Source organism: Heyndrickxia sp. MSNUG, assembly GCF_049532715.1.
Classification (GTDB): Bacteria; Bacillota; Bacilli; order Bacillales; family Cytobacillaceae; genus Mesobacillus.
Map to the genome: position 1 here is coordinate 3,182,703 of NZ_CP150978.1, position 922,746 is coordinate 4,105,448.

Sequence of the window (922,746 nt, forward strand, 5' to 3'; positions counted from 1 at the left end):
TTCATGCATAAAGGAAGCTACAGCCCAATCAAGAAAACTTGGCAGCTTGCTCGGAAGCGAGCTTGCATCCGCAAACCGCCGTTTCTAAAATTGCAATCTATCCCTCCTTTTCTCTACAATGGAGAAAAACACGAGGGATGGATGGCAATGCTTTTGATTTTACTTACTCTGACACTCATCATCTGGATTGCAGCGACAATAGACGCGGCCATCGGTTTCAGCAAGCTAGACTCTTTGGAAAAAGCAAAGGAGATAGAAACTGGGCCGCTGTTAAGCGTCATCGTAGCAGCCCGGAATGAAGAGAAACATATTCAACTCAGCGTTCAAAGCCAGCTCGTGCAAACATATAAAAATGTGGAATGGATTCTGGTCAATGACCGTTCTGATGATACAACAGGCCGCACGATGGATGAACTCCAGAAAATAGATTCAAGAGTCAAGGTGATCCATCTTACCTCTTTGCCTGAGGGCTGGCTTGGTAAAAACCATGCCCTATATGAAGGATATCAGCAGGCATCTGGCAGCCGGATTTTATTTACGGATGCAGATGTCATGTACAGCCCGGAGGCTTTCGCAAAAGCTGTTGGCTATTTTGAAGAGCATGAGCTGGATCATATGACTGCCGCGCCAGATTTAAGTGCAAAACCGTTTTGGCTGAAAGCGTTTGTGGCTTTCTTTTTATTTGGATTTTCATATTATAAGAGACCTTGGCTCGCCAATAATCCGAGATCCAAAACAGGAATCGGGATTGGGGCGTTCAATATGGTCACAAGGGATGCATATGAAAAAATTGGGACACATGTACAAATCAAGATGCGGCCAGATGATGATTTGCAGCTCGGCAGGAAGGTAAAGGAAGCAGGGCTAAAACAGCGGATGGTGACGGCCCTGAAACTAATTGAGGTAGAATGGTACCCAAGCTTAAAAGAAGCCTTGGCAGGACTGGAGAAAAATACGTTTGCGGGACTGCATTATCGGATCAGTATGGTGCTATTTTCTATTTTTGGGGTCTTTGTTTCACAGGTCGTTCCGTTCTTTACGATTTTTTCTAATAACAAGGCCATTGCCATGCTGAGTGCCATCAATCTTATTTTCCTAGCAATTTTGTATACGATGGTCACGAAAAGAATGACCCGCTTTTCACCATTGTTGTTCTTTGCCCTTCCTTTTACGGCGCTGCTCTTTATTTTTTCAATCATAAGGGCAAGCTATTTAACCTTCAAAAGAGGCGGTATCATCTGGCGCGGAACAAAATATACGCTTAGTGAGCTGCGAAAAAAAAATGACCTGTGAGTACATTTTTTCCTTTCTGAAGAGAGCACTGTTATACTGAAAATATATTTTGCATTACGAAATAAAGGAGGCTTCTTGTTTGGAAACGAAATTATTTTCACCTTATGAAATGAAAGGGCTCACCCTTAAAAACCGAATTGTCATGGCTCCGATGTGCATGTACTCATGTGAAAAGGAAGATGGCATCGTTACTGATTGGCATGTCGCTCACTATACGAGCAGAGCCATTGGACAAGTCGGCTTAATCATTCTTGAAGCAACTGCTGTCACGCCACAAGGACGTATTTCCCATCAGGATTTAGGCATTTGGAGCGATGAACATGTTGCAGGGCTTACAAGATTGACTGAACAGATTAAGCAGAATGGTGCGGCAGCGGGCATACAGCTAGCTCACGCTGGCAGAAAAGCTGCGCTGCGTGATGAAATCATCGCTCCTTCTGCCCTGGCTTTCGACGAAAATTACAAAGAGCCAAAGGCAATGACAGTTGAAGAAATCAAAGAAACTGTCGAGGCCTTCAAGCTTGCTGCCGAAAGGGCAAAAAGTGCTGGCTTTGATGTGATTGAAATCCACGCTGCACATGGATATCTAATTAATCAATTCCTATCACCTCTTACTAATAAACGGGAAGACGAGTACGGAGGTTCTCCTGAGAACCGATTCCGCTTCCTGAGAGAAGTTCTTGAAGCGGTTAAAACGATATGGGACAAACCATTGTTTGTCAGGGTTTCAGCTTGTGATTACCATGATGAAGGGCTGACAGGCGAAGACTATGTAACAATTGGCTCATGGTTGAAAGATTTAGGCGTTCATTTAATCGACGTCAGTTCAGGAGCAGTTGTTCCCGCGAGAATTAACGTTTATCCAGGCTATCAGGTCAAATTAGCTGAAAAGATCAAGCATGGCGCGGACGTGGCAACTGGAGCCGTAGGCTTGATTACGACTGGAATCCAGGCAGAAGAAATTCTTCAGAACGACCGTGCCGATTTAATTTTCATTGCACGCGAACTGCTCCGTGATCCTTACTGGCCGCGCACAGCAGCAAAAGAACTTGGAACTAGCATCGAACCGCCTAAGCAATACAGCCGTGGCTGGTTATTTTAATACTCTTATAAAGCCGGCATTTAAAATGCCGGCTTTATTTATTCATCACGCAGGAAAAAAGTTGTGAGGAAAAATACAATGTTCGATGGGTAGAATGATGACTTCACAAGACTTAGAGACGAAAATTTTCTGCATAAGCAGGAATCTGTTTTTTTACACTTACCTTTTAAAAATTCAAAAAGCCCAGCTGCAACTCAATGCACGACTGGGCCATCCTCTTACGAAACTTTTTTCAGGGTAATCTTGCGGTACATGCCGCCAAACATGATGCCAACATCGGATAACAGCGCAAGCGCAGTTCTTTTGCGCTGATAAAAGGCTTCAAAGGAAACACCTATATCTGTTCCCAGCACCTTGATCACATGCCTTAATAATTTTTTTGAGCGTGATAAGCCTTTACCTGGTTCTGCGAACTTATCGAAAATTAAGATCGTACCATTTATACGGCACACTCTTGTCATTTCATCAAGGGCTCTGTTGCTGTCAGGGACGACCGACAGGATTAGGCTGCCAACTACATAATCAAAACTCTCGGATGGGAAATCTAACTGTTGTGCATCCATCTTCAAGAAATGAATGTCTGAATCCGCAAATTTCCGCCTTGCTTTCTGAAGCATGTCTTCTGAATAATCTATCGCTGTAACGCTGAGTTTTTTATCTGGCAGTCTATCAATATCAGCACCTGTCCCAACCCCGACAAAAAGAATCCTGTCTCCCGGCTGGAATTGTACATCAGTAAAAAGTTTTTCCCTTGCCCGTGAAAATGGGCCCGCATCGAAAATCCAATCATAGATTGGGGCCCATCCTTTATAAATGATCGCGTTCCATGAATTATTCATTGCATCCCTCTCCAGCTCCATTTTTTTATCTTTATAGTCACGGAGTATAAACATGGAAGATTGATTACCCTAACCACACGAACATGTTTTTTTTATTTTAAAGGCTACTTGATTACCTAAAGAACAGAATTTGGTAAAAGCGGCCGCCATAAAGCTTCTTGGTTACCTAAATCAATCGAATTCGGAAAAAATGGTCGCCTATATGGCCTCTTGGTTTATTTATCTTTCACCTTCAAAAGCCTTAGCCCGTTCAGTGTAACGATGAGCGTTGCTCCCATATCTGCAAAAATAGCAATCCATAAGGTGAGCCAGCCTGGAATGACGAGCAGCAATGCGAACAATTTAACGACAATTGCGAATGTGATGTTCTGTTTGATAATGCTCAGTGTTTGGCGGCTTAGTTTTATTGTAAACGGCAGTTTTTTCAAATCATCCGCCATTAATGCGATATCGGCAGTTTCTAGTGCTGTATCTGTTCCAGCCCCGCCCATTGCTATACCAATAGTCGCTGCGGCTAGTGCCGGCGCATCATTGATTCCATCGCCTACCATTGCCACTTTGTTGTGTTTTTTTTGCAATTCTTTGATGAATGACAGCTTATCTTCAGGGAGAAGCTCTGATTCTATTTCTGAAACTCCTGCTTCCCTGCCAATCGCTTTAGCGGTTCCGCTGTTGTCTCCAGTAAGCATGATCGTTTTTTCAATGCCCAGTTCGTGAAGGCGGGAAATGACTTCCCTGCTTGATTCTCTTACCTCATCCGCTACGGCTATTATGGCAAGCATTTCAGAAGCCGTCCCGACAGCCATGACTGTCTTCCCTTCATCCTGCAGCAGGGAAATTTCTGCGTTAAGATTTGATGGAATTCCAGTGCTTATGATTCCATCAAGATATTTAGGGCTGCCGATATAATATGTTACTCGATCTACTGTCCCTTTTATTCCTTTGCCAGTGACCGAAGTAAATTCCTCAATGACTGTATCCTTGAAAGTGATGTTGTCACTTTCTGCCTTGCGGACAATAGAAGCAGCTAGCGGGTGCTCTGATTTGTTCTCAAGTGCTGCAATTACTGATAATAATTCATTACAATCATATGAAGACAGCACTTTATAGTCCGTAACGGCTGGTATTCCTTTTGTTAATGTTCCAGTTTTATCAAAAGCAATGGCCTTAAGCATGCCCATTTCTTCCAGATAGACTCCACCTTTGATAAGCACGCCATTTTTCGCTGCATTGCCTATCGCGGTTACAATCGAAACTGGGGTTGAAATAACAAGTGCACATGGACAGCCGACAACTAGCACGGCCAGCCCCTGATAAATCCACTCGCTCCAATCAGTGCCAAATAACAGCGGAGGAAAAATGGCTACCAAAAACGCGACAAGGATAATGATCGGGGTATAGTACTTAGCGAAACGGTCGACAAATGCCTGTGAAGGTGCCTTTTCTGCCTGTGCTTCCTCCACAAGATGAATGATCTTTGCAATGGTGGTATCGTCGACCAATTTAGTGATTTTCACTTCAAGAAGGCCTTCTCCATTCAGTGTTCCTGCAAAAACCTCATCGCCAGGATTTTTCTCGGCAGGAACCGATTCTCCTGTAATTGCTGCCTGGTTGACGGCAGAGAAACCGGCGACTACGTCCCCATCCATAGCGATTTTCTCTCCTGGTTTTACGACCATGATGTCTCCAACAACAATCTCATTGACATTCACCAGGAATTCCCGCTCATTCCTTCGTACAAGTGCTTCTTTTGGAGCGATATCCATCAACGAGCGAATAGACGCTCTTGCTTTATCCATTGAATAGCGCTCAAGCACTTCGCTAATTGCAAAAAGGATGACAACAACTGCACCTTCGCTCCACTCCCCAATGATCGCGGCACCAATGATAGCAACCGTCATCAATGACCTCATATCAAAATCAAGCTTTAATAGATTTTTTATTCCGGTTTTAAAGAGTGAATAACCGCCTACAAGAATTGCTCCTAAAAATGAAATTATTGCAGGAAGGCTTTCCTCTCCTTCATTTATTTGAAAATAGTACCCCGCAATAATGAATAATAAGCTAATTAGAACAGTGAGGTTTTCTTGCAAGAATGGTTTCTTGTTTTCAGGTACAATTTCTGCTTCATCTGGATATAACCTTAAATTCTCAAACGCTCCTGCCTTTTCGAGTTCTTCAATGGAGGCATTGCCATAAACGGTTAATTTGGAGGCACCAAAATTTACTTTTGCATCAAAAACACCATCCAGGTGTTTTACGTTCTGTTCGAACTTTCCGGCACAGCTAGCTCAGGTGAAGCCCTGTACGCGGTAAATCGTTTTTTCTCCTTGTAGTTCTGCTGCTTCAACCACTGTTCTCCATCTCCTTTTGATGTTCAAACGCTATGTGGATTAATTGTTTAACATGATCATCGATCAATGAATAAAAAACCAGCTTTCCTTCTTTACGATATTTTGCGATGCCGAGATTTTTTAAAAGGCGTAAATGATGCGATGCCGTCGCTGTCGATGCATTTACAATCGAAGCTACATCGCAGACGCACAGTTCTTTTTCAACATATAGGGCGTATGCAATTTTCACCCTCGTCTCATCTGATAAAGCCTTAAAAATCCTAGCTGCTTCAAAAGTATTTTGTTCATTCACCTGCGCAGCCACGCGGTCGACTTTTTCCCGGTCGATGCAATTTACCTGGCAGACATCTTGTTCCTTCATTAGAACCCCTCTATTCATTCAAACGATCATTTGATTATAGGATATTCAAATAACCTTTTGATTGTCAACAAAAAAATGGAAACCAGGAATTTTTCCTGATTTCCATTTTCTTAAGATTAGATTATTTTCTCGCCCAAATGTTTAAATTAAACACAATTCTTAACAATTTTAACGGCCAATATTTTTATATTATATCCTGTCATCCCAAATCCTCTTTAATATCGTCTTTTCATCTGACACCACAAGTTCAAAAACATCTGGATTCGTCATTTCCATTAGGCAGTCATATCCGAAGCTTTCATTGAAATATCTCATAAGCAAGGTGGTCATATTGCCATGGCTGACCAGCAAAATATTTTCATCATTAGAACACAGGATGTCCTCTAGCAATGATTTTGCTCTTTCCATGCCTGCTGTATGTGATTCTCCACCTTCGAACACTAAATCGAAATCATCAAAACTTTGTTTTAGCTTATCGCGCCAATCTTCAAAGCTAACCGTACTCAAGACTCTTTCTCCCAGCCTGCTGTCTTCAATGATATTGATTTTCTTTGAATCAGAAAGTGGTTTAATCGTATCAATCGCCCTTTTGAACGGGCTCGAGAAAATGAGGTCTATCTCCTTTTGCTTAAAAAATTCAACCAGCGCTAGTGCCTGCTTTCTCCCCTGCTCTGTCAGAGGAGCATCTATCGGCTGGCCTTCCGCACTCGCATGCCTGACGAGATATACGGTTTTCATTATTCCACCCCTTTAATCAGGCAGTCTTAAGGAGATGCCGATTTCCATAAAATCCTCAGATATGACCGTATTTGAAAATGCCTTCCCTGCCTCCGCCTCAAGCTGCTTCCAGTCGTTGCGGTCATATCGTGAGCTGATGTGTGTGAGGCACAGCTTTTTTGCCCTGGCTTTGAGAGCAGTATCAGCGGCCTGCAGAGTTGTAGAATGAAAATATTCATGCGCAAGAGCTTCTTCGTTCGCTGAAAAAGTAGCTTCGTGTATCAGTAAATCTGCGTTTTCTGCGAGGAGAACAGCATTCTCGCAGACTCTCGTGTCACCCAAGATCGTCACAATCCTGCCTTTTTGGGGCGGTCCTACAAATTCTTCAGGTTGAATGACTCTTCCATCTTCCAAAATTACTTCTTCACCGTTCTTGATTCTTTTGTAGTCTGGACCTGGCTTGACTCCCGCGGCGGCAAGCCTTTCGGCGAGAAGGGTCCCAGGACGGTCCTTCTCCACAACTCTATACCCATATGAAGCAATTCCATGCTCAAGGAGCCTGGCTTCTACAGTGAATTGGTCGTCTTCAAATATAAGTCCTTCCTCAATCTCGATGATCTCGATTGGGTATTTCAAGTAGGATTTACTAATTTTCAGAGATAGTTCGATATATTCCTTAATTCCTGATGGACCATAAACTGTTACCAATGATTCTCCACCTTGGAATGAACGGCTTGAAAGTAATCCTGGGAGTCCGTAAATGTGGTCCCCATGCAAATGGGTGATAAAAATTTTTTCAATCCTGCGCGGTTTAATGCTAGTATGTAAAATTTGATGCTGTGTAGCTTCTCCACAGTCAAATAGCCAGACTGCTCCTCTTTCCTCGAGCAATTTTAACGCGATCGAAGTCACATTCCTCAGCTTAGCAGGAACGCCTGCCCCAGTCCCCAGAAAAAAAACATCCATTTTTAAAACCGCCTTTCATGCAAAAAGCCCGCTGGTACTTGGGCTGGTCATTTCTTTGTTCCTTCCAATATATCACAAGAGACCGTGGTTTGTTAAAGATACCATATAAGGCAAATCTGCAGATTTAACACAATGGGCATAGTTCCAGTCATTTGGAAGAAACTAATTACAGTTCAAACAGTTGCTAATTGTTCACGAAACCGATAAAATTTTATACTTGTAAAGTGTTTTTATACATATTGAGTAAATTCATATAAAGAGAGGTCCTATATTGTGACACACACTGATAAACCAACTGCTTTAATCATGATCTTCGGGGCTACTGGAGACCTTGCGAACCGTAAATTGTTCCCTTCCCTATACAATTTGTTTGAAAAAGGAAAATTGGACAAATTCGCAGTCATAGGTGTCGCCAGACGTTCACTATCAAATGAAGAATTCCAGCAGAAGGTTAAAGAATCTGTACAAGAAAATCATGAATCAGCAAAGAATATCGATGAATTTGCATCTAAATTCTATTATCACTCCCACGATGTTACTGATTCAAGCTCCTATGTAGCTCTTGGAAAGCTTGCTGAAGAAATGGACAGCCACTACGGACTTGATGGAAACAGAATCTTCTATCTTGCGATGGCGCCTGAGTTTTTTGGAACAATTGCAGAGCATTTAAAGAAGGACAAGCTTACAGATGTTTCAGGATTTAAACGTCTCGTAATTGAAAAACCATTTGGACATGACCTTGAGTCAGCAAAAGTTTTAAACAAACAAATCCGTACTGCATTCTCGGAAAATGAAATTTATCGTATTGACCATTATCTTGGTAAGGAAATGGTCCAGAACATCGAAGTCATCCGATTTGCCAATGCAATGTTTGAACCGCTTTGGAATAATCGCTACATTTCAAATATACAAGTTACTTCAAGCGAAACGCTTGGCGTTGAAGAACGCGGACGCTATTACGAAAAAAGCGGCGCGTTGAGGGACATGGTCCAGAATCATATGCTGCAAATGGTTTCATTGCTCGCAATGGAGCCCCCAATCAAACTAACAACAGATGAAATCCGGTCTGAGAAAGTTAGAGTGTTCCGTGCCCTTCGTCCAGTAAAAGGAGAAGAAGTAAATGAATACTTTGTTCGCGGTCAATATGATAAAGGCCAGATGAACGGCGGAGAAGTACCAGCTTATCGCAACGAGGAAATGGTCGATCCTGAATCAAACACGGAAACTTTTGTTGCCGGAAAATTAATGATTGATAATTTCCGCTGGGCTGGAGTGCCATTTTACATCCGTACAGGTAAAAGAATGACAGCTAAGTCTACAAAAATTGTGATTCAATTCAAAGATATTCCAATGGATCTATACTATCGTCCGGAAAAAACGGTTAATCCTAATCTTTTAGTGATTCACATCCAGCCAGAAGAAGGAATTACACTTCATCTGAACGCTAAAAAATCCGGTCAGGGAACAGATGCAACACCGGTAAAACTGAACTATGCAAATAAGGGCATTGACGGCCTTAATACTCCTGAAGCATACGAAAAGCTGTTATTCGATTCACTTCGCGGAGACGCTACTAACTTTACCCATTGGGATGAAGTCGCGCTTTCCTGGAGCTTTGTCGATAACATTTCAGATGTTTGGGAAAACACAAAAGAGCAAGCCTTCCCTAACTACTCATCTGGCACTATGGGTCCAGACGCAGCAGATCAGCTGCTTGAAAAAGATGGATTCTTCTGGTGGCCTGTTACTGAAATTGATGTTGAGAAGTGCTAATCAAACTATAATAAAATCCCGCCTGCCGAAGCTGCAAGCGGGATTTTCATATCTGCTCATCCTCCGAAAAATAAATCAAGAATATTGGACCCTGCAGATGCCTGTTTATTATAAAACTCTGAATAACCACACTTCCTGCAGTACACGACCACGAATTGATTATGTTGTATATCGAACATCTTGGACAATCCAGCACCGGTCATGGCAACTTCCTTTTCCCCTGCATCCCTGCTCCCGCATTTTACGCAGCCGCTTTCGATCATCTTTCACATCTCCCTTTTTACGATTTAAATTACATACGGTTATGGAAGTATTTGGTTTCGTTTTATTTAGTATTGACTTTAAATAAGCAAAATAGAACTGACAACATTAAAAAAAAGAGGCGACTAAAAGGTCGAATCTAATCGACCTTTTGAGTCAGCCTCTTTCCTTTATTATTCCATCCATTCTGTATGGAAGATTCCTTCTTTATCAATGCGCTGATACGTATGCGCTCCGAAGTAGTCTCGCTGCGCCTGAATCAGGTTAGCAGGCAGGGTTTCAGTTCTGTAGCTGTCAAAGTAAGACAGTGCTGCAGAGAAGCTAGGAACTGGAATACCGTTCAGCACTGCAGCAGAGATAATTTCACGGAGTGACTGCTGATAGCTTTGGGCAATTTCCTTGAAATACGGATCAAGCAGCAGGTTTTTCAAACCTGGATCGCGGTCATAAGCTTCCTTTATTTTTTGAAGGAATTGCGCTCTGATGATGCAGCCTCCGCGGAAAATCATGGCAATTTCACCATAGCTCAAATTCCAATTGTATTCTTCAGATGCTGCTCTCATTTGTGCAAAACCCTGGGCATATGAGCAAATCTTGCTTAAATACAATGCCTTGCGAATGGATTCAATGAAAGCTTCACGGTCGCCTTCAAAAGGTTTCGCTTCTGGTCCAGTCAGCACCTTGCTTGCTTCAACGCGCTCTTGTTTCATCGCTGATATAAAGCGGGCAAAAACAGATTCAGTGATGATTGGCAGAGGCACACCAAGATCAAGCGCACTCTGACTTGTCCATTTTCCAGTGCCCTTTTGACCGGCAGTATCCAAAATCATGTCAACTAAAGGTTTTCCTGTTTCTTCATCCTTTTTAGTAAATATGTCAGCAGTAATTTCGATTAGATAGCTATCCAACTCACCTTTATTCCAATCGGAAAATACTTGATGCAACTCTTCTGCACTGAGACCAAGAACATGCTTAAGCATAAAATACGATTCGGATATTAATTGCATATCTCCGTACTCGATGCCATTGTGGACCATTTTCACATAATGGCCTGCTCCATCCGGACCGATATACGTTGTACATGCTTCCCCATTGACTTTAGCAGAAATGTCCTGAAAAATAGGAGCAACTAAATCATAGGCTTCCTTCTGTCCTCCAGGCATGATGGACGGGCCATGCAGAGCACCTTCCTCGCCGCCGGATACGCCTGTTCCGATGAAGTGAAGTCCTAACTCACTCAATTCCTTGTTTCGACGCTGTGTATCGGCAAAAAATGTATTGCCTCCATCAATGATGATATCTCCTTTTTCAAGATATGGTTTCAACTGTTCGATTGTCGCATCTGTGGCTGCACCAGCTTTAACCATAAGCAAAATCTTGCGGGGCTTTTCAAGTGATTGGACAAATTCTTCAATCGTGTAGGTACCGACGAGATTTTTTCCTTTTGTTTCAGCCAGCATTTCATCCGTTTTCTCTCTAGAACGATTATAGACGGATACAGAATAGCCTCTGCTTTCAATATTCATCGCCAGATTCTTGCCCATGACTGCAAGACCTATAACTCCGATTTGCTGCTTTGACATTTTTCCAACTTCCCTTCTGTCTAAGACCAGGTTTTTAAATGCATACTCTATAATTTAGCAATGATAGATTTGGGTTGCAAACATTCAGACCTGTGCCCTTATTTATTTTGACTTAACAGCTTTCTGATAAACATTCTATTTATCTTTTCTCTCTTCATTGTCCTGCAACCTGCGGTCCTGCAGGAAATCTTTACTAAAGCTTGTATCTGTTCCTTTTGTTTCTTCAGGAAATTTATTTTTAATTTGTGAACCAGCACTCTCAATAATGCTTTTGCCATATTTCTCTCTCAACAGGCTCATAGTATTAATCAGCGGTTCTTTCCTTGCATCCTGCTCAAATGAGAAAAGATCCAGCTGTTTCACTGCTTGATCCGCTTCAAGAAGATCAGTACCAGTAATGCCCAACAGTCTTACCGGGTCCCCGTTCCAATGCTTAAGGAACAGTGTTTTGGCGGCAGCAGCAATTTCATCCTTTTTAGAAACAGGATTTTGGAGCTTCTGGCTCCGCGTAATGGTCTTCCTGTCCTTAAAACGAATCATGACACTTATATTCGTTGCCACCGCTTCCTTTCGCTTCATCCTGGCCGCTACTTGTTCAGAAAGCCTTTCAAGCACCTTCAAAAGCTCAACCTGGTTTGATACATCTCTCGGCAAGGTTGTGGAATTTCCAATACTTTTAAAATCATAGACTGAATCTGGATCGACTACCCGATTATCCTGGCCATTAGCTCTTTCCTTCAGCCTTATTCCGTTAATACCAAGCAGACCTTTCAGTTGAATGTCATTTGCCTCAGCCAAGCAGCCAATTGTGTTGATTCCGATATTTTTTAGTTTGTCCGCAGTTTTGCTTCCTACACCATGCATCTCTCCTGCCTCCAGCGGCCAGAGAATCCTCGGGATGTCACGTTTTCTTAATACCGTTATACCCATGGGTTTTTTCATATCGGAAGCAGTCTTAGCGAGAAATTTATTAGGAGCTATCCCAATACTGCATGGAAGATCTAACTGCTCTAGAATTCTTTTCTGAATGCTTTCTGCAATCTGCAGTGGAGAACCAAGCTCGGAACAGTCTGTGATATCCATATAGCCTTCATCAATCGAGACAGGCTCTACGAGCTCGGTGTATTGACGCAATAAATCAAACATGGCAGCAGAGGCTGATCTATAGCGTTCGAAATTCGGTTTTTTTATGATCAAGTCCGGGCATAGCTTCTTTGCCTCCCATAAGGGCATGGTTGTCCTGACGCCGAATTTTCTCGCCTCATAGCTGCAGGTTACAATAATCCCCCGGCGTTCCTCAGGATTCCCTGCTATTGCGAGCGGTTTCCCCTTTAAGTCTGCATCATATGCCATTTCAACCGAAGCATAGAAACTATTCATATCAACATGTAAAATAACCCTGCCTTGTTTCGGATACATCTCTTTCATGTCAGCCACTTCCCAAATATACGTTCCCTCTCATTTTATCAAAAAAGCCTGAGCAATACCTATAAGATGATCATGCAGCTGCCATTCCTAACTGGACAGATCATGAATTGATTCTTTTATAACCTTCCGCTCACTTTTATAAAATCGTTTGCTCATTGCAGCTTTTACAACGCTCTGCCAAAAGTTTTTTCAATAGAATTGCTCTTCCATAAAAGATGATACCGGATGTGAATTTTATGTGAAAAAAATTAAAAAATTAAAGAACTTAATGTAAATGCCGATATAAATACATACACAGGTAATATTTTTTAATGCCATTTATGCTAAAACGGAGGAATATTTATGCAGCATTGGTCTATCGGAAAGAAGTATGGAAGCGTTTTTATTTTTATTATGATGATTTTTCTAGGCAGCTTCGTCTATCTATCGACAGTGCTTAATAATCTGGCCGGAGCGATCGACCAGGCTGAAGATAAAAGCGATTATGCCATCATGATCAGCGATATGGGTTCCACTTTCCGGCAAAAGTATATTATCATTACAGATTACATAACTGAACCAAAACCAGAGCTGCTGGCAATCTATAAGAAGGAATCGGACAATTTCAATGAGTCTGCAGGAAAGTTGAAATCAAATGTTAAATCCGAGGAAGAAAAAGCTTTATATAATGCAATTATCAATACAGACAAACATATGGACAAAGTATGGGAAGAAGAAATATTGGCTACTGTAGAAGATTTCAAACAAAAAGGTGAACAGGTGGATATCTTCACTCAAATCAGCCTTGCCAATAAAGCTGAGACCATTCGGGATATGAATATCGATAAACTGAATTCCCTAAGAACTATCATTCTTGATGATCGAACAAAAATCATGAAGGAAACTCATTCATCGATCGCCTCCATGGTCCAGAATACATTTATCATTATGATCATAGCATTCGTCATCTCGTCGATTGCAATGTATTTTGTATCCCGAAACATCAGCAAGGGCTTAAAAGATGTGGTAGCTTATTGCAAGAAGCTTGCTGCCGGCGAATTGAATGTAAAGGTACTAGATACTAAAAGCAAGGATGAGGTTGGCCAGATTATTGCCGCTATGAACCAATTGTCCAGAAACCTAAAGGCATCAATCTCCAGCATCCTGTCATCTTCTGACCAGGTTAATGAAATGTCGAGAAATTTAAAGCTTAATGCAGAAGCAACGACTGAAGCGAATAACGAGATCACTTCTTCAATTATGCAAGTTGCATCGGCATCTGAGGAACAAGTAAAAATATCCGAACGTACAAATAATGCCGTCGAAAATGTTTCTTCACAGTTATTAGAGGTCACTGGATCGCTTAAAGAAACTCTTTATACGACATCTGTATCAAAGGAGAAAATTGAGCAGGGCAAACAGTATGCATTTAGCGTTACTGAACAGATGGATATGATTAATGAAAAAGTAAACGAATTATCGAATGTGATCCATTCACTGAAAAATAATTCTCAGGAAATCCATAGAATTATTGAGATTATTACTGATATCTCTAATCAGACAAACTTGCTTGCACTTAACGCTGCAATTGAAGCAGCACGGGCCGGTGAACATGGTAAGGGATTTGGCGTCGTAGCACAAGAAGTCCGCAAGCTCGCTGAACAATCAGCCGGAGCGGCTGAAAGCATCCGCAATATTCTTGAACAGACCGGGAAGGAAACTAATCAGGCCGTAAATGTCATGGATGAAAGCCAGGCGACCGTATTGAAAGGAAATGAACTTGTGGAAAAAGTGGCGATTACTTTTACTGAAATCGCAGAATCGATTGAAGAAGTAAGCATGAAAGGAAACCAAGTAAGCGAAGCAGTAGTAAACGCGAATGAAAAAATGGAGTTTATGGCTCAATCTGCAACTGAAGTGATCACTGCATCATCAAAGTCTGCACTATTCCTTGAACAGGTTGCTGCCACAACTGAAGAACAAAACGCAACAATGCAGGAGCTCTTGGAATCATCAGGTAAACTTTCCAGCATGGCAGAGGATTTGCGAAAATCGTTTTCAAGCTTCAAGTTATAGATAAATAAAAACAAGGCTGGTTCACATTGAACCAGCCTTGTTTTTATTCAATTAAAGTTAAAATCATTTTCTTAATTATGTAATTCATGCTTCTCTTTTTGCATATATTCCTTGATTTCCTTAATACCTTCAAGTGACTGTATCAGCGTTTCCGGATCTATGACCATGATCATACGTTTATCAAAATTAGCAATACCTGTAATGAATATTGTTTTTTGATAGGCAATCAGTCCTGGCTGCTTCAAATTTCCAGCTGGAATTTCCAGAATTTCCTTAGCATCCCTAACTAAAGTACCAATTGAAATATCAGCTGTCTGCAAAACAATCAGTCTAGTTTTTTCATCAGCTTGTATATCACGGCCATAAAGGACTTTTTCTAAGTCAATTACAGGAATCAAGTCGCCCCTAACCTTAGTAATCCCTGTGACATAATCGGGCATATGAGGAATCGCTGTCATTCCTTCAAGCTTCTCTATCGAAATGACATAGAGGATTGGGAAAGCATACTCTTCATTCCCTGCCTGAAAAACTACCGTCTTATTGGTTTCAGCCATGGAGTTCACATCCTTTGTAAAATTTCTGTCTATTACTCTATCAACAATATAACATTTTATTCCTGCAAGAGTAAGTAGCAATTGGAAATAACAAAAAAGGACTTCCATGTTGGAAGCCCTTTTAAGTCTTATTGTGCAGCCACTTCTTGAATTAAAGCAATGACCATTTCTCCAAGCTTTTCTAGCTCTTCGATCGGCATTCTTTCATTTGTTGTGTGAATTTCTTCGTAGCCTACAGCAAGGTTAACAGTCGGAATGCCGAAACCTGCAATTACGTTAGCATCACTGCCGCCGCCGCTGTGCAGCAACTCACAGCTTCTGCCGATTTTAGCTGCCGCTTTTCTTGCCAGTTCAACGACAAGATCTCCTTCGCCAAATTTAAATCCTGGATACATCACTTGAACATCGACATCCGCTTTGCCGCCCATTTCTTGTGCAGCAGATTCAAATGCTTCCTTCATTTTCTTTACCTGAGCTTCCATCTTTTCAGGAATCAACGAACGAGCTTCGGCAAGTATTTCAACATGGTCACAAACGATATTCGTTTGAGTTCCACCCTGGAAACGTCCAATATTCGCAGTAGTTTCCTCGTCGATACGACCTAATGGCATTCTTGCAACAGCCTTTGCAGCAATCGTAATGGCGGACACACCCTTTTCAGGAGCAACCCCTGCATGAGCAGTTTTTCCATGAATTACAGCGGCAACTTTTGCTTGAGTTGGGGCTGCAACAATAATATTGCCTACCTTGCCATCACTATCAAGCGCATAACCGTATTTTGCTTTTACCAAAGACGGATCAAGAGCTTTTGCTCCAACAAGTCCTGATTCTTCACCTACCGTAATGATGAACTGGATTGTTCCATGCTCGATTGATTGTTCCTTTAAAACCTTTATCGTTTCAAGCATGACTGCAAGGCCTGTCTTATCATCAGCTCCCAGAATCGTTGTTCCATCAGTGACTACATAACCGTCCTTAATGGAAGGCTTCACGCCTTTGGCAGGAATGACCGTATCCATATGCGAAGTAAAGTAGATTGTATCTACTCCCTCCTTTGTGCCATTCAATGTACAAATCAGGTTTCCTGCTCCATGTCCTGTCACTGCAGTCGTGTCATCCTCGATTACCTCAAGTCCTAAATCAGTGAATTTCTGCTTCAGGACGCGGGCGATTTCTGTTTCGTATTTCGTTTCAGAGTCAATTTGGACTAGCTCCAAGAACTCATTTAATAAACGTTCGTTATTTATCATCTAAGCCGACCTCCAATTATGTATATACTATTTGAGTATACCGTTAAATGAATTACAACAGCAAATACAAAATATTAGAGCGGGATATTTCCATGTTTCTTGCCCGGCCTGTCCTCTTTCTTAGTGCGCAGCATTTCAAGCGCCTGTATCAGCTTGATCCTTGTATCGCGTGGATCGATAACATCATCCACCATACCCTGGCTTGCAGCCACATAAGGATTAGCGAATTTTTCGCGGTACTCATCAATTTTCTGCTGCCTTGTCTGTTCAGGATTCTCACTATTTTGGATTTCCTTTGCAAAAATGATATTCGCCGCTCCTTGTGGGCCCATAACAGCTATTTCAGCATTTGGCCATGCAAAAACAAGATCAGCACCAATTGACTTACTATTAAGAGCCACATAAGCACCGCCATATGCTTTTCGTAAAATGACCGTAAGCTTAGGAACAGTTGCTTCTGAATACGCATAAAGGATTTTCGCACCATGGCGTATGATTCCTCCGTGCTCCTGCTTAATTCCAGGGAAGAATCCAGTAACATCTTCAAATGTGATAATTGGGATGTTAAATGAATCACAGAATCTGATAAATCTTGATGCCTTGTCGGATGAATCGATATCCAGTCCGCCTGCCATCACCTTTGGCTGGTTGCAAACAAGACCAACTACCTCACCCTTAATCCTTGCGAGACCAATGACAATGTTCTTCGCAAAATCCTTCTGTATTTCCAGGAAACTTTCGTTGTCAACCACCTGCTCAATAACCTTGCGGACATCATATGGTCTGACGGCATCAAAAGGGACAACATCGGTTAAATCTGGTCTATAATCATCCTTAGAATCTGCTACAAGCCGCGGCGGCTTTTCTTCATAACTTTGCGGCAAATAGCTTAACAGCAGTCTAACCTGCTTTAGTGTTTCTTCTTCCGATTGTCCATGGAAATGAGCATTCCCGCTGATTGTATTATGCACAATTGCTCCGCCTAAATCCTCAGCGGAAATCTTTTCCCCTGTCACAGTTTCAATAACCTTGGGACCTGTGATGAACATTTGGCTTGTTTTCTCGACCATGAACACAAAATCCGTGATTGCCGGAGAATATACCGCTCCGCCTGCGCATGGACCCATAATGACGGAAATTTGAGGAATGACTCCTGAATAGATAGAATTACGATAAAAAATCTGTCCATATCCATCAAGAGATACAACGCCTTCCTGAATTCTAGCACCACCTGAATCATTCAGGCCAACAAATGGCGCTCCGTTTTTAGCAGCCAAGTCCATTACATTCGCAATTTTTTTTGCATGCATTTCACCAAGTGCTCCACCAAATACAGTGAAGTCCTGAGAGAACAAATAAATTGGACGGCCGTTCACTTTCCCATATCCTGTTACAACACCATCCCCAGGGCCTTTTTGGTTCTCCAGTCCAAAATCAGTGCTGCGGTGCTGTATGAACGGATTCAATTCCACAAAGGTTTCAGGATCAACAAGCAGCTCAATCCTTTCACGTGCAGTCAGCTTGCCTTTTTCATGCTGCTTTTCAATCCGATCATCTCCGCCACCTAGCTCGATTTCCCTGCGGCGATCGTATAGTTCATTGATCTTTTCATATATATCAGGCATTTTTCTCCGCCTCCCTGTCTTTCTCACATAATTCATAAAGAATGCTTCCGGTTGATTTTGGGTGCATAAAAGCTACCAGTGCGCCTCCTGCTCCCTTTTTGGGAACATCCTGTATCATTCTGATGCCATTTTCTTTCATGTCCTTAATTCGTTCCTGAATGGATTCCACACCTAATGCAACATGATGGATGCCTTCTCCTCGTTTTTCAATGAATTTGGCAATCGCGCTTTCCTCTGAAATCGGTTCCAAAAGTTCCAGCTTGGTTTCCCCTGCTTTAAGAAAAGCTACTTTTACCTTTTCGCTGTCTACTTCCTCAATCCCAATCAATGGCAGCTTCAGCACATCTGTATAAAATGGGAGGGCATGCTCAAGAGATTTGACAGCAATTCCGATATGGTCGACCTTTTTAATCATGTGATATGCCTCCTATTACTATTCGAATATATTTAATCATTTTATTATTCGATATAAATGTCACAAATCCTTCTTATTTAAATATGGTTTTTAGATTGATTAGAGAATAAGGGATTGGCATAATATTAAGGATAGGTATAATAAATATTCTTTAACTATATTTTTCACACTATCATAAATAGCAGCATTGGTCGCAAATAGAATCTCATTTTGAAACATTTTCTCGAGTTCTGTCACTGAAACATGGAACATCCCCAAGTGACCTTTTCTGAAGTTAGTTCACCATATTGGTCAGAATTCACACCATATTGATCAGAATTCACTCTACTTGACCAAGAATTATATTACCGCTTTAGGCTCAATAGCTTGGATTAGAAAAAGAGTTGTTGATTTCCTCAATGGGATGTAAAATAAGAAGAGGACAAAAGCGATGGAAGGGGGAAATTTTCATGCGTAAGCCAAATACCAGGAAGGTAGTAGTCTATATCATGCTTTTAACTATGCTTGCTTCAACCCTTCTTATGGGCCTGTCAACATTCTTATAAATTTCTATTTTTAAACCATATAAAAAATTTAAGGACTGTCAGATGACAGTCCTTTTTTATTTGCTTATAGCTCCCTGCTCCTTACCAAGTTCCAGAAAACTTTTGGAGGAGGATGTAATGAGTATTTTTGTTCCTAAAGGAATGTATTCATATAATGATGCAACAGCTTCATTTTGGATACGTACGCATCCCTGGGATATTTTTTTTCCTATGCTTGAGGGGTCATTTGTTCCATGAATTCCATACGTTCTTCCGTCGGTATTCTCAGCATCAAAACCAATCCATCTGCTGCCTAGAGGGTTTTCCGGATTCCCCCCAGGGATATCCTTTTTGCGGTAATATGGGTTTTGCGCCTTGACTGTCACTGTAAAAAGTCCTTCTGGAGTTAAATCTTCGGTTTTTCCTGTCGCGGCTGAAACAATCGTCTGGACTCTATTCTCGTTAATTAGCGCTACTTCATTTGTCTGCTTATTCACGATCAAAAATGGATCTCCTGGCAAGGGATTTGGTCCTAGAGGCCAAATTGGCGAAAAGACAATGGCAGCTAGCAATATAGAAATAAAGCCTGGCATAATGTTCCCTCCGTTGTTTATTTCTGTTAGGTTGCCCCGGATGCTTCCTTTTCATGCCCATTGTGACTTGTTTTTAATCCCTTGAAGGACCTTTTCAATAAAAGGAACTGCTCCATCTCGTTGACAAAATGCAGCAGTGCTGCACGCGACTCAAATTCCTCTCTCGTTTTTGGAAGTTCCATATTCTCAAATTCAGCCTTCATTCTCATCAGTTTTTCAAGATGGAATAATACTGTATTGCCAGGATTGATTCCTTTTGAAAGAGTCTCAACAAACTCTGCTACCATGGTTCCTTGTTGAACTTGTCGTGGAATCGAAGTAATAGAGGGCAACACCCGTTCAATAATTTCGAATTGTTTTTCCCTGATTCTAAAATATTGATAATATAAATTTTCATCTCTTAAAAAATTATTTTCCACATCCAGAAGTGCAAGAGCCTTTGCCTTCTCAATCAATCTTGCTGTTTCGGTCAATTCTCTGCCATCCCAGCTGCTGTCATTATTCTTTATGTAGATGGCGATTTCGCTGAAAATCTTCTTGAAATGCCTTTCTATATCCCGCTGGTATTCTTCAAGTTTATTATCAACGCTGGGCATGTAAAAATTCATGATCAAGGCAACCCCGATGCCAATCGTGATAATCCCAAGTTCATTCAAAAGCAAAACGGAAGTTACATTTCCAGCCGAATAAATATGCATGATGATGACACTGCTGGATACGACACCTTCTTTGGCGCCAGCCACTACGACCGTCGGAATAAAAAAGAGCAATAGCAGCCCAATGACAAGTGGATGGTACATAATCCCTTCAAAGAAAATGGCTGAAAATATCATAGCGATGATACAGGCGAGGAACCGATGCCAAGATGCCTGAAGTGACCGTTTCTTAGTAACCTGGATGCAAAGGATCGTCAAAATCCCTGCAGATACAAAATTCCCGAATCCGAGATACTGGGCAATCATAATGGATGCTGCTGTGCCCAGCGCTGTTTTTAATGTGCGGTAGCCTATTCTAAATTTCACCTTTATTTCTCCTAATATAGAATGCTTAAGCGGCAATTACACTGGGCCTTATCCTGACCCAGACATAATAAAACAAAAAGATGACCATACCTTATAAGATATGGTCACCCTCTAGTTTAGCAGAAAGGCAAAGCATTACAAAAGCAACGCTTGCTTTCTAGAGCATTTTTTCAAGGAACACTTTTGCTCTCTCGCTTTTCGGACTGCCAAAAAATTCTGCAGGCGGAGCATCCTCAACCAGCACACCGCCATCAAGGAACAATACTCTGTCCGCAACTTCACGGGCAAATCCCATTTCATGTGTGACAATTGCCATTGTCATACCCGTATGAGCAAGGGACTTCATAACCTCAAGCACCTCTTTAACCATTTCCGGGTCAAGTGCAGAGGTTGGTTCATCAAAAAGCATTACTTCAGGGTTCATTGCCAGCGCGCGTGCAATCGCTACACGCTGCTTCTGGCCTCCTGAAAGTCTGTTTGGATATTCATTTGACTTTTCGGAGAGTCCGACCTTATCGAGGAGTGCTAGACCGTGCTTATCAGCCTCCACCTTTGACATGCCCTTCACTTTGATTGGTGCATATGTCACGTTCTGCAGCACCGTCATATGGGGGAACAAGTGAAAGTGCTGAAATACCATTCCAACATTTTCACGGACTTTCTTGATATTTGTTTTCTTGTCGGTAACATTCTCCGAGCCAATAAAAATTTGGCCGCTAGTTGGCTGTTCAAGCAAGTTCATGCAGCGAAGGAAGGTTGATTTCCCTGACCCTGAAGGTCCAATGATCGCAACTACTTCGCCGTTTTCAATATTAGTAGTTATGCCCTTCAAAACCTCCAGCTTGCCAAAAGATTTATGAAGATTTTGTACTTTAATCACTTTGTCTCATTCTCCTTTCAACTGCCTTGCCGATAAATGTCAAGGAGATGACCATTAGATAATAAATGAGGCCTGCAAAGATCAACGGCTCGAAAAATCTGTACTGCTCACCGCCGACAATATATGATCTGCGCATAATATCATCTACTGCGATGACCGTAACAATCGCAGATTCCTTTGTAAGGGTAATGAATTCATTCATCAATGCTGGCAGGATATTCTTCATTGCCTGAGGCAGGATGATATCCCACATCATTCGTTTGTTAGGAACGCCTAGTGCCATGGCTGCTTCCTTCTGGCCTTTATCTACAGCTAAAATTCCCGCACGGATAATTTCAGAAATATATGCTCCCGAGTTTAAAGAGAATGAAACGACAGCTGCTGTATAAGCGGCAATTTCGAAGCCGATTATTTGTGGTGCGCCATAATAAATGATCATCAGCTGCAGGATGAGCGGAGTACCACGAAAAATCGAAGTATAAAGATCAGCAAACCAATTCAAAGCCTTTGATGAACTGATTTTGAATATGGCAAGGATAATGCCAAATGCAAAACCAAGTAGGCCTGCAACCAATACAATTTTAAGAGTTACGCCGATTCCCTTTAATATATATGGCAATGAAGGGAGGATGGCGGTGAAATCCAGATTCATATTATTAACAACCCTCTCTATCTATTTCATGAAGGAGAAAGGCGTTCAGAAGACATAACCATTCTGAACGCCTGTTTTTTATTCTTACTTCTCTCCGCCAAACCATTTAACAACTAGCTTTTCCACTTCGCCATTTTCCATTTTTTCTTTAAGTACTTTATTAAATTCATCTGTCAGCTTGCTTCCCTTAGGGAATGCAATGGCAGAACCTGCATCTTCTTCGCTTTCTTCTTCAATAGTGAAACCTGAAAGATCCTTATCATTCTTGAAGTAGCCTTCTGCCACAGTATCTTCGATAATGGCTGCATCAATACGTCCTGCCTTGATTTCCTGAATCAATTCAGGGATTCTTGTACGCTTTTCCACTTTAATTTTTACTGTTTCGCCAATTTCTTCTGCCTTGCCTTCCTGGATAGAAGCTAACTGAACACCAACTGTCTTATCCTTCAGATCTTCAATTGACTTGATGTTGCTGTCCTTTGCTGAAACAATCATATGCTTAGCTGTATAATAAACATCTGTAAAATCTACGCTTTTTTTGCGCTCCTCAGTAGGCGTCATACCAGCCATAACAAAATCAACACGGTCTGCCTGAATTGCTCCAATTAGACCATTGAAATCCATATCTTTAACTTCAACCTTATAGCCAAGTTCCCCGGCGATCAGGTTTGCAAGGTCAATATCAAAACCAATGATCTCATCACTCTTAGCTGTTTCAACATATTCAAATGGAGGGTAATCTGCTGAAGTACCCATTGTTAACACTTTCTTTTCTTCACCGTTGCCACTTGCATTTTCTTCTTTTTCTTTTGATGATGTGCCGCAAGCAGCCAAAACACCCATAATTAAAATACTGATCATAAAAATAGATAATGCCTTTTTCACTTGTTTTCCTCCTATAACTTTTAGAAAATTTTATATTTTTAAAATCAATAAATATATTATTATCTGAAACCTTATAGCTTTTCAAGTAAGATCTATTGATAATAAATATTCAACATAATGCATTTTAACACATACTCATATTTATGCAATAATATTTTTAAATATAAAATTAAAAAACAAAAAAAGAATCCCAAATAGTATGGGATTCTCAAAATTAAATTATACTTCTTCACAATATTCTTCAAATGCATTCTGAAGTTTATTTACCACTGCCATAGGATCATGTCCCTCAATCTCATGGCGCTCGATCATGGTAATTAACTTTCCATCCTTCAGCAAGGCAAAAGATGGGGATGAAGGAGGATAACCTGTGAAATAGCTTCTTGCTTTTTCAGTTGCTTCTTTATCCTGTCCAGCAAAAACGGTTACTAGATGGTCAGGACGCTTATCGTAGTGGAGGGAATGCGCCGCAGCTGGGCGTGCAATGCCACCGGCACATCCGCACACGGAGTTGACCATCACAAGTGTTGTTCCCTCTTTTGCTAATGCCTGTTCTACATCTTCACCTGTCGTCAGTTCTGAATATCCTGCTGCCACTATTTCCTGGCGTGCTTGACGGACAACATCATTCATAAAAAAATTGAAATCCATGCTCATATAAATTATCTCTCCTCTGCTGGAATCTATCAAGTACATGGTTATATGATAACAATTAAATAAAAATTTTCAAAGTATGTTTAACTCTTCCGTATTCAGGGAAATGTATCAATACAGCTAGATCCATACCCCTAAACTCCCTAGATGAAGGACAACGGCATAATTACCGTTGTCCACTTTTTTTGAAAGTAATGAAAGAAACAGGCTGTCCGCCGCTGGGCAGCCTATTTTTTTGAATTGAAATAGGCATTGAACAACTCTTCAACAGCAGAGGCTACAGGCCTGCTCCCTGAAATGACTTCGTTTTCCACCTTAGGGAGCATGAGTTTTATCATTGGATGTTGAAAGAAATTCGCCTGCAATTGGTCAATAACCATATCGTTCAGCCACTCTTTTGCCTGGCTTCGTCGACGGTCAGAAAAGGCGCCGCTTTCTTTTGTACAGCTTTCAAAGTTTGAAATGGTATGCCAAACCTCCTCCATGCCTTTGTTATGCAAAGCGGAACAGGTCAAAGCGACTGTCTCCCAGCCTTTTGTGGCAGGCTGTAGAAAATGGAGGATACGGTTATATTCTTCTTTCGTCTTCCTCGCTATTTGTTCATTTGGACCATCTGCTTTATTAACAATAACAGCATCTGCCAGCTCCATTATTCCCTTCTTCATACCTTGAAGTTCATCGCCAGCACCGGTGAGAACGAGGAGCATGAAGAAATCGACCATATTCCTGACAATTACCTCGCTTTGGCCTACCCCTACAGTTTCGACTAGAATCACATCAAAGCCAGCAGCTTCACAAACAAGCATCGTTTCACGGGTTTTTCGATGGACCCCACCGAGCTTTCCTCCTGAAGGAGAAGGCCGGATGAATGCCAGGGGATTTCTTGCAAGATTTTCCATCCTTGTTTTGTCCCCCAGGATGCTCCCTCCGGTCAAACTTGAAGTTGGGTCGACAGCCAGGACTGCAACTTTGTGTCCTAGGCTGCATAAATAGGTTCCAAAGCTCTCAATAAAGGTACTTTTTCCAGCTCCCGGCACACCTGTGATCCCTATTCTTACCGCAGAACCTGTATCTGGCAGAAGCAGCTGCAGCAGATACTGCCCTGCATGAAAATCTTGCTCTGCATTGCTTTCAATCAAGGTGATTCCCTTTGCCAGTGCAGTTCTGCTTCCACTTTTAATTTCGTCGGCGAGCTTTGAGGGATCAAGCTTAGCGGCACTGCTTTTTTTTACGAACCGCCCTGTTTTTCCCGTGTTAACCTTGCTGGACACTCCTGTGTCAGTCACTCCTGGCTTCACTATACTCGAAAAGAAATCTGCCTTTTCCGGATCGAACCATTCAGGCTTTTTCTCGTCTGCCATTATTCGGACACTTCCTCGTAGCCCAGGCGATCATAGATTGTTCTCAAAACCTTCTGGGCCGCTGCTGGAATAACAGTGCCTGGTCCAAAAATCGCACTTGCGCCGTTTTCATACAGGAATTCATAATCCTGTGCCGGGATAACACCGCCGACTATGACGACAATATCTTCACGCCCCAGCTTCTTCAATTCCTTTACTAGCAGTGGAAGCAGCGTTTTATGTCCTGCTGCAAGGGAGCTGATTCCAATCGCATGGACGTCATTCTCGACAGCCTGGATTGCCGTTTCCTCAGGAGTTTGGAACAATGGACCGATGTCGACATCAAAACCCAGGTCTGCAAAAGCGGTTGAAATGACTTTAGCACCGCGGTCGTGACCATCCTGACCCATTTTAGCAATCATAATACGCGGTCTTCTTCCTTCATTTTCAAGGAATTCCTCTGTCATTTGCTGCACTTCGGCTATCTCTTCTTCATTAGTGAATGCAGAACTGTAAACGCCGCTGATTGACCGAATAATCGCTTTATGCCGGCCTGCTGCCTTTTCAATCGAATCGGAAATCTCTCCAAGAGAAGCACGCACCCTTGCTGCCTTGACTGCCAGTTCCAGGAGATTGCCCTCCCCTGTTTCGGCCGCATCTGTAAGTTCCTTCAACGCGATTTCAACTTTTTGATTATCACGATTTTCTTTTAAATTCTTAAGCCTTTCGATTTGTTTTGCCCGGACAGCAGTATTGTCAATATCCAGGATTTCAAGTGGATCTTCTTTATCAAGCTTATATTTATTGACCCCGATGATCGTTTCTTTTCCAGAATCGATTTGTGCCTGGCGCCGGGCTGCCGCTTCTTCAATCCTCATTTTTGGAAGGCCTGTTTCAATTGCTTTGGCCATGCCTCCAAGGTTTTCAATTTCTTCAATATGCTTCCATGCACGTTCGATCAGCGAGTCAGTCAGGCTCTCGACGTAGTAGCTGCCTGCCCAGGGATCGATCACTTTAGTAATGCCGGTTTCTTCCTGAAGAAACAGTTGTGTATTGCGAGCAATCCTTGCAGAAAAATCAGTTGGCAATGCAATTGCTTCATCCAGTGCATTCGTATGGAGCGATTGAGTATGGCCCATTGCAGCTGCATGCGCTTCAATCAAGGTGCGGATGACATTATTATAAGGATCCTGTTCTGTCAGGCTCCATCCGGATGTTTGCGAATGAGTTCTTAACGCCATAGATTTCTCATTTTCAGGATTGAAAGTTTTGATCATTTTTGCCCAGATGAAACGGGCTGCTCTCATCTTGGCTACTTCCATGAAATAATTCATGCCTATTGCCCAGAAAAATGACAACCTTGGTGCGAACGAGTCAATATCAATTCCTGCTTTCAGGCCTGTCCTCACATATTCTAAGCCATCAGCAAGGGTGTAAGCCAATTCGATATCAGCGGGTGCTCCTGCTTCCTGCATATGATAGCCTGAGATACTGATTGAATTGAATTTAGGCATGTACTTTGACGTATATTCAAAGATATCTGCAATAATTTTCATCGACATTTCTGGAGGATAAATATAAGTGTTCCTCACCATATATTCCTTGAGAATGTCATTTTGGATGGTTCCAGACAATTTATCCTGTGTTACTCCTTGTTCTTCCGCTGTAACAATAAAAAATGCCATGATCGGCAATACTGCCCCGTTCATTGTCATTGAAACAGACATTTGGTCCAAAGGGATCCCATCGAATAAAATTTTCATATCCAAAATTGAATCGATCGCTACTCCTGCCTTGCCGACATCTCCCTCAACACGAGGGTGGTCCGAATCATAGCCACGATGTGTAGCCAGGTCGAAAGCAACGGACAGCCCCTTTTGTCCCATTGCAAGATTCCGCCTGTAAAAAGCATTGCTTTCCTCGGCAGTCGAGAATCCAGCATATTGCCGGACAGTCCAGGGACGATTGACGTACATGGCTGGATACGGTCCTCTCGTATACGGAGGTAATCCAGGTTTGCCGTCAAGATGCTCTGCTGCGTTTGTATCTTTTTTTGTATAAACTGGCTTCACTTTAATTTGTTCATTTGTCTCGAATAACAAAGCATCTATCGTTTGGCTGATTTCACGATCAATTTGCTCTTTGTTTACTGGCTTTTCATTCCCAAACAATCTAACTTTTGCAAAATCAGGCTTTTGCATGTGAGCTCACCTCCATATCATGAAGCAATGAAGATAGAATCTGATACGCATCGCTTCTTAGATGAATAAAGTCTATAATCCCAGCTGCCTTCCAATCTGCTTCATTCCCATCAGGCAAACCTGCTAAATAAAGCTTTGCTTCTGGATGCTGTTTTTTTATCTCATCTACAAGTTCAGGCCCGAGTATTGCATAATCCGAACCATCTCCGCTAATGACATATTGTGAAATATTCTTAGAGTTAATAAAATCGATGGCAGCCGCAGAATCTTTAAGCTCACCGCTTCTAACAGAGTCTATCCCGCCGGCGGCAAGCAATCCTGTTATAAAATCTGCTCTTGCTTTATGTTTTTTCAGTTCCCCTAAACAGATTAAACCGATCGAAGGTTTCATACCAGTTACATTTGTGAGTTTTTCTGCCCTGAATCGCAATTTTTCATATGGTTCCGATAATCTTTTCGGTATTAAAGGGCTAAAATTTCTAGTTGTTTTCAATTGTACTATTCCACTAGATAAAGGTTTCCCAGCAGAGAACATTGCCATGAAATCAGCGAGCGTTTTATCGCTAAAGACTCTTTCAATCTCTGCATAAGCCTGTTCACTGAAATGTTCGGAGAGATTTGCATATACATTGGTTCCGATGATGCTTTTTTTGCGCTTAAAAATGTCTTTTTCGCGCTCTTTAGCAATTTGGTCGATCTGCTCCTGCAGCCAGCCAATTTTGAGGACTTCCATTATTCCACCCTTGCTGTCAATTTCGAGGAAAAACTCCCATGCCTTTTCTGCGAGCTGCCTGGTAAGAGATTCAATGTACCATGATCCACCTGCCGGATCAGCAACTTTTTCCAAATGCGCTTCGGACTTCAGGATTAGCTGAGTATTTCTGGCCACTCTCTCAGAAAACGTATCACCATGCCCTAAAGCTTCATCGAATGTTCCAGTTCGAAGGTACTGTACTCCGCCAAGAACAGCTGCAAAAGCTTCATTGCCAATTCGAAGCATATTTACGTATGGATCAAAAACGGTTTTCGTGAACAAAGATGTCTCTGCTGAAATTTCCATTTTACGTTCTTGTTCTCCTGCTCCAAATGCCTCAACTGTTTTATTCCATAAAAGACGGGCAGCCCTTAGCTTTGCTGTTTCCATAAAGAAATTGGAGCCGATCGCAAAATGGAAGATCATTTTTGATAACGCTTTCTCCAGCTTCCAGCCTCGATCCATTAATTTTTGCAGAAGATAAACACCAGTTGAAATGGCAATTGCAAGTTCCTGAACAGTATTTGCACCGCTATTATGATAGGGTGAAGTGTTCACTAAAACAGTTTTCAAGCCAGGCAAAAGTTTATTTGCTTCTTCTAGATTTCTTGACCACTCGCTAAAGAACTGTTCTTCTTCTATTGGCAGTGCTCCTGATAAACTCGCTTCTGCAACTGGATCAACAGCGACAAAACCTGTAATGTTCATATCCGTTTCAGCTTTATTTTTCGCTTGAATTAAAGCAGCAAGCAATGGCGCCTGAAGGTAACCGGCGTCAACGCTGAATGGATAATCACTTTTGAATTTCTCAAAAAAAGACACTAACTTTTTGCTATCTGCAAACAATACCGGTCTCACTTCAAACGAGACAGCTGTTTGCCCTTTTGCTAGAGCAGCTGATATTTTTTCTTCCAGTTCCTCCAGGTTTGTATAAGCTAAACGGTTTGCGATTTGCCATGGTCTCGACTGATAGCCTAGTGGATCATTCCCACGCCTGAAATCTCCCTTCCCTGGAATATCAGCAATCGGATCCTCGATGATATCTTCCAGTGTATAGAGCGGTTTGAGCATAAATTGTTCGTATGTATTTGTATAAAGAGTATCGATTGGTTTTCCTTTTAACGATGCTAACGCTTTTTCCCGCCAATCTTCCAATGAAGCATTATTAAATTTCGTAGCTTTCATGTTTTCAATGGTCATTATTCAACTGTCCACTTTATTAGACAGCCTGCCCCCCTTCATACATAAATTGCAATAAAATTCGCATTTTTCTTTCCCTCTTTATTTTAGTACACGATGGCTGTTCTAGCAACGAAGTGCAACTCAATATAAAAGCCGCTGCTAACCGAGCAGCGGCTTTTAATATTATTTATAGTGGGTCATACATATTCCCGCATAATATTGCAAGTGTAAAAAAGAGCTATTAATAAATTGACGTTGTCTCTTTAGAAGTATGCTCGAGAATTTCTTTTACTCTCTGAAGGAAACGGCCGCAAACAAGTCCATCAAGTACACGGTGATCAAGTGAGAGACATAAGTTCACCATATCTCTGACAGCAATCATGCCATTGTTCATTACAATCGGACGCTTAACGATGGATTCAACCTGCAGGATGGCAGCCTGCGGATAGTTGATGATTCCCATAGATTGGACTGAACCGAAAGAGCCAGTATTATTGACAGTAAATGTACCGCCCTGCATGTCGTCTGAGCGGAGTTTGCCAGTGCGTACTTTCTGGGCAACCTCAGTAATTTCACGAGCAATACCTTTGATTGTTTTTTCGTCTGCGTTTTTGATAACAGGCACAAATAATGCATCATCTGTAGCAACAGCAATAGAAATATTGATATCTTTTTTCTGGATGATCTTATCTCCAGCCCACATGGAATTAATCTGCGGATATTCCTTGAGCGCCTGAGCAACTGCTTTTACAAAGAAGGCAAAGAACGTTAAATTGAAACCTTCTTTTATCTTGAAATCATCCTTGATGTAATTTCTGTATTCAACCAAATTTGTGACATCCACTTCCACCATTGTCCAGGCATGCGGCGCTTCATGCTTGCTTCGAAGCATATTAGCCGCAATTGCTTTGCGGATTCCTGTAACCGGTATTTCGATGTCTCCTGCAGCTACAGGGACAGATGGGGCAGGTGCAGATTGAACTGCGGCTGGCTGCGCTTCGGTTGAAGGCTGTGAAGCAGCCGGTTGAACCGGTGCAGCTTCTGATTTTTCAGCTGGCTTGGCAGCAGATACCTGTGGAATATTGCCAGACTCAATGACTTTCTGCAAATCCTTACGGGTAATCCTGCCTCCTGCACCGCTGCCTTTAACCTGGGAGAGATCGATGTTATTTTCCTGTGAAAGCTTCAGCACTGCTGGAGAATATCTAGTTTTGCTTCCTTCATTCACAACATCAGGTGCTTGAGCTGCATCCCCAGCAGAAGACACTGCTTCTCCAGATGTTTCAGGAGCTTTATCAGTGCCTCCTCCTTCTATTTCGATCGTGCAGATGATTTCCCCTACTGCTAATGTATCTCCTTCACTTGCAATCAATTCCTTGATCGTTCCAGCAAATGAAGATGGTACTTCAGCATTGACCTTATCAGTCATCACTTCTGCAAGCGGATCATATTTATTCACTTTGTCCCCAACGGAAACAAGCCATTTGCTGATTGTTCCTTCCGTTACACTCTCGCCTAATTGGGGCATTTTGATTTGTTCGATAGCCAAGGTTGACCCTCCTTCTCCGACTCATTCAGTTTCAGATAGAATAATATTAGAATTCAGCAAGTTCTCTCATAGCCTTTTCGACCTTATCAGGATTAATCATGAAGTACTTTTCCATGGTTGGCGCATATGGCATTGCTGGAATATCAGGACCAGCCAGCCTTTTGATCGGCGCATCTAACTCGAACAAGCAATGTTCCGCAATAATAGCAGCAACCTCACCCATGATGCTTCCTTCTTTATTATCTTCAGTCACAAGAAGGACCTTCCCAGTTTTCGATGCAGCTTCAATGATCGCTTCCTTATCCAACGGATATACAGTGCGAAGATCTAAAATATGCGCTGAAATTCCATCCTTGGCAAGCCTTTCAGCAGCCTGAAGCGCAAAGTGGACTGCCAACCCATAAGTTATGACAGTAATATCTTCACCTTCACGCTTAACATCAGCTTTCCCGATTGGAAGAACATAATCATCTTCTGGAACCTCGCCTTTGATTAAGCGATAAGCACGCTTATGTTCAAAGAACAATACTGGATCTTCATCTCTGATTGCCGCTTTCAACAATCCTTTTACATCATACGGAGTTGAAGGCATAACAATTTTCAAGCCAGGCTGGTTTGCAAAAACTGCTTCCACAGACTGGGAATGATAAAGGGCACCATGGACTCCACCGCCATAAGGTGCACGGATAACCATCGGACAGCTCCAGTCATTGTTGGATCGGTAACGAATCCTGGCAGCTTCCGATATAATCTGGTTCACAGCTGGCATGATGAAGTCGGCGAACTGCATTTCAGCGATTGGGCGCATTCCGTACATAGCCGCACCAATCCCAACGCCTGCGATTGCCGATTCAGCCAATGGAGCATCAATGACACGATCTTCGCCGAACTGGTCGTATAGACCTTGAGTCGCTTTAAATACTCCACCTTTTTTACCTACATCTTCCCCGAGAACAAAAACTCTCGGATCTCTTTCCATTTCTTCCTTGATCGCTAATGTAACTGCATCTATATAAGAAATAACCGCCATTTTTGCTCCCCCTTACTCTTCAGCATATACGTATTTTAAAGCATGTTCTGGCTCTGCATATGGTGCGTTCTCAGCGTAATCCGTTGCTTCGTTCACCAATTTCATGATCTTGTCATTGATTTCTTTTTCTAATTCATCAGTCATGATGCCGTTTTCTTTAAGGTAAGCACCAAAGGTAATGATTGGGTCATTCGTTTTTGCCTTAGCAACTTCATCAGGAGCACGGTAGCTTCTGTCATCGTCATCTGATGAGTGAGGAGTCAGACGGTAAGAGACAGCCTCGACTAAAGTCGGTCCCTCTCCGCGGCGGCCGCGGTCTGCAGCATCTTTTACAACTTTGTAGACTTCAAGTGGATCATTTCCATCAACAGTAAATCCAGGCATACCATAACCGATGGCGCGGTCAGAAACCTTTTCAGCGGCAACCTGCTTCTCATATGGTACAGAAATCGCATATTTATTATTTTCAACCATGAAAATGACGGGAAGCTTGTGTACTCCCGCAAAGTTTGCTCCTTCATGGAAATCTCCCTGATTGGAAGAACCTTCTCCGAAAGTCACAAAGGTTACAAGATCTTTCTTTTCCATTTTACCGGCAAGGGCAATTCCTACCGCGTGAGGCACCTGTGTCGTAACAGGAGAAGAACCTGTAACAATTTTGTTTTTCTTTTGTCCGAAGTGACCTGGCATCTGACGTCCGCCAGAGTTAGGGTCTTCAGCTTTGGCAAAACCGGAAAGCATCAAATCTTTAGCCGTCATGCCAAAGGTTAAGACTACACCCATATCCCTGTAGTAAGGGAGAACATAATCCTTTTCGCGGTCAAGAGCAAAAGCAGCTCCTACCTGTGCAGCTTCCTGTCCCTGGCAGGAAATTACAAACGGAATTTTCCCTGCACGGTTCAACAGCCACATACGCTCATCCAGGCGTCGAGCCAATAGCATTGTTTCATACATTCCCAAAACTTTTTCATCGCTTAAGCCAAGTGCAGCGTGACGATTTTCTGCCATTATTATACCTCCCAAATGTTCGTATAAGGCTCTTTTCCTTTGAAAAGAGCACTGTGAAATTCAATATTTTCTAAGAAGGCTCTTTTCATAAGCTTAGCTGCTATCCAGCACAAAAAGACTAAACTAAAATACGAAGAATAACCCTCATTCCGAGTACAACCTTTATGAATGAATCGCTTTTCCATCAACCGCAAGGGCAGCTTCCCCGATTGCCTCCGATAATGTCGGGTGCGGATGGATTGTATGAGCAACTTCCCACGGTGTCGCATCAAGAACTTTTGCAAGGCCGGCTTCAGAGATCATATCTGTTACGTGCGGCCCAATCATATGGACGCCAAGAATGTCATTCGTTGCTTTGTCGGCAACAATCTTAACAAATCCGTCAGATTCTCCATAAACGAGGGCTTTGCCGATTGCTTTGAACGAAAATTTGCCTGTTTTGACTTCGAATCCTTTTTCCTTTGCTTCATCTTCAGTCAATCCGACGCTGGCAGCTTCCGGTGAGCTGTAAATGCATTTTGATACTAATGTATAGTCAATCGGATGTGTATCAACACCTGCAATATGTTCTACCGCAACAATGCCTTCATGTGAAGCAACGTGGGCAAGCTGTAATCCGCCAATCACATCGCCGATTGCATAAATATGTGATTCTTTTGTCTGGAAGTATTCATTCGTTTGGACAAACCCTTTTTCAAGCTGGATTTCTGTGTTTTCCAGACCGATACCTTCAACATTTGCCTGTCGGCCAACCGATACAAGTATCTTTTCTGCCTCGAAATCCTTTGATTCTCCTTTAAGTTCTGCACTAATTTTCACCCCGTTGCCTTTAGTAAGGGTCTCAGGCAGAACTTTTGCGCTCGTAACGATTTTTACGCCTTTTTTCTTCATCGCACGCTGCATTTCTCTCGATACTTCTTTATCTTCGGTAGGAACAATACGGTCAGCATACTCTATTACCGTTACCTCTGTTCCAAAATCAGCTAGCATCGATGCCCATTCAATCCCGATTACGCCGCCTCCGACAATGATGATGGATTTTGGCAGTTCCTCCATGACTAGCGCTTCATCCGATGTCATGACGTATTGACCATCTGCCTCCAATCCAGGAAGAGTACGTGGTCTAGAACCAGTCGCTACAATTACATTTTTCGGGATAAGCATTTCATTTTCTTCACCGTTATTCATTTCAACGGAAATCGTGCCAGGCATAGGAGAGAAAATGGAAGGACCAAGGATTCTTCCCAAACCTTCATAGACGTCGATTTTGCCCTGTTTCATAAGATGCTGAACACCTTTGTGAAGCTGTTCAACGATCTTTTCTTTTCTTTCCTGCACCTTAGCGAAATTGACACCCACCTCACCTGTTGTGACGCCGAACTCCTCACTCTTCTTTGCAGTTGCAAAAACCTCTGCACTTCTTAAAAGAGCCTTACTTGGGATACATCCTTTATGAAGGCAAGTTCCACCAAGCTTTCCCTTTTCAACGATGGCCGTTTTCAAACCTAGCTGTGAAGCCCTAATAGCTGCTACATACCCGCCTGTTCCGCCTCCGAGAATGACTAAATCATATTCTTGAGCCATATGTATTCCCTCCTCTGACTACAATATAATAAGAATAAAAAATACTAAGTCCACATAAATGTCCAGCTTGAGCGCTCAGCTTCCCGAGATTGCTTCGGTCTAGCACGGTGTGGCTGTTAGACGAGTTCCCCATTTCAAAGCGCTTCGCTTTTCGTTATCTCCCTGGATACTCTTTCACGTCTTCTTCCCCGCGAAGGATACGGAGCGCTCCTTCTGCAAGTGCCTGTAATTCATTTTCTCCTGGCTGGACGATCACATCTGCGATCCAATTGATCCGTTCTGAAATTTCATGGACAAATTCTTTTCCATAAGCGAGGCCCCCAGTCAGGACTATCGAATCTACTTTACCTGCAAGCACTGCGCTGGCTGACCCAATTTCCTTCGCTACCTGATAAGCCATTGCTTCATATACTTGCTTGGCTTTCGCATTGCCTTGCTTAATCATTTTTTCAACCTTTACTGCATCATTCGTCCCAAGATAGCCGACAAGTCCACCCTGACCTACCAGTTTCTTCATGATTTCCTCACGATAGTAGTCGCCGGAAAAGCATAGGTCAACGAGGTCACCAGCTGGAACTGTGCCCGCGCGTTCGGGGCTGAATGGACCATCCCCATGAAGACCATTATTCACATCAATAACTCTTCCTCTTTTATGGGCTCCAACAGTAATACCGCCGCCTAAGTGGGTGACGATCAAGTTAAGTTCTTCATATTTTTTTCCAAGCTCCTTCGCAACCCTGCGCGCAACAGCCTTTTGGTTCAAAGCATGGAAAATGCTTTTCCGTTCAATGAGTGAAAACCCTGAAATACGGGCAACTGGATCCAGTTCATCAACTACGACAGGATCGACAATGAAGGATGGGATATTCAGACCTGATGCAATTTCATAAGCAAGGATCCCGCCTAGATTTGATGCATGCTGTCCAGAAAAACCAGTGCGTAAATCTTCTAGCATTTTATTGTTCACTGCGTATGTTCCGCCTTCAATTGGCCTTAGCAGCCCGCCGCGCCCACAAACAGCACTCAATTTTGAAATGTTGATTCCTTCAGTATCAAGCGTTTCAAGTATCGTATTCTTCCTGAATTCGTATTGATCGATGATGGTTTCATAGGAGTTAATGACTGATGAATCATGACGGATTGTTTTCTCAAAAACGGAAAGCTCATTGTCAAAGACTCCAATTTTCGTTGATGTAGATCCTGGATTAATAACTAGAATCCGATATTCTGTTTGATGCACAATTAAACCTCCAATTTAGATAACCGACTTACATGGCAATCCGTAAAAACGTCAATTGCAATTATTTAGTAAATAACAGAGGCGCCGAATGAAGCATTCAGCGCACTCTACTTATGACTTTCAATTAACGGCGGCTTAAAATGTGGTGGCCATTCTGCAGGAATTGACTGCGAGAATTGCGCATTCTCTCGATACGCTCCTCTGCCATGCGGTCAGCCGCTTTATAAGTAGGAATTCCATCTCTTTTTGCAATTGTGATGACTTTTTCAATATTATTGTAAATAGTTTCTACCTTTTTCATTGCTCTTTCTGCGTTATAACCGTATAACTCATCCGCTACGTTGATTACTCCGCCTGCGTTGATGACATAGTCTGGTGCATAAACAATGCCCATTTCATGGATAATATCGCCATGTTTAGTGTCTTTAAGCTGGTTATTTGCAGCACCTGCAATGACCTTAGCTTTGATTTGCGGAATGGTATCATCATTGATGACAGCACCAAGTGCACATGGAGCGTAAATATCGCATTCAACACTGTAAATTTCGTCCGGATCCACCGCTCTTGCACCAAAATCCTCAACCGCTCTTTGGACTGCTTCCTTGTTGATATCTGTCACGATTAACTGCGCGCCTTCTTCATGCAGGTGTCGGCAAAGGTTATATGCCACGTTTCCTACACCCTGGACAGCAATGGTCTTTCCTTCAAGAGAATCAGTGCCGAATGCTTCTTTAGCAGCTGCCTTCATCCCTCTGTAAACGCCATATGCGGTTACCGGTGAAGGATTTCCCGAAGACCCGAATGCTGGTGAAATACCCGTAACAAAGTCTGTTTCCTCATGAATTAAATCCATATCCGCAACAGTTGTACCTACATCTTCTGCAGTGATATATCTTCCGTTTAAGCCCTGGATATAACGGCCAAATGCACGGAACATTTCTTCGTTTTTATCCTTGCGAGGATCACCGATGATTACTGTCTTTCCTCCACCAAGGTTAAGGCCTGCTGCAGCGTTTTTATATGTCATACCCTTAGCAAGACGCAGAGCATCCTCGATCGCAGCTTCTTCAGATGCGTAAGTCCACATGCGTGTTCCGCCAAGTGCTGGCCCAAGAGTTGTGTCATGGATTGCAATAATTGCCTTTAGGCCTGATTGTTTATCCTGGCAAAAAACTACCTGCTCATAATCATACTGTTCTAGATACTTAAAAATTTCCATTTCTAATTCCTCCCCGGTTTATGTAAATTATTTAGCTGCAGAGCATAGGGCCAGCGCAAGTGAAAAAAGCTTACTTTCAGCTGTATCCGCTCTTGATGTTAATACGATTGGGGCCTTCGCACCTGCAATGACCGCTCCAACCTTTGCATTCGCAAAATAAATCAATGATTTGTATAATACATTTCCAACTTCAATCGCTGGGACTAATAATATATCAGCCTTTCCGGCTACCTCACTTTGAATTCCCTTGTGTTCAGCAGCCAATTGTGAAACTGCATTATCCAGGGCCAGAGGTCCATCGATTTTACAGCCTGTAATCTGGCCGCGGTTATTCATCACCGTTAGTGCAGCTGCATCAAGTGTTGCCTGCATCGCTGGATTAACTACCTCTACTGCCGCTAAAGGAGCAACCTTCGGTAACTCAATCCCAATCGCATTGGCTATTTGAACAGCGTTCTTAACAATCTGTACCTTTTGGTCAAGATCAGGCGCAATATTCATTGCAGCATCTGTAACAATGGTGAACCTGTCATAGCCAGGGATTTCAAAAACGGCTACATGTGAGAGTACCGCCCCTGCCCTGAGCCCGTATTCCTTGTTAAGGACAGCCTTTAAAATTGAAGCTGTTGGCAGGTTACCTTTCATCAACACATCGGCTTCATTTGCTTTGACAGCCTTCACTGCCATTTCAGCAGCACTATTATTATTTGGTGCGGAAATGATTTCAATCCCAGTATGACCATTCAGTTCTGGGTGCTCGGATGATATCATCTTGTATATTTTTTCTTCATTGCCAAACAAAAGAAAGTCAGCAAGATTTATTCTGGCAGCCTCAGCGACCGCTTCTAAAACCTCGGAATCTTCCGCAGCAGCGACTGCGACAGTTTTCCTCTTGTTTTGGGATGCCTTAGTGATAAGTGAGTCTAATTTCATTCCTGGCTTCAACCCTTTCTTTCGATGCGCATCACCCGAGAAATTAAGATGCAAGAACTGTGCCAACTTTAAAATAGTGAAAACGCTTAACTTTTCCCGAAAAGTATCATGCAAGTTTTTTCATAGTATGAAATTTATTGCATGCCATCTATTTCAATACCGTGTTTTTCGAGTTTATAATACAAATTCCTAACAGATACTCCGAGTTTTTTTGCTGTAAGGGTTTTATTGCCATTAACAGCCTCCAAAGTGTCTCTGATGATTTTCGCTTCGAATTTTTCCATTTGCGAGGAAAGAGTTTCTGTAAGGATAAGAGAATCCGCATACTCTAATTTTCCTTTTGGTTGACCACTTTGCAACTCGGGGAGGTGCTGCACTTCAATTATTGTTTCATTATAGTTTAAGAAGATGATTGCCCTCCCCAGGACATTTTCCAGTTCTCTTACGTTTCCTGGCCAGTCATATTCCATGAGCTTTTTGACAGCCCCTACCGAAACACCTTCAACATTACGCCCATAATCCTGGTTAATTTTTCGGATTAATTTTTCACATAGCTCTGGGATGTCTTCCTTCCTTCTCCTTAGCGGAGGAATATGGATTGGCATCCTGTTAAGTCTATAATACAAATCCTCCCTGAAACTCCCATTTGCAATTGCTTTTTCAAGATTCATATTAGTCGCTGCTATCACCCGGACATTTATTGAAACCGGCTTCGAGCCGCCGACACGGACAATTTCTCGTTCCTGCAGAACCCTTAACAGCTTTGCCTGGGTATTGGCTGGCAATTCACCGATTTCATCCAGAAAAATACTTCCATTATTCGCCTCTTCGAAAAACCCTCGTTTCCCGCCTCTTTTGGCGCCAGAAAAAGCACCTTCTTCATATCCAAAAAGTTCACTTTCAAGCAAAGATTCTGATATCGCCGCACAGTTTACTCTGATGAACTTATTGAATTTACGGTCACTTGCGTTATGGATTGCATGGGCAAAGAGCTCTTTACCCGTTCCCGATTCACCTCGCAACAAGACAGTTGCAGGAGTTTTCGCACCCAGCTTGGCCTGCTCGATTGGAATCGTCATTTCTTCAGTTTGGCCAATTATATCCTCAAACGAATACTTCGCTTCTAAAGTCCTGATTATTTGCCTTGCCCTGCTTAGTTCACGGTTCAGATTTTGTATTTCAGACATGTCATGGATAACTCCAACACTGCCCTTCAATATACCATCAACAATAATTGGTGCTACGTTAACAACGACTTCTTTTTTATTGGGCCCTACTCGCATTGCTGTTCCTCTAACCGGCCTTCTCGTCTTGAGGACCTGCATATGCATACTTTCGCCTTCGGATATGTCCGCCGTCGCAGGCTGTCCGATTACTTGTTCTTCCTTTAGACCGGTAATTCGGGTATAAGCAGGGTTTATGAGGATTCCCCGGCCATCTTCATCCACCACTGATATGGCTTCATCACTGGAGTTAATGATTGCCTGAAGCATGGTCTGAATTTCTTTCAGGTTTGTTATTTCCTCTGCAAGGTTCACAACCTCAGTAATATCCTTAAATACTGAGAAAGCACCGATCAACTGATCATTTTCATCTAAAATAGGAATTCTGGTCGTAATGATTTTCGATCCATTCGCAAGGATTAATTCCTGATTCGTTTCAACCTTCCTTGTGTTCAGGACTCTAGGCAGCTTACTTGAAGGAATGACCTCAAAAATTTGCTTCCCTTCAGCATCCTCACTTAATGTGCCAATGATTTTTTCAGCACTCCGGTTAAATAATGTAATAATGCCCTCTGTATTGATGACAACCATGCCATCTCCGGTAGAGTTAAAAATCAGGTCATGTTCGTATGTAACTTTTCTAAGGGCTTTAATTAACCCTTCCTTTTCCTCGAGAAGGGAAGCGATGAGAAAAGCAACACTGCCCGGGATCAACACTGTGCTTTTCTCCCTAGCATCCCTCAAATCACGGAATACCTTCTCATCTCCTGTTACCTCGATAATGATGTCAAGGTCTTCAGATATATATTCCCGCCAGTCTGTACCTGTTTGGATTCCAGCTTTTTTGGCAGCGAGGATTCCGGGTGCTCCAGAATTGATATCTATGACAGCGGCAACTTCCGCTGTTTGTTTAAAGATATCAAGTATTGCAGTTCCACCCTTGCCTGCTCCAACAATCATTATTTTTTGCATAATATCCCCCATGAATCCGGAAAAAAATTTCATAGTTAGCAAACATAGTCTGCAAATTTCTTCATGATTATTGTAATTCTTTTTTATTGGATTGACAAATTTCTTAATTATTCAGACATGAAAAGGTAAATTTTTTGAAGTAGTTTAAAAATCTTCTCAGCTAAATACCCTATCTTCCTCCTATCATTCACTAAAATCCAATCGTTGCGGAAATTGACGCGGTTTATTATACTCAAAAAGAGAATACTTTTTATACGAAGGGATACCACCTATGACCAGGATCATTGCACTAATCATCATGTTGATACCGGGATTCATTGCAGCATTAGGAATAAAATTAATGCGTGATATGGTGTTTGGAATTTTACAGCCGCCCATTCCAAACTTATTTATCCAATTCATTCTAGGATTGCTTTTCTTTGCTGCGGGCCTAGGATTTATCGCCGGGTTTATCTTGCACCGCGACCGTAAAAAGAATAAAGTGCAGGCAATTTTCCGCATTCCAGATAGTAGTAAAAAGCAAAACAGGCCTTAATCAGGCCTGTTTTATTTTATTTTTGATTGTCTTTGCTTTTGCCGGGTCGTCAGTAATAACAGCACTGCAGTTTATTTTAAACAACCTTTCAAGCTCTAAATCTTTATTAACGGTATAGGGCCTAACCTCAATACCGCTCTCTAAGGCAGCTTTAACAATCTCATCTGGGGCAGCCCTCCAATGAGGATGGAAACCCTTGGCACGGATTGATTGGGCGTAAATCCATGGCATGTAGAGGCCTTCTGACAACAGAGGAGCAATTTCAATTTCCGGGGCAAGTCTGTAGCTATATACAATGCTATAATGATTGAAGGATGAAATGATGATTTTTTCCGATAAGTTAAAATCCCTGACCATTGAAATAACCTTTTCTTCCATGCCTTCGTATGGGATGATGCTGTTTTTCAATTCGATATTACAAACCAGGTCGGTTTCAGACAGCCATGCAAGCACTTCTTCAAGCAAAGGAATGGGTTCTTTCTTGACTATTGTCTTTTGATGGAAGCCAGCATCGAATTTACGTAAATCCTTGAGATTGTAATCCTTTACGAATCCAGTTCCATCAGTAGTCCTATCAATCTTTTCATCATGGATGACGACAAGTTCTCCATCCTTTGTCATTTGAACATCCAGTTCCAATCCATCGGCCCCTGCTTTCGCAGCTTCCATAAATGATTTCATCGTATTTTCTGGATAAGCGGCAGCAAAGCCGCGATGTGCTAAAATAAGAGTCATAAGCAATCCACCTTATTAAAATTTTGGAGGTAAACATGAAACCATTAAATATTTCTGCAGAAACAGCCATCAAGCTTTCAGAAAAGCTCGGCATGCCCATAGAACGCATTATGCATATGCCCCAGCATATCCTGCTGCAAAAGTTGGCAGAACTTGATCAGGATAAACAAAAAGAAGAGGAATGATTCGAAACGCCAGCTGGCGTTTTTTCTTTACATATAGTTCTTCCATGATAATACGCCGACCCGTAAAACAGCAACTTTTCAGAAATAAAAAACATCCTGCTTCATACCAAGAATCTGTACAAAAAAGGATGTTTTATATGGAATAAGTGCTAATTATGGCCTAACTCTTTCAAGAAGCTTTATGCTCCAGACGCAGCTTGTCAGCGACCATTGCGATGAACTCGGAATTGGTTGGTTTTGCTTTTGACATAGAAACAGTGTAACCAAACAATGAAGAAATGGAATCGATGTTCCCCCTGCTCCATGCCACCTCAATTGCATGACGGATGGCACGCTCAACACGGCTAGCTGTCGTATTGAATTTCTTCGCGATATCAGGATAGAGGACTTTAGTGATCGAGCCAAGAAGTTCAATATCGTTATAAACCATTGATATAGCTTCACGCAAGTACATATAGCCTTTAATATGGGCAGGTACGCCAATTTCGTGAATGATGCTTGTAATGCTTGCATCAAGATTCTTCGGCTTCTGTTCAGAAGTCGATCTGCCATAATTAATGGATGAAGGCTTTCTAGTCATCGTTTTTGCTTTGCCACTTACTTGACGGATATGCCCAGCGAGATGGTCCATATCAAATGGCTTCAAAATAAAATAGGAAGCACCAAGTTCAACAGCCTTTTTCGTTACATCTTCCTGGCCAAATGCTGTCAGCATAATGACATTCGGGATGATGCCTTTCTTCATTTCACGCAGCTTTTCGAGGACTGCAAGTCCATCAAGGTGCGGCATAATGATATCCAATAACATAACATCTGGATCTGTATCTTCAAGCATTTCCAAACATTCCTGACCATTATGTGCAACACCGATAATCTCCATATCATCCTGCGAAGAAATGTATTCTTCCAGAAGCCCCACTAATTCTCTGTTGTCGTCAACGACGCATACTTTAATTTTGTTCACTGCTTGGTTCCTCCTCAAATCCAATTATGATCACAAATTTCATATTCTCTAAATTCTATTCTAAATGACTAATTCGACAATGCAACAGAAATTCCTCTTATTTTTAATTTTTTCTTAAAAAAGTAATATTTTCTAATAAATGCTCCTTTTTCCTTTGTTTTTCGACTTATTTCGATAGTTGACAAAAAAACTCCCGTTATTTTGTCGAATAATCGTGTAAAATACGCTCTTTCCATGAAAAAAGGCGGCAATCGCCGCCAAGTTTCATTTCGTTAACTAGCCTGTTCTCTTGGTTTTTCATAAATGTCAATTCCAGCTTCATTCAACATCCATTCGATATGGACCCCATAACCACTGGTTGGATCATTTACAAAAACATGAGTGACAGCGCCTACAAGCTTATTATCCTGGATGATCGGACTTCCGCTCATTCCCTGTACAATTCCGCCAGTTTTTTCAAGTAACTCAGGATCCGTCACTTTAATGACCATTCCTTTAGTTGCCGGGAATTTTTGAGGGATAGTGCTGACAATTTCTATATCAAAAAGATTAACTTCATCGTTGTTTACGACCGTCAAAATTTTAGCGGGCCCTTCCTTTACCTGATGGGAGAGAGCTATTGGAAGTGGCTTATCAAAGATACCATTTTTAATATCCCTATTCAATTCGCCAAAAATACCGAAAGGACTGTTTCTCTGTATGTTTCCAATAATTTCATGATCTGATGAAAAGCGGGCTAATTTTTCACCTGGATTTCCTTTTCCACCTTTTTCAATTGAGGTGACTGTGGACCGGACGATTTGTCCATCTTCAACAACAATCGGCTTTTTTGTATCCATATCGGAAATAACATGGCCCAGTGCACCATATTTTTTGGACTGAGGATGATAAAATGTCATCGTGCCAATTCCTGCTGCCGAATCGCGAATGTACAAACCGAGCTTATAAGTGTTTTCGTTTACATCTTTTTTCGGTTGCAGATGAGTTGTGATTTTTTCATTTTCTCTTTTAAGCACTAAATCCAATGGTTTTCCATCTTCTCCTGCCTGCTTTACGAATGGACCAACATCCGACATCTTTTCAATTTGCTTGCCATTGATTTCTGTAATGATATCGCCTTTTTTAATTCCTGCCGTTTCACCTGGTGATACCCTGCCCTCTTCCGCCTGTACCTGATGATGTCCGACCACAAGGACACCAACCGTATTCAGCTTTACTCCTATGGATTGTCCGCCAGGTATCACTTTGAAATCCTTCAATACATTTACATCGACTTTTTTTACTGGGAAACCAGCCAGCTCAAGGACCATTTCATCTTTGCCATGTGCCTTCGCTTCTAATGATACGGTGTCACCTACCTGGTTCACATTGATGCTCGAATTTTCTATCGGAGCTGAAACTTGAACAGCATTTGCAGCAAAATCAAGTTTTTGCCCCTCAAACAAAGTTATATCTCCTGGAATAGATAAATATTCATGTACTGGTTTTGCAAAACCTAAAGCAATTAATGAAACAAGGAGAATTCCACCAATAAATTTTCTGAGAAAATCTTTTTTCAATCCATTCACTCTCCTCGCTTCTAGTCCACACACACATATTGAAAATGGCTACATCTTTAATTTTGCCTTGAGTTGGCGCATTTATAACCAGTATAAAAATAAAAAAGCTACCCTTTATGGATAGCTTTTCAAGTAGCAGTCTTCATATTTTGGGCAAGCTTCAATAATTCTTCCGCATGCTGCTTTGTTAAGTCTGTAATTTCCACGCCTGAAATCATCCTGCCAATTTCCTTGACCTTTTCTGAGACAGTAAGTGGTGTGACAGAAGTTTTTGTCCGGCCATTTTTAATGATCTTTGCAATGTAAAGATGTGTATCTGCCATCGCAGCCACTTGAGGCAAATGGGAAATACAAAGTACCTGAGAGCCTGTTGAAACGTTATAGATCTTTTCAGCAATGGATTGGGCAACGCGACCGCTTACACCAGTATCAACTTCATCAAAAATAATTGAAGTAACTCCCTGATGCCTCGAGAAGATACTCTTAAGCGCGAGCATAATACGGGACAGCTCTCCTCCTGAGGCAACTTTTGATAAAGCTTTTAATGGTTCACCAGGGTTTGTAGATATATAAAATTCAACCTTATCTGCACCATTCTTATGGAAAACCTCACCATTTGACTCAATTCTGAGTTCGAAAACAGCTTTTTCCATATAAAGCTCCTTAAGTTCCTTATGGATCAATTTTGTTAGTTTCTTGGCCCACCTTCTGCGGGTATCCGTTAGATTGACAGCTTCAATTCGCAGGTCTTTTTTCAGTGATGCCAGTTCTCTTTCCATCTGGACAATGTGCACTTCTTTATTTTGCAAGGTCTCGATTTCCTCTTCGATTTTGGAAGCATACTCGAGAATTTCCTCAATCGATTTCCCATATTTGCGTTTTAACTGGTTAATTTCATTTAACCTGTCTTCAATTTCGTTCAAACGCTGCGGGTCGTATTCTAGTGAATCCAGGTCATTTCTGATTGTTCTGGCAGCGTCTTCTAACAGGTAAAAACTATTTGCAACAGATTCTGCGACAGACTTATAAGCCGGATCCAAATCAGCAGCTGTTTGCAGGTTGTCCATTACGAGCGCGATCCAGTCCAATCCTTTTTGTTCACCCTGAAGTGCAGAATAACTTGTTTGGATACTATCGAAAATCCTTTCGAAATTGCCAAGCTTCTGCTTTTCCTCTAACATCTCTTCGTCTTCATTCATCCTTAAGTTTGCAGAGAGGATTTCATCATGCTGAAATTGAATCAAATCCAGCCTATGAGCCATTTGCTGTTCATTTTCACTAAGGCTTTTCAGTTTTTTCTGCATTTGTTCAAACGAACGAAAAACATGCTGATATTCATTTAAAGCGGGGAGAATTTCTTCAGCGCCAAATTGGTCAAGAAGATTTATGTGCCTTGTTTCGTCCATCAATTCCTGGTGCTCATGCTGACCGTGGATATCGATCAGTGAAGAGCCCACTTCTCTCAAAACAGCTATTGTTACAAGCTTTCCATTAATACGACAGACACTTTTTCCGCTTGCTGAAATATCCCTTCTTAATACGATCATGCCATCTTCAATCTCAATGCCAAATTCAGCAGCCTTTGAGTAGCATGGATGATGTTCCCCATCGATAAAGAACAAGCCTTCTATTTCTGCCTTATCTTCGCCATGGCGAACGAACTCAGCAGAACCCCTGCCACCAACCAACAGATGAATCGCATCAATAATGATCGATTTCCCTGCACCTGTTTCCCCAGTCAGTACTGTCAGGCCTTTATTAAAAGAAATTGATAAAGATTCTATAATTGCGAAGTTTCTGATCGATAATTCATTTAACAAGCAACCGTCACCTCATTTATAGCATATCAAGAAACCGATTTGTGACAAGCTCCGTATCTTCAGGAGTACGGCAAATAATCAGGATTGTGTCATCTCCACAAATCGTGCCAAGGATATCTTCCCAATCGAGATTATCGATCAATGCTCCGATAGCATTAGCGTTGCCTGGCAGTGTCTTCATGACTAGTAAATGTCCCGCCTGATCGATCCGTACAAAAGCATCCATCAGTGATCTTTTTAGCTTTTGCAAAGGATTGAAGCGCTGATCAGCTGGCAGGCTGTATTTGTATCTACCATCGATTAAAGGCACTTTCACGAGATGAAGTTCCTTAATATCACGGGATACCGTGGCTTGTGTTACATTGTAGCCGGCAGCTTTCAGCCGATCAACAAGCTCATCCTGAGTTTCAATATCTTTACTTGCGATTAACTCACGTATTTTTATGTGGCGCTGGCCTTTATTCATTCTTATCACCCCTGGATACATCCGAAACATTCTTTTATTATTTATACTCATATGTTAGCCGATTTCTGCAGATTGTACAATCATTCGTGGTTTTTCAGCAAAACCTTCTGTGAGAAATTGACAAAGAGATGAACTTTTAAGCTCTTCTGCAGGATCATTCAGAGATAAAAAACAAAAGAAGAACAGGCTAGTTGCCTATTCTTCTTCCCTAGTTTGTTTTGACTTCAATTCATTATGCGCCTCAGCTACAACTTCATCAGATGTTGAATTCAACCTCAGCTCACCCTTCTCTCCAAGCTTTCCGTTCCACTGAAGATGAAGGAGAAATTCAATGTTCCCATCCCCGCCAGTGATTGGTGAAAATGAAAGATCGAAGACGTCATACCCTTCACTTAATGCAAAGTCAACGATCCTCTCGATTACTTCTATATGGACCTTCCTGTCGCGGACAATCCCCTTTTTGCCGACTTGCTCTCGACCTGCTTCAAACTGTGGTTTAACTAAAGCGACGATATCGCTTCCTGGCACCAATAAGGTCTTCAAAACAGGGAGAATCAACCGTAATGAGATAAAAGATACATCAATGCTCGCAAAATTCGGGAGGCCCTTTATGAGGTCTTCAGGTTTCACGTAGCGGAAATTGGTCCGTTCCATCACTTCTACACGTTCGTCCTGGCGCAGCTTCCAGGCAAGCTGGTTATAACCAACATCCAGGGCATAGGACATTTCTGCTCCATTCTGGAGGGCGCAATCCGTAAATCCGCCAGTAGAGGCTCCGATATCAATCAGAGTCTTGCCTTTAACCTCCAGGTCAAAAACCTTCAATGCTTTCTCTAGCTTCAAGCCGCCTCTGCTTACATACGGAAGGACATTCCCCTTTACTGTTAGTGGAATATCACTATTTACCTTTTCTCCTGGCTTGTCCAGCCGGTTTTCATTGGTGTAGACAAGCCCTGCCATGATTGTCCGTTTCGCCTTTTCTCTTGTTTCGGCAAGACCACGCTCCACGAGCAGCACATCTAATCGTTCTTTTTTGATTTTCATTTGTTACGCCCTTTTTTGTTTTTGTCTTGCAAGCTTTTGAATCCGCAAGACAACATCATCTGTTGTCATTCCAATTTCCTTTAAAAGTTTATCAACACTGCCGTGTTCAATGAATTGATCCGGTATTCCCATTCGGTCAATTTCAGCTTTATGGTAGCCGAGTTCCTGGGCTGTTTCAAGAATGAAGCTTCCAAATCCGCCCTGAAGGACTGCCTCTTCAATTGTTAAAATCGGTAAATCTTCATTTAGGATGCCCGTAAGCATTTTTTCGTCCAGTGGTTTAATGAACCTTGAATTGATGACCCTGACTGAGATACCCTGCTTACCTAGAATATCAGCTGCTGCAAGTGCCATTGGAATCGTTGTTCCGAATGTCAGGATTGCTGCATCCTCACCCTCACGGATAACTTCCCATGTTCCGATTGGAATCTCCTTTAATTCATCGTCCATAGGAACTCCCAGTCCATTGCCCCGAGGATATCTCATTGCGATTGGACCATCATCATATTTCATAGCCGTATATACCAAATGTTGTCCTTCATTTTCATCCTTAGGCATCATCAATACCATATTAGGCAGATGTCTTAGGAACGCAATATCAAACACTCCCTGGTGTGTCTCTCCATCAGCTCCCACAAGGCCTGCGCGGTCAATCCCAATAAAGACATTCAGGTTCTGTCGGCAAATATCGTGGACGACCTGGTCATAGGCACGCTGCAGGAAAGTCGAATAAATAGCAAGGAAGGGTTTCATGTTTTGCGTCGCAAGCCCGGCAGCAAATGTTGTGGCATGCTGTTCTGCGATTCCAACATCAATCATCCTGTCAGGAAATTCGCTTGCGAAGCCCTCTAGTTTTGAACCCACCGGCATAGCAGGAGTGACAGCAACAACCCGGTCATCACTTCTTGCAATCTTCCTCACAGTCTCACTGACAAGCTTGCTCCATGCAGGCGGAGCATAATCCGGCTTCACAAAGTCACCAGTTTCCATTTTGTAAGGTCCTGTTCCGTGCCACGTGCCGATTTTATCGTTTTCAGCAGGGTTATAACCCTTCCCTTTTTTTGTGATCACGTGAAGCAATACCGGCCCATCCTGTTTTTTTGCATAAGCCAGGTTTTCAAATAAATCCTCATAATTATGGCCGTCTACCGGACCAAGGTAAGTAAATCCTAATTCTTCAAAAAAGATCCCTGATACAAATAAATACTTTAGGCTGTCCTTGATTCTCTCTGCAGTTGCCGCAAGCTGTCCGCCAATAGCCGGCACTTTTTTCAGAAGCAATTCAAGCTCATCTTTAACCCAATGATATTTCCCTGCAGTCCTCAAACGGCCAAGAACACTGTGCAATGCGCCTACATTGGGTGCAATCGACATTTCGTTATCATTCAAGATGACAATCAGTTTCTTTTTTTCATGGCCTATATGGTTTAGGGCTTCAAGAGCCATGCCTCCTGTTAGGGCACCATCTCCAATAATCGGTACGATGTGAGAATTCTCGCCTTTTAAATCTCTGGCAATCGCCATTCCCATTGCTGCAGAAAGGGATGTAGAACTATGGCCAGTTTCCCAAACATCATGCTCACTTTCAATCATCTTCGGGAAACCGCACAAGCCCTTGTATTGTCTTAGCGTATCGAATTGGCAAGCCCTTCCTGTCAAAATCTTGTGGACATATGACTGATGTCCGACATCCCAAAGAAATTTATCCTTAGGACTGTCAAAACACTTGTGGAGGGCAATTGTCAATTCAACTACACCAAGGTTTGGGCCAATGTGTCCGCCAGTAACCGATAGCTTTTCGATTAAAAACTGCCGAATCTCCCCGCTTAATTCTTCCAGTTCCTTATTAGATAGATTTTTTAAGAAGGAAGGGTCTTTTATTGATAAAAGATCCATTTCGGACCACTCTCTTTCATTTCTGACTTAATAATCCGGATATATGATTATCTGTTTTTCCAAAAAAGTTGTTAGTAATAACATATATTAAGTAAAGAACGGTTTTCAAGCTAAACCATTAAATATGTATAAAAAAGCTGTTAACACTATCGTGCTAACAGCCAATTATAGCACATGTTTCCAGCTTCCTCAACGGCAACGGCAGTCTAAGCTTAATAGTTGCGTAAGCCGATTAAATCAGCAATTTCTGCCAGTACCGCAACATTAAGTTTGGTCGCAGCCAATGCTTCTTTTGCGCTGTGCAAATGGTTTTCGAGTGCATCTTTTGCACCAGCAAGGCCAAGAAGCGCAGGATAAGTGCTCTTATGGTTTTCTGTATCGCTTCCAACTGGTTTACCAATTAATTCCTCACTGCCTTCAAGATCGAGTATGTCATCCCTGATTTGGAATGCCAGGCCAATGTGATAGGCAAACTTGGACAAGACAGCCTTTTGTTCAGCAGCAGCTCCTGCCATCTCTGCACCAGCAATGATGCTATATTCCAAAAGTCTGCCTGTCTTGTTGATATGGATATACTCTAATTGTCCAAGAGACAGTTCTTTGTCTTCACCTTCCATATCGGCAACTTGACCGCCTACCATTCCGATTGCGCCTGCTGCCTTAGACAACCCTTTAATCAATGACAATTTCACTTTATCAGAAACGTATTCATCAGGGATATCAGCGAGCATATTGAAGCTCAGTGTCAATAACGCATCACCCGCAAGAATGGCAGTTGCCTCACCAAAAACTTTATGGTTAGTCAGCTTTCCTCTTCTTAAATCATCATCGTCCATGCTTGGAAGATCATCATGGATAAGGGAGTATGTATGCACCATCTCTATCGCTGCAGCTGCGTCCACCCCCAGTTCAGGGTCTTTGCCAAATGCGTCAATCACTGCGAAAAGCAAAAGTGGGCGAATTCTCTTACCTCCAGCTTCAAGTGAATAAAGCATGGATTTTTTTAGGTTTTCTGGGGCTTCTAGTGTCCCTACAGCTTCCCTTAGGCGAGCTTCGACTAAAGCCTTATATTTATTTGTGAATGATTCCAGTGAAACAGGATGCAATGCTATTCCTCCTCATTTATGGAGAAACCTTCAGTCCGTCCATCTTCTGTAATGATCTCAGCAAGCTGTGATTCTACATTCTTTAGCTTATCATGGCAAAGCTTCGAGAGCTCCATTCCTTCTTTATAAAAAGAAATCGCTTCTTCGAGAGGAACATCTCCTTCTTCCAGCTTATCCACGATGCTTTCCAATTGTTCCATAGCCTGTTCAAAGGTTAATTTTTTATCTTCTGCCATCATTACCACTCTCCTCAATATCAGTTACGACACATTTAAAGCTGCCATCCGAAAGCTTTACATATATTTTCCGCTCCGGTTTAACCTGGGCGACTTTCTTAATTAGTTTTCCATCCTCAGTATAGGCAAGACTGTAGCCTCTATCCATGATTTTTAGCGGACTTAAAGCTTCAAGGGTTGAAATCACTCCATTGAATTCTTTTCTCTTTTCAGAAACGACTGCAGCCATCGCTCTGTTTAATGCCCTTGTTACCCGCTGATGTTTATCTGCCGAGATTTTCTTCAATTCCTCAGGGTGGCTGCGAGCCAGTCTTTTCCTAAATCCATTATGTGCTTCAAGTTTAAGTGAGTAGAGTTTTTTTGCTCCACGGGTTAGGGATTCAGTCAGCTTGTCCACTTGCTCAAGCTTTTGCTCATATAACTTCCTCGGATAGCGGAACGCATAAGAGCGAATCAGCCGCTGATAGCGCTCCTGCTGAAAGAAAACCTTTTCCCTCATCGCCCTGAGAAGCCTCGTTTCCCGGTTCATTACGCGTTCAAGCAACTCCTGGATATGGGGTACTGCCAGTTCTGCAGCCCCTGTAGGCGTTGGCGCTCTCATATCGGCCACGAAATCTGCTATCGTAAAATCAGTTTCATGGCCAACTGCAGATATAATCGGTATTTTTGAAGCAAAAATTGCACGGGCAACAGCCTCTTCATTGAAAGCCCATAATTCCTCAATTGATCCACCGCCACGGCCAATGATAAGGACATCGACATCATTTCTTTCATTGGCTTTTTGAATAGCCTTTACAATTGATGGCGCCCCCTGATCTCCTTGAACCAAGGCCGGATAGATCAGTACCTTTGTGATAGGGAATCTTCTTTTTATCGTGGTTAAAATATCTCTTATGGCAGCACCAGTTGGCGAAGTAACGATACCTACTGCTTTAGGATATTTTGGAATTGGCATCTTGTATTGCGGAGAAAAAAGCCCCTCTTGCTCAAGCCTCTTCTTTAACTGTTCATAGGCAACGAATAAATCGCCTACGCCATCGGTTTTCATTTCTTTTATGTATACCTGATATTGTCCGCTTCCTTCATAGACAGAGATTTCTCCACGAACCAATACCTTCATCCCATTTTCAGGCTTGAACTTCATGTTACGATTTGCACTGGAAAACATCACTGCCAGGATTCGCGCTTTTTCATCCTTGAGCGTAAAATACATATGCCCGCTCGAATGACGCTTAAAATTTGAAATTTCTCCTTTTATGAAAACATCCTGGAGATGCGGATCAGCATCAAATTTTCGTTTTATGTATTTGGTTAACGCGTTGACGGTGAGATAACGCTGATTATCCATAGAAAACTCCTTTAGCTAAACATATAATGCAACATGTTATACAACTGTTCATGTCTAATTGCGACAGTATGTCTATTACTGAAAAAACTAATAAAAAACTGCCCATACCTATTATAAATTTAGAATCTCGATTCGTCACTTAACAATAGCGAACTTTGAGCTTCCAACTATAACAGATATAGACAGTATCACACCTTAGATATTTGAATTTTGAAGGTTATTCAGGTGATTTTTTGCAGATTTTAATGTATTGTACATAAGCATTGTGATTGTCATTGGTCCTACGCCGCCCGGTACAGGTGTGATATATCCGGCTTTCTCCTTAACCTCTGCGTAGGCCACGTCCCCGCAAAGCTTCCCTTGCTCATCCCGGTTCATGCCGACGTCAATTACTACTGCTCCAGGCTTTATATGATCTGCAGTGATCAAACCTGCTTTTCCAACAGCTGAAACAACTATATCAGCTTTTTTGGTATGCACCGCAAGATCCTTCGTCTTCGAATGGCAGTATGTAACTGTCGCATTTTCTTTTAAAAATAATTGGCCTGCCGGCTTGCCTACAATATTGCTTCTGCCGACTATCACTACATGCTTCCCTTCAAGGTTAAGTCCTATTTCCTCCAGCATGACCATGACTCCGTATGGAGTACATGGCAAAAATGCGTCCTGCCCCGTCATCATCCTGCCAATGTTAAGGGGATGGAAGCCATCTACATCTTTTTCTGGAGAAATTGCTTCAATTAGATTTGTTTCATTGATATGGGCTGGAAGCGGCAGCTGGACTAAAATTCCATGAATCGCCTCATCATTGTTCAATTCATCGATTTTAGCCAATAATTCGTGCTCTGTTATCGAGGAAGGATACTCAATCAAAACATTGTGCATCCCTAATTCTTTTGCCGTTTTTTGCTTGCTGTTAACATATGTTCTTGAAGCCTGGTTATCACCAACCAGAATAACAGCCAGCCCAGGAGTGAAATCCTGTTTTTTCATTTCTGTTACCTGGTCAATGATTTCCATTTTTTTCTTTTTAGCGATTTCTTTTCCATCAATAATAATAGCAGTCATACTTTTTCTCCCCCTAATTGATCAGGGAGGGTCCAACCTGCCTCTATAATGGTATTAGGAAATGCTCTGCTTCACCTTAGACAGAACTCCATTTACAAATCGGCTTGATTGGTCATCCCCATATAATTTAGCAATTTCGATTGCTTCATCAAGAACGACATTTACTGGCACTTCATCATTGCAGTACTTCAATTCGTATACGGAAAGGCGCAACAGGTTACGATCAACAGCAGCAAGTCTGTCAATCGACCATTTTTCTAAATAAGCTTTGATTTCCTCATCAATTTCCTCTTGGTGCTGAAGAGTTCCGTATACAAGTTTATCGAGGTAATCATCTCCCGCTTCTTCTTCCAATACATGCTCGATTGCGTCCGATGCTTCTACCTTGCTTATATCAATCTGGAATAAGGCCTGTAGGGCCTTTTCTCTTGCTGTTCTTCTTTTCATTCTATTCTTAGCTCCTTTATGGCTTGTCTGATTCTAACAAAATAATAGCATAACATAACTCATTGCGCATGGTTTCCTATTATTTTTCACTTTTTAGAAAAAGTTAATCAAAACAATGGAAAAATCACCATAGCGAAGCTAAGAAATCCTTACTGGTTATACCTATACTCCTGTTATTTGCTCAAGTCATTTTAGTAATAACAACAATTTTTCAGGAAATAGCCTTAAATATCACTTGCCTATTTCATTACAAAAACAAAAAAACCAAAGGCACAGAAAATATGCCTTTGGTTCCGCTATTAAACTTCCTGTTCTACTTCTGGTTCTACTTTTTGGTTTTCGAATTGAATACCAACGACATGGATATTGACTTCAGTTGCGTCAAGCGCTGTCATGTTCAATAACGCCTGGCGGATGTTATCCTGGATTTTCTGAGCAACCACAGGAATGGACACACCAAATTTCATCACGCAATATACGTCGACCTTGATTCCCTCTTCAGCAAGTTCAACCTTTACACCTTTGCCGTGATTTTTCTTTCCAAGTCTTTCAACGACACCCGCAGCAAAACTGCCACGCATTTGCATTACGCCTTCTACTTCAGATGCAGCAATGCTTGCAATGACTTCAATTACTTCAGGTGCAATTTCTACTTTTCCTAAGCCGTTTTCATCATGACTCATTTCAAGTAAATGTTGCTGTTCACTCATGGCTAGACCTCCTATTATTCTTCTTTCATTAAATCGTGTGTTTCTAAGAATTTCGTATTGAATTGTCCTTCCACGAATTCCTCATGGTTCAGCAGCTTAAGATGGAATGGAATCGTCGTATGGATCCCTTCTACCACAAATTCGCTGAGGGCTCTCTTCATGCGGTCAATCGCTTCTTCACGGCTGCTTCCGTAAGTAATGACCTTCGCGATCATTGAATCATAGTAAGGCGGAATCGTATAGCCGGGATATGCCGCTGAATCTATTCTAACACCAAATCCGCCTGGAGGCAGGTACATTTTAATTTTGCCGGCAGAAGGCATGAAATTTTTCGCAGGATTCTCTGCATTAATTCGGCACTCAATTGCCCAGCCGTTAAATTGCACATCTTCCTGATTGAGGTTCAGCCTTTCTCCTGATGCAATTTTAATTTGTTCCTTGATTAAATCAACACCAGTAACCATTTCTGTTACAGGGTGTTCAACCTGGATGCGGGTATTCATTTCCATGAAATAAAATTTGCGATTGCGATAATCATAAATAAATTCTACCGTGCCAGCACCAGTATAATCAACAGCTTTAGCTGCTTTTACAGCTGCTTCACCCATTTCAGCCCTGATTTCACCATCCAGAGCAGGAGAAGGTGTTTCTTCAAGCAATTTTTGCAGGCGTCTTTGGATTGAACAATCGCGTTCACCAAGATGGATGGTATTCCCGTAGTTATCTGCCAGTACCTGGATTTCTACATGTCGGAAGTCTTCGATATACTTTTCGATATAGACTCCTGGATTTCCAAACGCAGTCATTGCTTCCTGCTGGGTAATATTGATTCCCTTTATCATTTCCTGTTCCGTTCTTGCCACACGGATGCCTTTTCCGCCTCCACCGGCAGTCGCTTTGATGATAACTGGATAACCAATATCATTAGCAAGGCTGACAGCATCGTCTGTACTTTCAATGATTCCCTGTGAACCCGGTACAATCGGTACATTCGCTTCCTTCATCGTTTCCCTTGCAACATCTTTCGTCCCCATTTTCTGTATTGCTTCTGGAGTTGGACCGACGAAAATGATATTGCATTCTCTGCAAAGTTCAGCAAAATCGGCGTTTTCAGCGAGGAAACCATATCCTGGATGGATGGCATCGCAACCTGTCAATTTTGCTACGCTAATAATATTCGTGAAATTTAAATAGCTGTCCTTTGAAGCTTTAGGACCAATGCAATATGCTTCATCAGCAAGCTGCACATGAAGTGATTCTCTGTCTGCTTCCGAAAAAACTGCAACTGATTCAACTCCAAGCTCCCGGCAGGCACGGATAACGCGCACTGCAATTTCTCCTCTGTTGGCTATCAATAATTTTTTTATCATTCTTATCGCTCCTTATTCGGGCTTGACCAAGAATAAAGGCTGGCCGTATTCAACAAGCTGCCCGTCTTTTGCAAGAACTTCAACAATTTCTCCGTTTACTTCGGCTTCAATTTCATTAAACAGCTTCATAGCCTCTACGATGCACACAATGGAATCCTTGCTGACCTTTGAACCTTCTTTTACATAAGCCTCTGCATCAGGAGAGGAAGATTGATAGAAAGTTCCAACCATCGGAGAAACAATTTTATGTAAGTTTGAAGTATCCTTTGCTTCTTCCTGCTTCACTTCCTGAACAGCTGCCGGTTCAACCTTAGGCTCTTGCTTAACTAGTTCTTGTACAGCTGCAACAGGCTGTGGTGCAGGGGTTGCAACAGTCTGCATAACCTGCTCAACCATATTTTTCTCTGCTCCACGCTTCTTCATTTTTATTTTTGACCCTTCATACTCGTATGAAAACTCGTCTATGCTCGATTGATCTACCAATTTAATTAACTCTCTGATTTCTTGAACTTTTAACATTTTGGGCACCCCTTGTCCATTTCATATTTAAGACTAGATACTAATACTATACGATAATACCATGTGCAAATTCAATATGTTACGATAATCTTCTCTCTTACTTGCCTTTCTCATTCATTTTAATATTTTCTGAAAAAAAAGTGAATTCATTCGACAGGAATCGCAATATTTTTAGCGAATATTACATTTAGCTTGATTTAAAGAGGAGAAGACACTTAATGAAAAATATTGAAGAAATTAAGATAGAGGATCTGGCAAGAAAGAATTCATTGATTGTTAAAGCCACTCTGGTTTCTGTCATACTGGCAGCTGCAGTTGATACTGCAATGAAGAAAGACCTTGCTGTGATTCTTTCTATCATAGCAGGCGGGGGTGCTGGAGTAGGGATAGTGGCAACCCTTCATTATCTCAAGAAGCTGACCACCTTCATCCCATATCTATCTATTGTTATCGTCTCTGGAGTATTATTCTTGATCATGGAGACGAGTGTTTCCCCTACTGCTTATATATTGCTGTATTTCATTCTTGCTACAGCAGCCATCTACATGGACCGGAAAATTCTTTTGCTGGGTTCAGGACTAGGATTTGCGATTATTACAATTTTCACCTATCTGCACCAACATGAATTGCCGCTTGAAACTAAGAATTATGTGACGATTTACCTGTTGTATATGTTGATTACCGTCATGCTGAGCTTCCAATTTTCCATTTCCAATAAGCTTGCTGAGACAATCGTTTCTGCTCAACAAGAGTCTGAAAGCTTATTATTGAAAGATTTAGAAACAAGAAAAATCATTGAGAATAATACAAAAAGCATATCAAACCTGATTGATGATGTAAAATTAATGAGCCGTGAAAACTACGAATCTTCGATTGAGATGACACATTCAGTTACGGAAATTTCAGCGGGAATCCATATTCAATCAGATTCAATCGTCGACATAACCCAGACTCTAGAAAGTACCAACCATGACATATCTAAGACATCTACACTTGTGGAAAAGCTCCATCAGGATGCAATGTCTGCTGAGAGGGTATCTGATAAGGGCGATGAATTAATGAGGAGGCTGATTAAAGAATTGACCTCTTCATACGAAAACATGAAATCCGTGAACCAACATATCATGTCGCTTTCTTCCCTGGTGAAAGAAACATCCAGTTTTGCATCCGATATACAAGGGATTGCAGCCCAGACAAATCTACTGGCTTTAAATGCTTCCATTGAGGCAGCCCGCGCAGGAGAAAGCGGCAAAGGATTTGCAGTAGTAGCGGATGAAGTAAGAAAGCTCGCAGACATCACAAGCTGCACTGCAACCCAGATAACGGACAATTTAAAGAGCGTCATGATTGATACATCAAGGACGAAGGAAGGCGTAAACTTCACTGCTGAAAAGCTCACTCAAAACCTTGAGCTCGCAGCAGAAACAATGGAAGCATTCGATACGATTCATCTCGTATTTAAAAATTTGAAAAGCGACATTTCGGAGCAGGATACATTCACGAGAAACATCCTTGAATCGTCCATTGCAATTGAAGGCACAATCGCGAGGTTCAGCTCAGTCATTCAGCAGGCCAGTGCCGCACTGGAGGAAATTTCATCAGCAGCACTTGTGCAAAGCAAGCATCATGAACAGCTATTTAAATCAGTAGAAGTCGCGCATGAATCATTAGATAATTTATTGAAATTACATCAAAATTAAAGGGAAAGCAGCCGCTTTCCCTTTTTTGTGTGTATCTTATTTAGATGGTTCAAATGAAACGGCTACAGGCTGTAAAGATCCAAGTTCTGTCCTTACCATCTGGATGATTTCATTTGCTGCAGAAGCAGAGTGATCTTTTGCTTTTACTGTAATCCTGACGTTTTCGCCATCTGCACGAACCAATGCATCTTCATATCCCATAGATTTAATTAATGTTTCGAGTACTCCTTCTTTTTGTGCAATTTCATCCAGCTGGTTCATCTTTTCAACCGCATCGCTGCGTTGTTCGGCAGGAAGGTCAGTTGAAGCGACGATTGTCTGAAGGTCTTCCTTCATTTTTGTCCGCTTTTCTTCAAGGTTTATACGCAAAGCTTCAAACTTTTCATCGCTGGCAATTCCTGAAATCACAGTTGATCCATCCTTCGATTCAGTTGCTGCAGTCTCTTTATTGTCTGCCTGTTTCTGTTCTACCCCAGCAAGGTCAGCACTCTTTTGCTGCTCAGGTGAAGTGATATAGTACACAGAAAGAACGACCACTAGGCTTAGCATTGTCAATAACCATACAGTTTGCTTTTTTAATAACATCTATTAATCCCCCTTAGATTTTTTTGGCATTACTGCCACGCGGTGATTTGGAACATCCAGTGCCCTTGTGACAGCCTCGATGATCCATTTTTTGATTTGTATATTTTCAGCTCCCTTTGCCACAACCAGGACACCTCTAATCTCTGGTTTCTTTGTCTCCAGGACAAGTGGAACCTCTTTTTCACCATTCCGTACCAACACAAGCTGCTCATCCTTTGAAGCATCCTCGACTTTTCGCTTACCGCCTTCACGGTCGGTTTCGTCCGTAGTCTGGGATTGGATGGTGGTGTTTTTTTCAAGTACTTTTTTCTCTGTTGCATCCACGTTGACAAACACTGTTACATCCCCTACGCCGTTTATTCCCTCCAGCATTTCTGTAAGCTGGGCTTCATAGGCTTCTTCATAATCGGAAATGACGTCATTTCCAGCACTTTTTTTCTGGCCGAATACTGCAGTATCTTCCTCAGGTCCAGCTTCCTTCGCTGCTGGGACAACTGCATCAGCAGGATTTTTATCACCGAGTATATTTCCCATTAGCATGATGGCGGTACCGAAGAGGACTACTATCATCAAATACTGATATTTGCCTGTTTTCTTACCAGGCGGCCCATCTTTGCTCCCCAATTGCTTTTTAAGCCAAGTCAAAGGACCTTTTTCATTGTCCATGTTCGTCACTCCCCCTTCTATCATGATTTGAATAGAGCTTTCAGGAACGTTCCATTTTTCTGACAGAAGAGAAGATATTTGATCTGTATTCTTAGAGGTTTGTTTTGATGGAAGGGGTGCGTCTGTATCAATTTCTACTTCTCTTACTACTGCCACAGTCTCTCCCTCATTTTCTGCTTTCTTAACATGTACGATGACATATTGCAGGTTTTCTGGGAAAGGCCGCTGATCCTGATCATTTACTTCAAGCTCGATATTAGCAATTTCCATTCCTTGCTGCTCCATCAACTCCTCCTCTGCGGCTGTTTTCAATTGGACAGCCATTGTTTCTAAAATATATGCATGCTGGGATGCTTGTATTTCTTTTTTCTGAAATTCTATTGAATTTTTTATATTTTCTTCTTCACCATGACTATTAAATTGGCTAATCGAAGCGATTGCTGTTTCAAAATCAGTTGTGAAGATCTTCATAATAGGTGAAAGGATAATCGCAATCAAAATCAGGCCAGTTACGATCTTCGTGTATTTCTGGAAGCTTGAATTCGGCAGCAGCATATCCAGGACAGTTGCCAGGAGGATAAAAATGATGATATTTGTAACCCACTCTTTTAAAAAGTCCATCCTTCTCCCCCTATCTCACCATCATCGTTAAATTTCCAGCTGCGATAATGACTGTAATCGTCAGGAAAAACATCAATGAGACAATTCCCAAGGCAGCAAATACGTATATGATGCTTTTACTGATGATATCCAGGCAAGTAATAACAGGGCCTCCGCCTAATGGCTGCAGAATTGCTGCTGCGAACTTATAGATGAAGGCAACCATCAAAATTTTGACGGCCGGAAATGCGGCAATGAGCAATAGAATTGCCACTCCTGCAAGGCCAACTGTATTCTTCAGCAGCATCGATGCACTGATGACAGTATCCGTTGCATCGGTGAAAACCCGACCAATCACAGGCACAAAATTCCCTGTTATAAATTTTGCCGTCTTTACGGTTACGCCGTCTGTCACAGCCGCAGATGCCCCTTGTACTGATATGACTCCAAGAAACACGGTCAACAATATTCCGAGCAGGCCGACACTCCAATTCCTCAGCATACTGGCAAGCTGCGTAACTTTGTAGTGCTCAGATAATATGCTGACAATGCTAAGAAGTGTCGACAGAAATAAAAGCGGCAGTACAACATACTGGATAAACATACCGCTCGTATTCATCATAAAAATGATAACCGGGTGGAAGAAAGCTGCCGATATCAATCCTCCAGAAGTCGCCATTAATGCAAGCAAGAGTGGTATTAAAGCAAGGATGAATTGAATCATAGTCCCAATTGCATCATTCGTGTAATCGACTACCACATGAAAGCTATTAAGGGCAATAATGATTAAGACCATGAACACGATCGAATAGGCGACCTTACTGATTGTGCTTTTTTCAAAGGAATTTTGCAAAGCCTGGAGAAACATACTGAAGACAGTAAGCAAAATCAATGAACCAAGAAGTTTTCCATTAACAATGAATTCATGAAAGGCAAAATTCACGATGCCTTTAAACCAGGCCTTCATCGAAAACTCTTTTTCTCCGCTTATAAAATCATATAAGCTGCCTTTCTGGCTTTCTGGCAAATAACCGTCATATTTATCGATGATATCCTCCCAAAACCCCTTAAGCTCATCGATATTTAGATTCTCAAGCTGGGATTTCGCAATTTGATCAGGATTTATCAATAGATTCGAGTCCTTTTCTTCTCCTGCAGCTTGTACAATCGGACTAAAAAAAAACAATTGGATAAGAATGATGCTTAGAATGAACTGCAGCCGCTGCTTCATATTTACACCTCTTCATACAAGACTCTAAAATCAGCCCGGGATTAAGCGAATAATTGTTTCGATCATTACTGTGAGAATTGGGATTGCCATAGCAAGAATCAGGATTTTTCCTCCTAGTTCAATCTTTGAAGCGATTGCCCCCTGGCCTGCGTCTTTCGTAATTTGGGCTGCAAATTCTGCAATATATGCTATCCCAATGATTTTCAGGATGGTTTCCACGTAGACAAGATTCACACGAGCATTTGCCGCCAGCTTTTGGATCATAAATATGATTTGGTAGATTTGATCAACAAGGAAAAGAAAGATTGCAGAGCCTGTAAAAACGATCAATAAAAATGCAAAGTTAGGCTTTTGCTCTTTCACAATCAGCGCTAGAAAGGTTGCAATGAGTGCTACACCAACTATTTGAAGGATTTCAATGGCAAAGCCCTCCCCTACCCTTGAAATAGGAATACAGATTTAATTTTTTGAAAGAGATCATCAACAATTGAAGCGACCATGAAAAGTATATAGATGAATCCGAACAATGTTACCCATTGTGCATATTCCTTTTTTCCTACCTGGTCGAGGATTGTGTGCAAAAAAGCAACGACGATGCCAACACCTGCGATTTTAAAGATAATATCCACTTCTAGACCCATCTTGTCCTCCTCCTAAACGCTACATCAATAAAATGATTAGTAATAAGCCAGATAGAAACCCGATGCTTTTCACCATTTTTTCGTATTTCATCTGTCTTTCGCAGGCATCTGTTTCTTCTCTTTCCAGATGTGAAATCGTAAGCAAAATTTGTTTTTGCTGAGAATGCCTGTCATGTCTTCCAAGTGTCTCGCCGAATTGTTTCATGATCTCAAATTCGCCCTGTTTGAAGGCGGTTAATTTCCAGACCTCGGATAAACTTTCTTCCCATGCAGACTTTACAGTCGTTTCGGATTCAGTTAATTTTTTTGAAAAGGCTTCAAAAAACCAGGACAAAGGTTTTGAAAGCTGTGCTGCAAGTTTCCTTGATGCTTCGTGCAGAGGAGTGTGCCCATACATGATTTCCGCTTCCAGTGACTGCAGTGCCGACTTCAATAGCCGCAGCTGCCGTGGTCGTTCACTTAAATGTCTGGATGCCTCAAAACCTGTCCATGTTGTGGCCAGAATAATCATCACAGCACCAATTATTTTCACCATTTATGTCACTCTCACTTTTTGCAGGATTTCTTTGCCATTAGAGTCTTTTATCGAAGTAATTGTACCTGGCCCGGAAACCCTATTAAGCTCAACAAATCGATCAAAAATCCCCATCTCCAGAATTGGTTTGAGGGTGGGACGCTTTTGAATATCCTGAAGGGAATCGCCGTGGGTTGTCATGATCAGCTTGATCCCTGCATTTACCGCCTCGAGAATCGCATCCCCATCTTCCTTACGGCCAATCTCATCCACAACCAGGACATCTGGGCTCATTGATCGGATCATCATCATCATTCCTTCGGCTTTAGGGCAAGAATCGAGAATATCTACCCTAGGCCCAAAGGTGAGCTGTGGAACTCCTTTTACACAACCGGCTATTTCCGACCTTTCATCGACAATGCCTGCTTTAAGCGGAGGCAGCTTCTTTTGCTGCACTCCACTGGAAATCAGCCTTGCGATATCTCTCAACAATGTTGTCTTTCCAGTCTGAGGCGGGCCTATGATCATCGTATGCTTCCAGCCATTTTGATATAAAAAGGGCAAGAGCGGTTCAGCTATCCCGATTTTTTCCCTGGCGATCCTAAAATTAAATGAAGAAATATCCCTGATGGCTTTTACAGAGCCATTTTCAAGTATCACCTTGCCCGCCAGCCCCACTCTATGGCCGCCTGCGATTGTGATATATCCCCGTTTCAGTTCTTCTTCCAATGTATACATTGAAAAATGTCCAAGCTTGTTCAAGAGCTGGACAGCATCCTCGGGGGGAATGATATACGGCAAGAATTGCGGTTTGCCTCTTACCGTTATTTCCAGCGGACGGTTGATCCTGATCCGCACTTCTTCCATCCCGTCTTTGTCATTAGGAGGCACTGTATCCAGCAATTCAGCAATCCGTTTCGGCAAAAAAGAGAAGATATCGTCCATAATTGATCCTCCTGACATACACTTAATTAATATGTATGCCTGCTTGGCCACTTTATGACCGCTAGATTAATGATTATTGCAGGAGTAATCAGAAAGCGATTAGTAAAAAATAACCCTCATGAAAGGAGTTGAAAACCATGAATGAGGATCATCAAAAATTCCAGAAGGTTCAAAGGGATGATCGTGCAACATACCTTGGAGGTACAAGAAGCCTGAAGGAATCCCCTATGACTGACCCGAAGTACAACAACAAAAACGATACGGATAAGGCACCTGGAGCCGGCGAGTAACAGGTATGCATTGTTAAACTTCGAGCATTCCTACTGTCCTCTTGTGATGGAAATAAAGAAACAATCATAAGAATAGGAGAAGAGGAAAAAGCTTGGAGGGATAAAAATGGCTCAAGGAATATATTCTGGATTCAGGGGAGCAGAGATTGGCAGAAGAATCACAGTAAACGGTGAAGGCTCAGTCATGGCAAGCCCAAATAAGGCAACTGCAACACTTGGAGTTCGAACAGAAAATCCAAATCTCCAAGAGGCACAGGCGGACAATGCTAAAATTGCTCAAGATATTGTTACAGCTCTTGTTAGTATAGGAATTCCAAAAGACGATATCAAAACCGCAGATTATAGAATTGATCCTATTTATACGTATGAAGACGGCAAACAGCTATTCCAGGGATACCGGGTTACACATCTATACACAATAACAATACGCAATCCTGAGCAAGTCGGTGTGGTAATCGACACGGCTGTTAAAAATGGTGCAAATGAGGTAATGAATATCCAATTTACTGTTGCTGACCCACAGGCATACTATAACCAGGCTCTATCCCTTGCCGTTATTGATTCTTATAAAAAGGCTCAAACCATTGCGAGAACGTTTGGCATCGCCACCCAGCCGCAAATTTTATCCATTACAGAAGAATCCCAAAAAGCAATACCCGGTCCTTACCTCGTTGCATCATTCGAAAAGAGCTCAGGCAGCGGAACACCAATTGAACCAGGAAAACTAGAGATTAAAGCTACCCTAAAAGCCACTTATACTATTGTTTAGCTTTTGATAAAGCCGGGCGCAACCTGGCTTTTTCTATTTTGCTTTGCTTAATCCAACTGGTGGTTTGCGTTCATGGCACTCCGCTTTCAATCATCTGCCCGGACAGACTAAAAAAAATCGCCGCTGACACAATTTGTTTGTACACTTCTAACTGCCTATGAGGTAAAATACCCTTATACGTATTATAAGGAGCGATATTCATGAAAAAGATCTTAGCAGCAATTACTTTTCTATTGTTAATTACAGGCTGTTCCTCTGGTACTTATAAAGATGTTACAGTTGATGAAGCGAAGGAAATGATCGACTCGGGCAAAGTGGAAGTCCTTGATGTCCGAACTCCAGAAGAGTTTGCCGCAGGCCATATTCCTGGGGCGAAACTAGTGCCTTTGCAGGTTCTTGAAGAAATGCTCTCAGAGCTTGATAAAGAACAAAAATATGTTGTTGCATGCCAGAGCGGAAACCGTTCTACAAAAGCAAGCGGAATACTGACTGAGAAGGGATTCAAGAATATATACAACATGAGCGGCGGAATGAATGAGTGGAAATATGATATTGAGCAATAACCTGGCAAGCATCTCGATTAATGAGGTGCTTTTTCTTATACCAAACAAAAAAACCTGCCAAAAGGCAGGTTTTAATATTAAGCACGTGATACGTAAGATGAATCAGTTGTGTTGATGATCAGTCTGTCACCCTGGTTGATGAAGAAAGGAACCTGAACAGAAAGACCAGTTTCCATTATTGCAGGCTTTGTTCCGCCGGAAGCAGTATCACCTTTAATTCCCGGTTCTGTTTCAGTTACTTCTAGCTCAACAGTGTTTGGAAGTTCTACCCCAAGAGTTTCGTGGCCGAATGTCATAATGTATACTTCCATGTTTTCCTTAAGGAATTTCAATTCATATTCGATAGAATTCCCTGGTAATTCAATCTGCTCATAAGATTCATTATCCATGAACACATGCTGGTCTCCGCTAGCATATAGATATTGCATTTTACGGTTTTCAATCTGCGCTTTTGCTACTTTTTCACCTGCGCGGAAAGTTTTTTCCTGGATTGCTCCAGTACGAAGGTTACGAAGCTTTGAGCGTACAAATGCTGCACCTTTTCCTGGCTTTACGTGTTGGAAATCAAGTACACGCCAAATACCATTATCCACTTCGATTGTTAAACCAGTACGAAAATCGTTAACTGAAATCATTGTTTGTCCTCCTAATGTCTCTTAAAGTATGATGAGTTCTTTTGTAGAATGTGTCAGGGACTCATTATGGTCTAATTTAATCACGGTATCGTCTTCAATTCGTACTCCGCCAAGGCCAGCGATATAGATTCCCGGCTCAACTGTCACAACCATGCCTGGTTCAAGTATTGTTTCAGATCTGTACGAAAGTCCAGGACCTTCATGTACTTCAAGACCGATGCCATGTCCAGTTGAATGTCCAAAGTATTCTCCATATCCTTTTTCTGTGATGAAATTCCTAGTCAGCGCGTCAGCTTCTTTGCCTAACATTCCAGGCTTGATCCCTGCCATGCCTCGAAGCTGTGCTTCAAGAACGATGTCATAGATTTCCTTCAGTTTGTCAGCTGGCTTGCCCACTGAAACTGTACGCGTAATATCAGAAACATAACCTTTATAATAAGCACCATAATCAAGGGTAACAAAGTCGCCCGCTTCAATCACCTTGTCACTTGCCACACCGTGTGGCAGGGCAGAACGGTAGCCTGATGCAACGATAATATCAAACGAAGAAGAAGTAGCTCCCTGCTTTCTCATGAAGAATTCTAGTTCATTCGATACCTCCAGCTCTGTTCTCCCTGGACGGATAAACTCAAGTATATGTGTAAATGCAGCATCTGCAATGGCTGCTGCTTCCTTTAATATCTTAATCTCTGAATCGGTCTTAATCAAGCGTAACTTTTCAATTTCTCCCGATACAGGGACAAGCTCAGCTTCAATTGCCTTTTCATAGGTTTTAAACGCTGAATATGTAACATGAGCTTCTTCAAATCCCAGCTTCTTAATACCTAGGTTTTTCGCCTGGGCCGCAACTTCATCCTGGATAAGTCCTTTATGAAGGACAACATCGTAGCCTTCGCATTGCTTAGCTGCTTGCTCTGTATAACGGAAATCAGTAATGAACAATGCTTTTTCATTAGTGATTAACACCATTCCAGCTGAACCAGTGAATCCAGTCATGTAACGGCGATTAAATTCGCTTGTTACCAGCATTCCATCTATACCGAGTGTTTCAAAGGTTGCGCGCAATTTTTGTATCTTTTCCATAACCTTATTCCTCCCCTTTTTCTTCCCTTTTAAATGCTTCTAGCGCCAATTCGTAGCCAATCAGGCCAAGACCAGCAATTTGTCCTTTTGAAACAGGAGCTATGACAGATTTATGCCTGAATGCTTCTCTTTCATAAACATTTGAAATATGTACTTCGATAACGGGACAATTTATTCCTGCTATCGCATCCCTGATGGCATAACTATAATGCGTAAATGCCCCGGGGTTGAAAATGATGCCATCAACACCCGTATCTTCGGCCTCATGAAGTTTGTCGATCAATTCTCCTTCATGATTGGATTGAAAACAAATAACTTCCAGCTGTGATTCTGCACCCAGCTCAATTATTCTGTTCTCCAAATCCTTCAGCGTCTTGCTGCCGTATATAGCCGGTTCCCTTTTTCCCAGACGGTTTAAATTGGGACCGTTAAGCAAAAGTATTTTTCTCATACACAGCTCCCGTAAAAAAAGAATGTTCATTAAGAACATTCTAACATAACTAAATTCGTGAAAACTACTTAGACATGCTTAAGAAGTAACCTCTTTATGTTTTTTCTCTCGGCTGCGGACTTCCTGTTCCTCATAGGAAATAGAATAGCCAACAAAGACACCAAAGAGGATATAAAAACATGCTGACGTAATTAAGGTGTTCTTTGACAGGTCCCAGAACGGCTTAATCCCAGGGAATATTGGATTCAAAACATAAAATACAAGCAAAAATAACACTAGTCCATAAGCGGCACCTGCCCATATGGATTTAATTTTTCTCATTGCTGCATAATAAACGAGTGCGGCACCGATTGAAAAAAGGCCGATTGCGATGATTGAGATCACTGTACCTAGCCACTGCTCTTTCCATTTCCCTAATGCCCATGGCTCGAGAATGACATTTGGACGAATCTCCGTAAAATTGAAAATATAGGCTAAGTATGCCAGGGCACTCCAGAATATACCGCCACATAATCCAGTGATAATCGTCATCGTGAGGAAAGACATAGGTTTTTCCCGCTGATTTTGTTCAAGGTTTTCATGATTTTCTGCCATTAGTTGCACCTCCGTTTATAGTATGTCCCGGAGCAGAAAATCAATTGCATGAACTGGATAAAAATGTTGCGATGAGCTCAGAAAGCATATAGTGGTTTAGGGTTTTTTTTAGTAAAATAAAGTTAAGGTATATAAAAATCCCTTTGCTGATTTTTTTAAGATATCGTCCTTAACTATAGTGATAAGCTTTTCTAGTCATTTATTTGCTTGAAACAAATTATAACTTTCAATCTCTCGTTTAAAGCGCTTCTAAAAAAGGAAAAAGAAGCAGGAGAATAGTATAAAACCGAAGAAATTGTATAAAGTAAGCGTTAGCTAGTTTAAAAGACTAAAAAAATGCTCATGATGCTTTTAGGGAGGTGGCTTACTTTGAATAATCGAACTTCTAAGTATTTGGTTACAGGACTCATTGTCCTTTCAATTATCGGAATAGTATCGAAATTGATAAGCGATCCTGTTGGTGTTATCAAAACCCTTGCTGTAGTCGCATTGGTCGGTGCAGTGATTTATTATCTAGTAAGACGTTTTTCTGGAACCAGCCCTGGAAAGCAGCAACAGCGAGCATTTTTAAAAGCAGCAAAGCGGTCCAAGAAACGGTTCCAGGCAAAAGAAACAAGTTCTTCAACTAAGCGCTCTAAAATTAGGTCACTGGCATCTGCACGGAACAAGAAAAAGGATGCATCTCATTTAACTGTCATTGACGGTAAAAAAAGCAAGAAAAAAAATCGGGCTTCGTTTTAGCCCGATTTTTTTAATAGCACCAGGATTTAAAAAATTTATCAGCGTTCATTTTACCTAGTTCGATCAGTTCTAATTTTTTTTCTTCAGTCAGCTGAAATTCGGTCGTCAATGATCCTTCAGTCGGTATGAAAATAATATTTTTTGCATGCTTACGCGAAATATATCTGGAATCATGCGCATCCTTCATCGTTTCAAACAAGGCATCGAACATTTGCAGGGCATTTTTGATTTTGTTTGTTGGCTGCTGCGTTATATGAGGGCTGAGCTTTACTCCGAGTACCGGCCGTACTTTTTTTACATTATCCTTATCAAAGAGCCACATCGGAAAATTGCTCAATACCCCACCATCCACAACGATATTCGTACTGATGCGGTCCCTTAGTTTCACCGGTTCAAAAAAGAATGGCAGACTGCAGCTCATTCTTATTGCCCTTGCTACAGGAAAAGTTCTTGGGTCGATACCGTACTTTGGAAGATCATCAGGAAGAATCAATAATCTCCCATTCGTTAAATCTGAAGCGATGATTCTAAGTGCATCCGGAGCCAAATCACCGAATGTCCGCAACCCTCTCGCGGCAAGTGTTTCTGCGATCCAACATTCCAGTTCATCTCCCTTGTATAAACCCATACGCCAATATACAAACAGCCATTTCGTCAGTGCTGAAGGGATAATTGTTTTTCTTGAGTCAAGAAATTTCCTCAGGTTCAGCTCACCAACAAGGCTTGCCATTTCTGTACTCGTATACCCGGCAGCAAGCAATCCCGCTACCAATGATCCAGCACTTGTTCCAGCTACCCGCTTAAATCTGAACCCTCGTTCCTCAACTGCTGCACAGGCACCGATCAACGCAAATCCTTTGATTCCTCCGCCGGAAAAAACGCCGTCTATATACATATGAGCCACTCCCGTCGATGTAATCCCATTGTTACATCTTTAAGCGCACATTTTGTAAAATAGTACGGCGTACAAGTTAAAAATTTTCATATTACGTGAAGTATTGGATCTCCGCTTCGGGGAAGAACGAATGAATATAACCGCGAATCGTGTTTTCAAGATCCTTTGCTTCATCTGTCTGATATACATATTTTCCGATTCCGTAGCGTCCCCATTTGTACTTTCGTTTTTCTTCATCCATTTCCAGCTTGGATTTTGGGTAACGTTTTTGAATCACATTTTTAGCTGGTTTTGTGAAACGGTGCTGAATCAGTTCAAAGCTCAAGCCTGATAGGTCGACACCTTCGAGTGAATGGCTAAGCCTTTCAAACAATTCATGGTATCCTTCTCTCCAACCTTCATGGATATAAATCGGCGCAACGATAAAGCCTAGCGGATAGCCGGCTCCGGCTACCTTCCTTGCTGCCTCAAGCCTTTCGTCAAAGGAAGATGTGCCTGGCTCAAAGTTCTTGATGACATAGCGTGCGTTTACACTAAAACGGAATCGCGTTTTACCATTATGCTTGGCATCCAGTAAATGATCGACATGATGGTATTTTGTGACGAATCGTAATTGACCGTATTCTGTTTGACCGATGAATTCAATTGTTTTCTTCAAGGCAAGAGTCAAATGGTCAATACCGACAATATCGGATGTACATGCCGCTTCAAACCGTGTTATTTCAGGCTTTCTTTCATCCATATATTTTTGCGCCTGTTCAAAAATTTCATTAAGATTGACATATGTACGAATGTACGGCTTACTTCCAAGTGTTGTCTGAAGGTAACAATAATGGCAATGCCCCATACAGCCAGTGGCAAGCGGTATCGCGTATTCCGCTGATGGTTTTGATGTATCGAATTTCAGCGTCCTGCGTACACCTACTACAAGAGTTGATTTCGCATTACGATACTGCTGTAATTCGTTATCACCTGGTATACCGCGGACCTGATTATGGGATGTAGTTTCCCTGATTTCGAGACCCATTTTCTCAAATTTCTCTTTCAGTTCCCTGCCTAGCGGATGTTCAAGTGCTTGTGGCTCGATATAAACCAATTGAGGTACAAAGGGTTTCATTTACATGCCTCATTTCATTCCATAATGTTTTACAGTTATTATGGGCAGAAATGCAAAAAGAGGATGGGAAAAATATTTCCATCCTCTTTAATATTCCCCGGCTAAAAAACAAATAGGACAATATAATAAAAAAACATGGTAGCAAGGCCAACCGGAACTCCAAACGCCGCCCATTCCTTGCTGGTGATATTCAGCTTACCTGCAGAGATGATATTAGGGATATTTCCTGGAATCAGCATTCCTCCGCTGATAATAAGTCCGAGTAAAACAGCTTGTATGGTTTCACTATCCATAGCAGGACTGATTTCAGCAGCGGCAAGCGTAGCATTATCCAATATCGCTGATATCATATTGATCCAGTACAACAGTGTTGGAGAAAGCCCGATAACATACTCATTAATAAAAGGTTCGAATCCATGCCCAAGAAATGTGAGCCCCATGACGAACAAGTAGATTTTTAATGAACGAATGATAATTTCATTGTATGATTCAGACTTAGTGACAGACTTCAGTCCATTTTTTGCTTCATGCGGATTTACAAGAATCATCGACATGATGCCGAAAATTATGATGGCAGGCAGCACTTCGGCACCAATTAATTGCAGCAAATAAAAGAAGTCCTCATTCAATTTACTTATGGTGATGGTGGCCAATGGCTCACCAATCGGGGTTAAGGCAGCTCCCAGCCCAATCGAAAAACAAGCCAAGACGGTAAAACGAATTTCCGATTTCCGGTCTAACGGGAGGACATTGACGATAATCACAAGAACGATCGCCGCGATTATAGCAGTAATAATGCTTGAAGCCAAACCAAGAATGACCACTGTTAACGCAAAAAAACTCGGGGAGTGAGTAACCTGCTTCCCCATAAAATCGATTTTTCCATAGGTTTTTGAAACCATTTGGTGAGTAAGCCTGCGACAAATACAGCAATTGTGATGATAATGGGGTCCACAAGTGCTTTTCCAACTAAATGCTGATTCAACTCCCCGCTAATGGCTGCCGCAGCAATACCCATAATAAATAAAAAAATCTCCAAATTATGTTCCACCATTTTAATTGTAAAAGGCAAAAACAATACCATAAGTAAAATTACAGCTAAACCAATCATTTTCCCCAGTCCTTTATCTATATAATCGTTTCTATTATAAAAGTATTCTTAAAATTTTGATAGTTTTACGTTTTATGTTCTTATATATAGGTATTTGGACCGGGGAAATATTTTTCAATCAGTAGGATTGAGTTATCAAAAAAGAGCATAAAAATACCACGGCACTGGGCCGTGGTACATTCTTGTTTTTTATAATCCGCACTTCAACTGTGCATTACAATTTGTACAAGTGTTGCAGCCGCCGATTTCTTTTACTTCGCCTTTGCGGCAGACTGGGCAAGTATTGCCGACTTCAGAACCGATCGTAACGTTGGTAGAACGCAGTTCATGGATTGTGTCGACTAATACAACATGCTGTTTTTGCTTTTCCTTTTTATCGATTTGCTCTTCCATAGTGTTCTCTTCCGCTTTTAGCGTCAGAACCTGGGAATCGCGTGAGCCATCAACATAAACAGTTCCGCCTTTTGCTCCGCCTTTATACAAGCGTTCGTATACCTTTTCGACCTGCTCAACACTGTAGCCTTTTGGAGCATTGACCGTTTTACTGATCGAGCTGTCGATCCAGCGCTGGATGACACATTGTACATCAGCGTGTGCCTCAGGAGCCAATTCCATAGCAGACACGAACCAGTTAGGCAGGTTCTCAGGATCAGCATCCGGATTGCGGTCAAGGTATTCCTGTACGATATCCGCCTTCACTTCAATGAACTTGCCAAGACGGCCGCTTCGGAAATACGAGAATGAGAAGTATGGTTCAAGTCCTGTAGATACGCCAACCATTGTTCCAGTTGATCCCGTTGGAGCAACAGTCAGCAAGTGAGAGTTACGAATTCCGTTTTCAAGAATAGAATTGCGAATATCCTCCGGCATCTTTTTCATGAAGCCAGTGTTTGAAAACGCAGTGCGAAGTCTATTTGTTTCTTCTGCAGTTCCGCCCTGCAGGAATGGGAAGCTTCCTTTTTCGTTTGCAAGTTCTACAGACGCACGGTATGCAGATGTAGCAATCGTTTCGAAAACTTCATCAACCAGTTTGTTTCCTTGTTCGGAGCCGTATTCAGTTTCACAGTAGATCAGGAGATCGTGAAGACCCATAACACCTAGTCCTACTCGACGTTCACCTAATGCCTGTCTCTTATTATCCTCAAGGAAGTATGGAGTCGCATCGATAACATTATCCTGCATGCGGACACCTACTTCTACTGTGCGTTTTAATTTTTCGAAGTTAACAGTCTTTGTATCCTTGTCTGCCATTTCTGCTAGGTTTACTGCAGCGAGGTTACAGACACTATTTGGTGCGAGAGGCTGTTCCAGTTGTTATCCTAAAGGCTTTTTATCCTCTAGTTCTAACGGTTGTTTTTTCCCGTTAGTTCAGCATATCTTTTCATTACATACCTTCTTCATAAACAAGAGAAGTTCTTTTCTTCCTTGATCTTTACCAAAAACAGCTTTAGAAATCACCCTTAAATCCTTAACCCCATATAATCTTTCAATTTCAGTCGTCATTTCATGAATGGTAGTACTAACCTTATTAAGTGGTGTACTAAGAACAATATCTGAATGAGTTATTGACCATTTAATGACAAACTGTTTGATTTCCTCATGGATAACTTTTCTATTATTAACATACTCTTTGGTAGCAAATCCAATAGCATTTTTACCTGCACATACTTTACCGCAAAACTTCTGATTAGAAGTAACCAACACCTCAAACTCAAAATTGCAAATTAAGCATTGTCGTCTTACTCTTGGCGTTTTAATTTTACCTTACTGAGTAAGACCTGATTTTCTGAGACCTTCTAACATTCTTCCTTTTACTTCGTTGTTAGTATTCCAAAGTCTCTTGGTATGCTCACCAATTTTTTTCTTTGCGATGGGTGTATGTTTAAGGTTGTAGTGCCCATTTAATTTACCTGAGAGTGATTTGTTTATAGTAGTATTTTCAGAATTTATCCATTGAGTTATAACTGAATTAAGTGAGAAAGGCATCACCTTATAAATCTTCAAAAGTTCTTCATAAGAAACTAATTCACACTTAATTCCAAATAGGGTATTAATCTTTTCTAAAGCTTGTCTGGCGTTTTTCTTTGCATCAATATTTCTTGATTTCATCTCAATAATTTCGAGCAAAGATCCACTTTCATCAAAGATAAAAAAATCCGGCTTATATGTTTTATATCCAATATCATAGGATTTAGTTTCATATTTCCAGCGAATCTTATGATAATCAAGATACAGGGCGTATGCATATTCATAGGAGCTCCTCAAGAAAAATCCTTTATAATAGCCAGCATAGCCTCTATTCATATAAACTCTCTCCAATTTACGATTCGAATTTCAAGTAATGTAATGTTGCGGCCTCGTGGATGGATTATATTCTGCGAAGCAGGTTCACCATCTATGCGTTGCCCCTGACCAGGCTTTTAACCCTGGCCTTCGGTTCGGATTCCCATCTCAGGGTTCCCGCTTTATTCCGCAATTTTTAACGTGAGGCAAACTAAGCTGCTCTACCACACGGGTTGGTCGCTACAACCTTTTGTCCGTAAGCCTGTGCATTCGTCATATCATTGGCATTGTCGATGAAGAAAATGCCTGGTTCTGCTGAGTATGTTGCACAGATATTAATTAAATTCCATAATTCTTTAGCTTTAATTTTTCTGTAGGTGCGTACCTTATAGCCTAGCTTTTCCCACTCGCGTACATCGCCTACTTTATGCCATTCTTCATTATAAATCTTCATTGTCTCAGGATCATAGCTTTCAACATCAGGGAAACGAAGTTCATATTCCGCATCGTTTTCAACTGCATCCATAAAATCTTTAGTCAACGTTACTGAGATATTCGCACCTGTCAGGAATTCGGAGTTATGAACTGTATAAGTTCCGCCTGTTTCAAGTTTTTCCTCAGCAGCTTTGACAATATCAGCGCTGAAGCCGCCATAACCAGGAATATTTTTATAATTTACTATTCCCTGATACATTGCTTCTTCTTGCAATGTAAGTGGAGTGAATTTCAATTTCTCTTTCGCTTGTTTTTTGATTGATTCATCCTGCGTGTTTTCAATCAGGAAGCGAAGGATTCTAGGATTTTGCATTTTTGATATGATGAATTCTACAATGTCAGGATGCCAATCACTAAGCATGATCATTTGTGCCAGTATGTTGCGTTGAATCGTTAATTCAACTCTCCAGGTCGCCCCAGAGTTCAGACCATATCTTACACTCATAATTGAGTGTCCTCGCACTTCGGAATCACTTGATTCCTACTCTACTCACTTCCGCTCACTAGCGTGTTTTCGATGGTCGTTGAACCTTCTCCATTTAAGGAGCTTGGCTGCTGATTGTCTTTATCCACTTGCTGTTTTCGAGCATTCACGCTTACCGTTTCCAGTTACGTTGTAGCCAGCAAGTCAAGTAGATGTTATTCCACATCATTAAAGATTTCCCAGCAATTCACGAGGTTTATTATAGACGAGGCACGTTATGCTGCTTTACCACGTCTTGACCCACCCTGCTCAACAAGATGTGTCAGCTTCGCAATATCATCCAGCCAGGAAACCGATCCGGATGATTTTCCATTAACACCCTTTGCAAGTGTATTTCGAGGTCTTAGCGTTGAACCGTTCGTTCCAACTCCGCCGCCGCGGCTCATGATTTCCATAACCTGTTTGCGATGTTCTGAGATACCTTCGCGTGAATCTTTTACAAAAGGCATTACGTAACAGTTGAAGTAGGTAACATCCGTATCTGCGCCTGCTCCGTATAGAACTCGCCCTGCTGGGATGAAGTTCATTGACACAAGCTCCTGATAGAACTTTTCGAACCATTCCTGACGCTTCTCTTCTGTTTTTTCAACAGCTGCAAGCCCTGTCGCATTACGCTTTGCGATTTGCTCGTAAAAGACTTCCAGCGGCTTTTCAATGACATCCAATGAACGTTTGATTACCCCTGTAGATACTTCTTCGGGATCATCCAGCACGCCCCGGAATTCTTCATCGACCAGTACCTTTGCAGTTTTGCTTTCCCAATCAATATCTAGTATGAATCCAAGTCCTCTGGCGGGGAATTTCGGATCCTCCTTGATGGTGAGGACAACGAAATCTCCGTTTGATAGAGTTATTTTTTCAGTATCTTTAAAAGTATAGCGGTCCAGCATGACAAGTCGGGATACGCCTTTGTGGGTTAATTTCATATCAGGTGTGATGGGATGAACCTGTTGGAATAAACCAATATCCTTGTTCAAACTCTCAACATTCAGGCTCATTTTTTGTCCAATGGTAACAGACATTTCTACAACTCCTTCTAAGGTTTTAAATCATATCTGTATTGTTTTACTAGAAGTATGTAATTCTAGTTGCTTTCTTGAATTACCCTTACGTTATCATATCGAAACCTCAAAAATCAATATATAGTGTATTTTAAATTTTCGACAATACTATATATGGTGTTTGGTTCAAAAGAAATTAATTTTGTCAAAAACGAAATCTATCAAGAAAGCGAGAGAAAAAGAGAGAAAGATAGATATCAACCATTAAATGATATAAAACAACAAATTTCGAGGGTTGCACTTTTGGAGCAGAAATCAATCCCTTGAAAATACTGGTTAAAATAAAAAAAGCGGATTTCCGCTTTTTTTTATCTTTTAAAATTCCACTCATCTGATTCATATTTATCTTTAGCGAGTTTGTTAACGTATTCTAATTCTGATTCACTCAATGTGTAAGGCTCCAAATGAATTCCAAGTCCATCTTCAAATCCTGCCTTGAACGCTTCCTTGGCCTCGTCGATGGAAATTGTCCGGCTGCTGATCTCGTTGATTGCCACCGCTTTCGTCTTGAAGGCCTTTTGCATTCTCTCTTTTACCCGGTCATTCGGATATTTAAATAGACTGAATAGCTTATCCTCATCAAGATCAAGCAAGATAGATCCATGTTGAAGGATAACCCCCTTCTGCCTAGTCTGAGCACTTCCTGCAACCTTACGTCCCTCGACAACAAGTTCATACCAGCTCGGTGCATCAAAGCAAACCGCTGAACGGGGGTTCTTTAAAGCATCCTTTTCAGCAGATGTCTTGGGCACGGCAAAATAAGCCTCCAATCCAAGCTTTTGAAAGCCTTGTAAAATGCCTTCAGAAATAACCCGATAGGCTTCAGTCACTGTCTTAGGCATTTCAGGGTGTTCTTCTGTAACGATTACACTGTATGTAAGTTCATGCTCATGCAGCACCCCCCTGCCGCCTGTAGGCCTGCGCACGAATCCAAGTCCGTGCTGCTTCACTGCTTCCATATCGATCTCTTTTTCGATGTTTTGAAAATAACCTACAGACAACGATGCTGGGTTCCATCCGTAAAAACGGATGACAGGAGGAATTTTTCCAGAACCATGCCAATCCAGCAGCGCCTCATCAAGAGCCATATTAAAAGACGGTGAATTGTCACCAGAATCAATAAATCTCCAAACTTCTTTTTCCATGCCATTACCCCATTTTCTAATATTTGCGGTTAAGATTTTTTAAGTCTATCAAATTAATTTTCAAATGCAAAGCAGCTTGTTTTTAAAATCCCTTTAAGAAAATTGCTAATTTCCTTTGCTCTCAGGTCGGATGGCTTATATAATTGTAAGTGGCTCAGCTAAGCTTGAAAGGAGAAATATGTTTTGGATACACTTATTTTTTTAATCGTCCTCACAGTTGCGGTAGTCCTTTACTCTGTTTTCATGTATTTTTACCAGAAGAAAATCGTGAAGACTTTGTCTGAGGAAGAATTCAAAAGCGGTTATCGCAAAGCTCAACTAATCGATGTCCGTGAACCAAATGAATTTTCTGGCGGACATATTCTTGGAGCAAGAAATATCCCTCTAACCCAAATGAGGACTCGCTTGAAAGAAATCAGGCCGGACAAGCCCGTATATCTTTATTGCCAGAGCGGATCCCGAAGCGGCCGTGCTGCACAGATGCTTTACAAAAAAGGCTACAAGGATCTGTATCATTTGGAAGGCGGCTTCAAAAAATGGGGCGGCAAAGTCAAAGCGTAATAAGCTATACACCCATAAAATCACCCCTCTGTTTTTTGGCAGAGGGGTTTAGCTTTTTTTCATTGAAGGGTCACTACTTTCCCTCTTTTCTCTTTTAATCTCCACTTTGGTTAAAGAATCCGATCGCTTCGATACATCTTCTCTAACGGCATCCACTTTAGCACTAAATAAGACTGCAACAGTATAAAAAAGCCCTGCCTTCCTCGGCAGGGCTTCAGTATCTTATGCTTTTTGATAACGTAAAATTGGCTTCCTTGCAGCCGTCGTTTCATCGAGGCGGCCTACAACTGTAGAGTAAGGTGCTTCCTGAACGATTTCTGGATTTTCCTCTGCTTCCTTGGCAATCTGGATCATCGCATCAATGAAGGCATCCAGAGTTTCTTTCGATTCTGTTTCTGTTGGCTCGATCATGATCGCCTCTTCCACATTTAATGGGAAGTAAATTGTTGGCGGATGGTAGCCGAAATCCAGCAGGCGTTTTGCGATATCAAGCGTGCGGACGCCAAGCTTTTTCTGGCGCTTTCCGCTAAGGACGAATTCATGCTTGCAGTGCCTGTTGAATGGAAGATCATAATACTCAGCAAGTCTTCTCATCATATAGTTTGCATTTAATACTGCATATTCTGTTACAGCCTTCAAGCCATCAGGACCCATTGTACGGATATATGTGTAGGCACGGACATTGATGCCAAAGTTGCCGTAGTATGGCTTGACCCTGCCGATTGACTGTGGACGGTCATAATCAAATTTATATTGTCCATCCTGCTTCGTGATGATTGGCTTTGGCAGGAATGGAATTAAGTCAGCCTTTACGCCGACAGGGCCAGATCCAGGTCCGCCGCCGCCATGAGGGCCAGTGAATGTCTTATGAAGATTCAAGTGAACCACGTCGAAGCCCATGTCGCCAGGACGTGCTTTTGACATTACAGCGTTCAGGTTCGCTCCATCATAATAAAGCTTTCCGCCAGCACTGTGGACAATCTCAGCCATTTCAAGGATATTTTCTTCAAAAAGGCCAAGCGTGTTTGGGTTCGTGAGCATTAATGCAGCCGTATCCTCACCGACAACCTTTCTTAGGTCCTCTAAATCAACTAAGCCATTTTCATCAGATTTTACAGTGATTGTCTCAAATCCTGCCACTGTTGCTGAAGCAGGATTCGTTCCGTGAGCAGAGTCGGGAACAATTACCTTAGTACGCTTGTCATCGCCATTTGCCTCATGATAAGCACGGATCATCATTAATCCTGTCCATTCGCCATGTGCACCAGCAGCCGGCTGAAGAGTTACTTCGTCCATTCCCGTGATCTCAATCAGATGCTCCTGAAGGTCATACATCAGCTCAAGAGCACCCTGGACTGAACTTTCATCCTGCAGTGGATGCAAGTGTGCAAATCCATTGAAACGAGCAACGTTTTCATTCATTTTTGGATTATATTTCATCGTGCAAGATCCCAATGGATAGAATCCGGAATCCACACCGTGATTACGCTTTGAAAGTGCTGTATAATGGCGCATGATATCAAGCTCTGATGCTTCCGGAAGTTCAGGCTCCTCTTCACGCAGGAATCCTTCTGGCAAAAGCTCTGATAAATCTGCTTCCGGAACATCCATTTCCGGCAGGCTGAAGCCGACACGGCCAGGTGTGCTTAATTCAAAAATGAGTGGCTGATCTTCCTTATGCATTGATATCCCCCATTTCTTTTACAAACGCATCTATTTCTTCTTTAGTTCTCAGTTCAGTGACTGCAACAAGCATATGCTGAGCTAATTCCGGATAATCCCGTCCCAGGTCATATCCGCCGATGATTCCTTTCGTCAGCAGCTGCTGGTTGATCTCCTTAACTGGCTTATTCAGCTTAACAACGAATTCATTGAAGGATGGGCCCTCAAATGCGATTTCAAAACCATTTTCTTTAAATGCTGTCTTCGCATAATGAGCCTTTTGAATATTAGATACTGCCATTTCACGAACGCCTTTTTTGCCAAGCGCAGTCATGGCAACTGACGCAGCAAGGGCATTCAATGCCTGGTTAGAGCAAATATTGGAAGTCGCCTTATCACGGCGGATATGCTGTTCTCTCGCCTGCAGTGTCAATACGAATCCGCGTCGTCCCTGGTCATCCTTCGTTTGGCCGACCAGTCTTCCTGGAACCTTTCTTACAAGCTTGCCAGTTACGGCAAAATATCCGCAGTGAGGGCCTCCGAATGCTGTTGGAATGCCGAACGGCTGAGCATCTCCCGCAACGATATCAGCACCAAATTTTCCAGGAGGCGTCAATGCACCCAGTGCCAGCGGATTGCTCGATACCACGAACAACGATTTATTATTGTGAGTAATTTCCTCAATATTCTTCATTGGTTCAATGCGTCCAAAGAAGTTCGGATACTGCACAATGACCGCCGCAGTATCTTCATTGGCCATATTACCTAAAGCATCAAGATCGGTCACGCCATCCTTGTAAGGAATTTCTTCGACGTCGATGTATTGCCCTTTTGCATAAGCCTTAACAACGTCCTTATATTCCGGATGGACGGCGCTAGAAATTAATATTTTCTTACGCTTCGTATGGCCCGCGCTAAGCATAGCCGCTTCTGCTAATGCCGTGCCGCCGTCGTACATGGACGAGTTGGCCACTTCCATGCCAGTCAATTCACAGATCATCGTCTGAAATTCAAAGATGGCCTGAAGCTCACCCTGAGAAATTTCTGGCTGATAAGGTGTGTAGGCAGTATAGAATTCCGAACGTGATAAAACATGATCGACGATTACAGGGATGTAATGGTCATATACACCTGCACCGATAAAAGAAGAATTCATTTTCAAATCAGCATTTTTGGCAGCCATTTGCGCCAATTCTTTCATCAAAGCTGTTTCAGGCTTGGCTGGTTTAATATTGTATTCCCCGGCAAAACGGACTTTTTCAGGAATATCGCTGAATAATTCATCAATTGATGAAATGCCAATGCTTTCTAACATTGCGTTTTTATCACTTTCAGTCAGCGGTAAATAGCGATGCTTCATATTTTCTTTCCCCTCTCCGGCTTTTTACTTTTTATCTCTTTTATAAAAAGGTGTCGCTGAAACAGCAGCTTTTATACGCTTGCCGCGTATTTCAACTTCCACTTCATTTCCTAACTCTGTTTCTTTGGTATCGATTAATGCAAGACCAATATTTTTCTTGAGGGTAGGAGATTGAGTACCGGTAGTAACCTCACCAATTTGGACATCACCTTTGTATACTGGATATCCGTGGCGAGGTATACCTCTGTCAATCATTTCAATTCCGACCAGCTTTCGCGGCAGGCCGTTTTCTTTCTGCTGCTTAAGCGCTTCTTTGCCGATGAAATTTTCTTCTTTATTCAATTTAACAGCAAAGCCGATTCCTGCTTCAAGCGGACTGATTTCATGCGTCAGCTCCTGACCATATAAAGCAAGATTAGCTTCAAAACGAAGTGTATCTCTAGCTCCCAATCCACAAGGGATTACGCCAGCACATTTTCCTGTTTCAAGAATATCCTTCCAGATGCTGATGACATCTTCAGCTTTACAGTAAATTTCGAAACCATCTTCACCTGTATATCCTGTTCTTGAAACAAGTGCTTTCTTGCCATTTAAATCTACTTCCTCGCTGAACTTGAAAAAGCCAATTTGGCTAAGATCATGTTCATTGGCAAGTTTTTGAAGAACATTTTCGGCTGCTGGTCCCTGAAGAGCCAGCTGTGCCATTCCTTCTGAAAGGTTATCAATCTCGACGTCAGCACCGAGATGGTCTTTAAGCCATTCGAAATCCTTTTCAATGTTCGATGCATTGACAACTAAAAGGTAATGGTCATCTTCCATCTTATAAACTAGCAAATCGTCGACAGTGCCGCCATTTTCATAGCACATTGCTGTATATTGAGCACCGCCATTTTTAAGTTTTGAAACATCATTTGTCATCATTTTTTGCAAATAGGCAAGGCTTCCGGGACCTTTCACTTCAATTTCACCCATATGGGAAACATCGAATAAGCCTGCTCTTGTCCTTACAGCTTCATGCTCTTCCTTAATGCTTGAAAACTGGACAGGTAGCTCCCAGCCTCCAAAGTCAATCGTCTTTCCGCCATATTCCTTGTACACATCAAAAAGCGGTGTTCTTTTTAATTCAGTCATTTATGTATCCCCCTTTGTCCTGTGCCTGACAATTCAGCAAACAGCCATGCAATACATGCCCCGCTGGAAAAATCCAGAGGCATACCAAAAAAGGACAGAGCACCCCCTCTGAATTCGAGTAGGTCCCTGTCCTTTCACCTGAAAGTTTACCTGTAAAGGCTTTCCCCTTTGGTGGCTTCCACATATAAAAGCGCTCTCCAGAGATGCGTCAAACAAGAGTTCTTTTGCCTGAGAGATTCACAAAGAATTGCTTGCTCCTTCGGCGCTACGGCAGTAGTCTCTCCCCTTGTCATCATCCGCATTTATATAATTTTCCAAAATGGGCATGCTAAACCATATTACACATAGCTGCAAACTGATTTTAAAACTATAAAGTGACAAATTTCAAAACATTCAAAAGCTAACTTCATCCTACCATTAGACAGCCGGGTTCGGCAATACATTTATATTTAAAAAGAGGTGCGAAAATGACCGTTCAAATTAACTTTGATTCCTCCTGGCAGGACGAAATGGTTGATCGAATCGAGAACGATGGTCCATGGGGAAACTGGGAGCTTTTTAAGCTTGCCATAGAAATAGAAAAACATACCATTATTCCAGAATTTGAGGGTTTGCAGGCCCCAGTTCATTTACCTGAATTGACCCCTTTGCCTCACCAGCTTGAGGTCGCCAGGCAGGTTGTCGAAAATATGAATGGCAAGGCGATTCTTGCGGATGAAGTAGGCCTGGGCAAAACCATTGAGGCTGGCCTTATTTTGAAAGAATATATGATTCGGGGTCTTGTTAAGAAAGTCTTGATCCTTGTTCCCGCCTCTCTCGTTTCACAATGGGCGATGGAACTGAACACTAAATTCCACATTCCTGCAATTGCTCAGCGAAAAAGTTATGTGTGGGAACAATGTGATGTTGTCGTTTCCTCCATCGATACAGCAAAGCGGGCACCTCACTGCGAAATCATTAATAATTTAAATTATGATCTCATCATCATAGATGAAGCTCATAAGTTAAAAAATAACAAAACAAAAAACTATGAATTTGTTCAAAACCTAAAGAAAAGATTTTGCCTGCTTTTGACAGCCACTCCAATCCAGAACAGGATTGAAGAAATCTTCAATCTCGTATCCTTGCTAAAGCCAGGTCATTTAGGAAGCGAAACTGCTTTTTTTGATAAATACAAGAAAGACTCCAGGTCTGTTAATGATGATGAGCACCTCAGGGAACTAGTAAATAAAGTCATGATTCGCAACCGTCGCGCCGATACAGGAATCGAGTGGACAAAGCGGCATGTAGAAACAATTGCGATTGAGTTTTCAAAGGAAGAACGAGATTTGTACGATTCTATTCTAGGTTTGCGAGACTCAGAAGGCGGACTCGCTTCCAGCCAGTTCTCATTGATGACATTGCAGCGGGAAGCGTGCAGCAGCAGGGAAGCTGTTTTTTATACTTTGAAAAATATGCTTCAAAGGCAGGAAAACCCATCAATCGCTTTCCAGGAAATTATTGCGGGACTTATCAAGAAAGTCGAAGCCGTAACGAAGAATTCAAAAGCTGCAAAAGCATTGGAATTGATCCAAAAAATAGATGACAAGGTTATCATATTTACCGAATACAGAGCGACACAGCTCTACCTTCAATGGTTTCTTAAGCAAAACGGCATCACTTCCGTTCCATTTCGCGGAGGTTTCAAAAGAGGTAAGAAAGATTGGATGAGAGAGCTATTCCAGAAAAATGTCCAGGTCTTAATAGCTACTGAAGCTGGAGGGGAAGGGATCAACCTGCAATTCTGCAGCCACATCATCAATTTTGACCTTCCATGGAATCCAATGAGACTGGAACAAAGGATAGGCAGAATCCATCGTCTTGGACAAGAGAAAGATGTGAGAATTTATAATTTCGCGACCAAAGATACTGTGGAAGAGCACGTCCTTAAGCTTTTATACGAAAAAATACATCTATTTGAAAAAGTGATCGGTGAGTTAGATGATATCCTGACAAAATTAGAATTTGGCAATATTGAAGATCATTTGGTTGATATTTTTGGCAGATCTTCCTCAGAAGGCGAGATGCGGATTAAGATGGAAAACCTTACGTCCATGATCCAGTTCGCTGAGGAAATGAAGGAGGGTAACCAGCGTGCAGCAACAGGAAATCCATAATTTTCTTGAGAGATACTTTACGGCCAATAATTGCGAAATACATGAAAACAATTCAGGCTATATGACAGTCCAGCTGACAATTGAGCTGGACAAGGAGTTAATGAACCGCCCTTTTTACTGGCATTATCTTGAGAAGACTGGCGGCGTCCCAAACCCAATGAAGCTGACCTTCATTACAAACAGGCAGCAAGCACCGGACAATGTAAAAGGCGAGGTGATCCACTTCGGATCTCCGCGTTTGCATCAAATTTTTGATTCAACAAAAAATCTCGCAGGATTTATCCGGCTATATGAAAGTAACAACTTAAATTTTGGAGTGCAAACACCGTTAATTCCGTGGATTGGTTTAAATATGAAAATATCCTACCAATGCGACAGGAAGCGGGATCTATTTCAATCAATTGGGCTTCAGCTAATCAATGGGAGGATGGTTGAGGATTTTCATGACAAGCTGTTAAGACTGCCGATGAAGTCGAAAATTCCGGATTATGCCTATACTTTGTCTCCGCTGATTAAGCCGAAAAGCGGCTTGAACCGTATCCAAACTTTCTTAAACGGGAGGATTGAGCAAGAAGATCATTCTTGGGCAGAGGAAGCCAGGACACGGTGGAAAAAAGATTTAGATTTATTGCATCACTTCTATGAAGATAGTGAAGAAATATCTGAAAGCTTTGAAACTGAAAAAATGGCGTTACAGGAGCAGTATGAACCCAAAATAAATATTTCGATTGTAAATGGCGGCTTGTTTTATTTGACTGAAAAAGCAATCTAACAGAATGCTCTAATTTGGACATTAAAGATAGAAAGAACAAAAAGCGCAAGCGCCTTGGTCAGCCCCGACAAGTGCTGTCCGACTAAAACCGCCACGTCCTGTGGCAACGTCGGCACTAGGACATCGTGTCCGTCGAAGGGCCGACCAGTGAAGTCGTTCTTTGACTTCACCTGAGCGAACCGAAATCGAAATGTATAGCCGACTGCCCAGAAACGCAGAAACTGGAGACTCCGACTAAGAAGCGTTTTTTGCTTCTGCCGGCGGAGTTGAAGTTTCGGAGTTTCTAGGAGGCGAAACTAGACAAGCGACTCGAGGGGCTAGGCGCTGGAGCTGGATTAAGCACATCCGGCTTGAGTTATCCACACCTGAAAAATTTTATAATTTCCTAATCAAAAACAAAACCCGGACTGGTCTTTCAGCCGGGTTTTACTGGGTTATCTTTTCTTCTTTATACTGGACATCAACAGAAAAGGCAGAATTCCAAACCACCTGTATAGAAAGGTTGCTTCTGCTTCTTTTTTTGCCTGTTTCATTTTTTTCTTTCTTCTTTTGGCTGATCGATGTACTTCACAAAAGTCTGGGTAATATATTTTACATAATCATTTGTTTTCATGTTTACACCTGCCTTCTTTCGATAACAAGTATAACCATCTCTATTCAATTCATACTAACAATAATTTCCTTTACAATTTCCGAAACGGACTTTGATGTCGTATCAATTTCGTAATGTGCTGTCTGGCGGTATAGTGGCAGCCTGCTGCTGTATAAAGATTGCGCTGCTTCTAGCTTATTTTCATGCAGCAAAGGTCTTGAGTGATCTCCTTCCAACCGTTGAAGTATTTCACCGATTTCCGCATATAAAAAGATAACGGTTCCGTTGCTTCTCATTTGACGTCTATTTTCTTCAGCTAATACTACGCCTCCACCGGTTGCTATCACTGCATCATATTGTGGCATCGTTTTTAATACAGCCGATTCAATTTCACGGAATTTAGCTTCACCGTCGCTAGCGAAAATATCATTAATTGATTTTCCAGCAGCTTCCACAATTTCAAGATCAGTGTCAAAGTGGGTAACGGTTAATGCTTCGGCAAGCTTCCTGGATACTGAAGTTTTGCCAGCACCCATGAAGCCAATTAAGTAAATAGCATTCATCTAAAAATCCCCTATCAATTTCTTTCTATCCATTTTACCATCCTCCCCAATTGCTTGTCATATCTGCCTGTTCCTATGGCTTTCTCTCCGCTCTTAAGCTTCAATGTAAATGTTATTTCTTCCATATTTTCCGAAAGCGATGTTTTATTAAATATCACTGTACCATTCTTAAAGTTAATTGTGCCTGTTGTCGGTAAACGATCTGCAATCATCATCGACTCTGCCTGCTTTATTGAACAAAGCATATAATACTCTTCCAGCCGAATCACTTTTGTTTCCTTGGAAAATCGCTTCTCTGCCACATACTGTTCCGTGACCGTCAGCAAAAATAAAGACAATAGTATGAGGAAAATCAATGTTAATGGGTATATGAAGCCTTTTTCATTTATGACGAAACCTCTCCTACTTTGATATAATTTTGAAACTTTGCAAAATGCTTAACTCCCTTAAGATCCGTAGCGGTCATCTCGAATCCCTCCTCTATCCTTTTAAACCGAAAACTAGAAAGGTTTTGCAATAAGATTTCATGACCTTGAAAATCTACTCTTCTCCGTATGCTAGTGCCATACTTTTCATAAAGAATTACCTTTCCATCAATTTTCATCATGATGTTCTCTGGGTTAACTGTCATTTCGTCAGCAGAGCGTATTTCCTTTTTAACCTGGCTGCTGAAGATTTCCCACTCCATCCTGCGTATCCCACTCTCAATCAGTCCATTATCCAGGATCACTCTCATGCCAACTGGAAATGCCGAAGCAATCATTAAAAAAGTGAGCAATGACAAGAGCATTTCAATGAAAGTGAAGCCCCTGTCATTCAACGAGGGCACATTTCTCATTCTCTTTTTGATTCTCACCAGCATAATGCACACATACCTCCCATGATGAACTGATATCCTCCTTGTAGACAGCTACACCGAATAATACTCCATCCCTTAAAACACTCCCCCTGCCCGATTCTGATCCGGTAATTTTTATATACATCAGCTCGTCAAATAACACATGAGCAGCCGCAGCATCCTCTCTTAGCTGCACAGTTTGGCTGATAACCATTAGAGCAAATGGGAGAATAACGGATGCAGCCATGACAAAGGCAGCCAGTGAAAGAATCATTTCCGCAAGAAAGTAACCATCACTCTTCTGTAACATAGAATCTGCCCTTTCCAATCAAAATCATCAGCTTGTACGTCCTGTTTCTTATTTTTATATAAAGTGAACCAAAACCATCGATATTCCCGTCTGGCATATATTGAAAATATAAACTCATCGACCCTTTCACTATCTTTATATCAGGCGAGTAATGCCTTTTTATCAAATATGCATCACCATATTCATTACTCCGAATATAGTAAAAATTATTTTCCGGCATAATATGGACGGCTATTTTCTCTTGATGGGAAATGGCATACTGCTGTGCATAAAGAAAGTCTGATTTCAATTGAGCAAAAAAGAGGTTCTTTTCAAGATTTGCATCTTGCGGAGTGAATATGAAGATTGTGGTTGAGCTGAGCATGAAAAGTGCTGACAGGACGACCAGCATTTCCACCAATGTAAAACCTTTTGAGTTATTCATATCCTATTGTTTTGTAACTGCACCATCTGACGAAATCTGAAGCAGAGATCCATCAGGGCATTTTCCTTCAGCACTTTTCAAATATCCGTCAGCTTTTAGCTCATCAAAGGTTGGGGTTTTATTATTATCGATTTTATAAGCCTGAACCTGAGCCTCTACTGTCTTCATATAGGCTTCGCAGCCCTTCGTATTAATATTGGAACTATGCTTTGAAATATTAGGTACTGTTATGATTAATAAAACAGATATCACCAACAATACAATCATCATTTCAATTAATGTAAATCCTTTTTGATTTTTCATTTGTTTAATACTCCTTTTAAAGATAATTTATATTCCTTGTAGCAACTGGAACATTGGAAGCAAAATCGCAAGGTACAATGATATAATCAGCAGTCCAATAAAGCTGTATAATACCGGCTGGATGATTTTCATTGTTTTTTCGGTCCTTTCTTCCAGCTGATTAAGACAATGCCTGCTGTAAAAATAAAGCTCTTGGTCCAACTTGCCGTTTTTTTGGCCATGGCGGACAATCCTTGCCAATTCGTCTTCAAAAAACGGGTATGCATCTAAGGCGGCATCCAAATCCTGCCCCCTGGAAAGCTTGTAAATAATCCCCTTTCCTATTTCCATTAAGAATGGTTCGTGCCGATTGTTCTCAAACACTTTCAACGCGTCCAAAACTGAAAGGCCCCCTGAAAATAAATAGCTCAATTGAACCGAAAAAAAATGGGTATAAAAAAGCTTCAAAAGCTTGCCTGCCAGAGGCACACTTGTAAGCTTTGCTTTTTGTTCAATAGGAGAGAGCTTTTTAAAAACCAATAAGTAATAACCTATGGTCAAAATGATTAATGCTAACACGGAGTACAGAATAAATGGAAATATGGAGGCGGTTGAATAAATAAACTGCATAAATAAATTAGGGGAGAGGTTCATGTCGGTAAAAAGCGAAGTGAATTTTGGGAGCAGGAGCCGGTCAACGAAGAAAAATAACACCCCAGTCAGCATCACAAGAAAAAGTGGATAGGAACCAATCTTTTTCAATCGCTGAAGGTCACTTTCCCTTTTAAGCACCATTTCGCTGCCTTCTTTTACAGCATGAGCCAGACCTCCATGCTGCTCTGCAAAATAAACATAGCTAACTAAATCCTTATTAAACTTAAGCTGTTCAAGTATCAAATACAGTGGATACCCTTCACGTAATTGACCAAGACTATTTTTTATGTCATTCTTTCTTTTCTTCTCAAGATAAAATGTTAATGACTCAATCGCTTCTGCTAATGGGTAGCCACGGGCCAATAATTCACCTGCCCTTTTCAGGAATCGGGCCTGTTCCTCAACTGGCCATTTATTATCCTTCATTGAGCACCCACCTTTGGTATTCTGATTCCTTGATATAACCGAGCGCAATTCCTTTTGTGATGGCGTCTTTTAATGTTTTGTAGTGGTAAGAATGTGGTTCTCCTCTTGCTTCTTTAAGTACAGCTATAAGATCCCTTCCTGTAAGAATCTCAAAAACATTCCCCCTTTTTCCGCTTCCAGAAGAATAACAAAATGGTGAACAACCATCATCACAGTATCTGCATGTCAGCTCGACAAGTCTTTGGGCCGTCACGGCAATGAGCGTCTGTTCAATCTCCTGCCAGTTGATGCCAAATTCGATCAGCCTGTAAATCGCTCCTTTAGCATCCCGGGTATGCATCGTGGTCAATACAAGATGGCCAGTGAGCGCGGCACGGACAGCAGTTTCAGCAGTCTCTTTATCCCTGATTTCTCCAACCATGATAATGTCCGGATCATGCCTCAATATCGCCTTCAAGCCTGCAGAGTAGGAAATGCCAGCCCGTTCGTTCACTTGGACCTGCAGCACCGTTTCACTCGGTTTTTCAATGGGATCCTCAAGTGCAATAACATTGCGGTTTACGATTTCCGATGTTTCAGACAGCATTGAATAAAGGGTCGTGGTTTTGCCGCTTCCGGTCGGACCAGTGAAAATAATAAGGCCATGCGCATGCTTTAATAATGAGATCAATTTTTTGGATGTTTCCGGGAACAAGGAAATTTGAAAGGAAGGGATTTGATTTTGCTGCGGGAGTAATCGTATTACCATACTTTCATTTTTGTAGGCTGGCAGGGTGGAAATCCTTAAACCTATTTTTGTGTCGAGATATTGATAGGTGTAAGCACCGCTCTGCGGCCGTCTTTTTTCACCAATATCCATGGATGCGGTGAATTTAAAGTGTGAAATGAGCCGGTCGCAATCCGCTTGTTCAAGCGTAAAACGGGGGAGGAGCTGGTTCCCAAGCCTGAATTTGATGAGTGTGTCTCTTTCACGGGGAATGATGTGGATATCAGAGGCTCCGCTTCTTAAAGCATCCTTTAATACATTTTCTGCAAGTTGTTCAATTGACTTTACAATAGGTATGCACCACCTTTTTCGTTATAGTAAAATATTTCGCTAAGTCCTTTTCTTCTCCTGCCGATAATTTTGTTTAAATGTGTATAAAAAATGACAAATCGAATTATACTACTATCGTACAACAGCAAGCATTGATTAATGGGCTATAGCCAAGCGGTAAGGCAACGGACTTTGACTCCGTCATGCGTTGGTTCGAATCCAGCTAGCCCAGTTAGAACGAACATTCCTGCTAAAAACGAATAACGGTACCACATAAAAATCGGAAGCGTTGCGCTTCCGATTTTTCATTTTATTTAGCTATCCCTTTCAAAGCGTCAGGGTTAAATCCCACGATCAGCTTTTTCCCGTCTGTCAATATTGGCCTCCTCAGAAGCTTTGGTTCATCGACCATCAGTTTCAGTACTTCAGATAAAGGCAGGTCTTCAAACTCTATTCCTAATTTTTTATAGGTTCCCCCTCTAGTTGCAAGCAGTTCATCGAGACCATCTGTAGTCAATGATAAAATTTGCAGCAATTCATTTTTCGTCGGAGTGTCTTTGAACAAATGACGTTCTTTAAATTTCACACTGTTTGACACAAGCCATTTTTTTGTTTTGCGGCAAGATGTACAGCTTGGATAGGAATAAAATATCAATTCTTTCATTCGTCATACCTCCTGGCTAATATTTTTATTGTTAATTACATTGTATAACTTTTGTATAACTTTTGTACACTTATTTGTCATCATTTCGCCATTTAGTTGTGAACATTTTCTAAACATATAGTTTAAACAGTGTAAACCTTATTTTCCCCTGTATTATAATAAAGGCAAAATAGTGGTCTGAGGTGAACTAAGATGGAACAAACATTAAAAATAACAAGCGTCTTGTCTGACCCAACTCGTTATTATATTTATCAATACATTACAAAGAGGCATAAAGATGTAACTGTTCAAGAAATAGCAGATAACTTTGATATTCATCCGAATGTGGCACGTCTCCATTTATCTAAGCTGGAAGATGTAAATATGCTTATTTCCGAAACGAAAAAGACTGGCAAAGGCGGACGGCCTAGCAGGCTTTACCGCCTCTCAGATGATGTGATCCAGCTGCACTTCCCATTCAGGGACTATCAGCTGCTATCAAAGATAGCCATGACAACGATGATGTCATTAGGGGAAGCTGGAAAAAATGCTCTATACTTGACTGGTAAACGCTTTGGGGCTGAATTGATGGATCAGGAAATTTCCCGACATCCGCAGATTCCTGAAGATATGAGCTTTGAGCATAAGCTTAATGCAATCAAGAATGCGGCGACGCTCGCGGGATTCTATCCTGAGTTCGAAGTGAATGACGAAAAAACAAAAATCTATTTCCAAATCTTCAACTGCCCTTTCAAAGAAGTTGCCATAGATCACAGTGAGACAGTCTGCAATATGCATTATGAGTTTTTGCGAGGAATGTTTGAATCTCTTTTTGGAGACATCGAGCTGATTGAAAAGGAAAATATGTTCACTGGCTGTGACTCATGTTCTTACCAGGCTGTTATTGCACAATAATCAATCCTTGTTTACTTTTCACTCCACTATACTTTATAATATGATAGTGATGGACTTGTAGGGTAAAGGAGGGATATCTTTGGATCGTATGTACAGAGTTTTAGGATTCTGGACGGGAATCTTTGCTGTGATGTTTTTCTTAGGTCACATGTATACGACGTCCTTGATTTTCTTTGGTCAAACTGGATTTTTCTTGCTTTTAAGCTATTTGAAACTGTCCGAGCGTATGTATATTTACGTATTCGGCGCATACTTAACTGTTTTCTTTGCAGGATTTACTTACTGGACAACATTTATGATGCCACTTGGCGGAGCGGGACACTAAACCTATTCCCCAATAAAAAAAGCGATGGATTCCCATCGCTTTTTTTATTTGCTGATTATTTTAACGGATTCCTCTCTCATCCCCTTGCCCTGGATGATCACATCAAATGATTGACTGATGCTGCCAGGCATGATGAGACTTCGTATAGCCCTATTCTTTTTGCTTGTTTCTGAAAAGGGGTTTGGATCATAGTGGTTTTCCAGCTCTTGCAGAATGCCAATCGACAGCAGGAATTCATCCTGTCTCTTTTTTTGCAGGAAGCTCAAGCCATACTTTTCACCCTGAGATATCAATGCATCGAAATGGACATGACTCGTTATATCCATTTCCCCAGGCATCTGCAGGACATCGTGATACATTTGATGCTGATAATATCCCCTGAGACTTCCCTTTTTTCGTGAAGGTTCCATCCATTGTTCTTTTGTATATCCATAATCGACAGTGATAATGATCCCTTTTGATAAGGTTTCTGCAATGGATTTTATGAATCCCTCCATTGCCAGAGGTATTTCAATCCGCTGACCTTCGATAAGTTCAATATTTTGTTCTTGTAAGAATGCAATTATCTCTTCATTTTCAACAGGAACGAATTTTTCAATCAACTGTTCATTTTCACACGTTATAAAGACTTCCTGGATGACATCTTGTCTTTTTTCAATTACATGAACAGGGAAGGCATCGAACAATTCATTTGAAAAAACAAGACCCTCATTCATTCCTGAATCAGCGTAGGTCGGAGCATGAACCACATGAACATTGTCCAGCCGGCCCAAAGCCTCCGATTGCAATTCCCTGTGATAAGGACTTTCCTCAACTATGTAATATGTAAGAGCAGCATCACTACATTCATTCCAGCCTGAAATGAATGCACGAGCAAAACGCCCATTTCCCGCACCAATTTCACAAATAAATGGCGGAAGGTCTAAACTCCCAATGTTCGTAGCAAACCATTTGCCTATTAATTTTCCGAAAATATCTGAAACATTGCTTGTAGTATAAAAGTCTCCGCCTTTGCCAATCTTTTGGCGATTTTTTATATAGTAGCCTTTTGAAGGATGGTAAAGCGCTAACTCCATATATTTAGCATAAGAGATCATTTTATGTGGGGATGAAGCAATAACCTTGCTGATTATTTCTTTCATAATATCTCCTCAGACACAGTTTTTCACTATTGACATAGTGTTTTCTTTATTATATTGTTTTAATTAGTAGCTTAACTATATCCCCTCCCATGATATGAATAGAACATCCCCCAGAAAAGCCCTTCTCTAAGAGAAGGGCTTTTCTAGTTTGAAAGTTAAAACCCGTTTAAAAATGGATTTGTGTCCATTTCATAGCCAATTGTTGTGGCTGGTCCATGTCCTGGCAAGACTTCTGTTTCTTCAGGCAATACTAAAAGCCTGTCATGGATACTTTTAATTAGCTGATTATGGTTTCCACCTGGCAAATCAGTCCTGCCGATACTTCCATTGAAAAGAGCATCACCAGCGAGAACAAAATTGTCATCAGGGAAATAGATAGAAATGCTGCCAGGTGAGTGCCCAGGTGTTTCATATACGGAAAAAGAAAAATTGCCTATGGACATTTCTCCTTCATCTGTAATCAAGTTTTCTGCCGGCCTTGCTGTGATCATTTCTTTCATCATAAAATGCCTCGATCCATTTAATGCAGGATCTGTAAGCCAATCCTTTTCCCTTACATGAACATATACCTTAATTGCGTATTTATCCCTGATACGGTCTACTGCGCCTATATGATCAAAATGGGCATGCGTTAGCAAGATAGCTTCAGGCTTTAGTTCATGCTGTTCAATTATTGTTGTCAGCTTTTTTGGATTATCCCCAGGATCAACGATTAAACAAGAATTATTTTCATCAATGATCAGGTAACAATTTGTCTGCAATTGCCCAAGTGGAATTTGTTTCCATTTCATATATAAATGCCTCCAGCTTCTATTGAAATTATCATTATACTTATTCTACACTATTGTTGTATAAGATTTAAGGATTTGCCAAAAGATCTGTAAGGAGCATAAACATTGGATAAAACAATAGGGATCGAAGCTAAACCATTTATCTCAGAACTGCCAGACTTTTTGCAGTTTCTTCATTCAGTTGCGCCTCCCCTTCTCGTTCAGGGTCATTTATTTATCTATCCGTCTGGAAACCTTGCCGATGAGGCAGCTGAGCTGCTGCATGATGCAGAGTTATTAGAAGAAATTCATCCTCTTATTAGAATAACTGAAGGCAAACCAGGAGCTGACTTTTTCGATTATGGATTTTATGCTGATGGTGCATCATTTATATATATTGATCAGTTAACAGCTTTCAAAATAAGTGGTTCAGACAATAAACAAATAGAGATGGCATTACTGCAAATAGATGAGCACTTAACTTTTAAAGCACCAGGAGAGATTTTTTTCATAGCGAAACACTATAAAGAGCTGATTATGGGTATAGTAAGGGCATATAAAGTTAAAGTTGAATTTTTAGACCTCGACAAATGATTTAAAAAAATATACAATAAAAAACGAGTGTATGCTTGTAATTACATAAACAGGCTGCCGCCTAAAACTTCAACAAAAAGGCTAAATGCCTGCCAAATATTTAATGAAGGGGGCTTTATCATGGGATTGGCGATTATTTTCGCTTTAGTTACGCTACTTGCCGGCTATGGAACATTTACGGCGCTTAAAAACAAAAACCTTCTTGGAATTGTATTCGCTGGAGGAACATTCTTAGTACTTGGCTGGTTCACAGTCATGACAGTCCTTAACCACGGATTCCCTGTTGCGCATCATTAATAGAAGGCATTAAAAAGACCACCGTTCAGGTGGTCTTTTTTTATATACAATAAAGATTATTTCAGAAGCTCGTTAACCCGATCTACTTTTTCATGCATCTTCCTCTTTACATCGCGCCGGTCATCAATCCGGATATTTGTCGCCACCCTTAATATCCCAGCGTTGAATGGTGCCTCATGGATTGCTTGAATAACCTCAAACAATACAGGCAGCTCACCCTCAATCAAAGTATTCATTGGAGTCAGCTGGAATTGGATTTTTCCTTCTTTTTCATACTCCTTGAGAATTTTTTGAATGTCTGCTACATAGGAACTTACACTAGGTGTCTGTGTACCAATCGGTATAACTGTCACATCTACTATAGCCATTTGTTTCTCTCCTATTGAATTATTTGACGAGCTCAATTATTTCCTTTGTTTCAATGTTTAATACCTTATCGAACTGAAATCCTGTAAGGCACATTTCGCCAGAAGGCGAGCAGGATATAGGCTCATTGGGCTGGCCTGAAAAAATAATCTCCTCTTTTTGTGTATCAAGGTTTAAACGGATTAGATCAAAGCCATCCTGATAAATATCTGCCTCTCCATTATGAAGGGCACGTAAATATAAGATTTCCTTCCCATCATTCATTAAATCATAAAAAGGAATTATCCAGCCAGAAAATGATGTTAGAACCGGTGCATTAAAGCTAGCTGCTGGTTCAAGTCCCGGTGCATAGATTGTGTAATGTGCAAGCTCAGAATCTTCATTTTCTTCGATCCTGACTGTGATCAGATTCTTTCCCATCGCATCAAACTGGTATAAATCCTCAAAAAGCTGCTCAGTTCTCAGATTATCAACTGATAATACCTTTAATGGTGCCTGCAATGCCATACTTTGTTCCTGCCACTCCTGAAAAACAAGTTCTTCGTCAGAAATCCAGCGAACAAATGGCTCTGGAAGATCAAGCTCCTTTAGCTGCTTCTTATTCAAGTCCAACAAAAAAGTACTAAAATCCCAATCTTCTGTAAAAGCAGAAACCGTAAGCAAATCCATATTAAATGGATTCCATTCAAAACTTAATTCATAAGAATCTATGTTTGCCGAAAAAATCTCTTTGCCTGAGAGATCGATGATCGTCAAAATTCCAGTATTTGTGGCAGCACCATGAATTAAAATTTTCTTTTTATCAGGACTTATCTCAGCCGCAATAATGGGATTTTCACTTTTAAAAAGCATATTCGCTTTTCCTGAGCCAAGATTATAGGAATACAGTGCAGAACTCTCGCCCTTATTTGCAATATATAGGATAGATAGATTCGTTAGCCAGCCTGCTGACTTGTAAAACTCTTCATCCTCTTCCTGAATTGGTATGATACTAGCTCCTAAAAAAGAAGTTCCAGGTGTTTCTTTTAGCCTGTCCAAGTCATGCTTAGCTCCGGCATGGATTGAACCCTCCATATTCTGGGAGCATCCGGAAAGACTTGTTGCAGAAGTGAACAGGATCATGAATAGCAATAACATAATAGGCTTTTTGTATGTATTCTCTCTGTCTCCTTTCACCACTACACCACCCTTACGATAAAAACATTGTATTTATTTGTACGTTAAATACTACCCAAATGTTTCATACAATTACGTTAAATCTTTATTTGAACCTCTTTTGGTAGACCATGCTGATATTTAAGCATAATAAGTTCCCTTTTACACTTACAGATTTACTTTCAACAATAACCTAGGGAACAAAGCATAATTCCGATACAGATAAGATACACTCATGTCCAGGAAAATACAATCGTTATGACAAATAAAAACCTGCGCCAAAGAGCACAGGTTTTTATTCGATCTTATTCTTCACTCTTAGGGAAAGAGCCTTTGCTGCCTGCAGACTTATCATAGAATCTCAACAGGTCCCCGTAAATGATTTTATCGGAGTATTCAAGTTCATTCTTTGCTTTTTCCATATAAGGTTCACAGCTGTTTTTGTCTGTAGGTTCACCAGTTGCTTTATCATAGCAGGTTTCACGTGTAAAAACACGATCCTTCGTGATAAAGCTGCCATCGCGAAGTACAGCAAAATCAAGGCGGTCCTTAGAGAACAGGTCTGAACCAAAATCAATGTCAGACTTTGTATCAATTCCAAGCAGGTGCAAGATTGTCGGCTTGATATCGATCTGGCCGCCAACAGTGGAAATGGTCTTTCCTTTTTGTCCCGGAATATGGACAATCAAAGGCACCTTCTGCAACTGAGTGCTTTCAAATGGCGTAATCTCTTTGCCAAGGTATTCACTCATAGCTTTATTATGATTTTCGGAAATCCCATAATGGTCTCCGTATAATATGATAATGGAATCTTCATAAAGACCCTCATCTTTTAATTTTTGTACAAAAAGCTTCAAAGCCTCATCCTGATAACGAACTGTTGGAAAATAATTATTTACTGTTTTATCATCGGAAGTATACGGCTGAATAAATCTGTCTTCCTCACTCAATTCAAATGGGAAGTGATTAGTCAATGTAATGAATTTTGAGTAGAACGGTTTTGGCATTTCCTTCAAATGCTGAACAGATTGTTGAAGGAAGTCAACATCCTTCATTCCCCATCCTACTGAATTCTCTTCAGTCACTTCGTAATCAGGCAGCGAATAAAAACGCTGATATCCTAATGATTGGTACATAATGTCCCGGTTCCAGAAACTCTTATTATTAGCGTGTAGAGAAGCTGTATAGTAACCGTTTTTGTTTAAAATTTCCGGAGTAGCCGTAAATTCATTCCCCGAGTGAGTAAAGAAAACTGCGCCTCGGCTCAAAGGATAAAGTGAATTTTCAACCAGGAACTCTGAGTCTGATGTTTTACCCTGGCCAGTTTGGTGATAGAAGTTATCAAAGTAATAACTGTCTTTAATGAAATCGTTTAGGAAAGGAGTTATTTCCTGTCCATTTACTTTTTGGTTAATCACAAAGTTCTGTGTTGATTCCATAGAGATAAGAATAACGTTCTTGCCTTTCGCTGCACCAAACATCTTATCATCAGGCGGCAAATAGTTTGCTCGAACATAATTGTCGATATCGGCTAATTCGCTGCCGTCAGCCATTGCTCGCTGTGCAGATGATTTAGACTGTAAGAACGCATCATAAAGATGGTAATTGTAAGTTCCGATATTTTTTACCAGCATTTCTCTGTCGAACGTTCTTGTTAACAGCTGTGGACGCTCTGTTTCAGCCATTCCAAGATTGAAAAAAGCGATCGCGATCGCGACGAGGAAGAATGCTCTGCGATCTACCTTGGAATATTCTCGGTATCCCATAAATTTCGGTTTAATTTTTAATAGGACGGCTAAAATGATAAAGTCAGCAAAATATAATAAATCACTGAAGTTGATCAATTCGGTGACACTGCTTCCCAAGTCGCTCATGTTGCTCGTCTGGAATAAGACTGGAATCGTCAGGAAGTCATTAAAAAAGCGGTAGAACACAACATTCGCGAACAATACTGCGGATATTATGAAACTTGTAATCAGCACGTAGCGCTTCTGGTTCTTCTCCTTCATGAACAAGCTGATTCCGAAGATGAACATCAGGAAGCTTAAAGGATTTATGAACAGGATAATTTCCTGTCTCCAGTTTTCAATTTTAATATCAAAGCTAGTTTTATAGGCAATATAAGTTTTCAGCCATAGCAGGATTGTTGCGATGGCAACAATGGATGCTTTTGACCATTTAGGTGTTTTCATTCATTCACTACCTCCCTGTTATTAAATAACAGACATGGGAATTTTTAGGATAAATAAACATCTGCTTCAAGAATCAAACATAATCTTAATACTTTTTTTACGAAAAAGCAAACCCAACTTAAAATGCAAAATGTATAATCCATCAATGTGATTTTCCACCATTATAGACGATTCAAACCTCAAAAAGTTTCACCGCTGTCCAAATTCCGAAAATTGGAACTTTTGGCACAAATGAAAACAGGGAGTTTTCTCATAGATGAGAAAACTCCCTGTCATAAGACTTAGGATTGATAAATTTTATTCTTAACCAGCCAAGCAGCGCCAATCACACCAGCATCATTTCCTAACGTTGCGATACTAATCTCAGTGGACTGAGCAACTCTTGGGAAAGAATTTCTTAAGAATTGTTCTTTTACCGGATTCAGGAGGACACCCCCTGCTTTAGATACTCCACCGCCAAGGACGATTTTTTCAGGATTAAGTGTATTGGCTATGTTTGCGAGAGCAATTCCCAGGTGCAATGCAACTATGTTGATTACCTTAAGGGCAATTGCATCGTTTCTTCTGGCAGAATCGAATACATCTTTTGCAGTTACAAGTCCTGTTTCTTTTAAAACGGCAACAAGCTCACCGCTCGATGGTTCTGCATCCATAACTTCTTTCGCAATCCTTACAATACCGGTTGCAGAAGCAATGGTTTCGAGGCAGCCCGTTTTACCGCAGTTGCATGGTGCCCCACCTTCAGCTAATGAAGTAATATGGCCGATTTCCCCTGCAGCACCGCTTATTCCATGGACAATATCCCCATTGGTGATGACGCCTCCGCCGACCCCCGTACCTAAAGTTACACAAACAAGATCCTTCGCTCCATTGCCAGCACCTTTCCACATTTCACCTAGTGCGGCACAATTAGCATCATTATCGATTACAGCCGGCAATGAAGTTTCTACTTCAAGTAAATCCTTTAACGGATATGGTTCTCTCCACCCAAGGTTTACCGCCTCAAAAATAACCCCTGAGGAAAGATCGACCGGACCAGGTGCTCCCATGCCAATCCCAATAACTTCACTTTTGGAATGACCTAATTCTCCCAGCTTTTGATCAATCGATTTTGCAATATGAAGGGTGATATTTTTCCCGTCGTTGGAAACATCGGTTGGTATTTCCCATTTATAAAGAATTTCCCCATATAAGTTTATAAACGCCAGTTTTGTCGTTGTACCACCTAAGTCCACACCTATTAGCCATTTTTCAGCCATCTTGCATCACCTTTTCTTATTTGCAGTTTTTTCTTTTTCCAGCTGTATCTCATGTCTTAACAGCAATATTGCAGTCTGATAAACATTTGTCTCGATCAGTTGGGAATTAAAAAGTTCCTTCAATTCTGACTCCATAAGCTCTAAATCAGAAACTCTGTCGCCAATGTAAATTATGGTCCCGAACTTTTTCAGGAATTGCTGGATTTCATAAATCGTTTTCAACGGATTCCCCTCAATGTTTGTGAATATAAGAGCATGTCTACAATACTTAAGTATAAAGGATATAAAGAGCCTCCTCAAGTGTGCTGGAGAAGATTTTATCATAATTTATATTTCTTTTATTAAACTGTTTCAAAGCAGATAATATCAGTTAACCTATCGGCTCGAATTACATGTTTATTTCATTTGCTAACCTTAATCCCCCAAAAAACTAAAAAGCAGCCGAGGCTGCTTTTCTTCGTTTCGCATTATTAACGATCCGGATCCTGCGGATGCAAAATTCGCGGACGCCGATTTTTCAATGGGATTGGTGAACGCAACAGGACGTCCCGGAAAGCCCTAAGGTTAAACGGTATGAACGGCCAGAGATACGGAACGCCAAATGACTTCATCCTTGCGAGCATGATGATGAACAGGACAATCCCAATCAAGAACCCGTATAGTTGGAACGCAGCTGTTAAAATCAGCAAAAATAATCGTACAAGCCTGTTGGCAAGGCTCATTTCGTAGCTTGGAGTCGCGAACGTGCCAATTGCTGCTATAGCAAGGTATAAGATGACTTCATTAGTCAGAAGGCCAACCTCTACCGCAACCTGGCCAATCATCAATGCAGCGACAAGTCCCAGTGCAGTGGCCAGTGAGGTTGGAGTATGTATTGCTGCCATCCTCAGGACATCTATGCCGATTTCGATCATGAAGAATTGTAAAAACAATGGGATCTGACCTGGATCATTTGGACCTATATAGGAAAGCTTATCCGGCAGCAGTCCAGGTTCTACTGCGAATAAATACCACAGCGGCAGCAAAAACAATGATGACCATACTGCCATGAATCTAACTAATCGCAAATATGCTCCAACTATTGGTTTATTTCGATATTCCTCGGCATGCTGCAAATGATGCCAGTAAGTTGTAGGCGTGATAAGCACGCTTGGCGATCCATCAACAATAATACAGACATGACCTTCATATAAGTGTGTTGCTGCCGTATCGGGCCTTTCTGTATACCTGACCGTCGGAAATGGATTCCAATGACGGCCAGCCATAAATTCTTCAATTGTCTTTTCTGCCATTGGAAGTCCGTCAGTATCAATTTTGCTGATGTCGTCTTTTACCTTTTTGACCATTTCGGGGTCAGCGATATCTTCAATATAGCAAACGACAATATCAGTCTTAGAACGCCTGCCAGCCTGCATGTATTCCATTCTTAAGGTGCGGTCACGGATTCTTCTCCTGGTAAGAGCGGTATTAAATACGAGTGTTTCGACAAAGCCATCTCTAGAACCCCTTACAACTCTCTCGGTATCAGGCTCCTCTGGTCCCCTGACAGGGTAGGTCCTGGCATCGATCAAAATCACTTCTGTGATTCCATCAATCGCCAAGGCTGTTGGACCTGCAAGCACCATATCTGCTACTTTATCTAAATCATCAGTTGTTTCAACTTCTACGTATGGTATATACGTTTTTACCATTTTTTTCAGAGTGTCTACTTCTAAGGTCCCTGGCTCCAGCTTGGCCAGCAATTGCATGATAAATAATAAGATATCATCCTTTACAAAACCATCAACCAGGAACAGCGCCATATCTCTGCCAGCATATTCTACATCAAGCTGAATGACATCAAAACTTTTGCCAATACCAAGTTCTTTTCTTAGGAATTCAATATTTTCTTTTAGGTTTTCTTGTACAAGATGCTTCTTTTTCTCTGTCATAGCTCAATTCAAACACCTTTCATCCCAGCAATAAACCATTATTTTCCTGACTATTTCTTCACCATCTTTGCCCAAGAATCAATAAAACATACTTAATGCATGTCTTAAGAACAAGGGTCATATAGTGTTTATACCGGACAAACTAATATGAACGTTGAGAGGGATATGCATGAGGAAACGTTTTTTATTTTTAGGAATAAGCGCAATGGCAATCGCAGCTTCTGCTATCGTGTTTCAGCTACAGCTGTTCAAGTCTATACAGGAAACGATCACCTTCTTCCCAATAGATGAATCTGTTCACTATCAAACTGCAAATACTACGTTAACTCTGTTAAAAGATAAAAAAAATAATCAGCATCAAGTTGATTGGAAAGTAAACTCTGCACTAGATCGGGAAGCTTATTTACGACAGGATTTAGGCTTATTATTTATCAATGGTCTTTTAAAGGGCAAGATGGCCAAATGGGAACAGGATACCTCTGATCTCTCACAGGGAGGTATCATTTCAACAGGAGAAAGCGGAAGATATGATGCCATCACCTTTCATTACTCAGAGCTGCATGGCAACAGCGATAGAATTTCAAGTTCGCAACGGATGTCTGAGGATAGACTTTACGTAATTGATTCACAATTCAGCCCACTCAGTTCCTTCAGGGTTCCTAATAGCAAGGAAGAGAGGGAATGGAAGCAAGTCCTTGATCGAAGTACGGAAAACAGGCTGAATAAAAGTCTACTGAAAGCTGCAAAAAATTATGGAGTTAACCTCTCAAACTACATTGCCATCCCTCTATATGAAATCCGTAAATATGAAGATCAGCCAATCATGGGGTATTCACAGAGAGAAACAGCTAATATACTCGGAAGGCTGTGGGAGGGATTATATAAAAATTACTACCTTGGCATAAAAAAAAGCGACGGTACTGTAGTCGACTCTCTAGACAGTACCATTCCGCTCATTTTAATTTCTAAGGATAAAAGTCATTTACTGGCAGTATTTCAAACAAAAGATGGTGAAAGCATTATTCTGAAGCAGCTGCTTTAAGTAAACCCTTGATTTGACTCAATGTTTTCTCGTAATCTTTCTGATCCGGTTTCAGTTCCACTGCCTTCTTGACATATTTTTCAGCCTCTTTGTAATTTTTTTCATCAATATATATAAGTGCCAAATTATAAAAAGCTTCGTGGAACTCAGGCTCCATTTCCACCACTTTCAGCAAATGGCCTTTTGCTTCCTCTAGGCGGTCTTGCTTAATCTCCGTATAGGAGAGCAGAAAATATGTCTCTGCAGAGGGATTTGTTTCTTTCGAATATGTGGACAGCAATTGATGTGCTTTACCATACTCACCAGCCTTAATGTGTTGCTGGGCAAGCACCAATACTGACCGTTCATCAACGATGTCAGCTTTTCCGCTGAAACCATATTGCAATGACAAAAAAATCAAAGCGCTTGCGGCAGCCAGGAACCCGAGTTGCAGCAATGGGCGCCTTTTCTTTGGCAGATGTAAAATGCCCGCAGCTGCAAAACCGCCAACCAGCCCGCCGATATGACCTGCATTATCTATTCCAGGAATCGTAAATCCAAATGCAAGATTGATTCCAAGCACAACAAGAATATTGAGCCCCAGTGTTCTCCAGAATAATCTCGGATTGCTGACGCCGAAATACAACAAGGCTCCAAAACAGCCAAATATTGCTCCACTAGCTCCAGCAGATAGATTGGGGCTTAATAAAAAACTAGCGAGCACACCTGTGAAGCCTGCAACTAGATAGATTATTAAAAATCGGAAATTCCCATAAAGCCGCTCCACCATTGTTCCTAAATAATACAAAGCCAGCGTATTCATCAACAAATGAAGAAGTCCTATATGAATGAAAATGGGTGTGAAAAAACGCCACCATTCACCTTCAAGAATAAGAGGATTGAATTTAGCTCCAAATTTAATCAATGTGGATGAATTTGTACTGCCCCCAGCGAATTCCATGACAAGAAACACGACAATTTGGATGGCAATAAAAAGATAAGTGAAGAATGGTTTGCCATAATTAAATACTGATTGTTCAGCCTTAGCTCTGTTCAATGCTGTTGATAGGGCTTTTTTCTTTATTGTTTCTATATCGTAATCTAAATAATCACCTGTATATACCAGCTCTGCATTTGTGCCAAAATGCTCCTCTATCCGATTTACCCCATCCGCTGCATTTGCCCGGTCTACTAATATAGATGTAACACTGACTTTTGGTTTGTCAGGAGATTGAAAAGGTTCCTTCAACCTGAACTCATAATCATCTACTGGTGGATAAGAACTGAAATAGAGATTCAATAGCTTTAAATCTCCTTTACCCAGCTTTCTGCGGATGCTTTCCCCATTGTCTGCTGTCATTTCGATATCTCTTTGGAGCCAATTGCTCCAATCAATATTATAATGAAGTAAGCGAATGACTTGAGCTTGCTTGTTTTCTGCTTTCTCCAGCCACAGCTCCTCCTGGCCCTTTGACAGCTGCAGAATGCGATACCCCTTTTGGTCTATCAAGAATTCTGCGGTCTTCCAAAACAAATATTCCTCCAAAAAAGCCAACTTCTCCCCTACTTTCTTGCCTAATGACGCGGCTATAAATTTATTATCAATATGTATATGCCTTATGTTAAATTATCACTAAAAATATTATAAACTAAATATTATTTCCTCACATATCAAGAGGCCTTTATACCACCTGCTAAACTCAGATGCACCTGGTCCGTTTATTCCAAATTAAGATGCAGACCTTTGAATAAAGCAGAAAAAGACCTCAAAGGGTCTTTTACTGAAAATCTGAAGGTCCTGAAAATACAGATTGAAGCATTTTGCTCCTTACACCAGGCAATCCCATGAATGAGCCAACTGCGACCCTTCGCAAAAACCTGTTTCCGAGCAATACATTCATAACCCTGTACCTATTTTCAAAAAGAAAATATCCGGCAAGACCAACCATAAAAATCGAAATCATTTTCCTGACCATTTAAATCCCTCCCCTTTTATTTTGGGAGAAAGATCGAGTTTTTATCCCGATGGACAAAAAAAATACCTTCCAATAGTTGTGTATATATATAATAGAAGAAAACGGTTTCATTTTTTCCACAGAGGCTAAGCATCAGGAATAAAAATCAACATCCTTGTTTAACAGAGTAAACAAATAAAGCTGCCAAGAACGGCAGCTTTCAAAACCTTAACCTTTTAACACAGGATCCATAACTTGTTTCAGTATATCTACAGAATGATCGAATTTCTTTTGCTCCTCGTCATTTAGTGATAACTCGACTATTTCCCGGATACCGCTACGGTTCACAATTGCAGGGACTCCTATATAAATATCATTGTGTCCATATTCACCGTTCAGCTGAGCGGAAACAGTCAGGATTGAGTTTTCATCATGTAGAATGGCTTTAGTTAAACGGACAAGTCCCATCGCAATCCCATAATAAGTTGCCCCTTTTCGCTGAATGATATGGTAAGCGGCGTCTCTTACATTCGTAAAAATCTCTTCCAGGTCATCGTGTTTATAACGTTCTTGATCCTTCATCATTTTTTCGATCGGTTTACCACCGATGTCAGCATGGCTCCAGACTGGTAATTCGGTATCACCGTGTTCTCCAATAATATAAGCATGAACGTTTCTTGTATCAACTTTGAAATAGTCTCCAAGCAAAAATCGGAATCTGGCTGTGTCTAAGATTGTCCCTGAACCAATGACACGTTCCTTTGGCAGGCCAGAAAATTTCCAAACAGCATATGTGAGAATATCAACAGGGTTTGTGGCGACAAGGAAAATCCCATCAAAGCCGCTTGCCATTATTTCATCGACAATGCTTTTAAATATCTTCGTATTTTTTTCAACAAGGTCCAGTCTTGTTTCACCCGGCTTCTGATTAGCTCCGGCACAAAGAACGACCAAGTCAGCATCCTTGCAATCTGAATATGAACCAAACCATATTTTCGTTTGTGAAGGTGCAAAAGCCATACCATGGTTTAAATCCATTGCATCCCCTTCAGATTTCTCCTTATTGAGATCTACAAGAACGAGCTCTTCTGCCACTCCTTGATTAATCATTGCAAATGCATAGCTTGACCCCACGAAGCCAGTACCTACCAGGACAACTCTATTAACACGATTTTTCATATCGGCATCCTCCTTAAATTCGGCTGCTTACTATTTCCATGTTTAATATAGTACATTAATTATGAATCCTTATGTATCACCGAAAACGTTATCATTATAAACATTTTGTTACAAAATAAGCCCTTAACTTTATTAAGATAAAACAATATATATAATCATTCCCATATTAGCTGCTGCAAAACCTGATAAAAAATTCACTGCATCATTGTTTACCCGTTCATGTCCTGTCAATTGAGCAGTTTTTTTTGAACAATGCATTGTTTTTTCCGTATGCAATCCACACTCTACACATTGATACCCTGCCTGCAAAAAAGCACCAAGTAAGGTATCCACGAAAGAGCCAGCTAATCCTAAAACAAAAATGGCCACTGTCCAATCGAGGTCAAGATTAAATAACAAATTAGCAGCAAAGGCGATCAACAAAGAGCCCGCAGCTGCTGCGAGTGTTCCAAAGCGTGAAATTGCACCAGACGTTCCCCTTGGAACCTTCTTAAATCCTCTGATTGATATCGGATCACTTTTGCTTAGAACACCTAATTCTGAAGCCCAAGTGTCAGAATTAGCACTGGCAAGAGAAATTGAAAATGCCAGCATCCAAACAGGATCTGGAAACAAAATATTCATTAGCCCAGCAATGGCAGCTGTTCCTCCATTAGCAGCAACCTGTGCCCAGTCTCTGGCCGATCCTTTTTCATGCACTTCACCAAGGTTTTCCTTTCGCTTTTGCTTATACTTAGACAGCAAACTGGATGTCACAAAAAAGATACCCAAAAGGATCAATCCCTTTATTCCAAACCCTGACCAGATGAATAAGCCGGTAACAAAAGCAGAGACTGTTCCAGATAAACTGAGGAACTTAAAATAAAAAGAAGCTGCGGCAACTGTGGCTATAAAAAATGGGATGATTAATTGCTCAGCCCCCAACTTTAATAACCTCAACATTACTGATAATTTTACTTACCGGAATATCATGAGATTCAATGGGGATCCCTGATACTATTTGACTTTCAAAGGCCAAAGAAAGACTGTTTCCCTGATAGTTTGCCAGAAAACGGTCATAGTATCCTCCCCCAAACCCGAGTCTGTAACCTGTTTTAGAAAAAGCCAGCCCTGGAACAATAACTAAATCAATCTCATCTGGTTTTACTGTTTTGGTCTCAGAAACAATTGGCTCAAAAAGTCCGTAATACACTGATTCAAGCTGGGAGAACTGGGTCAACTCACGAAAATCCAATGCTCTCGACTTTGGTTCACACTTAGGTACAACAATCCTTTTCCCTTGTTCCCATGCTTTCCTGATCATTTGCCAAGTATCCACTTCAGGAGTTTTAGAAATAGTAATAGCGATCGTTGAAGCCATTTTCCAATATTCATCCTGATAGAGCCGCTGGGCGATTCGGTAGGATAAATGCTCATATTGCGGTAAATTCAGTGCTGACAGCTCTTGTCTTATCATTTTACGAAGTTCTTTTTTTGCTTCCACTTTTTCTTCCTCCAATGGTCACAAAGATATGATCTTATGTATAAACTTTACCATTAATTACTTCATCTCGCTCGGAAAAAAAGCAAAGAAAAAAGCAGCTGGGAAAAATCCCGCTGCTTATTTTGTTTCACGGTGTGCAGTTGTACGTTTTTCTCTTGGGCAATATTTCTTTAGCTCAAGACGATCTGGGTTGTTTCGCTTATTTTTTTTAGAAATATAGTTGCGATCTCCGCACTCTGTGCAAGCTAATGTAATGTTTACACGCATGTAATTTCCCTCCAAACTAATTCAAGCTAGGTTCGTGCATACGACTTTTCTATAATATCACTTTTTGTCGGGAAATGCTAGTGTGTTTTTTAAAAGCATATGATTCAAATTAATTACTGTATTTTTCTCTGTTCCTTCTATTGACCAGCAGCTGCTTTTTTGAGTTTCCCTAGGGCCCATTTCCAAATCCAGTGAAAAAAGACTGGCCGCTGCACCCTTTGCCATAGGCTGATAACTAAGTACACCTGACTCACGGCAACTCCATAGGCGGTCGGTGCTTAAATTCCAAATCGGCTGAACCGTACATTGTTTCATTCTTCCCGTACTGTTCATTCCGTTTACCAGATAAATCCTTTTATCGGCAAAATGATAGATAACATCCTCGCTTGGGGAAACAAAACTGAATTGATCGTTCGCTGTTTCCGAGTACTGCTGCATCAAAATCAACTTTGCATCCTTGCTGTTTCTAGAATGGTTTGTAACAAAAATATCAAAAAACTCTACCTTTGAATGAATATTAGGCTGTCTGATTTTTATAGATATTTCTTCTTTCGGAAGCAATTTCTCCCTTGCATCATCAAGCCAATAAACCTTACCGTTAACCCATAAACCTGGTGAAAAAATCAAGGATTTCCTGCAAATGACCATTCCATCATCTTTTTCTGCATGAAGATAAGCATTTATATTCAATTTAAACCCTCCTTTTCGCAAGAATGCGTTATTAATAAATCTTGATACAGATCATCTGTCGCCTTTGCGTTTTTTGCCCAGCTGAACTTTTCTCTGACTGCGATTTTCCCATCTAGGGCTATTTTGTTTGCCAGCTGTTCATTTGCAAGGATAAACTTAATGGTATCAACCAAACTTTTGACATTTCCTGGTTCCATATAAAAGCCTGTTTTTAAATTTTCTGCCAAACCCTGCAGTCCACCGGTTTGGGCAATGATTGTCGGTTTACCTGCTGCCAGTCCTTCAGCGGCAGCAAGACCAAATGGTTCATATAAGCTGGCAAATACGGTCAAATCCGCTCTTTCTAAAAACCCTTTTCGGATTCCATCCTGAATAAAGCCAATAAAATAAACCGAGTCTTCTAATGATAAATCTTTAACCTTCTGCCGATAGGATTCTAGTAATGGACCATTCCCCGCAATCACAAAGCACAAATCCGGAATGGTTCCTTTCAGGATTGATGCGGCCTTTATCAATGTCTCGAAGCCTTTTTCCTTAACGATTCTTCCAATCGAAAAGATCACCTTTTTCCTATTAATAAAAGGATAGATTTTCTCGACATCTATTTCTTGAAGACTTACTTCCTCCATAATTGACCCATTTGGAATGACTGAAATATTGTTTTCTGGTTCTCCGAAGAGCTGCTTGACCTCGTCTGCCATATAGGCACTGCATACAATTACCTTTTCTGAAGCATGGACAAGCGCCTTCTCCTTATCAAAAACAAATTGCTGCAGCTCGGTGAATATCCCTTTATTCCGCCCATATTCCGTGCCATGGATTGTAGCGGCAAGTGGAACCCCTAAGGATCTACTTAGAAATTCCGCTGCAGGACCGGTCATCCAATCATGAGTATGGACCACATCCACAATGGTATCTCGTGCAATGGAAAGCCCTAGGTTGGCTGCTGCTAAATTCAGGCCGCCAATCCATGAAATGAAATGTGAGTCTTGGTCATTTAGGGGGACAACCCGGTGGATGTGCACACCATCCTTCTTTTCATAGCCGGGTGCACCATTTGCCATTGAAGAAATAACATGGATTTCATAATTTCTTTTCACAAGCTCGATGGAAAGAGCATGAACATGTCTCGCAAGACCGCCAACAATATGGGGTGGATACTCCCATGAGAGCATAAGAATAGATTTCTTTCGATTTGTTTCTTTCCTCTGGATCACTTCTTGGTGCTCCCTTCGATGTTCTCATAATACGTGTATGTACTTACCTTTTCAGTCCATTCAGGAGATGATGTTAAAGGATGCTTACAACGTTCAGGAGTTATCGATTTAACATTTAATATAATTGGATTTGATCTAAGCATAGGAAAAAAATCTTCCTCATTTCGCTTTATACCAAGTTCAACTTCATAATTCCGTTTTTCACTTATCCCTTTAAATAGCCAACTGGATACACTTTTCCGCAAAATCACTTCAAGTATGACTGTTGAATGCATAGTACCTTCCGAAGTGGTAATTTCATACAGCCGCAATGACTTTACAGTTTTTGTTTCTGGAAGATTGAAATAATCGGCCATGAGCTTGACCTTTTCATCCTGCAGCTTCCAAAAAACAAATAGCTGGTCAGACGAAAGGATTCGCGCAGAAAGATAGTCAGATTCCGAAATGGAAAAATTATTGTGCTTCGCCACGCTGCACCCCCAAATTAATAGTTTATTGCTTATATTGATCATATATTCTATAAATTTATGTTAGCATTTTAACTACCCTGCTACAATGAACGCAAATTGTCGTAATTTGCACCCTATTGCTTTATCAGCAGAAGAACGAGCAAATAATTTTCTATAGTCAATATGTATTACAAATATGGTCTTTAATCGACATGCTTTACAACGACTGGAAATCATATTATGACAAAACTATCATTTTTTTTCAGGAAAAAAATATAAATCGAAATTTCGATTTTGGAATGGTACACTAACTTTATGTGTTTTAATTACAGCTAGGGAGGAATTACAGATGGGCTATATAATTTTAAGCCTGATTGCCTTGGCCGCTATCCTTTTCATACTTTCTTTCTTTTTAAAAGATCCGTATAAGGAACTGCGCGAAGAAATTGATCAGCTGACAATCCAGCAGATTCAGGATCTCTACCAAATTAAAAAAAAGCTGAAAGTACTCGAAGAAGAATTGCTAGTCAATGATTCAATCCTGGATAAACGATCTTCTTTTAATACAGGAAAAAAGCAAATCCACGATATCATTAGAAATCAAGTATGGTCACTTGCCCAGCAGGGAATGGACCTTAATCAGATTGCAAAGCAGTCTTCACTTTCGACTCAGGAAGTACAGGAAATCATTAATGACTTTGTTGATAAAGGACAGATCGTATGAATAAACGGACAGCACAAGCATTCGCACTAGGGATTCTGTTTTCTGCCATTTTCCTTTGGGCAGGAAGCAGTGTGATAGCTGATAAAGGTACAGAGAATAAAGTAACTGTATCCAATGCAAAACAGCTTCTCGAAACTAAAGGTTACAAAGTAATGGACAACGATGAGGTTGCAAAACTCAACGAGAAAAGTGCAGCAGCAAAAACGGAAAAGACAAAAGCAGAAGCTCCTGCTGAAAAAGCTAAACCCGAAGAGGTAAAAGAAGAGAAAAAGTTCACTCTTGTTATTGCTGGCGGCATGACTCCTGGGGACGTAGCAGTTATGCTGAAGAGCCAGGGAATCATCGATGATGAAGATAAATTCGAACGATTCCTGATTGATAAAGGCTACCACATGAAGGTCCAAATTGGGCGGTATGAATTAACAGGCGGCATGGATTATGACCAGATTGCAAAGGTAATTACGAAAAATAGATAATATCCTATAAGATCTTCCTTTGAGAACCCATCCGACTGCAGACAAACTAGGTGAAAATCCAGTTTGTCTGCAGTCTTTCTTTATCTGTCGGTTAGATGGGTATGTTGATTTCTAGGCACTTAGCATTCCATTTACTGTTCATCCAAGTAATCAAGAAGGTGTATTGATGTCCTGTTTTTTCAGAGTTTTCTTTTCAGGGTAACAACAAGGCTTTGGGTGAGGTATTTTTTCAGTTTTTGTTCATTCATGGAACCAAGAGGCCGTATTGGAGATCTCTTTTTCCAGTCTTTAGTTCATTCATGGAACCAAGAGGCCGTATTGGCGTCCTCTTTTTCCAGTTTTTAGTTCATTTATGTAACCAATAGGCCTTATTGACCTCCTCTTTTTCCAGTTTTTAGTTCATTTATGTAACCAAGAGGCCTTATTGGCGTCCTCTTTTTCCAGTTTTTAGTTCATTCATGGAACCAAGAGGCCGTATTGGCGTCCTCTTTTTCCAGATTTTATTCATTTATGTAACCAATAGGCCTTATTGGCGTCCTCTTTTTCCAGTTTTTATTTTATTCATGTAACCAATAGGCCTTATTGGCGTCCTCTTTTTCCAGTTTTTGTTTTTCAAGGGAAACAAGAACCCTTATTGCTGGACCATATTAACGTGTCAGTATTCTGTGTGCTACATTCATGTGTGAAAAAGAAAGTAAAATAGCTTCAAAGTATAATTTTGACTATTTGCTAGAGCAAAGAGAGGAGACACGCGCAGTTAATCAAGTGGAATATTAATATTAAAAGACAAATGGGATTTCAAATGAGACCATTCCTCACCCCTTTTGTCTACAAAAAGAAAGGAACAGGGAATTCCCTGCTCCTTTCTTTTTATATTATTGGTTAAGGTCATACCTTTTGCCTTTAACAAGGTAGAAAACATTTTCTGCAATGTTTGTAACATGGTCCGCTGCTCTTTCAAGGTATCGGCTAATGAATGATAGCTGAGTTATTTGTGCCAAATGTTCAGGCTTACTTTGTGCAAGGGTCAGTAAATCCTTAATTGTCTGACCATAAAGCTCGTCAACCTGATCATCCATTTGAGCAACCTGTTTTGCCTTGCCTAAGTCCTCATCATGGTATGCTTCAAGTGATAATGTCAGCATTTGCAGTGATAACTGGTGCATTTGCTTGATATGTTCAATCGGTTTTACTAGCGGTTCATTTCCAATTCTTATTGTGGATTTTGCTATATTCACTGCAAAGTCTGCCATTCTTTCGATATCAGTCGCAATTTTGATGGCTACAATGAGCCTTCTTAAATCAACGGCTACTGGCTGCTGCTTTGCAATCAATAAAATTGCAAAATCATTGATTTCTTCTTCAAGAATATTCGCATCAGCGTCATCTTCAAGGATTTTTAAAGCTAATTCAATATCCTTATTCTCTAAAGCCTCTAGTGATTTAGTCAGTGCGTTTATTGCAAAATTCCCAAGCTCTAGTAATTTAGTATGCAATGTTTTAAGGTCTTCCTCGAACTTCCCTCTAACCACCATCTAATCCTCATCCTTCCAACTGAATTATATGAAAATCAACCGAAACGTCCAGTAATATAATCTTCCGTCCTCTTATCAGAAGGAGTGGAGAAGATTTTATCCGTATCCGCAAATTCAATAACTTCCCCATTCAAGAAGAAAGCAGTCTTGTCAGAAATACGCGCTGCCTGCTGCATATTATGAGTAACGATAATAATGCTGAAATCTTTTTTCAATTCCTGTACAAGCTCCTCCACCTTCAGTGTTGATATAGGATCAAGCGCTGAAGTAGGTTCGTCCATAAGGATTACATCTGGTTCGATAGCAAGGGCACGGGCAATACAGATACGCTGTTGCTGCCCGCCTGAAAGGCCATATGCATTCGAGTTTAATCGATCCTTGACTTCATCCCAGATCGCTGCACCTCTCAAGCTTTTTTCTACAATTTCGTCGAGTATTTTCTTATCACGAATTCCATGTATTTTTGGACCATAAGCGATATTTTCATAAATGGATTTTGGAAACGGATTTGGTTTTTGGAATACCATTCCCACGCTCGTTCTTAAATCTTCGACCTGAAAGGATTTATCAAGAATATTTCGTCCCCTGTATAAAATTTCACCAGAAATCTTTACTGTAGGAACCAATTCAACCATACGGTTCAACGTCTTAATATAAGTTGATTTACCGCAGCCAGACGGCCCGATAATTGCTGTAACTTCATTTTCATTGATCGCTAAATTAATATCTTTCAAAGCATGGCCTTCACCATACCAAAGGTTAAGGTCTTTTGTATCGTATACAACCTTTTTATTATCCATATTGCCCGCGTTCTGTTTGTCTGCTTTTAAATTTGCTGCTGTCTTATCTGAAACTACTGACATATGTTAACCCTCCCAGACTAATATCTTTTTTGAAATTTATTACGAATCAAAATGGCAATTGAGTTCATCACGAATAAAACTAACAGTAAAATAACGATTGTTGCTGCTGCAAGGTTTGCATATTCAGCGACAAGCGCCGAGTCAACTGTCCAATAGTAAATCTGTACAGGCAAAATCGTAAATTTATCAAAAATTGTGTCTGGAACAGGTATTAACAGTGCAGGTATTCCAATTACAACTAATGGTGCAGTCTCACCAATCGCACGGGATAATGCAAGAATGACACCAGTAAGAATACCTGGTATTGCAGCAGGCAGGACAACATTTTTAATGGTCTGCCATTTTGTTGCACCCATTCCATAGGAGGCTTCCCGTAAAAATTGCGGTACTGCTCGAATAGCTTCCTGGCTCGCCACCACAACTACTGGAAGTACCAGTAAAGCCATCGTTAAACCGCCCGCAAGTACTACAGAACCTAAACCAAGCGTCCTGGCGAAAACAGTTAAGCCGAGGATACCAAATACTACAGAGGGAACACCAGCAAGGTTCGAGATATTTGTTTTAATAAATGAAGAAATACGGCCTTTTGCTGCATACTCTTCTAAATAAATTGCTGTTCCAATACCTAGAATCATGGTTACTGGAGCTACAACCAGCATCAGCCAGAAGGTACCCATTATTGCTCCCCAAATACCGGCTCTCTCAGGGTCAGTGGATAGTCTATTTGTCAGGAAATCCATGTTGATCCATGGCAAGCCATCCGACAATACACGATAAATCAGGACAACCAGCACGACAAGGCCGAATAATGTTGCCATGAAGAAAAGTGCTTTTGCCAGGTTATTGGCTAATAAACGTGATCCCATCTTTTTATGAACTTGTTTTGCATCTACGTATTTCATTTTAATATTCCTCCCTGAACCTGCGAGAGATATATTGAGCGACTAGGTTCATGATCAGCGTGAAGACAAACAAGGTCATGGCTACGGCATAAAGGCTGTAATATAAAGTCGTTCCCGCGGCCGCTTCTCCTCCGGTTACTTCTACGATATAGGCAGTCATAGTCTGCATCGATTGTGTTACATCGAAGGTGAAGTTTTTCGAACTTCCGCTTGCAATCGCTACAATCATCGTTTCTCCTATCGCTCTCGAAATACCAAGCACAAAAGAAGCAATAATCCCCGATATCGCTGCAGGTATAACTACCTTCCAGGTTACTTCAAGCTTTGTTGCACCTAAAGCCAAAGCACCCTCTCTCATTGCGTTTGGCACAGAGCTCATTGCATCCTCTGATAAAGAAGCAACCATCGGGATGATCATAATACCCATTACAAGACCAGGGCTCAGAATGTTGGTAGGTTCAAGACCTGGAATAAACGACCTTAAAAGAGGTGTAACAAAAGTGAAAGCAAAAAAACCATAAACAATAGTAGGAATACCAGCTAAAATTTCAAGAATCGGTTTTAAAACTCTCCTTAATTTTTCAGAAGCATATTCACTCAGGAAAATAGCTGTCATAAGTCCCACCGGGATCGCGACGAGCATCGCAATCACAGTTGAAATAAGAGTTCCGGTCAGCAACGGCAAGACACCGAAGACAGCATGATCACCCAATGGTTTTAATTTCGTGCCTGTAAAGAAATCTATAAAAGGAACGTCTTTGAAAAAGGCGATTGTTTCCGTTAATAAAGTAAGTACAATTCCAATTGTCGTAAAAACAGAGATTGCTGCAATTCCAAATAAAATTTTAGGAATGAATTTTTCAGTGTAATTAGTGACACTTCGAGTCTTTTTCTTTTCTTGTATCATATCACGTACATTCAGTTTTTTACCGTTGTCGTGAACTACGCTCTTCGCCAAGTGTAAAACCCCTTTCATCCTTCTCATCCAAGGAAGAACTCTTTCCCTTATAGTACCCCAGGGAAACAAATATATTTTTTTAACACACGCAAGAAGATGAGAAGGTTAGACCTCTCATCCTCTTAGTAAAAAGGTTTAAGAATTTACTTCTTTAATCCATTTAAAGTATCAAGAGAAGCTTTGATATCCTCATCAGATAAAGGAGCAAAACCAGTTTCTGCAGCAACATCCTTTGCATGCTCCATTGTATAGATTGCATAATCAAGAACTTGTGGCTTATTCTTAGCCTGGTTCACGTTCAAGTATGTGAATACTGGACGAGTGAATGGTGCGTAATCGCCATCTTCTTTGATTGTATCTAATGAAGGCTCAACAGGACCCTTACCAAAGTCAACTTTAACAGCAGAAAGCTTGTCTTTATTGCTGTCATAGTATCCATAACCGAAGAAACCAATTGCATTTTTATCTTTTGAAACAAGATCCACTAAAGTTGAGTAATCTTGCTGTAGATTGATGTTTCCAGGAAGTTCTTGCTCTCCTAAAATGTTTTCAAACATGAATTCATATGTTCCGTGATTTTCGTTCGGGCCATACGTTTTGATTTCTTCATTTGGGAAATCGGCACGTACATCTGACCATTTTTTCTTTCCAGCGCTTGCAAGGAAGATATCTTTAACTTCTTGTTCTGTAAGTTCAGTAGCCCAGTCATTGTCTTTATTGATTACGATTGTAATACCATCAAGCGCAACCTTCATTTCTTGTACATCAATGCCAAGCTTTTCAGCTTCTGCTTTTTCTTCATCTTTAATTTGTCGGGATGCATCATTAAAGTCTGTACCGTCTTTAACAAGGAATTTCTTAAAGCCAGCTGAAGTTCCGGAGCGGCTTACTTCAACAGAGACATTTTCTTGTTCTCCCATATAATCTTCAGCCATCCGTGCCATGAAAGGATAAACAGTACCAGAACCATCAATAACAACACTGCCTTCAAGTTCTTCACCATTTTTACCTTCGTTATCTCCACCACCGCAAGCAGCAGCAAATACCATAAGAGCTGCAAGCATTGAAAACAGGCTCATTTTTTTAAGACTCTTCATTCCTTAATTCCCCCTACGAGATATGGTTGTTGTGTCCTACAGACTAAGAATAAAGCTTTTCTTTTAACGCTGTTTTAACTGAATGTAAAGGTTTTGTAAATTTAACTGATAAATGTGTGAACTTTTCTTAAAGCAGGTATAAATTCAGGCTTGCCCGCTTGCGGTTAGTATACCCAGCGCCTAAAAAAAAAACTGCCCCAAAAGGGACAGTTTCCGTTTTCTATTGTTCAATCTCCGCTTCAATTTCTTCCAGCAGTTCAGCGCCTTCTTCTTTCTTCTCTACTTCCTGGTTGGGCTGTTCAGGATTCATATTTCCTTCCATCCGCTTCTTTTTAAGCTCGAAGTACGTATCAAGTACCCTGCGCCCAATATCATTGTTCGCATGGTGTCCCTGGTTTCCTTCGTATGCCCATGGAACCATTACGGCCAAGGCAATTTCGGGATTCTCACTAGGTGCATATGCAACAAGGCTCAAGTTCATTACCTCAGGAGGAAGCTGGCCTTCAGGAAACTTCACTGGTCCATCATAGACAGCCTGTGCAGTACCGGTTTTACCTGCTGGCTTATATTCCGCATTATAGAAGGAACCGTATGCCGTTCCACCCTTTTCCTGCATAACTCTCCTGAAACCTTCCTGTACTCTGTCAAACCATTCTGGTTTTGCATCGACTTTATTAAGAATGACCGGTTCGATTTCTTCCAGCACAGGACCAACTTCATTATTTTTCATAACCGGTTCACGAATTTCTTTCACGATTCTCGGCTGCAGACGATTTCCGCCATTCGCGATCGTTGAAACATATTGTGCAAGCTGAATCGTTGTGTAGGTGTCATACTGGCCGATTGCAAAGTCAAGTAATAGACCTGGCCTGCGTTCCATTCCTTTAAAACCAATCATTTCATTTGGCAAGTCTATGCCAGTTCTCGCTCCAAGGCCAAATTGGCTGAAGTAATTCCTCATTGTATCGAAGGCTTCAGGTTCAAGATACAATGGCTGATCATATTGATAATTACCTTTACCAATATTGATTGCTGTCCTGAACATATAAACGTTGGAGGATACTTTCAATGCATTACGGTCATCAAGTGTACCCAATCCTGCTTTCCAGGATTTCTTTGGATTTGTTCCTTTAATTTTGATCGGTGTATCATAAAATGAAGTACCAGGCTGGATGGCCCCTGTCTTGAAGCCTGTCAGGATCGTTGCTCCTTTTACAGCTGAGCCTACGTTATAAGACGTGGTAAAATTACCGCTTGCAAAGTCCTGCATAATGGTTTTCCCCGTCTTCTCATCCTTTTCAAGTTGTTTTCCTGCAAGTGTGAGGATTTCTCCTGTATTCGGATCCATTAATACTACAAATGCCCTATCTAAAAGACGGGTTCTTGGCTCCTGTTTTGCTTTTAGTAATTCCTCTTCAACGATTTTCTCAACTGCTAACTGCAAGTCCATGTCTACTGTCAGAACAAGATCCTTGCCACGCTGACCATCGGTAATTACCTTTGTATCAAGTACATTTCCCGCTTTGTCAGTAATGTTTTTGACCTTTGCTTTTTGACCATGCAGTACATCTTCATATTGCTGTTCGATGTAACTAAGGCCAACCCGATCATTCCGGCTATAATCCCGTGAAAGATAATATTCAAGCTTTTCTTTAGGCAGCCCTTTCTCAGAATCACTTACTTTTCCAAGAATCGATTTCAGCGTTTTATCAAAAGTATATTCGCGCTCCCAATCTGTAGTTGTATCTACGCCAGGAAGCATTTCAAGGTTCTCACTTACAATTGCGAATTCTTCAGGAGTAACATCCTTTTTGACGATTTGCGGAGAAAGTGCATATCCACTGATTAGTTCACGGAAAATCGCAAGGATTTCTAAATCATCATCTGACAATTCTTTTAATTCCTTTTCTGTGATCCGGTCCAGCTGAAGATTGTAGATTGCCTTGTCATCCAGCTTTTTTTCATCATATAGATTCCATTCTTCTTCCTTTATTTTTTCCTTAGCTCTTTCTTCATTCCTTAAAATCCAATAATCTTTTTTGTCTCTTTCTCTTACCTTTTTCAAGTCTTCTTTTGTATCTTTTTTAATCAGCTTTGCCAGGCGCTCAGCTACCATGAGCATTTCCTTTGTATCCGTGCTCTGACTTTTTGTATAAGTAATGGCCTTGCTAGGTGTATTATCAACTATTGTTTTCATATTCCGGTCATACATCTTCCCTCTTGGAACCGGATTATTTACAGTAACATCTTCGGTACGTTCAATTTCTCTCTTAAAATCTTCCCCATATACAATTTGAACAATGCCCAGCCTTAAAATCAGCATTGAAAATAACATAAAAACGGCAAAAAACACCATATTCAGCCTGAATGGCACATGCGTCTTCTTCTTTTTCTTTTTATTCAAGCCTCTCCCACCTCTTCAGTCTGTATGTCCGTGCAATAGCACTAACCTATATTTTATCGAAAAAACTCGATTTTTACTATCATGAAACAACATAAGAAATTTTTCCCAAAACAAAAAACCGGGAAATCCCGGTTATGCTGGAGCTTTTATATGGATTTGCCTTATGAAAAAATAAATGAGGGTATGCCCGCTTCCAAGAATAACGAGCAGAACTGGGATGATTTTCTCCTCTTTGAATAAAGCAATAGCACCTAAAAATAACACGATTGAAAAGATACGGCCCATGTTCAAAAATAACTCTCTTACTACTATATATTCGATTCTCATTTCAGCAGCCTTCCACCCTCTTCCTATTACATCGTAGGTCATGGAGGAATAAGGCACCAGTAGCAACGGATAAGCAACTGCAATCAGAGCCGCATATAACAACAAGCTGAAATAGGTTGGATCAAAAACAATTAGGAATATCGCAAAAAAAAGCATAAGGCCTCCAATAAGAATGGCTCTTTTCCTAAATTCCTTTTTCAGCATCCTTGATACGAAGAAATAAGCCAGAAATGAGAAACCAGAATTTATAAGCCCATATGTACCGAGGGCAAGTTCACTATCAGTCGCAATGAAAACGAAAACCGAAACAATGAAGACAAATACTCCCTCCCTTAGTCCCTGGAAAAAATGTGCGTTTGTAATCATCCGCCAATTCTTATCATGTTTTCTCTCCGTAATGATCCGCTGAAACCAATACTTTCCATGGGCTGGCCTTCTTTTTAATGAAAAGCTCAATAAAACAGCTACAGCAAACAGTCCTAGAGAAAGACCGAATACGACTGTATATCCCGTGAATTTTTCAAGTCTGGAAATAATTAAACCAGCTGCAAACGGACCAATCATTCCTCCTACAGATCCAAGAATCCCTAGAAAGCCATTAAAGAAATCCCTTGTCTCTGGTTCTGTGATTTCAAATGTAAGCACGTTATAAGCAAGCCAATAAAAACCATAGCCAATACCCAGTAAAGCACCTAACAAAATCAAATAATCGGACGCTCTTGTTCCTACATACAGTACAGTAACGTAAAACAAAGCTAAGAATATCACTCCAATGCGGAGCACAATCACTCTGTCTACTTTTTTAGCCCATCTGCCTGCAAGGATGAAGGTCAATGGCTGCGCCACCACAACTGATAAATTGTATAATCCTAAATCGGCAAGCTCTCCAGATTGCTTCCATAAGTATATATTTACAAAGGTATTAGAAAGGGCAATGCTCAATGAGTACAATCCCCCAATAATCAATAGGAGCGTTAAATCCTTTGTAAGTTCAATATCTCCTAATAATTTTTTTACTTTGCTCATGATCTACTCCCCTTTTCTCTAGGGTAGTTTCTAACAAAGTAAACAGCGTTATGCAGTTTTTTGCCATTGTAATTAGGAGACATGTTCCGGGCAGACCGATAGTAAAACAAAAAAGGCTGCAAATGATTGCAGCCTTCCCTTTTAGGATAATATTACTTTGCAGCGTTGTATCGGTTGTTAACTTCTTCCCAGTTTACAACATTCCAGAAAGCACCGATGTATTCTGGTCTTCTGTTTTGGTAGTTCAGGTAGTATGCGTGCTCCCAAACATCAAGTCCAAGAATAGGAGTCTTTCCTTCCATTAAAGGAGAGTCCTGGTTTGGAGTACTAGTCACTTCTAGTTCTCCATTGTTAATTGCTAACCAAGCCCAGCCAGAACCGAAGCGAGTTGTAGCAGCTTTTGAAAATTCTTCTTTGAAGCCTTCGAAGCCGCCGAATTTTGAGTTGATTGCTTCAGCTAATTCTCCAGTAGGCTCGCCGCCACCATTAGGAGAAATTACTTGCCAGAATAAAGTGTGGTTAGCATGTCCGCCGCCGTTATTGCGTACAGCTGTGCGTGCAGCTTCAGGAACTGCATCAAGGTTTGAAATAACTTCTTCAACAGTTTTAGAAAGAAGCTCTTCATTGCCTTCTAATGCGTTATTAAGGTTTGTTACATAAGTATTGTGGTGCTTAGTGTGGTGAATATTCATTGTTTCTTTGTCGATGTGTGGCTCAAGTGCATCGTATGCATACGGTAATTGTGGTAATTCAAATGCCATTTTTAACATCCTCCTATGTATCGTGGTACACTTTACCGAACAAATCTATCTTATTATTCAGACATTAGAATTGTTCTAAAAGCGCTTCATCATTAGATTACCAGAGAACGGTAATCGATTCAAATAAAATGCTCTAAACCAACGGAATTAAAATCCCCGATTATTATATGTTTTATACTTAAATCTAACGGGATATTGAAAATAGGGACAAAATTCCCGAACGAGTAAATCAACATCATGGCACATATTTCCTCGGTTTGACATCACCTTTCTTTACAATAATTAAGTTTTCGAAAAATCGTCAAAAATACACAATTGGCTTTCTGTCAACGATTTAAGTCGCAGCAAGCTATCTTGACACCCATATTATCCCAATATCTCATTGACATCATATTATTAATTCTTTTAAATCAAAGGTGTAGAGGCATAGTAAGGAGACGATCGTGTTGGACAAAAACATTTCATTATATAGTTTAATTTTACAAAACTTCATTGATAAGGAAACGATCCAAAAAATTAAGCCCGACACAATACTATTTCAGGAAGAAGAAAGTGTGAACCATGTTTATGTCATCTTGAGCGGCAGTGTTTCAGTGGGTCGTGTACATGTGAAAGGCAAGGAATTCATCCTGAAGATTTTAAATGGTGAAGAAATGGTCATTGACTATGAGTTGTTTAAACATTCACCGCGTTATCATTTTTCTGCCAAGACACTTACTGAGTGTGAAATTCTCATGATTAAAAGAGAACAATTCGAAGAATTTATCATGAAGGATCAAACAGCAATGAATGCACTTGTCAATTGGCTTAGCACCCGCTATTTAAAAGCACAGATGAAATGCCAGGATTTAATTATGAATGGCAAAAAAGGCGGACTTTATTCGATTCTAATTCGTTTAAGCAATAGCTATGGGGTGATGACTGACGATGGAATCCTGATTGATTTGCCACTCACACACCAGGAGCTGGCCAATCTTAACTACGGAACCAGGGAGGTAGTACAAAGAATGCTGAAGGAATTACGTGAGAAAGACATCATTTCATATGACCAGCTCAAGTTTACTATAAAAAATCTTGCTTATTTGAAAAGAGAAGTTGATTGCCAGAATTGTTCATCCGAGATTTGCGGCCTCAATTAAAGAAGAAAAATCGTGCTGTGCAGGCACGATTTTTTTAATAATAAGGCTGTTTTAAACTTGTCTGATGATTTCCGCTCCAGACACTCGCTTTCCGCAGGGCGTCAGGTGCTAAAAATCAACGTTGTCCTTTAACACAGCCGATAATAAAAATTTTGCTCATTACCTCCCTGTTAGAGAACAAGGATAAAGAAGTAAATCAGCATGACAGCCTGAATGATTCCCTTAGTAACCACACTGCTAACAAATCCTATCACTGAACCAAAGCCAATTTTGACTGCATCGTTTAAATTTTTCTTATTTACTACAAGTTCTGCGAGTGCTGCGCCTAAAAAAGGACCAATGATAATTCCCAGGAATGGGATTACAAAAGGACCGACAAGCAATCCTATCGTGCTCCCCCAGATGCCTGCTTTGCGGCCGCCATATTTTTTCACACCAATTATATTTGCTATATAATCAGCGCCAAACAACAGAATGACAAACAATCCCTGTACAGTCCAGAATATCCAGTTAAACGGATCGAATGAAAAAAAGACTCCATACATTACAAAGCCACCCATTAATAAAAGGACACCCGGCAAAATTGGAAAAACCAATGCTGCAAAAGCACCTGCGAATAACAAACCGATGATTGTCCAATAAATATAATCCATCATTTGACCATTCCTTCTCAAGCAAATTAAACCCTGATTCGCATATTAAAATAAGCAAGGGCTTCCCCTTGCTTATTTTACCACTATTTCTGATCTCCCAAAACGTATTCAGCGATATTAACTGCATGATCTCCAATTCGCTCAAGATTGCTGATAATATCAACAAAGACGATTCCTGCCTGTCCAGTGCATTGTCCTTCATTCATTCGCAGGATATGCTGCTTTCTAAGTGTACGTTCCATACTGTCTATTTCATTTTCTTTTTTTATAACGTCTGTGGCGGCTTCAAGGTTTTTCTGATCCAATGTCTGCAATGCCTCTTCAACGGTCTTGACTGTAAGACTGAACATAATTTCAAGATCGTCCATTGCTGAATCAGTAATTTTCACTTTATTAGCCAGCTGATATTCAACCAGTTCAAGGATATTTTCAAAGTGGTCTCCGATTCTTTCAATATCGCGGACAGTGTCAATCAGCATACTGTGTTCTTCGGACTCATGCTCAGATAATGAGCTTGTTGCTAAATCTACTAGATAATCAGTTATCTTGCGATCTAAATTATTGATTGCTTCCTCAAGCTGAAATGCACTAGCGGAATGTTTTGTGTTTTTCGTCTTTAAGAATTGGTTCGTTTCTTCAAGACCTTTCAAAGCGAACTTACCCATGCGCAGCACTTCCTCCTTCGCCTGGCCAAGTGCGATTGAAGGAGACTGTTCAATAAACACTGGGTCGAGGTGCTGTGCTTTATAATCGATGATGGCATCTTCACCAGGAATAAGCTTCGTAACGACGATCGCCAAGCCAGTGACAAACGGAAGCTGGATAAGTGTATTGGTTGAATTGAAGATTCCGTGAGCGAACGCTATCGTCATTTCAGGATTTAATCCCAGGCTGTCCCTGATCATTTCAATGACATAGGTAAAGGGGCTCAGCAGGATCAAGAAGATCGTTGTTCCAATAAGGTTAAAGAGTACATGTGTTGCTGCAGCTCTTTTGGCAGCTACTGAGGTGCCAATCGCCGCAAGGATAGCCGTTATCGTTGTTCCAATATTATCTCCAAATAAAACTGGTAAAGCACCATCAAGATTGATTAAATTCTCAGCATGCAAACCTTGGAGTATCCCAATCGTTGCGCTTGAACTCTGGACAATAACAGTAAACAACGTTCCAATGAGAACTCCAAGTAGTGGATTTGAGCTAAGTTCAACGGTTAATTCGTGAAAAGATTCCAGAGAACGCAGAGGTTTCATCCCTCCGCTCATCAATTCCAAACCATAAAATAAAGCACCAAACCCAAAAACAATTTGGCCAACATTATGTATTTTTTTATTTTTAAAGAAGAATAAAAGAATTGATCCTAACGCAATAATTGGTAAAGCATACTCACCTACATCTATTCCAATGATGAACGCTGTGATCGTTGTACCAATGTTTGCTCCCATAATGACTCCAATTGCCTGGCGCAGCGTCATAAACCCCGCACTTACGAGTCCTACTGTGATAACAGTCGTAGCTGAACTGCTTTGCACCAATACCGTAACAATCAAACCTGCAAGTACACCCATTACCGGATTGGTGGTAAAACGATCCAGTACATCTCTTAAGCGCTCTCCTGCTGATTTTTGCAGACCATCACCCATGAATTTTATGCCATATAAGAAGATTCCAAGGCCGCCAAAGAATTCAAACAGCATTTCTTGTAAATTCAATTCCATTATTCCAACCCCTTGATCGATTTCGACAAACATCTACAAACTCACATCATTATGAAGTAATTATTAATTAATAGTAAATGGTTTATGAATCGAATTTACAATACCTTAACATTACAAGTCTATGTTACAAAATTGTTACAAACTTACGTTGGATTACTTGTACAACCCCAGGCGAAAACTATAAAATAGGAAGCGTGAATCTATTAAAGGACGTGGATCGATGAATATTTTTACTCAATTTGCAAAAAGCATATATTCACCAAAGGATATTGCGTTATTCCGCTTTCAAGGCATTGGAAAAACGATTTTATATGTATTTCTGCTAACCTTAATTTCAGTTATTCCAGCTTCTTACTACACCACACTGGCAATCAATGAAGCAGTCAATACCGCGAGAGAAACACTGGAAGCGAAATTGCCCTATTTTTCTATAGAAAAGGGAGTACTTAAATCAGAGATCAAGGAGCCTCTTACCATTGATAATGGAAGTTTTACAATCATTTTTGATTCTACTGGCGCAGTAGAACAAGAAGATATGGCAGGAATGGAATCTACCTTGGCGATGCTAAAGAACGAAGCTGTTTTAGCAGCAGGAGGGGAAACAAATTCATTTCGATACAGCTTGATTAATGATGGGACAATATCTAAACAGGATATTATCAGCATGCTCAGCAGTGCATCCTCCTCCCTTCCTATTTTTATTGGTTTAATCATTCTTGCCATCTATGTTTTTTCTAGCGGAATGAAGTTCATTGAAATTTCTATTCTCTCTGTATTCGGTCTATTATTAAAAAACCTTGCAGGGAAAAATCTTCAGTATAAACATTTGTGGAGAATGGCCGCTTATAGCATCACTCTTCCTACCTTATTTTTCACGATCATGTCATTGTTGAAAACAACAGTTCCTTACAGCTTCATGATTAACTGGTTTGTTGGATCCATGATGCTATTGCTGGCTATTAAGGAAGTTGCTACACCTAAAAAGAATTTGGATTAAAACGCCTCTTGGCGTTATTTTTGGATTTCTGTATCGAGAGTGGTTGTTAAAAGTCCTCTTATGACAACTCATTTGGATTTCGGTGTCGTGAATGGTCGTTATAAGCCTTCTCATGACCTTTCATCTGGATTTCAGTGTCGCGAGTGGTCGTTATAAGCCTTCTCATGACTATTCATTTGGATTTCGGTTTCGCGAGTGGTCGTTATAAGCCTTCTTATGAGAATTCATCGAGCTGGTTTCGTAAAATATTGCTAATAGAATAGAGGTTGACTTCCATTCTAGGTTACTCGCTTAATACTTGTAAGAATTAAGAAAAATCACAAGTATACAGCCAACCATTGTTTTAAAAAATCGACTTGTTAATGCTCTATGGTAAAGTTCATAGTTGATTTTTAAAATCTTCTATAAAAATAAGCAGAAAAAAATCTATTAAATATGTTCTCAACTCTATTTTTCCTGCATAAGTTTTGATATAGGCTCTTAAAGGGAGGAAAATCCTATGAAAAAACTTGCAGGATTCATGTTTCTAGTAGTGATCGTATATGCCATTTATAATGATTTAAGCGCAGGCACACTGCCTGCTGCAAATATGCAAAAGATAGAAACGGTTGATAAAGTAGTCAAAAAACAGAAAGAGGAGAAAGAAACGAAAAAAACAAATAGCATTCAATACTTTGAACATGAGGTAAAACCTGGAGATACCGTATTATCTGTACTGGACAGCAACTCAAAAAGCCAACTCGCAGTGCCGATATCAAAAGCTGTTGCGGATTTTAAATTACTGAATGACGGTACAGACCCTCAAAAAATCAAGTTTGGCAAGACATATAAATTTCCGGACTACAGCGAAAGAAATTAGCAAAGGCTAACAATTATAGTCTTTCCTTGTCAATATGAACAAAAGATTGATAAAATGAGGTTGTGCATCATTTGAAATTAAAAGATGAATTCCATTTTTTAAAGGAGCGAATCACCGTTGAGTGAAATTATACATCGAACCAAAACCCGCCCAATTAAGGTTGGGAATTTAACAATAGGCGGCAACAATGAAGTTGTCATCCAAAGTATGACAACAACAAAGACACATGACGTTGAAGCTACCGTAGCTGAAATCAAACGTCTCGAAGAAGCAGGCTGTCAAATCGTCCGCGTTGCTTGTCCAGATGAAAGAGCCGCGAATGCAATTCCTGAAATCAAGAAACGCATTAATATTCCGCTTGTGGTCGATATTCACTTCGATTACCGTTTAGCTTTAAAGGCAATTGAAGGCGGAGCAGACAAAATCAGGATCAACCCAGGTAATATTGGCAAACGAGAAAAGGTAGAAGCGGTCGTGCAGGCTGCGAAGGAACGCGGTATCCCTATCAGAATAGGTGTTAATGCAGGCTCCTTGGAAAGACGCATTCTAGAAAAGTATGGATACCCTACTGCAGATGGAATGGTCGAAAGTGCATTGCACCACATTAAAATTCTTGAGGATCTGGATTTCCATAATATCATCGTTTCTATGAAGGCATCTGATGTCAATTTAGCCATTGAAGCATATGAAAAGGCAGCTAAGGCGTTTGACTATCCGCTTCATCTAGGAATTACAGAATCAGGCACTTTGTTTGCGGGAACAGTAAAAAGTGCTGCTGGACTTGGAGCGATCCTAAGCAAGGGAATTGGAAACACTGTAAGGGTTAGCTTAAGTGCTGATCCTGTTGAAGAAGTAAAGGTCGCAAGGGAATTATTAAAGTCATTTGGCCTTGCAGCTAATGCTGCGACACTTATTTCATGTCCAACTTGCGGAAGAATTGAAATCGACTTAATCAGCATTGCCAACGAGGTAGAAGAATACATCTCAAAAATTAAAGCCCCTATCAAGGTAGCAGTCCTTGGCTGTGCTGTAAACGGCCCTGGTGAAGCACGTGAGGCAGATATCGGCATTGCGGGAGCAAGAGGGGAAGGGTTGTTATTCCGTAAGGGAGAAATAGTCCGTAAGGTTCCTGAAGCGACAATGGTAGAAGAATTGAAGAAGGAAATTGATAAAATTGCAGAAGAAAAGCTGCGTGAAGCGGCAGAAGCGGCCGCCACTGTCCAACAATAAGTAAAGGAAAGACCCGGGAAGAGAATTACCCGGGTCTTTTTATGGCATTTTTAATCCCGTTAAAAAAACGGCAGGATGAAGATGCCAATTAAAATCGAGATTACCCCTATTCCAATTGCCCAGCTTCCGATGGCGGAGCCTCTTCTGCGGGCCATGAAGCCAAGGATAATCCCAGCTGCTCCGAAAAGAACTGGTAAAATAAACAGCGACAAGATCGAAAGGGCAAGAGCTGAATAGGCAAGCCCTCTTCCTCCAGTTTCAGTTTCCTCATCTGATCCTCTTCTTATTAAAGGTGCAGGTGCAGCAATTTCAGCCGCTGTTTCTTCACGGTAATGTTCATCACGTGCAGGAGCGGCGATTTCTTCCGCGGTCTCTTCTTGATAAATTTCATCACGCGCATCTCTTACCGTTATAACATCCTGCTTAGGTTCAGTGATATATTCGGTACCTATCTGTTCTCGTTCTTGGTCTGCCACTTTAATCCCTCGCTTTCTTTAAGTGGAGCATTTATTATTGTTTGCTACATTGCCGTTTTTCCTCATGGCAATGTTTTACTGAATGAAAAGTATTTCTTTTGCGCCGTCTGTTCATTTGGTAAGATTAAGGAAAGATACTTTTTAAGGAGCAGCTGAATGAAAAGACGTTTCGGTATAGATATTGATGGTACAGTCACCTGTCCCACTACATTTGTTCCATATTTAAATGATGCATTTGGATTGAATATTACGCTAGATGACATTAAGCAATATGACTTTATGCCTCTGGTAACGGTCTCTGAAAAGGAATTTTATGACTGGTTCAAAAATATGGAGCCTGTCATTTATTCACAATCCCCTCTTGCAGCAGGAGCTAAAGAAATCTTGAAAAGATGGGAAAAAGAGCACGAGTTGTATTTCATTAGTGCAAGAGACAGCCACTTACTGGACATAACAAAGGAATGGTTTACCAATCAAGAGCTGATGTACAATGATATCCATTTAATTGGTTCACATGATAAAATCGAAGCTGCTAAGAAATATGATGTCGATATTTTTCTTGAGGATAAGCATGATAATGCGGTGAATCTCCATGAAGAATTAAACATCCCTGTATTGTTATTTAATACACCTTACAATCAAGAACCAATTCCTGATGGAGTCATTCGTGTAAACGACTGGAACGAAGCCCACGGCTGGGTGCAAAACTGGATAAAAAATAATTAAAAACGGCCTGTTTCCAGGCCGTTTCAGCTTGTCGACAAAGATATATGTCACAGATCAGTTATTGAAAACCTGTTGATTGGAGTGGAAGGCGCGCAGACTCCTGCGGGCTGAGCTGGACAGTGGACAGGTGAGACGCCGCAGGAGCGAAGCGACGAGGAGGCTCAGCGCCAGCCCCGCGGAAAGCGAAGCGCCTGGAATGGAAATCAACAGACCTGTTTTACTTTCCAACCAAGATAAAAAAACTGTAGACAAGCTCGCTTTTATCGAGTTAGTCTACAGTCTCAAAGGCCTGTTTCCAGGCCTTTTTTTTATAAAGCTGTTATTGAACACATTCAGGGCAACGCCCATAAATTTCAAATTTATGTCCCGATATATCATAGCCTTTAAAGCTAGCTTCAATATTTCGCATCGGGCAAGTTTCGATTTCCTTAGTTTTCCCACAGTCAAGGCAGATAAAATGATGATGATGCTCTTTGTGAGAGCAGGTGAACCGAAAATGCTTTTCACCAGAAAGCTCAGTCATTTCAAGAATTCCTAAATCTACAAATACACTTAAATTACGATAAATGGTATCGAAACTCAAACCAGGATAGTTCTCCTTCATTTGTTCCAATACATCACGTGCAGTTAAGTATTTATCATTATCAGAAAAGAGCTGGAGCATGTCCTCCCGTTTACCGGTATGCTTAAACCCTTGTTCCTTGAGAAGGTTCATTGCTTCTAGTACGTTCATGAAATCACCCCGTTACACTGATCTTGATGATGCACGTTTCTTAAGCCATATAGCCAAGACAAGAATAAGTACTGCGATCATCACGATTGTTCCACCTGGCGCTAAATCCAGGTAGTAGGATAGGAAAAGACCGCCTAATACAGAAATTTCGCCAAAAAGGATGGAGAAAAAGATGGTCTGCTTAAATCCTTTTGCGAACCGTATGCTGGCAGCAACAGGCAATGTCATCAGTGAGGAAACTAGCAGGATGCCGACAATCCTCATCGATGCAGCAATGACTAGTGCTACCATTACAATAAAAATAAAATGAAGCGTTTTTGCAGCGATTCCAGTCGCTCTCGCATATTCTTCATCAAAAGATAACAGGAATAATTCTTTATATAATAAAACAACAAGCAAAATGACAAGGATACTTATGATGGCAATTGTCCATAGGTCCATCCTGCTTACAGCACTGACACTGCCAAATAAATAGCTGAATAAATCGGTATTGAACCCGTCTGCAAGAGAAATGAAGATGACTCCTAACCCGATACCACCAGAAAGGATGATCGGAATCGCCAATTCCTGGTAATGTTTATAAACTGTTCTTAGTTTTTCAATAAATAATGAACCCGTCACCGAGAAAGCCATTCCCATATATAACGGATTAACTCCGCTGAATACCAAGAATTTCTTTTCAAGCAGTAGACTTGCCGCAATTCCAGCAAGTGTTACATGGCTAAGGGCATCTGCTATGAGCGAAAGTCTGCGGACGACAATAAAGACACCCAGCAAAGGAGCGATCACTCCTATAATCATTCCAGTTAAAAAGGCATTTTGCAAAAATTCGTATTGCATTAAACCGCTAATCATGAATGGGCCCCCTCGTGATGGTGGTGATCATGAGTCAAAACATGAACATCGTGCCCATAAATTTCTGACACCTCATTGTTTTTTAGCTGCTCAAATTCCTCAGTACTCCCGTGAAAATGCATATTTTTATTGAGGCATGCCACATTCGTTACTTTATCGGAAATCGTGCCAATATCGTGAGTAACCAGAAGCAATGTAATGCCATTCTGTTTATTTAACCTTTCTAGCATTTCGTAGAACGAATTCACATTTTCAGCGTCGACACCGACAGTTGGTTCATCAAGAATCAGCAATTCTGGATTGCTAACGAGAGCCCTCGCGATAAAGACTCTTTGCTGCTGTCCGCCGGAAAGCTCACCAATATTACGGTCCATGAATTTTTCCATCCCTACAGATTCAATTGCCTGCTTAATTTTATCATGGTGCTTTTTCTGTAAGAACTTAAAAAGACCAAGCTTCTTAGTCAATCCACTAGCCACTACCTCAAAAACAGTTGCCGGGAATCCGGTATTGAAGGAGTTAGCCTTTTGGGAAACAAAACCGATTTTATGGTGCTCCTTGAATTTTCCTATTTCCTGCCCAAATAAACGAATCGTACCTTTTTGCGGCTTAATCAGACCAAGCATCAATTTAAGCAAGGTCGATTTACCCGATCCGTTCGGGCCGACTATCGCCAAAAAACTACCCTTTTGGATAGACAGATTTATATTTTCAAGTACATTCTCTTTATCATATCGATAAGATAAATTTTGTACCTGGACGATATAATTGTTATTGCTCATTTCATCACCCACAAAATAAGAATCATTACGATTTACAAGTAGTAGTATATCTTTATCCGTTCAAATTGTAAACTATCTGATTTTTACTCCATTCACATTTCGAAGACATTCAAAATTAAAAGTAACAAAATTGCAGTCAAGATAAAAGGTTAGAACAGTGTATTATTTTTCTGGCAAAGAAAACTGTCACTTTTTCCATTCCGGGCTCATACCTTACTATGGAGGAGTGATGATCTTTGGCTATTTTTGAAAATATCATTAACCATAAAATAAGTAATATTACTGCTGATGAACTGCTGAAATATGCCTCACAATTTCAGATTTCAATCACAATGGCGCAGGCACAGAAAATTGCCGGATACTTACGAGGAAAAAAAGTCAACATTTTTGATGATTCAGAACGTAAAGCGTTGATCAAAGAGATTGCCCGTATCACAAGTCCAGAAACTGCCCGCGAAGTTAATAAGCTTTTCGTGAAATTTACGAAATGATGGAAATCACGCCCATAATACATCGAATTCAATCATAAAACAAAAAATTAAAAAGCTGTGGAGTTCTCCACAGCTTTTAACTTTGTTATTTGTTTTAGCCATTCATAATTATATCAAGCAGATTTTCTTCAAACTGCTTGCTTTTAAGCATGGCTATTTCATGCTTATATGGTGCTTTTTTGTTATTCTTATCCTCTCCAACAAAAGGAGTTTCAAGAATTTTCGGCACGCTGATAAGCTGTGGGTGATGAACAATGTAGCTCAACGCATCAAAGCCAATATGGCCGAACCCAATGTTCTCATGGCGGTCTTTTCTCATGCCTACAGCATTCTTGCTGTCATTGATGTGGAGCACTTTCAGCCTGTCCAGTCCAACGATTTTATCGAACTCATTCAGGACACCATCAAAGTCCTCAATGATAGGATATCCAGCATCATGCGTATGGCATGTATCAAAGCAAACTGAAAGCTTATCATTGTAAATGACGCCATCCATAATCATCGCGAGCTCTTCAAAGGATTTTCCGCACTCTGATCCTTTTCCGGCCATTGTTTCCAAAGCGATTTGGACATTCTCTTTACCTGTCAAAACCTCATTGATGCCCTCGACAATTTTTTGGATGCCTTTTTCTGTGCCTGCTCCGACATGGGCGCCCGGATGCAGAACGATTTGCCTGGCACCAAGAGCCTCTGTGCGCTCAATTTCGCTCCTTAGGAATCTTACACCCAGATCAAATGTATCCGGATTTTCGGAATTTCCAATATTGATGATATATGGTGCATGGACAATGATTTCATTGATGCCATGCTCTTCCATATGCCTGTGCCCTTCTTCAATATTAAGATCCTCAATTTTTTTCCTTCTCGTATTCTGAGGTGCTCCCGTATAGATCATAAAGGTATTTGCTCCATATGAGACGGCTTCTTCACTTGCTGCTAGCAGCATTTTCTTTCCGCTCATGGAAACATGTGAGCCAATTAACATTACTGATCTCTCCCTAAAACATTTACAGTTTGTTTATTTTTTCTTATTTAAGCGATTTTGACGTTTTTTAATTTTATCCATTTCCCACTGCATCTTTTTCTTATAGCCTGGCTTGACTTTTTTAGGTTTTGAAACAAGCGATTTGGCCACCGCTTCACCTGGTGTTTCTTTTTTCTTTCTATTTTGGCGTCTGTTCCGCTCTTCAATTTCGGTAAATTCGCCTTTCTTCATATCGATGTTTTTAAAGGCGATACACATTTTTTCGAGGCGTACTAATGCATCTTCATCAGACTGTTCATATACCGTCAAAGCGATTCCCGAGGCACCTGCACGTGCTGTACGCCCAACCCTGTGGATATAAAAATCAAGGTCTGTCGGCAATTCATAATTGATTACATGACTGATTCCCTGAATGTCGATTCCCCTTGCAGCAAGGTCAGTAGCAACAATATATTGAAATTCCAGGTCTTTAACCTGCTTCATGACTCTTTTACGCTCACGTGGACTTAAATCCCCATGAATTCGGCCAACCTTCATGCCTTTTGAGATTAATCCGTCCGCTATCTCGTCTGCTTTCTTTTTCGTATTGGCAAAAACAATCGCAAGGTACGGATTAAATGCCAAGAGCGCAGAATGGACGAGTCCAATTTTGTCCCTGTGTCGAGCTGGCAGCAGAAGATGTTCAATATTCTCAGCTGTTGCTTGCTTCGGATCTACTTGTACATATTTAGGGTTTTCCATGTACTTCTTCAAGAAAGGCTTAAGCTTTTCAGGTATGGTTGCAGAAAATACTAACATCTGAAGCTTTTCTGGCATCCGTGATGCAAATTGGTCAATATCTTCAATGAATCCCATATCAAGCATTAAATCCGCTTCATCCACGACCAGCATGTTAGCGGTGTGAACAAACAGTGCATTTTCCTTTACAAGGTCGTTAATCCTGCCTGGGGTGCCGATTACTATTTGCGGCTGTGTTTTCAGCTTCTCAATCGTTCTCTGCTTATCAGTGCCGCCAATATAGCAGCGTGCAGTAATTTTTTCTTCCTGAGGTGCATGTTCAGCTATCTTGAGAACTTCATGGTAAATTTGATTTGCAAGCTCCCTTGTAGGAGCTGTGATGATAGCTTGGACCTCATTGCGGGAGGCATCAAGCTTGTTCATGATTGGAAGAACGTACGCATGTGTCTTCCCTGTTCCAGTCTGTGACTGGCCAATAGCGCTATCACCTTTGATAATTGTCGGAATCAAGCGTTCCTGGATTTCAGTTGGCTCATAAAAACCAAGTTTGTTAACGGCATCTATAATGAATGGCTTAAATTCATATCGATCAAATTTCGTTTCAGTCATTGTTTAACTCCTTTTTACCCTTTTTCCCTATACTGCAGGGAATTCAGCCCGTTCCGTAGGCTGGTCTCTCAGGTTCATCCTGTAATTATAATAAAGATTGCAGAAAATCTCCAATCAGTACTATCTTAACCTTTCCTCATGAAAAAACAAACCTGTTTCGTGCCGAATACTAATTTATTAAACCAAATCTGAAGCGCTGCATACTCTAATAGGAGATGATTTATTTAGAAAGGAGGGGTCAGAATGCTACAAGGACCCCGTATGAACTCTCGCGGAATGCAGCCTCATCATTTCATGGGTCCAGGATATATGGGACCACCTTCCATGCCTCACCGCCAAATGTACCCAAACCAATTCGGCGGGATAAGGCCTGGAATGCAACAGGGGCAATTTGGACCAAGGATGGGCAGAAATCCGCAATCTAGACAGGGTGGCGGAGGTATACTTGCTAAACTTCTCGGAAAAGGCGGCAGAGGCCAGAGTAATGCTATGCCTGGATTTATGTCCCAAGGAACCGGAACAGCAAGAGCGGCGAGCTCTGGAGGTGGAATCCTGAAAACCCTGACAAATCCTTCAGCACTTAATGGATTCCTTAACAACACACAGCAGGTTTTAAAGACTGCGCAGCAATTTGGACCAATGATCCAGCAATATGGTCCTCTTGTCCGCAACATTCCCTCGATGTGGAAGCTGTACAAGGGACTGAAGGATATGCCTGATGCAGAAGAACAAAAGGAACAAGGAGACATCACAGTAAACAAAGATACAGCAAGTGTGGAGAAAACTGCAAAGTCAGCTCCAACACAACCAAAGAGTAAACCAGCAGGCAAGAAAAAGGCTGCTAGAAAGACTGGGCCCAAGGGTTCATCTTCCCCAAAATTATTCTTTTAGCAAGGTGTAATTAGTAAAGTCATTCCTTTACTGAAAGTCGCTTTTGTATTCTTTCTATAAGTTTTATATAATAAAAGAGAGAATTAGAGGTATTCGCAGGAGGATGACTCAATGAATGTAATTAAAATTTCACCTCGCGGCTATTGCTATGGTGTCGTCGACGCTATGGTCATTGCACGTAATGCTGCATTGGATAAAAGTTTGCCGCGGCCAATATATATACTTGGGATGATTGTTCACAACAAACATGTTACGGATGCATTTGAAGAAGAAGGCATCATCACATTGGACGGGAATAACCGTAAGGAAATACTTGAAAAAGTTGATGGCGGGACTGTTATTTTTACAGCCCACGGAATTTCCCCTGAAGTCCGGGAACTCGCTAAGAAAAAGGGACTCGTTTCAATTGATGCGACGTGTCCAGATGTAACCAATACCCACAACTTGATCCGTGCGAAGGAAAAAGAAGGCTTTGAAGTTATATATATCGGGAAAAAAGGCCACCCAGAGCCCGAAGGTGCAGTTGGAGTCGCACCTGGAATTGTCCACCTGGTAGAAACTCCATCAGATGTTGAGGCACTGCAATTGCAGGCAGAAAAATTGATTGTTACAAATCAAACAACTATGAGCCAATGGGATGTGTCCGAAATCATCCAGAGCGTGAAAGAAAAGTACCCTCATGCAGAGGTGCACAAAGAAATCTGCATGGCAACACAGGTGCGCCAGGAAGCTGTTGCTGAGCAAGCTGGCGAAGCGGATGTCCTCATCGTCGTCGGCGACCCAAAAAGCAATAACTCTAACCGCCTGGCTCAGGTTTCAGAAGAGATTGCCGGAACGAAAGCATATCGGATTGCAGATGTATCTGAATTGAACATCGAGTGGATCAAGGATGCCAACACCGTCGCTGTCACTTCTGGTGCATCTACTCCAACCCCTATCACAAAAGAGGTCATAACATTCCTTGAACAATTTGACCCGGCAAACGAAGCTACGTGGATGAAGGAGAAAAAAGTTCCTTTAAACAAGATTCTGCCGAAGGTAAAAAAAGCTGAAGCAAGCTTATAAATAACCAATAAAAAGCAGCCTGGATGTCAGGCTGCTTTTTTCTTATCGTATAGATGGCAGCTGATTTAAACGATCAAGAGGCCAATGGATTTTAATTTAAATAAATGTAAAAGGATCTGTCCCGATTTCTGATGGAATGAATTGCACCTCATAACCTTTCTCCCTGCAAAGCTTCTCCATAACAGATGCTACGCCTTTTTTCATTACCTTTTCCACGTTGTGTCCTGGATCGATCATGTTTAAACCGGACATCATGGCATCATGTGCTGTATGGTAATAAATATCTCCTGTTATATAAACATCTGCACCGCGGAACTTGGCCTGTGAGTAATACTTATTACCATCTCCGCCCAGGACAGCAACTTTTTTCACCTTGGAGTTTAGGTCGCCCACTACACGGACTGTATCTACTTCCAACACTTCTTTTACGCGCGCTGCAAATTCGCCAAGAGTGGTTGGTTCTACATGACCAATCCGTCCCAGACCTAGCGTCCTTTCTTTATTTTCAATGCGGTAAACATCGTATGCAACCTCTTCATAGGGATGTGCCTTGATCATAGCTTGGAGCACCTTTTTTTCGATGCTGAGAGGGAAGATAGTTTCAATCCTTACCTCGTTGACTGCTTCAAGCTTTCCCTTTACGCCTATATGGGGGTTTGTATATTCCCCTGGCAGGAAACGTCCCTCTCCGGCTACAGTAAAAGAACAATAGCTATAGTTGCCAATTGAACCAGCCCCAGCATTTCCAAGAGCCTCCCTAAGCTGTTCGGCATTCTCAGCAGGGACAAACACCACAAGCTTCTTCAGTGAATCTTCATACGTTGGAACTAACACTTCAGAATTTTGTAATCCCAGCGCTTCAGCCAGCAAATCGTTCACACCACCCACAGCAACATCGAGGTTTGTATGGGCGGCATATACAGCAATATCATGCTTGATAAGCTTTGCAATTATTCTTCCGGCTGGAGTATCCGTTGCAATTTTCTGCAGGGGCCTGAAAATTGGTGGATGATGAGCGATAATTAATTTAGCATTTTTTGCAATTGCTTCATCTACCACTTCCTCGTTCACATCAAGAGCTACCAGGACAGTTTGCACGGGCTGGTTCAGCGCTCCAATCTGAAGACCAATTTTATCTCCTTCCATCGCGAAAGCTTTTGGAGAGAATTGTTCAAAAAGCTGGATTACCTCATGTCCATTAACTTTTTTCACTTTAGTACCTCCTCTGCCATACTGATCTTTCTTTTTAATTCGATTCTCTTGCTCGCTGTTTCTTCATTTTGTACTGCATCATTAAGCTGGCTTAAGATCCGTTCCCAGTTTTTCTTTTCTTGGTTCCATTTTTCTTTGAATATCAGTGATTTCTCTCCCATTAAAAATGGGCCAAACAAAATCCCTTCTTCTAGATTCTTATGTTGATATGGCCTTAAAGGCTCTCCTCTTTCAGCAACTAAAATCTCATATATTTTTCCATCTTCTTTAAGGATTTCTTCTTTCATTAACACCCATCCATTATCGATCAGCCAGCTGCGGACTGAGAAACTCCCGACATTGGGCTGAAGAACAAGTCTATTCACTCCATCAAGCTTTGTTTTACCACGATCGAGAATATTTGAAATAAGCGTTCCTCCCATACCAGCAATGGTAATGCAGTCAACCTCCCCAGGTTGAATCACGTCAAGACCGTCACCCTTACGGACAGAAATCTCTTCTGCAAGATTTTCAGAGTGCACCTGCTCAAGCGCAGATTGATATGGTCCTTCTGCCACCTCGCCTGCAATGGCTACAGGTACAATTCCCTTTTTCACTACATTGCATGGCAAATAGGCATGGTCGGAACCAATATCAGCCAGCCTTGCACCTTGAGGAATATTATTTGCAACGGCTTCTAGCCGGTTAGATAGCTTTTCAGCATTCATTCAAGTCACCTTCTAAATCGTATTTTGCTTTTATTAGTATATGAAATGCTCCTGCCCCTTGTCCAATCATGCCTGGATTAAATTAAAAGGCCCTTTGCTTTTGCAAAGAGCCTTTCATGGTATTACTTCATTTTTGAAAGGAATTCAGCCATTTGTTCTTCTTTACCAGCTGCCATTCCTGGAGGCATGTTGCCCTTACCATTCGTAATGATGTCTTTGATTTCATCTTTAGAATATCTGCCGCCTACACCTTTTAACGAAGGACCAGCACCACCTTCATACTGTTGACCGTGGCATCCTGCGCAAGTTTGCTTGTAGAACTCCTCAGGATTCACTTCAGCAGTCTCCTCAGTCTTTCCGCCGCCTTCTTTTTCTTTCGCTAAGTCTTCGGAATCTCCAAGTCCTTTGAAAGAAAGCAGGAACATTAAGCCGATACCCATTACCATGATCAATACGAATGGAATGATTGGATTACGATTCATCATATACCCTCCCTTATGTATAACATCACTTTTAAATAATAATTTCAAGCAACTATTATTTTACTTGAAAAACGTTTACAGGAAAAGCAAAAAAGCAAACTTTGTCACACTTGTTCACAAATTAGACAAAAAACCCCATCAAATGATGAAGTTTTTGCGCAATCACTCATCTTTACTATTTCCAACCTAACAGCCAATTAACCTAGCGATGACCATTCTTTGTACCTCGGAAGTACCTTCGCCGATTTCAAGCAGCTTTGCATCTCTCATATAGCGCTCCACTTCATACTCTCTCATATATCCATAACCTCCATGGATCTGGACAGCCTGATCAGCTACTTCCATGGCGATTTCAGAAGCGTACAGCTTGCACATTGATGCTTCTTTGGAGAATGGGCGTCCTTGGTCCTTCAGCCATGCTGCCTTGTAAACCATATTACGGGCCAATTCAATTTTCATGGCCATATCAGCAAGTTTGAATTGAATTGCCTGGAATTTAGAAAGTGACTTTCCAAATTGTTTTCTTTCTTGAGAATATTGCAGCGCTTTTTCATAAGCAGCCTGGGCAACACCTACTGCCATGGCTCCAATTCCGATTCTTCCCCCATCAAGGGTAATCAGGAATTGCTTGAAGCCTTCCCCTTTTTTGCCTAGAAGGTTTTCAACCGGCACTCGAACGTTTTCCATTACTAGCTCGGTTGTATTTGATGCATTCAATCCCATTTTTTCATAGTTATCAATTACTGTAAAACCAGGAGCATTTGTTGGAACGATGATTGCACTGATTTCTTTCATTCCATTATTGTCCCCGGTGATTGCAGTCAATGCTAAATGTTTTGCATAGCTCGCGTTCGTAATAAAACATTTGCTTCCATTGATCACATACTCTCCATTTTCCACTTTGGCTGTCGTCTGTGTGCCTCCAGCATCAGATCCTGCATTGGGTTCTGTCAATCCAAATGCACCAAGAGATTCTCCTGTACAAATAGGCTCAAGATACTTTTGCTTTTGTTCCTCTGTTCCAAATAGGTTAATTGGAGCACCGCCAAGAGAAATATGTGCTGAGTAAGAAATCCCAGTAGAAGCACATCCCCTGCTCAACTCCTCTGTTACGATCGCGAAACTTACTGTATCGGCTCCTGCCCCGCCGTATTCTTCTGGAAATGGAAGCCCCAACATTCCAAGCTCACCAAGTTTTTTGAAGATTTCTGTCGGAAACTGTTTTGTTTTATCTCTTTCAATTGCTCCAGGAGCTACTTCTTCCTCAGAAAACTCTCTAATCGTCCTTTTAATCATTGCCTGTTCAGATGTTAAATCGAAATTCATTTCCATCCCCCTTAAGCTGTTGTATACGTTTACATTTTTTATTATAAAGGTGAACAGACAATATTCTCAAGATTTAAAAACTTTTAAACATTTAATAATTATATAAATATAGTAATAAACAGAATGATTATGCCAGCAATTCCGGAAATTTTAAATGAAATCATTTTCCATTTCACACCTGCAATGACCCATAATAAACAATTGGCGATGGTCACGAAATAAAGTATGTATGTATTGTCAGGAAAGGAAATTTCTGCAGCCTGAATTGTAATGATCAACAAAATCAGCGCGGTGGCAAGCAATGGGATTAATTTTAAATATGAATTGGAGATTAAGTAAATACCTGAAATTAGGGAACTTATTCCAAAAAGAATGATAATGGTCATTTGCAAAATGAGAGATAATTCAGTAAAATAAAATAACAATACTGAAAGCGATAACAATCCAAGTAAAAAAACAGTTAAGATTCTAGGCAGCTCAAACTGGATCTTTTTAGAAGCTGGTTCGGCTTCTGTTATGCCCTCAGTATATAGATTCAAAAGAAAATCACAATAGTGTTCTGGCAGCATTCTGTTTTGTTTCCAATAGTTAATTTCATTAACAATGATTTTCTTGCGCTGATCGTCCATCGATTGCACTTCCTGTCTTAATTAAATTGCCGTTTCAATGAGTTACTTATATAAAGATATGAGTAGCAAAATGAACCTTAAAAAAAGGAATAATTTACTTTTATTTTAAAAAGTAAATTATTCCTTGGCAATCCTATTCTAAAAAGTCTTTCAGACGTTTGCTTCGGCTTGGGTGCCTTAACTTGCGAAGTGCTTTGGCTTCAATTTGACGGATACGTTCGCGTGTAACCCCAAATACCTTGCCCACTTCCTCAAGTGTGCGGGTACGGCCATCATCCAGACCAAATCTTAGTCTTAAAACATTTTCTTCACGGTCTGTGAGCGTATCAAGGACATCTTCAAGCTGTTCCTTTAATAATTCATACGCAGCGTGTTCTGAAGGAGAGGTAGCATCCTGGTCTTCAATGAAATCCCCAAGGTGTGAATCGTCCTCTTCACCGATTGGTGTTTCAAGGGAAACAGGTTCCTGGGCAATCTTTAAAATTTCACGTACCTTTTCTGGCGTAAGATCCATATCTTCACCAATTTCTTCAGGAGTTGGTTCGCGGCCTAAATCCTGAAGAAGCTGTCTTTGAACACGAATCAATTTATTGATTGTTTCAACCATATGAACTGGAATTCTGATCGTACGTGCCTGGTCAGCGATAGCGCGTGTGATTGCCTGACGGATCCACCAAGTAGCATAAGTACTGAATTTGAAACCCTTACGGTAATCAAATTTTTCAACCGCCTTGATTAAACCCATATTTCCTTCCTGAATTAAATCAAGAAATAGCATTCCACGGCCGACATATCGCTTAGCTATACTTACTACAAGTCGAAGGTTTGCTTCAGCAAGACGCCTTTTAGCTTCTTCATCGCCTTCTTCGATTCGTTCTGCAAGATTGATTTCTTCTTCTGCAGACAAAAGATCCACACGCCCGATTTCTTTTAGGTACATCCTTACAGGATCATTGATTTTGACTCCTGGCGGGACACTAAGGTCATTTAAATCGAACTCTTCATCATCTTTGGAAAGCTGCTTTATATCTGGATCCTCTGATTCATCACTTTCTCCAACAAGTTCAATTCCCTGCTCTCCAAGGAACTCATAATATTCATCCATCTGGTCTGAATCAAGTTCAAAACTTGAGAGCCTTTCAGCAATATCATCATAAGCAAGGACACCTGTTTTTTTACCCAGTGCAGTTAACTGGTCTTTAACTTGTTCCACTGTCACTTCATTTTCTGTGACCTCTTTAGAACGGGCCGACTTTTCAGCCATTTGTCCCCCTCCTTCCAAAAATCAAAAACAATCAGCATCGGGATTTATAGAGTCTTGCGTAAACTAATAATTTCTGCAGCGATAGACGCTGCACGCAAGAAGTCACTTTGTCGTTCTGCCTGTTTTTGTTCTGCCAATTTTTCCTTTATTTTTAACATTTTTTGATAATTCAACACTTGCTTGATATAATCAGATAATTCCTGATCACTGATTTCCTCGTTAAGAGGCATCATCTCGATATCAGCAACGACCCTTTTTAGCTTATTATCCTGAAGGTAATTTAAGAACGCACTTGGATCTGGGTCATGTCCTTTTTCATAGTATGCAAATAAATAAGTAATAATAGCCTGATGTTCATCAATGTTCAGTGTGTTCCCTTGAAGCATATCCTGCACCTTATAAGCAATATCGGCACTTCTCATCATGTGAGAAATCAAACGCCTTTCAGCAGTATGGTATGCAGGTTTAAGCTCCGCTTTTCGGCTGAACGCCACTGGCTTGTTTTCCGGCTGGGCTTGCCCTTTAGGTGTTTGGGTCTTTTGGTTCCTTGCCTGCACCAGTTGGTTTTGCTGCTGGACAAGTGCTTCTAGTGAAAGCGAAAACTCATTGGCAACCTGCCTTAAATATAAATCTTTTTCAACGGCTTTATCTAATGCACTAATTTCTTTAAGTACTTCTTCGATATATTGAAGGCGATCTCCTTCATGCTGAAGGTTTTTCCCTCTTCGATAATATATTAATTTAAATGCCATCAAGGTAGCGCTCGAACCAATTATATCGTTTTTGAATTTTTCCTCGCCGTGGACCTTTATGAAATCGTCGGGGTCCATGCCATCTGGCATAAGTGCGACTTTTACCGTAAAACCTGCCTTGGACAGCATATTGGAAGCCCTATAGGCTGCTTCAATACCTGCTTTGTCCGAATCATAACAAATCGTAACGGCTTGAACATTTCTCTTCAACAATGAAATATGCTCTTCAGTGAGAGAAGTACCCATCGTTGCTACGCCATTTTCAACACCGGCCCGGTTAGCGGAAATGACATCGGCAAACCCTTCGAAAAGCACGGCTTGCTGCTGCTTCCGGATCGAAGGCCGCGCAAGATGAAAATTATACAAAACTTTGCTTTTGTTAAAAATTTGTGTTTCGGGACTATTTAAATACTTGGGTTCTTCGCCCCCTAGAGTTCTCCCGGAAAACGCAATTGTATTTCCTTGATGGTCCACAATTGGAAACATGATTCTGTCCCTGAACCTGTCAAAATATGTTCCATCTTTTTCTCTTTGTATGACTAATCCTGCTTTTTCAATTAACGCCAGTGAAAATCCACGTTTCTCAAGCAGCTTAGATACAAAATCCCAGGATGGAAGTGCATATCCAATCTGGAACCGTTCAATCGATTCCAGAGTGAAGCCCCTGTTAAGGAGGTATTCCAGAGCATCCTGACCTTCTTTTGTATTTACCAGCAAATGATGATAAAATTTACGCAATAGATCGTGAGCTTCAATCATCTGCTTAGAGCCTTCAGGCAATTGAGGCCCTTTATTAGTTAAGGGACCATCCAGCTGCAGTTCGATATTTGCTCGTTCTGCTAGTTTTAAGGCGGCCTCCTGGAAGGAAAGACCTTCCATCTCCATTAAAAATGAAAAAACATTGCCGCCAGCACCACAACCAAAGCAATGATAAATTTGCTTATCGGGTGAGACTGAAAACGAAGGGGAGTTTTCCCCATGAAATGGACAGAGCCCAAAATAGTTTCTGCCCTGTTTTTTTAACTGGACAAAATCACCAATGACATCGACTATTTCAACCGCCTGCCGGATTTCATTTACTTTTTCCTCGGCAATCCTCTCTGCCATATGCATGACCTCATTAGTTGTGATTCCTTGAACATATCTTAAAATTCGACAAAAGCATGCTCAATTCCTTTATAAATTTTTCTCTGTCTTTTTCGGTAAAAGGTTTCGGCCCTTTTCCGTAGAATCCGCGCCTTCTTGCCTTAGCGGAAAGATGCCTTAATTCAAGCGCAGTTTGTATACCTTTTTCTTCAAATAAGTTTCCCCTTGGAGAGATGGCATAAACCCCTTTCGCAAGAAGGGTAGAGGCAAGACCGATGTCCTGCGTCACTGCAAAATCACCTTTCTTTACGTGATTCATTAAATAAAGGTCTGCAGCCTCCTTATGTGAATCGACAAATACCCAGTTTAGCCCTTGGAGATCATTCTTCATATGGGCATATGAAGCCACAAAAATCACTTCGATTGAAAACTTCAAAGCAATTTCGACAATTTCTTTAATGACCGGGCATGAATCTGCATCAACAAAAAGAGTCTGATTGTTGATTTCACTAGTATTAATTCTACATCACTCCGGATTTTCCTTCTTAGGGACTATATTTTTTAAAAAGGGAATTTTGTCGAATTTTTTCATGGTCAATATCTTGACAACTGATAATAAATAGTTTATTCGTAATCTGTCAAGTCTAAACCTAAACAGATACATTTTTATCACAATTTTTTATTATAGTATAAGAAAGGGTATTTTGCCATTATTTTTTCTCGAAGTTTCAGGCTATTTACAAACTAATACCACTTAATGGAAGACATTATTTTAAAACACAGTTCAAATACATTCCAAAAGAAAAGCACATACGCGAATCTATATGTGCTAAGCGTCCATCTTTTTGTTCCGGACCATGTTCAGAATTACATTAGCTGTTTCTTCAACTGCCTTATTTGTGACATCAATGACAGGACAGCCAATTTTTTCAACCAGACCATCGAAAAATTCAATTTCTTCCTTAATCCGTTCAATATTGGCATAAATAGCTTTGTCATTAAGGCCAAGAGAAATCAACCGTTCTCTCCTGATCTGGTTAAGTTTATCTGGGGAAATTCTTAACCCAAAACATTTTTCCTTTGGAACAAGGAATAGCTCTTCTGGAGGGTCAACCTCGGGAACAATTGGAACGTTTGCCACTTTATATCTCTTATGAGCAAGATATTGGGATAAAGGTGTTTTCGAAGTCCTCGAAACACCAACCAGAACGATATCCGCCTTCAAGATTCCCCTTGGGTCACGACCGTCGTCATATTTTACGGCAAATTCAATAGCTTCAACCTTTTTGAAGTAATCTTCATCCAGTTTCCTGACCAATCCTGGTTCATATAACGGAGTTTCCCCGCTAAGGAGCTGTATTTGCTGCATCAAAGGGCCAATTAGGTCACATGCATTTACTCCTTCTTTCGCGGAGGACTCCATCAGATATTCACTTATTTCCGGCTTCACTAGAGTATAAGCAATCATGCCGCCGTCTTGCTTAGCGAGGGAGACAACTTCATCAATATGTTCTTTATCCTCAACATAAGGATATCTTTTTAAGGATATATCTGCATGTTCAAATTGGCTGATAGCAGCTTTTGTAACAAGCTCAGCTGTCTCGCCGACAGAGTCAGAAACCACATAAATTATTGGCATTTTTTTCATTTTTGTATCCAGCCCCTTCAATATTTGCTTCTTATTCCTCTGCCAAGGCAACAAAGGCCTTCGTAATGTTCGTCTTCGTCAATCTGCCGACAAGTTCAAATCCTTCATCGGTATCTTTAATGATTGGAAGTGCGTCAATCTGCTTTTCAATTAATTCCTTAGCTGCATCAATAAGCAGATCTTCCCTGCGGCAAACAGTGATGTTCGGCATCCTTGTCATAATGATATTAACTGGCAAGGTGGTCAGCTCTTGTTTGCCAATGCTCGCTCTCAATAAATCCTTACGAGAAAGAACCCCTACTAGCTTCGAAGCCTTATCCACTACAAACAATGTCCCAACATCCTCCAGAAACATTGTACAAATTGCATCATAGACCGAAACATTTTCAGGCACTACAATCGGGATTGACTGATATTCTTTCACAAGGATTTTCTTAAGGTTCTCAGAAAGCAGCTGAGTACCTGTTTTGCCAGTATAAAAATAGCCTACACGCGGCCTGGCGTCCAGATAGCCTGACATTGTCAGGATGGCAAGGTCCGGCCTTAATGTCGCCCTTGTCAGATTCAACCTGTCGGCAATATGTTCCCCTGTGATTGGCCCATTATCCTTGACGATCTGCAGGATCTGTTCCTGGCGCTTATTCAGTTCGATTGTCCTCACCACCTAACGGAAGTATTTGGCTGATTAGCCGCAATTTTATGTAATATTGATGTAATACGCTATTATGGCTTTTAAGAATTCAAATTCAAGTTGTACTAAAGGTAAACAAGACCATTAAGCCCACTTGCGTAATTCATTACTTTGATTTGAAATTGTAAGAGATACACCTTTTATAAAATCATTATATCCTACTCATTCCAAATAGAAAGTAAGTATTTTGTTATTATTTAGAATAGAGTCAAGAAGTGGCAGCTTTGTTATTTTCGAAGTGCCTTCCTTAAGCTGGAAGGCACTTCGATGATTACTTCACAATAATATCGTTGACTTTGGCAAGCTTCATGATGAGGACTGCCAATGCCGCCATCTGGTTCAATCGATTCTCCTTGATTTCCAAATTATCGGACATAACCATTGTATTATCAAAGTACTGATTGATTTCTGGTTTTAAAGAAACCAGCAGCTGATAATACACGGAAGCGTCTACACCATTTTCCGTCTTTCTGCCAAGCTCTAGATATTTATTATAAAGATTTTGTTCATGCTCATTCTCAAACAGCTCTGGGTTGATGTCACCGAGAACTTCTTTTTTGCTGGCGATATTAAGCACCCTGCTTAATGCCTCCATACTCTCCTTAAATCCTTCGTCCGAGCTTGCTGACTGCAATGCATCTGCTTTCTCAACTAATTCAGAAACGGTTCCGATTTCCCCGCCTAGTACCGCGTCGATGATATCATAACGGATTCCGCGTTCCTGCAGAAGGTGCTTTACGCGAAGTTTAAAGAACAGTATTAATTCATGGTAAACTTCTTCTTCAGACCGTTTTGCAATTCCTGATTCAGAAATCAAACTCAAGGATAGACCAACAAGGTTTTCAACTGAGATCGGCCATCGTTTTTCAATTAACGTTTGGACAATTCCTGTTGCCTGTCTTCTTAAAGCATATGGATCCTGGGAGCCGCTAGGGATAATACCAAGTGCAAAGAAAGAGATGATCGTATCCAGTTTATCAGCAATAGCCACTAGCGCTCCAGCAGGTGTACCTGGTACAGAATCTTCTGCATTCCTAGGCATATAGTGTTCATTGATCGCAGAAGCAACTTCAGGGCTTTCACCTTTTTGTAGAGCGTATTTCTCTCCCATAAACCCTTGCAGTTCTGGAAACTCATATACCATTTGTGATACTAGATCGAATTTACTGATTTGTGCAGCTCTATCAGCAGCCTTAATAACTTCAGGAGCAAGCTCCAGTCTGTCTGCAACTAAATTGACAAGCTTACGAACACGCTCAGATTTCTCAGCAATTGTACCGATTTCTTCATGGTATACAATCGTCTTAAGTTTATCCAAAGCAGTTTCAATTTGCAGTTTTTGATCTTCTTTATAGAAAAATGCAGCATCAGCCAATCTTGCTCTAAGAACCTTTTCATTACCACGTGCTACTTTTTCGATATGAAGGTGATCGCCATTCCTTACGGTTACAAAATGAGGAAGCAATTTTCCTTCCTCAGTTACCGGGAAATAACGCTGATGCTCCTTCATTGAAGTAATAAGTACTTCACTTGGGATTTCCAGGAACTCTTCCTCAAATCGGCCGTATAATGCAGTCGGATATTCAACCAGATTATTAACCTCTTCGAGCAAATCTTCATCAACAGGAATTGTCCAGCTGTTTTCTTCCTCGATTTTTTCAAGTTGTGAAAGGATGGCATCCTTTCGTTTTTGGGCATCAGCGACCACATACTGTCCTAGTAATGTTTCTTCATATTCTTCAGGGCTTGTTATCATTACTTCATCTTCTCCAAGGAATCGATGACCTCTCGTGACCTTCCCTGTATGAACTCCAGCAATTTCGAATGGAATTACATCGCTGCCGAACATCGCCACCAGCCATTTTATTGGCCGTACGTATCTCATATCTAAATCTGCCCAGCGCATATTCTTTGGAAATGACATGCTCGTGATGATCGGTTGTAATTCAACAAGCAAAGCGGAGGTTTCCTGACCTTTTATGAATTTGCTAACATGGGCATATTCAACACCATTGATTTCTTTGAAGAAAATATCTTCAACCGTCATTCCCTGCCCGCGTGTAAAGCCCATTGCCGCTTTTGACCACTCTCCTGTTTCAGAAAGAGCAATTTTCCTTGCAGGACCCTTCGCTTCCTCCACGCTGTCTTCCTGGCGCTCATCTACATTCATGACAACGACAGCGAGCCTGCGTGGTGTTGAATATAAGTTAATGCTCTCGAATCCAATATTGTTGTTTGTTAGCCAGTTCTCAACTTTGGAAGCAAGCTGGTTAATGGAATCAGTAATAAATCTTGCAGGCATTTCTTCTAATCCAATTTCTAGTAAAAGATTGCGCTTAGTCATTTTCAACCTGCTCCTTCCGTTTAATGATTGGGAAACCTAGTTTTTCTCTTTCGTCATAGAACGTCTTCGCTACTTTTTTGGCCAAGTTTCGGCAGCGAGCGATATAGCCCGTTCTTTCGGTTACTGAAATAGCACCGCGTGCATCAAGGAGATTAAAAACGTGCGAGCATTTCAGGACATAATCATACGCAGGATGCACAAGTCCAGCTTCCATTTGACGATGGGCTTCCTTTTCATAAATATTGAAAAGATTGAAAAGCATTTCTTGATCTGAAGTCTCAAAGGTATATTTCGAATGCTCATACTCAGGCTGACCGAAAATATCCCTTACGGTAAAACCATTTGTCCACTCTAAATCAAATACATTTTCTTTATCCTGGATGTATGAGGCAAGCCTCTCGATTCCGTATGTGATTTCAACTGAAACTGGTTTGCAATCTAATCCTCCTACTTGCTGGAAGTAAGTGAACTGGGTAATTTCCATACCATCAAGCCAGACTTCCCAGCCAAGGCCAGCACAGCCAAGGGAAGGGTTCTCCCAGTTATCCTCAACAAAACGAATATCATGTTCTAGCGGATTAATTCCTAATGCCTTCAATGATTCTAGATAGATTTCCTGGATGTTGTCAGGAGAAGGCTTCATAATTACCTGGAATTGGTGATGCTGATACAGCCTGTTTGGGTTTTCTCCATATCTGCCGTCAGCAGGCCGGCGGGATGGTTCAACATACGCCACGTTCCACGGTTCAGGTCCAATCGCTCTCAGGAATGTATAAGGGCTCATCGTTCCAGCACCCTTTTCGACATCATAGGCCTGCATAAGGATGCAGCCTTTTTCAGACCAGTGTTTTTGTAATGTAAGGATCATATTTTGAATATTCATCTGAACACCTCCGAATTATTATATAACTTTTATATTAATTACTTTGTTAGCTAGAATATTGATTTTCGCTCCAATCAACAGAGACCAAAAAAATCACAATAATCATTATCACAGCTTAAAATAAAAAACTCCCGCCCCCTATGCACATCATTCATGCATAGGGACGAGAGTTACCCGCGGTTCCACCCTATTTGCTGCCAAAAAGCAGCCTCTTTAAGAAAATGTCGCTCCAGAATGCCTTCCTTAATTTTCTGCAATCCGGCTCACACCAAACCCGGACTCGCTAATACAGAGCGATTAAGTACTCTTTTCCTTCTCAGCAACATATGTAATTTTAATTTGAATAATATCGAAAACATGTAATGATGTCAATAGTTATAGCCTGTCCCTAAATGAATCCATCTGGTCAAGGAATTTTCTCGTTTTTAAGTAAAGACCAGAATACTCATCATAATAAGCAGAAATGACCTTTTTGAGCTCTGCCTTTGTTTCAGGCTTGACTGAAATATTTCCGAGGCGGTTCAGGTCAAGCAGATAAAACAATCGGAGCAGCCTTACTGTACCAGTAGCTATTTTGAACCGGTAAGGATCTCGTTCAAAGCAGCGATGGCAAATCAAGCCGCCTTCCTTGATGGAAAAATGAAATTCACCTTCCGTACTGCCACAATTGGCACATCTGTCTAAAACAGGATACAATCCCTGGACATTCAGCATTTTCATTTCATAAATATTAGTAAGGATTTCAAGGTCATAACCTTCATTCATATAATTAAGCGTCTGGAGTAAAAGTTCAAATAAAAACGGGTTTGACTTTCGATCCTCCGTAACTTTATCAGTCAAATCTAAAATGTAGCTGGCATGTGCTGTCAGGAAGATGTCCTCACGAATCGCTCTCATAGATGAAATCATTTCACCCTGCTGCAGACCTCCAAGCCCAGTGCTTGCATGGAACAGATACTGACCATACGTAAAAAGCTGGGTGACGGCAGCAAGCCTGCTATTAGGCTTTTTTGCACCTCTTGCCATCACACCAACTTTCCCGAATTCTCTGGTATATAAAGTTACAATTTTGTTTGTTTCGCCATAATCTGTTGTTCTAATGACGATGCCTTCACATTTCTGCAGCATCAGCAGTCACCATCCATTACTACAGACAAACCTATGAGATTGGAAAATCAATTTGTGCTAGTTCTTCCTCCTGATAACCGGGTATTTCTTGATTGTCCTTCTCTAATTCCTTAAAGAGAAGATAAGTGTCAATGTTACCTGTTTGCGAAAAAACCTTCCAGGTAAAATCCAACATCGAAAACCCCACCTTTCAATTTTTCACTAGCATTTTTGTCCCAAATCCTTATGAATATCATAGCCTGTCAATCAGATTTTCATGTTACGAAAAAATTGTAAAACAATCTTGTGTATAAATTTCAATAATCTTTAATATGTTAATGATGGAGCATTTGCCCAACAAGCTTAATACTCATCTTCTCGGAAACCATAATCACGCAAGTGCGAAGCCTTATTTCTCCAATCCTTCTGTACCTTCACCCATAACTCAAGAAATACCTTTGACCCAAGCAGGTTCTCAATATCCAGACGCGCCCTTTTGCCAATTTCCTTCAGCATGCTTCCCTGCTTGCCAATAATGATTCCTTTTTGAGAATCTCGTTCAACAATGATCGTTGCCATGACATGGACCATATCCTTTTCTGCCTGTCTTTCCATCTTCTCAATGACTACAGCCGTTGAATGGGGAATTTCTTCTCTGGTCAAATGCAGTGCTTTTTCTCTAATTAATTCTGAAACAATGAACCGTTCAGGATGGTCCGTTACCTGGTCTGCAGGATAGAACTGTGGCCCTTCAGGCATTTTTTCTTTTATTTGCTCCAGCAGCTTTTCAATGTTGTTGCCTTCAAGAGCAGAAATAGGCACAATTTCAGCAAAGTTGAATTTCTCTTTATATGAATCGATTAGTTCAAAAAGTTTGTCTGGATGAATTAAGTCAATTTTATTAATGACCAGGAATACTGGAGTTTTAACATTTTGCAGTTTTTCAATGATAAATTCCTCTCCGCGCCCGTAACCCTCCTGGGCATTGACCATGAATAGTATAAGGTCGACTTCTTTTAAAGTATTTTGAGCCACCTTCATCATGAAATCTCCCAGACGATGCTTAGGCTTATGAATTCCTGGAGTATCAATGAAAATCAACTGTGAATCTTCTAGAGTAAGAACGCCCTGAACCTTGTTTCGTGTCGTTTGCGGCTTATCACTCATAATAGCGATTTTTTGGCCAATTACCCTATTAAGAAATGTTGATTTACCAACATTCGGCCTGCCAATGATTGAGATAAACCCAGATCTGTGTGATTGATTGTTTTGATTGCTAAAATTCATTTTGTAATTCCCTTCTCCACTTAATTTTACCCTATTTCAACTGAGATTTCATCGTTTGTAGCAAAATTGAAATATAAAATTTTAAATTTTCTAAAAACTAACTCGCAGTTTTTATAGACTGTTATGTCATTTTACTTAAGTTTTTGTTTGTTTTCAAATTCATTGAAACATTTGCTTACACAATATCATCAATCTAAAGAACAAAAAGCGCAAGCGCCTTGGTCAGCCCCGACAAGCGCTGGAGAGCCGACCAGTGAAGTCGTTCTTTGACTTCATTGGGCGGACCGAAATCGAAATGTATAGCCGACTGCCCAGAAACGCAGAAACTGGAGACTCCGACAAAGAAGCGTTTTTTGCTTCTGCCGGCGGAGTTGAAGTTTCGGAGTTTCTAGGAGGCGACACTGGACAAGCGACTCGAGGGGCTAGGCGCTGGAGCTGGATTAAGCAAATCCGCGTTGAGTAATCCACACCTGAAAAAATTTATAATTTCCTACTCAAAGAAAAAGTTGTCCTTTGCAGGACAACTATAAATGGACTATGGCTAAAATCCTGGGCAGAAAGATGATCATTCCAATGATCACACTTATGATTGCAAAGATCAGGACAGCTCCAGCAGAGATATCTTTTGCCTGCTTCGCAAGCGGGTGAAACTCATCAGTATACAAATCTACAGTCCGCTCAACAGCGGTATTCATCATCTCCAAAGCAATCATTCCTCCGATTGCGAGCAGTACTGCGATCCATTCTGATCTTGTAATAGAGAATGCGAATCCAGCTAATATGACGAGAACAGAAATGCATATATGAATCTGCATATTCCGTTCTCCGGAAGCTGCAGATGCAATTCCTTGAAACCCAAACCTGAACGAAGAAACCAAACGATTTTTCTTCCGTTTATTAGCGTGCAAGCCCGTAACCATCGAGAATTTCTTTTTGTCTGTCAAACATCCTTTTCTCGTCTTGCTCGTTCATATGATCATACCCTAACAAATGAAGGAATCCATGGACAGAGAGAAAACCGAGTTCCCTCATGAAGGAATGATTATATTCTTCTGCCTGCTCTCTTGCTCTAGGAACAGAAATAATGATATCCCCTAAAACCCGAGGTATGTCTGCACCTACAACCTCGATCTCCCCTTCTCCCATCTCCTCCAAAGCAAAGGAGATCACATCGGTCGGCTGATCTTTATCACGATATTCCCTGTTGATCTCCTGAATACGTTCATTCGAGACAAATGTTACAGAAAGCTCACTTCCTGCCTGAATATTCTCCTTATCAGCAGCAAAATTCAGCAATTTTTCAATTTCTTCTATCTCTTGCTGTGCCAATTCATTTAATTCATCTAAGAAATCAATTTCTAGTTTCATGCTTGCTTCACCTTCTGTTTATTCATTTCTGGATATTCGATCCTTGAATGGAAAATCCCCTTGAGTGTCTCACATAGTGTATCAGCAACTGTATCAAGCTCTTTAAGCGTTATGTCACATTCACCTAGCTGCCCATCCTGGAGCCTGTCAGCAATAATATTTCGCACAAGTGTCTCGATTTGCTCGTGGGTAGGATGCGCAAGCGACCGAACAGCCGCTTCTACACTGTCTGCAATTCCAATTACTGCTGACTCCTTTGTTTGCGGCTTTGGTCCTGGATATCGAAAATCCTCTTCCTTTACATCATGCCCGTTTTGTTTTGCTTTGTGGTAAAAAAATTTTAACAAAGTTGTTCCGTGATGCTGCTCAGCGATATCAATAATTTCTTTCGGCATCCGATGCTTGCGGAGCATTTCAGCTCCATCAGTCGCATGGGCAATGATAATGTTTTTGCTTGTTAACGCTGGAAGCTTATCATGCGGATTATCCATGTTTATTTGATTTTCAATAAAGAACTGAGGCCTTTTTGTTTTTCCAATATCATGGTAGTAGCATCCCACCCTTGCCAGAAGCCCGTTTGCCCCGATCGACTCACAAGCTGCTTCAGAAAGATTGGCAACCATGACGCTGTGGTGGTAAGTACCTGGAGCTTCCGTAAGGATTTTTCTCAAAAGCGGATGATTCGGATTGGAAAGCTCAATCATCCTCAAGGTAGACAGTATGCCAAATCCAGCTTCGAAAAATGGCAAAAGGCCAATTGTTAAAACAGCTGAGGTAATTCCAGATAGGAAGGCTGCTATTAAGTAAAAGCCATATTCCATTCCCGAGTATTGGCTGTTCCTAAGAAAAATGTTTGAAACGATGATGATTAAATTGATAACAGATACAAATAATCCTGCCTGGAGAATTTTCGAGCGCTGATTTTGTTTCTGCAAAAACAAAATAGCCGCCAGCCCGCTCGCAAGAATATAGATACCCACTGTTACATTCAATGTCCCGGTAATGCCCTCATTGAAAATAATTGTTCCTGAAATTGCCAAGACGACCGTTTGGAACAGTGCCAAGCGCTCATTGATTAATATTTTAATCAGCATGGCCCCCATCGCCGCCGGAAAAATGTAACCAACCTCTGAATATTCAAATTCCTCGAAAATGCTAACTAATTTCATCAAAAGTATAGAAGTGATGAAAATAATACTGAAAATTAAAAGGTACTTTTGTTTTTTATCAGCGTTTTCCATCTCATTAAAAATAAAATAAAACGCAAACAAAATGAGGGATACAATCATGGCCAGGCCGATAAATGGTTTGTATGAATTTTCACTTTCCAGCAGTCCCACAAGCTGAAGTTTCTTATAAATGTCCCTGCTGATTAACTGCCCTTCATCCACTAGGATTTGCCCCTCAAGTATCCGGACAGGTTCTACTCCATCCATAGCTTGCTGCCGCAATTCCTCAGTCGCATCGGAATCGTAAAACTCGTTCTGGACAACGGCATAACGACCCATCTCTATGACTGCATCCTTTAAATCGCTGTTTAAGCTTGTATATTTTAGTTCTTCTTCCAAACGTTTTTTTGCATTTTCAACTTGATCCGCTGGAATCCGAGAATCCATAACCTTATTGATCGCAGTAACAGTTAAATCTTTCGCTACTGCCAGCTCCTCATTCGCCGACTGAAGTAAAGTAATGAACACTTGGTCGGATAGACTCCTTGTTTCACTTTCTGTCAATTTAGTTTTCAACGCAGCAAGCTTTTCATTTGTGGTAGGTTCTTTAGCGGCGGTATCCTCTGCCTCATTATTGTCCAAAGCATCTTTTTTCTTTTGGTTTATTTTTTCCTCTGCCTCATCATTCACTTCATTAACAGAATCAAAAATAGAAGTAACCAGGTCAACCCGGTTTTGGGTATATTCCTTTTTGACTGAATATACATCTTTAACCTGCTCAACTGCTTCCCTGCGGCTTTTTTCTGTACTTTCTTTATCCTCGATTGTAATAGGCGACCTGATGGTCTGCTCTGCAACAGAGAACAGCTCCAGGTTTAGTTTCTCAGGCTTTACATTGCTGTACATGGCAGAATACATAACGATGCCAATAATCAAAAATAATAGAACACGGAAAATTTTTATATTCAACAAGTTCAGTATAGCAGTTAACTGGATCTGCAGCTTATCCATTTACAGCCCTCCTACTATGGCTTTTCAGAAGCCACCAGAGTTTACTGGGAAAAATAACTAACTTTCTGTTCCATCATATCAGGTTTTACATTAACTTTCATCTCCATTTGACAATAGGGGATGAAGTTGGTTCATACGCGATTGAATATGACTATTCATGACATATTTATGGCCATTTACATCCCTATGTATAACTAAAAGTCCGCCTTGTAAAGCAAGAGCGGACTGACAGTGGTTTATTCAAATTTTCCGTATGCTTCTATAATCCGTCCAACGAGTGGATGACGTACAACGTCTGCCTGTTCAAGATGCACAAAAGAAATTCCCGCAACATCCTTCAAAATATTCTCAGCGGCGACTAATCCAGACTTGGCTCCTTTAGGCAAATCGACTTGAGACGTATCACCCGTGATGACCATTTTCGAACCGAAACCAAGACGAGTCAAGAACATTTTCATTTGTGCCTGTGTTGTATTTTGGGCTTCATCCAGGATGACAAAAGCATCGTCAAGAGTCCGTCCACGCATGTAGGCAAGTGGTGCAATCTCGATTGTTCCACGTTCAATCAAGCGCAATGTATGTTCTGTTCCTAATATATCATGAAGCGCATCATATAATGGGCGAAGATATGGATCCACTTTTTCCTTCAAATCCCCAGGGAGAAATCCCAGGCTTTCGCCTGCTTCTACCGCTGGCCTTGTCAGGATAATTTTTGACACAGTCCCATTTTTGAGTGCATTCACAGCCATCACTACTGCCAGGTATGTTTTTCCAGTACCTGCAGGACCAATGCCAAAGACCAGGTCCCGACTTTTAATTGCATTGATATAATGCCGCTGGCCGAGGGTTTTTACCCTTATGGATTTTCCTTTAACGTTTTTGCTTATTTCTTCATCAAATAAATCCTTGAAATATTCAAGCGTTCCCTTTTCAGCCATCTGGATTGCATACACCGTTTCCCGCTGGCTAATGCTGATCCCTTTCCGTATGACGGCAAGAAGATTAACCAAAACGGCTTGTGCCTGCTGCACTTTATCCTCTGGCCCGGAGATTCCGAGTGTTTCCCCACGGGTGACGATCGAGACACCAAGCTCCTGTTCAATTAGCTTAAGATTCATATCCGCGTTGCCGAATAAGGAAATTGCTTCATTTGAATTCGCAAGTTGTATTTCCATTGTTTTTAAGTCTTCTGTCATTCTCAGTCTCCTTGGATAATTGGTTGTCCTACTGCTATATCTTCAATGATTGTAAAATGAGTTATTAGGTTTACTTTATCATTCTCGAATGATTGATGTAAAATTTTTTCCCCTTTTATAATAGCATTTTCAGGAAGGTGTTTTTTTATATCTTTTCTTGCTAATTCTTTTGCACTTTCGATCGCTTCTTGTTTAGTATAGATTCTCGTCACTTGTTCACGTTCTCTTAGTGTCTTTTTTTCAACAGTAAGCGGAAGGTTCCATTTAAAGAATTTCACTCTCTTCTCGTTCACTTCCGTTTCATATTCAGAGAACTCTGTCTTTCCAAACCCCCAGACCGGCAGAACTTTTCCAGCTATTTTTAGCGCATATTTACGCTTCTCATTACCGTTAAAAACCTGAAAGGTACTTTTAAGTGGCAATTCTACCTTTGTTGAATACCATGTCTCGCCAAGGATCTCTCCAGATGCTGCTACAGATTTTAAAGCGTCCTCTTTCCCATAAACCCCTGAGACCAACAGCTGTCCAGGTAATACATAATCATTCACCTTTACAACAGGTTCGCCTTTTTCTACAAAAATTTTTACAATTGCTGCTTTTCTTTTCGCTACCAAATGCCTTGGTCCGATAGCCTCCGCCTTCTTTGGCTCACTCTTTTCGACTACTTGAAAATGGTATGTTGTCCCCTTCAATTCCACACCAATCCAGGTAAGTGCTCCTATTTGATCTGTTAACACTCTCTGAATACTTTCTACATTATCTATCGAAAACTGCAGCTTGCCGACACTGATCCCCATCTTGTCCAATTCCTTACGAATCTGATGTTCTGTTGCAGGGCTTGCACCTTTTATTTCTATTCCCCAAACCATGTTGGAAAGAACCATGATTAACGCAAAAAACAAACAGGCACCAAGTAAAAAACCACTGTTTGTCCATAATCTTCTTAAAAAGAAAGGGCCCCCAGCCCTTTCTAAAAACCTGATTTTACATTGGCTGTCTCTTGCTGGAATCCTCAGTTTCTTGACATCCTGCAGGTTCACATAAAAGGTAACTGTTTCTGAGCCATGCTTTCTCACATTCCAAATGGAAACCTCATTACGTGTCAACTGGTTTAAAAATCTCTCAATGCCTTTTCCGGTCAGCTTGACCTTCACCGTGCCAGAAAAGATGTGAATCCATTGATTTTTCATTGGTCTCCCCCTCGTATCAGTCAGTTACATATTGCACCTGATCGATTTTTCCTTCTAATAATATTTCCTCGGGTAAAATGGTCCTGATGACAAAGGCTTTGCCCTTTACCAGCAGCTGTCCGTTTTTTATGAGCAGCCGGACTTCGCCATCGGAAAACGCAAGCAGACCCCGGTGATTTTCAATATATATATGGACTTGCCCAATCATCGTGATTCTAGGGAGATCCATCATGACATCTTGAGGAAGATCCATTTTCTGTGTCATCCATTTACGTACATACTGGCCCCATTTTTTTGCCATAAAAAAAAGAACCCCCTTTCATCTCATATGTATGAGAAAAAAGCAGGTTCTAGCACCATTTTTCACTTATAGAAGCATTCCTTTTTAACTGCTGTCGCTTGCGAACGTTAAGGAGCGGCAGCAACAGACGAACAATGGAAATTTTTCAGCGTTCATCTTATATAGCGCAGATAAAAGGTTTATAAGATCTCTGAACTTTTGTACGGCTGGGTCATGCCCTTAATACCTGTCTAATCTCTTCTTCCTGGGCTGTACGGCTTTTTAGCGCGCGGCTGGCCAAGCACTTCTGCCCATATTAAACCCTCTATCAGCCGGTCTTGATCAGGCCGGAAATCCAGTACAGGCTCTTCTTTATCGCCAGTATGACGCGGACTGACAGCAGCATCCTCAGTGGACAATCTGCCTCTGTCAGCAGTTCTTGGCTTACTCTCACTCATTTCAGCCTGCCGCTTTCTTTCCTGATATACTTTTTGAATGCTGCTTGCTTCCACAGCCTCTCCCGCAGTTTTATCCGGTTGAGGCTTGGCTGCTCGGCTCTGGACAGGACGAGGTTCACGGCGAGACTCACGTTGTGCTTTTACGGGACCATCCATACCCGCAGGCTTGCTGGCAGGTCGTACTGGCCGTGGTGGCTGGTTGTTGTGGCCTTTGCCTTTAGCTTTATTAAAAAGGCTCGACAGAATGCCGATCAGGACGAATATTACAAACGGGTTACCTATTAAATCAAACAATCTTTCCAGGAGGAGCCCCCCTTTCTTTTAACGGGTTCTCTCGTCAGTTGTTATTATTGTCATCTTTCTTTCCGCCAGAAAGCTTACCGATGGAGCCTCTCATATCCGTGTCAGCAGAAATGTTCTGGATGTTCATATAATCCATCACACCAATATTGCCTTCACGAAGCGCTTCCGCCATAGCCAGCGGTACAGTTGCTTCCGCTTCGACCACTTTTGCTCTCATTTCCTGAACGCGCGCTTTCATTTCCTGCTCTTGTGCCACCGCCATAGCACGGCGCTCTTCGGCTTTGGCCTGAGCAATTTTTTTGTCAGCCTCTGCCTGTTCTGTCTGAAGTTCTGCTCCAATATTTTTACCGATATCTACATCCGCAATATCAATGGATAAGATTTCAAATGCTGTTCCCGCATCCAATCCTTTTGAAAGAACCGTTTGCGAAATCATGTCTGGATTTTCCAGCACTTTTTTGTGGTTATCAGATGAACCAATCGTGGAGACGATCCCTTCACCAACACGCGCAACAATCGTCTCTTCTCCAGCACCCCCGACAAGCCTGTCAATGTTTGCTCTTACTGTAATTCTAGCTTTCGCTTTAACTTCAATCCCGTCCATGGCAACCCCGGCAATGAAAGGAGTTTCGATCACTTTCGGATTTACGCTCATCTGCACGGCCTCAAGGACATCACGCCCAGCAAGGTCGATTGCTGCTGCTCTTTCAAAAGATAATTCAATGTTAGCACGATGTGCCGCAATCAAGGCATTTACTACTCTGTCAACATTACCACCAGCAAGGTAATGGCTCTCCAGCTGGTTAGTCGTTACGTTCAGACCCGCTTTGTGTGCTTTGATCATCGGATTGATAACTCTGCTTGGAATTACCCTTCTAAGCCTCATCCCGATCAAGGTGAATATGCTGACTCTTACACCAGCAGCTAATGCGGATATCCAGAGCATCACTGGAACAAATGTCAGTAATACGCCGAGTAGAATTACCGCGAGTACGATTGCAATTAAAACAAATGCTGTTCCTGCTTCAATCATTTTTGTGCCTCCTCAATTTTTATTAGATGATGTCAACTAAACGTTCGCAAATAAATAACATTGTGCTTTATTGACTCCATCGAAAGCAGATTAAACTTTTTACCATGAAAAATGGGACACTGAATTGAAAGAGCCTTTATTCAGGATTTTTAACTTCTCTGACCACAATCCTTGATCCTTCTGTCTTTATAATCCTTACTCTTGTCCCCTTAGATATGAATGCGCCTTCACTTACAACATCAATGCGCTCATCGTCTACCAATATTGTTCCTGACGGCCTCAGCGGTGTCAAAGTGATCCCCTCAACCCCAATAAGCTCCAGCCTATTCTTATTCGAAACATATCCTTTTTCCGTGCTCGTTGAATCTGTCAGTATGATTCGCTTGAATAATTTCATCCTTTTTCCAAACACCCTTATCATTAGAATTGATAGAAGTATAGAGGCACTCAGGGCAATCAATATCGATATCCCCATATGGACCATATTATCTGAAGCGATAAAAAAGCTGGCAATTACGGCTACAAACCCGATTGCTCCTGCTATCCCACCAGGAATGAAAAACTCCAGCAGAATCAGCCCAATTCCCAATGCGAATAAAATCACTGTTTCAAAGCCAGCGAGACCGGCGACAAGATGACCATAAAAAAATAATAGCAACGATGTAAGCCCAGCTAAACCTGGCAAACCAAATCCCGGTGAGTAAAGCTCCAGAACAAGGCCCAGACTGCCGATGGTGAGCAAAATCGGGATGACAACCGGATGCGTCAGAAACCTTGCAAGCTTTTCAGCGAACGTTTCATTCACATTCCTGATTTCAGCATTGTCATAACCTAGCTTATCTAATAATTCATCCAGATTTTTTACAGTCCCTTCAGAATACCCAACCTCTCGCGCCTGTTCTGCAGTCAATGTGAGCAATTTCCCCTTGCCGGCACCTAACTCCGGCAGGTCGATACTTTCATCAGCCATAGCCTGAGCATAAATCGGATCGCGCCCGCTTTCGACCGCTGCACTCTTCATTGCAGCAAACCAATAGGATTCAGCCTTTTTACCTGCAGTATTCCCCTGCTGGTCGATTATGGCGGCAGATCCCATCGTTGAACCAGGAACCATATAGATTTCGTCAGTGTTTAGAGAAATGTAAGCTCCTGCTGATAAGGCTTGCTTGTTTACAAATGCAATTGTTTTCACTTCTGTGCCCGTTAGAAGCTTGCCAATGCCACCTGCAGCATCCACAGCTCCGCCGGGAGTATTCACATCAAAAATGATGGCATCTGCGTTTGCATCCTCTGCCTCATGCACCGCTCTTTCCAAAAAGGCAAGCAATCCTTTTTCGACCGTTTCTTCAATAGGTACGACGTAAACTACTTTCTCTTTCGCATCTGCGGTATACGGTTTGATCAGCCCGGCCAGTGACAAAATAACGATCAGGCTGGCAATCACTGATTTTATTTTCAATTTTGCACCCCCATTCACAAAAATAAGGCCATATTGGTATTACGTAACCGCATCCAGAAAGGTTTCATAATTTTATCAGTTTTAGTCAAGGTTGTTTTGTATGTTTTTATTGATTATGCTGGTTCTTTTCGTATACTTATTGCTTATCATTCAAAAAAACAATTTTTAGAAAACAGCCATTAAAAAAGTCCGCATCGACAAACTTATTCATATTTTATGCACTAAAATGGCACTATAATTACCTTTTATGAATAAGCATCAAATAGTCGTTACCTTAGACAAACATTTATATGTAATCCTAACCTTTTAGTGTATGCTAAAAAGGCCGTAAGAAAATCTTACGGCCTTCGAGCTTTTATGAAAGGTGTTGTTGTACAAGTTTATTAACGAGAGATCCGTCTGCTTTACCTTTTACTTTAGGCATAATGACAGCCATTACTCTACCCATATCGGCTTTTGATGCCGCACCTGTCTCTGCGATAGCGTCCTTGACGATTGCCGTCACTTCTTCTTCGCTAAGCTGCTGTGGCATGTAAACCTCGACATGCTTTAGTTCTGTTTGTATCTTTTCAACAAGGTCTTCACGACCCGCCTTTTCAAATTCCTGGAGGGAATCTTTGCGTTGTTTCACTTCACGAGAAAGTACAGTTAACTCTTCTTCTTCGGAAAGCTCCTGTTTGCCAAACTTAATTGCTTCGTTCTGCAAAGAGGCTTTGATCATCCGAATCGTAGTGAGTCTGTCCTTTTCTTTGTTCTTCATCGCTTGTTTCATATCATTATTTAAACGCTCGAGCAGACTCAATTTGATTCCACCCTCTCTTAGAACTTGCGTTTTCTAGCAGCTTCAGACTTTTTCTTACGCTTTACACTAGGTTTTTCGTAGAATTCGCGCTTTCTAGCTTCTTGGATAGTACCTGATTTAGATACAGTACGTTTGAAGCGTCGAAGAGCATCTTCAAGCGATTCGTTTTTACGAACGACAGTTTTAGACATTCTCTTTCCCTCCCTCCGAGCACAACACACTAACACCAAAACACATGGAAACCATGTACCTTGCAATTATAATATAACAGCGCCATGAGGTCAACTGTAATTAGCCCATGTTTTAAATAATATGCATATGTTGAATTTTATCCTTCAGGAAAATTTATATGCATGTCCAGCATCGCCCTTCATACATATTATTGAAAGGGTGAATGTGATGGTCTATCTATTATTTTTTCTTTTGTTCCTGGGTATTTTTCTAAGCGGAATGATGTTATTAAGAAAAGGGCTTTTTCAGCTTTCGGCAAGCAGGATGAAGAACTGGCTCTCAGTCATGACCGATACTCCTTTAAAGGGACTCATTGCCGGAACAGTTGTTACAGCTCTTTTGCACAGCAGTTCCGCAGTAATGGTAATCACCATTGGGCTGATCTCAGCTGGTTTGCTTAAATTTTCACAATCAATAGGAATCATTCTCGGTTCAAACATCGGGACAACATTTACACTAGAGCTAATAACTTTCAATATAGATGGATTCATTGTTCCATTAGCTATTATCGGTGCCGTGCTGCTTGTTACAAAAAATAGTACATGGAAAAATTTTGGCGCGATTTCCTTTGGGATTGCAGCAGTATTTGCTGCCATGCGTGGCTTCACGTTCCTGGCAGACCCAGTGACAAGTATCCCGATCGTGGAAAGTGCTCTCGGGAACCTAAACACTAGTCATGTGATCAGTATTCTAACCGGCACGATTGTCACTGGGCTGATTCAATCCAGCACCGCAATGACAGGTATCATCATGGGCTTCCTTACAGAAGGAACGCTAAATATGGATTCAGCCATCGCAGCCATGCTAGGCGCAAATATAGGAACATGCATTACCGCCTTGCTTGCTTCGATCGGAGCCGGCAGAGAAGCAAGGCTGACTGCCTATGCCCATGTCTGGCTGAATGTTGCAGGCGCAGCTGCCTTTTATCCGTTCATTGATCAGCTAGCTGGCCTTGTCCCCCTCACCGCCCAACGCGCTGAGGTCCAGCTTGCACATGTAAGTGTAATATATAATGTCATTGCTTCAATGCTGGTTCTTCCTTTCGCTGAAAAATTCGGCAGAATGGTCGAGTTTGTACATGGAAAACGGATTAATTAGTATTAAAAGCTTGTCAATTTGAAAAATAAATTTAAGCATTTCCTCGATAGCCTTCTTATATTAATCGAGGATAGCGGAAAGCACTAACAATTAATTGCTGTTTTTAGACAATAAAAAAAAGAGCTGGCATTTTCGCCAGCTCATTTTTATTAAACTGCAGCCTCTTCAACTACATTTTCATCCTCTAAAACACGGATAAATTGTCCTTCATTGAATGGATATCCTGCTTTTATTATCTTAACCTTCACAATTTTACCGACCATGTCTTCAGCAGCAGGGAAAACTACTTTGAGGTAGTTATCTGTATAGCCCACATATAAACCACTATCAGGGGCATCCTTGTAAATCTCTTCAGGAATTACTTCTAATACCTCATTCTCAAACTGAGAAGCATATTCCTTCGCCAGCTGGTCTGAAAGCTGGATTAATTGGTGTACACGTTCGTTTTTAACATCCTCATCCACCTGGTCTTCCATTCTCGCAGCAGGAGTTCCCGTACGTTTTGAATATGGGAAAACATGAAGTTCTGAAAACTGATGCTTCTTAATGAAATTATACGTTTCCATGAATTCTTCTTCTGTTTCTCCCGGGAAGCCGACGATGATATCAGAAGTTACTGCAAGCCCCGGCAATACTTCTTTTAAACGGTCGAGGCGCTCTCCGAAGAATTCCATCGTATATTTTCTGCGCATTCTCTTTAATACTGTATCAGAACCAGACTGAAGCGGGATATGCAGATGACGTACAACAATATTGGACTGGTCAATTACTTCAATTACTTCATCAGTAATCTGGCTGGCTTCAATTGAAGAAATACGAAGACGCTTTAAGCCGCTAACCTGTGCTTCTAAGTCTCTAAGAAGAGCTGCAAGGTTATAATCTTTCATATCTTCTCCATAGCCGCCTGTATGGATGCCTGTAAGGACGATTTCCTTATAGCCAGCATCTACTAACTGCTGAGCCTGGCGGATAACTTCCTGTGGATCACGTGATCTCATAAGGCCGCGTGCCCATGGGATAATACAGAAGGTACAGAAATTGTTGCAGCCTTCCTGAATCTTTAATGAAGCTCTTGTACGGTCCGTAAACGCTGGAACATCCAACTCTTCATATACGCGGTTCTTCATGATATTCCGGACAGCGTTAATTGGCTGTCGCTCCTGCTTGTACTGTTCAATATACTCCAGCATTTTTACACGGTCCTGTGTTCCGACAACGATATCAACTCCAGGAATCGCCATGATTTCTGCAGGAGATGTTTGTGCATAGCAGCCGGTTACACAAATAACACCATCAGGGTTTTTCCTCACAGCTCGACGAATGACCTGGCGGCTTTTCTTGTCTCCAGTATTTGTTACTGTACATGTATTAATAATATAAACATCAGAGATTGCTTCAAATTCTACTCTCTCATATCCTTGTTCTTTAAATAACTGCCAAATGGCTTCTGTTTCGTAATGATTAACCTTACAACCTAATGTATGAAACGCAACTGTAGGCATTATTTTCACCCCAATAATTCAAAATGATAAGAAACAGCAGAAAGTGCATATAATGGTGCTGTTTCTGTACGCAAGATGCGCGGTCCAAGACCACAGGATACAAAGCCGTTTGCAGCCAGATTGGAAACCTCCTGAGAGGTTAATCCGCCTTCCGGACCAAATACGATCAGGAGGCTCTCGCCTGCCTGCATTTTCTTTAGGGTTGAAGCAAGGGCTGATGTTTCTCCCTCCCTTGCTTCCTCCTCATAGGCAATAAGCTTATGCTTATACTTGCTGCTGGCATTAATAAGTTCTTTGACACTAAGCGGTTCTGTTACATTGGGAACTCTGCTGCGATGCGACTGTTCTGCAGCTTCCTTGGCAATCTTTTGCCACCGTTCAATCTTTTTGGCAGCTTTCTTGCCATCCCATTTGACAACCGAGCGGGATGCAGTGAAGGGGACAAATTCATAGGCACCAAGTTCTGTGCCCTTCTGGATTATCAATTCGAGCTTATCCCCTTTAGGCAGACCGCTCGCGATAACAACATTGACCGGCAGCTCGGAGGTCCCTTCTTCCCATTTTACAACGTTTGCCACAACCATTTCATCGGTAATTTCTGCAATAAGGCAAATCGCGCTTTTTCCCTCTGGCAAAACACAAATAATTAGATCCCCAGCCTTCATTCTCATGACACGTACAATGTGATGATAATCATCGCCACTAATAATGAATTGATCCTTGCTTCCCTGTCTATCAATAAAATAACGCTGCACCACAGCACCTGCTTTCCAATCGAAATGAAGCTGGATATCTTTTCCTAAAAAAAGACAGAAAAAAGGGGCATTACTTGTTCCCCTTTTCCCTAGATTATTTCTTTTTGCCTATGATTGCAACCCAGTCTTCCATTGCAATAATTTCTTCAATCTCAAAACCAGCGTTGATCATCGCATCCTTAACAACTTCTTTTTTCTGCTGAATGATTCCAGAGGTAATGAAATAACCGCCATTTTTCACAATTTTGCCGGCATCATCCGCAAACCTGAGGATCACTTCAGCGAGAATATTCGCGACAACTATGTCTGCACCATCTGCTACACCATCTAGAAGGTTGTTTTGGGACACTGTTGCAACTCCCTGAACTTTGTTTAGTTTAATGTTCAGTTTCGCCACCTGAACTGCTACATCATCAAGATCCATCGCTTCGACTTTTGAAGCACCAAGCTTTGCAGCCGCAATACTAAGGACTCCAGAACCAGTACCGACGTCTACAACCCGGTCATCTTGTTTAACGGTTCTTTCCAGTGCCTGGATGCACATAACTGTTGTCGGGTGTGTGCCTGTTCCGAAAGCCATTCCAGGATCAAGTTCAATGATCAGTTCATCTGTATTTACTGGAGTATAGTCCTCCCAGGTAGGAACAATCGTGAACTTTTCGGAAATTTTCACCGGATTGTAATATTTCTTCCAGGCAGTTGCCCATTCTTCCTCATTTACTTCACTGATTGAAACCTTGTTCATTCCGATATCGATATTGTAGATAATCAGGTTATTAATTGCTTCTTTGATTTCATCAACTGTTTCTCCAAGAAAACTATTCACAGGGAGATAAGCTTTGATGATGACACCTTCTTCAGGATAATCGTCTGGATTAAGTTGGTATATTTCGCCGAACTGGTCCTCTCTTTCCTTCACAAGCTCAAGTGGATCTTCAATCACTACACCACTTGCGCCTGCCTCGTGCAGAATATTTGAAATCGGCTCAACCGCTTCATTCGTTGTCAAAATGCTGATTTCAGACCATTTCATTTACACCAGCTCCATTCAATTAATCACCTTTAAAGGCTCTTTTTACTTTTGAGAAAAAGCTTTCTTCATGCTCCCCAATCGGCGATTGGCCGCTGACTTCCGCAAATTCCCTCAATAGCTGTTTTTGCTTCTCTGACAGCTTTGTAGGTGTAACAATACGGACAAGAACATGCTGGTCACCTGTACCATATCCACGGACATTTGGGACTCCCTTGCCTTTTAAGCGGAATTTAGTCCCAGTTTGAGTGCCTGAAGGGATTTTCAGTTTTACCTTGCCATGCAGTGTAGGCACCTCAACTTCGTCACCTAATGCTGCCTGGACAAATGTAATCGGCATTTCACAATAGATATCATCGCCGTCACGTTCAAAGAATTCATGGGATCTGATGTGGAAAACAATATAAAGATCACCAGAAGGTCCGCCGTTAATACCAGCTTCACCTTTTCCGGCAACTCTTAACTGCTGGCCATCATCGACACCTGCAGGAATTTTTACATGGATTTTGTTTCGTCTTGTCACTTTTCCTGTACCGGAACATGTTGCACATTTTTCCTTGATTTCTTTGCCGGTACCATTGCAATAATGGCAGACACGTCGATTGACGATACGACCGAACGGTGTGTTTTGTTCAACGTTCAGCTGGCCGCTTCCGTGGCAATGTTTACAAGTATCCACTTTTGTGCCCGGCTTTGCTCCTGACCCGTCACATGTATCACATGTTTCTTCTCGAGGGATTTCAATATCCGTTTCCTTGCCGAATACAGCCTCTTCAAACTTAAGCGTCATTGTATATTGAAGGTCAGCACCCTGCCTAGGCGCATTGGGATCACGACGTCTGCCGCCGCCTCCTCCTCCGCCAAAGAAAGAATTAAAGATATCTTCAAATCCTCCAAAGCCGCCCCCAAAGTCTCCCCCGCCAAAGCCCTGGTTAGGATCAACATGGCCAAACTGATCATATTGGGCACGCTTTTGGTCGTCGCTCAGCACTTCATATGCTTCTTTAACTTCTTTGAATTTTTCGTCTGCTCCCGGCTCTTTGTTGATGTCCGGATGGAATTGTTTAGAAAGCTTTCGATAAGCCTTCTTTAGTTCATCCTTAGTAGCCGATTTGCTGACACCAAGGACTTCATAGTAATCCCGTTTGCTCATGATTACCACTCCCGAATCTTTTCACATAAAGATAATTCTAACATTCCCGTATATTCAAGTGCAATATTTAAAAACATCTATTATGCGTTATTTTAGTAGTCATAGTTCTTTGTCGTCGCTATAAACAAAAAGCCAAAGCCAAGTATGACCTGACTTTGACTTTTTGTGTGTTAATTGATTATTTATCGTCATTTACTTCTTCAAATTCTGCATCAACGATGTTGTCGTCTTTAGGTCCGTCTTGTCCAGGTGCACCTTGTTGCGCCTGTGCTTGCTTAGCAGCTTCTTCATAAAGCTTCACGCTAAGGTTTTGGACGATTTCCTGCAATGCATCCTTCTTAGTGCGTATTTCTTCGATGTCGTTCTTCTCGATTGCTGCCTTCAGCTCATCTTTAGCATCGGTTGCACTCTTGACATCAGCATCGTCCACTTTTCCTTCAAGATCTTTTAAAGTCTTTTCAGCTGTGAATACTAGCTGGTCAGCCTCATTGCGAAGCTCAACTTCTTCTTTAAGCTTTTTGTCCGCTTCAGCATTTTCTTCAGCTTCTCTTACCATGCGATCGATTTCGTCGTCAGAAAGTCCAGTAGAAGACTTGATAGTGATTTGCTGTTCTTTGTTCGTACCAAGGTCCTTCGCGCGAACGTTAACGATTCCGTTTTTATCGATATCAAAAGTAACTTCAATCTGAGGAATTCCACGTGGAGCTGGCGGAATGTCAGTCAATTGGAAGCGGCCAAGAGTTTTATTGGCAGAAGCCATTGGACGCTCACCTTGAAGTACATGGATATCTACAGCAGTCTGGCTGTCTGCAGCTGTAGAGAACACCTGGGATTTAGATGTTGGAATTGTTGTGTTGCGGTCAATTAGCTTAGTGAATACGCCGCCCATTGTTTCGATTCCAAGTGAAAGCGGAGTAACATCCAGCAAGACTACATCCTTAACATCACCAGAGATTACACCGCCCTGAATTGCCGCACCCATTGCTACAACTTCATCAGGGTTAACGCCTTTGTGAGGCTCTTTTCCAGTTTCCTTTTTGATTGCTTCCTGAACAGCAGGAATACGAGTTGATCCGCCGACAAGGATTACTTTATCAAGTTCAGAAGGGTTCAATCCTGCATCTTTAAGCGCCTGGCGAGTTGGTCCCATTGTACGCTCTACCAATCCAGCAGAAAGCTCTTCAAATTTTGCACGAGTCATGTTCACTTCTAGGTGAAGCGGTCCTGCTTCTCCTGCTGTGATGAACGGAAGAGAAATCTGTGTAGAAGTTACACCAGATAGATCCTTCTTCGCTTTTTCAGCAGCATCCTTCAAGCGCTGAAGAGCCATTTTGTCTTTAGAAAGATCGATGCCATTTTCCTTCTTGAATTGCTCTACCAAATAGTCAATGATTACCTGGTCAAAGTCATCGCCGCCAAGACGATTGTCACCAGCAGTAGCTTTTACTTCAAACACACCATCGCCCAATTCAAGGATGGAAACGTCAAAAGTACCGCCGCCAAGGTCATAAACTAAGATTGTCTGATCTTCATCCATTTTGTCTAAACCATAGGCAAGTGCAGCTGCTGTTGGCTCGTTGATGATACGCTCAACTTCAAGACCAGCAATTCTTCCTGCATCCTTGGTTGCCTGACGTTCTGCATCATTGAAATATGCAGGTACTGTAATTACAGCTTTAGTTACAGGCTCACCAAGATAATCTTCAGCATAAGACTTCAAGTATTGAAGAATGACAGCTGATAATTCCTGAGGTGAGTATTCTTTCCCTTCAGCTTCAACTTTATGGTCTGTACCCATGTGACGCTTGATTGAAATAATTGTATTAGGATTTGTGATTGCCTGACGCTTAGCAACCTCACCTACCTGGCGCTCGCCATTTTTAAAAGCAATTACAGATGGTGTAGTTCTGTTTCCTTCTGGATTTGGAATAACCTTTGGCTCGCCGCCTTCAAGTACGGCCACACAAGAGTTAGTTGTTCCTAAGTCAATACCGATGATTTTACTCATATTTATTACCTCCTAGCTGAAATATGTAACCGCAATTATTGATTCACTTTTACCATTGCTGGACGAATTACGCGGTCCTTAAGCATATAGCCTTTTTGGAACTCTTCCACTACGATGTTAGAACCGTAATTTTCATCTTCAGCCTGCATTACGGCCTGGTGAAGATGTGGATCAAATTCTTTGCCAACAGCCTCGATTACTTCAACGCCCTCATTTTTAAGAGCATCCAGCAAGCTGCGGTAAACCATTTCGACTCCCTGCATAAGGGATTTTGCCTGTTCGTTATCTACTTCCATCTTCATTGCTCTATCAAAATTATCAATAGCTGGGAGCAGATCAGTGATTACGCTTTGTGCTCTATATTTAGCGCTCGCTTCAAGTTCAATCCTTGATCGGCGGCGGAAGTTATCAAAGTCAGCCTGCAGGCGCAGGTAACGGTTGTCAGCATCCTCAAGTTTCGCTTCCAATTCAGCAATTTTAACCTGAACTGGGTCTTGCTCCTGACCAGGAACCTCTTCAGTTTGTTCAGAAGCTTCATTTTCAGCAAAAACCTCTTCAACCGTCTCTTCTTCCAACTGGCTGTTCAACTCTTGCTCAGTGTTTCTTCCTTCTGTCACGTTAACTCACCTCCCTTAAAGATTGGCGGCTTAGCCGCTGATTTTTTCAGGCAATGCCCACAGTACATTATTTCAAAGAAAGTCCCAGAAGTACTCTGGGCTTCATCAGAAAACACATAACAATTCGGGATGGAACAGGCTGCTCCACCCTTAATCAATATTTCCATGCCTATTTATTTTGATACAGCTCCGTCAACACCTTTGATAGATCCGTGCTGATCAATTGGAGCAGGCTTATTACGCGTGAGTATTCCATCCTCGTTGGACCAAGCACAGCAATTGTACCTAGTTTTTCAGCCCCCATCGAATAGGTAGTTGTAATGAGGCTGCAATTTTCCATGGCGGAATTATCATTTTCAGTGCCGATCGTTATGTTGATTCCAGCAGGATTTTTCCTGATTAGCTGATATAGTCCATCCTCTTGCTCAATCATGTTCATAAGACTGCGGATTTTTTCTACATCATTGAATTCAGGCTGGCTCAGGATATTGGTCTTGCCTCCGAAAAACACCTTTTCGTGTGCAGGCATGTCCAAAGTATCGGTTATCGTATTCAGCAGCAAATCATAGCTGCTTATATGCTGACGCAGCAACACGGCAATTTCCTTATAAATCTTTGAGTTAAGATTTGTAAGGGGAACCCCTGCCAAGCGTTCATTTAGAATATTGACCATTTTCTCAACATCGGAAGGATCAACACTTGTTGGAAAATGGAACATCCTATTTTCCACATGTCCTGTATCGGTTACGATAATCGCGATTGCAGTATCCTTGTTCAACGGGACAATCTGGAGCTTTTTTAATTTATTGTCCTTTACAGCTGGTCCCAAGACAATCGAAGTATAATTGGTCATTTCAGAAAGGATTTTTGCTGATTTTTGAACAATCTTTTCAAGCTCGTAAATTCTTTCAGCAAAAATAGAATTAATCGCAGCCATATCTGAATGATTCAATTTTTGCGGCAGCAGAAGGTTATCAACATAATAACGATACCCTTTCTCCGAAGGAATTCGGCCTGAAGAAGTATGGGTTTTTTCAATGAAACCTAAATCCTCTAGATCTGCCATTTCATTTCGGATGGTAGCCGAACTGAAGGTTATTTCCTCTTTTTTCGACAAGCTCCTTGAACCTATCGGCTGAGCTGAACGAATAAAGTCATCAACAATCACCTGCAATATTAGCACCTGACGATCTGTTAACAACATCATCACCTCTGTTAGCACTCTATAAGAACGAGTGCTAATTCTAAAAATAATTTATCAATAAACGCTGAGGATGTCAATGATTTGATACCCCAATGAACGATTGAAAAACTTCGTTACCGAGCATCCGTCCCTGCCGAGTTAAGAAGATACGTTTATCATCCATTTTTAACAGTCCTTTTTCAGACCATTCATTGATTTGCTCAGCAAACAGTTGCATTGGATTTTCTTTGAATTTTTCCTGAAAATGTCGAATCGATACACCTTCTGTTTTCCTTAACCCCAGGAACATTTCCTCTTCTATCTTTTCCGCGCGAGTGACTTGGTGCGCATCCATGATTGGCAGTTCATCCTTCGAAAGCGGCTCCATATATTTTTTAAGCGGACCGTAGTTGGATTGCCTCATGCCATTTACATAGCTGTGTGCACCAGCGCCAAAGCCATAGTATTCTTCGTTATTCCAATATGTTAAATTATGCCTGCTTTCAAAACCAGGCACAGCAAAATTGCTGATCTCATATTGATGCAGACCATGAAGCTCCATCTGCTCCATCAGCGTTTCATACATTTCAGCTTCTGCATCTTCACCTGGAACAAGAAGCTTGCCCTTTTGCATCAGGTTATAAAAAACAGTTTTGGGCTCGATGATCAGGGAATAGCCTGAATAATGGACAAGTCCGAGACCTAGTGCTGTATGAATGGATTCTATGACGTCCTGCTTCGTCTGGCCTGGCAGGCTGTAAATAAGATCCACGCTGATGTTTTCAAATCCAACGGCTTTTGCATTGTCGATTGATTCAAAGACATCCTTTGCACGATGGCTCCTGCCAATTCTTTTAGGAGTTCATCGTTGAAGGTTTGTACCCCAAAGCTTAGTCGATTAACTCCAGCATCCTTCAAGATGGTCAGTTTTTCCTTTGATAGATCCCCAGGATTGGCTTCGAAGGTATATTCCGTATTTGTATCGATTCTAAGCTGATTTTGGATAGTCCCGACCAGTTTTTCGAGTTGCATCTCATTTAAGGCAGTCGGTGTCCCGCCACCTACAAACACCGTTTCAAGAACGCTTTGATCCCCTTTTACGGTAAGTTCCATTTCCTTTTCTAGCGATTGCAAATATTCATCAACAGGCTGCCCTTTCATAAATACCTTGTTAAAATCGCAATAATGGCAAATATGGTGGCAGAACGGGATATGAATGTATGCTGCTTTCATTTATCAATCACTTCCTAAGAGGCATTCGCCATGATTTCATGAATAACTATTGAAAAAAGAGGCTAGATACACTTGCATCCACAAGTACATCCAGCCTCCCTTGCTATTTTATTTCTTCGGAGTGGTATCGTCCATTTTCAGAACGGCCATGAAGGCTTCCTGAGGAACTTCAACAGAACCAACCTGCTTCATCCGTTTCTTACCTTCTTTTTGCTTATCAAGCAGCTTTCGTTTACGTGAGATATCCCCACCGTAACATTTAGCCAGTACGTTTTTGCGCATAGCTTTAATCGTTGAACGAGCCACGATTTTTTGACCGATTGCTGCCTGGATTGGAACCTCGAACTGCTGCCTGGGAATAAGATCCTTCAATTTTTCAACAATGATCTTCCCGCGTTCATATGCGAAATCATTATGAACGATGAAGCTCAAGGCATCTACTTTTTCAGCATTCAAAAGGATATCCATCTTAACAAGCTTAGATGGTTTATAGCCAATCAATTCATAGTCAAATGATGCATAGCCTTTCGTGCTTGATTTCAATTGGTCAAAGAAATCATAAACGATTTCGGATAACGGGATTTCATATACGATATTTACACGTGTTTCGTCCATGTATTGCATATCGATGAAAATGCCGCGTTTTTCCTGACAAAGCTCCATGATTGCACCGACATAATCATTAGGAGCCATCATTGTTGCTTTTACATAAGGCTCCTCAACGCGTGCAATCTTTTGAGGGTCCGGCATGTTTGATGGGTTATCCACCTTCACTTCAGAACCGTCCGTCATGATCACATCGTAAATTACACTTGGTGCCGTGGTGATAAGATCAATTTTAAATTCACGTTCGATCCGCTCCTGAATGATTTCCATATGAAGAAGTCCAAGGAATCCGCAACGGAAGCCAAATCCTAATGCCTGGGATGTTTCCGGCTCAAACTGCAGTGCTGAATCATTTAGTTCAAGTTTTTCAAGAGCTTCTCTTAAATCGTTGAATTTAGCACTATCAATTGGATACAAACCGCAATATACCATTGGATTCAAGCGGCGATAACCTGGAAGCGGTTCAGTTGCACCGTTCTTTGCATTGGTGATTGTATCACCGACACGCGTGTCGCCAACATTTTTAATAGCTGCTGTTAAAAATCCTACATCACCAACAGTCAATTCTGCTGAAGGAGTCGATTTTGGAGTAAACACTCCTACCTCTGTCACTTCAAATTCCTTGCCTGTCGCCATCATCTTGACTTTATCACCAACCTTGACCGTACCATCGACCACTCGAATATAAGCTACAACACCACGGTAAGCATCATATAGAGAGTCAAAAATCAAAGCTTTCAAAGGTGCATCGGGATCCCCTTCAGGAGCAGGAACCTTCTCAACGATTTGTTCAAGGATTTCTTCAATCCCAATTCCAGCTTTTGCAGACGCAAGAACAGCTTCAGAAGCATCCAAACCGATTACTTCTTCAATTTCATTTCGTACCCTCTCAGGATCTGCACTTGGTAAATCGATCTTATTGATAACCGGCACAATCTCCAGGTCATTATCGATGGCCAAGTATACGTTCGCCAATGTCTGAGCTTCGATTCCCTGTGCGGCGTCGACAACTAGTACAGCCCCTTCACATGCAGCCAGGCTTCGAGACACCTCATAAGTGAAGTCGACGTGCCCTGGAGTATCAATCAAATGGAAGGTGTAAACTTCTCCGTCTTTCGCCTTATATTTCAATTGCACTGAATTCAATTTAATTGTAATTCCGCGTTCACGCTCAAGCTCCATGGAATCTAAAAGCTGATCCTTCATCTCACGAGATGTCAACGCATTCGTTTTCTCTAGGATTCGGTCAGCCAATGTGGACTTACCATGGTCAATATGGGCGATAATCGAAAAATTTCGTATTTTACTTTGTCTTTTAAGTCTATCTTCTCTGTTCATTGCGTTTCACTCCTACTATACTCGCGCATGTACACTATTGTTGATTATATCAGCAGGAATATCAAGATTCAATGAAAAACGAAAAGTGCAGTCTTCATAAATATTGGATTAACCGAGATTTTTTAATCTTAGAAACAAGAAAATTGTATGGTTTACTTTCTAATATAAGGCAACGGGTTGTTTATGTACTAAAACGTTCACTGGATATTTATATACTTTTCAATAAAAATTGAAGTGAAAGGATGTGGATCATGTTTAAAAAGAATCGCTCAGAACCAGAAGATTAAGAGTCATGAAAGCATTGAATTATCGGATGGAATTGCCGGATAAGGACAAGCAATACTATTTAAATCTTCAAAAAGGATTCGAAGGTGAGGTTTTGTTTGATGAATATCTTCAAAGAATAGAAATTGAATCTTTTATTCTTAACGATTTACTATTTGAATTGAACCATTCACATTTTCAAATTGACTCACTGCTAATTTCACAGGACCACCTGCATCTATTCGAGGTGAAGAACTACGAAGGAGAGTTTTATTTTGAAGGTGAAAAATTCAAAAAGATTAACGGAGTCGAAATTAAAAATCCTATGCTTCAGTTAGATAGAAACGATTCTCTTTTCAGGCAACTAATGCATAGTTTCCATCTTAAAGTCCCCATTAGAGCGTACCTCATATTTATCAATCCTGAATTCACTTTATACCAGGCACCCCTCGACCGAAGAATCATACTGCCAACCAATCTAAACCGTCTAATCCAACAATTTGATACCCAGAAGTCGACTTTGAATAACCAACACGCCAGACTGTCTGAAAAATTACTATCAAACCATTTAACGAAATCCCCTTTCAGCAAAGTACCCGAGTACGATTATAACGAGCTGCGAAAAGGAGTGTTTTGCGAGTCATGCGGTACGGTTATGAAAGAATACCGTCCGGTAATAGTAACATGCCAAAAATGCGGAAAACATGAGAATACGAAAGACGCTCTATTACGAAGTATTGAGGAGTATAAGATCTTAAATCCAACTAAAAAGATATCTACGAATACAATCTATGAATGGTGCGGGGGTCTTTTTCCGAAGAAAATAATCAACCTCATATTGAAGGGAAATTTCATTGTATCAGGTTACGGACAATGGTCATATTATCAATAATTTATTTTTGTTTTCCCCAATGGTTGGCATTGGGGACTTTTTTTATTATCAAGGCTCACTTCAGGGCCATTGGCGAATTAATTTTCCGTAATTCAGGGCTTTTGGGGTGCAATAGAGTTAATTCGGGATCCTAATTTCCATTATCTTGCTTTTCCAGGCGCTAATAGGCTTCATTGGATATGCAAATTTCCATTATCTTGCTTTTCCAGGCGCCAATAGGCTTCATTGGATATCAAAATTTCCATTATCTTGCTTTTTCAGGCGCCAATAGGCTTCATTGGATATCAAATTTTCCATTATCTTGCTTTTTAAGGCGCCAATAGGCTTCATTGGATATCCGAATTTCCATTATCTTGCTTTTTCAGGCGCCAATAGGCTTCATTGGATATCCGAATTTCCATTATCTTGCTTTTTCAGGCGCCAATAGGCTTCATTGGATATCGAAATTTCCATAATATTGCTTTTTCGAGTGCCAATAGGGTTCATTGCATATCCATTTTTCCATAATATTGCTTTCCCAGGCGCCAACAGGCTTCATTGGAGACCTATTTGTCCATAATCTTTCTTTTCCAGGTGCCAATAGCCTATATTGGTGATTCGTTTTACCATAATCTTAATTTTCTAAGTGCCAACCGTCTTCATTGGTTATTTATTTTTCCATAATTTCACTTTCAAAGAAGCTAATCGGCTTTTTGGGTAACCTGTTTTGCTCCGCCACCGGTTTTTGAGGCGCCAATCTGTTTATTTGATAAACTATTGTACCCCCCTTGCTTTTCCATGTGCCACTCAGCTTCATTTTTCAGCTAATTTTTCTCCATCCCCATTTTTATCGATCCTACAAACCGAAACAGCGGGCTCTCACCCGCTGCTTCTACTTCCCTGTTATTAAATCTACTGATTTTTCAATTGCTATTGATATTCCTTCTGCGAGTTTTTTGCCTATTGATGAGAAGAAATTGAATGCTTTCATTTCCTCTAGTTTTTTTCTTTTTTGCTCGAGGTCATGGCTGGAAACGTCATTACCCAATATCGCGCTCTTAATTGAACCATCTTCTTCTTTAATGGTAAAAGCACTTTTGAATTCCGGATCATCATAACCCTTCATTTTATGGATTCCTTCATTTGCCTGCTGCATGCCGAACAAAACGGATAGGAACATTAAGGAAGCAAGCATGATGCTTTTCAGCATAAACATTTTCATCTCGATCACCTAGCCAACTATTTATTTCTTATCCGGCGGCTGCTGTGCAGGTGCCCCAACACTTTCTGCCTGCCAGTAAAATTCGCTGAAGACATCAGCCAGTGCATCTGCTGAACGGTTCAACTCTTCAAACGTATTATCTACCCCGCCAAATTCAATTAAAATTGCATTTCGCGATAAATCCTGGTTGAATTTACCATTTGTAGTTGCGCCCTTTTTCTCGACGACTCCCCTGCTAAGACCTTTGCCATATTTTTTATCCAGAAGATGGTGGAGCTCTTTCGCTAATGCAAGATTCTTTTCATGGTTTGCATTTTCCCCACCAATGACAAATGCAATTTTTGCATAGGATTTCCCATTAATTTGAATCGTCGTTTTCTCTTTACGGTACCCGTCCCGGTGGATATCGATAAAATATTGCAGATTCCGGTCGCCAGTCATTGCGGCTTCGACTACAGGCCGTGATTCCTGATAAGCTTTTCCAAATCCGAGGCCCTTCTTATTCAAATTGGCCATTACATCTGTTTTATCAACAGTGGTTCCGATTCCACGTTTCTCTAGTCCTGCTTTCAGCTGATCGCCCACTTTAGTGACATTCACTTTTGAATGATAGGCTTTATCCGGGTCTGTTACACCCTTTAAGTACGGGAGATATGATTCTCTTGTATGTGTAAAATAAATATATACTGCTTTCCGTCCTCCAGTAGTTAATAGGGGGGCACCTGTATCGTTCTGCGGGGCAGGTGGAAGCTCATCGGTATTTTGCAACGCAGCCTCCTTGTCCGCTTTCAATATTTCAACAGGAGGTGCAGATTCCATTGGCATATTCGTATAATTAGTACCCTCACCAGCCACAAGTATTTTCCCATCAAACAGTGAGAATCCTGGCAGTTCCCTTCCGAGCAAGCTCCTGGGGTCATCAAGATTAATATTGGTAGACAGTTTAAACATCACTGTCGACAGCTTTGGCGCTTCACTGTCTTTAGGCAGCGCTTTTAAGAATTGGTGGTTCTCCCACCCCATCAGCGAGAACAGCAGCTGGCCATTCAAATTCATAGCCGCTTCGTTAACTGAATCGGACGATATTCGATATTCAGGACGGAGTGAAGTCATGACTCCACTGATTGAAAAAATCCCAATGAGAAAGAATACAAATGCTAGGGCTGCTTTTACCAAATGAGTACCTTGAACTGCTACAATTATTCCAGATCGTTTACTAAGTCTCATTGTTCCACCTCTCTGCGCAAGTCTAGTAAATGTTATGACTTTGCTAGAGAAGATAGAACCAGTAATCTTATCTTAATCATTTTGAAATAATCGTTTAAAATTCCTCTTTGAAAATCAATTATTCCTAATTTGAATTCGCTGGTTTAACTGAAGTCTGGGTTTGATCTTTTTATAAAAAAAATGGTCCATTTAAATAATCAAAGTACAGGAAATAAATACCACCTAATGTGTATACATACCTGTATTTTCCTGATCAATGTTTGAGTGGAGGGCAGAATTAAGCCCGCCGGCTATTAGATTCGCCATATCCTCAATGAAAACATCAACCTCTTTCGGTGTGACCATCAAATTATGACCTAAAGGAGATAGTACTTCGTAAATCAGCTTGCGTTTTTCCTCGTCTTCGAGAGTGCCTATCATTCCTAGGAAAGTTTGACGGTGCTGAGTTTCTGGCAGATCCTCTTCGGTAAGCTTCTTTCTTTTTCCGAAACTCATTCCCGCTGGAACGAGTGACCTCGAAGGTTTATTTCCTTCCCTCAATTCCTTGCCAAAATGCTTAAGGATAAAATCTATCGTATCACTTGTGATTGATACTGCATCAACAACAGTTGGGACGCCGATGGCAATAACAGGGATTCCAAGAGTTTCCTTACTCAACTCTTTTCTTTTATTCCCCACGCCAGAACCTGGATGGATGCCAGTATCAGAAATTTGAATCGTCGCATTGACTCTTTCTATTGATCTTGAAGCTAGTGCATCAATCGCGATAACAAAATCAGGCTTTGTTTTTTCAACAACCCCAAATATTATGTCTGATGTCTCGATTCCGGTAAGGCCCATAACTCCCGGAGATAGCGCACTTACTGGGCGGTATCCTTCTTCTACATGTTCTGGCTGCAGTTCGAATAAGTGCCTTGTAACAAGCAGATTCTCGCATACAAGCGGACCAAGGGCATCAGGGGTTACATTCCAATTCCCCAAACCAACCACAAGGCATGATGCATCCTTTTTGATTCCTGCCTGCTTTAGGAACTGAGCAAATTCCGAAGCAAAAACCTTTTCTACCTTTCCTTGAAGCTCACTGTCCTGCTGGCGGATCCCGACAACCTCAATCGTTAAATATTGCCCCTGTTTTTTGCCAAGGTTTTTTTCACCCTCAGCTGTAACCTCTACTAGCGAAATTTTTATATCATTCTCTTCTTTTTCTTTAATGATCACGCCTTCAATGTGTGAAAGATTTTCCTGTGAATGGACTGTTGCTGCCTGGTCTGCGAGCACCATTTCCCTTGCCTCAACTGCCAGGTCAGTCCTGATTGAATACATGCTCAAGTCTACCGGTTCCTTCATTGTCGCATTCCTCCACATACAGTTTGGCTGTTGCCAGCATACTATTGCCTATCTTTTCCTTTTACATAAAAAAACATTCACGATACACTAGAGTTAAATTAAAGCAGAGTATTGCATTATTAACCCCTATTTGATAAAATATCATTTGTTCTTAATAAATAAGAAATGTACTGGAAATGTCGAGTTCCATAAAATCTCGATGCTTTTTTAGGAGGTGAACGGAATGCCAAACATTAAATCTGCAATCAAACGTGTAAAAACTAGTGAAGCGAGCAAAGCTCAAAACATTACTGTAAAATCTTCTATGCGTACAGCAGTTAAAAAAGCAGAAGCAGCAATCGTGAACAACGATACTTCAGCAAAAGTTTCTTTTGCTGAAGCAGCTAGCAAGCTTGACAAAGCAGCAGCTAAAGGTCTGATCCACAAAAACGCAGCTTCCCGCAAAAAAGCCCGTTTAATGAAAAAATTAAACGCTAATGGCTAATTTTAAATGCTAATAAAAAAACGACCTTTATGGTCGTTTTTTTATTTTGTATTATTATTTTCCAGTGAAATTTATTGGTAACAAGAAATTAAACACTATTTTCTTCCATTAATCTGAAACAGGATCATTTCGATCAGCATTTCTTTTCTCATTCCGCCTGTTTTCATTTGGTAATCCGCATCTGCCAGCAGTTTAATAATCCTCATCAATTCTTCATCCGAAAATGAACCTGCCTGTCCTGCAGCAAGTTTTACTCTGAATGGGTGAATTTTTAGTGTTCCCGCTATCTGTTGCTGGCCGTATCCTTTTCGTGATAATTCCTTTACTTGATAGATTAGCCTTATCTGACCAGTAATGACTGAAAGGATCTTAATCGGTTCTTCGTTTTGTTTTAATAAGTCATAATAAATCCTCAATGCACCTTCAACATTCCGATGGACAACCTTGTCTACCAGGGTGAAGATATTTTGCTCAAGCGAGCGAGCTGTTAGCCTGTCGACTATTTCTTTGTTGATAGAACGGCTTTCTCCTGCATATAGGGCCAGTTTATCTATTTCTGAAGTGAGCATGAACAGATTTGTTCCAGCTAACGACAATAACAGTTCAATCGCATCTTTTTCAATTTCAACACCACTAAAGGTTGCTCTTTCGTTTACCCATGTAACTAATTCTTGTTCGGTTAACTTCTTAGCTTCAATAACGGCAGCTTTTCTTTTTAACTCTTTGGTGATTTTCTTTCGTTCATCCAATTTTTCATATGGTGCTGAAAAAACGACAATTGAATATGGTGCAGGCTGTGAAAGATATTCCTCAAGCTTTCCAAGATTATGTTCCACCTTCCCTTTAGACTTTTCTGAAGTTAAAAAGATAGGGTTCTGAAGGATAACCAATCTCTTCTCTCCCATGAATGGGAAGGTTTCCGCATCTTCCAAGGCTGCTTCGATAGGCGTTTCTTCTAAATCATAGACGGATAAATTAAAATCCTTTTCTTCATCATCAAGTACATGTTCAATTAACAGCTGCTTGGTTTCATTAATTAGGAAAGCTTCTGTTCCATACAATAAGTAAACGGAATCGATCTGTTTTTTGCTTATTTTTTTCCAAATGTCCAATACCAATGTCTTTCGCTCCGATCGTACAGTTTTGCCATATACCTATCGTAAAGAAGCTTGGACATTTTGACAAGCATTCTAAGGGAATTGGCCGCGCCTTTCCGGACCAATTCCCCTATTTATATTGAACGCTGGAATATAAGGCCTAGGATACTTATATAACAGCGGTGCATCGAAGTTAAGATTATTTTAGCCCCAAGCGGGAAAAGTATTTGTGACAACTCTTGTCAAATTCGAAAAGCGAAGTGCTTTGGTAAGCCCCGAGAGGCATACAAGGATCTGCTTGGAGGCATTTCCCAGCTCTCACAGCGGGACGGCTTGCGAACGGGAGGCCAGGCGCTGGAGCTGGACAATTTTCAGGATGCATTTTACATCATTATTCAAAATATAGCTTGCAGAAGAATACTGGATTTTTCAAACCAAATCGCTTATACTATTAAGGAAATAGGGGGGTTTTGACTGTGAATCAATTTGAAGAGAATGTCCAAAGCAATCGCAATGACGCTGTTGACTCAGGTGTTGGATTCGGAGTTTCTTTTGGTTTCTTTGCAACAATGTTCATTATTGCGACAGTCGTGCAGTTAATCGGTAGTTAATCACGGCTACATAGGATAAAGTTGCGGAGACTGCATTTTATAATGCAGTCTCTTTACTTTTGCTAAAGCCTCGCTGTTCTTTGCTATATCCTATGGAACCTGGGTGAAAAATGTTCCTGAATCGCCCTTAAATCTGTATATTATTGCACCGGATAAATCGGTTCGAAATATACGGATTTCTTGTAAATTTAACCTATTCAAAATCTCTCCGCTAGGATGACCATATCTGTTCTTTGCCCCGACTGAAATTACAGCATATTCTGGTTTAATGCTTTCGATGAACTCCTTGGAGCTTGAATATTTGCTTCCATGGTGTCCTGCCTTCAAAACATCAATATCAAGGTCAGCAAAATTTTTTAATAAAACTTGTTCACCATCCTTACCAAGATCACCGGTAAAAAGCCACTTTTTCCCGCCAATATTGGCTAAGAGAACGATAGATCTTTCATTGCGGTCCCCAGAATTACCCGATGGATTAAGAATGTGGAAATTCCCTTCCCCTGAATTCCAGCCAGTTCCTGCACCCGCCGAATAAATAGCTGTTCCTTGCCCCAATGCTTTCTTGATGATGTCCAACTCGAGAGTTGATCTTTCTGTTTCCCGAGGCAAAAGCAGCTGCTTAATACGAAGTTCATTGAATAGAGCTGATGCACCTCCGATATGATCTGCATCACCATGAGTCAGAATTAACTTATCGATCTTGCCAATCCCTTCACTTTTTAGCAGCGGAAGGACAATGTTCCTTCCAGGATCATACACTTTCTTTCTTTTCTGCCAGTCTTGTTGTTCAAATGCCAAGACACCGCCTGTATCAATGAGATAATTCCCCTTGTTGAACGGCATCCTGATTAAAATGCTGTCCCCCTGCCCAACATCAATGAAGATGATTTTACCGTACGGATTTATATAAGGAATGATGATTTGTACCAGGAGCGGAAGGATTGGGAGTATGTAATGCCAGCGCTTTGGCTTTAACCTCTTCGATATTGTTTTTTCCAAAAGGGTGAAAAATATCGGAATCAAAATTATTTCCAAAACCAAGATGCTCGTTTCTGGCTTGCCTATGATGATGGAGGAACCAGGTATTTCAGCAAGTAAAGCTGATATCCGGTTTACCTGATGAATGAGTTTCTCGAGTAATGTTACGTATAAGGCTGGAAGGCTTTCAAATAAGGAATAAGTTATGTAGGTGACCAGCAGCAGCGGAAGAATAATGAAGGAAAATAGCGGTACGAATAGAAGGTTTGCAAGCACGGATATAAGCGATATTTCATAAAAGGAAGAAAGAATGATTGGCAAGCTCGCTAGTTGTGAGATAAAAGATGCGGCTGCAGTTTGGAGGGGAAAGGATTTAAATCCGGTAAGTATCTTTGGTGCTGAGATTATTAGGGAAAGGCTGACTAAAAAAGAAAGCTGGAATCCTATGTCATAAATAAGATAAGGCTCACTGAAGGCCATCATCATAAATGCCATTGAAATGGCATCAAGCGGAGTAAGCTGCCAGCGATGCCGCCTTGCACTAATCAATATCATTAGCATGGCTGCCGCTCTTAATACCGGCGGTGCCAAACCAGTTACTACTGAATAAAGCGGAAGGAAAATCAACAGCAATAATTCTGTTTTTTCCTTTGTAATACCGAGTCTGATACAAGTAAAATACAGCATTCCAGCGAGTAGTCCCACATGCAATCCAGATATAGCCAGCAAATGGACGACACCTATTTTCTGGTATGCCCTTTCCGTTTCAGGGTTAAAAAGATCTCTGACCCCAAACAATAGAGCAGCTGTAAGTGCTGCTGTTTCTTCTGGTAAATGCTCTTCCATCCTGGTTATTTCTTTCTGCCTGAACCTTTTTAAGGCATTCACCATTCCACTCGATGTATTGATGCAATGTTCTGCTGGCAATCCTTCTACATTGACAACCCAGTAGATTTGGTTTCGATTCAAATAGTTTCGATAATCGAAAGCGTTGGGATTTCGGGCTTCAGGGGGAATCTCGAGACTGCCAGAAGCCTGACAAGATGTTCCCGGCACCAACTGCTTTTTTATTTTCTGTTTCTCATCTTCCGTTTTGATCCTGTACCTGACAGCCACTTTTTCCTGACTGGGGTATAGTTTTGCATAGGCAAAAAGGAGATTGCCGTCGATTTTAATTTCATCTTCAAAGAAAATCAAAAAGTCTTTTTCATCACCTGATAAATAGGTAATCATGTTTCCTTTCTCCAAAGATCCTGCAGCGACGTAGATAGCAAAGCAAATCCCTAGCAGTATTAACATAGCTGCAGAAAACTTTTTATCCAATTCAGGAAGATGATCGCCAGCAAGAACAATCCTCCATATATGAAGTAATTTTCAAGCACGGTTAACAGACCTAATAATGAGAAGACTGCAAAGTAAAACAATTGCCCTTTAATATGGAATTTGCTGTCAGGCTTCATGACCATCTTATGTGACTCTTTTCTATAAGGAATAAGTATCAGCACTACATCATCATTGTTTTGATAAGTGAACAACTTCGACATCTCTGAGAAAAATTTCATTCCATTTATTTGGATAGGCGCTGCGGTAAACCACTCTGATTATGCCGGATTGTGCCAGGGTTTTGGCACATTTTTCACAAGGCTCATGAGTCACGAAGGCTGTTGCTCCTTGCAATAAGCCTCGATCAGCATGCAGGACCGCATTTTCTTCTGCATGGAGAGTCCTGATGCACCTTCCTTGCTCGTTAATCAAACAGCCTACATCTTCACAATGGTCATGTCCGTGAATCGACCCATTGTAACCAGTCGATACGATATGCTTATCTTTAACAATTACACAGCCAACATGCAGCCGAGGACAAGTTGAACGTGTCCCGACCTCCTCAGCAATATCCAAAAAATACTCATCCCAACTCTTTCTTCCCATGCTGTTTTCCCCCTTAAAATGGCTCTGTTCAATTAAAGTTTGAAAGCAACTTTGTTTATGAAATTTAATCCTGCAGTTATGACGTAATAAATTCTTATACTAATAATTCTAATGCTAATATTGGACGAGTTCAATTTGTATGCCGATTATTTTACAGAAATAAGCTCCTTCAGTTTCTCGAACGTCTTATCACCAATTCCGCTGATGTTCTTTAAATCTTCGATTGTTTTATATGGTCCATTCGTTTCGCGGTTTTCAATTATTGCTTCTGCTTTAGAAGGTCCGATTCCAGGCAATGTTTCTAGCTCACTCGCTGCAGCTGTATTGAGATTTACCTTCTGTTTATCTTGTGTTTGCTGGCCACTTTGTAATGGAACATTACCCTCTTTGCTTTCTCCCTTTCTAGGAACATAAATCACCATCTCATCACTCACATGCATGGCAAAGTTAATTGAGGCTGCTTCCGCGTCTTTCGTTAGTCCTCCTGCCAGTTCGATGAGATCGATCACTCTGTCATCGGCTTCAATCTCATATACTCCAGGCTTAATAACAGCCCCCTTAATATCAGCCATCATAACAAGTGGTTTTTGTTCTGGTACGGATGCTTCATTTTTCATTTCCTCGGTTAGTTCATTCTTGACGGTCAGTTCTTCATCTACTTCTGTAAGCTCCCCTTGGAAATCGATAGAAGAATAGATGAAAAATATTGCTGCTGCCATTCCTGCAACAATATATAATTTATGTTCCTTGATCCAATCCATATCGGAATCAACACCTTTCTAATGTCATATTCTAAAAATTAAAATCATATGGATATAGGAGAATAAATGCACGAAGGAGGGAAGGGTTATGAATATAGGGATAATAGGCACAGGGAATATGGGGAGAATTCTCGCCGAAGCTCTCATTGATGGGAATGCCGTTTCCCCTTCTTCAATGATGATTACAAATAGAACCTTATCCAAAGCATTAGAGATCCAAAAAATATACCCTGGCATAGCAGTGGGACAGAACGCTATTGAAGTAGCGCAAAATTCAGATGCCGTCTTTATTTGTGTTAAGCCGCATAATGTATGGGATGTGCTTCAGCAAATCAAACCTGAGCTGAATAAGGAAAAATGCCTTATCTCGATAACCAGTCCTATTAGCGTGGAACAACTCGAACGAGCTGCTGATTGCTCAGTCATGAGAATTATACCGAGTATTACCAATAGGGCACTTGCAGGCGTGGCGCTCTTCACTTATGGGGATCAGTGCGAAACTAAATGGAAAACGTATTTTCATACATTATTTGAAGAGATTGCAGTTCCCGTTGAGATCGAAGAGAAGATTACGAGGGTTGCGTCGGATATCGTCAGCTGCGGGCCAGCTTTTTTTAGCTTTCTTGTACAGCGTTTTATTACAGCTGCCGTGAAAGAAACTGAAATCGACCAAGCAACTGCCACAAAACTTGCCAGTGAAATGTTAGTTGGATTAGGTGAGCTGTTAAGTAAAAACCATTATACTTTGCCTACTTTACAGGAGAAGGTTTGCGTAAAAGGCGGAATCACTGGAGAAGGAATCAAGGTGTTAGAAAATGAAACTGGAGAAATGTTCGAGAAGTTATTCCAGGCAACACATAAGAAATTTGAGGAGGAATTGGAGAAGGTGCGGGAAAAATTCGGTAATGATTAATTTCTCCATCAGCTTTTGAAAATCCTGCTTGTTTTAAAAATTTTATTCTGTTCGATTACTGAACCAGTAAACAATAAGGCTCCCATTATTTAAAATGGGAGCCTTATTTTCAAGGTTTGATCATCGCAAAAAATATTCTCTCTGCTTCAGGCTTCGGAGCTTCTAATAAGTAGTCTCCCGTAACTTCAATTTTTCTGAAACCGGCCTGCTCCAAGAGTTCTACATAATAACCTTCCGGATATGTACGCTGAAAATGTACTTCATCAATTCTGTCATACTTACCTGATGGTTCATCATAAACAAAGAAAGTGAGTTCATGTTCAACACTATAGGCTGCTTCCCCAATATAGCTGTTCCATATATAGGTGATTTCCTCATCATCCCAAGTAAATGTTGCATCTGCAAATATATGATCCATTTTATAAACCGAATGGACATCGAACAAGAATAATCCGCCTTTCTTTAAAAGGCGGTAAACTCCATTAAAAGTTTGTTTCACTGCTTGTTCGTCTTGTAAATAATTCAGTGAATCACAAAAGATGCCGATAATATCATAATCACCTAAATCGTCAAGCTCGGTCATGTCCTGCTGAAAAAACTGGATTGGCAGGCCCAGCCCATCAGCCTTTGACCGTGCAACCGACAGCATATCTGATGATAAATCTGCCCCAGTGACCTCAAATCCTTCTCCGGCAAGTTTCACCGAGATTTCCCCGGTTCCGCAAGCAAGATCAAGCAGCTTCTTGCCTTTGATTGAATATTTCTTTGTGTACTCTTCGATCATCGTAACCCATTTATCATATGGGACATCCTGCATTAGCTGGTCATACAAATAAGCAAATCTTTCGTAAGACATTAATTGAGCTCACTCTGTACATTCTCGATTGGAGCATCTCCCCACAGGCGCTCGAGATTATAGTAGCTTCTTTCTTCCTTATGGAATACATGGACCACTACATCTCCAATGTCAATCAAAACCCATCTTGCTTCGTCGAACCCTTCCATCCTTTTTAGGTCATAACCTTTTTCCAAAGCCTTTTCCCTGACTTCACGGGCAATAGCTTGTACTTGCTTATCAGAATTTCCGTGGCAGATAATAAAATAATCCGCGATCAAGGAAATTCCTTTCATGTTTAATACCATAATATCTTCTGCTCTTTTATCATCAGCGGCTTTTACCGCAGTCATCAATAATTCGCGTTCGCTCATCTAATCAACCTCCTGAATTTTTTACAATGCTGTTATAAGCTTTAAATGTATCTGGAAAAACTGGCTGGTTCTTTTTCATTAAAAACTGAATTGTATTTTTCATGGATTGAATCAATGCCAGATTCAGGTCTTCAGCAGCCATTGATCTTACTTCTTCAACACCCGGAAAGTGACGGCCAGGCTCAATATAATCTGCCAGATAGATGATTTTATCGAGCAGTGTCATGCCAACTCGTCCTGATGTATGATAACGGATTGCATCCAGTACTTCGTCATCGGTAATTCCCGCTTCTTTTTCTACAAGGTAGGCCCCGACAGGAGCATGCCAGAGCTCACCATTGTATTCAAGCAACTCTTCTGGCATTTTTTGCTCAATAATGATTTGCCTCATTTCCTCTTTGGGCCTGAATTTGGCATAATCATGGAAAATTGCGGCCAGTTCTGCCTTTTGCACATCTCCACCGTACTGATCAGCGAGTTTGATTGCCGTTTCCATCACACCGATTGTATGCTCGTATCGATGCTCCGTAAGCTGCACTTTTACGATTTGAAGCGCTTGTTCACGTTCCATATAAATTATGCTCCTCTATATATGCCCTGACAGGTTCCGGAAGCAAGTAACGGATGCTCATCCCTGCCTTTACCCTTTTTCGGATCATGCTCGATGAAATGTCCATCTGCGGTGTTTCCACGTGAAGGATTTCATAATCAGATTGATCGGGATAAGATGGTCTGCTGACGCCAACAAACTTGACCATTTTAAGCAATTCTTCAATCTTATGCCATTTAGGCAAATATTCGACCATATCGCCGCCAATGATAAAGTAAAACTCATGTTCTTTATACATATCTTTTAATATTTTCATCGTTTCATACGTATAAGATGGACCGGTCCTCTCAAGTTCTGCGGTCTCAACCCTGAAATCAGGATTATCCATGATAGCAAGTTCCAGCATGGCAAGCCTGTCAGAATTACTGATAGGCTCAGTGACGCTTTTGTGAGGCGGTACCTGGTTAGGCATGAACCAAATTTTATCAAGTCCCTGTGCATGAAGTATTTCATTTGCAATCACTAAATGCCCAGTATGAGGCGGGTTGAATGTTCCGCCTAAAATGCCAATTCTCTTCAATCCGTCACCTCCCAGTTATTTTACCGTGGAAGAACCAATTGCTTGTTTTCGCGAGATTCTTTGTAAAGCACTATAGTATTTCCGATTACCTGAACTAAGTCAGCTTTTGCGCCGCGTGACAGCTGCTCAGCAACAGTGTCTCTGTCATCCTCACAATTCTGGAGGATACTAACCTTGATAAGTTCTCTTGCTTCTAGGACTTCATCAATTTGCTTAACCATATTTTCATTTACCCCGCCTTTGCCAACTTGAAAAATTGGATTAAGGTGATGGGCTTTCGATCTTAAAAAACGTTTTTGCTTGCCTGTTAACATGAAAATCCTCCTAAATGTCTTAAAACATTTGCTTTCATTCTTTGTGTATCAGGGAAAATGCCTGTCCATTTTTCGAAGGCGATTGCTCCCTGATACACAAACATATCGATTCCATTTTGGGTTGCTGCTTCGTTCAGTGCAGCATCCTTTAATATTTTTGTCTTAAGCGGGTTATAGATAATATCACTCACTAGTGCCTGTGATGAAAGGTTCCCGAGTGAGAGTGGGGAGATATCAACTTCTGGTACCATTCCTATTGAAGTGGTTTGGATGATAAGCTGATACTCTCCAAGCAGCCTTTCAGCGTTTGCTCGATCTAAAATGCGAGACTGGACCTGATACGGACACGTCGCAACTAATTCCTCAGCTTTTTCTAATGTCCGATTAAAAATATCAATCCTTTTAACCCCAGCTTTGGCCATAGAAAAATAAATGGCCCGCGCGGCACCACCTGCTCCTATAATCAAAGCTGATCTCTCTTTAAAATCAGCGGCGTGTCCTTCCAGTCCCTTTACAAAGCCAGGTCCATCCGTATTATAGCCCGTAAACAAGCCGTTTTCATTTTTTACTGTATTAACAGCTCCAATTGCTTCGGCCAATGGATCGATTTTATCAAGAAGCGGCATGATTTTAGTTTTATGCGGGATTGTTACATTGAAACCACTCGCTCCTAATGCCTTCAATCCTTTTACAGCATCCTCGAGATCATCCTTTAATACGCGGAACGGAAGATAACTGGCATCGATATCGTACAGCGCGAATAAATCATTGTGCATGGCAGGAGACATTGAATGGGCGATCGGATCGCCAATGACACCAAACATTTTTTTCATCTTTTTCTCCCGCCCTTTCCATCAACACTTTAATAGCCGGCACTTTTAGCTTAAATTAAAGACCTTCTTAATAAAACATGTACCCCTTTTGGAACATAAGCTGCGATTTTCGCACCTGCTTCATTCACTGTCACCCAGCCAAGACCGGAAAAAACAACATCAGTCTTAGGTTCTTTTATTGTAAACTCATGACGAACGAGCTCCGGGAACTCATCCATTTGTTCACGACGAGGCGGGGTCAGAAGTTCTCCCGCATGGTTCTTATATAGCTCATCAGCATTTTCGAGCTTTGTTCGATGAATGTTGATTTCATTTGGCAAATAGCAGGCAAAAGACCTTCTGCCGCCTGAAATGTAATCAAACCTGGCAAGGCCCCCGAAAAATAAAGTTTGGCTTTCATTTAACTGGTACACCTTAGGCTTGATTTCTTTTTTAGGAGTAATCAACTTCAGGTCTCGTTTATCTACATAGTGTGCCATTTGATGATGATTGATAATTCCCGGTGTGTCAACGATTGCTTTTCCATCAGCCAAAGGAATTTCAATCATATCCAGGGTGGTACCTGGAAAATGGGAAGTAGTAATGACATCGCCTTCCCCAGTTACTTCTTTTATGATTCGGTTTATAAAAGTAGATTTCCCTACATTTGTACAGCCAACAATGTATACATCCTTGCCATTTCGGTATTCATCGATGGCAGCTGCTGCCTCTTTAATATTCAATCCTTTAGATGCGCTGACAAGAAATACATCGATAGGATTGAGTCCGAGTTCTCTGGATTCTTTTTTCATCCAGTCAATCAGCTTTCTTTGTTTTACGGATTTTGGCACAAGATCTGCTTTATTTCCGATAAGCATTACTTGGTTACTTCCGGCAAAACGGTGGATCCCCGGCAGCCAGCTGCCATTAAAATCAAAGATATCAACAATCTTGACAATAAGAGCATCTCTTTTTCCAAGCTCATTCAAAATTTTCAAGAAATCATCATCAGTAAGGCTGACATCCTGAATCTCATTGTAATTCTTTAATCGGAAGCAACGCTGGCACACTACGATTTCTTTTTCCAATGATGAAGGCGGGGCATATCCCAGCTGCTCCGGATCTTCTGTCTGTATTCTCACACCACAGCCTGTGCAGGCAAATTGTTCACTCAATGCTTAGTCCTCCCAATTCAGCTTGCCTTGTTTCCTGAACCAATCTAAAATCCTTCTTTCCACTTTTCGGTTGAATTTCGTTACAAACCCATCGGTCTTTGCAACCGGAACAACAAGAATTGTATGAAAGCCGCTTCTATTGCCGCCAAGGACATCAGTCAGCAATTGGTCACCAATCACGACTGTTTCATCTTTCCGCAATCCCATTTGCTTTAGAGCTTTATTAAACGCACGGCCCATAGGCTTTCTAGCTTGAAAAATAAAAGGTATTTGAAGGGGATCGGAAAACGACTTAACCCTATTCTCGTTATTATTTGAAACGATCGTGACAAGTATTTCATTTTTCCTCATATTATCAAACCACTCGATCAGTTTAGGAGTCGCATTTGGGCGGTCCCATTCAACAAGTGTATTATCAAGATCAGTAATAATGCCCTTCACGCCTTTTTTCTTTAAGCTTTCCGGCGTTATATCAAATATACTTTTCACATGCTGGTCAGGCAAAAAATGCTTTAGCAATTTCATTACACCTCATTAATTTAGAACTATCACACCGTTAACATCATACCCAATTTTATCTTCGCTTTCAAAGCAAACATTTAAACGATTAAAAAATAATAGATATAACAGAGTAGGAGGTCGACAAAAAACAGGTAAAAACCATCCTTTTTCGATAAAAATCAAAATATTCTTTAAAAACCCAAAAAACTTTTCGACAAAATCCAACAATTTCCAATGTTGTGGATAACCTTATGCACAATATACACATTGATTCTATTACTTTTTTCCCATTTATAAACAAATTAATCACAGGTTATCCACTGATATATGTGGATAATTAGAACGGTTGTTCTCAAAGTTTCATTCTGATAGAGTAGTGATAGAACAAATTAGCTTACAACTTTATGCAATATACAACTGGTTTATTAGTATCCTTTTGGGGGTGAATGACTAGAATGCGTAAACTTTCGGACGAACTATTGATTGAGTCTTATTTTAAAGCAAGAGAATTAAACCTTAGCTATGAGTTTATTAGATTGATCGAAACGGAAATCCATCGGCGGTCATTATCTAACCGGATTAAAGTTTCATCTTAACAGCCCCAAAAGCGGGCTTTTTTTTTTGGATATTTTCTAAAAGAATTTTGTATTTGGTATAGTTTTCTTACAAATCGTTTTCTGAAGAGGAAGTCGCCAGACCCAGGCGCATCCTCTTCAGGCATGGTTCAAAAACCAGGAAAGGCACAGTGTGTATCTGTGCCATGGTTTGTCAGTCTTGTCCCTTTAAAGTTCCGATCTTTTCACCATATTTTATATGATATGGCGTCACGATGTTGGGAAGAAGGCTGAACGTATTTTTTTCAAAAAGTAAAACAACTGTTGAACCGAAAGTGAAATAGGCCATTTGTTCACCTTTATCGAGGTTTTCGCCATTATGGGTCGTTTCGATTGAATTAACAAACATGGCTCCTACCTTAACTAAGGCAGTCATGCCTGATTTATGCCTGATTTCTGTGATCTTTCGATAGTTTTTGGATAGCGGGAAATCTCCATACCTTAATCCTGTTTTGTTAACGGGATAGGATTTCACGCCTAGAGTCCATTGATCCGTCACTGTACCGGATAAGGGACTATGAATGCGATGATAGTGACTTGGACTAAGGTAAAAGACCATATAGGTCCCCTGTTCATACCTGGCCATCGACTCATCATTGCCCAGCATCTCTGAAATAGAATAAATCTTTCCTTTGACCTTAATTGTTCGGTCAGCCTCAATCTCTCCAATATCTTCGATTACAGCATCAACAGGGCTAACTACGGAGTCAGGACCCTCATCAATTTCCCTTGCTCCTTCCTTAAGATTTCTGATGAAGAAATCGTGAAGGCTTGGATACTCATGAATCGGTTTTTCCATTTCATCCTGGTTAATTTTATAAGTCTTTGCAAATGAAGATACAATCCGTTTGCTCCTTGGTGATTTTGCAAACCTCTGCAAAATATCCGAGGACCACTTTCCGTTTGTCAATTCGATGAGCAGGCGATAAATACTTTGAATCAATGATAATACCTCCGATATATTAAAAGTATCTTTACGAAAAAGCATAATCGGCTTAGAATTATATATTATTATATAATAACCCAAGGTGCTAGTTCTCTTTACCTGTGCCACTTTTCGTTAAGGCATTTTCGCAAGGATTGCTATTATTCGAAAACAAATGAACCCCTGTTTTTTTAAGATTTCGGGCAATCCTTTGAGAGATAACAATATTTAAACATGCCTTCCAGCCATTCAAGCAACAAGATAATCGAAAAGTCCTTAACTGTGCGGCTCTTCCACAAGTTTGATCGTAACTGATCTTTTCAGTTTCAGATCCTTGATAAGGGAGTCTGACATCCATGCAGGAAAAGAGTATGAACCTTTCCATAAATAAGATCCATGCCTGCAATGTTGGGAAAATAGTCTTCCTTAGAGGAGTGAAATGCATGTTTTTACAAGATGTATTGGACGTAACGGTCAAGAAATTAAAATCCCAGACTGCCAATGTCCTTACGCTGGCCAACCTTTCCTTAGGCGGTTTTGCGATCATAGTTGGCATCAATGGCAACTTGAATCTAAGTCTCTTGCTTATTTTCATTGCCGCGCTGGCAGACCGTTTTGACGGAATGGTTGCCAGAAAACTGAACATTGAATCCGAATTAGGGAAGCAATTGGATTCCATGAGTGATATTATATCATTTGGCGTAGCACCTGCACTATTAATATATCAAGGGATTTTATCTGACTATGGGGCACCAGGCTCCTTCTTTATCGTTTTTTACATTGGCTGTGGAGCATTCCGCCTTGCGAGGTTCAACATTTCTGAAAATAACGGTTATTTTACAGGACTGCCAATTACAGCTGCAGGCGTCCTTGCTACCTTAAGTTTTCTTGCCATCCCATATGTGCCTTCACAGACCTTCATATTTATCATGATGATACTCAGCTTTTTAATGGTCAGCCCTTTTAAGCTGAAAAAAGTATAAAAAACCCAGCCTCAGTAAAGGCTGGGTTTTTGCTTAAGGTTTTCTAGTCTTCCTATTTCAGCTCACTGCTTCTTTTCAGGCACGAAGATTATACGATTGCTTTTCGAAGACTATGAAGCAACAATATCCTTACTCAGTTAAAGCCAAAAATTCTTCCACATCCTCTACACACATGCGTACTGCCTTCTCCCAAAATTCCTTTTTCGTTAAATCAACTTTTAAATGTTTTTGCGCCAGTTCTTCCACACGCATTGAGGCAGAATCCTTCAGCAGGGCAATGTATTTCTCTTCATAGCCCTGCCCTTCTTCCTGGGCCATCGCATAAATGCCGAGTGAAAATAAATAACCGAATGTATATGGGAAGTTGTAGAATGGAACTCCGGTAATGTAGAAGTGGAGCTTGGAAGCCCAGAACAGCGGATGATATTCTTCAAGCGCTCCTCCATATGCTTCTGTTTGTGCATCCTTCATCAACTCATTAAGTCGTTCTGCATTTACTACTCCTTGCTTTCTTTCTTCATAAAATCTTGTTTCAAATAAGAACCTCGAATGGATATTCATTAGCAGTGCTACCGAACGCTGGATTTTATCCTCTAAAAGACTAATTTTCTCTTCTTTTGAGGTTGAGTTTTTAAGAGAAGCGTCCGACACGATCATCTCTGCAAATGTTGAGGCTGTTTCCGCTACATTCATTGCATAGTTGCGGTTCAATAAGTGAAGGTCCCTCATAGCGTACGTATGGAACCCATGACCTAGTTCATGTGCAAGAGTCGAAACATTCGATGGCGTACCAGAGTAAGTCATGAATATTCTGGATTGGCTGCTTTCAGGGAAGAAAGTATGGAATCCGCCCGGCGCTTTTCCAGGACGGTCCTCTGCTTCAATCCAATTGTTTTCAAAAGCCATTTTTGCGAAGTCAGCCATTTCTTTGCCAAACTGGGCAAAATTATCAACGATAAAGTCTGCCCCTTCCTGATAGGACATTTTCGATTCCGTGCTTCCAATCGGGGCATCAAGGTCAAACCAGCTTAACTTTTCAAGCCCCAGAAGCTTTGCTTTCCGATTAAGGAACTGTACAAATGGCTCTTTATGGTCAGAAATAACCTCCCACATTGCATCAAGTGTTTCTTTTTGCATCCTGTTAATATCAAGAGGTTCTTTTAACACATCATCCCAGCCCCGAAGCTTATACACATTCAATCTAAAGCCCGCCAGATGGTTCAAGGTTTTAGAATAAAAATCTTCCTTCTCCCCCCAGGCTTTTTCCCACTCTGTGAAAATTTCCTTCCTGACAGAACGGTCTGCATCGGATAGTTTATTGGCAGCCTGACCAACTGATAAGTCTCCATCTTTATATGTAATTTTTGTGTTGCTTACTAGCAAGTCGTACAACTGTCCCCATCCATGATAGCCATCTACACTTAGAGCATTAATAGCAGATTCTTCTTCTCCGGATAGTTTTTCGGCAGCGCGCTTACGACGTTCAGTCAATACAAAGTTTAATTCATTTAAAAGACCTGATTTTACAAGTTCTTCCCAAACCTCTGGTGAAAAGCTGGCAAGTTTTTGGTCAAAAGCAGTCAGTGCGTTCTGCAGTGATGCGCTTAGTTCAGTCACAGTTGCCCTTAATTGGTTCGCTTTTTTATCCTGAGTATTCTGTGCCTCTAAACAGCTGACGAATGCTCCCGCCTGCCTTACCATTCTGGCAGCTCCATCAAACAGCTCGACAAGGCTTGTCAGTCGCACGCTCCCATCTTGATGCTCACTTGGGTCCCACTTCTCCACTTCTTTCTTAAACCCAGCTATTTTTTCGGATGCAGCCGACATATGGGCTGCGAATTCAGCTGAATTGCTTCCTCCTTCGAAGAACACATCTAAATCCCAAACCTCTGAATATGTATTTGCCATCAAAATATCCCCCTTTATTTCTATTCTTTTATTATAATGTTATTTTTCTAAAATTTCTATTTTTTCACAAGTTAGTGGATCATTGTTCGCTTTTCACGCAACAAAATAAGGCTTAGCCTGAATTGGCATAAGCCTTGTTTGTTTATTATGAACAAAAATACCACCAGCCGCCGAATAAGAGGACAATAACAAACAGGATGATGAATAGGGCAAACCATGCGCCATTCCCACCGTAGAATCCAGGATAGCCTCCATAGGGCACTGGATAAGGGGCAGAACAACAGTATCCGTATGGCATACTTTCACACTCCTTTTCTGTTTCCTATTATCAGCATATGGAATGCTGTCCATTTTGGTTTGGGCACTGTCAATATTTCCTTTGGCAGTATTAAAGAGGTTCAATTTTACCTTTGCCAAAAAAATAAATGCATAATTTCTTCATACTTATCATGTAAAATTGACTCAAACACTTTTTAACAAGGAGTCATGTTAATGGAAACCATTCTTCTCGTTGATGACGAAACACGGATGCTTGACCTGCTATCGCTATACCTGACCCCTCTTGGATATAAGTGCGTCAAACAGACTTCTGCCCTGGATGCGATTAGTTATCTTGAAGAAAATCATGCTGATCTCATACTGCTTGATGTCATGATGCCAGAGATGGATGGCTGGGAAGCATGCACGGAAATCCGCAAACATTGGGATATTCCAGTTATCATGCTAACAGCAAGGAGCGAAAAGCCTGATATTGTAAAAGGGCTTAAAATCGGTGCGGATGATTATGTAACAAAGCCCTTTGATGAAGGGGAGCTGATTGCCAGGATTGAAGCTGTCCTTCGGAGGAATTCAGGGAAAAGTCCAAATCTCAGTTTCAAAGGTTTGAATCTGAATATGGATTCTTACGACCTTTTGTATAATGGGGCTTCCATCCCCTTGACTCCGAAAGAATTCTCCCTTCTTAATCTTTTTTTACTGAATCGGAATAAGGTGTTTACTAGAGAACATTTAATATCAAATATATGGGGTTATGGTGTTGCTACCGAAGACCGGACAATTGATTCACATGTACGAAATTTAAGGGATAAGCTGAGGAAAGCTGGATTTGGTGCCGATGATTATTTAATCACCGTATGGGGCGTAGGTTATAAATGGCTTGAAAAAGCAGATCGCTGATTAATAAAGGTTTCATTCATATTTTTCCGGATAAACAGACATAATAGTGACGTTAACATAGGCAGGAGGAATATGAATGGATAACTTATATGAAAAACTGGGTGGAAAGGAAGCAATCACGAAAGTGGTCGATGTTTTTTACGAAAAGGTTTTAGCTGATGAAACGGTTAACCATTTTTTTACGGAAACAGACATGGAAAAGCAGCGCCGGCACCAATCCCTGTTCATCAGCTGGGCTTTAGGCGGACCAAACCAGTATTCAGGAAAAAGCATGGAGCTTGCACATAAAGGAATGAACCTTAATGATGAACATTTTGGTGCGATTGCCAATCATCTGGCTGCAAGCCTGAGGGAGTTCAAGGTATCGGAACAGGATATTAATGAAGTATTAGATAAGCTGACTACGATGAAGGAGGATATCCTATATAAATAGTTTAATTTTATAGACATACAACGAAAAAGGAGAGGCCGTTCCTCTCCTTTTCTATTTGTAAATGATAGTGGACTTCCATCATGCGTTATTTGTTCAATTCTTTTGGCAGATTTTGAAGGAATGTAAGCATTAGAGTCAAGCCTTCTCTAGTATCTTTTTGTGTCACTGCCTTCATCATCTGCATGGAGGACATAGGTGCTTTACCTCTTGTGTCTTCTTGAGCATTATGGAATGCAGTAACCATACCTTCGACAAGGTCAATTGCGCCAAGCTGTACAAAGGTATCTGCAAGTTCGACGCCTTTGATCGCCTTTTCAACCATGTCTGTAACCATCGGTCCAGTCATGGCACCTTTTATCGCTGCAGCCATATCAGCAAGCTGTATCAATGACTTCAGCACTCCGGTTTCTTCCATGCGTTTTACTTCCATTAATGTACGCTCAAGGTTTTCTGCTACTTCAGGTAATGCTTTTAACAGAGAAAGAGTTTCTGGCTGAAGAAGATCATCAGCCATCTCAACCATCTTCACGCCAGTTTCAGCAATTGAGGAAACCATTTCACCAGTAACTGCGGTCATTGCTGCATCTGTAAAGCCCACGAGTTTATGTTGTGCATTCTTTTGTGCTTGAGGTGTTTCTGTAGCCATATTAATCACCCCTTCTATAAAATCCCTCTGGCATTTAGCCAGTATAGCTCGTTATAGACAGCCTTGAACCAGTGAAGCAAATCAGATGTTGCTGCTGGCTGGGGCGGGTTATTGTAATCAAAGGTAATCATGCTTGCATCCTCAAGGCTATTTTCAAGAAAACACGCCACCTTACCGTTGTATACAGCTGTCTCTGGACGTCCGCTAAGCCTGCTCAAAATGTTCGCAACAAGAGATTCAGATTGATAATGTGCTGTCGACCCCGCCTTGCTGATCGGAAGATTCGTTGCATCCCCAATGACATAAACATCATCCTGCCCTAGCATCTTCAAAGTTGTGCGGTTTGTTGGGATAAAACCGGATTCATCACCAATACCTGAATCGATTACCGCTTTTGCCCCAGTATGTGCGGGAATTGTGATAAGCATGTCATATTCGTGTTCTTCGCCATCCATCGTTATGGCAACTTTCCGCTTTGGATCCACTTCTTCAAGATTGAAGAATGTTTCGTATTTTATATCTCTCTTGTCAAATTCAGGCTGAGCCCATTCTGCTACTGGCACTAAAGAATGAATTCGGCCGATTGGGTAAGCATATTTAATCTCAATATCTTTGCGTCTGCCATTCTTTCGGTAATAATCATCGAGCATCAACGCAAGTTCAAGCGGCGCAGCTGGACATTTGTGAGGAACATCGATGGTGATGAGTATTTTTCCCTTTTCCATTGCTGCAAGGTCATCACGGAGACGTTCTGCTCCATCAAGTGTATAAAAATTGTGTGCCCCCTCCCTTAAGCCAGGAACACTGTCAAAATCAGGGTGTGAACCCGTAGCGATTACCAGATAATCATATTGATATTGTTTCTTACCTTTAACCATTTTCTTCTCTACATCGATATTTTCGATTTCATCATACACAAGGTTTACATGTCTATGCACCAATGATTTTTGTTTCCGGATGAAATGCTCGGATGGCTTTTCATTGAAAGCAATAAATAAATAACCTGGCTGGTAAATATGCTTTTCTGTATTTGAAATGAGGGTGACTTCCACTTTACTCTTCTTAATCTCTTCTCCAAGCTGGCGCGCAAGCCTGTTTGCAACCATTGTACCCGCGCTGCCTGCTCCTAGAACCACGATTCTCTTTGTCATTTCATTCACACCTTTTTAATGAAGTCGTTGATGCAGGCTGTTTTCATTTTCAGGCTATAAAAGAGCCCAATGATCAAAGCCTATCAGTAAAAATTATTTCGCTTTTCTTACTGCGATTCTAAATTCATCGCCTTCATTTTCTGAGTAAGCAATTTCGTGGCCCATCTTGTTAACCCACTCAGGAATATCCACTGCTGAACCTTTATCGGTAGAAATTACTTCAACTACATCTCCAACTTGCGCTTTCTTTATCCCCTTTACTAGTTCCATTAACGGTCCGGGGCAATATGCACCTCTTGCATCGATTGATTTAGTTACCAAAACATCACTCATGATTTATTCCTCCTGGATAGTTGAAATTTATGTTAAAATAAGAAAAGATTTTTTATTTTCGTATGAAGGGGAAAAGGTGGAAGGCCTGCACGCCATATCACTTTTTCCTGCTTCATCAGCTTACATCGTAATCACTGTAGCTCCCTGAGTCATTCCGAGGAATTTGGTTACCCCAATCACTCCATCAAACACATCGATCATGTCTTCCTCTTTCCAATCCATAATATCCATTGCAAGCGCACAGCCATAAATGTTGAGTTCTCCCATATCTTTGCCCTCCTGCAAAAGTGAATCGAACAATGGGATTTTCTTTGCAAGCATTTCCTTACCAATTGTACCTGTAATGAAATCAGTATTTTCAAAGCTGTCTTTTCGGAAAGATTTCAAAGCATTCATCGTGACAAAAACGTTCACAGTCATGCCTGACATTGATGCAACTGATCCTACAAGTGCTCCAGCGTGAAGCTTTTCAAGGTCTTCAGACAATAAAATAACCGCTAAAGATGGGGCTTGCTGTTCCATAATTTATTTCCTCCTAAGAGATCGTATATTTACCTTACACATTAATTATACCTATACCCCTATAGATATGTCTGTTTCTGTTATGTGAACGTTTTTCATCTAAAAAGTGACAAAACAAGCCCTAGACAGAGGTAACTATTGTATTACTCTAAAGTGTAATTGGTTTAAATTTCCAAAATAAATTATTTGGTCGGACAGACACAATCTTGCCAGTCTTCTCATAGGAATTTAGTATAGGCGAAAGCCTTAAAAAGCGGGGGTGGAAACATGTCTGGCATACTTACAGCGCTCGGCTATCTAGTTAAAGAAGTTATTCTTCTTGTTTCATATGTTAAAAACAATGCATTTCCTCAACCGTTATCTGCAAGTGAAGAGCGAAAGTATCTAAGGTTGATGGCAAATGGGGATCCGCACGCACGTAATATGCTGATCGAGCATAATCTCAGGCTAGTCGCCCACATTGTGAAAAAATTTGAAAATACCGGTGAAGATTCAGAGGATTTAATTTCAATAGGAACAATTGGACTGATCAAGGCAATAGAAAGTTATTCTGAAGGTAAGGGCACAAAACTGGCAACATATGCAGCGCGGTGTATCGAAAATGAGATATTAATGCATTTGCGCGCCTTAAAAAAGACTAAGAAGGATGTTTCCTTGCATGATCCAATCGGTCAAGACAAGGAAGGGAATGAAATTTCATTGATTGATGTCCTGAAGTCTGAATCTGAGGATGTAATTGACACCATTCAGTTGAATATGGAACTCGAAAAAGTAAAGGAATATATCGATGTCCTCGATGAGCGTGAAAAAGAGGTAATCGTTGGCAGATTCGGCCTTGATTTAAAAAAGGAAAAAACACAGCGGGAAATAGCCAAAGAATTAGGAATATCCAGAAGTTATGTATCCCGGATTGAAAAAAGAGCATTGATGAAAATGTTTCATGAATTTTATCGGGCTGAGAAAGAAAAGAAAAAGAATAAAGGGCAGTAGCAGCTTGACCGTAACATTGACTCCGACCTTTTCTCCCTTAGTACACTCCATTAAATAAATCCTTATTAAAAGAGCATCAGCCACACTGGCTGATGCTCCTTTTTTGCGCTTATTCCACAGTGACTTCTGCAGCTACGATCAAACCAACAGCGCCGCAAATAACCAATCCCATGACGATTAAGAACATGCTCCACACCCCTTTATGCCTCTCCCATGTTTACTCCAAATTTAACATATAAATACGGTGTATAAAGGGTCCGGATGTGAACATTTTGTTACTAATCATTCGATTTCTTTTTCCTAAAAATAAGCGTTAACAGCAATATATGCAATGACATACGATTTCCTCCCAACTTAGGTTGTTAGGTGGTATCTTTCTCCACCCATAGGCTAGCCAGTCTTCTTTGAATTACAAAAATCATTTTCTTTCCACCTTTCTTAGTTTATTATTTCAAATGAATTAAAATGGGCGGATCATTGCCTGACGGCTTCTGTTTTCTTCCATCATTTTTTCTACCATTTCGTTATGGCGAATTTCTTCTAAACTTATTTTGCGTTTGTTAATCGTAATCGTGAAAAATAAGATACTTAGGGTCATTTTAGTCACCTCCTTTAAAACGGGCGCATCATTGCCTGACGGCTTCTGTTTTCTTCCATCATTTTTTCTACCATTTCGTTATGGCGAATTTCTTCTAAACTTATCTTGCGTTTGTTAATCGTAATCGTGAAAAATAAAATACTTAGGGTCATTTTAGTCATCTCCTTTAAAACGGGCGCATCATTGCCTGACGGCTTCTGTTTTCTTCCATCATTTTTTCTATCATTTCATTATGGCGAATTTCTTCTAAACTTATCTTGCGTTTGTTAATCGTAATCGTGAAAAATAAAATACTTAGGGTCATTTTAGTCACCTCCTTTAAAACGGGCGCATCAATGCCTGACGGCTTCTGTTTTCTTCCATCATTTTTTCTACCATTTCGTTATGGCGAATTTCTTCTAAACTTATTTTGCGTTTGTTAATCGTAATCGTAAAAAATAAGATACTTAGGGTCATAATCTAGTCACCTCTTTCTAGTGTCAAGTTGCGGTGTCAAGCCACTTTGACTTCTAAGCGCACCACAAAAAGCCGCAAGGAAGTATCCCCTGCGGCATAAATAGGCATAGAAAAGCCGCAGGGCACAATTCTCCCTGCGGCATGGATGTATTAGTTGTTAAAACAGCTTAAACAATCCAGTCCGTTCCGGTCGAATGTGTAATACGATATGAAGTTTCTGAGTTATTCCAATATCCAATCATGATCATTTCACTCGACCTCCTTCAAGATTATTTTGCTCACATTGGTAAGTATATCCACTTCCTAATGATTTGTAAACATTTTTGTGGTCTTTTTTTCCAAAAAAGTATTCGTCAAATTGTGCAAAAAAAAAACGCCCAAAAAATGGACGTTTACTTTTTCATTAAAAATTCCTGGCCTTCTTCCGATTCAACCAACTGGCTCCTGCATTTTTTTGCGATTGTGAAGAATAAAATCGATCCAGCAAGAAATACCATGGAAGCTCCTATTGCTATATAAATATCTGTCATGACTTTTGTTTCTGACGGGATAATAGTACCTAAATAAAAAAACACGCCAACTGTCAATAGGACTGTAGCGAACTGTTTATAATCTACCATTTTTTCATAGATGTGCTTAGCGTTCAATTCAATCACCTACATAATTTGTCTTAACCACATCCCTACTTTAACATATTTAAACCTTAATTTATTATGTAAATATTGGGATTTGAAATATCCGGGGATATTACCGAAATGTTATCGCATATAAAAAGCCCCTTATTTTATAAGGGACTCAGACGGTAGACAAACCCAATTAAAGCGAGCTTGTCTTCAGTTTTTCATCTTGGGTGGGAAGTAAAACAGTTCTGTTGATTTCCGTTCCAGGCGCTTCGCTTTCCGCGGGGCTGGCGCTGAGCCTCCTCGTCGCTTCGCTCCTTTGGCGTCTCATCTGTCCAGCTGCGCCCGCAGGACATTGAATAGCTTCCTCGAATCTGCCCACGCACGATGGAAATGCGTTAGCATTTTCGGAGGAGTCTGCGCACTTTCCACTCCAATCAACAGGTTTTCAATATCTGTTCTTTGATCTGTATCTTTGTCGACAAGCTAAGCATCTTATTCTATAAGGGACTTTGACCTCAGTAATTTACAAATTCCAATTCCTAATCATTTCATTAACGATTTCAAAAGAATTCTTTGATGCTAGTTTTGTGAATTCAAGGAAGTTAACATCTGCAGATCCATCGGCCTGATCAGACATAGATCGGATGATGACAAATGGAATCTCATTCATGCTGCAAACCTGTCCAACAGCAGCACCTTCCATTTCTGTACAAAATCCTTGAAGCTCCTCATGAAGAATTTTGACTTTATTCCGGTCAGCGATGAACTGGTCTCCTGAGAGAATCCTACCGCTGACAATCTTTTTATCCTGTACAATCTCTTTACTTGCTGAAATCGCCAGGTCAACTAATTTAGGATCCGCTTTGAAGACGGAAACCTCAGTGTAAGGAATTTCACCAAGCTTGAAGCCTAATGCGGTTACATCCATATCATGCTGCAGGCAATCAGTTGAAATAACAATATCCCCGATTTTCAGCTCTGGATTCACTGCTCCTGCGACTCCTGTGAAAACGATATTGGAAGCTGCAAATTCATCAATTAAAATCTGTGTGCAAACACTGGCATTTACTTTCCCTACTCCTGATTTGCATAGTACAATGTCATAGCCATTAAAAGCTCCCACATAAAAAGTAATGCCTGCTTTTTTCTTTTCATCATAATTGCTCATGGCATCCAGGATGTGCTGGATTTCCTCATCCATAGCACCAATAATTCCGATTCTCATACTCTTTACCTCCAAGTTAAATTACATAGATTGTTCTTTATGGGATTTATTCAAAACTTATACTGTCAGCATTTTTGACATGCGGTTTGCTTCAAAAAGAATTTTTTCTTCATCGATGGTTAAGAATTGGCGATTCTCCATGAGTTGCTTCCCTTTGACATAGACATCCTTTACATCTCTGCCCGACCCTGAGTATACAAGATGGGATACAGGATTATGTCGCGGGTAATAGAAGCTCTGATTTGAATCGATTACAATCAAATCCGCATCCTTCCCCTTCTCAAGGGAGCCAATCTTATTTTCCTGCCAAACAGCGGAAGCTCCATTAATTGTCGCCATCCTCAATGCCTGGACAGCGTTGACTGCAGTAGCATCTTGTGCCATCCCTTTATGGATTGTTGCTACGGCTTTTATTTCTTCAAATAAATCAAGGTTGTTATTTGACGCGACACTGTCGGTTCCAAGGCTTACTGTGATTCCTTTTTCCATCATGTTGCTGACAGGAGAAATTCCGCTGCCAAGCTTCAGGTTACTGATAATATTGTGTGAGATTTTCACATCCTTGCTTGCAAGAATATCAAGATCTGCCTCATTAACATGCACAGCATGCGCAACTAAGGACTGTCGGTCAAAGAAACCAAGCTTGTTCAGGTGTGCAACAGGTGTTTCGCCAAATTCCTCAATATTTTTGTCTACCTCAAATTTTGTTTCAGACATATGTGTATGCAGCGGAACATTCAGCTCAACCGATTTTTCGATGATTTGGGAAATATACTCTGGTGAACATGTGTAAGGAGAATGGGGGGCCAGCATCGTTGTTATTCGGCCATCTGCACCATAATTCCAGTTCTTCGCAAACTGCGCAGCTTCATTTAGCTTGCTTTGGCGGAGCTCCTCTGAGCCAAAACCGATGACACCTCTGCACAATACACCTCGAATCCCAGCAGCTTCAACAGCTTTTGCAACTTCGTCCATATTGTCATACATATCAACGAAAGTAGTCGTCCCCGTACGAATCATCTCAAGAATAGACAAGTATGCTCCCCATTTTGCATGTTCAGGGGTATATTTAGCCTCAAGCGGCCAAATTTTCTCTTCTAGCCACGTTTGCAGGTGCAAATCATCAGCATATCCCCTGAGTAATGACATCGATGAATGGCCATGGGTATTTACCAATCCAGGCAGGACGTAGTTACCTTTAAGATCAATTTTTTTTCGTATGCCGAGAGATCCTCAGGCGATTTGCCGACATAAACAATTCTTTCATCCTCAAATCCGATTGCCCCAGATTCGATCACTTCGTTTTCCGCGTTACAAGTAATGATTGTGCCGTTATATAATAACGTTCTTGCCATATTAATCTCTCCTATGTAAAATCACTGTTTTTGCATGTGTTTGGTATTATGTACTAGAATTAGATCAAACCCTCGCAAATATGCCCATCATTTTAATTTATCAAAAAACGTTTTATTTTTATAGAGATTTTGCTATTTTTTATTTATAAGTATAAAAATCAACTTTGGTATGAGGAGATTTATTATGGAATTCCATTTCGACTTAATTGAAGATAAGGTAGAATTTTTTGAAGCAATTGACTTAAAAACGCTTGAAAAGAATATAAACAAGCAAATAGAAATCAATAAAGCCATTATGCTGACAGTACACAATGTTTCTCATCAAATGCACATCGACGATAAGGGGAGACTGTTCTATTCAGCGGTTGTCCATTTCAAGGCAAAAAAGTAAAGGGGCCCCTCTCTCAGGACCCCTTTATCCAGCCTAACGCTGTCGATTATCGTTTATCGTTTTGGATCAATTCTTCTACCTTTACCGGCTTCCAGCCCTGGCCATCAACCCATTCTATAGCTACCCTGTAGGTTTGATCGCTGCCTTTTGCAGAAACAGTGCCTAATGCTGTATTTGGTGCTCCATTATTCTGATTAAACCAAACCGTCATATTGTTTTTATCAATTCCGGTAGCATAAGAGTATGCCAAGATCATTTCTTGCCAATCTACCGAATTCTGGTCAAAGACGGGAGCATGTTCTCCAGACTGAGTGGTTCCGACTGGCTGCCAGCCCGGATTCTCGATTGTCTGTTTTACATTTGCATCACTTCCGCCTTCAGTCACCACAGGATCGCCTAGGTCTTCACTGTCTTCTGATTCTGCAGCACCTGAATCATCTGCAGTACCATCATCCGATTGCTCTTTCTTTTCTCCATTCTTATCTTCATCGGCTTTTTCACTGCCGTTGTTATCCTTGTTATCCTTGTTATCCTTTTTGCCTGAAGAGGCAGCGTCTTTTTCATGTTCTGAAGTAGCATTTTTGTTGTCCGCTGCTTCTTCATCATTACTGAAAAAAATGTTTACAGAAACAAAGACAATTAATAAAATAACGACAACAATCAAGGTATTTAAAATAAGGTTGGTTTTTCTTCGCTTTGCCCTTGTTCTTGAACGGGCTCCCTCATTCAGGTTGTCATAATCATTTTTCAAGGTCTTTCCCTCCCTTATAAGGTTGTCAACATTCTACCATGACTGAACACAAACTTGAAGGATTTTATCTTTATCTAATTAGTTACCAGCCAATCAGCCCTCAGGTCATGAGTCATTCCTGATTATAGTCATAGACGGCTTTTACTATATCAGCAAACAGTGGATTCACGCCACCTTCATCATCTGGCACTCCTAAATTAACTGCAACAAGTGCATATTTTGGATTTTGATATGGAAAATAACCTGCAAACCATTTGTTGTGAAGCTGCTTTTTCCCATCGTAAATTCCAGTCTCTGCGGTTCCGGATTTTCCAGCCACAGCATATGGCAAATCCTTGAACCACCTACCTGTTCCATGTTCATTTACAACTACTTCCCTCAAAAGCTTTTGGAGCTTCATTACTGTATATGGTGATATTCTATCTCCTTTAAGCTTTTCCTTTGGAAACTCGGTCATTTCCGCACCATTCTGGTACTGGATCGATAGAACGGACCTCACCATATCCTTTTCTCCTCCGCGCGCAATCGTCGCCATCATATTCGCAACGGCCAATGGAGATACCCTTACCTCATGCTGTCCAATTCCGGATAAGGCTGAAAAGTTACGGTCCTTTCGGGCATCCTCGGATACAAAAATTCTGCCTTCCTCTTCATCCTGCATTTGCTGAAAGTTTTCCAGGTGGAATATATCCCCTTTCCAGCCTACACCACCTTTAACTGAGAGCATTTCTGCATATCTTTCCAGAATGGTTGGATCTTTCTCCTGCAGCTCTCTGGCGATATCTCCGAATGTACGGTTGCAGCTTCTCGCAAAACTTTCAGTAAAATTGAGCATTCCATGATCGTATTTCAAATCAGGTTCTCCATTTAACTTTTTGCTGCAATCAAACTTCCGATTTGGATCATCAAGCCCGGAATCTATTGCTGCCGCCGCGACAACCGTCTTAAATACTGAACCAGGGATGTGCTGCTTAACCATCATATTCTCTATTCCCTCGTCGCTAAATGGCGCTTTCTTATTGATTTCCGGCCTAGATACCATTGATAGCACGCTATTGGTTTTGATATCGAGCAATACTACTCCGCCTTTTTTTATGTCATACTTGTCTACTGCTTCTTCGACAATCATTTGAAGATCCTTATCAATCGAGGTCTGCACGTTGATTGGATAAAACGGATTCGCCGGTTCAATATACTTAACATTAATTCCAAAAAGCGGTGCTCCTTCACCATCCACATGGTAGACAAGCTTCGATTTCCCTTCTGCTACGAGAAATTCATCAAAGCTTTTTTCAAGGCCTGAGAGGCCAATCAATGTCCTCGGAAGGAAATCCTTCTCCCCGTATCGTGATTTCAGCAGGCTCTCGTTTTCACCAATAATGCCAAGCAGCTGAGCCGCAGGGATTTTATCCAATGGATACTTACGCTCAACAGCAAACACACCGGGGATTTTCATTTCATTAATTGCATCCATCTGGCTTCTGGTGAGAATCACAGGATCCGGATCACCGTACGCAAAGGGCTCCTTTGATTTTTCTACCGCATTCTTAAGTGCATACTCCGATACACCTATTGTCTTAGCAACCTGATGTACCTGCCAGTCCATCTTTTTTAAGAAAGGGAAAAGAACAAGGACCGATGACGTTTCATAGGATAAGGGATTACCGGAACGATCAAGGAAATTTCCCCTGCCATTGTCAACCACCATTTCCTGTGATCTTTGCTTGACACTTGCCTCTATCAAATTAATTTCGTGCTTTGAAAATGATTCTGTATCAAGAAGCTGCAACTCTGCCAGCCTGAACAGAAGCAGGCCAATGCCGGCAATACAAATGCTGATCCAGACAATCATTCTTTTCCTGCGCATAAAAAACACCTCGTCAAAAGTTTTGACGAGGTTTCGAAGTTTCAAACTGTTAAATTAGAACAGCATGAATAAATTTATTATATTGCGTGAACGTGTATTTACTATTTACTGCATGCTTGTTTAAAAAGCCTACTTAATAGATGTGATACGGACGCTCATTTCACCGCCAGGAGTCTGAACGGAAACTTCATCTCCAACTTTTTTACCCATTAAGCTTTTCGCAATCGGAGAGTCATTTGAAATTTTCCCTTCAAATGGATCTGCTTCAGCACTACCTACGATGGTGTAGGATTCTTCATCACCATCAGGAAGCTCTACGAAAGTGACAGTACGGCCTAAGCTAACTGCATCTGTACTTAATTCGCCTTCCTCAATGATTTTTGCGTTGCGGATCATATTCTCCAGAGTTGTGATACGGCCCTCAACAAACGCTTGCTCTTCTTTTGCAGAATCGTACTCAGAGTTCTCTGAAAGATCACCAAAGCTGCGCGCAATTTTTATTCTTTCAACAACTTCTTTACGTTTAACCGTTTTCAACATTTCCAATTCTTGTTCCAGTTTTTCTTTCCCAGCTAATGTCATAGGAAAAACTTTCTCTGTAGCCAAAATCCTTCACTCCTTCTAGTCTTCACAATTCCCCAAAAAATAGATTGTGTAATATTATATTATGTAACCTGAAAAATATACAGGAGCGCGTCCTTTTTAAGGGCGCGCATTAAAAGAGAGTCCAAAAATGGACCATTAAATTAATCCGGACTAATAGAAGCACTGATTAAGTACTTCTAAGTCCAGCTTTATCTATGCTATTGTGTCACAAAAATGATTTTTGTTCAAGAATTGTTTGAATTTTTGTTACCATTAGGTCGATTGCGACATGATTATGGCCGCCCTCCGGAATGATAATATCTGCATAGCGTTTAGTAGGTTCAATGAACTGGTTGTGCATTGGCCTTACCACATTTACATATTGTTCAATGACTGAATCCATAGAACGGCCACGCTCTTTGATATCACGAAGCAGTCTGCGGATAATGCGCAAATCTGCATCTGTATCTACATAAAGCTTCATATCCATCAGGTCCCTTAATCGCTCATCTTCAAGAATCAGGATTCCTTCTAGAATGATGACATCCTTCGGTTCCACATCAATGATTTCACTTGACCTTGTGTGGATTGCATAATCATAGACAGGCTTCTCTATTGGTTCATAGCGAAGCAGTTTTTCGATATGCTCTATTAGAAGATCATTGTCAAATGCCAGCGGATGGTCGTAGTTAGTCTTTAAACGCTCTTCCATTGGCAAATGGCTTTGGTCTTTATAATAATAGTCTTGTTCTAACATCAGGATAGAATGGCCTTTAAAGCTATCAATGATCGCTTTCGTGACGCTGGTTTTCCCTGAGCCGGAGCCGCCGGCTACACCAATTACAACAGGCTTGCGGTTCATCTCTTACTTCTCCTTCCGCATCATGTTATTTGGGTAGACAGGCTTGTCCATCTTGAACTTAACGATTTGCAGAGGATGGCGGGCAACATCAAGTTCATTGCCGTCTTCATCCCAGATTTTTTCAACCACGTGGGTAAAGTTCTCGATTTCAGGTCCAAAGAATTCAACTTCATCGCCTGGCTTAAAGAAATTTCTTTGTTGAAGTGTCACCATTTGGTTTTCATTATCATAATCAAGCACAAGTCCAGCGAAGTCAAATGTAGTCTTCTTGCTATGGTTTCCAAACATTTGCTCTTTATACCCAGGAACTCCCTCGAAGAAAGCAGTTGCTGTCTCACGGTTCGCACATTTATCAAGTTCTTCAAGCCACTCCTGCTTAATGACAAAGTTCTCTGGATCCGCACAATAAGCATCAATCACTTTACGATATACACTTACAACAGTTGCAATGTAGTGAATAGATTTCATTCGGCCTTCAATTTTAAGGCTGTCAATGCCAATCTCGATCATGCGAGGGATTGATTCAATCAGCTTAAGATCTTTAGGGCTCATTGCAAATGGTGCATCGCCTTCACCGAACAACGGGTTTTCTTCATTACCTTCCTGTGTGTACAAATCGTAATCCCAACGGCATGACTGGCAGCAGCCGCCCCGGTTTGAATCGCGTGCAGTCATATGATTGCTTAAAGTACAGCGTCCAGAATAAGCAATACACATTGCACCGTGGATGAAGGTTTCGATTTCGATGTCAACTTTTTCCTTCATTTCCTTGATCTCATCTGCACTAGTTTCCCTTGCAAGAACAACGCGTTCCAGGCCTTCTTCCTTCCAGAATTGAACAGCCTTCCAGTTAGAAAGTGATTGCTGCGTGCTCAGATGAACCTCGATTTCAGGAGCAACCCTGCGGCATGTTTCAATGATTAATGGGTCAGCCACGATAATACCGTGAACTCCTGCTTCCTTTAATCCCATTAAATATTCTTCTAGTCCATCTATATTTTCATTATGGGCAAAAATATTAGTCGTAACATATATCTTCGCGCCGTATTTCTTAGCAAATTCGACGCCTTCTTTCATTTCCTCAAATGTAAAGTTATCTGCGTTTGAACGTAAACCATACTCCTGGCCGCCAATAAATACGGCATCTGCACCATAATGAACGGCAATCTTCAATTTTTCAAGATTTCCTGCTGGAGCAAGCAGTTCTGGTTTTTTCACAATCACACGTTTTCCGTCAACAATCTGTGAAATCTTGTCTGTCACTGCTGTCATGACGCTACCTCCTTATATTCTAACTTCTAGTAAACAGTCTCTTTAAAGAAGAATCCAGTATCAAGCGGGCGGTTTGGCGGCTGAATTTCTTCCGCTGCAGCCAGCAGCCCCTCTTTTTCATCTTCGTATTGGTCAGGTTCTTCTACAGCCAAATCAATCGCTTTGCGGTAAAGCTTCGTTACTTCCAAAATATATTCTGGACTCTTAAGAATTCCATCAATCTTAAAAGAATCGATCCCTGCTTCAACAAGCTCTGTCAGCTCATCGATAATACAGATATCATTTGGGCTCATGATATGAGTTCCATTTTCGTCTTCAAAAATAGGATATTTGTTTTCACGCTCTTTATCATGAAGGAACATATTTTGTTCCTTTTTTCGGTTTTCGACTTCCATCGCCTTGCCCTGATATTCGAAATAATGACCAAGAAGCGGGCGTTTGGATTGGAACATGTTCATCATTCCGTGAACCTGGACCTCAATCTCTACCTCTGCGTTTTCCTTCATTTCAACAATCGTATCCATATTAATTTCTCTGGCAAGTACGGCCCTTTTTGCACCTTTTCTACCCCAGTAATTGCATGTATACCAGTTTGTGCCTGTTGTTTCCGTACTCCAGTGCAGCTTCAAGTCCGGTGTGTGTTCTTTAGCAGCCATCAAGACCGCGGGGTCACCAAATATAACAGCATCCACATTGATTTCCTTTAAGAATGTCAGATACTCTCCCAGCAACTCAATCTTTTCATTATGGAAAAGTGCGTTCATCGCTACGTAGACTTCCTTGCCTTTGGAGTGTGCAAGTTCTACTGCTGTTTTTACATCGTCACGTGAAAATTCACCAGCAAGACGAAGTCCAAATTTTTGTTCTCCGACAACAAACGCATCCGCTCCAGCTTCAGCTAAAGGAATAATATCATTTACACTGACCGGTGTTACCAATAATTCAGGTTTCTTCATTCCGCTCACCTCTTCTTACTAACCGCTACACCATCGCCAATCGGAAGTATGATCGTATCATACTCTGGATGACTGGACAGCCAGCGGTTGAATTCATCTATTTTTTTCACAAGACTGCGAATCCTCTTGCTTTCAATCACCTGATCATCATAAACATGGCCCTTGAAAAGCACATTGTCAGTAATGATCACCCCTCCAGGCTTAAGTAACCTGGAATAAATTTCAAAAAATCTCCTGTACTGGCCCTTGGCCGCATCAATGAAAATGGCATCGAATGGAGCATATTCGCTGACTTCCTGTTCCAGCTCCAATGCATCTCCTTTTACTTGGACAATTTGTCCCCGCAACCCTGACCGTTTGATATAATCTACAGCCAAATTAAAACGTTCCTCATCCCGTTCGAGTGTCACGATTTTTGTTGCGGGAAGAGCAAATGCCATCCTGAGTGCTGAGTAGCCAATCGCTGTGCCTACTTCAAGAATCACATCAGGCTGCTGAAGCCGCAAGAGCTGAAGCATCGTTTCAATCCCTGCTGGCTCCATGATTGGGACTCCATTGGTTTCCGCGAACTCTTCCATTTCAGCAAGCAAGCCCTGTCTCGGCAGTATAAGAGAGTCTATATAATCCTGCAGCTTTTCATTTAGCAAGCTGCCCTCACCTCTATTCAATGGCTATAAAATTAGCCAGTGTGTAAATCTATATTGCCCCAGGAAAATAGACCTTGGAGCATGAAAAAAATAGCGTTCACAGGATAAGAGAGGCAAACTTCAGTTTGCCAGAAACCTAACAAACTGCTTCTTCAGCCAGGTTAGGCCATAACTCTTAATTCTGTAATGCACGCTATCATCTCGAGAAAAAAACACTTGAATTATTTTACCACAATAAGAAGGGAAATGCTAATCTTTCTGCATCTCCCTATAGGTATTACTATTTTTTGCTTGTGATATGTTCATTCTTTTTACGATTGTGCTCTTCCAAAGTCTTAGAGAAGAGAACCTCACCAGTAGATGTTGCAAGGAAATACAAATCGTCTGTGTCAGCAGGTGCCAGTGCCGCTTCAATTGACACTACACCTGGATTGGCTATTGGTCCAGGAGGTAATCCTGTGTATTTATAGGTATTGTAAGGGTCGTCGATTTCGAGATCCTCATACAGTACCCGGTCTTTATGTTCTCCATGGGAATAAAGGACAGTCGGGTCAGTTTGAAGCATCATTCCAGCTTCCATTCGATTGTAGAAGACGCTTGCGATTTTATCGCGATCAACCTTTTCAGTTGCTTCTTCTTCGATCAGCGATGCCATCGTCATCACCTGATGGGTCGACATTTCTTTCTCTTCCATCTGGCCTTTGAAATCACCCAGTACTACCTTAGTTTTACTGAGCATGACCGTCACGATTTCTTCGACCGTTGGCTTCTCCGAATAGAAAGGATATGTCGCCGGGAATAAATAGCCCTCTAGAGGATATTTGACCTTTTCATTCAAGATTTCCTCTGTCAGTACATCAGGATATTTCCCCATCATTTTCTTTACAAATTCTTTATCGTTCAGCTGTTTAAAGATTTGTTCCTGGTCCTGCTGTGTTTTTTCAGCAATGATTCCAGCAATTTGTGACAGTTGTTTGCCTTCTGGTATTGTGATTTTCATGACCACGTCCTGCATGACTTTCCCCGTTTTTAAACTTGAGATGATTTCAGGAATGGTCATGGAAGGATTCATTTTATAATCTCCCGCCATGAAACCGGACTCATTCTTAAACTTCACGTAATATTTAAAAATCCTGGCATCTTTAATGACACCTTTGTCCTCTAGTATTTTTCCAATCCCACTAGTGGACGAACCGATTGGAATCGTTACATTGATATTTTTCTTGCTGTTTTCATCAACGGGCTTTAATGCGGATTTTATATAGTAATAACCGCCTCCGCCCAAGGCACCAATCATTAGAATCGCCACGATGGCAGTGATGAAAACAATCCTGCGGACAACCCTTGCTTCTTTCTGCTGCTCGATTAATTTCTCAGCAATTACATTTTTTTTGTCATTATTAGAGTTATTTATATTTTTCTCGTCAGACATAAGCTCCCCCTCCAGTCACAGGGCTAATCACCTGGATACTCTCTATTTTCACATCTCGCACCATTATACTATATTTTATATTTTTATTTGCAAATAATTACGAAAAAATACCTCAAGCGACAAATTAACCTATCATCCGACAAGAAAATCATAAAGAAATGGCATTCGATTAGTTTGATGATTTTTTTAAAACTGCTTATTAACTTGAATCCTGCTTCAGGCGCTGGCTTATAGTGGGGATGACATTCACGAGTGAAATATCACCTAAGTTATTCTGGGAGCGTACCCATCACCATTCAGGAGAGAAATATTCCGTTGAGATGTTCTCGGCGGGATTCGCCTTTTGCGAGAAAAAATATAATTTTAATTATAAAACAATAGAAGCTGGTGTAATGCCTGCAGTAGTTTTGAGAGAATGCCATTTGTAAACGTATATAAAAAAAGACCAGGCCGCATTTAGCCTGGTCTCTAGCATGGTTTATTCTTCGTCTTGCTCAGCAAGGAACGTTTCAAGCATTTCTTCAATCATATCCCATTCTTCATCAGTTTCGATAGGCATCAATTCGCCATCCTGTTTATCTTCAGTTGGCATAAATGATGAAGCGTGGATTTCAATTTCCTCATCGTCGCTTTCATCTGCACCGATTGGATAATATAAAACATAAGACTTGCCGAACTCTTCAGAGTCAAATGTAAAAAGCACTTCACATAATTGTTCGTTACCGTTTTCATCTACTACTGTAATGTTGTTTTCTCCGTGATCCATTAAAGTCACCTCATTTAATTTTGGCTATTAAGATAGCCTTGTAGAATCATTACTGCCGCCATTTTATCAATGACTTTTTTACGTTTTTTTCGGCTTAAATCTGCCTCCAGCAAAACACGCTCTGCTGCTACTGTCGTTAAACGCTCGTCCCAAAGAATGACAGGAACCCCAAAACGTTCTTCCAATTCACGGGCAAAGAATTGGCTGGCTTCGCCTCTGGGTCCGATTGTGCCATTCATGTTTTTAGGCAATCCAACGACAACTTTGCTGACTTCGTACTCTTTTATTATTTTACCTAATTCATCGAAACCAAACACATTTTCTTCTTCGTTTATTTTCAATGTTTCAAGTCCCTGAGCAGTCCATCCAAATTCATCGCTCAGTGCAACGCCGACAGTTTTTGAGCCGACATCCAATCCCATCGTACGCATTTATTTCCCCTCTCGGTGGTTCCTTAAATAGGATTTAACCAATTCCTCGATAATTTCATCCCGTTCCAGCTTGCGGATGATATTGCGGGCATCCCGATGGCGGGGAATATAAGCCGGATCGCCAGAGAGCAGATAACCGACAATCTGGTTGATCGGGTTATATCCTTTTTCCTGCAATGCTTCATAGACCTGCAGCAGGACTTCATTCGCATCATGCTCAAAAGGCTCTTCGGGAAAATTAAATCTCATCGTTTTATCAAACGAGCTCATCGAATGCACCTCACTTCTAAAAATGGAAGGCAAAATCTTCTTAGATTACCTTCATTCTACACTACTTTCCCTTTATATCAAATTGATTTAACCCATTCTTCGGCAAATTGAATCGCATTGTCGAGTTTTGATGGGTCTTTCCCGCCAGCTTGAGCCATATCTGGACGGCCTCCGCCGCCTCCGCCGCAAATGGATGCTGCTTCCTTGATCAGTTTTCCTGCCTGGTAGCCCTTGAGTATCAAATCATCTGTTACAGCAGCAATCAAATTCACTTTGCTTCCATCTGTCGTTCCAAGAAGGATGACAGCTGAACCCAGTTTTTGCTTCAAATCATCAGCCATATTTCTCAGGCTGTTCATATCAGCAGCCTGAACACGAGCTGCAAGCAATTGAACACCATTCACTTCTTTTACTTTAGATGCAAGGCTTCCTGCTTCAATATTACCCAATTTTGCAGCAAGAGATTCATTTTCGCGCTGAAGCTGCTTCATTTCAATCAGCATTGTATCAATTCTGTTTGCTACTTCCTTAGGAGCGGTCTTTAATTTTACAGCTGCATCTTTCAGGATCGCAATCTGATCGTTCAGCACTCTGTAAGCTGCCTCGCCTGTCACAGCCTCAATCCTTCGTGTTCCCGCACCAATACCGCCTTCAGAAACAATCTTGAATAATCCGATAACAGATGTATTAGGAACATGGCAGCCGCCGCACAGCTCTAAGCTGTAATCTCCAACTTTGACAACGCGTACGATATCGCCATACTTTTCGCCAAACAGAGCCATAGCTCCCATTTCCTTAGCTTCAGCAATTGGTTTTAAGCTTATATCCACCTGGATGCTTCTCCAAATTTTCTCGTTCACGATTGCTTCTACCTTTTCTAGTTCTTCAGCTGTTACCTGGCCAAAGTGGGAGAAGTCAAAACGGAGTCTGTCAGGTTCAACAAGTGATCCAGCCTGGTTTACATGCGTTCCGAGAGTATCTTTTAATGCCTGATGAAGCAGGTGTGTTGCAGTGTGGTTTTTAATGATTTTCGCGCGGTTGTCCTCGTCAACTTTTGCTGATACTTCCAAACCGTTTGTGACTGTGCCTTCTTCAACCACTGCGTGATGCAGGTTCTGTCCATTAGGAGCTTTTTTGACATTTATTACAGATAATCTTACTCCATCAGCTATAATCGTACCTTTGTCAGCAATTTGTCCTCCGCTTTCTGCATAGAAAGGAGTGACATCCAGGATAAAGTGGATTTCTTCACCAGCAGCTGCCTCTTCTGCAAACTGTCCGTCTTTCACTAGTGCAACGATCTTGCTGTTTGATTCAAAAATATCGTATCCTACGAATTCGCTGCTAACTTTAATGTCGCCAAGAACTCCGCCCTGGACCTGCATGGATCCTACATCCTGTCGTGCAGCCCTTGCTCTTTCACGCTGAGACTCCATCTCGACCTCAAAGCCTTCATGGTCAACCTTCATGCCCTCATCTTCGGCATATTCCTCCGTAAGTTCAACCGGGAAGCCATAAGTATCATAAAGGCGGAAGACATCCTCGCCCTGGATCATGCCGCTGCCTTTTTCCTTTTCTTTCTTGATAAGATCAGAAAGAATTGCAAGACCTTCATAAAGTGTTTCATGGAAACGATCTTCTTCATTTTTAATGACCTTTTGGATAAAATCGGTTTTTTCTTTTACCTCTGGATAGAAATCATGCATGATTTCACCAACTACAGGTACTAATTCGAACATGAACGGACGGTTGATGTTCAATTTTTTTGCATATCGGACAGCGCGGCGCAGCAGTCTGCGGAGTACATATCCTCGGCCTTCGTTTGATGGAAGAGCACCGTCGCCGACTGCAAATGCTACCGTACGGATATGGTCAGCAATGACCTTGAATGCTTCATCCTTTTCCTTTGAAACGCCATATTTTTCACCGGAAATCTCTTCTGTACTATTGATGATCGGCATGAACAAATCAGTGTCAAAATTGGTTGGAACGTCCTGGACAACTGAAGCCATACGCTCTAAACCCATTCCTGTATCAATGTTTTTCTTCGGTAGCGGAGTGTATGTGCCATCCGGATTATGGTTGAATTCGGAGAATACAAGGTTCCATACTTCAAGGTAACGATCATTTTCGCCGCCAGGATATAATTCCGGATCTTCAGGGTCATTTCCGTATTCTGTTCCTCTGTCATAGAAGATTTCTGTATTCGGTCCGCTTGGTCCTTCGCCGATATCCCAGAAGTTTCCTTCAAGGCGGATAATACGTTCTTCAGGAACCCCGATTTTTTCTCTCCAGATGTTGAATGCTTCATCATCTTCTGGATGAATTGTTACTGACAGCTTTTCTGGATCAAACCCAATCCAATTTTTATCCGTAAGGAATTCCCAAGCGAATTCAATCGCTTCAACCTTAAAGTAATCACCAATTGAGAAGTTTCCAAGCATTTCGAAGAATGTATGGTGGCGTGCAGTTTTGCCGACATTCTCGATATCATTTGTACGGATTGATTTCTGTGCGTTTGTAATTCTTGGATTTTCAGGTACGACCCGGCCGTCAAAATACTTCTTCAAAGTCGCAACTCCGCTGTTAATCCATAGCAGAGATGGATCGTCGTGAGGGACGAGTGAAGCACTTGGTTCGATGGCATGGCCCTTTTCCTTAAAAAATTCAAGATACATTTTTCTGATTTCAGAACCTGTTAGTTTTTTCATATACACAACCTCCTAAATCGGTCAAAATTAAGCATTTCAGGGATTTTAGGCAACAAAAAAAGCCCTCATCCCTGGACAGGGACGAGAGCTTGCTCGCGGTACCACCCTGATTATGAACGCGGAAAACGTGCGCCCATCTCTCAATAACGCCTTAACGCGGCTGCTACGGCAGGTTTTTCCTGCACTCCGGAATAGCCTTCTGTTATCCTTCATCGGGAATTCTTCCAGCCCATGGAATTCCTCTCTTAACGATGGTCTATAACATACTCGTTCCTTCTACATTTTGCTAATTATTATTCTATAGCCGAATTATATATAGCAGTTTTCAGTTTGTCAAACGACTTCGTAAAATTTATGTCGGCCTTTCTTTTTTTCTTTCCAAAATAATATGGTCTTTCGCATGGATAAGGGCAGCTCTTAATACTACTAGAACCGGCACAGCAAGAATTAATCCTAGAATCCCGCCAATTTCTCCCCCAGCCAGCAGAGCAAACATGATCATGAGCGGGTGCATATGAAGACTTTTTCCAACAATTAAAGGAGATAGGATATTTCCTTCTAAGAATTGCAGAGAGAACACAATCGCTACGGAGATCAGCACCATTTTTACCGACATGGTTGCTGCGATAATAACTGCTGGTACAGCACCGATGATTGGCCCGAAATACGGGATTACATTCGTGATGCCGACAATCGCCCCCAGCAGAAGTGAATATTTTATGCCGGCGATCCAAAAAAGATCGTTGACAAGACCCCGATCACGAGGCATACAAGCAGCTGCCCGCGTATATAGCTTCCAAGCGACTTGTCAACATCATGAAGGAACTTTGTCCCCGACTGTCTCCACTGCCGCGGCGTGACATACCATGCCGCCTTTTTCATTGCATCGAAATCTTTCAGCATATAAAAGGCAATGAACGGAATGACTGCTATCGTAAGGATTGAATTGATGATATCCATCAGGAACGTCATTACGCCGGCAAGCACCCCATCCAGCCAGGTCTCCATCCGGTTGATGCCATCCTCGATCCTTTCATGGATGCCAGCGGGCCATGACGAAGTCTGGTCCATGATGTTATTGACCATACCTTTATACTGCTCCGCAAAATATGGTGCATTTTCAGCAAGATCCCTCAGCTGATGAATCAATGCCGGTATTCCTTTGTAAAAAGCGAAGCCCATCCCGCCAAAGAACAAAATATAAATGATCAGGATTGCAATTCCGCGATGGAGCCCGCGCTGATGGAGGCCTTCCACTATCGGGTGAAGCAGATATGTAATGAACGCCGCGACAGCAAATGGAACAAAAAGCGTAAAGAGCACTTCCAGGACAGGCACCCATAATGCCTGGAGCTTGACAAAGATATAGAGAACAATAAACAAAAGGAGAAGAAATCCAAGCCGGTAATACCATTTCATCTGGATATTCATCCGTTCCACCATCCTACCTGTTTATTCTTGGAAGAAAGAGGGGCGATTATACATTTTTAGCCCGAGTCCAGATCTTTATATAGCGATGTTATTGATTTTATAGCGAAAAACGCTTTTTTAAAGCGATAATTTAAAGAATATAGCTAAAAAAAATTTTTTATAGCGAAATTTTCTTTGTTATAGCGAATTGGAAATTTCGTCTTATTTTTTCCAACTTGAATACAAAAATCCCCTGCATAAAATACAGGGGATAGATTTTATTCTAAAATAAAGCTCTCGCCACTTTCTTAGACATCCTTTTCATTTTCCTTCCAGACATCATATTGTTGTTGGAAGCATAATTATAGGCTGCCATACCAGCGCCAAATGCAATAACGGAGGTTAACATTTTATTCATGTGTTTCACCTCTTCAATTTATTTTACATGCCATATTGACGTTGATCTTCATCAAACAAGTCGTCAAGGGAGCTTAATGTTCCATCCTCCTCGACCTGGTGGGTATGGATTAGACCTTTGGATAAAGACAGTTCAATAAAGCAATTCCAGCAATAGTATTGGTTTATTCCAATTTTGCCGATATCCTTGCTTCTGCAATTGGGACAACTTAACATACAGGGACACCTCATCTCGATTTGACAGTGACGATGATGGCATCCTTTCCGATTGCAGGCGGACCAATGGACTTGATCACACGCTTTCCATTCGTGATATCCGAAAAAAAGCCATCCGTTAATTCGTACCCTACAATCGTTCCCAATTCTTCCATGAAATATACGTCGTCTACTAACCCTAGCTGCTCTCCTTCCTCAGAAAGGAGCAGTTTCCCTGCAAGGCTCTGGTTGTGTACAAATGTATATTCAGGTTCTGTCTCCATAGGTTCCAATGCTGATAGGTCTTTTACCATGATCCCATCGCAGCCAAAGGAAGCAACATTGGCTACCTTGACTTGACACATTTTCTTAATGAACGCACCTTTTTTAACAAGTAAGCCTACTACGCTTCCATTGCTTGAAATGCTCACATCACAAACTTCGCCCAGTTTTTGCCCACTTGCCAATTCATACACAGGAAGACCCTTTAATCGTGAAAATGTCCGCAAAAGTGTGTCCCGCCTTTCCGAACATTTTTAGTTTCCGCTCTAATCCTGGAATTCATGAGGTGTAACGTTTTCCATCAGGCTTGAAGATTTTGTTCCTGAAGGGTTTTAGGGAACTGCGCCACTGGTGACAAATAGAGACATATCTCCCGAAAGGCTTGGATTTCTGCTCCTATGGCCTAAAAAGTCTTTTTAATAGTCTGCTCAATACTTCAACTGGTATTAAATTGATCCTAACTCGTATTATAATCGAGCCAACTCGTATTAAATCGATTCTAACTGGTATTATCAAAAAAACCCGCTATTTAATCAGCGGGTTTCAGATATTTTTCAGCTTCCACGTTCCTCCATGAAATCGTATGGAGTGACATTCTCCATGCCAATCATCGGGTCTGCGTTCTTAATTATTTCTAAGTAATTAATTCCCTCTTCATTTGCACTCTCTTTTGCCCCTAGATTTACTACCTTCCGATCAGAAGAATCAACAGAAAAAATCTCTTCCTTTGCTTTTTCTTCTCCACCAATCTCAGGAAGCATCTCAACGAGCTTTTCGACTAGTGTTGTATTCCGCTCTGTATCTTCTCCGCGTTCAATTCCCATTTTCAAGGCATCCTCTTCGCCTACCAGAATCAGGAATTGTTTGCTTCTAGTAATCGCAGTATAAATCAGGTTCCGGCGCAGCATTCGGTAGTAGCTTTTCACGACAGGAAGAACGACAATCGGAAATTCACTACCCTGGGATTTATGGACGGAACAGCAATACGCATGCGTAATTTGTGATAAGTCTGGCCTGTTATAGGTGACCTCAATGCCATCAAATGAGACAATTAGCTGGTCTTGTTTTTCGGTATTTTCCTTTGCGTAAAAAATAGCGACTACTTCTCCCATATCGCCATTGAACACATTTGCCTCAGGCTGATTCACAAGCTGCAAAACTTTATCGCCAATCCTGTATTTAATATCTCCAAAAGCCAGTTCTTTCCGCGAACCATCGGGATTAGGGTTAAACAACTCCTGCAAAAGCTCATTCAAACGGTCAATTCCCGCAGGTCCTCGGTACATCGGCGCAAGGACCTGGATATTCCGCGGTGAATACCCCTTCTTCTTTGCATTGGCAACGACCTTTTCGACTACCTGGGGAATCTGGTTCGTATTGCATTTGATAAAAGAGCGATCAGGCTTCTGTACGGAAATATCACCTGGAGATTTCCCTTTTTTAATTTGGTGCGCCAGTTCGATGATGGATGATCCTTCTGCCTGACGGTAAATATCCGTCAAACGAACCGTTGGAACCCTTCCGGAATCGAGTAAATCTTTGAGCACCTGACCAGGTCCTACAGAAGGAAGCTGGTCTTCATCGCCAACCACAATTACTTGAATATGGTCTGGCAGTGACTTGAATAATTGATGTGCAAGCCAGATATCAACCATTGAAGTTTCATCAATAATCAGAAGCTTGCCCTCCAGAGGCTGGTCCTCGTTATGTTCAAACCCTGATGCTCCATTCCAGCGAAGGAGCCGGTGGATCGTCACGGCAGGCAGCCCAGTTGATTCAGTCATTCGCTTTGCGGCGCGGCCTGTAGGGGCGGCAAGCAGGAATGGATAGGGTTCTTCTTTTTTATAATCCTTAGGATCCAGTGAACAGCCATGCAATTCGGCATACAATTCGACAATCCCTTTTATGACAGTGGTCTTCCCAGTTCCTGGTCCTCCTGTCAAAATCATCATCGGCGACATCAGTGCTGTCTGGATCGCTTCCTTTTGGCTTGGACCGTATTGGACCCCCAGTCGTTCTTCCAGATTACCAAGGGCAAGCAGGAATTCCGATTCAGGAAACTGGTTTTCATATTCTGTCTGTTCAAGGATTCTTTTAATATTTTTCACAAGCCCTCGTTCTGAATAATAAAGGGATGGCAGATAGATTTTCTGTTCCTCGGCAATCAGCTTGCCTTCTTCACCTAACTGAATCAATTCTTTGGAGATATCTGTGAACTCAATCTCGATATTTTGGTTGTCTTCTAAAAGCTTTTTCACATCGACCAGTAATGACTTCGCTTCCATAAAAACATGCCCGCCTTGTAAGCTCGAACTTTCAAGAGTATACAGGCAGGCAGCCTTTATACGGTCTGGATGATTGCCAGTCAACCCAAGCTGGCTCCCAAGCTCATCCGCTCTCCCAAAGCCGATTCCTTCAATGTCCTCGACGAGTTTATAGGGATTGTTCTGGATCACTTCGATTGCCTGCTCTTTATATACCTGGTAGATTTTCATCGAGAGCTGCGGACCAAAGCCATATTGATTAAGTGCCACCATTACCTGTTCAAGTCCCTGGTGCTCCATCAGTGTATCGTATAAGTCCTTAGCCTTTTCAGGTGCAAGCTTTGGAATCTGGTCAAGTACTGAAGGGTTCTCAATAATTCTTGTTATCGCCTTTTCTCCAAGTGTTTCCACGATTTTCTCGGCTGTTTTTTTACCTATTCCCTTAAAGAGTTCACTCGATAAATAGCTGACGATGCCCTGTTTTGATTGCGGTAAATCCTTTCGAAAATGAGTAGCCTGAAATTGTGTTCCGAATTTCGGATGCTCTTTCACTTCACCAAAAAATATGTAGGTTTCCTGCTCGTGGACACGGGGGAAATAACCAGTAATGACCGCTTCCTTATCCTCATACTGTTCATTCGTTTCCTCGACCCTGATCCTTAGTACTGTGTAAAGGTTTTGTTCGTTATGAAAAATAGTGACAAGGTGCTTTCCCTTCATGAACTTTCCTTGCTCTGAAAACAAATCAAGCGAGTCTTGCTTATCCAATGGATTTCCCCCTTTCTGCAGATTCATGTGTATTACTGGAGATTCTGCCCCTCAATCAGCTTTTTGCCATGTCCAGCCAGCAAGTGATCTGGCTGAACTTTTAAGGCGCGATTGAACATTTCCAGGGCTTTTTCGCCATCTTCCTTAAAACCATAAGCAACCCCTAAATTATAAAGAGCATCGGCATGCAGTGCGTCTAGCTGCACTGCCATCTCAAGGCTAGTAATCGCTTCGTCAATAAAACCTTCTCGAGCAAGGCATAATCCATACTGAAAATGCGCTTCCGCGTCATCTTCAAGGAGCTCTGTGCTTCTCTGTAAATAAGGAAGAGCAAGCCTGCTATTCCCCATCTGTGCAAGGCTCATTCCTAGCATGAAGTAATTGTCTCCTGTTTCGAGACCTTTTTTCATTGCCAGCTCAAACATGTTTTTGGCTTCTTCGAAATTTTGCGCATCATAATAAACGCCGCCTTTGCTGTAATAGGCAGTGGTGGCATCCTTATCAAGGGTGATTGCCTTATTGTAAAAGTTCAAAGCTCTATCGGTATCACCAACTGCAGTCAGTACGTTCCCGAAATTTATGTATGCTACAGGATCAGCTGGCTGGGCTTCAATGGCTTCCATGAATGCCTGAGCCGCTTCCTCCCATTTACCTTCCTTCATAAACTGGATTCCTGCCTGGTTTTTATCCATTTTTTCCACTCCAATCTCCATGCAAGTATATCATAAACCTTCGCCTTTTAAGTTACCCTATGTTCATGCAAGAATCCCCGGCGAAGCTAAGTCGCCGGGGATGAATTCAAGATTATTATCCGACATAAGTCAATTTGCTGCCATCCTTGAAAATCTCGTCAATCGTTCCGCCTCCAAGGCATTCTTCGCCGTTGTAAAATACGACTGCCTGTCCAGGAGTCACAGCCCGGATCGGTTCTTTAAATAACACTTTCGCTGTGCCATCCTCTTGCATTTCAACAGTCACTGCATTGTCTGGCTGGCGGTAACGGAACTTAGCTGTACATTCAAAGGCCTTTGGTTTTGGCTTGTCTGAAACAAAGCTGATATTGACCGCCGTGATGCTGTCAGAATAGAGCAGTTCATTATGGAAACCTTGCTCGACAAGCAGAACATTGCGTTCTAAATCCTTGCCAACGACAAACCAAGGTTCACCTGATCCGCCGATTCCAAGACCTTGGCGCTGTCCAATTGTGTAATACATCAGACCGTCATGTTTCCCTTTTACCTCACCGCTCATCGTCTCCATGTTTCCTGGCTGGGCTGGAAGGTAATTGCCGAGAAATTCTTTGAAATTTCTTTCGCCGATAAAGCAGATGCCTGTACTGTCTTTCTTTGTAGCAGTGGCAAGACCTGCTTCTACTGCCAATTCCCTGACCCGCTTTTTCTCCAGGTTCCCGATTGGGAAAAGGACTCTTTCCAACTGGCTTTGGTCGAGCTGGTTCAAGAAATAAGTCTGATCCTTATTCTCATCAAGGCCGCGGAGCATTTTCCGTTCACCATCGCGGTCTTCCACACGTGCATAATGGCCCGTTGCAAGATAATCTGCACCTAGATTAAGGGCATGCTCAAGAAATGCCTTGAATTTGATTTCCTTGTTGCACATAACATCAGGGTTTGGCGTCCTGCCCGCTCTATATTCATCGAGGAAATAAGTGAAAACCTTATCCCAATATTGTTTTTCAAAATTAACTGCATAATAAGGAATGCCAATTTGATTGCAGACACGGATTACATCCTCATAATCCTCTGTTGCCGTACAAACGCCGTTTTCATCCGTATCATCCCAGTTTTTCATAAAAATACCGATGACGTCATATCCCTGCTCCTTTAAAAGCAGCGCAGCTACTGAGGAGTCGACACCCCCAGACATCCCAACCACCACTCTAGTATTTTTTGGTGATTTTCCCATTATGCTTCACCTCTTTTCTTTCAAAACTATTTTCCCTGACTGTTACCTTTTTTTCGTCAGCCTCTGTACAATCTTAGCTGTTTCTTCTGCAGCTTTTTCAACCTGAGCTTTTGTATTATTTAAACCGAAACTGAAACGGATCGAATTGGTTAAACGGTCAGATTCCTTTCCGAACATCGCTACGAGCACATGAGAAGGGTCAATCGAACCAGCCGTACATGCGGAGCCGCTTGATGCAGCTATGCCAGCGAGATCAAGATTGACTAGCATCGCCTCGACATTCGTTCCCGGAAAGCTTAAGTTTAAAATATGCGGCAGTGAATTTTCAAGCAATCCGTTCTGATGGAAAGAGATTCCGCTCGTATGAAGTTTGTCAATGAACACATTCCTGAACTCATTATAATCAGTACGTTTACTTTCTAGTTCCTTTATAGATAGCTCAACAGCTTTACGGAAGCCAGCAATCGCAGCGACGTTCTCAGTCCCTGCCCGTCGTTTCCGCTCCTGTTCACCGCCAAACACCTGACGGGCCAGCTTAATTCCATCACGGATATATAGAAAACCTATTCCTTTTGGTCCATTGATTTTATGGGCCGAAACGGACATAAGGTCTACCTGCAAATCATCGACCCTCATTTTTTCAATTCCGTATGCCTGTACAGCATCCGTGTGGAAAGCGGCCTGGTGTCCCGAAAGCAGTTCACCGATTTCACGGATTGGCTGGATTGAGCCAACCTCGTTATTTCCATGCATGATCGTTACGAGGATGGTGTCTTCCCTTAAAGCCTTGGCGACTGTCTGCTCAGAAACACAGCCATTCTCATCGACAGGAAGATACGTAACCTCAAACCCACGCTTCTCCAGTTCTCCACAGCTGTGCAAAACAGCATGGTGCTCAATCTGGCTCGTAATGATATGTTTACCCTTTGTACGATTATTTTCCGCATAACCGATAATCGCCAAGTTATCTGCTTCCGTTCCACCGCTTGTGAAAATGATGTTATTTGCTTTCGTACCAATGCTGACTGCAAGTTCATGCCTAGTGTCATCCAGGATTTTGCGTGCTTCACGGCCAAAATGATGGATGCTTGATGGATTGCCAAAATCAGCTTCCATCACTTTTACCATCGCGGCTAAGACTTCAGGATGAATCGGTGTAGTTGCAGCATGGTCCAGATAAATTCTTTCCAAAATAATACCCTCTCTTCAGAAGATTTTCACTGTAAAAAACTAAATATAAAACATATAGGCGTCCGATTCGCCAAAGTTATCTGTATGGTTTGCAAGATCTTCGATTGTAGTATTATCAAGTACATCCTTCACCGCGTCCCTGATTCGCGTCCATAGCTCACGCTTCGCAGGTTCCTCGTCCTCGATTCCCTCTACAATGCTAATCGGGCCTTCCAACACACGGATAATGTCACCAGCCGAAATTTTTGAAGGCAAGTCTCCCAGAATGTAGCCGCCATATGCACCGCGAACACTTTTAACAAGACCTGCATTTCTTAGCGGAGCGACTAATTGTTCTAAGTAATGCTCTGATAAATCATTAGTATGCGCAATTGACTTTAGGGAAATAGGGCCTTCCCCATATTTCTTGGCAAGTTCAATCATAATCGTGAGTCCATACCGGCCTTTAGTAGAAATTTTCATAAAAGCACCTCTATTTCATTGTTTACAGATTATATATTTATGCCCCATGCGGCATTTATAATTAAATTTTAACAAAATCCTCAGTTAATAGGTAGGCTTTTGACATTATAGCACAAATTGCATGTACAATGCGCAAGTGTGCCGTTCGTGTTATTGTATAGATACGAATATATGTTTTATTGGAGCGATGGATATGAATCTTAAACCTCTCGCTTTCAGGATGCGCCCCCGGACGATTGAAGAAGTGATTGGCCAGTCGCACCTGGTAGCTGAAGGAAAAATTATAAATAGAATGGTCAAGGCAAGGCAGCTGTCTTCAATGATTTTATACGGACCGCCCGGCATAGGTAAAACTTCGATTGCTAGCGCAATTGCCGGCAGTACGAATTTCGCATTCAGAACACTTAATGCTGTAACGAATAATAAAAAGGATATGGAAATCGTTGCTGCAGAGGCAAAGATGTCAGGAAAGGTCATATTGCTGCTTGATGAAGTACATCGCCTTGATAAAGCGAAACAGGATTTCCTGCTTCCGTACCTTGAAAATGGAATGATCGTTTTGATTGGTGCTACAACAAGCAATCCATATCATGCTATCAATCCGGCGATTCGCAGCCGATGCCAGATTTTTGAGCTTAAACCACTCGAGCCAAATGATATAAAAGAAGCTTTAAAAAGAGCGATTTCAGATGAAGAAAGAGGTCTAGGAAACTTAAATATCTCGATATCAGAAGAAGCGCTTACCCATTTCGCAACAGCTTCTGGCGGTGATGTCCGAAGTTCTTTGAACGCCCTTGAGCTTGCAGTACTGTCTACTGAACCAGGTGAAAACGGAGTAATCATTATTAATGAAGGAACAGCCGAAGAGTGTATGCAGAAGAAAAGCCTCGCTCATGATAAAGATGGCGACGCCCATTATGATGTGCTTTCGGGTTTTCAGAAATCAATCCGAGGCAGTGACGTTAATGCCGCTCTTCACTATCTTGGAAGATTAATTGAAGCTGGCGACCTTGTGAGCATAAACAGGCGACTTTTGGTCATTGCCTATGAGGATGTTGGACTTGCCAGCCCCCAGGCTGGGCAAAGGACCCTGGCGGCAATCGAAGCTGCGGAAAGAGTAGGTTTCCCCGAGGCAAGGATCCCACTGGCAAATGCGGTTATAGAATTGTGCCTATCGCCAAAATCAAATTCTGCGATTGTCGCAATTGACACAGCAATGGCAGACATACGCTCAGGGATCAGCGGCGAAGTACCCGACCATTTACGCGATGCCCATTATAAGGGAGCAAAAGACCTGGGCAGAGGCGTCGACTATCTTTACCCGCATGATTACGAGGGAGGATGGGTTAAGCAGCAGTATCTGCCTGACAGAATTAAGAACAAGGTATATTACAAGCCAAAAAAGACAGGTAAATTCGAACAGGCATTGGCAATGATCTATGAAAAAATCACTGGTAAAAAATAAGCGGATGGGCTGTAATTGCCCATCCGCTTTACTACTCATAATTCATTCTTAATCATTCACTCGCTTAATCTCTACATCCTTTAAAATCTCTTTCACAACGTGGCTAGCCATGATCAGTCCTGCCACCGAAGGTACAAAAGCATTTGAAGATGGAGGCATCTTCGCTTTTCGTATTTCCGCATTGTCGTTACCTACCTCTTTTCGTACGTCCTCTCTGATCACAATTGGGCTTTCATCAGAAAAAACTACTGGTATTCCCTTTTTGATACCTTCTTTTCTCAGGCGTGTACGAATCACCTTTGCAAGAGGGTCAGTATGAGTCTTGAAAATATCCGCAATCATGAAACGGGTAGGATCCATCTTATTTGCAGCACCCATACTTGAAATCATTGGAATTCCCCGATTAAGACATTCCTTGATAAGGTGTATCTTATAAGAAATCGTATCGGAAGCGTCGACCACAAAATCAAGTCCGTAGCTGAAAAATTGTTCATACGTCTCTTCCGTATAGAACATCTTTAAGTCAATTACCTCACAGTCAGGATTGATATCCTTAATCCTGTCACGCATCACTTCAACCTTAGGCTTTCCAACAGTTGAAAGCAAGGCAATCAGCTGCCTGTTTACATTTGTTATATCAACATCGTCTTTGTCAACAAGCACGAGCCTTCCAACGCCTGACCTTGCTAGAGCTTCTGCGGCAAATGAACCAACCCCGCCGATTCCTAATACTGCCACAGTACTGTTTTTCATTATATCAAGGCCTTCTTTTCCAATGGCCAATTCATTTCGCGAAAATTGATGAAGCATTCAAACTCACTCCAAACATGTATTAATTGGTGTTAATAACTATACCCGCTTTTGAATATAACATACTCAACTTTAATTTCAAGTATTTTTATAGGAATTAAAGTATTTGTGTTCTTTCTGGGGATATGAAAAATAAAAAAACCATGCGGTTCGCATGGTTTTCACTTGAGTTATGTAGGAAGAGTCCCAATCGTGCCGTCGTTTTGGGTGCCTTCGTCTTGAACCCGCTCTCAGCAGGTGGGTGCCCTGTTCCGGATTTCTGTAAGTCCTCTAGCCAGAGGCATTTACGCGGCCCGAAAACGCGGACTCCCGAAGGAAAAATGTTAGGTCAAAACTTCAGGTTAGACAACGAACACATCAGGACTCTTCATCTGTTGTTAGTATAATAACACAGGCTAAAATGAAGTTCAAGGAATTGACCAATGGATATTATTGGTCTTTTTTTACATTTAACGCCAAATGAAGCTCGTCTAGCTGTGCACCGCTGACTTCTCCTGGAGCATCAGTCAGCAAGTCGCTTGCGCTAGCAGTTTTCGGGAACGCAATTGTGTCGCGAAGGTTCGTTCTGCCAGCAAGGAGCATGACCATTCTATCCAAGCCTAGAGCAATTCCGCCATGTGGTGGCGTTCCATATTCGAATGCTTCAAGCAGGAAGCCGAACTGTTCAACAGCCTGTTCCTTGGTGAAGCCAAGTACAGAGAACATTTTTTCCTGGATGTCACGTTCGAAAATCCTCAGTGAACCACCGCCTAATTCATAGCCATTCAATACTAGGTCATATGCCTGAGCTTTTACCTTAGCTGGATCGCTGTCGAGCAAAGGAAGGTCCTCACGCACTGGCATCGTGAATGGATGATGAGCTGCAAAATAACGATCTGCTTCTTCATCAAACTCCAAAAGCGGCCAGTCCGTAATCCAAAGGAAGTTGAACTTGCTTTGGTCAATTAGTTCAAGCTCTTTTCCAAGTTTTAAGCGCAATGCACCAAGTGAGTCTGCAACGACACTCTTCTTATCGGCAACGAACAGAAGGAGATCGCCTGCTTCGACATCGAGCTTTTCTTTAAGAGCCTGCTGGTCAGCATCAACAAAGAATTTAGAAATTGGCCCTTTAAGTCCATCCTCTTCAGCCTTAAGCCACGCAAGACCTTTCGCACCATAGACACTCACAAATTCAGTAAGTGCATCTATGTCCTTACGAGAGTAGTTTGCTGCTGCTCCTTTTACATTAATGGCCTTTACCTGGCCGCCGTTTTCGACTGCTGATGCGAACACCTTGAAGCCAGAATCTTTTACTGTCTCAGAAAGGTCGATCAATTCCATCCCGAAGCGTGTATCTGGCTTGTCAGAGCCAAATCGGTCCATCGCCTCATCAAAGCCCATGCGTGGGAATGGTGCAGGCAATTCAATGCCTTTAACATCCTTCATAACCTTTTGCATCATTTTTTCTGCCAGCGCAAGGATATCTTCTTGGCTCATAAAGCTGGTTTCAATATCCACCTGTGTAAATTCCGGCTGGCGGTCAGCACGCAAATCTTCGTCACGGAAGCAGCGGGCAATCTGATAATAACGCTCGAATCCCCCCACCATCATTAGCTGTTTGAATAGCTGTGGTGATTGCGGAAGAGCATAGAATTCACCAGGATGAACACGGCTTGGAACTAAATAGTCTCTAGCTCCCTCGGGAGTGCTCTTTGTTAAGATCGGTGTTTCAACATCCAGGAATTCTTCCCCATCAAGGAAATCACGGATTGCTTTCGTCACCTGATGCCTCATTTTAAAGGTTTCGAACATCACCGGGCGGCGAAGGTCCAAATAGCGGTACTTTAAACGGACATCCTCTGAAACATCCGTTTTGTCAGCAATGATAAATGGAGTTGTTTTCGCCTCATTGATGATCGTCAGCTCTTCTGCCTGGATCTCAATTTTACCTGTTTTAAGGTTTTCATTAATCGTTCCTTCGCCACGGGCAATGACAGTTCCTTTCACGTCGAGGACATATTCAGTACGGACTTTCTCTGCAAGGGCAAGAGCCTCTGGTGAAACATCCGGATTAAACACGATCTGGACAATACCCGTTCTGTCACGCAGGTCGATGAAAATAAGTCCGCCCAAATCGCGGCGCTTTTGTACCCAACCCTTTAATGTAACTTTTTCGCCAATTGCTTTTTCTGTTACTTCACCGCAAAAATATGTTCTCCCAAACATTTAAACTCCCCCTCTATTTGCAAATCTCCCGGAATTTGTCGATAAAACCTTCAAGCGGCAGTTCGATTTGTTCTCCATCTGCCATGGACTTTAGGTTTATTTTATTTTCTTTTAATTCATCTTCCCCCAAAACAGCAACATATTTGGCATTCAATCGATCGGCAGCCTTGAATTGAGCCTTGATTTTCCGATCGAGATAGTCCCGTTCTGCTGAGAATCCAGCGGCTCTCAATTTATGAAGCAGTCCCACAGTATAATCTTTCGCTGTATCTCCTAGGGAGACAAGATAACAATCGATCTCTTCTTTTACCGGTAGCTCTACACCTTCTGCATCAAGAGCGGCCAGCAGCCTTTCAATGCTTAAAGCAAAGCCGATACCCGGTGTTTCTGGCCCGCCAATTTCTTCGACCAGGCCATTATATCGTCCACCGCCGCAAAGCGTTGTGATGGCCCCGAATCCTTCTGCATTGCTCATGATTTCGAAAGCAGTGTGATTATAGTAATCCAGGCCGCGAACGAGATTTGCGTCCACTTCAAACTCAATTCCCAGATCAGTCAAGTATTTAGTGACCTTTGAGAAATATTGTGCTGAATCATCAGTTAAATAGTCGATGATCGATGGAGCCGATTTCATCAATTCGTGATCTCGGTCAGCTTTGCAATCCAGAATCCGCATCGGATTTTTTTCCAGACGGTTTTGGCAATCGTTGCAAAATTCTCCAATCCGCGGTTTAAAATGGTTTACCAGCGCCTCACGGTGTGCCTGCCGGCTTTGTTTGTCTCCGAGGCTGTTTATGACTAATTTAAGCTTCTTTAAACCAAGCTCCTGGTATATGGACATAGCCAGAGAAATTACTTCTGCATCAATGGCTGGATCCGCACTGCCCATGGCTTCGACGCCAAATTGGACAAATTGGCGGAAACGTCCAGCCTGTGGGCGTTCATACCTGAACATCGGTCCCATGTAATAAAGCTTTACAGGCTGATTTGCGTGTCCAAACATTTTGTTTTCTACAAATGAACGGACAGCTGCCGCCGTTCCTTCTGGACGAAGAGTCAGGCTCCTGTCTCCTCTGTCTGTAAAAGTGTACATTTCTTTTTGGACAATATCTGTTGTGTCCCCTACACTGCGTTTAAATAATTCTGTATGTTCAAAAATTGGTGTGCGGATTTCACGATACTGGTATCGTTCACATAGCTCTCTAGCTTTCGCTTCAATAAGCTGCCATTTTTCAGCCTGGCCTGGCAAAATGTCCTGTGTTCCACGCGGGATATTAATTTGATTCGACACAGTGCATCCTCCTTTTTAATTCACTCTAGTTATGTACGATTCATTTGGTAAACTGTTGACTCAATGCGAAACTATCCTATTTAAAGAAATACAAAAAAGCCCCCAATCCCTTGCTATAATAACAAGGGACGAGAGCTTTGATTCCCGTGGTGCCACCCTAATTGAAGGCGCCTGAACGCACTTCCTCTTTAACAGTTAACGCCTGAGTACGTCCTCTCCTACTAATGACTCAATTGCCATGGTTCAGAAAAGATCCTACGGAGTGTTCATTCACAAAGTCATCATGCAGAAATGCTTTCAGCCAGGGCATTCCCTCTCTGGGCATGTGTTTCTCAGCTACTGTGCTCCATCAACGGTATTATTTCGCTATGATATTTTATTTATATTATATTACGGAGTCCATTTTCGATTGTCAAGAACAAAAAGTGAAAGCGCCTTGTTCCGTCCCACTAGGCCAATAGCTGGAATTGGATGAAACAATTCACGAACGTTCAAGCTGTTTTTTTAATTTTCTTACGTCACGGAGTGAAAGCCCGAACTCAGATGCTAATTCCACAACATGAGAGCCTTGTTCCTTCTGGATAAAATCATGAAAATCGACGCCAAATAATTGATTTTCTCCGAAACTGGCCATTCCCTTCTCACTAAATCGCATGTAATCACCTTCCATTCTTTATTCCTAACTATTCTTCCCATCCTTTTAAAAATTTTTCATGAAATTTTATAAAGTTAATTTTTCTCTGTTAAATCCGATATAAGGAAAAAGACCTCGTGATTTTGCCGGTAAATTCCGGTAATATATTTTTAAAGATATATTATAGGGAGGGAGAGCATTGCCCAAAAATAAAATGGTTCCAGTCATCCTTTGCCTTTTGCTTATTTTCGGGAGCCTGCCAGCTTTAGAAATCGCAAAAGCGGATAATGGAAGACTGACAATTACTGCTACAAGCTTAAATGTCAGACAAGGTCCCGGCTTAAGCTACCCGGTTGCGGGCTCGGTTAAAAAGGGAGAAAAGTATTCAATCATTAAGCAAGAAGGTGATTGGATCCAGATCAATCTGGATGGCAACAAAAAGGGATGGGTTGCAGAATGGTTTACTGAAATGCAAGCCAATGTACAGCCTGCTGTTACGCAAATCCCAAGGAGCACGCCTGGAAGCGTAACCGCCAACGGGCTGAGAGTCAGAAAAGGTCCTGGGACCGAATTTCAAGTTATTGGGTCTTTGAATAGTGGACAAGCTGTAGAAATAGTGAATTCCAATAATAAATGGACCGAAGTGCGCACCTCAGCAATGCAGGGCTGGGTAGCAAAGGAATTTATCATCACGGTTCAAGATAGTAAAGAAACTGGTACTCCAGTAAACAATGGAAACTCAATAACCAAAAGCGTAGTTACTGCTGACTCTTTGAATGTACGTGAAAAGCCTTCTACTAACGCAAAAACAATAGGATCCTTAAAACGCGGAGCAGAGGTTTCCGTATTTTCTCAGTCTAACGGCTGGGCTGAAATTACATATTCAGGAAAAAAAGCGTGGGTAAGCGACCAATTTCTTAAGGTGAACAAAAACACACCGTCCGATAAAAAGCAGCCATATTCACCTGCAAGCCAATATTCAGGCACTGTAACAGCCTCACAGCTGTATGTAAGGAACCGCAATGCTCTTGACGGCAAAGTGATCGGTACTATCACCCAGGGACAAAGCTTTCAAATCATAGAGGAAGTGAATAACTGGGTAAAAATCGAATACAAGCCTGGCAAAACAGGATGGGCAGCTGGGTGGTTTTTCGAGAAGACGAAGAACGGACCAGTCATTAGCCCTAATCAGCCTGTGAAGAATAGCAGTGTTAATATCCTGCACGATGGCACCAACATCCGTAAAGGACCAAGCACTGGCAGTGCGGTGGTCTCCCGTGCAAATCAGGGAGATGCATTCGAGGTAATCAGCGTCAAGAATGATTGGTATGAAATTTCACTGCGCAATGGGACAACAGGCTTTGTGGCAGGCTGGATTGTTTCCATTCAGGGCAACTCAGGACAAATAGAAAAACCTGGCGCAGAGATGCATACAAAAAATAGGACAATCGTAATCGACCCAGGCCACGGGGGCAGGGATAATGGAACAACAGGTGTAAGAGGAACGCTGGAAAAATCGCTGACATTAAAAACAGCCCAGCTTGTATATGACAAGCTTAAAGCTTCAGGAACGAATGTAATCATGACCAGGAATAATGATTCTTACATATCACTCGGTTCCCGCGTCAGCACAGCACATTACCAGAATGCCGACGCATTTATCAGCCTCCATTTTGACAGCACAAATGACCGCAGTGTAAGAGGCATGACTACCTATTATTACAATTCAAACCAAAAGCCTTTAGGAGAGCAAATCCATTCATCGGTGATCAGCAAGACGATGCTTAAGGATCGCGGCACTCGCTTTGGCGATTACCATGTCCTCAGGGAGAACAGACAAAACGCTATCCTTGTGGAATTAGGGTATCTGAGCAATCCAGCAGAGGAAATGCTAGTTAGTACCTCTCAATACCAGCAAGCTGTTGCAAATGGTATCTTTGATGGACTGGCGCGCTATTTTAAGAATAACAATTAATCGTTTTACCGAAAAAGAAGGGGTCCCACACAATGATTGCGGGATCCCTTCTTTATTGTTCTTATTTACTGTCAATGATTAATGTTACTGGGCCATCATTAGTAAGCTGAACGTCCATCATCGCACCAAAAACACCAGTACCTACCTTGATTCCTTTTTCGTTAAGGAATCGATTGAAGGCTTCATAAATGGAAAGTGCATGTTCCGGTTTTGCTGCATCCATGAAGTTCGGACGACGGCCTTTACGGCAATCACCGTACAAAGTGAACTGTGAAACGGAAAGAATCTCCCCTCCTACATCAAGAAGTGAAAGATTCATTTTCCCGGCTTCATCTTCAAAGACTCTCAAATTTGCAACCTTTTCTGCAAGAAATGCTGCATCTTCTTCCTTGTCTTCATGCGTCACGCCGACAAGGACAACAAATCCTTTCGCAATGGAGCCCGTCACTTCACCCTCCACTGTTACTTTAGCTTCTTTGCTACGCTGTACTACTAAACGCATTTGTGACTCTCCTTAACTCATCATCCTTCTGACAGCATAAATGTCAGGGATTTGTTTAATCCGGTCTACAACCTTTTGTAAATGGTTAACATTATGGATTGCGATGGACATATTAATTGTCGCCACTTTATTTCTGTCAGATTTCCCGGAGACGGCCGAGATGTTCGTTTTTGTTTCATTAACAGCCTGGAGAACTTCGTTAAGAAGCCCTCTCCGGTCATATCCGCTGATTTCGATATCAACATTATATTCTTTCCGATCATTCAGAGCTGTTTCCCATTCCACTGGAATCAGTCTTGCCTGGGCATCGTCTGTATGGATATTTGTACAATCTGAACGGTGTACCGAAACCCCTCTGCCCTTCGTGATAAATCCTACTATCTCATCCCCAGGAACAGGATTGCAGCAACGAGATAGGCGTATGAGCAAGTTATCAATGCCAGAAACCCTGACACCTGACTCCCGCTTTTTGACAGGAGAAAAAGCCTTAAGTTCTGAAACAGCGTTCGCTATATCTTTTTCCTGCTCAAGATCACGCTTCTTGCGGAGCTTCTCTGTAAGCCTGTTTGCTACCTGCAATGCAGTGATTCCGTTGTAGCCGATAGACGCGAATAAATCTTCTTCATTCGTAAAATTAAATTTTTCCGCAACCTTTTTTAGGCTATCAGAAGTAAGAATCTCTTTGACATCAAAATCCATATTACGAATCTCTTTTTCCAATAGCTCCCGGCCTTTTTCAACATTCTCATCCTTTTGCTGCTTCTTGAAAAATTGGCGGATTTTATTCTTAGCCTGTGAAGTCTGGGCAAGCTTCAGCCAATCCTTGCTCGGACCATATGAATGTTTAGACGTCAAAATCTCAATGATATCGCCAGTTTTTAGCTCGTAATCAAGAGTGACCATCTTGCCATTGACCTTAGCACCGATTGTTTTATTCCCAATTTCCGAATGGATCCGGTATGCAAAGTCAATTGGCACAGATCCTGCAGGTAATTCGATTACATCACCCTTAGGAGTAAAAATAAATACCATATCAGAGAACAGGTCAATTTTAAGAGATTCCATGAATTCCTCTGCATTGGCAGTATCGTTCTGGAACTCAAGGATTTCCCTGAACCATGATAGCTTGGTCTCAAAGTTGGCGCCTTCTACCGGCTTCCCTTCTTTGTATGCCCAGTGTGCCGCCACCCCAAATTCAGCGATTCTGTGCATTTCATCTGTCCTGATTTGGACTTCAAGTGGGTCTCCCTTTGGTCCGATGACAGTTGTATGCAGCGACTGATACATATTTGGTTTTGGCATAGCGATATAATCTTTAAAACGGCCTGGCATTGGCTTCCAGCAGGTATGAATAATCCCCAGGATTGCATAACAGTCCTTGATACTGTTTACTACAATCCTCACAGCCAATAAGTCATAAATCTCATTGAACTGCTTGTTTTGCAGAACCATTTTTCGATAGATACTGTAAATATGCTTTGGTCTTCCCGAAATTTCAGCTTTAATTGAAACCTCATGAAGCCTTTCTTTTACCTCTACAATGACTTCATCCAAATATTGTTCACGTTCCGCACGCTTCTTCTTCATCAGATTGACAATCCGATAGTACTGTTGCGGATTTAAATAGCGCAATGCTGTATCTTCAAGTTCCCATTTGATTTTTGAAATACCCAGTCTGTGTGCCAGAGGTGCGAATATTTCAAGAGTCTCATTTGAGATCCTGCGCTGCTTTTCAAGCGGCAAATGCTTTAAAGTCCTCATATTATGAAGACGGTCTGCAAGTTTAATCAGGATGACCCGGATATCTTGTGCCATCGCAACGAACATCTTCCGGTGGTTTTCCGCCTGCTGTTCTTCATGCGACTTGTATTTAATTTTACCCAGCTTCGTAACGCCATCAACAAGCATCGCCACTTCATCATTGAACGCATGTCTTAAATCATCAAGGGTAACCTCTGTATCTTCAACGACATCGTGAAGAAAACCAGCCGCAACCGTTGCTGGATCCATTTCCAGGTCAGCAAGAATTCCCGCTACCTGGATTGGGTGGATGATATACGGTTCCCCGGATTTTCTGAATTGGTCATGATGAGCCTGTCTGGCAAACTCATATGCTTTCATTACCAATTTCACGTGTTCATCATTCAAATATGATTTAGTACAGTCAATGACTTGTTCTGCTGTCATTACCTGGTCATTCGCCATAGGATCACCTAATTTTTATTTCATTATATTAACCCGCATTTCTTCATACGGGATTTAGAGAAAAATCGACTTATATTTTAAAAAACCATTAATATAAATAATGATTCTTATAATGGATTGTTACTATTATCAAAGAAAAAATCAAAGATGTAAAGAGAAAGGAAGATATTTTACAGCAGAAATTAAAAAAATTGTCGAAAGTTATAATAATTTGATGATTATCATTCATTTTTAAGTTTTGGCTCTTTTAAATAAGACTGTTGATTTTCGTTCCAGGCGCTTCGCTTTCCGCGGGGCTGGCGCTGAGCCCGCAGGACATTGATTTGCTTCCTCGAACCTGCCCACGCACGATGGAAATGCGTTAGCATTTTCGGAGGAGTCTACGCGCCTTCCACTGCAATCAACAGGGCTTAAAAATCAACATTCAACTTTAACAGAGCCTAAGTTTTTGAACTTTAGTTTTTAACTTGACTGTGGATTTCTGCTTCAGGCATTCGCTTTACGCTAAAAAGAAATAGGAAAAAGTCCAAGTGCCAACTTTCACAAGGTAAAATTCATCCTTAAATAATGATGAAAAAACTCTACTTCCCGTTTCTCATGGACAAATTCTTCTCAGAGCGTCCCGCAAGCCCACTCGTGGCTTTGCTCCTGGGACTTGCATAATTTGGTATGTAAACCCGTTAAACATACACAAGAATAACAAAAGGGCACTTCGGAGTGAAGCGCCCATTCTCATTAATATTGCATCAAGGTTAAGATATCGTATCCATTCAATTTTTCACGTCCATCAAGGTAAGTCAACTCAATCAAGAACGCGATTCCTGCTACGACTCCGCCAAGTTCTTCTACTAGTTTAATCGTTGCATCAATTGTTCCGCCTGTTGCAAGCAAATCATCAGTAATCAGTACTCTTTGTCCTGGTTTGATTGCATCCCTGTGAATTGTCAATACATCACTGCCGTATTCTAGACCGTAATTAACCTTCACCGTTTCACGAGGAAGTTTGCCTTCCTTGCGCACTGGAGCAAAACCTACTCCAAGTGAATAAGCAACCGGGCATCCAATGATGAAACCGCGAGCTTCAGGTCCTACTACAAGATCAATTTGCCTTTCACGTGCATAAGCCACGATCTGGTCAGTTGCATATCTATATGCCTCGCCATTGTCCATTAAAGTTGTGATATCTTTAAATTTAATGCCTGGCTTTGGCCAATCGGGAACGATTGTGATGAATTGTTTCAAATCCATTGAATAATTGCCTCCTCATTTTTCACCGACTCCTGAATGAGCTGATCAAACCAACCCTTCAATTGCTCATATGATGAATAGAGCAACTCATTTTCAAGAGTAAATGCTTGCACCTTGTGCTGATATGTTGTGGATTCAGTTAAATCCCTTTTAGGGACATCTTTTTCAAGTGAAATAAACCCATTGTTTATTTTAACAAAATCTAGTTCAAAAAACACCTGTGACATGAATTCTATTGTTTCTTTTGTCCATCCGCGATGCTTTGCCAGCTCACCGCCATAACGTTTCAGGTCAAATGGGCTTTTCTTGGAAAGAAAAGCATAGAACCATTTGAAGTGTTCCCTTGTTGGCATCGTAGTGAAAAACTCGCTATTTTCTTTATAAAAGTGGACATAGATTCTGCCTGGATTTTTGCCCGACAATAATTTTACCAGAAGTTCTTTATATGGCGGAAGGTCCAGCAATACGACATTTGATAAATCGATCTCCAGATTTTCTGCTTCTTGCTCAGAAGAAATCAACAAAAGAGAATCTCCTAAAATAGCAGAAAATTTATCCTTCAACTCAGCATTAAAAAGAACCCATTTAACATTTTCACCTAAAATCATTTCAGGAAGTTTCTCAATTCTTTTAAGTCCTCTGAAATCGAATAGCTGCCATGACGTTACAGCAGCGTCCCTAAGAAAAAGCTGGGGTTTCTTGATATTATTCCACTCATTGATGGACAACTCTCCGATAACAGACATTTTCGAGCTTGGTGAGATGTGGTCATGAAGGTGTCCGAAGCCAAAACCGATGCTGTCGATCGTTTTCCCGGCATCCTCAAGAGAAAGCTTCAAATGTGACTGGTCCGATCCAATTTTCCTTAGTGTGGATATATTCGCTTCTTCAATAAGCACTTTCGGCTTTGGATTACTGACGCCATATGGTGAGAGCAGTCCAAGCTCGTTGATGGTGGCAATATTTATCTCATTGATGCCAATTTTAGCATCAATATGGGATACAGGAATGAGGTCTTCGTCTTTAAGCTGCTCCTTAGCCAGCCCATTAAGCCTCTCCCTCAGTTCATCCACATTATTAAGTTCCAATGTCATCCCGGCTGCCATAGGATGGCCTCCAAAATGCGGCAGGATGTCTCTGCAAGTAGATAGATTTTTAAACAGGTCAAACCCCGCTATGCTTCTAGCTGATCCTTTTGCCTGCCCTTTTTCTTTGTCAAAGCTCAGGACAATCGCAGGCCGGTAATATTTTTCTACCAGCTTTGATGCCACAATCCCGATAACACCCGCATTCCATCCCTCTTTACCGATAACAAGAACAGAATTATCCTTCACTGGATAATAGGTTTCCACTTCATTGATGGCTTCCTGGGCGATTTCGGCCACAAGGTTCTGCCGCTCTTTGTTTAAGGAATCAATTTCTTCAGCAAGCATCATAGCTTCTTCAGAATCTGATGTCATCATTAACTGTACCGCAGGATCTGCACTGCCTAACCGTCCAGCAGCATTCACCCTTGGTCCGATTAAAAAACCAATTGTCTCTTCATCTATTGCCGATTTCTCTGTTTTGGCAAGCTTTAGTAATGCATGCAAACCAGGTGTCTGGCTTGTTTTCATTTGCGCGATACCGCTTAAGGCAATGAGCCTGTTTTCACCGAGCAACGGGACAAGATCAGCAATTGTTCCAATCGCAGCAAATTCAAGCAAATGCTCAGGCAGCCTTCCCAGCAGTGCATGAGCGACCTTTAGCGCTACGCCTACACCAGCTAAGTCCTTGAATGGGTAGGCACTATCCTCAAGCTTTGGATGGATGATCGCAAAGGCATTCGGAAGTGCAGGCCCTGGTTCATGATGATCCGTTATGATGAGATCTATGCCAAGATCCTTTGCTACCTGGGCTTCATGTAGGGCGGAAATGCCCGTATCAACTGTTATGATCAGGCCTATCCCTTTTTCAGCCGCCATTTTAAAAGCCTTTTCGGTCGGGCCATAGCCTTCTGTGAAACGGTTTGGTATGTAGTAATCGGCATTAGCCCCCAATTCATTCAGGGCTTTCATCATCACCGTTGTACTGCTCACACCGTCTGCATCGTAATCACCGAATACTAAGATCGGCTCCTGTATTTCTATTGCTTTGTTTATACGTGCTACTGCCTTGTCCATATCTTTTAATAAAAATGGATCATGGAAATTGCTTTTTTGTCCAAATAAAAAATACCGGGCATCTTCCACGGTATCCAGTCCGCGATTGACAAGCAGAGAAGCAGTCAGATGGGTAATATTGAGTTCTTTTGCGAGTGACTCTGTTTTAGACTGGTCAGATTGCTTTACAATCCACCTTGATTTTGGCTTTAACATACGTTCACCTCTCAGCTTTTTTATTATACAAAAGCCTTGTCCTTGTTTCAATGACAATGAATGCTAAGAGTGTGGAACTATTTTTGATTAGGCTATGATAAATTAGCTGTTGGTTCCGCTTCAGGCACTCGCTTCCCGCTCCAATCACCAGGTGGTAGATATCAACATTGACTTTAATTACAGCAAAAAAAATGACAGCTGAAAAAGCTGCCATTTTGTCTTTCACTCAATGAATATCCTCAATGCCATGCAATGGTTCTTCCTGAGTTATATGATTTTCCTTAAGCTGATGTTCTAACGCCTGGTTTTGCTTCTTTAAGGTTTTGACCTCACGCTGTAGGACAAACATCCTGAAGAGTCCGACTGACCCTACAATGATGCCTCCCATTAGCACTGAGCCTAAAATAACCAGGATCAATGGCCATTTTGCTTCGCCAAATAAATAGTTAACTGTTACTGGTTCTACATTGATGACGGCAAATACGGCCACAATCAGTGCAAAGGCGATACCAAGCAGCAGTGTCCATTGAAATTTCATTCTCCTCAACCCCTTTTTTTCTATTGAATGTCAATGTTATCCTCGAAACTCCCATCCTCGCTAAAAGGATTTATATGGACGAAGACATTTTGGACATTCATGTTTTCCATAAGCTTCTTTTTGACACATTTACCTATTCTATGCCCTTGTTCAACTGTGATATGTGGATCCACGGATATTTTCAAATCGATGATCACATAATGTCCATGTTCCCTCGCATGTAACTCATCCAATTTTTTCACATCTGAAATAGATCGAACAATAGTTTTGAATTCTTCTGTATCTTCCTCATGCATTACATGATCAAGAGTGTTATGAATCGATTCCTTGCCAAGTGTCCAGGCCATTTTTATGATGAAGATGGCTACAAGCAATCCTGTTACTGGGTCAGCATATTCAAGCCACCCAATCCCCAGCTTCCCGCCAATGACCGCAGCGCTGATTCCAACCAGGGCAGCGAGCGATGAATATACATCAGACCGATGTTCATAGGCATTTACAATCAAAGCGTCACTATTCAATTGTTTACCTAGCCTGTATTTATACCTGAACATTCCCTCTTTTACGATGATTGAAACGATGACCGCAACAATTGCAATCGATTTTGGTGCCTCAATAGGCTTAAAAAAGGATTCAATTGCAGACCTGCCAATTTCCACACCTACCAGCAACAGCAGGACGGCAACAATAATAGCAGCGATCGATTCAGCCTTTCCATGTCCATATGGATGGTCCTCATCTGGCGGAGCTTTCGCTGCCTTTAGCCCAATGTAAACAGCAAGTGAGCCAGCAACATCCGAGGCAGAATGCACCGCATCGGCTACAAGCGCTGTACTGTTTGCGTAAACACCGATCACCCACTTTAAGACAGCTAATAAAATATTCCCAACTACACCAACCATGGCAGCAAATTCCGCTTTTTTAAATCGCACATCTTTTTCCAATGGTATATTACCTCCCAGCTCCACAATTCATATGTATACCGGCAAGAAACCGACGCAATTAGTCTTTCGGCATTCCTATTATTTTATCCTGAAAAATGGATGTTCTAACCAAAAAGAAAAATACCACGGTTTCCCGTGGTATTTTACAAATACATTCATTTATACTTGAGGCTCGTCTGAGTATACTTTCTTTTCTTTATAGGTATTGATTGTGCCCTTCTTCTTAAGCTCTTTATTTTTCCAAACGTACCAGAGCTGAGCTGCGATAAATATAGAAGAATAGGTACCCGCAATCAAACCGATAAGCAATGCGAATGAGAAATTCCAAATGGATTCGCTGCCGAAAATCAGTAAAGCAACTACAGTAATGACTACGGTTAAAACAGTGTTGACCGAACGTCCCAGCGTTTGGCGCAAACCTGTATTAACTACTTCTGCAATATCTTCAGGAGTCTTCAGGCGCTTCTTCTTCACCATATTCTCCCTCATCCTGTCAAAGGTAACAATCGTGTCATTAATGGAGTAGCCGACAATTGTCAGGATCGCCGCGATGAATGTCAGGTCTACTTCCAATCGTGTAATACTGAAAACAACAATGACTAAAAATGCATCATGAAGCAATGCTACAATTGCTGCAAGGGCCATGTACATCTCGAATCGTACCGTTACATAAATGATGATGCCGATTGAGGCAATAACCAGGGCAATCATCGCATTCTTTGCCAATTCTTTACCAATTGTAGGGGAAACTGTTCCGACATTCGGCTCAGCACCAAATTCATCTTTGATGTGCGATTTAAGGGTCGAAATTTCTTCCTTGCTTAACACACCTTTTAATCTTGCTACCCCTACTTCACCCTTATCGCCAGAGATGACGATATCATCTGTTTTGATATCTACCTTTGCAAGTTCCTCTTTTACCTGCTCAGCAGTGAGTTTGCTGTCTGATAGAATTTCAATTCTTGTACCGCTGGCAAAATCAATTGCAAGGTTAAGTCGGAATATCAATAATGCGATAAGTCCAAGACCTAGGATAATGCCTGTTGCCATGAAGAATTTGTTTCTATGTTTAACAAAATCAAAACGATCGAATTTTGTACGCAAATCCAATGAATCCAAGCCTTCGGAAATATCATGAATCTCTTCATTCTTAACTCCGAACCACCATGGCTTATTTTTGAATAAACCACTGTTAACCCACAGGCCAAGGAATAGGCGTGCGCCAAATACTGCTGTGATGAAGCTTGCGAGAATACTGATTATCAGCATCGTCGCGAAGCCTTTTACTGAGCTTGTACCATATGCAAACAATACGATTGCAGCAAGAATAGTCGTCAAGTTAGCATCAAGGATCGTTGACAATGACCCTTTGCTTCCTGCATCAAAGGCGGCCTTGATATTGCGGCCGATCTTTAATTCTTCTTTAATCCGTTCATAGGTGATAATATTGGCATCTACCGCCATACCAACCCCTAGGATTAAAGCTGCAATACCCGGAAGCGTCAATACTCCATTCATCCAATCAAAGATCAACAAGATGAGGTAAATATAAATCGACAGTGTTACTATTGCTATGAAACCTGGTAAACGGTAATAAAGAAGCATAAATGCAAAAATAACGATAACACCTATTATGCCCGCGAAAATCGTCTCGTTTAATGCCTGTTCACCGAATTTCGCACCAACAGATGTTGAGTAAGTTTCATCAAGCTTAACTGGAAGCGATCCAGCATTAAGCAATGATGCAAGCTGCTGGGCTTCTTCTATTGTGAAAGTTCCTGTTATCTCAACATTTTTCTGATTTAAAACACGATCAACATTTGGATTGGAAAGGAATCTTGGATTTGGCTTCATTCTTTCTGCCTTATAAGAATCTTTTCCCTCCTCAAAATCAAGCCAAATAATAAGCTGGTTTTCAGGAGCCATGCTGTGTATTTCTTTCGTGATCTTACCGAACTCATCCCCGTCTTTTAACGTAATGGAGATACTTGGCTTATTTTGTTGGTCAAAGCTTTGCTTCGCTCCATTTTCAGCCAGGTCGCTTCCGTCCATCATAATCCGGTCGTTAACGTCACGGAATGTCAGGTTTGCTTCGGTGGAGAGGATTTCTCTAGCCTTACTCTGGTCTTTTACACCAGCAAGCTGAACACGAATCCTGTTATCTCCTTCAATTTGTATATTCGGTTCACTTACTCCGAGAACGTTAACCCTTCGTTCCAGGGCGTTTGCTGTACTCTTTAAAGTTTCCCGGTCAACTTTGTCGCCTTTTTTCCCATGTAGGGGTGTAACTTCATAGAGAACTTCAAACCCACCCTGAAGGTCAAGTCCTAGCTTTATATTGTTCAAGATATTCTGGGTCGTTGCACCCATGGCACTTCCAATTAGCAAAACTAACAAAAAGAAGACCACGATGCGGCTGCGTTTTACCATTATGTAGAAATCCTCCTTATTTTGCGCACAAAAAATCATGCTGCCAGGCAGTTAAAAACATTAAGACTACAGGAAACATATGAAGGCAACCAATTTATAGCATTTTAATTATGTATCAGATTAAAAAAACTGTCAATTAAGCTTTTTGGGATAATGAAAAACTTTTAACTTTAAGACGAAATGATATAAAAAATCCGCTCCAGGAATTCAATACAGGAACTTGTCTTGACTTAAAGGAAAAAGAGCGAAAAATGGATCTATGAATACCAGTCTAATTATTAGGAATATTTAATAAGAACTAATCCTTATTTAAGCAGCTGCTTCCGCTCCTCTTCATCATCCATCGCAAAATCCCCCATCTTAAAGGCTTCTACTGTAGTGAAGTTCATCAAATCTCCAATTTTGACAGATAGTATATCAGCTACAATTTCATACAGATGAATATCTTCCTTCAATTTCTTCCATTTTTTTTCGTTAAGTAATCCCATAAATCTTTTTCGCTTACTTTTTCATAACCGAAAATCTTGAATTCTTCCACCTTGCTTTTCAAAGCTGGCTTAATTTCTTTGTAAAAACGACCATACTGATGGCTTCGGTCCATCTCTTTGCCTCCCTGTCCCAAATTCTAGTCTTTTAAATGCTCTAACCTGTCATGCTTTGTCCACTTTCCTGCATATAGTTAATTGTATATGAAATAAGCATTTTTGAGAAGGCAGGGAGCGGAATGTCGAAGTTTTTAAAAGGAACCTTTATTTTACTGATAGCCGGGCTCGTAACAAGAGTGCTTGGTTTTATAAACCGGATAGTCATCGCCCGTTTCATTGGTGAAGAGGGCGTCGGCTTATATATGATGGCCTTCCCGACATTGATCCTTGTCGTGACCATTACACAGCTGGGCCTGCCTGTGGCCATTTCCAAAAATGTAGCAGAAGCTGAAGCAAGAGGAGATTATGCTAAAATCAAGAAAATCTTAGTCGTCTCTCTTGCTACCACAATCTCTTTATCCATAGTCTTTACGCCAGCCTTATTATTCCTTGCTCCCTACCTTTCAAATACTTTATTTACAGACCCGCGGACTCATTTGCCGCTCATGGCCATCGCCCCTATCGTACCCATAGTGGCTGTATCCTCTGTCCTTCGCGGATATTTTCAGGGAAGGCAGAATATGAGGCCTTCTGCCATCTCTCAAGTAATTGAACAGCTCGTCCGCATCACCCTAATCGCTGTATTGACAAAAACATTCATGCCTTATGGAATTGAATATGCTGCAGCGGCAGCTATGGTGGCATCAGTGCTTGGAGAACTTGCTTCACTGCTGTACTTAATGACGACTTTCAAACTGAGAAAGAAATTCCGGCTAAGGAAAAATTTCTTTCAATATGTCCATTCAGGGAAATCGACCTTCAACGAATTGATGGGTATTGCATTACCGACAACTGGATCAAGGATGATAGGATCCGTTTCCTGGTTCTTTGAGCCAATCGTTGTCGCCCATAGCCTTGCAATCGCAGGAGTGGCAGCCGTTGCAGCAACTAAACAATATGGTGCACTTACCGGGTTTGCAATGCCATTGCTTTTGCTGCCATCATTTATTACCTATTCCCTTTCAACTTCTCTTGTTCCCGCGATAAGCGAGGCGAATTCTAAGAAAAATGGAAAAGTCATTGAACATCTTTTACAGCAATCGTTACGCTTTTCTTTGCTGACTGGCGGATTGTCAGTGGTTGTGCTGTATGTATTGGCTGAGCCTTTAATGACCCTAATGTATGGTACATCGAATGGTTCCCAATTCATAAAGCTGATGGCACCGTTTTTTCTTTTTTATTACTTTCAGGGACCTTTGCAGGCAGCGCTTCAGGCATTAGACTTAGCACGTGCTGCCATGATTAACAGTCTAATCGGGAATGTAGCCAAGACAGCTGTCATATTTTTACTAGCAAGCCAGCCTGCATTCGGGATTAACGGGGCTGCTCTAGGAATGGTAATGGGAATTGTATTGATTACCCTCCTTCATTTCGCCACGATGCTGAAGGCTGTTTCCTTTACCTTTTATGTAATGGATTATGTAAAAACATTTGCTGTTATAGCGCTGGCAGGATTGGCAGGTTTTCTGCTTTGGGATGTTTATGGGGAAGGCACTTCCCTCGCCGTGAGAATCCTCATAACAGCAGCGGCCATTTCCGTAATCTATATTTCACTGGCAATGGCGTTAGGTCTGATTAAAAAGCATGAGGTTCGCAGAGTTCTCTCAGTATTCACTTCTTTCTTAAAAAAACCATTATTTAAATAGGTGCTAACCTCATCTTTACGTCTTTATGTCCAAGTATTAAATATAACGCATTAGCCCAATTCAAAAAACGCGGTTTGTGCTCCACGTTTTTTGAATTGGCAATGATATCAGGTATTATTCTTTTAGATTTTTGAAAGATGGATTATTGATCAATTAAATCAACATAAAACTTCCCATTTTGAAAACTGCAAAAAGATATTTTTCCAGGATCATCATGTCCTTTTTTCCTAAGCTGTTCTAAAAGCCATTCCTTTTTCTTGTCAATTAATTTAAGATTATCTTCCTGAACCTCACCGTCAATTATTAGCGGCAGCGCAAGACTGCCATTATCCTGCTGGCCTCCTGATTGACTTCCCTGGTTTTTTTGAAAAATGGACAACTTTCCAGATGGCTCCAAAATAGCAAATTCAACGTCGGCAATATTTCCTACATCCTTTTCTCTCAATTGAAGCAGCAAATCATCAAAGTTATACCTCTGTGCTTTCATTGCATGTTCATCAATTTTCCCGTTATTGACAATAACCGTGGGCTTACCGTCCACTATATCCCTGAACATCTTGCTTTTAAGAGAAAAAAGTGCCAAAGTAATCTGAATAATGACCAAAATAATGATTGGCAGCAAAGTATTGATTAATGGATCTTCTGTGTTTTCGATTGAGAGAGAAGCCATTTCAGCAATCATGATATACACAACAAAATCCAAAATGCTCAATTCTCCGATTTCCCTTTTGCCCATCAATCTGAATATCACGAGGATCAGCAAGTAAAGGAGCAAGGTCCTAAAAAGAATGATCATATATTCTTCCACTTTTCTCCCACCCTTCACAATGCATTCCACTATAGTGTTATACCTGGAATAAAAAAAATACTACTATTTTTCTGGAAGCAATGATATTTGCATGTTCTTCCACTCTCTGATATATCAGGCGCCGAGAAGGCTCTCAGGCCCGCCCGCGGTAATCGAGTGCCTTGCCCGAAAGTCAACCAATGTGAGCAAAGCTAAATAAAAAACTAATTCTATTTCTACATTTCCCTGAATATGCTTGTACTAGGCAATTCCCTGTTTCAAGGTTCAGATTAGAAAGGAGAGGGGTTAATGGAATCCAGGAGTTTAGGAAAGGCCGTCCTATACGGTGTGATGGCAATATTTTTATTGGCAGTCGTAAGCAGTTTTATATTTTCTCTTCTTTTAAAATTCACTTCAGTCCAGGAGTCTTCGCTTCAATACGTAATGACATCCATCTCTTTTTTATCCATTTTTATTGGCGGTTTTATTACTGGGGGGAATGGAAAGCTAAAGGGGTGGCTGATTGGCGGATCAACAGGTCTCGTTTATTCCCTTATTATCTTTTTGTTTCAATTTTTAGGATATGACAGCTTATTCACCTTTGAGCAGCTCATCTATCATACATGCTATATTTTAACGGCAATGATGGGTGGTATTTTAGGAGTCAACATAGCAGGCGGAAAAAGCGCATAAAAAAGAAGCGGACCGAAATCCGCTTCTTTTTTCATTACTTTGCAAGCATGTCGCCCGTAGATGCTGTTACATCACGGATGGCAGCGCGATCATATGTAAGACGGCTTCCGTCTCCACACTTTATGACAACAGTGCCTTCATCAAGTGCATCGACAAATCCATGTAAACCGCCGATTGTAACAACCTTATCTCCTTTTTTCAGGTCGCCTTGCATTTGCTGAACCGCTTTTTGCCTTTTCTGTTGAGGACGAATCAGTAAAAAGTAGAACAATGCAAACATCAGCAGCAGTGGGAATACTGTACCTATTAAACCTTCCATTCATTTCCCCTCCTTTCACTATTACAAGCCAGGTTATTAGAAATTTTTAGCATTCGGCTTATTAAATCCATATTGCTCAAAGAACTCTTCTCTAAAGTCGCCGAGACGGTCTTCGCGGATCGCCTGTCTGACCTGCTCCATTAAGTTTATCAGAAAATAGAGATTATGGTAAGAAGTTAATCGAATTCCAAAGGTTTCATCTGTTTTAATCAAATGGCGAATGTATGCCCTGCTGTAATTTCGGCAAGTATAGCAATCACAATTTGGATCCAGCGGTCCAAAATCACGTGCAAACTTGGCGTTTTTCACTACTAGTCGGCCCTCGCTCGTCATCAATGTACCATTTCGGGCAATCCTTGTAGGCAGAACACAGTCAAACATATCGATGCCACGGATCGCACCATCAATCAATGAGTCAGGTGAACCTACCCCCATCAAATAACGCGGCTTATCTGTTGGCAGCCATGGTGTCGTAAAGTCAAGCACCCTGTTCATGACATCTTTTGGTTCTCCAACCGACAATCCGCCGACTGCATAGCCAGGGAAGTCCATCGACACAAGATCCTTGGCGCTCTGTTTCCTCAATTCCTCATATTCTCCACCCTGGACAATCCCGAAAAGTCCCTGGTCCTGTGGACGCTTATGAGCTGAAAGGCAGCGCTCGGCCCAGCGAGAAGTTCTTTCAACTGACCTTTTCATATAGTCATATTCAGCTGGGTAAGGAGGGCATTCATCGAATGCCATCATGATATCCGAACCTAATGCATTTTGGATTTCCATCGCTTTCTCAGGAGAAAGGAACAGCTTGTCTCCGTTAAGATGGTTGCGGAAATGGACGCCTTCCTCTTCAATTTTCCTAAACTCACTTAAAGAAAACACCTGGAAACCACCTGAGTCTGTAAGGATTGCACGGTCCCAGTTCATGAATTTATGCAGGCCGCCAGCCTCTTGTACGATTTCGTGTCCTGGTCTCAGCCAGAGGTGATAGGTATTGCTCAGTATGATTCCTGCTCCCATTTCCACTAATTCCTCAGGTGCCATCGTCTTGACGGTTGCCAGTGTACCCACAGGCATGAACACAGGCGTTTCAAATGAGCCGTGTGGTGTATGTACGCGCCCAAGCCTTGCCCCTGTTTGCTTACATGTTTTTATTAATTCGTATCGGATTGCTGACAATTGATATAAGCTCCTTCCATTGGTTAAACCAAAGCTGTTAAAATTTCTGTTTTATCTCGTTGAAATGTTGTTGCACATTAGGACTTTAAAAAACTCAAGAAGCGAGTTTATAAAATCAGCATCGCATCACCAAAGCTAAAGAAACGATACCTTTCTTCCACTGCCTTATTATACGCATTGAGGACATGATCACGTCCTGCTAAAGCACTGACCAGCATAATAAGTGTTGATTTAGGCAGATGGAAATTTGTAATCATCCCATCGATTGCCTTAAATTCATATCCTGGATATATAAATATATTCGTCCAGCCACTTTCTGATATAAACTTACCGTCGTTTGCTGTGGCAATCGTTTCGAGTGTTCTTGTAGACGTTGTCCCAACTGTGATGATCCTGCCTCCGTTTTCCCGGACTGTATTCAATAGCAAGGCTGTTCCTTCAGTAACCTGATAGAACTCGGAATGCATATCATGTTCTTCAATAGAATCAACACTTACAGGCCTGAATGTGCCAAGGCCTACATGGAGAGTGATAAAAGCAATATGGACTCCCATTTCCTTAAGCTCTTCCAGCAGTTCCTCTGTAAAATGCAAGCCCGCCGTCGGAGCAGCTGCAGAACCCCGTTCTCTTGCATAAACAGTTTGGTAACGGTCCTTATCTTCCAGCTGCTCTTTAATATATGGGGGCAGCGGCATTTCACCAAGCTCCTCGAGAACCTCATAGAAAATCCCTTCATAAGAGAACTTCAGTTTCCTGCCCCCATGTTCAGCCTCACCAGTGCAAACAGCTGTTAAAATCCCATCGCCAAAAACAATTTTTGTTCCTTCCTTCACACGCTTCGCTGGCTTAATAAGCGTTTCCCACTCATCACCTTCAACCTGTTTTAAAAGAAGGACTTCAATTTTCGCACCTGTATCTTCCTTCAATCCGAACAGCCTTGCAGGAAGTACTTTTGTATCATTCAAAACAAGGCAATCGCCAGGCTGGAGATATTCTTTTATATTTTTAAATTTATCGTGTTCAATATTGCCGGATTCTTTATCCAGAACCATGAGTCTGCTTTCAGTTCGCTGTTCCAGCGGAGTCTGAGCAATCAGTTCTTCCGGCAGATGAAAATCAAACAAATCTACTTTCATGATGTCACCCTTACTATTTTTTCTAGTGTCTATGTTTAACGTACCTGTTGGTGTTCGCCCCTGACGCTCGCTTTCCGCGAGGGCCGATGACTGTCTACGCAGTCTATCAAATAAAAGTTTCAGCGGAATTTACCGATAAAGTAAAAAATCGCAGATAATAAAACGCTTAATATGATAGACGTAACAAATGGGAAATAAAATGTTGCATTGCCCTTTTTAATTATTACATCACCTGGCAGTCTGCCGAGGTTAATAAATTGCATGATAAATCCGATTACAAAGATTACTGCTCCCGCAATCATCACGAACTTTGCTGCACCTGTCAACGCTCAGGCACCTCCATTTGGAAATGTCGGTACACAGCCTCCGTTACAATTCTTCCCCTTGGAGTCCGCTGTAGAAATCCAATCTGCAGAAGATATGGTTCATACACATCTTCAATGGTCTGCGACTCTTCTCCTATGGTGGCGGCGATGGTCTCTAACCCAACTGGGCCGCCGCGGTATTTTTCAATGATCCCTATTAGTAATTTATGGTCAATATGGTCGAGGCCTAAACGGTCTACCTGCATGAGTTCCATTGCTTCTTTAGCCAAAGATTCCTCTACCGCTCCATTGCCGCGGACCTGGGCAAAATCTCGAACGCGCTTTAACAGGCGGTTCGCAATTCTCGGTGTTCCTCTCGACCTTCTAGCAAGCTCTTGGGCCGCAAGCCAATCAATTTCTGTTTCAAGCAGTTCCGCTGTCCTGACAACAATATCAGTAAGCTGGCTTTCATTATAGTATTCCAATCGGCTTAAGACTCCAAACCTGTCTCTTAAAGGAGCAGATAATGAACCAGCACGCGTAGTCGCCCCAACAAGCGTAAATGGCGGAAGGTCCAATCGAACAGAACGAGCACTTGGTCCCTTTCCAATGACAATATCCAGACAAAAATCTTCCATTGCTGGATAGAGCACTTCCTCAATGGTTCTAGGAAGCCGGTGGATTTCGTCTATAAATAATACATCACCCGGTTCAAGCGCAGTCAAGATTGCCGCGAGATCCCCTGGCCTTTCAATTGCAGGTCCGGAAGTTGTCCTAAGGTTGACTCCCATTTCATTGGCGATGATGGCTGCAAGTGTCGTTTTCCCCAATCCAGGAGGACCATATAGTAAAACATGATCCAGTGTTTCACGCCTCATTCTCGCAGCTTCGATAAATACTTCGAGATTGGCCTTCACCTTATCCTGCCCGATGTATTGCCTTAGTGTCTGAGGCCGCAGGCTCTGCTCAAATGAAAGATCCTGATCGCCGGCTTCACTGGAGATAATGCGTTCTTCCATCTGTTTATCACCCTTTTATTAATCTTGGTTTTATCTTAAAAGCTTCTGCAGTGCCTTCTTAATATATTGATCTGTCGATAACTTTTCTTTTCTCAAATCAGGTGCGACCTTACGAATTTCCTTCTCGGAATAGCCCAGAGCCTTGAGCGCAAGGACTGCCTCATCAAACTCAGTCGACAGACTTTCAGCCGCTGCAACTTCCTCAGCATTAAATAAGTTCGGGAAAAAGTCCGGAACCAAGTCATGCAGCTTTCCTTTTAAATCTAAGATCATTTGACGCGCTGTTTTCTTTCCGACTCCTGGGAATTTCACAAGGAAAGCTTCATCTTCGTTTTCGATTGCATGTACAACCTGTTCAGGCTCTCCTGAAGCAAGTATAGCGAGTGCCCCTTTCGGACCAATTCCTGACACATTCAAAAGTCGTGTGAAGAGGGCTTTTTCCTCCCTGCTCTTAAAACCATAGAGAGCAATGAGATCTTCCCTGACATAATGATATGTATAAATACGAATCTCTTTTCCAGTTTCTTTTGCAAATACAAACGGGTTAGGTGTCATAATTTGATACCCAATCCCATTATTTTCAACTACTATATATTCAGGCCCGACAAAGTCGACGCTGCCTTTAATAAACTCGAACAATATTCTCGCCCCTCTGCTTTGCTGTAACTCATTTTACCATACAATTTTTAATGAGTTGTACAAAAATATGCTAAAAGGCGAACGTATGATTTATTTTTTATTTTTATACCAGCACACAGCAACAGGGATTTTTTCTGATTACATAATGAAAGGGCCGGTTCATCCCGGCCCTTCATTGCTTTTCCAGCAAAGTATATGGTTTAAATGTCTCGAGGACTTCTTCGTAGCATTGTTTATTCTTGATCGGTATTCCTTTCTTCAATTGATCCCTCTTAAAGCTTTCAAGCCTCCCAAGGTCAATTTGAAAGAAAGATTGGATAATATTTGATCCATCGGGCCTGCCATTAAAAATAGTTAAGACCCCCTCATCAGACAAGCCAAAATAACCATTCGCCTTTAATAGAGGGGAGATGTCATCAATGTCCTGTCTGAATACAGCTTTGTTTTTTTCCATATCAATAAGCTGCCAATCATCATATTTTGCCCAAAAATCTTCCATGGACCAAATTGTTTCCAGGACTCCTTCCTCACTCATTTCTCCATCTAAATAAACTCTTTGCAAAATGATTTTGACCTTAAGAGGTTCATTGATTTGCTGGTCCTTAGCTTCAGGCTTCTCAGCAAGAGCAGGTTCTGTGTGGAGTGCCAAACCATAGCCAGATAGACTGATTAGCAGCAGTGCAGCGATACTGAATGCATTGAACTTATACCTTGAACCCATTGCTGTCCACCTCACTTTAATTATTAATGGTTTTTGAATGAGAAAAATCAAAGAATGAAGACTTGTTCACAAATAGTTTAGCCAAAAAATGTTTGTTTATCCTTTTAAGAATTTTGTCTTTTTTATGGCTGTTTTTTCACACAAGCGAAGAAGGCAAAGCATTTGCTCTGCCTTCACGGTTTTATCTCTGATTCAGGTTGATACTTTCACGCGGATTGCCGTTTTTTCTCTCGTAGTCAATGTTTCTTGTCCGGCTGAATGTGCCTTCATCCGTGGTGATTCTAAGTTTTCTGCCTTCAATATAAGGCTTAACAGCATTTTGGATTTCCTTTTTTGTCTGCTTTTCCTTAGACTTGTCTTTATAAGACACGGCGATTTCTACTTCTTTGCCAAACATAACAGACCTTACTTTATCAACATTGTCTACAGCAGCTGCTGCTTCGCCAACCTTTCGGGCCATTTTGTTATCTTGTTTGCTATTTCTGTAAACCTTCGCTTTGCCGCTACCTCTTTTATCATCCAAATGCCCGTGATAATTCGTATCACCGTGGCTAAAACGGTTATCCCTTTGAAAAAAGTTATGATCGTGGTCTGAAAGCGGGACAGTCGGGTTAGGCGGGTTGCCATTTTCATCCCTTGACTGGATCTTCATTCGCTTTTGCTCTTGAGCGACACGGCCCTCTTTGCCAAAGTTGTGGTCAAAGATTTCAGTCACTGGACCTTCCCGATCATCCATTACATCGACTTCATTACCCTTTTCATTTGAATAATAGCCTATTGGCTGAGCTGGATTGGCGTTTCGGTCCTGTGCAGCATTTTCATAATTGGCATTACAGGCACTCATGCCAAACACCAGCAGGGAAGCTAACGGAAGCATTAGTATCCTCTTATCCAAACGAATAACCCCCATTCTGGCTAATCTGAGCATTTAAATGCTCATTATTAGAGTGTGGATAGGCTGTGTGTTTCATTCTGTCAGATAAGACCAATAGGATATGAAGAAAAGCGCAAGCGCCTTTTAAAAGGAACGGCGACTAACTACGCCACGTCCTGTGGCAACGTCGGCACTAGGACATCGTGTCCGTCGAATGGCCTGACAGTGAAGTCGTTCTTTGACTTCATTGGCAGGACCGAAGCGACTCGAGGAGTTAGGAGCCGCAGCTAGACAAGCGACTCGAGGGGCTAGGCGCTGAAGCTGGCCATTTCTCGAAGTGAATTTTATACTTTCTTTTCCCTTACAGAAACAAACGATTATTTCAGTAACAATTTTACCTCCTCTTGAAATTGCTGCCTTTGCCGGAATTGGCTTAAAGTCATATTAACAATCGGTGCAGTTCTGTATGGGTTTGAATCCTCATCATCTCTGATCAGTCTATTCCATTCTCTTAATAAATCGGCTGGATACAAAAGTCCGTATAAAAATGCCTCGTTATTTAACCAATTATTCAGGTGGTTTATTTCTGCTAGCGCTGAAAGTTTCCAATCCAAAAAAGGCAAGATGCGATTTGCGTATTGAAGCATGTCACATGCAGTCGACCCAATACTGATTAAATCATAATCAATTAAGTACAATTCCCCTTCACTCGACCTCAAGAAGTTGTGATGAGCAACATCTCCATGAAGGATGGCAGGTTGATTTTCAGCCAGGTTGTTTTTTAACTTAACAAATCCATGCAATGAAAAATTGGCCCATTTTAAAAAATCATTTGTCATCTCTTTTTTTACGTGATAATTTATCTGCGGTAAATTCCTCATAAAATCAAACTTCCGCTGATGCCATTTTCTAATTAGATCCGTTTTAGGGAGCAAGGTTGTATAAGAGGAGGCAAGATCCCGGGTTTTATCATGAAATTTTTTTAAAAGATCAATGCCTTCCTGCCTATCTTGATCATGTCCATAATGAAAGGGTATTTCATTGGGCTGAATATATTCCATGCGACCATAATATACGTTCTGGAAGTAAAGTGGCTGATTGTTGTCCGTATAAAAACAATACGAATGTTCAAAGCCTGATTTCCTTAAAGATGAAGTAAATGTCTCCTGAACCTTTAACTTTCTTAATTCTTTATAGCCTTTCAGGATAAATGAATCATTCTCCGTTCGGACAAAATATACATTTCCCCTTAATTTCTTTAATTCAATGATATTCACGGCGAGTTCTTTTGATAAATAGGAGAAGAGACGATTTTTGAACAAATCGTCTCCCCCTCTCTTGATGTTAATATTCATCGCTCTCATCATCAAAACGAGGCATTCCAAACCCTGGACCCATCGGACCCGCTCCATAAGGATTCATGAAGCCCTGTGGTCCCATCCCCATTTGATAACCAGGCTGCGGCTGTAAATGGTACATGCCAGGTCCGGCCGGATATCCTTGTGGTGCATGAGGAGGATAACCCGCTCCCATTAAACCGTAAGGAGTGCCCATTGAACCTCCGCAACCACAGTCATTTCCCATCCCCTTTACACCCTGCTTAGGGAACAATGGCGGCTGCTGCATTCCACCTACCTGCGGCATTTGTGGTGGCATTTGATTTTCCATCATTCCACCCACTTGCGGCATTTGATGCGGCATTTGACCTTGCATCATTCCGCCTACTTGTGGCATCATCGGCATTTGACCTTGCATCATTCCGCCCACCTGCGGCATCATTGGCATTTGGCCTTGCATCATTCCGCCTACTTGCGGCATCATTGGCATCTGGCCTTGCATCATTCCGCCTACCTGCGGCATCATCGGCATCTGGCCTTGCATCATTCCGCCTACCTGCGGCATCATCGGCATCTGGCCTTGCATCATTCCGCCTACCTGCGGCATTTGTGGTGGCATCTGATTTTCCATCATTCCGCCTACCTGTGGCATCTGATTCTCCATCATTCCACCTACCTGCGGCATTTGTGGCATTGGCATTTCAGATGATTCCTCATCCATCATGCCGCCGACTTGAGGCATCATTTGATTATCCATCATTCCGCCCACCTGTGGCATTTGGTTATCCATCATTCCACCTACCTGTTGCTGGTAAGGCATCTGATCTTCCATCATTCCACCGACTTGAGGCATATATGGCATCGGCGGATAACCATGAGGCATTTGCCCATATGGAGGACACCAGCCAGGACCAGGCATTACTGGAGAGATCGGCGTTCCATAAAAAGTAGGCCCTGCCTCTGATTCAGGTGATACCTGAGGCTGCATATTTGCAGGCATATTTTCATCCTGGGCAGGACTTAATGGCATTTGCATGTTCTGATCAAATGACGATGATTCCATATCTGCCATTCCCATTCCAGGCATCATACCAGGGTATTGGCCAGGATACATCGCTCCCTGCACCTGAGGATACGGCATCATCTGCTGAGTTCCTGGGTAACCATATCCAGGACCCGTCATGGATGGGGCACCAGGATAACAATTATATGGATAAGGGATCATTGGCTGTTGGTAACCTCCTTGGATGAATGGCATCATTGAAGGTGATTCATCCATGAAATCATTCTTTTCAATTTTAATATCAGGTTTAATTTCCGACTTCACGCTTGGTTTCACTTCTGCTTTTGGCATTGGCTTCGCTTGAGGTTTAACCTCTGGTTTCACTTCAGGTTTGATTTCTGGGAAAATATTCTCTGGCTTTGGCGGGAGCTGCGGCTTGAGCTGTGCTTTGGGCTGTTCTTTAGGCTGTGCCTTTGGCTGTTCTTTGGGCTGTGCCTTTGGCTGTGGCTGTGGCTTTGGCGGGAGCTGCATGTTTGACATATTCAACATGTAGTAATTGTTGATATCGATTTCAGGCATGATCTGTTTCGGCATTTTAGGGGTATATGGCTTCACTGCTTCTTCTTTTTTAATTGGCTTAGGTGCTTCTTGTTTTGGCAATTCCATTTTTGGAATTTCCATTTTTGGCTGCTCTTTTACTGGAGCCTCCTTAGGCACTTCCTTCACAGGTGCCTCTTTCTTCACTTCAGGCATTGATATAGGTTTCTCTTTGGCAATCGGCATTTCCTTTTTGCCACCCATATTGATTTTTGCTTGAGGCGTTCCACCGGAAATTGGAGCTTCTTTCTTTATATTACCTCCACCAGTTGGAACTTTTATTTTCATACCGGGCATAATCATATCAGGGTTGCTGAGCTGAGCATTCATCTTTTTCAGCTCTTCAAAGTTCACGCCGTACTTCTTGGCGATCTTCCAAAGAGTATCCCCTTTCTGTACGATATGGAGCTTCATTCTGATTCCCTCCTATGGCATAAGTCCATATATTGTATGTGGGTGTGGGCATTTTGCTAACAATCTTCAAAAAAACTTATGCTTCACTAGTTATAAATATGTTTCAACAAGCGACATTAAGCTTTTCCTAAAAATAAAAATTCCTCCCCAATCGGGAAGGAATTCGTTTTAAGATTGATGCAGCATTCGGTCTAGAGCAAGCTTTGCATTTTCCGATGTGCCTGATTCCACATTAATGATATTGCACTCCTGCCCTTCCATAATAGAATCAAGGCTCCATGCAAGATGCTGGAGGTCAATCCTATTCATCGTCAAACATGGACACATATGCGGGTTTAACGAAACAATATGTTTATCAGGATGCTGTGCAATCAGGCGGTTCACTAAATTCATTTCCGTGCCGATTGCCCATTCCGATCCTGTAGGTGAAGCTTCAATTGCGTCAATAATATAATTGGTCGACCCAGCCATGTCAGATAGCCGGACAACCTCGTGCTTGCATTCAGGATGGACAATGATTTTCATATTCGTATTTGTTTTACGAACGTTTAAAATATTTTCAACGGTAAAATTCTCATGGACAGAGCAATGCCCTTTCCAAAGAATGACCTTCACTTTCTCGAGCGGCCCTTCAAACTCGAGGTTGTTCTCAATGGGATTATATACAGCCATTTCATCTAAACCAATTCCAATATTGTAAGTTGTGTTCCTTCCTAAGTGCTGATCAGGAAGGAACAGGAGCCGTTCCTTTTGGGTAAAAGCCCATTGCACCATTTTTTCAGCATTGGAAGAAGTAACTGTGGCACCGCCATTTTCCCCTACGAAGGATTTAATCGCTGCAGTGGAATTTACATATGTCAATGGAAGTATTGTATCGCCAAACAACAACTGAAGGGATTCCCATGCCCGCTCAGTCTGATATATATCGGCCATATCGGCCATCGAGCAGCCTGCCCTCATGTCTGGCAGGTAGACTTTTTGATTGTCCCCCGTGAGAATATCAGCCGTTTCCGCCATAAAATGAACACCACAAAACACAATATGCTCAGCGTCCCTGTTCTCTGCTGAAAGCTGGGCTAGCTTCAGTGAATCACCAGTAGCATCAGCAAATTGTATGACTTCATCTTTTTGATAATGGTGTCCAGGAATGAATAGCTTCTTTCCCATTTTCGCTTTTATATCCCTGATCAGGGCTTCCAGTTCCTCTGCAGACATGTCCCTGTATTTTTCAGGAAGCATTCTGGCTTTCGATTCAAGCGCCTCCAATAGATTCATGAATTCATCCCCTTTTTATTCCGGTATCACTTTTGCACTAATATCCAGCGACTTAACAGAATGCGTCAGGAAGCCGAGCGAAATATAATCTACTCCGCAATTACGGTAGCTGTGCAGATTTTCAAGAGTGATGCCGCCAGAAGCTTCTGTTAAAATCTCTTTTGGAACTGTGCCAATCCATTCTGCGATTTCTTCCGGTGTCCTGTTATCAAACATGATGCAGTCGGCCTTTGATTCTATTGCTTCCTTAAGCTGGGCTTCTGTCTCAATCTCCACTTCCACCTTTACCATATGGCCGAGACTTGATTTCACTGTTTCTACAGCACCGCTGATTGATCCTGCAAATGAAATATGATTATCCTTAATCATGACAGCATCATATAATCCATAGCGGTGGTTGTATCCGCCTCCACATCGGACAGCATATTTTTCAAGCATCCTTAAACCAGGTGTTGTTTTTCTCGTATCACAAATTCTTGTTTTTCCGCTGTCTAACACGGATAGGGCTTGATGCGTTTTCGTCGCTATACCGCTCATCCGCTGCACAAGATTAAGAACAACTCTTTCTGCTTTAAGCAAAGCGGAAATTTTGCCGGATATTGTCGCAATCTCTTGCCCCTTTTTCACATGTGCCCCGTCCTTAGCTATTAGATTGACCTGACAGTTTTCATCCATTAAACGGAATCCTGTGTTGATCACCTGTTCTCCACAGAAAATCCCGTCCTCTTTTGCAAGGAAAACCATACTTCCTGTTTTTCCATTTCCGAATATCAACTCACTGGTCACATCACGGTCGCCAATGTCTTCAATAAAAAATTGTTCAAGTAGCAAGCGAAGTTTGATAGTATTCATGCTTCCCATCCTTTACTTTTTTTCGTTGGTGGACGATCCGTTTTTTCATCCAATTCGCATTATCTTCATTTGGAAAGTCATCCCTGAAATGACCGCCCCTGCTTTCTGTACGTTCAAGTGCTGATTCTGTGATCAGGCAGGCTGTAATGTACATAAAGAACTGTTTAATTTCAGCAGCCGACATTTGCTCAAGAGGAGCATCCATCCATTCATCGAAACTGAACTGCTCAAGCCATTCCTTTTGGGCTGTCAGCATTGCTCTTGTCCGAACAATCCCTGTTCGGTCCATCATCGTTCTTTTTAATTCTTCAATTTCAGGTAGCGTTCCCAATGGACGATATAGTTCTATCTTTACAGCATCAGATTTTTTAGTATTTTTATATACGGCCGGAGTATGATTAATCCATTCTGCAAGTCTGCTGCCAATGAACATCCCTTCAAGCAAAGAATTGCTCGCTAACCTGTTCGCGCCATGTATCCCTGTGCAGGCGACCTCTCCAATTGCATATAATCCTAGAATATTCGTGCGGCCCAGCAAATCTGTTTTCACGCCTCCCATGATAAAATGGCTGCCAGGCACAACTGGAATCAGACCCTTATCAATCTCCACACCATTCTCTGCGCAAAGCTGGCTGATGGTCGGGAACCGAATGCCGAAATCCTCAATTTCAGTAATATCCAAGTAGATTTGAATATCCTTTTTTAAATACTCATAAATGGTTTGGGAAACGATATGCCTCGGAGCAAGATCCATTAAGGGATGAATATCTCCCATGATCCTTTGTCCCTCACCAGTGACGAGGACTGCCCCTTCTCCTCTGACAGCCTCGGAAATCAGACCTCTTGTACTGCCATTCACATATAGAAGCGTCGGATGGAATTGGATGAATTCCATATCTGCCAGTTCAGCACCAGCTATATAAGCAAGTGCCATGCCATCACCGGTAGCGGTTTCAGCATTTGAGGTAAAAGAATAAAGCTGGCCGCATCCCCCTGTTGCAAGAACTACGTGGTCTGCATAATAAACTTCATTCTCCCCATCCGAGGTTTTTGCTTTCACTCCTATACAGGTATCCATTTGGTCATTTAAAATTAATTCATAGACATAAACCGACTGCTCAATCGAAATATTTGAACCGAGGTTAGAACTAAAGAAATCCACCATATGCTTCCCAGTGGCATCACCGCCGCTATGGACGATTCTCTTCTTGCTATGCGCAGCTTCCAAACCTAGTTGCAGCCTTCCATCCTGATCCTCATCAAATCTGCATCCTGCCTGCCAGATACCTTTAATTAAATCAGGTGCTTCTTTCGTCATTGCCAGCACAGCTTCTGCATCATTATGGTGGCCGCCGGCTTCCAGCGTATCCAGATAATGGAAATAAGGATCATCGTTGATCCCGATTGCTGCAGCAATTCCTCCCTGCGCCAAATAAGAGTTACACGTATTCCGCTCCATCTTTGTGAGAATAATCACATTTAATGTCTTTGTTAATTTATTGGCTAATTGCAACGAGGCAATTCCGCTGCCAATGATGATTACATCTGTTTGTTTCATAGATTTGCTGCCTCCTGGGTTAACAGGTGTCTTGACATATATATTTACACAGTTTTACACTGTTGACAAGAACTTTTAACATTTAACTATTTTTATAGCTTTTAATTAGTTGGTTACATGGAGTTTATTTAATATGTCAAATGGATACGGAGACAATTATGAAATATTTCGATTATGCTGCAACATGCCCGCTTGACCGGGAAGCAGCGGAGATTTATATCCAAGCAGCAACTGAACACTTCGGTAACAGTCAGAGCCTCCATGATATGGGCAGTACTGCCGAAAATATATTGGAAGTTTGCAGACGGGAATTCTCCAATCTACTTGATGTAGAAAGTGCGGGTATTTTTTTTACCAGTGGAGGCTCTGAATCCAACTTTCTAAGTATAATGGCCCTGCTTTCTGCTTTAAGAAAAAAAGGCAAACATATCATTACAGGTGCAGCTGAGCATTCATCAGTCTATAATCTTATGAAAAAGCTGGAGACAGAGGGGTGGGAAGTCACTTACCTTCCTCTAAATAGAAAAGGGCAAATTGAATATGACAGTGTAATAAAGGCTGCCAGGAAAGAAACTGTGCTCGTCTCTATCCACCATGGAAACCCCGAAATCGGCACGCTGCAGCCACTTGAAGCAATCGCCGCTTTCTGCAAAAGCCAAGATGTTTTGCTTCATAGTGACTGTGTACAAACTTTTGGCAAAATTCCTATTGCCTCCATAGCCAGGTCCGTTGACGCACTTTCTATTTCCGGCCATAAATTTTACGGTCCGAAAGGAACTGGGGCTGCTTATATCAATCCCAGGCTTGCATGGAAACCTTTGATTGCTGGTACAGCTCATGAAAAAGGATTCAGGCCAGGAACTGTAAATATCCCCGGAATTGCAGCGATGACAATGGCAGCACAAAAAGCCCATTTGATAATGGAAGCGGAAACAGTACGTATGAGGAAGCTAAGATCCCTTTTCCGGGAAACATTATCAGACATGACAGACAGGGTTCAAATATTTGGGGATGATGAAGCTTATCAGATTCCAGGTATTCTTGGTATGAGCATTAAGGGAATTGAGGGGCAATACGTAATGCTTGAATGCAATCGCAAAGGGTATGCTATCTCCACTGGTACAGCGTGTCACACAGGAATGGTTTCACCGGCGAAAACGATGACAGCAATGGGCATAACAGGTAAAGAGGCAAAAGAGTTTTTTCGAATTTCATTTGGGAGAGAGACAAAAGCCGAGGATGTAGAAGCTCTTGCAAAAACAATTGCCGAACTCTCCTTACATGCCTCCGCCTTTTAAATTCCTCTTTATTTATGGTAAAATTCTCAAATGAAGAGATAGAAGGAGAGGATCGGATTTATGAAGGAACCTACGAAAATCCTCGGGGACGAGCGCCGCGCATTTATCCTAAGCAGGCTGCAGGAAAGCAGGGAACCAATTACCGGAAGTGAGCTTGCATCTATAACAAATGTAAGCAGACAGGTCATCGTTGGCGACATCACCTTGCTAAAAGCCAGGAATGAACCAATCATTGCAACCAGCCAGGGTTATATTTATATGCATGCCTCAAATCCAACTGGAGCGGTAAGAACCATTGCCTGTTCCCATACTCCAGAACGGACAGAGGAAGAACTAATCCTTCTCGTCGATCATGGTATCACCATAAAGGATGTCAAAATCGAACATCCAGTCTATGGAGATTTAACCGCTTCAATCATGGTATCGAATCGATACAAAGTGAAACAATTCATGGAAAAAATCCGTGCTACTAATGCCTCTTACTTGTCAGAACTTACAGAAGGCATCCATTTGCACACAATCTCCGCGCCAACAGAAAAAGCGCTGGATGAAGCAGAAGAAGCACTTAGAAAAGCGCATTTCTTGGTTGATCTGGAGTAGAAACAGAGGCGTATTTATGGGAAAGGTCTGGTATCGCTTTATTGGAACATCGTCGAGGCGGTTTTAAGGATTTGAAGTATTCCAATCACCTTTATTGGAACATCGTGAAGGTCTTTTTCGGTCTTTGGATTGTTCCAATCACCCTTATTGGAACAATGTGATGGCTTTTTTCAGTCTTAGATTGTCCAATGATCCTTACTGGACAATCGGCATCCTGCTTTTCCGCTTTTGATTGTTCCAATGCCCCTTATTGGAACATCGGCATCCTGCTTTTCCGCCTTTAGATTGTTCCAATGACCACTATTGGAACATCGGCATCGTGCTTTTCCGCCTTTAGATTGTTCCAATGACCACTATTGGAACATCGGCATCGTGTTTTTCCGCCTTTGATTGTTCCAATCACCCTTATTGGAACATCGGCATCGTGCTTTTCAGCCTTTAGATTGTTCCAATGACCCTTATTGGAACATCGGCATCGTCCTTTTCCGCTTTTGATTGTTCCAATGACCCTTATTGGAACATCGGCATCGTCCTTTTCCGCTTTTGATTGTTCCAATGACCCTTATTGGAACATCGGCATCGTCCTTTTCCGCTTTTGATTGTTCCAATGACCCTTATTGGAACATCACCATGCCGTTTACAGGCTTTGGATTGTTTCAATGATTCATTTTAAAACTACATATTGCTGATTTTTACAGTTAAAGGATTTTGTTACCTAATCCTCTTTTAACAACCTAAAAAAAGATCCATCATTGATGGATCTTTTTTTAGATTCTGTGGCTTGTGTAGCTTCCGAGAAGCTTGACACTGCAGCCTAAGGCTTCGAGTTCAGCAATGGCTCCAGGAATCAGTACTTCATCCATCTTCAAATTAATATCAATGATGAAAAAGTACTTTCCTAGCCCGGTCTTCATCGGCCTTGATTCAATTTTTGACAGATTGAGCTTTCTCCATGAAAAAGCAGATAACACTTGATGCAGAGCACCAGCCTGGTCAGAAGGCAGGGTGATCATCAATGTGGTTTTATAGTCATCAGATGGTTTAAGGCTGATGGTGTGCCCTTCCTTCGCAAGAATAGCAAACACAGTATGATTATAGCTGTAATCATGGATGTTTTCTTTCACCATGGCAAGTTCATATTCCTCTGCTGCCAAACCATTCGCGATTGCCGCGATGTTCATCTCTGGGTGGTCTTTTACATAATTTGCAGCGGCTGCCGTTGATGCCATATTTTCCAGTGGAGTTCCCTTGAATTCTTTATGAAGAAATTTATGGCACTGTGCCAGTGCATGAGGATGGCTGTATATCAGTTCAGCCTTATTCCATTGATCTATGTTTGCTTTATGGACAAGCAGATGCTGCCTGATTGGAACAACTGCCTCACCAGCAATAACCAATTCAGACTCATGGACCAAATAGTCAATTGTTATATTCACGGAACCCTCAATCGAATTTTCCAGCGGGACAATCGCTGCATCAATCTCGCCTGCAGCTGCCGCATCCATACATTCAGGGATGCTTACATAGGGAGTCCTTTCAGCATCACTGAACAGCTGGCGTGCCGCGAAATCTGTAAATGTCGCCTTCGGACCAAGATATCCAATTTTCAAGCCAATCCTCTCCCCCTGCAGCCAGTACAATTAAGCACCGGAACCAAGCACTTCTACTTTCTCTACAAATTCCAGCCTTTTCAATCTTCCAAGCAGTTCGTCTAATTCGACTTTCATTTCAGTAACATTCAAGCTCAAAGTAACGTTCGCTCTCCCCTGTAACGGGATCGTCTGATGAATGGTCAGCACATTACAGCCAGAAGCCGCTACAATACCTAACAGTTCCGACAGAGTTCCCGAACGATCTTCGAGCTGAAAAAAAAGTGTAATGATGCGTTCTTTCACAATTGTATGGAATGGGAATACAGTGTCACGGTATTTATAAAAAGCACTACGGCTTAAATCCACCCGCTGTACTGCATCCCAAACTGATTCTGCTTTTCCCCGTTCAATCATTTCCTTCGCATCAAGCGTTTTCTTCATCGCTTCAGGCAGCACATCTTCCCGAACTAGGAAAAACTTTTTATCCAATTGATTTTGTTTCATGTTTCCACCCCATCAGAAGTGCGTAAGCGCCTGATCAGCAAAGATGATTTTTATATAGATGTACAAGGCCTACTCAACAAATTCAAATTCATACTCAAGAAGCTTAACTGTATCTCCGTCTTTTGCTCCTCTTTCGCGAAGGGCATCATCTATACCCATTCCACGCATTTGACGGGCAAAACGTCTAATTGACTCTTCACGTGAGAAATCAGTCATTTTGAATAGTCTCTCAATGCTATCACCGGAAATGACAAAGGTACCATCCGGTTCACGGTCAATTTGGAATTCTTGTTCTGCTTTTTCATGCTTATACATAACACGGTTAACTTCTGTATCTTCTTCTTCCACTTCTTCGATAAGAGGGAACTCCGGAGTCTTTTCAACTAAATCGGCAACTGAAAAGACAAGTTCACGCAAGCCTTCACGTGTGACTGCAGAAATTGGGAAGATTGGATGAGCATCGCCAATCTTTTCTTTAAACACTTCCAAGTTCTCTTCTGCATCTGGCATGTCCATTTTATTCGCAACGATTACCTGCGGCCTTTCAGTCAGCCTTAAGTTATATTCTTTTAATTCATTATTGATTGTTAAATAGTCCTCATATGGATCACGGCCTTCAGTTGCAGCCATATCGATAACGTGGACGATGACTCTTGTGCGTTCAATATGACGCAAAAATTGGTGGCCCAGGCCTACACCTGAATGTGCTCCTTCAATAAGGCCAGGCAAATCAGCTAGAACGAAGCTTCTTCCGTCTTCTGTTTCCACCATGCCTAAATTCGGAACGATTGTCGTAAAGTGATATTCAGCAATCTTCGGCCTTGCCGCAGAGACTACAGATAATAACGTGGATTTTCCAACACTAGGAAAACCGACAAGTCCTACATCAGCAAGAAGCTTCAATTCCATGACAATGTCTTTTTCCTGTCCTGGCTCTCCCTTTTCAGAAAGTTCAGGTGCCGGGTTGGATGGAGTTGCAAAACGTGAATTTCCGCGTCCGCCGCGTCCGCCTTTAGCGATGACAGCCTGCTGGCCGTGCTCGACCAAATCCGCAATAACTTCTCCAGTTTTCGCATCAGATACAATTGTTCCAGGTGGAACCTTGACAATCATATCCTTTGCATTTTTACCGTGCTGATTTTTAGACATCCCATGCTCACCGCGTGGAGCCTTGAAATGCCGCTGATACCTGAAATCCATCAATGTGCGGAGTCCTTCTTCTACCTGGAAGATTACATTGGCGCCGTTACCGCCGTCGCCGCCGGCTGGACCGCCGTTTGGCACATATTTTTCACGACGGAAAGCAACCATACCATCGCCACCGTCGCCGCCTTTTACGTAAATTTTTACCTGATCGACAAACATTATGTCATTACCACCTGTCTGATTTTTGTTAATTAAAATGATTGACGGTTTAATACTCATCAAAGAAGATCAGCATTTTTTATGTTTCCCTAGAGTGAATCCATAAAAACTTCAATCGTCAATTCGCCATCAATTACCCCGTCTGAAATGACTTTCATTCCTTTATTGGGCTTATGGGCTAAAAAGTTTTGAATACGATTTTTATCATTTATTATTCCGCTAAAATCAAAAAAGAACCCAATACCATTATCCTGTGGATCGATTGTGACGGAAAGATGATTTTCCTGATAACGTTCAATTGAAGAATTCAGCGTTTCAAACAGCAGCTCTGTCCAGCTAGCCAGCTGCTGATCATCTAGTCTGTGGAAGTTTTGGGAGTCCATCACTTCATATTCCAGCTGAAAAAAATGATTCTCCCAATTGCAGGTTAACAACTTTGAGGCAAATTGAGGAAGATTTAAATTAGATAGCTTTGCATCCTGCCTGGCTTCCATGATAATTTCTTCAATGATATCTTTAGCCCGATCCACTTTGTTCAGAGATAGATTGCCTTTAATTAATTGAAGCTGATTCATCCAATCATGGCGCGCATGGCGCAAAACCTCGATTGTATCCCACTCTTTTTTCATAAACATACTCCCTACTCATAAGACTGCTTGGTGTTAGTATAACAAAAAAGCCATACTGCGTAAGTAATTATGTATTATAAAAAGCTTGCTCTTTTAACCTTAACTGTTGATTTCCGATCCAATCAACAGGATTTATAATCCCTCATTAATGGTTAACAGAGCGAAAAAACAAGAAAACCCTAACCGCAGTGGTTAGGGCTTCTCTTTGGCTTACGCTTCTTGAGCTGCAGGATAAACACTTACTTGCTTGCGGTCACGGCCAAGACGTTCGAATTTAACGACGCCGTCAACCTTAGCGAATAGAGTGTCATCTCCACCTTTACCCACGTTTACACCTGGGTAGATTTTAGTTCCGCGCTGACGGTAAAGGATAGAACCACCAGTTACGAATTGACCATCTGCACGCTTAGCGCCAAGACGCTTAGAGATTGAGTCACGTCCGTTCTTAGTTGAACCTACACCCTTCTTAGAAGCGAAGAATTGAAGATCTAATCTTAACATTTTGTTCCACCTCCTACTTTTTGAAGGTTAATTTTATGTGCTTTCCGTACTCTTTTTCCATCGATTGCAATGTAATGACCATGCTTTCAAGGAGTAATTGGATTTTCTCCTGTGTTTCCTCCGGCAAATTGTCGGGGATCTCACAGCGGAGAAAACCATCCGCGCCTTGTTCAATGTCCGGGGTGACACCTGTCAATCCAATGATGGAATTGACTGTCCCAATCGAGATGGTCGAAACACCTGCGCAGACAATGTCACTGCCATGGGCAGCGAATCCTGCATGGCCGCTAATCGTAAACGAACGGATGCTTCCGGATTTTGTACGATTAATCGTTGCACGAATCATGGTAATCCGCCTTAATTAAGCGTTGATCTTTTCGATAACAACTTTAGTGTAAGGCTGACGATGACCTTGCTTTTTACGATTGTTCTTTTTCGCCTTGTACTTGAAAACGATGATTTTCTTTTGACGACCATTCTTTTCGACTTTAGCTGTTACAGTTGCGCCTTCAACTACTGGGCTTCCAACCTTAACAGTATCGCCACCTACAAAAAGAACCTTGTCAAAAGTTACAGTTTCGCCTTCAGCAGCGTTTAGCTTTTCAATGTAGATTGCTTGTCCTTCTTCTACCTTTACTTGCTTGCCGCCAGTTTCGATAATTGCGTACATTCCATTGCACCTCCTCATTAGACTCAGACTCGCCATCAGCAGGCGTTTGCCAAAAGCAAAACTTAAATACCTGATGCGTGCGGTTGTAGCACGGGTGCTACAAACAATAACATTAAAATACTATCACATGCCGAGCGAAAGTGTCAACACAATAATAGATGTTTATATTATAGCATATATAATTCATTTCTGGATGTTTTTTAAGATTGCTCTGCTGAAGCGCCGAATTTCATAATTTCGTAATAAGGCCGCTCCGCATTTGCAGTCGTGAATTTGATCTTCATTCCCAAAACGTTTTCAAGCCTGGACTTATGGATACCGGCTTCTCCGGAAAAATGGTCAATGACCTCTCTAGTCGCCGAAATAAGGACAGCTTCATGATCCGTCCCCTTATATTCCCAAAGCTCTCTCTCAAGACGGTAGGCCATTGTTTCTGAACTGAGCACCTTACCCGAACCACTGCATGTGCCACAAGTTTCAGTCAAAGTTTCATCGAGAGATTGCTTTGTCTTTTTCCTTGTCAGCTGGAGGATTCCGAGTTCCGTAAAGCCGACAATCCTCGTTCTGCGATCATCATGCAGCAATTCTTTGCGGATCACATTCAGGACCGTATCCCTGTCCTTGCTCTCCTGCATATCAATGAAATCAATCAGGATGATGCCGGCAAGATCCCTGAGCCTCATCTGTCGTGCCGCCTCCACTGCCGCATTCATATTGGTTTTAATGACAGTATCGCGTAAATTTGTCTTCCCGGAAAACTTACCTGTGTTGACATCGAAAACTGTAAGAGCCTCAGCATGGTCAATGACCATATAAGCACCTTTTTCCAGCCAGACGATTCTCTTCAATAACCGCTCGATTTCCTGCTCTATTTTATAAAAAGAGAAAATATTTTCTTTGCCATTGTAAAAGCTGACCGTAATCCCTTCCTTATTTAGAGGATCCAGCTTCTTCTTATATTCCAGGCTGTCCACAATGACGGAGCCTTCTTTCATTAGTGAAATAGCTGCAGTGGCTTGTTCATAAAAATAATCCCGGCTATAGACGATTCCAGGCTTTTTCATTCCACCTGACAATGTAAGCATTTGTTGATATTCAGACCGCTGCTGCTCGAGTTCATTCGCTATGACCTCCTCGGCCTGAGTGAGGCTTTCAGTCCTGAAAATCAACCCTTCACCTGCTGTTATCAGCTCTTTAGCAAACTCCCGCCATCTTTCCCGGATTTCTGGCGTTTCTGCTTTTTTGGATACGGCAATATATTTGCCATTCGGCATGTACACCAGATGTTCACCCGGTATTTCAATAATTCCCGTCAACCTCGCACCTTTTGTCCCTGCTGCATCCTTTTCAACCTGGACAAGCAGCTTTTCACCCTGATGAAGGTAAGAAGAAATAGACCGGTTCGCCTTATTTTCATCCTCTGAGAGCACATGCCCAGGAAGCTTATCTCGTGACAGGAATCCGCTCACTTCTTCTCCAAAATTCACAAATGCCGCATTCATGCCGGGAATCACTTTTTCAACGATCCCAAGATAAATATTGCCGACAAGAGATTGCTGGCTCGGCTGCTCGATATATATTTTTTCAACTGCACCATTTTTGATCAAGGCGAAGCGTTTTTCTCTGGATATGATATTTATAATTAACTGTTCCATGGACTCTCCCTATTAATTAGACTCTGTTAAAGCTGAATCTTGATTTTTAATACACTGTTGATTGTAGTGGAAGGCGCGTAGACTCCTGCGGGCTCAGCTGGACAGATGAGACCCCGCAGGAGCGAAGCGACGAGGAGGCTCAGCGCCAGCCCCGCGGAAAGCGAAGCGCCTGGAACGAAAATCAACAGTCTTTTTTACAGAGCCATTAAATAAAAAAATGCAGCGGGAAAAAGCTCCCCGCTGCATTTATTATCCTATGTCAGTATGTGTAAAGCAAATCTCCTATTTTAGCAGACATCAGTTTTTCACTGAAAAAAGCATGAAGCAATTCATTCTCATCCATTACCGTCTCTTTGCAATTTACTTTCTTTATTATGATTGGATGCTTACAGCCTCGCTGGAACTTTTCGAGGACCTGCCCCACCACTTCATTTTCTTCTACGTTGATTGGTTTAAGCTGCCTGAAATCTGCCTGTTTTCCATAATACCTTTCCATAAGAAACCTCATGAAAATAAAGCGCCTTTGCTTCCATTCATAATGAAGTGAAAAAGCCAGAAAACCGATGATAACCCAGACATTCAGGGTCAATGGCGCAAGGATCATAAGGACGATTGAAAAAATAGCCAGCGAACCTATTGATAAATATATAGTCCGAAGATGCGCAATCTGGAAGGAAGAATTCATAGAAAAAAGAATAAAAACAAGTTTACCTCCATCGAGAGGCCATATTGGCAGCAAATTGAACAATAAGACCATCCAATTGTATTCAATGAACAGGGAATGCCACTTTTCAGGAAAAATGCCATTCAGATATAAAATATAGGCGAGCCCGATCATCCATAAATGCTGAAGTGGTCCCGCCAGCACGACAATAAGCTCTTCTTTCAATGGCCGATTCCCATGCTCATCCATTTCAGCAACACCGCCGAAAGGCAGCAAGGCTATTTTTTTAATTCTCCACGAAAAAAAAGAGGCTGCAGCACCATGTCCCATTTCATGAACAAAAATAATCAGCAGCACCATCATCAGCTCTATAAAATGCGCGGTTGCGACAGCAAGGGCAATGACCATCCATAATAAAGGATGTATCTGTATTTTTCGTAATAATTCAACGGTTTTATTCAAACTTAATCACCTGGACGGGATCAATGAAATCATCCCCTTTTTTTATTGCGAAATAAAACGATCCCTTTGTACCGTCAGTGCTGTCCATAGCTGTCCCAACCTTTGTGCCCTTTGAGATATATTCGTACAAATTCACATCAATTCCGTCTAAGTTCCCATACCATGTTTCACTCTTGTCTGCGTGCTGAACAATGACGGTTTTTCCAAATCCATCCTTCATTCCGACAAAATGGACAAGTCCTTCATTCATCGCCTCAACTCCCGCACCCTTCCCAGTTTCAATCATGATCCTTTGACCGTTGTCTCCGAAATCCTCAAGAATCCTTCCGGAAGCCGGCAAAGCATATTCATTTTGTTCAGCCACTTCCTGCTTGTCTTCCTCACCGGTATTTTTAGCCGGAAGAAGTGCCATTGGTTTTCCAAATTGCTCTTCGTACCAGTCAGAAACAGCAGCGAACTGGAATTCCTGTTCCATTGTTTGCTTAACATAGCTTTGAAACTTTTCTGCTTTTTCAGCTGGACTTCGGAAAAGAATTGCGATAACTAATACCAGGCATGCCGAAGCAAGCACTTTAAATAAAAACACTTCTTTTTTGAATAATGGATGGTTCCCCTCACCTGGTCCAATATCATATGACGGAATCCGATCAAATCCGTGCCGTTCCTCCTCTGAATAGAACAATCGGCCATGGTTCATTTTATCCATTCTTTCCCGCTCTTTCTTCCTCTTTAACATTCTTTTGCGGACATCATCCGATCTTGAACTCATCCTATCCCCACCAATCCCCTTGTACTCTAAGTTAGTACAAGTTTATGACCTGTCCAACAAGAGTATGACAATTAGATAGTTTATTCAGGAGAAGAGTTATCAGGCCGGAATTTGAATGAAAATAAAAAAAGCACCCGCCCGGTATGCATGGAATGCAACCAGGTTCAGGCACTTTTTACTAGCGGACGCCGAAAAACTTCTTAATTTTAGAGAATACACCTTTATTTTCAGTATCAAGCTGCTGCAATGGAACGGATTCGCCAAGGATTCTGCGGGCAATGTTCCTATAGGCTATAGACGCTTTGCTGTTTGGATTCAAGGCAATCGGTTCGCCGTGATTCGATGCCTTGATGACTTCATCATCATCCGCGACGATTCCAATCAAGTCAATTGAAAGATGTGTTGTAATTTCATCTACATCAAGCATATCGCCATTTTTCATCATATGGGTGCGGATCCGGTTGATGACAAGCTTTGGCGCTTCAACATTTTCTTCTTTCTCAAGCAAGCCGATAATCCTGTCTGCATCCCTGACAGCGGATACTTCAGGAGTTGTGACAACAATCGCCTTATCTGCACCGGCAACAGCATTTTTATAGCCTTGCTCGATTCCTGCCGGGCAGTCAATAACGATATAATCATAGTCTTGCTTCAATTCATTGACTAATTTTTTCATTTGTTCTGGCTGGACGGCAGTTTTATCGCTTGTCTGTGCAGCTGGAAGCAAATATAGATGGTCATCAAAGCGCTTATCTTTAACAAGTGCCTGGTGAATCTTGCACCTGCCTTCGATCACGTCTACCAGATCATAAATGATCCGGTTCTCCAGCCCCATAACAACGTCTAAATTACGCAAGCCGATATCTGTATCGACCAGGCAGACTCTTTTGCCTTGAAGGGCCAAAGCTGTACCTATATTAGCAGAGGTCGTTGTTTTGCCGACTCCGCCTTTTCCGGATGTAACTACAATCGCTTCTCCCATTTTAGAGCCCTCCTTCAAATCTAGTTAAATTAGGTCTTTTTCGCATTAAAACTTGCAATCTATCAACGACAATCTGTTGATTATCAGATATGTAAGCACATTCCATAACCCTATTCTCTTCATCGGGCACTTGGTCTGGAGCACGGTTGATGCAATCACTGATTCTTAATTGAGACGGTTTCATAACTGATGCCGCAATCACTGCTTCATCATTCCCTTCAAAACCAGCGTGCGCAATCCCTTTAAGAGTGCCCATAATAAAGATATTTCCCGTTGCCTTAACTGTGCCTCCAGGATTGACATCTCCAATCAGCAGCAAATCTCCGACTATTTCAAGAATCTGGCCTGAGCGAATAACCTTTGCCACAGGGACAATTTCTGTTTCCTGTCTTTCCCGCTCAGCTTCTTCCTTTGTAATCACGTTCGTTTCAAGATCCTCAACGATTAAATTCCTCTTTTGGCGAATCAGATCCTTCAACTCTTCCTGCTGTTCCTGAGTAAGATATCTATTTCCTGCCTTCACCTTTACGGACAGCAATTGCTGTTCCTCTTGGACACGGGAGGAATTGGACAGCTTTCTGTCGAGTTCTTTTTTTAATTCCTCGTAGGAGCAAGTATCATCCAAATGGAGCGTGAGTCCATCTTTCGTCCCTTTAATTGTCACATTTTGTGTTTTTTTCATACGGATGTTCACCTCAATGGTAAAAGAAATTCGACAAGCATCCGTCAAATTCCTTTATTTGAATAGGCAGGATAGAGATTTTTCTCAATCATTGCGCAGCCTGTCAGCAGCATTTTCGAACTGCCTTTTGAATGGATATGCGGCCAATACGATAAATGCAAGGTTCAAGATCAATGTTGGCACAAACCTAATACTGACATAGGTCGAAAAGTCCAGATTCGTTATATTAATCAAATGCATTAACTCGTAGACCCCCACCTCAAGAAGGGCAATGCCTATGATTGTCAGGGCAGAAACAATCAAAATATTTATCTGCAGGATCCTGAGCAAATTGGCAAAAAGATATGCTATGAATGGGAACAGGAATAGATAGATCCCAATGATTTCTGTATATACAACATCAAAAAGTAGACCAAAAATTAAACCATATAAGATTCCATGCTTAGGGCTTAAATAGGCCGTCAAAAACAGGATGCCGGCCATTAGGAAGTGAGGCGCAAGAACGCGGTCACTATTAAATAATTCAGCTGGGAGAAGTTCGACAAAAACACTTTCCAAAATAAATAACAGGGCGAACAGGGCAGGCAGCAAGAAACGGATCAATTGCCTTCCTCCTTGTCTTCGCCATCTTCAGTAAAATCGCTGAAATCAACAGCAGCCATTGATTTTTTAACGACCATCACATGCTCCAGATCATATAAATCAGCTTCTGGTTTGATATAGGCTGTTTGATTGAGGCCAAATTCATCAGGTACTACCTTTACAACCTTACCAATTGGCAGATCTTTAGGGAAAACTCCACCCAAACCTGATGTAATGACGTTCTGTCCCTTTTTCACCTTGGCGTCATAAGGAAGTCCTTTCAATAAAAGAAGTTCCTTTTCCTTATCATAGCCGTCAATTGTACCATGCAGCTCTTTTTCTCCCTGCAGGAGAGCGGAAATGCGGTTTGTAGGGTCCAGTGCGCTGACCAGCTGTACAGTTGATGAGAATGGAGTCGTGCTTTTTACTTTACCAATCAATCCCCTGGCAGTAATCACGGCCATATTTTTTTCAATCCCCTGGGATTTGCCTTTATTGATGATAATAAGCTCGTTCCAGCGATCAGGGCTTCTGGCAATCATCACAGCCTGGATTGGTTCAAAGTCTGAAAGTGACTCTTTTTTATCTAAAATTTCCTGAAGCTCCTCGTTGTCTTTTTCAAGGGAATATACTTTAGCTTCAAGTCGGGCCATATCATCAAGTCGTTTCTTTAATTCTTTGTTTTCCTGATATGTATTTTGCAAGTCTTGAAGGTTTTCAAATAAACCGGCAACATAATGCGCAGGTCTGGAAACAAGGGATTGAACCCAGCTAGTTGAATCTTTTACGAACTGCTCGGGCCAAGTCAATTCTTCCCTTTCCCTTAAAGAAAAGCCAATCAATGCCACGAGGACTATAATGCTCACAAGCAGCATTATCAGGCGTTTGTTAAAAAAGAACTGTGGCATGATTTACACCTCTACAATCTTAAAAATTATGATGACAAGAGAGCAGGGAAGTAGGATGGATTCCCGCTTCCCCTCTCTTTTTTTATCTTGATTCTTTTGCTTTATTCTTGAAAAGATCGATATGATCCAATGCCTTGCCTGTCCCGATTGCGACACAATCGAGAGGATCTTCGGCTATAAGTACCGGCATTTTTGTTTCTTCGCTGATTACCTTATCGAGATTGCGCAGCAAAGCGCCTCCTCCAGTAAGGACGATTCCGCGGTCCATAATGTCTGAAGCAAGTTCAGGCGGGGTCTTTTCAAGTGTTAACTTAACTGCATCGACAATTGCATATACTGTGTCATGTAGTGCTTTCGCAATTTCAGCAGCAGTGATTTCAATTGTCTTAGGAAGACCTGTCAGTAGGTCGCGTCCGCGGATTTCCATGTTTTCGATGCCTTCAGCGTCACCAGCTGAACCAACTTCCATTTTAATTGTCTCTGCTGTTCTTTCACCGATCATCAGGTTATACGTCTTGCGGATATAATTGATGATTGCGTCATCCATCTCATCGCCAGCGATACGAACCGATTGGGATGTCACGATACCGCCAAGTGAAATGATTGCCACTTCAGTCGTTCCGCCCCCGATATCCACAACCATGCTTCCAGTAGGCTCCCAAACTGGAAGATTTGCACCGATTGCTGCTGCAAACGGTTCCTCAATCGTAAAAGCATCCCTTGCCCCAGCCTGGCGTGTTGCATCAATGACCGCACGTTCTTCAACAGCCGTGATTCCCGACGGCACGCAAACCATGACATATGGCTTACCTGCAAAAAAGCCTTTATTTTTGGTAGCCATTTTAATATAATACTTCATCATCGTTGCCGTTGTTTCATAATCAGCAATAACCCCGTCCTTCATAGGTCTTAAGGCTACCACATTTCCTGGTGTACGGCCGATCATATTTTTAGCGTCATTACCTACTGCAACGATATTCTTAGTATCTGTTTGAAGTGCCACAACGGAGGGCTCTCTCAAGACAATTCCTTTTCCTTTTACATAAACGAGTGTATTAGCGGTCCCTAAGTCGATCCCTAGGTCTCTAGTTCCAATTCCAAACATGGTTGTATCTCCCCTTCTGAACATAAATGCAATAAAAGAACAGGCAATCTATTTACAAAGTAAGATGATTGTTTTTTTAGCAGATTTTTTGACAAAAAATTTAATTGTGTCCGCAAAAATCATAAATTATATTATATCTCAACGTCAATCAAAATCCTAGTATCATACATACCCTTTTTCCTTCAAACTAACATATTTATTTTCCCCAATGATTAAATGGTCTAGCAACTCAATTCCGACAATTTTCCCCGATTCAGTCAACCGCTTCGTGACCTCAATATCCTCCCGGCTTGGAGTTGGGTCTCCAGAAGGATGATTATGGACACATATGACCGAGGCAGCCGACCTGCGGACAGCTTCCTTAAATACCTCGCGTGGATGCACGATCGAGGCATTCAGACTACCAATGAAAATCGTCTGTCTGTGAATGACCTGATTTTTTGTATTTAAATAAAGACATACAAAATGCTCTTGGGTCAGGAAGCGCATATCGTTCATCAAGTATTTTGCGCCGTCTTCAGGCGAACGGATGACATAGCGTTCATCAAGAGTATGGTTTGCTATCCGTCTGCCAATTTCAACAGCAGCAAGGACATGGATCGCTTTCGCTTGTCCAATCCCTTTTATTTGCGTCAATTCTTCAAGAGTAGCATCTTTTAACAGACGAAGGCCCTCAAACTGGGAAAGCATGCGGTTTGCAAGCTGCAGGACTGATTCTTCTCTTGACCCTGTTCCGAGCAGCAGGGCAAGCAATTCATGATTCGACAGGCTCTGGGGACCGTTTTGGACAAACCGTTCCCTAGGCCGTTCGTTTTGCGGATAATCTCTGATCATTAATGAATTTGATGACAATTGGTCTTCCTCCCAGTCAATAAATTATGACGAGGGAAGTGTAGAAGAAGTTTCTGTGGCATTCTTTTTAATAAGGAAGGATGTAACCGATCTTTTGAAGCTCCCGAATCAATCTTGATACAGGCAGCCCCATAACAGTGTAATAGTCACCATTGATTTCTTTGACAAGCATGCTTCCAAATCCCTGTATTCCATAGCCGCCTGCTTTATCAAATGGTTCACCGCTCTTTATATAGGTGTCAATTTCTTCATCTGACAAATCCCAGAACGTCACATCTGTTTTTTCATAAAAACGCATTTCCTTCTCTGGAGATATAATGGATACCCCCGTGTAAACTGAATGGGTATTTCCAGACAGCTTCCTGAGCATTTGAAAGGCTTCCTGTTCACCAACAGGCTTGCCCAGGATCTCAGCTTCATGGACAACAACTGTATCCGAACCTATAACGAAACAATCTGGATAGTTCGCAGCCACAACAGCTGACTTTCGTGATGCCAACTCCATCACTGCTTCCGCAGGGCTTAATTCCTCACTAAAACTTTCATCAGCATCGCTGCTCGAGATTTCAAATTTCAAGCGGAGGTTTTCAAGAAGTTCTTTTCGCCGTGGAGAAGAAGAGGCTAAAATGAGGCGTTGCATAAAATCACCTTTCTTTTTTATTTGCATCTAAGGGAGATACAAACTAATCGTAACAAACTTCCACACTGCAAACAATCTCTAGTATAGACTCTTTTCGTAAACTTTGTGGCTTTTAAATAATTATTTTTCTTAAAATTGATATTTTTTGATATAAATTGCATTTAGGCTGCTTAAATTGAAGACTTTTTATTAAAAAGGCTCTGTTAAACACGGCTGTTGATTTTCGTTCCAGGCGCTTCGCTTTCCGCGGGGCTGGCGCTGAGCCTCCTCGTCGCTTTGCTCCTGCGGGGTCTCACCTGACCAGCTGCGCCAGCAGGAGTCTTCGCGCCTTCCACTACAATCAACAGGGTTTAAAATTAATATTCAGCTTTAACAGAGCAATTTAAAAAATACGAATTCAAATAGCGGTTAACCCAAAATATCAGCATAAAATTAGAGCTTTCAGCCAAATGCCGAAAGCTCTGTTAATTTGCACAATTTCCCGGAAAATATTCTGCTATAAGAATTCTCATATTAAATGAAGTTGATTATTTAACAATGGATGAGTAGGCGGAGAGGAATGCCAGCAAATTCGTTTGCATTTCAGCCAGCTGTTTTCCGTCTTTTGATTTTTGATAATCCGCAAATGATTTGCTTGCTCTTTCAATGCTGGCTTTAGTCTTTAATATATTTTTGTCCTTAATAGTCTTGTCGGGAATCTCACTTAACATGACCTGATACTCAACCATTTTTTTCTGGGTTTCAGGCGTTGCTGCATTTCCACTTGATAGAATAGAATATATCTCAGGAGCTTTCTCCAGTAATTTAGCTTCCTCAGCTGTTACTTTTTCTGCCATGCCTCCTGATATTTCAACCGGCTTCGCAAACACCTCTACCCCTTTTGACTTAAGAGCGTTACTAATTTCTTTAGCTTCCTCGATGCTGCCTGCCATTCCTAAGTAAATAGCAAACTGTCCATTGACCGGAAAGATTTCAGCCGATATTCCCTGTCCTGCCAATAGACTCACGCGTTCCTTTGCTGCGTCCTCAGTAGTGAAAATTCCGTTTTGCACAACAAATGCAGGTATGCTAGTTAGTTGTGCAGAAACACTTCCTGCTCCTTTATCCTCGTCTGTTTTTTCCGGAGCAGGATTTACCTTCGAAATTGCCGGTACAGCTGGATCAGTATCAGCTGTCACAAATTTCAAAATGGTGACACCAAAAACCGTTCCAAGCAATACAGCGAAAAAGGTCGTAATAAAGATGGTGGAATAAAGACGATTCTTGCGTGAATTTTTCGGATTCCAAACTGAAATTCCAATATTTTTCTTTTGCTTCTTAGGCTGTTTTGGCGCAATCTTGTATTCCTTCACAACCTCTTCCTCAATAGGGTCTGGCAAAATCCAATCAAAGCTATCATCCGCTGATTCCTGAGAAGCTGCCGATTCATTCAGTGCATCATCTCTATCACTTTGGACAAATTGGTTCTCGTCCACTTCTTTTATAGAATTTTTTTCGCCTTTCAGCGGTTGATCCTTGCCATTAATCTTGATCGTTATCGTCCTTCCTTGCTTGTCCAATACTCGTACCTCCTCCATACCCGTTCCTATTTTGCTTCATCCTATCATACAGGCAAAAAAAAATAACAAGACTTTTGTCGTCTTGTTATAGAATGCTTTCGTCAATTTTTTTAGGAGGTTAATGTTCGTTGCTATCTTCTTCTGTTAAAAATACATCAGGCTCCATAATCTCTTCACTTTCAGGCTTTTGGTCTGATGTAACATTATCATCAGAATAATCGCCAAAGGTAGGGAATGGATTCCGTTTGTTGGCTGGTTCAGGGGTTTCCACTTTAGGATTATTTTCCTTCAGATCAACCAGCCCTGGCAGATAAAAGATATTTATTGTAAGGGTCATCTCAAGCTTTTCTTGCTCATCTGACAGGGACATCAATTCCTCTGGTCCACTAAATGCAATTGATTCTACCATTACAATCCTTTTTGAATTTTCCAGAGTATCGATGAATTTTTCCAAATCAAAATAATTATCAGCATTAACAACGATCGTCGCTGATGTTTTTGCTAATCCCTCAGGCATATTTAATGATTCTTTCTGATTCTCATTTGTGGTGGTTTCGGAATCCTCCTGATTAGCAGATTGCGCAGCTTTTGATGAGTCTTCTTCTTGATTTGCGTCAATTTGGGCAGCTAAGTCGCTTGACTCACCTTCTGTGAAATCAATTGATGCGATATAACTATTTGAAACAACCTCAGCCTTCTCAAGGTCCAGAACAAACTGCTCAATCATCGGATCTACTGGAAGTAATGTTTGCATTTCCGCTGTACTGCTGAAATCACTTTCCTTCCCTGAAGCAAGACGGGCTGCCAGTGCTTCACCTAGCTGCTGCTCAGATTTCAACTGGCTTTCCTTCAACGATAGGCTGGTTTTAAGAGGATTCAAATAAAAAAGAAAGGCTCCACAATATAGTAACACTGCCAGGAAGGATGAGATTAGAAGGATGATAATATGCTTTTTTTCCAGTCGGAGGCTCATGGCTCATTTCCTCCTTCTAAAGCTGACTCCCTGTTATGTTTATAATACTGCGCTTTGAAGATGATCTTGTATTCAGCACTATATCTAGGTAGAATTTTTTCTTTTTCATTATTATTTATAGTGCCAGATTCGCCTGCTGCTTTCTCCTCTTCCATTGTTACAGCCCTAATATTTAATAGTGATGCTTCCTCGACCCATTCAGATTGTTTCAACGAACTTAAATAAAAAGCTGTGTCTCTAGTAGCATCAAATTGAATTGTGATCCGGACTGAATCGGAATTACTATATTCAAAGTTTTGAATAAATCCGCGCTCCGGAAGCAATGAAATGATATTTTGCATTAATGGCACTGTTTCGACAGGATATTGTTCAGCCCATTTTAGAGCAGTCTGAAGCTTTACTGCCGCATTGCCTGCTTCGACATCTGTCATTTTTGCCTGTTGTGCATCGTTCAACTTTTGAAGGGACACAATTTGCTTGTCAATAGACACCATTTTGCTGTTATACCTGTTTCCCTGTATGTAAATGATCGATGAACTTACTGTGAAAAATAATATAATTAAAATGGCAATAATAAGCTGTGAAGACTTTTTATGCTCTCTCTTAGGTAAAAGGTTAATCTCTACCAGCATCATTACACCTCTTTTAATCCTAGCCCGAGTGCCAGATTGAAGGCTCTGGGCAATTCTACAGCATCGGAATTCTGTATCTTGATTTTTATTGTATCAACAGGAATTCCAAACCTTTCTTTCATATCACTTAATACTCTATCAAGCAAAGGATGATCGCCATTTACTAATATGCGCGAAACCTCATTTTCCCCCTGGGTCAACGAATATCGATAAAAGTCCATGAGCTTAGCAATGTCTCGATAAATTTCTTCGAGTTGGAACGTCAATTCAGCAATTTCACCTTCATACACTAGCTCCTGGCTCGTCTGATTGTCCCTGCTCCTCTTAACCTTCCAGCTCTCCTTAAGATCACCAGGAATATGTCGCATGAAAACCGGAATCTGTTCCTCAAAGACGCACATACTTACCACATCAAGATCAAATTGGACAGACAACAGGATCTCATTCCTAACGGCCATGTCACTTTGGTGATAAAGACGATAAATCGCTAGCGGTGAAATATCAGCAGCTACCGGTTTAAGCTTCACGAATTTAAACAGGTCAGCGTACTCTGTAACATATTTCTCAGGAGCCGCAAAAACCAAGATTTCCTGTTTTTGTTTTTCAACACCGAGAGAAATCGTATCAAATACAGGATCCTCAAAGGGCAAGTGAATGCTTGAGCCAAGTTCTAAATACAAATAACCATGAATTTCATCTTCTTTTACATCAGCTGGGATTGAAACCTTTCTGATGATGACAAGCGAATCAGGTACGGTAAACCGGATTTCCCTTTTGGCAATTTTCCATTCAGCAATACATTCATCCAGAATATTCACCAATGTGTCGAAGTCTTGAATTTTGCCGTCCGTGACAATACCTGAAGGCAATAAACGCTGGCCATAATGATGTGGAATAACCGGGTTCTTCTGCTTTAGCTCAACGTATCGAATCGAATGGTCATTAAGTACAAGATTGACAACTTTGCTTCTGCCGGAAAAAAAGAAAATGCCATTTTGAGAAACTCCTTTGAATATGACTGTTTTCGCATGGAAGATTGGTAGCAACATAACTCCGAAAAAAGCTTTTATTAAAAACCAATTATAAAAAAATCAAGATACCATTCTACGATCTCCCTGCCAAAAAAATAGGCAGTCAAAGTTCCAATGGCAATGAATGGACCAAACGGAATGGCCTGCTTCTTTTTTACGAAGCCAAGCAACATGGCAATGATACCAAAAAAAGCGCCATAAAAAGTAGCAAAAAAGAAGGATAGCAGCATGGTCTTGAATCCTACAACAAAGCCAATCAAAGCGAAAAGCTTTACGTCACCACCGCCCATGCCTCCCCTGCTAACGAGGGCAATCATTAGGAGGAGAAAAAATCCTGCAGCCGCCCCAGCAAAAGAATCCCACCACGGCAATAGCGGAATAAAAAAACGCTCTACCGCAAAAATCCCCGCAAAAACAAGCAGAATCTTATCGGGAATGAGCATATAAGCAAGGTCAGACACAGTAATAATGATGAATAAAGAGATAAGCGTTACCGCGATGAGCAAATCAGCACTCCACCCAAGCAAGAGGCAAGCATTAGCAAACAGCACACCAGTCAAAAGCTCAAATAAAGGATAAACGGGCGAAATGCCGACCTTACATTGTCGGCACTTCCCCCTCTGGATTAAATATGAAAATACCGGAATCAATTCTAGCGCATTTAATTGGTGTCCGCAGTTTGGACAGGAAGAGCGAGGTGCTACGATTGATTTCCCTTCTGGGACTCGGAGGCCTACTACGTTGTAGAAAGATCCTAGGGTGATGCCGTAGATTAAAAAGATAACAACTAATATATTCATTATGCACCTACAAACCTAGTTTACTGCTCCTCTTTTTAGGTCTTTAACAGCTACAGAGGTTTTTGTCTTTGTTTGAACTCCTCTTGTTGCATTAACCAATTTAACTGATTCTACTTTCCCGCCTGCTATTTTTACAAATGAAACATTTGTGTCTGTCAGTGAAGAAACCTTTTCTGTACCGCCTTTTATATAACCAGCATCAGTTCCATCAGGATCTGAGACAGGATCTAAGAATTTCTGATCCTCTAAATAACCAAGAGTTAGAAAATGAGTTCCTTCCTGTAAAGTGGCATCCGTAGTTAATGCTAATTTTGCAGAGCTAACCATTTGTTGAGCATTCGCAACATGTGCATCTTTCTTGGAGTTATCAATCAGTCCTCCAATACTCGGTACCGCAATTGCACTAATAATCCCTAAAATAACAACAACAGCCAAAAGTTCAATCAGTGTCAAACCTCTTTGATCCTTCAATCCTTTTTTAATAGCTTTTAACATTTCCAACTCTCCTTTTAGTAAATTTATCCCATGACAAAAGCAGTATATATTAATAAATATTATAATTGATAGAATTATAAATTCATATAAATAATGTGTTATTAATTGTCGTTTTTAGTAATAATTAATTAACATGGTTAAATATGTCGAACATTGGAACCATGATGGATGTGACGATAGTTCCGACTAATGATGCGAGAATGACAATCATGATCGGTTCTATCAATGATTTTAATTGGTCGGTGCTTGTGTCTACTTCTTTTTCATAGAAATCGGCTACTTTGCCAAGCATGGCATCGAGCGATCCTGTTTCTTCTCCAATTGAGATCATTTGCGTGACCAGTGGAGGAAATGCCCAGTGCTTGCGCATAGGTCCTGTCATAGATTGCCCAATTTCAAGCGAATCACGGGATTCTCGAACGACTCTGCCAACCACTTCATTCTCAACAACATTTTCAACTATAGAAAGTGCCTGAAGAATTGGTACCGAACTAGAAAAGAGTGAGCTAAGGGTACGAGTCATTCTCGCAAGAACCGCCTTTTGCAGCAACTTACCGAAAATCGGCATTCTTAACATTGCATAATCAAGATAATATTTTGTCTGTTTGTTCTTCTTCATTGCTGTTATAGAAGCTACAATACCTATCATGATAAATAAAATAAGCCACCAGAAGTTCTGCATGAAATCACTGGCTCCAAGGACAAATTTAGTAATCGCGGGCAGTTCTCCTCCAAAATCCTCAAACATGTCGACAAAGGTAGGAACAATATACACTAGTAAAAAGATAACAACTGCAATCGCAATAAATCCAATTACTAAAGGATAACTCAAAGCAGCAATTACCTTTTGCCGTGTGTTATGCTGCTTTTCATAATGGTCTGCCAGACGTTCTAATGTATCATCCATATTTCCGCCCGCTTCCCCAGCCTTGACCATATTAATATACATCGGCGAAAAAATTTTGCTATGCTTTGCCGTCGCCTGTGATAACTGAACCCCTTCTCGTAACTCAGATTCGATATCCAACAGTGCTTTCCTTAAAGCTTTGCTATCGGTTTGCTGAGCTAGAATCTTTGTGGACTCTACTACGGAAACGCCAGCTTTTAATAGAGTGGCAAACTGCCTCAAATAGATGACTAAATGCTGCAGTTTAACAGGATTTCCAATCGTTATATCTTTTGTCAGCCAGGTTTCAGGAACTTCAGTAATTTCAGTTGTCCTGATTCCTTCCTCCCGAAGCTTTTCCAACGCTTCACGCTTTGAACCAGCCGTGATCGTGCCTGATCGTTTTTTCGTCCGGTCCCGTCCGGAATATTTAAAGCGTGCCATATTACACCAACTTCTCCTGTAAATATGGTTCAGCAATTTCCTTAGAGATGATTCCCTGCTGAACAAGCTCCTTGATGTTCATTTCCAATGTATGCATGCCATAAATCCTGGAGGTTTGCATGATGCTGATAATTTGATGGATTTTTTCATTCCGGATTAAATTCGCCACAGCAGCATTATTGATAAGAATCTCGGTAGCACTTCTGCGTCCTTTTTTATCCACTGTAGGGAAAAGACGCTGGGAGATGACCGAGACTAAGACAGAGGCAAGCTGGATACGGACCTGAGCCTGCTGGCTTGGCGGAAAAACATCTATTATTCTATTTATTGTGGCCGGCGCGCTTGAGGTATGTAAAGTCCCTAATACCAAGTGCCCTGTTTCAGCAGCTGTTATTGCTGTCTGAATTGTATCCAAATCTCTCATTTCTCCTACTAAGATGACATCTGGATCCTGCCGGAGAGCGGCCCTTAAGCCATTGGCGAAGTTATTTGTATCAAAGCCAATTTCACGCTGGTCAATGATGCTATTCCCGTGCTTGTGCAGGTATTCAATCGGATCCTCCAATGTGACAATATGCTTCCTCATCGCCATATTCATATACTGAATCATCGATGCAAGTGTAGTCGATTTTCCGCTTCCCGTCGGTCCGGTCACTAGTACCAATCCCTGTGGCTTTTCAGAGATTTTCTTCAAAATTTCCGGCAATTCGAGTTCTTCCAATGTAGGAATCCTAGTAGGAACAATTCGGATCGCAAGCGAAACACAACCTCTCTGATGATATGCATTCACCCTGAATCTGGAGATGCCCGGAATACCATATGAAAAATCCAGTTCACCCTTCGACTTGAAATGTTCCCATGATTTTACAGGAATAATCGCTCTTGCCATTCCTTCTGTTTCATCGGGTGTAATAGTGTCAGATCCATATCTCCTAAGATCTCCGTTAATCCTCATGACGGGAGGAATGCCGACAGTAATATGTATATCAGATGCCTTAAGCTCAAAACCAGACCGGAGCAAATGTTCAATTTTATCCTTCATTGTTTCACCTCGCTTATTCTGTTATGGCGACTCTCAAAACTTCTTCAGTTGTAGTGAGCCCTTGTTTAACCTTTAGCAAACCATCATCAATTAGAAAGATTGTCTTATTTCTTACCGCTATCTCCCTGAGGGTAGTTACTGGTTCCTCATTCATGATGGCTCTGCGTAGTTCATCGTCGACAGCCAAAACCTCATGAACAGCAATTCGGCCACGATATCCAGTCATATTACATGAAGAGCAGCCTCTCCCTTTCCAAACATTTTCGATATAAATTCCTCTTTTTGAGAAAATATCGATTTCTCTTTTGGTCGGTGCATGTGTGTCTGCGCAATCACGGCATACTTTTCGAACAAGACGCTGGGCAACAACACCGCTTAACGAAGATGCGACCAAAAATGGTTCTACCCCCATATCAATCATCCTAGTAACCGAGCTTAGGGCATCATTCGTATGCATTGTGCTTAGAACAAGATGACCAGTCAATGATGCTCTAACCGCTACCTCAACTGTTTCCTTGTCGCGGATTTCACCCACCATGATTATATTCGGATCCTGACGCAAAATAGAGCGTAGTCCAGCTGCGAACGTCATGCCTACATTAGAATTAACTTGTATTTGATTTATCCCTTCGAGCTGGTATTCAACAGGATCCTCGATCGTGATGATATTTACCTCTTCACTATTAAGCTTGTTCAGTGCAGCATATAAGGTAGATGATTTCCCTGAACCGGTTGGTCCGGTAATCAACACAATCCCATTTGGCTTGGAAATCATATCTTTAAAACGGGAAAGATTGTGTTTGTTGAATCCGAGCTTTTCAATGTCATTCAGTGTACTGCCCATATCCAGGATACGCATGACGACTTTTTCGCCAAATACAGTTGGAAGTGTTGACACCCGCAGGTCAATAGGATGAAAGTCGAGATTTGCTTTAATCCTGCCATCCTGGGGAATACGATTCTCAGTAATATCAAGATTAGCCATGATTTTTATTCTCGCGATAAGGACGTTTTGCATATACTTTGGCAGTACACGTTCAATCCTTAAAATGCCATCAATCCTGTATCGGATTACAACTTTCGTCTCCTGAGGATCAATGTGGATATCACTCGCCTTGCTGGCAGAAGCAATTGAAAGCAGTTGATTAACAAGCCTTATGATTGGAGAATCTGCTTCTGTAAGTTTTTCCTCCTGAATCGGATCTATAGCGGGACTGTTGATACCGATTAAATCCTCAAATCCTTCATTGCTATCATAATATTTATTGATCGCACGGATTATATCATCTTTGGTCGCTATTGCTGTTTCGATATGGAAGCCAGTCGACAGCCTGAGGTCATCAACCGTGATGAAATCCATCGGGTCAGCCATCGCCACATACAGTTTCTCTCCTTCTTTCTTTAAGGGAATGACAAGGTTACGTTTGGCTATATCTTTAGAAATAAGAGTAAAAAGAGTCGTATCGAATGGGTACCGATATAAACTTATATGCGGAATTCCAAGCTGAAACTCAAGAACTTCAATTAATTGCTGTTCAGTAATAAGTCCCCGTTGAAGCAAGGCATCCCCAAGCTTTTGCCCCTGTGCTTTTTCAGCCAAGGTGTCCTTAAGCTGCTCCTCAGAAATCATGCCTGTTTCTACTAATAAATCACCAAGCCGCTTTCTAATTTGTCTCATTTTTTTATCGCTCCCGACATCAATGCTTACTTCGGCTCTTCGTTCGGCTTCCCAAATAAACCGCCATCGTCTTCATCTGCATTGTTCTCTGTTCCATTCTGGCTATCACTCGATTGCTGTGCCTCATTACCATTTTCCTTAGGTTCAGCAGGGATGTTGTCAGATGCGTTTTGCCCGGCATGTTCTGTTTCCTCTGCTGAAGGTACTGCTACCGTATCTGCATTTTCATCTGCTGTGGATACTGTCGCCTGAGCTGCCGGTGTAAGTGCCACTATTTCTACCCTATGAACTGGGGGATAAAAATCTTCGGATAACAATTCAGATTTTAGCAGCTCACCTTTTTGATTATAAGTTTCACGAAATACCTTTACTAGAATCCCAGCACTTCCTTCTACTTCAACCGATTTTTGGCCCTTCTCAAGGAGCGGTGAATATTGCTTGATTGTCCTCGGCTCAAATTCCTGCTTGTCCGCAGTACTGATGCTGTAATTATACAAAAGCGGAATCCCTATTATTGAAACCTCCAATTCACTTGCCTTCAAATTGAATGCCATGGAATACGAAGAATTGTTAGGATTATAGAAAAGTAAATCCATTTTCTTATCGAAATTAACCTTTGCCTCAAACCCAGCCTGTATATTGTCAGGAAGCTGACTGCCGATATGCCTTTCAGCAATCAAAAAATTAGTAGGCATGAGTGCTTGATAAATCGCCGTAGCAATCTGGCTATATGTATAAGAAGATATATGGTTCATTTCATTTTCCTTAACGAATGCAGCAAAAGAAAATTGAGATTCAGGAGCAATCTTGATTGCTGGGTAAAGTTTAGTAAATTCCTGGATTTCTTGATTTTCTTCTGAAAGTTTTATGGCAACTTTAGAAATTATTTTAACCCCTTCTTTTGGAAGATAATTTTCCAGACTAATTTCAGTCGTTTGTACAAAATTCTGTGCGGCTAATAGCAATTCTTTTTTTAGACTTTCATTATCAAGATTGCTGATGAGCGATGTTGGAATTTGCGGCAGTTCATCAATGACGTCTTTTTTCATCTTAACGAGCACTTTATTCTGCGCTCCATTTACAGCTGATGCAATCGATTCATCTATTAAAAAATCATATTCAGCGGCAGCAATTGAAATGGTTTGCCCTTTATAAGACAATATAATCTCCGCATTGGAAACCCATTCGCTCCTTTTCGCTTCCAGGGCGGATTTTGCTTCTTCCTGCGATTTACCCGAAACATCCATAGTGCCAATAAACGTTTTTTCTGAGAATACTTGATTAGCAGAGGACCTTAAACTTATTGCCGATACACCAAAGTAGGTGAAGCTAAAAATAAACAGAGAATAAACAGAAACGATCAGAGATAGTTTAAATATTTTTCGCTTTTTCATTTATTTTGTCCTCCCCGATTCCGATATTAGAATCCCTCTGAATAAACAATAGGTTACGATTGGCTAGTTGCATACATTTCGTGTTCTTCAACTTCATTAATCCACTTCTCGTCATTAAAGTCTTTTTGACTTTCAAAGTTAATAACCGGTATATCATCAAAGTCAGTCAATGGTAATTTATTTCTTTCTTCCAAGAAAGAGATGTCTTCTTCCAAATCTATTACCTGAAGATTTGGAAGAACTTTTGGTACTATTTCATCTTCATGAGACCTAATCAGGCTTCCTTGTTGAGTTGCAATCTCAGAGGAGTTATCACTTTCAATAGTATTACGATCCAGATTGTCATTCACATTTAGCTGTTCAGAACCTTTTACTGTGACAATACCAACTGAACGGCTAACCATTATATATCCAACAGAAAACGCCAGCAATACCATAATTATCAATGCTTGCCAAGGAGGAGCAATCAAACAAAAAACTAAACCAAAAGACCCGATAAGAAAGGAAGAAAGAATAACAATTATTTTCTCTTTCCGGTTTAGCCCTAAAGAAATATATTTTATCCAAACCAATGCCAAAACTGCCGATATTAACAAAAGTAAAAGACTTTTCATTGTCTCACTCCATACGTTTATATGTGATTATTATAGCCCGCCAATTTTCAGCAATATATCGGACTATTAACTTATAAAATAACAATTTTCACTCTTTTATATTGTATAATAAAATTACTTGATATAGTAGACGGAGGAAGAATGTCTTGGGAATAAAGTTGGATGAAGAAAAAGGACTTACTTTGGTGGAGGTCTTATTATCTATTGTATTACTTGTTATTATTTTGACCTCTTTTGCCAGTTTTTTTACCCAGTCAGCAATGTTCGTCAAAAAAAATGAAGATAAATTAAGTACAACTCAGACTGCCCAGCAGATTGTTAATCAGATAGAAGTCAGTTTGTCAAAAAATGACGTGAAAAGCAGCATTGTATGTGCTACATTACCTTGCATTGTGGAGAAGAACGAACTATCCAATCTTTTAGGCAGCCCTATTGCTAGTCCATTTAATATATCGGCAGAATTTGCTGATAGTGTAGAAGGTTTAATCAGAGTAAAGATTTCTGTAAAAGACTTAAATAACCCCGAAAGTTCATCTGAAACATTTACTTATATAAGAAGGTGAGTTAATGAATAACCAACGTGGACTGACCTTAGTTGAAGTGCTCGCTGCGATTACCATTCTATTTTTTATATCCGCACTTATTTATAGTGTTTTTTTGGGATTTAATAAAAACTACAGCCACATATCCGAAAAAAACAGCATGGACCAAACCGCTAATATCATTCTTGCAACAGTTAAACAACACCATCTCAAATTTGACAAATACAAAATTTCCTATGATGAGAAAAAAAGGGCTGCTTACATCGGTGAAAAGGCAGCTGATAAACTTCTGGGAGATTCCAGGTATGATGTACAAATAGAACTTGGCTATCCTGATGAAGTAGCTATTTCAGGTTCGAAAAATATAGATTCCTCGTTGCCTCTATCCATTCATATAACTTTAAATGATAAAACAGGACAAACCTATGAAGTTAAAACGATAATTAAGAGATACTAAGGGAGGGTTAAGTGATGAAAAATGAAAAAGGTTACGCACTCGTTCTCGTATTACTAATCATCACGATCACCTTTGTATTTGCTCTTTCCATGAGCGGAATGGCCCTTTCAGCTAGAAAACAATTCAATAAAACGGATGAAGTTAATAAAGCAACAGACCTTGCCGAGATGGGGGTGGCTCATTATGAGGCAATACTTACACAAATAGTGAATTCGTCAAACAAGGAAGCAAAGAAAAAAGTTGAAGATGCTTTCGAAGAAGCAAGCAAGAAATCAGGAAACATCATTCCTGATTACGATGAAATCTTCTATTCTGCACTGGTGAAAGGAGTGTTAAACAATAGCTATTTGGCCATGACCGTTGAAGGAAGCAATTCGTATGATGTAACATCACCTTCTGTCAAAAAAATATCAGATGACAATATTTCGATTTCATTCAAGACTAAAGGAATAACAGCTGGTGAAAAAAAAATACTTGAAAGCACAATCCTTATCGTAAAAAATGGCGGCGATTCACTAGTTGGAGAGTCAATTCCTACAAAAGATCGATACATGAATTATGTTGCCTATTCGATCGACTTAAAGGGTAATGGGTCAGATAAGGATGAGTATTTTCCCAATTCTACATATTTCGCTAAAGATATTCAAATTCGAGGAAATAGAATTATTGCAGTTCTTGGAAATGCTTTTTTTAATGACAACATTACATTTAATGGTGGAGCTGACATAATAGTTTTTGGTGATGCTGTTTTCAGGCATGAATTTAATAAACCAAATAATGCCTATACATTTTGCGTTACCGGAAATACCTATTTAATTAAGAATGATACACTTATTCCTTATACATCATTTCCAGGAACAACAGGAGTATCCTGCCCTAAAGCAAACGATAATCCTTGGTCCATAGACCTTAATAACGGAATTGAAGTTAAATACTAAAATGTAAAGGCTGACCCAATCGGGTCAGCCTTATTTTACATATTCAGCAACCCGGTTTCTTCCTGATCGCTTAGCCCCGACATATAATGCACGATCTGCGTGTCTAATTAATGCAAGTGAATCGTCTGCATCCTGAGGTGCTGTAGCGACACCGATTGAAGCGGTTATATCAACGAAGATTATTTTTCCGTTTGCGTCCATGGATTGAAGCAAGGCAAATGGTTCGCTCGCAATCATAAGCCTGATTTGCTCAGCAAGCTTGAATGCATCACCCTTCATCATGTCTGGAAGCAGGATGACAAATTCCTCTCCCCCGTATCGGGCTACTGTACCGATGTCCCCGATCCGTTCTTTCAATCGGACTGCAAGTTCACAAAGAATCTCATTTCCACTTTGATGCCCATATGTATCGTTTACTGATTTAAAATGATCAATATCAAGAAGGATGAGTGACAACAGATCTCTCTCGGAGTTTTGTAACTTTTCAAACTCGCTTGTCAGCATATTTTCAAAGTAGCGATAGTTATAAAGTCCAGTCAGAGCGCATCTCTCGCTGTTTTCTTTTGTTTTTTCATGGTGCCTTGCGTTCTCAACCGCGATGGCAAAGTGGGAACACAGAATATCGACGATCATCAGCTGAGATTTCTCAAATGCCCTTTTTTTGTTTGCCGCCAGAACCAGGACCCCTATTACTTGTGCGTTCCTGACAATCGGGACACTTAAGATGCTTTCAACACTCGGCGGTATATACCCAGAGTTGATCTGCTTCCATTGCTTTTTGGAATGGAAAAGCACAGGCTTTTTATCAGCCCATACAAGTCCGCTGATTCCCTCACCCTTTTTTAAAGGGGCAGCTACCGGTTCGAGAAATTCTCCATGTTCCACCTTATAGATTAGTTTTAACTCTTTATTATTGACGACATCAAGAATATACGCATAGTCTACAGGAAGCATTTCAATCAGCTTTTGGACGAATAAATCTATGACTTCATTTGCTTTCAGCCTTTCAGCAAGCTGATGCCCGATTTCTGCAGCATTCTGCAAAAACTCGTTAACTTTATCACTGGAATAGTAGAGACTTAGAATTATTGACAGGCTCGCAAACGGAATTCCTACAAATAGCAGCGAAATGATTCCCATCTCTCTGTATAACTCATAAAGCACGAAACCAATTGGGAAGGTAATCAGGGTCGTGATCGATTCCCAGATAAAATCCTTACCAAAGTAAGGTCCTTTAAGTTTAAAAGCAAAAGCTTGAATAAATATCAAAATGATTGTGTTAATCACGAAGTTACTTATTCCGTATATAGTTCCAAGTACAAGTATAAATGGATTTTGCGCAAAATTTTCTCCGTGAGTCCCGCCTAGAGCATAAAACACTAGGCCGCTGAGCAGCGATACAATAAAAAACATCAGCGAATTCAGTGGAAATTTGTATGCATCGGTCTTTTGGAGTCTCAACCTTGTTAAGAGAATAACAACAGAAATTTGAATTAAAATCATTTCAACAAATAATCCATAAGTAAGAAATACGGACATCGATACCCATTGGATTAAGAAGATTGGCGTATTATTTACAACCATCGGCATTGAAGCCACGACAGCCGTTAATAAGAGGAATGCCAGGACACCCCAGATCGATCCATCTATAGAAGGTGGATAGACCTCATACGTCACCCAAATACCAACCGGCACGGTTAACAGCCAGGCAAACCAAATTGATTTTTTCACCATTGGAGCAATTTTCATCTATCCACCCTCCCCTCATCAAGTGTAACGATTTAGCAAAGCAAATTTGCTAAACGTCTCAAAAAATCCCTTAGGTAAAAAGTCATACTTTTTAAATAGTTTAGCAAACTTTTTGTCGAATGTCATAATTTTCTTATTTATTTTTTAGTAGTTGACTGATCAATGGCTTTACCTCTGACAGAAAATAAAGTGAACCTGTTACGAGCAAAATTTCATTTCCCTTTAATTCCTTTATTTTTTGTTCAAGATAAATTTCATAATTATGAGCTATGGTCATATTGTCAGCTGCGTTTCCAGCTTCCATTAACTCTTCTGCTTTAGCTGCTCTTGGAAAGTCAAATGTCGTAAACGTTAGGGAATCCGCCGTTTCTTCTAGAATGGCAATCATCCTGTCCAATTTCTTGTCTGTGAGAGCAGCAAATAGAATGCTAATCTTTTTATCGGCATATCTGGAGTTTACTTCACTGGCAAGAGCAGTTATTCCTTCCTCATTATGTGCACCGTCAATCAAGACGAACGGTTTTTCAGACAATACCTCCAGCCTTCCAGGCCAGTAAGCCTTTTTTAAACCATTCCTAATATGTGAATCTTCTATGATAAAGGAATAATAATTCGCCAGGAGCTGGGCTGCCATGACAGCTAAAGAGGCGTTGTCTACCTGGTGTGCGCCAATCATCGATGTCTCAAGCTGCTCAACTTGGCTGAACAGGCTTGTAAAAGTAAACTTTTCTCCATCTTTCAATGAACTTCTAGAACTTGTAAAAAATTGTTCCCCCAAATGATAAATAGAGGATTTCTTTTCAGCTGCTCTGTTACGAATTACCTTTAATGCCTCTTGCTGCTTCACACCTGTAATGACGCTTACACCATTTTTAATAATACCTGCTTTTTCAAAGGCGATTTTTTCATAGGTATCCCCAAGAATAGCCGTGTGGTCGAGACCAATACTTGTAATAATCGATAATAACGGATGAATGACGTTTGTGGAATCGAACCTTCCCCCAAGGCCAACCTCGTAAATAACAACGTCGACAGGAGAGACTTTGGCAAAGTAATAAATTGACATAATCGTAATGACTTCAAACTCTGTTGGACCACCTAATTCCGTTTGATCCAGTTCATCCGCCAGCGGTTTGATAACATTCACAAGCTGAATAAGGTCATCATCACTGATTGGCTGGCCGTTAATGCTGATGCGTTCGTTAAACTGCTCAAAGTATGGAGAGGTAAATGTACCTACCAGGTAGCCGGCTGATTCCAGGATGGAACGCAGGAAAGTGACAGTAGACCCTTTCCCGTTTGTGCCGCCCACATGGATGGTTTTCATCCGTCGTTCAGGATGCTCCAGTCTTTCCAGCATCCATTCCATTCTTGTTAATCCCGGTTTGATCCCGAGCCTAAGTCTTGCATGGATCCAATCTACCGCTTGTTCATATGTATGGAACATTCCTGCACCCCAATTCAAGATGAAGACGAACCAATAATGGTTCGCCTTCAATGTAAAATTTCTATCTTGTTATAAGTTATCCTCTTAGCTCATTGATGCGCGCTTCAATAGCAGCACGTTTTTCAACGTAATCCTTTTCTTTCGCGCGTTCTTCTTCAATGACCTTTTCAGGAGCTTTTTTTACAAAGCCTTCATTCGCAAGCTTTTTCTGGACACGTTCAACTTCTTTATCCAGCTTCTCTTTTTCTTTTTGTAGGCGGGCGATTTCTTCATCGATGTTAATCAGTCCCTCAAGCGGCATGATGATTTCCAGTCCTGTTACTACTGCTGTCATCGCCTTTTCAGGGGCATCGACTTCAAGTCCGATCTGTAGATTTTCTGGATTACAGAAGCGGACAATGTAACCACGGTTGCTTTCAAGCGTGTTAAGAGTTTTTTCGTCTTTCGCTTTCAAGAACATATCAACCTTTTTGCTAAGCGGTGTATTCACCTCTGAGCGGATGTTCCTTACAGCCCTGATTACTTCAACGAGCAATTTCATATCATCAGCAGCTTCGCTATCGGTTAATGCTGGATCAACCTGCGGCCAGCTTGCTGTTGTAATCGATTCGCCCTGGTGAGGCAGGTTCTGCCATATTTCCTCCGTAATAAACGGCATGAATGGGTGGAGCAGACGCATTGTGTTATCGAGTACATAAGCAAGAATGGAACGAGTCGTCTTTTTCGCTGCTTCATCTTCTCCATATAGCGGAAGCTTAGCCATTTCAATGTACCAGTCACAGAAATCATCCCAGATGAAGTTGTACAGCACACGGCCTACTTCACCGAATTCGTAGCGGTCTGAAAGTCTTGTCACTGTTTCGATCGTTTCATTCAGCCTGGTTAAAATCCACTTATCCGCAACAGATTTTTCACCACTCAAATCGATTTCTTCATATTTCAATCCGTTCATGTTCATTAATGCGAAGCGGGATGCATTCCAAATCTTGTTGGCAAAATTCCAGGTTGCTTCAACTTTTTCAGTGCTGTAGCGAAGATCCTGTCCTGGAGAGCTACCAGTTGTCAAGAAGTATCGCAGTGAGTCAGCACCGTATTGATCGATGACATCCATCGGATCAACGCCATTGCCAAGTGATTTACTCATTTTGCGGCCATCTTCGGCACGAACTAGACCGTGGATTAAAACATCCTCGAATGGTCTTTGACCAGTGAACTCGAGTCCCTGGAAAATCATACGGGACACCCAGAACGCGATGATATCATAGCCTGTAACTAATGCAGCTGTAGGGTAGTATCTCTTATAATCAGCTGCTTCCTCATTTGGCCAGCCCATTGTTGAGAACGGCCATAATGCAGAACTGAACCAAGTATCCAATACATCATTATCCTGATTCCAATTTTCAATATCTGCAGGCGGTTCATGGTCAACATAAACTTCTCCAGTTTCTTTATGGTACCAGGCTGGAATACGATGGCCCCACCATAGCTGTCGGGAAATACACCAGTCACGGATATTTTCCATCCAGCGAAGATATGTGTTTTCGAAACGCTCAGGTACAAAGTTGACCTTATCTTCTTTTTGCTGAATAGCGATTGCTTCATCGGCAAGAGGCTGCATTTTAACGAACCATTGTGTCGATAAATACGGTTCGACAACTGCGCCGGTACGTTCTGAATGTCCAACTGAGTGCATGTGTTCTTCAATTTTGAATAAAACACCTTGCTCCTGAAGGTCCTTAACGATTTGCTTGCGGCATTCAAAGCGGTCCATGTCTTGGTATTTGCCGGCATTGTGATTCATGCTGCCATCCTCATTCATGACAAGGACTCTTTCAAGATCATGACGGTTGCCGATTTCAAAATCATTCGGATCATGTGCCGGAGTAATTTTTACTGCTCCAGAACCAAACTCGATATCTACATAATCGTCGCCAACGATTGGAATTTCGCGTCCAACGATTGGCAGGATGACGGTCTTGCCGATTAGATGCTTGTAGCGGTCATCTTCAGGATGTACTGCTACCGCTGTATCGCCAAGCATCGTTTCCGGTCTTGTAGTTGCTACTTCAATATGTCCAGAACCGTCAGCAAGAGGATATTTCATATGATAGAACGCACCTTGTACATCCTTGTGAATAACCTCAATATCAGAAAGAGCTGTTTTTGCTGCTGGATCCCAGTTGATAATGTACTCACCCCGATAGATGAGGCCCTTGCGGTAAAGTGAAACGAATACTTCTTTAACAGCATCTGAAAGTCCTTCATCCAATGTAAACCGCTCGCGGCTGTAATCAAGTCCCAGGCCAAGCTTTGACCATTGCTTGCGGATATGCTGAGCATACTCCTCTTTCCACTTCCATGTTTCCTCTACGAACTTCTCGCGTCCTAAATCATATCGGCTGATTCCCTGGTTACGAAGCTTTTCGTCCACCTTCGCTTGTGTTGCGATCCCAGCGTGGTCCATTCCTGGCAGCCAGAGAACATCGTAGCCTTGCATCCTCTTCATGCGAGTTAAGATGTCCTGGAGAGCTGTATCCCAGGCATGCCCAAGGTGAAGCTTTCCTGTAACGTTGGGCGGCGGGATAACAATCGTATATGGCTTCTTTTGTGCATCATCTTTCGCTTCGAAAAATTTGCCCTTGATCCACCATTCATAACGGCCCTGTTCAATCGCAGAAGGATCGTATTTAGTAGGCATTGATAAATTCTCTTCCATCGTGATTCCTCCTAAAAAATAAAATAAAAAAACTCCATTCGCCGTAAAAGGACGAATGGAGTTTGTTCGCGGTACCACCTTTTTTTCCAACATGGGAAAAGAATCAATCCTACATGCTGGCTCTTGAGGAAATAACGGTTCTTCACCGTCGCCTGTTAATAGGATAAATGCTTCCGTTAGCAGGAGAAGCTCTAGGGCGACCTTCCATTGATTCAGCTTAGAAAACCTCGCAGCTAATGGTTTTCCTCTCTTAAAGCTAAATGATAATGTACTCTTCCCTGTCAATGCTATTCACTTTATTGTGTTTTTGTATATTAGTTATACTACCCAAAAAAGGGGAATGACGTCAATCATCATTTCCTATTTTTTTATATTTTATACTTTTTGCATCATGCTGTTCCATTTATTAGCACAATTTAGGCAAACTGCTCATAGAATAAAAAAGGAATATCTGTCTGTTTGGAGGGATGGAGATGAAGAGACGAAGGTATAATCCATATACACTCCCGAGGTGGGCCAGAACGGCTCGAGGCATCTGTGCTCAATTAATCTTTCCTTTTTGCATTTTCCAAGGATTACGGACGCTATTTTTCCCAACGACTTTTGATGTACTGCTGTTATCAATCTTTATCATGATTGCTCTGGCGATAAAATTTGAAATCTTTTAAGGAGCCTCAGGGCCTATTTTAGCTCTGGGCTCCTTCTTGTTGTGCTTGCTTTGCTTGCTGTTTTTGTTTTTCTATTTCATCTATTTTCGTTACAACATATCCAGTATTGCTTAAAAGCCAATATTGCTTCTGCAATCTTTGGACAAACTTCCTTTCATCCAGCTCCGTCTTTCGCTGATGATAGGTTTCAGCTACACGGATAATCCCCGCCGGGAATGCCAGATAGCTCATAAATAACTGCATCTCATCCTCTCTGAAAGGGAAATATTTCAGGTAAGCGTAAATCCAATCAATCGAATCATCAGAACGTTTTGGCAGTGTTTTTAACGACCTAGATACAAATGGGAGCAGGTCTTGAATTGGCGAACCTTGCCTTGCGTTCTCAAAATTAATGAAATAACCATATCCTCTTTCATCGAACAAAAAATGTTCCGTTGAGATTTTCCCATGCAGGATGACGGTCCTCGTCTTTTTTGATCCTTTGTTTTTTCATGCCAGCTCTCAAGCTTTTGTTTGGCAAACTGGATCGCCTGGTTGATTTGGCTGAAATACAGGCAGAAGGCTAATTCAAAAGGGGACATATATACTCTATTTTCACAGCTCTCAATAAACCCATTTATAAATTCCTCTTCTTTTTCCCATTCCTTCAAGGTTTGTTCATAGTGTTCCTTTTTCAGCTCGGGACTGATTTCAAGCTCCTTTGCTGACAAAGTATGCATCCTCGCCAATTCCCTGAACAGCTGCATTTGCCTTTCTGATTGATGATTCTCCTTAATTTCATTCGGTATCCATGGCATCAGATAGTAAAGTGATTTATTATGCAAAATGGCATACCTGCCATCATTCGAAGGATATACAGGAACAATCCTGTTAAAGCCTTTTTGGTAAAGTGTTTGAATATGCTTAATAAAATCCGTGCCTTCATATGGATGGATTTTTTTTAAGGCAAATGTGCCCGTTCTTGTATAAATCTTTTTAATTTTGCCAAAATCCTCAGCAAAGTATGGCTCAACCGGATAATGCTTTAATACTTCTGCTTCTTCCTTTAAAAAATTGCGATCATCCATTGGATCTCGCCCACTTTCTTAACTTCCTGTAAATATGCTTAAAAATGGATTTGAGCAGGTGTCAGACACACCTGCCCACTAAAAAAGCTGAAGCAACCCTGGCCAGCACCCAAACCAGCCCTGACAACTAGCTTTTCGGACAAGGCGTTGCTTCTAATTTTTGTTTTGCTGAACTTGCTAAGATTGTTGTTTTGAGCCTTGATTATTGATGGTGCACAGCTACTCCAGGTACATATAAAACCTGACCTTCTTTAACTTCATGGTCAATACTCAAATGGTTCACTCGCAAAAGCTGCTGTACTGGCACATCATAACGCTCAGAAATAGATTGGAGCGAGTCGCCTTGCTGCACGATACAGACTCTTATTTTAGCAACCACCGCTTCTTCTTCTTTTCTTGCTAAAAACTCGGCGATCGAAATACCTTTTTTCATATTCGGCTTTTTCTTTTTCATGACTGGGGAAGATGAGCTTTCTTCTTCAGCCTCCTGGACTTCTGCAGGTTCGTTCACTTCCTGCTTCGTCTCCTCGATTTCAACTTCAGTTTCCTGTTCAGCCTCAACCTCGGTTTCTTCAGCTGGTACATTCTCATTCCTAAAATCACTATAGGAATATTCAGGAACGGCCTGTAAATGACGCTGTTCCTGCAATACAGGCTCCTCAGCCTTTTCCTCTGCACCCGTTTTTCTCGCTTCCGCACGGAATGGTGCATATAATTCTTCTTCGAATGTATTTTCCTCGTCCTGATTCAAAGCTTCATTCTGCTGGACAAATGAATATGCTGGTGCTTCTGGAAAGTCGAATTCAGCCGCATCTTCTTCATTTTGGTCTTCGGCAGTAGGTTCTTCTGCTCGCTCTTCACGGAAGCTGAATTCGAGCTCCTCAGCTTCATAAGCAGGTTTCTGGTTTTCTTCGGTTTCATGCTGCTGTTCACCATATAAGCCTGTAATTGCCAGATCAGCATTCAGCTTCAAGCGATCCTTTTCCGGAAACACGTAATCGAAGGATTCTACATTGATATTGATGTCATAAATGCTTTCGATTCTGTTTTTCGGAATGGTGATATCGACTGGAAAGCGGTGCAGGAATTCATATACTCCCTCATCCCTCTCCATCACAGAATGCACGAACTTAAGAGCTGGGATATGGTCTTCTGAGTTCTCTTGCTGATTTTCATGGCATGTATATTCCCCAGTCAATTCCAGCGATCCGCGAATGGATACATATTGCTCGCTTTCCTGTATCGTTATATTCGGATCGAGTGAAATCGAGACAAGCTCTGCGACTTCCTGTCCTCTTTGAAACCATACTGACTCCTCTAACGAAAATCGCAGGCACGATTGATTTCCCTGAGACAAAGCGACTCCTCCTTTCATTCCTTAAGCGTAAAATCACTATGTCATTAACACTTTATGAGTCTATATTTGCTTTTATGATAATTTAGACCATTACTTGCGTGAGTTAATATAAAAAAAGAATACGATCAGGTAAAAATAAAATCATTTTTAAAGAGGATTAACATTTATAACTATACTTTGTAAATAAATTGATTTTCAAAGTAAGAAGAGCTGTACTATTTAAGGGTATTCCGAAAAATCAATAGTTAGGCTGTTAAAGGAAGCATTGTTGCTTTAAATGAGGTCATTTATTCCGGAATTTTTTATTTTATTCCGGAATTCGTGGCATTTATTCCGGAATTTTTTATTTTATTCCGAAAACCATGCCATTTATTCCAAAACTTTTCATTATTTTCCGAAATGCCCTGAAGACCGACTAACTTCCCAAACCAAAAAAAGACACTCTTCATATCGAAAAGTGTCTTTACCGTATTATTTATTTTGCAGCTTGGAGAAGGCTTTCTCAGCAGCTTCAATTGTTTTTTGAAGGTCTTCATCTGTATGGGCAGTTGAAAGGAACAAGCCTTCAAATTGTGATGGCGGGAGGAATACTCCTTCATTAGCCATTTCACGATAATAGGAAGCAAAAAATTCAAGGTTTGATGTTTTGGCAGCCTCATAGTTGATGACATTTTCATTCGTGAAGAAGATGCCGATCATTGAGCCTGCACGGTTGATAGTATGAGGGATATTATATTTTTCAGCCGCTGCTTTCAAACCTGCTTCAAGGATGTCAGCTTTCCGTTCGAATTCCTTGTATGTGTCTGGTGTCAGCTGGCTCAATGTTTCAAGTCCAGCAGTCATTGCCAGAGGATTTCCGGAAAGAGTTCCCGCCTGGTAGATAGGGCCGCTTGGAGCGATTTGCTCCATGATTTCTCTTTTACCGCCGTAGGCTCCAACAGGCAGTCCGCCGCCGATTACTTTGCCAAGGCAAGTAAGGTCAGGTGTGACATTGTAGTAACCTTGTGCGCAGTTATAACCCACGCGGAATCCAGTCATGACTTCGTCAAAAATCAATACTGTCCCATACTGGCTTGTGATTTCACGCAGGCCTTCAAGGAAGCCAGGGACTGGTGGGACAACGCCCATGTTGCCTGCAACTGGCTCAACGATTACACCCGCGATATCATCGCCAAATTGTTCAAATGCATAGCGGACGCTCTCTAAATCATTGTAAGGGACTGTAATCGTGTTCTTTGCTACCCCTTCTGGAACACCTGGGCTGTCAGGCAATCCAAGCGTAGCGACTCCTGAGCCAGCTTTGATGAGCAGTGAATCGCCATGGCCGTGGTAGCAGCCTTCGAATTTAAGAATTTTGTTTCTGCCTGTATAACCCCTTGCTAGGCGAAGAGCACTCATAGTCGCTTCTGTACCTGAAGAAACCATCCTTACCATTTCGATGGATGGAACGCGGTCAATGACTAGCTGAGCCAGTTCATTTTCTACCAATGCAGGCGCTCCAAAACTCGTTCCTAACTCTGCTACCTTCTTGATTCCTTCAACAACGCGATCGTTTGTATGGCCAAGAATCAGCGGGCCCCAAGACAGAACGTAATCGATATATTCATTGCCGTCGATATCGTAAATCTTCGAACCCTTTCCTCTTTCCATGAAGATTGGATCCATGTTCACTGATTTAAATGCACGGACAGGGCTGTTGACCCCTCCAGGTAAGATTTCTTTTGCTTCTTTGAAAGCTTCAATCGATTTATCATATGAGCGCATTTATATCCCTCATTTCATTTTTATAGGATCTGTAAAACAGGAATGTTGGTTTTCGCTCCAATCATCAGGATTTAAAAATCAACATTAGCATCTAACAGATCCTTTTTGTAAAGGGTGCAAAATAGAGTGATCTTATTGTTCCTTCAGCCAGCGTGCAGCATCTTTAGCATGGTAGGTAATGATCAGGTCAGAGCCTGCGCGTTTCATGCCTGTCAGCATCTCCATCACGATGCTTTTTTCATCAATCCAGCCGTTTTGTGCGGCAGCTTTGACCATGGAGTATTCGCCGCTGACATTATAGATCACGAGAGGTAGATTGAAATTATTTTTAACATCCCTGACGATATCAAGATATGGCATGCCGGGTTTCACAATCAGGAAGTCTGCTCCTTCCATGACATCTGACTCAGCTTCACGCATTGCCTCAATACGGTTTGCAGGATCCATTTGGTAGGATTTGCGGTCACCGAACTGCGGAGTGCTTTCGGCAGCCTCACGGAAAGGTCCGTAGAATGCAGATGAATATTTTACAGCGTAAGACATGATCGGCACGTCCTGGAAGCCTGCTTCATCCAATGCAAAACGGATAGCTGTAACGAATCCGTCCATCATATTTGAAGGCGCGATGATATCTGCACCGGCTTTGGCCTGGCTGACAGCTGTCTTACCAAGCAATTCAAGTGATGGATCGTTAAGAACCTTACCGTCCTCAATGACGCCGCAGTGTCCATGGCTTGTGTATTCACACAGGCATGTATCCGCAATGACTACCATATCAGGGAAATCCTTTTTAATAGCACGAGTCGCTTCCTGGACGATCCCATGGTCATGGTACGCCTGGCAGCCTACTTCGTCCTTTTCATTTGGAACGCCGAAAAGGAGGACAGATTTAATACCAAGAGATTCTACTTCGGCCATTTCTTCTTTCAGATTATCAAGTGACAAATGGAAGACTCCTGGCATCGAAGATACTTCATTCCTAATGTTTTCTCCCTCGACGATAAACAGTGGATAAATTAAATCTTCAGTGCGAAGATAGTTTTCACGGACCAGGGCACGCATATTCGCAGTTTGACGAAGACGGCGGTGGCGGTTAAATTCAAGGTTTTTCATGTTTTATCCTCCAGTATGCGGATTTATTTTCAAGTACTCAATAATGCTTTTCAGCATCTCTTCAACGGTATATTTTTCAGGCACAGCGTGGACAGTCAATCCCCATTCCTCTGCCTTACGCATTGAAACGGGACCGATACAGGCCACGATACACTGATCAAGCTCTTTTTGAAGCATGTGAGCTTCTACTATTTCCATAAAATGATCAATAGTAGAAGGGCTTGTAAATGTAAGTATATCAAGTCTTCTATTTCTAAGCATCTGAATCAGCTTATCCCGGCTATCATCAGGCAGGTACGTTTCATAGATGACAACCTCATCAACTATAGCACCGTGTTTTTTCAATGTGGCAGCAATATAATCTCTTGCAAGATTTCCTTTTGGAATAAGAACACGTGAACCCTCACGGATGTGAGAATGAAATTCTTCTACAAAATCTTCAGCAACATAATGCCCAGGTGTAAAATCGACCCTAACACCCGTATTTTCTAGAACCTGCCTCGTTTTATCGCCGATCACGGCAACCTTCGGAAATGGTACAGGTGTATTCATTAAAGAATAAAAGGTTTCCACAGTCACATTGCTCGTAAAAATGATCCAATCGTACGTATGTAAGTTATTCATCATTTCATAGAGTTCGTCTGTTGCTGCGACAGGCTTAAAGGCAATTAGAGGGACTTCCACTGGAATCCCTCCAAACTTAGCCACTAACTCGGAGAAAGACTTTGCATGCGCCTTTCCCCTTGGAATCATGACTGTTTTATTTTGCAGCGGCAAAGACGGAATCATTCAATCTCAAGCTCCTGTTTAACCTTATCAATCAAGTCCTTCGCGCCTTCGCTGATCAGTTTTTCTGCAGCAATCTCGCCCATCTCTTCAGGATTTCGGCCTTTGACTTGTTCTTTAATAATCTTTTTTCCATCTGGTGAACCTACTAAAGCTGTCAAAACGATTTCTTGCTGTTCATTTATATAGGCATATCCTGCGATTGGAACCTGGCAGCCGCCTTCCATTTTATTTAGGAAAGCTCGCTCTGCTCTTACAGCCGCACTCGTTTCAACGGATGTGAATTTTTCAAGCAGCTGAAGAAGCTCTTCATCGTCACCTCTGCATTCAATCGAAAGTGCTCCCTGGCCCACTGCTGGCACACAGATTTCGGGATCAATGAATTCAGTTATTGTTTCATCAGCCCAGCCCATACGCTTCAGTCCAGCGGCAGCCAGAATAATTGCGTCATATTCTTCTGTCTCAAGCTTGCCTATCCTTGTATCAATGTTACCGCGAATCCATTTCATTTCAAGATCAGGGCGCTGTGCTAAAAGCTGAGCACTTCTGCGCAGACTGCTCGTTCCGATCACAGCACCAGATTTTAACTCGCTGAACGATACATTTCCTTTCGAAATAAGGACATCACGATGATCCTCGCGGAATGGAATGCATCCGATCACGAGACCCTCAGGCAGGACAGCAGGCATATCCTTCATGCTGTGGACAGCCATATCAATTTCCTTGTCCAGCATCGCTTGTTCAATTTCTTTAACGAATAGGCCCTTCCCACCAACTTTGGAAAGCGTGACGTCTAAAATCCGATCTCCTTTAGTAACGATCTCCTTCACTTCGAACTCGAAAGGAGCCCCTAATTTTTTTAACTGCTCGATTACCCAGTTTGTTTGCGTCAATGCTAATTTACTCCGTCTTGAACCAACGATAATTTTTCTCATGACAGCCTCCTTTTATTGATACCAAAAATGAAATGATGATAATTTTCCGAAAAGAAAAAAGTTTATTAATACAATCAGGAAGGAAGCGATATTCCAAAGAGCAAGCGACTTCCCATATACTTCTCTGCCTACCCTCAAATATAGGTAAATGCTATAAACAGCCAAAACCACGAATGAGCCTATTAATTTCGCATCATACCATTCAAGATCAGGGACCTTGATCCATGCCCATTGCAGCCCAAGAATCAAGCTCAGGATAAGCATCGGCACTCCAATGACATTCAATATGTATGACCAATAATCAAGCCTGGTCAGATCGGATATTCTCCATAACAGCTTTCCCCATTTTTTCCTCTTTAAAAGGTCATATTGAATGAGGTAAAGCAAAGAAAAGACAAATGAAATCGAAAAAGCTCCATAGCTCAGGATCGCCATCGTGATATGGATCAGCAGCAGTTCTGATATAAGCTGTTCAGAAATGACATTAGAATCATAATGCACAGGCGCAAAAGTATGGATGGCCATAATGATGAATCCAAGTATATTTGTAAAAAAGACAATGAAGTCTACCTTTAATAGTTTGTTGATTGCGAGGGACAGTGTGACCAGGACCCACGCATAAAAGTAAAGCCCTTCAAAGAGGGTCAGTACAGGGAATCGGCCAGTTTCGACCATATAATAAAATAGGAATAGAGTTTGAAAACCCCATACAAATGCAAGTAACCAGAAGGCAATTTTGTTCGCCCTCCGGTTACTGTTAAGAAAATCAATAAAATATAAAAGGACACTTGCTGCATAAACAACAATGGTCATTTCATGAAGGCGGGTAATAAAAAGATCTCCCATAAGCAGAACCCCTCTTACGACTGTAGGGAAGCCTGAGGCGAAGGTACTCCGGCCTGCCTGGATTCTGATGTTTTCATTCCCTCTTGTTCAGCGACTAGCTGTTCAATATTAAAGATCTTGACAAATAGGTCAAGCGCCTCGTCGGCATCAGGGCCAGCTGCAAGCTCTTTAGCCTGAAGAATTGGATCCTTCAGAAGCTGGTTGATGATGCTTTTTGTATGCTTGTTAAGGACCTTCATATCCCTATCGGATAAATGCGGAAGCTTTCTTTCAATGCTGTTCATTGTCTCTTCCTGGATGGCAAGAGCTTTCACTCTTAGTGCAGAAATGACAGGAACAACTCCAAGAGTGTTCAGCCATTGTTTGAACTGGACGATTTCACTTTCAATCATAATGAGGATTTTCTCTGCTGCTTTTTGGCGTTCTTGCAAATTCGCTTCGACAATTCCTTCAAGATCATCGATATCATAAAGGAATACATTTTCAAGTGTAGCAATATCAGGATCCAGATCACGCGGCACTGCAATATCAACCATGAATAATGGTTTTCCTTTGCGTTTTTGCTCAACCTTGGCAACCATATCACGCGTGACAACAAAATCCTTCGCTCCAGTGGAACTGATTAGGATATCAGCATCTGTAAGCGCACTCTGAAGCTCATCAAGCGTCTTGGCTTTGCCTGAAAATTTTGTTGCCAAATCTTCGGCCTTTTTGTAGGTACGGTTAATGACGGTAACCTTCTTTGCTCCATTTGCATGGAGATTTTGGATGGCTAGTTCGCCCATTTTGCCGGCACCAAGAATCAGTACATGCTTCTGGTCAAGAGATCCGAAAATCTTCTTTGCAAGCTCAACAGCTGCATAACTGACTGATACTGCATTCGCACCGATTTCTGTTTCGGAGTGGCCGCGCTTAGCAAGCGTCACAGCTTGCTTAAATAGCTGGTTAAATACAGTCCCGGTCGTGTTTCTCTCAAGTCCAAGCATGAAGCTTGAGCGTACCTGGCCAAGAATTTGAGTCTCGCCCAGCACCATTGAGTTTAACCCGCACGAAACCTTAAATAAATGCTCGATTGCTCCATCTTGTTCATAAATAAACAGAAATGGCGTGAATTCAGCCTGCGGAATCCCGAACCATTCAGATAAAAACTCTTTTATATAATATCTGCCTGTGTGGAGCTGGTCCACGACAGCATATATTTCTGTACGGTTGCAAGTTGATACTATGACATTTTCAAGAATGCTCTTTTTTGCCTGAAGGGCACTCATTGCTTCTCCAAGATTCGCCTCGTTGAATGTCAACCTTTCGCGGATTTCGACAGGGGCAGTTTTATAATTTAGACCGACAACTATAATGTGCATATATTAATTGACACCCCCAAATAGAAATTGCATAATTGGCTAAGGAAATTATACCATGAAGCCATTTTCCTTTTTGCTAGAAATGTGAACAACTAGTGAACACAATGTGATATAAATTACATAAATATAAGTTCATTTTACAAGTTGTTTATTTACATAATTACCTTACGAACAGCAAATAAACATACTCCCTAATGTACCTTATCAAAGTTTGTCGATTAATTCAAGTGAGCCTTATTGGAAGTGGTGAAAGAATGAAAAATCAGAGAATGATCCCAGGAATGATATTAATCGGGTTTGGCATTTATTTTTATCTTCAGCAGGCAAACATAACCCTTTTCAAGGAATTTTACACGTGGCCTACTCTCCTTCTTATTGTAGGTGCTGCCTTTTTGGTACAGGGCTACTGGGGAAAGGATTATGAAGCGATTTTACCAGGAGTGATCCTTGTTGGATTAGGTGTCCATTTTCATGTCGTCAATAAGTTCGAATTATGGCCGGATCATCTTGGAGCATTTATTCTAATCATTGCCCTAGGCTTTTTACTTCGATACCAGAAAACAGGCAATGGCTTGTTCCACGGAGTTCTCTTTCTTATTTTAGCAGGACTGCTGCTATTTTATGACCGGATTACAAGCTGGCTTGGTTTGCTGGAAAATGGTGTTGCAACTGCATGGAAATTCTGGCCAGCGGCACTGATCTTGATCGGTATCTATCTTCTGTTTTTTAAGAAAAAATGAGTGAATCCCGCATCATTATAATGGTGCGGATTTTTCATTTCTACTCTATTATTTTGAAAAGAAGGTCCTCAATTTGCAATTCAATTACATCCCTCCCATATTAAAAACGCGGTCCATCTCTGGACCGCGTTTTGCTTTATTTCATGAAAGCTCCAAGAACAGACCAAGCCTTATCCTTGCCTTCCCCTGTTTCGGACGAGAAAAGGATGATGGTGTCATTAGGGTCAAGATCAAGAGTCTCTTTTGTGATTTTCAAATGCTTTTGCCATTTTGACTTTGGAATCTTATCCGCTTTAGTCGCAATGATGATAACTGGAATATCGTAATGCTTAAGGAAACCATACATCATGACATCATCCTTGGATGGCGGATGTCTTAGGTCCACAATCAGGAGCATCGCTTTTAATTGTTCTCTTGATGTGATGTAAGTTTCAATCATTTTCCCCCATGCTTCGCGTTCTGACTTGGAAACTTTTGCGTATCCATAGCCTGGAACGTCAACGAAATGAAGCATTTCATTGATCAAATAAAAATTCAATGTCTGGGTTTTTCCTGGCTTCGAAGAAGTCCTGGCGAGACTTTTCCGGTTCAGCATTTTATTGATAAAAGAAGATTTCCCTACATTCGACCGTCCGGCAAGGGCGAATTCCGGAAGAGTCGTTTCCGGATACTGGTTCGGCCTTACAGCACTGATCACTATTTCTGCGCTATTTACTTTCATTGAATATCACCGCTAACTAGAGCGTGCTTAAGTACTTCATCTAGATGAGAAACTAACACAAATTCAAGCTCCTTACGTACACTTTCAGGAATGTCGTCAATATCTTTTTCATTATCTTTAGGAAGAATAATCTTTGTCAGACCTGCCCTGTGGGCACTCAATGATTTTTCCTTTAGGCCGCCGATTGGCAATACGCGTCCCCTTAGAGTTATTTCTCCCGTCATTCCTACTTCCCTGCGAATCGGCCTTCCTGATAAAGCCGATACGAGTGCAGTAGCAATGGTAATCCCTGCAGAAGGTCCATCTTTAGGAACAGCACCTTCTGGGACGTGGATATGAATATCATTCTTTTCATGGAAGTCCGGATCGATGTCCAGATCCTTCGCTTTTGAACGGACATAGCTAAATGCTGCCTGAGCAGATTCCTTCATGACATCTCCAAGCTTTCCAGTCAGTACAAGTTTGCCTTTACCCGGGGATAGCGACACTTCAATTTGAAGTGTGTCACCTCCTACAGTAGTATAGGCGAGACCAGTTGCAACGCCGACCTGGTCTTCGAGTTCTGCCTGACCATACCTGAACTTAGTCTTGCCAAGGAATTCTTCCACATTTTTTTCATTTACAACAACACGTTTTTTCTCTCCGGATACAACGATTTTCGCTGTTTTCCGGCAGATTGCTGCCAGCTGTCTTTCCAGAGAACGTACACCTGATTCACGAGTATAATAACGTATTACCTTCGTGATTGCGTCATCCTTCATTTGCAGCTGTGACTTGGATAGACCATGGTCCTTGATTTGCCTTGGCAGCAAATGATCTTTGGCTATATGCAGCTTTTCAAGCTCTGTATATCCCGCAATATTGATGATTTCCATTCTGTCCAGCAATGGACCTGGAACAGTCGAAAGGTTGTTTGCGGTCGCAATGAACATGACCTTAGAAAGGTCATATGGCTCCTCGATATAATGGTCGCTGAAGTTGTGATTTTGCTCAGGATCCAGCACTTCTAGCATAGCAGCTGAAGGGTCCCCGCGGAAATCACTCGACATTTTATCGATTTCATCTAACAGGAATACAGGATTGATTGTTCCTGATTTCTTCATTCCCTGAATGATCCGGCCTGGCATCGCGCCAACATAAGTCCTTCTGTGGCCGCGGATTTCAGATTCATCACGGACACCGCCCAGGGAAACACGTACAAAATTCCTGTTCAATGATTTTGCAATTGATCTGGCTAGACTTGTTTTACCGACTCCCGGAGGTCCAGATAGGCAAAGGATTGGTCCTTTTAACGAGTTTGTCAGTTGCTGGACAGCAAGATACTCAAGCACGCGTTCCTTAACCTTCTCAAGTCCATAATGATCCTTATTCAAGACTTTTTCCGCTTTGGTAATATCAAGGTCATCATCGGTTGCCTTCGACCACGGCAAATTAACCAGCCACTCAATATAGTTCCTAATCACTGCACTTTCAGCAGAGGTTGTCGGGACTTTTTCGTAGCGGTCCAATTCCTTGAGGGCAGTTTCTTTTACATGCTCAGGCATTCCTGCAAGCTCAATTTTTTCGTTAAGCTCTGCTATTTCACCCGTCTTGCCTTCTTTTTCGCCAAGTTCTTTCTGGATCGCTTTCATTTGTTCACGCAAATAATATTCCTTTTGCGTGCGCTCCATTGACCGTTTGACACGCTGGCCGATTTTCTTTTCCAGACCAAGTACTTCTTTTTCATTATGGATGATTTCAATCACGCGGTTAACGCGTTCTTTTATATCAATCGTCTCTAATATTTCCTGCTTTTCTTTTAATTTCAAAGGCAGGTGGGAAGCGATGATATCAGCCATTCTTCCTGGCTCTTCGATGTCAGAAACTGATGCATACGTTTCCGCAGAAATTTTCTTGGACATTTTTATGTATTGTTCGAAATACTCAAGCATTGTCCTCATTAATGCTTCATCTTCGACATCCTTCGTTTCCCTGTCTTCAAATGTTTTCAGGGTGCAGGAGTAGTAGTCTTTTTCATCAAAGAGTTCAATGATTTCAGCTCTTGCCAAGCCCTCAACCAGAACACGGATTGTTCCATTCGGAAGTTTTAGCATCTGTTTCACACGAGTGAGTGTACCCACCTGGTACAAATCCTCTTCGCCTGGTTCATCTATAGATATATCCTTTTGAGTCGTAAGAAAGATCAAATGGTCATCCACCATAGCCTTCTCAAGAGCCTGTACAGATTTCTCCCGACCAACATCTAAATGAAGCACCATTGTCGGGTATACGAGAAGACCGCGAAGCGGCAACAGAGGGACAGTGAGCTCTTTTTCGTTCGCCATGATATTGCACCTCCAACATGCATTGTAACATTCTATAAGCATTTAAATACTTTGTTGTTCAATTCTATCGTATTTATTTTCTAGTGTCTAATATCAAGAGCAGAAAGAACGGTTTAATAATGCGACTTCTAATTGTTAGTATCCTGATATTACGCTAAAAATATGTCTGTTACTCTGCTTACAGAATGAATGTATAAAAATTTTCTTTTGATTGTCGTGTTTTGGAGTATTCTTTGCTTGATACTTGCCCATGGAACGGTTCCAGTTTGAGGAACAAGTATTTTTTGAAAAAAATTAGCATAAGTTGCTTAGTGATTCCATTTGCAAAAAAGTCCCTGCTCCAATTTTACGATTAGAAATATAGCTCATTAAAAAAGAACGCATTACGCGTCCTTTTTTTAATCCATGTTTAGCTCGTTTCCTTTTTCACAAGATCTGGAGCAGCTGAAATAATTTGTTCGCGTGGATGCTCCTTAAGCAAGGCGATTTCAAATACCTCATCCAGGTGAGTAACAGGGATGATTTCGATATCTGTAATTTCATTTAGGATCGTCTGCACGTTTTCTTTTGGAATGATGACCTTTTTGGCTCCGGCTTTTTTCGCCGCTTTTACCTTTGGATAAACTCCGCCAATAGGCTTTACATTTCCATGAATGCTGATTTCTCCTGTCATCGCAACTGTATTATCCATCGGTATTTTGTAAATCGCTGAATAAATACCTGTAGCCATCGCAATTCCTGCTGATGGACCATCTATAGGAGTACCGCCTGGAAAATTAACGTGAATATCAAATTCATCAGCAGGGACACCCATTGACCTTAGGACTGTAATGACATTTTCAATCGAGCCTCTTGCCATACTTTTTCTTCTGATCGATTTACCCTGTCCGCCGATACTTTCTTCATCAACAATTCCGGTAATATTGATGGACCCTTTATCCTTTGCTTTGATAACCGTTACCTCAATTTCTAAGAGAGCACCAGTATTCGGTCCATATACTGCAAGTCCATTAACGAGTCCGACCGCAGATTTTTCATTGATTTTACGTTCCATCCTTGGAGTAAGCTGGCTAGAATGGACGACCCATTCGATTTCCTCTTCCTTGATGTATGAGCGCTCTTCCGTTATAGCCAGTCCCGCCGCAATTTGAACCATATTGACAGCTTCGCGTCCATTGCGTGCATAGTTTGAAAGAATCGATATCGCTTCTTCACTCATCGTCAGATTTACTTTATCGGCTGCGTTTCTGGCTACTTTAGCAATTTCCTCCTGACTTAACTCACGGAAAAATACTTCCATACATCTTGACCTAATGGCAGGAGGTATTTCGCTTGGAGTCCTTGTCGTTGCACCAACAAGTCGGAAATCCGCAGGCAGTCCATTTTTGAAGATGTCATGGATATGTGTTGGAATTTGTGCATTTTCTTCATTATAATAGGCACTTTCCAAAAATACTTTCCTGTCTTCCAGGACTTTCAAAAGCTTGTTCATTTGTATCGGATGCAATTCACCAATTTCATCAATAAATAAAACCCCGCCGTGCGCATTAGTTACCGCTCCTTGCTTTGGCTGCGGTATACCTGCCTGTCCCATCGCTCCTGCTCCTTGATAAATCGGATCATGGACAGAACCAATCAACGGATCGGCAATTCCTCTTTCATCGAATCTTGCTGTAGTTGCATCGAGCTCAACAAACACTGAAGAAGATTGAAAAGGAGATTTGGAATTCTGCTTTGCTTCCTCAAGGACAAGTCGGGCAGCCGCAGTTTTCCCTACACCAGGAGGCCCATAAATAATGACATGCTGGGGGTTAGGTCCGCAAAGCGCAGCTTTTAATGCTTTTATTCCATCTTCCTGTCCGACAATGTCGTTAAAGCTGGAAGGTCTAACTTTTTCGGCTAAAGGCTCACTAAGAGATATCGATCTCATTTTCCTCAGCTGTTCCATTTCCTTTCTGGATTCCCGGTCAATTGATACCTTTTGAGTTCGTTGATTACGTAACAGATTCCAGAAATACAGCCCGATGATAATCCCAAAAAACAGCTGTATGAATAAGGCGATTCCGGTCCAACTCAAATAAATTCCCTCCCGTAAGTTGATGACTATTCGCTTTACCCTAGTATCCCCTTGACCGAGTTGGAATAAACAATATTTTCAAGTGAATTTTCCCAGTCATTATCCCTTTAAAGCGCCGGGGGTCAAACCCCCGTCACATCACCGCATTAAAGCAGTGGGGGTCTGACCCCCACTACTTTAATGCGGTAAAGAGATGCAAAAAAGTCCGGTGAGTGATCACCGGACTTTTAATGATTATGCTGATGTTCTTTCGTCTTCTAAAACCGTTCCGTCTTCTAGCACTAGCTTTGGCGGCATGTTGTTTTCGACTGTTTCTTTTGTGATGATGCATTTTACGATATCATCACGTGATGGCAAGTCGAACATGACGTCAAGCATGATGCCTTCGATGATTGAACGGAGTCCGCGGGCACCTGTTTTACGCTCGATTGCCTTTTTTGCAATTTCGATAAGGGCATCATCTTCGAAATCAAGTTCCACATTATCAAGCTCAAGCATCTTTTGATACTGCTTAACAAGCGCGTTCTTCGGCTTAGTCAGGATTTCAACCAGCGCTTCTTCATCAAGCGGAGTCAGGCTGGCGATTACTGGCAAACGGCCGATGAATTCTGGAATCAAACCGAACTTCAATAAGTCTTCAGGAAGCACTTTTGACAGTAATTCCTTCTTGTCTAATTCTTCTTCTTTCTTATCAGAGCCGAAACCAATTACTTTTTGGCCAAGGCGGCGTTTGATGATTGATTCAATTCCATCAAATGCTCCACCGCAGATGAATAGAATATTCGTTGTATCAATTTGGATGAATTCCTGATGAGGATGCTTTCTTCCACCTTGTGGCGGAACACTTGCAACTGTTCCTTCAAGAATTTTCAATAATGCCTGCTGCACGCCTTCACCCGAAACATCTCTTGTAATAGATGGGTTTTCGGATTTTCTTGCAATTTTATCGATTTCATCGATGTAGATGATCCCTTTTTCAGCTTTCTCCACATCATAATCTGCAGACTGGATCAATTTCAAAAGGATATTTTCTACATCTTCACCGACATAACCAGCTTCAGTAAGCGATGTAGCATCCGCAATTGCGAAAGGAACATTGAGAATGCGGGCAAGAGTTTGCGCAAGCAATGTTTTACCGCTTCCTGTTGGCCCGATCATGGCAATATTACTCTTTGAAAGCTCAACATCATCGATCTTACTGTTCGAGTTAATACGCTTATAATGATTGTAAACGGCTACGGACAAGTTTTTCTTAGCCTGATCCTGCCCAATTACATACTCATTAAGGATATCGCGGATTTCCATTGGTTTTGGTACATCTTTAAATTCAACTTCTTCTTCAGTGCCCAGTTCCTCTTCAACGATTTCCGTGCATAATTCAATACACTCATCACAGATGTAGACCCCTGGCCCTGCTACTAACTTGCGGACTTGATCCTGCGTTTTGCCGCAGAAAGAACACTTAAGCTGCCCTTTTTCATCATTAAATTTGAACAATGCCTTCACCCCTTGAGAACTTCTAACAATATATAAAGCTGCAATTCATAAGCAAACGAAAAGTTAAGTAACAGTTTTTCTGCTTCGGTTGAGCAGGTATGTATTGCATTGTAACACATTATGCCAAGGTACAGGAAATAATAACCCTTGACATGGACAAGTTTCGTGCTTATGAACACTTGTGAAAATATATGTACTAAATCATCTTAACCATAAATGGTGTCATTAAATCGGCAGATGGGAAATTGCTAAAAAATTATGTATGTATATAACGTTGAACTTATGTTTTTATTGTAGAAAACAAGGCACGATCTCTCGCGCCTTGTTTATGATAAATCTTAATTCTATTATGCAACAGTTTTGCTGTTTTCTACAAGGAAATCAACAGCTTTCTTCAATTGAAGATCGCCTTTGATTCCTTCAAGGCTTCCGCCTAGTGCAGCTTTGATGTTATCAACAGTCATGTTGTACATTTCAGCCATTTTCTCAAGCTCTGCATTCACTTCTTCATCAGTTACTTCGATGTTTTCAGCTTTTGCGATTGCTTCAAGAGTCAGGTTTACACGAACGCGTGTAGCAGCTTCTTCTTTCATCTGGCCGCGAAGAGCAGCTTCGTCTTGACCAGAGAATTGGAAGTAAAGCTCAAGGTTCATACCTTGCATTTGCAGGCGCTGTTCGAATTCGTTGATCATGCGGTCAACTTCTGTGTCGACCATTGCATCTGGAACTTCGATTTCAGCGTTAGCTGCAGCTTTTTCTACGATTGTGTCACGTACGTGATTTTCTTTCTGGTGCTCTTTGTCGTGAGAAAGACGATCTTTGATTTTAGCTTTAAGAGCATCTAAAGTTTCAACTTCTTCATCTGCATCTTTAGCAAACTCATCATCTAGAGCTGGAAGTTCTTTTCCTTTGATTTCGTGAATCTTAACTTTGAAAGTAGCTGGCTTTCCAGCAAGTTCAGCTGCATGGTACTCTTCAGGGAAAGATACCTCTACATCTTTTTCTTCGCCAGTAGCAGTTCCAACGAGTTGCTCTTCGAAACCAGGGATGAATGAACCTGAACCAAGTTCAAGCGAATAGTTCTCTGCTTTTCCGCCTTCGAAAGCTACGCCATCAACGAAACCTTCAAAATCGATTACAACAGTATCGCCTTCTGCAGCAGTGCCTTCTTCTTTAACTACTAGCTCTGCCTGCTTCTCTTGCATTGTTTTTAATTCATTTTCAACTTCTTCATCCGTTACGTTTGTATCGAATGCTTCAACTTCTAACCCTTTGTATTCGCCAAGCTTCACTTCAGGCTTAACAGTTACAGTAGCCTTGAAGATCATGCTCTTGCCTTTTTCGATTTGTTCCACATCGATTTCAGGACGGTCAACTGGCTCAATTCCAGTTTCAACGATTGCATTTGCATATGCTTCTGGAAGAAGGATATCAATTGCATCCTGGTATAATGATTCTACACCGAAACGTTTTTCAAACATTTGGCGTGGCATTTTTCCTTTACGGAAGCCTGGTACATTTACCTTCGTAACGACCTTTTTGAATGCAGCGTCTAAACCTTGGTTTACTTTTTCTGCATCTACTTCAATTGTTAGAACCGCTTGGTTCTTTTCTAATTTCTCTAATTTTGCAGACATACAGTTCCCTCCAACAATAATCTATTGTCATGTTTCATTCGACGATGAATACTCTTGTTAACCAAGCAATATTCCAGATTAGATGTAAAATAGAATGATTTTTACATAATACAACCACTACATTATAACACAGGTTTATTTCGTTTCAACAGCTTGGGCTATATTATCGGATAAGAAATTTCTTCTAGCATCCGGATAAAAGCCAGAACCTCACCCGTTTCTTTCTCAGAACTAGTATACAATTCAGCAAAAGACTCAAGAGATTCATCAAATCCATAATATTCATTCGCCATAAAATGATAGGCAGCTGCCCATGCCTCTGCTTCTCCGTTTGGCAAATCAAACGGATATACCAGAAAGAAATGCCTCTCAATTAAACTTAATACATTCTCAAATAGAACGGGGTCAGCATTCTCTAATTCGTCCCCGAGTATTTGGATGACATCATTCATTGCGATGTAATCCTTCAGGTCTGGAAGTCTTGAGGGAATGAACGATTTTTCCCAGCCGAATTTACGGACATCGGTCTCTTCTGCATATTCCTGTTCTTTCAATATATTAAGGAGCATTGTTTTTTGAAAAGGGTGGCCTTGTTCTGATGCTAAGTACTCTTTTATTTCTTTTATGTAAGGACGGATATTTTCTTTTGTCAGCCTTGCTGCAATCATTACCTGTTCTTTTGGATCCTGCAGATCGAATAGGCCCAGAGAGACTCCTTCTGATTCCACTTCAGCCGCTTCTTCCATTTCTGGTCCGCTTTCGAGCATCCTCCTGCCAAATTCAAGCATTCTTGTAAAATGTTCCTGCTTATCTCCGGGAATTTCCTTTTCATCAAGAAGTGCTTCTATAGTAGAAACTATTTCGTCATATTCATTCAGCTGTACAAGAATCATTAAGTATAAATCGATTACTTGAATGTAATCACCCAAGCCGCTTCGGAGCATTTGAGCCGCAATCTGTTTGGCTTGCTTTAAAGATCCGGCCTCAAAGTTAGCCAGGACCAGCCCCACATAAATATCGCTGTTTTCCGGGTCATGCACCAGAGCCTGCTCAAGAAACTGGATGGCATCCCTGTATTTTTTCTGTTTGAGGTAATCAAGCCCCTTCTCTAACAGGCGCTTTTCCAGACCGGGAAACAGGATCACATTGTCCTTTTTCGAATCCCGCTTATTCATAAACATACCGCCTTACTATCGATTTTATTGGAAAATCCCCTAATGTTGTTTTACGGTTTGACTGTTTCTATGCTTCATGTTGTTTGACCTGAGTTGATGGGAGTGCAAATCAACTTATTAATCCGACAAAGTCTTCGAAAACAACCAAAATGAACGATTGAAAGATTTAAAGAGTTTCAAAACAAGCTTTTTATTGAAGTAAGTTTAGCATGAATTATTGAAAAAACAAAAAGATTCACAAGCTATGCCTGTGAATCCGTCTGTTTTTCATCCAATTAGTTACCTTTTCTGTAATTGATCTTCTTCATAAGCTTTAATGCTATCTTCCATCTGTAATGTCAATTCTATTTCATCCCAGCCATTCAGGAGCATATTGTACCAGTATGGATGAATGTCAAAAGTAGTTTCAAATCCATTTTCGTCAGAAACCGACTTTGTTTCTAATGACACCGTCAATTCATACGGCTGATCCCCGGCTTGCTTTAGTAGATAGAAAACTTCATCTTCTTTTAAGACAATCGGGAGGATACCATTTTTTAGACAGTTCTGGCGAAAAATATCGGCAAAAGAGGGAGCTATCAAAACCTTGAAGCCAAAATCCTGCAAAGCCCATGGAGCATGTTCCCTTGATGACCCGCAGCCGAAATTCTCATTTGCGATTAAAATGGATGCACCTTCATTTTCCGGGTGGTTGAGTTCAAAATGCTCATTCAGCTCTCCATTCGGTTTAAAACGCCAATCATAAAACAGGAACTCTCCGAAACCAGTTTTCTCAATTCTTTTAAGGAATTGTTTCGGGATGATCTGATCGGTATCAACATTTGTCCGGTCCATTCCTACAGCTTTTCCGGTCCATTCTTTAAAACTCGACATATCAGGCTCCTTTCTGCAGGGCTCTATTCATAATTCTTGAAGGTTTGCGGCCTTCCAATCCAAATAATTTTCCATTTGACCCAAGCTCTTTAAATCATGGCTCCAACCATTGATCTGACATCGACAAAGCGTCCATGAAGTGCAGCTGCTGCTGCCATTGCAGGACTGACAAGGTGGGTTCGTGCCCCAGCTCCCTGTCTCCCTTCAAAATTCCGGTTCGATGTTGATGCACAATGTTCTTGCGGTCCTACTATATCGGCATTCATGCTCAAGCACATACTGCATCCAGATTCTCTCCATTCAAATCCTGCATCAATAAAATGTTTGTCAATTCCTTCTGCTTCCGCTAATTTCTTTACATTTTGCGAGCCTGGAACGACAATTGCCTGGACTCCATGAGCTACACTTTTCCCTTTGATTATTTCAGCAGCAGCCCTGAGATCCTCAAGCCGGGAATTTGTACACGATCCAATAAAAACTTTTGTGACTTCCACATCTGCGATTTGCTGTCCTTCCTCAAGACCCATATATTCAAATGCTCTCTGGACGGACTTTCTCTCAGCTTCCGTTTCACATTCATCCAAAAATGGAACTCTTCCTGTGACAGGGACTGTCATGGAAGGGTTCGTACCCCAGCTGACCATTGGGGCGATTTCGTTTCCATCAACCGCAATGACATGATCGTATTCTGCATCCTCATCTGACGCAAGCAACTTCCAGTCAAGAATCGAATCCAGGAAATCATCACCTTCGGGAACATATTTCCGTCCGTTTAAATAAGCAAACGTTGTAGCATCCGGCGCGACAAGTGAGGCCTTTGCCCCTCCTTCAATCGACATATTGCAGATTGTCATCCTCTCTTCCATTGACATTCCCTTGATGACATCTCCGCAGAATTCAATTACATAACCTGTTCCAAAGTTGACACCATATTTGCTGATGACAAAAAGAATGACATCCTTTGCGCTGACTCCCGGTCCCAGGTTTCCGGAAACCTCAAGTTTCAACGTTTTAGGCTTTGATTGCCATAAGGTTTGCGTCGCAAGGACATGCTCAACTTCACTGGTGCCTATCCCAAACGCCAGGGAGCCAAAAGCTCCGTGTGTGGATGTATGGCTGTCCCCGCACACTATGGTCATCCCTGGTTTTGTCAATCCAAGCTCAGGTCCGATTACATGGACGATCCCCTGTTCAGGACTATCCAGATCAGCTAGTTGTATTCCGTACTCCAAACAATTTTTCCTTAGCGTATCCATCTGGTTTTTAGCTACCGGATCATGTATCTGGCTACGATTGATCGTTGGAACGTTATGGTCCATTGTTGCAAAGGTAAGATCTGGCCTCCGTACTGGGCGGTTTTTCATTTTAAGTCCCGAGAAAGCCTGCGGGGAAGTTACCTCATGGACAAGATGCAAATCTATATAGATGAGGTCCGGCTTACCTTCCTCCCGGTGAACAACATGGCTTTCCCAAATTTTATCGATGATTGTTTTTCCCACAAGCAGCCTCCTCTTTTTTTGAAAAATTCAGATATCGTTAAGCATAAGCACTCATTATATTACAGATTGCTTCATGATCGAGCAGGACGGCTTTAATTTCCTCAACCATTTCCTCCGTAGTTACCGGAACATTCCCAAAATCGGCAATATCACGAGTTCTGCTTCCAGCATCTAGCACCTGGATTACCGCATTTTCAACCGCTTCTGCTTCCTCTTCCATTCCGAATGACATTCTAAGCATCATCGCTGCTGATAGAATCATCGCAATTGGATTCGCCGTGTTCTGACCAGCGATATCCGGAGCTGAGCCATGGATCGGTTCATATAAGTATGGACCATCAACAGATACACTTGCAGATGGCAGCATACCAAGCGACCCAGTCAAAACGGAAGCTTCATCACTTAAGATGTCGCCAAACATATTTTCAGTCACGATGACATCGAACTGTCGCGGGTTCTTAATGAGCTGCATGGCCGCATTATCAACAAGCATATGCTCCAGCTGAACCTGAGGAAAATCCTTTGCCACCTCTTCCGCCGTCTCCCGCCACATTCGACTTGATTCCAAAACATTCGCTTTGTCCACCGAGGTCACTTTGCCTCTTCGGCTGGATGCTAATTTGAATGCATAGCGGATTACTCTCTCGATCTCTTTTTTCTGGTAAAATAGCGTATCTACGACAGATGCCTCGCCTTTTTTCATCGTTCTTTCACTCGGCTTGCCAAAGTACAGCCCGCCGGTCAGTTCCCTGACTACGACCATATCAGCCCCTTCAATCACTTCCTTGCGAAGCGGTGATACCCCGGAAATACTAGAATAGTATTGAACCGGGCGAACATTGCCGTACAAACCAAGGTCTTTCCTGATTTTCAGCAATCCCTTTTCTGGGCGGAGATGTCCCGGCAGCATATCCCACTTCGGCCCTCCTACTGCTCCTAACAGTACTGCATCACTTGCTTTGCAAAGATCGATTGTCTGCTGCGGAAGCGGTGTGCCGAACTCATCGATTGCCCCTCCGCCAATATCTCCATATAAGAATTGAAATTTATGTCCATAAAGCTCACCTACTGCACGGAGGATGCTGACCGCCCCCCTGCTTACTTCTTTGCCTACTCCATCACCTGGCAGGACTGCGATCCTTTTTTCCATAACATTCGCCTCCATTTTTTATATGGTATTTTCATTACTTAACCATTCACTGCGATTTTTTTGTTTTCTTCCATATATAGAACCCTATTGACTGCGTTTAAATAGGCTTTTGCCGAAGCTTCCAGAACATCCTGTGCAAGGCCTCTTCCGCTTGTCTCCGTTCCTGCAAATCTAAGTTTTACATATACCTGGGCAAGAGCATCCCTTCCTGCGCCAACTGATTGGATTCGATAATCAAGCAAATTGGCAGATTCCTTCAAGCATTTTTCAAGCGTGTTATATAATGCTTCAATACTTCCTGAACCAGTAGCTGCTTCCTGGATCAATTCGTTTTGACAGCCGGAAAGAGAAACGGTTGCCGTAGGTACCTGGTTGGTTCCATACTGCACCTGGATTGAATTCAAGCGATAATATTGCTGTTCCTTTGACAGCGTTTCTTCAAGGATGATCGCTGCCAAATCTTCATCTGTCATTTCCTTTTTACGGTCTGCCAGTTCCTTGAATACCGCGAATAAATGGTTGATATCCTGGTCTGGTACTGCCAGGCCGATTTCATTCAGACGATTGCGGAATGCGTGACGGCCAGAATGCTTCCCAAGAACCATCGAGTTATTTTGCAGGCCAACCAGCTCTGGTGAAATGATTTCATAGGTTGTTTTCTCTTTTAAAACGCCATCCTGATGGATTCCCGATTCATGGGCAAAGGCATTTCTTCCTACCACTGCTTTATTTGCTGGAACCGCCATCCCTGTGAGTTTGCTGACCAGGCTGCTGGTTCTGCTGATTTCCTTTAGATTCATTCTTGTCTCGGCTTGGTAAAAGTCTTTCCGGATATGAAGGGCAACAGCGAATTCCTCTAGTGCTGCATTGCCAGCTCTCTCTCCAATCCCATTGATTGTTCCTTCTACCTGAGAGGCACCCGCTGATACAGCAGCAAGAGAGTTGGCAATTGCCATCCCCAGGTCATCATGGCAGTGTGCCGAAAGTTCAACTTTACTAATAGAAGGAACATTCTCTTGCAAATACTTAAAGATATTGCCGTATTCCTTTGGCGAAATATACCCCACTGTATCAGGTATATTAATGACCTTTGCTCCTGCCTTGATCACTTCTTCTACAATTTCCGCTAAATAATCAAGTTCTGTCCGGCATGCATCCTCTGCAGACCACTGTACTACGGGGAATTTAGAAGCCGCGTATTTTACAGTTTTTACAGCTGTTTCAATCACTTCTGTTTTTGTCTGCTTAAGCTTATGAACCCGATGGATAGGTGAAGTGGCAATAAACAAATGTAGTCTTGGTTCCGCACCATATTTTAAAGCATCCCAGGCTGCATCAATATCAGATAAAACCGATCTTGCCAACCCCGTTACAGAGCATCCCTTGATTGCTCGGGAAATTTCAGCTACAGATGCAAAATCTCCTTTTGACGCAGCAGGAAATCCTGCTTCAATAATGTCAACACTCAGCCTTTCCAGCTGTTTCGCTATTTCAAGCTTCTCGGTAAAATTAAGATTCACCCCGGCCGATTGCTCTCCATCCCGCAATGTTGTATCAAAAATCTTAATTTTTCGCACTGGCAGCCACTTCTCTCTGCTTTTGTTTATTGACAAAAGGCATCATCTTTCTCAGTTCTCTGCCAACCACTTCAATTTGATGTTGGTTTTCCTTTTCGTTGATTGCGTTAAAGACCGGTCGGCTGGCCTTATTTTCAGCAATCCATCCCTCTGCGAATTTGCCCTCCTGGATATCCTTCAGAACCTTTTTCATTTCATGTTTCACCTGGTCATTAACAACTCTAGGTCCGCTGACGAAATCTCCCCATTGTGCAGTGTCTGAAATAGAATAACGCATTCCTTCCAGTCCGCCTTCGTACATTAAGTCAACAATCAGCTTCAATTCATGCATCGTCTCAAAATAGGCCAGTTCTGGCTGATAGCCTGCTTCAACTAGAGTTTCAAATCCTGCTTTTACTAACGATGTAAGTCCGCCGCAAAGGACAGCTTGTTCCCCGAATAAATCTGTTTCAGTTTCTTCTTTGAATGTCGTTTCCAATGCACCTGCTCTTAGGGCACCAATCGCTTTCGCATAGGCCAGCGCCAATTCCCTGGCCTCCCCTGTTACATCCTGATGGACTGCGAACAACGCCGGAACACCTGCACCTTCCTCGTAAGTCCTTCTGACAAGATGCCCTGGACCCTTAGGCGCAACAAGTAATACATCACAATTCTCCGGGGGAACGATCTGGTTAAAATGAATATTAAATCCATGTGCAAACATGAGAGCCTGATTTGTCAGCTGAGGTTCGATTTCTTCTTTGTAAACCGATGTCTGAAGTTCATCAGGCAAGAGGATCATGACCACATCTGATTGAGCCACTGCCTCAGAAACAGCTTTGACCTCAAAGCCATCCTCCTCCGCCTTTTCCCATGACTTTCCTCTTCTAAGACCAACTACGACCTCAACACCGCTGTCCCTTAAATTTTGCGCATGAGCGTGCCCCTGGGAACCATATCCCACAACCGCCACTTTCTTTCCGTTAAAATAAGTCTCGTTTGCATCACCGTTATAATACATTTTCGCCATTTTTCGTCTCCCCTTCTTAACCGCATATTATTTTGGAATTTCACTACGTTACTTGATTCTGCATCTGAATTTGGTTTAGGTACTTAATTGCAGTACGAACTGGTTTAACACGCTTTTTAGAGGTGCAAAAAAAGAATTCATGTATGATTCAAAAGCAATTACCCATAGAGCCTATACAAACGAAAGAGCTTTTTGCTGGTTACCAGGCTGGTAGCCTCTCGGAAAAGCTGTAGTGCCGGTCCGTGCCATTTCTCTTATTCCATAAGGTTTGATTAATTCGATAAAGGCTTCGATTTTTTCTGATTCACCTGTTAATTGGATGATAATGCTATCCTTGCTGACATCAATCACTGAAGCTCGAAATGGCTCAATGATTGAATAGATTTCTGAACGGTTATGCGGCAGTACCGGAACTTTCATGAGTACGAGTTCCCTTGCGACAACTGCCTGGTCGCTGATATCGGCAACCTTAAGGACATCGATCTGCTTATTCAGCTGTTTTGTAATCTGTTCTGCCATTCGATCGTCTTCAACATGGACAACGCATGTCATTCTCGAAACACCTTCATGCTCCGTCGGGCCGACTGAAATGCTTTCGATATTATAATTTCTTTTCGTAAACAAATTGGTAATCCGGTTCAGGACTCCCGGTCTGTTCAAGACAGTTATTGTGATTATTCTTTTCATTTCTTAACACCCACCATTTCGTGGATTCCCTTCCCTGGGGCAATCATCGGATACACATTTTCATCAGCATCAACCCTGAAATCCAGAAGAACAGGTTCACTGTTATTTAATACTTCATCTAGCACTGCATGGGCCTCGGCTTCCGAATTGATTTGATAGCCTTTGATGCCATAGGCTTCTGCCAGTTTTACAAACGAAGGCTGAACTGGATTTTTGCTGTGAGAAAATCTCGACCCATAAAAGATTTCCTGCCACTGCCTTACCATCCCCAATGCTTTATTATTAAAAATAGCTATTTTAATTGGCAGCTGGAACTCGGCTATCACAGCAAGCTCCTGTGTTGACATCTGGAATCCCCCATCGCCAAGTACGGCAATCACACAGGCTGATGGATCTGCCAGCTGGGCACCAATGCTAGCCGGAAGGCCAAAGCCCATGGTCCCAAGTCCACCTGAAGTAACCCAGCGATCAGCATTTTTGAATTGATAATATTGAGCTGCCCACATTTGATGCTGGCCAACATCCGTTACGACAATCGCTTCCCCGGCTGTTTTTTCGTAAAGGAGTTCCATCACCTTTTGCGGCTTGAGCACGTCGGTGTTCTCGTAGTAGTATGGGAAATCTTTTTTCCAGGAAGAGATCGTTTCCACCCATTCATCCTGTTCAGGCGCTTTAGTGTCTTGTCTGACCAGCTGGCTTAGCGCTTCACGGGCATCCCCAACGACAGGTATATGGGTGTGGACGTTCTTGCCGATTTCTGCTGGATCAATATCAATATGCGCTACCCGTGCGTTTGGAGCGAAATGATTCAGATTACCCGTCAGCCTGTCATCAAACCTCGCCCCGATATTAATCAATAAGTCACATTGATAGAGGGCCATATTTGCAGCATAGCAGCCGTGCATGCCTGCCATCCCAAGGTACAGTTCATGGCCTGCCGGGAAACCTCCTAATCCTAAAAGCGTATGGACTACATGCAGCTTCTGCTGTTCCGCATATTCTTTTAATAAGGCGGACGCTTTGGCATGCAGTATACCCGCCCCTGCAAGAATGACGGGACGCTTCGCTTTACTTACTGCTTCTGCCAGCTTCCTCACCTGAAGTAAATTTGGTTCAATTGTTGGCTGGTATCCCGGGAGAGAGATTTCCTGCTCCTGAAGCTCCTCCGTCAGTGCTGCTGCAAGGTCCTTCGGAAAATCAATGACTACCGGACCCGGCCTGCCGCTCGTCGCAATATAAAATGCTTCTTTGACGATTCGCGGTATGTCCTTTGTGTCCCGGATTTGATAATTGTATTTTGTAATCGGAGTAGTGATCCCGAGTATGTCGGCCTCCTGGAAGGCATCCGACCCAATTACACCTGTTGCCACCTGGCCTGTGATTACTACGAGAGGCAAAGAATCCATCATTGCATCTGCCAGGCCAGTAATAATATTTGTTGCACCTGGCCCCGAAGTCGCAATCACCACTCCTGGCTTCCCGCTTATTCGCGCATATCCCTCCGCTGCGTGGATCCCGCCTTGTTCATGCCTTGGCAGGACATGAAGAATTTTAGAATCATAGAGTTTGTCATAAATCGGGAGGACAGCTCCTCCTGGATAGCCAAAAATGACTTCAACGTTTTCCCTCTCCAAAGCTTTCAAAAGTAAATCAGCGCCGCTGAGACCAGTGGCCAGCGGTTTCTTTTCCTTCAAGGCAGCTTCCTGCACCATTTTTACGAATCCCCCCTACTAGTTTGTTTTCGATTTCAAAATCGCTCTAATCATGATGTTATTTTTCCAGGTTCTTTTCATTGGCTGAAATTACTCTAAGGTAACCATTCTAGATAAGAGCTTTCTTCATAATAAAAGCGCAACCGCCTTGGTCAGCCCCGACAAGCGCTGGAGGGCCGACCGGTGAAGTCGTTCTTTGACTTCATTGGGCGGACCGAAGCGACTCGAGGGGTTAGGCGCTGGAGCTGGACAACAATATAAAAAAGCCTATTCCATCTCCATATGCCTGGAAAGACCAGGCAAAGGGATGGAATAGGCTTTGTCTCCTGTTCCACGGTACCACCCTTCTTCACGCATGAATGCGTGCGCTCGTGACAGCATCTGCTGCCGATTTTGATAACGAGTGTGATCGACACTCGGCCGGTTTTACTGGGAATCCCTTTCAAACCGGCGCTCCAGGGTGAGTTCATTTTATGCGGCATCACCGGTTCTCAGCATTCCCGGCTCTCTGTCCATGCTTATCGCAAAAAATTACTTGTCCCTGTCTTCGCTTTGTCCTTATGAAGCTAGCTGACTTGATGTGCTTCTTCTTCCTGATAAACCTGAACGCCTTCCGCCACAACCTTTGCCCGGAACTCACGCAAGATGTTCTTCGTGTGCTTTCCTGGGGTTCCCTCTCCAATGACTCTGCCATCTACTTTTACAACTGCAATGACTTCTGCGGCGGTTCCAGTGAGGAATACCTCATCCGCAGTGTAAACATCGTGCCGGGTAAATGGTTCCTCCTTCACCTCATACCCAAGATTGCCAGCGATTTCAATGACTGCATTTCTTGTAATTCCTTCTAATGCCCCTACATAACCTGGAGGGGTGAGGAATGTATTCCCTCTGATAATAAAAACATTATCTGCTGAGCCCTCAGCAACATATCCTTGGTCATTCAGCATGAGTGCCTCACTGACATTTGCGAGATGGGCTTCAATCCTTACTAGGACATTGTTTAAATAATTAAGTGATTTAACTTTTGGGCTAAGAACGTCTGGCCTGTTCCTCCTCGTTGCAACTGTCACAATATCGAGCCCTCGCTCATACAATTCCTTCGGGAAGATCGCAAGTGGTTCTACGATAATGACTACATTAGCGTGAGGACATTTATACGGGTCTAAGCCTAGATCGCCGACTCCTCTTGAAACGACGACTCTGATATAGGCATCTCTTAATCGATTCCGTTCCACTGTTTCTACAACCAGATGAGTGAACTCTTCTTTAGAGTGGGGCATATTCAGCATAATTGATTTTGCCGACCGATATAGTCGGTCCATATGTTCTTCCATCCTGAATATATTGCCGCTGTATACCCGAATTCCTTCAAAAACACCGTCTCCGTATAGAAAACCATGATCATATACAGAAACTTTAGCATTTTCCTTGGTGACAAACTCACCGTTTAAGTAAATCCATTGATCGGGCACAAATAACACTCCTTTAATGATTAGACGCTTTAAATAGTTAAAATTTAAATTTAAAAAAATACAATTTTACACAATCGGAAATTGAAATAAAACTGTCTTTCATTCTGGCTGCAGCCAACTTGTTTTTTTTATTTGAGGATTATCTTACGCCCAAAATGAACCAGCGTCAACAGGGTTTTTCAAAATTGTTTGATAATTTTGATTAATTAGTTTATTTGTATCCGCTTACATTGTTGATATATTCACATTTATAAAAAGGAAAATTTTTTTTAAAAAATAGAGGATTTTATCTTGAAGGAGTTAACTGCGAAGTTAATACGAATGAGATCTGATATTTTTAAGACTCTAGAAAAATAAAAAAAACTCACCTTGCAGCAAGGTGAGTTAAGGTATGTAGTTTAAGTGGCGTCCCAGGAGAGATTCGAACTCCCGACCGCACGCTTAGAAGGCGTGTGCTCTATCCAGCTGAGCTACTGGGACAAATATGTTTTTTAAAGACAAGATTTATTATATTAGCCAAACAACTAAATGTCAATAAATAAATTAAACTTTTTTTGAGGGGGAGTAATTAATTCTCCCCTCAAAAAAATATTATAGTTCTTTTATGCATTTTTGGGAAGGGTAAATTCCTGTCTTAGTTCAGCCATTTCTCCATTTCCATAGTCATGGATTTGGAGTATTGCCTTTCCATCTTTGAGTTCAAGTATGACATAGGTCCTTTCCTTCCTTGTCCGCGGCAGCCTGATGCTGCCGGGATTAATAAAGAGGACATCATCTACCATTTCAGCACCCAATATATGCGAATGGCCAAAACAAACAATATCTGCCCGAAGTTCTTTAGCCTTATAAAATAAATTTCCAAGAGTCGATTTGACTGAGTAAAGATGCCCATGGGTAACAAAGATTTTCAGTCCATTTATCACATGAAGATCTTCATCAGGAAAGTTTCCGAGAAAATCGCAGTTTCCCCTGACGGATCTGAAATTTTTTATTGCTCCGTCATCTTCAGCAAGTTCTGAATCCCCACAGTGAATCATTAAATCCGCATCCTGTCCATGACACTTCTCGATTCCCTCAAGCAATTCCCCAGAACCATGACTGTCACTGACAATCAGGAATCTTACACATCGCTTTGTTGCCGATCCTTTAATGACTTTTCAAGCTGATTGATCGCTTTTGCCCTGTGGCTGATCTCGTTTTTCTCTTCAGAAGTCAGCTCAGCCATTGCCTTCCCTTCTGACTCAACAAAAAACACAGGGTCATAGCCAAAGCCATTAGAGCCTCTTCGTTCAAGAAGGATATGTCCTTCACAAGTACCAAATACAGTTACCGTTTCCTTCCCAGGTTCGGCCATTGCCAAGGCACAGCAAAATCTGGCAGTCCGCTCGTTTTCTGGCACATCCTGAAGTTCAGCGAGAACTTTGTCGATGTTCGCTTCATCATTTTTTTCAATTCCTGCATATCTTGCAGAATAAACGCCTGGACGTCCTTCAAGCGCGTCCACTTCCAGGCCAGAATCATCCCCAATGACCATGACGCCGAGCACCTTTGAGATTGTCTCTGCTTTTAAAACAGCATTCTCCTCAAATGTAGTACCCGTCTCATCAACGTCTTCGAGCTCTGGATAATCAAGAAGCGTTTTTACTGTCATTCCCATTGGCAGAAAAAGCTTCTCAAAATCCTTAGCTTTTCCAATGTTTTTCGTTGCAATTATTACTGTATTCATCTTGAGATCTCCCCCTATCTCTTTTTGGCACTCGCAATCTTCGCTGCCAATTCTTCTCCAAGAGCTTCCTTCTGCATTTCAAAAAGCTCCATGATCCCTTCCTGTGCAGATTTCAGCAGTTCCTGAAGCTGGCTGTATGAAAAAGTTGCCTCTTCTCCTGTACCCTGCAGCTCAACAAATTCGCCATTCCCAGTCATGACGACATTCATGTCTACATTTGCCTTAGAATCCTCAACATAATTCAAATCTACAACTGGCTGACCATTCTCCAGGATGCCAACACTGGTTGCAGCCAGGAAATCGGTTAGAGGGAAACCAGAGAGTTTTTTCTGCTTGCTAAGCCTGTAAAGAGCCATGGCCATCGCAACATATGCTCCTGTAATGGAAGCAGTGCGTGTTCCGCCATCTGCCTGAATGACATCACAATCAATCCAGACTGTACGCTCCCCGATTGCCTCAAGATTTACAACGGCTCTCAAGGCTCTTCCAATCAAGCGCTGGATTTCCATAGTCCTTCCGGAAATTTTGCCCTTAGCCGCTTCTCTAATATTCCTTTGCTCCGTAGCACGCGGGAGCATGGAGTATTCTGCCGTAATCCAACCCTTTCCTTCTCCGCGCATAAATGGCGGAACTCGATCCTCTATGCTGGCAGTACAAATGACCTTTGTATCACCTACAGAAATCAATACAGAGCCCTCTGGATGCTTTAAATAATCTGTTTCAATATGTATCGGCCTTAATTGTAAGGGTTCACGTCCATCAAATCGCATTTATTTTTCCTCCTTTGCATTTATAAAAGGCAGAACATTAACCGCTGCCCCAATAACAATAAATAAGAGGCAGCAAAATGCCTGCCTCTTCATATGTCTTTATTTAGTATACCAAAATCCCGCTATTAAAAACTACCAGTGTTAACTTTTTCAGGTCTTGTAACCGGCTCTGACAGCTTCTCGCCCTTCTCTGTCAATACATCCGCCTTTCCCTTCACCGTTAGAGCCACGCTCTCAACACCAGTTTGCTCCGTCAGGGAAAGCACGAGAGAATTCAATACATGCTCAGAAACCATTTTTTCTTCAAAGCTGCCATAAATCGATTCATTAAAGTTCAAAGTTAACTTACCGTCTTCTAGCTTAGGCGTATCCAAAAGTTTTACATCTGACTGGAACTCGGATAAAAGATTGGATGCATAGGCAGGTCCTTCAACAAGCTCGTTTACAATCGCTGTAATATTGTCTTTAAAGTCATTATTGACACGTCGAGTTACAGGAACATAATAATACGCGCCTTCTTCACCCCCTACATAGTAGACTGTCACCGCTTTAGTATTTGTGATATCAACAACATCAGAGTTATCCATGTTAATGCCATCAGCTCTGCTCAATTCTTCGCCAATTGGCGTGCCATTCACAGGCATTACCTCTAGCGGCGTACCATTCAGCTGCAGCTTAACATCCTTTACACTCTCGAATTGAGTAAGAGTCCAGGTTACAGCCTGTAAAATCCTCTTCTCATCCTCTTTTTTGTAGTTTGCAAATTCTTTAGAGAAGTCAACTGTAGCTGTGCCATCCTTGATGTTAACCGTCACTTGCGTATCTGCTGGCAGGACTGCACGGAATCCATTTGGCAGCATTTGCTCAACAGGTCCGTTGGCTACCAGGTACTCTAGCGCCTGCTTGGCTACACTCTCTGTCTTGGGAAGATCCATTGCCTGGGATACAACATAACCATTTTTGTCAATCAGATAAAGTTCTGTCTTGACTGTCGTTTCCACTGCTTCTGTTTGATCCTGCTTTGATTGTGCGGAGGTATTCTCATCGACCGCTGCTCCATCCTCCGTGAAGGTTACATCCTGCGGTGGATCAATTTTCTTTTTCTCCTCGCCCCCAAATAACCCGCAGCCTGACAGGAACACTGTAGTTGCTAATGTCGCTGCAGTTACGAAGACAGCTTTATTATTTTTTGACATATAAATCCCTCCAAAGACAGTTTGTACTATCATGTATACGAGCTTCGGGATTTTTTAGACCGCCTTTGGAAAGATTTTTGTACAAACCTGCTGCTCGATTTATTTTTGGGGAGAGATATGAAATTTGAACCAGCTTTTCGGCAGACATACAAAAAGGCCTCCATTCCGGAGGCCTTTTTCAACCTAATTTAATTTTTTCCACATGCTCAATCGGAATTTCCAGCCATTGAGAAGCAATTCGGGCAAAGATTGTCCTAGAGCCAGTTATATAAAAGGAATGCTCAGGCAGCTCTTCTCTTTCGGCAAACATATCGTTATGCCCTAGAATCGTACTTACCTCCCGCGCTGTTTCCTCACCTGAACTTATGACCTTTACTTGATCGCCCATTACATCTTTTATAAGCGGCTCAAGCAGAGGGTAGTGAGTGCATCCTAATATCAATGTATCAAGCCCTTTACTGATCAAAGGCTCAAGTGTCTCTGTTACGACTTTTTTTGCAACATGACCGTTGTATTCCCCACTTTCAACAAGCGGGACGAACTTAGGGCAAGCAAGGCTTTCTACAAAAGTTTTGCGATTGATTGCTTTTAGGGCATGTTCATACGCTCGGCTTTTTACAGTACCTTCAGTGCCGATGATCCCAATTTTGTAATTGTCCGTTACCTTTATCGCAGTCCTGGCCCCTGGCTGAATCACACCAAGCACAGGAATCGGCAGTTCATTCCTGATTTCTTCAAGTACTACAGCTGTTGCCGTATTGCAGGCAATGACCAGCATCTTAATATTCTTTTCAAGCAGGAATCGGGTCATTTCCCAGGTGAATCTTTTCACTTCTTCCACAGGGCGAGGCCCATACGGACATCGTGCTGTATCGCCCACATAGATGATTTGTTCATAAGGAAGCTGCCGCATCACTTCTTTGGCAACCGTTAACCCGCCCACACCTGAATCAATGATTCCAATCGGTTGGTTCAAAAAACTCGCCTCATTCTCCACGCATTTCATGATGTAATTTTGACAGGCTGTTCTTCAGCGATACGATTTCGTCGCCGGAAAAGTCCTTCAATACCTCCTGTAGGTAAAGCTGGCGCTTCTTGATCACTTCATCGATAATCCTTTCACCTTCCTCAAGAAGATGGATACGGACTACACGTCTGTCATTCGGATCCTTGACCCTTACTACAAGATCATTTTTTTCCATGCGGTCCACTAAGTCGGTTGTTGTACTGCAAGCCAAAAACATTTTATTCGACAGCTCGCCAATTGTCATATCCCCGTCCTCAAACAGCCATTGCAAAGCAACAAACTGAGGAGGAGTGATCGTGTAATTACTGAGGAGCTCACGGCCCTTTTGTTTTATAATCCCCGATATGTACCTTAAATCTTTTTCAATATCAGCAACCGTGTCCAGTTCCTGTTTACTTTGGATATCTTCAAGTTTCATCCATCACAACTCCTAAATAAATGCATTCGCCATTTTTATTGCCGTTAAAACTTGATTTCCAGACCGACAAAACTTTTTTATTATTTTCCTATTGCCCTTATTTTCTACTTTTTTCGAGCAAATTTCAAGACAGAATTCATTTCCATACATTGAGTGCTTCTTAATCTCCCCTTATAAACATCTAACCGGCCTCCCAAAAGGTTGGCCGGTCTAGATTAAAGTTCTAGCTCTCCCATACGCAGGAGCTCTACAACAGCTTGGGAACGCCCCTTTACACCAAGCTTCTGCATGGCGTTTGAAATGTGGTTCCGAACCGTTTTTTCGCTGATAAATAATTCACTAGCGATCTCTTTTGTTGTTTTGTCTTGGACTAACAGTTCGAAAACTTCTCTTTCGCGTTTAGTGAGTAATGGCTTGTGAGTATATTCATTTTCCTTCAAGTATTGTAACCCTCCTTGCCTTCGCCAGCTGTGAACTGCGGGGTGGGTATAAATTTAGTCAACATATCTTATGTGAAGGAAAGAATTGAAGTGACAACATTTCAAGGGCTTATTACTCTTTTTTATAAAAATGTTCAAAATTTATTTCACAACAGACTTTTTGCTCTTCGAAAGCAGGTGGCGCATCTCATCTGACCAAGGAACACCCTTGCCCGTCCTCTTGGAAATCTGAACGATTGTTCCCCGTCCTGCAAGGCAAATCAATCCGTCTGCCTTCTTCCCCATGTAATGCAGATCTACAGAAGAATTGCCGATTGAATTTGCTTTCACATATATCTTTAAATCTTCATCAAAATAAATCTGGCTTAAATAATCACATTGCAAATCCGCAACAACCGGAATCGTTTCATTTTCTGGCTTAACCCAGTCTTGCATGAACCCCTGGCTTTTGAAAAAATCGATCCTCGCCATTTCAAAATAAGTAAATGGAACCGTATTATTCAGGTGGCCAAACATATCTGTCTCAGAAAATCTGACCTTCACGTCATGATAATACTCAAACTCTTCTTCCCAGCTTACGATGTCGTCGATATAATTGGTTTTCTTCATGTATTAGCCTCCTGGTTAACTGAATGAAGATTCATTCTTTTCTTTATTATAAATATATTTAGTTTTTTTGAAAACCCTTAGCATCTCTAGGCAACTATGCCTAATGATAATAAATTTGTTTTCCAGGAAAAAATCGAATGATAAGGCAGAATTCTTTTTGCTATTATTGTAGGGTTTACTTCAAACACTTTTCGTTAACTTTTTCTCTTTCTCAACGAAAGTAAAAATCGTAACATTGGTTTTTACTAGTTTCAATGTGGTTAGTTCAGGAGTTTGCTCGAAAAGTGCATGGTTTTAAAAATGCGAATAAATATTTCTTCAAAAAAAATCATCCATGCGAAAACGTTGGAAAAGAACCATAAAAAATGCCTCCCTCTCTGTTTAAGAGAGGGAGGCATTTTTCATTAAACCTGGTCGCTTCCGAAGAAGTTTTTGAATGCTTGCAGAGTTGTATCACGGTTTAGAGCTGCAATTGAAGTAGTCAATGGAATTCCTTTAGGGCAGGACTGAACACAGTTCTGGGAATTACCGCAGTTAGCAAGTCCTCCGTCTCCCATGATTGTTTCAAGTCGCTCGCCTTTGTTCAGTGCACCTGTTGGATGGGCGTTGAACAAACGAACCTGTGAAAGCGGCTGCGGTCCAATGAAATCAGATTTACTGTTAACATTCGGACAAGCCTCAAGGCACACACCACATGTCATACATTTAGATAGCTCATATGCCCATTGGCGCTTCTTCTCAGGCATACGTGGTCCTGGTCCAAGGTCGTATGTTCCATCGATCGGAATCCAGGCTTTAACACGCTTCAAAGAATCGAACATGCGGCTGCGGTCAACCTGAAGGTCACGCACAACAGGGAATGTTCTCATCGGCTCTAACCTGATTGGCTGTTCAAGCTGGTCAACCAGGGCAGAACATGACTGACGAGGACGTCCATTGATGACCATTGAACATGCGCCACATACTTCCTCAAGACAGTTCATGTCCCATGCAATCGGAGTTGTCGCTTCACCCTTTGCATTCACCGGGTTACGGCGAATTTCCATCAATGCGGAAATCACATTCATATTCGGACGATATTCAAGTTCAAACTCTTCCTGATAAGGGGCTGAATCAGGAGTATCCTGGCGGCTTATGATAAAACGGACAGTTTTTTTCTCTGACATGCCAATTACTCCCCTTTCTTCTTAGAATAATCGCGCTTGCGCGGTTTGATTAATGAAGTATCAACATCATCATAATGGAATGCTGGAGCAGAATTTGAATCTACAAACTTAGCCATAGTTGTTTTCAAGAAATCCTCATCATTACGATCAGGGAATTCAGGTTTGTAGTGTGCTCCTCGGCTTTCGTTACGGTTGTAAGCACCGATAGTGATTACACGTGCTAGCTGAAGCATGTTTTGGAGCTGGCGTGTGAACACAGCACCCTGGTTGCTCCATTTTGCTGTATCGTTAATGTTAATACGCTTGTAGCGCTCCATTAATTCAACAATCTTCTCATCTGTCTTCAATAGTCTGTCGTTGTAACGAACAACCGTTACATTATCCGTCATCCACTCGCCAAGCTCCTTGTGAAGGACATATGCATTTTCATTTCCATCCAACGACATGACGTTGTTCCACTTGTTCTGCTCCTGCTGGACGTGCTGATCAAAAATCGCAGAAGAAACAGCATCAGAACTCTTTTCAAGACCGTCAATATAACGAATTGCATTTGGACCTGCTACCATACCGCCATAAATAGCTGACAATAATGAGTTTGCACCAAGGCGGTTTGCGCCATGCTGAGAGTAGTCACATTCCCCAGCTGCAAATAATCCAGGAATGTTCGTCATTTGGTCATAGTCAACCCAAAGTCCGCCCATTGAATAGTGGACTGCAGGGAAGATTTTCATAGGAACTTTTCTAGGATCGTCGCCCATGAATTTTTCATAGATTTCAATGATGCCGCCAAGCTTGATATCAAGCTCTTTTGGATCCTTATGTGAAAGGTCAAGATAAACCATGTTCTCGCCATTGATTCCTAGCTTTTGGCTAACGCAAACGTCAAAGATTTCACGTGTTGCGATATCACGAGGAACAAGGTTTCCATATGCAGGATACTTCTCTTCAAGGAAGTACCATGGCTTACCATCTTTATACGTCCATACTCGTCCACCTTCACCACGAGCAGATTCACTCATTAGGCGAAGCTTATCGTCGCCAGGAATTGCTGTCGGGTGGATCTGGATAAATTCACCGTTTGCATAATATGCGCCCTGCTGATATACAATCGCAGCCGCAGAACCTGTGTTGATTACAGAGTTAGTTGTTTTCCCAAAGATAATTCCAGGGCCGCCAGTTGCCATGATAACAGCATCTGCAGCGAACGACTTGATCTCCATTGACGTGAGGTTTTGAGCCGTGATTCCCCGGCAAACGCCATCTTCATCAAGTACAGCACCAAGGAATTCCCAGCCCTCATATTTAGTAACAAGGCCAGCAACCTCATGGCGGCGTACCTGCTCATCCAATGCGTATAAAAGCTGTTGTCCGGTAGTTGCACCGGCAAACGCCGTACGGTGATGCTGTGTTCCTCCGAAACGGCGGAAGTCAAGCAAACCTTCTGGAGTACGGTTGAACATTACGCCCATACGGTCAAGAAGGTGAATGATTCCAGGCGCAGCTTCAGCCATCGCCTTTACAGGAGGCTGGTTCGCAAGGAAGTCCCCGCCGTAAACCGTATCATCGAAGTGCTCCCATGGAGAGTCACCTTCACCTTTTGTATTTACTGCACCGTTGATTCCGCCCTGTGCACAAACAGAGTGTGAACGTTTCACCGGTACAAGAGAGAACAGCTCAACAGGTGTTCCTGTTTCAGCCACCTTTATTGTAGCCATTAAGCCAGCCAAACCGCCGCCGACTACGATAACCTTACCTTTACTCATCGTGACTCACTCCCTTAAATCCATGTCTGTCTTAAATTCCGATCAATTTATACAAATGCCAAGATTGCGCGTACTCCCACGATGGAAAGCGCAATGAATACTCCAATAGTAATGTAAGTGGAAATCACTTGTGCACGAGGCGTTACAGTGATGCCCCAGCTTACGAAGAAAGACCACAATCCATTAGCAAAGTGGAAAGTAGTTGAAATGATACCGATTATATAGAACCAAAGCATAAACGGAGAAGATAGAATGGTCTCCATCATCTGGAAGTTCACATCAGAACCAAAAGCAGCTGCGATACGAGTTTCCCAAACATGCCAAGCTACGAAAATCAGGGTGATGACACCTGAGACACGCTGCAGCATGAACATCCAGTTCCTGAAATAGCCGTATTGCCCTATATTGTTCTTAGCCGTAAAAGCAATATAAAGTCCGTAGATTGCATGGAATAATAGTGGTAAAAAGATAATGAAGATTTCTAAAAAATACCTGAAAGGCAGCTGCTCCATGAAATGAGCCGCTTTGTTAAATGATTCTTCTCCCCCTGTAGCAAAATGGTTGACTACAAGGTGCTGCATAAGGAAAAGTCCTACTGGAATTACACCCAGCAAAGAATGCAGCCTCCGCCAATAAAACTCTTGTTTAACTGCCATATGTATACCCCCCTTGAAATTTGGCCGTGATGTACAGGCTTTTCTCCCCTATTAAACTGACAGTTTGATTAACCCCAACATCATATTACAAAACAAATCTTACAATTATGTGACATGTTCATTTTACTCCCATCATAATAGAGCGTCAAGAAAACGGATACATAAAAAAGTTTATATAGGTAAAATTTTTTAAATATATTGATATTGTAAAAATGCCACTTTCTAATTATTTTAACGTCGGTTAGAGTATATTAAAATAATAGTATTACCTTTTAGATGCCAATGAAATAAATTTCCCGGATGATTAAATTTTAGCTTGTAAAGAATTGGGTATGGTATAAACATGGAAAATAATTATAGAATCTTTCTTGCCCATCTAAAATTTAACAGATTATTAATTTAGAATCGCTGGTAGTTTTTTTGGCAAATTGTTTATAATAGAGTAATAGAAAGAGGGGAGAACATGAGTGAATTAACAACTTCAGAGCAGCAGACTGAAAGCGAGCCACTTTCCGTTTCCGCTTTTGGGTATGAATTAGTCAGAGAAATCCTTTTGCCAGAACTGCTCGGCAAGGATACTGCTGAAATACTCTATTGGGCAGGTAAACGCCTTGCCCGCAAGTATCCATTATCGACACTGGACGAAACAATCCGCTTTTTCCAGGATGCAGGCTGGGGCACCCTTTCAGTTAAGGAAGAAACAAGAAAACAATTGGTGCTGGAACTTGGCAGCGAGCTGATTTCCTCTCGGTTAAAACATAACGCAAACTCCACATTCCAGCTTGAAGCAGGGTTTCTCGCACAGCAGATGGAATTGCAGAAGAATGCTACAGCCGAAGCCTTCGAACACCCCAATAAGCGTTCATTCCGAATCCAATTCACTATTAAATGGGATAAAAATGATTTTGTTACTGAATAATTTTTTCTGAACCTTGCCGGAAGATGAAGACTAGTGGCTTCGGCAGATGGGTCCAAAATGGAATTTCAAAAAGAAAAGTAACATGGCCAGGGCTAATCGCTCTGGCTTTTTAGTGTATTTTATTTACACCTTTATAGTAATTTCAAGGGCAATATCAGCTAATTCTTTTTAGGAGATTTTAAATGAAAGAATGTCTCTTTATCTTTAGGCATATGATAGACTCGTCCTTTCGTTGCTCCAGAGAATGGGAGGTTTAAAGTAGAAAGCAAATTGCCTGATGATCTTGAAGTTGGTAACAGGAGAAAATCCTTAAGTTCTTGATTCGTCATTGTTGGTTTGATTAGTAGAAAATAGTCCAGAACTGCACTATGATGTGCTGCCTTAGATCGTAGCAAACAGTGAGGACAAACCCATATCCATTTCATTCTCTTCATTCCAAAATAAGAGCACGATGGACATTGTACACCCTTTTGGAGATCAGCGGGTGAAAGAGAGTATATCTTGAGGATATCGGGATGAAAAGGAGAATGCTTTTTCACGAGGGTTTTGGAGATTTTTTTCAGGTCTTTATCTTGAAAAAATTCGTTAAAATGATTTGTATCAATTTTCATTATACGATCAACTAAAACATCTCCTTTTACAACATACTTGTAAAGAAAGGGGTCATCCGTCTTAATTATTGTTGAAGAATTACTGATGACAACAAGAGTATGAATCAGGGGCACTTTAAAATTATTAGCTTGAAGCCACCTATTGAAATGCCACTTTTGTTTATTCACCTGAATGACAGGATGATCATATGCCTTTTCTTTATCTTGTTTTGTTTGGATCATTTGCTCAGAATCTTTTTCAAACAAAAGGGCACCGGAATGATTTTTGGTCTCTATTAGAAGGAAATATCGACGGGTTAGAATGAGGGTATCAATTTGAAACTTCCAGGAATCATCTGTTAGCCGCAAATCACGAAGGATCCAATAATCTTTTTCAGGTAAAAAACTTAAACGGTAGTCGGTATTAAGCTCTCCCTTATATCCTGACTTCCATCCTTTATAATCATCCTTGATTAATGGCAGTTTAGAATTATGATCGTATAGTCTGTTAATAAGTGCTTCAAGCTTTCTGAGCCTGATTGGGTAATCCCTATCTTTTATTATCAAAATAGACCTCCTTGACGCTGTTTTTTCTAATTTTCTTTAAAAGAAGGTCAAATTCCTGCCAATATGCCTGAGATATTATGAATTTTCTAAGGCAGAAGAGCCTTTCATACTAAATTCATTAAGTGAAAATTTTTTTCACCAGTTGAACGAACTTTTTTACCAGTTGGATTAGATAATTCACTAGTTGGAAAGGTTTTTTCACCAGTTGAAGCAAAATATTTCACCAGTTGAGAATTCTTCTCCTATAAAACACCCTACCAGCTAAATTTTTAACACAGCCCCACTCCTAAACAACGAAAAAAGCTTCCCGGAATCAATCCCGGAAAGCTTTCACCCATTTACTTCGTTTTAACCGACTCAGAATACAACTCAAACGCTTCATGCAGTGATTCTACCGCATTCACCATCTGTTTTTCTTCGATCACCGTGGAAACCTTGATTTCCGATGTGCTGACCATTTTCACCTGTACGCCGTGGCCTTCTAAAACTTCAAACATTTTTGCGGCTACACCTGGGTTTGATACCATGCCTGAGCCTACAATGGACACTTTAGCCAGGCCTGTTTCTGATTCAATTGCTTTATAATTCAATAATTCCTTATTGCGTTCTAATACATCTAAAGTTTCTGGTAAATCATTGCTTTTGATTGAAAAAGAAATGTTGGCAGAATCTGCTTCTGTCCTGCTTTGGACGATGATGTCAACATTGATGTGGTTTTGAGCCAATGTTGTAAAAATGGTTGATAGTCCCTTCATTGATGTGCTAACTCCAAGGACTGATACTCTTGTAATTTTGTCTTCAAATGCCACTCCACGAACGATTAAATTCTGTTCCATCCCAATTTCCTCCTCGATGATCGTACCTCTTTCTTTTTCCATGCTGGATCTTACCTCAATTGGCAGCCCGTAGTTCTTTGCAAATTCCACCGCTCTTGGATGGAGAACGCCCGCTCCCAGGTTTGCCAGCTCAAGCATTTCATCATAAGAAACACTTAACAGCTTCCTTGCACTTTTCACATACCTTGGATCTGTCGTGAATACACCCGTCACGTCAGTATAGATATCACACTTATCTGCCTTTAACGCTGCTGCCAATGCTACTGCTGTTGTATCAGATCCGCCACGGCCAAGTGTCGTGATCTGGCCATCATCCGTCACTCCCTGGAAACCGGCTACAATAACAACTTTGCCATGCTCAAGGTCGTTTTTAATTCTGTCCGTTTCGATATCTACAATCCTGGCGTTACTGTGAACATCCTCTGTTTTGATTCCAGCCTGCCAGCCTGTATAGGAAACAGCTTCAATACCCATTTGCGCGAGAGCCATAGAATACAAAGCGATGGTTACCTGTTCACCTGTCGTTAAAAGCATATCCATTTCTCTCCTAGATGGAGCGCTCGAAATTTCATTAGCCATGTCAACTAAATGGTCTGTCGTTTTCCCCATCGCGGATACGACAACCACGATGTTATTTCCATTTTGCATTTCTTCAACAGTTCTGCTGGCAGCGTTCTTGATTCTCTCAACAGTGCCAACAGAAGTTCCTCCGAATTTCTGTACAATTAATCCCATTTACCTTCCCCTGCCTTTTCCTTCTTATTTCTGCCTCTATAAAGAGCTTCATGGCAAAATCCGCATATGTATTTTCCCCTAAGGATGTTTTCGCATGACATTCAGATGTGAATATGGACGAAAAATCCTTATAAATACAAAAAAGCAATGAGAGTGTCTCCCATTGCTTGATAAACGCATATATACGCTGCAACATGAGATAGCACTCCAAGATGGCAATCTTGACAATCCAGCGTTTATTCAACGAAGGACCAGCGGGAAAAAGAATAGGCATTCCCCCACTTCGGCGACCATCCCCTTTCAAAGCCCTTCACAGAATCCTATAATTCTCCTGGCTCTTACTCTTGAAGCTCGCACCTCTATCTTCACTTTAATGCTCTAAAGTGATAGCTATATGAAATTTTTTCTTATTATAGCACACTAAAAAATAGATTGCTACCGTTAGTTCTGCAATTTAGTAAACAGTTCCTGCGCTACAATGGACGGCAAACCAGCAGCAATCAATTCCTCAATGGAGGCTTCCCTCATTTTTTTCACGGATCCAAAATGTTTCAGCAGCGCCTTTTTACGCTTCTCGCCAATACCAGGGATATCGTCAAGCAATGATTGAAAAGCACTTTTCCCCCTGAGCTGGCGGTGGAATGTAATTGCGAACCGGTGGACCTCATCCTGGATTCTTTGCAGCAGGTAAAATTCCTGGCTGTTCCTTGGCAGGCTGATCACTTGCAGTGGATTGCCGTATAAAAGCTGGGAAGTCCTATGCCTATCATCTTTTGCCAGACCCGCGATTGGAATATCGAGGCCAAGTTCATTTTCGAGTACATCACGGGCAGATTCGATATGCCCCTTCCCACCATCGATGATAATCAAATCAGGCAGGGGAAGATCTTCTCTCAGGACTCTTGAATACCTTCGCCTTACTACCTCCCGCATCGACTCATAATCATCCGGTCCTACTACAGATTTGATTTTATACTTACGGTATTCCCTTTTTTCAGGCTTGCCGTCTATAAAAACAATCATAGCGGAAACAGGATCGGTCCCCTGGATATTCGAGTTATCAAAAGATTCGATACGGTGTGGCGTGTAAATGCCCATTTGAATTCCAAGATTCTCGACTGCCTTGATTGATCGTTCTTCATCGCGTTCAATCAGTGAAAACTTCTCAGTGAGAGCGATTCCGGCGTTCTTTGAAGCAAGGCGGACAAGATCTTTTTTCTGGCCTCGCTGCGGCTTTAGCACCTTTACTTCAAGCAGCGCTTCGGCCATTTCCGTATCAACGCCTTCAGGGACGAGAACTTCCTTCGGCTTGAAATGCTCATTCTTCGAGTAAAATTGGCCTAGGTAAGTGAGGATGTCTTCTTCCGGTTCATTATGGATTGGGAACATCGAAACCTCTCGTTCAATTAATTTTCCTTGCCTGATAAAAAATACTTGAACACACATCCAGCCCTTGTCCACGACGTACCCAAACACATCGCGGTCGGTAAAGTCAGTCGAGGTCATCTTCTGTTTTTCCATTGTAGCCTCAATATGAACAATTTTATCGCGGAATTCCTTCGCTCTTTCAAAATCCAGTTCTTCAGCAGCCGCGGCCATTTTAGCTGTTAAATCAACTTTAATATCTTTAAAGCCTCCGTTCAGGAAGCGGGTAATTTCATCTGTGATTTTTTTGTACTCTTCCTTGCTTACATCCTTTACGCAAGGCGCGAGGCACTGACCCATATGATAATAGAGACAAACCCGGTCCGGCAGCGTGGAACATTTCCTTAGTGGATAGATCCTGTCCAAAAGCTTTTTCGTTTCATTGGCTGCCTGGACATTCGGATATGGCCCGAAATATTTCCCGCTGTCTTTTTTAACCTTGCGGGTGATGATCAGCTTTGGATGGCGTTCTGCAGTCAGCTTGATAAATGGATAGCTCTTGTCATCTTTTAACATGACATTGTACTTAGGATCATATTTCTTGATCAGGTTAATTTCAAGGACAAGTGCCTCCATATCTGAGGAGGTAACGATATACTCAAAATCTTCTATTTCATTTACTAGACGCAGTGTCTTCCCATCATGTGAGCCGGTAAAATATGAACGAACCCTGTTTTTCAGTATCTTAGCTTTCCCAACATAGATGATGGTCCCCTGCCGGTCCTTCATTAAATAGCATCCTGGCTGTGCCGGGAGAATAGCCAATTTATTCTTTATCTGATCATTCATACTGTTCACCCCCTGTTACGGTGTCCATTTATATAAAATAATTTCATTGTAGACTGGATCGAATATTTTTTCGGAGTCGAAACTCTTTATCTTTTCAACTCTCTGATCTATCTCAATTCCCTGTGCCCTAAAGCCATCGACTACTTTATCAGTCAAATACACTGTTTTATCTTTATATAAGCTCTGGTCATGCAGAAATACTTTATACGTATTGATCCTTTTATGTGAATAAGGCATTTTTAAATACTCCAGGACTCTTGTTTCTTCCCATGTATATAACACAAATTCCTCATTGGTCTCCTCAAGAAAACGGGCAAGCTGGTAAACAGCAGGCTCCTCGTTTGCCTGTGTTTTCACAAGGTTCGCTGAAACCATTGCCTGGGCAATAAGAAGTATGAGAATCAATAAACTGCTATAAATACTTGGGTACCTTTTGAAAAATGCAGACAATACTAAGAAGATAAGTATCACTGCCACGGGCAGAATATGTCTGGCCTTATCGATATTTTGAGCAAACAGTGCCCATATGCCATATGCAGACATCATCAAGACACCTAAAGTGAAAGGCATATTCTTAAAAAGCTTACTTTTTGTTCCCGGCCAAAAAATGAATAGGCCGATAACTATATATAATACCATCAAAACATGTGTTCTTGAAAATATTCCCCACCAAAAAATGTTGGTAAACAAGAATATTTTTATTCTGGCAATAATCGATAGGTCATTTGAGGCCGTTGTTCCGCCCCATTCTTGAAAATGGCCGCCAGTAAACCCAAAGGCAAGTTCCAGAAAATTAGCAATTCCGCCTTCTGTCATGATTAGCCCGCCAATCCAGATTAACTGGAACACACCTGCAGCGAGAGTATATGTTAATAGTCCGGAGAATCCAATTTGATGATCTTTCCATTTTTTATAAAAGAGATAAATCATCCCTGCACCCAAAGGAATATAGCTAAGCCTGATCCCCAGGAGTACGCTGAATAAAAACAGCGGCAGCAGCAGCCATTTGCCTGATTTTCTTTCCCAGGCCGTGACAATGCTCCAGAAATACCACCAGAAGACGGCAAGAGCTGCACCTTCCGACATTGGCTGATTGACTATGATCAATGGATAGCTTGCGGTATAAATAATCGCCGCCGCCATAAAGGCGCTCTGCCTGGAAATCAACCTGGATGCGATTAAATAAACCGGAAAGATAGAACTCGCATATATTAAAATATTAAACAGCACCAGAGCTTGACTCGGTTCAGCTACGATGAACTTTGTCAGCAAACCTCCCAGAATAAAGTAAGGATAGCCTGGAAAATGGGGCCGCATCGCCCTAAGGTCATACCTTTCAATTGCAAGCGAAAAATCCACTTGATCCCAGGAAGAAACAAAAGGATTTAACGAACTGAGCTGCAGCCCAAATACATACATTACTACGACCAAACTTACCGCCACTATTGCTGGACTTTTCCATTTGTCATAAGTCAACTTTTTCACCAACTAACTTCTTCATTAAAAAACACTAGAGCCATAATGAAAAATAATAAGGTCTAAACGTATGAAAAAAGCACAAGGAATTTCCCTGTACTTTTTTCTGGAGAGAGGAATCTATGTTTATTTCACCTGCGGTTTCAATACATTTACTTGTTTGTTTTCTGCAGGCTTCTGTTTTTTCGTGCCACGTGTTGAAGTCAGCAGGAAAATGCCTGCAAAGTATCCGATATAAGCAATGACTTCCTCAATGGATGGCATCGAAGAGTAACCGAACAGTGCTTTTAGGAAGATGCCGATATCACCTGATAATAATGGTGCAACTCCGTTGTCACGTACATAGTGTGCATAATCAATTGGATGTTCAGGCATGAACCATGTAATGTCATAGACATGCGGCATTACACTGCCGATCAAGTTTATGTCCTGCATCATTGAAATTGCCTGTACCAATAACCCAGCTGAGATCAGGATGATGAATGCCCCAGTAATTTGGAAGAAGGTTTTAAGCTTAACCTTCATTGTTCCTTTAAAGAACATATATGAAACAACTACCGCAATAAGTGTTCCAGTAAGGGCTCCCCAGCCTTGCATTGCAGCGCCGATATTACCGCCGGTGATTGCAGCAAAGAAGAAAACCGTTTCAATACCTTCACGCAATACAACCAGGAATGAGTGGATGACCATACCGACAATATTTCCTGTCGAGATGAACTTGTTCATTTTCCCTTCCATATTGCCCTTTAAGTCCTTGCTGTGGCTCGCCATCCAGAATACCATTTGCGTTAATAACACGGTGGATACGAGCATGATTCCAATCTTCAGGTAAATTTCGCTGCCCATCGCGGCAAATCCAGTGAATACCACCTGGAACAGGATCGCCACCCCAATACTCGCCAAAACAGCCAGTCCGGCACCCAGCCACACATACTTCGTATACTTAGAGTGGTCCATCCTCTTTAAGTAAGTTGTGATGATCCCGACGATTAACAACGCTTCCAATACTTCACGGAAGGTAATCAGTAATGCTTGAATTTCCATTGCCCATTCTCCCCTCTCCAAGGTGTGGTCAAGCTTTAACCTCTTCTTTTTCTAATGCCGATAAAAACAACTGCCGCAATGATTGCGACGATCAGGATTAACGGAATCCAGTTTCGGATGTTGGATAAATCGGTCCAGTCTTTTTTTCCAGTTCCTTGTTCTTCTACTGATTCTGTAAAATGCCCAACTTCCAGGCTCGCAAGATTGAATTCCTTTTGCAGTGCATTAAGGATTTCTTCCTTATTGCTTTTAAATGCTTCTATGTCAGATGGTTTTTTCCCGACTCCAAAAAGTCCAGGATTGCCAAGTGCCTCAAGAGCAGCATCGAAATCAGCTTTCATTTCCTTATCTAATTCCGCATTGTTTGCCTCTACTTTTGGCGATAAAGCCTGATATGTAGCGAAGCCTTTTGCTAGCAGTTTTTTGGAGGTATCATACTCCTCGAAATTCTTTTCAATACTTTCAAGCCTTCTTGCAATATTCAAAATCAGAAGCTTCTCCATGTTTTCGATTGTAGCTTCTTTATTTTCGTCATTTAAATTTTTCATGATGATTTCTCCAGGCTCAGGTCCCATATGCATATCTGTTTCTTCTTTTACCGTTTCAAATAGGGACTTTGCTGCAGAGAAATTCGGAGGGTTCTCATCAAGTTTCAACTGCATCTCCTTGTAGACCTCTGCCACTTTCTCTTCATTAGGATCTCCATATGAATAAGCGCTGGCAGGCTGTGGATTGCCGTTAATGAGAATCAATATCAGTGAAAAGCAAAAAAATATGGCTTTTTTCATTTGTTTCCCTCCTACAATGATAATGATAATGATTATCATTCCTTATGTCAATCATATTTGATAATCGTCACTTTTTTGTCACTATTATTACTACTTTTATATAGGTATCTATTTTTCGCCGAGTCCCTCTGCACCTTTTTAACCGGACGGGATATTTCACGAATAATAGCCGGGACAACATTTGTCATATATTTTCGAAAAGAAATGAAGGAAGTCCCAGTCGTCCTGACCCTGTACTGTATCGGCACTTCAAGCACCCTGAATCCTTTTCGTACAAGATTCAGCGTCAATACCTGGGCGTAATTATAATCATGGATGATCTCAGCATGTTCAAGGACTTCTCGTGAAAATGCACGCATGCCTGATTGACCGTCATAGAGCCATTTTCTTAACAGCAATGTTTGGAGAAAGGTGAAAAAATAATTCCCCATCCTGCGGTGGAACTTCATCCCTCTTATAGTGCCCATAAATCTGGATCCCATTGTATAATCAGCTTGATTTTCAAAGAGTGGCTTTACAAGTTCCGGGATCTGCCATGCAGGATACTCTCCATCCGCATCGATCATCACCCCAACATCTGCACCAAGATGAAGACATTCTTCCAGCCCTTTACGGACCGCGGCTCCAAGACCGCGGTTCTTTCCAAAACTTATTATATGATCTGCTCCCGCTTTTCTTGCTGCTGAAACGGTTTTGTCGGTAGAGCCGTCGTCAATCACCAATATCTCTACAAGATCAGCACCCTCGAATTTTCGCGGGATGTTTTCAATAACTTCTCCGATTGATTCTTCTTCATTAAATGCAGGCAAAAATACGATTACTTTATTCAAATCATTTCTCTTCCTTCTGTTCTTTTATAGCGTCGGTAAGAACCTTCCCCCGGCTGCTGGCAGGATACGGCGCACCGAGCAGATACGAAATCGTCGGCGCCAGCGATACGAGACTATGCTTTTCCTGAACTTTATTCCCTTTGGCAATATGGGGGCCGTGCATGAAAAACGGCACAAATCTTTCACCTTCATCAAGGTGGCCGTGACCGCCTATTCCGTCAGCCTGGCCATGGTCTGCACAAATCACAAGAGTGGTATTTTCCATTTTCCCCTCCTGATCCAGCCATTCTACAAAATCCTTAATGAGTGCATCTGCCTCTTCAATTTTCTCAATATAATCGTCGTACAATACTCCACGGCTATGACCTACCTGGTCTGTCCCAATCATTTGAACAATAAACAGGTCCGGGTCCTGCTCTTTCATGATCTTCCTTGCTCTTGCAAGCATATTGGGATCTGCTTTGTCTTTATGCATAACGGCCGTGACAGTTTCGACATCACTTCCCATGGAATCTACTAAATGGGCAATACCAAGAAGTCTTCCTCTTTTGCCAACCTTCCTTAGGGAATCAAAAATGCTTTCAGTCTTAATCCCAAGCCTCCATACCATATTTGAAGTAATTCCATGTTCGAACGGATACGTCCCGGTGAACATGGAGCTAAAACAAACAACCGTACGCGCAGGATATACCGTTTCCATATTCAAATATTCTGTTCCGTTTTCTTTTAACCCGTCTAAAAATGGAGTGTTTGCCTCATAAAAGCGCTCTTTCCTCATTCCATCGATCACAATCACAATCACTTTGTCCGACAGACCGTTTTCGGGAATTTCAGGTCCATCGTCCTTTGTAAAGGTCTCGTAAGCCTTTGGCTTCCAATCGAATAGGTACTTGTGGAATATAAAAGCAAAAACCAAAATAAAACCGTAGAATAATCCTAATTCCACAAGTGGAATTCCTTTATTAGCTAACAATGAATTAAAGGATAGTTCCCAAACTGACAAGAGGAGAAACACTTTCTGAAGCTGTTCCTGAGCATTTCCGCTAGTGGAATCGCTGTTTTTCAGGACAAGCATCCAAAATCTCGTGAAATTCAGCCAGGATGTCCCAATCCTTAAATGATAGTAAAAGGTACCCCAGAAAAAGACTGTGAAGAAAAAGTAAAGCCCTGCTGCGAAAAGTAACAGGCTGATATTTAGACCTGGCCAGATGATGATAAAAGTAACGAATGGAATCCATAGATAGTTTCTCAAAAAAAGTGGAAAATCATAAATAAAATACATGACGAATAATGGAATTACCGTAAGAAATGCCAGTAAGAAATCCACTGTCATCTCTGGGCTGCCAAGATCGCCCAAATGAAATAACAGCATGGTGCCGACTGTAAAAATCGGTGTAAACGGTTTTCCTTCGTTAAGCAAATTCCAGCATCGTGCAGCGAATTTTTCAAATTTAGATGCGCTTTTCATTTTGAACCTTCTTTCCCCAAAAACCATTTCTTCTCAGCTCTCCAATCATGTGAGCAGGAGAAGATAGAATTAAAATTAAACCTGATAGATAAGAAAATATAAATTTAAAGCTGTGACTTAATAGAGCGGCTGTGTAAGCATCCTTTCCTCCAATCCCTGTTAAGACTAGAGCGGCTGTCATCACTGATTCGTATGTAGAGATGCCTCCTGGAGTGACTTGGAAAACCTGTCCGCCCACTGTCAGTGAGTTCACCCATATGCTATTAAAAAAGGGAAAAGACAGCTCCATAGACTTTAGAATATTCCAGAGTACAACACTTTCCAACGTCCAGCTGCCTATTATAAGCGGGAGGATAAATAGACTGTTTTTTTGATTCACTGCAAGTTTTACCATAGTCAAATGTTTATGAAAAAAAGCTGGCATGTACTTTTTCATTGTAAACACAGCAAGAAGAATGAAGCAAAGTACACCTGCAGCAATCCATCCTGAAAAATCAGCTCTAATTTCTTTCCCCATGAAAAATAATCCTGCTCCGCTGAAAAAGAGCAATACTGCCATATCGATCAATCTCATTACGACCACAGAATGTGCAGCTTCATCCAAAGATATTTCTTTTTCTCTTGAAGCGAGTATTCCCGCTCGCAGTATGTCCCCTGCTTTTACTGGGGTAATATGATTAATGAACAAACTTATAAAGACTCCTTGAACACAGGTGGAATATCTTACAGATTTATATATATAGATTTTCCAGGCTAAAGCTCGAAAAAGGAAAGCCAGTCCATAAGCTGCACAGGTCCACCAAAAAAGGGAAGACCCAAAGAATCGCTTGCCTTCATTCCATAAATCTTCTATATGAAAATATCGGAAGGTTAAGATGGCAAAGACGACCACAAAAACAAATCCAGCCAGTTTAAAGTATTTTTTCATTATTTTTAGCCCAGCCTACTGTTTTCGCCAGCCCTTCCTTAAAAGAAACCTTTGGCACGTAATTCAGAAGCTCTTTTGCGCGGGATAGGTCAGCCCAAGTAGCATTTACATCTCCCTTGCGAAAGCCTGAGTAATTAATTTTCATATTCGGGAAATGATCGGCCAAACCTTCGACCAGCTCTTCTATCGACACTGGCTGTGAAGAACCAATGTTGATGATATTTGTTCCTTTTCCGCATTTAATCGAGGCATATATTCCTTCCACGCAATCATCGATGTATGTATAGTCACGGGATGTGCCGCTTCCAAAGACAGTGATTTCCTCATCCTTCATCAGATGGCTGATAAACTTGGATATTGCCATATCCGGTCTTCCCCATGGGCCGTAGACAGTAAAAAAGCGAAGAATTGTCATATCATACTTGTACATACTTGCAAACGCATGGCAAAATGATTCAGCACCAAACTTGGCGGCAGCATAAGGAGAAATGACTTTGCCTGTTGCCATTTCTTCCTTTAACGGTTCATTAGCCTGGTCACCATAAACGGAGGAGGATGACGCGAAAACGACATGCTTTACATGTGATTCTCCAGAGAACTTCAATAGGTTGGCTGTCGCTTTAATATCATAATCCACATATTCTCCTGGAGCTTCCAAGGAATAACTAACACCTGGCAATGCTGCCAAATGGACAACACAATCGGCATTAAAAGCAGCAAAAACATCAAGAACCTCTTCTGCATCTTTTAAAAGGCTCAACTCTTTAAACATAAAAGAGCCAGCTTCTTCAATGAAAGCCAACTGCTCTCTTTTCCTCTGCCTTGAATAGTACGGATGCAGTTCATCTATAATTAACACTTCATGCTGAGCTTGAATTAACTTCCTTGTTAAATGAGAGCCGATGAATCCCGCTCCGCCTGTTACTATTATTTTCACCTGCTTAACACCTCAATATCTGTTGTCTGACCCTTTTATATTATAGAGAAAATCTGAGGGTTAGTAAAAAAGGGAAAAACCTTGTCATCCATACAAGGTTTTTCCGTTATCTATTTATTTTGCTGCATCAATGACAGAGTTTAAAGTCGCTTCCAGCTCTTTCATTAATGCTTCAGCTTTTGCTTTATCTTGCGATTTAACCGCATCTAAATATTTTTGGGCATTTTCCGAAAGAGTTGCAGATTCAGTATCTCCGATTAGACGTTTAATGTCTTCGCCGATCATATCGATGAATAAAGCACCTTCAAGAGCAGTGATTGCACCTTTATCCTGACCGATATTCTCTACACTTTCCTCATATTCATGGAGGGCAATTTTTGCGAACCCTCTAACTGCGGCCTTATTTACTGCAGCTGGATCGATTGTTTTAACATCTGTTTCCAGATTGAATTGCTTTTCAATAATTTCAGCTTCTTCAGGTGCGTTCTTAATTAGATAGCTAGCATTTGATTGATGGAATGCCCATCCTTCTGCCTGTTCCACTTTTGCAGCTTCTGCATCTTCCTTCGCTTTATCAGCAGCTTTTGTCGCATAGCCATTTGGCAATGCAGCAGTAGCAAGGTAAAAGGTTTTCATTAACGTTTTATCAACTACTTGTTTTCCGAGCTGGAACGCTAATTCATCATCCGCTTCAACAGCCTTTTCCATTTCTTCAAAACCGCCTGAAATCGCATCTCTCATGTTCGTGCCGTATGCATCATCACGCTTTTGGACAGTACCTTCAATAATAGCATAAAATTCTTTTGCCTCTTCAATCTCTTCTTTTACTTCATCTTTATTGCCCCAGTTTTCTGCTACTTCATTGAATTCATGTTTTACTGTTGTATAGAATACTTTCTGCATTAACTTATCAAAAATTTGTTTAACCACTACTTTATCCATTGAACCATCTTTGCCTGCCTGAAGTGCAGTTGTAATATGCTGATCAATTGTATCTTCGAATTCCTGATCTCTTTGTTGAACTAACGCTTGAAGATTCTCATTATAGAGAGTTGTTACTTTATCAAAGTCTACTTCTTTACCCTCTTTTGCTTTTTCCAGTTCGGCGACTGCTTCCTGGAAGACAGCACCATATTCAACTTCTTTCTCTGCAGCTTCTTCGTGATCTTCTTGTTTTACGGTTTCTTCCTGTTTTTTCTCTTCAGGTTTTGATGCGTTATCATCCCCAGCACCACAACCTGCCATTACAGTACTTGCCATAATGAAGCTAGCAAAAATAATTTTTAAATCTCTTTTTTTCATGATAGTAAACCCCCATTAAGTATGTATTTAATTTATAATTTTAATTGATAATGGTTTTCATTTGACAGTTGTAATTATAAGCGAGAATGATTATCACTGTCAACAAACTTTCTGAATAAAAGTATGGCAAACTATTGAACATTTAATTTCCTAATTCATTAGGAAATACTTCACAGAAAGAACAGGCAAATAAAAAAATCCCGCCTTCATATGAAGGCGGGATTTTAGTTTCATGATTAGATATGTTGAGAAAGTCTGTCAGCAAGTGCTTCTTTAGGCTGGAATCCAACTACTTTATCTACTTGTTGTCCATCTTTAAGAACAAGTAATGTTGGGATGCTCATAATGCCATGTTTAGCTGCAGTTTCCTGGTTGTCGTCAACATCAAGCTTAACGATTTTAACTTTGTCGCCCATTTCTGCATCTAATTCTTCAAGAACAGGAGCGATCATCTTACAAGGTCCGCACCATGGAGCCCAGAAGTCAACAAGGACTAAGCCTGATCCTGTTTCGTTTTCAAAAGTTTGGTCTGTAGCATGTGTAATTGCCATTTGTTTGCCTCCTAAGTAAATCTGAAATAATAACGAAAGTATATCATCGTTTACCAATTGATGCTATTTATTTGCTCTCGTTGTAATTTACCCTTTTCAACTATGAATATTCCTTATAAATACATTTAGTTTCAACATAAAAACGGACGCGTTTGACGTCCGTTTTTAGTTATTATGCATTCACCTTAAGCTTCTTGAACTCTTCAGTAAGCATTGGAATAACTTCAAACAAATCTCCTACAATGCCGTAATCTGCCACTTTAAAGATATTTGCTTCCGGATCTTTGTTGATCGCTACAATTACCTTTGAATTGGACATACCAGCAAGGTGCTGGATGGCTCCGGAAATACCTGCCGCGATATAAAGGTCAGGGGTGACTACTTTACCTGTTTGGCCGATTTGCAAAGAGTAATCGCAGTAATCAGCATCACAAGCGCCACGAGAAGCACCTACAGCTCCGCCAAGTACATCAGCTAGTTCTTTTAGCGGATTGAATCCATCAGTGCTCTTCACTCCACGGCCGCCAGCGACTACTACTTTCGCTTCGGAAAGGTCTACACCTTCGCTAGCCTTCCGGACGACATCCTTAATAATTGTTCTTAAATCCTTGATTTCAGCTGATACAGACGAAACGTCACCTGACTTGCTTTCATCTTTTTGAAGTGGAGCGACATTGTTCGGACGGATCGTCGCAAAAATAAGGCCATCTGTAACAATCTTCTTTTCAAATGCTTTACCAGAATAAATCGGACGAGTGAAGACTAAGTTTCCTCCTGCTTCCTCAACACCGATCGCATCAGAAATGAGTCCAGAGTTTAATTTACTAGCAATTTTAGGTGCCAGATCTTTTCCTAATGACGTATGTCCAAAAATTAGTCCTTCTGGATTTTCCTGTTCAATCACTGCCATTAAAGCCTGTGAAAATCCGTCAGGTGTATATTGTGCAAGCTTTGCATCCTCTACTGCAACAACTCTGTCAGCACCATACTGATAGAGATCTTTTCCTAAAGAACTAACTGAGTCACCAATTAATACACCTACAACTTCTCCGCCCTCAGCAACTGTTTTAGCTGCAGCAATTGCTTCGAAGGATACATTTCTTAGTGAACCGTCACGCGCTTCTCCCAATACCAATACTTTTCTTGCCATTTGATTTACCTCCTGCGTATTTATTCTTCCTGTATTGTCTTAAACGACTTTCGCTTCTGTATGAAGCAGGCTGACAAGTTCCTTTACCTGATCGGCAAGATCGCCTTGAAGGACTTTTCCTGCCTCTTTTTTAGGAGGAAGATAAATTTCAATTGTCTTTGTTTTCGCTTCTACGTCATCTTCTTCTAAATCCAGGTCATCCAGTTCAAGCTCATCTAGCGGCTTCTTTTTTGCTTTCATGATACCTGGAAGAGATGGATAGCGTGGCTCGTTAAGTCCCTGCTGTGCTGTTACAAGAACTGGAAGACTTGTTTCAATTACTTCTGAGTCTCCTTCTACATCTCTTGTGATCGTTGCAGTGGAACCATTGATTTCAAGCTTAGTAATTGTTGTTACATAAGGAATTCCAAGCTGGTCTGCTACTCTTGGTGCTACTTGTCCTGAGCCGCCGTCGATTGCGACATTCCCGCCAAGGATCAAGTCTGCTTCTTTATCCTTTAGATATTCAGCAAGGATTTTCGCAGTCGTAAATTGATCACCATTCTCAACGTCATCCTCGATATTGATCAGTACTGCTTTGTCTGCACCCATCGCAAGTGCTGTGCGCAGCTGCTTTTCCGCTTCTTCGCTGCCTACTGAGACAACAGTCACTTCACCGCCATGAGCGTCTCTTACCTGTATTGCTTCCTCAATCGCATACTCATCGTATGGATTGATAATGAACTCAGCGCCGTCTTCATTGATTTTACCGTTTGCGATTGAAATCTTTTCTTCTGTATCGAATGTCCTTTTCATTAGAACGTAGATATTCATTATTTGACCTCCTAAGTATTCAAACATTTTAGCTGTTCTAAAGATTGAAATAATTTATATTAAAAAAATATTTACTGCTAAAAGGTTTGCTTATTTACCTTTGAAATCCGGATTTCTTTTTTCAAGAAAAGCCTGAATTCCTTCCTGCCCATCCTCTGAAAGGAATACATCTCCGAAGAGCTTAGCTTCTTCCTTAACTCCCATATAGAAGGAATCAGTCTTTGAATGGTTTAAAAGTTTAATAGCAGCGCCAATGGAAACCGGGCTTTTCTTTGCAATCTTCCGAGCCATATTGTATGCGTTTTCAAGCAACTGTTCATCGGGGTATGCGTGGTTAGCTAAACCGAATTGCACTGCTTCTGTACCCGTTATTGGGTCACTTGTAAACAGCATTTCTGCAGCTCTTGCAACACCTACATAGCGTGGGAGACGCTGGCTTCCTGCAAATCCAGGTATTAATCCTAGCTGCAGTTCCGGCAATCCCAGCTTAGCGTTTTCCGCTACAAGACGGAAATGGCATGCCATGGCCAGCTCCAATCCTCCGCCTAATGCTGCGCCATGGATGGCAGCAATAATTGGCTTCGGAAAATATTCCATACGTTCAAATAAGTCCTGGCCATACTCTGCGAGCTTCGCAAAATCTTCACCAGTTTTAATGGTCGTGAATTCTTTGATATCTGCTCCTGCAGAGAAGAATCTTCCTTCACCGTGGATCAGTACCACTCTGATCTCCTGATTCCCCCTCGATTTCGTCGAGCACTGATGAAAGTTCTCTCAGCAATCCTGACGAAAGTGCATTGGCTGGCGGACGAGTAATTGTAATGGTTGCAATCCTGTCCTCCGTTGACCACTTAAGATATTCCACGTTTTCCCCTCCCTTTTTTATTAAGGCTGTATTTCGCAAAGCAATGGGTATTCTCTTTTTTACGAAACAGCCTTACTATGTACTCCTCACTCACCAGCGGCTTTACCATGGGTAAAATGCCGAAAGATTGCGATAAGAGCCTAATTAGAGGACCGGTTTGGTGTCCTGGTAACCACAGCCGTTAATCAGAAGCTGATGGACTGCTTTTGCCAGGTCTGGAAGATTGTATTTCTGTTCATTCATTACCCATGAAGTGACAGTTTCATCAACCGTCCCAAAAATCATCTGCCTTGCAAGACGCAAATCAAGGGAGCCAGAAAACTCTCCATTCTCTATGCCTTCCAAAATGATTCGGTCAATCAGCATTAAGTAGCCTTTCAGCACCTCGTTAATCTTATGCCTGAGATCCTTATTCGACTGCCTTAGTTCCAGCTGGGTTACAATTGCAAGATGCCGGTCTTTGGAAAGCATCTTAAAATGCGTTTCCACCAACATGTATAATTTCTCTGTCGCGGTTGTTTTTCCTGCAATTTTTTGTTCGATGTTTTCAACGAAATAACCCATTTTCTCCTGGAACAGAGAAATCAGAATGTCTTCTTTATTCTTAAAGTACAAATAAATTGTCCCATCGGCCACTCCAGCTTGCTTGGCTATTTTAGACACTTGAGCCTGGTGGTAGCCGTTTTCAGCGATAACGACAACTGCTGCGTCAATTATTTGCATGTATTTCGGCCTGTTTTTTTTCATTACTTTCACTCCCGCTCCAGGAAAAGCACAAGCATTAAAATGCTACAGTGACACACTCCCGTTTACGATTTTTATCTGCAAATAGTTTACTGAATGAATCGTCATTCATATTTTTATAATAGTATCCAGTCACATTTCTGTCAAGGAAATGTGTTTCATTTGGACAAGCCCTAATATCCAAAAAGAAAGAGCCGATTTAGGAGCCGGCTTTCAAGTTAAGCTCGCTTCTGTTCATCTTCCTGTCTTTTTGCTTTTTCTTCATCTACAAGTGCTCTGCGCAGGATCTTCCCGACAGCTGTTTTCGGAAGCTCTTTTCTAAACTCATAAAGTCTTGGAACCTTATAAGCTGCCAGGTGTTTCCTCGCATACTCATTAAGTTCAGACTCTGTCACTTTAGCGCCTTCCTTAAGCACAACATACACTTTGACTGTTTCGCCACGGTAAGGGTCTGGTATGCCAGCTGCGACTACTTCCTGGACCGCAGGATGTTCATACAGCACCTCTTCAATTTCCCGAGGATAAATATTGAAACCGCCGGCGATGATCATATCCTTCTTCCGGTCGACAATGTAGAAATAACCTTCGTCATCCATATAGCCAAGATCTCCGGTCAATAACCATCCGCCCCTTAGGACTTGTTCCGTTTCCTCCGGCCTGTTCCAATATCCCTTCATAACCTGTGGCCCTTTTACTGCTATTTCGCCGATCTCTCCTTGAGGCAGCGGTTCGCCGGTTTCCATTGATAGAACGACAGAATCCGTATCAGGCCAAGGAACACCAATGCTTCCTTTTACTCTCTTTTTGTCCCATAGGAAATTTGCATGTGTGACCGGTGATGATTCTGTTAAACCATAGCCTTCTACAAGCTTTCCCCCTGTAACTTCTTCGAATCGTTCCTGCACTTCGACTGGCAGAGGGGCTGAGCCGCTTATGCATGAATCAATCGATGACAGGTCGTATTTTTTTAAGTCAGGATGGTTCAGCAGACCAATATAGATGGTCGGAGCACCTGGGAATAAAGTAGGCTTCTGTTTCTGGATTGTCTTCAATGTCGTTTCCGGATCAAATTTAGGCAGCAGGACCATCTTCGACCCTTGCATGACTGATAGAATCAGGACAGCCGTCATTCCATACACATGGAAGAATGGGAGGATGCCAAGTACCGTTTCTTCTCCCGGCTTGCATTTATAGAGCCATGCATTACACATCGCTGCATTCGCAACCAGATTTTTATGCGTCAGCATAACGCCCTTCGGAAATCCGGTGGTTCCGCCGGTGTATTGCAATAATGCCAAATCTTCTTCAAAATCGAAGTCATACTCTTTAATCTGACCGGCAGGCTGCTTCATAATTTCATTGAAAAGGTGATTCTGGCCTTCATGCTTGACGTTTACGATAATTCCATATTGCTTCTTCTGGATGAATGGGTAGACAAGGTTTTTAGGGAAAGGAAGATAATCTTTGATAGCGGTTACAATGACATTCTCTAAATCCGTGTTCGAAATAATTTTAGAAACCCTCGGGAATAAAATATCTAAGGTAATGATTGCTTTGGCGCCAGAATCCTTCATCTGATATTCCAGTTCGCGCTCCATATAGAGTGGATTTGTCTGAACGACGATTCCGCCCGCCATCAGGATTGCATAGTAGCTGATGATTGATTGCGGAGTATTTGGGAGCATGATTGCCACCCGATCTCCTTTTTCAATTCCCAAAGATTGCAGATAAGCAGCCAATTTTTTCGCATAGTTATAAACCTGCTTATACGTCAGTTCCTTTCCCATAAAGTGTATTGCGACTTTTTCAGGAAATTTCTCTGCAGTATGCTTCAAATAATTCTGGACTGTTGCTTCCTGAAGATTCAGTGTAGCAGGTATCTCCGGTGGATATTGCGATAGCCATGGCCTGTTTTCCAACATTCGTTACCCCCTTATTTAAAATTTTTTGAAAATTCTTTTGTTTTCCTCATTATAATATAATGGTCTTTTTATGACAATTAGAATAGTTTTTTGTAGGATATTTGGTCTATAGGGCATGTCCTGACGAAATATCCAGATTGCGCTTTAACACAACATAACTTTTCAACATGCTTAAGGGTTACAGTAATTTTCACCGAAAAAAGAAGAACCGCCAAATAATAGGCGGTCCCAAAAAATACTCTAAGTAAAAAACATCATATAGATAAAGCCGACTAACAGGAATACTCCACATAGAATCAGCAATATTTTTGCCAGTTTTTCCATCTGATCATTGTCCTCCTGTTATATTCCCGAACCGATTATATAGGACAGGCCAACCGAGATCACCATGGAAATGAAGCCAACAGCACGATTATCGTTCTCGATTTCCTTATCAATATTGAATTTTGGAGTCAGGAATTCAAAAATAAAATATCCAATCAAGAGCAGCACAAATCCGTAGACTCCCCAATTTATCATAGTCAGCAATGAGTCATGCTGATTGATAGAGTGGCGAAAGATATTGGCCACACCGAAAATTTTTCCACCCGTGGCCATTGCAACTGATATATTGCCCTTTTTTATTTCATCCCAGTTGCGGTATTTCGTCACTAATTCGAAAACAGCCAGGAATACGACCATGCAGAGAATCGCCACACTATAATAACCCGCTGTCACAACAAATTCATTTTCCCAGAAGTGATCCATATCCCATTCTCCCTGATCTTAATTAAAATTAAGTTCTAGACATATTATAAGGTTAATCCCCGTGATTTTGCATTCTTTATTTTAACTCAGTACGGCAGACTGGCAAAAGTGAATTTCTTATTTGAATTCCACCACTGTAACACCAGTTCCGCCTTCTCCTGCATCACCGAACCTGATTTTTTTAACTGAACGGTGATTCTTTAAGTACTCCTGAACGCCTTGCCTTAACGCCCCTGTCCCCTTACCGTGAATGATGTTTACACGCGGGTATCCTGCAAGCAGGGCATCGTCAATATATTTTTCAACTCTTATAAGAGCATCCTCGTAACGCTCTCCACGGAGGTCCAATTCGAGACTTACGTGAAAATCTTTCCCTTTTACTATCGCAACTGGTTTAGTTTCAACAGGCTTTGGAGAATTGATATATTCCATATCCGATTCTTTGACTTTCATCTTCAGTATGCCGATTTGAACCTGCCATTCTTTATTTGAAACGCGTTCTAACAGATGACCTTTTTGATCAAAGGTTAAGACCTTCACCTCGTCACCAGGTTGATATTCATGCTTTCCTGCCTTCGCTTTGCCGCCTTTTTTAACCTGCCTTAACTCAGGGGCAGCATCACTCAAGCGACGTTTGGCATCAATTAATTCATGCTCTTTAATTTCTGCTCCTTTTTCAAGGCGGAGCTTGCGGAGCTCACGAATGATTTCTTCTGCTTCATCCCTGGCCTTTTCCACAATTGCAGCCGCTTTTTCTTTGGCCTTTTCTGCAAGTTCGTCTTTTCTGTCATAATAATCAGCCATCTGCTTTTGCAGATCCTTATGGAGATTTTCAGCATCTTTAAAAAGCTGCTGAGCTTCTTCACGGTCTTTTTCAGCCAGTTTCCTGCTTGTCTCTAGTGAAGCAATCATATTTTCAACTTCATTGCTATCCTCGCTGATATATGATCTTGCCGTTTGGATGACTGATTCTTTTAAACCAAGTCTTTTCGAAATTTCGAAGGCATTGCTTCGGCCTGGGACACCAATCAAAAGCTTATAAGTCGGGCTGAGCGTTTCTAAGTCAAATTCCACACTGGCATTTATAACACCTTCACGATTATATCCATAAGCCTTTAGCTCCGGATAGTGAGTGGTCGCAATCACCCGCGCACCGCACTTATACACTTCATCCAAGATGGAAATAGCAAGTGCCGCGCCTTCCTGCGGATCCGTTCCAGCGCCGAGTTCATCGAATAGCACCAGACTGTTATAATCCACTTTGTTGAGGATTTCCACAATATTGACCATATGGGATGAGAAAGTGCTTAAGCTTTGTTCAATTGATTGTTCATCACCGATATCTGCATAAACAGATTCAAACACAGCCATTTCAGACCCATCAAGCGCAGGAATCTGCAACCCTGCCTGGGCCATCAGTGTGCAAAGGCCAACTGTCTTCAGCGTAACCGTTTTACCCCCGGTATTCGGGCCGGTAATAACGATGGTCGTGTAGTCCTTGCCAAGGGCGACGCTGTTTGCAACGACTTCATCAATCGGGATTAATGGATGCCTTGCCTTAATAAGATTGATACGGCCCTCATTATTTACAATTGGCTTAGAACCTTTTATCCTGCTGCCATACCTTGCCTTAGCAAACATAAAATCAAGCTCAGCCATTATCTCAACAATTGCCAAAAGTTCATCATGATATTCCGCAGTCATTGCAGACAGTTCAGATAGAATTCTTTCTATTTCCATCTGTTCTTTAACTCTGATCGTCTGCAGTTCATTGTTCAACTGAACGACAGTCTGCGGCTCGATAAATAATGTTTGCCCTGATGAACTTTGGTCATGGATGATGCCGCCGTAATGGCTTCGGTATTCCTGTTTAACAGGGATGACAAAACGGTCATTTCTGATCGTGATGATCGCATCTGACAGCATTTTTGCAGCATTGGAGGATCGGATCATGCTCTCGAGCTTCTCCCGTACCCTTGACTCTCTTGTTCTCATCTGTTGACGGAGAGACCTAAGTCCGTCACTTGCACTGTCCAGAACCTCGCCGCCTTCATCAATTGCATTTTTAATGGATTCCTCTAACTTAGCGAGCACAATAATTCCTTCAGAATAGTTTAGTAAGATGGGAACCTCTGTTACCTCCTGCAGGTCCTCGATGAATCGCTTCATTTGTCTGCTAGCATGGACCGTGCTCGCCACCTGGACTAGTTCAATCGGACTGAGCATCCCGCCGATTTGAGCTCTTTTCGTATGCGGTCTTATATCGTGGATGCCGCCCAGAGGAACATTCCCTTTTATCCTGAGCACTTTAGCCGCTTCATCTGTTTCTTCCTGAAGCCGTGATACTTCTTCGAAATCTGCAGACGGCATTAAGGTTTGGGCTTTTTCCCTGCCTAGTGCGGAATGTGTATGTTCGATCAGCTGATTCCTGACTTTATCAAATTCAAGTGTTTTCATGGCTCGTTGCTGCACAAAATTTCCTCCTTCTTCTCAATCGAAGGTTCTCTTTTAATAAGGTTCTTTTCGTAAACTTTGTTGTTTTCTCTATGAAAGTGAAAATCGGCACCTGGGTTTTTCCGTGTAGTTCAGAAATCTTCTCGAAAAAGCCTGATCCCTTTATAAATGCGAATACAAGTACTTGAGCGAAACCAACAAACAATACAAAAAAGCCTTTAATATCGATAAATCATATTGTTGAGAGTCTATATAAGAAAATAGATTTTACTTATGTCGGTCATGCAGGAAGTCAAGCAATCCATTCAGGTCTAATGCATTCAAAACCGAGGATTCCTTGATCCAGCCCTTTCTTGCTGAGGTAACGCCTATCCCCATATGTTCGAGTGTATCTACTTTATGAGCGTCTGTATTAATAACGATTTTCACGCCTGCATCCTGAGCTTTTCTTAGATATTCCGCTGCAAGATCCAGCCTGTTAGGATTAGCATTCAGTTCAAGTGCGGTATTAGTATCTTTAGCCAGTTCGATCAGCATATCGATATCCACGGGATAACCCTCACGTCTGCCAATCAGCCTGCCTGTCGGATGGGCAATGATGTCAACATTGGCATTTACCAAAGCCGTTTTCAAGCGATGCATGATTTTTTCAACAGGCTGTGAAAATGACGAATGGATGGATCCAATCACCAAATCCAGCTCAGCTAACAAATCATCCTCAAAATCAAGGGTGCCATCCGGTAAAATATCCATTTCAATTCCTGTCAGGATTGTAAAATCATCAAATTTTTTATTCAGTTCCTTCACTTCTTCAATTTGTTTCCTTAATCGTTCTGGCGTAAGACCGTTCGCGACCTTCAAATATTGGGAATGGTCGGTAATGGCCATATATTTATAGCCTCTTCTGATACACTCCTGAGCCATTTCTTCAATTGAATGTCCCCCGTCACTCCAGGTTGAATGCATATGAACATCACCTTTGATTGCGCCAAGGGTAATCAGTTTTAAATCCTCTTTATATAACTCCACTTCAGAACCGTCTTCGCGCAGTTCAGGCGGAATAAAAGGAAGCCCAAAATACTGATAAAATTCCTCTTCGGACTCAAATGTCGTTACTTCCCCTGTTTCAACATTTTCCACACCATACTCGCTGATTTTTTCACCTTTTTCCTTTGCAAGCTGGCGCATTCTGACATTGTGATCCTTCGAACCCGTAAAATGATGAAGTGCAGTTACGAATTCTTCAGGAGAAACCAAGCGGAAATCAACATTCACATCATAATCCAGTCCAAGTGTCACAGAAACCTTCGTATCTCCAGCCGCAATGATTTCCTTGATTTTTGGCAGTTTGACTAGCTCTTCTTTAACTGCTGCCGGGGTTTCTGAAGATATGATAAAATCGAGGTCTTTAATCGTTTCTCTCAACCTTCTAAGGCTTCCTGCCCGAGAGAACCGGTCTATTCCCTCTATCATTTGAAGATGGGACTCAATTAATTCTGCGACTGGCAGCATATATGCCAATGGCAGACGCTCTGGCCTTGTCCCAAAGTTTTCGATCGAAGCGAGAATCTTTTCTTCCGTTTTCTTGCCAAAGCCTGCAAGATCGCGAATCTTCCCTGCCTTTGCCGCTTCTTCTAAATCATGGATGCCCTCAATACCTAGCTCTTTGTAAAGCTTGGCTATTTTTTTGCCGCCCATACCCGGGAGCTGAAGCAGCGGAATCAATCCGCTAGGTACCTCTTCCTTTAATTCTGCAAGCTCTGTTGAAGTACCTTTTTCCATATATTCCAGGATGACAGAAGCAGTACCTTTACCAATCCCTTTTATTTCAGTCAGGTCCCCCATTTCCGACATGCTTCTTTCATCGGCTTCAAGAGCGGCTGCTGCTTTTCTGAAGGCTGAGACCTTGAATGGGTTTTCCCCTTTTAATTCCATATATATAGCAATTGTTTCGAGCAATTGGACGATATCTTTTTTATTTGCTGGCATAATGCCCACCTGCCTTTTCTTTTCTATTCCGGAAGCAAAGAGATTTATTCCAGAAGAGGTCGATTGTATTCTATTTTATAGAAAACAAGCTTCACTGTGAAATCAAATGAAGCCTGATTACAAAAAGCAGTTTGTCATCTAGTATTGTTACTCTTTCCGTTTTCGCCATATAAGCTGGATTTGTCACTAGTAATATTCCCAAATACGAAAAGGCTTTGTCCTTTTTTATCATTATGTCAAAAAAGCCTGATAAAAGAAAAACTTCTCCGCAACAGAGAAGTTATGCAGCCATATATTCAATCCATAGTTGTTTTATTTGCTGTGAAAATACCGGTGTATTTTTTATGATATTTTCGGCAAGAATTGAATCGTTCAATGGGTCCTGAATTGCCTGAATTGGCAATAGTGCAGCTATGTATAAAATGATGAACATGACAAGATAGACTTCGACTAATCCTAATATACCGCCGGCCCAAACGTTCAGCTGATGAAGGATTGGCAGGTTTGCGACAAAGTCCAGCATGGATCCAATAATTTGGAGCAAAATCTTTACAGCGAAAAAAATAGCTGCAAACGCAATTGCCCTATAATACGCAGTTTCGAGATTGGTATTATCAAAGATGAGATTTAAGGTAGTATTACTTCCGAGATTAGGATACGGAATCCATAATGTCAGCTTTGGTGCGAGTTGTTCGTAGTATATGTATGCAACAATGAAAGCTACAATAAATCCAACGAGGTGGATAGTTTGGAGAATGAATCCCCTTTTAAGTCCTACAAAAAAGCCAATAACCAAAATAGCTATAACCGCGAGATCAAGCATGCATAAGTTCAGTCCTTTAACCTTTTAATTTCCGCTTCGAGCGACTCAACACGATCTTTCATTTTTATGTAATCGTTAACGGCATTCACTGCAGTTAACACTGCTAATTTATTAATATCAAGTGAAGGATTCGCTGAGCTGATTTCACGCATTTTGTCATCTACCATTGAGGCTATGAGCCGGATATGGCTGGTGCTTTCTGTACCGACTATGACATACTGCTGTCCAAATATATCCACAGTCGAACGATTTTTTTTTATGTCTGACAACATTTATGCCCCCATTCGTAAGAATCCTATTCTATACTATAACATGAACGCAAATGACTGGGAAGTATTTGCCTGTCACATACATATGAATTTTGGAAGATAATGTCTAACTTTGAAATAATCCAAACAGGGAGTGTTTAACCATGGGAAATATCGTCCTGCAGAAAAAACCGGAAGAAATCAAAAAGATGAAAGAGTACTATAGTAAATTTTTGATTGATAAGCTTCCTCCAGGCAGCATTTTCGCTGCAAAAACAGCTTCCTGTGCAATAACAGCTTACAAGTCCGGGAAAGTACTATTCCAGGGCAAAGACGGCGAATCAGAAGCAGCTAAGTGGGGGACAGCTGTTGAACCTTCCGCCAAGAAGAAGACGGGCACAACCTCATCTCCATCCCATTTACCCAGCAATATCAGTGAAATGTCAATCATCGGATCGGATGAAGTCGGCACCGGAGATTTCTTTGGCCCGATTACAGTTGTTGCAGCATATGTCAGAAGAGAAGATATTCCGATTTTAAAAGAACTCGGGGTACAGGATTCAAAAAATTTAAAGGATGATAAAATCATTGAAATCGCAAAGCAGCTCGTAACTTTTGTTCCACACAGTCTGCTTACCCTTCACAATGAAAAATACAACCAAATGCAGATGAAAGGCATGTCACAGGGCAAACTGAAAGCTTTGCTCCATAACCAGGCAATCAATCATGTCTTGGAAAAAATAGCGCCGGAAAAACCTGAAGCGATCCTGATCGACCAATTTGCGAAAGAGGAAATCTATTACGCTCACTTAAAAGGACAAAAAAATATCATGCGGGAAAATGTTTTATTCAGCACCAAGGCTGAGGGGATCCATTTAGGAGTTGCAGCGGCATCCATGATTGCACGGTATGCATTTGTACGCCACTTTGAAAATTTGAGCAAGCGGGCTGGATTCACGATTCCTAAAGGCGCTGGTGCCGGAGTGGATAAGGCAGCTGCCAGGCTAATTCTTGAAAAGGGTCTCGATGTTTTACCTGAGTTCGTGAAGCTGCACTTCGCCAATACGGAAAAAGCGAAGAAGATTGCGAGGGTATAAGACTATATCTTTTGTGAAATTGAAAAAAACCTTTGTTTTTTCCAGTTTGCGGGATTTCGACAAAAAGTAGCGGAATGTCCAGTTTTTTTTGCGGAATGTCGAGGCATTTTTGCGGAATAGAGGTATATATTGGCGGGATTTTCGAGGCATTCTTACGGGATACAGGCATATTCTTGCGGGGATTCGTTCTGAAGTTACGGAAAAAGTTTTCAAATAGCAAAAAGGCAGCCCGCGGGCTGCCTTTTAATTTTTTAACCTCTTAGTACTGCTCCTGTCTGTTCTTCAAGAGCCTTAAGCACTTTATTGTGTGCTTTTGCAATATCTTCATCAGTCAATGTTTTTTCTGGATCAAAATATTTCAATGAGAAGGCAATGGATTTCTTGCCCGGCTCCATTTTTTCACCTTCGTACAGGTCGAATACCTGAACTTCTTTTAACAGCGCTCCTCCTGCTTCCGTAATGACCTTCTTTAGGTCACCTGCAAAAGTTGCTTTTTCAACTACAAGGGCAATATCCCTCGAGATTGAAGGGAAGCGAGGAATTGCTGTGTATTGAAGCGGCGATGTTTCTGCCTGCAATAAGTCTTTAAGCGATAATTCGAATACGTATGTTTCTTTTAAATCCATTGTTTTCTGCATTGTTGGATGAACCTGGCCAATGAATCCAATGACCGTACCGTTCAATGTGATTTCAGCTGTACGTCCAGGGTGCATTCCTGCAAGCTCTGCTTTCTGGAAGCCAAGTTGGCTTTCTAGTCCTAGTTTGGCAGCAAGACCTTCTACGATTCCTTTAAGGACAAAGAAGTCGACCGGCTTCTTTTCACCCTGCCATGGATGGCTTTCCCATAGTCCTGTAATCGCAGCTGCTAGGTGCTCTCGCTCTTCAGGAAGTTCATCATTGCTGTTCTTTAAGAATACTGCTCCTGTTTCATAAACAGCTACACTATCATTTTGGCGTGCGATATTGTATTTAAGCACTTCAAGCAGCTGTGGAACGATGCTCAGTCGCAAAATGCTGCGGTCTTCACTCATCGGCATTGCTAATTTAACAGGCTCGCGTTCATCTAAAGCATATTGCAGCGCTTTTTCTTCACTTGTAAGTGAGTAAGTAACCGCCTGGTAAAGACCTGCACCTTCCATGAAACGACGGACAACCCGACGCTTTTTCTGATACTCAGAAAGGTGTCCTGGTGTTGATGATCCAATTGGAAGAGTTGTTCTCAGGTTATCATAGCCAAATAAGCGGCCTACCTCTTCAATTAAATCTTCTTCAATGGTGATATCGCCGCGGCGAGTTGGAACGGTTACGGAGATGGTATCATTATCGACAGCCGTTTCAAACTTCAGGCGGTTAAAAATATCCTCAACCTGCTTCATTTCAAGGTCTGTTCCCAAAACTTTGTTGATTTTTTCAAGAGTTGTTGTCACAACCAAAGGTTTGATCTCAAGTGCATCCGCTTCTACGATGCCTCCAAGGACTTCACCGCCAGCAAGCTGAATCATTAATTCAGCAGCACGTTCAGCAGCCGGGCGCACTCTTTGAGGGTCAACACCTTTTTCATAGCGAGAGCTGGCCTCACTTCTCAAGCCATGGTCTTTGGATGCTTTACGGATTACTCCACCCGCGAAATAAGCAGACTCAAGGAGAACTGTAGTCGTATCGCTTCCTACTTCTGAGTTCGCTCCGCCCATTACACCCGCAAGCGCCACAGGCTCGCTGCCGTTGGTGATTACAAGGTGATCAGCAGTTAATGTGCGTTTCGTATCATCCAGCGTTTCAATCACTTCACCAGACTTCGCGCGGCGGACCAGGATTTCTTTTGATCCCAGTTTGTCGTAGTCGAAAGCATGCAGCGGCTGGCCATATTCCAAAAGAATAAAGTTGGTGATATCAACGACATTATTGTGCGGACGGATACCTGCAGCCATCAATCTAGTCTGCAGCCAAACCGGTGATGGACCAACCTTTACATTTTTAATGACCTTTGCAACATACAAAGGATTATCTTCCTTAGCATCAACGGTTACATTAATATAATCGCTTGCTTGTTCCGAAGAAGTTTCTGGCTGTGGATTTGGCAGTTTAATTTCTTTTCCAAGAATGGCTCCTACTTCGTATGCAACACCAATCATGCTCATTGCGTCAGCGCGGTTTGGAGTCAACCCAAGCTCAAGGATTTCATCATCCCTGTTCAACACTGCAAGAGCATCCTGGCCGATTTCAGTATCCTGTGGGAAATTGTAAATACCTTCAGCAAATTCCTTAGGTGCAAGCTTTGCTTCGATTCCAAGCTCAGCCAAAGAGCAGATCATCCCATTGGATTCTTCGCCGCGAAGCTTTGCTTTCTTGATTTTAAAGTTACCAGGAAGAACTGCTCCTACCGTTGCAACTGCTACTTTTTGCCCTTTTCCAACGTTTGGTGCACCGCAAATGATTTGAACTGGTTCGCCATCGCCAAGGTCCACAAGAGTCTTGTTCAATTTTTCTGCATTCGGGTGTTTTTCACATTCAATTACGTGACCCACTACTACACCGCTCATGCCCTCGTTTAACTTTTCTACGCCTTCAACCTCAATGCCGCTCTTTGTGATTTTTTCAGCAAGCTCATCCGCAGATACGCCAGCTAAATCAATATAATCCTGCAGCCATTTATATGATACCAACATGGTTTAATCCTCCTAATCCTTATTCTTCAACCGAAAATTGCTTTAAGAAGCGGACATCATTTGTGTAGAAGTGACGGATGTCGTCCACTCCATATTTAAGCATTGCGATACGTTCTGGTCCCATACCAAATGCGAAGCCTGTATATTTCTTGGAATCGTAACCAGCCATTTCAAGAACGTTAGGATGAACCATTCCCGCTCCAAGGATTTCAATCCAGCCCGTTCCTTTACATACGTTACAGCCTGAACCTCCACAGATTTTGCAGGAAATATCCATTTCTACTGATGGCTCAGTGAATGGGAAAAAGCTCGGGCGCAAACGGATTTCACGGTCTTCACCGAACATCTTCTTTGCAAATACTGCAAGAGTGCCTTTAAGATCGCTCATACGAACATTTTCATCTATAACCAATCCTTCGATTTGCATGAACTGGTGTGAGTGTGTTGCATCATCATTATCACGGCGGTATACCTTACCAGGGCAGATAATTTTAACTGGACCTTTGCCTTGGTGCTTTTCCATCGTTCTCGCCTGTACTGGCGAAGTGTGAGTGCGCATCAGAATTTCTTCCGTGATATAGAAGGAATCCTGCATGTCACGCGCGGGATGTCCCTTAGGAAGGTTCAGCGCTTCAAAGTTATAATAATCTTTTTCAACTTCAGGGCCTTCTTCAACTGTATAGCCCATGCCAATGAAAAGATCTTCAATTTCTTCAATGATGCTTGTAAGCGGATGATGGCTACCAGTATTAACTGGTCTTCCAGGAAGTGTTACATCAATTTGTTCGGCTGCCAATTGCTTTGCAACAGCCGCTTCTTCAAGCTCCTGCTGCTTCACTTCAATCTGCCCAGCAATTGCGTCGCGGACTTCATTAGCAAGAGCACCCATCATTGGTCTTTCTTCAGCGGATAATTTGCCCATTCCCTTTAATACTTCCGTAATAGGACCTTTTTTTCCAAGATAGGAAACTCGAATATCATTCAATTCTTTAAGATCAGCTGCTGCAGCTACTTTTTCAAGTGCTTCAGCCTGCAGTTCTTTTAAACGTTCCTGCATTTTAAATCCTCCTTCATTTCATACATTTCTTTTTTGAACACAAAAAGACCTCATCCCAGATAAAGGGACGAGGTCTTGGTTATCGCGGTACCACCCTTTTTAACAGGCAATACGATTATGTATTACTTGTTCGCTTCATTAAGATAACGGCTTGTGCCGATGCATCTTTACACTCATTCAGAGTGGTCCCGATGCCAACTCAGGAGGTGAACTTCGCTTGCCTGTTCCATAAAAATGCTCCCAATCATCGGCATTTTCTCCCTGGATGGCCATCATCAAGCTACTTTTCTCCGTCATCGTTTTTGAAATATTATTTTGCTGTTTATTATAGTATAAACAGCGCGCAGTATCAAATGGTTTTGAAAAAAATGCGCCTATTTTGCCGTTTGCAAATAATATAGCAGGATCCCCGCGGCCACTGCTACATTCAAGGATTCACTTTTCCCAAGAATAGGGATATACAGATTTTGCGTTGTTTTTGCCAGCAGCTCCTTGTTTACTCCGCTACCCTCATTCCCAACGAGCAGAGCGAATGATTCATTGCTGGCTGCCTTAGTAAAAACAGAACCGTTTTCAAGTGCTGTTCCGTATACAGGAATATTTTCTGTTGTAAGATGATCAATCCACTCATTGAGGTTGCCGTTAAGGACAGGTAAATGAAAATGGCTGCCCTGCGCAGAGCGGAGCACCTTTGGATTGTAAATATCGACACTGCCTTTTCCAACAATAACTGCATCAATTCCAGCTGCATCCGCTGTCCTGATCATCGTTCCAAGGTTCCCTGGATCCTGAACAGAATCAATTAACAAATACGTTTTCCAGTTCTCAATAGTCTGTCCAGGCTGCCTGCAAACGGCAAAAATGCCTTGTGTTGTTTCCGTCTCAGCAAGCTGCTTGCTAATTTCATCCGTCACGATTGTAACAGGGATATCGCCATAATCCCAGCTTGGCGGCATTTCTGTTTTTTCATTCAGGATGATTTCTTCCACACATTCTTTTTGTTTAAGTGCTTCCTCAACTAGATGGAAGCCTTCAATAAGAAATGTGCCAGACTTATCTCTTTCCTTACGCGTCTGTAGTTTTTTCCATTGTTTAACTTGTGGATTTTTATCAGATTGAATGTACTTCACTCTGGCTCTCCTTTAATATGGATTGTTCAATTTTACTATTATATCTCAAATTCGATACATAATAAAACCAAAATGGTGAATTCTATAATCAATGTTGAAATTTGAAAGGAGTATGAGTAAACAATGAACTTGAACCTTAGAAATGCAGTTATTTCAAATGTTTCTGGAAATACACAGGATGAGCTTAAGGATACAATTGTTGATGCTATTGAAGCTGGTGAGGAAAAGATGCTGCCAGGACTCGGAGTACTATTCGAAGTAATCTGGCAAAACGCTTCTGAAGAAGAAAAGCAGGAAATGCTGGATGCGCTTGAATCTGGATTGAAAAGAAAATAATTCCAACGAATGAACTCCTTAATTTCCAGGAGTTCTTTTTTTGACACGAAAAAAAGGAAGGCCGCAGCCCTCCTTGTGTTTTCCTTATTCAAAAGTTAGTTGATCAACCGTTTCTTTATCAAGTCGTTTAATTACTTCTACAATTAATTTAACAGCATTTTCATAGTCATCACGGTGCAGCATTGCGGCATGTGAGTGAATATAACGCGTCGCGATTGTGATGGACAAGGCAGGAACTCCACGATGAGTCATGTGGATGGCACCTGAATCTGTACCGCCGCCGGCGACCGCATCGAACTGATATGGAATATTCAATTCGTCTGCTAAGTCTGTTACAAAGTCACGAAGACCTTTGTGTGAAACCATGGAAGCATCATAAATGATGATTTGCGGTCCATCTCCCATTTTGCTCAGTGCTTCCTTTTCAGTAACGCCTGGTGTATCTCCGGCAATCCCTACGTCAACACCGAAACCAATATCTGGCTCGATCAGCTGTGCAGAAGTTTTAGCCCCACGTAGACCTACTTCTTCCTGAACAGTACCCACTCCGTAAACCACGTTTGGATGCTCCTGGCCTTTAAGCTGCTTCAGTACATCGATTGCAATCGCACAGCCAATGCGGTTGTCCCATGCTTTTGCAAGCAGCATTTTTTCATTGTTCATCACTGTGAATTCGAAGTAAGGAACAATCATGTCTCCTGGAACGACTCCCCATTCCTTCGCTTCATCACGGCTTGATGCGCCGATGTCGATAAACATATCTTTAATATCAACCGGCTTTTTGCGTGCTTCAGCAGGCAGGATGTGAGGCGGTTTTGAACCGATCACCCCAGTGATTTCCCCTTTGCGAGTTACAATTGTCACACGCTGTGCCAGCATGACCTGTGACCACCATCCGCCAACTGGCTGGAAACGGATGAAGCCCTTGTCATCAATGTTTGTTACCATGAAGCCGACTTCATCAAGGTGACCAGCAACCATAATCTTGGGTCCGTTTTCGTTACCGACCTTTTTTGCGATCAAGCTGCCCAGACCATCTGTCGTTACTTCATCAGCAAATGGAGTTATGTATCTTTTCATTACTTCCCTTGGCTCACGCTCATTGCCGGGAATGCCTTTGGCATCAGTTAAGTCTTTTAACATCGTAAGTGTTTCATCTAATTTAGCCATTATTTCGACTCCCTTAATATGTAGTTTCGAATCCTATTATACTAAAACGGCAGGTCATTGTACAAAAAATTCTGCTAATATCCTTTGCGCTGCCTATCATAATTTACTTCATTTTTTTGAATATATGCCTGTTCGATTTGATTCTCTTCCAGTCCAAGCAGCTCAGCAAGCTTCATATAGCCCTCAAATAAATGAATGAATTCCTCTCTTGAGCGGGTTTTTCTGAATTCCTGGACCCTTTCATACACTTCAATGAAATGGATGCTCACGTCTGCCCCATCACTTTTCGCTGTGAAAACCGAGCGAATATCGTCAAAACCGCACTCAATGCCAAGTGAAAGAATAAAATGGATTCCATCTACGAATTCCTCTAAAATAATCTCTTTTTCAGATGAAGGCTTCACACTCCAAAACTTGAAGCAGCGGGTTTCATTAGCAAGCTCACCTATTTCTACAAGAAGGGCGAGAACCTTTCTGTCGAATAAGTTTTCCTCCTCCAAGCCATGCTGTGATTCAATATGGCGGTCGAGTTCTTTTTGCATCTTAAAAAGCTTTTCAGTATTCATTCTGATCTCCTTGTATTTGTTAGCATAAAATCCTCATCAATTTAGATAAATATTATGATTTCCTTAAAAAAGTATAAAACAATTGAAAAATTGATGAAACTATTTTGTATCTCATCCGTAAATAAGGAAAGTTAGCATTGGAGGGGCAGACCATGATCCTGCTTTTACGGCTTATCATATTGCTTTTATTCATTTTTCTAATATACAGCGCAGTGAAATATTTATTCCACCCAAAGCGAAAACTGGAGCTGGCCCATGAGCAAAAACGATTCTTTTTCCTTGATGACCTGGACAATGTACGCAAGAACTTCTTGTTGACTTACAAAGGGGTTTTATTTGAAGGTGAAAAATATCTTGGCACCACACAATCCGCTTTTGAAGTCGTCTCCATCTTCATTTGGCCCAAAAAAACTTCTGCTTTGAAGGGACTCGTTCTTGAAGATTTCCAATTCATTGAACGAAAAGTCCGGGAAAGCTACCCTGTTGCCAAAATCGACTGGAAAAGTCCAATCAAGGAATTTATGGCAAATCATGATCAGGAAGATGAATCCTAAATTGCAAAAGCGTCCGGACAGAGTCCAGACGCTTTTTTTTACGCAGATGATCCGAAAAATTCATGCCACTTAATGAAGGCTATTTTTTCCCTCAGCAGATACGTAAACACCAAAATTGCAGCTGCAAGGAAGACTCCTGTAATTACACTAATATGACCAATGTACTCGCCAAACACGGTATAGAAAATCACAAATGGAATATTCGCATAAAGGCTGGCCTTCACAAAAACTTTAAAGTTGTTATTGCGTTTATAGAGGCAAAAGGTGAGCAATTGATAATGAATAATCGGAATCAATCTGAGAAGCGAGACCTGTGCAACAGTAAAATCCCTGTACCGTCCAACCACTCGGTTTTTAAGTTTACTAAGTTTGCTCGTCATTGCCGGAGCATATTTCATTAAAGTGTAAAATAAGATGCTTGCGCCGGTAAGACCTATCAAAGAATATAGGATTCCTGGTATCATCCCAAATAGCAGGCCACCTGCTATGCATACCACTGCCGGCGGAACAAATAAAAATTGACGAAATACGTGAAACAAGATAAAGGTAGCAGGAGCATACCAGCTCCCTGACTCAAAAACAATCAGCAGCAAGGACCAGACGTCTTCCAAATATGTCACCTGCCTAAAAGTCATTCTAGGATGCTATTAAAACATATAGAAGTGCCCAGGCTGTTATGCTAAAAGCTTAAAAATATATACAAAAACACCTGCTTCAATGACAGCAAGCAGGGGAAGTCCATACTTGAATTGAGCATGCTTCGTTTTATGGCGGTAATGCTTCATCCCAGCTGCTGCACCTATTGCCCCTCCCAAAATGGCAACATTCCATAAAGTACTTTCACTTATTCTATAAAGATTCTTTTTTGCGCGTTTCTTGTCTGCGCCCATGATGAAAAAACCGATTGCGTTCATAATAACGATGAGGCCAATGACCATCCATGTTAGTTCCATTCAATTCACGTCCCTTATTTCACATCAAAATTGTTAGTATGTATGCACGCAAAGCGTCTTGCTTCATTATAGCTTAAACAAGAGATTGGGAGGGGATTCTTTAGAGAGGGAATAATCCTTGTTGGAAGAGAGTGGCTTTATTGTTTATAAAATATTGCCATATGCAACAATTTGAACATTGAAAAGACCTTTTTTAATTGTTCCAGTCCTCGTATTCGTATATTGAAGATTCTCTTCATTCGTTCCAATCACATCTATTGGAACAACACACAAGCATTTTTTCCTCCTTCATTGTTCCAATCACGTCTATTGGAACATCGCACAAGCATTTTTTCCTCTTTCATTGTTCCAATCACGTCTATTGGAACATCGCACAAGCATTTTTTCATCTTTCATTGTTCCAATCACGTCTATTGGAACATCGCACAAGCATTTTTTCCTCTTTCATTGTTCCAATCACGTCTATTGGAACAACACACAAGCATTTTTTCCTCTTTCATTGTTCCAATCACGTCTATTGGAACATCGCACAAGCATTTTTTCCTCTTTCATTGTTCCAATCACGTCTATTGGAACATCGCACAAGCATTTTTTCCTTTTTCATTGTTCCAATCACGCCTCATTATTGCTCAGCGCCATTTCTTTTAATTAAAATATTGTCTGCCAATTGATATCAAACCCGCATTATGAATATAAGCGATAATCTATAGCTGATTTTACAACTTGGCTCTGTTAAACAAGGCTGTTGATTTTCGTTCCAGGCGCTTCGATTTCCACTGAAGAATTATGAAAAAGCCCAACTGCCGGCTTTTTCAAAAGCAAATTCTTCTAGGGGCTGGCGCTGAGCCTCCTCGTCGCTTCGCTCCTGCAGGATCTCATCTGATCAGCTGCGCCCGCAGGACATTGATTTTGCTTCCTCGAATCTGCCCACGCACGATGGAAATGCGTTAGCATTTTCGGAGGAGTCTACGCGCCTTCCACTACAATCAACAGGGTATTAAAAATCAACATTCAGCTTTAACAGAGCCTACAACTTAAAAAGCTCCAAAAACAAGAAAAAACCATCCTCATATGAGAATGGTTGATCTTACAAGTGAATTACTTGTTGAATTGGCTTTTTGCTGTTTCAGCTAGTTGAGCAAATGCGTTAGCATCGCTTACTGCAAGTTCAGCAAGCATCTTGCGGTTTACTTCGATACCAGCAAGCTTTAGGCCGTGCATTAAACGGCTGTATGAAAGACCGTTCATGCGTGCTGCTGCGTTGATACGAGCAATCCAAAGTTTGCGGAAGTCGCGCTTCTTCTGGCGACGGTCGCGGAATGCATACATTAGAGATTTCATAACCTGCTGGTTAGCAACTTTGTATAATGTATGTTTTGAACCGTAATAACCTTTTGCTAATTTAATGACTTTTTTACGACGCTTGCGCGTAACTGTACCGCCTTTTACACGTGGCATGTAATTTCCCTCCTATATAAATCGATCGCTCGAATTTACTTAATGTTGTCCAACATATGACGAATGCGTTTGAAATCGCCTTTAGAAACGATTGCAGATTTGCGAAGCTTACGCTTAGCTTTTGTAGATTTGTTAGCAAATAAGTGGCTAGTGTAAGCGTGTGAGCGCTTAAGCTTGCCAGTTCCAGTTTTCTTGAAACGCTTGGCAGTGCCGCGGTGAGTTTTCATTTTTGGCATAGGGACTTCCTCCTCGTTACTTTTCAGTTTTAGGTGCTAAGACCAGGAACATGCTTCGGCCATCCATCTTTGGATGTGATTCGATTGTCGCTACCTCTTTGCAAGCTTCAGAGAAGCGATCAAGAACACGCTGACCAATTTCCTTGTGTGTTATAGCACGTCCTTTAAAACGGATAGATGCTTTAACTTTATCGCCTTTTTCCAAGAACTTGATAGCATTGCGAAGCTTTGTATTAAAGTCGTGCTCATCAATTGTCGGGCTAAGACGTACTTCTTTAGTTGTGATGATCTTTTGGTTCTTACGTGCTTCTTTTTCTTTCTTTTGCTGTTCGAATTTGAATTTTCCGTAGTCCATGATACGGCCTACAGGAGGTTTCGCATTCGGTGCAACAAGTACAAGATCAAGATTAACGCGCGCTGCGATTTCAAGCGCTTCAGTTTTGGTTTTAATTCCTAATTGCTCGCCGTTTTGATCGATAAGACGAATTTCGCGAGCACGGATTCCCTCGTTTAGTAACATCGCGTCTTTGCTAATAATTAGCCACCTCCAGGGTTTTATCGAATACATTGTCAAGGAGAAGAATTACATTGCCAGGCAGAGCCTGCCGTCTTGCTCACACAATGACATACGATATGTCCTTTTTTATTTTGCAATAAAAAAAGCGCAGGCGACAACACCCACACTTACGAAAACAAAATAATTAGACGTTTACGTATTACCTGCTAACAGCACTTTTGCGTCAGCCAGGTGAGAAGCGGGTGCTTCTTCTTTCCTAAAACTAGTATTCAGTTCACTTTTGCTAATATAACACAAAGAAAAAGATGTGTCAAACGATTACTACTTGCGTTAACTGCAACGTATTGTATTTTATCAAATAGATATCCACCCTGCAATACTTTTTATTAAAAAATAATTTAATACCTCTAAAAAAGCGTGCAGTTTTGGTATAATTTCATAAAATACTGATAAGAAAGCTGGTGCAGTTTTGCTTGTAGCAATCATTATTACAGGTGTGATCACGGGCCTATTAGCAGGCAATGCATTAAAATTTTTCAGGACAGGCTATGGCTTTTCAAATGATATCGATAATAAGCCATTATTGCTCAAATCGTGCAGATTCTGCGGCCTGAAAATCCAGCGGAATTATAAAAAAAACCTCTGTCCATCTTGTCTAAAACCTCTTGAATAACAAAATGAGAGAAGCACAGGGCTTCTCTCATTTTTATTACTTCTTCGCTTCTTTCCTGAAAGACTCAAGGAATTCTTCGAAAGAAACAGTTTCTGATTTTTGTTCACCATATTTACGGACGTTGACTCCTTTATCGGCAACTTCATTGTCACCGACAACAAGCATATAAGGAATCTTCTGCATTTGCGCTTCACGAATTTTATAGCCAATCTTTTCATCACGGCCATCAATTTCAACACGGAAGCCTTCTGCCTTAAGCTTCTCCTGGATTTCACGGGCATAGTCATAGTGCACAGATGGTGAAACCGGGATGACTTGTGCTTGAACCGGCGCCAGCCATGTTGGGAATGCACCCTTGTATTCCTCAATCAGGAAGGCAACGAATCTTTCCATAGTCGATACAACACCACGGTGGATAACGACTGGACGATGGTGTTTGCCATCTTCTCCAATATAAGTTAAATCGAAACGCTCAGGAAGCAAGAAATCAAGCTGGACTGTTGAAAGTGTTTCCTCCTTGCCTAGAGCAGTCTTGACCTGGATATCAAGCTTAGGACCGTAGAATGCGGCTTCGCCTTCAGCCTCGAAGTACTCAAGACCCATTTCATCCATCGCTTCTTTTAACATCGCCTGTGCCTTTTCCCACATTTGGTCGTCATCGAAGTATTTTTCCTTGTCCTCAGGGTCGCGGTATGAAAGACGGAATGAGTAATTGTTCATATCAAAGTCTTTGTAAACTTCAAGCACAAGCTCTACTACACGCTTGAACTCTTCCTTGATTTGGTCTGGACGGACAAAAAGATGAGCGTCGTTCAAAGTCATTCCGCGTACGCGCTGCAAACCAGCCAATGCGCCGGACATTTCATAACGGTGCATTGTTCCTAGCTCCGCAATCCTGATTGGAAGCTCCCTGTAGCTATGAATGCTGTTTTTGTACACCATCATATGGTGCGGACAGTTCATCGGCCTTAAAACAAGCTGTTCATTTTCCATTTCCATTACTGGGAACATGTTTTCCTGGTAGTGATCCCAGTGTCCGGAAGTTTTATAAAGCTCCACGCTTCCCATTACAGGAGTGTATACATGGTCATATCCAAGGCTTACTTCTTTATCCACAATGTACCGCTCGATGATACGGCGGATTGTAGCACCTTTAGGCAGCCAAAGCGGAAGCCCTTGGCCAACCTTTTGTGAGTTAGTGAATAGGCTAAGTTCTTTACCTAACTTGCGGTGATCACGCTCTTTCGCTTCTTCAAGAAGCCTTAAGTGTTCCTTTAAATCTTCTTTCTTGAAGAAAGCAGTACCATAGATACGCTGAAGCATCTTGTTGTCGCTGTCCCCGCGCCAGTATGCGCCCGCAATGCTGAGCAATTTGAATTCCTTCAGTTTTCCAGTGGAAGGAACATGCACGCCACGGCAAAGGTCAACAAAATCTCCCTGCTCATATAGAGTCACTTTTTCATCGGCAGGAATCGCTTCAATCAATTCAAGCTTATACTCATCGCCGATTTCTTTAAAGAATTGTACAGCTTCGTCACGACTGACTTCTTTACGAATAATATCAATATTTTCATTGATAATCTTGTTCATTTCTTTTTCAATCGCAGGTAAATCTTCTGGAGTCAAAGACTCCTCCATATCGATATCATAATAGAAGCCGCCTTCAATTACAGGACCAACTCCAAGTTTGACGTTCTTATATAGACGCTTGACTGCCTGTGCCATTAAATGCGCTGAGCTGTGGCGCAGAATTTCAAGTGCTTCCGGATGGTCAGGTGTAACGATTTCAATAGACGCATCCTCCTCGATTGGTCTCTTGAGATCATACGGCTGTCCATTCACCATACCGGCAATGGCTTTCTTCTTAAGGCCCGGGCTGATTGAGCTCGCAATGTCTTCAGTTGTTGTTCCTGCCGGAAACTCCTTTATTGCTCCATCTGGAAACGATATTTTTAACATGTCTGCCATTGGCTTTTCCTCCTTAAAAGAATTGGCGCAAAAACTTGCGCAAAAATAAAAAAACTCGCCCCTGAAACAGGGACGAGTTTGATCACACGTGGTTCCACCCAATTTTACATTCTTTCGCAAAATGGCGACAGAATGACTCTGGTAGAGATAACGGCAGCTGCCGCCAGTCAATACTTGCCAAAGGCGTTCATAACTGGAGTTCAAAGGTGGTAAGCAATCTTTAAGTGTTAGGAAGTTTTCAGCCTTGTCTTCCCTCTCTGGAAACCTTTCAAGAAAGCCCATGTCCTCATCAACACAATGACTTGATTCATTTAGTATGTACGTAATTATAGTTTGTAATGTTTTGAAAATCAAGTGGGCTAACGTATATTTTCACTGTCCTCACTTAAAAAATTTTCTTTATCTAACTCAAAAGCAGAAATCGGGTTAATTTTCACACGCTCTTCAAAAATATTAATAATCGTCCGCACCAGGGGCTGCTGTGCATCCTCTGTATATAAGTAGATGTTTTTTGGAGCAATCGATAAAAGAGGAGCAATCGTTCCAGAGTCGACATAGACTGGATGATTGACAAGCAATTTACGGTCAATCGCTTTAAACAGTTCGCTTCTCTTCATTTCAATAAAATACTGGTCGTAAAACGACATATTTTCATCGATAACGAGGTACAAATGGGCGAGCTGGGGTTTTCGGTCAGCAAGAAAACTCCTCAGGGTATGAACGAATACCTGATATTCCTGTTCCATTTTATACTCATCAATCGCAATCTCCACCCACTGGGAGAGCTGTTCGACATAAGCCTTCAATCTGAATTTCAGAAAAGAATCAAAAGAGAAAGAGATTTTTTCATTAAAAATCTCATTCACAGCTTTTTCAATGTGACCATTTTCTACGAGTCCTTCCATAAATGGGGCGAGCTCCTGCCGGTCACCTTCGAGAACAGAATAAATGATTTCAATGATTTGGTCCTGCTCTTCAACTTCAGTAAAAAGATAAGCTTCCGCCAGTATGGTCCTGAACCATTCCTCCCGCTTCGTCAATATGATGAAATCATAAAAACACCTTTTAGTTCATGAATCATTTCATCTTTATATAATTGATTTGGTATTTGCACTCTATTTCGATCTTCATTCAGAAGAATTGGATACGTTTCCGGCCATGAAGCAAGCCTGGCAATGAAGTGCTGGTACAAACTCCAGGCATCCTGCTTTTTTTGGAAGATGATTTCAATCAACCATATCCCCCCTTTTCAAATAATCCCTGATTATATATATGGGGGACTTGGACAATTTAGAAGTATCAAGGTGCCGGATTATCAGTGCAAAAAAAATAATGCCGCAGCTTTTAGGCTGCGGCATTGTTTTTTATATTCTTCGATTTTTCCCTTCCACTTTCACAGGGTCAGCAAGATATTTGATTCGTTCCATGATTCTCGCTGCTTTCAACTGCTCTTCTTCTCCCCGCTGGCTGTGTGTCAGATGATGTTCCAGCCCTTTCAGGTCAAAATTCGATGTAAAGAAGGTCGGCAGGTTTTCAAGCATACGGAATTGGAGAATCGTCCCGAGGATCTCATCGCGTGCCCAGCTGCTCATTGTTTCGGCACCGATATCATCGAGCATGAGGACATTCGCTTTTTTTATGGCTTCAAGCTTGTCATTTACGCTATGGTCACCAATTGCATTTTTCATTTCACGGAAAAACTCTGGAACGTAGACGATTAGCGAACTGACCTGTTTCTGTGCAAGTTCATTTGCTATCGCCCCAAGAAGATAGGACTTTCCGGTACCAAATGAACCATGCAGGAACAAGCCTTTTTGCTTTTGGCCAGGTTCATAGCTTTCAACGAAATCCTTGGCCATTTTAATCGCTTTGAATCTTCCTTGGTCATCAAGTTCAATATCACCAAATGACGCCTTTAAAATTTCCTTCGGCACGAAAATGCTATTGATCAACCGCGCATGCTTTTGACGCTCATCATGCATGATTTTTTTCTTGCAGCGGTCATATTTAATGTCAATATAATTCCCTTTGATAAAAAGCTCGGGTTCATATCCCTGTATCATGTTTTTACAGGATTCAAGGGTTGGGCAGTCATCACATCCCTTGCTTTGGGTAGTGAACTCATACAGTTTGGACATACTCCCGTCGAGCATCTCGCGGGTTACACGATCTGCGTTCTCGTCCAGGAATTGTTTTACATGATGATCCTGCATCACCTTTTGCTTGATCGCTTCGTAGCGAGTCTGGAAGTTTTGGTTGCTTGCCAGCTTTTTTAACGTTTCGTTTATATTTTGCACCTGAGTCACCTCCCAGATTTAAATTTCTTAAGTTCTTCTTCGAGCTTTTTCTTCTCTATTTCATAGTCATGATCATGATCCGGCGCACCAGCTTGCTGATTCTGTTCACCTTCACTCTTTTTCTCGAACCAATCTGGCAGAACTTCCTTGCGGACAGGTTTACGCTTGCCCCCAGAAGCAGGAGCCTTCTTGCCTTCCGCCCATTCAAGATATTGGCGGTGCTCATTTTTAGCCAGCTGCATTGCTTCATTAACCGTTGAAATTTTCTTCCGGGACCAGTGGCTAGCTATCTTTTCAATGTAGCCCTTTGCCAGCTTTTTATCCGTCTTGAGCATAACATAATCAACTAAAACATTCACCACTCCTGGCAGCAGTTTCTGGTTGAACATTACCTCTTCAATGATCTGTAAATCCGATTTGGATGGCTCCGCACCACCTGAATAATCAATCAGAAGCTGACGTGGAGAAATTCGTTCGAAATAGAGGATCAATTCCTCTTCCTTCGTTTTCGGCTTTGCAATCCCTGCTTTATGTTGAGCAGGCTGAACCCGGTCCAGCAGCGCAGGCAGCTGATCCTGATATTCAAATTGATACCAATCCCGTGCTGCCTTGCGCAATTCATCGATATCAATTTCATTTTCAGCATTGACTGCGCTCAGAACAATATTTTTCATTTTAAGAGCATCTATTCCGTACAGGAAGGCAAGGTTGCTGATTGCCTCCTTCACCTTCGCGGTAAAAGCCTTGTTGGGAATGAGCGACTCTTTCAACCCGCCCAAAAGCAAATCGTAGTTGAATTCACCAGGATCTATCTGGATTTTTGATGCTTCTGCCCGCCCTATAAAAGCATTGCCTTCCTCAGCCTGAAGGTCGACAGCGTAATCCGGATTACTCTTAAGTGCTTCAGGCGGCACTGACAGAAAAACGTCTTGAAACGCCTTGGTGATTTCCGCATATCCAGGATCGGATGCAATAGACTTATCACTAAAAAATCGCTTTAGTCGCAAGAACTGATTCTTGCCAACCTTACGATAGAGATAAACATTTAACATCCCATCAAGGAAAAACTGTTCCGGGGTGAGCGGAGGCTGCAATTCATATATAAAGGAACGTCCATCTTCTCCATTTTTAACAAAAGTCTTTAGCAGCCCCATCCCTTCAAGTTTCTGCCGGGCATGGTAGATTTCCTTGAGGTTCATATCCATAATGCTCATTAAGTTATGATGCGTTACAGACTCAGACCATAGGCGGTTTTCTTCAAGTTCAGCCCACATCGTCATGTAAAGACTTAAGCACACTGACCCAATCAAAGGCTGATATAAGAAGGTTAAAACCTTGCGATCATAATCATGCAACAAGCCGCCCGATGTGACGATATACTGGTCTACAGGCAAAGTTTCCTGCCAATGCTGCGCCATCCAAATCCCTCCTTCGGAACATATTCGATAAAAAAAGCTGAAGTTTCCTTCAGCTCCTTCATTATTTTTTGGGGTTACAACAGAACTTCAAGACTTTATCCAAATTTCCTTAAGGGTTGTTAAGGATTCTCTGGTTTTCCTTAGACTATAAAGAATCTTGAGTTCCTAAGACATTTCAAGTAACTTCAAAAGCTTTTATAACTTCAGGATTGTTCTTTTTTCAACAATTCTTTAAGTTCATCGATAAAGACATTTATATCCTTGAATTGGCGATATACGGATGCGAATCGGACATAGGCTACTTCATCGACCTTGGCCAGCCTGTCCATCACCATCTCGCCAACCGCGTCGCTCTTTATTTCAGATACGCCCTGGCTGCGCAATTCTTTCTCAACCTCAGAAGCAAGATCCTCGAGTTCTTTTAAAGCCACTGGTCGTTTTTCACAAGCTTTGATTAATCCACGCAGAAGTTTTTCGCGATTGAATTCCTCGCGTGTGCCTTCTTTTTTGACTACGATCAATGGAATCTCTTCCACTTTTTCAAACGTGGTAAAACGAAAGCCGCATTCTTCACATTCCCGTCTGCGTCGAATTGATCGGCTATCATCCACCGGCCTTGAATCAAGGACCCTGGTAGAGTTATTTTGACAAGTTGGACATTTCATTTCGATCAGCTCCGAATATTTTGAAATAATGGGTGATGGAAAAAACCTCACAATGCAGGCGCTTCCGCATTTTATTTATCCTTAACTATTATCTTATAAAAAAGTAAGTATCTGGACAAGAGGAACTATACATTTCCATTAATGCCCGAGCCAATATATGTATGCGTACGATCAATTTTTTGATAAAAAAGCACCAATTCATTTTTCAGTATAGGATTAATTCCCGCAGGCGAAAAGCGGTCTGTTGAAATGTGCAGGTCAACTGCGGTTTCAAAAGGCTTAGTCGTTACAACAGTAACGGTCATGAATGAAGGTACCTTTCTGTTAATCTCTGCAGAAATTTCACCATGTTCCTTTGAAACGCTCGTAATCCTGCATGATGGGTCTGCTTTCAGAAGTTCTTCAACTGATTGAAACATCTGATTGAAATTGGCTTTATAATAACGAGTTCTTAATTGTTCGTCCCGATGACTTTCACTCGTTCCGACAAACTTTTGGTAACGTTCTGTAAGGGCTTTTAAAAAAGACATTAAAGGTCCTCCCTTATAATCAATATAGTTACAGTGTACCGTATTTTGATATAAATTAAAAAAGAGGTGTATCGCTACACCTCTTGTTATCATTCGTAATTAAATTATAGAGCTTTAGCTTGTGCTTGTTTCACTTGCACTGGACCCATGCCGCGCGGAAGTTCAATATTCTCGCGAGTTTGAGCACCAAGAGCTTCTGCAATATAGTCAGCTGCAATATTAGGATTCAGATCACCGCATGTATAAACATCAATGCTGGCGTATCCATGTTCTGGGAAGCTGTGAATAGTTAAATGAGATTCAGAAATAATGACAACTCCGCTTACACCTTGTGGCGCAAATTTGTGAAATGCCACTTCGCGGATTTCAGCACCAGACTTCAAAGCAGCTGAAACGAAAGTTTGTTCAATATAATCCATATCATTTAATTTTTCAAAATCGCAACCCCAAAGTTCAGAAATTACATGACGACCCATTGTTTCCATATTCAATTTCCCCCTCTAACATTATTAGAATGAAATCCTTAGTTTCAATGGTATCTTAACTACCACGGGGGAAAGTTAGTCCAGAGAGGTCCTAACCCTTTAAGTAGCCAATTGGTACCGTTATTAAGAAGTTCACGATGACTAGTATACTTTGTTTATATTTTTTTTGCAACACATGAAAACAAAATTTTTTTCATGATTTTTCACGAGATTTTTTCACAATTTCATAGAAACTAAGTTAATAGGCTTTAAGGTACTCCAATTACAGCAAATATAAATAAGCTTGCCGTGACCGGCAAGCTTAAGTCCGTTTTTTATCCAACTTTTACTGTAACAGAATTTAACATTGCATGGGCAACATACTTCGTAAGGTCAACAACCCTGCTTGAGTAGCCCCATTCATTGTCATACCATGCAAGAACCTTGACTTTATTTGCACCGATCACCATAGTCGACAGTCCATCCACGATTGCTGAGTGTTCATTCGTGTTAAAGTCAATGGATACGAGAGGCTCTGTAGTAATATCGAGAATTCCGTTAAGGTTCCCTTTTGATGCTGAGTAAAATGCATCGTTGATTTCGTCAATCGTTACTTCACGTTTCAAGTCGACAACAAGGTCAACTAGTGAAACGTTTGGAGTCGGAACTCTTAATGCCATGCCATGCAGCTTGCCTTTAAGCTGGGGAAGCACAAGAGATAAAGCCTTAGCAGCCCCCGTTGAAGTAGGAATAATCGATTGGCCGCAAGAGCGTGCCCTCCGCAAGTCCTTATGTGGATTGTCGATGTTATTCTGGTCATTCGTATATGCATGCACAGTCGTCATCAATCCATTTTCGATGCCAAAAGTATCATCAAGTACTTTTGCCACTGGAGCAAGACAGTTGGTCGTACAAGACGCATTGGAAATCACATCGTGTTTTTCAATATTTAATGCGCTTTCATTTACTCCTATCACAATAGTGATATCCTCATTCGTACCAGGTGCAGTCAAAATGACCTTCTTTGCACCAGCATCAAGGTGGAGCGCAGCCTTGTCTCTTGAATTGAATTTCCCTGTTGCTTCTATGACAATATCAATCTTCATTTCTTTCCATGGAAGCTCTGCAGGATTTCGGTTGCTTAATAATTTTACAGTTTTTCCATTCACGAGCAAATGATCATCCCCAGGAATGACTTCACCTGCAAATTGACCATGTGTTGAATCATATTTAATTAAATGCGCCAGAGTTTCAGCTGGATAGCTCGCATTGATTGCTACAACCTCAAGATTGTCTTCAAGAATGGCTCTTCTGAAAACCATTCTGCCAATTCTCCCAAAACCGTTTATCGCTATTCTCGCCTTCATTGTACGGCCCCTTCCGAATTAGTGTTATACTTAATAACCACTTTGTATGGTATTAGTATAACATATTGGATTTTATTTGTGCTGATTAAATGCACACATTTTAAATATAAAATAATTCTGACAACTAAAGCGTAATATATCTCTCATATGGAATATTATTTTCTTTTATTTTTGCCATAATCGTTGTGAAATTTGTACTAATACCTACTTTGGTGTACATCCTTCGCTGTGATTCACTTAACAGAGGGCATTCATAACAATCATGGGATAATTAAAAAATACAACAAAAAAAGAGCCATAAAGGCTCATGTAGCTTGTCGACAAAGATACAGGTCACAGATCAGTTATTGAAAAACCTGTTGATTGGAGTGGAAGGCGCGAAGACTCCTGCGGGATCAGCTGGACAGATGAGACCCCGCAGGAGCAAAGCGACGAGGAGGCTCAGCGCCAGCCCCGAGGAAAGCGAAGCGCCTGGAACGGAAATCAACAGACCTGTTTTACTTCCCAAGCATGATAAAACTGGTAGACAAGCTCGCTTTTTTATCGAGTTTGTCTACAGTCTGAAAGAGCCATAAAGGCTCCTATAATATTCCCCAGTCTTTTAAAATATCCATCAACTGAGCTTTTGTATGCTCAACGCTTCCACGATTATCGATCACCGTATCTGCCCACTTTACTTTATCCTTTAATGGCATTTGGGATTTTATTCTTGTTAATGCTTCTGATTCGGAAAACCCATTTCGTTGCATTAGTCTTTCCTGCTGGGTTTCTTCGTCTACATAAACAAGAATGATTTTTTCAACAAGGCTCGTGAGCTTGCTTTCAAAAAGCAGAGGGATATCCATGACAATCGCTTTTTCATTTGCTGCTTCAGCAGTATGCCTCTTTTGCGCCATCCTTTCTCTTACTGCAGGATGGACGATTGAATTAAGCAAATTTCTTTTTTCTTCGTCATTAAAAATAATTGAACCTAATTTCTGGCGATTTATCGTGCCATCTTCAGCTAATATCGATTTCCCAAAGTGGCTGACAATATCATCGTATGCTTTTTCTCCTATATCAACAGCAAGTCTGGCCTCTATATCTGCATCAATCACCGTGATCCCCATGTCAGCAAACATGGCGGATACCGTGCTTTTCCCGCTTGCTATACCTCCGGTTAATCCTATAACTAATGACATTCACTTTGTATTCCTTTCACAGGGCTGTTAAAGCTTCAGCACCCCAATTATGATCAATAGAATTCCTGGGACAAAGGAAAACTTCTGCATCCAGCCAATTTCAGAAAAATGACTGCCAAGTTTCATGCCGGCATATACGAGTAATGAACTCATACAGGCCGCAGTTAAAGCCAAATATCCTGGTGAGAAGCCAAGCATTGCCGCTCCGATCCCAGCTCCAAATGCATCAAGGGATAAGGCAAGCCCCAGCATGACTGCTTCAATGCCATTGATTGTGCCAGATCTGTCAAAATCGGCAGTCATTGGCTTTTTCAGGATGTTGATGACAATCCCAAGTGATTTAATCTCAAAATTAAGAATGATTTTTTCGTGGCAGAGCAATTCCGTTTTGTCCGGACGGAAAAATTGATATAAAACCCATCCTCCAAGAAGGATCAAAACGGATCCGCCCAGCTTTTCGGCTAGCTGAGGGGAAAAAAAGCTCTCAAGAAAATGACCGATAACCATGGCAGCCATCAGGACAACTGCAGAACAGACTGCAATCACCGCTATCGATTTCAGTGGTATTCTCATTTTTCGCAATCCATACGTAAACCCTACACTAAAACTGTCAAGACTGACAGCGAATGCAAGTAAAAGCAGAGAGATTGTTTGTGCCATAAACGGAGCTCCTTCCTGTCAATCGCTACGTTAGTATATGGAAGGAGCCTATTTATGGTGAGAATCAATCTGCCATTATTCACTTATTGGATTTGGGTAAAGTGATCTGTTGATTTCCGCTCCAGGCACTCGCTTTCCGCACGGCCACGGTAGCCTTAGCTTTAACCTGGTGAACTTATTAAATGGCTTTTAAAGCTTTTGGCACCTTGGACAAAAATGGGTTCCCCTGCCTCCAACAACTGTTTTCTCCAGAGGAGTGCCACAAACCTTGCATGGTTCATTTTTACGGCCGTATACAAAAAGCTGCAGCTGGAACATGCCAATCTGTCCCTGGGAGTTAACATATGAACGAATCGTGCTTCCTCCCTTTTCTACTGCTTCAGACAGGGTATTGACGATTTCTTTATAAAGCACTGCCTCTTCCTCACGTGTCAGTGTGTTAGCAATACGTTCAGGATGAATCCTGGCCCGGAATAAGGATTCATCAACGTATATGTTCCCGAGCCCCACAAGGATTTTTTGATCAAGAAGGGCTGGCTTTATCTTTCTATTAGTCTTTTTCAGCTTTTCGGAAAGCCATTCAACAGAAAATTGCTCTGAAAAAGGTTCAGGTCCTAAATCAGCAAGCGGCTGCGATTCAAACTCTTTCCCTTTTTCATATAAATGCATCGTTCCGAACTTCCGGACATCCTTATAACGCAATTCTGTACCGTCGGTAAAGTGAAAAATGACATGTGTATGCTTGTCCACAGGGTCACCGGCATTAAATAATCCGTACTTGCCTTCCATTCTTAAATGGGAAACAAGCGCAAGCTTTTCAGTGTAAAGAATAAGAAACTTTCCTCTTCGGCCAATTTCCTTAATTATTTGTCCTTTCAGGGCATCGTTAAATTGCTCTGCTTCTTCAGGACGCTTGATCATTTTTGGCCAGGACACTGAAACATGCTTGATCTCTTTCCCCGTTGCGAGAACCTCTAAAGTTCTCCTTACGGTTTCTACCTCTGGAAGCTCAGGCATCCGATCCCGCCTTTCTAAACTTATGGTTGTTTCTTCAACATTGTTGCTTTATATGCACCATTTGCGTATGTTAATTAACTTACTTTGCGTCATACCAGGTTGGACCGAAAGCATAATCCACCTTAAGCGGCACTTTTAGTTCAATGGCATTTTCCATCACATCAGGAACAACTTTTTTCAGCTTTTCAATTTCGTCCTTCGGAGCCTCAAAAATCAGTTCATCGTGTACCTGCAGAAGCAGCCTTGTCCTTAGCCCCTCTTCCTTAAGCCTGTCAGCCATATCAATCATTGCTTTTTTTATGATATCCGCTGCGCTGCCCTGGATTGGTGTATTCATTGCCGTCCGCTCTGCGAAGCTGCGCAAATTAAAATTCCGGCTCGTAATCTCAGGGATGTATCTGCGGCGGTGCAGCAGGGTCTGAACGTACCCTTTTTGCTTTGCATCCTTTACGATTTCATTCATGTACTCTTTTACACCAGGATAGCTTTCAAGATAACGTTCGATGAATTCTCCTGCTTCCTTCCTTGAAATACTTAAGCTTTGAGATAGTCCATAGTCGCTGATTCCATAAACAATTCCAAAGTTTACAGCCTTTGCGTGGCGGCGCATATTGGAAGTGACATCATCTTTCCCGACCTTGAAAACCTCCATAGCCGTCTTTGTATGAATGTCCATATCATTCTGGAAAGCCTCAATCAATTTTTCATCTCCAGCAATATGCGCCAGCACACGGAGCTCAATCTGTGAGTAGTCTGCCGCAAAGATGACCCAATCTTTTTCGGAAGGAACAAATGCCTCCCGGATTTTCCTGCCTTCTTCCAGGCGGATCGGGATGTTTTGCAGGTTTGGATCTGTAGAGCTTAATCTTCCCGTCTGGGTTAATGCCTGATTGAATCTCGTATGGACCTTTTCTGTTTCATTATTAACTACTTTTTGCAGTCCTTCAATATAAGTGGATTGAAGCTTTCCAAGCTGTCGATAATTAAGAATTTCTTCTATGATTTTATGTTTTGGCGCCAGTTTCTCAAGAACATCCGCTGACGTTGAATACCCTGTCTTAGTCTTCTTTGCAGCTGGCAAACCAAGCTTTTCAAAAAGGATGACCCCTAATTGCTTTGGAGAATTGATATTGAATTGCTCGCCTGCCATTTCAAAAATCCTTGTTTCGATTTCAGCCAGACGGCTCTTGATTTCTTCTCCCATATTGACAAGCCGATTCATATCGAGTTTTACGCCTTGATATTCCATATCGGCCAATACAAGTGACAAAGGCATTTCAAGGCTGCTAAACAGATCATGCTGGTCATTTTCCCATAATTCGTTTTCAAGCTTTTCTTTTAACAAAGCCAACGCAGCTGCCTTACGGACAAGATGTTCACCGAGTATTTTCTCTTCCGGAATCCTTCGTTTTGCCCCTTTGCCATAAACGGCTTCGTCTGATTGAACACTCAAGAAACCATGCTGTTTTGCAGCTGCAGACAAATCATCAGGATTCTCAGATGGATTTAGAATGTAGGAAGCAAGCGCAACATCAAAACCAGCTCCTTTAAGATGAATTCCGTGATGTCTTAAGCTGACTTCTGAACGCTTTGCATCATAAACAGTCTTTTTACAGGTTTCATCCTCAGCCCATATTTTGAAATCATCAGATTCAAGAGCCAATTTTGCCGGCAAATAAAAGCTGCCTTTCTCACTTACGACAGCAAAGCCAACGATGTCAGCATAATGATAGTTATCCTCAAGCACCTCAACATAAAAAGCACTTTCCTTTGCAAACATTTCCGGGGTAATATTGTCCGCCTGTTCAAACTCAATATCCTCGAGCTCGACTGTGTTTCCTGCTTCAACATCCCCGCCCAGCTTGTCAAGAAGCGAATTAAAACCAAGTTCTTTAAATATTTTCATGACTTTTTCTTTTTCTGAACCTTCATATTCCAATTCATTCAAGCTCACTTCAACTGGCGCTTTTCTCGTTATGGTTGCAAGTTCCTTGCTCATCACAGCCTGTTCTTTAAACTCCGCAAGCTTTTCCTGAAGCTTTTTGCCGCTGACTTTTTCAATGGATTGCAACAGATTTTCAAGTGTTCCATATTCTTTAAGCAGCTTAATCGCCGTTTTTTCGCCTACACCAGGGACTCCAGGTATATTATCTGAAGCATCCCCCATAAGCCCCTTCATATCGATGATTTGTTCGGCAGTTAGGCCATATTTCTCCTGGATATGGGCCGGTGTATACTCCTCAATATCTGTAATGCCCTTCCTTGTGATATTGACAGTCGTCTTATCAGAGCTTAGCTGCGTTAAGTCCTTATCCCCGGATATGACCTTCGTCTCGAAGCCTTCTTTTTCCGCATGCAAGCTTAATGTGCCGATAATGTCATCGGCTTCATAATTTTCCAGTTCATATTGAGGAATACCGTATGCAGACAACAGTTCACGGATAAACGGAAATTGTTCGGATAGTTCAGGCGGAGTCTTTTGCCTTCCGCCCTTATATTCACTGAAGGTTTTATGCCTGAAGGTCGTTTTACCTGCATCAAAAGCAACCAAAATGTGTGTCGGTTTTTCATCCTCCAGGATTTTCATTAACATCATCGTAAACCCGTAGACTGCATTCGTATGTATACCTTTTTCATTGTTCAATAGCGGCAGCGCAAAGAAAGCGCGGTACGCTATACTATTTCCATCTATCAATACAAGCTTTTTAGACATGTAATTCCTCCTCTTTTTAATAGCAACATGCGCCAACAAGTGCCCGTGTTATTTCTTTTTTAATGTAAGAAAAGACCGTTAAATTACTTCCTATTTTATCATGAGAGATGATAGAAAGAAAAATAACGGCCTTTTTGGGCAGCTCAATATTAATTTGTATAGCCCATCAGCATTCGTGCATACGGTGAATTTGATGGCAGGACAATGACGGTTTCACCGTCAATTGTTTTCTTATATGATTCGAGTGTACGGAACATCGTATAGAATTCAGGGTCCTTCGAAAAGCTTTGGTTGTAAACCTTAGCTGCTTCCCCTTCACCTTCACCCCTGATCATTTCAGCATCTGCTGACGCCTTAGCGAGGATTTCCTGTACATTCCTATCTGTTTGGGCAATAATCCTATTCTTTTGTGCGTCACCCATTGAGAGGTATTCCTGTGCCTTAGATTCCCGTTCCGATATCATTCTTGTAAAAACAGACTTTTCATTTTCAGCAGGAAGATCCGTTCTCTTCATACGCACATCGGTAACCATGATCCCATAATTTCCGCCTGCTAATAGTTCATTTACTTTAGCTGTGACTCTGTCATTCAATGAACCTCTGGAGGACTTTTCATCATTAATGATTTCATCATAGTCCAGCTGGCCAAGCTCAGAACGCACAACGGAATAGATGAATTCTTCCATTCTGGATTCAGCGGCATCAAGAGACCTTGCATTTGAAATCATCTTTTTAGGATCTTCAATTCTCCAGATCGCATAGTTATCTATTAACATTCTCTTCTTATCCTTAGTATTGATTTCTGCTTGTGAAACATCATAAGTCATCTGGTATTTAGGCAAAGTAGTGACGCTTTGCACAAAAGGTATTTTATAGTTGAGTCCTGGTTCCTTGATAATCTTTACTACCTCACCAAACTGGCGAACCACTTTATACTCTCCTTGCTTCACAATGAAAACATTGGTGAATATTAATACTAGCAGGGCGACCAGAATAATCAGGAAAAGTCCAAGCTTCGTGTATTTTCTCCAGCTGAATGAACCGCCTGTTTTTTCATTCGAATTAATAACGTTTTGATCAGCCATTATCCTTTTCACTGCCTTCCTTTTCTGACTTAGGCTTTTCAGTCTCCAGCGGACGAATCGGGAAATACTTCATCGTGTTCCCTTCATCGTTCATGATGTATATTTCAGTGCCTGGCAGAACTTGTTCAAGCGTCTCAAGGATAAGCCGCTGTTTTGTGATATCTGGGCTCTGTTTGTATTCCACATACAGTTTGTTGAATACGGCCACGTCGCCTCTTGCACGTTCAATCCTAGCCGCTTTTTCACCTTCCGCACGAGAAATTAGTGCATCTTTCTCCCCTTGAGCTTCATTAAGCTGCTTATTCTGGTATTTCTTGGCTTCATTGATTTTTGTATTCATCGTCTCACGGGCATCCGTTACATCAGTAAATGCCTTACGCACTTCTTTATTGGGCAATTCAACATCCTGGAGCTTAACCCCAAGAACAGAAACACCCATATCGTATTTTTCTATTAGTGATGACAGCAAATCACGCACATCTGCTTCAATTTTCGCCTTACCGGAAGTCAGGGCGTCGTCAATTTTGGAATTCCCGACTATACTTCTTACAGATGCTGATGTAGCATCATAAAGTATTTCTCTTGGATTGTCCGCATTGTATAAATATTTCTCCGGGTCAGTAATTTTCCACTGCACCACAAGGTCAGCAAGCACAATATTTTCGTCACCTGTGATCATTTTCGTCTCATCAGGGAACTCTTTTATTTCTCCATCGTTTTCTTCATAGCCAAACTGAAGGCTGAATGTCTCCTTGGATAGCTTTTCTACACTTTGAATTGGCCAGGGCAGCTTGAAATGCAATCCTGGATCGCTGATGCCATCCTCTACCTTGCCGAATGTCAATATCACAGCCTGTTCAGACTCATCAACGGTATACCAGGTCGTAAAAGCCAGTAAACCTAAAATAATTGCAAGAATCACGATCCCGCTGGTAAGATAAATCTTTTTTAAGCTCGCCATTTTATTCCCCTCTTTCTGCACTTCTGTCTATGTTGGTATTTACGTTACATCCATGACAAAAGTTTCAAAAGAATCATCATTCAAAATAGTTTTTTAGACAATTGAAAAAAGCACAAGCGGGGTCTGCTTGTGCTTTTTTCTAGCTCCTTGGATGAAGGGGTTTTCACTAATGATTGTAGCAACTTAGTGTTAAGAAAAAATAAACCCCTTGTTAAGCTATTGTAAATTTATGCAAATATGAAAAAGAACGAACAATTAGGATCTTCAACCAGGAAACCTCTTATAAAGCCGTACGGTAAACGTTGTCCCTTTGCCGACCTCACTTGTAACTTCAATATTTCCTTTATGGGCCTCCACAATATGTTTTACAATGGCCAACCCTAGCCCTGTACCACCAGAATTCCTGCTTCGGGCCTTATCCACACGATAAAAGCGTTCAAAGATACGAGGAATTTCACTTTTCTCAATTCCAATCCCGGAATCCTTTACAACTATAGAAACCATTTCTTTTTTATCAAATAACGAAATCGTGATGGTCCCATGATTTGGAGAATAGGTAATGGCATTGCTTACCAGATTGATCAACACTTGTTTGATCCTGTCCGGGTCACCTTCAATCACCATATTTCCGCTGATCTGTCCTATTTCGAGGGTAATGTCTTTCTCTTCTGCCTTACCTCTTAAAATTCCAAGCACGTCCGTAATTCCCTGCAACAAGTCCACTTTGCCGATTGTTAATTTGAATCCGTGCTGTTCAATTTTGGATAGATCAAGCAGCTCCTGGATAAGAACCTGAAGACGATCGCTTTCTTTTAAAATAATGTCCAGAAATGCTTCAAGTGTCCCTTTATCATGCATGGCGCCATCAAGCAGCGTTTCAGAAAAGCCTTTGATAGAAGTGATTGGTGTCTTTAACTCATGTGAAACATTTGCGACAAAGTCCTTCCGCATCTGTTCCAGCTTTTTCAATTCGGTAATATCATGAAAAACCAGCAGAATCCCTTTCCAAACATTATTTGTCCCAATAATCGGCACCCCATACACTTCAAAATGGCGGCGTTCGATCTCCAAAGGCAAAACAACTTGTTTACGGACCTTTTGTTCTGTCATGAAAATTTCTTCGACCATTTGGGAAATCTCTTCATGTTCGATCACTTCATAATAAAGCTTATAAAGATACTCTGAAGGGTCTACGCTGAATATTTCTCTATATGGCCGATTAATTAGATTTATATAGCCTCTGCTATCTATCAAGATCAATCCACTGCCCATATTTTCAATCAGGGTAGTTAAACGGTCCTGCTGGGATTCCTTTGCTTTCATTAACTCCTGCAGGTTTCTTGCCAGAATATTAATGGATGCACTGAGCATACCCGTTTCGTCAATATGATCTTCATAAGTCCTTGCGCGGTAATTTCCCTTAGCAAGCTCAATTGCGACATTTGTTGCAGATTCGATTGGCTTTGTATAGCGGTTTGTGATTCTTGTACCAAGCAGAATAATTACAATAAGAGCCAATCCCAAACTGATCGTAAGAATCCACCAAATCTGGCGGTATGCCTTTTGCAGTTCATTGATTTGTGTCGTTAAAAAAACGTACCCTTCTTTTTTATCTTTATGAATGAGCGGCTTCCAATAATAATGAAGGTCATATCCTCCGCCAATTTCAAGATCACTCTGTTCTTTTGGCTTATCTTCAACAACATCACCGATAATCTCATTATGTCTGCTAGTATTTATTGACGAAATTTTGCCAGTATCATAACGGATGTCACCACCCATATCCACTAATGTGATCCTTGCGTTCAAGAGGTCACCCATCCGGTCAATTTCATTTATATCCAGTTTGTCCAAACCGCCATTTTGCTCGATATTAGCTGTTAAAAGGCTCATTTCTATTTTGATCCGTTCATTGAATGAATGAATATAATAATTCTTAAATAACTGGCCTAGTACTAAGCCTAAACCTACCAATACGATGATGATCAGGGTAATAAGGGCAAACAAAAGACGTGTCCGGTATTTTGTCATTCTCCCTTAGGTTCCTCCAGCTTATATCCCAGTCCGCGAATGGTTTTAATATAGGATGGTTTTTTCGTGTTTTGCTCAATTTTCTCACGCAAATGGCTGATATGTACGTCAACAATCCTTGTGTCACCCGCAAAGTCATAATTCCATACAGAACTCAGCAGCTGATCCCGTGTCAGCACTCTGCCTTTATTCCTGGCTAGAAACAACAGCAGCTCAAACTCTTTAGGAGTCAATTCAAGCAACTCACCCATGAAATAGGCTTCATAAAATTCAGGAAGAATCTTCAATTCTCCGATTTTGATTTGTCCTTCATCTTCCTGCTTTTCCTCTACGGCATCAGGAAGAGTCTGCACCCGTCTCAATATAGCTTTTACCCTTGCTACAACCTCGCGAGGGCTGAAAGGTTTTGTCATATAGTCATCCGCACCCAACTCAAGGCCTAGCACTTTGTCAAACTCATCATCCTTGGCAGTAAGCATTAAAATTGGCACGTTTATTTTCTGCTGACGTAGCTGCTTGCAAACTTCAATCCCATCCAGCTTCGGTAGCATTAAATCCAAAATCATTAAATCCGGGTTTTCTTCTGCAGCAATATTGATCCCTTCCTCACCATCCATTGCTGTTACCACAATATAACCTGCCTGTTCCAGGTTATACTTGAGCAGCGTCACGATTGACTGTTCATCATCAACAACCAAGACCTTCTTGTCCATATAAGCCTCCAAAAAAGTTATTACCCCTGTTTTCATCCATTTAGCACTATCTACATTATAATATCAACCTATCAATGAAAATCAAATTTTTAAGATGTAAAAAAGGATATACATTTACATGTATATCCCCGCTACGTTTTAAAAATTTTCCAATGCCCTGCCGTCCATTCGCTGGACTGGATATGGCGGACATACAAGCAGTTTCCCTTTAATCACGGTTTCGTCATTTTCATTCTTGCCGGAAACCGTGATTTCTACTGTATGCTTGCTCTTGATTACCTCAGTTACCTCAAATAGAAACTGGACAGTCCCATAATGATAAACGGGCTTCACGAACTCTATATCCTGTTTTAAAATGTTGCTTCCCGGTCCCGGCAAATATTTCGAAACAGCTGAAGTTATGATCCCATTAAGCATAATCGCCGGAACGATCGGCTTTTCATAAGGAGTTTGTGAAGCATAGTCATGCTGAATATATAAAGGATTCGAATCATTCGTTAATCCTAAATACAAAAGTAAATCTTTATCCTCAATTTTTTCAGTTAACGTCAGTTTTTCGCCGACAGTAATTTCTTCAAGCTTCCTGCCGAGCTTACGTTTTTTTCCAAGCAGCATAGCCTTTACCCCTTTGCAATAGAAGTTTAGATCCTTGCATTCCAATCCCTTGTCCAAAAACATACTTATTAATTTGTGCAAAAAAATCGGGGAATATTCCCCGATTCTCTTATTTCATGCTCTGCCAAAACACAGGCTTTTTAGTAATAATCAGTTAGTGATTAAGCAAGTACTGACATAACATTGCGGACTGCATCAGCAGACTTGTCAAGTGCGGCTTTTTCTTCTGCAGTTAATTCAAGCTCGATTACTTTCTCGATTCCGCCTGCTCCGAGGATTGTTGGAACACCAAGGTAGATGCCTTCATATCCATACTCACCTTCTAAATAGGCAATTGACGGCAAGATGCGGCGCTGGTCCTTAAGGATTGCTTCACACATTTCAACCAATGAAGCAGCAGGAGCGTAGTATGCGCTTCCATTTCCAAGAAGGTTAACAATTTCGCCGCCGCCTTTGCGTGTGCGTTCAACGATTTCTTCCAAGCGCTCTTTTGGAATAAGAGTCTCAAGCGGAATACCGCCAGCGTATGAATAACGGACAAGGGGAACCATGTCGTCACCGTGTCCTCCAAGAACAAAACCTGTAACGTCTTTAACAGACAAGTTTAATTCCTGTGCGACGAATGTACGGAAACGAGCTGTATCAAGTACGCCTGATTGGCCAATTACACGATTTTTAGGGAAGCCTGACTCTTTAAAGATTGTATAAGTCATAGCATCAACCGGGTTAGTTAAAACAACGATAAAGCAATTTGGAGAATGTTTTGCGATCTCCTGGGTAACATTCTTCATGATTTTTTGGTTAGTCTGAACAAGGTCATCACGGCTCATGCCAGGTTTACGGGCAATGCCAGCTGTTACGACAACGATGTCTGAGTCTTTCGTATCTTCATAGTTTGATGTACCAGTAATATTCGCATCAAATCCCTGAACCGGGCTCGCTTCAAGCATATCTAAAGCTTTACCCTTTGTAGGGTTCTCCATTTGCGGAATATCAACTAATACTACATCCCCAAGCTCTTTTTGTGCCAGCAAAAATGCGGTAGTTGCTCCTGTGAATCCTCCACCAATGACTGAAATCTTTTTGCGTTTCAATGACATAAGGCTTCCTCCTCAGAACGAACATATTTTTATGAAGATATAGATTTTTATATAAAGGCTACCCTTAGAAAAGGGTAGCCTTCAAACCATTATTAGCCCATGTTCTTGATTAGCTCATCACCGAACTCAGATGTCTTAACTTCTGTAGCACCGTCCATCAAACGTGCGAAGTCATATGTTACAACCTTAGAAGCGATTGATTTTTCCATAGACTTTACGATCAGGGTAGCTGCTTCAGTCCAGCCAAGATGTTCTAACATAAGAACGCCAGAAAGGATAACTGAAGATGGGTTAACTTTATCTAATCCAGCATATTTAGGAGCTGTACCGTGAGTCGCTTCGAAAATAGCGTGGCCAGTTTCATAGTTGATGTTTGCTCCCGGCGCGATTCCGATTCCGCCTACTTGTGCAGCTAGTGCATCAGAGATATAGTCGCCGTTCAGGTTCATTGTTGCAACAACATCGAACTCTTTCGGACGTGTTAGGATTTGTTGCAGGAAGATGTCCGCAATTGCATCCTTAACGATGATCTTGCCTGCAGCTTCTGCATCAGCCTGTGCTTTGTTCGCAGCATCTGCGCCTTGCTCTTCCTTGATTTTATCATACTGTGCCCAAGTGAAGACCTTGTCGCCAAATTCTTTTTCTGCAAGCTCATAGCCCCAGTTTTTGAACGCGCCTTCTGTGAATTTCATGATATTGCCTTTATGTACAAGCGTTAATGACTTACGGCCTTCTGTGATGGCGTAATTGATCGCTGAACGTACAAGGCGCTCTGTTCCTTCTTTTGAAACAGGCTTGATACCGATACCTGAAGTTTCAGGGAAACGGATTTTATTTACTCCCATTTCGTTTTGCAGGAATTCAAGAAGTTTCTTCACTTCGTCAGATCCGCTTGCGTACTCGATACCAGCATAGATATCTTCAGTGTTTTCACGGAAAATAACCATGTCAGTGTCTTGAGGACGTTTTACAGGAGAAGGAACACCTTCGAACCAACGAACAGGACGCAGGCAGACGAATAGATCCAATTCCTGGCGCAATGCAACATTAAGAGAGCGGATTCCGCCACCGATAGGAGTTGTTAAAGGTCCCTTAATTGCGATTAAGTATTCATTGATTAACTCTAAAGTTTCGCTTGGAAGCCACTCACCAGTTTGGTTGAATGCCTTTTCTCCAGCAAGAACTTCTTTCCAGACAATCTTACGCTCACCCTTGTATGCTTTTTCAACAGCAGCATCAAGAACGCGTACAGAAGCTGCCCAGATATCTGGACCTGTACCGTCACCTTCGATAAAAGGAACGATTGGGTTGTTTGGTACGTTTAAAACTCCATCTTTAACTGTAATTTTTTCACCTTGCATTTTTTTCTCTCCCTTCGAAATCAGTAACAGAATCAAAGGTTAGCAGGCGAGATTGCCCCTAACCTTTTATTTTGGAAGCCAAGCATCGGACTCCTCACTCAACTGAGAAACTAGATCCTTAACTTCCCACACTCTCCTATTACAGCAATTTTCCACTAAAAAGTAAAATATTGCTCCTTATTTTCTAAATTATCTTAATCCGATTGCCACGTATTCCTGTTTTCCAGGTCCTGTATAGTCAGCGCGCGGGCGGATTAAACGGTTGTTGTCATACTGTTCAAGGATATGAGCAAGCCATCCAGAAACACGGCTGACAGCAAAAATAGGAGTGAACAAGTCATGGTCAATGCCCAGGCTGTGATAGACAGAAGCTGAGTAGAAATCAACGTTTGGCGGTAGGTTCTTTTCGCCAGTAACGATGGCCTCGATCTTCGTTGACATTTCATACCAGTGTGGTTCACCAGTAATCTCAGTCAATCTCTTGGACATTTCTCTCAAGTGCTTTGCGCGAGGATCTCCCTGACGATATACACGATGTCCAAAACCCATGATTTTTTCTTTGTTGGCAAGCTTTTCACGGATTGCCGGCTCGACATTCTCAAGCGTACCAATTTCAGTCAGCATTTTCATTACCGCTTCATTTGCTCCGCCGTGAAGAGGTCCTTTTAACGCACCGATTGCTGCTGTAACGCCTGAGTAAACATCTGAAAGAGTTGCGACACAAACACGTGCTGTGAATGTAGATGCGTTCAACTCATGGTCAGCATGAAGGACAAGCGCTTTATTCATTGCTTCTACAGCAACTTCATCCGGTTCTTTGCCAGTCAGCATATAAAGGAAGTTTGCTGCAAAATTCAGGTCTTCTCTTGGAGCTATAGGCTCAAGACCTTTTCTTACTCTTGCGAAAGCCGTAACGATACTAGGCATTTTTGCCTGCAGACGAATTGCTTTCTGGTAGTTTGCTTCTTTTTCCATAACATCGGCTTCATCATCATATAAACCTAAAAGAGATACAGCCGAGCGCAGAGCGGCCATCGGATGAACCTTATCGATCGGATACATTTTGAAATGTTCAAGTACTTCCTTAGGCAATGCCGCGTTCTCTGCTAGCTGTTTCTTCAATTCTTCCATTTCAGCTTGAGTAGGAAGCTTGCGATGCCATAGTAAGTAAATTACTTCTTCAAAACTAGCGTTCTCAGCTAAATCATCAATATCATAGCCAACATAGGTCAGCGTATCATCAATAATTGAGCTGATTGAGGAGGTTGTTGCCACTACTCCTTCAAGACCACGTGTTACTGACATACTCAATCTCTCCTTTGTAGTTAATTTCCCCATATCCCATTTTGTCTGTATGTTGAAAATGCTGTTAACCAACAGCTATCAGAAAAAAGAAATTTCTGACACTTTATAAGCCTACAAGGCTACAGAAAGCCGGTTCACTGCTCCGGCGACAGACCATTATCAGCTGGCAGCCCATAGGTTTGCCAAAATCACCTGAGCGCTTGCTCAGGAAATTCTCAAAAAGAAAATGCTTACATTTTGTTTTATTAAAAAACGCCGTGGAATCTAGCTTCTATACCCTGTTAAAGGATGGAAGCAGTTACAAGTCCTATTATAAACAATTATCTGACATTTGTGAATGAAAACAACTTAAAACAATATAAAATATTATTTTACAAAAAGACTCCATTCTCTTAAAGAGCAGTTTTTCGTCATAGTTATCTTCATCCAGGTAACTTTTTGAATCTTTTATTCGAATGAGTTCCTAACATGAAAATGCAACATCTAAAATTTCGAGGATGATCTGAAAAAGCTATTTAAAAAATTCGAATATTTTCATTGCAGCGAATGCGATCCCTGCGCCAATCAACGGTCCTACTGCCACTCCCTTAAATAAAGAAACAGCAAGAATAGTTCCAAGCACAAGAGCAGTTGTTATATGGGGATCTTCTGCCAGTAAAGTTACTCCGCCTTTTGCAAGCAAGGCTACGGCCATTCCTGAGATAAGTGCAATCCAAGCATAAGGTGACTTAAAAGCCCCTGATAAATCTTTAAAGCCAATATCACCGCTTGCGATTGGTGCTAATACTGCAATAGTAATAACCGTTACACCCCAGTTTATCCCCTTTCCCTGAATGATGGAAAAGGTTTTTGCTTCGAAACCCGCAATCTTCATAACGAGCAAAACCAATACCGCAATAATTAATGACTGGTTTTTGGCCAGGAAAGCGATCGCCAAAAGCGTTAATAAAAAAAGCATAGGTTCAAGCATAAAATTTTCATCCTTCCACGGTTAAAACTATTGTAACATAATTAAAAATATTACACCATTAAAGAGGCAGTCTCGACATATGCTATCTCTTGATTATACTCTGTTATAGTTTGTACCTTCAACGTTGCATCATTTAACTTTCGCTCTTAATAAAGGATTTTTCATTTTCAAGTCGAATCTTTTTTACACATACACCGTATATTAAAGGAAACTTTCCGGAATGCCGGCCAACTGTTAAAATATATACATGGCAGACCGTCTCGGTTCAGTTATTTTTCAAAAGGAGGAAATTGCTTGAATCCCGTTTATTTGTATAGAACGTTAAGGTTTATTCTCGTTATCGGCGCTATCATTGCTGGCGCAATGGCTCTGTTTTATGTCTCAAAAGTTACTTATCCATTCATTATTGGTTTTTTAATTGCCTTCATGATGAATCCCCTTGTCAATTTTCTCCAAGCAAAAGCTAAGATGCCAAGAGCGCTGGCGGTAACAGTTGCTCTGATACTGATCATTTCCGTATTTGCTGGACTTATCACATTGCTGGTAGTTGAAATCGCTTCGGGAGCTGAATATCTGGCAAGAGTTGTTCCAGATCATCTTGTAACACTGATTGATTACATAGAACATTTATTTGCCGCACAAATTATCCCGCTTTACAATCAATTGGCTGGGTTGTTTCAAAACCTTGAAGCAGGGCAGCAAGATTCAATAATGAATAATATCCAGAATGTCGGGGCTTCCATCGGGACAACGGCTGGCAATTTTATTAAAAACTTTTTCGGGAATATTCCTAATATCCTTTCCTGGCTGCCAAATGCAGCAACAGTATTGATTTTTTCATTGCTTGGTACCTTTTTCATCAGTAAAGACTGGTACCGCCTGTCTTCAATGGGCACACGTTTCTTGCCTAATCGAGCCAGAAGCAGCAGCAAGACCGTATTTGCAGATTTGAAGAAAGCTCTCTTTGGCTTCGTAAAGGCACAGGCAACACTGATTTCCATTACTACTGTCATTATCTTAATCGGGTTGTTAATATTGCGTGTGGATTATGCGATAACTATTGCCCTGGTAACCGGCATAGTTGACATCATCCCTTATCTTGGCACCGGAGCTGTTTTTGTACCTTGGATCATTTACGAGGCAATTACCGGAGAAATGAGCACTGCCATTGGATTAGGAATTCTATACATCATCGTCCTTGTGCAGCGGCAGATCATGGAGCCAAAAATCCTCTCTTCCAGTATCGGGTTAGATCCGCTTGCGACATTGATTGCCTTGTTTGTCGGATTTAAGACGATCGGGTTCCTTGGACTGATTGTCGGGCCAGTCGTTCTTGTCATCTTCAATACTTTGCAACGGGCAAATGTATTCCGTGATTTATGGATTTTCATCAAGGGGAAAAATGAGGAGATCATTAAGTAAGAAGGGTTAATAATAAAACGCCAACCATTGGTTGGCGTTTTTAATTTGATGAGCACCAAAGACATGAAAAATTACCGAATCACCTTGATGTTCCCTTTATCAATCCAATTTCGGAAAGCCTTCATCATTAAAACCTTGAAAAACTTCCTCGTTGGCGGGGCCAGCAACAAGATTCCCATAATATCTGTGATAAAACCAGGAGTGAGCAGCAGGGTGCCGCCAACCAATACGCTTACACCATCGAGAATAGCATCCCCTGGCATCATACCTCTTCTCAATTGTTCCTGAGTCTTCCGGATTATTTCAAGACCTTGCTGCTTGGCAAGATATGCCCCAAGGAAACCCGTTAGGATAATCAAAGAGATGGTTGGCCAAACGCCAATTGTTTGTCCGGAGTACAGAAGGACGCCGATTTCAGCTGCCGGTACAAGAACCAAAAACAGAAAAAAATACTTCATTTTCCACCTCATCATATTCGTTTAGCCTGTCTCTCTATTATATGTGCCGCTTTATTGAGAATACAAATAATTGAATTTAATTAGAATCTGCTGGGCACAAATAACGATGCTAAACAAGCGACTCAAAGGGCTAGGCGTTGGAGCTGGACAATTCTCGAAGTGAATGTTCTTATACTACAAAAAAAGGATGGGTTCCCCATCCTTTTACATATAATTATAAAATGCTGGCACGGCCGTTATAAATAACGCCTCTTGCAGAGTCTACCGTGATCACTTGACCATCACGGAATAGCTTCATTGCATTTTCTACACCAACGATTACAGGGATACCAAGGTTAAGTCCAACTACTGCCGCATGGCTTGTCAAACCGCCTTCTTCTGTGATTAATGCGCTGCATTTTTCAAGGGCAGGGACCATTTCACGGTCAGAGCCGATTGTAACAAGGATGCTTCCTTCTTTTACCTTACTTAGAGCTTCCTGCGCGTCTTTAGCGACAACTACTTGTCCGTATGCTGATTTACGGCCGATTCCCTGAGCCTTTGCCAGAACATCCCCAACTACATGTATCTTCATAAGGTTTGTTGTGCCAGCCTCGCCAACAGGTACTCCTGCAGTAATGACAACCAAGTCACCATGAGACACAAATCCACTGTTTACACTTTCATCTACTGCAACAGCGAGCATTTCATCAGTTGTTTCCGCTTTTTGTCCAAGCTGCGGATATACTCCCCAAACTAGTGCAAGTCTGCGGACTACATGATCATTTGATGTTGCAGCGATAATTGGAGCCTTAGGACGGTACTTCGAAATCATCCTTGCAGTATGGCCGCTTTCAGTTGGAGTGATAATTGCATTTACATCAAGATTTAAAGCTGTGTGTGCAACCGATTGTCCGATAGCATCAGTAATATTGTGATCTGTATCTTTACTGCGTGCAGATAATAATTCTTTATGATCCAGTGCTTGCTCTGCACGAGAAGCGATATTATGCATCGTTTGAACTGCCTCAACTGGATATTGTCCTGCAGCCGTCTCTCCTGATAACATGATTGCATCTGTGCCATCAAAAATAGCGTTTGCTACGTCACTTGCTTCCGCACGAGTCGGGCGCGGGTTACGCTGCATAGAATCAAGCATCTGTGTTGCTGTAATAACAGGCTTGCCCAGTGCGTTGCACTTTTTAATAAGGTCCTTTTGTACTAAAGGTACTTCTTCAGCTGGAATTTCTACCCCAAGATCTCCACGGGCAACCATCAGACCATCAGAAACTTCAAGGATTTCATTGATGTTGTCTACGCCTTCCTGGTTTTCAATCTTAGGTATGATTTGGATATGAGACCCTTTGTTTTCTTCAAGAAGCTGACGGATTTCCAAAACATCCTTCGCTCGTCGTACAAATGATGCTGCAATGAAATCTACACCTTGCTCAATCCCGAAAAGAATATCCTGAGCGTCCTTTTCCGTGATTCCAGGAAGCTGTACTGATACTCCAGGAACATTAACACCTTTTTTATTTTTAAGAGTTCCGCTGTTCAATACCTTAGTTTTAATCTCATTATTAGCTTTATCAACGCTGATCACTTCAAGTCCGATCAAGCCGTCATCAAGCAGGATTTTAGCACCAGTGTGCACATCTTCAATCAATCTTTCGTAAGTAACAGAGAACTTTTCCGCTGTACCCACAACTTCTTTCATGGAAATAATGCATTCTTGCCCCGTCTTAAGCTCGATTGCGCCGTTCTCCATATCATTCGTGCGGATTTCAGGGCCTTTAGTATCAAGAAGGATACCTACCTTCTTCCCTGTTTTCTCAGCTGCTACTCTGATATTCTTGATACGTGCTGCATGTTCTTCATGATTTCCATGTGAAAAATTCAAACGGGAAACATTCATGCCAGCTTCCATTAATTCCTCTAACTTATCTACACTTTCACTTGCGGGACCAATCGTACAAACAATTTTAGTTTTGCGCATAAACTGCAACCTCCTGGTTTACTGTAAAGAGATTAAATAGATAATTCTTTTGATAATTTATATAAGTTCAAGTCAACTGTATGCTGCTTGGCCAGTGCTTCAATGATATCATAATCAACCATTTCATTGCTCTCCATTCCTACAGCCCGTCCGCCTTTGCCTTCTAATAAAAGCTCTACTGCCCGCGCTCCGAGTCTGCTGGCCAGAACACGGTCAAATGCAGTTGGTGAACCGCCTCGCTGGATATGACCAAGAACAGAAACCCTGGTATCAAAGTCTGTTTCTTCTTTAAGTTTCTTCGCAAATTCATAACCGTTCATAACGCCCTCTGCAACAATAATGATACTGTGCTTCTTGCCGCGTTCATGACCCTTTTTAAGTCTTTCAGCGATATCCTTCATATCATGAGGATCTTCAGGAATCAGAATCGTTTCTGCTCCTCCTGCCAAACCTGCCCAAAGAGCGATATCTCCAGCATTGCGGCCCATGACCTCAACGACAAACGTTCTTTCGTGAGAAGAAGCTGTATCACGGATTTTATCGATCGCATCAATAACAGTATTTAGTGCTGTATCGAAACCAATCGTAAATTCTGTTCCAGGAATATCATTATCAATTGTTCCAGGCACGCCAACACATGGGAAACCTTGTTCAGTAAGAGCTTTTGCTCCCCTGTATGATCCATCTCCGCCGATGACAACCAGTCCATCAATCCCGAATTTCTTCAGCTGTTCGATGCCTTTTTGCTGCCCTTCCTTCGTTTTGAATTCTTCACTGCGGGCAGAATAAAGGAAAGTACCACCGCGATGGATGATATCACCTACTGAGCCTAATTCAAGCTTTTTAATATTACCACTCATCAAACCTGCATATCCGCCATAAACACCATAAACTTCCACGTTATGGTAAATCGCTTTCCTTACTACTGCACGTACTGCAGCATTCATGCCGGGAGCGTCCCCGCCACTAGTCAATACTCCAATTCTTTTCATAGTCTTTCACCTCATTCGGTATCATCTATGTACAATTTTACATTAAAGCCATTCTTTTCTGATACTGTATTAATCTTATCTTATTATAAACAGAATACCCGGGAATATTTCTAAAATAACACGTAGAATATAGTATCTCAACTGAATCCTTAATATTGACATAAAGACGGAATTATCATATAACTGCAAGCGCTTTATTGAGGGTAAATAGGTTTCATTTAATAGTACCTGTTAAACAAGGCTGTTGATTTTCGTTCCAGGCGCTTCACTTTCCGCGGGGTTAGCGCTGCACCCTCAGGACATTGAATACCTTCCTCGAATCCGCCCACGCACGATGGAAATGCGTTAGCATTTTCAGAGGAGTCTACACGCCTTCCACTACAATCAACAGGGTATTAAAAATAAATATTCAGCTATAACAGAGCCGATATAGAAGAAAAATAAAAACGTGCTTAAATGCACGTTTTATTTTACCCCTATAAATTCATTAGGAAACGAATACTCACCAATTCGTTTATATTTTTCATAACGCTGATCAATGAGAGTGTCCTCATCCATGGATAAAAGTTCAGACATCGAATCTTTCAGGATTTTATCCATATATTTTGCTTGCTGGGCAACATCCCTGTGTGCCCCGCCTTTTACTTCAGGGATAATTTCATCAATCACACCTAAGCCTTTTAGGTCTGGTGCGGTGATTTTCATTGTTTCAGCCGCTTTTTTTGCCAATGTGGAATCCTTCCAAAGTATAGCCGCAGCACCTTCTGGTGAAATAACGGAGTACGTGGAATTTTCCAGCATGTGAATATAGTTGCCGACTCCAAGGGCAAGTGCACCGCCACTGCCTCCTTCACCGATCACGACACAAATGACAGGAACCTTCAGCCCAGCCATCTCAAAAAGATTGCGGGCAATCGCTTCACTCTGTCCTCGTTCTTCTGCCGCTTTGCCAGGATAAGCACCTTTCGTATCAATGAAGCAAATAATGGGGCGCTTAAACTTTTCAGCTTGTTTCATCAATCGCAATGCCTTTCGGTAGCCTTCAGGATGCGGCATACCAAAGTTACGACGGATATTTTCCTTTGTATCCTTGCCTCGCTGATGTCCTATGACAGTCACTGGATAACCATGAAACTTCGCTATACCACCAACAATTGCTTCATCGTCACCAAATGAACGATCTCCGTGGCACTCGAAGAAATCAGTGAAAAGCAAATTAATGTATTCTTGTGTAGTTGGCCTGCTTGGATGACGGGCAATCTGCACCCTATCCCAAGGTTTCATATTTTCATAAATTTCGGATTCAAGCTTTTCAAGTCTTGCCTCCAATTTATCGATTTCTGATGTCAGGTCAACATCCGTATTTTGTGTGAATTCTTTCAGTTCGCTAATTTTTTTTCTTAGTTCAATTACCGGTTTCTCAAATTCTAGTTCTCCTGCCATTCGAATGTCCCTCCTGGCTGATGGATTTCAAGTATTCCAGCTATTTTTTCCTTCAGATCAATTCTGGAGATTACCGCGTCAAGCTGTCCATGCTTTAACAAAAACTCAGATGTCTGGAAATCTTCAGGAAGCTCTTCCCGGATCGTTTGTTCAATGATCCTGCGGCCTGCAAAACCAATCAATGCTCCTGGCTCTGCCAGATTATAATCTCCAAGGGAAGCAAAGCTTGCTGATACCCCTCCGGTAGTTGGGTGCGTCATAATTGAGATGATCAGGCCACCGTTATCACTGAACCTTTTAAGGGCAACACTGGTTTTTGCCATTTGCATAAGGCTTAATACGCCTTCCTGCATCCTTGCGCCTCCTGAAGCCGTAAAAATGATAAACGGAATGGAAAGTTCATCTGCCTTTTCAATCGCTCTTGTAATTTTTTCTCCGACAACCGATCCCATACTTCCCATCCTAAAAGTAGCATCCATGATCGCTACAACCACATCGAGTCCGTTTAACCTGCCTATGCCGGTAACAACTGCCTCATTGAGGTTTGTTTTCTGGCGGTCTTTTTCAAGCTTCTCCTCATATCCAGGAAAGCCTAATGGGTTGCCAGAGATCATCTCCCGATCAAGCTCATGGAAGCTTCCAGCATCCAGGAAGCTGTCAATCCGTTCTGCTGAATTCATTTGATGGTGATAACCGCATTGGATACACACTTTGCAGTTTTTATTGAGTTCTTTTGTATACATGATTTTTTTGCAGTTCGGGCATTTTGTCATGATTCCCTCAGGTACATCCTGCTTGGCTGCTTCAGAAGGAATTGTTGCGTACTTTTTCTTTTTTGTCTTAGTGAAAAGCTCTTTAAGCAAAATAAAACCCCCTCCGTAATCTTGCTAGTAGTTATAGTCAATAGACAATTTTAGTAATAGGCTATGTTAAACTTGTCTGCCGATTTCCGCTCCAGGCACTCGCTCAATAAACAGGTGCTGAAATCAACATCCTCAAACACAGCTTAGTAATAAAGCACTAGTGGCCAGACCACTATAGTAAAAAAGAAAGAGCTGTGCCATCCAAGTATCTTAAGCATGTCCACAAGTATATAACATCTAACAGACAAAAGGTGTTGCTTCATGTCGTCAATTGGTCGACAATTTCCGCAGCGCGCGATACTTTTCCAGGATCAGTTCCTTTTTTTGGCTTGCCAGCGATTCTGCAAGCATACGATATTCAGCCTTTTCAGCAGGTAATACCTGTAGCTGAAGGGAATTATAATAGTCATTTAATATATTCCAAATACGATAAAAAAGGTGATTGTCAGCTATTTCAGCTATTTTTTTGAAGAACTCCTCATCATCAAAATGATGTTCTTCAATCCAGATTTGCAGTCTCTCAAATTCCTCTTTTTGGAATTTGTCAGCTGCAAGATAAAGACAATCTACTTCTATCATATATTTTGTTTCAATAACATCATTTTTTGCTTTTTCATCCTGCAGGATAAAGGTACTTAATAATTGGACCAGTTGGTTACCGCGAAAATCTCGGATGAATGTGCCCTCTCCTCGCCTTGTTTCAATCAGGCCAAGTAGTTCAAGTGCCCTCAATGCCTCCCGAACGGAGGAACGCCCTGCATTAAGGCGTTCCGAAAGTTCACGTTCAGAGGGGATTTTATCTCCAGCTTTCATACCGTCTTTCTCAATCATTTCCCTTAGCTGCCTGACAATTTCCACATAAACCTTTGTGTTTTTTTCAGGTTGTGCCACTAAGCGTTCACTCACCTTTTCCAATGACTGCCAGACGCCTTGTCCGGTCTTTTACCTCTTCAGGATCCACCTTTATACGGGCTACTCCCGTTTCCATCGCCGCTTTCGCCACTGCCGCAGCCACTTCAGGTGCCACACGCGGGTCGAATGGACCAGGGATGACATAATCACTTGAAAGCTCGGATTCATTTATCAGCCCGGCAATTGCGTTTACAGCAGCGACCTTCATTTTTTCGTTGATATGGGTTGCCCTGGCATCCAAAGCTCCGCGGAAGATTCCAGGGAAAGCAAGGACATTATTAACCTGGTTAGGAAAATCTGAACGGCCTGTTCCAATAACCTTTGCTCCAGCTGCTTTCGCTTCTTCCGGCATAATCTCAGGCACCGGATTTGCCATTGCAAAAATAATCGGATCACTATTCATCGTCTGGATCATTTCAGATGTCAATGCTCCAGCTACTGAAACGCCAATGAAAACATCGGCGCCTTTAATTGCTTCAGCAAGTGTTCCCTGAACATTGTCCCTGTTTGTGAATTTAGCAACTTCATCCTTGATCGCGTTCATTCCATTCGGGCGTCCTTCATAGATCGCACCCTTTGTATCACACATGATGATATCCCGAACACCATAAGAGTACAGAAGCTTTATGATAGCAATTCCCGCAGCGCCTGCTCCGTTTGCTACTACTTTGATCTCATTCATTTTCTTGCCAACGATCTTCAAAGCATTAACAAGGCCGGCCACGGTAACAATCGCAGTACCATGCTGATCATCATGGAATACAGGTATATTTGTTTCCTTCTTTAAGCGTTCTTCAATGGCGAAGCAGTTTGGAGCAGCAATATCCTCCAGGTTCACGCCTCCAAAAGTCGGTTCCAGCAGCTTTACTGTTTCAACGATCTTATCTATATCTGTTGTATTCAGGCAGATTGGGAATGCATCAACTCCAGCAAAGCTCTTAAAGAGTACAGCTTTTCCTTCCATTACCGGCAGAGCAGCTTCTGGGCCAATGTTACCTAGACCAAGTACGGCTGTTCCATCAGATACGACCGCAACCATATTGCCTTTCATCGTATAGTCGTATACCGTTTCTGGTTTATCATATATTTCCTTGCAAGGCTCTGCCACACCAGGCGAATAAGCAAGGCTTAAATCCCTGGCATTTGCTACAGGCACTTTAGATTTCGACTCCAACTTCCCTTTGTTTACACGATGCATGTGTAAAGCTTCTTCACGTAAAGTCAACTTAGGTCCACTCCTTAATTTTAAAAAAAGTTGCCTTCTTCAGTGGTCTGACCACACATATCCTTTTCCAATATAACACATCTATTATACTTGTAAAGGTCTATTTTTTCAGGACAACATTATTAACACCAAGTACTTTCCTTAATTCATCCATGCTGTTTTCCGTTATGCTTACGCTGAATTCATTCGACAGCAGCAGCGATTTCTCTGTCTCCTCATTATAGACGATGACAGGAACCGCCCCATGATGTTTTTTCAATAAAGCTTTTAAGTCTTTCATCATTTCAACAGGATTTGATTCTTTGGCGATCCTTAAATATAATACAGTTTTTTCTTGTACTTTTGTCGCTTCTTTTTCAAGATCAAGGACTGATTGGACCACAAACTGGCTTTTCCCATCCCTTTGATCAAACTTTCCCTCTACCAGCGCCATTTTCCCCTGTGTCAACACGTGGCCATATTGTTTGTAAACAGCGGGGAACACAACAGCTTCTGTTTCTCCGCTGGCATCGCTAAGTGTCAGGAATGCCATTGCCTCACCTTTTTTTGTACGGATTTTCTTTTGTTCAGTGATGTAAACACCTAGCCTGGTTCTTCCGTTCATTGGTTGAGAAGCAATTGTTTTTACGCCTGCAGCCGTGAATTCTTTTTCATGAATTGAAACAGGGTGTTTCGATAAATAAACACCTAGCACTTCTTTTTCCAGGCTAAGCTTGTCTTCTATCTGCATCGGATCCACTTCTGTATATTTTGGCTTCAGCGAGAATTCAGCTTCAGCAAACATATCAATCTGACCGGTATCATCAGGCGCAACAAGCTGGGCATGTTCAATTGCAACATCGATCGTGGCGAGAAGCACGGCACGGTCATGGCCGAATTCATCAAAAGCACCCGAATAGATCAATGCTTCAAGTACTTTTCTGGAAGCGGCCTTTTGAGGCACTCTTATGCAAAAATCGAATATATCCTTAAACGGCTTATTTCTTCTTACCTGGAAAATCTCTTTAAGTGAGGCAATGCCGGCACCCTTGATACCTGCCAGGCTGTATCTGACTGCTTCTCCTTCCGGCTGGAAGCTGAACGCACTTTTGTTGATCGAAGGGGGAAGAAGTTTGATACCCATTTGCTGCAGTTCTCTCGCATATTGAGCAATTTTCGTATCATTCCCGATTGCAGATGAGAGCAGTGAGGCCATGAAATACAACGGATAATTAGCTTTCAAATATGCCAGCTGATAGGCAATCATGCTATATGCGACAGCATGGCTGCGGTTAAATCCGTAGTTTGCAAACCTGACGATGAGATCATAAATAGTATTCGCCGTCTTGCTGTCATATCCTTTTCGCAAAGACCCATTCACAAAATGCTCCCGCTCCTGGTCCAGCACTTCCTTCTTTTTCTTAGAAACAGCGCGCCGCAGCAAATCAGCTTGACCGAGAGAAAAGCCCGCCATTTTGGAGGCGATCTGCATGATTTGTTCTTGATAGACAATAACGCCATATGTATTCCCAAGGATATTTTCAAGATCCTTGTGGTAATAATCGATTGGCTGCCTTCCATGTTTCCTGTCAATGAATAGCGGGATATTTTCCATCGGACCCGGTCTATAAAGCGCGTTGACTGCGACGATATCTTCAAAACGGCTTGGCTCGAGCTTCGTCAGAACCTTTCTCATTCCTTCTGATTCAAGCTGGAAAATACCAGTTGTCTCTCCCCTGCTCAGCAGCTGGTATGTCTTTTCATCATCAAAGGGGATATCATGGATATCGAGCTTGCGGCGATTTTTTTGATAAATGGAATGAAGAATTGAATCAATCAAAGATAAATTACGCAATCCCAGAAAGTCCATCTTGAGCAATCCAATTTCTTCAAGGTGATCCATCGAATATTGAGTCAGGAAAACTTTAGCCTGACCTGATTGAATTGGCACAACGTTGGTAAGCGGATGTTCGCTGATCACGACCCCCGCAGCATGTGTTGAGGTATGTCTTGGCAGCCCTTCAAGCTTGATGGCTGTATCCAGGATTCTCTTATTCTTTTGAGATTCTTCACTGAAACTTCTTAAGCCTTCTGATTCCTTTAGTGCCTCTCGAAGGGTAATCCCGAGTTTCGATGGTACAAGTCTGGAAAGGCGGTCAAGCTCTTTCGGGTTCAATCCAAATGCACGCCCGACATCCCTGACTGCAGCTTTTGCAGCAAGGGTTCCAAAAGTGACAATCTGCGCTACATGCAGCTCTCCATATTTTGAAGCCACATATTCAATCACCTCATCCCTTCTGTTGTCGGGGAAGTCGATGTCGATATCCGGCATTGTTATACGTTCCGGATTCAAGAACCTTTCAAAAAGGAGTTCGTGTTCAATAGGATCCACGTCGGTTATGAATAATACATAAGATACAATCGAACCCGCTGCCGATCCACGTCCCGGTCCTACGAGGATTCCCTGTTCCCTGGCATATTTAATGAAATCCCAGACAATCAGGAAATAATCGCTGAACTTCATTTTCTTTATCACCGAAAGCTCATATTTGAGCCTCGCTATATGTTCTGCAGAGGGACTTCCATAGCGTTCCTTCAATCCTTCGAAGCATTGGTATTCAAGCAGTTCATCTGCATTCTGTCCTGGCTGGACAGGATATTTCGGCAGATGCCTTGATTCCATATCAAGCATGACGTTGCAGCTCTCTGCGATTTTAAGTGTGTTTTCTAATGCCTCAGGATACTCCGAGAGCAGTTCTGCCATCTCATCAGCTGTTTTAAGATAAAACTCGCTGCTGCCCAGTTTTTCACGTCCGTCATCCTGCAGCTTATCACCATTCCTGATTGCTAAAAGGCATTCCTGTGCGAAGGAATCCTCTCTTTCCAGATAATGCACCTGGTTAGCGGCTGCAAGAGGGGTATCCGTCTGATTACTAAGCCTTGCAAGCTGAGCTGCTAATTCTTGCTGACCAGGCAAGCCCTGGTTTTGAATCGATAGATAAAAACCATCCTTGCCAAATAATTTCGTATATAACTCCACTGTCTGGAGGGCATTTTCTTGTTGACCGTTTGATAAATAATATTCTATTTCCCCCTGGTTTCCCGGTGTCATGGCATATAGACCTGACGCATAGTGCTTCAGCCATTTTACAGGTATCCCTTCCGGAGACTTCGTTTGCACAGCACTTGAAATTTTCATCAGATTTTGGAAGCCCTGATTATTTTTTGCGAGGAGTACAAGCGGGAATGACTCTTGTTCCTCGATTTCGCTGACAACATCGACGGTCAGGCCAAGAATAGGTTTAATGGATTTTCTAAGACATTCTTTATAAAACGCCACAGTACCATACAATACATTCCGGTCGGTTAACGCGAGTGCGGAAAATCCTTTTGCCCTGGCATCGCGGACGAGCTGCTCAACTGTGGCCGTGCTCGTCAGCAGGCTGTATGCACTATAGACATGAAGGTGAATAAATGTCATTTCTCTCACACCCTTAAAGGTTCATCTTCTATTATTATAGGCTTTTATCTAAAAAAAGAAAATATGTTCTCATTTTGTTCAAGGAACTTTAAAACATATTAAATCGTGTTTGTCCATATGATGAAATACGAAGAAAAATCGATTTTTTATTAAAGGATGTTTTCTATGAATCAGCCATTTATTCCACATTTGTTTGAAGCTTATTTCATTGCGCTTGGTGTTCTGCTGGGCGGCTCGCTGATTGGGGGGCTTGCTTCATTTTTAACAGGGCAGCCTCTGATGACTGAAATAGCCCGTTTCTCGAGCTCCATAAGAATATGGGCAATTATTGCAGCCATCGGCGGTACGTTTGATACAGTGTACAGCTTTGAAAAAGGATTGCTGAACGGGGAAACAAAGGATATCTTCAAGCAGTTTTTATTGATCCTGACAGCAATGGGCGGGGCCCAGACTGGTGCGCTTCTTATCAATTGGCTTACACAGGAGCATGTGTAAAATGAGGATTCCACCATATTACCGCAAGCCAGCATGGCAAAGATTTTTTTCAGGGATGGCAGTCGGCGGCGCCATCAGCTGGTGTTTATTCTTATACATCAATGGTGTTTCAATGGAAAAAAACGCTAAGAAAATACATGAGCAAGAGGATCTTATCAGAGAACTCCAGCGCGACATTAAAATTTGGCAGGATGATTATGCACAGCTGAATAAGAAAAATGAGGAAAAGCTGACGGTTCAGGAGGTAAAAGTCAAAATTGTTAATGATAAAAAATACAAACAATATCTTGATGCGCTGTCCATTTATGAAATTGAAGAACAGACAAAGAGCGAACTTAATGTACTGCTCGCTAAAGATTTAGATTCTGTTTTTAAAAGCAGAGAGCTGATTACCAAGCTGATTGAAAACAAATCAATCCCCGTTAATGACAAAAGATATAAATTGAAGATTAGATCCATGGTTATCTATACATCCGTGACCATCCAAGTAGAGATAATGTTAGATTAATGGAACCCCACTCAGCATAAAGCCCAAGTGGGGTTTATTTATTATTCCTTGCAAGCTTCAATTAAATCATAAAGAACATTTTCGACATCATCCCATGAATAAATGGACGCACCTGCAGCAAGCGGGTGGCCTCCTCCATTATACTTTCTCGCGATCCCGTTGATCACAGGGCCTTTTGAACGGAGACGCACTCTGATCTGATCCTGTTCTTCAATGAAAAACACCCAAGCCTTTATACCAGCGACATTTCCTAATTCACTGACAAGTAATGAAGCTTCAGATGGTTTTACTGAATATTGTTCAAGCAATTCCTGTTTCATTACAACTCTAGCGGCACCATTTTCGAGGAGCTCAAAGTTTTGCAGAATGTACCCATTCAATTTCACCACATTCGGAGCAAGTTCATACATCCGGTCATATAACTCTGTCCTTGAAAAGTTATAATGAATTAATTCACCAGCATATGCGAATGTTTTATTTGTAGTGCTTGGATATAAGAAACGCCCCGTATCCCCCACAATACCTGCATACAGTAATCGAGCTGCCTCATCTGACATCTTGAGTCCTTGTTCCTTGAATGAAAGATAGAACTCATAAATCATTTCACTCGTAGAGCTGGCAGTTGTGTCGACCCATTGCAAATCACCATATGGATCTTCATTCGGATGATGGTCAATCTTGATCAGTTGTTCGCCCAAGCGATAGCGATCATCACAAATACGCTCAGCATTTGCCGTATCACAAACAATCACAAGCGCACCCTTAAAGGTATCGTCAGAGATTGAATCAAGCCTTCTTAAATAATTCAGAGACGACTCCTCTTTGCCAACTGTGTAAATGTTTTTACCAGGAAATGAAGCTTTTAAAACCTCAGCCAATCCCCCCTGGGAACCATATGCATCCGGATCCGGCCTCACATGGCGGTGGATAATGATCGTTTCATAATTTTCAATAGCTTCTAGAATTTGCGCTTTCATCAACATGCTCCTTCACCTTATTTCTATCCTAATTATGAACATATTTATTGGAAAAGAAAAGAAAGTTTTCCCTTTCGTTTTTTTCAAAATCGCAGAGTACAAAACCTCTCTATAGCAATCCAGTAAAATTAGCGGTAAAATAAGAATGATAATAGTAATGGAGGAAATGCAATGCCTATATTCGTACTACTGATCGTACTTTCATTCGTATTCTATATCTTCTATAAAATGAAATATGTCCGCAGCAAGCGTCCTGCTGAAAGGAAATGGCTGTCCGCTAAATCCAGCATCGCATTAGGACTATTCGTTGGATTATTTGGCTTAAATCAGGTATTCCTATTTCAAACAACGATCACTTACATTGTTGCAGCCATCTTCATTATCATTGGCTCAATGAGTATCTGGTCTGGTGTAAAAGCATATAAATTCTATCTGCCGCTTGCAGCTAAGGAAGCAAAAGAGTAATTTAAAAGAAGCCGATCCATTACGGATCGGCTTTTCTCATTGTTTAGGAAATTATAAAATTTTTCAGGTGTGGATAGAGTTAATGCCTGTCTATCAGCTGGCACATCATCATGGCCTTCCCTACTAAAACTCCATCGTTGAATGCTTCAATGTCGACCTTTCCGAACTTCCGGCCAACTTCCAGCACCTTTGGATAAATCTCTATTACACTGTCAATCTGGACTGGTTTAATGAAGTAGATTGTCATATTCTCTACAACTAAATCACCTTTTTTATAGCCCCTTAGCACCCGATTTGCTGCCTCAGTAACAATCGTTGTAAAAACACCATATGAGATTGTTCCAAGGTGGTTTGTCATCTGAGGTGTGACCTGGCAGCGGAAAATATCCTCATCCTTTGTTTTCCCTTTTGTGAGGACCATCTGGCTGGTGACTGTGTCATCAAGAGTTTCCCCTACCTGAGGCTGGCGCTGAATCATTTGCAGCGCTTTTAGGACATCCTGCCTGCTGACAATCCCTTCAAGCCTGTTTGAATCGTCCACAACCGGAAGAACTTCAATGCCTTCCCATACCATCATGTGGGCGGAGGATGCGACACTTGTCGAACCGCTGACAGCCATTGGGTTTCTCGTCATAATTTTTTCAATCATTGTGTCTTGATCATGGCCCATGACGTCCTTAGATGTAATCATTCCGATGACCTTCATATTGTGGTCGACAACCGGAAAACGGCTGTGGAAGGTTTTGTCCTTATGGCGGTACCAATCAGAAACACGATCATTGCTTCTCAGGAAAATCGTATCAGAAAGCGGCGTCAGAATATCCTCGACAAGAATAATTTCCTTTTTTATCAGTTGATCATAGATTGCCCGGTTAATCATTGTCGCGACCGTAAAAGTATCATAGCTGCTTGATATGATCGGGAGCTGGAGCTCATCTGCAAGCCTTTTGACATGGTCCTCTGCATCAAAACCCCCTGTTACCAGAACTGCTGCCCCTGCTCTTAGCGCCTGCTCATGAGCCTTATCGCGGTTTCCGACAATCAGAAGGTTACCAGCCTCGGTATAACGCATCATCGCTTCAAGCTTCATTGCACCAATAACAAATTTATTAAGAGTTTTATGAAGTCCAGCTCGTCCGCCGAGAACTTGTCCATCAACGATATTGACTACTTCTGCAAAAGTAAGTCTCTCTATGTTTTCTTTCTTTTTCCTTTCGATCCTGATCGTGCCTACACGTTCAATCGTACTGACATAGCCTTTATTTTCTGCTTCTTTTATGGCCCTGTAGGCAGTACCTTCACTTACGTTTAGCGCCTTGGCGATTTGGCGTACTGAGATTTTTTCTCCTATTGGCAATTCATCTATATATTGAAGTATTTGTTCATGCTTTGTTGCCAAGACTTTCACCCTTTATAATAATTTTCCGTTCAATGTAGTTCTATCCATATTATATTATAAAGTGTAAAGAGCGCTGATTCAATCGTACCCTTCCCTTTCAGTAACCTTTTGGAAAATGTAACTGCTTATTCGGACACTGAAACTTCTTTTTTTGCTCCCATTGTGCTATGTAAGTGCATAGTTTGGCACTCAATTTGTATTTTTTGCTCATATAAAAAAACTGGCTGAATCATCAGCCAGTCAGGCTTTAGACCAACTCTGAAAATCAAGTTGGTCTAAAGCTTTTTTATTTAATTGATCTATTAAACTAGTCTGTTGATTTCCGTTCCAGGCGCTTCGCTTTCCGCGGGGCTGGCGCTGAGCCGCCTCGTCGCTTCGCTCTTGCGGGGTCTCCCCTGTCCAGCTGCGCCCGCAGGAGTCTTCGCGCCTTCCACTCCAATCAACAGGTTTTTAATAACTAGTTGATACTAAATTTTTGTCGACAAACTGACTTGCTGAATCATCAGCCAGTATACACTCTCGATTTTCTTTTCTGCTTATTATCCATTCTGTTTCTGCCAGTCGGCAGCTTCTTTTTCGGTGTATACAAAAATGCAGCAAGGTTGCCTGCGAATACAAGCAAGGCCAAAAATAACCATGATCCGGCGAATACCGCATCGCTGCCGCCTAATGTAAGGTTCAGCCGAGGCATGGCAATATAAATCATTACTCCGCACAAGAGCAAGTATAGCAGGTATTTGTTCTTTTTCATTATTCCCCTCCTAATAGGTTGTCTTATTTTATATCTATGCAAGATAGGAATAAAAAAGCATTTTAAAAAGAAAATGCTGCACAAAATTGTGCAGCACAATGGTTTATAATTCTATTACTTCCCCTGCTTCAAGAACCCTGCCTTTATTTTTCTTAAGTGAATCGACAAATGCATGTGGATCCTGTTTGATTGGCGGGAATGTGTTGAAATGGATTGGGACAACGACTTTTGCATTGAGGAACTCGGCAGCCAAAGCCGCATCTTCAGGTCCCATTGTAAAATTATCGCCAATCGGCAAGAATGCCAGGTCGATCGGATGTCTTTCGCCAATCAGTTTCATATCTGAGAACAACCCAGTGTCTCCAGCATGAAACACAGTTTTCCCTTCAGCCATGAACAGGATGCCAGCAGGCATGCCTCCATAAATAATCTCATTATTCTCGGTGATCATTCCAGTGCCATGGAATGCTGGAGTCATCTTCACTTTCCCAAAATCGAATTGATAAGCCCCACCGATTGACATACCATGTGTATTTAACCCTTTCCAGCCTAGATATGTAGCGACTTCAAAGTTGGCGATCACAAGAGAATCGTTTTTCTTTGCCAGCTCGACTGTATCTCCAAGATGGTCTCCGTGCGCGTGAGTAAGGATAATGACGTCAGGCTTAACATCTCCAACTTTTAAATCCGTCAGATCATTGCCTGTAATGAATGGATCAATCAAAATCGTTTTCCCATTCGTTTCAATTTTCACAACAGAATGCCCGTGATAAGATACTTTCATATTATCGCTCCTTTCAATTCTCAATAACTAACTTCCACATCATTCACCTATCTCCTGCTTACTTTTCTTTTATACCCAGAGCAGTGAATGATTAAAATCTAATTCGGGCTCTTTTGGAAACATGACATATTTTATTTAAGTAAGGTGCTGCCATTAATAAAAACAGTCTTTTATAAAAAGAACGTTTTACTTTTCATCATCAAATTGCTACTCTCATTATGAGCTATACATATAAGAGGAGGAATATTAATGTCTGAAAGATTGACTGCATTATCTGGCTGGATGAAGGAAAGCAGCATCGATGTCACTTTCATTTCGTCTCCAGACAATGTTTTTTACTTAAGCGGATTTTTAAGCGATCCTCATGAACGCCTGCTAGCTATTGCCGTGTTCCAGGACGCAGAACCATTCATGATTTGTCCAGCAATGGATAAGGAAAATGCAAAAAATGCAGGCTGGAATCTCGAAATTATTGGCTATAGCGATACTGATGATTCAATGGAGCTTGCATACAACGCCATTAAAAAAAGAGTTCCTTCCATTAAGCGTACAGCAATCGAAAAAGAACAATTGAATGTTGAACGTTATGAAAAAATGAATTCCCTATTTTCCGGCTCGGCTTTTGTATCCGCTGAAGAAAAATTAAGGCTGATGCGTATGGTCAAAACAGAAGATGAATTGCAAAAACTTCGTAAAGCCTGTGAACTTGCTGATTTTGCGATTGAAACAGGAGTAAGCGAAATCAGTGAAGGAAAAACCGAGCTTGATGTGCTTGCTGCAATTGAATATGAACTGAAGAAAAAAGGCGTTACACAGATGTCTTTTTCTACTATGGTATTAACAGGTAAAAATGCCGCAGCCCCGCATGGAACACCTGGCCTAACTAAGATGAGCAAAGGTGATTTAGTTTTATTCGATCTGGGGGTAGTCATGGATGGTTACTGCTCTGATATCACGAGGACCGTTGCATTTGGTGAAATCACTAAACAACAGGAAGAAATTTACAATACCGTACTTAAGGCACAGCTAAAAGCATTAGATACCGCTCGAGTTGGTGTTACATGTTCAGATGTAGACCTTGCTGCCAGAAATGTTATCGAAGCAGCCGGCTATGGCGAATATTTCCCGCACCGTCTCGGCCATGGACTTGGCGTCAGCGTACATGAGTATCCATCATTAACGAGTACAAACTCTTTGTTATTAGAAAAAGGTATGGTCTTCACTGCAGAGCCGGGTATTTATGTACCTGGTGTTGCAGGAGTTAGGATTGAGGATGATGTGGTCATCACTGAGGATGGAATTGAAATCCTTACAAAATATCCAAAGGAACTTGTATTTGTTTCTTAATACAGAAACCCGTCTGGCCATTGCCAGACGGGTTTTATTTAGAATGTAACTTACATTATCGATTGTCAACCTTCTCAGGATACATATCGTGATTCATCAGACGGTAATCTGCCATTTCTTCATATTTTGTTCCCGGCTTACCGTAGTTTGTGTAAGGATCGATTGAGATTCCGCCTCTAGGCGTGAACTTACCCCACACTTCGATATATTTTGGATCCATTAGCTTAATCAGATCATTCATGATAATGTTCATGCAATCCTCGTGAAAATCACCATGGTTCCTGAAGCTGAATAAATACAGCTTTAATGATTTGCTTTCTACCATTAGTTTATCTGGAATATAACTAATATAGATTGATGCGAAATCAGGCTGGCCTGTAATCGGGCAAAGGCTTGTGAACTCAGGTGTGTTGAATTTTACAAAGTAATCACGATAAGGGTGTTTATTTTCAAAGGATTCAAGGATTTCAGGACTGTACTCAAACAAATACTTTGTCCCCTGATTGCCAAGCAGTGTCAAATCTTTCATTTCTTCTTCTTTTCTTCCAGCCATTATTTTAGCCTCCTAATTTGGCCGCAAACGCGATATCAGTTCAAATACCCTTCTAGATGCCTTTTTATAAATAAAAAAACCATATCCTCTGGATATGGTTGAAATTATAATTCAAAGCCATAGTTTTTTATAGAGGGTGTCCGCTATGAACCTCTCCCGCGATTACGGGAATGATTATTCATTATTATAAAGCAACTATAATGAAACACTCTCTGAAAGTCAAAGGAAAAAATTGTTCTTGAGAGCTGTTTTTGAGAAGATTCATGTATTTAAATTTAAAAGGAAATCCTTTATTTTTTGGCTGTGTTAACCTTGGATGCTGATTTCTGCTCAAGGTGCTAAAAATCACCATTGTCCTTTAACACAGCCATTTTTTAAAAACAAGGCTGTTGATTTTCGTTCCAGCCGCTTCGCTTTCCGCGGGGCTGGCGCTGAGCCTCCTCGTCATTTCACTCCTGCGGGGTCTCACCTGTCCAGCTAAGCCCGCAGGAGTCTACGCGCCTTCCACTACAAACAACAGGGTTTATAAATCAACATCCGTTTTAACAGAAAAATTCCTGACAGTAGTAATTGCCTCCAAGTCCCTTTTCGTAAATGTGACATTTTCATGTATTTCCACACATTATTTTTACATATGTTCAATTCATTATTTACATTTGTTCAAGCACCTGATATATTATTCATGTAAGTAAGGCATAATAAATTTCGAGTTGAAATTTTATTCTTTATGAAAGCGTTTAATCATAATCTTAATACGGAAAGGGTTTGAATTAGTATGACAAACGAATTAGCGAGAATGATCGACCACACATTACTTAAAGCAAATGCAACTGAAGCAGAGATTGTAAAATTGGCTGAAGAAGCAAAAGAATATAAGTTCGCTTCAGTATGCGTGAATCCAACTTGGGTAAAAACCGCTGCAGAAATTCTTAAGGACGCTGAAGGTGTAGAGGTATGTACGGTAATCGGCTTCCCTCTTGGAGCTTCCACTTCAGCAGTAAAAGCTTTCGAAACAACAAATGCTATCGAAAATGGCGCAACAGAAGTTGATATGGTGATTAACATGGGCGCACTTAAAGACAAGCAGTATGATGTAGTCGAAAATGACATCAAGGCAGTCGTTGAAGCAGCTAAAGGTAAAGCTTTGACTAAAGTAATCATTGAGACTTGCCTTCTTACAGACGAAGAAAAAGAAATGGCTTGCAAGCTTTCTGTCAGCGCAGGTGCAGACTTCGTCAAGACTTCTACAGGTTTCTCAACAGGCGGTGCAACAGTGGAAGATATCGCATTAATGAGAAAGACAGTTGGCCCAGATATCGGTGTTAAAGCTTCTGGTGGCGTAAGAAGCCTTGAAGATGCACAGAACATGATCGAAGCTGGCGCGACTAGAATCGGAGCAAGCTCTGGTGTAGCAATCATGAATGGCTTGTCTTCTAACTCTTCATACTAATACTCAAGATATTTAACATTAATTAAAATATTCATGGGAATGGGGAATGGACGATGGATAAAAACATGCTTGTTGAAAAAGCGATTGAAGCTAGAAGCAAAGCATATGTTCCATATTCTAAGTTTCAGGTTGGCGCTGCAATCATAACGAACAACGATCAGGTTTATCTTGGCTGCAATATCGAAAATGCCTCTTATGGTCTGACAAACTGTGCAGAGAGAACAGCTATTTTCAAAGCTGTATCAGAAGGCGATACTGAAATCAAGGCGATTGCTGTTGTTGGAGACACTGAAGGTCCTATTTCTCCTTGCGGTGCCTGCCGCCAGGTAATTGCTGAATTTGCTACAGAAGACACAAAGATTTACCTTGCTAACCTTTATGGCGATGTGCAGGAAACAACGATCAGCGAAATCCTGCCTGGTTATTTTACATCTAAGGACATGGAAAAAATCGATTAAGTAAATAATATATATAAATAAGGGCAATTCCTTGCAGCCTTTCTGGTATAGGAATTGCTCTTTCTTATTCAAGCTATCCCAAGCTAATAATCACAACTTGCTTGATAAAGGAGGAAAGAGCCGTCAATTAACAATAATTGATTGCGGCATTCATCATGGGAGACGCAGGTTTATTGCTATCAGGTGCAGCACTATTCCTAAACAGCTTAATGCTTCTTGGAAGGGCAAATGCAAAAAGTGTAGCAGTATTTAACTTATTCATCGGGGCTATGCAAGTCATTGTACCTTTCTATTTGATCGTGGTATCTGATCAAAGCAACTGGACAATCTACAGCCTAGCCAGCATATTTCTTTTTGGCTTCACTTACCTGTATGTTGGATTAACACTATTAAAAGACCTTGATGGAAGCGGACTCGGCTGGTATTCCCTTTGGGTAGCAGTCATCGCACTCATATATGCATTAGTAGCCTATGTCCACTTCAATGATATTGTTAGTACCCTTACGTGGCTGATGTGGGCATATCTTTGGTTCCTGTTCTTTTTATCCATGGGTCTTAACAAAAAGATCGATGTCTATATCGGCAAGGTTGCCTTCGTACAATCATGGCTTACTTTAACTTTTCCGGCATTGCTGTCGATGACTGGATTATGGAAAAGCGAACAGGTATCCGAAGCATGGGTTTACCTAGCGATTGCAGCCATCCTATATTTTGGATTCATTACGTTTAAGTTCAAGGTTACTGCAGCCAGAAGAGAAAAGTTCGCATAAGTAAGCTTGCAATCCACTGCTTGATTTTGAATAATTGCCTAAAAAGCAAAAACCGTCCTGCCTTTTACATGGCAGGACGGTTTTTTATATCTTCAAGATTATTTTGAAAGTACATCCGTTAATACAGGCACGACTTGCTTTTTGCGTGAAACAACGCCTTTTAAAGTCGCAGTGTTATTGTTCAGCGTAACGTTGAAAGCTTCTTCAACAGCTGCTGCTTCTTTTCCAAGCGCAAGTGCTGCAGAATCATTTGTAAGAATATCAGTAATAACCAATACGAACAAGTCGAGGTTTCTCTCTGAAATTTTCTTGTTAAGTGCATCTTCAAGCTCTGCCTGGCGGGCAAGCACTTCGTTAACATCTACTGTGTTTACCTGTGCGATTTCAACTTTAGAGCTTCCCATTTGAAACTCTTTCGCGTCAAGAGTAATGAGTTCATCGATTGTTTTGCTGCTTAGATCCGCTCCAGCCTTAAGCATATCAAGACCATATTGATCAGCGTCTACCCCTGCTATCTCGGCTAATTCACGGGCAGCTGCCACGTCTTGTTCAGTGCATGTCGGGGACTTGAACAATAATGAATCGGAAACAATCGCAGAAAGCATAAGTCCAGCAATGTTCTTATCGATTTCCACGTTATTTTCTTTGTACATTTTATTTAAAATAGTTGCTGTGCAGCCAACTGGCTCAACACGGAAATAAAGCGGGTCGCTTGTTTCAAAATTAGCAACACGGTGATGGTCGATAACTTCAACAATCTTTACTTTTTCAATACCGTCTGCACTTTGCTGGCGTTCGTTATGGTCAACGAGAATCACGCTGTTTACTTCTTCTGAAACTTGTCCTACTAGACGAGGTGCTTCAGCCTTGAAGTAATCCAATGCGTATTGAGTTTCCCCATTCACCTGGCCTAAACGGACTGCTTCTGCATCAACACCAAGCTTCTGCTTTAAGTTAGCATAGGCGATTGCCGAGCAGATTGTATCGGTATCAGGATTTTTATGTCCAAAAACAAGTACTTTTTCCATCATGACACTCCTTAATTACAATTTATCACACGGACATTCCTGCTCATTCCTTGCTTGAGCAAGAATCCGTATATCCAATAAATAATATACGCTAAAATGAAATTATTTTAAACAGCTTTATATGAAAATCACGGCGCATTCTATTAAGATGGGCATGATTCTGTTAAACGATTCAAAAACCAAAATAAAAGACCCGGATTGAATCCGGATCCTGAAAATTAGATTTGCTCTAGCAATGTTCTTGTTTCAGAGTATACAAGATCATGTGCTTCAGCAACTGCTTTATAAGTAACATAGCCATTAAGCGTGTTGATTCCCTTCAACAATGCTTCATTGTCAAGGCAAGCTTGCTTGTAGCCTTTGTTCGCGATTTGAACGGCATATGGAACTGTTACGTTCGTAAGCGCGATTGTAGATGTTCTTGGTACCGCACCTGGCATGTTAGCAACTGCATAGTGGACAACTCCATGCTTTTCATAAGTTGGATTGTCGTGGGTAGTGATTCTGTCAGTCGTTTCAAAAATTCCGCCCTGGTCGATTGCGATGTCAACTACCACTGAACCTGGATTCATGGACTGGATCATTTCTTCTGTAACAAGTCTTGGAGCTTTAGCACCAGGAATTAATACCGCTCCAATCACAACATCAGAAGTTTTCACAGCTTCAGCGATATTGTAAGGGTTGGAGATCAGAGTCGTAATATCTGAGCCAAAAATGTCATCAAGCTGGCGCAGTCGTTCCGGATTCAAGTCGATCATTGTTACTTCTGCTCCAAGGCCAACAGCCATTTTAGCAGCATTCGTACCGGCTACTCCGCCTCCGATAATTGTTACCTTTCCTCTTTGGACGCCTGGAACTCCTCCAAGAAGGATTCCTTTTCCTCCGTGTACCTTCTCAAGGAACTGGGCACCGATTTGAGTAGCCATGCGGCCAGCTACTTCACTCATTGGAGTCAGCAATGGAAGAGAATTGTTTGGCAGCTGTACTGTTTCATATGCAATGCCTACAACCTTGTTCTCGATCAGAGCTTTTGTCAGCTCTGGTTCCGGAGCAAGGTGCAAATATGTAAATAGAATTAACCCTTCACGGAAATAACCGTATTCTTCTGGCAGAGGTTCTTTTACCTTCATGACCATATCCTGTGACCATGCTTCTTCTGCACTGGCAACTATTAACGCTCCAGCAGCCTTATAATCATCGTCAGTAAAGCTTGATCCCAGGCCAGCACCTGCTTCGATAAATACTTCATGACCAAAGTTAACAAGGTTCAGTACTCCGGCAGGCGTCATAGCCACACGGTTTTCATTATTTTTTATCTCTTTAGGTACACCGATACGCATTATTGCATACCTCCTATAAATAATAATTGCCTTCCATTTCAGGCCCGCCTCTACTATATCAAATTTCATCCTATTAGGCTCAGTTTTTAAAATGCTTCAAATCATGCATCGATTAATAAAAGTCTAAGGGATAAGAATCATTTCTAGAAAGGACGAGGATGAAAACACTTTCATTTTAGTAGAAAAAATACCATTTGGCAAAACAATTCGTATGAAAATACCTAAAATATACTATTCTGTATATTTTTAATATTTAGCTTTCTTCTATTCATGTGTGAATTTAGCTCAAGGTACTAGCTTTCCGCCTGCCGATCGGAACATATAAAAAACAAGCTGCTTATTAAAACAACAGCTTGTTTCTCATTTTATTGCTGTTCCTGGCCGGTTTCCACACCAGAAGTCATTTGCTCCTGCCCAATCACTCCACTGTTATAGGAGTCCATAATTTGCTGGCTAACCTGGGTGACACCCTGATCATCATAGTCGAATGCCGGCTGGCCTTCACGCTCTTGTTTTTTCATGCAATTTCCCTCCTGCATTATTATGCTTACTAATATAGTTTTCGTTGGATTGTCACAGCTATACTACAGAATCTGTTGTATAATATAGGAAAAGGAGGCGAGAACTATGGCGCTATCTTATAAGAACATATTAGTTGCCGTTGATGGTTCTAAGGAAGCAGCATGGGCTTTTAAAAAAGCCATTGAGATTGCAAAAAGAAATGATGCAAATCTAGTCATGACCCACATCATTGATCTTCGTACATTTGCAACTGTGGAGGCCTATGACCGTACTATTTCAGAACGGGCAAACCAATTTGCCACTGAGCTGATGGAAAGCTACAAGCAGCAGGCAAATGAAGCTGGAGTCACAAACGTAAGTTACGAAATTGATTATGGTTCTCCAAAGGTCAAGATTGCAAAAGATGTTGCTAAAAAATATAACGCCGACCTGATTATTTGTGGAGCGACAGGAATGAACGCGATGGAGCGCTTCTTCATCGGAAGTGTATCTGAACATATCACCCGCTATGCATCCTGTGACGTCCTTGTCATCCGCACTGACAAAGTTAACTAAGATGTTTTTTTTAATATCAAAAGCACGCAAACATGAAAGATTGCGTGCTTTTTTCTTTTTATAAAAGTTCTTTCGCCTTACCAATTTGGGCTTTCACTTGAGAAAACCCTGTTCCGCCCGCACTAGTTCTGCGTCCAACCGCGTTATACGGATTCAAAGCTTCATATATATCATCCTCAAACAAAGGATTCATTTCTTTATAAGCTTCTAAAGGCAAATCTGCAAGATAGCATTGTTTTTGTATGCACTCAAGGACCAGCTTTCCAACTATCTCATGAGCTTCACGGAAGGGGATACCTTTAGTGGCAAGATAGTCGGCAAGTTCAGTCGCATTTGAAAAATCGTTCTTAACGGAGCTTTCCATTGTCTCTTTTTTAACTTTCATCGTCTTAATCATTCCAGAGAATATTTTAAGGGAACCCTTGATGGTTTTAACCGTATCAAACATGCCTTCCTTATCTTCTTGCATGTCTTTGTTGTATGCTAGCGGCAGACCTTTTAAAACCGTCAGCAGACCGATAAGGCTACCATAGACACGGCCTGCTTTCCCGCGGATTAATTCAGCCATATCAGGATTTTTCTTCTGCGGCATGATGCTGCTGCCTGTTGTAAAAGCATCTGAAAGTTCAATGAACTGAAACTCCTGACTGGACCAAAGAATGATTTCTTCACACAGACGTGAGAGGTGCATCATCAAAATCGAGCTTCCTGACAGGAACTCAAGGATAAAATCACGATCGCTGACAGCATCCAGGCTGTTCTCATAAATCCCCTCAAATCCAAGCTTCTGCGCAGTGAAGTAGCGATCAATCGGGAATGTCGTTCCAGCCAATGCCCCTGCGCCAAGTGGGGATAAGTTAATTCTTTTGAAACTGTCAGAATAACGCTGTTTATCCCTGTCCAGCATCCAAAAATAAGCCATAAGATGATGGGCAAATGAGATTGGCTGTGCTCTTTGCAAATGTGTATAGCCAGGCATAATCGTTTCAATATTCTGTTCCGCCTGCTCTATGATTGTTTTTTGAAACTCATTGATCAGTTCGATGATTTCTTCTACCTGAGCTCTTAGATATAAATGCATATCGGTTGCAACCTGGTCATTCCTGCTCCTGGCCGTGTGGAGCTTGCCCCCAGTTGGACCAATTAATTCTGTTAAATGGTGCTCAAGATTTAAATGGATGTCCTCTAGTTTCGCAGAATATTCAAGGTCATTATTTTTTGCTTTTTCCTTTAGCTTTTTCAAACCTTGAATAATTTCGTCAGCTTCTCTATCTGAAATAATATCAGATTGTGCCAGCATCATGGCATGGGCAATGCTTCCTTCGATGTCCTGCTCTGCTAATTCCTGGTCGAAGCCGATCGAGGCACCGAATTCGTCAACCCAATCCTCTGCCGATCCGGTGAATCTGCCGCCCCATAATTTCTTCACACTGTCACCTTCTTGTTCTGAACCATGCTGTGTACGACTGTCGGAAGGCCCCAAAGATTAATGAATCCTACAGCTGCACTATGATCGAATTCATCATCTGCCGTATAAGTTGCCAATTTCTCATTGTATAGAGAATAAGGGGATTTTCTTCCTTCCACAATCGCATGACCTTTGAATAATTTAACACGGACAGTACCTGTCACATGCTTTTGGGTAGATTTTAAGAATGCAGCCAATGCTTCTTGGAGTGGAGAAAACCATAATCCCTCATAAATCAGTTCTGTCATCTTTTTCTCAATGACTGGCTTGAAATGTGCTACTTCTTTAACAAGTGTGATATCTTCCAATTCCTTATGAGCTTTAATTAAAGTCATGGCTGCAGGAGCCTCGTAAACTTCACGGGACTTGATGCCGACAAGTCTGTTCTCAACATGGTCAATTCTTCCGACACCATGCTTTCCTGCAATTGCATTCAGCTCAAGAATCAATTCCGAAAGAGGATAAGCTTTTCCATCGATTGCTGTAGGCACACCTTGATTAAATTCTATTTCAATGAGATCAGGGGTATCAGGTGTATCTTCAAGTCCCGCAGTCAATTCATAAGCTTCTTCCGGCGGCGCCATCCATGGATCTTCCAGAATGCCGCATTCATTGCTTCTTCCCCATAAGTTCTGGTCAATAGAGAATGGGCTATCAAGGTTGATCGGGATTGGAATGCCATTTTTCGCTGCATACGCAATCTCTTCCTCACGTGACCATTTCCATTCACGTACAGGTGCAATAACCTTCAGGTCAGGATTAAGGGCCTTGATGGATACCTCGAATCGTACCTGGTCATTTCCTTTTCCTGTACATCCGTGCGCGACTGCAACTGCACCTTCCATTTCTGCGATTTCTACTAGTTTCTTAGAAATAAGGGGACGAGAAAGTGCAGATACAAGAGGATATTTCCCTTCGTATAAAGCATGAGCCTGCAAGGAAAAAAGTGCATAATCATTTGCAAATTCATCCTTTACATCCAGTACATAAGATTGAACAGCGCCAATTTTTAATGCTTTTTCCTTAATGAATTGAAGATCTTTACCTTCGCCAACGTCCAAGCAGCAAGCAACCACTGCATATCCTTGATCCTTAAGCCATTTAATTGCTACAGATGTATCAAGACCGCCCGAATAGGCTAGTATCACTTTGTTTTCAGTCATTTTATTTGCTCCTTTATAATCGAATATTTATTCACTGATATTAATTTTTATTCATGTTTAATAAATTAACAGGTTTTACGGAACTTTTCAAGATAAAAATAATTGTTTCTTTAAAATTCCTTGAAATGGACATAGTCAGGCAATTGTGGAAGTGAAAATAGAAGTATAGTAGAATAAAAGCAATATGATCGGATTGGGGGCTCCTTAAGATATGGAACAATATTTTCTATTTAACAGCCGACTGGGCATACCCCTGCCTGCTTTAAGAGAAAAATGGGACGAATATGACATTGATACACAGCATGCGATCCTTCTCCACTGGGAAAAAATTCGAGGAAGCATTCCTGACCGAATCGCGGAGCTTGAAAAAACCATAAACCTGAAACAGGCGCAGCTGTCTGATGAAAGTAATTTTATCATTTCATGTGAACTAAACAGCGAGATTGCCGAACTGGCATCCATCATCAATGACCTTTGGCTATGGTACAGGACGCATCAAGACATTACTTCTGATAAAATGCATCAATGATGTTTTAGCATAACTGACGGTGTTTATGTTGAGGGAATAGCCATGAAAAAAGAGCCTGGAATTGGTGGTGACCCCACAAAGTTAGAGTTTTTATTATGCAGCTAATTGGCTGGTTTGAGTTCGGTATTGTATTGGACTTAAACCAGCCAGTTTTACTTTAATACGTTCATTATTGTAGTAATATATATACTCCTCTATTTTCCTTTTCAGCTCTTCATAAGGCACTAAGTCTTCTCCGTAATACATTTCTTGTTTGAGAATCCCAAAGAAGTTTTCCATTGCCGCATTATCTGCACAGCTTGCTTTTCTAGACATACTTTGAAAGATTTTATTTCTCTTTAATGTTTTTACCCAGGTATTATGTTGATAATGCCAACCTTGATCCGAGTGTATCGTTGTACGATATTCTGCTTCGTCCTTAATGATTTCAATAGCTTTATTTAATGGCTCTAAAACCAGGTCCAATGTTGGTCTGTTGGATATACCAAAAGAGATAATTTCACCGTTGTATAAATCCATTATAGGACTTAAATATAGCTTTTGGTCATCAGTACATTTAAATTCGGTCACATCCGTTACTAGTTTTTGCAGGCGGATAGATGTATTGAATCTACGATTCAAGCGGTTTTTGGCTACTTTACCAACTGTACCTTTATATGATTTATAACGAGATTTACGTGTGAATTTTTCACATTTTAAATTCAATACACTCATTATTCGTTGAACCTTTTTATGGTTAATCACATACCCTTGTCCTCTTAACTCTAAATAAATGCGACGATATCCGTATTTACCCTCGTGCTTTTGAAATAGATCAGTAATTAGTTCCTTCCACTCTTTATCTGGATCATCTTTTTTCAATTGCTTCACTTGATAATGATAAGTTGCTTCTGGAATATCTACTACTACTAATATATCTTTTAATCTGAATCCTTCTTCTTTGAGTTCAAATGCCAACGCTGCTTGTGCTTTTCGAGGAAGGCATTCGGATTCTCCTGAAAAGCGTTTAACTTTTTTAAATATGAATTCTCTAAACGTAAAAGTTCATTTTCACGTTCTAATAGTTCTTCACGAGATAACTCTATTTCTTTTTTTAGTGATTTTCCTTTATGATTTTTAGACATAGAAGGCCGCCCTTTCGCTTTTTCTTGCAGGCCCTCTATACCCTTCTCTAAGAAGGTTTTGTACCAATTGTTAATTAATGAAGGGTTGTTCATCTCAAAAACAATCGCAGTATCTTGGTAAGAAGCACCTGTCTGTTTCATAAAGTTTAGTACATTTAACTTAAATTGGACAGAGTAAACTTTTTTAGAATGCTTCCTACGCAGTCCGTCTTCGCCAAATTCTTTATAAGCACGAACCCATCTCCTAATTTGAGATTCAGCAGGGATACCATATTTTTTAGCTAATGATATATAGCTTATAGTACCTTCTAGATATTCCTTTACGATTTTTAATTTAAATTTTCCACCATACTTTGCCATACAAAAACACCCCAGAAGTTAGATTGTAACTCTAACTTCTGGGGTGCAGTACCAATTGCTTCCAAGCTCTTTTTGCTTATAGATCCTTTGTCAATTCCCTTACGACATGTCCGATTTCAGGAATAATCAGTTTTTCCATTGCCAGGCGGACTGCGCCGGTTGACCCAGGTGTAGAAAAGACAGCTCGGTCATTCACTACACCGGCGGCTGCCCGTGATAATAAAGCAGCTGATCCGATATCTTCCTGGTAGCTAAGCATACGGAAAATCTCTCCAAAACCCGGGATGTCTTTATCGAATAGACTTTGGACCGTTTCGATTGTTACATCCCGTTTGGCAATCCCTGTTCCGCCATTTGTCAGGACAACGTCAATGTCCGGATTCCTGCATCCCTTTAGTACTTCTGATTTAATTGGCTCTGCCTCATCTTTAACGATTACGTACTCTACAATCTTATGGCCTGCTTTTTCAAGCAATTCCATCATCAGTTTGCCGCTTTTGTCTGTATCTTCCGTTCTCGTATCGCTGACCGTTATAACCATGCAGCGGACGTGGCTTGGTGCAGCCTGTTTGTGCTCCTGTGTACTCATAATGCTACAGTGCCCCTTTTTCTTTGAAATACCTCATTTGATAGTATTTATGTGCGAATTCGGTGACTCTACGGGTCAATTGATAGTTTGCACCGGCTCCAATCGCCATGCTGATGACTGGCATGCCTTGCAAATGCTTATTGCGGAATATCATAATGGTCATACCCTTGAAGATTTGCTTAATTGGCTGTTCAAGCCATGTAACGTCTGTCAGATCATCATTTCCCTGGTAAAAATAATAATCTTCGGCCTGCTCCAAATCCTTCTTTAATTCTGTCCATCCTAAACTTTGCATCCTGGACGGCATTGTCGCAGTATGGAATACTTTCAAGGCGACCATCATCTCAAATGGTGTATTCACTTCAAAACCGTATGTCATCGCGATCAGCTGTACAACTCTTAGATTGATGACCGCCATGGCAGGCATATCCGCTCCAAGTACCAGCTTGCTGCCGCTGCCTGACATGCCTCCCTGCACAAAGGAATAGATTCTATGGCGTGCTATTTGCTGTCCTGCAATAAACTCCAGCTGCTCGATCGGCAGCTCCCTTAAATCTTGGATTGTCTCAAGGTCAGGCTGAAATACACGGCCTGCAGCAAGGATTCTTTCTTTTGCATCCATCTGCAGCTGCGAGCCCTGGATAAGGGAATGCAGATGAAACAACCCACTGTCAAAGAGAGAGAAAAACCGTTCTTGGACCTCCACAGGCAGCAGAGAAAAGGATCGGTCCAAATATCTGTCATAGGCTAGTTCAAAATCATTCGGCTCATATCCATAAAGTTTGCTTTCCCATAGTGTTAATTCTTCCAATACCTTTTGTTCCCGGTCAGTTAAAGGCATTAAAAAACCTCCAGCGTGTGCATTTTCTTCCAGTATAGCACAAAAGAAAACAGCTATAAAAATACAATAAGGGCAGAAGCTTAAAGCTTCTGCCCTAAAAATGATTACTTAGCTAAACGCACAACATCGCGCGCGATCATTACTTCTTCGTCAGTCGGGATGACCATTACTTTTACAGGTGAATGCGGGTAGCTGATGAACGCTTCTTCTCCACGGACTTTGTTCAAAGCAGGATCCCAGTAAATGCCCATGAACTCTAGTCCCTGCAGGACGCGAGCACGGATAGCAGAACTATTCTCACCAATACCTGCTGTGAAAATGATTGCATCAACGCCACACATACGTGCTGCATATGAACCGATATATTTGTGGATTCTGTCTGCGAATACCTTCAAAGCAAGCTCTGCACGCTCATTTCCTTTTTCTGCTTCGTCTTCGATGTCGCGAAGGTCACTTGAGAAGCCAGAAACGCCGAGCATTCCACTTTCCTTATTAAGGACATTTAAAACTTCGTCAGCATTTTTATCCGTTTTTTCCATGATGTACGGGATTAAAGCAGGGTCAATATTTCCTGACCGTGTTCCCATCGTCACACCAGCAAGAGGTGTGAAGCCCATTGATGTATCGATTGATTTACCGCCTTCGATTGCGGCAATACTTGCACCATTTCCAAGGTGGCAGGAAATTAGACGCAAGTGCTCAACTGGACGACCAAGCATTTCAGCCGCACGTTGTGACACATATTTATGTGATGTACCATGGAAGCCATATTTACGGATTCCGTACTTTTTATAGTACTCATAAGGAAGACTGTACAGGAATGAGTTTTCTGGCATTGTCTGGTGGAAAGCTGTATCAAAGACTGCAACTGCTTGAACATTAGGAAGAACTCTCTGGAATGCACGGATTCCAGTAAGGTTTGCAGGATTGTGCAATGGTGCAAGCTCAGATAGTTCTTCGATTTTAGTCAAAACTTCTTCAGTGATCAACACTGAATCATTGAATTCTTCTCCGCCGTGAACAACACGGTGGCCAACGCCTTCAATTTCGTCCAGGGATTGGATGATTCCAAGCGTAGTAAGCTTATCAAGAAGGATTTTTACCGCAACCTCATGATTAGGAATATCGGTAACTTCCTTGATTTTTTCGCCATTAACAGAGATTGTGAAAATAGAATCCTTAATTCCGATTCTTTCAACAATACCCTTTGTAATAACTTCTTCGCTCGGCATTTCAAATAATTGAAACTTAAGTGATGAGCTGCCGGCATTGATTGCAATGATTTTAGCCATTTTTTCCGCTCCTTTTATATAACAACCTGTTTAAGTATACGTTAAAATAGTACACCTTTATTGTGTGCCACAGGATGCAAATATATCTCTCAATGTTCCATTTAAACACTGTCTATTTCACATTTCAAGCAAAGCTTTCTCAAACCGGAAATGAGTTTTTATTCAGATACTTCTAAGGATTGTAAAAAGTTTCACATAATGATGAATTACCCATTTTCAGAACAAAAAGCTCAGGGCGCCTTGGTCAGCCCCTACAAGCGCTGGCCGACTAAAACGCCGCGTCCTGCGGCAACGTCGGCACTAGGACGTCCTGTCCGTCGGAGGGCCGACCAGTGAAGTCGTTCTTTGACTTCACCTGAGCGGACCGAAACCGAAATGGGTAGCCGACTGTCCAGAAACGCAGAAACTGGAGGCTCCGACAAAGAAGCGCTCTTTGCTTCTGCCGGCGGAGTTGAAGTTTCGGAGTTTCTAGGAGGCGACACTGGACAATTCGAAAAGCGGAGGCGACTGGTAAACTCCGACAAGCGCTGGAGGGCCTGACAGTGAAGTCGTTCTTTGACTTCATTGGCAGGACCGAAGCGTCTCGAGGAATTAGGAGCCGCAGCTGGACAAGCGACTCGAAGGGCTAGGCGCTAGAGCTGGATTAAGCAAATCCGGCTTGGGTTATCCACACCTTAAAAATTTTATAATTAATTTCCTAATCAACAAGAAAAAGAACCGGGAACGAACCGGTTCTTTAAGTTATTTTTCATTTTGCTTATTTTCTTTAAACCAAAGGTCGATTTTATTCAGCATTCGATTTACCGCTGCACCATCTGACAGCTTTGGCAGCTCAGCGAGAAGTGCTTGTTTCGGCGCATTCACTTCAGAGCCATTTTTCTGCATAATCAAGATGCTTTTTGCAGCCTGCTTATTTTTAAACAATGATGCTGGAAGCTGCAAAATCCCCTGGACAATCAAATTCTTCTTAATGAACTCATGCAGTAAAGGAGCCTGCTCACTTTCAAATAATCCATTCGGAATCATAAAAAACAAATAACCGCCAGCCTTAACATGCTTCGTGCTTTGCTCAATGAACATATGGTGGGAATATGTATGTCCTTCAGCTGCTTTCACTTCATAATCTTCTGCCCTTAGGTCATTAGGATAGTAACCGACAGGAAGATCGCAAATAACGGCATCTGCCGGATCTACAAACAATGGCTCAAGGCTGTCCTGGTTAAAAAGTTCGACAGAATGCTTCTGTAAATTGGCATTGACGAAAGCTAATCTGATCAACAGATCATCGATTTCCACTCCGATCGAGTCAATCGTTTTATCTGTCTGCTGGTTAAGAACTGTGGCAAGCAAATTGCCTGTTCCAATGGCAGGGTCTAGCAGCGTGAAAGCTTTCTTATCAATGAATTTACTTACCAAATATCCTATGAACATCCCGACAGAATCTGGTGTCATCTGATGGTTTGGCTGAACGTGTTCCTTCATGCCTTTCAAGATCGCCAGCTGGAAGCCTTTCCTGATATCTTCTTTGGAGAAATCATCAAGCTTGATCTCTTTATATGTTTTTTCAAGCCTTTTCTTCGCTACTTCATTTAATTCAGCTTGAAGGACAGTGCCCTGGAACATATTTTCCCCAGTTTCGGCCAGCGCCTCCAAATATGTACATGCAAGTTCTTCTTTTAAAATATCCGCCGTTGTATTAAAAGCGGTAAATAATTTTTCTACCGGAGTCATACTCACTTTTCTTCCTCCCGATTAAAATAGGTATCTACTATTGTAGCCATGTTTTTCATTGCTTACAAGCTGGATGCACTAATCGTTTTTCGCGACTCCTAGCCTTTTGAGGTTCTTCTACATAAAACAAGCCGCAGAATCCTGCGGCTTGTCATGGCTTGGTTTTATCTAGCTTGCTTAGCAGCTTCAACCGCTGCTTCATAATCAGGATGATCAGTCACTTCACTAACATATTGTACATATGTTACTTTGTCATTAGAATCAACAACAAATACTGCACGAGCCAGCAGGCGAAGTTCTTTAATTGCGACTCCGTATGCCTCACCAAATGAAAGCTCACGGTGGTCAGAAACCGTTTGGACATTTTCAATTCCAGCGGCTCCGCACCAGCGCTTCTGTGCAAATGGCAAGTCAACGCTCACTGTCAATACCTTAACATTATCAAGTTTTACAGCTTCCTCGTTAAAACGGCGAGTCTCTGCATCACAAACGCCAGTGTCGAGAGAAGGTACTGCGCTGATCAGTCTAACTTGCCCCTTAGTATTCTGAAGTGTCACTTCAGACATATCATTTGCAAGAACCTTAAAATCAGGCGCCTGGTCTCCAACTTTCACTTCATTTCCTAACAATGTAACTGGGTTCCCCTTAAATGTAACAGATGCCATACCTGCTCATCCTCCTTGTCCTTTTTATGTACAGTGTAAATATATCTTTAACAGCAAGTTTTTGCAATTATTTTACTGACTCATATGTTAGCATACTGCTATTAAAGAGAAACGAACGAAAAAAGAGCATGACTGCTAAACAATTCTTCTAAGATACTTTTACAAAGCGAAGCTGCCTCCCCATTTGAAAAGGCAGCAGCACCTTAAAATTCAAGTTCTGATTTAGGTCCGTTGTAAGCTGATTGATTATTTTGGTTTTGGTTCTGACTGCCATTCTGGCTGTTTTGATCTTTCTTGGACATCATTTGCTGAATTTTATCCACAGCCTGAGGCGCCAGGTCAAGAATTTTTTCATACAAATGTGTACTTTCATCTAGATGAAGCATCTTCACGCCATGTGAGCTGACAATCAGGAACGCGATTGGCGTAATTGACACACCGCCGCCGCTGCCTCCTCCAAATGGATGCTGTGAACCTCCGGACTGCCCTCCAGAACCGCCAGAACTGCCAGAGCCTCCTGATCCACCCTTCGTGCTTTCCAAAACAAATTCACTTCCACCAGCAGCAAAACCGAAACCTACTTTAGAAACGGTCAGGATCACACTTCCGTCCGGTGTCTCTACAGGGTCTCCTATGATTGTATTGACATCAATCATTTCTTTTAAACTTTCCATGGCAGTCGTCATAAGTCCTTGAATTGGATGGTCTGACATTCCTGTTTTCCTCCTTGTTTAAACGGTATTAGTTTTATCACCAGAAAGTACGGATAATGGCTTTGTTTTAAATTGCGGCCATCCGCCTTTCCAATATTTAACCAGCTTTATTCCTGCTAAAATAGCATGCCCGACTCTGACTTGAATCATACATTTAAAGCTAGTGATCGACACGGCATGCTGAAAACTTGGCGTGATCGACATAACTGGCATATCTTTCAGTTTCATATAATGGCTGAGGACACCAATCAATCCTCCTTTTACAGCCCAAAAGGCTCCCGTTATGACGCCTGTCGCCGCGGCATCTCCCACTCCAACCATGGTGTGCCATTCTATTTTCCTGAGTGTTACTTTTCTTAAAAAACCCCTGATGATTTTGTGAAGTCCTGCAACATGGGTAACTAAATGCTTGAAATCATTTATGCTGTTTAGTAAATCTGTTTTATCAACTTGTGATATTTTTTCTTGTTTCATATTTTCATTTGGTCCTGTGTGGATTTTTTGCTCCGCTACAATCGTGGGTGAATTATCATCAATTTTAATAACCGGGATATCGACCTTATACTTTATAAGCCCTCCCCAGGCTTTTACGGTAATTTTAAGATGATCGTTATCATTGCCGTGGAAATAATCAATAAAAATTTTCACTTTTGTTATAAGGATGATTAGTATAAGTACAGTGAGAAGCAGTAAGGCAAGCAGCACCCATTTCATTATCCTCCACAACCTTTCAGCCTATTATTATCAACCAAAAGGCATAAAAATAAACCTGCCGAAGCAGGTTCATTTTATCGCGGTTCATATATGACGGCTGTATCAGCAAACATGTCATGCAGGCCTTGTTTCTTTTTGGAGAAAGCAACAATTACATACAGAACCATTATTGTCGCCGAAATAAAACGGCCGATCCATTCCCGGAAAATCACGGTCCCCCATGATAGACGATTGCCCCTCAAATCGACAACCTTTAAGCCGAAGACCATTTTGCCAAGTGTCTGCCTATAATACCTAGTCATCAGCACAAAATATAGATAGAACACGACCGCAGTGGCGATGGACACAGGAGAAAAAATTCCCTCTTTTACTAACGGAACGTCCAGGGCACGGAAAACCGGATTAATAATCATCCTGTTAACACTGCCAATCACAATCAGGTCCAGTAAATAAGCCCAAAAACGCATCCAGAATCCCGCATATAAGCCCTCCCACTGATAATGGCCAGCTTCATTTTGCTCAGCAAAAATCCCTTCAGGCTTGTAAGGAGCGGATGATGAAGTATTGCCTGCTGGTATTCGACCGAACTGTTCTGTTTGTTCCCCATTATCCAGGTAAACACTTCGATTACTTACTTTGTCGGCTTCAGCAGACTCTGCTTGAGCAGTTTGTTCGTTAATTCCAACTCTTTCCGTTCTAACCGGCAGTTCAGTTTCATCCTGCTTGATCCCTTCTTGTTTTCCTGAATCATTAACGGTTCTATTTTCTTCTTTATCAAATTCATTCGAATTCATTTTTGTCCCCCCCTATTCCGCATACAGATACATTAAGCGGGGAGAATTAGGCTGGGACAGTATCTTCATTAAACCTGCCATTTCTGTGTCTTTCCCCATGATTTTTTGCGCACTCATGCTAAAGAAGGAACTGATTCCCGTACTTTCCGTATATTTAACTACCTGGGCATCTCCCAATTTTTCATCTTTCCTCACTGCTTCAATGACATCATCAAGATACCCAAATCCATCGATTAAGTTCAGTTCTTTTGCCTGACGGCCGTCATAGATTCTGCCGTCCGCGATTTTCTTGACCTGTTCAACAGACATGCCTCGACCTTCTGAAATTACTTTTACGAAACCCTCATAAGAATTATTGATCATAGATTGAAGGATTTTCCGTTCTTCCTCTGTCATCTTCCTGGAAGGACTCATAATATCCTTGTAAGGTCCGCTTTTGATTGTGTTGAATTCCACACCATATTTTTCGGCAAGTCCAGCATAATTGACACCCTGCATGATGACTCCAAGAGATCCTGTCAAAGTTTCTGGACTGGCAAAGATTTTATCAGCTGGAGCGGATACATAATACCCCCCGGATGCTGCCATCGATCCCATGGAAACATATACAGGCTTCTTAGTATCCTTCTGTATTTCCTTGATCTTATCGTGTATCTCAGCGCTCTCGACGACCCCTCCACCAGGAGAATTGACTCGCAGGATGATCGCTTTAACATCTTCATCTTCTTTTACATATTCGAGCTGTTCCATGAATGCTTTATGGTTATAGAGCGGACTTTCAAAGAAAGACTGGGTATCCCCTGTGTCCTGGATGACCCCGTCAATGGACAAGACAGCGATTTTACTCAGCATATCCCCTTCCTCAATGATTTCTTCCGCAAACATTTCTTCCGATACAGCAAATATGTCATTAAATGCATTTTCAGCGTCGCTGAATGCGAATGTAGACAAAAGATTAATGACTGTTGAAGCAATCAGCAAACCTGCAGCAATACCTAATGCTGCCCATCTTTTACCATTCATCGTAAAGCCCCCTTAAAATTCCTTGTACTTTCAAATAGTTATGTAAAAATGATAAACTGATGTCAATAACATTTATTTTAGCAAAAGATTTCAAAAGTGGGTAAAAATATGGAAAATTACATAATGTTTGGAGGAATCAGTCATGCAAGATCGCCGCAATATTTATTTTTACCATAAGCCCGATACAAAAATGTTGGAAAAAGTTGAGCCTTTATACGAATTGGCAAGACGATATGACTTCAATATTGTTTCAGATTACCGCCAGGCCAACATTATCGTCAGTATCGGCGATGATGGAACATTCCTGCAGGCTGTCAGAAAAACTGGTTTTCGCGATGATTGCCTATACGCTGGTATTTCCACTACTGGCTCCTTGAACATGTATTGCGATTTCCAAATTGCCGATACGGATAAAATGATCGAAGCCATTACCAATTCTCAAATTGAAGTAAGACGCTATCCAACGATTGAGGTCACGATCGATGAGGAAACATCGTTTGTTTGCCTGAATGAATTCAGTGTCCGCTCTGGAATCATTAAAGCATTTGTGATGGATGTATTTATTGATGATATCCATTTTGAAACCTTCCGCGGAGACGGGATGATCGTTGCTACTCCAACTGGAAGCACTGCTTATAACAAATCTGTTAATGGGGCCGTTGTTGATCCGCTGCTTCCGTGCATGCAGGTAAGCGAGCTCGCTTCCGTGAATAATAATCATTACCGCACTCTTGGATCATCTTTCATTCTAAGCGGTGACCGAAAGCTTACTTTCAAGGTTGCCCAAGACGGCAATGACTATCCAATCATGGGTATGGATAATGAAGCATTAAGCATCCAGCATGTAGATAAATTCGATGTTAAACTAAGCAATAAAATCATCAAGACTGTCAAACTGAAGGATAATTCCTTCTGGGAGAAAGTTAAGAGGACGTTTCTATAAAGGAAGAGCTGCGGATGATCCGCAGCTCTTATTTTTTACATTTGCATTTCCTTTTCTTTTTTCCATTTTACAGTCATTGCTGTTCCCAGCTTCGTCCTTGATAGTGAGTAGAGAATCAAAGCAGACCAGATGAAGGTAAAAGCTAAAAGGTGAATGGTTGAGAAGGTTTCGTGATAGACGAAAACTCCAAGTATCAATGTTAATGTTGGTGCAATATATTGGAGGATTCCAAGAGTTGCGAGTGGAATTCTTTGCGCTCCCTTCGCAAAGTATAGCAAAGGAACTGCCGTAGCCACTCCTGCACCAGCGAGCAGCAGGCTTGTCGACCATGAACCAGCAAATAGCGAGTTGGTGCCCTTGAAAAACAAGTAGCCTATATAAATTCCAGCCAGCGGCATAACGACAAGTGTTTCAAGTGCAAGTCCGACCGCGGAATCCACTTTTATCAATTTCTTCGCAAGCCCATAAAGTCCGAATGACCCTGCAAGCGACATTGCAATCCACGGAAATTGGCCATATGAAATGGTCATGATCAGCACTCCAGCCGCTGCCAAAGCAAAAGATACATATTGCATCACCGTAAGTCTTTCTTTAAGAAAAACCATGCCCAGAAGTACGCTTACAAGCGGGTTGATATAATAGCCAAGGCTCGCTTCAATCATCTGATCCGTATTGACGGCCCAAATGTATATGAACCAGTTTATACTGATAAGTAATGAAGCTACTGCCAGGGCCGCAAATTGCTTTTTATTTTTAGCAAAGCCGCGCAAAGTTCCGGTAAATAGGTTCCATTTCTTGTTGAAGAACAGAACAGCTGCTACGAAAAAGAACGACCAAAATACCCGGTTAGCGAGGATTTCATCGGCATTCACGTGGTGAAGAAGCTTCCAGTAAATCGGAAGTACCCCCCATAAAATATAAGAAAAAGCTGCATATAAAACGCCAGCTTGCTGTTCGGTCCTATTATTCATTTGTTGACACCCCTAATCTTTCTAGACTCGAAATAATATCATTATAAGGGGCAAAAGCTGCACTGACAATCTTTTTCTTAAACATAGATTAGGCAAGAGGTGCAAACTGAATAAGTACCTTGGATATATTATTAATCCGCTTAGAATTTCCTTCACTGCATTATTTCTACATGTTCAATTGTCAAAGCTACTTTCATCCATTTAATTGGAAGCCAACTATCCCTAAAAAAAATAACCCCTCAGGGCTATTTCATAAACTAACTGTTCTTATATTTAAGCTGAAAATTATAACCAAAGGTCTCTTCCGCCGAGGATATTTTATAACCCAATCCCGGTTTATAATCTAAAAATATTTTATCAGGCAGGGATTCTATGGATTTCTTTGGAACGAAGAAATTTATCCCGTTTTCATTTATTACCGAATCATTTTCTTGCATCTTTTCTATATGAAGCTCAATGTCAGTAGCAATCGAGCAAGTACCTACAAACTCAGCTAAAATTCTTATTCCTTCGTCTTGATCTAAATCAATCTTCGTCAGTTCGTTTAATGCAGGCTCTCTAATTTCTATTTTCACAGTTGATCATCCTTTCTTTTACTTATATATACCCAAGTTTTTATGAGAAAACAATTGCTGGCACATAGAAAAGCAGGCCTAAACAGCCTGCTTCAGAATGTAGATAAGCTAGATGAAAGCCAGCTTGGCTACATTTTTTTATAATGGTTGGGAAGTAATAAAGGTCTGTTGATTTCCGTTCCAGTCACTTCGCTTCCGCGGGGCTGGCGGTGAGCCCGCAGGACACTGTATAGCTTCCTCGAATGGGCCCACGCACGAAGAAAATGCGTTAGCATTTTCGAGGAGTCTTCGCGCCTTCCACTTCAATCAACAGGTTTTCAATAACTGATTTGTTACCTGTATGTTTGGCGACAAGCTGAAGCAGGCCTTAAAACAGCCTGCTTTTCTCTTTCCTTATTTACTTGCACCTTCTAATTCCTTTTTCCTTAGCTCAATTCGACGGATCTTTCCGGAAGTGGTTTTTGGCAGTTCTTCAAGGAACTCAATCTTACGCGGGTATTTATATGGTGCAGTCAAATCCTTTACATGCTGCTGCAGCTCCGCGATAAGGTTTTCCTGCTCAGGGCTGATGCCTTCTCTCAAAACGACAAACGCTTTGACAATATGGCCGCGAATCTCATCTGGTGAGGCAACGACTGCGCATTCCTTAACATATGGATGCTTAACAAGTGCATCTTCAACTTCGAATGGCCCAATTGTATAACCTGAACTGATGATGATGTCATCGCCGCGTCCTTCAAACCAGAAATAACCATCTTCGTCCTTTGTCGCTTTGTCGCCGGTTACATAGTAGTCTCCCCTGAACTGCATCGCTGTGCGTTCAGGATCCTTATAATAGTTTTTGAAAAGTGCAGGTGTTTCAATATGGACTGCGATGTCTCCGACTTCTCCCGGAGCACATGGTTCTCCATTTTCATTGATGATTTCGACACGGTTGCCTGGAGTTGGCTTGCCCATCGAACCCGGCCTTAATTCCATTCCTTTTGTAACACCAACAAGAAGTGTATTCTCTGTTTGGCCATACCCATCACGGACCTCGACATCAAAATGCTTTTTAAATGTCTCAATCACTTCCCTGTTAAGCGGTTCACCTGCAGATACAGCGCTGTGCAGCCCAGGAAGACTGTAATCGCCAATGTTCTCTACTTTCGCCATTAAGCGATATTCGGTCGGTGTGCAGCATAGAACGTTCACATTGTATTTTTGTAAAAGTGACAGGTATTTCTGAGGCTCGAATTTCCCGTGATATACAAGGCCTGTAGCACCAGTACCCATTACAGATAAAAACGGGCTCCAGATCCATTTCTGCCACCCTGGTCCTGCAGTTGCCCATACAGTATCCCCGTCTTCAATGCCAAGCCATATACTTGCTGCAGTGCGCAAATGGGCAAATGCCCACCCATGTGTGTGGACAACTCCCTTCGGATTTCCTGTCGTACCAGATGTATAGCTTAGGAACGCCATGTCGTCACGCTCTGTGTCCGCCAGCTCCAGTGCTTCAGAAGCAGATTTCATTTCTTCGTCAAGATGAACCCAGCCGTCTATGTTCTCTCCGATGACAAATTTATGCAGATTCTCAACTTCGTCGATTCCGGAAAATTCCTTTGTATATGGAGCGAAGCTGACCACCGCTTTTACATCACCATGTGTTATACGATATTGGTAATCCTTCGTCCTTAGCATTTCGGAACTCGGAATGACAACCAGTCCCATTTTTAACGCCGCAATATATGTTTGATAAGCTTCAATCAGTCTTGGTACAACAACAAGGACAACGTCTCCCTGCTTCAAGCCATATTTCGAGAAAACGTTTCCAATTCTGTTTGCATTATTTAGAAGTTCCCTGTATGTAATTTCCTTTTCATCGCCTTCTTCATTCTCCCATAGGATGGCCTTTCTGTCGGAATCCTGGGCAAAGCGCTCCATCTCCGAAACGAGATTATACTTTTGAGGTGCAATCAATTCTTCCCTGTTCATAATTTTCCCCCTTTAATTTTTAAGATAAATCCCCACTTCTCCATTATACAAAATTATTTTAAAATTAAAAATTATAAGATAAAATTTAAAAAATTAGAAAAGGAGCAGGACGATTGCCCTGCTCCTTGTAGCCATATTATTTATTTTTTGATTAGCGAGAGAATCCGCCACCAAGTTGTTGTTCAGCCATTTGAACTAAACGCTTAGTGATTTCTCCTCCTACAGAACCGTTAGCGCGAGAAGTAGTTTCTCCACCAAGTTGTACACCAAATTCTGTAGCGATTTCATACTTCATTGAATCAAGAGCTTGTTGAACTCCAGGAACTAGAAGTTGATTTGAGCTGTTGTTGTTTGCCATGTGTGTTTCACCTCCTTGTGATTATAGAGTGTGTAGAAACACATGGCTTAATACTGAAGATTAACTGGTAATTGTTCACAAATTTTTAACATATGTGAAAATGATTATTATCGCATTTATGTCTTCAAATTATAATGCTCATGACTAACCTAGAATAAATCATCTATCGGGTCATCTTTTCGTTGTGATGCCGGTGTAATAATGATCCGTTCTGTTCCTTCTACCGCTTTTTGAATCAATTCATCAAAATCAAAGTAGCTCTCAAAGTTCTGGACTTTTTCAAGCTTTGGCTTTGTTTTGGGAGATGCTGGGACGAAGACCGTGCAGCAATCTTCATAAGGCCTGATGGATATGTCATGCGTTTCGATATCATGGGCAATATCCATGATCTCAAGTTTGTCCATGGTAATTAATGGCCTGATGATCGGCGTACTAGTTACTTCGTTAATCGCATACATACTTTCAAGAGTCTGGCTGGCTACCTGACCTAGACTTTCGCCAGTGATGATGGCTAAACCGCCCTGTTTCTCTCTGATAGCGTCCGTAATTCGAAGCATCAGCCTTCTTGTCGTAGTCATGGTATAGTTTTCAGGAACCTGCTTGTGTATGGCTTGTTGAATTTCTGTAAAGGGAACGATATGCAGCGCGAAATGTCCACTTACCTCTGCAAGTTTTTCAGAAAGATCGATGACCTTTTGCTTAGCGCGTTCACTTGTGAATGGGGGACTGAAGAAATGAACACCTTCTACTTCAAGGCCTCTTTTCATGGTTAAATAACCTGCAACTGGACTGTCGATGCCGCCTGAGAGCATGAGCATCCCTTTACCACCTGATGCAGCAGGCAGCCCCCCTGCTCCCCTGATATTCTCAGCTGATATGTAGGCAGCCTCTTTTCGAATTTCAATCTGAAGATTAATATCCGGCCTGCGTACATCAACAGTCAGCCCATCCACATTTCTTAAAATATGGCCTCCAAATGTAGAGTTAATTTCATTCGTATCAAGTTCGAATGTTTTATCAGATCTTTTTGCACTAATTTTAAACGTTTGTCCTTGTTTGTGAATGCTTCTAAAAAGGTCAAGCGCAGCATCCTTCATTTTCTCAATCTCTTTTTCCACTTTAATTGCGGGACTGTATGATTGAATTCCAAATATCCTTTTTATTCGTTTCCCCACTTCTGCGCTGTCTTCGCCATTCAGCAGGATAAACATGCGGTCACGATCTGCCTTAATCTCAATATTCGGTAAATCGCTTAAAGATCTTTTAACATTTTTTCTTAACCGGTCGATAAATTTGTTTCTGTTTCTTCCTTTTGTCGATATTTCTCCATATCGAACCAATATACGGTCATACATCATTTTTTTACTACCTCACTTAGTTGTTTTACAGCCTCTGCTATTGCTTTCACTGTTTGTTCAGCTTCTTCTACTGTATTGCTGTAACTAAGACTGATCCGGATTGCACTTTCAGCCTCATCAGCCGGAACTCCCATTGCCAATAAAGTCTTGCTGGCAGCCTTTTTCTTTGAAGAACATGCGCTAGTAGTCGATACATAGATATCCTTTTCCTCTAGGGCATGGACGAAGGTTTCTGCCTTTATTCCTTTTACCGAGAAATTTAAAATATGCGGTGCACTGTTTTCATGAGGTGTATGGATAGTAATTTCCTTGATTTGGTATATCCCATCCCTTACTCTTTCCAATGCTGCACTCATTTGATTCAGTTTTTCATTTCTTTGTTCAAGCGTCATCCGCAATGCTTTTGACATCGCAACCATGCCAGCAACATTTTCCGTTCCGCTCCGCTGCTTCCATTCCTGATTCCCTCCCGAAAATAATGGGGACAAATGGATTCCTTCTTTAACAAATAAAGCGCCTGTTCCTTTTAATCCGTGAAATTTGTGTCCAGAGATTGTACACAAATGAATCCCGGCATTTGAAAAATCAATCGGGACCTTTCCAACTCCCTGGACGTGATCCACATGTAAAATTGCCTTAGGGTACTTTTTCAGCATGGAGCCAATTTCCTCAATAGGCTGGATTGTACCGACTTCATTATTCACATGAATAATGGACACCAGGATCGTGTCATCACGCATTTCCTTTTCAACTGCTTCAGTACTGATGAAACCAAAGGAATCGGGATGAATATACGTAATTTCAAATCCGAGCGTTTCAAGCTGCATCATTGCATTATGAACGGAGGCATGCTCCACGGCAGTGGTAATGATATGTCTTCCTCGTTCTCTATGCGCCAATGCCACGCCCTTAACTGCAAGATTATTGCTCTCTGTACCACCAGAGGTGAATAATATCTCCGTTTCCTTGACCTTAAGCAATTTAGCAACCTGGCTGCGTGCCTGCTGGAGCAGTTTCTCTGCCTGCCCGCCAATTCTATGAAGAGATGATGGATTGCCGAAAAAATCCTCAGATACTTTTAAAAATGAATTTAATACTTCTTTATAGGGTTTTGTCGTTGCACTGTTGTCAAAATAAATCATCTTCTTCCCCCCTTGTTCAAAACCTTAATGCTAACTAAAAATCTTATCATATTAGCTGTCCATTTAAAATCAATCAGGACCCTCTGCACATGCGACACAGTTTATTATTTCCTAAAACATTCTTATGGGACGGATTGTATGAAAAAGACCCTTAAACTACCTCCAAAAAAACAGGTCTCCTTTTTTGGAGACCTGACAGGTTATCATTATTTTTCAGTAAGCATGACTTCAATCTTCTTAAGTGCTCCTGGTTCAATTTCTTCAATTGAAGTTGCAGCCTGTTCGAGCGCCTGGCGGTAATCATAGTTTCTGAAAAACTCTTCTGCTTCACGCAGGCCACGGTCAACCGATGGGTATCGGCTCCGGTATCTGTTCCCGTATTGAATAACCTTTTCGGCAAGCATGACCGTCTCAACAATTTCCTCTGTTGAAGCTTCCAGCTTCTTCACGGTTAGGACAGCTATTTCCAAATATTGATGAATGGAAGGGATATCAAGCGGTTTCTGATCAAGTTTTTCATTTACTTGATTGATGCTTTCATTCGCATCGTCAAGAAGATACTTATAATCCTGAGATAATCCTGGCATATTGCTTTTGGAGATTGTCCGAATCATTTCCGTAATCTTTTTGGAAAGTTCCTTTACTTTCTCCCTTGCAGCCAATTCATCCTTTCTCAAAGCACTAAGCTTTTCCATCAGTGCTTTTTGCTCTTCCACAAGAGTATCAAGCTGCTGTTTCGCTTCTTCAAGCTCCACCTTTATCAAGCTCTGAGGTGTACTATTATCAGTAATTCTGTGGTCAATCAATTCAAAACGTTTGAGCAGCCCTTTTAATTGCTGTTCTACATTTGTTTGGGCTGCCAGCTCTTTTTCAGAAAGATGGTAGCTTTCCTGAATAAGCTTTGTTTCTTCTTTAAGTGTCTTGCTTTCAGTTATCGCTTTTACGAGTATTTCCCTGGCTTCATGTTCAGTCTTGCTGATGTATTGTTTAGCTGTAACTTCATGTTCGAGAAGATCGAAAAGATTATCGACTTTTTCCTTTAAGCTATGGATGCCCTGCCCAGCTATTTCCACATCGCCGTTTTCAAGCGAAACAATGTATTCAGATAGTTCTTTGCCGATATTCTCTAATTCTGCCTCTGCGTTCAGGTGATCGAGAATATAACCCTGGGCAGACATTTCCTTGACCCCTTCTTTTATATCGCTGACTTGACCGGGGAGCGTTGTTTGGCAATCATGCAGCAGCCCAGGTATCGAATCCATTTTCACGGCAACCTCATCAAGCATTGCTTTGATTATCAGGACAGTTTCCCTTGCTTCTAAGTAATTTCCGTTCTCAGTTTTCTCATCAAATTCCACGAATTTCCCCTGGATTTCTTCAAGGGTAGCTTCAAGGCTTGCTTCCGCTTTGCCAAAGCTGTGGCGGTGAGTCAGGAGGCTTTTCTTGCTTTCCCTGTATTCCTCTTTGAGTCCATCAATTTCTTCACGATTCTTTTCTTCACTGCCGACCAGTTCATTCAATTCGCGAAGGATTTTTTTGATTTTGTCCTCCGTTTCAGTCAGTTTCTGGTCGATGATGGAAAGTGAGTCTTTCGCTTTTTTAAAACGATACTTATCAATATATTCTTCAGCATCAAACAAGTAATCTTCTATTCCCGGAAGCTTCGAAGTAACAAGTTCATCCCATTCCTGGCGCCAGCGTTCAAAAAGCTCCTCAGTTTGCCCTGTCATGTTCAACTGTTTTACTTTTGACATTTCATCCAGAACAGGCCGGTTCATAATCTCAATTTTCCAGGACTCATATCTGTCCACTTCACTGTAAAATTTCCGTTTCCTAAAATACCCTATTAAATAAAGAATTATCAATATAGCAATTCCGCCAATTATGTACTTCATTATTATCCCCCTGGCCTCACAAATTCCAAGTTCTATATCCATATATATAAAATGAATTTATAAATGCGTGTATAATGTATTTATATTACCATGTAAACGACATTTTTTGACTATTAATTTGAGATTTTTTGTTGAAATTATCCGAATTAAGCCGATTTGGCTCTACAGCAAACGAAAAACATTACTTTTGGAGGTGTTTTTATGAGAGACGGACATGTCCATACTTCTTTTTGCCCGCATGGAACAAAGGATACTATCGAAGAGTATATTGAAAAAGCTTTACAGCTTGGCTATACGGAAATCACCTTTGCGGAGCATGCACCACTTCCAGAAGATTTCATCGATCCGACGCCATTAAAGGACAGCGCGATGAAGCGCGATGATCTTGAAGATTATTTTAAAATAATTGAAAAAGCCAAACAGCAATACAGTGGCAGAATCAAGATCAATACTGGGTTGGAGGTTGATTTCATAGAGGGATATGAAAAACAGACTGCAGCTTTCTTAAATAAATATGGACGACATTTAAATGACGCAGTCCTATCTGTACATTTTTTAAAAAATTTGGATGGTAAATATGATTGCCTCGATTACAGTCCTGAAACCTTCAGCGCCATGGTTGACCATTATGGCTCGGTGGAAAATGTACACCGCCGCTATTACCAAACGGTATTGAATTCAATTCTAGCTGATTTAGGTCCGTACAAACCAAATAGAATCGGGCATATCACTCTAGCGAATAAATTCAGGGTGCGTTTCCCTGCTGAGAACAATTTCAGTGTGGAAATCAACAAAATATTAAAGACAGTTTCAGAGCATGGATATGAGCTTGATTATAACGGTGCCGGTACGGCAAAACCTTTGTGCCGTGAACCGTATCCACCTGACTGGGTAATCAAGCAGGCAATTACTCTAGGGATACCCTTAGTGTATGGATCTGATGCACATCAGGCAAAGGAGCTTGGCCAGGGGCTGGGCAGAATGATGCTATAAATAGGAAAACCGGCGTTTATGCCGGTTTTCTCTTAATTATATAAGATTCTTGTAAGATCCCTTTTATAAAAGATAAGACTTCGAAAAAGAGTTTATATATTTATTAATATTTTTTGCTGCTCCAGCTGTTCCACGCAGATTGTTCCTTTTATCCACTGGGATATTTCCTTACTGTACTTATCGGCAAAGTATTGTTCATGCGGCAGAATATGGAGAACTTCGGTCACATAATGAGTATTTAAAAACGGCATTGAAAGCAAAGACTTTAGCTGTAAAATAATATATTGGATAGACAGGTTCCTGAATTCCCCGGTTTCCATGCCCCTTTCAAGCGCCTTTTTAAATAAATAACGCTCTTTCACGTGATAGGTAGACATGATTTCGCGGACAACCTGTGAATCAATCGTCATTTCTCTTAATATAAATCTTGTTAACTGGATATTTTCACACTGAAATCTTAAAACGTTATCAACCATTGCTTTTAGGCATATTTCGGCTCCGCAATCCAGCAACGAAAATGCCTTTTCCAATTCCTCCAGATAGCTTTCAAAAAAGGCAGTAAAACAGTTTTCGAGGAGTCCATTCTTATTTTGGAAATAGTAAGAGATATTCGCTGCATTCACTTCCGCCTTTGCAGCAATATCCCTGACGGATGTCCCATTAAACCCCTTTGTATTAAATAAGAAGATGGCCGCATCCATGATGGCAGCTTTAGAATTTTTCCTCAATCTCCACCCCTCCCTTTCAAAGCGATATCTTACTGTTTACTTTCTGGAAATGTACGAAATTCCCTTTAAAAAAAGCTCGACAAAGTCTCCATTGTTTCGGCTATATTTGATACAATGTATAGTAAAACTTCATGAATGAGGGGGAAAAAGGATGTTTAAAGTCGAAAATTACAGCGAGAGCCGCGATAAAAACTACGATTTATTAATAAAGCAGCTAAAAGCCCTGATCGAAGATGAAAAAAACGCGATTGCAAATTTGAGCAATGCATCTGCATTATTGAACCAATTTCTTGATCGCGTTAACTGGACAGGTTTTTATCTAGTGGAGGATGGAGAGCTTGTCTTAGGACCATTCCAGGGATTGCCTGCATGTGTCAGGATTCCGCTTGGCAAAGGCGTATGTGGAACTGCCGCTTCAAAAAGAGAGACCGTACGAGTTGAAGATGTCCATTCATTCCCTGGCCACATTGCTTGTGATGCAGCATCTCAGTCCGAGATCGTCGTCCCGATGATTAAGGATGGAAAACTACTAGGAGTCCTGGATATTGACTCTCCTGAGACAAACCGCTTTGATGAATTAGATCAGCTAAAACTGGAAAAATTCGTTGAAGTATTGGTGCAGTATATTTAATTTTTTTACAGCTGAACACATAAAAAGCAGTTATCAAATGATATGATAACTGCTCTTTTTATTGAAAAAATGCTTTATTATATGGCTTTGTTCGTATACTTTGCTGCTTTGAATATGTTGATTGGAAAGAAAAGATGCTCACTTTCCGTGCCAATCAACTTATTTATCAAGGATTTGCTTTCAAACAAACCAATTACACAAAACTGCCTATTACATAGACCCGCTTTCCTGCTTGCTTTCTTTTCTTACTGCTTCAAAAGCTGCTTCAAGATCATCTCTTAGATCTTCCCAGGCTTCCAGTCCGACAGAGAGCCTCAGCATATTGTCCTTGATACCCATTTTTTCTCTTGCTTCCTTTGGTACAACAGCATGTGTCATTGTTGCCGGATGCTGGATTAAAGTCTCTGCATCACCGAGACTGACGGCGATTTTGATAAGCTTTAGTTTGTTCATAAATAACTGGGCAGCTTTTTGGTCTCCTTTAATGTTGAAAGAGATCAGCCCCCCTGGCTTACGCATTTGTTTTTGTGCAATCCTGTAGTCTGGGTGATTCGGATCACCTGGGAAAATGATTTCCTCTACAGCTGGATGATCTGACAGAAAGGCAGCAAGTTTTTCTGCGTTATCACAATGGCGGTCCATCCTTACAGGAAGTGTTTTCAATCCCCTAAGAAGCAGCCATGCGTCAAACGGGGACATAACGCCCCCAATATCCTTCTGTGTTGTCATAGCAATCTTGGACATGATGTCTTTAGGTCCGACTGCAATTCCTGCTATCACGTCTCCATGGCCGCAAATATATTTAGTCGCACTGTGGATAACAAAATCACAGCCAAGCTCAAGTGGATTTTGCAGATATGGTGAACTAAAAGTATTATCAACCACAACAGGGATTCCTTTTTCTTTCGCAACCTCCGCAACCATTTCCAAGTCAACCAGCCTCATTGTCGGGTTGATTGGCGTTTCAATATAAATACATGCAGTCTCAGGGGTAATGGCTTCCAATACTTCTTCTCTTGTCGACATCATTGAGAAACTATGGTTAATATCATATTTTTCCTTCATTAGCTGCAGGAGCCCAAAGGTACATCCGTAGACACCCTGCGAACAAAGAATATGATCGCCTGATCTTGTCAACGAAATTAATATTGCTGAAACGGCTGCCATGCCGGAAGCAAAAGCAAGAGCCTTCTCTCCTTTTTCAATCGCAGCCATCCTTTCTTCAAGCATAGCGACGGTTGGATTGCCAAGTCGAGAATAGATAAAGCCATCTTCTTCTCCAGCAAATCGTCTTTCTCCCTGTTCAGCACTGTCAAAGGTAAATGTACTGGTCTGAAATAGAGGCGGAGCAAGGCTTCCCCTAAATTCATCGGATTTATAACCTGAATGGATTACTTCTGTTTCAAAACGTTTCTCTCCCATATTAATCCTCCTGTATTCTTTGTAACCGCTTACAAACCCCATTAACAGAATATGATATTTATCTAAATTATGAAAGTAATTTATCTTCCATAAAAAAAGAAAAAGCACTCACTCCCGAGTGCTCATAAAATCAAACTGATTTTCTTTTTGGACTACCACTTTGTTTTTCCCTGAGTCTTTTGCAAGATAGAGTGCCTGATCAGCTCTTTTAAACAGAGTTTTAGTCGTGTCTGACTGGCCCTTGATCCATGCAGAAACTCCACATGAAATCGTCACGTTTGGCTGAGTATGTTTTTCAACCTTATCGACAAGTCTGTTTGCGATCATGACTCCAATTTCAAGAGGCGCCCCCGGTAAATAAATGGCGAGCTCTTCTCCGCCCCATCTTGCTCCAATATCAGTTCCGCGTATATTTTTTGCAATCTGACGGGCAAGCTGGATGAGCACATCGTCCCCGACCTGATGGCCATATTTATCATTAACACTTTTAAAATTATCAATATCAATTAAGATGAAAGTCCCCTGGGAATCCTCAAGCAACGACAATTTCATTTTCTCATCCAAATATTTTCTTGAGTACAGCCTGGTCAAATGGTCAGTTACAACCATTTTTTCAAGTTCTTCTCGCAGGATGGAATTGGTAAATGCAAGTGTTGAATGATGGATCAGGGATTGCAGCAATTTAAAAGTTTCAAAGGCAAAGTGATAAGGCTTTTCATGCAGAACGATGGCAAATCCTTTCAAATCACCGCTTTGAATCATTGGTACGCCCATTATGGATCTAAAATGGATGGATGAAATCTCATCCTCTGAATCAAAATCTCCAATAAATAATGGCTCCATTTCCCTTTGAATCCGCCTGCCGACATCCGCGATATATTTGGAGGCATGTTTTGAAAAGAAAAAACCGGTACTTCCCTGAAGTACTGAGTAATCATCACTTTCTGAATCGATCATGATGAAGCCAACTTCTTGTGCTTTAAAGGATTTCATTATTTGCCCGCAAATAAATTTCATGGTATCAGTCAGGCGCAAGCTTGTATTAAGCTGATGGGAAGTCTCATTAATCAATTGCAAATCCGCTATCAGCTTTCTTGATTGCTCATAAAGTTTGGCATTCTCAAGGGCGCTTCCAGCAGTATTGGCCAATAACTTAATGAATTCAACCTCATTTTGAGGAAAAACCAGTGAGTCAGGGGAAATCACCTGCAGTACCCCGTACACACCCTGCTTTCCTTTTAAAGGAGCATACATAATTGAATTCCGATCAGCGAGAGAATCCTCAAACTGGATTTGTCCGCTTACATAGGATTGCATTGCAGTCAGGTTCTCGCTATCATATTCTAAATCCTTTACCGGCAAGCCTTCATATCCTTTATGGTCATGTGATAGAAGCAGGTAATAGATGAAAGTAGGGTATACTTCCTTCAATGTAGAAATGATTTCTCCTAAAACGGCGTCCATATCCATCGTTGAATGGAATTTTTCAGTGACACGGAACAATTGCTTATAGCGTTTTTCCTCGGCCATCGCATCTGCAAGGCTGCTGATTTTCTGAACGAAGGAGCCACATTCGCTTGTTACCTTCTCAAAAAAATTGTCCGATGCACTGCTTTGCAAACTCCCATTCAATTGTAAAGCAATCATACCTTCTAATTTTCCCGCTTGATCCATTAGCATCACCAAGTCATATTTTTCAAAGCCAGGAAAAGATGGTTTCATAATGAAAGATCGCTGGCCAGCAGCGTGCTGAACCGCAGCAATGTCAGGACTGATAATTGCCTCTTTTCCTCCTTTTTTTGTCGACGCTTCTAAAATCAAGTCCTGCTTCCATTCTTCAAAACGATAAAAATCAACTTCATCTGCATTCATAAACGGTTTCAGGATCGCAAGCATTTGTGAAAGAAGTTCTGTAAAGGAAAATGAATCTCTGCTGCCGCAGATTAATTCAAAAAAACTGATTTTTAACTTCAACAATAATTCACGTTCTAAAGTTTCTTCCATATGTATCACCTGTTTTTCAATCGCATCAGACAGCGATTTGGATGTGACTCTTATTTTATTAAAAAAGATTGATATCTCGGATCTGGTCCTTTTAGACCAGTCATTCATTTAATTTCATCCCATGGCAAATTCTACTAATTAAAGTAATTATCCAAATTTTAGAAATATAAAACAATTACTATTAATTATATCATATGCATAGTAAAATAGTATGATTTAAAAGGATATTCTTTCAGTTTCATTTCATCTTTTATATAAACTCTTTTCGAATATTTTTTTCAATATCTCTGTTAACCTTTATTGTTGATTTCCAGCCAAGTCGCTTGCTTTCCGAGGAGGACGTTAGCAGAGTCTCCCCGTCATTGAAGCTCGTGCGGAGTCAAAGAAACACTGGAAGCTGTCAAACATAAAAGAATAACAATTTAGCTGCATAAAAGGTCTTATACTATTACGAGAAAACAGCTAAATAAAAATATTACCTTGACTTTCATCATGTTAAAATTATATAATACTCCTTGTGTAAAATATCGCAGCCTATGTGATCAACATTATGTATGTATTTTGTTCCTCAAACTCTTTTGATGGTGTATCTCGTAACCCGCTGCTGCTAGGGCGAAGGTACATGAAAACAAAATACCCATAACTGACCAATCACAATCTGTTTTTATTTTACAAAATAAAAACTAAGGAGGAGTCATTCATGGCTCGTTATACCGGCCCAAGCTGGAAACTATCCCGCCGTCTTGGAATTTCACTAAGCGGTACAGGTAAAGAATTAGAAAAACGCCCTTACGCACCAGGTCCTCATGGTCCTAACCAGCGTAAAAAATTATCCGAATACGGATTACAATTACAAGAGAAGCAAAAGCTTCGTCACATGTATGGAGTAACTGAGCGCCAGTTCCGCAATTTGTTTGACAAAGCAAGCAAAATGCCTGGTAAGCACGGTGAAAACTTCATGATTCTTCTTGAGGCACGTTTAGACAACGTTGTTTACCGCCTTGGATTAGCTCGCACTCGTCGTGGAGCTCGCCAGCTTGTAAACCACGGTCACATCATGGTTGATGGTGCACGCGTAGATATCCCATCTTACCGCGTAGCTCCAGGACAAACAATCACACTTCGTGAAAAGTCACGCAACCTAGATGTTGTTAAAGAAGCAATCGAAGTTAACAACTTCGTACCTGACTTCTTGACTTTTGATGCAGACAAGCTAGAAGGAACTTTCACTCGTATGCCTGAGCGTTCTGAACTTCCAGCTGAAATCAACGAAGCTCTTATCGTTGAATTCTACTCTCGTTAATAGATTGTTCTTAAAACCCCTGACCATTTTGGTCGGGGGTTTTGTTTTTACTTTTGTTCTTGTTATTCCAAGGGTTCCGGTTACATTTTTCGAGTAATTTTACACAAGTTGCGGGATTTCGACAAAAACTCGCGGAATAATGGCGGATACTCGCGGAATGACTATGGAATTTTGCGGGATTTCGACAAGAAGTTGCGGAATCCAAAGAAGAATTAAAGAATTACACCTTTAGCTTTGACTGCAATTCAAAAAACAACCTTATATCCTGAAATAAATACTGTACAAAGCATCATTCCACAACAAAAAACAGCCTCCCTGAAACCAAGGAAGACTGTTTTTTCATTAGGCACTTGCTAACAACGCATCTGCCTTAGTATTTAATCATGAAGTATTTCTTTTTGCCTCGGCGAATGATCGTGAATTGTCCCTCGATCTTGTCTGCTTCACCAAGGACATACGCAGTGTCTGTGACACGATCTCCATTAAGTGAAACAGCACCGTTGCTGACATCTTCACGAGCCTGGCGTTTAGATGGTGAAATTTTGGCTGCAACCAGCAAGTCAACCAGCCCTAATTCATCTTCCCCTTCTACTGTGAAGGAAGGAACGTCTTTGAAACCTTGTTTGATTTCTTCTGCAGTTAGATTTTTCACATCGCCACTGAATAGTGCTGCTGAAATCTTGATGGCCTGCTGAAGTGATTCTTCTCCATGTATGAAGCGAGTCATTTCCTCGGCAAGTGTTTTTTGGGCTTGGCGAAGATGCGGCTCGTCTTGAACTGATTTTTCCAATACTTCGATTTCTTCCTTTCCAAGGAAAGTGAAGTATTTCAGGTATTTGATTACATCAGCATCAGCTGTGTTGATCCAGAACTGGTAGAACTCGTATGGGGAGGTTTTTTCAGGATCGAGCCAAACTGTTCCGCTTTCAGATTTACCAAACTTCGTTCCGTCTGCTTTCGTAACAAGCGGAATCGTCAACCCGTACGCCTTCGAACCTTCAGAAGACATCTTACGGATCAGTTCAAGGCCAGTTGTGATATTGCCCCACTGATCGCTTCCGCCAATCTGTAATTTGCAGTTATGGTTTTCGTATAAGTGGAAGAAATCCATTGCCTGAAGGATGGTGTATGTGAATTCAGTAAATGAAATTCCTGTTTCGAGCCTAGAGGCAATCGTATCCTTTGCAAGCATGTAGTTCACGCCGACATTCTTCCCGAAATCACGAAGGAATGTAACGATATCCATTGAGCCTGCCCAGTCATAATTATTGACCATCAGTGAGCCATTTTCACCTTCAACTTTAAAGATTTGCTCAAGCTGTTTCCTAAGACCCTCAACATTCAGCTGGACTTGTTCAAGCGTCTGTAATTTACGTTCTTCACTTTTGCCGCTTGGATCTCCAATCAATCCTGTCGCACCACCCACAAGTACAATTGGACGATGCCCTGCATTCTGGAAACGGCGCAGTGTCAAGAAAGGCAATAAATGCCCAATGTGCATGCTGTCCGCAGTTGGGTCAATACCACAGTATAATGAAATCTTCTCTTTAGAAAGTGTATCCTTTATTCCCTCTTCATCTGTCTGCTGGTACACGATGCCGCGCCACTCTAGATCTTTTAATAAATCCATTGTTTCTTCCTCCATTCAAAATTTAACCTGGGTCCGGCAGGCTGCTTTTTAGCCAAATAAAAAACGCCCCTGCAATAAATTGCAGGGACGCTATATATGCGTGGTACCACCCGGCTTGAAAACAAATTTGTCTTCCACTCATTAATGTAACGGTTAAACCGGCCGCAGCTACTAAGTCTCCAGTTCACAGGCGGCGCTCGGGGAGGTAATTCATCCTTCTGTTTGTACCGGCTCACAGCACCCGCCGGCTTTCTGGAACATGGACAGAAGCACTACTAATTCCCTTCAAAGCTTTTGCTATAAAGTTAATAATGCATTTTTACCACACAAACATATCCTCTGTCAAATTCGACATAAATTTTCAGAAAAATTGAGATTCGAGCCTTTTCGATTGCTTGTTTATGCTATAATGTATGTGATTTTAGGGGGAATGATACGAATGCAGGAAGAAAAACAGCCTTGGAAAGAGAAATTAAAATCCTTGGGTGCTTTTTTTACGAATAAAAAAACCGTAAAAGGAGCCCGGATTACCTATTCGGTTATCTGGAACATGGTGCTGTTATTGATCATCGTCATCGTGCTTGGTACTGGATTTGCGGGTGGTGTCGGTGCAGGATACTTTGCATCCCTTGTTAAAGATGAACAAATCAGGCCTTATGAGAATATGAAGAAAGACATATACAACTACGAAGAGACATCTGATTTATATTTTGATAACGATGTTTATCTAGGCAAGCTCCGTACTGATCTATACCGTGAGGAAGTTAAACTTGATGACGTCTCGGAGCATTTGGTGAATGCAATAGTGGCAACCGAGGATGAATATTTTTATGAGCATGATGGTGTTGTTCCAAAAGCAATCATGCGTGCTCTCTTCCAGGAAGTCACAAACTCGTCGACTTCGTCCGGAGGAAGTACACTGACCCAACAGCTCATTAAAAACCAAATCCTGACGAATGAAATTTCTTTCGAACGTAAAGCAAAAGAAATCCTTCTTGCGCTTCGCCTCGAAAAGTTCTTCGATAAGAAGGAAATTTTAGAAGCATATTTGAATGTCGCAACCTTCGGAAGGAATGCGAATGGCAGTAATATTGCAGGTGTACAGGCAGCTGCTAAAGGAATCTTCGGCAAAGACGCCAAAGATCTGACTTTGCCGCAGGCAGCTTTTATTGCCGGGCTTCCTCAGAGCCCTTTTGGATATACTCCGTTCAGCAGCAATCATGGAATTCTCAAGGATGAAGCCGGGCTTGAACCAGGGCTTACAAGATTAAAAACTGTCCTTACCAGAATGCATGGCGCTGGATTCATCTCAGACAAAGAGTTCAATGAAGCAATCAACTATGATATTACTAAAGACTTTGTAAAAGAAGTACCGAGTGATAATACGGTTGAAGAATACCCGTACCTCACTTTTGAAATCGAGTCTCGCGCTGTAGAAATTTTAGCAAAGATCCTTGCTGAACGTGATGGCTATGAAGCTGATGATTTAAAGCAAGATGAAGATTTAAGAGCGGAATATCATGCGCTGGCAGACCGCGACCTTCGCCAGAATGGCTATAAAATTTATTCAACCATCAACAAAGATATCTATAACAAAATGCAGGAAACGGCCAAAAACTATGCTTATTACGGCAGTGATAAACCTCAGGAAGTTCCGGATCCTGATGACCCAAATAAAACGATTACGATTACGGAACAGGTTGATGTCGGCGCTGTAATGATTGAAAACAAAACAGGGAAAATAATCAGCTTCGTTGGCGGACGTGATTTTGACAAACAGCAATCGAATCACGCGACCTATACCACAAGACAAAACGGTTCAACCATGAAGCCTTTGCTTGTCTACGCTCCAGCGATTGAATTGGGAGCACTGAGTCCTGGCAGCGTCCTTCCTGACGTTGAGGTATTTTTGAATGGTCCAGGAAAAGCGTGGCCGCACAACTATGACATGAAGTACAGTGGATTAACTTCGGCAAGATATGCATTGACAAAGTCTTATAACGTTCCTGCAGTCCTTGCCTATAAGAACATCCTAGGCCAAAAGCCTGCCAATTTTCTGGATAAAATGGGCTTTTCTAATTTAACAAAAGATGATTATTACAACCTTTCTACTGCCATTGGTTCTTTGCAAGGCGGAGTCACGGTAGAAGAAAATACAAATGCATTTGGTACATTCGCAAATGGCGGGAAATTTATTGATGCCTACCTGATTGACAAGATCGTTGATAAGCAAGGAAACATTATTTTTCAACATAAAGCAGAACCCGTTGATGTATTCAGTCCGCAAACAGCATACTTAACAATCGATATGATGCGGGACGTTATCAGAAGAGGAACAGCAACTGCTGTAAATGGCCGTCTTAAGTTTGATTCAGACTGGGCCGGCAAGACAGGAACCGGGCATGAATATTATGATTCATGGTTCGTCGCTACAAACCCGAATGTGTCCATGGGTGTTTGGCTTGGCTATGACCATAATAAACCACTTGAAAAAACCTATAAAGGCCTTTCATATGGTGTCAGGACTCAGTACATCTGGGCAGATTTAGTGAACGATGCTTATGATGTAGCTCCTCAGCTGGTCGACCCAGCTGAACACTTTAAAATGCCAGGTGGAATCGTCAAAAGAGCATATTGCGCAGTATCAGGATTACTCCCATCAAGCGCTTGTTCAAAAGCAGGCCTTGTAGAATCCGATTACTTCATCTCAAAGTACGCTCCAACTAAAGTCGATGACAGTCTGGTTGAAAGCAAATTTGTTTATGTTGGCGATAAGCGCTACCTTGCACTTGATTCAACTCCGGCAGAGTTTGCCGAAACAGGTGTAATCCTGAATCCTGAGTATATGGAAAGCATAATTGGCCATAAAATAAGAAACCCACAGCAGCTGATTCCTAAAAAGGATGCTTGGTCTAAAATTCTTGTGGCTGATGATAAGCTGAGTGAGAATGGAAAAACACCGGCATCACCAGGCATCAAACTTTCCGGCAATACAATTACATGGGGAAAACATCCTGAAAATGATATAGTCGGCTATCGAATTTACAATGGAAAACAGAAGGTCGGCAGCATTAAAGCAGGAGCAGCCTTAGTATTCAAGGCAGGCAGCGGTTCGTTCTATGTGACCGCCGTTGATATTGCCGGAAAAGAATCTGCACCATCCAATATTGTTGAAATAGGAGTACCTAAGGATCCAAAACCAGCGGATCCTCCGACAGATCCTAAACCTAATGACCCGCCTACCGATCCAAAACCGAAGGACCCTCCGACAGACCCGAAACCGAAGGATCCACCACCACCACCTCCTCCAGGAGATGGAGATGGCAACGGGAATGGAAATTAAAACTTAATTCATACGAGCAAAAACCTGTATCCTTTTGGATACGGGTTTTGTTTTAGAGAATTTTTTTCTGGAAAGATACTGTGAAAATCACGAATGTTAAAGGTGTTCTTTAAAATTTAGTTCGGTTTTTTCATCATTTTGTGTTGAAGAAATTTTCAATGGTGTTATAATGACTATAAATTAATAAGATTCACTCATATAATCGCGGGGATAAGGCCTGCAAGTTTCTACCGGATTACCGTAAATGATCCGACTATGGGTGAGCAATGTCAGGGTGGTATCTCTACCCTTTATTCGCCTGTATGCTTGACAGCCCAAAGGCCATTGCTTCACTCATTTTATGATGTGAATGCATGGTTTTTGGGCTTTTTGTATTTCATTGGCTCACACCTAAAGAGGAGGATTAACATGGAACTGCTAATTGAAAAGATAAAAAACGAAGGGTGCGTCTTGTCATCGTCCATTCTAAAGGTAGACTCCTTTTTAAACCACCAGATAGATCCGCATCTCATGCTAGAAATTGGAAAGGAATTTGCCGAAAGATTTGCTGATAGCGGAATTACAAAAATATTAACGATTGAGTCATCTGGAATTGCTCCTGCAGTTATGGCCGGTCTTCATTTACAAGTGCCAGTTGTTTTTGCCAGAAAAAGAAAATCTCTGACTCTCGTAAATGATTTGATCACAGCCTCTGTCCATTCTTTTACCAAGGAAGAAACCAATGAAATTTCTATTTCAAATAAATATCTATCAGAAAACGATAAGGTGCTGATCATAGACGATTTCCTCGCAAACGGACAAGCGGCATTAGGTCTTATAGAAATAGCGATCAAGGCTAAAGCATCTGTAGAAGGTATCGGAATTGTTATAGAAAAAGGGTTTCAAGAAGGCGGCCGTATTCTCCGAAATAAAGGCTACCGGGTTGAATCATTGGCGATACTAAACTCGCTTGAAAACGGCATAGTCAGCTTTGAGAAATCAACAGAAAGAAAGGCGGAATTGGCGTAATGAAACAGAATCCATTCAAAATTGCTTCATTAGGAATCCAGCATGTATTGGCAATGTACGCAGGAGCAGTTATTGTTCCTCTAATTGTTGGAGGAGCCCTTGGATTAACAGGAGAACAGTTAACTTATTTAGTTTCGATTGATATTTTCATGTGCGGTGTTGCTACCCTATTGCAGGTTTGGCGCAACAAGTTCTTTGGGATAGGCCTCCCTGTTGTATTAGGCTGTACCTTCACTGCTGTTGGGCCGATGATTGCCATTGGCGGACAATACGGCATTTCTGCAATTTATGGCTCCATCCTTGTATCAGGTATATTTGTAGTAGCAATTTCAAAGTTCTTTGGAAAGCTCGTTAAATTTTTTCCTCCTGTCGTTACCGGCTCTGTAGTAACCATTATCGGGATTACTTTGATTCCAGTAGCGATGAATAATATGGCTGGAGGGCAAGGAAGTCCAGACTTTGGTTCACTTTCAAACGTTGGTCTTGCATTCGGGACTTTGCTTTTCATTATTGTGCTATTCCGCTTCTTTAAAGGATTTATTCGCGCGATTGCCATTCTGATGGGATTGGCTGCGGGAACGATCGTTGCCTATTTTATGGGAAAAGTGAATTTTGCAGCTGTAGCAGATGCTTCCTGGTTCCATATGCCATCTCCATTCTACTTTGGGATGCCGACTTTTGAAGTAACAGCTATTCTTACGATGATTCTGGTTGCGATGGTTAGTTTAGTAGAATCAACAGGAGTGTATTTTGCACTTGGTGATATTTGTGAAGAAAAACTGGAAGAAAAAGACCTTTCGAATGGTTATCGTGCCGAGGGGCTAGCGATAATCCTTGGAGCCGTCTTTAATGCATTCCCTTATACAACGTATTCCCAAAATGTAGGTCTTCTTCAGCTGTCAGGGGTAAAGACAAAGAATGTCATCTACACCGCAGGAGTATTCCTTGTGCTGCTCGGACTGGTACCGAAAATTGGTGCATTGACGACCATTATCCCTACACCTGTTCTTGGAGGTGCAATGGTTGCCATGTTTGGCATGGTAGTCGCCTATGGGATCAAAATGCTCAGCAAGGTTGAGTTTGCATCACAGGAGAATTTGTTAATTATTGCATGCTCTGTTGGAATGGGATTGGGCGTGACAGCAGTTCCAGAACTATTTGCCCAAATGCCTTCAAGCATCCGTATACTTACCGACAATGGTATCGTGGCGGGCAGCTTAACTGCCATTGCATTGAATTTAGTATTCAATGTTTTTAAGGGTAAAAGAGTTGTCCAACAGAATACTTTTGCGGAACAGAAGGCTTCTTAAGCCAGACTATCGTCTTACTTATCTTTAAGCTAATAACGAAGTTCAAAAACAAGGCATCGGATTAATCCGGTGCCTTGTTTTTTGCCACCACTATTTCACATACTGCATCAGTGTCTCGGGATCAAAGCCGAGAACCCAATGGCCATTTACCTTTGTCTGCGGTACGCCCATCTGTCCGGTTTCCTCGACTAGCTTTTGGGCTGCAACAGGGTCTAACTGCACATTTACTTCTTTGTATTCTATCCCTTGATCCTCAAGGAATTGTTTCATCATTGTGCAGTACGGTCAAGTATTCGTTGAATAAACCGTGATATCGTTCATTTTGTATTCCTCCTTATAGTTATTATGATGCTTTTAATTATCCCGGTAATATTGTTAATTAGCCTAACCTTTGAATAAATGCATTACTGGGATTTAACTTTGTTTTTCCCTATTTTTAATAAAAATAACAGTCCGAAGTTTATTATGTTCAGGGTAATGAACTGACCATCTTCAAGGAAGGCAGCCATCAATTCCTTATTATTCGCATTTGGATTGTTCGTGATAACTCCATCACTAATGACAGTCCCTATCGGTTGGCCACCACAACCATTTCCACCCGGGTCCACAAAGCCTCCAGCGTTAATGCCGGCAACCCCATTGTTTTGACTAATCAAATCAATTAATCCCTGGCCATAGAAATTGAGCACCAGCGGAAGACCGCCAGTGCTCCTGGTATCAATATTTTACCATGCATCATACTAAATAGAGACAGCAGGTACACTTTATCCTTCACCCGCTCCTGCTTCCTGTATATCTCCCTTGCTTTTCCGATAGATAGCTGACTCCATTATTCCTTCCAAATAACAAGAAATGAAAAAGGTCAACCAGTCGGCACTGATTGACCTCTTTATTAATCTATTTGTGACCTGTAGAAATAGCGAGTATAGCTATCGCCTGCTCTAAACCCAAGAGGGAACCCCATTATTTGCGCTCCAAACAGGTGATATCCAGCAATCTTAAGCTGAAGTGTTCTGTTGCCATCCATAATCATATAACTCTTGTTTGTTTGATTCCAGTTAACAGGGGAGATGTTTTGACTCCATGAATTGATGTTAGAAGCACCATTAAAGTAGTTGTAACCACCAGCTTGGTAGTAGCTGTAGTTAAAGGTCATTCTCATGATAGTTAGTTCCCACCAGTTATTGTCGTACCATGTGATGCTGCCAATACTGGAAGATTGAGTAGTGAAATCAGATGGCTTTCCACCATTATTAATGTGTTCGCCAGGTTCCTTGACCGCCATTGCTGGGTTGTATTTTTCATGGTCATCATCTTTGCCTTCATTATTCTTTCGGTGTTCATTAACATAAGCCTCGAAATCTTCTACAGAATCAAAGTTCAACATAGGTACGCCTTCAGGTAGTTCGCTAGGATCGATAAGCTCTACATTCTCATCCTGTTTGATAATCTCTTTAATTTTCTCCGTCACTTCTTCTTTGGTTGGCTTTTCATCTGGCTTAGCTGCAGAAACCGGTGACACCAAAGCACCAAAGACTAATAATACAGAAAGTAAGCCCACTATACTTTTCTTCTTCATTCTCTCTCCTCCTTATGTCCTATGTCTTTCTATGCAATTATCTAGCAATCTACCAAATTAGTAAATATATTCCATGTTAGGAAAATTAATTTGTTTTACTTTCTAATATTAAACTTAAGGATTATTCAATTCCAAAATAACTCTATAGAATAGACAGAGAAAGTTGGGAAATTTATTGATTTAAAAGAAAAAGAAAAAGAAAAAACCCCAAATAGGGGTTAGTTAACTTTTGCCGTTAATAACTTCCAGAGTTTTAAGGCAATCAAGAACATGGCATAAAAGAAAAAGAAATTGAGCACCAATGCTATAGGGTTGAAATCAAACCCGAACCCCTCATGTAAAGCTAAAGTCTGGGCCGGAATGCCAAATTTTTGAGTTCCATTCACCAATCCGACTGTCGGCAAAAACGAAAATACAAGAGCGCATACCAGACTGGTGTATCGTAGTTTCTTTTTAATGTCCATACTCCCACCTCAAAATCTAATTTCCCTAATTTTAACATGTATTTTAAAAAATGAACATAAGCCATAAGCCGCTACGAGTCAGGTGGCTTTATTGCAACAGTGTCTACTGAAAAAGAAAACGCACAAAAACGCATCTTTTACAGTCAGGAACAAAAACACCCACCACCAACGAATATGCGTCGGGGATGGGTGATATTTCAACCTCGAATGATCGTGACTCCAACTTCTTCTGTCCAATCATTCTCGATGGTCAACTTGATATAATCGAACAACTCTTTTTTAGCAGCTGCGGTTCTTTTCTTTAATGGTGGCCATCATTTCCTCCGAGCGAATTTACGATGGCCTTCTCTTTCTTTTCCAGGGCTTCTTCAAGAAATTAATAATTTTCATCTCCACCTAACAGGCCGATGATTTCATCTAATTTCGCTTGTTTAGCAGCTGGTTCATCCAATAGTTCAAATAATTCTTCTGTCATCCCGAACCCTCCAACCTTTTATAACTTTCATTATACTTAAAAAACAGAAGGCGAACCATTTATCAATTCCCCTATTCAAGGGACAGATTAGAGCCGAATTACTAAGTAAAAAAGGTTTCAGGATATCGGCAAAATAAAAAACCACAGACTCGACTGTGGTTTAACTTTAGAAAGAAAACTTAGTGATCTGCTCTTTAGTATGATTTTATAAAGAGATTATACCAAACTTATTATTAAACGACTTTATCTACTCCTGGCTTCAGCACTCGATTATGAAAACATGAATGAAATGAGGTCTGATTTCATTATCATATATCTCCTGTCTTTCTTTTCCGCACACAGCCATCCTTTTCTAATCCATTAAACTAAGAAGTTTTAGTTTTATTCATGATGCATGAAATCATCAGCAGGCTAATTGTTTGTTCTTTTATGAATAGGGTTACTGACTATACACTACTAATCTTTAATCCTATTGATTTATTAGTCCATAATACACTAAATCTTCATATCGATTTTCTTTCCTAACATGGTCAACAAAGTACCCTTCTTGTTTCATACCTAGTTTTTCCATCACTCTTCCAGAAGCAGGATTCGACTTAAAATAACGAGCAAAAACTTTATGGTATTGCTTTTCATCAAATGCAAATTGCAATATACCTTGCGCTGCTTCTGTAGCATATCCATTTCCCCAAAATTCTTCGCCAATCCAATAGGCTATTTCACCATTCTTAAACTTTTGATTATTCGATAGCGCGATAGCACCATATAAATCTCCTGTTTCTTTATCAGTGACCGCGAATTCATATGATTTATTAGCATTAAAATTATTAAGATGATGCTCAATCCACGATAATGCATCCTCTATAGAGTATGGATAAGGCAAGTACAGGGTATTTTTATAGATATTATAATTATTACAAAGTTTAGTAACAGCTGCTGCATCGGATATTTGAAACAGTCTGAGTTTCAGTCTTTTAGTGGTAATGGTTTTACTTACATCATCATATTCCATTAGAGATCCCTCCCTTAATTACTTGAAAGCTAATTCAACTGCTATTGCTACAGAACAAAGGCGATAACCTTTATTAAGCTATCACCCCTCTTTAAATAGATTTATTCACAATCTTTATCAATAGTCTCGCTTAACGAATTAAGGTTAATTTACGTAAATCCTCCATGTAACCCATTACTACCTCCAGAAATCAGTCCTGTATATCATAAACTTTCTTCAAATATTTGATATTTCACTTCAGAAAAGTTTTGAATAAGAAGGGCTTCATCTACACAGATGCCTGTCCTTTTATCAACCACCATTCTCCAAATTTCATTTTCTCGAAAGGTTTGGCCGTTTAGTTTACTGAATTTGTGGTTCTTTTCCTTAATATGATAAGAAAAATCCCATTCTTCATTAGAATAAATGGCTCCTTTTAAATGCTTACTTGTGAGCCAGGTTCTAATTTGGAAAGATTGTTTTGTCGGATTTTTGAATCGTAAATCTATGTAGTTGTAAAACACACTTGCTCCACTTCCGAATGGCAGCACTCTGCCTTCATCAGGAAAAGGGTCGAAGCTATGATGGTGCCGTTCTACGATTTCTAATGGAGTATGAAGAGCCATCCAATACAGCAGGTTCGCTAGTTGACAGATACCACCGCCGACCCCTGTTTTAACTTCACCCCTTGAAAGCTGCATTCCCTCAATATAACCTTTTCTCTTCGTTGTTTTTCCAACTAATGCCCAAAAAGAAAAAATTTCTCCAGGTCTTATGATAATACCATCGATTTTACTGGCTGCAAGCTTTAGGTTAGTGATTTTATTTTCCTGGAGCTTCGGGTCACTATTGCCCAGCTTTCTTCTCAAGAGGGATTGATGCTTCTTGGAAGTGAATGGATAGGATTCCTTCCAATAAGTTTTTGCAAAGTTTTTTTGGTACCTAAAATTATGTATAGATCGGAAAAGCTGCTTTTGGCTTATTCTGAGAGAATAAAAAATAGGATGAATCTCTGAAAGTCTCATATTCCACCTCTGCCTCTATTAGTCAAATTCCATAACTAAATCCTTTTATTACCATTTTAACACAAATGAATCTATTTATTTTAATTTTCAGTCTTTTTTAAACAGTCTAAACAATTTCTCAGCAAAAAAGCACACCTCACCTTTTTGCTTCCCAACTTTCATAGACTTGTGTTTCTAATCCTAATTCACCTTTATTTAACCATTCAAATGCTTTAAGAACCAATGGAGAGGAATTATCTACTGTTACATCACTTTCTGAAACCCACAAAGCACCTAATGAATCATGGCCAGAGAATTGTTCTGGAATTATGAGCTGGCCTCCATTTTTCTTTACCAAGTAGTAACCGCATATACCGCATATATGATGAACCAGTGTAGAATCTCTCCAATTCGTTGATAACATAAAATCAACAATACCTAAGTTTTTTACTATTTCTACCTCAAGACCTGTTTCCTCAAAATACTCTCTTTTCAAAGCAGTAGATAAGCTTTCAGAATCCTCTAGACTTCCTCCAGGAAGATCAAAACGTTTTTTATAAGGTCCTCCATTTTTATTAATCACTAACAGCTTTTCACCTTCGAAATATAGTCCATAAACACCAAATGCCCGATGAAATTTAATTTTGCTGCCCAATAAGGTTCCTCCTTGAAAATTTCTTTTTTATTCATAAAACTCTTTCTGCTGAAAAGATATGAAGGAATCCTTCAATTTTTAATAATTTTACATCTCTAACACTTTTACAACGTTGAAAAAAACAGCTGATTCAATAGGTCGCATTCAACGACTTTTTGAATCAGCCTATATTTTGAATGCACGCTTGCAACAAAAAGAGCGTGAATTGGTACTGCACCCCAGAAGTTAGAGTTACAATCTAACTTCTGGGGTGTTTTTGTATGGCAAAGTATGGTGGGAAATTTAAATTAAAAATCGTAAAGGAATATTTAGAAGGTACTATAAGCTATATATCATTAGCTAAAAAATATGGTATCCCTGCTGAATCTCAAATTAGGAGATGGGTTCGTGCTTATAAAGAATTTGGCGAAGACGGACTGCGTAGGAAGCATTCTAAAAAAGTTTACTCTGTCCAATTTAAGTTAAATGTACTAAACTTTATGAAACAGACAGGTGCTTCTTACCAAGATACTTAGAGAATTCATATTTAAAAAAGTTAAACGCTTTTCAGGAGAATCCGAATGCCTTCCTCGAAAAGCACAAGCAGCGTTGGCATTTGAACTCAAAGAAGAAGGATTCAGATTAAAAGATATATTAGTAGTAGATATTCCAGAAGCAACTTATCATTATCAAGTGAAGCAATTGAAAAAAGATGATCCAGATAAAGAGTGGAAGGAACTAATTACTGATCTATTTCAAAAGCACGAGGGTAAATACGGATATCGTCGCATTTATTTAGAGTTAAGAGGACAAGGGTATGTGATTAACCATAAAAAGGTTCAACGAATAATGAGTGTATTGAATTTAAAATGTGAAAAATTCACACGTAAATCTCGTTATAAATCATATAAAGGTACAGTTGGTAAAGTAGCCAAAAACCGCTTGAATCGTAGATTCAATACATCTATCCGCCTGCAAAAACTAGTAACGGATGTGACCGAATTTAAATGTACTGATGACCAAAAGCTATATTTAAGTCCTATAATGGATTTATACAACGGTGAAATTATCTCTTTTGGTATATCCAACAGACCAACATTGGACCTGGTTTTAGAGCCATTAAATAAAGCTATTGAAATCATTAAGGACGAAGCAGAATATCGTACAACGATACACTCGGATCAAGGTTGGCATTATCAACATAATACCTGGGTAAAAACATTAAAGAGAAATAAAATCTTTCAAAGTATGTCTAGAAAAGCAAGCTGTGCAGATAATGCGGCAATGGAAAACTTCTTTGGGATTCTCAAACAAGAGATGTATTACGGAGAAGACTTAGTGCCTTATGAAGAGCTGAAAAGGAAAATAGAGGAGTATATATATTACTACAATAATGAACGTATTAAAGTAAAACTGGCTGGTTTAAGTCCAATACAATACCGAACTCAAACCAGCCAATTAGCTGCATAATAAAAACTCTAACTTTGTGGGGTCACCACCATTTCACGCTCTTTTTAATCCATTTTAATCTATTAATCTTCCATCGTAGATAGGTCACCAGTAGGGAGATCAAGTTCCCAAGCCTTTAAGACACGGCGCATGATTTTACCGCTTCTTGTCTTTGGAAGCTTGTCACGGAATTCGATTTCACGTGGTGCGGCATGCGCTGCAAGGCCTTTTTTCACAAACTGGCGGATTTCTTCGATCAATTCATCTGATTGCTCATAGCCATCACGAAGTGCGATGAATGCCTTGATGATTTCTCCACGGACTGGATCAGGCTTGCCGATGACTCCTGCTTCAGCAACAGCCGGGTGTTCAACAAGCTTGCTCTCAACCTCGAATGGTCCGACACGCTCGCCTGATGTCATGATTACATCATCGATCCGACCTTGGAACCAGAAGTATCCTTCCTCATCCATGTAAGCGGAGTCTCCGGAAACATACCAGTCGCCAGGCATGAAATAGGATTCATATTTTTGCGGGTTGTTCCAGATGGTATGCATCATGGATGGCCAGCCTTTTTTGATTGCCAGGTTGCCCATTCTGTATGGCGGAAGTTCATTGCCCTGGTCATCGACAATCGCTGCCTTTACGCCCGGAATAGGCTTGCCCATAGAGCCTGGCTTGATTTCCATGCTTGGATAGTTGCAGATCAGCTGTGCTCCTGTTTCTGTCATCCACCAAGTATCATGGATACGGAGGTGGAATACCTTCATTCCCCACCGTACAACCTCTGGATTAAGCGGCTCACCAACGCTGAGAATATGGCGAAGTGAGCTGAGGTCAAATTTCTTCACTACCTCGTCCCCTGCACCCATAAGCATCCTGAACGCTGTAGGGGCACTGTACCAGACAGTCACTCCATACTCTTCGATCATTTTATACCATGTTTCCGGATTGAATCGGCCGCCAATAATGACATTTGAAGCTCCTGCAAGCCATGGGCCGAAGATTCCGTATGAGGTACCTGTCACCCAGCCTGGGTCAGCCGTACACCAATATACATCATCTTCCTTAAGGTCAAGGACCCATTTAGCCGTTTGATAATGCTGGATCATTGCGTTATGGACATGAAGAACTCCCTTCGGCTTTCCAGTCGAGCCAGAAGTATAATGCAAAATCAAGCCATCTTTGCGGTCAACCCACTCTACATCAAGCTTGCTGCTTGCTTCAGATAACTTTTGTTTGAAGTCGATGTATTCTCCTTGGTTGTCAAGATTTTCTCCAACCAAAAGAACGTGCTTTAGATTAGGCAATTCACTGACTGGCACCCTTTCCAAAAGTTCTGGAGTTGTTACCAATACCTTCGCTCCGCTGTCCTCAAGCCTATCACGCACAGCACCTTCCATGAATGCTTCGAATAATGGCCCAACAATCGCGCCAAGCTTGATTGCGCCAAGAACCGCAAAATATAATTCTGGAGATCGAGGCATAAAGATAAATACTCGGTCACCCTTTTCCACATCCGCATATGTCTTGAAGACATTCCCAGCTTTATTGGTCATGTCCTTCATTTCTTTAAAAGTATACTTTTCTTTGCGCACTCCATCCTGATAATAAAGGGCGATTTTGTTTTTTCTGAAACCCTTTGCATGTCGGTCAATTGCTTCATAGGCTAAATTGACCCTGCCTGTTTCGTGCCAGGAAAATTCTTTTTCAGCTTCAGCCCAATCGAATTGGCCGTGAAACTCTTCATAATTTTTTAAATTATGATCCCCTTGTGTTACTGGTAGCGCTTCCACTTTCATATACCCATCCCCCTTGTCTTTTTTATTTAAGATACATTATAGTATAAAAATTCGCTTTTCTCAATTTTTAAAATATTTATATAAAAATATTTAGTTCTATCTTCAAGTCATAACATAGAAACAAGCTGTCTATAGTCGAATGTCATTAGTCGATAGAAAATAATTTTCAAGGTTTTGTTTAGGCCATATTTAAAAGAAACATTAAAATATGACATGGCAGAGGAAACTATTTTACGAAAAGAACAGGCTTTAAAAACAGAAAATTTTGTGAAAGCGCTTTTATCTGTTAGATTTTATGTATAATAGTATTGACGTTTGAATTGTTGACGGGTGGTGACTGAATGGAACATAAAAAGACTTATAACGCAAAAGAACTGAAGACTCCTCATGGCCGTTTAATCATTGAAGGCCCAATTTCTCCTGAAAAACTGGCAAGCTATGAATTTCATAAGGATTTGGTAGCTTTTCGTCCTCCCGCCCAGCAGCATAAGGCGCTAATTGAAATTGCTGGTCTGCCTGAAGGAAGGATAATTGTTGCCCGTTCAGGAGATATGGTTGTCGGCTATGTTACTTACCTTTATCCAGACCCGCTTGAGCGGTGGTCGGAAGGCGGCATGGAAGATTTAATCGAACTTGGCGCAATTGAGGTTATTCCAGAATTCCGCGGAAGCAGAGTCGGGAAAAACCTATTGGTCGTTTCAATGATGGACGATGCAATGGAAGATTATATCATTATCACGACAGAATATTACTGGCACTGGGATTTAAAAGGAACCGGTCTAAATGTTTGGGAATACCGCAAAGTAATGGAAAAAATGATGAATGCAGGCGGCCTTGTCTGGTATGCAACAGACGACCCGGAGATCAGCTCCCATCCAGCAAACTGTCTAATGGCGCGTATCGGGAAAAGAATTGTCCCTGAATCAATTCAGAAGTTCGATCAGCTGCGATTCATGAACCGTTTCATGTATTAATAGGCTCTTCTCGATCAAGCTTTGACTATAATTTTCCTGCCACAATTATCGATAGGAAAACCTTTTTCACTCTTAAAATTACTATTTTTTTCACCAATAGATTTAATTGCTTAACTTGAAAGATACCGTATCATTCAAGGAGGAAGAATCATGATTGTCGAAGAAATTATGAAAAAAAATGTTTCTACTCTTTTTCCAGAAAACACAATTGCAGAAGCGATCAAGCTGATGTCTGACAAAAAAATCAGGCATATTCCTATCGTGGACACTGAGAACACCGTTGTCGGCCTCGTATCAGACCGGGATATCAAGGATGCAGCACCATCTATTTTTCATTGGGATGAGCATAAGCATCAGCTTGACAAAGCAGTTAAAACGATAATGACGACAAATCTAGTCACTGGCCATCCACTTGATTTTGTCGAAGAGATTTCAGGTGTTTTTTACGAACATAATATCAGCTGCATGCCGATCATCCAGGATAAAAAGCTCGTCGGAATTGTAACTGAAACAGACCTTCTTCATACACTAGTTGAATTGACTGGTGCACATCAGCCAGGGTCGCAAATTGAAGTTAAGGTTCCGAACAAGGCTGGTATGCTTTGTGAAATAGCATCTGTTATCAGCATGAGAAAGGCCAATATCCAAAGCGTGCTGGTATACCCTGACCCAAAGGATGAGCAATACAAAATCCTAGTAGTAAGAATCCAGACAATGAATCCTATTGCTGTAATCGAGGATTTGAAAAAAGCCGGACACAACGTTCTCTGGCCGAACCTGCCGGGGATGTCATCATGACCGACCGTTCTGTGTTTGTCTTTTCAGAAGAGCTACTGAATTACCGTTTCAACAGCCACCATCCTTTTAATCAGATGCGCTTAAAACTAACTTTGGATTTACTGCAAAAAATGGGGGCAATTAAGGAAAATCAAATTGTGGCACCCCGTATGGCAACGGATGAGGAGCTATGTCTGATCCATGATCCTAATTTTGTTAATGCGGTGAAGCTTGCCGGCCAGGGACAGCTTAAAGGTGACGCTGCTGAAGGATACGGATTGGGAACTGAGGATACACCCATTTTTGCTAATATGCATGAAGCGAGCGCCCTTTTGGTTGGCGGCACACTGACCGCTGTTGATTATGTGATGAGCGGAAAAGCGGAGCATGCCTTACACCTTGGCGGAGGACTGCATCATGGCTTCAGGGGAAAGGCTTCCGGCTTCTGCATCTATAATGACAGCTCTGTGGCAATTAAGTATCTGCAGGAAAAATACAATGCACGTGTATTATATGTAGACACGGATGCGCATCATGGAGATGGCGTCCAATGGTCTTTTTACGACGATCCGAATGTATGCACATTATCGATTCATGAAACAGGCCGTTACTTATTTCCGGGAACAGGAAACGTGAATGAACGGGGACAAGGGAAAGGCTATGGGTACTCATTCAATATTCCAGTCGATGCTTTTACAGAAGATGACTCCTGGCTGGATGCCTATAAAAATGCCCTTACGGAAGTTGCGGAGTTTTTCAAGCCCGATGTGATTCTTACCCAGAATGGTGCTGATGCCCATTTTCTTGATCCTTTGACCCATCTTTCATCAACAATAAAGATATACAGGGAAATTCCAAAGCTTGCACATGAGATTGCCCATAAATATTGCGGGGGCAAATGGATTGCCGTAGGCGGCGGAGGCTATGACATTTGGCGAGTGGTGCCAAGAGCATGGTCACTCATCTGGCTTGAAATGATTGAAAACTCAAATTGTTATGGCAGTTTGCCACACGATTGGATTGACGAGTGGAAGGATAAAGCCTCTGTGGAACTGGCAAAAGAATGGGATGACCCGGAGAATTTATATCCGCCCATACCACGTAAACCAGAAATCACGGAGAAGAATGCTCAAACAGTTGAAAAAGCATTGTATCCGATCCGATCAAACAAAAAGTCTGAAACCGTATAAGGATTCCGGTGGTAAAACCGGTACTCTTTATTCGGTTTTTTTTATTCTCAACGCTGGCGTGAATAATGGAAAAATATCAAAAGGCCCTTGCACAATAGCAAGGGCCTCCATATTACTTCGTAGAATTTCTATTTTCAATCCTATGCGGCAATACGACGATGTTTTCATCTACATTCTCTTTGTTCATATATTTGGTCAGCAACCGCATCGCAACTGCACCGATATCATATAACGGCTGGACGATTGTAGTCAGCTGCGGTCGAACCATTAATGTCAGCCTTGTGTTATCTGAACTGATGACTTCAAAATCATCTGGAACGCTGTAGCCGCGATCGAAAGCTCCATGGACGACACCAAGCGCCATTTCATCAGAACCGACCAGGATTGCGGTGGGCTTTGTATCAAGCTCAAGAATTCTTTCAATCGCTTCCAAGCCGGAATCATACGTATAATCTCCCTCGATAACGAAATCTTCCTTATAAGCAATGCCAGCATCACTAATGGCGCGCTTGTAGCCTTCAAGCTTTTTATCCTTGTTGATTGGCTCGTGGTGAGGGCCAATGACAAACGCAATTTCTGTATGTCCTTTTTCAATAAAAGCTTGTACTGCATCAAACGCAGCTTGTTCATAATCGATATTTACGGACGGAATTTCGCCAGTCTCTTCAATGGATCCAGCCAGAACGATTGGTACCGGTGATTTTTTAAATTCTTCAACATGCTCTGCTTTAATATTTCCGCCCATGAACACAATGCCGTCCACCTGCTTGCCAAGCATCGTATTTAAGAGGTGCAATTCCTTTTCAATGTTCTGATCTGAATTGCTTAAGATAATATTGTATTTATACATCGTTGCGATATCCTCTATCCCTCTCGCAAGTTCAGCGAAGAACGGACTTGCGATATCAGGGATGATCACACCGACTGTAGTCGTTTTCTTGCTTGCCAAACCACGGGCAACAGCATTGGGACGGTACCCAAGACGGTCTATGACCTCCATTACCTTTTTCCGGGTAGCAGGCTTTACATTCGGGTTTCCGTTGACGACACGTGAAACCGTTGCCATTGAAACATTGGCTTCTCTTGCAACATCATATATAGTGATATTCATCTATTCCACTCCTTCAAATAATAAACGGCGATTTTTCTATAGTTTACAGCAAATATTGCCACAATAATCATTTTTAAGTTTGTGATTATATGTACAAGTATAATTTATGTTATTAATGATACGATATCCACAGCAATCCCGCAATGTGAAGGACTTATTTTGTTAATATTTTTTAAATTGCGGTCTTTATTTAGAACATACTACTTTATTTACTTAGACTTTTTCTGAATGTGAAAAAAATAGATGTATTCGTTAACTTTTTGGCTATTAAGTTAGTGGCTGACTTCTACACCTGAAAGCTCGCTTTCTGCATGAAAGAATGATGAAAGGCTCAAGTTCAATCTTTTTCTTCTTCAAGTTGTTCTTGGATCCTTTCTCATAACAACTCCTTGCACTCTTTTTCTCTTTAGGTTGTTCTCGGATCCCTTCTCATAACAACTCGTTGCACCTTTTTCCTCTTTGAGTTGTTCTCGGATCCCTTCTCATAACAACTCGTTGCCCCTTTTTCCCTTTGAGTTGTTCTCGGACCCCTTCTCATAACAGTTGCACCTTTTTCCTCTTTGAGTTTCCAGCCTTCCTGCCACAAAAAAACCTTCCTGAAGAAAACAGGAAGGTTTTAAACATTTTAGATTCTTACGAATGGAGTAGACTTCAACCCATTCAAGAATTCGTCGAACTGTTTTAGATCCATCTGTTGTGCATTGTCGGATAAAGCTACTGCAGGATCCGGGTGTACCTCTGCCATGACGCCGTCTGCCCCGATCGCAAGTGCAGCTTTGGCTGTCGGAAGCAGCAGGTCTCTCCTGCCAGTCGAATGAGTGACGTCAACCAGTACTGGCAAGTGTGTTTCCTTCTTCAAAATTGGTACTGCGGAGATATCCAATGTATTCCTTGTTGCCCGTTCGTACGTCCGGATTCCGCGCTCGCAAAGGATAATCTGTCCGTTGCCCTGGGCCATGATATACTCTGCTGCATTAATGAACTCTTCAATCGTTGCAGCAAGTCCACGTTTTAGTAAAATTGGTTTATTTACAGCGCCTGCAGCCTTAAGCAGTTCAAAGTTCTGCATATTCCGTGCGCCTATTTGAATGACATCAAGATAGTCAACTGCCGTTTCAATATCAGCCGGATTGACGATTTCACTAATAACTGCCATATCGTACTCATCCGCAATACGTTTGAGGATTTTCAAACCTTCAAGTCCAAGCCCCTGGAAATCATATGGAGATGTTCTTGGTTTGAACGCGCCGCCGCGGAGCATTTTAAAGCCTTTTGCTTTTACTGCTTCAGCAACTGTGGCAACCTGTTCATATGACTCAACTGAACATGGCCCAAAAATAAAGTCTGGGTTCCCATCACCGATTTTTACACCTTTAATATCAATCACTGTATCTTCAGGCTTTTTCTTCCTTGATACCAGAAGCGCCTTGCGATGGTCATCAGACTGCAGCTCAAGGCCTGCCTTGAATATTTCTTTAAAAATGTGTTCTACTGTCGAGCTCTCAAAAGGACCGTTGTTATGCTCCTTGATTAAATTAAGCATATCTCTTTCTCTTACCGGGTCATAACGGTATACCCCTTGTGTTTCTTTTGCGCGGCCAATTTCCTGGACGAGCAGGGCTCTTTCATTAATCAATGATAAAAGCTCTAAATTCAATTCATCAACGCGATTTCTTAGCTGGTCTAAATTTTTACTCATTTTTCCGTCCCGTCCTTTCGAAATTCATTTTAGCCCTAAATCAGATAATCATCAAGAAAAGCAAACCATCGTCCCTTTTCTGTTACAAAACGGTGTCCACGAGAATCTCCACAAAGTCTGAATCTTCTTTATAGCCACAGCAATGTGTGATACTTTAATAATAATAAGGGTAATTATAGCCGAATTAATTTTAATTGTCACGCAATTTTCTTTAATAATTGAACGCTTTTAAGTAATAAAGCATTTTATGAGAATATAAGTTAGAAGGTGCATTGTTTTGCAAGGAAAAGATAAGCTGTTCGCCCTTGATATTGGAACCCGATCGGTAGTAGGAATTATTCTCGAGGAATCAGATGGCCGTCACGAGGTAATTGACATTCTTGTTCGTGAACATGAAGAAAGATCAATGCTCGATGGCCAGATCCATGACGTACTATCGGTTTCTGAAATTATCCAGGATATTAAATATGAGCTCGAAGCTTCACATGGACCGTTAACAAAGGTATGCGTTGCCGCTGCTGGGCGTGCATTGAAAACCGAACGCTCCAAAGCAATTGTCGATATTGTGGGACAGCCTATGCTTTCCAAGCAGGATATCCTCCATCTGGAATTGACTGCTGTTCAGCTTGCACAGGCAGCCGTTGCTGGAGAAAGGAATAATGACAATAGTCATCATTACTATTGTGTCGGATATTCTGTACTTTATTACCAGCTGGATGGAGAAGAGATCGGAAGTCTGATTGATCAGCGTGGAAACGAAGCGTCTGTTGAAATCATTGCGACCTTCCTTCCAAGGGTTGTTGTCGAATCACTGCTTTCTGCTTTGGACAGAGCAGGACTCGAAATGGATGCTTTGACACTTGAACCTATAGCGGCCATAAACGTATTAATTCCTGCCTCCATGAGAAGATTGAATGTAGCACTAGTAGATATTGGAGCAGGTACCTCGGATATTGCCCTTACCGATGCTGGAACTGTGATCGCTTATGGAATGGTACCTGTTGCCGGCGATGAAATTACAGAAGCAGTGAGTGATGAATTTTTACTGGACTTCCCCCTCGCTGAAAAAGCGAAACGAGAGCTTACAGAACAGGAATACATTAAAGTTACCGATATTCTCGGATTTGAGGAAGAAATAAGCAAGGAAGAGGCTATATCCCGCATATCCCCAGCGATCGACCGACTAGCTGAATCTATTGGGGAAGAAATTTTAAAGCTAAATAATTATAAATCTCCTAAAGCAGTCATGCTTGTTGGGGGAGGAAGCCTTACACCTGAATTGCCAAAAAGGCTTGCGAACAAGCTGAACCTTCCTGAAAACAGGGCTGCTATCCGGGGACTTGATGCGATTTCATCCGTCTCTTTCGCCAGCCATATTGAAAAAGGTCCTGAGCTTGTTACGCCAATTGGGATCGCGATTGCGGCCAAAAAATCGCCTGTCCAATACCATACAGTTCGTGTGAATGGCCAGCCAGTAAGGCTTTTTGAGGTTAACAAGCTAACTGTCGGTGATTGCTTACTGGCAGCAGGAATTAAAATGAATAGGCTTTACGGAAAACCTGGATTAGCAATGATTGTCAGCCTCAATGGAAAGAACGTCACGATTCCAGGCAATCATGGCCAGCCACCTGTTTTATTGCGAAATGGTGACCCGTGCGCGTTCGACGATGAGGTGCATGGAGGCGACGAGCTTACTGTTATAAAAGGAGCAGATGGTGCAAAAACAGATTTGACGCTTCATGACCTGATCGGTGAGGTGCCAAAAAAAGCAGTCATGATCAATGGCAGCAAACATGTAGTAAGTTCTGCTCTTACATGCAATGGTTTGCTTGCACCAATGTCAAAAGAAGTGGAGGACAGGGACCATATCACTTTTGAGATGCCAGTAACCATTGAGGATCTATTAAAGGAGCTTAATCTTGCTGAAATTTTAAATGAGGTACGGCCATTTACTATTACGATAGATGGCAAAGTTACGAAAATCCCTGCCTTTACCGGGAAAGTCTATTTGAATGGCATTGAGTCCAGTATTAAACAACCATTTGAACATTTGGATGATATTCGTTTTGAAAGGAGTTCCCAGCCCAACATTACGACAGCTGCTGAAATGTTGAATCTTAAAGTCTCAGAAACATTGCCGGTATTCTATAATGGTCAAGAGCTGTTATTAGCCAAGCAATTAATTGAATTTTACCGTAATGATATAAAGCTTAAACCGGAAGACATACTTTTTAACGGAGATCACCTTACTACCAGACAAAAAAAGCTGGAGCCCTTCATTTTCCAAGATATCTTCAATTTTGCCCAGGTCCAGATTCCAAAGGACAGCGGGCGATTCACTTTATTGAAAAATGGCGCCAGAGCTGGATTTGATGATTTACTTGCGCCAGGTGATGACATTAAGATTGTTTTTGATTAGAAAAGCGCAAGCGCCTTGATCAGCCCCGACAAGCGCTGGCCGACTAAAACCGCCACGTCCTGTGGCAACGTCGGCACTAGGACATCGTGTCCGTCGAAGGGCCGCCCAGTGAAGTCGTTCTTTGACTTCATTGGGCGGACTGAAGCGACTCGAGGGGCTAGGCGCTGGAGCTGGACACTTCTCGAAGTGAATTTAATTTCTTATCCCAAAATAAATAGAAAGTAAAAAAACATCCGATTTGGATGTTTTTTACTTTGCACTTTCTTCCTTTGCAGCTCCCATGCCTTTTGCAGTAATTTTAAAATGCGACGCATGCCAAGCTACATTTGAATTAACAAATAGAATTGCCTGTGGGGATTCATGTTTTATATGGAACTTTTCAGCAATATGATTTGATAGATCGCGTGAATCCTGGACTGTTAAAAAGTATAAATTATCGCTTGCATTTTTCTCGAATTTTGCGAATTCATCGTAGCCAGCCTGGCTGATTGGGCATGTTGTACTATGCTTTAGCATGAAGAACGTTTCTCCAGACTCTACAAGCTGATCAAATTGTTCGATTGTATCAATTTTTTGCATCATTCTAATTCTACTCTCCTTAAATAAAATAAACGGTGAAGTTATCTTACCACTTCACCGTTTTTATGACAAACTTACTGATTCAATTTGCTCTCAGTATCATCGAAAGCCTTTTGCGTTTCTTCAAGCTTTTTCTGGATTTCTTCTCCTGTAGCCGTGTGTGTGCTATCCATTGAGCTCGTCTCTGCCATTGAAGTTGGAACCTCTTGGAGTTCTCCCTCTTCAGCAAAGTCCGCTTCCGTTGTTTGTGAAGCAGTGCCAGCATTTTGCTGATTCTTCATGTCCTTCACTTTGTTGACGATAGTAGAAGATTGCTGTGAAACAGTCTCTTTCAGTCCGCTTGCTTTTTCCTTCGCTACTGAAGCAAGATCAATCCCTTTGCTCTTTAGAGTCGTAGTCTGCTCGTTTAGAGAGCCTCTAAGCTCTTTTCCAGTTTTCGGTGCAAGCAACAGTGCTGCAAGAGCGCCAGCAAGTCCGCCAACGATCGCTCCTGTAACAAAGTCTCTGGAATTGCTGCTGCTTTCACGCATTGAATTATTCGGATCGTATTGCGTATACTGATTTTGTTCTCTGTTTACCATATCTATCTCCACCTTTCTTTAATACCTTGCTCTTTCACGCTGTCTTACAACCATTTGTTCGCCAACCATCTGATCTTCAGTCATCTGGTGGTCAATCTGTGCCGTTTTTTTTGTCTTCCACTTATCCTTCAATTCCAGGAATACGTTGCTCCATTGAACAACCTGTGAAATTTTATCCTTATTCTTATCAAGCTGCAGGTCAACCATGTTTTGAACATTATGGATTGACTGGTTGAAACGCTGAACAGAATTCCCGACATCCTTAACAGCATTAACGACACTGTTTAGGCTTTCTGATTTTCTGGAGATATCATCTGCCAAATTGTTCGTCTTGTGCAGAAGCTCTGTTGTTTCACGAGTCACTCCATCCAACTGCTTCTCCAGGCCATCAAGTGTGCCTGATACACTGTCTAAAGTTGTTTGTAAGGATTTCAGTGTTTTTGAAAGAGAGATTACCAACACTAAAAATGCAATTGCTATTACAGCAACACTTAAATACAAAATTATTTCCACTATTTATACACCTCCGTTAGCATATTACATTTTACCCCGCATAAAGCGACGTAAACCATCTTGTCCAATAAGTATTTCAATAGAGACTGCACCTTTTCCTTCCTGAAAAAGAATATCTTTCTATTTTGTAAGTGTTCTTTCTAATCTTATATTTTTATCCATTTGGAAAACAGTACAAAATTCCCCATTTGGGTTACAATATGGTATGTATTCTATTTTTAATCTTTGCTCTGTTAAACAAGTCTGTTGATTTTCGTTCCAGGCGCTTCGCTTTCCGCGGGGCTGGCGCTGAGCCCGCAAGACATTGAGAAGCTTCCTCGAACCAGCCCGCGCACGATGAAAATGCCATAGCATTTTCGGAGGAGTCTTCGCGCCTTCCACTACAATCAACAGGGTATTAAAAATCAATATTAAGTTTTAACAGAGCCATAATATTAAGGAGTGATTCAGTTGAAAGACCCTCGTATTCAAACACTGGCAAAGAACTTGATCAATTACTCGGTCAAGCTTCAAAAAGGCGAAAAGGTTCTTATCGAAAACTTTGGCCTTCAGCGGGAGCTTGTCACAGCTCTAGTAAAAGAAGCGTATGCAGCAGGCGGATATCCATTCGTCTCTTTGAAGGATCACCAGGTTGACCGTGCATTGCTGATGGGTGCTCAGGAAGAACAATTCGATATGATCGCTGATTTTGAAGCGAATGTAATGAGCAAAATGGATGCATATATCGGTTTGCGTTCAGGTGATAACATCAATGAACATGCAGATGTCCCTGCAGATAAAATGAAAATCCATGGCAATACAGTTGGAAAGAAAGTACATAGAGATATCCGTGTTCCAAAAACAAAATGGGTTGTTTTGCGTTATCCAAATTCCGCTATGGCCCAATTAGCTAAAATGAGCACAGAAGCTTTCGAAGACTTCTATTTTAATGTCTGCAACCTTGACTACGGTAAGATGGATAAGGCAATGGACAGCCTTGCAGAATTGATGAACCGCACGGATAAAGTAAGACTTACAGGACCAGGGACCGATTTAACTTTCTCCATCAAGGATATTCCTGCAGTGAAATGTGCTGGTGAGCTAAATATTCCAGATGGTGAAGTTTACACTGCTCCTGTTCGCGATTCTGTAAATGGTGTGATCACATACAATACGCCTTCCCCATATCAAGGTTTTACTTTTGAAAATGTAAAATTAACATTCAGGGATGGCAAGATTGTCGAGGCAGAAGCAAACGACAGCGAGCGCATCAATAAGATCTTTGATACAGATGAAGGTGCCCGATTCATCGGTGAATTCGCAATTGGTGTAAATCCATATATCCTTCACCCAATGCAGGATATCTTGTTCGATGAAAAAATCGACGGAAGCTTCCACTTCACTCCAGGTCAATGCTATGATGATGCCTTCAACGGCAACCATTCTAATATTCACTGGGATATGGTCAACATCCAGCGCCCAGAATATGGCGGCGGAGAAATCTATTTCGATGATGTCCTGATCCGAAAAGATGGACGTTTCGTGATCCCTGAATTAGAGGGATTGAACCCTGAAAATCTAAAATAGGTACCTATAATAAAAAGGATGCGGCCAAATGGCCGCATCCTTTTTATTATTTAAACAAGTAATTGTTTCTCATATGCTTCCTGGAACTTCTGGATATCTCCTGCACCCATGAATAAAATTACGCCGCTCTCATGATTTTTAAGAACAGAAGTATCATCCTCAGCAATGATTTCAGCACCTTCTATTTTATCTTTCAAATCAGTGATTGAAAGCTTTCCGTGTACCTCACGGGCTGATCCAAAGATTTCACATAGATAAACTTTGTCTGCTTTGTTCAGGCTTTCAGCAAACTCATTCAAAAATGCCTGTGTCCTGGTAAAGGTATGTGGCTGGAAAACAGCGACAATTTCACGGTCAGGATATTTTTGTTTGGCAGCATCAATTGTTGCCTTGATTTCTGTCGGATGGTGGGCGTAGTCATCAATGATAATCTGGTCAGCAATCTTTTTTTCCGAGAATCTCCTTTTTACGCCTTCAAAGCTTTGAAGCTGATCCTGGATGACCTTTGACTCAATGTTTTCATAATGGCAAAGTGCAATAACCGCAAGTGAATTGAGCACATTATGGTCTCCAAAAGAAGGAATCGAGAAAGTGTCATAAAAAGTATTTCTGACAAAAACATCAAAGGTAGTCCCACTCGTCGATTTGACAATATTTCTGGCCTGAAAATCATTTTCTTCCCCAAATCCATAGAAAACGACAGGTACTTTTGCCTGGATTTTCTGAAGCTGTTCATCATCACCGCATGCGAAAATACCTTTTTTCACCTGCCAGGACATTTCCTGGAATGCGGAAAATACATCTTCGATATTGGCAAAGTAGTCCGGATGGTCAAAATCAATATTTGTCATGATTGCGTAGTCAGGGAAATAGGAAAGAAAGTGACGTCGGTATTCACATGCTTCGAACACAAAATACTGAGCGTCCCTGTCACCTTTTCCAGTGCCATCACCAATCAGGAATGATGTAGGCTTGGCGCCTCTCATCACATGAGCGAGAAGTCCAGTGGTCGATGTCTTGCCATGCGCACCGGTGATTGCTACGCTTGTGAAATTCTGCATGAAATCGCCCAGGAACCGATGGTACCTGATGATTGGAAGTCCGTGCTTCATCGCCTCCTGAATTTCTTCATGGGTATCCGGGTAGGCATTGCCGGCAATGATTGTCATTCCGGGCTGTATATTTTCCTTATTAAATGGAAGGATCTTTATTCCAGATTTCTCAAGGGCTACCTGGGTAAAAAAGTGCTTGTCATAATCGGAGCCCTGTACCTGATAGTCCATATCATGGAGAACTTGAGCTAAAGCACTCATTCCAGACCCCTTTATACCTACAAAATGGTAAATAGTCATATAAAGAACCTCCAACAACGTCTGTATGTAACACAGTATATGACAGATATCCTGTTTTGCTCTCATTACTCCTGAACGGTCATTCATCATCCGTCCGTTTGAAGATCAAAAGAAACAGTATGTTTTTATCTATCTGCTTTAATGTATTAAATCATTATAACATCAATTTTATGAATAACACAGTTCCAATAAAAACCGTAATCCTGCATAAAAGCACATTTTCCCTATTTTGGTACATTTAAACACTTTTAATGCAGGCCGGCTGGGAATTTATATTTTAGAAATCCACTTTTTCCAGACGCGGATTTGGCCTGAACTTTCTTCCGGATTTCGCCTGATGTTTGCCGTCCAGCATGACATTGTCACCAGTAAAGCCAATCTTCAGTTTTAATAAGCTGCCGCCAACACCATACATATCGACTGGTACATCATGCTTTTCAAAATCAAGGATTCTCTTTTCGCTGAATCCGCCGCTAACGACAATTTTAACATGGGAAAATCCTTCATCATCCAACGCTTTTCTTAAAGCGAAGATTAATTCAGCATTCACACCGCGAGGGTCAAATGTTCCGAGAAGATGCTGGTTGCGGAGAAAGTACTGGTCAATCATCGTCCGCGAAGTATCTACGCGAACTCCCTTAAGCATTTCCCTGAACTCCCTTGCAACTTTCAATGAATCTGTAATCGCATCATTATTATAATCTACAAGGGCAATCAAATCATCATTGGGAAAGGTTTCATGGTAAGCATGGGTAGCAGCTACGATATCTCCATTAAAGAGCTGGATTAACGCATGCGGCATCGTTCCCATCCCTTGTTTGCCCCACCATTCATTCATGGCATGAGTTGCCTGGGCTGTAGCACCGCCTATATAGGCAGCATATCCATCTCCAGCCTGGGTCGTATAATGGTCATCTCTGTCTCCCATGAAAATGACTGGCTTTTGCTTGCCAGAATAACTTGCTGCTTTGACGACGTTGTATACATTCGTCGAAACAGATGTCCTTCTTGCAAGAATTCCATCGATGATACCTTCCAGATATCCGAAATTCTGGTATGGCCCTGTGATTGTCAGGACGGTTTCGAATGGGGCGATTTTATCTCCATCCTTTAAAGAATAAATCTCCAATTCTTCCGGATTGTCAGCAAATGTTTTTACAAGCGCAATCACTTCATCCGTCCCGCAAAGAACTGCCTCATCCTTTTGGAAAAACTGCATCGTAATAATGTTATCTTCGTGATATTTCTTTACAAGCTCTCTTGTCTTAAGAAAATACACAGCCGAAAACCAGCCATCCCTGATTCTTTCATCAAACTTGAATGTATGATTTGTCAGGCGGCTGATTTTCCCCTGCATTTTCAATTCTATTTCCTTCATTCGAAAAGCTCCTTCAACATCAACCCTCAATAGGGCTCTGGGCATCTATCCTTAGTATAAGGATATGCTAATAAAGAATACCATTAATTAATTGAATGTACTAGTATCCTGAAGCGACTCCAGGTCAGCGGCGGAAATCAACACATCCCGTGGCTTGCTTCCCCTGCCTTCAGATATGAACCCCTGATGTTCCATCATTTCAATTAATCTGGCTGCCCGGTTATAGCCTATTTTAAAACGGCGCTGAACACTTGAAGTAGATGCCCCGCCCTGTTCAACGACAAATTCGCAGGCTTCATAGAAAAGTCCATCTTCTTCTTCTATAACCTGTGCTTTTTTCAGCAGCTCCTCTTGTTCAAACAAAAATTGTGGAGCACGCTGCTCTCTTGCAAATGCCACTATATCATCAATTTCATTGTCTGTCACATAAGTTCCCTGCAAGCGGAACGGTTTTGAAGATCCGTTTTCAAGGAACAGCATGTCCCCACGGCCAAGCAGCTTTTCAGCTCCGCTGATATCAATAATCGTCCTTGAATCGATTTGAGAAGATACTGAGAAAGCAATCCTTGTAGGTACATTAGCTTTAATCAATCCTGTAATGACATCTACGGATGGACGCTGAGTTGCAATAATCAAATGGATTCCGCAAGCACGCGCCTTTTGGGCAATCCTGCAGATTGCTTCTTCTACATCAGCGGGAGCCATCATCATCAAATCAGCCAACTCATCAATGACAATTACGATAAATGGAAGCTTTTCAGAGAACCTGCGGTGCTTGATGGCAAGCTCGTTGAAACGGTTGATATCACGTACGCCTGTATGCGCGAAAAGCTCGTATCTCCGCTCCATCTCTTCTACAGCCCACTTAAGTGAAGCAGTAGCCGCCTTCACATCTGTAATGACGGGGCTGACAAGATGCGGAATATTATTGTATGGAGCCAGTTCCACCATTTTCGGATCTATCAGCAGCAGTTTCACATCATCAGGATGTGCCTTGTAAAGTAAACTTACAAGCATGGTATTGATACAAACACTCTTCCCTGATCCAGTCGCACCGGCAATCAGGCCATGAGGCATTTTTTTCAAGTCAGTGATAATCGGATTTCCAGCAATGTCTAATCCAAGGGCGACCGCCAATGGCGATTCATGTTCAAGGAATGAGCCGCCCTGTAAAATTTCACTTAACAATACAGGTCTGCTTGAATGATTCGGAACCTCTATTCCAATCGTATGCTTTCCTGGGATAGGGGCTTCAATCCTGATATCCTTCGCAGCAAGGCTTAACTTAATGTCATCTGAAAGATTTGTAATTTTATTCACCTTGACACCTGGTTCAGGCTGTACCTCAAATCGAGTAACAGATGGCCCCTGTGTCATATTGACCACTCTTGCTCCTACATTGAAATTCCTCAACGTTTCATTCAGCATATGCTCCTGCTCTGCCAGCCACTCGGGATCAGGCTCCTTGAAAACCGGCGGGCTCAATAGATCAAGCGGCGGGAATTCATAGTCACCAGGTGCTTCTGCTTCGGTTTGGACTGCAGCAGCAACTTCATTCGTAACTGGTACTGATGGAGCAGTCTTTACTGGATCAGCCTGACTATTTAATATTACAGCTTCTTGCTGTATTGGTGCTGGTTGATTGACGAATTCCTGCTTAGGAGCCGTCTGTTCAAATTCATCCAATATACCTTCCTGGGAAACAGACTTTTCAGATATTGCCTGCTGCCTATCCGGCTGGAGAAGAGGTTCCTGTTCAATTACTATAGGTTGTCTATTTGCTTCTGAAGGAGCTGTCTGTTCCAAAGTCAATATTTCTGAATTTGCTGTTGTCTGGCCGTTTTTTTCCTCGTTATAATCTTTTGCGATCGTTCCGTTAGCTTGCTGGTCCGGTTCGGATGTGGCACTAATTTTCGATCTCTCTGCCATAAAAGAAGGATACTTTGATGATTTACGCTCTTCCCATTTCTTCCTATCCTGCTTAAGCATGATAACATTGAATGGAAGCTGTCTAGTCCTTGGTTGTTCAGGTTGTTCAGGTTGTCCTTGTTGTTCTTGTTGTTCTCGTTGTTCTGGTGGTTCTGGTTGTTCAACCCTTTGGTCAGGATAATTAGTTATTTCTGCGGCTGTCTGTTCTACAGTTTGCTTAACAGCTTCTTCCTTAACTAGAGCGCTATTATTTTCTTCATCAAACTCTTGCTGATTTACAGCTAATTCTTCTGTTATCACAGGAACTTTCTGAGAAAGACCAACCTCAAATATCTTATTCAACGCTTCTTCTTCTAATTGAGATTGTTCAGCACTAGTCACAGTTTCTATTTCTGTTTCTGTTTCTGTCTCAGTATCTGCAGCCTGTTGATAATTTTTTTCATCAGGTGCTTCTGCAGGATCTTCCATTATGTAAATATCCTGCTTCTCTGACTCATCTGCACTAACTGTTTCATTCTGTGAAGGGTTTTCTAAAAATCCTTCGGTACGGTTTACTTCAGCCATAGAGCTGACATATTCTTCACTGATGCCAGCGTCTCCGCCTGAAGTTACTTGATTATGTTCGAAACCGCGAAGTTCATATTCGACTTCATCAAGACCCTTTTTATTTTCTTGCTTTGGCTTAATAGGCGGCCTGTTATAGGCATAAATCGGCGAAGGAATTTCCGTTGGTTTAAAAGGCTGCCTGAATTTTGCTGAGCTTTCCTTTCTTGGTTCGTAGCGAAACTTCGAAGCTGTTTCCTTCACAGTATCCCGCTTGAAGCTTTGTGGCTTTTCCTTAACAGTTTCCTTGCGCGGCTTTGCAGAAGCTGCTTTTAAAGGTTCACCTTTCTCCTTTACTTTCAAGGGGCCTTTCTCCTTGAAAAGCGGCTTAATTTCAGCAACTGGCTCAACGTTTTCTGAAGTTACATGTTTTTTATTCACTTTTACAGTTCCACTATGCTCATCAGGAATCAAAGGGAAGCGGAACTGCCCTTTTGGATATTGATATAATACTCTCGCTTCTACATCTTTCTTTCCGTTTCGCTCTGTGTGCAAAGGCTTTTGAACAGATTGCACATGTTCAATATCTACAAGATTATCATCATCATCATTCTGGAACATCGTGAAAATCTTTTTTATCCAACTCAATTTAAATCACTCTTTCTTTCACTTTTCATTACTATTTTAACAGTTAATTCGTTTTTTTCGAGATAAATTGAAAGAATGAGTATTTTTTACGAGAATAAAACAGAGGAAAATAAACTTTCGGCATATGAATTCACCCAAATAATGACAAGCCATGAACATAAAGGAAAAAAGCCCGTTTTTATCGGGCTTTTGAACTAAATACGCCGGTTATTCTTTTTTCGTTTTTCCGAGAATGAAGATTGGTTCTAGTTCACCGTTTTCATAAAGAAAGCTTAAAGCAGTAATCGGCACTCTTCCACTCGCAAAAAAGCTCATTGTCATCTGGGCCAAAATATCATAACCTGTATTGTTTTCAACATCTGCGATAATCAAAACATCCTGATGGGGAACAGCTACCGCCATTGTCCCCTTCATCTGTTTTTTCATCTCATTCAAGAAGCTTGTATTCAATATCCTGCTAGCATCATAACCATCATTGGTATTGAGGAAATAAAAAGTATTATCAGCAACTCGGTCTTCCTTAAACTGCACTGATAGTGAACGGACATTGAACAAAGCTGTTTCACGGACCTGTTTGGCCGTCCAACCTTCTTTTTGCTGAAGCTTTGAATCAATCAGCCTATATGTATTACCAAGATCAAGTGCATAATAAATCCTTGTTTCTGCAGTGTGCTCATCATACAGGAAAGGTACGCCCTCCTCAGCCTCTGCTGGAAAAGAAGTCGATCGCATTACAGGGTAGATATTTTTTTCCTTCCCTGAAAGCTCCACTTTATTTTCCATTGCATTAAGTCCTTCAGATACGTAATAGACAACTTCATCAATCGCCTTTTCCTTCTGATCCTGCCATTTGGCAATGATGCCTGGCAGCGATACAGTGATTCCTTTTCCTGTATGAATATTTTCTATTCTCAGCTGGTCTTTCTCACGGTCATAGGTAAAAGAGCGATCCGGATGCTTCAGACGCTCCTCGAGTTCTTTACGCATTTTTCTGCTATCCATGAATACCCCTCCATTTCTTCAGGAGATTATGCCACTCATTTTACATGAAATTTCCCTCCACCTCAAAGGATGGAGGGAAAAGATTAAGCCAGGCCATCAATAAAGTTTTCGATTTCCTGCTGTGTTTTTCTGTTTTTACTTACAAAACGGCCAAGCTCTTTGCCATTATCATAAGCAATAAAGCTTGGAATACCGAAAACATCCTGCTGGATGCAAAGGTCGATGAAATCATCGCGATCAACTGATATGAATTCATATTCCTGATACTTGCTTTCTATTTCAGGCAGTACAGGCTCAATCACACGGCAATCCGGGCACCAGTCTGCAGTAAATAAAAATATATGTTTACCATTGTTTTTCAAGTCTTCGAATTGTTCCATTGACTCTAAATTTTTCATGGCGCTACCTCCTGGTAAAAATCTAATCTACTTCATATATTTTAAACATGCACAACCAAAAAAGAAACTAATCCGATTTGACTCATGGATATTATCTAAAAAAGGAACGCTGTCAATTTGACAGCGTTCACTTCATTTTCACTGAATTAGCGATTTTCATCATAGCTTCAGCATTTTTTTTAATATTGTCCGTTTCGGTAGTCAGCTTTACCCCGCCTATGCCAACAATCAACTGATATTGATTATCTTTGAGTTTTTTTACCAGCATATAACCAAATTTGCCGCCTTTATTGTATGTTTCATTTACGTCCCATTTTTTTTGCTGCTTCATGGTTGATTCGTAGACGACCTTGCTATCTTCTTTTTCATGCTGATTATAAAATAAAATATAAGTCCTTGACCCGTTTTTAAGAAGTATATTGTTAGGTGATTCATCTGCTACTTCAATGCCAAATGGCATATGATACTCTATATCTTTATTACTATTATTTGTTTTCTCCGGTGTGCTCTCAAAAACACTGCCCACCGCTTCATCCGCCGCTATCTTGTCATCAGAAAACGAGGCAGAGCAAGCTCCAAGGAGAAATACTCCTATAATAACAAGCCCAAATAGCTTTATGAACTTTATCATACTTTTTTCCTCCCTGTAAGGACTAACACTTCTTTTCTATCATACCTTTCTTGGTAATTAACTTACAAGACTTGTACAGTAAAAATTGTTGGAAAATATAACATTTTTCAGAAATTTGTCGAAAGATCTTTTGAAAAGCAAATAGTTATCATATATTTCCTATTACGAAAATTGAGAAAGAGCGGGGGCAGGTGAGACCTAGGTTGAAATGATCTACCATAAGGGGCATTTAGCCAGCAAGAGGCCGCGATGAGGAGACTCACCGCTCACAACGCGGAAAGCGAAGCATGGAACAAATTATAACGACTATTCGGTAAATGATTTTTAGCCTGAATGGTCATGAGAGCCATTATAACGACCACTTGTTAGATGATTTTTTACTCGAATGGCCATAAGAGATTTTTCAACATCACTGCACAACTGAATAAAAAAGATGTCGTGGACCTGTTTTTCCGAGTTTGTCTACAGTTGAAAGACAGTCCATTAGACTGTCTTTTCATCTCGCCCTGTTTGGTATTCGTATTGTCCTGCGAGCAGTTTCATGACATGGAGAAACATTTCGCTTCGATTTACCTGGCCATTTGTAAAAATGCCCACTGCTCCTTCATTTTTACGGACATTCTGTTTATTCGCATATTCTTCCATTACAGGACCTAGCTCTTTACCTGCTAATACCTTCTCGGCAACTTCTTCAGGAAGGAGTAGCCTTGCTCCGCCAGCAATAATTGGCTTCCTCCCTTTAGCGGCCAGTGCTCCCCAATTGCAAAGCAACAGTCCATGCGGGGTCTGATGGACTCCACCTTCAAGTCCTATGCCGATTGGGGCTCCTGCTTTTTCTGCCGCCTCAATCGCCCTGTTAATCGCACCTTTAATCGTTTCTTCGTCAGACATTGGCTGCTCACTCACACCTGATGCTGCGTCAACTGCCATGATATCAAAATGATGATCTTTAAAGGCTTCCTCAACTGCAGTGATTTTAGCTGGATTCTTTGAACCGATTGCTATTTTCATTTTTATCTCCTTCCAAACTCAAGAAAAAGAGGCAGTTTTTCAGCTGCCTCTTACTTATTTTTTCATCAAACAACGTTTGAACAACGTCACTTGCCCCAGCGTCTAGTCCTACTAACCCTTTTAAGGGCGCTTTGACACTTGCCTTAGCTATTGTTTTTAATAGTTTCCACAGTTGTCTTATCGCATGCTTTCACTAGCTTGACAAGCAATTCCTTTGCTGCAGCATAGTCATCAACATGGATCATTGAAGCAGCTGTATGGATGTAACGTGAACAGATCCCAATTACCGCACTTGGAATTCCTTCGTTTGATGTATGGACTCTTCCTGCGTCTGTGCCACCCTGTGAAACAAAGTACTGGTATGGGATATTGTGGGTTTCAGCCATATCAAGAATAAACTCTCTCATGCCGCGGTGCGTCACCATTGAGCGGTCGAGAATTCTTAACAAAGTTCCTTTACCAAGCTGGCCGAATTCATTTTTATCACCTGACATATCATTTGCCGGACTCGCATCAAGCGCAAAGAAAAGATCTGGGTCAATCATATTGGCTGCAGTTTGTGCGCCTCTAAGACCTACTTCCTCCTGAACTGTCGCACCAGAATAAAGCATATTTGGAAGCTGGATGTCCTTTGTCTCTTTTAATAATTCGATTGCCAGGCCGCAGCCATAACGATTATCCCAGGCTTTAGCCAAAATCTTTTTCTCATTTGCCATCGGAGTGAATGGGCAAATAGGAACAATTTGCTGGCCGGGCTTAATGCCGATTTTGATTGCATCCTCTTTGTCATCTGCACCGATATCAATCAGCATGTTCTTGATTTCCATAGGCTTGTTGCGTTTTGACTCATCCAAAAGGTGAGGAGGGATAGAACCGATCACTCCAGTAATCGGCCCATTTTTTGTGATGATCTGGACACGCTGTGCTAGCAGAACCTGACTCCACCATCCTCCAAGTGTCTGGAAACGGATCATCCCATTTTTCGTAATAGAGGTAACCATGAAGCCTACCTCATCCATATGGCCTGCTACCATGATTTTCGGACCGTTCGGGTCTCCTTTTTTCACTCCGAATACACTGCCTAATTTATCCTGTATCAATTCATCTGAATACTGTCCTAATTGTTCACGCATAAAACTGCGCACTGCATGCTCGTTCCCCGGTGCACCAGGTAATTCAGTCAATGTTTTAAAAAGACTTAATGTTTGCTCGTTCATCTCATTGCTCCTTTTCACCAAAAATTTAGATTACCTAAAGATTATGTATTTATACAATGTATTTTACAGATTATTGTTTATGCTTGCCAGTCTTTATCAAGTCATTCCGATTTTTTCTATGCGTTGTTAAAATGGCTTTTGATTTTTACTCCAATCAACATGTGCTAAAAATCAACATTCTCCTTTATCACAGCATAATTCTAATAATTCCATTCATTATGTAGTAATGTGTATTATTTCTTTGCTCGATCATGCTGATTTGTTATGATGTAGGTATCTTTAAATCCATATATAACCTTGGGGGTACTTGACTATGAACTGGAAAATCTTTTTCATTGGTGTCGGTGCTGGTCTGGCAGGTGCTTATGCTGTAAAGGAACTTGCTTCCCAGAAGGAAACTGTTTCAGCAGACAAAGTGCTGCAGCATGCAAAATCAGTTTTTAAAAAATCAGGTCCAATCAGCGGCTCTTGGATCAATATGAACGCAGAATTGTACACAAAGCCGCCTCTTGAATATCAAGTTTACAAAGGTGGAATCTCCCGAAATGTGGATGGCCAGGTAGAGCAGTATGAATTTATCGCTGACGCTTCTACAGGAGCCATTCTCGATACTTATCCTTTAAATTAAGACCTGCAGATGCAGGTCTATTTTTTTCGTTCGATTGTTTCTGTTATTTCGCCTTCATTATCAAATTTAACCGCACGGTAAACTGCATCATGGTAAAAAGTAAACCAGGCATCTTTGCTGATGCCGTATTCCAGCCACTTTTGTTTAGCAGAAATAGAATCCATCGGATAATCATCATAAGCCATTACCCAAAGAGGGTTCTGATGAGCATGGGTCGGCATGATGTCCGCCATGTGAACCACAGTCATTCCTTCGTCCTCAATGATTAAAATGGCATGTCCATCACTGTGACCGCCAGTGTGAATCATTTTGATTGGTCCAAAAGACCACTCTTTCTCAAACGTCTCAACTTGCTGTTCGATCCCCTGCCAATTTTCTTTCCAATATGTACTTTTTGAACGGATATTCGGGTTGCGCATCTCATCCCATTCAATTTTCGAAGTGATGATTTTAGCATTGGGAAAAACAGATACAAGCTCCCCATTTATTACCTTCGTCAACCCGCAGGCATGATCAAAATGCATGTGAGTCATCAATACGTAATGAATATCTTCAGTCGATAAACCCAATTGGTTCAGCTCTGAATCCAAGCTTGATTCCCCAAGAACTCCAAAATTGCGTTTTTGTTTCTCATTCAATTTTCCATTCCCCATACCGCTTTCAACAAGAAAGTTCTTTCCCTCAGCCTGGATCAAAATCGGATCAGTACGCAGTTCAATCTGGTTTTTTTCATTCACATCATATTTGCGGGACCATAACGCTTTTGGGACAACCCCAAACATTGCGCCACCATCAAGATGAGTAACTCCTCCGTTCAGCCATTCGAGTTTAACATTCCGAAGCTTAAGCTTTTCCATATGCATCCCCCTTTTTATTGATTGTAACACCCCAATTCTAAATTTTTAAATAAATACTCTTACTCATACTCTCAATTCGGGCTGCTCTAATACAAATTCACATTATTTTGGTCTAACCCTGTTACAAAAGAAGCTTCTAATATCGAAATTTTGGCGAAGTTCACAAGTATTTTGGCGATATTCTAATTATATTGGTGCTGTTTAAAATTTTATTGGCCATGTTCACAACTTTTTTGGCGAACTGGAAATTATCTGCACTTTTTTCCAATTGCCCCTTAGCAATAGTGCTTCGGCATTGACAAAACACAAAAAACCGATCGATGAACTTCGACCGGTTTTTCGCATTCTTTATTCAGCTATAAATTGAACCTCGCAGCGATAAATCCTGCTGCCTCGGGAAGAAAACTTCTCTTCGTATTCAGTCATGATATTGCCTTCGTATTCGCTGTTATGAAGGTCAAGGCTTACATACTTAAGCAACATGCCATAGTGCGAAAAGCTGACCAGTGAGTATTCAAATAAACCCTGGTTATCAGTTTTGAAGTGAATTTCTCCATTTTTAACAAGGATGGCTTCGTACACTTCAAGGAAGGACTTAAAAGTCAACCTTCTCTTTTCATGACGAGTTTTAGGCCATGGATCAGAGAAATTTAAATAGACGCGGTGTATATCACCGCTTTTAAAGTACTTAGCTAGTTCAGCACCGTTTACATTCATCAGCTTACAGTTTGGGAGATCTGAATCGATTAAACGGTCAAGTGCACTAACTATGACGCTTTCCTGCAGTTCGATACCAATATAGTTAATGTCAGGATTTGCTTTTGCCATTCCCGTGATGAACTGACCCTTTCCGGTTCCAATTTCAATATGGAGCGGCTGGCTTTTTTCAAATGCTGCTCCCCAGTTCCCACGGAAAGCTTCCGGATCCTGGATGACGTAATTTGAGTATTCCTGCAATTTATCTTTTGCCCACGGCTTATGTCTTAATCTCATACTTACACCTCTGTACTATTTTCATTCGTTTCAAACGATATCATGCAACCCATATGTTTTCAAGGTAAAATTTTCTTTGAACATGGTATTTGGCGGATTATCAAACGATTGTTTCCAGACGAAAAGGTCGTGCTAGATGTATAAACGCAAAAAGGAATCCACACTATAATGGTGAATTCCTTTTAAAAATGAAAGGGTGATCAGTGTGCCATTAAGCCACCATGACCAGGTAAATTTATTAAAGGATATATTAAGCAACCAGCAGACTGACTGCTGCGGATCGGTTGCGGAGTATCAGCAGTTGGAACGTCTCATTAAGTCTTTGATGGTCAACACAAATGTTGACGGCAATATAAAATCAATTTTACAGGATGTTTATCACTACAGCCAAAACGGGGTTAACGCCTCGGATTTGGAGCAGCATATCCAAACCAACCAAAATCAATTATCCCAATGGGTAGATGATATTGGTCAGTTTTCATAAAAAAAGAATTAAAAAAGTGCTTTTAAAAATTCAATCCATTTATCCATTTCAGGAATGCGATTCTGGTTTTTGTGCCATTGAATGGACGAAAGCGATTGCGCAAGTGCATACCACTTCATCCTTTGCTTGAGATTTTCTGTCAAGCTGATGCCATACATCTCGAGCCATTCTTCCCATGACTCTTTGGGTATGTATGAATATAGGAGAAGGCCAAGGTCAATGGCAGGATCAGCAATCATCGCGCCATCCCAATCGATTAAATACAACTGGTTGTCTTCAGTAAGCAGCCAGTTGTTATGATTAACATCACAATGGCAAACCACCTTTTCATGAAAGTCGACATTTCCCACGTTTTCTGTAAGAAACTTCATCGAATCTTTCACTGCAGGCTTTGCCCTAAGTTCTTCATCCAATTCCTCGTTTAATGCATGCAGGATCATCTCAGGCTGCAAAGGACTTTTGCCTAGCCTGGTAAGCATGCCTAGCAAAGGTTCAGAGGCATGGATCTTCTTTAAAAGCTTTGCCACCCGGTCATCATTCATATCACCGGGCTTCAACTCTCTTCCATTCATCCATTGCTGTGCTGTTATTACATCTCCGTTTTCTAACCTTTTAGTCCAAACAAGCTTGGGTACGATTCCTTCTGCGGAGAGTACAGCAAGAAAAGGGGACGAATTACGTTTTAAAAACAGCCTTTGTTCTTCATGCTGTGCAAAATAAGCAGCACCTGTTGCGCCGCCAGCAGGAACGATTTCCCAATCCTGTCCAAATAAATGTTCCAAAGTTAGTCACCTTCAATTTATCACTATTTCCCTTATGCTAAAAAACCGGAAATGTATCTAGAAAATATAAATTCACTGTTGTTCTTATTATCGGAAATTAGAAAAGCGCAAGCGCCTTGGTCAGCCCCGACAAGCGTTGGAGGGCCGGCCAGTGAAGTCGCTTTTTGACTTCATTGGACGGACCGAAACGTCTCGAGGGGCTAGGCGCTGGAGCTGGACACTCATCTTAATATAAAAGTTATACTTGGTTAAAAGTAAAAAGACAGCTATTGATAGAAAAATTCACATACAATAGCTATCTTATAAATTTTATCTCCTAGAGGCTTCCTTCGTCAACCCCATGAACCTCAATTTAATATTGTGAAAAAGTTATCATTTGAAAAGAGTGAACAAATTTTTAAGAAATGCCGATAAAAACCGTCTCTCCTCTCGTAATATCTGTGCTGGAAATTTCATTTTCAAGTCCGAACAGCGTAAGCTGACTAAGTACCCCATGACCTCTGCAGCACCGGCACTGGTACAGCCTGCCTTTCGTTGGCAGATCGCTGGGGCTAAACAATATCAAGGATCAATCACTTTGCTGCAATCAGGATCGAGCAAGGTTCCAACAATACCTTATCCCCCTCGATATGGCGGAACGGCACAGCGGAAGCTCTTTCATGGTCAGCAAGGACATTCCAGCTGGCACTTTCAGAAAGCTCCACAAGCTGCTGGGTTAGTGAGGGGTTAAAAAATATTAATATATTTTCCCAACTTCCCAAATGGCCGATGTCTCCAATCGAAATACCAATTAAAGGTGAAGGCAAGGATAAACAGGATATATGCTGGCGAATTTGTTCACTTTCAGAAAATCGGAACGCTGCATTCATTTTTCTGATATTAATGAGCCCTTTTATAAACTCTACATTTTCAAGATTCGCATCTCGCAAGTCCCAATCTAGCCAGTTCACATCATCTGGTGAACGGTAGCTGTTTCCAATCCCTTTTTTCGTCCGAAAAAATTCCTGACCGCTATGCAAAAATGGAATGCCCTGTGAGAGCAGCACGATCGAAGTGGCTAACCTGTGCTTCTTCTTTAAAACGCTCTCGTCTTCGTCCGGATCGCAAATTTTCAGCTTATCCCACAAGGTGTGGTTATCATGCGATTCTATATAATTCACCGACTGTGTTGGCTGCAGGAATAATCCATGTCTTCGCTTTCCGATGCCTATGCTGCCGGCTAGCACTTGTTTGGCAGATTCTATTACACGGTCATTTCCCAAAGCGTAGCCTCTGTCGTATAAATTGAAAGTACTTCCTTTTATCGTATCCCTGAACAAATCATTAAATTGGCCTATTCGTGGCAGCTTTGCCTGATTGGCAATGTTCGCCTTCTTTTCTGGCAGGAGCGGGGTATTGAGATCCCAGCCTTCACCGATGATCAGCGTGCAGCTGTCGATGGCATCCACTGCCTTCCTCACTGCCTCCATTGTCTCCACGTCAAGGATTCCCATCAAATCAAAGCGGAAGCCATCAATCTTGTATTCCTTCAGCCAGTACAATAAGGAATCTATAATGAATTTCCTTGCCATCAATCTTTCTGATGCAAAATCATTCCCTACCCCTGTGCCATTCGAAGGAAGTCCGTGTTCATTATGTCTAAAATAATATCCAGGGACAATTTTTTCAAAAGACGAATCTTCCCGGATGTAAACATGATTGTAGACGACATCCATGATGACCCTTAATTCCAGGCTGTGGACTGCCGAAATCAGCTGTTTCAACTCGATAATCCGATTAACGGGATCTTCGGGATCAGAAGCATAACTTCCATCAGGCACATTAAAATGGATTGGATTATAACCCCAATTATAGGAACTGTTGCGGTCTAACTCGTCTACGCCTTCAAAATCGTGAAAAGGCAAAAACTCAATATGTGTGACACCCAGGCTTTTGATATAGGAAAGTCCGGTCATCATTCCACTTGGACTGACCGTACCGATTTCAGCAGCACCTGAATATGTCCCTTGGCTGTTCACTCCACTGTTTGGATGAATCGTTAAATCCCTTATATGCGTTTCATATATGACAGCATCTGTCGGACTGCTAAATGGAGGAAGATTGACCATCGAGACCTTTGTTTTCTCTTTATCAATAATGACCCCATATCCTCCATTTGCAGTTAAGGCTGTGGCATAAGGGTCGACAGCTTCTCGCCATTCAAGGTTAACGCAGACTAAAAATGTGTATTGGTAAGATTCCAGGTTCCGGTCAACTGCGATGCTCCAGATCCCCTTATCCACTCGTTCCATAGTTATAAGCTCGTGCGTCGTCTCCTCATTTTTAAAAAGCTTAAGCTTTACTTTTGAAGCAGTAGGAGCCCATAGTTTAAATGCTGTTTTTTCCGGAGTAAAATGAACCCCCAAGTCATTGCCGTCATAATAGAATAACTGGTCAAATTCTTCCGTTCGGATCACCGCTCCGATTTGCAGATCCGTTTCTCCGCCATGTTCATCCATTATGGTATATTGGCGCCCTATTACAAGTTCAACACTCGATGTGCAAATATATTTTACAACATGCTCCAGATAAACCTTTTCCTCAATTGCCAAGGGCAAATCAACGCCTTCTCCCTTTATGCTGAACTTATTAGAAGTTCCTTCAAAATAAGTAAATGGAAGCAATACGGTAATATGATTTATTTGATCGAGATAGGCGTTAAACTTCCGTTCAATGGCAATCATCTATTTTCAACTCCTCGGTAGGCCATGCTTCTCTTTTTCCTGAAACTATTTTTAATGCTTTTGGACAAGTTTGGATATGCAAAGGTGTCATTCCAATCACTTCCCCATCCGCATGCGTCAAAACATTATTTTCGGAACGAATTGAAATAGACTTTCCGGTGAATTGTTCTACTTCCCGGAAAAATGTATGCTTTCCCCAAAAGACACTTATGAAGATGATAAGCAGCTTCCATCTTGAAAGATTGTGCACGACAGTGACATCCAGAAGACCGTCATCAGGCAGAGCCTCAGGTGCAATTTTCATTCCGCCGCCATAATATTGCTGATTTGAAACGGTTACAAACCAGGCAGCATCATACTTATACTCCTTGCCATCTACAGCTATTCTAATTGGGAGGCAGCGGAACGTGAGCAATTTTTTTATCAGAATGTACACGTAGACTAGCCTGCCCAACGAAAAACGGTTGAGAAGCCGCTTCATTTCGGATTCATTCGCTTCTTTTGCAACCACGGCATCAAAGCCTACACCCATATTATTCATAAAATATGTTTCTTGTAATTCATTGTGCTGAATTTTTCCGAGGTCAATTAAATGGCTGGCCATTGAATGATTTTCAATTAATAAGCGGAGCGCGGCTGCAGCTTTTTTAGGAATAGCAAAGCCTCTTGAAAAATCATTTCCAGAACCGCCTGGTATGAATCCCAATGACACATTGGACTTATCTGCTATTCCATTCACCACTTCGTGAAGAGTGCCATCTCCGCCTACTGCAGCGATCGTGATCGGCTTACCATTGGCATTAAGCGCAATTGACTCTGCTAACTCTGTCGCATGGCCAGGATACTCTGTAAAAAAGGCTAGAAAGGGGATACAGAATTCGATTAAAATTCCCTCTATGTTTCTCCAAATCTCCCGGCAGCTCCCATTCTTTGCATTTGGATTGACAATAAAATAGATCTTATCCATATGATTCAACCTTTACCCTAATTTTGGTCACCTTGTCTTGGGCTGCTCTCCCACTCATGTCTTCTGATTGAAGTAGTCTGGCAGTATTGTAAAAGAACCTGGGCTGCTTTTAATTGCATATGCTTTAAAGGGGATTTCATACCTCTCAAAGCAGAGAACCACTCATCATAATTTCGTTTTTCGATTAACTGGACACCATATGGCGCAAGCGGATAATCAATAAAGCCATTTCTTGAGAGCAGCAATTTTTGTACAGGTAATTCAACTCCATGCATGTCAAAGAGTGTCTTGACGATTTTTTCGGTTCTGTTAAGCGCGGTTAGAGGATTCAGGATTTTTGTTTGGTTATTCTTCGTCTTCTTAATCCAGAAACGATCCTTCGAGCCCACAAACACAGCATTTTCTTCTGCCTCTATAAAAGAAATGCAAATGGCTGCCCCTGGGGTAATCATGATAAACTCAGCCTCTACTGGAGCTTTTTTTAGTAAGAAAATAGGTTTATATAAAATAAGAAAAGTGTCTGGAAAACGCTGAAGCAAAAATTTCAATGTTGGATCATTGGCGAACTCTTTTCCAATAAACGATTTTTCCGTCAATGTAGAACTAGCCCATTTAAGCTGGAATGGCAGCAGTTGGTTTAGAAAATACTGCTTCAATCCCTCAATTGTTTTGATTTTGTTCATCATCTCTAATTCATGATCGTCTATCATTGTATCTTGATCATCTTCCAGGCTGATTGGAGAAATTGGTTTAGGTTCAGACTGCGGGGTGTCAGACTGACGTACCATACTTTTAATCTTCTGAAAAATGGTACTGGACAGCTCCTCTGGCTGCCCATAGCCAGTTATTTCTTTTGGCTGAACAGGACCGTTTTCCCATTTCTCCTTAATTCCTTCCCATTGCTTAGTCTTTAGACGGACAAATCTTGAAGGATAAAGATAGATATCCTGTGCATAGCGTGATACATAGTCTTGCAGCTTTATTAATTGTGCCATTTAGTTCCCTTCCTTTGAACTTACTCCCCGTTAAGCTTACGAACGGGATGCAAGCGGGAATATTGTAAGTGGTTCATATTTCGGACTTTTCCCTAAATGAGTCCTGTACAAAACGACTCTTTCAGCATAAAAATTTATTTTTTCATCCTTGAAAGGATTTTTCTCTTCGATTAATTTGTATGTAAATGACGACTCTCCAGTCCATTTCCTTGCCAACGTGATGTGAGGGCTGAACGGACGCGTCTCAAGTTTAAAACCCGCAGAAAGGCATGCCGAAAATACATCTTCTCTAACCACGCTTAAGCTCTTTGATTCCTCGAGGCCCGCCCAAAAAATCCTTGGCGAATCCTTACGGCCAAAAGTACCGAGATGATCAATTGCTAATTCAAATTTGAATTGCCTGCTAAGTGCAGAATCAATCAGGTTATTGGCAGCATCCATTTGCGGTGCTCCAGCATTTCCTAGAAATGCCAGGGTGATATGTAAATCCTGAGGGTGAACCCATGTCTTGAAAGGCAATGCTTCCTGCAGTTCGCTTTTAGCTTTCTCAAGTTTTTCTTTAACCTCTGCTGGCAGTTCCAAAGCATAGAAAAAATGTGCATGCTGCTCCATTGACACTATACACCCTTTCTTGTACATGAATTAATTGTAGCAAATGACTTGTTGTTTTGGCAGATATTCCTTAATATGAATTTTAATCCCTACAAGTTGATAGGAATAGTTAAGTTTTTGTATGATAATAAGAAGATAACATTATTTTTGATTGGCCTATAATCAATTATTCACGATTGCGGAAAGACTTTTTTCGTGCAACTAAAAATCTTTTTTAACCAAAACCGATCATATGCGGGAAATAATCACCAATCTATGCAAAAACATTTTTATGTAAATACTAAAGCTTAGGCACATTCAGCAAGGAGGCTATTGCCATGAAAGTTGTCAATAATATCGCCGAATTAATAGGGGAAACCCCTCTTCTCAAATTAAATCATCTGGCACCCGAGGGAGGCGCTTCAGTCTATCTGAAGCTTGAATATTTCAATCCAAGTAAGAGTGTTAAAGACAGAGCAGCCTTTAACATGATCATTACTGCCGAAAACGAAGGTAAGCTTAAGCCAGGGGCCACCATCATCGAGCCAACGAGCGGAAATACGGGAATCGGTCTGGCAATGAATGCTGCAGCAAGAGGTTATAAAGCGATCCTTGTCATGCCAGACACTATGACAATCGAAAGAATCAATTTATTAAAGGCATATGGAGCAGAAGTGGTGCTTACCCCAGGTGATGAAAAAATGCCTGGATCAATAAAAAAAGCTGAGGAGCTTTTAAAAGAAATCCCGAACAGCTTCATGCCAATGCAATTCGAAAATGATGCTAATCCGGATGCCCACAGAAGATCTACTGCACTAGAAATCATTGAAGCCATGAAAGAACTAAAGAAGCCTCTTAGTGCTTTTGTTGCAACAGCTGGCACCGGCGGAACCATCACGGGGACAGGCGAGGCACTTAAGGAGGAATTTCCTGATTTGCACGTGCATGTCGTCGAGCCTGCAGGATCTCCAGTGCTTTCCGGAGGCAAACCTGGCAAGCATAAGCTTGTTGGTACCAGCCCGGGATTCATCCCTAAAATCCTCAATCAGGATGTTTACGAAAAGATTCATAAGATTGAAGATGAAGATGCTTACGAGACAGCAAGAAGGCTTGCAAAAGAGGAAGGCATCCTTGTGGGACCATCTTCAGGCGCTGCTGCTTTCGCAGCCATCAATGTCGCCAAACAGATGAAACCTGATGAAGTTGTTATCTGCATCGCATGCGATACGGGTGAAAGATACTTGTCCAGCGACCTTTTTAGGTTTGAAGAATAAGTAAGAGATTTGTTTAAAGCCTGTCTCATTTAATAAGTACAAAAGCTGCGGGATTCCACACCCGCAGCTTTTTATTATTTTTCATCATCTTTCTCAACTTCATCTTCATCTTCAAAAATGGTACCTGAATGGAGCGTCACTCCGGAGACGATCTCTTCCATTTCAGCCTGGAGTCTTTCGGTGATTTCTTCTCGTTCTTCAGGAGATAATGATTCTTTCGTATAACCGAAGAGATAATTATCCAAATCAAATTCTCTCAGCTTGCACTTTGTGTGGAAAATATTTTCTTGATATACATTGACGTCGACCATGTCGAATTGATTTTTGATATTATCTGGGATATAGTTTTGAATCGAACTGATATCATGGTCGATGAACAATTTGTTGCCATCCTTATCACGTGTAAATCCCCTTACCCTATAATCGATTGTTATGACATCGGTTTCGAAGGAATGAATAAGATAATTCAACGCCTTTAACGGCGAGATCTCCCCGCATGTCGATACATCGATATCTGCCCTGAACGTACTGATTCCCTCGTCAGGATGGTATTCTGGATACGTATGCACGGTAATATGGCTTTTATCCAACTGTAAGACCACATTGTCTGGAAGCGGTCCTGGCGATTCATCATAGGCTTCCTCAGGGACCTCGACAACAGGGCCTTCAGAAACAAGGATCGTCACACTAGCGCCTTGAGGGACATAGTCCTGCTTGGCCACATTAAGTACATGCGCCCCAATGATATCTGATACATGAGTCAGAATTTTCGTCAGCCTGTCCGCATTGTACTGTTCATCAATATATTCAAGATAAGCTTCACGCTCTTCCTTTGTTTTCGTATAACAGATGTCATACATATTAAAGCTCAATGATTTCGTCAGGTTATTAAATCCGTGCAATTCGATATGCTGTGCCGGTGTGAATTTCATCTGTGTTCCCCCTGTTCGGTATTCTGCTATGCTTTGTCTGTGATTGTTCTTAAGACATGGTTTTCAAGCAGGTATCATACTGATTTAAATATTTTTATGATACCCATTCCTGCCAATAAAAAACAAAGCGGCGGCAAAACCTGAATCAAGGGGATTATCGTTTGTGTTTATAAACTGCCAAAAGAAATGCATTTTTCCTATAAAAAAGCCTGCAGCATTGCAGCTGCAGGCTTAATAAAATATTAGATTTGTCCGCATTGCTGCGTAATTTCAGCTTTGAATAGCTCTTGAAGGCGGCGTGTCACTGATCCTGGTTCACCATTTCCAACAGGCTTCCCTTCAATTTCAATAACAGGCATTACTTCGACTGTTGTACCGGATGAGAAAACTTCATCAGCGGCGTAAAGTTCTTGGAGTGTGTATGCTCTTTCCTCAAAAGGGATCTGCTCGTTTTTGCAAACCTCGAGGACTTTTTGCCTCGTAATTCCGTTGAGGATATGGTTATCTGCAGGGTGGGTGATGATCACACCATCTTTGATAATTGAGATATTAGAATGACTTCCCTCAGTCACAGTCTGGCCACGATGTAAAATCGCTTCAAAACAGCCAGCTTCGGCAGCTTTTTGCTTAGATAGTAAATTGCCAAGTAAGTTCAAGCTTTTAATATCGCAGCGCAGCCAGCGGATATCCTCATCCAGGATTGTCCGGACTCCTTTTTGCATAGACTCTTCCGGACGGGCTACCTGACGCGTATAAGCTACGAAAGTTGGCGCAACATCCTTTCCCGGAAAAACATGGTTTCTTGGTGATGTTCCCCTTGTGAACTGCATGTAAACGATCCCCGTTTGCAATTCGTTTTTGGCAATCAACTGTTCCAACATGCCTGCCAAAGCTTCCGGACTGTACGGAAGCTCCATCCGGATTTTTTTCGCACTTTCCACAAGACGATTCAAATGCTCCGTGCCAGTGAACATCTTGCCATTGTATACCCGTATTACTTCATACACGCCATCACCAAACTGATATCCCCTGTCCTCAATATCAACCTTCGCCGAAGCGCGGTCCATGACCTCACCATTAACAATCACATACTCCATCCAATAACCCTCCCCATCACTTTAACGCTTTACATTGCTGGGGGTCTGACCCCCACTGCTTTAACGCTTTACATTGCTGGGGGTCTGACCCCCACCGCTTTAACGCGCTAGTTCGTAAATTGCTTGTGCGTATATTGCTGTTGCTCTTAAGAGATCTTCTATAATCATGTATTCGTCTTTTTGGTGGGCAATATCTGGTCTTCCTGGGAATAGCGGGCCAAATGCTACTCCGGATTTCAATGACCTTGCATATGTGCCTCCGCCAATGGAAATTAACTCTGCTTTTTCCCCTGTCTGCTCCTCATATACCTTTTTAAGGGTTTTGATGAGGAAGTCGTTTTCATCAACATGATGCGGATTTGAGTTGGAGAAATTATCAACCGTAATCCCTTCTGCTTCCAAAACCCCATTAAGAATTTCTTTTGTCTTTTCAAGCTTTGTCGTTACTGGGTAACGCATATTCAAGCCAGCGCGCCCGCCGTTCTCTGATGAAAAGGACAGCTTACCAACGTTAATCGTCAAGTCTCCCGTAATTTCATCCGAAAATGCGATGCCAAGCTCTTTGCCTCGGGAATCCTTGCCCAAATATTTTGAGACAAATTGAAAGAACTTGCCGCTATTCCCGTCAAGGTTCAGCTGTGAAAGGAAATTCGCCATATGGAGACCGGCATTTTTGCCGTTATTAGGCTCCATACCATGAGCAGAAACCCCTTCAAGTTCAAGGATTAGCTTACCATTCTCAACATGCGCTTTTCCCTGGAGTTCATTTTGTTTTTTATAGTCTTCAAAACGCTGGACAAGGTCAGTTTGTCTCTCCTTAACAACCAAACTGGCCTGGGCAAAGTCGGGTACCATGTTATAGCGTCTTCCAGAAGAGAACTCGATCACTTCTGCATCAAAGTCTGTATTTTCAGTTCCTGCAGGCTTATATACTAAATCATAGTCTGCGATCCCTTTTTCAGCATAGATAATAGGAAAATCAGCATCGGGAGCAAAGCCCATCGCCGGCATTTCTTCGTGTTTAAAATAATGGTCTACACAGCGCCAATTACTTTCCTCATCTGTACCGATAATCATCCTTACGCGTTTGTTCAGCGGCAGACCCAACTCTTTAACAATTTTCATTGCATAATATGCAGCCATTGTTGGACCTTTATCATCGATTGCTCCACGCGCGAAGATTTTTCCATCGCGAATTTCAGCACTAAACGGATCACTTGTCCATCCGTCACCCTCTGGCACGACATCAACATGGCAGAGAATACCGACAATTTCATCGCCTTGTCCAAATTCAAGATGGCCTGCAAGGTTGCCAACATTTTTTGCTGTGAAACCATCCTTTTCACCTAATTGAAGGAGAAATTCTAATGCTTCTTTTACACCTTCTCCTAGTGGAGCCTCAGGAGTAACATTTTCTTCATCAAGTACACTTTTAATTTTCAGGAGTTCCTGGGCGTCTTTTATCAGATCTGCTTCTCTTTTTTCTACTTCCTTCATCCATTGGATTGTCGTCATCTTCATACCTCCCACATTGCAATTGTATGTAATCATGTTCTCTTTTGGATGCTATTTCCCTAATGGAGAAACTTTAAGCAGCTCAATAATCTTATTGTACCTCAAATCCGTCTGTTATCTCCTTTATTAAACTTGAATTTATTTTACTCTTAATTGGCTCTTGCCGTAAACTCTGTGGAATTTCAGGCTCTTTTTTTTAGAAAGCATTTTCGGCATTGAAAATATTCAAGCTATTTTTCTTAATTTTCAATCTTTTGTCATATTTAGCCTGTTTAAAGCCATATCGTTAAGTATAAAGAATAATAGGGAGGAGGAAGTGAATCGTCGAGTTATTATTTTTTTGTAAAATACAGTGAATTATCTGGAATTTTATTTTATTTAGCGTTAAAATAGTCCAAAAGGTAGGACATCTTTTAACTGCCTTTTAAAAAGGACGCTAAAGGAGCTGTCTGGAAAGAAGAAAACTACATACTTGAGGATTCGTCTTCAATCAGTTGTCGGTTGCAGGAAAATGACAAGGGGTTTAATAAAGGATAGGGAGTGGTTGTTTGAAACCTTCGACTAACCGGATGATAAACCGCATCAAATCCATCTACATGTTCATATGTCAGAATGGTACTGTCACAACTCAAGATCTTGTAGAGGAGTTTGGGATTACACCTCGAACCATCCAGAGGGATTTGAATGTCCTGGCTTATAACGACTTAGTGAAAAGTCCCAGCCGAGGTAAATGGACAACGACCCAGAAAAAGGTAAAGATGTCATCGTAAATATAAAAAGAAATCGCCTGCATTTGGGCGATTTCTTTTTTTGTATAACACGTAGGTTATTTAGGTTCGTACGTCATGAGCATTTCAAGCTCCTCATCAGTAAGCTCCCTGTATTCACCGAGTTCGAGTGTTTCATCAAGCGCGAGCGGTCCCATAGACAATCGTTTCAGATAGATCACCCTTTTACCGACGGCCTGGAACATCCGCTTTACCTGATGGAACTTTCCTTCTGTAATGGTCAGCTCTATGTCCGAGGTGAGTCCAGATTTTAAAATGACAAGCTCACCCGGCTTCGTTTCATAGCCATCATCAAGGGTGACCCCATTTTTGAATGCGTCAATATCCTCGTCTGTCACTTCTCCATCGATAACAGCAAAATACGTTTTTGGAACATGTTTCTTAGGCGATAAAAGCCTGTGAGACAGTTGTCCGTCATTGGTGATCAGCAAGAGGCCTTCAGTATCCTTATCAAGCCTGCCAACAGGGAACGGCTCGAATACTTGGTCATCGACTTCAAGAAGGTCGATGACTGTTTCATCACGATTGTCCTCTGTTGCCGAGATGACGCCTGGCGGTTTGTTCATCATCAAATAAATAAATTCCCTGTATTGAATTTCTTCCCCGTTCAATGTCACAGAATCTTTCTCAGGATCGACATGCTGTTTTGCATCCTTAACGACTACGTTATTAACTTTAACGGCACCGTCTTTCAAAAGCTTCTTCACATCTTTCCTGCTTCCATAACCAAGATTCGAAAGAACTTTATCGATTCTCATCGTGAACCTCCTATTTTCTTTTGGGCATTCGCCCATTCCTATTCCACTTTTCAACATAGACTAATATCATACTTTACTTTATAAAAGGCATTTTTCTCACATATTGTTGTTTTCGGGAAAGAGGAATCCTTTGTGAAAAGGCTTTGTTAAAACTTGGCTGTTGACTTCCGCTCCAATCAACAGGTGCTAAAAATCAATTTTGTATTTTAACACAGCCAATAAAAAAAGATTCGGCGGGCATCTCTACATTCTTATCATTATTCAATTCGATATAGTTGGATGGATGCATTTCGAATACAACAGTATGTACGAAAAAGAGCCGTAATTAACGAGGAGATGACCACTATGAACTACCGTCAGCAAGGTCAAGGCTTGTTTATTCCGCTGCCAGGCGTGCCAGGTGGAGGATTTCCTGGAGGTCCTGGAGGAGGATTCCCAGGTGGACAATTTGAGCAAAGACTAAATCGTCTTGAGCGCCAGGTAGAAAGACTAAATAATCAAATCGACCGGCTTGACCGCAGGATTGATCGCATTGAGCGCCGCTTAGGCATCCGAGAAGAAAGCCAGCAGTTTTATTATTGAGATTTTATGTAAAAATGGCCTTCTTGAATGAAGGCCACTTTCTTTTATACCGGCAGCCTCAGCTTACGTTTGATTTTAGTTACACGATCTCCAAATAGCTTGTCCACAAGCTTGGTCCTTAGCCCGAGGTAAAAATAAACCGCTGCTCCTACTAATGCTGAGATTGCAATTATGACAATCGACTGGAACTTTGAAGCTGGAGAAAGGAACTGGACCAGCACTTGATAGAATGCCATCGTAACCCCAGCCATCAAGCCAGAAAAGGTAATGATTAATGCAATCCTTCGAGCGACAAATCCCAAAGGATACCTTGCAAAAGTTTTGATTACAAACATGTTTATCAAAATTGCTGCTGTGTAGCCAAGTGCGGTTGATAGAACGGCTCCCTGTGTTTGAAATAATTTTATCAAAGGGATATTCAAGCTTAGCTTGACCAATAATCCGGTCAGCAGACTTAAAATCGTAAATCGCTGCTCATTGATTCCCTGCAGGATGGCAGCGGTCACCGAATAAAGAGCAAACAGAATCGCAACAGGAGCGTATGTCCTCAATACCTCTGTGCCTAAATCCTTATGCTCATAGAAGACCGTGAACATTGGCTCTGCAAGGAGTGCCAGTCCAACTGTGGCTGGTACAGTCAAATACATGAGCACCTGGAAGGTCTGATCCAGCTGTCGCCTCATACCTTTCCGGTCGTTTTCGACAAAAGACTTAGTGATGCTCGGTACAAGTGTTAACGAAAATGCAGTAGCAAGTGATACAGGAATGATCACCAGCTTATGTGATTCAAAGTTCAAGACAGAAAACGCGGCCTGCGCCTGGTCTTCAAGCCCAATTGAGCCCATAGCCCTGCTGAACGTGATTTGATCGATGAATTGGAACAAAGGATTGGCTATTCCGACAAAAACGAATGGAGCAGCATAAAGCAATATTTCCTTGTAAATATCCTTAAGGGATATATCAAGCGTGCCTTTATCCTCTTTTAAAAGCTCATCAAGATGAGGCTTCCTTTTAAACCAATACCATCCTAATATCGCGAGGCTTCCAAGTGCTCCTATAAATGCGGCAAATGTAGCTACACTCACTGCAGTTACCAGGCTTCCATTTAACCAATTAAGGACGACATATGCACCAGCAAGTAAAAATACAATCCTGACAATCTGTTCAACAACCTGTGATACTGCGGAAGGACCCATTGATTGATGCCCTTGGAAAAAACCACGGATCAAGCTCATAAAAGGAACCACAATCAGCGCAAAGCTAACTGCTCTTATAACGGTTGTAACGTCTTCGACACTAATTTCCAGATCCTTTTTAGTAGAACTAATCGAAATTTCCGCAAGAAATGGTGCTGTAATATACATAATCAAAAAAGAAATAACTCCGCTTGCGAGCATGACAACAAGACCAGATTTAAACAGCTTCCTGCCAACCGCATATTCTTCCATCGCATTGTATTTAGCAATGAATTTTGAAACAGCCAGCGGTACGCCAGCAGTTGCTATACTGATAAAAATCGTATAGGGGATATAAGAAAACGAATAAAGAGCGGTACCATGTTCTTTAACGATGGCGTAGAAGGGAATGACATAAAACAGCCCCAGTACCTTGGAAATGATGGTGCCAAGCGTTAAAATAAACGTCCCTCTTAAAAGCTTTGATGACATAAAATCCCTTCCTAACAGTTACTTTTCACTTGATAAAAAGATTAAGGTTAAAATACTGATTACAAATTTGTATTTTACCACAAACAAGATTAGACACTATGATAATTATCAATTATGGCAGTTTTAATCTGCATTCCCTAGTTTACTCTTCTTTTAAACTAACCGCTACTTTTCTAGATGACAGTTTTCGAGGAGTTTTATGGAAGGAGTTTTCAAAGGTTTTGCTATAAGACAAACCTGAAGTTTCGATTTAATAATTATCCACCATATGTTCTTTAGCAACTCAATTTAATGCTACCTGTTTGAATTTCCTCAATGCTGGCAATGTTTTTAAGAGAAAGATACTATATAATGATAAAGTCGCAAGTTCCTTGATTAGCGATATTTTACAATACTAAATGACACAGTTGGCTGAAGACAGTCCGCTGATAAAAGTGAACTCGAAAAGATGGTGAAAGTATGAAATATGATGTAATCGTCCTCGGCGGCGGACCGTCGGGATTAATGGCTGCCATTGCAGCCGGTGAACAGGGCGCAAAAGTTCTGTTGATTGATAAAGGGGACAAGCTCGGGCGCAAGCTGGCGATATCCGGAGGCGGACGCTGCAATGTGACAAATCGCTTGCCTGTTGAAGAAATTATCAAGCATATACCAGGCAACGGCCGTTTCCTATACAGCGCCCTTAACATTTTCAGCAATGAGGATATAATTGCTTTTTTTGAAGGGCTCGGAATTCAGCTAAAGGAAGAAGATCACGGCCGGATGTTCCCTGTCACAGATAAAGCTCAATCTGTTGTAGATGCTCTCCTTACAAAGCTAAAAGAATTAAAAGTCGAGGTAAAGACAAACAGCCCCGCTGCTGATGTCGATTATAAGGATGGCCAGGTTGAAGCAGTTCACTTGAAAAACGGTGAAAAGATGCACGCTGACAGCATAATAATTGCTGTTGGCGGTAAATCAGTTCCCCATACTGGTTCTACTGGAGACGGATATGCATGGGCTGAAAAAGCCGGACACACCATTACTGGTCTTTTTCCGACTGAGGTGCCTGTCACCTCAAATGAACCTTTTATCAAGGAAAAAGTACTTCAGGGTCTATCTTTAAGAAGTGTTGCGCTAAGTGTACTGAATCCAAAAGGCAAGGCACTGATCACCCATAGGATGGACATGATTTTTACACACTTTGGAATAAGCGGACCTGCTGTTTTGCGCTGCAGCCAATTTGTCGTCAAAGCTATGCAAAAATGGGATTTAAAAGAAGTTGTGATGTCACTTGATGCCCTCCCAGACATGAAAGAAGAAGAGTTATTCCAGGAGATTAACAAGCTTATTAAGGCTGAACCGAAAAAGGCTGTCAAAAATCTGCTGAAAGGGCTTTTGCCCGAACGATATCTCATGTTTTTGCTGGAACGAAACGAAATAGATCCTGCTATGCAGGGCGGCCAGCTAGGCCATGAAAAAATCAGAAGCTTTGCTAAATCGGTAAAACAATTTCAGTTCAAGGTAAATGGTACCCTGCCCCTGGATAAAGCATTTGTAACAGGCGGAGGCGTCTCAGTTAAAGAAGTCGAGCCGCAGACAATGGCTTCAAAAAAAGCCATGGGCCTTTATTTTTGCGGAGAAATCCTCGACATCCACGGTTACACAGGGGGATACAACATTACCTCAGCCCTTGTAACAGGACGGCTTGCCGGCATGAATGCAGCAAAGCATGCTTTACACAAATAAAATGAAAACAGAGCCTGATAGAATCAGGCTCTGTACACAATCATCGCAGAAAAACAGTATATCTGTTCCTCCTCCAATTCCTCTGGCACGACTGCGACATTATACTTAATGTCCAGCAATTTCTTCTCATCCAGCTTCTCGAGAAATCGGTTCATTTCTTGTTCAAGATCTTTTTCATGCTCATGATCAAATACTCTGACCTGGATCAAGGTTAGTCTTCCTTCCTTTTTAACATCCAGTCTGGCCATATTTTCAGAATTTTATAATTACGGAAGCTTTGTTTCTCCGCCCCAGCTCATCATTCCGCCAACCATGTTACGGACTTTGTAGCCCTGCTCATTCATATAGTGGCAGACATTGCCGCTGCGTCCGCTTGAACGGCAAATAAAAATGTATTCTTTATCCTTATCGAATTCGCCCATTCTCTCAGGAATTTCACCCATTGGAATATGCTTAGCGCCTGGAATCATTCCAGATGCAACCTCATCATGCTCACGAACATCAACCATTTCAAGCTTCTCCCCAGCTTCAAGCTTCTTTTGAAGTTCTTCAGTAGTAATCGTTTCAACTTTATTCATAGTAGTAGCCTCCAATTTTTAAGTATCTGAATTTTCTTGTTCGAAAATACATAACACTAATGTATTTTCCCCTATTTATTATAGAAAAACTCGTTTATTTAAGCAAAAAATACACTCTACCGGGTACCGTATTTTAGATATTATTGAATTAGACAGTTGATTTCCGCTACAGCACTTGCTTTCCACGGGGCGTTTGGCGATAAAATTCACCATCGATCATTGGAACAGCCTATTTTTAATTAGAACAAAAGGGCCGTAGATTACGACCCTTTTATTTTGGTTATTTTATAAATTGGACTGCGGATAATCAGCAATACTGCTAACTCGTATCCTGCCTACCGAAATTAATTAGCTACGATGTTTACTAGCTTTCCTGGTACAGCAATTACTTTACGGACTGTCTTGCCATCGATTTGTACTTTGACCTCATCGTCCTCCATAGCGAGCTGCTCTAAAGCTTCCCTGTTCGCATCTGCAGGTACCATCATTTTTGCTTTGATTTTACCATTTACCTGAACAACGATTTCGACTTCATCATCGACAAGTTTAGCTTCATCATATGCAGGCCATGCAGCATAAGTAATGGATTCATTGTGTCCTAGCTTTGCCCAAAGCTCTTCAGCGATGTGAGGGCAAATAGGAGCAATCATTTTAACGAAGCCTTCCACGTATGCTTTAGGAAGTTCTGTTGCCTTATAGGCTTCATTGATGAAGACCATCATTTGCGAAATCGCCGTGTTAAAACGAAGTCCTTCATAGTCCTCCGTTACTTTCTTGACAGTCTGATGGTAGACCTTCTCAAGGTTCGATCCGTCGGTTTCCTTGATTTTCTCATTCAAGCTGCCATTTTCGTCAACGAATAAGCGCCAGATACGGTCAAGGAAGCGGCGTGAGCCATCAAGTCCATTTGTTGACCAGGCGATTGATGCTTCAAGCGGACCCATGAACATTTCATAAAGTCTTAAAGTATCGGCACCATGGCTTTCAACGATTTCATCTGGATTGACGACATTGCCCTTTGATTTACTCATTTTTTCGTTGTTTTCACCAAGAATCATCCCTTGGTTGAAAAGCTTTTGGAACGGTTCCTTCGTGTGGACTACACCCACATCATAAAGGACTTTGTGCCAGAAGCGTGCATATAACAAGTGCAATACAGCATGCTCTGCTCCACCGATATAAATATCGACCGGAAGCCATTCTTTTAATTTTTCAGCATCGGCAAGTGCATGCTCGTTTTTCGGATCAATGTAACGAAGGTAGTACCAGCAGCTGCCACCCCACTGCGGCATTGTATTCGTTTCCCTGCGGCCCTTTTTGCCTGTTTCAGGGTCAACGACATTCACCCACTCATCGATATTCGCAAGTGGAGACTCGCCTGTTCCCGATGGCTTGATGTCCGTCGTTTTTGGAAGGATAAGCGGCAGCTGATCCTCAGGTACTGCTGACATTGTGCCATCTTCCCAGTGGATGATTGGAATCGGCTCACCCCAGTAGCGCTGGCGGCTGAATAGCCAGTCTCTCAAACGGTACGTGACTTTTTTCGTTCCGATGCCTTTTTCCTCTAACCATGCAATCATCTTGTTGATTCCATCTTCCTTATTCATGCCGTTAAGGAATTCAGAATTCACATGCTCGCCATCGCCCGTGTATGCTTCTTCAGCTACATTTCCACCAGCAACGACCTCTTTGATTTCAAGGTTGAATTTTTTAGCGAATTCGTAGTCGCGCTCATCATGAGCAGGTACTGCCATGATCGCACCTGTTCCGTATGAAGCTAGTACATAGTCCGCAATCCAGATTGGCATTTTCTCGCCGTTTGCTGGGTTGACCGCATAAGCGCCAGTGAACACGCCAGTTTTGTCCTTTGCAAGGTCTGTACGCTCTAAGTCGCTCTTGCTCTTGATTTCATCAATGTATTTTTCCACTGCTGCCCGCTGCTCAGCTGTCGTGATTTTATCAACCAATTGGTGTTCGGGTGCTAGAACTGCATAAGTGGCTCCGAATAATGTATCTGGTCGTGTTGTGAAGACAGTGAACGTTCCTTCATGTCCTTCAATGTTGAAAGTAACTTCTGCACCCTCTGAACGTCCAATCCAGTTCCGCTGCATATCCTTAAGGCTGTCCGGCCAATCCAATAAATCAAGGTCCTCAAGCAAGCGGTCTGCATAGGCAGTAATCCTAAGCATCCACTGTCTCATTGGACGACGTTCAACCGGGTGACCACCGCGCTCACTCTTCCCGTCGATCACTTCTTCATTAGCTAAAACAGTTCCAAGTGCCGGGCACCAGTTCACTGCCACTTCATCAATGTATGCAAGCCCTTTTTCATAAAGCTTCAAGAAAATCCATTGAGTCCACTTATAGTATCCAGGGTCAGTCGTATTGACTTCACGATCCCAATCATATGAGAAGCCTAACGCCTTGATCTGGCGGCGGAACGTGTTGATGTTCTGCTCCGTAAATTCCGCAGGATCGTTACCAGTATCTAATGCATACTGCTCTGCTGGAAGACCGAATGCATCCCAGCCCATTGGATGAAGGACGTTAAAGCCCTGCATCCTTTTCATGCGTGAAAGAATGTCAGTTGCCGTGTACCCTTCCGGATGTCCAACGTGAAGTCCGGCACCTGAAGGATATGGAAACATATCCAACGCGTAAAATTTTTGTTTTCCCTTATCTTCAGTTGTTTTGAAGGTTTTGTTCTGTTCCCAGTACGATTGCCATTTTCTTTCGATTTCCTGATGGTTAAAGCTCATCGATTTGTCCTCCTGTTTTTGTCGATTTATTTTAAGGGGATGGAGTTTTGGATATAAAAGCTGCTGCTTGTGCTTTTTCTCCTAAAAAAACAAAAAACTCCCGTCCCTGTAAAAGGGACGAGAGGATATGTAGGATCTCCCGCGGTACCACCCAAATTAGTGTGCAACACTCGCTTCATTCACCCTTAACGCGGAATACGGCAAGCGTTACTAAAGGTTCACGCTCGCGACTCAAAGGCGAGTTCATGATGGTCCCGTCTGGCTTGCACCAACCGCCAGCTCTCTTGCACAGGCTTTCACCACTACTACTCCTTGTCGAAGTCTTTCAATATAGATATAGGGATATTGTAATAAATTTCCCGCCTCGATGCAAGCGGGGATGGAAGAAATGATTTTGGAGGTTATAATATGAGTTTCGAGGTGGATTGGTGTGGGGATTTTCTACCGAAGTTGTACCGCGAGAAAATATTCGGTTATTTATTCAGCTTAGTTCGCGTTAAAAAGCCAGGGGTTTAGCCCTGGCCACGTCATTCATCGGTTTCAATTTTTATTTAGTCCAGATTTAGTTTTGAAAAATTGGAAAAAAACGAGTGGAGTTTCCAGTTTGCGTGATTTCGACAAGAAGTTGCGGAATAAGGACGGGGAATTGCGGAATCCAATCCTACTCTCGCGGGATTTCGACAATATCCAATTGAGAGTATACGGTTTCCTCACCTTGATACCCACTTCCAAATAGATACTCTGCTTCTTAGTCCATACTTTGCCGTAAATATTGAGGCGAAAAATCACGCAGGAGAAATCGAGTTTAATTGATCAGATGATTCAAAGATTCGATGGAAGTGCAAAGGTTTATTCCAGCCCAGTCCTGCAAGCTAAAATCCAAACATCACATCTGCATACCTTGTTATCTAAAAATCATTTCCCCTCTTCTCCACTAGAATACTTCGTTACAATCAGCAACCCGCAAACACTCTTTTTAAATCCAGGCAGGAGTCAAGAAGTTGCCTACAGGGTCTGCCGAACGGAAAGAATTCCTTACAAAATTTCAGATTTGAAGTCTAAATATAAAAACGTGAATTGGTCGAGGAAAGACATCAAAAAAATAACCAAATGGTTATTAAAAAAACATGAACCACTTATCCATGATGTTAGTGTCATGAATATTCCCATTCAAGACCTGAATCTGGGAATCCAATGTCCGAGATGCTCTGTCTTGGGGATGGAACGTATCCACGGAAATTGGTTTTGCAAATCCTGCAGCCACACCTCAAAAGACGCACACATTTCCGCAATTAAAGATTACTTTCTTTTATATGGGAACACCTTATCGAATAAACAATTACGTTTATTTCTTCAAGTAAACTCGGATGATTTCGCCACTCATTTATTAAAATCACCTAACCTCATTTCTACTGGTACTACGAGAAACAGGCTGTACCACCCACCCAAAGATTTCTTCAACTAAAAAAAGACCCCATCCGCAAAGAAATCACGAATAGGGTTTCAAAAAATAAAACTATTCTTTCACAGCTTCCAAAAGCAAATCAACAATGTGAATTCCTCTCATACTAGAAGACATGCCTTCACGTTCGATTCCCAGTTTCATCTGGAGCAGGCACCCCGGATTTGCAGTGACAATCGTTGTCGCATGTGTAGCCTTGGCGTTGACCATTTTGGAGTCCAGCAGCTGCATGGACATTTCGCTTTCGACAATATTGTAAATTCCAGCAGAACCACAGCAGCGATCGGCATTCAGCATTTCCCGGAATTCCACCCCGTTAATAGCTTTCAACAGGGTCCTTGGTGCTGAAGCAGTCTTCATCACGTTGCGCAGATGGCATGAATCCTGGTATGTCACGACTTGGTGCGGCAATTCTAGCTTCACTTTTTCATGGAAACCTACCTCTACTAAAATCTGAGATATATCTTTGATTTTATCCGTAAATTCCTTTGCTCGTTCGTTCCATTCTGGTTCGTCCTTAAGCAGATGGTCATAGTCGACAAGGAAGGCACCGCAGCCGCCGGCATTGGTGATGATAAAATCTACGCCAGTATCCTCAAAGGCTTTAATGTTACGGCGGGCCAGTGCTTTCGCATCATCTTTTTCACCGCTGTGGCCATGAATTGCGCCGCAGCAAGCCTGCTCTTTCGGAATGACAATTTCGCAGCCTGCCAGCTGAAGCAGCTTCATGGTCGCATTATTTGTCTCAAGGAACATCGTATCCATCAAGCAACCGCTGAAAAAGGCGACCTTATGGGTTTTCGTACCGATCGCTTCAAGGTGCTCAGGACGATTTTTCATTTCCTTCATCGTTGGCACCTTCGGCAGTACTTTTTCCATAGTAGCGAGTGATTCTGGAAATAGCTTCATCACTCCTGTACCTCGCGCAACCTTCTGAAGCCCTGAACGCTGATAGAAACCAATCAGTCCTGTAAGTCCCCTCATTCTGTTCTGGTGAGGGAAAAGCCCCTTAAATACAGCTTTTCGAACAACCCGAACCGGCATCGAAAACTTCTTGTTTTGGTTAACAATATCTCGGGCTTCCTCGAGAAGATGTCCATAATTCACACCCGATGGGCAGACAGGCTCACACGCCCTGCAACCAAGGCAGAGATCGAGTGATCTTTCAAAATCCTCATCCGGCTCGATCAAGCCATCGACTACCGCCTTCATCAAAGCGATGCGTCCGCGCGGTGAATGGGATTCCTGATAGCCTGATTCTATATATGTAGGGCAGGTAGGAAGACAAAAGCCGCATCGCATGCAATTCAATAATTCGTCCTGGTTCATTTTTTCCTGAAATTGTGTCTGGATTCTCTGCTGTTCTTGAACTGTTGTCATCTTGAAACCACCACTCGTTTCCTGCTGTCTTTCGCGAATATCTTGCCTGGATTCATGATATTGTTTGGATCAAGCGCTGCCTTCACAGCCTTCATGGCAGCGACCCCTTCCTTGCCAAGCTTCAACTCAAGGTACGGTGCTTTCATGACGCCGACGCCATGCTCACCTGTGATCGTGCCGCCAAACTCAATTGCTTTTTCAAAAATTTCCGCGAAAGCTTTTTCCACTCTCTCCATTTCCTCATGGTTGCGGGAGTCTGTTGGACAGGTTGGGTGAAGATTTCCATCACCTGCATGGCCAAAAGTACAGATATTCAAATTATATTTCACTGCAATCTCATTGATCGCATTTACCATTCTAGCAATCTCGGATCTTGGTACTGTAGCATCCTCTAGAATCGTTGTCGGCTTCAAACGGGCAAGTGCTGATAAGGCACTGCGACGAGCTGTCCTTAGAGCTTCTGCCTCTGCTTCTGTCTGGGCTACCTGGACGGAAACAGCTTTTTCCTCCTTGCACACCTCGGCAATCCGCGCCATATCCCGCTGGACAACTTCAGGAGGACCATCTTGTTCAATCAATAAAACAGCTTTTACATCAGTAGGCAAGCCGATTTTAGCAAAATCCTCCACAACCCTAAGTGTTGGCTGGTCAAGGAATTCAAGCGTGGCCGGGATGATTTTGCTTGCGATGATTTTTGAAACAGATTTCGCTGCCGCTTCAAGATCCTGATAGAGAGCAAGCATCGTCTGCTTTGTTTCTGGAACAGGAATCAGTTTCAGGATCGCTTCTGTAACAATTCCCAGCGTTCCTTCAGAACCGACGAACAATCTTGTAAAATCGTAGCCTGCTACATCTTTGGCCAGCTTTCCTCCTGTCCGGATGATGTCTCCATTAGGAAGGACGGCTTCAAGACCAATCACGTAGTCTCTTGTTACACCATATTTCAATCCGCGCAGTCCGCCTGAATTTTCATTAATATTTCCACCGATTGTTGATATTTTCATAGAACCTGGATCTGGAGGGAAAAATAACCCCTTTGCTTCAACGGCGTTAATTAAATCCAGCGTAACGACCCCAGGCTGCACAGTAGCAGTCAGGTTCTCTTCATCTACTTCAATAATCTTATTCATATGTTTAAAAAGCAGGACAATCCCGCCTTCTGTAGGACAGGTGCCGGCGCAAAGATTTGTTCCGGATCCACGCGGCACAATTGGAATTTTATACTCATTACAGATCTTAACAATTTCTGAAACTTCTTCTTTATTCCTTGGACTCACTACTCCATCAGGCATCGATTGAAAATTAGGTGTTGCATCGTATGAATAGACAAGACGTCCTGTTTTCGTATCGTCAAAATTAGCCGCAGAAACGACGCAAATGATTTTTTCTCTTACTGCTGTTGTAAGCATTATGATATTCCCCCTTGTGAAGATAAATAAATCCAGGCATCTATCATTATGACAGAAGCCTGGGATTATTTTGTATTTTTTACAAATCATTAATTAAGGAATCATCCATGATAAAACGCTATTTTGCAAGAATGTGATAATGCCGACGAGCGTTACCAGGAATAAACTATGTTTGATCGTGAAGCGGAACAGATCCGATTCTTTTCCAGCCAGTCCAACTGCTGCACACGCTACAGCGATTGATTGCGGCGAAATCATCTTGCCAGCAACCCCGCCGGAAGAGTTCGCTGCAACAGCAAGAACTGGATCCATGCCAATTGAAGTAGCAGTAATCTTCTGCAGATTTCCGAATAATAGGTTCGCTGATGTATCAGATCCAGTTATGAATACACCAAGCCATCCAAGGAATGGAGAGAAGAATGGGAACAAGACTGCACCTGTTTTTGCTAGAGTCATACCTAATGTAGTACTCATGCCAGACGCGTTTGTCACATATGCGAATCCTACAACCGATCCAATAGTCAGTACAGGAAACTTCAATTCATTCATTACCTCACCGAAGGTTACTACCCAGTTTTCCCAGGAGATGCCGACAATGAATTTTGTGATGATGGTTGCAATTAAGATCGCTGTTCCGGCAGCACCAAGCACTTCCAGCTTATATACTGCAGCAACTGGATCTCCTGCTGTGTTAATAATGTTATTGTTCAAGAAAGGTACTTCAGGCACAAATGTTAAGGCATGACCAAGTGAGTTGATCGCTTTTAAGACTGCATTTGTTCCCTCATAGTGACCTGTAAGGGCAAGCTTGATTGTCGGAATACCCCAGACTGAAATGATTGCAGTCAAAATCAGGAATGGAGACCATGCTTTGAAAATCTGTGCACCAGTATGTGCTTGCTTAGTTTTTAGTGGCATTTTTACTGCCGCAGTTGCTGCCAGCTCCTGTTCAGCCTCAAATCTGAAGATTGTCTTAGGCTTCCAGAATTTAAGGAAGATCGCAAGCGCAAACAAGGAAACGAGCGCAGAAAGTATATCCGGAAGCTCTGGTCCAACAAAGTTAGATGTGAAGTACTGTGTTGCTGCAAATGAAATCCCTGATACAAGGATTGCCGGCAATACTTCTAAAGCTCTCTTAAAGCCTGCCATAATGACGATTAAATAAAACGGAATGAAAACGGACAAGAATGGCAGCTGGCGGCCGACCATTTTTGAAATTTCCATTGCAGGAATCCCTGTTGGTCCTTCAACTGCGATAATCGGAATCCCAATTGCTCCGAAGGCAACCGGTGCTGTGTTAGCTATTAAACAAAGTCCTGCTGCATAAAGAGGATTAAACCCTAATCCTACTAAAAGTGCTGCCGAAATGGCTACTGGCGCTCCAAATCCTGCTGCTCCTTCAAGGAACGCACCAAATGAGAACGCTACCAAAAGTGCCTGCAAACGGCGGTCTTCTGTGATCGACAGGACGGAATTGCGAATAATATCAAATTGTCCTGTTTTCACAGTCAGTTTGTACAGGAACACGGACGTAATAATGATCCAGCCGATTGGCAAAATACCGTAAACCGCACCTTGTGAAGCTGACATGAGTGCCAGACCGGCAGGCATTTTAAACGCAATAACCGCTACAATAATTGCGACAGCAAGCGTAGTCAAGCCCGCAATATGCCCTTTCATTCTTTTAATCGCGAGGGCCCAGAAGAAATACAAAATAGGAATCAGTGCAACGATTGCGGATAAGGCGAGGTTATCACCTACCGCTGTGAAATTTTGTGTGAACGACATAATTTACCCCCTATTATCAAGTTGTCATAATGAAACAGTTCCCCAACTGTTTGGCCATCCCCTCACCGAGTAATCGCTTACATATTATGATAAGGTCATCTGATGACTAGGTCATTAACATGACTGTTATTTGAATTATAGGGTCCCTTCTACAAATTTTTCAATATCTTTTTTAAAATTTAGTAAAATATATTTATATCTTCATGTGATTTTTTTAACTGTAATTTACCACTTAAAACCCATTTCATGCTGAAAGAATCTTCCCCTTCCCGCAAAAAATTGTATAATGAATGCTAAGAGAACAAACTTGGGGGCTTTATATTGCAATATAAAAAAATCAAACCTAAAAAAATATATGAAGAAGTGGCAGAAGCGATTCATGGCATGATTCGTTCTGGACAACTAAAGCCTGGTGACAAACTGGATTCAGTACAGCAGCTGGCAGAAAACTTCCAGGTTGGCCGCTCCGCTATCAGGGAAGCGCTTACTGCTTTAAGAGCAATGGGATTAATCGAAATCAGGCAGGGCGAAGGAACTTATGTAAGAGAATTCGAAACATCCCAGATCAGCTTCCCTTTATCCACTGCCATCCTGATGAACCCTGAAGACACAGCACATCTATTAGAGGTTCGTAAAATTCTTGAAGCGGGAACTGTCTTCTCTGCGGCTGAGAAGCGCACCGACATTCAGCTGAAGGCTATGGAAGACGCTCTGGAGGAAATGAAGCGCGCAAATGGCAATGAGGAGCTTGGTGAAAAAGCAGATTTGCAATTTCATTTGGCCATTGCCGAAAGTTCGCAAAATCCATTATTAATCAGCTTAATGAACCATGTTTCCGGCTTAATGGGTGAAACGATGAAGGAAACACGACGCCTCTGGCTTTACTCTAAACAAACAACGACAGATCGTCTTCATGATGAGCACTACGCCATTTACCAGGCGATAAAAGAACAAGATGCAGAAACTGCGAGAAGCCTGATGCTAAGCCATATTGAAAGTGTAGAGGATATCCTCCTCAAGTACATCAACCAGTCTAAAGGGAATCCATTATAAATCCATTTTCCATACCTCTTTTCTAGAGGTATGGTTTTTATTTAATAAAAAATTTCTGAAACCCCTTTCAAAAAAATATATTTTTATAGTAGTATTAGTTTTAATGAAGCCATGTGATTTTCAGGTCATCAGATGACCTGTTAATCTCTGTTTATATCAATCGTTAGGAAAGAGGTTGAACAAATGAAGGTAACTCTTTTTGCAACTTGTTTGGTCGACATGTTCCAGAGCAATGCGGGAAAAGCCACAGTGGAACTGCTGGAGAAGCTTGGATGTGAAATCGATTTCCCTGAATCTCAGGTTTGCTGCGGTCAGCCAGCCTATAACAGTGGTTATGTTAAAGAAGCAAAAGAAGCAATGAAATCGATGATCGATACATTTATAGATGCAGAGTATGTTGTATCCCCCTCCGGATCATGCATCACAATGTTCCATGAATATCCACATGTATTCAAGGGAGATCCTGTTTGGGAGCCAAAGGCGAAGAAGCTTGCGGCTAAATCCTTTGAATTAACTCAGTTTATTGTGGATGTCTTAAAGATTGAAGATGTAGGTGCCCGTTTTGAAGGCAAGGTCACATACCATACATCCTGTCATATGACTAGATTGTTAGGTGTCAAAAAGGCACCTATGATTCTATTAAGCAATGTAAAGGGCCTCGAGTTCACTGAGCTGCCTGGCAAGGAGCAATGCTGCGGCTTCGGAGGTACCTTCTCTGTCAAGATGGCGCAGATTTCTGAACAGATGGTTGATGAAAAGGTCATGCATGTTGAAGAAACAGGAGCACAGTATTTAATTGGGGCGGACGCTGGCTGCCTTATGAACATTGGCGGAAGAATTGAAAGGCAAGGAAAACCGATTAAGGTCCTCCATATTGCAGAAGTGTTAAACAGCCGATAATCACTCTAATATAATGGCTGTGTTAAAGTACAATGTTGATTTTTTGCACCTGTTGATTGGAGCGTAAGGCGCGCAGACTCCTGGGGGATCAGCGGCCAAGGTGAGACCCCGCAGGAGCGAAAGCGACGAGGAGGCTCACCTGACGCCCCCCGGAAAGCGAAGCGCCTGGAGCGGAAATCAACAGACTCGTTTAACACAGCCAATATAAAAAAAAATATTTTTCCTGATGAAAAAAGGAGGGAATATTCCGCATGGCAATGAAGATTGGAACGGATAACTTTAAAGAACGTGTCGACAATGGCATAAATGATTCTTTCATGCGCGGCGCGGTTGCTGGTGCCCAGAACAGCATGGGCGTCCGCAGACAGAACGCGGCTGAGGAACTGGGAAATTGGGAAGAATGGCGCAGCCATGGTGAAGAAATCCGCCAGCACGTCCTTGAAAATTTGGACTATTATCTGGAGCAGCTTAGTGAAAATGTAGCCAAACGCGGAGGGCATGTTTTCTTCGCCCAGACTGCAGAGCAGGCGAATGAGTATATAAAAGGCGTAGTTGCCAAAAAGAATGCCAAAAAAGTCGTTAAAGCCAAATCCATGGTCACAGAAGAAATCAGCCTTAACGCAGCGCTTGAAGAGGCTGGCTGTACTGTCGTTGAAACGGACCTCGGGGAATACATCCTCCAGGTGGACGATCATGATCCGCCTTCACACATTGTTGTTCCTGCCTTGCATAAAAACAAGGAGCAGATCAGGGACGTTTTTACAAAGAAGCTTGGCTATCAAAAAACGGAGAAGCCCGAAGAACTAGCCTGGCATGCACGCGAAATGCTGCGCCAGGAATATTTGACAGCAGACATTGGCATCACAGGCTGTAATTTCGCGGTTGCTGAAACAGGCTCCTTCAGCCTTGTGACGAACGAAGGCAACGCCGATCTGGTTACCTCCCTCCCAAAAACCCAGATTACGGTAATGGGAATGGAGCGTCTAGTACCAACGTTTGAAGAGATGGAGGTCCTCGTCAGCCTGCTTACAAGAAGTGCTGTCGGTCAGAAGCTTACAAGCTATATCACTGTCCTGACAGGTCCTCGTGAAGACCATGACGTAGATGGACCAGAAGAATTCCATCTTGTCATCGTTGATAATGGCCGATCAAAAATTCTTGGCGGTGAATTCCAGTCTGTGCTTCAATGTATCCGTTGTGCAGCATGTATCAATGTTTGTCCAGTCTATCGACATGTAGGCGGCCACTCATACGGATCTATTTATTCAGGACCAATTGGTGCAGTATTGTCGCCGCTGCTTGGCGGATATGACGAATACAAGGAGCTTCCATATGCTTCTACCCTTTGCGGAGCATGTACAGATGTATGCCCTGTAAAAATACCGCTTCATGAGCTTTTGCATAAACATCGACAGGTAATAGTTGAGCAGGAAGGCAAAGCGCCAATTTCCGAAAAGCTCGCCATGAAGGCATTTGGACTTGGTGCTGCTTCGCCAATGCTATACAAGCTCGGATCCAAGGTTGCTCCTGCAGCCATGAATCCGTTCACTGTCGGTGATAAAATATCAAAAGGTCCTGGCCCGCTAAAAGCCTGGACAGAAATCAGGGAGTTCCCTGCTCCTAACAAAGAAAGATTCAGGGACTGGTTCAAAAACCGGGAAAAAGGAGGCAAAGAATCGTGACAGGAACCATCCAGAACCGTGAAGCCTTTTTAGATCAACTTGCAAGCTCACTTGGAAGAGGCCGATTATCGAGCGGCGTTAAAGTACCTGCCTGGAAACATCGCCCCCAGGACCAGGTTTTAAACGGAGCCACTCCTGATGAATTGATTGAGGTATTAAAAACTCAATGCCTTAAAATTCATACAAGCCTAGTCATGACTGATTCGAAGAATTTGCCTGAGACATTGAATGAAGTTGTGACAAATTATGGAGGCGGACCAGTCGTTTCCTGGAAGGATGACCGCTTTTCAAAATGGGGACTTGATTCTCTTATGAAAAATGAATGGCCTTCTCAAAAAATTGAAGTTTATGAGTGGGACCATAGGAACGGCGAGGAAAATATCCGCCAGGCGGAAAAAGCGAATGTGGGCATCACAATCAGTGAAATGACCCTCGCCGAATCTGGCACGGTTGTGTTATTCAGTGATAAAGACAAAGGCCGGACAGTCAGCTTCCTTCCAGCCACATATATCGCACTTATTCCTAAGAGCACCATCGTACCAAGGATTACGCAGGCAGCACTAAAATTGCGCGAATTGCACCACTCTGGCAATCAGGTAGCATCATGCATTAACTTTATTACCGGCCCAAGCAATTCAGCTGATATTGAACTGAACCTGGTTGTCGGCGTGCATGGACCAGTGAAAGCAACCTATATCGTAATTGATGACCTATAAGACTTTACCAAACGCTTAAAAGGCCTAAAAATTTTACTAATGAAGGCATGAATGACACTTAAAACAACATCATTGATGCCCTTTATAAAACTTCTGCCATAACCAACCCTGTTATAAAATATGAGCCGGCTTCCTTCAATGGATGCCGGCTCATTTTATTATTGAATCGTATAGCCGCCGTCAATGACTGCAGCCTGCCCCGTAATTCCTTTGGCTGCATCGCTCGCAAGGAACAGAACATAATGGGCAATTTCCTCGACAGCCAGAAGCCGTTTTTGCGGAACGAGAGGAAAGATGACTTCCTCAAGAACCTTTTCAAGCGGGACATTGCGGGTCTCGGCAAGGTCTGATAACTGATTGCGCACAAGAGGTGTATCGACATATCCTGGACATACCGCATTTACCGTAATGCCGTGCTGGGCCGTTTCAAGAGCTGCAACCTTGGTCAGCCCGATGACCCCATGCTTGGCACTATTGTATGCTGCTTTGCCTGCAAAGCCGACTAGCCCATTGATCGAAGCCATATTGATGACGCGGCCAAAGCCCTGTTTTTTCATCACAGGCAAAGCATATTTCAATCCTACAAAAGGTGCAGTAAGCATGACTTTTATCAACAATTCAAATTTTTCCGTCGGGAAGTCCTCGATCATCGACACATACTGCAATCCAGCATTATTGATGAGGACATCGACCCGCCCATACTGCTCAACGCATTTCGCAACAGCCTGTGCGATTTCTTCCTCTTTTGTAACATCACATTTCAATCCTGCAGCCTCAAATCCAAGCTCTAGCAGACTGGCTGCTGCATTCTCTACGGCATCAGCCTGCAAATCTGTAAGGAAAACCTTCCCTCCATGTTCAGCAAAGCTTTTGCCAATCTCATAACCGATTCCCTGAGCGGCACCGGTTATGAGCACTACTTTATCTTTTACCATCATGAAACTCCTTTCCTTTAGGCTAGGTAGAAATTGATTTTATTAAATCCCCACACCAAACGAAAATAGAATAATAGCCAGCACGACACCAAGCGCTGGAACAATAACTGTTACGGCACCGACAGCATTATAAGCGTCCTGATGTGATTCACCGCAAATCGCCCTTACTGTTGTTACTACGTATCCATTATGCGGAAGTGAGTCAAGCGCACCAGAGGAAATGGCCGCAACCCTGTGAAGCGCCTCTGGATTTACACCCATATCCATATAGTGCGGTGCAAGCAGCGGTAGTGCGATTACTTGGCCTCCTGAAGCAGAACCAGTCATACCTGCAATTACACTGACTGCGACCGCAGCACCGATTAGCGGGCTTCCTGGGATATTTGTCATTGCTTCAACAGCTGTCTGGAACGCCGGTACTGCTTTGGCAACGCCGCCGAAACCTACAACAGCAGCTGTATTACCGATTGCAATCAAGGCACCCAGAGTTCCTTCGGAAATCGCCTCCCAGAAGTTTTTGAAGTATTTTCGGTTTAACACATAGGTAGCGATTACCCCTCCGAGAAGTGCAATGATAAGGGCAGACTGTTTTAATGAATCATGGAATACAAATGCGATAACGAGAACGACCAGCAAAGGAATGAGACCCATCCATGGATTAGGCAATGTGCGTTTTTCATTGACAGGATCAGATTCCCTCGAAACAAATCTTTCTCCTTTAGCAACGGCTTTCGTGATCATTCGTTTCAGCCACCAATAACCGAAAACCATCATGAAGACAGCGACAATTAAGCTGACCTCCCAGCCTGCATATGGAGTTGTGTTCAAGAATTCAATCGGAATCCAGTTTTGGATTTCTGGAGAACCTGCAGAAGTCATCGTAAAGGTAACAGAACCGAATGCGAGTGCAGCAGGGATAAAACGTCTTGGAAGATCGGCCTGCTTGAACAAGCTCAGCGCCATTGGATAGACTGAAAATGCAACGACGAACAAACTTACACCGCCATACGTTAAAACTGCACAGGCGATAACGATTGCGAGGACTGCATATTTCATGCCGAACTTTCCGACGATATACTCGGACACGCTGTCAGCTGCGCCGCTATCCTCCATAACCTTTCCAAATATCGCTCCGAGCAAGAACATCAGATACCATGCAGTAACAAATCCAGAGAAACCTGTCATATAATTCCCTACAAAATTGGCTGCGCCTTCTTCGGCCAGCTGCGGAAATAACGGCATCCCGCTAAACAATGCTACAAATAAAGCAGAGATTGGACCGACAATAAGTAAATTCATGCCCCTCATCGTCAGAAAAATTAATAATGCCAATCCGCCAATCAAACCAATCATACTTAGCATTCCTTTTCCCCCTTGTTCATTTAGTAATCTTAAATAAGATAGCCAGCAGTTGTTCCCACCTCATTTCATAAGAATGTCAACGCTTACAAAAAACCTGATAACGAGAAACAATGAAATAAAATTGCTGATAAACAATATTGCAACTTTCGTGCCAACTTTATTTAACAGTCGGATTCAACGTTTATTCTAAATTTTCAGTTATTTAAATCCGGATTTTCGGATTCTATTATCATTTCTTCCATTTAACTTAGTAGAATTCCTTTCAAAAACCTGTCCCGTTTCAATTGGTTTATTACCTTTCTTACAGTGAAAACCTTCAAATAATTTAATAGAAAAATAAAAATCCGAAAACCTGGACACCAATCCGGATTTTCGGACTATAATAAGCCGAATTTATTTAGTTTTTCATACAACGTTGACCTGCTGACACCGAGTTCTTTCGCCACAAAAGCTTTATCATTATTATTCCGGTCCAGACTTTGCTGCAGGACCCATTTTTCCGTTTCCTCAAGAATATCCTTCAGCTTCTTGTTGTTAAATCGGTAGAAAACGTTCTTTGTTTGCAGATAATCTGGCAAGGAATCGAGTGTGACCCGCTCACCTAATGTCAGATGGACCGCAGCTTCAATCACATTTTCAAGCTCCCTTATATTCCCCGGCCAGCTATAGGATTCAAGAACGGCCAGTACCTCATGATCAATTCCTGCGATTCGCTTGCCTAAACGGTTTGTGACTTTCTCGATAAAATGCCTGATCAGCAAGCTCAAGTCTTCTGCTCTTTCTCTTAGCGAAGGCACACTGAAAGGAACGACATTGATCCGATAAAATAAATCCTCCCGGAAGCGCTTCTCTTCTATCATATTTTCCAATGGCCTGTTCGTTGCCGCAATGATCCGCACATCGACGGACACAGACTTCGTTGAACCAATTGGTTCTATTTCACCATCCTGCAACGCCCTCAAAAGTTTTACCTGCATGCTAAGCGGCATATCCCCAATTTCGTCGAGGAACAAAGTTCCCCCGTCAGCGAGCTGGAATTTCCCCTTTTTCCCGCCTTTTTTTGCCCCTGTAAAAGCCCCTTCCTCATAACCAAAAAGCTCTGATTCAAGTAAATTTTCTGGAATCGCACCGCAATTCACTTTTATAAAAGGCTTTTGGCTCCTGCTGCTCAGCTGATGAATGCTGTGCGCAAATAATTCCTTACCTGTACCACTTTCTCCCCTGATCAGGACGGAAATATCGCTATTGGACACAAGCTTCACTTTTTCCTTTAAACTTAAAATCTGCTTGGATTCTCCTAAAATATCATCGAGTGAGTATTTTACCCCGGAATCAATTTTCTGAATGTACGGCTGCATTCGCGTCAGCAGGCTTTTTACATGGCTGTCCATCTTCATCCATTCCTGAGTGTCCCTGAAAAATACCGTACCAAACGCAGCTATGACTTCTCCGTTCTTAATGATTGGAACCCGGTTGGCGATCATGTAATTGCCTTTAATATATTGAAGGTCCGCTAATTCTTCCTTGCCAGTCTCAGCAACGATATGCATCCTTGTATTCTCGATTACCTCTGTCACATGCCTGCCAATCGTTTCTTCCCGGTTAACCTCAAGGAATTCACAATAATTATGATTAATATAAATAATCCTGCCTTCTCGGTCAACGACAACGAGCCATTCGAAGGCATTCTCAACAATTGTTTCTATAATGTCAGCTGGAATATGTAAAAGCTTTGCATTCATTATTCGTCACCTGGTTTTTTCTTTTCATTTTATCATACTTTTCTGATAAATAAGTTTTCCCGTAAGAATCAACCGTGAGAAACGTCAATGATGAATTGCTTTAATCTTTACTTAAATAATATAGAAGTTTCCAGTCGTTCATAAAATCGCGACATCTACCCCCTTTTTCTGTGACTTATATCACTCAGAAATAACTAAGAATTTCTTAAAATATCCTTAAGTTCATTAAAAGGGGGAAATACCATGTTTGTAGCTTGGTTTATTACACTCAGTGTATTTTTAATTTGCATTTATGCAACAATAGCCATTATTGATGGCGTAAAAGAAAAAGATCAATATGATTTAGAATTCTTACAAGCTCAATATAAAAATATAGCCATAAGCAAAAAAATCATAAAGAAACAAATAGCATAAGTTTCAAAAAACAGCAGCATCAAAATATTTTTGAAAATCACCTTAATGGTGGATAAAAAGAAAGGATAGATGAACAGGAGTGTATACCTGGTTACATCTATCCTTTTTTTATGGTTTTTGGACTTTATTTATTCAACTAAACTGCCCCGTTTGTTCAATAAGGAATTCAATAAATAGGAAGGTAATCCTTCCTGTACCAATGCATACTAATTTTCTTTACTCTTTACCACATTCATAACAGCGATTGTCGCTGTCATTTTCTCCATACATCCGTAGCTCCTTTTCCAGTCCACAAACGTTGCAAAAATCAAAGTGTATTTGGGGAAGAATACCTTCTTCAGCTAAAGGAACCCACTCCTGTTCATATAAACTCTTTGTCATTCCATAATCCGTAAAAACAATTTTTCCCTCATTATTCAAGCCATAGTTACTACTGTCTTTTAAATCAAAACAGTCGAAGTCTTGATCTAATATATGTAAAACACGTTCATAAAAATTTGGCAGTAAATATGTATGTTCTTGTACATTTATCTCGTAGGTTTGATTATCCTTGAGATCTAAAGGTCGATAGTATTTTTGTACAGAAATAGATTCATCAACGTAATAAGGTGGAGCGCATAACATATCAAGACCTTTAGCCACCATTGAAGTATATGTATTTAATTCATTAAGTGATTGTTTATATCCAAGTGGATGCTAATGTACTTTTACAACATAATCGGCAATTCTATAAACTTTCCTTGTGGAACCTATACCTACAAAGTTATCATTTTTACAATACGCTTTCCAATTTTGAATTAAATGTTCAAGCATTACTGTTTTTACCTCATACTTCTATGCAGAGTAATAAATACAAAAGTTCTTTCTTTTTGAACTAACCGATGTCAGCTCCCTTATAAGTTTCAAAGCAAACAAACGCTATTTCTTCTTTTGTTGGAAATAGAGTTTTACTACAAAGTATACTATCGCTCCAAATACTATATAAATAATTTTTTGTTGAAATAGTCCTAAAGCCAAAGAGACAAAAAAAATAAGAAATAGTATTAGCCTCTTAATATTTATGTTTTTCAATATTTTTCTCCTTTTATTACCGATATTTTCACCTAATGTATGCCAATTCTTATTCAACAAACCCCCAGTTTGTTGAATAAGTTAATTCTACAAAATAGCGTTAATCTACTGGATCAACGAAGCCGTTATAATGAGTCTGCCTCCCTATAGCTTAGTTAGTCCAGGTAAGGTGATTTGATTTTCTCAACGAATAACCCAGTTTCTTGAACCTTTTTATGTGCTCTAGGACAATCCTTATATGCTCCAATGTACATATAATAATCGTATCCAAAATGAACAAAGAAATCTTTTTTATAGTTTAATTTGCACCAAATTGCATTACGCAATGATAACTTTGCTAACTCTCTAATTTCATGAGTTGATACTCCTTTGCCCACCCACACTTTGGTTAAAAAACTTGAAGTGTTTTGATTTCGAACCTCTTCGGACCATAACTCCAAATCACTTAAATGGACTCGGTTTATTCCCAGCTCCTCCATAAAAGAAATAATGGCGTTCACGTAGTTTGATTCCGTTATTAAATAGTCTTCTTCACTAACTTTAGCTCCTACCTCTGAATAACTAGTCCATTCCTTCTCATCTAGATAATTACCACTTTCATCCCGGTTTAAAGGATTATATTTAGTTACCCTCCAAGAAATCAATTCGCCCACCTACTTTATTAGCTATTTTTAGTAGTTATCGTAAAAGTGGAACAATACTGCATCGATTGTTAAATAAGAAATGAACACAAAAAGAATTATATTCCAAAATGTATCATGTATTTCTTTTCTTCCTTAGCCTGTATTATTTTTGCTGCCAATTCATTAAGATCACCTGACTTTGCATACAATGGTGAAGATATAACCACTTGATAGAATAATGATAAAGATTCTAGTGGGATGATTGTAATTCCACAATAAGCTAAACCTTTCCCTGGGCGATCAAGCGAATGGAAGTAGGTTCTTAAGTTAGATAATTGGTCATATAAGGAATCAATAAACTCATCATCAACAGAAATACATTTGTATTTTAGTGGTTCATAATGAAATTCGCTTTTTATATTAACAACATTATCAATTATCCCAAATTCATGAACAGGCATTTTTATCAGCCTCCTTGTTGAGCTAAACTGCATCGTTAGTCAAAGATACTTTCACAAGTTCCTGTGCCAATACCTAGTAATGGAAGGACTGAAATTAGGATTATGATTAATCCTAAAAGAACCATTCCTGCTTCAAAGGAAATAAGGGAGAAGATTTTCAAATACTTAGGGTCGTTTTTGGTATTTATATATAGAAAAAAAGCACCAATTAACACAAAAAACAATCCTATACCGATACCAGCTAAATTACACATAGAAAACCCCCGTTTATTACTAATGCTTTGTTCAACAGACCTGCACCGTTAATTCAATAAGGCATTCAACAAAAAAGGCGGTTAATCCTTCTGGATCAACGCGCCTTATATTTTAATATCACTTTATAAGTATAAAACTATATGTATGTACCAAAATCCACAACAACCCAAAATGATGAGGCTGATTTAAAACGTAAATAGTAGTTAATTGTCGTTCAACATCATTCTCTCTACTTACATTATACAACGAGATATAAATAAATTATAGACTACTCTTTTTGTAATTCCAATAATATACTGTTATTCACAAATCAGAAAAGGGGGGTATCAGTATGAATGACAAAAAAGATGTTTTAGATAAAGGTCCTTTTTTTCATGGTACTGAAGCAGAATTAAAAATTGGAGATTTTTTAGAACCTCAACACTTATCAAATTACCAAGATAAAAAATCTAACTATATTTACTTTACTGCAACATTGGATGCTGCTAAGTGGGGTGCTGAATTAGCAACATCTACATCAAAAGAAAGAATTTATATTGTAGAACCATTAGGTGATTATGAAAATGATCCGAACTTAACTGATAAAAGATTTCCTGGCAACCCAACTCGTTCTTTTAGGTCTAAATCTCCTTTGAAGATTGTAGCAGAATTAAGTTCATGGGAAAGACATTCCGATGAAGAAATAAATCATATGCTTGCATCTTTGAAAAAGTTACGTGAACAAGGGAAAGCTGTAATATACGATTAATCCTTAAAATTTATATGGTAATGCCTTAAGAGAACCGATTCGATTGCTTTGCCAATTGTTTTTTTGTCTTCGGCTTTTACACACAAAGGCGTGCAAAAGCTGGGGCTTGATTGGTGAACTAAACCACCAATCCCACGAAGCAATATTCTTTCCTAAATTTTCGTCCGTAATACTTTAAGAAATGTTTATACTATTAGCTCATGGACTACGCCACTTAAATACATAAATAAGCCTATTAAAGCCAAACAAAAACCGATAATAAAAGGCCATGGATTATCTTCTTTTTCTCTATCAAAAGTTCCATAAGTTAAAAAACAAAGGATGATTGTTATTATGGAAAAAGCAACATAAATTGGTCCAAAGGCAAAAGATATCCCACCTATAAACAATGTTAAGGTACCGAAAGGGTTTTGTGCCTTGATCCGATTTATATATTCCCTATCTGCTTCTGAAATCCCCTCTTTATCCTCACAATATAATCTCTCTTTGAGTTTTGTAAATCCAAAGAAATCACTTACTTTATTAAAGAATATTCCTGGCATTCGACTTTCAACTCCTGCACGCGAAAAATTTATGTTACGCGAAAGAATTTTTTTACACACCGTTAATGGATCTCTCATTATAATCTCCGCTACAGAAGAACGGCCTTCTGATGATTCCTAGGCTTTTACCTAAATTTAATAATGTATATTTTCTATTTTTATATATGGAAATAAAAGTAAACGACGAACGGACTACAAATAAAGCTCCAAGAACGAGCATTAAGTAATATAAAAACATTGTTTCACTTCCTGAATGTTCAAATTCTGCAACTGCGATAATTCATAAAAGAATCGTGAAAACCATTATAAACCCTTCTGTTTACGTTTCCCCAACAAAAAAAGTTTCACTTCTTTAGTTGTTTTACCTAGTAAAAAGTGAATTAAGATTATAACAAAAATTAATTAATCCTCCCTGACTCTTCATACTGCTTAGAAACTTATAGCTATATCATTAAAAAAAGCAGCCAATTCAGTTAAGAATCAGACTGCTAATTCGTATCTATTTAGTTTTTGAAAACACCTCGTTATTATTGAGATTCGTTTTTACATCAACTGCATGGTGGTAATACATGTTGCATCATTTTCGTAGGTAGAGATTTCTGATTCCACCTGTTTGCCATTGTGCTTGATCGTTACCTGATACTTCTGGTCACGCGGAAGCCACAGATCGATGAAGCCATTAGGCTGAGACTTCAATGTTTCATCAACGATCACATTGCCGTCCATGTCTTCAATATATACATCAAACTCTTCTTCAACCATTTCACCTTGACAACCTGTCAAGCTATGATTCGTTCAAGGATGGGTTTGATTTTCATATGGTGCGATTGAGACGAAAAAGTCCTCTTTAGATAAGTCATAGACCTGCTTGTCTCCCTCACTGTCAGCTATGACCAGTTCGTGTGAGGTGATGGAAGCATTTTCGCTTTTAACCTTGCCCGCGCTGAGATCACTCACCAATTCCTTTATGTTTGGCTGCTGTTTTTCTGTTTTTGCAGATTCTTCTCCGCCATTACAGCCAGATAGCAAACCGGCAGCTAAAAAGGCAACTGTAATAAGTTTAACTTTCAACCCATTCACCCCCTGTCTTTCAAATGATGATTATATCACATTAACACCGTCTTATATTAGACGTAAAATATGCATTTTTTATCAAGAAAAAATGCATAAAATGTGAACAGTAAAAAAGAAGCTGAAGAACTCGTTCCAGCTTCTTTCCTATTCTTTATGCACTTGCTGCCATATTCGGCGCTTCCTTTATTTTACGATCATAAATCACCGTAGTAAAAATACCAATAAACATGAGGCCAATCAGCACAGCGAATAAAATCGGCATTCCATTCAGGTCGACAAGGATTCCGCCCATCAAGGGACCAATCATCCTGCCGCCGGTAGCAGTGCTGTTGACGATTCCCTGGTAAAAGCCTTCACGCCCTTTTGGCGCCAGCGTGTTTGCAATGGTCGGCACTGCCGGCCAGATCAGCATCTCGCCAATCGTCAGGATGACCATCCCTGCGATAAAGCCTGAAAATTGCTGAGCACCGGCCGCAACAGCATAAGAAACCATGAAGATGACCATACCGATGACAATTTGAAGCTTAAGCTTGTTTTGGAACGGCTTGATCAGTTTATTGATAACAGGCTGCCCCAATACAATCAGTGCACCGTTGATTGTCCAGAGGATGCTGTATTGATTCAACGTAATGTTAAGTTCCTGCGTATAGGCTGCAATCGTCGTCTGCCACTGCACATAGCCAACCCAGCAAAGCAGATATCCAATGGATAAGATCAATAACGCATACAGCTTCGTACGGCTTTTTACCGTGCCATTTTCCTGGAGAATGTTCGTTTGTTTGGCAGCGCGTGTATCGATGCTTCGGTAGCCAAAAACAGCAATCATCAGGAAAATCACATACATAACAGCATTTGCCATGAAGATCAGCTGGAATGAATAGGAGGCAACAAGTCCACCTAATGCCGCACCAATAGCCACCCCGAGGTTCTGGGCAACATATATGGCGTTGAATGCTTTTCTCCCGCCTTCTTTCCATACTGAACCTGCCATAGCATACATGGCTGGGAATACGATTCCCGAACCAAAGCCCACCAAAGTCAAAAAGAAAATATATTGTGGCCAACCTGGCCAAAAGGTAAGTCCGATGAGTGAAATAATCGTTATCCCGATTCCCAGCATAATTGACTTGTAGCCGCCAATTTTATCAAACAGGCTGCCGCCAAACAGATTACCAATTACACTGGCAGCGGAATTCAACATTAAAACGATTCCGGCAACCGATAACGATTTGCCAAGATGGTCATGGATATAGATTGTATTTAAAGGCCATAAAAATGAAGAGCCAGTAACATTGACTGCCATCCCGATAACTAAAAGCCAGAGGGCTCTCGGCATAAAAAACGCCCCTTTGCATGTTAAAAATTTCGAATACCAAAGTAATTTTAGTGGTTTTTTTGAAGGGTTGCAACAGGTATTTTCCTCAGGATTTAAAGTGGGAATTTTCTTTTTTTTCGGGTGTGTAAATTGGAAAAAAAAACTGATAATTTCCATGTTGCGGGATTTCGACAGAAAGTTGCGGAATCAAAGAATACCTTTTATTTTTCAACTCATTTTCGAGTTAGTAAACTGGAAAATATCGTTCGTATTTTCCAGTCCGCTTGTAAAAAACGCTTTTCTCTGAATCCTTTGATGATTTTTTGGAGGATTTGTGAACGGAGGGTATTGTGAAAAGCATTGATTACCTTTTCCTGATATGAATTTTGCAGGAAATCTGCACAAAAAAACCTCACTTCTTTTATGAAGTGAGGGGTGTTACAAGTTTATGAAGATTGCCCTGGTTCTGGATGAAACTTTGATTTCACTGGCTGACCGCCACTTTGTTCATATCTCTTTTTCGATTCTTTTACCGGATCATGCTCCATTCCAAGTTCAAGATCCTGGTTGTTGATGCCATTCCGCGTCTTTTGTTCAGGATTATTTTGCTTTGAGCGTTTCTTCAAAGTTTTCCCCTCCTGTTTAATGATCAATCAGAATCATATTGTTTTGTACATTTTGCAACTGCAGCCGCATTCTGTGCAGCTGGTCGCGCTGCTGGGCGTTTGCACTGAAAGCAAGCTTGGCAAGATCATTATAAGCGTCTTCAAGAGCTTGCAGGGCATTCGTATAATCACCATCATTATAATGCTGCTGCATGCTGGCACTTTTATACTGCTCCTGGGCTAAATTGATTGCATCCTCACATTGCTGAAGTAGCTGGTCAACCGATTGACGTGTAGCCAATATTAGACCCTCCTTTACTTGATGCTGAAGCAAAGTCTGCTTCTTCTTTATTTTGTTCACAATGCTTTTTCCTATCACGATTTGGCGATGTTTAATGATTCCAATTATAAGGATGCTGGAAACACAGAAGAAATCCATTAGATCCAGATGGCTTAGTTATCTAATTGCAATTGGAATCCCTCCTTCTAAGTGGTACAATTCCTTTATGAAATAATGGAACTAACCGCAATAAGGAGGTTTCTGTCATGGCACAGACCAACCCTTTTCCATATGCTACAGATGATAAACGATACCATACATGGAACTATCACCTGCGCAATCATTTTGGGCATAAAGTTTTTAAAGTGGCCCTTGATGGCGGGTTTGATTGTCCAAATCGTGACGGCACGGTCGCACACGGCGGATGTACTTTTTGCAGTGCTTCCGGCTCTGGCGATTTTGCCGGAGACAGAGTAGAAGATCTTGGCACCCAATTCAGCAAAATAAAAGAAAAAATGCATACTAAATGGAAAGACGGCAAGTACATGGCGTATTTTCAGGCGTTCACAAATACCCATGCTCCAGTAGAAGTACTGCGGGAGAAATACGAAACGGTTTTACAGGAAGAAGGCGTTGTTGGTCTCTCGATTGCGACCCGGCCAGATTGCCTGCCTGATGATGTCGTTGAATATCTTGCCGAACTAAATGAACGGACCTATTTATGGGTTGAGCTTGGCCTTCAGACCGTCCATGAAAAAACGGCCAAATTAATCAACCGTGCACATGATTATGAGACATATAAAGAAGGAGTGGACAAGCTCCGCAAGCAAGGCATCCGAATTTGCTCACACATCATCAATGGCCTTCCCATGGAAACTCCTGAGATGATGATGGAAACTGCCCGTGAAGTCGCAAAACTCGACGTCCAGGGGATCAAAATCCACCTTCTCCATTTACTGAAGGGAACACCAATGGTAAAGCAATTTGAAAAAGGATTGCTTGAGTTCCTTACTTTAGAGGATTATGTAAAGCTAGTCTGTGACCAGCTGGAGATCCTTCCCCCTGAAATGATCATCCACCGCATTACTGGGGACGGCCCTATCGAATTAATGGTCGGTCCGATGTGGAGCGTAAATAAATGGGAAGTATTGAATTCGATTGATGCGGAAATGAAGCGGCGCGACAGCTGGCAAGGAAAATTTTATGCCGGAAATAAAGTGGTGATTTCAGAATGAAGCTAGAACGCATCCTTCCATTCGCGAGGAATTTGCTGGAACTCGCAGTAAAACCAGGAGATATTGCGGTGGACGCAACCGTTGGGAAGGGACATGATACGATTTTTTTAGCTAACCTGGTCGGACCTGCTGGCAGGATTTATGGTTTTGATATCCAGGATGAGGCTCTCATGTCCTGCAAAACGAAACTTAGAGAACATTACATGCAGGAACGGGTCACTCTTTTTCATACAGGCCATGAACAGATAATGGTGAGCATCCCTCCATTGCATTTTGGAAAAATAACCGGAGCCATTTTTAACCTTGGTTATTTGCCTGGCGGGGATAAAAGCATTGTCACCGTACCGCAAACAACAATCGAAGCCATCGATCAGCTCCTGGAAATCATGGCACCAGAGGGCATCATCGTGATCGTTATTTATCACGGACACCCAGAAGGAGCAGTCGAACGTGATTATCTTCTCCGTTATGTAAAATCCCTGGATCAAAATATAGCACATGTTCTGGAATACAGATTTTTGAACCAGAAAAACAATCCGCCATTTATTATTGCGATTGAAAAAAGGTAATCAAAAAGGGTTTTTCTCCTGATGAGGAACCCTTTTTTTATTGCAGAAATATAAAAACATCATTTATCGATGGATTATATCCTAGTTAGATTCATTTTTTCTCACGTTGGCGGGCTTTTGTTCATTGCTCAAAAGTTTTATTCACGGTTGGAACAATTTTATTCACGGTTGAAACTGTTTTATTAACGGTTGGATTCATTTTATTCACGGTTGGAACCTTTTTATTAACGGTTGGAAAAGTTTTAATACCAGAAGCAGCCCATCACCACCAATAAAAAACAACCAGAGAATAAATCCCCTGGCTGCATCTTTATTTTATAAAAGCCTTCACAACGCCGGAAGGCATCCACTTCTGCAAGGAACGGTAGGCTCGTCCATTTATATAAAAGAAGTAGCTGACAGGACCAGCTGTCTTGATCATTTCGCGGGCGAGTTTCTTGATTCTTTCCTGGTGTCTTACTTTTTCATCTGATAGATATACTCCCAGCAAACCGCGATTGATCAGCTTATGGAATTTTTGATGCGGCAGCTTGGATGTATGGTAATCTGCATTTTTCACAAAATGCCTCAAACGATTAAATAGTGCTTCTTCATTTTCATAGTAGAAGCAGAAGTTCAAATCGCCGCCTGCCTTGTCTTCTTCCTGGTCAATAAAATAATCAAGCAGGATGTGAAGGCCTTGTATGTAAGGAAAATATCCACTTCGAATACTATCTGCGTACTCTGGTTGGAAATCATCGCGAAGGGCATATGACACTAGACAGAAGATGCCAAGTGTGGACCCTGTGCAGGCCGAAAATTCATACCATTCCATATCTGGAATATCATTTCGATGTCCGTCAAACCATGTTTGAAGCCTGGGTACACGGTCTTTTACTTCGACATGCTTGTGGATTTGCAAATCACAATAATAATTGCAAAGCTCACCCAGATGCTCCTGAATGTGTCGATAACTAGAAAGCTCAGCTAAAACTTCACGGCAGACTGTTACAAGCTCAATCAGATAGCCTCCATCGTCCTGGTCTTCCCTCTCTCGATAATAATTTTTCAATTGGCTGTCCAGGCTTAGGGAGTCAGCCATAGATTCATGCAAAGCAGCAAAATCAGCGGGATCAAGGGAGGTGCTCCGATCACAAAGATTATCAAGATAATCGCTGATCGTCTGGTAAGCCACTATAAACCTGATCGCCTGCTTATATTTCCCTTTAGCGGTAAGGCTTAAAATTGATCCGCCTTCACAATGGAAAGTCTTGTGCTCGATACTTGCAAGAGCCTGTTTCCTTAATTCAGGGTTTGGGATTTCCTCAGCCCTGCTTTTCCAGTAGGAGAGCTCGCGATGTACTTGCGGCAGGACTTGCCGGTATACACGGTACATTAAACTAAGCGGCATGGATGGAATGATCATGTATACACCTTCACCCCTTTCTAACACAATTTCTTCTTAATACACATATCCAATTGACTTCAGCTGGCTCATGACAAAATCCATCGAGTAATTAAATACTTCCTCACGTTCCGGTTCATTGAAGACCTCATGATAGCATTTCGGCCATTCTTTATAACGCTTTTCAGAAAGCGGAGCATGGTTGAACCATTCCTTCACTGAACGCTTATCTACAATTTTATCGTCTCCGCCCTGGATCAGCAGCGTGGGAACATCCTGTATTTTTTCCATATTTTCAAAGGCAAGTTCCATTGCAGCGGCTAGCTCACGGTACCATCTGATCGACACCTTGGTGATATATAGCGAGTCATTCTGATCAATTGCCAATACATCTTCGTTCCTCGTCGCCATTTCTACCGTTAAGCCAGAAGACATTCGCAGGGTAGGCATGACAATATTAATGCCATGCGAAAGCATATTTAAAAATTTTGAAGGATACTTAACCAATCCCAGGCAAGGTGAAGACAGGATCAGTCCAGCAAGCTCCATATGCTCCTCCTGCAGCAACCTGATGGCAATAAGTCCACCCATACTGTGGCCCAATAAGAATACCGGCAGATTAAAATCATACGCTGCCTGGATCCACTCTTTTACTTCAATGATGTATTCATCAAATGAATCAATATGGCCACGGTTCGCTCTAGTTGTCATACCCTGTCCCGGCAAATCCCCCATGATGACATGAAAGCCGGATGAGCGCCACATTTCAATAAGCCAGCCATATCGGCGATGATGCTCAAGCGCGCCGTGTACCATAACGATAACAGCCTTAGCTTCTCCGTCTGCTTCCCATTTCCACATGACCATTCCCCCAGTTATTACTTTATCTTTGTTGTTAGTATTCCTTCATTTTGTGAATGACAGTGTTTTGCACTACTTATCAAGGTTCTTTAAAAGAACTATAATATATAATTAGATAAAAATAAAAATTAAAGCATTCTATAATCTATTTTTCACAGGAGAGTGTACAATGATCTACCCTTACAAAGGAATAACACCTAAAATATCAAAATCCGCATTTATTGCAGATTATGTAACGATTACGGGCGATGTTCAAATTGGCGATGAATCAAGCGTCTGGTTCAACACCTCCATACGGGGAGATGTCGCACCAACCATCATTGGAAACAAGGTGAACATTCAGGACAATTCCGTATTGCATCAAAGCCCAAATAATCCGCTCATCCTTGAAGACGAAGTTACCATTGGGCATCAGGTCATCCTGCATAGCTGCATCATCAGGAAAAAAGCGCTTATTGGAATGGGATCCATCGTCCTTGACCAGGCAGTAATTGGGGAAGGGGCATTTATTGGAGCTGGCAGCCTCGTTCCCCAGGGTAAAAAGATCCCTCCGAACACACTGGCTTTCGGAAGACCGGCAAAAGTAATCCGTGAACTCACTGAGGAAGATATCCTGGATATGGAACGGATTTCAAGAGAGTATGCCGAAAAAGCGCAGTACTACAAACAGCTGCAAAACAATAAGGAAGAATAGCATTTGCTCTAAAAAAATCCCTGTTCAAACCGATATTAATTTATATACTATACCCGTAAATAATTTTATTTATGCGGGGAGAGCAGGTGATGGATGATGAACCCATTATATTTATCAATCGCGGCCATTATACCGCTGCTAGCTTTGTTTTTGCTCATGATCAGTAAACAAAATAGCATGATAAAATCCATCCTGATGTTCGTGCTCGTTTTCGTGTCAGTGGCTGGGGCGTTTCTGCTGGAAAACATTCAGTCAGCGCATGTTGCAAAAGCTGTTGAGACAGTAAAAAACTGGCTGGACTCTCCGAAAGAAAAATCGGCTCCAACAGCCCAGGATGATTACCAGGTTGAGATCATTCCAATCAAGGAATCCGTTTTAATCGACGCACCGGCAAGTTGGCAAATGCCTGAGCTGCCAAGAGGCTGTGAGGTCACTAGCCTTGCCATGCTCCTGCAATACAAGGGAATATCGGTGGACAAGCTTACATTAGCAAAGGAAATTAAGAAAAATCCAGCTGAATACAAGCTGGCTAATGGCAATATTTATTTTGGCGACCCAAACGAAGGCTTTGTCGGCAATATGTATACCTACTCTGAGCCAGGGCTTGGTGTCTATCACAAACCAATAGCTGAACTGGCTGAAAAGTACCTTCCTGGCAAAATAAAAGATCTTACCGGGGCTGATTTCCTTGAGCTGAAAGTTCACCTTTCCGACAGCCGTCCTGTATGGATCATCATCAATACCGAGTATAAAAAGATAGACGATAACTTTTTCCAGACATGGTACACCCCGAAAGGCGCAGTCTCGGTCACGACAAAGGAACATTCTATACTTGTGACAGGATATGACCAGAAATATGTATATTTTAATGACCCGCTGACGGGTGAGAAAAATAAAAAAGCACCCATGCATGATTTCACGGAAGCATGGGTGCAGATGGGAAGGCAGGCAATTACCTTCCTTCCCTAATGATTAGCCTTTTAATGACTGTAATACTTTTTGCGTTTCATACTCCTTCTGGAAGGAGTATTTTTTTCGACATAAACATCATGCCACACCATGAACATTAACACAGTCCAGATTTTACGGCTGTTGTCTGCTTTGTTCTGGCAGTGGTCATCAAGAAGCTTCAACAAATAAGCCTTATTGATCAAGTGATCCGTGCTGCTTTCCTTGATGATGTTCTTTGCCCATTCGTTCATTTCGTCCTTCAGCCAGTGGCGGATCGGAACAGGGAACCCAAGCTTTTTGCGAGTCAGAACATGGTCCGGTACAACGCCTTCAGCTGCTTTACGCAAAATATACTTAGTTGTATTATTAGCAGTTTTTAAGCTTGTTGGAATCTTAGAAGCTGTTTCAAATACAACCTTATCAAGGAATGGAACGCGAAGCTCAAGTGAGTGAGCCATTGTCATTTTATCAGCCTTCAATAAAATATCGCCGCGCATCCATGTATGGATATCGATATATTGCATTGTATCAACAGGATCATATCCTCTGCTCTCTCGATAAAGAGGCTTCGTGATATCTCTGTAATCATACTGGCCATTGTAAACATGCAGAAGCTCGCTCTTCTCTTTTTCCGTGAACATTTTCGCGTTGCCGATATAGCGTTCTTCCATTGGCGTCACGCCGCGTTCAATGAAGCTCTTTCCTTTCATTCCCTCAGGCATCATTTTTGCAATGCCTTTAAGCATGGATTTTCCAACTCCAGGAATTTTATTGAAGACTTCAAGGTCCTGTGGTTCACGATAAATATTATAGCCGCCGAAAAGCTCATCAGCACCCTCACCAGAAAGAACAACCGTAACATGCTTCCTTGCTTCACGGGCAACAAAGTATAAAGGTATAGCTGCCGGATCGGCTAGCGGGTCATCCATATGCCACATGATTTTTGGAAGTTCATCCATGTATTCCTGCGGGCTGATCACATAGCTGATATTTTCAACACCTAGTTTGTCAGCCGTTTCTTTTGCAACATCAATTTCGCTGAATCCGTTTTGTTCAAATCCAACCGAGAATGTCTTGATTGCAGGGTGATACTGCTTGGCAATCGAAGCGATGATCGAAGAGTCAATTCCGCCTGAAAGGAATGAACCAACCGGAACATCACTGCGCATATGCATCTTCACTGATTCGAATAACACATCTCTGATTTCATTCGTGAATTCATCTTCAGTTTTATGGATTGGCGAAAAGCTTGCCTTCCAGTAGCGCTTGATCTCCATTGGAGAACCAATTTTCTTCGTAAAATAATGGCCTGGCTCAAGCTTGTAAATGCCTTCTGACATTGTATTCGGTTCTGGAACGAACTGATAGGTCAAATAATGCTGCAATGCTTTGTAATCAAGGACATCATTCTCTAATGCAAGAAGGATGCTCTTCTTTTCCGAGCCAAAATATGTGCGATCTCCATCTTCAAAATAGAAGAATGGCTTAATCCCAAAGTGATCGCGTGCTCCAAAAAGGATTTGTTCCTGTTTATCCCAGATGACAAAACCGAACATTCCGCGAAGCTTATCAACAGCATGCTCTTTATAATGGCTGTAGAGAGCAATGATGACTTCAGTATCAGAGTGAGTCTCGAACTTAAGTCCCTCTTCAATTAATTCCTCGCGAAGCTCAAGATAGTTGTAAATCTCGCCATTGAAAATGATCCAATATCTTTCATTTTCATAAGTTAATGGCTGGTGTCCCGCTTCAATGTCAATAATGCTCAGACGGCGGAAGCCAAATTGGATATGCTCATCATAATAATACCCATCATCGTCCGGTCCACGGTGGGTAATGATATCATTCATATTTTTAAACAGCTGCTTTTGTTCGCTGCTGAATTCTTGTGCCTTTTCATGTACACAACCGATAAAGCCACACATTATGTACTTCACCTTCTCCATTTCAGAAAAAATTTATTGTTGAGTCGTTAAACCTTCTAAAAACATACCATCTAATACTACCATTAAACACAAAAAATTTGCAGTAAAATCTCAGGGAAAATTAAGGGAATACTTTATTTTACACCTTTTGGTCTAGATGCAAACCAGAATCTCCATTCTTGCGGGTATTTTGGTCCTGTCTGCCTTTTCAATCCCTCTTAATAAGACGGAAAATAGGAAAGGGAGTTACATATATTTATGCAACTCCCTTTCCTATTTTATTAAGCTTGTGCTTGTGTGCGTAATGCTTCTGCCTTGTCAGTGCGCTCCCAAGGAAGATCAACATCCGTACGGCCAAAGTGTCCGTAAGCTGCTGTCTGCTTGTAGATTGGCTTGCGAAGGTCAAGCATGTTGATGATGCCAGCTGGACGAAGGTCAAAGTTGTTGTTAACAACATCGATTAATACATCTTCGCTTACTTTGCCTGTTCCGAAAGTATCGATAGAGATAGATACTGGACGAGCAACACCAATCGCGTATGCAAGCTGAACTTCAACTTTTTCAGCAAGACCTGCAGCTACGATGTTTTTCGCAACGTAACGTGCAGCGTATGCAGCTGAACGGTCAACTTTTGTAGGATCCTTACCAGAGAATGCACCGCCGCCGTGGCGAGCATATCCGCCGTAAGTATCCACGATGATTTTACGGCCAGTCAGGCCTGCATCACCTTGTGGTCCGCCTATTACGAAACGGCCAGTTGGGTTGATGAAGTATTTAGTGTTTTCGTCGATCAATTCTGCTGGTACAACAGGATTGATGACATGTTCTTTAAGGTTGCGCTGGATTTGCTCCAGGGAAACTTCTGGGTGGTGCTGAGTTGAAATAACGATTGTGTCGATGCGGACAGGCTTGTCGTTCTCATCGTATTCAACCGTTACTTGAGTTTTTCCATCCGGACGAAGGTATGGAAGGATTTCTTCCTTACGCACTAAAGTCAGGCGGCGTGAAATCTTGTGTGCCAATGAAATCGGAAGAGGCATAAGCTCTTTTGTTTCATTGCAAGCAAAACCGAACATTAAGCCCTGATCTCCTGCACCGATTGCTTCGATTTCCTCGTCAGACATGTTTCCTTCACGAGCTTCAAGAGCCTGGTCAACACCCATTGCGATATCAGCAGACTGCTCGTCAATAGAAGTCAATACTGCGCAAGTTTCAGAGTCAAAACCATACTTCGCGCGAGTATAACCAATTTCCTTAACCGTTTCACGAACGATTTTTGGAATATCTACGTATGTAGATGTTGTGATTTCCCCTGCAACTAGTACAAGGCCAGTAGTAACTGATGTTTCAGCAGCAACACGAGCATTAGCGTCCTTAGCAAGGATCGCATCCAAAATTGCGTCAGAGATCTGATCACAAATTTTATCCGGATGGCCTTCTGTTACTGACTCAGAAGTGAACAAACGACGTTTTGTTGACATCTGATTTCCTCCCTCATTTATAAAAAATTGATCGAGACTGTCCCAATACAGACCTCGGTGTGATACGGTACTCATTCCCTATGTAGTATGAAATAAACGCTGAGTTTTTATTAGAAAAATTTGTTTAAACCTCATGCTGAGTTCACTTTTCCTAATCCTACCCATGGGAGCAATGACACCAAAGAAGGCAGATCGACTGCTATCGCTAAAAGACAAGCAGACAGAATACAGAAAAAAACAATATAAAAAACCTCTCCAAATCATGAGGAAAGGTTTTTGCTTTAATCCGCGCCTTTCGCTCTTATCGTTCAAGGGCATTTCCCTTGCGTCAGGTTAGCACCTTTGCCCGAAAAAAACATACCTTTTCAAGGCTGTTATTTCTCGTTTGCAGGTTGCTGGGTTTCATTGGGCCTGTCCCTCCACCAGCTCGGGATAAGAGAGTATCCGTTCAAATCAAAATCATAACGAACCTATAATTACATGTCAATCCTTTTCTTCAGAAAATGTCGATTCATGCAGAAACTTTCACACTTTAAAGCACCCGGGGTCAGACCCCCAACACGTTAATGCGTTAATCCCCTGGGGGTCTGACCCCCAGTGCGTTGGTGTGTTAAAATCCTGGTGTGGAGTTTTACTTGGCTCTTGCTCCGGCCTTCTTCTATATATATGTACATTTTTGTAAAAGAGGGAATTTTTTCGAGCATTAGTATAGATTAATTAGAGCAATGTGCTATACTAATAGCGAGATGTAAACACTTTCAATATATCAATCTTTAAAAAAGGAAGGTATTCTCGGATGAATGTTGTAGGAATTTCCAATGAACTTTCAGCTTTATTAAAAGGAAGCAATATACAGGTACAGCTATCTGTTCCGCAGCTGGTTGAAAAAGTCTTGAATCGCAATGAAGGTCTGTTGACCTCAACAGGTGCAGTGAGAGCCACTACTGGAAAGTATACTGGCCGCTCCCCTAAGGATAAATTTATTGTAGAAGAGGAATCGGTTAAGGACAAAATTGACTGGGGCTCTGTCAACCAGCCAATTTCTGAGGAATCCTTTACGAAACTTTATAATAAAGTTTTGAATTTCCTGAAAGAAAAAGAAGAAGTCTTTGTATTTAAAGGCTTCGCAGGTGCAGACAAAAAATACCGCCTTCCAATACAGGTCATTAATGAGTATGCGTGGCACAACTTATTTGCCCATCAATTATTCATTCGTCCGGATGCAGAGGAGCTGCTTAGCCATGAAGCAGGCTTTACTGTTATTTCTGCGCCTACCTTCAAGGCTGATCCAAAGGAAGATGGGACAAACTCAGAAACATTTATCATCGTTTCATTCGAGAAGCGCGTCGTTCTGATTGGCGGTACAGAATATGCAGGTGAAATGAAGAAGTCTATTTTCTCTGTCATGAATTATCTTCTTCCTGAAAACGGCATCCTATCCATGCATTGCTCTGCTAACGTAGGGCGTGAAGGTGATGTTGCCTTGTTCTTTGGATTATCCGGAACAGGAAAAACTACATTGTCCGCTGATACGAACCGCCGTTTGATCGGTGATGATGAGCACGGCTGGTCGGCAAACGGTGTTTTCAATGTTGAAGGCGGCTGCTATGCAAAGTGCATCAATCTTTCTAAGGAAAAAGAGCCGCAGATTTATGACGCAATCCGCTTCGGTTCTGTACTTGAAAATGTTGTTGTTAACAGTGAAACGCGCGTAGCTGACTATGATGACAGCTCACTGACGGAGAATACTCGCGCAGCATATCCAATCCAGGCAATTGATAATATCGTTGAACCAAGTATTGCCGGTCATCCGAATACGATTGTATTCTTGACTGCCGATGCCTTTGGAGTGCTGCCTCCAATTGCAAGGCTTACGAAGGAGCAAGCCATGTACCACTTCTTGAGTGGCTATACATCCAAGCTTGCAGGAACTGAACGCGGCATCACGTCACCACAGGCAACATTCTCTACCTGCTTCGGTTCTCCTTTCTTGCCGCTTGCTGCGACACGCTATGCAGAGATGCTTGGCGAAAAAATCGATGAGCATAACGCGAAGGTATTCCTCGTTAACACAGGATGGACTGGTGGAGAGTATGGAACAGGGAGCCGGATGAAGCTTGCCTTCACACGTGCAATGGTTCAGGCTGCTCTTGAAGGCGAATTGAACAATGTTGAAACAGTGAAGGACGAAATTTTTGGTCTGGACATTCCTCTTCACGTCCCGGGTGTTCCTGACGATGTACTTCAGCCAGTAAAAACATGGAGTGACGAGGAAGCTTATTATGCAAAAGCAAACGAGCTTGCGCAGAAGTTCCGTGCCAACTTCAAGAAGTTCTCAAACGTGCCGTCCGAAATTGAAGAAAAAGGCGGACCAACTGCATAAACTGTACAACTAAAGGCCATTTCCAATTATGGAAAAGGCCTTTTTTTTGTTGATATATCAGGAGAAAGTTAAACAGTTCTCTTTATTAATGCTTCCCTGTCTACATTTTGCGGAGGTTGTTCCAACCACCTGTTTTCAATCATCAATTTTACGCCATCATTTGCATAATGAAGAATTTCAGTTACTAGTCTTGTGTAATGCCCACCTAAATCCTTTCTAAGACTAGCTCCTATACCTGTTCCGTAACCAGTAACGCTAATAGCAACAAGGCTAGTAGTATGGAACATCATTAGCTTATCTGAAAAGGGTGCGACAATAGATTGTGAAATTGCTGAATCCCATGTGCTTGGGAGCGGCACTCCATCCTCAATTAATATTTCTCTAAATATAGTTTCATGCTTTGCTGCTATTTCAGAACCTCTTTCCATATATCCCCTTACTTCTGATGATTGCGCAGTCTGGGCAAATCCGGCTAAAAATGTCCTGCCAATTGAATTCGTTTCCGTATTTTTAGATATATGGGCAAGTTCCACCGCAGTTAAAGGGCGATGTTTACCTAGTAATCCTGATAAAAATGAGTCATTCTGCAGATATTCAGCTTTTTCCATTGGAGGAATAGTCGGGGAGCGGACAAAGGCCCCCTTTTCAAGAAGCAGGTTACAAGCATCATTATGAAGTTTCATAAACATCTCGGAAGTTTTCGCAAATAAGACTCTTACATCCATCCTAGCCAATACTTCAAGAAACGCAGAGGAAGCTACAGTTCCAGCGGCGGCCATGTATTTAACATATCGCAAAGTGAAAAGGTCTGAATATAAGCGATCAGCTTCTAGGTTAACATCTTCCTGATTGAACCCAATGGGCAATGCGTGATTTTCTTTTACAAAGATTTGTTTGACCTCATCCAGTACAAATTTACAATTAGATAAGGCAGTATTAATAATCCCAATTATATCGGGATCCTCATTTACCTGTGCAAAATGTTGAACTATGCAGTGTGCCATCGAATTCTGCATATATGCCCCCCACAATGCTGCAACCTCAGAGGAAGTAAGTTTAGGGTTATGTTCCATTTTCAACTCATAACTCCTTTATTTTTTTATTTATCTTTTACTGAAAAAGTGAAAATATCCAAACTTAATAATAAAAATAACTACATTCATTATTAGGGATAAGCAATTTTAAACAATAAAAAAACAAGGCACAAAAGATGCCCTGCTCAGTTGGTAGAGTTCAATGAAACTAATTGATATGTCAGTGTTGTTGCATTTTCAGACCATTCGACCTTTTTAATGACGCCCGTTCCTGTCAAGTCACCCTCGATCGTCTTTTTCACTTCCAATGGAATGTCAACTGGATAAAGCCTGTAGCCTTCCTTTTTCAAAGAGAAGAAATTGTTCTCGAGCCGCTGCTCCCGGCCCTTTGTTATGATCATTGTGTTCAACTCTAATGGCATTCCCATCATTCTCGCTCCTCTTCCTGGTCACTTATACATCCATTTTATCATTGCTGTGATTGTGTTTTCATCCAATTCGTTAAATCCTCTACAATTTTCCGGTTCATTACGGGCGGAAAGTAATGAGTATATTCATCAAAATACCAGCTTTCCACGGGCTTGTCCAATTCCTTCAGCCTCTTCTCAATGCGATAGGAATGTTCGATTGAAACATTGTGGTCATTCCTGCCATGAATCAGCAGAACTGGTGCCTTCAGATGTTCAATTTTATACAAAGGTGTCCTGAATTTATACCTTTTCGGATACTTGGTTGGAGTTCCGCCAATAACCCTCTTCATCATTCTCCGCAAATCTTTTCTTTCTACATATGTTAAGGACATATCCGTCACACCGCCCCACGTCACTACGGAAGCAGCCTCAGGAAATTTAATGCCAGTCAGCAACGCCATCAAGCCACCCCGGGAAAAACCAAAGATGTGTATATTATTTACCCAGGGCAAGGTTTGAAGAAGCTGGAAACCCGCAAATGCATCGACACGGTCTTCGCCTCCAAAATCTTCATCCCCTTCTCCTCCCTGATTTCCACGGTAAAATGGCGCAAATACTGTAAATCCTTCGGAAGCAAACTGGGCAATTCTTGCCGGTCTTACCTTGCCGACGTTTTTAATGCCGCCTCGCAAATAAAGAAAGCCTTCTGTCCCGCTTCCGTCCATAGGTTTTGCCAAAAGACCCTTTACCCTTAAGCCCCCAGCGTAATAGGTGACCATCTCCAGATCAACAGCAGGGTTTGGGGATGGGAATTTATATGCCGAGATGATTTGCCCATCATTATTCACTATTACCACTCCTCTAATATGAAATTTTTTCATTTTTGCCACTTGTCCAGATCCAGCGTCTAGCCCCTCGAGTCATAAGCCGACCCGTGATGAATATTCGAAGAAGTTAGTTGCTCCCACTGCTAACACCGTGTCGCAAGGCTGCAGTGAAGTTCATTCAGGGTTGTAGCCTGGCTGAAAAGCTGCCTCCTCGCGGTTCGTCTTATGCCTGTCGGACTTGCCTAGGATGGGCTGACGTCGACGTTGCCACAGGACGTGGCGATTTTAGTCGACGGTCATTAATTTAAAGACGCTTCCGCTTTTCTATGGGCATTCACACATTTTTTCCCGTTTCATACGATATCGTAAGTTAAAATTCAGCCCATTTATGAGGAGGCATTTTTATGAAAAAGTGGCTAAAAGCCGGTTTTGCTTTATTGTTGATTGCTGTACTAATTATACCTCTTGCAGCTTGCGGTAAAGACAAGGTACAGACAGTCAAAGTTGCAGAAGTAACACGTTCGATTTTTTACGCTCCTCAGTATGTTGCCCTTGAAAAAGGATTTTTTGAGGATGAAGGTTTAAAAGTTGAGTTGACTACGACATGGGGCGGCGACAAGACCATGACCGCAGTTCTTTCAAACGCTGCAGATGTAGCTCTTGTTGGTTCCGAGACATCGATTTATGTTTATGCCCAAGGGTCCAACGACCCCGTTATCAATTTTGCTCAATTGACACAGACAGACGGCACCTTCCTCGTTTCCAGAAACAAAATCGATAACTTCTCATGGGATCAGCTAAAAGGTACCACCTTCCTTGGGCAGCGTACAGGCGGAATGCCACAGATGGTAGGAGAATTCGTTCTTAAAAAGCATGGAATTGATCCAAAAGCAGACTTGGATTTAATTCAGAATATCGATTTTGCCAATATTCCTAATGCGTTTGCCTCTGGCACTGGGGACTTTGTTCAATTGTTTGAGCCAACTGCAAGTTTGTTTGAAAAAGAAGGCAAAGGTCATATTGTTGCTTCATTCGGAACGGAGTCTGGTCATGTTCCTTATACCACATTTATGGCAAAGCAAAGCTATATGAAGAAAAACCCTGAAACAATTGAGAAGTTCACTCGTGCCATTTACAAGGCTCAGCAATGGGTAGAGACTCACAGCGCGAAAGAAACAGCTGAAGCAATCCAGCCTTATTTTAAAGATACAGATCTTGCGTTAATCGAAACAGTAGTGGAAAGGTATAAGAGCCAGGGATCGTTCGCAACAGATCCAATTCTAGATGAAGAAGAATGGAATAACCTGCAGGACATCATGGATGAAGCAGGAGAACTTCCTAAGGAAGTCGACCACAAAACTCTAGTGAATACAGAGGTTGCAGGAAAAGTCATGGAATAACACAGGAGGTTGCAGCCCAATGGACTTTTTGACATTAAGGGGAATTCATCACACTTATTTCACAAAAACTTCTGCTGTCACTGCATTGAATGATATTTCACTCGATGTCCAGGAAGGGGAATTTGTCTCTTTCCTGGGTCCGAGCGGCTGCGGCAAAACAACGCTGCTCTCGATCATTGCAGGGCTGATTGAACCGACAGATGGCCAAATCGCACTTGAAGGAAAATCAGTTAAGGATGCTGCTGATAAAACCGGCTATATGTTACAGCAGGATTATTTGTTTCCATGGAAGACGATTGAAGAAAATATCTTTCTCGGCTTGAAAATAAGCGGCACATTGAATGAATCCAGAAAAAAAGACGTCCTGAACCTGCTGGGGCAAATGGGATTAGGCAACGTCGAATCCCTCTATCCTAAACAGCTCTCAGGCGGGATGCGCCAGCGTGTGGCCCTGGTCAGGACACTAGCGACGGAGCCGAAGCTGCTCATGCTTGATGAACCTTTTTCCGCATTGGATTACCAAACAAAACTAAAGCTGGAGGACTTGGTCGCAACAACTTTCAAAGCATTTGAGAAGACTGCAATCCTTGTTACTCATGATATCGGGGAAGCGATAGCGATGAGCGACAGAATCTTTCTATTTTCACCTCGGCCAGGCAGATTGCACAAAACCTTCTCCATACCAGAAGAGTTACGAACTCTTCGACCGTTTGAAGCAAGGAATCACTCTTTATACAATGAATTATTTCAGGTGATATGGAAGGAGCTTGAATCCCTTGAACCAGAAGAATACTGAACTCCTTCACAAGCAGTATTTAAAAGATATACGGCGTGAAAAAAATATCGTACGTATTTATCAGCTTCTAATATTTGTTGCTTTCTTTGCCAGCTGGCAAGCAGCCAGTCAATATAAGTGGATTGACCCGCTCCTGTTCAGCTCTCCTTCAAAGATCTGGAACTTGCTTATCGAGAAGACGCTGGATGGATCACTTGCAGTAAACATTGGGGTGACACTGGCAGAAACTGTTTTGGGCTTTATCCTCGGAACGCTAATGGGTACTGTTCTTGCAGCCCTTTTATGGTGGTCACCCATTCTTTCAAAAATTTTGGATCCATATCTGGTCGTGCTCAACTCAATGCCCAAAGTAGCACTGGGTCCGATATTAATCGTAGCCCTCGGCACTAACTTAACCTCGATCGTGGCAATGGGCGCGATTATCTCGATCATTATTACGACAATTGTAGTTTATACTGCATTTAAAGAGGTCGATCCCAATTACTTGAAGGTATTGCAGACATTCGGAGCAACGAGAACACAATGCTTCCGGGAAGCGATCCTGCCTGCATCGTTCCCGACCATCATTTCAACCCTGAAGGTCAACGTCGGCCTTTCATGGGTAGGGGTCATTGTCGGAGAATTCCTCGTCTCAGCACGAGGGCTTGGATACATGATTATCTACGGATTCCAGGTTTTCAATTTCACGTTGGTATTCCTGTCTCTGTTCGTCATTGCCGTGTTCGCAACACTTATGTATCAGCTGGTCGAGCTGCTGGAAAAGAAGCTTATAAAAAATAATCAGTAACTAAACAACCGGGCAGCTCTGTCCGGTTTTGTTTTTCCAGGGAGATTTAACAAAATTAAACTATTTTCATATGAGACAAAGCAGCCTAAACTCCAGCACAGCCCTATTTTTATTCTAGATCAAACTTCTCAGCTAAAAACTCCAAGCTCCTATTTACCACATGATCTTTCATAATAAAACTGTACTCATCCTTCATCCTTTCAGTGAGCAAATCGCCATTTACAAGGACTGGTCCTGTAGTTTCAAGGTAATCATCCCGCAACACAAGTTCTATTACTTCACCATAGAAAATACGCTTAACAAAAGACCCGGTTCCATCAGCTACCTTGTATTCTCCAATGCTGACAAGGTTCCCTAATATGCCTCCAGTTTCCTCGATAACCTCACGGCGGGCAGCATCTTCAAGAGTTTCCCCTTGCTCAACTTTCCCGCCAGGAAATTCAAGCCCTCTGATGCTGTGCCTCGTCAGCAGCCATGCATCGTTATATCTGCAAATCACGAGGATATGCCTGGGTCTTTTTTCAAAGACGTTTTCCTGGAAAGCAAGGGTGACTATTGCTCCATTCACATCTGTAAACTTCTCCATTAAGTAATCTCCCCCGACTTTAGCATGTCTTTATTATAAGGAATAACGCTCGTGGGGTGAAACAAAATGAATAAACCACAGGCTATCGCCTGCGGCCACGTGGCTTCTATTCTTCAGGAAGGATTCCCATGCTTTCTATATGCTTCTTTGCTTCATCATCTCCGAGCTTGTAGATCATTCCATATGCTTGAACGAGGAGCCGGTCCAAAGCGTCATTTTCTCTGTCATAATGATATTGAACATATGGTACATGCGTTCTTAGGAAACCCTGCCATCCAGTCGAATAGCTTTGTTCAAAAATCTCTCTCAACCCAGTGATTTCTTCCTCACTAGCTTCAATTTTAAAATTCCACGGAGAGGCAGTCGATACGCTCGAAATTTCACCTTCACTAATATTTATATAGTATGTTTTTTTGCCTTCTGTCATGTGGCTCACCTCATGCATATCGTTCCCTGCCTGCATATTTGTTTATACTGAATAACGTTAAAATTATTTATTTTTTCAGTCCGCTGATTACTTTTCAAGCTGGTATTATGTTAAAATGAAAACCAAATACAGATATAGATGCAGGGTGGATCCTCAGGAAAATACTTCAATTTCAAGGCATATTTTTTCCTATTGAGGGTATTTAATAAATATAAGATACAAATGGTTTGGACGAAAGAATGAGAGGTGAAATGAATTGAAACTTATTGATGAGCTATACGAGCTATATCGCAACAAATTGACCGGTGATGAAGAGGATATTGATATGCTGGCTTTTGCCTTTCTCGAGGAAATGAGCCGCGAAGACTTGTTAAAAATTATACAGGACCTCGATAAGCAGGAGCTTTATGATTTGATGGGCCTTTATTTAATCGAGAGCTTAAAAGGAAAGTTTGCTCAGGATGATTTCGGGGCTCGTTCAGTCAACTCATATCCCTCACGCAATATACATTGACCTTATTTTGTAATAGACTATACATACACAGCCGGCTCCCAGCCGGTTTTTTTTTTTGCTCTTTTAACCACCTTTCTCTAAGTGTTTACCTTCGGCTTAAGATTAAATATTAGCTTTTGCATTGAATTTTCAACAAACTACATAAAAAAACTGGCCACATGGCCAGTTTTTATTTTTATCCAAGATAAGCCTTGAACATCCACATATGCTTACGCAGGCTCTTTTTAACCTCAGTCAGCATGTCCGCTGTAGCTGCATCATCTTCCTGTTCAGCAACTTCGATGCCCTGCTGAAGTTCATCCACTAGTTTGGAGAAATCGTCATGCAATTGGCTTACCATGTCTTCTTCCTTTTCATTCCCTTTTGCTTCTTTAATCGTAGACATTTCCAGGCATTCTTTAAGAGTTGCCACAGGCTTTCCTTCAAGAGCAAGAATTCTTTCAGCAAACTCATCTATGATCATGCCTGCTTCATTATATAACTCTTCAAATTTCACATGAAGTGTAAAGAAGTGACGTCCTTTCACATACCAATGATAATTGTGAATTTTAGTGTACAGGACAGTCCAGTTTGCTACCTGCTGATTAACTGCTTGAATTACATCTTTTTTTGCCATAATAGTTCATCCTCCTCATGCTTGTATATTCCCCTGCCGCCACAATTAAAAACATAGAACCCGCAACTTTTTTCCTATGGCAGAAAAGAACATGCTACAATAATTTTGAAGCAAAGGAGGCATTTTTATGTATACAGTTTTAATTATCGCAGTCATCATTGTCATCATCGTATTGGTGTTAAGCGTTGTGACTACATCTAAAGCCTATCAATTTAAACATACCGTCGACCCTGTCGACTTAGCGAATCAAGACAGCAGCAATCCAGAAGCTTCCAAAGTACCAGCCGATGAAACTGAAGGTCAAAAAAAATAAAGGAGCTGGAATCAGCTCCTTTTAGACTGTCGGAAAAAAATATGATATGTTTCTCGATAAGAAAGGAGCATAACGATGCTTAAAAAAGCCATGATCGGTATAATCAGATTTTATCAAGTTGCCATTTCACCATTAAAACCGCCAACTTGCCGCTTCTATCCTACCTGTTCCCATTATGGCCTCGAGGCGATTAAGAGATTCGGTCCTATAAAAGGCGGATGGCTTACGATCGTCCGCATCCTGAAGTGCCAGCCCTTCCATCCAGGCGGAATGGATCCAGTCCCGGATGAATGGCCGTCAAAGAAGAAAATTAAGCCTCATAACCATTGATGACCTGATCGAGCCTGCCTGTTGCCGGATCGATTACCAATCCATGGACTGGTACATCTTTCGGCATTAATGGATGGTTTTTGACGATTTCAACACTGTGTGAAACACTGTCCTTCACATTGTCAAAGCCATGAAGCCACTCGGTTACATCTATTCCTGAATAATTTAACGTTCCGAATGTTTCTTCTGAAACACCCCGTTTTTTCATTTCATCAATGACCACATCCGGCTTCATCCCGCTCATTCCGCAATCGTAATGACCAATGATGGCTACCTCTTCAGCCTTAAGCTGGTAAACAGCCACCAGCAGGCTCCTCATGATACTGCCAAATGGATGCATGATCAGCGCACCGGCATTCTTGACGATTTTCACGTCGCCATTTTTCAGATTTAAAGCTCTAGGCAAAAGTTCAACTAACCTTGTGTCCATACATGTTAAAATCACCATTTTTTTATTAGGGAATTTTGTGGTCGTAAACTCTTCATATTTCTTTTCTGCTACGAATTTTTCATTAAACGTTAGAATTTCTTCAAGCATTTTCATTATGACTACTCCTTTTTAAATAATATTCTCATATTTATAGGATACCGCAAACCGTCTTCTATCCCAAATTTTTTACTTGCATTTACTTCAAACATTTTGTAAGATACAAAGGGTAAATCGTAACCATTACGAATTAATAATTTCACACTTGAATTAGTAAACTAATATCGCTAAAAAATTCGTTTCTAAATCGTAATGAGTCCGTTTTAATAATCAGGGGGCTACTATAATGAAAAGAACTACTTTAATTTTTTCCATACTCATCATCCTCGGCACTTTTTTAGGCGGCTGCGGAAAAGAGTCTGCGGATTCAAAAAAGAAAAATGAAAATCTGCTGCAGGTTTATACAACTGTTTACCCGCTTCAATATTTTGCTGAACAAATTGGCGGTGAATATGTCAATGTTGAAACCATTTATCCGCCTGGATCTGATGAGCATACATTTGAACCTTCGCAAAAAGATATGATGGCACTTGCCGATGCAGATTTATTTTTATACGTGGGACTTGGACTTGAGGGGTTTGTTGATAAAGCCAGCAATACTTTGGAGAATGAAGATGTAAAACTAGTGCCGGTTGCCGAAGAATTACATTTGGAGGAAGACGGACACGAAAATGAAACTGCTGCTGAAGACTCTGACAGCCACGAAGAGGGCAGCCATGATGGTCACGGACATGGCGATGTCGATCCGCATGTCTGGCTAGATCCAATTTACGCAAATGAACTTGCTTTAGTCATTAAAAATCAACTGGCCGTACAAATGCCAGAACATAAAGAGGCTTTTGAAAAAAATTACTCAGAACTATCAGGCAGACTTAATACACTTGACCAGCAATTTGCCGAGGTTGTTGATTCGGCAAAACGGAAAGAAATCCTCGTAGCCCACTCAGCATACAGCTATTGGGAGAAACGTTATGGCATTGATCAAATCAGCATCTCGGGCCTATCAACGACGAATGAACCGTCTCAAAAAGAACTTCAAAAATTAATAGCTCATGCTAAAGACGAAAAGATAAAATATGTTTTAAAGGAACAAAACTTTGAATCAAAACTGGCAAAGATGGTTCAGGATGAACTAGACGCAAAGTCGATGACTCTTCATAACCTGGCTGTACTGACAGATGAAAACATAAAAAACAAGGATACGTATTTTACCCTGATGGAAGACGATATTGCCACATTAAAGAAGGCATTAAATGAATAATATGTGAAAGCCTCCCTTGTTGGGAGGCTTTTTCATTGTCTTAAATGGTATTGATTACATATTTTTCCGAGAAATGAAGAAAATAGTGAAATGCATAAATGCGAAAGGAAGATGAACGATGGATGATATATTAATCGCTCGCTCACTATTTGGAACTACGATGGGTTTCCATATCATTAATGCAACGATAGGTGTTGGACTGCCGTTGATGATTCTAGCAGCTGAGCTTTTATACCAAAGAACGAAAGACGTTGATTATGCGGTAATGGCTAAAAGATGGACAAAGGCATTCGCTGTCACTCTTGGAGTTAGCATTCCTACCGGTACAATAGCCGGGGTGCAGCTTTCGCTCCTATGGCCTGGTTTTATGGAGGTCATTGGGAGAGTTATGGCACTGCCATTCCAAATTGAAATTTATGCTTTTTTTGTAGAAGCATTATTTATGTCCATTTACGTTTATGCTGCAGATCGAATTGCTCCATGGATGCGGATTGTCAGCCTAACACTTGTAGCACTTGGGGCCCTTGCTTCTGCAGTGCTCATTACAAACGTTCACGCGTTCCAGGGGACTCCTGCAGGATTCAGGATCGAAAACGGTGAGCTTGTTGACATTGATCCATGGGCTGCATTCTTCAATCCAAGCTTTGGAGTAACCGCTGTTCATGTCGTTTTTACAGCTTATATGACTGGAGCCTTTATCATTGCCACCGTTGCGGCCTATAAGATGCTGAAAACAGATTTTGGTTCGAGGCTGTATAAGTTCCATCATAAAGCATTGATGGCAAGCTTGATGATTGGCGGTGTCTTTTCCATCCTGACAGCCGTTAACGGCCACGCGTCTGCTCAATACCTGCACGAATACCAGCCTGAAAAGCTCGCAGGAGCAGAAGGACTTTTTGAGACGCAAAAATACGCTCCTCTGGCAATTGGCGGAATCACAGACAGGGAGACGGAATCCGTGAAATGGGGAATTGAGATCCCTTGGGCCCTAAGCTTCCTTGCAGGAAATTCATTTGAGACCGAAGTGAAAGGGCTTAATGACTTCCCGGAAGAACATTGGCCGCCGCTCTTCATCCATACTTTATTTAACGCAATGGTCGGGGTTGGGATGCTGCTGATTACTCTCTCCATGATTGCGTTTGCCTGGAACAAACTATTGAAAAAAGAGAAATTCCCTCGCTTCTTAATGTGGCTATTTGTATTATCAGGTCCGCTTGCGATACTCGGAATTGAATTCGGCTGGATTTTTGCCTGTACCGGAAGACAGCCGTGGAATATTTACCATGTCTTAACGACTGAGGATTCAGCAACAACAGCGACAAATCTCGGCATCCTGTTTGTGCTATTTGCCGCAGTGTATGTATTGCTTGGTGTTATGGAGATTATCGTCCTTCGCTACTATTTCCGTAAAAATACAGTCGCGGATGATCTTAACAGAGCACATCAAAAGGAAATTCCTCTGTATGGGTCAAACACGTGAAAGGGTTGAAAAGTTGTGACTGATGCTCTTACTGCCATAACCGTCTTATGGGGATTTGTTTTTATTTATGCCGTGATGGCCACGATGGATTTCGGTGCAGGTTTTTGGTCGATGGTTTATATCAATAAAACGAAGACAAAGGCAACGAATATCGCCAACCGTTATTTATCGCCAACATGGGAAGTGACCAATACTTTTATCGTTGCTCTCGTTGTCGCTGTGTATAGTATGTTTCCAAAGGCAGCTTACACGCTCGGGACTGTGCTGCTGATTCCTGGTAGCATGATTTTGCTGCTGTTGTCTGTCAGAAGTGCTTTTCTTGTTTTCTCAAACATTGCGGAAGATTATCGAAAAGTGCTCACTTATATTTCTGGAATATGCGGCATCCTTATACCCGGTTTACTTATTAGCGTTTTGCCAATCACTCATGGCGGGTTCGTAGATTTCGCTGCTGATGGTTCCCAGAACCTAAATCTGGTCAGGCTGTTCAGCAGTCCAAATGAATATGCCTTTATTGGTTTTGCTGTCAGCAGCACCTTATTCCTTTCCTCCCTCCTGCTTGCGGATTATTCTAAAGCATCCGATGAAATAGCTGCCTACTATGTATATCGGAGGGATGCGTTAATTCTTGGCCCCATCTCACTCGTGATGGCATTTTCAATCATGCTTACACTAAGAAATGAGGCACAATGGATATTTACGAAAATGATGGAAGATCTTAATATCTTGGTTGCTTCCGTAGTAATGTTCATTATCGGCGGATTGGCCCTTGTCGTACCCTCCATCGGTAAAAAAAAGCTGAGAGGCATGCCAAGACTGGCGGTCATCATGATTACCCTGCAATATCTGGCAGCCAGCTATGTTTATGGAAAAGCCCATTTGCCCTACATCGTATATCCTGAGGTTACCATCCAGTCAGCGTTCACAGATCCAAATTCCTTTCGGGCCCTGTTTACGACATATATCGTAGGCTTCCTGATTCTTTTCCCAGGGTTCGTATACTTCTGGAGCCTTTTCATGCAAGACAAGCGATATTTAAGGCAGAAAAAAGTGAAAGAACACTCCTGATTTACTGCCTATTTTTAGCTCGTATAGGCATGCTGTGAAATTTGCATGCTAATGGTGTATCAACCAAAAAAGGAGTGGTACATCATGGCGAAGGATGTTTTATGTGAGGTAAATAACTGTCAATATTGGAAGCATGGCAACCGCTGCAGTGCGGATCAAATATACGTTGTCAGCCATACAGGCGAAACGGCGGACAGCACCAGAGAAACCGACTGCCATACATTTGAGCCGTTAGAATAGCTTAACTATCAAAAAACATGAAAACACCCCTTATTGCAGGGGTGTTTTCATCATTATTATGCTTCAAGGCTTGCCATTGGGCCAAAGAATTCGAAGTGAATTCGATCTTCAGTAACTCCGAGCTCTTTTAAGGAAGCGTTAATCGATTTCATGAATGGAACAGGTCCGCAGAAATAAAAATCTGCTTGCTCAAGATTTACATTTTCCTGAAGCCATTCTTTCGTTACAAATCCTTCTGCGTCAAAACTGTTGTTCTGGCGGTCTTCTTCTGTCGGCGCATCATAGAATACGAAGGAATTTACTTTTGCTTTTTCAGCTGTTGCTGCTACTTCATCCTTTAAAGCATGTACTTTTCCGTTTGCGGCAGCATGTACGAAAGTTACTTCTCTTTCTGGCTGAAGATCTGCCACAGTGTTCAGCATGCTGACCATTGGAGTCAAGCCAACCCCGCCGCTAAGCAGCACAACTGGTGACTTTTTCTCACTATCCAAGAAGAAGTCGCCTGCTGGAGCACTAATATGAAGGATTTCGCCTTCCTCTACATTACTGTGAAGATAATTGGATACTTTGCCGTCTGGAGTTTGCATACCCGCTTCTTTTTTTACGCTGATTCGGTAGTAGCCTTTTCCTGGTGCATCAGACAGGCTGTACTGGCGGATATGTGTAAACTCTTCACCTTCTGCCTCCAGCTTGATGCTGATATACTGGCCAGGCTTAAAATCAGCGATTGCTCTTCCATCAACTGGCTTTAAGTAGAATGAAGTGATGACTTCACTTTCCTCAATCTTATTAGCGACAATGAAAGGACGGAAACCATCCCAGCCGCCTTTTTGGTTCGCAGCTGCATCATACATTTCTGCTTCCACTGAAATAAAGGCGTCTGCAATCACACCATATGCTTCCGCCCATGCATTGATAATTTCGTCCGTTGCCGCCTCTCCAAGCACTTCTTTGATTGCAAGGAGCAAATGCTTTCCTACGATTGGATAATGCTCTGGCTTGATTCCAAGGCTGCGGTGCTTATGTGCGATTTGGTTTACAACCGGGAGGATCGCTTCCAGGTTATCGATATATTTTGCAGCGGCATAAACAGTCCCAGCCAATGCCCTTTGCTGTCTGCCTTGCTTTTGATTAGCATGGTTAAAAATATTAAGAAGTTCTGGATGGTTTTCGAACATTGTTTTGTAAAAAACAGTTGTGATTTGTTCACCATGAACTTCTAGTACAGGTACTGTAGATTTTATGATTTCAATTGTTTTAGCGTTTAGCATTCCTTACACTCCCTTATGTCTTATCTATTTTGCAGAGGCGTTAACCTCATTCCCATAGTGATTATATAAAATTACACATAGCGAGTAAGTGATGCAAATCACACTATCGCAAAATAGTTAATTTGGGCTAAAATTAAATACCCTCTGTTAAACAAGGCTGTTGATTTTCGTTCCAGGCGCTTCGCTTTCCGCGGGGCTGGCGCTGAGCCCGCAGGACACTGAATAGCTTCCTGGAATCTGCCCACGCACGATGGAAATGCGTTAGCATTTTCGGAGGAGTCTGCGCGCCTTCCACTACAATCAACAGGGTTTAAAAAACAACAATCGGTTTTAACAGAGCCATTTAACAAAAAAAATACAGCACAGTAAAAAACCAGTGCTGTTATCCTAAAATATAATTTTATCTTCAAAAATCGTTACTTCCTCCAGACGCTTCCTGTTAACTTCAAAACCGATTCCTGGGCGATTCGGCAATGTAATGAAACCACCTTGGACTTTAATTTCAGGCTCGATAATATCTTTTTCCCAATAGCGGTCAGAACCGGAAATGTCACCTGGAATGGTGAACCCTGGCATTGATGCTAGCGCGAGATTATGGGCTCTGGATATTCCGAATTCGATCATCCCACCTGCCCAGACAGGAATACCCTTGTCTGCACAAAAATCATGGATCCTCTTTGCTTCTCCTAAGCCGCCTACCCGGCCAATTTTTATATTAATGACCTTGCAGCTTCCTAGCTCGACTGCTTTTCTTGCATCATTAAAGGTTACGATGCTTTCATCAAGGCAAATTGGCGTCGAAATTTTAGACTGGAGCTTGGCATGATCAACAATATCATCATAGTCCAGCGGCTGCTCAATCATCAGCAGGCCATATTCATCCAGACTCTTAAGGCGCTCGGCATCTTCTAATGTATAGGCGGAGTTCGCATCAGCCATCAATAGCAAATCCGGAAACTTCTTTCGAATCTCTGCGATATACTGAATGTCATTTTCCGGGCTGATTTTCACTTTTACACGATAATAGCCCTTTTCTAGATAGCTTTCTATCTGAGTGATCGCAGCTGGCAAATTAGGATTCCCTACGACAACGCCAGAAGGAATGGTGTCGACCGTCCCTCCCATCAGTTTCGATAACGTCTTACCCTCCCGCTTCGCCTGCAAGTCCCACAAGGCTGTTTCAATCGCGGCTTTTGCCATATGGTTTCTTCTGATTGAACTGAACAAAGCAAAGGTTCCCTCGGGGTGTGCAATCCCATTCTCCTTAATCAGAGGGATGATAAAATCCTTAAGTACATGCCAGGATGTCTGAATTGTTTCTTCTGTGTACCAGGGTGAGGAAAAGGCAACACCTTCACCGAAACCGCTGACTCCATCCTTCCCCTCCACTTCAACAATAATTGCTTCCCTTTCGGTTACTGTACCTAAGTGGGTTGTAAATGCCTGCTTTAATGGCATTTTTATCAAAGATAATTTGATTGACTTAATATTCATGGACGCCCCAATTCAAGCCATTCCCGCAGCTTTCGCCTTAACAATTTTTTTGCAGCATTTCTGGGCAGGCTGTCGACAATCAAGATTTTTTTCGGAAGCTTGTACTTTGCAAGCTTTTGCAGGCAAAGCTCGAGTAATTCTTCCTCTAAGTCCTCAACTCCAACCTTCTTAACAATAAACGCAACCGGAACCTGTCCCCATTGTTCATCCTCTGCTCCGATCACACCGGCATCCGCGACACCTTGATGAGAAAGCAGTACACCTTCAATCTCAGCAGGGTAGATATTTTCTCCTCCAGAAATAATCAAATCAGAACGCCGATCAAGGACATACAGGAAACCATCATTGTCTAAATAGCCAATATCCCCTGTATGTAACCAGTGATCACGAATTTTGTCTGCTGTTTCGTCCTCTCTGTTTAAATAACCAATCGTAACATTCGGCCCTTTGACAATGATTTCTCCTTCAGCTCGAGAAGGAACTTCATTCCCATCCTCGTCAACAATCTTAATCTGGTTAGGAAATAATGCTTTCCCTGCTGAACCTAACCGTTCAATGCTGTATTCTGGTGACAGCGTTGCGAACTGTGATGATGTTTCAGTCATCCCGTAAGTTTGAAATACTGGAATTTGCTTTTCGAGACAGTTTTCGAGCATGGGAAGTGGAGCGGGACCGCCGCCAAGCAGCATGCACCTGAAGCTGTCCGGCAGTTTCTCCCCACCCAGCTCATTCAAGATTCTTCTAAGCATAGTACTGACGACCGACATCACCGTAATTCTTTCACTGCGAATATCTTCTATAACCTTCCGTTCATTAAAAGTGTTGTGCAGAACCACTGGCATACCATAAATCTGGCTTCTCATTAAAATAGAATAGCCGCTGATATGGAAGATTGGCACAGTACACAGCCATTTATCCTGTTCATGCAAGCCAAGATTTAGTGCTGATGCTGTTGCACTCCACCAATGATTTCCGTAAGTCTGCATGACGCCTTTTGGATTACCCGTTGTACCCGACGTATACATAATCGTTGTGACATCCTGCATGTCAAATTCCTCGAGGATGACCGGATCAGCGCTTTCGACCTTCTGGAGTTCTTCTATACTGATTGAGTGGAAATGAATATTAATAGAAGCAGCTTTAGTCCTAAAACCCTCTTCATAAATGAGCAAATCTGCTGAAGAGTCATTCAGCTGCCATGATAATTCCTCGGCTGTAAGGCGATTGTTCAGAATAACCGTGCGTACTCCAGCCATTTGCAAAGCATACAAAATGATTGCTGAATCTGCCTGATTAGAAAAAAGCACAGCTGCTGTTGAGTCAGTAGCAAAGCCAAGAGCATTAAGCTTTCCGGTTATATCCTTCGCCTTTTCAAAGACTTCTTTAAACGAATATGTATGTCCTTCAAAAATTAACGCTTCACGATCCGGAGTCAACTCTGACCTTTTTTTCAGCCAGTTTGGCATCGATTCTCCCATTTTGTAACCACCTCTTTGATTTTACATATACCTTACATAATCCTATTTGCATGACGATGGATCATACATCTAACACATTTGCATTTATACGAAAACAGCCTGATGGATATCCATCAAGCTGTTTTTTAGCACATTTAAAATAGACAAAGGATCAAGGGAACCGTGGGAACTGGCCAAAGTCTGGCTTACGCTTTTCCTTGAAAGCATCGCGGCCTTCTTTTGCTTCATCCGTTGTGTAATAAAGCAATGTTGCATCTCCCGCCATTTGCTGAAGCCCTGCAAGTCCATCCGTATCAGCATTCATTGCTGCTTTTAAGAAGCGAAGTGCTGTAGGGCTCTTTTCAAGGATTTCTTCACACCACTTGAGTGTTTCCTCTTCAACCTGGTCAAGAGGCACAACCGTATTGACAAGACCCATATCAAGTGCTTCCTGAGCATTGTACTGGCGGCATAGGAACCAGATTTCGCGTGCCTTTTTATGGCCAACGATTCTTGCTAAGTAGCCAGAGCCGTAACCAGCATCGAAGCTGCCTACTTTAGGGCCAGTCTGGCCGAAAATAGCGTTGTCAGCCGCAATTGTCAAATCACAGACTACGTGAAGGACATGGCCGCCACCGATTGCATAGCCTTTTACCTGAGCGATAACTGGCTTAGGGATTACACGGATCAAACGCTGAAGGTCAAGGACATTCAAACGAGGAATCTGGTCTTCACCAACATATCCACCATGTCCGCGAACCCTCTGGTCTCCGCCTGAACAGAATGCATCATCTCCAGCACCTGTTAGAACAATAACTCCAACGCTGGAATCATCACGTGCATAAGCAAAAGCGTCAATCAATTCCATTACCGTCTTTGGTCGGAATGCATTGCGCACTTCTGGGCGATTAATGGTGATTCTAGCAATCCCATTATAAGTTTCATAAAGAATATCTTCATACTTGCGTTCTGAAACCCATTCTACTGTCATTAAGAAAACCTCCTATTTATGTATTCGACAAAAACTCACTTACTATTGTACCAAATTTTTTCGGTTCTTCCACATGAATTGCATGTCCGCAATCTTTTATCGACAAATGTTTAGCATTTGGAAGCTTTGAAACCATTTCTTCTGCAATGTTACAAAACTTTGGATCCAATGTACCGGTTACCAGTAATGTTTCAAAATCAAAGACCGGCAGCTTGTCCCACCATGAAGGCTGCGCCCCGGTCCCCATCCCCCTCAGGCTGTTTGCAAGGCCGGCCGGGTTATTTTGAAGCCTTTGACTCCTTATTTGTTCCCTGACTTTGGCAGGCAAATTCAATTGTGATTGAAAAAGGGGAATCGACTCCCAATATTCAATGAACGTTTTCAACCCAGCCTCTTCAATCTTTGATGCAAGATTATGGTCCTGTTGAATTCTGGTTTTCTTTTCTGATTCCGTTTTTAATCCTGGAGTCGTACTTTCCAGCACCAGTTTCCTTACCTTTTCAGGATAGAGACTGGCAAAGGTGATGGCCACTCGCCCCCCCATTGAATACCCAAGTAAATCTGTTTTCTCAATTCCCATCACGTCCAAAAGAACTTTCAGATCATTTGCCGCACTCACGATATCATATCGTTCTGCCATTTCAGGGGAATCTGTTTGACCATGTCCTATCAAATCTGCCATTACCAGAAGAGAATGTTTTTCCCATATAGGACAAAACGGCTTCCATGTAGAAGCCGCGCCTGTAAAACCATGGAGCAACAGTAGTGGAAAACCATCTCCGCACTTCTCGACATTATATCGGACGCCGTTTATCATGGTTATCATTGCTTGTCACCTTTTAGCACTAACGTTATTTCCCGGGAAACAGATTTCCACAAATCTCGATGTTCTGTCAGGTTCCGATCTCTCATTGTCTGGACTTCCATCACTTTCAAACCACTTATTTCTTGATTTTGAATGAAAACCTCTTCAAAATGATCCCAGTCCTTTATTACATCGAATTTGCCTTTATACATTTCGACAACATGGCTGAAATCAAGATCCAGCGGTGTGCCAAAGAGCCTTTCAAAATGCTTCGGCTCGTTTGCCTGAGGAAGGAATGAAAAGATTCCGCCGCCATTATTATTAATCAATAAAATATTGATGTTAAGGTTATACATTTTAGCTGCCATTAATCCATTCAGATCATGGTAAAAGGTAAGGTCTCCAAGCACAAGATAGCATGGCTGCAAAACGCTAGCCACTCCCAGTGCTGTCGAAACAATCCCATCGATTCCATTGGCTCCTCTGTTTGCCATCACCTTGATGTTCTTATTATTGAAAAAGAAAAATGAATCAAGGTCACGGATTGGCATACTATTGCCGACAAAAAGAGTTGAGCCTTCCGGAAGCATCTCAGCAAGCTGATGGAATAGTTTCCCTTCACTCAATTCTTCCACCTCTGAAACGGCAGACAATTGTTCCTTGGCAATGTTATTTGCTGTACGCCATGTCTCCAGGTATCCTGAATCGTTTACAGAATCAATAGAACTGCGAACCATATTGCAAAATACCACTTCGTCGCAATATAGCATGTCAGACGCTGACATCGATGGCTCGCGCCAGCCTGCCCCGCCATCAATTACAAATTGGCGGGCATCTCGGTTTTCTTTTATGAAAATGGTCAATGCTTTTGAAATCGGCATCGCTCCAAAGCGGATGATCAAATCAGGCTTCAATGCTTCCTTTGCATCCTCAATCCTTAAAAATGCATCATAGGCATCGATTATATAGCTGCTTTCATGCTCCCCACTCCGCAGTTGTGATAGAGGATCCGCTACAATCGGGAACTTCAGCTGCTCAGCCAGGGCAATCACTTCCTCGGCAAACCCTTTGCTGTCGATTTGGCCGCAAACAATGATTCCCTTGCGATACGCTGAGAAATCCTCACTGATTTTTCCAAAGACCTCATCCGAAAGGCTCAAATGTCCTGTATGTATGTCAACATATCCTCCAGAACGTTCGGCCAAATCAAATAATCTCTCATCCATTTTTGGAATCAGCGGTTCTCTGAACGGGAAGTTCAAGTGGACAGGCCCTGTTGGATAGCTCGTAGCTGTTGCTGCAGCCCTAGCACATACAGTGCGTGCGTACCTGATCATTTCATCTGTCTTTTCCGGCGGCGCCATTTCAACGAACCATTTTACATTTTTTCCATACAGGTGAATCTGATCTATCGCCTGCGGTGCGCCAACATCCCGAAGTTCGTGGGGGCGGTCTGCCGTCAAAACGATCAATGGAACGCGAGAAATGCTCGCTTCGATAACAGCAGGATAATAATTGGCTGCTGCTGTACCTGAAGTGCATAGAAGCGCCACAGGCCTGCATGTTGCTTTGGCAATCCCCAATGCAAAGTAGGAGGCCGAACGTTCATCCACATGCACATGAATTCGCAAATCAGGATGCTCAGACATCACCAGTGCCATTGGAGTCGATCTCGATCCTGGACTGATGACAACATCCTTCACGCCTGATTTTGACAACTCCGCTACGAAAGCTGCGATATATGCTGTTAAACCTTCCTGGTGGCTCATGATTTTTTTCCTCCAAGTGCTGCAAGCATCGGACGGAACTTGATGCTAGTCTCTTTATATTCACTTTCAGCGTTAGAATCCGCTACAATTCCGCAGCCTGCAAACAATGACGCTTCACTGCCCTGGATTAGTCCTGATCGGATCGCAACGGCGAATTCCCCATTGCCGTGATAATCAAGCCAGCCTAGCGGAGCGGCATACAGACCGCGATCGAGCTGTTCCACTTCTCTGATTTTATTCACTGCAGCCTGTTTAGGCAGTCCGCCAAGAGCAGGCGTAGGATGCAGTCGATTCACCAAATGCAGTATAGAAGTACCTTCACGGTTTTTCCCGATTACAGGTGTATACAAATGCTGAATATATTTCATTTTCATCAATTCAGGCTGATCTGGCAGAATGACCTCATCACATGTTTCCTGCATAGCTGCCTTGATCATATCGACAACATATTGATGTTCGATTAGATTCTTTTGGTCATTTAAGAGCTCATCGCCCAATTTCTTATCTTCCTCTGGCGTAGCGCCTCTGCCAATCGACCCTGCAAGACACGCCGAAAACAGGCTTGACCCGTCCTTCTTTACCAGTCTTTCCGGGGAAGCCCCTATAAAGCAGTCGCCATTTGATTCAAAGGCGAAAGTAAAGCTGTCTCTTTGCTCATCAAGCAGATTCTTAAGGACGCTTTCTGCCTGGATGATATCAGTAAAATGAAGACGCAGCTCCCTTGCAAGCACCACTTTTTTCAGCTCGCTGCCACCAAAATCATGAACAACTTCAGTAATCGTTTCTTTCCACGCTTCTGGATTTATCTCAACAATTTCTTTCATCTCAAGTTTGCCCAGTACTGGCTTATGGTTTGACAGAGAAAGGACTTCCTGACGCTCTTTCATGACTTTATCCAATAAAGATAAATCATCATGCTGTGTGCAGACTAAATTGGTTGTAAAGTAGGCCTCACCTTTGATGATGGTCAGCATATATTTTGGCAAATGGAAAAGAGCAGCTGAAAACTTAGACCACAAAGCCGTCTTTTCTTTCAGCGGATCGAAAGAAAAACCGCCAAACAACGATGGTCCTGTGCCATTTACCTTATAAGTATTATAGACAAGCGCGTTTTCCGTGAAGCGCTTCCACTCTTTTTCAACATGAAAAAAGCGGTCAGCATCCTGATCCGACTGTATCTGCGCACATATTCCCAAGCCAGCAATGACGGAATCACCTTCTGGATCCTTCCAGAAAAAGCGTTCTCCTAAGAATGTATCCCTTCCTGAAGCAAAAAAATAAAAAGGATCTATATTATCTATTTTATGGACTTCGCTGACCAGTATAGACTGAGATAGTCCTTTGGCCCGCTCAATCGCATCAAGAATTCCCTGTCTTAGTTCTGTTTCTTGAATGGCAACCAAAAAAATCCCCCCAATAACAGCCTCTCATCTGTTATCACACGTTTAAAAGCTTATTTTAAGATACACCTCATAAATAACTATGTCAATAATAGCAAACTGCTCAAAACTAGTGTTTTCCTTATTATATATTAACACCTTTTTCAAAAAATGTTTCCCGCAAAGATTACTGTTTACCTGGTGCCGAACGCAGGGACATCTTTTCTTTCATATTATCATTAACTTTTCATCTATACCGACTATTTATCCAAGCCTTTTAATATTGAAACCAACATAGCAGTGCCTCTAACAAAATATTCCATATAAAACACCAAAATACTAATTGACAGTACATATGTGAAAATCTACACTTATTATTGTAAGGTAATTTTGCCTGGATGTTAATTACCTTTTTGACAAATCTGGCTCAATTAGATAAAATAATTAGGTTTGATATATTGATATTAAGGGAGAGAATTAGATATGCAACCACAGCTACAGCCTAGTTCTTCACCATCAGTGACTGGCTCTGACTGGAGAGTTTGGTGGCAGCTTACACGGCCTCATACACTTACAGCTGCATTTGCCCCTGTCCTACTGGGCACTGCACTAGCTATAGAAACAAGCGGTATCCATTGGGGATTGTTTCTGGCAATGCTGATTGCGAGCTTGCTGATCCAGGCCGCTACCAATATGTTTAATGAATATTACGATTATGTACGTGGTCTTGATAACGAGAATTCAATTGGGATTGGCGGAGCGATTGTCCGCCACGGCATTAAGCCTAAAACAGTTTTAAACCTGGCATTCAGCCTTTACGGAATCTCTGTCCTTCTTGGTGTATATATCTGCATGAACAGCAGCTGGTGGGTTGCTGCTGTCGGGGTTATCTCCCTTGCTGCTGGATACCTCTACACTGGCGGTCCGCTTCCAATTGCTTATACTCCATTTGGAGAGCTTGTCGCAGGCTTTTTCATGGGCGTCCTGATCATTCTGATTTCGTTTTACATTCAGACAGGTACGATAACAGAAACGAGTGTACTCGTCTCAGTGCCAAGCTTCCTGCTGGTTGGAGCGATCCTCCTGGCAAATAATATCCGTGACCTTGATGGTGACAAGGAATTTGGCCGCAAGACATTGGCAATCCTACTTGGACGAAAAGGAGCAATCAGATTGCTTGCGGGAATGTTCATCATTTCTTATGGCTGGGTGATCGGACTGATTATTACCGGAGTTGTTTCACCATGGCTTGCACTGGTTGCCCTCAGTATTCCCAAGGCAATTAAGGCTACAAAAGGTTTCATTGGCAAATCAAATCCATTGCAAATGATGCCGGCAATGGCAGCAACTGCACAGACCAACACAATTTTCGGATTCCTGTTGTCTATCGGAATTTTCATTGGATTAATATAAGACATGAGAAGCTTCTGCCTTTGGCGGAAGCTTTTTCTATGTTTCTTAAAAGTCCAGGCGGGTATTTAGTATGTATGATTCATTTCATACTAATAAGACCTAAGGATGTGTAAATATGCTGACAAATGAACAGCTTAACGAATTAAAGAAAACACTTATAGATGAAAAAGAAATGTTGAATACCCAAATCGAAGCTAATAGCGAGGAAGGATATCTGGATGGGAGCCAGCGCGAAGCAACAGGTGAATTATCCTCCTACGATAACCATCCGGCTGACAGTGGAACAGAATTATTTGAACGCACCAAGAACTTTGCAATGGATGAGCATCATGAAGCCCAAATAGAAAAAATCGACAACGCCCTGAAAGCTATTGAGGACGGAACATATGGCAAATGTGCAGAATGCCGACAAGAAATTCCATTTGAACGACTTGAAGCTGTACCATATACTCTATACTGCGTAGATCACTCACAGGAACAAAACTTGTCCACTGGCAGGCCTTCCGAAGAGGATGTTCTGGAACAGACTCACAACACAGACTTCGACCGCAGGCAAAATGAAGAAATGACCGATAACCGAAACAGTTTTAAGGATGTTGCGGAATTCGGTACTTCTGAAACCCCGGCCGATTTTACAGGCGATCATAAGGACTATAATAAACTGTACATTGATAACGAGAAAGAAGGAGGTTTCACTGAAGATTATGAGTCATTCAGCGCCACAGATATGGATGGCAGCGATCGACAGGTCTTCCAAAGTGAAACAGAGGAAGAATACGAAGAAATGCTTGATGACGCCGGCATGGAATCACAGCTTGGAGATATCCCTTATAAAGAGGAAGATAGCTATATAGAAGATAATAAAAATGAAGATAAAAACCGATCAAAGTAATTTTTGAAAAGCCATACAAAAAGGCTTAGGTTTATAATCTGAGTTCCAAACTGTAGACAAGCCCAATTAAAGAGGGCTTGTCTACAGTTTTTTCATCTTTTGTGGAAAGTATAACAGGTCTGTTGATTTCCGTTCCAGGCGCTTCGCTTTCCGCGGGGCTGGCGCTGAGCCTCCTCGTCGCTTCGCTCCTGCGGGGTCTCACCTGACCAGCTGCGCCCGCAGGAGTCTACGCGCCTTCCACTCCAATCAACAGGTTTTCAATAACTATTCTGTGACCTGTATCTTTGTCGACAAGCTGAGGTTCTAGTTTATTATCTGAGCCTTTTTGATTTGACTCCCCAAAATTTAACTATGGTTTTTATGGTAAATAAAAGAAGATTATATATACGAACCAACCTAAAAAATTTACAATTATCCCCTACTGGAATTAAAATTAAACTATTCACGGACAGGGAGCTGGTATTTTTGGAAAAATTTAAAGTAGGTATTATTGGGACAGGTTTTGGGGCTAAGGTTCATGCCCCAATGCTGGTTCACCATGTAGGATTCCAGGTAGTAGCAATTTCAAGTGTATCAAGGGGGAATATCGAAGAGGCACGGAATGTCAGTGGAATAGATAAGGTATATACTGACTGGCAGCAGATGCTCGAGCAGGAAACTCTAGATTTAGTAGTTGTTGCTTCTGCAGTAAATTTACATAAGGAAATGGCAGTTGCTGCTTTCAAAAAAGGCGTTCATGTAGTTTGTGAAAAGCCAATGGCTTTGGATACAAAAGAAACAAATGAAATGATTGCAGAAAGAGATCATGCAGGAAAATGGGGACTTATCAACCATGAATTCCGCTTTCTGCCGGCACGAACGAAGGTAAAAGAAATTTTAGAAAGCGGCAGACTCGGGAAGGTCTTGCATGTCCGTTACCTGTGCTCATTCGCTAATTATACTGCCCTTATTTCAAAGCCCCGCGGCTGGCTGGGACAGGAAGAAAATGGCGGAGGAATGCTTGGTGCACTTGGTTCCCATATGATCGATTCTCTTCAATGGTGGCTGGACAGTACATTTAAAGAAGTGTATGGCCAGTTGCCAATCCATATTCCTGTACAGTCCGAACATAACGGAAATAAAGAACTAAGGACAGCTGATGATGCATTCCAGATCATTGGCACTCTGGAAAATGGAACCACAGTAACGGTCGAACTAATTTCTGCGGCACTCCAAACTGAAAACACATGGCGACTTGAAGTATTTGGAACGGAAGGCACACTTGTTATGCTGGACGATAAAAAGGTTCTGATATCCGCTGGAAATTCCCATTTTGAAGAAGTTGAATTAGTGCCTGATCTAGAAGCACCTCCAAGTATGCCCCAAATCGCAGCAAGGTACTATAATGGATTCCAAAGGGCTTTAGATGCACTCCATGCAACTCTGGTTTCCGGAAAAAAACACCCCTATCTTGCCGATTTTGAAGATGGATCTTCCACTCAAAAGGTATTAGATGCTGTCAGGAAATCTGCACGCGAAGGAAAAAAAGCAGAAGTGAAGTAAATATTACGAACTCATAAATACAGAAAGTGACGTGTGCTAATTCACACGTCACTTTTTTATGGTATTAGTTTTTTATTGCATTGGAAACTAATTCAGATTACACCTTTAAGGCAGACTTTATTTCCCATATCTGGTCCGCATATTCAGTAATGGTTCTGTCGCTGGAGAAGAATCCAGACTTTGCAATATTAACGAGGCTCATCTTCAGCCAGGCACTGCGGTCTAAATATTTCCTGCTAACCTCCTGATGGGCAAAAGCATAGGAATCAAAATCTCGCAGGACAAAATATTGGTCATTGTGACCAAGCAAAGAATCGTAGATCTCAGTAAAGTGATTCTCTGTATCCGGGAAAAATCCATTAATCAGCTGATCCGCCACTTCACGGATTCGCTTGTCATGATGGTAATATTCGAGTGAATGGTAACCGCCATTGTTTTGGTAATCCAGCACTTCTTCAGCGGTTAAGCCAAACAGGAAAATATTATCCCTCCCAACCAAGTCTGTGATTTCCACATTGGCACCATCTAGGGTACCCAGCGTCAATGCACCGTTCATCATGAATTTCATGTTACCCGTTCCGGAAGCTTCCTTGCTTGCTGTTGAAATCTGCTCGCTGATATCCGCAGCAGGGAAGATTTCTTCTGCCAAAGACACCCGATAGTTTTCGAGGAAGACAACCTTTAGCTTCTCATTTACAGCCGGATCGCTATTTACCTTGTGGGCAACACTATTAATCAATTTTATGACCTTTTTAGCAAAGTAGTAACCTGGTGAAGCCTTTGCTCCAAAAATGAAAGTCCGCGGATACAATAAAGCTTCAGGATCTTCCTTAAGAGCATTATACAGGTGCATGATGTGGAGGACATTCAGCAGCTGGCGCTTATAAGCATGCAGCCTTTTTACCTGAACATCAAAAATCGATTCATTATCAATTTTTAAACCAGTTTTATCAAAGATCCTGTTTGCCAACCTCAGTTTATTTGCCTGTTTAATAGCATGCATTTTCTCAAGAAAAGCAGAATCTTCACTAAACCTCATTAACTCCTCAAGCTGTTGAGGTGCTGAAATCCATTCAGGTCCAATTGAATCCGAAATCAACCCAGACAATTCGGGATTGGCTTTCAATAGCCAGCGGCGATGGGTGATTCCATTTGTCTTATTATTGAAGCGCTCAGGATATAACTGATAAAATAAATTCATTTCGCGATTTTTTAAAATTTCTGTATGGAGCATTGCCACACCATTGATGCTATGGCTGCCAACAATCGCTAAAGGAGCCATCCTGATCTCTCCATGAGCGATTATAGCCATACTTTCAACCCTGCCCCAATCGCCAGGATATTGCTCCCAAACCTGCTTGCAAAAACGCTCGTTTATTTCCTCGACAATCATGAATATCCGAGGAAGCAGCGGTTTGAATATCCTGATCGGCCATTTTTCTAGAGCCTCCGCCAGAGTCGTATGATTTGTGTATGAAAGTGTTTCAACGGTAATATGCCATGCATCATCCCAGCCGAGCCCTTCCTCATCCATCAAAATCCTCATCAATTCAGGTACAGCGATCGCAGGGTGAGTATCATTAATATGGATGCTGACATAGTCATGGAACTCTAGCAAGCTCTTATTCTTCTTTTTAAAAGATTGAACGATTGCCTTAAGGCTCGCTGCTACAAGGAAGTATTGCTGCTTAAGGCGAAGGATCTTGCCTTCATCATGTGTGTCATCAGGATATAAAAACTCGGAAACCGATTCTGTATCCTTTTTATATTTGAAAATATCAGCATTAGCCGGAAACCTGGATGGTTCCGCATTCCAGAGCCTCAAGGTGTTGACTGTTTCAGTCTGATAACCGATGACAGGCAAGTCGTAAGGAACAGCCATGATCGTCTCAGCATTTAAATGCCTGAACACCAGACGGCCATTTTCCATCCGGCTCTCGATTTCACCCCAAAATGGGATTTCAACCGCATCGTCTGCCTTGCGCACTTCCCATACATGTCCGTGACGCAGCCATTGCTCAGGAAGCTCCACTTGATACCCATCAACAATTTTCTGTTCGAACAACCCGTGTTTATAACGGATTCCACAGCCATGACCTGGCAAATCCAACGAGGCAAGTGAGTCGAGAAAGCAAGCAGCCAGACGGCCGAGCCCGCCATTGCCAAGCCCGGCATCCGCTTCGATTTCCTCCAGGTGGTCCAGATCGATTCCCAGTTCTTCAAGTCCTTTACATACCACTTTTTCAACGCCCAAATTAATAAGATTATGGCGAAGCAAACGGCCCAGCAAAAATTCAATTGACAAGTAATATACCTGCTTCTTTGCGCCTGCGCGGTACAGTTCGTTCGTCCTGATCCAGTCTGCGCTCACATGCTCCCTGATCATATGCCCAAGAGTCTGGAACTGCTCTCGGCTCGTGCTCTCTTCGAAGCTTGTTCCAAACATCATCTCGAGCTTTTTCAAGAAAGTGGTTTTGAATTTGGGAACACTAGAAAACATGCGATTCACTCCTTGAGATGAGATCAGAATACAACTCATTGTATTGTTTAGCTGATTGTGCCCAGCTGTAATCTGTTTCCATGGCATTTCTGGCCAGTCTTTCCCATCTTTCTTCTTGGTGGAAGAGCGATATTGCTTTTTCAATTGTAAACAGCATGTCATGGGCATTGAAATTTTTGAAGGTAAAACCATTACCCTCATCGTTAAACTCATTGTACGGCTGGACAGTGTCGTTCAGACCGCCCGTTTCCCTGACAACAGGAACCGCCCCATAACGCATCGCAATCATCTGGCTCAGCCCGCAAGGTTCAAATTGTGAAGGCATAAGGAATATATCAGCACCAGCATAAATCTGATGAGCCAAATTTTCATCAAAGCCAATATATGCCTTGCATTGTTCAGGATATTTTTCTGACATATCCCTGAAGAATTGTTCAAATTCAGGGTCTCCTGTACCGAGGACTACTAGCTGTATACCAGTCGCCATTATTTCATGGAATACTCCTGTGACTAAATCAAGTCCCTTTTGTTTTGTTAATCTGGTAATCATCGCTGCAACTGGAATTTCGCTGCTTTCCGGAAGTCCAAAAAACCGCTGAATCTCGAGCTTATTTTCAACTCGCAATTCATATGATTCCGGACTGAAGCTGATGGCAAGACCAGCATAAGTTTTTGGATCATACAAATCGTGATCAATTCCGTTCAAAATTCCTGACAGGTCTTCACGTCTCTTTCTCAAAATACCATCAAGCTTTTCTCCATAATAAGCTGTCTGGATTTCATCCTTGTAAGTAGGGCTGACAGTAGTTATATGGTCAGCGGAAATCAAAGCCGCCTTCATGAAATTGGCGTTGCCGAAAAACTCGAGCTGCTCTTCATTGAAATAACGGCTGTCAATGTGCAGCAAGTTCCCGAGAATTTCACGGGGGAAAATGCCCTGGAACTGAAGGTTATGAATCGTGAATACAGAACGGATTAATCCATAGCCAGGCTTCTTATAATATTCTGTCCTCAGTAAAAAAGGGATCATCCCGGTGTGCCAGTCATGGCAATGAATGACATCAGGGTAAAATTCAACTTCTGCGATAAAATCCAGTACAGCACGATTAAAAAAGGAAAAACGTTCACCATCATCATAATGTCCATAAAGCGAATCCCGCTTGAAGTAATATTCATTGTCAACAAAGTAAAAGGTTACTCCTTCATATTCAAGAGTTTCGATACCGCAAAATTGAGATCGCCAGCCTACCTGCACGGTATACTCTTTCATTTTCTTCATTTCAGAGCGGTATTTTTCCGGAATCATCCCGTACTTCGGCAAAATCACCCTTACATCTGCTCCCAGCTTTTTTAATTCCTTTGGCAGAGATCCGGCAACATCTGCCAAACCGCCAGACTTGATGAAAGGGACACACTCCGATACTGCAAACAATACTTTCACGATCCAGTCCTCACTCCCTGAACTGTACCTTTTCTGATGACAGCTGGTGAACCTTCAGGCGCTGTAATCACAGTACCTGCTTCAATGCGTACATCTTTATCGACAATAACAGATTCCAAAATACAGTTCTCCTTAATTTGCGTTTTTTGCATGATGATACAGTTACGGATAACTGTATTTTTCCCGATTTTGACTCCCCTTGCGATGATGCTGTTCTCCACGGTCCCTTCAATCAGCCCGCCGTTTGCTACCATTGAGTTCCGTACAGATGCCTCTTTTTCATAGCGGGTAGGAGGCTCATCCTTGACTTTTGTTAATATTGGCCGCTCTTTTGGAAACAGCTGCTTCCATACTTCAGGGTTCAGCAAATCCATGCTGGCAGTATAATACTTATCGATTGTATCTACCATTAGGGCATATCCATCACATTGATAATAGCAAAGCTTAAACTGGCTATCGATATCTGTTACCACATCTCTCATGGTCGAATACCCTGTTTCATTTCGTGTTGCAATCAAGTCCATCAGAAGGGTTTTCTTAACAAGGTATATGCCAAGCGAAGCTCCGTCCTTCTGTACTTCAGTAATATCACAACCCGATTTTAGATGCCAGTCAAGCAACGGCTGAAAATCCATATTGAAAACAGTATACGAATTGGAGATTAAGGCATACTCCTGCGTGCTGCGTTCGAAAAAGTCAATATTGTCGGCAAAATGGTCAAGCGACCCTATTCCTGGATGATGGGGCTGATCCAGATTAGGCGTAGGGAAGAAAAACAAGCCATCCCTTTTGCGGTTTAAGTCCCAGTTTTTTCCTGATCCTAAATGGTCCATCAGTGACCTGTATTGAAATTTTGGAAAAATCGCCACGCTATTGATGCCTGAATTCACCATATTGGACAGGATGAAATCAATCAGACGATATCGCCCGCCAAATGGTATGGCTGCAACCGATCGGTGAAGAGCCAGTTCCCGGAGATCGTCGTGAACGGTTGTTGCGTCTATTACTCCCAATAATTGTTTGTTCATTTCTCTTTCCTCCCGTAATCGGATCAATTGGACTGCAATTCTCCGATTGTCTCTTCCGATACTAAAGTGATTTCATTACTATCAAGTCCCGGTCCAATAATTGTTCCATCAGGCACAAGAACTCCTGGGGATACAATGGCTTTTTCAATCCTGCAATTAAGTCCGATCACCGCATCTGGCATAATCACCGATTCCTTTACTACAGCACCCTTCCTTACGGTCACTCCCTGAAAGACAACTGACTTGGATACTTCCCCTTCGATTTTGCAGCCCTCATTGACTAGAGAGTCCGTCACTTCGCCTTCCGGACAAATGTATTGCGGCGGCTGATTAGGGTTTACAGAATAGATTCGCCATGACTGATCAAACAGGTTCAATTCGCAGTTCCGGTCCAATAAATCCATATTCGCTTCCCACAGGCTTTGAACAGTTCCTACATCCTTCCAATATCCTTTAAACGGATAGGCAAAAAGTTTCTTTTCTTCTTTTAGCATTAAAGGAATGATATCCTTGCCAAAGTCATGGCTTGAATCAGGATTTTGATCATCCCTTATCAGATATTCCCTTAAAACACTCCATTTAAAAATATAAATACCCATTGAAGCAAGATTATTTTTTGCATCTTCAGGTTTTTCTTCAAATTCAGTAATCTTCAATTCAGAATCGGTGTTCATAATGCCAAAACGATTTGTTTCCTCCCACGGAACCTCGATTACAGAAATGGTAGCGTCTGCACCCTTTTCAATATGGTAATCAAGCATCAGTTCATAATTCATTTTGTAAATATGGTCACCAGAAAGAATCAGCACATATTCTGGTTCATATTGATAAAGATAATTCAAATTTTGATAGATCGCGCTTGCAGTACCTGAATACCATTTCACCTCGGATGTTTCAGCGTATGGTGGCAGCACAGTAACACCGCCATCCTTTCTGTCAAGATCCCAGGCACTTCCTATCCCAATATATGAGTTCAGTAAAAGCGGCTGGTACTGTGTCAATACACCAACTGTATAGATTCCCGAATTCGTGCAGTTGCTAAGCGGGAAATCAATGATCCGATATTTGCCGCCAAAAGGGACAGCTGGCTTAGCTAGGTTCTTTGTCAATGAGTGCAGACGGCTTCCTTTTCCTCCTGCCAACAGCATTGCTACGCATTTCTTCTTTTTCATGATTGTTTCTCCCCTTTCTTTTGATAACAGGACGTAAAATCGAAATTCCGAATGGAGAAATATTCATTTCTATAGAATATGGCCTTCCATGGAAGGCTATTTCTTTCGCTTCAATCACCTTTTTATTAATAAAACCAGAGCCTCCGAATGGCTGGGCGTCGCTGTTCATTATTTCTCTGTACTCACCTGGCTTTGGTACTCCGATTTTATAATCGCTGTAAACTTTTTCTGTAAAATTGCAAACAATCACAAGGATTTCTTCCGGGTTCTTTCCTTTTCGAATAAAGGAAAATATCGACTGCTCATGGTTATCAGCATCAATCCATTCAAACCCTTCATAGCTCTGGTCCACTTCATATAATGGCTTTGAACGTTTGTACAGTTTCATTAACTCCTTCACATAAACGTTCATTTTTTGATGCATTTCATAATCAAGCAGACTCCAGTCTAACTGCTCCTGGTCTTTCCATTCAGAGAACTGTCCGAACTCTGTTCCCATGAACGTCAGCTTTTTTCCCGGATGGACTCCCAAGAATCCAAGCAATAATCTGAGCTGCGCGAATTTTTGCCAGTAATCTCCTGGCATTTTATCAAGCAATGACTTTTTACCATGGACTACTTCATCATGTGAAAAAGGAAGAACAAAGTTCTCAGAAAAGGCATAAAGGAGAGAAAAAGTTACTTTATCATGTATATGCTTCCTTTCATGTGATTCTGTCTCCATATACTTTAATGTGTCATTCATCCATCCCATGTTCCACTTGTATGTAAACCCAAGCCCTCCATACTCCACAGGTGCTGTCACCTGAGGCCAATCAGTCGAATCCTCAGCAATCATCAAAGCAGCAGGCTCATAATCCCTTACAGCCTTATTCAGCTTCTTTAAAAAATCCACACCATTGGGATTAGCAGTCTGAACTGAATTAGGCCAGTAGATGATATTAGCCACAGCATCAACCCGAAAGCCATCAATATGATATTTTTCAAGCCAGAATAAAGCACTGGAAATCAGGAAGCTTTGTACCTCTGTTTTTCCCAAGTCAAAATTGGCCGTTCCCCAGACGCGATTTTCACGATCATTTTCATATTGATATTCATAAACATAGCTGCCATCAAACTGGTACAGCCCATGCGCATCCTTGCAAAAATGTCCTGGAATCCAGTCAATGATTACTCCAATTCCATTTTGATGGCATATATCAACGAAATACATAAAATCATGCGGGGTGCCATATCTGCTAGTAACAGAGAAATAACCGGTAGATTGGTAGCCCCAGGAGATATCGAGCGGATGCTCAGTTAGCGGCAATAATTCGATATGTGTGTATCCATGCGTTAAAATATATGGAATCAGCTCATCTGCCAGCTCACGGTAAGTAAGGAAAGAGCCATCTGCTGCCTTTTTCCAGGAACCTGCATGCAGCTCATAGATATACATAGGTTCATCCAGGCTGCTTTTTCTCTCCCTCTTCTGCAGCCATTTATGATCACTCCATTTATAACCTTCGAGAGGATAAACAATTGAAGCTGTGTTCGGCCTAAGCTCTGAAAAAAACGCGTATGGATCTGCCTTTAAAATCCTCTCACCTGCCTGGGATGTGATTTCATACTTATAAATCGCCCCAGAAAGGTCGCCTTCTAGTACAATCTGCCATACACCTTCATTATTCACTTTGTGCAAACCAAAACCGTTGCCATCCCATTGATTAAAGTCCCCTGCCAGACTCACAGCCCTGGCATTTGGAGCCCACACACAAAATCGAGTATATGTATTAGATTCATTTTTAATGACATGCGCACCAAATAAATTGTAACTCTGGTACAAAGTGCCTTCATGGAATAGATGCAATTCAAACTCTGTAGGATTGATTACCAAACCCTTCCACCTGCCTTTATTAGAACATGCTTAATATTTTTGGAAACACCCTTTTTCAGTAGTATTCTAGTTAGCAGCGCGAAATCCTTGTAAACATTTTTTTAATATTTCGACAATAAATCTTAATAAAATATTAATATCGACAAACACTGACAATTGGTAGCGCTTTAATGTACTAAATCTTCCAATTACGCGAATTATGTTGAAGGAAAGTTTACTATTTTTGAAAAGAGAATAATGATTTTTTAGAGGAAACGCTGAAATTTCTTGGGTGATAGAGAGTAATAGCAGAAAAAATATTATTGAAATGATAACGTTTTCATTTCAACTTGTTATTTAGCCTTTCTCATTGAGGCGACTCTCAAACATACTAGTAGGTAAAGAGGTCTGTGGCATTGGCATTTTAAGATACCCATTTAGCAGATAACCAACATCCAGGTAAAAATGTGGTAATAGATGACCAGCGGAATTGAAACTATGTTAACCAGGTTTAAGATGAATGGATATTGACTAATTATTCCTTCAGCCAATTTCGACTTATTAAACATAAAATCAATATTATATACCCTTTTTGGGGGCTTAATAAACCTAATGGAGTTATGTTTATCCTTTTTTTAGAACTTGGCTGTCTTACTTTTTCTGTTGATTTCCGCTCCAGGCACTCGCTTTCCGCAGGGCGTCCGGTGCACCACGTCATCGTTTTGCTCCTGCGAGGACTCACCGTTGCCGCTGATCCGGCAGGCCTATGAACGGTTTCCTCGAATCTTGCTACGCACGATGGAAATGCATTTGCATTTTCTGAAGAGTCGGCCCTCCGCCCCAATAAACAGGTGCTTAAAAACATTGACCTTAATACAACTAAACAGAAAAAAAGCTGTTAGCAATAATGCTAACAGCTTTCCTTATGACCCCTACGGGATTCGAACCCGTGTTACCGCCGTGAAAGGGCGGTGTCTTAACCGCTTGACCAAGGGGCCTTATGGCGGAGAAGGAGGGATTTGAACCCTCGCGCCGGTTACCCGACCTACACCCTTAGCAGGGGCGCCTCTTCAGCCTCTTGAGTACTTCCCCATATGGCTCCGCAGGTAGGATTCGAACCTACGACCGCTCGGTTAACAGCCGAGTGCTCTACCACTGAGCTACTGCGGAATAATAAAATGATAAAAAAAATGGGCCTAAATGGACTCGAACCATCGACCTCACGCTTATCAGGCGTGCGCTCTAACCAGCTGAGCTATAGGCCCTTATGGAGCGGGTGAAGAGAATCGAACTCTCATCATCAGCTTGGAAGGCTGAGGTTTTACCACTAAACTACACCCGCAAAAAATGGGGCGACTGATGGGAATCGAACCCACGAATGCCTGAACCACAATCAGGTGCGTTAACCACTTCGCCACAATCGCCATATTTCAAAATGCATATTAAATTAAAAAAAATAAAGGTGGCTCAGGACGGAATCGAACCGCCGACACAAGGATTTTCAGTCCTTTGCTCTACCGACTGAGCTACTGAGCCACAAATGGCGGTCCCGACCGGGATCGAACCGGCGATCTCCTGCGTGACAGGCAGGCATGTTAACCGCTACACCACGGGACCAAAGTTTTTTTCAAGTGTATTACTTAAAAAAACTTAATTGCGGGGGCAGGATTTGAACCTGCGACCTTCGGGTTATGAGCCCGACGAGCTACCGGGCTGCTCCACCCCGCGACGATAATAAAAATATCTTATTGTTTATGCTCCTTGAGAGCAAGTGCTGTCCCGATCTCAGGAAGCTAATTCAAGCTGCTGCTCGATCGGTACAACTCGCAGTTCATTCAGTGAAGTAACGCTCGTTGCTCCACCCCGCGACGGTAATAAATGCAAATGAAATTATGGAGGAGGTAGAGGGATTCGAACCCCCGCGCGGTGTTACCCGCCTGTCGGTTTTCAAGACCGATCCCTTCAGCCGGACTTGGGTATACCTCCGTGAAATAACAAACAATATATGGTGGACCTTGTAGGACTCGAACCTACGACCGGACGGTTATGAGCCGTCTGCTCTAACCAGCTGAGCTAAAGGTCCATGTTTAGCCTAGATTGAATAGGTTCAACCAGATTGTAAAATTGGTAGCGGCGGAGGGGATCGAACCCCCGACCTTACGGGTATGAACCGTACGCTCTAGCCAGCTGAGCTACACCGCCAAATTAAATTTTCAAAAAGATATGGTGGAGCCTAGCGGGATCGAACCGCTGACCTCCTGCGTGCAAGGCAGGCGCTCTCCCAGCTGAGCTAAGGCCCCATATTATATCAGTATCTGGTCGGGAAGACAGGATTCGAACCTGCGACCCCTTGGTCCCAAACCAAGTGCTCTACCAAGCTGAGCTACTCCCCGATATAGAGTAAAATATTGGCGCGCCCGAAAGGAGTCGAACCCATAACCTTCTGATCCGTAGTCAGACGCTCTATCCAATTGAGCTACGGGCGCATATGATGTTAAATCGAAAATGGTGCCGAGGACCGGAATCGAACCGGTACGGTAGTCACCTACCGCAGGATTTTAAGTCCTGTGCGTCTGCCAGTTCCGCCACCCCGGCTAAGGAACTTTTGGAGCGGAAGACGGGATTCGAACCCGCGACCCCAACCTTGGCAAGGTTGTATTCTACCACTGAACTACTTCCGCATACATATTTTTTTAGAAAAAATGGTGCGGGTGAAGGGAGTCGAACCCCCACGCCTTGCGGCGCCGGATCCTAAGTCTGGTGCGTCTGCCAATTCCGCCACACCCGCATATAAAGTTGAAATGGTGAGCCATGAAGGACTCGAACCTTCGACCCTCTGATTAAAAGTCAGATGCTCTACCGACTGAGCTAATGGCTCGTACGTGTGTAATTAGGTTAAAAATGGTGCCGGCGAGAGGACTTGAACCCCCAACCTACTGATTACAAGTCAGTTGCTCTACCAATTGAGCTACACCGGCAAATGTAATGGTGGAGGATGACGGGATCGAACCGCCGACCCTCTGCTTGTAAGGCAGATGCTCTCCCAGCTGAGCTAATCCTCCATTTGAAACTGCCCGGCGACGTCCTACTCTCACAGGGGGAAACCCCCAACTACCATCGGCGCTGAGAAGCTTAACTTCCGTGTTCGGTATGGGAACGGGTGTGACCTTCTCGCTATCGTCACCAGACATTTTTTAAAGACAATTTCTATTATATCGTCTTTTATGCATTTTGCAAGAGAAATTTTTCATTCCCTCAAAACTAGATAATGTGTAAGAAGAATTAGAAGAACGAGTAATCTATTTGGTTAAGTCCTCGAACGATTAGTATCAGTCAGCTCCACACGTCACCGCGCTTCCACCTCTGACCTATCAACCTGATCATCTTTCAGGGTTCTTACTAGCTTGCGCTATGGGAAATCTCATCTTGAGGGGGGCTTCATGCTTAGATGCTTTCAGCACTTATCCCGTCCGCACATAGCTACCCAGCGATGCCTTTGGCAAGACAACTGGTACACCAGCGGTGCGTCCATCCCGGTCCTCTCGTACTAAGGACAGCTCCTCTCAAATTTCCTGCGCCCACGACGGATAGGGACCGAACTGTCTCACGACGTTCTGAACCCAGCTCGCGTACCGCTTTAATGGGCGAACAGCCCAACCCTTGGGACCGACTACAGCCCCAGGATGCGATGAGCCGACATCGAGGTGCCAAACCTCCCCGTCGATGTGGACTCTTGGGGGAGATAAGCCTGTTATCCCCGGGGTAGCTTTTATCCGTTGAGCGATGGCCCTTCCATGCGGAACCACCGGATCACTAAGCCCGACTTTCGTCCCTGCTCGACTTGTAGGTCTCGCAGTCAAGCTCCCTTGTGCCTTTACACTCTGCGAATGATTTCCAACCATTCTGAGGGAACCTTTGGGCGCCTCCGTTACTCTTTAGGAGGCGACCGCCCCAGTCAAACTGCCCACCTGACACTGTCTCCCGCCCCGATCGGGGGCGTGGGTTAGAATTTCAATACAGCCAGGGTAGTATCCCACCGACGCCTCCACCGAAGCTGGCGCTCCGGTTTCTCAGGCTCCTACCTATCCTGTACAAGCTGTACCAAAATTCAATATCAGGCTACAGTAAAGCTCCACGGGGTCTTTCCGTCCTGTCGCGGGTAACCTGCATCTTCACAGGTACTATAATTTCACCGAGTCTCTCGTTGAGACAGTGCCCAGATCGTTACGCCTTTCGTGCGGGTCGGAACTTACCCGACAAGGAATTTCGCTACCTTAGGACCGTTATAGTTACGGCCGCCGTTTACTGGGGCTTCGATTCAGAGCTTCGCTTGCGCTAACCCCTCCTCTTAACCTTCCAGCACCGGGCAGGCGTCAGCCCCTATACTTCGCCTTGCGGCTTCGCAGAGACCTGTGTTTTTGCTAAACAGTCGCCTGGGCCTATTCACTGCGGCTCATCTAGGCTATTCACCCAAATGAGCACCCCTTCTCCCGAAGTTACGGGGTCATTTTGCCGAGTTCCTTAACGAGAGTTCTCTCGCTCACCTTAGGATTCTCTCCTCGCCTACCTGTGTCGGTTTGCGGTACGGGCACCTTTTATCTCGCTAGAGGCTTTTCTTGGCAGTGTGAAATCAGGAACTTCGGTACTATATTTCCCTCGCTGTCACAGCTCAGCCTTCACGCAAGCGGGATTTGCCTCACTTGCAGCCTTACTGCTTAGACGCGCATATCCAACAGCGCGCTTACCCTATCCTACTGCGTCCCCCCATTGCTCAAACGATAAAGAGGTGGTACAGGAATATCAACCTGTTGTCCATCGCCTACGCCTTTCGGCCTCGGCTTAGGTCCCGACTAACCCTGAGAGGACGAGCCTTCCTCAGGAAACCTTAGGCATTCGGTGGATGGGATTCTCACCCATCTTTCGCTACTCATACCGGCATTCTCACTTCTAAGCGCTCCACCAGTCCTTACGGTCTAGCTTCAACGCCCTTAGAACGCTCTCCTACCACTGACATCAAAGATGTCAATCCACAGCTTCGGTGATACGTTTAGCCCCGGTACATTTTCGGCGCAGAGTCACTCGACCAGTGAGCTATTACGCACTCTTTAAATGGTGGCTGCTTCTAAGCCAACATCCTGGTTGTCTAAGCAACTCCACATCCTTTTCCACTTAACGTATACTTTGGGACCTTAGCTGGTGGTCTGGGCTGTTTCCCTTTTGACTACGGATCTTATCACTCGCAGTCTGACTCCCACGGATAAGTCTTTGGCATTCGGAGTTTGTCTGAATTCGGTAACCCGATGAGGGCCCCTAGTCCAAACAGTGCTCTACCTCCAAGACTCTTACAACGTGAGGCTAGCCCTAAAGCTATTTCGGAGAGAACCAGCTATCTCCAAGTTCGATTGGAATTTCTCCGCTACCCACACCTCATCCCCGCACTTTTCAACGTGCGTGGGTTCGGGCCTCCAGTTGGTGTTACCCAACCTTCACCCTGGACATGGGTAGATCACCTGGTTTCGGGTCTACGACCACATACTCATTCGCCCTATTCAGACTCGCTTTCGCTGCGGCTCCGTCTTCTCAACTTAACCTTGCATGGGATCGTAACTCGCCGGTTCATTCTACAAAAGGCACGCCATCACCCATTAACGGGCTCTGACTACTTGTAGGCACACGGTTTCAGGATCTATTTCACTCCCCTTCCGGGGTGCTTTTCACCTTTCCCTCACGGTACTGGTTCACTATCGGTCACTAGGGAGTATTTAGCCTTGGGAGATGGTCCTCCCAGCTTCCGACGGGATCTCTCGTGTCCCGCCGTACTCAGGATCCACTCAGGAGGGAACGAAGTTTCAACTACAGGGTTTTTACCTTCTCTGACGGGCCTTTCCAGACCACTTCATCTACCCCGTTCCTTTGTAACTCCATGTAGAGTGTCCTACAACCCCAAGAGGCAAGCCTCTTGGTTTGGGCTATGTCCCGTTTCGCTCGCCGCTACTCAGGGAATCGCGTTTGCTTTCTCTTCCTCCGGGTACTTAGATGTTTCAGTTCCCCGGGTCTGCCTTCAATACCCTATGTATTCAGGTAAAGATACTGTTCCATTACGAACAGTGGGTTTCCCCATTCGGAAATCTCCGGATCAAAGCTTACTTACAGCTCCCCGAAGCATATCGGTGTTAGTCCCGTCCTTCATCGGCTCCTAGTGCCAAGGCATCCACCGTGCGCCCTTTCTAACTTAACCGTTTGACAATAAATTGTCGTGGTTGATTCTCTATTAAATAGAGAGAAAAACTAAAATGGCGATCACTCGGTTTTTCTTGATTCTTCTTACTTACGATTATCTAGTTTTCAAGGAACAAAAAAGCTTTGAGGCACTTACTCCCTCAAAACTAAACAAACAAGCGGTCAACTGTACGAATTCGCTAGAATTCGTTTACGAACCAAAAGGTTCGCATTCCGATTGCCATTACGGCAATATCCTTAGAAAGGAGGTGATCCAGCCGCACCTTCCGATACGGCTACCTTGTTACGACTTCACCCCAATCATCTGTCCCACCTTAGGCGGCTGGCTCCAAAAGGTTACCCCACCGACTTCGGGTGTTACAAACTCTCGTGGTGTGACGGGCGGTGTGTACAAGGCCCGGGAACGTATTCACCGCGGCATGCTGATCCGCGATTACTAGCGATTCCGGCTTCATGCAGGCGAGTTGCAGCCTGCAATCCGAACTGAGAATGGTTTTATGGGATTGGCTTCACCTCGCGGCTTCGCTGCCCTTTGTTCCATCCATTGTAGCACGTGTGTAGCCCAGGTCATAAGGGGCATGATGATTTGACGTCATCCCCACCTTCCTCCGGTTTGTCACCGGCAGTCACCTTAGAGTGCCCAACTGAATGCTGGCAACTAAGATCAAGGGTTGCGCTCGTTGCGGGACTTAACCCAACATCTCACGACACGAGCTGACGACAACCATGCACCACCTGTCACTCTGTCCCCCGAAGGGGAACGCCCTATCTCTAGGGTTGTCAGAGGATGTCAAGACCTGGTAAGGTTCTTCGCGTTGCTTCGAATTAAACCACATGCTCCACCGCTTGTGCGGGCCCCCGTCAATTCCTTTGAGTTTCAGCCTTGCGGCCGTACTCCCCAGGCGGAGTGCTTAATGCGTTTGCTGCAGCACTAAAGGGCGGAAACCCTCTAACACTTAGCACTCATCGTTTACGGCGTGGACTACCAGGGTATCTAATCCTGTTCGCTCCCCACGCTTTCGCGCCTCAGCGTCAGTTACAGACCAGAGAGCCGCCTTCGCCACTGGTGTTCCTCCACATCTCTACGCATTTCACCGCTACACGTGGAATTCCGCTCTCCTCTTCTGCACTCAAGTTCCCCAGTTTCCAATGACCCTCCCCGGTTGAGCCGGGGGCTTTCACATCAGACTTAAGGAACCGCCTGCGCGCGCTTTACGCCCAATAATTCCGGACAACGCTTGCCACCTACGTATTACCGCGGCTGCTGGCACGTAGTTAGCCGTGGCTTTCTGGTCAGGTACCGTCAAGGTACCGGCAGTTACTCCGGTACTTGTTCTTCCCTGACAACAGAGCTTTACGACCCGAAGGCCTTCATCGCTCACGCGGCGTTGCTCCGTCAGACTTTCGTCCATTGCGGAAGATTCCCTACTGCTGCCTCCCGTAGGAGTCTGGGCCGTGTCTCAGTCCCAGTGTGGCCGATCACCCTCTCAGGTCGGCTACGCATCGTCGCCTTGGTGAGCCGTTACCTCACCAACTAGCTAATGCGCCGCGGGCCCATCTGTAAGTGACAGCCGAAACCGTCTTTCAGCTTTTCCTCATGAGAGGAAAAGGATTATCCGGTATTAGCTCCGGTTTCCCGAAGTTATCCCAGTCTTACAGGCAGGTTGCCCACGTGTTACTCACCCGTCCGCCGCTGATCTTCAAAAGCAAGCTAATGAAGATCCGCTCGACTTGCATGTATTAGGCACGCCGCCAGCGTTCGTCCTGAGCCAGGATCAAACTCTCCAAAAAAGAGTTATGAGTTAGCTCATAAAGTTAAAACGTTGGCTCATGTTCTTTCTATATAATAGAAGAAACACGATCATTTATTGTTTGTTGACGCTTGTTTGTTTAGTTTTCAAAGAACAAGTTAGTTAGCTTGTCGCCTAGAAGCGACTTTATTAATATATCATGTCGATTTGTTATTGTCAACAACGTTTTTTATTTTATCATTTGTTAAAAACGATGTTGTTTATCAAATCTTGTTGCTCTCTCAAGCGAGATTAAATATACCATGGATAAAATATGTTTGCAATATAATTTTTAAAGAAATTTTACGAGTTAATATTTTTTCAAAACTTCCCCTACTTTCTTCTTATTAAATGTTTTATTAATAATTTTCTTTCCCTGTTCATATAATGGCTTGGACAAACTTTATGACGAGGTGATTTTGCTTGCTTCAATCATTCGCACTGTATCTATCATTATTCATGGCAATATTCCTGTTTTCTATTTCTTATATTGAGGCCATTAAAATTGCAAATGCCGAAGGAAAAGTTCGTGGCGGTACCTTTATTTTCAGCACATTATGCGCCTTTTTATTTTCTCGGTTCACATACTTGTTCATATAATGCTTCTTTGGAGTTTTGGTTATTTTTCCTTCATGCTCAATCTAACAGGATTTTTGCCTGCAAATTTATTATAAAATTAATAACTATTTAATTTTAACAGCCAATAAAAAAATCCCCTTACTCGAGGGGATTTTTTCTCATATCATTTCTTCTCACTCTTTAATTTATGAATCACCATTTGTTGTAATGCATTCAAGTCATCCCACACATAAGCCAATTCTACAACTTCCTTACCTGCAATTTTATCAGTTTCTTCGCCTGCTTTTACTGCCAGAAGACTTTCATAGAATTTAAGGCTTTTGTTTTCTTCAAGGACCCATACAAGCATTGATGTATAATTATGTTCCAGTAATTCATTTACTCCTGCCTGAAGTAGTTTCAATCCCAGTTTCTCTCTCTGATACTTTTTAAGTATGTAAATCGCGTATAGCTCTCCATCTGCATTGAACTTTTCTGTGCGTTTTTTTCCATAGGAAGCAAATCCGACTATCTTATTTTCTGTATTTAACGCGACAAATACAGGTGAAAGCTGGGAGGTCTGAGATAAACTCTTCTCCCACAGCCCTATTCGATCCTCAATATTTAACGAATCCAAATACTCCTGACTAATGATGCCAGTGTATGTTTCTTTCCAGCTTTCAATATGTACCCGGGCTATGCCCGGGGCGTCTCCTACTTCCGCTCTCCGTATATGCATACGCATCTCCCCTAACTTGAAATCGAATTTATCTCTGCTCTTTTTTTCAGCTTCATTTGCCTTTCATCAACTAAAAATAATGTTATTCCAGCAATAACAACTAATCCACCTGCTATTTGAGTCAAAATAACATTTTCTCCAAGCAGGTAATATGCGAGTATGGTCGCTCCTACTGGTTCAAAAAGGATTGCCATTGAGATAATTGATGCACTCAGCCATTTTATTGACCAGTTGAATAGCGTATGTCCGAGTAAGGTTGGAATTAAAGCAAGAAGGATGAAATAGACCCAATCACTTTTAGGATAAGGATAGAAGGTTTCTCCAGCTGCAATTACGTAAAAGAACAATGTAATTGAACTAATGCTATAAACAATAAATGTGTATGTTATAAGGGACATTCTTTTTCGCACTGTTTGCCCGAATAGCAGATAAACAGTGACCAGGGCGCAGGCTGCAATTGCCAGGAAGTCTCCGAACAGTGCACTTCCGCTAATTTTGAAATCACCCCAGCTGATAATCACACTTCCGCCAATGGCAATAAACCCGCTTAGAATGGCTTTTGCAGATAATTTTTCTTTGAAGAAAACATAGGCTCCCGCAAATGCAAATAAAGGCTGCAGGGTTACTAACACGGTTGAACTGGCTACAGAGGTGTAGTTCAAAGATTCGAACCATAGAATAAAATGAAAAGCCAGGAAGACTCCGGATATCCCAGTAAATACCCAATCCCGTTTCGTAATAAGACGGAGTTCTGAAACATATTTTAAAAGAAATACCGGGAGCATAAATAAGACTGAAAAAAGCAATCGGTAAAAGGCTATGACTCCCGAAGGGGCAGAAGAAACTTTTACTAAAATAGCTGATGTCGACACTGCAACAACACCTATCGCAACTGCTAAGTATGGATTAACTTTTGGTGATTCCATTACGATTCTCCTTTTAATCAGAAACAATATTTAATTTATATGTATTCTACAATGAATTTCATCTTTTTTCTTATAAAATCAAAAAATAAACTGAAATGAGTTTATTTATCATTAAATAGGGAAAGAAAATACATCTTATCAGGGCAGGAGATATCACATGTTATATTCTATGGATATGGGAATTTTAATTAAGTTGGGAATATCAGCTTTTTTAGGCCTGGTTATTGGACTTGAAAGGGAGATAAAAAGAAAACCTGTTGGATTAAAGACTAGCTTGGTCATATCAATTGTCAGCTGCCTTTTAACAATTGTATCAAGAGAATCAGCATACATGTTCCCTGGAGATGAAGATGTAAACATCACAATGGACCCGCTCCGTCTGGCTGCTCAAATTGTATCAGGAATAGGATTTCTTGGTGCAGGTGTCATTTTGAGAAGAGGGAATGATACAATTTCGGGCCTCACAACCGCAGCAATGATTTGGGGAGCAGCGGGAATCGGCATCACAGTCGGTGCAGGATTTTACTTAGAAGCGATCGCCGGTGTTACTTTATTGATAGTTAGCGTCGAGTTCATTCCATTTCTTATGACATTCATAGGACCAAGACAATTAAGAGAAAAAGAAATTCGTTTGCAATTTAATGTGAACGGCCGTGAAAGCATTGCAGAGATTATTACTAAAATTAAATCTGAAAAAATCTCACTAAAAAATGTACGAATTAAAGATTTAGCAGAGGGAAATCAGCTTGTTCAATTAATAGTGACTGTCGACTTCCGCAGAAAAACCACCGATGTTTATGAAGTGGTTTCCTTAATAGACGGGATCAACAGAGTAGAAATCGAAAGTTTGTAGTTAAAAAGCCGCTGTTGAGTGGCTTTTTTCTGTTTTATTAATAAATTTTTTCTTGCATGTCTGCAAAGTTGGAGATATAATTTTTCTTGTACCTTATCTTATTAGATACGGGGGATTAGCTCAGCTGGGAGAGCGCAACGCTGGCAGCGTTGAGGTCAGGGGTTCGAGCCCCCTATTCTCCACTTACAAAAAGAGAGTGTCCAAAAGTATAATCTTTTGGGCACTTTTTTTATTTTTTGGCCAAGTAAAAATGGTCCGTTGATTTCCGTTTCCAGGCGCTCACTTTCCTAGGGGCTGGGCTGAGCCTCCTCGCCGCCGCTCTAGGTGCGCCTGCGGGACATTGATTAGTTTCCTTGACCCTGCCCACGCACGATGGAAATTCGGTTGCATTTTTATAGCCACTATTATACTGATGTATTAGACAACTTAAATAAATCAGACACAGATAAAACATTTATTAACTTCTATTCACCAAATTCTTTAACTACACTCCTTGCAGGCAGCATAAAGTGCAATATCAATACATCCCATGGGTGGACCCGTAAGTACTTAACCTTGATTGCCACAGAAATACCGTAACTAAAAAGGATAAGCCCAGCAATAGAAAAGGGAACTTGTATTTTAAGTTTCATTTTATCACTTCATATCTTCCAACTTGGATAATGAAATTAGTTTAAATCAACCACGGAAAGCATTTAAAGCAGATATTTCCATGAAATAGAGAACAAAGTACTGGTGGCTTAGCGTACTTTCCCATGCTCTGATGAAGGTAGTAAAACAAAAAAGTGCCAGTTCCCCGATGATCAGGCACTCTATAAATCATGCTCCCATAACCCAAGCATTCCTTTAGCAGGAATGAAGCTGTCCAGCGTCTTTATATTCCTGACTTCCCAGACATACCCTCCCACTTTATAATCACCGAGGAAAAAGTCATTGCCTGACACGATTCTTCCATCCTCCAACACGGCCCATGTCTCATTATTTTCCACCACACTCAGACAATTTTCAAGCTGGCAGGTGGCAATGATCATGCCAGTTGGAAGCTCATCGGCCTTGTACCCATGCTTTAAAAGCAGCGACTTGACCGCCACATGGCTGCAGACTGCCTTATCGACTTTCTTACTCGTATGGATTGCAAGAGGGCCACGATACTTCGTACTCCATGACCTCGTTTCATATTGAGCCTCACGCAAGACGAACAGACTCGCCCAAGGCTGAATCATCGATAACACCTTCATTCCAATCACCCCTTGCCTCAACAACTATTTTGTCTATAGCATCTCCCGGCAATCCCACAAAAACACGGGGGAGGTCATCCAGTCTCAAAAAATCACCTATTCCTGATAATCATGGATACCCATTATGATGGGGCTGTTGAAAGAAGAATTCCAGCCTTTGACGTACTACAAAATCAGGACATGGGGACGGTTCTTGTGTCCCGAAAAATTCCTGTTTCCTGGTTATCAATTATATAAAAAATCCCACCTGCATGTCGGAAAATGATAAATTTAAGGGGAAGCCTCATTTAGCTTCCCTTTGTTAATCTAGCAGTTATAAGCTTCATTCAGCTTTTATTTCGACTCCCGAATGGGACAAGAGAACCGTCCCTGAGTCCCCGGCGATTCCTTTTCATTTTCTTTAAAAAGAAAATAGGATGAATCGAATGAAAACGATCCACCCTATTTGAATGACTATACTGCTTCTAGATCTATATAAGCAATCATTATTATTAACGGACTACAGTTGGACCAACTAATACTCCTGGGCTTTCCCCTAATGCCAATTTGCTAATATTAGCATAGCTAACCTGCTTATACGCTTTTAGTAACTGTTTTAAATCAGAGAATTTATCGTCAGATTTAATTTTTTCAATTTCCCCATGATAGACAGATAATACATATTCATCTTGAGACTTTGGATGAAATTCACTTGTATCTTCATCCATTAATAAAGAGCCCATATATTGATAACCATATTGAAATTGACGAGTCAGTTTAATGATTCTAATGAATTTTTGATAGATAGATGGTTTTTTTGTATTTAAATTTTCGATAGCTGTTAGTGCATTTTTCAATTCGTTGTAACTTGATGCGATTACCATATCATTTCTCCCCTTTGATTTATATTAATCCCATGGTTTATTTAATGTAAGTTTGGACACGAGTTCTTTATTTTGTTCTCTTTTTAGTTTGCGAATTTTTTCACGTTCTTTTCCGGTTTCATAAAGAAATTTTTCTTCCTCTGTTTCTGGAATGACGGCTGGCACTTCTATAGGTCTTTTATTTTCATCCAGTGGAACAAAAGTCAAAAAAGCTGTAGCTGCAATTCTTCGATTTCCAGTTTCAAGGTCTTCAGCAATCACTTTACAGAAAATCTCCATCGACCTTTTTCCGGTATAGCTGACAAATGATTCAATACAGACCGAATCACTTACTCGGATTGGTTCAAGGAAATTTACGGAGTCTGTAGATGCCGTAACACATTCCTTTACCCTTGAATGCCTACGAGCGGAAAGCACTGAACAAGCATCCATCTTCTTCATTAGAACTCCACCAAACAATGTATGATAATTGTTCAAATCGTTAATGAGTACTTGGTCGGTTTGAACAACACGCGTTTCTTTAACCTTTTTTGCTTCCAATTATGATCACACCCTATATAAAATGCTTGAAGCGTTAGCAACTTCTGCATTAAAGTTTTACAAGACAATTATAATATGACCACAGTTGAAAGATACAATGCCGATAGCATATGGTATTCATAACAAAATCGTATGGAAGCGCTTCTTGATATGTGCATGAACAAAAAGCGCAAGCGACTCGAGCTGCTCAAAGCTAACGCTTCTCGCAAGATACCCTAAGAAGCGAAATCGGTGATGAAAACTGGCTAGGTGCTGGAGCCGGACTAAGAAAACCCATATAATTATCCACAACGAAACTATTTTATAATTTTCTAGACAACAAAAAAGCCTCCCCAAACCTGGAGAAGCGTTCAAATAATGGATTCAATTTATAGATCATGACATCGATCAGCTGTCGATAGCTTTACTTTTGCAAATCGGATAAATTCATCGAAAACCTGGGATAAGTTAGAATCCTTTTTCCAGATTAACGCTAGATTCCATTCAATTTCCGGATTGGTTACATTTATTGCTTTAAAATCATTTTTCAGTTCCAAACATGTACTCTCAGGAAGTAACGTTATGCCTATATCATTAGCAACCAGTTCCTGAATAAATTCCAATTGTGATGTTTCCGAAATAATGATTGGTTGAAATCCAACTTCTCTGCAAGCAGAGATGATAAGATTTCTTAACTGAAACTCCTGGTTGAACATAATAAAGCTTTCATTTTGAAGCTCATGCAATGGTACTTCCTGTTTCTCGGCAAGACGATGAGATGAGGGTACAACTAGTTTTAATTTCTCTTTCACAAACAAATACCTGTCTAAAGTTTCATTTTCTTCAGAAAGAACGACTACCCCAAAATCAAGTAAATCTTTGACAATCTTCTCCTCAATCCGCTTAGATCCATCCTCCTCCAATTGAAATGTTATCTCTGGATATTCTTGATGGAACGAGGCAATAAGTTGTGAAAAAAAATCGAATTGGTAATCGTAGGGAGTCCGATACGGACATTTTTCTTTTTTAACATGAGCATATTATCAAGTTCTGAATTCAATAAATTCAACTGTTTTTCAATTATTAATGCATGTTTTTTTAGTATACGACCTGCATCTGTTTCTATCATCTTTTTTCTTGTACGAATGAATAGGGGTGTACCAAGTTCATCCTCCAGTGATTTGATGATTCTACTGAGGGCAGGCTGGGTAATGAACAGATTTTGTGCTGCAGAAGTAAAATTTCCAGTACGTGTAACTTCGATAAAACAATTCAATTGTTTCAATTCCAATTAAATCAATCACCTTATATACATTTTTAAAGATAATTTAGTTTACCATACTTTTGAATTCAACAACTAACTAGAAGCATGGACCCGCTCTTGTAAACCTGAACAATTTAGCACTTCAATACCTTTAACATTTTCTGTGATTCATCGTTCCTATAAAAACGGTAAACAAAAAATCTATCATAACTAAGTCACTAACTTCTGGAACATCTTTAATGACATTAGGCAAGAATTTAACTTATTTAACTCAGTTTTCTAAATGGATTTCCTCTGGCTGATTCACCATCCCCCAAGGAGACTCTGTATAAAAAAACTTGTGATATTAAACTAAACTTTTAATTAGAAGGAGATAAACATCCAGTTTTTTAATTCGGAAGAGCAGGAACCCAATGTTCATATTCTTCCGTTAATATGTGATACGCCTGCTGAGAATTTTCAAGGCGATGGAGCCGAATCTAAAAAGGCAACTATTACCTTTGTTTCAGAATAAATCCACCTACAGGGCTCAATTCTTTAACATTCTCAATTAGGATACTGCTTACCCATTCAAATAGCGAAGTGATAGGCTATCCTGAGGAACCAAAGTAATAATCTTAATAATGATTTTCATTTGTTATAACATAGTCGTTCTACATTAAAATGCAAAACCCCTCCTAAATAGACTCTTTATAAATAAATAAAAGAAGATCATGTCAAACAATAAATTAGTGTTTGGTATTTCAACTTCTCTTTTAACCTATTACAATTAACGGAGGTTGAATTGGATGGTGATCTGTATTGATATCTACATAATGATTCTCCACCTCTTTTTCCAGTTCTTCCGTTATTATCTCCCTCCTGGCTATTAGAGATTAGGATAACAATTTTCATAAATTTTATTTGTTAAATGTTCCTGGATAGATAAATATATTACCGTTTTCTTACTCATTTTTATTAGGGAATCATATATGATTGGAAAAATTAAATATATTTTCTTGATAGGAAGATGCATTACAGAAATAGAACAGGAGTTAAATAGGGAATTCATACCGTTTGAGATTCCCTATTTAACTTTTCTAAAAAACATACTCCAAATAAATTTTCTATCATTTTAATGGTTATTTTTTGAATCTAGTGAGATCTCTCAACACGAGCACTTAAAATGTCTTCTGTTGTGATTTCAAGTAATTTCTCCAGGAAACTTATTGTTCCTATTATATTTTCCTCAGTTTTTACGTTTTCCATTTTCTTATCAGCTATCAAATCATTAAGAACTTTTCTGAAAGCATTGCTTTTTATTAGCCACTCTCCAATCAGTTCCTTTGTTGCAGATCTTTCAAATTCATTTTTCACAGCAAATAAACTCTCTCTTTTTGTTTCTATTATAGTAATAGCATTTAAATCAGAATTCATACGTATCTTAAAATATCTCTTTTCACTATTATAATAATTTTCATTTCTTAACCGAAAATACTCTACACCTATAGTGATTTCGTAAAAAGAAGCTGTCTCTGTAACATATTGAATGTCTTTCACTTCAACATTTTTCAATAGATCTAGATAAGTTTCTATACCATAATGAGTATTTATCATTTTTGCATCCAATACATTCATGAACTTCACATCCTTTTCTACCATCATATTCATTGTTTTCATTACCATTTCACAAATAATGAGCTATTTTTCTTCACATTAAATGTGACAGATGTAATTCTGTTAGTTTTTTTCAACAACATGTCCACCAAATTCGTTTCTTAATGCAGCTACCACTTTACCTGTAAAAGTATCGCTGTCTAATGAACGATAGCGCATCAAAAGAGACATTGCGATAACAGGAGTGGCTGCTTGTAAATCTAAAGCTGTTTCAACTGTCCATTTCCCTTCACCAGAAGAGTGCATAATCCCTTTAATTTCATCTAGCTTTGCATCTTTTGAAAATGCACGTTCAGTCAACTCCATGAGCCATGAACGAATAACTGAGCCGTTATTCCACACTCTAGCCACTTTTTCGTAGTCAAAATCGAACTTGCTTTTTTCTAATACCTCGAATCCTTCACCAATCGCTGCCATCATACCGTATTCAATTCCATTGTGAACCATTTTTAAGAAATGACCGCTCCCTGCTTTACCAGCATAGATAAATCCGTTTTCGACTGCTGTATCCTTGAAAATAGGTTCCACGATGCTCCAGGCTTCAGGGTCTCCACCAATCATATAACATGCTCCATGACGAGCACCTTCCATTCCACCTGAAGTACCGGCATCCATAAAGTGAATTCCTGCTTCCTTTAGCTGGTTATATCGGCGAATAGATTCCTTATAGTGAGAGTTTCCAGCTTCAATTACGATATCTCCAGTGCCTAATAATAGTGTCACTTCATCAATTACTGAATCTACCACAGCATGCGGAACCATAATCCATACAACTCTAGGTTTTTCTAATGATTCAACAAGTTCTTTTAAATCAGATATACCTTGAGCACCGTATTTCTTCATTTCTTCAACGGCACTTCCATTTACATCAAAAGCTACTACTTCGTGCTTGTTATCAATTAAGTTTCGACCTAAGTTTAATCCCATTTTTCCTAAACCAATTAATCCAACTTTCATGTTCATTTCCTCCTTAATAATCTAAAAATATTCTCATCTTTTATTACTACCACCATTTATATCCTTCCTCCGCCAATAATTGATGGGAAGCATCTGGTCCCATTGACCCTGATGGATATAATTGAAGGGGAATTGTATTTTCCTCAAAAGCCTCTAAGATAGGCTGTACCCATTTCCAAGACAACTCCACTTCTTTCCAATGTGCAAAGAACGTTGAGTCGCCACGCATTGCATCGTAAATTAAAAGCTCATACGCTTCAGGAACATCTGCTTGCTTAGCAGAAAAATCAACATTGACTGGTTCGATTTTTCCATTGTTTAATGGGTTTTTCCTATTTAATTGTAATGAAACACTTTCGTTTGGATTGATTTCAATCACTAAAAGATTTGGCGCAGTTTCTCCTTCTTGAGTCCTATACAAATCCTTTAAAGTATTTTTGAATTCAATCACAATGCGGGTGGATTTCTCTGTCATTCTTTTTCCTGTACGGATATAGAAAGGAACCCCTCTCCAAAAATTATCATCCACACATAGACGGGCAGCCACAAATGTGTCATTTAAAGAAGAAGGAGCAACATCAGGTTCTCCTATATACCCAACAACTGGTTTACCTTGGATTTCACCAGGACCATATTGACCTCGAATCACATGATTCACCACATCCTCTTTCTTTAATGGACGAAGTGATTCTATTATTTTTCTCTTTTCATTGCGGATCTCTTCTGCACTAATTTGTTTTGGCAGCTGCATTGCTGTCATCATCAACATTTGCAGCATATGATTTTGAAACATGTCGCGAATAGCCCCAGCTTGATCATAATAACCAGCTCTCTCTTCAACCCCAACTGTTTCGCTTGCAGTAATTTGCACATTTGCAATGTATTGATTGTTCCATAATGCTTGAAGCACTGGATTTGCAAATCCTAACGCTTCCAGGTTTTGTACCATCGGCTTTCCAAGATAGTGGTCGATGCGAAAAATTTCTTCTTCATCGAAAGCTTTACTTAGTTTATCGTTTAATTCTTGAGCTGATTTTAAGTCATGTCCAAACGGTTTTTCGATAATTAGACGTTTCCAACCTTTAGTAGAACCTAGACCACTTTCTTTAATGTTGAAAGCAATCACATTAAAAAACTCTGGAGCAACAGATAGGTAGAACATACGATTTTCAGGAATATTCAATTCTTCTTCACGTTGTTTAACGAGTTCAAGTAATCCTTTATATCCTTCAGCCTTGGTAGCATCTACATGGCTATACCGAAAGGCACGGATAAACACTTCAAGGTTTGAATCTTCATTTAGTGATCGTCTAGAAAATGTTTTTAAGGAATCTTTCACATGGTTTTGGAAATCAGTATCTGATAAATCTTCTCTGCCCACCCCAATAATTGAGATGGACAGAGGTAATTTTTGATCCAAAAATAAATTATATAGAGCCGGGAAGATTTTTCTTTTTGCTAAGTCCCCTGTCGCCCCAAATAAGACAAATGTCATTGCCTCCATTTTACATACCTCCAAAATTAAAAATTCCACTTATGCCTTTCTTAAAAAACTACTTTAACTCTTGATAGCCAATCCCTTGCTTAGCCATATTTTTATTTGAACCTGCTTGGACCTTAATAATGATGTCCCTAAAATGCGAATGACCACATTTTGGACAATAACCATTATTCGATGTGAAGGTTAGGCATCTTGAACAAACTTTGTGATGCTTTGCATGTAACCCGAACATACTATTCACCCTTTCAATGTAGTAAACTGAATGCGGAAGATCAGATGACTGATCAATAACCACAGTATTCGTGAATCCAATGTTGCAACGAGATGTAAGTATAATACCTACATTTTTTAAATGGAAGTACGCACTTTTTATTTAAATAGTGATAAAAAAATAACATACTAACAAAATATACACTATAGGAAATAAACTCATCTATTTTTGTGTAAATTAAATTAAAAAGCCAGGGTGAGCATCCTCTCCCTGGCCAAAAATTATAAGTGATATAAATTTGTTGAGTACAGTATTATTTATGTGTTGAAGCTTTTGCCGTAATAAGCGGATTATCTAAACCCGATGTCTCACAAACATAAGAAGCCTCCATAAATGTATTAGGATCAACTTACAATATAACCCTTTTTATTCCGAATAAATAATTGGATTGGTTATACAATAGATTATTTTCTTCTTTTTACTTAAAAATCCACCTTCCTCATATAAATAGTTAATACTCATATTTAATTCTTTGATTATCCTTTCACCAATTTCATCCGGTTTTTCTGTAATGATCATCACAGATTTACCATGATTAAATCCATCCAAAACATAATTGAACATTTTTGCAACAATGTAATACAAGGCAAGTGACAGCATGGCTTTTTCTAGTGAAAAGACAAAAGGGGCAATATTAATAATTACAACATTAACAGCTAATAAGAATGTGCCATCCGGTATTCGATGATGCCGGTTAAACCATATAGCCAGCATTTCATTCCATCAATGGCCCATCCGCTTTTACAACAATTCCTACCCCTACACCTAAAATTACTCCACCGTAAATAACAATTAACACATCCGATTGTGTAATAACAGGCCTGGATTTAAAAAGAACTAATCCAAAAGAAGTAATGATGTTTGCATACAATGTTCTAATCACAAATGTTTTTTCGACTTCTTTAGCTGTTAAGAGTAAGATAGGGATATTTAAACCTAAAAAAGTGCGAATATTGGTAAGCCCCACATGGCATTTACCATAATTAAAAAGGCAGTTACCCCATCATCTCCCAGCCCATTTGGCGCTAATAATCATTACTAATCCCAATGCAACAATAGCCGCTCCTACTGTTAAAAGAATATAATCAAAAAATTGTTCATTCAATTCCCCAGCAAGAAATGTGTTTGTTAATAAGAGATTTTTTAAACAACATCAACAGTGACAATTTGGGCAATTATCAAGCACTTATACTGAAAACAGGCCATGCGGAATGGTGCATTGTTTCTTTTAAAGTTAATAGTAAGACTATATAGAGTGTTTGTCTTACAGTATACTTTTTAACACTATGTAAAATAAAAGTGCGTACTTTTAATATTTAATCATACGTTGTATACTTGCAATTATTCAGCGAGAGGACATGATACATGATATCCCTTATTGCTGGCAGGTAAAGATAATGCACTATAAGGATAATATTACTTTAAAAGTATTATCACCCTTTGGAGACATTATCACTGTACAACAAAAAAAATTATAGGAGTGAATATAGATGGAATTACAATTAGCATTAGATTTAGTCAATATCCCAGAAGCAATTGAACTGGTAAAAGAAGTAGAGGAACATATTGATATCGTTGAAATCGGTACACCGGTTGTAATTAACGAAGGTCTTCATGCTGTAAAAGCTGTTAAAAAAGCATTCCCTAACTTAAAGGTATTAGCAGACCTAAAAATCATGGATGCAGCTGGTTATGAAGTAATGAAAGCTTCTGAAGCAGGTGCAGATATCATCACAATTCTTGGAACTGCTGAAGATATGTCTATTAAAGGTGCTGTTGAAGAAGCGAAAAAACAAGGTAAAAAAATCCTTGTTGATATGATTGCTGTAAAAGATCTTGCTGGACGTGCAAAAGAAGTGGACGCTATGGGTGTAGATTATATTTGTGTGCATACTGGCTATGATCTTCAAGCAGTTGGAAAGAACTCTTTTGAAGATTTACAAACCATCAAAGGTGTCGTAAAAAATGCTAAAACTGCTATCGCAGGCGGTATTAAGTTAGACACACTTCCAGAAGTCATCAAAGTACAACCAGACCTTGTCATTGTAGGTGGCGGGATAACTGGACAAGCTGATAAAAAAGCTGCTGCTGCCAAAATGCAACAAATGATTAATCAAGGGTAATTCAGATCATGAATACAACTCAATACCTAGCTGAAATCATAAAAGAGTTAAATCGGTCCGTAGATTTAATTTCGAATGATGAAGCTGAAAAATTAGTTAATGGGATTCTTGAATCAAAAAAAATCTTTGTTGCAGGCGCAGGTAGATCTGGATTTATGGCCAAATCATTCGCCATGCGAATGATGCACATGGGGATAGATGCTTATGTGATTGGCGAAACAGTAACTCCTAACTTTGAAAAAGATGACATCTTAATCATTGGATCAGGTTCAGGAGAAACAAAAGGTTTAGTTTCCATGGCTGAGAAAGCAAAAAGCATCGGTGGGACGATTGCAGCTGTAACCATTTTCCCTGAGTCCACTATAGGACAATTAGCGGATATCACAATTAAGTTGCCTGGCTCACCTAAAGATCAGTCGGATAGTGATTTTAAGACGATTCAACCAATGGGCTCATTATTTGAGCAAACACTTTTACTATTTTACGACGCTGTGATTCTTCGGTTCATGGAGAAAAAAGGTTTGGATACCAATAAAATGTACGGTAGACACGCTAACTTAGAATAAATAGATTATTCCTCGAGTCTAAACAGGAAAGACCGCAAGCTGCTTCCATGCAAGATTGCGGTCTTTCTGTTAGGATGAACTACTTCAATTTGAAATAATTTTAGGAGTGATAAAATGATTTCTTTAAATGGAAAAACTGCAATAGTTACTGGCGCAGGAAGAGGCATTGGACGTGCTACTGCTATCGCCTTAGCAAAAGAAGGCGTTCATTTAGGACTAATTGGCTTAAATATGTCTAATCTTGAAAACGTTGCTTCTGAACTTGCACAATATGATGTAAAGGTTTCTGCGGCAACAGCAGATGTAACCGATCTTGAATCCGTTACACATGCTGTTGAACATATCACATCTGACTTAGGTCCAATCGACATCCTAATCAACAATGCAGGTGTTGCGAAATTTGGTGGGTTCCTTGATCTATCACCAGAAGAATGGGAAAAAATCATCCAAGTCAATTTAATGGGCGTGTATAATGTAACAAGAGCAGTGTTACCAGGTATGATTGAGAGAATATCAGGTGATATTATCAATATCTCTTCATCTGCTGGCCAAAAAGGTGCTCCTGTTACAAGTGCTTACAGTGCTTCTAAATTCGCTGTTTTAGGGCTAACAGAATCACTTATGCTAGAAGTAAGAAAACATAATGTCCGTGTTACTGCTTTAACACCAAGTACGGTCGTTACAGATTTAGCCATTGATACAAATCTTGTTAAAGGCAATGAAGAAAACGTGATGCACCCAGAAGACCTTGCAGAATTAGTCGTGGCTAGTTTAAAACTTAATCCAAGAGTTTTCGTTAAAACAGCTGGATTATGGTCAACAAATCCATCATAACACGAAGCAGATCCAGTTGGATCTGCTTCTTTAGTTCGGATATGATCCAAAGAATTATGACGAATTGTTTGAAGAACACATGGAGCTCTAATTAAATTTAAATACCCACAACAAAGTTACCTGGAATGGTCACTACCGGTGTTCATTAAAGGATGCTGAAATTGCACCTCGTCCTGTACAACAAAAAATAACAAGGGATTGTGAGACTATTTTTTTATACTGAAAAAGGCATCCATAGCGAAGAAGGAAAACCCTATAAAGCAGCAATAATAGCTTGTGCGAATAAGATTTTACAATGGATTTGAAGGATATGGTTCCTTACCTCCACCTGCATCTTTATAAGTGTCCCAAATGGAAAAAAAGTATACACAAGGATAAAACATAATCCATTGATAGTCTGTATAATCAATCGCTTTTTCAATTTCACCTTTAAAAACAAAATAATCGTTCTTTTGCATCCACATTGTTCTAATCCTTCGCCAAGTTTTTGTGATCGGTGGCTATAGGGGGTTGTTCCATCCAACCATTTTCTATTAAAAGATTCATACCATCTTCAGCGATTAAAGCAATTTCCATATTCATTCGAGCGTAATCAGCCGACAAGTCTCTTCTTTGACACATTGATAAAGCCTCACCGTAATAACCAAGTGCCGCAGATAGTAGTGTTGCTATATGGAATAGCATAAGCTTATCAGAAAAGGGAGGTACCGTTGAATCGGTTACTTCTGATTCAAATATCCTTGGTTGATGGAGATTCTCTTCTTCTAACATTAAACCCAGTATATGAAAGTGTCTTTTACAAAGTTTTCGAGCACGTTCGAAATACTCTCGTACTTCTTTAGATTGGCATACTTGACTGAATCCTAATTCTAAAACCATTTTCACCATATTTTTTTGCATATTAAGATGTGCACCACTGATTTCGATTGCATTTATCGGTCTTCGCTTTCCGAACCATCCAGTTAAATAGTTTTGTTTCCTAATAAAATCAATCTTTTGTTTGTTATTTAATGTAGGCGGCTTACTAAGAATTCCCTTAGATAAAGCGACGGTAGTGACCCTATCAAATAATTCCAACGTTTGAGAAGTACATTCAATAAGATATTTTCTGATATCTTCTCGAATACAAAGGCTTGTTGCACCAGCATATCTCGTCAAGCCGTGTATCGCCATAATTTGCAAATAAATAACCTTAAATGTATCCGTAAATAAACTAGGGGCGTTTACAGTTACATCTTCATCTGTGAACCCTATTGGAATCGGATAGTTTTCTTGTATTAACAATTGTTTCGTTCTCTCTATATGGGTTTCTGATAATTCTAAGGCAAATTGAAGTAAAGCACGAGTATTTTCATCTTTAACATCATTTAAGAAATAACGAAGAACACAACGTGACATACTATCATTTACATATTGCGACCAGATGATGCCATATTCTGAGGCATTAATTTTATCTTGGTGATTAAGCTGATCCATTTTTTTAACCCTCCTAACTTTTACAGAAATAGGTTAACCATTAACAATAAATTATATTTGTTAAAAACTTCAGAGAAGATTAAATTTTTCACTTCCACATACGAACCGACAACATAAAAGGAAAATATATTTATAAGTTTTAAAGGGTATATTAACTCTAGTGTTTTTTTTGGAGGGATGTATTTTGAATACTTCATTTAAAGTCATAACTACAGCCCTAATTAGATTGTTGGTTAGAATATATTTCTTAATTGAAAAGATAAGCGTTAAGTTATCTTCATCACTGAGGATGCCAACTTTAGCATAGGGGATGGTATTCCTGGAATATTGTCTTACCACATTGTTAAAAAAGTGAGCACTTGTGCTTGCTTTTTTAGTTTCTTTTATAACTAAATGCTCCGCTAGTTCAATTAAAAAGAAGGCTGCTTCATTAAAAGGTCAGCCAGATATTTAAAAGAGATACCCAATCTGATATATCACTTTATTTTATTGGCATAAGGCCCAATTTTTTGTATCTATCAAATTGTACTTTTACGAACGGTTTATAAGTTCCAATTTTTATATTAGGGCCCTTTAAATGAATCATGTCGATGATTCATCGTTTCATCCCAAATGAAAGGGACTTTTTTTACAGTACCCTCTGTAATAGTAAACTGTTTAGGCCAAAAAGCATATTTGAATATAATTATCACCATAATATAGATAACAATGAAAGGCTCTAAGTGATGAGGTGATAAATTGTCCTTCAAACAAATGTTCTTAAAAAATAAAATTGAGAATCAAGCAATAGGTCCTCATGATATTAACCATTTATTTACTAAAGCAAAAAAATCCAGTGATTTTGGACAACTTTCACTTATAAATAAAGCTGGACATTACATCCTTTCTTACTACAACACACTAATTGATCGAGAACAATTTCAGTGCAAAGTATTATATGTTTTTCAAGATCCGTCTTTTGAAGTTGGTCACATAAAGAACATTGAGGATATTAGGAATAGGATTTCTATAGAAGATATTTTGATTACAGAAGACATCGAAGTGATCGAATCGAAATTCCTTAAAGGGTATGCAATTCTGCAAATGAAAGAAAATGATTACAAGTGTGCTTTAATTAATTTATCCAATGAAAAAGTTGGGTTGCGTGAGCAAAATAACGTTGAAAATGAGTTCAGCGTCATAGGACCTCAAATCGGATTTGTTGAGAATGTCGATATCAATGTACATTTACTAAGGCAGCAAATCAATACACCTAATTTAATTATCCAAGACATTCACATAGGGTCTATGTCACATACTAAAGTCATCATCGCTTATATTGAAGGGATTACAAATGAGCAGCATATTCAAACGATGACTCAACGATTACAAAATATCGATTTTGATGTGGTTTTTGATTCCTCTCAGCTTCATCAAATCATAACCGATAATTCCTTAACACCTTTTCCGCTACTTCTATCCACGGAACGTATTGACAGAACGGTTTTTGCTTTGATTAGCGGACAGGTAGCTGTTTTTAGTAATGGATCGGCTTATGCCGTCACAGGCCCCTCCACATTACTGGATTTTTTTATTTCGCCTGAAGATTACTATTTACCTTGGATTATTGCGTCTTTTTTTCGTTTGATACGTATCTTTAGTGTGCTTTTCTCAGTTTTCGCAACCTCTATCTATATAGCTGTTTTGACATATCACTATGAAATGATTCCAAAAGTGTTACTCGGTCCCCTTAGCTTTTCACGTCATAACGTTCCGTTCACACCGGTATTAGAAGTACTTTTTTTGGAATTGACAATTGAACTTTTACGTGAAGCTGGAGCACGGTTACCTACTAAGGTGGGACAAACGCTGGGAATCGTAGGTGGCATCGTAATCGGCCAGGCCTCCGTTGAAGCAGCACTTACAAGCAATGTGTTGCTTATTATTGTTGCCTTATCTGCCTTGGCTTCTTTTACTACACCGATTTATAAAATGTCGAACACCATACGCTTTATACGTTTTCCTTTGATTATATTAGCATCCATATGGGGCGGATTTGGGATTGTTATAGGAATAAGCTTTTTGATCGTTCATCTGACACGTTTAGAATCATTAGGTACACCCTATACCGTTCCCTTATATCCATTTAGACGTAAAGATTTTGCGGATAGCATTATACGTTCGTCCTATAATGCCACTTCAAAAAGACCAAGTTATTTACGTCCTCGATCACTTTGGAGATATCATCCAAGTGACCAGATCAAAAAGAAAAACGATTTTGATGATTGATCAGAAAATAATAGACGAGGTGAGGTATGAACTCACGTTTTTTCTTTGCGATTAGCTTCATTGTCTTCCTAACTGGGTGCGAGAATGAAAGGACTATTGATCAAGTTCAGATTATCGAATCGATTGGTTATGATCAGCATGAAGATGAAATCAAGGGAACGGCTATCTATCCTACGTTCACAGAAAAAGGACAAACCAAATTAAATATCTTGATGACAAAATCTCCTTCGTATGATGATATCCTCCCGAGATTGAATACAAAGGCTGCGCATCCAATCGAAATAGGCCAATTACGTTTAGTATTGTTCGGCAAGAAGTTTGCGGAACAAGGGATTAATCCGGTTATAGAAAGCATTAAAATGGATCCGGTTGTGGGAAGTCGAATGCAGCTTGGTATAGCCGAACATACTGCAGAAAATATATTAATATCAGGTAAAAATACAAACCTTCCCTTCCATTTAAGCGATAAAATTAATCAGAATATACAGAATGGAAATTTGCCCAAAATGAATTTACACCTATTTTTAGAAAACTTTTACAATAAAGGCAGAGATCCATATTTACCTTACTTTACCATAGAGGAGGGAACAGCCCACATTAATGGGTTAGCTTTATTTAAGAATGGCAAGTATATAAACCATATTAATTTAAACCAATCATTTATTGTAAAAATGCTAATTGACGGAGCCAAAAATGGACGCTATCACATCAAAATCAATGAAAATAAAAAGGATGGTTTTATTTCATTAAAAAATCTTGATGCAAAAGCTCATTATACAATTAATCAAATCGATCAAATTCCGAACATATCTATCGATTTAACGATGAATACTCAGATAAAAGATATCCCGCCTTGGCTTAATGTAACCGCAAATAAAGATATTCTAAAAATGGAAAATATTATGAATAAACACTTTAATGAAGAAGTCCAGAAATTAATCTCGTTGTTTCAAGAATACCAAGTAGATCCAATCGGGTTTGGAGACATGGTTAGAGCAAAATCAAGAAAGTGGAATTATAGCCGGTTTCAGGATATGTATCCACATCTCAAAACTACAGTCTATACAAAGGTGAATATTATACAAACAGGTGTCGGGGAGTAAGGATTTCATTTTTGAAGAGGAGGGGAATAATGTGCAAACTTTAACCGATGAACGATTTTTAGTATCTCCTTTTTTTGTTTTCTTTCTGATTTACTCTAATATTATTGGTGTGGGAGTCATGGATTTTCAAAGAGATATTATAAAGAGTGCCGGTTACGATGCATGGATCTCCGTCCTATTATCCGGTATAAGCATTCATGTTATAGTTTGGATGATATATCGGATTCTTACAATTGCTAATAACGATATCATTTATATCCATCAATTTTGCTTTGGGAAATGGATTGGCGGGTTATTAAGCGTTTTTATCCTCATCTATTTTCTTGTAGTGGGATTGATTGTTTTCCGTGTTTATATTGAGGTTGTTCAAGTTTGGATGTTTCCTTTAATGAAGACATGGCAAATAAGCGTGATAATTCTATTCCTTCTTTATTACATTGTATCCAGTGGGTTTCGTGTGATTACCGGGGTGTGTTTCTGGGGAACAGTTCTACCTTTTGTTTTTCTGTTTCCTCTTTTATTCTTTTCCTTAGAATTTGCCCAATTCAATCATTTACTGCCTCTTTTTAATCACTCGGTTAATGAAATATTAGGATCATCTAAAAAGATGGTGTTTCAGTTTCTTGGCTTTGAGACTATACTCATGTTCTATCCATTTATCAAGAATCCTGAAAAATCAAAAAAATGGGCTCATTTCGGGGTTTTGTTTACAATCTTCCTATACCTTTCCATTACAATCATTACTTTTCTTTTCTTTAATGAAGAGCATCTCAAACAAACCATTTGGCCGACCTTAACTTTACTTAAAATTACGGAAATGCCTTTCATAGAAAGAGTTGAATACATTGTCGTTTCCTTATGGTTCCTTGTCGTATTGCCTCATATTAGCCAGCATCTATGGACAGTCTGCCGCGGACTCAAAAAGTTAGTGAATATCAAACAACGCATCAGCTTATTCATTTGCCTCTTTTTATTCTTTTTGTTCTCTAATGTATTAGAGAGCCATGAACAGATAGAACGATTAGCTGATGTATACTCATCTGTTGGCTTCTATTTTATATATTTGTATGTCCCTTTTCTCTTTTTAACGATTAACATTAAACAAAAACTCTCTAAATAGGATTTTGACGCGCGAATAATTCGATAAGGATATTAGATTTACTCGATAAAAAAACTGCATGAAATAAATTCTACACAGTTTTTTTAAAATTCCTATTAGATTGTCAGCAATTCCAACAAGAGTCTTTTTTTAAAGTGTATTTTCAAATTATATCCAATGGCATTTTCCTAGTAGGTTTAGGAAATACTTGATCAATTCTGCTGAGATCTTCTTCAGTAAACTCAATAGTTGCTGCTTCAGCATTTGCTAAAACATGTTCCTCTTGAACTGCTTTTGGAATAGCGATGACGTAATTCGAACGGATGGTCCAAGCAAGAGCGATTTGCAATGGTTGGACATTGTATTTTTCAGCTATATCATGAATAGTTGGATCGTTTAAAAGCTGTCTTCTTAAAGAGCCTCCTTGAGCTAAGGGACTGTAGGCCATGATTGGCATGTTATGTTCCCGCTGCCATGGTAAGAGATCGAAATCGATCCCTCTTGAACCTAAATGGTATAGCACTTGGTTCGTCACACAATTTTTTCCATTCGTAGTGTTCCTTAGCTCTTCCATATCATTCGTGTCAAAATTAGAGACGCCCCATCTTAAAATTTTCCCTTCTTCACGTAGTTTTTCCATTCCTTCAATTGTTTCCTTTAAAGGAACACGTCCTCTCCAGTGGAGAAGATATAAGTCCAAGTGGTCTGTTCCGAGTCGTTTTAAGCTATTTTCACATGCATTTGAAATCTTATCTAAACCTGCATGATGGGGATACACTTTTGAAACTAAAAAGACTTCATTTCTGCGTCCATTAATGGCTTCGCCAACTAAGCGTTCAGAGTCGCCATTTCCGTACATTTCAGCAGTGTCAATAAGTTTCATACCCAATTCTAAACCGAGCTGCAAGGCTTTTATTTCTTTGTCTCTCACTTGGGGATTTTCACCCATGTACCATGTTCCTTGTCCTAAACTAGGTAAAGAAGTACCGTCAGATAGGGTTACCACGTGTTTGGCTAATGCATTTTTAATTTCCGCTCTTTTCTTTTCATCCATTAGGCTCGACCCTTTCTTTTATGTATTTGGGTGTCATAGAAGTAGAATGTTAACCACTCTTCGTATAAAGTACTTATATATTTAGAATTTCCTCAACTATCAAAATCATTCTCTGTTGCAAGATATGGCCATTTCCTGCTTCCGCTGTGCAAAAAAACAAAGAAGTGAAGATGGCCTATAAGTGTCAGACACTTATAGGCCATCCTCACCACTTCTATTCTAAATCCTTTTTATCAATTGACTTTGATATTAAATGGTTTAGATCAGATGAGCTCCTCCATCAATAAGAACTGATGTGCCAGTTGTAAACCTATTTTTCACTAGGTAAACATAGGTTTCAGCAATATCTTTAGGTTGAGCAACACGTCCGACAGGTAATTGCTTAGCAATCCCATGGTACATATCTTGTCTTTGATCTTCTGGCATTCCGCCGTAAAGAGGAGTGTCAACGATACCAGGTGATACCACGTTTACTCTGATAGGTGCCAGGTCTACTGAAAGTCCTCGTACTAATCCATCGATTGCTGAATTAATGGAAGCTAGAGTCGTGGCACCTTGAGGAGGACGCACACCATATACACCAGAAGTTAATGTAATAGAACTTTCATTATTCAAGTATGGAAGAGCAGCACGAACCGAAATATACTGCCCCCAGAACTTACTATCAAAAGCCTCTCTTACGGCTGCAACAGGCAGTTCGCTAAAGTGACCCATAGCGCCTTCCCCTGCAGTAACCACCAGGTGATCAAATTCCCCAACCTTATTGAAAAAGTCTGCAACCTTTTCCTCACTGCGAAAGTCGATTTCATAGCCCTCTACGTTACCACCAAGCTTCACTTTTGCGTCAGATAATTTTGAAGCAGAACGGCTAGCAATAATGACTTGAGCGGCTTCATCGAGAAACGCCTTAGCAGCGGCTAAACCAATACCAGATGTACCTCCTAAAACAACCACTCTTTTTCCTTTTAATGACAATGTCATAACCTCCTTTATTCAATATTTGTTTAACCAACTTGCGGATTCTGGTTAAAGAATCCGCAAGTTAGAAATATTTACATTTTTACAACAGCATTATGATTTAGCTAAAAGTTTTAGTGATTCACGATTAAATGCTGGAATATCTTTTGGTTCTCGACTTGTGACAATATTTTTGCTGATGACTACTTCTTCGTCTTTATAATTTGCACCAGCATTTTTCAAATCGTTGCGAATGGATTTAAAGCCCGTGATGTCGACACCTTTTAAAAGGTCTGTATCGATTAACACTTGTGGTCCATGACAAATGGCAAAAACAGGTTTTCCATCTTGGATAAATGCTTTTGCAAATTCACCAAAACGATCGTCTTCACGCAATAAATCGGGAGAGAATCCACCAGGGATAAGCAACGCATCAAAGTCTGCAGGATGTACTTCATCAATGGATTTATCAATTTTTACGGTTGTGCCTTTTTTACCAGTTACTTGGTTACCTGATTGTTTGTCAATCGTGATAACTTCATGACCAGCTTCTTTAAAGGCTTGTGCTGGTTCAGTGTACTCCACATCTTCAAATAGGTCTGTTATAAGTGTAGCGATTTTTTTACTCATGCTCATTCACCTCCTTTCAATGACAAAACAGAAGTACATAAATGTTTCCCATCATCTTAAAAGGGACTAATGAACATACTCAAGGTCTCTCTCAACATTGGTACTTAAAATGTCTTCTGTTTTAATCTCGAGTAATTTCTCTAGGAATCTTATAGTTCCTAGTACTACTTGAATATCTCCCTCTGTTTGAACGTTATCCATTTTCTTTTGATCAATCAGTTCATTGATAACTTGTTTGAAAGCATGGGTCTTTATAAGCCATTCTCCAACCAGTTCCTTTGTTGTGTCTCTCTCTTCTTCATTTTTGACAGCAAATAAACTTTCCGTTTTTGTTTCCACGAGCGTTACGGAACCGAAATCGGAATCCATACGGATACGAAAATAATTCTTTCTGCTGTCATAATATCTTTCTTCCTTTAATAGAAAATACTCTATCCCTACTGTGATTTCATAAAAGTGTTCTGTCTCTGTAGGATAATGAAGATCTCTTACATCAACACTTTTTACAACGTCTAAATAAGTCTCCAAACCATATTGGGTACTAATGATTTTTGCATCCATTACATTCATGATTTCACTCCCTTTTTCACTTTGCGGATTGTTTTGATATTTTAAGTAGCTTGTTTAGTAAAATCCACTCAATATTAGGCTAATTGCTTTTTTCAACTTCATGTCCACCAAACTCGTTCCGAAGAGCAGCGACCACTTTCCCGGTAAAAATAAAGGTACCTACTCTAATGCTTGATAATTGTTGGTTATGACAACCATATAAAGCACATCAAATTTTTTACGATCTAAATGATTGTAGACTTTCGCTACCCTACATCTGCTTTATATACCTGATTTTTTCTCCCAGTTTGCACCATGAAAATAAACTTCCGGAAAAGGTCATGGCCATATTGAGGACATTGATCATTTGTAGTAATCGTTAAACATCTTTCGCAAACTTTTCGATGCTTTGCTTTTGGCCTTTACATAATCGTTTCATTCCTTTCTGTGTTCATTAATTGACGATCTATATTGAATAAGGATCTATAACTTTGAGCCAGAAACTGTATTTTATATTATTACAGTTCAAATAAAAAAATAGATTTACCTTAAATTCGATTTTATTTACAAAATACAAAGGAGAATTCTGCATTCACCCTCTTAAAATGAGTAATTGGTATATGTTCTTTTCAACTTAACAATCGCCGCTTAAAGAAGAATTGGTTGCGGTATTGATGTTAGTATAATATCTACACCGTAAAATTAAAAGTACGCACTTTTAGGTTATATAGTGAATAAAAATATACTTAGTATACCTTTGTACACTATTGAGAGTTATGTGATTTTCCATTAGGGGATTTATAACAGAAAAATCCCCGTTAATGTACGAGGATCTTTCAAAATTGCCTTGGAGTCATGATTTAAATAATAGTTTGATCAACTCATTATAAATAAGGTAGTATCCCTGGGGTTAAGACTTGTTGTGTTATTTTTTCTTAATGCAGACTCTTGCCCCTTGTCGTTTTCACTGAGGTTTATCATACCTTTGCGAATTGGTTTATAACAGGTAATATACACACTTTCTATTCTCTAGTATCAAACAGGATGCTAACTATTGTAAGCAAATATTACGATTTATTGCTAGAAGGGTTGGCTTTCGGTAATATAAGCGACCTATCTATACCAGATGTTTCACAAACATAGGATGCCTCCATAATAGCTGATGGATCAGCTGCTAAAACGACACTTTTTAACTTGGAAAAAATAAACCTGTTCGTAATACAATAAATAACCTTCTTTCTTTCCCCTAAAAAACCGCCTTCTCCATATAAAAAGGTGATGCTGATATTTAATTGATTGATAATACTATCTCCAACTTCATCCGGTTTTTCTGAAATGATCATGACAGATTTCCCATGATTTAATCCATCTAAAACATAATTAATCATTTTCGTCACTATATAAAAAACCGCCAGAGAAAGCATAGCCTGTTCCAATGAATAGACAAGCGCTGCAATCGTAAAAATGAAAGCATTTACGATTAATAAAAATGATGCAATCGGAAATCGATAGTGTTGGTTAAACCAAATCGCCAGCATTTCAGTACCATCTATTGCACCGCCAAACTTTACAACGATTCCTATCCCAACTCCTAAGATTACCCCTCCGTATAACACAATTAATACTTCAGATTGAGTAATAGGAGGAATCGATTTAAATAGTACTAAACCAACGGTAGTAATGATATTTGCATATAGAGTTCTAATAACAAAGGTTTTACCCACTTCTTTAGCTGTAAATATTAAGATAGGAATATTTAAGCCTAAAAATACAAAATAAATCGGGATTCCCCATAAAGCATTGGACATAATCGATAACGCTGTTACACCACCATCTACTAGCCCGTTTGGTGCTAACATCGTTTCTAATCCCATAGCAACGATTAACGCCCCAAAAGTTAAAAAAACATACTCAAGAAATTTTTTCATCATCTCACCTGAAAATATGTATTATTCTTCCTTACTATAAAACAGTTCAGCTAAAATCCTTTACAACACTGGAATATTATTTACCTTTGTGCAGATTTTACTCCTTTTTTTCCTGTATGCACTGGATCATTGCAAATAAAAAGACCACAAGTCTTGACTTATTAAAAGTCTACTTGTGGTTTTTAATCCCCTCTTTATAGAACGATTGCTATTTAATAGACGCACTTTTATTGGCAGGCGTATCTTTTACATTCTGCATATAGTTTTTACCCCACTCATACATGGAATCGAGTATTGGCATTAAGCTTTTTCCTTGTTCGGTCAATGAATATTCCACTTTTGGCGGAACAACAGGATAGACTTTTCGTTCAACAATGAGGTCTTCTTCTAGCTCTCGTAATTGGTTAACAAGCATTCGTTGAGTAATGCCCGGCATAAGAGTCTTCAGCTCACCAAATCGCTTCGTTCCCTCTTTTCCTAAATGCCACAAAATCAGCATTTTCCATTTACCACCAATAACATAAAGCGTTAATTCTTTTTCACAGTTAAACATTTTGTCCTGCATACGTGACATTTGGTTCACCTCCACTTCTATATAGAATAACACATAGTATACTTTTTAGTACTATGTATAAAAAAAGTGCGTACTTTTACACTATTACATACACATTATACTAACACAAAACCATTATTAACAAGGGCAACGATTACATTGGTTACAGTTGCCAGGAGAAGTGAAAGTGAGCAATGGGCATTATTACTACTGTGCAACAAACTTTAAAAATTATGAAGAGTGAAACAAAGATGGAATTGCAATTAGCATTAATTTAGTCAACATTCCAGAAGCAATCGAATTGGTAAAAGAAGTAGAGGAGCATATTGATATCGATAAGTTAAAAGAACCTAAAGCATCTTAAACCAGCCCATCCAATTACCATTTATCAATTAATTTGGCGCTCTCCCTTTTAAAAAAAACGAACGAGCTGCGTCTTCTTAAGTATTGCTTTTTTTACAGAATCGCAGAAGTTAATTTTCATAGTAGTTCAAGAAATAATGCACTTTATTACTGAGTTTCTCTTCTATCCGCCGTGTAGTCTAATACGAAATAAAGGATGTACATTGAAATAAAGTAAACCACCGCTGAATAGCTTATATTCCATTCACCATAATGTAAAACTCTAATATAAACCGCATACAATTCAAGTAATACAAGAATGCAAGTCCACCCCAAGATATATAAAAATTTCATTAATGCATTAGTCCTAAGGGGAAAATAATTAAAAATAATAACCAGTACCGCAATCTCACCAAGAGCTACAGCTAGGTACAGCCACTCTATTTGTTCTTTATCAAAATACCAGTAAAGCTTGTACTTTAAATCAAGATACAAATCAGTTACAAAATTCATTAACAATGCAAACTGTATTGTAGCTAGTAACTCGTGCCTAGTTCTTTTTTTGGGCATTTTTAGTGCAATTAAAAGAACTAATATAACTGTCGCGATAAATAGCTTAACCAAGGAGAACACCTCGTTTTAAAAAACAACAATTTCAACCTTATTATTCTTTTTTATTCGATGAATTATTCTTCTTAAAACTACCCTTCCCCGGTAGTTGAACAAGAAAAGCCTTACTTCTATCTGAAGTAAAGCACCAGTATGTTTAAGTGGATATGTATAAAAAATCGGGAAACAATTTCATATCAAATAGAGCCTTGTTTTTTCATTGTTTACTTAACCAATCTTCGAATGTCCTAAGTATAACCACCTGCATTAGAGATAACCTATTTTATGGAGGTGCTAAACATGGGTCAAAATTTTGAAAAAAATCTTATAAAATTGCTTTATTTCTTTGGTATTAGTTCCTTTATTTACTTAATTAAAAAACCACTTGCAAAGGACTGGCTCCTTGTTTTCTTTATAAAAAGTTATTATGCATCATTGGTCGATCAACTAGTTGTAAATAAAGGTTATGTTAAATATCCCACCCGATTTCCAAAACGAGTTAAAACAAGTTTGGTTTTTGATTACATACTTTTCCCAATTTCTTGTGTCTATTATAATCAACTGACTAAGGATTCTCGCATGATTCAGTGCCTTTTAAAAATTCTGTATTTCAGTGTACCGATGACTATTACTGAGCTATGGCTAGAAAAAAATACTCAACTTGTTAAATATAAAAAGGGGTGGAATTGGAAAACCACTTTCTATTCGCTTTCTTTTTCCTTTTTATTGGTCAGATTTTCAATGTCTGTTATAAGAAGTCTCTTCAATAATAAATACGATTTTTCTTAAGATGGAGGTTCTTAATCACAAGAGAGTAAAAAGGATCCCTTTGTATTTTAAGTTCAACCAGATAATTCTGGTTGACCATTTTTTTAGATACAAGAAAAAAGAACGCCGCAACAATCATCCGCAGCCACCAAAATAAATGAATTTCCCCCACTAAAGCCATATAAGATAAATTAACAATTTTAAAAACCATTAATGAATTTTACTCTCCTATTTTGGAACAATACAATTGATTGTATTAACGAATAAGGAGGTTGATTAGAAATGGATATTAAGAAATTAGCCGATCATGAGTCTTTGGATCTTCATGAAGTTATTAATTTTAAAACCCTTTGCTTAGCGAAATCAAAACTAATGCAAGGTCTGGCATTTGATCAGGATTTGAGAGCATTAATGCAAAAAGATGTTGAACAATCCATTATAGCGCTTGGAGAATTACAGGCAATTTATCAACGTGCGCCTTTTGAAGCTCCTGTTCCTCAAAACCGGCCAACACCAATAGTAAATTGAAAAGGAGGCAAATTCATTGAATAATGACTATTTAGACCCTATAAACTCGTTACACGTACCAGAGCTAGCAGATACCACATTTGCGATGGATTTACTTCTTCGTGCCAAAGAAGGTGTCCGCAATATAGCTGTAGCATTAACGGAGTCCGCATCACCTGATGTCAGAACCCTCTTACGAAACCAGCTAATGCAAGGGATTGCCATGCACCAAGAAATAACAGAACTAATGATTAATAAAAAATGGTTCCATCCATACGAACTAAGTGAACAGTATAAACTAGATCAACTCTCTGCCAACAATACATTGATGATTGGCAAAATGAATCTATTTCCCGTTGACACCAATAGAAAAGGTATGTTTGACCGGACACCTGATGATCACTAACACTGGAGGCTGTAACCAATGAAGGCAGTAACGTATCAAGGTATTAAAAATGTTGTAGTCAAAGACGTCCCAGATCCAAAGATTGAAAAACCAGATGACATGATTATTAAAGTAACGAGTACAGCTATATGCGGGTCTGATTTACATTTAATCCATGGAATGATTCCAAATATGCAGGAAGACTATATTATCGGTCATGAACCGATGGGAATTGTTGAAGAGGTTGGACCCAATGTTACGAAAGTAAAAAAAGGGGATCGTGTTATTATTCCTTTTAACATTGCCTGCGGGGAATGCATTTATTGTAAAAACCATTTGGAAAGCCAATGTGATAATTCTAATGATAATGGTGATATGGGTGCGTATTTCGGATATTCGGGAACGACTGGCGGTTACCCAGGCGGGCAAGCTGAATATTTACGCGTTCCCTTTGCAAATTTCACTCACTTTAAGATTCCAGAAACCTGTGAAGAACCAGATGAAAAATTAGCCGTTATCGCTGACGCTATGACCACTGGTTTTTGGAGTGTTGACAATGCAGGCGTAAAGGCCGGAGATACAGTTATTGTATTTGGCTGCGGTCCAGTTGGTCTTTTTGCTCAAAAATTCTGTTGGCTAAAAGGTGCAAAGCGTGTCATTGCTGTAGACTATGTCAATTATCGCCTTCAGCACGCCAAACGTACCAACAAAGTAGAAATTGTTAACTTCGAAGACCATGAGAATGTAGGAAGTTACCTGAAGGAAATCACCAAAGGGGGCGCAGATGTTGTCATTGATGCAGTTGGTATGGACGGTAAAATGACTGATATGGAGTTCCTTGCCAGCGGAATGAAGCTTCAAGGGGGAGCATTAGGTCCGTTTATAATGGCTTCACAAGCAGTGCGTAAAGGCGGGACAATTCAAGTTACTGGCGTTTACGGCGGCAGATATAATGGTTTCCCTTTTGGAGATATTATGCAGCGAAATGTCAATATCCGCTCCGGTCAAGCTCCTGTCATCCATTATATGCCATACATGTTTGAATTGGTAACAACCGGTAAGATTGACCCGGGCGATGTAGTAAGTCATGTCATTCCTCTTAGTGAAGCAAAACATGGCTATGAGATTTTTGACACAAAAATGGATGAATGTATAAAAGTCGTGTTGAAACCTTAAGGAAGGAGGTATGAAAAATGAACTACACCTTGCATGAAGTTCTTGAGGTCCATGAGATAGCTGCATTTAAGACCAATTGTCTGACTAAGTCCAAAACGATGAAAGCGTTAGTTACAGATCAGCAATTAAAAGATATTATACAGCAAGACATTGATGTATCTACGATACAATTACAAGAATATGCTTCTATCCTTTCCAACGCTAAGCAGTAAATTAGGAGATGAATGAACATGAATCCAATCATTGAAAATTTAACTGGCATGAACGCACTATCAGATCAAGTGGTTGCAATGGATTTATTGATTGCAGCTAAGAGTGGAGTTAGAAATTATGCCATGGCAGTTACAGAATCAGGAACGCCCGAAATCAAAGAAATGCTCACTCGCCATTTAACGGAAGCTATTGATATGCATGAACAAGTTTCCTATTATATGGTAGAAAAAGGATGGTATCATGCTTGGGATACAAACGAACAAATCAATTTAGATTTAAATAATATCGATACAGCATTGAACTTACCCACTCTATAAAAAATAGAGCAGTTTAGGATTACCAGCCTAAACTGCTACTAACAATCCAAAAATGATTTAAATATATAATTTTCTGTCTTGTGTGACCACAATTTTTTTCAATAATAAATTCGAATTATTTTTATTATCAAAAGGTCGGAGCAGGAAATTCACCAATTTTCATACGAAGTAAACTATAAGGTTTTTGTCGCAGGTCTTTTCCATAATGAAATCTTGCCTGTCGATGTAATTGGTTCACAATGACATATAAGTATTCATCCGGACCAATCGAAAAAGTATCCGGCCATAAAATTCTCGGATCATGTGCGATGGTTTCCATTGTACCATTCGGTAATATCTTTCGAATACTATTGTTCTCGTAATCTCCAGCATAAACGGCCCCTTTTGCATCTGTAATCATTCCATCAGAAGCACCTTTTTCTCCCCAATACTCCACATGATAAGGTAAATCCATATCCGGTATATTTCTGTCTCTCAGGGCTTCTGTTGGGATTGAGAACAGATGACGACTTGTTAGTGGACAAAAAAATAATACCTTTCCATCAGGAGATATCGCAATACCGTCAGACGCCAATCTAAATGGAGAAGTTCCGCCATCTTTATTTCGATTCATCAACACTTTCCCTTCTACTTTCGGTATAAAATAGGGATCGGGTGAAGTTGAATTTGCTCCATTTAACCGTCTAAACGCGTTTCCATTTTCTAAATCTACGACTATAATAGCTCCTGGTCCTTTGGAAGAAGAATCCGTTATATAGGCATAACCTGCGTTTCCAACACGAAAATCAAATCGGACATCATTCAGGTAAGTTGTTGGCAGGACAACATCTTCTGTAAAGGTATATACTCTTCTAATTGTATTGGTTTTTAAATCTACAGCGACTAATTTTGCCCCACCTCTAATAGGTTCAGAAAAATTGGGTGCTGCTGTATCTAATACCCAAAGCGTACCTCTTCCATCAGCAACTACACTTTGGACACTGATGAAAGTCATTGTGATATTCTCGGGGTTAACCAAATTGGTTTGTAAATTAGGATAAGGCTGCAATTTATCCTCAACAATCTCCGCAACCGTAAATTTAACATCGTCTCCCCATTTCGGAAAACAAATAAAAATACGACCAGTTTCCGAAACACTAACACCTGTAGGCATAGCCCCATAAAATGCATAAACTAGTTCTAACTTACCGAAATATATTTCAATAGGTAGCATTGGTTTCATGATATCCTCCTCAACCATTTAAAACGGGATATCACCTATATATGATTTATATTTTTTCTAGTGCATGTTTCTTAATAAGTTTTTCTATACGAAAAGATGATGGAAATGGAATTGATTGTTTCGATATTTAAAAAGTCTTGTCAGGCGAAACTGGGTATGCTTTATGAGCAAATGACAAGATTAAGAAATATAGGTATCAAACAGAGCATCTGGGTTCCCAGCTTGCACTAAAGTATATAACCTTTTTTACAAATACCACTCCCGATTATTCAAGGCTAATATTCTTTATGAAATATGTAAGATAACGTCAATTGAAAAAAAGCAATAAATGCCTTGAAATTGTACCACGGCCATTTAGAAAGCCAATTTTTGTTTAGTCACTTTCATGATTTATCATTACCTACTTTTAATCATTAAAAGGTTGGTCGCCTAATTTAACCATTCCTATTCAATATTTCTCAGTTACTCGCATTAATAAGAATCAGTGACTTTTTATTAACACAAAGAAGCAGCCCAATTCAGTTGCGAATTGGAATGCTTCTTTGTGTGCTAATATTATTTTTATACTCGAAAACCGAACCGGTTACTCAATTTTTGCAATGTGTTGTTTCTTTGTTTATTAAAAGGCATTTTGATGGCAGGTTAAAAATTAAAATCCCAAAATACACTTTATTTGATACTTTTAGCGATTTGGGATAACCCTTCGCTAAGTGGTGTAGCCGGACGCCCAAGTAATTTTTCCAAATCGCTGTTCTCGATTTCAAGTGTGCCCTCTCGAATATCTTTCTGGATACCAACTAGAAATGGAATGAGGAATTCTGGAACGCCAGTACCCTCCAATATCTCAGCATAGGAAGCATCATCAACCTGTTGTACTGGTACTTCCTTACCCAAAACAGCGCCAAGTGCAGATGCAAACTCTTCCTGTGTCAATAACTTGCCAGAGAGCTCATAGATAGTGTTTTCGTGCCCGTTACCAGCTAATACTGCCGCTGCAGCCTCTGCATAATCCTGTTGCAGTGCCCAGCCAACTTTTCCAGTTCCTGCAGAAGTCACCCATGGGGCTCCTGCCAGTACACCTTGAATGCTTGAACTTTCATTCTCCAAGTACCAATTGTTACGCAAGAAAGAATAAGGAATTCCTGTTTTCAAAATAGCTTCTTCTGTTGCCTTATGTGTTGGAGCAAGCTTGTTTTTACTTTCCTGTGCGTTTCCAATGCTAGTATATATAATAAATTCAACACCGGCACGCTCTGCTGCAGCAACCGCATTCGTGTGCTGACGAATTCTTGTTTCATTGTCTCCATCCGCAGATATAATCAATAAGCGATTGATTCCTTTAAAAGCTGTATCTAAAGTTTCTGGACGGTCAAAATCTCCCTGGCGAACTTCTACTCCTCGAGTTTTTATTCCTTCCGCCTTTTCGGGATTACGAACACTAACAGCAAGTTGATTTGCTGGTACAGTTTTCAATAATGCATCAACAATTTTGGTGCCCAATTTCCCTGTAGCTCCAGTTACTAACAATTTCATCTTCCATTCCTCCCAATTAAATATTTATCGTTCCATCCTTCAGTTACATACAATTCAATCAACTGTAACCATTACGATTACATGTAATCATAATAATTACAACTTAAGATTTTGTCAATAACTATAAATGATAAATTTTTAAGGTATAATATAAACGGTGTAACCACTTTTATTACAAGAAAAGATTTATCCTTATGAAAACGCAAGAAAGGTGGTGAATAAATGTCCATTAGCAGCCGATTTGCTGTAGGCGTTCATATATTATCTCTTATAGAGTTTAATAAAGACGGTGTAAGTTCATCTGAATATTTAGCAGAAAGTGTAAACACAAATCCAGCACTTATCAGGAAAATTATTGGAATGCTAAAGAAAGCAGGGTTAGTAGAGGTACATCCTGGTATTCCGGGAACTAAGCTTGCAAGGAATTTATCTGACATTACTCTGTTAGATGTATATAAGGCAGTTAATGTCGTACAGGATAATGAGTTGTTTAATGTTCATGAAAGTCCAAATCCTAAATGTCCTGTAGGAAGAAACATTCAAGATACGATCATTCCTATATTGTCAGCCGCACAATTAGCGATGGAAAAGGTCTTAGGAAATGTAACTATCGAGTATGTAGTTAAGGATATGCTTGAAAAAGAAAAAATAAATTAACAACTAGTCATAGTTTAATAAAGGTATGTCATTACCATTTGCAATTACAATTTAATAGATAGACTTTGTTGGCCTACTACTAGGCCAACAAAGAAAAAGGGGCAATGCTTTATCAAATTGCCCCTTTCTATATTGGTGTGCTATTTGTACCGGTTTATATAGTCAAGTTTTAATTAATTGCCTCTTTCTTAGGATTACCCCCTACAGTCTCCATATAGTTTTTACCCCATTTATACATAGCATCAAGAATCGGCATCAAGCTTCTCCCCTGCTCAGTGAGGGAGTATTCCACTTTTGGAGGAACAACCGGGTAAACTTTCCGCTCTACTATCAAGTCTTCTTCAAGTTCACGCAATTGGTTCACAAGCATCCTTTGCGTGATTCCTGGCATGAGAGCCTTCAATTCACCAAATCGCTTGGTTCCTTCTTTCCCTAAATGCCATAATATAAGCATTTTCCACTTACCACCGATAACTGATAGAGTCAATTCCTTTTCACAGTTAAAGATCTTATCTTGCATTCGTGACATTTCACTCACCTCTATGGTTATTACACCAAACAGTATACTTTTTAGCACTATGTAAGATAAAAGTGCGTACTTCCACTAAAATATTATAGGTTGTATACTTGCAATTGTTCAGCGATTGGGAACATCATCGATCCCGACTGCTGGTACAAATAATACTCCAAAAGGATAATATTACTGAAAAGGATCTATTTAATTTTGGAGACTGTATATCTGTACGAAAAATCCGAAAAAAATTAATAGGAGTGAATATAGATGGAATTACAATTAGCTTTAGATTTAGTCAATATTCCAGAAGCAATTGAGCTTGTTAAAGAAGTGGAGGAACATATCGATATCGTTGAAATCGGTACCCCAGTCGTAATCAACGAGGGTCTCCATGCAGTAAAGGCAGTAAAAGAAGCATTCCCTAATTTAAAGGTTTTAGCAGACCTGAAAATCATGGACGCTGCTGGTTATGAAGTGATGAAAGCCTCTGAAGCAGGTGCTGATATTATTACGATTCTAGGCACAGCCGAAGATATGTCTATTCAAGGTGCTGTAGAAGAAGCGAAAAAACAAGGAAAAAAAATCCTTGTTGATATGATCGCTGTTAAAGACCTGACTGCTCGCGCTAAAGAAGTCGATGCAATGGGTGTAGACTATATTTGTGTCCACACTGGCTACGACCTTCAAGCAGTAGGTAAAAACTCTTTTGAAGATCTGCAAACCATTAAAAGTGTTGTAAAAAATGCAAAAACTGCAATCGCAGGCGGCATTAAATTAGAAACACTTCCAGAAGTCATTAAAGTAAATCCAGACCTTGTCATTGTTGGCGGCGGTATTACAGGTCAAGCTGATAAAAAAGCTGCTGCAGCAACAATGCAAGAAATGATCAAACAAGGGTAAGGTCGAGCATGCATACGACACAATATTTAGCTAAGATCTTAAAAGAGTTAATTAGAACAACTGACCGCATTTCGGATGAAGAAGCTGAGAAATTAGTCAATGGGATTCTTGAGGCAAAAAAAGTGTTTGTAGCTGGCGCAGGTAGATCTGGATTTATGGCCAAGTCCTTTGCGATGCGAATGATGCATATGGGCATAGATGCTTATGTACCAGGCGAAACGGTGACCCCTAACTTTGAGGAAGGTGACATGATCATCTTCGCCTCTGGTTCAGGTGAAACAAAAAGCCTGGTCTCCATGGCTGAGAAAGCAAAAAGCTTAGGTGGAACTGTTGCAGCTTTAACCATTTTCCCTGATTCCACTATTGGAAAATTGGCAGATATGACAGTTAAATTACCCGGATCTCCTAAAGATCAATCGGAAGGTGACTATAAAACCATTCAGCCTATGGGCTCATTATTCGAGCAAACTCTTTTACTATTCTGCGACGCTGTCATTCTGAGGTTCATGGAGAAAAAGGGCTTGGATACGAATAAGATGTATGGCAGACACGCCAATTTAGAATAAAACGTTGATTGTCTATGAGAGACCGCAAACTGTTCCATGTAAGATTGCGGTCTCTCTATTTAATTTTGTGTAAAAAACCTTGTTCATAGGATGAAAAAATGAATTCATTAAAGGGCAAAACGGCTTTAATTACTGGTGCAGGCAGAGGTATTGGACGAGCTACTGATATCGCCTTAGCAAAAGAAGGGGTTAATTTAGGATTGCTTGGCTTGAATATGCCTAACCTTGAAAAGGCTGCGGCTGAACTAGCACAATTTGAAGTGAAAGTTTCAATAGCAACAGGGGATGTTTCCAATCTCGAATCAGTTATTAATGCAGTTGAACGTATTAAAGCTGATCACGTACCAATTGATATCCTCATTAACAATGCTGGAGTTGCCAAGTTTGGTGGTTTCCTTGATTTAACTCCTGAAGAATGGGAAGAGCTGTACTTCCCGGCATGTTTGAAAGAAAAACAGGTGATATTATCAATATCTCTTCCTCTGCCGGACAAAAAGGTGCTCCTGTAACAAGCGCTTACAGTGCTTCTAAATTCGCTGTTTTAGGACTAACAGAATCACTCATGCTCGAAGTAAGGAAGCACAACATCCGCGTAACAGCTTTAACACCAAGTACGGTTGTAACAGACCTGGCAATTGATACTAACCTTGTCAGCGGTAATGAAGATCATGTTATGCAGCCAGAAGACCTTGCTGAATTAATCGTTGCCGGCTTAAAATTAAATCCAAGGGTATTTGTTAAAACTGCCGGGCTTTGGTCAACCAATCCATAATCTAAATTAAGCAGGTCCATGTGGATTTACTTTTTTTATTCACACCATTAGCAGCCGCATCAGTCATTGATGGTACATGGACATTACTCTCTCCAAATCACAAATCAACTCATTAATTTCATTTTGTGTCAGGTGTAAAGGCATTTGATCGTAAAGGGTAATTATTTGCCCATCCTCATGCTGATTTTTTTTCAAATAATGATAAATATTGTTTAACTGGTTTTCTTTAAGAACCGATTCTGTATTTAAATTTTTTACTTTCTGTAAGGAAAATTCATTCATGGAGGAATCAAATTCACCTGCAATAATTGTACCTTGCATAAACATGCACTCACTCCTCAAAATCAATATTTTTTAGTTTCCCCTACAAATAAACACTAGATGCAAAATGTTAATACACATGCTTTATTTTTCGCACAGAAGTGTGCACAAATCAGTGCACAGACTTAATTTATTTAATTTAACTAGATTGACTTATATTGTTTATCCAAGTCCAGAAACCTCAATAAATCAAGACTTATTGGAATTTAATTTAACTTATTTAACTCAGTTTTACTAATGGATTTCCGCTGGCAGCGTTGAGGTCAGGGGTTCGAGCCCCCTATTCTCCATCATCCAAAACCCTTGCGTAGCAAGGGTTTTTTTTTATGTGTACAACTTTGAATTTTTCTGGGATTTCTTAAAGTGTGCACAATGTACACCTTTAATCTACTAAAGCATTCGAACAAAGGGTGGGCCGTTATCCAGATGCCTTATTTCCATTATCGAAGAAATCTTTTTCTAATCGCATCGCTGCTTCTACTTGAACTTACCCACTGGTTTACTTCTTTTTACTGCATCTTATTTTTGGAATAATTTTCTAATTTAGTTAATGAAATGTTCACTCTTCAATATTGTTTATTACCTTGTTCCGAAAATACCCTTAGAAACTTCTACCGTTTATTTTTCCTATCTATTCAATATCATAATAGAAGCACCAAGAAATATCGCGAATGCGGTTAAACTTAAGCGAAGCGTCACATTTTCTTCTTTTTTAAGAAAGATTTTACTTAAAATTACCGTGACAATAGGTTCTACTGCAGCTATAGCACTCGTATAAGAAACATGAGTGTAAAGTAAAGAAATAAAAAAGCTAAGTTGGGCAATTGCTGTACATATCCCTGCTCCAACAAAAAAGTAGTTAAGTGATTTTATACTCCGTAAGAATGTTTCATTAATTTGATTTTGATAGAATTCAAAAATCAAAAAGGCGACTAAAGCAAACACAGAGCCTATAAGAGACCCTAATATCGGATCACTATAATATATAATCCCCTGTTTTCTAGCTGCCTGACCTATACCAAAACAAATTGCAGCAGTTATTGATAATAATAAACCGTACTTTCTATCCTTTTCATGTACATCACCATTACGTTTGAAATCAAATCTGGCTTGTAAAAATAGGGCAATAAAAATTATGCTCATCCCTAAACTTGCTCCAAAGGAAATTTGCTCTCCCATTAATACAACAGCAATAAAAATAGTAAATATTGGAGCTGAGTTCTTTAATCCAGATGCTCGGGTGGAACCTATTTTACGAATCCCTCTTGACAGAAAGAGGCGACCTAAAAATGCAGTTGAAAAACCTGCTAGCAAGTAGAAAAAAAAACCGGTCCTATTCAATAAGGGCATTTCTGTTTGTCTGAATAAAGTTATTAGTATAAATGCAACCGAAACTGTTGCAACTGCGGAAACCATAGAAGTTAAATCTCCATTATCCTTCTTCGATTTTTCCATACCTAGTTGAATTAAAATATAATTCGACGAATAACCAATTGCACAAATAATCGCAAATAAAATCCCCACTTCACTACTCACCACTCATATATATCATAAATATCCTTTAGAAATCAGATTCCATCATTAGTAATGCTATCAGAAAACTCAATAAATAAGACTGTACTTTTTCAAGTAACAGTCTTATGTCAGATTATTAATTGTGTTAATGCAAGTCACAAAACCCTATTTAAATTACTTTAATAAATACCTATAAAATTAAAAATAATTAAATTTGAAGTTAAATATCTATAAAAATAACCCGACTGCTGTTTGATATGTTCCCCAAAGGGCTAAGGCTGTTAGAAATACTAATAGTATATTGTCGATTGGCTTTCTAGCTAAATCCCCCATCAAATCTTTTCTATTGACAAGATACAATAATCCTACCGATACTAATGGTAAGAGAATAAGTTGTGCAGCATTTACGACAACAGTTAGCCATATAAAGCCAGGCATACCTGGTATAGACCAAATAAGTGGTAGGAATAAAACGAAAAAATAGAAAATCTTAAAAATAGGATCTTTTCTAAAATCGGAATATTTCTTTTCTCTTTCCGGATAGGCAATGAAGATTCCTTCCATCCCCATCTTTGGAAAACCAGCAGGATATCCAATTACACCACTAAAGCACGCTCCAAAGACACCTAAATAAATAATCGTTTCACCAATAGGACCTAAGACCATGCCTAAATTTGAAGCTAAATCTTGGAAATTAGTAATTTCGATACCTCTAGGATGTAAGACCTCTGCACCTATTACCCAAACAGCTAAATCCAAAACAATAATAACAATAATTCCGAACAATAAATCGTAATTTTGAACCTTTCTATGTTCAGGTTTAATATACCCTTTTTCACGCATAAAGACAGGATAAAGAAGGTTTGCAAGTGAACCTCCTACGGCTCCAATTAGTGATGCAACAATCAACAATGCATTAAAAGAACCTACCTTATCTGGAACATCAAATGCAAAGGTTCCTTTGGCCATCTCCCCCCAGTTAGGCCCCACAATGATAGCCCCACCAATTAAAGCCACGGCCATAATCGCTAATAGAACTTTTTCAGTTAATTCTAAGTAAGAGTATATTGCCTTACCAGTAATAAGAAAGGCAGCTACAACACCAACAACTGCCCATATTAAAACGCTTCCAATACCAGTTAAATGATATAATGCTTCACCAACACCCTTTGCTAGAAATGCAACATAAAAGTGACCTAATAATACTCCTCCTATACCGAGTATAATAGGAATCTTGGGAGAGATTTTCCCATAACCTTCCATCATGGTTAAGCCTTGAACATTTAATAGCTGAAACTTTGCAATTATGTTAACGAGTGCGTATCTCATAATTAATGCTAACGCTAATCCCCACATCAAAGTATAACCGTAATGTGCACCTGCTAAAGAAGAATCTACTAAGTCACCTGCTCCCAACCAAGTTAGAACTACTACTATACCGGGTCCAAAGGATTTTATATATTCCCAGAAGGTTTTAGGGATTGGTGCCCCCTGTTGTTCTTTCTTCAACTCTGTAACTGTCTCTCCAGGTTGGTTAATATTTATGTGAGGATCGAAGTTGGTTGACATTAACACCACTCCTTGTTTTTAAATAATAGGGTTTACTGGCTTTTGTTCTTTAATATTTCAATTGCAAATTTCCTTTAATGAATAGTTTATAAGATAAATAGATGGTTATTCCATATCTAATATCAAAACAGTTTTGAATAGTGCTGACTTAAATTCATGAAAGCGCCTTCAATTTGCAACTATCTGGAAGCTGCAACAAAAGTTACAGCTAGGTCTTATTGAATTTATTTTAGATAATTTATACCGCGTGCATTTGTATGAACTTAACTATTGGTTTCTTTTTTTAATAGTGAACCGTTTTTAATATTAAGATTTATTCAAGTAATATCGATCCTTTTTTACCTGATTGAACAACTTTTTTGTAGATACTCAACCAACCACGCGGTATACTTTTTTCTTCGGGATACCAGTCTTTAAGTCTTTGTTGAAGTATATTTTCTTCAATAAGAAGATCTAATTTCTTTCCCACTAAATCTATGAGAATAGAATCACCATTTTCGACTACCGCTAATGGGCCTCCCTCTGCAGCTTCTGGCATAATCTGGCTTACTAAAATCCCTCTGTTTAATCCTGAATTCTGACCATCGGTTATGACAGCCACATCTTCATTCATACCTGCTCCTGTGAGAGATGCAATAAAATGGGAGGTTGTTAATAGAGTTCCTGGTCCACCTTTTGGTCCTGCTCCACGAATAACCACCACATCGCCTGGACGAATATTACCATTTTCTAATGAGTCAATTGCTTTTGAGCCAGAATCAAAAACCTTTGCAATACCTTGAAATACTTGTTTATCAACAGGAGCTGATGATGCCTTTGAAATAGATCCATCCGGTGCAAGATTTCCTCTTAATATTACAAGGCCAGCAGATGATCTCCATGGATTCTCACTGTTTCTAATAATTCCTTCATCAATTTCCTTTAACAGGTTTAAGTTTTCTAACACTGTATTCCCGGAAACAGTGAGAGTATTTAGATTAATCTTGTTTGAAAGTTGTTTCATGACTCCAAGTGTTCCACCAGCATGTTCAAGATCTTCAATCCTATCGGGACCATTTGGTCGGACATTTACCAAAAGAGAGGCTTCTTTGGCAGCCATTTCATAAAGTTTGACAATGTCCACATCTAGCTCTGATTCAGCAGCAACGGCAGACAAATGTCTTAGTGAATTTACAGAGCCACCAATGGCTAGCGCAACTTGAACAGCGTTTTCAAATGCTTCTTTTGTTAAAATGTCTCTAGGGAGCAACTCTTCTTTTACCAACTCAACGATCCTTTTTGCTGAGTATTCAAGGTATTTATATAATTTTTGACTATTTGCCGCAATAGGAGCAATACCCGGTAAGGTCATTCCTAATGCCTCCGCTAAAATATGCATTGTGTTTGCAGTACCTAGTCCGGCGCAAACTCCTGCTGTTGTTATACCAACATTTGTCATAGCGGTAAGTTCATTCAACGACATATCACCTTTAGATATTTTTCCAACAGATTCAAATACGTCATCAATATCCACTTGAGATCTTCCGCACATTCCGCCTTGGTTATATCCACACGGTACAATAATAGAAGGGATATTTAATCTTCCAGCAGCCATCATGTGAGCCGGTGCTGTTTTATCACAAGATGATAAACATATCATTCCATCTAACATTGCACCTTCCACCATAACTTCAATGTCGTTGACAATTAAATCACGACTCGGTAAAATGTACCGCCCTTCTCTCCCTGCATTTGTAATAAAATCACTTGGAGCCGTTGTCCTTATCTCAAAAGGAACACCTCCAGCTTTTCTAATTTCATCCTGAACCTTTTTAGATATTTCATCTAGATGGATATAACATGAAGACAATGTTGATGATGTGTTAATTACCGCAATCTTTGGACGTTCAAAATCCTCTTCAGATAGCCCTAAAAATTTCCACTGTGTTCTTCTTACAGCCCAACTAGTCGTACCTGGTTTAAAATTACTTCTTAACAAAGTTATAAACCTCCTTTTTAACAGTTCTCCAACTTTTCATAAACGCTTTTTAAGTAATGAAAGTCACCTCCTTAAATTAAATTTGGCCAAACAAAAAGTCTTTAACTATCTCTCTAAAACTATCAATTAGTCAAACTCTCAAACGCTATCAAGAATTTAACCTAAAAACGCATTTCCCTTTTGTAAAAATCCTTGTAGTTCTTTAATTGATATATCACGAACGTTGTTGTCACATTTTAGTGCTAAATAAGCAGCAGTACCTGCAGCTTGCCCGACTGCCATACATACGGCAGAGACTCTCGTAGATGCTTGAGCCTCATGAGTAGTTGAAATATTTCTGCCTGCAATTAGAACGTTTTCAATATTTTGCGGAATAAGGCATCGATAAGGTATGGTATAAAAATCACCTGGCTCTATCCATACCCACTTCGTTTCATCTTTTTCCCCATGCATTTCAAGTGGCCATGCACTGCAAGCAATCACATCATCAAATTTACGACAAGACAGAACATCTTTTTCATTAAGAATATAATCTCCCTTTATCAGCCTTGCTTCCCGAATTCCGATATGGGATCCAATGTCCACTACCCTAGCTTTTTCAAAACCAGGTACATATTTGCGAAGTACTTCTGCATAAAGGAATACCTGTCTTCTCCCTTCAATTTCTGCATAAGTTAATTCTTCTACCCTTAACGGATTTATCGTATTTCCATCTTCTCGAGCAATTTTAGTTACATTTAAATGAACTACTCCATAAAGGGGTGTGATATGAATACCACTCGAAACTCTTGGTAATGAATAGCCATCCTTTTTGGCTTTTTGAAAATAGCCTTGATACTCATCCCTTGTAATATGGACAATTTTCTCAATTTCAACATTGGCCATTCGAAACATGGATGAAGGAAACTGAGTAATTCCATTACTACCTATTTCATATGGGGCTCCTCCCATGGCAGCGATATCGCCATCACCAGAAGCATCAATAATTACTTTGGCATTAATAATAGATCTACCATCTTTATTTTCGATTATGACACCTTTAACTTTTTTATTTTCCTTCACTACAGAAACTGCTTGAGTATGATAGAAAACACATACACCTGATTCTGTTATCAATTCATCAGCAACCTTTTTTAAACAACTAATATCATAGGAAACAGAAGCTGTTTTGAGCCATCGATGAGGTGGTAATACACCTTCATATCTTTTTAACCGTTCAATTAATTCCTCTTGAAATCCCTTCACAACAGGCTTTATTGCCTCATCAGTTACGGTGAAAATCCCACAAAAGCTACCTAATGTTACAGAGGTAAGTGTTCCACCAAGAAACCCAAATTTCTCAATTAAAGTTACATTACAACCCATTCTGGAAGCTGTTACTGCAGCAGACATTCCAGCAGAACCACCACCAACAACTAATACATCGGTTTCAATGATAACCGGGATTTCCCGACTTGGTTCCATAATTGTTTTCAATACTATTCCACCTTCCAATATCTATTGTTTTTTTTATATACAAAAAGAGACCCTACTTTTAGTTTGACTAACCTAAAAGATTGGGTCTCTTGGTATTCAGATAATGAAAGAATAGAACTGGTGAAGAACTATTCGGGTTATCCGAAGCAATTTACCTCATTCTAGATTTAACATTTATTTTGAGAACTTTTCATTTTCAAAATAATTACTATATCTATTATGTACAGCTCTCAAAGCAACAAGGATTGATTTTAAGGCGGGGCCTTGATAACGTTCAACATTTTTGATGATTTTTTCTAAATCTGTTGATAAATTGTGGCCAATTAATTGTGCTTTTATAAAATTCATTGATAAAGGACTAACTAATGTAATGTTAGCATCTAAAATTTTCGATGTTTTTATATCTATTACTAGACCTATAGCAATATGACCAAATGTTTGTCTAACAGAAGTGTTTTCTGGAGGATTCCCATTCCCTACAAAATACATAATATTGGAATCTCTATAATCAATTGTCATATTGGATATCACCTTGATTTTGATTTTTAGCTTATAAAAGTTATAAATAAGTTAACTAAATTTTAACTACATTCCGACTTTTCTGTCAATTGTTTTTTTCGATTACGAGTGAAATTTTTATTTGCCTACATCCTTTTGACTGCACAATTACCAAAGTGAGCCGGAACAATGTACAGAATGAAATTTAATTAATTTAGCTAGATTGACTAATAGTTTACTACAATCCACAAATACTTATAATGCTTGTTCACATTTTTTAATTAAAAACTAACTACTACAGGAATGCCGCCCAGTTACGTGAGCAAGAAAAAAGATCTGCCGTCGCAACTCATTTTGATTTTGTTCCTGAGGGTTACTTTCCTGGGTTTTCAGATCTACCTAATCGAAAAAGAAGCAATGTCATTCGAATTCGGTTCAAAATTCAACCGTTTCATACAAAAAGGTGCCTTTCGGAAAAACGAAAGGCACCTTCAATAATGATTAACAAACTGAATCGGTTGGTTTAGGATTTTTCAGCCCGAACAGTGGGCGGATGAAAAGCGCGACCATAGTTCCAAGCATGGCCATGATAGCCCAAACCCAGCCATGAAGACTAAAGCTTGCAATTCCGCCAAAGTAAGCGCCAATGTTGCAACCGAAGGCCAACCTAGAGCCGTAGCCCATCAAGACTCCGCCAATAACAGAAGCTCCTGCTACCCCAGGCTTAATTTTTCCAGGCTTGAAATTGCCTTGTGAAGCTGCTGATATAAAGGCACCAAGAATGATTCCAAAATTCATAACACTGGTGGAATCAGCCAACACTGTATTATTCAGCGCCTCAATATTGGCGCCTGTTGAGAAATATCCCCATGATGTAACGTCTACTCCTATGGCCATCAAGGCTTTCCCTCCCCAAAGAGCAAAAGCAGAGGTAATGCCCCATGGAGTTCCGCGTACTGTAAGAGTCAGCGCATTCAGCACTGCCAGTACGATGGCAGCTGCAAATAATGACCATGAACCGCGCAATATCTTTTTCCAACCAGTCGTGGTCGGAAGTGCCTTCATTGCTGGTGCGTTCCGCCTTTTAGCAAATTGCAGTGTAGCCCAGTAAATCAAGGCAAATAGAACAAGTTGGACTGCCAGTGCGCCGCCGTATCCAAGACCAGTTGAGGTCGCTAGAGAGATAGGCGGAAGTGTTGGTGTTTCCTCCATCCAGAATGAGAAATGATAAGCACCCAGAGTCGACCCTCCCACGAAGGAAAGCAGGGTGAGGATCATGGAAGAGGAACCTCCTCCAAGCGAATAAAGTGTTCCTGAAGCACAGCCGTTACCAAGCTGCATCCCTATTCCAAACATGAATGCACCAACGAGGACACTAACTCCTACTGGTGATACGTAACCTTTGGGTTCGATACCAGTAAAACTAAAGCCGGTGCTTAAAATGATTGCAAACAGGGCAGAGGCCACCGCAAGCATCAGCATGTGAGCCTGAAATCCCTGTCCGTTCCCTACGGATGCAAACCTCCTGAAAGCAGAGGTAAAGCCGAAGCGAGCATGCAGCAGGGTGGCTCCGAGGGCAAGGCCAATTATGAACAGCACTCCTTGGGTTCCATTTGCATTTGTTAAAATAGCAATTAAAAGAATAAGAGCAGCAAGAACCCCAAGCGCTACAAGCGGCTTTTGTACAGGATTAAGCTTTGTTACTACTGTTGTTGGTGACAGCTTCAAATTTATAGATGGTTTAGTAGCATTGTTGTTAACATCCAATTGCGTCAAACTAAACACTCCTTTTCTTATAAGTTTAGTCGGAAATTGATTAACCTATTTTAACGGATAATTTATAAAATGTAAATGGTTTTTCACCGAGGTTAATAAGACTGGCGCTTAATTCTTATAATTAGCAGAAATAAATCCAATGAATTAGAAAAGGTACGTCAAAAACCACCTGGCAACCTCCAACTTTCGTTATCAAAACGTTGTTGTAAAATTATTCATTTTTCTTAGAATGAACGCCCCTGCCACCACTATAATTACTTTCTCCTATCCAACAAATGACATTAAATGTTTAATTTAATCTTTTATTATCCCTCTTGTAATTTCACTCTACCTTTTATATTTTTACTTTAAGGTGATTTTCTTGGTTCAACTAACCACTCTCAATGAAGGAAGGGTTTTTATCTACATCAAAAAAGTAAGTTAAGCATTAACTTAACTTACTTATCAATGACCACCAGCTTCCTTTTTATAACACCATACTGTGCACAAAACTGTGCACAGACTTAATTTATTTAATTGAACATGATTAGTTTAAATTGTTTACCATGACCCGCAAACCCATATAAATCAAGACTTCATTAATTTTAATTTATCTTATTTACTTCAGTTACCTAACTGGATTCCTCTGGCAGCGTTGAGGTCAGGGGTTCGAGCCCCCAATTCTCCATCATTGAAAGATGCTTAGCACAAGGTTTTTATTGCTTTTTCAGTTGTATCTTCAATCCGTAAATGCATGGCCAGCTAACTAAAATAAACATAGTTAGCTAACAACATGCAACGTTTGCAAAATCACAAAACGGCGAAAAAACAAAGAATATTAATTGATTAATCCTGCTTTAATTAAGTATTCCTTAGCTGTTTCCTCTGCACTTTTGCCTTCCACATTCACTTGGTAGTTCATTCTCCTCATCTCATCATCCTTGATTTTACCTGCCAGCTTGTTAAGTGCGCGGACAATCTCAGGATATTTTTCTGCTGTTTCTTTTCTTAAAAGAGGAGCCCCCTGGTAAGGCGGGAATAAATTTTTATCATCTTCAAGTACTACCAACTTATATAGCTGCAGTTCACTATCTGTAGAATAAGCGTCCACAAGGTTTATTTCACCGCTTTTGATTGCCCCATATCGCAGTTTTGGCTCCATTGTAGTTAAGCTTGAGAGATTTAAATTATATAACTTCTGTATTCCTTTATATCCATCTTCCCGATCAGAAAACTCTAAAGTAAATCCTGCTCTTAATAATGGTTCAATTGGTTTCAAGTCAGAAATGGATGTAAGGTTATGCTCTTTCGCCAGCTGTTCAGGGACTGCTAATGCATAGGTATTGTTATACGACATTGGCTTCAGCATTTCCATTGCAAACTGTTCATTCATTCCTTCTTTTGCCTGATTGTAGACATCTTCTCTGTTTGTACTGACTGGGGTTTCTTTTAGAAATTCTGATATTGCCGTACCTGTAAATTCAGGATAAATGTCAATGTTCCCGTTTTTCAAAGCACTGAAAACAAAAGATGTCTTTCCAAGACCCGGTTTTAGCTCAACAGAATGATCGGTTTCTTCTTCAATTAAAATTTTATACATATTAATCAAGATTTCTGGCTCGGATCCCAGTTTCCCAGCTATAACGATTTCTTTCTCACTTTTAGCCCCCAAAAAAGGAATCACCATCATGATTAGGATGGATGCGGCTAATGCTCCAATGATGACTAAGGATTTTTTAAAGGAAACAAGTTCGAACCTTCTAAGCAGGAGATCAAAAGCTATAGCTAGAAAAGCTGCTGGCACCGCCCCAAGAACAATCAAAGCAGAATTATTCCTGTCAATTCCCAGCAGGATAAGATCCCCTAAGCCTCCTGCTCCAATAAGAGCTGCAAGTGTAGCTGTACCGATTATTAAAACCATCGCTGTACGGATACCAGCCATAATGACCGGCATTGCAAGAGGAAGCTCAACCTTCATCAAGCGACGTGAACTGTTCATTCCCATTGCCCTGGCGGCTTCAATAAGAGAAGGATCCACTTCGTTTATACCTGTGTATGTATTTCTCAAGATGGGGAGAAGTGCATAAATGACAAGAGCTATAATAGCGGGAACCTTCCCGATTCCAAATAAGGGTATCAATAATCCTAGCAGTGCAAGAGAGGGAATAGTTTGCAAAACTGCTGTAATCCCAATTATCCCTTCTGAAATACGCTTCCTTCTTGTTAAAAAGATACCTAATGGAATAGCAATTAGCACCGCGAAGAACAAGGCAATGAATGATATTTGTATATGCTCTATTAGTGCATTTAAAAGATCGTCTTTTCTTTCCAATAGGGTTGAACCCAAACTGTTCATTGATTCACCTCCATCTGAGCGGAAAACGCACGGATAAATCCCTGTCGATTTATTGTTCCGATAAGCTCACCCTTTTCTTCAACTGCGAGAGTTTCATGCTCGCTAAGCAACAAAATCAATTTGTTCATTGGTGTAACTAAGGTAATCCTCGGCAAATTATCCATTTGTTCATCCGGATTTAATAGCGTTAGCCCTTTCCCAATATCGAACGTTTTTTCGCCTGCGGTTTCAATTCCTACAAATTCCCGAACAAATTCATTGACCGGTTCATTGCGCAGTTCCTCAGGTGTCCCGGTCTGAACAATTTCTCCATCCCTCATTAAACAAATTCTCTCACCGAGCTTTAGGGCTTCATTCATATCATGTGTAACAAAGACAATCGTTTTTTTAATTTTGGTTTGAAGCTCCAGAAGGTCGTCCTGCAGCTTTTCCCTGCTGATAGGATCAAGTGCGCTAAATGGCTCATCCATTAAAATAATTGATGGGTTGGCTGCAAGCGCTCTGGCTACCCCAATCCTTTGCTGCTGGCCCCCTGATAATTCATGAGGCTTCCTGTTTCGGTACGTTTTGGGATCAAGTCCAACCATATTTAATAATTCTTCTACACGCTGATTTATTTTTGAGGGTTCCCACTTTTTCATTTCGGGAACGACTGCAATATTTTCTTCTATTGTCATATGCGGAAATAATGCAATCTGCTGAAGGACATATCCAATATCCCAGCGCAGTTCATGGATATTATAATCATTGATACTTTTATCATTAATTTTTATTGTACCTTCAGATATAGGAATCAATCGATTGATCATTTTTAATGTAGTTGTCTTACCCGATCCGCTTGGACCTATAAGAACAAGAAACTCGCCTTCTTTGATATGCAATTTAAATTCTTTGACCGCATAGGTTCCGTCTGCATATTTTTTGGTCACATTTTCAAAGCTAATCACATCATCACCCCTTAAATATGAAATCCTTACAAAAACATAGGATCCTATCTCTATTGTTATCACTTATACACTTTCTTATTTTCAGTGGAGCCTATTTTTAAGCGGAGTATCATGGTCGCCACTTTATTGTGAACATGACTTGCAAATATACCTTATGTAAGAAAAAAAGCCTGCCAAAAGGAACCTTCTTTAGCAAAGCGGTACTCGGGTTGAATTACTTAATGATAAATTCTGGCAGTTTCTTATACTTTTTTCCTTTTAATATGGTGATTGGAACGAAAGGATGCTCGCTTTCCGCAGGGCGGGTGGTGATCATCCGCGGGGCTAAGCTGGGACGCTATTCCCTCAGGAGTCGAGTGCCCACCACTCCAATCAACAATGACCCTTAACACAGCCTAGCAAAATAAAATAACTAAAGCTTTTTACCCTAAAAAAAATAATAGTACTCTTTAAAATTAATTTAACTGTCAAAAGTTAAAAACTGTTCTTGATTTTTTCAGCTTCAGAAATCACATTTTGAATTAAAGTATTAACCGTTTGAATTTTAGCTAGTCTTGGACTTTGACCGGACCATAGTGACATATAGTCTTGATTATTTTGTGCAGCTGAAGCTTTTCTTATCGTTTGAGTGAGTGCATTTTGAACTGGAAAACCTGGAACAGATGCTTCAGCCTTCTGCATTTCTTCAATAAATCGATTTTTAATTCCTCTTGCCCTTTTGCCAGAAAATGCTCGTGTTAAAACAATCTGGTCTTCGTGAGCATGAAGAATTCCTTCTTTATGTACCTTATGTGCTCCACTTTCAATGCAAGTTAAGAATGCTGTACCCATTTGTACTCCTTTAGCTCCCAAACAAGCAGAAGCCATAAACCCTCTGCCATCCATGATTCCACCAGCAGAAATAACAGGAATGCTTACATGATCAACAACCTGCGGAATAAGTGACATCAAACCCACCAGGCTCTCCTGGTCATCATTAATAAAATTCCCTCGATGTCCGCCAGCTTCACTACCTTGCACAACTACAAGATCCATACCACTTTTTTCAATTTCAACCGCCTCTCTTACAGTTGCTGCAGTTCCTATTAAAATAATGTTATGTTGTTTCAACTCTCTAATCACTTCCTTAGAAGGAATGCCAAATGTAAAAGAACAAACAGGGACTTTTTCTTCAATAACAATCTCAATTTGTTCTTTAAATGTTTCTAAAACATTATTAGCGTTAGGGATTTCAATGGTTTCATCATGGTGTAAATTCAATTGCTCACGAATAGGCTTCAGTATCTCATTAGCGAATTTGATTTCATTATGTGAAACATTGAATTCGTTAGGAACAAATAGATTTATGCCAAAAAATTTGGATGTTAACTGCTTTATTTCCCTGATTTGCTTCCGTATTTGAACAGGTGTCATATACCCAGCTCCAATGGTTCCTAGACCTCCAGAATTAGAAACTTCAGCTACTAATCTAGAAGTTGTTATTCCGCCGGCCATAGGTGCTTGTATGATCGGATACTCTATTTGTAAAAGTTCAGTAACTTCATTATTCAACATAAAATTACACCTCAATTCTTTTATTGGTTTACACTTTTAACTATTCTTTACTTTACAAATAAGTCCTTTTTTTAAATAGCGTGTTTTGGTAACCATTGTTGCTGTTAATATTGTTGAGTTCCACATTAGGATGCTCGTTTTCCGCTCCAGTGAAGGTTTGTTAAAGAATCTATTTCAAAAACAAAATTCTTTTAAAAAAGAACCCTAAAATAAAATGCGGGGAAGGTTCTTGCGTTCCAAAGTGGAACACGCGAACCTTCCCCAGGTTTTATATAGCTACACTCATTACTTTTTTATACTCTGGTTTCCACATTGCTTCCGCCACAGCCTTTTCAACATCTTCGATTTCCGCTTTTGCTATTCCTTCAGAGATGGCCGTCTTAGCAACTTCGATGGCTACATATTCTGATACCTCTTGCAATTTGTTGATGGACGGCAAAAGGGGCGTGCCAGGCGTATTGCAATAGGACAGTTTTGCTACGGCATTTGCAGCGGATGCCAACATTCCCTTTGAGATAATTTCCGCTTTGGCCACGATTGCTCCGAGCCCTAATCCTGGGAAAACAAATGCATTATTGGACTGGCCGATTTCATAGCTGACACCGTTGTATTCAACATTTTCAAATGGACTGCCAGTTGCAATTAAGACCCGGCCTTCCGTCCATTCAATCAAATCTGATGGTACTGCTTCAGCCAAAGCGGTCGGGTTGGACATCGGCATGATAATTGGGCGATTCACGTGTTTTGCCATTTCTTTCACAATTTCCTCCGAGAATGCGCCAGATTGTCCAGAAGTACCAATCAAGATCGTCGGCTTTACTTTTTTGACAACTTCCATCAATGTAATAATGCCTTCATCAGTACGTTCCCAGTCAATTACTTCTTCAGTTTTACGTGTATATGGCTTTTGGAATTTAAGGACATCCGTAATATCGTCAGTCAACAATCCTCGGTAATCAACTGCCCAGAAACGGTCATAAGCTTCTTCCCGTGATAAGCCAGCCAAAATCATCGCCTCTGCTATTTGATCGGCATTCCCAATCCCTGCAGCTCCTGGCCCAAATACAACAATTCGCTGGTCCTTCAAAGATTCTCCTGTTACCTTTAAGGCAGACATTACTGCCGCAAGGGTGACAGCACCTGTGCCTTGTATATCATCGTTAAAGGTAAGAATTTCTCTCCCGTATTTTTCAATGATATTCCGTGCATTCACATTTCCAAGGTCCTCCCAGTGAAGCAATACTTCTGGGAAGAATTTTTTCACAGCTGAAATGAACAAGTCGATAAACTCGTCATAACGTTCTCCACGGACACGTGGAAACTTATTCCCAATATAAAAAGGATCATCAATTAAAGACTGGTTGTTCGTTCCAACATCTAGAACAACTGGCAGGACTCGGCTCGGGTCAATACCTGCCGCAGCAGTATAAACTGCCAATTTACCGATCGCAATATTGATTCCTCCGACACCCTGGTCACCGATTCCAAGGATGCTCTCTGAATCGGTGACAACAATCAAGTCAACACCATTTTTTTGATGTCCAAGGTTCATAAAAGCAGTTTCGATTCCTTTTGGGTCATCAATAGATAGATACATACCTCCTGGACGTCTATAGGCAAGGGAGTACTTCTCAATCGCTTCCCCTACTGTAGGAGTGTAGATGATCGGCAGCATTTCACTTAAATGTTCTTTTAACAAACTGTAAAAAAGGACAACATTACGGTTATATAAATCATATAGCAGCCCATTTTTAAACAAATTGGTGGTTCGGGCAGAATATTGCTCATAAGCTCTTTTAGTCTGTTCTTCCAGAGTGAGGACTTGGGGAGGCAATAACCCCTCTAAGCCCAGCACTTCCCTTTCTTTTTTGGTAAAAGCTACCCCTTTATTCAAAAATGGATTAGATAGAATCTCTTTTCCTTTTAAAGTAGTCTGAATTACTTTTGTATTCTCTGAAGTTGACATGCATGTACCTTCCTTCTTTTGACTATATTAATAAACTCATATACCTTCTGAACAATCACTAAAGCAGGCAGCATGTATAGCTGCCTGCTAAAATGTTTGGTTAATTAGTAGATTAAGCAGATACCTTTTTTTCCACAGCTTCTTGTAAAGGATTAAATTCCCCTTCAGTCTTAGAGATTACAACCGTTGCAACACCGTTTCCAATAAGGTTCGTAATTGCCCTGGCTTCTGACATGAAGCGGTCTACACCAAGGATGAGGGCCATTCCTTCAACAGGAATCGAAGGGAATACGGCAAGTGTAGCTGCTAGTGTCACAAAGCCTGATCCGGTAACACCGGCTGCACCTTTTGAAGTCAGCATCAGCACTCCTAAAAGTGTAAGCTGCTGCCAAATACTAAGGTCTACCCCGTACGCCTGTGCGATGAATAATGCTGCCATTGAGAGATAGATAGAGGTTCCGTCCAGATTGAAAGAATAACCGGTTGGAAGCACAAGCCCTACAACAGGCTTTGAACAGCCGTACTTTTCAAGCTTTTCCATCATCTTGGGAAGAGCAGCTTCAGAGGATGATGTACCAATAACAAGAAGGATTTCTTCTTTGATATAAGCGATGAATTTGAATATGCTGAAACCGTAGAACTTTGCGATCCCGCCAAGTACTAGAACAATAAAGATAGCCATAGTAATGTACACAGAACCCATAAGTTTTCCTAGATAAATAAGAGATCCGATCCCAAATTCTCCAATTGTATATGCCATTGCACCAAAAGCGGCAAATGGAGAAACCTTCATAATGATATTAACAATGCCGAAGAAGACATCAGCAATTTTTTCGAAAAATTCGAGGACCGGTTTTCCCTTCTTGCCTAAATGTGCAAGAGAAACCCCAAACAATACAGCAAGTAACAGCACAGGCAGGAGCTGGCCTCCCGTAAATGCACCAATGAAGCTGTCAGGTACGATTGAAAGAATAAAATCCATGAATCCGTGGCTTGTTTCCTCAGCAGCCTTTGTGTATTGTGAAACATCCCCTTTTCCAGCTTCAGCATCAATACCCTTACCTGCTTTAATGATATTTGCAACCAAAATTCCGATAGCTAATGCAATCGTTGAGACAATCTCAAAATATAGTAATGCCTTACCGCCAATTTTGCCGACTTTCTTTAAATCTCCCATCCCCGCAATCCCAATTACAATTGTCAGGAAGATGATTGGAGCAATGACCATTTTTACAAGTTTAATAAATATGTCGGCAATGACCTTTAACTGTGAACCCACTTCAGGAAAAATGAAACCGACTGAGATACCGAGAATGATACCAAGAATCACCTGGGTTGTTAGACTCTTAAAATTTATTCTCATTTTATTGCCTCCTTGTTTATTTTTGTAAACGATTACATCTTTTCAATAATCACATGTTACAATTTTGTGAAAACTTAATATAGTTTAAAAAACTTTATAAATCGTTTTGTAATTAAAGAAAGAGAAAAAATAATAGACTCTTTCCCTATTCCTATACAACAATAAATGCTTTAATTTAAAACGATTACATTTTATAGTGATAAAGAATAGATGAAGCATGTTAGGGAGGCTTTCTTGTGTACAACGAGAGGTTCAAATTTAAATTAAGTACAATCATCATTTTCTTCGTTTGTTTAGTCGTATTGCTCTCCCTTATGATCACGGACATTTTAATAAGCAATTCGGTCAGTGAAAATATTAGAAGACATCAGGAGGAAAAGGCCCAGATTGTTGCGAGGACAGTTTCAAAATCCCATATAGTAATTAATGCGTTAGAGGACAAGCAAAATCTTACTGAAGTTCAAGAATATACAAAGGATATTCAAGCAGCCACCAATGTGATGTTTATAGTTGTAATGGATATGAACGGAATTCGCATGACGCACCCTAATACAAAGCAAATCGGCAGACGGTTTGTGGGAGGAGATGAAAAGCTTGCCCTGAAAGGTAAAGAGTACGTTTCCACCTCCCTTGGTACCCTAGGTAAATCGGTACGTGCCTTTATGCCTATCTATAATGAAAAGAAAGAACAAATTGGTGTTGTAGCAGTAGGCATATCGCTCGAGAGCCTAGAAACAGCGCTTGGCCGCAGCCATAAAAATATCATCATCGTTACAGCTTTAGGGTTAATGATCGGCATTATTGGTGCGATATTACTGGCTAGGTACATAAAGAAAATCTTGTTGGGCCTTGAACCCTTTGCCATTTCGAAAATTCTTGAGGAAAGAAGTACGATGCTCCAATCTGTTCATGAAGGAATCATTGCAGTTGATAATACGTCCACCATCACTTTGGTGAACAAGTCTGCTTTACAAATTTTTAAAAAGGCTGGTCTGTCCCAAAAGCCTGTCGGCATGAAAATTTATGAATATATGCCATCAACCAGATTGGATCATGTCTTGCAAACAGGCCAGCCTGAACTTGATGAGGAACAAACCATTAACGGGGTTTCCATCCTCGTCAACCGGGTTCCGCTAATAGTAAATGGCCAGGTGGTCGGTGCTATTTCTACATTCCGTGACAAAACAGAAGTTAATCAGCTGGCTGAACAACTGACAGGAGTAAGGATGTATGCTGAAGCACTTCGTGCGCAGTCCCATGAATTTATGAACAGGCTCCACGTCATACTTGGAATGGTCCAATTGAAATCCTATGACCAGTTATCCGACTTTATCCGAACATTGGTAGACTACCGAAATCAGGAATTCGGCAGTATCACTCAACATATTAAGGATCCCGCGCTAGCAGGATTTATCATGGGGAAATTAAGCTATGCCAGGGAAGAAAATGTAGACCTCTCAATCGAGAGTTCCAGCACTATTCCTGAGCCGGCGGCAAATAAGACAACCCATGAACTGATTACGATTCTTGGCAACTTGATCGACAACGCGATTGAAGCAATGGCGGATACAGTAGAAAAAACACTTGAAGTTACTTTTTCCTATCAAGAAAAAAGGTTAACAATTGAAGTATTTGATTCGGGACCCGGGATTTCAAGCGAGCTGCAAAAAGAAATTTTAAAAAAGGGATACTCAACAAAAGGGGAAAACCGCGGCTATGGTTTATATTTAGCTAACAAAAGTGTTAAAGAACTTGGTGGAGAGTTAACGATTGATTCAAAATTGTTACTGGGCACTAATTTCCATATACAAATTCCATACGAAGCAAAAGAGGTGGGGAAATGATTAAGGTACTGATTATCGAGGATGATCCAATGGTTGCAGAATTTAATAAGCGATATCTCCAGGAAGTAAAAGGGTTCACACTTGCTGGAATCGTCCATAACGTCAAGGCTGCCATGGAATATCTAAAATCCGAGCAGGTCGACCTTATTTTGCTAGATGTATATATGCCAGGGGCAACCGGACTCGAATTGCTCCAGTTTATACGGGAGCAAAATATTTCAGCCGATGTGATCCTGATTACTGCTGCCGCAGACAAAGAAAATATTCAAACTGCCCTAAGGTATGGAGCTGTAGATTATTTAATTAAACCATTTGAGTTTGAAAGGTTTAATCAGGCTTTAATTCAATATAAAGAAAAATACCATTTCTTTGCGAATAATCAATTGCTGAGACAAGAGGACCTTGATGGTCATATTCTCAGCACAGAAATAAAGCTGGCCGGTGAATCTATAGATGATCTCCCAAAAGGTTTAACCAGCAGCACGCTGGAATCAATTATCAAGGTAATCCAAGCAAAAGAAAGTAGTCAGTTCTCAACCGATGACATTTCCGAAATCACACTAATATCAAGGGTTTCAGTACGAAAATACTTGAAATTTCTATCAACTCTTGGTGTTCTCGAAGAATCATTAACTTACGGAATTGGCCGTCCCGGCTATTTGTACAGATTAAAGGAAGATAAACTTGGGCAAGTAAATAGATTTCTATAAAAAAAGTGGCATCTGCCACTTTTTTTTGATTACTTTTTTATCCTATACTCATATAAACCCGTTCCGGACGCCCAACTGTTCCGTATGTCAAATCAGCTTCTATTTTTTCTATAGACACCAGATGTTCCAAATAACGCCTTGCAGTTGTTCTGCTTACACCGATTACTTTTGCGACACTTTCTGCAGTCAGCCCCTCTCCACCCTTTCCAATGACCTCCATCACCTTTTCAAGCGTTAACGGATCAATCCCTTTGGGAAGGTATGACTTTTCATTTTTCATGTCGTTCAATTCTTTTCGTAACAATTTGTCTACCTGCTGCTGTGTAACAACGTTATTTCCTTCACCTAGCTGCTCTAATTTTTCGTAGAATTCCTGATATCGAAGCAGAGATTGTTTAAATCGTTCAAAAACTAATGGTTTAATAATATAATCAAATACCCCGATACTTATGGCCTCTTGCACTTTATCAATTTCCTTTGTAGCAGTAATCATAATAACATCCATTTGTTTAGTATGCAGTTTGATTTCTTTTAATAATTCCAATCCGTTCATATCGGGAAAATAAACGTCCAGTAAGAGCAAATCCGGCTTTAAGATATCAATTAAGGTTTTAGCTTCACCATACCCTCCAGCGATTCCCACAGTTTGAAATCCTTCAATCTGTTCGATAAACCGTTTTTGTATTTCAGCAATCCTTAAGTCATCCTCAACAATTAACACTTCGATATCCCGTTTCCCCATCGTCCACTTCTCCCTGCTTTTTTGGTATCGCCACTGTGAAAACTGTACCTTCTCCCGCATTTGAAGAATACGTGATATATCCACCCAGCTGATTAATGGCTTTTTGAACCAAGCTGAGTCCAATTCCTGCATTACTGCTTTTGTTCTTCGTTGTAAAACCTGCTTTAAAGATGTGGTCACTACTTTTCCGATCAATGCCTCGACCATTATCTTCTACTTCGATAATCAGCTCTTTTCCGAGATCGGTCAAAAACAGCAAGACCCTTTTATCTTCTTTTCCACTCTCTCTAACGGCTTCAAAAGCATTATTGATCAGGTTTCCAATAATCGTAACTAAAGCATCTCTGTTAACCTCATCGGGTAGATCTTTAAAGCTGCTCTCCCTGTCTATTGTGAAATCAACTTTTAATTCGCTTGCCAAACTAACCTTGCCTAGTATAAATCCTGCAATAATCGGGTCCGGTATTTCCTTCATTAAAAATTGTATAAATCCTTGGGCAACATCTACTTCTTTTGAGATAAAATCAATTGCTTCTTTATAGGAACCAAGCTGAATTAACCCCAGAAGAGTATAGAGTCGGTTTGAATACTCATGAGTTTGCGCCCGCAATCCTTCTGCATAGGATTTTATATGGGATAATTCCTGTAGCAAATGAGCAAGCTCTGACTTATTCCGCAAGCTGGCTACAGCACCAATTACATTCCCTTTTTTATTAAAAATAGGAATGCGGTTTGCTAAAAAGACATCACCATTAATCATGATTTCCTTATCATATTCCGCCTGTCCAGTACCGACTACTTCAAGAAGATTCGTATTTTCTAATACTTCTTCAATTCTTTTTCCACGGAGCAATATTTCATTTGGTACCCGCAAAATTTCATGTGCTGTTTCATTTACTACCGTAATCCGCCCATCGGTATCGATTGCAATAATCCCTTCATGAATGGACTCTAATATTGCATGTTTCTCCTGATACATCCATGCAATTTCTTTTGGTTCAAGACCAAACAATGCTTTTTTTATATTTAGAGAAATTAGCCATGCTACTAGTAAGCCTCCAATTAAAATAAGGAATGTTGCAGAAAAGATTTTCTTCTGAATCTTTGAAATTTCCTTTTCTATATCTGTTTGAAGATATCCGACAGACACCACGCCGATCACTTCCCCATGGCTAAAGATCGGGGCTTTTCCCCTAAGCGAAGGACCAAGTGTGCCTGTAGATTCTGAAATAACAGACTCTCCGTTAAAGGCACGGCCATTATCTCCCCCTACCATTTTTTGCCCTAATCGTCTGGGATTGGGATGGGAATATCGGATTTCATCTCGGTTCCCGATCACGATAAATTCTGCCCCTACTTGTTTTCTAATGCTCTCAGCAATCGGCTGAATAATCGATGCTGGATTTTTCGTATGGAAAGCTTGTTCAATCTCAGGCATATTGGCAATTGATTGGGCAACTGACAGTGCTTTTGAACCTATTTCCTTCTTAAGGTTGGACTCCAGGATATTCTTAAAAGTGACTTCAAAAATAGCCCCAATTGAAATCATCAGGATAAAAATTAATAGCATTAATTTTGTATGTAATCTCACGCAAACACCTCTTATCTCATTATAGTAAAAAAACTCCTTGAAAAAAGGAGTTTTTTTACTATTTAAATAATTTACCCCTCAATATTAATAACCACATCTTTGCCTCGTCTTTTCATCATGAAAGGAACAAGGAGCCAAAGGACGGTCATAATGAGAAAAATAAGTGAAATGGGGCGAGATATAAAAATACTGAAATCTCCATTAGAGATTGTTAAAGCTCTTCTCAGATTATTCTCTACCATTGGCCCTAATACCAATCCCAGAACAAGCGGGGCGATTGGATAATCGTTCTTGCTTAGGAAGTACCCTAAAACTCCGCAACCCAATAATAGTAAAAGATCATTAGTCGATACTTGAACGGCATATACACCAAAAATCGAGATGGCGATAATCATCGGAATCAAAAATTGCTTAGGCGTTTGAATAATTTTTGCAAACACTTTAACAAGTGGAAGATTTAAAATCAGCAGCATGATGTTTCCAATAAACATACTGGCAATAAGTCCCCATGCTACCTGCGGATGGTCTTCAAATAATAAAGGTCCCGGCTGGACGTTATACATCATCAGCGCTCCCATTAAAATAGCCGTTGTACCTGACCCTGGAATACCTAGAGTTAATAACGGAATCATCGCCCCACCTGAGGCTGCATTATTCGCTGATTCAGGTGCCGCAACTCCCGCAATTGTTCCAGTTCCAAATTTAGATGGGTTTTTAGAGATCTTTTTTTCAAGAATATATGAAAAAAAGGATGCAAGGGTTGCCCCTGCTCCGGGCAATATTCCCACAAAAAATCCTAAAATCGAACCGCGCGCGATTGGTCCAGCAGATTCTTTCAATTCATCTTTGGAAGGAAGTAAATTATTGATCCTTGCGATTTCAGCTTCTTCCTCTTCTTTTTCTAAAATCGTCTTAAATACCTCTCCAAGTGCGAACAATCCTACCGCAATTGTTAAAAACTCAATACCCTGATACAGCCATGGAACATTAAAAGTAAATCTTGCAATTCCAGAAACACTATCAATTCCAATTGTTCCAAGCAGCAGTCCAAAAACAGTCATTATTAATGCTTTTGTCACTGATTTTCCAGCCAACCCGCTGACAGCCCCCAGACCTAAAAGCATTAATGAAAAATATTCCGCTGGGCCAAATTTGAGCGCAACAGCCGATAAAGGTTTGGCTAAAGCAATCAGGGCAATAATCGTTACAATTCCCGCCACGAAAGAACCGATTGCTGCTATAGATAATGCACTCCCTGCTCTTCCTTTCTTCGCCATCTGGTAGCCGTCCAATGTTGTCACAACAGAAGATGATTCTCCAGGTGTATTTAATAGAATCGACGTTGTGGATCCACCATACATTGCCCCGTAATAGACTCCAGCAAGCAGAATAATTGCGCTCGTTGCAGCTTGTTCAGGCGGAAGCCCGCTCGTAATAGAAGCTGTGACAGGAATAAGAAGGGCTACCCCGCTCATTGGTCCAATACCCGGGAGCACACCAACCGCAGTCCCAATCAAGACTCCCACAAAAGCAAACATGATATTATACCAAATGAGTGCTGTTCCAAATCCCTGAATTAAATAATCAAGTGTACTCATGTTTCAATCTCCTTACTAAAAAGGTTCCAATCAGATCTTAAATCCAAATTGGCCAGCCTGGCAGTGTACCTTTTAAAACTTCTACATATAAAAAGTAAACGAGTCCTGAAAAACAGGCAGATATTAAAAGGGATGTAAACAACTTTGAACGTTCCATTGTTTGGAAACAAACAAACAAAAATAAAAAGGTTGTGATTACGTATCCCATCGTTTCCAGCGTCAAAATATAAACCAATGTAGCAGCAAAAATGATTAAAAACGGCTTATACTGCAAAATTTCTTTAGACCTCTGCTGATTTTTTGAAATGTATGATTCATAAAATAATCGGATGCTTAAGAAAACAAGCACAATACCAAGGAAAAAAGGAAATATATCTGGTCCTACCGCACTGCCATATGACGAACTTCCGAGCTGCCTGCTTCCAACCATAAAAAGAACACCTGTAACTAAAAATAAAACAGAAGCCAATCGATCAAATTGAATACTCATTGCAATCTCCTTTCAAAAATAGGGGAAGGAGAAACAATCCTTCCCCCACTTGAATTACTTCTGCATACCCAGGGCGGCTAATAATTGCTGGATTTGGCCTTCTTGTTCTTCTAAGAACGTTTTAAAATCATCACTGTTTTTATAGTCGAAATCCCATCCCTGGCTCTCTACCTCGTTCTTCCATTCAGGAGAATCAACAAGCTGCTTGATTGCTTTATCCCAATAAGCCTTTGCTTCTTTTGACATTTTTTCAGGGCCGAAAACACCGCGCCAAATAGTAAATTCTGCATCGACACCCTGTTCTTTTGCGGTTGGAATATCTTTAAAATCACCAGATAGACGCTCAAGCGAAGTAACAGCCAATACTCTTACCTTACCTGCTTTTAAAAACTCCTTAACACTGGAGGCATCCGTGCCGATTACATCCGCGTTACCGCCAAGCAAAGCAGTAATCGCTTCACCACCGCCATCATAAGAAACATATTTTACTTTTGTTGGATCGACTCCATATTTAAAAGCTGGAAGGATGGAGATCAAGTGATCCATTGACCCTGGCGCAGAGCCTCCAGCAAATGTTAGTTTACTAGGATCTTTCTTTACTTCCTCCAAAACTGACTTTAAATCTGTAAATTTAGAATCCTCTTTTACAACAATGGCACCATAATCTTTTGTCAATTGAGCCAGAGGCGTTGTATTTTTAACACCATAAGGACTATTTCCTTCTTTTTTCAAATTGTTGATGATAATCGGAGGCGAATTGACAAAGAGCATATCGTTATTTTCCGCTTGCGCAGTAGCATATTCAGCCATAAACACAGCACCGCCGCCACCAGGCTTGTTCTCAACTGTCAAAGGCTGCTCTACAATCTTTGTTTCACTTAGTACCTTTGTAAATGAACGAGCTGTTAAATCCCATCCGCCTCCAGCTCCAGATGGTGCCACGACTGAAATTGCCTTGGTCGGATACCCTGTGTTTTCTTCCTTACCTTCAGAGCTAGATGTCCCTTGACTGCTGCAAGCACCAAGGCTAATTGCCAGTGCTCCTGCACACATTACTGCTGAAAATTTCTTCATAAAAACCATTTCAATTCCTCCTTGTAAGCGTTTTCTTAATTTTACAAACTTTTTGAATTTTTAATAGATTATCTATTTAAACAGCATTAAAAACTTATTAAACGTTTTGTTCATTTTGTTCACGTAAAGGAAATAACACGAATGGAAAGATATACTTGGAGACAGATCGAAGGAAGTAAGATTCTAAAAATACTAAAAATTTTCAATTGACTTGTATCAATCAAAAATATATAGTGAGTTTTATTAACTTCTTAAGAGGAATGCTTAAGGGATTTACTTAGTATATGATAAGGTATTTTCTTAGATTGTTAGCTTATGGTACTCCCAACGAGATTAATTCAACTAGAACAGGAGCAAATTTTGATGCAGAAAAAAATATCATTTTCTACCTATGGTGTCATTGGAACAATGCTTTTTGGAATGTACTTTGGTGCAGGGAATCTGATTTTCCCGATCCAGCTTGGCCAACTTGCCGGAACAAACTTTTGGCATGCCTTAATTGGCTTTTTAGTTACAGCAATTGGCCTGCCATTTTTGGGAATTTTAGCGATTGGGCTTTCCGGCAGCAATGGACTTCGGGATTTAGCCAGCCGGGTTCATCCGCTCTTCGGTGTGGTTTTTTCCATGGCTCTATACCTGACAATCGGACCCTTTTTCGCGATTCCAAGGACAGCTACGGTTCCTTTTGTCGTCGGATTTGAACCTTACATTAATCCGGGTCAGGCTAACTTATGGCTCGGAATCTTCAGCTTCGTATTTTTTGCCATTGTTTACTTTTTTTCACTTCATCCTGCCAAGGTCATGGACTATATCGGAAAATATTTAACACCGGCTTTTCTTATCTTTTTACTTGTATTAATTTTAACTTCCATCTTCAAGCCAATGGGGAACTTTGGAGAACCTTCCGGAGACTATACTAATTTAGCTTTTATTACTGGTTTCAAAGAGGGTTATAATACAATGGATGCCCTGGCATCACTGGCATTCGGGATTGTTGTTATCAATGCTATTAAGGGACAGGGAATCACAAAACCGAAGGATATAGCTAATGCCACCTTGAAATCGGGTATTTTTGCGATGGCTTTAATGATGCTGATCTACGGACTTATTACGTACATGGGAGCATCAAGTATAAACGCTATAGGCACCTTTGATAATGGCGGACAGATTTTTGCCGCTGTTGCCCAGCATTATTTTGGATCTTTCGGCGCCATCTTACTGGCAATCATCATTGTCCTTGCCTGCCTTAAAACAAGCATTGGACTTATTACAGCTTGCAGTGAATTTTTCAATAATCTATTTCCTAAAGTAAGTTACAAAATGTTTGTACTGTTACTGTGTATCGTTTCATTCACAATCGCAAACTTCGGATTAAACAATATCATCCAATTTGCCGTGCCGGTATTAATGTTCCTGTATCCTTTAGCAATTGTCCTTATCCTGTTAACTTTATTATCGCCATTATTCGGCCATAAACAAAGCGTATACGCAGCTTCCATGCTGCTTACATTCTTTGTAAGCTTTTTTGATGGCTACAGCGCATTAGCCGCTAGCCTGCCAAATTTGACATCCTCATTTTTCAATTCTGTTAAAACATTCTATATGGATTACCTGCCCCTTTATGAAATTGGTCTCGGCTGGATCATCCCGGCTTTAATTGGAGCAGCCATCGGCTATATTTGGCCAAAGAATGATTTGAATATGAGACAATACCAAAAAGAACTGTAGGGTTTTCCCTGCAGTTCTTTTTAATAGGATGTTTTCGAATAGTCTGTTGCTTTAAATAAATACTCTTCATAATGTTGATCAAGTTTATAGGTGTTTAGAATGGATTTTCACACTAAAAAAGGATACTCTAATAAAATCATATGTAACATGAAATAATTGATATTGGAAGGGATTTAATAATGATTGCAAAGACGGAAGAAGATTTTAACGGATTAAAAGAAATTGGAAAGATCGTGTCCTTGATTCGAGAGGAATTGGTACAAAAAACAGTGCCAGGTATTACAACAAAGGAACTTGATGAAATTGCCGGCCGCCTGTTTGAAGAGCATGGAGCGATTTCTGCTCCAAAGGGAGAATATAATTTCCCTGGATACACTTGTATAAGTGTTAATGAAGAGGTAGCACATGGCATTCCAGGCAGCCGTGTGATCAAAGAAGGCGATATTGTAAATATTGATGTTTCGGGCTCAAAGAATGGTTATTTTGCCGACACTGGAATTTCTTTTGTAGTAGGAGAAGGCGATCCTCTTTTAACTAAATTATGCAATACTGCTGTCGAAGCATTTGAAGCTGGTCTAAAAAAAGCGAAACCAGGTTCCAAGAAAAGCGGACTGGGAAAAGCCGTTATTGCGACTGCCAGAAAAAACGGACTAACCGTAATAAAGAACCTTACTGGACATGGGATTGGCCGTACAATCCATGAAGCTCCAGATCACATTTATAATTACAATGAGCCTTGGGATGACGAACTTTTAAAAGAAGGAATGGTAATCGCATTCGAACCATTCATCTCAAATCGTGAAGAAGAAGTTTTTCAAAACGATGGCGATGAATGGACATATGTGACAGAAAACAGCTTTGTAGCACAATGTGAACATACAATCATCCTTACTAAAAATGGACCGATTATCATCACTTTATAACTATTAAAATAATCCTCCTATATAAGAGGATTCTAACTTGGAGGACTAAAAAGCTGGCTGCTTCGCGAAAAGGAGTGCCGGCCTTTTAGTCCTCCCGCTTTATTGCGAAACATTCATTAGCTCATTAGAAGTGAAGGCTGTTTTTCTAAAAGTTTTTGTTTTGTTTTCATTATAAATAAGTTGATTGAACACGGTTCCGAGAACAACTCGATGAGGAAAAAAGCGCGACGAGTTGTTATGAGAAAGGCTCCGAGAACAGCCCAAGGAAACAAGCTCATCGAGATGGTTTGAGAAGAAGTCCGTGAACAATTCACTGAGGAAAAAGCAGGAACATGAGCTTTTACAGCATTCTTACACGCGAAAAGCGAGCACCCTGACGGTCGAGTCAACACTACTCTAAAAGCAACAATGTTAACGAAAACATCCAGAGTAAAAAATGTCATTAATTATCTGTAATTCCAACTTCCATTTAATATTCATTATTGGTAAAATGAGACTTACACATGTCTAATTCTGTAAAAAATATTTTGATTACCAATGATACTTTTCCCCTTGAGGTCTTAGTTATGGAACTAAAGAAAGAAATCCTTTTATTAAAAATTGAATACTACCGTGAGGAACTTATAAAGGTTGGGAAGAATCACGGTTTTGCCCATTCCGAAACCATCCGTTTGAGCCAGGCTTTAGATAATCTTATTGTAAAATATCAAAAATTATTAAATTAAGGGGTATTTACTGCATCAATGTTGAAAACATCTCTGTTTGAAATTCATGTGTTCTTTATAAATTTGATTTGTGCACTTTAATAAACCTTTTAAAAGTTTGCTAATTTTTCTCTCAAGGAAATTTCCCCTGCCCCAATATTTCATTTCTCCTCTGTTAGATAGTAAATCATCGTTAATATGAGAAAATCCTCTTTTTCTAAAACCGTTCTCCCTCAGAGATCTTGGTCCCTTCACTACTCTCAACAGAAATCTTCAAAAAAGGATATTAATTTTCCCATTTATCATTATTTTTTCTTATTTGAAACAAACTAAGAAAAAAAGATAAGGAAAATATCAAAATGCATCTTGTCTTAGCACTAATTAGCATTCTTGCTCTATGGCTCAGTGGCGATTATAAAAAGTGGAAGTTTTTTTATCCCACAATGCAATATATTGCATTAGGAAATCTTACATATAACTTTCTATGTGCATCACATTGGTTATGGCAGCTCTCCCCAGATATTAAATGGCTTAATCATTCCTTATTAGAAATGTCTTATACTTTCATCACATTTCCCATCACCACTTTAATGTTCTTAGCTAGGTATCCAGAAGGACAAGGGTTACAAAGAATCTTACGCCATTACCTGTTTTGGATTGTTTTATATGCAGGCGTCGAAATCATCCTCTTAATGAGGGGGAATATTATATATAAATATGGCTGGAGTCTTGGATGGTCCATCCTATTCGACTGTATCATGTTTTCTTTTTTAAGACTGCACCATAAAAAGCCATTACTAACATTAATAATTAGTGTTCCTATGGCAATTTTTTGGATTTTGTACTTTGTTATACCCGTATATGTTCCTATTGAGAAAAGATAATACTATTTGGCAAACTTCGGGTGAAACTTTTTTCTTAAGATTAAAAAAATGTCAGATTTACTGACAAACACCACCGAATTTTTCGCGTTTTTTGATATAATTTACGGCATATTAGATATTAGACATATGGGGGAGAAAATATTTTGATCAGGCATATCCAAGAAAAGGATTTACAAGATATTTTAAATATATATAACGATGCAATTCTCAACTCAACAGCAGTATACTCTTATCATCCTCAAACTCTTGAAAACAGGCAAATATGGTATAAGCAAAAAATGGATGAAGGTTATCCGATCATAGTATGTGAAATGGATAATAAAGTAGTTGGCTTTGCCACTTTTGGCCCCTTTAGAGCTTGGCCAGCTTACAAATATACAATTGAGCATTCTATTTATGTGGACAACAATTACAGAAAAAAGGGAATTGGAACTTCTTTAATGAAAGAATTAATAGCAATTGCCAATGAAAGAGAATATATGACATTAATTGCTGGAATCGATGCATCAAATGAGAAAAGTATTGCAATGCATAAGAATTTCGGTTTTGTTCATTCCGGTACAATAGCAAATGCAGGATTTAAATTCAATAGATGGCTTGATTTAGCTTTTTATCAATTAAATCTTAATGGGCCTAAAAATCCTGTGGAAGAATAATGGCATTGCTGCACCATTAGTTTGTCATTTGCAAATATCGATTATTTTTTTAAAAAAAGTGTCCCAAAAAGTATATCTTTTGGGACACTTTTTATAAAAACAAAAGAACTGCCTTTTCAGGTTAAATCCACAACGACATCCCCCTAAAAGGATACTTAAACAAAAGAAGTCAATTTTCAAATTAAATTTTTTGATGGTCAGATTCTTGAACCTTGAAAGTCATCTTTGTAATAGATAAATATTTTTCGCCACCGTTTAGGACTGTACCAGGGAAGTTGGGATGATGGATGGCATCAGGTAATCCTTGCGTTTCCAAACATAGGCCCAGGTATTTCTGAGATTTCACCCTACGTATAGAAAAATCGTCATTTAATTGGGTTCCTGTGTATAGAACAACACAAGGCTGATTCGTTTCTATCACTAAAACCCGTCCACTCTCACTATCTTTAAGGATGATTTCCTCATTATTATTTTCTGAAAGCAAGAACGGGTGGTCATACCCATTTCCAGCAATTATGTTTTGCTGATGGTCTGACTTAATACCTTCATGAATCATCCTCCCATTCCGAAAGTCGAATGCTGTTCCAGCTGTTTCAAGCATGACACCTGTTGGAATCAAGTCTTCATTCAGTTCAATAAAGCGGTCACTCTTCAAAATTAAATGATGATCCTCAATACTTCTTTTCAAATTACCGCTTAAATTAAAATAGGAATGGTTGGTTAAATTCAGAATCGTTCTCTTATCGCTATCGCCTTCATACTTTAGTATCAATTCATTGTCCTCATTGAGTGTATAGGAAATCTTCAGCTGAACATTGCCTGGATATCCATTTTCTCCCTCCTTACTATTATAGCTGTATTCAAGACTGATAGCTTTTTCACTTTCCTTTACCTCAATATCCCATACCACTCGATCTAATCCGCGCACACCTCCATGCAGATGGTTTACACCATTATTTCGCTCTAACTGATAGTCAACCCCATCGAGTTCGAATTTCCCTTCTTTTATTCTGCCGGCATGTCGGCCCACAATTGCACCAAAATAAGGGGAGTGTTTTTCGTATTCCTCAAGTGTATCAAATCCAAGAACGATATTTTCAAGCTCTCCATTGCAATCAGGCACGTATAATTCAGTAATGATACAACCATAATTAATAGCTGTCATTTTGATTCCCTTACCATTCGCAATCGTATGGGCTACGACTGGCTGCTCTTGTACTTCTCCATATTGGTGTTGTATAACGTTCAATTCCCTCCTCCCCCATTCTTTAAGCTTTGGATAAATCGTAGGAATGATCGCTGACCCTCTTCGGTACGCTTAAAAACACCTGCATCCATCAACGCTTTTAGAAACTTCATTCCCACTTCCTTACGTAAAATATCAGTAACATTCTGATCAGTTAATTGAGAATAATAGCGCTCTTTCAACTCATCAGCCCAGGATTGATGGTAGTCCATCATCAAGTCATTCCGCCCCATCAAATATGTTTCTACATCTTCAAGCTCTGACTTAAGACGGGCAGGTAAAACAGCGAGCCCCATGACCTCGATCAGTCCAATATTTTCTTTCTTTATATGGTGAACATCTTCATGCGGATGGAAAATTCCCATCGGGTGTTCCTCATTTGTGCGATTATTCCTGAGCACAAGATCAAGTTCAAACCTTCCATTTTTCCAGCGGGCAATTGGCGTAATCGTATTATGCCGGGTCTCACAACTGTAGGCATGTATCCCTGCTTTTTCATCTGAATACACCTTCCATCTGGAAAGGATGTGATCCGCTGCCATAGCAAGTTCATTTCGATTCTTACTCCTCAAGCGAATGACCGACATGGGCCATTTTATAGTAGATGCGTCGATTTCCCCAAAGCCCTCAATACGGAAAACTATTTCATCAGCCGCTTTTGCCATGGCAAATTCATAGCTGCCTCCCTGGTAATGGTCATGACTGAGGATCGATCCTCCCACGATTGGTAGATCCGCATTGGAACCTATGAAATAATGAGGATACTTCTCTATGAATTCTAGCAGCCTTTGGAATGTAGCATGATTTATTTTCATATCGCGGTGATCCTTTGAAATGATAATGCTGTGCTCGTTGTAATAGAGATAAGGGGAATACTGGAGAAACCATTGCTCTTCCATAAGTTCCAGCCTGATCATTCTGTGGTTTGATCTCGCTGGATAACCTATCCTGCCCGCATACCCTTCATTCTCCCTACAAAGAAGACACTTCGGGTATTCAACCGCCATCTTCTTCTGCATTCTTTCTAGTGCGATTTGTTTCGGATCCTTTTCAGGCTTAGATAAGTTGATGGTAATATCAAGCTTTCCAAACTGCGTGTCTATCGAGTAATTGATATTCTTCGCAATGCTTTTCATATGAATATAGTTGCTGCAATTACTGATTTCATAGAAATAAGCTGTGGCAGCACTTGGGTCCTGCTTATATTTCCGATAAAATACTTCATTAATAGTAGAGGGCCGAGGCGTTAGCACATTCATAATCTTGCTTTCAAGAATGTCTTTGTTTACGTATCTCTCGTCAAAGAGTTTTTCCTTGAGTGCGTATTCCGAGAGGTGTTCTAAAATTTCCGGGATGGAGTGGGATTCATCGGGTTTGACTTCAGGAGGAAAAGTTTTTAAGCATAGAATCTCCATAACCTGATTTCTGGCGTATATTTCATCTACTTCATTTATCAAATTGGCTTCAATGGCTCGATTAATAAGTGTCTGTATTGCTGAAAATATCTCCATTTTCTATCCCTCTAATCCCCATAGCCATTCGGATGGGATTGATGCCATGTCCATGCATCTTTGATGATATCCTTAATTGAAGTCTTAGCTGGTTTCCAGCCAAGGTTGTTAGCTGCTTTTTCAGATGAAGCAATTAAGCTGGCTGGATCTCCCGCTCGCCGATTGACAATCACTTCAGGTATCGTGTGTCCTGTAACCGACCTTGCAGCGTCTATTATTTCTAATACTGAAAAACCCTGGCTGCTTCCTAAATTGAATATTTCGCTTTTCCCTCCATCAAGAAGATACTTTAAGGCAAGGATATGCGCTGAAATAAGGTCCTCGACATGGATATAATCTCGGATGCAAGTTCCATCTGGTGTGTCGTAATCGTTCCCGTAAATGGAGATATTCTCCCTTTGACCTGAGGCTACCTGAAGGATTAACGGGATTAAATGTGTTTCTGGTTGATGGTCCTCTCCGATCGTGCCAGAAGGTTCTGCCCCGGCCACGTTGAAATAACGTAAAGCGACAAACTTAAGGCCATGAGCTGCCTCACACCATTTCATCATTTTTTCCATCACTAATTTTGTTTCGCCATATGCATTGGATGGATTCGCCGCCCAGTCCTCAGTAATAGGCATTATCCTTTGTTCCCCATATATAGCTGCTGTCGAGGAAAAAACAATGTGCTTTACTTTAAATTCCTCCATTACCTCCAGTAAAACCTGTGTACCATAGACGTTATTATCAAAATACATCAACGGGCGTTCCATAGATTCGCCAACAATTGAGTTTGCAGCAAAATGCATGACTCCATCAACCTTCACTTCATTGAATACCCGCCGCAAAAAGCTTCTGTCTCTAAGATCTCCCACAAAAAACATAGCGTCTGGATGGAGCGATTTTAAGTGTCCGGTTTGCAAATTATCTATAACAGTAACCTCATACCCCTCTTCTAACAGCTGACGAACAGCGTGCGAGCCAATATAACCCGCTCCTCCAGGTATTAGAATGTTCATGTCGCATCGCCTCCTTTTCAATTTTAAATTTAACTTTGGGTTAAGAGACGGCAGCCTCCATTACAAACATGGGTTGTTTTCAAAAATTCTTGAACTCTTTATTATGCAGAATAGTAGATTCGAGGACTGGCACTACTCATTTTTAAAGACACCACTGGTATACTGATTGGTCTTTTTTCACAGTTATTTAATTGAGATTTCATCTAAGGCAACCTCTTTTGCCCCGTCACCAATACTTGCTGCATAAATCGTCGCTTGATAACCTATTTGCTGTTGATAGGTGCTCCGGACTGCATGGATAAAATTGTCAACTTCCTCCTTTTCCACTACAGCAATGGCGCAACCCCCAAAACCAGCTCCAGTCATTCTCGCTCCTATTAAACCTTTTTGTTTCCAGGCCGTTTCTACTAATGTGTCCAGCTCGATACCGGTTACTTCATAATCATCCCGTAAAGATATATGTGACTGATTCATAAGCTCGCCAAATGTCTTCAGATCTCCATTTTTCAAGGCATCAAGTGCGGACAGAGTTCGGCGGTTTTCATAGACAGCGTGTTTTGCCCTTCTTCTTACAGTCTCATCTTTAATTACATGTTTAGCTGCTTCAAATTCTTCTTCTGTCATTTCACCTAAAGACTGAATAATAATTGCATCCTGCAGTTGCAAAAGGGCACTTTTACATTCACTTCGACGTTCATTATATTTGGAGTCAGCCAGTTCACGGCTTTTATTCGTATTCATAATCAATATGGAATGATTGGATAAATCAATTGGTGCATACGCATACTCTAAAGTTAGGCTGTCTAATAGGATGCCAAATCCTTTTTTTCCCATACCAATAGCAAACTGATCCATGATTCCAGAATTCACGCCGATAAAATCGTTCTCCACTTTTTTCCCAAGCTTCACCATATCCAGCCTATTCATAGTAAACTCGAAAAGACCTTCGATCATGACACCTGTAACCATTTCAATTGAAGCGGAGGAAGATAATCCAGCTCTATTAGGGATATCCCCGCAGTAAATCACATCCATCCCCGAATCAATTGGATATCCAGCTTCTTTTATAAAACGAATCATTCCTTTAGGATAGTTCGCCCAATCATGTTCTTTATGATAAGAAAGGTCATCCAGTGTAAATTCAACAATACCTATATCAGGAAAATTCAACGAATACATCCGGATCAAATCATCCGTACGTTTTCTTGCTAATCCATACGTACCCAGAGTAATGGAACAAGGAAAGCAATTTCCCCCATTGTAGTCAGTGTGCTCCCCGATAAGATTGATCCTCCCTGGAGCAAAAAATAACCTGTTCGCTTCTTGTTCAAATTTCTCTTTGAACGTTGATAGTAGAATTTGATAATTCATTATATGCTCCTCCAAAACTTCCTAACCTATAAGGATTTAAAAAGAGGACCAAAAGAATTCTGGTCCTCCATGGTTATATAGGGATAAATTATTGTTTTACATAACGATCGTAGGCAGATTGCTTCGCCTTTTTGATTTCATCATTTCCCATTGATTTTAGAGTTTCTACATAAGAATCCCATTCTTTATCAATGTCTTTTTGACCAGTGATAAATGCATCTCTCATTTCATCTTTATAAGTCTGAATGTCAGTTGAAGCATTAGATACGATTTCATTTTCTTCAGGAGTCATCCAGAGAATTGGTTCAAATGCCATTGAAATATCAACATCACTCCAAGTTTCCCTTGCCTGTAAGCCTAATTCATCGAGAGTTGCTTTTGTAGCCTCAACAGAAGTAGATGTAATCCATGCAGAGTTTGTATACTTAGTAGCAGCTAAGCCTGGTACATTATCCGGATCTTTCATTACCTTATCTGTGAAGGCTTTCTTTCCGCCTTCCGCAGTGAAAGTATCACCTTCGACACCCCAGTTAAACAGCGTTTCTCCTTCTTCTGTAAATCCATAGTCCAGATATTTCACAATTGCTTCAGGATTTTCAGCCGTTGATGAGATCGCCAAGCCATATGGCTGTGCGATACGTTTTGCTGTTGAGTTAAGCGATGTTGATTTACCATTGTACTCCAAATAAGGAATCGGCTTGAAGGTAAACCCATTTCCAGCATCTGCAGCGAGTTTCATGACTCTGCTTACAGAATCAGAGTTTTCAATCATACCCGCACTTTGGCCATCAACAAGGTGTTTGTCATAGATATCGCCTTCCCAGGTTAAAAAGTCCTTATCCATCAGTCCTTCTTCGTATAGCTTGTTGAACCATTTCAATGCTTCTTTATACTTGTCAGTTGCTGGACCATATTCTACTTTGTCACCTTCTAAATACCAATCATCTGCTACTCCAAAACCATAGAACAGCTTATACATTTGGCTTGGGTAACCTGTTAGACCAACAAACTTCTTATCACCGCTAACCTTTTGATCTTTCATCTTTTTCAATACTTCATACAGTTCATCATTCGTTTTTGGAACATCTGCTCCAACTTTCTCTAACCAATCTTGTCTTAAAGCAAGGCCTTCACTCTGGTTTAAGAACTTATCCAATGTAATCCATGGCATATAGAACATTCTGCCTTCTGGATCAACCAATTGTTTCTTTAAATCCTTATTTCCTTCGATTAACTTATATAAGTTAGGGGCATTATCTTTAAGAAGAGGATAGATATCTATTATTCTTCCTGCATCATAATATTGGATTGCTCTTTCAGGATTCCATCTGTACCAAATCGCATCTTCCATTTCACCAGAAGTCATCATTAGGTTGAAGGCTTCAACAGCATCTCCAGTTGGATGGACGTATTCTACATCTACACCAGTTCTTTTCTCCATTTCCTGATAGGCAAGAACCTCATCATAGCTTTTACCGCCCCAAACCTCTACAGCACCAAGCCATGTCCATATACTAAATGTAGACAGCTTTTCCTCTTGCCCTTTATCTTTATCAGTATCTTTTTGTTTAGGTCCCGAAGTTTTATCGCTTTGGCATCCAACCACGGATAATGCAAGAATTACAGTGACAATCATACTCAATAATGCTTTCCACTTTTTCATCTGCACATTTCCCCCTCGAATTATCATGATTTAGCTGGTACTCTATTCTTTTAATGATCCAAGCATGACCCCCTTTACAAAATATTTTTGAATAAATGGATACACTAACAAGATTGGAATGGTACTTACAATAATCGTTGCATATTTCAGGTTTTTAGCTACCTGGTGGGTGACATTCGCGGAATTGCCGCCAAAATCAGCTACCCTTCCCTGGATCAAGATTTCCCTCAATATTAACTGGAGAGGATAGAGTTCTCTATTTTGCAGATAGATAGATGCAGAGAACCATGAGTTCCAATGCCCAACCGCATAGAATAAAACCATAACTGCCAGAATAGGTTTTGCTGTCGGTAATATAACCCTGAACAAAATCTGAAAATCATTTGCTCCATCAATCCGCGCTGATTCTTCTAAACTTACAGGCAAGCCCATAAAATAGGTTCTCATCATAATAAGATTCCACGCAGACATTGCTCCTGGAAGCAATAATGCCCAGATTGTGTTATACAGTCCAAGATTTTGGACAACCATAAAACTCGGGATTAAGCCTCCACTGAAGAACATGGTTAAAACAATCCCAAACATGATGATTTTTCTTCCCTTTAGCCACTTTCTGGACAGTCCATATGCTGCGAAGATGGTCAATATCATATTAATTGCCGTTCCAAGGATTACATAGAATATGGTATTTCTTAACCCAGTCAGGATCATTTCATTTTGGAAAACCGCTTTATAGCTCTCTAATGTGAAACCTTTTGGAAATAACATGAATGTCCCATGTTTAGCTATTTCAGATACGGAACTTAAGGAGGCTACAAAAATATAATAGAGTGGATAGAAGGTCGCGATCATCAGTAATGACAATAGTAAATATACAAATGCATCAAAAACCTTTTCTCCAAATGTTTTTTTATATCTCATTGATTATCACCACGCTTACCATAGGCTATTGTCAGAAACTTTTCGGCTAATAGTGTTTGCTATTATCAAGAGGATGAAGTTGACAATAGTATTAAAAAGACCGACAGCCGTAGCAAAACTGAACGAGGAATCTTCTATCCCTTTTCGATACACATAAGTGGATATGACATCCGCGGTTTCGTATGTTAATGGCTGGTATAAAAGGAGGATTTTTTCAAAACCCGAACTTAGCAAATTACCTATCGTTAATATTAATAAGATGACAATTGTCGGCTTTATTGCCGGCAATGTAATATGCCACATTTTCCTGAAACGTCCTGCACCATCCATCTCTGCCGCTTCATACAGGTTAGGGTCAACAGCTGACAATGCCGCGAAATAGATGATTGAACTCCAGCCAATTGACTGCCATATATCACTTGTTACGTAAATTGTGCGAAAGTACTCTGGAATCTGCAAAAATGAAATCGATTCGCTTCCTAGGATCTCCCGCATTTGATTAATGATTCCCTCAGTCGCTGTGAAATCTTTAATAATACCTACGATAACTACAATAGAGATAAAGTGGGGAATATAAGTGACTGTTTGAACCGTTCGCTTAAACCAGCTCTTTCTGACCTCATTAAGAAGCAATGCCAATATAATGGGAGCTGGGAATCCAAATATGAGGAGCCAGAAATTTAATAGAAATGTATTTTTAATCAATCTCCAGAAATAAAAACTGTTAAAGAAATCAGTGAAATGCTTAAATCCTACCCACGGGCTTTCAAAAAAGCCCAGGCCGGGAATATACTTCTGAAAGGCTATAACAATCCCAACCATTGGCCAGTATTGGAAAACCAGGTAGTAGATAATTACTGGCAACAACATTAAATAGACATATTTCCCTCTGTTAAAATCCTTTTTGATTCTTGCCATGAGTTTCGGTTTCGGATCAGGCTGAATGATCATCTGTTCAGATTTTGTGACATTTATTTGACTCATAGGCTACACCTCTCTTCTAGAAAGCACCAACATAATGAGAAACTGCAAGAGTATGAGAAATCAGCTATTTAACTACATACTCCTGGTATAAAACTAATTAAACATCAATCCATCCAGCCATAAAATGTAGTTTCCTCCAATTGAATGAAAGCTGAATTGAATATAATTCATTTCATTCAATGATGGTTTACCTACCTGATGCCTGTGCCAGCTTTTACACTTATCCAATGGCATTTGGAAATATGTCCAGCCAGTTCTCGCTTCGGAAGGCATTATTGCCCAGTTCGTTCTAAACTCGACAGGGATATACTCAATGTAATTCTCTGAATCTGTTGCCAGCCTCACGATAGGAAACTGATAATCTACAAAGCCATCACGTGTTTCGTGGTCAAACTTCATCCAGAATGACAGATGTGATTTATCCTTCAAATTCCAGCCTGCATTTTTGGTTTTCGGGAATTGAATTCTTCCCAATTCATCGTTCGATGCTAATTTGATTGATTCATTACCGCAGACAAAGTTGTCCCCGTCTGAAGTCACTCTGGAAAAACGATATTCAGAACTTGCAGAGACACCCCATTCTTTTGCATCTTGACCAAATTTTTCACCTTCTTCTGTCACATAAACATCAAACCATGCCAGATCGGCCAGCTTTCCATTATGGACTGTCAATCCAACTCGATAGAATCCTGGTTTGTCATATGTGTGCTGGCAGGCTGCACTTGTTTGAATCTCTCCATCACCCATATCCCATCGGAATGACAATGGAAAGCCCTTAGGATCTAAGCTGCCCGTTGCATCAAAGCCTACTGCTTTATTTACATAGATCACTTTGGAAGAAATAGAGGCATTTGCAATCGGTGCGCACTCACTAATATCTGCTGTCCTTTCAAAACAATTGGAAACGTTCTCATCTTTCTTGATATCTCCCAGTTTGTTGCCGGAAAACTCATTTCCCGCAATATCAATCCAATTTGCATGTTTGAGATAAATACCGTACGTTTCATTATCGATGATTCTATTTCCCTGGATGATCCAGTGATACGATTCATAGTCTTTTTTAAATCTGATCGCTACACCTGAGCTCTTATTATCATGAATATAATTATCCTTCATCACAAAATGGCTGCTGCTTCCATTTACTACTGCAATTCCGGCATTTCCAAAATCCTCAGGAGCATTTGATCTCCGTAATCCGTTGTAGGCCGCTTCATTCCCTATGAGAACTGTGTGGTCAGAACCCCCAAGCCAAAAACCATAGCTTGAATGGTTCCCTTTATTGTTAATAAAAGTATTCCCAGTGTCCCATACTTCCCAGGCATTATTATGGGCAAAAGATGCGTCGTTTCCTTCAAAGTAGTTCCCTGTACTTAGTACGCCATTTAGTGAGCGAATGAAAACGCCATCTCCGCCATAGGTAAAATCATTGTGCAGGAATCTGTTATTGTTGGATCCGGTTTCAATCAATACAGAAGTTGAGTCGCGCGCATGTACCTCGCCTGGCGCAATCCTTATCCCATGACTCATGACATTGTTGATTACCTCATTATGCGAAGAGCGCCACATTTTCAAACATACATTAGTACAGTGAGAAATTTCATTATCCGAAATTTCATTGTGATTGCAGTTCAGCAAATTTAAACCATTCCAGACATTGTTTCCTTTATTGTTCAGGATTTTGCTTTGCTCTACATTTTCCAAAAAGAGAGCTCCATGTGGCTCGCCATCACCCCAGCCATAATCAGGATCTGTAAAATTATCAGAGAAATCGTTGTGTTCAATGACAAAACCAGTCCCATTCATTACTTTACAGCCCAAAAGGAATCCCTTAATCGAAAGGTTCCTTATAACAACATCTGAATGACCATTGGAATATAGACCGGTTCCTCTAAAACTATATTTCTTTTCCAGTCTCCCAGGAGCTATTATCACTGCCCCATTACCGTTGATTGTAATTCCGCTCTTTCCGATGATCAGTCCCTTGCCAGACTTAAATTCATACACACCGGGAGCAAAAGTAGTATCTTCTGTAAGGACCATTCCTTCTTTTGGCTCAACTAGTTTTGTACTTACCGTACTCACCCAGATCCCTCCTTGTTAAAGAAAATTGACGCTATCAACTTTTATAATATTTAGAATTTTAAAAATATCTTCCTTTTAGTATAAGGTAAGGTATTTCGGTAATACACCTATGAAGTGAACCATTTTTTGTACAATCTGAACCAAATAATACACTTGATTTTAATAATTGGGACTAATGAATTAATTCGAATCTACAGCTAATACCGGAAACTCAGCAATTCTTAATCTAGCACTTCCATAAGGAATAAGGATGACTTCTTCTTCTGGTTCAATGGATAGCACGGGACTGAGTGGAGGAGTCCCAGCTGAATTCATTTCGATTTTCCATTCTGGAATTCTCCTGCCTTTTCCAATAAGCTTTATTGGTGCATCCTCAGGACAGAAAGGTTGAGTCCCAACCGTTGTCTCTTTCATACTAAACGAATTCTTGATATCCTCTTTATCGATCTTTAATGCATAATTCCAATCGGAGCCAGGAACAACCTCCTGGTTTGGAAACACATTGCTTCCGCTTCTTTTTCTCCAATTTTCTTTTATTTTTAATGCAAAAACCAAAGGGCCTCTAGAAATACCTATTGCATTGTCTGCTCTTCTTACCGTCTCCAGCTCCATAGGCAGATTCAAGGTGATATGATCACCGGACTTCCACTCACGCACAATCGAAATAAATCCATCGATAATATTTTCCACAGCGAAGGATTGCCCGTTTAGTTTCAAAACCGGATACTTGCACCATTTAGGTATTCTTAATTTCAATGGGAAACTGACTGGCCCCTCGGTTTGAACCAGGATTGAAATCGTTTCCTCAAATGGATAATTCGTTTCAACTTGGAGGTTAACTCTTTTTTCTCCTACACTGCCGGTTACTTTACATGCAGCATACGATATCGCGGCGAGTCCTTCATCTGCAGTGGCCATCCACAGGCGGGCCGCAAACTTTGGCCATCCTTGGTGCATATTCGCTGTACAGCAGCCAAAATTCGGCTCTAGTCCAAACATATTGGACTCATCGCCGTTCAACGTCCAATTTCTCCTCGCTTGTGTACACAGGACTTGATTGACCTGCTGATCATATTGATGTCCGTGCCAATCCGCTGTAACCGTAGCAGGCAATGCATTGAATGCCACTTTTTCTAATATGTCTGCGTATTCCCCATTTCCGAAAATCCGTGTCAAATTTTCCAGGGTGAACATATACTCAACTACCGCACAAAGTTCAACCCCCTGACTCGGATGAGTGCCGGCTAACCATTCATCTCCAGAAAACATACCATGTACTTGTCCATGGTACTTCATCAGGCTTCGGATTCCTTTTGCTGCAGCTGCTCTATCCGTCTCACTTTTCGTTTGCAAATAGGATAGTGCTGGATACTTCAAGCTCATAGCTACATTGACCACATGGACCCTGTGGTCGAATCTAGTCTGGTATCGCCAAAAGGGAAAATGTGTATAAATTTCCGTCCAGTCAATTGTTTGTTTACGTATCGTTTCCGACAGATCTATTAACCACTCTTCTCCAGTCCGGTTGTACAGCCACTGAAGGCAAAGCATATTTTCATTTCCCCTTGCTTTTGCCCATTGCTTCAATGGCCTGGCATCAATGTTATCTTTCTGATAGCGGAAATACTTGAGCATGAACGGGATGACCCGTTCATCTTTCGTAACTTCTTCATATTGAATCAGTACTTTCAGCATAACCATACGGCTCCACCAATCTGCATTGGTTGAGGGACCAAATTGTCCGTCAGGCGTCTGGCTTGAAAGAGTCCATTCAATCCAAGGCTGGACTTTATTAATAAGTCCTTCATCCTTTAGTAGATAAGCTAGCGGCAATAATCCATCTAAGTAATATGGACCCCTTTCCCAGCTTTCACCTGTACCACCCAACCATCCACTATTTGGCCCTACATCATCCCAATAGTCGGAAAGCTTTCCTGTAAATCCATTTGCTTGTATTTTAAGCTGGTCCTTCAGCCAGCCTTCAGGTTCGATTGATCCAAGCGGTAATTCTGAAAAGGCCGTTTTTAACAGTATGTTCTGCTGCAGGTTTTCCACTTGTTCCATATTGCTCAACTCCTCATGTACTTTGAATATTGCTGGTTAAACACTATGACTTATTTCAAATATTCTGTAAATTTAAATTAAGTATAATAGCTGGCACTGCTGTTTCCTATAAACAAACTGAACCTTTTTTTGTAATATATGAACATATCATTTGTAAGTTTTTCTATATTAATTCGCGTTTTCTGATAAGATATGGATAGAGATATTTGGAATTTTCCAATAATATCACAACTTTTATTGGAGGACTAAACCTATGACCATTATACAATTTACTGTACCTTCAATACCTCATTACATTATGTGTGGAGAGGATACTTATACCATTAGTCAATACCATCCCAACAGAAGGAATATAGAAGTTTTCGATTTGTTAATTGTGACAAAAGGAGCTTTGTACATAGGGGAAGAGGATCAAAAATGGGAAGTAAAGGCTGGAGAGATTCTAATTTTGCGGCCTGATCGATATCATTATTCTGAACAGAAATGTAAAGAGACCACCCACTTTTACTGGCTTCATTTTCAAACCACTGGAAAATGGTACGAGGTTAAGGATGCAAACACAAAAGAATCAATACATAAAACCCATATCACTCCCTTTCATAAGAGTGAGTTATTTACAATTGAATTGCCAAAGTATTGTACTCTATCAAATCCAAGCGTTTTCTATGAAAAGCTTCGAAATCTATTATTATTAGTTGGAAATGTTTCAAGTAAAGCCCGGCTGCAGGAGCAGGCTATTTTTCAGGAGATCCTGATGCAATTACATCGGGACCATCAGCCAAAGGTAAACTCTAATATTGTCCAGATTGCTGAAAAGGCTGCTGACTTCCTCCAGCAGAATTTCCAAAATCCACTCACCTATGAGCAACTGAGTGAGGTATTGAATTTTCACCCTGCATACATTTCAAGATGTATGAAACAGGTATACGGCTGTACGCCACAAGAATATCTAACGAGGTATCGTATAGAACAATCCAAACTCTTCCTATTGAATACGGATAAATCAGTCAGTGAGATTGCCGAAAAAGTAGGGTTCTCCACCATTTCCTATTTTACCAAAACCTTTTCAAAGGTCTTGAAAATAACTCCTTTAAAGTTTAGAAATCAGTTCAGGTAATATCCAGAATAAAATAAAACCGGGCAATAGCCCGGTCTTTCAATGTTTTCCGACAATCAATGCAGTTCTTTTTCTATCCTGGTTTTCGGAGCCAAGGTAATATCTTCATTTTTCAGTGTGATTACAACTTGATTATCTCCTTCATTTTCCAGAAGGATTTTCTCTGTATTCAGCGTAAACCTAATCCTATTCCCTTTCCAAAGGTAAGGAAATGAGATTTCCTGTACAAAGCTTGGCATGAGTGGTTTCAGCTCTAATTTTTCCGACTGTACGGCATTCCTGACACCACAAAAACCATGAATGATCGCCTGCCATATTCCGCCCGCATTCGCAATATGTATTCCCTCTGCTGCTCCAAGCTTATTTAAGTCCAGATCAAGCCCAGCTGTCTGGAGAAAGAACCTTTCAGCTTCTTCCTGATTTCGAATCCACGATGCAATGATTGAGTGTGTAGATGGAGATAAAGAAGAATCATGGGTGGTGATCGGCTCGTAATAATAATAGGCAGATTTCATCTCTTCTTCTGTAAATCCGTTTGGAAAGAGCATCAAAAGTGTAAGAATATCTGCTTGTTTCAAGCATTTGGAACGGTACATTTTCTCCTGTGATATGTAGTGTCCAAATGGTTTTGAGCGGTCTTTCCACACTGCATTAAAATCAATTTCCTCATAGCTTTCAAAGTCTTCTGATTGAAGGATTAAATTCCGGTTCTCATCTTTTGGAAATACCAGCCCTCCCAGTAGTGTTTCAAACTGTTGATATTCCTCGTCGGTAATTTTCAACTTCTTTTGTAATGAAAGATAATTGTTTTGATCATATTCTTTTATTAATCTAGCTGCTTCAGACACTATTCCAAGGTTGAATTTAACTAGATAATTAGTAAAAGCGTTATTTTTTGAAAATGGGGAGTACTCATCCGGTCCCATTACACCTGATAACTCATAGACACCTGAGTCATTCTTATAAACACGGCTCACCCAATATCGTGCAGTCTCTACTAAAATCTCAAACCCATGGTCCATTAAAAACTTAAAATCACCTGTTGCCTTATAATAGTGCCATAAGCCATATGCGACATCAGCGGTAATATGAACCTCATGATCTGCATACTGCCAGTTTGGGCACTGCTCTTCACCAGTCAGACCCGATTCCCACGCATAACGCGCACCTTTATAGCCATACGCGGCAGCATTCTGCTTTGCTCCCTGTAGTGTGTTATAACGGTATAACACCAGGTTTTTGGCTGCCTCAGGGTTTGTATAGATGAAGAATGGCAATAAATATATTTCTGTGTCCCAGAAATAACGTCCGAAATAGGCTTCTCCCGCATGTCCTTTGGCATCTATGGCGACTCGCGGATCTTTGCGGACATTGCTTCTTAATAAATGATACAGGCTAAAGCGGACAGAAATTTGAAGCTGGTCATTCCCTTTTAATTCTATATCACTTTGCAGCCATAAGTTCTCCCATACTGCTGTATGTTTATTTTTCAATAGTTCATACGTGATTCCAGCGTGCTCCTTCAGCGTTTCCTTTACAGTTACATACGGATCACTTCCATGCAAATCCCGACTGGTCGCTATGGCGCAAAGTTTAGTAAAGTCATGGGATGAATGAGAATCACAATCCATTACTGTTTCGAAAAAGATATGGTTATTCTCCTGTTTTACATTCCAGAGATTTTCACCCTTGGATAAAATCATTGCTCCCTGTACAACTTGCTGCCCCTTATCGGTGAGTACTTCTGTTTGTATAAAGCCATTTTCTTCTGATGACTTGAATGATGTAAAATGATTATAACCATTTGTCCTGACATTTCCATTGATACCTGCTGCTACCTTTAATTTACCGCTTCCCTTTTGGAAGTCCAGCTTTACCCTTTGCACACATAAATGGTCGCAATCCATTGAAACAAGTCGCTCGAAGGACACTTTTACTTCCTGTCCCTCCTTTGTCTTCCAAAGAAAGCTGCGGATCAATGTTCCATCTTGCATATTGAGTGACCGACTATACTCACTGATTGTGCAGTCTTCCATGCTTAGCTGTTCCTCATCGAGCCACATCTTAAATTCGAGCATCCAGGGAAGGTTGACCATTACCTCTTTCAGCAGCGGGTGCACACCTGCAACACCAGGTACATAGGTACCCCATTTTGACACCATGAGGTTGGACTTTTCCAGGGACACATTCATGGGCAATCTCATATATTCCTCAGCCTGATTCTCATCTTTTAGCCCTTCTTCAAAAGAGCCTCTCACCGATAAATAGCCATTCCCGGTAGTAAACACTCCTTCAAAGTGTTTATAGTGATTGACTTTGAAAGCGGCCTCCTGAATCAGCCAATTATTCTCTTGTATTAGTGAAACTTGACTCATGTCCTGTCACCTTCTTTATAGAAATGAAACCGTCATAATTTCCCATGGATCCAGCTTAACACTGACGATTGTCTGATTATCCTTTGATTGGGAGCTTAATTCTTCAAGGGTATTTCCGGCAAAGTCATCTGCAGTTACTCTGGAAAATCCATGGTTGATCGTCATGTTTGCAGATTGAATATGTTCACTTGAATAATTCATGAACCTGACTTTTAAATGATCATCCTCACGATAGAATGCAGATAACAGAATTCTTTCATCTTCAAAATTCAAAAGATTGTTTATTGCTGCTCTTTCGGTCGTTTCAACTACTGGATAAATGGCTCTCGCTGCCTTGGAAGCTTTTGCGCTTTCCCAAGGAGTTTGTGTACCGAAATTCAAAGTAAATGTCCAAGTATAATCTCCGAACACTTTATCCCTTGCTAGCAAATGCTTGATTGTGCCCGCTTCATTTAATCTTTCTAAAGTGACCTTTTGAACGCCAGGATGGATCAATGTGAAGCCAGTATCTTTACCAGCAACACGTATATAGGTGTTTGCGTAAATGTCATCTATTTCGGTTTTTTCTTCACCAAAAGGGAAATCACGATAGTACTCCGCATCTGAAATATGATGTTTAAAGGCTGCATGGCAGTTAAGTGACAAATTAACTCCGGTATAGAAGTAAGATTGACATTTAACCTCTTTGGTTTGATGGTTGATGAACACCCTTGCTTCAGCAAATGCCACTGGCGTCTCGGTCGTATGCAGGGTCACTAAATCACAATGAAGCAACAGGACACTTTCAAACTCATTCTTCTTTTCTACACAAGCTTTAACCCGAGATAAGGAAATTTGATCTGGACAATGAGTTGTTCCATCAAAGGCAAATGTAAATATTTCATGTGCGGGACTTAACGCGGGATACATGCTTGTATGTTCATTCTGTTTTGCAATAGGTCCAGTAAAGCCAGTAAATTCAATTGTTTCACTTGTTTTCTTTTCCGTTATGCCAATACTCCAGCTGCCCTTTTTCCAGCTGATTTTAAAGTTTTCATCCTCGATCCAGTCTTCACCATACAAAACCTGGTTCTTGCTTTCTTTCTTTCCTCTTTCTTGTTCGACAATATTGACAGTAGTTGCTCCAAGAGCAGGTAGTTCCAGGGCCATTAAGCCTTTTACTTTCCCGTTTTCCTCACTGGTGATCACAAATGGAACTTCCTCTCCATCCTTCATCATTACATAATCACCATGCACTTTTTCCATTTCAAATGGAACCGTCTGATAGGAAGCAACACCATTATAATTTGAAACTACCAAGGTTGATGTATCTTCATCATGGGGATACAGACTTTCAATTTGTTTCTTGCAAGAAGAGATGATGTCATAGTATTTCTTTACACCATAAGATCCCGCTTTTGTTTCAATTCCATCCTCTGTAAATGCCCGATAACCTCTGGCAGCCGAAAAATCATGGTTCTGTAAAATAAGGAACTGTTTCCACAGTCTATTAAGTATTTCTTGATCATTATTTGAAGGGGATTTTAAACTAATTAATGCAACTAGTGTTTCATATGCAAGGAGCGATTGCTCCACGATCTGATCCACCATGATGACCTTATCGCCATCGTAGCCCCAGCCACCATCCTGGTACCAGTTATTTTTATAGTTGGATTTGTCCAATGGAATATAGATGGATTGCAATTGTCGGCCTGGCAGTTCATAATCAAAATATTCCTGGAGAGTGACGGCCTTACCTCCCCATTCCTCGACGTGTTTGATGCCTTTTTCAAATGGATCAGCGCTTGCTCCCCAGTCCATTCCAGGAGGCCAGATCTCTACCCACTGAAATAAGAGCGGCCTCTGATAATCTTTTAATCTTTCTTTATACTCACTATATCCAGTATATTGGCGAACACAGGAAACCATGAGGTCATTTGCCGGAACTGCAGGAACCTCAGTACCGTCAATCCCTTTCCAGCTGATCATAGCTTCGTTCAAAGGCATAGCTTGACCAGAATTTTGATTTTGCAATGACGCATACTGGAATCCACTTTTCAATAGAAGCTGTGGCAATTGTGGATGGAACCACTGCTCCTCAACTAAAAAGGCACGAATATCATAGTCCAAAACTTCCTTGATCGCTTTCTTTCCAAATGTCAGGTGACGGATGTTTGGCTCCCATCCATAATCCTGGCCAAAGGGCTGGCCATATGTTCCGCCATCTACCGCTGCCTTCCCATCTGATATATACTTTTTAAGTCTATCGATACATGATGGATCTTCTTTTTCCACCTCTTCATAGGAATAGGCATCAAGTTCCATCGATACCTTCAGCCCTGGATAATCATCAGCTGCATCCAGCATTTTATGTATCGTATAAGCCGTAGAAAAAGTCCTGTTATATTTTTTCCCGCCATACCAGCCTGATGGGAAGGCAAATCCAATCCCTCCCTGTGTCCAATGATTACAAAAGAAATAATAAAAGTTTGGTTTTGACATTCTTCATGACTCCTTCAACTATATTTTTTAGTTCGTTAAATTCACCATAGGCTCAGGTTTTTCACAGGTACTTTCCAGTTCAATATGGATTCCTCTATTTGATGATTCCAAAATACTATGCATGATATCAAGTACATGGTAAGCCAATCCTTCATTGGCTCTGTGCTTGCTTCCCTTCAGGATGGAGCAAGCCATATCCGAAACCCCGATTCCTCTGCTATTTTCCCTAAACCCAAAGCTTAACGGCTGATTGACCCACTCTGTGCTATTTTTTTTCCGGATTTGAATAGGTCCGTCATATCCATTCGGGTCAGGTACAAGCATTGTCCCTTCCGTTCCATAAATCTCAATGCATGGCAGCTTTGTATGCCATACATCAAAACTGGTCACTAAATGTCCTACTGCTCCATTTTCAAACTTCAACAATCCGTTTATATGAGTTGGCGTTTCGACTCTTATCGTTTCACCCAAATATGGTCTGCTGGTAATGGTTCTTTCAGGAAATGTCATGCTCGACATTGCTGTTACTTGTTTAACAGGACCAATTAAATGAACCAGAGCTGTTAAGTAATATGGGCCCATATCGAATAATGGACCTCCTCCGTATTGGTAATAAAAATGGGGAGCAGGGTGCCAATTTTCATGTCCATGACAAAGCATAGAAGCATGAGCTGCAATCGGTTTCCCAATCTCGCCTTTATCAATCAGCTCTCGCGCTGTTTGTATTGCACCACCAAGGAAAGTATCCGGAGCACAGCCGATCCTGACTTTATTTTTCTTTGCTAGTGTGATTAACTTTTTTGCATCGTCTTTTTCGATAGTAAGGGGTTTCTCTACATAAACGTGTTTATTCTTAGAGATTATCTGCTGAGACACCGAATAATGCCGATCGGGCGTCGTCAGGTTCACAATCAGATCGATCCCATTATGACGCAGGATTTCTTCGGGCGTATACACATTTGTAATTGCGTATTTCTCTGCTTGAAGCCTTGCTTTTTCAAGATTTATATCAGAAAGTGCGATTAATTCAACATAGTCATATTTTTTGAGATTCTCTATGTATATGCTGCTTATATTTCCGCATCCAATTATGCCAGCCTTCAATTTTCCAGCACCCAAATCACTTCCCCCTTTCATTCAGCAGCGGCCCAAAGAATGCCGTTCTTCACGAGTTTATAGCAATCTTCAATTTTTATATCTTCTGGATTATGACCAATTGAACAGTAGAATACCTTTCCCTTCCCATATGTCTTTGTCCATGCAACCGGCATTTGGATCTGATCAAATTCAGTAGCTGCAAGAATATGGATTGCCGGGTCAATATGCATATAGTAAAGCTCCGACCTGACTTTAAAATCACTAATATCCTTTGTAATACAATGTTCTCTATCTTTAATTCCGACTATATATTCAACGTCCTGCCCTCCTGGATGCGCTACAAATTGCCCTCCTGCCATGAATTGATACTCTGTCTCATTCCTGAATGCGTCTCCCATTCCTCCATGAATTCCGGCTGCTCCGGCACCCTCTTTAATTGCGTGAAGCATCGCTGCCAAAGCTTCAGCTGGAATCTCGCCCATCGTCCAATTTGGAATGATGATTTGATAATCTTTTAGATCGTACTCCGTATGAAAAGTGGATATAGATTGACTTACATCCACCTCATACCCTTGTTCCGTTAACATTAATTTGAATATTCCGGTAATTTTTTGCGGATGATGGCCTTCCCATCCTCCACTTATGATCAAGGCTCTTTTCATTGCACATCTCCTCGCTGTTAAGATATGAAGTTAAAAAATGACCCCACTATGCAGGATAATATTTGCATACGGAGAGCATTCACCCGTCCGTATTACCGCCTTCGCTTTTTTAGTCAGAATCTTAAGCTCTTCATGAGTGACATACTCCATGTTGTTTAAATAACCGCTTCTTTCAATTTCTTTAAGAAGTTCACCGTTATTCGTTTTAATTTCTAAGGCTAAAATGGCTTTTTCCACTACAAAGTCGTCCAAAATAGTTGTTAAAACTTCTAAAAATGAGGGGACTCCTTTGGTTAAAGCTAAATCAATCCTCTTTGTTTCATCTGGAATAGGAAGTCCGCAATCAGCTATGACAATATAGTCTGTATGCCCCATCCTCGCGAGGACATTCGCAATTTCACTATTAAGCACTCCGTTTTTTTTCATAAACACCTCATATATTCTCTACATTCGTAGTTATTTTTTCTGCTTTTTGGAATGTTGACAAGCAAATCATATATATAAAATAAGCTGTTGTACTGCCTATTATTAAAATCGAGATTGGGAATGAAATCAAAAGCAAGTATGAACAATAAAGAATGACTAATGATATTACTAAATTCAAAGGTTTTAAGATAGCTAAATAAAAAGAGTTCTTAATGGTGTGGAGCACGCTGTTCTTATAATGGACCATGACCGGAAAAAGATAGATTGATACAATCGTATATACTGATACCATAATCAATAACAAGAACTGTAAGAATACATTTCCTCCTACTAGCGTGAAATCAAGATATAATGCTGCTCCTAGAGCAGTCCATATTAAACCGATTAAACTGCTTTGGATAAAGTTTTCTTTAAATAACACAAAATACGTTTTAAGCAATGGAGGTTCTTTCTCCATCTTCCACTTCCTTACAACCCCAAACAGTGCAGCTGTTGCTGGAAAGATTGTAATGACTGGCAAACACATAAGAAGCCATAGGAGGTTAAGTAAGACAAAATCTACTATTGTATTAAGTTTCTCATATAGTTTGCTATCCAAAATATTCATTACTGCTCTCTCCTTTATGTTCAGCGACCTTTTTTTTTGCTGTGGTTTTCCTTTTCTATTCCTTAGTGCCAATAACACTGTTTGCCATGTCTGGGTATCATTCGTTCAAAGAGTCTTCATCATTAACCTTTAAGATAAGAGGGGGCTCTGGGGCCGCCCCCCTATCTTAAATGGACTTATTTGCGTAAATAATCCAGATGCGCTATCATGACGGCGGCATATTCCTTAGAAATCTTTTTGCCTTTTTGTGCCTCGATTTCATTTAGGAATGATCCGATTGCATTTTGATATGCCGGTGTACCTACGCTCTTTTGAACTGTTTTGACCTTTGCAAGCAGGCTGGTTACAATGCCTCCACCCTCAATAGCTTCAATATCCCTGCCATGGAAGACAAGCTGCTCAAGCTGTTCATGCTTATATGGGTCGAATTTCATTACTTCAAACTCATTCATTTCTACAATGGAGTCAACGCCATGGCTTACAGCAACTCTGATTTTATTCGTTTTGACTGGCTTAAAAATGACTTTATTCAGCTGTTTTTGGATTTCAGCGCTGGAATATAGTACTTCTGTTTCTTTCCATACAGCTCCATCCCAATATTGGATTTGATAATCAGTCGGCAGCTTAATTTCATCAGCAACCTCATTCAAGTAAAGATTTGATTCAAAAACAAACTGCTCCTCTTTAAAATCAATCTGGACCCAATCCTCTGTGTCTTTCGAACCTTTTGTCGTCCAGCCATTTCCTTCTTTGATGGAACCATCGATTGCTTCACATACCTTATCTGCTGGAACCGTAAAGGTTTGCCATCTTTTCTCTTCATCCTTATGTCCTACCCCGTATCCTCCTGTTCCTGGGTTTTCAAAAGAGTAATCGATCAGCTCTTTTGAGGTATAAAGCTTTAACCATCCTGTTCCTAGGAAGGATTCATCTACCCAGTTTCCACGAACATACTTACCAAATTTCTCGTCTGAGCCAAGCTTTCTTGTCGGCCAGCGGTAATGATCGCCCAGTCCATTTTCAGCAATAACTTCTTGTGTAATCGCAATGGCGTATTGATGTCCAGGTTTAATTCCTTCATAATCAAATTTCACTTTCGTTTCTTTTCCAAAATTCATATCTGCCCTTGCCACCTTCACTTTTGAAAGAGTTTCTCCAGAAGGGCGATTATTTTCAGTTTCATATAGTTCTACACTTAAGTCACTAAGATCCGTTCCCTTTTGATTTATAAGGATGCCAACATCCTCAAGGACGACTTTTTGAGAAACCGATGAACTGGCTTTTACAATTGGCATTGATTCACCAAATGAATTTCCTGCGACATTTTCCGTGTTGAAAACTTCAAATCCATAAATCGCAGTATAGGTTGGAATAATGTTGCCAGTATGATGTTTGACTACAACACGTAGTTTAGAAGTGTTTATTCGATCAAACATTACTCTATTTAAATTCCCGTTAGGCTGGTCAGAATCCTTTTCTGGATTTAATACTGCCTTCCATTTTGCGCCATCCCAATACTCTACCTGATAGTCTTCAGGCTTCCATAGCTTATCCTCAGCCTCTGTCCCGCTTGGATTCTGGTAAAAATACAAATCAAGTCGATTGACTTCACGGGCTGTGCCAAAATCTACACCATACCAATCCTGATCAACCTCTTCGTTCGTTCTGTATGTGCTCCAGACCGGCGTCAGCCCGCCATTAAAAGTGTGACTTCCGCTAAGCGGTGCCCATTCTGATCCTTCTTCTGCAGAATACGAATAAATTGGCTTAGGAAAGGCTGTTTTGTCTTTATTCATTGCCATATTTACAGATGGATCATCGATTTCGGATTTGATGAATTGCATTGCATCAATCCAAAACTCAGATACTCCACTTTCGCCAGGGCCTTCATCTATTGATAAATAGTTGAAGGTTGTTAAAGATGGATTTCCTGTCTTTTGTATTTGCCATAGGCTATTCCCCTCAAATGGAATAATCAATTGTCTCCAGCCTGATCTTTGTTCGCTGACAGGTGCATACAATTGCTCAAGGTAAGCTGTTGTTGGTGTAAATTTAATAAAGTTATTTTCATCCTGATACAGAGTAACAACCGGCTTTTTATTCCCGGTATGCATCCCCTCTTCAGCGTTGTACTTAAACCAGAATGTTAAAGCCTCTTTATCACTAACATCCATGTTAAGATTTTTGCTCTTTGGATAAACAAGCTTATGATTCGTGCCAGCTTCTGCACCGGCAAATATTGAACCCTCTCCCTTAATGAAATAGTTGTCATCATTCTTCAAACCTGCTGTTTCATTTGCTATTTCCCAGTTAAGCGGGTCGTCTGTCCCTATTTCTTGCCCTTTATCTGTCACATACACATTGAGATATGCTAAATCTGCCAGCTTACCATTGTTTACAGTCAAGCCAACACGATAGAATCCAGGGTTAGTATATTTATGTTTTACAACACTGCCGCCTTCAACGGTTCCATCCCCTAAATCCCATCGGTATCCCAGTTTAGATCCATTCGGGTCAGTGCTTCCGGATCCATCCAAAACTACTTCTTCTCCCACCTCTATCGATAGATCAGAAATAACTGCTTTTACAACAGGGGCCTTATCTGCCATTGTCGCTTCTCTAATAAATACATCGCTGACGTTTGAATCTATGAAAATCGGTTCTCCATCGTTGCCAGAGATATCATTCCCGGCAATGTCCAGCCACTTCGCATTTTTTATATAAATTCCATGGCCTTTGTATCCTCTTGAATCGTTATGATTGTCCTGGATTTTATTTTGCTGAATTACCCAGTGGTAAGCAGGATAGTCACTGTTGTAGCGAATCGCTACACCTGGACCGTTGTTATCGTGGATATTGTTTCCAATCATCGTAAAATGACTGCTAGCGCCATTAACAACGGCAATCCCTGCGTTCCCGAATGCCTCAGGAGCATTTTTTATTATCGTTCCATTAAAAGCAGCTTCATTGTCAATCAATACGGTATCATCAGACCCGCCTAGCCAGAAGCCATAGCTGGAGTAGTTCGCCTTATTCCTGACATAAGTGTTTCCAGGTGACCAGCTTTCAATTGCATTATTATTTGCATAGGAAGTATCATTTTCTTCAAAGTAGTTTCCAGTACTTACCCAGCCATTCAGGACACGAATGAAAATGCCATCTCCCCCATGGGTGAAGTCGTTCCGATATAACTTGTTATCATTTGATCCAGATTCCATCAATAGACTAGTAGAATCTCTGGCATGGACTTCTCCTGGCGAAATTCGGATGCCATAGCTAAAATTATTATCACTGATCGTATTTTCAGAAGCATGCCACATTTTCAAGCTGACATTTGATGTATGTGAAAAATCATTTTGTTCCACTATGTTATTGTCACTGTGATGCAAGTTCAAGCCGTTCCATACATTATTTCCTTTGTTATAGGTAATCTTACTGTCTGTCACCTTTTCAAGCATGGCTGCAGAGTAGGGCTCTCCATCTCCCCATCCAAAATCCGGATTTGTATAGTTATCTGAGAAGTCATTCTTTGTGATTGTCCAGTTTGAACCATTTTTAACATGTAATCCGTAATTGAATCCTTTCACTTTGATATTCTTTAGCGTGATGCCAGAGTACCCATCACTGAAAATGCCAGTGCCAGAAAAACTGTCCGGCCCTTTCAATTCCTCACCAGGACCTATTAAAGTTGCACCGTTCCCATCAACCGTTATATCATCTGAGCCTAAAGTAATACCTAACCCGGTAGAAAAGTCATAGATGCCCGGTTTCAGGACTGTATTTTGTGTTATAATCATCCCAGGGGTAGGTACTACACCATCAGCGTTTGATACCGTTACAATTGCCCGTTGTGTGATATCAGAGCTGGTTGCAGTTATCGTGGCAGTTCCTTCCCCCATTCCTGTTACTACTCCGTTTTCCACTTTAGCCACTTCTTCGTTTTCACTTTGCCATGTTATTTCTGCCCCTTCAATTACATCACCGGTTTGATTCAGTGCTTTGGCGGTAACCGTTGCTGATTCACCAGTTTTCACATTTACATATTTAGGGTTTAATTCAATACTTGTAACGATTGAATGATCTTCCTTCGTTACATTTGTATATACCTTTAACCAACCATCTCCCAGGAATGATTCATCTACCCATTCCCCGCCGGCAAACTTCCCAAAAAACTCATTACTATTTACTTCCTTCGTCGGCCAGGAATAATTATGCATGGTCCCATTCTCAGACAATGTTTCCTGACTTAAGGCGATTGCGTATTTCTTTCCGCTCTCCAGCCCATCAAAGCCTATATCAACCTTAACTTCCTCATTAAACTTCACATTTGCAGGATTCACATTGACCGACTTTAACGGTTCCCCGTTTGGCTTGTTATTTTTAGTACCGTATAGCTCAATAACCAGATCAGTCAAATCTCCAGCCCCTGCTTTTTCCCTTAAAAAGAAACCTGCCTGAAGCAATTCGCCATTCCCAGGCGCAGTAAAGGTTTGCCACCTTTTGACTTCATCGTTGGTTCCAAAAGTAAAGCCCCATGAATTAGGATTCTCATGAGAAAGGTCGACTAATTTGTTCTCTCCGGTACTGGCTGATACATTGGCATAGGCAGGCAATAACAGAATGACAGCCATCAGGACCAGCATGAACCTTTTTAAATGCTTACCGCTTTTCGACATAACACCCTCTCCTTATTTTTATTGTTTGACTCCGTTAAACTTAAATGTTGATCCAGCAGGACTTTGAAAAACTTCCTCGAATCTGCCCACGCACGATGGAAATGCGTTAGCATTTTCAGAGGAGTCTCGTACCTTCGACTCCCAATCAAAAGGGTTTAAAAATCAACAATCGGCTTTGACGGAGTCTATGTTTAAGGGGGCAGGGATCCACGTGCAACCCCGCCCCTTTAAAACCTCATTTAAGGACTACTTTAGATTTTCATCATAAAAATCCTGATAGGCTTCTATTACTTCTTTTCCGCCAGCAGCTTCCCATGCTTTCTTATATTCTCCCCACAGCTTTTCGACTTCCTTTTCATTTTTAGCTGTAATCATTTTCAGGAAGTAGACAGCCTTGACGTTATTTTGGATCTTCGACCGTTTATCTTGAACTGAATCAATATATACAGCATGGAATGGATTTGGCTCATTGTAATATGATCCATATTCCACGGCGGTCTTCCAGTTAAATTCCTTTTTAGCATCTTCATCACTTACAAACATCTTTACGTTTTTCAATGCCTCTTCAAAGGTTCCATACTCGGTTACAGGGATATAACCATGGACTGTAGTAAGGAATCCCCACCATAACGGGTGATCATAGCCATTGGCTTTTACATCGTAATCTTTCTCCCAGTTTTCCTTATTTCTGTCATAAACTCCGTCTGCTGATATCTCTGTGTAATGACGGTCCTTCACGCCAGCGACCAGCAATTCCCTTCCTTCCTTGCTATTGACAAATTCAATAAATTCAAGAGCTTTTTCTGGGTTCTTTGATGTTTTCGGAATACCAGCCATCATCCACCATGCAGAGCCCTGCAAAGGTACGAATTCATGTCCTTCAGCTACCACTGGAGGTACAAAAGCAAGCTCCGCATTCGGGTCAACCTTTTGGATGTTTGTTTCGAATTCCGCAGTGCGTGATGTCCAGATTGCTCCAGCCTTGTTAGCATAAAGATATTTTGCATTTCCTTCGTCAACATTCTTCAGGTTAGGGAAATCTTTGTTCATAAGACCTTCTCTGTACAGTTTATTAATAAAAGTAAAGCCATCTTTTGTATTGTCAGTTGTTTCAAGAGCCACAACGTTGCCATCTTCAACTACATAGTCTTCAAAGAATCCGCCGAAGCTTCCTCCAAACCCATGCATGACCCCGTCTAATTCCGCATAGTTGTCAACAGCAGGCATCGTTACTTGTAAGCCGATTGTGTCATCCTTGCCATTACCGTCTGGGTCCTGATCTTTGAAGGCTTTCAACACTTCATAGAACTCATCCATTGTCTTAGGCATATCAAGATTCAGTTTTTCAAGCCAGTCTTTTCGAATGAAAAGGGCTGTATCCTGTCCATGGTGGGAACCAGGAACGTAATATTTTTTTCCATCAACTTTCAAACCCGCAAAACTTTCAGCATCCGTAATGGAGTTGATGAATGGAAATTTATCTTCTTTTCCTTTGATTAGTTCATCAATGCTGTATACTAATCCATCTTCTGCCCATTGCATCCATGGATTAGTCTGGAATTCCGCCTGGATAATATCAATCTCTTCTTTTGATTGCATCATTAGGTTGGTCTTTGTCGTTACTTGATCCCAAGGTGCAGTTACAATTTCAATATTTACATTCAGCCGCTTTCCAATTTCCTGAAATACTGGATCCTTATCTGTATCCAAAACATTTGCAGGTCGAAAAATCTTTAAAGTCACCTTTCCCTCACTTTTACCGCCTTGAGGATCATCCTTCCCAGCTTTGTCACTTCCTCCTAAACACCCGCTTAACATCATGACTCCCAGACAAAAAATAATTAAATAGCCCAGAGTTTTTTTCATCATGTTCCCCCCTAATATTAATTGTTTCATAACTCCCTATTCTTTAACGGAACCTAGCATAATCCCCTGAACAAAGTGTTTTTGAACAAAGGGATAAAAGATCAATACAGGGATTATGCTGATAATAATGATGGTAGCTTTGAGCATTTCCGGAACCTGCCTTGCAAGGCCTGTTGACATGAAGTTCTGAGAACTTAAAATCATATTTCTTAAAAACAGCGAGAGTGGATACATCTCCTGATCTGAAATGAACAGCATAGCCAAAAACCATTCATTCCAATAGAACACCGCATAGAAAAGGATGATGGTCATGACAATCGGCTTTGAGGATGGAAGGACAATTTTAAAAAGAATCTGAAAATCATTACAACCATCCATTTTCGCCGATTCTTCAAGGCTTTCAGGCAATGAAGAAAAATAATTCATCATTAAGATTAAGTTAAAGGTATTGATCGCCATCGGGATGATCAGTGCCCATATTGAGTCACGCATCTGAAGAGAATTCACCAATACATATAACGGAACAATTCCTCCATTGAAGAACATCGTAAAGATCATGAAAATAAAGAGCTGCTTCCTTCCTTTGAGGTTCTTTTTAGATAGCACATACGCTCCCATCGCTGTTAAAACCAGGCTCAACAATACCCCCAACACAGTTACCGTAAGACTCACGGCCAATGACCTGAAGATTTGCTCATTGGTAAAGGCATACTTATACGTTTCAAGAGAAAAGCTGTTCGGAATAATATGATAGATATCTTTATAGAATCCTTCTTGTGTGGATAATGATATGACCAATACGTACCAAAAAGGATAGATGGTAACTAAAGTAATAAATCCAAGTAATAGATAGTTAATGTAATCAAACAAATGAAATTTCTTTGGATGGCCTTTTGCTGGTCTATTTTTCAACCCTTTATTGAAGTTAACAGGCATCTTGCTCTGACTGGTCGATTTTATCGTTTCCATGGCATCACCTCTAATAGATTCCTTGATTGCCCATTCGTTTGGCTAAATAGTTTGCGATGATTAATAATCCAAAGCTGATCAAAGATTTGATTAAGCCTGCTGCAGCTGGGATGCTTAAGTTTGTGGCATTGGTGAGGTTGCGGACTATGTAGGTATCGATGATGTCGGACGATTCAAAAACGACTGGATTATATAAGTTATATACTTGGTCAAATCCCATCTGAAGAATATTTCCGATTTGAAGAATGAGCATGATTGCGATGACATTGCGGATACAAGGGATCGTTACATAAATAATTCTTTGGAATCTGTTAGCGCCATCAATTGTAGCGGCTTCATATAGTGTGGGATTAATTCCTGCTATGGCAGCAAGATAGATTATGGCACTCCACCCTATTTCCTTCCAAATTTCAGTGATGATCAGCATCGGACGGAAGTATTCATTTTCCAAAAAGAAATTGATTTGCTCAAATCCTAACTTCGTCAAAACCAAATTAATGGCACCTGAATCCAATGCAAGGATGGAGTTCAGGATCCCTGCTAATACAATCCAGGAAATGAAATGAGGCAAGTAAGTAATCGTTTGTACAAACTTCTTGAATTTCACATGGAAAACTTCATTAAGGAGGATGGCGAACAGGATGGGAATCGGGAAACCAAAAATGATTCTTAGAAAATTGATTACCATCGTGTTAGAAAATGCATCACGGAAATTAGGATCTTCCAGAAGGATCCGGAAATTATCTAAGCCAATGAACTCACTGCCAAAATAGCCTCCGCTGAATGAATAATCTTGAAATGCCAGCACTAATCCATACATCGGGATATACATAAAAATTAAATACCAAAGAAGGACCGGCAGCATCATCAAATATAAAAACTTATTTTTTTTAAGATATAGCCACATAATTGAACACGTTTCCCCCTCCCGCTAAAAATAAAATCCTTCTATGCTTATATGGCATCACACCTATCTGTAACCGGTTACACATCCTTAATAAAAACTTCCTTTACAGAATGATTCCAGCAGGGACTATGTAACCGGTTACATTTCTTTTATTAACATTTTATTTCTCGGTTTTATAAAAATACCCTTTAATTAATTTGAATATTTTAAATATTAGTAAATTTATACTAGTCTTTCTGATTCCTTCTTAAAAACTCTTCTACTTCTTCCTTATTGGGAATTGAAATCTGCGCACCTTCTCGAGTGACAGCTATAGCTGCTGCGGCCGATGCATATTCCAATGCTCTATGCACCTTTCTTCCCAATAACCGATTGGTAACATATGCACCCACAAAGGTATCACCTGCAGCTGTAGTATCCTTTGAGGTCACTTTAAATGCTGGCATAGAAAATCGTTCGCCGTTTCTATCTCCATAAAAAACTCCTTGTTTCCCCAAGGTAATGATCACTTCTTCTATACCTCGATTGATCAGCTGCTGGATGACTTTTAACAATTCTTCTTTTGTCGTTGGTTCGATTCCAGTTAAGGTTTGTGCTTCTGTTTCATTAATGATCAGGACATCAATCAATTCAAACACTTCATCCGTAATTTTTTTAGCCGGAGCCGCATTATAATACACTTTACAATTATTTTCTTTCGCCTTCTCCATTGTGTATATAGTGGCATCCCAATTAATTTCGTTTTGGACCAAAACCGCAGAAGGGAGCCCAGATGCTGCAAACAGCTTGTCAATATTCTCCTTCGCTATTAAACCATTTGCACCTTCAGATAAAACAATATAATTCTCTCCGCTTTGATCTACTGTGATAAAAGCAAGGCCAGAATTCATGTTCTTTACCATTACATTTTCGATATTCACCTGGTAACCTCTTAAAGATTCAATGAGCGGTTTTCCAAATGCGTCACTTCCTACTGCCCCAAGCATATGGACTTCTGCCCCAGATAACGATGCAGCAACTGCCTGATTGGCTCCTTTCCCGCCACCGCTATAGAGAACCTTCCCGCTTTTAATGGTTTCTCCAGGCTTGGGGTGATTTTCTACATATGTGAAGATATCCATATTGATACTTCCTACTACAAGCAGTTTCATATTTGGCATACTAAGCATCCTAACTTTATTATTTCCGTTCCTGTTAACTTAACTGTCTTTTTCCATTTTTCACATGTTCTCCAAGACCACTGATAACAGGGAGTTTTTATTCATCTACTAGTTTTCCAACCTTAACCGGCATACCTGAATGAATAGATTCCCTTATTGCCTCTAAAACGGCGATCGTTTTATATCCATCGACAACGTCTGGAAATGCTTTTTCATTTTGTGCCAGGCAACTCGCAAAATACTCGGTATAATTCACAAACTCACCGGCATGATGGTTGACGCCCTCAAATTGGAAATAATGATAAATATCTTCAAAATAGGATTCGACTCTCTCAGGCTCTCCCTCATATTTAATGATTGACTCTAATTGAGGATATTTAGCAATGAAGGTTCCTTTTGTACCATAGACACCTACTTCAATCCATGGACGAGTATGATGCGGATGCTCAAGACCATATAAACCTAGTACTCTGCCAATCCTCCCAGATTCAAACTTCAGGTTGATCATAAAGGTATCATTGCCTTGAAACTGTGCTTGTTCCGCTATCAAGGATTTGCTGGCGTAGGCAAATACCTCATCCACATCCCCCATATACCAGCGAATTAAATCAACAGGGTGGGAACAACAGGCAAAAAGCAGGTCGAAACCGCCTTCACGGGCCCACCCTCTTGTTTTGTAAAACCATCTCATATCATGAACATACTGGGTCTCAACATAACTCAATTCTCCAAGCTTACCACTTTCAAATGCCTTTCTTTGGTGCTGCATCGGTCCAAAAAACCTGGAGCTTTGGCCAACTAGCAGTTGTTGATCTGGATATGCCTTTTTTAGTTCCAGAATCTCCCTTGCCTCAATTAAAGAATTCACAAGAGGTTTTGTGCAAATCACATGTTTGCCAGCTTGAAAGGCGCTCTTAATATGTTGAAAATGGAGCTGGTCAGGGGTGTAGATAGCAATGATGTCAATGTCCTGTCTTCGCACCATTTCGTCATAATCTGAGTATCCATTTGGGACACCAAATTCATTTTGGGTTTTCTTTAGTACTTCTTGATTCACATCACAAACGGCAACAACAGATAATTCTGGATGGCCCTGCAAGCCCTTGATCAATCCCTTGCCTTCCCCTAACCCTGCTACTCCAATTCGAAAGCTTTTGCCTATTCTTTTATGGCGTCCGTGTCCCTCCAAATCATTCACCTTCCTGCTTCTCTTCTACCAAACTTATTCTCTTCTTATATTTCCTTGGAAGTCTGTCCTTCATAGGCAGCATGTCAGGATACTTTGCATGAGGTTCAAGCTGGTACCAGTATGCAGTACTTGAATAATCATTCATCAACTTATTTGCGTGGCCATGCTCAATGGTCACCTTGATTGACTTGGAGAATTGGATAGGATCCTCTATGTGAAAGCGGTACATCGAATTCTTTCCTCTCCATGGATTATCTTCATCACCTGAATTCAGGTTAATTCCAAAATACGGAGTACTAAATTCATCCCTTGGACAGAATGCAGTATTAAAGTAATCCTCCGTTCCTGTCCCATGAATGGACGGGAATTCCTCACCGTCAATGAAAATCATATCATCGCCTTCTCCGTACCAATTGTTCTTCTCCTGGGCGAAACAGTCTATATTCAAATTACAGCCTACATAATGTCCGGTTCCCTCTGCTTCGAGGATAATGTAATTATCATCCCCAGTTAAATTCGGCTGCTTCCAGAGAACATCCAGCAGATAACTCTGCCCCTCTGGAGTTGAGCCTAACGCTTCTGGGAGCGGCATTTCTGCCCCCCAGGTCCCAGTGGCATTTTCCCTTCGCCATTGCGCGTGAAAACGGCCTAAATCAGCTTCAAGTTTGTCATATTCTTCATAATCTATATAAAAATAGAAGTTAAGCTGTGACTCACATTCGTTCACAATTTCAATTTTTGCTGACGAGGAAAATGGCATTGAAAAGAAGCAATTAAATCCCCTGCCGTTATCTGGTGCCATAACAAGCGGGAGTGACCAAAAATCCTTACTCATGCCATGGCCCATGCCGAAGAAATCACCAATTGGCACTTCAACGCTCGGATGCTCCTCTCCATCCCAAAACATTCTTATTAACACTTTGCGAAGGAAGAACTCCTCACCTGACGGAGGAAACATCGTACACCATATATGTCTGATTGCTCCTGCTCCTTTGATGTCAGCTATCGTCCGCGTTTCACCCGAAGCAATTTCATACCAATCGTAATTCCCTCCTGTCCGGTCAAAGCTGGATATCCTTCTTCTTTTACATTTTCGAATCCTGGCCAAATCAGCCAGTGTGCTGAATCCCATTCCCATCGATTTCACCTCTGTTTAGGAATCTAGTAAATATTTGATGATCGCTTCAAATAAATATAATCCTGCCGGGTTATGATTTATGCCTGTTGGCTGTGCTCCCAATCCACCTTCAAAACGCAAAGTCGTCGCTATTAACTTCCCTTTGCCAATACTACGTTCAAATAGATAATTATTGAGTTCGAATGTTCGGGCATCTAAGCGATCCATTATTGGCGCGCACTCATCTTTCCCCATGTTTTCAAAAGCAGTATCAGTCGCAATTCCATAAAAGACCATTCCGGTATGATCTTCATGCGGAAAAGTATTCATCACAGGATGCGAGTGAAATAATTGAATGGATTCTCTCCAGAATGGCAGATGTTGGACTGGGAACTCGCCTTCTCCACGCTGGATATAAAACACTCTCCCTCCCTGTTCCAAAAATTCAAAGTGTTCTGGCTGCAGCAGGGATGTAACGATTACCTTTGTTTCCTGATTTCCTTTTGCTTCCTGATTCATATCTGGTATCACTTTTTCCAAACCAGTCAATAAATGCAAAGGATCATTCATACAGATTTTTGAATAGTCAGGATTAAGTCTTTTAGGGAATATCCAAAATGGCCATTCATTCAATACTTCTTCCTTATCACTGGTTAATTTAACTTTGAAGAGAATTTTTGTCGGATGTTGCACTTCTGGCAAGATTACTTCTGCGATTCCAACCTCTTTTGCTTCACCAGGAGATAGTTTAATATTTGATACTTCCCCTGATGCTAGAGTTTGATCGCTTCCTATAAGCTCCCAGTATAAATTTGCAATTGTGATTGAGTCTCGGTCGTAGTGAGATATATACATGTGAGGTCTGAAGATGTCACTAGAAGAATAATTATTTGGATCCCAGTTGATTAATCGGTCGCCTCCATTTACCCAGTTTCGGCGATTATCCCATGTTAATGAGATCACAGTACTATTGTTAAACTGTTTAAATGCGGCTGGTACATGGTTTGGTTCTCCAAAATCATTAAAAATTGAGCTCGTTGCAATAGGATTTCCTTTAATAGAGGTCAACACATACCCTGTTATCTTTTGATAGGAACGTACAAGTTCTAAAACTGCTTTTCTATAAACATAGGCACTGCGATTTGAGTTTTCAACGATATGCTGCGAGGAAAAAGGCAGGTTTAGCAGCTCCATTTTTGCTTCCTGGCGATACCAATTCCAGCGTTCCTCTTTTGAACCCGGGTTTTCAATCAGATCATCCTTTAACCACCATGGCAGCTCTCCATTATACTGCTTTCTGACAGCCTCGATATCCCGGAAAACATCGTAATCACAAAACTCACCAAAAACCCACGGCTTGTTTTCTCTCCATGATCCTGCAAACTGATTAATTAAATCCCGATAGAAATGAACATCATTATAAAAGTGATAGTCATAGAAATCCGCATATTCTTTTAACAGGCCTCCATAGCATTCCCCTGAACCACTGTTGTCACGGATAATCGCATTGTTCGTCAGTACTTTTACCATTTTATATAGATCCGATAAAAAATCAGCATTAACAGAATGATCGAGTTCACAGCCAAGAGTCCATAATATAATGGAGGGATGGTTTCGAATTTCACGGATGATCCGGTCATACTGATAAAATACTCGATTATACAAGTCTGAGGAAACCTGAGGAAGCCATAAAGGGAGCTCCTGCCAAATGAATATGCCCAGTTCATCCGCGATTTCAAAGTAATCCTTGGTCGGAACATATAAACAATGTTTTACAAGGTTAAATCCACTTTCTTTTACTTGTCTAAGCTCTTCCCTTATTTCATCTCTGGTTGGAATTGGCGCAATGGTCTCTGAATACCATCCCCAATGCAATACACCCCGTACGTATAACGGATTTCCATTTAGATAGATTTGATCTCCTTTAATATGTAACTCCCTCATGCCAAATCTTGTTTGGTCAGCGAAGATTTCCTGTTCACCTTTTAACACTTTGGTTTCCAGCCTATACTGCATAGGTTCTTCCGGATTCCATAATTGAATGTCGTTTTTCAGGTTAACTGTACAGGATTGACTCAACAGAAGCGGTTCTTCTGGTAGAAGGACTTCTTTTGTCACTGTATTTTCAAGTTCCCCGCTGGGATTGTATAGAGAAAATTGCAAAAGTATGTTTTGAGATATTCCTGCATGATTCTTGATATCAAATTCAATCACTATTTCTTCTTCTTGAATGTTCGGTTTTACAAATACATCTTCAATCTTTGCAGAAGGTTGTAATTTTACAGTTACTGGCTTCCATATACCGCCGAAAATTACTCCTACATCCGGAAAGAAACCAGCAAGACACTCTCGAACCGGGTATTTGTCTCCCTGCTTATAAACTTTGACCAGCAATTCATTCTCATTGGAAAAATCAATCGCATTGCTGATATCTAATTCAAAGCCATTCCATCCACCTTCATGCGAGCCGATTTTTGTTCCATTTAACCAAGCCTCACTATAATAGTTGACCCCTTCAAAATGAATGGCGACTGAACCTTCATTCCATTCTTCTGGTACAGTGAAAATTTTCCGGTACCAAACAGGTCCGTCAGACTTTTTATCTCGTTCAGCTTGTTCCCAGCAGCCAGGAACAGTAATTTTAGACCATCTTCTATTTTTTGAAATTTCCTCATACTGTCCTACAGGCTTAGAAAAATCAATAAATACATCCCATTCTCCAGACAGGTTTATTTTTTTCTCCATGCCAAGCCTCCCATTTGTACGTGATTTTTATTTGTTGAATTTCTTTGTATCAATTTTACTGGTAATTCAAAAATTTTATTTTCATGTTCCTCGCCTTGAATCTTCTTGATTAGTACTTCGGTTGCCAATGCTCCCATTTCGTAAATTGGCTGAGCAATTGTTGTGATTCCTGGCTCAGTGTATTCTGTCAGCTGAATACCGTCAAAGCCACAAATTGCTATTTGTTCAGGAACCTTTATTCCCATTTGGAGTAATTCCTTCAATGCACCCAGTGCCATTAAATCATTGCCGGCAAAGACACCATCAATATCCGCGTTGGACTGGAGCAGCCGCTTCATCGCTTCTCTCCCTCCTTTAATATCAAAGCCACCTTCTTCTATTAGGGATTGGTCGTACCAATCATGGCCAGAAACCATATTAATATAAGCTATTAATCTCTCATAAGCTGGATTAATGTTGTCGGGGCCTGAAATATGCGCTATTTTCCTACAGCCCACCTCGAATAGATGTTTGACCGCTAACTGGGCCCCCTCCGAATTACGTGCCCGTACAATGCTGCAATTATTGCCAGTAAAAGGACGGTCTAGTAAAACCACGGGAATCTTTGCATTTTGGAGTTTATTGATCGTTTCCTCCTCTACTGTGTTGGAAACAATAATTAAGCCATCGATGCTCTTTTTTTGCATAACTTCTATATACGATTTTTCCTTTTTTTCAAGGTTGTCGGAATTGCCCAGAAAGACATTGAATTGATGCTGTTGGGCTATATCCTCAACGCCTCTGGCCAATTCCGGAAAGAACGGATTTGATATATCAGGAAGGATCAATGATATGGTTTTCATTGTCTTTCCTGCTAATCTCCTGGCAACTTGACTTGGTTCAAAACTTAACTCCTTCATACTTTGCAGAACAGTCTTTTCTGTGTCCTTGTTCACATAGCCGTTCTGGTTCAATACCCTGGAAACTGTTGCTACTGAAACACCTGCTAATTTTGCCACATCACGAATTGTCGCCATCCTATTCCCACCTTATATGTAACCGGTTACATAAATCTTAAAAAAATAAAAAGTCTTTTTTTTCAATTATAAATAACTAAAATGCTAGATTCAATTAAAATATTGACTTTTTAAAATATTCTGCCTTTATTTATGATAATATGTTTAAAACTCGAAAATAATTCAATTAAATTTTTATATTAATGTGTGGTAATTCCTTTTAATATTCGTATATTTAAACCTTATTTTAAATGAAAGGGTGTCCCAAGATACTTTTGGGACACCCTCTTTATTTGATGATTTAGTATTCATTAAACCCACCCAAAATACCTTACTGTTTGAGCAATGATGAAAGTAACTCCTAAAGCGATGACTGTCGGAATGATGAAGGCAAGAAAAGTCCATTTTTTGCTTTTCGTTTCTTTGTAAATATTAATTAATGTCGTTCCGCATGGGTAGTGCAGCAGTGAAAATAGCATCATGTTTAACGCCGTCAGCCAAGTCCAGTGATGATCAAGGAATATCTGCTTAATATTATCGATTCCACCGGTATCGATTAATTCACCTGTTGAGAGGTAACCCATCAAAAGGACAGGTAAGACAATCTCGTTTGCAGGCAAGCCGATTATGAAGGCCATGAGAATATAACCGTCCAGACCGATCATTTGTCCAATTGGATCAATGAATTGGACCATGTGGAGCAAAATACTTGTGCCGTTGATATCGATATTTGCCAGAACCCAGGTCAGGATTCCAGCAGGGGCAGCAACCTTAACCGCTCGATTAAGCACTGAAACTGAATTGTTTAACGACGCACGAATAACCGTATCGAAGATTTTTGGCTTTCTATAGGGCGGCAGCTCCAACGTATAGTGGGTCGGAACACCTTTTAATACTGTTTTTGATAGAATCCAAGAAACAGAGAACGTGACAATGATTCCAAATAATACGATGCCAACTATGACCGAGGTGGTTACTAGTGATTTAATCCCTCCGGTAAAATTAGCGGCCATAAACAGGGAGGCCAGCAAAATCAATGTCCCCCATCTGCCATTACATGGTACGAAGTTGTTTGTCAGGATTGCCAGTATCCTTTCCCTTGGTGATTCTATAATTCTCGTTGACATCATGGCTGCTGCATTACAGCCAAATCCCATAGCCATGGTGAGCGATTGTTTTCCGTGAGCTCCTACCGTTTTAAACAGTCGGTCCATATTAAAGGCAACCCTAGGTAAATACCCATAATTCTCTAAAAGTGCGAAAGTCGGGAAAAAGATAGCCATCGGTGGCAGCATCACACTGATGACCCACGTTGTTCCCCGATAAAACCCTAGCACCAATACACCGTGCAGCCATTCCGGAGCATTCACCATGTTAAAAAGAATGGTAATATATCCTTCGAGCCAGCCGAAAAAATTAGCGAGCATAGAGGAAGGAATATTGGCACCGGCTATTGTCAAATAAAAAACAGCTCCAAGCATAAGAAGCATGATCGGAAATCCCCAAATTGGCGAAGTTAGTATAGCATCCAATCGCTCGGTCCGCTGGTCATGCTTCGTCTTTGAATATCTAACTCCTTCTGCAATAAATTGGCTGCTGTTCCGATAAAGCGCTTCTACAATCTTGTCACGTGTTTTTTCTGATGAGTATTGCTCAGCATGATCGAACAGAGTATTTAACATTTGCTGTTTTTCTAATGATGTATCCCCCATTAGCTTGAGACCTCCTTCTTAAGGTGCCGCAGCGTCAATTCCTCCAGCAACCTTTTATCTCCGTCCAAAAGTCTTAACGAGAGCCATCTGGCAGGTACTTTATCCCCGAAAACACTTTGAACCTGTGGTAAAAGACGATCGATCTTTTGTTCCGTTTCTTCATCATAGGTAATTTTCAAAGGCGAACATGGAATAGCCCCTGTTATCACTCTTTCCATTGTATCCAGCAGCAGAGGCAGGCCTGTTTTGTTTCGGGCAGATATTTTGATAACAGGCACTCCCAGGCGTCTCATCAAAATTTTCTCGTTGATTTTAATGCCCATTTTTTCAGCCTCATCAATTAAATTGATGCATACAATCACTTTTTCTGTCAGTTCCATCACCTGCAGGGCCAAATTCATATTTCGCTCCAGGGCAGTTGCGTCTAGAACAACTATGGTGAGATCTGGCTTTTCAAAAATGATATAGTTGCGTGCTGTCTCCTCATCAAGTGAATTGGAAAACAGTGAATACGTACCTGGCAAATCAATCATGGAATAGGACTTTCCTTTGAATAAAAACGAGCCTTCTTTTATATCAACCGTTTTACCAGCCCAATTTCCCGTATGCTGTTTTAAACCGGTCAATGTGTTAAACAAAGTACTTTTGCCGGTGTTTGGGTTTCCTGCCAGCGCAATCCGATATCGCTCAGCCATTGTTAACCAGCTCCCCTTCAATATTGATACTTTCTTCTTTTCTTAATGCAATGGATGTACTGCACACACGAAAAGCAATAGGGTCACCAAGTGGACTTTTTCTTATAACCTCTACAATAGCGCCAGGCACGAAACCGAGATCAAGCAATCTTCTTCGCATCGTTCCTTCTAGAGTTAGATTCAAAATTTTTATAAAATCACCTTTTTGACCTTCAAACAATGTCACCATATTAGTCCCAGCCATCTTTTTTTCCTCCACACTATAGTTTTTACCTAGTGCAACTTTTTGTTTTATTATATGTACAGATGTTCATATTGTCAAAAATTTTTTAATATAGTTTTTTCTCCTGACAAAATATATTCACTATTCCAGGCTCAATATAAAGACAGAAAAAAAGCCTGCAAAAATTTAAGCAAGCTTTATATGAGTTATCAGAACGATGATAAGGCAAACGCAGATCATGAAGAATAATTTTACATGGAAATATTTCAACTCTATAAAACAATTATAGTTGTTCTTTCCTGTTGTTATATATTATAATGAAAATAAATTAACTGTTATATAACAAATATTTTATATTTTTAATAGCAAGAGCGAGACACAGTTAACAAATTTATTAAAAATATCCAAAAAAAGAGGAGGAAGAAGCAAATGAACAAGACAGACTCCATTGCAAGAAGGATCCTTGGCTGGAAGTTAAATAGGTGGGACCGCTGGTATGATTATGAGAAAGGTGTTTTTATCAATGATTGTGATTTTCAACCGGAGCAAAACCTTGACCACGCTTTGATGGTTGCAGAAAAATTAGAAGATCTAGGTTACAAATTCAGGGCTGATGGGGAATCTGAGGTCTGGTTTAATGAAGTCCGTGCAACAGGCGAAACTTTGGCACAGGCGATTACGAATGCAGCATATTCCATCATTGAGAATACCTCAGTCGTTAGTAGTTCTGCTTTATGGCGTAAACTGTGTTAGATCCATCAAACTCTCAAGAGAAAAGCTGTAAAACCAAGCGGTTTTACAGCTTTTTTTGTTTATTCCCGCTCTCTAATTGCTCCATCCTTCCCTGCCAGCCAAAATGCGGCAGCGATGGATCCGATGATGACGACAAAAGGAGCATAGAACATTAAAAATTCATCCATATTAATACCTCCTATGCATGGTCATTTCTTTTGCCGCGAACATAATCCTTGTTAAACAAGAACAGGCGCAGAAGCAAATATAATGATGGAAGCAGCAGCCCCAGTCCAGCTACAAAAGCGATAATCAGAGCGATGGCCATCGCTTCATTCGTGAAACTGTCATAAATCGTCAGGTATGGATAAAGCAGATATGGATAATGGGAGATGCCATAGGCGAAAAAGGCAATCAGGAATTGTCCGGTTAAAAGCCCGAACGCTACTCCATAAGCCTTCCCCTTCCCTACCAGATAAACAGTCCCTGCGAATAAGATAAACGAGATTGCGAACAGCCACCAAAAGTCCATTAAGCGGCTGTAATGCGCAGGATTATGGCCCTTAAGCTCAATGATGATTCCTGTAGCAGTAACAATCGTAGGCACAGACCAGGTTAATGCATATTTCCGAAGCAGCTCTGTTGCCGGTTTGTCCTGAGCTTTATTTGCATACCATGTTAAAAATACAGCTGAAATATACAGAACAGCAGCCAAACTAAGAACAACAATACTCCAGGTCAGCGGGCTGGTGAACAATGCCCAGTAATCCAGTTCAAGTCCTGATGCTTTCTCACTGACAAAGCCGCCTTCCGAAATCGTCAGAACAATGGACAAAGAAGCTGGGATGAACAAACCAGAAAGTCCATATAAATAGGTGTATCTTTTATGCTCGAGCCCTCCATAGGTCGTAAAAGCGTAATACGCTCCGCGGATGGCAAGCAAAACAACTCCAATGCTAGCTGGAACCAGCAGAATCGTTCCATAATAATAGGCCGTTTTCGGAAAGAAACCGACAATTCCTACGAAAAAGAAGACAAGGAAGACATTCGTCACTTCCCACACTGGAGAAAGGTATCGCTGAATGATCCGCGTGAGAATATGCTGTTTCCCTCTGAATAAGCTGTATGCATTGAAAAAACCAGCACCAAAGTCAATCGAGGCGACGATGACATAGCCAAACAGAAAGAGCCAAAGGACCGAAATTCCGATAATCTCAAGTGTCATCGCATGTCACCTTCCCTCTCCAAATCCCTGTCAGCGAGCTCCTGTTCCACCGTATTTTTGCGGAACATTCTAGTCAGAACGACCCCACTTCCGATTCCCAGAACAAGATATAGTCCAGCGAACATGAGCAGCATGGTGTCTACGTGGCCGCTTGTTGTTGCGGCTTCTTCTGTTCGCAAAATGCCGCGGAGAATCCATGGCTGGCGTCCAACTTCAGCAAACCACCAGCCCAGCTCGATGGCGAGAATCGACAGCGGACCACCGAGGACGAGGAGCCAGCGAAACCATCTGGCGTGTATAAAACTCATTTTAAACCAAACTCCCAGCACATAGAGAAGTGATAAACCTGTCAGCCACATGCCGATCGTAACCATGCTGTCGAAGAGATAATGGATATATAGCGGCGGAATTTCATCGTCTTCAAACTGATCAAGGCCAATGACTTCTGCTTTCGGATTGCTGTGAGCTAATATACTGAGTGCATATGGCACTTTTATTGCATATTTAACTTCACCGTCATCCAGCACACCATATAGCATTAATGGCGCACCTTCATGCGTTTCGAAATGCCACTCTGCAGCAGCTAGTTTTTCAGGCTGATATTCAGCCAGGTATTTTCCCGAAAAATCGCCGATCATAGCAGCAGCGATTGAAAAAATAAGTCCGATTTTCAAAGTTAGAAACAGAGCTTTCTTATGATAAACATGATTAGATCCCTTAAGAAGCCGATAAGCGCCAATCGATGCTAACACAAACGCCGATGTCATATAGGCTGTTGCCAGAACGTGAGCTACCTTTGTTGGCATGGCTGGATTGAACATCGCTAAAACGGGATTGATATTCACGAGCTGACCGTTCACAAGATCAAAGCCCTGTGGCGCATTCATAAAGGCATTCACGATCGTAATGAACACAGCTGAAAACGAAGCACCTATTGCGACAGGAATCAGAAGGAGCAAATGTTTTTTCTGGTTCTCAAATCGATCCCAAGTATATAAATAGATTCCTAAGAAAATCGCTTCAAAGAAAAATGCGAATGTTTCCATGAAAAGCGGAAGCGCTATGACGTTTCCAGCCAGCTCCATAAAGTTCGGCCATAGTAAAGACAACTGAAGCCCGATTGCCGTCCCAGTCACGACTCCTACTGCGACGGTAATGACGAAACCCCGCGTCCATCTCCGTGCCATTAATATATAATGTTCATCCTGTTTTTTGATTCCGACCCATTGAGCAATCATGATCATGAGCGGGATGCCCACCCCTATGGTTGCGTAAATGATATGGAATGATAACGTCAGCTCAGTTAAGACTCGGCTGAAAAAGACCGATTCTTCATTTCCCATTTAACATTCTCCTTTTCTAACCTGCAATAATACGGCCAATGAAAGACAGCCCCATGATTGCTGCCACAATAAAGGCCAGCCAAATTAACATTCGTTCCTGTTTTTTGTACACACACTCACCTCTTAAGGTTAAATTGCTCACAAAATCACAAATCGACCTCCACCAAACCCATACTTAATGTTATACATAATAGTAATACCAATAAAATGTGAGAGAACGCTGATATGTAATACTCTTTCTCCTTACTTATTCCCATTTCCCAGTAAGTTAAAACGATGGATCATGGTATGCAAAATAGTTTTACAGGATTAGCCATGATAAAAAAGTTTCAACAGTTTAAAAAATAGGTAAAACAAACTAGAGAAAATATTTTAAAGGGAGATATTATGACAACAAGAATATTTACAGCACTCATTTTAGTGACTTTATTTTTAACAAATACAATAGAGTCATCAGCACTTGCTAAAAACGATAACCAAGTCGTTTTGATTTCCTTCGACGGTATGAGAAACGACCTGACTAGAAGATATATAAAGGATGGAAAACTCCCAAATATCGAAAAAGTAGTGAAAAACGGTTCGATGGCAAAATATGCGACTACAGTCAGTCCCTCGTTAACTGCTCCGTCCCATGCAGCCATAGCGACTGGGGCTCCCCCGCTAAAAACGTCAATTGTAAGTAATGTATGGCAGGAGCCTGACAAGGCCTTAACAAACAAACAGGATGCTTTTATGAGCAAACTGGACGTTGACCCATTGTGGATTGAGGCGAAGAAGCAGGGGAAAATCACGGCGACAGTTGCCTTTGCAGGAGCTAATCCAAAGACTGGAAAGCAGGGTGACTATACCGTTTATTATGGGGATACTTGGTCCCCCAGCAAGGAAGAGAAACTTAGATTCATTGAAGCTGCTAATTGGAAAAACACTCCTCACAGCTATAGCCCTCTAAAGGAATCTTCTTTTCAGATTAAAGTCAAGGATGGCAAAGACCAAACCCTTCATGTATTGGCCTACGACTCTTCCAATGACCAGAAGGAAAACTACAATCAGTTTATCCTTTCAGAGAACAAGGAGCTTAAGGATACTAAGGGAGTTAAAAGTGATGACTGGGGATCTCTTAGTTTAAAAGTACAAGATAATCAAATAGCAGGTTTTTGGTTCAGGTTTGCTTCAGGAAACCCAGATTTGCAAAATGAAACAAAGCTGTACAGGACAGCCGTGACCTCCGGGGAAATTGATGGCCCGGAAGGCTTCAGTCAAACCATCCGCGATAAATTTGGTGTTTTTCCGGCTCAGGATGATGATATTGCACTGGAAAAAGGGTGGATCAGCAGAAAAGAATATGAGGATATAGCGGAGCGCTTTGTTAATTGGGTGACAGACGTTTCTCTATTTATTAAAGAGGAATACGACCCGGATCTTCTGATGTTCTACGCCCCTCAAATCGACCACCAGGAACACTTGTACCTGCTGACAGACCCAAGACAGCCAGGCTATACGCCTGAAAAATCGAAGCGATATATGCAAAATATAGAGTGGGCCTACAAAGTAGCAGATAAGGTAGTCGGGGAAACCACTAAATCACTTGAGGACAACGAAAACTTATTCATTGTTTCCGATCACGGGATGGAGCCCGCCCATTCTATTATTGAGCCGAACAAAGTATTAAAAGACAAAGGTTTACTTGTTGAAACGGCTGATGGTAAGGTAGACACTAAAAAATCGAAAGCGATTGCCATTCCAAGCGGATCGGCAGCACACATTTATATAAACCTCCAATCCCGTGAAAAATACGGTATTGTACCACAAAGTGAGTATGAGCAAGTTAGAGAAGAAATCATAAATGCCTTCAAGGAAGTTAAAGTGGAGAGGAATGTAAAAGGAAGAGTCGTAACCCATCATCTGCAAGAGATGTGGACGAGCATTTGGAATGAAGGTCTATCCCTTGTTTCCTTAGAAGAAAATACAAAGGATTTATACAGTCATGTTTTTAAAACTGATAGTTATCCTTACGAGGAAGTAAAGCGATTGAGTGAAAAAGGAAAGCCTGACATGGAAGACAATCATTCAGGTGATGTACTTCTAATGGCAGCGCCAGGCTACATCATGGGAAACGGCATGGCTCACGTTGCAGAACCTGCTATTGATTTAGGCACACATGGCGGCAACCCTGAACGCGAGAAGCTAAAAGCTGTTTTTTTTGGAATGGGACCAGACTTTCCTAAACATGAGAATTTAAAGCCAATTTCCAATCTGGACATCGCACCGACTGTCTATGAAATTTTAGGGCTGGAAACTCCTAAATTCGTCGAAGGAAAAAGCATTGCTGAACTGACCGATAAATAACGAGAAGCCTGCTATCGCCGGAAGGCTGGCAGGCTTTTTTACTATTATTTTATGATCAGTTTTGAGCACCTGCCATGGCAGGAAAGTGTCTTTCCTGGTATCTTTGGAACACCCATATAACAGTAGTGACCCAAAAACCGCTCGCTAGATAACCTGCGATTACATCGCTTGGATAGTGGACTCCTAAATAAATCCTGCTTGTCCCAATCGCTGCTATCATAAAACCGCTGAAAAGAATGACAGCCACTCTTCCTGCTGGCGTTGGAACATGACGCCACAATAGGAAGGCCAAAATGCTATAAAACGAAAAAGCATTCATCGCATGCCCGCTTGGAAAGCTATAACCGCCTATCTCAATCAGCCGATGCAAATCAGGACGAGCTCTTTCAAAATAAAGTTTCAATAATCTATTTAATATCGGCGTACTGAATACAACAGCGAGGTAAATTAATATTTCCAATCTATGCTTAAGCACTTTTAGCAGGAAGAACAAGACAAAGAGTGAAAGAACCGCTATGAATCGAATGGTTCCAATAAAAGTAAAAAATTTCATTATCGTAGTCAGCCAGGCTGTTTCAGTACCCTGGATGAACGAAATGATGTGCCCATCCAAGCGTACAATATGATTCGCACTTACCAGCAATGAAACGGCAATGAAACCTACGAAAGAAACTAAAAATCCTATCACAAGCTGTCTATTCAACTTCATGTTGTCCCCCCTCTAATTAACCGCATGTTAGATTATTTTACCCTTACTATTCCCTTTCAAAAATAAAAAGAAGGACGAGTTACGCCCTTCTTGATAAATATTGTTATTTAGCATTCCTTGTAAGCACTGAGAGCCCTTATGGTCATGAGCGGTCTTATTATAACCACTCAGCAGCAGATTTTCACTTCGAATAGTCATGAGAGACCTTATTATAACCACTCAGCAGTAGATTTTCGCTTCGAAGGGTCATGAGAGCCCTTATCATAACCACTCAGCAGTAGATTTTCGCTTCGAAGGGTCATGAGCGGCCTTATTATAACCACTCAGCAGCAGTTTTTCACTTCGAAGGGTCATGAGAGACCTTATCATAACCACTCAGCAGCAGTTTTTCACTTCGAAGGGTCATGAGAGACCTTATCATAACCACTCAGCAGTAGATTTTCGCTTCGAAGGGTCATGAGAGCCCTTATTATAACCACTCTGCGGGCAATTTTCGCCTTTGAATGGTTATAAAGGCCTTTACCATTACACACAGCTTCTAATGGCCTCAATCAAAAACCTCCAATTCCGAGTTTCACCTTACAGACAGCTCTAACCTCTGACCACAATCGCCGGCCGCCCAACGGGATAATATTCTATTTTCTCGCATGCTCTGATTGACTCTTCAGCGAGGCAATTCCTGCCGTCAAAAATGACTGGCTGTTTCATAGACTTCACGAGAGCTGGGAGATTCAACTGCTGGAATTCCTTCCATTCTGTGACGATGAAAAGTGCGTCTGCATACGCAGCCGCTTCAATGGCTGAGACGGCATACTTGATTTTATTCCCTATCACTTTCGAGGCATTTATCGCCGCGACAGGGTCATATGCTGCCACCTCTGCGCCAAGCTCAGTTAAGGCGTTTGCCATTTTAATCGAAGGTGCTTCCCTCATGTCATCCGTTTCCGGTTTGAAGGCAAGGCCGAGCATGGCGATTTTTTTACCCTTAAGGTCTCCTAACCGTTTTATGGCTTTCTTTACGAGCAGTTGGTGCTGATGATCATTAATGGCAATCGTTTCTTCTAATAGAGAAAAAGGGATACCATGCTGCCTTGATGAATGAAGCAGGGCTTTAACATCCTTAGGAAAACAGGAGCCACCATAGCCGATTCCTGCGTTTAAAAACGCCATTCCAATCCGTTTATCTTTGCCCATGCCTTTTGCTACGTCTTCTACATCTGCACCTACAGCCTCACACAGGTTGGCAATTTCATTGATAAAACTTATTTTCGTTGCAAGGAACGCATTGGATGCATACTTGATCACTTCTGCACTTTTCACATTGGTCAGTAAGAATGGCACATTCAAAGGCCGATACATTTCCTTGATTTTTTCTGCCGCCTCTTCATGCTCTGTTCCAATAATGATCCGATCTGCCTCCATCGTATCCATGATAGCCGACCCCTGCCTTAAGAATTCAGGGTTCGATACCATTTGAATTTCCACTTTCTTTTTAAGATGATCAGCTAGAAGCTGTTCAAAATATTCATTTGTACCCACTGGTACTGTGCTTTTGATCACCACGATTGAATCCCGGGCAATATGGTCGGCAAGATCTTTCGCAGCCTGTTCCAGAAAGGATAAATCCGCACGCCCATCTTCACTTTGTGGTGTACCTACGGCAATAATGATAATTTCCGCTCTGCTTATTCCTTCCTGATGAGAAGTTGTAAACCTTAGTCTGCCAGCATCATAATTTCTGGACAGCAGCTCTTCTAAGCCTGGTTCATAGATAGGGGATTTTCCTTGCTTGAGGGTTTCAATTTTCTTCTGGTCAACATCAATGCAAACAACATCGTGTCCAATTTCTGCGAGACAAACTCCGGTGGACAGCCCGACATATCCAGTACCTAACACTGCAATCTTCATATCAGGTACCATCTCTCTTCAAGCTCAAACCATGAGCTTTTTCATAGGAATCCTTCAAATACTCAAGTACTTCTTCTCGAATATCTTCCCTCTGCAGTGCAAAGTCCAAAGTAGCTTTTACGAAGCCAATTTTATCCCCGACATCATAGCGATCTCCCTCAAAGTTATACGCTAACACTGCCTGCCGCTTACTGAGTTCATTGAGGGCATCGGTAAGCTGAAGTTCACTGCCATGGCCCACCGGGAGCTTTGCCAGCACCTCGAAAATTTCCGGCCTCAGGACATATCTGCCCATAATCGCATACCTTGAAGGAGCATCCTCTACAGAAGGCTTTTCTACAAGAGACTCAATATAGAAAAGATTTGGTTCAAGATTCGCTCCCTTCGGCTTAATGATTCCATATTTGCTGACATCCTTCTCTGGTACACTTTGAATACCTACGACAGAGCTATTGCAGTACTCAAATACATTGATGATTTGCTTTAAACATGGAGTTTCTGATTTAACGATATCATCCCCGAGCAAAACAGCGAATGGTTCATTGCCAATGAAACTTTTGGCGCATAAGATGGCATGCCCCAGTCCCATTGGCTCCTTTTGCCGGACATAATAGATATTTGCAAGACTTGAAATCCTTTCGACCTCTTCCAAAATATCGAGCTTATTCTTTTTTAATAAAGCATCTTCGAGTTCATATGATTTATCAAAATGGTCTTCTATTGATCTTTTTCCCCTGCCGATGATGATGATAATTTCCTCTATACCTGAAGCGACGGCTTCCTCGACAATATATTGGATGGTCGGCTTATCAACAATCGGAAGCATTTCTTTGGGCTGCGCTTTCGTTGCCGGTAAAACTCGAGTCCCGAGGCCCGCTGCCGGGATTATAGCTTTTCTAATCTTCATATGCTGCCTCCCTTTTGATTTCCATAATTCTTTATATTCAAAGGGGCAAGCACTGCTCACGACGTAAGCCTACATTCCGAAAAGACTTTACAGACAAAGTTGCTTTGATTTCATGGAATCAAGACAATGGATGTCATGATTCTATCCGCGTTGCGAATGTACTACCTTTTTTTGATTCTCGCTTTTTTTGAAATTAGTTAATTCGTGTATGGCTGATATGTACGGCTATTTCTATAACTAGGATATACATATTTTCTGTACGGTGGAAGCTCCAGAACCGCTTTAGAAGGCTGGCGCTTTTTTTCTATCAGTCAAGACTGTAAAATAGACTTGAAAGGAAGTGGACAGATGGCGAATTCAGTAGCTGGCACGAATCAATCACATTTGACACAATATATCCCGCCTAAAGGGGAATACGAACGATTTGAAGATGATGACCATTACTTGGAGAAGGTAAAGGAATGGGGACTAAGTACAAAAAAAGAATTCTGGTACAAAGACAGAAACCAACATTGCCTTGTTAAAATAAAGGGATATGAGATTTTTGGAGAAACCGCGGAATATAACACGCTGGTGATCGAATTTCAGGACGGTAACCTCACCTGCATCCAACCTGCATATTTAAAAGAAATGCAGGCATCAAGCTTCGGGAAGGAAATCATAATTCAAAATGCTGATACCCGAGCAGAGAGCATTCCCGCAGAACCCACAGCACCAGAAATCAAAACCGAAACCAAACCCGCAGCTCCAGTTTTAGAAGAATCGCAAAAAGAAAAACCTGCAAAAAAGGCAAAAGAAAAAAAAGAAAAGCAGCCAAAATTAGTGTTGCCTGAAGAAAAAGTTCACTTTACAGCAAAAGTGAAGCAGTTTGCCTTGAGCTGGAATCATTTTAACGAAGATAACGATGAAGTAGTCGTATTTGAGGACGTAAGAATTGAACAGGATGAACCCATTGAGGTAGGCCTTGCCTGGGGATCTCACAGTAAAACACTAAAAAAACTTGAATTAGAGCCAGGACAGCAACTGGAATTTGACGGTAAAATCGTCAAGAAAAGCCTGCCGAAGGGTAAGGATGTTGAAGATGAGGCTCTGCTTTTAGAAGTTTCAGTAGCTTATAAAATCAATAATCCATCAAAGATCGTTAAAAAATAGGACATTGGACTGGCCTTTAGATATAGCCAGTCCATTGTTTTATTTTGAAAAGGTTTCAATAAATTGAATCAGCGCTGGACCGAGAAGGACGATAAACAAGCTCGGGAAAATGAATAGCACAAGCGGGAAAAGCATTTTGACTGGAGCCTTCATTGCCTCTTCCTCTGCCCGCTGCCTCCTTCGTTCACGCACTTCATTTGACTGGACACGAAGCACCTGCACCATCCCAATTCCCAGCTTCTCTGCTTGGAGAATGCTGCTGATAAAAGCTCGGACCTCTTCTACTTCCACCCTTAGCTTTATCCCTGAAAGCGCCTCTCTTCTCGTCCTGCCAAGCCTTAATTCTTCCAGGCTGCGATGAAATTCAGCTGAAAGGACTCCTTCTTTCTTTGAGACGACCTTGCTGACCGCTGAGTCAAACCCAAGACCTGCTTCAAGGCTTACGGTCAAGAGATCCAGAATATCTGGCAATTCCTTCAGTGCACTTCGATTTCGAGCCTTCTTTTTCAGGTTAAGGTAATAATGCGGGAGAACCGCACCAGCTCCGAGCCCGACAATGAAAAACAGGAATATTCCTGCATAGCCAGTCTGGAGCAGGGCTCCATATGCACCTGCTAAAAGTGGAAAAAGCAGCATGATGGAAATCTGTAATAATCTAAAATCGACAGGGGTCATCCCAAAAGGGCTTCCGGCGAGAAGAAGCTTTGTTTCAATCTTCGCTTCTTTCTCACCAGGCATTTTTTTCTTAAAGCTTCTTTTAAAATCGTTGAGCAGTGGCTTGACGATCCGTTCATACAATGTTGCATGACTAACTTTTTCTTCAGCAGCTACTTCATTTTCCTTAACCCCGCTGACAAAAGCCGACATCCGCTTTTTCATGTATGAGGATTTCTCTACCCTTATTAAATATAATCCGTAAATCAGCAGGGAAACGGTCACAAAAAAAGTAAAATAAATCATCACTACACCTCAATTGATGTAATTTTACGAATGAGAGTAAATCCAATGATTCCTGAGACTAAACCTGCAACGGTCAGGGCAATTCCAATGGGATGCCTGAATAACGTCCCAATGTATTCAGGTTCGATCAGATAAATCACGAACGCGAGAATAATAGGCAATAACCCGATGACAATTCCAGAAAGGCGGCCCTGAGCGGTCAGCGAGGAAATTTGACGGTGGATTTTCGTTCTTTCCCTGATGGTTTGAACAATCCTGTCTAGTACCGTGGCAAGATTTCCGCCAACCTGCCTTTGAATCAGGATAGCCTGGATCATCAAGTCCAGATCCTCACTGGGCATGCGCTCCTTAAGATCATTCAAGGAATCTTCAAGGCTTGCGCCATATTGCATTTCCTTTATGACACTGTCCATTTCTTCCTTAATTGGAGAGCCAGCCTCCTCAACAACAGCCTTCAATGCCTGCTGAAAGCTGAAGCCTGCCCTTAAGGAACCAACAATTGTAGAAATCATATCGGGCAATCCTTCATTGAATTTATTGATGCGCTCCTTCTGTTTCTTTTTCACATACCAGCGAGGAAACATAAAACCCAGCATAAATCCTAAAAGGATAAAGAAGAAATTTCCGGTTAACAGGAATAAAAGTGAACCGCCTAATCCAGCAGCAATCCACTGGAACATGATATATTCCTCAGGCTTGATTGGAAGTCCTGTCCGTCGCAGCATTGTTTCAAGCTTTGAGTTCTTTTCCTTCGTAAGCATCTTTTTTCGGACTTTTTGCTTGGTCATTTGATAATAGACCATTAAATCGTAATGCTTTCTGTCCAATTTTGTACCGCTGGAAAGATACTGTTCGATTCGCTTTTCCAGCCGCTTGTCAGAGAGAAAAACCCTTTGAAATAAAGATAAGAATAACAGGAAAGCCGTCAGCAGGAAGAACGCGGAAATGGCATAAATCATTCTCCCCACTCCTCACTTTCAATGAAAACATTGGCCGGGATATGAATTCCTGAAGCTTCGAGCCGTTCATAAAACTTCGGACGGACTCCTGTTGGTACTAGACGCCCAATAATTTTGCCAGCATCGTTTACTCCCTGCTGTTTGAAGGTAAACACATCCTGCAGGACGATGACATCGCCTTCCATCCCCTGTACTTCGGTGATGCTCGTAATTTTCCTAGACCCATCCTTTAAGCGGGACTGCTGGATAATGACATCGATCGCTCCGGCAATTTGCTCCCTGATCGCTTTTACAGGAAGTTCAACACCGGCGAGCAAAACCATCGTTTCCAGACGGGCAATCATGTCTCTGGCACTATTGGAGTGACCGGTTGCAAGCGAGCCATCGTGACCGGTATTCATAGCCTGCAGCATATCAAGTGCTTCGGCGCCGCGAACCTCGCCGATGACAACCCGGTCTGGCCTCATCCTCAAAGAATTCCTGACAAGGTCCCTGATGGTAATTGAGCCCTTTCCTTCTATATTAGGCGGCCTTGATTCCAATGAGACGACATGATCCTGGCCAAGCTGGAGCTCAGCTGCATCCTCAATCGTAATGATTCTTTCATCATGCGGAATAAAATTGGACAACACATTCAAAGTCGTCGTCTTTCCAGAGCCTGTGCCCCCGGAGACGAAAATATTAAGGCGGGCTTTTACACAGGCATCAAGAAAGATCGCCATTTCTTCACTCAGGGTGCCAAAGTTTATTAAATCCTCAATTTGGAACGGTTCCTTGGAAAACTTTCGGATGGTGATTGTCGGACCTTTCAAGGCAAGCGGAGGAATGATGGCATTCACACGGGAACCGTCCGGAAGCCTCGCGTCAACCATTGGAGAGCTTTCATCAATCCTTCTGCCGAGCGGTGCGACAATTTTTTCAATGATGCTCATGACATGCTCATCATCCCTGAATTTAATCGAGGTCATTTCGATTTTTCCTTTACGTTCACAATAAACCTGATTTGGTCCGTTCACCATGACTTCGCTGACATCTTCATCCATGAGCAGGGGATTTATCGGACCAAAACCTGTCAGGTCATTCTTCAGTTCATCAACGACTTTTTTGCGGTCAATGCTCCCGCGGAAATGCTCGTCATCCTTCATGATCTCGATTGCCATGCCATCAAGCCTTGGAATGATTTCTTCAACTGGGGCATCCTTGAACTCCTGCAGGATTTGTTTATGAATAAGGTTTTTTAACTCCTGATGCTTGTCCTGCTTTCTTTGAGCTTCAGGATTCACTGCCTCCTTCTTTGGATCTCTGAAAACAGCCCTGATGTCCATTTTCGGCTGAGGGACAGCTTCGTTGGACAATGCCGCTGCTTGTTCTTCCTCTCCCGCAGCATGCTGCGTCCTTTCCTGGATACGATTCAAAAGGCTCATTATTCCGCTCCTCCTTTTGTCCGTTTTCTGCCGATTAATTTTGATAAAAATGAAGGGCCCTTAGGTTCTTTAAAAAGTGTGATTTCCCTGAGGCTCGTAATCCGTTCAGCCATTTTGTATATCGCTTTTGCGACATCCGTCTTCCCCTGGTTCACGACAAATGGAATTCCGATATTTAGAGATTGTGAGCACGTTTGAAAATCATTCGGAATATACACCGGATCCTCATGCCCCAGGATTCTTGCCGCATCATCAGCCTGAATTACGCTTTCCATGTTCGCACGGTTTACGACAAGGGTGACCTTGTTAGAAAGCTCAAGGATTTCGAATGTTTCCAGCATTAGCTTCGTATTCTTCAAAGCTGTCATTTCCAGATTGGCCATCACCATGATCTGGTCCGCTTTTTCAGCAATATGAACGGTATGGTCGCTTAACCCGACACCGGTATCGACCACAACATAATCATAGTTTACTAGCAGAAGATCAATGATTTTATCGACAGCCTCCTTTGTGACAAGGTCAGCAAATTCAGGACGTTCCGGGGCTGCAAGCACTCTTACCCCGCTTTCATGCCTGGACAGATAGCCTGCCAGACTGTGCTCGTCAAGAGTGGTGATGCCTTCGATGACTTCCTTGATCGTGAAGGCTGACTTCAGGTCCATTGCCAGCCCCACGTCTCCAAATTGGAAATCCCCGTCCAAAATGGCGACGGAGATATTCTTCTTTACTAAAGCTCCAGCCAGATTGACCGTCAAAGTCGTGCGACCAATCCCGCCTTTTGCGCTGCAAACGGCAATAAGTTCGCCGCGTTTGTTCTTTGCCGGCTTCATTTCATGTGTTTGCAGTTCAGTTGCGTCTTCCATGATTGATCACCCTCCGTTAACCTCAATCTTTATCGCTTTCGACAGTTACATTCTGTTCTTTTATTACTGGCCGTTTATTCAGCATAAAATGAATATTTCCCTGTTCAGCAGAATTTACTAGTTTTAGAGCATCCTCTGGTTTTAACTCTACAGTAACAGTTGTATATTCTGTATATGGCTCCTGTGAATCCTCAGGTAAAACCATTTTTCTTCCCACAGCGAGGACTCTGGCTTTTTGGAGAATAATTTGTGATTCTACCTTTGGTTGTGGTCCGTCAATTTTTTTTGAAAACATAATATCCACTTCATCTTCTGGTTCAATGAGGTTTGAGGCGGATTGATTTAAATTAACTCCTACTGAAACAGCCCGATATCCGTCCCTGACCTTACGCGATACATAGGTGGCTTCAGAAGTTTCTGTCCCAAGTCTGTGGGAAAGAACTGGCTCACCCTGCTCGATCGTTGCATTTGCCAGCTTGCCTTCTGCATTCTTGATGCTTTTAAGAGAATTGGGATGCAGCGCTTTTTGAGGAACAGCTGCCAGCGCCAGTTTTTTAGCCGTTATTCGCTCGTTCTTTTCGATTCTTTCCTTGGCGACAACGATTTCTACAAGGTTACTGTTCATTGTCTTTTCTGCCTTTACTTGACTCATATATTGAAAGAAAAGAAATGTTGTTACGATCCCCATTACCAATGCGAGGACCAAAACAAGCTTTGATCGCATTTTTGATCACCTACTCCGTTATTCGAATGCTGTATGCGCCTTTGAAAACGCCTGTTTTTGTTTCAAATCCTGTACCTGGTCTTTCTATGAACATACCTTTGATGGATGTATCCTTACTATCCATTGGGTCTGTTATGTAAAAATAAGCAAAGCCGGTAATCTTCACTTCTTTTACCTGATTGACATCATGGCTGTATGGAGTATAGACAGGAATAAGGATAATCCTCGAGCAATCTCTGTCATGGATATCTCTCGGAAGTTCTGGGCAAGAATTTATTTTTTCCTTAATGACCTCCCTTGTTTTCCCTGCGATATTCCCCGTCTGGGTGGCGATGATATCATTTACTGCCAATTCCTCTTGATAACCGTTCCGGAGGTTTTCCTCATAAGATCTAGCCCCGGTGCTGCCTAAAGCAAGGACGCCAAAATTACCGTACTCAACACCACCGCTATCTACTTTTAGCTGGTATTCCTTATAGAACTCAAGAGGGATACTATCATCAATTCCAAGAGGAGCTGCTCCTTCTGCCCTTCCCATTGTTCTCAGTTCCGCAGCGGAATGTGCGTGAACATTGACCGTTTCCATTCCAAACAATTTCGAAAAAGCTAAAGAAACTGTTTTTGACAGGTCGATTGCCACCTTTTTCTCCATTACAACTGAAATATTGTCTATTGTTGATCCATTGTTATGTGCAGCCACTATACTCCTTGTCACCTCATCAACCTTTGGCTCATTGTTCGTCAGCTCCTGTGCACCTGAAAGGACTGCAGCATTGGCTGTCTTTTGCAGCTCTGCTTTGGTCATATAAAGCATTCCGCCATCAATCGCCAGACCAGCGATACTGAGAAGGACTAGAAGTGACATGGCTGCCAGAAGGAGTGAGTTTCCTGATTCCTCTGCAAAAATTTTTCTTATCATCTGATCCCCCTACTCAACCCGGATTGTGGACTCCGCCTTGATTGACAAAGCTGATGGAAACAGGCTGGATACAAACGGAGTAAAAAAGTGAAAAGGATACTCAAGCTTTACCGTTAAATATTCACCCGAATCCCGTTCAGCTTCTCCAGGTGAAATATTAATTTTCAATTGATCAATTTCTTTTAACTGAACATAATCTTTCGCAAACGCGATGATCTTTGTATCACTCTCCCCAAGGCTTCCAACCCGTACCGTCTCCTGGGCCGCCATATGAAGATGGGTGAAGGAATACATCATTCGGCCAAAATCAAGAATGCCAACCAGTATCAGCAATAGCACCGGCAGGATGAGAGCGGTCTCAACTAAAGACTGTCCTCGCTCATCCTTCCTCATAGCAATCCTCCTCCTGATTGGAAGGCAACAGCAGCAATTGTACCGATGGCGATGGCTACACCATAAGGATAGGTAGCAGTTAAACCTTCTTTGTCCACTAAAAGAGGAATCCTCATGCCGCTCCGCAATCCACCGAAAAACATTCCAATGTGTCTGATCCTGCCCCATGCTCCCTTGCGGAAAAACAGAACAATCAACGCGAGGATGCCCCCTGCCAATGCCATATAGACTGCAGCCGTCAAGACAAAGACAGTGCCTTTAAGTGCGCCAATCACAGCCAGCAGCTTCACATCCCCTGCTCCCATTCCTCCCATAAAATAAGGGATGAGTAAAACGGCAAAACCTACAATTGTTCCGGCTACCGTGAATCCCAGGCCACTGAATCCGCCAGTAGCAAGATGGATAATCAGCGCAAGGAGCAAGAAAGGCAGCAAGACTTTATTATAAATTTTTCGTTCTTTTACATCGGTAATCACACATATCACCAGTAAGATCATTAACAAATAATCATTCCACATACTATTTACCTCGTTTCATCGACGAGTTTTAAAAAAAGCCCCACGTTTTTCAACGCGAGGCTCTTTCTGCCTGTACCTCTGACTGGCAAGTTATAATTTTTCAACGCTGACAAGAAGAATATTAATAAGTTCAATAGATAATAATAAGTTGTTCTCTATTCTGCAGGTACGTTCTCTCTATTAGTTACTGCATCTGTAACACTTGTGAACATTTCCATGATTTGCTCTCGCAACAATGCTAACGCCCCAACAACCGCAACCGCAATAATTCCCAACACCAAACCATACTCAGTCATACCCTGTCCTTGCTCTTCAGTGAATAATGCTTTCATTTTTGCTTTCATTGTTTATTTCCCCTTTTCATTTAGTAGTTTGATCAAATGACCGACTTCCGTTCCTGTATTCCGGATTGTGCCTTCTGGGAGCTCGAATACGGAATACGCACCTTTGTAGCGCTTTCCAATTTTCGCAGGTTCTAGCTGTTCGTCTGCACCTACAATTTCATTGTTCTCGTTGATGTAAAGAACATCGATGGAATAGTTCATAAAAAAGGTATGGATGGACGGGCAGGGCCGTATGTAGAGACTGTGTCCTTCTGGCAAGCATTTCGTCAGCATCAACCCTTTGAATCTGCTAAGAAAGGTATCTGCTACTTTTACATGTGCTGCCAGTTCTTTGCCGTTCGATAGATTCAGCAGTCTCATTCATTTTTCACCTCCAACTGTACAAAAATAACCCCGCCTTTGCCGAAAGGGGGGTTAGATGAACAAATGTCATGTAATTCACCCTGATCTTTCGGTAGCTGGCTGGCTTAGCACTTTAGTGCAGTAGCCCCTGTAGCTTTGCGTCGCTGGCTTTCACCAGGTTTGCCTTTATCGAGATTCAGTGCATGTCCGACTGATCTCTTATCCACATCATAATTTGAAACAAAATTCTACAAAACCCATCATAATGCCTGATTTTTCTGAAAAATAAAATAAGATTATTGACTCAGGAAAATGAAACTATTGCTCCGACAAGTAGTTCAACATAACCACTTTATTTTCTTCCTCCTTTTTCCGGAATCTTTCTCGGGTAAAACGACTGAGAAAAGCTCTATATATTGACATAGGTCTCGGTCAATTTAATAGGTAAATAGATTGGTTTTTCATGAATTTTTATTGGCTTATAGGATAAAATTATGATAATAAAGGTTTGAAAAATTATTTTCTGATGAAAATTTGCTGGAAAAGAAAAATATTTGCATTTCTGAATGAGAACAGTCATGCTTAAGAGGATAAAATCCAACTAACAAGAGGACAAGCAGGTGAAATTATGATCGAAATTAAGACTTCAACAATAAGTGATGGAGAATTCAATAGAGGGGTATTCGCCACTCGTGACATAGCGAAAGGCGAACTGATCCATGAAGCACCGGTTCTTTCCTATCCCAATGCCGACCATGTACACATTGAGAAAACTGCTTTGGCTGACTATGCATTCGAGTACGGCATACATCACTCGTGCATCCTGCTTGGGTATGGGATGCTGTTCAATCATTCCTATGAACCAAATGCTACGTATGAAATCAATTTTGACAATCATACTTTTGATTTTTTTGCATACCGTGACATCCGTGCCGGCGAAGAAATCATGATTAACTATAATGGCGAAGTCGATAACAATGACCCGCTTTGGTTTAATGAAGATAAAGAAAAATAAGTTAACAATAAAAAATGCGGCTTCCCATTACTATGGAAGCCGCATTTTATTATTTTTTTAAAGCATTCACTATGTAATCCAATTCGACCTTTATGGTTGTTCCTTTTCCTACCGAACTCTCAATCTTCATCGATCCGTTGTGTTCCTGGATGATTTTATTGCTGATGGTTAGCCCCAGACCGATTCCTTTATCTTTGGTGGTATAAAACGGCGTACCAAGATGGCGCAGTAATTCAGCTGCTATTCCAGGACCTTCATCTGAAATATGGACCTCAACTTTTCCTGCCTCGTTTAAGTTGATGTCAATGTGGATAATTCCGCCGTTAGGCATCGATTCAATTGCGTTTTTCAGGAAATTTAAAAACACTTGCTTCAGCTGATGCGGGTTGCACAGCAGTTCAACCTTGGTTTGTGGATAATTTGTTTTGATCTGCACGTTATGCATGATTGCCTGTGGATGGATGACATTAATCGTGCTGTCCACTATCGCACATAATTCACCTTTTACAAATTGAACAGCCTGAGGCTTTGCCAGCGACATAAATTCATTTACAATCATATCGATTCTATCCAATTCGTTCATGATGATCATCAAGTAATCTGACTGTTTTTGTTTATCAGTGCTCGTTTGCAATAACTTGGAAAAGCCTTTTAAGGCGGTCAGCGGGTTGCGGATTTCATGTGCTACTCCTGCAGCTAGTTGGCCAGTAATCGACAAACGGTCCAAATTTCGAATGGCTGCATCATTTTTCACACGATCGGTAATATTCCGGCCGACACTAACAAAGGAATCAACTTCCTTTTTTTCATTATAAATCGGAGAAATATTATATTCTGTATAAACAATGGAATTCTTATCAACTGTCCTGAATTTTTTCCTAAGCAGCTGCGGTTCACCCGTTTCCAGAATCTCATCGATTTTTTCATCAAGCATAGCCTCTTCTTCCGAACATAAAAATTCCTCTAAATTTCTCCCAACAATCTTTTCAGGTGGAAGTCCAATGACTTTTTCATGTGACGGAGAGGCATAAACGATTTTTTTATCCTTTGTGAATACCTTAATCATATCACTTGTATTTTCAGTGATTAATTCGTAGAGCTCACGGGTTCTGTGCAATTCATTTTCCATCCTCACAATACTGGTAATATCACGATAGATGGCAATGATCGCGATAATTTCCCCTTTCCTGTTTCGGAAAGGAGAATAAGAGACTGCTATATCCAGCATTGATCCGTCTTTATGATACCGTTGAGTGATCATGTTGGCATATGTTTTGCCATTCTTGACATCATTTATAAGATCCCCAACAAAATCCGGATTCGAAAACTCGTAAAAGGTTTTTCCTATAAGGTCTTCCTCTGTATAGCCAAAAATTTCAGTATACATATGGTTGATCCTTACAAAGCGATTCTCCATATCGACAATAGCAAATCCATCAGCCGTACAATTCAAAAATAAATCTAGCAGCTCATCAGGATTATAAATTGATTCGTCATCAGTTCCAAACAAAGGGAAACTATTACGCATAGAGATCTCTCCAAACTTTCATAAACTTTACATCTTCATTTTACAGAAAGTTGCGATTTATCAAAAGAAGTATTTTTTCAAGTATATTATCGTGGATTCTGTTTTCATTAAGTTTTTATCCCTACTAATAAAAAATCCCGGAAGTCCGGGATCGATCTTAAACATTCATATCTCTTTTTCTATAAAATATATAAGTTGCAGCTAAAAGGACGAGAATCAGCATGAATGATATAGCAAGATACAGGAACTCGAAACGTCCGTCATTCAAAATATTCTTGGCATCGTAATATTTGAACGGTGTGAAATACTTCAACCCTTCAAGCTTTTCGTTCATATCGATTGCAATGGATAGGATAAAAAAGATGAGCAGGATTCCGGTCGATAAAGAATTGGCCTTTTTGGCATTTATTAAAATAGCTGCTACAGCACTTCCAACGACCAAAAATATCAACTGGAGAATGAACATGCCAATCATAAGCATCGTGATATCACCGGTTACGTTTTCTCCGTCTGCATATTTCTGCACCATTCCGATAGAGGAGGCTAGCGTTACTAAATTTATGATGATGATATTCATTAAGGCAGCCGCCAATTTGGACGTAATCATATAATTCCTTGAAATTGGCTTTACCAGCAGGAACTCAACGGTTTTGTCTCTCTCTTCCTTGGAAATAATATTGGCTCCCAGCATGGCTGCGTGGATGGCTGCCATAACAGCCAGATACAAGAATAGCATCCCGTAATACCCAATTGGCGAAGACAAATCAAATGACCCAATCCCCATAATGGCCTTCAGCGATTTTGGCATATCGGCCATCAGTGCATTCATTGATTGTCCTGAGCTGCCGAGACTTGCATATTTCCCCATACCCGAAGCAACCATGAAAATGACGCCGATGCTCCAGATGATCAACGATTTCCGATTAGCTTTCATTTCCATTTTGAAAATATTCATAGCATTACCTCCTCTCTAGACGGAATGGACATCTTTTTTCACGTACATATAATAGGCAGCTGCAATGGCGGTGATGGAAAAAACAACTGCGACGATGATAAATGAAGTTTCATAGGCCATATTTTTCACGATAAATGCTGAATCAAAGTAATTGAAGGGTGTTAAATATCTTAAACCCTTATCTTCAGCAGTTGAGCTAATCATTCCCAGCATGAAAAATCCAAACACTGTGCCAAGCGATACGGTGATCACAGATTTAATTCGCGGGAAGACAACGGACACAAGGATTCCCAGCGCCAGGAACATCATCTGGATGAAAAATAATGTAATTGAGACTAGCAGCAGTGCATTTCTGCTAAAATCATTGCCCGCAACAATTAAAGCAATAATTATTACTGCCGCTGAAAAAACAATATTTGTTGCCACTAAGGAAACAAGTGCAGCCAGAAGCTTTGAAGTCACAATCTGCGTCCGTGTAACCGGCTTTGTCAGCAGGAAATCGGCAGTTTTCTCCCTTGTTTCTTTGGACAAAATAGAGGTTCCGAGATTCATAGCCTGAATAGCTCCCGCAAGCTTGATGTATAAAAAAGCGTACGAAAAGAATCCAAGCATGGTTGCGATATTGTCTACTGATAGGCCGATTGCTTTCCTTAACTCAACGGGAAAGCCTTCGAGCAGCTGTTTGAATTCCTCTGCATCCTTTGAAAAGGAGGGAAACATAGAAAGAAACAGAGCGACTAAAGCCACTAACGAGATAGACCAAACAATGGTGGATTTCCGATAAGCCTTCAATTCATGAAGGAACATATTCATGGTTTTAGGCCTCCTTTTCGTAATAATGCATGAAAATCTCTTCTAGGTCTGGTTCTTCTACCCATAGGTTCTCAATCTCAATTACTGCGACTTTTTTCATGATCGAGTTAATATTGCCACTGAATAAAAAGCTGATCGTATTGCCATCCTGCTCAAGCTGATTAACGCCTTCAACTTTGAAATGCTCTTTTCCCATGTGTAAACTTGTTTCTACTTTGAATTTCTTATACGTATTTTCTTTCAGCGTGCTAATCTTCTCAACCGTCACAATCCTGCCGTCCTTAATGATCGCCACCCTGTCGCACAGCCTCTGAACCTCGCTTAAAATATGGGAGGAGAATAAAATGGTTGCACCCTTCTTATTTTCTTTTTCCAGCAGTTCAAAGAACTTTTGCTGCATGAGCGGATCAAGACCGCTGGTTGGTTCATCGAGGATAATCAGCTTCGGTTCGTGCAGAAGCCCCTGGACAATGCCGACCTTCTTTTTGTTTCCGAGGGAGAGGTCATCAATTTTCTTGGTGAGGTCAAGCTCCATGATTTCTGCCAGTTCCTTGATCCGATTGGTGCAATCCTTTTTATAAAAGCTTGCTGAATATTTAAGGAGATCTAGGACCTTCATATTGTCATAGTAAAAAACCTCGGAAGGCAGATAGCCAATTTCCTTCTTAATCTCAGGTGCTGCGGTGATGATATCCTTCCCAAAAATCGTCGCACTGCCGCTTGTCGGGTAGATCAGCGACAACAAGGTCCTGATTGTCGTTGATTTCCCCGCACCATTTGGCCCGATGAATCCGAATATTTCTCCTTCTTCTACATTGAAACTGACATCCTCAATCCCCCTGGCCTTGCCGTACATTTTGGTCAGGTTTTTAATCTCGATAACGTTCATGCCAGACCCTCCCTCAATTATCTATAAAAAAGGTAAATCTATTTATTGCTTATAAAACGACTTCTTCAGCATCTCAATATACACTTCTGCCTCTTTAAAGGCTTCATCGAAATCATGTATACCTTTATTGAGTTGTTTTGTTTTTTTAAGCTCCTGATTGCTGAAGCCTTCTAAAGTCCACATGATGATATTGATTGTTCTCGGAATGTCCGTTCCATCATGGAATTTGCCCAGATCAATATTATCGAATAACCTCGCGTAGCTAGCATGCATTAGGTCCGTATTCGTGCTGGCCAGCTCATTCTTGACTTCTTCAGCGGTTTCCATCGAAGCTGAAATCATAAAATCGAAAACCTCCGGGTATTTGATCATCATCCTGCTTTTAAGAATCATCAAATTTTTCAGCCTTTCAAAAATATCCCGCTCACTGAAATCCATTTCATCGAAGAAATCCTCCGTCAGTACCCTGACAAAGTGGTTATATAAAAAAATGTACAATTCTTTTTTATTATTGAAGTAATGAAACAACAGGCCTTTTGATATTCCCGCGGCTTTGACCATTTCATTAGTCGATGCATTATCATACCCCTTTTGGGCGAACTCCTTGAGAGCAGCGTTCAGAATACGTTCTTGCTTTTCTTTATTTAAACTAAAAAATTTTGAAGACATCTTGCCCTCCTCAGTATCATATTGACCAAACTGGTCAAATACATTCTATTCCTAATTGACCAACCCGGTCAATGATATTCATATTCTATTTTTCGACATAGAAAAAGCTGCCTCATCGAAGGATAAGACAGCCTGATCGTTACTTTATTTTTCGTATGATGGCTCTAACCGGACTTCCATCTGCATCCCCAAGCGGCAGAGGTAAGGCCGCAAGTTCGTATTCACCGGGTTCAATCTGATCAAGCACCAGCCCCTCAAGGATATGGATGCCATGGCGGTTAAGCTCATGATGGGCACTCAGTTCCTTGCTGTCCAACGGATCGACGGATGGCAAATCTAACCCGAGAAGCTGCACACCATGCTCTGCTAGATATGCCGCTAATTCTGGCTCGATATGAGGAATGGATTCAGGGAAAACTGTTTTATCGTTCCAGGAATCTGTTTTTATTAACAAACGCTTTACTCCCTGTAACGGAACATCCTCCACATCCTTTATGCCGATACTTGGCGGCCGCTGCAACTGAATGACCTTCGCCTCTCCGATATATAGGTTGAAATCAAGTTCGATGACTTTTTTTCCATTGCTATCGAAATGGAATGGCGCATCAATATGGGTCCCGGTATGGGTACTCATCGTCACCTGGCCAACATTGACAGAGCCACTTTCCTCCATGCTCCAGCTAACCTCATAATGAAAAGGGGTATCTCCAGGCCAAACAGGAATTTTATTGTTCAAAACTTGTGAAATATCAATCCATGATCCCATCGGGTTTCCTTCTTTCTTTTAGTCTATTTTCATTTTAAATGAACATAGCAAATCCTACAGCTTTGTCCTTAAGCTCCAAAGCTCAGGGAAGAATCTATGGTCCACGACCTTTTTCAGATAGGATACTCCTGCAGATCCGCCTGTTCCCATTTTGTGGCCGATGATTCTTTCCACCGTGCTCATATGGTTAAAACGCCATAGCTGCTGCTGGCTTCCTATATCAACCAGTTTCTCTGCCAGTTCATACAAATCCCAATATTGGTCCACATTACGATATACAGTCAGCCACGCTTCCTCGACACTTGCATTTGGTTCGTATGGTGCGGACCAGTCTCTATTGAGGGCTTCCTCATCAATTGGAAGGCCGCGCATAGCAAGTGCGCTTATGGCCGCATCATAAATGCTGCGTTCATGGAGCGCATTTTCCATTTTTTTGAACAGTTCTGCGTCATGCTTATATACCGTTAACACATGCGCATTCTTTTGTCCTAATGCAAATTCAATCATGCGGTTCTGATAGGACTGGAATCCTGAAGAGTGCCCAAGCTTGTCGCGGAATTCCATGTATTCAGACGGTGTCAAAGTAGATAATACACTCCATGATTGAATCAATTGCTGCTGGATCCTTGACACCCTCGAAAGCATCTTGAAGGATGGCTCCAAATCATTCTTCCGGATGCATTCAATCGCTGCACTTACCTCGTGTAAAATCAGCTTCATCCACAGCTCACTAGCCTGATGGATGATAATGAACAGCATTTCGTCATGGTGGTCCGACAAACGCTGCTGGCTCGACAGAATTTTATCCAGCTGCAAATAGCTGCCATAAGACATCTCTTTTTCAAAATCAGTATGAATTTTCTCTTTTTCAAGTTCGGATTTTTGTTGTTCCTTCATCAATTTACCCCTCCCAATTAAATCACTACTTTTCACTAAGTGGTGGATGTTTCAGTTTATTTTTAGAATAAATCCGCTTACATTATTTTCAGTTTAGTCAAGTTCCATCAAGTGGACCGATCTTCAAGTACATAGAACAAGGAATGATTTCGACCACTCTTGGCAACTAGAGAAATCGTAACAAGAACTAATCCTATCGTCAATAAAAGGTCTATAAATCTAAAAGAAATAATGAACGAATGATAAAAAGGAAAAAACAGCCTTGGTTTTAGTTTCGGAGGCTGTTTTTACAGGGTTGCAAATGTATTTACAGGCAATTTTGGTTAATGTTAAATTTTACGCGAAACGGTAGTAGATTAATAAAAATGCTGCTAGCACAAAAATGAAGTTCAAGAAAACGAAAATGAATTGATCTGTTTTTGTCTTGTGCATTTTAATTGGCGGGTTATAGAATGAAACTCCTTCGATGATAAAGATAATCAGGACAATATGAACCATAAAATGGCCAATGATTTCAGTGAATCCAAAAAGCATCGTTGTTAGGATGAAAATGGTTGTTACGACAAAGCCAAGAACCCTGTTTAGAATCCCTACGACAAGCAGATAACCAACGACGAATTCTACAAAGGCAGCCATTACGATAAAGGCAGCAGGCTCAAACCCAAAGGTAGGCACACCATGATTTGCGACAATATCGAGAGACATCGTTGGATATACCCACTTTTCAACCGCTACCCAGCATAAGGAAAGCCCAGTTCCTAAATATAAGAATGGAAAACCAACCTTCTCGAGCTTCGTATTGCCGACGAGCAATACACCGATGATTGCTACGTAAAAGCCATAATCAAGCATGTGGAAAATTCCTTGATGCATTGTCACATTTGTAAACAAGAACAATAAGATCGCAGCACCGATTTTTGTAGCAATATGGTGCGGAATCGCCAGGAAGCCAATTGTCAGCCAGATAAGAATCGTCATCCATGTTGTTTCCACATGGAATTCCGGTGCAAACAATGTTCCGTTTGATATTTGGATCAATAATGCAGCAGCTGTACCATACTTCAGTAAGTATCTTGAGTACTTTCTGAAACTGGAAAGGAAATCATCCATTTTTTTTATGAGTGGCCACTCGGCCGTTTTTGGGATGATTAATGTAAGTACAGCAAGAACAACGGCGGCCACTAAAGCAAGCCCCATGAATAATGGGGACATGATGTTTTCAATTGTTTCCTTATGAGGGGTAACCTCCGTAAACCATTTAACGTGAGCTTGTGTATAAAAAGGTTTTAAGATTAAACCTAATCCTAGAATAATTTGAAATAATTTTTTCATGATTGCTCCTCCTTGAAAATATAAACACTATCGATATAGTAATAATACAATGGACCTAGATGATTTGGATGATGAAGATTTGAACATTATGTGAATACTTTCACATAATGTAGAGTGATGAATGTTTGTATCACTATTTTACTATTGGGCCAGCCATTGACAGTATTAGTTATTATGGTCACTTTTTCGGATATCAATAGGTTTATGGTTTAGCACTCTCTCACTCGGTTACTCTTTTTTGGCCCCAAGAGTTTTAACTGTTTACCGTTTCAGCAAGGTTTTACTTTTCAGATGATTAATTTGATCTAAGTATTACTGCTTTATCTCCACTCATACCTATCATCTCCGGCATTATGCTTTTTTAATTTCATTTTAGTGGGTATATTGATAGTGAAGGTCCATTTTCTTTGGAAGGACGGTGAATATTCTAATTGAGGCGTTTATTCAATTTAATGGTGATCGGCATAATTGTTTATTTTGCCTGGCCATTTTTAACAAATAATAATGATATTCAAAACGTGGATGATCTGAAGACTGAATTGAACACTTTGAAAGAGAAACCTGAGCTATGGATGGCACTTGATGAAATCAATAAAGGGATCAATCAGTTTTTTGTGAAGCTGGATGAGAAAAAGGAAGAGCTCACCGGGGATGAACAAAATGTATTCCCTAAAGTGCAAAAACCAGATTTGACTCCTCCTGCAGACCAAACCTTTTCTATACACAATGTTGAAATAGCGGAGGCAAAAACAGAGGCAGAGAATCAGTTAGGTACTCCGAAACGGATCTCTGTTAATGAATATGGGACGGAATGGCATGCGTATCATGAAAACTTCCAGAACTTTGTCATGGTTTCTTACGGAAAGGATGGCAATGTTAACGGACTCTTCACAAACCAGGACTTAATCGCTTCTAAAACTGGAGTTAAATTTGGCAGCACGAAAGAAACAGTTAGGAAAGCATTAGGAGAACCGCTGACTGAAATTCGCAAGGGCTTGGTTTTTTACCAATTCCAGAAGGATCAAGATTATGATGTTTATCAGGTTGATGGAAGTTATGTCACCATATTTTATGATAAACACAAAAATAATACGGTGACAGCGGTCCAGATTATCAGCGAGCAATTGGAGAAAAGCAAGGCAGGCTTTTACACGGAAGCTACAGCTCCTCTTAAGGAAGGATTCGAGTATCAGTTGTTTGACCTTACCAATGCCGCAAGGGTCAAAAATGGCCTGGGAGTTCTTTCCTGGGATGATAAGGTGAAGGAAACTGCCCGGAAACATAGTCTGGATATGGCAGAGAATAAATATTTTAGCCACACGAACCTTCAAGGAGAATCACCCTTTGACCGAATGGCTGAGGATCATATCACGTTTTCCGTTGCCGGTGAAAATCTCGCTTATGGACAATTCAGCAGTATTTTCGCTCATGAAGGCCTGATGAATTCATTGGGGCATCGAGAGAATATCTTAAAGGCCGATTTTGAGCTTTTAGGAATCGGTGTGGCATTCGGGCCAAAATATGAGCCCTACTTCACCGAGAATTTTTATACAAAAAGAATGTAGAAAGCCGCTTGATTTTCATCAAGCGGCCTTCTTTATGAATTTATTTTACACGAGGGAAGCCGAAGCCAGATGCATAGTCATCGCCAGCAGCTGCTCCCGTACCTCCTAAAATGTCATTTGCTTTTGCACGGTTTTGAAGCTCTGAGCGAAGCTGTACATTGCTCATGTTCGGATTAGCTGCCCAAATCTTCGCTGCCAGGCCAGAGATATGCGGAGTAGCCATGGAAGTTCCACTGATCGTATTGTACGATCCATCAAACCATGTTGATTCGATTGCTCTTCCTGGAGCAGACAATTCCACATCGCGTTCCTGAATGACATAGTCGCCATCTGTTGCCGGATTTCCGCGGGATGAAAAGTCAGCCACACGGTATGTACCGTTTTGTTGAACGTTTTCAAGGGCTGCGACGGCTACTGCATTCACAAGTGCTCCTGGATAACCGATTGTATTGCTGTTAGGGCCGCTGTTTCCTGCTGCTGCTACTACTAGTACTCCTTTGCCATAAGCGTAATCAACTGCACTGGAAATCAATGAATCCTTGCTGCTTGAACCTAGAGACATTGAAATGACCACCTTTGAACCTGTGCGGGATGCTTCATCAGCTGCATGCTCGATAGCTCCGGCAATATCGTCAGAATAGCCTGATCCTCTGTCGTTCAGCACTTTGTATGCCCATAGTTTTGCTTCCGGAGCAACACCATAAATACCCTGGCCGGTGGTTCCGCCGTGTGCCAATACCGTTCCGGCAACATGAGTACCATGGCCATTTTTATCCGAGCAAGAATTGTTAACGAGTGGTGATTTTCTTTGAGTAAAGTCCTTACACTGCTCTGCACTTCCCGCAAGGTCAGCGTGGTTCGTAAAGACGCCTGTATCAAGTACCGCTACCTTGATGCCATTTCCGCCGGAAGTCGATTGTAAATTACTGTCATTATAGATTGCTTCCATTCCCCAAGGTGTACGATCAGATGGTACAGCTTGAGCTGTGACATCTCCGCCAGGCTTCGCATCAAGCTGGACTTCAGGAACCTGTTCAATTTTTAGATTTTTGTTCTTTAAAAGTGCCTGGTATTGCTTTGAATTAACAGTTGTAGTGAAACCATTTTTTCCAAAATCCCATCTGGCTCCATATTGGTCTTTTGCCTTCGATTTTTCCGCTGCTGGACCTTGGATCCAAACCCTGTAGGAATCCTGAGCATCAGGTTCCTGGCCGAATACCCCTGCCGTGAACATTGATAATCCCATTGACATGCTTAATAGTGCGGCTCCAAATACTTTCCTCTTCTTCATCCAACCACTCCTCTGCATTATATGGTTTTGCAAGTTCTACTAGGCTGCCTCTAAATTATATTTTTAATATTCAGATAACATCAATATGCTAAACTATTCATTTTTAAGTCTTTCGAATCAGGTCTAAAAGCTCAATCCGGAAATTGTCTCATGTTTAATTGCCCATTTTGAAAATTTCCCAATTCCAAAAGCACTAAAAAAGGCGACCGATTATCAATCGGCCACCTTTTTTAAAATTTATTTACTAGTTTTAAATGATCTTTTTATTGGTTTAAATTACAGCAAGTTTGATACCAATGCCTGAAAGCTTAGATAAACAACAGTAAACTGATGGCCATAACCGCCATCCCCGCAATCAATCCATAGATGGCAAGATGCGATTCATCATACCTTTTAGCTGCCGGAAGTAATTCATCAAGAGAAATGAACACCATGATCCCGGCAACTGCTGCAAAAATCACTCCAAACATGATGTCATTCAAGAACGGCATTAAGAACAAATATGCGGCAAGCGCTCCGATTGGTTCTGATAAACCAGACAAGAATGATAGTTTAAAAGCTTTTTTCTTATCGCCTGTTGCAAAATAGACTGGCACAGATACAGCTATGCCCTCAGGTATATTATGAATGGCAATTGCAATCGCTATAGCTACTCCTAAAGCAGGATCCTGAATCGCCGAAGTGAAGGTCGCAATTCCTTCAGGAAAATTATGAATCCCAATCGCTAATGCCGTAAATGTACCCATTTTTAACAACGCTGTATCCTGAACTGCTTTTGCTGGTTGATTCATATCCTCTACCGTTTTGAGTTCATGAGGATTACTCTGTTTAGGAATGAACTTATCAATTAGTGCAATTAAAAGGATACCACCAAAGAAGCCGCCTACGGTCGCCCAGTTTCCCAACTGCATGCCCATCGCATTAACAAGCGCATCTTTTGCTTTTACAAAAATTTCGATCATCGAGACATAGATCATTACCCCTGCTGAAAATCCAAGGGCGATGGACAGGAATTTTGTATTTGTAGTCGATGTAAAAAAGGCTAGTATACTTCCAATTCCTGTTGCAAGGCCTGCAAATAAAGTCAAACCAAATGCAAATAGAATTTCCTCGGTCATTTTATAACACTCCTTTACAGTTATTTTAATTATATTAATTGCCTACCTCTTAAAGAGTTTTCTAAGGTCAACTTTTTAGGTGTGGCAAATCCTTTGGTTAAACAATATATGCACTGGTTTTAAAAATGTTTCCTTAAGTAAACATTTTATACCACAGGAAACTTTACCTGCAAGAAAATTGATGAATTTTTTATTGGAAATCACAAACAAACCGATTTGAAGATAATTTGAAGGACCATTCATCACAGGTTTCTTCGCTTGAATGGTCATTAGAACCTCTATTACGACCATACAACTCAGACTGCTTCGCTTGAACAGTCATTAGGACTGTTATTACGACCATTCATCACAGGTTTCTTTTTTTGAACGGTCTTTAGAGAACCTCTTATTTTTCTTCGCTTGAACGGTTTTATGGACATCTTTTATAGGAAAGGAATTCCTATTTAATTAAAGCACAGATAATCTAGAACAAAGTGGCTAATTCCAGCTGCAGCAAAAAAACTCTGCATTTCTGCAGAGTTTCATTCTGTAGACACACTCGATAAAAGCGAGCTTGTCTACAGTTTTTTCATCTTGGTTGGGAAGTAAAACAGGTCTGTTGATTTCCGTTCCAAGCGCTTCGCTTTCCGCGGGGCTGGCGCTGAGCCTCCTCGTCGCTTTGCTCCTGCGGGGTCTCATCTGCCCAGCTGCGCCCGCAGGAGTCTACGCGCCTTCCACTCCAATCAACAGGTTTTCAATAACCGATTTGTAATCTGTATCTTTGTCGACAAGCTGAAACTCTGCATTTCTGCAGAGTTTTTACCATTATAAATATTTCTTTATCTTGTAATCTGCTTTTTTCTCCTTCAGCCAATTCGGGTATTCTGCCTGGATTTTCTCATCCACTAATTTTTCTTTAATCTCTTTTTTATGATCTTCATATTTTGCAGCTTTTGCTGCTTTTTTATCTGATACCTTAATGATATGGTAGCCGAATTCTGTCTTTACAGGTTCGCTGATTTCATCCACTTTTAGACTGAATGCAGCTTTTTCGAATTCCTTTGCCATTTCTCCTTTTCCGAAATATCCAAGGTCTCCTCCAGCTGCAGCATTGCTTTTGTCAGTGGAATATTTTTTGGCTAGTTCTGCGAAATCCTTGCCGTTATCAAGCTCTTCCTTCACTTTTTTTGCAGCAGCCTCATCTTTGACTAAAATATGGCTTGCCTTGACCTGTTCTTTCTGGTCAAAAGAATCTTTATTTTTCTCAAAATAGGTTTTCATTTCTTCTTCGGTGATCTTAATAGATGGTTCAATCATTTTTTCTGCCAGAAGGTAGTGTTCGATATCGTCTCTCACCTGATCGATTGAAACATTGTTTTGCTGAAGGGCAGAGGCGAAGGCATCTTCTCCACCATAGGAATTTTGCAATTTCGTAAGTTCTTCATCAATTTCAGTTCCGGTCACCTTTACTTTTTGCTTTTCGGATTCCAATTCAATCAATTTATTCGTTATTAATGACTCTAGCGTATCTTTTCCATAAAGATGCGTCATTTTTTGATATAATTCTTCCTTGCTGATTTTTTCCCCATTTACGCTTGCTGCTGTTTCTTTTTTAGCAAATCCTACTGTCACGATAAGGACAATCAATAAAATCAATACAGCAGGGAAAATCATATTTTTATTCAGTATAGATTTAAGCATTTTTACCTCCAATGAGTTTTTTCGAACCTACAGCTTTGAAATTTAATTCTCAGTATTTGCTGTGAGCGTAACCTCAATAGAAATTAGCTTTCCATCACGGTAAATTTTTAATTTTGCTTTGTCACCGCTCTTTAATTGGGTATACATATATCTTCTTAAGTCACTGGCTTTATCTACTTTCTCTCCGTTAATTCCTACTATGACATCCTGTTTCTTAAGTCCCGCTTTTGCTGCGGCTGTATTGGGAGCAATAGTAGTGACCATGGTGCCTGTCTCAACCTTACTCGGAAGGCTCTCGAGGTACATTTCAGGTATTTGTGAAATATCGGCCAGGCTTACACCAAGATAAGGACGATTCACTTTCCCTTTTGCAATCAGCTGGTTGACGATTGGCAAAGCATCCTTGCTTGGAATCGCAAATCCCAGGCCTTCCACTCCGTTTTGAGAAATTTTCAAACTATTGATGCCGATGACTTTGCCCTCGGTATTAATTAATGCCCCGCCGCTGTTTCCAGGATTGATGGCTGCATCTGTTTGGATGACGTTCATCTCCCATTCACCTGCAGAAGTAGGCACTGAAATGGAACGGTCAACTGCACTGACAATACCCTGGGTAACTGTCCGTGATAAATCATGCCCCAACGGATTGCCGATGGCGAGCACCTGATCTCCTGGCCTTAACACCGAAGAATCGCCGAATTCGATTACATCTGCAACATGTTCAGCAGAAATTTTTACGACTGCCAAATCAGTCAATGCATCTGCGCCGACCACTTCAGCGGCTACTTTTTCACCATTATAGAGGGAGACTTCAACTTTGGATGCCCCTTCAATGACATGATTATTGGTTACGATATAAGCGCTGCCGCCTGATTTTTTAAAAATAACCCCAGAGCCAGAGCCGCTTTCCACATCACCCTGGCTGCTTGAAAATGGGCTGTTTTGCTGCTGGAAATTGGTGATGCCGACAATTGATTTCGAAGATGATTCAATAATATCTGCCATTGACACGGTACTTTTTGCAGATGCTTGCGTCGTCACAATATTTGTAGAGTTGTTGCTGTTTAGCCCGTTTGCAGTATTCTCTGCAGGTGCTTGTACCTTATTACCTAAATCTAAATCTGTATAATTGACAGCCGAAAGTGTCAGAGCAGAACCAATCACTCCCGCAGTTACTGTTGATAAAACGCTCTTCCATTTACTCGTTTTTTTCACTGGTTCTGCTTCCGGGTACCGATAACGCTCTTCAAAGTCATTCATGGTTAATCCTCCTTATTTGCTTCATCCCGTTTACTTGTTTTCATCTTAACCAGAATGTATGAACAAATTATTAACAAACTGGGGCAAGGATTTTAAATTAAATGGAAGAATTATGAATGGATATATACACGTTAAGCGAACAAATAAAAAAGCCACAGGCATCGCCTGCAGCTTAATCGATAATGCATTATTAGATTTCAATATCCCTTACTAAGTTAGCCATCTCAATGGCTGCAGTTGCAGCTTCCCAGCCTTTATTTCCGGCTTTAGTACCTGCACGCTCGATCGCCTGCTCGATTGTATCAGTGGTCAGCACTCCAAAAATAACAGGAATGCCTGTATTTAACGCTGTAGAAGATACGCCTTTCGCAGTCTCATTACAAACATAGTCAAAGTGCGGAGTGGATCCGCGAATGACAGTGCCTAATGTAATCACTGCATCATATTTACCGCTTTTTGCAAGTTTTTGCGCGATTAACGGAATTTCAAACGCGCCTGGCACCCATGCTACATCAACGCTATTTTCTTCCACTCCATGCCTTTTTAATGCATCAAGGGCTCCGCCTAATAATTTGCTTGTGATAAATTCATTAAAACGGCCAACGACAATTCCAACCTTTAGTCCAGTACCAACTAAATTTCCTTCGAATGTTCTGTTCATTTCTATTCCTCCAAATTTAAAATTTTAGTAAATGACCTAATTTACTGTGCTTTGTTTTTAAGTAATTTTCATTTTCTTCACGTGTTTCCATCTGAATCGGCACGCGGTCGACAACCTCAAGGTCATATCCCTTCAGCCCTTTTATTTTCCTTGGGTTATTGGTAAGTAGTTTGATTTGCTTGATGCCAAGGTCTTTTAGAATTTGTGCCCCTATTCCATACTCACGCAAATCGGCACCAAATCCAAGTTTTTCATTAGCCTCAACCGTGTCATAACCTTCTTCCTGAAGCTTGTAGGCTCTGAGCTTGTTCATGAGCCCAATGCCTCTTCCTTCCTGGCGCAAGTAAAGCAGGACTCCCCTGCCTTCTTCATTAATTTGCTTCAATGCTGCATGGAGCTGCGGGCCGCAATCACAGCGGTAGGAACCAAACACATCTCCAGTCAGACATTCTGAGTGCACTCTTACTAGTACCGGCTTATCGGGGTAGATTTCCCCTTTTACCAAAGCAATATGTTCTTTATCATCTACTAGATTTGAATAACCAACAGCCTTGAAAATTCCAAATTCAGTAGGAAGATTGATTTCAACTTCTCTCTTGATTAATTGATCTTTCCGGTTCCGGTATTGAATCAAATCTTTAATCGTGATCATTTTTAATTCGAATTGATCGGCGATTTTACGAAGCTCTGGTACTCGTGCCATTGTGCCATCCTCATTCATGATTTCACAGATGACGCCTGCTGGCTTTGCTCCGCACAATTTTGCTAAATCCACTGCTGCTTCTGTATGGCCGGCTCTTCTCAAAACTCCGCCTTTTTTGGCAATTAGCGGGAAGATATGTCCAGGTCTTTTGAAATCAGCACCCTTCGATTCTGGGTCAAGCATGCTTAAAACAGTTGCAGATCGTTCATACGCTGAAATGCCAGTTGTTGAAAACTTATGATCAATGCTTACCGTAAAAGCTGTCCCATGAGGATCCGTGTTACGCGATACCATAGGCATTAATTCCAGCTTTTGAGCCAAATCTGTTTCTATAGGGACACAGATCAATCCTCTTCCGTGTGTAGCCATGAAATTGATGACATCAGGAGTAGCCTTTTCAGCCAATGCGATAAAATCTCCTTCATTTTCACGGTCTTCATCATCACAAACGATGACGACTTTCCCCTGCATAAGCTCATATATCGCTTCTTCGATTGGATCAAACATTTTCATCATCCTCACATAAACCCATTTTCCTCTAAAAATTGGGCAGAAATAGTATTGCCTCGTTTTGGTCTTGCCGCAGCCTGGTTATTCAAAAAGTGCCCTACATACTTTCCAATCATGTCACATTCGATGTTCACAATATCACCCGTACCTTTAAAACCCAAAACTGTCTCGGATAAAGTATGGGGAATCAGTGATAGTGTAAAACTATCCTCCGAAACGCCAAACACCGTCAGGCTTGTCCCATCTACAGCGACAGAGCCTTTTAAAATAATGTATTTGAGGACCTCGGTATCAGCTTCTATTTCGTAATAAACAGCATTTTCAAATTGTTTTTTCCCTTTTATTATACCTACTCCATCAACATGGCCGGCTACAAAATGACCTCCGAATCTGCCGCCTGCAGCCATAGCCCTTTCAAGATTCACTCTCGATCCTCGTTTGACTGTTTTCAAGCTGGTCGCTTTAACTGTTTCAGGCATCACATCGACTGTAAAGCGACTCTTAGAAAAAGAAGTGACGGTAAGACATACTCCATTTACTGCTATGCTGTCACCCAGATGGACATCGGTTAGTACCTTGCTTGCATCGATTGTCAGGACGAATGATTCGCCAGTGTGCTGAATATTAGCAACGGCTCCAATTTCTTCAATGATTCCCGTGAACATATATTTAACCTCCTTCCGAAACAGGCTCCGCAATAATCCTTATATCCTGTCCAATCTTCTTCACATCTTTTATGTCCAAAGAAACGGTGTCCTCCAGATGTGCTATTCCATCCCCGCCAAAGGCTGCAGGAGCTGTTTTCCCTCCAATCAGTTTTGGGGCAATATACGTAACGACTTGCTGAAAAGCATTTTCCTTTAAAAAGCTGCCATGAACCTCAGCGCCGCCTTCAACATAGACAGAAGAGATTCCTCGTTCACCAAGCTTTTTGAGCATATCGAAAATCTGAATCCTTGGTGATTCGAGCGTAATAATTTCAACTCCGTTTTCAGTGAACTTTTTAATTTGATCAGAATCTGCCTCACACCCTGTCACAATAATGGTTTTTGCTTCATTATCGTTGACGACTCTGGATCCAAAGGGAGTTCTCAGGTTCGTGTCGAGAATCACCCTGATTGGGTTCTTGCCTCCCCCTTTAATCCTTGCAGTCAGGCTTGGATTATCCTTGATCACTGTATTGACACCTACCAGAATAGCATCATGAGTATGGCGGAACTGGTGAACATCCTTCCTGGACTCTTCGCTAGTGATCCATTTACTTTCACCAATTGTGGTTGCAGTCTTTCCATCAAGGCTTGTGGCTGTTTTTAAAGTTACATAAGGCAATCCAGTCTTTATGTAATGAAAAAACACCTTATTTAGCGCTTCAGCTTCATCCTTCAATAAACCTGCTTCTACCTCTATTCCAGCTGCCAGCATCTTTTTAATTCCTCCGCCAGCGACAAGCGGATTAGGGTCCATTGAAGCGACAAAGACCTTCTTAATCCCCGATTCAATGACCAAATTGGAACACGGCGGAGTCTTGCCAAAATGACTGCATGGTTCAAGTGTTACATAAAGTGTCGCTCCCAAAGCTTTGTCGCCAGCCATTCGAATAGCATGAACTTCAGCATGCGGTTCCCCAGTCTTTAGGTGTGCCCCCATTCCTACAATCTGATTGTCTTTTACTAACACTGCACCTACATGCGGGTTGGGAGAAGTTTGCCCAGTTGTTGCTTTCGCCAGGTTAATGGCTAATTCCATATAGTCAAGGTCTTTCATGTGGTCGCCCCCTTTCTAAAAATTAAAGGCTGTTTTCGAACCCACTTTTTACTATTGTTCCTTGAGGCTTTTCAGGCCCATTCGCTTGTGAAAAAGGGTTCTGGATGCACATCTTTTCCATTTTTTGTTCTTTTAAATAACCAATAGACTTTATTGACGATCTCATTTTCCAATTTCTGTTCTTTTTAGTATCCAAGAGACCTTATTGGGTACCTATTTTTCCAATTTCTGTTCATTTAGGTATCCAAGAGACCTTATTGGGTACCTATTTTTCCAATTTCTGTTCTTTTAGGTATCCAAGAGGCCTTATTGGATACCTCTTTTTCCAATTTCTGTTCTTTTAGGTATCCAAGAGATCTTATTGGATACCACTTTTTCCAATTTCTGTTCTTTTATGTAACCAAGAGGCTTTATTGGATACCACTTTTCCCAATTTCTGTTCTTTTAGGTATCCAAGAAGTTTTATTGGTGACCTATTTTTCCAATTTCTGTTCTTTTAGTTTTAGGTATCCAAGAGACCCTAAACCTCTCACCTGCTCCGCCAGAGTCGTGCGATTTCCGCTCTAGTCATCTCTCTTTTAATAAAATTCATTTCAAACAACAAAAGAAAGAAACAAAAAGACCCCGAAACATAAGCGTCTCGGGGTCTGAAAAAGGCAACATTGAACTAGAGGGTATATAAATGGGCAGACTTCACCCTATTTTTTAATCCTCGTTTTTTCCCTTCTCCCATCCAGACTTTAACTGTCGGCCCTGGAGTTTCACCAGATCCACCGTTTAACAAATGTTAACCGGGTCACGGACTAAGAAGCATCAGCTTCATCACCGCCGGTTGGGAATTTCACCCGACCCCGAAGGAATATTTAATTATTACCGCCATTATACAGTACAAAAATTCAAATTACGAATAAATAACATTTAGCTATTTTTTCATCAATTTCTCGATTGTCGTCAGCAACTCATCTATGACTTCATTGTCGCCTTCCTGGATGCGCTCGACAATACAGGATTTCATATGGCCTTCCAAAAGGAGCTTGGCTACACTGTTCAATGCTGCTTGTGTGGCGGATATTTGGGTGATCACATCATCACAATACGTATCTTTTTCAATCAGTCCCTTGATACCGCGAATCTGTCCTTCGATCCGATTCAATCTGGTGACAAGGTTCTTTTTTGTTTTATCAGAGTGATGGCTCTTCCGCTCAGAAGAACAGCAGCTGTCCTCACATTCAGATGGGTCCATTCCTGTTTCAAGGATATCCAATCGAAAACCCCCTTTATTTTTATCTTAATCTTATCATACCCCCACACAGTACTTCTCTTGACATTCTCCCCCACCTAAAATTCTAATGAATTTTTAAGGAAGGGGATTCTAACGGAGAAAGACTGAGAAAAACTCAGAATTACCGCTAGATGATTACCGTTACCTCTTCTCAGTCCCATTATCCGTTAAGAACAAAGAACGGGTAGAGCGTCATTAGCTAGGTGTACAGCGCAGTCAGGCGCCTTACGAAACGCATGAAACGATTCGTAACGGTATTTAGGCCGCAGTTAAATTTTCATTTATAGATGGTCTTGTGGAAATCACAAAGCTGGCGTTTACGTCAGCATTTTTCTTATATCCGCAAGAGCATGAGTATAGAGAACCTCTACGGTTCATTTTCTTTGTATTTCCGCATTTTGAACATTCTTGACTAGTCTTGAATGGATTTACTTTTTGCACAACAAGCTCGGCTAGCTGTGCTTTATAAGTAAGTTTTAATTCCAGGTCAAAGAAAGCCCAAGAGTTAATGTTTCGGTCGGCACTCTTCCAAAACTTTTTCATCGAGCGAATGTTGGATAGGTCTTCAATTTTAATAATGGATGCCCCACATTTTTGCGCGAATTCAACAATTTGTTTCGAAATCACATGGTTCCAATTTTGGATAATTCGCTGTTCTTTGTTTTCTAATCGTTTAAGAGCTTTCAAATTCCTATTCTTCATAAGAATTCGTCTTAATCGAGAAAACTTTCTGCGAATATGTCCAATATTTTTTCCGTCAAAATGAAGGTAATCGCCAGTTTCACTATCTCCAGCGACAGCAATGTATTTTAATCCACGGTCTACACCAATAGCTTTTGAATGTAGAACTTCGTTCTGCGATACAAAAGAAATGACGAAAGAAAAGAACCACTTTCCATTTTTGAAGAATAAGTGACCGTTGCTTTTCCTTGGTTTGGAGATAGTTTCATAAGATTTATTAAAGAATTTTGATTTCTTATCCATTTCTCCATGTAAAAGAAAATTCACCCAAAATAGGCTATAATTATTTGTTTTTAAAGGTACATACTTATCAACCGTTAAGTTGCCTTCTTCTAAAGTTGGAATGCCCAATTTTAGAAACCCATTATCAAAACGAAGTCTCCAATTTTGATTATTAAATGGAATGGAAATTTTCTTTTTAAAACGTGGAAAACCTTTGGTTTTCTTGTTTTTGTTCCAATCCTGATAACGAGAAACCGCTAGTTTTCTAGCTTCTTGAACTAAAGTAGAAGGCAACAGAAAATGACCCAATTGTTTATCGATTTCTGAAGCCTTCATTTTTGAATCGTCTTTTTTCAATTGTATAGCTTGATTACATGCATCAGAAAAGTTAGAACGCATGGTTTCATACATTTCTTTTTTCACATTGGTTGGTTCAAACAAAGGAATTTTAATCGTTAACGTTGGCATTTTCGTCACCTCAATCTATTTTTGATAAGTATATTTTACCAAACAGAACACCAGTTTGTCTTTTGTAAGCTCTTTTTTTAGTAGCAAAAAAACAAGAAAGAAGCGATTCATCTCCCACCTACAGGCTAACGCATTTTGAGGAAGGAGTCTTCTCTCCAGAAATTATAATATCTCATCTGCCAAAAAATCTATTTTAAATTGGAAATTTCACAAACCATTTTCGTTGCTTGAAAGGATTTCTAACTTTTGCGACCGAACTTGTTAAAGTAGTTTTGGAAAACAGCCTTGCAAAAAAAATAAACACCCCCATACAGGAGTGTTACTATATCTGGCTGTTCTCTTGTTCAGTCTGAGTAGACTGCATAAGTTCTCTGGAAATGCCTGCTGCGAATAGACACCCCAGAAGCAGGGCCAAAGAACCGTACAGAGGATCGGTGACCTTTGAAAAAATTAAATGGACATAGAAGTAAAATCCTGTTCCGATGGCTACAATGAGTAAGACATTCCACATGAATCGGTTCATTTTTTTCCCTCCTAAACCTTATATTAATGAAAAGATTATCATAGACTTTACTAGTTGTTTATTGGGAAAATTCTTGTCGAAATACTGGGTTTCTATACGCCAATGAAAGGAATGAAAGATGAGTTGAGACAGAAAACAGCACTATTTATCGTTATTTTATCATTAACAATATTGCCATTAATCGCTTACTTTAAACCTGAAGAGCCGCCTGCACAAGCATTTGAACCAAGCGGAGAATTGTCGAAAGAAATCACTGAAATTTTAAATGATGAACCATATCTCAAAGGGTCATTAGCAGGAGTAAGTGTACGGTCTGCCGAGGATGGGGAGCTGCTGTATGAACATATCGGATCCACCCGCTTACAGCCAGCCTCTGTATTGAAGCTATTCACCGCTTCCGCCGCGCTCTCTGTTTTAGGAGAGGATTACACCTTTATAACCGAGGTTTTTGCAGATGGGAAAATCAACGGCAAAACTCTTGAAGGAGATCTCTATTTAAAAGGCAAAGGCGATCCGACACTTCTGCCTGATGACTTTAACAAAATCGCTAAAATGATTAAAGAAAAGGGAATCAAAAGAATTGAGGGTGATTTAATTGCCGATGACACCTGGTACGATGATGTTCGTTACTCTACTGATTTAACATGGACCGACGAACATGAATATTACGGATCCCAAATTTCGGCTTTAACCGCTTCACCCAACAATGACTATGATTCAGGCACGGTCATCCTTAATATTCATCCCGGAACCAAGAAAGGCAGCAAAGCAATCATTTTAATTGAGCCGAATACAGATTATGTTCATATCGAAAATCAAACAAAAACAGTGGCTGCAAAAGGGAAATATGATATTGATATCGAGCGGAAACATGGTGAAAATACTATTTTAGTAACTGGTACCATTCCAGCAGATGCGAATAAAAAGAAAGAGTGGGTTGCAGTTTGGGAGCCTTCCATGTATGCGATGGATCTTTTAAAAGGTCCTTTGAAAGTCAAGGAATTAAAGTTATTGGGAAAATAAAATTTGGCCCAGCTAAAGATTCTATGAACAAATTAATTTCACATAATTCCATGCCTCTTTCGGAACTTCTGATTCCTTTCATGAAGCTTAGCAATAACGGTCATGCAGAAGTATTAGTGAAGGAAATGGGCAAATTTGTCCATGATGAGGGCAGCTGGGATAAAGGACTTGAGGTCATGAGTTCTGAATTAGCGGAGATGGGAGTAAATTCTGATCAGCTAGTTTTGAGAGACGGATCAGGACTCTCCCATGCAAACCTGGTACCTGCCAATGAAATCACCTCCCTCCTGTATCAAGTTCAGAAGGAAAAATGGTACAAAACGTTTAAGCATTCCCTGCCAGTAGCCGGTGCTAGCGATAGAATGAAAGGAGGCACCATGCGCAGCAGAATGAATACAGAACCGATGAAGGAGAACGTAATTGCTAAAACCGGATCGTTGATAGGTGTCCATACATTAGCAGGCTATGTAAAAACCAGCAGCGGTAAAACGCTTATTTTCGCCATTTTATTAAACAATCTGCTGGATGATGAAGCTGGAAAGCAAATTGAAGATAGAGTCGTTGAAGTGCTGGCAAGACAGCCTTAAATGATAAAAAAGCTGTACAGATGAGAATCTGTACAGCTTTTTTGGGTCTTTAAATTTTGCATTTATCCTGAATACGTTTAACGATAGGCGCAGGTACGAACGATGATATTCCGGAAATTATTAATATTTTCCGGATTTCAAGTCATTTATTCCGGATAATCTCGTTTAATTCCGGAAAACAACTCATTTATTCCGGAAATTTCAATTTTATTCCGAAATCGTCTTATTTCGCAAAACGATGATTTCCGATTGTCACTGTTACTTCTCTTGAGAATACCCATTTGCTCACTGCAGTTTTAGGATTGAAGAAGAACAAAGATCCTTTTCCATTGCCCTTAAAAGCAAGTGCTTCTTTTACAGCCTTCTTAGAATCAGCATCTGCTGGGGTGTTAATCGCACCATTCTTTACTGGCGTGAATGCATAGTAGCCGTTAGATTTTTGGTAGACTACACTTCTGATAGTATTAGGGAAATCCGGGCTTGCCACTCGATTGAGGACAACTGTCGCTACTGCGACTTTACCAGCGTATGGCTCCCCTTTTGCTTCAGCATGAACAAGACGAGCCAATAAGTCCTGGTCTGCCGCTGATACAGGCGATGCCGGAATTGTCAGCTTCTGGCCAGGATATAATAGATAGCTAGTTGCGTTATTTGCTTTCTTTAGGTTAAGCAAGGGCACTCCATAAGTGCTTGCTATTCCCCAGTATGTATCGCCAGTTTTCACTGTGTGTGTTGCAGCTTCTGCAGCACCGTTCATTGCAAATAAGGATAATGATACCGCTGCTGTCAGCGCTGCCAATCTCTTTTTCATTTTTCTCATTTTCTATTCCTCCCAGTAATGTTGCTTCTCTCTACTAATAAGGCTAGCAGTTGTAATATAGTTATTCATTGTCCAATAAGTGCCAATCAAACTATTACTCTTCTGAACCCCGGTACAGCTTTAATCATCTTAAACCTAGAAAGTTATTCCATCCCCTACCTTTTTCCTCAACTATCCATTCTTAACAATATTCGGTTCAAATTTTACAAAGGTTACAAGTCTGTAACTTTGGATTTTTCAAAATTCTTTTCTAAAATCCGAACATTGTAATACATATATTTAGAGAGGGTTCAACAACTTGTACTAATTCCTATTTTAAAATAATTATAATTTAGTATTGATTTTCAAATGAAAAGTGTTATCATTTAGTTATTCAAAAATACATTATAAAGGCGGGTTGATGATGAGCAATAATCAAAATAAGAAGCTTACAACAAGCTGGGGAGCGCCAGTTGGGGACAACCAGAATTCGATGACAGCGGGATCAAGGGGTCCTACTTTAATTCAGGATGTACACCTTTTAGAAAAATTGGCGCATTTTAATCGGGAACGTGTTCCTGAGCGTGTAGTACACGCAAAAGGCGCTGGAGCTCATGGATATTTTGAAGTGACAAATGACGTATCCGAATTCACAAAGGCTGATTTCCTTTCTGAAGTTGGCAAAAAGACACCTATGTTTATCCGTTTCTCGACAGTTGCCGGTGAACTGGGATCAGCAGATACAGTCCGTGATCCTCGTGGATTTGCCGTGAAGTTTTATACAGAGGAAGGAAACTACGATATCGTTGGAAACAATACACCAGTATTCTTTATCCGTGATGCCATTAAGTTTCCTGATTTCATCCATACTCAAAAAAGAGATCCGCAGACACATCTGAAGAATCCAAATGCGGTTTGGGATTTCTGGTCTCTATCTCCTGAATCACTGCATCAAGTAACAATCCTTATGTCTGACCGGGGCATACCTGCTACATTCCGTCATATGCATGGATTTGGCAGCCATACATTTAAATGGACAAATGCAGAAGGTGACGGTGTCTGGGTGAAGTATCACTTCAAGACTGAGCAGGGCGTCAAGAACCTGTCAGCAGATGTAGCTGCTAAGATTGCCGGTGAAAATCCTGACTATCACACAGAAGATTTATTCAACGCAATTGAGAATGGCGACTTCCCTGCATGGAAGCTGTATGTTCAAATCATGCCTCTAGAGGATGCGAACACATACCGTTTCGATCCATTCGACGTAACAAAGGTATGGTCTCAAAAGGATTATCCATTAATTGAAGTCGGAAGAATGGTCTTGAACCGAAATCCGGAAAACTATTTTGCAGAGGTTGAGCAGGCTACCTTCTCTCCTGGAACACTTGTACCGGGTATTGATGTATCACCTGATAAAATGCTTCAGGGCCGTTTGTTCGCTTATGCTGACGCCCATCGTTACCGTGTAGGTGCTAACCATCAACACCTTCCAATCAACCGGGCAAAATCAGAAGTAAACTCCTACCAGCGTGATGGGCAGATGCGCTTTGACGGCAATGGGGGAAAATCAGTAAACTATGAACCTAATAGTTTTGGAGGACCTACTGAAGTGAATGAGCACAAACAGGCTTCCTTCCCAGTCAGCGGTGTTGCAGAGAATGTCGGCTATGACCATCATGATCACTATACTCAAACTGGTGATCTATACCGCTTGATGAATGAAGAAGAGCGCACTCGCCTTGTTGCCAACATTGTTGCGGCAATGAAGCCAGTTGAACGTGATGATATCAAGCTCCGCCAGATCGGCCATTTCTATAAAGCAGATCCAGAATACGGAACAAGCATCGCTCAAGGATTAGGCTTGCAGGTACCACAGGAAGTTTAATATTTGACAATAAGGGTGTCCTTTTAGGGCACCCTTTTTACTTTTTTTAAAAATTAATGTTGTAGTCCCTCTAGCTTGGCTAAATGATTTTGAGTTGGGGGGTGTCCTAAAATGCATAGTGGAAAATTGAAGAGGCTCTTTTCGATGTTCCAATGAAGCCTATTGGAACATCAGATTCCACTTTTCCCTCTTTTTGATGTTCCAATGAAGCCTATTGGAACATCAGATTCCGCTTTTTCCTCTTTTCGATGTTCCAATGAAGCCTATTGGAACATCAGATTCCGCTTTTTCCTCTTTTCGATGTTCCAATGAAGCCTATTGGAACATCAGATTCCACTTTTTCCTCTTTTCGATGGTCCAATGAAGCCTATTGGAACATCAGATTCCGTTTTTTCCTCTTTTCGATGTTCCAATAAGGACTATTGGAACATTGGATTCCACTTTTTCCTCTTTTCGATGTTCCAATGAAGCCTATTGGAACATCAGATTCCGCTTTTTCCCCTTTTTAATGTTCCAATTGAAACAACACTAGGGCTGGCGGGCAAAGACATCAAGAATTGCGTTCTTTAGTAATGTAAAAAGCAGGCCGCAATTGGCCTGCTTTCGTTTTTTCATTAGAATGTGTGAGCCATGTCCTTCGCACGTGCAATTCCGTTTTCTTTGATTTCCTGAGCTTTTTCAGGATTTGCATTGTGGCCTTCAATGAATACACCTTCAAAGGAAGGAACACCGAAGAAATTCATGATCGTTGCCAAATAGCGATGGCCCATTTCAACTTCAGCAGCTGGTCCTTCTGAATAGTAACCTCCACGTGCCTGAATATGCAAAGCCTTTTTGTCTGTTAACAATCCGACAGGGCCATCTGCAGTATATCTGAATGTCTTGCCTGCAACCGCTACTGAGTCAAGATATGCTTTCATAACAGGCGGGAATGAGAAGTTCCAAAGCGGAGTGACGAATACGAATTTGTCTGCTCCAGTAAACTGCTCAACAAGTTCAGCCAGGCGGCCAACTTTTGCCTGTTCCTCTGAAGAAAGATCTTCAAATGCTGTTCCCTTTTGAAGCTTGCCCCAACCACCTAAAACATTTGCATCAATTTGCGGGATGTTTTCTTTAAACAAATCTAAATGAACGATTTCATCATTAGGATTAACGTCTTTGTAAGTCTCGATGAAAGCTTTTCCTGTTGCCAAACTGACTGATTGATCCTCGTTTAGCGGGTGTGCTGTGATGTATAAAACCTTTGCCATGATGTATCTCACCTTTTCTTTCCTGGTTTATTATAAATATCTCGAGTTGAATATATCTCGAATTAAAAATTATTTATATCGAGATATTAATGTATTTTTACCTGCTGGTCAATAAAAATGCTCAAACAAGTTTGGGCTCTATCAATCTAGGGTAATAGCTTGAGATTATCTCAAAGTTTTCAATGCTCCGCTCCATGCCACTACCTCATCAAGCATTGTGTTAACATTAGCTAAATGCAAGGATTGAGGTTTAAATTGTGTACCATTTTCGAAGTCTGTGAATAGAGATAAAGTTGGATGTGTACGGACATCTGCAATCTTTAATTCACCGCAAATTCCTCGTAAATGTTCAGCTGTACGGGCTCCGCCGGTTGAACCGTAGCTTACGATCCCAGCTGCTTTGTCATTCCATGCCTCACGGGCAAAATCAAGCGCATTTTTCAAAGCTCCTGTGATACTGTGATTGTACTCTTGTACAATGAAAACAAATCCGTCAAGGCTGCCCAGTTTTTCATTCCATGCAGCAATTCCTGGTTCAGTTCCATCAGTTGTACCTAAGAAAGGCAGCTGAAAGTCTGCGATATCGACAATTTCATAATTTGCATCTCCACGTTGATCAGCAATCTCCTTAACCCATTCACCAACCTGTGGACTTACCCTACCCTGGCGTGTGCTTCCTAAAATAATACCAATATTCATTTTTGCTGTTGTCATTGTTTCTTCCTCCCTTGTTTTTCTTCCAAATAATTTATTAAAAAAACTCATTCCTCACACCGCCTATTAAAAATTCCTGCCATTAGTTGATAACATCTTCCCTATTGCTTAACCGCCTGCAAGATAATACGATTTCCAGAAGGATCAGAAGTTACAAAGCTTCCATTTACATCAGTAACAGCGGCTCCGATCTTTTCTAGCTGGGCTACCGTTTCTTTTACAGACTCCTCATTTGACAGCATTAGAGTATAGGATTCGAGTCCAACACTGTTAGCCGGCGGTACTGGAGCGCCAACTCCATTCCAGGTATTCAGTCCAATATGGTGATGATATTTACCAGTCGAAATGAATAACGCCTGCGGTCCGTAGCGGCTTACAACTTCAAATCCTAATCCTTTAGTATAAAACTCTTCTGTTTTTACTAGTTCTGAAACATGCAAATGGATATGCCCCATAACTGTACCTTCAGGAAGTCCATCCCATGATCCTGGCATACCTTCTGCAAGAACACTTTCTGCATCCATCGCTTCAGTTGCCATTACTACAGAGCTATCTTTCCATTCCCACTCCGAAGCTGGACGATCTGTATAAATTTCAATTCCATTTCCGTCTGGATCAGCTAAATACAGAGCCTCACTTACAAGGTGGTCAGATGCTCCCTGCAATGGATAGCCTACTTGAAGCAAGTGCTTTAATACTCTTCCTAAATCTGCGCGTTCAGGCAACAAGAGTGCAAAGTGATACAGGCCAGCTGTCCTTCCCTGCTTCGGAATGACATCTTCTGGCTGTTCAATCGATAATAAAACTGTTTTTCCATCAGCAGTCAGCTTTGCTGATTTTTCCGTTTGTTCATACACCTTAAAGCCTATTACATCTTTGTAAAAAGTTAGAGAACGCTGCAAATCCTGCACTTTAAGGTTTACCTGGCCAACGAATGTGACTGGCGGCTTATGAAAATTCATGTTTATTGCCTCCTTCATTTCTATTATTTGATTGAAAAAGAACATTGTCTAAAGCAAAAAGGGACTTGTTTGTGATAGCAAGATATATGGAAATCATCATTAATGCTAAATCAAGTTCATAACCTGCCATTTGCCCGTTACCGAGAAATCCGCCGGCAACTTTTACTTTGATGATCGCAACCGCCAAAACGATTGCAAATAAAAGTGAAACGATTCTTGTCCCTACTCCCAATATCATTGCTAAACCGCCAACGACTTCAATAAGGGCTACAAGATATGCAGAGAAACCTGGCAAGCCAAGACTTTCAAAGAAACCAACTGTATTCTCAATGCCGCCCTGGAACTTTGCTGCACCGTGAATTAAGAATGTAGCTCCTAAAAAAACTCTTAAGATGGTTGAACCTATTTCATTATTTTTTAACATTATCTTAATCTCCCTTAATTATGATTATTGGATCCAACGAAAATAATAACTTTTGCGCAATTCGTTAGTTAGTTACTTTATGTAAGTAATTATATTTTTATAATTAGATTACGTCAAGTATGTTTTTTATAAAAAGTAATTTATTTTTTGATTTAAGTGTTTATAATATAAGTAAGGAGTGATTTAATTGGATAAATCAATTTGCCCTAGATTTGAAAAAGCTATGAGTATCTTGAGCCAGCGCTGGACGGGAATGATTATTTACCAGCTGCTTTCTGGTCCTCAGCGTTTTTGCAGCATAGAATCTTCCATTGGAATTAGTGGCAGGGTACTTTCTGAGAGGTTAAAGGATTTGGAGAACGAAGGAATTGTAAAACGAGAAGTTTATCCAGAAACTCCAGTTCGCATCGAATATTCACTAACTGATAAAGGTCTGGCCCTTCAGCCTCTTATGAAAGAAATAGAAAAATGGTCACAAAGCTGGCTTGAGGTCTAAATTTTTCACATATCAGCATAAAGTTTATATAGATCGGATCAATTTGTGAAAAAAGCACTCTTCCATCGGAAAGAGTGCTTTTTTCATGGAATATAAGCAAAAAACAATAATCAAGATATGCTCTGTGCTAGTACCTGCGCAAAATCCAACATTCTCCATAAACTATACATAAAATGAGTTAAATTTCTCCAAACTATATGTATAGAACTGGAGGTGAACGGAAATGGGATTATTAAATGCATTGAACCAATGGAGAAATACTAGATATGAAAACCATATTGCCAATATGAAAGATCAGAATAAATGCCCGGACTGCCATGGGAGAGGATATTATCCTTTTTCTGCAAATGAGTTTGTTTATTATGCTGCCCCTTATGAATGCCCTGGCTGCAACGGGAGCGGGCTGTATACAGACTGGAATGCAAGTGCGAATTGATTTGCCAAAATAAAAATGGCCGCTGTTATCATTCATACAGCGGCCATTTTTTATTGAACTTAGTAGATGAGATATTCTTCCCTAACCTGCTTGAATTGATTTAATTCATCTTCCCATTGTGCTTTCATTTCATCAACGGATTGTCCATTTTCAATTGCCTCCCTGATCCACCCATTACCAGATAGAAGATCAAAGAAGGAGATTCCCTTGCTGTCTTCTGCACGGAACTGGAAGTCTTCAGGATACATGTCATGGATTGTTTTTACAATGTGAAGACCTGTTTCAACTGGCTTGTAAGAATTCTTGTCCGTGATATGAATCTGAATTCCATGAGAAAGGACACCAGAGTGTTTTGAAAAAGTAGGAATGAACGATGCTGCACGGAACTTCACTCCTGGTAGATTAAGAGAGTTCAATTCAGCAGCAAGGTCATCCGAATTGATAAAAGGCGCACCGATTAATTCGAAAGGCTTGGTCGTGCCTCTTCCTTCAGAAACATTTGTTCCTTCGATCAATGCTGCTCCTGGATACACTAAAGCTGTGTCCAAAGTTGGCATATTTGGAGATGGCGGAACGAATTCAAGCGGTGTTTCATCATAAAACATTGTGCGTTTCCAGCCCTTCATTTCCACTACAGTTAAATCTGCACCAATATTAAACTCTTTGTTAAAAAGCTTTGCCAGTTCCCCAACTGTCATTCCGTGGCGAAGCGGGATTTCATAGTTGCCTACGAACGACTTGTATTCAGGTTTCAGAACAGGTCCCTCCACTTTATGACCACCAAGAGGATTTGGACGGTCAAGAACGATGAATGGAATATTGTTTTCTTTTGCAGCTTCCATTGCATAAGCCATTGTATAGATGTACGTATAGAATCGTGTCCCTACATCCTGGATATCAAAAAGAAGGACATCTACGTTTTCAAGCATTTCAGGTGTAGGCTTTTTTGTCTTTCCATAAAGGCTGTAAACCGGTAGATTCGTTTTTTCGTCAATATAATACTCAACGTACGCTCCAGCCTGCGCGCTTCCCCTTACACCGTGTTCTGGGCCATATAATGCCGTCAATTCCACATCCGGATCGTTGAAAAGCAAGTCGACAACACTTGTCATGTTCTTGTCAACACCAGTCGGATTCGTAATTAGACCTACACGCTTGCCTTTAATTAAATCCTTGTGATCGCTTAAAAGTGCCTCTGCACCAACCTGAAACTTTTTATGATCCTGGCTTTTTCCCTGGCCGTTGTCATGGTCGGCCATTGCCGCGGTCAATGAAGATAGGATCAGGACAGTTGTAAGGACTGTGACTAGCCATTTTTTCATCAATCTCACTCCTGTTTCCAGTTATTTTTTATTTCAGTATAAAAACTGCCTTTTTTTAATGAGAAAGCAATGTGTTTTAAAAAGGGATGATCGAGATATTCCGAAATTTTTCATTTTATTCCGAAATCCATCCCTCTTATTCCGAATTTTTCTCTTTTATTCCGAAATCAGCACCGTTTATTCCGAAAAATCACCTTATATTCCGAAAAGGATTATCCCAACTGGAATGCCAATAAATAGCAAGGTGATATAATTAATAACCTAACCCATGTCCAAATCCATAAAGCACGCCGCCATCCAGTCCAGGAATCGTGATTGGCAGCTTACCTGTTGGTGAAAATTCTCCGAAGATTGCTCCTGCTGAGGCATCAAAACTAGCAGGCCTAAAACCATACTGAGTCAGATATGCGTCAATTTGCGGAAACGCCATGATGTCATATGGGTTCCTAATGCCGACTCCAATTACAGGTGCATCTGCATGCTCAATAATCTGGTTGATCATCACCATTTGCGCATTTGATGGTGAGCGGCCCGAAACACTGAATGTATAGGAACCAACAACAACTGCGCTGGCATTTTTTATTTGTTCAAGCTGAGCTCCTGTCAATTTGTATGAAGTGGATGCAATGACTGTTGTGTTTGGATGGCGCTTCTTAATTGCAGCTGCCAAATCCCCAATATAGGTATTGCCAACTACAACGACATGATCATCGCTATTTACCTTCAAAGGCAGCGCAGATTCGTTTTTAACTAATGTGATTGACTTTTCTGCTGCTTCTTTTTCGATTTGCTTATGTTCCGGAGAACCTACCACCTCAAGAGCATTTGCAATTTTGTCTTCTACTGAAACCGGATTTTCTTCCTTGATGACTCCTCTTTTAACCTTTAAAGTTAAAATCCTCTTTACTGAAGCTTCAAGCCGGTCTTCAGAGATTTCTCCGCTTTTAACAGCATTCAATAAACCATTTGCAACCTCTTCCAGCCCAACAGGCATCAAGACGATATCTGTCCCTGCCTTGACTGCGCGGATTGCTGCATCTACCGCACCGAAATGGTCAGCGATTGCTTTCATATTCATCGCATCTGTGGTGATTACACCTTCATAGCCCATTTCTTCACGCATCAATTCTGTCAGCACCTTATAAGAAAGGGTAGCTGGAATAGCGATTTCTTCACCAGTTTTTTGGGAGATCGCCTTTGTCCCATCAATTTTCGGGAAAGTGACATGAGCCGTCATGATTGCATCAATGCCAGCTTCCATCGCTTTTTGGAATGGATAAAGCTCCACTTGCTTCAGGCGCTCTTTATCATGCGGAACCTCTGGCAGACCAAGATGGGAATCGACTGCAGTGTCCCCATGACCCGGGAAGTGTTTGGCTGTTGCCGCGACACCAGCTTCTTGAAGACCTTTTGTGTAAGCAACTCCTAAATCTGCTACAAGCTGAGGGTCCTCACCGAATGAACGAACACCAATTACCGGATTGTCTGGATTATTATTAACATCCATTACCGGCGCAAAGTTCATATTGATGCCGAGTGAAGCAAGCTCTTCGCCAATTGCGTTACCTACGTTATGGGCGATTTCAGGTGAACGAGCTGCTCCTAAAGCCATGTTCCCTGGCATATCTGTTCCAGATTGAAGCCTTGTGACAATACCGCCTTCCTGATCGATCGTCATCAACAGGCCATATTTTTCGGCTGCCTCCTGGTATTGTGAAACGAGGGTGGCAGTTTGTTCAGTTGTCACCACATTTTCGCGGAAAAGGATGACACCGCCTAAATGATATTTCTTAACAAGCTGCTCAATTTCCGGAAGCATTTCGGTTACGTTACTGCCTTTCCATGTTCTGAAATCCGGCATCAGCATCTGGCCAGCTTTTTCTTCCAATGTCATCTTGCTGATGGCATTGCCAATTACGTCATATCTCTTGCCTTCCTCCTTGGTTACAACAGCTTCAGATTCAGGCTTTCCTTTTTGTCCTTTTTCCTTGGAAGATGGAGTCGCTTTATAATCAAGTGCAATACGGTCCTTATAGACACCATCTGTTACGGTGATGAACGTTCTTCCATTTTGCCCAGTGAACTTTACCTTTCCATCCTGGTCTACAACCGCTACGTTTTTGTTAGCGGATTCCCAGATCAGGTTTTTGGAAGCGATCATAAAGTGTCCTTCACGATAAACATGAAGAGCCTTCAATTGCAGGGTTCCATCCTTGACTTCATACTCTGCTTCAGGCACGTTCTGATAAATCAAAAGGTCTTCCACTTTATTGGTTTCCTCCGCATTTGCCTTTTTCACCGAACTGCCAATCAGCATTTGTGAAAAAGCAAGAAGCAAAACCAAAGAGTAAACCAATAATTTACTCAGTTTTTTCATGTACATCTCCTCCATTTTTCATATTTTATCCAAATCATAGAAAATTAACGGGTCAATAATCTCGCTGACTCCATCCTTCTCCTGAAAACTCGGCAGGTACTTGTTCACCATTAGAATTTACTAGTTTAATATTGTCGAGATACCATCCACGGCCATTCGTGTAACTGTCCGTCTTATAACGGAATCTGATGAATTTTGCTGTTTCAGGAATATCCGCTTCAAACTGATCCCAGTCAACACTGCTGCCGGTAAAGACAGCTGCCTCTTTCCAGTTCACTCCGTCATCGGATATTTCAAGGTAGCCATAATCAGCTTGTGCTTCAATTCGGTGCCATGTTTGGAATGATAGTTTAGCAGGGCTGTCCAAGTTCACTTCTGCTGTTAAAGAGCGCTGTATCTTATCTCCGTAGCCAGAGAACCATGCAGATCCATCAGGAATATCAACAGGAATCGCATCTGCAACCTGTCTTGCCAGCTGTCTTCTGGCTACATTCGTTGAAACGGTGTTTCTGCTTGGGTGAACACGGTTCGTAAGCAGAATCGCAATCGTTCCATTGTTCTTATTCGCTACAATCGATGTACCCGTATAGCCAGTGTGACCCATCGTAGATCCCTCTGATAATGCGTCCATGAACCAGCCCTGTGCGAGTTCCCAGCCTAATCCATGGTCATCGCCCGGGAATTGTGGAATCTGGTTTTCAAGAATTTTATTAACGGTTTCCGGCTTGAGGATTTGGACACTTCCATAGCGGCCGTCATTCAAATACATATGGGCAAGCTTGGCAAGGTCTGCAGCTGTCGAGAACACTCCAGCATGGCCGGCAACTCCATCCAGTGACCATGCGTTTTCGTCATGTACTTCTCCCCAGACGATCCCTCTGTTTGTCCATGGCTGATATTCAGTGGCTGCGATGCGGGTTTTCAAGGAAGCAGGAGGATTATACATTGTATCTTTCATGTTGAGCGGCCCAGTGATATGTTCCTTAACAAACTCATCCTGCCGCTGGCCTGAAAGGCGTTCGATCAAGACACCGAGCGTGATCATGTTGAGATCGCTGTATGTATATGTGCTGCCCGGCTCATTGCTTAAAGGTTGCTTTAAAACGAGGTTAATTCTGTCTTCACGACTCTTTCCTTTTGTATATAGAGGTACCCATGCAGTAAAACCGGAAGTATGAGTAAGCAGCTGCCTGATTGTCACATTTTCCTTGCCGTTTTCAGCGAATTCAGGAATATGCTTCGCAACCTTGTCATCCAATTCAAAACGGCCTTGATCATAAAGGATCATTGCTGCAGTGGTTGTGAAAATTTTACTGATAGAAGCAAGGTCGAAAATTGTATCTTCCTGCATCTTAATAGGATTACTCGATTCGGTTAATTGATCATCTTCATATTTGTACGCATATCCATAAGCTTCTTGTTTGACGATATGTCCTCTGCGGGCAACAAACGCTACAGCGCCAGGCATAACCCCATCAGCAATCATCTTTTCCATTTGTCCATCGATTTCATCAAGCGGTCCCTGAACCATTCCTGCTCCGCGGACTGAGCCTTTGTGGAGCACCGGTGATAATGGACCAGGCCTGTCCCATGAAAAGACAGGATGAGCTTTTTCAGTCGCGGTTTTCCCCTCCCTTTGTTCAATTGTTGAACCAGGTCCTGGATAGCCTTCTGCAAATGATACCGGAATCATCACTCCAGTACCTAGTACAGCAGCTAACGCAATTGTGAGTGGTTTTTTCTTCATGTTTCCTCCTTTTCTGAGCAATTGCTCTCTTAGTAAAGTTGAAATCTATGAAAGGGCTTTCATAGTGTACCTTTAGACTATCTAAGTAACAGTATAGATGTCTATACCACCATAGGCCCAAGAAGCATTTAAAAATCAAAAACCCGGGACATCCGGCCCGGGATTTTAGATTCAAATTAATTGGGAAAATTCTGATTACATGAGGGATCAATAGCTTAAAAGATTACTATACTAGTTTTCTTTTTAACTCCGCATATTCTCCTTCTGTTTGATCCAATACCTGATTCCTCTGCCTGCATATGGCTCATCCTTAAACCTTGGAATGACATGAAGATGTGCATGGAAAATGGACTGTCCCCCTGCCTCGCCTGTGTTCCATCCGACACTGTAGCCATCAGGCGAGTATTGTTGATCCAGCATTTCTTTGGCACGCTGCAGAAGTTCCTGTGTATCTGTCCACTCCTGGGCTGATAGCTGAAACACATCAGATTTATGGCGTTTTGGAATGATCAAGCCGCTGCCAATCAGGACTTGCTGCTCTGATTCCTTTTGGATGAAATAGCATGTCTCATTCTCAAAGACGATTTCCTGTTCTTCATCGGCAAATAAATGACAATATGGACATCCTTCATGGGACATGATGTTGAACCTCCAGTTTTAAAAGTAGACTGATTTAGCATCGGTTGACCGATAAAAATAAAGCAGCGTCTATTATAAGCGCTGCTTATCTAAAACTATTCCTTTATTAATCTTTTCATCGCATGGATCTGTCCAAGATGGTAGGATTCATGGAACAACGCCATATTTGCAAGTTCCCCAAAAGTTTCAAGGCCGAGAAATGGCTTTTTAAGCTGCTGATCCAGCAGCGCTGCCGGGATTTCCTTTATTCTTCCTAATTGCTCCTTTAATTGCCCAGTTAACACCTCGACAGAAGGAATATCTCCACTCCAATCTGCCGGACGAGTTCCATTGCCGAACAGCTCTATGTAATGTGCCGGAAGATGAGTTGATTTTTGAGGAAACCCCATCAGAAATTGCTCAGTCACTGTTAATACGTGACCAATATGCCAATGGATGGTATTGTTAAAGTCCTCTGGCTGGACACTTGCCTGCTCGGCAGAAATCGCTGCAACCTCTTTTAGGAAAAATCCTCTCGTCATTTCAAATTGCTTAAATAATAATTCACTCACATTCATTCTCCTTCCCAGCTTATATTACGTACTATACTTATTCTAATTTCTGGGATTATATGCTGCAAGGAATTCGGATTGGCTCTACTGCATACCCTGTTAGGTATATAATGGTAAATAAGGAAAACGACTGACAAAATTTGTTCAAAACATTATGGCTGATCTGTGTCTTCACACTTTATTCACAGATTTATACAAATTCATTTGCTATTTTATAAGTGTAATCATTCATTACTTATTTTTGAAGGGAAGCGATTTAGATGTTCGCGAAATGGTTAAGAGAAAACAATGTTGCTGCTGGCCTTTTGACTGTCCTGCGTGTCTGGCTCGGATATAACTGGATGCACGCTGGTTGGGGAAAATTAACTGGTGAAGGTTTCGATGCTACTGGATTTTTGAAAAATGCTGTTGCCAATCCGGTTAAAGGCCCGGATGGAAACATGGTTTACAGCTGGTATGTATCTTTCCTTGATAACTTCGCTATTCCAAATGTCGACCTTTTCAACTTCATTGTTCCGCTTGGTGAATTCCTGATTGGACTTGGACTTATTCTTGGATGCTTAACAACTGCGGCAATGTTCTTCGGCATTGTGATGAACTTCTCTTTCTTCCTTGCTGGAACAGTATCTCACAATCCAACTGACATCTTCTTCGGATTCATCATCCTATTTGCTGGATTCAACGCTGGCAAGTATGGTTTAGACCGCTGGGTTGTTCCGTTCATTCGCAAAACTGTCTTTAAACAAACACCTGAGCAGGCACATAAAGCCGTTTAATGAAAAGAAGATCCCCTCCGAGGAATAAATCGGAGGGGATCTTTATATTCCGGTTTTAATCTGATAGTGTTTTTAACAGGATTTTTTTCTAAAACCGCCACTGCGGTTCTTTTTAAGCTGGCGCATGAACTCGACTTCGGACTCCGTTATGCCTCTGTGCTCTGCAATGGCATAAATTACTTCCAAAAGATCTACCGTTTCACTCAGCAGCCTGTCTGTGCCAGCATGTCGAAATTTTTCAACTTCATCATTGAATTTCTCCATTAATTTCTCACTAAATTGCTTGCTGTCTAAAACTTCAAATTCGATTTCCCTTCCCTTTTCTTTCATTAATTCGGGAAAATAATCTCTTACAAGCTTGTTGTGTACTTTTTTCTCCATGTCATTTCTCCTTTTGAGGTCCTCTAGATAAACATATCCTTTATCTTATAGGTTCAAACTCATTTTATCTCAGGAGCTGAATTGGGAATTGCAGGATTGTGGTACAATATTAACAATGAACTCCTTTAAAATAAACGGAGGAAATAGGATGGATACTCGCCAATTATCATATTTTGTACAGGTTGCTAAAGATAACAGCTTTACAGTTGCCGCAAGAAACCTCCATCTTTCCCAGCCCGCTCTCAGTAAAATGATCAAAAAGCTTGAGGAGGACCTTGGTGTCCAGCTGTTTGACAGATCTGAACATAAAATGTCTTTAACGGATGCTGGAGAAAGACTGTTCGAAGAGGGGCAAAGGATTCTTTTAGCGATGGATTCCATTACAGAATCCATTCAGGATACAAAAAATTTGCGGACCGGGAATGTAAGTGTCGGAATTCCGCCTGTCATTGGCACTAGCTATTTCCCCCCTCTGATAGCAAACTTCCGAAATGATTATCCAGGCATAAACCTTTCGATTATCGAAAATGGCGCGGTGACAGTATATGAAATGGTTGAAAAGGGATATGTTGACCTTGGACTCGTCATTTTGCCCGAACTTTCGGACCGGATTGAATATATCCCGGTAACTGAGGATAAGGTAGTGCTAATCGTACACAATGATCATCCGCTTGCAAACCGTGAAAAGGTCGTTTTCGAGGACTTAAAAGATGAAACATTCGCCTTGTTAAACGAAACATTCCTGCTACATCACCATGTAGTCAAGGCATGCAGGGAGGCGGGTTTTGAACCGAATATTTACTTCAAAAGTTCACAATGGGATTTCCTCACGGAGTTAGTCTGCCTAAATCAAGGAATTTCCATTATGCCAAGGCCGATTTTAGCCCGTTTCAATAGCAAAAGCATCAAGCAAATCCCCATTGAGCATCCTGAGATGACATGGCGGATTGCCATCATCCTGAAGAAAAATCGGTATGTCAGCTTCGCAGCCAAGAAATTTATTGAATATGTAAAAGAAAATATCAAATAGCGATTCATGATCCTTTTTAGATTAATGGAAATCTCATATCTACTATTTAGGGAGTGCGCGGCATTTAGACCGTGCTCTCTCTTTTTTTAATGGCTGTTTTCGTAAACTTCGCTGCGTTTAACAAGTTAATTTCCCCTCTAGTATCCTTGCTTTCCGCAGGGAAGACGGTAAGTCTCCACGAAGCTTTAGCGCAGCTTTTTCGTTTCCTTATAACCAAAAGTTATTCCAAATATGAATTATATGTATTTCATTTTATCATTGTGAACGCTTACATTTAGATTGTAGATAATTTAACTCATGTAGGGGGCTTACATTATGAATAGAATGGAAGGCAAGATTGCTATTGTTACAGGAGGAGCAAGAGGGATTGGACGCCAAATCGCGGAAACGTTTGCGCAAGAAGGTGCAAAATTAGTCTATTCTCTTGATATGGGAACTGGAGAATACCATTTGCCAAATGTACGCCATGTAGAATTAAATGTAACGGATCGTGGCCAGGTTGCGAAATTTGTCGAAGAAGTTAAAAACGAGTTTGGTACTATAGATGTTCTTATCAACAATGCCGGAATTACACGTGATGCCTTAATCCAAAAGATGACTGAAGATATGTGGGATGCAGTCATTGATGTCAACCTGAAAGGCGTCTTTAACCTTACACAGGCAGTAGCGCCTGTCATGATGGACAATGGCAAAGGATCGATCGTGAGCATCTCCTCTGTCGTAGGTGTATACGGAAACGTCGGCCAGACAAACTATGCTGCTACTAAAGCTGGTGTCATCGGCATGACTTATACATGGGCAAAGGAATTCACGCGCAAAGGCGCAGCTGTTCGTTCCAATGCGATTGCCCCGGGATATGTTGAAACGGAAATGATGGCTACTGTGCCAGACAAGGTCCTCCAGCCAATCAGGGAAAAAACTCCGCTTGGCCGACTAGGAAAGCCACAAGAAATTGCGAATGCTGTCCTTTTCCTTGCAAGTGATGAATCAAGCTATGTGAACGGTCACGTTCTTGAAGTAACAGGCGGATTAAGACTATAACCGACTCACTCATTTGGACAATAAAGAAAAACAAATAATGAGGTGTTTACTATGTCTTCTTTAAAAATCATTACATCTAAAGAAGCAGCAAGCCTGATCACCGACAATTCCGTTGTTGGCCTTGGTGGTTTTATCGGCGTGGGCGTTGCAGAAGAAATCTATATAGAAGTAGAAAATCGATTCATTGAAAAACAGTCACCAAGGAATTTAACCCTGGTTTATGCTGCCGGGAATGGAGATGGCGTGGACCGCGGCATGAACCACTATGCCCACGAAGGGTTAGTAAAAAGAATCATCGGAGGGCATATGGGACTTGCGCCTAAGTTCCAGCCTCTTGTGGTCAATAACAAAATCGAAGCCTATAACCTTCCACAGGGAGTCATTTCGCAAATGTTCCGTGATGGAGCCGCAGGCAAACCGAGAACAGTTACTCACGTGGGTCTTGGCACTTTTGTTGATCCTGATCTTGATGGCGGAAAACTGAATGAAGTTACGAAGGATGAACTCGTCGAAAAAATAACTTTCGATGGCAAACCATATCTTGCCTATAAAACACAGCAGATTGACTTTGCGCTTCTGAAAGGTTCGGTTGCAGATGAAAACGGTAACATTAGTTTTGAAAAAGAACCGCTAACGCTTGAAATCCTTTCCATTGCAATGAATGCACGCAACAGCGGCGGTAAAGTAATTGTACAGGTAGAGAAAATCGTGAAAAACGGTACGATTGATCCTAAGCTGGTTGCCATTCCGGGAATTTTGGTCGATTATGTTGTCGTTGTTGAAAACTCTGCAAATCATATGCAAACATTTGGCACGCAGCTGAATGAGGATTTCTACCGCGGAGACGTCGTTCATCAGCTATCTGATAAAACATATCCGCTAAACGAGCGTAAGATTATCGCCCGCCGTGCAGCAATGCTTTTGAACGAAGATATTAAAGTATTAAACTATGGAATCGGAGTGCCAGAAATAATCGCAAAAGTCCTTCAGGAAGAGGGAATGAATGACCAGTTCACACCAACCTTGGAACCGGGGGCAATTGGAGGTACGGCGGCCAGCGGCCTTGATTTCGGATGTTCAATCGGTCCACAAGCTATCGTAGATCAGCCATATATGTTTGATTTTTACGATGGCGGCGGGATTGATGCAGCGTTCCTTGGCCTTGCACAATGTGATGGCAAAGGCAATATCAACGTATCAAAGTTCGGCCCTAAAATAGCAGGCTGCGGTGGATTCATCAATATCACGCAAAATGCCCGCCAGATTGCATTTTGCGGAACCTTTACTGCCGGCGGATTAAAGGTCCAGACGGATGGTGGCAAGCTTGAAATCCTTCAGGAAGGCAAAGCAAGAAAATTCCTGGAGGAAGTAGAACAGGTTACGTTCAGCGGAGATGTAGCCCGTGAAAACAAGAAAAAAGTGATTTATATTACAGAGCGTGCAGTATTCGAACTAATGCCCGAAGGTCTTACACTGACAGAAATTGCACCAGGGATCAATCTGGAAAAAGATATCCTGTCTCAAATGAATTTCAGGCCATTAATTGCTAAAGACTTAAAACTAATGGACAGCAGGATTTTCCTGAATGAACCTATGGGTTTAAAGGATGAAAAACCAGCAAGCATCCGTAAATATACAGCAGTATAATAAGAAAAGCGCAAGCGCCTTGTAAAATGAACGGCGACTAACTACGCCACGTCCTGTGGCAACGTCGCCGTCAGCACATCCTGTGCAAGTCCGACAAGCGCTGGCCGACTAAACCCGCCACGTCCTGTGGCAACGTCAGCACTAGAACATCGTGTCCGTCGAAGGGCCGACCGGTGAAGTCGTTCTTTGACTTCATTGGGAGGACCGAAACCGAAATGTGTAGCCGACTGCCCAGAAACGCAAAAACTGGAGACTCCGACAAAGAAGCGCTTTTTGCTTCTGCCGGCGGAGTTGAAGTTTCGGAGTTTCTAGGAGGCGAAACTAGACATGCGACTCGAGGGGCTAGGCGCTGGAGCTGGACATTTCTCGAAGTGAAATTTATACTTTCTTATCTTTTAACAAACAATTCATAGACAACATCTTGAGTATTAGAAAGGGGATTCCCATATGGAGCTATTTATTATTCTCCTCGCTCTTGGATTATTGATGTTCACAGCTTACAAAGGATTTTCCGTCATTCTGTTTGCACCAATAGCAGCGCTTCTTGCAGTAATGCTGACAGATCCGAGCCATGTACTTCCGTTCTTCAGCAATATCTTCATGGAAAAAATGGTCGGTTTTATCAAAAGCTATTTTCCTGTATTCTTGCTTGGTGCTATATTCGGTAAAGTTGTTGAAATGTCCGGAATTGCAGAATCGATCGCTAAATCAATCATTAAACTAGTTGGCGGTACACGGGCAATTCTTGCTATTGTTTTGATGGGCGCAATTTTAACATACAGCGGCGTAAGCCTGTTCGTAGTAGTATTCGCCATTTATCCTTTTGCCAAAAACTTATTCAGGGAAGCAAACATTCCAAAAAGACTCATTCCTGGAACAATTGCGCTTGGTGCCTTCACCTTCACTATGGATGCACTTCCAGGTACACCGCAAATCCAGAACGTTATTCCAACTGGCTTTTTTGGAACAGATATCTATGCAGCACCAACACTGGGTATCATAGGTGCGATTCTCGTTTTCAGCCTTGGTATGATGTACCTTGAAACACTTAGAAAAAGAGCGGCTAAACGCGGCGAAGGTTTTTACGGATTTGATAACGCTGAATCAGCAGCAGCTGCCGAAGCAGATGCATTAGAAGAAGGCGTAGCAAAAATTGATATGACCGCACACGCAAGCACTCTAAAATCAGTACTGGCTTTCGTTCCATTAATCCTGGTTGGAGTAGCAAACAAGTTTTTCACAGTGAATCTTCCTAAGTGGTATCCTAATGGCTTTGACTTCTCGAAAATTGGGCTTGATGCTTACGGAACCATCCAAATTCCAGCAGTCGTTGGAATCTGGTCTGTTGAATTAGCACTGATCCTAGGGATTATCGCTACCCTTTTGTATAACTGGAAAGGTGTTACAGGAGGCTTCAAGGTTGGGGTTAATACCGCTATCGGAGGAGCATTGCTTGCTTCTATGAACACAGGTGCCGAGTATGGATTTGGCGGAGTCATTTCTTCCCTTCCTGGATTCTCAGTTGTGAGTAAAGGAATTTCAACCACTTTCTCAGATCCGTTAATCAATGGAGCAGTGACAACAACTACTCTTGCGGGGGTTACAGGTTCCGCTTCCGGCGGAATGGGTATTGCCTTAAGTGCGATGGCAGACACCTATATGAAAGCGATCACTCAATTCAACATTCCGCCAGAGGTTATGCACCGTGTCATCTCCATGGCATCAGGCGGTATGGATACGCTTCCGCATAACGGAGCTGTTATCACATTGCTTGCTGTTACAGGTTTAACACATAAACAATCCTATAAAGATATTTTCATGATCACTGTTATTAAAACGCTTGCAGTATTCTTCATTATTGCAATCTACAAACTTACTGGACTTGTATAATACCGTGACCTCCAGTTGTGCTGGAAAGTGACATTTTTTACCTGAATCATTATGATTATAAATATAGGGGGATTCAGTCCCCCCTTTAGAATACTTACTTCGAAAGGGGCATGAAAAATGGAAAATACAATTGTAATCGCAAGTGCTGTCAGAACAGCGACCGGTGCCTTTGGCGGCGCATTCTTTGGTGTTTCTGCAGTAGATTTAGGAGCAACAGCGATCAAAGCAGCTTTAGAAAAAGCAAATGTCAGTGCTGATGCGGTTGATGAAGTCATCATGGGGAACGTACTGCAGGCTGGTCTCGGCCAAAACCCTGCACGCCAGGCTGCCATAAGAGCTGGACTTCCAGAAACCTGCCCGTCCATGACAATCAACAAGTTGTGCGGCTCCGGATTGAAAGCAGTCCATCTTGCGTATCAGGCAATTGCAGCCGGAGATGCAGATATCGTCGTTGCAGGCGGCATGGAAAACATGAGTCAGGCTCCATTCGTTCTTAAAGGTGCACGCGAAGGCTTTAAGATGGGAGACCAGAAACTAGTTGATACATTGCTTGGAGATGGACTCGTTTGTGCATTCAATGACTATCATATGGGTGTCACCGCTGAGAACCTTGCAGATAAATATGAAATCTCCCGTAATGAGCAGGATTCTTTTGCAGTAAAAAGCCAAAACAAGGCTGAAGCAGCCATCACTTCTGGCCGCTTCAAGGATGAGATCGTTCCTGTCGCGGTAAAACAGCGTAAAGGCGACCCAATCATCATCGACCAAGATGAGCATCCTAAATTCGGCAGCACACTTGAGAAGGTAGGAAAGTTAAAGCCTGCATTTAAAAAAGACGGTTCGGTAACAGCAGCCAATGCTTCTGGAATCAATGACGGTGCAGCCGCTGTCGTTGTCATGAGCGGCAAAAAAGCAAAAGAACTAGGTGTTACGCCGCTTGTAACAATCAAGGCAAATGCTTCTGCTGGTGTTGACCCTTCCATCATGGGTATTGGTCCAGTCGATGCTGTTAAAAAAGCACTTAAAAAAGCGGAAATGGAATTGACTGACATTGATCTGGTTGAAGCAAACGAAGCTTTTGCAGCACAGGCACTCTCCGTAATGAAAGAGCTTGGCATGAGCGAAGACAACGTCAATGTCAACGGAGGAGCAATCGCACTTGGCCATCCAATTGGGGCGAGCGGTGCGAGAATTCTCGTCACTTTGATTCATGAATTGAAAAAGAGAGAACAAAAATACGGATTGGCGACTCTCTGCATTGGCGGAGGAATGGGTGTGGCAACCATTATCGAAAATGTAGTTGATTAATAGATAAAAGCCTGTGGCTGCGGCCACAGGCTTTTATAGTTTAATAGATTTTATACAACATAATCTTCAGTTAATTTGCTGCAGGCATTTGATAGATTCTGCAGGCATTCCATTCGAAGCTTCTCATCACAGATGAAATCGTTAAGCAGTTCTTCCTCCAGTTTTACCTGGATTTGACTGATTTCTTCCTGCAGTCGTTCTCTCTTTTCCACCTCTGCTAAATGAAACTCAATTTCACGTTCAAAATACTCTACAGTCCCAAACAAAACAGTCAATTATTCCTCCACCTTTCTTTTAATCTTTTTCCTGCTGACAAAAACCCGATGCTGAAATTGAACAAATCTGCCAAAAGGAGTATCTTTTATTTATCCTGTCAAGTTACTTAAGTATTATTTAACCTCTCTAACGCGTTGCAAACGTCATTTTCGCTACTTTTCGCATTTTATAAGGTTTTTTCAAGGATTGAGTAAACCAAATATCATGCAATACAGGTACAAATAAAAAATCCTCCAAAAAGATGGCGGTTCTTCGGAAAAGTCAAAACAACACCTTTGACCCATCTGGTCATGCATCCGATCCTTTTTGGCAACCCGACGATCATAGCAAAATGCCTTAGACTCGTGGCTTTGCGTCCCTATCTTTCGATAAGTTTGCCTTTTTCTGTTCTAATTAAAATATAAAACTTACGAACCATCAATTCAACAAAATTCGCCATTTTCTAACAAAAATGAATCTTTGTTCCTATATCAAATTGTTTATTCTTTATATTAATAGGAACTATCAATTTAGAGAAAAAGCCTTTTGTTTTCACAATGTAATAAAGCCGCAATACCTATGTAAAACTAGATTGATAAAATAAAAGGACGAAGCTTGAATATAGGCGAAATGGCAGGAGGATCCTTATGGAACAGCATGTTAAAATGTCGCTAGATGAATGGAAAGCGGAAATAGAAGAAATTTTGAATGAAATTGATGCGGAATATGAAGAGATAAAAAACGAGTTAAAAGTTTATACATATAAATACAACATCACTAAGCAGGTTGTCCAATCGACCGTTAATCCGGATCTGAACAGAAAGATCCGTGAATTGTACCACCAGCCATTTGAACAAAAATTCAATAACTTGAAGGAATACATCAAGGAACTTGAAGAGAAAAAGCGAGTTTTTCAAATGTTTACAGACAAAATTGACAAGGTCACTGAAAAAGAAGATCCAAGAAGTTTTGCCATGACAGAACTTGAATAATGGCAATGAATAAGCCTGGCCGATCGGCCAGGCTTTTCTTTATTTTTTCCACCAGGAGTCGAACATCGACGCAGGTACCTGTCTCTTATGTTCTGAAACCCTATATCTGGACTCAATTTTCGCAGCATCACCTTCTGCAATCTGCTTTCCTTCCAGATAATCGTCAATTGCCTCATAGCTCACTCCGAGCTCTGTCTCGTCAGCCTGAAGCGGCTTGTTATCAAGCAGGTCAGCCGTCGGTTCTTTCAAGTACAATCTTTCCTCAGCATTCAATGCCTTGAGAAGCTCCCTTCCCTGTCTCTTGTTCAGCCCAGTGAGCGGCAGCAAGTCGGCTCCGCCATCGCCATACTTTGTGAAAAATCCGGTTACTGCTTCAGCTGCATGGTCTGTGCCGATGACCAGCAAACCTTCCTGGCCGGCAATCGCATACTGTGTAATCATCCTCATCCGGGCCTTAACATTCCCTTTATTAAAATCTGTAAGAGAATCGCCAATCGCTTCTTCAAATTGTATATTGAATGTATCAACAGCAGGCTGGATATTGAAGGTGACCGTCTTATCAGGTTTAATGAAATCCAGTGCACACTGCGCATCCTCTTCATCTTTCTGAACCTTGTACGGGAGGCGGACAGCAACGAATTTTGCGTCGACCCCTTCAGAACGCAGCTCTTCAGCCGCTAATTGAGCCAGCCTTCCTACAAGCGTCGAATCCTGGCCACCACTGATTCCAAGCACAAATCCTTTTGCTTTCGAAGCTTGTAAATATTCCTTCAGGAAGCCAATCCGCTTCTGGATTTCCTCTTGCGGATTGATTTCGGGACGGACATTCAGTGCTTCAATAATCTGTTTCTGCAAACTCATAATAAACCTCCTTGATCACTGAAAAAGTTATTATTAAAGAGCATATCTCTTATACAGTTTAATGTCTAGATTTACACATCCCAAACTGCCGCCTATCTTTAACTATACCGTTATATTGAAAAATTAAACGTCAGGCCTCGAAGATTGTTTGTTTTTCAATTTTTTGGTTTTGCCAGCCCTGTCTTATCAACCAAGTTTGTCCAGAACATTTTGTTCGTGTCTGGATTTTTGCTAGACTATAGATGAACTTAAATTAAACGAAAATAAAGCAAAATGATATTGGAGGCTTTGCGAATGACAACTCACGAAAAATTCACAGGCTATATTGGCACCTATACAAAAGGAGACAGCAAAGGGATCTATTCTTTTAACCTTGATGCGGTAAATGGAAAAATTACCGATGTGAAAGCTGTTGCCGCTTTAGAGAATCCCACCTATCTAAATATCAGTAAGGATAATCAATATCTTTATTCTGTTGCAAAGGAAGGAAATTCAGGAGGTGTTGCGGGCTATAAAATCCTGGATTCCGGGGAGCTTTCCCTAATTAACACTCAGTATTCAGAAGGAGCTTCACCTTGCCATGTCAGCGTAAATAAGGAAAACAGCCTCCTCTTGTCAGCCAACTATCATAAGGGTTCTGCAGATTCATACCGTTTAAATCCTGAAAATGGGGAAATTCAAGCTGTATTATCAAGCATCTTTCATGAAGGTTCAGGTCCTGATGAGAGACAGGAAAAAGCGCATACACATTATAGCGGCTTTACCCCTGATGAGAAATATGCAGCTGTCATTGATTTAGGAATCGATCAGCTGATTACTTATTCTTTGGACAATGGCAAACTGGCGGAGAAGAGTATCTTGAATATCGCACCAGGCAGTGGTCCAAGACATCTTACGTTCCATCCAAACGGTGAATATGCCTATTTAATGACTGAATTCAGCTCTGAGGTTCTTGTGCTGAAATATCATTCAGAGGATGGAAGCTTCCAACAGCTTCAGGCCGTCTCAACACTTCCTGATGATTTTATAGAAAATAACCAGGGAAGCGCCATTCACATTTCCTCGGATGGAAAGTTTGTCTATGCTGCCAACCGCGGCCATGACAGCATTGCTGTGTTCGAAGTGAAACCAGGAAGCTTCGAGCTGTCATTTGTGGAGCATACCTCGACCGAAGGCAATTGGCCGAGAGATTTCGTTTTAGACCCAAGTGAAAAGTACTTGATTGCCTCCAACCAGAATTCGAGCAATGTCGTACTTTATTCTCGAGATAAGGAAACAGGGAGACTTACGTTGCTGGACTCTGAGGTGAAAGTTCCGGACCCTGTGTGCGTTAAGTTTTTGAATTACTAAGGGCTTATTAAAAATGGGTAGGCGCTTTTTGTGCGCCTGCCCATTTTTTATCAGCTTTCCTGGTCACTAGGGAATTTCACTCCCATTTGCCTTCTGGCTTCATCAAGGATGTTCATCGTGATTCTGGAATGTTCCAGTGAATTATTGGCTGATTCCAATTGCCCCTGTTGAATCAAAGTGATAAATTCCTCAGCTTCATAAAACATATTATCTGTGATTTGCTCTCTGGATAAATCCTCTATTCTTCCGTCCCGATAGATGATTTCCACTTTTTCAGGAGAACTGATTTTATCAATTCTGATATTTCCATCCTCACCATGAATTTCAGATGGCAGAGATGAGTTTGTAATCTTGGAGAACATGATCACCGCGTCCATCCCGTCATACTTCAACAAAAGGCTGCCTTCTCCATCTACACCAGAATCCAATACATATCCATTTGCCTGAATGCCCTTAGGTTCTCCGAATAAAGCGACAAGTGGATAGATGCAGTAAATGCCAATATCCATCAATGAACCAGCAGCAAAAGCGGGATTAAAGGCATTTAACACCTTTCCCTCTTTATAGGAATCGTAGCGGGAGGAGTACTGGCAATAGCTTGCAAAATATCTTCTGACTGTACCAACCTTATGCAAATTCTCCTGGACTGCCTTGAAGTTCGGCATCAAAGTTGATTTCAAGGCTTCCATCAATACTACATTATGTTCTCTGGCTGTTTGGATCATTTTATCAAATTCCATTCCATTTGAAGCAATCGCTTTTTCACACAGAACATGCTTGCCATTTTTCATGAATGTGATAGCCTGGCTTGCATGCAGCGAATTTGGACTTGCTATATAAACAGCATCAATTACATCGCTTTTCGCCATTTCTTCTAATTCTGTAAAAGTGCGCTCAACCCCGAACTTACCCGCAAACTCAGCAGCTTTATCCTCTGTGCGGGAATAAACCGCTGTCAGCTGGAATGCCTTATGATGACTTGCACCTTTTAAAAATGCTTCTGTAATCCAATTCGTACCTACTACTCCGAAACGTACCACATCGTTCACCCTTTCAAAATAACAAAAAGCACATGCGCCTAAAATAAAATTCAGTGCTTTTATTAAAGGCTCTGTTAAACAAGGCTGTTGATTTTCGTTCCAGGCGCTTCGCTTTCCGCGGAGCTGGCGCTGAGCCTCCTCGTCGCTTCGCTCCTGCGGGGTCTCACCTGACCAGCTGCGCCCGCAGGAGTCTTCGCGCCTTCCACTACAATCAACAGGGTTTAAAATCAACATTCAGCTTTAACAGAGCCTTATTAAAAACAATAAGTAAAAGCTGAAGGCTTAACCTGCAGCTTATCTCTATCATTTTATCTAAATGGCAGCTCAATCACAAACTTTGTCCCTTTTCCATGCTCGCTTTCTACATGGATTTTGCCTTCATGCATCTGAACAAGCTGCTTAACGATTGATAGTCCAAGGCCAAATTCTCCAAAAGGATTGCTCGTTCTCGAAATATCCGCTTTGTAAAATCGGTGCCAGATCTTTTCAATTTCCTCCGGCTGAATTCCGATGCCTGTATCCTCGATTTCAATATGCGTCCTATGACCATCCATCCATCCCTTAAGCCGAATTGCGCCATTCTCGGTAAACTGGATGCTGTTTTTCGTTATGTTGATCAAAATCTGGACGAGCCGGTCATAATCAGCATGTACCATAACTGAGTCATCTGCTTCAATGATAATAGTATTATTTCGTTCTGCAGCCTGCATATCAAGCTGATCTTTAATGATTTCAAATACCTCAAAAAGCTCGATATCTTCTTTAATGAGCTGGACCTGGTTTGAGCGGATTTTATCATAATCCAGATTTTCATTCACAAGCCTGATCAGGCGCTTCGTCTCCTTGCTCACAAGCTTAATGCCTCTCTCCTTTTTGGCCTCAGGTATCATATCATTCTTCAAGCCTTCAATGACGCCGCTGATCGTGGTCAAAGGCGTACGCAATTCATGGGACACATCAGCCATAAATTGGCGGCGGCGATTTTCGAGACTTTCAATCTCCGCTTTTGATTCATCAAGCTTGCTTACCATACGGTTAAAATCCTCTGCCAGTTCGCCGATTTCATCAAAATCAGAGGATGGTACTTTCACAGTGTAATCACCTGCCGAGACAAGAGAGGTTGCTTCCTGCAGCTTTTTGATTCTGTTCACATGGATCCGCGACAGCAGCCAGCTTTGGAGAAAGGCTACTGCAAGGGCAATCAGCACAGTATAAAAAAGGTATTTATTGATTTCAGCAATCATTTCCCTTGCTCCGCTTATTGGAGACGTCAGCAGGATGCCGCCGATAAATTTCCCCTTGTCTATAAAAGGAAGGGCGACAAGGGTTACCGCCTCATCATAGCGCTTGAGGTCATATTTCATGACAATTGGCTGCCCTTCGTTTAACATTCTCCATTCCTTTTCGGTAAACTCAATGGCCGGTCCTCTCCATCTGATCGGATTCAGCAGCTGTACATTCTGGTCAAAAACACTGAATTGTATATCCCTTGAAAATAAGACGCGTGCGTACTGATTGATAATCTGTTCGGGACGTTCACTTCCCCTCTGTAAATCCCGCCAGATATTATCTCCATACGCGATCAGTTCTTCTGTTTTATTTTTATACACTAATGTCTCAACATAATGAGTGAACAGCAAACTAAGAATGAGGAAAGCTACCACGATGATGCTGATATGGCTGATGAATTGCTGGTAAATATATTTAACTTTCATGCCCATCGACCGATTCATCAAATTTATAGCCTACTCCCCAAACCGTATGGAATAATGGCTGTGCTTCGGTGCCAAGTTTCTTTCTCAGCCGCTTGATATGAACATCTACTGTTCGCTCATCACCGTAAAATTGGTAGCCCCACACACGCTCGAGCAGCTGCTCCCTTGTGAAAACCTGGCGAGGATGCTGCACAAAGAATAAGAGTATGTCAAATTCCTTCGGGGTCAAATTGGTGACAGGCTGTCCATACAGCATGACTTCACGAGTTTCTTTGTTAATTTTAATGTGCGTGGTGCCAATTAAGCCCTTCTCTTCAGGCTGTTGTTTCTGGTACCGACGGGCTACGGCTTTAATCCTTGCCATCAGCGCTAAAGGACTGAACGGTTTGGTCACATAATCATCCGCACCCATTTCAAGTCCAAGGACCTGGTCGCTCTCACTGTCTTTCGCAGTCAGCATGATGATCGGTACCTCGCTGCCTTCCTGCCTGATTTTTCGGCATAGTGTAACACCATCCATTCCAGGAAGCATCCAGTCGACGATCAATAAATCCCAGCTTTCCTTTTTAAACGATTCATAACCTTTAAGACCATCATGAACAAACTCCCCTGAAATTCCTTCTTTCAAAAAGAACATATCAATCATTTCGCAGACACTTTCATTATCTTCTATCACAAGAATCTTCATATTTATCTCCTCATATCTCGCTATCTGTTATTAATTAACATAAATCGGAATAGCGTGAGAATCAACAGATTTGGCTATTGTTTCAAATTAATTAATCATTTGGTCATCGTTTTTTCATATTTTAAACGAAAACAACGAAAACAAGTCTTCAATAAAGTTATGTTGCTGGATTGAACGTTTCATCACTCCAATCATTGGGAGTCCCTCACGAAGGGATTTTGTTGCCCGTTTGGAAATTCAGGTTTCATTACAGCCACAAATCATTAGGTAGCTGTTCGCGGTAAGCCTCTGAGTCTAATATGAGAGCTATCAACCTGATTGTTTACTCTAAAAACAAATTAAGCCAGCCCGATTGAGGAGCTGGCTTACACTATATTAATCTTTCTTCACCGGAAGACCTTCTTTTTCCCAGGCGGAGAAGCCGCCTTCCAAATTCAGAACATCCTTGAAGCCATTTTTCAAAAGCAGGCTTGTTCCGATTGCGGAGCGGGCACCTGACTGACAGTGAGCGATGATTTTCTTGTCCTTTGGAACCTCGTCAAGATTGTCGGTCAGGGTTCCAAGCATTAAATGGTGTGCCCCCGGAATGTGGCCGGTGTCCCATTCGCTCTGGTTACGGACGTCAATGACAAAGTAATCTTCATCTTCCATCAGTTCTTTTGCCTTGCTTGCAGGGATATTTTTATATTCCTCAATATCACTGCTTAATTCTGTTGGAACTACATACCCAGTTACCTGATCAAGCCCTATCGACTGCAGTGATTTTTTGATTTCGTCTAATTTATCCTGTTCGGCAATTAAGACAATATCTTGATCATAGCTTAACAGCCAGCCTGCCCAGTTCGTGAATGATTTGTTATACGGAATGTTGATGGTGCCCTCCGCATGGCCTGCAGCGAATTCTTTTGCTGGGCGTGTATCGACGACCACCGCATTAGCTGATTCAGAAAGAGATACTTTAGGCGTTTCTTCTTTGCGCAGCAACTCTGGTCCTGTCTTATTCAGCTTTTTCATCTGGGCAAAATACTTTGGTGGTTCTGGCTGCCCTGCCAGCAGCTCCTCCACAAACTTTTCTTCTTCATTGATTTGGAACGCCCAGTTAAATTTCTTCTCGTAGCCGAGTGTCGACATCGGAACCGCACCAAGCGACTTTCCGCATGCACTTCCCGCGCCATGTGCCGGCCAAATCTGCAGGAAGTCGGAAAGCTTCTCTGCCTTGCGCAGCGACTCAAACATCTTGCGTGCACCAGATTCAGATGTACCAGTGACACCCGCTGCTTTTTCGAGCAAATCCGGACGTCCGACATCACCTACGAAAAGGAAATCCCCTGTGAAGATTCCCATTGGCTCATTGGCACCGCCCCCCTTGTCAGTAAGCAGGAAGGAAATGCTTTCAGGAGTGTGTCCCGGTGTATGGAGAACATCAAAGTACACGTTTCCAACTTTAAATATTGAGCCTTCAGTCAGCAATTCATGTTCATATTGATCAACATATTGGTACTTCCAGTCCTTATCCCCTTCATCTGAAACATAAAGCTTTGCTCCATGGTGGTGGGCAAGCTCTCTTGCACCAGATAAATAATCTGCATGGATATGAGTTTCAGTTACAGCCGAAATCGTAAAACCTTCCTTTTTAGCAATTTCAAGATACGGCTGAATGTTCCTTGCCGGGTCAATGACAATGGCCTCTCCAGTGCGCTGGCACCCGATCAAATATGACATATGGGCAAGATGTTCATCAAAAAATGACTTGAAATACATTTGGATTTTCCTCCTCTTAATTATTAATAGATACTATTTGTTAGATTGAATCCTGATCATCATATACCCATATATACCCCGACCCATATTTTTTAAAAGCCTATTTTTAGGCTTTGATGGATATTCCTAATTTATACCTCTAAGTGTATCGTACTCAGAAAATAATTATATTTCAAGCTCCAATTAAGCGGGGTTTGTTTCAAATATATACTAGTTCGTTAACCAAGCAGTGAAGAGTTGTGTTCTTATTTCTTCTTGTTCAAAATTCCGTCAATTTGTTGTTTCTTTTCTGTGAACTATTTCACAAATCCCTCATTTTAATTCCATATTCTGATATATTGTAAGTGTAATCAATACTTACTTATTTGAAAGGAAGCGATTTATATGTTCGCGAAATGGTTAAGAGAAAACAATGTTGCTGCTGGCATTTTGACTGTCATACGTGTTTGGCTCGGATATAACTGGATGTCCGCTGGATGGGGAAAATTAACCGGTGAAGGATTCGACGCTACTGGATTTTTAACACGTGCGGTTGAGAACCCTGTAAAAGGTCCTGACGGAAACATGGTTTACAGCTGGTATGTATCTTTCCTTGATGGCTTCGCGCTTCCTAATGTCGAACTTTTCAACTTCATTGTTCCGCTTGGTGAATTCCTTATTGGTCTTGGACTTATTCTTGGATGCTTAACAACTGCGGCAATGTTCTTCGGTCTTGTGATGAACTTCTCTTTCTTCCTTGCCGGTACAGTATCTCATAACCCAACTGACATCTTCTTTGGCTTCATCATCCTGTTTGCTGGATTCAACGCTGGCAAATACGGTTTAGACCGATGGGTTGTTCCATTCATTCGCAAAATTGTCCTTAAGAAAACAAATGAAGCAGTAAATAACGCTGTATAAGAATTCGGCAGAGCCCAACCGAATATATGCTGAAAGAGCCTGTCTTCCAGGCTCTTTTCTTTGCCTCTGACTCACCAATAATGAATGCCTGCTTTTTCTCCCTCTCTCCCTTCATCATCACATGCCACCTGGCTTACGTTCATAAATCAGTCAAATTGTTGTTGCTTATTTGTGAACATAGTTCCGTCCCTATCATCTTTTGAAGGAGATTCAATATATTGTAGTGTAATCAAATTATTATTTATCCACGAAGGGAAGCGATTTATATGTTCGCAAAATGGTTAAGAGAAAACAATGTCGCGGCAGGTCTTCTTACAGTGTTGCGTTTATGGCTCGGTTATAATTGGATGCACGCTGGCTGGGGAAAATTAACTGGAGAAGGATTTGATGCTACAGGATATTTAACAAATGCTATCGCTAATCCTGTAAAGGGTCCTGACGGAAACATGGTGTATGGGTGGTATGTGTCATTCCTAGAAAACTTCGCCCTTTCAAACATTGACCTATTCAATTTCCTCGTTCCTGTTGGTGAATTCTTAGTAGGACTCGGACTCATCCTTGGATGCCTGACAACTGCTGCGATGTTCTTCGGTTTAGTGATGAACTTCTCTTTCTTCCTTGCCGGTACAGTATCACATAATCCTACTGATATCTTCTTCGGATTCATCATCCTGTTCGCTGGCTATAATGCAGGAAGATACGGTTTAGACCACTGGGTCATACCATTCATTCACAAAACAATTTTCAGACAAAGTGCTGAGAAACCAGATAAAACTTCTTAAAGTCCCTTAAGAGAAAAATGCATAACCCATTAAAATAAGGTGTGTTAAAGTACAATGTTGATTTTTTAGCACCTGTTGATTGGAGCGGAAGGCGCGCAGACTCCTGGGGGATCAGCGGCCAAGGTGAGACCCCGCAGGAGCAAAGCGACGAGGAGGCTCACCTGACGCCCCCCGGAAAGCGAAGCGCCTGGAGCGGAAATCAACAGACAAGTTTAACACAGCCTAAGCTAAAAAAATCCCTGTACCGCGGCTCTTAATGGCTTAGCGCGATGCAGGGATTTTCTCTGCTATGGTGTTTATTTTACCTGATGAACTCTTTTTCTGATGACAGAATCGATGAAAAATCGAGTGTATATTGTTATTTTACATAATAAGAAGTTTAAAGATCGTCAGCCCAATTCCAATCAGGAAGCCGCAAACCGCACCATTGACCCTGATCCACTGCAGGTCTTTTCCGATATTGTTTTCCATCATGTCGATCAATGTTTCTGTATCGAGTTTGTCGAGGTTTTCCCTAACCAGCTTGCCGATCTTTGAATGGTTCCTTTCAATCAGACCAGCAAGTTTTGTATGAAGCCATCTCTCAATGCCTGCCACTTTTTCAGGATCATTCTTAATCTCATTTATGAATTTGTTCACGACCGGGATTACGTGATCATCAACAAAGCTCTCTTTTTCAATAAACGAGATTACACGGCTTTTGAACTTTAAGAGCACTTCTTTGATTTGGTTTGAAATCTCCAGCTCTTCCACCATTTTATTTTTCCAGCTTTGGATTTCTAACATCAGCACTTCTCGTTCATCAATGCTTCCGAGCTCTTTGCGAACCTTCTCAAGAATCATGTGCCTGTATCGATTGTCGCTTTGTTTAAGGTTTTTCATTCTTTTTAAAATGAAAGACTGCAGCATATTGCCGATTTTCTCTTCGGTGATCATATTGCTGAAAGATTGAATCGCGAATTTTAGCAATCCGTCTGCCTGGGTAGTCTCAATTGCCTGCTTGCCAAGCTTGCCGAGGACCATTTTCGCTTCCTCTTTGGATGCCCACTTTTCAGTTTCCTCCAGGACATAATTAAATGCGGCTTCATCGTATTGCTTAGCTAACACATGACTTGAAGCCTTTTGTAAAAGCACTGAGACATCAGCTGTAAGCAGGAAGTTTTTGATCTCCTTTTCAATGGAAGGAACAAATTTTTCCACATCAACTTTGTTCGCAATCTCAAGACTGAAGGATTGTATATTTTTTTTCACAGAATCAGAATGCAGTTCTTTTTCCACTGTCTCAAAAATTTTATCCAGAATATGAATCTGCTTGAACTTATCCATGATGCTCTCTTTCGTGAGCCAATCATTCTCGAGCATATTGATTAATGCGTGTGTCACCTTTTCACGATTTTTAGGCAGGAGTGCAGTATGTGGAATCGGGATGCCCATTGGGTGCCTGAAGAGCGCAGTAACGGCGAACCAGTCAGCAAGTCCGCCTACAAGGCCAGCTTCAAATCCGCCCATTAATAGTTTTCCAATGAATGATTCCTGAAACGGAATCGTTGCGAGGAAACCTACTCCCATAATTGCCAGCGATATAGCTGCCAAGTGTCTTGATCTCTTATCTTGTGTATTCATAATTCTCCCTCTGTAACCATTTATGTTTTTTCCGTTAGCATAACAAAAAGAAATCTCTGTTAATATATTAACCAATTTATAGGGGAGAGCGCCATAAAAATGAATAAGTCCCATGAAACTCTGAATATTCATCAGGTCTCAGGGGACTTGGTAATGACTATTATAAAAGATATATTGCGACGAAAATAAACCTAACTGCTAAGTACAAGCCTATTCCATCCACTCAGGCTTACCAAAGCCTTTAAACTCTTCATCAATTACTTTTTCAAATTCTGCTGATTCTACTACTTCTTTAATATCTTTCGCAAATTGTGCATTCTCGTCTTTTGTATTAATGACAACACGATTGCGGTACTGGTCAGGCATTTTTTCAAGCTGGAGGGCATCAAGCAGGTTCATTTTTGCTGCCAGTGCAAAGTTTCCTGGAACGGCTGAAAGATCTACACTCTCTACTGCTCTTGGCAGCTGTGCTGCTTCAATTGGCTTGAACTGCAGGTTCTTGACGTTATCTTTTACATCCTTTTCGGAAACAGTCAGTGGATCAGCGTTCGGGTCAAGGGTAATCAAACCTGCGTCTTCAAGAATCAAGAATGCGCGGGCTGCATTCGTTGGATCATTGGGAATAGCGATGGCAGAACCTTCGGCTACTTCATCAAGTGAGTTGAATTTCTTTGAATAGATTCCCATTGGAGCCGTTGGGACAACAATAACTTCTGATAATTCAAGATCATGCTCTTTTGCAAAATTCTCCATATACACTTTGTGCTGGAAGAGATTCGCATCCAGGTCCCCTTTAGATAAAGCTAAGTTAGGCTGGATGTAATCGCTGAATTCCACAACTTTCACTTTGTATCCTTTTTTCTCAAGCAATGGTTTGATTGCCTTGGAAACCATGTCACTGTAAGGACCGGAAGTCGCTCCAAATGTGACTTCCTTCTTGTCTTCCTTCGCATCTCCATTTGAAGCTGAATCGCTGCCGCATGCTGCAAGCAATCCGATTGATAATAATAAAATGAGTGAATACACAAGCTTTTTCATTAAAATAACCCCCAATTTTTTTATCTTTTATCTACTAATCTTGCAATTCTGTCCCCGCCGAACTGAATGAGCTGGACCAGGCAAATTAGAATAATAACCGTAGTAATCATGATGGTATTGTCATAACGATAATAGCCAAAACGAATCGCAAGGTCGCCAACTCCGCCGCCTCCAACAATCCCGGCCATCGCTGAGTAAGCAACAAGACTGATGATCGTAATGGTCACTCCCTGGACAATTCCAGGACGGGCTTCTGGAATGAGGACATCCTTTATAATCATCCATGGGGTTGCACCTGTTGCAACTGCCGCTTCGATTACTCCTTTATCGATTTCCCGGAAGCTCTGCTCTACTATTCTTGCAAAGAATGGAATTGCAGCGACCGACAACGAAACCGAAGCTGCTGTTGGCCCAATAGTCGTGCCGGCAATAAGGTTTGCCAATGGCAGCAGGGCTATCAGGAGGATGATAAATGGGACTGAACGAATCATATTTACAATGAAACCTGCGATATTTTTAAAGATTTGATTTTCAAGGAATAAGCCCTTGTCTGTGACAAATAACAGCACCCCCGTTGGCAGTCCGATGACGATTGCTACAACGATTGATATTCCGACCATATAAATTGTTTCAAAGAATGCTTTGTTCAATTCCGGCAGCAGGGAAATCAGACTCTCAGGCAGCATCATGAATCACCTCCAGATTTCTTGTTCTTGACGCAATATACTCAATAGCACGATCAAGCTCATTGTGGTCACCTGTTATCTCCATGATAAAAATTCCAAGCGGGATCTCCTGTATGTATTCAATCTTTCCATGAAGGATATTTCCTCTTACTTTGAATTTTTGGAACACATCAGAAATGACTGATTGCTCAGCAATCGCACCCTGGAAGTAAATTTTAATGATCTTTCCCTGACGCTCCTCAAGCAGTCTCTCCGGGAGATCAAACTGAAGGATCGAGTTGACAAAATCCTTTGTCAACGGCTGCTGCGGGTTGGCAAACACATCATACACATTTCCTTCCTCAATGATTTTCCCATCCTGCATAACAGCCATCCTGTCACAAATCGTCTTGACTACTTCCATTTCGTGAGTGATTAGAACGATTGTGATTCCTAATTCAATATTTATCTTTTTTAACAATGCTAAAATCGATCTAGTTGTGCTTGGGTCCAATGCTGAAGTAGCCTCATCACACAACAGGACTGAAGGGTTATTCGCAAGAGCCCTGGCAATGCCCACCCGCTGTTTTTGCCCACCCGACAATTGTGCAGGATACACATCTTTTTTATCAGAAAGCCCCACCATATCTAAAAGCTCGACTACTCTTTTATCAATTTCCCCTTTTTGGTTCCCAGCTGCTTTTAATGCGAAAGCGATATTTTCACTTACGGTTTTGGCACTGACCAGGTGAAAATGCTGAAAAATCATGCCGATTTTCAATCGAGCTTTGCGCAGGTCACTTTTATTTAATGAAGTAAGCTCCACGTCGTCGATAATCACTTCACCCGACGTCGGCTTTTCAAGGAGATTCAAGCATCTAAGCAAGGAACTCTTTCCTGCTCCGCTGTAGCCAACGATTCCATAAATTTCACCCCTATTTACCCTTAAAGAAACATGGTCAACACCTGTTACAGTTCCACTTTTCGTTTCATACACCTTGACCAATTTTTTAACTTCTATCATGCTTTGTCCCCCTATCAAAACGTTCTTCTGTTCTGGAATCTATTTCGACTTCCAGTTAACCAAGAGGCTTTATTGGTATACCAATATCATATTTCCGTTTTCTAGTCCCGCAGCAGTCTGCGCTTCCCGGTTTAGCCACCGAACTGTTTAAAATAATCAATTGGATAGAATTAAACGAAAAAATGCCTCTTTCATTCACAGAAAGAGGCATCGTAAATATCTATACGACTTATCTCTCAGAATGAAATCATTCTGCAGGAAGTGGCACCGTTCCTAAAAGGAGGTTGCCGGACGTCATAGGGCCTAATCCCTCGGTCACTCTTGATAAGTAACTTATTTAATTGGATAATTGAAATCATAAAACCTTCTGATTTGTTTGTCAATATAATATTTTGATGAACAAATTTATGACATCGCTTTCATCGTTGCAGGAGTAAGGTGAAAATTTTTCCAAATATTTTTGGTGAAGTTTTTTCATCGTATTCAAAATTGAAAATTGACGTTTGAATTCTCATCATTCCAATTTAATATCGTGAAGCTAACAAAACAAAAAAACCCTTGTTTATGATAAAACAAGGGCTCCATAAACGAGCGCACCAGCTATGACATAGGCAGGGTGCACTTTCATTTTTTCCATAAGCAAAAAGCTCAGGCCGCCGATTAGTATTGTCTGCAGCACTCCGACTCCTTCATAGGAGGAGAAAAAGAAATCATATGTCATGACCCCAAGCAAAACGGCAATGACTGGACGAACGACGAGTGTAAGTCGCTTGACTCTCTGAGAATCTTTAAATTTCATCAGCAGTCCGAGTAAGCCGATCATCAAGATCAAGGAGGGAGCTACTGAAGCAAATACTCCGACAACCACACCGAGGATTCCACCCTCCGAATAGCCAATATAGCCGGCCATTTTCGTTGCGATGGGTCCTGGCAGAGCATTACCCATCGCGAGCACTTCACTAAATTCATTAACCGTCATCCAATCGTAGCGGTCAACTACTTCATTTTCAATCAAAGGAATTGAAGCAGGACCTCCACCGTATCCTAAAATACCCGGAATAAAAAATGCCCAAAAAATTTTAAAATAAATCATCGCTGCTCTCCTCCCACTTTTTCATTTTCGGAAGGCGAAGCATCCTTCTTAAGCAAGGCACCAATCAATAAAACAAAGATTAAAATTCCTGGGTGTACGTGCAAGAATTGCATAAGCAGCAAACTTCCAGCCAGCGCCACCACTGTCCATTTCCAACCGAGCTTGGATGCACCGGATTTTTTTATAAAATCCCATGTCAGAACAGCAAGCATGACAGCAACTACCGGCACAACAGCCTGAGTCATGCCGCTTACCCATGATTCATCCTTATAGGCATTCAGGCCGGTCAAAAGAAGAACCATTAAAATAATGGTTGGAATAATTGTCGCTGCCAGGGCATTAAACATTCCCAAGACGCCTGCTTCACGGAAGCCGATATATCCAGCCAACTTTGTAGCGATTGGTCCCGGCAGGGCATTTGCTAATGCAAGAATATCGCTGAATTCATCAGAGTCCATCCATTTATATTTTTCTACTACTTCCTTATGTACAAGTGGGATCGAGGATGGTCCTCCTCCGTAGCCAAGAATTCCTACCCGAAAAAACGCTAAAAATATATCCGCCTGTTTCAATCACTCTCACCTTTTCTATTCGTAATATCAGCCATGGCTGAAAATTATTTCGTTACCCTTATTAAATAATTATATAGATTAATAGCCATACATGCATGGAAAATTATCACCAGAGATAGGTTAGAAAATTTTTACATAAAAAAGCAGGCTGCTCACAGCACCCTGCCTCATGTCTTATTTTACTTTTGAAAACTTGTTTAAATCACCATTTTCCCCAAGGACAATGAGAATGTCCTCTGCTCTTAACGTTTTCTCGGGATCCGGTGAAATGTCTACCTTAGGACCGGTTTTAACTCCAATAACCGTGATATTGTATTTTGCACGCAGGTTGATTTCAATGAGGTTCTTTCCTGCCATGCTCATCGGGAGCTTGATTTCTTCAATACTGTAATCATCTGAAAGCTCGATGAAATTCAGCACATTTGGAGATGCCATCAGCTGATGGGCTACCCTTTCCCCCATATCTCTTTCAGGGAAAATGACTTTGTCCGCACCGACCTTGAACAACACCTGTGCATGGTGCTTGTTAAGGGCTTTTGCAACGACATTGGCTACTCCCATTTCTTTTAGGATAAGGACTGTCAGAATACTCGCCTGGATATCGTCGCCTATCGCCACAATGACGGTATCAAAGTTTCTGATTCCAACAGCTTTGAGAGTTTGTTCATCTGTTGAATCGCCGATCACCGCATGGGTGACATGCTCTTTATATTCTTCGATATATTGCTCTTTTTTATCAATGGCCAGTACTTCGTTTCCTTCATTGTACAGGGAAGTCGCTACACTTGAACCAAAGCGTCCCATCCCAATTACTGCATATTGCTTTGCCATAAAAATATCCTCCTACCCAATCATCACTTTTCCAGCAGGATAACGGTAATGATCTTCTTTTCTTTTTTTCGCTACTGCAAAAGCAAGTGTCATCGGTCCAATCCGGCCCGCGAACATCGTAAATGTAATCAATATTTTCCCGAGTGGTGACAGTTCGGGAGTCAGCCCCATTGAGAGGCCAACTGTTGCAAAGGCGGATACTGTCTCAAAGAATAACATCAGAAAATCTTTTCCCGGTTCTGTAATGGTCAACACCATTGTTACGAAAATAATTAAGAATAGTGCCATGAGTGTTACTGTAAGTGATTTATAAATGATGCTGTAGTCCATTCTTCTGCCAAAGAACGTGACGTCCTCCCTGCCTCGGATCTGCGCTTTCACGGCGCCCATCAGGATGGCAAATGTGGTTGTCTTAATGCCGCCACCCGTTGAACCTGGGGATGCCCCGATAAACATCAGGAAGATAATCAGGAATAATGTCGTTTGTGTTAAGTCACCAATATTCAATGTATTGGAGCCGGCAGTCCTTGGCGTGACAGATTGATAAAAGGAACCTAATATTTTTCCGGCCATAGTCAAAGGTTTCAAAGTGTTTGGATTGTTATATTCAAGTATAAAGATCAGCAGCGCACCGCCAAGTACAAGAACACTGGAAACGGACAGTACCATTTTAGAATGAAGTGAAATCCTTTTTGTGCTTTTATATTCAAAAAGCTCATTCATTACAATGAACCCTATCCCGCCTAAACTGATCAGTGAAATTAGGGTTATATTGATAACAGGGTCATCAGCATATGCAGTGAGCCCGTGAAACTCTCCCATTAAGTCAAATCCAGCATTATTAAAGTTCGAAATCGCATGGAAAAAACCAAAATAGATGGCCTTACCAGCAGCCATGTCCTGTGCAAACCTGAGAGATAACAGGATAGCGCCGGCAATCTCGATAACGGCTGTAAAAATCAGAATCCGCTTTACAAGCCGGACCACACCTTCAACCGTGGCATTATTCAATGATTCCTGGATGATCAGCCTCTCTTTTAACGAGATTCTTTTTCCAAGGATGAATGCCAGCAGTGTGGCAAAACTCATAAATCCAAGCCCGCCGATCTGAATCATCGAAAGGATGACCATTTCACCAAACTGTGTGAAGGTATCACCTGTATCGACTACTACGAGCCCTGTTACGCAGGTTGCTGAAGTAGCTGTGAACAAAGCATCCAGCCAGGATAACCCTTTGCCGTCAGTCGTAGCAGAGGGCAGTGAAAGCAGCAGCGAACCCAATAGGATAATCGTCCCAAAACCAAAGACAAGTACCTTCGGAGGCTCCAGCTTAAAAAGCATTTTCCTGCGCATGTTTTTTTCTCCTTCTCCTCTTAGTATGAGGAATTTTGTTAGTAATATTTCTTTGGCAGGGACTAATAATCTTAACGAATCATAAATGACACCGTTAATTATGCAAAACAAAAAAGCCCCCAGAGGCTAAAAGATAATAGCCTTGTGGACTTTAGAACAGACTCGTCTCACAAGCTTCATCTTCCTCTTCTGCAACGCTTGCGGAGTTAGCTGTCGGATTAGGGCTCAGAATAGCCCTGCCTTTTATTCAAAGGCTTCACCCCTAGTGGATTATCAACCACGAAAGTTGGTTCCCCCGCTCCAATTGGATTCAGCGATTTAGAAATTTGAAACTTCATTTAATTTTAGGATTCAGTATAAAATCTGAAACTGTTGTTATCATACTCCTGTGCGATTCTAGTTGTAAAGTATGAAAAATACGCTAAAAATCCCTCTTTTGACTCAAATAGAACGAAAACTTCCAGCATATCATTGCTTATCTCACTGAATCGCTGTTTTTCTTGATTATTTATCCCTTTTTCAAGTTTTTATCAAACTTTTTGATTGTCCTGTGTCCGATGATGAATTGGTTTCCGAAAACTTTTCATGCATTCGTGATGGTTTTTTTTTTGAATGGTTCTCGGTCACTTTAACCATTCGTGATAAATACAAAGCAGTCCTGATTTTACACAGGACTGCTTTGCTTGTCGAAAAAGATACAGTTCACATATAAGTTATTGAAACCCTGTTGATTGGAGTGGAAGGCGCGCAGACTCCTGCGGGTGCAGCGGCTAAGGTGAGACCCCGCAGGAGCAAAGCGACGAGGAGGCTCACCTGACGCCCCGCGGAAAGCGAAGCGCCTGGAACGGAAATCAACAGACCTGTTTAACTTCCCAACCAAAATGTAGACAAGCTCACTTTCATCGAGTTTTGTCTTCAGTCAAAGCAGTCCTGTTTTACTCAGGACTGCTTTGCAAAAATTATTTAAGAGCTGTTGTCTGGATGAATTCCTTTGTACGGTCTTCTTGTGGATTGGTGAAGAACTCTTCTGGTTTAGCTTTCTCGACAATGATTCCTTCATCCATGTAAATGATCCAGTCTGCAACCTCACGGGCAAAACCCATTTCATGGGTTACGACTACCATGGTCATTCCGTCCTCTGCTAATTCTTTCATGGTAGTGAGTACTTCTCCTACCAGTTCAGGGTCAAGAGCTGAAGTTGGTTCATCAAAAAGCATGATGTCCGGATTCATTGCCAGCGCACGGGCAATTGCTACCCTTTGTTTCTGGCCGCCTGACAATTTGCTTGGATAAACATCTGCTTTATCCTCAAGACCGACCTTCACAAGAAGTTCCTTCGCTTCCCTGATGGCTTCATTTTTTGGCATCTTTTTCACATGAACAGGTGCCTCAATGATATTTTCCAGTACGGTCATATGGGGAAAAAGATTAAAATGCTGGAATACCATTCCTACCTTTTGGCGTACTTCATTTATATCATGAGTATCCCGGGAAACCTCTTCTCCTTCGATAATGATTCTCCCATTGTCCTTTTTTTCCAGGAAATTAATGCATCGAAGGAGGGTACTTTTACCTGAACCACTTGCTCCGACTAGACATACGACATCGCTTTCCTTAACCGTTATATTGATATCCTTCAGGACATGAAGGTCGCCAAAGGATTTATTTAAGTTTTCAACATGAATCATTTCTTTTGTATACACTTCATTTCCTCCTTACCTGTCACTTACAGCTAATTTCTTTTCGATTGCCCTTACGACCAATGTCAGGATCGCAACTAGAACTAAATAATAGAAAGCTACGATTAACAGGTACGTCATTTCGTCAAAGTTGTTTGAACCAAGCGTCGTTGCTACGTTGAATAGCTCGTTCATCGAGATGAACGCCGCGAGCGAGGAATCCTTAAGGCCGATAATAAATTGGTTGCCAAGCGGCGGAAGAGAACGGCGGAACGCTTGCGGCAAAATGATTCTTCTCATGGTTAAAGCCTTTGACATACCCAATGACCGGCCAGCTTCCATTTGGCCTTTGTCAACCGATTGGATGGTTCCGCGGAAGATTTCCGCGATATACGCACCATTATGGAACGCTAGCGCCAATGCTGCCGCCCAGAAATCAGGAATCAGAAAGATTCCGCTGATTCCGAAGTATAAAATGAAAATTTGTACAATCAGTGGGGTTCCCCTGATTAGATAAACATATGCGTCTGAAATCCATTCTAAAGGCTTGATGTTAGAAATTTTTAAAAGTGCAAAGAATAAACCAATTACAATTCCTACTAAAATTGATACTACTGTAAGCTGCAGCGTAAGCAGCATTGCATCGATAAAAAGGTCACTGCTGTCAATCAATGTTTGTAAAACATGTCCTATACTTGGCAAAGCTCCTACATCCCTTCTCTATTAATTATCTATCTATCTACTCCGGCTTCGTTGTGATATCCTCACCGAAGTATTTTAGGCTGATTTTCGAGAGTGTTCCATCTTTGCGCAGATTCTCCAGCGCTTCATTCACCCTTTTTAACAGCTGCGGGTTATCCTTTGGAACAACAACAGCCTGCTCACTTCTTTCAATGAGCTGCCTTCCTTCAATCTCAAAGCCTTCCTTCGCTGCACTCTTTCCTGTAACGAAGTCGGTAATGACCGCGTCATGGCGGCCGGTGCTTAAGGCTTTTAATGCTGTGATATCACTATCGTACATTTTGATATTAGAAGTGTATTTAGAGGCAGTTTCCGCGTACGTGGATCCTTTTGCGACAGCAACTTCCTTCCCCTTTAAATCATCAACAGTCTGGATGCTGCTATCGGGTCTTACGAAAATTTGCGGACCTGAATAATAGTATGGAGTCGAAAATAGTACATGTTTGCTCCGCTGAGGATTAATCGTGTGGCTGGCTACAGCGACATCAGCACGGCCAGTTTTTACCCCTTCAACAATCCCCTTGAATTTCATTCTTTTCTGTACAGGCTTCAGCCCCATCTCTTTGGCTAACGCTTCTCCCACTTCAATGTCAAAGCCCGTCATTGACAAATCATCTTTAAGATAACTGAACGGCTTAAACTCTCCTGAAGCTGTGAAGATTAATTCATCCTTGTCTACCAGCTCAGTTCCATCGTCTAGCTTTTCCTTTTCTGCACATGCAGTTAAAGACAATAGCGAGAGAACCAAAGCTGCAAATAGTATCCATTTTTTTGACATTCCCCTATGATCTCCTCTCTCTTTTTTCCTGCTTGCTAACTAAGTACCCTTTTTACAAAGGGGATAATCATAAAATTAAAGGGGGTTATTGTAATAGGGGGAGAAATATGGGAAAACCCACAATGAATGAAAGGCTCCGTTAAAGCCTAATGTTGTTTTTTATAACCTGTTGATTGTAGTGGAAGGCGCGCAGACTCCTCCGAAAATGCTAACGCATTTCCATCGTGCGTGGGTCCATTCGAGGAAGCTCTTCAGTGTCCTGCGAGCGCAGCTGGACAGGTGAGACCCCGCAGAAGCGAAGCGACGAGGAGGCTCAGCGCCAGCCCCGCGGAAAGCGAAGCGCCTGGAACGAAAATCAACAGACTTGTTTAACAGAGCCAATTTAAAAGCAAGCAGGTCCCTTGTCAGGGTTTATAGCAAAGAAATTATAGGTAAATAATAGGGTTGAGATTAGACATTAGATTGATGAATTGAATATTGGAGGTAGATGGAGATGAAAGCCATGATCATTATGAATCCATCATCAGGAAAAGAAAAAGCAAACGAGTATGTCCAAAAAATAAAAGAAACCTTGCAAGGAAGATTTAGTGATATAGATATTAGAAAGACCGAGAAGGAAGGAGATGCTGCCTCATTCGCAACAGAAGCTTGCATTGCTTTATATGATGCAGTCATCTCGATGGGCGGGGACGGAACAATCAATGAGACAATCAATGGAATAGCAGAACAAGACCATCGTCCAGCTCTAGGTATTATTCCTTTAGGAACCATCAATGATTTTGCCCGGGCACTAGATATCCCCCTTGAACCATATGAGGCTATTTCAATCTTAGAAGGTCAGGAAACCAGGGCAGTGGATGTCGGAAAGATTGATGAAGCTTATTTTGCAAATGTACTGGCAGTAGGGTCTATTGCAGAAGCTTCTTATAATGTGACAGCAGAGCAAAAGACACGTTTAGGCTCCCTTGCTTATTTTATGGAAGGAGCGAAATCGTTTTTGAATGGCGAAGCAATCGATTTAACCGTAGAACACGAAAACGGCAGATGGGAAGGAAAGTCTTTCCTTTTACTTGCAGCACTCACAAATTCTGTAGGAGGATTCGAATCTCTCGCACCGGAAGCTAGTGTGAGCGATGGGAAAATCCACGTTTTCATTATAAAAAAAATGTCGTTCCCGAAGATTGCAGCGATCATTCCTTCACTCTTGAAGGGGGAACTGAAGGAAAGCGATGAAGTCGAATATATTTCAACCTCTCTTCTTAATGTCTCATCTTCAAAGGAGCATGTGGTGAATATTGATGGTGAAGAGGGCCAGACATTGCCGTTCCACGCCAAAGTGCTTCCAGGACATATACGTGTATTTGTTCCAGCTAAAAAAGCTATGTAAATAAGAAAAGCGCAAGCGCCTTGGTCAGCCCCGGCAAGCGCTGGCCGACTAAAACCGCCACGTCCTGTGGCAACGTCGGCACTAGTACATCGTGTCCGTCGAAGGGCCGACCGGTGAAGTCGTTCTTTGACTTCATTGGGCGGACCGAATTCGAAATGTATAGCCGACTGCCCAGAAACGCAGAAACTGGAGACTCCGACAAAGAAGCGCTTTTTGCTTCTGCCGGCGGAGTTGAAGTTTCGGAGTTTCTAGGAGGCGAAACTAGACAAGCAACTCGAGGGGCTAGGCGCTGGAGCTGGACATTTCTAGAAGTGAATTTTATACTTTCTTATCTTGTTAAAAAACCTGAGCAGGGAAATATCCCCCTCAGGTTTTTCGTTTTTATTTTACACTTGAATTAAAGTTGTAGAAGAATTTAGCTGTGATAGAGCCGTCTTTGTTTTCAACAATGTTTGTTACATGGATTCCTGAATCTGCAGGTGTGCTGCTAAAGCCCTTCCAGAAGTAATAAGAGCCAGAGTGAACATTGCCTGATACAGGAGTGATCTTGCTGCCTGTTTTGAAGAAGTCACCTGCGTCCCCGCGGTTAACGTTCTTTTCAAGATCATATAATCCGTCTGCCTGAAGGACAGATAAACCATAGTGAGTGACGACATCACCATTGCTTGCCGTTTGTGACTGGTTGTATTGGAATCGTTTGTTCATCCAGTTCTCCACGTTATTTGGACGGAAGCCGGCAGTCTGGTAAAGATTAATGACATTTTCATCTACATGCCACGCAACTAGTCCTTTAGAATTCTCTCCCTGACGGATTAACCCCTTGTTAAAGCCGTCCTGCTGAACGTTTTCAAATAAGAAGTATTCTGTGCCATTTGAGCCTGGAACCTCCATTTTAACAATGCCGTTATCTGCTGTTGCTTTATTGATTGGCGGCAATGTAATTTCTCTTACTCCTTGACTAGGCTTCACTTCAATTGGATTTGCCCATCCTAAGAAAACCTTTGAGAATGGATCAAAGTGTGTCGGTGAGTTTCCGCTGTAAACCGGGGCATTAGGATAGCGCATCCATGACCCGCCTGCCATCATTGAATAGTTCCCAACACCTTCAGAAGTATAGACCGTATCATAGAAATCTGGCAAACCTAGCGCATGTCCAAATTCATGCGCATAAACACCTGTCTGCGCTGGGAATGGTCCCGTTTTCGCTTCTTCTTTGTACGTACCGGTTGCAGCATCGAATCCAGCAACGTTACCGCCGATACCTGGCTGGATGTTGTAGTTGTTAACAACCACGCCATCATAGGTCATATCCTCTTTAACCGTTTTGTTGATCCACGCGCTTTGACTCATGCCTTCATACTGATCAGCTGGTTTGCCTGTTTCATAGTATTTTCCATAGTATAAAGCACTTAAGAGGCTCCACTTGTGAGACCAGAACTGTGCAGGGTCGCGGCTGAATTCTGCTCCTGTTCCTTCATGGATAACGAATACGTTCGGCACTTCGCCATTCTCGGCATATTGAGAGAAGTCTACCTGCTCATCGGCTGCTTTCAGCAGGTCGCGAATGAATTCACCAGTATGTGCATCTCCGTTTTCGTTCCCAAGTACGTACTTTCCGCTTTCAGCAAATTTGCCTTCTTGATCCAAATAGTATGAGGCACCCTTAGGCATCTCTACCCATACAAATTCAGTATTTTCTTTACGGACCAAGTTCACTTTCCCATAGCTTGATTCCTTATAAGCGTTTTGCATCGTACGGTCTTTCGGAACGTCTGCTCCATCATATTGTTTGAACTGTTCAAGTTCATAAGGGTTATACTCTGTGCCAAAAATCAAGTCCTCATAGTATTTTGCGGGGACTTGTCCCTTCATATCCCCTACAGGTTCATCACCATTAGGATACTTAGCTAAAAGAACTAAAACAGGAACATCCCCTTTTGCTTGTCTGTAAGCAACGTGATTATCTCCTGGCTGCTGAAACTTTGTTCCATTTACTGCTGCTTTCTCAGCAGGATCCACCTTTGAAATATCGATTCCAAGTTCCTTTGCTTTATCGACAAGTTCAGGTGCTGCACCAACATGGTGCGCAAGGCTGATTTCATATTTACTTTGTGTTTTTGCGCTTGAGTCATTAGCACTGACTCCAGCAAATACTGCACTTCCTGCCAAAGCAAGAGACAGCGCTGAAGTTGATAGGACTTTTAACATGGTGTCACTCCCCTATTAATATATTTCTATATCCTAAATATTATAAAATATTCAGTATATTCTAAATAGGGATTTTGTATGGTTTGATAGATTAGACAGTAATACAAAAGGCTTATTTTTCAGAATTTTTTATCATCTTACCAATTTATCACTGGCAGGGTCACTCAATCTTCGTTTTTCAATATCGTTTAAACGATAAATAAAAACAACAATATAGCTTCTTGGTTACCAAAAATACAAAAAAATTAGGGAAAGAGGTCGCCAATAAGACATTATGGGTACCTATATGAGAAAAATTTGGAAAAAGAAGGCGCCAATAGACCTCTTGGCTCCCAAAAAATATTTGGAAAAGAGATGAGAACGCAACAAGAACCATTCAATCTGCTTTTTTATAAGCGTATTGTCATTAGAGGCGTCGAAATCCACTAGCAACATATGTTACTAAAACAGTTGTCTCAAATAAGCAACAAACCCATCTTACAGAAAAATAAAAAAAGACTGCAGGCAAGCTCGATTTTCAACGAGTTTGTCTGCAGTCTGAGGCATCGCAAAAGCAATGCTTTTCTCTTTATATCCTACAATATATCCAGCCAGATTTTAATAGCTGTACCAAGGATCAATACTGCCAGGATGTACTGAAGGATTTTTGTATTAACTTTCTTCCCTGCATTCGCACCAAGAGGAGAAGCAATTAAGCTTGCAACAACCATGATTAATGCCGGTACATAATCTACCTGGCCAGTCACGACTTTGCCGACTGTAGATCCAATTGAAGAGATAAATGTAATTGCCAGCGAAGTAGCAATTGTCATTCTTGTTGGTATTTTAAGGACAACAAGCATGATTGGAACTAGCAGGAATGCACCAGCTGCTCCTACGATACCTGCACCTACCCCAACGATAAATGCAAATGCCGCCGCAAGCCACTTATTGAAAGTAACCTGGTCAAGTGGAATATCATCGATACCCTTTTTAGGAACAAACATCATAACTGCTGCAATCAGAGCAAGGATACCATAAGTAACGTTGATGCCGCCTTCTGACATGAATTGTGAGCCATAGCTTCCGATTAAGCTACCAATCAGGATGCTTGCACCCATATAAATGATTAATGTCTTATTCAAGTAGCCGCCTTTGCGGTAAGCCCAGACTCCCCCGATTGTAGCGAAGAATACCTGTACCGCGCTGATTCCAGACACTTCATGCGCACTGAACGCAGCCAAACCAAACAATGGTGGAATGTATAATAGCATAGGATATTTAATGATGGAACCGCCGATACCGACCATCCCTGATATAAAAGAACCAATAAAGCCAATTAAGAAAATGACGATTAAAAAGTTTAAATCCATTAGGCTTCCTCCTTATTCTTCATAAACAAAATGTGTTGCTAAAACCAGATAAAACTATTTTTAAAAACATAAGAAAAGGGGGACAAGCTCCCCCTCCGTTCAATTAGGCTTTCTTCATCCAGAACTTGAACACACCGTTTTCTTCTTCATGCTTCAGAAGTTCATTTCCAGTAGACCCCGCCCAAGCAGCTAGATCTTTTACAGCGCCTTTGTCAGTTGTATGAATTTCAAGTACTTCACCAGATTGGATATCAGCGATTGCTTTCTTTGTCTTCACGATCGGCATTGGACAAGCAAGTCCTTTTGCATCTAACACTTTTGCTACGTTCATGTTAAAATTCCTCCTAAGATGTTTTAATATTTGTTTGATCATTTCAATTTCAGGTGTACCTCAGGGAAATTGGTTCCATCCCCCTGAGGATAAACTTTAATTATCTTACCGCACAGCGGTTTGGCCCGATTTCCATTTCTCTTTGCTTTTCATCATCCGGGCTGATTTTACCCATGTTTGTTTCACGAATCTCCTGATAAGCATTTGGCTGTGGTGGCAGATTCTCAGTTACAAGCTTTCTGAACTCAGCTTCGTCTTCAATGTTCAAGCCGTGGTTCTTTTCGAAAAGAGTACCTAGTTTTTCAGATACGCTTCCGTCTTCATTCAGCTCATCGATGATCATGAAGTGAGCTGGAAGTACAAGAAGTTCATTGGAAAGCTGTTTGTAGCGATTGTATAGTGAGTTTCTTAGGTCAGTTACCCAGTCTTCTGCCTTACCAGCCAAGTCGGGACGTCCGATTGAGTCAATGAATAGTATATCCCCTGATAGAAGATACTTCTCATCTACTACGAAAGATGTTGATCCGATTGTGTGACCTGGAGTATACAATGCATTGATGTCAATGTTTGTTTCACCGATTTTCACATTGTTGCCATCTTCTAAAGGCTGATAGTTGAATGTAACTTCTTCAGCATCTTTTGGTGGAAGCCAGTAAGATGCACCTGTTGCTTCCGCAATCTTTCTGCCGCCAGAAATGTGGTCAGCGTGCAGGTGAGTGTCAAATACATGCTTGATTTCCACGCCAATTTCCTTAGCGAAATCAAGGTAAACATCAGTCATCCTTGTTGCATCAATTAATGCAGCCTCACCATTTGATGCAACCATGTAAGATAGGCATCCTTTGCCAATGCGGACAAACTGGTACATAGCTCCGCCATCTTTAAGATCGCCAACCTTAACCGGCTCAAGGTGTTCGCTCCATGCTTTCATTCCGCCCTGAAGATATGAAACTTCACGACCAGCTTCTTCAAGCATTTCAGCAACCATCACGGAAGAACCTTCTTTTGCACATACAACAAGGACTTCTTTATCAGTTGGAATCTGGTCAAGAATTTCTTCAACACCATCAAGTAAATCAAAATATGGGATATTCAAGTATTCAAAGTTCTCGCCTTCGATTTTCCAATCATTAAAGTCTGTTTCATTGCGGACATCAAGAATGAAGAATGGTTCTTTGTTGAATACTTTTTTCGTAATTTCTTTAGACGTCATAGCTTTCATATTCGCATTTACCTCCTGGGGTATATTTTTGCAAAAAATTAATTTACTTTTGATTCAGTTGGTCCATTCCAGTCAGACATGCCTGGCACAACGTTCCAAACATTTTCAAAACCATTGCTAGCAAGTGTTTGAGATGCCATGTCACTTCTGTTTCCAGTGCGGCAAACAACAAGGAATGTTTTTGTTTTATCAAGTTCTGACACACGGCTTTCAAGCTCACCGAATGGAATGGATACCGCATTTGGAATATGGCCAAAAGCGTATTCAGCTGGTTCCCTTACATCAAGGATAACCACATCCTCATTTGCTTCAAGCTTCTTGATGACATCATCGTTTGAAACAACGTTTGGATATTGTGTTTCTTCTTTCTCTTCACTTGCTCCGCCTTTACGGATGTAGTGCTTAAGAACATCGCCTTCTTCGAGTGTTCCAAGATATTGATGGCCTGAGCTCTTTGCCCATGCTTGAATATCCGCCTTAGAACCTTTATCCGTTGCGAGCACTTCTAAAACCTCGCCAGGATTTAACGTGTTGATTGCTTTTTTTGTTCTGACAATCGGCATTGGGCAAGCAAGCCCTTTTGCATCGACTGTGGAATTTGTTTTTACTGTATCCATTGTTCGACCTCCACTTTGAGTTTGTCTATGAAGTTATTTTCACTTAGAGCAGCGAGCCGCCCTAAGTGAAAGTCCCTTATTAAATGAACAAGTTGACATTGCCATTTTCAGCATCAGCAAGATATGCTGCTACACCGGCAAATTCAACACCTTCCATGATTTCTTCGTGTCTTAGACCAAGCAGGTCCACAGTCATTTGGCAGGCAACAAGCTTAACATCCTGTTCCTTAGCCATCTCGATTAGATCAGGAAGCGGCATTGCATTATGCTTCTTCATAACATCTTTGATCATTTTAGGACCAAAGCCTGCATAATTCATTTTTGAAAGACCCATTTTGTTCGCGCCTCTTGGCATCATCTTGCCAAACATTTTTTCAATGAATGATTTTTCAACCTGGATCGGCTCATCTTTCCTTAAAGCGTTCAATCCCCAGAATGTGTGGAAGATCGTTACCTCGTGATCATATGCTGCAGCTCCATTTGCAATGATATAGGCAGCCATCACCTTATCATAATCTCCACTGAATAAAACAATCGTTGTTTTTTTTGTTTCTCCCATTTACACTCTCCCTCTCTATCATTACGGTAGTGGGTATTTATCTTTCTAAAAAAATATCTATAGTTTTTAACGTGATTACGTTGTTAAATACCTTACAGGGTATATCATATAAAAATTCAATGAGGATGTCAACAGTATTTATGTATTTTTTATGACATTATTATATATGATAAAGCTTTTGCTATTCATTTCCGTTTAAGATGCATATTTCCCGTTCTTTTAACAGACATTTAAAATCAATATTATATGGTAAAAAAGCTTTTAACCGATAAGCAGCTAAATTAGATTGTTGATCTTCGCTCCAATCAACGGGTGCTCATAATCGACACTGAGCAAAACTAAACCTGTGTGAAAACTTATTATGAGCGTTTTTAACATTTTATTTGTATAAGAGTAAATTGAGGCAGCAAATAGAAGGTAACATTATTTAATAGAAGAAAAAGTTTTATCAACATAGTGTTTCTGTGGCAGTTAGCGGTCTTTTTATAAGAGGTACGGAAGGAAAATTATTGAACCCGGCAAGTCAAACTTTAAAATTAGCAGATTGTAAAGATTGCGCTCTATAGGTTCTATTCTTCATCAAGCATTCTGTATTTCACACTTTCATCATAAAGGCCATTTTTCTTGCTCCAGTACCAGATCAAGCCGGCGGATGCGGTGGATGCGATCATGACTACCAATAAGACCCAAGCTCCTGTGACCATCATTATCCCCCCTTTTTTTATGGATTTCTCATTCTATCGAATTACTTTAACAGAAATCCATGACACCGTCCAGAGTATTTTTCAGGGGGTTGTAATATGAAAGCTCTGGGATTACAATGTGGTCAAAATAATATAGGAGGTTACAACATGGACCATCAATCACTGGGATTTTTCTTTGATTTATTTTACTACCTCGGAGTTCCCGTCCTGATTATCTTCATCCTTGATACTTTGCGAAAAAAGTCTAATGAGAAAGAAGACAAAATTCATATCGACTGATCAGAGCTGGAATTTCCATCTCTGTTTTTTTTTGCTAAAAATTCCAAAAAAGAAGCCTTTTTACCAGTTGAAATGCATGTATAAAACATTTGGATAACACTATAGAAAAGTTGAATAACTGTATCTCATTATCAGATGTATGATTTTAATAGCAGATTGTGAAGAAATTGTGAAATATATGTGGTTATTTTATGAACAAGGGAGTGTCAAAATGTTTACAGACGAAAAATGGAGTTCTTCAAAGAATTGGTTCATCGCTGCTGTTTTCTGGATCATCATCGGCATGAGCATGGGACTTCTTACGGCAACAAAACAAATATGGCCAGAATTGTTAAACAATCGCTGGACAACATACGGGCATATTCGTTCTGCTCACGTCATGCTCGTTATTTACGCATGGCTTTCTATGGCGTATGTCGGTTCAATGTTTTACATGATTCCAAAACTGGCTAAGACGACGGTTTTCAGCGAAAAGCTTGGGAATTTTTCTTTAGTAGTGTACAACGTTGTCATTTTAGAAGGTTTCTTTGCGTTACTGGATGGCCAGACCTCTGTTATCGAGTATGGCGAATTCCCGCTTTGGGTTGACGTTCAAGTTCTGATTGCTATTGGACTTGTAGCTTATAACCTTTTCAAGACTGTCGGACAAAGACAGGAAAAAATGCTGTATGTCAGCCTATGGTATTTCCTTGGTTCCCTTCTATGGCTGCCATTGACCTGGATTGTCGGCAACTTCCCGCCATCCCTGATCCCAAGCGGCGTACAGCAGGGTTTAATGGGCTGGTTCCTTGGACATAACGCGATTGGTCTTTGGATGACGACTGTTGGCGTTGGACAGATCTATTATCTGCTTCCAAAGCTAACTGGACGGCCATTATACAGCCATCAGCTTTCCATGATCGGTTTCTGGGCAATCGCTACATTCTATGTATGGAATGGACCTCACCACTTGATGAATGGACCGATCCCGAGCTGGATTTCCAAAGCCGGTGTTATTCCATCCATTGTTCTATTGATTCCTGTTTGGGCAGTTTTAGCTAACTTCTGGGGAACAATGAAAGGTTCTTGGTCACAGACTAGAACGAGTGTGCCGCTCCGTTTCACGATGGCTGGAACCATTTTTTACTTATTTGCGTGTCTTCAAGGACCGCTGCAAGCTCTTCCATCTGTAAGTTCAGTTATTAAATTCACTCACTGGACTGTAGGGCATGCACATATGGGGCCATTTGGAGCGTTTTCTTTCACATCTTTCGCTGCAATTTATTACATCCTGCCAAAAATCGTTGGACGTGAAATGTTCAGCAAGAGAGCAATGGAAGCTCACTTCTGGTTCTCTACTGTTGGATTCCTAGTGTTCGCATTTTCTTTATGGATCGCTGGTGTCGTTCAAGGATTTGCATGGATCGAAGGTGTACCATTCCTTAAGACTGTATTAATGATGGAGCCATACGTTAAGGGACGCGCCATTGGCGGAACGATGATGTATGTCGCTCAGTTCTTCCTTGCCTGGAATATGTACAAAACGATTAAGCTTTCAAAAATCGAGAAAAAACAGCAAACACAGCAACAGGCTGCTACTGCTTAAGGAGGAGGGAACAACTTGGAACGTAAACCATCATCAGTATTAATTGTTGCATTTATTTTATGGATGTTCGGTGTTGCCGGCACGGTTATCCTTCCCCTGTTCGACTCGGAAATTAACTCAGCGACCGCCAGCGGTGAGCTGCGCAATTATCCTGAGGATTCTGCTGAAGCAAGAGGAAGAGATGTCTATATCCAAAATGGCTGCCAGACATGCCATACACAGTTCGTAAGGGCATTGCCAGCTGACCAGAACCAAAATCTTGGTCCAGTATCACAGGGCGGAGATTATAAATATGATCTGCCTCAATTGATGGGTTCTAATCGTACTGGCCCTGATTTAATGTGGGTTGGACTTAAATATAATGAAGATTGGCATCGTCAGCATTTGATCGATCCCCAATCAACTAGCCCTGGTTCGATCATGCCTTCTTTCGATTACCTGTCTAACCAGGAACTCGATGACCTTATCGCTTATTTAATGAGCCTTAAGCCAACAGAGGAAAGGCTCGAAGAAAGCAAAAATGAAGGAAATGGATCATAAATAAGTTACCTGGCCAAAACCTTTCCATTTCCATAATGGCATCTCCTTAAACCCGTGTTTAAGGAGATGATTTTGTAATCAACCATATCAAAACAGCATTCTAAAGGCAGGTGGATAAGATGAAAAATGAACATAAAGAAGCAGATATTGTTTCGGATATCAAAATTGAACATAATAAAGTGCCTAAACTGTTGGTAGCTGTATTTTATGTTGTAGCAATTTGGGCAATTGGCTATGCCCTCTTTATGCCGGGCAAATTACAGGTAGAACCTGCTGCCGCACCTCAGGAAAACAAGGGTGAGCTTATTTTCACAGGTACTTGCTTAAACTGCCATGCTACAGGAGCGGCACCTGACCTTAAGGGTGTAACGGATAGGCTGAAAGAAGAAGACATCAAAAATGTAATCAAAAACGGACGTAACACGATGCCGGCAATCGGCCACCTATATACAGATAAAGAAATCGATCAAGTCTATACGTACTTAGAAAATTACAGATAAGGAAAGGAGGATATTCGTGGTTAAAAATGTAATAAGATGGGCATCTTTTATCGCTATATTTACTTTGCCGTTTTGGAATGGGTTCAGGATGGACATTGACAACGAAAAATTGTTCTTATTCGGTTTTCAGTTAAGCTATGAAGCTGGTTATCTATTTTTTGTATTCCTTTTCTTATTCCTGATGGCATTTTTAGCATTATCCATGATTGTATACAGGGCATTTTGCCAATACGCTTGCCCGCATAATACCTTCAGCATGCTATTGAACAAAATTGAGGGAAAATTAGGTGAAAAAGGCAAGGCGGTAACTTTTCTATTAAGTTTGGTTGTCAGCTTTTTTATGGCCTATGCAACTGTAAGCTATTTTTACGACCCAATCACCATCTGGAAGTCATTAATCAACTTTAAGATGGACAAATACTTCTTCCTTGTTACTTCTACAGGTGTTCTATATACAGCACTGTCCTACAAGGCAAGAAATTCATTTTGTAAAGTCTGCCCATACGGACTTGCCCAGGGCATTTCCCGCGTGGATGATAAGACAAAATGGCTGACACATCCTGGAGTATGGATTACTTGGGGAACTACGACTGCCCTTGTACTGATCCTGCTTGTCGGATGGTTCTAATGAAAAGAGTGAGGTGAGGACATATATGAAAAAACTTCTTAAACTATCAGCTTTCGCACTACTGACCATTTCACTAACTGCGTGTTCAGAAGCTGCGGTAAAAGAAACATCCCTTGATGATGTGAATAAAAAGGAACTTCCTGCGCTGGATAAGAACTATTCCCCAAACTGGTGGAAAGACCAGCCTAACGGTAATGCCGATAAAAACATGAACTGGAACGGCGAAGGCTGGATCCTGTCTGCGAACGAAGTTAGTAACGGAATAGCGATTGCAGATATTAAAACAGGCAACCCGGTAAAATATATTCAAAGTTCAGGAACACCGCACCATATCCATATGAATAAAGATCAAACATGGGCGTTCGCAACTCAGCGTTATGGTACGAGCGTAGTCGCAATCAATATGGATACACTCGAGTATCATAATATCGATTTTCCTGGCTTTGATAAGCCCCCTGCACCACAGCATATGACTTTCTCAAGAGACGGCAAATATGCCTTCACTTCCTTGAACGCCGTTGGAGCAGTTGGAATGTTTAATGCTGAAACTGCTGAACTTGTAAAAGTGTTCAAAGATGTCGGCAAAAAGCCAAGGGATTTAAATGTGACCCCCGACGGCAAGAAGTTGTTTGTCAGCTTGCAGGCAGAACCTTTCATTACTGTGATTGATATTGAATCCGGAGAAATGAGACACCTGGAAAGAACTCAGACAGACTACGGCAAAGGAACAGGTTCAGGACTTGATATGTCCAATGATGGCAAGTATGTAGCTGTTGCTAACACCGCAGATGATGAAGTAGCCATTTATGATGCTAAGACTGAGAAGCTTTTGAAAAAAATCACTGACATTCCTAAGCCCGTAAATTTAAGCTTCATGGGTGATACTCATGACCTTGTAACCGGAAACCGTAATGATGGTTCCATTTCCATCATTGATACCGATAAATTGAAATTCATCAGAACAGTTAAGACAGGCGCAGGTACAAACATTGCCTATCTTGGTCCGGATGGATACTGGTATACTTCCCAAAATGGTGCAGGCTATCTGACAGTATTGGATCCTAAGGAAAATTACAAAATCGTCAGGAAGATCTGGGGCGTCCAGAATATTCACTGGCTCAACTGGAGTCCAAACGGAAGCGTTATGTTCGGCTCAAATTGGGGCGATAAGACTCTAACCAAGATTGATATGACAAAAAAGAAGGATTTCAGGCAAACAATACCAGTAGGTTTGAATCCGAATGGTATTGCGCTTAAAACTAATGTTCCAAAAGACAAATTATTGGCTTACCAGACAAAAAATGAAGAGGAAGCGAACAGAGTGAAGAAAGCGTCCACTCTAGTTTTCCCAAAAGCAAGAAATGAAAATGAACAAGCTTTCCTTGACACATGCCTTGTATGCCATGATATTGGCCGTATTATGAAAAACTCTAGTAAAACAGCGGAAGACTGGACTTCAGTTGTAGACCGGATGAAGGGTAATGGTGCTAAGATGGACGATGCATCAAGACAAATGATCATTGATTATCTTGCATCTGGCGACCATAAAACACTAAATATCAAAACAGAACTTGAACTGGAAACCGCTGAGAAGAGTGACAAAAAATAAAAGAAAAATCCTAATGCTCCATTAACATGGAACATTAGGATTTTCATCTAAATGGACGATATGATTCCATAATCGCTCATGAAGTGTGGACTTATATTGATGATCTTTTCTAAGAAGGTAAAATGGACGGAAACGGTCTCTGTCTTTAAAACGGCTGACCATTAGCTGTCTTGTCTGAATTTCAGGACAAATCGCCAGTTTTGAAAATACAGCAACGCCTAATCCATTTTTTACACCTTCCTTGATTAATGTATTGCTGTTATAGACGAGGACTGATTTCGGTTCTATATTCAGCCCTTTCCATAAATCAAGGGTTGCCTGCCTCATGGCACAGCCAGGTTCTCGGATCAGCCATGTCATATCTGCAAGCTTTTCGGGCATTTGATTTTCAGGATTGATTCTAAGCTGCGGAGACACACCCAGAACAAGCATGTCATCGTAGAACTCATGTGATACAAAATTATAGCGATCAGCTTGACCCTCCACAAGGGCAAGATCAATTTCTGATGCATACAGCAAATCGGTAATGTGGATGGAAGTCCCGATGGTAATCTGGATTTGGTCACTCGAAATGTCCTGATTCAATTTAATGAAGTCCTGGACCATTTTTGAAATCAAGCATTCACCGATCGTATTGCTGCAGCCAATTTTAATAGTCTGGCTGGAATCACCCTCAGCCAATAAGCTTTCTAATTTATCGTTCAAGGCAAGCAGCTGCTGACCATAATCATATAAAGTTTTTCCGGCCTCAGACAAAACGATTTTGCGTTTAGCCCTGATGAACAATTGTTTATTATAGTAAGCCTCCAGTTGGCTGATTTGATGGCTGACAGCCGGCTGAGACAAATTTAACATCTTGCCTGCCTGGGAGAAGCTCTCATATTTAGCCGCAGCAATGAATGTCTTTAAATGTTCCAAGTTCAATATGATCGCACCCCTTTATACTAATAGAATTGGAGGGAATAAAATGAAAAAAGCAGATATCATCGTCACCGTCTTAGTCTTGTCCGTCTTTATTTTTGGATTGATGTACTTTACGAAGGACAATTCAATCACATACCGTGATGTGAAATTTGAAATCGCCTCAATGGCCATTTTGTCCGCTGTTTCCCTATTCACCTATTTCGGAATCAAGAAAAATTTAAACCACTAATATTGGATTATACCATACAGGGTTTTAAAACCTGTGAATGATTGTAAAAGAACCTGGGAAATTTTCCTGGGTTTTTATTTTTTTGCTGTGTTAAAGTACAATGTTGATTTTTTAGCACCTGTTGATTGGAGCGGAAGGCGCGCAGACTCCTCCGAAAATGCTATCGCATTTCCATCGTGCGTGGGCAGATTCGAGGAAGCTATTCAGTGTCCTGGGGGATCAGCGGCCAAGGTGAGACCCCGCAGGAGCAAAGCGACGAGGAGGCTCACCTGACGCCCCCCGGAAAGCGAAGCGCCTGGAGCGGAAATCAACAGACAAGTTTAACACAGCCTATTTTTTAATAGGCTCTACTTAAACCTTTAATAAGAACAAACTATCCTCCAAAAGATTCAAACTCCTTAATCATGTTAAACTAATGGATAGAAATCATTATACATCATTTCAAATTATATACCAATATGGGTATAATAAAATGATTAGATTGTACCTTCTTAATTAAGCCTTAACAAAACCTGCACAATATAGAAATAAAGAAAAGGAGTGATTTTAAAATGAATGAAATAGGATTGTTTTTTGCTTTTACTGCAGGGATATTATCTTTTTTCTCGCCATGTGTCTTTCCCCTGCTTCCTGCTTACATAACGCATTTAACCGGTGGCAAGATCGAGGGTTCAAAGGTTGCGGTGGACCGAACTACTCTATTCTCCCGTTCTTTCGGCTTCATCATCGGCTTTAGTCTTATTTTTATTGTCATGGGCGCATCTGCGTCATTTCTTGGCCAGGTGTTCGCAAACTACAGAACGATCGTTATGCAGGCAGCCGGATTGCTGATCATCATCTTCGGTTTGCAGATGGCTGGATTGTTGAATATCAAATTTTTAATGATGGAAAAAAAGATCCATTCTGAAACAAAATCGAAAGGTGTCTTCAGTTCCGTATTTCTTGGTATGGCATTTGCAAGTGGATGGTCACCTTGTGTAGGACTTGCGCTTTCATCCATTTTGCTGCTTGCAAGTTCTTCGGATACATTATATCAAGGCATGTACTTGCTGACTTCTTACTCACTTGGAATGTCTGTGCCCTTCCTGGTCATCTCGTTCGTTATTTCTTATTCTTTAAAAGCAATCAAGAAAATCAACAAGTACCTTGCTAAATTGGCTTTTGTAAACGGCATGATCATGGTGGGAATGGGCTTCCTTGTACTTTCAGGACAGATGCAAAAAATTAGTGCCTGGCTTTCTGCTTATAGCATATTTCAATTTTAATCTTATCTGAGGGCTGTCCGAAGGGGTGACATTCATTGTGAATAAAGATTTGATTGGCAAAAGCGTATTGGTTGTAGAGGATGACCCAAAAATCAGGACACTTGTTAAGATTTACCTAATAAATGAAGGATATGAGGTCCTTGAAGCTGACAATGGAATTCTCGCAATGGAAATGATTGAAAAATACGACCCATGCATCCTGATCCTTGACCTGATGCTTCCCGGTAAGAATGGTGAAGAAATCTGCACATGGCTAAGGAATGATCTTGAAAGCATGATGCCTGTGATCATTCTGACTGCTAAGGCATCGGAAAAAAGCAGGATTGAAGGTTTCAAGCTAGGTGCTGATGACTACGTGGTCAAGCCATTCAGTCCTGGTGAACTGATGGTCCGTATTGAGGCCGTTCTAAGAAGGACTGCCAGCAGATGCGGAAAGTTGACTTTTACCGGTCTTACAATCAAACCTGCAAAAGGAGAAGCGAGGATCGATGGAGAACTCCTTGATTTGACAAACTTTGAATTCAGGCTCCTCCATATGTTCATGCAGCACCCTGGCCAGATTCTTTCACGGACGCAAATTCTGGACTCTATCTATGAAAACAATGAAAAGGCAGTGACCGAACGGACGATTGATGTCCATATTAAGAATCTCCGTGAAAAAATCAAAGAAAAGACGCCAAAGGATTATATTCAAACTGTGAGAGGAATGGGGTATAGGTTTGCGGCGAATTAAAAGCATAGGCAATTTATTATTATCAAAGCTTGTTGCTGTGAACAGCGTTGTCATTCTGCTTGTTATCATGCTTGCAGGAATCTCCGTAAAGGATTATGCCTGCTTCCTTGTGAACCATGAGCAGATCACCGGAGCCCAGCTGGTCGATACCTTAGATTCCTTCCTCATAAAGGTAAGTATCATAGCCTTTATTGGAGCAGGACTTGTCCATTATTTTTCCGTAAGACGCATCGTTCAGCCAGTTAAAAAAATTGCCGCAGCAGCCAATCAAATAAAGGAAGGAAAAATCCCTCATCAAATCGAGCTTTCTGCAAGAGGTGAATTAGGAGAATTGCTCACAAACTTCAATGCCATGACAGAATCACTGTCTGTGATCCAAACGAGACGGGAAGAAATGCTGCGGGATATAGCTCATGAACTAAGAACTCCGCTTACCAATGTTAATGGGTATTTAGAAGCCCTTCAGAGCGGGGTTTTGGCCGGCGATCGAGAATTGTTTGGATCGCTGCTGGAGGAATCCCGACGGATTACCCGAATTGTCGATTTGATATCGGAACTTGACGCCTGGAATAAAGATGTTTATTTTCTGGAAAAACAGTTTGAAGCTGTAAAAATCGACGAGGTCGTGACAGAATCAATTGCCGCCTTCAAGCTTAAAATAGACCGTCAATTTGATTCGTTTAATCTTGAGATAAAGCCTTCTCTCGTATTTGGCCATAAAGATGGACTAAAGCAAGTGATATCCAATCTTCTGCAAAATATTATCGATTATGATTTAGGCCGCCACTTATCTGTTGAAGCAAAACTTGAAGGAAAACATTACACCATTACTTTTTCCCATAAGGGCTATTACATAGATCCGGAAAAAAAGGAGCTTATTTTTGAACGATTTTACCGTCTCGAAGAATCCCGAAGCACCAAAGCTGACGGCGCAGGTTTGGGTCTCGCGATTGCCCGGAGCATCATTGAGGCCCATAACGGCAAAATTGGACTTGAAACTAATGGACTTGATCATTCATTTTGGATAAGCATTCCTCATCATCACGCTTCTTAATCAATTCTTAACAAAACAGATTCATACTGTTTTAAAAAGGTTATTATCGTATGAATGTTGCTTTATATAAAAATATACTATCTAGTAAATTTCTTAATTCCGAGCCTTTCCGAAAGGTTCCTGAACTAAAAAGGCATCTATGACCGGAAAGATCCAGAAGCCGATTTTTACTTTAAAGTGTCAAAGCAGCATCGTTCACGAAAAAGCCTTAAAAAAGGGAGCGAGATCGATGGAATTTACTTATTATAATGATAAAATTATTGGACAGCTAGAATACGGGTTCCTTCCTGTATCGCCAAATAGCGAACTTGGATACCGCCCTTTTGAGCTATTCGCTTCATCACTAGTGGGCTGCAGTACTTCCCTTCTTGCAAATATTTTAACAAAGAAAAGAATAGACTATAAGAGAATTGACGTAAATGTTTCAGCCGTGAGAAATCCAGACGAAGCTAACCGGATTGAACAGCTGACATTCAAAGTAAGTGTTCAAACGGATCAAAAAGAAAAGGCGGAACAGGCTGAAAAGATTGGCATTCTCGTATTGAAAAATTGCGGCATGATTCAATCGGTAATCGGCAGCATTGATGTAAAGTACCAGATTGAATTTACGCCAGACCAGCCAAAAAAAGGTGATGTTGCTTGAATTATATAACGGTCGGCAGATTTACGCTGCCAGTAGATTTGCTTGCAGCTTTTGCCGCGATTTTTATCGGAGCCATGATATACTGGCTAAAGGAAAAGAAAAGCATTGGCGACTGGTATTGGAATAGTTTCTTTATTTATATCGCTATTTCAAAATTAAGCTACGGGCTCTTTAATTTTAAAATGTTCATTGATAACCCGCTATCCCTGCTCTACTTCACTGGCGGTACAAATGGACAGATTCTTGCCGTTGCCGGAATCGCACTTTATTTATTTTTTATAGCCCGGAAAAAGGACAGTGGAATCAACAGGGAGGAATTTCTTCCTGCATACTTAATATTTTTCCTTCTATACGAGACAGTCTTGTTTGCCTTTTCCGAAAATCTCCCAGCGGCAGCAGTACAGGCTGCTCTTCTGTTAGGGTTCATTTTTTATTATTTTAAGAAGGCTGGACTGAACCAGCAGCTTTCAATATTGTTCCTAATGTTAGAAGCGCTTATCCTGAGCTTATTTTCAGATTTGCTCGCAGCAGAAAACCTTTTACTATTTGCACTTGGAATTATCTTGCTACTATTTCAGCGAGTTCATAAGGAGGAGTTACAGTCTTGAACAAGAACCTATTATCTTTTGCGATTCTAGCTCTTGCGGCTGTTATTTTAGTCGTGAATATCTGGAAACCAAATTTGACTGAAAGTGAAAAGAAAACGACAGACCAAACGGAAGAATCGGTGGAAACGGAAGACATCCCCGGTGCTAAGCTTTCTGCGTTACGTGAAGGGGCAGAAGCTCCTGATTTCGAACTGAATACTCTTGATGGTAAATCAGTTAAGCTTTCAGACTATCGCGGCAAAAAGGTTATCTTGAATTTCTGGGCAACCTGGTGCCCGCCATGTAAAGCCGAAATGCCGCACATGCAAAACTTTTATGAAGAAAACAAGGATAAAGGCGTGGAAATTCTCGCTGTTAACCTGACTAATATGGATAAAGGCGTCGATGAAGTCCAAAATTTTGTTAAAGAATATGGTTTGACTTTCACTATTCCTCTGGATGAAGAAGGCACTGCCGGAACGACCTACCAGGCGTTCACAATCCCAACAAGTTATATTCTCGATGAAAATGGTATAATCACGAAGAAAATCGTCGGTCCAATGGATGAGAATATGATGAAGAAATTAACTGATATTAAATAGAAACAAGTCGCGGCTGATGAGCTGCGACTTGTTTTTTCATTCATGACGAAAAGCAACAATCAATGATAAAACAGCCTTTATATACTTATGATTTTCGGTGGTTCATCTGCTGTAAAAATTCCCTTTTCCTTTAGGAACTGCTTAATGACCTCAATAGCATGGATACCGTAATAGGTTTTATCAGCCTCTGCTGCCTTAAACAGCTGACTTCCGCCTCCGGCAATCTTGTAATTTTTGCTCATGTCGATTTCCTTGCCGCCAATCAGCAGCTTTTGGATTCTGTTGCCTTCCGGGTTATATGGCTTAAAGGCCATGAATAATCCTGCGGATCTCAAGATATAACCGCCTTTTTGTTTGAACGGATCTCTGGAGAACACCATTTCAAGGTTCTTCTCTAGAGCCTTAACAAGACGCTCCCCTGTCATCTCCATCGTAAACATTTCCGGATTCGTCGGTATGATTGTGTGCAAGTCGTATTCAGTAATGTCACCTGCTGGCACCGGCGTTCCATACCGCCAGCCGTGAGAAAACGCCAAATCGGCATCAAATGCATTCAGATAGGCATCGGTAATCAGTTTATCCATCGGTGCTTCATTCAAGGTCATCCGGTGTAAAATTGAACCTGTTTTACCGACAACATTTGCCCGTTCCTGTTGATAAGGCTCTAAAATAACTGCGATCATTCCAGCCATTTCCTTATCCTCTGGAAACTGCTCATCAATTGCAATTAATTCGTAATGGAAGTCTTCTATTTTTCCGTTACCAAGGGTGACATCCAGCTTGCCAAGGAAGGATGAACTTGAGCCTGCCTGAACAACGACGGTTCCATTTACCGTAATAGGCTGCTCAATTCTGTCATGGCTATGGCCAGATAGGATTATATCAATCCCATCAACGAGAGCAGCGAGTTCAACATCAAGAGGAAGTCCCATATGACTTAACAGCAACACTACATCTACCTTCCCTTTAAGCTCTGTCACACACTTGCGAGTCTCATCTACACCCTTTGAAAAAACGAGTCCTTCAGAGAAGCTGTCAGGCATTGTTTCATGTACATACGGATACGTAAGGCCGATTATCCCAACCTTTATCCCTTGCATTTCTTTGATCGTAAATGGTTTTAAAAACGTATCAGCTGGATCCTCACTCACTACATTGCAAGCAACTGTCGGGAAGGGCAAACTGTTTGCCAACAATTCCAATTGTTCCTTCCCGTAAGCGAAATCCCAGTTCCCCGGAACCCAGGCGTCCAGCTGCATTTTTTCCAGAGCAGGCAAAAGCACCTCCCCTTTTGTTGAAACAAGTGGTAAAGTTCCGTGAAATAAATCCCCGCCATCAAGGAAAAGGACATTGTCGTTTTGCGACTTTAAGTCCTTTACATACTTAGCAATCCTGGGTAAACCACCGGTTTGTTTCAATTCAGGAGTATCGCCCCGCCAAAATAATTCATGATGAAGGTCTAGGCTTCCATGAGTATCATTCTGCTGGATGATCATCAACTTCTTCATTGTAAACTCCTCCAATTTAATAAGGCTCTTTTCGTAAATTTCCTGGAAAAGTCTGAGATGCATGAAGCTTGCGAAAAAAGCCTTAGCCCATTTATTAATCGAAAGGAGTACCTAAAATGGCACTCCCTTCCGTTTTCACTTTATTAACGGACCGCACAGCGGTTTGGTCCGATTTCCATCTCACGCTGTTCTTCAATATCCGGGTCGATTCTCCCCATATTCGTCTGCCTGATTTCCTGATAGGAGTTAGGCTGCGGCGGAAGGTTTTCGGTAACCGTTTTTCTGAACGTTTCTTCACTGTCAATCTGCAAGCCGTGATTTTGTGCATACAGGACCCCAAGCTTTTCAGATACACTTCCGTCATCATTCATTTCATTGATGCCCATATAGTGGGCTGGAAGGACGAGGAGTTCATCGGCAAGCTCTTTATAGCGCTTGTACAATGTACCCCTCAGGTCTCCTACCCAGTCCTGTGCCAAACCAGCAAGGTCAGGACGTCCAATGGAATCAATGAACAGAATGTCGCCCGTCAGCAAATACTGGTCATCCACAATGAAAGATGTACTTCCAATAGTGTGTCCCGGTGAATACAAGGCACGGATGACTGTGCTTCCAACCTTAATTTCATCGCCATCCTGAAGCGGTTCATAGCGGAAGGTTACTTCACCCGCATCTTTCGGAGGGAGATAGTATTTGGCTCCCGCTTTTTCCGCCAGCTTCCGTCCCCCGGAAATATGGTCCGCATGAAGATGCGTATCTAGCAGGGCCACGAGCTTAAAATTCTTCCCTGACATGAACTCTTCATATTGCTCGATCATTCTGTTTGTATCAATGATCGCAGCCTCGCCATTCGATTCAACAAGGTATGATAGACAGCCCTTCCCAATTCGGACGAATTGGTAAATGTAGCCCCCGTCCTTGAGGTCACCTATTTTAACCGGCTCTAAATGCTCACTCCAAGCTTTCATTCCGCCTTCAACGGAGAATACATCCTTAAAGCCTGCCTCTTCTATTTGTTCAGCTACAAACTCAGAAGATCCACCTTTAGCACAAATGACATAAATGTCCTTTTCCTCAGGCAGAACATTCATGACTGGATCAATACCTTCAAGGAGATCAAAATAAGGTGTATTATGAACCATTACATTACGGCCTTCAATCTTCCAGTCATCAAAATCCTCGGTGTTTCTCGCATCGAGGATAAAGAGATCCTCATGATTGATGACTTTCCTGGCCAATTCTTTCACTGAGATTGTCTGTACCATTTAGTCCCTCCTGTTTCAGGCTTAAATTATTAGAATGTTAAAGTTACATCCGCATCGCTGGCAAAGTGCAGGAAGGATGCAGCGCCGCCAACGTCAATCCCATCGACAAACGCTTCTTTTTCGAGAGCCATGACATCCATAGTCATTTGGCATGCGATCATTTTAACGCCCATTTCCTGTGCCATTTCAACAAGCTGTTCGACCGGAGGAACATTTGCTTTCTGGAAGCCCTCCTGGAAGTGTTCTTTCCCAGCAGGAAGCGGAAGCTGCTTGTGGGCTTCTTTATGGATCAGGTTTAATCCTTCAAACGTAAAGAAGATCCCTACCTCTGCATCTGTTGCTGCTGCCGCAGTTGCGATATTGAATACTTTATATGCGTCAAACATGCCGCCGTTAGCGGCGATAATAGCTACTTTCATTTTAGTCCCTCCCTATTTTTCAACTGATTTTTCTGTCGGACCTGTCCAGTCCTTCATTCCAGAAACAACATTTATTGGTTTCTTAAAACCTTTTTCAGCCAATTTTTTTGCTGCCATATCACTTCTCGAACCCGAACGGCAAATTACGTATACATCCTCTTCAGGGTTCAATTCATTGACCCGCTGCTCCAACTCTCCAAGCGGAATTGATTTAGCATGAGGAATATGCCCGAAAGCATACTCAGCAGATTCCCTGACATCGAGGATGGTAATTTTTTCGTCGCCATCAAACTTTGCCAGCACCTCTTCCAGGCTAGCTGTATGCGGATGCGGAGAATCATTTGTTAATTCCTCATCACTCGCTTTACGAAGATAGTGTTTCAGTACGTCTCCCTCTGTAATCGTTCCGAGGTATTGATTGCCTGTACTCTCTGACCATGCTTTTAAATCTGTCGTTGATCCTTTATCAGTTGCCTGCACCTCTATTACTTGTCCAGGCTCCAATTCATTCATCATTTTCTTTGTTTTTACGATTGGCATCGGGCATGCCAGCCCTTTTGCGTCCAGAACTTTATCCGCAGAAATTGACATAGTAATCCCCCTTCATAATCAATAGTATTTATGGTCAAACGGAATCCATACAGAAAAATAATTCCCTTTATCTATACCTCATACGGTAAAAGTTATTCCTTAAATTTTGGCTCTGTTAAAAAAGTCTGTTGATTTTCGTTCCAGGCGCTTCTTTCCGCGGGACTGGCGCTTTAACATAGCCAAATTTTTAAAAGGCCGTTGATTTCAACAAATATTTAACAGGTGAAAAATTAGTGATTAGATGGCAATGACTTTTTACTTAAATGCTGTGTTAAACGAGTCTGTTGATTTCCGCTCCAGGCGCTTTGCTTTCCGGGGGGCGTCAGGTGAGCCTCCTCGTCGCTTTTGCTCCTGCGGGGTCTCACCTTAGCCGCTGATCCCCCAGGACACTGAATAGCTTCCTCGAATCTGCCCACGCACGATGGAAATGCGATAGCATTTTCGGAGGAGTCTGCGCGCCTTCCGCTCCAATCAACAGGTGCTAAAAATCAACATTGTACTTTAACACAGCCTACTTAAAAAAGCTCGATCGTTTGAGAAAAGTACTAATTGGCACAATACCAATTGATAATCATTAATAAATAATAATAATTATAATTAAGTATTGATTTTTAAATAATTTTAATGATAATATATACACATAGACACTGATCAGGGGAGGATTCTGTGATGAAATTAAGAGACGAAATGCCGGAATTAACTGGCGCTACTGGATGGGTGAACGGTGAAGTAACAAAAGAAGAACTTTTAGGGAAACCTACTTTAATCCATTTCTGGTCTGTCAGCTGCGGACTTTGCAAAGAGGCAATGCCGGAAGTGAATGAATTCCGTGATGAGTATGAGGATGAATTGAACATCTTGGCGGTTCATATGCCTCGCTCTGAAAATGATCTTGATGTTGCAGTCATTGAAGCAATGGCAATGGGCCATGATATCTCCCAGCCAACATTCATTGATGGTGAGCATAAACTCACAGAGGCATTTGAAAATAAATATGTTCCTGCTTACTACGTATTTGATGCAGAAGGTAAGCTTCGCCACTTCCAGGCTGGCGGAAGCGGGATGACCATGCTCCGCAAACGTGTGAACCGAGTGCTTGGAAAAGAGGAAAAATAATTAAATAAAAATGCCACAGCGGATGAAGCTGTGGCATTTGTTATTTCTGTCTATTTAATTTTCCCATTAACGAGTAATTGTTTCCAAGTCTGTCCTCCATCAGTCGATTCATATAGATCATTCAGGATTGTAATGAAAGCGAGTCTGCCTTGCTCCTCATAATCAGCAGCAATATAAGTAATCGGGTTATCATAGGCCAAGGTTGGGATTGGCAGTTCGACTCCCTCTTTCTCCTGGTCAATCTTCACCAGCTTAATTTTCTGATCTTCAACTGGGGAAATGTACAGAGATTCCTTGGAAAATGCAGCTGCGGTCACCATATCATAATCGCCATTTTCTTTCACAGTCTGACCAGAATCATTTGAAGCAAAAACACCCTCCTTCGTGGCCATTGCAAAAGTATCCCCTTTGTCAGGATGAACAGCAATCATGCCGAACGTATTTGCTTCAAATCCATTTAAGGCAACTTGCTTCCAGCTCTCAGCGTTATCCTTCGACACATAAACACCTGCATCCAGTTTGGAATTTGGCTGTTCATTGATCACATATAAAGAATGATCCAGATAGCTTGCGGACAGGAAGTGAAAATCACTTTCTCCATAGAAAGCTACTTTTTCAATTGATTTGCCTAAATCCGTACTTTTTACCAGGCCTAACGGATTTTTCAAAGAGGACCCTTCTTCTGGATGGCCGCTTGAGTAAAATCCATCTTTTACTGCCTGGAAGCCCATATAGTCATGTTTTTCTGCTGCCGTTTCAAACCATTGGCCATCTTTATAAATCTTGATTCCATTATGTGATGCCACATAAAGTCCTTCATCGTTGCCTGGATAACCGATGCCGTGCATGTGCTCAATTCTCTGTGGCTTTGCTTTTACGATGAAATCTGTTCCGGCATTTTGCTGCTCATCATTCGTCTGATCTGCTTGCTTTTCCTCAGTAGCGGTATCCTGTTGATTTTCTTCAGCTGGAGATTGCTTTGGTTCTTCCTTGTCCTTAGAGCAGCCAGTAAAGACAAGCATGGCTGCCGCAAGCATGATCATAAAGCTTTTTTTACTTATTTTCATTATTACTTCCTCCGTTTTTCCTCTTAGTTGTCCAATAATAGTACCAAACACCTGCTCCAACCGCAAAGAACGCTGCAGCAAGCTGGTATTCCATTTTCCAGCCAAGTACAGTATGTACAGAATAGGATTCAATCAGGAGAGCCGGGATTTTACCAATGGTGCTTGAAACCATAAATGCTGCTGCACCCATCCTGCTGATTGAGGCAGCCAAAGTAACAAGTCCGGACGGCGCGAATGGAAAAATCCTCAGCAGCAAAACGAGAATGAATGCCTCCCATCCCCCTGTATTCTTCAGTTTTCCCAATAACTTTATCGTATGGGAACCACTGTTAAACTTTTCGCCAAGTTTTTTTAAGCCTTTCCGATAAAGGAAGAAACTGATGATAGCACCAACAGCCTCCCCAATGATTGAGAGTGCTAGTCCACCTGCAAACCCGAAGTAAACGATATTGGCTGCTGTCACAAATGTACTCGGTACGATACCAGCAATTGAAATGAGCACACTCACCAATAGGCTAATCAAAATAGCAAGCCAAATAGGCTGATCTGCCAGGTATTCAAACAACATCATACTTTTTCCTCCGGTACTCATACTCATTGTTAAACTTTAAATGATTTCAATACTTTGTCACAGCTTCTGCTAAGTTTTTGCAAACCACCACTTTAAAATAAAGATATACCCAAAAGGAGCTGATCAACTTGAAAACAAGAGTACTAACCCTCATAAGTGCTGCACTTATTCTTGGTGCAAGCACTTCCGTATTCGCAGAAGATACAATAGAAGGTAAAGGCACTTTCAATTTCGGACAAATGAAACCGATGATGGAAAAAATGCACCCGGGTCTATCAAACAAAGAATTAAAGCAAATGTACAATGGCTGCCACGGAACAAATGGAGCAATGCCCAGCAAAAATTTTCAAATGATGGATGAAGCCCACATGGACATAGTTGATTGATGCACCTTTCCAAGGTTAATGAATTTTAAAAAACAAAAAGAGGTTCCGGAACACCCGGAGCCTTTTGCTTCTCTCAACAATTATAGACCAAAACTTTGCAGAAGGAATGGAACAAGCTATGAAAAAGAGGATCTGCTAGATTTTAAGTGCCATCTTAAGACGGCATCCCTTTCCATAAAGCAATCTTATTTTGACAAAAAAAGAAAACAGCCAGTCCCTAAAAGGAATTGGCTGTTTCATCAGATACTAAGCTAAGTTGTCTCCAACCTTATGCTGTGAAGGAAGATCGGCTATTAGTGAACCATCGGCTGAATGCTCTGATGGCAGATCGGCTACATACGTCCCGTCCGCTGAATGCTGTGATGGCAGGTCGGCTACATATGTCCCGTCCGCTGAATGCTGCGATGGCAGGTCGGCTACATATGTCCCGTCCGCTGAATGCTGTGATGGCAGGTCGGCTATATACGCATCGTCCGCTGAATGCTGTGATGGCAGGTCGGCTACATATGTCCCATCAACTGAATGTTGTGACGGAAGATCTGCAATGTCCATGGAAATAAAGCTAAAGACTCCAAAAAAGTTTGCTGCAATCACCGATACTAAGATAGCATTTTTCAATTTCAATCCTCCTCTTTCTCTGATGAGTTATTTGTTTAAGTTATTACACTTAAAACCGTTAGCAGTATTTAAGTAATTTTTCCATTTCTGTTATTACTAAACTAGCAAACTTCTCATTTTGCTGCAGTCTGAAAATCGTAATGGCTTTTTCCAGGTATTCTTTTCCTTCAGGTAATTTACCCATTTTTATGAAATTCATGCCGGTTTGGTAATGAAATTCACCAAATAAATACATATTTTCTTCATATATACAATTATCGATCCCTTTGCTGCAATAGATCAATGATTCCTCATACTTCTCCAGCTTGGATAATGCTTGAGCCAGTCCGTAAAGTATTTTTAACCAGATACTTGAATCAAGCACTTGAGGAAGCTCTGTTAAATTATTGAGTGCTTCCTGGAAAACTTCAATCGCCCGACCAAGATTGCCATTATCTTTTTCTACGATGGCGATACTCGTCAGGATTTCAATTTCACGCTCCGTCAGGTTCATTTTCTCTGGATTCGTTAAATTTAAAGCTTCGTACAGTATAGCCACTGATTTTTCTTTGTCTTCCTCAAGATAGTTGGTGCAGATGCCCTCATGCCACATTAAAAATTGCCGGAAGGAGGTATGCTTGAACAACGGGTTATCTTTCTCCTTTTTTAGGATTTCATTAATCGCTGCATAATCCCGCTCTCGTTTATATTTATTAATTAATTGCATCACCGCGTGAGCATTGTTATATGTATCAGAGGAAGCAATGTCAAAAAAGTGGTTAAGATCCACATTGAGTTTCAGTGCAATTTTATAGAGTTGGTCAATCGTTGGATATTTCTCTTCTTTTTCAAATTGAACCATATCCTCCTCAGAACAAATGCCCTCTGCTAATCGAGCCATTGTAAAACCTTTATAAACTCTTAAAGATTTAAGAATTTCTCCGAAGCTATACCCAACCAGGCTCATTCCTACACCCCATTTAATATTAATTACCTTTATATTATCACAATGTTTAAAAATTTTAAAAATCAGAAGAAATACCAGGAGGATAACCCCGATATTTCCTCCTGGACTAAGATTTCATTTTATATACGTAAAGTAAGGCAATATGAGGCATCCAATTGATAGCATGATCACAACAATAGATCCTGACTTATTTTTTTGTTTCCACAATGTCACTGCAAACATAATGGAATAAAAACAAATCAGTGTAATCGAACCCCAAATGAGAAAGATCATTTTAATCCCTCACCTCTTTAAGCTTAGGAAGCTTGGTCTGCCTTCCAAATTCGCCAAAGCGGATATTGACTTTCACTTTTACAACAGCGTCAGGATAAGACTTCATCCAATCAAAATCCCGGAATTCCGGAAGTGTTTTAAAATGCCTCCTGATCGGGACGGATAAATGGAAGGTATCGCCTTTGAATTCTTCCTGAGTCCGGGTAATATATTCATTCATCTTATCCTCAATTTTTTTCGTGATGAATCTCTGTAATTCCATTACCTTCCCTTTATTCTTTGCATAATTAATCATACTGGGATCACTTAATATTTCTACAAATAAAGGTACCTCGATTAAAATTTCAGGTCTGCCATATTTATTTTTATAGGTATATTTATTTTGTCTTTTCTGGGAAACTCTCGCTGAAATCCGATATGTTTCATTGAAAGGATCTTGAAAATTTGTCATGATATCTTCCGTATTCCATGTATTGTCCAATAAACTTGAGATTCTCGTTTCCTCGCCGGTAATTTTGCCTATCATCATGCCTTCTTTAAAGACTGCGGAGCCGATGAATTGTGCATTCCTGGTTGTACCCTCTGCATGGACCTCCCCAGCCATTAAGTCATCATCAGAAACCTTCATTTCTGATTCGTCCTTTTCCGTTGTCGCATAAATGGCAAGAAATAGGTCTGCATCACTTTCAGTAATACTATAGTAACTATTAAGATCTGTGTCAGGAATCATTCCTGTCTCCTGGCCTCTCTCAATCATCAATTCAAAAAATTTATGGGGCCGGGTTTCGATCTGTGGTTTATTCGTTAATACAAATTTTTCCGCCTTTTCTTTTGAAACGATTAATTTTGCACTTCTTTTAATTTCGCGGTCCTTTGCCGCACTATAGATCCATCTTATAAAATTCGGATTTGCTGCAAAGTCCTCTGAGACAATCATCACTTGCAGCAAGTCATATGAAATCTCTCTTGCAATGATAGCATTGGCCGTATTCCTGGATGAAATGAAATCGTCTGCAACCAATGAAACGATCTCCTGGGTTGGTTCATTCGTTCCACCGCCTGTCTGCTGGGAGCCCACTTCCGGGTTCGCAATTAAGTATGATACCTTGATTTTTCCCTCTTGCTCTGCCTCATCAAGCCCAATCGCTATGACATATGCCTTTTGGTCCAATTCCTTTTGGTCCCAGCAGCCAGCCAGGCTTGTGACAATCACGCAAATAAATAGGAGCCTAACCAGATTTTTTAACATTTTCATTCTTAAAATCTCCCCGTATTTTTGCCACAAGCCACATAAGCGGAGGCAATACCATAAAGGCAGGACTAAGCAGCAATAAGTTTTTTTGTCTCAAAGTATAGAGAACAATCGAAGGGCTTTCAGGCGCGTAGCCAATCAATACGATAATGGCTGTGATTAGAGGAATTAGATATTCAAATTCCTTTATTTTTAGAATTCCCCCGAGCAAAACAGCACTTAAATAAAGATAGAATGAAAACCTTATAAAAGTTGATACAAGCCAAAAAGGAAAAAATAAAGTCTCTACATTGGCCAGAAAACCGATCTGGATGTACCGGATCGTTTCGTGGAATGGATAACTGAGCATTTCTGCAGTAGTGTAATCAAACAGCATAACAAATCCCACTAATGCTAAGCTTATTTCGCTGGTTACAATGAGAAGTGCTATAAGGGTTCCCTTTTTGAAATCATTAAATGTAGTCACCAGCGGAGCTATTAGTCCCAGAAAGAAAAAATCTGCAAATATTGATACATTTTTAGCAGAAGCTTTCAGGATGCCGAGCTTCCCTTCTCCCCACAGAGGGAATAAGTATCCTATGCTCCCTGCCTTGAATGTGAAGATCAATGCAATGAATAAAGTTATTTTTATATAGGGCAATAACAGCCAGGATACCGCACCAATTTGTTCAATCCCGCGTTTGGCTCCATAGGCACAAACCGTCATAAGAATCGCATAAATGACGATTGGCGGTGTCTTTGTAAAATACATTGTTCCTATGATATCTACATATACACCAGAGTCTATGATCAAAGCGGATACACCGCCTAATAATAGGAAGACTGAAATAAGATTTCCTATAAATTTCCCAAACAGATGGATCATTACCTCATGCAGGTTTTTATTTTTATGTACTGAAAAAACCTTTATTAACAAGAGAATAGGAATTAATGCTGACATACCTATTAAAAGGGTTGCGATCCAGCCAGCATTTTTTGCATTTTCATAAATAATGGACGGGGTATCATCACTTAATTTTGCTCCAAGGGTAAGCAGGATGATCGCTGTATATTCCTTAATTCCAATTTTCCCTTTATTCTGCTTCATGTTTTATGCCTCATCGCTCTTTTTTTGCATATCAGCCGGCTTTAAAAAGCCCGGCCTTAATTTTTCATTTTTTATGATCTTGCGAAAAATAGTATCCTTGGAAGACTTATAACTTGGAGACATCGGTGCAAGATAAGGGACACCAAATGACTTCAGTGAAACCATATAGAATAAACCGGCTACGAAGATGGCTGTCATCCCATAAATGCCGAGCATGGCTGCACTAAAAATGAACACAAAACGGATTAGCCTTACAGCGAAGTTCAAACTTATATCGCTTACGGCAAAAGAACTGAGACCGCCTAGTGCGACTACAATAATCACGATTGGGCTGATAATATTCGCTTGTACCGCTGCCTGTCCGAGAATGAGAGCCCCTACAATCCCGATTGTCGGACCGATTGGACTTGGCACACGAAGTCCTGCCTCCCTAATCAGCTCAAATGCCGCTTCCATAATCAGAATCTCAATAACTGCCGGAAAAGGTACCTTCTCTCGGGAGGAGGCAATGGCAAGCAATAAATCAGGTGGAATCATTTCGGCATGATACGTGGTAATAGCCACATAGATAGCCGATGTAAAGACCGTTATGAACATGGCTACCATTCTTAAGGCCCTTGTAAAATTGGCATATACAAACCGTAGATAGTGATCTTCCGGGCTATGGAAAAAAGACCAAAAGGTAGCCGGCAAAATTAAACTGTCTGGAGAATTATCCATTAATAGGACGATATAGCCATCCTCCAAAAAAGAGGCAGCGCGGTCTGGCCTTTCACTAGAGAGGATACTCGGGAATAATGAATAGCTGCGCTCCTCGATATATTCCTCAAGCAGTGACAGGTTTTGAATCGAGTTAACCTCCAGTCTGCCCAGCCTTTTCTTGATGTTGCTGACAAGCTTTTCATTTGCCAGCCCGCGTATATATACAATGAAAACATCATTATGAGAGCGCTGGGAGATTTCAACTGCTTCAACCATCAGGTTCTCATTCCTGATTTTTTTCCTGAGCAGCGATATATTTGTAACAGCCTTTTCAATGAACGCTTCCTTAGGCCCCTTGATCAGGATTTCATTATCTGGCTTTTCTATCGCCCTGCTTTGGAAATCTGGACAATCCATGACATAAGCCCTGGCTTCCCCGTCTATAAGAAGAACCGCATTCCCCTTATTAATTTCTTTCACTGCGTCTTTGAAATAAAAGTTATCATGTACCAATTGCACGGAAACGATATCTTTTATCTGCTTTTTTCCTGATGTATTTTCAGTCAAAGGCTTCAGGATGTGTTCTTCAATACTTTTTATATCTGTAATTGTGCTGATAAATATGATTGCAGCCTGTTTATCCAAGCCTTCAAGATACAGCTCTCTTAGCTTCACATCCTTATTGTCAGGTATGCTGTAAAGCTTTTTTAAGATAGTCAAGTTTGATTGAAGGTCATGCGTGAGTTCTTTTTCTTTAAGCTCAGATTGCTCTCCCACACTTTGTTGTCCCTGGGGAGATTTTTTATTTTGCTGCTTTTTAAAAAGCTTTAGCATATCCCTTAACATAATGGATCTTCTCCCTGCCGGTCTAAAACTTCTTTTCCTTTTCTTAACATTTGCTATTTTGTTAATTTTTATGAGGAGATGGAGGAATTAAATCGTCACTTCATTATCTTTTTGCGGCAGCTATGTTGAATATTGCTGTGGTTTCGAAAAATTTTCACAACTGGTGAAATGGTTGAGTCAACCGGTGAAATACTTGGCTCAACTGGTGAATTAATTAATCTAACTGGTGAATTACCCTTTTTAACTGAAGGCTCAATTAATGCTGAATGTTGATTTCTAAACCCTGTTGATTGTAGTGGAAGGCGCGTAGACTCCAGCGGGCGCAGCTGGACAGGTGAGACCCCGCAGGAGCGAAGCGACGAGGAGGCTCAGCGCCAGCCCCGCGGAAAGCGAAGCGCCTGGAACGAAAATCAACAGCCTAGTTTTAAAGAGCCTAATTGAAAAAAAGTATTTCAACGTACATAAATCTTGCTCACTTCATGAAGAATTTCACTAGAATTTGAAAAAAGTCATTTAAACAAAAAAACAGCCCAGGATCTAATCCTGAGCATTAAAAAGCAGTTCAATTCTTATTGTTTTTTTCTTTTCGTCCAAATGAAATAGATAATTCCGGCAATCAGTGCAATCACAGCTACGGGTATGATATATGGCCTCGCGACATCTTTAATGCCTGCCCAATTTTCACCGAGGGCCATTCCGAGGTAAAGAAAGAAAATAGTCCATGGAATGATCGCGGCAATTGTGTATAAAGTGAATTTGATAAAGGACATTTTCGCAATTCCTGCTGGAATCGAAATAGCATGTCTTACTACGGGAATAAACCTAGCAGAAAAGATCACACCAGGACCATATTTGTTGAACCACTGTTCGGCCAAATCGATATGGTGTTTATTAATCAGCAAGTATTTCCCATACTTTTCAAGCACATGCCTTCCGCCATAAGATCCAAGCCAATATAAAAACAGCTGGGCGATTGTTCCCCCGATCGTTCCTGCAATCACTGCTCCGGCAAATCCAATGGTTCCTTGAGAGATCATGTATCCCCCGTAACCAAGAACGATTTCACTGGGGATCACTTCAAGCATCAAGCCCAGGGCTATCCCGAGGTATCCCAAGCTAGACAGCCACTCCAAAACATTTAATATAAAATCCTGCACTTAAGTACCCACTCCAATCTTTTACCTGACTTGTTTCATTATAGTTCTTCAAGGGACTTTTCGTAAACTTTGGTTTGTATAAAGCTCCATCCAGGTTTTCACGGATTACTATTTAAGGATGAATGCCCTTATACTTTGTACAATCTTAATAAAGTGATTTTTTGATATGCTTCATAGCCTTTGAGGCATTTCTTCAAAGTTAATATAGAATCGATAGCACACCTGAATTTGGTGTGTTATTTTTGTGTGATTTAAGCACAATATAAAAGATGTTCTTTTGATTTAATCATCAAAAGCTATTGGGTTATTTATCACCTTTTTTATCTGAGCATAATAGAACTGTAAGGGAGTAGATCGCATTGGGTCAATCGAATAAATTAGGTGTCTGGATATTAACTGCTCTTGTTGTAGGCAATATGGTAGGATCGGGAATATTCATGATTCCCCGTTCCCTTTCTGAAGCAGCAAGTCCTCTCGGTGTATTATTGGGGTGGCTGCTGACTGGATTTGGTGTTTTGATGACTGCTCTTGTATTTGGAAATCTGGCATTAAGAAAGCCTGAACTGACTGGCGGTCCGCAAGTTTATGCAAAAGAATTATTCCCTCCAAGATCGCACGCTGGAACACTTTCTGGCTTCATGGCTTCATGGGGCTACTGGATTGGCAATTTTGCTGGAAATATTGCCATCATCACCACTTTTGCAAGCTATCTATCTACATTCTTTCCTATTTTGACAAGCCAATCCGAACTTTTCACCATTGGCAACACAGTAATTAGAACCGGAAATTTAATGACATTCATTGTATGTACCCTTCTTTTATGGGGAACTCATTTTATCATTTTAGGTGGAATGGAACAGGCTGGAAAAATGAATTTCTTAGCCACAGCAGCAAAAGTAATCGGCTTCTTTTTGTTTATCATTATAGGCTTGTTTACATTTCAAAAAGCAAACATCCTGCCTTTCTCTGCTCCCCGTTTTGACGAAGCTGGCCATTCAGTCGGTTTGTACGGACAAATCAACAATGCCGCAATCACTACCCTATGGGCATTTATCGGGGTGGAATCTGCTGTCGTATTTGCTTCAAGGGCGAGGCGGCCTGCAGATGTCAAACGGGCGACTGTTCTAGGATTAGTGATTGCTCTAGTCATATACATTGGAATCAGCATGCTTGTTATGGGGATGCTTGACCAGAAATCTTTGATTGCATCGGAGAAGCCATTGATCGATGCGATTGAAACTGTCCTCGGACCAATTGGCGGTAAAATTCTAGCCATACTTGGATTGATCAGCTTATTCGGTTCTACGATTGGCTGGGTATGGTTAAGTGCCGAGGTTCCCTACCAGGCTGCCAGACAAGGTCTTTTCCTGCCTTCATTCTTGAGGGAAAATAAAAAAGGCCTTCCGGTTTTTTCTTTGATTATAACGAATATTTTGGGTCAGTTATTTGTTTTTTCGACCATTTCCAACTCCATTGCAAACGCATTTGACTTTATTATTTTTATTGCAACATTGTCCTATTTAGTCCCTTATTTCATCTCTTCTGTTTTCCAATTAAAGCTTGTACTCACTGGGGAAACGTATACCAGCATGAAATCAAGAGTGGTGGATGGAACGATTGCAGCGATTTCGACTCTGTACTCGATATGGGTCATTATTGCGGGTACATCGGATCTAAAAACGTTTGCCTTCGGAGTCATCCTCCTTGCGAGCGGAATTTTCTTTTACGGCAGGGTGGCGCCACAGAGGTTAAAAGAAACTTAGCATAAGCACGCAACTATTAGGATAATGAGAAAGAACCTGCCAATGATAATGCAGGTTCTTTCTCATTGATTAAAACCAGCCGCCCCTAAGCAGGATTTTAATGCCAATGAAGATGATTAAGAATGCAAAGATAACGATTACAACTATTCCGATAATCTGTAAAAATGATAATCCTAAAAATGCTGCCAAAGTAAGAGCCCCAACTCGATAAAGAGCATATCCCGCTAAAATTACAGCAAGGAAAAGCCAAACATATGAATTTGATCCTAACGACATATCCTTATCCCTCCTTTACTTTACAGCATATGTGCGAATGAAAAAATGGTACGGGCTAGCGCACATTTTAAGTAAAGGAGCGTTTTAAAAACTGATGCTAAGCCAAAAATAGTATTACATCCTAGTACATTATTTCGTTGCAACGCTGTTTTTGAACTAGGGAATAAGGGAAAAAGTAATTAATAATTTCTTACATATGAAGATAAAGATTTTAGGGGGAGTTAACTTGACGAACCAAATTTATGTTCGTTTCATTCGTCTGCCAATTTTAACAAGGTTTTTAATGATCGCCGCTTTCATTATTTTTATTTTTGGTGCAATCATCCACCTCATTGAACCACAGAGTTTCCCCACTGTTTTTGATGGGATTTGGTGGGCAATCATTACTGCATCAACTGTTGGCTACGGGGATTTCTATCCATCGACTTTTCTGGGACGAATTACTGGCATCCTTCTGTTGCTGGTTGGGACAGGGTTTTTGTCCTCTTACTTCATCCATCTTTCAGCCGCCACAGTGACAAAGCAGAACCAATATCTTAAAGGAAATGTTATTTACAGAGGGGCTGGCCATGTCATCATTATTGGCTGGAACGAAAGGTCTCGGTCAATTATTCGATCTATGGCTGAATCTAAGGTGCAGATTATTTTAATTGATGAATCCTTAAAATCAAATCCCATCAGTGATGAAAATGTTCATTTTATTAAAGGCAGAGCGAACAGCGACGATACACTCTTAAGGGCTAAGATTCAAACAGCCTCCAAGGTGATTATTACGGCAGATCAGAACCTGGATGAATTGCACGCAGACATGCACACAGTGCTGACTTTACTGGCAATAAAAGGTCTCAACCCTGATATATACTGCATCGCTGAAATACTGACAGGCGAGCAGATCAATAATGCACGCAGAGCGGGAGCAGATGAACTGATTCAAACTAACTCTTTAACTAGCGCTGTCATTTTAAACAGCATCTATACAGAAGGTCATGTTAATTCACTTCTTGATTTTTTGGGAGAACTAAATGGCAAGCACCTTGCCTATATACCTGCCGATAACAAAACAATCGGCAAAAATTTCGCCGAGGCAAGCACGTTGCTTTTAGGCCAGAATGTGATTTTGATTGGCATTAAAAAAGGGGATGACATCGCAGTCAACCCCAGCAACCATATTAAAATAGATCAAACCGACATGCTGTTAACGATTACCAATTAGCGGGTCAAGATGGAAGATTCGACTTCATGGACCAGTGATTTTCCTACTTCAATATATTTTTCCGGGAAGCTTGCATCTTTGTCCACTGGCTCCTGGAACTGGTTGAAGGAAGCAGCGGCGTTGCCGATATTAGCATGGTCGTCAATTCCTCGCTGGTACTTATGTGAAAGAAGAATGGGCCGCTGCAATTGAACTGTACAGCCACGTGAATCAAGCTGGCCATCGATAGCTTTAAAGGGAATTCTCAAAAATTGATAACCAACCTCGTCATCGATTTTATAATCAAATGCTCCATGGTCATAATCCCAGTTTCCGCCAATCGTATAACCAAGAGGTTTAAGCAGCTGTTCCAATTTAAAAAGGTCAAAGTGTTTGCCTTCAAGTTCAGATGGAATTTCAATCACAGGATGTTCCGCCTTTCTGTGCATTTTAAGGTTAGTTTTAACCAAAATGGAGTATTTCATTATGGGATTTTTGATTAGGAGCTCTGGAAGGAATGCTTAAAAAATGCCAGCTTCCGGAGAATCCTCTATTCTTGCGGGAAATGCGGTTTTTTTCGGAGAATAATTGTGCGGTTTGCTGAAATGACTTCGTATATACCATAAAAAGGAGTACCCCAAAATGAGGTACTCCTTTTTATCATTTATTTAAGTCGCTTTTCGAGTTCTGCTTTCTTTTCCTCAAAGCCTGGTTTGCCAAGCAATGCGAACATATTTACTTTGTATGCTTCAACACCTGGCTGGTCGAATGGATTTACTCCCAGAAGGTAGCCGCTCATTGCGCATGCTTTTTCAAAGAAATAAACAAGGTAGCCAAATGTGTACTCATCCAGCTGTGGAATTGTAAGCACAAGGTTTGGAACGCCGCCGTCTGTATGGGCTAGCATTGTACCTTCAAATGCCTTGTTGTTTACAAAATCAACTGTTTTGCCAGCAAGGTAGTTCAAGCCGTCAAGATCGCTGTCAGCTTCCTCAATCACCATTTCATGGCGAGGCTTCTCGACCTTGATGATGGTTTCAAACAAGTCGCGTCGGCCTTCTTGTACATATTGTCCAAGAGAGTGAAGATCGGTAGAGAAGTTTGCTGAAGAAGGATAAATTCCCTTCTGGTCTTTCCCTTCACTTTCGCCGAACAGCTGCTTCCACCATTCAGAGAAGTACTGAAGTGATGGTTCATAGTTAATTAGCATTTCGATTGTTTTGCCTTTATTGTAAAGAGCGTTACGGACTGCAGCGTACTGGTAAGCAGCATTTTCTTCAAGCTCGGACTTGCTGAAGTCTTCCATAGCCTGCGCTGCACCCTTCATCATCGCTTCGATGTCTGAACCACTGACAGCGATTGGCAGCAAGCCTACTGCAGTCAATACTGAGTAACGGCCGCCGACATCATCAGCAATCACAAATGATTCATAGCCTTCTTTATCAGCAAGAGTTTTCAATGCACCGCGTGCTTTGTCTGTTGTCGCGTAGATGCGTTTGCGAGCTTCTTCCACACCGTATTTCTCTTCAAGAAGCTTGCGGAAGATACGGAAGGCAATCGCAGGCTCAGTTGTTGTTCCAGACTTGGAGATGACATTGATCGAAAAGTCTTTGCCTTCTAAAAGATCCATCACGTCTGTCATATAGCTGGAGCTAATGTTATTACCAATAAAGATGATTTGCGGAGTCTTGCGCTTCTCTTTTGAAAGAGCGTTATAAAAGCTGTGCTGCAAAAATTCAAGTGCCGCACGAGCACCCAAGTATGATCCGCCGATTCCAACAACAAGCAATACATCAGAATCGCTTTTGATTTTTTCAGCAGATTTCTGGATGCGTGAGAATTCTTCTTTATCATAGTTCACAGGCAGGTCGATCCACCCTAAAAAGTCACTGCCCGCACCCGTTTTTTCGTGCAATGAATGATGGGCTACTTTTACAAAATCCCTTAAATATGTAACTTCGTGTTCACCAAAAAAGCTTAGCGCCTTTGAGTAATCAAAACGAACATGTGTCATGTCTGATCCTCCATTTAATTGTATTCTCTACCACTTTAACGAAAGCTCCACCAAGAATCAAGAATCACACTAAAGTGTAAGCGTGACCAATTGTGAAATATTTTTAAAATTTCACGACTTCGTTATTTTTTTCCTTGTTGAATGTTTTTAACCCCCTGAAAAAACAATAGTCCGGGAAGTCACCCGGACATGCAGATTAAGGCATTTTCGCCTTGATGATTAATCTGTGCGTAGCTGTATCAATTGGCGTGCAGGTAATAAGAGTCAGTGTTTTTTCATCATCGCTGCCCATAAGCACGGATACATCATTCGGTTCGACGACTAATGTTTCGTAAACCTCATATTGATAGGTTTGGTCCTTGTCCTTTACCGTCACTAAATCCCCTGTGGCGATTTCATCCAGACGGTTGAACATTTTGCCATAAGCTCTGCTGCGATGGGCGGCAATCGCGGTATTACCGGCGTTTCCCGGTAGTGCCGTTCCTTCCAGCAGACCGGCTCCAATCGCCATGTTAGCCATGGAAGCCCCGTTCAATACCGGAAGCCTTAGATTAATTTTATCGATTTCGATAACACCAACCATTCCAGGATTCACTTTTTGTTTTTCTTCGTTTTTTTTCTCTTCCTGATTCATAATAGGCTTGGCTGATTCAACAGTTTCCGCCTTCGTTTCGATGCTGAACACCTCTTCCAGGCTGCCAAGGCTCTCTGCTGCTTCATTTTCATTAAGGGAGTTATTTTCCCACTTGTCCATCATTTGTTTCTGGCTGTAGGATGTATATAAATCCTTCATCGCAGGATAAAAGAAAATTGAAAACCCGGTCAGGATTAAAAATATCGAAAATACCTTTTTCACCATTTTCACCTCAGATATAAATAAAGAGAGGAATTTCTTCCTCTCTCAAGTTTTTTTCACAATTAATTCTTCAATGGATTTTTGATCCTTAACATAACTCCTCCTGCTGCAATCAAGAAGCCGAGGATATAGTAAGGCATCCGGCTGCTTTCACCCGTTTGCGGAAGAACATCGCCGCCAACCCAGCCTTGTGAACCTGTCGATCCTCCAGGTGTATTTCCTGAGCCGGAGTTCTTCATAGGAACTGGCGATGCGCCTTCATTTGTTTCTTCACCGACGATCTCTCCTTGCATGCTCCAATTTACTTTAAGAGTTAGAACCTGATTTTCCAGGTGAACCATTTCTTCAGATAATTGTGTTAAGGGGATGACCTTTGTCTGCCCATTGCTTGTTAATTCGAGTCCTTTCAGCATATCCATTTTCGCTTCTTCTGTTAAATGGATTGTCCAAACATGATTCACAAGCTTAAACTCAATACGTTTCCCATTCATCATTATTACTGCAGCACTGTCAATTTTGCCCTTGCTGTCATCGATCATTAAGCTTAATGTCTTGAATGTGTTTTTCAGAGGGATATCACATTTTTCCATCCAGTAGTTGATCGTTCCTTCTGCCTCTACTCCAATCTTAAGGTCGCTTACAGGTACAACGAGCTCACCGCCGCTGGTAAAAACAATTTTAAATGCAGTGATGTCTTCCGTTACAAATTCTCCGCCATCCAGCAATTTGAAGAGTGGTGATTTACCTGGATGGGTCATTTCCTTCCATTCGCCTTTAATCTCTACAAATACTTTTGCCGCTGGGCTTATACAGTCCTTTACATGCAGATGGATTTGAGTGCTTTTATTTGCATCCTTATCAGGTGCAGTTTCTCCACTATCAGGCAGGTCACAATTTTCAAGCCAATAGTTGATTGTCCCTTCTGCCTCGACACCCACTTTAATTTCACTAACAGGAACTACCAGTTCTTCTCCACCTTCAAAAACAAGCTTAAAAGCCGTAACATCATCCTTAACAAATTCTCCACCATCCAGCAATTTGAAGAGTGGTGAGCTTCCTGGATTGGACATTTCCTTCCATTCGCCTTTAAGTTCAACAAAAACACTTACAGTTGGATTTACACAATCCTTCAGATGCAAATGAATTTGCGTACTTTTATTTGTATTCACTACTTTTTCCGATACTGTTTCTACCTTCGTTTTTGTTTCTTTCTCATTTTTTGCTATTTCAACTGTTTGATCATTCTCAACCTTCGTTTCAGCTTTTTCTTTATGATCAGCTTGCTGAATCTGTGCAGCTTCTTTTTTCACAGCTGAGTTTCCTTCAGTATTGTTATTATTCGAGTTTGCTGTATTTTCATTTTGAGCCTTTGGTTTAGCCGCTTCTGTTTGAGCTTGATTGCTCTTCTTTTTGGAATCAACCTGAGATGATTGTTTGCTGTTTTTTACAGTCTGACTTTCGGCGCTGCCAGCTGCAAATGCCCCAGTTACAGGCAGGCTAATGAATAACAAAAGCATCAAGGATAATAGAATGGACACATGTTTTATAGGTTTCAACTGTTTAATCCCCTTTTCATAGTTTTTTCTCATTATTAATTGCATCATAAATAAACTGAATATTCAGTTATTTTACTGGAAATTTCGCCTCTCTTTCGATAATATTTTGCGATTTTTTGACAAAAAAAGCCGCCAGGACAAATTTCTTAATCCATGGCGGCTGGACGATCATAGCTGCCTAATTAGGCTGCCTTAGACTCCTGGCTTTGCGTCCCAGCTTTTCAGCTGGTTTGCTATTTGCATGGGCGGTGACGACACTTTATGTAAAATATCCCTTTAGCTCCATTGTCTTATAGTTAGAGAATTACCACAGTTAACCATATCGTTAAACATTTAGACCTAGAAATATTTTTGGTAAATTTTTCTTTAGTTTCATTTTTCAACCGAGAACAGTGATAATATAAGTGTTTTAATTATTTATAAAGATGGATCGATATTAGTATTCTCCTAGTTAAATGAAAAAGGACCCAGTTTACTGGGTCCTTTTGACTTTTATAAAGACTTGCGATAAATTTCCACCACATCTTCGTGGGTCAATTTTGTGAAGTTGCCAAATTCTCCATTGACCATTGCTTTATCTGCCATTACTTCAATCTTGCTGTCATCGATATCATAATCTGCAAGTCGGGATGGTGCTCCGATGCTTGACCAGAATTCACGCAGCTTTTCGATTCCTTCAAGACCGGCTTCTTCGTCTGTCTTACCTTCAGGATCCACGTTGAAGACCCTGACAGCCATTTTTTTGAAGCGTTCTGGTTTTACCTTCAAATTGTGCTTCATCCAATTCGGGAACAGGATAGCAAGTCCTCCGCCATGCGGAATGTCATAAACTGCTGAAACTGCATGTTCGATGTTATGAGTAGCCCAGTCACCGCGGTAACCCATTGATAGCATACCGTTCAGTGCCATTGTGCCTGCATATAAAATAGTTGCGCGATGCTCGTAGTTTTCAAGATCAGCCAGAAGCTTTGGCGCTGTTTCCATGACAGTCAGCAGCAGGGATTCGCACATGCGATCCTGGAACTCAGTGTTCTCAGTCAAATGGAAATAATGTTCAAACACATGAGACATCATATCGACGATTCCGTAGATTGTTTGGTCTCTTGGTACAGTAAATGTATTCACCGGGTCCAGAATGGAGAACCTTGGGAACGTCACTGGGCTGCCCCAGCCGTATTTTTCATTCGTTTCCCAATTCGTGATAACCGAACCTGCATTCATTTCAGAGCCTGTTGCAGCAAGAGTCAACACCGTACCGAATGGAAGTGCAACGGAAGCGAACGCCTTCTTTGTCACAAGGTCCCATGCATCGCCATCATATTTGGCACCGGCAGCGATTGCTTTAGTACAGTCAATAACACTCCCGCCGCCTACCGCAAGCAGGAATTCAATTCCTTCTTCCTTGCAGATTTGGACGCCCTTACGGACAGTAGATATTCGTGGATTAGGCTCAACACCTGAAAGCTCAAACACCTCTGCGCCAATTTCTTTTAAAAGTTTTAGGACCGAATCATAAAGCCCATTTCTCTTTATGCTTCCGCCGCCATATACAAGAAGAACTTTTTTGCCATATTGAGGCACTTCATTCTTCAATTCCTCAAGTTGGCCTTTGCCAAAAATCAATTTAGTTGGATTATAAAATGTGAAATTATCCATTTGAATCACCTTCCTTATCGCCCATTATGTTCTTTTTTTAAAAGCAATGCAAAAGAATTGCACTTCTTAATGTTCTCCAATGTGCTATAAAAAGTTACAGTTTTTTTTACCAGAATAATGTTTAAATGGCAGAGATGAATAATATTGTTACTGCTGAATCAACCTAAATACGAATCCATATTTTAAGGAGGAAACATCCATGAGTGGTATTCAAAGAATTGCATTGGTCCTTACGATTATTGGTGCTATTAACTGGGGCTTAGTCGGATTCTTCCAATTTGATCTTGTTGCAGCAATCTTCGGAGGTCAGGACGCAGCATTGGCCAGAATAGTATATGGCTTAGTAGGACTTGCGGGTTTAATCAATCTAGGACTTCTTTTCGCTCCAAGCGAAGAAGAAGAAAGAGCAGCAGAACCAAGGGCCACAAGATAATTTTAAAGAAAAATCACCGATTGGCGAGCGCTTAAGGCCAAAACAGAGTCGTAGCTGCCCTTATGCATTAGGAAAGCATAAATTACGAAAAAAATTTATGCTTTTCTATTAGCCAAGAAAAAACCCGTCCGGATATTGGACGGGTTTTCGTATGTGTTTTTTACGATAAAACCTTCTTGATACGCTCAATTGCCCAGTCCAAGTCTTCCTGGCTGATCACAAGGGGCGGGGCGAAGCGAATGACAGTGTCATGTGTTTCTTTGCATAGCAAGCCTTCCTCTTTTAAATCCTCACAATATTTACGGGCAGGCTCTGTCAATTCAACACCGATGAAAAGTCCTCGGCCGCGGATATCTTTTATCATAGGGTTATCGATTTCACGAAGCTTGCTGATAAAATATTCACCAAGTTCAAGCGACCGTTCAGCCAGCTTTTCGTCAATCAATACGTCAAGTGATGCAAGCGATACAGCGCAAGCCATTGGATTGCCTCCAAATGTGGATCCATGTGAACCTGGGTTGAAAACACCTAGTACATCACTGTCAGCAACTACACAGGAAATCGGGAATACTCCGCCGCCCAGGGCCTTGCCTAGAATATACATATCAGGCTCGATGTCTTCCCACTCACACGCAAACATTTTTCCTGATCTAGCAAGTCCTGCCTGGATTTCATCCGCAATAAACAGTACATTGTTTTCCTTACACAAATCAAATGCAGCACTCATGAAGCCTTCTGGCGGAATGACAATCCCAGCCTCTCCCTGGATTGGTTCAATTAAGAACGCAGCAGTGTTAGGAGTGATTGCCGCCTTCAATGCTTCAAGATCTCCATAAGGAATCAATTTAATTCCTGGAAGCATCGGCCCAAAGCCCCGCTTATATTCAGCTTCAGAAGACAACGAAACCGCTGTCATTGTCCGGCCATGGAAATTACCGATACAAGCGATGATTTCAGCCTGGTCTTCAGCTACACCTTTAACATCGTAAGACCAGCGACGAGCAGCTTTAATTGCTGTTTCAACCGCCTCTGCTCCTGTATTCATAGGCAGCGCCATTTCTTTATTTGTCATTTTGCAGATTTTTTCATACCAAGGTCCAAGCTGATCATTATGGAAAGCTCTTGACGTTAGCGTCACTCGGTCAGCCTGATCTTTAAGAGCCTGGATGATTTTTGGATGGCGATGACCCTGATTTACTGCAGAGTAAGCACTTAGCATGTCCATATATTTATTGCCTTCAGGATCCTCTACCCAAACACCCTCTGCCTTAGAAATAACGATTGGCAGCGGATGATAGTTATTGGCGCCATACTTTTCTGTCTGTTCAATCAGAGAGTGTGTTTTTGTTGTAGTCATGAATCTTCCTCCGTTCCAATGAAAAATTGGTTAGACAATCATATTGTAACCTGTAGAATCATGCTAGGTAACCCCATAAAGAAAGAAAAAACGGAATTGTCGGGTTTTTCTTATAACAAGCCAGGATTCATCGTAATTTATGCGATAAGTGGATTGAATGTGGATAACAATTCGACCTCTACATACTTCTACTCTTAGGAGAATCCCCAGTCTCCAATAATCCTTATTGGAACATCCGATGCCTCGGTTTCTCACTCTCTATTGTTCCAATGACCCTTATTGGAACATCCGATGCCATGATTTCTATCCCTCCATTGTTCCAATGACCCTTATTGGAACATCCGATGCCATGATTTCTTCCCCCCATTGTTCCAATGACCCTTATTGGAACATCCGATGCCATGATTTCTCACTCTCCATTGTTCCAATGACCTTTATTGGAACATCCGATGCCATGATTTCTCACCCTCCATTGTTCCAATGACCTTTATTGGAACATTCGGTGACTCGATTTCTCTCTCTCCATTGTTCCAATGACCTTTATTGGAACATCCGGTCCCACCATTTCTCTCTCCATTGTTCCGATCATGTATTTTAATTTCTATAATTAATCTAACGACATAAAAAAAAAACCGGACTCAATTGCCCGGTTTTTTCAAAAGCTATTACTTCTTAGCCATGTCTGACTGGTCGATCCACTCTTGAAGCTTATCCTTCAAAGTGTTGAAACCTTGTGCTGAATCATCCTGGTATTGAACAACTGCAGCTGGACGCTTATTGCGTGGCTTCTTTGGTGCACGTTGAACTTGCTCAGGTGCTTCTTCAGTTGCACGGATAGATAATCCAATTTTTCCAGCAGCTTCATCAATTGACAATACTTTCACTTTCACTTCGTCGCCAACTGTAAGGTGCTCGTTAATATCCTTAACATAACCGTGTGTGATTTCTGAAATGTGCACTAGACCTTGTGTATTTTCATCTAATGCAACGAAAGCGCCATATGGCTGGATTCCTGTAACTTTTCCTGTTAAAACACTGCCTACTTCAATTTTCTCTGACATCGAAACACTCCTAAATTTTGTTGTATTTTATCCCATTAATACGCAATTAAAAATTATATCATATAATGTAGTTTTAATCAAAAGGAATAGGATAATTCTTATTTAGGAGTTTCCAATTTTTTTCGGGCTATTGAAGAGGCATGTATCTGATTTTCCAGATTCCATCCTCTTGGACCATTTGGAAGACCGGTGCATCTGCACGTTCCTTGAAATGTAATTGGATCCCGGTAATCAAATCTGAATTCTTTTCTGAATAATAGAGCGAAGCATGGTCATACTCTTCAAGCATCGTGCTAAGCTTCATTTCGGCAGCCTGTTGTTCACTGATATATTGCTCTTCAGAAGGCAATGCGTCTTTTTGAGAATATAATGCATACTTTGTCGCATAATCCTTTACTTCATCCGAATAGAAATAGAGCTGCATCACCTGAAACGCGCTATAATTTCTGAGGATATTTACATCTTTTTTGGCTGAAAACTCCTCATAGGCAGACTCCATTTCCGCTGTTAATGGCAGGATGCTTTGAGTAATCATAATTTCAGATTTATCAGGAGTCTTGATGTTCATATATTTTGGGAAGATTACTGCCCGCATCGAAAACTCCGGATCCTGTTTGAAATTATTTTTTTCAAGCTGATCATAAAAAATTTTGACGGCTGCTCCTGTATCGGTGTCTGGATATGTATCTATTACATAACGATAAGCGCTTTTTACTTCTTCCTTTAAGACTTTATTGTCAGTGAATAAAGGTTTTGCAGGATGCCCTTTAACAAACAGAGCATAAAGGGATTGAACATCAATTTTCATCCATTGTTCAATCGTTGGATCCTGAACGATTTTAACCCCTTTCTCATGTTTCACCAAAAGCTGTCCCAAATTCTTATACGATAATACATTGCCTTGCGAATCCTGTACTCGGTTGCTTTTTAGCTCCAGATAATAAATAAAATCAGGATTGGTTTCAGGTTTCAGCCTTTCAGCTACGCTTAGATAATCAATATAGATTTCGATCTTCCCATCCTCTGCCCTAAAAGCATAGCCATTTCGAACAGCACCTTCAGCAAGCCTTTTTAAACCAGGGGTGGAGATTCCTTCACCGCCAGCATTCAATTTTTCAACAACATCCGCCACGCTCGCCTTTTCCAATGCTTTATTGATTTCCCCTTCGTACAGGACTAACGATTGTAAATAAGCTCCCCAGTAAGACTCCAGTTGGCCGAGCAGGTTATATTCATCTCCCCTGTCATATTGATGATTCCCGGCTCCTTGGGACAGCTTTTCCATGATTTCAGATGGCATGGTGAAAGCTTCAGCGATTGCATTCTTGATTTCCTTTGATTTTCGTTCAAATTCACCTCGATTAATTGCTTCTGGATTTTCAAGTACCTCAGCTTCAAATTGGGCAATATCATCAAGGATATTTTGATAAAAGAATTGCTCGTATCCCGCTCCAAGACCTAAATTTTCTTTTGTATAGGTTTGCCTTTCCGTATAATAAGCTTGCAATGCTGTTATTTTTTCTTTTACTTCTGATTCTGTCAGTTCACCTTTCTTTTCGCTGCTGTCACCCGATGTCTCGTTAATGCCTGGTTTTTCTGACGCAGATAGATCGATATCATCGATATACTGCATCATTAAGACTCCGGCAATCATTCCTACACCGATAAAACTTGCTGCGTATGGCAGGTGAAACCACTTATTCTGTTTCTTTCTCTTTTGGTCTTTTTTAATGGCCGCAAGAATTTCCGATCGGTTCTCCTCTTCATGCATGTCGAGATATGCTTTTCTCAAGCTTTCGAGACGCTTCTCCAACAATTGATCATCCATGGTTTTCACCCTCTCTCTTCTCAGCTAGCGCGAGCAGCTTTTTCAAATGTTCTTTGCCTCTTAAAAGGCGTGTTTTTACATTCGCCAGCGATATGCCTGTAATTTCCGCGATATCGCCATAGCTTTTATCATGAAAATAAAATAGGACAATCGGGATTCGATATTTCTCATCAAGTTTTTGAATGCATTCGTGCAAGGTTCTGTCTTCCTCAAAACGGAGGATGCTTTCTTCAGCGGTTTTCCCATTGAAAGTACGCTCCTTTCCGAATTTCAGCACCTTTTTAATCTGTCTTTGTTTATTGCGGGCAAAATCCCTGGTTACATTTAGGGTGATTTTATAAAGCCAGGTCGTAAACTTCGCCTGTGAAAATTGATCCAGGAAGCGAAAAACCCTGACAAACACTTCCTGTGTGATATCATCTATGTCGTCATAATTGGTTCCAAGCTGGAAGGCAAAGCGCTTGACGGTGGGAGTATAAACATCGATCAGTTCCGCAAAAGCCTGCATGTTTCCGTTCCGGGCCCGAAATACTAAATCCTCTTCATTCATTTGGATCCCCCAAACTGATTTCTCTTTTTTTATCAAAAAATTGAACTGTTCCAGCAAGAAAAAATCTTATCGAAACAACTTTATCTATAAAACGGCGGATTTCCGTTTATGTTTCGAAAAAATAGTAAAAAGTTACATTAATTGGTTAAAACCTGAAAATACTATGCTTTTAACTGAATAAATAGTAACATGAATAAATAATTTTCTGTTTTATCAGAAAAAATTTTTTTCTGGATATTTTAAAAGGAGTTTTTATATGGACAAGCATGAACAATGGACCTCTAAACTTGGTTTTATCCTTGCGGCTGCCGGATCGGCAATAGGTCTAGGGGCTATCTGGAAGTTTCCTTATATGGCGGGTACAAACGGGGGCGGCATTTTTCTTGTCCTTTTCCTGCTTATGACTATTTTAATCGGAGCACCAATTTTATTGGCCGAATTCATCATTGGCCGGAACACTCAGAAAGACGCGGTTATGTCTTATAAACATCTAGCTCCCAAAAGCGCATGGCCTCTGCTTGGCTACGGCGGTGTCATCGCATCCTTCATCATCCTTTCATTCTACAGTGTTGTTGGAGGATGGATCCTTTCTTACCTTGGACGAAGCTTGACTGGATCATTATCCGGCCTGACTCAGGCTGAGTATGGAACCACCTTCGAAAAAATCATTGCTAATCCTGTTGAGGCATTGGCCGTGCAATTCCTTTTCATACTGCTAACCATCTGGGTTGTCCAGGGCGGTGTTCAGCAGGGGATTGAAAAGGCAAGCAAATACATGATGCCCGCACTATTTATCATTTTCATTGTCCTTGTAATCCGTTCACTCACACTCGAAGGGGCAATGGAGGGCGTTGAGTTCTTTTTGAAGCCTGATTGGTCTGCAGTCACTGCTGAAACTGTGCTGCTGGCACTGGGCCAGTCTTTTTTCGCCTTAAGTGTCGGCCTCTCTGTAATGGTCACCTACGCTTCGTATTTATCTAGAGGTGAAAGCCTGACAAAATCAGCATTCTCTGTCGTTGGCTTGAACATTTTCATCTCACTGCTCGCTGGGCTTGTCATTTTCCCTGCAGTATTTGCACTTGGATTTGAACCGGAAGCTGGTCCCGGACTAGTATTTGTTGTTTTGCCCGCAGTATTTGAGCAGCTTGCCTTTGGAGGGTTATTCTTAACGATCTTTTTAATTTTGCTATTGTTTGCTACATTGACATCTGCCTTTTCCATTTTAGAAATCATCGTTGCAGTTCTTTCGAAAGGGAATGTGGAGAAGAGGAAGAAATATGCCTGGATTTCAGGGATGCTGGTTTTTGCTGCTGGAATACCAAATGCCCTTTCCTTTGGCGTATTATCCGACGTGAAATTTTTTGGGAAGACATTCTTTGATCTCGCTGATTTTATCACGAGCAATATTGCCCTTCCGCTTGGCGCTTTCTTCATAGCCATTTTTGCAGGTTATATACTCCCTCGAAAATTGGTTAGGCAGGAGCTTGAAACAGGTGCGGGGAAAAACTCGCTGTTATTTAACATTTGGTATATCGCAATCCGCTATATCGTTCCTGTTGGCATTGGCATTGTCTTTTTACAATCTATAGGCATATTGTAAAGGTAGGCTCACTTAACCTTAATGGTTGATCTTTATTAATCTTATGGCTCTGTTAAAGCTGAATTTTGATTCTTAAACCCTGTTGATTGTAGTGGAAGGCGCGAAGACTCCTCCGAAAATGCTAACGCATTTCCATCGTGCGTGGGGGGATTCGAGGAAGCAATTCAGTGTCCTGCGGGCGCAGCTGGACAGGTGAGACCCCGCAGGAGCGAAGCGACGAGGAGGCTCAGCGCCAGCCCCGCGGAAAGCGAAGCGCCTGGAACGAAAATCAACAGCCGTGTTTAATAGTGCCAATTTTTAAACACCATTCAACAGAGCCAAAAGTTAAGAAAACGTTCACATTGCAGACGATACATCCACCCTTTTTCTGATAAACTTATAATAAGAGATATTTTCTGGAGGTGAGGATCGATGAATGCGATTGGCCAGAATATCAAAAATTGCCGAATGCGAAAAGGAATGTCCCTGGAAGAGCTTGCACTGAAATCACGAGTTGGCACACAAACAATTGAGCGCTATGAGAGCGGCGAGCAAACACCGAATTTGCAGACAATATTAAAAATCTCGACTGTCCTGGATGTGCCTGCTTCCGAGTTGATGGGGCAGCAAATCTATGTTACTGCTCCAACAGAAGCTGACCCAACAACAAGCAGTTTGTAAATACCGGCAATTAACATGAATGAACACTAAGATTTAAGGGGCAGAAATTTTCTGCTCCTTATTTCTTTAAATACAGCTCTGTTAAAGCTGAATGTTGATATTTAAACCCTGTTGATTGTAGTGGTAGGCGTGCAGACTCCTCCGAAAATGCTAACGCATTTTCATCGTGCGTGGGCAGATTCGAGGAAGCATTTCAGTGTCCTGCGGGCGCAGCTGGTCAGGTGAGAACCCGCAGGAGCGAAGTGACGAGGAGGCTCAGCGCCAGCCCCGCGGAAAGCGAAGCGCCTGGAACGAAAATCAACAGCCTTGTTTAACAGAGCCTTATATAAAGTTTTAGAAATAACATGTATATCATTCTGGCAAACTGGTTATCCTTATTTTATAAGGCTTTCTAGTATTCCCCCCTTTTTTGAATGGACTTCCATATTTGGATGTCCATCTTTTTTTTGTTTCCGCCTTTTTTCACATTATGTGTGTGAACTTTCAATTCACGGGGAAAATAAATGGCATACCTTACATATTTCGTAAATAATGTCAGGAGTGAAAGCCACAATGGAAGATGTTACGTTCGCCAGGAATAAAACGATTAACGGAATCGATTTGTATTACGAACATTATGTACACCCGGCATCCGATGAAACACTCGTGCTGCTACATGGTTTTCTTTCCTCTACTTTCAGCTTCCGGCATTTGATTCCACTGCTTAAAGAGGATTATAATGTCATTTCTGTTGACCTCCCGCCATTCGGGAAGAGCGGCAAAGTTCCCAGTTATAAATATTCGTACCATAACATGGCTACAACTGTAGTTGAATTAATGAAGTCACTTGGAATCAGCGAATTTAATGTAGTCGGCCATTCGATGGGCGGGCAAATTGCTTTAAACATTCTTTTGCACTATCCTGACTATGCCAAAAAGGGAATATTGCTTTGCAGTTCAGGCTATTTGAAGAGAGCGAAGCTTCCACTTGTCCTGACAAGCTATATCCCTTATTTCCACCTTTATGTGAAATTCCATCTCGCGAAGTCTGGTGTGAAACAAAACTTGAAGAATGTTGTGTATGACCATTCCATGATTAATGATGAAATGCTCTACGGCTACTTATCCCCTTTTTTAGAGGATGACATTTTTAAAGCATTGACGATGATGATTAGGCATCGGGAGGGTGATTTGACTTCTGAGGAGCTAAAAAAAATCGATGCACCCTGCCTGATGATCTGGGGTGAGCACGATAAGGTTGTCCCTGTCAGTGTCGGAAGAAAATTAAAGAAGGATTTAAAGAATTCTAAACTGGTGATTTTAAAGGAAACGGGACATCTCGTCCCGGAAGAACGGCCGGAGGATGTCCACAAGCTCATCAATCAATTTATTGGCGCAGAGGAAAGAGTCGAAGCAACAGCAAACGGCAGCCGTTGATGGCTGCCGTTTCATAGGTTTATAATGAGCAAGCATCCTCATTTTTAATTGAAAGCAAAGTGTTAGCGATTAAATGGCAATCCTTGTATGGCAATAGCTTTTCAAACGAAAATTCGAATACAGACTGAATTCTCTTTGCAATTTTATAAGCATCGTCAAAATCATGAACTGCCTGGAGGATATCGGCAATTTCCGGATCAAATCCCCCTTCCCCTACGTCAATAGGATCCCATTTATTCAAAACATCAATTAATTTATAGCTAAGTTCTTTAGATTCCAATTCAATCACCTGATATTTTTTTATAAATATTTTATCATAAAGATAGTGAGTGATAAATTTTCAGGAAATGGCGGTGTACATATGGATAAGTTTGATTTTAACAAAGTGATTGATCGCAGCAAGTCTAGTTCTGTTAAATGGGATTCGACTGAAAATGTATTTGGGACGGCAGATGTGCTTCCAATGTGGGTCGCTGATATGGACTTCCAGCCTCCAAAAGCTGTTTGTGACGCTCTTAAAGAAAGGATCGATCATGGGGTTTTTGGATATACTTTTGTGCCTTTTTCAGTTACTGAAGCCCTTCAGCTTTGGCTGAAAAATCGACATGGCTGGGAGATTGAAACATCATCCGTTTTATATAGCGAGGGTGTGGTGCCTTCCATCAGTACTGCGATTCGTGCTTTCACGGAAAAAGGCGACAAGGTCTTGGTGCATTCGCCTGTTTATACACCTTTTTTCAATATGGTGAAAAATAATGACAGGACCCTTATCACGTCAAACTTAATTTATGAAAATGACCGATTTGAATTGGATTTTGAGGACTTTGAAGAAAAGTTGAAAGAGGGAGTTAAATTATTCATCCTGTGCAACCCTCATAATCCTGGCGGCAGGGTCTGGACTAGGCTTGAGCTCGAAAAACTCGGCGACTTATGCGTAAAGCATGATTGCCTGATCGTTTCGGATGAAATCCACTCCGATCTTGTTTTCAAACCGAATGTCCATACACCAATCGCTTCGTTAAAAGAAGAGTTCATGAATATTACAGTTACATTCGTCGCTCCGAGCAAAACGTTTAACTTGGCGGGACTTCAAGCTTCGGCCGCCATTATCCAGAATAAGGAACTAAAGACCAAATTCAAGGAAATCCAGCAGCAGCAAGGATTCTTTACCTTGAATGCGTTTGCCATTGCCGGTATGGAAGCCGCCTATCGCGGTGGAGAGGCATGGCTGGAACATCTGCTGGACTATTTGCACGAAAATATGGAGATTGCCACTGAGTTTATGAAAGAAAACCTTACGGCGATTAAACCTATGAAGGCTGATGCTACCTACCTGCTATGGATTGATTGCAGGGAGCTTGGTTTAAGCGACGAAGAACTGAAAGAAAAGCTGCTGTACAAAGGGAAACTTGCACTTGAGCCAGGAACGAAATACGGAGAAGGCGGAGAAGGTTTTGTCAGGATGAACCTGGCCTGCCCGCGCGAAACTTTGCTTGAAGGTCTCGACAGATTGAAAACAGCGTTCAGCTAAGACAACCTTTCAGTTTTCACGAGAAATATAGAAGGAGCCAGACCTCTAGGTCCTGGCTCCTTCTTTCTACATTTAGGCACTCATTTCAAGTGCTTCATAATATGGCTGAAGTGAATAATGAATGATTGTATCCATGAATGGGTGAAGTTTTTGCGGAATCAGCAGTTTTGCGTAATCCCATGCATTATTCTCGATATTCAAGGCAATCCCAGTTCTCGCGTAATCATTGGTACAAGAATCCATCTGCTCAATTAAATCAGCTAGCTGACTGTCCTCTGCATGGCCGATTTCATGGGCAAAAACAACAGCGAGGTAATCCTCGAATGAATCTAATGATGAAAAGATCTGCAGGCACTGGTCCTTGATTTCTTCAATATATAAAGTGATGGTGTGACTCGCAAAATTATACTTCCCGCCCGCAAACCGGTCTCCAGGAAAAAATGATTCAAGTTCAACCTTAACACTGCTTCCCGACTGGATAAGAATTTGTTCTACAATACTCTTTATCTGTAAGTCCTTCAATTTATACCCCTACTCATTTTTAAGATATAAATTGTATTATAAACCTTTCCTGAAATAATGAAAACATGACTTTTACCCCGATTTCCACAAGTTAAACCACCAGAAACACAATTTTATCGCACTGGTGATTACCAGTTTAACGCGTTACAGTACTGGGGGTCTGACCCCCACCGGTTTAACGCGGGACAGGGCTGTTGTAGTCAAAAAAAGAACAGCTGGGTAAAATCAGCTGTTCTTCTTATGTTCTTCCATTTGCTTCATGACTGTCTGTTCATATTCTTTAGCTTTCTGTGCTTCCTTTTTGGAAACTTTAATGATAAACCTCATTGTCAGGATCGCTCCTATCAGGAAAACGAATGAGGTTATAGCTGCGGGAATATATTCAGTTTTATCCTCTGGAAAATATAAAAATAATGAGATGACAAACCAGTGATTCATTCTCATCTTCCTTTCTTACTCGGAAACACGCACCCACACATTATAGCAAGGTTTTGCATTTCATCCAACCTGGCCAGATGTTATTTCAGTACATTGATTTTTTCAATGACGACATCCTTTTCAGGCTTGTCCTGCGCTCCAACTGGGGTAGCGGCAATTTTATCGACAACATCCATTCCCTCGACAACCTGCCCGAAGACTGTATGCTTGCCATCTAGATGCGGAGTGCCGCCATTTTCATAAGCCTTGATCACTTTTTCAGGATAGCCCGCTTGTTTCATTTGCTCTGGCAGGCTAGGATCCAGCTCTTTATTCTGGACGATGAAAAATTGGCTTCCATTCGTATTAGGTCCTGCATTCGCCATCGATAATGCTCCGCGGATATTGAAAAGCTCTCTTGAAAACTCATCCTCGAACGGTCCGCCGAAAATACTTTCACCGCCCATACCTGTTCCATCCGGGTCACCGCCCTGAATCATGAAACCATCGATAACACGGTGGAATGTAACTCCCTCATAGTAGCCTTCTTCGCTGTGCTTGATGAAATTCTCCACCGTCTTAGGCGCCTGTTTCGGGAAAAGCTTGATTTTAATGGTACCCATATTGGTGACCATTTCAACAAGTCTTTCATTTTCCTGGACTTCCTTAACCGTCTGCGGATAAACAAAATTTTCATCCATTTTCTGCTGATCAGCTTGTCCACCATTATCTTCTGTTTCTTCCTTCGCTTTCTCTGCTTCTTGCTTCTCGCCTGCAGTACCGCAGCCAGCAAGAACAAACATGATTGCTATTAGTACCGCTAATATTTTTTTAGTCATGATATGTATCCCTCCTATAAACACTTTAAAGGATTGTAAAAGGTTTTGCACTTTGTTTTTTGCTCTAAATCTTGCATAATGAAAGAAAAGGCATTACGTCCTGGCCAGTGAATGACAAGTGTTCAGGACATTCGTCACATAATCTATTTTTCGAAAGGAGAAAATCATGTCCGAACTGAAAATTGGCGAGAAAGTGACCGCCATTTATAAGACTGGCAAGTACATAGGCGAGATTACAGAACGCCGTCCCCAGCACTATCTTGTCCGTGTTTTGGCAGTAGCTAAACATCCAATGCAGGGCGACCTTCATAATCCAAAGGATGCTGAAGTGGGCTTTTTCCATGAAAGAAAGGCACTATCCTACCGGGAGCAAGCAAATATTCCTGAAAAAATGGTAAAGCCGTTCGAAGGTGAGATTCCTGACTATCTTGATTCACTGAAAGAAGCAGCAAGTAAATTGCGATCAGAACTTGAGGATGACAATTCTCCATGGGCACAGCAAAGCCTTCGGAATTTGGAATCACTTGAGAAAGATTACTTTAAATAAGAGTCTGCCGAGTAATATACCCATCGTAAGAACGCCAAAAGCCAGATTGTTTTCTCCAATCTGGCTTTTTTATGCAAACTTGTTCAACAGCTTTGAAAAATCGACCATATCCCCAATTGTAGTGGGCTCAGGCCTGCGCAGATACTGTTTGTCTTTCTCTACCAGCTTGTAAATATGATAGGTTGTCAAAGCATCATCGAGCGCACGGTGGTGCTTTCCAGTGCCTTCCCTGCCATATTCCTGTACAGCCTTCCAAAGTCCAGTCTGATTCTGGTCACCAAAGAAACGTTTATATTCCATCGAAAGATCAATTTGCTTGCCCGGGAGCGGAAATGAGACGGATGCCTGCAGGCAATTATGCTGCAATACCTTCATGTCCATATTGCCCCAGGTGACAACCTGGCAGTTTTTGCTTCCACCCATACACCTTAATTTCTCCGCCAAATCATGAAACGAGATTCCTGAATTAACCTGTTCCTGGGAAATGTTCAGAAATGACCTGCATCTCTCAGTTAAATTTGGAAAACGGTTTGGCCTTACATATGAGGAGAACTGTTCAACCACCTTGCTGTTCTCAACCAGAACGGCACCAGCCTCAATAATTTCCTGGTAAAAGCCCTGCCTCCTGCTGTTCCGGTCAGGCATCGTAAATTCAAAATCAATAAATAATGTCCTTTCATTTTCGCCCATGCTTCCCCAACTTTCTGAAAAGCCAGTAGTTGTATGTAACCAGTATATGCTTTTCTGTCGATTATTTTTTCTATTATATCACGAATCAGAATAAATTTTTTAATTTTTCTGCATTTTTATATTGTCATAATTTAAATATCAAAATTTTTGTTGGTTTTTTATTGGAGATTAATCATTCCATATAAATAATCACTGGGTATTGCCTGTGTGAATCCTTATTCAACTCTTAATTTTGCTGAATTTTATCCGATATAAAGCGTGCGTAATATGCAAATTAATTTAACAGGATTCTTACACAGCAAAAGAAAGGAACTAACGTGCGCATCCTAACAGGCTATTTACTGACAATGCTTTTAATACCCGCGTTCATCACAGTCGTGACGTTAACGTTTAACGAAGCCGGTAAAGCGGAAAGCTTCAACGAGATTCTTGATAAGAAAGTTAACTTGACACAGACAAAGCTTTCGCAGACAAGCTTGATTCTTGCCAGCAATGGTGATGTCGTAACAGAACTTAATCATCCCATGAACAGACGATATGTGTCATCCAATGAAATTCCAGGATTCATAAAAGATCTATTTATCGTTTCTGAGGATCAAAATTTCCAAAGGCATCCTGGATTTGACCTGACTGCAATAGGCCGTGCGCTTGCAATCAACATTCACTCAGATGGAATCGAGCAAGGTGCAAGCACGATTACCCAGCAGCTGGCCAGAAACCAGTACCTGAACCATTATCAATCCTATAACCGTAAACTCAGTGAAGTGCTATATGCTTGCCAGCTCGAAAAAACATTTTCAAAAACGGAAATCCTTGAGCAGTATCTAAACGCGATCTATTTTCAGAATAACGCTTACGGAATCCAGGCAGCTGCGGATTTTTATTTTAAAAAGAAGCCGGCAGATCTTAGTAAGGCTGAACAAGCGTTTCTAGCCGCTATCCCTAATAATCCTTCCTTTTATAATCCTTTAAAGCACTTTGATCGGACAAAGAAGCGGCAGGAGCTTCTGTTAGATCAGCTAGTCCAGAGTGGTCAGCTTCATTTTGACGAAGCAGAAAAACTTAAAACTGAGAAGATTGTTTTAAAAATAAGACCAAGGAAAAATGCATATCCTGATTACACTTCATTTGTTTTAAGTGAATTAAGGGAATTGGTATCTGAACATGAAAAATTAGGAACTGAACAAGAATTAGATGCGAGAGTCGATGAATTGTTAAGTTCAGGCATCACCATCCACACCGGCCTTGATCAAGAGCTGCAAATGCGGACAAAGAAGTCGGTGGCAGAGCACCTGCCTTATAAAGGTATTGAAGGCGCTGCTGCAGTAGTGAATCATGAAACGAACCTCATAGTGGCTTTGGCAGGCGGCAAGAACTATCGTACCGGTGAATTCAACCGGGCGTACCAGGCTTTTCGCCAGCCGGGGTCTTCCATTAAACCTTTGCTCGTGTATGCACCCTACTTTGAGCGGACACGCGCCAGTATAACTGAGAAAGTGGATGCTGGAGCCATTTGTATCAAAGGATATTGCCCGAGAAATTATGGTGGAGCGAAATATGGAAAGGTGACCCTGGAACAGGCATTCACCCATTCCTATAACACACCCGCCGTCAGGCTGCTTCAGCAGGTTGGGGTGAATGAGGCTTTCAGTGATTTAACACCTTTTCATTTTGAAAAAATGACATCCCAGGATCAAGTGCCGTCTTCTGCAGTCGGCGGCTTCACCACTGGCATGAGTCCGTTAGAAATGACCGAGGCCTATACTGTTTTCAGCAATAAAGGACTATTTATCAGGCCAAGAGCGATTGCGAAGGTGACTGACCTTAATGGCCGGCTTCTTTATAAATGGAATCATCTGCAGGTGAAAGTTTGGAGCGCGAAAACAGCTGAGACTGTAAACGAGTTGATGAAAAAAACTGTTACTTCAGGTACAGCAAGGAAAGTGGGGATTGCCGGTCAGGAGGCGGGAGGCAAAACAGGAACGACCAATGATTTCAAGGATTTATGGTTCATCGGCTTCAGCGGAAAGCTGACTGCAGGAGTATGGGTTGGCAAAGACGCGCCGCAAAGCATGGAATCTATTCATGACAAATCGCCACAGCTATTGATTTGGCGGGATATAATGAAATGATCAGACCGGGGTAAGCCCGGTCTATTTTTATGGTTGATTTCAGTTCAAGCACTCGTTTTCCGGAGGATTATGGACTGCACTGTTTGGAAATCAGCCCATTAATAAATAAAAAACTGATTCAATTTGAATCAGCTCTCTAAATCGGCAAACTTGCCATTATGCTGTTATACACTTTTACCGCAAGATAAATGATTCCAAGCAGCATGGTGCTCCAGAGGATGACCTGAAAGAAAACGGTCCCGATGACCCCTGCTATTGATAAATTAGGGCTTATTTTATAGACAAAATAAATGAAGTAAATCAATGTTGCTGCTGCAAAAATAAGGCCGATTCCTATGAAGCTGTAAATGCTGAAAAGGGAAACCACCCCAGCTGCAAAATAGACGGATGCACCACTGCGAATCAGTTTAAGGCTCTCACCTTCATGATCCTTTGAAAAAAATAGCAGGCTGACCTCATTGATTGTATCGGCAATAAGCTTCATGGCTGCAAAAACCATGAAGTACATGACCATCAGCAATGCCAGAAGCGAAAGTTTTATTCCTGTTTCCGAAAAAAACTCCAGCATGCCATCATAAATCCCGGCATTTTTCAGGAGTGCCACAAGCTCCATTTCTGTGCGGACTGAGAGCGACAAACTGAACAGAACAATGGCGAGCAGCGGGAAATAGCTTGTTAAATACGGATTTTTCATTATAACCTCTTCACTCGTTTCTTTCTTATTCCTACTTGGATATTATGAAAGAAAAGAATGCTTCCGGCAACAAAAAGAAAAAGTTCCTTACTCAAGGAACTTAAAACTTTTGAAACTTTATTCATCTTAATCCGTATTAAAAGGTTGAAGGCTACTTAGGTATTATCCTGACGTATTCCCTCGATCCAAAAGGTATATATGTTTTTGCTGTTTCAACCTCGTCCATATCTGTTTGCTGAATCCGCAGTACACCAGGTTCTGCACCAGTTCCTTGTTTTGACAACTCCTTGTCTTCCCGGTTATCCAGGATGAAGAATCCCGTAAACAAACTAAGGAATATCCCAACGCATATAACAATTTTCCGGACCATGGTTATCCCCCCTATTCCCTGTTAGTATGCAAGCAATACAGCATTCTTATTCAGTAAATTTTGGAGAGTCCTTTTATTATCAAATGCCATGGCATGCATATCCCTCATTTTTACGATATAATTTTTACATCGGACATTCGGGAGCATGAACCTGGTAAAATCAGCAAAATATATAATGTTAACGATTGTATCAAAAATCTAAATTTGGAATTATAAGGAGGTATTATCTTTTGTCATTACTTCACCTTGCAGTTTTATCACCGCTTTTACTAGCGCTATTAATTCCATTTTTACATAAGCACTTCCGTAACATACATACAGGGTGGTTCCTTTTGCCGCTGCCCGCCGTGCTTTTTGTATATTTCCTTCAATTCATAAGCGTGACAAGAAATGGAGATACCATCATGGAATCCTTTCCGTGGATCTCCTCGCTTGGGGTAGATTTCGCCCTTAAAATTGATGGATTAGGGTTACTTTTTGCGCTGCTGATCACGGGGATTGGAGCACTGGTCGTGTTATATTCGATCTATTACCTTTCTCCTGAAAAAGAAAAGCTGAATACATTCTACATATATTTGCTTTTGTTCATGGGAGCCATGCTTGGGGTTGTCTTATCGGATAACCTGATCGTCCTATATACCTTCTGGGAATTGACGAGCTTTTCTTCATTCCTTTTAATTGGATATTGGAACCATAAAGAAGGTTCGAGATATGGCGCGCAAAAATCGATGCTGATCACCGTTTTCGGCGGTTTGTCAATGCTTGGGGGCATCTTGATGCTCTATATCATCACTGGCACTTTCAGCATCTCCGAAACCATTGAAATGTCTAATCAAGTTATTAATCATCCTTTGTTCACAGCAACCTTGATTTTGTTCCTTTTAGGGGCATTCACAAAGTCTGCCCAGTTCCCATTTCACATCTGGCTGCCTGATGCGATGGAAGCGCCCACCCCAGTCAGTGCGTATTTGCACTCTGCAACGATGGTTAAGGCGGGCATTTATCTTGTCGCCCGGATGACACCTGTATTTGCCCATTCTGGTGTATGGGTCTGGCTCGTAGCTGGTATTGGAGTACTTACTTTATTCTGGGGTTCTTTTTCAGCGGTAAAGCAAACGGATTTAAAAGCAATCCTTGCCTTTTCAACAGTCAGCCAGCTTGGTATGATCATGTCATTGCTTGGTGTTGGCGCTGCGGCCCTTCACTATGGCACGATTAAGGATGGATATTATATCGTCGCAGTCACAGCTGCTGTTTTCCATCTAATCAATCATGCCACATTCAAGGGCAGTCTGTTCATGGTTACGGGAATCATCGACCATGAAACGGGGACAAGGGATATCCGCAAGCTTGGCGGCTTGATGAACTTCATGCCAATTACTTTCACTCTCGCAATCATTGGGGCATTTTCAATGGCAGGTATTCCGCCTTTCAATGGCTTCTTGAGTAAAGAGATGTTTTTCACCGGGATGCTTCGAGTTGCGAAAATGGATATATTCAGCCTTAATACATGGGGAATCCTTTTCCCAATTATTGCCTGGGCGGCAAGTGTGTTCACATTCCTGTACAGCATGATGTATGTATTTAAGACATTCACTGGAAAATATCAGCCTGAAAAACTGGAAAAGAAACCGCATGAAGCGCCCATTGGAATGCTGATTTCGCCCGTCATCCTTGCTTCACTCGTCATGATTTTCGGAATTTTCCCAAATGTGCTTTCTCATAGCATTATTTCTCCCGCTATGGGAGCAATCTTGCCATCACTGCTTGAAAACCGTGAAGGATTTGATGTCCATATCTCTCACTGGCATGGTCCAACACCTGAATTATATATGACGATAGGTGTCATTATTTTAGGATTTTTACTGTTCAAAACACTGCCAAAATGGACAGGCATCTATCGGATCTTCCCTGAGCGGCTTGCGTTGAACCATATATATGACCGCGGCCTGGAGCTCATCCAGATCACGTCCCGAAACATAACCAAGACGTATATGAACGGTTTTATCCGGACATATCTAGTTTACATTTTTTCATTCTTTATCTTGATCCTGGCCACGACTTTGGTATATCGGAATGCGTTCAAACTCGATTTTAGCAATGTCGCGCCGATCAGATTTTTAGAAGTGATCCTTGTATTGATTATTGCTGTTTCCTCCATCACGATTATGTTTGCAAAATCAAGGCTGACTTCAATCATCCTGCTAGGAGCGGTCGGATATACAGTTGCACTTTTCTTTGTCATTTTTCGCGCTCCAGATTTAGCGCTGACACAGCTTGTGATTGAAACAGTTTCCGTAGCCCTTTTCCTCTTGGCCTTTTACCATTTGCCAAAACTCGGAAGAAACGAGGAGCGGATCCGCTTCAAGCTCGGAAATGCAATAGTTTCGATTGGAGTTGGTGCAATCGTCACTCTTATCGCTTTATCAGCGCACAGCAATAAAATGTTCGATTCAATTGCACAGTATTATATAGAGAATACGTATAAAAAAGCAGGCGGCGAAAACATGGTTAACGTCATTCTCGTTGACTTCCGCGGTTTTGATACGATGTTCGAAATTACAGTGCTCGGCATTGCCGCTCTTGGTATTTTTGCCATGATCAAACTACGGCTGACAAGGGGGAAAGAATAAGGATGAAAACAAATGATATTATCCTGCAGACAGTTACAAAATTCACTTTGTTCGTCATCATCCTGTTTTCGATCCATCTGTTCTTTGCCGGGCACTATCACCCTGGAGGCGGTTTTATCGGCGGGCTGATGACATCAGGGGCAATTGTGCTTCTGCTGCTTGCCTTCGATATAAAAACAGTGAAGACAATCCTGCCGGTCGATTATATCAAGGTTATTGCAGTTGGACTCCTTTTTTCCGTGGGAACTGGAGTAGGGGGTTTGATCATGGGCATGCCCTTCCTGACTCATGCGTTTACCTATGTGGATCTTCCACTCCTTGGCAAAACTTCTTTGCATACTGCGGTATTATTCGACACTGGCGTGTTCCTGGTCGTCATTGGTGTGACAATGACCATTATTCAAACGATTGGAGAGAGCGAATAATGGAAATTTTAATGGCTTTTCTTATTGGTATTTTGTTTATGACAGCGACCTATCTCATGCTTTCCAAAAGCTTGCTCAGGATCATTATCGGTACAGGACTTCTGAGCCACGGCGCCCACTTGTTGATTTTAACGATGGGCGGCTTAAAAAGAGGTGCCGCTCCGCTTCTTGGCGAGCACGCTGCTTCTTATGTCGATCCGCTTCCTCAGGCATTGATCCTGACTGCGATCGTCATTAGCTTTGGCGTAACCTCCTTCTTCCTGGTTTTGGCCTACAGAGCGTATCAGGAACTTGGAACGGATAATATGGATCGCTTGAGAGGAAAGGAAGGACATGAATAATCTAATCATCTTACCTATTCTAATTCCTCTGATTACAGGGGTTATACTAATCTTTTTCACAAAAAACGTACTCGCACAGCGATGGGTTTCGGCAATAAGCTCATTTTCAGGGATTATTGCTGCCTCCTTGCTTGCTAGCCATGTTTATAAAAATGGAATCCAGACAATGGACGTCAGCAACTGGGAGGCTCCTTACGGCATAACGCTCGTTTCGGACATGCTTTCTGCATTGCTAGTGCTTACGACCAGTATCATTGCGTTTGCTTCCGTAATCTACTCCTTCAAGTCAATCGGCGTAGAGCGGGAAAAATTTTATTACTACCCAGTCGTTAACTTCCTGCTCGTTGGCGTGAACGGCGCCTTCACAACAGGTGATATTTTCAACTTGTTTGTATTTTTTGAAGTCATGCTTATGTCTTCATATGTATTGCTTGTTTTGGGCGGAACGAAAATCCAGCTCCGCGAATCCATTAAATACATACTGGTAAATGTCATTTCATCTGCGCTGTTTGTCATCGCTGTTGCGTATCTTTATTCAGTAGTCGGCACGCTCAACATGGCGCATATTTCTGTTCGAATCAGCGAGCTTGGCAACCTCGGGATTATAACTGTTATTGCCGTATTATTCTTAATCGTATTCGGCCTGAAAGGTGCGATTTTCCCGCTTTATTTCTGGCTTCCTGGATCTTATTACGCACCGCCCGCACCGGTTATGGCCTTATTCGGAGCACTGCTGACGAAGGTTGGGGTTTACTCGATCACCCGGACCTACTCGCTATTCTTTTACCATGATGCTGGGTACACACATCAATTGCTGCAAATTCTGGCGATCCTGACAATCATCGCTGGAGTGATAGGGGCAATCGCTTATTCCGACATTAAGAAAATCATTATCTATAATATTATTGTCGCGGTCGGCGTCATACTGTTTGGTGTATCCGTACTGACACAAGAATCACTAACTGGTGCTATCTTTTACTTGATACACGACATGAACATCAAGGCCGCCCTATTCCTGCTGATTGGGATCATCATCAGGATCACAGGGACGAGCGATCTTAATAAAATCAGCGGATTGCTGCATAGATATCCGCGCCTTGGTTGGACATTTTTTATCGCCGCGTTAGCACTTGCGGGCATCCCTCCGCTTAGCGGATTCGCTGGCAAACTGATGATTGTACGTTCTGGCTTTGAAGCAGGCAGTTATTTTGGAGCATTCACCGTCCTCATGTCCAGCCTTTTTGTTTTGTTTTCGGTAATGAAGATTTTCATAAAAGGCTTCTGGGGTTCTGAGAGGGCATTTAAGTCTGAGCAAGGTGCTCCTGTTAAATGGCTCCTTGCCGCACCAGCGCTCTTAACAGCCTTTGCTGTTCTGTACGGAATTGGAACAGATGCAATATATCCGGTAATCTCAATGGCTGCTGAAACACTTGCAAATCCGGAAATCTACATCGATGCAGTTTTAAAGGAGTAATGAGCTATGGCTTTTCAAATCTTGCTGAATTTCATTCTGGCATTTGTATGGATGTTCCTGAAGACATCCTACTCCCCGGCCGCCTTTTTCGTCGGGTATTTCTTTGGCCTGCTCATCATCTATATGTTCCGCCGATTTTTCAATTCGCGGTTTTACTTGTTGAGATTCATTGCTGTAATAAATCTAGTCTATATTTTCACCAGGGAATTAATCCTTTCGAATATTGCAGTCCTTAAGGTAATCCTAAAGCCTAAGCTAGATATAAAGCCTGGAATTTTTGCATACCCAACGGAATTGAAACAAGACTGGGAGATTACCGTGCTCGCTAATCTCATTACATTAACTCCCGGTACCCTGGTCGTTGATGTCTCACCTGATAATAAAATCCTGTATGTGCACGCTATGGATATTGATGATGCTGAGGATTCTATCAAAGGGATCAGAGATACATTTGAAAAATCGATCATGGAGGTGAGCAGATGATGTTTAACATGATTATGTGGGTTTCAGCAACATTCATATCCCTGGCAATGATCGGCCTAATCTATCGCGTGATAAAGGGACCTACGATCGCTGATAGGGTGGTTGCCCTTGACGCAATCGGTATCAGCCTCGTGTCCCTCATTGCACTCGTCTCTATCCTGCTTGAAACAAGTGCCTTTTTGGATATCATCCTGCTTATCGGTATCCTTGCTTTCATCGGCACAGTCGCCTTTTCAAAATATCTTGAGAAGGGAGTAATCATGGAATATGACAGAAATGGAAATAGCTAAATTTTTTGCTGGCTTGTTCATCCTTGTGGGGGCATTTCTCAGCCTTGTTACGGCGTTCGGCCTGATCAGGCTTCCTGACGTTTATACGCGAAACCATGCTGCTTCAAAAAGCGCTACAATGGGTGTCATGCTTGTGCTGATCGGAACCTTCTTATATTTTTGGTTTATCAAGGATCATTTTAATTCAAGATTATTATTGGGCATCGGGTTTATTTTCCTTACCTCCCCGGTTGCAGGCCACTTAATCAGCCGAGCAGCTTATAACTCAGGCATCAAGCTGTCGGATAAGACGGTACAGGATGATCTGGCTGAAGCCAGAAAATCAATGCAGGAAATGAATCAGTAAAAAAGTAATGCCATCAGGTTAACCACCTGGTGGCTTTGTTTTTTTACTGAATGTTCAATTAATATCCATACCTTTCTGATATAGCGTGAAGTATAGTAAGGATGAAGAGATTATTCTTTTGGAGCCATACAGGGAAATTAAGCTTTTTTCATTTTGAAAGGATGAGGGTTTTATGGCTCATGTCAGAATTGCCATAATTGGCGGTGGAATTAGCGGTTTATGCTCAGCTGTGGCCTTGCAGAAAAAAGGAATCCACACCGAAGTGTATGAAAAGGCGAAAGAAATCAGCGGCCCTGATACTGGCATTGTTTTAAGCGGCAATGCGATAAGAGCATTTTATATCATGGGATTAGGCAGACAGATGCTTACGAATGGAGTAACAACCAATCATTGTTATGTTAAATCCCATTCAGGAGAAGTTATTGCAAAATTTGATTACCACTCTCCCACTCATATCCCAAATTATCTATTCATGAAGCGCTCCACGCTGATGAATATTTTAGCAGAAGCACTTCTTCCCGGTTCTCTCCACATGAATAAGGAATTAATTGACTTTGAACAGAATGCCCATACAATCAAATTGAATTTCAAGGATGGTTGCACTGCAGAAGCAGAATATCTAATTGGCAGTGATGGAACCGATTCCCCGATACGGAAAAAATTAATTCCAGACAGCCACCTTACCTTAACGGGATCCGTTTGTTGGCGCGGCTTCATAGATAACCCATCCTTTAACGAAATTCCATACACCGAAACCTGGGGACCCAGAGGCCGATTCGGAATCACTCCAATGCCCGGCAATCGCTTATACTGGTATGCATTTAAAAAATCCGCTTCAAGCCCAACGCATATGTTGAATTGGACTTCGATGGATTTATTGTTCAACTTCTTCTATTATCACGATCCTATCCAGCAAATACTGGAGAATACCCCTTCGGAAAATATAATTTTTGATGAACTATCTGTCATCCAGCCATTGGAACACTTTTATTATGGCAACATCCTCCTTGTTGGGGATTCCGCTCATGCTTCAATGCCGAATATTGGACAGGGTGCTTCACTGGCTATTGAGGAAGCTGCCTATCTTTCAAAATGGATCAGTACAGAAGATTCGATTGACAAGGCATTCGAGAAGTACGAGTTGAACCGGATGGCACGGATGAAACTAGTTAAAAATGAAACGAAAATATACGAGCTGGCAGCAAAAGTTGACTTCCCTATACTTTGTTCCATCCGCAATAAATTACTGCAGCTGGCTCCAGCAGGATATCATAATGAAAAACTGAGAAAAGTGGTTGAAATTTCTGATGAAATATAAGAAAAGCGCAAGCGCCTTGGTCAGCCCCGACAAGCGCTGGAGGGCCGACCAGTGAAGTCGTTCTTTGACTTCATTGGGCGGACCGAAGCGACTCGAGGGGCTAGGCGCTGGAGCTGGACATTTCTTGAAGTGAATTTTATACTTTCATATTCAGTAAAAAGATCAGCCAAGTAGGCTGATCCAACTTATTTTTTACGTTTAATTACAGCCATCGTACACCTTGATACGCAAATGAGATGATCGTCTTCATCCGTGATTTTAATATCCCAGACCATGGTGGTTTTCCCTTGATGCAGGACAGTGCCAACCGCTGTGACGAAACCATCCTTTTTAGCACGGATATGGTTGGCGTTAATTTCAAGTCCTACAACGACTTCATTCTCCTTATCGACCAATTCAAAGGCCCCGACACTTGCGACCGTTTCTGCCAGCGCTACAGATGCCCCTCCATGAAGCAGCCCAAATGGCTGTCTAGTGCGTTCATCCACTGGCATAGTTGCAGTGACTTTCCCTTTTTGCAGCTCCGTAATCTCGATACCTAATGAACCTAAAAGCGTTTGATTTAATTCCATGTTATCTGCCTCCTTAGATTTGCCAATTGAATTGCAAGGATTGCTGGAGAAACTAAAACTGTCCTTAGGGACGCATCCTGAATTATGAGGTGAACCGAATGAATCGAATTCGCGAGGGCATGATCCCAACAGTACTCGGGACTGCTGTCACTGCCGCAGGTTATGCAATGAAGCAAAACCGTAAAATCGATAAAATGATTTCCAACACTGTATTCGGTTTTGGTTTGGCCCATATTGTCCTGGGAGCTATTGATTTAGTCGAACACCGAAACGAATTTTAAAATAGAAAAGCGTAAGCGCCTTGTCAAGTGAACGTCGACTAAAACCGCCACGTCCTGTGGCAACGTCGGCACTAGGACATCGTGTCCGTTGAAGGGCCTGACAGTGAAGTCGGTTTTTGACTTCATTGGCAGGACCGAAGCGTCTCGAGGAGTTAGGAGGCGCAGCTAGACAAGCGACTCGAGGGGCTAGGCGCTGGAGCTGGACAATAAGAAAAGCGCACGCGCCTCGTAGTGAAATGCGTATGAGAAAGGCGGCTATTTTTGCTGCCTTTCCTGATATATGCCGCTTTCCGTTCCAAGAGCACTTTCTATTCCTTCATTCTTCATTTTTTTCTTTTTAAAAACAAAGATTCCAGCTGCTGCCGCTGCTGCTATAATTACGAGGAGCCACATTTCTTTATTATATTTCATGATTGCATCCATTTTATCCCCGAATAAATATCCTATCATATAAACCGTCAATACCCAGATAAACGCACCACTATAAGCAAAAACAGCAAATGTCTTAAATGAAAGCCTGCTGAAGCCATATAGCAATGGAACCAGATTCCTAGCACCCGGTACGAAGCAGCTGAGGAATAATGAAAAAGCATGATATTTATCCATCATCTTCATCGAGGATTCGATTGTATCCGCAAACCGCTTCCTTTTTTCCAGGAAGCGCAATAGCCTTCTTCCTATTATCCTTCCCACCAGATAGATGCTGGTAAAAGCTGTCGAAATACCCAGGTAGGAAACCAGGAATGCAAGGTATGGATCAAGGGAGCCCATGGACGAAGCGAGTCCTACAGTCATCAGGAGTACTTCATTTGGTACTGGGATGATAAAAATGCCGAACCAAAGCCAAAAAAACAACCCCATATAGCCGTTCTCTTCAATAACATTGATCACCAGATCCAAATCCATACGGCACCATCCCATTCATTTAATTAAATTATAGAAGTATATATGTATTACATTTCTCTTTTCTTCATACATTCCCTCTTTTTTAAATTCTCAAGCGCTTTTACTTTTTTTCGCATCATACCCACTGATCGAACTTCATAAATTGAAAGGGATGACAAAAAGGTTCCAACACTATCCTGATCAAAAAGAAAGGGGAAGCAAATGCATTATTTATTTTATTGTAATGCTGGACGAGATGAATCGAACACCATTCCTGACTTCCGCCCCTACCCTGAAGTAAATACAGTCCTATTCAAGACTTCCGCTACAAAAGCAATCATGCTAATGGAGGATGCCAACCAGGTGATGAAGAAAATCACCTCTTCCTCCTCATTTTCAAATGACTTAATGGCTGCTGCCCAACAATCAAATCAGGCTCAGGTTGAACACCTTGTCGATTCTGCTGGGATCAAGAAAAAGCCGAAAATAACCTATAATCCTGATGGAATAACAATGACCTTTCAAGACAATGTCGGGGACCGGGAATGCTGCCACATCATCCTGAAGTTAAGATGGGAATGAAGAGGAAATCCAACACTTCTTCAGCATATTTTATTAAAAAAGGGGAATTCTGCTCTTCAAGCTGGAAGCCCAGTTGGCAGCACCTGTTTTTTAAACAACAAAAAGCCGCCGTTGTCCAGAACGGCGGCAATTATTATACAATCGGTTATGTGACGGATAAAATCATTTTCCAAAACGAGTAATCCTATAAACTAATCCCAGGATAGACGCTCCTCTTTCCAAGGATCCCCATACATATGGTAGCCGTTTTTCTCCCAAAAGCCCGGCTTGTTTTCATCAGTAAATTCAATCCCTCTAAGCCATTTCGCGCTCTTCCAGAAATACAAGTGAGGGATTACAGCTCTTAATGGGTAGCCATGTTCTGGTGTAAGCTGTTCACCATTGTGGGTATGTGCAAGCAGACTTGAATCCATAACAAAATCCTCAATCGGCAGGTTTGTTGTCCACCCCTCTTCAGCATGCAAGATTACATATTTCGCACTTTCCTTAGGTTTTGCCATCCTGACCAGTTCCTTTGTCGGGATACCTTCCCAAACATTATCAAGCTTGGACCAGCCTGTGACGCAATGGATATCATTTCCCGAGTTTTTTTGCGGGAGCTTCATCAGTTCATCAAATGTGAGTACTGTTTCCTGAATCACATGTCCCCAAATCCTTAATGTCCAGTTATCAAGATTTTTATAGTTGGGGATATTCCCATAATGAAGCACGGGAAACGCAGTCGTGACATTTTGATTTGGCGGGACTCTGTCAGATGGAGCGGTTTTTCGCGGCTTACCAAAATACATGATGCTCACCTCATTTTTGGCTTTATCTCTTCACATTGTAGCGCTTATTACTGAGTTCTGTTGTTTTTTTACGTGTTGGGCCGGTTTTGTTCCTTGTCGAAACAATTTTATTGCTTAGAAAAAGCGTTATTACTTGTTCCATCCCTTTTATGACTAGTAAAATCGCATTTATTACTTGTTTCATTAGCTTTATTACTTGTTAAATCGCATTTATTACTTGTTGAATTCATTTTATCACTTGTTGGTGTGATTCAAACAAATTAATAAAGTTTTTAGACTATGTCTGTGTTCTTACAATAAAAAAGACCCTAAAGCATCTGCTCCAGGGTCCTGTTTCACGATTTTATTTGATTGGTTCGAATCTCTCAACTAGCAATGCAAGTGTACGCGCCATGACGCCGGTTGCGCCTGCCGGACCCAGGTCGTGATCCTTGCCTGTTGTTGCTGTTCCGGCAATATCAAGATGTACCCATGGAGTGCCTTCAGCGAATTCACCGACAAATGCGCCGCCCATGATCATATGGCCTTCGGCACCAGGAGAATTGTTAAGGTCAGCGATTTTACTGCTCCTGACTCTCTCCAGGTCTCTTTCGAATATCGGCAGACGCCAGATTGGCTCTCCTGCTTCATATGAAGCTTCGAGAACTTGTTCAAACAAAGCTTCATTGTTCGTCAGCGCACCTGAGGTATGAAGTCCCAAAGCAGTAATGACTCCTCCTGTCAGTGTGGCGATGTCGACAAGATAGTTCGCCCCATGATGCTTTGCATATGTCATTGCATCTGCAAGTACAAGACGTCCTTCTGCATCGGTGTTTAATACCTCGATCGTCTTCCCGCTCATGGATGTAATGACATCATCCGGCTTGAATGCTGTTCCGCTGATCATATTGTCTGTTGATGGTATAACCGCAACAACATTCTGCTCAGGCTTTAGCTCGCCGATTATCTCCATTGCCCCGAGGACTGCTGCAGCACCGCCCATATCCGATTTCATACCTACGATCCCTGCCTTAGTCTTAATTGAGTATCCGCCTGTGTCAAAGGTGATTCCCTTACCGACTAATCCGATTACATCTGTCCATTCTTCTTTTCCCTGGTACTTGAGGACAATCATCTTTGGCGGTTCAGCGGATCCCTGATTAACAGCGAGGAGCGCGCCCATGCCGAGCTTTTCCATTTCTTCTTTTTCTAAAATCTCAGCTTCAAACTCATATTTCTCAGCAAGTTTTTTTGCATACTCAGCCATGTCTGATGCAGTCAGAAGATTGCCTGGTGTATTAACAAGCGTACGTGCTGAGTTCGTTGCCTTACCAAATGCGTATCCAACCTCAAGAGCGGCTTCAACCTCTCCCTCTTCATCTACACTGTATACCGTCAAATTCTCAATGCGCTTTTCAGGCTCGTTTGATTTCTGCTTATAGCCTTCAAATTCGTAAGTCGCCATCGCCAATGCTTCACTTAACGCGTGGGCTGCATCGTTAAGTTCAACAGCATCGGATGTAAAAGTATCAAGCAATACAGCGGCTTCTGTCCACTTTTCTGTTTTGGAAGTCTTGAACAGGCGTCCAAAGGCTTCTCTTAATGTTTCAAAATCAAGTTCCTTTTCATGTCCAAGACCGACAAAGTATAGCTTTTTAGCACCTGTTTTACCGAAAGTATGTATCTTTGAAACTGCTTTTTTCTTAGCTGAAATTTCACCGTTTTTCACCAACTCAGTCAGCTGCCCGTCAAAAAGCTGATCTGCTTCAGCAGTGACTCCTTCCAATCCGGACGGTTTATTAAATAGGCCGATTACCAGGCAGTCATGGCTGTTCGTTAATTTAAATTCATTATTCACATTGAACAAATTGGTTCACCTCCGTATATTATAGTTTCATTATAACGAAAACGTAAAAATATTTCGACTTCCTAATCGATGCTTACATTTGATTTATATAAAATAACAGCCATTAATGAATATCCTCCAAATATAAATATAGAACTGGCAGCACCGGAAGATCACTAACCTGTTCATAAGGAACCCTGTCTATATTTTGCGGGAATATAGCTAGACATGCTTCGATGAAAGGATAAATTTTTTCGAGGTCCATTCCCCAGTGAACAGGGCGATAGGACTGTAAATAATCATGGGCTGCCTGCATCATCAGACGGGCACCTTTTACATTTCCATAACTATAATGGTAAATCGCCACACTCATTTGCAGCAGGCCTTTTAAAAAATAATTTCTTTTGTCCGTCATCCACATATCTTCAAGCAAGTCATGGCAGGTATAGTAGTCCCCTTCGTTGAACTTAATAAAGAACTCGTAGTATTCTGCCGGGTATTCTGTCAAAATCCTCACCCCAATTCTAGCGGTTAAAACTATATTATCAAAACTATGGTATGACTGTAATGAATTACACTTTCTTGGGTATTACTTAATAAAGGCACTTTTATCTTCCTCAAGAAACACGGTCTCCGAGGACAGTTCGGGAGCCGCCTAGATCCGCTTTTTCCGCAGGATATGAAAAAGCATCCTCGAACACCACAAGCATAGTTTAAAAAAGAAAGAGAATAGGGGGCAAAGATATGGATTTACTTACAAATTTCCCTTTGTGGGCTTCACTTGCGGCTATTTTTTTCGCGCAGTTTATCAAGGTCCCAATTCAATATATTGCGACAAGAAGGCTTGATTGGTCATTGCTGACTAGTACTGGGGGAATGCCAAGCTCACATTCAGCAGCGGTGACGGCACTATCTACCGGAGTTGCCCTCGAAACAGGTATGGATTCGGCCGTTTTCGCCGTTTCAGCCGTATTTGCGATCATCACGATGTTTGATGCATCGGGCGTCCGCAGGCAGGCTGGAGAGCAAGCGATTGTACTGAACCAGCTTGTTGCGGATTTCTCAAGATTTGCAGAAGAGGCAAAGGGCTGGCAGAATAAGCCGGAAAAAGAAAAACAAAAGGAATTAAAAGAATTGCTTGGCCACAAACCGATCGAAGTATTTTTCGGCGGACTAAGCGGCATCGCCTTGGCCCTGTTGCTCCATTACCTATTATCATAAATACTACAGACTATCCCTTTCACAAGAGGCAGGTGAACACATTGAGAGTTATTTCGTTATGCCCAAGCAACACTGAAATCATGGAATTTCTAGGTTTAACTGAACTGCTGGTCGGAGTAGATGATTTTTCCGATTGGCCTGAATCCATAAAAACACTCCCAAAACTGGGTCCCGACTTGTCAATTGACCTTGACCTGGTGGAGGAATTGAAGCCAGACCTTGTTCTAGCTTCACTCAGTGTCCCGGGAATGGAAAAAAATATTGATGGCTTAAAAGCCCGCGGCATTCCTCATATCATTTTGAACCCGCAATCCCTTCAAGATATAGAGAATGACTTACATTTAACTGCAAATGCCTTAAACATGCCTGAACGAGGTAATGAAGCGGCTCAACATTTCCGGAGCAGGCTTGACGCGATCAAGCAAAAAGGAGCAAAAACCTCCTTTAAGCCAAAGCTGTATTGGGAATGGTGGCCAAAACCCGTTTTCACACCTGGCAGGATTAATTGGCTGACAGAACTATCAGAAGCTGCAGGGGCTGTAAACATTTTTAAAGATGTCGAACTGGCAAGTGTCCAAACAGACTGGGATGATGTCAGTTCACGTAAGCCGGATTACATTTGCATAGCATGGGTAGGTGTCAGAAGACAAAAGGTGAAAAAAGAATTAATCACCGGACGCCCGGGCTGGAATGAGATGGATGCAGTCAAACAGGATCGCATCCTGATTCTCGAGGAAGAACTTTATTGCCGCCCTTCCCCAAGACTGCTCGATGGCCTTGAAAAATTGCATCGCCTGATCCATGATATATAAAAAAATAAAAAGGCAAACTCCGTCTGGAATTTGCCTTATCTTTTATCAGGATTTCTTGCCGCCGATATATTGCTGGCGAAATACCTGCATCGATTCATTTTCATTTAGCGCTTTCAGGTCATCTTCAGTCAATTTCCCATCGCCTATTTCAATCACATAGACATCCAGCGTCTTTTTACCCCACTGTTCATATACATCACTTACAGTGTCATAATAAAGATCAACCTTATTACCTTTAATGGCACCGCCCTTATCTGCGACAACCCCAAACCCATATCCCGGAATAAAAAGAATCGTTCCTATCGGGAATACGTTTAAATCCGCTGCGACGGTTGAATATAAATCACGTTTTACTTTTACACCTGAGTATGTAATTCCATATTCCGGATGACCAGGGTTTTTACCGGTGGATTCCATTCCTGCTGTATAACCTGTAGCTATAATTGTCTTTTTAGGATATTGGGACCAATTAAGCGATTGTTCAAGTGTTGGCGGAGTACCCGTGACTTTTTCACTTGATGAAATCTTGGTCTTGAAATCTGAAATCTTTTTCAAAAACTTAAAAGCTAGTCCAACAGATTTCTTACTATGTTCAAATTGTGTCGTATCATCTTGGTGTGTTCCTTCGTTGTCAAATATGTATGTAGCAAATGTTGCAGCTTCTACGCCTGAAATCGAATGGAACGTTGATGTTATGGCAGCAAAAAATAAAACCGCCATCGCTGAGCGTCTGGCCCATATTTTTAAAATATTCATAAAATTTTTCACTCCTCCCAAATCTATTAATTTCCCATCGCAACAAGAAATATTCCAAAAGGAGCAAAAAAGTGTTAAAATACCTATTTACACTTCCAGTAAAAGTAAAATGACACTTTGAACTTTAAGATAGTTTTCTTCCTTTCCTAATTTTTATGTACAAAAAAACCTCCACTAAGGTGAAGGTTTTTGTTTTGATTTTTAGATTTTCAGCAAAAGGGCTTGAAACAATCTTTCTTAAAACATTTGGTACCCTTTTTTCCTTAATAGCCTGATGATGATTCCAGCAAGGATTGCTCCGGCCAATCCACTGCTTAAAATCAGGATATCTGCCATAGCCAGGCCGGAAACTCTCTGCCCAAGGTCCGTAAAAGCTTTTCCGCTATTTGTGAAATACTCGATAAACCGGACCTGATCAATAATAAATATGGCGATTAAAGGATAGATAACAGCCATGATCCAAGACATTCGTAGTAACATATTTAACAAGAAACCAATTCCAAAAAACAATACAAAAAACAATAACATCGAAATGATGAGTGTTACTATTGTTAACATCTAAATCCCCCCATTACACATCATTTCTAGTTTACTGTTTGTCCTATTTCGAGTCAATGAAATGCTAAGGGTGGAAAAAAAGAAAAAACCCCGCATTTGCGAAGGTCCAAGATGCACTGCCTTATTTTTTTGATTTACCTGAGCCGCTGCAGCAAGAACATGTTTCAGAACCGCCAAGCAGTAATTGGAAATATCCTTTACCTGAGCAATATGGACATTCTTTTGTGTCATGTGTATGCATTTTCATTTGTTTATCTCTCCTTTTTATATTATTGAATTTTCTGATAATATATCAGACATTCAATGTATTTGAAAAGGTTCAAAAATGACCAAAATAGTAGATTGAAAACGGATACATCATCGTTTTTCTTTAATTATCTGTCACTTCCTTTAAATTTCAGAAAATTATAAAAATAACTTATAATCCGTATAATGAAATTGCGGTCCAGGGTCTATCCCCTCAACGCTTGATTTGGTTTTAATTTGCACGCTTAACAAATATTTCAGTAAGACTGACGTTTCGGGATCATCTTCAAGTATTTGAGGAGCTATATACTTTGCTTCAAATAATTCACTTTCCTGGGCAACGACCTTTTGTCCTGGCAATGGATTAAGGAGGAAGATGAGCATATTATCGCTGATTGAGTCCCTGATAACTCCTGTCCTTACACCAAGTAAGCCTTCGACTTTACATTCAATTCCCGTTTCTTCGAGGACTTCTCTAACAACCGCTTGATCTGCGGTCTCACCTTCCTCTACAAACCCCGCCGGGAGAGACCAGCTTCCTTTCAGACCGCCATATCGTTTTTTTACCACTAACCAGCTTCCATCATCACGAATCACAAGCCCCGCTACCCCAAGCCAGACATTCTCACGTTTCCCCATAAATTAATCGCCGCCCGTTCACTTTTTTTCATTATTTTACACAAAAAAACAGGCCCCATAAAGAAGCCTGTTTCATGTATGTGTTATTAAAGGATATTAAACTTTCCTTTTTTAAGGACTAATGATGGTCCGCCTATCATGTAAAGTGAACGGTTGTCGATTATTTTCTTCATGATTGAAGCCTTCGTGCCGACCATTTTCTTGCCGAATGCTACGCCTATTGCATCGTCTTCACCAAGTGAACATACTGTACCTTTGATGTCAGGAGTAAATGTTTCTAACTCTGATTTCCCGCGAACAAGTGCAGCGATATTTCTAGCACATACTTCACCTTGCTGCATTGCAATCTGTGCAGTTGGAGGGTATGGGCGATTAATTTCTTCATTGATGATCAACGAGCAATCACCGACGATGAATACATTCTCTGAGCCAGGAATTCTCAGGTCAGGCTGTACCTTCACACGGCCGCGCATTGCTTCGATTCCTGATTTTTCAATGACAGAGCTTCCACGTACACCAGCAGCCCAAACAACGGTACCAGATTTGATTTCTTCGACTTCTTCTTCGCCTTTTGCAACGATGATGCCCTCTGGAGTTGCTTCTTTGATTGCCGTTCCGATGCGGAACTCTACGCCTTTTTTCTCAAGCTGAGATACAGCATAGTTAACAAGCTCAGGGTCGAATCCAGGAAGAACCATTGGTGCTGCTTCAACACACACGATTTTAACTTTATGGAAATCAACATCGTATTCACGGCAAAGCTCAGGAACACGATTCGTCAATTCACCAAGGAATTCGATTCCTGTGAATCCAGCGCCGCCGACTACGATTGTCAAACGCTCGTCTTTTTTCTCTGCTTCAGTATTGTAAGTAGCGAATTGATATTCAATGTGTTCACGAATCTGTCTTGCTGCGTTCACATTAACGATAGAGAAAGCATACTCCTTCAAGCCTTTAATACCGAAAGTTTCAGATTCAGCACCTAGGGCAATGACAAGATAATCGTAAATAATATCGCCGTTTTCAAGGATTACACGCTTTTCATCCATTTTAATTTCTTCTACTGTGCTCTGGATGAATTCAACCTTGTGACGGTCAATCACATCACGAATGTCGTACCTGACTCTGTCATGATGCAAAGTTCCTGCTGAAGCCTCATGCAGCCAAGTAGTTTCATAATGGTAATCATTTTTATTAACTAAGACGATATCTGCTTCATTTACTCCAACAGCTTTTTGCAAACGGGTAGCTGTCATTAATCCCCCGTATCCTGCTCCTAAAATTACGATCTTTGGCTTTCTCAAAGTGATCACTTCCACCTTTTTAATATATTTTTGGGCGAATGGCTCATCTCTATTTGCTGCCATTTTTTTCACGAATAAGTTTGTGATATTATTCACTAAAAAGTTCAAAAAAATGTCCTGAAAATGTCACAAAATCTTAACATTCTCGTCTACAATACATGATATTCTTTTTACCTCGCATTTTCAAGCTATAAACTAAACTTAGAAATATTCAGAAAATAGACCTTTTTCCCTATTTTTTAATGTAAAATGATGATTTTTTCTAAAATATATTGTTCCTAATTGAATCTTCTATTATGATAATGAGTTTTAATTTTCTATTTATGGTATTATAAAAATTGGAGCAATTTTACTACATAGTGAGGGGGATATGGAGTGAAAGAAGATCAAAAAGTTTATGACATCACGATTATTGGCGGGGGGCCAGCTGGTCTATTCACTGCTTTCTACGGCGGAATGAGACAAGCATCTGTTAAGATTATTGAAAGTTTGCCACAATTAGGCGGGCAATTATCAGCACTGTATCCAGAGAAATACATATATGATGTTGCCGGTTTTCCAAAAGTCCGTGCTCAGGAACTGATTGATAACCTGAAGGAGCAAATGGCAAAATTCGAGCCAGCTACTGCTTTGGAACAATCAGTCGAAAAGCTTGAAAAGCTGGAAGATGGCTCATTTAAATTAACGACTGACAAAGAAATACACTATACGAAGACTGTGATCATCACAGCCGGAAATGGTGCTTTCCAGCCTCGGAGACTTGAACTCGAAAGTGCTGCACAGTACGAAGGCAAAAACCTGCACTATTTTATCGATGATTTGAATCAATTCGCTGGCCAGAAAGTGGCCGTTTTAGGCGGAGGAGATTCAGCAGTAGACTGGGCATTAATGTTAGAGCCAATCGCTGAACAGGTTACGATTGTACACCGCAGAGACAAATTCCGTGCTCATGAACATAGTGTTGAAAATCTTCAAAACTCTAAGGTGGATATCAAGACACCTTATATTCCTACCGAGCTTATTGGTGATGGAAATAAAATCAGCCAGATTGTTCTTCAAGGTGCAAACGGTGAAGACACAGTAAATGTGGATGTGGATTCAGTAATCTGTAATTTCGGTTTCGTTTCTTCTCTGGGACCAATTAAAGAGTGGGGCCTAGAAATAGAAAAGAACTCAATTCTGGTTAACTCAAAAATGGAAACGAATATCCCGGGCATCTACGCTGCAGGAGACATTTGCACATACGAAGGAAAAGTGAAATTGATTGCGACTGGTTTTGGCGAAGCACCAACAGCTGTCAACAACGCTAAATCATTCATTGATCCGAAAGCGAAGACACAGCCGCTTCATAGTTCTTCAATGTTTAAATAATTCTACAAAAAAAAGCAAGGTCCGCGGACCTTGCTTTTTCTTTAGCATTCTTCAGGCGTACCTTCACGAGTCGCTGTCTTGAAGCTAGAACCGCAGCCACATGATGCGATCGCATTCGGGTTTTCGATCGTGAAACCGCCGCCCATCAATGATTGCTTATAGCTGATTTTCGTACCCATCAGGACAGGCGCGCTTTCCTTGTCAACAAGGATGCGAATGCCATGCTGTTCTAATTGGGTGTCCCCTTCTTCCACTTCATGAGCAAAACCCATTCCGTATGAAAGACCGCTGCAGCCTCCGCCTTTAACAGACACACGCAAAAAAGCGTCCTCTGTTTCATTTTGTTTCATCATATCTTTAACCTGCAATGCAGCTTCTTCTGTAAGAATCACAATGTTTTCCATAATATGAAACCTCCTTGATCCCTTTCTTATAGTATACTCAGTGTTTTTCCAATCCTCAACCAATCAAACTAAAAAAAGAATGATAGGGTTATTTTTACAAAATTTATCCCCGTCCGCTCAGTTTAACTGGTATAATATACCTAAGTTTCACTAAAAAATATAGGTAATTCGGCAGGTGATGGCGTTGGCACAGTTAGAACCGTTATATGATAAAAAGTATAAATGCACCATGTGTGAACAGCCTTTTGCGACAAAAAAGGTGCGTTCCCGATTTGTGAAAGTCCTCAGCTATGATACTGATTTCGCCCCCCTGTATGCAGTAGAATCCGTGAATCCTAATTTATACTATGTTAATGTCTGCCCAACTTGCGGTTTTTCTTTTACAGATGAATTCAGCCTTTATTTTCCGCCAGGCGCTGACAAAGTCATTTCCGATAAAATATGCAGCCAGTGGGTGCCCCATGACTTCAGCGCGGAACGCACAATCAATGAAGGAATTAATACCTTCAAGCTCGGCGCTTATTGCTCAACACTAAAAAAAGAAAAGCATATTGTTACAGCAGGGCTATATATAAGGGCGGCGTGGCTTTACCGTGGACTGGCAAATGAACTACAAGAAATGCGCTTTCTGAAACTAGCTCTGTCTCAATACACTGATTCGTTCAGCACTGGTGACTATAGCGGGACGCATGTATCCGAATTGAGGCTGATGTATTTGATTGCCGAACTTTCAAGGAGGACAGGCAACAGCCAGGATGCTGTCAGATTTTTCTCCAGGGTGATTGAGAAACAAAGACAGTCTGTCGAACCACAAATCATCCAAATGGCAAAGGATCGATGGCAGGAGATGCGGGAAGAACAAAAAGTATATTAAACGAATTGGTTTATGAGGAAAGCAGAAAATAAAAACAGGCTGGCATTGGAGTTTCATGCCAGCCTTTTTATATTAAAACATTGGGTTTTCGTCCAAATATTGATAGATATTTTCAACCAGTTCCTCTGGAGTTTCCCCTGTTACAGGGTCACCATTTACTAGCGCAAACATTGACTGAGCACATTTTCCACAGTAACCGAGGCAGCCGTATTCAATCACGTCCAGATCCGGATCCCTCTCAAGCTCAGCCCTCGCTCTTTGTGCGCCGCTCGCGAGGTTGCTGATGCAAAATTCAATGATAGGCTTTATCATTTTTTTCACCTCTCTACTAATTTTTAATCGTACCTTTTTTAGGAGAAAACGTCAATTTCTCTGGCTCGATCGTTCCATAAAATTGTTGTTATTTTGTCACAATTTCGTTATACTTTTTATGGTGTTTAATCGAAGCAGAAAAATATAGTAAAATAATTTAAAAATGTATCCGTTTTCGGGTTTTTAAAACGAGCTGGAAAAACTTCATTAACTGTCTTTTGAAGAGTTAAAAAGGGGAAATTCACATGAAAAATCTCGTTATACTTGGCGGAGGCTACGGCGGCATGCGTGTCCTGCAAAGATTGCTTCCGAATGACCTGCCAGAAGATGTCACTATCACATTGATTGACCGTGTACCTTACCATTGTTTAAAAACCGAATATTACGCTCTGGCTGCTGGTACGATTTCTGATCAGCACATCAGAGTAGCGTTCCCTGAGCATCCCCGCCTTAAGGTGAAATATGCGGAAGTTACTTCCATCAACATTGAGGGTAAAAAGGTTGAACTCAAGAATGGCGAGGCTGTTGATTTTGACGATTTAATCATCGGCTTAGGCTGTGAGGATAAATATCACAATGTACCAGGTGCGGATATCTTCACATACAGCATCCAATCAATTGAAAAGTCACGCTCTACCTACCAGGCACTCAATAATTTGCCAGCAGGTTCAACAGTAGCGATTGTCGGAGCGGGATTAAGCGGAGTTGAGCTTGCGAGTGAATTAAGCGAAAGCCGCAAAGATCTGAAAATCAAGCTCTTTGACCGTGGAAACCACATTCTATCAGCGTTCTCTGAAAGACTGAGCACTTATGTGGAAAATTGGTTTGATAACCACAATGTTGAGATTATCAACAATGCGAATATTACTGAAGTACAAGAAAATGTATTATACAACCATGATGAACCGATTGTTTGCGATGCAATTGTCTGGACTGCCGGCATTCAGGCTAACAGGCTTGTCAGGGAAATGAATGTTGAAAAAGACGGTATGGGAAGAGCCCTGCTGACTCCTCAACACAATATTCCTGGCAACGAACATGTCTATGTCGTCGGAGATTGCGCGAGCTTGCCTCACGCCCCTAGCGCACAGCTAGCAGAAGGACAAGCAGAGCAAATCGTCCAGGTTCTTCAGAAACGCTGGAAAGGCGAACAGCCGCCAGAATCTTTCCCAGTGATCAAGCTGAAAGGTGTCATAGGCTCCCTTGGAAAGAAACACGGCTTCGGACTCGTTGCAGAACGTCCGATTACAGGACGTGTCGCACGATTGCTGAAGTCAGGCATTCTGTGGATGTACAAGTATCATAATGGATAGGGCATTTTTTCAAATCGAAATCCCCTGAAAACCTTGATATAACAACACTTTAAGTTTTCAACACCTTGAAATAGATTTTAAAAAATCGAATTTTGGGCGGCGTTTGGGCGGTGTTTTTAGGTGGGTATAGTTATATAGGGTTTAGCCATGACCCTCCTTGAAATAAATGGAGCTGAGACTATCTCGGCTCTTTTTTTATCCGATTTTTATTCTCACCCCGCTTTCAGGCTGCCGCTTTTCTTCCACACCTTTCAATGAGTTTACAAAATCAGTGAAGGTTTGTGCCTGAAATACTTTAAAAGGATAATCACCATCAATCGCATAACGCTGATCAGATATAATCAGCACATGTGGGAATGGCTTTGCTACGATATCCCCATTAAATAAATCAACATACCTATCCATCTTTTCATCCATAAGCTTATCAGAGTAAATGGTGCGCTGTACTTCAACAAAGAATCCTGTGCCGCGATATGTGCAATAAATGTCAGGCTCCGCTCCACCTTTCTTTCCATATTTCGGCTCAACCCAAAAACTCTCCAATTTACCCAGCTTTCTCATGTCCTTATAGACTTCCAATATCGCTAGGAAATGCCCTATTTTAGCACTGTTTTGCTTCATAGACACATCTGGACCAAAGTAGACAAATGGAGTGAATGCTGTGCTCCTCTGAATCTGTCCGTCACGCAATAAACGAAGGAGAACATTGTTGGCTGCATACTTTGGATTTTTCAGACCTGCAAAGTGCAATTCAGCGATTGAATCACGATCCATCACCCTGAATCGGTTTAAATCTTTGATGATGGCTTTATCTCTTTCAGTTAACATAAGAACACATCCTCTTCGGTTAGTTGTTTAGGCTCTTCCTTCGGCTCCTTTGGAGTGATATCCTTTACAGGCTTCTTAGATATGCAGAATGGATTCAGAAGCTTCTTAGCATCTTCCAGTTCTAAATACGGTGCTTGTAAGTTGTAGACCTTATCGGCATTCATGACAAAGTGACCGCTTTTCTCGATTTTATCTGCATCAGGTGTATTGACTATCCTCGCTTCAATTTTATCCCTGAGTTTAAAACCCATAGAAACAGTCAAATTTGCTCTGATTGTCGTGTCTAATACTTGGGCGTTCGGTCTCTGCATCGACAGGATGGCGAACACTCCAAGCGTTCTGCCGATGGCTACAATTTCAGTGAGTATATCCATGACCGTTTCATCTTTGCGCAACATGACAAATTCATCTATGCAGACGATGATATATGGCCGCCTGTGTTCGGCTGGCAGGTCATCCACATGAGAGACCTCAAACATTTCAGTCAGGTCGCTTCTCTCGGTCAATTCCTTTTTAATCCCTTTCAGCATTTTGGCGATCTGCTTTCCATCTGATAAAACGCATTGAACATGCTCAACTTTTCGGAATATGTGAAACTCTGACTTCTTGCAATCGCCCAGGTAAAGTTGAAGATCTGATGGTCTTTTATTTAATATGAGTGTGGTCAGTATGGATCGCAGCTGAGTTGATTTCCCGGACCCAGTTTCCCCGGCAATTAAAATGTGAGGTTGTTTTAATAAATCGAATGTGATATATTCACATGTTCTATCTTTACCTGCTATGATACCTAGCTTAAATTCCTCGACTTGCTTCCTGATTTCCTCCGCATTGTAGTTAAGTACCTCTGTGGAAGCGTTCTGATAAACAGTGAAAACGAATTTCTTTATTTCTCCATCGATTTTTATCTGCTCCCCGAACACTTGACGGAAAGCGTAGAAGTTCTTTTTTAAAATATCAGGATTTAAACCATTTGGAAGGGTAAAGACAAATTCAGTGGAGTGGTCAGTGGTTCGTACAGAGTGGATTTTAGGGAAGATTTTACGTTCATCGCTTCCAATGGTCTTATATAGTCCGGCATACCGGAAAGCTTTAATCATTCGCTTACGTGCCATTAATTCGCCCCAGAAGCTCATTTGAGTATCCACCACACAATCGGATTGTTTTCTAAAAAGTAAACTCCTGCAGCCATGCCAGCCAGTGGAACAATGATTTTCAAGCATGTGCCTAGCCAATGCCAACCAAATTCCTCTAAGGTTTTATCGAGCGCTGCCAATATCAAGGTGCCACCCGCTGCCAGTAATAATCCCGGTGTAAATAACATGTTGAATCCCTCCTTTTATTTTCCGCAAGTACAATCTGTGCAAGGCTTACCGCACCATGAACAAGTTGGGATGTATGGGTCTGTGTCTCTTTTGACTTTCATTGTAAATTCCTCCTTAATTTTCTGATTTCTTAATTGTCAAATTATCTGAATAATCGGTTGGTTTCCTCGCGCTCCTTCCCCTCTCTCCCAGCTTCGCTTCATTCTTTAACAAATTTTGTTTTCCTTGTTGCTAATGGCTTTCTTCTTGTACAAGTGGACTTAATATAAACAGATGATAATGATTTGAAAAACACTTACCTCTCAGATAATCTCTTTCCACAAATGATTGCCTACTGTTTTCCTACTGTGTAGCTCCTGTGATGATAGCCTATGCCCAAGATCAACATGAATTGCCTGTACATGAAAGATAAATTTAATTTTTATGAAAAAAATATTTAAAGGACTTGCTATTTTTATGTCGAATTGGTTATAAAAGGTAGGAGGATACATATATGTTTAGTAATCAACTGGACTACTGGATGATCAAGAAGGGCATAAAAAATACCCATTTAGCGAAGATTTGCAAAGTATCCGAACAGACTTTCTCGAAGTGGAGACAGAACCGAACTCAGCCGGACATAGAATCAGCTGCCATTATCGCAAAGGCTCTCCACATTACAGTTGATCAATTAATTTTTGGAGAAAAAAAGGAGGAATTATCATGATTTATTTATTAGCTTTTATTTTGCCGCCTGTTGCCGTTTTATTGAAAGGAAAGCCATTTCAGGCACTTCTTAACCTGGTTCTTACATTGTTCTTCTGGCTTCCAGGTGTCATCCATGCATGGATCGTGATTAATGGAGCAAATGCAGATAAACGAATGAAGAAGCAAGCGAAGTTGATTGCTGAAGCAAACAGACAGAGTGAACGTTAATATTAAAATTAAATACCTTTCCCCAGCTGGAAGGGTACAACAGAGTGGCAGCTTCCCATTGAGAGGGCGAAAATCTGAAAAGATTGCTTTTGAATGGCTTAAACAGATCAAGAGGGAAGTTAATTTTGAGGAATTACTTGAAGTGATTGTGGATGGGAAAGAAGATATAACTGAAAAAGTGATAGAAATGGAAAAGGCCCCACTCGATTAAAGAGTAGAGCCTTCTTTTTATTTATTCACCGACATTAACCCAGTGAACACCGTTGAAACGTTTTGCAAATTGTCCTCCAGCAGACATTCGTGATAATACGTGCCGCTTAATAGCTCCGTATCATCTGGATCCAGTTTAATTTTCACTTCGCCATTTTCCACAGTTATTCCGTCACCTGTCGACTTAGAAAGGACATTTTCCACACTGGAATAAGACCTCGGCTTTGCTGTCCAGTTAATAGTTACCCCTGTTAGGTCATCCGCTCCGTCAATCGTGAAAGTTAAATATTTTGTATCCCCCGCACTCATGGAGAAGTTTTGATTCTGCATCGTCATGTTCATCCCACCTTTCAATGAAACAGTTAATTCTCTTTTTGCTTTCAATGGCACATATAACTCCTGTTTAGCGACAAGGTAGACATATAAATCCCTCTTCCCTTGCAATCGGATAGTGCCTATTTTCTGCTGGTCAGGATTGAAGGAAATTTGCTTTGTATCGAAATTGACTGCTGCATTTTCATATAAAGACTGAATCAAATCGTAATGTGTGGAAGAATCAGCAAAGAGAACAAGGTGAATGTCACCCTTGCCCTCTCCTGATTCATATATCGCCTGTTTTAAGTCAAAAGCGTTTATCCCTGACTCATACGTCACCTGTCGGCTATCGTGCAAAACAGAGCCATCAGAGTACAATAGAAAACGCATATCAAAAGGAGTCTGACCTACTTGCCCATCGTTGAATATTTCTTGAAGCATATCAAAGGATGTGGAGGAAATTTGGTATACTACTTGTTTCGTGTCCGATGATGTTGAGCCATCTTGATACAGGATATTGCGAATATCAAAAGGATTTGTTCCATCTTGATATAGAGCCTGTTTAGTGTCCACACTAACAGAGCCATCTGTGCCAGTAGGAGTACCGCCTGTGCCATCGTCAAGCCATGTGCCGCCGGTCAATGTTGCGTGGTTTCCGTTGCCTGATTGGTCTTGGACTGTTCCTGTTGACATGTCGTAGTGAGCGACTAAATTAGAGCCATTGAAAAATTTTATTGAGTAAATATTTCCTTTAGTATTTTTTGTTCCATCATTCCACGAAAAAACATTTGCATTATCAGTGGTCAGACTTGCTAGATTTACGTCTAACAGTCTTCTTACTCCTATCGGAAATTGAGACATCCCTCCATAAGTTTTCCCATCGGTAAAATAAGTTCCACCTGTAGTATAAGCACTGTCAAAAATACCTGTTCCGCCTGTTCTTACATCTAGCAAGGCATACCTTGATTGTGGTTGAGGACTATCCATAAAATAATCAATAGTCATTTTATTAAACGTTATTGTCGATGTTCTTAAGAAATCATCCACACCATCCATTTGCAGATATTTCGCCATACCTTACACCGCAAACTTACGATAATTCACAGTTAGCTTAATATCCGTTTTATTCTGCACACTGCCTACAGATGGAGTCGTGATTTTCACCCAGAAAGGCTTGCCCACATTGCTGTCTGATATATTCGCCATAGTCAATGCCGTACCTCCTGATAGGTAAGTGCCAGCTACACCCGCATTATCAGGAGCAAGCTGAATCCATGTGCTTTCATCGGTACTCACGCTGTCTGTCGGGTCTATGTTGATGTTCTCGAATCGTTCAGCAGCATTATCGTTGAAAAGCCATAATTTCATTTCCACTGTACTTCCTGTGATTGGATGCTGTGTGCTGATGGCATTTGAACCGTCACCTGTGGAAACAATATCAGTCAATCCTACATTTTTAGAGATTTTCAACATTTGAACTCCCCCTATTCCGCTTTAATAAATCCACTGAATCCAGCTTTTTTTAATTTATCCAGCAAGGCTTCTGCGTTTCGCTCGTCTGCAAATGCTCCTACTTGCACCTTATACAGTTTCCCTGATGGAGTGGAGGACTTCTGAATAGGTTTATGTGCAGGTTTGTTTTTCAAGCTATATTGAACCGCCAGTGCATCCACAATGGCTTCTGCTACTGCCCTTCGATAGTTGTCTGATTTCAGCTTAGTCAAATCCGTTTTATTGGTCATGAATCCGCACTCTGCAAGAACCGCAGTCATGTGCGATTCCCTGAGAACGTGAAAGTCGGCTGTTTTCACTCCACGATTAGGCAGACCGCTTGCTCTGAGTAGATTAGTCTGAATCTTGATCGCCAACTCATACGCTTCTTTAGGCTTTGTTTTATAAACAAATGTTTCAATGCCTGAAGCGTCATGCCACCCACCATTGCCGAATGCATTTGCATGGATAGAAACAAATACATCCACATTAAGTTGATTAGCTCTGTCTGTTCTCGTGTTAAGAGGAACATCGAGCTTTCCTGTTGGATCATGGGCTGTATAAACCGTTACATTTTCATAACCCTCCAGTAAGGCTTTTGCATAAGCTGCAACCGCTGAGTTAAACTCATGTTCTTTCATGCCATCAGGTGATTGTTTCCCCTGGGTAAATAGGCCATGACCTGCATCTAACATGATTTTCATAATGTTACCTCCTATTGTGGTTCAGAGTACCTTTTCGCCATTGAACTATCTTCCATGCCTTCAGTTGTCGGGTCTTGTACGACCCCTAGTGTGGCTAATACTGCCCAGATTGCATTTACTAATGCCAGTACCCAACCTTTCACTTCTTCTGTAAGCTGCCAGTCAGTCAATCCAACTTCATGTGCTCCTACCAGCAATATTTCAGCCAAAATAAAAAGCTGTGACACAAAGGCCACAACCCAGAATTTATTTTTAAATCGCACTTTCCAGTTCACCATAATGTGTACCCTCCTATTTGGTTACTGCCTCAAAGATTAAATATATAATGCTTCCGCTGCTAAGAAGGGTAACAGAGATCTTCCCGATCAGTTCCCACTTGGCTTTTCTTGTTTCAATTTTAGATTGGTTCTCTGCTTTTCTTTCGTCAATTTCAGCTTGTGTTTCTTTTTCATCTTTAGCAAGAACATGGGTTAATAGCTTGTTGGTCAGTTCTTTATTTTCGGTCATAATTTGACGGTTAAGTTGACCCTCTTTAAGAAGAGTTACTTCGAGTTCTTTTTGACCTTTTTGAACACCCAATAAATCATTTTTCAAATTCGCCATTTCCTGTTGAACCGCTACCGTCACATCTTCCACCGCTTTCAGTCGGGGCAAAATGTTTTCATTTATGATTACTTCATGACTATTGAGCATGTCTTTTTCCTCCAATTCACTTCCCCCTCTCTCTATTTACCCAAAAAAAGAGGACTGAATATCAGTCCTTAGACCAGTATTTCAGTCCTTCTTATTTCATGTTTCATCTTCCCGCCCACAGCAAGAGGCATTGTCCAACTCGTTTCTGAATACTTTCCAGACACACCAAGATCATCAAAATATACATTGAACACATCGAAATAATCGTGCATTGGCATAATTCCAGTCTCAAATGTGACTTTACCGAATGCTTGCGTCGATTCATAAGCGATTCTTTCCACATAAGAATCAAGAGTTGCCTGATCCGCAATGTCTCTAAGTTCCCGGACTTCCACAATGTTACGTCCTCGATTGACTGTGGACAAAACACTTTCAGGGTTAGTGTTTGTGTACACGGATTCCAAAGGAGGATCTTCTCCCCTATCAACCTTGACCACCCATTTATTGTAGAGCTCAAAACTGTCCAAATTCTCTGAGTAACCACCAAAAGTAACGGAAATTGAATCAGTAAAGTATTCGTACTCACTAGCTCGATCTTCAGGGCTCTTATAATAAGCAGAAGTAAAATACCCGTTTACATCAACATGGATTGAATCATAGTTAATGCCCCGAAGAAGCTCGTTGATACCGTATAATTTTTCCTTCCCTAACTCGAATACGATATCTTTTGCGAGCACCTTATCTGTTTCAGGAATGTTGTATTTCGTGATACCTGCACTGGATAAAATGTCGATGACAGCCTGAACATAATTGGTGCCAGCTGCCACTGTGTAATTACTGTCAAATTTATCATCTATTAGGATGACTATACCATCATATGCATCCACATCACGAATGACCTGGCCATTTACTTCTGTTCGTGTTGGTGATGACAATAAAAACTCGCCTAAGTAAAACTCCACCCACCCGCTTGTTGTGGCTTCCTTTGCTTCTTCGATCAAGGCAGCGAACTGTTGGGAATAGAACGAGAAATAGTTCGCGAACACCCTGCCTGGTGGAATGAATATCCGCGCGATTGGTCTAATTCTGTCCTGGAGATAGTCGATACTCTCAATATCCTTTAAAGTAAAGCGCGCTGTCCGTTTTATTGTAGCCAATGCATTATGTGAAACTTCTGCAGTCGTGACATTGAAAAGGTCAGCTTTCTTATTACCTTCCTTATCGAGCAGCTCATATCGAAAATCTATGCGCCTGTGTGGGTAATGGAGCGCAAGTTTAACTTGAGCCTCAGAGAATCCGTCACGGGCTAAAATTTGCATGTTCTCACCCCATTTCTGGATAAATAAAAAGCACCCTCATAAGGAGAGTGCTTGCTGAAGATTTGCGTCCGATTGTGCATAATTAAAAAATTTATTTACTTCCCTTCCGACAATGGTAATATTATCCTTGAAGGAGTTGATACTTATGAAAAAAAATAAAATCATTCAATCACTAGACCCAGATATAGATACGCTTAAATGCCCAAAGTGCAATGCCATATGGAGAGTAAAAGGGTCTTATGAATTCGGTCTTGATATTTGGGTCTATGAACTTGATGAAGAGTATTGCCCTAACGGATGCAAAAATTTCTTCGGTTTTCGAGTAATAGGAAAAAAAGTTGAATGATTATATAGAGTTTAAGAATGCCAATATTTTATCAGCTAACATTCTATGTCCGTTATCATTCGGGTGGGTTCCATCGGGCATAGCGTAACTAATATAATCCAAATTCCACACGTAAGCATTTGATTCCCTATATAAATCCAGAACGGGTATACTATATTTGTTTGCTACCTTGATAATAGCATCTGCTACTTGCTCAAGCATTACTCCCTCAGCATTGGGAACTCCCCAAGCATATTGTCGAGGAAGCGGAGTAAAAACCGCGATGGTCTTTGTCGGGTACATATTTATGAGATTCTTTAAAACGTAGTCAACTGCACCATAAAAAGAAGTGGTTGGATCAGTATCTCCGAAACTCCCCATATTGAAAGGAATCCCAACATCTCCCCAGTCGTTTGTTCCTCCAAACACAGTGATTAAGTCAGCGTTTGGGTTTAAAGTGTTCAACCGTTGATGAAATGCGTTTGTACCCCCAGATGCTGAAGGTGTCCTATACCCCGTTCCGCTTATGCCGTAATTATTTACAGTACAATTAATTTTATCTTTGATGTAATCGTGATAATTTTTCACAGTTGTACCATTCTTCTCAGTAATACTGTCACCCAAAGCATTCCAAACTTTACCTGCCCATTTCGAAATACTTGTTGTATTTTTCTTTAAATCCTCAATATCTCTGACGGATTTTGTAAACCATAAACCAAAAGGGATATATTTCGAATGGGTATAGGTTCCTTTGGTTAACATTTGTCCTTCCAAAAGAGAAGCGTCCGGTGAGAATCTTAGGAAAGTTATGCGTGAATCATTCGGTACAGTAATTAAGCCGCCTGTTGATAAATTGGAAGTTAAAAATGCCTTATTAGCATCATAATAGCAAACAATATTTCCATCGATGTAATTCTTGTATACTTCATTGACCCCACAAGGTATGAAATCACTTGCAACAAAATAGGGATTAGCAACAAACTCACCATTTGTATTGATATAACCCCCAGTTGTAACAGCTGATTTATCAAAATAATTTTGTGCTAAAAAATCAGTCTTTTCTTCAGAAACAGCTTTGTTAGCAAGTTTTTTGGTAGTGACTCCTTCATCTGCAGGGGTGGCGTTTACAGGAGTAGTTCCTGCTATTTGTTGTTTTAATGTATCCGAAAGCATTGTTTCGTCAATTTGACTTAGGTTCTTGTTTATATCTGCAAATCCTACATTTGTCTTCACATCTTCCAACGACACTTTTTCCGCCAAATCTTCAGTAAGTTCGGTAATTCTCGGCTCTAAATATCGAGGGTCATTCGTTAAATCCGGATTGTTTCTTAACCACGGCATTACTCCAACACCTCCGCACGATACGCACTAGAAGCAGCGATAGTGACGGATGTGAAAGCTGGGAATAAGGCGTTATATCCTTCACCTGGTTTTACAGTCCTGGTATTGCCGTTAATCGTGAATGTCAGGTCTGCCGTTCCATCATTCATAATGGAAAAACCAAACCGATTACCTGGAAATGTCTTAGTGATGTTTGAGCTGCCTTCCCATGCTTCTTGAGCAATCGTACCGAGTTGTATAAAGCTATTAGCTCCATCTCTGCCCTTAATAGGTTCATACTGGTTTGTAATTTCATTAAAATATTGAGGTATCGGCCATCTGTCTACATCTCGTATAATTTTCTTATCGTTGTAAGGCATACGATTTCCCTCCCAAAATAAAAGAGAGCGATTATACGCCCTCTTTAAAATCAACTCTCATAATTTCAAGGCTAGTCGTTTGACCGCGCCATGTTTCATCATTCAGTGGAAATCTTGTGATCATACCATAGATTAATCTTCCACGGCCGTCTCGATAGCAAAGAATATTCCTTGCATACACGATTTTTTTTAGGGTTTCTGTTTCTTCCTGTGTAAGCAATGCAAGTTGGAAAGACACGCTATCATCTTGCATTTCACTTGTTTCAATAACCGGATATTTTCTACCTTTAAAGCGCATAACAGATGATTCGACTTCCCACTGAGAAGATCTTCCTCCACCATCGTATTTAAATTGATAAACGGTGCCTTCTGGATAGGTTACATCATGTAGCCATACTCCTTTAAAGGTAATAGACAACGTTTCAATGTCACTATCACTGAATGTCGTATTCTCACCATTGGCCCGGATATAATACTCGTACATTTTACCGCTTGCGACAGCTAAATCCCTGTATTGGGCGAGTACACCTTCAGCAATTTTCACCCATTCACCGTCGATTCGCTTGTAAATATCATTTCCAGTGACTACAGGCTGAGTACCAGTCGGTGTCGGGTTTCCGATTGACATAATAATGGAACCTTCAGAAGGAAATAGTTCTAATTCTGGTTTTGCTGGTGGAGTATAGGAGACGGTCATCTGCAATATGGCATTTTCCGTCCACAATCCGGCACCGTTTTTAATTCGAACCTTTAAGACATATTGGCCACCATTAAGGAGGTCAACATCGATGGTTCTCGCTTTGTTGCCGCTTATCACTTCTCCTGAATCCCACACATTCGCACCTAATACATCATCTATAACAATCTGATAGGATGTTTGTGTACCGCTGGACCATTGAACGGTAGGTCTTGCAATGGGCACAAGTGTGGATGGAGAAACAATGACTGGAGCATCTGAAGGTTCAGCTGCAGTGAAAATAGCTTCTTCTGATACAGGACTTACAAGCCCCGCCTGATCATAAGTTTTGACTCTCCACACGTTTTCGCCAACAGGAAAAATGTTTGCCGATACATCATAAAATTCGCTATTTCCAGAAACGTTTATGGTGTTCCAAGTTGATCCGCCTTTTGTTTTCCATTCAAGTACCGCAGAACTTTGAGTGTCATTCGTGTTTGGATCGTTATGCTGCCAGCTGAATCGTCTTACCTTAGTCCTGTCAATGACCGTTCCTTTAGGTGAGAGTTTTGTTGGTGCTATTGGTGGCAAGTTGTGTTGAATGGTGAATACTCCGTCTGAAATATCATATATACTATATGTCCCTGAGTCATTCGCCCGGATTCTAATCTTAGCAAGAGAAGATTGATTTTCATTCGTAAAGTTATGTTCATAGGATGAAGCCCCGATTGCTGTATTCGCCACAATCGTTTTCCAGGTCGAACCATTATCCGTGGTTAGCTGGATTTCATATGTGAAGTTCGGTTGACCGCTCCATGTGATAGTCTGCAGGCCTGTGATTGCTTCCCCTCCGTTTGGATAGGTCAACACAGGAGGTACAGGCAATCGTCTTACATACCAATATCCATCACTGTTGCGGGCATTGTTAACATATGCATCTTTTGCCGCTGTAATGGTTTCAATGTATGAACCTTGTTGATAACCTGAATAAGTCGATGTGGATGCCGTAGCCGTTGCTGTTCTAGTTTGATAATTTGCAACGCCGCCAACAGCATCGTAAATATTGACTTGTTCTAAACTAGTACCGCCACCACGGTATAAGGTAGCACTTGTATAAAACGCTTGATAACTTCCGGTGGTGTAAAAACCGCTGCTGGAATCAAAGCCGTAACCAGGATATCCATATGAAGGGTTTTCACTGCTTTTAGTTGATGTTCCGCTCCAAGGTCCAAAACCATTATTCGTATACGTGGTTACATCATACGAATAATAACTGGATTGGTATTTATCCCAAAAATACACTTACTCACCCCCTTGCTGCTAGCATGTAATTCGGCAATTTTTCTCCATGCTTTCGAGCAATTTGTGGCATTTTGTTCATCCAGTCCACGAGATTGTTAAACTCCATTACATCTTTCGCTGATATTGACACATAGACATTGCCGATAGAGCTTCCACTGCCAACCATATCCCTAGAGTCGTTAGCCGAATGAATCTTCGTACCTTTTGGAAGGCTAACCAGTTCGGGACCATGTTCACCTACCCACGTTGCACCGCCTCGGAAGTTGCTTGTGCCAACATAGTGATTAGGAACACCACCAGCTATGCCGCCAGTTGTCCTTCTTTCCTCGACTTCCACTGTTTTCTTTTTAGCTGGTTTATCATTCCAACTGCCAAGCCAATCGATTGCAGTTTTAATTGCATCTGTTACAGCTTCAAAGATATCAACCACCGTTTGAATGGTTTCGACAACCTTATCCATGTTTTCTTTGACTGCTTTTTTGATTTCCGGCATGTGTGGCTCTATCCATTTCCACAATGCTTTTAGCGCTGGAAGGAGTAGATTTTCAAAGATGCCCCAGGCAATCTCTACCACGTTTTTTATGACTCGGAAAGTTGTTTCTATGATACTTTTAATCTGTGGCATGTTCGCTTGTACCCAACCATAAACGGAAACTAGGATTGGCAGTAAATTGTCTTTAAAGAATGCCCAAGCATTACGAACCACTTCGGTAATTTTGTTAAATGCTGTTTCTGCTGTTGCTCTAATCGTTGGCATATGACCCTGTATCCAGTTGTATAAGTCCGTTAGGATAGGGAGAAGGTTTTCTTTATAAAACTGCCACAAAAACTTTGCGTATTCTTTGATACCGTTGAATACTTTTTCGGCAGTCGCTCGAATTGTTGGCATGTTTGCCTGAATCCAGTCGAAAAATTGAGTGAATATAGGCAAGATATATTCTTTGAAGTAGCCGACCATAACTTTGCCAACATCGACAACTTTCTGAATACCGTTTGTAATTGGTGCAGTATCAAAACCCGCTATTTTTTCAGCTAATAATTTCAATCCATTTACAGCCGGTTCAAGAATAGGCGCACCAAACTTAGCCTTAATGTCCTCCCAAGCTTGTTTCAAGTTGCCTAATTGGTTTTCTAGCGAGTTTGATTCCCTGGCAGCTTGTCCAGTTGCACCCGCTGATTCTTGCATAGCTTTTGCATATTCCAAACGAGCAATCTGTTTTCCGGCTTCGTCCAAACCTTTCCACTGGACACCAAGCTCTTTTGATGCCCATGCTGAGATTTGTGTTTCAGAGCCGAAAAGACCAATTGCTTCACCGCCCTCATAGTTACCTTTAATGAATGAGTTAAGTGCACTATTCGCATCTTCAAAAGATTTGTCGTAGAAGGCAGCTGCATCGGCTGTCATAGTAACTGCACTTGAAGCCATGTCCATTGCTTCTCCTGTTTCTAACCCTAAGCCCTTAAACATTGAAGTCATTTGAGTCATTGCTGGCTTGATACGATTTGGTAACATTCCGAAATCTTTTCCTAAGTTTTCTATAACACCTCTTGCTTCTCCAGCATCAGCTCCGAATACCTGTTCAAACTGTGCTTGTAATGCCTGGGCACTTGCTGCAGACTCGATGGCCGCCTTTCCAAATGCTGCTACTTTTTCAACCGCAAAGGCCGCAGCTAATACACCGCCAACCTTTTTGAAGGTGTTCATTACTGAATTACCGGTGTTTTGTCCTTGACGATCAATATTTTCAAGACCTTGCCTAGCCTCACCATCATGCAAAGCAATGGTTCCGAATAACTTAAATAACTCCATAAATTCACCTTCTTTCGTGAAGGAAATAAACAAAAAAAGCGCACCTAAGTACGCTTCATCATTTTCAATATGCTCTCGGCATCTTGAATCACTTCTTGATCTGATCGATTGTTCTTTATCCTTTTTGGCTCTTTAATCTTTTGCAAGAATTTATTGTATGGTGTTTCCGCTTTCGCATTGCCGTCAAAGGTAAGCCACAGTTCCCAGGCATAGCGTTCTGTTTCCTTCTCAACAGCTTTTGTCAACAATTCCATGCCATAGTCATAGGGAAGGTTTAGAACGCTGTCTGGGGCATTGTAGCGTGTATAAATAAGATCAAGTTGTTCTACTTCATCAATTTGCCAACTTGCTGAAAAAAACTTTGCAACCCTTTAAGGTTTTTAAATTCCTCAATCAGATTGGTTAATTCCTCAAAATCCGCTTCGGCTAATTCATCAGGCTTCATGCCTTTTAAATCTGCAAGGAGAGCAAGAACTTCTTCCTCTGCTTCACCGATATTTTCCACAAATTTAAAGACGAGATCCGCACCAAGTTGTTCTTGGGTCATCCCGTCTTTTACATCAGCCCGAATGTGCATTTTTTTAAGAATACGGGATACTGCAAAGGCATCCTTTAATTTAAGGTTACGCATTAAGGAGTCACCGTCACCTTCGGCATGTAAATCCTAAATGGCGCGCTGCCTAGCTCTACATTGTCTGCTCCGTAGTGTCCACGAAAGCGAACTGGCACGACAGCTTCGTCTTTATCCTTTGTAGAGATGGATAAGCCTTCCACAGATAGAGCATTGTCGATAACAATAACAATCGGGTCACTTGATCCGCTGATTCGGCCAACAAAAGCAATATTGTCTAGGTAATCAGTTAGCTCGATTTTACCTTTTGTCGTGATAATGTCGTAGTTAGTATCAGAGGTGTCCACCACACCTCCAGCAATCGCAAGAGCTAGATTGGCAGCTGTCAATTCTTTCAGATTAACCACTAATTCAGGAGATTCAGAGTCGATGACTGTATTCCCTTTACCGCTTCCTTTAAGTCCGTCTACCTCGATTGTGCGTGTTTCCTGGGCGAGTGAAAATTCATTCCCTCCGCTTGTCGCTCCAAGCAAATCCCCTGTGAAATCACCTGTAAGTTCATCATAAACTACGTTTTTATAAATAGCTCCAGCATCAAGTAAATAATGCAGAGGTGAGTTGGATGTGTAGCCTGTTGTTTGTAATGGCATTTAAATCCCTACCTTTCAAATAATCTTCCAAGATATATATTTGTTCTTCGGTTTAATGCAGGATCATCATCAGTAAGTGCCAGCCTTCTGTCAGTGTGGAAGTGAACATATAATTTGTCCGATACAATATTTGCCTCTTTAAAGCTTGAATGAACACTATCCATCATCGCTTCGAGTGCTGTTGTATCGGCTGCATTATCCCATCCGTCCACATCAAGAGTGAGAAGGTTCAAACCATATTCTAAATTAGTAAGTTCAAATGAGTAAACGAGATAAGGAAATACCGCTGTTTCTGGTGCTCTGAGGAAATAAACGCGAGGATGAATGGCTTTGAGCTTTGAGTGTAATAGTTTTCTAATTTCCAGCATCATCGCCAACATCCTCCTCTTCGTTTATTAATCCCATAGCTCTGTTTTCGTTCTCGATTTCTTTGATATACTTACCGGCAATGATTCGTATATCTGCTATATTGTCATAGACTGTTGATCGAATGATTGACCTTTTAGGCTGATTGCTCGTTCCTAACTCTTGCTCAGTGCCGTACCATGTTGAATGCTTGACACCTATTTGTAGATCCGCTTCCCTTCGCCTGTTCCAATACTGAAATGCGTTCGGAATACGTTTCCCTCTTTTCATACCGGGCATTGTCCTGGCTTTTTGAAGCATTCGTTTTCTTAACAATTTAGCAATGTCACGCAATGCAGCTCGCATTAATTCCCGTAGTGTGTATTGCGCTCGGTCCACATTGGAAACGTATGTGATTCCGTCCCTAGTTACCCTGGTAACACTTCTAGGCATTGGCATAGGTTACACCCCATTCACGATGCCAGAGCAAACAAGCTCGGTTATTTCGCTATTGTTCTCATACACACGAATGATGCTGTAGGTTTTATCGTTATAAGTGAGACTTGACTCATTGGCATATTCGATTGACCGAATTTCAAACATTAATTCAGGTCTTAATCCATTAGCCTGTGCCTGATAAAACTCAGTTTGTCGCACAGACTTTTTATTGGCGAATACTTCTCTCCGTTCTCCAGGAGTAATGATAATATCGCCATATTCATTTTCGGTTTCTGTTGATGCAGTGTCAAAATAAACGATATCAGACCAACGGGGCATGATAATCACCAGCCAAACTTAAATGCTGTTTTAGCATCACGTATGAAGCCTCGAATCGTTCAGCTTCTTTGTTGTCATAGCCGAAGTAAGCCTTGCAATATGTGATAATTGCTCTTCTGATTAGAGCATCGATGTTTTCATCTACAAAATAAACGCCAGCCAAGCGTAAATCAAGCTTGGCCGCGTCAATTAGATCGGATATTTCAGTATCAAAGGCTGAATTAGTAACCCTAAGAGCCTTTTTCACATCTTCCAGCATGGTTATTCACCATCTTTCGATGACTTTTTCTCCTGCTTTTTCTCAGCAGCCGGTTCTACAAATTCAAGTTCACCTAATTCCTTCACTCGTTTTTGTGCACCGTCAAAATCAGAACCAGGAGCGTAATAAACCCCTGATTCCTTGTCTACAAATTCCTTCAAGACTTTTACTTTAGGCATTGTTTATCCCTCCCGGTGTTATATTATTAAGCGTTTGGTACATTACGAATTAATGCGAACGCCTTTTCGTCCATGACATCGCCATCAACTACTGCATAAGCAACGTAGTCAGTTGTACGAGCTTTAGCATGATCCTCAGTCACTACAGAGAATGGTTCATTAGTGTTGAAGATGTAGCCTTTGTTTGCATTACCGATTAGGATTGAGCCAGCAGATAATCCAGCATCCGGTTTTACAACCATACCGAACATACGACCAACCCCGCCAGCAGTTACATCCGGAACGAATAATGGTCTGCCATTTCCATCCATTAGGTTCGCAAGTTCTCCCCAGATTGTACCGTTGCTTGCATAAATTGCAGCACCAGCAAGGTAAGATGAGTGAATGCGTCCGATTGCATCAGTGATTGCACCGTAGCTCAATTCAACAGGAGTAGTTGCATTGTCAGGATCATAAGTGACAACCTGAGGAGTGCCAGCTTCAGCAAGAAGCGCAGTTTCAACTCCGCGTGGTTGGTTAGTACCAGTTCCGCGAGCGACAGCAACACCAAGTGCTACCCCAACACGCTCTCCCAGTTCATTGATGATGTAAGGGATGAAGTCAGCCACAGCCATAGCCTTTAGCTTCCAAGATACTGTGACCGCCTTTGATAGTTCGTGACCATCAAGAACGATTTCACCGAATGTATTTTGCTCGTCAGCAGTGTCAGTGCCTTCTGTGTACCATGCAGCATCTCCAGCATCGATAGAAACATGCTTCTTCATAGCAAGTTTGCCTTTAACATTGAACTTTTTCACATCAGCGAAAAGAGGATACATTTCCTCAGCGCGTGACCAGATACCAGCAGCCACAGTTGTTGGGATTAGTATGCTTGTGTTTCCAGTGTCGTGAGTGTAAGCGTTGTTGAACTCCGCATTTACTTTTTCAAAGATTTCACTTTCTTCTGCAGAAAGCTTCTGTCCCATCATGTTCTTTGCCCATGCAGCCTCATAAATTGTTGCTTCGTTTTTTGGTTGAACCTTTACCATTTCATCCACTAATGTTGCCCCCTCTACAGATACGGACTTGTTTTCAAGATCCGTTGCCTTTGTTTTGTCTTTTAGTGCTGCAAGATTCGCATTTGCAAGCTTTGTTTCTTCCCACTGGTTGTCCAGAGTTTCAACTTCCTTCATTTTCGCTTGGGAATCTTCAAACTTCCCTTCAGCAATCAATAATTCTGCAGCAGTCAATAATTCATTTCGCATTTCTTCATATTGCTTTTTATTCACCTGTGTTTCCCCCTTTTAATTTGAGTAATTTTATCTGCGCATTCAGTTTTTCGCGCATTAAAATATCCGCCTGATTTTCCATACTAGATGGATCAGCCGGATTGAATAAATTTTTCATGTTTCTGATTTTATTGATTACTTGTTCAGGTAACATTTGTGAAAATTCTACACTCGCCACAATCTTAGGAGCCTTGTTTTCAAACATTATTTCGTCTATAAGACCATTTTCTAATGCCTGTTGTGGAGTAAACCATGTTTCATCATCCATCATTCTAAGTAACTCTTCATCAGACTTACCGCTCTTCAACTTATAAGCATTAGCAATTGTTTGATTTACGTTTTTTAGAATCATGGAGGTATGGTCCATATCTCTGTAGTCTCCAGAGGCTCGAACACTGGCATTATGAATCATCATTTGTCCTGTTGGTGTCATTAAAACTTTATCACCGGCCATAGCAGCTACAGAAGCCGCACTTGCAGCAAGACCAACAATTTTCGTAGTAACGTACCCTGAGTACTCTTTTAATGCAGTGTAAATTTCTGAACCAGCAAATACACTGCCGCCTGGAGAGTTTATTTCCACATCCAAATCTTGACCATTTGCTTGTTCTATTTGGGCAAAGACTTTCTTCGGACTAGTTGCTTCAATTTCAAAAAAGTCATATATCCATTGCTCATCATTGGAAATGATATCACCTTTAATCATCACTTTAGCCACACATTCTCACCTCCTTTACTCCGTAGTGGGCCTTGTATCAAGTCTGCGAATCATTTCATCGCCACCCTCTACAGGAGCCATGTTCAGAACTGCCCTGACTTCATTAGGAGAAAGAATACCCCTATCCACAAAGTTCACCAAATTCAATTTCGTTGTCATTGACGCAAATGATAGATTGCTTGACTCGAAAACAATAATGTTTCCATGCCCGCGCTCGCGCCTAGAGAACAACTTCCTTGTAAATTCGTTGCTTAACTGGATGATGTCAGGTTCGATAACTGCTTCATAGTAACTGATCCACTTGTTTTCATCGTAACTGGATTGAACAATGTCATCGTTTGTATTGAAGAAGGAGTAAATCCTCTGCACCGTTTTATCCATCTGATGTTCATTCGGTACATAATCCTTAGGCTCTACTTGCTTTGCATCAAATTTGCTATCGTGTGCAGCCGCTCCAACAGTATCGCTTTCGATATTGAGGTAATCGTCCACAAATTGCTTTGTAGCCTTTTTCAAATCCTCTGGCCTGATGGTTTGATTGAATTTAAGCAGCCATTTGATAATATTTGAGTTTTTAATGGCCTTTACGATACCCTGGTCTGTCGTGTTCACGATTTCCATTAATGGAGCGAGCACTTCTGCAGGACTATCGCCAAAAATTTCATTCTCGTTATAATCTTTTCTCAGATGGATAATATCTGTATAACGGAATGTGAAAGTCTTACCGTTTCGCATGGTGAACCGTAAGAAAAGTTCCCCATTTCCATTCTTAACGGCTTCGCAATACATTGAAGTAATAGGATAGATTTCTGTAGCATAGCCATTTTTATCCCGATTGATATAAGCAAAAGCATTGTGGTTAAGCTCAAGTTGCGTTGCAAGCTTCTCCTGCATCTGCTGGCCAGTCATGTAAGGATTCGGTTCTTCCAGTAAGAATTTCATGTATACATCTGGATTTACCTTAGTTTCCATTTTGCCTTTTAGGTCGCTTTTGCGAATATGCTTTGCTACCGCCTTCCCGATTGCCCTTGCCTTTGGTCGGATTGCTGACCTGACAATATCGGAAAAATACAGATTGCCATTCCAAGCATAGAACCCTCCGCCTTCATCCGTCACCATCTTGTAAGAAGAAACGGTCACAGCTTGATTCTTCGGCTTAAACCTATCGAATAATCCCAATCGCCTCACCTCCCTTAAATCATGTTCCTGTAATCTTCCTGTTTGTCGGTAAATACGACATAGGCATCGAGCATGGCTGCAAGACCGTCAATTCTTCGCCTTTGATTCTTCCCTTTTGATGGCTGGATATTGTTGTTCTTATCAACCTCAATCGATGTATTAGTCAAACACCATTTAGTAATAGGATTATTACCATAGTTGATTCTCTTCGCGCTTAGATCCGCACCAAGAAGTTTCATAGGTGCAGAGAGTGTTTTCTTCCCCTGGATAACAGGTACCATTGCTTCCTTTCCAAGTTCACCCTGCATTTCCTCAACCCAATATGGTGCAGACCAGTTATCGTATCCAACCCAAGGTACGTAAATATCTAATTCTTCACGTAATTCTCTGAACCATTCAGTCACAAATTTATGGTGAACCTTATTTCCTGGAGTGGTTTTCAACCACCCGGCTTCCATCCACAAGTCATAAGGAATTTTATCCTCTTTTGTCCGTTGGTCCAGTAAATCCTCTGGCAGCCAGTACATATGCTTTGCATAGATTGTTTCATCATTTGGTACCTGAAACAGTACACAAGCTGCAGTTAAGTCAACACTACTTGCTAAGTCAACGCCTCCAATAGCATAGCGTGGTTTAAGCTTTTCAATGTCAAATGTGACCGGATTATTAGCCTGTTCAAATGTCAGCCACGCTTCTGTGGAAGTATCCCGGATATTAAAATCCTTGGTTAGCAGGTTCTTTACTAACATTGGATTCTCTTTCGCCTTCTCGACTTTACGCTTCAATTCGTCTCTCGACTTAATCGAACCTAAGCCTGGATTAGCCTTCTTCCAACAGGTTTCATCTGTCCATTCCTCACGCTTGTCCAGCTCGTAGATGATTGGCAGTACCCTTTCATCCTTGTAACCGTTCGGATCACCGTAACCATTAATGATTTTCTCAGCTTCTTCATACTTAATATCAAAGATGCCTTCTCGGACGGTTCCCGCTGTTGTCGTGATGATGGAAATTGGCTGTTCACGCGCTGACATACCATCGATGATAACGTCATAAAGGTTTTTATCCTCAATGGCGTGAAGTTCATCTATTAAGCTGGCATGTGGGTTAAGACCATCGAGTGTATTAGAGTCAGAGCTTAATGGTTTGAAAGAACCATCGTTAAAATCTGCTACTAATTCAGCCACAAGAGTACGGATCCTCTTTCTTAAAGCAGGTGACTTTTTAACCATCCTCTTCGCTTCAAGCCAAATGATCTTCGCCTGGTCTTTTTTCGTAGCAGCTGAAACGATTTCTGGACCTGGTTCACCATCAGCAGCCAACATATAAAGAGCTACCGCAGAACCCCACGCTGACTTCCCGTTTTTACGTGCCACAATTAAAATAAACTCGCGATATTTGCGAGTCTGATCAATCTTATGAACGAATCCGAATAAGGCCGCTGTCATTGCTTTTTGCCAAAGCTCAAGGATAAAAGGCTTACCGCCCATCTTACCTTTTGAGTGCTTGCAGAAGTTTTCTACAAACTCAATAGCATGATTCGCTCGTTTAGCGTTGTATTCCCAAACACTTGATGAATCATTTAAGAGCCTGGCTAGTTCAGCATACACAGCTTTTACTTTTATGCTGACAATTTCCTCACCAGAGTCAATTTTGTTCCAGTATTCAAGAATTGGATTATGAGAAATGGGATACCGGATCATCTGTCATTCACAAATGAGTCAAACCCATCATCTTTTTCCTTTGGTTTATTATCCGGCTTAGGAATGTAATCGCCCAGTTGCTTCATGATACTTTGATAGTTTTTATTCATCGAAATGTATCTTCTAGCCTGAGGGCGTTCCCTTTCGTATGGATCCTGACTCTCAGACTGTGAAAACATTTCATCATATCCATTTTCATCAAGGTCTTTACGAATATCCTCAAGTCGTATCCTTAGGTCTGCAGCCTCAACAATTAACCCCTCCACAACCATCAAGGTATCTTTCGGCAAATCCTTATAAATCTTTTTAAGTCGGTTTATTTCCCGCTTAACACGATCATCTTTGGTTAACTCTTTCTTTTTCGCCATAAAAAACACCTCCTTGCGATGGTTAATTTTGGGGTAGGGGGTCACGCAAAATGACCTGTGAGTTACACGAACCTTGCCCATCGGTCTTATATCTTCACCATTTTCGTGTCGAGACCAGGGGGACTTGGATTAAGTTACCTTCTTCATCAAAACCAAATCCTTCTCGAACTCGGCTATACTTTTCAAACGTTTTAGTGTTGTGACACTTCAAACACAAATACTGAAGGTTCTCATGGTTCAATGTAATGTCTGGATCAGTTATGTTCTCAGGTGTTAGCTCCTCGATATGGTCAAGGATATAACCTGGTTCCCCACAGTGTTCACAGATACCGAATACTTTCTTGATATATGATGCTCTGCACTTCTTCCAGGCTGATGAATTATAAAAAGGTTTCGCCCAGGGTTTAGCCATCCTTGCTCACCTTTGTCGGCATCTTATTCTGTACACAATTTGCAAAAGGACAGAAGATTACTCTGCCATCTTCCTTCACTGCCCAGATACAGCTTTGGCATTTCTTCATCTGCCCCACCTCGCTAGTAGTATATAAAACTATAAGTCATAGTTATTCTCACTATATAGGTGGCAAAGGGTCTATGTAAAAAAGCCTATCCACAATAATGGAATAGGCTCGATGCTACACGATCAGCTATCTTCTTCTCTGCTTTGGCGATTGTATTCTTTATAGTGCTTTCCGAAACGTTAAGGAAGTAAGCTATCTTGGAGTATGGAATGGAATATCCTCTGGACATTAAGTATATTTCTTTCTCCCTTTCGGTCAGCGTACACATGGCATCTTCAATCAATTCCTTATCCACTGCGCTTAACGTATCTTCCTTTGGTGTCCTATCCCATTCATACACATCATCAGAGCATCGGAAGTATTTCTGCATGAGCAACGGATCAAATGAGCGTTCCCTTTGATACGCCGCCCTTCTCTCTATCCCCCGCTTATTCCCCGGCCTTCTCCCTGTCTGCATCCACTCAAGGGCATAGGCTAAGTCTGATGCCATGCCCCCGAGCAGTTTCTTATCTTCCACAGATGCAGATTGCTGGAGAAGGCGAATGCTTTTGAATGCCTGTCTGTATTCTTCGATTAGGTCTTGCAATTCGACCTCCCCCTTAAAGGTGGTTAGATTGATATGGCTAATTTATAGATTGTTAGATTGATAAGGCTAATGCAGTATTTCTTCGTATTGTTCAGTAAGGAGTAGGGTACAACTTACCATCTTCATCTGTTTTTACTTCCCAACCGCATTTACAAGACCTGTAAAAATAATCATCCTCGACAATGAGTTTTCCCTCTCCATTGGCTACATTGCCATTTCCACAAGCAGGACAAGTGCCGTACTTTTCCATAAGTGCAAGTGATTTAATTAAATTCATTTTCAAACTCTCCTTTGCTGAACTACATGAGTCAATATTTGAGACTGTTAATTACACTTTGTAAATACTCATTGAGGTAGTCTTTTTGCGTCTCCAACATCATAATTTTCATCTCAACTGGTGAATCGCTTGCTAAAATTAAAGAGATGTTTTTTGCTTGTGCAACTATCTTTTCTTCGATAGATACTTTCCTCATTTTCTTTCCTCCTTTGCTGAACTACATGAGTCTTTTGTTCATCACCCAATCTTCTTCCATCCCCGCTTCAACTTGACAGCAATCTCTTTCCTTCTCAGAGGCTCATACACACATGTTGCCAGTCCCTTGGCATCTTCATATACCAGCATCACCCAATCACGCTGGATGTTTCTTCTCATGCTAGTACCTTTTCCCGCCATGCCTATGAGGTCGATACTTGTTGAACTCCATTTTCTTTAAGATTGCATGTTCCAGGTCATATTCGTTCATCCCGCAAAAGTCGAACACTCGAATGCACACATCGGCTAGTTCTTCCACAAGGTTTTCTTCATCACCCTTGCGATCCGCTTCAAGTGCTTCGCTTACCTCACTGTGGATTAATGCGAGCATGGTTCCTGTTTCCCTCGGTTCATCGTGCCACCCTTTTGATTTAGCTGTATTAAATGCTTCTTTGCATAATTGATTAATCATCGATTAAGCCCCCTTAGTCCTTGTCATTAATCCCATATCCTTCAAACTCTGCTTCACATAATGAGGATTCATCTTCTCTGCCCCTCTGTGGAAGAGTCTGCTGATGAAAGCCGCCCCTGAGTATCCTTTTAATCTCGCAATCTCGTTAAAGCTATATCCTTCGGAAAACAACTCGACAACTTCTTTTTCAGTTTCAGATAGTTTGCCGAAATTCTCTGACCATGTTAATTTATTGATTGTTACCTTTTCGGGATTTTGTGTTTCATCGATTAAGTAATCGAGGAATGTCTCGTCCACATCCTCATGACGGTTCTTATCGATAGACACAAGATCCTCATATACTTTCCTCTTTTCAGAATTGACTTTTTCGATATGATGACTAAATTCTGATTTGATATTCATATAGCAGAAAGTTTTGAAACTCCCTTTCCCTGGCTTATAATTCTTGATTGCCTTCACTATGCCAATGTAGCCGATTTGATACAGGTCATAAAAGTTGTATATGCGTTCGTGATCCCATCGGTCAAATTTCTTGTTAATCAGATGTTTAATCAAATGGTCGAACAGGTTTCTGTTTAATGCTTCAACTGCCAATCCTTCGAGAAGGTGTTCCGGCACATGCCAATCATCGGCTATAATCATCCACAATTGTTTTTCTGTTGCTGATTCCCAGTTCATAACTTCCCTGCCCTCCGCATTGTGTAGATTTTGCCCTTAACTTGCTTGTATGTTTTGCCTAATATCTCTGACAATTCCCGGATCGTTCCTTTTTGCAAATGGCCGCGTTCATCATACCGCTTATTCTCTTTGATATATCTTTTTATCAAATGCTCATCATCAACGCTCCAAACACCTTTTACATACTGATGATTCTGCAATAACCCCAAACTATCCAAAATCTCAAATGAAAACGCCTTTGCATCCTCTGCACATAAAATAAAATCTGTGTCCTGATCTTCATTGATAAACGTATAAAACGCCCTGCATTGTTTTTTGCAGCCACAAATAGCGTTTCGTCTTCTGCCATGCAATGCGGTTAAATCGCCTTTCTGCATATATGGGATCATTTGTTTACCTCCTAACGTGTATCTACGGATTGTTCAACATAGTATTATTTGATTAAGACTTGGAAAAACTTATTTATATTCACATTAAGGAAGTGTACTTATGACAACCATTAAAATTACAGTAGAAATTCCCGTATCAGTAATTGATACATTAGACCGTATGGTTATCAACTTCAATGACTCTGAAATAACAAGAAACAGTGTTGTTTCTTATGCCCTGCAAATGCTATGTGTTAATGAGTTTCCTGAAATCATTGATGAAAAATTTAAAGATTGTTATTAATGAACTACATGAGTCAAAACCAGCCATTGGCATCAGCCGCTATATCAATTTCCTTAAATTCCGAAAGCACTAACAAATATTTGAGCTCATCATAGTCACATTCCTGGAGACTTTTTCCTGTTTCTGTCCGAAATATATTCCTTTTGTTCAATCTCTCGATGATGAATTGCTTTTTCTGTTCAGCCATGGCAGCTGCGAATAAGATTGCCATATTCATCACTTCTCCCTTTTGAGGTGTATCTTCGGATTGTGTATCAGCTAATAATCTTGATTCATACAATCCTCACAAAAATAATACTTACCAACCACTCCGTAATAACCTTTTAAATTAACCTTTTTACCACATTCACAACATTTGGCTAATTTCTTTCTAAGGCGTTTTTTCACATTGTCACTCCTTCGCTACATGAGTCAACCATTAGCCTTAACTTTCGCCCTAAACTGTCTCCTATACTTCGCAAGGCATCCTCTGCACCTATTTACGTTCTTGTAAAATGCCTCCACACGCTTATGTTTGAGACAGTGAATACACTTCTTCACATGGATGATTTCACTGTTCCGCTCAACTTCGTAGATCATCTCCCAATCAACTCAGTTCGCAACACACTCATGACATAAGGTGACATTCTTTTAGGCACTCCATTCCTTTGCCAGTGGCAAATGGTCATATCAGTGACTCCCATCAAATCGCCCATATGCTTTTTTGTGCTTTTTGTAGTCTTGCATACGATTTCCAGTGTTTCTTTAAAATGTTGACCGGACATTTCGCTTCAACCTCGCTTCCAGATAAGCAATCCACACATTCTGAGACTTCACGACTTCTTCAAGCTCAATATTTTCCTGTGAGATTTCCATGAGCAGCTGCAACCGGTTCGACTTCTTCAATTCCTTGACCTGTTCACGTAACCGCTGATTTTCCAAACACAACTCTGCATAAGTTTTAACCATGATCCACACTCAACTCCCCTTGCAGATCCTCTCTGACCCGCATTTTGTATGTCCTGTTTTCATGCAATCTTTTACACCGTCTGATTTCACCGATCGCCTTATTCAATTCGTTCTCTGTTATCTTTGGCCGCCTTATTACTTCCACAAGAGGCTTGAGCAGTTCATTTTGGTCTTTCAACAGCCTTCTGCGTTTCCTGGCTTCCCTTATCTCTTTTGCGTATTGATAACCCTTAGCTGCACTGAATGGTTTAAGCTCCAGCACATGTTCAATGTCCATGATTTCTTTTTCCAGCAAGGTGATTTCTTCCGAATTATCTTCCAGCAGCTTTGGCGCTTGAGTGATGATTGTGCGTAACATCATCGTGGCTTGTTCGATATCTGAGAATAGGTCATCCACTTTTTAGCCTCCTTGATTGGAGTTTTTTATGAATTGTTCACTATTAATATTCTCCATCGTACTTGACTTGGTATTTAAAAAACATGACTCTCTGTAATCCACCTAACTTATTGGAATCTCTGAAAAACTCAAGTAAATAAGTCTTTGGGAACTCTTCGATTAATTTTCCTGTCATTGAATGGTAAAAAGAATCTTCTGAAATAACCGTATATCTTTTATACATTTGAACTTCCTCCTTTGTTGCGCAATTTAGTCAATGCTTCAAAAACTCCCTCGCATAGTACAGCATGTGGTGGTATACGAAATTCCCTGTTAAGTGTGGAGCAATAAAAACAGTCGAAAAGTTATATCTGGCTTCAAATGTTTTCAAGCTCCCCAGTAATGACTCAGGCTTGTACTTGCTCCTGTATTTGCCTTTCAATATCTTCTCGTAGCCTTCCAAATCCTCCACAATCAAGACGAATGGATGTTGTGACGCTCGGATCAGTTCATTCTCGAACCGGCTTCTATCCTTAATCGATTCAACCAATTCATCTACTCCGTTTTTCCTTTCGACTAAAGCAGCAAGGTATAGATCCCGAGTTATGCCCAATTCTTCATTTTTCGGAATCATCGCTGAGTAGTCAGCGGTTTTCATCGTCTGGAGTTTAAATGGAACATCTTTCTTTCTGAAGTAATCCAGCACATGTTGGTTCTTTTGCTCCCTGGTGTCCACAGTGATGGTGAGTGTGGACAGTATCTTTTTCATTTCCGTATCTGTGAATTTATAAGAGAGTGCGTTCACCCTGCTGCAGCTCCCTTCTTGAAGTAAGTCATCGCTCTTTCGTAAATCTCCTTGGACATTTCATCCGTTATTTTATTTTCAAAGTTACAAACTGGATCAACAAGCGTCCAACCGTTCCGGGAAAACTCAACCACCAAATCCATAACAAGATTTAATCCTTCCACATCATTCTGCAACCAGTCATTAATCTTGCTATCGATTCTGCAGCCTTCTCTGTAGAAATCTACGATCTTATCAATGGTTTGTTTTACGTTGTGTTCTTTATCGCTGTATTCGCCTTTTAAATACGTGACAATACGTGATTTGTTTCCCTTGGCCAGTTCTTCAAGCTCTGGGTAGATGTTCGCTGGATTATTGATGTAAAGTTCATCACCTTCCACAGAGAATGAAGCTCCTAGACTCTTAAAATCTGAAATTATCGTTTTCGGGTGCATTTACTCACCTTCTTTTTTTAGTGTCAAACCATAAAAGTACACTTTGTTTTTGCTTGACCTCTTTTTTGGATATCCTAATTCTTCAACCACCGCGAAGAGTGTTCTATTCCCTACAAATGCTTCAGCCGATAAACCGCTGAGTTGCCAGCATTTATAATAAAGTTCTTTGGCTTCGACTTTTCCTTCTGGAACAACAATGCAATGCGATTTGATAAATTCTGTCATGTAAGCTTTAATGTCAGTGTAGTTTTTCAAGTTTTTCCCACCTTTTTTAGAGGGTTAATAAACAGGTTAATTAATTAACCCAACCTGAGCCTTACAGCCACAAGGGATTGAGCGTTACGGGTTAACGAGGTTAACGATTTTTCTATTACCAGCGTCATAAACACTATTTCGTGAATTTTTATGGTATTTTGCTCATGGGAATGGAACAGGGAAATTCGTTAACCTTATTAACCTTTTTACATTTATTTACAATTAATAAATCATTAAAGATTAATAGAAAGCTAGTCATATCAATGGTTTCAAAGCTTTTTTCGATTTATCGAGGTCACATTATGTGGGTTAATAAACTCTTCATCTTTAGAAAGTTCGTTAACCCTTTCGTTAACCCCATCTGCATCTGAGAACCCTGGGTTGCTTTGTAAGCCGATTCCAAAGAAGTAAATTTTGTTCTTTGCGCCATTTCCTTTTTTGAATCCTCGGCTTTCGAGTTGTCGGTAAAATGCTCTGTTTTTCAGTTCAATTTCACCGTTATCAAAACACCATCTTTTGTATTCATCGTAGAGTTTTTTAGCCTCCACCTTCGCTAGCGGGTTGATCAGGCACATCTCTTGGAAGAAAGGCCCGATGATATCCATTTCATTTCGATATCCTTCTGTAGCTTCACGTACTGAAGCGGGTTCGCCTAATCCGTCCTTCTGCCACATCAGACAGCCTTCCACAGCCCAGCGAAGAATGCCGGGCAACTCTGCAGCAATCTTTTCAGGTAAGTGTTTGTCGATTTGCTCCTTCGGCACTGTGTAAGTGAAAGGTATTAATCGAATCCTGCGCCAGATCCCTTCGTCACTTCCTCGAATAATCGGCTTGTGGTTAGTCGTGAAGAATACCTTAAACTCAGGTGTAAACTCGAAAAACTCTTGTCTGAGGAATCGAGCTGACATTTTCTCTCCACCTGTAATTTGCTTTACCAACGACTCCGACAACTGCTGGCCATCTTCACTTTCCACAGCTGAGACGAATCTTGCACCGTCTAACCTGGCAATATCATTGTTGATCCCAGTGTCGTTCTTCTTCTTGATGAAGGTGTCGCTGTTCGTCTGGCGGCCATAATCACCAAGTAAGGTTTGAATTGTATTAATGAAAGTTGATTTTCCGTTTCGACCTGTTCCATAAAGGAAAAACATTACTTGTTCAGTTATGTCACCAGTGAGCGTATAACCTACCGCCTTCTGGAGAAAATTAATTAATTCAAAGTTGGTATTTCCGTCTGAATCTTTGAATATACTGTTGAGGAAGGTTGTCCAATTCGGACACTCAGCCTCTGGATTGTAGGAAATCCGAGAAATCTTTGTGAGAAGCAGCTCTCTGTCGTGGGGGAGCAGCTTCCCTGTTTTTAAGTCGATAACTCCGTTATCACAGTTGAATAGATACTTATGAGCATCAAACTCTGTTTTCTTCACCGATACCATAGGCCGGGCATCGAGTATACTGTTGATACGAACAGACCGCCTTTCACACTTCTTTGCCCATTCGTAAAGTTGTTTCTGTCTAGATTCATCGTCCACAGTTCTGGACTCCTGATATAACGCTCTAAAGGTCTTAGCCGCGATTTGTTCAATCTCCCTCTTGCTATCCTCTTCCCACACCTTGCCATTCCATATGAGCCACTCCAGTTCGTTACAGAAGCGTAGGTTTTCGCCATGATAGAAGATAATCCGTTCAGCGTTCCCCAGTTCAGTCAAATGAAAGAATGGTGTCTTAGGATCCTCAACTTCTTCTTCATCTTCAATTTCTTCTGTCTCCTTTGATATGTAAATCTCAAAAGGTTTTTCTGGCTGAAAATCCGAAATTGTGGATGAAGTAGATTGAATGGCATTGTCAATCGTCATTTCACCGTATGTTCTTCCATCGGATGAATGTCGCTTGTCCCATTTTTCACGATATAAAGCTGTTTCCCTGAAAAGGCTGTCCATCTTTGAAGAGTCTTTATCTGTCCAGAAGGCTAAGTGGTTACATAAGGCAAGGTCTGAGGAAGAGTGATCACCGTTGATAAGCTGGCCATTGTATAAATCATTAATGTTGCTGCCGTTCTTGCTCTTGAACATTTTCAGCCACAACTCAGAGTTTGATAGGTTAGTAATTTCGGAAGTACGTTCGACTTTTACGACTTTTCCTGCACGCTTCTTCTTTTCAGCGAAGAATTTATCGAATAGGATTTGCAGTTCTTCGGTCCTCTCTTCCACACTTCTCTCTGTGCCTGGAAGGTGATTGCCGGTGAATGTGAAGTATCGGCCATGCCTGTACACTTCCAAACCGAGTTCAGGATTCTTCTTTCCTGTTCCAGCGATATATTCAGGCAGTTCACCTTTGACAATGATGTGGATGCCCTGTTCACTCGGTGACATTTCTGTGTAACTGCTGATCAGTTCTGCCACTTCTTCAGCCATCATGGAAAGTTCCCCATCTACTACACACTTATCAATGTCAATCCCGATGAATGGATCTTCTTTTGAAAACATGAATCCGATTCCGTCATATTCACCAGAATCAAAGGCATACCGGACAGCCGAGAATGAGGACCAGGTGTGTTTATTGTTCGACTGCGCCAGTGTGCCATTAACTTGATATGGAACTTTGGTTTTTTTGCCGCCCCTTTCCTCTGACCTCCAGAGAATCCATTGAGGGGCAGCCACAAGTTCTTGTGGTATTTGTTTAAAGTTTAAGTTCATTAGCTGACTCCCTTTCAGAAAAGGGAGCATTTCCGCCCCCCTTCGTTTCAGCTTTCTACGGATTTTTTAGAATGGAACCGAATCATCTGAGACTTCAATTTCACCCACAGGATGTGCAGTTGGCATGTATTTCTTTACCTCTGGATAATACTTGCCATTGTGTTCGCGTAAACCAACGTTCACTAAAAGGTTTTTACCGACATAACGCTTAGCCCACTCAGTGTACTTTTCAAATGTTGCTTCCTCTTCAGTGAAGCCAGCAGCGATTGAAGCATTTTCAATTTTCCACAATGCGCGCTCGGTGCAGAAGAAATCATCGAAACGGATTTTCTGGCCCTTGAACTCCTGATCCACATCAGAACGAATCTCGTAATCTACTGAGATAACATTCTTGTCACCTACTTTTTTAGTTTCAAAATTCAAAACAGTTACTTCATAATCCCCAGCAGTGATTTGTTCAAATTCCTTGTTAGCGTCCTTGTTAAGATTTAGCTTTATCATTTGTCATCTTCTCCTTTAGAAATCTAAGTTTTTTTCTTCTTTTGGCCTACTTGCAAAATTGCCATCATCATCTTCATCTGCGACTATTCCAAAGGCTGCGCTTAGTGCGTATCGTCTTGCATAAGTTGCACTGCTAGCTCCGCTTTGTGCTGTTTTCTGCGCTACTGGGAGATAGAATGGCTCGTGGATGATGTACTCTCCACTGATATGCATAATCATCGTTTGAACACCTATGCCAGCATCAGAGCTGACAATCGATTGCGTGTAAGAAATCCCATTTTCCGAACACAATTCTTTGATTGCATTGACTGTGCCATCTAGGGTGACATATCGACTTTTAAAAAGGGGTTCTCTGCGGTCCGTTTTGGTTGAACTAAATTGGACTGTACCGCGAGCATGGCTTTAGATATATTTACGATGGAATCTGAGATTAACATTGTGTCTCCCCTCCATTTACCTCCTATGAGTTTCTGATTTGGTTCAAATGGTCCTCGATTTGCTTGATCGCTTCTTCATGGTTAGCGTTTCTTTCTTCCAATGAAGCAATCGATTCCTTTTTGGATTGAATCTCATGCTCGTTATCCTTCAACTGGCGATTGTGATATTTCAAGCTTTTTTGCAGTTCGTCAATTACGTGCTGCATCGTCTTGCTCCTGTGAATCAAGAGTTTCATATACTTCTATTAAGTCCTCAAACACACGACTGTCACCCAGCACTGGTGCATACTTTTCTAGCGCGCTGTAAAATGGCTCTAATTGGTTATTGCGTGGACTGAATACTGTTTTGTGTTTCGTTTCAAAGTACAATGCGCTGACCTCCTATTTACTCCCAAACGGAAAACCGTTAAAATGGAGTTGGTTAGATTTGTTTAGTCACTGTTCGCAGCAGTGGCTATTTTATTGTCTGGAATTGCATTCCGTAGACTTCCTTTAAATATCGTTCTAAATTTTCTTTTAAAATTTGTTCCTCGCCATCGATGATAATGTCATCGCCTTCTAAAATTTCTGAGTCAAAATAATCTGTGCCACAATGTTCCGGCTGTTCAATAACGTTAGTGGGATAACCAGTGCGTAGAGTGCGAGTTATAGCCGGGTGCTCCATGTTCTCACCACCTTTCAAGTGGAGTGTTTCAACGGAATGTTCACTAAGCAGTCCATCTATTAACAACAGCTAAATCACTGTTAAACTCAACAATTTCCCAGTTTTTAATCCTCATTTGACTGATGTATTTCTCTGCGTCTTTCTTTGTTTGAAATCTTTGACCAACTTGAACATTATTCCACCAAACCTTGAAGTAGGTCGTTTTATCGTTATTCATGATGTGTCACCATGATTAGCGAAGGTTTTACCATTTTGATTTCATCACTTTCTTTTTGGAAGATTTCTGCCATAACACGTTTTGCGATTCGGTAAACATCTTTAGACACAGCTTCCAAGTGTCCTATGGTGTGCTTTTTTAAGTCCATTCCATGGTAGTCGTCGCCTTTGTGTAATATCTCCCCCAAGATGATATACTCTCCGTTCATTCCATCATAAAGGCAGAATATTTCCCCGCCTTCTTCCATATAAGGTTCAAGCCCTTCATACAATTTTTCGCTATCATAAAAACCTATATCAATTCCCAACATTACATAGTGAGTTTGTTTTACACTCATATTAATCTCCTTCCTTAGTGAGCTATTTGAGTCCTTAGTTCCCAGCAATCGAACTAAACACAATCACCAATGTCATAAGGCCGAAGAAGATACCTGAGTAAATCCATTCAAATGTGTGGTTGATTTCTCTACCTGGTACAGCTCTCATTGTGCTTTCGCCTCCTTTTAATTAGTTGGTTGCTCCTTGATCCACTGGAGCAGGAACGTTTCACACTCTGCAGCTGGGAAATACCACTTACCGCCTACCTTGTGCTTTGGGAATCTTTCATCATAGAAGAATTTTTCCTTTATGCTGTTTTCTCCCATGTTCGTTTGGCGCATAAGCTCCTTCATATCCCAGAAAGTGTGTCTGCGTTCAATGTGTTCGAGCTTCTTTCTCAGCTCATTTAAAAACTGTTCTTCGATTGCTCTTTCATCAAAATGGATACTCAGCATAAAGTCTCACCGCCATTATTGGTTGTTTTAACCAATTAGAGATTAAAAAAAATCACGAATTTCACATTTTAAAGCATTTGCAAGTTTTTCCAGTAAATCCATACTAGGTTTACCCTTTCCCTTTTCAATGTCGCAAAGCCAATCATTCCCGATGCCGACTATCTCAGCAAGTTCTTTTTGCTGAAGATTCTTCTGCTGACGGATGGCTGCGATATTATTTTTCATATACCGTACCCCCTTAATATTGATTTATTGGTTCAATTAACCAACTTATAACTTGAGTATAATTGGTTATACTAACCAAGTCAACACTTTTTTTGGTTATTTTAACAAATTTGCACATTGGGGGATTAAATTACATTTGGTTTGTCAAACCAATTCGTTATAATGATATAGGGGGTGATGTTAGATGGACAACATAGGCCAAAAGATAAAGAATATTAGAAAAGAACATAAAGATACATTGAAAAGCTTAGCTTCAAAGGTGGATTATGACTGGAGCAATCTATCTAAGGTAGAGCGTGGGATTTATGGTGCATCTGTGGAGTTATTAAAGAAGATAACCGAAGTGTACAATATTAGTCCGACTTACTTTTTTGGAGAAGGGTTTACAGAGCCGGAAGGCAAGTTACTCGTGGATGGCAAGTTGGAGCCTTCCGATCTGCGAGAAAAATTTAACTTTGTCGTAGATGGCAAGGAAGCAACTGAAGAAGAAATAGAAGAAGCGATTAGGTTAATCCGCTATTTCCGTTCTACTAAACCATCTGGCTGATCCGTCTTTTCGATTAGCTTTTTCAACTCTTCTACAAAGTGTGCAAGGTCAATAGTTTCTTTCATCAAATTTCCCCCAAGCAAAGGTGATGAGCGTAATTGTACTTTGTGGTCGGTAAATGCCTCTTATCTGACCGACTTTTACAAGTACGCATGACACAGCAAGAATTAGCAGAACAATTGGGCGTAACCAGACAGCAAATCAATTCATACACGACTAATAAAAGGATAATGAGCCTAGTGACGGCTAAAAATATAGCTTTTATTGTCAAGTGTGATATAACCGATTTATATGAGTGGGTACTTGTGGACGACAGAAATAAGAGGCAATAAAGGGTAGACTTTATGTCTGCTCACAGCTTCCAGTCAGTCATAAGACTTACTTTTTGAATAAATATACATTTGTACCAATTTTACACTATCACTTAATCCGCTTCCAATGAAATTTGTCACGATTGTCGAAATTTCTTTCGCCATGTTACGACATTTTTCATATTTGATAAAATAAGTATACCATAAAAACGAACAAACGTTCTATAATTAAAACCATAAAATAGAAATTTTTTAGGAGGCATCGTATGTTTTTCCGTAAGGTGAAAAGAAAAAAAGGCGATGTATGGGAATGTTTTGATGAACTCCCTAAGGATCCAGTCACAGGCAAGCGCAAAAGGGTATCTGCCACAGGTAAAACAAAAGGTGAAGCCAGGTCAAAGCTCGAACGAAAAATGAAAGAGGTCACCGAGTATGGATTAACTACAGACCCATCACAGAGCAGGATTACCTTTGAGCAGCTGGCTGAAGAGTGGCTAAAAACTCACAAAAAGAATATGAAGCACAGCACTCAAAAAGCTCGTGAGTACCACGTTAAAAGGTTCAAGAAATATATTGCCAAGGTTGAAGTAAGGACAATCACCAGGAAGATGTATCAGAACGTGCTGGATCAGATGGAAACAGACGGATATTCTTTGAATACCATTTATTCGGCTCACGCTGCTGCAAAGAATATATTTAAACAAGCAGTCACATGGGACATTATCAAATCTTCTCCAGCTGATACTGCGATTTTGCCAAAAGCTAAAGTTACAATAGAACAAATTGAAACAGATGAAATAGCCGCATCATATCTAGAAAAAGACGAATTAAAAAGATTACTTTCCTTAATAGATGAAAAAGGATTACTGAATGATGATATTATCTTCACTCTTTTAGCTTTCGCTGGAATGCGTGTGGGAGAATTACTCGCGTTAAAGTGGTCAGATGTTGATTTTGTAGCGAAGGAATTAAGTATCACGAAAACCATTTACAACATTGAAGGGAAAAAGGAAGAATACAAACTTCTTACTCCTAAAACGAAAACATCTATCAGGAAAATAAGCTTTGATGATCAAATAGCTCAGTTATTGAAACGACACAAACAAAGGCAAAATGAACAGAAAATGAAGATTCGTTTATTATGGCATGATGCAGAATTTTTAATCACCAGGGAAGATGGCCATCCTATGTCACCGAGGTTTGTTCACTATCGAATGAAGCGACTGGAAAAGATGCTCATAGAAAAAGGAGTAAAGAAAAAACTACACCCGCATATCTTGCGCCATACTCACACTTCCTTGCTGACGGAAGCTGGCGTAGATCTGCGGGCAATTATGCAGCGGTTAGGTCACTCAGACGCTAAAACCACATTATCAGTATATACTCATGTTACAGAGAAAATGAAGCTCGATGCAGCTGACAAAATCGGTTCATTATTTGGGGACTTAATCAATCGGTAGGTTTTTTAAAATTTAGGCGGTGGATGGGCGGTGTTTTTCGGACAAGTCCTCCACAATCATTGATAAATCAACGGTTTTTCATACATTCACCAGTACAAGTATCATAATGGATGATTTTTGATGGAACCCGGGCATATGTGTCCGGGTTTTCATTTTGCAATCTGGAAAATATCATTCGTTTTTTCCAGTTCGCCAAATAAGTTGTGAACTTCGCCACTAAACTTAAATTTCCGCCAGAAAAATGAGATTTTCGCCAAATTAATATTCTAAATGGAATTCTCTGAGTCAATAACATCAATAAACGCAAAGAAGGGATAGCTTAATGAATATCCCTTAAATTCTCTATCGACTCCCGTTAAATAAATTTGTTGTCTGTTTTTATTGAGTGTCTTCGTCGCTTCTGTACTCCAAAATATCACCTGGCTGACAATCCAAAGTCTTACATATCGCTTCTAATGTTGAAAAACGAACCGCTTTGGCTTTCCCATTTTTCAGAATGGAAAGATTCGCCATAGTAATCCCAACCTTCTCCGAAAGCTCTGTTACGCTCATTTTTCGTTTTGCTAACATCACATCAATATTAATAATAATTGCCATATCCTCCACCTCAAATCGTTAAAGCATTTTCTGATTTTATGTTAATTGCTTCTTGTAGAAGCCGTTGGAGGATAGCAGCAAAAACGGCGATAACCAACGAGGCAAAAATGATGATGAGTCCCATTATTCCTATAGGAGAGTCAATTTTCTTCGCTATAAAATGAAAGAGTGGCAAACCTAATACATACAAACAACTTATTGTAATCGCACAGCACTTTATGTATTTTAACGCCTTTACAGATAATTCCGAGAACGCTGTCTTTTCGTCAATGTACCGTAAAAGGTTGAAAGCCTGATAGAGAGCAAAGTAAAAAGGCACAGCCGCTCCATACATCACGATGAAAACGAGATATTTTATATAAGCAATATCTTGATACAATTCTCCAGCAAAATTCCCGAACTTAGGCACTAAAAATATGCACAATGCAAGAGTTGCAATTCCCATAAGAATAACCGCTAATTTTAAAAACAATGTGGATGCATTTTTCATTTGTAATACCTCTTTTTTATATTTTATCTAGGAAACTTTTTAACGGCTTTTGAAGTACGTCCACAACAGCTATGATAATACTTGTTGCTAAAATACAAATCAGACTTACCGATATAGGACCTGCTGAATCATCTCCTGAGATACTAGAAATCACCTTTAAGCTTATTATCATTAACACAATGAAGAAAATGGCTGTAAAAGCACATTTTTTTATAACCTTTAAAGATTTAAGAGATGACTCCGAAAAAGCATTGTTCCTTTCGATAAAGGTTAATAGTTTATATACTTGAAACAGCGTAAAAGAAAATGCAATACAGATTCCATACGCACATACTAAAAGGGGGTATAGCGAGTAATCCCCACCTGGATGTGCTTTTATATCTCTAATGGTTAAAACAGGCATCCAATAAATGCACAAAGTAAGCACTGCAATTCCAACAAGAAAAATAATTACCTTTAAGAAAATAGCTGAACCTCGTTGACCATTCATTTAAAACACCTCACTTATTTAAGATGATAACATTATTTTAGCTCTTCATTTATTGTTTTACAATAAATTAATATTGAATTACATTATATTATTTTTGATATATCCTTTTTATTTAGGCTCTGTTAAACAAGGCTGTTGATTTCCGTTCCAGGCGCTTCGCTTTCCGCGGGGCTGGCGCTGAGCCTCCTCGTCGCTTCGCTCCTGCGGGGTCTCATCTGTCCAGCTGTGCCCGCAGGAGTCTTCGCGCCTTCCACTACAATCAACAGGGTTTAAAATCAACATTCAGCTTTAACAGAGCCTTTATTTAAGTAAATAATAATGACGAAAAGGATTAATGCAATAATTATATTGGATGGAATAATTTAAACCTTTTGGCTTCAAATATCTCATTGCGAGTCACCAAACTACCGTTCTTATTTCCACACCTGTTTTAGCACTTAAATCGTAAGGCTCCAATGGAAATTTCAGTCTTACGATCTGGCATACGGAATTACATACGAATTATAGATTAATATTGGCTATAATACTGATATAACAACAAAAAAAGACACACGAAATCATTGACGATTTCGTGTATCTTTAGTGTTTTTTTATTTTTTGTACTCCAAAGGTGAACCACTTATTTTGGAATACTTCTCTTTTATGCCGAAACATACCCATATTTCTCGAGCTCAGAATAAATTGTCTTCAACTTCGGGTTCCCTTCGCCGACAATCTTGCCTTCAAGCAGGACGACAGGGTAAAACATATCCTCTTCAATCACTCTTTCGGCAAATTCTTTCTTGTCTTGCTCTGCTGGAGGATTGTATATATCAACATAAGTGATTTTAAATGGCTGATCGGTATATTTGCGGCTGATGGCAGCTTCAAGCCACTCATATGTCTCTTTTGATGATGGCATGTTGACGCAGCTCGGGCACAGTACTGCCGCACCGTAAACGACAATTTCGACCTGTTTTTGCTCCATTATCAATTACCCCCTGGTATTTTCTTTTATTTTACTATAGGATGGTAAGGTTGCATAAGGAAAAAACTGTTGTTTAGTGGATTTTCAGTTTATTCAATAGATTTTTCTGGCTGATGTGATTATAATAAGTATTATGAAAGGAGTCGATTTGCATGACTGAACAACAAATGTTTGAGCAAGTACAAGAAGTATTAGATAAATTGCGCCCATTCCTTCTTCGTGATGGAGGAGACTGTGAATTAGTTGACGTTGAGGACGGCATTGTAAAACTTCGCCTGCTTGGTGCATGCGGCAGCTGCCCGAGCTCCACTATCACACTTAAAGCTGGAATTGAACGCGCACTTCTAGAAGAAGTACCTGGTGTTGTAGAGGTTGAACAGGTATTCTAATGACCATAAATACAAAGCGGTTTTGCCTTTGCCGGCAAAACCGCTTTTTTTTATTTTTCAAAAGAAACCTGACACCCGTCCTTATCAATCTTAAGCCGGTGAATCTCAAATCTCGAAAGATCATTTTGCAGAGCCTTAGCTAACGCAGCGCCATTCCCAGGTTCAGCGAGGCAAAGCAGCGAAGGGCCGGCACCGCTTAACGCAACACCAAACGCTCCATACTCGGCCGCTTTTTCCTGCACTTCCTCATAAAATGGGACGAGATCTTTCCTATATGGCTGATGAAACAGGTCAGCAGCCATCATTTTTCCGGCAAGCTCCCATTGCTGAGTCATCAAGGCCGCAAGCAGCTGGTTTGAGATCGCACTTGCCTGCACGGCGCGTTTAAAATCAACCACTCCTGGCAGCACATCGCGTGATGCTTCCGTAAGTAGTTCTTGGTGTGGCACAACGAGAACTGGATCAAAATCAATGCAAACCAATCTAGTTAGGTTCACTTCATCGCCAACATCGCTGCCAACGACAAACCCGCCAAACAGGCAAGCCCCTGCATTATCGGGGTGTCCTTCCATCTTTGTCGCAATCCGCAATTTCTCCTGGCGGCTCAGCTGCAGACCGCAAAACACATCGGCCAGCTCAATACCCGCCACAATCGCAGCTGCACTCGATCCCAGGCCCCTCGCAAGCGGAATATCACTTTTAATCGAAACCTTCAAAGCAGGCATTTCCTGCTTGTACATCCTCGCGGTATTGATGGCAATCTGCGAAATATAATTTTGTTCGTCTCTGGGAAAATCCTTTAAAGCACTCGATAACGGGGTAATTTCCCAGCTGGCACTCCTCTTTGCTTGCAAAACCAAATATAAGCTCAATGCGACACCAACTGAATCAAAACCAGGGCCAAGGTTAGCTGAGCTTGCAGGCACTTTTACCGTAACAGCTTGCTTTTTAGAAGAGGAGACACTTTCTCCAGCTGTTGCCTTCATTGACGGACAACTCCCCTGATATGCTCGCTGACGAGTTGTTCATCATTAGGCAGTACCACTGGCGAAATCAAGCTGATATCGATGGCAGTAGCAGGGTCCTTTAATCCATTGCCGGTCAAAACAGCCACGATTCTGGAGCCCTGAGGAATCTCTCCACGCTGTAAAAGCTTATGAATGCCAGCAAGTGACGCGCAAGAGGCCGGCTCGGCAAAGATCCCTTCCGCAGACGCTAGTTTACTGTATGCCTGCAGAATCTCTTCATCAGTAACGAAATCAATTTCTCCATTCGAATCCTGCTTCGCATTGACGGCTAAATCCCAGCTCGCTGGATTGCCAATCCGGATTGCAGTAGCAATGGTTTCCGGCTGGTCAATTGGACTGCCCTGGACGATTGCCGCTGCACCCTCAGCCTCAAATCCAAACATACGAGGAAGGCCAGTGCCCTTCATAGCATGATATTCTTTGAATCCCTTCCAATACGCACTGATATTCCCCGCGTTGCCAACAGGGATTGCCAAAATTTCTGGTGCCTCCCCAAGCTGGTCGCAGATTTCAAACGCAGCTGTTTTCTGTCCTTCTAGACGATATGGGTTCACCGAATTCACAAGAGTGACAGGTTCTGTCGCGCTGATGGCTCTAACCATTCTTAATGCTTCATCAAAATTTCCCTCAATTGAAACGATGCTCGCGCCATACATCACTGCCTGCGCAAGCTTACCCATGGCAATTTTACCTTCGGGAATGACAATGATGCACCGCAAGCCTGCTCTAGCTGCATAAGCAGCCGCAGAGGCAGATGTATTTCCAGTGGATGCGCAAATGACGGTCCCGCTGCCTTCCTCCTTTGCTTTGGCGACCGCCATAACCATCCCACGATCTTTAAAAGAACCCGTTGGATTGGCTCCCTCTACTTTCGCGAACAGGTCAACCCCCCACTCCTCTGAGAGCCGATCCAGCCTGATTAATGGTGTATTCCCTTCATTTAGCGTAAGTATTGGGGTATTCTCATTGATTGGCAGGAACTCTTTGTATTCACTCAACAGGCCGCGCCACCTCATGCACTGACACTCCCCTCGACTCTGTAGGAACTTTTGATTTCTTTAACAACAGGAAGATCACGTAGCTGCATTAAAATATCTTCATAGTTTCTTAGAGAAGCGTTGTGTGTTACCACAACAATTTCAGCTAGTTCTTCTTCTTTTAAAGGCATCTGGAGAATCTTTTCAAAGCTTACATTATAGTTGGAAAAAAGCGATGTAATTTCCGCGAATACACCAACCTCATCATGTACATGCAAACGGAGGAAATACTTTGAATGCACTTCGCCATCGTCTTTTAGCTGCTTTTGATATTGAGGTGTTACGGAAGAGCATCCATTGACGCCTAAGCGCATGTTCTTGATTACTCCAACAAGGTCTGAAACAACAGCGGTCGCTGTGGGCAGACTTCCTGCACCAGGACCGTAGAACATCGTTTCACCGACTGCCTCGCCATAAACATAGACAGCATTGTATTCGTTATGGACAGAAGCTAGCGGGTGTGAATTCGGCAAAAGAGCGGGCTGGACACTTACCTCTACCTTATCATCCTCGCGATGGGCAATCCCCAGCAGCTTCATTGTGTAACCAAGCTGCTTGCCATATTGGAGGTCTTCTTCAGTTATCTCAGTAATCCCTTTAAACTTGACGTCATCAAGGTCGATTTTCATTGAAAATCCTAACGACGCCATGATCGCCATCTTCCTCGCTGCATCCAGGCCCTCTACGTCTGAAGCTGGATTTGCTTCCGCATAACCAAGCCTTTGGGCTTCTTTTAACACCGATTCATAAGCTAGACCTTCCTGGCTCATCTTTGTTAAAATATAGTTAGTCGTACCATTAACGATTCCCATCATCTTTGTAATCCTGTCTGATGCAAGGCCTTCTGCAAGGCTCCTTAAAATCGGGATACCCCCAGCAACACTCGCTTCAAAAAATAGGTCACACCCGTTTTCATGCGCAGCCGTCAATAGCTCTGAACCATAAACGGCCATTAAGTCCTTATTCGCTGTCACAACGTTTTTTTTCATTTTTAATGCTTCAAGTAAATGTTCACGCGTATTTTCGATGCCGCCCATTACCTCTATCACGACATCAATTTCCGGGTCATCGATAATGTCAGCTGGATTCACCGTCAAGAGAGAAGAATCGACCTTCACTGTTCTTTCCTTTACAGGATCCTGTACGAGGATTTTCTTCACCTTCACCGGACAGCCGACCTGGTGCATCAGCTTATCCTGATGGTTTTCAATAATTTTCACTACCCCCGAGCCTACTGTGCCTAATCCTAGAAGTCCAATTGAGATAACCTGCATTTTTTCTTCCCCTCTCCTACTGTCCGCTATAAAAGAACAAGTGTTTATATATAGTAGACATTATAATTTTCTTAACCTTCTTTTACAAGGATTTTTTAAAGAGGCATTTTCATGTAAACGCTTAATCATATGAGGCTCTAGGTAGAAAAATTTTGAATTTTTCAAATAGAAAAGCGCAAGCGCCTTGTTAATGGAACGGCGACTAACTACGCCACGTCCTGTGGCAACGTCGCCGTCAGCACGTCCTGTGCAAGTCCGACAAGCGCTGGCCGACTAAAATCACCACGTCCTATGGCAACGTCGGCACTAGAACATCGTGTCCGTCGGAGGTCCTGACAGTGAAGTCGCTTTTTGACTTCATTGGCAGGACCGAAACCGAAATGTGTAGCCGACTGCCCAGAAACGCAGAAACTGGAGACTCCGACAAAGAAGCGCTTTTTGCTTCTGCCGGCGGAGTTGAAGTTTCGGAGTTTCTAGGAGGCGAAACTAGACAAGCGTCTCGAGGAGTTAGGAGCCGCAGCTAGACAAGCGACTCGAGGGGCTAGGCGCTGGAGCTGGACAATTTTCGAAGTGAATTTTATACTTTCTTATCAATTAAAAAGAGCCTTCCCTGTTTAAAAGGAAAAGCTCTTTTGCTCTTAACGTAGCACTTCTTTATTCACGATCGTCTTTGGTCTGTCTCCAGATAACACTGCATTAACATTTGTGCAGCAAAGCTTGATCATCGCTGTTCTGGTTTCCGTACTCGCGCTGCCAATATGGGGCAATGCAACCACGTTTGGCAGCTTCAGCAGCTGATGATCTGCAGAAATGGGTTCCTTCACGAAAACATCGAGACCGGCTGCTGCAATCTCACCATCAACAAGCGCTTCATACAATGCCTGCTCGTCCACAACCGGGCCGCGCCCTACATTAATAAAAATGGCGCTTTTTTTCATTTTAGTAAAAACATCTGCTGTAAATAAATTTCTTGTTTCCGCAGTCAGCGGTGCCAGGGATACAACATAATCCGCCTTGGAGACAAGTTCTTCAAATGAACTGTACTCTGCACCGAATTCCATTTCAGCATCCATTTTTCTGGAGCGGTTATGGTACAGAATATCCATACCAAACCCTTTTGCCCTGCGAGCTACAGCCTCGCCGATTTTTCCCATGCCGACAATCCCGATTGTCTTTGAGTAGATATCATGTCCTGCAAGCAGATAGGGACTCCAGCTCTCCCACTTCCCAGCCTTCACATACTCGGCAGCTTCCACAACTCGTCTTGCAGTGGCCATCAGTAAAGCAAAAGTCAGGTCCGCAGTTGTTTCTGTTAAAACATCCGGTGTATTGCTGACATGGATTCCGCGCTTTGTTGCTGTCTCCAGATCGATATTATCATAGCCTACTGCCAGATTGGCGACAATTTTAAGGTTATCCCCAGCTGTTAGCAGTTCTGCGTCCACTTTATCAGAAAGCATCGTAATCAAGGCGCTGGCCTTTTTTGCTTCCTCTAATAAAACTTCTCTAGGTACAGGGATATCTTCATGATCCCACATTTTCACGTCAAAATGAGCGGTCATTTCAGCAATCGTTTCTTCCGGAAGTTTTCTGGTGATATACACATATGGTTTCATGAACAGTCTCCTTCATGTAAGCGTTTAATATAATAGAATAATTTTATTCTACCACATATCGCTCCCATTTCAGGTAATAAATTTCGATTACCGTAATAACCAATCAACGCCAGGCAGTTTAGCTGCTTTGATAGGTGCCTCGCAAAGCTGATAAAAATTGCTTAAAAACTTTTCATGATCGCTGCTTTGTTTTAAATACTTTGCCATTTGATCTTCTAGCTGGTTTCTCGTCTGTTCTGATTGCGTGATATAATAATTTTCAACTGTTTCAAAATAATGAAGCGGAAACAGCAATCGCGCGTAAAGAAGCCTCCAGGAAAAAGGGGATAATACTGTCATGCTTTGATAGTCAGACAGAAAGTTTTTAATATGAGGCTGGCTGGTCTGGATATTCGTAAAATAACTTTCTCTTACCCATTCAGCTAAATCCCGGCTTGCATGGTCAAATACCCAGTCAAATGGGTTTTTAACAAAATAAGTTCCCCTCCAGACTGTATTGGTAAAACGCTCATGACAGACTGTACCATGATCAATCTTAGTCGGCTTATCATCAATTTCGGTATCAGTAAGATATTGAATCGCATTTTCGGCCAAACCCATGTAATAAGGATATGATTCGAGAAACATCCGTTCAAAATCGCTTTCCGGTTCACTGTATAGCTTGCCGCTCCATACTTGTTCCATTTGGTCCAGCCTTTTTTCCCAAAGCTGTTTCCACTGTCCAACCCTGTTGAGGCTTTCGACTTTGAAAGGAATCTGCCTGCCCCTGAAATGAAACTTTGCTAACTTCCTGCCAGTTTTCATTCCATCAGGGATAGGGGACGCACGGTTTTGAAGGACACAATATTTACTTCCCTGCCAATCACAGATTTGCCTGCCTTCCTTGTCAGCCAGCAGCTTTGAAACATTGCGGTCTCCAAAACTTTGCATATGATCCGCTATTTTCGCAAGCTCGCTTATTTCTTGCTCCTTTAATCCATTTGCATTCATAATTAAATAAAGACCCTCATTTTGCTTATATCCATGATATCTTCCAAGAGATACTTCTGAATCCGCAGAAATCCCATATACTTCTTTTAACATCCTTTGAAGCATTTTTGCCACCTCATTTCAAGACCACTCTCTAACAAATATATGTCAGTCATTTAAAAACTTGTGTGAACAATGAAATGAATAAGTGGTATCATTCTGGAAATGATTTAAAGGAGCGAATACCTATCACCAAAAGGATTACACAGAATAATTTAGGATAAATAGGTTATTAGAGGCTGCAATCAAAACAAGAAAGGTGATGCAGATGTTAGAAAAAAAACGCGCAATCCATATGACAGAGGAAACAGCACGAAAATGGCTTCATGAACGCGGTGTTGAAATACAGGATATTGCTGAGCTGGTATTTTACCTTCAGGAAAAATATCACCCTGATCTGCAAATGGATGACTGTATTGCAAACGTAGAACGGGTTCTTGCAAAGCGGGAGGTTCAGAATGCCATCCTTACTGGAATTCAGCTCGATATTCTTGCTGAGGAAAAGAAGCTTGGAGAACCGCTTCAATCGATTATCGAAACAGATGAAAGTCTTTACGGAATAGATGAGATCCTCGCATTCTCAATTGTTAACATATACGGTTCCATTGGTTTTACAAACTATGGGTACATTGATAAGCAAAAACCAGGTATTTTAGAAAAGTTAAATGACAAAGCCTCCGGAAAATGTCATACATTCCTTGACGACATTGTCGGAGCTGTCGCGGCAGCCGCATCAAGCCGTCTGGCACATAGAGCAGCGAATATTGAGTAAGGAACTGTTCTAGGATTCTAGGAGCATATTGATGGCCTAAATCCCAGCGTCTCCGATGAGGGTGATTGAAACACGAACTAAAAAAGTGTTCTATTATAAGCTTGGGAAAATACACAAAGGGACTTGCAGCATTTTAGCCGCAAGTCCCTTTTTTTCATACTTCCCATTCATCCAATGAATCAACTGTATAGGTTGGCATTTCCTGATAACCTTTCAGGAGCTCTCTTGTTGTCACTCCTGTATGCACCAGGAGCGTATCCATGCCTGCTCTCATTCCTGCGAGGATATCCGTATCGTAGTAATCCCCCACCATCAGCGTTTCTTCTTTGTTGGTGCCCAGTACCTTCAAGGCCTGTTCCATGATGACAGACTCCGGTTTTCCGATGAAGATCGGCTTGGTTTGGGTTGAAACGGCAATAACCGATGTCAATGAACCATTCCCTGGCAGCAAGCCGCGCTCTGTCGGGATGGCGATATCCCCATTTGTGGAGATGAATGTTGCACCGTTCCGGACGGCTAGACAGCCAACCGCAAGCTTTTCGTATGTAATTCCACGGTCAATGCCTGAAACTACGAAATCAGCGTCTTCCCCTGCGAATTGCAGACCTTTTTCCTCAATCGCGGTTTGGATGCCCTCTTCACCGATCACATAAACGGTTGCATCTGGCTTTTGCTCATAAATATAGTTTGCAGTTGCCTGACTAGTTGTAAAAACCTGCTCCTCAGTCGTGGGGATATCAAAGCTCCTTAACTTTTCAGCAACCTGCGCCGGTGTGCGGGAGGAATTATTCGTTACGAATAAATAAGGAATCTCTGCCTCAATCAGCCTTTTTACAAAATCAGAAGCTGCTTCTATTCTCTCGGAACCCCTGTACATGGTTCCATCTAAATCGATCAAATAACCTTTATATTTTTTCATGGTGATCACTCCTAACATTATCGTACCCGAAATACTATTTTATAAAAGCATTCGCATAAGTGCAAAGAACGAAGCCTGTTATTAGAGAATACATATGTTTCAAGCCGGGCTTAAACAATGGAATCAACCAGTCGGTGTTCTCGTACGCTTCCTCATAACAAATCGTAGCATGATTTTCCTGCTGAGTTTTTCTCGTAAGTTCTCATAACAACTCATTGCGTGTTTTTCCTCTTTGAGTTGTTCTCGTAAGCTTTCCCATAACAACTCATTGAGCATTTTTCCCTCTTGAGTTGTTCTCGTAAGCTTTCCCATAACAACTCATTGAGCATTTTCCCCTCTTGAGTTGTTCTCGTAAGCTTTCCCATAACAACTCATTGAGCAATTCTCCTCTTCAGTTGTCCTCGCAGCCTTCTCCATATCTCCCTCTAACCATTGCTGTGCCATTCGGTCTTCATTCTTCTTAATCAAATGGAAAAAGAGACCGCAGTTTACGGTCTCCTTTATTCTGCTACTTTTTAAAAGCTGATACGGGGCCTAGTTCATTGATTAAGTATGCTCGTACTTTTTCTGAAAAAAGCTTCAATAGGGGCAGCTCTGCTGCAAAGGACGCTTTTAATGCGTCATGGTCAACTGCAGTGTATTGCTGCACCAGCATCTTCCTAAACAGAACGATCTTTTTCAAGCCTTCGCTCATTTCTGCAGTGACGACTTTTTCATCATCCAAAATATCAATGATGTCTTCATAGCTTCCTGGGTCACGCATGATGAAACCATCAATCATGGCATTTCCAACATCTAGCACGGCTTCGATCATTGTATGTCCCAAACGTTCAAGAGCAGCCTTCTCCATAGGTGTTTCCCATGAATCATGAGTTTCGAAAAAGTTTACTTGCGTTTCTAAAAATTGCAATGTTGTTTCGATTTGTTCTCTGTCAACAAAGTACATTTTTATCACCTCATACAGATGCTAGACGGTTTTGAGTAATCCAGGACGGGCATAAAAGTAACCTTGTGCCAATTCAACCTTATTCCTTGATAGAACAGAGGCCTCTTCTTCGCTCTCGATCCCTTCGGCTACGACAATGGAACCTGCTTCCTTGGCTACGAGCAGCAAACCTTTCAGCATTGACTCCTTAACGGAATTCTTATCGATGTTCTGAATGACAGAACGGTCGATTTTTATAACGTCCGGCATGATTTCACTGATGGTATTTAAGCTCGCGTAACCTGCTCCTGTATCATCGACTGCAATCTTGATCCCCATACCTCTTAATACCTTTATATTATAGATAAAATTTTCGATTCCCTCAATCGAGTCTCTCTCGGTAATTTCAAATGTGATTTGACTTGGCTTGATGTTTTTATACGATTGCATCATTGTCTTCATGTCACGGACAAACCGTGAATTACCAAGTGTGATCGGTGTAAAATTAATAAAAATATCATGCGTGCAGCCTGTCAAAGTAATTTGTTCCAGCGTTTTGCTGAGCACAATCATTTCCAGCTCATACAGCATATTTGTCTGTCTCGCTACTGAGAACAGCTGTAATGGACTTTCCAGGGCCGTTCCCTCGGGTCCGCGCGTCAGCATTTCCCATGCCCTGATTTCCTTTGAGGCAACATCGATGATCGGCTGTGCGAGAAGCTTTATTTTTCTTTGTGATATGATTTTGTTCATTTCATAAACCATTTCATTAAATTCAGATTGAATTCGTTTCTCTGCCATCGCAAACGCCTGCTGATGAGCCTTTAATACGGCTTCATGTATAGAACCAACCGATTTATCGATAAAAATATAGCCTGTATCAAAAACTGCCTGCACAGTAGGATACTCATGGAAAAGTCTGCTTTCTGCTTCCCTGAGAATCTTCTTCATTTTCGTATCGATTTCAGATATACAATGCCTGTTGTGATCGATCCTTATAAACAGACTTAAGCTGTCGCTATAGTAATCATGCAAGACGATCATGTCCTGCTTTTCAATTTCTTCTTCAATGACTGCTTTAAAGTGTCTTTTCAATGCCTTAAAATATTTCCAGCTTTCTTCACCAAGCTGGGCAGCAATCTCTCGCTGATTCTTGTTAGTATAGGCGATCACTGCTACTTCACAACCATCGCTCAATGCTTTTTTTACCCCTGAAACGACAGGGTTCCGCAATATGAACTGAGGAGGGTAATAGCATATTGTTGAATGCGGTAACATTATTTTTCCCCAACCAAGCAGGTTGTCTAAAATGCTAGTAATGCGGCGGGCCATAGGTTTCAATCCTCTCAGAAGATGCCTGGAACTTTTTCTTTATTGTACCATATTTCTAAAAAATAGAGCTTTTTTCCTATATAGTATTGCGAAATATTTTTGTTTTTTTCAGATAAATTCAGAAATTATCTGTTTTCTGGTAAGATGGTGAGTGAAGATGGATTCCTGCTCATGGGGAAAAATAAACAAATTACATATATGGACAGCTAATTAGGAGGATCACAATGACAGAAGAACGTTTTTTTCTATATGATGATACAGAAGAAACAAAGACGCGCTACGTAAGCTTTTTAGGTGAAAACCAGCGCTTTGACCTTGCCATTATCCAGACAAGCCGATATTACGGGAAAAGCATCGTCCTTGATATTCAGGGAAGCAAATTCGCGATCATTGGCCAGGATGATTTGGATGAAGAAGGATATTTAGAATATGCCTACAATCTATCCGAAGAAGATGCTGAAGAACTTCGCTCGTTCTTGCGCCAGCTAATATAGTTCTGGCACTAACTTCTTTGTTTGTTTTTCCCTCTCAATGAAATACTAACAAGACAACAAGCAAAGAGGGGTGAATTCATGAGCAATGAAGACCGTGAACTATACTCTGATTTTTCCAATGTAGAAAAACAAAGAAATTATATTACGGCTGAGGATTTGCCAGACGGACCTTATGGGTCGCCAATCGGGAAGGATGAGCCTGTAAAAGGCAAAAGTACGCCATGGAGAGAGGGCCAGCGTTCCTACAGTAATTTTAACTATGAATTCAAATCACTTCATCAAGGCATGCCGCGCAAGGAAGCTGGTGCACACCCAACCCATGACGATCCAAATGAAAGTGAACAGCCGCCATACAGTTAATAACTGAGAAACTTCAGTTTCAGATCGCCACTTAACTTTTTTCAAGTAAGAAGAGGACCCGATAAACATCAGGTCCTCTTCTTATTGGCTTACGTTCTGTTTGGCAACTTTTTTCGCAACGAAATAGGCGCACCCAAAGTTGCAATACTCATACAGATACTCACTGACAGTGCTGATTTTCGTATCAAATGTTGACTTTTGATTCTGGTCGTCGAAAAATCCCCTGAGCCTTAATTGGCCATATCCCCAGTCGCCAACAATATAGTCGTACTTTGTCAAGATATCGCTGTATCTTGCGCGAAAGGCTTCCTCATTGAAACCGTCACGTGCTTCGTCAACAATTTCATAACACAGATTATTGATGCAAATCATTGGTACACCTCTTTTTCATTGCTGATTTTCCGTCATTAATTTTTGATCCCAAAGTCTCTTATTTAAATTATAACTGATTCCCCATCAATTACTAAGCAAAAAAAATAAAATCAGAGCCATTCTAATCAATAGGAGGTGTTTTAAATTGAAAAAGGCAATTATTGCTCTCGGAATTTGCGGTGCAACTGCATTGACTGGATGCGCCAATAACAACGCATCCCCTGACGATCGGGATGGCAAAACGGGCATTTACCGGCAGAGCGGCCATACGCTTAATGTAAACGACCAGCGCCCTGATTTATATAATGAAGATGGACGTAAAGGGTTAAAAGATACAAGTGAAGATTTTGGCTATGTACGCCATCAAAAAACAGGCGTTATGGGAACAGACAATAACATGGATGTTTACCAGGCAATCGACCGGGAAAAAATGGCTGATATGATTGGACGTTACAGCACGATGGTCCAGAATGTTGATGATGTCTCAACATTGGTTACAGATGAAGAAGTTCTGATTGTCTATCAAACAGATTCTAAGGACCGTTTTGAAACTGCCGACCAGGTGAAGAGGATGGCAATGTCTGTTGTTCCTCGCTGGTTCCATGTTTACGTATCGGATGATCCAACCCTTCGCAAAGATGTAGAGAACTTTGCATCCCTTGACACAGACAGCCGCAATGTAGAAACGATGATCGACGGTGTCATTAAACAAATGCTCAAATCTCCTCAAGGAAGGCCTATGAGCACAGGTGAAAATGCCAACGGTGAAGCTGAAGGCGAAATGAATGAAAAAATGGATAAAGACGACATTTCTACACAGACGAAAAAAGAGAAATAATATGGAAAAAGAGTTCAGCATCAGGCTGAACTCTTTATTTTTACCATATTTAGAAATATTATGCCTGTTGTGCCTCTTGCTCAGCAAGCTCCTGTTTATGTTTCGCTGCGGAATTAACCTGCTCATCAGCATGATAGGAAGAACGAACCAATGGACCTGCTTCACAATGGCTGAAGCCTTTTTGCAAGGCAATCTCTTTGAGTTCGGCAAATTCATCCGGATGGTAGTACTTTACAACCTCAAGATGTTTCTTAGATGGCTGCAGATATTGTCCAAGAGTAAGGATGTCCACGTTGTTTGCGCGTAAATCATCCATCGCTTCAATCAGCTCTTCCTTTGTTTCGCCAAGTCCAACCATGATGCTGGATTTTGTCGGGATGTCTGGCTGAAGCTCTTTTGCCCGGCGCAAGAACTCAAGTGAACGTTCATATTTAGCACGCGCACGGATTCTTGGAGTCAGACGTTCAACTGTTTCAATATTATGATTAAGGATATCCGGTCTAGCATCCATTAATGTCTTAAGGTTCTCGAGGACACCGCCCATATCGGAAGGCAATACTTCAATGGAAGTGAAAGGATTCTTTCTGCGAATGGCTCTTACTGTTTCAGCAAAGACAGCCGCTCCTCCATCCTTCAGATCATCTCTCGCTACAGCTGTAACAACGACATGCTTCAGGTTCATAAGTACGACTGAATCAGCTACTCTTTCTGGTTCCTGCCAGTCGAGTTCAGTTGGAAGGCCTGTTTTAACCGCACAGAAACGGCATGCACGCGTACATACATCACCGAGGATCATGAAAGTGGCAGTCCTTCTTACTGCCCAGCATTCATGGATATTTGGGCATTTCGCTTCTTCACAAACAGTATGTAAGCTTTTCTCCCGCATCATCTTTTTCAAGCCAGTATAATTTTCGTTCGTATTCAACTTTATTTTCAGCCATTCAGGCTTTCTCTGTACCTCTTTTTTGCTCATAATTTCACTCCATTCCTGCTGCACTACATCAAGAACACCATGAAAAAATCAAGGCCGATTTACAGCTTCTGATGTCACTTTAACATAATGAAAAACACACGACAAGTACGTTAGCTTTGCGATTACCATTATTTGATATTTATGAAAAATCCCCATCATCACAAACTATAACAAGAAAAGCGTAAGTGTGCTGGCCAGTCCATGAAAAAGGGATCAACAGGACCATCATGTAAAACAAACTAGCCACTGAAGCTGGACACTAATGGAGCAAAATCTGAAGGGAGGATTACGGTGAAATTCCTTTATGCAGTTATCGTTCTTTTTTTATTATGCCCTGCCCTCTCTGTTGAGAATGTATCAGCAGCCGAGCAGGATGAGGATGTTTATAAAAAAAGAATGGAATTATATACCCGTGTAGAAGCTGTTACCCATATCCCCTGGTACTATATTGCCGCAGTAGACCAGTATGAGCGAAATGTCCGCCAGGCACGAAAGGATTTGCCAAAGGCGGAGGGAATTGCCGGTGTTTATTTTAAACCTGAAGAATGGGCAGGATTGCTGAATCCCAACTTACAAGATAACAATCCAGTCTCCATTCAATTTTTCAATGGAATCGGTTTTGACGGCAATGGTGACGGCAAAGCAAGCATCAGTGACGACGAAGATGTACTGCAGGCATTTGCTCAATACCTCCTTCATTACGGGACGGATCAGGAAAACATTAAAATTGGTCTTTGGAATTACTATAAGCGTGATAAAACAGTGGGAATCATCATCGGAAAAGCTATGGTTTACAGACATTTTGGCAGACTTAATCTAGATACCCATTCGTTCCCGCTGCCTTTAAGGAGCAACCATAGCTATAACAACACCTGGGGCGATGCCCGCGGATGGGGGGGCAGAAGGATTCATGAAGGCACCGATATTTTTGCAGGCTATGGTGTCCCTGTTCGCGCGACAGGGTATGGAATCGTCGAGATGAAGGGCTGGAACAAATATGGCGGCTGGCGGGTCGGTATTCGTGACATCAACAACACCTACCATTATTTTGCCCATTTAAGCGGATTTACGAAGGATCTGAAGGTCGGCCAAATCGTTGAACCTGGAACGGTCATCGGCGGTGTAGGAAGCTCTGGATACGGACCTCCTGGAACGTCCGGGAAATTCCCTCCCCACCTGCACTATGGAATGTATAAGGATAACGGCTATACGGAATGGTCCTTTGATCCATACCCTCATTTGAAAATGTGGGCAAGACAGGAACGGGCAAGAATTAAGAAAAAATAAAAGGGCTGCCAATGGCAGCCCTCTTTAACCTAATTTGATTCTTTCCCTTTTTTTACAGCCACAGCTACACTTGCTGCTAGGCCGCCCCAAATAATTACCATACCAATAAGCATCATTGCAATAGCGCTGCCTGACATTATTGAGAAACCCCCTTAGAGGAAACTGAAATATCTTTATCCCACTTAATTGCCGCAAAGACGAATCCTAAGACGATTGCCCCGATGGCTACTCCCCATCCTGTGTATAGAAGGAAGCCAGTTGGATATCCTCCATAGTTTTCCTTGATGTTCGTAATGATGTTTTGAACCATCATGTAGCCTAATACGATAGGAGTGATCACACCCAGGCAAATTCTCCACCATGTACCTACCATTACATCTGAAATTTCGTTTGTATGCTTTTGAAGGTTCTTCAATTCTTTCATTACCCACGCAACAGCGACAACCTCTACAAGTCCTGCCAAAGCAACTCCGAATTGATTGATGAAATAGTCTGCTGAATCAAGGAAGTATAAACCGCCTTTAGTTGCGATCAGGATTGAGAATAAAGAAGATAATCCTCCGCCCACTAGAACGGCCTTTGTTCTGCTGACTTTGAACTTTTCCTGTACACCAGCAACAAAAGTTTCCACGATCGAAATTAATGATGTCAATCCTGCTAGAACTAGACATGTAAAGAACAAGAAGCCAAATAGTCCATTAAATGCTGGGAACTCACTGATAATCTGCGGGAAGACAACAAATGCCAATCCTACACCGCCAGCTACAACTTCGCTTACAGGCACTCCTGCCTGCTGAGCCATGAATCCTAATGCTGCGAATACACCAATACCAGCTAAAAGCTCAAAGCCAGAGTTTGCAAAACCAGTGATAAATGCACTGTTTGTTAAATCTGTTTTCTTAGGAAGATAGCTTGAATAAGTAATCATAATAGCAAAACCGATTGATAAGCTGAAGAAAATCTGACCATAAGCAGCAACCCATACCTTAGGGTCAGCAATCGTATCCCAATTCGGCTTGAAGAAAGCATCAAGTCCCTGAGCAGCACCATCAAGAGTCAAGGCTCTGACAACGATGACCATGAAAAGAACTACAAGTGTTGGGATCATGATTTTGTTTGCCACTTCAATCCCTTTTTTAATCCCTTTCAAAAGAACAAAGAATGTAATTCCCCACACAAGAACCATAGGCCAAAATACTCCTGGGACAATCCCGCCTACATCCCCTGCTTTGTCAGCCAGCTTCAGGTAGCTGCCGAAAAGGAAACCCTCAGAATCTTTTCCCCATTTCTCTCCGAATGAGAAGAATGCATATGAACCTGACCATGCAATGATAGCGGCATAATAAGTTGAGATGACAAAAGAAACAGCAACCTGCCACCAGCCAAGCCATTCCCATTTCTTATTCATACGTGCGAAAGACAATGGTGAAGATCCTCTATACTTATGCCCGATTGTAAATTCAAGAATCAGCAACGGAATGCCTGCTGTCAGCAAAGCGAATAAATAAGGAATAAAGAAGGCTCCTCCTCCATTCTCATACGCTACTGCGGGAAAGCGCCAAATATTTCCCAACCCTACTGCAGAACCAATTGCTGCAAGAATAAATCCCGACCTGGTTCCCCACTGTGGACGATTTTCCATTATAAATCCCCCTCCCTTTCTAATTCCATGGAAAATGAATTAGAAAGTTTTATATTTTCTGATTATTTAGTCTAAAAATAGTATAGCTAGTTTTTAATTGCTTGTCAAAATATTATTTTGATAATAATAAATTTTTAGCAAATAATATTTTCCCAACTACGTGAAATACACATTAAGGTATGGACCTTTTTCCATTTATTGAAAAAAGCTGTCTGATCATCAGACAGCTTAAAAGTTATTCTGCAAGATTTTCTTTTAATGTTTTTTCTTCCTGCGGTTTGCTTCCAAAGATGAATGCGAAGGCAGCCAGCAGGATTACCACCACTGCAAGTGCAGCAATAGTGCTGCCAGTGAATCCAATGACAAGGAATCCAACAGCCGAGATTGCCGCCGTAATCAGCGCATATGGCAGCTGAGTCATGACATGGTCCATATGATTTGATCCAGCACCCGTAGATGAGAGAATCGTTGTATCGGAAATCGGTGAACAGTGGTCCCCAAATACTGCTCCAGCTAATACTGCCGCCAATGCAGGCAGAAGCATGCTAATATCAGATGCCGCTGCAATGTCCCCAGCGATTGGAAGCAGGATTCCAAATGACCCCCAAGAGGTTCCTGTTGAGAATGCCATGATTCCAGCGACTAAGAACAGAAGGAAAGGCAGGAAAGAAACATTCATATTTGAGCTTTCCACAATTCCAGAAAGATATTTTCCTGTTTCAAGTCTTCCGATTAAATCAACAATTACCCAGGCAAAAAGTAAAATATAGATCGCTGGAAGCATTGATTTGATACCCTCTAGCAATCCTTTACCAAATACATTTGCATTCACGCCTTTTAACATTACAGCTTGTCTTACAAAAAGAATCAAGGCGACAGCAAGTCCGAGCAAGCCACCTGTAACAAGAGATTTTGTTACATCTGTATTTTCAAGAATTTTAAAGATTGTCGCTTTGCCTTCAACTGCGCTTAAGCCTGTCCACATCATTGTACCGATTGTCCCAACAACAAGTGCCGCAATGGGCCATACTAGATCCCCAACTGTTCCAGTGGTACTGGTAGGAAGGTCATCTTTTAATTCACCTGGTACCGGTTTACTTTGATTAACTACAATCCCCTCATCAAAAGCACGTTGCTCATGGACCTTCATTGGCCCAATTTCAACATTGCGAAGCGCCACAATAAAGACCATAATAAGTGCAGCTAAAGCGTAAAAATTCATTGGAACGATCTGCATGAATGCCGAAAATGCACTGTATTCCTTAACACCGTGAGCAGCAAGTATTGTGCCAATCAAAGCAATGATATAGGCGCCCCAGCTGGATATAGGTGAAATGACACACATAGGAGCAGATGTCGAATCGATAATGTACGCAAGCTTTGCCCGTGATACCTTTTGGCGGTCAGTAATTGGACGAGTGATTTGTCCTACAGCCAGTGCATTGAAGTAATCATCGATAAAAATAATAATACCTAGAAATGCACCCACAAGCTGTGCGCCAACTCTTGTTTTAACACGCTTCATCGCCCATTCGCCAAATGCACGGCTTCCACCGGAAATAGAAATGAATGCAGTAATAATACCTAATAGCAAAAGGAACAGGATGATATATAAACTGTAAGTGTTCAGCTCTCCATCAGCGATGAAAATCCCTTTTATGGCATCTCCGATGATCGATAATGTTTCGCCAATTTTGAATTCAGCAAGCAGTAACGCTGCAGCCACTATGCCTGTCCCTAATGACAACAGCACCCGTCTTGTGATGACTACCATTAAAATTGCCAACAATGGCGGCAATAATGAATATATTGTGTTCTCCATTTTTTCTCCTCCTTGTTTTTGACAGGGGGAAACTGTTTCCATGAAAAGAGCTACAAGTCCATAAATACAAGGCTCTGTTAAAGCTGAATGTTGATTTTTAATACCCTGTTGATTGTAGTGGAAGGCGCGTAGACTCCTGCGGGCGCAGCTGGTCAGATGAGACCCCGCAGGAGCGAAGCGACGAGGAGGCTCAGCGCCAGCCCCGCGGAAAGCGAAGCGCCTGGAACGGAAATCAACAGCCTTGTTTAACAGAGCCAAATACAAAAAAGAGCAACGATAGAGAAAATCCTATCGTTACTCTTTAAAGCAACTAGTTTCTCCATCACGATCTGTAGCTCCCCATTATGAGATATCCCCATAATGACAGTGATACTCTTGTTCAAAGTACCCCCAGCAAAATAAATGTGACTCATTTAGATTGCTTCGGCAAAACTCCCTTTTAGCTGTGGTCAACGTTGTCATCCTCACACAGCCTACTAATTAATTTTGCTCCTCTACCCCACCGGAATGATAAGGTTATTATTCAATTGATTTCATAGTATAACAATATCGTTATCGTGACAACCATTTTTATTCGCCAGGTAATTCAATTGAAGGTGAAGAATCACCGCCGCCATTATAGAATTGAGGAACTTTTCCAGGATAGTAAAAGCTTCCAATTGGAATATCTTCCTGAACAGTCGCTATTTTCGTTGCAAACGGGATAATTATTTGGACATTTACTTTAACCCTAACAGAAACATTCACGAGTGAGTTATTGATTCCATGTTCTTCTGTTTCCCACACAATATCCGACGTTACATCACCAATAGCATTGAATTTCACTGGTATCATTGGCCCCATATTCCCTAAAAGCGCATTATTGGTGGCTTGCCCTAAAGGCACATAATAAATGATTCCTTCTTTCTTTTCCTCTTCATCCG

Annotated in this window: 905 protein-coding genes, 24 tRNA genes, 3 rRNA genes, 1 other RNA gene, 16 pseudogenes, 11 riboswitches and 10 other annotated features (2 of these 970 running past the window's edge); of the genes and pseudogenes, 214 read left to right on the forward strand and 735 right to left on the reverse strand. The window is 41.2% G+C overall.

What is annotated here, in order from left to right; genetic code table 11:
- The 3 genes from proC to namA all read left to right on the forward strand — a co-directional run.
- Window positions 1-88, forward strand: partial view of a pyrroline-5-carboxylate reductase gene (gene proC / locus AABM38_RS16045; RefSeq protein WP_423407315.1) — the 3' portion only. 758 nt of this gene lie to the left of the window's left edge; only the last 88 of its 846 coding nucleotides appear in the window; the start codon falls outside the window, past its left edge; it ends in the stop codon at window positions 86-88.
- 59 nt (window positions 89-147) lie between these two features.
- Window positions 148-1,293, forward strand: coding sequence for a glycosyltransferase (locus AABM38_RS16050; RefSeq protein WP_423407316.1), 1,146 nt, complete (start codon window positions 148-150; stop codon window positions 1,291-1,293).
- Between the two features lie 79 nt (window positions 1,294-1,372).
- Window positions 1,373-2,395 carry an NADPH dehydrogenase NamA gene (gene namA, locus AABM38_RS16055; protein ID WP_423407317.1) on the forward strand — a complete coding sequence of 341 codons (1,023 nt, stop codon included), beginning with the start codon at window positions 1,373-1,375 and terminating at the stop codon, window positions 2,393-2,395.
- A gap of 218 nt (window positions 2,396-2,613) precedes the next feature.
- Here the strand turns inward: namA and AABM38_RS16060 are convergent, their stop codons facing one another.
- The 5 genes from AABM38_RS16060 to rnz all read right to left on the reverse strand — a co-directional run bounded on the left by AABM38_RS16060 (window position 2,614) and on the right by rnz (window position 7,632).
- Window positions 2,614-3,234 carry a class I SAM-dependent methyltransferase gene (locus tag AABM38_RS16060; RefSeq protein ID WP_423407318.1) on the reverse strand — a complete coding sequence of 207 codons (621 nt, stop codon included), beginning with the start codon at window positions 3,232-3,234 and terminating at the stop codon, window positions 2,614-2,616.
- A gap of 215 nt (window positions 3,235-3,449) precedes the next feature.
- A complete protein-coding gene (locus AABM38_RS16065) occupies window positions 3,450-5,588 on the reverse strand; it encodes a heavy metal translocating P-type ATPase (protein ID WP_423407319.1) in 2,139 nt (712 codons plus the stop codon).
- A complete protein-coding gene (locus AABM38_RS16070; protein WP_335375794.1) occupies window positions 5,581-5,949 on the reverse strand; it encodes a metalloregulator ArsR/SmtB family transcription factor in 369 nt (122 codons plus the stop codon). Before AABM38_RS16070 ends, AABM38_RS16065 begins: the two co-directional genes overlap by 8 nt.
- A gap of 189 nt (window positions 5,950-6,138) precedes the next feature.
- The gene (locus AABM38_RS16075) at window positions 6,139-6,687 is read right to left on the reverse strand and encodes a histidine phosphatase family protein (RefSeq protein WP_423407320.1); all 549 of its coding nucleotides are present in this window, start codon (window positions 6,685-6,687) and stop codon (window positions 6,139-6,141) included.
- 12 nt (window positions 6,688-6,699) lie between these two features.
- Window positions 6,700-7,632 carry a ribonuclease Z gene (gene rnz, locus AABM38_RS16080; protein ID WP_423407321.1) on the reverse strand — a complete coding sequence of 311 codons (933 nt, stop codon included), beginning with the start codon at window positions 7,630-7,632 and terminating at the stop codon, window positions 6,700-6,702.
- A 306-nt stretch (window positions 7,633-7,938) separates the two neighbouring features.
- On the opposite strand from rnz, the gene zwf (AABM38_RS16085) reads away from it, so the two are divergent.
- Entirely contained in the window at window positions 7,939-9,405 is a 1,467-nt protein-coding gene (gene zwf, locus AABM38_RS16085) for a glucose-6-phosphate dehydrogenase (RefSeq protein WP_423410768.1), read from the forward strand.
- 56 nt (window positions 9,406-9,461) lie between these two features.
- Here the strand turns inward: zwf (AABM38_RS16085) and AABM38_RS16090 are convergent, their stop codons facing one another.
- From AABM38_RS16090 to AABM38_RS16100, 3 genes are all read right to left on the reverse strand, one after another.
- Window positions 9,462-9,668 (reverse strand): zinc ribbon domain-containing protein, encoded by a 207-nt coding sequence (locus AABM38_RS16090; RefSeq protein WP_423407322.1) that lies wholly within the window; start codon window positions 9,666-9,668, stop codon window positions 9,462-9,464.
- A gap of 171 nt (window positions 9,669-9,839) precedes the next feature.
- On the reverse strand, window positions 9,840-11,249 hold the full coding sequence (gene gndA, locus AABM38_RS16095) for an NADP-dependent phosphogluconate dehydrogenase (protein WP_423407323.1): 1,410 nt from the start codon (window positions 11,247-11,249) through the stop codon (window positions 9,840-9,842).
- A gap of 135 nt (window positions 11,250-11,384) precedes the next feature.
- The gene (locus AABM38_RS16100) at window positions 11,385-12,677 is read right to left on the reverse strand and encodes a DNA polymerase IV (RefSeq protein WP_423407324.1); all 1,293 of its coding nucleotides are present in this window, start codon (window positions 12,675-12,677) and stop codon (window positions 11,385-11,387) included.
- A gap of 342 nt (window positions 12,678-13,019) precedes the next feature.
- Between AABM38_RS16100 and AABM38_RS16105 the strand changes: the two genes are divergently transcribed.
- Window positions 13,020-14,732 (forward strand): methyl-accepting chemotaxis protein, encoded by a 1,713-nt coding sequence (locus AABM38_RS16105; RefSeq protein WP_423407325.1) that lies wholly within the window; start codon window positions 13,020-13,022, stop codon window positions 14,730-14,732.
- A 71-nt stretch (window positions 14,733-14,803) separates the two neighbouring features.
- Here the strand turns inward: AABM38_RS16105 and AABM38_RS16110 are convergent, their stop codons facing one another.
- From AABM38_RS16110 to mce, 4 genes are all read right to left on the reverse strand, one after another.
- Window positions 14,804-15,286, reverse strand: coding sequence for a chemotaxis protein CheW (locus AABM38_RS16110; RefSeq protein WP_423407326.1), 483 nt, complete (start codon window positions 15,284-15,286; stop codon window positions 14,804-14,806).
- A 128-nt stretch (window positions 15,287-15,414) separates the two neighbouring features.
- Window positions 15,415-16,536, reverse strand: a complete 1,122-nt coding sequence (locus AABM38_RS16115; protein WP_423407327.1) for a tripeptidase T — start codon at window positions 16,534-16,536, stop codon at window positions 15,415-15,417.
- A 74-nt stretch (window positions 16,537-16,610) separates the two neighbouring features.
- A complete protein-coding gene (locus tag AABM38_RS16120) occupies window positions 16,611-18,161 on the reverse strand; it encodes an acyl-CoA carboxylase subunit beta (RefSeq protein ID WP_423407328.1) in 1,551 nt (516 codons plus the stop codon).
- Window positions 18,154-18,576 (reverse strand): methylmalonyl-CoA epimerase, encoded by a 423-nt coding sequence (gene mce, locus AABM38_RS16125; protein ID WP_423407329.1) that lies wholly within the window; start codon window positions 18,574-18,576, stop codon window positions 18,154-18,156. Before mce ends, AABM38_RS16120 begins: the two co-directional genes overlap by 8 nt.
- A gap of 449 nt (window positions 18,577-19,025) precedes the next feature.
- Between mce and prli42 the strand changes: the two genes are divergently transcribed.
- The gene (prli42, locus tag AABM38_RS16130; protein ID WP_335375805.1) at window positions 19,026-19,121 is read left to right on the forward strand and encodes a stressosome-associated protein Prli42; all 96 of its coding nucleotides are present in this window, start codon (window positions 19,026-19,028) and stop codon (window positions 19,119-19,121) included.
- Between the two features lie 56 nt (window positions 19,122-19,177).
- On the opposite strand, the gene AABM38_RS16135 is transcribed toward prli42, so the two are convergent.
- From AABM38_RS16135 to AABM38_RS16215, 17 genes are all read right to left on the reverse strand, one after another.
- A complete protein-coding gene (locus AABM38_RS16135; RefSeq protein ID WP_423407330.1) occupies window positions 19,178-19,693 on the reverse strand; it encodes a L,D-transpeptidase in 516 nt (171 codons plus the stop codon).
- Between the two features lie 26 nt (window positions 19,694-19,719).
- Window positions 19,720-20,715 carry an aromatic acid exporter family protein gene (locus AABM38_RS16140; protein ID WP_423407331.1) on the reverse strand — a complete coding sequence of 332 codons (996 nt, stop codon included), beginning with the start codon at window positions 20,713-20,715 and terminating at the stop codon, window positions 19,720-19,722.
- A gap of 157 nt (window positions 20,716-20,872) precedes the next feature.
- A complete protein-coding gene (locus AABM38_RS16145; RefSeq protein WP_423407332.1) occupies window positions 20,873-21,595 on the reverse strand; it encodes an amino acid ABC transporter ATP-binding protein in 723 nt (240 codons plus the stop codon).
- Window positions 21,588-22,247: an amino acid ABC transporter permease gene (locus AABM38_RS16150; RefSeq protein WP_335375809.1), complete on the reverse strand. Its 660-nt coding sequence runs from the start codon at window positions 22,245-22,247 to the stop codon at window positions 21,588-21,590. The genes AABM38_RS16145 and AABM38_RS16150 overlap by 8 nt, the downstream gene beginning before the upstream one ends.
- A gap of 84 nt (window positions 22,248-22,331) precedes the next feature.
- Entirely contained in the window at window positions 22,332-23,132 is an 801-nt protein-coding gene (locus tag AABM38_RS16155; protein WP_423407333.1) for a transporter substrate-binding domain-containing protein, read from the reverse strand.
- 219 nt (window positions 23,133-23,351) lie between these two features.
- Window positions 23,352-23,789: a BrxA/BrxB family bacilliredoxin gene (locus AABM38_RS16160; protein WP_423407334.1), complete on the reverse strand. Its 438-nt coding sequence runs from the start codon at window positions 23,787-23,789 to the stop codon at window positions 23,352-23,354.
- Window positions 23,790-24,013: 224 nt separating this feature from the next.
- Window positions 24,014-25,147, reverse strand: a complete 1,134-nt coding sequence (meaB, locus tag AABM38_RS16165; RefSeq protein WP_423407335.1) for a methylmalonyl Co-A mutase-associated GTPase MeaB — start codon at window positions 25,145-25,147, stop codon at window positions 24,014-24,016.
- On the reverse strand, window positions 25,147-27,327 hold the full coding sequence (gene scpA / locus AABM38_RS16170) for a methylmalonyl-CoA mutase (RefSeq protein ID WP_423407336.1): 2,181 nt from the start codon (window positions 27,325-27,327) through the stop codon (window positions 25,147-25,149). Before scpA ends, meaB begins: the two co-directional genes overlap by 1 nt.
- A complete protein-coding gene (locus AABM38_RS16175; protein WP_423407337.1) occupies window positions 27,314-29,281 on the reverse strand; it encodes a methylmalonyl-CoA mutase family protein in 1,968 nt (655 codons plus the stop codon). Before AABM38_RS16175 ends, scpA begins: the two co-directional genes overlap by 14 nt.
- Window positions 29,282-29,504: 223 nt before the next feature.
- On the reverse strand, window positions 29,505-30,812 hold the full coding sequence (locus AABM38_RS16180; RefSeq protein ID WP_423407338.1) for a dihydrolipoamide acetyltransferase family protein: 1,308 nt from the start codon (window positions 30,810-30,812) through the stop codon (window positions 29,505-29,507).
- Window positions 30,813-30,858: 46 nt separating this feature from the next.
- Entirely contained in the window at window positions 30,859-31,842 is a 984-nt protein-coding gene (locus tag AABM38_RS16185) for an alpha-ketoacid dehydrogenase subunit beta (protein WP_207499925.1), read from the reverse strand.
- 12 nt (window positions 31,843-31,854) lie between these two features.
- On the reverse strand, window positions 31,855-32,850 hold the full coding sequence (locus tag AABM38_RS16190; protein WP_423407339.1) for a thiamine pyrophosphate-dependent dehydrogenase E1 component subunit alpha: 996 nt from the start codon (window positions 32,848-32,850) through the stop codon (window positions 31,855-31,857).
- Window positions 32,851-33,012: 162 nt separating this feature from the next.
- Window positions 33,013-34,434 (reverse strand): dihydrolipoyl dehydrogenase, encoded by a 1,422-nt coding sequence (lpdA, locus tag AABM38_RS16195; RefSeq protein WP_423407340.1) that lies wholly within the window; start codon window positions 34,432-34,434, stop codon window positions 33,013-33,015.
- 154 nt (window positions 34,435-34,588) lie between these two features.
- On the reverse strand, window positions 34,589-35,674 hold the full coding sequence (gene buk, locus AABM38_RS16200; protein WP_423407341.1) for a butyrate kinase: 1,086 nt from the start codon (window positions 35,672-35,674) through the stop codon (window positions 34,589-34,591).
- Window positions 35,675-35,798: 124 nt separating this feature from the next.
- Window positions 35,799-36,893, reverse strand: a complete 1,095-nt coding sequence (gene bcd, locus AABM38_RS16205) for a branched-chain amino acid dehydrogenase (RefSeq protein ID WP_423407342.1) — start codon at window positions 36,891-36,893, stop codon at window positions 35,799-35,801.
- 27 nt (window positions 36,894-36,920) lie between these two features.
- A complete protein-coding gene (gene yqiS / locus AABM38_RS16210; RefSeq protein WP_423407343.1) occupies window positions 36,921-37,826 on the reverse strand; it encodes a phosphate butyryltransferase in 906 nt (301 codons plus the stop codon).
- A 134-nt stretch (window positions 37,827-37,960) separates the two neighbouring features.
- Window positions 37,961-40,021, reverse strand: a complete 2,061-nt coding sequence (locus AABM38_RS16215) for a sigma 54-interacting transcriptional regulator (RefSeq protein ID WP_423407344.1) — start codon at window positions 40,019-40,021, stop codon at window positions 37,961-37,963.
- Window positions 40,022-40,292: 271 nt separating this feature from the next.
- Here AABM38_RS16215 and AABM38_RS16220 point away from each other — a divergent pair, with 271 nt between their 5' ends.
- Complete coding sequence (locus AABM38_RS16220; RefSeq protein WP_423407345.1) at window positions 40,293-40,556, forward strand: DUF2627 domain-containing protein; 264 nt, start codon at window positions 40,293-40,295, stop codon at window positions 40,554-40,556.
- On the opposite strand, the gene AABM38_RS16225 is transcribed toward AABM38_RS16220, so the two are convergent.
- Complete coding sequence (locus AABM38_RS16225) at window positions 40,557-41,291, reverse strand: glycerophosphodiester phosphodiesterase (RefSeq protein ID WP_423407346.1); 735 nt, start codon at window positions 41,289-41,291, stop codon at window positions 40,557-40,559.
- 35 nt (window positions 41,292-41,326) lie between these two features.
- Between AABM38_RS16225 and AABM38_RS16230 the strand changes: the two genes are divergently transcribed.
- Window positions 41,327-41,476: a YycC family protein gene (locus tag AABM38_RS16230; protein ID WP_423407347.1), complete on the forward strand. Its 150-nt coding sequence runs from the start codon at window positions 41,327-41,329 to the stop codon at window positions 41,474-41,476.
- A 169-nt stretch (window positions 41,477-41,645) separates the two neighbouring features.
- On the opposite strand, the gene spo0A is transcribed toward AABM38_RS16230, so the two are convergent.
- From spo0A to accB, 14 genes are all read right to left on the reverse strand, one after another.
- Complete coding sequence (gene spo0A, locus AABM38_RS16235) at window positions 41,646-42,440, reverse strand: sporulation transcription factor Spo0A (RefSeq protein WP_335375825.1); 795 nt, start codon at window positions 42,438-42,440, stop codon at window positions 41,646-41,648.
- Window positions 42,441-42,712: 272 nt separating this feature from the next.
- Window positions 42,713-43,999: a SpoIVB peptidase gene (spoIVB, locus tag AABM38_RS16240; RefSeq protein WP_423407348.1), complete on the reverse strand. Its 1,287-nt coding sequence runs from the start codon at window positions 43,997-43,999 to the stop codon at window positions 42,713-42,715.
- Between the two features lie 128 nt (window positions 44,000-44,127).
- Complete coding sequence (recN, locus tag AABM38_RS16245) at window positions 44,128-45,819, reverse strand: DNA repair protein RecN (RefSeq protein ID WP_423407349.1); 1,692 nt, start codon at window positions 45,817-45,819, stop codon at window positions 44,128-44,130.
- Between the two features lie 16 nt (window positions 45,820-45,835).
- The gene (gene ahrC, locus AABM38_RS16250) at window positions 45,836-46,285 is read right to left on the reverse strand and encodes a transcriptional regulator AhrC/ArgR (protein WP_207499938.1); all 450 of its coding nucleotides are present in this window, start codon (window positions 46,283-46,285) and stop codon (window positions 45,836-45,838) included.
- A 195-nt stretch (window positions 46,286-46,480) separates the two neighbouring features.
- Entirely contained in the window at window positions 46,481-47,329 is an 849-nt protein-coding gene (locus AABM38_RS16255) for a TlyA family RNA methyltransferase (RefSeq protein ID WP_423407350.1), read from the reverse strand.
- Between the two features lie 3 nt (window positions 47,330-47,332).
- Window positions 47,333-49,225 carry a 1-deoxy-D-xylulose-5-phosphate synthase gene (gene dxs, locus AABM38_RS16260; RefSeq protein WP_423407351.1) on the reverse strand — a complete coding sequence of 631 codons (1,893 nt, stop codon included), beginning with the start codon at window positions 49,223-49,225 and terminating at the stop codon, window positions 47,333-47,335.
- 212 nt (window positions 49,226-49,437) lie between these two features.
- Window positions 49,438-50,331, reverse strand: coding sequence for a polyprenyl synthetase family protein (locus AABM38_RS16265; protein WP_423407352.1), 894 nt, complete (start codon window positions 50,329-50,331; stop codon window positions 49,438-49,440).
- 2 nt (window positions 50,332-50,333) lie between these two features.
- Window positions 50,334-50,567: an exodeoxyribonuclease VII small subunit gene (locus tag AABM38_RS16270; RefSeq protein ID WP_423410769.1), complete on the reverse strand. Its 234-nt coding sequence runs from the start codon at window positions 50,565-50,567 to the stop codon at window positions 50,334-50,336.
- The gene (gene xseA, locus AABM38_RS16275) at window positions 50,554-51,915 is read right to left on the reverse strand and encodes an exodeoxyribonuclease VII large subunit (protein ID WP_423407353.1); all 1,362 of its coding nucleotides are present in this window, start codon (window positions 51,913-51,915) and stop codon (window positions 50,554-50,556) included. Before xseA ends, AABM38_RS16270 begins: the two co-directional genes overlap by 14 nt.
- Window positions 51,916-52,110: 195 nt before the next feature.
- Window positions 52,111-52,983, reverse strand: a complete 873-nt coding sequence (folD, locus tag AABM38_RS16280) for a bifunctional methylenetetrahydrofolate dehydrogenase/methenyltetrahydrofolate cyclohydrolase FolD (RefSeq protein WP_423407354.1) — start codon at window positions 52,981-52,983, stop codon at window positions 52,111-52,113.
- Window positions 52,984-53,037: 54 nt separating this feature from the next.
- Window positions 53,038-53,430 carry a transcription antitermination factor NusB gene (gene nusB / locus AABM38_RS16285; protein WP_423407355.1) on the reverse strand — a complete coding sequence of 131 codons (393 nt, stop codon included), beginning with the start codon at window positions 53,428-53,430 and terminating at the stop codon, window positions 53,038-53,040.
- Between the two features lie 299 nt (window positions 53,431-53,729).
- Window positions 53,730-54,140: an Asp23/Gls24 family envelope stress response protein gene (locus AABM38_RS16290; RefSeq protein WP_423407356.1), complete on the reverse strand. Its 411-nt coding sequence runs from the start codon at window positions 54,138-54,140 to the stop codon at window positions 53,730-53,732.
- A 14-nt stretch (window positions 54,141-54,154) separates the two neighbouring features.
- Window positions 54,155-55,510 (reverse strand): acetyl-CoA carboxylase biotin carboxylase subunit, encoded by a 1,356-nt coding sequence (gene accC / locus AABM38_RS16295; protein WP_423407357.1) that lies wholly within the window; start codon window positions 55,508-55,510, stop codon window positions 54,155-54,157.
- 12 nt (window positions 55,511-55,522) lie between these two features.
- Complete coding sequence (accB, locus tag AABM38_RS16300) at window positions 55,523-56,029, reverse strand: acetyl-CoA carboxylase biotin carboxyl carrier protein (RefSeq protein ID WP_423407358.1); 507 nt, start codon at window positions 56,027-56,029, stop codon at window positions 55,523-55,525.
- A gap of 218 nt (window positions 56,030-56,247) precedes the next feature.
- On the opposite strand from accB, the gene AABM38_RS16305 reads away from it, so the two are divergent.
- On the forward strand, window positions 56,248-57,729 hold the full coding sequence (locus tag AABM38_RS16305; RefSeq protein WP_423407359.1) for a methyl-accepting chemotaxis protein: 1,482 nt from the start codon (window positions 56,248-56,250) through the stop codon (window positions 57,727-57,729).
- Window positions 57,730-57,765: 36 nt separating this feature from the next.
- On the opposite strand, the gene AABM38_RS16310 is transcribed toward AABM38_RS16305, so the two are convergent.
- The 8 genes and pseudogenes from AABM38_RS16310 to spoIIIAA all read right to left on the reverse strand — a co-directional run bounded on the left by AABM38_RS16310 (window position 57,766) and on the right by spoIIIAA (window position 62,911).
- Window positions 57,766-58,314, reverse strand: coding sequence for a SpoIIIAH-like family protein (locus AABM38_RS16310; protein WP_423407360.1), 549 nt, complete (start codon window positions 58,312-58,314; stop codon window positions 57,766-57,768).
- A 3-nt stretch (window positions 58,315-58,317) separates the two neighbouring features.
- Window positions 58,318-58,980: a stage III sporulation protein AG gene (gene spoIIIAG / locus AABM38_RS16315; protein WP_423410770.1), complete on the reverse strand. Its 663-nt coding sequence runs from the start codon at window positions 58,978-58,980 to the stop codon at window positions 58,318-58,320.
- Window positions 58,981-59,064: 84 nt separating this feature from the next.
- A pseudogene (gene spoIIIAF / locus AABM38_RS16320) lies at window positions 59,065-59,601 on the reverse strand (stage III sporulation protein AF); the annotation flags it as partial.
- A gap of 10 nt (window positions 59,602-59,611) precedes the next feature.
- The gene (spoIIIAE, locus tag AABM38_RS16325) at window positions 59,612-60,811 is read right to left on the reverse strand and encodes a stage III sporulation protein AE (RefSeq protein ID WP_423407361.1); all 1,200 of its coding nucleotides are present in this window, start codon (window positions 60,809-60,811) and stop codon (window positions 59,612-59,614) included.
- A 30-nt stretch (window positions 60,812-60,841) separates the two neighbouring features.
- On the reverse strand, window positions 60,842-61,231 hold the full coding sequence (spoIIIAD, locus tag AABM38_RS16330; RefSeq protein WP_335375880.1) for a stage III sporulation protein AD: 390 nt from the start codon (window positions 61,229-61,231) through the stop codon (window positions 60,842-60,844).
- Between the two features lie 14 nt (window positions 61,232-61,245).
- On the reverse strand, window positions 61,246-61,452 hold the full coding sequence (gene spoIIIAC, locus AABM38_RS16335) for a stage III sporulation protein AC (protein ID WP_009794945.1): 207 nt from the start codon (window positions 61,450-61,452) through the stop codon (window positions 61,246-61,248).
- 19 nt (window positions 61,453-61,471) lie between these two features.
- Window positions 61,472-61,987: a stage III sporulation protein SpoIIIAB gene (gene spoIIIAB, locus AABM38_RS16340; RefSeq protein WP_335375842.1), complete on the reverse strand. Its 516-nt coding sequence runs from the start codon at window positions 61,985-61,987 to the stop codon at window positions 61,472-61,474.
- Window positions 61,988-62,911 carry a stage III sporulation protein AA gene (gene spoIIIAA / locus AABM38_RS16345; RefSeq protein WP_423407362.1) on the reverse strand — a complete coding sequence of 308 codons (924 nt, stop codon included), beginning with the start codon at window positions 62,909-62,911 and terminating at the stop codon, window positions 61,988-61,990.
- A gap of 137 nt (window positions 62,912-63,048) precedes the next feature.
- Here spoIIIAA and AABM38_RS16350 point away from each other — a divergent pair, with 137 nt between their 5' ends.
- The 3 genes from AABM38_RS16350 (at window position 63,049) to AABM38_RS16360 (ending at window position 64,533) form a co-directional block, all read left to right on the forward strand.
- Window positions 63,049-63,201: a hypothetical protein gene (locus tag AABM38_RS16350; RefSeq protein WP_423407363.1), complete on the forward strand. Its 153-nt coding sequence runs from the start codon at window positions 63,049-63,051 to the stop codon at window positions 63,199-63,201.
- 106 nt (window positions 63,202-63,307) lie between these two features.
- A complete protein-coding gene (locus AABM38_RS16355) occupies window positions 63,308-63,970 on the forward strand; it encodes an SIMPL domain-containing protein (protein WP_423407364.1) in 663 nt (220 codons plus the stop codon).
- Window positions 63,971-64,170: 200 nt separating this feature from the next.
- Window positions 64,171-64,533, forward strand: a complete 363-nt coding sequence (locus AABM38_RS16360; protein ID WP_423407365.1) for a rhodanese-like domain-containing protein — start codon at window positions 64,171-64,173, stop codon at window positions 64,531-64,533.
- A 77-nt stretch (window positions 64,534-64,610) separates the two neighbouring features.
- Here AABM38_RS16360 and efp read toward each other — a convergent pair whose 3' ends face one another.
- The 4 genes from efp to AABM38_RS16380 all read right to left on the reverse strand — a co-directional run bounded on the left by efp (window position 64,611) and on the right by AABM38_RS16380 (window position 67,296).
- Window positions 64,611-65,168, reverse strand: coding sequence for an elongation factor P (gene efp / locus AABM38_RS16365; RefSeq protein WP_423407366.1), 558 nt, complete (start codon window positions 65,166-65,168; stop codon window positions 64,611-64,613).
- A 21-nt stretch (window positions 65,169-65,189) separates the two neighbouring features.
- Window positions 65,190-66,251 carry a M24 family metallopeptidase gene (locus AABM38_RS16370; RefSeq protein ID WP_423407367.1) on the reverse strand — a complete coding sequence of 354 codons (1,062 nt, stop codon included), beginning with the start codon at window positions 66,249-66,251 and terminating at the stop codon, window positions 65,190-65,192.
- Between the two features lie 4 nt (window positions 66,252-66,255).
- A complete protein-coding gene (aroQ, locus tag AABM38_RS16375; RefSeq protein WP_423407368.1) occupies window positions 66,256-66,702 on the reverse strand; it encodes a type II 3-dehydroquinate dehydratase in 447 nt (148 codons plus the stop codon).
- A gap of 78 nt (window positions 66,703-66,780) precedes the next feature.
- Window positions 66,781-67,296 carry a YqhR family membrane protein gene (locus AABM38_RS16380; protein WP_423407369.1) on the reverse strand — a complete coding sequence of 172 codons (516 nt, stop codon included), beginning with the start codon at window positions 67,294-67,296 and terminating at the stop codon, window positions 66,781-66,783.
- Window positions 67,297-67,665: 369 nt separating this feature from the next.
- Between AABM38_RS16380 and AABM38_RS16385 the strand changes: the two genes are divergently transcribed.
- A complete protein-coding gene (locus tag AABM38_RS16385) occupies window positions 67,666-68,037 on the forward strand; it encodes an SA1362 family protein (RefSeq protein WP_423407370.1) in 372 nt (123 codons plus the stop codon).
- 10 nt (window positions 68,038-68,047) lie between these two features.
- Here AABM38_RS16385 and AABM38_RS16390 read toward each other — a convergent pair whose 3' ends face one another.
- From AABM38_RS16390 to AABM38_RS16430, 9 genes and pseudogenes are all read right to left on the reverse strand, one after another.
- Complete coding sequence (locus tag AABM38_RS16390) at window positions 68,048-68,932, reverse strand: patatin-like phospholipase family protein (RefSeq protein WP_423407371.1); 885 nt, start codon at window positions 68,930-68,932, stop codon at window positions 68,048-68,050.
- A gap of 91 nt (window positions 68,933-69,023) precedes the next feature.
- Window positions 69,024-70,049, reverse strand: a complete 1,026-nt coding sequence (gene splB, locus AABM38_RS16395; protein WP_423407372.1) for a spore photoproduct lyase — start codon at window positions 70,047-70,049, stop codon at window positions 69,024-69,026.
- A 101-nt stretch (window positions 70,050-70,150) separates the two neighbouring features.
- Window positions 70,151-71,160, reverse strand: a pseudogene (locus AABM38_RS16400) (DUF1646 family protein).
- A gap of 189 nt (window positions 71,161-71,349) precedes the next feature.
- Window positions 71,350-72,468: pseudogene (locus AABM38_RS16405) on the reverse strand (ribonucleotide-diphosphate reductase subunit alpha); the annotation flags it as partial.
- Between the two features lie 60 nt (window positions 72,469-72,528).
- The gene (locus tag AABM38_RS16410) at window positions 72,529-72,861 is read right to left on the reverse strand and encodes a hypothetical protein (protein ID WP_423407373.1); all 333 of its coding nucleotides are present in this window, start codon (window positions 72,859-72,861) and stop codon (window positions 72,529-72,531) included.
- 63 nt (window positions 72,862-72,924) lie between these two features.
- The gene (locus tag AABM38_RS16415) at window positions 72,925-73,464 is read right to left on the reverse strand and encodes a hypothetical protein (RefSeq protein WP_423407374.1); all 540 of its coding nucleotides are present in this window, start codon (window positions 73,462-73,464) and stop codon (window positions 72,925-72,927) included.
- 202 nt (window positions 73,465-73,666) lie between these two features.
- Window positions 73,667-74,365 (reverse strand): annotated as a pseudogene (locus AABM38_RS16420) (ribonucleotide-diphosphate reductase subunit alpha); the annotation flags it as partial.
- A 284-nt stretch (window positions 74,366-74,649) separates the two neighbouring features.
- Window positions 74,650-75,444: pseudogene (locus tag AABM38_RS16425) on the reverse strand (ribonucleotide reductase N-terminal alpha domain-containing protein); the annotation flags it as partial.
- A 347-nt stretch (window positions 75,445-75,791) separates the two neighbouring features.
- Window positions 75,792-76,628, reverse strand: a complete 837-nt coding sequence (locus AABM38_RS16430; RefSeq protein WP_423407375.1) for a lipoate--protein ligase family protein — start codon at window positions 76,626-76,628, stop codon at window positions 75,792-75,794.
- A gap of 243 nt (window positions 76,629-76,871) precedes the next feature.
- On the opposite strand from AABM38_RS16430, the gene AABM38_RS16435 reads away from it, so the two are divergent.
- The gene (locus AABM38_RS16435) at window positions 76,872-77,189 is read left to right on the forward strand and encodes a rhodanese-like domain-containing protein (protein WP_423410771.1); all 318 of its coding nucleotides are present in this window, start codon (window positions 76,872-76,874) and stop codon (window positions 77,187-77,189) included.
- A gap of 222 nt (window positions 77,190-77,411) precedes the next feature.
- On the opposite strand, the gene gcvPB is transcribed toward AABM38_RS16435, so the two are convergent.
- The 3 genes from gcvPB to gcvT are packed head-to-tail and all read right to left on the reverse strand — an operon-like array spanning window position 77,412 to window position 81,342.
- Window positions 77,412-78,872, reverse strand: coding sequence for an aminomethyl-transferring glycine dehydrogenase subunit GcvPB (gene gcvPB, locus AABM38_RS16440; RefSeq protein WP_423407376.1), 1,461 nt, complete (start codon window positions 78,870-78,872; stop codon window positions 77,412-77,414).
- Window positions 78,865-80,211, reverse strand: a complete 1,347-nt coding sequence (gcvPA, locus tag AABM38_RS16445) for an aminomethyl-transferring glycine dehydrogenase subunit GcvPA (RefSeq protein ID WP_423407377.1) — start codon at window positions 80,209-80,211, stop codon at window positions 78,865-78,867. Before gcvPA ends, gcvPB begins: the two co-directional genes overlap by 8 nt.
- 24 nt (window positions 80,212-80,235) lie before the next feature.
- Window positions 80,236-81,342, reverse strand: coding sequence for a glycine cleavage system aminomethyltransferase GcvT (gene gcvT, locus AABM38_RS16450; protein ID WP_423407378.1), 1,107 nt, complete (start codon window positions 81,340-81,342; stop codon window positions 80,236-80,238).
- Window positions 81,343-81,548: 206 nt separating this feature from the next.
- Window positions 81,549-81,638: riboswitch (glycine riboswitch) on the reverse strand.
- A gap of 171 nt (window positions 81,639-81,809) precedes the next feature.
- Here gcvT and AABM38_RS16455 point away from each other — a divergent pair.
- Both AABM38_RS16455 and AABM38_RS16460 read left to right on the forward strand, forming a co-directional pair.
- Entirely contained in the window at window positions 81,810-83,498 is a 1,689-nt protein-coding gene (locus AABM38_RS16455) for a DEAD/DEAH box helicase (RefSeq protein WP_423407379.1), read from the forward strand.
- Entirely contained in the window at window positions 83,476-84,270 is a 795-nt protein-coding gene (locus AABM38_RS16460; RefSeq protein ID WP_423407380.1) for a YqhG family protein, read from the forward strand. Before AABM38_RS16455 ends, AABM38_RS16460 begins: the two co-directional genes overlap by 23 nt.
- A gap of 434 nt (window positions 84,271-84,704) precedes the next feature.
- On the opposite strand, the pseudogene AABM38_RS16465 reads toward AABM38_RS16460, so the two are convergent.
- The 9 genes and pseudogenes from AABM38_RS16465 to comGA all read right to left on the reverse strand — a co-directional run bounded on the left by AABM38_RS16465 (window position 84,705) and on the right by comGA (window position 89,422).
- Window positions 84,705-84,883: pseudogene (locus AABM38_RS16465) on the reverse strand (YqzE family protein).
- Window positions 84,884-84,927: 44 nt separating this feature from the next.
- A complete protein-coding gene (locus tag AABM38_RS16470) occupies window positions 84,928-85,425 on the reverse strand; it encodes a shikimate kinase (protein WP_423407381.1) in 498 nt (165 codons plus the stop codon).
- Window positions 85,426-85,439: 14 nt separating this feature from the next.
- The gene (gene comGG, locus AABM38_RS16475) at window positions 85,440-85,670 is read right to left on the reverse strand and encodes a competence type IV pilus minor pilin ComGG (RefSeq protein ID WP_423407382.1); all 231 of its coding nucleotides are present in this window, start codon (window positions 85,668-85,670) and stop codon (window positions 85,440-85,442) included.
- A gap of 140 nt (window positions 85,671-85,810) precedes the next feature.
- Window positions 85,811-86,287 (reverse strand): competence type IV pilus minor pilin ComGF, encoded by a 477-nt coding sequence (comGF, locus tag AABM38_RS16480; RefSeq protein ID WP_423407383.1) that lies wholly within the window; start codon window positions 86,285-86,287, stop codon window positions 85,811-85,813.
- Complete coding sequence (locus tag AABM38_RS16485; RefSeq protein WP_423407384.1) at window positions 86,238-86,573, reverse strand: hypothetical protein; 336 nt, start codon at window positions 86,571-86,573, stop codon at window positions 86,238-86,240. The genes comGF and AABM38_RS16485 overlap by 50 nt, the downstream gene beginning before the upstream one ends.
- Entirely contained in the window at window positions 86,557-86,970 is a 414-nt protein-coding gene (gene comGD, locus AABM38_RS16490; RefSeq protein ID WP_423410772.1) for a competence type IV pilus minor pilin ComGD, read from the reverse strand. The genes AABM38_RS16485 and comGD overlap by 17 nt, the downstream gene beginning before the upstream one ends.
- Before the next feature lie 30 nt (window positions 86,971-87,000).
- On the reverse strand, window positions 87,001-87,300 hold the full coding sequence (gene comGC / locus AABM38_RS16495; RefSeq protein ID WP_423407385.1) for a competence type IV pilus major pilin ComGC: 300 nt from the start codon (window positions 87,298-87,300) through the stop codon (window positions 87,001-87,003).
- Window positions 87,301-87,327: 27 nt separating this feature from the next.
- A complete protein-coding gene (comGB, locus tag AABM38_RS16500) occupies window positions 87,328-88,359 on the reverse strand; it encodes a competence type IV pilus assembly protein ComGB (RefSeq protein WP_423407386.1) in 1,032 nt (343 codons plus the stop codon).
- Window positions 88,349-89,422 carry a competence type IV pilus ATPase ComGA gene (comGA, locus tag AABM38_RS16505; protein ID WP_423410773.1) on the reverse strand — a complete coding sequence of 358 codons (1,074 nt, stop codon included), beginning with the start codon at window positions 89,420-89,422 and terminating at the stop codon, window positions 88,349-88,351. Before comGA ends, comGB begins: the two co-directional genes overlap by 11 nt.
- 133 nt (window positions 89,423-89,555) lie before the next feature.
- Here comGA and AABM38_RS16510 point away from each other — a divergent pair.
- Window positions 89,556-89,627 (forward strand) — tRNA-Gln (locus AABM38_RS16510).
- Window positions 89,628-89,705: 78 nt separating this feature from the next.
- On the opposite strand, the gene AABM38_RS16515 is transcribed toward AABM38_RS16510, so the two are convergent.
- Window positions 89,706-90,059 (reverse strand): Spx/MgsR family RNA polymerase-binding regulatory protein, encoded by a 354-nt coding sequence (locus tag AABM38_RS16515; RefSeq protein WP_423407387.1) that lies wholly within the window; start codon window positions 90,057-90,059, stop codon window positions 89,706-89,708.
- Between the two features lie 192 nt (window positions 90,060-90,251).
- Between AABM38_RS16515 and AABM38_RS16520 the strand changes: the two genes are divergently transcribed.
- Both AABM38_RS16520 and AABM38_RS16525 read left to right on the forward strand, forming a co-directional pair.
- Window positions 90,252-90,953: a helix-turn-helix transcriptional regulator gene (locus AABM38_RS16520; RefSeq protein ID WP_423407388.1), complete on the forward strand. Its 702-nt coding sequence runs from the start codon at window positions 90,252-90,254 to the stop codon at window positions 90,951-90,953.
- A 79-nt stretch (window positions 90,954-91,032) separates the two neighbouring features.
- The gene (locus tag AABM38_RS16525) at window positions 91,033-91,278 is read left to right on the forward strand and encodes a DUF2626 domain-containing protein (protein WP_251482833.1); all 246 of its coding nucleotides are present in this window, start codon (window positions 91,033-91,035) and stop codon (window positions 91,276-91,278) included.
- 44 nt (window positions 91,279-91,322) lie between these two features.
- Here the strand turns inward: AABM38_RS16525 and AABM38_RS16530 are convergent, their stop codons facing one another.
- A complete protein-coding gene (locus AABM38_RS16530) occupies window positions 91,323-92,420 on the reverse strand; it encodes a class I SAM-dependent methyltransferase (protein ID WP_423407389.1) in 1,098 nt (365 codons plus the stop codon).
- A 155-nt stretch (window positions 92,421-92,575) separates the two neighbouring features.
- Complete coding sequence (locus AABM38_RS16535) at window positions 92,576-93,211, reverse strand: MBL fold metallo-hydrolase (RefSeq protein WP_423407390.1); 636 nt, start codon at window positions 93,209-93,211, stop codon at window positions 92,576-92,578.
- Window positions 93,212-93,316: 105 nt separating this feature from the next.
- Between AABM38_RS16535 and AABM38_RS16540 the strand changes: the two genes are divergently transcribed.
- Together AABM38_RS16540 and AABM38_RS16545 are read left to right on the forward strand one after the other, a co-directional pair.
- A complete protein-coding gene (locus AABM38_RS16540; protein ID WP_423407391.1) occupies window positions 93,317-93,784 on the forward strand; it encodes a hypothetical protein in 468 nt (155 codons plus the stop codon).
- A gap of 120 nt (window positions 93,785-93,904) precedes the next feature.
- A complete protein-coding gene (locus AABM38_RS16545) occupies window positions 93,905-94,081 on the forward strand; it encodes a DUF2759 domain-containing protein (protein ID WP_335375131.1) in 177 nt (58 codons plus the stop codon).
- A 56-nt stretch (window positions 94,082-94,137) separates the two neighbouring features.
- Here AABM38_RS16545 and AABM38_RS16550 read toward each other — a convergent pair whose 3' ends face one another.
- The 6 genes from AABM38_RS16550 to AABM38_RS16575 form a co-directional block, all read right to left on the reverse strand.
- Window positions 94,138-94,449 carry an MTH1187 family thiamine-binding protein gene (locus AABM38_RS16550; RefSeq protein WP_423407392.1) on the reverse strand — a complete coding sequence of 104 codons (312 nt, stop codon included), beginning with the start codon at window positions 94,447-94,449 and terminating at the stop codon, window positions 94,138-94,140.
- A gap of 19 nt (window positions 94,450-94,468) precedes the next feature.
- On the reverse strand, window positions 94,469-95,623 hold the full coding sequence (locus AABM38_RS16555; protein WP_423407393.1) for a hypothetical protein: 1,155 nt from the start codon (window positions 95,621-95,623) through the stop codon (window positions 94,469-94,471).
- A gap of 284 nt (window positions 95,624-95,907) precedes the next feature.
- A complete protein-coding gene (locus AABM38_RS16560; protein WP_423407394.1) occupies window positions 95,908-97,794 on the reverse strand; it encodes an LTA synthase family protein in 1,887 nt (628 codons plus the stop codon).
- A gap of 281 nt (window positions 97,795-98,075) precedes the next feature.
- Window positions 98,076-99,053 carry an ROK family glucokinase gene (locus AABM38_RS16565; RefSeq protein ID WP_423407395.1) on the reverse strand — a complete coding sequence of 326 codons (978 nt, stop codon included), beginning with the start codon at window positions 99,051-99,053 and terminating at the stop codon, window positions 98,076-98,078.
- A 6-nt stretch (window positions 99,054-99,059) separates the two neighbouring features.
- Entirely contained in the window at window positions 99,060-99,275 is a 216-nt protein-coding gene (locus tag AABM38_RS16570) for a YqgQ family protein (RefSeq protein ID WP_335375126.1), read from the reverse strand.
- Between the two features lie 248 nt (window positions 99,276-99,523).
- On the reverse strand, window positions 99,524-100,984 hold the full coding sequence (locus AABM38_RS16575; protein ID WP_423407396.1) for a spore germination protein: 1,461 nt from the start codon (window positions 100,982-100,984) through the stop codon (window positions 99,524-99,526).
- A gap of 169 nt (window positions 100,985-101,153) precedes the next feature.
- On the opposite strand from AABM38_RS16575, the gene AABM38_RS16580 reads away from it, so the two are divergent.
- Window positions 101,154-102,026, forward strand: coding sequence for a hypothetical protein (locus AABM38_RS16580; protein ID WP_423407397.1), 873 nt, complete (start codon window positions 101,154-101,156; stop codon window positions 102,024-102,026).
- Here the strand turns inward: AABM38_RS16580 and AABM38_RS16585 are convergent.
- The 9 genes from AABM38_RS16585 to AABM38_RS16625 form a co-directional block, all read right to left on the reverse strand.
- On the reverse strand, window positions 102,004-103,539 hold the full coding sequence (locus AABM38_RS16585; RefSeq protein ID WP_423407398.1) for a rhomboid family intramembrane serine protease: 1,536 nt from the start codon (window positions 103,537-103,539) through the stop codon (window positions 102,004-102,006). The genes AABM38_RS16580 and AABM38_RS16585 overlap by 23 nt on opposite strands.
- 244 nt (window positions 103,540-103,783) lie before the next feature.
- A complete protein-coding gene (locus AABM38_RS16590; RefSeq protein ID WP_335431182.1) occupies window positions 103,784-103,981 on the reverse strand; it encodes a hypothetical protein in 198 nt (65 codons plus the stop codon).
- Window positions 103,982-104,188: 207 nt separating this feature from the next.
- Window positions 104,189-105,139 (reverse strand): L-lactate dehydrogenase, encoded by a 951-nt coding sequence (locus tag AABM38_RS16595; RefSeq protein ID WP_423407399.1) that lies wholly within the window; start codon window positions 105,137-105,139, stop codon window positions 104,189-104,191.
- 132 nt (window positions 105,140-105,271) lie between these two features.
- The gene (locus AABM38_RS16600) at window positions 105,272-106,063 is read right to left on the reverse strand and encodes a DUF92 domain-containing protein (protein WP_423407400.1); all 792 of its coding nucleotides are present in this window, start codon (window positions 106,061-106,063) and stop codon (window positions 105,272-105,274) included.
- Complete coding sequence (locus tag AABM38_RS16605) at window positions 106,053-106,622, reverse strand: 5-formyltetrahydrofolate cyclo-ligase (RefSeq protein ID WP_423407401.1); 570 nt, start codon at window positions 106,620-106,622, stop codon at window positions 106,053-106,055. Before AABM38_RS16605 ends, AABM38_RS16600 begins: the two co-directional genes overlap by 11 nt.
- Before the next feature lie 117 nt (window positions 106,623-106,739).
- On the reverse strand, window positions 106,740-106,889 hold the full coding sequence (rpmG, locus tag AABM38_RS16610; protein ID WP_071395755.1) for a 50S ribosomal protein L33: 150 nt from the start codon (window positions 106,887-106,889) through the stop codon (window positions 106,740-106,742).
- Between the two features lie 57 nt (window positions 106,890-106,946).
- Window positions 106,947-107,579, reverse strand: coding sequence for a hypothetical protein (locus AABM38_RS16615; protein ID WP_423407402.1), 633 nt, complete (start codon window positions 107,577-107,579; stop codon window positions 106,947-106,949).
- Window positions 107,576-108,796, reverse strand: a complete 1,221-nt coding sequence (locus AABM38_RS16620) for a glycosyltransferase family 4 protein (protein WP_423407403.1) — start codon at window positions 108,794-108,796, stop codon at window positions 107,576-107,578. The genes AABM38_RS16615 and AABM38_RS16620 overlap by 4 nt, the downstream gene beginning before the upstream one ends.
- On the reverse strand, window positions 108,793-109,266 hold the full coding sequence (locus tag AABM38_RS16625) for a DUF4912 domain-containing protein (protein WP_423407404.1): 474 nt from the start codon (window positions 109,264-109,266) through the stop codon (window positions 108,793-108,795). Before AABM38_RS16625 ends, AABM38_RS16620 begins: the two co-directional genes overlap by 4 nt.
- Before the next feature lie 328 nt (window positions 109,267-109,594).
- Between AABM38_RS16625 and AABM38_RS16630 the strand changes: the two genes are divergently transcribed.
- Window positions 109,595-109,969: a hypothetical protein gene (locus tag AABM38_RS16630; RefSeq protein WP_423407405.1), complete on the forward strand. Its 375-nt coding sequence runs from the start codon at window positions 109,595-109,597 to the stop codon at window positions 109,967-109,969.
- Window positions 109,966-110,445 carry a hypothetical protein gene (locus AABM38_RS16635; RefSeq protein WP_423407406.1) on the forward strand — a complete coding sequence of 160 codons (480 nt, stop codon included), beginning with the start codon at window positions 109,966-109,968 and terminating at the stop codon, window positions 110,443-110,445. Before AABM38_RS16630 ends, AABM38_RS16635 begins: the two co-directional genes overlap by 4 nt.
- A gap of 875 nt (window positions 110,446-111,320) precedes the next feature.
- On the opposite strand, the gene phoU is transcribed toward AABM38_RS16635, so the two are convergent.
- From phoU to AABM38_RS16675, 8 genes are all read right to left on the reverse strand, one after another.
- Entirely contained in the window at window positions 111,321-111,980 is a 660-nt protein-coding gene (gene phoU, locus AABM38_RS16640) for a phosphate signaling complex protein PhoU (RefSeq protein WP_423407407.1), read from the reverse strand.
- A gap of 35 nt (window positions 111,981-112,015) precedes the next feature.
- Window positions 112,016-112,780, reverse strand: a complete 765-nt coding sequence (gene pstB / locus AABM38_RS16645) for a phosphate ABC transporter ATP-binding protein PstB (protein WP_423410774.1) — start codon at window positions 112,778-112,780, stop codon at window positions 112,016-112,018.
- An 80-nt stretch (window positions 112,781-112,860) separates the two neighbouring features.
- The gene (pstA, locus tag AABM38_RS16650) at window positions 112,861-113,745 is read right to left on the reverse strand and encodes a phosphate ABC transporter permease PstA (RefSeq protein WP_423407408.1); all 885 of its coding nucleotides are present in this window, start codon (window positions 113,743-113,745) and stop codon (window positions 112,861-112,863) included.
- Window position 113,746: 1 nt separating this feature from the next.
- Window positions 113,747-114,721, reverse strand: a complete 975-nt coding sequence (gene pstC, locus AABM38_RS16655) for a phosphate ABC transporter permease subunit PstC (protein ID WP_423407409.1) — start codon at window positions 114,719-114,721, stop codon at window positions 113,747-113,749.
- Window positions 114,722-114,846: 125 nt separating this feature from the next.
- Window positions 114,847-115,800, reverse strand: coding sequence for a PstS family phosphate ABC transporter substrate-binding protein (locus AABM38_RS16660; RefSeq protein WP_423407410.1), 954 nt, complete (start codon window positions 115,798-115,800; stop codon window positions 114,847-114,849).
- Between the two features lie 220 nt (window positions 115,801-116,020).
- A complete protein-coding gene (locus tag AABM38_RS16665; RefSeq protein ID WP_423410775.1) occupies window positions 116,021-118,156 on the reverse strand; it encodes a peptidoglycan D,D-transpeptidase FtsI family protein in 2,136 nt (711 codons plus the stop codon).
- 180 nt (window positions 118,157-118,336) lie between these two features.
- The gene (locus AABM38_RS16670) at window positions 118,337-119,557 is read right to left on the reverse strand and encodes an MFS transporter (protein WP_423407411.1); all 1,221 of its coding nucleotides are present in this window, start codon (window positions 119,555-119,557) and stop codon (window positions 118,337-118,339) included.
- Between the two features lie 152 nt (window positions 119,558-119,709).
- A complete protein-coding gene (locus AABM38_RS16675; protein WP_423407412.1) occupies window positions 119,710-120,318 on the reverse strand; it encodes a superoxide dismutase in 609 nt (202 codons plus the stop codon).
- 443 nt (window positions 120,319-120,761) lie between these two features.
- Here AABM38_RS16675 and AABM38_RS16680 point away from each other — a divergent pair, with 443 nt between their 5' ends.
- Window positions 120,762-121,457 (forward strand): Crp/Fnr family transcriptional regulator, encoded by a 696-nt coding sequence (locus AABM38_RS16680; protein WP_423407413.1) that lies wholly within the window; start codon window positions 120,762-120,764, stop codon window positions 121,455-121,457.
- A 170-nt stretch (window positions 121,458-121,627) separates the two neighbouring features.
- Here AABM38_RS16680 and AABM38_RS16685 read toward each other — a convergent pair whose 3' ends face one another.
- Entirely contained in the window at window positions 121,628-122,110 is a 483-nt protein-coding gene (locus tag AABM38_RS16685; RefSeq protein WP_423410776.1) for a DUF456 domain-containing protein, read from the reverse strand.
- Between the two features lie 83 nt (window positions 122,111-122,193).
- Complete coding sequence (locus AABM38_RS16690; protein ID WP_423407414.1) at window positions 122,194-123,825, reverse strand: Na/Pi cotransporter family protein; 1,632 nt, start codon at window positions 123,823-123,825, stop codon at window positions 122,194-122,196.
- Window positions 123,826-124,045: 220 nt separating this feature from the next.
- Between AABM38_RS16690 and AABM38_RS16695 the strand changes: the two genes are divergently transcribed.
- From AABM38_RS16695 to ispG, 3 genes are all read left to right on the forward strand, one after another.
- On the forward strand, window positions 124,046-124,822 hold the full coding sequence (locus AABM38_RS16695; protein ID WP_423407415.1) for a DUF1189 domain-containing protein: 777 nt from the start codon (window positions 124,046-124,048) through the stop codon (window positions 124,820-124,822).
- 499 nt (window positions 124,823-125,321) lie between these two features.
- Complete coding sequence (locus AABM38_RS16700) at window positions 125,322-125,681, forward strand: hypothetical protein (protein ID WP_423407416.1); 360 nt, start codon at window positions 125,322-125,324, stop codon at window positions 125,679-125,681.
- Window positions 125,682-125,807: 126 nt separating this feature from the next.
- The gene (ispG, locus tag AABM38_RS16705; RefSeq protein ID WP_335375158.1) at window positions 125,808-126,911 is read left to right on the forward strand and encodes a flavodoxin-dependent (E)-4-hydroxy-3-methylbut-2-enyl-diphosphate synthase; all 1,104 of its coding nucleotides are present in this window, start codon (window positions 125,808-125,810) and stop codon (window positions 126,909-126,911) included.
- Between the two features lie 59 nt (window positions 126,912-126,970).
- On the opposite strand, the gene AABM38_RS16710 is transcribed toward ispG, so the two are convergent.
- Window positions 126,971-127,387: a hypothetical protein gene (locus tag AABM38_RS16710; RefSeq protein WP_423407417.1), complete on the reverse strand. Its 417-nt coding sequence runs from the start codon at window positions 127,385-127,387 to the stop codon at window positions 126,971-126,973.
- Between the two features lie 156 nt (window positions 127,388-127,543).
- Between AABM38_RS16710 and AABM38_RS16715 the strand changes: the two genes are divergently transcribed.
- On the forward strand, window positions 127,544-128,113 hold the full coding sequence (locus AABM38_RS16715) for a hypothetical protein (RefSeq protein ID WP_423407418.1): 570 nt from the start codon (window positions 127,544-127,546) through the stop codon (window positions 128,111-128,113).
- Window positions 128,114-128,432: 319 nt separating this feature from the next.
- On the opposite strand, the gene AABM38_RS16720 is transcribed toward AABM38_RS16715, so the two are convergent.
- The 3 genes from AABM38_RS16720 to AABM38_RS16730 are packed head-to-tail and all read right to left on the reverse strand — an operon-like array spanning window position 128,433 to window position 130,483.
- Complete coding sequence (locus AABM38_RS16720) at window positions 128,433-128,846, reverse strand: Fur family transcriptional regulator (protein WP_335377029.1); 414 nt, start codon at window positions 128,844-128,846, stop codon at window positions 128,433-128,435.
- A 12-nt stretch (window positions 128,847-128,858) separates the two neighbouring features.
- Window positions 128,859-129,701: a metal ABC transporter permease gene (locus AABM38_RS16725; RefSeq protein WP_423407419.1), complete on the reverse strand. Its 843-nt coding sequence runs from the start codon at window positions 129,699-129,701 to the stop codon at window positions 128,859-128,861.
- Window positions 129,698-130,483: a metal ABC transporter ATP-binding protein gene (locus tag AABM38_RS16730; RefSeq protein ID WP_423407420.1), complete on the reverse strand. Its 786-nt coding sequence runs from the start codon at window positions 130,481-130,483 to the stop codon at window positions 129,698-129,700. Before AABM38_RS16730 ends, AABM38_RS16725 begins: the two co-directional genes overlap by 4 nt.
- Window positions 130,484-130,719: 236 nt before the next feature.
- Between AABM38_RS16730 and AABM38_RS16735 the strand changes: the two genes are divergently transcribed.
- Complete coding sequence (locus AABM38_RS16735; RefSeq protein WP_423407421.1) at window positions 130,720-130,974, forward strand: DUF2624 domain-containing protein; 255 nt, start codon at window positions 130,720-130,722, stop codon at window positions 130,972-130,974.
- A 94-nt stretch (window positions 130,975-131,068) separates the two neighbouring features.
- Here AABM38_RS16735 and AABM38_RS16740 read toward each other — a convergent pair whose 3' ends face one another.
- Together AABM38_RS16740 and AABM38_RS16745 are read right to left on the reverse strand one after the other, a co-directional pair.
- A complete protein-coding gene (locus AABM38_RS16740; RefSeq protein ID WP_423407422.1) occupies window positions 131,069-131,959 on the reverse strand; it encodes a deoxyribonuclease IV in 891 nt (296 codons plus the stop codon).
- A 33-nt stretch (window positions 131,960-131,992) separates the two neighbouring features.
- Window positions 131,993-133,306: a DEAD/DEAH box helicase gene (locus AABM38_RS16745; RefSeq protein WP_423407423.1), complete on the reverse strand. Its 1,314-nt coding sequence runs from the start codon at window positions 133,304-133,306 to the stop codon at window positions 131,993-131,995.
- 243 nt (window positions 133,307-133,549) lie between these two features.
- Between AABM38_RS16745 and vrrA the strand changes: the two genes are divergently transcribed.
- The gene (gene vrrA / locus AABM38_RS16750) at window positions 133,550-134,197 is read left to right on the forward strand and encodes a VrrA/YqfQ family protein (protein WP_423407424.1); all 648 of its coding nucleotides are present in this window, start codon (window positions 133,550-133,552) and stop codon (window positions 134,195-134,197) included.
- Window positions 134,198-134,308: 111 nt separating this feature from the next.
- A complete protein-coding gene (locus tag AABM38_RS16755) occupies window positions 134,309-135,262 on the forward strand; it encodes a 4-hydroxy-3-methylbut-2-enyl diphosphate reductase (RefSeq protein WP_423407425.1) in 954 nt (317 codons plus the stop codon).
- A 96-nt stretch (window positions 135,263-135,358) separates the two neighbouring features.
- Here the strand turns inward: AABM38_RS16755 and AABM38_RS16760 are convergent, their stop codons facing one another.
- The 15 genes from AABM38_RS16760 to era form a co-directional block, all read right to left on the reverse strand.
- The gene (locus tag AABM38_RS16760) at window positions 135,359-136,474 is read right to left on the reverse strand and encodes a Nif3-like dinuclear metal center hexameric protein (RefSeq protein ID WP_423407426.1); all 1,116 of its coding nucleotides are present in this window, start codon (window positions 136,472-136,474) and stop codon (window positions 135,359-135,361) included.
- A complete protein-coding gene (locus tag AABM38_RS16765; RefSeq protein WP_423407427.1) occupies window positions 136,471-137,181 on the reverse strand; it encodes a tRNA (adenine(22)-N(1))-methyltransferase in 711 nt (236 codons plus the stop codon). Before AABM38_RS16765 ends, AABM38_RS16760 begins: the two co-directional genes overlap by 4 nt.
- Window positions 137,182-137,303: 122 nt before the next feature.
- The gene (cccA, locus tag AABM38_RS16770; protein WP_423410777.1) at window positions 137,304-137,663 is read right to left on the reverse strand and encodes a cytochrome c550; all 360 of its coding nucleotides are present in this window, start codon (window positions 137,661-137,663) and stop codon (window positions 137,304-137,306) included.
- Between the two features lie 186 nt (window positions 137,664-137,849).
- Window positions 137,850-138,989: an acyl-CoA dehydrogenase family protein gene (locus AABM38_RS16775; protein WP_423407428.1), complete on the reverse strand. Its 1,140-nt coding sequence runs from the start codon at window positions 138,987-138,989 to the stop codon at window positions 137,850-137,852.
- Window positions 138,990-139,087: 98 nt separating this feature from the next.
- Complete coding sequence (locus AABM38_RS16780) at window positions 139,088-139,618, reverse strand: hypothetical protein (RefSeq protein WP_423407429.1); 531 nt, start codon at window positions 139,616-139,618, stop codon at window positions 139,088-139,090.
- Window positions 139,619-139,751: 133 nt separating this feature from the next.
- Window positions 139,752-140,882, reverse strand: coding sequence for an RNA polymerase sigma factor RpoD (rpoD, locus tag AABM38_RS16785; RefSeq protein ID WP_335377041.1), 1,131 nt, complete (start codon window positions 140,880-140,882; stop codon window positions 139,752-139,754).
- Window positions 140,883-140,926: 44 nt separating this feature from the next.
- Entirely contained in the window at window positions 140,927-142,741 is a 1,815-nt protein-coding gene (gene dnaG, locus AABM38_RS16790) for a DNA primase (RefSeq protein ID WP_423407430.1), read from the reverse strand.
- A 13-nt stretch (window positions 142,742-142,754) separates the two neighbouring features.
- Window positions 142,755-143,225: a YaiI/YqxD family protein gene (locus AABM38_RS16795; RefSeq protein ID WP_423410778.1), complete on the reverse strand. Its 471-nt coding sequence runs from the start codon at window positions 143,223-143,225 to the stop codon at window positions 142,755-142,757.
- A gap of 324 nt (window positions 143,226-143,549) precedes the next feature.
- The gene (locus tag AABM38_RS16800; RefSeq protein WP_423407431.1) at window positions 143,550-144,368 is read right to left on the reverse strand and encodes a pyruvate, water dikinase regulatory protein; all 819 of its coding nucleotides are present in this window, start codon (window positions 144,366-144,368) and stop codon (window positions 143,550-143,552) included.
- 31 nt (window positions 144,369-144,399) lie between these two features.
- Window positions 144,400-145,029 (reverse strand): helix-turn-helix transcriptional regulator, encoded by a 630-nt coding sequence (locus tag AABM38_RS16805; RefSeq protein WP_423407432.1) that lies wholly within the window; start codon window positions 145,027-145,029, stop codon window positions 144,400-144,402.
- A 301-nt stretch (window positions 145,030-145,330) separates the two neighbouring features.
- Complete coding sequence (gene glyS, locus AABM38_RS16810; RefSeq protein WP_423407433.1) at window positions 145,331-147,403, reverse strand: glycine--tRNA ligase subunit beta; 2,073 nt, start codon at window positions 147,401-147,403, stop codon at window positions 145,331-145,333.
- A complete protein-coding gene (gene glyQ, locus AABM38_RS16815) occupies window positions 147,396-148,286 on the reverse strand; it encodes a glycine--tRNA ligase subunit alpha (protein WP_423407434.1) in 891 nt (296 codons plus the stop codon). The genes glyS and glyQ overlap by 8 nt, the downstream gene beginning before the upstream one ends.
- A gap of 156 nt (window positions 148,287-148,442) precedes the next feature.
- Window positions 148,443-148,613, reverse strand: a binding site (T-box leader).
- A gap of 48 nt (window positions 148,614-148,661) precedes the next feature.
- Window positions 148,662-149,414, reverse strand: coding sequence for a DNA repair protein RecO (gene recO / locus AABM38_RS16820; protein WP_423407435.1), 753 nt, complete (start codon window positions 149,412-149,414; stop codon window positions 148,662-148,664).
- Between the two features lie 31 nt (window positions 149,415-149,445).
- Window positions 149,446-149,589: a YqzL family protein gene (locus tag AABM38_RS16825; RefSeq protein ID WP_207500038.1), complete on the reverse strand. Its 144-nt coding sequence runs from the start codon at window positions 149,587-149,589 to the stop codon at window positions 149,446-149,448.
- Between the two features lie 167 nt (window positions 149,590-149,756).
- Window positions 149,757-150,680, reverse strand: coding sequence for a GTPase Era (gene era, locus AABM38_RS16830; RefSeq protein WP_423407436.1), 924 nt, complete (start codon window positions 150,678-150,680; stop codon window positions 149,757-149,759).
- A gap of 253 nt (window positions 150,681-150,933) precedes the next feature.
- Between era and AABM38_RS16835 the strand changes: the two genes are divergently transcribed.
- The gene (locus tag AABM38_RS16835; RefSeq protein ID WP_423407437.1) at window positions 150,934-151,143 is read left to right on the forward strand and encodes a hypothetical protein; all 210 of its coding nucleotides are present in this window, start codon (window positions 150,934-150,936) and stop codon (window positions 151,141-151,143) included.
- 61 nt (window positions 151,144-151,204) lie between these two features.
- Here the strand turns inward: AABM38_RS16835 and AABM38_RS16840 are convergent, their stop codons facing one another.
- The 11 genes from AABM38_RS16840 to rpsU all read right to left on the reverse strand — a co-directional run bounded on the left by AABM38_RS16840 (window position 151,205) and on the right by rpsU (window position 161,140).
- Window positions 151,205-151,600, reverse strand: coding sequence for a diacylglycerol kinase family protein (locus tag AABM38_RS16840; RefSeq protein ID WP_423407438.1), 396 nt, complete (start codon window positions 151,598-151,600; stop codon window positions 151,205-151,207).
- Window positions 151,578-152,048 (reverse strand): rRNA maturation RNase YbeY, encoded by a 471-nt coding sequence (ybeY, locus tag AABM38_RS16845; RefSeq protein ID WP_423407439.1) that lies wholly within the window; start codon window positions 152,046-152,048, stop codon window positions 151,578-151,580. The genes AABM38_RS16840 and ybeY overlap by 23 nt, the downstream gene beginning before the upstream one ends.
- On the reverse strand, window positions 152,045-154,228 hold the full coding sequence (locus AABM38_RS16850) for an HD family phosphohydrolase (protein WP_423407440.1): 2,184 nt from the start codon (window positions 154,226-154,228) through the stop codon (window positions 152,045-152,047). The genes ybeY and AABM38_RS16850 overlap by 4 nt, the downstream gene beginning before the upstream one ends.
- Window positions 154,229-154,464: 236 nt before the next feature.
- Complete coding sequence (locus AABM38_RS16855; protein ID WP_423407441.1) at window positions 154,465-155,424, reverse strand: PhoH family protein; 960 nt, start codon at window positions 155,422-155,424, stop codon at window positions 154,465-154,467.
- A 2-nt stretch (window positions 155,425-155,426) separates the two neighbouring features.
- Window positions 155,427-156,614, reverse strand: coding sequence for a sporulation protein YqfD (yqfD, locus tag AABM38_RS16860; protein ID WP_423407442.1), 1,188 nt, complete (start codon window positions 156,612-156,614; stop codon window positions 155,427-155,429).
- A gap of 16 nt (window positions 156,615-156,630) precedes the next feature.
- Window positions 156,631-156,915: a sporulation protein YqfC gene (gene yqfC, locus AABM38_RS16865; protein WP_335377053.1), complete on the reverse strand. Its 285-nt coding sequence runs from the start codon at window positions 156,913-156,915 to the stop codon at window positions 156,631-156,633.
- 230 nt (window positions 156,916-157,145) lie between these two features.
- Window positions 157,146-157,646, reverse strand: a complete 501-nt coding sequence (locus tag AABM38_RS16870; protein ID WP_423407443.1) for a hypothetical protein — start codon at window positions 157,644-157,646, stop codon at window positions 157,146-157,148.
- Between the two features lie 43 nt (window positions 157,647-157,689).
- The gene (gene floA / locus AABM38_RS16875; protein ID WP_335377055.1) at window positions 157,690-158,688 is read right to left on the reverse strand and encodes a flotillin-like protein FloA; all 999 of its coding nucleotides are present in this window, start codon (window positions 158,686-158,688) and stop codon (window positions 157,690-157,692) included.
- 136 nt (window positions 158,689-158,824) lie between these two features.
- Window positions 158,825-160,141 carry an NfeD family protein gene (locus AABM38_RS16880; RefSeq protein WP_423410779.1) on the reverse strand — a complete coding sequence of 439 codons (1,317 nt, stop codon included), beginning with the start codon at window positions 160,139-160,141 and terminating at the stop codon, window positions 158,825-158,827.
- 361 nt (window positions 160,142-160,502) lie between these two features.
- Complete coding sequence (locus tag AABM38_RS16885; protein WP_423407444.1) at window positions 160,503-160,949, reverse strand: GatB/YqeY domain-containing protein; 447 nt, start codon at window positions 160,947-160,949, stop codon at window positions 160,503-160,505.
- Between the two features lie 17 nt (window positions 160,950-160,966).
- Entirely contained in the window at window positions 160,967-161,140 is a 174-nt protein-coding gene (rpsU, locus tag AABM38_RS16890; RefSeq protein ID WP_015595024.1) for a 30S ribosomal protein S21, read from the reverse strand.
- Between the two features lie 208 nt (window positions 161,141-161,348).
- On the opposite strand from rpsU, the gene AABM38_RS16895 reads away from it, so the two are divergent.
- The gene (locus AABM38_RS16895; protein WP_423407445.1) at window positions 161,349-162,278 is read left to right on the forward strand and encodes a Na/Pi symporter; all 930 of its coding nucleotides are present in this window, start codon (window positions 161,349-161,351) and stop codon (window positions 162,276-162,278) included.
- Between the two features lie 149 nt (window positions 162,279-162,427).
- On the opposite strand, the gene mtaB is transcribed toward AABM38_RS16895, so the two are convergent.
- The 9 genes and pseudogenes from mtaB to lepA all read right to left on the reverse strand — a co-directional run bounded on the left by mtaB (window position 162,428) and on the right by lepA (window position 173,703).
- Complete coding sequence (gene mtaB, locus AABM38_RS16900) at window positions 162,428-163,780, reverse strand: tRNA (N(6)-L-threonylcarbamoyladenosine(37)-C(2))-methylthiotransferase MtaB (protein ID WP_423407446.1); 1,353 nt, start codon at window positions 163,778-163,780, stop codon at window positions 162,428-162,430.
- A 5-nt stretch (window positions 163,781-163,785) separates the two neighbouring features.
- Complete coding sequence (locus AABM38_RS16905; RefSeq protein WP_423407447.1) at window positions 163,786-164,535, reverse strand: 16S rRNA (uracil(1498)-N(3))-methyltransferase; 750 nt, start codon at window positions 164,533-164,535, stop codon at window positions 163,786-163,788.
- Window positions 164,536-164,629: 94 nt separating this feature from the next.
- The gene (gene prmA, locus AABM38_RS16910) at window positions 164,630-165,568 is read right to left on the reverse strand and encodes a 50S ribosomal protein L11 methyltransferase (RefSeq protein WP_423407448.1); all 939 of its coding nucleotides are present in this window, start codon (window positions 165,566-165,568) and stop codon (window positions 164,630-164,632) included.
- Between the two features lie 19 nt (window positions 165,569-165,587).
- Window positions 165,588-166,718: a molecular chaperone DnaJ gene (gene dnaJ, locus AABM38_RS16915; RefSeq protein WP_423407449.1), complete on the reverse strand. Its 1,131-nt coding sequence runs from the start codon at window positions 166,716-166,718 to the stop codon at window positions 165,588-165,590.
- Between the two features lie 178 nt (window positions 166,719-166,896).
- A complete protein-coding gene (gene dnaK, locus AABM38_RS16920) occupies window positions 166,897-168,726 on the reverse strand; it encodes a molecular chaperone DnaK (RefSeq protein WP_423407450.1) in 1,830 nt (609 codons plus the stop codon).
- A 35-nt stretch (window positions 168,727-168,761) separates the two neighbouring features.
- Window positions 168,762-169,343, reverse strand: a complete 582-nt coding sequence (gene grpE, locus AABM38_RS16925) for a nucleotide exchange factor GrpE (protein WP_423407451.1) — start codon at window positions 169,341-169,343, stop codon at window positions 168,762-168,764.
- A gap of 169 nt (window positions 169,344-169,512) precedes the next feature.
- Entirely contained in the window at window positions 169,513-170,544 is a 1,032-nt protein-coding gene (gene hrcA, locus AABM38_RS16930; RefSeq protein ID WP_423410780.1) for a heat-inducible transcriptional repressor HrcA, read from the reverse strand.
- A gap of 76 nt (window positions 170,545-170,620) precedes the next feature.
- Window positions 170,621-171,759: pseudogene (gene hemW / locus AABM38_RS16935) on the reverse strand (radical SAM family heme chaperone HemW).
- A gap of 108 nt (window positions 171,760-171,867) precedes the next feature.
- Complete coding sequence (lepA, locus tag AABM38_RS16940; RefSeq protein ID WP_423407452.1) at window positions 171,868-173,703, reverse strand: translation elongation factor 4; 1,836 nt, start codon at window positions 173,701-173,703, stop codon at window positions 171,868-171,870.
- Between the two features lie 292 nt (window positions 173,704-173,995).
- On the opposite strand from lepA, the gene AABM38_RS16945 reads away from it, so the two are divergent.
- Complete coding sequence (locus tag AABM38_RS16945; RefSeq protein ID WP_423407453.1) at window positions 173,996-174,859, forward strand: nuclease-related domain-containing protein; 864 nt, start codon at window positions 173,996-173,998, stop codon at window positions 174,857-174,859.
- Between the two features lie 871 nt (window positions 174,860-175,730).
- Here the strand turns inward: AABM38_RS16945 and AABM38_RS16950 are convergent.
- The 3 genes from AABM38_RS16950 to gpr all read right to left on the reverse strand — a co-directional run bounded on the left by AABM38_RS16950 (window position 175,731) and on the right by gpr (window position 178,634).
- Complete coding sequence (locus AABM38_RS16950) at window positions 175,731-176,060, reverse strand: YqxA family protein (protein WP_335377067.1); 330 nt, start codon at window positions 176,058-176,060, stop codon at window positions 175,731-175,733.
- Between the two features lie 21 nt (window positions 176,061-176,081).
- A complete protein-coding gene (gene spoIIP, locus AABM38_RS16955; RefSeq protein ID WP_423407454.1) occupies window positions 176,082-177,287 on the reverse strand; it encodes a stage II sporulation protein P in 1,206 nt (401 codons plus the stop codon).
- A gap of 222 nt (window positions 177,288-177,509) precedes the next feature.
- The gene (gpr, locus tag AABM38_RS16960; RefSeq protein ID WP_423407455.1) at window positions 177,510-178,634 is read right to left on the reverse strand and encodes a GPR endopeptidase; all 1,125 of its coding nucleotides are present in this window, start codon (window positions 178,632-178,634) and stop codon (window positions 177,510-177,512) included.
- A 223-nt stretch (window positions 178,635-178,857) separates the two neighbouring features.
- Here gpr and rpsT point away from each other — a divergent pair, with 223 nt between their 5' ends.
- Window positions 178,858-179,118, forward strand: a complete 261-nt coding sequence (rpsT, locus tag AABM38_RS16965) for a 30S ribosomal protein S20 (RefSeq protein ID WP_423407456.1) — start codon at window positions 178,858-178,860, stop codon at window positions 179,116-179,118.
- Between the two features lie 95 nt (window positions 179,119-179,213).
- Here the strand turns inward: rpsT and holA are convergent, their stop codons facing one another.
- Window positions 179,214-180,236 carry a DNA polymerase III subunit delta gene (gene holA / locus AABM38_RS16970; protein ID WP_423407457.1) on the reverse strand — a complete coding sequence of 341 codons (1,023 nt, stop codon included), beginning with the start codon at window positions 180,234-180,236 and terminating at the stop codon, window positions 179,214-179,216.
- 455 nt (window positions 180,237-180,691) lie between these two features.
- Between holA and AABM38_RS16975 the strand changes: the two genes are divergently transcribed.
- The gene (locus tag AABM38_RS16975; protein WP_335431066.1) at window positions 180,692-180,826 is read left to right on the forward strand and encodes a YqzM family protein; all 135 of its coding nucleotides are present in this window, start codon (window positions 180,692-180,694) and stop codon (window positions 180,824-180,826) included.
- Between the two features lie 90 nt (window positions 180,827-180,916).
- On the opposite strand, the gene AABM38_RS16980 is transcribed toward AABM38_RS16975, so the two are convergent.
- From AABM38_RS16980 to AABM38_RS16995, 4 genes are all read right to left on the reverse strand, one after another.
- Window positions 180,917-183,037 (reverse strand): DNA internalization-related competence protein ComEC/Rec2, encoded by a 2,121-nt coding sequence (locus AABM38_RS16980; RefSeq protein ID WP_423407458.1) that lies wholly within the window; start codon window positions 183,035-183,037, stop codon window positions 180,917-180,919.
- 59 nt (window positions 183,038-183,096) lie between these two features.
- A complete protein-coding gene (locus AABM38_RS16985) occupies window positions 183,097-183,270 on the reverse strand; it encodes a hypothetical protein (protein WP_423407459.1) in 174 nt (57 codons plus the stop codon).
- Between the two features lie 46 nt (window positions 183,271-183,316).
- Window positions 183,317-183,733, reverse strand: a complete 417-nt coding sequence (locus tag AABM38_RS16990; protein WP_423407460.1) for a deoxycytidylate deaminase — start codon at window positions 183,731-183,733, stop codon at window positions 183,317-183,319.
- A 146-nt stretch (window positions 183,734-183,879) separates the two neighbouring features.
- Window positions 183,880-184,494, reverse strand: a complete 615-nt coding sequence (locus tag AABM38_RS16995; protein ID WP_423407461.1) for a helix-hairpin-helix domain-containing protein — start codon at window positions 184,492-184,494, stop codon at window positions 183,880-183,882.
- 88 nt (window positions 184,495-184,582) lie between these two features.
- Between AABM38_RS16995 and comER the strand changes: the two genes are divergently transcribed.
- Window positions 184,583-185,407 (forward strand): late competence protein ComER, encoded by an 825-nt coding sequence (comER, locus tag AABM38_RS17000; RefSeq protein ID WP_423407462.1) that lies wholly within the window; start codon window positions 184,583-184,585, stop codon window positions 185,405-185,407.
- A 109-nt stretch (window positions 185,408-185,516) separates the two neighbouring features.
- Here the strand turns inward: comER and AABM38_RS17005 are convergent, their stop codons facing one another.
- The 8 genes from AABM38_RS17005 to AABM38_RS17040 are packed head-to-tail and all read right to left on the reverse strand — an operon-like array spanning window position 185,517 to window position 190,566.
- Complete coding sequence (locus tag AABM38_RS17005) at window positions 185,517-186,263, reverse strand: class I SAM-dependent DNA methyltransferase (protein WP_423407463.1); 747 nt, start codon at window positions 186,261-186,263, stop codon at window positions 185,517-185,519.
- Entirely contained in the window at window positions 186,263-186,616 is a 354-nt protein-coding gene (gene rsfS / locus AABM38_RS17010) for a ribosome silencing factor (protein ID WP_423407464.1), read from the reverse strand. The genes AABM38_RS17005 and rsfS overlap by 1 nt, the downstream gene beginning before the upstream one ends.
- Before the next feature lie 4 nt (window positions 186,617-186,620).
- The gene (gene yqeK / locus AABM38_RS17015) at window positions 186,621-187,187 is read right to left on the reverse strand and encodes a bis(5'-nucleosyl)-tetraphosphatase (symmetrical) YqeK (protein ID WP_423407465.1); all 567 of its coding nucleotides are present in this window, start codon (window positions 187,185-187,187) and stop codon (window positions 186,621-186,623) included.
- Complete coding sequence (locus AABM38_RS17020; RefSeq protein WP_423407466.1) at window positions 187,177-187,746, reverse strand: nicotinate-nucleotide adenylyltransferase; 570 nt, start codon at window positions 187,744-187,746, stop codon at window positions 187,177-187,179. Before AABM38_RS17020 ends, yqeK begins: the two co-directional genes overlap by 11 nt.
- A 20-nt stretch (window positions 187,747-187,766) precedes the next feature.
- Window positions 187,767-188,060 carry a ribosome assembly RNA-binding protein YhbY gene (gene yhbY / locus AABM38_RS17025; protein ID WP_423407467.1) on the reverse strand — a complete coding sequence of 98 codons (294 nt, stop codon included), beginning with the start codon at window positions 188,058-188,060 and terminating at the stop codon, window positions 187,767-187,769.
- Window positions 188,054-188,893 carry a shikimate dehydrogenase gene (gene aroE, locus AABM38_RS17030; protein WP_423407468.1) on the reverse strand — a complete coding sequence of 280 codons (840 nt, stop codon included), beginning with the start codon at window positions 188,891-188,893 and terminating at the stop codon, window positions 188,054-188,056. Before aroE ends, yhbY begins: the two co-directional genes overlap by 7 nt.
- A 50-nt stretch (window positions 188,894-188,943) precedes the next feature.
- Window positions 188,944-190,047: a ribosome biogenesis GTPase YqeH gene (yqeH, locus tag AABM38_RS17035; protein ID WP_423407469.1), complete on the reverse strand. Its 1,104-nt coding sequence runs from the start codon at window positions 190,045-190,047 to the stop codon at window positions 188,944-188,946.
- Window positions 190,048-190,050: 3 nt separating this feature from the next.
- Window positions 190,051-190,566 (reverse strand): YqeG family HAD IIIA-type phosphatase, encoded by a 516-nt coding sequence (locus tag AABM38_RS17040; protein ID WP_423407470.1) that lies wholly within the window; start codon window positions 190,564-190,566, stop codon window positions 190,051-190,053.
- Window positions 190,567-191,003: 437 nt separating this feature from the next.
- Between AABM38_RS17040 and AABM38_RS17045 the strand changes: the two genes are divergently transcribed.
- Window positions 191,004-191,144 (forward strand): sporulation histidine kinase inhibitor Sda, encoded by a 141-nt coding sequence (locus AABM38_RS17045; RefSeq protein WP_079510333.1) that lies wholly within the window; start codon window positions 191,004-191,006, stop codon window positions 191,142-191,144.
- Window positions 191,145-191,316: 172 nt separating this feature from the next.
- On the opposite strand, the gene AABM38_RS17050 is transcribed toward AABM38_RS17045, so the two are convergent.
- On the reverse strand, window positions 191,317-192,105 hold the full coding sequence (locus AABM38_RS17050) for a phosphatidylserine decarboxylase (RefSeq protein WP_423407471.1): 789 nt from the start codon (window positions 192,103-192,105) through the stop codon (window positions 191,317-191,319).
- Between the two features lie 425 nt (window positions 192,106-192,530).
- On the opposite strand from AABM38_RS17050, the gene pssA reads away from it, so the two are divergent.
- Window positions 192,531-193,070, forward strand: coding sequence for a CDP-diacylglycerol--serine O-phosphatidyltransferase (gene pssA / locus AABM38_RS17055; RefSeq protein WP_423407472.1), 540 nt, complete (start codon window positions 192,531-192,533; stop codon window positions 193,068-193,070).
- A 129-nt stretch (window positions 193,071-193,199) separates the two neighbouring features.
- On the opposite strand, the gene AABM38_RS17060 is transcribed toward pssA, so the two are convergent.
- Both AABM38_RS17060 and AABM38_RS17065 read right to left on the reverse strand, forming a co-directional pair.
- The gene (locus tag AABM38_RS17060; RefSeq protein ID WP_423407473.1) at window positions 193,200-194,978 is read right to left on the reverse strand and encodes a M3 family oligoendopeptidase; all 1,779 of its coding nucleotides are present in this window, start codon (window positions 194,976-194,978) and stop codon (window positions 193,200-193,202) included.
- A 145-nt stretch (window positions 194,979-195,123) separates the two neighbouring features.
- Complete coding sequence (locus AABM38_RS17065) at window positions 195,124-195,276, reverse strand: hypothetical protein (RefSeq protein ID WP_423407474.1); 153 nt, start codon at window positions 195,274-195,276, stop codon at window positions 195,124-195,126.
- A gap of 194 nt (window positions 195,277-195,470) precedes the next feature.
- Between AABM38_RS17065 and AABM38_RS17070 the strand changes: the two genes are divergently transcribed.
- Window positions 195,471-196,154 (forward strand): response regulator transcription factor, encoded by a 684-nt coding sequence (locus tag AABM38_RS17070; RefSeq protein ID WP_423407475.1) that lies wholly within the window; start codon window positions 195,471-195,473, stop codon window positions 196,152-196,154.
- Window positions 196,155-196,230: 76 nt separating this feature from the next.
- The gene (locus AABM38_RS17075; protein WP_423407476.1) at window positions 196,231-196,587 is read left to right on the forward strand and encodes a group I truncated hemoglobin; all 357 of its coding nucleotides are present in this window, start codon (window positions 196,231-196,233) and stop codon (window positions 196,585-196,587) included.
- 85 nt (window positions 196,588-196,672) lie between these two features.
- Here AABM38_RS17075 and AABM38_RS17080 read toward each other — a convergent pair whose 3' ends face one another.
- From AABM38_RS17080 to AABM38_RS17095, 4 genes are all read right to left on the reverse strand, one after another.
- Window positions 196,673-197,233: a hypothetical protein gene (locus AABM38_RS17080; protein WP_423407477.1), complete on the reverse strand. Its 561-nt coding sequence runs from the start codon at window positions 197,231-197,233 to the stop codon at window positions 196,673-196,675.
- A 14-nt stretch (window positions 197,234-197,247) separates the two neighbouring features.
- Window positions 197,248-198,384: an NAD(P)/FAD-dependent oxidoreductase gene (locus AABM38_RS17085; RefSeq protein WP_423407478.1), complete on the reverse strand. Its 1,137-nt coding sequence runs from the start codon at window positions 198,382-198,384 to the stop codon at window positions 197,248-197,250.
- 93 nt (window positions 198,385-198,477) lie between these two features.
- A complete protein-coding gene (locus tag AABM38_RS17090) occupies window positions 198,478-198,717 on the reverse strand; it encodes a sulfurtransferase TusA family protein (RefSeq protein ID WP_335377091.1) in 240 nt (79 codons plus the stop codon).
- Between the two features lie 120 nt (window positions 198,718-198,837).
- Window positions 198,838-199,239 (reverse strand): DsrE/DsrF/DrsH-like family protein, encoded by a 402-nt coding sequence (locus tag AABM38_RS17095; RefSeq protein ID WP_423407479.1) that lies wholly within the window; start codon window positions 199,237-199,239, stop codon window positions 198,838-198,840.
- A gap of 267 nt (window positions 199,240-199,506) precedes the next feature.
- Here AABM38_RS17095 and sigK point away from each other — a divergent pair, with 267 nt between their 5' ends.
- On the forward strand, window positions 199,507-200,229 hold the full coding sequence (gene sigK, locus AABM38_RS17100) for an RNA polymerase sporulation sigma factor SigK (RefSeq protein WP_423407480.1): 723 nt from the start codon (window positions 199,507-199,509) through the stop codon (window positions 200,227-200,229).
- 460 nt (window positions 200,230-200,689) lie between these two features.
- Here the strand turns inward: sigK and AABM38_RS17105 are convergent, their stop codons facing one another.
- The 7 genes and pseudogenes from AABM38_RS17105 to AABM38_RS17135 all read right to left on the reverse strand — a co-directional run bounded on the left by AABM38_RS17105 (window position 200,690) and on the right by AABM38_RS17135 (window position 204,486).
- On the reverse strand, window positions 200,690-200,827 hold the full coding sequence (locus tag AABM38_RS17105) for a YrzI family small protein (protein WP_423407481.1): 138 nt from the start codon (window positions 200,825-200,827) through the stop codon (window positions 200,690-200,692).
- A gap of 14 nt (window positions 200,828-200,841) precedes the next feature.
- The gene (locus AABM38_RS17110; RefSeq protein WP_335433143.1) at window positions 200,842-200,979 is read right to left on the reverse strand and encodes a YrzI family small protein; all 138 of its coding nucleotides are present in this window, start codon (window positions 200,977-200,979) and stop codon (window positions 200,842-200,844) included.
- Between the two features lie 14 nt (window positions 200,980-200,993).
- A complete protein-coding gene (locus tag AABM38_RS17115; RefSeq protein ID WP_423407482.1) occupies window positions 200,994-201,131 on the reverse strand; it encodes a YrzI family small protein in 138 nt (45 codons plus the stop codon).
- A gap of 14 nt (window positions 201,132-201,145) precedes the next feature.
- Window positions 201,146-201,283 (reverse strand): YrzI family small protein, encoded by a 138-nt coding sequence (locus tag AABM38_RS17120; protein ID WP_423407483.1) that lies wholly within the window; start codon window positions 201,281-201,283, stop codon window positions 201,146-201,148.
- A gap of 392 nt (window positions 201,284-201,675) precedes the next feature.
- The gene (locus tag AABM38_RS17125; RefSeq protein WP_423407484.1) at window positions 201,676-201,939 is read right to left on the reverse strand and encodes a YrhC family protein; all 264 of its coding nucleotides are present in this window, start codon (window positions 201,937-201,939) and stop codon (window positions 201,676-201,678) included.
- A gap of 490 nt (window positions 201,940-202,429) precedes the next feature.
- Window positions 202,430-203,131: a 5'-methylthioadenosine/adenosylhomocysteine nucleosidase gene (locus tag AABM38_RS17130; protein ID WP_423407485.1), complete on the reverse strand. Its 702-nt coding sequence runs from the start codon at window positions 203,129-203,131 to the stop codon at window positions 202,430-202,432.
- Between the two features lie 57 nt (window positions 203,132-203,188).
- A pseudogene (locus tag AABM38_RS17135) lies at window positions 203,189-204,486 on the reverse strand (amidohydrolase family protein).
- Window positions 204,487-204,670: 184 nt separating this feature from the next.
- Between AABM38_RS17135 and AABM38_RS17140 the strand changes: the two are divergent.
- Window positions 204,671-204,877, forward strand: a complete 207-nt coding sequence (locus tag AABM38_RS17140; protein ID WP_423407486.1) for a YrzA family protein — start codon at window positions 204,671-204,673, stop codon at window positions 204,875-204,877.
- 46 nt (window positions 204,878-204,923) lie between these two features.
- Here AABM38_RS17140 and AABM38_RS17145 read toward each other — a convergent pair whose 3' ends face one another.
- The 21 genes and pseudogenes from AABM38_RS17145 to cymR all read right to left on the reverse strand — a co-directional run bounded on the left by AABM38_RS17145 (window position 204,924) and on the right by cymR (window position 226,339).
- A complete protein-coding gene (locus tag AABM38_RS17145; protein ID WP_423407487.1) occupies window positions 204,924-205,628 on the reverse strand; it encodes a YrrS family protein in 705 nt (234 codons plus the stop codon).
- Window positions 205,629-205,740: 112 nt separating this feature from the next.
- The gene (locus AABM38_RS17150) at window positions 205,741-207,495 is read right to left on the reverse strand and encodes a peptidoglycan D,D-transpeptidase FtsI family protein (protein ID WP_423407488.1); all 1,755 of its coding nucleotides are present in this window, start codon (window positions 207,493-207,495) and stop codon (window positions 205,741-205,743) included.
- 129 nt (window positions 207,496-207,624) lie between these two features.
- A complete protein-coding gene (gene greA, locus AABM38_RS17155) occupies window positions 207,625-208,101 on the reverse strand; it encodes a transcription elongation factor GreA (protein ID WP_335376259.1) in 477 nt (158 codons plus the stop codon).
- 205 nt (window positions 208,102-208,306) lie between these two features.
- Window positions 208,307-208,942: a uridine kinase gene (gene udk, locus AABM38_RS17160; RefSeq protein ID WP_335433159.1), complete on the reverse strand. Its 636-nt coding sequence runs from the start codon at window positions 208,940-208,942 to the stop codon at window positions 208,307-208,309.
- Window positions 208,943-208,945: 3 nt separating this feature from the next.
- Window positions 208,946-210,214 (reverse strand): peptidase U32 family protein, encoded by a 1,269-nt coding sequence (locus AABM38_RS17165; RefSeq protein WP_423407489.1) that lies wholly within the window; start codon window positions 210,212-210,214, stop codon window positions 208,946-208,948.
- A gap of 26 nt (window positions 210,215-210,240) precedes the next feature.
- Window positions 210,241-211,170, reverse strand: a complete 930-nt coding sequence (locus tag AABM38_RS17170; protein ID WP_423407490.1) for a peptidase U32 family protein — start codon at window positions 211,168-211,170, stop codon at window positions 210,241-210,243.
- Window positions 211,171-211,175: 5 nt separating this feature from the next.
- The gene (locus tag AABM38_RS17175) at window positions 211,176-211,817 is read right to left on the reverse strand and encodes an O-methyltransferase (protein WP_423407491.1); all 642 of its coding nucleotides are present in this window, start codon (window positions 211,815-211,817) and stop codon (window positions 211,176-211,178) included.
- 280 nt (window positions 211,818-212,097) lie between these two features.
- Window positions 212,098-213,249: an endolytic transglycosylase MltG gene (gene mltG / locus AABM38_RS17180; protein WP_423407492.1), complete on the reverse strand. Its 1,152-nt coding sequence runs from the start codon at window positions 213,247-213,249 to the stop codon at window positions 212,098-212,100.
- Window positions 213,250-213,727: 478 nt separating this feature from the next.
- Window positions 213,728-214,015, reverse strand: coding sequence for a DUF1292 domain-containing protein (locus AABM38_RS17185; RefSeq protein ID WP_423407493.1), 288 nt, complete (start codon window positions 214,013-214,015; stop codon window positions 213,728-213,730).
- Between the two features lie 14 nt (window positions 214,016-214,029).
- Entirely contained in the window at window positions 214,030-214,446 is a 417-nt protein-coding gene (gene ruvX / locus AABM38_RS17190) for a Holliday junction resolvase RuvX (protein WP_423407494.1), read from the reverse strand.
- Window positions 214,447-214,716, reverse strand: coding sequence for an IreB family regulatory phosphoprotein (locus AABM38_RS17195; RefSeq protein WP_023627198.1), 270 nt, complete (start codon window positions 214,714-214,716; stop codon window positions 214,447-214,449).
- A gap of 77 nt (window positions 214,717-214,793) precedes the next feature.
- On the reverse strand, window positions 214,794-217,427 hold the full coding sequence (gene alaS / locus AABM38_RS17200) for an alanine--tRNA ligase (protein WP_423407495.1): 2,634 nt from the start codon (window positions 217,425-217,427) through the stop codon (window positions 214,794-214,796).
- Window positions 217,428-217,501: 74 nt separating this feature from the next.
- Window positions 217,502-217,715 (reverse strand) — a binding site (T-box leader).
- Between the two features lie 64 nt (window positions 217,716-217,779).
- Window positions 217,780-218,858: pseudogene (locus tag AABM38_RS17205) on the reverse strand (AI-2E family transporter).
- A gap of 262 nt (window positions 218,859-219,120) precedes the next feature.
- Window positions 219,121-219,255, reverse strand: coding sequence for a YrzQ family protein (locus AABM38_RS17210; protein WP_335376268.1), 135 nt, complete (start codon window positions 219,253-219,255; stop codon window positions 219,121-219,123).
- A gap of 23 nt (window positions 219,256-219,278) precedes the next feature.
- The gene (locus AABM38_RS17215) at window positions 219,279-219,470 is read right to left on the reverse strand and encodes a hypothetical protein (protein ID WP_207500111.1); all 192 of its coding nucleotides are present in this window, start codon (window positions 219,468-219,470) and stop codon (window positions 219,279-219,281) included.
- An 11-nt stretch (window positions 219,471-219,481) separates the two neighbouring features.
- Window positions 219,482-219,958, reverse strand: coding sequence for a PRC-barrel domain-containing protein (locus tag AABM38_RS17220; RefSeq protein ID WP_423407496.1), 477 nt, complete (start codon window positions 219,956-219,958; stop codon window positions 219,482-219,484).
- A gap of 327 nt (window positions 219,959-220,285) precedes the next feature.
- Window positions 220,286-222,763 (reverse strand): ATP-dependent RecD-like DNA helicase, encoded by a 2,478-nt coding sequence (locus AABM38_RS17225; protein WP_423407497.1) that lies wholly within the window; start codon window positions 222,761-222,763, stop codon window positions 220,286-220,288.
- 32 nt (window positions 222,764-222,795) lie between these two features.
- The gene (locus AABM38_RS17230; protein ID WP_423407498.1) at window positions 222,796-223,455 is read right to left on the reverse strand and encodes a tetratricopeptide repeat protein; all 660 of its coding nucleotides are present in this window, start codon (window positions 223,453-223,455) and stop codon (window positions 222,796-222,798) included.
- A 115-nt stretch (window positions 223,456-223,570) separates the two neighbouring features.
- Complete coding sequence (gene mnmA / locus AABM38_RS17235) at window positions 223,571-224,686, reverse strand: tRNA 2-thiouridine(34) synthase MnmA (RefSeq protein ID WP_423407499.1); 1,116 nt, start codon at window positions 224,684-224,686, stop codon at window positions 223,571-223,573.
- Window positions 224,687-224,728: 42 nt separating this feature from the next.
- Window positions 224,729-225,877, reverse strand: coding sequence for a cysteine desulfurase family protein (locus AABM38_RS17240; RefSeq protein ID WP_423407500.1), 1,149 nt, complete (start codon window positions 225,875-225,877; stop codon window positions 224,729-224,731).
- A gap of 39 nt (window positions 225,878-225,916) precedes the next feature.
- Window positions 225,917-226,339 (reverse strand): cysteine metabolism transcriptional regulator CymR, encoded by a 423-nt coding sequence (gene cymR, locus AABM38_RS17245; RefSeq protein WP_423407501.1) that lies wholly within the window; start codon window positions 226,337-226,339, stop codon window positions 225,917-225,919.
- A 193-nt stretch (window positions 226,340-226,532) separates the two neighbouring features.
- Between cymR and AABM38_RS17250 the strand changes: the two genes are divergently transcribed.
- Window positions 226,533-227,804 (forward strand): replication-associated recombination protein A, encoded by a 1,272-nt coding sequence (locus AABM38_RS17250; RefSeq protein WP_423407502.1) that lies wholly within the window; start codon window positions 226,533-226,535, stop codon window positions 227,802-227,804.
- A 48-nt stretch (window positions 227,805-227,852) separates the two neighbouring features.
- On the opposite strand, the gene AABM38_RS17255 is transcribed toward AABM38_RS17250, so the two are convergent.
- The 5 genes from AABM38_RS17255 to AABM38_RS17275 all read right to left on the reverse strand — a co-directional run bounded on the left by AABM38_RS17255 (window position 227,853) and on the right by AABM38_RS17275 (window position 232,765).
- Window positions 227,853-228,614: a tRNA threonylcarbamoyladenosine dehydratase gene (locus AABM38_RS17255; protein WP_423407503.1), complete on the reverse strand. Its 762-nt coding sequence runs from the start codon at window positions 228,612-228,614 to the stop codon at window positions 227,853-227,855.
- 179 nt (window positions 228,615-228,793) lie between these two features.
- Window positions 228,794-228,981, reverse strand: a non-coding RNA gene (gene ssrS, locus AABM38_RS17260) — 6S RNA.
- Window positions 228,982-229,043: 62 nt separating this feature from the next.
- On the reverse strand, window positions 229,044-230,819 hold the full coding sequence (aspS, locus tag AABM38_RS17265; protein ID WP_423407504.1) for an aspartate--tRNA ligase: 1,776 nt from the start codon (window positions 230,817-230,819) through the stop codon (window positions 229,044-229,046).
- A 13-nt stretch (window positions 230,820-230,832) separates the two neighbouring features.
- Complete coding sequence (gene hisS / locus AABM38_RS17270; RefSeq protein WP_423407505.1) at window positions 230,833-232,110, reverse strand: histidine--tRNA ligase; 1,278 nt, start codon at window positions 232,108-232,110, stop codon at window positions 230,833-230,835.
- A gap of 121 nt (window positions 232,111-232,231) precedes the next feature.
- Window positions 232,232-232,472: a binding site (T-box leader), on the reverse strand.
- Between the two features lie 119 nt (window positions 232,473-232,591).
- A complete protein-coding gene (locus tag AABM38_RS17275; protein ID WP_423407506.1) occupies window positions 232,592-232,765 on the reverse strand; it encodes a hypothetical protein in 174 nt (57 codons plus the stop codon).
- 178 nt (window positions 232,766-232,943) lie between these two features.
- Here AABM38_RS17275 and AABM38_RS17280 point away from each other — a divergent pair, with 178 nt between their 5' ends.
- Window positions 232,944-234,719 carry an SH3 domain-containing protein gene (locus AABM38_RS17280; protein WP_423407507.1) on the forward strand — a complete coding sequence of 592 codons (1,776 nt, stop codon included), beginning with the start codon at window positions 232,944-232,946 and terminating at the stop codon, window positions 234,717-234,719.
- Window positions 234,720-234,780: 61 nt separating this feature from the next.
- Here the strand turns inward: AABM38_RS17280 and dtd are convergent, their stop codons facing one another.
- From dtd to AABM38_RS17320, 8 genes and pseudogenes are all read right to left on the reverse strand, one after another.
- Window positions 234,781-235,221, reverse strand: a complete 441-nt coding sequence (gene dtd, locus AABM38_RS17285) for a D-aminoacyl-tRNA deacylase (RefSeq protein ID WP_423407508.1) — start codon at window positions 235,219-235,221, stop codon at window positions 234,781-234,783.
- 12 nt (window positions 235,222-235,233) lie between these two features.
- Complete coding sequence (locus tag AABM38_RS17290; RefSeq protein WP_423407509.1) at window positions 235,234-237,426, reverse strand: RelA/SpoT family protein; 2,193 nt, start codon at window positions 237,424-237,426, stop codon at window positions 235,234-235,236.
- Window positions 237,427-238,161: 735 nt separating this feature from the next.
- On the reverse strand, window positions 238,162-238,674 hold the full coding sequence (locus AABM38_RS17295) for an adenine phosphoribosyltransferase (protein WP_423407510.1): 513 nt from the start codon (window positions 238,672-238,674) through the stop codon (window positions 238,162-238,164).
- Window positions 238,665-241,031: a single-stranded-DNA-specific exonuclease RecJ gene (gene recJ, locus AABM38_RS17300; protein WP_423407511.1), complete on the reverse strand. Its 2,367-nt coding sequence runs from the start codon at window positions 241,029-241,031 to the stop codon at window positions 238,665-238,667. The genes AABM38_RS17295 and recJ overlap by 10 nt, the downstream gene beginning before the upstream one ends.
- A gap of 226 nt (window positions 241,032-241,257) precedes the next feature.
- Window positions 241,258-241,569 carry a LapA family protein gene (locus AABM38_RS17305; RefSeq protein ID WP_423407512.1) on the reverse strand — a complete coding sequence of 104 codons (312 nt, stop codon included), beginning with the start codon at window positions 241,567-241,569 and terminating at the stop codon, window positions 241,258-241,260.
- 20 nt (window positions 241,570-241,589) lie between these two features.
- Window positions 241,590-242,513, reverse strand: coding sequence for a cation diffusion facilitator family transporter (locus AABM38_RS17310; protein ID WP_423407513.1), 924 nt, complete (start codon window positions 242,511-242,513; stop codon window positions 241,590-241,592).
- Between the two features lie 159 nt (window positions 242,514-242,672).
- Window positions 242,673-244,943 (reverse strand): protein translocase subunit SecDF, encoded by a 2,271-nt coding sequence (secDF, locus tag AABM38_RS17315; protein WP_423407514.1) that lies wholly within the window; start codon window positions 244,941-244,943, stop codon window positions 242,673-242,675.
- A 305-nt stretch (window positions 244,944-245,248) separates the two neighbouring features.
- Window positions 245,249-245,544: pseudogene (locus AABM38_RS17320) on the reverse strand (post-transcriptional regulator).
- Window positions 245,545-245,667: 123 nt separating this feature from the next.
- Between AABM38_RS17320 and spoVB the strand changes: the two are divergent.
- Entirely contained in the window at window positions 245,668-247,233 is a 1,566-nt protein-coding gene (gene spoVB / locus AABM38_RS17325; protein WP_423407515.1) for a stage V sporulation protein B, read from the forward strand.
- A gap of 142 nt (window positions 247,234-247,375) precedes the next feature.
- Here the strand turns inward: spoVB and AABM38_RS17330 are convergent, their stop codons facing one another.
- Window positions 247,376-248,041 carry a DUF421 domain-containing protein gene (locus tag AABM38_RS17330; RefSeq protein WP_423407516.1) on the reverse strand — a complete coding sequence of 222 codons (666 nt, stop codon included), beginning with the start codon at window positions 248,039-248,041 and terminating at the stop codon, window positions 247,376-247,378.
- A 288-nt stretch (window positions 248,042-248,329) separates the two neighbouring features.
- Here AABM38_RS17330 and AABM38_RS17335 point away from each other — a divergent pair, with 288 nt between their 5' ends.
- Window positions 248,330-248,713, forward strand: a complete 384-nt coding sequence (locus AABM38_RS17335; protein WP_423407517.1) for a TIGR04086 family membrane protein — start codon at window positions 248,330-248,332, stop codon at window positions 248,711-248,713.
- Between the two features lie 34 nt (window positions 248,714-248,747).
- Here AABM38_RS17335 and yajC read toward each other — a convergent pair whose 3' ends face one another.
- The 13 genes from yajC to nadB all read right to left on the reverse strand — a co-directional run bounded on the left by yajC (window position 248,748) and on the right by nadB (window position 261,938).
- A complete protein-coding gene (gene yajC, locus AABM38_RS17340; protein ID WP_423407518.1) occupies window positions 248,748-249,032 on the reverse strand; it encodes a preprotein translocase subunit YajC in 285 nt (94 codons plus the stop codon).
- A 36-nt stretch (window positions 249,033-249,068) separates the two neighbouring features.
- On the reverse strand, window positions 249,069-250,208 hold the full coding sequence (gene tgt, locus AABM38_RS17345) for a tRNA guanosine(34) transglycosylase Tgt (RefSeq protein ID WP_423407519.1): 1,140 nt from the start codon (window positions 250,206-250,208) through the stop codon (window positions 249,069-249,071).
- Window positions 250,209-250,315: 107 nt separating this feature from the next.
- Window positions 250,316-251,344: a tRNA preQ1(34) S-adenosylmethionine ribosyltransferase-isomerase QueA gene (gene queA / locus AABM38_RS17350; RefSeq protein ID WP_423407520.1), complete on the reverse strand. Its 1,029-nt coding sequence runs from the start codon at window positions 251,342-251,344 to the stop codon at window positions 250,316-250,318.
- Between the two features lie 119 nt (window positions 251,345-251,463).
- Window positions 251,464-251,646, reverse strand: coding sequence for a DUF2905 domain-containing protein (locus tag AABM38_RS17355; protein ID WP_423410781.1), 183 nt, complete (start codon window positions 251,644-251,646; stop codon window positions 251,464-251,466).
- A gap of 20 nt (window positions 251,647-251,666) precedes the next feature.
- A complete protein-coding gene (ruvB, locus tag AABM38_RS17360) occupies window positions 251,667-252,668 on the reverse strand; it encodes a Holliday junction branch migration DNA helicase RuvB (protein ID WP_335376295.1) in 1,002 nt (333 codons plus the stop codon).
- A gap of 30 nt (window positions 252,669-252,698) precedes the next feature.
- A complete protein-coding gene (gene ruvA / locus AABM38_RS17365) occupies window positions 252,699-253,307 on the reverse strand; it encodes a Holliday junction branch migration protein RuvA (protein WP_423407521.1) in 609 nt (202 codons plus the stop codon).
- 172 nt (window positions 253,308-253,479) lie between these two features.
- On the reverse strand, window positions 253,480-254,028 hold the full coding sequence (locus AABM38_RS17370) for a BofC C-terminal domain-containing protein (protein ID WP_423407522.1): 549 nt from the start codon (window positions 254,026-254,028) through the stop codon (window positions 253,480-253,482).
- Between the two features lie 181 nt (window positions 254,029-254,209).
- Window positions 254,210-254,923 (reverse strand): YhcN/YlaJ family sporulation lipoprotein, encoded by a 714-nt coding sequence (locus AABM38_RS17375; protein ID WP_423407523.1) that lies wholly within the window; start codon window positions 254,921-254,923, stop codon window positions 254,210-254,212.
- 356 nt (window positions 254,924-255,279) lie between these two features.
- Entirely contained in the window at window positions 255,280-256,224 is a 945-nt protein-coding gene (locus AABM38_RS17380; RefSeq protein WP_423407524.1) for an aminoglycoside phosphotransferase, read from the reverse strand.
- 22 nt (window positions 256,225-256,246) lie between these two features.
- Window positions 256,247-258,253 (reverse strand): SafA/ExsA family spore coat assembly protein, encoded by a 2,007-nt coding sequence (gene safA, locus AABM38_RS17385; RefSeq protein ID WP_423407525.1) that lies wholly within the window; start codon window positions 258,251-258,253, stop codon window positions 256,247-256,249.
- 168 nt (window positions 258,254-258,421) lie between these two features.
- A complete protein-coding gene (gene nadA, locus AABM38_RS17390) occupies window positions 258,422-259,528 on the reverse strand; it encodes a quinolinate synthase NadA (protein WP_423407526.1) in 1,107 nt (368 codons plus the stop codon).
- 15 nt (window positions 259,529-259,543) lie between these two features.
- A complete protein-coding gene (gene nadC / locus AABM38_RS17395; protein ID WP_423407527.1) occupies window positions 259,544-260,380 on the reverse strand; it encodes a carboxylating nicotinate-nucleotide diphosphorylase in 837 nt (278 codons plus the stop codon).
- Window positions 260,349-261,938, reverse strand: a complete 1,590-nt coding sequence (nadB, locus tag AABM38_RS17400; protein WP_423407528.1) for an L-aspartate oxidase — start codon at window positions 261,936-261,938, stop codon at window positions 260,349-260,351. The genes nadC and nadB overlap by 32 nt, the downstream gene beginning before the upstream one ends.
- Window positions 261,939-262,093: 155 nt before the next feature.
- Here nadB and AABM38_RS17405 point away from each other — a divergent pair, with 155 nt between their 5' ends.
- Both AABM38_RS17405 and AABM38_RS17410 read left to right on the forward strand, forming a co-directional pair.
- Complete coding sequence (locus AABM38_RS17405; RefSeq protein ID WP_423410782.1) at window positions 262,094-263,236, forward strand: IscS subfamily cysteine desulfurase; 1,143 nt, start codon at window positions 262,094-262,096, stop codon at window positions 263,234-263,236.
- Between the two features lie 60 nt (window positions 263,237-263,296).
- Complete coding sequence (locus tag AABM38_RS17410; RefSeq protein WP_423407529.1) at window positions 263,297-263,836, forward strand: transcription repressor NadR; 540 nt, start codon at window positions 263,297-263,299, stop codon at window positions 263,834-263,836.
- A 91-nt stretch (window positions 263,837-263,927) separates the two neighbouring features.
- On the opposite strand, the gene AABM38_RS17415 is transcribed toward AABM38_RS17410, so the two are convergent.
- The 30 genes from AABM38_RS17415 to AABM38_RS17560 form a co-directional block, all read right to left on the reverse strand.
- On the reverse strand, window positions 263,928-264,077 hold the full coding sequence (locus AABM38_RS17415) for a hypothetical protein (RefSeq protein WP_423407530.1): 150 nt from the start codon (window positions 264,075-264,077) through the stop codon (window positions 263,928-263,930).
- Between the two features lie 39 nt (window positions 264,078-264,116).
- On the reverse strand, window positions 264,117-264,392 hold the full coding sequence (locus AABM38_RS17420; RefSeq protein WP_423407531.1) for a hypothetical protein: 276 nt from the start codon (window positions 264,390-264,392) through the stop codon (window positions 264,117-264,119).
- A gap of 211 nt (window positions 264,393-264,603) precedes the next feature.
- A complete protein-coding gene (pheA, locus tag AABM38_RS17425; protein ID WP_423407532.1) occupies window positions 264,604-265,446 on the reverse strand; it encodes a prephenate dehydratase in 843 nt (280 codons plus the stop codon).
- Window positions 265,447-265,476: 30 nt separating this feature from the next.
- Window positions 265,477-265,932, reverse strand: coding sequence for an ACT domain-containing protein (locus tag AABM38_RS17430; RefSeq protein ID WP_335376307.1), 456 nt, complete (start codon window positions 265,930-265,932; stop codon window positions 265,477-265,479).
- Between the two features lie 69 nt (window positions 265,933-266,001).
- Window positions 266,002-267,297: a GTPase ObgE gene (gene obgE, locus AABM38_RS17435; protein ID WP_335432815.1), complete on the reverse strand. Its 1,296-nt coding sequence runs from the start codon at window positions 267,295-267,297 to the stop codon at window positions 266,002-266,004.
- Window positions 267,298-267,386: 89 nt separating this feature from the next.
- Entirely contained in the window at window positions 267,387-267,926 is a 540-nt protein-coding gene (locus AABM38_RS17440) for a sporulation initiation phosphotransferase B (RefSeq protein ID WP_335376309.1), read from the reverse strand.
- A 210-nt stretch (window positions 267,927-268,136) separates the two neighbouring features.
- The gene (rpmA, locus tag AABM38_RS17445) at window positions 268,137-268,427 is read right to left on the reverse strand and encodes a 50S ribosomal protein L27 (RefSeq protein ID WP_023627149.1); all 291 of its coding nucleotides are present in this window, start codon (window positions 268,425-268,427) and stop codon (window positions 268,137-268,139) included.
- Between the two features lie 13 nt (window positions 268,428-268,440).
- Window positions 268,441-268,773 (reverse strand): ribosomal-processing cysteine protease Prp, encoded by a 333-nt coding sequence (locus AABM38_RS17450; RefSeq protein ID WP_335376310.1) that lies wholly within the window; start codon window positions 268,771-268,773, stop codon window positions 268,441-268,443.
- Window positions 268,774-268,788: 15 nt separating this feature from the next.
- Window positions 268,789-269,097, reverse strand: coding sequence for a 50S ribosomal protein L21 (gene rplU / locus AABM38_RS17455; RefSeq protein ID WP_335376311.1), 309 nt, complete (start codon window positions 269,095-269,097; stop codon window positions 268,789-268,791).
- A 15-nt stretch (window positions 269,098-269,112) separates the two neighbouring features.
- Window positions 269,113-269,192 (reverse strand) — a sequence feature (ribosomal protein L21 leader region).
- A gap of 105 nt (window positions 269,193-269,297) precedes the next feature.
- Window positions 269,298-270,752 carry an Rne/Rng family ribonuclease gene (locus AABM38_RS17460; protein WP_423407533.1) on the reverse strand — a complete coding sequence of 485 codons (1,455 nt, stop codon included), beginning with the start codon at window positions 270,750-270,752 and terminating at the stop codon, window positions 269,298-269,300.
- A 259-nt stretch (window positions 270,753-271,011) separates the two neighbouring features.
- Entirely contained in the window at window positions 271,012-271,878 is an 867-nt protein-coding gene (locus tag AABM38_RS17465) for a M50 family metallopeptidase (RefSeq protein ID WP_423407534.1), read from the reverse strand.
- Complete coding sequence (locus AABM38_RS17470; protein ID WP_423407535.1) at window positions 271,871-272,647, reverse strand: peptidoglycan DD-metalloendopeptidase family protein; 777 nt, start codon at window positions 272,645-272,647, stop codon at window positions 271,871-271,873. The genes AABM38_RS17465 and AABM38_RS17470 overlap by 8 nt, the downstream gene beginning before the upstream one ends.
- Window positions 272,648-272,825: 178 nt before the next feature.
- Window positions 272,826-273,629 carry a septum site-determining protein MinD gene (minD, locus tag AABM38_RS17475; protein ID WP_335376315.1) on the reverse strand — a complete coding sequence of 268 codons (804 nt, stop codon included), beginning with the start codon at window positions 273,627-273,629 and terminating at the stop codon, window positions 272,826-272,828.
- A 1-nt stretch (window position 273,630) separates the two neighbouring features.
- Entirely contained in the window at window positions 273,631-274,311 is a 681-nt protein-coding gene (minC, locus tag AABM38_RS17480; RefSeq protein WP_423407536.1) for a septum site-determining protein MinC, read from the reverse strand.
- 84 nt (window positions 274,312-274,395) lie between these two features.
- Window positions 274,396-274,914 (reverse strand): rod shape-determining protein MreD, encoded by a 519-nt coding sequence (gene mreD, locus AABM38_RS17485; RefSeq protein ID WP_423407537.1) that lies wholly within the window; start codon window positions 274,912-274,914, stop codon window positions 274,396-274,398.
- The gene (gene mreC / locus AABM38_RS17490) at window positions 274,911-275,801 is read right to left on the reverse strand and encodes a rod shape-determining protein MreC (protein ID WP_335376318.1); all 891 of its coding nucleotides are present in this window, start codon (window positions 275,799-275,801) and stop codon (window positions 274,911-274,913) included. The genes mreD and mreC overlap by 4 nt, the downstream gene beginning before the upstream one ends.
- Window positions 275,802-275,883: 82 nt before the next feature.
- Entirely contained in the window at window positions 275,884-276,906 is a 1,023-nt protein-coding gene (locus tag AABM38_RS17495; RefSeq protein ID WP_423407538.1) for a rod shape-determining protein, read from the reverse strand.
- A 162-nt stretch (window positions 276,907-277,068) separates the two neighbouring features.
- The gene (radC, locus tag AABM38_RS17500) at window positions 277,069-277,758 is read right to left on the reverse strand and encodes a RadC family protein (protein WP_335376320.1); all 690 of its coding nucleotides are present in this window, start codon (window positions 277,756-277,758) and stop codon (window positions 277,069-277,071) included.
- Window positions 277,759-277,825: 67 nt separating this feature from the next.
- Window positions 277,826-278,398 carry a Maf family protein gene (locus tag AABM38_RS17505; RefSeq protein ID WP_423407539.1) on the reverse strand — a complete coding sequence of 191 codons (573 nt, stop codon included), beginning with the start codon at window positions 278,396-278,398 and terminating at the stop codon, window positions 277,826-277,828.
- A gap of 527 nt (window positions 278,399-278,925) precedes the next feature.
- Window positions 278,926-279,957 (reverse strand): SPOR domain-containing protein, encoded by a 1,032-nt coding sequence (locus AABM38_RS17510; protein WP_423407540.1) that lies wholly within the window; start codon window positions 279,955-279,957, stop codon window positions 278,926-278,928.
- Window positions 279,958-280,075: 118 nt separating this feature from the next.
- On the reverse strand, window positions 280,076-280,930 hold the full coding sequence (locus AABM38_RS17515) for a hypothetical protein (RefSeq protein WP_423407541.1): 855 nt from the start codon (window positions 280,928-280,930) through the stop codon (window positions 280,076-280,078).
- On the reverse strand, window positions 280,927-281,565 hold the full coding sequence (locus AABM38_RS17520) for a hypothetical protein (RefSeq protein WP_423407542.1): 639 nt from the start codon (window positions 281,563-281,565) through the stop codon (window positions 280,927-280,929). The genes AABM38_RS17515 and AABM38_RS17520 overlap by 4 nt, the downstream gene beginning before the upstream one ends.
- Complete coding sequence (pilM, locus tag AABM38_RS17525) at window positions 281,565-282,611, reverse strand: type IV pilus biogenesis protein PilM (protein ID WP_423407543.1); 1,047 nt, start codon at window positions 282,609-282,611, stop codon at window positions 281,565-281,567. The genes AABM38_RS17520 and pilM overlap by 1 nt, the downstream gene beginning before the upstream one ends.
- A gap of 20 nt (window positions 282,612-282,631) precedes the next feature.
- Window positions 282,632-283,393, reverse strand: coding sequence for a prepilin peptidase (locus tag AABM38_RS17530; RefSeq protein ID WP_423407544.1), 762 nt, complete (start codon window positions 283,391-283,393; stop codon window positions 282,632-282,634).
- Between the two features lie 15 nt (window positions 283,394-283,408).
- Window positions 283,409-283,888 carry a type II secretion system protein gene (locus tag AABM38_RS17535; protein ID WP_423407545.1) on the reverse strand — a complete coding sequence of 160 codons (480 nt, stop codon included), beginning with the start codon at window positions 283,886-283,888 and terminating at the stop codon, window positions 283,409-283,411.
- Between the two features lie 124 nt (window positions 283,889-284,012).
- The gene (locus AABM38_RS17540; protein ID WP_423407546.1) at window positions 284,013-285,218 is read right to left on the reverse strand and encodes a type II secretion system F family protein; all 1,206 of its coding nucleotides are present in this window, start codon (window positions 285,216-285,218) and stop codon (window positions 284,013-284,015) included.
- Window position 285,219: 1 nt separating this feature from the next.
- Entirely contained in the window at window positions 285,220-286,260 is a 1,041-nt protein-coding gene (locus AABM38_RS17545) for a type IV pilus twitching motility protein PilT (protein ID WP_423407547.1), read from the reverse strand.
- A 13-nt stretch (window positions 286,261-286,273) separates the two neighbouring features.
- Entirely contained in the window at window positions 286,274-287,938 is a 1,665-nt protein-coding gene (locus AABM38_RS17550) for a GspE/PulE family protein (RefSeq protein ID WP_423407548.1), read from the reverse strand.
- Between the two features lie 26 nt (window positions 287,939-287,964).
- Complete coding sequence (locus AABM38_RS17555; RefSeq protein WP_423407549.1) at window positions 287,965-289,332, reverse strand: VanW family protein; 1,368 nt, start codon at window positions 289,330-289,332, stop codon at window positions 287,965-287,967.
- A 53-nt stretch (window positions 289,333-289,385) separates the two neighbouring features.
- Window positions 289,386-289,946 carry a hypothetical protein gene (locus AABM38_RS17560; RefSeq protein ID WP_423407550.1) on the reverse strand — a complete coding sequence of 187 codons (561 nt, stop codon included), beginning with the start codon at window positions 289,944-289,946 and terminating at the stop codon, window positions 289,386-289,388.
- 146 nt (window positions 289,947-290,092) lie between these two features.
- Here AABM38_RS17560 and AABM38_RS17565 point away from each other — a divergent pair, with 146 nt between their 5' ends.
- From AABM38_RS17565 to AABM38_RS17575, 3 genes are read left to right on the forward strand one after another with little or no spacing between them, the layout of a single operon-like run.
- Window positions 290,093-290,509, forward strand: a complete 417-nt coding sequence (locus AABM38_RS17565) for a type IV pilus modification PilV family protein (protein WP_423407551.1) — start codon at window positions 290,093-290,095, stop codon at window positions 290,507-290,509.
- 4 nt (window positions 290,510-290,513) lie between these two features.
- A complete protein-coding gene (locus tag AABM38_RS17570; RefSeq protein WP_423407552.1) occupies window positions 290,514-290,945 on the forward strand; it encodes a PilW family protein in 432 nt (143 codons plus the stop codon).
- Between the two features lie 14 nt (window positions 290,946-290,959).
- Window positions 290,960-291,883 (forward strand): hypothetical protein, encoded by a 924-nt coding sequence (locus tag AABM38_RS17575; protein WP_423407553.1) that lies wholly within the window; start codon window positions 290,960-290,962, stop codon window positions 291,881-291,883.
- A 30-nt stretch (window positions 291,884-291,913) separates the two neighbouring features.
- Here AABM38_RS17575 and AABM38_RS17580 read toward each other — a convergent pair whose 3' ends face one another.
- The 12 genes from AABM38_RS17580 to hemA all read right to left on the reverse strand — a co-directional run bounded on the left by AABM38_RS17580 (window position 291,914) and on the right by hemA (window position 307,692).
- Window positions 291,914-293,632, reverse strand: a complete 1,719-nt coding sequence (locus AABM38_RS17580; RefSeq protein ID WP_423407554.1) for a sensor domain-containing diguanylate cyclase — start codon at window positions 293,630-293,632, stop codon at window positions 291,914-291,916.
- A gap of 133 nt (window positions 293,633-293,765) precedes the next feature.
- Window positions 293,766-295,079, reverse strand: a complete 1,314-nt coding sequence (locus AABM38_RS17585) for a bifunctional folylpolyglutamate synthase/dihydrofolate synthase (RefSeq protein WP_423407555.1) — start codon at window positions 295,077-295,079, stop codon at window positions 293,766-293,768.
- A gap of 76 nt (window positions 295,080-295,155) precedes the next feature.
- Entirely contained in the window at window positions 295,156-297,795 is a 2,640-nt protein-coding gene (locus tag AABM38_RS17590; RefSeq protein ID WP_423407556.1) for a valine--tRNA ligase, read from the reverse strand.
- Between the two features lie 44 nt (window positions 297,796-297,839).
- Window positions 297,840-298,089 (reverse strand) — a binding site (T-box leader).
- Between the two features lie 392 nt (window positions 298,090-298,481).
- A complete protein-coding gene (locus AABM38_RS17595) occupies window positions 298,482-298,706 on the reverse strand; it encodes a hypothetical protein (protein ID WP_423407557.1) in 225 nt (74 codons plus the stop codon).
- Between the two features lie 80 nt (window positions 298,707-298,786).
- Window positions 298,787-299,530, reverse strand: a complete 744-nt coding sequence (locus tag AABM38_RS17600) for a hypothetical protein (protein ID WP_423407558.1) — start codon at window positions 299,528-299,530, stop codon at window positions 298,787-298,789.
- Window positions 299,531-299,732: 202 nt separating this feature from the next.
- Window positions 299,733-300,887, reverse strand: a complete 1,155-nt coding sequence (gene spoVID, locus AABM38_RS17605; RefSeq protein ID WP_423407559.1) for a stage VI sporulation protein D — start codon at window positions 300,885-300,887, stop codon at window positions 299,733-299,735.
- 471 nt (window positions 300,888-301,358) lie between these two features.
- Entirely contained in the window at window positions 301,359-302,651 is a 1,293-nt protein-coding gene (gene hemL / locus AABM38_RS17610) for a glutamate-1-semialdehyde 2,1-aminomutase (protein ID WP_423407560.1), read from the reverse strand.
- 132 nt (window positions 302,652-302,783) lie between these two features.
- On the reverse strand, window positions 302,784-303,764 hold the full coding sequence (gene hemB, locus AABM38_RS17615) for a porphobilinogen synthase (protein ID WP_423407561.1): 981 nt from the start codon (window positions 303,762-303,764) through the stop codon (window positions 302,784-302,786).
- A 3-nt stretch (window positions 303,765-303,767) separates the two neighbouring features.
- Window positions 303,768-304,553 carry a uroporphyrinogen-III synthase gene (locus AABM38_RS17620; RefSeq protein ID WP_423407562.1) on the reverse strand — a complete coding sequence of 262 codons (786 nt, stop codon included), beginning with the start codon at window positions 304,551-304,553 and terminating at the stop codon, window positions 303,768-303,770.
- Window positions 304,550-305,485, reverse strand: a complete 936-nt coding sequence (gene hemC / locus AABM38_RS17625) for a hydroxymethylbilane synthase (RefSeq protein WP_423407563.1) — start codon at window positions 305,483-305,485, stop codon at window positions 304,550-304,552. The genes AABM38_RS17620 and hemC overlap by 4 nt, the downstream gene beginning before the upstream one ends.
- A 12-nt stretch (window positions 305,486-305,497) precedes the next feature.
- Window positions 305,498-306,331 (reverse strand): cytochrome C assembly family protein, encoded by an 834-nt coding sequence (locus AABM38_RS17630; protein WP_423407564.1) that lies wholly within the window; start codon window positions 306,329-306,331, stop codon window positions 305,498-305,500.
- Between the two features lie 14 nt (window positions 306,332-306,345).
- Window positions 306,346-307,692, reverse strand: a complete 1,347-nt coding sequence (gene hemA / locus AABM38_RS17635) for a glutamyl-tRNA reductase (protein ID WP_423407565.1) — start codon at window positions 307,690-307,692, stop codon at window positions 306,346-306,348.
- Between the two features lie 254 nt (window positions 307,693-307,946).
- Between hemA and AABM38_RS17640 the strand changes: the two genes are divergently transcribed.
- On the forward strand, window positions 307,947-308,432 hold the full coding sequence (locus tag AABM38_RS17640; RefSeq protein ID WP_423407566.1) for a LiaI-LiaF-like domain-containing protein: 486 nt from the start codon (window positions 307,947-307,949) through the stop codon (window positions 308,430-308,432).
- Between the two features lie 136 nt (window positions 308,433-308,568).
- Here AABM38_RS17640 and yihA read toward each other — a convergent pair whose 3' ends face one another.
- The 26 genes from yihA to AABM38_RS17770 form a co-directional block, all read right to left on the reverse strand.
- Window positions 308,569-309,153: a ribosome biogenesis GTP-binding protein YihA/YsxC gene (gene yihA, locus AABM38_RS17645; RefSeq protein ID WP_423407567.1), complete on the reverse strand. Its 585-nt coding sequence runs from the start codon at window positions 309,151-309,153 to the stop codon at window positions 308,569-308,571.
- Complete coding sequence (gene lon / locus AABM38_RS17650) at window positions 309,150-311,477, reverse strand: endopeptidase La (RefSeq protein ID WP_423407568.1); 2,328 nt, start codon at window positions 311,475-311,477, stop codon at window positions 309,150-309,152. Before lon ends, yihA begins: the two co-directional genes overlap by 4 nt.
- Window positions 311,478-311,886: 409 nt before the next feature.
- Complete coding sequence (gene lonB / locus AABM38_RS17655; RefSeq protein ID WP_335376351.1) at window positions 311,887-313,554, reverse strand: ATP-dependent protease LonB; 1,668 nt, start codon at window positions 313,552-313,554, stop codon at window positions 311,887-311,889.
- A gap of 234 nt (window positions 313,555-313,788) precedes the next feature.
- Entirely contained in the window at window positions 313,789-315,051 is a 1,263-nt protein-coding gene (gene clpX / locus AABM38_RS17660; protein ID WP_423407569.1) for an ATP-dependent protease ATP-binding subunit ClpX, read from the reverse strand.
- A gap of 347 nt (window positions 315,052-315,398) precedes the next feature.
- Window positions 315,399-316,688 carry a trigger factor gene (tig, locus tag AABM38_RS17665; protein ID WP_423407570.1) on the reverse strand — a complete coding sequence of 430 codons (1,290 nt, stop codon included), beginning with the start codon at window positions 316,686-316,688 and terminating at the stop codon, window positions 315,399-315,401.
- Window positions 316,689-316,846: 158 nt separating this feature from the next.
- Entirely contained in the window at window positions 316,847-317,863 is a 1,017-nt protein-coding gene (locus AABM38_RS17670) for a tetratricopeptide repeat protein (RefSeq protein ID WP_423407571.1), read from the reverse strand.
- A gap of 279 nt (window positions 317,864-318,142) precedes the next feature.
- Window positions 318,143-318,736, reverse strand: a complete 594-nt coding sequence (leuD, locus tag AABM38_RS17675; RefSeq protein WP_423407572.1) for a 3-isopropylmalate dehydratase small subunit — start codon at window positions 318,734-318,736, stop codon at window positions 318,143-318,145.
- Window positions 318,737-318,825: 89 nt separating this feature from the next.
- Window positions 318,826-320,235 carry a 3-isopropylmalate dehydratase large subunit gene (gene leuC / locus AABM38_RS17680; RefSeq protein ID WP_423407573.1) on the reverse strand — a complete coding sequence of 470 codons (1,410 nt, stop codon included), beginning with the start codon at window positions 320,233-320,235 and terminating at the stop codon, window positions 318,826-318,828.
- 37 nt (window positions 320,236-320,272) lie between these two features.
- Window positions 320,273-321,385 carry a 3-isopropylmalate dehydrogenase gene (gene leuB, locus AABM38_RS17685; RefSeq protein WP_423407574.1) on the reverse strand — a complete coding sequence of 371 codons (1,113 nt, stop codon included), beginning with the start codon at window positions 321,383-321,385 and terminating at the stop codon, window positions 320,273-320,275.
- A 38-nt stretch (window positions 321,386-321,423) separates the two neighbouring features.
- Entirely contained in the window at window positions 321,424-322,962 is a 1,539-nt protein-coding gene (locus AABM38_RS17690; protein ID WP_423407575.1) for a 2-isopropylmalate synthase, read from the reverse strand.
- Entirely contained in the window at window positions 322,949-323,971 is a 1,023-nt protein-coding gene (ilvC, locus tag AABM38_RS17695) for a ketol-acid reductoisomerase (RefSeq protein WP_423407576.1), read from the reverse strand. Before ilvC ends, AABM38_RS17690 begins: the two co-directional genes overlap by 14 nt.
- Window positions 323,972-324,142: 171 nt before the next feature.
- On the reverse strand, window positions 324,143-324,658 hold the full coding sequence (gene ilvN, locus AABM38_RS17700; protein ID WP_335376360.1) for an acetolactate synthase small subunit: 516 nt from the start codon (window positions 324,656-324,658) through the stop codon (window positions 324,143-324,145).
- The gene (ilvB, locus tag AABM38_RS17705) at window positions 324,655-326,370 is read right to left on the reverse strand and encodes an acetolactate synthase large subunit (RefSeq protein WP_423407577.1); all 1,716 of its coding nucleotides are present in this window, start codon (window positions 326,368-326,370) and stop codon (window positions 324,655-324,657) included. The genes ilvN and ilvB overlap by 4 nt, the downstream gene beginning before the upstream one ends.
- Window positions 326,371-326,670: 300 nt before the next feature.
- Window positions 326,671-326,927 (reverse strand) — a binding site (T-box leader).
- A 9-nt stretch (window positions 326,928-326,936) separates the two neighbouring features.
- Window positions 326,937-327,842, reverse strand: a complete 906-nt coding sequence (gene ilvE, locus AABM38_RS17710; protein ID WP_423407578.1) for a branched-chain-amino-acid transaminase — start codon at window positions 327,840-327,842, stop codon at window positions 326,937-326,939.
- Between the two features lie 403 nt (window positions 327,843-328,245).
- Window positions 328,246-328,322: transfer RNA gene (locus AABM38_RS17715), tRNA-Arg, on the reverse strand.
- 122 nt (window positions 328,323-328,444) lie between these two features.
- A complete protein-coding gene (locus tag AABM38_RS17720) occupies window positions 328,445-328,993 on the reverse strand; it encodes a metallophosphoesterase (protein WP_423410783.1) in 549 nt (182 codons plus the stop codon).
- Window positions 328,963-329,568 carry an XTP/dITP diphosphatase gene (locus AABM38_RS17725; protein ID WP_423407579.1) on the reverse strand — a complete coding sequence of 202 codons (606 nt, stop codon included), beginning with the start codon at window positions 329,566-329,568 and terminating at the stop codon, window positions 328,963-328,965. The genes AABM38_RS17720 and AABM38_RS17725 overlap by 31 nt, the downstream gene beginning before the upstream one ends.
- Before the next feature lie 14 nt (window positions 329,569-329,582).
- Complete coding sequence (gene rph / locus AABM38_RS17730; protein WP_423407580.1) at window positions 329,583-330,338, reverse strand: ribonuclease PH; 756 nt, start codon at window positions 330,336-330,338, stop codon at window positions 329,583-329,585.
- A 125-nt stretch (window positions 330,339-330,463) separates the two neighbouring features.
- Window positions 330,464-331,534, reverse strand: a complete 1,071-nt coding sequence (locus AABM38_RS17735) for a GerMN domain-containing protein (RefSeq protein ID WP_423407581.1) — start codon at window positions 331,532-331,534, stop codon at window positions 330,464-330,466.
- Between the two features lie 178 nt (window positions 331,535-331,712).
- The gene (gene racE, locus AABM38_RS17740; RefSeq protein ID WP_335376367.1) at window positions 331,713-332,510 is read right to left on the reverse strand and encodes a glutamate racemase; all 798 of its coding nucleotides are present in this window, start codon (window positions 332,508-332,510) and stop codon (window positions 331,713-331,715) included.
- Window positions 332,511-332,520: 10 nt separating this feature from the next.
- Window positions 332,521-332,979, reverse strand: coding sequence for a MarR family winged helix-turn-helix transcriptional regulator (locus AABM38_RS17745; protein ID WP_423407582.1), 459 nt, complete (start codon window positions 332,977-332,979; stop codon window positions 332,521-332,523).
- Between the two features lie 215 nt (window positions 332,980-333,194).
- On the reverse strand, window positions 333,195-333,419 hold the full coding sequence (gene gerE, locus AABM38_RS17750; protein ID WP_019154738.1) for a spore germination transcription factor GerE: 225 nt from the start codon (window positions 333,417-333,419) through the stop codon (window positions 333,195-333,197).
- 141 nt (window positions 333,420-333,560) lie between these two features.
- Window positions 333,561-334,028 carry an acyl-CoA thioesterase gene (locus AABM38_RS17755; RefSeq protein ID WP_423407583.1) on the reverse strand — a complete coding sequence of 156 codons (468 nt, stop codon included), beginning with the start codon at window positions 334,026-334,028 and terminating at the stop codon, window positions 333,561-333,563.
- A gap of 404 nt (window positions 334,029-334,432) precedes the next feature.
- Window positions 334,433-335,194, reverse strand: a complete 762-nt coding sequence (sdhB, locus tag AABM38_RS17760) for a succinate dehydrogenase iron-sulfur subunit (RefSeq protein WP_423407584.1) — start codon at window positions 335,192-335,194, stop codon at window positions 334,433-334,435.
- A gap of 5 nt (window positions 335,195-335,199) precedes the next feature.
- A complete protein-coding gene (sdhA, locus tag AABM38_RS17765) occupies window positions 335,200-336,957 on the reverse strand; it encodes a succinate dehydrogenase flavoprotein subunit (protein ID WP_423407585.1) in 1,758 nt (585 codons plus the stop codon).
- Window positions 336,958-337,004: 47 nt separating this feature from the next.
- Window positions 337,005-337,613 carry a succinate dehydrogenase cytochrome b558 subunit gene (locus AABM38_RS17770; RefSeq protein ID WP_423407586.1) on the reverse strand — a complete coding sequence of 203 codons (609 nt, stop codon included), beginning with the start codon at window positions 337,611-337,613 and terminating at the stop codon, window positions 337,005-337,007.
- Window positions 337,614-338,076: 463 nt separating this feature from the next.
- On the opposite strand from AABM38_RS17770, the gene AABM38_RS17775 reads away from it, so the two are divergent.
- Window positions 338,077-338,532 carry a YslB family protein gene (locus AABM38_RS17775; protein ID WP_423407587.1) on the forward strand — a complete coding sequence of 152 codons (456 nt, stop codon included), beginning with the start codon at window positions 338,077-338,079 and terminating at the stop codon, window positions 338,530-338,532.
- 158 nt (window positions 338,533-338,690) lie between these two features.
- On the opposite strand, the gene AABM38_RS17780 is transcribed toward AABM38_RS17775, so the two are convergent.
- From AABM38_RS17780 to zapA, 22 genes and pseudogenes are all read right to left on the reverse strand, one after another.
- The gene (locus AABM38_RS17780; protein WP_423407588.1) at window positions 338,691-339,689 is read right to left on the reverse strand and encodes a nuclease-related domain-containing protein; all 999 of its coding nucleotides are present in this window, start codon (window positions 339,687-339,689) and stop codon (window positions 338,691-338,693) included.
- Window positions 339,690-340,027: 338 nt separating this feature from the next.
- Window positions 340,028-341,260, reverse strand: a complete 1,233-nt coding sequence (locus AABM38_RS17785; RefSeq protein ID WP_423407589.1) for an aspartate kinase — start codon at window positions 341,258-341,260, stop codon at window positions 340,028-340,030.
- Window positions 341,261-341,452: 192 nt separating this feature from the next.
- Window positions 341,453-341,630: riboswitch (Lysine riboswitch) on the reverse strand.
- 71 nt (window positions 341,631-341,701) lie between these two features.
- Window positions 341,702-343,474, reverse strand: a complete 1,773-nt coding sequence (gene uvrC / locus AABM38_RS17790; RefSeq protein ID WP_423407590.1) for an excinuclease ABC subunit UvrC — start codon at window positions 343,472-343,474, stop codon at window positions 341,702-341,704.
- Between the two features lie 15 nt (window positions 343,475-343,489).
- On the reverse strand, window positions 343,490-344,959 hold the full coding sequence (locus tag AABM38_RS17795; protein WP_423407591.1) for a hypothetical protein: 1,470 nt from the start codon (window positions 344,957-344,959) through the stop codon (window positions 343,490-343,492).
- 117 nt (window positions 344,960-345,076) lie between these two features.
- The gene (locus tag AABM38_RS17800; RefSeq protein ID WP_423407592.1) at window positions 345,077-345,994 is read right to left on the reverse strand and encodes an FTR1 family iron permease; all 918 of its coding nucleotides are present in this window, start codon (window positions 345,992-345,994) and stop codon (window positions 345,077-345,079) included.
- A 35-nt stretch (window positions 345,995-346,029) separates the two neighbouring features.
- The gene (locus AABM38_RS17805; protein ID WP_423407593.1) at window positions 346,030-346,782 is read right to left on the reverse strand and encodes a hypothetical protein; all 753 of its coding nucleotides are present in this window, start codon (window positions 346,780-346,782) and stop codon (window positions 346,030-346,032) included.
- Between the two features lie 47 nt (window positions 346,783-346,829).
- The gene (locus AABM38_RS17810) at window positions 346,830-347,612 is read right to left on the reverse strand and encodes a glycosyltransferase family 2 protein (protein WP_423407594.1); all 783 of its coding nucleotides are present in this window, start codon (window positions 347,610-347,612) and stop codon (window positions 346,830-346,832) included.
- 1 nt (window position 347,613) lies between these two features.
- On the reverse strand, window positions 347,614-349,080 hold the full coding sequence (locus AABM38_RS17815; RefSeq protein ID WP_423407595.1) for an alkaline phosphatase family protein: 1,467 nt from the start codon (window positions 349,078-349,080) through the stop codon (window positions 347,614-347,616).
- On the reverse strand, window positions 349,064-350,008 hold the full coding sequence (locus AABM38_RS17820; RefSeq protein WP_423407596.1) for a lysylphosphatidylglycerol synthase transmembrane domain-containing protein: 945 nt from the start codon (window positions 350,006-350,008) through the stop codon (window positions 349,064-349,066). The genes AABM38_RS17815 and AABM38_RS17820 overlap by 17 nt, the downstream gene beginning before the upstream one ends.
- Window positions 349,992-350,945, reverse strand: coding sequence for an NAD-dependent epimerase/dehydratase family protein (locus AABM38_RS17825; protein ID WP_423407597.1), 954 nt, complete (start codon window positions 350,943-350,945; stop codon window positions 349,992-349,994). Before AABM38_RS17825 ends, AABM38_RS17820 begins: the two co-directional genes overlap by 17 nt.
- A 114-nt stretch (window positions 350,946-351,059) precedes the next feature.
- Window positions 351,060-352,247 (reverse strand): hypothetical protein, encoded by a 1,188-nt coding sequence (locus tag AABM38_RS17830; RefSeq protein ID WP_423407598.1) that lies wholly within the window; start codon window positions 352,245-352,247, stop codon window positions 351,060-351,062.
- Window positions 352,248-352,483: 236 nt separating this feature from the next.
- A complete protein-coding gene (trxA, locus tag AABM38_RS17835) occupies window positions 352,484-352,798 on the reverse strand; it encodes a thioredoxin (RefSeq protein ID WP_423407599.1) in 315 nt (104 codons plus the stop codon).
- A gap of 172 nt (window positions 352,799-352,970) precedes the next feature.
- Window positions 352,971-353,948: an electron transfer flavoprotein subunit alpha/FixB family protein gene (locus tag AABM38_RS17840; protein WP_335376385.1), complete on the reverse strand. Its 978-nt coding sequence runs from the start codon at window positions 353,946-353,948 to the stop codon at window positions 352,971-352,973.
- Window positions 353,949-353,987: 39 nt separating this feature from the next.
- Window positions 353,988-354,761 (reverse strand): electron transfer flavoprotein subunit beta/FixA family protein, encoded by a 774-nt coding sequence (locus tag AABM38_RS17845; RefSeq protein WP_423407600.1) that lies wholly within the window; start codon window positions 354,759-354,761, stop codon window positions 353,988-353,990.
- A 90-nt stretch (window positions 354,762-354,851) separates the two neighbouring features.
- Window positions 354,852-355,626 (reverse strand): annotated as a pseudogene (locus tag AABM38_RS17850) (enoyl-CoA hydratase).
- A gap of 144 nt (window positions 355,627-355,770) precedes the next feature.
- The gene (locus AABM38_RS17855) at window positions 355,771-356,373 is read right to left on the reverse strand and encodes a TetR/AcrR family transcriptional regulator (RefSeq protein ID WP_335376388.1); all 603 of its coding nucleotides are present in this window, start codon (window positions 356,371-356,373) and stop codon (window positions 355,771-355,773) included.
- Window positions 356,374-356,588: 215 nt separating this feature from the next.
- Window positions 356,589-358,292, reverse strand: a complete 1,704-nt coding sequence (locus AABM38_RS17860; RefSeq protein WP_423407601.1) for a long-chain-fatty-acid--CoA ligase — start codon at window positions 358,290-358,292, stop codon at window positions 356,589-356,591.
- A gap of 342 nt (window positions 358,293-358,634) precedes the next feature.
- A complete protein-coding gene (locus tag AABM38_RS17865; RefSeq protein ID WP_335376390.1) occupies window positions 358,635-359,039 on the reverse strand; it encodes a DUF350 domain-containing protein in 405 nt (134 codons plus the stop codon).
- A gap of 117 nt (window positions 359,040-359,156) precedes the next feature.
- Complete coding sequence (locus AABM38_RS17870; protein ID WP_423407602.1) at window positions 359,157-361,511, reverse strand: endonuclease MutS2; 2,355 nt, start codon at window positions 361,509-361,511, stop codon at window positions 359,157-359,159.
- A 249-nt stretch (window positions 361,512-361,760) separates the two neighbouring features.
- A complete protein-coding gene (gene polX / locus AABM38_RS17875; protein WP_423407603.1) occupies window positions 361,761-363,482 on the reverse strand; it encodes a DNA polymerase/3'-5' exonuclease PolX in 1,722 nt (573 codons plus the stop codon).
- Between the two features lie 280 nt (window positions 363,483-363,762).
- Window positions 363,763-364,305, reverse strand: coding sequence for a CvpA family protein (locus AABM38_RS17880; protein ID WP_423407604.1), 543 nt, complete (start codon window positions 364,303-364,305; stop codon window positions 363,763-363,765).
- 8 nt (window positions 364,306-364,313) lie between these two features.
- Window positions 364,314-364,574, reverse strand: coding sequence for a cell division protein ZapA (gene zapA, locus AABM38_RS17885; RefSeq protein WP_335376576.1), 261 nt, complete (start codon window positions 364,572-364,574; stop codon window positions 364,314-364,316).
- Between the two features lie 143 nt (window positions 364,575-364,717).
- Between zapA and rnhC the strand changes: the two genes are divergently transcribed.
- The gene (gene rnhC, locus AABM38_RS17890; protein WP_423407605.1) at window positions 364,718-365,650 is read left to right on the forward strand and encodes a ribonuclease HIII; all 933 of its coding nucleotides are present in this window, start codon (window positions 364,718-364,720) and stop codon (window positions 365,648-365,650) included.
- Between the two features lie 251 nt (window positions 365,651-365,901).
- Here rnhC and pheT read toward each other — a convergent pair whose 3' ends face one another.
- The 3 genes from pheT to AABM38_RS17905 form a co-directional block, all read right to left on the reverse strand.
- Window positions 365,902-368,316, reverse strand: coding sequence for a phenylalanine--tRNA ligase subunit beta (pheT, locus tag AABM38_RS17895; protein ID WP_423407606.1), 2,415 nt, complete (start codon window positions 368,314-368,316; stop codon window positions 365,902-365,904).
- A gap of 19 nt (window positions 368,317-368,335) precedes the next feature.
- Complete coding sequence (gene pheS, locus AABM38_RS17900; protein ID WP_423407607.1) at window positions 368,336-369,373, reverse strand: phenylalanine--tRNA ligase subunit alpha; 1,038 nt, start codon at window positions 369,371-369,373, stop codon at window positions 368,336-368,338.
- 60 nt (window positions 369,374-369,433) lie between these two features.
- Window positions 369,434-369,679 (reverse strand) — a binding site (T-box leader).
- A 68-nt stretch (window positions 369,680-369,747) separates the two neighbouring features.
- Complete coding sequence (locus tag AABM38_RS17905) at window positions 369,748-370,503, reverse strand: TrmH family RNA methyltransferase (RefSeq protein WP_423407608.1); 756 nt, start codon at window positions 370,501-370,503, stop codon at window positions 369,748-369,750.
- A gap of 123 nt (window positions 370,504-370,626) precedes the next feature.
- On the opposite strand from AABM38_RS17905, the gene sspI reads away from it, so the two are divergent.
- Window positions 370,627-370,839, forward strand: a complete 213-nt coding sequence (gene sspI, locus AABM38_RS17910; protein ID WP_423407609.1) for a small acid-soluble spore protein SspI — start codon at window positions 370,627-370,629, stop codon at window positions 370,837-370,839.
- Between the two features lie 84 nt (window positions 370,840-370,923).
- Here the strand turns inward: sspI and AABM38_RS17915 are convergent, their stop codons facing one another.
- Window positions 370,924-372,009: a M42 family metallopeptidase gene (locus tag AABM38_RS17915; RefSeq protein ID WP_335376399.1), complete on the reverse strand. Its 1,086-nt coding sequence runs from the start codon at window positions 372,007-372,009 to the stop codon at window positions 370,924-370,926.
- A 74-nt stretch (window positions 372,010-372,083) separates the two neighbouring features.
- Window positions 372,084-372,575 carry a dUTP diphosphatase gene (locus tag AABM38_RS17920; RefSeq protein WP_423407610.1) on the reverse strand — a complete coding sequence of 164 codons (492 nt, stop codon included), beginning with the start codon at window positions 372,573-372,575 and terminating at the stop codon, window positions 372,084-372,086.
- A gap of 152 nt (window positions 372,576-372,727) precedes the next feature.
- On the opposite strand from AABM38_RS17920, the gene AABM38_RS17925 reads away from it, so the two are divergent.
- Window positions 372,728-373,129, forward strand: coding sequence for a sigma-w pathway protein ysdB (locus tag AABM38_RS17925; protein ID WP_423407611.1), 402 nt, complete (start codon window positions 372,728-372,730; stop codon window positions 373,127-373,129).
- A 38-nt stretch (window positions 373,130-373,167) separates the two neighbouring features.
- Here the strand turns inward: AABM38_RS17925 and AABM38_RS17930 are convergent, their stop codons facing one another.
- From AABM38_RS17930 to AABM38_RS18065, 28 genes are all read right to left on the reverse strand, one after another.
- On the reverse strand, window positions 373,168-373,740 hold the full coding sequence (locus AABM38_RS17930) for a TVP38/TMEM64 family protein (RefSeq protein ID WP_423407612.1): 573 nt from the start codon (window positions 373,738-373,740) through the stop codon (window positions 373,168-373,170).
- 63 nt (window positions 373,741-373,803) lie between these two features.
- Entirely contained in the window at window positions 373,804-374,082 is a 279-nt protein-coding gene (locus tag AABM38_RS17935) for a DUF1294 domain-containing protein (RefSeq protein WP_423407613.1), read from the reverse strand.
- A gap of 144 nt (window positions 374,083-374,226) precedes the next feature.
- Window positions 374,227-374,355 carry a hypothetical protein gene (locus AABM38_RS17940; RefSeq protein ID WP_423407614.1) on the reverse strand — a complete coding sequence of 43 codons (129 nt, stop codon included), beginning with the start codon at window positions 374,353-374,355 and terminating at the stop codon, window positions 374,227-374,229.
- Between the two features lie 825 nt (window positions 374,356-375,180).
- Window positions 375,181-375,540 (reverse strand): 50S ribosomal protein L20, encoded by a 360-nt coding sequence (rplT, locus tag AABM38_RS17945; RefSeq protein ID WP_207500453.1) that lies wholly within the window; start codon window positions 375,538-375,540, stop codon window positions 375,181-375,183.
- Between the two features lie 35 nt (window positions 375,541-375,575).
- Window positions 375,576-375,776 carry a 50S ribosomal protein L35 gene (rpmI, locus tag AABM38_RS17950; protein ID WP_023627047.1) on the reverse strand — a complete coding sequence of 67 codons (201 nt, stop codon included), beginning with the start codon at window positions 375,774-375,776 and terminating at the stop codon, window positions 375,576-375,578.
- A gap of 16 nt (window positions 375,777-375,792) precedes the next feature.
- Window positions 375,793-376,296 carry a translation initiation factor IF-3 gene (infC, locus tag AABM38_RS17955; RefSeq protein ID WP_423407615.1) on the reverse strand — a complete coding sequence of 168 codons (504 nt, stop codon included), beginning with the start codon at window positions 376,294-376,296 and terminating at the stop codon, window positions 375,793-375,795.
- A 130-nt stretch (window positions 376,297-376,426) separates the two neighbouring features.
- Window positions 376,427-376,553 (reverse strand) — a sequence feature (ribosomal protein L20 leader region).
- A gap of 449 nt (window positions 376,554-377,002) precedes the next feature.
- Entirely contained in the window at window positions 377,003-378,934 is a 1,932-nt protein-coding gene (gene thrS / locus AABM38_RS17960) for a threonine--tRNA ligase (RefSeq protein ID WP_423407616.1), read from the reverse strand.
- Window positions 378,935-379,293: 359 nt separating this feature from the next.
- A complete protein-coding gene (ytxC, locus tag AABM38_RS17965) occupies window positions 379,294-379,974 on the reverse strand; it encodes a sporulation protein YtxC (protein ID WP_423407617.1) in 681 nt (226 codons plus the stop codon).
- Window positions 379,971-380,168: a hypothetical protein gene (locus AABM38_RS17970; protein WP_423407618.1), complete on the reverse strand. Its 198-nt coding sequence runs from the start codon at window positions 380,166-380,168 to the stop codon at window positions 379,971-379,973. The genes ytxC and AABM38_RS17970 overlap by 4 nt, the downstream gene beginning before the upstream one ends.
- Before the next feature lie 130 nt (window positions 380,169-380,298).
- Window positions 380,299-381,231, reverse strand: a complete 933-nt coding sequence (gene dnaI, locus AABM38_RS17975) for a primosomal protein DnaI (protein WP_423407619.1) — start codon at window positions 381,229-381,231, stop codon at window positions 380,299-380,301.
- Between the two features lie 5 nt (window positions 381,232-381,236).
- The gene (locus tag AABM38_RS17980) at window positions 381,237-382,649 is read right to left on the reverse strand and encodes a replication initiation and membrane attachment family protein (protein ID WP_423407620.1); all 1,413 of its coding nucleotides are present in this window, start codon (window positions 382,647-382,649) and stop codon (window positions 381,237-381,239) included.
- A 203-nt stretch (window positions 382,650-382,852) separates the two neighbouring features.
- Window positions 382,853-383,314, reverse strand: coding sequence for a transcriptional regulator NrdR (nrdR, locus tag AABM38_RS17985; protein ID WP_207500472.1), 462 nt, complete (start codon window positions 383,312-383,314; stop codon window positions 382,853-382,855).
- A gap of 125 nt (window positions 383,315-383,439) precedes the next feature.
- On the reverse strand, window positions 383,440-383,844 hold the full coding sequence (locus tag AABM38_RS17990; RefSeq protein WP_423407621.1) for a hypothetical protein: 405 nt from the start codon (window positions 383,842-383,844) through the stop codon (window positions 383,440-383,442).
- 104 nt (window positions 383,845-383,948) lie between these two features.
- Complete coding sequence (gene speD, locus AABM38_RS17995) at window positions 383,949-384,329, reverse strand: adenosylmethionine decarboxylase (protein ID WP_423407622.1); 381 nt, start codon at window positions 384,327-384,329, stop codon at window positions 383,949-383,951.
- A 314-nt stretch (window positions 384,330-384,643) separates the two neighbouring features.
- Complete coding sequence (locus AABM38_RS18000; RefSeq protein WP_423407623.1) at window positions 384,644-385,675, reverse strand: glyceraldehyde-3-phosphate dehydrogenase; 1,032 nt, start codon at window positions 385,673-385,675, stop codon at window positions 384,644-384,646.
- A 581-nt stretch (window positions 385,676-386,256) separates the two neighbouring features.
- The gene (gene coaE, locus AABM38_RS18005; RefSeq protein WP_423407624.1) at window positions 386,257-386,856 is read right to left on the reverse strand and encodes a dephospho-CoA kinase; all 600 of its coding nucleotides are present in this window, start codon (window positions 386,854-386,856) and stop codon (window positions 386,257-386,259) included.
- 27 nt (window positions 386,857-386,883) lie between these two features.
- Entirely contained in the window at window positions 386,884-387,516 is a 633-nt protein-coding gene (gene ytaF / locus AABM38_RS18010; protein WP_423407625.1) for a sporulation membrane protein YtaF, read from the reverse strand.
- Window positions 387,517-387,705: 189 nt separating this feature from the next.
- Complete coding sequence (gene mutM, locus AABM38_RS18015) at window positions 387,706-388,533, reverse strand: DNA-formamidopyrimidine glycosylase (protein ID WP_423407626.1); 828 nt, start codon at window positions 388,531-388,533, stop codon at window positions 387,706-387,708.
- A gap of 79 nt (window positions 388,534-388,612) precedes the next feature.
- Entirely contained in the window at window positions 388,613-391,246 is a 2,634-nt protein-coding gene (gene polA, locus AABM38_RS18020) for a DNA polymerase I (protein WP_423407627.1), read from the reverse strand.
- Window positions 391,247-391,395: 149 nt separating this feature from the next.
- Window positions 391,396-392,331 (reverse strand): protease modulator HflC, encoded by a 936-nt coding sequence (gene hflC / locus AABM38_RS18025; RefSeq protein WP_423407628.1) that lies wholly within the window; start codon window positions 392,329-392,331, stop codon window positions 391,396-391,398.
- Window positions 392,324-393,292: an FtsH protease activity modulator HflK gene (gene hflK, locus AABM38_RS18030; RefSeq protein ID WP_423407629.1), complete on the reverse strand. Its 969-nt coding sequence runs from the start codon at window positions 393,290-393,292 to the stop codon at window positions 392,324-392,326. The genes hflC and hflK overlap by 8 nt, the downstream gene beginning before the upstream one ends.
- Before the next feature lie 264 nt (window positions 393,293-393,556).
- On the reverse strand, window positions 393,557-395,323 hold the full coding sequence (gene pnpS / locus AABM38_RS18035; protein WP_423407630.1) for a two-component system histidine kinase PnpS: 1,767 nt from the start codon (window positions 395,321-395,323) through the stop codon (window positions 393,557-393,559).
- Window positions 395,320-396,036: a response regulator transcription factor gene (locus AABM38_RS18040; protein ID WP_335376419.1), complete on the reverse strand. Its 717-nt coding sequence runs from the start codon at window positions 396,034-396,036 to the stop codon at window positions 395,320-395,322. Before AABM38_RS18040 ends, pnpS begins: the two co-directional genes overlap by 4 nt.
- A 138-nt stretch (window positions 396,037-396,174) precedes the next feature.
- Entirely contained in the window at window positions 396,175-396,651 is a 477-nt protein-coding gene (locus AABM38_RS18045) for a MaoC/PaaZ C-terminal domain-containing protein (RefSeq protein ID WP_423407631.1), read from the reverse strand.
- Window positions 396,652-396,812: 161 nt separating this feature from the next.
- Complete coding sequence (gene mdh, locus AABM38_RS18050) at window positions 396,813-397,751, reverse strand: malate dehydrogenase (protein WP_423407632.1); 939 nt, start codon at window positions 397,749-397,751, stop codon at window positions 396,813-396,815.
- Between the two features lie 92 nt (window positions 397,752-397,843).
- The gene (gene icd, locus AABM38_RS18055) at window positions 397,844-399,112 is read right to left on the reverse strand and encodes an NADP-dependent isocitrate dehydrogenase (RefSeq protein ID WP_423407633.1); all 1,269 of its coding nucleotides are present in this window, start codon (window positions 399,110-399,112) and stop codon (window positions 397,844-397,846) included.
- 189 nt (window positions 399,113-399,301) lie between these two features.
- Window positions 399,302-400,417, reverse strand: coding sequence for a citrate synthase (gene citZ, locus AABM38_RS18060; RefSeq protein WP_423407634.1), 1,116 nt, complete (start codon window positions 400,415-400,417; stop codon window positions 399,302-399,304).
- A 511-nt stretch (window positions 400,418-400,928) separates the two neighbouring features.
- Window positions 400,929-401,387: a DUF441 domain-containing protein gene (locus AABM38_RS18065; RefSeq protein ID WP_335376424.1), complete on the reverse strand. Its 459-nt coding sequence runs from the start codon at window positions 401,385-401,387 to the stop codon at window positions 400,929-400,931.
- A 294-nt stretch (window positions 401,388-401,681) separates the two neighbouring features.
- Between AABM38_RS18065 and ytvI the strand changes: the two genes are divergently transcribed.
- Window positions 401,682-402,809 carry a sporulation integral membrane protein YtvI gene (ytvI, locus tag AABM38_RS18070; RefSeq protein ID WP_335376425.1) on the forward strand — a complete coding sequence of 376 codons (1,128 nt, stop codon included), beginning with the start codon at window positions 401,682-401,684 and terminating at the stop codon, window positions 402,807-402,809.
- A gap of 71 nt (window positions 402,810-402,880) precedes the next feature.
- Here ytvI and AABM38_RS18075 read toward each other — a convergent pair whose 3' ends face one another.
- The 8 genes from AABM38_RS18075 to dnaE form a co-directional block, all read right to left on the reverse strand.
- Window positions 402,881-403,267, reverse strand: coding sequence for an FxsA family protein (locus AABM38_RS18075; RefSeq protein WP_423407635.1), 387 nt, complete (start codon window positions 403,265-403,267; stop codon window positions 402,881-402,883).
- Window positions 403,268-403,481: 214 nt separating this feature from the next.
- The gene (pyk, locus tag AABM38_RS18080; RefSeq protein WP_423407636.1) at window positions 403,482-405,242 is read right to left on the reverse strand and encodes a pyruvate kinase; all 1,761 of its coding nucleotides are present in this window, start codon (window positions 405,240-405,242) and stop codon (window positions 403,482-403,484) included.
- A 32-nt stretch (window positions 405,243-405,274) separates the two neighbouring features.
- Window positions 405,275-406,234, reverse strand: coding sequence for a 6-phosphofructokinase (gene pfkA, locus AABM38_RS18085; RefSeq protein WP_423407637.1), 960 nt, complete (start codon window positions 406,232-406,234; stop codon window positions 405,275-405,277).
- Window positions 406,235-406,699: 465 nt separating this feature from the next.
- A complete protein-coding gene (accA, locus tag AABM38_RS18090) occupies window positions 406,700-407,677 on the reverse strand; it encodes an acetyl-CoA carboxylase carboxyl transferase subunit alpha (protein WP_423407638.1) in 978 nt (325 codons plus the stop codon).
- Window positions 407,662-408,540, reverse strand: a complete 879-nt coding sequence (gene accD, locus AABM38_RS18095) for an acetyl-CoA carboxylase, carboxyltransferase subunit beta (RefSeq protein ID WP_423407639.1) — start codon at window positions 408,538-408,540, stop codon at window positions 407,662-407,664. The genes accA and accD overlap by 16 nt, the downstream gene beginning before the upstream one ends.
- A 267-nt stretch (window positions 408,541-408,807) precedes the next feature.
- Complete coding sequence (locus AABM38_RS18100) at window positions 408,808-409,371, reverse strand: FadR/GntR family transcriptional regulator (protein WP_423410784.1); 564 nt, start codon at window positions 409,369-409,371, stop codon at window positions 408,808-408,810.
- A 67-nt stretch (window positions 409,372-409,438) separates the two neighbouring features.
- Window positions 409,439-410,677: an NAD(P)-dependent malic enzyme gene (locus tag AABM38_RS18105; protein ID WP_423407640.1), complete on the reverse strand. Its 1,239-nt coding sequence runs from the start codon at window positions 410,675-410,677 to the stop codon at window positions 409,439-409,441.
- 100 nt (window positions 410,678-410,777) lie between these two features.
- Window positions 410,778-414,137, reverse strand: coding sequence for a DNA polymerase III subunit alpha (dnaE, locus tag AABM38_RS18110; protein WP_423407641.1), 3,360 nt, complete (start codon window positions 414,135-414,137; stop codon window positions 410,778-410,780).
- Window positions 414,138-414,302: 165 nt separating this feature from the next.
- On the opposite strand from dnaE, the gene AABM38_RS18115 reads away from it, so the two are divergent.
- Together AABM38_RS18115 and ytrI are read left to right on the forward strand one after the other, a co-directional pair.
- The gene (locus AABM38_RS18115) at window positions 414,303-414,632 is read left to right on the forward strand and encodes a YtrH family sporulation protein (RefSeq protein ID WP_335376434.1); all 330 of its coding nucleotides are present in this window, start codon (window positions 414,303-414,305) and stop codon (window positions 414,630-414,632) included.
- A gap of 1 nt (window position 414,633) precedes the next feature.
- Window positions 414,634-415,140: a sporulation membrane protein YtrI gene (ytrI, locus tag AABM38_RS18120; protein WP_335376435.1), complete on the forward strand. Its 507-nt coding sequence runs from the start codon at window positions 414,634-414,636 to the stop codon at window positions 415,138-415,140.
- A 41-nt stretch (window positions 415,141-415,181) separates the two neighbouring features.
- Here ytrI and AABM38_RS18125 read toward each other — a convergent pair whose 3' ends face one another.
- The gene (locus tag AABM38_RS18125) at window positions 415,182-416,117 is read right to left on the reverse strand and encodes a DHH family phosphoesterase (RefSeq protein WP_423407642.1); all 936 of its coding nucleotides are present in this window, start codon (window positions 416,115-416,117) and stop codon (window positions 415,182-415,184) included.
- A gap of 171 nt (window positions 416,118-416,288) precedes the next feature.
- Between AABM38_RS18125 and AABM38_RS18130 the strand changes: the two genes are divergently transcribed.
- Entirely contained in the window at window positions 416,289-416,582 is a 294-nt protein-coding gene (locus AABM38_RS18130) for a YtpI family protein (protein WP_423407643.1), read from the forward strand.
- 79 nt (window positions 416,583-416,661) lie between these two features.
- Here the strand turns inward: AABM38_RS18130 and AABM38_RS18135 are convergent, their stop codons facing one another.
- The 3 genes from AABM38_RS18135 to AABM38_RS18145 form a co-directional block, all read right to left on the reverse strand.
- Window positions 416,662-417,981 (reverse strand): DRTGG domain-containing protein, encoded by a 1,320-nt coding sequence (locus AABM38_RS18135; RefSeq protein ID WP_423407644.1) that lies wholly within the window; start codon window positions 417,979-417,981, stop codon window positions 416,662-416,664.
- A gap of 502 nt (window positions 417,982-418,483) precedes the next feature.
- On the reverse strand, window positions 418,484-418,732 hold the full coding sequence (locus tag AABM38_RS18140; protein WP_423407645.1) for a hypothetical protein: 249 nt from the start codon (window positions 418,730-418,732) through the stop codon (window positions 418,484-418,486).
- 103 nt (window positions 418,733-418,835) lie between these two features.
- Window positions 418,836-419,516, reverse strand: coding sequence for a metal-dependent hydrolase (locus AABM38_RS18145; RefSeq protein WP_423407646.1), 681 nt, complete (start codon window positions 419,514-419,516; stop codon window positions 418,836-418,838).
- Between the two features lie 249 nt (window positions 419,517-419,765).
- On the opposite strand from AABM38_RS18145, the gene AABM38_RS18150 reads away from it, so the two are divergent.
- Window positions 419,766-420,863 carry a M24 family metallopeptidase gene (locus tag AABM38_RS18150; protein WP_423407647.1) on the forward strand — a complete coding sequence of 366 codons (1,098 nt, stop codon included), beginning with the start codon at window positions 419,766-419,768 and terminating at the stop codon, window positions 420,861-420,863.
- A 55-nt stretch (window positions 420,864-420,918) separates the two neighbouring features.
- Here AABM38_RS18150 and queF read toward each other — a convergent pair whose 3' ends face one another.
- Window positions 420,919-421,416 carry a preQ(1) synthase gene (queF, locus tag AABM38_RS18155; RefSeq protein ID WP_207500574.1) on the reverse strand — a complete coding sequence of 166 codons (498 nt, stop codon included), beginning with the start codon at window positions 421,414-421,416 and terminating at the stop codon, window positions 420,919-420,921.
- A gap of 775 nt (window positions 421,417-422,191) precedes the next feature.
- Here queF and deoC point away from each other — a divergent pair.
- From deoC to AABM38_RS18170, 3 genes are all read left to right on the forward strand, one after another.
- Complete coding sequence (gene deoC / locus AABM38_RS18160) at window positions 422,192-422,866, forward strand: deoxyribose-phosphate aldolase (protein ID WP_423407648.1); 675 nt, start codon at window positions 422,192-422,194, stop codon at window positions 422,864-422,866.
- Between the two features lie 53 nt (window positions 422,867-422,919).
- Window positions 422,920-423,324, forward strand: coding sequence for a cytidine deaminase (locus tag AABM38_RS18165; RefSeq protein ID WP_423407649.1), 405 nt, complete (start codon window positions 422,920-422,922; stop codon window positions 423,322-423,324).
- 155 nt (window positions 423,325-423,479) lie between these two features.
- Window positions 423,480-424,094: an AmiS/UreI family transporter gene (locus AABM38_RS18170; RefSeq protein ID WP_423407650.1), complete on the forward strand. Its 615-nt coding sequence runs from the start codon at window positions 423,480-423,482 to the stop codon at window positions 424,092-424,094.
- Window positions 424,095-424,192: 98 nt separating this feature from the next.
- Here AABM38_RS18170 and AABM38_RS18175 read toward each other — a convergent pair whose 3' ends face one another.
- The 3 genes from AABM38_RS18175 to AABM38_RS18185 form a co-directional block, all read right to left on the reverse strand.
- Window positions 424,193-425,122, reverse strand: coding sequence for a manganese-dependent inorganic pyrophosphatase (locus tag AABM38_RS18175; protein WP_423410785.1), 930 nt, complete (start codon window positions 425,120-425,122; stop codon window positions 424,193-424,195).
- A 218-nt stretch (window positions 425,123-425,340) separates the two neighbouring features.
- Window positions 425,341-426,462, reverse strand: coding sequence for an alanine dehydrogenase (ald, locus tag AABM38_RS18180; protein ID WP_423407651.1), 1,122 nt, complete (start codon window positions 426,460-426,462; stop codon window positions 425,341-425,343).
- Between the two features lie 365 nt (window positions 426,463-426,827).
- Window positions 426,828-426,983 carry a hypothetical protein gene (locus AABM38_RS18185; protein WP_423407652.1) on the reverse strand — a complete coding sequence of 52 codons (156 nt, stop codon included), beginning with the start codon at window positions 426,981-426,983 and terminating at the stop codon, window positions 426,828-426,830.
- A gap of 106 nt (window positions 426,984-427,089) precedes the next feature.
- Here AABM38_RS18185 and AABM38_RS18190 point away from each other — a divergent pair, with 106 nt between their 5' ends.
- Window positions 427,090-427,539 carry a universal stress protein gene (locus tag AABM38_RS18190; protein ID WP_423407653.1) on the forward strand — a complete coding sequence of 150 codons (450 nt, stop codon included), beginning with the start codon at window positions 427,090-427,092 and terminating at the stop codon, window positions 427,537-427,539.
- A 58-nt stretch (window positions 427,540-427,597) separates the two neighbouring features.
- Here AABM38_RS18190 and argH read toward each other — a convergent pair whose 3' ends face one another.
- The gene (gene argH / locus AABM38_RS18195; RefSeq protein WP_423407654.1) at window positions 427,598-428,968 is read right to left on the reverse strand and encodes an argininosuccinate lyase; all 1,371 of its coding nucleotides are present in this window, start codon (window positions 428,966-428,968) and stop codon (window positions 427,598-427,600) included.
- Window positions 428,965-430,170, reverse strand: a complete 1,206-nt coding sequence (locus AABM38_RS18200; protein ID WP_423407655.1) for an argininosuccinate synthase — start codon at window positions 430,168-430,170, stop codon at window positions 428,965-428,967. The genes argH and AABM38_RS18200 overlap by 4 nt, the downstream gene beginning before the upstream one ends.
- A gap of 211 nt (window positions 430,171-430,381) precedes the next feature.
- Between AABM38_RS18200 and AABM38_RS18205 the strand changes: the two genes are divergently transcribed.
- Window positions 430,382-430,699 carry a hypothetical protein gene (locus tag AABM38_RS18205; RefSeq protein WP_423407656.1) on the forward strand — a complete coding sequence of 106 codons (318 nt, stop codon included), beginning with the start codon at window positions 430,382-430,384 and terminating at the stop codon, window positions 430,697-430,699.
- A gap of 93 nt (window positions 430,700-430,792) precedes the next feature.
- On the opposite strand, the gene AABM38_RS18210 is transcribed toward AABM38_RS18205, so the two are convergent.
- The 11 genes from AABM38_RS18210 to sppA all read right to left on the reverse strand — a co-directional run bounded on the left by AABM38_RS18210 (window position 430,793) and on the right by sppA (window position 440,545).
- On the reverse strand, window positions 430,793-431,722 hold the full coding sequence (locus AABM38_RS18210; RefSeq protein WP_423410710.1) for an IS3 family transposase: 930 nt from the start codon (window positions 431,720-431,722) through the stop codon (window positions 430,793-430,795).
- Window positions 431,620-432,183 carry a helix-turn-helix domain-containing protein gene (locus AABM38_RS18215; protein WP_423407105.1) on the reverse strand — a complete coding sequence of 188 codons (564 nt, stop codon included), beginning with the start codon at window positions 432,181-432,183 and terminating at the stop codon, window positions 431,620-431,622. Before AABM38_RS18215 ends, AABM38_RS18210 begins: the two co-directional genes overlap by 103 nt.
- 76 nt (window positions 432,184-432,259) lie before the next feature.
- Window positions 432,260-432,772, reverse strand: coding sequence for a MogA/MoaB family molybdenum cofactor biosynthesis protein (locus AABM38_RS18220; RefSeq protein WP_423407657.1), 513 nt, complete (start codon window positions 432,770-432,772; stop codon window positions 432,260-432,262).
- Between the two features lie 4 nt (window positions 432,773-432,776).
- Complete coding sequence (locus AABM38_RS18225) at window positions 432,777-433,613, reverse strand: EcsC family protein (RefSeq protein ID WP_423407658.1); 837 nt, start codon at window positions 433,611-433,613, stop codon at window positions 432,777-432,779.
- A gap of 104 nt (window positions 433,614-433,717) precedes the next feature.
- A complete protein-coding gene (locus AABM38_RS18230) occupies window positions 433,718-434,905 on the reverse strand; it encodes an acetate kinase (protein ID WP_423407659.1) in 1,188 nt (395 codons plus the stop codon).
- Between the two features lie 741 nt (window positions 434,906-435,646).
- Complete coding sequence (locus AABM38_RS18235) at window positions 435,647-436,642, reverse strand: class I SAM-dependent methyltransferase (protein WP_423407660.1); 996 nt, start codon at window positions 436,640-436,642, stop codon at window positions 435,647-435,649.
- 158 nt (window positions 436,643-436,800) lie between these two features.
- A complete protein-coding gene (tpx, locus tag AABM38_RS18240) occupies window positions 436,801-437,301 on the reverse strand; it encodes a thiol peroxidase (protein ID WP_423407661.1) in 501 nt (166 codons plus the stop codon).
- A 203-nt stretch (window positions 437,302-437,504) separates the two neighbouring features.
- The gene (gene ytfJ / locus AABM38_RS18245; protein ID WP_423407662.1) at window positions 437,505-438,014 is read right to left on the reverse strand and encodes a GerW family sporulation protein; all 510 of its coding nucleotides are present in this window, start codon (window positions 438,012-438,014) and stop codon (window positions 437,505-437,507) included.
- An 18-nt stretch (window positions 438,015-438,032) separates the two neighbouring features.
- Window positions 438,033-438,728 carry a DUF2953 domain-containing protein gene (locus AABM38_RS18250; protein WP_423407663.1) on the reverse strand — a complete coding sequence of 232 codons (696 nt, stop codon included), beginning with the start codon at window positions 438,726-438,728 and terminating at the stop codon, window positions 438,033-438,035.
- Window positions 438,729-438,802: 74 nt separating this feature from the next.
- Window positions 438,803-439,258, reverse strand: a complete 456-nt coding sequence (locus tag AABM38_RS18255) for an RDD family protein (RefSeq protein WP_423410786.1) — start codon at window positions 439,256-439,258, stop codon at window positions 438,803-438,805.
- Between the two features lie 276 nt (window positions 439,259-439,534).
- Complete coding sequence (sppA, locus tag AABM38_RS18260) at window positions 439,535-440,545, reverse strand: signal peptide peptidase SppA (protein WP_423407664.1); 1,011 nt, start codon at window positions 440,543-440,545, stop codon at window positions 439,535-439,537.
- Window positions 440,546-440,687: 142 nt separating this feature from the next.
- Here sppA and AABM38_RS18265 point away from each other — a divergent pair, with 142 nt between their 5' ends.
- On the forward strand, window positions 440,688-441,488 hold the full coding sequence (locus AABM38_RS18265; RefSeq protein WP_423407665.1) for an NAD kinase: 801 nt from the start codon (window positions 440,688-440,690) through the stop codon (window positions 441,486-441,488).
- A 35-nt stretch (window positions 441,489-441,523) separates the two neighbouring features.
- Here the strand turns inward: AABM38_RS18265 and rarD are convergent, their stop codons facing one another.
- The 7 genes from rarD to ezrA all read right to left on the reverse strand — a co-directional run bounded on the left by rarD (window position 441,524) and on the right by ezrA (window position 449,764).
- A complete protein-coding gene (gene rarD / locus AABM38_RS18270) occupies window positions 441,524-442,459 on the reverse strand; it encodes an EamA family transporter RarD (protein WP_423407666.1) in 936 nt (311 codons plus the stop codon).
- Between the two features lie 257 nt (window positions 442,460-442,716).
- On the reverse strand, window positions 442,717-443,034 hold the full coding sequence (locus AABM38_RS18275; RefSeq protein ID WP_423407667.1) for an iron-sulfur cluster biosynthesis family protein: 318 nt from the start codon (window positions 443,032-443,034) through the stop codon (window positions 442,717-442,719).
- Between the two features lie 393 nt (window positions 443,035-443,427).
- Window positions 443,428-445,011 carry an acyl-CoA synthetase MbcS gene (mbcS, locus tag AABM38_RS18280; RefSeq protein ID WP_423407668.1) on the reverse strand — a complete coding sequence of 528 codons (1,584 nt, stop codon included), beginning with the start codon at window positions 445,009-445,011 and terminating at the stop codon, window positions 443,428-443,430.
- A 151-nt stretch (window positions 445,012-445,162) separates the two neighbouring features.
- On the reverse strand, window positions 445,163-445,369 hold the full coding sequence (locus AABM38_RS18285) for a small, acid-soluble spore protein, alpha/beta type (protein WP_207500692.1): 207 nt from the start codon (window positions 445,367-445,369) through the stop codon (window positions 445,163-445,165).
- A 149-nt stretch (window positions 445,370-445,518) separates the two neighbouring features.
- On the reverse strand, window positions 445,519-446,727 hold the full coding sequence (gene thiI, locus AABM38_RS18290; RefSeq protein ID WP_423407669.1) for a tRNA uracil 4-sulfurtransferase ThiI: 1,209 nt from the start codon (window positions 446,725-446,727) through the stop codon (window positions 445,519-445,521).
- Entirely contained in the window at window positions 446,724-447,869 is a 1,146-nt protein-coding gene (locus AABM38_RS18295; RefSeq protein WP_423407670.1) for a cysteine desulfurase family protein, read from the reverse strand. Before AABM38_RS18295 ends, thiI begins: the two co-directional genes overlap by 4 nt.
- Window positions 447,870-448,075: 206 nt before the next feature.
- The gene (gene ezrA, locus AABM38_RS18300) at window positions 448,076-449,764 is read right to left on the reverse strand and encodes a septation ring formation regulator EzrA (RefSeq protein ID WP_423407671.1); all 1,689 of its coding nucleotides are present in this window, start codon (window positions 449,762-449,764) and stop codon (window positions 448,076-448,078) included.
- A gap of 201 nt (window positions 449,765-449,965) precedes the next feature.
- On the opposite strand from ezrA, the gene hisJ reads away from it, so the two are divergent.
- On the forward strand, window positions 449,966-450,757 hold the full coding sequence (gene hisJ, locus AABM38_RS18305; protein ID WP_423407672.1) for a histidinol-phosphatase HisJ: 792 nt from the start codon (window positions 449,966-449,968) through the stop codon (window positions 450,755-450,757).
- Window positions 450,758-450,849: 92 nt separating this feature from the next.
- On the opposite strand, the gene refZ is transcribed toward hisJ, so the two are convergent.
- Window positions 450,850-451,485 (reverse strand): forespore capture DNA-binding protein RefZ, encoded by a 636-nt coding sequence (gene refZ, locus AABM38_RS18310; protein WP_423407673.1) that lies wholly within the window; start codon window positions 451,483-451,485, stop codon window positions 450,850-450,852.
- A 151-nt stretch (window positions 451,486-451,636) separates the two neighbouring features.
- On the opposite strand from refZ, the gene AABM38_RS18315 reads away from it, so the two are divergent.
- The gene (locus AABM38_RS18315; RefSeq protein WP_423407674.1) at window positions 451,637-452,116 is read left to right on the forward strand and encodes a GAF domain-containing protein; all 480 of its coding nucleotides are present in this window, start codon (window positions 451,637-451,639) and stop codon (window positions 452,114-452,116) included.
- Window positions 452,117-452,326: 210 nt separating this feature from the next.
- Here the strand turns inward: AABM38_RS18315 and megL are convergent, their stop codons facing one another.
- Window positions 452,327-453,538: a methionine gamma-lyase gene (gene megL / locus AABM38_RS18320; RefSeq protein ID WP_423407675.1), complete on the reverse strand. Its 1,212-nt coding sequence runs from the start codon at window positions 453,536-453,538 to the stop codon at window positions 452,327-452,329.
- Between the two features lie 108 nt (window positions 453,539-453,646).
- The gene (locus tag AABM38_RS18325) at window positions 453,647-455,542 is read right to left on the reverse strand and encodes a diguanylate cyclase (protein WP_423407676.1); all 1,896 of its coding nucleotides are present in this window, start codon (window positions 455,540-455,542) and stop codon (window positions 453,647-453,649) included.
- Window positions 455,543-456,242: 700 nt separating this feature from the next.
- Here AABM38_RS18325 and rpsD point away from each other — a divergent pair.
- Entirely contained in the window at window positions 456,243-456,845 is a 603-nt protein-coding gene (gene rpsD, locus AABM38_RS18330; protein ID WP_335376471.1) for a 30S ribosomal protein S4, read from the forward strand.
- Between the two features lie 370 nt (window positions 456,846-457,215).
- Here the strand turns inward: rpsD and tyrS are convergent, their stop codons facing one another.
- Window positions 457,216-458,475 carry a tyrosine--tRNA ligase gene (gene tyrS, locus AABM38_RS18335; RefSeq protein ID WP_423407677.1) on the reverse strand — a complete coding sequence of 420 codons (1,260 nt, stop codon included), beginning with the start codon at window positions 458,473-458,475 and terminating at the stop codon, window positions 457,216-457,218.
- Window positions 458,476-458,555: 80 nt separating this feature from the next.
- Window positions 458,556-458,773, reverse strand: a binding site (T-box leader).
- Window positions 458,774-458,914: 141 nt separating this feature from the next.
- Between tyrS and AABM38_RS18340 the strand changes: the two genes are divergently transcribed.
- From AABM38_RS18340 to AABM38_RS18350, 3 genes are all read left to right on the forward strand, one after another.
- Window positions 458,915-461,818, forward strand: coding sequence for a transglycosylase domain-containing protein (locus AABM38_RS18340; RefSeq protein WP_423407678.1), 2,904 nt, complete (start codon window positions 458,915-458,917; stop codon window positions 461,816-461,818).
- A gap of 174 nt (window positions 461,819-461,992) precedes the next feature.
- Window positions 461,993-462,094: riboswitch (purine riboswitch) on the forward strand.
- A gap of 132 nt (window positions 462,095-462,226) precedes the next feature.
- The gene (locus AABM38_RS18345) at window positions 462,227-462,826 is read left to right on the forward strand and encodes a xanthine phosphoribosyltransferase (protein WP_423407679.1); all 600 of its coding nucleotides are present in this window, start codon (window positions 462,227-462,229) and stop codon (window positions 462,824-462,826) included.
- Window positions 462,826-464,136, forward strand: coding sequence for a nucleobase:cation symporter-2 family protein (locus tag AABM38_RS18350; protein ID WP_423407680.1), 1,311 nt, complete (start codon window positions 462,826-462,828; stop codon window positions 464,134-464,136). Before AABM38_RS18345 ends, AABM38_RS18350 begins: the two co-directional genes overlap by 1 nt.
- Before the next feature lie 90 nt (window positions 464,137-464,226).
- Here AABM38_RS18350 and AABM38_RS18355 read toward each other — a convergent pair whose 3' ends face one another.
- The 7 genes from AABM38_RS18355 to AABM38_RS18385 all read right to left on the reverse strand — a co-directional run bounded on the left by AABM38_RS18355 (window position 464,227) and on the right by AABM38_RS18385 (window position 469,304).
- Window positions 464,227-464,457 (reverse strand): glutaredoxin family protein, encoded by a 231-nt coding sequence (locus tag AABM38_RS18355; RefSeq protein ID WP_335376475.1) that lies wholly within the window; start codon window positions 464,455-464,457, stop codon window positions 464,227-464,229.
- Window positions 464,458-464,540: 83 nt separating this feature from the next.
- Complete coding sequence (locus AABM38_RS18360; protein ID WP_423407681.1) at window positions 464,541-464,825, reverse strand: hypothetical protein; 285 nt, start codon at window positions 464,823-464,825, stop codon at window positions 464,541-464,543.
- A gap of 203 nt (window positions 464,826-465,028) precedes the next feature.
- Entirely contained in the window at window positions 465,029-465,715 is a 687-nt protein-coding gene (locus AABM38_RS18365; protein WP_423407682.1) for a hypothetical protein, read from the reverse strand.
- Window positions 465,716-465,933: 218 nt separating this feature from the next.
- Window positions 465,934-466,179: a hypothetical protein gene (locus tag AABM38_RS18370; RefSeq protein ID WP_423407683.1), complete on the reverse strand. Its 246-nt coding sequence runs from the start codon at window positions 466,177-466,179 to the stop codon at window positions 465,934-465,936.
- Window positions 466,180-467,123: 944 nt separating this feature from the next.
- A complete protein-coding gene (locus AABM38_RS18375; protein WP_423407684.1) occupies window positions 467,124-467,666 on the reverse strand; it encodes a GNAT family N-acetyltransferase in 543 nt (180 codons plus the stop codon).
- Window positions 467,667-467,869: 203 nt separating this feature from the next.
- Window positions 467,870-468,514: a VanW family protein gene (locus AABM38_RS18380; protein WP_423407685.1), complete on the reverse strand. Its 645-nt coding sequence runs from the start codon at window positions 468,512-468,514 to the stop codon at window positions 467,870-467,872.
- Window positions 468,515-468,806: 292 nt separating this feature from the next.
- Window positions 468,807-469,304, reverse strand: a complete 498-nt coding sequence (locus AABM38_RS18385; RefSeq protein WP_423407686.1) for an NUDIX hydrolase — start codon at window positions 469,302-469,304, stop codon at window positions 468,807-468,809.
- A gap of 260 nt (window positions 469,305-469,564) precedes the next feature.
- Between AABM38_RS18385 and AABM38_RS18390 the strand changes: the two genes are divergently transcribed.
- Window positions 469,565-469,819 carry a transposase gene (locus AABM38_RS18390; protein WP_423407687.1) on the forward strand — a complete coding sequence of 85 codons (255 nt, stop codon included), beginning with the start codon at window positions 469,565-469,567 and terminating at the stop codon, window positions 469,817-469,819.
- On the forward strand, window positions 469,797-470,753 hold the full coding sequence (locus AABM38_RS18395) for an IS3 family transposase (protein WP_423407688.1): 957 nt from the start codon (window positions 469,797-469,799) through the stop codon (window positions 470,751-470,753). Before AABM38_RS18390 ends, AABM38_RS18395 begins: the two co-directional genes overlap by 23 nt.
- Window positions 470,754-470,815: 62 nt before the next feature.
- Here AABM38_RS18395 and acsA read toward each other — a convergent pair whose 3' ends face one another.
- Complete coding sequence (acsA, locus tag AABM38_RS18400) at window positions 470,816-472,534, reverse strand: acetate--CoA ligase (RefSeq protein ID WP_423407689.1); 1,719 nt, start codon at window positions 472,532-472,534, stop codon at window positions 470,816-470,818.
- A 341-nt stretch (window positions 472,535-472,875) separates the two neighbouring features.
- Between acsA and AABM38_RS18405 the strand changes: the two genes are divergently transcribed.
- The 3 genes from AABM38_RS18405 (at window position 472,876) to AABM38_RS18415 (ending at window position 475,475) form a co-directional block, all read left to right on the forward strand.
- Window positions 472,876-473,508 carry a GNAT family N-acetyltransferase gene (locus tag AABM38_RS18405; RefSeq protein WP_423407690.1) on the forward strand — a complete coding sequence of 211 codons (633 nt, stop codon included), beginning with the start codon at window positions 472,876-472,878 and terminating at the stop codon, window positions 473,506-473,508.
- A gap of 150 nt (window positions 473,509-473,658) precedes the next feature.
- Complete coding sequence (locus tag AABM38_RS18410; RefSeq protein ID WP_335376482.1) at window positions 473,659-474,306, forward strand: acetoin utilization AcuB family protein; 648 nt, start codon at window positions 473,659-473,661, stop codon at window positions 474,304-474,306.
- Window positions 474,303-475,475, forward strand: a complete 1,173-nt coding sequence (locus tag AABM38_RS18415; protein ID WP_423407691.1) for an acetoin utilization protein AcuC — start codon at window positions 474,303-474,305, stop codon at window positions 475,473-475,475. Before AABM38_RS18410 ends, AABM38_RS18415 begins: the two co-directional genes overlap by 4 nt.
- 112 nt (window positions 475,476-475,587) lie before the next feature.
- On the opposite strand, the gene ccpA is transcribed toward AABM38_RS18415, so the two are convergent.
- Window positions 475,588-476,586, reverse strand: a complete 999-nt coding sequence (ccpA, locus tag AABM38_RS18420) for a catabolite control protein A (RefSeq protein ID WP_423407692.1) — start codon at window positions 476,584-476,586, stop codon at window positions 475,588-475,590.
- A 625-nt stretch (window positions 476,587-477,211) separates the two neighbouring features.
- The gene (locus AABM38_RS18425; protein WP_335376485.1) at window positions 477,212-478,285 is read right to left on the reverse strand and encodes a bifunctional 3-deoxy-7-phosphoheptulonate synthase/chorismate mutase; all 1,074 of its coding nucleotides are present in this window, start codon (window positions 478,283-478,285) and stop codon (window positions 477,212-477,214) included.
- Between the two features lie 277 nt (window positions 478,286-478,562).
- Between AABM38_RS18425 and AABM38_RS18430 the strand changes: the two genes are divergently transcribed.
- Complete coding sequence (locus AABM38_RS18430; RefSeq protein ID WP_423407693.1) at window positions 478,563-480,704, forward strand: cell division FtsA domain-containing protein; 2,142 nt, start codon at window positions 478,563-478,565, stop codon at window positions 480,702-480,704.
- A 249-nt stretch (window positions 480,705-480,953) separates the two neighbouring features.
- Here AABM38_RS18430 and ytxJ read toward each other — a convergent pair whose 3' ends face one another.
- The 3 genes from ytxJ to AABM38_RS18445 all read right to left on the reverse strand — a co-directional run bounded on the left by ytxJ (window position 480,954) and on the right by AABM38_RS18445 (window position 482,377).
- Window positions 480,954-481,286: a bacillithiol system redox-active protein YtxJ gene (ytxJ, locus tag AABM38_RS18435; protein ID WP_423407694.1), complete on the reverse strand. Its 333-nt coding sequence runs from the start codon at window positions 481,284-481,286 to the stop codon at window positions 480,954-480,956.
- Window positions 481,287-481,357: 71 nt separating this feature from the next.
- Window positions 481,358-481,864 (reverse strand): YtxH domain-containing protein, encoded by a 507-nt coding sequence (locus AABM38_RS18440; RefSeq protein WP_423407695.1) that lies wholly within the window; start codon window positions 481,862-481,864, stop codon window positions 481,358-481,360.
- 18 nt (window positions 481,865-481,882) lie between these two features.
- Entirely contained in the window at window positions 481,883-482,377 is a 495-nt protein-coding gene (locus tag AABM38_RS18445) for a DUF948 domain-containing protein (protein WP_423407696.1), read from the reverse strand.
- Between the two features lie 450 nt (window positions 482,378-482,827).
- On the opposite strand from AABM38_RS18445, the gene AABM38_RS18450 reads away from it, so the two are divergent.
- A complete protein-coding gene (locus AABM38_RS18450; RefSeq protein WP_423407697.1) occupies window positions 482,828-483,943 on the forward strand; it encodes an aminopeptidase in 1,116 nt (371 codons plus the stop codon).
- 50 nt (window positions 483,944-483,993) lie between these two features.
- Here the strand turns inward: AABM38_RS18450 and murC are convergent, their stop codons facing one another.
- From murC to AABM38_RS18490, 8 genes are all read right to left on the reverse strand, one after another.
- Entirely contained in the window at window positions 483,994-485,295 is a 1,302-nt protein-coding gene (gene murC, locus AABM38_RS18455) for a UDP-N-acetylmuramate--L-alanine ligase (protein ID WP_423407698.1), read from the reverse strand.
- 277 nt (window positions 485,296-485,572) lie between these two features.
- The gene (locus AABM38_RS18460) at window positions 485,573-486,673 is read right to left on the reverse strand and encodes a nicotinate phosphoribosyltransferase (protein ID WP_423407699.1); all 1,101 of its coding nucleotides are present in this window, start codon (window positions 486,671-486,673) and stop codon (window positions 485,573-485,575) included.
- Between the two features lie 87 nt (window positions 486,674-486,760).
- Window positions 486,761-489,793 (reverse strand): DNA translocase FtsK, encoded by a 3,033-nt coding sequence (locus AABM38_RS18465; protein ID WP_423407700.1) that lies wholly within the window; start codon window positions 489,791-489,793, stop codon window positions 486,761-486,763.
- Between the two features lie 207 nt (window positions 489,794-490,000).
- Complete coding sequence (locus tag AABM38_RS18470) at window positions 490,001-490,795, reverse strand: DUF1444 domain-containing protein (protein WP_423407701.1); 795 nt, start codon at window positions 490,793-490,795, stop codon at window positions 490,001-490,003.
- Window positions 490,796-490,878: 83 nt separating this feature from the next.
- Window positions 490,879-491,193, reverse strand: coding sequence for a thioredoxin family protein (locus AABM38_RS18475; protein ID WP_335376495.1), 315 nt, complete (start codon window positions 491,191-491,193; stop codon window positions 490,879-490,881).
- Window positions 491,194-491,320: 127 nt separating this feature from the next.
- Entirely contained in the window at window positions 491,321-491,824 is a 504-nt protein-coding gene (locus tag AABM38_RS18480) for a hypothetical protein (protein ID WP_423407702.1), read from the reverse strand.
- 483 nt (window positions 491,825-492,307) lie between these two features.
- Window positions 492,308-492,835: a DUF84 family protein gene (locus AABM38_RS18485; protein WP_423407703.1), complete on the reverse strand. Its 528-nt coding sequence runs from the start codon at window positions 492,833-492,835 to the stop codon at window positions 492,308-492,310.
- 143 nt (window positions 492,836-492,978) lie between these two features.
- Complete coding sequence (locus tag AABM38_RS18490) at window positions 492,979-494,052, reverse strand: M42 family metallopeptidase (protein ID WP_423407704.1); 1,074 nt, start codon at window positions 494,050-494,052, stop codon at window positions 492,979-492,981.
- Between the two features lie 313 nt (window positions 494,053-494,365).
- Here AABM38_RS18490 and AABM38_RS18495 point away from each other — a divergent pair, with 313 nt between their 5' ends.
- Window positions 494,366-494,680: a hypothetical protein gene (locus tag AABM38_RS18495; protein ID WP_423407705.1), complete on the forward strand. Its 315-nt coding sequence runs from the start codon at window positions 494,366-494,368 to the stop codon at window positions 494,678-494,680.
- 17 nt (window positions 494,681-494,697) lie between these two features.
- Here the strand turns inward: AABM38_RS18495 and AABM38_RS18500 are convergent, their stop codons facing one another.
- Complete coding sequence (locus AABM38_RS18500) at window positions 494,698-495,537, reverse strand: YtnP family quorum-quenching lactonase (RefSeq protein WP_423407706.1); 840 nt, start codon at window positions 495,535-495,537, stop codon at window positions 494,698-494,700.
- A 348-nt stretch (window positions 495,538-495,885) separates the two neighbouring features.
- Window positions 495,886-496,530, reverse strand: a complete 645-nt coding sequence (gene trmB / locus AABM38_RS18505) for a tRNA (guanosine(46)-N7)-methyltransferase TrmB (RefSeq protein ID WP_423407707.1) — start codon at window positions 496,528-496,530, stop codon at window positions 495,886-495,888.
- 205 nt (window positions 496,531-496,735) lie between these two features.
- Here trmB and AABM38_RS18510 point away from each other — a divergent pair, with 205 nt between their 5' ends.
- The gene (locus AABM38_RS18510; protein WP_335376502.1) at window positions 496,736-497,014 is read left to right on the forward strand and encodes a YtzH-like family protein; all 279 of its coding nucleotides are present in this window, start codon (window positions 496,736-496,738) and stop codon (window positions 497,012-497,014) included.
- 8 nt (window positions 497,015-497,022) lie between these two features.
- On the opposite strand, the gene AABM38_RS18515 is transcribed toward AABM38_RS18510, so the two are convergent.
- The 5 genes from AABM38_RS18515 to thpR form a co-directional block, all read right to left on the reverse strand.
- Window positions 497,023-497,796 (reverse strand): phosphotransferase, encoded by a 774-nt coding sequence (locus AABM38_RS18515; protein WP_423407708.1) that lies wholly within the window; start codon window positions 497,794-497,796, stop codon window positions 497,023-497,025.
- 572 nt (window positions 497,797-498,368) lie between these two features.
- Window positions 498,369-500,519: a type I pullulanase gene (pulA, locus tag AABM38_RS18520; RefSeq protein WP_423407709.1), complete on the reverse strand. Its 2,151-nt coding sequence runs from the start codon at window positions 500,517-500,519 to the stop codon at window positions 498,369-498,371.
- Window positions 500,506-501,486: a diacylglycerol/lipid kinase family protein gene (locus AABM38_RS18525; RefSeq protein WP_423407710.1), complete on the reverse strand. Its 981-nt coding sequence runs from the start codon at window positions 501,484-501,486 to the stop codon at window positions 500,506-500,508. Before AABM38_RS18525 ends, pulA begins: the two co-directional genes overlap by 14 nt.
- Window positions 501,487-501,503: 17 nt before the next feature.
- Complete coding sequence (locus AABM38_RS18530) at window positions 501,504-502,481, reverse strand: NERD domain-containing protein (RefSeq protein WP_423407711.1); 978 nt, start codon at window positions 502,479-502,481, stop codon at window positions 501,504-501,506.
- Between the two features lie 36 nt (window positions 502,482-502,517).
- On the reverse strand, window positions 502,518-503,093 hold the full coding sequence (thpR, locus tag AABM38_RS18535; protein WP_423407712.1) for an RNA 2',3'-cyclic phosphodiesterase: 576 nt from the start codon (window positions 503,091-503,093) through the stop codon (window positions 502,518-502,520).
- Between the two features lie 317 nt (window positions 503,094-503,410).
- Between thpR and cysK the strand changes: the two genes are divergently transcribed.
- Complete coding sequence (cysK, locus tag AABM38_RS18540; RefSeq protein WP_423407713.1) at window positions 503,411-504,346, forward strand: cysteine synthase A; 936 nt, start codon at window positions 503,411-503,413, stop codon at window positions 504,344-504,346.
- Window positions 504,347-504,420: 74 nt separating this feature from the next.
- On the opposite strand, the gene speD (AABM38_RS18545) is transcribed toward cysK, so the two are convergent.
- The 3 genes from speD (AABM38_RS18545) to pepV all read right to left on the reverse strand — a co-directional run bounded on the left by speD (AABM38_RS18545) (window position 504,421) and on the right by pepV (window position 507,890).
- A complete protein-coding gene (speD, locus tag AABM38_RS18545; protein ID WP_423407714.1) occupies window positions 504,421-505,278 on the reverse strand; it encodes an adenosylmethionine decarboxylase in 858 nt (285 codons plus the stop codon).
- Between the two features lie 242 nt (window positions 505,279-505,520).
- Entirely contained in the window at window positions 505,521-506,375 is an 855-nt protein-coding gene (gene dat, locus AABM38_RS18550) for a D-amino-acid transaminase (protein ID WP_423407715.1), read from the reverse strand.
- Between the two features lie 99 nt (window positions 506,376-506,474).
- Window positions 506,475-507,890 (reverse strand): dipeptidase PepV, encoded by a 1,416-nt coding sequence (gene pepV, locus AABM38_RS18555; RefSeq protein ID WP_423407716.1) that lies wholly within the window; start codon window positions 507,888-507,890, stop codon window positions 506,475-506,477.
- A gap of 548 nt (window positions 507,891-508,438) precedes the next feature.
- Here pepV and AABM38_RS18560 point away from each other — a divergent pair.
- Window positions 508,439-508,660: a DeoR family transcriptional regulator gene (locus AABM38_RS18560; RefSeq protein ID WP_207500860.1), complete on the forward strand. Its 222-nt coding sequence runs from the start codon at window positions 508,439-508,441 to the stop codon at window positions 508,658-508,660.
- A 56-nt stretch (window positions 508,661-508,716) separates the two neighbouring features.
- On the opposite strand, the gene AABM38_RS18565 is transcribed toward AABM38_RS18560, so the two are convergent.
- Window positions 508,717-509,436: a pseudouridine synthase gene (locus AABM38_RS18565; protein ID WP_423407717.1), complete on the reverse strand. Its 720-nt coding sequence runs from the start codon at window positions 509,434-509,436 to the stop codon at window positions 508,717-508,719.
- Window positions 509,437-509,781: 345 nt separating this feature from the next.
- Between AABM38_RS18565 and AABM38_RS18570 the strand changes: the two genes are divergently transcribed.
- Window positions 509,782-510,018: a hypothetical protein gene (locus AABM38_RS18570; protein ID WP_423407718.1), complete on the forward strand. Its 237-nt coding sequence runs from the start codon at window positions 509,782-509,784 to the stop codon at window positions 510,016-510,018.
- A 44-nt stretch (window positions 510,019-510,062) separates the two neighbouring features.
- Here the strand turns inward: AABM38_RS18570 and AABM38_RS18575 are convergent, their stop codons facing one another.
- On the reverse strand, window positions 510,063-511,685 hold the full coding sequence (locus tag AABM38_RS18575) for a putative polysaccharide biosynthesis protein (RefSeq protein WP_423407719.1): 1,623 nt from the start codon (window positions 511,683-511,685) through the stop codon (window positions 510,063-510,065).
- Between the two features lie 459 nt (window positions 511,686-512,144).
- On the opposite strand from AABM38_RS18575, the gene AABM38_RS18580 reads away from it, so the two are divergent.
- Window positions 512,145-513,413: an NAD(P)/FAD-dependent oxidoreductase gene (locus tag AABM38_RS18580; RefSeq protein ID WP_423407720.1), complete on the forward strand. Its 1,269-nt coding sequence runs from the start codon at window positions 512,145-512,147 to the stop codon at window positions 513,411-513,413.
- Window positions 513,414-513,436: 23 nt separating this feature from the next.
- On the opposite strand, the gene AABM38_RS18585 is transcribed toward AABM38_RS18580, so the two are convergent.
- From AABM38_RS18585 to leuS, 3 genes are all read right to left on the reverse strand, one after another.
- Window positions 513,437-513,622, reverse strand: coding sequence for a sporulation protein Cse60 (locus AABM38_RS18585; protein ID WP_207500865.1), 186 nt, complete (start codon window positions 513,620-513,622; stop codon window positions 513,437-513,439).
- Window positions 513,623-513,679: 57 nt separating this feature from the next.
- Entirely contained in the window at window positions 513,680-513,991 is a 312-nt protein-coding gene (locus AABM38_RS18590; protein ID WP_423407721.1) for a rhodanese-like domain-containing protein, read from the reverse strand.
- Window positions 513,992-514,335: 344 nt separating this feature from the next.
- The gene (leuS, locus tag AABM38_RS18595) at window positions 514,336-516,750 is read right to left on the reverse strand and encodes a leucine--tRNA ligase (protein ID WP_423407722.1); all 2,415 of its coding nucleotides are present in this window, start codon (window positions 516,748-516,750) and stop codon (window positions 514,336-514,338) included.
- A 110-nt stretch (window positions 516,751-516,860) separates the two neighbouring features.
- Window positions 516,861-517,078: a binding site (T-box leader), on the reverse strand.
- 413 nt (window positions 517,079-517,491) lie between these two features.
- On the opposite strand from leuS, the gene AABM38_RS18600 reads away from it, so the two are divergent.
- Window positions 517,492-517,563 (forward strand): hypothetical protein, encoded by a 72-nt coding sequence (locus AABM38_RS18600; protein WP_423410787.1) that lies wholly within the window; start codon window positions 517,492-517,494, stop codon window positions 517,561-517,563.
- Window positions 517,564-518,266: 703 nt separating this feature from the next.
- On the opposite strand, the gene AABM38_RS18605 is transcribed toward AABM38_RS18600, so the two are convergent.
- The 3 genes from AABM38_RS18605 to AABM38_RS18615 form a co-directional block, all read right to left on the reverse strand.
- Window positions 518,267-519,592, reverse strand: coding sequence for a (Fe-S)-binding protein (locus AABM38_RS18605; protein WP_423407723.1), 1,326 nt, complete (start codon window positions 519,590-519,592; stop codon window positions 518,267-518,269).
- Window positions 519,589-521,001 (reverse strand): glycolate oxidase subunit GlcD, encoded by a 1,413-nt coding sequence (gene glcD / locus AABM38_RS18610; RefSeq protein ID WP_423407724.1) that lies wholly within the window; start codon window positions 520,999-521,001, stop codon window positions 519,589-519,591. Before glcD ends, AABM38_RS18605 begins: the two co-directional genes overlap by 4 nt.
- Before the next feature lie 93 nt (window positions 521,002-521,094).
- On the reverse strand, window positions 521,095-522,789 hold the full coding sequence (locus AABM38_RS18615; RefSeq protein ID WP_423407725.1) for an L-lactate permease: 1,695 nt from the start codon (window positions 522,787-522,789) through the stop codon (window positions 521,095-521,097).
- A gap of 321 nt (window positions 522,790-523,110) precedes the next feature.
- Here AABM38_RS18615 and AABM38_RS18620 point away from each other — a divergent pair, with 321 nt between their 5' ends.
- The 4 genes from AABM38_RS18620 (at window position 523,111) to AABM38_RS18635 (ending at window position 527,140) form a co-directional block, all read left to right on the forward strand.
- Window positions 523,111-523,842 (forward strand): FadR/GntR family transcriptional regulator, encoded by a 732-nt coding sequence (locus AABM38_RS18620; protein WP_423407726.1) that lies wholly within the window; start codon window positions 523,111-523,113, stop codon window positions 523,840-523,842.
- Between the two features lie 183 nt (window positions 523,843-524,025).
- Window positions 524,026-524,742, forward strand: coding sequence for a (Fe-S)-binding protein (locus tag AABM38_RS18625; protein ID WP_423407727.1), 717 nt, complete (start codon window positions 524,026-524,028; stop codon window positions 524,740-524,742).
- 251 nt (window positions 524,743-524,993) lie between these two features.
- Complete coding sequence (locus AABM38_RS18630; protein WP_423407728.1) at window positions 524,994-526,424, forward strand: LutB/LldF family L-lactate oxidation iron-sulfur protein; 1,431 nt, start codon at window positions 524,994-524,996, stop codon at window positions 526,422-526,424.
- Entirely contained in the window at window positions 526,418-527,140 is a 723-nt protein-coding gene (locus tag AABM38_RS18635) for a LutC/YkgG family protein (protein ID WP_423410788.1), read from the forward strand. The genes AABM38_RS18630 and AABM38_RS18635 overlap by 7 nt, the downstream gene beginning before the upstream one ends.
- Window positions 527,141-527,298: 158 nt before the next feature.
- On the opposite strand, the gene AABM38_RS18640 is transcribed toward AABM38_RS18635, so the two are convergent.
- The 3 genes from AABM38_RS18640 to AABM38_RS18650 form a co-directional block, all read right to left on the reverse strand.
- Window positions 527,299-528,075 (reverse strand): 3-hydroxybutyrate dehydrogenase, encoded by a 777-nt coding sequence (locus AABM38_RS18640; RefSeq protein ID WP_423410789.1) that lies wholly within the window; start codon window positions 528,073-528,075, stop codon window positions 527,299-527,301.
- A 42-nt stretch (window positions 528,076-528,117) separates the two neighbouring features.
- Complete coding sequence (locus tag AABM38_RS18645; protein WP_423407729.1) at window positions 528,118-529,437, reverse strand: GntP family permease; 1,320 nt, start codon at window positions 529,435-529,437, stop codon at window positions 528,118-528,120.
- 377 nt (window positions 529,438-529,814) lie between these two features.
- The gene (locus AABM38_RS18650; protein WP_423407730.1) at window positions 529,815-531,179 is read right to left on the reverse strand and encodes a sigma-54 interaction domain-containing protein; all 1,365 of its coding nucleotides are present in this window, start codon (window positions 531,177-531,179) and stop codon (window positions 529,815-529,817) included.
- A gap of 243 nt (window positions 531,180-531,422) precedes the next feature.
- On the opposite strand from AABM38_RS18650, the gene AABM38_RS18655 reads away from it, so the two are divergent.
- Window positions 531,423-531,593: a hypothetical protein gene (locus AABM38_RS18655; protein ID WP_423407731.1), complete on the forward strand. Its 171-nt coding sequence runs from the start codon at window positions 531,423-531,425 to the stop codon at window positions 531,591-531,593.
- A gap of 216 nt (window positions 531,594-531,809) precedes the next feature.
- Here the strand turns inward: AABM38_RS18655 and AABM38_RS18660 are convergent, their stop codons facing one another.
- The 4 genes from AABM38_RS18660 to AABM38_RS18675 form a co-directional block, all read right to left on the reverse strand.
- On the reverse strand, window positions 531,810-532,238 hold the full coding sequence (locus AABM38_RS18660; RefSeq protein ID WP_423407732.1) for a hypothetical protein: 429 nt from the start codon (window positions 532,236-532,238) through the stop codon (window positions 531,810-531,812).
- A 581-nt stretch (window positions 532,239-532,819) separates the two neighbouring features.
- Window positions 532,820-533,308 (reverse strand): hypothetical protein, encoded by a 489-nt coding sequence (locus AABM38_RS18665; RefSeq protein WP_423407733.1) that lies wholly within the window; start codon window positions 533,306-533,308, stop codon window positions 532,820-532,822.
- Between the two features lie 95 nt (window positions 533,309-533,403).
- Window positions 533,404-533,748 carry a short-chain dehydrogenase gene (locus tag AABM38_RS18670; RefSeq protein ID WP_423407734.1) on the reverse strand — a complete coding sequence of 115 codons (345 nt, stop codon included), beginning with the start codon at window positions 533,746-533,748 and terminating at the stop codon, window positions 533,404-533,406.
- Window positions 533,749-533,783: 35 nt separating this feature from the next.
- The gene (locus AABM38_RS18675) at window positions 533,784-534,002 is read right to left on the reverse strand and encodes a hypothetical protein (protein WP_423407735.1); all 219 of its coding nucleotides are present in this window, start codon (window positions 534,000-534,002) and stop codon (window positions 533,784-533,786) included.
- Between the two features lie 332 nt (window positions 534,003-534,334).
- Between AABM38_RS18675 and arr the strand changes: the two genes are divergently transcribed.
- A complete protein-coding gene (gene arr / locus AABM38_RS18680) occupies window positions 534,335-534,751 on the forward strand; it encodes an NAD(+)--rifampin ADP-ribosyltransferase (RefSeq protein WP_423407736.1) in 417 nt (138 codons plus the stop codon).
- A 185-nt stretch (window positions 534,752-534,936) separates the two neighbouring features.
- On the opposite strand, the gene AABM38_RS18685 is transcribed toward arr, so the two are convergent.
- From AABM38_RS18685 to AABM38_RS18705, 5 genes are all read right to left on the reverse strand, one after another.
- Window positions 534,937-535,371 (reverse strand): cell division protein FtsK, encoded by a 435-nt coding sequence (locus tag AABM38_RS18685; RefSeq protein ID WP_423407737.1) that lies wholly within the window; start codon window positions 535,369-535,371, stop codon window positions 534,937-534,939.
- 465 nt (window positions 535,372-535,836) lie between these two features.
- Complete coding sequence (locus tag AABM38_RS18690; RefSeq protein ID WP_423407738.1) at window positions 535,837-536,364, reverse strand: CueP family metal-binding protein; 528 nt, start codon at window positions 536,362-536,364, stop codon at window positions 535,837-535,839.
- Between the two features lie 154 nt (window positions 536,365-536,518).
- Window positions 536,519-537,703, reverse strand: coding sequence for an MDR family MFS transporter (locus AABM38_RS18695; protein WP_423407739.1), 1,185 nt, complete (start codon window positions 537,701-537,703; stop codon window positions 536,519-536,521).
- Between the two features lie 425 nt (window positions 537,704-538,128).
- Window positions 538,129-538,308 carry a hypothetical protein gene (locus AABM38_RS18700; protein ID WP_207500897.1) on the reverse strand — a complete coding sequence of 60 codons (180 nt, stop codon included), beginning with the start codon at window positions 538,306-538,308 and terminating at the stop codon, window positions 538,129-538,131.
- A 16-nt stretch (window positions 538,309-538,324) separates the two neighbouring features.
- A complete protein-coding gene (locus AABM38_RS18705; protein WP_423407740.1) occupies window positions 538,325-538,588 on the reverse strand; it encodes a YtzC family protein in 264 nt (87 codons plus the stop codon).
- A gap of 245 nt (window positions 538,589-538,833) precedes the next feature.
- On the opposite strand from AABM38_RS18705, the gene AABM38_RS18710 reads away from it, so the two are divergent.
- Both AABM38_RS18710 and AABM38_RS18715 read left to right on the forward strand, forming a co-directional pair.
- Complete coding sequence (locus tag AABM38_RS18710; RefSeq protein WP_423407741.1) at window positions 538,834-539,802, forward strand: TIGR01212 family radical SAM protein; 969 nt, start codon at window positions 538,834-538,836, stop codon at window positions 539,800-539,802.
- On the forward strand, window positions 539,799-540,371 hold the full coding sequence (locus AABM38_RS18715; RefSeq protein ID WP_423407742.1) for a class I SAM-dependent methyltransferase: 573 nt from the start codon (window positions 539,799-539,801) through the stop codon (window positions 540,369-540,371). The genes AABM38_RS18710 and AABM38_RS18715 overlap by 4 nt, the downstream gene beginning before the upstream one ends.
- A gap of 310 nt (window positions 540,372-540,681) precedes the next feature.
- Here AABM38_RS18715 and AABM38_RS18720 read toward each other — a convergent pair whose 3' ends face one another.
- Both AABM38_RS18720 and AABM38_RS18725 read right to left on the reverse strand, forming a co-directional pair.
- Window positions 540,682-541,776: a tetraprenyl-beta-curcumene synthase family protein gene (locus AABM38_RS18720; RefSeq protein ID WP_423407743.1), complete on the reverse strand. Its 1,095-nt coding sequence runs from the start codon at window positions 541,774-541,776 to the stop codon at window positions 540,682-540,684.
- A gap of 36 nt (window positions 541,777-541,812) precedes the next feature.
- Window positions 541,813-542,616: a lysophospholipase gene (locus AABM38_RS18725; protein WP_423407744.1), complete on the reverse strand. Its 804-nt coding sequence runs from the start codon at window positions 542,614-542,616 to the stop codon at window positions 541,813-541,815.
- A 169-nt stretch (window positions 542,617-542,785) separates the two neighbouring features.
- Between AABM38_RS18725 and AABM38_RS18730 the strand changes: the two genes are divergently transcribed.
- Both AABM38_RS18730 and AABM38_RS18735 read left to right on the forward strand, forming a co-directional pair.
- Entirely contained in the window at window positions 542,786-543,310 is a 525-nt protein-coding gene (locus AABM38_RS18730) for a gamma carbonic anhydrase family protein (protein ID WP_423407745.1), read from the forward strand.
- A 96-nt stretch (window positions 543,311-543,406) separates the two neighbouring features.
- Window positions 543,407-544,279 (forward strand): C39 family peptidase, encoded by an 873-nt coding sequence (locus tag AABM38_RS18735; protein WP_423410790.1) that lies wholly within the window; start codon window positions 543,407-543,409, stop codon window positions 544,277-544,279.
- A gap of 3 nt (window positions 544,280-544,282) precedes the next feature.
- Here AABM38_RS18735 and asnB read toward each other — a convergent pair.
- Both asnB and metK read right to left on the reverse strand, forming a co-directional pair.
- Window positions 544,283-546,186 (reverse strand): annotated as a pseudogene (asnB, locus tag AABM38_RS18740) (asparagine synthase (glutamine-hydrolyzing)).
- Between the two features lie 281 nt (window positions 546,187-546,467).
- On the reverse strand, window positions 546,468-547,667 hold the full coding sequence (metK, locus tag AABM38_RS18745) for a methionine adenosyltransferase (protein WP_423407746.1): 1,200 nt from the start codon (window positions 547,665-547,667) through the stop codon (window positions 546,468-546,470).
- Window positions 547,668-547,965: 298 nt separating this feature from the next.
- Window positions 547,966-548,106: riboswitch (SAM riboswitch) on the reverse strand.
- Window positions 548,107-548,463: 357 nt separating this feature from the next.
- On the opposite strand from metK, the gene pckA reads away from it, so the two are divergent.
- Window positions 548,464-550,050, forward strand: a complete 1,587-nt coding sequence (gene pckA / locus AABM38_RS18750) for a phosphoenolpyruvate carboxykinase (ATP) (RefSeq protein ID WP_423407747.1) — start codon at window positions 548,464-548,466, stop codon at window positions 550,048-550,050.
- 68 nt (window positions 550,051-550,118) lie between these two features.
- Here the strand turns inward: pckA and AABM38_RS18755 are convergent, their stop codons facing one another.
- The 3 genes from AABM38_RS18755 to AABM38_RS18765 all read right to left on the reverse strand — a co-directional run bounded on the left by AABM38_RS18755 (window position 550,119) and on the right by AABM38_RS18765 (window position 552,375).
- A complete protein-coding gene (locus AABM38_RS18755; RefSeq protein WP_423410791.1) occupies window positions 550,119-551,123 on the reverse strand; it encodes a DUF3231 family protein in 1,005 nt (334 codons plus the stop codon).
- A 146-nt stretch (window positions 551,124-551,269) separates the two neighbouring features.
- A complete protein-coding gene (locus AABM38_RS18760) occupies window positions 551,270-551,512 on the reverse strand; it encodes a DUF2584 domain-containing protein (protein WP_423410792.1) in 243 nt (80 codons plus the stop codon).
- Window positions 551,513-551,553: 41 nt separating this feature from the next.
- Window positions 551,554-552,375, reverse strand: coding sequence for an alpha/beta hydrolase family protein (locus tag AABM38_RS18765; protein ID WP_423407748.1), 822 nt, complete (start codon window positions 552,373-552,375; stop codon window positions 551,554-551,556).
- A gap of 350 nt (window positions 552,376-552,725) precedes the next feature.
- On the opposite strand from AABM38_RS18765, the gene AABM38_RS18770 reads away from it, so the two are divergent.
- Genes AABM38_RS18770 through AABM38_RS18780 form a run of 3 tightly spaced genes read left to right on the forward strand, consistent with a single transcriptional unit; the run spans window position 552,726 to window position 555,304 of the window.
- Window positions 552,726-553,721 (forward strand): ABC transporter substrate-binding protein, encoded by a 996-nt coding sequence (locus tag AABM38_RS18770; protein ID WP_423407749.1) that lies wholly within the window; start codon window positions 552,726-552,728, stop codon window positions 553,719-553,721.
- A 19-nt stretch (window positions 553,722-553,740) separates the two neighbouring features.
- Window positions 553,741-554,517 (forward strand): ABC transporter ATP-binding protein, encoded by a 777-nt coding sequence (locus tag AABM38_RS18775; RefSeq protein ID WP_423407750.1) that lies wholly within the window; start codon window positions 553,741-553,743, stop codon window positions 554,515-554,517.
- Window positions 554,498-555,304 (forward strand): ABC transporter permease, encoded by an 807-nt coding sequence (locus tag AABM38_RS18780; protein ID WP_335376550.1) that lies wholly within the window; start codon window positions 554,498-554,500, stop codon window positions 555,302-555,304. Before AABM38_RS18775 ends, AABM38_RS18780 begins: the two co-directional genes overlap by 20 nt.
- Before the next feature lie 109 nt (window positions 555,305-555,413).
- On the opposite strand, the gene ytkD is transcribed toward AABM38_RS18780, so the two are convergent.
- Window positions 555,414-555,890, reverse strand: coding sequence for an RNA deprotection pyrophosphohydrolase (ytkD, locus tag AABM38_RS18785; protein WP_423407751.1), 477 nt, complete (start codon window positions 555,888-555,890; stop codon window positions 555,414-555,416).
- Window positions 555,891-555,996: 106 nt separating this feature from the next.
- Window positions 555,997-556,317 carry a hydrolase gene (locus AABM38_RS18790; RefSeq protein WP_423407752.1) on the reverse strand — a complete coding sequence of 107 codons (321 nt, stop codon included), beginning with the start codon at window positions 556,315-556,317 and terminating at the stop codon, window positions 555,997-555,999.
- Window positions 556,318-556,573: 256 nt separating this feature from the next.
- Here AABM38_RS18790 and AABM38_RS18795 point away from each other — a divergent pair, with 256 nt between their 5' ends.
- A complete protein-coding gene (locus AABM38_RS18795; RefSeq protein WP_207500925.1) occupies window positions 556,574-556,831 on the forward strand; it encodes a DUF6154 family protein in 258 nt (85 codons plus the stop codon).
- A gap of 175 nt (window positions 556,832-557,006) precedes the next feature.
- Here AABM38_RS18795 and AABM38_RS18800 read toward each other — a convergent pair whose 3' ends face one another.
- Window positions 557,007-557,447 carry a Dps family protein gene (locus AABM38_RS18800; protein ID WP_423407753.1) on the reverse strand — a complete coding sequence of 147 codons (441 nt, stop codon included), beginning with the start codon at window positions 557,445-557,447 and terminating at the stop codon, window positions 557,007-557,009.
- 127 nt (window positions 557,448-557,574) lie between these two features.
- Between AABM38_RS18800 and ytzI the strand changes: the two genes are divergently transcribed.
- Window positions 557,575-557,760 carry a YtzI protein gene (ytzI, locus tag AABM38_RS18805; protein ID WP_423407754.1) on the forward strand — a complete coding sequence of 62 codons (186 nt, stop codon included), beginning with the start codon at window positions 557,575-557,577 and terminating at the stop codon, window positions 557,758-557,760.
- Window positions 557,761-557,835: 75 nt separating this feature from the next.
- The gene (gene yidD, locus AABM38_RS18810; RefSeq protein WP_423407755.1) at window positions 557,836-558,090 is read left to right on the forward strand and encodes a membrane protein insertion efficiency factor YidD; all 255 of its coding nucleotides are present in this window, start codon (window positions 557,836-557,838) and stop codon (window positions 558,088-558,090) included.
- Here the strand turns inward: yidD and AABM38_RS18815 are convergent.
- Window positions 558,071-558,634, reverse strand: a complete 564-nt coding sequence (locus AABM38_RS18815) for a carbonic anhydrase (protein ID WP_335376556.1) — start codon at window positions 558,632-558,634, stop codon at window positions 558,071-558,073. The genes yidD and AABM38_RS18815 overlap by 20 nt on opposite strands.
- Window positions 558,635-558,863: 229 nt before the next feature.
- Here AABM38_RS18815 and AABM38_RS18820 point away from each other — a divergent pair, with 229 nt between their 5' ends.
- The 4 genes from AABM38_RS18820 (at window position 558,864) to AABM38_RS18835 (ending at window position 562,626) form a co-directional block, all read left to right on the forward strand.
- Window positions 558,864-559,838 carry a metal ABC transporter solute-binding protein, Zn/Mn family gene (locus AABM38_RS18820; RefSeq protein ID WP_423407756.1) on the forward strand — a complete coding sequence of 325 codons (975 nt, stop codon included), beginning with the start codon at window positions 558,864-558,866 and terminating at the stop codon, window positions 559,836-559,838.
- A 118-nt stretch (window positions 559,839-559,956) separates the two neighbouring features.
- The gene (locus AABM38_RS18825) at window positions 559,957-561,318 is read left to right on the forward strand and encodes a cytochrome ubiquinol oxidase subunit I (protein ID WP_423407757.1); all 1,362 of its coding nucleotides are present in this window, start codon (window positions 559,957-559,959) and stop codon (window positions 561,316-561,318) included.
- 15 nt (window positions 561,319-561,333) lie between these two features.
- A complete protein-coding gene (locus tag AABM38_RS18830; protein WP_423407758.1) occupies window positions 561,334-562,386 on the forward strand; it encodes a cytochrome d ubiquinol oxidase subunit II in 1,053 nt (350 codons plus the stop codon).
- Window positions 562,387-562,470: 84 nt separating this feature from the next.
- Window positions 562,471-562,626, forward strand: coding sequence for a DUF1540 domain-containing protein (locus tag AABM38_RS18835; RefSeq protein WP_207500930.1), 156 nt, complete (start codon window positions 562,471-562,473; stop codon window positions 562,624-562,626).
- A 56-nt stretch (window positions 562,627-562,682) separates the two neighbouring features.
- On the opposite strand, the gene hmpA is transcribed toward AABM38_RS18835, so the two are convergent.
- The 7 genes from hmpA to AABM38_RS18870 all read right to left on the reverse strand — a co-directional run bounded on the left by hmpA (window position 562,683) and on the right by AABM38_RS18870 (window position 571,816).
- A complete protein-coding gene (hmpA, locus tag AABM38_RS18840; protein ID WP_423407759.1) occupies window positions 562,683-563,897 on the reverse strand; it encodes an NO-inducible flavohemoprotein in 1,215 nt (404 codons plus the stop codon).
- Window positions 563,898-564,284: 387 nt separating this feature from the next.
- Window positions 564,285-565,391, reverse strand: coding sequence for an o-succinylbenzoate synthase (gene menC, locus AABM38_RS18845; protein ID WP_423407760.1), 1,107 nt, complete (start codon window positions 565,389-565,391; stop codon window positions 564,285-564,287).
- Window positions 565,388-566,869, reverse strand: coding sequence for an o-succinylbenzoate--CoA ligase (locus tag AABM38_RS18850; RefSeq protein ID WP_423407761.1), 1,482 nt, complete (start codon window positions 566,867-566,869; stop codon window positions 565,388-565,390). The genes menC and AABM38_RS18850 overlap by 4 nt, the downstream gene beginning before the upstream one ends.
- A gap of 151 nt (window positions 566,870-567,020) precedes the next feature.
- A complete protein-coding gene (gene menB, locus AABM38_RS18855; RefSeq protein WP_335376563.1) occupies window positions 567,021-567,839 on the reverse strand; it encodes a 1,4-dihydroxy-2-naphthoyl-CoA synthase in 819 nt (272 codons plus the stop codon).
- Window positions 567,840-567,855: 16 nt separating this feature from the next.
- Window positions 567,856-568,665, reverse strand: coding sequence for a 2-succinyl-6-hydroxy-2,4-cyclohexadiene-1-carboxylate synthase (menH, locus tag AABM38_RS18860; RefSeq protein WP_423407762.1), 810 nt, complete (start codon window positions 568,663-568,665; stop codon window positions 567,856-567,858).
- Window positions 568,662-570,413, reverse strand: a complete 1,752-nt coding sequence (menD, locus tag AABM38_RS18865; RefSeq protein WP_423407763.1) for a 2-succinyl-5-enolpyruvyl-6-hydroxy-3-cyclohexene-1-carboxylic-acid synthase — start codon at window positions 570,411-570,413, stop codon at window positions 568,662-568,664. Before menD ends, menH begins: the two co-directional genes overlap by 4 nt.
- Complete coding sequence (locus AABM38_RS18870) at window positions 570,410-571,816, reverse strand: isochorismate synthase (RefSeq protein ID WP_423407764.1); 1,407 nt, start codon at window positions 571,814-571,816, stop codon at window positions 570,410-570,412. The genes menD and AABM38_RS18870 overlap by 4 nt, the downstream gene beginning before the upstream one ends.
- A 459-nt stretch (window positions 571,817-572,275) precedes the next feature.
- Between AABM38_RS18870 and AABM38_RS18875 the strand changes: the two genes are divergently transcribed.
- The 3 genes from AABM38_RS18875 (at window position 572,276) to AABM38_RS18885 (ending at window position 575,639) form a co-directional block, all read left to right on the forward strand.
- On the forward strand, window positions 572,276-573,205 hold the full coding sequence (locus AABM38_RS18875) for a 1,4-dihydroxy-2-naphthoate polyprenyltransferase (protein WP_423407765.1): 930 nt from the start codon (window positions 572,276-572,278) through the stop codon (window positions 573,203-573,205).
- Window positions 573,206-573,320: 115 nt separating this feature from the next.
- Window positions 573,321-574,097 (forward strand): TraR/DksA C4-type zinc finger protein, encoded by a 777-nt coding sequence (locus AABM38_RS18880; RefSeq protein WP_423407766.1) that lies wholly within the window; start codon window positions 573,321-573,323, stop codon window positions 574,095-574,097.
- 465 nt (window positions 574,098-574,562) lie between these two features.
- A complete protein-coding gene (locus tag AABM38_RS18885; protein ID WP_423407767.1) occupies window positions 574,563-575,639 on the forward strand; it encodes a Gfo/Idh/MocA family protein in 1,077 nt (358 codons plus the stop codon).
- Window positions 575,640-575,736: 97 nt separating this feature from the next.
- Here AABM38_RS18885 and AABM38_RS18890 read toward each other — a convergent pair whose 3' ends face one another.
- The 31 genes from AABM38_RS18890 to AABM38_RS19040 form a co-directional block, all read right to left on the reverse strand.
- Window positions 575,737-578,139, reverse strand: coding sequence for a glycogen/starch/alpha-glucan phosphorylase (locus tag AABM38_RS18890; protein ID WP_423407768.1), 2,403 nt, complete (start codon window positions 578,137-578,139; stop codon window positions 575,737-575,739).
- Entirely contained in the window at window positions 578,129-579,580 is a 1,452-nt protein-coding gene (glgA, locus tag AABM38_RS18895) for a glycogen synthase GlgA (RefSeq protein WP_423407769.1), read from the reverse strand. The genes AABM38_RS18890 and glgA overlap by 11 nt, the downstream gene beginning before the upstream one ends.
- Window positions 579,577-580,608: a sugar phosphate nucleotidyltransferase gene (locus tag AABM38_RS18900; protein WP_423407770.1), complete on the reverse strand. Its 1,032-nt coding sequence runs from the start codon at window positions 580,606-580,608 to the stop codon at window positions 579,577-579,579. The genes glgA and AABM38_RS18900 overlap by 4 nt, the downstream gene beginning before the upstream one ends.
- A 23-nt stretch (window positions 580,609-580,631) precedes the next feature.
- Window positions 580,632-581,780 (reverse strand): glucose-1-phosphate adenylyltransferase, encoded by a 1,149-nt coding sequence (locus AABM38_RS18905; RefSeq protein ID WP_423407771.1) that lies wholly within the window; start codon window positions 581,778-581,780, stop codon window positions 580,632-580,634.
- Window positions 581,698-583,656 carry a 1,4-alpha-glucan branching protein GlgB gene (glgB, locus tag AABM38_RS18910; RefSeq protein WP_423407772.1) on the reverse strand — a complete coding sequence of 653 codons (1,959 nt, stop codon included), beginning with the start codon at window positions 583,654-583,656 and terminating at the stop codon, window positions 581,698-581,700. The genes AABM38_RS18905 and glgB overlap by 83 nt, the downstream gene beginning before the upstream one ends.
- Window positions 583,657-584,561: 905 nt before the next feature.
- Window positions 584,562-584,633: transfer RNA gene (locus AABM38_RS18915), tRNA-Glu, on the reverse strand.
- Between the two features lie 3 nt (window positions 584,634-584,636).
- Window positions 584,637-584,727, reverse strand: a tRNA-Ser gene (locus tag AABM38_RS18920).
- A 3-nt stretch (window positions 584,728-584,730) separates the two neighbouring features.
- Window positions 584,731-584,805, reverse strand: a tRNA-Asn gene (locus AABM38_RS18925).
- 21 nt (window positions 584,806-584,826) lie between these two features.
- Window positions 584,827-584,900 (reverse strand) — tRNA-Ile (locus AABM38_RS18930).
- Between the two features lie 3 nt (window positions 584,901-584,903).
- Window positions 584,904-584,977: transfer RNA gene (locus AABM38_RS18935), tRNA-Gly, on the reverse strand.
- Between the two features lie 6 nt (window positions 584,978-584,983).
- Window positions 584,984-585,059: transfer RNA gene (locus AABM38_RS18940), tRNA-His, on the reverse strand.
- Between the two features lie 39 nt (window positions 585,060-585,098).
- Window positions 585,099-585,171 (reverse strand) — tRNA-Phe (locus AABM38_RS18945).
- A 5-nt stretch (window positions 585,172-585,176) separates the two neighbouring features.
- Window positions 585,177-585,252: transfer RNA gene (locus AABM38_RS18950), tRNA-Asp, on the reverse strand.
- A gap of 37 nt (window positions 585,253-585,289) precedes the next feature.
- A tRNA-Met gene (locus AABM38_RS18955) sits at window positions 585,290-585,363 on the reverse strand.
- A gap of 165 nt (window positions 585,364-585,528) precedes the next feature.
- Window positions 585,529-585,621, reverse strand: a tRNA-Ser gene (locus tag AABM38_RS18960).
- 20 nt (window positions 585,622-585,641) lie between these two features.
- Window positions 585,642-585,718: transfer RNA gene (locus tag AABM38_RS18965), tRNA-Ile, on the reverse strand.
- 42 nt (window positions 585,719-585,760) lie between these two features.
- Window positions 585,761-585,837, reverse strand: a tRNA-Met gene (locus AABM38_RS18970).
- A 22-nt stretch (window positions 585,838-585,859) separates the two neighbouring features.
- A tRNA-Ala gene (locus tag AABM38_RS18975) sits at window positions 585,860-585,935 on the reverse strand.
- A 16-nt stretch (window positions 585,936-585,951) separates the two neighbouring features.
- Window positions 585,952-586,028, reverse strand: a tRNA-Pro gene (locus AABM38_RS18980).
- Between the two features lie 16 nt (window positions 586,029-586,044).
- Window positions 586,045-586,121 (reverse strand) — tRNA-Arg (locus AABM38_RS18985).
- Between the two features lie 20 nt (window positions 586,122-586,141).
- Window positions 586,142-586,230, reverse strand: a tRNA-Leu gene (locus AABM38_RS18990).
- A gap of 11 nt (window positions 586,231-586,241) precedes the next feature.
- Window positions 586,242-586,316 (reverse strand) — tRNA-Gly (locus AABM38_RS18995).
- A 22-nt stretch (window positions 586,317-586,338) separates the two neighbouring features.
- Window positions 586,339-586,423 (reverse strand) — tRNA-Leu (locus tag AABM38_RS19000).
- 14 nt (window positions 586,424-586,437) lie between these two features.
- Window positions 586,438-586,513: transfer RNA gene (locus tag AABM38_RS19005), tRNA-Lys, on the reverse strand.
- A gap of 24 nt (window positions 586,514-586,537) precedes the next feature.
- Window positions 586,538-586,613 (reverse strand) — tRNA-Thr (locus AABM38_RS19010).
- 8 nt (window positions 586,614-586,621) lie between these two features.
- A tRNA-Val gene (locus AABM38_RS19015) sits at window positions 586,622-586,697 on the reverse strand.
- A 10-nt stretch (window positions 586,698-586,707) separates the two neighbouring features.
- Window positions 586,708-586,823, reverse strand: a 5S ribosomal RNA gene (gene rrf / locus AABM38_RS19020).
- Window positions 586,824-586,938: 115 nt separating this feature from the next.
- Window positions 586,939-589,873, reverse strand: a 23S ribosomal RNA gene (locus tag AABM38_RS19025).
- Window positions 589,874-590,116: 243 nt separating this feature from the next.
- Window positions 590,117-591,666, reverse strand: a 16S ribosomal RNA gene (locus tag AABM38_RS19030).
- Together the 16S, 23S and 5S rRNA genes with 21 tRNA genes alongside form the textbook arrangement of a ribosomal RNA operon.
- Window positions 591,667-592,407: 741 nt before the next feature.
- Window positions 592,408-592,962: a GNAT family N-acetyltransferase gene (locus tag AABM38_RS19035; protein ID WP_423407773.1), complete on the reverse strand. Its 555-nt coding sequence runs from the start codon at window positions 592,960-592,962 to the stop codon at window positions 592,408-592,410.
- 11 nt (window positions 592,963-592,973) lie between these two features.
- Window positions 592,974-593,888, reverse strand: coding sequence for a DMT family transporter (locus AABM38_RS19040; protein ID WP_423407774.1), 915 nt, complete (start codon window positions 593,886-593,888; stop codon window positions 592,974-592,976).
- A gap of 169 nt (window positions 593,889-594,057) precedes the next feature.
- Between AABM38_RS19040 and AABM38_RS19045 the strand changes: the two genes are divergently transcribed.
- Both AABM38_RS19045 and AABM38_RS19050 read left to right on the forward strand, forming a co-directional pair.
- Window positions 594,058-594,741, forward strand: a complete 684-nt coding sequence (locus AABM38_RS19045) for an MgtC/SapB family protein (RefSeq protein ID WP_423410793.1) — start codon at window positions 594,058-594,060, stop codon at window positions 594,739-594,741.
- Between the two features lie 109 nt (window positions 594,742-594,850).
- Window positions 594,851-594,923, forward strand: a tRNA-Ala gene (locus AABM38_RS19050).
- Window positions 594,924-595,553: 630 nt separating this feature from the next.
- On the opposite strand, the gene AABM38_RS19055 is transcribed toward AABM38_RS19050, so the two are convergent.
- The 9 genes and pseudogenes from AABM38_RS19055 to AABM38_RS19095 form a co-directional block, all read right to left on the reverse strand.
- Window positions 595,554-595,979 carry an ASCH domain-containing protein gene (locus tag AABM38_RS19055; protein ID WP_423407775.1) on the reverse strand — a complete coding sequence of 142 codons (426 nt, stop codon included), beginning with the start codon at window positions 595,977-595,979 and terminating at the stop codon, window positions 595,554-595,556.
- A 491-nt stretch (window positions 595,980-596,470) separates the two neighbouring features.
- Complete coding sequence (locus AABM38_RS19060; RefSeq protein WP_423407776.1) at window positions 596,471-596,842, reverse strand: hypothetical protein; 372 nt, start codon at window positions 596,840-596,842, stop codon at window positions 596,471-596,473.
- Between the two features lie 24 nt (window positions 596,843-596,866).
- Entirely contained in the window at window positions 596,867-597,382 is a 516-nt protein-coding gene (locus AABM38_RS19065) for an acyl-CoA thioesterase (RefSeq protein WP_335375359.1), read from the reverse strand.
- A gap of 368 nt (window positions 597,383-597,750) precedes the next feature.
- A complete protein-coding gene (locus AABM38_RS19070; protein ID WP_423410794.1) occupies window positions 597,751-598,326 on the reverse strand; it encodes a LysR substrate-binding domain-containing protein in 576 nt (191 codons plus the stop codon).
- On the reverse strand, window positions 598,293-598,652 hold the full coding sequence (locus AABM38_RS19075) for a LysR family transcriptional regulator (RefSeq protein ID WP_423407777.1): 360 nt from the start codon (window positions 598,650-598,652) through the stop codon (window positions 598,293-598,295). The genes AABM38_RS19070 and AABM38_RS19075 overlap by 34 nt, the downstream gene beginning before the upstream one ends.
- Before the next feature lie 1,107 nt (window positions 598,653-599,759).
- Window positions 599,760-600,242 carry a hypothetical protein gene (locus tag AABM38_RS19080; RefSeq protein WP_423407778.1) on the reverse strand — a complete coding sequence of 161 codons (483 nt, stop codon included), beginning with the start codon at window positions 600,240-600,242 and terminating at the stop codon, window positions 599,760-599,762.
- A 102-nt stretch (window positions 600,243-600,344) separates the two neighbouring features.
- Window positions 600,345-601,238, reverse strand: coding sequence for a phosphogluconate dehydrogenase (NAD(+)-dependent, decarboxylating) (gnd, locus tag AABM38_RS19085; RefSeq protein ID WP_423407779.1), 894 nt, complete (start codon window positions 601,236-601,238; stop codon window positions 600,345-600,347).
- 46 nt (window positions 601,239-601,284) lie between these two features.
- Window positions 601,285-602,742 (reverse strand): glucose-6-phosphate dehydrogenase, encoded by a 1,458-nt coding sequence (gene zwf, locus AABM38_RS19090; protein ID WP_423407780.1) that lies wholly within the window; start codon window positions 602,740-602,742, stop codon window positions 601,285-601,287.
- A gap of 521 nt (window positions 602,743-603,263) precedes the next feature.
- Window positions 603,264-604,115 (reverse strand): annotated as a pseudogene (locus tag AABM38_RS19095) (YitT family protein).
- 385 nt (window positions 604,116-604,500) lie between these two features.
- On the opposite strand from AABM38_RS19095, the gene hxlA (AABM38_RS19100) reads away from it, so the two are divergent.
- From hxlA (AABM38_RS19100) to AABM38_RS19110, 3 genes are all read left to right on the forward strand, one after another.
- Window positions 604,501-605,133, forward strand: a complete 633-nt coding sequence (gene hxlA / locus AABM38_RS19100) for a 3-hexulose-6-phosphate synthase (protein ID WP_423407781.1) — start codon at window positions 604,501-604,503, stop codon at window positions 605,131-605,133.
- An 8-nt stretch (window positions 605,134-605,141) separates the two neighbouring features.
- Entirely contained in the window at window positions 605,142-605,699 is a 558-nt protein-coding gene (gene hxlB / locus AABM38_RS19105; RefSeq protein WP_423407782.1) for a 6-phospho-3-hexuloisomerase, read from the forward strand.
- 114 nt (window positions 605,700-605,813) lie between these two features.
- Complete coding sequence (locus AABM38_RS19110; protein WP_423407783.1) at window positions 605,814-606,533, forward strand: 3-ketoacyl-ACP reductase; 720 nt, start codon at window positions 605,814-605,816, stop codon at window positions 606,531-606,533.
- A gap of 290 nt (window positions 606,534-606,823) precedes the next feature.
- Here AABM38_RS19110 and AABM38_RS19115 read toward each other — a convergent pair whose 3' ends face one another.
- Both AABM38_RS19115 and AABM38_RS19120 read right to left on the reverse strand, forming a co-directional pair.
- Complete coding sequence (locus AABM38_RS19115) at window positions 606,824-606,997, reverse strand: hypothetical protein (RefSeq protein ID WP_423407784.1); 174 nt, start codon at window positions 606,995-606,997, stop codon at window positions 606,824-606,826.
- Between the two features lie 4 nt (window positions 606,998-607,001).
- Entirely contained in the window at window positions 607,002-608,009 is a 1,008-nt protein-coding gene (locus AABM38_RS19120; protein WP_423407785.1) for a DUF3231 family protein, read from the reverse strand.
- Between the two features lie 753 nt (window positions 608,010-608,762).
- On the opposite strand from AABM38_RS19120, the gene AABM38_RS19125 reads away from it, so the two are divergent.
- From AABM38_RS19125 to AABM38_RS19135, 3 genes are read left to right on the forward strand one after another with little or no spacing between them, the layout of a single operon-like run.
- Window positions 608,763-610,277, forward strand: a complete 1,515-nt coding sequence (locus tag AABM38_RS19125; protein WP_423410795.1) for a spore germination protein — start codon at window positions 608,763-608,765, stop codon at window positions 610,275-610,277.
- 26 nt (window positions 610,278-610,303) lie between these two features.
- Window positions 610,304-611,380, forward strand: a complete 1,077-nt coding sequence (locus AABM38_RS19130) for a Ger(x)C family spore germination protein (protein ID WP_423407786.1) — start codon at window positions 610,304-610,306, stop codon at window positions 611,378-611,380.
- A gap of 31 nt (window positions 611,381-611,411) precedes the next feature.
- Entirely contained in the window at window positions 611,412-612,500 is a 1,089-nt protein-coding gene (locus AABM38_RS19135; protein ID WP_423407787.1) for a GerAB/ArcD/ProY family transporter, read from the forward strand.
- Between the two features lie 142 nt (window positions 612,501-612,642).
- Here the strand turns inward: AABM38_RS19135 and AABM38_RS19140 are convergent, their stop codons facing one another.
- The 6 genes from AABM38_RS19140 to AABM38_RS19165 all read right to left on the reverse strand — a co-directional run bounded on the left by AABM38_RS19140 (window position 612,643) and on the right by AABM38_RS19165 (window position 618,171).
- Complete coding sequence (locus AABM38_RS19140) at window positions 612,643-613,533, reverse strand: aldo/keto reductase (RefSeq protein ID WP_423407788.1); 891 nt, start codon at window positions 613,531-613,533, stop codon at window positions 612,643-612,645.
- A gap of 258 nt (window positions 613,534-613,791) precedes the next feature.
- Window positions 613,792-614,508: an SDR family oxidoreductase gene (locus tag AABM38_RS19145; RefSeq protein WP_423407789.1), complete on the reverse strand. Its 717-nt coding sequence runs from the start codon at window positions 614,506-614,508 to the stop codon at window positions 613,792-613,794.
- Between the two features lie 96 nt (window positions 614,509-614,604).
- Window positions 614,605-615,120 (reverse strand): type 1 glutamine amidotransferase domain-containing protein, encoded by a 516-nt coding sequence (locus tag AABM38_RS19150; RefSeq protein WP_423407790.1) that lies wholly within the window; start codon window positions 615,118-615,120, stop codon window positions 614,605-614,607.
- Window positions 615,121-615,186: 66 nt separating this feature from the next.
- Window positions 615,187-615,690, reverse strand: a complete 504-nt coding sequence (locus AABM38_RS19155) for a hypothetical protein (protein ID WP_423407791.1) — start codon at window positions 615,688-615,690, stop codon at window positions 615,187-615,189.
- 1,046 nt (window positions 615,691-616,736) lie between these two features.
- A complete protein-coding gene (locus AABM38_RS19160; RefSeq protein ID WP_423410796.1) occupies window positions 616,737-617,597 on the reverse strand; it encodes a YitT family protein in 861 nt (286 codons plus the stop codon).
- Between the two features lie 208 nt (window positions 617,598-617,805).
- Window positions 617,806-618,171 carry a winged helix-turn-helix transcriptional regulator gene (locus AABM38_RS19165; protein ID WP_423407792.1) on the reverse strand — a complete coding sequence of 122 codons (366 nt, stop codon included), beginning with the start codon at window positions 618,169-618,171 and terminating at the stop codon, window positions 617,806-617,808.
- Window positions 618,172-618,401: 230 nt separating this feature from the next.
- Here AABM38_RS19165 and AABM38_RS19170 point away from each other — a divergent pair.
- A pseudogene (locus AABM38_RS19170) lies at window positions 618,402-618,502 on the forward strand (3-hexulose-6-phosphate synthase); the annotation flags it as partial.
- Between the two features lie 158 nt (window positions 618,503-618,660).
- Here AABM38_RS19170 and AABM38_RS19175 read toward each other — a convergent pair.
- Window positions 618,661-619,116 (reverse strand): CBO0543 family protein, encoded by a 456-nt coding sequence (locus tag AABM38_RS19175; RefSeq protein ID WP_423407793.1) that lies wholly within the window; start codon window positions 619,114-619,116, stop codon window positions 618,661-618,663.
- Window positions 619,117-619,401: 285 nt separating this feature from the next.
- Here AABM38_RS19175 and AABM38_RS19180 point away from each other — a divergent pair, with 285 nt between their 5' ends.
- From AABM38_RS19180 to AABM38_RS19205, 6 genes are all read left to right on the forward strand, one after another.
- The gene (locus AABM38_RS19180; protein WP_423407794.1) at window positions 619,402-619,890 is read left to right on the forward strand and encodes a CBO0543 family protein; all 489 of its coding nucleotides are present in this window, start codon (window positions 619,402-619,404) and stop codon (window positions 619,888-619,890) included.
- Between the two features lie 261 nt (window positions 619,891-620,151).
- Window positions 620,152-620,397 (forward strand): spore gernimation protein GerQ, encoded by a 246-nt coding sequence (locus AABM38_RS19185; protein WP_423407795.1) that lies wholly within the window; start codon window positions 620,152-620,154, stop codon window positions 620,395-620,397.
- A gap of 16 nt (window positions 620,398-620,413) precedes the next feature.
- Complete coding sequence (locus AABM38_RS19190) at window positions 620,414-620,782, forward strand: spore coat protein (protein ID WP_423407796.1); 369 nt, start codon at window positions 620,414-620,416, stop codon at window positions 620,780-620,782.
- Window positions 620,783-620,800: 18 nt separating this feature from the next.
- Window positions 620,801-621,937 carry a zinc-dependent alcohol dehydrogenase gene (locus AABM38_RS19195; protein ID WP_423407797.1) on the forward strand — a complete coding sequence of 379 codons (1,137 nt, stop codon included), beginning with the start codon at window positions 620,801-620,803 and terminating at the stop codon, window positions 621,935-621,937.
- Between the two features lie 17 nt (window positions 621,938-621,954).
- Window positions 621,955-622,149, forward strand: coding sequence for a hypothetical protein (locus AABM38_RS19200; protein ID WP_423407798.1), 195 nt, complete (start codon window positions 621,955-621,957; stop codon window positions 622,147-622,149).
- 18 nt (window positions 622,150-622,167) lie between these two features.
- Entirely contained in the window at window positions 622,168-622,467 is a 300-nt protein-coding gene (locus AABM38_RS19205; RefSeq protein ID WP_423407799.1) for a spore coat protein, read from the forward strand.
- 127 nt (window positions 622,468-622,594) lie between these two features.
- Here AABM38_RS19205 and AABM38_RS19210 read toward each other — a convergent pair whose 3' ends face one another.
- Window positions 622,595-623,689, reverse strand: coding sequence for an L-dopachrome tautomerase-related protein (locus tag AABM38_RS19210; RefSeq protein WP_423407800.1), 1,095 nt, complete (start codon window positions 623,687-623,689; stop codon window positions 622,595-622,597).
- A gap of 669 nt (window positions 623,690-624,358) precedes the next feature.
- A complete protein-coding gene (locus AABM38_RS19215; protein ID WP_423407801.1) occupies window positions 624,359-625,222 on the reverse strand; it encodes an SDR family oxidoreductase in 864 nt (287 codons plus the stop codon).
- Window positions 625,223-625,444: 222 nt separating this feature from the next.
- Here AABM38_RS19215 and AABM38_RS19220 point away from each other — a divergent pair, with 222 nt between their 5' ends.
- Window positions 625,445-625,879, forward strand: coding sequence for an Rrf2 family transcriptional regulator (locus AABM38_RS19220; protein WP_423407802.1), 435 nt, complete (start codon window positions 625,445-625,447; stop codon window positions 625,877-625,879).
- Window positions 625,880-626,048: 169 nt separating this feature from the next.
- On the opposite strand, the gene AABM38_RS19225 is transcribed toward AABM38_RS19220, so the two are convergent.
- On the reverse strand, window positions 626,049-626,408 hold the full coding sequence (locus tag AABM38_RS19225; protein ID WP_423407803.1) for a winged helix-turn-helix transcriptional regulator: 360 nt from the start codon (window positions 626,406-626,408) through the stop codon (window positions 626,049-626,051).
- 252 nt (window positions 626,409-626,660) lie between these two features.
- On the opposite strand from AABM38_RS19225, the gene hxlA (AABM38_RS19230) reads away from it, so the two are divergent.
- From hxlA (AABM38_RS19230) to AABM38_RS19240, 3 genes and pseudogenes are all read left to right on the forward strand, one after another.
- On the forward strand, window positions 626,661-627,293 hold the full coding sequence (gene hxlA, locus AABM38_RS19230) for a 3-hexulose-6-phosphate synthase (RefSeq protein WP_423407804.1): 633 nt from the start codon (window positions 626,661-626,663) through the stop codon (window positions 627,291-627,293).
- Window positions 627,294-627,301: 8 nt separating this feature from the next.
- A complete protein-coding gene (gene hxlB / locus AABM38_RS19235) occupies window positions 627,302-627,859 on the forward strand; it encodes a 6-phospho-3-hexuloisomerase (RefSeq protein ID WP_423407805.1) in 558 nt (185 codons plus the stop codon).
- A 98-nt stretch (window positions 627,860-627,957) separates the two neighbouring features.
- Window positions 627,958-628,631, forward strand: a pseudogene (locus AABM38_RS19240) (3-ketoacyl-ACP reductase).
- Window positions 628,632-628,694: 63 nt separating this feature from the next.
- On the opposite strand, the gene AABM38_RS19245 reads toward AABM38_RS19240, so the two are convergent.
- The 12 genes from AABM38_RS19245 to AABM38_RS19300 form a co-directional block, all read right to left on the reverse strand.
- The gene (locus AABM38_RS19245) at window positions 628,695-628,952 is read right to left on the reverse strand and encodes a hypothetical protein (protein ID WP_423410797.1); all 258 of its coding nucleotides are present in this window, start codon (window positions 628,950-628,952) and stop codon (window positions 628,695-628,697) included.
- 627 nt (window positions 628,953-629,579) lie between these two features.
- On the reverse strand, window positions 629,580-630,476 hold the full coding sequence (locus tag AABM38_RS19250; protein ID WP_423407806.1) for a DMT family transporter: 897 nt from the start codon (window positions 630,474-630,476) through the stop codon (window positions 629,580-629,582).
- A 219-nt stretch (window positions 630,477-630,695) separates the two neighbouring features.
- A complete protein-coding gene (locus AABM38_RS19255) occupies window positions 630,696-632,036 on the reverse strand; it encodes an Nramp family divalent metal transporter (protein ID WP_423407807.1) in 1,341 nt (446 codons plus the stop codon).
- A 313-nt stretch (window positions 632,037-632,349) separates the two neighbouring features.
- On the reverse strand, window positions 632,350-634,014 hold the full coding sequence (locus AABM38_RS19260) for a dihydroxy-acid dehydratase (protein ID WP_423407808.1): 1,665 nt from the start codon (window positions 634,012-634,014) through the stop codon (window positions 632,350-632,352).
- 156 nt (window positions 634,015-634,170) lie between these two features.
- The gene (locus tag AABM38_RS19265) at window positions 634,171-635,490 is read right to left on the reverse strand and encodes an FAD-dependent oxidoreductase (protein ID WP_423407809.1); all 1,320 of its coding nucleotides are present in this window, start codon (window positions 635,488-635,490) and stop codon (window positions 634,171-634,173) included.
- A 174-nt stretch (window positions 635,491-635,664) separates the two neighbouring features.
- On the reverse strand, window positions 635,665-636,009 hold the full coding sequence (locus AABM38_RS19270) for a DUF3870 domain-containing protein (RefSeq protein WP_423407810.1): 345 nt from the start codon (window positions 636,007-636,009) through the stop codon (window positions 635,665-635,667).
- A gap of 480 nt (window positions 636,010-636,489) precedes the next feature.
- The gene (locus tag AABM38_RS19275; protein WP_423410798.1) at window positions 636,490-637,755 is read right to left on the reverse strand and encodes a YeeE/YedE family protein; all 1,266 of its coding nucleotides are present in this window, start codon (window positions 637,753-637,755) and stop codon (window positions 636,490-636,492) included.
- An 826-nt stretch (window positions 637,756-638,581) separates the two neighbouring features.
- A complete protein-coding gene (gene opuFB / locus AABM38_RS19280; protein ID WP_423407811.1) occupies window positions 638,582-640,099 on the reverse strand; it encodes an osmoprotectant update ABC transporter permease/substrate-binding subunit OpuFB in 1,518 nt (505 codons plus the stop codon).
- A complete protein-coding gene (locus AABM38_RS19285) occupies window positions 640,096-641,046 on the reverse strand; it encodes an ABC transporter ATP-binding protein (protein WP_423407812.1) in 951 nt (316 codons plus the stop codon). The genes opuFB and AABM38_RS19285 overlap by 4 nt, the downstream gene beginning before the upstream one ends.
- 474 nt (window positions 641,047-641,520) lie before the next feature.
- Window positions 641,521-642,600 (reverse strand): NAD(P)H-dependent flavin oxidoreductase, encoded by a 1,080-nt coding sequence (locus AABM38_RS19290; protein WP_423407813.1) that lies wholly within the window; start codon window positions 642,598-642,600, stop codon window positions 641,521-641,523.
- Window positions 642,601-642,868: 268 nt separating this feature from the next.
- A complete protein-coding gene (locus tag AABM38_RS19295) occupies window positions 642,869-644,566 on the reverse strand; it encodes an NAD-dependent malic enzyme (RefSeq protein WP_423407814.1) in 1,698 nt (565 codons plus the stop codon).
- A 112-nt stretch (window positions 644,567-644,678) separates the two neighbouring features.
- Window positions 644,679-645,929 carry a dicarboxylate/amino acid:cation symporter gene (locus tag AABM38_RS19300; RefSeq protein ID WP_423407815.1) on the reverse strand — a complete coding sequence of 417 codons (1,251 nt, stop codon included), beginning with the start codon at window positions 645,927-645,929 and terminating at the stop codon, window positions 644,679-644,681.
- Between the two features lie 314 nt (window positions 645,930-646,243).
- Here AABM38_RS19300 and dcuS point away from each other — a divergent pair, with 314 nt between their 5' ends.
- Both dcuS and AABM38_RS19310 read left to right on the forward strand, forming a co-directional pair.
- Window positions 646,244-647,773, forward strand: a complete 1,530-nt coding sequence (dcuS, locus tag AABM38_RS19305) for a DcuS/MalK family sensor histidine kinase (RefSeq protein ID WP_423410799.1) — start codon at window positions 646,244-646,246, stop codon at window positions 647,771-647,773.
- Complete coding sequence (locus AABM38_RS19310; protein WP_423407816.1) at window positions 647,770-648,483, forward strand: response regulator; 714 nt, start codon at window positions 647,770-647,772, stop codon at window positions 648,481-648,483. The genes dcuS and AABM38_RS19310 overlap by 4 nt, the downstream gene beginning before the upstream one ends.
- Before the next feature lie 37 nt (window positions 648,484-648,520).
- Here AABM38_RS19310 and AABM38_RS19315 read toward each other — a convergent pair whose 3' ends face one another.
- The 5 genes from AABM38_RS19315 to AABM38_RS19335 form a co-directional block, all read right to left on the reverse strand.
- Window positions 648,521-649,225, reverse strand: coding sequence for a response regulator (locus AABM38_RS19315; protein ID WP_423407817.1), 705 nt, complete (start codon window positions 649,223-649,225; stop codon window positions 648,521-648,523).
- Window positions 649,191-650,816 (reverse strand): ATP-binding protein, encoded by a 1,626-nt coding sequence (locus AABM38_RS19320; RefSeq protein WP_423407818.1) that lies wholly within the window; start codon window positions 650,814-650,816, stop codon window positions 649,191-649,193. Before AABM38_RS19320 ends, AABM38_RS19315 begins: the two co-directional genes overlap by 35 nt.
- Before the next feature lie 71 nt (window positions 650,817-650,887).
- Window positions 650,888-652,414, reverse strand: a complete 1,527-nt coding sequence (locus tag AABM38_RS19325; protein WP_423407819.1) for a tripartite tricarboxylate transporter permease — start codon at window positions 652,412-652,414, stop codon at window positions 650,888-650,890.
- 37 nt (window positions 652,415-652,451) lie between these two features.
- Complete coding sequence (locus AABM38_RS19330) at window positions 652,452-652,904, reverse strand: tripartite tricarboxylate transporter TctB family protein (protein WP_423407820.1); 453 nt, start codon at window positions 652,902-652,904, stop codon at window positions 652,452-652,454.
- Between the two features lie 54 nt (window positions 652,905-652,958).
- Entirely contained in the window at window positions 652,959-653,978 is a 1,020-nt protein-coding gene (locus AABM38_RS19335) for a Bug family tripartite tricarboxylate transporter substrate binding protein (protein ID WP_423410800.1), read from the reverse strand.
- 363 nt (window positions 653,979-654,341) lie between these two features.
- Between AABM38_RS19335 and brnQ the strand changes: the two genes are divergently transcribed.
- From brnQ to AABM38_RS19360, 5 genes are all read left to right on the forward strand, one after another.
- Complete coding sequence (gene brnQ, locus AABM38_RS19340; protein WP_423407821.1) at window positions 654,342-655,706, forward strand: branched-chain amino acid transport system II carrier protein; 1,365 nt, start codon at window positions 654,342-654,344, stop codon at window positions 655,704-655,706.
- 179 nt (window positions 655,707-655,885) lie between these two features.
- Complete coding sequence (gene map, locus AABM38_RS19345) at window positions 655,886-656,629, forward strand: type I methionyl aminopeptidase (protein WP_423407822.1); 744 nt, start codon at window positions 655,886-655,888, stop codon at window positions 656,627-656,629.
- Between the two features lie 503 nt (window positions 656,630-657,132).
- Complete coding sequence (locus AABM38_RS19350; RefSeq protein WP_423407823.1) at window positions 657,133-657,354, forward strand: Spo0E family sporulation regulatory protein-aspartic acid phosphatase; 222 nt, start codon at window positions 657,133-657,135, stop codon at window positions 657,352-657,354.
- 422 nt (window positions 657,355-657,776) lie between these two features.
- Window positions 657,777-658,217, forward strand: a complete 441-nt coding sequence (locus AABM38_RS19355; protein ID WP_423410801.1) for a CBO0543 family protein — start codon at window positions 657,777-657,779, stop codon at window positions 658,215-658,217.
- A 143-nt stretch (window positions 658,218-658,360) separates the two neighbouring features.
- Entirely contained in the window at window positions 658,361-658,873 is a 513-nt protein-coding gene (locus AABM38_RS19360; protein WP_423407824.1) for a GNAT family N-acetyltransferase, read from the forward strand.
- A gap of 181 nt (window positions 658,874-659,054) precedes the next feature.
- On the opposite strand, the gene AABM38_RS19365 is transcribed toward AABM38_RS19360, so the two are convergent.
- The 9 genes from AABM38_RS19365 to AABM38_RS19405 form a co-directional block, all read right to left on the reverse strand.
- Complete coding sequence (locus AABM38_RS19365; protein ID WP_423407825.1) at window positions 659,055-660,122, reverse strand: aldose epimerase family protein; 1,068 nt, start codon at window positions 660,120-660,122, stop codon at window positions 659,055-659,057.
- Entirely contained in the window at window positions 660,119-661,630 is a 1,512-nt protein-coding gene (gene galT, locus AABM38_RS19370) for a UDP-glucose--hexose-1-phosphate uridylyltransferase (protein WP_423407826.1), read from the reverse strand. Before galT ends, AABM38_RS19365 begins: the two co-directional genes overlap by 4 nt.
- An 11-nt stretch (window positions 661,631-661,641) precedes the next feature.
- A complete protein-coding gene (gene galE / locus AABM38_RS19375; protein ID WP_423407827.1) occupies window positions 661,642-662,631 on the reverse strand; it encodes a UDP-glucose 4-epimerase GalE in 990 nt (329 codons plus the stop codon).
- Window positions 662,632-662,814: 183 nt separating this feature from the next.
- Entirely contained in the window at window positions 662,815-664,002 is a 1,188-nt protein-coding gene (locus AABM38_RS19380; protein WP_423407828.1) for a galactokinase, read from the reverse strand.
- 88 nt (window positions 664,003-664,090) lie between these two features.
- Window positions 664,091-665,665: a DUF3502 domain-containing protein gene (locus AABM38_RS19385; protein ID WP_423407829.1), complete on the reverse strand. Its 1,575-nt coding sequence runs from the start codon at window positions 665,663-665,665 to the stop codon at window positions 664,091-664,093.
- Window positions 665,666-665,707: 42 nt separating this feature from the next.
- Window positions 665,708-666,586 carry a carbohydrate ABC transporter permease gene (locus AABM38_RS19390; RefSeq protein WP_423407830.1) on the reverse strand — a complete coding sequence of 293 codons (879 nt, stop codon included), beginning with the start codon at window positions 666,584-666,586 and terminating at the stop codon, window positions 665,708-665,710.
- Window positions 666,587-666,601: 15 nt separating this feature from the next.
- Window positions 666,602-667,570, reverse strand: coding sequence for an ABC transporter permease (locus AABM38_RS19395; protein WP_423407831.1), 969 nt, complete (start codon window positions 667,568-667,570; stop codon window positions 666,602-666,604).
- A 93-nt stretch (window positions 667,571-667,663) separates the two neighbouring features.
- Entirely contained in the window at window positions 667,664-669,652 is a 1,989-nt protein-coding gene (locus AABM38_RS19400; RefSeq protein WP_423407832.1) for a right-handed parallel beta-helix repeat-containing protein, read from the reverse strand.
- 180 nt (window positions 669,653-669,832) lie between these two features.
- Entirely contained in the window at window positions 669,833-671,716 is a 1,884-nt protein-coding gene (locus tag AABM38_RS19405; RefSeq protein ID WP_423407833.1) for a beta-L-arabinofuranosidase domain-containing protein, read from the reverse strand.
- A 253-nt stretch (window positions 671,717-671,969) separates the two neighbouring features.
- Here AABM38_RS19405 and AABM38_RS19410 point away from each other — a divergent pair, with 253 nt between their 5' ends.
- Window positions 671,970-672,833, forward strand: coding sequence for a helix-turn-helix transcriptional regulator (locus tag AABM38_RS19410; protein ID WP_423407834.1), 864 nt, complete (start codon window positions 671,970-671,972; stop codon window positions 672,831-672,833).
- Window positions 672,834-672,889: 56 nt separating this feature from the next.
- On the opposite strand, the gene AABM38_RS19415 is transcribed toward AABM38_RS19410, so the two are convergent.
- The 18 genes from AABM38_RS19415 to AABM38_RS19500 all read right to left on the reverse strand — a co-directional run bounded on the left by AABM38_RS19415 (window position 672,890) and on the right by AABM38_RS19500 (window position 698,757).
- A complete protein-coding gene (locus AABM38_RS19415; protein ID WP_423407835.1) occupies window positions 672,890-675,208 on the reverse strand; it encodes a glycoside hydrolase family 65 protein in 2,319 nt (772 codons plus the stop codon).
- Window positions 675,209-675,223: 15 nt separating this feature from the next.
- Window positions 675,224-677,689, reverse strand: a complete 2,466-nt coding sequence (locus AABM38_RS19420) for a hypothetical protein (RefSeq protein WP_423407836.1) — start codon at window positions 677,687-677,689, stop codon at window positions 675,224-675,226.
- Between the two features lie 27 nt (window positions 677,690-677,716).
- Window positions 677,717-678,808: a Gfo/Idh/MocA family protein gene (locus AABM38_RS19425; RefSeq protein ID WP_423407837.1), complete on the reverse strand. Its 1,092-nt coding sequence runs from the start codon at window positions 678,806-678,808 to the stop codon at window positions 677,717-677,719.
- A gap of 14 nt (window positions 678,809-678,822) precedes the next feature.
- Window positions 678,823-679,449: a ThuA domain-containing protein gene (locus AABM38_RS19430; protein ID WP_423407838.1), complete on the reverse strand. Its 627-nt coding sequence runs from the start codon at window positions 679,447-679,449 to the stop codon at window positions 678,823-678,825.
- A gap of 30 nt (window positions 679,450-679,479) precedes the next feature.
- Window positions 679,480-679,875 carry a D-ribose pyranase gene (rbsD, locus tag AABM38_RS19435; protein WP_423407839.1) on the reverse strand — a complete coding sequence of 132 codons (396 nt, stop codon included), beginning with the start codon at window positions 679,873-679,875 and terminating at the stop codon, window positions 679,480-679,482.
- A gap of 7 nt (window positions 679,876-679,882) precedes the next feature.
- Window positions 679,883-680,482, reverse strand: coding sequence for a YesL family protein (locus tag AABM38_RS19440; RefSeq protein WP_423407840.1), 600 nt, complete (start codon window positions 680,480-680,482; stop codon window positions 679,883-679,885).
- A gap of 176 nt (window positions 680,483-680,658) precedes the next feature.
- Window positions 680,659-685,158 carry a right-handed parallel beta-helix repeat-containing protein gene (locus AABM38_RS19445; RefSeq protein ID WP_423407841.1) on the reverse strand — a complete coding sequence of 1,500 codons (4,500 nt, stop codon included), beginning with the start codon at window positions 685,156-685,158 and terminating at the stop codon, window positions 680,659-680,661.
- Between the two features lie 246 nt (window positions 685,159-685,404).
- Window positions 685,405-687,027: an extracellular solute-binding protein gene (locus AABM38_RS19450; RefSeq protein ID WP_423407842.1), complete on the reverse strand. Its 1,623-nt coding sequence runs from the start codon at window positions 687,025-687,027 to the stop codon at window positions 685,405-685,407.
- A 33-nt stretch (window positions 687,028-687,060) separates the two neighbouring features.
- Window positions 687,061-687,993: a carbohydrate ABC transporter permease gene (locus AABM38_RS19455; protein ID WP_423407843.1), complete on the reverse strand. Its 933-nt coding sequence runs from the start codon at window positions 687,991-687,993 to the stop codon at window positions 687,061-687,063.
- A 10-nt stretch (window positions 687,994-688,003) separates the two neighbouring features.
- The gene (locus tag AABM38_RS19460) at window positions 688,004-688,900 is read right to left on the reverse strand and encodes an ABC transporter permease (RefSeq protein ID WP_423407844.1); all 897 of its coding nucleotides are present in this window, start codon (window positions 688,898-688,900) and stop codon (window positions 688,004-688,006) included.
- 227 nt (window positions 688,901-689,127) lie between these two features.
- Window positions 689,128-690,060: a ribokinase gene (rbsK, locus tag AABM38_RS19465; protein WP_423407845.1), complete on the reverse strand. Its 933-nt coding sequence runs from the start codon at window positions 690,058-690,060 to the stop codon at window positions 689,128-689,130.
- A gap of 97 nt (window positions 690,061-690,157) precedes the next feature.
- A complete protein-coding gene (locus AABM38_RS19470; protein ID WP_423407846.1) occupies window positions 690,158-691,258 on the reverse strand; it encodes a Gfo/Idh/MocA family protein in 1,101 nt (366 codons plus the stop codon).
- On the reverse strand, window positions 691,251-692,387 hold the full coding sequence (locus AABM38_RS19475; protein ID WP_423407847.1) for a glycoside hydrolase family 172 protein: 1,137 nt from the start codon (window positions 692,385-692,387) through the stop codon (window positions 691,251-691,253). Before AABM38_RS19475 ends, AABM38_RS19470 begins: the two co-directional genes overlap by 8 nt.
- 15 nt (window positions 692,388-692,402) lie before the next feature.
- Window positions 692,403-695,111, reverse strand: coding sequence for a glycoside hydrolase family 2 protein (locus tag AABM38_RS19480; RefSeq protein ID WP_423407848.1), 2,709 nt, complete (start codon window positions 695,109-695,111; stop codon window positions 692,403-692,405).
- A complete protein-coding gene (locus AABM38_RS19485) occupies window positions 695,096-696,127 on the reverse strand; it encodes a LacI family DNA-binding transcriptional regulator (protein WP_423407849.1) in 1,032 nt (343 codons plus the stop codon). The genes AABM38_RS19480 and AABM38_RS19485 overlap by 16 nt, the downstream gene beginning before the upstream one ends.
- A gap of 290 nt (window positions 696,128-696,417) precedes the next feature.
- Complete coding sequence (locus AABM38_RS19490; RefSeq protein ID WP_423407850.1) at window positions 696,418-697,818, reverse strand: nucleoside recognition domain-containing protein; 1,401 nt, start codon at window positions 697,816-697,818, stop codon at window positions 696,418-696,420.
- Window positions 697,818-698,513, reverse strand: coding sequence for a FeoB small GTPase domain-containing protein (locus AABM38_RS19495; RefSeq protein ID WP_423407851.1), 696 nt, complete (start codon window positions 698,511-698,513; stop codon window positions 697,818-697,820). The genes AABM38_RS19490 and AABM38_RS19495 overlap by 1 nt, the downstream gene beginning before the upstream one ends.
- Complete coding sequence (locus AABM38_RS19500) at window positions 698,506-698,757, reverse strand: FeoA family protein (protein ID WP_423407852.1); 252 nt, start codon at window positions 698,755-698,757, stop codon at window positions 698,506-698,508. Before AABM38_RS19500 ends, AABM38_RS19495 begins: the two co-directional genes overlap by 8 nt.
- Window positions 698,758-699,165: 408 nt before the next feature.
- Here AABM38_RS19500 and AABM38_RS19505 point away from each other — a divergent pair, with 408 nt between their 5' ends.
- Window positions 699,166-699,489, forward strand: coding sequence for a BC1872 family protein (locus AABM38_RS19505; RefSeq protein ID WP_423407853.1), 324 nt, complete (start codon window positions 699,166-699,168; stop codon window positions 699,487-699,489).
- A gap of 59 nt (window positions 699,490-699,548) precedes the next feature.
- Here the strand turns inward: AABM38_RS19505 and cydS are convergent, their stop codons facing one another.
- Genes cydS through AABM38_RS19520 form a run of 3 tightly spaced genes read right to left on the reverse strand, consistent with a single transcriptional unit; the run spans window position 699,549 to window position 702,036 of the window.
- Complete coding sequence (gene cydS, locus AABM38_RS19510) at window positions 699,549-699,656, reverse strand: cytochrome bd oxidase small subunit CydS (RefSeq protein ID WP_423407854.1); 108 nt, start codon at window positions 699,654-699,656, stop codon at window positions 699,549-699,551.
- An 11-nt stretch (window positions 699,657-699,667) separates the two neighbouring features.
- On the reverse strand, window positions 699,668-700,693 hold the full coding sequence (locus AABM38_RS19515; RefSeq protein WP_423407855.1) for a cytochrome d ubiquinol oxidase subunit II: 1,026 nt from the start codon (window positions 700,691-700,693) through the stop codon (window positions 699,668-699,670).
- Window positions 700,690-702,036 (reverse strand): cytochrome ubiquinol oxidase subunit I, encoded by a 1,347-nt coding sequence (locus AABM38_RS19520; protein ID WP_423407856.1) that lies wholly within the window; start codon window positions 702,034-702,036, stop codon window positions 700,690-700,692. The genes AABM38_RS19515 and AABM38_RS19520 overlap by 4 nt, the downstream gene beginning before the upstream one ends.
- Before the next feature lie 387 nt (window positions 702,037-702,423).
- Here AABM38_RS19520 and AABM38_RS19525 point away from each other — a divergent pair, with 387 nt between their 5' ends.
- Window positions 702,424-704,382: an alkaline phosphatase family protein gene (locus AABM38_RS19525; protein WP_423407857.1), complete on the forward strand. Its 1,959-nt coding sequence runs from the start codon at window positions 702,424-702,426 to the stop codon at window positions 704,380-704,382.
- 55 nt (window positions 704,383-704,437) lie between these two features.
- Here AABM38_RS19525 and AABM38_RS19530 read toward each other — a convergent pair whose 3' ends face one another.
- From AABM38_RS19530 to galU, 3 genes are all read right to left on the reverse strand, one after another.
- Window positions 704,438-705,091: a phosphatase PAP2 family protein gene (locus AABM38_RS19530; RefSeq protein ID WP_423407858.1), complete on the reverse strand. Its 654-nt coding sequence runs from the start codon at window positions 705,089-705,091 to the stop codon at window positions 704,438-704,440.
- 591 nt (window positions 705,092-705,682) lie between these two features.
- Entirely contained in the window at window positions 705,683-706,999 is a 1,317-nt protein-coding gene (locus tag AABM38_RS19535) for a UDP-glucose dehydrogenase family protein (protein ID WP_423407859.1), read from the reverse strand.
- A gap of 1 nt (window position 707,000) precedes the next feature.
- On the reverse strand, window positions 707,001-707,906 hold the full coding sequence (galU, locus tag AABM38_RS19540) for a UTP--glucose-1-phosphate uridylyltransferase GalU (protein WP_423407860.1): 906 nt from the start codon (window positions 707,904-707,906) through the stop codon (window positions 707,001-707,003).
- Window positions 707,907-708,350: 444 nt separating this feature from the next.
- Between galU and AABM38_RS19545 the strand changes: the two genes are divergently transcribed.
- Window positions 708,351-709,058 carry a hypothetical protein gene (locus AABM38_RS19545; protein WP_423407861.1) on the forward strand — a complete coding sequence of 236 codons (708 nt, stop codon included), beginning with the start codon at window positions 708,351-708,353 and terminating at the stop codon, window positions 709,056-709,058.
- A gap of 39 nt (window positions 709,059-709,097) precedes the next feature.
- Here the strand turns inward: AABM38_RS19545 and AABM38_RS19550 are convergent, their stop codons facing one another.
- The 10 genes from AABM38_RS19550 to AABM38_RS19595 form a co-directional block, all read right to left on the reverse strand.
- Window positions 709,098-710,018, reverse strand: coding sequence for a type II secretion system F family protein (locus tag AABM38_RS19550; RefSeq protein WP_423407862.1), 921 nt, complete (start codon window positions 710,016-710,018; stop codon window positions 709,098-709,100).
- Window positions 710,019-710,020: 2 nt separating this feature from the next.
- On the reverse strand, window positions 710,021-710,977 hold the full coding sequence (locus AABM38_RS19555; protein WP_423407863.1) for a type II secretion system F family protein: 957 nt from the start codon (window positions 710,975-710,977) through the stop codon (window positions 710,021-710,023).
- Entirely contained in the window at window positions 710,974-712,302 is a 1,329-nt protein-coding gene (locus tag AABM38_RS19560; RefSeq protein ID WP_423410802.1) for a CpaF family protein, read from the reverse strand. The genes AABM38_RS19555 and AABM38_RS19560 overlap by 4 nt, the downstream gene beginning before the upstream one ends.
- A gap of 98 nt (window positions 712,303-712,400) precedes the next feature.
- Window positions 712,401-713,264, reverse strand: a complete 864-nt coding sequence (locus tag AABM38_RS19565; protein ID WP_423407864.1) for an AAA family ATPase — start codon at window positions 713,262-713,264, stop codon at window positions 712,401-712,403.
- A gap of 22 nt (window positions 713,265-713,286) precedes the next feature.
- A complete protein-coding gene (gene cpaB, locus AABM38_RS19570) occupies window positions 713,287-713,988 on the reverse strand; it encodes a Flp pilus assembly protein CpaB (RefSeq protein WP_423407865.1) in 702 nt (233 codons plus the stop codon).
- Window positions 713,989-713,998: 10 nt separating this feature from the next.
- Entirely contained in the window at window positions 713,999-714,907 is a 909-nt protein-coding gene (locus AABM38_RS19575) for a pilus assembly protein TadG-related protein (RefSeq protein ID WP_423407866.1), read from the reverse strand.
- A gap of 9 nt (window positions 714,908-714,916) precedes the next feature.
- Entirely contained in the window at window positions 714,917-715,300 is a 384-nt protein-coding gene (locus AABM38_RS19580) for a TadE/TadG family type IV pilus assembly protein (RefSeq protein WP_423407867.1), read from the reverse strand.
- Window positions 715,297-715,818, reverse strand: a complete 522-nt coding sequence (locus tag AABM38_RS19585; RefSeq protein ID WP_423407868.1) for an A24 family peptidase — start codon at window positions 715,816-715,818, stop codon at window positions 715,297-715,299. The genes AABM38_RS19580 and AABM38_RS19585 overlap by 4 nt, the downstream gene beginning before the upstream one ends.
- Before the next feature lie 155 nt (window positions 715,819-715,973).
- A complete protein-coding gene (locus tag AABM38_RS19590; protein WP_423407869.1) occupies window positions 715,974-716,162 on the reverse strand; it encodes a Flp family type IVb pilin in 189 nt (62 codons plus the stop codon).
- A gap of 3 nt (window positions 716,163-716,165) precedes the next feature.
- On the reverse strand, window positions 716,166-716,522 hold the full coding sequence (locus tag AABM38_RS19595) for a DUF192 domain-containing protein (RefSeq protein ID WP_423407870.1): 357 nt from the start codon (window positions 716,520-716,522) through the stop codon (window positions 716,166-716,168).
- A gap of 90 nt (window positions 716,523-716,612) precedes the next feature.
- Window positions 716,613-716,699: riboswitch (cyclic di-GMP riboswitch) on the reverse strand.
- Between the two features lie 433 nt (window positions 716,700-717,132).
- Between AABM38_RS19595 and AABM38_RS19600 the strand changes: the two genes are divergently transcribed.
- On the forward strand, window positions 717,133-717,519 hold the full coding sequence (locus AABM38_RS19600; RefSeq protein WP_423407871.1) for an SET domain-containing protein: 387 nt from the start codon (window positions 717,133-717,135) through the stop codon (window positions 717,517-717,519).
- A 49-nt stretch (window positions 717,520-717,568) separates the two neighbouring features.
- Here the strand turns inward: AABM38_RS19600 and AABM38_RS19605 are convergent, their stop codons facing one another.
- The 8 genes from AABM38_RS19605 to AABM38_RS19640 form a co-directional block, all read right to left on the reverse strand.
- Window positions 717,569-719,047 carry a PAS domain-containing sensor histidine kinase gene (locus AABM38_RS19605; protein WP_423407872.1) on the reverse strand — a complete coding sequence of 493 codons (1,479 nt, stop codon included), beginning with the start codon at window positions 719,045-719,047 and terminating at the stop codon, window positions 717,569-717,571.
- A gap of 157 nt (window positions 719,048-719,204) precedes the next feature.
- Complete coding sequence (locus AABM38_RS19610) at window positions 719,205-720,002, reverse strand: ABC transporter permease subunit (protein WP_423407873.1); 798 nt, start codon at window positions 720,000-720,002, stop codon at window positions 719,205-719,207.
- Between the two features lie 15 nt (window positions 720,003-720,017).
- Window positions 720,018-720,815, reverse strand: coding sequence for an ABC transporter permease subunit (locus AABM38_RS19615; protein ID WP_423407874.1), 798 nt, complete (start codon window positions 720,813-720,815; stop codon window positions 720,018-720,020).
- Between the two features lie 4 nt (window positions 720,816-720,819).
- The gene (locus AABM38_RS19620) at window positions 720,820-721,704 is read right to left on the reverse strand and encodes an ABC transporter ATP-binding protein (protein ID WP_423407875.1); all 885 of its coding nucleotides are present in this window, start codon (window positions 721,702-721,704) and stop codon (window positions 720,820-720,822) included.
- A 42-nt stretch (window positions 721,705-721,746) separates the two neighbouring features.
- A complete protein-coding gene (locus tag AABM38_RS19625) occupies window positions 721,747-722,373 on the reverse strand; it encodes a TetR/AcrR family transcriptional regulator (protein ID WP_423407876.1) in 627 nt (208 codons plus the stop codon).
- Between the two features lie 139 nt (window positions 722,374-722,512).
- The gene (gene kynB / locus AABM38_RS19630) at window positions 722,513-723,139 is read right to left on the reverse strand and encodes an arylformamidase (RefSeq protein ID WP_423407877.1); all 627 of its coding nucleotides are present in this window, start codon (window positions 723,137-723,139) and stop codon (window positions 722,513-722,515) included.
- A 54-nt stretch (window positions 723,140-723,193) separates the two neighbouring features.
- A complete protein-coding gene (gene kynA / locus AABM38_RS19635; RefSeq protein ID WP_423407878.1) occupies window positions 723,194-724,036 on the reverse strand; it encodes a tryptophan 2,3-dioxygenase in 843 nt (280 codons plus the stop codon).
- Between the two features lie 336 nt (window positions 724,037-724,372).
- A complete protein-coding gene (locus AABM38_RS19640) occupies window positions 724,373-725,368 on the reverse strand; it encodes a hypothetical protein (protein ID WP_423407879.1) in 996 nt (331 codons plus the stop codon).
- Between the two features lie 431 nt (window positions 725,369-725,799).
- Here AABM38_RS19640 and AABM38_RS19645 point away from each other — a divergent pair, with 431 nt between their 5' ends.
- Complete coding sequence (locus tag AABM38_RS19645) at window positions 725,800-726,933, forward strand: CAP domain-containing protein (protein WP_423407880.1); 1,134 nt, start codon at window positions 725,800-725,802, stop codon at window positions 726,931-726,933.
- A gap of 40 nt (window positions 726,934-726,973) precedes the next feature.
- On the opposite strand, the gene AABM38_RS19650 is transcribed toward AABM38_RS19645, so the two are convergent.
- The 11 genes from AABM38_RS19650 to AABM38_RS19700 form a co-directional block, all read right to left on the reverse strand.
- Window positions 726,974-728,224, reverse strand: coding sequence for a S8 family serine peptidase (locus AABM38_RS19650; RefSeq protein WP_423407881.1), 1,251 nt, complete (start codon window positions 728,222-728,224; stop codon window positions 726,974-726,976).
- A gap of 308 nt (window positions 728,225-728,532) precedes the next feature.
- A complete protein-coding gene (gene zupT / locus AABM38_RS19655) occupies window positions 728,533-729,342 on the reverse strand; it encodes a zinc transporter ZupT (RefSeq protein WP_423407882.1) in 810 nt (269 codons plus the stop codon).
- Between the two features lie 804 nt (window positions 729,343-730,146).
- Window positions 730,147-731,022 carry a peptidylprolyl isomerase gene (locus tag AABM38_RS19660; RefSeq protein WP_423407883.1) on the reverse strand — a complete coding sequence of 292 codons (876 nt, stop codon included), beginning with the start codon at window positions 731,020-731,022 and terminating at the stop codon, window positions 730,147-730,149.
- A gap of 42 nt (window positions 731,023-731,064) precedes the next feature.
- Window positions 731,065-732,282, reverse strand: a complete 1,218-nt coding sequence (locus AABM38_RS19665; RefSeq protein ID WP_423407884.1) for a S1C family serine protease — start codon at window positions 732,280-732,282, stop codon at window positions 731,065-731,067.
- Between the two features lie 190 nt (window positions 732,283-732,472).
- Window positions 732,473-732,943 carry a 6,7-dimethyl-8-ribityllumazine synthase gene (gene ribE, locus AABM38_RS19670; RefSeq protein ID WP_423407885.1) on the reverse strand — a complete coding sequence of 157 codons (471 nt, stop codon included), beginning with the start codon at window positions 732,941-732,943 and terminating at the stop codon, window positions 732,473-732,475.
- A 16-nt stretch (window positions 732,944-732,959) separates the two neighbouring features.
- Window positions 732,960-734,153, reverse strand: a complete 1,194-nt coding sequence (locus tag AABM38_RS19675) for a bifunctional 3,4-dihydroxy-2-butanone-4-phosphate synthase/GTP cyclohydrolase II (protein WP_423407886.1) — start codon at window positions 734,151-734,153, stop codon at window positions 732,960-732,962.
- Window positions 734,154-734,164: 11 nt separating this feature from the next.
- The gene (ribE, locus tag AABM38_RS19680) at window positions 734,165-734,821 is read right to left on the reverse strand and encodes a riboflavin synthase (RefSeq protein ID WP_423407887.1); all 657 of its coding nucleotides are present in this window, start codon (window positions 734,819-734,821) and stop codon (window positions 734,165-734,167) included.
- 4 nt (window positions 734,822-734,825) lie between these two features.
- A complete protein-coding gene (ribD, locus tag AABM38_RS19685; protein ID WP_423407888.1) occupies window positions 734,826-735,920 on the reverse strand; it encodes a bifunctional diaminohydroxyphosphoribosylaminopyrimidine deaminase/5-amino-6-(5-phosphoribosylamino)uracil reductase RibD in 1,095 nt (364 codons plus the stop codon).
- A 717-nt stretch (window positions 735,921-736,637) separates the two neighbouring features.
- Window positions 736,638-736,783: riboswitch (FMN riboswitch) on the reverse strand.
- A gap of 59 nt (window positions 736,784-736,842) precedes the next feature.
- The gene (locus tag AABM38_RS19690) at window positions 736,843-737,163 is read right to left on the reverse strand and encodes a metal-sensitive transcriptional regulator (RefSeq protein ID WP_335432303.1); all 321 of its coding nucleotides are present in this window, start codon (window positions 737,161-737,163) and stop codon (window positions 736,843-736,845) included.
- A 297-nt stretch (window positions 737,164-737,460) separates the two neighbouring features.
- A complete protein-coding gene (locus AABM38_RS19695; RefSeq protein WP_423407889.1) occupies window positions 737,461-738,633 on the reverse strand; it encodes an RNA-guided endonuclease InsQ/TnpB family protein in 1,173 nt (390 codons plus the stop codon).
- Between the two features lie 322 nt (window positions 738,634-738,955).
- Complete coding sequence (locus AABM38_RS19700) at window positions 738,956-739,156, reverse strand: hypothetical protein (protein ID WP_423407890.1); 201 nt, start codon at window positions 739,154-739,156, stop codon at window positions 738,956-738,958.
- 123 nt (window positions 739,157-739,279) lie between these two features.
- On the opposite strand from AABM38_RS19700, the pseudogene dacB reads away from it, so the two are divergent.
- A pseudogene (dacB, locus tag AABM38_RS19705) lies at window positions 739,280-740,766 on the forward strand (D-alanyl-D-alanine carboxypeptidase/D-alanyl-D-alanine endopeptidase).
- Window positions 740,767-740,989: 223 nt separating this feature from the next.
- On the opposite strand, the gene AABM38_RS19710 reads toward dacB, so the two are convergent.
- A complete protein-coding gene (locus tag AABM38_RS19710; RefSeq protein WP_423410803.1) occupies window positions 740,990-741,577 on the reverse strand; it encodes a cell wall hydrolase in 588 nt (195 codons plus the stop codon).
- A gap of 412 nt (window positions 741,578-741,989) precedes the next feature.
- On the opposite strand from AABM38_RS19710, the gene katA reads away from it, so the two are divergent.
- Window positions 741,990-743,450: a catalase KatA gene (gene katA, locus AABM38_RS19715; protein WP_423410804.1), complete on the forward strand. Its 1,461-nt coding sequence runs from the start codon at window positions 741,990-741,992 to the stop codon at window positions 743,448-743,450.
- A gap of 614 nt (window positions 743,451-744,064) precedes the next feature.
- On the opposite strand, the gene AABM38_RS19720 is transcribed toward katA, so the two are convergent.
- The 4 genes from AABM38_RS19720 to AABM38_RS19735 all read right to left on the reverse strand — a co-directional run bounded on the left by AABM38_RS19720 (window position 744,065) and on the right by AABM38_RS19735 (window position 746,800).
- Window positions 744,065-744,700, reverse strand: a complete 636-nt coding sequence (locus AABM38_RS19720; protein ID WP_423407891.1) for an FMN-dependent NADH-azoreductase — start codon at window positions 744,698-744,700, stop codon at window positions 744,065-744,067.
- Window positions 744,701-744,865: 165 nt separating this feature from the next.
- Window positions 744,866-745,465 (reverse strand): NADPH-dependent FMN reductase, encoded by a 600-nt coding sequence (locus AABM38_RS19725; protein WP_423407892.1) that lies wholly within the window; start codon window positions 745,463-745,465, stop codon window positions 744,866-744,868.
- A 50-nt stretch (window positions 745,466-745,515) separates the two neighbouring features.
- Complete coding sequence (locus AABM38_RS19730) at window positions 745,516-746,376, reverse strand: VOC family protein (RefSeq protein WP_423407893.1); 861 nt, start codon at window positions 746,374-746,376, stop codon at window positions 745,516-745,518.
- Entirely contained in the window at window positions 746,363-746,800 is a 438-nt protein-coding gene (locus AABM38_RS19735) for a DoxX family protein (protein ID WP_423407894.1), read from the reverse strand. Before AABM38_RS19735 ends, AABM38_RS19730 begins: the two co-directional genes overlap by 14 nt.
- A gap of 187 nt (window positions 746,801-746,987) precedes the next feature.
- On the opposite strand from AABM38_RS19735, the gene AABM38_RS19740 reads away from it, so the two are divergent.
- Entirely contained in the window at window positions 746,988-747,296 is a 309-nt protein-coding gene (locus AABM38_RS19740) for a winged helix-turn-helix transcriptional regulator (protein WP_423407895.1), read from the forward strand.
- Window positions 747,297-747,519: 223 nt separating this feature from the next.
- A complete protein-coding gene (locus AABM38_RS19745) occupies window positions 747,520-747,732 on the forward strand; it encodes a methionine aminopeptidase (RefSeq protein ID WP_335376041.1) in 213 nt (70 codons plus the stop codon).
- A 59-nt stretch (window positions 747,733-747,791) separates the two neighbouring features.
- On the opposite strand, the gene AABM38_RS19750 is transcribed toward AABM38_RS19745, so the two are convergent.
- The 5 genes from AABM38_RS19750 to AABM38_RS19770 all read right to left on the reverse strand — a co-directional run bounded on the left by AABM38_RS19750 (window position 747,792) and on the right by AABM38_RS19770 (window position 754,368).
- The gene (locus AABM38_RS19750) at window positions 747,792-749,054 is read right to left on the reverse strand and encodes an exo-beta-N-acetylmuramidase NamZ family protein (RefSeq protein WP_423407896.1); all 1,263 of its coding nucleotides are present in this window, start codon (window positions 749,052-749,054) and stop codon (window positions 747,792-747,794) included.
- A gap of 253 nt (window positions 749,055-749,307) precedes the next feature.
- Window positions 749,308-751,431, reverse strand: coding sequence for a glycoside hydrolase family 3 N-terminal domain-containing protein (locus tag AABM38_RS19755; protein WP_423407897.1), 2,124 nt, complete (start codon window positions 751,429-751,431; stop codon window positions 749,308-749,310).
- A gap of 52 nt (window positions 751,432-751,483) precedes the next feature.
- On the reverse strand, window positions 751,484-753,178 hold the full coding sequence (locus tag AABM38_RS19760; RefSeq protein ID WP_423407898.1) for a serine hydrolase: 1,695 nt from the start codon (window positions 753,176-753,178) through the stop codon (window positions 751,484-751,486).
- A 243-nt stretch (window positions 753,179-753,421) separates the two neighbouring features.
- On the reverse strand, window positions 753,422-753,817 hold the full coding sequence (locus tag AABM38_RS19765) for an HIT family protein (protein WP_423407899.1): 396 nt from the start codon (window positions 753,815-753,817) through the stop codon (window positions 753,422-753,424).
- A gap of 95 nt (window positions 753,818-753,912) precedes the next feature.
- On the reverse strand, window positions 753,913-754,368 hold the full coding sequence (locus tag AABM38_RS19770) for a DinB family protein (RefSeq protein WP_423407900.1): 456 nt from the start codon (window positions 754,366-754,368) through the stop codon (window positions 753,913-753,915).
- A gap of 260 nt (window positions 754,369-754,628) precedes the next feature.
- Between AABM38_RS19770 and AABM38_RS19775 the strand changes: the two genes are divergently transcribed.
- Window positions 754,629-755,144 (forward strand): DoxX family protein, encoded by a 516-nt coding sequence (locus tag AABM38_RS19775; RefSeq protein WP_423407901.1) that lies wholly within the window; start codon window positions 754,629-754,631, stop codon window positions 755,142-755,144.
- Between the two features lie 72 nt (window positions 755,145-755,216).
- Here the strand turns inward: AABM38_RS19775 and AABM38_RS19780 are convergent, their stop codons facing one another.
- Window positions 755,217-755,525 carry a phosphoribosyl-ATP pyrophosphohydrolase gene (locus AABM38_RS19780; RefSeq protein WP_423407902.1) on the reverse strand — a complete coding sequence of 103 codons (309 nt, stop codon included), beginning with the start codon at window positions 755,523-755,525 and terminating at the stop codon, window positions 755,217-755,219.
- A 148-nt stretch (window positions 755,526-755,673) separates the two neighbouring features.
- On the opposite strand from AABM38_RS19780, the gene AABM38_RS19785 reads away from it, so the two are divergent.
- The 5 genes from AABM38_RS19785 to AABM38_RS19805 all read left to right on the forward strand — a co-directional run bounded on the left by AABM38_RS19785 (window position 755,674) and on the right by AABM38_RS19805 (window position 762,441).
- Complete coding sequence (locus tag AABM38_RS19785; protein ID WP_423407903.1) at window positions 755,674-756,555, forward strand: LysR family transcriptional regulator; 882 nt, start codon at window positions 755,674-755,676, stop codon at window positions 756,553-756,555.
- Between the two features lie 315 nt (window positions 756,556-756,870).
- A complete protein-coding gene (locus AABM38_RS19790) occupies window positions 756,871-757,596 on the forward strand; it encodes a beta-ketoacyl-ACP reductase (RefSeq protein WP_423407904.1) in 726 nt (241 codons plus the stop codon).
- Window positions 757,597-757,647: 51 nt separating this feature from the next.
- The gene (locus AABM38_RS19795; RefSeq protein ID WP_423407905.1) at window positions 757,648-759,243 is read left to right on the forward strand and encodes an acyl CoA:acetate/3-ketoacid CoA transferase; all 1,596 of its coding nucleotides are present in this window, start codon (window positions 757,648-757,650) and stop codon (window positions 759,241-759,243) included.
- A gap of 447 nt (window positions 759,244-759,690) precedes the next feature.
- A complete protein-coding gene (locus AABM38_RS19800) occupies window positions 759,691-761,133 on the forward strand; it encodes a GntP family permease (protein WP_423407906.1) in 1,443 nt (480 codons plus the stop codon).
- A gap of 117 nt (window positions 761,134-761,250) precedes the next feature.
- The gene (locus tag AABM38_RS19805) at window positions 761,251-762,441 is read left to right on the forward strand and encodes an acetyl-CoA C-acetyltransferase (protein ID WP_423407907.1); all 1,191 of its coding nucleotides are present in this window, start codon (window positions 761,251-761,253) and stop codon (window positions 762,439-762,441) included.
- Between the two features lie 50 nt (window positions 762,442-762,491).
- On the opposite strand, the gene AABM38_RS19810 is transcribed toward AABM38_RS19805, so the two are convergent.
- Window positions 762,492-762,716, reverse strand: a complete 225-nt coding sequence (locus AABM38_RS19810; RefSeq protein ID WP_423407908.1) for a hypothetical protein — start codon at window positions 762,714-762,716, stop codon at window positions 762,492-762,494.
- A gap of 306 nt (window positions 762,717-763,022) precedes the next feature.
- Window positions 763,023-763,106, reverse strand: a riboswitch (cyclic di-GMP riboswitch).
- Window positions 763,107-763,343: 237 nt separating this feature from the next.
- Between AABM38_RS19810 and AABM38_RS19815 the strand changes: the two genes are divergently transcribed.
- The gene (locus tag AABM38_RS19815; RefSeq protein WP_335378267.1) at window positions 763,344-763,688 is read left to right on the forward strand and encodes a hypothetical protein; all 345 of its coding nucleotides are present in this window, start codon (window positions 763,344-763,346) and stop codon (window positions 763,686-763,688) included.
- 39 nt (window positions 763,689-763,727) lie between these two features.
- On the opposite strand, the gene nadE is transcribed toward AABM38_RS19815, so the two are convergent.
- Complete coding sequence (gene nadE / locus AABM38_RS19820; RefSeq protein WP_423407909.1) at window positions 763,728-764,549, reverse strand: ammonia-dependent NAD(+) synthetase; 822 nt, start codon at window positions 764,547-764,549, stop codon at window positions 763,728-763,730.
- Between the two features lie 288 nt (window positions 764,550-764,837).
- On the opposite strand from nadE, the gene AABM38_RS19825 reads away from it, so the two are divergent.
- Complete coding sequence (locus AABM38_RS19825) at window positions 764,838-765,899, forward strand: lactonase family protein (RefSeq protein ID WP_423407910.1); 1,062 nt, start codon at window positions 764,838-764,840, stop codon at window positions 765,897-765,899.
- Between the two features lie 50 nt (window positions 765,900-765,949).
- Here AABM38_RS19825 and AABM38_RS19830 read toward each other — a convergent pair whose 3' ends face one another.
- The 4 genes from AABM38_RS19830 to AABM38_RS19845 form a co-directional block, all read right to left on the reverse strand.
- Window positions 765,950-766,939, reverse strand: a complete 990-nt coding sequence (locus AABM38_RS19830) for a Gfo/Idh/MocA family protein (protein ID WP_423407911.1) — start codon at window positions 766,937-766,939, stop codon at window positions 765,950-765,952.
- Between the two features lie 308 nt (window positions 766,940-767,247).
- On the reverse strand, window positions 767,248-768,654 hold the full coding sequence (locus AABM38_RS19835; protein ID WP_423410805.1) for a sensor histidine kinase: 1,407 nt from the start codon (window positions 768,652-768,654) through the stop codon (window positions 767,248-767,250).
- A complete protein-coding gene (locus AABM38_RS19840) occupies window positions 768,644-769,342 on the reverse strand; it encodes a winged helix-turn-helix domain-containing protein (RefSeq protein ID WP_423407912.1) in 699 nt (232 codons plus the stop codon). Before AABM38_RS19840 ends, AABM38_RS19835 begins: the two co-directional genes overlap by 11 nt.
- A 375-nt stretch (window positions 769,343-769,717) precedes the next feature.
- Entirely contained in the window at window positions 769,718-771,103 is a 1,386-nt protein-coding gene (locus AABM38_RS19845) for an MBL fold metallo-hydrolase (protein ID WP_423407913.1), read from the reverse strand.
- 384 nt (window positions 771,104-771,487) lie between these two features.
- Here AABM38_RS19845 and AABM38_RS19850 point away from each other — a divergent pair, with 384 nt between their 5' ends.
- Both AABM38_RS19850 and AABM38_RS19855 read left to right on the forward strand, forming a co-directional pair.
- Entirely contained in the window at window positions 771,488-772,003 is a 516-nt protein-coding gene (locus tag AABM38_RS19850) for a DoxX family protein (protein WP_423407914.1), read from the forward strand.
- A 266-nt stretch (window positions 772,004-772,269) separates the two neighbouring features.
- Window positions 772,270-772,785: a DoxX family protein gene (locus AABM38_RS19855; RefSeq protein WP_423407915.1), complete on the forward strand. Its 516-nt coding sequence runs from the start codon at window positions 772,270-772,272 to the stop codon at window positions 772,783-772,785.
- A gap of 363 nt (window positions 772,786-773,148) precedes the next feature.
- Here the strand turns inward: AABM38_RS19855 and AABM38_RS19860 are convergent, their stop codons facing one another.
- The 11 genes from AABM38_RS19860 to AABM38_RS19910 form a co-directional block, all read right to left on the reverse strand.
- Window positions 773,149-774,408 (reverse strand): DUF445 domain-containing protein, encoded by a 1,260-nt coding sequence (locus tag AABM38_RS19860; RefSeq protein ID WP_423407916.1) that lies wholly within the window; start codon window positions 774,406-774,408, stop codon window positions 773,149-773,151.
- A 210-nt stretch (window positions 774,409-774,618) separates the two neighbouring features.
- Entirely contained in the window at window positions 774,619-775,446 is an 828-nt protein-coding gene (locus AABM38_RS19865; RefSeq protein ID WP_423407917.1) for a MetQ/NlpA family ABC transporter substrate-binding protein, read from the reverse strand.
- Window positions 775,447-775,466: 20 nt separating this feature from the next.
- Window positions 775,467-776,132: a methionine ABC transporter permease gene (locus tag AABM38_RS19870; RefSeq protein ID WP_423410806.1), complete on the reverse strand. Its 666-nt coding sequence runs from the start codon at window positions 776,130-776,132 to the stop codon at window positions 775,467-775,469.
- The gene (locus AABM38_RS19875; RefSeq protein WP_423407918.1) at window positions 776,122-777,135 is read right to left on the reverse strand and encodes a methionine ABC transporter ATP-binding protein; all 1,014 of its coding nucleotides are present in this window, start codon (window positions 777,133-777,135) and stop codon (window positions 776,122-776,124) included. Before AABM38_RS19875 ends, AABM38_RS19870 begins: the two co-directional genes overlap by 11 nt.
- Before the next feature lie 226 nt (window positions 777,136-777,361).
- A riboswitch (SAM riboswitch) is annotated at window positions 777,362-777,466 on the reverse strand.
- A gap of 231 nt (window positions 777,467-777,697) precedes the next feature.
- Window positions 777,698-778,228, reverse strand: coding sequence for a chromate transporter (locus AABM38_RS19880; protein WP_423407919.1), 531 nt, complete (start codon window positions 778,226-778,228; stop codon window positions 777,698-777,700).
- Complete coding sequence (locus AABM38_RS19885; RefSeq protein ID WP_423407920.1) at window positions 778,225-778,800, reverse strand: chromate transporter; 576 nt, start codon at window positions 778,798-778,800, stop codon at window positions 778,225-778,227. The genes AABM38_RS19880 and AABM38_RS19885 overlap by 4 nt, the downstream gene beginning before the upstream one ends.
- A 174-nt stretch (window positions 778,801-778,974) precedes the next feature.
- A complete protein-coding gene (locus tag AABM38_RS19890) occupies window positions 778,975-779,631 on the reverse strand; it encodes a potassium channel family protein (protein WP_423407921.1) in 657 nt (218 codons plus the stop codon).
- A 12-nt stretch (window positions 779,632-779,643) separates the two neighbouring features.
- Window positions 779,644-780,984: a TrkH family potassium uptake protein gene (locus AABM38_RS19895; RefSeq protein ID WP_423407922.1), complete on the reverse strand. Its 1,341-nt coding sequence runs from the start codon at window positions 780,982-780,984 to the stop codon at window positions 779,644-779,646.
- Window positions 780,985-781,163: 179 nt separating this feature from the next.
- A riboswitch (cyclic di-AMP (ydaO/yuaA leader) is annotated at window positions 781,164-781,310 on the reverse strand.
- Window positions 781,311-781,943: 633 nt separating this feature from the next.
- Window positions 781,944-782,672, reverse strand: coding sequence for an amino acid ABC transporter ATP-binding protein (locus tag AABM38_RS19900; protein ID WP_423410807.1), 729 nt, complete (start codon window positions 782,670-782,672; stop codon window positions 781,944-781,946).
- Window positions 782,673-782,699: 27 nt separating this feature from the next.
- Window positions 782,700-783,302: an amino acid ABC transporter permease gene (locus AABM38_RS19905; protein ID WP_423410808.1), complete on the reverse strand. Its 603-nt coding sequence runs from the start codon at window positions 783,300-783,302 to the stop codon at window positions 782,700-782,702.
- Window positions 783,303-783,402: 100 nt separating this feature from the next.
- Window positions 783,403-784,182: a transporter substrate-binding domain-containing protein gene (locus AABM38_RS19910; protein ID WP_423407923.1), complete on the reverse strand. Its 780-nt coding sequence runs from the start codon at window positions 784,180-784,182 to the stop codon at window positions 783,403-783,405.
- A gap of 493 nt (window positions 784,183-784,675) precedes the next feature.
- Between AABM38_RS19910 and AABM38_RS19915 the strand changes: the two genes are divergently transcribed.
- Window positions 784,676-785,569, forward strand: coding sequence for a diacylglycerol/lipid kinase family protein (locus AABM38_RS19915; RefSeq protein ID WP_423407924.1), 894 nt, complete (start codon window positions 784,676-784,678; stop codon window positions 785,567-785,569).
- 381 nt (window positions 785,570-785,950) lie between these two features.
- On the opposite strand, the gene AABM38_RS19920 is transcribed toward AABM38_RS19915, so the two are convergent.
- The 7 genes from AABM38_RS19920 to AABM38_RS19950 all read right to left on the reverse strand — a co-directional run bounded on the left by AABM38_RS19920 (window position 785,951) and on the right by AABM38_RS19950 (window position 792,565).
- A complete protein-coding gene (locus AABM38_RS19920) occupies window positions 785,951-787,777 on the reverse strand; it encodes a M6 family metalloprotease domain-containing protein (protein WP_423407925.1) in 1,827 nt (608 codons plus the stop codon).
- 575 nt (window positions 787,778-788,352) lie between these two features.
- Window positions 788,353-789,129: a sulfite exporter TauE/SafE family protein gene (locus tag AABM38_RS19925; RefSeq protein WP_335375429.1), complete on the reverse strand. Its 777-nt coding sequence runs from the start codon at window positions 789,127-789,129 to the stop codon at window positions 788,353-788,355.
- Window positions 789,130-789,232: 103 nt separating this feature from the next.
- The gene (locus AABM38_RS19930; RefSeq protein WP_423407926.1) at window positions 789,233-789,460 is read right to left on the reverse strand and encodes a sulfurtransferase TusA family protein; all 228 of its coding nucleotides are present in this window, start codon (window positions 789,458-789,460) and stop codon (window positions 789,233-789,235) included.
- Window positions 789,461-789,560: 100 nt separating this feature from the next.
- Entirely contained in the window at window positions 789,561-790,682 is a 1,122-nt protein-coding gene (locus AABM38_RS19935; RefSeq protein WP_423407927.1) for an MBL fold metallo-hydrolase, read from the reverse strand.
- A gap of 38 nt (window positions 790,683-790,720) precedes the next feature.
- The gene (locus AABM38_RS19940) at window positions 790,721-791,299 is read right to left on the reverse strand and encodes a sulfurtransferase TusA family protein (protein WP_423407928.1); all 579 of its coding nucleotides are present in this window, start codon (window positions 791,297-791,299) and stop codon (window positions 790,721-790,723) included.
- A gap of 79 nt (window positions 791,300-791,378) precedes the next feature.
- Entirely contained in the window at window positions 791,379-791,858 is a 480-nt protein-coding gene (locus AABM38_RS19945) for a DsrE/DsrF/DrsH-like family protein (protein WP_423407929.1), read from the reverse strand.
- Between the two features lie 569 nt (window positions 791,859-792,427).
- On the reverse strand, window positions 792,428-792,565 hold the full coding sequence (locus tag AABM38_RS19950; protein ID WP_423407930.1) for a hypothetical protein: 138 nt from the start codon (window positions 792,563-792,565) through the stop codon (window positions 792,428-792,430).
- Window positions 792,566-792,709: 144 nt separating this feature from the next.
- Between AABM38_RS19950 and AABM38_RS19955 the strand changes: the two genes are divergently transcribed.
- From AABM38_RS19955 to AABM38_RS19980, 6 genes are all read left to right on the forward strand, one after another.
- On the forward strand, window positions 792,710-792,841 hold the full coding sequence (locus tag AABM38_RS19955; protein ID WP_423407931.1) for a hypothetical protein: 132 nt from the start codon (window positions 792,710-792,712) through the stop codon (window positions 792,839-792,841).
- Window positions 792,842-793,052: 211 nt separating this feature from the next.
- Window positions 793,053-794,426 (forward strand): cbb3-type cytochrome c oxidase subunit I, encoded by a 1,374-nt coding sequence (locus AABM38_RS19960; protein WP_423407932.1) that lies wholly within the window; start codon window positions 793,053-793,055, stop codon window positions 794,424-794,426.
- A 15-nt stretch (window positions 794,427-794,441) separates the two neighbouring features.
- Window positions 794,442-794,966, forward strand: coding sequence for a cbb3-type cytochrome c oxidase subunit II (locus AABM38_RS19965; protein WP_423407933.1), 525 nt, complete (start codon window positions 794,442-794,444; stop codon window positions 794,964-794,966).
- A 119-nt stretch (window positions 794,967-795,085) separates the two neighbouring features.
- Window positions 795,086-795,466 (forward strand): cytochrome c, encoded by a 381-nt coding sequence (locus AABM38_RS19970; RefSeq protein ID WP_335375420.1) that lies wholly within the window; start codon window positions 795,086-795,088, stop codon window positions 795,464-795,466.
- A 16-nt stretch (window positions 795,467-795,482) separates the two neighbouring features.
- Window positions 795,483-796,094, forward strand: a complete 612-nt coding sequence (locus AABM38_RS19975; RefSeq protein ID WP_423407934.1) for a 4Fe-4S binding protein — start codon at window positions 795,483-795,485, stop codon at window positions 796,092-796,094.
- 25 nt (window positions 796,095-796,119) lie between these two features.
- Window positions 796,120-797,703 (forward strand): beta-propeller fold lactonase family protein, encoded by a 1,584-nt coding sequence (locus AABM38_RS19980; RefSeq protein ID WP_423407935.1) that lies wholly within the window; start codon window positions 796,120-796,122, stop codon window positions 797,701-797,703.
- A 21-nt stretch (window positions 797,704-797,724) separates the two neighbouring features.
- Here the strand turns inward: AABM38_RS19980 and AABM38_RS19985 are convergent, their stop codons facing one another.
- Window positions 797,725-798,627 carry a LysR family transcriptional regulator gene (locus AABM38_RS19985; RefSeq protein WP_423407936.1) on the reverse strand — a complete coding sequence of 301 codons (903 nt, stop codon included), beginning with the start codon at window positions 798,625-798,627 and terminating at the stop codon, window positions 797,725-797,727.
- Window positions 798,628-798,670: 43 nt separating this feature from the next.
- On the opposite strand from AABM38_RS19985, the gene AABM38_RS19990 reads away from it, so the two are divergent.
- From AABM38_RS19990 to AABM38_RS20020, 7 genes are all read left to right on the forward strand, one after another.
- On the forward strand, window positions 798,671-798,856 hold the full coding sequence (locus AABM38_RS19990; RefSeq protein WP_423407937.1) for a hypothetical protein: 186 nt from the start codon (window positions 798,671-798,673) through the stop codon (window positions 798,854-798,856).
- A 551-nt stretch (window positions 798,857-799,407) separates the two neighbouring features.
- A complete protein-coding gene (locus AABM38_RS19995) occupies window positions 799,408-800,121 on the forward strand; it encodes a cytochrome c biogenesis CcdA family protein (protein WP_423407938.1) in 714 nt (237 codons plus the stop codon).
- 34 nt (window positions 800,122-800,155) lie between these two features.
- A complete protein-coding gene (locus tag AABM38_RS20000; RefSeq protein WP_423410809.1) occupies window positions 800,156-800,854 on the forward strand; it encodes a response regulator transcription factor in 699 nt (232 codons plus the stop codon).
- On the forward strand, window positions 800,841-801,908 hold the full coding sequence (locus AABM38_RS20005) for an ATP-binding protein (protein WP_423407939.1): 1,068 nt from the start codon (window positions 800,841-800,843) through the stop codon (window positions 801,906-801,908). The genes AABM38_RS20000 and AABM38_RS20005 overlap by 14 nt, the downstream gene beginning before the upstream one ends.
- A gap of 229 nt (window positions 801,909-802,137) precedes the next feature.
- Window positions 802,138-802,551 carry an OsmC family protein gene (locus AABM38_RS20010; RefSeq protein WP_423407940.1) on the forward strand — a complete coding sequence of 138 codons (414 nt, stop codon included), beginning with the start codon at window positions 802,138-802,140 and terminating at the stop codon, window positions 802,549-802,551.
- A complete protein-coding gene (locus tag AABM38_RS20015; RefSeq protein WP_423407941.1) occupies window positions 802,548-803,159 on the forward strand; it encodes a hypothetical protein in 612 nt (203 codons plus the stop codon). Before AABM38_RS20010 ends, AABM38_RS20015 begins: the two co-directional genes overlap by 4 nt.
- Window positions 803,156-803,740: a redoxin domain-containing protein gene (locus tag AABM38_RS20020; RefSeq protein WP_423407942.1), complete on the forward strand. Its 585-nt coding sequence runs from the start codon at window positions 803,156-803,158 to the stop codon at window positions 803,738-803,740. Before AABM38_RS20015 ends, AABM38_RS20020 begins: the two co-directional genes overlap by 4 nt.
- Before the next feature lie 77 nt (window positions 803,741-803,817).
- On the opposite strand, the gene AABM38_RS20025 is transcribed toward AABM38_RS20020, so the two are convergent.
- The 4 genes from AABM38_RS20025 to AABM38_RS20040 all read right to left on the reverse strand — a co-directional run bounded on the left by AABM38_RS20025 (window position 803,818) and on the right by AABM38_RS20040 (window position 807,523).
- Window positions 803,818-805,248 carry a bifunctional metallophosphatase/5'-nucleotidase gene (locus tag AABM38_RS20025; RefSeq protein ID WP_423407943.1) on the reverse strand — a complete coding sequence of 477 codons (1,431 nt, stop codon included), beginning with the start codon at window positions 805,246-805,248 and terminating at the stop codon, window positions 803,818-803,820.
- A gap of 143 nt (window positions 805,249-805,391) precedes the next feature.
- Window positions 805,392-806,513 (reverse strand): MBL fold metallo-hydrolase, encoded by a 1,122-nt coding sequence (locus AABM38_RS20030; protein ID WP_423407944.1) that lies wholly within the window; start codon window positions 806,511-806,513, stop codon window positions 805,392-805,394.
- 29 nt (window positions 806,514-806,542) lie between these two features.
- Complete coding sequence (locus AABM38_RS20035; RefSeq protein ID WP_335375408.1) at window positions 806,543-806,932, reverse strand: DsrE/DsrF/DrsH-like family protein; 390 nt, start codon at window positions 806,930-806,932, stop codon at window positions 806,543-806,545.
- Window positions 806,933-806,944: 12 nt separating this feature from the next.
- On the reverse strand, window positions 806,945-807,523 hold the full coding sequence (locus AABM38_RS20040; RefSeq protein WP_423407945.1) for a sulfurtransferase TusA family protein: 579 nt from the start codon (window positions 807,521-807,523) through the stop codon (window positions 806,945-806,947).
- 669 nt (window positions 807,524-808,192) lie between these two features.
- On the opposite strand from AABM38_RS20040, the gene AABM38_RS20045 reads away from it, so the two are divergent.
- On the forward strand, window positions 808,193-808,639 hold the full coding sequence (locus AABM38_RS20045) for a TlpA family protein disulfide reductase (RefSeq protein ID WP_423407946.1): 447 nt from the start codon (window positions 808,193-808,195) through the stop codon (window positions 808,637-808,639).
- Window positions 808,640-808,689: 50 nt separating this feature from the next.
- Here AABM38_RS20045 and AABM38_RS20050 read toward each other — a convergent pair whose 3' ends face one another.
- Together AABM38_RS20050 and AABM38_RS20055 are read right to left on the reverse strand one after the other, a co-directional pair.
- Complete coding sequence (locus tag AABM38_RS20050) at window positions 808,690-809,706, reverse strand: F510_1955 family glycosylhydrolase (protein WP_423407947.1); 1,017 nt, start codon at window positions 809,704-809,706, stop codon at window positions 808,690-808,692.
- Window positions 809,693-810,277, reverse strand: a complete 585-nt coding sequence (locus tag AABM38_RS20055; RefSeq protein ID WP_423407948.1) for a TVP38/TMEM64 family protein — start codon at window positions 810,275-810,277, stop codon at window positions 809,693-809,695. Before AABM38_RS20055 ends, AABM38_RS20050 begins: the two co-directional genes overlap by 14 nt.
- A 128-nt stretch (window positions 810,278-810,405) precedes the next feature.
- Here AABM38_RS20055 and AABM38_RS20060 point away from each other — a divergent pair, with 128 nt between their 5' ends.
- On the forward strand, window positions 810,406-810,663 hold the full coding sequence (locus tag AABM38_RS20060) for a hypothetical protein (protein WP_423407949.1): 258 nt from the start codon (window positions 810,406-810,408) through the stop codon (window positions 810,661-810,663).
- A 246-nt stretch (window positions 810,664-810,909) separates the two neighbouring features.
- Here AABM38_RS20060 and AABM38_RS20065 read toward each other — a convergent pair whose 3' ends face one another.
- From AABM38_RS20065 to AABM38_RS20090, 6 genes are all read right to left on the reverse strand, one after another.
- Window positions 810,910-811,281 (reverse strand): hypothetical protein, encoded by a 372-nt coding sequence (locus tag AABM38_RS20065; protein WP_423407950.1) that lies wholly within the window; start codon window positions 811,279-811,281, stop codon window positions 810,910-810,912.
- Window positions 811,282-811,339: 58 nt separating this feature from the next.
- Window positions 811,340-812,227: a hypothetical protein gene (locus AABM38_RS20070; protein WP_423407951.1), complete on the reverse strand. Its 888-nt coding sequence runs from the start codon at window positions 812,225-812,227 to the stop codon at window positions 811,340-811,342.
- A gap of 274 nt (window positions 812,228-812,501) precedes the next feature.
- On the reverse strand, window positions 812,502-813,755 hold the full coding sequence (locus AABM38_RS20075) for a Ger(x)C family spore germination protein (protein ID WP_423407952.1): 1,254 nt from the start codon (window positions 813,753-813,755) through the stop codon (window positions 812,502-812,504).
- Window positions 813,730-814,839, reverse strand: a complete 1,110-nt coding sequence (locus AABM38_RS20080; protein ID WP_423407953.1) for a GerAB/ArcD/ProY family transporter — start codon at window positions 814,837-814,839, stop codon at window positions 813,730-813,732. Before AABM38_RS20080 ends, AABM38_RS20075 begins: the two co-directional genes overlap by 26 nt.
- Window positions 814,840-814,842: 3 nt before the next feature.
- The gene (locus AABM38_RS20085) at window positions 814,843-816,387 is read right to left on the reverse strand and encodes a spore germination protein (RefSeq protein ID WP_423407954.1); all 1,545 of its coding nucleotides are present in this window, start codon (window positions 816,385-816,387) and stop codon (window positions 814,843-814,845) included.
- Between the two features lie 569 nt (window positions 816,388-816,956).
- Entirely contained in the window at window positions 816,957-817,544 is a 588-nt protein-coding gene (locus tag AABM38_RS20090; RefSeq protein WP_423407955.1) for a DedA family protein, read from the reverse strand.
- A gap of 359 nt (window positions 817,545-817,903) precedes the next feature.
- Between AABM38_RS20090 and AABM38_RS20095 the strand changes: the two genes are divergently transcribed.
- Entirely contained in the window at window positions 817,904-819,307 is a 1,404-nt protein-coding gene (locus tag AABM38_RS20095; protein WP_423407956.1) for an amino acid permease, read from the forward strand.
- A 69-nt stretch (window positions 819,308-819,376) separates the two neighbouring features.
- Here the strand turns inward: AABM38_RS20095 and AABM38_RS20100 are convergent, their stop codons facing one another.
- Window positions 819,377-819,583 (reverse strand): hypothetical protein, encoded by a 207-nt coding sequence (locus AABM38_RS20100; protein WP_335375394.1) that lies wholly within the window; start codon window positions 819,581-819,583, stop codon window positions 819,377-819,379.
- Between the two features lie 226 nt (window positions 819,584-819,809).
- Between AABM38_RS20100 and AABM38_RS20105 the strand changes: the two genes are divergently transcribed.
- A complete protein-coding gene (locus tag AABM38_RS20105) occupies window positions 819,810-820,796 on the forward strand; it encodes a potassium channel family protein (protein WP_423407957.1) in 987 nt (328 codons plus the stop codon).
- Here the strand turns inward: AABM38_RS20105 and AABM38_RS20110 are convergent.
- The 5 genes from AABM38_RS20110 to AABM38_RS20130 form a co-directional block, all read right to left on the reverse strand.
- On the reverse strand, window positions 820,793-821,200 hold the full coding sequence (locus AABM38_RS20110; RefSeq protein ID WP_423407958.1) for a YugN-like family protein: 408 nt from the start codon (window positions 821,198-821,200) through the stop codon (window positions 820,793-820,795). The genes AABM38_RS20105 and AABM38_RS20110 overlap by 4 nt on opposite strands.
- Before the next feature lie 239 nt (window positions 821,201-821,439).
- Window positions 821,440-822,789 (reverse strand): glucose-6-phosphate isomerase, encoded by a 1,350-nt coding sequence (locus AABM38_RS20115; RefSeq protein WP_423407959.1) that lies wholly within the window; start codon window positions 822,787-822,789, stop codon window positions 821,440-821,442.
- Window positions 822,790-822,985: 196 nt separating this feature from the next.
- Window positions 822,986-823,648: a class D sortase gene (locus tag AABM38_RS20120; RefSeq protein WP_423407960.1), complete on the reverse strand. Its 663-nt coding sequence runs from the start codon at window positions 823,646-823,648 to the stop codon at window positions 822,986-822,988.
- Window positions 823,649-823,707: 59 nt separating this feature from the next.
- Window positions 823,708-825,201 (reverse strand): LPXTG cell wall anchor domain-containing protein, encoded by a 1,494-nt coding sequence (locus tag AABM38_RS20125; RefSeq protein ID WP_423407961.1) that lies wholly within the window; start codon window positions 825,199-825,201, stop codon window positions 823,708-823,710.
- 152 nt (window positions 825,202-825,353) lie between these two features.
- Window positions 825,354-825,446: riboswitch (cyclic di-GMP riboswitch) on the reverse strand.
- A 247-nt stretch (window positions 825,447-825,693) separates the two neighbouring features.
- Entirely contained in the window at window positions 825,694-826,857 is a 1,164-nt protein-coding gene (locus AABM38_RS20130; RefSeq protein ID WP_423407962.1) for an iron-containing alcohol dehydrogenase, read from the reverse strand.
- A 199-nt stretch (window positions 826,858-827,056) separates the two neighbouring features.
- Between AABM38_RS20130 and AABM38_RS20135 the strand changes: the two genes are divergently transcribed.
- A complete protein-coding gene (locus AABM38_RS20135) occupies window positions 827,057-827,290 on the forward strand; it encodes a DUF378 domain-containing protein (protein ID WP_335375387.1) in 234 nt (77 codons plus the stop codon).
- A 160-nt stretch (window positions 827,291-827,450) separates the two neighbouring features.
- Here the strand turns inward: AABM38_RS20135 and AABM38_RS20140 are convergent, their stop codons facing one another.
- From AABM38_RS20140 to AABM38_RS20160, 5 genes are all read right to left on the reverse strand, one after another.
- A complete protein-coding gene (locus tag AABM38_RS20140) occupies window positions 827,451-828,647 on the reverse strand; it encodes an ornithine--oxo-acid transaminase (RefSeq protein WP_423407963.1) in 1,197 nt (398 codons plus the stop codon).
- A 223-nt stretch (window positions 828,648-828,870) separates the two neighbouring features.
- Window positions 828,871-829,050, reverse strand: a complete 180-nt coding sequence (locus tag AABM38_RS20145; RefSeq protein ID WP_423407964.1) for a hypothetical protein — start codon at window positions 829,048-829,050, stop codon at window positions 828,871-828,873.
- 262 nt (window positions 829,051-829,312) lie between these two features.
- Window positions 829,313-829,708 (reverse strand): S1 domain-containing post-transcriptional regulator GSP13, encoded by a 396-nt coding sequence (gene yugI, locus AABM38_RS20150; protein ID WP_423407965.1) that lies wholly within the window; start codon window positions 829,706-829,708, stop codon window positions 829,313-829,315.
- Window positions 829,709-829,835: 127 nt separating this feature from the next.
- A complete protein-coding gene (locus tag AABM38_RS20155) occupies window positions 829,836-831,536 on the reverse strand; it encodes a hypothetical protein (protein WP_423407966.1) in 1,701 nt (566 codons plus the stop codon).
- Window positions 831,529-832,086 (reverse strand): RNA polymerase sigma factor, encoded by a 558-nt coding sequence (locus tag AABM38_RS20160; protein ID WP_423407967.1) that lies wholly within the window; start codon window positions 832,084-832,086, stop codon window positions 831,529-831,531. Before AABM38_RS20160 ends, AABM38_RS20155 begins: the two co-directional genes overlap by 8 nt.
- Before the next feature lie 256 nt (window positions 832,087-832,342).
- Here AABM38_RS20160 and AABM38_RS20165 point away from each other — a divergent pair, with 256 nt between their 5' ends.
- The 3 genes from AABM38_RS20165 (at window position 832,343) to AABM38_RS20175 (ending at window position 835,762) form a co-directional block, all read left to right on the forward strand.
- Window positions 832,343-833,686, forward strand: coding sequence for a sodium-dependent transporter (locus tag AABM38_RS20165; protein ID WP_423407968.1), 1,344 nt, complete (start codon window positions 832,343-832,345; stop codon window positions 833,684-833,686).
- 411 nt (window positions 833,687-834,097) lie between these two features.
- On the forward strand, window positions 834,098-834,346 hold the full coding sequence (locus AABM38_RS20170) for a helix-turn-helix domain-containing protein (RefSeq protein ID WP_423407969.1): 249 nt from the start codon (window positions 834,098-834,100) through the stop codon (window positions 834,344-834,346).
- Between the two features lie 552 nt (window positions 834,347-834,898).
- On the forward strand, window positions 834,899-835,762 hold the full coding sequence (locus AABM38_RS20175; RefSeq protein WP_423407970.1) for an alpha/beta fold hydrolase: 864 nt from the start codon (window positions 834,899-834,901) through the stop codon (window positions 835,760-835,762).
- 19 nt (window positions 835,763-835,781) lie between these two features.
- On the opposite strand, the gene AABM38_RS20180 is transcribed toward AABM38_RS20175, so the two are convergent.
- Window positions 835,782-836,042: a DUF1871 family protein gene (locus tag AABM38_RS20180; protein WP_423407971.1), complete on the reverse strand. Its 261-nt coding sequence runs from the start codon at window positions 836,040-836,042 to the stop codon at window positions 835,782-835,784.
- Between the two features lie 81 nt (window positions 836,043-836,123).
- On the opposite strand from AABM38_RS20180, the gene AABM38_RS20185 reads away from it, so the two are divergent.
- The gene (locus tag AABM38_RS20185) at window positions 836,124-837,293 is read left to right on the forward strand and encodes a MalY/PatB family protein (protein WP_423407972.1); all 1,170 of its coding nucleotides are present in this window, start codon (window positions 836,124-836,126) and stop codon (window positions 837,291-837,293) included.
- Between the two features lie 72 nt (window positions 837,294-837,365).
- On the opposite strand, the gene AABM38_RS20190 is transcribed toward AABM38_RS20185, so the two are convergent.
- The 3 genes from AABM38_RS20190 to AABM38_RS20200 all read right to left on the reverse strand — a co-directional run bounded on the left by AABM38_RS20190 (window position 837,366) and on the right by AABM38_RS20200 (window position 838,933).
- Window positions 837,366-837,815, reverse strand: coding sequence for a hypothetical protein (locus AABM38_RS20190; protein WP_423407973.1), 450 nt, complete (start codon window positions 837,813-837,815; stop codon window positions 837,366-837,368).
- Between the two features lie 225 nt (window positions 837,816-838,040).
- The gene (locus AABM38_RS20195) at window positions 838,041-838,253 is read right to left on the reverse strand and encodes a hypothetical protein (protein ID WP_335375377.1); all 213 of its coding nucleotides are present in this window, start codon (window positions 838,251-838,253) and stop codon (window positions 838,041-838,043) included.
- An 80-nt stretch (window positions 838,254-838,333) separates the two neighbouring features.
- Window positions 838,334-838,933, reverse strand: coding sequence for a peptidylprolyl isomerase (locus AABM38_RS20200; protein ID WP_423410810.1), 600 nt, complete (start codon window positions 838,931-838,933; stop codon window positions 838,334-838,336).
- A 304-nt stretch (window positions 838,934-839,237) separates the two neighbouring features.
- On the opposite strand from AABM38_RS20200, the gene AABM38_RS20205 reads away from it, so the two are divergent.
- The gene (locus tag AABM38_RS20205) at window positions 839,238-839,618 is read left to right on the forward strand and encodes a kinase-associated lipoprotein B (RefSeq protein WP_423407974.1); all 381 of its coding nucleotides are present in this window, start codon (window positions 839,238-839,240) and stop codon (window positions 839,616-839,618) included.
- 69 nt (window positions 839,619-839,687) lie between these two features.
- Here the strand turns inward: AABM38_RS20205 and kapD are convergent, their stop codons facing one another.
- The gene (kapD, locus tag AABM38_RS20210) at window positions 839,688-840,308 is read right to left on the reverse strand and encodes a 3'-5' exonuclease KapD (RefSeq protein ID WP_423407975.1); all 621 of its coding nucleotides are present in this window, start codon (window positions 840,306-840,308) and stop codon (window positions 839,688-839,690) included.
- Between the two features lie 317 nt (window positions 840,309-840,625).
- Between kapD and AABM38_RS20215 the strand changes: the two genes are divergently transcribed.
- Window positions 840,626-842,440 (forward strand): transglycosylase domain-containing protein, encoded by a 1,815-nt coding sequence (locus AABM38_RS20215; RefSeq protein ID WP_423407976.1) that lies wholly within the window; start codon window positions 840,626-840,628, stop codon window positions 842,438-842,440.
- A 136-nt stretch (window positions 842,441-842,576) separates the two neighbouring features.
- On the opposite strand, the gene AABM38_RS20220 is transcribed toward AABM38_RS20215, so the two are convergent.
- Window positions 842,577-843,134, reverse strand: a complete 558-nt coding sequence (locus AABM38_RS20220; protein ID WP_423407977.1) for a YufK family protein — start codon at window positions 843,132-843,134, stop codon at window positions 842,577-842,579.
- A gap of 151 nt (window positions 843,135-843,285) precedes the next feature.
- Window positions 843,286-843,504 (reverse strand): hypothetical protein, encoded by a 219-nt coding sequence (locus AABM38_RS20225; RefSeq protein WP_423407978.1) that lies wholly within the window; start codon window positions 843,502-843,504, stop codon window positions 843,286-843,288.
- Between the two features lie 230 nt (window positions 843,505-843,734).
- Between AABM38_RS20225 and AABM38_RS20230 the strand changes: the two genes are divergently transcribed.
- The 8 genes from AABM38_RS20230 to AABM38_RS20265 all read left to right on the forward strand — a co-directional run bounded on the left by AABM38_RS20230 (window position 843,735) and on the right by AABM38_RS20265 (window position 850,814).
- Window positions 843,735-846,137, forward strand: coding sequence for a Na+/H+ antiporter subunit A (locus AABM38_RS20230; protein WP_423407979.1), 2,403 nt, complete (start codon window positions 843,735-843,737; stop codon window positions 846,135-846,137).
- Window positions 846,138-846,139: 2 nt separating this feature from the next.
- Window positions 846,140-846,562 (forward strand): Na(+)/H(+) antiporter subunit B, encoded by a 423-nt coding sequence (locus AABM38_RS20235; RefSeq protein WP_423407980.1) that lies wholly within the window; start codon window positions 846,140-846,142, stop codon window positions 846,560-846,562.
- Window positions 846,562-846,903, forward strand: a complete 342-nt coding sequence (locus AABM38_RS20240) for a Na(+)/H(+) antiporter subunit C (RefSeq protein ID WP_423407981.1) — start codon at window positions 846,562-846,564, stop codon at window positions 846,901-846,903. Before AABM38_RS20235 ends, AABM38_RS20240 begins: the two co-directional genes overlap by 1 nt.
- Window positions 846,896-848,377: a Na+/H+ antiporter subunit D gene (locus tag AABM38_RS20245; protein ID WP_423407982.1), complete on the forward strand. Its 1,482-nt coding sequence runs from the start codon at window positions 846,896-846,898 to the stop codon at window positions 848,375-848,377. The genes AABM38_RS20240 and AABM38_RS20245 overlap by 8 nt, the downstream gene beginning before the upstream one ends.
- A gap of 6 nt (window positions 848,378-848,383) precedes the next feature.
- On the forward strand, window positions 848,384-848,860 hold the full coding sequence (locus AABM38_RS20250) for a Na+/H+ antiporter subunit E (RefSeq protein ID WP_335374906.1): 477 nt from the start codon (window positions 848,384-848,386) through the stop codon (window positions 848,858-848,860).
- On the forward strand, window positions 848,860-849,150 hold the full coding sequence (locus AABM38_RS20255; RefSeq protein WP_335375097.1) for a Na(+)/H(+) antiporter subunit F1: 291 nt from the start codon (window positions 848,860-848,862) through the stop codon (window positions 849,148-849,150). The genes AABM38_RS20250 and AABM38_RS20255 overlap by 1 nt, the downstream gene beginning before the upstream one ends.
- Complete coding sequence (mnhG, locus tag AABM38_RS20260; protein WP_423407983.1) at window positions 849,128-849,496, forward strand: monovalent cation/H(+) antiporter subunit G; 369 nt, start codon at window positions 849,128-849,130, stop codon at window positions 849,494-849,496. Before AABM38_RS20255 ends, mnhG begins: the two co-directional genes overlap by 23 nt.
- Before the next feature lie 172 nt (window positions 849,497-849,668).
- Window positions 849,669-850,814, forward strand: a complete 1,146-nt coding sequence (locus AABM38_RS20265; protein ID WP_423407984.1) for an FAD-dependent monooxygenase — start codon at window positions 849,669-849,671, stop codon at window positions 850,812-850,814.
- 185 nt (window positions 850,815-850,999) lie between these two features.
- Here the strand turns inward: AABM38_RS20265 and AABM38_RS20270 are convergent, their stop codons facing one another.
- Complete coding sequence (locus tag AABM38_RS20270) at window positions 851,000-851,386, reverse strand: PaaI family thioesterase (RefSeq protein WP_423407985.1); 387 nt, start codon at window positions 851,384-851,386, stop codon at window positions 851,000-851,002.
- 98 nt (window positions 851,387-851,484) lie between these two features.
- Here AABM38_RS20270 and AABM38_RS20275 point away from each other — a divergent pair, with 98 nt between their 5' ends.
- Window positions 851,485-851,667 carry a hypothetical protein gene (locus AABM38_RS20275; RefSeq protein WP_207502121.1) on the forward strand — a complete coding sequence of 61 codons (183 nt, stop codon included), beginning with the start codon at window positions 851,485-851,487 and terminating at the stop codon, window positions 851,665-851,667.
- A gap of 255 nt (window positions 851,668-851,922) precedes the next feature.
- On the opposite strand, the gene AABM38_RS20280 is transcribed toward AABM38_RS20275, so the two are convergent.
- Window positions 851,923-852,573 (reverse strand): DedA family protein, encoded by a 651-nt coding sequence (locus tag AABM38_RS20280; protein ID WP_423407986.1) that lies wholly within the window; start codon window positions 852,571-852,573, stop codon window positions 851,923-851,925.
- A 201-nt stretch (window positions 852,574-852,774) separates the two neighbouring features.
- On the opposite strand from AABM38_RS20280, the gene AABM38_RS20285 reads away from it, so the two are divergent.
- Window positions 852,775-853,134, forward strand: a complete 360-nt coding sequence (locus AABM38_RS20285; RefSeq protein WP_423407987.1) for a hypothetical protein — start codon at window positions 852,775-852,777, stop codon at window positions 853,132-853,134.
- A 191-nt stretch (window positions 853,135-853,325) separates the two neighbouring features.
- Here AABM38_RS20285 and AABM38_RS20290 read toward each other — a convergent pair whose 3' ends face one another.
- The 3 genes from AABM38_RS20290 to AABM38_RS20300 all read right to left on the reverse strand — a co-directional run bounded on the left by AABM38_RS20290 (window position 853,326) and on the right by AABM38_RS20300 (window position 856,255).
- Window positions 853,326-853,922 (reverse strand): sulfite oxidase-like oxidoreductase, encoded by a 597-nt coding sequence (locus AABM38_RS20290; protein ID WP_423407988.1) that lies wholly within the window; start codon window positions 853,920-853,922, stop codon window positions 853,326-853,328.
- Between the two features lie 343 nt (window positions 853,923-854,265).
- Window positions 854,266-855,768 (reverse strand): leucyl aminopeptidase, encoded by a 1,503-nt coding sequence (locus AABM38_RS20295; RefSeq protein WP_423407989.1) that lies wholly within the window; start codon window positions 855,766-855,768, stop codon window positions 854,266-854,268.
- Window positions 855,769-855,871: 103 nt separating this feature from the next.
- Window positions 855,872-856,255 (reverse strand): DUF309 domain-containing protein, encoded by a 384-nt coding sequence (locus AABM38_RS20300; protein ID WP_423407990.1) that lies wholly within the window; start codon window positions 856,253-856,255, stop codon window positions 855,872-855,874.
- Window positions 856,256-856,491: 236 nt separating this feature from the next.
- Here AABM38_RS20300 and AABM38_RS20305 point away from each other — a divergent pair, with 236 nt between their 5' ends.
- A complete protein-coding gene (locus AABM38_RS20305) occupies window positions 856,492-856,968 on the forward strand; it encodes a divergent PAP2 family protein (RefSeq protein ID WP_423407991.1) in 477 nt (158 codons plus the stop codon).
- Window positions 856,969-857,009: 41 nt separating this feature from the next.
- Entirely contained in the window at window positions 857,010-857,780 is a 771-nt protein-coding gene (locus AABM38_RS20310) for a cobalamin-binding protein (RefSeq protein ID WP_423407992.1), read from the forward strand.
- A 45-nt stretch (window positions 857,781-857,825) separates the two neighbouring features.
- On the opposite strand, the gene AABM38_RS20315 is transcribed toward AABM38_RS20310, so the two are convergent.
- The 5 genes from AABM38_RS20315 to AABM38_RS20335 all read right to left on the reverse strand — a co-directional run bounded on the left by AABM38_RS20315 (window position 857,826) and on the right by AABM38_RS20335 (window position 861,283).
- Entirely contained in the window at window positions 857,826-858,536 is a 711-nt protein-coding gene (locus tag AABM38_RS20315) for a 3D domain-containing protein (RefSeq protein WP_423407993.1), read from the reverse strand.
- 237 nt (window positions 858,537-858,773) lie between these two features.
- Window positions 858,774-859,094: a YuiB family protein gene (locus AABM38_RS20320; RefSeq protein ID WP_423407994.1), complete on the reverse strand. Its 321-nt coding sequence runs from the start codon at window positions 859,092-859,094 to the stop codon at window positions 858,774-858,776.
- 121 nt (window positions 859,095-859,215) lie between these two features.
- The gene (locus tag AABM38_RS20325) at window positions 859,216-859,335 is read right to left on the reverse strand and encodes a YuiA family protein (RefSeq protein ID WP_423410811.1); all 120 of its coding nucleotides are present in this window, start codon (window positions 859,333-859,335) and stop codon (window positions 859,216-859,218) included.
- Window positions 859,336-859,499: 164 nt separating this feature from the next.
- Complete coding sequence (locus AABM38_RS20330; protein ID WP_423407995.1) at window positions 859,500-859,979, reverse strand: NUDIX domain-containing protein; 480 nt, start codon at window positions 859,977-859,979, stop codon at window positions 859,500-859,502.
- A gap of 86 nt (window positions 859,980-860,065) precedes the next feature.
- Window positions 860,066-861,283, reverse strand: coding sequence for an NAD(P)/FAD-dependent oxidoreductase (locus tag AABM38_RS20335; protein ID WP_423410812.1), 1,218 nt, complete (start codon window positions 861,281-861,283; stop codon window positions 860,066-860,068).
- Window positions 861,284-861,658: 375 nt separating this feature from the next.
- Between AABM38_RS20335 and AABM38_RS20340 the strand changes: the two genes are divergently transcribed.
- Complete coding sequence (locus tag AABM38_RS20340) at window positions 861,659-862,654, forward strand: NAD(P)/FAD-dependent oxidoreductase (protein ID WP_423407996.1); 996 nt, start codon at window positions 861,659-861,661, stop codon at window positions 862,652-862,654.
- Between the two features lie 41 nt (window positions 862,655-862,695).
- On the opposite strand, the gene AABM38_RS20345 is transcribed toward AABM38_RS20340, so the two are convergent.
- Window positions 862,696-863,058, reverse strand: coding sequence for a HesB/IscA family protein (locus tag AABM38_RS20345; protein WP_423407997.1), 363 nt, complete (start codon window positions 863,056-863,058; stop codon window positions 862,696-862,698).
- A gap of 184 nt (window positions 863,059-863,242) precedes the next feature.
- Here AABM38_RS20345 and AABM38_RS20350 point away from each other — a divergent pair, with 184 nt between their 5' ends.
- Window positions 863,243-863,932 carry a DUF2225 domain-containing protein gene (locus AABM38_RS20350; protein ID WP_423407998.1) on the forward strand — a complete coding sequence of 230 codons (690 nt, stop codon included), beginning with the start codon at window positions 863,243-863,245 and terminating at the stop codon, window positions 863,930-863,932.
- A gap of 72 nt (window positions 863,933-864,004) precedes the next feature.
- Here AABM38_RS20350 and AABM38_RS20355 read toward each other — a convergent pair whose 3' ends face one another.
- Window positions 864,005-864,244, reverse strand: coding sequence for a YuzB family protein (locus AABM38_RS20355; protein WP_423407999.1), 240 nt, complete (start codon window positions 864,242-864,244; stop codon window positions 864,005-864,007).
- Window positions 864,245-864,489: 245 nt separating this feature from the next.
- Between AABM38_RS20355 and AABM38_RS20360 the strand changes: the two genes are divergently transcribed.
- On the forward strand, window positions 864,490-865,557 hold the full coding sequence (locus AABM38_RS20360) for an NAD(P)/FAD-dependent oxidoreductase (protein WP_423408000.1): 1,068 nt from the start codon (window positions 864,490-864,492) through the stop codon (window positions 865,555-865,557).
- A 195-nt stretch (window positions 865,558-865,752) separates the two neighbouring features.
- On the opposite strand, the gene AABM38_RS20365 is transcribed toward AABM38_RS20360, so the two are convergent.
- The 3 genes from AABM38_RS20365 to AABM38_RS20375 are packed head-to-tail and all read right to left on the reverse strand — an operon-like array spanning window position 865,753 to window position 867,706.
- Window positions 865,753-866,385, reverse strand: coding sequence for a hypothetical protein (locus AABM38_RS20365; RefSeq protein ID WP_423408001.1), 633 nt, complete (start codon window positions 866,383-866,385; stop codon window positions 865,753-865,755).
- Window positions 866,379-867,518 carry an FtsK/SpoIIIE domain-containing protein gene (locus AABM38_RS20370; RefSeq protein ID WP_423408002.1) on the reverse strand — a complete coding sequence of 380 codons (1,140 nt, stop codon included), beginning with the start codon at window positions 867,516-867,518 and terminating at the stop codon, window positions 866,379-866,381. The genes AABM38_RS20365 and AABM38_RS20370 overlap by 7 nt, the downstream gene beginning before the upstream one ends.
- Entirely contained in the window at window positions 867,515-867,706 is a 192-nt protein-coding gene (locus AABM38_RS20375; RefSeq protein WP_423408003.1) for a hypothetical protein, read from the reverse strand. Before AABM38_RS20375 ends, AABM38_RS20370 begins: the two co-directional genes overlap by 4 nt.
- A gap of 494 nt (window positions 867,707-868,200) precedes the next feature.
- Here AABM38_RS20375 and AABM38_RS20380 point away from each other — a divergent pair, with 494 nt between their 5' ends.
- From AABM38_RS20380 to AABM38_RS20390, 3 genes are read left to right on the forward strand one after another with little or no spacing between them, the layout of a single operon-like run.
- Window positions 868,201-868,413 (forward strand): helix-turn-helix transcriptional regulator, encoded by a 213-nt coding sequence (locus AABM38_RS20380; protein ID WP_423408004.1) that lies wholly within the window; start codon window positions 868,201-868,203, stop codon window positions 868,411-868,413.
- Window positions 868,410-868,622 carry a YqaE/Pmp3 family membrane protein gene (locus AABM38_RS20385; RefSeq protein WP_423408005.1) on the forward strand — a complete coding sequence of 71 codons (213 nt, stop codon included), beginning with the start codon at window positions 868,410-868,412 and terminating at the stop codon, window positions 868,620-868,622. Before AABM38_RS20380 ends, AABM38_RS20385 begins: the two co-directional genes overlap by 4 nt.
- 58 nt (window positions 868,623-868,680) lie before the next feature.
- Window positions 868,681-868,833, forward strand: coding sequence for a hypothetical protein (locus AABM38_RS20390; protein ID WP_423408006.1), 153 nt, complete (start codon window positions 868,681-868,683; stop codon window positions 868,831-868,833).
- Between the two features lie 17 nt (window positions 868,834-868,850).
- Here AABM38_RS20390 and AABM38_RS20395 read toward each other — a convergent pair whose 3' ends face one another.
- Genes AABM38_RS20395 through AABM38_RS20420 form a run of 6 tightly spaced genes read right to left on the reverse strand, consistent with a single transcriptional unit; the run spans window position 868,851 to window position 873,294 of the window.
- Complete coding sequence (locus tag AABM38_RS20395) at window positions 868,851-870,221, reverse strand: hypothetical protein (RefSeq protein ID WP_423408007.1); 1,371 nt, start codon at window positions 870,219-870,221, stop codon at window positions 868,851-868,853.
- Between the two features lie 3 nt (window positions 870,222-870,224).
- Window positions 870,225-870,620: a hypothetical protein gene (locus tag AABM38_RS20400; RefSeq protein ID WP_423408008.1), complete on the reverse strand. Its 396-nt coding sequence runs from the start codon at window positions 870,618-870,620 to the stop codon at window positions 870,225-870,227.
- Between the two features lie 11 nt (window positions 870,621-870,631).
- Window positions 870,632-871,342, reverse strand: a complete 711-nt coding sequence (locus tag AABM38_RS20405; RefSeq protein ID WP_423408009.1) for an N-acetylmuramoyl-L-alanine amidase — start codon at window positions 871,340-871,342, stop codon at window positions 870,632-870,634.
- 11 nt (window positions 871,343-871,353) lie between these two features.
- A complete protein-coding gene (locus AABM38_RS20410; RefSeq protein ID WP_423408010.1) occupies window positions 871,354-871,620 on the reverse strand; it encodes a phage holin in 267 nt (88 codons plus the stop codon).
- Between the two features lie 13 nt (window positions 871,621-871,633).
- Complete coding sequence (locus AABM38_RS20415; protein ID WP_423408011.1) at window positions 871,634-872,050, reverse strand: hypothetical protein; 417 nt, start codon at window positions 872,048-872,050, stop codon at window positions 871,634-871,636.
- 53 nt (window positions 872,051-872,103) lie between these two features.
- Window positions 872,104-873,294 (reverse strand): hypothetical protein, encoded by a 1,191-nt coding sequence (locus AABM38_RS20420; RefSeq protein WP_423408012.1) that lies wholly within the window; start codon window positions 873,292-873,294, stop codon window positions 872,104-872,106.
- Between the two features lie 145 nt (window positions 873,295-873,439).
- Between AABM38_RS20420 and AABM38_RS20425 the strand changes: the two genes are divergently transcribed.
- Entirely contained in the window at window positions 873,440-873,640 is a 201-nt protein-coding gene (locus AABM38_RS20425) for a hypothetical protein (RefSeq protein ID WP_423408013.1), read from the forward strand.
- Here the strand turns inward: AABM38_RS20425 and AABM38_RS20430 are convergent, their stop codons facing one another.
- The 25 genes from AABM38_RS20430 to AABM38_RS20550 form a co-directional block, all read right to left on the reverse strand.
- Entirely contained in the window at window positions 873,641-874,960 is a 1,320-nt protein-coding gene (locus AABM38_RS20430) for an SGNH/GDSL hydrolase family protein (protein ID WP_423408014.1), read from the reverse strand.
- Complete coding sequence (locus AABM38_RS20435; protein ID WP_423408015.1) at window positions 874,960-875,319, reverse strand: hypothetical protein; 360 nt, start codon at window positions 875,317-875,319, stop codon at window positions 874,960-874,962. The genes AABM38_RS20430 and AABM38_RS20435 overlap by 1 nt, the downstream gene beginning before the upstream one ends.
- A gap of 31 nt (window positions 875,320-875,350) precedes the next feature.
- The gene (locus tag AABM38_RS20440; RefSeq protein WP_423408016.1) at window positions 875,351-877,297 is read right to left on the reverse strand and encodes a hypothetical protein; all 1,947 of its coding nucleotides are present in this window, start codon (window positions 877,295-877,297) and stop codon (window positions 875,351-875,353) included.
- Window positions 877,298-877,301: 4 nt separating this feature from the next.
- Window positions 877,302-879,140 carry a phage tail protein gene (locus AABM38_RS20445; RefSeq protein ID WP_423408017.1) on the reverse strand — a complete coding sequence of 613 codons (1,839 nt, stop codon included), beginning with the start codon at window positions 879,138-879,140 and terminating at the stop codon, window positions 877,302-877,304.
- Between the two features lie 11 nt (window positions 879,141-879,151).
- Complete coding sequence (locus AABM38_RS20450) at window positions 879,152-879,352, reverse strand: hypothetical protein (protein ID WP_423408018.1); 201 nt, start codon at window positions 879,350-879,352, stop codon at window positions 879,152-879,154.
- A gap of 80 nt (window positions 879,353-879,432) precedes the next feature.
- Window positions 879,433-879,738, reverse strand: coding sequence for a hypothetical protein (locus AABM38_RS20455; protein ID WP_423408019.1), 306 nt, complete (start codon window positions 879,736-879,738; stop codon window positions 879,433-879,435).
- Window positions 879,738-880,328: a hypothetical protein gene (locus AABM38_RS20460; RefSeq protein ID WP_423408020.1), complete on the reverse strand. Its 591-nt coding sequence runs from the start codon at window positions 880,326-880,328 to the stop codon at window positions 879,738-879,740. Before AABM38_RS20460 ends, AABM38_RS20455 begins: the two co-directional genes overlap by 1 nt.
- 8 nt (window positions 880,329-880,336) lie before the next feature.
- The gene (locus tag AABM38_RS20465) at window positions 880,337-880,699 is read right to left on the reverse strand and encodes a hypothetical protein (RefSeq protein ID WP_423408021.1); all 363 of its coding nucleotides are present in this window, start codon (window positions 880,697-880,699) and stop codon (window positions 880,337-880,339) included.
- Window positions 880,683-881,132 (reverse strand): HK97-gp10 family putative phage morphogenesis protein, encoded by a 450-nt coding sequence (locus AABM38_RS20470; RefSeq protein WP_423408022.1) that lies wholly within the window; start codon window positions 881,130-881,132, stop codon window positions 880,683-880,685. Before AABM38_RS20470 ends, AABM38_RS20465 begins: the two co-directional genes overlap by 17 nt.
- Before the next feature lie 3 nt (window positions 881,133-881,135).
- Complete coding sequence (locus tag AABM38_RS20475) at window positions 881,136-881,450, reverse strand: phage head closure protein (RefSeq protein WP_423408023.1); 315 nt, start codon at window positions 881,448-881,450, stop codon at window positions 881,136-881,138.
- Window positions 881,434-881,709 carry a head-tail connector protein gene (locus tag AABM38_RS20480; RefSeq protein WP_423408024.1) on the reverse strand — a complete coding sequence of 92 codons (276 nt, stop codon included), beginning with the start codon at window positions 881,707-881,709 and terminating at the stop codon, window positions 881,434-881,436. The genes AABM38_RS20475 and AABM38_RS20480 overlap by 17 nt, the downstream gene beginning before the upstream one ends.
- A gap of 2 nt (window positions 881,710-881,711) precedes the next feature.
- Window positions 881,712-881,888, reverse strand: coding sequence for a hypothetical protein (locus AABM38_RS20485; RefSeq protein ID WP_423408025.1), 177 nt, complete (start codon window positions 881,886-881,888; stop codon window positions 881,712-881,714).
- A 26-nt stretch (window positions 881,889-881,914) separates the two neighbouring features.
- Window positions 881,915-883,156, reverse strand: coding sequence for a phage major capsid protein (locus tag AABM38_RS20490; protein ID WP_423408026.1), 1,242 nt, complete (start codon window positions 883,154-883,156; stop codon window positions 881,915-881,917).
- Window positions 883,149-883,874, reverse strand: coding sequence for a head maturation protease, ClpP-related (locus AABM38_RS20495; protein WP_423408027.1), 726 nt, complete (start codon window positions 883,872-883,874; stop codon window positions 883,149-883,151). The genes AABM38_RS20490 and AABM38_RS20495 overlap by 8 nt, the downstream gene beginning before the upstream one ends.
- Before the next feature lie 15 nt (window positions 883,875-883,889).
- Window positions 883,890-885,053, reverse strand: a complete 1,164-nt coding sequence (locus tag AABM38_RS20500) for a phage portal protein (protein ID WP_423408028.1) — start codon at window positions 885,051-885,053, stop codon at window positions 883,890-883,892.
- Window positions 885,054-885,067: 14 nt separating this feature from the next.
- Entirely contained in the window at window positions 885,068-886,753 is a 1,686-nt protein-coding gene (locus AABM38_RS20505) for a terminase large subunit (RefSeq protein WP_423408029.1), read from the reverse strand.
- Window positions 886,750-887,121: a hypothetical protein gene (locus AABM38_RS20510; protein ID WP_423408030.1), complete on the reverse strand. Its 372-nt coding sequence runs from the start codon at window positions 887,119-887,121 to the stop codon at window positions 886,750-886,752. The genes AABM38_RS20505 and AABM38_RS20510 overlap by 4 nt, the downstream gene beginning before the upstream one ends.
- 94 nt (window positions 887,122-887,215) lie before the next feature.
- On the reverse strand, window positions 887,216-887,533 hold the full coding sequence (locus AABM38_RS20515; RefSeq protein WP_423408031.1) for an HNH endonuclease: 318 nt from the start codon (window positions 887,531-887,533) through the stop codon (window positions 887,216-887,218).
- A gap of 194 nt (window positions 887,534-887,727) precedes the next feature.
- Window positions 887,728-888,228, reverse strand: coding sequence for a sigma factor-like helix-turn-helix DNA-binding protein (locus tag AABM38_RS20520; protein ID WP_423408032.1), 501 nt, complete (start codon window positions 888,226-888,228; stop codon window positions 887,728-887,730).
- 91 nt (window positions 888,229-888,319) lie between these two features.
- Window positions 888,320-888,505, reverse strand: coding sequence for a DUF3797 domain-containing protein (locus AABM38_RS20525; RefSeq protein WP_423408033.1), 186 nt, complete (start codon window positions 888,503-888,505; stop codon window positions 888,320-888,322).
- A 31-nt stretch (window positions 888,506-888,536) separates the two neighbouring features.
- Window positions 888,537-888,701, reverse strand: a complete 165-nt coding sequence (locus tag AABM38_RS20530; protein ID WP_423408034.1) for a hypothetical protein — start codon at window positions 888,699-888,701, stop codon at window positions 888,537-888,539.
- 41 nt (window positions 888,702-888,742) lie between these two features.
- Entirely contained in the window at window positions 888,743-888,880 is a 138-nt protein-coding gene (locus tag AABM38_RS20535; RefSeq protein WP_423408035.1) for a hypothetical protein, read from the reverse strand.
- A gap of 1 nt (window position 888,881) precedes the next feature.
- Window positions 888,882-889,172 (reverse strand): MazG nucleotide pyrophosphohydrolase domain-containing protein, encoded by a 291-nt coding sequence (locus tag AABM38_RS20540; protein ID WP_423408036.1) that lies wholly within the window; start codon window positions 889,170-889,172, stop codon window positions 888,882-888,884.
- 3 nt (window positions 889,173-889,175) lie between these two features.
- Window positions 889,176-889,850, reverse strand: coding sequence for a sigma-70 family RNA polymerase sigma factor (locus tag AABM38_RS20545; protein WP_423408037.1), 675 nt, complete (start codon window positions 889,848-889,850; stop codon window positions 889,176-889,178).
- Entirely contained in the window at window positions 889,847-890,239 is a 393-nt protein-coding gene (locus AABM38_RS20550; RefSeq protein ID WP_423408038.1) for a hypothetical protein, read from the reverse strand. The genes AABM38_RS20545 and AABM38_RS20550 overlap by 4 nt, the downstream gene beginning before the upstream one ends.
- Before the next feature lie 100 nt (window positions 890,240-890,339).
- Between AABM38_RS20550 and AABM38_RS20555 the strand changes: the two genes are divergently transcribed.
- Window positions 890,340-890,522 (forward strand): hypothetical protein, encoded by a 183-nt coding sequence (locus tag AABM38_RS20555; protein ID WP_423408039.1) that lies wholly within the window; start codon window positions 890,340-890,342, stop codon window positions 890,520-890,522.
- A 13-nt stretch (window positions 890,523-890,535) separates the two neighbouring features.
- Here the strand turns inward: AABM38_RS20555 and AABM38_RS20560 are convergent, their stop codons facing one another.
- The 18 genes from AABM38_RS20560 to AABM38_RS20645 form a co-directional block, all read right to left on the reverse strand.
- Window positions 890,536-890,802 carry a hypothetical protein gene (locus AABM38_RS20560; protein WP_423408040.1) on the reverse strand — a complete coding sequence of 89 codons (267 nt, stop codon included), beginning with the start codon at window positions 890,800-890,802 and terminating at the stop codon, window positions 890,536-890,538.
- 295 nt (window positions 890,803-891,097) lie between these two features.
- A complete protein-coding gene (locus tag AABM38_RS20565; protein ID WP_423408041.1) occupies window positions 891,098-891,286 on the reverse strand; it encodes a hypothetical protein in 189 nt (62 codons plus the stop codon).
- Window positions 891,267-891,443: a hypothetical protein gene (locus AABM38_RS20570; RefSeq protein WP_423408042.1), complete on the reverse strand. Its 177-nt coding sequence runs from the start codon at window positions 891,441-891,443 to the stop codon at window positions 891,267-891,269. The genes AABM38_RS20565 and AABM38_RS20570 overlap by 20 nt, the downstream gene beginning before the upstream one ends.
- A 19-nt stretch (window positions 891,444-891,462) precedes the next feature.
- Window positions 891,463-891,867, reverse strand: coding sequence for a hypothetical protein (locus AABM38_RS20575; RefSeq protein WP_423408043.1), 405 nt, complete (start codon window positions 891,865-891,867; stop codon window positions 891,463-891,465).
- 43 nt (window positions 891,868-891,910) lie between these two features.
- Entirely contained in the window at window positions 891,911-892,090 is a 180-nt protein-coding gene (locus AABM38_RS20580) for a hypothetical protein (RefSeq protein ID WP_423408044.1), read from the reverse strand.
- A gap of 30 nt (window positions 892,091-892,120) precedes the next feature.
- Window positions 892,121-892,615: an ERCC4 domain-containing protein gene (locus AABM38_RS20585; protein ID WP_423410813.1), complete on the reverse strand. Its 495-nt coding sequence runs from the start codon at window positions 892,613-892,615 to the stop codon at window positions 892,121-892,123.
- A gap of 32 nt (window positions 892,616-892,647) precedes the next feature.
- Window positions 892,648-893,085 carry a hypothetical protein gene (locus tag AABM38_RS20590; RefSeq protein WP_423408045.1) on the reverse strand — a complete coding sequence of 146 codons (438 nt, stop codon included), beginning with the start codon at window positions 893,083-893,085 and terminating at the stop codon, window positions 892,648-892,650.
- Window positions 893,086-893,340, reverse strand: coding sequence for a hypothetical protein (locus AABM38_RS20595; protein ID WP_423408046.1), 255 nt, complete (start codon window positions 893,338-893,340; stop codon window positions 893,086-893,088).
- Between the two features lie 269 nt (window positions 893,341-893,609).
- Window positions 893,610-896,036 (reverse strand): phage/plasmid primase, P4 family, encoded by a 2,427-nt coding sequence (locus AABM38_RS20600; protein WP_423408047.1) that lies wholly within the window; start codon window positions 896,034-896,036, stop codon window positions 893,610-893,612.
- 66 nt (window positions 896,037-896,102) lie between these two features.
- Window positions 896,103-896,537 carry a DUF669 domain-containing protein gene (locus AABM38_RS20605; protein WP_423408048.1) on the reverse strand — a complete coding sequence of 145 codons (435 nt, stop codon included), beginning with the start codon at window positions 896,535-896,537 and terminating at the stop codon, window positions 896,103-896,105.
- A 15-nt stretch (window positions 896,538-896,552) separates the two neighbouring features.
- Window positions 896,553-896,837: an ERF family protein gene (locus AABM38_RS20610; protein ID WP_423410814.1), complete on the reverse strand. Its 285-nt coding sequence runs from the start codon at window positions 896,835-896,837 to the stop codon at window positions 896,553-896,555.
- A gap of 160 nt (window positions 896,838-896,997) precedes the next feature.
- Window positions 896,998-897,180, reverse strand: a complete 183-nt coding sequence (locus tag AABM38_RS20615; RefSeq protein ID WP_423408049.1) for a hypothetical protein — start codon at window positions 897,178-897,180, stop codon at window positions 896,998-897,000.
- On the reverse strand, window positions 897,164-897,343 hold the full coding sequence (locus AABM38_RS20620; RefSeq protein WP_423408050.1) for a hypothetical protein: 180 nt from the start codon (window positions 897,341-897,343) through the stop codon (window positions 897,164-897,166). Before AABM38_RS20620 ends, AABM38_RS20615 begins: the two co-directional genes overlap by 17 nt.
- 85 nt (window positions 897,344-897,428) lie before the next feature.
- A complete protein-coding gene (locus AABM38_RS20625; RefSeq protein ID WP_423408051.1) occupies window positions 897,429-897,638 on the reverse strand; it encodes a YqaI family protein in 210 nt (69 codons plus the stop codon).
- A 43-nt stretch (window positions 897,639-897,681) separates the two neighbouring features.
- The gene (locus AABM38_RS20630; RefSeq protein WP_423408052.1) at window positions 897,682-897,855 is read right to left on the reverse strand and encodes a hypothetical protein; all 174 of its coding nucleotides are present in this window, start codon (window positions 897,853-897,855) and stop codon (window positions 897,682-897,684) included.
- The gene (locus AABM38_RS20635) at window positions 897,848-898,192 is read right to left on the reverse strand and encodes a hypothetical protein (protein ID WP_423408053.1); all 345 of its coding nucleotides are present in this window, start codon (window positions 898,190-898,192) and stop codon (window positions 897,848-897,850) included. Before AABM38_RS20635 ends, AABM38_RS20630 begins: the two co-directional genes overlap by 8 nt.
- A 165-nt stretch (window positions 898,193-898,357) precedes the next feature.
- On the reverse strand, window positions 898,358-898,627 hold the full coding sequence (locus AABM38_RS20640; protein WP_423408054.1) for a hypothetical protein: 270 nt from the start codon (window positions 898,625-898,627) through the stop codon (window positions 898,358-898,360).
- Window positions 898,628-898,669: 42 nt separating this feature from the next.
- Window positions 898,670-898,852, reverse strand: coding sequence for a helix-turn-helix domain-containing protein (locus AABM38_RS20645; RefSeq protein WP_423408055.1), 183 nt, complete (start codon window positions 898,850-898,852; stop codon window positions 898,670-898,672).
- A gap of 184 nt (window positions 898,853-899,036) precedes the next feature.
- Between AABM38_RS20645 and AABM38_RS20650 the strand changes: the two genes are divergently transcribed.
- The 3 genes from AABM38_RS20650 to AABM38_RS20660 all read left to right on the forward strand — a co-directional run bounded on the left by AABM38_RS20650 (window position 899,037) and on the right by AABM38_RS20660 (window position 901,170).
- Entirely contained in the window at window positions 899,037-899,399 is a 363-nt protein-coding gene (locus tag AABM38_RS20650; protein ID WP_423408056.1) for a helix-turn-helix domain-containing protein, read from the forward strand.
- A 107-nt stretch (window positions 899,400-899,506) separates the two neighbouring features.
- Entirely contained in the window at window positions 899,507-899,731 is a 225-nt protein-coding gene (locus tag AABM38_RS20655) for a helix-turn-helix transcriptional regulator (RefSeq protein ID WP_423410815.1), read from the forward strand.
- Window positions 899,732-899,976: 245 nt separating this feature from the next.
- The gene (locus AABM38_RS20660; protein ID WP_423408057.1) at window positions 899,977-901,170 is read left to right on the forward strand and encodes a tyrosine-type recombinase/integrase; all 1,194 of its coding nucleotides are present in this window, start codon (window positions 899,977-899,979) and stop codon (window positions 901,168-901,170) included.
- A 378-nt stretch (window positions 901,171-901,548) separates the two neighbouring features.
- Here the strand turns inward: AABM38_RS20660 and AABM38_RS20665 are convergent, their stop codons facing one another.
- The 4 genes from AABM38_RS20665 to AABM38_RS20680 all read right to left on the reverse strand — a co-directional run bounded on the left by AABM38_RS20665 (window position 901,549) and on the right by AABM38_RS20680 (window position 903,714).
- Window positions 901,549-901,767, reverse strand: a complete 219-nt coding sequence (locus tag AABM38_RS20665; protein ID WP_423408058.1) for a helix-turn-helix domain-containing protein — start codon at window positions 901,765-901,767, stop codon at window positions 901,549-901,551.
- Between the two features lie 10 nt (window positions 901,768-901,777).
- Window positions 901,778-902,257, reverse strand: a complete 480-nt coding sequence (locus tag AABM38_RS20670) for a DUF2975 domain-containing protein (protein WP_423408059.1) — start codon at window positions 902,255-902,257, stop codon at window positions 901,778-901,780.
- 16 nt (window positions 902,258-902,273) lie between these two features.
- Entirely contained in the window at window positions 902,274-902,747 is a 474-nt protein-coding gene (locus tag AABM38_RS20675; protein WP_423408060.1) for a DUF2975 domain-containing protein, read from the reverse strand.
- Window positions 902,748-903,387: 640 nt separating this feature from the next.
- Window positions 903,388-903,714, reverse strand: a complete 327-nt coding sequence (locus AABM38_RS20680; protein WP_423408061.1) for a YuzD family protein — start codon at window positions 903,712-903,714, stop codon at window positions 903,388-903,390.
- 152 nt (window positions 903,715-903,866) lie between these two features.
- On the opposite strand from AABM38_RS20680, the gene AABM38_RS20685 reads away from it, so the two are divergent.
- Window positions 903,867-904,103: a NifU family protein gene (locus AABM38_RS20685; RefSeq protein ID WP_023626615.1), complete on the forward strand. Its 237-nt coding sequence runs from the start codon at window positions 903,867-903,869 to the stop codon at window positions 904,101-904,103.
- 50 nt (window positions 904,104-904,153) lie between these two features.
- Here the strand turns inward: AABM38_RS20685 and thrB are convergent, their stop codons facing one another.
- The 3 genes from thrB to AABM38_RS20700 are packed head-to-tail and all read right to left on the reverse strand — an operon-like array spanning window position 904,154 to window position 907,442.
- On the reverse strand, window positions 904,154-905,089 hold the full coding sequence (thrB, locus tag AABM38_RS20690) for a homoserine kinase (protein WP_423408062.1): 936 nt from the start codon (window positions 905,087-905,089) through the stop codon (window positions 904,154-904,156).
- Window positions 905,086-906,147, reverse strand: coding sequence for a threonine synthase (gene thrC, locus AABM38_RS20695; RefSeq protein ID WP_423408063.1), 1,062 nt, complete (start codon window positions 906,145-906,147; stop codon window positions 905,086-905,088). The genes thrB and thrC overlap by 4 nt, the downstream gene beginning before the upstream one ends.
- Window positions 906,144-907,442: a homoserine dehydrogenase gene (locus tag AABM38_RS20700; RefSeq protein WP_335374883.1), complete on the reverse strand. Its 1,299-nt coding sequence runs from the start codon at window positions 907,440-907,442 to the stop codon at window positions 906,144-906,146. The genes thrC and AABM38_RS20700 overlap by 4 nt, the downstream gene beginning before the upstream one ends.
- Window positions 907,443-907,780: 338 nt before the next feature.
- Here AABM38_RS20700 and AABM38_RS20705 point away from each other — a divergent pair, with 338 nt between their 5' ends.
- The gene (locus AABM38_RS20705; RefSeq protein ID WP_423408064.1) at window positions 907,781-907,966 is read left to right on the forward strand and encodes a hypothetical protein; all 186 of its coding nucleotides are present in this window, start codon (window positions 907,781-907,783) and stop codon (window positions 907,964-907,966) included.
- Between the two features lie 114 nt (window positions 907,967-908,080).
- Here AABM38_RS20705 and AABM38_RS20710 read toward each other — a convergent pair whose 3' ends face one another.
- Together AABM38_RS20710 and yutH are read right to left on the reverse strand one after the other, a co-directional pair.
- Window positions 908,081-909,058 (reverse strand): 2-hydroxyacid dehydrogenase, encoded by a 978-nt coding sequence (locus AABM38_RS20710; protein WP_423408065.1) that lies wholly within the window; start codon window positions 909,056-909,058, stop codon window positions 908,081-908,083.
- 87 nt (window positions 909,059-909,145) lie between these two features.
- On the reverse strand, window positions 909,146-910,153 hold the full coding sequence (yutH, locus tag AABM38_RS20715; protein WP_423408066.1) for a spore coat putative kinase YutH: 1,008 nt from the start codon (window positions 910,151-910,153) through the stop codon (window positions 909,146-909,148).
- 202 nt (window positions 910,154-910,355) lie between these two features.
- Here yutH and AABM38_RS20720 point away from each other — a divergent pair, with 202 nt between their 5' ends.
- Window positions 910,356-910,859 carry a phosphatidylglycerophosphatase A gene (locus AABM38_RS20720; RefSeq protein WP_423408067.1) on the forward strand — a complete coding sequence of 168 codons (504 nt, stop codon included), beginning with the start codon at window positions 910,356-910,358 and terminating at the stop codon, window positions 910,857-910,859.
- Window positions 910,860-911,013: 154 nt separating this feature from the next.
- On the opposite strand, the gene AABM38_RS20725 is transcribed toward AABM38_RS20720, so the two are convergent.
- The 3 genes from AABM38_RS20725 to AABM38_RS20735 form a co-directional block, all read right to left on the reverse strand.
- On the reverse strand, window positions 911,014-911,778 hold the full coding sequence (locus AABM38_RS20725) for a TIGR01457 family HAD-type hydrolase (protein WP_423408068.1): 765 nt from the start codon (window positions 911,776-911,778) through the stop codon (window positions 911,014-911,016).
- A gap of 508 nt (window positions 911,779-912,286) precedes the next feature.
- Window positions 912,287-912,724: a DUF86 domain-containing protein gene (locus tag AABM38_RS20730; RefSeq protein WP_423408069.1), complete on the reverse strand. Its 438-nt coding sequence runs from the start codon at window positions 912,722-912,724 to the stop codon at window positions 912,287-912,289.
- A 21-nt stretch (window positions 912,725-912,745) separates the two neighbouring features.
- Window positions 912,746-913,900, reverse strand: a complete 1,155-nt coding sequence (locus AABM38_RS20735) for an EAL domain-containing protein (RefSeq protein ID WP_423408070.1) — start codon at window positions 913,898-913,900, stop codon at window positions 912,746-912,748.
- 359 nt (window positions 913,901-914,259) lie between these two features.
- Between AABM38_RS20735 and AABM38_RS20740 the strand changes: the two genes are divergently transcribed.
- Together AABM38_RS20740 and AABM38_RS20745 are read left to right on the forward strand one after the other, a co-directional pair.
- Window positions 914,260-914,529: a DUF3055 domain-containing protein gene (locus tag AABM38_RS20740; RefSeq protein WP_335374877.1), complete on the forward strand. Its 270-nt coding sequence runs from the start codon at window positions 914,260-914,262 to the stop codon at window positions 914,527-914,529.
- A gap of 78 nt (window positions 914,530-914,607) precedes the next feature.
- Complete coding sequence (locus AABM38_RS20745) at window positions 914,608-914,889, forward strand: cytosolic protein (protein ID WP_423408071.1); 282 nt, start codon at window positions 914,608-914,610, stop codon at window positions 914,887-914,889.
- 81 nt (window positions 914,890-914,970) lie between these two features.
- Here the strand turns inward: AABM38_RS20745 and AABM38_RS20750 are convergent, their stop codons facing one another.
- The gene (locus AABM38_RS20750) at window positions 914,971-915,261 is read right to left on the reverse strand and encodes a YutD family protein (RefSeq protein WP_335374875.1); all 291 of its coding nucleotides are present in this window, start codon (window positions 915,259-915,261) and stop codon (window positions 914,971-914,973) included.
- 145 nt (window positions 915,262-915,406) lie between these two features.
- Between AABM38_RS20750 and AABM38_RS20755 the strand changes: the two genes are divergently transcribed.
- Window positions 915,407-916,099, forward strand: coding sequence for a YhcN/YlaJ family sporulation lipoprotein (locus AABM38_RS20755; protein ID WP_423408072.1), 693 nt, complete (start codon window positions 915,407-915,409; stop codon window positions 916,097-916,099).
- 58 nt (window positions 916,100-916,157) lie between these two features.
- Here AABM38_RS20755 and lipA read toward each other — a convergent pair whose 3' ends face one another.
- Window positions 916,158-917,072, reverse strand: coding sequence for a lipoyl synthase (lipA, locus tag AABM38_RS20760; RefSeq protein ID WP_335374873.1), 915 nt, complete (start codon window positions 917,070-917,072; stop codon window positions 916,158-916,160).
- 291 nt (window positions 917,073-917,363) lie between these two features.
- On the opposite strand from lipA, the gene AABM38_RS20765 reads away from it, so the two are divergent.
- Window positions 917,364-918,359, forward strand: coding sequence for a M23 family metallopeptidase (locus tag AABM38_RS20765; RefSeq protein ID WP_423408073.1), 996 nt, complete (start codon window positions 917,364-917,366; stop codon window positions 918,357-918,359).
- A gap of 29 nt (window positions 918,360-918,388) precedes the next feature.
- On the opposite strand, the gene AABM38_RS20770 is transcribed toward AABM38_RS20765, so the two are convergent.
- From AABM38_RS20770 to yunB, 4 genes are all read right to left on the reverse strand, one after another.
- A complete protein-coding gene (locus AABM38_RS20770; protein ID WP_423408074.1) occupies window positions 918,389-918,496 on the reverse strand; it encodes a methionine/alanine import family NSS transporter small subunit in 108 nt (35 codons plus the stop codon).
- Entirely contained in the window at window positions 918,496-920,001 is a 1,506-nt protein-coding gene (locus tag AABM38_RS20775) for a sodium-dependent transporter (protein ID WP_423408075.1), read from the reverse strand. Before AABM38_RS20775 ends, AABM38_RS20770 begins: the two co-directional genes overlap by 1 nt.
- A 235-nt stretch (window positions 920,002-920,236) precedes the next feature.
- Window positions 920,237-921,823: a Na+/H+ antiporter NhaC family protein gene (locus AABM38_RS20780; protein WP_423408076.1), complete on the reverse strand. Its 1,587-nt coding sequence runs from the start codon at window positions 921,821-921,823 to the stop codon at window positions 920,237-920,239.
- Window positions 921,824-922,147: 324 nt separating this feature from the next.
- Window positions 922,148-922,328: riboswitch (Lysine riboswitch) on the reverse strand.
- A gap of 65 nt (window positions 922,329-922,393) precedes the next feature.
- On the reverse strand, window positions 922,394-922,746 hold the end of the coding sequence (gene yunB / locus AABM38_RS20785; protein WP_423408077.1) for a sporulation protein YunB. It continues 406 nt past the right edge of the window; only the last 353 of its 759 coding nucleotides appear in the window; its start codon lies beyond the right edge, outside the window — the gene reads right to left on this strand; it ends in the stop codon at window positions 922,394-922,396.

Excerpts from the sequence above, each read along its gene's own strand:
- AABM38_RS16050 (WP_423407316.1), top strand. The coding sequence starts at position 148 with ATGCTTTTGATTTTACTTACTCTGACACTCATCATCTGGATTGCAGCG.
- AABM38_RS16060 (WP_423407318.1), bottom strand. The coding sequence starts at position 3,234 with ATGAATAATTCATGGAACGCGATCATTTATAAAGGATGGGCCCCAATC.
- AABM38_RS16070 (WP_335375794.1), bottom strand. The coding sequence starts at position 5,949 with ATGAAGGAACAAGATGTCTGCCAGGTAAATTGCATCGACCGGGAAAAA.
- AABM38_RS16075 (WP_423407320.1), bottom strand. The coding sequence starts at position 6,687 with ATGAAAACCGTATATCTCGTCAGGCATGCGAGTGCGGAAGGCCAGCCG.
- rnz (WP_423407321.1), bottom strand. The coding sequence starts at position 7,632 with ATGGATGTTTTTTTTCTGGGGACTGGGGCAGGCGTTCCTGCTAAGCTG.
- zwf (WP_423410768.1), top strand. The coding sequence starts at position 7,939 with ATGATCTTCGGGGCTACTGGAGACCTTGCGAACCGTAAATTGTTCCCT.
- AABM38_RS16090 (WP_423407322.1), bottom strand. The coding sequence starts at position 9,668 with ATGATCGAAAGCGGCTGCGTAAAATGCGGGAGCAGGGATGCAGGGGAA.
- gndA (WP_423407323.1), bottom strand. The coding sequence starts at position 11,249 with ATGTCAAAGCAGCAAATCGGAGTTATAGGTCTTGCAGTCATGGGCAAG.
- AABM38_RS16100 (WP_423407324.1), bottom strand. The coding sequence starts at position 12,677 with ATGAAAGAGATGTATCCGAAACAAGGCAGGGTTATTTTACATGTTGAT.
- AABM38_RS16105 (WP_423407325.1), top strand. The coding sequence starts at position 13,020 with ATGCAGCATTGGTCTATCGGAAAGAAGTATGGAAGCGTTTTTATTTTT.
- AABM38_RS16110 (WP_423407326.1), bottom strand. The coding sequence starts at position 15,286 with ATGGCTGAAACCAATAAGACGGTAGTTTTTCAGGCAGGGAATGAAGAG.
- AABM38_RS16115 (WP_423407327.1), bottom strand. The coding sequence starts at position 16,536 with ATGATAAATAACGAACGTTTATTAAATGAGTTCTTGGAGCTAGTCCAA.
- AABM38_RS16120 (WP_423407328.1), bottom strand. The coding sequence starts at position 18,161 with ATGCCTGATATATATGAAAAGATCAATGAACTATACGATCGCCGCAGG.
- mce (WP_423407329.1), bottom strand. The coding sequence starts at position 18,576 with ATGATTAAAAAGGTCGACCATATCGGAATTGCTGTCAAATCTCTTGAG.
- prli42 (WP_335375805.1), top strand. The coding sequence starts at position 19,026 with ATGCGTAAGCCAAATACCAGGAAGGTAGTAGTCTATATCATGCTTTTA.
- AABM38_RS16135 (WP_423407330.1), bottom strand. The coding sequence starts at position 19,693 with ATGCCAGGCTTTATTTCTATATTGCTAGCTGCCATTGTCTTTTCGCCA.
- AABM38_RS16150 (WP_335375809.1), bottom strand. The coding sequence starts at position 22,247 with ATGAATCTGGATTTCACCGCCATCCTCCCTTCATTGCCATATATATTA.
- AABM38_RS16160 (WP_423407334.1), bottom strand. The coding sequence starts at position 23,789 with ATGAGCATGGATTTCAATTTTTTTATGAATGATGTTGTCCGTCAAGCA.
- meaB (WP_423407335.1), bottom strand. The coding sequence starts at position 25,147 with ATGGCAGACGAGAAAAAGCCTGAATGGTTCGATCCGGAAAAGGCAGAT.
- scpA (WP_423407336.1), bottom strand. The coding sequence starts at position 27,327 with ATGCAAAAGCCTGATTTTGCAAAAGTTAGATTGTTTGGGAATGAAAAG.
- AABM38_RS16175 (WP_423407337.1), bottom strand. The coding sequence starts at position 29,281 with ATGACCATTGAAAACATGAAAGCTACGAAATTTAATAATGCTTCATTG.
- AABM38_RS16185 (WP_207499925.1), bottom strand. The coding sequence starts at position 31,842 with ATGGCGGTTATTTCTTATATAGATGCAGTTACATTAGCGATCAAGGAA.
- AABM38_RS16190 (WP_423407339.1), bottom strand. The coding sequence starts at position 32,850 with ATGGCAGAAAATCGTCACGCTGCACTTGGCTTAAGCGATGAAAAAGTT.
- lpdA (WP_423407340.1), bottom strand. The coding sequence starts at position 34,434 with ATGGCTCAAGAATATGATTTAGTCATTCTCGGAGGCGGAACAGGCGGG.
- bcd (WP_423407342.1), bottom strand. The coding sequence starts at position 36,893 with ATGGAAATTTTTAAGTATCTAGAACAGTATGATTATGAGCAGGTAGTT.
- yqiS (WP_423407343.1), bottom strand. The coding sequence starts at position 37,826 with ATGAAATTAGACTCACTTATCACTAAGGCATCCCAAAACAAGAGGAAA.
- AABM38_RS16215 (WP_423407344.1), bottom strand. The coding sequence starts at position 40,021 with ATGCAAAAAATAATGATTGTTGGAGCAGGCAAGGGTGGAACTGCAATA.
- AABM38_RS16220 (WP_423407345.1), top strand. The coding sequence starts at position 40,293 with ATGACCAGGATCATTGCACTAATCATCATGTTGATACCGGGATTCATT.
- AABM38_RS16225 (WP_423407346.1), bottom strand. The coding sequence starts at position 41,291 with ATGACTCTTATTTTAGCACATCGCGGCTTTGCTGCCGCTTATCCAGAA.
- AABM38_RS16230 (WP_423407347.1), top strand. The coding sequence starts at position 41,327 with ATGAAACCATTAAATATTTCTGCAGAAACAGCCATCAAGCTTTCAGAA.
- ahrC (WP_207499938.1), bottom strand. The coding sequence starts at position 46,285 with ATGAATAAAGGCCAGCGCCACATAAAAATACGTGAGTTAATCGCAAGT.
- AABM38_RS16255 (WP_423407350.1), bottom strand. The coding sequence starts at position 47,329 with ATGAAAATCAAAAAAGAACGATTAGATGTGCTGCTCGTGGAGCGTGGT.
- dxs (WP_423407351.1), bottom strand. The coding sequence starts at position 49,225 with ATGGATCTTTTATCAATAAAAGACCCTTCCTTCTTAAAAAATCTATCT.
- AABM38_RS16270 (WP_423410769.1), bottom strand. The coding sequence starts at position 50,567 with ATGGCAGAAGATAAAAAATTAACCTTTGAACAGGCTATGGAACAATTG.
- xseA (WP_423407353.1), bottom strand. The coding sequence starts at position 51,915 with ATGGATAATCAGCGTTATCTCACCGTCAACGCGTTAACCAAATACATA.
- folD (WP_423407354.1), bottom strand. The coding sequence starts at position 52,983 with ATGACTGCTATTATTATTGATGGAAAAGAAATCGCTAAAAAGAAAAAA.
- nusB (WP_423407355.1), bottom strand. The coding sequence starts at position 53,430 with ATGAAAAGAAGAACAGCAAGAGAAAAGGCCCTACAGGCCTTATTCCAG.
- AABM38_RS16290 (WP_423407356.1), bottom strand. The coding sequence starts at position 54,140 with ATGAGTGAACAGCAACATTTACTTGAAATGAGTCATGATGAAAACGGC.
- accC (WP_423407357.1), bottom strand. The coding sequence starts at position 55,510 with ATGATAAAAAAATTATTGATAGCCAACAGAGGAGAAATTGCAGTGCGC.
- accB (WP_423407358.1), bottom strand. The coding sequence starts at position 56,029 with ATGTTAAAAGTTCAAGAAATCAGAGAGTTAATTAAATTGGTAGATCAA.
- AABM38_RS16305 (WP_423407359.1), top strand. The coding sequence starts at position 56,248 with ATGAAAAATATTGAAGAAATTAAGATAGAGGATCTGGCAAGAAAGAAT.
- AABM38_RS16310 (WP_423407360.1), bottom strand. The coding sequence starts at position 58,314 with ATGTTATTAAAAAAGCAAACTGTATGGTTATTGACAATGCTAAGCCTA.
- spoIIIAG (WP_423410770.1), bottom strand. The coding sequence starts at position 58,980 with ATGGACAATGAAAAAGGTCCTTTGACTTGGCTTAAAAAGCAATTGGGG.
- spoIIIAE (WP_423407361.1), bottom strand. The coding sequence starts at position 60,811 with ATGAAGCAGCGGCTGCAGTTCATTCTAAGCATCATTCTTATCCAATTG.
- spoIIIAC (WP_009794945.1), bottom strand. The coding sequence starts at position 61,452 with ATGGGTCTAGAAGTGGATATTATCTTTAAAATCGCAGGTGTTGGCATC.
- spoIIIAB (WP_335375842.1), bottom strand. The coding sequence starts at position 61,987 with ATGGTGAAAATAATTGGTGCTGTGATGATTATTCTGGCCACAACATGG.
- spoIIIAA (WP_423407362.1), bottom strand. The coding sequence starts at position 62,911 with ATGGACGATATCTTCTCTTTTTTGCCGAAACGGATTGCTGAATTGCTG.
- AABM38_RS16350 (WP_423407363.1), top strand. The coding sequence starts at position 63,049 with ATGAATGAGGATCATCAAAAATTCCAGAAGGTTCAAAGGGATGATCGT.
- AABM38_RS16355 (WP_423407364.1), top strand. The coding sequence starts at position 63,308 with ATGGCTCAAGGAATATATTCTGGATTCAGGGGAGCAGAGATTGGCAGA.
- AABM38_RS16360 (WP_423407365.1), top strand. The coding sequence starts at position 64,171 with ATGAAAAAGATCTTAGCAGCAATTACTTTTCTATTGTTAATTACAGGC.
- efp (WP_423407366.1), bottom strand. The coding sequence starts at position 65,168 with ATGATTTCAGTTAACGATTTTCGTACTGGTTTAACAATCGAAGTGGAT.
- AABM38_RS16370 (WP_423407367.1), bottom strand. The coding sequence starts at position 66,251 with ATGGAAAAGATACAAAAATTGCGCGCAACCTTTGAAACACTCGGTATA.
- aroQ (WP_423407368.1), bottom strand. The coding sequence starts at position 66,702 with ATGAGAAAAATACTTTTGCTTAACGGTCCCAATTTAAACCGTCTGGGA.
- AABM38_RS16380 (WP_423407369.1), bottom strand. The coding sequence starts at position 67,296 with ATGGCAGAAAATCATGAAAACCTTGAACAAAATCAGCGGGAAAAACCT.
- AABM38_RS16390 (WP_423407371.1), bottom strand. The coding sequence starts at position 68,932 with ATGTATATAGACGGCGTTTTTTCCGGCGGAGGAATCAAAGGATTTGCG.
- splB (WP_423407372.1), bottom strand. The coding sequence starts at position 70,049 with ATGAAACCCTTTGTACCTCAATTGGTTTATATCGAGCCACAAGCACTT.
- AABM38_RS16415 (WP_423407374.1), bottom strand. The coding sequence starts at position 73,464 with ATGAATAGAGGCTATGCTGGCTATTATAAAGGATTTTTCTTGAGGAGC.
- AABM38_RS16430 (WP_423407375.1), bottom strand. The coding sequence starts at position 76,628 with ATGGAAAAAGAAGTTTGGAGATTTATTGATTCTGGTGACAATTCACCG.
- AABM38_RS16435 (WP_423410771.1), top strand. The coding sequence starts at position 76,872 with ATGTATTTTTACCAGAAGAAAATCGTGAAGACTTTGTCTGAGGAAGAA.
- gcvPB (WP_423407376.1), bottom strand. The coding sequence starts at position 78,872 with ATGCATAAGGAAGATCAGCCACTCATTTTTGAATTAAGCACACCTGGC.
- gcvPA (WP_423407377.1), bottom strand. The coding sequence starts at position 80,211 with ATGAAGCATCGCTATTTACCGCTGACTGAAAGTGATAAAAACGCAATG.
- gcvT (WP_423407378.1), bottom strand. The coding sequence starts at position 81,342 with ATGACTGAATTAAAAAGAACACCGCTTTTTGATGTGTACAAGGAATAT.
- AABM38_RS16455 (WP_423407379.1), top strand. The coding sequence starts at position 81,810 with ATGACCGTTCAAATTAACTTTGATTCCTCCTGGCAGGACGAAATGGTT.
- AABM38_RS16470 (WP_423407381.1), bottom strand. The coding sequence starts at position 85,425 with ATGAATGCTATTTACTTAATTGGCTTCATGGGTGCTGGCAAAACTTCA.
- comGG (WP_423407382.1), bottom strand. The coding sequence starts at position 85,670 with ATGCTTTGTTCAATAAAGCAGGCAGAGTCGATGATGATTGCAGATCGT.
- comGF (WP_423407383.1), bottom strand. The coding sequence starts at position 86,287 with ATGCTGGTGAGAATCAAAAAGAGAATGAGAAATGTGCCCTCGTTGAAT.
- AABM38_RS16485 (WP_423407384.1), bottom strand. The coding sequence starts at position 86,573 with ATGTTACAGAAGAGTGATGGTTACTTTCTTGCGGAAATGATTCTTTCA.
- comGC (WP_423407385.1), bottom strand. The coding sequence starts at position 87,300 with ATGAAAAATCAAAAAGGATTTACATTAATTGAAATGATGATTGTATTG.
- comGB (WP_423407386.1), bottom strand. The coding sequence starts at position 88,359 with ATGAAGGATAATAAATGGCCAGTTGAGGAACAGGCCCGATTCCTGAAA.
- AABM38_RS16515 (WP_423407387.1), bottom strand. The coding sequence starts at position 90,059 with ATGAAAGAATTGATATTTTATTCCTATCCAAGCTGTACATCTTGCCGC.
- AABM38_RS16520 (WP_423407388.1), top strand. The coding sequence starts at position 90,252 with ATGGAACAAACATTAAAAATAACAAGCGTCTTGTCTGACCCAACTCGT.
- AABM38_RS16530 (WP_423407389.1), bottom strand. The coding sequence starts at position 92,420 with ATGAAAGAAATAATCAGCAAGGTTATTGCTTCATCCCCACATAAAATG.
- AABM38_RS16535 (WP_423407390.1), bottom strand. The coding sequence starts at position 93,211 with ATGAAATGGAAACAAATTCCACTTGGGCAATTGCAGACAAATTGTTAC.
- AABM38_RS16545 (WP_335375131.1), top strand. The coding sequence starts at position 93,905 with ATGGGATTGGCGATTATTTTCGCTTTAGTTACGCTACTTGCCGGCTAT.
- AABM38_RS16550 (WP_423407392.1), bottom strand. The coding sequence starts at position 94,449 with ATGGCTATAGTAGATGTGACAGTTATACCGATTGGTACACAGACACCT.
- AABM38_RS16560 (WP_423407394.1), bottom strand. The coding sequence starts at position 97,794 with ATGAAAACACCTAAATGGTCAAAAGCATCCATTGTTGCCATCGCAACA.
- AABM38_RS16565 (WP_423407395.1), bottom strand. The coding sequence starts at position 99,053 with ATGGCTGAAAAATGGCTAATAGGTGTGGACTTAGGTGGTACAACGACA.
- AABM38_RS16575 (WP_423407396.1), bottom strand. The coding sequence starts at position 100,984 with ATGACAGAGAAAAAGAAGCATCTTGTACAAGAAAACCTAAAAGAAAAT.
- AABM38_RS16580 (WP_423407397.1), top strand. The coding sequence starts at position 101,154 with ATGAGGAAACGTTTTTTATTTTTAGGAATAAGCGCAATGGCAATCGCA.
- AABM38_RS16590 (WP_335431182.1), bottom strand. The coding sequence starts at position 103,981 with ATGGTCAGGAAAATGATTTCGATTTTTATGGTTGGTCTTGCCGGATAT.
- AABM38_RS16595 (WP_423407399.1), bottom strand. The coding sequence starts at position 105,139 with ATGAAAAATCGTGTTAATAGAGTTGTCCTGGTAGGTACTGGCTTCGTG.
- rpmG (WP_071395755.1), bottom strand. The coding sequence starts at position 106,889 with ATGCGTGTAAACATTACATTAGCTTGCACAGAGTGCGGAGATCGCAAC.
- AABM38_RS16630 (WP_423407405.1), top strand. The coding sequence starts at position 109,595 with ATGGGCTATATAATTTTAAGCCTGATTGCCTTGGCCGCTATCCTTTTC.
- AABM38_RS16635 (WP_423407406.1), top strand. The coding sequence starts at position 109,966 with ATGAATAAACGGACAGCACAAGCATTCGCACTAGGGATTCTGTTTTCT.
- phoU (WP_423407407.1), bottom strand. The coding sequence starts at position 111,980 with ATGGTGGTTAGAGGGAAGTTCGAGGAAGACCTTAAAACATTGCATACT.
- pstB (WP_423410774.1), bottom strand. The coding sequence starts at position 112,780 with ATGGATAATAAAAAGGTTGTATACGATACAAAAGACCTTAACCTTTGG.
- pstA (WP_423407408.1), bottom strand. The coding sequence starts at position 113,745 with ATGAAATACGTAGATGCAAAACAAGTTCATAAAAAGATGGGATCACGT.
- pstC (WP_423407409.1), bottom strand. The coding sequence starts at position 114,721 with ATGAAAGGGGTTTTACACTTGGCGAAGAGCGTAGTTCACGACAACGGT.
- AABM38_RS16660 (WP_423407410.1), bottom strand. The coding sequence starts at position 115,800 with ATGAAGAGTCTTAAAAAAATGAGCCTGTTTTCAATGCTTGCAGCTCTT.
- AABM38_RS16665 (WP_423410775.1), bottom strand. The coding sequence starts at position 118,156 with ATGGTGTTTTTTGCCGTTTTTATGTTATTTTCAATGCTGATTTTAAGG.
- AABM38_RS16670 (WP_423407411.1), bottom strand. The coding sequence starts at position 119,557 with ATGAGCAAAGTAAAAAAATTATTAGGAGATATTGAACTTACAAAGGAT.
- AABM38_RS16675 (WP_423407412.1), bottom strand. The coding sequence starts at position 120,318 with ATGGCATTTGAATTACCACAATTACCGTATGCATACGATGCACTTGAG.
- AABM38_RS16685 (WP_423410776.1), bottom strand. The coding sequence starts at position 122,110 with ATGGATTATATTTATTGGACAATCATCGGTTTGTTATTCGCAGGTGCT.
- AABM38_RS16690 (WP_423407414.1), bottom strand. The coding sequence starts at position 123,825 with ATGGAATTGAATTTACAAGAAATGCTGTTTGAATTCTTTGGCGGCCTT.
- AABM38_RS16695 (WP_423407415.1), top strand. The coding sequence starts at position 124,046 with ATGAATATTTTTACTCAATTTGCAAAAAGCATATATTCACCAAAGGAT.
- AABM38_RS16700 (WP_423407416.1), top strand. The coding sequence starts at position 125,322 with ATGAAAAAACTTGCAGGATTCATGTTTCTAGTAGTGATCGTATATGCC.
- AABM38_RS16715 (WP_423407418.1), top strand. The coding sequence starts at position 127,544 with ATGAAAAGACGTTTCGGTATAGATATTGATGGTACAGTCACCTGTCCC.
- AABM38_RS16720 (WP_335377029.1), bottom strand. The coding sequence starts at position 128,846 with ATGAACGTACTAGAAGCAATGAACCTTCTCAAGGAACAAGGGTTTAAG.
- AABM38_RS16725 (WP_423407419.1), bottom strand. The coding sequence starts at position 129,701 with ATGATTAGCGGTTTAATGCAATACGAATTTTTGCAAAATGCCTTTTTA.
- AABM38_RS16730 (WP_423407420.1), bottom strand. The coding sequence starts at position 130,483 with ATGAGCAATAACAATTATATCGTCCAGGTACAAAATTTATCTTATCGA.
- AABM38_RS16740 (WP_423407422.1), bottom strand. The coding sequence starts at position 131,959 with ATGTTAATTGGCTCACATGTTTCCATGAGCGGAAAGAAAATGCTGCTA.
- AABM38_RS16745 (WP_423407423.1), bottom strand. The coding sequence starts at position 133,306 with ATGACTGAAACGAAATTTGATCGATATGAATTTAAGCCATTCATTATA.
- vrrA (WP_423407424.1), top strand. The coding sequence starts at position 133,550 with ATGCTACAAGGACCCCGTATGAACTCTCGCGGAATGCAGCCTCATCAT.
- AABM38_RS16755 (WP_423407425.1), top strand. The coding sequence starts at position 134,309 with ATGAATGTAATTAAAATTTCACCTCGCGGCTATTGCTATGGTGTCGTC.
- AABM38_RS16765 (WP_423407427.1), bottom strand. The coding sequence starts at position 137,181 with ATGAATGCTGAAAAGCTATCTAACCGGCTAGAAGCCGTTGCAAATAAT.
- cccA (WP_423410777.1), bottom strand. The coding sequence starts at position 137,663 with ATGAATCGTAATCCAATCATTCCATTCGTATTGATCATGGTAATGGGT.
- AABM38_RS16775 (WP_423407428.1), bottom strand. The coding sequence starts at position 138,989 with ATGAATTTCGATTTAACATCTGAACAGGCAATGATTAAAAGGACGATT.
- AABM38_RS16780 (WP_423407429.1), bottom strand. The coding sequence starts at position 139,618 with ATGGACGATCAGCGCAAGAAAATCATTGTTAATGAAATTAACTATTGG.
- rpoD (WP_335377041.1), bottom strand. The coding sequence starts at position 140,882 with ATGGCTGAAAAGTCGGCCCGTTCTAAAGAGGTCACAGAAAATGAAGTG.
- dnaG (WP_423407430.1), bottom strand. The coding sequence starts at position 142,741 with ATGGCAGAGAGGATTGCCGAGGAAAAAGTAAATGAAATCCGGCAGGCG.
- AABM38_RS16800 (WP_423407431.1), bottom strand. The coding sequence starts at position 144,368 with ATGAAAAAAATGCCAATAATTTATGTGGTTTCTGACTCTGTCGGCGAG.
- glyS (WP_423407433.1), bottom strand. The coding sequence starts at position 147,403 with ATGACTAAGCGCAATCTTTTACTAGAAATTGGATTAGAAGAAATGCCT.
- glyQ (WP_423407434.1), bottom strand. The coding sequence starts at position 148,286 with ATGAATATTCAAAATATGATCCTTACATTACAAAAACACTGGTCTGAA.
- recO (WP_423407435.1), bottom strand. The coding sequence starts at position 149,414 with ATGCTGCAGAAATGTGAAGGCATCGTCATTAGAACAACAGATTATGGC.
- AABM38_RS16825 (WP_207500038.1), bottom strand. The coding sequence starts at position 149,589 with ATGTTGGATTTTACCTGGAAGGTTTTTTCGCAAACAGGTAACATTGAC.
- era (WP_423407436.1), bottom strand. The coding sequence starts at position 150,680 with ATGAATTTTAGCAATCAAAACAATCAATCACACAGATCTGGGTTTATC.
- AABM38_RS16840 (WP_423407438.1), bottom strand. The coding sequence starts at position 151,600 with ATGGTTACGGGCTTGCACGCTAATAAACGGAAGAAAAATCGTTTGGTT.
- ybeY (WP_423407439.1), bottom strand. The coding sequence starts at position 152,048 with ATGAAACTAGAAATTGATTTCTTAGATGAATTAAATGAATTGGCACAG.
- AABM38_RS16850 (WP_423407440.1), bottom strand. The coding sequence starts at position 154,228 with ATGGATAAGCTGCAGATCCAGTTAACTGCTATACTGAACTTGTTGAAT.
- AABM38_RS16855 (WP_423407441.1), bottom strand. The coding sequence starts at position 155,424 with ATGACAGAAGACTTAAAAACAATGGAAATACAACTTGCGAATTCAAAT.
- yqfD (WP_423407442.1), bottom strand. The coding sequence starts at position 156,614 with ATGAAAAATCAATGGATTCACATCTTTTCTGGCACGGTGAAGGTCAAG.
- yqfC (WP_335377053.1), bottom strand. The coding sequence starts at position 156,915 with ATGGCAAAAAAATGGGGCCAGTATGTACGTAAATGGATGACACAGAAA.
- floA (WP_335377055.1), bottom strand. The coding sequence starts at position 158,688 with ATGATTGAAGCAGGAACAGCATTTGTTTTAATTGCAATCGTACTCGCG.
- rpsU (WP_015595024.1), bottom strand. The coding sequence starts at position 161,140 with ATGTCTAAAACTGTCGTTCGTAAAAACGAATCGCTTGAAGATGCTCTT.
- AABM38_RS16895 (WP_423407445.1), top strand. The coding sequence starts at position 161,349 with ATGGTCTATCTATTATTTTTTCTTTTGTTCCTGGGTATTTTTCTAAGC.
- mtaB (WP_423407446.1), bottom strand. The coding sequence starts at position 163,780 with ATGCCTACAGTTGCGTTTCATACATTAGGTTGTAAGGTTAATCATTAC.
- prmA (WP_423407448.1), bottom strand. The coding sequence starts at position 165,568 with ATGAAATGGTCTGAAATCAGCATTTTGACAACGAATGAAGCGGTTGAG.
- dnaJ (WP_423407449.1), bottom strand. The coding sequence starts at position 166,718 with ATGAGCAAACGGGATTACTATGAAGTCCTTGGTGTCAGCAAATCGGCT.
- dnaK (WP_423407450.1), bottom strand. The coding sequence starts at position 168,726 with ATGAGTAAAATCATCGGTATTGACTTAGGAACAACTAACTCTTGTGTG.
- lepA (WP_423407452.1), bottom strand. The coding sequence starts at position 173,703 with ATGAACAGAGAAGATAGACTTAAAAGACAAAGTAAAATACGAAATTTT.
- AABM38_RS16945 (WP_423407453.1), top strand. The coding sequence starts at position 173,996 with ATGAAAGCATTGAATTATCGGATGGAATTGCCGGATAAGGACAAGCAA.
- AABM38_RS16950 (WP_335377067.1), bottom strand. The coding sequence starts at position 176,060 with ATGAAAATGTTTATGCTGAAAAGCATCATGCTTGCTTCCTTAATGTTC.
- spoIIP (WP_423407454.1), bottom strand. The coding sequence starts at position 177,287 with ATGAGACTTAGTAAACGATCTGGAATAATTGTAGCAGTTCAAGGTACT.
- gpr (WP_423407455.1), bottom strand. The coding sequence starts at position 178,634 with ATGAAGGAACCGGTAGACTTGAGCATGTATTCAATCAGGACTGACCTG.
- rpsT (WP_423407456.1), top strand. The coding sequence starts at position 178,858 with ATGCCAAACATTAAATCTGCAATCAAACGTGTAAAAACTAGTGAAGCG.
- AABM38_RS16980 (WP_423407458.1), bottom strand. The coding sequence starts at position 183,037 with ATGATTACCTATTTATCAGGTGATGAAAAAGACTTTTTGATTTTCTTT.
- AABM38_RS16985 (WP_423407459.1), bottom strand. The coding sequence starts at position 183,270 with ATGGTCATGAAGCCTGACAGCAAATTCCATATTAAAGGGCAATTGTTT.
- AABM38_RS16990 (WP_423407460.1), bottom strand. The coding sequence starts at position 183,733 with ATGGGAAGAAAGAGTTGGGATGAGTATTTTTTGGATATTGCTGAGGAG.
- AABM38_RS16995 (WP_423407461.1), bottom strand. The coding sequence starts at position 184,494 with ATGGATTGGATCAAGGAACATAAATTATATATTGTTGCAGGAATGGCA.
- comER (WP_423407462.1), top strand. The coding sequence starts at position 184,583 with ATGAATATAGGGATAATAGGCACAGGGAATATGGGGAGAATTCTCGCC.
- AABM38_RS17005 (WP_423407463.1), bottom strand. The coding sequence starts at position 186,263 with ATGTCTTACGAAAGATTTGCTTATTTGTATGACCAGCTAATGCAGGAT.
- rsfS (WP_423407464.1), bottom strand. The coding sequence starts at position 186,616 with ATGAGCGAACGCGAATTATTGATGACTGCGGTAAAAGCCGCTGATGAT.
- yqeK (WP_423407465.1), bottom strand. The coding sequence starts at position 187,187 with ATGGAACGTGAACAAGCGCTTCAAATCGTAAAAGTGCAGCTTACGGAG.
- yhbY (WP_423407467.1), bottom strand. The coding sequence starts at position 188,060 with ATGTTAACAGGCAAGCAAAAACGTTTTTTAAGATCGAAAGCCCATCAC.
- aroE (WP_423407468.1), bottom strand. The coding sequence starts at position 188,893 with ATGAAAAAAATGTTTGGTGTCATTGGCGATCCGATCGCCCATTCAATG.
- AABM38_RS17045 (WP_079510333.1), top strand. The coding sequence starts at position 191,004 with ATGCGTAAACTTTCGGACGAACTATTGATTGAGTCTTATTTTAAAGCA.
- pssA (WP_423407472.1), top strand. The coding sequence starts at position 192,531 with ATGTTTTTACAAGATGTATTGGACGTAACGGTCAAGAAATTAAAATCC.
- AABM38_RS17060 (WP_423407473.1), bottom strand. The coding sequence starts at position 194,978 with ATGGCAAATACATATTCAGAGGTTTGGGATTTAGATGTGTTCTTCGAA.
- AABM38_RS17065 (WP_423407474.1), bottom strand. The coding sequence starts at position 195,276 with ATGCCATACGGATACTGTTGTTCTGCCCCTTATCCAGTGCCCTATGGA.
- AABM38_RS17070 (WP_423407475.1), top strand. The coding sequence starts at position 195,471 with ATGGAAACCATTCTTCTCGTTGATGACGAAACACGGATGCTTGACCTG.
- AABM38_RS17075 (WP_423407476.1), top strand. The coding sequence starts at position 196,231 with ATGGATAACTTATATGAAAAACTGGGTGGAAAGGAAGCAATCACGAAA.
- AABM38_RS17080 (WP_423407477.1), bottom strand. The coding sequence starts at position 197,233 with ATGGCTACAGAAACACCTCAAGCACAAAAGAATGCACAACATAAACTC.
- AABM38_RS17085 (WP_423407478.1), bottom strand. The coding sequence starts at position 198,384 with ATGACAAAGAGAATCGTGGTTCTAGGAGCAGGCAGCGCGGGTACAATG.
- AABM38_RS17090 (WP_335377091.1), bottom strand. The coding sequence starts at position 198,717 with ATGAGTGATGTTTTGGTAACTAAATCAATCGATGCAAGAGGTGCATAT.
- AABM38_RS17095 (WP_423407479.1), bottom strand. The coding sequence starts at position 199,239 with ATGGAACAGCAAGCCCCATCTTTAGCGGTTATTTTATTGTCTGAAGAC.
- sigK (WP_423407480.1), top strand. The coding sequence starts at position 199,507 with ATGTCTGGCATACTTACAGCGCTCGGCTATCTAGTTAAAGAAGTTATT.
- AABM38_RS17105 (WP_423407481.1), bottom strand. The coding sequence starts at position 200,827 with ATGACCCTAAGTATCTTATTTTTCACGATTACGATTAACAAACGCAAA.
- AABM38_RS17110 (WP_335433143.1), bottom strand. The coding sequence starts at position 200,979 with ATGACCCTAAGTATTTTATTTTTCACGATTACGATTAACAAACGCAAG.
- AABM38_RS17115 (WP_423407482.1), bottom strand. The coding sequence starts at position 201,131 with ATGACCCTAAGTATTTTATTTTTCACGATTACGATTAACAAACGCAAG.
- AABM38_RS17120 (WP_423407483.1), bottom strand. The coding sequence starts at position 201,283 with ATGACCCTAAGTATCTTATTTTTTACGATTACGATTAACAAACGCAAA.
- AABM38_RS17130 (WP_423407485.1), bottom strand. The coding sequence starts at position 203,131 with ATGAGAATCGGAATTATTGGTGCTATGGATGAGGAAATCCAGCACATC.
- AABM38_RS17140 (WP_423407486.1), top strand. The coding sequence starts at position 204,671 with ATGGAATTCCATTTCGACTTAATTGAAGATAAGGTAGAATTTTTTGAA.
- AABM38_RS17150 (WP_423407488.1), bottom strand. The coding sequence starts at position 207,495 with ATGCGCAGGAAAAGAATGATTGTCTGGATCAGCATTTGTATTGCCGGC.
- udk (WP_335433159.1), bottom strand. The coding sequence starts at position 208,942 with ATGAACCGCAAGCCTGTTGTAATTGGTGTAGCCGGCGGCTCCGGCTCA.
- AABM38_RS17165 (WP_423407489.1), bottom strand. The coding sequence starts at position 210,214 with ATGACAGCAGTGACAGACAAGATTTCACAGATTGTTGACGGAAAACGT.
- AABM38_RS17170 (WP_423407490.1), bottom strand. The coding sequence starts at position 211,170 with ATGAAGAAACCTGAATTATTGGTAACACCGGTCAGTGTAAATGATATT.
- mltG (WP_423407492.1), bottom strand. The coding sequence starts at position 213,249 with ATGTCTGACGAGAAAAATATAAATAACTCTAATAATGACAAAAAAAAT.
- AABM38_RS17185 (WP_423407493.1), bottom strand. The coding sequence starts at position 214,015 with ATGGATCACGGAGAAAACAACATTACAGTAGTAGATGAAAACGGTAAC.
- ruvX (WP_423407494.1), bottom strand. The coding sequence starts at position 214,446 with ATGCGTACGATGGGATTGGATGTCGGCTCAAAAACTGTCGGCGTTGCA.
- AABM38_RS17195 (WP_023627198.1), bottom strand. The coding sequence starts at position 214,716 with ATGAGCTCGTTTGATAAAACGATGAGATTTAATTTTCCCGAAGAGCCT.
- alaS (WP_423407495.1), bottom strand. The coding sequence starts at position 217,427 with ATGAAAAAACTAACAGGTTCTGAAATCAGAAAAATGTATCTTGAATTT.
- AABM38_RS17210 (WP_335376268.1), bottom strand. The coding sequence starts at position 219,255 with ATGAATAAAATGTTAACCTCCGTTATTGCATTTGGCGCTGGTATGGCA.
- AABM38_RS17215 (WP_207500111.1), bottom strand. The coding sequence starts at position 219,470 with ATGTTAAGTTGTCCCAATTGCAGAAGCAAGGATATCGGCAAAATTGGA.
- AABM38_RS17230 (WP_423407498.1), bottom strand. The coding sequence starts at position 223,455 with ATGGATAAAAACCAGGCAGGAATCCAGTTTATGAAGGAAGGTAAATGG.
- mnmA (WP_423407499.1), bottom strand. The coding sequence starts at position 224,686 with ATGGGAAAATCACCAAAAAATACTAGAGTGGTGGTTGGGATGTCTGGG.
- cymR (WP_423407501.1), bottom strand. The coding sequence starts at position 226,339 with ATGAAAATTTCTACTAAAGGCCGGTATGGACTCACGATTATGATTGAA.
- AABM38_RS17250 (WP_423407502.1), top strand. The coding sequence starts at position 226,533 with ATGAATCTTAAACCTCTCGCTTTCAGGATGCGCCCCCGGACGATTGAA.
- AABM38_RS17255 (WP_423407503.1), bottom strand. The coding sequence starts at position 228,614 with ATGCTTCATCAATTTTCGCGAAATGAATTGGCCATTGGAAAAGAAGGC.
- aspS (WP_423407504.1), bottom strand. The coding sequence starts at position 230,819 with ATGTTTGGGAGAACATATTTTTGCGGTGAAGTAACAGAAAAAGCAATT.
- AABM38_RS17275 (WP_423407506.1), bottom strand. The coding sequence starts at position 232,765 with ATGCGATTTAGTGAGAAGGGAATGGCCAGTTTCGGAGAAAATCAATTA.
- dtd (WP_423407508.1), bottom strand. The coding sequence starts at position 235,221 with ATGCGTTTAGTAGTACAGCGTAGCAAAGAAGCTAAAGTAACAGTGGAG.
- AABM38_RS17290 (WP_423407509.1), bottom strand. The coding sequence starts at position 237,426 with ATGGCGAATGACCAGGTAATGACAGCAGAACAAGTCATTGACTGTACT.
- AABM38_RS17295 (WP_423407510.1), bottom strand. The coding sequence starts at position 238,674 with ATGGATTTGAAACAATTCATCACAATCGTTCCCGATTGGCCAAAGCCA.
- recJ (WP_423407511.1), bottom strand. The coding sequence starts at position 241,031 with ATGTTAAAGCCAAAATCAAGGTGGATTGTAAAGCAATCTGACCAGTCT.
- AABM38_RS17305 (WP_423407512.1), bottom strand. The coding sequence starts at position 241,569 with ATGAAATTTCAATGGACACTGCTGCTTGGTATCGCCTTTGCACTGATT.
- secDF (WP_423407514.1), bottom strand. The coding sequence starts at position 244,943 with ATGGTAAAACGCAGCCGCATCGTGGTCTTCTTTTTGTTAGTTTTGCTA.
- spoVB (WP_423407515.1), top strand. The coding sequence starts at position 245,668 with ATGTCGAAGTTTTTAAAAGGAACCTTTATTTTACTGATAGCCGGGCTC.
- AABM38_RS17335 (WP_423407517.1), top strand. The coding sequence starts at position 248,330 with ATGGAATCCAGGAGTTTAGGAAAGGCCGTCCTATACGGTGTGATGGCA.
- yajC (WP_423407518.1), bottom strand. The coding sequence starts at position 249,032 with ATGGAAGGTTTAATAGGTACAGTATTCCCACTGCTGCTGATGTTTGCA.
- queA (WP_423407520.1), bottom strand. The coding sequence starts at position 251,344 with ATGAAAGTAGATTTGTTTGATTTTCATCTGCCGGAAGAACTGATTGCT.
- AABM38_RS17355 (WP_423410781.1), bottom strand. The coding sequence starts at position 251,646 with ATGATTGCGGGAGCAGTAATCTTTGTAATCGGATTTATCATGCAATTT.
- ruvB (WP_335376295.1), bottom strand. The coding sequence starts at position 252,668 with ATGGAAGAACGCATTATCTCCAGTGAAGCCGGCGATCAGGATCTTTCA.
- AABM38_RS17370 (WP_423407522.1), bottom strand. The coding sequence starts at position 254,028 with ATGGGTTCAAGGTATAAGTTCAATGCATTCAGTATCGCTGCACTGCTG.
- safA (WP_423407525.1), bottom strand. The coding sequence starts at position 258,253 with ATGAAGCTCCATATCGTACAGAAAGGGGATACTCTTTGGAAGATCGCC.
- nadA (WP_423407526.1), bottom strand. The coding sequence starts at position 259,528 with ATGAATCTATTGGAGGCGCTTGAATCGAAAGCCAGAATGCTTCCTGAA.
- nadC (WP_423407527.1), bottom strand. The coding sequence starts at position 260,380 with ATGAATACTATCAAACTTCGCTTGCTACTTGAACAATTTTTTATTGAA.
- nadB (WP_423407528.1), bottom strand. The coding sequence starts at position 261,938 with ATGAAACAAACAGATGTAATCATCATTGGCAGCGGAATTGCCTCGTTG.
- AABM38_RS17410 (WP_423407529.1), top strand. The coding sequence starts at position 263,297 with ATGAAGGAACCTACGAAAATCCTCGGGGACGAGCGCCGCGCATTTATC.
- AABM38_RS17430 (WP_335376307.1), bottom strand. The coding sequence starts at position 265,932 with ATGAAACAAAATCAATTGGATAAAAAGTTTTTCCTAGTTCGGGAAGAT.
- obgE (WP_335432815.1), bottom strand. The coding sequence starts at position 267,297 with ATGTTTGTCGATCAGGTAAAAATTTACGTAAAAGGCGGCGACGGTGGC.
- AABM38_RS17440 (WP_335376309.1), bottom strand. The coding sequence starts at position 267,926 with ATGAAAAAAGAGTGGGATACAATCGAGGTTTTGCGCCATGCGCGCCAT.
- rpmA (WP_023627149.1), bottom strand. The coding sequence starts at position 268,427 with ATGTTAAGATTAGATCTTCAATTCTTCGCTTCTAAGAAGGGTGTAGGT.
- AABM38_RS17450 (WP_335376310.1), bottom strand. The coding sequence starts at position 268,773 with ATGATTCGTGCAACGATTAATCGTACAAAATCCGGAAGCATCCGTTCG.
- rplU (WP_335376311.1), bottom strand. The coding sequence starts at position 269,097 with ATGTACGCAATTATCGAAACTGGCGGCAAGCAAGTAAAGGTAGAAGAA.
- AABM38_RS17460 (WP_423407533.1), bottom strand. The coding sequence starts at position 270,752 with ATGGAACAGTTAATTATAAATATCATATCCAGAGAAAAACGCTTCGCC.
- AABM38_RS17470 (WP_423407535.1), bottom strand. The coding sequence starts at position 272,647 with ATGAGTTCAAGATCGGATGATGTCCGCAAAAGAATGTTAAAGAGGAAG.
- minD (WP_335376315.1), bottom strand. The coding sequence starts at position 273,629 with ATGGGAGAAGCGATTGTAGTTACATCCGGAAAAGGCGGAGTCGGCAAA.
- minC (WP_423407536.1), bottom strand. The coding sequence starts at position 274,311 with ATGAAAAAAACACAAAATGTGACAATTAAAGGGACGAAAGATGGACTC.
- mreC (WP_335376318.1), bottom strand. The coding sequence starts at position 275,801 with ATGCCACAGTTCTTTTTTAACAAACGCCTGATAATGCTGCTTGTGAGC.
- AABM38_RS17495 (WP_423407538.1), bottom strand. The coding sequence starts at position 276,906 with ATGTTTGGAATTGGAACTAGAGACCTAGGGATCGACTTAGGGACCGCT.
- AABM38_RS17505 (WP_423407539.1), bottom strand. The coding sequence starts at position 278,398 with ATGCAACGCCTCATTTTAGCCTCTTCTTCTCCACGGCGAAAAGAACTT.
- AABM38_RS17515 (WP_423407541.1), bottom strand. The coding sequence starts at position 280,930 with ATGAGCCTCCGACTGGAAAAAAAGCATATTATCATCCTTCTAATCTCA.
- AABM38_RS17520 (WP_423407542.1), bottom strand. The coding sequence starts at position 281,565 with ATGATGCTGGTAGAGATTAACCTTTTACCTAAGAGAGAGCATAAAAAG.
- pilM (WP_423407543.1), bottom strand. The coding sequence starts at position 282,611 with ATGTTGCTACCAATCTTCCATGCGAAAACAGTCATATTCAAAGGAGTT.
- AABM38_RS17530 (WP_423407544.1), bottom strand. The coding sequence starts at position 283,393 with ATGAATATATTAGTTGTTATCTTTTTAATCTACGGCATCACCCTAGGA.
- AABM38_RS17535 (WP_423407545.1), bottom strand. The coding sequence starts at position 283,888 with ATGTTAAAAGCTATTAAAAAAGGATTGAAGGATCAAAGAGGTTTGACA.
- AABM38_RS17540 (WP_423407546.1), bottom strand. The coding sequence starts at position 285,218 with ATGGCACGCTTTAAATATTCCGGACGGGACCGGACGAAAAAACGATCA.
- AABM38_RS17545 (WP_423407547.1), bottom strand. The coding sequence starts at position 286,260 with ATGAAGGATAAAATTGAACATTTGCTCCGGTCTGGTTTTGAGCTTAAG.
- AABM38_RS17550 (WP_423407548.1), bottom strand. The coding sequence starts at position 287,938 with ATGAGACAAATTAGAAAGCGGCTTGGTGATTTATTAGTAGAAACAGGC.
- AABM38_RS17555 (WP_423407549.1), bottom strand. The coding sequence starts at position 289,332 with ATGAAAAAGCGAAAAATATTTAAACTATCTCTGATCGTTTCTGTTTAT.
- AABM38_RS17560 (WP_423407550.1), bottom strand. The coding sequence starts at position 289,946 with ATGAAAAGTCTTTTACTTTTGTTAATATCGGCAGTTTTGGCATTGGTT.
- AABM38_RS17570 (WP_423407552.1), top strand. The coding sequence starts at position 290,514 with ATGAATAACCAACGTGGACTGACCTTAGTTGAAGTGCTCGCTGCGATT.
- AABM38_RS17575 (WP_423407553.1), top strand. The coding sequence starts at position 290,960 with ATGAAAAATGAAAAAGGTTACGCACTCGTTCTCGTATTACTAATCATC.
- AABM38_RS17580 (WP_423407554.1), bottom strand. The coding sequence starts at position 293,632 with ATGAAAATTGCTCCAATGGTGAAAAAATCAATTTGGTTTGCCTGGCTG.
- AABM38_RS17585 (WP_423407555.1), bottom strand. The coding sequence starts at position 295,079 with ATGTTCCATACATATGAACAAGCGGTAGATTGGATCCATGCAAGACTT.
- AABM38_RS17590 (WP_423407556.1), bottom strand. The coding sequence starts at position 297,795 with ATGGAAGAGAATTTATCAATGCCTACTAAATACGATCCTTCTGCGATT.
- AABM38_RS17595 (WP_423407557.1), bottom strand. The coding sequence starts at position 298,706 with ATGCAGTTATTTATGAGCTATCTGGCATTCCCGGCGGGGATTATCCGT.
- AABM38_RS17600 (WP_423407558.1), bottom strand. The coding sequence starts at position 299,530 with ATGGATGATCGCAATTTTTTAAAGGAAGAAGCAGAAGTATTAAAGCAT.
- hemL (WP_423407560.1), bottom strand. The coding sequence starts at position 302,651 with ATGCGCTCATATGATAAATCGATTGAAGCTTTCAAAGAAGCAAAAGAA.
- hemB (WP_423407561.1), bottom strand. The coding sequence starts at position 303,764 with ATGAAAAACCTTGAATTTAACCGCCACCGCCGTCTTCGTCAAACTGCG.
- AABM38_RS17620 (WP_423407562.1), bottom strand. The coding sequence starts at position 304,553 with ATGATTCCGTCTTTGCCGCTGCAAAATAAAACAGTCATGATTCCAAGG.
- hemC (WP_423407563.1), bottom strand. The coding sequence starts at position 305,485 with ATGAGAAAAATTATCGTTGGTTCAAGACGGAGTAAATTAGCATTGACG.
- AABM38_RS17630 (WP_423407564.1), bottom strand. The coding sequence starts at position 306,331 with ATGGGAGATCTTTTTATTACCCGCCTTCATGAAATGACCATTGTTGTT.
- hemA (WP_423407565.1), bottom strand. The coding sequence starts at position 307,692 with ATGCACATTATAGTTGTCGGTCTAAATTATAAAACTGCCCCTGTCGAA.
- AABM38_RS17640 (WP_423407566.1), top strand. The coding sequence starts at position 307,947 with ATGAAAAATCAGAGAATGATCCCAGGAATGATATTAATCGGGTTTGGC.
- yihA (WP_423407567.1), bottom strand. The coding sequence starts at position 309,153 with ATGAAAGTAAATAGCGCAGAAATAGTGATCAGTGCTGTAAGGCCGAAC.
- lon (WP_423407568.1), bottom strand. The coding sequence starts at position 311,477 with ATGGCGAACGAAAAAGAGCTCACTGTCCCTCTGTTGCCGCTTCGCGGT.
- tig (WP_423407570.1), bottom strand. The coding sequence starts at position 316,688 with ATGTCTGCAAAATTAGAGAAATTAGAAAAGAACCAAGCGGTTCTAACA.
- AABM38_RS17670 (WP_423407571.1), bottom strand. The coding sequence starts at position 317,863 with ATGAATAAGCGGGATTCGAAAAAGGACAATGTGATCCTGTTTCCCGGT.
- leuD (WP_423407572.1), bottom strand. The coding sequence starts at position 318,736 with ATGTCGAGTTTTAAAGAATGGACCGGAAAAGCTGTAGGAATGGACCGG.
- leuB (WP_423407574.1), bottom strand. The coding sequence starts at position 321,385 with ATGGAAAAAAGGATCGCAGTCCTGCCAGGTGATGGAGTAGGCAAAGAA.
- ilvC (WP_423407576.1), bottom strand. The coding sequence starts at position 323,971 with ATGGCGAAAATGTATTATAACGGTGATGCAAACGAGACTTATTTTAAC.
- ilvN (WP_335376360.1), bottom strand. The coding sequence starts at position 324,658 with ATGAAAAGAATAATCACAATAACTGTCTTGAACAGACCGGGAGTCCTG.
- ilvB (WP_423407577.1), bottom strand. The coding sequence starts at position 326,370 with ATGGTGCAGGAAGCTGCCTTGAAGGAAAAGAAACCGCTGGCCACTGGT.
- AABM38_RS17725 (WP_423407579.1), bottom strand. The coding sequence starts at position 329,568 with ATGAATACAGTAATAATTGCAACGAAAAACATTGGAAAAGCTAAGGAT.
- rph (WP_423407580.1), bottom strand. The coding sequence starts at position 330,338 with ATGCGATTTGATGGACGTGAACCCTTACAATTAAGGCCGATACATATT.
- AABM38_RS17735 (WP_423407581.1), bottom strand. The coding sequence starts at position 331,534 with ATGTCAAAAAATAATAAAGCTGTCTTCGTAACTGCAGCGACATTAGCA.
- AABM38_RS17745 (WP_423407582.1), bottom strand. The coding sequence starts at position 332,979 with ATGAAACTTGAAGATATCCAAAGTAAACAGGAACTGGACACGGTTGCT.
- AABM38_RS17755 (WP_423407583.1), bottom strand. The coding sequence starts at position 334,028 with ATGAAGAAAACCAATTATATCGACGACATCGTAAGCTGGGAAGAAGAG.
- sdhB (WP_423407584.1), bottom strand. The coding sequence starts at position 335,194 with ATGTCAGAGAAAAAAACTGTCCGTTTTATCATAAGCCGCCAGGATACT.
- sdhA (WP_423407585.1), bottom strand. The coding sequence starts at position 336,957 with ATGAGTAAAGGTAAGGTTATCGTAGTCGGCGGCGGTTTGGCTGGCTTA.
- AABM38_RS17770 (WP_423407586.1), bottom strand. The coding sequence starts at position 337,613 with ATGGCAGTTAAACAAGAGTTTTATTGGCGGAGGCTGCATTCTTTGCTG.
- AABM38_RS17775 (WP_423407587.1), top strand. The coding sequence starts at position 338,077 with ATGAGTGAATTAACAACTTCAGAGCAGCAGACTGAAAGCGAGCCACTT.
- AABM38_RS17785 (WP_423407589.1), bottom strand. The coding sequence starts at position 341,260 with ATGGGATTAATTGTACAGAAATTCGGAGGAACTTCTGTTGGCACTGTT.
- uvrC (WP_423407590.1), bottom strand. The coding sequence starts at position 343,474 with ATGAATGATCAGATAAAGAATAAATTGGCTATTCTCCCGGCACAGCCA.
- AABM38_RS17800 (WP_423407592.1), bottom strand. The coding sequence starts at position 345,994 with ATGGAAATTCAAGCATTACTGATTACCTTCCGTGAAGTATTGGAAGCG.
- AABM38_RS17805 (WP_423407593.1), bottom strand. The coding sequence starts at position 346,782 with ATGAAAAAAGCCATATTTTTTTGCTTTTCACTGATATTGATTCTCATT.
- AABM38_RS17815 (WP_423407595.1), bottom strand. The coding sequence starts at position 349,080 with ATGAAAAGCGCATCTAAATTTGAAAAATTCGCTGCACGATGCTGGAAT.
- AABM38_RS17820 (WP_423407596.1), bottom strand. The coding sequence starts at position 350,008 with ATGAAAAAATACTTTAAACTGGCTGGATTTGTTTTTGTGGTCGTCTTT.
- AABM38_RS17830 (WP_423407598.1), bottom strand. The coding sequence starts at position 352,247 with ATGAAAAAAAGAGATTTAAAAATTATTTTTGCTAGCTTCATTATGGCA.
- trxA (WP_423407599.1), bottom strand. The coding sequence starts at position 352,798 with ATGGCAATTACACATGCTACAGACCAAACTTTTGAAAACGAAACAGGA.
- AABM38_RS17840 (WP_335376385.1), bottom strand. The coding sequence starts at position 353,948 with ATGGCAAGAAAAGTATTGGTATTGGGAGAAGCGCGTGACGGTTCACTA.
- AABM38_RS17845 (WP_423407600.1), bottom strand. The coding sequence starts at position 354,761 with ATGAATATCTACGTTCTAATGAAAAGGACATTCGATACAGAAGAAAAG.
- AABM38_RS17855 (WP_335376388.1), bottom strand. The coding sequence starts at position 356,373 with ATGAAAAAAAACAGGCCGAAATACATGCAAATAATTGACGCAGCAGTT.
- AABM38_RS17860 (WP_423407601.1), bottom strand. The coding sequence starts at position 358,292 with ATGTTGGAAAACAGGCCATGGCTATCGCAATATCCACCGGAGATACCT.
- AABM38_RS17865 (WP_335376390.1), bottom strand. The coding sequence starts at position 359,039 with ATGGATCACTTCTGGGAAAATGAATTTGTTGTGACAGCGGGTTATTAT.
- polX (WP_423407603.1), bottom strand. The coding sequence starts at position 363,482 with ATGCCAGCAAATAAAAAAGATATCGTCCAATTGCTCGAAACAATTGCT.
- AABM38_RS17880 (WP_423407604.1), bottom strand. The coding sequence starts at position 364,305 with ATGCTTGATCTCGCGGTTATAGCTATTTTGGTTATTGGCTTTTTTGTA.
- rnhC (WP_423407605.1), top strand. The coding sequence starts at position 364,718 with ATGGGAAATATCGTCCTGCAGAAAAAACCGGAAGAAATCAAAAAGATG.
- pheT (WP_423407606.1), bottom strand. The coding sequence starts at position 368,316 with ATGTTGGTATCATATAAATGGCTGCAGGATTATATTGATTTAGCTGGC.
- pheS (WP_423407607.1), bottom strand. The coding sequence starts at position 369,373 with ATGCAGGAACGTTTAAAAGAACTGCAGGCTGAAGCACTTGAAAAAGTA.
- sspI (WP_423407609.1), top strand. The coding sequence starts at position 370,627 with ATGAACTTGAACCTTAGAAATGCAGTTATTTCAAATGTTTCTGGAAAT.
- AABM38_RS17915 (WP_335376399.1), bottom strand. The coding sequence starts at position 372,009 with ATGGCTAAATTAGATGAAACACTTACGATGTTAAAAGACTTAACTGAT.
- AABM38_RS17920 (WP_423407610.1), bottom strand. The coding sequence starts at position 372,575 with ATGAATACTGAAAAGCTTTTTAAGATGCAAAAAGAACTCGACCGCCAT.
- AABM38_RS17925 (WP_423407611.1), top strand. The coding sequence starts at position 372,728 with ATGATCCTGCTTTTACGGCTTATCATATTGCTTTTATTCATTTTTCTA.
- AABM38_RS17935 (WP_423407613.1), bottom strand. The coding sequence starts at position 374,082 with ATGGAACTAACATGGATGGTCATTGGCCTCATCGTTATTATGAACGCA.
- rplT (WP_207500453.1), bottom strand. The coding sequence starts at position 375,540 with ATGCCACGTGTAAAAGGCGGTACAGTTACGCGCAAGCGTCGTAAAAAA.
- rpmI (WP_023627047.1), bottom strand. The coding sequence starts at position 375,776 with ATGCCAAAAATGAAAACTCACCGCGGCACTGCCAAGCGTTTCAAGAAA.
- infC (WP_423407615.1), bottom strand. The coding sequence starts at position 376,296 with ATGTTACTAAACGAGGGAATCCGTGCTCGCGAAATTCGTCTTATCGAT.
- thrS (WP_423407616.1), bottom strand. The coding sequence starts at position 378,934 with ATGGCAGACATGTTAAAAATATCGTTTCCAGATGGAGCAATAAAGGAG.
- AABM38_RS17980 (WP_423407620.1), bottom strand. The coding sequence starts at position 382,649 with ATGGCGCAGCATTGGCAGGAAACTTTGCCTGTAGACCAGTATATCGTC.
- nrdR (WP_207500472.1), bottom strand. The coding sequence starts at position 383,314 with ATGAAATGTCCAACTTGTCAAAATAACTCTACCAGGGTCCTTGATTCA.
- AABM38_RS17990 (WP_423407621.1), bottom strand. The coding sequence starts at position 383,844 with ATGTCTTTTTTAAAAGCCCTTACAGAACGTTACCAAAAGTTTGTCGGA.
- speD (WP_423407622.1), bottom strand. The coding sequence starts at position 384,329 with ATGGAAACAATGGGTCGTCATGTAATTTCTGAACTTTGGGGTTGCGAT.
- AABM38_RS18000 (WP_423407623.1), bottom strand. The coding sequence starts at position 385,675 with ATGAAGGCGAGAATAGCGATAAACGGTTTTGGGAGAATTGGCAGAATG.
- coaE (WP_423407624.1), bottom strand. The coding sequence starts at position 386,856 with ATGTCATTAGTTATAGGATTAACCGGAGGTATAGCAAGCGGGAAAAGC.
- ytaF (WP_423407625.1), bottom strand. The coding sequence starts at position 387,516 with ATGGCACAAACAATCTCTCTGCTTTTACTTGCATTCGCTGTCAGTCTT.
- mutM (WP_423407626.1), bottom strand. The coding sequence starts at position 388,533 with ATGCCTGAGCTTCCAGAGGTAGAAACCGTAAGGAGAACTTTAGAGGTT.
- polA (WP_423407627.1), bottom strand. The coding sequence starts at position 391,246 with ATGTCTAAAAAGCTTGTATTGATAGATGGAAATAGTATAGCGTACCGC.
- hflC (WP_423407628.1), bottom strand. The coding sequence starts at position 392,331 with ATGGCTGATCAAAACGTTATTAATTCGAATGAAAAAACAGGCGGTTCA.
- hflK (WP_423407629.1), bottom strand. The coding sequence starts at position 393,292 with ATGGCGAGCTTAAAAAAGATTTATCTTACCAGCGGGATCGTGATTCTT.
- pnpS (WP_423407630.1), bottom strand. The coding sequence starts at position 395,323 with ATGACAAAATACCGGACACGTCTTTTGTTTGCCCTTATTACCCTGATC.
- AABM38_RS18040 (WP_335376419.1), bottom strand. The coding sequence starts at position 396,036 with ATGGACAAGAAGGTCTTGGTTGTTGATGATGAACAGTCAATCGTGACG.
- AABM38_RS18045 (WP_423407631.1), bottom strand. The coding sequence starts at position 396,651 with ATGCTGCTTGGAAAAAAACGTAAGCTCGGCAGGAAGCTTGAAGAAATT.
- mdh (WP_423407632.1), bottom strand. The coding sequence starts at position 397,751 with ATGTCATTGAAACGCAAAAAGATTTCAGTCATTGGTGGAGGATTCACA.
- icd (WP_423407633.1), bottom strand. The coding sequence starts at position 399,112 with ATGCAAGGTGAAAAAATTACAGTTAAAGATGGAGTTTTAAACGTACCA.
- citZ (WP_423407634.1), bottom strand. The coding sequence starts at position 400,417 with ATGTCAGTAACACGTGGTCTTGAAGGAGTAGTGGCAACAACCTCCTCA.
- AABM38_RS18065 (WP_335376424.1), bottom strand. The coding sequence starts at position 401,387 with ATGCTTGAACCTATGCTTTTTTTATTAACGCTTTTGGCGATCGCTTTC.
- AABM38_RS18075 (WP_423407635.1), bottom strand. The coding sequence starts at position 403,267 with ATGAAGTATTTTTTTCTGTTTTTGGTTCTTGTACCGGCAGCTGAAATC.
- pyk (WP_423407636.1), bottom strand. The coding sequence starts at position 405,242 with ATGCGCAAAACTAAAATTGTTTGTACGATTGGTCCCGCAAGTGAAAGT.
- pfkA (WP_423407637.1), bottom strand. The coding sequence starts at position 406,234 with ATGAAAAGAATTGGAGTATTGACTAGTGGCGGGGACGCTCCCGGCATG.
- accA (WP_423407638.1), bottom strand. The coding sequence starts at position 407,677 with ATGGCAGGAGAACTAGAATTTGAGAAACCGGTAATTGAACTAAGAAAA.
- AABM38_RS18100 (WP_423410784.1), bottom strand. The coding sequence starts at position 409,371 with ATGATTGAGAAAGACGGTATGAAAGCTGGAGATAAAATCCCCTCTGAA.
- dnaE (WP_423407641.1), bottom strand. The coding sequence starts at position 414,137 with ATGACATTTATTCACCTTCATGTCTATAGTGCATACAGCCTGCTGACG.
- AABM38_RS18115 (WP_335376434.1), top strand. The coding sequence starts at position 414,303 with ATGAATCAGCCATTTATTCCACATTTGTTTGAAGCTTATTTCATTGCG.
- ytrI (WP_335376435.1), top strand. The coding sequence starts at position 414,634 with ATGAGGATTCCACCATATTACCGCAAGCCAGCATGGCAAAGATTTTTT.
- AABM38_RS18125 (WP_423407642.1), bottom strand. The coding sequence starts at position 416,117 with ATGAAAGCGCAAATTCTAGAAGCTATTGAAAATTATGAAACGATCATT.
- AABM38_RS18130 (WP_423407643.1), top strand. The coding sequence starts at position 416,289 with ATGCCTATATTCGTACTACTGATCGTACTTTCATTCGTATTCTATATC.
- AABM38_RS18140 (WP_423407645.1), bottom strand. The coding sequence starts at position 418,732 with ATGAAAAAGAACAAATACCTGCTATACTTGCTCTTGTGCGGAGTAATG.
- AABM38_RS18145 (WP_423407646.1), bottom strand. The coding sequence starts at position 419,516 with ATGAAAGTATCTTATCACGGGCATTCTGTTGTGAAAATTGAAACGAAT.
- AABM38_RS18150 (WP_423407647.1), top strand. The coding sequence starts at position 419,766 with ATGTCTGAAAGATTGACTGCATTATCTGGCTGGATGAAGGAAAGCAGC.
- queF (WP_207500574.1), bottom strand. The coding sequence starts at position 421,416 with ATGGCTGGAAGAAAAGAAGAAGAAATGAAAGATTTGACACTGCTTGGC.
- deoC (WP_423407648.1), top strand. The coding sequence starts at position 422,192 with ATGACAAACGAATTAGCGAGAATGATCGACCACACATTACTTAAAGCA.
- AABM38_RS18165 (WP_423407649.1), top strand. The coding sequence starts at position 422,920 with ATGGATAAAAACATGCTTGTTGAAAAAGCGATTGAAGCTAGAAGCAAA.
- AABM38_RS18170 (WP_423407650.1), top strand. The coding sequence starts at position 423,480 with ATGGGAGACGCAGGTTTATTGCTATCAGGTGCAGCACTATTCCTAAAC.
- AABM38_RS18175 (WP_423410785.1), bottom strand. The coding sequence starts at position 425,122 with ATGGAAAAAGTACTTGTTTTTGGACATAAAAATCCTGATACCGATACA.
- ald (WP_423407651.1), bottom strand. The coding sequence starts at position 426,462 with ATGCGTATCGGTGTACCTAAAGAGATAAAAAATAATGAAAACCGTGTG.
- AABM38_RS18185 (WP_423407652.1), bottom strand. The coding sequence starts at position 426,983 with ATGAAAAAACAAGAGCGTGAAGGCCAGCCGGCATTCGACTATGATGAT.
- AABM38_RS18190 (WP_423407653.1), top strand. The coding sequence starts at position 427,090 with ATGGCGCTATCTTATAAGAACATATTAGTTGCCGTTGATGGTTCTAAG.
- AABM38_RS18200 (WP_423407655.1), bottom strand. The coding sequence starts at position 430,170 with ATGACTGAAAACAAAGTGATACTAGCCTATTCGGGCGGTCTTGATACA.
- AABM38_RS18205 (WP_423407656.1), top strand. The coding sequence starts at position 430,382 with ATGGAACAATATTTTCTATTTAACAGCCGACTGGGCATACCCCTGCCT.
- AABM38_RS18215 (WP_423407105.1), bottom strand. The coding sequence starts at position 432,183 with ATGGCAAAGTATGGTGGAAAATTTAAATTAAAAATCGTAAAGGAATAT.
- AABM38_RS18220 (WP_423407657.1), bottom strand. The coding sequence starts at position 432,772 with ATGAGTACACAGGAGCACAAACAGGCTGCACCAAGCCACGTCCGCTGC.
- AABM38_RS18225 (WP_423407658.1), bottom strand. The coding sequence starts at position 433,613 with ATGCCTTTAACTGACCGGGAACAAAAGGTATTGGAAGAATTAACACTA.
- AABM38_RS18230 (WP_423407659.1), bottom strand. The coding sequence starts at position 434,905 with ATGGCTAAAATCATTGCAATCAATGCCGGCAGCTCATCACTTAAGTTT.
- tpx (WP_423407661.1), bottom strand. The coding sequence starts at position 437,301 with ATGGCATCTGTTACATTTAAGGGGAACCCAGTTACATTGTTAGGAAAT.
- ytfJ (WP_423407662.1), bottom strand. The coding sequence starts at position 438,014 with ATGTCAGACCATCCAATTCAAGGACTTATGACGACTGCCATGGAAAGT.
- AABM38_RS18250 (WP_423407663.1), bottom strand. The coding sequence starts at position 438,728 with ATGAAATGGGTGCTGCTTGCCTTACTGCTTCTCACTGTACTTATACTA.
- sppA (WP_423407664.1), bottom strand. The coding sequence starts at position 440,545 with ATGAATGGTAAAAGATGGGCAGCATTAGGTATTGCTGCAGGTTTGCTG.
- AABM38_RS18265 (WP_423407665.1), top strand. The coding sequence starts at position 440,688 with ATGCAAGATCGCCGCAATATTTATTTTTACCATAAGCCCGATACAAAA.
- rarD (WP_423407666.1), bottom strand. The coding sequence starts at position 442,459 with ATGAATAATAGGACCGAACAGCAAGCTGGCGTTTTATATGCAGCTTTT.
- mbcS (WP_423407668.1), bottom strand. The coding sequence starts at position 445,011 with ATGAACAGGGAAGAATTGATTGCACCTCAAAAGTATAATCTCGTTTCG.
- AABM38_RS18285 (WP_207500692.1), bottom strand. The coding sequence starts at position 445,369 with ATGGCAAACAACAACAGCTCAAATCAACTTCTAGTTCCTGGAGTTCAA.
- thiI (WP_423407669.1), bottom strand. The coding sequence starts at position 446,727 with ATGATGTATGACCGTATATTGGTTCGATATGGAGAAATATCGACAAAA.
- AABM38_RS18295 (WP_423407670.1), bottom strand. The coding sequence starts at position 447,869 with ATGATTTATTTTGACAACAGTGCAACGACAAAACCCTATAAAGAAGTA.
- ezrA (WP_423407671.1), bottom strand. The coding sequence starts at position 449,764 with ATGAAGTACATAATTGGCGGAATTGCTATATTGATAATTCTTTATTTA.
- hisJ (WP_423407672.1), top strand. The coding sequence starts at position 449,966 with ATGAGAGACGGACATGTCCATACTTCTTTTTGCCCGCATGGAACAAAG.
- AABM38_RS18315 (WP_423407674.1), top strand. The coding sequence starts at position 451,637 with ATGTTTAAAGTCGAAAATTACAGCGAGAGCCGCGATAAAAACTACGAT.
- megL (WP_423407675.1), bottom strand. The coding sequence starts at position 453,538 with ATGGGAGAGAAACGTTTTGAAACAGAAGTAATCCATTCAGGTTATAAA.
- AABM38_RS18325 (WP_423407676.1), bottom strand. The coding sequence starts at position 455,542 with ATGGAAGAAACTTTAGAACGTGAATTATTGTTGAAGTTAAAAATCAGT.
- rpsD (WP_335376471.1), top strand. The coding sequence starts at position 456,243 with ATGGCTCGTTATACCGGCCCAAGCTGGAAACTATCCCGCCGTCTTGGA.
- tyrS (WP_423407677.1), bottom strand. The coding sequence starts at position 458,475 with ATGGATTTATTAAAAGATCTAGAGTGGCGCGGCATCGTGTACCAGCAG.
- AABM38_RS18340 (WP_423407678.1), top strand. The coding sequence starts at position 458,915 with ATGCAGGAAGAAAAACAGCCTTGGAAAGAGAAATTAAAATCCTTGGGT.
- AABM38_RS18345 (WP_423407679.1), top strand. The coding sequence starts at position 462,227 with ATGGAACTGCTAATTGAAAAGATAAAAAACGAAGGGTGCGTCTTGTCA.
- AABM38_RS18350 (WP_423407680.1), top strand. The coding sequence starts at position 462,826 with ATGAAACAGAATCCATTCAAAATTGCTTCATTAGGAATCCAGCATGTA.
- AABM38_RS18365 (WP_423407682.1), bottom strand. The coding sequence starts at position 465,715 with ATGAAGAAGAAAAGTATAGTGGGCTTACTTTCTGTATTATTAGTCTTT.
- AABM38_RS18370 (WP_423407683.1), bottom strand. The coding sequence starts at position 466,179 with ATGGACATTAAAAAGAAACTACGATACACCAGTCTGGTATGCGCTCTT.
- AABM38_RS18375 (WP_423407684.1), bottom strand. The coding sequence starts at position 467,666 with ATGGAATATGATGATGTAAGTAAAACCATTACCACTAAAAGACTGAAA.
- AABM38_RS18390 (WP_423407687.1), top strand. The coding sequence starts at position 469,565 with ATGGCAAAGTATGGTGGGAAATTTAAATTAAAAATCGTAAAGGAATAT.
- acsA (WP_423407689.1), bottom strand. The coding sequence starts at position 472,534 with ATGAAAGTGGAAGCGCTACCAGTAACACAAGGGGATCATAATTTAAAA.
- AABM38_RS18405 (WP_423407690.1), top strand. The coding sequence starts at position 472,876 with ATGGAACATAAAAAGACTTATAACGCAAAAGAACTGAAGACTCCTCAT.
- AABM38_RS18410 (WP_335376482.1), top strand. The coding sequence starts at position 473,659 with ATGATTGTCGAAGAAATTATGAAAAAAAATGTTTCTACTCTTTTTCCA.
- AABM38_RS18415 (WP_423407691.1), top strand. The coding sequence starts at position 474,303 with ATGACCGACCGTTCTGTGTTTGTCTTTTCAGAAGAGCTACTGAATTAC.
- ccpA (WP_423407692.1), bottom strand. The coding sequence starts at position 476,586 with ATGAATATCACTATATATGATGTTGCAAGAGAAGCCAATGTTTCAATG.
- AABM38_RS18425 (WP_335376485.1), bottom strand. The coding sequence starts at position 478,285 with ATGAGTAAAAATTTAGACCAGCTAAGAAATCGCGTTGATGAATTGAAT.
- ytxJ (WP_423407694.1), bottom strand. The coding sequence starts at position 481,286 with ATGATGCAAAAAATTGATACAATCGAACAATTTGATCAGCTTGTAGAG.
- AABM38_RS18440 (WP_423407695.1), bottom strand. The coding sequence starts at position 481,864 with ATGGTAAACAGAGAACAAAATCAGTATACGCAATACGATCCGAATAAT.
- murC (WP_423407698.1), bottom strand. The coding sequence starts at position 485,295 with ATGACTATTTACCATTTTGTAGGTATAAAGGGGTCTGGAATGAGTGCT.
- AABM38_RS18460 (WP_423407699.1), bottom strand. The coding sequence starts at position 486,673 with ATGAAGGAAATAGAATTGAAAATGCAGGGGAAAATCAGCCGCCTGACA.
- AABM38_RS18470 (WP_423407701.1), bottom strand. The coding sequence starts at position 490,795 with ATGGATAGCAGAAAAATGCGTAAAGAACTCGAGGAGCGTCTGAAGCAT.
- AABM38_RS18475 (WP_335376495.1), bottom strand. The coding sequence starts at position 491,193 with ATGAAAAATTTAGAGTCAATGGAACAATTCGAAGACTTGAAAAACAAT.
- AABM38_RS18480 (WP_423407702.1), bottom strand. The coding sequence starts at position 491,824 with ATGATAAAGTTCATAAAGCTATTTGGGCTTGTTATTATAGGAGTATTT.
- AABM38_RS18485 (WP_423407703.1), bottom strand. The coding sequence starts at position 492,835 with ATGAAAATAGCAATCGGTTCAAAGAATCCAGCTAAAATCACTGCAGTT.
- AABM38_RS18490 (WP_423407704.1), bottom strand. The coding sequence starts at position 494,052 with ATGAACGAGCAAACATTAAGTCTTTTTAAAACATTGACTGAATTACCT.
- AABM38_RS18495 (WP_423407705.1), top strand. The coding sequence starts at position 494,366 with ATGAACTGGAAAATCTTTTTCATTGGTGTCGGTGCTGGTCTGGCAGGT.
- AABM38_RS18500 (WP_423407706.1), bottom strand. The coding sequence starts at position 495,537 with ATGGAAAAGCTTAAGCTTCGGAATGTTAAACTCGAATGGCTGAACGGA.
- trmB (WP_423407707.1), bottom strand. The coding sequence starts at position 496,530 with ATGAGATTAAGACATAAGCCGTGGGCAAAAGATAAATTGCAGGAATAC.
- pulA (WP_423407709.1), bottom strand. The coding sequence starts at position 500,519 with ATGATTGCCATTGAACGGAAGTTTAACGCCTATCTCGATCAAATAAAT.
- AABM38_RS18525 (WP_423407710.1), bottom strand. The coding sequence starts at position 501,486 with ATGGATAAGATCTATTTTATTGTCAATCCAAATGCAAAGAATGGGAGC.
- AABM38_RS18530 (WP_423407711.1), bottom strand. The coding sequence starts at position 502,481 with ATGGCACAATTAATAAAGCTGCAAGACTATGTATCACGCTATGCACAG.
- thpR (WP_423407712.1), bottom strand. The coding sequence starts at position 503,093 with ATGGAGCAGCATGCACATTTTTTCTATGCTTTGGAACTGCCAGCAGAG.
- cysK (WP_423407713.1), top strand. The coding sequence starts at position 503,411 with ATGAAAGTTGTCAATAATATCGCCGAATTAATAGGGGAAACCCCTCTT.
- speD (WP_423407714.1), bottom strand. The coding sequence starts at position 505,278 with ATGAAATTCACACCGGCACAGCATATCGAATTGCACGGATTTAATAAC.
- dat (WP_423407715.1), bottom strand. The coding sequence starts at position 506,375 with ATGGAGTATGTGATTGTTAATGGTGAGGTCATGGACCGCGCTTCGGCG.
- pepV (WP_423407716.1), bottom strand. The coding sequence starts at position 507,890 with ATGACGACAATCCAATGGATGAAGGAAGTAGAAAAAAGAGAAGCAGAT.
- AABM38_RS18565 (WP_423407717.1), bottom strand. The coding sequence starts at position 509,436 with ATGAGAATCGATAAAGTTCTTTCGAATCTTGGTTATGGAAGCAGGAAA.
- AABM38_RS18570 (WP_423407718.1), top strand. The coding sequence starts at position 509,782 with ATGAACTACCGTCAGCAAGGTCAAGGCTTGTTTATTCCGCTGCCAGGC.
- AABM38_RS18575 (WP_423407719.1), bottom strand. The coding sequence starts at position 511,685 with ATGTCATCAAAGCTTTTAAGAGGGACGTTTATTTTAACGCTTGGCACC.
- AABM38_RS18580 (WP_423407720.1), top strand. The coding sequence starts at position 512,145 with ATGAAATATGATGTAATCGTCCTCGGCGGCGGACCGTCGGGATTAATG.
- AABM38_RS18590 (WP_423407721.1), bottom strand. The coding sequence starts at position 513,991 with ATGAATAAAGTTGAAACGATTACTACTGAAGAACTTCAAAAGAAGCTT.
- leuS (WP_423407722.1), bottom strand. The coding sequence starts at position 516,750 with ATGAGCTTTAACCATCAGGAAATCGAAAGAAAATGGCAATCGTACTGG.
- AABM38_RS18605 (WP_423407723.1), bottom strand. The coding sequence starts at position 519,592 with ATGACAACAGTTCAAGAACAGCAGAGAATCCAGACACAATTTCAGGAA.
- glcD (WP_423407724.1), bottom strand. The coding sequence starts at position 521,001 with ATGCTTACAACAGCAGTAAGAGAAAAAATCATTTGCGTCGTTTCTGCG.
- AABM38_RS18615 (WP_423407725.1), bottom strand. The coding sequence starts at position 522,789 with ATGTCGTTCACACAAAATTTCACAGCGGTAGGTGATAACCTCGCCTTA.
- AABM38_RS18625 (WP_423407727.1), top strand. The coding sequence starts at position 524,026 with ATGAAGGTAACTCTTTTTGCAACTTGTTTGGTCGACATGTTCCAGAGC.
- AABM38_RS18630 (WP_423407728.1), top strand. The coding sequence starts at position 524,994 with ATGGCAATGAAGATTGGAACGGATAACTTTAAAGAACGTGTCGACAAT.
- AABM38_RS18640 (WP_423410789.1), bottom strand. The coding sequence starts at position 528,075 with ATGGTAAAAGATAAAGTAGTGCTCATAACCGGTGCCGCTCAGGGAATC.
- AABM38_RS18645 (WP_423407729.1), bottom strand. The coding sequence starts at position 529,437 with ATGCTAAGTATGATTGGTTTGATTGGCGGATTGGCATTATTAATTTTT.
- AABM38_RS18650 (WP_423407730.1), bottom strand. The coding sequence starts at position 531,179 with ATGAATGCAAAGCTTTTACATATTCCAGCTGACATTATAGAAACAATT.
- AABM38_RS18655 (WP_423407731.1), top strand. The coding sequence starts at position 531,423 with ATGTTTGTAGCTTGGTTTATTACACTCAGTGTATTTTTAATTTGCATT.
- AABM38_RS18660 (WP_423407732.1), bottom strand. The coding sequence starts at position 532,238 with ATGGTGGCTAAAGGTCTTGATATGTTATGCGCTCCACCTTATTACGTT.
- AABM38_RS18670 (WP_423407734.1), bottom strand. The coding sequence starts at position 533,748 with ATGCCTGTTCATGAATTTGGGATAATTGATAATGTTGTTAATATAAAA.
- AABM38_RS18675 (WP_423407735.1), bottom strand. The coding sequence starts at position 534,002 with ATGTGTAATTTAGCTGGTATCGGTATAGGATTGTTTTTTGTGTTAATT.
- arr (WP_423407736.1), top strand. The coding sequence starts at position 534,335 with ATGAATGACAAAAAAGATGTTTTAGATAAAGGTCCTTTTTTTCATGGT.
- AABM38_RS18685 (WP_423407737.1), bottom strand. The coding sequence starts at position 535,371 with ATGAGAGATCCATTAACGGTGTGTAAAAAAATTCTTTCGCGTAACATA.
- AABM38_RS18695 (WP_423407739.1), bottom strand. The coding sequence starts at position 537,703 with ATGCCGAGAGCCCTCTGGCTTTTAGTTATCGGGATGGCAGTCAATGTT.
- AABM38_RS18710 (WP_423407741.1), top strand. The coding sequence starts at position 538,834 with ATGGCACAGACCAACCCTTTTCCATATGCTACAGATGATAAACGATAC.
- AABM38_RS18715 (WP_423407742.1), top strand. The coding sequence starts at position 539,799 with ATGAAGCTAGAACGCATCCTTCCATTCGCGAGGAATTTGCTGGAACTC.
- AABM38_RS18720 (WP_423407743.1), bottom strand. The coding sequence starts at position 541,776 with ATGATCATTCCATCCATGCCGCTTAGTTTAATGTACCGTGTATACCGG.
- AABM38_RS18725 (WP_423407744.1), bottom strand. The coding sequence starts at position 542,616 with ATGTGGAAATGGGAAGCAGACGGAGAAGCTAAGGCTGTTATCGTTATG.
- AABM38_RS18730 (WP_423407745.1), top strand. The coding sequence starts at position 542,786 with ATGATCTACCCTTACAAAGGAATAACACCTAAAATATCAAAATCCGCA.
- AABM38_RS18735 (WP_423410790.1), top strand. The coding sequence starts at position 543,407 with ATGAACCCATTATATTTATCAATCGCGGCCATTATACCGCTGCTAGCT.
- metK (WP_423407746.1), bottom strand. The coding sequence starts at position 547,667 with ATGTCAACAAAACGTCGTTTGTTCACTTCTGAGTCAGTAACAGAAGGC.
- pckA (WP_423407747.1), top strand. The coding sequence starts at position 548,464 with ATGAATGTTGTAGGAATTTCCAATGAACTTTCAGCTTTATTAAAAGGA.
- AABM38_RS18755 (WP_423410791.1), bottom strand. The coding sequence starts at position 551,123 with ATGGAACATAACCCTAAACTTACTTCCTCTGAGGTTGCAGCATTGTGG.
- AABM38_RS18760 (WP_423410792.1), bottom strand. The coding sequence starts at position 551,512 with ATGGGAATGCCATTAGAGTTGAACACAATGATCATAACAAAGGGCCGG.
- AABM38_RS18765 (WP_423407748.1), bottom strand. The coding sequence starts at position 552,375 with ATGAAAAAATTTCATATTAGAGGAGTGGTAATAGTGAATAATGATGGG.
- AABM38_RS18770 (WP_423407749.1), top strand. The coding sequence starts at position 552,726 with ATGAAAAAGTGGCTAAAAGCCGGTTTTGCTTTATTGTTGATTGCTGTA.
- AABM38_RS18775 (WP_423407750.1), top strand. The coding sequence starts at position 553,741 with ATGGACTTTTTGACATTAAGGGGAATTCATCACACTTATTTCACAAAA.
- ytkD (WP_423407751.1), bottom strand. The coding sequence starts at position 555,890 with ATGGAGAAGTTTACAGATGTGAATGGAGCAATAGTCACCCTTGCTTTC.
- AABM38_RS18790 (WP_423407752.1), bottom strand. The coding sequence starts at position 556,317 with ATGACAGAAGGCAAAAAAACATACTATATAAATATTAGTGAAGGTGAA.
- AABM38_RS18800 (WP_423407753.1), bottom strand. The coding sequence starts at position 557,447 with ATGGCAAAAAAAGATGTAATTCAAGCAGTTAATCAGCAGGTAGCAAAC.
- ytzI (WP_423407754.1), top strand. The coding sequence starts at position 557,575 with ATGTATACAGTTTTAATTATCGCAGTCATCATTGTCATCATCGTATTG.
- yidD (WP_423407755.1), top strand. The coding sequence starts at position 557,836 with ATGCTTAAAAAAGCCATGATCGGTATAATCAGATTTTATCAAGTTGCC.
- AABM38_RS18815 (WP_335376556.1), bottom strand. The coding sequence starts at position 558,634 with ATGAAAATGCTTGAAGAAATTCTAACGTTTAATGAAAAATTCGTAGCA.
- AABM38_RS18820 (WP_423407756.1), top strand. The coding sequence starts at position 558,864 with ATGAAAAGAACTACTTTAATTTTTTCCATACTCATCATCCTCGGCACT.
- AABM38_RS18825 (WP_423407757.1), top strand. The coding sequence starts at position 559,957 with ATGGATGATATATTAATCGCTCGCTCACTATTTGGAACTACGATGGGT.
- AABM38_RS18835 (WP_207500930.1), top strand. The coding sequence starts at position 562,471 with ATGGCGAAGGATGTTTTATGTGAGGTAAATAACTGTCAATATTGGAAG.
- hmpA (WP_423407759.1), bottom strand. The coding sequence starts at position 563,897 with ATGCTAAACGCTAAAACAATTGAAATCATAAAATCTACAGTACCTGTA.
- menC (WP_423407760.1), bottom strand. The coding sequence starts at position 565,391 with ATGAATATTAAGTCAATCAAATTATCTTTGATAAAAATGCCATTAAAG.
- AABM38_RS18850 (WP_423407761.1), bottom strand. The coding sequence starts at position 566,869 with ATGGGAGAATCGATGCCAAACTGGCTGAAAAAAAGGTCAGAGTTGACT.
- menB (WP_335376563.1), bottom strand. The coding sequence starts at position 567,839 with ATGACAGTAGAATGGGTTTCAGAACGCAAGTATGAAGATATTCTTTAT.
- menH (WP_423407762.1), bottom strand. The coding sequence starts at position 568,665 with ATGATAACCATGATAAACGGCGTCCGATATAATGTCGAGAAGTGCGGA.
- menD (WP_423407763.1), bottom strand. The coding sequence starts at position 570,413 with ATGAGCCACCAGGAAGGTTTAACAGCATATATCGCAGCTTTCGTAGCG.
- AABM38_RS18875 (WP_423407765.1), top strand. The coding sequence starts at position 572,276 with ATGCAACCACAGCTACAGCCTAGTTCTTCACCATCAGTGACTGGCTCT.
- AABM38_RS18880 (WP_423407766.1), top strand. The coding sequence starts at position 573,321 with ATGCTGACAAATGAACAGCTTAACGAATTAAAGAAAACACTTATAGAT.
- AABM38_RS18890 (WP_423407768.1), bottom strand. The coding sequence starts at position 578,139 with ATGTTTTCTAGTGTTCCCAAATTCAAAACCACTTTCTTGAAAAAGCTC.
- AABM38_RS18900 (WP_423407770.1), bottom strand. The coding sequence starts at position 580,608 with ATGAACAAACAATTATTGGGAGTAATAGACGCAACAACCGTTCACGAC.
- AABM38_RS18905 (WP_423407771.1), bottom strand. The coding sequence starts at position 581,780 with ATGAAAAAGAAGAAATGCGTAGCAATGCTGTTGGCAGGAGGAAAAGGA.
- AABM38_RS19035 (WP_423407773.1), bottom strand. The coding sequence starts at position 592,962 with ATGCATATACGGAGAGCGGAAGTAGGAGACGCCCCGGGCATAGCCCGG.
- AABM38_RS19040 (WP_423407774.1), bottom strand. The coding sequence starts at position 593,888 with ATGGAATCACCAAAAGTTAATCCATACTTAGCAGTTGCGATAGGTGTT.
- AABM38_RS19045 (WP_423410793.1), top strand. The coding sequence starts at position 594,058 with ATGGATATGGGAATTTTAATTAAGTTGGGAATATCAGCTTTTTTAGGC.
- AABM38_RS19055 (WP_423407775.1), bottom strand. The coding sequence starts at position 595,979 with ATGAAGGTGTTATCGATGATTCAGCCTTGGGCGAGTCTGTTCGTCTTG.
- AABM38_RS19060 (WP_423407776.1), bottom strand. The coding sequence starts at position 596,842 with ATGGTAATCGCATCAAGTTACAACGAATTGAAAAATGCACTAACAGCT.
- AABM38_RS19080 (WP_423407778.1), bottom strand. The coding sequence starts at position 600,242 with ATGAATGTATTGGATGCAAAAATGATAAATACTCATTATGGTATAGAA.
- gnd (WP_423407779.1), bottom strand. The coding sequence starts at position 601,238 with ATGAAAGTTGGATTAATTGGTTTAGGAAAAATGGGATTAAACTTAGGT.
- zwf (WP_423407780.1), bottom strand. The coding sequence starts at position 602,742 with ATGGAGGCAATGACATTTGTCTTATTTGGGGCGACAGGGGACTTAGCA.
- hxlA (WP_423407781.1), top strand. The coding sequence starts at position 604,501 with ATGGAATTACAATTAGCATTAGATTTAGTCAATATCCCAGAAGCAATT.
- hxlB (WP_423407782.1), top strand. The coding sequence starts at position 605,142 with ATGAATACAACTCAATACCTAGCTGAAATCATAAAAGAGTTAAATCGG.
- AABM38_RS19110 (WP_423407783.1), top strand. The coding sequence starts at position 605,814 with ATGATTTCTTTAAATGGAAAAACTGCAATAGTTACTGGCGCAGGAAGA.
- AABM38_RS19115 (WP_423407784.1), bottom strand. The coding sequence starts at position 606,997 with ATGTGGATGCAAAAGAACGATTATTTTGTTTTTAAAGGTGAAATTGAA.
- AABM38_RS19120 (WP_423407785.1), bottom strand. The coding sequence starts at position 608,009 with ATGGATCAGCTTAATCACCAAGATAAAATTAATGCCTCAGAATATGGC.
- AABM38_RS19125 (WP_423410795.1), top strand. The coding sequence starts at position 608,763 with ATGTTCTTAAAAAATAAAATTGAGAATCAAGCAATAGGTCCTCATGAT.
- AABM38_RS19130 (WP_423407786.1), top strand. The coding sequence starts at position 610,304 with ATGAACTCACGTTTTTTCTTTGCGATTAGCTTCATTGTCTTCCTAACT.
- AABM38_RS19140 (WP_423407788.1), bottom strand. The coding sequence starts at position 613,533 with ATGGATGAAAAGAAAAGAGCGGAAATTAAAAATGCATTAGCCAAACAC.
- AABM38_RS19150 (WP_423407790.1), bottom strand. The coding sequence starts at position 615,120 with ATGAGTAAAAAAATCGCTACACTTATAACAGACCTATTTGAAGATGTG.
- AABM38_RS19155 (WP_423407791.1), bottom strand. The coding sequence starts at position 615,690 with ATGAATGTAATGGATGCAAAAATCATTAGTACCCAATATGGTTTGGAG.
- AABM38_RS19160 (WP_423410796.1), bottom strand. The coding sequence starts at position 617,597 with ATGAAAAAATTTCTTGAGTATGTTTTTTTAACTTTTGGGGCGTTAATC.
- AABM38_RS19165 (WP_423407792.1), bottom strand. The coding sequence starts at position 618,171 with ATGTCACGTATGCAGGACAAAATGTTTAACTGTGAAAAAGAATTAACG.
- AABM38_RS19180 (WP_423407794.1), top strand. The coding sequence starts at position 619,402 with ATGGGTCAAAATTTTGAAAAAAATCTTATAAAATTGCTTTATTTCTTT.
- AABM38_RS19185 (WP_423407795.1), top strand. The coding sequence starts at position 620,152 with ATGGATATTAAGAAATTAGCCGATCATGAGTCTTTGGATCTTCATGAA.
- AABM38_RS19195 (WP_423407797.1), top strand. The coding sequence starts at position 620,801 with ATGAAGGCAGTAACGTATCAAGGTATTAAAAATGTTGTAGTCAAAGAC.
- AABM38_RS19200 (WP_423407798.1), top strand. The coding sequence starts at position 621,955 with ATGAACTACACCTTGCATGAAGTTCTTGAGGTCCATGAGATAGCTGCA.
- AABM38_RS19205 (WP_423407799.1), top strand. The coding sequence starts at position 622,168 with ATGAATCCAATCATTGAAAATTTAACTGGCATGAACGCACTATCAGAT.
- AABM38_RS19210 (WP_423407800.1), bottom strand. The coding sequence starts at position 623,689 with ATGAAACCAATGCTACCTATTGAAATATATTTCGGTAAGTTAGAACTA.
- AABM38_RS19215 (WP_423407801.1), bottom strand. The coding sequence starts at position 625,222 with ATGAAATTGTTAGTAACTGGAGCTACAGGGAAATTGGGCACCAAAATT.
- AABM38_RS19220 (WP_423407802.1), top strand. The coding sequence starts at position 625,445 with ATGTCCATTAGCAGCCGATTTGCTGTAGGCGTTCATATATTATCTCTT.
- AABM38_RS19225 (WP_423407803.1), bottom strand. The coding sequence starts at position 626,408 with ATGTCACGAATGCAAGATAAGATCTTTAACTGTGAAAAGGAATTGACT.
- hxlA (WP_423407804.1), top strand. The coding sequence starts at position 626,661 with ATGGAATTACAATTAGCTTTAGATTTAGTCAATATTCCAGAAGCAATT.
- hxlB (WP_423407805.1), top strand. The coding sequence starts at position 627,302 with ATGCATACGACACAATATTTAGCTAAGATCTTAAAAGAGTTAATTAGA.
- AABM38_RS19245 (WP_423410797.1), bottom strand. The coding sequence starts at position 628,952 with ATGCAAGGTACAATTATTGCAGGTGAATTTGATTCCTCCATGAATGAA.
- AABM38_RS19255 (WP_423407807.1), bottom strand. The coding sequence starts at position 632,036 with ATGTCAACCAACTTCGATCCTCACATAAATATTAACCAACCTGGAGAG.
- AABM38_RS19270 (WP_423407810.1), bottom strand. The coding sequence starts at position 636,009 with ATGACAATTGATTATAGAGATTCCAATATTATGTATTTTGTAGGGAAT.
- opuFB (WP_423407811.1), bottom strand. The coding sequence starts at position 640,099 with ATGAACAGTTTGGGTTCAACCCTATTGGAAAGAAAAGACGATCTTTTA.
- AABM38_RS19290 (WP_423407813.1), bottom strand. The coding sequence starts at position 642,600 with ATGTTGAATAATGAAGTTACTGAACTTTTACAAATAGAGTATCCGATC.
- AABM38_RS19295 (WP_423407814.1), bottom strand. The coding sequence starts at position 644,566 with ATGTCAACTTCAGAGAATACAAAAGTAATTCAGACTACTTTAAAAGGA.
- AABM38_RS19300 (WP_423407815.1), bottom strand. The coding sequence starts at position 645,929 with ATGAGAATAAATTTTAAGAGTCTAACAACCCAGGTGATTCTTGGTATC.
- dcuS (WP_423410799.1), top strand. The coding sequence starts at position 646,244 with ATGATCACGGACATTTTAATAAGCAATTCGGTCAGTGAAAATATTAGA.
- AABM38_RS19310 (WP_423407816.1), top strand. The coding sequence starts at position 647,770 with ATGATTAAGGTACTGATTATCGAGGATGATCCAATGGTTGCAGAATTT.
- AABM38_RS19315 (WP_423407817.1), bottom strand. The coding sequence starts at position 649,225 with ATGGGGAAACGGGATATCGAAGTGTTAATTGTTGAGGATGACTTAAGG.
- AABM38_RS19325 (WP_423407819.1), bottom strand. The coding sequence starts at position 652,414 with ATGAGTACACTTGATTATTTAATTCAGGGATTTGGAACAGCACTCATT.
- AABM38_RS19330 (WP_423407820.1), bottom strand. The coding sequence starts at position 652,904 with ATGAGTATTCAATTTGATCGATTGGCTTCTGTTTTATTTTTAGTTACA.
- AABM38_RS19335 (WP_423410800.1), bottom strand. The coding sequence starts at position 653,978 with ATGAAGAAATTTTCAGCAGTAATGTGTGCAGGAGCACTGGCAATTAGC.
- brnQ (WP_423407821.1), top strand. The coding sequence starts at position 654,342 with ATGCAGAAAAAAATATCATTTTCTACCTATGGTGTCATTGGAACAATG.
- map (WP_423407822.1), top strand. The coding sequence starts at position 655,886 with ATGATTGCAAAGACGGAAGAAGATTTTAACGGATTAAAAGAAATTGGA.
- AABM38_RS19350 (WP_423407823.1), top strand. The coding sequence starts at position 657,133 with ATGTCTAATTCTGTAAAAAATATTTTGATTACCAATGATACTTTTCCC.
- AABM38_RS19355 (WP_423410801.1), top strand. The coding sequence starts at position 657,777 with ATGCAATATATTGCATTAGGAAATCTTACATATAACTTTCTATGTGCA.
- galT (WP_423407826.1), bottom strand. The coding sequence starts at position 661,630 with ATGGAGATATTTTCAGCAATACAGACACTTATTAATCGAGCCATTGAA.
- galE (WP_423407827.1), bottom strand. The coding sequence starts at position 662,631 with ATGAACATTCTAATACCTGGAGGAGCGGGTTATATTGGCTCGCACGCT.
- AABM38_RS19380 (WP_423407828.1), bottom strand. The coding sequence starts at position 664,002 with ATGAATTATCAAATTCTACTATCAACGTTCAAAGAGAAATTTGAACAA.
- AABM38_RS19385 (WP_423407829.1), bottom strand. The coding sequence starts at position 665,665 with ATGAAAAAGTGGAAAGCATTATTGAGTATGATTGTCACTGTAATTCTT.
- AABM38_RS19390 (WP_423407830.1), bottom strand. The coding sequence starts at position 666,586 with ATGAGATATAAAAAAACATTTGGAGAAAAGGTTTTTGATGCATTTGTA.
- AABM38_RS19395 (WP_423407831.1), bottom strand. The coding sequence starts at position 667,570 with ATGAGTCAAATAAATGTCACAAAATCTGAACAGATGATCATTCAGCCT.
- AABM38_RS19405 (WP_423407833.1), bottom strand. The coding sequence starts at position 671,716 with ATGGAACAAGTGGAAAACCTGCAGCAGAACATACTGTTAAAAACGGCC.
- AABM38_RS19410 (WP_423407834.1), top strand. The coding sequence starts at position 671,970 with ATGACCATTATACAATTTACTGTACCTTCAATACCTCATTACATTATG.
- AABM38_RS19415 (WP_423407835.1), bottom strand. The coding sequence starts at position 675,208 with ATGAGTCAAGTTTCACTAATACAAGAGAATAATTGGCTGATTCAGGAG.
- AABM38_RS19420 (WP_423407836.1), bottom strand. The coding sequence starts at position 677,689 with ATGTCAAAACCAAACTTTTATTATTTCTTTTGTAATCATTGGACACAG.
- AABM38_RS19430 (WP_423407838.1), bottom strand. The coding sequence starts at position 679,449 with ATGAAAAGAGCCTTGATCATAAGTGGAGGATGGGAAGGCCATCATCCG.
- rbsD (WP_423407839.1), bottom strand. The coding sequence starts at position 679,875 with ATGAAAAAAAACGGAGTGCTTAATAGTGAAATTGCGAATGTCCTCGCG.
- AABM38_RS19440 (WP_423407840.1), bottom strand. The coding sequence starts at position 680,482 with ATGAATATTTTGGATAGCAAACTATATGAGAAACTTAATACAATAGTA.
- AABM38_RS19445 (WP_423407841.1), bottom strand. The coding sequence starts at position 685,158 with ATGTCGAAAAGCGGTAAGCATTTAAAAAGGTTCATGCTGGTCCTGATG.
- AABM38_RS19450 (WP_423407842.1), bottom strand. The coding sequence starts at position 687,027 with ATGATGAAAAAAACTCTGGGCTATTTAATTATTTTTTGTCTGGGAGTC.
- AABM38_RS19455 (WP_423407843.1), bottom strand. The coding sequence starts at position 687,993 with ATGGAAACGATAAAATCGACCAGTCAGAGCAAGATGCCTGTTAACTTC.
- AABM38_RS19460 (WP_423407844.1), bottom strand. The coding sequence starts at position 688,900 with ATGTGGCTATATCTTAAAAAAAATAAGTTTTTATATTTGATGATGCTG.
- rbsK (WP_423407845.1), bottom strand. The coding sequence starts at position 690,060 with ATGCCAAATATGAAACTGCTTGTAGTAGGAAGTATCAATATGGATATC.
- AABM38_RS19475 (WP_423407847.1), bottom strand. The coding sequence starts at position 692,387 with ATGGGAATGGGATTCAGCACACTGGCTGATTTGGCCAGGATTCGAAAA.
- AABM38_RS19480 (WP_423407848.1), bottom strand. The coding sequence starts at position 695,111 with ATGGAGAAAAAAATAAACCTGTCTGGAGAATGGGATGTATTTATTGAT.
- AABM38_RS19485 (WP_423407849.1), bottom strand. The coding sequence starts at position 696,127 with ATGGCGACAATTCGTGATGTGGCAAAATTAGCAGGTGTTTCAGTAGCA.
- AABM38_RS19490 (WP_423407850.1), bottom strand. The coding sequence starts at position 697,818 with ATGGGGGATACATCATTAGAAAAACAGCAAATGTTAAATACTCTGTTC.
- AABM38_RS19495 (WP_423407851.1), bottom strand. The coding sequence starts at position 698,513 with ATGGCTGAGCGATATCGGATTGCGCTGGCAGGAAACCCAAACACCGGC.
- AABM38_RS19500 (WP_423407852.1), bottom strand. The coding sequence starts at position 698,757 with ATGGCTGGGACTAATATGGTGACATTGTTTGAAGGTCAAAAAGGTGAT.
- AABM38_RS19505 (WP_423407853.1), top strand. The coding sequence starts at position 699,166 with ATGAACAAGACAGACTCCATTGCAAGAAGGATCCTTGGCTGGAAGTTA.
- cydS (WP_423407854.1), bottom strand. The coding sequence starts at position 699,656 with ATGGATGAATTTTTAATGTTCTATGCTCCTTTTGTCGTCATCATCGGA.
- AABM38_RS19515 (WP_423407855.1), bottom strand. The coding sequence starts at position 700,693 with ATGACACTTGAGATTATCGGAATTTCGGTCCTTTGGCTCTTTCTGTTT.
- AABM38_RS19520 (WP_423407856.1), bottom strand. The coding sequence starts at position 702,036 with ATGGGAAATGAAGAATCGGTCTTTTTCAGCCGAGTCTTAACTGAGCTG.
- AABM38_RS19525 (WP_423407857.1), top strand. The coding sequence starts at position 702,424 with ATGACAACAAGAATATTTACAGCACTCATTTTAGTGACTTTATTTTTA.
- AABM38_RS19530 (WP_423407858.1), bottom strand. The coding sequence starts at position 705,091 with ATGAAGTTGAATAGACAGCTTGTGATAGGATTTTTAGTTTCTTTCGTA.
- AABM38_RS19535 (WP_423407859.1), bottom strand. The coding sequence starts at position 706,999 with ATGAAGATTGCAGTGTTAGGTACTGGATATGTCGGGCTGTCCACCGGA.
- galU (WP_423407860.1), bottom strand. The coding sequence starts at position 707,906 with ATGAAGATTAGAAAAGCTATAATCCCGGCAGCGGGCCTCGGGACTCGA.
- AABM38_RS19550 (WP_423407862.1), bottom strand. The coding sequence starts at position 710,018 with ATGATTTATTTTACTTTTTTTGTGACCGTTTCCCTGCTGATTTACGGA.
- AABM38_RS19555 (WP_423407863.1), bottom strand. The coding sequence starts at position 710,977 with ATGATTTATGCCATTTCCGCGTTCTTCCTGCTGACGGCTTTCCTGTTA.
- AABM38_RS19560 (WP_423410802.1), bottom strand. The coding sequence starts at position 712,302 with ATGGACATCAGGGCTGTTTTCAGAGATCCAAAGAAGGAGGCAGTGAAT.
- AABM38_RS19565 (WP_423407864.1), bottom strand. The coding sequence starts at position 713,264 with ATGGAAGACGCAACTGAACTGCAAACACATGAAATGAAGCCGGCAAAG.
- cpaB (WP_423407865.1), bottom strand. The coding sequence starts at position 713,988 with ATGCGATCAAAGCTTGTTTTGGTCCTCGCATTGGTAATGGGGATCGTA.
- AABM38_RS19575 (WP_423407866.1), bottom strand. The coding sequence starts at position 714,907 with ATGATAAGAAAAATTTTTGCAGAGGAATCAGGAAACTCACTCCTTCTG.
- AABM38_RS19580 (WP_423407867.1), bottom strand. The coding sequence starts at position 715,300 with ATGAGGAAGGATGAGCGAGGACAGTCTTTAGTTGAGACCGCTCTCATC.
- AABM38_RS19585 (WP_423407868.1), bottom strand. The coding sequence starts at position 715,818 with ATGTGGAATGATTATTTGTTAATGATCTTACTGGTGATATGTGTGATT.
- AABM38_RS19590 (WP_423407869.1), bottom strand. The coding sequence starts at position 716,162 with ATGAAAGCAAAAATGAAAGCATTATTCACTGAAGAGCAAGGACAGGGT.
- AABM38_RS19595 (WP_423407870.1), bottom strand. The coding sequence starts at position 716,522 with ATGAGACTGCTGAATCTATCGAACGGCAAAGAACTGGCAGCACATGTA.
- AABM38_RS19600 (WP_423407871.1), top strand. The coding sequence starts at position 717,133 with ATGATCGAAATTAAGACTTCAACAATAAGTGATGGAGAATTCAATAGA.
- AABM38_RS19605 (WP_423407872.1), bottom strand. The coding sequence starts at position 719,047 with ATGCGTAATAGTTTCCCTTTGTTTGGAACTGATGACGAATCAATTTAT.
- AABM38_RS19610 (WP_423407873.1), bottom strand. The coding sequence starts at position 720,002 with ATGAATATTTTCAAAATGGAAATGAAAGCTAATCGGAAATCGTTGATC.
- AABM38_RS19615 (WP_423407874.1), bottom strand. The coding sequence starts at position 720,815 with ATGAATATGTTCCTTCATGAATTGAAGGCTTATCGGAAATCCACCATT.
- AABM38_RS19620 (WP_423407875.1), bottom strand. The coding sequence starts at position 721,704 with ATGAACGTTATCGAGATTAAAAACCTGACCAAAATGTACGGCAAGGCC.
- AABM38_RS19625 (WP_423407876.1), bottom strand. The coding sequence starts at position 722,373 with ATGTCTTCAAAATTTTTTAGTTTAAATAAAGAAAAGCAAGAACGTATT.
- kynB (WP_423407877.1), bottom strand. The coding sequence starts at position 723,139 with ATGGGATCATGGATTGATATTTCACAAGTTTTGAACAATAAAATTCCT.
- kynA (WP_423407878.1), bottom strand. The coding sequence starts at position 724,036 with ATGAAGGAACAACAAAAATCCGAACTTGAAAAAGAGAAAATTCATACT.
- AABM38_RS19640 (WP_423407879.1), bottom strand. The coding sequence starts at position 725,368 with ATGAAAAAATTATTTCAAATTATTCTAGGATTAGGTTTAATCTTAAAA.
- AABM38_RS19650 (WP_423407881.1), bottom strand. The coding sequence starts at position 728,224 with ATGAAGAAGAGGAAAGTATTTGGAGCCGCACTATTAAGCATGTCAATG.
- zupT (WP_423407882.1), bottom strand. The coding sequence starts at position 729,342 with ATGACCGAGGAAATTCTATTTGCATTTGGTTTGACTTTATTTGCAGGC.
- AABM38_RS19660 (WP_423407883.1), bottom strand. The coding sequence starts at position 731,022 with ATGCTTAAATCTATACTGAATAAAAATATGATTTTCCCTGCTGTATTG.
- AABM38_RS19665 (WP_423407884.1), bottom strand. The coding sequence starts at position 732,282 with ATGAATGACTTTGAAGAGCGTTATCGGTACCCGGAAGCAGAACCAGTG.
- ribE (WP_423407885.1), bottom strand. The coding sequence starts at position 732,943 with ATGAACAGAACATTCGAAGGAAATTTAGTTGGTACTGGACTAAAGGTT.
- AABM38_RS19675 (WP_423407886.1), bottom strand. The coding sequence starts at position 734,153 with ATGTTTGATCCAATCGAAGAAGCGATATATGAGCTTATGCAGGGGAAA.
- ribE (WP_423407887.1), bottom strand. The coding sequence starts at position 734,821 with ATGTTCACGGGAATCATTGAAGAAATTGGAGCCGTTGCTAATATTCAG.
- ribD (WP_423407888.1), bottom strand. The coding sequence starts at position 735,920 with ATGAAAGACCTTGACTATATGGAATTAGCCATTAACCTGGCGAAAGCA.
- AABM38_RS19690 (WP_335432303.1), bottom strand. The coding sequence starts at position 737,163 with ATGGACCCATCTGAATGTGAGGACAGCTGCTGTTCTTCTGAGCGGAAG.
- AABM38_RS19695 (WP_423407889.1), bottom strand. The coding sequence starts at position 738,633 with ATGCCAACGTTAACGATTAAAATTCCTTTGTTTGAACCAACCAATGTG.
- AABM38_RS19700 (WP_423407890.1), bottom strand. The coding sequence starts at position 739,156 with ATGAACCGATTCATGTGGAATGTCTTACTCATTGTAGCCATCGGAACA.
- AABM38_RS19710 (WP_423410803.1), bottom strand. The coding sequence starts at position 741,577 with ATGAAAAAGAGATTGGCAGCGCTGACAGCAGCGGTATCATTATCCTTA.
- katA (WP_423410804.1), top strand. The coding sequence starts at position 741,990 with ATGAGCAATAATCAAAATAAGAAGCTTACAACAAGCTGGGGAGCGCCA.
- AABM38_RS19720 (WP_423407891.1), bottom strand. The coding sequence starts at position 744,700 with ATGGCAAAGGTTTTATACATCACAGCACACCCGCTAAACGAGGATCAA.
- AABM38_RS19725 (WP_423407892.1), bottom strand. The coding sequence starts at position 745,465 with ATGAGTTTTTTTAATAAATTATTTGGAAGAAAAACAAGGGAGGAAGAA.
- AABM38_RS19730 (WP_423407893.1), bottom strand. The coding sequence starts at position 746,376 with ATGAATTTTCATAAGCCGCCAGTCACATTCGTTGGCCAGGTAAACCTT.
- AABM38_RS19735 (WP_423407894.1), bottom strand. The coding sequence starts at position 746,800 with ATGTTAAAAAATAATGAAATAGGTTCAACCATCTTAAGAGTTTTTTTA.
- AABM38_RS19745 (WP_335376041.1), top strand. The coding sequence starts at position 747,520 with ATGGGATTATTAAATGCATTGAACCAATGGAGAAATACTAGATATGAA.
- AABM38_RS19750 (WP_423407896.1), bottom strand. The coding sequence starts at position 749,054 with ATGAAAAAATGGCTAGTCACAGTCCTTACAACTGTCCTGATCCTATCT.
- AABM38_RS19755 (WP_423407897.1), bottom strand. The coding sequence starts at position 751,431 with ATGAAAAAACTGAGTAAATTATTGGTTTACTCTTTGGTTTTGCTTCTT.
- AABM38_RS19760 (WP_423407898.1), bottom strand. The coding sequence starts at position 753,178 with ATGAAGAAAAAACCACTCACAATTGCGTTAGCTGCTGTACTAGGTACT.
- AABM38_RS19765 (WP_423407899.1), bottom strand. The coding sequence starts at position 753,817 with ATGTCCCATGAAGGATGTCCATATTGTCATTTATTTGCCGATGAAGAA.
- AABM38_RS19775 (WP_423407901.1), top strand. The coding sequence starts at position 754,629 with ATGTTCGCGAAATGGTTAAGAGAAAACAATGTTGCTGCTGGCCTTTTG.
- AABM38_RS19780 (WP_423407902.1), bottom strand. The coding sequence starts at position 755,525 with ATGGAGAAAAAAGTACACAACAAGCTTGTAAGAGATTATTTTCCCGAA.
- AABM38_RS19785 (WP_423407903.1), top strand. The coding sequence starts at position 755,674 with ATGGATACTCGCCAATTATCATATTTTGTACAGGTTGCTAAAGATAAC.
- AABM38_RS19790 (WP_423407904.1), top strand. The coding sequence starts at position 756,871 with ATGAATAGAATGGAAGGCAAGATTGCTATTGTTACAGGAGGAGCAAGA.
- AABM38_RS19795 (WP_423407905.1), top strand. The coding sequence starts at position 757,648 with ATGTCTTCTTTAAAAATCATTACATCTAAAGAAGCAGCAAGCCTGATC.
- AABM38_RS19800 (WP_423407906.1), top strand. The coding sequence starts at position 759,691 with ATGGAGCTATTTATTATTCTCCTCGCTCTTGGATTATTGATGTTCACA.
- AABM38_RS19805 (WP_423407907.1), top strand. The coding sequence starts at position 761,251 with ATGGAAAATACAATTGTAATCGCAAGTGCTGTCAGAACAGCGACCGGT.
- AABM38_RS19815 (WP_335378267.1), top strand. The coding sequence starts at position 763,344 with ATGGAACAGCATGTTAAAATGTCGCTAGATGAATGGAAAGCGGAAATA.
- nadE (WP_423407909.1), bottom strand. The coding sequence starts at position 764,549 with ATGAGTTTGCAGAAACAGATTATTGAAGCACTGAATGTCCGTCCCGAA.
- AABM38_RS19835 (WP_423410805.1), bottom strand. The coding sequence starts at position 768,654 with ATGAAAGTTAAATATATTTACCAGCAATTCATCAGCCATATCAGCATC.
- AABM38_RS19840 (WP_423407912.1), bottom strand. The coding sequence starts at position 769,342 with ATGAAGATTCTTGTGATAGAAGATAATGAAAGTGTCTGCGAAATGATT.
- AABM38_RS19845 (WP_423407913.1), bottom strand. The coding sequence starts at position 771,103 with ATGTATTTCAAGTCATTTTTTGATGAACATCTTGCCCATATGTCATAT.
- AABM38_RS19850 (WP_423407914.1), top strand. The coding sequence starts at position 771,488 with ATGTTCGCGAAATGGTTAAGAGAAAACAATGTTGCTGCTGGCATTTTG.
- AABM38_RS19855 (WP_423407915.1), top strand. The coding sequence starts at position 772,270 with ATGTTCGCAAAATGGTTAAGAGAAAACAATGTCGCGGCAGGTCTTCTT.
- AABM38_RS19860 (WP_423407916.1), bottom strand. The coding sequence starts at position 774,408 with ATGAATACACAAGATAAGAGATCAAGACACTTGGCAGCTATATCGCTG.
- AABM38_RS19865 (WP_423407917.1), bottom strand. The coding sequence starts at position 775,446 with ATGAAAAAGCTTGTGTATTCACTCATTTTATTATTATCAATCGGATTG.
- AABM38_RS19870 (WP_423410806.1), bottom strand. The coding sequence starts at position 776,132 with ATGCTGCCTGAGAGTCTGATTTCCCTGCTGCCGGAATTGAACAAAGCA.
- AABM38_RS19875 (WP_423407918.1), bottom strand. The coding sequence starts at position 777,135 with ATGATAGAAGTTAAAAAATTGGTCAAGGTGTATGAAACGAAAAGTGGA.
- AABM38_RS19880 (WP_423407919.1), bottom strand. The coding sequence starts at position 778,228 with ATGATTTATTTTAAAATTTTTTGGGCATTTTTTATTCCGGGTATTTTA.
- AABM38_RS19890 (WP_423407921.1), bottom strand. The coding sequence starts at position 779,631 with ATGGCAAAGCAATATGCAGTAATTGGGATGGGACGCTTTGGTTCAAGT.
- AABM38_RS19895 (WP_423407922.1), bottom strand. The coding sequence starts at position 780,984 with ATGCGCAGGAAAATGCTTTTTAAGCTGGAGCCTCCGAAGGTACTTGTC.
- AABM38_RS19900 (WP_423410807.1), bottom strand. The coding sequence starts at position 782,672 with ATGATTCATGTTGAAAACTTAAATAAATCCTTTGGCGACCTTCATGTC.
- AABM38_RS19905 (WP_423410808.1), bottom strand. The coding sequence starts at position 783,302 with ATGCTGCTTACGCTGCAGCTTACAGTAGTATCAATTTTAGTAGGAATT.
- AABM38_RS19910 (WP_423407923.1), bottom strand. The coding sequence starts at position 784,182 with ATGTCAAAAAAATGGATACTATTTGCAGCTTTGGTTCTCTCGCTATTG.
- AABM38_RS19915 (WP_423407924.1), top strand. The coding sequence starts at position 784,676 with ATGAAAGCCATGATCATTATGAATCCATCATCAGGAAAAGAAAAAGCA.
- AABM38_RS19920 (WP_423407925.1), bottom strand. The coding sequence starts at position 787,777 with ATGTTAAAAGTCCTATCAACTTCAGCGCTGTCTCTTGCTTTGGCAGGA.
- AABM38_RS19925 (WP_335375429.1), bottom strand. The coding sequence starts at position 789,129 with ATGGATTTAAACTTTTTAATCGTCATTTTCTTAATTGGCTTTATTGGT.
- AABM38_RS19930 (WP_423407926.1), bottom strand. The coding sequence starts at position 789,460 with ATGAACGTAGCAAAAGTGTTAGATGCAAAAGGACTTGCTTGTCCAATG.
- AABM38_RS19935 (WP_423407927.1), bottom strand. The coding sequence starts at position 790,682 with ATGAAAGCTATGACGTCTAAAGAAATTACGAAAAAAGTATTCAACAAA.
- AABM38_RS19940 (WP_423407928.1), bottom strand. The coding sequence starts at position 791,299 with ATGGATACAGTAAAAACAAATTCCACAGTCGATGCAAAAGGGCTTGCT.
- AABM38_RS19945 (WP_423407929.1), bottom strand. The coding sequence starts at position 791,858 with ATGGGAGAAACAAAAAAAACAACGATTGTTTTATTCAGTGGAGATTAT.
- AABM38_RS19950 (WP_423407930.1), bottom strand. The coding sequence starts at position 792,565 with ATGATGGTCACAGGAGCTTGGGTCTTATTGGTAGTCATGATCGCATCC.
- AABM38_RS19955 (WP_423407931.1), top strand. The coding sequence starts at position 792,710 with ATGGACCATCAATCACTGGGATTTTTCTTTGATTTATTTTACTACCTC.
- AABM38_RS19960 (WP_423407932.1), top strand. The coding sequence starts at position 793,053 with ATGTTTACAGACGAAAAATGGAGTTCTTCAAAGAATTGGTTCATCGCT.
- AABM38_RS19970 (WP_335375420.1), top strand. The coding sequence starts at position 795,086 with ATGAAAAATGAACATAAAGAAGCAGATATTGTTTCGGATATCAAAATT.
- AABM38_RS19980 (WP_423407935.1), top strand. The coding sequence starts at position 796,120 with ATGAAAAAACTTCTTAAACTATCAGCTTTCGCACTACTGACCATTTCA.
- AABM38_RS19990 (WP_423407937.1), top strand. The coding sequence starts at position 798,671 with ATGAAAAAAGCAGATATCATCGTCACCGTCTTAGTCTTGTCCGTCTTT.
- AABM38_RS19995 (WP_423407938.1), top strand. The coding sequence starts at position 799,408 with ATGAATGAAATAGGATTGTTTTTTGCTTTTACTGCAGGGATATTATCT.
- AABM38_RS20010 (WP_423407940.1), top strand. The coding sequence starts at position 802,138 with ATGGAATTTACTTATTATAATGATAAAATTATTGGACAGCTAGAATAC.
- AABM38_RS20025 (WP_423407943.1), bottom strand. The coding sequence starts at position 805,248 with ATGAAGAAGTTGATGATCATCCAGCAGAATGATACTCATGGAAGCCTA.
- AABM38_RS20030 (WP_423407944.1), bottom strand. The coding sequence starts at position 806,513 with ATGGTACAGACAATCTCAGTGAAAGAATTGGCCAGGAAAGTCATCAAT.
- AABM38_RS20035 (WP_335375408.1), bottom strand. The coding sequence starts at position 806,932 with ATGAAAGTAGCTATTATCGCCGCTAACGGCGGCATGTTTGACGCATAT.
- AABM38_RS20040 (WP_423407945.1), bottom strand. The coding sequence starts at position 807,523 with ATGTCAATTTCTGCGGATAAAGTTCTGGACGCAAAAGGGCTGGCATGC.
- AABM38_RS20045 (WP_423407946.1), top strand. The coding sequence starts at position 808,193 with ATGAAATTAAGAGACGAAATGCCGGAATTAACTGGCGCTACTGGATGG.
- AABM38_RS20050 (WP_423407947.1), bottom strand. The coding sequence starts at position 809,706 with ATGAAAATAAGTAAAAAAAGCTTTATGATCATGCTTGCGGCAGCCATG.
- AABM38_RS20055 (WP_423407948.1), bottom strand. The coding sequence starts at position 810,277 with ATGATGTTGTTTGAATACCTGGCAGATCAGCCTATTTGGCTTGCTATT.
- AABM38_RS20070 (WP_423407951.1), bottom strand. The coding sequence starts at position 812,227 with ATGAGCCTGGTTGGGTATAGCTTCGGAGAAATTCTTAAATCTTTAAGA.
- AABM38_RS20075 (WP_423407952.1), bottom strand. The coding sequence starts at position 813,755 with ATGAAAATGTTAAAAAATCTGGTTAGGCTCCTATTTATTTGCGTGATT.
- AABM38_RS20080 (WP_423407953.1), bottom strand. The coding sequence starts at position 814,839 with ATGAAGCAGAATAAAGGGAAAATTGGAATTAAGGAATATACAGCGATC.
- AABM38_RS20085 (WP_423407954.1), bottom strand. The coding sequence starts at position 816,387 with ATGTTAAGGGATATGCTAAAGCTTTTTAAAAAGCAGCAAAATAAAAAA.
- AABM38_RS20100 (WP_335375394.1), bottom strand. The coding sequence starts at position 819,583 with ATGTCGTTAGGATCAAATTCATATGTTTGGCTTTTCCTTGCTGTAATT.
- AABM38_RS20115 (WP_423407959.1), bottom strand. The coding sequence starts at position 822,789 with ATGACACATGTTCGTTTTGATTACTCAAAGGCGCTAAGCTTTTTTGGT.
- AABM38_RS20120 (WP_423407960.1), bottom strand. The coding sequence starts at position 823,648 with ATGGTGAAAAAGGTATTTTCGATATTTTTAATCCTGACCGGGTTTTCA.
- AABM38_RS20130 (WP_423407962.1), bottom strand. The coding sequence starts at position 826,857 with ATGGATAATTTCACATTTTATAATCCAACTAAATTGATTTTTGGCAAA.
- AABM38_RS20135 (WP_335375387.1), top strand. The coding sequence starts at position 827,057 with ATGAGTGGTATTCAAAGAATTGCATTGGTCCTTACGATTATTGGTGCT.
- AABM38_RS20140 (WP_423407963.1), bottom strand. The coding sequence starts at position 828,647 with ATGACTACAACAAAAACACACTCTCTGATTGAACAGACAGAAAAGTAT.
- AABM38_RS20145 (WP_423407964.1), bottom strand. The coding sequence starts at position 829,050 with ATGGCATCGGATGTTCCAATAAGGGTCATTGGAACAATGGGGGGAAGA.
- yugI (WP_423407965.1), bottom strand. The coding sequence starts at position 829,708 with ATGTCAGAGAAAATTGAAGTAGGCAGTGTTTTAACAGGAAAAGTTACA.
- AABM38_RS20155 (WP_423407966.1), bottom strand. The coding sequence starts at position 831,536 with ATGGATGATCAATTGTTGGAGAAGCGTCTCGAAAGCTTGAGAAAAGCA.
- AABM38_RS20160 (WP_423407967.1), bottom strand. The coding sequence starts at position 832,086 with ATGAATGAAGAGGATTTAGTATTTCGGGCCCGGAACGGAAACATGCAG.
- AABM38_RS20165 (WP_423407968.1), top strand. The coding sequence starts at position 832,343 with ATGGACAAGCATGAACAATGGACCTCTAAACTTGGTTTTATCCTTGCG.
- AABM38_RS20170 (WP_423407969.1), top strand. The coding sequence starts at position 834,098 with ATGAATGCGATTGGCCAGAATATCAAAAATTGCCGAATGCGAAAAGGA.
- AABM38_RS20175 (WP_423407970.1), top strand. The coding sequence starts at position 834,899 with ATGGAAGATGTTACGTTCGCCAGGAATAAAACGATTAACGGAATCGAT.
- AABM38_RS20185 (WP_423407972.1), top strand. The coding sequence starts at position 836,124 with ATGGATAAGTTTGATTTTAACAAAGTGATTGATCGCAGCAAGTCTAGT.
- AABM38_RS20195 (WP_335375377.1), bottom strand. The coding sequence starts at position 838,253 with ATGAATCACTGGTTTGTCATCTCATTATTTTTATATTTTCCAGAGGAT.
- AABM38_RS20200 (WP_423410810.1), bottom strand. The coding sequence starts at position 838,933 with ATGGATGAAAATTTTGTTTATCCGCAGACGGTTAAGGAAGTCCAGGAA.
- AABM38_RS20205 (WP_423407974.1), top strand. The coding sequence starts at position 839,238 with ATGTCCGAACTGAAAATTGGCGAGAAAGTGACCGCCATTTATAAGACT.
- kapD (WP_423407975.1), bottom strand. The coding sequence starts at position 840,308 with ATGGGCGAAAATGAAAGGACATTATTTATTGATTTTGAATTTACGATG.
- AABM38_RS20220 (WP_423407977.1), bottom strand. The coding sequence starts at position 843,134 with ATGAAAAATCCGTATTTAACAAGCTATTTCCCGCTGCTCGCCATTGTT.
- AABM38_RS20225 (WP_423407978.1), bottom strand. The coding sequence starts at position 843,504 with ATGGTCCGGAAAATTGTTATATGCGTTGGGATATTCCTTAGTTTGTTT.
- AABM38_RS20235 (WP_423407980.1), top strand. The coding sequence starts at position 846,140 with ATGAAAACAAATGATATTATCCTGCAGACAGTTACAAAATTCACTTTG.
- AABM38_RS20240 (WP_423407981.1), top strand. The coding sequence starts at position 846,562 with ATGGAAATTTTAATGGCTTTTCTTATTGGTATTTTGTTTATGACAGCG.
- AABM38_RS20245 (WP_423407982.1), top strand. The coding sequence starts at position 846,896 with ATGAATAATCTAATCATCTTACCTATTCTAATTCCTCTGATTACAGGG.
- AABM38_RS20250 (WP_335374906.1), top strand. The coding sequence starts at position 848,384 with ATGGCTTTTCAAATCTTGCTGAATTTCATTCTGGCATTTGTATGGATG.
- AABM38_RS20255 (WP_335375097.1), top strand. The coding sequence starts at position 848,860 with ATGTTTAACATGATTATGTGGGTTTCAGCAACATTCATATCCCTGGCA.
- mnhG (WP_423407983.1), top strand. The coding sequence starts at position 849,128 with ATGACAGAAATGGAAATAGCTAAATTTTTTGCTGGCTTGTTCATCCTT.
- AABM38_RS20265 (WP_423407984.1), top strand. The coding sequence starts at position 849,669 with ATGGCTCATGTCAGAATTGCCATAATTGGCGGTGGAATTAGCGGTTTA.
- AABM38_RS20270 (WP_423407985.1), bottom strand. The coding sequence starts at position 851,386 with ATGGAATTAAATCAAACGCTTTTAGGTTCATTAGGTATCGAGATTACG.
- AABM38_RS20275 (WP_207502121.1), top strand. The coding sequence starts at position 851,485 with ATGAATCGAATTCGCGAGGGCATGATCCCAACAGTACTCGGGACTGCT.
- AABM38_RS20280 (WP_423407986.1), bottom strand. The coding sequence starts at position 852,573 with ATGGATTTGGATCTGGTGATCAATGTTATTGAAGAGAACGGCTATATG.
- AABM38_RS20285 (WP_423407987.1), top strand. The coding sequence starts at position 852,775 with ATGCATTATTTATTTTATTGTAATGCTGGACGAGATGAATCGAACACC.
- AABM38_RS20290 (WP_423407988.1), bottom strand. The coding sequence starts at position 853,922 with ATGTATTTTGGTAAGCCGCGAAAAACCGCTCCATCTGACAGAGTCCCG.
- AABM38_RS20305 (WP_423407991.1), top strand. The coding sequence starts at position 856,492 with ATGGATTTACTTACAAATTTCCCTTTGTGGGCTTCACTTGCGGCTATT.
- AABM38_RS20315 (WP_423407993.1), bottom strand. The coding sequence starts at position 858,536 with ATGAATATTTTAAAAATATGGGCCAGACGCTCAGCGATGGCGGTTTTA.
- AABM38_RS20320 (WP_423407994.1), bottom strand. The coding sequence starts at position 859,094 with ATGTTAACAATAGTAACACTCATCATTTCGATGTTATTGTTTTTTGTA.
- AABM38_RS20325 (WP_423410811.1), bottom strand. The coding sequence starts at position 859,335 with ATGCATACACATGACACAAAAGAATGTCCATATTGCTCAGGTAAAGGA.
- AABM38_RS20330 (WP_423407995.1), bottom strand. The coding sequence starts at position 859,979 with ATGGGGAAACGTGAGAATGTCTGGCTTGGGGTAGCGGGGCTTGTGATT.
- AABM38_RS20345 (WP_423407997.1), bottom strand. The coding sequence starts at position 863,058 with ATGGAAAACATTGTGATTCTTACAGAAGAAGCTGCATTGCAGGTTAAA.
- AABM38_RS20355 (WP_423407999.1), bottom strand. The coding sequence starts at position 864,244 with ATGATAAAGCCTATCATTGAATTTTGCATCAGCAACCTCGCGAGCGGC.
- AABM38_RS20360 (WP_423408000.1), top strand. The coding sequence starts at position 864,490 with ATGAAAAATCTCGTTATACTTGGCGGAGGCTACGGCGGCATGCGTGTC.
- AABM38_RS20365 (WP_423408001.1), bottom strand. The coding sequence starts at position 866,385 with ATGTTAACTGAAAGAGATAAAGCCATCATCAAAGATTTAAACCGATTC.
- AABM38_RS20370 (WP_423408002.1), bottom strand. The coding sequence starts at position 867,518 with ATGAGCTTCTGGGGCGAATTAATGGCACGTAAGCGAATGATTAAAGCT.
- AABM38_RS20375 (WP_423408003.1), bottom strand. The coding sequence starts at position 867,706 with ATGTTATTTACACCGGGATTATTACTGGCAGCGGGTGGCACCTTGATA.
- AABM38_RS20380 (WP_423408004.1), top strand. The coding sequence starts at position 868,201 with ATGTTTAGTAATCAACTGGACTACTGGATGATCAAGAAGGGCATAAAA.
- AABM38_RS20385 (WP_423408005.1), top strand. The coding sequence starts at position 868,410 with ATGATTTATTTATTAGCTTTTATTTTGCCGCCTGTTGCCGTTTTATTG.
- AABM38_RS20395 (WP_423408007.1), bottom strand. The coding sequence starts at position 870,221 with ATGGCGAAATATCTGCAAATGGATGGTGTGGATGATTTCTTAAGAACA.
- AABM38_RS20400 (WP_423408008.1), bottom strand. The coding sequence starts at position 870,620 with ATGTTGAAAATCTCTAAAAATGTAGGATTGACTGATATTGTTTCCACA.
- AABM38_RS20405 (WP_423408009.1), bottom strand. The coding sequence starts at position 871,342 with ATGAAAATCATGTTAGATGCAGGTCATGGCCTATTTACCCAGGGGAAA.
- AABM38_RS20410 (WP_423408010.1), bottom strand. The coding sequence starts at position 871,620 with ATGGTGAACTGGAAAGTGCGATTTAAAAATAAATTCTGGGTTGTGGCC.
- AABM38_RS20420 (WP_423408012.1), bottom strand. The coding sequence starts at position 873,294 with ATGCAAATTTTAGCCCGTGACGGATTCTCTGAGGCTCAAGTTAAACTT.
- AABM38_RS20425 (WP_423408013.1), top strand. The coding sequence starts at position 873,440 with ATGAAAAAAAATAAAATCATTCAATCACTAGACCCAGATATAGATACG.
- AABM38_RS20430 (WP_423408014.1), bottom strand. The coding sequence starts at position 874,960 with ATGCCGTGGTTAAGAAACAATCCGGATTTAACGAATGACCCTCGATAT.
- AABM38_RS20435 (WP_423408015.1), bottom strand. The coding sequence starts at position 875,319 with ATGCCTTACAACGATAAGAAAATTATACGAGATGTAGACAGATGGCCG.
- AABM38_RS20455 (WP_423408019.1), bottom strand. The coding sequence starts at position 879,738 with ATGCGTAACCTTAAATTAAAGGATGCCTTTGCAGTATCCCGTATTCTT.
- AABM38_RS20460 (WP_423408020.1), bottom strand. The coding sequence starts at position 880,328 with ATGCCATTACAAACAACAGGCTACACATCCAACTCACCTCTGCATTAT.
- AABM38_RS20465 (WP_423408021.1), bottom strand. The coding sequence starts at position 880,699 with ATGATGCTGGAAATTAGAAAACTATTACACTCAAAGCTCAAAGCCATT.
- AABM38_RS20470 (WP_423408022.1), bottom strand. The coding sequence starts at position 881,132 with ATGCCAATGCCTAGAAGTGTTACCAGGGTAACTAGGGACGGAATCACA.
- AABM38_RS20475 (WP_423408023.1), bottom strand. The coding sequence starts at position 881,450 with ATGCCCCGTTGGTCTGATATCGTTTATTTTGACACTGCATCAACAGAA.
- AABM38_RS20480 (WP_423408024.1), bottom strand. The coding sequence starts at position 881,709 with ATGCTGGAAGATGTGAAAAAGGCTCTTAGGGTTACTAATTCAGCCTTT.
- AABM38_RS20485 (WP_423408025.1), bottom strand. The coding sequence starts at position 881,888 with ATGCCTAAAGTAAAAGTCTTGAAGGAATTTGTAGACAAGGAATCAGGG.
- AABM38_RS20505 (WP_423408029.1), bottom strand. The coding sequence starts at position 886,753 with ATGATCCGGTATCCCATTTCTCATAATCCAATTCTTGAATACTGGAAC.
- AABM38_RS20510 (WP_423408030.1), bottom strand. The coding sequence starts at position 887,121 with ATGGCGAAAAAGAAAGAGTTAACCAAAGATGATCGTGTTAAGCGGGAA.
- AABM38_RS20515 (WP_423408031.1), bottom strand. The coding sequence starts at position 887,533 with ATGGCTAAACCCTGGGCGAAACCTTTTTATAATTCATCAGCCTGGAAG.
- AABM38_RS20525 (WP_423408033.1), bottom strand. The coding sequence starts at position 888,505 with ATGAATTTAATTAAATCACTTGCACTTATGGAAAAGTACGGCACTTGT.
- AABM38_RS20530 (WP_423408034.1), bottom strand. The coding sequence starts at position 888,701 with ATGAGGAAAGTATCTATCGAAGAAAAGATAGTTGCACAAGCAAAAAAC.
- AABM38_RS20535 (WP_423408035.1), bottom strand. The coding sequence starts at position 888,880 with ATGAGAAGAAACATCCAGCGTGATTGGGTGATGCTGGTATATGAAGAT.
- AABM38_RS20540 (WP_423408036.1), bottom strand. The coding sequence starts at position 889,172 with ATGATTAATCAATTATGCAAAGAAGCATTTAATACAGCTAAATCAAAA.
- AABM38_RS20545 (WP_423408037.1), bottom strand. The coding sequence starts at position 889,850 with ATGAACTGGGAATCAGCAACAGAAAAACAATTGTGGATGATTATAGCC.
- AABM38_RS20550 (WP_423408038.1), bottom strand. The coding sequence starts at position 890,239 with ATGATCCCATATATGCAGAAAGGCGATTTAACCGCATTGCATGGCAGA.
- AABM38_RS20555 (WP_423408039.1), top strand. The coding sequence starts at position 890,340 with ATGACAACCATTAAAATTACAGTAGAAATTCCCGTATCAGTAATTGAT.
- AABM38_RS20565 (WP_423408041.1), bottom strand. The coding sequence starts at position 891,286 with ATGTCCGGTCAACATTTTAAAGAAACACTGGAAATCGTATGCAAGACT.
- AABM38_RS20580 (WP_423408044.1), bottom strand. The coding sequence starts at position 892,090 with ATGTATAAAAGATATACGGTTATTTCAGAAGATTCTTTTTACCATTCA.
- AABM38_RS20585 (WP_423410813.1), bottom strand. The coding sequence starts at position 892,615 with ATGAAAAAGATACTGTCCACACTCACCATCACTGTGGACACCAGGGAG.
- AABM38_RS20590 (WP_423408045.1), bottom strand. The coding sequence starts at position 893,085 with ATGCACCCGAAAACGATAATTTCAGATTTTAAGAGTCTAGGAGCTTCA.
- AABM38_RS20600 (WP_423408047.1), bottom strand. The coding sequence starts at position 896,036 with ATGAACTTAAACTTTAAACAAATACCACAAGAACTTGTGGCTGCCCCT.
- AABM38_RS20605 (WP_423408048.1), bottom strand. The coding sequence starts at position 896,537 with ATGATAAAGCTAAATCTTAACAAGGACGCTAACAAGGAATTTGAACAA.
- AABM38_RS20615 (WP_423408049.1), bottom strand. The coding sequence starts at position 897,180 with ATGCAGCACGTAATTGACGAACTGCAAAAAAGCTTGAAATATCACAAT.
- AABM38_RS20625 (WP_423408051.1), bottom strand. The coding sequence starts at position 897,638 with ATGGAGCACCCGGCTATAACTCGCACTCTACGCACTGGTTATCCCACT.
- AABM38_RS20630 (WP_423408052.1), bottom strand. The coding sequence starts at position 897,855 with ATGAATAACGATAAAACGACCTACTTCAAGGTTTGGTGGAATAATGTT.
- AABM38_RS20635 (WP_423408053.1), bottom strand. The coding sequence starts at position 898,192 with ATGAGTGTAAAACAAACTCACTATGTAATGTTGGGAATTGATATAGGT.
- AABM38_RS20640 (WP_423408054.1), bottom strand. The coding sequence starts at position 898,627 with ATGCTGAGTATCCATTTTGATGAAAGAGCAATCGAAGAACAGTTTTTA.
- AABM38_RS20645 (WP_423408055.1), bottom strand. The coding sequence starts at position 898,852 with ATGAAAAATAATATCGCAGCCATCCGTCAGCAGAAGAATCTTCAGCAA.
- AABM38_RS20650 (WP_423408056.1), top strand. The coding sequence starts at position 899,037 with ATGGACAACATAGGCCAAAAGATAAAGAATATTAGAAAAGAACATAAA.
- AABM38_RS20660 (WP_423408057.1), top strand. The coding sequence starts at position 899,977 with ATGTTTTTCCGTAAGGTGAAAAGAAAAAAAGGCGATGTATGGGAATGT.
- AABM38_RS20665 (WP_423408058.1), bottom strand. The coding sequence starts at position 901,767 with ATGGCAATTATTATTAATATTGATGTGATGTTAGCAAAACGAAAAATG.
- AABM38_RS20670 (WP_423408059.1), bottom strand. The coding sequence starts at position 902,257 with ATGAAAAATGCATCCACATTGTTTTTAAAATTAGCGGTTATTCTTATG.
- AABM38_RS20675 (WP_423408060.1), bottom strand. The coding sequence starts at position 902,747 with ATGAATGGTCAACGAGGTTCAGCTATTTTCTTAAAGGTAATTATTTTT.
- AABM38_RS20680 (WP_423408061.1), bottom strand. The coding sequence starts at position 903,714 with ATGGAGCAAAAACAGGTCGAAATTGTCGTTTACGGTGCGGCAGTACTG.
- AABM38_RS20685 (WP_023626615.1), top strand. The coding sequence starts at position 903,867 with ATGACTGAACAACAAATGTTTGAGCAAGTACAAGAAGTATTAGATAAA.
- thrB (WP_423408062.1), bottom strand. The coding sequence starts at position 905,089 with ATGAAGGCAACAGCTGGAGAAAGTGTCTCCTCTTCTAAAAAGCAAGCT.
- thrC (WP_423408063.1), bottom strand. The coding sequence starts at position 906,147 with ATGAGGTGGCGCGGCCTGTTGAGTGAATACAAAGAGTTCCTGCCAATC.
- AABM38_RS20700 (WP_335374883.1), bottom strand. The coding sequence starts at position 907,442 with ATGCAGGTTATCTCAATTGGACTTCTAGGATTAGGCACAGTAGGCTCG.
- AABM38_RS20710 (WP_423408065.1), bottom strand. The coding sequence starts at position 909,058 with ATGAAACCATATGTGTATATCACCAGAAAACTTCCGGAAGAAACGATT.
- yutH (WP_423408066.1), bottom strand. The coding sequence starts at position 910,153 with ATGCTTCAAAGGATGTTAAAAGAAGTATATGGGATTTCTGCGGATTCA.
- AABM38_RS20720 (WP_423408067.1), top strand. The coding sequence starts at position 910,356 with ATGTTAGAAAAAAAACGCGCAATCCATATGACAGAGGAAACAGCACGA.
- AABM38_RS20725 (WP_423408068.1), bottom strand. The coding sequence starts at position 911,778 with ATGAAAAAATATAAAGGTTATTTGATCGATTTAGATGGAACCATGTAC.
- AABM38_RS20730 (WP_423408069.1), bottom strand. The coding sequence starts at position 912,724 with ATGTACTTTGTTGACAGAGAACAAATCGAAACAACATTGCAATTTTTA.
- AABM38_RS20740 (WP_335374877.1), top strand. The coding sequence starts at position 914,260 with ATGACAGAAGAACGTTTTTTTCTATATGATGATACAGAAGAAACAAAG.
- AABM38_RS20745 (WP_423408071.1), top strand. The coding sequence starts at position 914,608 with ATGAGCAATGAAGACCGTGAACTATACTCTGATTTTTCCAATGTAGAA.
- AABM38_RS20750 (WP_335374875.1), bottom strand. The coding sequence starts at position 915,261 with ATGATTTGCATCAATAATCTGTGTTATGAAATTGTTGACGAAGCACGT.
- lipA (WP_335374873.1), bottom strand. The coding sequence starts at position 917,072 with ATGAGCAAAAAAGAGGTACAGAGAAAGCCTGAATGGCTGAAAATAAAG.
- AABM38_RS20770 (WP_423408074.1), bottom strand. The coding sequence starts at position 918,496 with ATGTCAGGCAGCGCTATTGCAATGATGCTTATTGGTATGGTAATTATT.
- AABM38_RS20775 (WP_423408075.1), bottom strand. The coding sequence starts at position 920,001 with ATGGAAAATCGTCCACAGTGGGGAACCAGGTCGGGATTTATTCTTGCA.
- AABM38_RS20780 (WP_423408076.1), bottom strand. The coding sequence starts at position 921,823 with ATGGAGAACACAATATATTCATTATTGCCGCCATTGTTGGCAATTTTA.